This window comes from Bradyrhizobium cosmicum (genome assembly GCF_007290395.2).
GTDB classification, from domain to species: domain Bacteria; phylum Pseudomonadota; class Alphaproteobacteria; order Rhizobiales; family Xanthobacteraceae; genus Bradyrhizobium; species Bradyrhizobium cosmicum.
Genome location: NZ_CP041656.2, coordinates 3,500,168 through 4,395,521, shown reverse-complemented (window position 1 = coordinate 4,395,521; position 895,354 = coordinate 3,500,168). Strand labels below are relative to the sequence as shown.

Genomic DNA, 895,354 nt, shown 5'->3' with positions numbered 1-895,354 from the left:
CGTGCGCGAGGACGGCGTCTATTGCGAGATCGTCCCGTTCAACAAGGCCGAAGAGGCCTTTAAGGAGATGAAGCCGAAAGCGGTGATCCTCTCCGGCGGGCCGGAGTCGGTGCATGAGGCAGGCTCCCCGCGGGCGCCCCAATTGATCTTCGCCTCCGGCGTGCCGGTGCTCGGCATCTGCTACGGCCAGATGACCATGGCGGAGCAACTGGGCGGCACCGTCGAGGGCGGCCACCACCGCGAGTTCGGCCGTGCCGATGTCGAGGTCAAGGCGCCGAGCAAGCTGTTCGAGGACGTCTGGTCGCCGGGCGGCAAGAACCAGGTCTGGATGAGCCATGGCGACCGCATCACCAAGATGCCGCCGGGCTTCTCGGTGGCCGGCACCTCGCCGAACGCGCCGTTCGCGATCATCCAGGACGAGACGCGCAAATATTACGGCCTGATGTTCCACCCCGAAGTGGTGCACACGCCGGACGGCGCCAAGCTGATCCGCAATTTCGTCCGCAAGATCGCCGGCCTCTCCGGCGACTGGACCATGCGTGCCTTCCGCGAGGAGGAGATCGCCAAGATCCGCGCCCAGGTCGGCAAGGGCAAGGTGCTCTGCGGCCTCTCCGGTGGCGTCGATTCAGCGGTCGCGGCCGTGCTGATCCACGAAGCCATCGGCGACCAGCTCACCTGCGTGTTCGTCGACCACGGCATGCTGCGCCTCGACGAAGCCAAGACCGTCGTCGACCTGTTCCGCCACCACTACAACATCCCGCTCGTGCACGTGGATGCGTCCAAGCAATTCCTCGGCGAGCTCGAAGGCGTCACCGACCCCGAAACCAAGCGCAAGACCATCGGCCGTCTCTTCATCGAGGTGTTCGAGGCGGAGGCCAAGAAGATCGGCGGCGCCGACTTCCTCGCGCAAGGCACGCTCTATCCCGACGTGATCGAGAGCGTCTCCTTCACCGGCGGCCCTTCGGTCACGATCAAGTCGCACCACAATGTCGGCGGTCTCCCTGAACGTATGAACATGAAGCTCGTCGAGCCCTTGCGCGAGCTGTTCAAGGACGAAGTGCGCAAGCTCGGCCGCGAGCTCGGCCTGCCCGAAATCTTCGTCGGCCGCCACCCGTTCCCCGGGCCGGGCCTTGCCATCCGCTGCCCCGGCGAGATCACAAAGGACAAGCTCGACATCCTGCGCAAGGCCGACGCCGTCTACATCGACCAGATCCGCAAGCACGGCCTCTACGACGACATCTGGCAGGCCTTTGCGGTGCTGCTCCCGGTGAAGACGGTCGGCGTCATGGGCGACGGCCGCACCTATGACTTCGTCGTAGGCCTCCGCGCCGTCACCTCCACCGACGGCATGACCGCGGACTTCTACCAGTTCGACATGAAGTTTTTGGGTGAGACCGCGACGCGCATCATCAACGAGGTGAAGGGCGTGAACCGGGTGGTGTACGACGTGACGAGCAAGCCGCCCGGAACGATTGAGTGGGAGTGAGAGGCCGCGCCGCGACGCAGCCGATTGATTTCCGTCGCGAGTTTGATCCGGTCAAATGATTACGTCACTGCTATCATTGAGCCATCGGGTTTGCCGGGTCGATTCGAGGCCGCCTTGCGAATCGAAGGGACGTACCGCCGAAAAATCGAGACCGGTTTCCGTCTCGATGGTTTTAACCGTCGTCTGGATGTGCATGGTGTGGAGTTCGTTGGGGGTGTAAGGCTTCAGCCCGGAGAAAACCTTGGCCTCAAACAGCGCTTGAACGTATTGCGTTTGGCCAATGATGAAGGCGGCAGCCGCGACCTTTGTGGGTGTCTTCTGCAGCACGGCGACTTTCCAGAACGACAATGGAATCTTCCATGGGCCGCCTTTGCGCGCCTTGCCGTACATCGGGTCGTCATCACGATAGATCGGTCCGGTAAAGACGGTGAGGCGCTTGTGCGATGTCTGCGCCTTATCGAGCAGGTAGTCTTCTAGATCGCCCCAGTCGATGTCGTTGTAGCCCTGAACCTGCGGCGCCGCGTTCGTATAATGAAACGTATCCTCGGACGCCAGTTGAGACTCCGCCAGCGCATTTGCTTTCTTCGTCAAAGTGCTCCAGCAAGGGTCAAGCAACCGTACCTGATGGCCGCGGCTGAACTGCACCGGGTCTGTTCCTTTGGCCTTTTCGTAAAAGTCGCCGTCGGGCTGAAATTCATCGGCGATGCGAGCGTCGCGCCGCCACGTGTCTTTGCGTTTTCCAGGATGAACCAGTCTGTCGCCGTCGATGTTCACCGCGGTGAACAAGGGAAATTTACGATCCGCGCGGATCACGGACGTGAAGTGATGATAGACGAGTTCGTAACCTGAACCGTCCAGCAGTGGCGCGACCAGATTTTTTGCGCGCGCGGGCGCGTAGATTTTCGGCAGCGCAATCGTCTCACTCAGAAACGACGCGTCATAGCCGGAGACGTGCGCCCATCTCGCCGGGTCGAGCGGGCGGCGATCGGCCTCAAGCAACGATTCTCCAGGTGTCGCGCTGTTACCCAGTGCCGGAAACCCGAGCGACAGGTCGAGACGGTCAAGCACCAGCCCGGCCTGCGGTTTCGCGAACCTTTCGCCTTTCAGGTGCTTGAATATCGCACTGATCCGCACACCTTCGTTGGCGATCCATGTCGGTTCTTTGCTTTCGCTTTCCGGATTTTCTGGCGCCGGCACCGCTTTGTGGTGCAGGGCCAGCACTTGCCATTGGTCGTTAAGAACCGGCGCTCCAGATGAGCCCGGTTCGGTGTCGGTCGAGTAGTGAATAAAATGATCTAGATCGACCCCTGGCACATACCTGGGGTCGAGCCCGATGACCTGACTGGCGCGGATCGCGATTTGCTTTGGTTCGCTGCCGGGATGCTGGATTATCGTAACCCATTCCCCGTCGACGGCCTTGCCGGAGAGGGGAATGAGCGGCAGGATTCCGTAACGGGCGATCGGCACGCATTCGTCCGAGAGCGGTGTGACGGCGACGAATGTGAAATCGAGTTCGGCGTTGGTATAGAAAATTTCGTGCGGACGCAAATTGAAGCGGACCGGCTCCTGCAATACGCCGTCGAAGTCGTGCTCATAACCGAATTCAGCTTCGGCCTGGCTTGCTTCGTCGGCATTGCCGAGCACATGATGGTTGGTGAGCAGGAGGCGAGGCCCGACAAGAAAGCCCGTGCCGTACCAGGCGCCGCCGTCGCTCGGCACTTTGATTCGGCAAACCGCCGCCGCCGTCCGCCTGCCGCGATCTAGGAAGTTAATCGACATCAGGTCGCTGTTGCCGATGATGCGCTCGAACCCGTTTGGGTCGCTGCGGTCGGGTTCGACGAGCGTTTTACGAAGGGCAAACCGCTTGTCCGCCGAGGCGCGGGCGCGTCGTTCTTGCCGCATGGCGGGCGTAGCGTAAGTGGATGTTTCGCCGACCATCTTTTCAGCCTCGCGCGAAAGAGCGCTCGACTGCGTTGCTACGATATCTTTGCGAGGTTCTTTTGCGTCGGCTTCTTCGTCTATCACCGTCACCCTCCGAAATTCACCAAACCAAAATGCAGGCAGGACGAGTAAATCAAGATAATGCAACTGACTTATAACACTACAATCCGTGTTCCTGTCCAGGCATGCCGTGCTGTCGTCTGGACGACGGACCGCGACTTCGCGAGGACCGGCGTAGCGACCTGGTCGACGCCGAATTTCATGCGTGCGCTGGCCGAAGCCGGCGCAAAGGAGGTACCATCATGACCTATGGTTTCTGGCGGCGAACCGAACGGAGAAGGCCTTGTTGACCGATATGGGACTTCAGAAGCTCAAGCCTGGCGAGAAGCTTTGCAAGCGCGGCGACCGCGACGGCATGGTCGCTGCCGTCCTGCCCATCAAGATGGGCACGCAGATCCGGAAAAGTGGCGACCACACCATCAAGGACTTGCATTGATGCGCTCCGCGTTGAAAGTGGTGGTGGCCGCAATATTTGCCATGCCGGCTGCGGTGGCTCTCGCGAAGTCTCCGGACTGCGCGAGTTGGCCCACCAACATGGCCCTCGTGCACCTCAAGAACGCCGGCCTGATTGATATCCCGTCAGTGATCGAGGCGCAGACCAAGGCCGTTCGTCTCGCATCCGAAAAGATCGGCAAAGACCTCCACCAGCAGGTTTACGACATCACGTTTCACACCAGGGATGGCAAGACGATCGAGGTCATCACGAAAAATCAGGCATCAAGCGAGGAATGCTCGATGAGCGGCGTCGACGTCTACGTGGTCTCGACAAAAATCGGCGGGTCGGTAGCGCTGCCATCCGAGGGCGCGACTAAGAAGTGATCCGGCTGCACTGCAGGCTGAAGAACTGGAATTTACCGGTCGCAGTCTCGTAGGGCGGATTAGCCGTAAGGCGCAATCCGCCATCTCTCCGTCGAGTCGTGCACAACATGGCGGATTACGCTTCGCAAATCCGCCCTACGAGCTCTCTTCGAACGGCGCGCGCGACCAGCTTTCGGCCTCCATCACCCGGCCGTAGATCGATTACGGCTCCTTCCAAAACAAATCTTGGAAGATCAGCTGGCCCCAGACGCGGCCGCGTGCGTGCACCTGAGCGCCGCTCTTGTTCAGCTTTCGCGAGCTTGATGGGTGCGAAGGTCACCGACTTTTGCAAACAGCGGGATACTAATCCAGCGTCGCGATTTCGCTTCGAGCGCCGGTGCTCAACCGTTGCACCGCCGGTGTCCGGCGCTTAGGTGCCCGGCACAAACGCTGGATGTCCGCCATTTCATCTGATGCTACGACATCCGCGCCGCACGTCTGGAGCCATTGTCCATGTCTACCGCCACACCCGCCGCCAGCCCATCCACCGCCAAAGAAACCGATCCCGAAACGCTCGGCTGGATGCGCGGCTTCCCGCCGTCCCCGGACCGCCTCATCACCTTCCAGGACGGCTCGTTCCGCAGCTTCCCCGAACTGCGCTGGGCCTGGAGCAACATCCGCCAGCTGGTGCCCACGGTGAACGTCTGGCGCGGGGCAGGGCCGGCGTCGCCGCTGCCGCGCGAGGACCACGACATCGGCGCGGTCACTTCGGTTACGATGGACGGCCGGCCCATGACCTTCGCAAAGATGCTGGAGGAGACCTACACCGACGGCATTGCCGTGCTGCATCGGGGCAGGCTGATCTATGAGCGCTATTTCGGCGCGCTGAAGCCGCACAAGCCGCATATCGGGATGTCGGTGACGAAGTCGTTCACCGGTGTGCTGGGCGGCATTCTGGTCAGCGAGGGCAGGATCGATCCGCAGGCGCCCGTCACGGACTATGTGCCGGAGCTGAAGGCCAGCGCGTTCGGCGATGCGCGTGTGCACGAGGTCATGGATATGACCACGGGGCTCGCATACACCGAGGTCTACACCGACAAGAATTCACACGTCTGGGGACTGCGGCGCGCCAACGGCATGGCGCCGATCCCGCCTGACTATGACGGCCCGACCACCATTTTCGATTTCCTCGTCGCGCAGACGAAGCAGGGCGAGCACGGCAAGGCCTTCGCCTACAAGACCGTCAACACCGATGTGCTGGCCTGGGTCATCAGGCGTGCCAGCGGCATGACGCTGTCCGACTTCCTCTCGGAGCGGATCTGGCAGCCGATGGGCGCGGAGGAGGACGCGCATTATCACGTCGACCGCATCGGCACCGAAAGCGGCGGCGGCGGTCTCTCCACCACGTTGCGCGATCTCGCCCGCTTCGGCGAGACCATGCGCAATCATGGCCGCTTCAACGGCCGCCAGATCGTGCCTGAAACCGTCGTCGAGGATATCGCGCGCGGCGGCGACCCCGAAAAATTCAAGCCGGCCGGCTACACCACGCTGCCGGGCGCGTCCTACCGCAACCAATGGTGGGTTACGCACAACGCCCACGGCGCCTACATGGCGCGCGGCGTCTACGGCCAGGGCATCTACATTGATCCCAAAGCCGAGATGGTGATCGCGCGCTACGCCTCGCATCCTGTGGCGGGCAACGCCGCCAACGATCCCGTGACGCTGCCGGCCTACATGGCGCTGGCGAAGCAATTGATGGCGGGCGGGTAGGGCCGACTGCTGAATCGTCTCTTGGTGCAACATACTCGGTGTCATCGCCCGACTTGATCGGGCGGTCCAGTATTCAGAGACGATCGTGAACGAGCCGAGAGGCCGCGGCGTACAGGGTCGCCCGGTCGAGCCGGGCGACGACAGCGGAGGTCAACGGATGCCACGGGGAGCACCCTGACAAACCGCAAGATCGGTCGAGCGCATCATGGCCGTCCGCGGCTAACTGTATTCAGCCACGGAGCTGGGACGATGAAGGCGGCGCTGCAAAATTATCAGGACCGGATGCGGCGGGTGCTGGACCATATCGACCGTCACCTCGACGCCGATCTGGACCTCGACATGTTGAGTGCTGTCGCCGCCTTCTCGAAATTCCATTTCCACCGGCAGTTCACGGCGACCTTCGGGCTGTCGGTGCATCGCTACGTCCAGCTCGCCCGTCTGAAGCGCGCGTCGCATCAGCTGGCCTACGCTGACGCCCTCGATGTTACCGACATCGCGATGGATGCCGGCTACGACGCGCCCGATGCCTTCGCCCGCGCCTTTCGGCAACGGCTCGGGCAGTCGCCGTCGTCGTTCCGGAAATCGCCTGTGTGGGAGCCGTGGCTTGCGGCCTTCGGGCCTCTCGACAACGCGAGGAGCAAGCTGATGCAGACGATTTTTTCCACCAACGACGTGACGATCCGCGATGTGCCACCCACGAAGGTGGCGATCATGGAGCATCGGGGGAGCCCCGAAGCACTTCGCGCCACCATCCAGAGGTTCATTGCCTGCCGCAAGGCGGCGAACCTGCACCCCAGCACAAGTCCAACCTACAATGTCTGGCGGTCCGAGCGGCGTCCTGCCTCGCCGGCTGACTACAGCGTGGACCTCTGTGTCGGCACCGACCAGCCGGTCGCGGGATTCAGCGAGGCGATCAAGGCCGGCGGGATCCCCGGCGGACGTTGCGCCGTGCTGCGCGTGGTCGGCTACACCGACAATCTGGAGCCCGCCGCGCTCTATCTCTATCGCGATTGGCTTCCGGCCAGCGGCGAGGAAGTGCGCGACTTCCCGATCTATTGCCAGCGGCTGAGCTTCTTCCCGGAGGTGCCTGAGCACGAGACGGTCGCGGACGTCTTTCTTCCTCTGAAATAGCGCTTTGACCGCGGCCTGCCTCTTCTTGTCAGTAAAGCGACAGGCCGTCGGCAATGATCAGGCTCGCGGCTCAGCCGCGCGCTTCCTGCCAATGGGGATAGGTAACGTAGGCGGTGACCGCGCCTTGCTCGTGCGAGCGGATCGTGACCGTCTCGCCCTTCGGCATATAGACGATCTCCCCGGGACCTGCGGTGACCGTGTTTCCGTCGCTGGTGACCGAGAGCTTTCCTTCCAAGACGAGCATGACATCGTCGACCGAGAGCTTTTCGTCGAGATTCTGATTCGGTCCGTAGCGGCCGAAGCCGATGGTGATTGGCCCGCCATGGTGCTGGTCAATTACGTTACCGGCGAAGATGTCGCCGTCCTGCCCCGGTGAGCGTTCGAGCGAAGCGTCGGCGATGGCGAATTTGCGAACTTTCATGAATGCTCCATCCTGTAAGAAGCGGGCGGAGTGAAGTAAACGTTCGGGCAGGCGCTTTTGTTCGCCTTGCGGGGCGGTTTGACGCAGGCGTGGTTGGAACGATTCAGCCGCGCTCCGGCCCGCGCATGCCGCTGAAGAACTCGAGCAGGCTGAACGGCGCGCGCTCGCCGAGGCAGAGCTCGAGGATCTGATGCGCGCCGGTCGCGGCCGATTGGCTGCGGGAGAACATCACATTTTCGTAAGTCGCAAGCGCAGCTTCGATGTCGCGGGGACGCGCGGCGATCGCCTTCCCGAGCTCGGCGCCGTCGAGCATGGCGAGGTTCGCGCCATCGCCGGCGGGCGGCATCAAATGCGCGGCATCGCCGACGAGCGTCACTCCAGGCACGCGCGCCCAGCGATGGTCGTTCGGCAGCGTGTGGAGCATGCGCAGTACCGGTAGCGTATCGGCGTCGGTGATCAACGCGGTCAGCGCCGGCGTCCAGCCGTCGAACTCGGTCGCGACGCGCGCGACCGCTGCGGCGGCGTCGCTGAAGTCGAGGGCGGAGAACCATTCGGCCGGGCGTTTCAACGCGATATAGGCGTGAAGGACGTTCTCGGGCTCGCGGTGCGCGAAAATGCCTTTGCCGGGCGCGAGCGCGAACAATGCGCCGCCGCCGACCGCTTCGGCCGTCGCCGGGTGCCTGATGTCAGCGTCGTGGAGATACATCTCGATGAACGAGGTGCCGACATAGTCCGGCACGGCCTTCGACAACAGGGGCCGCACCCTCGACCACGCGCCATCCGCACCCACGAGCAGGTTTGTGCTTGAGCTGGAGCCATCGGCAAATCTCAGCTCATGCCGCCCGTCGCCGCGCGCGACAACGCCGGTGAGCTTCTTGTCCCACCGGACCGCCCCGGCGGGCAGGGAATCGAGCAGCAGGCGCCTCAGGGCACCGCGATGCACCTCGGGCCGTCCGCCCGTGCCGTCGTCCGGTCGGTCGAGCAGCACGCGAGCCTGAGGGTCGAGCACGCGCGTGGCTTGTCCGCCTTCGTGGATGAGCCCGCGGAATTCGCCGAACAAGCCTGCGTCCTTCAACGCAAGCTGTCCACTGTCGTTGTGGATGTCGAGCATCCCGCCCTGTGTCCGCGCGATTGCCGAAGCTTCGGCCTCGTACACGGTCGCGGGAATGCCATGAAGGTGAAGGACGCGTGCGAGTGTAAGGCCACCGAGGCCTGCACCGACAATCGTAACCGTTGGCGTCATCGGATCCTTTACGAAGAGCTATGGAACGGCGTTCCAAAGTATTGGAGCGGCGTTCCATTCATGTCAAGATGGCGTCAATGCCGAAGAAGACTCACCGAATTGCACGCCGCACCGAGGCGCTATCCAGGGAGCGGATCGTCGCGGCCGCGATCGACATCCTCGACGCCGGCGGCGAGGGCGCTCTGACCGTCCGTGCGCTCGCTGGAAGGCTGGCAACGGGGAGCGGAGCAATCTACTGGCACGTCGCCGACAAGAATGAAATGTTGGCTGCAGCCGCCGATGAAGTCATCGCCCGTGTCATCACCGCGGTGGCCGGCAGCAAGGAGCCGCAGGAGGCGATCCGTGCGATTGCGCTGGGCGTGTTCGACGCCATCGATGCGCATCCGTGGGTCGGTTCCCAGCTCTTTCGCGAGCCATGGCGGCCCGCAACGCTGGAGATCATCGAGAGCGTCAGCGGACAGCTTCACGCGCTTGGCGGACCCCGCGCGGCGCAGTTCAACTCCGTGACCGCGCTCCTGCACTACATCCTCGGCGTCGCCGGACAGAACGCTGCGAACGCCCGGCTCGTCGCTCCCGGCACGGATCGATCGGCTTTTCTCGGCTCCGTCGCAGCGCAGTGGACCGCGCTCGATCCTGCGAAGTATCCATTCGTGCGGCAGATGGCGGCGCAACTGCGCGACCACGACGATCGCGAGCAATTCCTTGCCGGCGTAGACTTGATCCTTGCCGGCATCACAGCGGTTCGATGAGACGGAGCGTCTGTGGATGAGCCCGTGGCTGCGCGAAACGCAGTGCGCTGGTGTCATCCACCTGTTTCTTTCCGCGGGCAAATGCAGTTGTGGGTTACGCCTTCGGCTCGCCCGCTACGAACCCCGCGCCAACTTCTCGAACTTCTTCACCAGCCGCTCCCGCTTCAGCCGCGACAGCCGCTGGATCCAGAACATGCCGTCGAGCTGGTCGATCTCGTGCTGGTGGCAGACGGCGCGCAAGCCGTCGGACTCCTCGCTGTGCATGGTGCCGTCGAGATCCCAATAGTCGATCCGCACGCGTGCGTGACGCTGGACCTCGTCGTTGACCCCGGGCATCGAGACGCTGCCCTCGCGGTGCATGATCAGCTCGGGCGAAGCCCATGTGATCTCCGGATTGACGTAGGTCCGCGGACCCTCCCTGGCGTCGAGCTCGAGCACGACGACGCGGAAGGGCACGCCGATATGCGGCGCGGTGATGCCGATGCCGGGTGCGGCGCGCATCGTCTCCAGCAAATCCGCTGCGAGTTCGCGCAGGGCCTCGTCGAACGCGGTGACGGGGCGGGCCGGCATCGCGAGGCGCCTGTCGGGGTAGCGGATGATGGGGCGGATGGTCATGATGTGATTGGCATCCGCACTACGCCCACACCGGCGGCGACCCGATGGACTCCCGCAAGGCGGCGGTCAGGAGGGTCAGTTTTGCAGACGGCTGAGCCAGGGCCCGCAAAAGGTAGATGCCGGTCTTCGTCTCGTTCCACGGTTCGCCGTCGATCGGGATTCGTGTCAGCGTACCGGCCCGCACATCTGGGCCGACCACCCAGTCGGCGAGGAATGCAACGCCAATGCTGGCGAGCGCCGCGAGACGCATCGCTTCGAAATCGTCGCATCGAAACACGGCTTGCTGTTCGGGCGCCGTGCCCGCGGGGTTACCGAGCACGTCCGTCCAGCCGAGCAGGTCGGCGCCGTGCAATTTATCAATCAGCCGATGGCCGGTGAGGTCTTTCCCCACGGTCGGCGTACCATGACGATCGAGATAGGCCGGAGTGGCGACCAATATCCTGGTCTGCGATGCCAGCTTGGTCGCGATGAGCGTACTGTCGGCAAGTTCGCCGATCCGGATCACGGCGTCCAACCGCTCCAGCACGGGATCGGCGAGCCGTTCAGTGAGATCGAGCTCGATCATGAGGCCGGGATGGTCCCGCATGACCGTTTCGAGGGTGGGGATCACGTAGCGCTTGCCGAAGGTCGGAAAGCAGGCAAGGCGAAGAACGCCGGCGACCGCGCCATCGAAAGCGGCGATCTCGGCGTGCGTGTCCGCCAGGTCATCGAGCAACCGCTGCGCGCGTTCGAACAGTCGTTCTCCGGCATCGGTCACCGCGAGCGCGCGGGTCGAGCGTACCAGCAGGGGCACTCCGAGACTATGCTCGAGCGCGTCGATCTGCCTGACGATGGCCGAGGGTGTGACCCCGCGATGACGCGCGGCGCTGGAGAAACTCCCGCCACGAACCACGTCGACATAGATGGCCAGATGCTCCGCAAAACGCGGATCTTTCATCTTTGCGCCTTTCGCAAAAGGGTTTCGAGTTCAACGTTCATTATCATCAAACCTCAAAAGCCGTATCTCCTCCCTCGAAGGCGGGCCTTGCCGGCCTAAGCCCTTGATAAGGAGACTATCATGAAGGTTCTCGATCGCATCCTGTCGCAATCGGCCTACACCGCGGACATTGATGTACCGCTTGACCAGGTGGACATTGCCGAATGGCTGTTCACGCTCGCGGAAGCCGAATATCTGCGTTGCTGCCCGCCTGATCACATTGCGGCAGGCGTCAGCACCACCGACGACGGACGCCGCATGATGATCAACGTCGAGCAGATCGGCACCGGCCTGGTCGTTCAGCACTATGTCGCTGATGAGGCCGGCAAGACCTACTGCCGCATGAATTCAATCTCGGACGTGTTCACGGCCAATGGCAGGACCCAGGTCAACGTGATCTGGGAGCTGAAGGCCGAAACCGTCGATGGAGGACGTACCCGCTATACGAACAGCGTCACGGCACACCCGACCGATGTCTTCATGGCATTCCTGGACAAGCACAGCCTGTCTTTCGACGACGCTGCCAAAGCGCGCCAGGCGGCCGGAAGCGACCACAATCGCCGCGAGACGCCGTTGTTCGCCGCCAGCATCGCGCGCCGCGCCAAGGCCCGGGCGCAGGAGCAGGCGAAATGAGAGGTGTCGTCTATGACAGCTTCGGTCCGGCGGAGGTTCTCCGCGTGGCCGAGGTGCCGAGGCCCGAGATTCGCCCCCGCGACCTGCTGGTGCATGTGAAGGCGGCAGGGATCAACCGCGCGGATATTCTTCAGCGCTCCGGCGCCTACGGCAACCAGAGCTTTGGCGAGAGCAACCTGCTTGGCCTCGAACTGGCCGGTGAAGTTGTTGGCGTCGGCAGCGAAGTCGATGACGTCTCGATCGGGGAACGTGTGATGGCGATCGTGGGCGGGGGAGCATATGCCGAGTTCGCCCGGGTCGACCGTGACATGGCGCTCAGGCTTCCGGACAATGTCTCATTCGTCGAGGGCGCGGCGATCATGGAATCATTCGTCACAGCGGTCGAAGCGGTCTCGCATCTCGGAGGCATCAGGCAAGGTCAAACCGTGCTCATTCACGGCGCCGCGGGCGGAGTGGGCTCCGCCTGCGTGCAGGTCGCGCGTGCGCTGGGCGCCGTCGTCTACGCAACGGCGAACGCTTCGCGGTTGGCGGATGTCGGCGAGATCGGCGCGGCCACTGTGATCGACTACCGGGCCGATGATTTCGAAAGCGTGGTCGCGAGCCTTACGGATCATGGTGGCGTCGACGCCGTGATCGATTTCGTCGGCGGCGACTACCTGCCGCGCAACCTTCGCAGCCTCCGGCCCGGCGGAACACTGGTGCAAGTCGGCCTTTTGAGCGGCCAGCACGACACCTCGATGCCGCTCAACCTGCTGCTCCACAACCACTTGCGATTGGTCGGTACGGTCATGAAATCGCGCGGCGTGGACGAAAAGCGGGCGATGGTTCGTCGCTTCTCGGAAGGTTTCCTGCCGCTGTTTGTGTCGGGTGGGCTGAAACCGTTGGTCGACCGGGTGTTTCCGCTGGAACGCGCCGCCGATGCCCATCGCAGCGTGGAGCGCGGCGGAGGATTTGGAAAGGTTGTCCTGGCGGTCAACTGAAGGCGCGCTGGCCGGGAACGTCGTTGGCGGAGTGCTCAATCCAGTGGGGATCTGTAAGGGTCTCCATATGCAGCGCCACGCTGCTTGCCACTCACGGATGGTTGAAGCGCCTCATTCTTGACGCCCTACCAACTGGAAGGTAGCTATGCCCTATGACGAATGTATCTTCCACCGCTGACGACATTCTGGCGTGCGCCCGCACGCTCATCATCGCGGGCGGTTACAACGGCTTCAGCTACGCTGATGTTGCCGAGGTGGTCGGCATCCGCAAGCCGAGCATTCACCACCATTTCGCCAGCAAGGTCGATCTGGTCCGCACCCTCGTGGCGCGCTATCGCGAGGAGGCCCAGGCCGGGCTGGCGGCGCTCGAGCGCAACATTCCCGACGCGCGCGCGCAGCTCGAAAACTATGTCGCGTATTGGGAGGCGTGCATCACCGACGCGACGGCTCCCTTCTGCGTCTGCGCGCTGCTGGCCAGCGAGCTTCCGATCCTGCCGGAGGAGGTGGCACTCGAAGTCCGCGCGCATTTCCGCTTCCTTGCGTCGTGGCTGACATCGGTGATGGAGCGCGGCAAACGGAAGGGGCGACTGAAAATCTCCGCCCCGCCCCGGGTCGAGGCTGAAGGATTCATGGCGACCATCCACGGCGCGATGCTGTCGGCGCGCGCCTATGGCGATCCAAAGATGTTCGGCGTGATCACTGCTCCGCTGCTGGAGCGGCTGTCCGGCAAGCACTGAGAGAGATCGGCGAGACGACCACGACACCCCGCGGCACTTGGGGGTGAACGCGATCGCGCGCGCGGCGCGCGAGGAAACTACCAACTAGTAGGTACATAGGAGGTTGCAATGACGCATTATCAACTGGATCTCGCTCGTGCGGACCGCGAGCGGTGGCTGAAGCAATACTATTTCATCCGCGCGGCCTTCTCCGTCGCCTGGGTTGCGGCCGCGTTTGCCGCAGGATCGTCGTCGGCGCTGATCGCCGGCGCCTTGCTCGTGCTCTACCCGGCATGGGATGCAGCGGCCAACTTCGTTGATGCCCTGCGCAGCGGGGGCTTCGGGCAGAACCGCACGCAGGCGCTCAATGTTCTGGCCAGCTTGGCGACCACCGTCGCGGTCCTGATCGCCTTGCAGATGAGCATGAACCTTGTACTCGCGGTGTTCGGGGCCTGGGCGATCCTGGCTGGCCTGCTCCAGCTGGGGACGGCGATCCGGCGCTGGAAGAGTTTTGGCGCGCAATGGGCCATGGTGCTCAGCGGCGCCCAGTCGGCGCTGGCCGGCGGCTTCTTCATCTTCCAGGCCTCCACGCCCGCGGTGCCGTCGATCGCGACCGTCACGGGCTACGCCGGGGTCGGCGCGCTCTATTTCCTCGTCTCGGCAATCTGGCTCACCGTCGGCGACTGGCGCCGTCGCGCCGCGATGTGAGACCACCGCCTCCGAAATCCGGGCCTTGCAGGACCGACATCCTAAGTCATTGATCCTGCAAGCGCCGTCTACTGTGCATGGGGTTGTTTTTGCGATCTTGGTTGTGCGGCATCAGTCGAGTTCGTATCGGCTCTGCACCATCCCGGACGCGAACGTCGTCGTTTCCACATGTCGGAGCGGCAGATCGGCTGCGAGCCGGCCAAACAGGGGGATGCCGTCGCCGAGCAGTACCGGAATGCGCGTCAGCACGATGTCGCTGATCAGCCTCTCCTGCAGGAACGACTGGATCACCCGTCCGCCGTCGACATAGGCCCGTCGCCATCCCTCGCGCGCCAGTGCCTGCATGAGAGGCTGGGGCGCCAGCGATGAGATCCGGACCTTGCCGCCGAGGTCGGCGCGCAGGTCGGCTTGCGACAGGGTTTGGCTCAGGACGACGACGGGCTTCGTGAAGGGCCAGCTGTCGAACGACAGCACCTTCTCGAAGGTGGCGCGGCCCATCACCAGCCCGTCGATCGTGTCCATGAACGCGTCGTAGCCGGTGTTCTCGCCGGAGGCTGCGTATCTGCTCAGCCAGTCGATGTCGCCATCGGACCGGGCAATGTAGCCATCGACGCTGGCGGCGATGAAGACATGGCCGGTCGTCTTTTTGGAGGATGTGTTCAATGTCGTTACCATCGGCATCGCAGGAGGGGGGCTGATCGAGCTTCACATCCAGAATTTGGCAACGACGGTCAAGGCGTGCAAAAATCCGCCGCGACGATGTCGGCCCGCGCGGTTCCCATCCGTCTTTCACGCAGACAGATCTGACGGGAGACCAACATGAATGCTTCCTCCTATCGCTGGGTGATCGTCGCCGCCGGCGGCTTGCTTGGCTGTGTCGCCATCGGCGGCATGTTTTCGCTGCCGGTGTTCCTGCAGCCGATCGCCAAGGACACCGGCTGGTCGGTCACCGGCATCTCCGGCGCGATGACGATCGGCTTTCTGGCGATGGCTTTCACCAGCATGGTGTGGGGCACGCTGAGCGACAGGTTCGGCCCGCTCCCGGTCGTGCTGACGGGATCAATCGTGCTGACGCTGAGCCTGTTCGCCGCGAGCCATGCGACGTCGCTGCTGACGTTCCAGATCGTGTTCGGCCTCCTGACCGGCGCCTCCTGCGCGGCGATCTTCGCGCCGATGATGGCGACCGTCACCGGCTGGTTCGACACCCATCGCAGCCTCGCGGTGTCGCTGGTGTCGGCCGGCATGGGCGTGGCGCCGATGACGATGGCGCCGCTCGCGGCGTGGCTCGTCTCCAACCATGACTGGCGCACCGCGATGCAGATCGTGGCGCTGGTGGTCGGCGCCATCATGATCCCGGTGGCGCTGCTGGTGCGCCGTCCGCCCGCGCTCGCGCACGCCATGGCCGCGCGGGCGGGCGAGGGCGCCGGGCAGAACGAGATGTCGATGGGCGAGGCGCTGCGCTCGCCGCAATTCCTGATCCTGCTCGCGACCAATTTCTTCTGCTGCGCCACCCATTCCGGTCCGATCATCCACACCGTCAGCTATGCCGTCAGCTGCGGCATTCCGCTGGTCGCGGCGGTGACGATCTACAGCATCGAGGGCTTTGCCGGCCTCGGCGGGCGCATCGCCTTCGGCTTGCTGGGCGACCGCTTTGGCGCCAAGCGGGTGCTGGTCTCGGGCCTGCTGCTGCAGGCATTCGGCGCGCTCGCCTATGTCGTCGCGCATCAGCTCGCGACGTTCTACGTGGTCGGCGCCGTCTTCGGCTTCATTTATGCCGGCACCATGCCGCTCTATGCGGTGCTGATCCGCGAAAACTTTCCGCTACGCATGATGGGCACGGTGATCGGCGGCACGGCGATGGCCGGCAGCCTCGGCATGGCGACCGGCCCGCTCGCCGGCGGGCTGATCTACGACGCGTTCGCCAGCTACGCCTGGCTCTATGTCGCCTCCTGGGCGATGGGCCTCGGCGCCTTCCTGATGGCGATGAATTTCAGGCCGTTCGCAAGGCCGCAGGGCGAGGCGGCAGCGCCAGCGACGGCGTGACCGTCCACGCTTGGTTGGCTCAGCTCTCCGCGCGCGAGAGCTGTGCTTCGATCGCGGTCTTTTCGATCACCGACCATACCCGCCAGATCTTTCCTTCTCGGAACTCGTAGAACACGTTCTCCGAGAAGGACACGCGCTTGCCGTTCACAGGAAGCGCCAGGAATGTCCCCGCCGGCGTGCAATCGAATTGGAGTCGGGCGGCGATGTTGGGCGGATCGGAGATCAGCAACGCGATGTTGAAATGCAGATCCGGAATCTCGCGATAATCCTGCTCCAGCATTGCGCGATAACCGGGGAGCCCGACCTGTCGTGCGTTGTGAGCGACGCTCTCATGCACAAACTGTCCGAGTGCCGGCCAGTCCTGCCGGTTCAGGCAGGCGATGTAACCGCGGTAGAGGTCGGCGAGGTCGTCTCTTGTCATGATCGGGCTCCGGCGAGGTTGATCATAACGCAGCAGCCAGGGAGTCGATGCCCACCTACAGACGTTTTTCGAAAAACAGATCCGGATACGGATCGTCGTTGAAGCGCGGGATCTCGCGCCAGCCCGTGGTGCGGTAGAGCTGGCCGGCTTCAGCCAGCGCGCTGTTGGTGTCGAGCCGCAGCAGCGCGATGCCGAGCCCGCGCGCGGCATCCTCGGTCGCGTCCATCAGGAGCCGGCCGAGCCGCAATCCGCGCGCGGCGGGCGCGACCCACAGGCGCTTGATCTCGGCGTAGCCGTGATCCGTACCCTTCAGCCCGACACAGCCGATCGGCAGCGTGTCCGACATTGCCACGATGAACGTGCCGCACGGACGGCGCATGTCCTTGGCGTCAGGATCGCGCGACAATGAGACGTCAAAACCCTGCTTGAAGCGGCGGCCGAGCTCGGCATAGTACTCGCCGAGGCAATAGCGGGCTTCATCGCTCTGCGGGTCCATCTCGGCGAGCGCGACGCGCTCGCGCGTCAACGCTGAAGCGACCAAGTCCATCGCCGCCAGCAGCGCCTCGCGCCGCGAATGTTGCGCCAGGAAGCTCTCCGCCTGTGTGTTCGACAGCGCCTCATAGGCCGCGAATTCGCGCCGGCCCGCGCGCGTCAGCTTCGCCACGCGCCGCCTTGCATCGCCGTCGTGCGCGGAGGTCTCCACCATCCCTTCATCCTCAAGGCCGCGCAGCAGCCGGCTCATCAGCCCGGAATCGAGGCCGAGATAGTCGCGGATATCGGCAACATCCGAGCGTCCATGGCCGATCGCGTTGAGCACGCGCGCTGCGCCCAGCGGCCGGCCGCGCCCGAGGAACGAAGTATCGAGCGCGCCGACGGCGGACGTGACGGCACGGTTGAAGCGGCGGACGCGGGAAACGGGATCGAGCATGATACCTGACTTTAGTCAGAGATCATTTCCCGGTCAACGGCGGCAGGCCTCGTCGCTTTAGCTGCAGATCGCGCGGGGAATCATCCAGGTCGCAAAGGTCTGCCAGAGTCCGTCCTCACGGCGGCGCTGGTAGGCGACGAAGTCGGCGCCGTCGCCATGCACGAGTTCATAGCGATGAGCTTTGGAGGATACGGTGGTGTTGGGATTGCTCATGGAACACTCCATCTCGAATGGGCTCTGCGGCTGAGTTAGGTGCAGTGCAACAAAAGTCCAATGGGAGGACGGTAATCATCCCATCACGTTCTGGGGAGCGGTCAGTCCAGCCCCAGGGACTTGCGCGATTTGCGGGTGAGCTTGGCGACGATCAGTGCATGAGCCTGCGCCAGATAGGCCGTGAGCTCGGCGTCCGGCAGCGCGTTGTTGCCGGCGAGTTGCACCCATTTTGCGCGCGCCAGATACGGCGCGGGCCGTGCCACGCCATGTTCGATCAGGATCGCGTAGGCCATGTCCGAGACCTTGAACATGTAGCCGCCGGAACCCGAGGCAAAGCCACCGCTGAGCGCGAACATCTTGCCGCCGACCTTGAACACGGAGGTGCCTTCCCACTGCACCACCTTGGTGACGGAAGGCAGGCGCAGGCAGCGCGTTTCAAATGTCTTGGGTGTCATGCGATCGCAATCGAGGCGGAGGGGCTGCCGTTATGGCAACATGTATCCTCCAACCAGGGATGAATGGCCATGTCGCGCGTTTCGATCAAGACCAGGGACGATTTGCCGGAGGCGCTGAGGCCGCTGTGGGACAAGATGGCGACTTACGGTGCGTTCGAGAACCAGGCCGGTGTCATGGCGCATCGGCTACCGATCTTCAAACATATGTGGTCGCTGCTGGTCGATCTCGCCAGCGAAGGCCAGGTGTCGAAGCGCCATCTCGAGCTTGCGCTGGTCACAGTCTCGCTGCTCAACAAGTGCGACTATTGCGTCTCTCATCACGCGCCCAAATTGGCGGTGCAGGGCGTTTCGGAGCAGGGCGCCGCGCGCCTCGTCGACTACAAGGACCATCCCGAGCTCGATCAGCTCGACAAGCTCGTCGTCGAATATTCCATCGCCGTTACCAACAACTGGAACAAGACCCGCGACGAGATCTTTGCTCGCCTTCGCGCGCATTTCTCGGAAGCCCAGATCGTCGAACTGACCTGGCGCATCGCGCTGTGCGGCGCCTTCAACCGCTTCAACGACATCCTTCAGCTCGAGGTCGAGCAGGGCGTTCCCCACAGCGAGGCCGCCGAGTAGGCGGAGGTCGCCCGCGCGCTCAGCCTGAAGCTGCCGTGACGGAATCGCCGGCGCGATAAGCGTCTGGAACGACGAATACCTCGTCGGCGCGGCCATAGCCACCGTCGGGGACTTCCTCGATCAGGACCATCGTGTGCGGCCGCGCCGCTTCGCCGAAATAGTCGACGAACAGCGCGGTGAGGCGATGCACGATCTCCGCCTTCTGGGTTCGCGAGAGCGCGGCCTGCGGGATCTTGATGTTGGCGAAAGGCATGATTGTCGTCTCCCTGTGAGGTGTCGTCCTGCGTGTCAGATCACGCCGCCGTTGGCGCGAATGATCTGGCCGTTGATCCAGCCGCTGTCGCGGCCGGCCAGGAAGGCAACGACGCCGGCGATGTCGTCGGGCTGGCCGAGGCGGCCGAACGGGTTCATGGCGGCAATGGCGCGCACCTGCTGCTCGCTCTTGCCGTCCATGAACAGTCGGGTCTCGACCGGACCGGGCGCCACCGCGTTGACCGTGATGCGCCGGCCGCCGAGCTCCTTGGCGAGGATATGCGTCATGGCTTCGACCGCGGCCTTGGTCGCGGCGTAGACGCCGTAGCCGGGCTGATAGAGGCCGACCACGCTGGATGAGAAGTTGACGATGCGGCCGCCGTCGCGGAGCCGCCGCGCCGCTTCGCGCAAGGACCTGAACACGCTTTCGAGATTGATCGACATCTGCCGCGCGAACGACGCGTCCGTCATCTCGGCGAGTGGCCCGAGTTCCATGACTCCGGCATTGTTGACGAGGATGTCGACGCCGCCGAAGGCGCGCACGGCCGCATCGAACAGCAGCGATGGGGTTGCCGGATCGGCAAGATCGGCCTGCACGGCGATGGCGTGTCCGCCGGCGGCCTCGATCTCGGCAACGAGTGCGTCCGCGGCGTCGCGGCCACTGGCATAGTTGATGGCAACCGCAATTCCGTCCCGCGCCAGCCGGCGGGCGATCGCCGCGCCGATGCCGCGGGAGCCGCCGGTGACGATGGCGGCGCGCTGGGATGGGGTGGTGGTCATGGTGGGTCTCCTCGATAGGTCTGACCGGGAGATACGCGATCGCCATTGCCGGATAATCGCCCAAGACTTGCCATCACTTGTCGGCTGTGGTGAACAATCACCCCATGGACCGTTTCGACGCCATGCGCCTGTTTGTCCGCCTGGTCGAGCGGCAGAGCTTTACGGCTGCAGCCGCCGACCTCGGCATTCCCCGCTCGACGGCGAGCGAGGTGCTGCGCGGCCTGGAAGCGCGGCTGGGCGCGCGCCTGCTGGAACGGACGACGCGGCATGTCACGCCGACGCTCGACGGCGAGGACTATTACCGCCGCTGCGTCGCCATCCTGGCGGAGGTCGAGGAAGCGGAAGCCGCGATGCGCGATGCACAACCGCGCGGCCTGTTGCGTATCGACGCGCATCCTTTGCTGACGCGCACCTTCATCCTGCCGCACCTGCCCGCGTTCCTGGCGCGCTATCCGCAGCTCGACTTGCAGATCGGGCAGGGCGACCGCCTCGTCGATCTCGTGCGCGAGGGCATCGATTGCGTGATCCGCTCAGGCGAGCCCGAGGACAGCGGCATGATCCTGCGTCGCCTCGGCACCATCGCGGAGATTACGGTGGCAAGCCCGGCCTATCTGGCGAGCCACGGCACGCCGGCGACGCCGGACGCACTCGACGGCCATCAGATGGTGGCCTTCCTCTCCTCGCGCACCGGCGACGTTCTTCCGTTGGAATTTTCCATCGCCGGCACGCTTCGCCATGTCGTGCTGCCGAGCCGGGTTCGCGTCAACAATTCCGACACGATGGCCGACCTCGCGCGGCTTGGCTTTGGTCTTGCGCAGGCTCCGCGCTATCGCTTTGCGGACGATCTCGCGAGCGGGGCGCTGGTCGAGGTGCTGGCGGACCATCCGCCGTCGCCGACGCCGCTCTGCGCGCTCTATCCGCAGAACCGCCAGCTCGCGCTGCGCCTGCGCGTGTTCCTGGAGTGGATCGCCGGCATTTTCGCCGAAGCCAAGCCGTGAGCGTCGGCGCAATCCAGACATGCGTCCGCTAAGAGACTCTGGATCGCTTCGCTGCGCTCGCGATGAGGGTTTTGAAGCAGTTGCGCGCCGCATTGTGAGTTGTGCTGTCGCCGCGAGCGGCTACCATGTGATTGCTCCCAGTTCATGGGAGCAGCACAACGCGCGGAGGCGACATGAGCGGGCAGGACCACAAAGTCAAGGGATCGGACCTGTTCGTCGCGGCTCTGGAGAACGAAGGCGTCGATCGCATCTTCGGTGTTCCGGGCGAGGAGAACCTCGACCTCGTCGAATCGCTGCGCACCTCTAAGATCCAGCTGATCCTGACCCGCCATGAGCAGGCCGCCGCCTTCATGGCCGCCACCCATGGCCGGCTCACCGGCAAGCCGGGTGTGTGTCTGTCGACGCTCGGCCCCGGCGCGCTCAATCTGTCCACCGGCGCGGCCTATGCGCATCTCGGCGCGATGCCGATGATCCTGATCACCGGCCAGAAGCCGATCATGAGCAGCCGGCAGGCGCGCTTCCAGATCGTGGACGTGGTCGCGAGCATGAAGCCGCTGACGAAGCTGTCGCGGCAGATCATCAGCGCGTCCAGCATTCCGACCGTGGTGCGCGACGCCTTCCGCGTGGCGATGGAGGAGCGGCCGGGACCCGTCCATCTCGAACTGCCGGAGGACATTGCTGGCGATGAAGTGCCGGCCGTTCCCGTGATCCCGGTTCACCCCATCGAAATTCCCGTCGCCCACCGCGCCGCGCTCGACCGCGCCGCGGGAATGATTCTGGCTGCAAAACGCCCGCTCGTGATGATGGGCGCCGCGACCAGCCGGCCACGTTCGACGCACGGCATCGCAAGCTTCGTGCGCCGGACCGGCATTCCGTTCTTCACCACGCAGATGGGCAAGGGCACCGTGCCCGGCGGCACCAATCTCTATATGGGCACCGCGGCGCTGTCCGAGCGCGACTACGTGCACGACGCGATCGAGGCCGCCGATCTGATCGTCGCGATCGGTCACGATCCCATCGAGAAGCCCCCCTTCATCATGGGGCCGTCGGGGCCGAAGGTCATCCACGTCAGCTACACCTCGGCCAGCGTCGAGCAGGTCTATTTCCCCGATGCGGAGGTCGTCGGAGACGTCGGCCCGAGCCTCGAGTTGTTAGCAGATCGTCTCGAAGGCAAGCTGCCGCAGGCAGCGGCGCTGCTGCCGTTGCGGGAGGAGATTCTGGGGCATCTTGCCGACCGCGCCACCGAGGCGCGATGGCCGCCGACGCCGCAGCGGATCGTGCACGACATCAGGCAGGTGATCCCGGAGAACGGCATCGTTGCGCTCGACAACGGCATGTACAAGATCTGGTTCGCGCGCAACTACCGCACCCGCGTCGCCAACACGCTGCTGCTCGACAATGCGCTGGCGACCATGGGCGCCGGCCTGCCGTCGGCGATGATGGCCGCGATGCTTTATCCCGAGCGACGTGTGCTCGCGGTCGCCGGCGACGGCGGCTTCATGATGAACAGCCAGGAAATGGAGACCGCCGTCCGGCTCAAGCTCAATCTCGTCGTCCTGGTGCTGGAAGACCACGCCTACGGCATGATCCGCTGGAAGCAGGCCGTCGATCATTTCGCCGATTTCGGCATGACGTTCGGCAATCCGGACTTTGTGCTGTATGCGAAGGCCTATGGCGCGAAGGGCCATCGCATCGAGAGCATCGACAGCTTTGCTCCGACGCTTGATGCGGCGTTCAAGGAGGGCGGCGTGCACCTGGTCGTGATCCCGATCGACTATTCGGAGAATGTGCGGGTGCTGGTGGATGAGCTGCGGGCGCATCAGAAAGCGAAGGCGTGATTCAATCGAAACTCTCACCTCGCCCGTCATTGCGAGCGTAGCGAAACAACCCAGGATCTTTCCGCAGGGACAGCTGGATTGCTTCGTCGCTTCGCTCCTCGCAATGACAGAGTATGCCGATCATCCAAAACGCGATAACAACTTGCATCATCCCATCAACAACAGGAATAAGACATGACCCGCGTTCGCTGTATCACCGAGATGGGTATGGGCGTCGACGTCCACGGCCGGGATGCCACCAAGGCGGCGAAGCGAGCGGTGTCGGATGCGATCAGGCATTCGAGCCTCGGCTTCTTCCGGATGATCGGCAAGACCGCCAACGACATGTTCGTCGACGTCACGATCGCCGTGCCCAACCCCGAGGCGGTGGACAAGGAAGCTGTTGCCAAGGAGCTACCTTACGGCACGGTGACCGTGACCGCGGTCAAGGGCGGACTCGAGATTCCCTCGGCCACGGAAGTGGCCAACGACCCCATCCTCATCGCCAACGCCGCCGTCATCGTCAGCTTCGAGAAGGACTAGGCCGGTGTCCGACAGCGATGTGGCGCTGCTCGATCGGCCGATCTGGAGCGCGCTGACGACCAGCCAGAAGCATCTTGCGGAAGGCGGCCCGCGGGCTCTGCGTTATCCCGTGGACATGACGCCGTTTGCCGACATGGCGGACATGTCGGCGGCAAGCTTTGCCGCGCTGGGTGATATCCTGCCGGCCTCGCAAGTTGCCGCGCTGTTCACGCCGGACCCCGTCAACATTCCCGCCGGCTTCAAGGTCGTGCTCTCGGAGACCGGCGAGCAGATGATCGGCTCGCCGGCCGACAGTCCGCTTCGCGATGCCGAGATCGTCACACTGGGCGCAGCCGACGTTCCTGCCATGATGGCGCTGACCGCGCTGACCAAGCCCGGCCCGTTTGCCGCGCGGACATATGAGCTCGGCACCTTTCTCGGCATTCGCGCAGGCAATGAACTGGTGGCGATGGCCGGCGAGCGGATGAAGCCGGGAAAGTTCGTCGAGATGACGGCGGTCTGTGTCCATCCCGATCACCGTGGCCGCGGTTATGCGCAGGCGCTGCTCGCGGCGATCGCGCGCCAGATCGAGGCGCGCGGTGAAATTCCGTTCCTGCATGTGTTCTCGAGCAATGCCTCGGCGATCGCCCTGTATCAGCGGCAGGGGATGACAATTCGTCGCCGCCTGCACGTCACCGCCCTGATGAAAGAGGGATGAGCGCGGTCCGCCGGGCTTCATATCCAGCCAATTCACGCTATACCGAGCCCAACCATAATTTGGGGGAAACACACATGGACGCCAGAACACCGGATTTTTCCGCCGCACGGACGACGATGCAGCGCTATGTCGATCGGGAGATCATTCCGGGCGTGTCCTGGGCCGTGCTGAAGGGCAGCGATGTCGTCGATCAGCAATGCGTCGGTTTCGCCGATCGCGAGGCGAAGACCGCGCTCCGGCCCGATCACATTTTCCGCGCGTATTCCAACACCAAGATCTTCGTCACCTGCTCGATCATGCTGCTCGTCGAAGAGGGACACATCGGGCTCGATGACGCCGTCGAAAAAGTCCTGCCGCAGCTCGGCAATCGCAAGGTGCTGAAGCAGGGCGCCTCGAGCCTTGCCGACGTCGAGCCGGCGAAGGGCCCGATCACGATCCGCCAGCTCCTGACCCACACCTCGGGCCTCAGCTACGGCATCTTCGATCCCGGCTCGGTGCTGTTCAAGGGTTACAACGAAGCGCGCGTGCTCAATCCGCTGACGCCGCTGACTGACATGATCGACCAGCTCGCCGATCTGCCGCTGTCCTATCAGCCCGGCACAAGCTGGGAATATTCGGTGGCGACCGACGTGCTTGGTCGTGTCGTCGAGGTGGTCTCCGGGAAGTCGCTGGACGCCTATTTCAAGGAGCGGATATTCGATCGGCTCGGCATGACCGACACCGGTTTCCACGTGCCTGAGGCACAGCAGGGCAGGCTGGTTGCGCTCTACACCGGCGCCGACGTGCTCGATCCAATGAAGCCCGGTCTGACGCGGGCCGACAATCTGCCTTATCCGCAAGCCTATCGCCGTCCATTCCCGCGGCTGTCGGGCGGCGGTGGTCTGGTTTCGACCCTGCCGGACATGCTCGCACTGGTGCGTGCACTGCTGCCCGGCCCGGATGCGCTGCTCAAGCCGGAGACGCTGCGGCAGATGATGACCAACCAATTGGCCGCCGGGCAGACCATCCGTTTTGCCAATCTCGGGCCGATCCCCGGCAAGGGCTTTGGTCTCGGCGGCGCCGTCACCTTCGCTCCGACGCCGTTCGATCCGCCGAATTCGACCGGCGAATTCCAGTGGGGCGGCCTTGCCGGCACCCATTGGTGGATCTGCCCGCAGGCCAACACCGCCGGCGTGCTGATGGCCCAGCGCCACATGGGTTTCTGGAATCCGTTCTTCTTCGAGTTCAAGCGCCTGGCCTACCAGGCAGTCGGCGGCTGATCGGCGAGAGGGCACGTCAGGATCGACAGCGTGCCAAACTATCTCGGTCTCGATGGATTTCGCTTCGGCTGGGTCGCCGCGTGGATCGATGATCGCGGCGATCACGGTTTCGATTATTCGCCTGGCCTGACGCGCTTGCTCGCCTTGCCGCATGCGCGCGCGATGATCGACATGCCGATCGGTTTGAAGCCGAGCGGCTATCGTTGCTGCGACAAGGAGGCCCGAAAATTGATTGGTCCTGCCGTGTTCCTCGGTGCGCGGTGCGACCTCTGGAAGTTCTCTGACATGGGGGCAGCCAATCGCCATTACTGGGAGCATGAAGGCAGGGGCATGGGCGTGTCCGCGCAGCTCTGGAATATCAGGGACAAGATCAGGGACGTCGACGCGATCATGACGCCGGCGCGACAAGCCATTGTCGGCGAAGCGCATCCGGAATTGGTGTTCTGGAATCTCGCCGGTCAGATCCGGCTTGCGCCGAAGACATCGCCGCATGGTCGCGAACAGCGCATCGCGTTGCTGGAGCAACGCGGGTTCACATGCGTGCGGAAATGGCTGACACAACGTCACGGCACCGGCATCGGCCGCGACGATCTCATTGATGCCTGTGCTTGCGCGGTCGCCGCGCGCGACAGCACGCAGCGTGTCGGCGGCGAGGAGATCGATCCGCGCGGACTGCGGATGGAGATCAATTATTGAACCTTGCGCCGATCTGCACCCCGCCTAGATTAGGCGCGGCTCAATACCAGCTCGAAGGATCCCCGATGTCAGATCTCTCCGCATTTGCAATCACCAGGCGCTGGCCGGCCGAGCATCCCGAGCTGCTTCAGCTCTATTCGCTGCCGACACCCAACGGCGTCAAGGTTTCGATCATGCTGGAGGAGATTGGATTGCCTTACGAGGTGCATCTCGTCGACTTCGGCAAGGACGACCAGAAGACGCCGGAATTCCTCTCGCTCAATCCGAACGGCAAGATCCCGGCGATCCTCGATCCCAACGGCCCCGGCGGAAGGCCGATGCCGCTGTTCGAGTCCGGCGCGATCCTGCAATATCTGGCGGAGAAGACCGGAAAGCTTTTGTCCGAAGACGCTACGCGCCGTTACCAGACCATCCAGTGGGTGCATTTCCAGATGGGCGGCATCGGGCCGATGTTCGGCCAGGTCGGCTTCTTCCACAAATTCGCCGGCAAGGATTTCGAGGACAAGCGGCCGCTCGAACGTTACGTGGGCGAGTCCAGGCGTCTGCTCGGCGTGATGGAGACGCATCTTGCGGGACGGCAATGGTTCATGGATGACGACTACACTATCGCCGACATTTCCATGCTCGGCTGGGTGCGCAATCTTATCGGCTTCTACGGTGCCGGCGATCTCGTCGAATTCAGCCAATTCAAGTCGGTGGCCGCTTGGCTCGAACGAGGTCTCGCGCGGCCGGCCGTGCAGCGCGGGCTGAACATTCCGAAGCGGCCGTGAGCTAGAACAGCCGTCCGCCGTTGGGCACCGGTTTGCTCGGCTGCACCAGCACGACCTTGCCGTCGGCATCGGGAAAGCCGAGCGTCAGCACCTCCGAGACGACAGGCCCGATCTGGCGTGGCGGGAAATTGACGACCGCCGCGACCTGTTGTCCCACCAGCGTCTCCAGCGGATGGTTCTCCGTGATTTGCGCCGAACTCTTGCGTACGCCGATCACGGGACCGAAGTCGATCCACAGCCGCCACGCCGGCTTGCGCGCCTCCGGAAACGGCTTCGCATCGACGATGGTGCCGACGCGAATATCGACCGCGAGGAAGGTGTTGAAGTCGATAGTCGGCGACGAGGCCGCGGCGGGATCGTGGGTAACGTGCATGGAATGTCCGTTCGGGGGGCTGACTTGGTTCGCAATATTGTCGCGCGAACCGGAGTTTCGTACAACGCTGCGGTCACGATACGACGCATGCGAGGAACGTCTTGCCCAACATCATCTACGGCATCAAGAACTGCGACACCATGAAGAAAGCGCGCGCCTGGCTCGACACGAACGGCGTCGCCTATGAATTCCACGACTACAAGGCGGCGGGCATCGAGAAGGACAAGCTCAAGCAGTGGAGCGACAAAGTCGGCTGGGAGACGCTGCTCAACCGCGCCGGAACGACCTTCAAGAAACTGCCCGACGCCGACAAGGAAGGCCTTACCGAAAAGAAGGCGCTGGCATTGATGCTAGCGCAACCATCGATGATCAAGCGACCGGTGCTGGAAGTCGGCGGCAAGCTCCTGGTCGGCTTCAAGCCGGACGTCTATGCCAAGGACGTCAGGACCAAATAGGTCGCCATCCGAGCGCGCTGACGGCTAGTTCAGCTCGATGGTTTCGGGGGTGACGGCGGGGCCGGACTGATCGGCGAACTCGACGACGTCCGCGGCCGCGATGCGACCGGGTGCGCGATGGAAGAGGTCCTGATCGATCACAGCGCGCAGTTTCGGCCGGGGCAGCGCGTCATTTCCGCGCATCAGATTCTTGATCTCGAAGCCGCCGTCCTCGCAGAACGTCTTGAGCGAGGCGATGATGTGACAGACCTTGCCGTCGGTCTGGAACGGCAGCAGTAGCCGTTCATAGGCAACCACGCGGCCATAGACGTCGTCGATGTCGGCAACGCTATAGACCGGAAGCCCGCGCGCCACGCACTCATGATAGAACGGCATCACGAAGGGCGCGAGCCGTGGCCCGATATAGTCGTCGAGCAGGACGCCCTTGCCGGTATGTCCATAAGCGCGCGAGATGCGCGTGCCTTCGCTCTGGATGGTGAGGCGCGGCGTCGGTGTCGAAATGTCCACAGTATAATAGATGAGATCGGACAGCTCTTCCTCGAGTCGGGCAGGCTGATATTCCCAGACCGCCGGCGCCGTCTGCGCGCGCGCAAAAAGTCGCAGCCACGTGTTCAAAAGATCACGCTGCCTGATCGACTTGACGACGGATGGAGCGGCGCTTGCAAAATCCAAGACAATATTCCCGGCGATAGAACGCACGCATCATCCTCGCTGCGGGAAAATTTTTGATGAAGGCTGGCGCGGGGGACGAAAGACCGTTAACGACAGCTTGATGACCGGTGCCATGCGAACCGGGAGGCCGGGCAGGCGCGACATCGAAACACCTCCGACTAAGGGAGCATTCGTCTCCCGGCGGGAGGCCTGATCTGCTCAGCTTTCCGCCTTGCCTAACCCCCGTCACCTCCGGCATATTCCGCGCCCGGAGGCGGCGGTTCCGGGTGGGCTCCAGGGCCTCCGGAATGCCGAAGCAACCAAGGACAGCCACGCGTATAGCGCGGGCAGGGGGAAATCTGTTTGGCCGATGAGTTCATTCTCGAAACGGAAGGCTTGACCAAGGAGTTCGCGGGCTTCTTCGCCGTCCGCGACGTTGCGCTCAAGGTTCGCCGTGGGAGCATTCACGCGTTGATCGGCCCGAACGGGGCCGGCAAGACGACGTGCTTCAATCTTCTGACCAAGTTCCTAAAACCGTCTGCCGGAAAAATCCTGTACAAGGGACAGGACATTACCGCGATGGCGCCGGCAGACGTAGCTCGCATGGGGCTGGTCCGTTCATTCCAGATTTCCGCGGTGTTTCCGCATCTCACCGCGCTGGAGAACGTTCGTGTCGCGCTTCAGCGTCAGCACGGCAGCTCCTTCGACTTCTGGCGTTCCAAGTCGGTGCTCAACCGCTACAATAACCGCGCGCAGGAGCTGTTGAACGACGTCGGTCTCAGCGAGTTTTCCAATACGCCGGCAGTCGAGATGCCCTATGGGCGCAAACGCGCACTGGAGATCGCAACCACGCTGGCGCTCGACCCTGAGATGATGCTGCTGGACGAGCCGATGGCCGGCATGGGCCACGAGGACATCGACAAGATCGCGGCGCTGATCAAGCGGATCTCGGCGAAATATACCATCCTGATGGTCGAGCATAATTTGAGCGTCGTCGCCAATCTCTCCGACATCATCACCGTGCTGACGCGCGGGCAGGTGCTCGCGCAGGGCAATTACGCCGAGCTCACCAAGGACGAGCGCGTCAAGGAAGCCTATCTGGGAGCTGGTCATGGTTGAGACTGTGATTGCGGACGCTCCGGCAAAGGCTGCGACCGGAGGCAACCTCCTCCAGGTGCGCAACCTGGAAGCCTGGTACGGCGAGTCCCACATCCTGCACGGGATCAATTTCGACGTGAACGCCGGCGAGGTCGTCACCCTGCTCGGGCGCAACGGCGCCGGCAAGACGACCACGCTGAAGTCGATCATGGGCATCATCGGCAAGCGCACCGGCTCGGTGAAGTTCAACAACCAGGAGATCATTCGCGCGACCTCCGACAAGATCGCCCGGATGGGCATCGCGTTCTGCCCGGAAGAGCGCGGGATTTTCTCCAGTCTCGATGTGCGGGAGAATTTGTTGCTCCCGCCGGTGGTCCGCCCGGGCGGATTGCCGCTCGAGCAGATCTTCGACCTGTTTCCCAATCTGAAGGAACGTCTCAACAGCCAGGGCACGAAGCTGTCCGGCGGCGAGCAGCAGATGCTCGCGATCGCGCGCATCCTGCGCACCGGCGCGAGCTTCCTGATGCTGGACGAGCCGACCGAAGGTCTTGCGCCTGTCATCATCCAGCAGATCGGCCACACCATTGCGCGGCTCAAGAAGGAGGGCTTTACGATCCTCCTGGTCGAGCAGAACTTCCGCTTCGCATCGACCGTCGCCGACCGCTACTACGTGGTCGAGCATGGCAAGATCATTGACGGATTTTCCAATTCGGAGCTTGCCGCCAACATGGACAAGCTCCACACCTATCTCGGCGTCTAAGGCGGCCAAGCGTCAAACGACCAAGAGAATATTCACGAGGGAAGTCACATGAAGAAGTCGATTGCGTCGTTTCTGCTCGGCACGGCGTTGGCCGTCACCACGGCCGGCGTAGCCTTCGCGCAGGACAAGACCGTCAAGATCGGTGCGCTGTCCGATCAGTCCGGCCTCTATGCCGACCTCGGCGGTCCCGGCTCGACGCTCGCCGCCCAGATGGCCGTCGAAGATTCCGGCCTGGTGGGGAAGGGCTGGAAGATCGACATCATCTCGGGCGATCACCAGAACAAGCCCGACATCGGCACCGCGATCGCGCGGCAGTGGTTCGACGTCGACAAGGTCGACATCATCGTCGACGTGCCGAACTCGGGTGTGGCGCTCGCCGTCAACAACGTCATCAAGGAAAAGAACGGCGTCTACATCAACTCCGGTGCGGCGACCTCGGATCTCACCAACGCGCAGTGCTCGCCCAACACCGTGCACTGGACCTACGATACCTACATGCTGGCCCACACCACGGGCCAGGCGCTGGTGAAGGCCGGCGGCGACACCTGGTTCTTCCTGACCGCGGACTACGCCTTCGGCGCGGCGCTCGAGCGCGACACCACCTCGGTTATCGCCGCCAATGGCGGCAAGGTGATCGGCGGCGTCAAGCATCCGCTCAATACGCCGGACTTCTCCTCGTTCCTGCTCCAGGCGCAGGCGTCCAAGGCCAAGATCATCGGCCTTGCCAACGCGGGCGGCGACACCACCAATTCGATCAAGCAGGCGGCCGAGTTCGGCATCGTCAAGGGCGGGCAGAAGCTCGCGGCGCTGCTGCTGTTCCTCACCGACGTCAAGGCGATCGGCCTCGAGACCGCGCAGGGCCTCAACTTCACCGAGACGTTCTACTGGGACATGAACGACCAGACCCGCGCTTTCTCCAAGAAGTTCTCGGAGAAGATGAAGAACGGCGCGATGCCGACCATGGTGCAGGCGGGCGTCTATGCCGGCGTGCGCCACTATCTCAAGGCGCTGGACGCGCTCGGCGGCAATCCGCATGACGGCGTCAAGGTCGTCGAGAAGATGAAGTCGATGCCGACCGAGGACGACCTGTTCGGCAAGGGCGAGATCCAGCCAAACGGCCGTACCATCCACAGCGCCTATCTGTTCGAGGTGAAGAAGCCATCCGAGTCCAAGGGACCGTGGGACTTCTACAAGCTGGTCGGCACGGTGTCGGGCGACCAGGCCTTCACGCCGCTCTCCGAGAGCAAGTGCGCGCTGCTTAAGAAGTAGGATAACGGCCCGCAGGCTTAAGGTCTGCGGGCGACTGTCAGGGGAACGCCGAAGGGACCGGGTGCGGGATCGATGCAGGCTCTTTACGCTCAGCTACTGGTGGGACTGATCAACGGCTCGTTTTACGCGCTGCTCAGTCTCGGGCTCGCCGTGATCTTCGGCATGCTCAACATCATCAATTTCGCCCATGGCGCGGTCTACATGATGGGTGCCTTCGTCGCCTATTTTCTGTTGAACCTCGGCGGCATTAATTACTGGTGGGCGCTGCTGATCGCGCCGATCATCGTCGGCATCTTCGGCATGATCCTGGAACGGACCATGCTGCAATGGCTGACCGGGCTCGATCATCTCTACGGCCTGCTGCTGACCTTCGGCATCGCCCTAATCGTGCAGGGCGTGTTCCAGAACTACTTCGGCTCGTCCGGCCTGCCTTACGCCATTCCGGACCAGCTCAAGGGCGGCATGAATCTCGGCTTCATGTTCCTGCCCGTCTATCGCGGCTGGGTCGTCATCTTCTCGCTGGTGGTGTGTATCGCTACCTGGTTCCTGATCGAGAAGACGCGGCTCGGCGCTTACCTGCGCGCCGCCACTGAAAATCCGACGCTGGTGCGCGCCTTCGGCGTCAACGTGCCGCGCATGATCACCCTGACCTACGGTCTTGGCGTCGGCCTTGCCGCGCTCGCCGGCGTGCTCTCGGCGCCGATCAACCAGGTGCGGCCCCTGATGGGCGCTGACCTCATCATCGTGGTGTTCGCGGTGGTCGTGATCGGCGGCATGGGATCGATCATGGGCTCCATCATCACCGGCTTCGCACTCGGTGTGATCGAGGGCCTGACCAAGTATTTCTACCCCGAGGCCTCCAACACCGTCGTGTTCGTGCTGATGGTGCTGGTGCTCTTGGTGAAGCCAACGGGATTGACGGGAAGGGCGGCCTGATATGACAGCCTTGACGGACGACACGCTGCCGGTAGCCCCGCGCGCTATTCGCGACGAGATGATCGTATTCGTGGTGATGGCGCTGCTGCTGGCCGCGGTGCCATTCAGCGGCATTTACCCGTTCTTCGTGATGCAGGCGCTGTGCTTCGCGCTGCTCGCCTGCGCCTTCAATCTTCTGATCGGCTATGGTGGCCTGTTGTCGTTCGGTCACGCCATGTTCCTCGGCACGGCCGGCTATTGCAGTGCGCATGCGCTGAAGGTGTGGGCGCTGCCTCCGGAACTCGGCATCCTCGTCGGCGTCGCCGGCGCCTTCGTGCTCTCGCTCATCACCGGCTACATCTCGATCCGCCGCCAGGGCATCTACTTCTCGATGATCACGCTGGCGCTGTCGCAGCTGCTCTACTTCATCTACCTCCAGGCACCGTTCACCCATGGCGAGGACGGCATCCAGGGCATCCCGCAAGGGCGCATGTTCGGCCTGTTCGATCTCTCCAAGCCGACGACTCTGTACTACGTCGTGCTGGTCGGCTTCCTTGCCGGCTTCCTGCTGATCTACCGCATCATCAATTCGCCGTTCGGCGAGGTGCTGAAGGCGATCCGCGAGAACGAGCCCCGCGCGATCTCGCTCGGCTACCGGACCGACCAGTACAAGTTCCTGGCGTTCGTCCTGTCGGGCACGCTCGCCGGCTTTGCCGGTTCGCTCAAGGTGTTCGTGGCGCAGAACGCCTCGCTCACCGACGTGCACTGGTCGATGTCGGGCGAGGTCGTGTTGATGACGCTGGTCGGCGGTCTCGGCACCATCTTCGGTCCCGTGGTCGGCGCCTTCGCGATCATCGCCATGCAGCAATATCTGGCGGGGTTCGGCCAGTGGGTGACGGTGATCCAGGGCTCGATCTTCGTGGTCTGCGTGCTCACCTTCCGCCGTGGCGTCATCGGAGAAATCGCGCATTACTTCCGGCGGTCTCTCTAAATCGTTGATATCGCACCAATTTAATTGGTGCGTGAAAGCAGTGGATGATCCGGCTTCGCGGGCGTGAGGTGGCACGCGCGCGGAATGAAAATGGTCTATGACAGTTTTGTGACGGCTCATTCGGGCCGGGCCATTTCCAACCGGTAGACTATTTCCATGATGCGATGGTTTCGCGCTTTCCTGCCCAAGGAAGAACGGTTCTTCGACTTGTTCGACCGCCACGCCAAGACCGTGATCCAGGGTTCGATCGCGCTTCAGGGCATGCTCAACGGGGGTGAGGAGACGCCGGTCTACTGTCAGCGCGTCAACCAGTTCGAGAACGACGCCGACAACATCACCCGTGAAGTGCTGACGGCGGTGCGCCGCACCTTCATCACCCCGTTCGACCGCGGCGACATCAAGAACCTCATCACGTCGATGGACGATGCGATCGACCAGATGCAGCAGACCGCCAAGGCCGTGATGCTGTTCGAGGTCCGCACTTTCGAGCCGCCGATGCGCGAGATCGGCGGGCTTCTGATCGAATGCGCCAATCTGGTCGGCCGTGCGCTGCCGCTGATGCAGGAGATCGGCAAGAACGTCGCGATGCTGACCGCGATTACGGAAGAACTGACCAAGCTCGAGGGCCGGGTCGACGATCTCCACGACATCGGGATGAAGGAGCTGTTCCTGAAGCATCGCGACGGCAGCGCAATGGATTTCATCGTCGGCGTCGAGATCTACGATCACCTCGAGAAGGTGGCCGACCGTTTCGACGACGTCGCGAACGAGATCAACAGCATCGTCATCGAGCAAGTGTAGGGCAGGGGCCGCGCCGTGGATGCTGCGTTGGGTCTACCCGTCCTGGTCGGATTGATTGCCGTCGCGCTGCTGTTCGATTTCCTGAACGGCCTGCACGATGCCGCCAATTCGATCGCGACCATCGTCTCCACCCGGGTGCTGCGGCCGCAATTTGCGGTGTTTTGGGCTGCTTTCTTCAATTTCGTCGCCTTCATGGTGTTCGGGCTGCACGTCGCCCAGACTATCGGCACCGGCATCATCGATCCCGCGATCGTCGATGCGCAGGTGATCTTCGCGGCCCTCGTCGGCGCCATCGTCTGGAACCTCGTGACCTGGGCGCTCGGCATTCCATCATCGTCGTCGCACGCGCTGATCGGCGGGTTGTTCGGTGCAGGCGTCGCCAAGGCCGGGGTTTCGGCGGCGGTCTGGAGCGGATTGTCGAAGACGGTGATCGCGATCGTCCTCTCCCCGCTGGTCGGATTCCTGCTGGCGATGGTGCTGGTGGCGATCGTGTCCTGGGCGTCGGTGCGGTCGACGCCGTTCGCGGTCGACCGCGCCTTCCGCATCCTGCAGTTCGCGTCCGCATCGCTCTATTCGCTCGGCCATGGTGGTAACGACGCGCAGAAGACCATGGGCATCATCGCCGTGCTGCTCTATTCGCAGGGCCAACTCGGCGGCGATTTCTTCGTGCCGTTCTGGGTCGTGCTGTCGTGCCAGGCAGCGATGGCGATGGGGACGCTGATGGGCGGCTGGCGCATCGTGCGCACGATGGGATTACGCATTACCAAATTGACGCCGATGCAGGGCTTTTGCGCCGAAACCGGTGGCGCCGCTACGCTGTTCATGGCGACCTTCCTCGGGGTTCCCGTCTCGACCACCCATACCATCACCGGCGCCATCGTCGGCGTCGGCGCAGCCCGCCGCCTCTCGGCGGTGCGCTGGAACGTCGCCAGCTCGATCGTCTATGCCTGGGTGATCACGATGCCAGCCTCGGCGATCGTCGCGGCTCTGACCTGGTGGGCGGTCAAGATCTTCGTCAGGTGACGAGCTTCAGCCCGACAATGCCGGCGACGATCAATCCGATGCTGGCGAGGCGGAGCGCCGTGGCGGGCTCGCCGAACAGGATGATGCCCAGCGCCGCGGTGCCGACCGCGCCGATCCCGGTCCAGACCGCATAGGCGGTTCCAATCGGCAGCGATTTGAGGGCAAAGCCCAGCAGGATGACGCTGCCGGCCATGGCCGCGAGCGTGAGGGCCGAGGGAACGAGCCTGGTAAAGCCCTCGGTGTATTTGAGGCCGATCGCCCAGGCGATCTCCAGCAGGCCGGCGATGAACAGGATGCTCCAGGCCATGACGACCCTCCCTTCAAGGCAGGGTCGTCCCCGCGGCTGATATGCTGACGAGCGGGAAGGCCGTCCTTCCCAAAGCCGATATGGGGCTGGCCGGACGGCTCCGCAATCACCAAATGAGGCTTGATCCGGCCCATATTCCCTGCCAAACGCTGCCGCCATGTCCGACATCGCCACGACCACAGCCGAATCGCCGGCCCGTTCCACGCTTGCCGCTGAAGTGGCGCGGCGGCGGACCTTTGCGATCATCTCGCATCCTGACGCCGGCAAGACCACGCTGACCGAGAAGCTGCTGCTGTTCGGCGGCGCCATCAATCTGGCCGGCCAGGTCAAGGCCAAGGGCGAGCGGCGCAACACGCGTTCGGACTGGATGAAGATCGAGCGCGAGCGCGGCATCTCGGTCGTGACCTCAGTCATGACCTTCGAGTTCGAGGGCCTCGTGTTCAACCTCTTGGACACGCCGGGCCATGAGGACTTTTCGGAAGACACCTATCGCACGCTCACGGCGGTCGATTCCGCCGTCATGGTGATCGACGCCGCCAAGGGCATCGAGGCGCGCACCCGGAAGCTGTTCGAGGTGTGTCGTCTTCGAGATATCCCGATCATCACCTTCATCAACAAGATGGACCGCGAGAGCCGGGACGTGTTCGAGCTGCTCGACGAGATCGAGAAGACGCTGGCGCTCGACACCACACCGATGACCTGGCCCGTTGGCCGCGGCCGCGATTTTCTCGGCACCTATGACGTCGTCAATGGCGGCGTGCGCCTGCTCGAAGGCGGCGGCGCCAAAACCGGCGCGGCGCAGCAGATCGAGATCGCCGAACTCGGCAAGCTCAACGCCAACCTCGATGTCGGGGCTGTCAAGGACGAGCTCGAGCTCGTCACCGCCGCCTCGAAACCGTTCGAACTCGGCGCGTTTCGCGAGGGCCATCTGACGCCGGTCTATTTCGGCAGCGCGCTGCGCAATTTCGGTGTCGGCGATCTCCTGGAAGGCCTCGGCAAGTTCGCGCCCGAGCCGCGGGCGCAGGAGAGCGACCAGCGCAGGGTCGAAGCCACCGACCCGCGTATGAGTGCGTTCGTGTTCAAGATCCAGGCGAACATGGATCCGAACCACCGCGACCGCATCGCTTTCGCGCGGCTCTGTTCCGGCAAGCTCACCCGCGGCATGAAGGCCAAGCTGGTGCGCACCGGCAAGAGCATGCCGCTGTCGAGCCCGCAATTCTTCTTCGCGCAGGACCGCTCGGTCGCGGATGAGGCCTTTGCCGGCGACGTCGTCGGCATTCCAAATCACGGCACGTTGCGGATCGGCGATACGCTGACCGACGGCGAGGATTTCAACTTCGTCGGGGTCCCGAGCTTCGCGCCGGAAATCGTCCGCCGCGTGCGTCTCACCGACGCGATGAAGGCCAAGAAGCTGAAGGAAGCGCTTCAGCAGATGTCGGAAGAGGGCGTGGTGCAGGTGTTTCGCCCGCGCGATGGTGCGCCTGCGCTCGTCGGCGTCGTCGGCGCGCTGCAGCTCGACGTGCTGAAGGCGCGGCTGGAGGCCGAGTATTCGCTGCCGGTCGAGTTCGAGGTCAGCGAGTTTCAGCTCGCGCGCTGGGTTTCCTCGGAGGATCGCAAGAAGCTCGACACCTTCCTCGCCGCGAACACGTCCAGCATTGCGGACGATGTCGACGGTGATCCCGTCTATCTGGCGCGAAACGAGTTTTATCTCGGCTACGCCCGGGAACGCGCGGAGGGGATCGAGTTCACCAACGTCAAGGACGTCAAGAAGAAGGGGTGAGGCACTTCCCCATTCTGCGGTCGAGCGCGAGCATGTGAACGCCTGCGGGCTTGACGCACTCACGGACGATACCACGTCTCAGCCTTGTGGCATCGTGAGTTCACATCATGTGGCGCGGCATCTTCATTCTTTTCCTGCTGGTGATATCGATGGCTGCCGCCGATGCGCAACGTCGCCAGATCAACCCGGTCCCGTTTGCGCACGAGCCGTGCAGCGTGCTCGACAATCGGCCCTGCACGCCCTCGTACTGCAGTCCGCTCGAACCCGGTCCTTGCATTCCCGAGATCGACTATCCCTACGGGGAAAACCTCCAACTCACGATCGAGAGCGTGCCGCAGGATTCGGACCGCGCCAAATATCAAAAGCCCGATCACGATCTCGCTACGATCGGGGATCTCTTCGCCGAGCTACGCACCTGCTGGTCGCCGCCATCGGACCATGCTCGTGCGGGCATGCAGATGTCGGTGCGTTTCAGCTTCAACAAGGCAGGTGGCCTGATCGGTCCGCCGCGCCTGACCTTTGCGACCGCAGGCGTGCCCGCGGACACCCGGACCACTTATCTCAATGCGATCAATTCATCGCTGAAGGCCTGCCTGCCGCTCAAATTCACCAGCGGCCTCGGCGGTGCGCTGGCCGGGCGGCCGATCGCGATCCGCTATGTCGACAATCGGGAGCTGGGCAAGTAGCGCATTGCGGGTATCAGCCAATCAATGATAGGCCATTGGCGGGGCGCTGGTTGAGGGGAGAATGTCGTGGGTCTGCTGGTCATGATCCTGGGGCTGGTGCTGTTTTTTGGGCCCCATATTTTCACGACGAAACGTGACGCGCGAGCTCAGGCCATCGCGCGGCTGGGCGAGGGGACTTACAAGATCCTCTATGCGGTGGTGTCGCTCGCCGGTCTGGCGCTCATTATCTGGGGCTTTGCCAATTATCGCGCGACCGGCTGGATCGACGTCTGGTATCCGCCGAAGGCGATGAAGCACATCACCATCGCGCTGATGCTCCCCGCCGTCATTCTGGTGGTTGCCTCCTATCTGCGTGGCCGTATCTACGCGACGCTGAAGCATCCGATGCTGGCCGGCATCAAGCTGTGGGCTGCGGCGCACCTGCTCGCCAACGGTGACCTCGGCTCGATGATCCTGTTCGGATCCTTTCTGGGCTGGGCGGTCTATGACCGCATCTCACTAAAGCATCGCACCGACGGGGGTGGCCCTCCGATTCCCGTGGGTGGCGTCACCAACGACCTGATCGCGGTTGCGGTCGGCGTGGTCGCCTATCTGGCGCTGGCGTTTGCGTTCCATCCGGTCGTGATCGGTGTTCCCGTGATGGGCGGGTAACAGATCCGCACGCGACAGGACCCGCATGCCCGTGCGCGGAAGGTGACAAAAGCAATGGGTCGAGGCATTCCGATGGACTGGTCGTATTCTCAGATTCCGCCGATGCGGCTCGAGGCGCGCTTTGGTGATCGGGTGGTGCCGGCCTTCTGCGATCGGCCGATGAGCCTGTGGGCGATGGTTGCGGACGCCTGCGCCCGCAATGCCGATGGCGAAGCGCTGATCGCAGGCAATGTTCGCCTGAGCTGGCGACAGGCGGTGGAGCGGGCCACGCGGATCGCTGCGGGCTTTCGCAAGCTGGGGCTCCAGCGCGGCGACCGTGTCGCGATCCTGCTCGGCAACCGCATCGAATTTCCGCTGTTGTTGTTCGCCGCCGCGCATGAGGGGTTGGTCACGGTGCTGCTCGGCACGCGCCAGCAGAAGCCGGAGATCGCCTATGTGCTCGCCGATTGCGGCGCCAGGATCCTGATCCACGAGGCGGCGCTCGCGGAACGCCTGCCCGACGAGTTGGACGTGCCCGATGTGGTCCACCGCATCGCCATCGATGATGATCCGGCGCTCTCGCGTTTCGCCAAATTCGCTGACAACCCGCCGGCACCAGCGCCGGTCGAGGTCGACGAAGAGGACACCGCGATGATCCTCTACACCTCGGGTACGACCGGCAAGCCGAAGGGCGCGATGCTCGCCCATTGCAACATCGTCCATTCCTCGATGGTGTTCGTCTCCTGCCTGCAATTGACCTCGGCGGACCGTTCGATCGCGGCGGTGCCGCTCGGTCATGTCACCGGCGTCGTCGCCAACATCACGACGATGGTCCGCTGCGGCGGTGCGCTGATCATCATGCCGGAGTTCAAGGCCGCCGAATATCTCAAGCTCGCCGCGCGTGAACGCGTCACCTACACGGTAATGGTTCCGGCGATGTACAATCTCTGCCTGCTCCAGCCCGATTTCGACACCTACGATCTGTCGAGCTGGCGCATCGGCGGCTTCGGCGGCGCGCCGATGCCGGTCGCGACCATCGAGAAGCTCAAGGCCACGATTCCCGGCCTGAAGCTCGCGAATTGCTACGGCTCGACCGAGACGACATCGCCCTCGACGATCATGCCGGGCGAATTGACGGCGAGCCACATCGACAGCGTCGGTCTGCCGTGTCCGGGTGCGCGCATCGTCGCGATGGGGACGGACGGGCGCGAGCTGCCCCACAGCGAGATCGGCGAGCTCTGGATCCAGAGCGCCTCCGTCATCAAGGGCTATTGGAACAACCCGAAGGCCACGGCCGAGAGCTTCACCGGCGGATTCTGGCACTCCGGCGATCTCGGTTCGGTCGATGCCGAGGGGTTCGTCCGCGTGTTCGACCGGCAGAAGGACATGATCAACCGGGGTGGACTGAAGATCTATTCCGCCGAGGTCGAATCCGTGCTGGCCGGCCACCCCGCGGTGATCGAGAGCGCGATCGTTGCCAAGGCATGTCCGGTGCTGGGCGAGCGCGTCCACGCCGTGGTGGTAACGCGCGGGCCGGTCGCCGGTGAAGCCCTGCGGGCCTGGTGCGCCGAGCGGCTGTCCGACTACAAGGTCCCCGAAACGATGACGATCACCGCCGAGCCGTTGCCCCGGAACGCCAATGGCAAGGTGCTGAAGCGGCAGTTGCGGGAGCTGCTGGGAGCCTGAACCGGGCGCGCCGGCCTCCGGGCGCTCCCGGGTCGTTAACGCCTTGATTGGGCTTGCTTTGCCTTGCCTCCGCCATATCGATAGGGTATCGCCGCCGCCACGTGGGGACCGGTATTTGACGCGAACAATCTGGCGCGCGCGCCCGGCCGGGCATGGGATTAGCTTAAGTGTCTGAATTATTTGACGAAGTCGACGAGGAAGTCCGTCGCGAACAGCTCAAGAAGCTGTGGGATAAGTATTCCATCTTCTTCATCGCCCTGATGGTGCTGGTCGTGGCCGCCGTCGGCGGCTGGCGCGGCTACCAGTATCTTGAGGGCAAGAAGGCCGCCGAGGCCGGCGCCGCCTTCGAGAAGGCCGCCGAGCTGTCCGACCAGGACAAGCACGCGGAGGCCGAGGCCGCCTTTGCCGAGCTCGCCGCCAAGGCGCCCTGGGGTTATCGCACTCTGGCGCGGCTGCGTGCTGCTGCCGAGGCGTCGGCTCGCGATCCCAAGGCCGCGGCCAAGATGTTTGACGACATTGCCGCCGACCGCGGCATCGGCGGTGAGTGGCAGGATCTGGCGAGGATCCGCGCCGCCGGCTTGCTGGTCGACAGCGCGTCCTATGCCGACATGCAGCAGCGGCTGGAGTCCTCCGCCGCGCCCAAATCGACGTTCCGCCACACTGCGCGCGAGATCCTGGCGCTGTCGGCCTGGCGTAACAACGATACCACCGCGGCCCGCAAATGGCTCGACGCGATCGCTGATGACGGCGAAACGCCGCCGGGCCTGCGCTCGCGTGCCGAGGCGCTCCAGGCCCTGCTGCCGCCCGTCGCCAAGAGCTGACGGTCCCGAGAGCTGAGACGAGACACCGATATGCGCCGCACGCCACGCTTGATCGCAGCCGCCGTCCTGATCGCCTTCACGGGCGTTCTGGCCGGCTGCTCCAGCTTCGATCCCAGCGACATGCTCGACTTCCTCGACACCAAGAAGAAGCTGCCGGGAGACCGCAAGCCGGTCTTCCCCGAGGGCGTGCCGGGCCTCGAGCAGGGCGTGCCGCGCGACATGTACAAGGGTGCTCAGCAGCAGCCGGATCCGAACGCGCCCGCCGTCGCGGCCTTGCCGGCGGAGCCGCCGTCCGAGGCCAAGCCGGCAAAGGGTGCCAAGGCGAAGAAGACCAGGCAGCCAGCCACCGCGGCAACTCCCGCTGAGGCCCCGGCGGGCGAAGTCGATGGCGAGGCCCAGCCGGAGGCCGCACCGCCCACGGCCGCTCCGCCGCCCAAGCAGAAGATCGTCCGCAGGCGCACCACCGCGCCGCCACCGGATCAGCCCGCCCAGCAGGCGCAACCGACCCAGACCACGCAGCAGCAGTCGCAGGGAGCTTTCCCGGCGCCGATGCCGAGCGGCAGCTTCTCGCGCTGATCACTTCATTACATTGACAGGCGCGGCCTTCGCAGCGCACGAATGACCGATGTCCTTCACGATTGCCATTATCGGCCGACCCAACGTCGGCAAGTCGACGCTGTTCAACCGCCTGGTTGGGCAGAAGCTCGCGCTTGTCGATGACCTGCCCGGCGTCACCCGCGACCGCCGCGAGGGCGAGGCCAGGCTCGGCGACCTCGAATTCACCATCATCGACACCGCCGGCCTTGACGAGGGCGCCAAGGGCTCCCTGACGGCGCGCATGCAGGAGCAGACGGAGGCGGCGATCGCGCAGGCTGATGCGCTGTTCTTCGTGATCGATGCCCGCATCGGCCTGACACCCACCGATCGAGCCTTCGCCGATTTCGCCCGCAAGGCCAACAAGCCGGTGCTGCTGGTCGCCAACAAGAGCGAAGGCAAGCATGGCGATGCTGGCGCGATGGAGGCCTTCGCGCTCGGCCTTGGCGATCCCATCCAGATCTCGGCCGAGCATGGCGAGGGCATGGGCGAGCTCTACGATGCGCTCCGCGAGCTGATGCCGGAGCCGGTCGAGGAAGACGAAGCCGAGGACGACGCGCCGCTCACCGAGGAAGAGGCCGCGACCCGCCCGATCCGGGTCGCCATCGTCGGCCGGCCCAATGCCGGCAAGTCGACATTCATCAATCACCTGCTCGGTGAAGAGCGCCTGCTGACGAGCCCGGAGGCCGGCACGACGCGCGATTCCATCGCGGTCGAGATCAACTGGAAGGGCCGCGAATTCCGCGTGTTCGATACCGCGGGCCTGCGCCGGCGCTCGCGCATCGAGGAGAAGCTGGAAAAGCTCTCGGTCGCGGACGCGCTGCGTGCGGTGCGTTTTGCCGAAGTCGTCGTGATGATGATGGACGCCCAGAATCGGTTCGAGGAGCAGGACCTGCGCATCGCCGATCTGATCGAGCGCGAGGGCCGCGCGGTCGTGCTCGCCGTCAACAAATGGGACCTGATGGAAAGCAAGGGTGGCGGCGCCATCTCCAATTTGCGCCGGGATGCCGACCACTTGCTGCCGCAGGTCAAGGGGGTGCCGATCGTCGCTGTGTCCGGCCTGATGGGCGAGGGCATCGACCGCCTGATGCAGGCGATCCAGGATGCCTATGCGGTCTGGAACAGGCGCGTCTCGACAGCGGCCTTGAACCGCTGGTTCGAGGAAGCAGTCCAGGCCAATCCGCCGCCCGCGGTGTCCGGCCGCCGCCTGAAGCTGAACTACATCACGCAGACCAAGGCACGTCCGCCGAGCTTCGTGCTGTTCTGCTCGCGCGCGGACGCCGTGCCGCAATCGTACATGCGCTACCTCGTCAATTCGATGCGCGAGGCTTTCGAACTGCCGGGCACGCCGGTGCGGATCACGTTGCGCGAGAAGGCCAATCCCTTCGCCCACAAGCGCAAGCGGCCGTCGTAGGCTCGGGCAGCGCGACTTGTCCGCCGTAGCTCGAAGAGCGAAGGCTGAAGCGTGACCATCGCGACTGCGTCAACTCGTTGAGAGAAGGTGGGCACGGCGCAAGAGCGCCCTTGCCCACCTTACACAGTGTTGGCTGGGTTATTTCTTCACCAGCGGGCACTCGCTGTCCTTGAGCGGCTTGGCCGCATCTTCCGCCGAGATGGTCGCGACCAGCTTGTAGTAGTCCCACGGGCCCTTCGATTCTTCCGGCTTCTTCACCTCGAACAGATAGGCCGGGATGATGCGGCGACCGTCCTCGCGCAGCGGGCCCTTGCCGAACAGCGCATCTTCGGTCGGAAGCTCCTTCATCTTGGCGACGACCTTGGCGCCGTCATGCGGATTGCCACCGAGGGCGTCGAGTGCCTTCAGGTAATGCAGAATGGCCGCATAATTGCCGGCCTGCGTCATTGACGGCATCGCCTTGTTGGCCGCCTTTTCCTGGAAGCGCTTCGAGAAGGCGCGGGTGCCTTCGTTGAGGTCCCAGTAGAACGACTCGGTGAAAGTCAGGCCATGCGCGGTCTTCAGCCCGAGCGAGTGGACGTCGTTGATGAAGAGCAGCAGCGCGGCGAGCTTCTGGCCGCCTTCGACGATGCCGAACTCGGCCGCCTGCTTGATCGAGTTGGTGGTGTCGCCGCCAGCATTGGCAAGCCCGATGATCTTCGCCTTCGAGTTCTGCGCCTGCAGCAGGAAGGACGAGAAGTCCGACGTATTGAGCGGATGCTTCACGCCGCCGAGCACCTTGCCGCCGTTCGCGGTGACGACCGCGCTGGTGTCGCGCTCGAGCGCGGCGCCGAAGGCATAGTCGGCGGTCAGGAAGAACCAGCTGTCGCCGCCGGCCTTGGTCAGCGCCTTGCCGGTGCCGTTGGCGAGCATGTAGGTGTCGTAGGTGAAAGAGATGGTGTTGGCGTTGCAGGCCTTGCCGGTGAGGTCGGCACTGGCGCCGCCATTGTTGAGCAGGACCGCGTTCTTTTCCTTGGCGACGTTGCTGACGGCCAGCGCAACGCCGGAGTTCGGCGTGTCGGCGATCACATCGACCTTCTGGGTGTCGATCCACTGCCGCGCGATGTTGACCCCGACGTCAGGCTTGTTCTGGTGATCGCCGCTGATGACCTCGATCTTCCAGCCCTTGGCGAGGAGGCCGGAATCCTCAACCGCCATCTTGACCGCCACAACGGCGCCGGGACCGCCGATGTCGGCGTAGAGGCTGGACATGTCATTGAGCACGCCGATCGTGACGGTCTTGTCCTGAGCGTAGGCGGATGTGGCAAAACCGAAAGCGGCACAGGCCAGAAGGGCCGCAGAGCGGCGCGCGAACGTCGTCGTCATAAAAGGTTTCCTCCATTGTCAAATATGCGGACGGCTCTCTTGCGAAGCCTTGGTCCGGTTGATGCCTGTACCTTGTCCCGCGGTCTGCGGCAATGCGCCTAAAGCCGGATGACGCTGCGTCGAAGCGTCATCCGTCGGTTAACTTTTGGGCAGAATGCGTCAGGGCGCTGTTGGGGACGTTATTTAAGAGCGTCCGACGTCAGCCTGAATTTCTGGATGCGCTTTCCGGTATCGACCTCGGCGGTATAGACGTTACCCTTGGCGTCGATCGCCATGGCATGCACCCAATGGAATTGCCCGGCATTGCGGCCGTTGTGCCCGAAGCTGCCGACCACGCTGCCGTCGTCGCGCTTGATGACCCGGATCTCGTTGTTCTCGCCGTCGGCGCTCAGCAGATAAGTCTGCTTTGGATCAGGCCAGATCGCGATGTCCCACACGGCACCGTTGCCCAGCGTGTTCTTCTCGAAGAAGAACTCCTTCACGAAGGTGCCGTCCTTCCTGAACACCTGGATGCGGTTGTTGATGCGGTCGCAGACGTAGACGAACCCGTCATTGGCGAGCTTCACGCAGTGGACGGGATTGCCGAATTGCTGCGACACCGGCGCCTTGGGATCATAGGCCGCCTGCTTGGCGTCGTCAGGCTTGTTGCCGTAGGCGCCCCAGTGCCGCTTGTAGGCGAGCGTTGTGGCATCGAACACGATGACGCGGCGGTTGCCATAGCCGTCGGCGACGTAGATCTCGTTGGCCTCCTTGTCGATCGCGGTCTCGGCGGGCTTGCCGAGCTGCGTCGTGTCGTTGCTGCCGAGGCTCGGCGCGATCTTGCCGATCTGGGCCACGAACTTGCCGTCGAGCGTGAACTTCAAAATTGCGTTGTCGTTGTCGGCATTGCCGCCGACCCAGACGAAGCCTCGCTCGTCGACCTCGATGCCGTGCTCGCGGCCGACCCATTCGTAGCCTGCGCCTGGACCGCCCCAGGACCGCAGCAGATTGCCCTCGGCGTCGAACTCGAGCACGGGCGGCGCCGACACGCAGCATTTCGAGCGTGGCGGTGTGAGGCTCGCGCCCTTCTCGTCGTCTGTGAGCGAGCGTGGGCGATGGATCACCCAGATGTGGCCCTGCCAGTCGACGGTGATGCCGCCGACTTGGCCGAGGATCCAGTTGTTCGGAAGCTGCTTTGGCCAGGAGGTATCGACCGCGAAGGTCGGGATGTTGCCGGCGGTTGCAACGCCCGGACATATGAAGGCGATGGCCGCAATCAGGATGGAGAAGGCGCGACAGACATTTGCGAGCGCACGGTTGAGGCCGGCGCGATCATGCCATGGTGCCATAGCAACCTCCCTTTTGGCTTGCGGCTTGCTGCCGCTTGAGCGCGTGCAGTCAATCGCGGGGAGGTCTCCAAGTCAATCAGGCCGGCGAGCGGAAGCTCATCAGGCTGCGGCTCTTGTAGTCGTAGAACTTGCCGGTCTCTGTCCAGTCGGGCGCGCACATCGGGACGATGAATTCGGCGACCTGCTCGGGCGTCTCCAGCGTTGCGGGATCCTCGCCCGGCATCAGGGTTGCGCGCATGCGGGTGCGGATCGGGCCGGGGTTGAACAGGTTGACACGGAGAGGCGTGTTCGCGGTTTCCTGCGCCCAGGCGCGCGCCAGCGTTTCCAGCGCCGCCTTGGAGGCGGCGTAGGGGCTCACATAGGCGGTCGCCTTGTTGGCGGCGCCCGAGGTGATGAACACGGCGCGGCCGGCGTCGGATTGCCTGAGCAGCGGCTCCATGCAGCGGATCAGCTGGAAGTTCGCGGTGACGTTCACCGCCATCACGTCTGTGAAGGTTTTCAGCTCGATATGGCCGATCGGCGAGGAGGGGCCGAGCACGCCGGCGTTGCCGACGAGGATGTCGAGCTTGCCGTAACGCTCGTGCAGGCCGGCCCCGAGCCGCGCGATGCCGTCGGAATCGGTCAGGTTGAGCGGCACCAGCGTGGCGCCGCCGCCGTGCTTGCGGATCTCGTCGTCAAGCTCTTCCAATCCGCCCTGCGTGCGCGCCGTCGCAACGATATGCGCGCCCGCTTTTGCAAGCGCGATGGCCGTGGCATAGCCGATGCCGCGCGAGGCGCCGGTAACGAGAGCGATGCGGTCGGCGAGGGGCTTTGTCATCGTCGAATACTTCCGTCATGCCCGGGCTTGTCCCGGGCATCCACGTTCTTTACGGCGGGTATTACAGACGTGGATGGCCGGGACAAGCCCGGCCATGACGAAAAGGAGCCTCTTATGGCACCCGGGATGGCAGCGACGCCGTCAGCTCGCTTCCGCCAGCAGCGACAGCTGCCGCGGCTGTTGCTCGGTCTGGGTCTGGTCGGTGAGGTGGGTCGGATACGCCCCGGTGAAGCAGTGGTCCGAGAATTTCGGATTGGCGGGGTCGCGGCCGGGCTCGCCCATGGCGCGATACATGCCGTCGATCGACAGGAAGGCGAGCGAGTCGGCGCCGATGATCTCGCGCATCTCTTCCAGCGAGTGCGTCGCCGCGAGAAGGCCGCCGCGGTCGGGCAGGTCGATGCCGTAATAGTCGGGATAGAGGATCGGCGGCGAGGCGAGGCGGAAATGCACTTCCTTGGCGCCGGCATCGCGCATCATGCGCACGATCTTCTTCGAGGTGGTGCCGCGCACCAGCGAGTCGTCGATCAGGATAATGCGCTTGCCTTCGATCGCGGCACGGTTCGCCGAATGCTTCATGCGCACGCCGGATTCGCGGATCGCCTGCGTCGGCTGGATGAAGGTGCGGCCGACATAGTGGTTGCGGATGATGCCGAGTTCGAACGGCACGCCGGAATGCTGGCTGTAGCCGACCGCGGCGGGCACGCCGGAATCCGGCACCGGCACGACGACGTCGACCGGGACATGGCTCTCGCGGGCGAGCTGAGCGCCGAAGGCCTTGCGCACCTCGTAGACCGAGCGGCCGTGGACGATGGAATCGGGCCGGGAGAAATAGATGTATTCGAAGATGCAGGGACGCGGCGCCATCGGCGGGAACGGCTTGTGGATGTCCTGGCCGTTTTCGTCGAACACGATGACTTCGCCGGGCTCGATGTCGCGGACGAAGCGCGCGCCGATGATGTCGAGCGCGCAGGTCTCGGAGGTCAGGATCGGGCAACCGTCCAGGTCGCCAAGCACCAGGGGACGGATGCCGCGCGGATCGCGCGCGCCGACCAGCTTCTTGTTGGTCAGCGAGACCAGCGCATAGGCGCCTTCGATCTCGCGCAGCGCGTCGATGTAGCGTTCGATGAAGCGGCTGCGCCTGGAGCGCGCGACCAAGTGCAGGATCACCTCGGTGTCGGTGGTCGACTGCATCATCGCGCCGCTCTTCACGAGCTCGCGGCGCAGCGTCAGGCCATTGGTGAGGTTGCCGTTGTGGGCGACCGCAAGGCCGCCGGCATTGAGCTCCGCGAACAGCGGCTGGACGTTGCGCAGGATGGTGGCGCCGGTGGTGGAATAGCGGACATGGCCGACCGCCATGGTGCCAGGCAGGCGGTCGATCACCTCGCGGCGGGAAAAGGTGTCGCCGACGAGGCCGAGGCGACGTTCGGAATGAAAGCGGGAGCCGTCGTAGGAGACGATGCCGGCCGCTTCCTGGCCGCGGTGCTGAAGGGCGTGGAGGCCGAGGGCGGTGATGGCGGCCGCGTCGGGGTGGCCGTAGATGCCGAAGACGCCACATTCCTCGCGCAGCGTATCTCCCTCCAGATCGTCCTGTAGCTCGATCGCGGCTGGGCCAGAGGGCCGGTTCAAGTCGAGATCAAGCTGGGCGTCCTGGTCAGGGTGTCGCATCTCGTCCGCGCCTCTCTTTAGGGCCTAATCAACGCGCCGCAGGTTTCTCGATCAGCTTTTTCAGGCTGTCACGAGCCGGTTTGCTGTATCCGTCGCCAGTAGCCGAAGGCTGCTGTTCGGAATCAGCTTGATCATCATCTGGTTTGTTTTTCTTGAATCTCTTCAAGATGGTGTTCTCGGGGTCATCCGGCAAGAGGGCCATCAGCCAATCCCCGGTTCCCTGCAGCACCACGCGGGATTTCGCCCCCGTGACCCAGTCCGGGCGCTGCTTGTCCGGAACAAGCCAGGTGAAGAACAGGAAGGCGACCACGACGATCAAAAGCCCGCGAGCGAGGCCAAACAGGAAGCCGAGGGTGCGGTCCAGCGCGCCGATGCGCGAATCCAGGATCATGTCGGAGATCCGGACCGTGATCACGGAAACCACGACCAGGGTACCGACGAATACGCCGGCGACCACGACCACGCTGGCGACCGTGTCGTTGTTGAAATAGGTCTTTGCGGTCGGCAGCAGCTTCGAGAACGAGTACAGCGTCACGATCGCCGCCGCGCCCCAGGCTGCGATCGACAGGATTTCGCGCATGAAGCCGCGGACCATTGCGAGCAGGCCCGAGATCAGCATCACACCGAGCAGGATCAGGTCGAGGATGGTTACTGGCATCGGCTGGTCTGGTCCGCTCGTACTCTCAAAGGTGCTCAGCGAATCGGTGCTTGGCCGCCGCCCTAACTGAAGGCCAGACGGCGTTCCCGGCAAGGCCGCAACCACGCAATCCCATGCTGCTTTTGTGACGGCTGTATAGCGGCGGGGGCGGGGGACGTCACCTCCAGCTAACCCTCTCCGCGGCGGAATCTTGCCGGTGTGGCATTTTTCTCTGCCGGCGGGTTCTGTTCGCCGCGGCGGGATCCGCGGGCGGCGATCTCGGCGACCAGGGTGGTCAGGCTGTTGATCGCGTTCAGGGACAGTCCGGCGTCGCCGCCCGCATCGCCGCCCCGGGCCGATTCGGGGAGCACGGCGCGCTTGAAGCCGAGCTTGGCCGCTTCTTTCAACCGAGCCGGGGTCTGCGCAACCGGGCGAATGACACCGGAGAGTGAAATCTCTCCGAAATAGACCGCGTCAGTGGGTAACTGCGCATTAACCAGCGAGGAAACCAGCGCGGCCGCAGCGGCCATATCGGCCGCTGGCTCGTGGATACGCAAACCGCCCGCAACGTTGAGATAGACGTCGTGGCCGGACAGCTTGACCCCGCAATGGGCCTCCAGCACCGCCAGCACCATGGAGAGCCGGCTCTGATCCCAGCCGACCACTGCGCGCCGCGGTGTACCAAGTGAGGTGGGCGCCACCAGTGCCTGCAATTCGACCAGAACGGGCCGTGTGCCCTCGATGCCCGCAAAGACTGCGGTGCCGGGCGTGCCGAGGTCGCGCTCGGACAGGAACAGCTCGGAGGGATTTGTGACCTCGCGCAGGCCAAGGCCGGTCATCTCGAACACACCAATCTCGTCGGTCGGGCCGAAACGGTTCTTCACGGCGCGCAGGATCCGGAATTGCTGCGAGCCTTCGCCCTCGAAGGACATGACCGCGTCGACCATGTGCTCGACGACGCGGGGGCCGGCGATCTGGCCATCCTTGGTGACGTGGCCGACCAGGATGATGGCGGCGCCCGTCTTCTTGGCAAACCGTATCAGCGCCTGCGCCGAGGCGCGCACCTGCGTGACGGTGCCGGTCGCGGATTCCACCGTGTCGGTCCACATGGTCTGGATCGAGTCGATCACGATCAGCCGCGGCACCGCGCCTTCCGAGAGCGTCGAGACGATATCCTCGACCGAGGTCTCGGCCGCGAGCTGCACCGGTGCATCCGACAGGCCGAGCCGCTCGGCGCGGAGCCGCACCTGGGCAATGGCTTCTTCGCCGGAGATGTAGACGATGCGGTGGCCGGCGCGCGCCATCAGGCTCGTTGCCTGCGTCAGCAGCGTCGACTTGCCGATGCCGGGATCGCCGCCGACCAGCAGCACCGATCCGCGAACGAAGCCGCCGCCGGTGACGCGGTCGAGTTCGGTCATCCCCGAGGACAGGCGCGGCGCGTCCTGGGTCTTTCCCGACAGGCTTTCCAGCGCAAACGTCCGGCCCTTGCGCTTGGAGCGGATCGAAACCGGCACGCTGCCGGTCGTGTCCTCCTCGGCAAGCGTATTCCACTCGCCGCAGGACTCGCACTTGCCCTGCCAGCGGTTATAGGCCGCGCCGCAATTCTGGCAGACGAAGGACAGCGTGTTCTTGGCCATGGGGACAACGAGTCGGGAATCTCGAGTTTGCTGATAGCACGGAATGACGGGCAGCGAGGGCATCCGATGGCGCTCCAATGAGCGCAATTCGGTGCGGCAGATACACCCTTTGTTAGGGCTACGTCGCCGCAGCTCGCCGGGCTTTGCCAAATGTTAGCGGACGCGGGTCCAGTTTCGGAACCGATACGGGGTGGCTAGGACGATGACGGCATTTTTGCGCATATTGCTCGCTGTGGGCATGGCCTGCGGCGTTCTCGCGCCCGTCAGCCGGGCCGTCGCCGTCGATGCAAGGCCGCTCGACATCGTTTTCGTCAATCCCGGCAAGACCGGCGAGGTCTACTGGGACATGGTCGCGCAGACCATGCAGGCGGCCGGACGAAAGCTCGATGCACGTGTCGAGGTGCTCACCAGCGAGCGCAATTACCGCACCATGCAGGAATTGGGGCTCGGTGTGGTAGCGCGCACCGACAAGCCGGATTTTCTCATCCTGTCGAACGAGGAATCCGCAGCCGTTCCGATCCTGGAGGCTGCCGAAGCTGCCGGCGTCAAGACGCTGTTGTTGTCGAACACGCTGATCGGTAACGATGCGGCGCGTCTCGGAGCGCCGCGCCAAATCCTCAAAACCTGGCTCGGCGATATCACGACCGATCTCCAGACCGCGGGGGCCCGGATGGCCAACGCCCTGATCGGCAGGGCGCGCGCCGAAAAATGGCAGAGCGCTGACGGCAAGATCCACATTCTCGGCATCGGCGGCGACGAAATCACGCCGTCATCGATCGCCCGCAATGCCGGTCTCCAGCTTGCGGTCGCGGCCGCGCCTGATGTGGTGGTGGACCGGATGCTGTTCGCCAACTGGACGCAGTCCGAGGCCGAGCAGGTCACAATGAATTATCTGAGCTGGGCCTCGCGCAAGGGGATTCGGCCCGCCGGCATCTGGGCCGGAAACGATCCGATGGCGCTCGGAGCTATCAAGGCCGCCTCGACGGCGGGCCTGGCGCCCGGCGAGGATATCCAGGTGGTCGGCCTCAACTGGTCGGAGGACGCGCTGCGCGCGATCAGGGCGGGCCGCCTGCTTATGACGGACGGCGGCCACTTCCTGCTCGGCGGCTGGTCGATCGTGCTCTTGCGCGACTATGCCGATGGCTGCGATTTCGCAGTCGCTTCCCCTCATGTCGAGGTCAAGACATCCGCGATCACCCGCGCCAACCTTGCCTCGGTCGGCGACCTCATCAAGGCCCGTGCCTTCGACAGGATCGATTTCACCCGGTTCAGGGCGAAGGCAGGACGCTGCGGCCAGTACGATTTCTCCAGCGATGCGCTGATCTCGTCGCTGGCGCCCCTGGAAGGTACTGCTGACTGATGCGAAACGGTAACGACATGACCGATCCGGGTCGCAACGAGACGCCGGCGCCTTCACGCTCCCGCTCGGTGGTCCGGGCGATGATCTGGGCCACGGTGCCGGTGCTGCTGGTGGTGCAACTGCTCGCGTCCGCCGGCGTCGAGGTCTCGAGTTTCTGGTCGCAGATCAGGCAACTGGACGCTCGCGTTGCCCGCGTCGCCGAGAGCCGCGCCGAGCTGATCGCCGAGCCGCTCTGGAAAATGCGCTACGACCAGGTCACGAACGTGCTCAACGAAATCATGCACGACGAGACCATTGCCGCGGCGGCGGTCTACGACGACACCGGGGTTGCGATCGCGCGTGTGGTGGCGCGTCCGTCGGATCAGTCCGTCGCGGAAGTGTCGCGTCCGATCAACTATCGCAACGGCAACATCGCCGTTCAGGCCGGCCGCATCGCGATCGTCTATTCCTATGCGACCGTTTATACGGATACCAGCAGCCAGCTGATGCTGCTGATCGTCGTCGGCCTGCTCGCAACGCTCGCGACCGTGGTCGCTTTGCGGATTTCGGCCAACATCTTCATCGGCAAGCCGCTCGCCGCGATCATGTCCGCGATCCAGCGCAGCAAGCAGGACGGCCGCGCGTATCCGGCGGACATCAAATCCTCGAACGAGTTTGGTCAGCTCGCGCGTGCCTTCAATTCCATGCAGCACACCACGTCGGGTGCGCTCGACCGGCTCGGCCACATGGCCTCGCACGATCCGCTCACGGGGCTGCCCAATCGCCGCTCGATGTCCGAGCGACTCGTGACCTTGAGCAGCGATGCCGGCTCGCTGGACTCCCTGATCGCGTTCTGCTTCATCGATCTCGATGACTTCAAGGGCATCAACGACACTTTCGGCCATGATGCCGGCGACAAGTTCCTGGTGCACATCTCCGAGCGACTGCGTGAGGCGGTCGAGCCACAGGACTGGGTCGCGCGGCTCGGCGGCGACGAATTCGTCGTCATCCGTCCCGAGGTCAGCAACGCAGCGACCGCACAGGCGTTTGCGCGCCAGTTGCTGAATGCCATCTCCGAGCCGATCCGCCTGCACGACAAGCAGGTCATTCCGCGCGCCAGCATCGGCCTTGCGGTGCGCCGCGCCGGCGATCCCGAGCTGTCGCACCTGCCGGCGCTTGCCGACATCGCGCTCTACCATGCCAAGAGCAAGGCGCCCGGCACCGTCGCGGTGCTCGACGAAGCGCTGCAGCGCGACTACCGCCGCCGCCGCGATCTCGAGCTCGCCATTCCTACGGGTTTCGCCGAGGGGCAATTCGAGGTCTGGTATCAGAGCCTGGTCGATCTCGAGAGCCAGGCCGTCGTCGGCCTCGAGGCGCTCATTCGCTGGCGTCATCCCGAGCATGGCGTGATCGGCCCCGGCGAATTCCTGCCGCTGATCGAGCGCAGCGGCAACAATGCGCGGTTGACGCGCTATGTGCTGACCGATGCCTGCCGCGCGCTGCGGCGCCTCGCGTCCGCGGGCAGGCCGCAGATCCGGATCGCGATCAACCTGCCGCCGTCCGAGCTCGCCGACCACTCGCTCGCCGCCGAGCTGCGCGAGACCTGTGCGCGCTTCGATGTTGCGCCTTCGTCCCTGGAACTCGAGATCACCGAGGGCTCGCTGATCAACAATATCGCCAGCGCTTCCGAGACGCTGCACCGCCTGCGGCGCCTCGGCGCGACCATCGCGCTCGACGATTTCGGCACCGGCTACAGCTCGCTCGCCCATCTCAGGCGCTTCCCGCTGGACAAGGTCAAGATCGACAAGGCCTTCATCAGCGAGATTCCCGGCAGCGCGGAGGACCAGGCGATCGTCGGGGTCATCGCATCGCTCGCCGGCACTTTGGGGCTCACGCTGGTCGCCGAAGGCATCGAGCGGGCCGAGCAGGCGCAGGCCATGCGCGAGATGGGCGTGACGCTCGGGCAGGGCTTTCTCTATCAGCGGCCGCAGCCGATCGAGGCCGTGCTGCAATGGCTCGAGGGACAGGCGGTGCCCGAAAGCCGCATCCTTGCCGAGAGCCCGCCGATCGCGCCGGAATTTGCCGCCTGAGCGCGCCGCGATTACGTCTGCGCTGCATTCCAGATCATCGAGAGCCCGGCAGCGATCATGATCGCGTCCATCACCAGGCGGAACATCTCTGGCTTCAGATGCAGCACGAAGCGTTTGGCGATGAAGGCGCCTGACATCAGGGAGGAGCCTGCGACCAGGCCCTTCACGAAGACGTCGCCGGTCAGCGCGCCGAAACGCTCGAACGTCACGGATTTCGCGAAGTAGAGGCCGAGCGAAGAGGCGGCTTCGGTGGCGAGGAAAGCGCCCTGGCTGAGCCCGTAGAACAGGAACAGCGGCACGCTGAGCGGGCCCGTCGAGACCACGATGCCGGTGAGATAGCCGATGATCGCGCCGCCGATGGCGAGGTGCCAGAGATTGGCCTTAAGATCGTGCTGCGCCAGCCAGTGCCGCACCGGCACCATCGCGATCAGAAAGCTGCCGATGGCCAGATCGACGGCATGCGAGGGCAGCGCCAGCAGCGTCCGCGCCCCGAGCGCGGCGGCGGGAATGCCTGTCACCGAATAGGCCGCGCAGGCCCGCCAGTCGACCTCGCGCCACCAGGCCAGGATTCGCGAAAAATTCGCCATGACGGAGGCGACCGCCATGATCGGCACGGCCTCCTTCGGCCCATAGGCATAGACAAGCACCGGCATCAGCATGATCGACGATCCCGTGCCGACGATGCCTGAGATGGTGCCGGCGAGCAGGCCGACGGTGAGGACGAACAGAAAAGCCAAGAGCAGGACTCCGGGAATCGGAACAGTCTAGCCGGAGGAGGGGAAAGGCGTGAATGGCGGTGCTTCGTTCCACGGTCGCGCCCTCCGTGTCCCGGACGCGCTGCAGCGCACCGCTTAAGGAGCGGTGCGCTGCGTCCGGGTCACGGGACCGCGGCTTCGGGCACAACTATTTCCAGGCTACCATTCTGCAGGCCGTCAGCCTTGCTCGTCCATCACGCGCAGCTTCTCGACGCGGCGGCGGAAATCCTCATCGGTCGAAAATTCGGCGGAGAGATAGGAGGAGACGAGATCGACGGCAAGCCACGCGCCGACGATCTGCGCGCCGATGCACATGACGTTGACGTCGTCATGCTCGACGCACTGATGGGCGGAGTGAATGTCGTGGCAGACCGCGGCGCGGATACCCTTCATCTTGTTGGCGGCGATCGAGGCACCGACGCCTGTGCCGCAAACCATGATGCCGCGCGCTGCCTCGCCCGATGTCACCTTCTGCGCCACGGCGCGTGCGATGTCGGGGAAGTCCACCGGCTTGTCGTCATAGGAGCCGACGTCGACGACGTCGTGGCCGAGGCTGCGGATGTGGTCGATGACGGTCTGCTTGAGCGGCCAGCCGGCGTGGTCGGATCCGATGACGAGACGCATGTGATGCCCTTCTTGATTTTGCATGGTCCGTGGCAGCCGCGCGCGGCTGCCACGGTTGTTGCTGGTCTTAGCTGCGCATGTCCGGCGGCAGCTCGACGCCGTGGAATTTCTTGTAGATCGTGTTGAGCTTGCCGTTCTTGACGTTCTCGGTGATCCAGGCGTTGAGCTTGTCCATCAAGCGCTGCTCACCCTTCTTCAGGCCGATGGCAAGGTCGAAGGTGGCCAGCGGTATCCGGGACTCGAACACGCGTGAGAGGTTCTTCACGCCGATCTGGTTGATGATCGTCGCGGACGAGGCGACGCAGTCGACCTGACCGGACACCGCCGCCGTCACCATGGTGGCGTCGTCGTCGTAACGGGAGATCTTGAGGTCCTTGTCCTTCATGTTGGACAGGGTCGTGTCCTGCGTGGTGCCGCGGGAGACGCCGATCGACTTGTCCTTGAGGTCGGGCCAGTCCTTGACCGTCGATGCTTTCAGGCAGCCGACGTCGGATTGCAGCGTCGCATAACGCTTGGTGAAATCGATCACCTTGGCGCGGTCGGGCGTCACCGACAGTGTCGAGATGATGATGTCGGCCTTGCCGGTCAGGACGTTCGGGATACGGGTTGCGCCGGTGGTCTGGATGAACTCGAGCTCGAGCCCCCAGTCCTTGGCGAGCAGCTGCGCCACCTCGACGTCGGAGCCGGTCGGCTTCATATTGGAGTCCATCATGCCCGAGGGCGGGATGGCGAGGTCGGTCGATATACGGATCTTCTTGGCCTGCGTGATATCATCGAGCAAATCGGCCGATGCCGGCGTCGCCGCTATCATGATGAGGCCGCACAGTGCGGCGGCAGCGCCCAGCAATGTTTTGTTGGTCATCCCTAGTTCCTCTCCCTGTTATGATTTTAAGTTTCCCGTACCCACGAATTGCGTGAGTTCGGGGGTCGTCGGCGACGTCAGGATCGAGGCAGGTCCGGTCTCGTGAACCTTGCCGCGACGCATGAAGACGATCCGGTCGGCGATGCCCTTGGCAAAGCCCATCTCGTGGGTCACCATCACCATGGTCATGCCATCAGCCGCCAGCTGCTCGATCACCTTGAGCACTTCCCCGGTGAGCTCCGGATCGAGCGCGGAGGTGACCTCGTCGAACAGCATGACCTTCGGTTGCATGGCGAGCGAGCGGGCGATCGCGGCACGCTGCTGCTGGCCGCCGGAAAGCTGCTCCGGGTAGGCGTGCAGCTTCTCCTCGAGCCCGACCTGCGCCAGCACGTTTCGCGCGAGGTCCTTGGCCTGCGACGTCGTCATGCCCTTCACGGCACTGGGCGCCAGCGTGATGTTTTGCTCGATCGTGAGATGCGGAAACAAATTGTAGCTCTGGAACACGATGCCGACGTCCTGGCGCAGCGCGCGCAGGTTGACATCCGGGCGGTCAACGCGGTGCCCGCACACGACGATCTCGCCGCCGTCGACCTTCTCGAAGCGGTCGATGCAGCGCAGCGCCGTGCTCTTGCCGGAGCCAGAGCGGCCGATCAGCGCCAGCACCTCGCCGCGTTCGACGGCAAAGGAGACGCCGTCGAGCACCCGGAGCGGGCCAAAGCTCTTCTGCACGTCGCGAAGCGATACGATCGGGTCGGAGGAGGGCGGGTTTTGCTGCATGTCAGGCTGGCGCGAGGGTGGATCTGCCACGCCCCATCCGCTTCTCCAGCTTCTGGCTGAACAGCGACAGGGGATAGCACATGGCGAAATAGGCGGCGGCGATGATGGCGTAGATGACGAACGGCTCGAACAGCGAGTTGTTGACGATCTGGCCCGAGCGCATCAGCTCGACGAAGCCGACGACGGAGGCAAGCGAGGTATTCTTGATGATCTGCACCATGAAGCCGACGGTGGGCGGCGTCGCGATGCGGATCGCCTGCGGGAGTATCACTTTCCTCATGCGCTGGGTCCGGCTCAGGGCGAGGCCTTCGGCGGCCTCCCATTGCGGCTTCGGCACCGACTGAATGCAGCCGCGCCAGATCTCGCCGAGATAGGCGGCGACATAGAGCGTGAGCGAAGCGCCGGCGGCCGTGAGCGAGGAGACCTTGAGGCCGATCGCGGCGAGGCCGAAATAGCCGAGAAACAGGATGACCAGCAGCGGCGTGCCCTGGATGAGCTGAACATAGACGGCGCTGGCGATGCGCACCGATTTGAGCGGCGAGATGCGCGCCAGTGCGATCACGAAGCCCACGATGCCGCCGCCGATCAGCGCGATCACGGATAGACCAATGGTCCAAAGCGCGCCCTGGCCGAGGAAGATCAGGTGGTTGATATTGAGATGTCCGCCCATGGTCATCTCACAGCGGTGTGCCGAGCCGGCGACGGCGCGGGAACAGCACGAGGCCGAGGCCCCAGAAGCCGGCGCGCATCACCAGCGACAGGATGATGTAGAGCACGGCGACGATGATGTAGGTCTCGAACGCGCGGTAGGTGTCCGACTGAATATAGTTGGCGACCGCCGTGAGCTCCTCGGCCGAGATCTGCGAGCAGACCGAGGAGGCCAGCATCAGCAGCACGAACTGGCTGGTCAGCGCCGGATAGACCTTCTCGACCGCCGGCAACAGGATGATGTGCCAGTAGATCTGCAGGCGTGACAGCGCCAGCCCTTCGGCGGCCTCGATCTGTCCGCGTGGAATCGCCTCGAAGCCCGCGCGCATGATCTCGGCGGTGTAGGCGCCGACATTGATGGTCAGCGCGGCCACTGCCACGGTGAAGGCCGAGAGTTTCAGCCCCAGGCTGGCGAGGCCGAAATAGACCAGGAAGATCTGCACCAGCAGCGGCGTGTTGCGGATCGACTCGACGTAGACTTTGCAGGCGCCCGCGATCAGCGCGTTGTGCGAGCCGCGGCCGACCGCGGCGAGCGTGCCGAACAGGGCGCCGAGCACGGTCGCAAAAGCCGCCAACTCCAGCGTCAGCGCCGCGCCGCCGAGAAAACTCGGCCAACGCTCCAGCACTGCGGGAAAGTCGAGTTGGAGGCTCATTGTGTCGGGTTCAGCCGGTGGTCTGGTTGGTCATGCGGTCATAGACGCGGAACAGCGCCTGGTTGCCATTGTTGCCTTCGCCGCGTGCGCGCGCGTCCACATATTGGCTGGTGACGAGCGCCGTGCCCGGCAGCGGCACGCTCAGCGCCTGGGCGTGTTCCTGCACCAGGCGGAGGTCCTTGAGCTGCAGATCGATCCGGAAGCCGGCGGAGACGTCGCCCGCGATCATCGCGGGGCCGAGCTTGTCGAGCATCCAGGAGGCAGCGGAGCCGCCGAGCAGCACCCGGCGCAGCAGATTGAGATCGAGGCCCGAAGCGCGGCCAAGCGCGAGCGCCTCGCAGATGGCCTGGATGTTGATGCCGCAGATCAGCTGGTTGCAGAGCTTCACCGTTTGCCCCGCGCCGGACGCGCCGACATGCGTGATGGTCGTGCCCATAGCGCGGAAGAACGGCTCGGCCTGCGCGAAGGCGCTCGCATCGCCGCCGGCCATGATCGAGAGTGCGGCGTTCTTGGCGCCCACCGGGCCACCCGAGACCGGCGCGTCGATGAAGCTAACGCCGATTTTTTGCAGATCGCCATGGATGCGGCGGACCGCGACCGGCGAGATCGTGCTCATGTCGACAATGAGCTTGCCGGGTGGGGGCGACTTCAGCAGTCCGTGCTCGCCGTAAACGGTCGCTTCGACATGGGGCGTGTCGGGTAGCATGGTGATGACGATGTCGGCGCCTTGCGCAGCATCGGCCGGGCTCTTGGCGCGGGTCGCGCCGTCCTTGACGATATCCGTTACGGCGGCCTCGTTGAGATCGAATGCGTGCACCGCGTGCCCGGCCTTCAGAAGGTTACGCACCATCTCCAGGCCCATCGTGCCGATGCCGATGAAGCCGACGCTGCCCTTGTCGTTCCGTCCCATGTCACTCGTCCGTTTCTTGGTTAGTCCGCGATCAGCGCGAGGCGCTGGTCTTGTCGATGTCGCCGACGACGGCGCGCCTGCGGTATTCGTTGCCGATGGCAAAATGCTTGCGCAGCGTCGCGTCGGCGCGTTCGGGGTCGCGCGCGATGATCGCGTCGAAGATGCGCCGGTGGTCGTCGATGAGGTACGTCTTCATCGATGGGAAGGCCTGTACCAAGTCGCGGCGGCTGCGATGCGAGTGCGTCAGCAGACCCGCCAGCGAGCCGTGCAAGACCGTCAACGTCTCCGAATGCGAGGCCACGACGATGGCGCGATGAAATTCGAAGTCGGCCATGCCGCCGGCATCGGCCTCGTCGATGGTGTCCCCGATCTTCGCCAGTGCGCGCTGCAGCCGTTCGAAATCGGCAATGTTGGCGCGCTCGCAGGCGAGGCGGATCGCCTGGCATTCGATCGCGACGCGCGCCTGCATGACGTCATCGAGCATGTCCGCCTGCTGGGCGAGGGCGAAGGTGAAGAAGTCGTTCAGCACCGAGACGTCCGGTCTCGTCACCACGGTACCGATGCGGTCGCGGATCTCGACGATGCCGAGCACGGTGAGGGCGCGAAGCGCCTCGCGGACGATCGGCCGGCTGACGCCGAGGAGGGTTGCCAGCTCGCGCTCGGAGATCAGGCGGTCGCCCGGCTTCAGCGAGCCTGCAAGCAGGCGCTCGCGCAGGAAGGCGAACACCTTCTCGAACCCTTTTTCTCCCTCAGCGGCTCGCTTGAGCTCCATCCCGGTCTCTTTTGGTCTGATCGTGGTCTGACCAGTAGGATAACCAGAGCCGGCGCGTCAAGGGCCTTGGTTAACGGCCGATGTCGCAGGCGAGCCCAATCCGACCGGTTCCCCGGCCGGATCTTTCAAATTTGAAGGGTATTGATCGGAGCGCCCGTCAGAATGTGAGCTTTGCGATGCCCGATCACCCTTCCTTCTCCGCGCTCGACCGCCACGCGGTGCTCTGCGGTTCCGACAACGGCTTTCCCTGGTACGCCGGTGTGATGCTCGCGGTCGAAGCCAGCGAAGTGGTGCGGCTGCGCTGCGAGAAGCTCAGCCATGGCGGCGAGGCGGCCGGACAGGAAGCCGCGCTGATGGTCAGTGAGAAGGTCGCAGCAGCTTTCGAGGCGGCCGCGAGCCTGCTTGCCGGGGCAACGCCGGGGACAATCGTCCGGCGTTATCGCGAGCATGTGGCCGCGAACGCCAGGCGGCTGTCCGGGAACGAGGCTTCGTGACCGGGTTGCGCTGCTGACAGCATATTGCCAGCAGCGGCGAGCCCTGCGCATCAACGTTGCTTCAGCACCACCCATGCCGGCGCGTGATCGCTGGCGCCATCCTCGCCGCGAACCTTCTTGTCGACTCCGGCTTTCGCCAGCCGTGAGACGAGGGCAGGGCTGAGCAGGAGGTGGTCGAGCCGCAGGCCCGCATCACGCGGCCAGCGGTTCCGCTTGTAGTCCCAGAACGTGTAGATGTGTTTCTCCGGATTCAGCTCGCGGATCGCATCGCACCAGCCTTGTTCGACGAGCGACGCGAACGCTGCGCGGCTCTTGGGCTGGATCAGGGCATCCTTGTCCCATGAGCGGGTCGGATAGATGTCGATCGTATCAGGCGCGACGTTGTAGTCGCCGGCGAGCACCACAGGCAGATCCTGCTTGATGAAGGTCTTGGCGTGGCGCCTGAGGCGCGCGAACCAGTCGAGCTTGTAGTCGAATTTCGGACCTGGCTGCGGATTGCCGTTTGGCAGATAGAGGCTGGTGACGATGACGCCGCGCACCGCGGCCTCGATGTAGCGCGCCTCGTGATCGTCAGGCTTCCCGGGCAGGCGATCGCGAGTCAGCACAGGCTCGGCATTGCGGGCGAGGATGGCGACGCCGTTCCAGGTCTTCTGTCCACACCAGACCGCACCATAGCCGGCCTTTTCGAGCGCGGCCGCCGGAAATTCGCCATCACTTGCCTTCAATTCCTGAAGCGCGACGACATCGGGCTTTGCCGCGCGCATCCATGCCAACAGATTGGGCAGGCGGCGATTGATGTTGTTGATGTTGAATGTCGCAATCTTCATGTAGAGCTGACGCTTCTGCTTTCCTTCACCGGAGATACAATGTCCAAGTTGAACCTTGCTGCTTTCGTCGTCGTTGTCGCGATCTCCGGAGCGGCTTCGGCACAGTCGTCCGATCCGCGCGGTGCATGCAAGGCGGACTATGACAAATTCTGCGCCGGCATCGTGCCGGGCGGCGGCAAGATCATCGCCTGCCTCAACGCCAAGCGCGACCAGCTCAGCGAGTCCTGCAAGACGGCGCTCGACGGCCGGAAGAAGAAGTAAGCGTTCCCTCTCGTGCCCTGGCCGCGTGCAGCGCGAGACGGGACTAGGAAGGCGACACGGTACACTGTTGAGAGATGGGCCCCGGCTCTGCAGTGCACCGCTGAAGGAGCGCTGCGCTGCGTCCGGGGCACACGCGTCTCCGTCAGGACGGCAGCGGCGGCGGGTTCGCGGGTTGCTCGATCGGCGGCGGGGCGGGGGGCTGCTCGGCGGCTTGCGCGGCTGCCGGCTTTGCCAAGGGCTCCGCCACGTTGCCGCCCTTGTAGACGCGGGCGTAGCGGTGGCCGAGGCTGGTCAGCACCTCGTAGCCGATGGTGCCGAAATGATGCGCGAGCTCGTCGACGGTGATGCCTTCGCCAATCAGCGTCACCAAATGGCCGCGCCGCGCCGCATTGGGCGGCAGGTCGGTGATGTCGATCGCGATCAGATCCATGGACACGCGGCCCGCCACCGGACAGCGCTTGCCCGCGACGATCACCTCGGCGCCGCGGGTGCCGTCATTGGAGCTGGCGGCGCGGAAATATCCGTCGGCATAGCCGACCGCGATGATCGCGAGCTTCGTTGGCCTGCGTGCGGTCCAGGTGCCGCCATAGCCGACGGTCTCGCCGCGCTCGACGTTGCGGATCTGCACGATGCGCGCCTTGAGGTCCACGACCGGCTGCATCGGGTTGTCAGCCTCCGGCGTCGGATTGACGCCGTAGAGCGCCGCGCCGGGCCGCACCAGGTCGAACTGGAACGGGGCGCCGAGGAAAATGCCTGACGAATTGGCAAGCGCTGCCGGCACGCCGGAGAATTCGCTGGCGATGCCGCGGAAGGTCGCGAGCTGCTTTGCGTTGACGGGATTGTTGAGCTGTTCGGCCGAAACCAGATGGCTCATGACCAGCGTGATGCCGTGGTCGCCGGCATTGATGCGGGGAATGATCGCCTGCGCCTCGGCAAGCGTCAGCCCCAGCCGGTTCATGCCTGTGTCGATGTGGATGGCAGCGCCCCCGGTCCAGCCGGTGCGGCGGCAGAACACGTCCCATTCGGCGAGTTCGTTGAGATCGCCGATCACCGGCCGGCAGTTGATGCTGGCGTAGTGCTCGCCGGTGTTCTGGAAATAGCCTCCGAGCACATAGATCGCGGCTTCCGGCACGGCCCCGCGGACCTTGCGCGCTTCCTCGATGGTGGCGACGAAGAAGGTCTTGCAGCCGGCCTTGCTCAGGGCCCGCGAGACCTGCTCGGCGCCACAGCCATAGGCGTCGGCCTTGATCACCGCCGAGCATTCGGCCGGTACCGCCGTCTTCTCGAGCTTGCGCCAGTTGGCGATGATGGCGTCGAGATCGACTGTGAGTACGCCGCCATAGGGTGCGAGCGCGGCGGCCTGATTGGCCTCCACGGAGAGGAGGCCGGATTGCGGGATCATTTTCGGGTCGGACGCCATTGTCATGGCGCCGTTTTACGCAAGAGGCAGGCTTGGTTCAAGGAACTCAGTAGTCGTTGCCGCTACGATCCGGCAATTGAGCGTCAGACGCGAGGTCGCCGAACCGCGTGACCGAGGCTTCGAAGGCCAGATCGACGGTGCCGGTCGGGCCGTGGCGCTGCTTGCCGATGATGACTTCGGCCTTTCCGTGCGCAAGACTCATGTCAAGCTGCCACTTCTCGTGTTCAGGCGTGCCCGGGCGCGGCTCCTTCATGGCGAGGTAGTATTCCTCGCGGTAAACGAACAGCACGACGTCGGCGTCCTGCTCGATCGAGCCCGATTCACGCAAGTCGGAGAGCTGCGGCCGCTTGTCGTCGCGCGATTCGACCTGACGCGAGAGCTGCGACAGCGCGATCACGGGGACGTTGAGCTCCTTGGCCAGCGCTTTCAGGCTGGTCGTAATCTCCGTGATTTCCTGGACGCGGTTGTCGCTCCGCTTGCCCGAGCCCGACAACAGCTGGATGTAGTCGATCACGAGCAGATCGAGACCTTTCTGCCGCTTCAGCCGGCGCGCGCGCGCCATCAGCTGCGCGATCGACAGGCCGCCGGTCGCGTCGACATAGAAAGGCAGCGATTGCAGCTCGATCGAAACCTGGCGGATCTTCTCGAAATCGCCTTCCGTGATGCCGCCACGGCGGATGTGGGAGGAGGGAATGCCGGTGCGCTCGGCCACGATACGCGTGGCGAGCTGGTCGGCCGACATTTCGCAGGAGAAGAAGCCGATCACGCCGCCATTGGCGGCCTTCGTGGTGCCATCCGCCTGGATCTCGGGAACATAGGCTTGCGCGACGTTGTAGGCGATGTTCGTCGCCAGCGACGTCTTGCCCATGCCGGGACGTCCCGCCACGATGATGAGATCGGAGTGCTGCAGGCCGCCCATCTTGGTGTCGAGGTCGCGCATACCCGTCGAGATGCCCGACAGCTTACCGTCGCGCTGGAACGCCTTTGCGGCGAGATCGACCGCGACCGCCAACGCCTGCGAGAATTTCTGGAAGCCGCCGTCATAGCGGCCGGATTCGGCGAGCTCGTACAGCCGGCGCTCGGCGTCCTCGATCTGTGCCCGCGGCGCGAAGTCGACCGGCGCGTCATAGGCGACATTGACCATGTCCTCGCCGATGCCGATCAGGTCGCGACGCAGCGCCAGATCGTAGACGGTGCGGCCGTAGTCCTGGGCGTTGATGATGGTGGTCGCTTCGGCCGCGAGCCGCGCCAGATACTGCCCGATGGTCATGCCGCCGACATCGGTGTCGGCGGGGAGGAACGTCTTCAACGTGACGGGCGTGGCGATCTTGCCCATCCGGATCAGGCTGCCGGCGGTCTCGTAGATTGTCTGATGCAGCGGCTCGAAATAATGCTTCGGCTCCAGGAAGTCGGAGACGCGGTAGAAGGCATCGTTGTTGACCAGGATCGCGCCCAGAAGGCTCTGTTCCGCCTCGATATTATGCGGCGCGCTCCGGTAGGCGGGAGTTCCCGGCTCGGGCGCGAGTTTGAGGACGTTCGAATCAGTGAGGGCCATGGTCGAGCGATAGCAATTTTCTGGGGCGGATGCGGGGCCGGGATAAAGCGCCGACTGACGCGGAAGCGGAAGTGAAAGCTGGCCGCTATCAACCGATCATTAAAATGGTGGATGATTGGCAGCCGCAGCGCGCACCACGCTTGACGGATTTTCACGGAACTCGCGCGCGGCCCGCAAGGCGCCGCGACCGCGCTGCGGAAAAATCCGGATGTCATGAACCTGGTGGATGGGCGCGCAGACGTATCGATAAGCGCGCGAAGTGCACGCTGGGAGCTCTCGGCTCGGATTCAGACCAGCAGGAGGTAGACCAGCGCGACAAGGGCCGCTCCGACGCCGGTGGCGATCAGGGCGTAATCGGTGCGGAGGTCGTCCTGCACGTCGAATGAGGTTTGGGTCTGCTTGCTCATGGCGACGGTCTAAGCCAGGCCCGACAAGACTTGTGTGAAACAGATCACATCTCCCCGGATTCTTTCGGGGGTACGGTCGGAACAGGTGGGTCGGCAGGGCATTATTCCCAATGGCCCGCCACCGTGGAGACGAGGCAAGCAATGCGGCCAGAACGGCAGCAGCAGATCTGGCGAAGCGAGGCAGGCAGCCGGCTTTGGCTGTCCGGGCTGATCGCTGCCATGCAATATGCCGAGCAGCCCGAAATCCGCCGAGAGCCGATAGGCACCGAAACGCTTGCACAGTTGCGCGCTCACCTGGCCCTGCCGGCGTCGTTCCCGCTGTCCACCCTCCGTCACTAGGTCTTCATTCACCTTCCCGCGTCGGCTCGGAGCCGCCACTGAACGCGCGCAACCGGGCGGCTGCGGCACCGTGGCTTTGCGACGTTGTGCCGCTTTCCGGCGAGGCTGCGCCGCCGGGCAAGGCTTGCTTGGTTCAAGCGAGCCGCCGCGCTATTGCACTGTGATCACAGCCGATATTCCAAAACTGCTTAATCACATCCTTGCGCATGGAGGCTGCTTCCATTCGCGGCTCAATCCGCTAAAAGGTGACCGCCGCCGCGCGGATGCCGGCTGCATTCGCGGAAATTCAATGGAGATGATGGGAATGTCGAGCCGAGCGCTCAGCCTCGCGACGGTAGTGCTTCTGATCGGCTTCGGCGCGACCGACTCCGTTCTTGCGCAGGCGACGAACCTCGAGGCCGGCAAGGCCCCATCCCAGCTCTTCGCGCAGACCTGCAACGCCTGCCACAAGAGCCCGAGGGGACTCCTGAAGACAGTGGCGCCAGGGTCGCTGCCGGGCTTCCTGCGTCAGCATTACACCACCAGTTCCGACATGGCCGGCGTGCTGGCCTCCTACCTCGTCTCCAACGGCGCCACCGACACCCGGTACCAGGCCAAGGACGGCAACAAGGACGGCAAGGACAAGAAGGACGGCGCCAAGGAAGCCAATACCAATCCCGCACAGGCGCCTGAGCATCAAGGTCGCCGCCAGCGCTCGCAGGACGCCGCCAAGCCGGAAGGCGAGGGCGCAGTTCCGGCCGCCGAAGGCGCGCGCCAGAAGCGCGTTGCACGGCCGGCCGAGGAGGGATCGAAGGACGGCGCGAAGCCCGAGGCCGCGCCCGAAGGCCGCAAGGCCAAGCGCCGCGGCAAGCCCGGGACCGAGGAGGCACCGAAGGTCGACGCCGCCGCGCCGGCCACGGAGGACAAGAAGAGCGAGCCGAAGGCGGAGTCCGAGCCGGAAACTAAGCCCGACACCGCGAAGGTCGAGCCCGAGAAGCCCGCTGAGCCCAAGCCTGATAGCGCCAAGGTCGAGCCGCGCGGCAGCGAAGCTCCCGCGCTGCGGCCCGATCCGGTCCCTCAGGTGACGCCCGCCGCGCCGGCCGCTGCCAAGCCCGCCGAGCCCAAGCCGGCGGAAGAGCCTGCTCCCAAGCCGGCCGCGTCTGTTGCGGCCCCCGAGCCGGCTGCGGCCAAGCCGCAGGAGCCGGCGCCGCCCGCGACCGCCGCAGCCCCGCCGCCGGCGGAGTCGTCGGGACCACCCGCGCCGCCGATTTCGCGCTAAGCCAAATTCCCATTCTCCATTTGCGAAGGCCGCTCATCGCGGCCTTCGCATCGTCTTGACGCAAATTGGAGTATTACTCTAGAGTAGAACTCTAGGAGGCGTCGATGACGGCGAGCGTGCGTGAGGACCTGTTGGCGGCCGGGCTTGTCGTGTTCGACCGCGTCGGCTTCGAGGCCGCGACGGTGGCTGCGATCCGCACCAGGGCGCGCGCCTCCAACGGTAGCTTCTTTCATGTCTTCGGATCGAAGAAGGAGCTCGCGGGGGCGCTCTTCCTGGAGGTGCTCAGGCACTATCACGCCGCGGTGCTGGCTGCGCTCGATCCAGTGCCTGATGCCGGGCAGGGCATCGATCGCCTGATCCGGGCGCATCTCGACTGGGTCGCCTCGAGCCGGCGCGAGGCGCGCTATCTTTTCGAGATATCGCGCAGCGAATGGGGCGAGGATGTGCGCGATGCTCAGCGCGCGCAGAATGCGCGGCTGGCCGAAGGCATCGAGCGCTGGCGCGCGCCGCTGGTTGCCGGCGGCGAGCTGCTGCCGATGACGCCGGTGATGTTCGTCAGCCAGTTGATCGGGCCGGCGCAGATCTTCTGCCGCGCGTTCCTCTCGGGGCGCGATCGCTCCGATCCCCGGGCCGAAGCGGACACGCTGATCGCCTGCGCCATCCGCGCGCTGGTCCCGCCCGAGCGCATTACGAAACGATGAGAGGTATCATGCAAGACGAAGCAGATCCCGAATTCGCCGCCGTTGCCGAGCGCATCCACGTCAATGTCGGGCGGCAGGGTTTCATGAATTTGGTTGGCGCCGAGCTCTCGGACCTCGCGCGCGGCAAATGCACGATCGCGGTCGATCGCCGGCCGGAGCTGCTCCAGCAGCATGGCTTCTTCCACGGCGGCGTCACCGCCTTCCTGGTCGACAACGCCACGACGATCGCAGCGGCCACCTCGCGCGGCCAGCCGGCGCTGACGGCGGAGTACAAGCTCAATCTGTGGTCGCCGGCGATCGGCGAGAAACTGATCTGCCGGGCTAGGGTGATCAAGCCGGGCCGCCAGGTCTCCGTGGTCGCCGCCGACGTGTTCTGCGTCAGCGACGGCGTCGAGAAGCATACCGCAACGGCGCTCGCCTCGATCTCGATGTTGAGCGAGGATGTCGCCACAAAAACGAAAAGCCCAGCCGCTTAGCGCGGCCGGGCTTCGCTTCGCGCATGAACGCGAGGTTTACTTCTCGGTCTCTTCCGCAGCCGGGGCCGGCTCGTCGTCCTGCTGGGCTTCCGGATCGAAGAACTCGCCAGCGGCGGCGATTGCCTCGGCGGCTGCATCGCGGTCCTCGTTGCGGGTCGAGATGTCCTCGCCGCGGTTGATGCGCTCGGCCTCGTCCTGGCTGCGCGCAACCGTGACGCTGATCTGGACTTCGACCTCGGGGTGGATGGCAACAGTGATGGAGCGCTTGCCGATGGTCTTGATCGGTGCGTCGAGCTGGACCTGCGGGCGGGACAGCGAAATGCCGTCAGCTTCGAACGCGACGACGATGTCACGCACGTTGACCGATCCGAACAGCTGGCCGGCTTCCGAGGCCTGACGGATCACGATGATGTTCTTGCCCTCGATCTTCTCGGCGACCTTGGACGCCTCGCCCTTGGACTGAAGGTTGCGGGCCTCGAGGTCGGCCTTCATGCCTTCGTACTTGGCCTTGTTGTCGGCGGTGGCACGCAGCGCCTTGCCGCGCTTGAGCAGGAAATTGCGGGCATAACCGTCGCGGACCTTCACGACTTCGCCCATCTGGCCAAGCTTGCTCACGCGTTCCAGCAAAATGACTTCCATATTCGTTCTCCTTTGAAGTGTTGAGTGTTGAAGTGGTGAGTGTGGATTTTCGAACTTGAACTCAAGCGGTTGGCAGCGGCGGCGGCTGCCGGCTGCGCAGGAAGCGCTCGCGGAAGCCGAACACGGCGTCCGCCATGCCGAGGATCACCATCGCGATCACCGGCCATCCGAACACCACGACGACGGCGTAGGTCGAGCCGAGCCAGAAGGTGCGGCTCTTCAGTGCCAGCGTCAGCGTATGCAGAACGGCAAAGCCGGTGAACGCATAGCCCATCATCAGCGCCGCCGCGGTGATCTGCGCGGCGATCGCGAGCAGCCCGCCGGTAAAGCAGAAGGCGAGCGCGACGCAGAGCCCGACCAGCGTCATCGGCGGCAGCTCCGCCGTCTTCATGTCTGGCCAGGGACGCCGCAGCCGGCCCGACGTCGCCGTGATCTTGGCGCTGAGCCAGAGATTGAGCGTGAGCGTCATCATCGCGACGATCGTGGCGGCGGCCGGGGCGATGCGCACCATCGCGTCGACGAACTGGCTGGCTTCGCCTGATGTCTGCGGATCGGTGCTGCGGAGGAGGCGCATCAAACCGCGCCGCAGCGTGCCGGTGATGGTCTCGGCGTCGGTGCCGAGCGTGAGCAGTGCGGCGATCGTGGTCAGCGTGGCGAAGCCTGCGATCCACAGCAGGATGCGGCCGACCGGATACCATTCGAGCTCGGGTTCCGCCGGCGGCGCGGTGGCGGTGGCCGGCGTGGCAGGTCCCGTCGGACGGCTGAGCAGCACGAGATGGCCGAGCCACCAGGCCGGCAGTGCGACGGTGACGGCAAAGGCGATGCAGTAGGGCAGGCCGAACAGGGCGCCGAGGCTGACCGCGGCCGCGATGCCGCCGGCGCTGGCGCAAAGCGGCCCCCAGCCGATCGCGGCGACCATCAGCGGCAGCGGGGCGAGATAGAACAGGACGAGCGAGATCAGCGCGCCCGAAACGATCGAGGCGAACATCAGGGCCGACGCAGCGCCGGCGATCAGGGCTATCAGTCCAAAAGCCATCATCAGCTGTCCCGCTCCCTTCGAGCGGTTAGAGGCGTGTTGCCCCAACCATCGGCGACCGGACGACCCGGAAGCCTTATGAGATCAAAGCACGATCCGGAAAAGTGTGTAGCGGTTTTCCCGAAAAGATCATGCTCAAACGACAACCCAAAATGCGATGAATCATCATCGCGTTTTGGTGTGCGGCCGGCGGCGATGTCGCCGCCGGCCGGATTGGTCTTAGCGAATGACGTAGGGCAGCAGGCCCAGGAACCGCGCGCGCTTGATGGCGCGGGCGAGCTCACGCTGCTTCTTCGCGGACACCGCGGTGATGCGGCTCGGCACGATCTTGCCGCGCTCGGAGACGTAACGCATCAGCAGCTTGGAGTCCTTGTAGTCGATCTTCGGAGCATTCGCGCCCGTGAACGGGCAGCTCTTGCGACGACGGAAAAACGGACGGCGTGCACCAGCTTCAGCCATTGATCTTACTCCGTATCCGTCGTGGTGGTTTCAGCTTCGTCGCGCGGGCGGCGTGGGCCGCGATCGCCGCGGAAGCCGCCGCCGTCGCGATCACCGCCACGGAAACCGCCCTCGCGGTCGCCACGGAAGCCACCGCCTTCGCGATCACCACGGAAGCCGCCGCCGCGGTCGTCACGCTCGCGGTCGCGATCAGCCTTGCGCATCATCGCGGACGGGCCTTCTTCGAGTTCTTCGACGCGGACGCTGAGATAGCGGATCACGTCTTCGCTGATCCGCTCCTGGCGCTCGATCTCGGCGATCGCCGCGGACGGCGCGTCGATGTTGAGCAGCACGAAGTGCGCCTTGCGGTTCTTGTTCATGCGGTAGGTGAGGGAGCGAACGCCCCAATTCTCGGTCTTGGTGACCTTGCCGCCGAGACCCTCGACGATGCCGGTCATCTGCGCAGTCAGCTCTTCGACCTGCTGCGTGCTCGCGTCTTGGCGCGCGAGAAAAACATGCTCATAGAGAGCCATGGAAGTCCTTTCCTCATGTTGGCGCATCGCCCGGCGTCAAGCCCTTAAGAGGCCTTCGGAAAGGACTCTGGGATTAAGCTCAGAAGGCGGAAACACGGGACGACGGGCCGACTGGCCCTGCCACACCAAAATCACGAATGATTTGCTGAGACCGTCCGTTCAGCTCCCGGCCGGGGTCTGCGGATGCGCGCCTTATACGGATTTTGGCCGGCTTTGCAAGGTTGCAGGCCGGCTGTTCGGTCCAGATCGCCCTTGGCGGCCGCGCCAGTCCTGTCCTCCAATACCACACGGGCTTGATTTTTTTGTTTGTACGTCATACAAATAAACCAACGGGAGGATTTGATGGCTAAAAGGCCGGTCCATGAACCGCTTGAGGCGGCTGGCGACCCCAAGCATTTCGCGCGGGCTACGCGCTCCGCCGGCCGCAAGATGCGGTCGCTGCTGCTGGACGCGGCGAGCCCGCTGTTCCGGGAGCGCGGGCTGTCCGGGACCGCGATCACCGATATCGCGGCCGCCGTGGACGCGTTTCCGAGCCAGATCACCTATTACTTTCGCACCAAGGAGGCGCTGTTCGTCGAATGCGCTTGCCGCGAATTGCTGTATCTGGCGCGGGCGACCGAACAGGCGGCGCTGACAGCGCATACGCCGCGGGACTACACGCGCGCGTTGGCCGAGACCGTGACGGCGAGCGATTCGGTCGCCTTCTTCGCCGAGGCGCTGGCGCTGACGCGGCGGCGCCAGGATCTCGCGCCGCTGGTCGAGCGCACCATCGAGCGCCTGCACAGCGAGGGCGCGCGGGCCTATGCGGGCCAGGTCGCGCGCCGCGGCTGGCGCTCCCTGCGCGCGCCCGACGAAAGCTCGCGACGGTTCTGGGCCGTCGCCATCGGAATCATTCTCGAAGGCTATGCCATGGGCCGTTCGCCCGAGGCGCTCTGTGTCGAGATGCTGCGCGTGCTGGGCGAGCAGGCGAAGACGGCCGGCGACATTGCGCGCCTGCGTCTCGTCGACGAGCGCGGCGCATCAGGCAATTCGAATGAGGAGGGGTGAGCCATGACCGCGCTTCGCATGCGTGCCCGCGACTTCCTGACCGACGGCCAGCTCGCCGACGTTCGCCAGCGCGTGACCTGGAAGGGCGTTGCGCTGATCGCGCATGCCTGGGCGCTGATCATAGGTGCAATCGCTTTGGTCGCGTGGTGGCCCAATCCGCTGACCTATGTTTTCGCCGTCGCCGTCATCGGTTCGCGCCAGCTCGGACTTGCGATCCTGATGCATGACGGCGCGCATGGCTGCTTGTCCGCTGACGAGAAGACCAATCTGGCGCTGAGCCAGTGGTTTTGCGCTTATCCGGTTTTCGCCGAGACCCGTGCCTATCGGCGCTATCATTTGCAGCATCATGCGCGCACCCAGCAGGAAGACGATCCTGATCTCGTGCTGTCGGCGCCGTTTCCGATCACGAAGCTGAGCTACCGCCGCAAGTTCATCCGCGACATCACCGGGCAGACCGGCTACCTGCAGCGCAAGGCGCAACTGCTCAACGCGCTTGGGCCGAAGGACTGGCCGTGGCGCCAGCGCGCGGCGCATTTCCGGGAGAAGCTCGGTCCGCAATGTCTCGTCAACGCCGCGATGTTCGCAGCACTTGCGGCGGCCGGCGTGTGGTGGGCCTATCCGCTGCTATGGCTGGTGCCGCTCCTGACCTGGATGATGGTCATCACCCGCATCCGCAACATCGCCGAGCATGCTGTCGTCCCTGATAGCAGCGATCCCCTGCGCAACACCCGCACCACGCATGCCAATGTTCTCGAGCGTCTGTTCATCGCGCCGTACTACGTGAACTATCACCTCGAGCATCACCTGCTGTTCTACGTGCCCTGCTACAATCTGCCCAAGGTCCATCGCCTGCTCAGCGAGAGCCGGCATGCGGGGCGCATGGAGGTGCAGCCGGGCTACGCGGCGGTCCTGCGGCTTGCGACGACGAAGCCGAATCGCGACGACCGGCCAGGGCAATTGGTCAGCAGCGTGCGCCGTGCGCAGTCCGGGGCGGCGGTCGATGCCAACCAGGCCAATGGTGGATTTTGAGGGGCCGCATCCCCAGTTGAATGGGGGGCGAAGCTCCTATCTTGGCTTGACATTCCGGCCCCGGACAGTGTCTACGGCCCCCTTTGGAGCATGATCCGGAACCATGGCCTAAGGCCGTGCGTCATCGGTTGCCGGTTTCTCGCAGGGATCACGCCCGACAAGCAGGGAGCGCCGATGACGGCAGCATTCACATTTCCAGGGCAGGGGTCCCAGGCGGTCGGCATGGGCAAGGCCCTGGCCGACGCGTTTCCGGCGGCGCGCGCCGTATTCGACGAGGTCGATGCCGCGCTCGGCGAGAAGCTTACCGCCATCATCTGGGATGGTCCGGCCGAAACCCTCCAACTCACTGAAAACGCCCAGCCGGCGCTGATGGCCGTGTCCGTCGCCACGCTGCGCGTTCTCGAGGCCGAAGCGGGTTTTTCCGTCGGGCGGGACGCGGCCTTCGTTGCCGGTCACTCGCTCGGTGAATATTCGGCGCTGGCCGCTGCCGGCAGCCTGACGATTTCAGATACCGCGCGGCTGCTTCGCACCCGCGGTCTCGCAATGCAGAAGGCCGTCCCGGTTGGCGCGGGCGCGATGGCCGCCTTGCTCGGCCTCGACTACGAGACCGCCATCGCGGTCGCCAGCGAGGCGGCGCAGGGCCAGGTCTGCCAGGCCGCCAACGACAATGGCGGCGGGCAGGTGGTCGTCTCCGGCGACAAGGCCGCGGTCGATCGCGCCGTCGAGATCGCCAAGACCAGAGGCGCCAAGCGCGCGATGCTGCTGCCGGTGTCCGCGCCGTTCCATTGCAAGCTGATGCAGCCCGCCGCCGATGCCATGGCGGAGGCGCTGGCGAAGGTCACGATCAAGCCGCCGGCCGCACCCCTGGTATCGAACGTGCTGGCGAGCGCGATCACCGATCCCGACGAGATCCGCCGCCGTCTGGTCGAGCAGGTCACCGGCACGGTGCGCTGGCGCGAGTCGGTTGCTTATATGGCGGGGCAGGGCGTCAACCGCTTCTTCGAGATCGGTGCCGGCAAGGTGCTGACCGGCCTCGTCAAGCGCATTGCGGACGGCGCCGTCGGCGTTGCGGTCGGCGGTCCGAATGACATTGCCGGCGCCAAGGATGCATTGGCCGCTGCGAAGCAGGTCTAGAGGAGTCTTCGAATGTTCGATCTGACTGGCAAGAAGGCGCTCGTCACCGGCGCGACTGGCGGCATCGGCGGCGCGATCGCGAAGGCGCTGCACGCGCAGGGCGCCACGGTCGCGATCTCAGGGACGCGCAAGGAGGTGCTGGACGAGCTTGCGGGCAAGCTCGGCGAGCGCACCCACGTGCTGCCCTGCAATCTCTCCAAGGCCGACGAGGTCGAGGCGCTAGTGCCTGCTGCGGAAGCTGCGATGGGCCAGGTCGACATTCTCGTCGCCAACGCCGGCATCACCCGCGACAATCTCTTCGTGCAGCTTCGCGACGAGGACTGGGACGAGGTCATCAACGTCAACCTGACCTCGACGTTCCGCCTGGCGCGCGCCGCCACCAAATTGATGATGCGCAAGCGCTTCGGCCGCATCATCGCCATCACTTCGGTGGTCGGCGTCACCGGTAATCCCGGCCAGGGCAATTACACCGCGTCGAAGGCCGGTCTGATCGGCATGATCAAGACGCTCGGTGCTGAATATGCCAAGCGCGGCGTGACTGCGAACTGCATTGCACCCGGCTTCATCAAGACGCCGATGACCGATGCGCTCAACGACAAGCAGCGCGAAACGATTCTGAGCAAAGTTCCGGCCGCCCGCCTGGGCACGCCGGAGGACATCGCGGCAGCCGCCGTTTACCTCAGTTCGAACGAAGCAGCCTACGTCACGGGGCAAACCATTCACGTCAACGGCGGCATGGCCATGATCTGACGTTCGTTCCGCAGACCGCCCGCGAGGGCGGTGCGGGATGCGGCAAACGGCCGTTTCCGGAGCGAAATGAGGCGTGTAGTCAAGGCAGTTGAAGTATGATAACCGGACCTTCAACGGATGGGCAAAGAACGCCATTGCAGGTTTTTGAAACCCTGTATATTGGCGATGCGGAGCCTTGGCCGTCGTTCGCCGGGCCTCTATCAGTTAAGGTGGGGCCAAATCAAAGTTCGTAAGCGAAGGCAGTCAACGACCACGACGGCTCGTATCGTCCCGGGGGGTCGGGTCTACAGGGAACAACACGAGGTTATGCAATGAGTGAGATTGGCGAGCGGGTTAAGAAGATCGTGGTCGAACACCTTGGTGTTGAACCCGAGAAGGTTGTCGACGCAGCGAGCTTCATCGACGACCTTGGCGCCGACAGTCTGGACACCGTCGAGCTGGTGATGGCGTTCGAAGAAGAATTCGGTTGCGAGATTCCGGACGATGCCGCGGAGACGATTCTCACCGTCGGCGACGCCACGAAGTTTCTCGAGAAGAACGCGAAGAGCTAAGGCTCTTTAATTTTCGCGGGGACAACATTGAAACCGGACGGGCCGCTGACCAGCGGTCAGCCGGTTTCTTGTTATTGGCCGTGAATCTTTCGATGCGGAGTTTTCGGATATGAGGCGGGTTGTCGTCACGGGTCTCGGCATGGTGTCGCCACTCGGTTGTGGCGTCGAGCCGACCTGGAAGCGGATTCTCAACGGCGAAAGTGGGGCGCGCAGGATCGAGGGCTTCGACGTCTCCGATCTTCAGACCAAATACGCCTGCACGGTCGTGCGCGGCGACGGCACTAACGACAGCTTCAATCCCGATATCTGGATGGAGCCGAAGGACCAGCGCAAGGTCGACGACTTCATCATCTTCGGCATGGCGGCTGCGGGCCAGGCGCTCGACGATGCCAATTGGCATCCCGAGTCCGAAGAGGACAAATGCGCGACCGGAACCATGATCGGGTCCGGCATCGGCGGCCTCAACGGCATCGCCGAGACCGCGATCCTCCTGAAGGAACGCGGGCCGCGCCGGGTGTCGCCGTTCTTCATTCCGGGCCGCCTGATCAATCTCGCGTCCGGCTATGTCTCGATCAAGCATGGTCTCAAGGGGCCGAACCATTCGGTGGTCACGGCCTGTTCGACCGGCGCGCATGCGGTCGGCGACGCCGCCCGTCTGATTGCGCTGGGCGATGCCGACGTCATGGTCGCCGGCGGCGCGGAATCCCCGATCAGCCGCATCGGAATTGCCGGCTTCAACGCTGCGCGCGCACTCTCGACCGGCTTCAACGACACACCCGAGAAGGCCTCGCGTCCCTACGACAAGGACCGCGACGGCTTCGTGATGGGCGAGGGCGCCGGCGTCCTCGTCCTCGAGGAGCTCGAGCACGCCCAGCGCCGCGGCGCCAGGATCTATGCCGAAGTGATCGGCTACGGTCTTTCGGGTGATGCCTATCACATCACCTCGCCGTCGCCCGATGGTGATGGCGGATTCCGCAGCATGGCGGCCGCGCTCAAGCGCGCCGGCCTCACGGCATCCGATCTCGACTACATCAATGCGCACGGTACCTCGACGCCGCTCGGCGACGAGATCGAGCTCGGCGCTGTCGAGCGCCTGCTCGGCAATGCCGCCTCCAAGGTCGCGATGTCCTCGACCAAATCGTCGACCGGCCATCTGCTCGGTGCCGCCGGCGCAATCGAGGCGATCTTCGCCATTCTCGCGATTCGCGATAATGTCGTGCCGCCGACCATCAACCTGGACAATCCGTCGGTCGAGACTGCCATCGATCTCGTGCCGCATACGGCGAAGAAGCGCGAGGTCAACGTCGCGTTGTCGAATTCTTTCGGTTTTGGCGGTACCAACGCGTCGGTGATCTTCCGGCGGCTGGTTCAATAGTTTGCGTTTGAAACGAATCCACCGTTTTGCCGTATTCGGCGATAGTCATACCCCCGTGGGCGCGTGCATTGGCTGGACAAACGATTGTCGGGCCGCGATTGAACCGGCAGGATTCAGGTTGCATCGATGAGTGAAAGGCCGCCCATTTCGCCCCGGAGTCCGCGGGCAGCGCTTGAGCCCGAGCAGGTCCCGCCGCCACCGAAGCGGTCGGACCGCGCCCGCAATCCTTTCGTGATCGTCGGCAACGCCATCATCACCCTGCTGCTGATCGCCATGCTCGGCGCGGGCGGCGTGTATTATTACGGCCGGCAGGTGATCGAGGCGCCGGGACCGCTTAAGGACGACAAGATCGTTAACATCCCGCAGCGCGCCGGCAAGCGCGACATCGCCGAGACCCTGAACCGGGAAGGCGTGACCGACGTCAATCCGTGGGTGTTCATCGCCAGCGTCGCAGCGCTGAAGGCGAGCTCGGACCTGAAGCCCGGCGAGTATTCGTTCCAGAAGAACGCCTCCTTGCGCGACGTCATCGCCACCATCGTCGAGGGCAAGGTGGTGCAGCATGCCGTGACCGTCCCGGAAGGCCTGACGTCCGAGCAGATCGTGGCGCGGCTCTCCGACAACGACATCTTCACCGGCAGCGTCCGTGAGCTGCCGCGGGAAGGCACGCTGCTGCCGGAGACCTACAAATTCCCGCGCGGGACCCCGCGCGAGCAGGTGATCCAGCGCATGCAGCAGGCGCACAAGCGCGTGCTGGCCGAGATCTGGGAGCGCCGCAATCAGGACATTCCGGTCAAGACTCCGGAGCAACTGGTGACGCTTGCCTCGATCGTCGAGAAGGAAACCGGCAAGCCCGACGAGCGCAGCCGTGTTGCCGCGGTGTTCGTCAACCGCCTGAAGCAGAAGATCAAGCTGCAGTCCGATCCGACGATCATCTACGGCATCGTCGGCGGCAAGGGCACGCTGGGGCGCCCGATCAAGCGCAGCGAGATCACGCAGCCCTCGCCCTACAACACCTACGTGATCGAGGGCCTGCCGCCGGGCCCGATCGCCAACCCCGGCCGCGCCTCGCTGGAAGCCGCCGCCAATCCGGCCCGTACCCGCGACCTCTTCTTCGTCGCCGACGGCAGCGGCGGGCACGCCTTTACCGAGACCTACGACGCGCATCAGAAGAACGTCGCCAAGCTGCGCGCGATGGAGAAGCAGATCCAGAACGACACGGTCGAGCCGGCCGAGGATGCGCCGCCGGCGGCCGCCGCAGCGCCCGGCGCAGCCGACACGCCGACCGCGGCTACACCGGCACGGCCCACCCAGCAGAAGAAGCCCCCGGCGGCGCGCCCCGCCAATCCCGCGCCGGCCCGCCAAGGCGCGGTGCAGTCGTCGCCGCCGGTAATCCAGCGCTAGCCTGAGCGCAGACCTGCCTACGGGACTTTGCGGATTCCACTTTCCTGCAAAATAGTCTTAAGATTCGCGTGGCCTGATGGCCTCGCGAATCCCATGCTTCTGGAGAATTTGACCTGATGGCGCTGTCGTCCATGACCGGCTTTGCCCGAAGCCACGGCGCTAGCGGGCCGTATACGTTCGAATGGGAATTGAAGTCGGTCAATGCCAAGGGCTTTGACCTCAGGGTGCGGCTGCCGCAGGGGTTCGACGAGCTCGAGGCCTACGCCAAGAAGCGCGCCGGCGAGATTTTGTCGCGAGGAACCGTCTACGCCAATCTCACCGTCAAGCGCACCAACGCCGCTGCCTCCGTCCGCGTCAATGAGGACGTGCTCAACGCCGTCCTGAAGGCCGCCGCAATGATCGCCGGCAAGGTCGACGCCGTCGCGCCGAGTGTCGACGGCCTGCTCGCCATCAAGGGCGTGGTCGAGGTCGCCGAGCCCGAGGGCGACGAGGAGGAGGACAAGGCCGCGCGCACCGCCGCGGCCGAAGCCTTCGACAAGGCGCTCGCCGAACTCGTCGAGATGCGCAAGCGCGAGGGCACCTCGCTCGGGCAGATCCTGATCCAGCGGGTCGACGAGGTCGAGCAGCTGGCCAGGAAGGCGGAAGGCGCGCCCGGCCGCAAGCCCGAGGCGATCAAGGCCAGGCTCGCCGAGCAGATCGCAACATTGCTCGACACCTCCGACCGCTTCGATTCCGACCGCCTGATGCAGGAAGCGATTCTGATCGCGACCCGCGCCGACATCCGCGAGGAGCTCGACCGCATCGCCTCGCACATTGCGCAGGCGCGCGAGCTGATCGGCAAGGGCGGCCCGGTCGGCCGCAAGCTCGACTTCCTGGCGCAGGAGTTTCACCGCGAGGTCAACACCTGCTGCTCGAAGTCAAACGACATCGAGCTGACCAATACGGGGCTCGCCATGAAGAACGTGGTCGAGCAGTTTCGCGAGCAGGTCCAGAATCTGGAGTGATCGATGACGACGGGCGATCACGGAACTGACGGAGTCGAGCGGCGCGGATTGATGTTCGTGCTGTCCTCGCCGTCGGGCGCAGGCAAAACGACGCTCTCGCGGATGCTGCTTGAGCGGGAGCCCGGCCTGAAGATGTCGGTGTCGGCGACGACGCGCGCCAAGCGCCCCGGCGAGGTTGACGGCCGCGACTATCTGTTCGTCGACAAGCCTCGCTTCGAAGCGATGGTGAAGGGTGACAAGCTCCTGGAGTGGGCCACCGTGTTTGACAATCTTTACGGGACGCCCCGCGCCCCGGTGGAGGCGGCACTGTCGGCCGGGCAGGACGTGCTGTTCGACATCGACTGGCAGGGTACGCAGCAGCTGCACCAGAAGGCGAGCGTCGATGTGGTTCGCGTCTTCATCTTGCCGCCGTCGGCGGCCGATCTCGAAAAGCGGCTGCACTCGCGCGCGCAGGATTCCGACGAGGTGATCCGCAATCGCATGAGCCGCGCCAGCCACGAGATGAGTCACTGGGCGGAGTACGACTACATCGTGATCAACAACGACGTCGACAAGGCCTTCGCCGAGGTGCAGTCGATCCTGAAGGCCGAACGCCTCAAGCGCGAGCGGCGGACTGGCCTCGTGGGCTTCGTGCGAGGTCTTCAAGGCCAGCTTCAAGGCTAGGCTGCGACAGCCGCGGCCCTTCCTGCGCTAGCCGTTCCAGCATCGCCGTGATGATGTCGATGTCGACGGCATCGTCGCGCTCAGCGTCGTCCCGGTGGGCCGGCTCCTCGTCGTGAACGTCGTTGACGGCGAGCCGCGGCGCGGGGGTCTCGATCTCGAATTCCCCTTCGAATACCGCGATCCCGGCCTCGTCGGGTTCTGCATCCTCGACCCGAGCAGGCTGGGCCTGGCTTGCGACCCTGGCGATCGCGTCGCTGAATGCGGCGAGCTGCTTGGCCTGAGGACGCGCGGCGTCGAAGTCCACCGGGTGTGGCCGCTCTGCGCGCGCCGCCGCGGCAGGTGCGGCCTCGAGCCAGGGCGCGCGGCTGTCGTCGCGATCCTGCGGCTCGCGCTGGTCCCAGTTGACGCGGCGGTCGCCCGCCTGGACGCGGACGCGTCCGCCGGCGAAGCGATAGATGACGCTGGCGAGCAGGCCGGCCAGTGCCAGCGCGCCGACGATGACGAGCATCAGCGTCTGCAGCGAGCCGGTCGGCTTGTCGGCGAGGATTTCGGCGGCAGCGAGCGTCCCAGGGGCAGGGGCCTTGGCCGGCTTCGCGCTCGGCTGCGCGGCGGTCGATGCAGGTGTGGCTACGGGCTGTTGCGCGGGCGCGGTCGTGCTGGCGTCGGGCCAGCGTTCGGCAACGGCAGGCGCTTGCACGCTGCTGTCCGCCTGCTGGGGTGCCGGTGGGGCACTCGCTGCGGCCGGCGCGGTTGCTTGCGGCGCGATGTATTCGGCGCGCGCATTCTGCACCGATTGCACCGATTTCGGCGCGGTCGACTCCGGGGTCGGCGTGTCAGCCGTCGCCTGCGCGCTCTGCGTGACCTTGCCGCCTTCGGCGCGCAGATACCAGCACTGCCGCTTGGTCGCGCGATCGAGGCGATAGAACCAATGCTGGCCCTGCGGCGCGGCGCCCTTCGGCGAACCGAGGCAGTCGCTTGCCGCATTCGCCGTGCTTGCTGCCGTTGTGGCTGCTGCCGTGGGTGCATTCTGCGATACGGCCGCCAGGGGCACGCCTGCAATCACGCTGCCAAGTAGCGCAGATATGAATTTCGCGGTGCGGTTGCCCATCCTGGTCTCCCGATTACGCATGACGCAACTCGTTACCGTCCCTTTCTCGTCAAAGAGTTGGGTGGCAATGAGCCGCAAATCCGGAGAGGATGTGGCCTGAATTGGGCCTGCGGCGCGTTCGTTCCACCGCGCATGCAGGCAATGTCGAGCGCTATTGCTTGGTCGATGTCCAGGTTCCGCCACAGCCGTCGGAGCGGCGCCAGGTTCCGGAACCGCTGCGGCCCGAGAGGCGGCCGGCGCCCGTGAAGGTCACACCATTGCCCGCGCCGGACGTATGAACCGAGCCGCTCGGGCTGACGCTGCCGCTGACTCCTTCCCCGATGACCCGGCCCGAGGTCACGACGACCGCGCCGGAGGTCGAGCCGCCGCAGCCGACGCTGACGACCACCCAGGCTCCGTCGAAACCGCCGCCAACACCACCACCGCCGCTTCGGCGCGGCGCAGAGCGCTCTTCAGCCGCCGGCTTGCTGCGGCGCGCCGAGGATGCTGGCTCGGCCGAGCGATCCGAACGCGAGCCGGACAGCGACTTTTCGTCATTGCCGATGGCGCCGCCGGCGCTGCCGGACTGTGCGAAGGCGGACGATGAAGCGAGGATGATGAGGGAGCCGAAAGCCAACGTCCGGGCGATAACGTGCGACATGAGCGATCAATCCAAAAATCAAAAGGTACTAGCGGCCGGAGCCGTCGGCGCAGACGGACCCGATAATCCGGCAAGCTTTGCCAGCCTTGCCGCATTCGTCAAGCGCGGCGTCCTTGGCGCGCTGGACGCTGTCACGCTGGACCAGCGACCAGGATTTGTCTGATATCGCGAACGCGCCGCAGCTCTTGCCATAGAAGGAGAGCTCGATCGGGCATTTGGCGCCGGCGCAATTGCCGCGCGCATCCGCCACCGCCGCGCGCCGCGAGGCGTGGTTCCAAGAGATGCCCCATTTGCTGCTGTCGGGCCCGTAGACGATCGAGCCCCACGGCTTCAGATCATCCATCTTGCGCAATCGCAGCAGCAGGCCCTCAGTCGGCTCCCCGTTCGGCGCCATGGAAATCCGCTGCTGCAGTTTCGTAATCGCGCGGGTGAGGCCGTCGGGCGTGTCAGGATCGAAATTCAGCTCGTAGAGCCGCTCGTTCAATTCGCTCAGCAGCGCAGCATCGCGCAAAGGCACGCGGTCCGGGTCGGCGCGCAGGCGCTCCGCCGGCAGCGGATCAGGCTGCATCGCGGCGACCTGCGGCGGCGCTGCTTGTGTCGGGGGTACGAAATAGAAGGTGCCATCGATCGGCGAGGACGACACCCAGGGCTGCTGCGCGCCCGATGTGGCCCGCTTCACCGCGAGGCCGACCTGGTTGAAGGTCTGGAACACGTCGAGGCCTGCGGTCCGCACCGTCGCGGCGAGCGCCTTGGTGTAGGGGCTGTGGCCATCGCTGCCGTCCTGCGCGACGTTGCCGGGCTGCGTCGCGTAGGAGATCAGCGTGCCCTCCGGCGCGCGCATCTGCGCAAGGCCGCCGTCCGAGGAACGAAGGCCGCGTGAGCCGAACGGGTTGTTGCGGCAGGCATCGAGGATCACGAGGTTGAGGCGCGTGCCAGATCCCTGCATCTGGCGCAGCACGAGATTGACGTCGGTCATCTGAAAATCGACGTCGGCCTCACGCGTCGGGTTGGCGCCGACAGGCACGAGGTAGTTTGAGCCGGCAACCTGCACTCCGTGGCCGGCATAGTAAAACAGCGCGACGTCGGCGCCCTGGACCTGCCGCCCGAAGCTCTGTACGGCAAGGTCCATTGCGCCCTTGTCGAGATCGAGCTGGGCGCGGCCGCCGATCAGCGTGAAGCCGAGCAAGCCAAGCGTCTCCGCCATCAGGCTGGCGTCCTTGGACGGGTTGTCGAGCGGCGTGATGTTCTTGTAGGCGGAGTTGCCGACCACCAGCGCGATGCGCTTCTCGGCGGATGCCGGTTGCGTCACCGCAGCAAGCGTGGCTGCGATCAGCGCCGCCAACCCCGCAACGCGATTGAAAATCGTCGCGCGCATCAAAATTCCCCAAAATAATGAGGTCAGTCTAGCAGCCCGGCGCGTGAGCGAAAAGTGGCGTGACGCCCTTGTGGGCCTCATCGGCGCGAGGGGGTTGACGAGGTCTCTTGCCCGACGGGGCGTTAGTAGCCGCGACCTGCGTTCGTTATTTTCGGGGGCGCCAGCGTGGAGCGGCGTTAGGTCAGCGATGGGTTTCGCAAGGGCTCTACCCATCCGACAGCTAGGAACTGCGGCCTACTTCCACACCCGCGCAAGCATCAGCGCCAGCAGCCCCAATACGGCGCTGATCAGTCCTACCATCGCATAGGATTGCGCGAACACGCCGGTTTGGACGAAGACTTGGCACGCGATGGCGACGCAGATCGCGGCCAGTAGCAGGCAGGCGCAGCCAACGATGATTGAGAGATAGCGAATCGCGGTTGCGACGGGTTTTGCGGGTGAGGTGGCATCAGTCATGCAGGGTTATAACCGCGCGAGCGACGGCGGGTTCCTTCGTCGTGCTGCATGCGCCGAGCTATTCGCCAAGTCATTCAATCGTGCGTGCAGCAATCGACGAGCGCGCGCCAGATGCGCTGGACTTCGAGCGTTCGCTCGAACTCGAGGATGTGGTTTACGCCAGATGGCGGCGATGTTGCGTCCGGGCGCATCTGTCGCGGTGCGATCCAGCGTTCCGATATCGGATCGTACCATTTCGCGGGACTAACCAAGTGAGGGGCTCCTTCGCAGGCTCAATGCGATACACCGGAGATCGAGGCCGTGTCCGTCATCGGCTGAGGCTTATCGTTGCCTTCGCAGTGAGCAAACGGCTATGAGCGCGCAGTGTTCCAATGCAGGCCCAAGTCGTCGGTGTTGAACAAGTCATCGGTGTTGAAGCAAGACCGATCGCTAGCGCTTCGGCTCGTCGCCTTCGTCGGACCGGGATCGGTCGGCTGACGTCTGCGTCTCCTTGACATGGTGTTCGTCGAGCACCGTATCGAGGGATCGTTCGCCCGGTCCGTTGTCGGCGCGCTTCGCCTTGCGGCATCTTCCGAGCAGCCGCTTGATGTCATCGGCCGCCTGGAGCAGCGGCGGTGTCAGCGAGAACAGCGCGCCCATCGCGATGGCGATGATGGTGTGACGCAGCGAGATCTTCTCGTCTTCGTCGAAAGGATAAGCGTTGGGCTCGACGGCAGCCGGTGCAAGACCTGCCGACGATCGTGGACGATCCGGCCTTCGCGGCTTTCGCGGCGGCATCATGATCACGACGAAAAGCACGTTGATCAGCAGCCAGATGCCGATGATGATGAGAAATGTCTGCATTCCAAAACCAGGAAAGTATAAATGTGCTGCCGGCTAAAACCGTCATTGAACGGCGGTTCGCTCCTTAATGCAAGTTGTGCTTTGGCTGCCGGCAAGCGAAGCGCGAGATGCGGAGCGCAATGACTATCGGAATCTGGCGGATTGGGACGCTGTTCGACCGGACTACCCGCCCAGCTGAACTGAACCGATCGGCGTCCCTTGTCCGGCCCGTCTCGCGAGCTGGCCTCTCACCGAAACCGCCGCGTCACCATAGCCAGCACGAACACCGGCTCGGTGCCGTCGAACACGCTGAGCGTCCAGCTGTCGCCCGGGCGTAGCGCATGCTCGACGTCGCGGGAGAGGCGGACCGCTTCGCGCCAGGCAGCCTCGTCGTCGAGGAGCGCTTCGCCTGTCGTATCGGTGTGGGGCTGCTGGCCCTCGAAGTGAAAATAATACCGCGGCATGTCCGGGCAATGCGGGGTACGCGATTATGTTCCGGCGGCGCGGTTGGTTCTACCCCGCTGAGGCCGCTCGTCCCAGCACTTCGCGAAAATGCCTCTTCACCGTGTCGTTGCAGGCGCAGGCGCTCGACTCGAGCGCGGCGGCATCGAGGATCAGGATGGCGCCGCGGCGGGTGGCGAGGATGCGCCTCGCCTTGAACGTCTGGATGACGCGGCTGGCATAGCTGCGGGAGACGCCGAGCATGCCGGCCAGCTGCTCGTGGGTGAGGGGGATCTCGTCGCCGCCGATATGCTCCCGGGCCGCGATGATCCATTTGGCGGCCCGCTGCTCGATCGAATGCGCCGCGTTGCAGGCGGCGGTCTGCAGCAGCTGCGCGAACTGGCAGGCTGCGTAGCGTGCGAACAGCTCCTGCAGGCCGGCCGATCGTTGCTGGGCCTGTTCGAACGCGCGCAGCGGCAGGCGCGCGAGCGTCCCGCCGACCTTCACGACGATGCGGGAATAGGCCAGCGACGGTCCGCGGCCGGCAGGGATCCCGATCGCGCCTTCACGGCCCACGAGCAGGCTTTCGACCTCGCGATCGTCCTCGACTGGCACTGCGAACGACACGAACGTCGGGCCGCAGGGAAAATGGACGGCCGCGACGTCGTCGCCAGCGTGATGCAGGATGTGGCTCGCGGCGAGCTCGACCGATTGCAGGTGTGGGCTGAGCAGCTCGAAATCCTGGGCGCCGAGCTTGCGAAGCAGATCGTTCTGGGGCCGGCCGGTCACGCTTCTCGTCACTTGGTTCTTGATCTTGGCTGGTGCTCGGCCGGGAATCGGCACCTCGAAAATCCTACGTTTCCGCAGCGGAACTGACGGTTCCAAAGTGCACACAAGGCCTTGCGGGAGTCGAAAATTCCCGGGCAGGCAGGAGCTGATCCGTCGGGCGTTGCCCGTAGAGCACGCTGCGAACTTTGTTCTGGTCCGGAGAACTACGTAAATTCGAGATCCGCTGGTCGTTCTGTTCAGGAGTGAACACAGAGCGCGCACGGATGGGCGCGTCGAGTTTCCGGTGCACCTCGCGGCGGCGCCGCAAGGCGTTGTCCGGGCCGGATCATCCCAGGTGAATCCGGTGCGTGGCCGGGATGCGGCCTTGGGCTATTTGCTTGCGATAGGCGTCGATCGCCTTGTTGGCGAGCATCAACTGCCGGCGTTCGCCGGTCCTGAGCTGGGCTTCGATGGCATCGAGAAGCATGTTCGCCGTCGCATCCGGAGGACCGAGCTCGCCGCTCTTCTCCAGACAGCTCCAGGCGATGAAGAATGCGCTTTCGACAGTGCAGCGGATGGTCATGGGCTGCCAACGCAGCGCGGCCGAAGCCGTTCCGTGCGCGGCGGCGAGACATCCATCCCGCCGCCGGCGAATAACTCAGTTCTTCAGCACGATGCGTCCGACCACCTTGCCGGCGCGCAGCTCGTCGATCCATTTCTGGACATCGCCCATCGGCTCCTCGCGCATCGGCGTCGGCTTGATCTTGCCCGCGCGGGCCAGCGCCATCAGTTCCTGCGCCTCCGCGAGCGTGCCGACCATGAAGCCTTCGATGGTCATGCGCTTGTAGACCCATTGCACCATCGGCAGCGTGAACTGCCCGCCCATCAGGCCGGAGACCACGATCTTGCCGCCGCGCGCTGCGACGGCGACCGCGAACGCCATCGACTTCTCGTTGCCGGCGAAGTCGACGATCTCGTCGAAGCCGCCTTCGGTCTCCTTGAGGATGCGCTTGATCACGTCGGGCTCGGACGGATCGTAGGCGCCGGCTGCGCCGTTCTTCAGCGCGGTGTCGCGCGCGGCCGGCGAGAGGTCGGCGACCGTGATCGGCTGCTTGAACATGGCTTGCGCGAACGACAGGCCCATCATGCCGACGCCGCCAAGACCGATCAGCAGCAGGTTGCGCTGGCGCGGACGGTCGACCAGGCGCTTGAGCGCGCCATAGGCGGTCACGCCGGAGCACATCAGGGTCGCGGCCTGGTTGACGGGTAGGGGATCGTAGTCGAGCAGGTATTTCGCGTCGGGCACCAGGACGTGGGTGGCGAAGCCGCCGTCGATGGAGACGCCGAGGAAGCGCTGCTTCACACAGAGATTCTCGTCGCCATTGGCGCAGTCGCGGCACTGGCCGCAGCCGATCCAGGGAAACACCGCCTTCTTGGCCCCGACGAGGCCCGCAGGAACGTCAGGTCCGACTTCGTCGACGACGCCGGCGATCTCGTGGCCAAGCGTGAAGGGCAGCGTCATGCCGCGCGTGGTGTCGAGCTTCTTGCCGCCGCCGAGATCGGCGTAGCCGTCCTGGATGTGCAGATCGGAATGGCAGAGGCCGCAGCGCTCGATGCGCACCAGCACCTCGCGCCCCTGTGGCTTTGGCGTGTCCACGATGGTCTCGCACAGCGGCGCATCGAACTTGACCAGGGATTGCCGACGCATCAACGCCATATTCCTTCCTCCGAAATTCCTGTTATCGAGCCTCGCTGCGTATATCCGCCAATTCACGCGCCATGGCAACAAAGCCGGAAACAGGCACGGTCTCGGCGCGCCGCGTCGCATCGACGCCGGCGGCGGCCGCAAGACGCGCGGGATCGACGCCCAGCGATTTGAGGCTCTGGCGCAGCATCTTGCGGCGCTGGCCGAAGGCTGCGGCTGCGACCTGTTCGAGCAATCTTCGATCGCAGGGAAGCGGTTCTGCGCGCGGCACCAGGCGCACGACGGAGGACGTGACCTTCGGCGGCGGCACGAAGGCGGATGGCGCAATGTCGAACAGGATCTTGGTCTCGCAGCGCCAGTTGGCGAGCACGCCGAGACGGCCATAGGCCTCCTCGTCCTCGCGCGCGACGATGCGCTCGCCGACCTCGCGCTGGAACATCAGGACCATCATGTCGTACCAGGGCGGCCATGGCTCGGTGGTGAGCCAGCCGATCAGGAGCTGGGTCGCGATATTGTAGGGCAGGTTCGCGACGATCTTCGCGCGTTCGCCGGCGAGCAGCGGGCGGGGATCGAAGGTCATGGCGTCGCCGTGTACGATCTCGAGCCGACCAGGGTAGCGCGCGGAAATATCCTGCAGGGCGGGGATCGCGCGCTCGTCATGCTCGATGGCGACGACGCGCCTGGCGCCGAGCGCGAGCAGTGCGCGGGTCAGCCCGCCCGGGCCCGGGCCGATCTCGACGATGGTGGAGTCCTCGAGCGGCGCTGCCGCGCGCGCGATGCGCGCGGTGAGGTTGAGGTCGAGCAGGAAGTTCTGGCCGAGCGATTTGCGGGCCGACAGCGCGTGCTGGCGAATGACCTCGCGAAGCGGCGGGAGGTCGTCGATCGCGCTCATTCGCTTGTCGCGGCCGCCATGCGGCTGGCAAGCCTCAGCGCCGCGATCAGGCTGGCCGGATTGGCTTTGCCGGTGCCGGCGATGTCGAAGGCAGTGCCGTGATCGGGCGAGGTGCGGATGAAGGGCAGGCCGAGCGTGACGTTGACGGCGTCGTCGAAGGCGACCGTCTTGATCGGGATCAGCGCCTGGTCGTGATACATGCAGACCGCACAGTCATAGAGGTTGCGCGCGGCTTCGTGGAACATGGTGTCGGCGGGCAATGGGCCTCTGGCATCGATGCCGTCGTTGCGCAGCGTCTCGAGCGCAGGCGCGATGACCGTCTGCTCCTCGTCGCCGAGCGAGCCGTCCTCGCCGGCGTGCGGGTTGAGACCGGAGATAGCAATGCGCGGCGTCGCGATGCCGAAGCGGGACTTGAGCTCGGCGGCGACGATGCGCACGGTCGAGACGATCAGCTCGCTGGTGAGCTGGGCCAGCGCTTCGCGCAGCGAGACGTGGATGGTCACGGGCACCACGGCGAGCCGCGGCGACCACAGCATCATCACCGGCTGCGGCACGCGGCCGTCCACGGCCGCGAGCTCGGCGAGGAATTCGGTGTGGCCGGGATGACGGAAGCCTGCGCGGTAGAGCACGCTCTTGGCGATCGGATTGGTGACGACGGCGCTGGCGCGCCCTTCGCGGACATCGGCGACCGCCTGGCGGATCGAGGCGAGCGCAGCCGGTGCGCTCGATGCGTCGGGCGAGCCGGGCCCGGCCGTGGCGTGCGCGCCGGTGGCCACGACGGGCAGGGCCTCGGCGAACACGGCATCGGCCTCGCCGGCGCTTGACGAGGCGATCCTGAGATCGGCACCAAGCGCTTTGGCGCGCCGCGCGATCGCCGCCTCGTCGCCGAGCAGATAGAAGGCGGGCAGGTTCAGTTCACGGCGCCTGAGCCAGGCTGCGATCGTGATGTCGGGGCCGATGCCGGCAGGCTCTCCCAGCGTCAGTGCGAGGGGCTTGGCAGGGTGGGCGGCCATCAGCGGTTGCGATATTCGATCATCGCCGCCTTGCGGAGCTCGTCGAGATAGGTCTTCTGGGTCTTCTCGTATTTCTGCTGGTACATCTTCTCGCGGACCTCGCGCTTCTTCGGCGTGTCGATCATGGTCGGCTTGCGCGAGCACAGCACGACCATCTCGATGCCCGCCTTGGTTACCTCGGGCGCGGTCAAATGGCCGATCGGCGTGTCGTCGAGCACCTTGCGCAGCGCCTCTGGCAGCTCCGCGGTGGTCTTGGTGACGCTGTCGCGGATGGTGGCGTTCGGCGTCGAGCGGAACAGCGAGTTGGCCTCCTCGCAGCTTCCGACGCGCGAGCGATATTGCTCGGCTTCCTTCATCCGTGTCTCCTGGAAGGCCGGAGACGAGCCGCGCGGCACGATCAGCACGATCGGCTGCATCTTGTATTCGGTGCCCTCGATCTGCAGCTTGTCGCCGGTTTCAGCCTGCACGGCCTGCGCCACGTCGCGCTCGCCGACCATCAGCTTCTCCTTGTAGCGGCCGCGCACGAGGCTGGTCCAGACCATCTCGGCCTTCATACGGCCCTTCAACGTCTCGGGGCGCACGCCCTTGACCTCGAGCGACTTGGTGAGCTGGTCCGGCGTGATGCGCATGCGCTGCGCCATGCCCTCGTAGGACTGGTTGATGTCGGAGACGCCGGGATCGACGCCGTACTTCTTGCCCTCCTTCATCTTGATCTTGTCGTCGATCAGCTCGTTGATGACCTCCTGCCGGCTCGGGGTCTTCTGTGTCGTCAGCTGGTCGAGCTTGGAGCGCTGCTCGATGTCGAAATCGGTGATGGGGTCGCCGTTGACCATGACGACGATGTTCTGCGCGCGCGACGGCGAGGGCAGGCCGGTCAGGAGCAGCCCGGCGCTGATGGCGAGGAGGAGGCGGAAGAAAGGCAATGGGGTCGTCATGATTGTCGCTCGCATGTCAGCCGAAATGAGCCTGCGATCGGAAACGCGGTCGTCACTTCAGGTGGTTCATTGCATGCCGGTCAGGCCGGACGTGCTGGACCCCGACGAGGTCGCCAGCGTGCGCAAGCCGATCTGGAACATGAACGCATGGCTCAGCACGGGCGGAGTCGTGCCCGCGGAGTAGCTATACGAAGTTACGTAGTTGGCCGCCAGCACGAAGCAATCGTCGACATAGCCGGCCCCGAGCACATACTGGTTGATCTTGTTGGCCTCGAGGTCCCAGCGCGCCGAGCCGGTTACCACCCAATTGGTCGCGACCTTCAGCGAGCCTGACGTCAGGATGCCCTCGCGGCGCGTCAGATAGCCAAGCTCCGGCTGCGGCGCGTAATTGCCGTACATCATGCTGACCGACCAGCGATTGAAATTCGCGCGGCCTTCCGCCTCGAAGCGCTGCACGTTCCAGGTCTGCTCGTCCATGCGGGAGCGAACGCTGAACGTGTAGGTGCTGTTGGGCGAGTAGCTGGCGCTCGCCACGTAATCGGAACGCGGCTTGTCGAGGCCGGAATCGAGGCCCGTGTTGATGGAGTCCTTCACCGCAAAGGAGTTCATGCCGAACAGCTGGTAGGACTGTCCGAACAACACCTTGACGGCGCCGCCCTTGTCGAACTGCGTGGTGGACTGCACGCCGACATTGGCGCGGCCGCCGCCCTCGACGCGGTCGTAGCCGGAGAACTTGTCGACGCTGAACAGGTTCGAGGCGTCGAACACCATGCTCTGGGCGTCCTCGTTGGGAAGCTTGCCGGCATAGGTTTCGTTCGGCCGGATGATGATCTGCGCTATCGGCTCGATGGTGGTGGAGCCCCAGGGTTGGACGTTGATGAAAGGATAGCGGTATTCGAGGCCGACGGTCGGCATCAGGCGGAATGCCTGGGTGTCACCGGCGGGGAAGTAGTTCGACACGCCGGGCTGATTGGAGATCGAGGCGTTGATCGCGTCAGCGCGGAGACTGGCGAACGGGGTCCAGATCTGGCCGAGCGGGTCGGTGAAGGATTTGCGCCACTGTGCTTCCGCCGTCAGACGGGTGTAGGTGCCGGGGACGCCGCGCAGCAGGCACTGCGATGGCGTTCGGGCGAGCGGATCGGCCGACGCCGTCGTGCACAGGCTGTTGGTGTTGGCGATCGTCGTGATCGGATCGAACACCGCGGCATCACGCGACAGGTTGACGAAATTGGTCTTGTAGCTGAACTCGCCGCCGAACACCGGATAGTTGAGCACGTTCGAATAGTCGATCACGGGGTAGACGATCGGAACCTGGCTCTGATTGCCCGAATAGCTCAGCCAGTACATCGTGCGCGCGTCGAAGAAGCTGCGATTGCCGACACCGGTCAGATAAAGCTGCGACAATGCGTCGGTCGGCAGATACAGGAACGAACCGAGCGGATCGCGGTACTGCGCCAGGCGGTAGTCCGAGAAGAAGTAGTAGTCGGACATGACTACGCCGTCCCAGCCCCAGACCCATTTGTCGTTCAGCGCGAACTGGCCCTTGGTATCGACCGCGCCACGGAACTGGCGGTCGCCGGGCTGGCCTGCGAGGGCGCCGGGATCGAGCTGGTCGATGCCGTAGACCCGGACCTGGTAAGCGCCGTCCATCAGGCGCTGGCGGTACTCGGCCTGGAACAGCACGCCCTGTCTGGAGGTGATGCGCGGGTTGAAGGTCATGTCCATGTCGGGCGCGATCGCCCAATAGAACGGGACTTCGACGCCGTAGCCGAAGGGCGTGTTCGACGTGAAGCCCGGCATCAGGAAGCCGGTCTTGCGCTTCACGGTCGGGTCAGGCGTCGAGAAGTAGGGCATGTAGGCGATCGGCACGCCGAAGAACTCAAGCTGCGCCGTCTCGAAATACAGCATCTTCTCCTGCTGGTCGTGGATGATGCGCGCACCCTTGACCTGCCACAGCGGCGGCTTCTTCGGATCGTCCTTGCACGGCGCGCAGGCCGTGTAGACGCCGTTCTCGAACACCGTGTAGCTGCCGTTGGAGCGGTCGGAGCGGCTCGCGGCCATGCGGGTCTGGTCGGCCGTGTCCACGCGCAGCGAATCGACGAAGCCGTCGCGGTAGTCGTCGCTGAGATCCAGGATCTCGGCATAGGTGATCTTGCCGTCGGCATCCGTCATGCGGATGTTGCCTTCGGCATGCAGGCGCTTGGTCTTCTGGTCGTAGATGACCTTGTCGGCCTCGACGCTGGTGCCGTTGTAGAACAGCTGGACGTTGCCGACCGCGGAGACGCGCGAATTGTTGTAGTCGTAGTCGACCTCGGTCGCCTGCACCAGCATCTGGTTGTCGTTGGGGACCTTTTGCGGCTTCGGACGCGGCGGCAGCGGATTGTAGGTGAACCCCTGGGCGGAGGCGGGGGCCACGACGGCTGCATCCATCAGCCCGCCGAGCGAGGCCACGGCGGCAATGGCGAGCAAGAGCCTGCGCACGGACAAGCCGCACCCGTTCGCGCGCACCAACGTGCGGCGCGTCAAACGAGACACGGGCCCTCGATGGACGGCAGTCACTAACCGTCCTCCTGATACAACAAGGCCAAAAAGCCGGTGAGGCCGCCCACCACCACGGGCAACCACGCCGCAGCGATCGGATGCATCAACTCAGCCTTGCTCAAGTCTTCAGTCACTTTCGACAAAACGTAGAGCAGAAAGCCTGCGCCCACGCCACTCAAAACCATCTTCTGTACGCCGCCCATCCGGAAGAAGCGCAACGACACGGAGGCCGCCAGCATCACCATGGCGGCAAGCAAAAACGGCTGCGCCAACAGCTTGTGATACTGGAGTCGATAGCCGGCTGTCGCGAAGCCCGAGCTTTCGGAGGAGCGGATGTAGCTCGGTAGTTGCCAAAAAGACACAGTCTCCGGTGTGGAAAAGCTGTTGCGAATCTGGGCCTCGGTCAGCGTCGTCGGAATCTCCAGCGTGGCCTGGTCGATGGGCGGCTGGTCCAGCGAGAAGCGGCGCACCGACTTGAACAGCCAATGGCCGGACTCGAGCGTCGCCTCGCGCGCCTCGATTCGCTCCTTGAAGTGTTGCTCCGTGTCAAAACGGAACAGCGTGAGGCCGGTGAGCCGCACGCCCTGTTGCTCGCTGCGCGCCGCATTGATGATGGTCTGGCCGTCGCTCGTCACCTGGTTCAGCCAGAAGCCGGACGCATCCTGGATTCCGCCGCCGGGCGCGGAACCAAACAGCTCGGCTTCCATGCGTTTGGAGAGTTCGCGCAGATTCGCCGACATCGGATTGTAGGCGACGGTGGCGATCACCCCGATCAGCAGCGCGCTGCCGAGCGCCGGCGAGATGAACTGCCAGGCGGAGATGCCGGCGGCGCGCGCGACCACGAGCTCGAGCCGGCGGGAGAGCGCGAGATAGCAGGTCATGGCGCCGATCAGCATGCAGAACGGCGTCAGCTTCTCGAGCAGCTGTGGCACCCGGAACAGCGAGGTCTCGGCCACCATGAGCGCGGAGGCGGATGCAAGGCCCGAGGTCTTGCGCACCATCTCGATGTAATCGACCAGCACCAGCAGCAGGAAGATGCTCGCGAACACGCCGAGCGCCGCGACGACGAAGCGCCCGGCGAAATAGCGCCCGAGTGTGTTGGTGAGCATGCTCATGCGGCGACCGGCCGTCTGAACAGCCGTGCGATGCGCGCGTTCGACCTGTTGATGGCCTCCATCAGGCCGGCAGGCGGCTCGACCACGACGCCGCCGATGATCATCCACAGCCCGACGCCGATGGCGCCAATGACCATCGCGTATTGGACCAGCACCGGGGCCGCCGACTTCACCGCCATCACCGAACAGGCAAACCCCGCCATGCGCAGTCCGAACACGGCGATGATGGAGCCGCCGATCGAGAAGTTGCGGCTCTGGCGGGTGGTGCGCGGTGCGCCGAGGAACGCGAAGGTCAGCACGGCAAAGGCGAAGGGATAGATCGGCGCCAACAGGCTGTCATGCAGGGCCGAGCGGAATTGCCCGGGAATCTGCTTGTAAACCGGATCGTCCTCGGACGGCGAGAACAGCTCCCAGAGGTAACGCTCGCGGATGCCGAGGGTGACGTCGCGGCCCTGGCCCGAGAACTTCGACATGTCGAAGCCGTAGCGGCCGAACGCCACCAGCGCCGGATCGCGCTTGCCGGCCTCGAAGCGCTGCAGATTGCCGTCCTTCAGGACCAGGAAAGAGCCGGTCTCGTTCTTAACGACCTCGCCTTGCTCGGCGACGATCGAGACGCGCTCGTTGGGGTCGCGGCGATCGTCGATGAAGATGCCGGCGAGGATGCCGCCGGGCTGGCGCTCGCGGATCCGGATCGTGAGGTTCTTGTCGAGCTGGGCGAAGCGGCCGGGCTGCAGGATGTTGGTGAGCACGTCGGCCGTGATCTCGGCATCCCACTGCTTGATCCGCCGCATCCCGTCGGGAGCAAGATAGGCCGCAATGAAGGCCACCAGCAGGGCGACCACGCAGGTGGCGTAGAAGAACGGATAGAACAGCCGGAACGGCGAGAAGCCGGCGGCATTCATCACGATGATCTCGGAGTCGGTCGCGAGCTTGTTCAGCGTATGCGAGATCGCGATCATCAGCGCGATCGGCGAGATGATCAGGACCAGCGCAGGCACGACGAGGCTGGTGATGCCGAGGAAGGTGAGGATGGTCTGACCCTGGCTGGTCATCAGGTCGATGCCGCGCAACGCCTGCGTAATCCAGATCACGCCGGTGAGGCTGATCAGGACCAGCGCAAACGACGCCAGCGTCGTGCGGAAGATGTACCTATCGATCGACCCCATGCGCTACCGCACGAATCCCCACCAGAGCCCCAACATTCGTCCCGGAATTTCCGGCTGTCCGACCCATCCCGGAAGGGATCCCCAGGGTCGCGCAGCCATCTCGTCCACAGGCTTACACTCTCACTACCATCCCTTTGATCCGTCAACAAAATGGCTGCCCCGTGGCGCCATCATTATATGGTTAATATTTCCCTCATTGTGGCTCGGCGGCCACGGGGGTGCTTGGCATCTGCCGGGCCGGTGGCCCATAGTGGGGAAAGTCCAGTGAATCGCCGTTCAGCTCCGGCCCGTGGCCGGGACTGCCGATCGGCAAAAGTCCTATGATTTTGAGGAGTTACCCATGTCCGATGCCATCAAGGTCGGCTTTGTCCCGCTGTCATCAGCCGCCCGTGGCATTCTGGTGGTGTTCTGTGACGAGGGCTTGAAGCTGGGGCCGGCGACGGTCAAGGCGCTGGGCGGCGCTGGCGAACTGGTGAAGCGGGCGGCTTCCGCCGCCGGCTTCAAAGGCAAAAGCGGCGCAGCCCTCGACATCCTAGCGCCGGAGGGGGTGAAAGCCACCCGCCTGATCGTCATCGGCGCCGGCAAGGCGGCAGGCCTGAAGGCCAACGACTTTCTCAAATTCGGCGGCGTGGCGGCGGGCAAGCTCTCGCCCAGTGCCGCCGCCATGACCATCCTGGCGGAACTGCCCGATGGCGCCATGACCAGCGAGCAAACGGTCGCGATCGCCGCGGGCCTGCGGCTGCGCGCCTACAAGTTCGACCGCTACAAGACCAAGAAGAAGGAGGGCGAGGAGGGCGGCCTGCGCGCCGATATCTCGCTTGCGGTGGGGGACGTCACCGCCGCGAAGAAGGCGTTTGCCTCGGCGGGCGCTGTCGTCGACGGCGTGATCATCGCGCGCGACCTCGTCAACGAGCCGCCGAACGTGCTTTTCCCCGAGGAATTCGCGCGCCGCGCCAGCCAGCTCCGCAAGCTCGGCGTCAAGGTCGAGGTGCTCGACGTCAAGGCGATGGACAAGCTCGGCATGGGCGCGCTGCTCGGCGTCGGCCAGGGCTCGTCGCGGCCGAGCCGCACCGTGATCATGCGCTGGGATGGCGGCAGGAAGGGCGAGGCGCCGGTCGCCTTCGTCGGCAAGGGCGTCTGCTTCGACACCGGCGGCATCTCGATCAAGCCGGCCGGCAGCATGGAAGACATGAAGGGCGACATGGGCGGCGCCGCCTGCGTCGTCGGCCTGATGCACGCGCTCGCCGCGCGCAAGGCCAAGGCCAACGTGGTCGGCGCCATCGGCCTCGTCGAGAACATGCCCGACGGCAATGCGCAGCGCCCAGGCGACATCGTCACCTCGATGTCGGGCCAGACCATCGAGATCATCAACACCGACGCGGAAGGCCGTCTCGTGCTGGCCGACGTGCTCTGGTACGTCGCCAAGAAGACCAAGCCGAAATTCATGGTGGATCTGGCGACGCTTACCGGCGCGATCATGGTCGCGCTCGGCACCGAGCATGCCGGCATGTTCTCCAACAATGACGAGCTAGCCGAACGCCTGCTGACGGCCGGCGTCGAGGTCGGCGAGAAGGTCTGGCGCATGCCGCTCGGTCCCGAATACGACAAGCTGATCGATTCCCAATTCGCCGACATGAAGAATACCGGCGGCCGCCACGGCGGCTCGATCACCGCGGCGCAGTTCCTGCAGCGTTTCGTGGACGGCACGCCGTGGGCGCATCTCGACATCGCCGGCACCGCCATGGGCGCGCCGAAGACCGACATCAACCAGAGCTGGGGAAGCGGCTATGGCGTCCGTCTGCTTGATCGACTGGTCGCAGATCACTACGAGCGCAAATGATCCAAGATGACTGAAGTGCTGTTCTATCATCTGCAAAACATGACGGTGGAGAACGTGTTGCCGCCGCTTCTCGAGAAATCGCTCGAGCGCGGCTGGCGCGTCGTGGTGCAGGCGACCTCGCCGGAGCGCGCCGATGCGCTGGATGCGCATTTATGGACCTATCGCGACGATTCCTTCCTGCCTCACGCGACATGGCGCGTGAACGACGTCGCCGATCAGCCGATCGTGCTGGCGGTCGAGGAGGACAATCCCAACGGCGCCAATGTCCGCTTCCTGGTCGACGGGGCGGCGCTGCCGCAGGACGCGCCGAGCTATGAGCGCATGGTGCTGCTGTTCAACGGCGACGATCCGGATGCGCTCGCGCTCGCCCGCAGCGCCTGGACGGATTGCAAGGCGCGGGGATTTGATGTCACTTATTGGCAGGCCGACGAACGGGGCCGGTGGCAACGCCGGAATTAGCGGCCGTTCGCAATTAATGATAATTTGCACTTTTGGGGCGATGATGGTTTTTGTCACCTTCGTGCCGCAAAGTGATGTTGGTACAATCGCTTAGGGCTGGTCCTTGACGCGGGGAATTTAGTTTATCGTGCGACATCAAAAGCTTCCCAGGTCGCTCATAGTTGCGTTGGCTGCCGTAGCACCGCTGGTCGCGGGCTGCTCGGGGACCGATCTGCTGTCCAAGGACGCGCAATGGTTCAACACGCCGAGCCGCCTGTTCATCAAGAGCATCTCGATCGAATCGCCGCCGCTGACCCCCGACAAGCCGGTGACGGCGGAGGATATGGTCAGCGCTGACGGGGCCTGTCCGGGCATGGCATCGCCACCCGGACCGGCCGATGCCAATGCCTCGACGACGGCACCGGCACCGATGGGAGGCACCGTCGCGCTCGGCCACACCGAATGCGATGTGGTCCGCGGCATCGGCGCGCCTTCGACCGTCAACCTCTCCAGCGATGCCGCAGGACGCCGCGTCGCCGTGGTGACCTGGAACACCGGCCCGCGCGCCGGCATCTACACCTTCACGTCCGGCCGCCTGTCCTCGATCGAGGGCACGCCGGAGGCGCCGGCCATGCCGAAGACGGCCAAGCCGAAGCCGAAGAAGAAGTCGGCGTAAGGCGAGGGTGCGGGACGGTTATGGCCGTCCCTTCATTGCATCTTCGAACGACATGATCTGACCGCTCGGTCCGCGACACGCGAGAACAGCATCAGCTGTCATTAGCCGGCCTTGCGTCCCTTGATCGCCGTCGCCCACGCGTGAACCGTGATCTCTCCGGTCGCGCTTGCCGGAAGCCTGTCCTGAAGCCGGCGTTTCAGTTCCGCGGTCTCCGCATCCGACAGCTTTCCCACGACCGCGCTCGGGCTGCTCACGACCATGGACAGCCAGTAATCGTCGAAGTCGGCGAAGGTGCGTTCGACGACGAGCTCTCGTGTCTCGATATCGCGGATACCGAGTTCGGCCCAGAGCGCCTTCAGGGCTGCGAAGCGCGAGACCTCCGCGCTGGGCGGGCGCGCCGACGGCTTGCCCATCGCGTCTATCTCCTCCCACACAGGCTGCGGCGGCGTGCCGCCGCGCATGACGTCCCAGGTGTAGGACGCGACAATGCCGCCGGGCTTGGTGACACGGAGCATTTCCGAGACGCCCTTGCGCGGATCAGGCACGAAGAACAGCACCAGCGCCATCACCGCAACGTCGAAGCGGTTGGGCTCGTAGGGAAGGGCCATCGCATCGCCGATCGACAGCTCGACCTGACTTGCCGGGAGCTTTTGGCGGGCGGTCTCGATCTGTGCGTTCGAGGGATCGATCGCGCAGACCGATGCAGGAGCGGACTTGGCAAGAATGAGCTCGGTGAACGCGCCGTTGCCGGCACCGACATCCACCCAGGCCTGTCCGGTGCCCGGCGCCAGCCAGTCGAGAAACAGAGCCCCGGCCGATCGGCTCCAGGGTGCCATGAAGCGCTCATAGGCCGCGCCGTCGGTGAATTTGATCGGTTCGGGTGACGACATCGCACATCTCCCTGAAAAGAACTGATCCAGATATCCTTTGGGCGGAAAAGGCCCGTTCGTGTTTCCTAGCATGGTGGCGCGCCGCCACGAACAGGTCATCAACCTGAAGGCGGCCTGGAACTGGGCAGGAGACCTCTTCGAACTGTTTCGCCAGATCGAACGTGTGGATGCCATTGAGGGCAAACTCCCTCGCCAGCATCTCGCGCATAGGCGAGAGGAGGCCGCCGTAATCCGTGACGCGTCCGTCGGTCATCACGTGCACGCCGCGGTCCTTCGCCTGTTCGATGATGTTGCGGACCTGCCAGGTTGAAATGCGATGGGTATTTGCAATCTCCCTGAGGTGCGGGAGTTCCCGCACCAGACAGACGCGATCATGATCGGGATGGCGATACTTCTGTCGATATCGTTTTCCTGATGGCCCTGCGGCGGGGGATGCGCTCATATGGCGTCAGAAAAAAATGGAGGAAATCATGCGACTCATCGCCCTCGTGTCGGCTCTGCTCTTGCCGCTTGGCCAGGCTGTCGCCCAGGACTATCCGACGAGGCCCATCACGATGCTGGTGCCGTTCGCCGCCGGCGGGCCGACGGACACCATCGCGCGCCTGACCGCGGCAGGCATGGGGAAATCTCTGGGGCAGCAGATCGTCGTCGAGAACGCGACGGGGGCTGGCGGCACCATCGGCTCGACCCGCGCCTCGCGCGCCCAACCGGACGGCTACACGCTGCTCATCCATCATGTCGGCATCTCGACCGCCGCCACGCTGTACCGCAACCTCAGCTATGACACCAAGACGGCGTTTGCACCGATCGGGCTTGTGACCAACGCGCCGATGACCATCATCGCGCGTTCCGATTTCCCGGCCGACACGCTGAAGGAACTGGTCGCCTATGCCCAGCAGCAGGGCGACAAGCTGACTTACGCCAATGCCGGGTTGGGCGCGGCATCGCACCTCTGCGGCATGCTGTTCATGACGGCGATCCAGAAGCAGCTCACCACGGTACCCTATAAGGGCAACGGTCCGATCATGAACGATCTTCTCGGCAAGCAGATCGATCTCACCTGCGACCAGGCGACGAACACAACCGGGCCGATCACGGCCAAGCAGGTCAAGGCCTACGCGATCACCACCAAGGAGCGCCTGAAGAGCCTGCCCGATCTGCCGACGGCCGATGAAGCCGGTCTCAAGGGGTTCGAGCTCGGCGTCTGGCACGGCATCTATGCGCCCAAGGGTACGCCGCCCGCGGTCGTCCAGAAGCTGACGGCGGCGCTTCAGGCGGCCCTCAGGGATCCCGTGCTGATCGCCCGGTTCAACGACATCAATACGGAGCCGGTCCCTCAGGACAAGGCGACGCCCGAGGCGCTTGGGGCAATGCTGGTTAGCGAGGTCGACCGCTGGGCTCCGATCATCAAGGCGGCCGGACAGTATGCCGACTGAATCTAGCCCGCCGTCTCATCCTGCTGCGTGCTCGCCTCGAGCCATTGCTCCTCGGCGCGCGCGAGCGCGTTCGCCGCGTTGGCGCGCGCCTTCGACAGTTGCGCGGCCTGCTTGGGATCGCGGGTGAAGATGTCGGGCAGCGACAGCGCGGTGTCGATCTTGGCGATGATGTCGCTGACGCGGGCGATCTCGTTCTCGGCTTCCGCGATGCGCTTCTTCAGCGAGCCGCGATTGTCCGACTTCGGACGCTGCGGCTTCTCAGCTGCGGTGCTGCGCTCGCGCGGGGCCGGCTCGCCGTTGCGCGACGACAGCACCAGGCGGCGGTACTCGTCGAGGTCGCCGTCGTAATTGGTCACGGTGCGGTCGGCGACGATCCAGAGCTGATCGGCGCAGGCCTCGATCAGATAGCGGTCATGCGAGACCATGATCACCGCGCCGGGGAATTCGTTGATGGCTTCGGCAAGCGCGGCGCGGCTGTCGATGTCGAGATGGTTGGTCGGCTCGTCCAGGATGATCATGTTGGGGCCGAAGAAGGTCGCGAGCCCCAGCAGCAGCCGCGCCTTCTCGCCGCCCGACAGTTTGGCAACCTTGGTGTCGGCCGCCTTGCCCGAGAAGCCGATCGCGCCGGCGCGCGCCCGCACCTTCGCCTCGGGCGCATCGCCCATCAGTTTGCGGACGTGGTCGTAGGTCGAGGCATCCTCGTTCAGTTCGTCGAGCTGGTGCTGGGCGAAATAGGCAATCGAGAGCTTGTCGGCGCGTGTCACCTTGCCGGAGAACGGCGCGAGCCGTCCGGCGAGCAGCTTGACCAGCGTCGATTTGCCGTTGCCGTTGGCGCCCAGCAGCGCGATGCGATCGTCATTGTCGATGCGGAGCGTAACGCGGCTCAGCACAGGCGCTGCCGGATCGTAGCCGACCGAGGCGTTGTCGACGGCGATGATCGGCGGCGACAGGATCTTCTCCGGCGCCGGGAAGGTGATCTCGCGCACGTCCTGGGTCACCAGCGCATTGATCGGCTTGAGGCGCTCCAGCATTTTGACGCGGGATTGAGCCTGGCGCGCCTTCGAGGCTTTGGCCTTGAAGCGGTCGACGAAAGCTTGCAGGCGAGCCCGCTCGGCCTCCTGGCGCTTGACCGCCTTGGCATCCAGCAGTTCGCGTGTGGCGCGCTGCTCCTCGAAGGACGAGTAGGTGCCCTTGTAGAGCGTGAGTTTGCTGCGCTCCAGATGCAGGATCTGGTCGACCGAACTCTCCAGCAGGTCGCGGTCATGGCTGATCACGATCACCGTGCGCGGATAATGCGCGAGGTGATCCTCCAGCCACAACGCGCCTTCGAGATCGAGATAGTTGGTGGGCTCGTCGAGCAGCAACAGGTCGGGGGCCGCGAACAGCGTCGCCGCGAGCGCGACGCGCATGCGCCACCCGCCGGAGAACTCGGCGCAAGGGCGCAGCTGGTCGCCGGCGGAGAAGCCGAGACCGGACAGGATCGCGGCGGCGCGGCTCGGCGCCGAATGCGCGTCGATGTCGACCAGCCGCGTCTGGATCTCCGCGATCCGGTGCGGGTCGGTCGCGCTTTCGGCTTCGTGAAGCAGCGCGTCGCGCTCGAGATCGGCCTTGAGCACGACGGAGATCAGGCTTTCGGGGCCGTTCGGTGCCTCCTGTGCGAGGCTGCCGACACGCCAGCGCGGCGGCAGGGTCACTGTGCCGTGCTCGGCCGAAAGCTCACCCCGGATCACCTTGAACAGCGTCGACTTGCCGGTGCCGTTGCGTCCGACCATGCCGACGCGCGATCCGGGCGTGATCTGCACGGAACTCTGGTCAATCAGAAGGCGTCCGGCGAGGCGGATGGAGAGGTCGGTGATAGAAAGCATGCGGCGTTGTCACCGCAGCGGGGAACAAACGCAACCCGTTTTTCCGTGTGTGTGCCGCTCAATGGGTCGCAAGTCAGTGCGAATCGCGATCCCGTTTCTTCAACTGGTCGAGGAGCTGCTCGAGATGGGTCGGGAGCCGGGGGTCGGGGCGCAGGCGCTGCTGCAGCCGTTCGCCCACGGCATCACAAATCGATCGGCTGGTGCGCCGGTCGATCTGTTCGCTGTCATTGGCATAAAGGCTGGGCATCGCCTGGTTCCGTGTTTGCAAGGTAATGACACGGTATCAAGTCATTGGCCCCCAAAATGGTTTCGCCCTTGGTGGGGAATGCCCGGCATTCTCGTCAAAATTGCATGAACGCGTCGTATCGGCCCAAATACAAAGCCCCGGCGCAGGGGAACGCCGGGGCCTTGCTTGGAAGGCACCTTGGGGCAAAGGTACCTCTGGAAGGTATTTTAGAAAGGTGCTGTCAGGCTCAGTAGCAGCGGTTGATCATCCGCCAGCGCGGTCCCCAGGGGGTCGGGACCAGCCGGCGCACATAGCAGCCGCCATAACCGTAGGAGACGACCGGACCGCGGCCGTAGAAGCGCGGGCCGCCAAAGCCGTAGTGGTGGCCCCAACCGCCGCCATGCCAGCCGCCGCCGTGCCAGTGAGCGGAGGCGGAGGTCGGCGCCAGCGCGGCGCCCAGCGCGAGCGCGGCAACGGCGACAAGCGAAAGTTTCCTCAACATGGTGATCTCCTCAGAACTGCCGGCGCGAGGCTATCGCGTCGATGGAAAGGCCTTCGAAACGGTCTGCTTCGGGAAGAGGCTTTGGTTTCGATAGGTCCAACCCTACGCCCTCGAGGCTGAACCAAGTCCTGAACGGAGCCTTCAGATTGGGTTCATCTGGGTGAAATCTCGGTAATCCACGCCTGGGTTCGGGGGCAGCCTGCGGCGAAGGGCCTGTGAGAGCCGTTTCTGGCCTCGCTTGCCGTATCGCGGCAGCGCCGATATAAGCCCGGCAACTCCGAACCACCGCTTTCTTCTCAAGGACAACATTATGGCCATCGAACGCACTTTCTCGATCATCAAGCCCGATGCGACCGCGCGTAACCTGACCGGTGCGGTCAACGCCGTAATCGAAAAGGCGGGCCTGCGCATCGTCGCGCAGAAGCGCATCCGCATGACCAAGGAACAGGCCGAGACCTTCTATGCCGTCCACAAGGCCCGCCCGTTCTTCGGCGAACTCGTCGAGTTCATGACCTCGGGCCCGGTGGTGGTGCAGGTCCTCGAAGGCGAGAACGCCGTCGCCAAGTATCGCGACGCGATGGGTGCGACCGATCCGTCCAAGGCGGCCGAGGGCACCATCCGCAAGCTCTACGCAAAGTCGATCGGCGAGAATTCCGCTCACGGCTCGGATGCGCCGGAGACCGCCGCGATCGAGATCGCGCAGTTCTTCTCGGGCAACGAGATCGTCGGCTGATTGATCAGCCGGCAGGTTAGGGCGACGCGGCGAAAGGACTCATTGTGAATTGGCTCTGGCAGATCTTCGATCCCGCTACGATCGGGGCATTCTTCACCCAGTTCCGCAATGAGATGGCCGAACCGACCTTCTGGATCGCGGTCGGCAAGATCATCTGGATCAACATCCTGCTCTCCGGCGACAACGCGCTGGTGATCGCGCTCGCCTGCCGCGGCCTCAAGCCGCGGCATCGGCTGTGGGGCATGATCTTCGGTGCCGGCGCAGCCGTGCTGCTGCGGATCATCTTCACCGGCATCGTCGCGAGCCTGATGGAGCTGCCATATCTCAAGCTCGTCGGCGGTCTCGCGCTGATCGTGATCGCGGCGAAGCTGCTGGTGCCGGAGAACGAGGACGAGGACGACGTCGAGTCGGCTTCGCATCTGTGGCAGGCGGTGCAGATCGTCGTCGTCGCCGACATCGTCATGAGTCTCGACAACGTCATCGCGGTCGCGGCCGCCGCCAATGGTAGTGTGCCGCTCTTGATCCTCGGTCTCGCCATCAGCGTTCCCCTGATCGTCGCCGGTGCGGCGCTGATCATGGCGCTGCTCGCGAAGCTGCCGGTCCTGGTGTGGGCCGGTGCGGCGCTGCTCGGCTGGGTCGCCGGCGAGGTGATCGCGACCGACCCCGGCATCGAGCCGAGACTGCACACGGTGTTCGCAGGTCCCGTCGGGGCGTCGCTGGACTCGGTGCTGGCCATGCTGCGGATCCCGCCGCAATTTGCCCACGCCGGACCCGCTGCCGAATATCTCTGCGCGGCCCTCGGCGTCGTCGTTGTGCTGGTCGTCGGCACCATCTGGCGCCGGCGCAGCCTGAGCCAGGCCGCGCTCGAATCCTCTGAGCGCCACGCCAAGGCGTCGGCGGAGTAATCTCTGGCCCACTGCGGCACGTCCCCACGGTTGCTATCCAAGGCTGCGGCGTTGGGTGGATAGAGACTCGCGCGCGGGCGCGCGCGATGTCCCCATGATTAGACTTTGTCTTATTCTAAACTACTGAAAATAAAAGCATTTTCGTTGACGCGGTGCGCGTTGCCACCGCACATCCTTCCGGTCGTCATTGTTTCAAACCGGAAGCTGCTGCCAGATGCCGCCGAGAGTTATTTGCCGTTCTGTTGCTACTCTAGCCTCCACCGTCGAAGCACTTTCGAAGTTCTCCAGGCCGACGGCTTTCGCGGTCTCTGCGTTCTCCATCGCTTTGTTCAGTGTCGATCTCCTGCACTCCGCCAACGCGCAAAACGCCGTACCGGAGGCCGACCGGGGAAAAACGTTGCCTGCGGTGACCGTCACTGCAGAGGTGCCGAAGCAGCGCGCTCGTCCACGTTCCAATCCGGGTCGAAGGGCGGCCCGCGGAAGCTTGCCCGCAAGTGAGCGAAGCAACTTGCAGGCGGGAGCCGTTCCCACTGCTCCGAAGCCGAGCGCACTGCCGCCGTCCTATGCCGGTGGTCAGATGGCCCGCGGAGGACGGGTTGGTCTGCTGGGCAACAAGGATTTCATGGACACGCCGTTCAACATGACCAGTTACACGGCGAAGAAGATCGAGGATCAACAGGCGACAACGGTCGCCGACGTCGTCAGCAACGATCCTTCGGTCCGCTTCACGGCTCAGACCGGCGGTCTGTTCGATTCCTTCTTCATCCGCGGCTTTCCGATCGGCGAAGGGAATGTCGGAGAAATTGCCTTCAACGGCGTCTATGGCGTTGCACCGAATTATCGCGTGTTCACCGATTACATCGAACGGATCGAGATCATCAAAGGCCCGACCGCGTTGCTTTACGGCATGGCGCCGAACAGCAGCGTCGGCGGTACGATCAACATCGTTCCGAAGCGTGCCTCGGATGTCGATCTCACACGGGTTACCACCGACTACGCGACGAACTCCCAACTCGGCACCCACGTGGATGTGAGTCGACGCTTCGGCGAGAAGCGTGAATTCGGCATTCGCGTCAATGGCAGCTATCACAATGGCGATACGCCGCTGGACAACCAGAGCCGGGAGGCGCATGTCGGCGCCGCGGCGTTCGATTATCGCGGCGAGAAATTCAGAGCCTCGCTCGACTTCATCGATCAGGAAGAAAGGTTCGACGCGCCGACGAGGCCGTTTCTGGTCGCAACGGGCGTCGCTGTCCCGACCGCTCCGGCGGGTACGCGCAATGTCACGCAGGCCTGGGAGTGGTCCAAGGTTCACGACAACTCGCTGCTCGCGCGCGCCGAATACGATGTAACGGATGCCGTGACGGTGTTCGCCGACGCCGGTGGAGGAAGGACGCAGGTCGATCGCCTGTTTGGCACGCCGACGATCCTGAATTCGGCTGGCGACACCACGTCGACACCTGGACACTTCAAGTTCGATATCGACCGGAATGTAGGCGACGCCGGTGTGCGCGCCCGGTTTGAAACCGCCGCGATCAGTCACGCCGTGAGCTTCCAGGGCAGTTACTACGCCGACCAGATATCACGAGGTAGCGTTTCGGGGACGCCGGTTTTGTCCAACATCTACGCACCGATCGCCCGTCCCGAGCAGATCGTTCCGGCTCCCGCGACTGTCCCCAAGCTTTCGGATACCGAATTGACCGGCCTTGCGCTGGCCGACACCTTGTCGGTTTTCGAGGAGCGGCTTCAGCTGACCGTTGGCTTGCGGCAACAGGGCGTGAAGTCGAACAATTTCAACACCACCACCGGCGCCGTCACCGCCTCCTACGACCAAACGGCGTTCACGCCGATGGTCGGCCTGGTCGTCAAGCCGTGGAGCCACGTTTCTTTGTACGCGAACTACATCGAAGGTCTCAGCAAAGGCGACGTCGCGCCGACCACGGCGAACAATTCCGGAGAGGTCCTCGCGCCGTATCTCAGCAAGCAGAAGGAAGCAGGTGCCAAGATCGATTTCGGCATGCTGGCCGCCACGATCAGCATATTCGAGATCACCAAGCCGTCGGGACAGCTGGGTTCCGACAAGGTGTACCGGGCCGACGCCGAACAGCGCAATCGCGGCGTGGAGCTCGCCTTGTTCGGAGAAGTGCAGCCGGGCATTCGGATCATTGGCGGCGTGACGCTGATCGACCCCGAGCTGACAAAGTCGAGCACGCCATCCAATCTCGGCAAGACGCCGATCGGTGTACCTCAGGTGCAAGCCAACTTGTCCGCCGAATGGGACACCCCGTTCGCGCCCGGACTGACGCTGGTCGCAAACACCGTCTATACCGGGTACCAATATCTGGATGCGGCAAACACGCAGGTCGTTCCGGCCTGGACGAGGCTCGACCTCGGTGCCCGCTACAACACGCGCATCAACAACCGCCCGGTCACGATCCGTGCGCTGGTCCAGAACGTGTTCGACAACAACTATTGGTCGGGCGTGGCGAGCTTCTCCGGCCTGTCGCAAGGTGCCCCGCGAACACTGCTGCTGTCGATGACAACGGACTTCTGAGGGTAGCGGTTCTTGCGGGCTTCGTGCCGCCGGAGCCAGCCACGGCGAAATGGCCAAGCGCCACGGATGCTCTGAATGCACGAGACGATCGGGGCACCACGACAAGCAGGCTCTGCGCCGGCTCGTTCCAGAATGCTGCCTGGACACGTGCGGCGCTGGCTCCTGTGGGGTCACCGGTGGTTCGGATTGATCGGCGGCATCCTGTTGGTGCTGATCGGCATCACCGGCAGCTTCATTGTCTTCTACCGGGAAATCGATGCCGCCCTGAATCCGGCGCTATACACCCCAGCTGGCCCGCAACAGACGGTGACCTTGAGCGAGGTGATGCGCATCGCCGCAGCCGCGGATTCCGCACCGATCTCAACAATCCTGGCTCCGGATCGAACCTGGCCGGTCTGGGTCGTGATCCATACCCATGAAACCCAGCGAGGCCGCTTCCCAAATCGTTGGACGACCATGGTCGATCCTTCGAATGGGAAGCTGCTTGGGCGGCGTGATTACGTCAACGCGTTTGCCCTCAAGGTTTATCGGCTCCACTACACACTGCTGCTCTACGAGTGGTGGGGCAAGGAACTGGTCGGAGTCGTCGGGTTCTTGATGCTTGGGTTGGCTATGTCAGGCCTGGTTCTGTGGTGGCCGAGGCCGGGCCGGTTCTGGCGATCGGTCTCGGTGCGCAAGAACGTTTCGCTGCTGCGATTCGTTTTGGATCTGCATAGCGCGGCCGGCTTCTGGGCGCTGTTCGCGCTCCTGATGATCTCAATCACTGGTATCGGGATCATTTTTCCCGATGTGGTGCGTCCCATCGTTGGCCTTCTCTCGCAACCGACACCCGATCCTTCGCCGCAGGTGGAAACGCCGCCTCCCGCAGGGACGCCGCTGCTCTCACCTGATGCGATGATGCGAAGTGCGCAAGCGGCCAAGCCGGGCAGGACGGTCGCGATGCTGAATCCGCCGACAGAAGCGCGCAACACGTGGCGCGTGCAGTTCCGGGCCAAGGGCGCAGATCCAGCGGTGCGTGCGCGCGGTGCGATCTGGCTCGATCCTTGGACCGGCTCGGTAGTGCTCGACCGCGCTTCGGGCAGCATGTCGATGGGTGATCGCTATCTGGCCGAACAGCTCTGGCTCCATAACGGTGCGGCGTTCGGACTCCCGGGACGCGTGCTGGTGTTCATAGCCGGCTTCGCGCCTATCGCCCTGTTCATCAGCGGCGTGATGATGTGGCTCAAAAGGCGGTCCGGCGGAACGAGGACCGATCGGCTGGTCACCGCCGGACGATCGAGCCCGCGCGCCCGATCAGGCGGGCGAGCTGCTTGAAGCGGCTGCCGACGCGGTCGGCGACGAGGTCGCCGAGCCGGTGCTCGAACACCAGCATCAGATCGCGGCCCCGATTGCGGAAATGCGTGGCGGGCAGCACGCCCGGGCGTGCCGCCGAAATCAGGTGCGCGACGCGGAACGCCGCACCCAGCAGACGGGCGCGTTCGAGCTGGGCCGGCGTCAGCAATTCCTGCGTCGTCAGCGGCGGCTGGTTTTCCTCGCTCAGGCCCGCATAGCGGTAGAACACGGACAGGCCGACGAAGGCGCGCTCGGTGTGGGTGATCGCGCCGAAATTGCCGTTGACGACCAGGCTCAGCGTCTGCTCGCCGCGATGATCGGGATGCACGCGCCAGCCGATGTCGGAGAGAAGGCACGCCGCGTGGCGCAGCCTTCGGTCCTCGTCGGTCTCGCGCAGCTTCACCACGCGCACGAGGCGATCGGTCCAGGCAATCAGCTCGCGGGCGTGCTTGGCCGAGCGCGACAGCAACTGGTTCAGCTCTTCCGCCGCGCAGATCAAACCGTCCTTGTTGCGCTCGGTCTCGGTCAGCTTCTCGTGCAGCAGGCCCTCGCGCACGCCGAAGGTCGAGAACACGATGGTCTTCGGTTTCGCGACCCGGATGATGTGTTCGAGCACCAGCGCAGCATAGGTGAGGAGCGGGCGGCGTGCGTCGGCGACGACCTCGATGTCGGCGAGCATGCCGGTGGCCGCAAGGCGGCGGAGACGGCGCGAGAAGTCGAGCGCCTCGGCAGCCGAAATCGAGTAGCCGTGCATCACCTGGAGCGGATAGCCGCTCTGGAGGATGTGGATGCGCGCGAGCGCGCGCCAGGTGCCGCCGACGGCGTAGAAGGTGCGACCGTGGCCCGCGGTGAGCTGCGGCAGCTCGTCGAGCTCCTCGCGCACGATCCGGTCGGCGCGCTTGAGCGATTTGTGCGCGAGGTCCTGCAGCGCGAGGCCGCCGAGCGGCAGCGTCACGCCGCTGCGCACGCTGTTCCTGCGCACGTCGATCAGCTCGAGCGAGCCGCCGCCGAGATCGCCGACGATGCCGTCGGGGTGATGGATGCCGGAGATGACGCCGAGCGCCGACAGTCGCGCCTCGCGCGGGCCCGACAGGATCTCGATCTTCACGGCGCAGATGCGCTCGGCTTTGGCGATGAAGTCCGGGCCGTTGGAGGCGTCGCGGCAGGCCGCGGTGGCAATCGCGAACACGCGCCCGACCTGCATTACCCGGCACAGCGCGCGGAAGCGCTTCAGCGAGGTCAGCGCCTTGTCGACGGCGTCGGGCGCGAGCAGGCCGGTGCTCTGCACCTCGCGCCCGAGGCCGCACAGCGTCTTCTCGTTGAAGATCGGTATGAGGCTCCGCGCCAGTCCCTCGTAGACCACGAGACGGACCGAGTTGGAACCGATATCGATGACGGCGACGCTCGATCCGCGCTTGCGCGGCCGCTTCACGTCAGCGATCCCGGATCAGGATTGATGACGTTCATTACGGCGCGTGAGACGACGCGGCGATGATTCCTTGAGCGACTTTCCACGGCCAGACAGACTCGGATTTGTCATGAAGTAGTTGTGGACGTTGAAAGGCTCTTCGCCCTTCGCGGCCTTCATACGCGTTGAGGACCCGTCCGGCAACAATTGCCAGCTCTGCTCATTGTCCTTGAGATTCGCGACCATGATCTGTTCGAGAACCTGCTGATGCACCGTGGGATTTTGCAGCGGACACAGCACCTCGACGCGGCGGTCGAGGTTGCGCGGCATCATGTCGGCCGAGGAGATATACACAGCCGCTTTGGCGCCTGGCAGGCCCTGGCCCATGCCGAAGCAGTAGATTCGGCCGTGTTCCAGGAAGCGTCCGATGATCGACTTGACGCGGATGTTCTCCGACAGGCCCGGAATGCCGGGCCTGAGGCAACAGATGCCGCGCACCACGAGCTCGACCTGAACGCCGGCCTGCGAGGCCTCGTAGAGCGCGTCGATGATGTCGGGGTCGACCAGCGCATTCATCTTCATCCAGACCGCGCCCGGACGGCCGTGCTTGGCGTGTGCGGTCTCGCCCTGGATGTGCTCGATGATACGCTTGCGCAAGGTCAGCGGCGACACCGCCATCTTTTCGAGGTCGCTGGGCGCGGCATAGCCGGTGATGAAGTTGAACACGCGCGCGGCGTCGCGGCCGATGGTCGGGTCCGAGGTAAAATATGAGAGGTCGGTGTAGATGCGCGCGGTCACCGGGTGGTAATTGCCGGTGCCGGTGTGGACGTAGGTCGTGAGGCTGCCGCCCTCGCGGCGCACCACCATCGAGAGCTTGGCGTGCGTCTTCAATTCGAGGAAGCCGTAGACGACCTGCACGCCGGCGCGTTCGAGGTCGCGCGCCCAGCGGATGTTGGCCTCCTCGTCGAAGCGCGCTTTCAGCTCGATCAGCGCGGTGACGGACTTGCCGGCTTCGGCGGCCTCCGCGAGTGTGCGCACGATCGGCGAGTTGTTGGAGGTGCGGTAGAGCGTCTGCTTGATCGCGACGACGTCGGGGTCGCGCGCGGCCTGCTGCAGGAACTGCACCACCACGTCGAAGGATTCGTAGGGGTGATGGACGACGAGGTCCTTCTGCCGGATCGCGGCAAAGATGTCGCCGCCATGCTCGCGCACGCGCTCGGGATGGCGTGGCACGTAAGGGGTGAATTCGAGGTCGGGGCGGTCGAGGCGGGTGAGCTGCGAGAGCTCGTTCATCGCGAGCACGCCGTCGACCAGGAACACCTCGTCGTCGGCCGTCGAGAGCGCATGCTGGACGAAGTTGCGCAGCTGCTCCGGCATCTTGGCGTCGATCTCGAGCCGGATCACCGAGCCTCGTCGGCGGCGCTTGAGCGCGGTCTCGAACAGGCGGACGAGGTCCTCGGCCTCTTCCTCGATTTCGAGCTCGGAGTCGCGGATGATGCGGAAGGCGCCCAGGCCGTGGAGATTATAGCCGGGGAACAGCCGGTTGATGAAGAGGCCCGTCGCCTGCTCCAGCGAGATCAGGCGCACCTTGCCCTCCGTCGGCAGACGGATGAAGCGGTCGATCTTGCCGGGCATGCGGATCAGCGCGTTCATCTGTCTGCCGTCAGCGGCGCGCTTCAGCTGCAGCGCGATGGTGAAGCCGAGGCTCGGAATGAACGGGAAGGGGTGGGCCGGGTCGATCGCGAGCGGCGTCAGCAGCGGGAACACGTTGTTGAGGAAGTAGTCCTCGATCCAGCTCCGCTCCGCCTTGGTGACGTCCTTGCCGTCGACCAGGATGATGCCGACATCGGCCAGCGTGCCGCGCAGGTCGGCCCAGATCGCCTGCTGGTCGGAGGCAAGCTGCGAGACGGTTCGGTTGATCAGCGCGAGCTGCTCGGACGGGCTCAGGCCGTCAGGGGCGCGTTCGGCAATGCCCTCGCGGATCTGAGCCTTGATGCCGGCGACGCGAACCATGAAGAACTCGTCGAGGTTATTCGCTGAAATCGACAGGAACCGCACCCGCTCCAGCACGGGATGGCTGGGATTGACCGATTCCTCGAGGACTCGGCGGTTGAAATGCAGCCAGGACAGCTCGCGATTGATGAATCGCTCAGGGCTCGACGCGATCGCCGGCAGGCTCTCGGTCTCCGTAGCTTTTTCTTTGTTTTCAACAGTTTGCGCGGAGTCCATGAGAAGTCGGTCCATCCAGTTCGCCCCAATTTGCGACCACATGCGCAAAACCGGCGGGAGCATGTGTTAGTCCGATGACGTTTCGATGACATTGATGTTCCGCCGCTGCGCCGCGTCAAGCGGTCATAGGTCGGGCGACCAGGTCAGGCGTCCCGGAGCAGCTCGGCGGCCAGCGCCCTTGTGACGGGGCGGCCGAGCCGCAGGGCCTCGCTGTCGAGCAGTTCCACGGCCCGCCGGGCGGCCGCCGAGGATCGCTCCAGGCGGGTGGCGAGGTAGCTGACCACGCTCTCGTCCACGGCGAGCTGGCGATCGGCGCAGAATTTGACGATCAGGCCGCGGAAAAGCTGGTCATCGGGCGGCAGCAGCGAGATGACAGGCACCGCGCGCAGCCGCGAGCGCAGGTCGCGCAGCTCGATCTGCAGCGATGACGGCACTTCGCGTCCGGTGAGCAGGACATAGGCGTCGTCCTCGCGGGCGAGGTTCATCAGGTGAAACAAGGCGCGCTCGTCGAACGCCCCGGCCTTGAGATCCTCGACCACCAGTGCGCCGGTGGCGAGCGCGCCCGGAACGGCTTCGGCGGTCAGCCCGTCGGCTGCGGTCGAGCGGGCACCGGAATCCTCGGCCCAGATCGCGGCGAGATGGCTCTTGCCGCTCCCTTCCGGGCCGGCCAGCCACATGATCCGGTTCGGCCATTCGGGCCAGGCGTCGACGAGGGCAAGACCGGCGGCGTTGGCCGGGCCTTCGAGGAAATTGTCCCGGCTGAGGCTCTCCGCATGCGGAAGCGAGAACGCCAATTGTCGGGGGTGAACGCGGCCTGCCACGCTTGCTGTGCTCCGTGCCGGCGCGCCGGCTTGGTTTGAAAGGGGTCGAGGTATCGAGCGGGAGTTGGCCTTTTGCGGGGCCGCCTCCCGGGCCTCGATAGTGCTACTTGGCGTCGATCGTGCTCATGTGCCGCAGCCACTCGACGAGGTAAAGCGACACCGAGGACAGCGTGAAGACCGTCACGAGACCCATCAGGATCATATCATAGGGCGCCGCGTTGAATCCGAAGGCGAGGGCGGCCAGCACCAGGGCCGCATAGGAGACCTGGGCCGCAGTGTTGAGCTTCGATACTTTCGAGGGCTTCATCTCGACCGGCTTGTCGAACAGCCAGGAGACGATCACCGCGGTGACGATCATGATGTCGCGCGACACCACCAGGATGACGATCCAGCGCGGGATGTCGCCCCAGATGCCGAGCGCCAGGTAGATCGAGACCAGCAGCGCCTTGTCAGCGAGCGGGTCGAGCAGGGCGCCAAGCTCGCTCGTCATGTTGAAGCGCTTGGCCAGGAACCCGTCGACGGCATCGCTGATGCCGGCGATCAGGAACACGGCGAAGGCCACTTCCATTTGGCTCGACACGATGGCCCAGACGATGATCGGGACCAGCATGATGCGGCCCAGGGTAATGATATTCGGAATACTCACACGGCGCTTCCCGGCACCCGGCCTGACCTCGAATCCCGCCTCTTGGGGAGGCTGAACCGGTTGATATCTACATAGTATAGGGCGGGGCGCCATGCGAGCCATTGCGCGTCCCCGGAATTCGACGTAACCAGCCGCAAACCCACTGGAAATCGGGCATGACCGACCGCAAAAACGGCCTCACTTACGCCGATTCAGGCGTCGATATCGATGCGGGCAATCGCCTGGTCGACCTGATCAAGCCGATGGTGCGCGCCACCGCACGGCCCGGCGCCGACGCCGAGATCGGCGGTTTCGGCGGCCTGTTTGATCTCAAGGCGGCCGGATTCAAGGACCCAATCCTCGTCGCCGCCACCGACGGCGTCGGCACCAAGGTGAAGATCGCGATCGAGACCGGCCTGCATAGCGGGATCGGCATCGACCTCGTCGCCATGAGCGTCAACGACCTCGTGGTGCAGGGCGCCGAGCCGCTGTTCTTCCTGGACTATTTTGCCTGCGGCAAGCTCGATCCGGAGGCGACCGCCTCGATCGTCGCCGGCGTTGCCGAAGGCTGCCGCGAATCCGGCTGCGCGCTGATCGGCGGCGAGACCGCCGAGATGCCCGGCCTCTACAAGGACGGCGACTACGATCTCGGCGGCTTTGCCGTCGGCGCCGCCGAGCGCGGCACGCTGCTGCCGCGCAAGGACATCGCCGCCGGCGATGCCGTGATCGGCCTTGCCTCGTCGGGGGTGCATTCCAACGGCTTCTCGCTGGTGCGCAAGATCGTCGAGCAGTCGGGCCTCGGCTTCGAGGCGCAGGCGCCGTTCGCGCCGGTCATGACTCTCGGCGGTGCGCTACTGACGCCCACCAGGCTCTATGTCAAATCGTGCCTGCGCGCGATCCGCGAGACCGGCGCGGTGAAGGGGCTCGCCCACATCACCGGCGGCGGCTTCACCGACAACATTCCGCGCGTGCTGCCGAAGGATCTCGGCGTCGGCATCGACCTCGCGCGCCTGCCGGTGCTGCCGGTGTTCAAATGGCTGGCCGCGCAGGGCGGCATTGCCGAGCTCGAACTTTTGCGCACCTTCAACTGCGGTATCGGCATGATCGCGATCGTCGAGCCCGACAAGGTCGACGAGGTCGTGCGGGTCTTTACCGATGCCGGCGAGACGGTGGCGCAACTCGGCACCGTGATCCCGGCCGAGGGCGAGCACCGCGTCGTCTATAACGGCCACCTCGATCTGGCGCTGTGATGAAGCGCCGCGTCGCCATCCTGATCTCCGGCCGCGGCTCCAACATGTCCGCCCTGATCAGGGCCGCCGCTGCTGCGGATTTTCCGGCGGAGATCTCGCTCGTCATCTCGAACAAGGCCGATGCGCCCGGGCTAGAACGGGCCAAGGCGAGCGGCGTCAACACATTGGTGATCGAGAGCAAGCCGTTCGGCAAGGACCGCGCCGGCTTCGAGAAGGTGCTCCAGGCTGCCCTCGACCAGCACGGCATCGAGCTGATTTGTCTCGGCGGCTTCATGCGCCTGTTCACGGCCGAGTTCACCAGAGCCTGGTACGGGCGGATGCTCAACATCCACCCGTCGCTGCTGCCGTCGTTCCCAGGTTTGGATCCGCATGGCCAGGCTTTGCGCGCCGGCGTCAAACTGTCTGGCGCGACAGTGCACTTCGTCATCCCCGAGACCGACGCGGGGCCGATCGTGATGCAGGGCGCGGTCCCCGTCGGCGATCACGACACGGGGGATACGCTGTCTGAGCGCATCCTCGAAGTCGAGCACCGCATCTATCCGGAGGCGCTGCGGCTGCTGGCGACCGGCAAGGTCCGGATCGAGGGGGACGTCTGCAAGACGGCGGGCAGCGGGGCGTCGGAGAATTTTCTGGTTGCGCCGGTCGTGAGCTGAAGCAGCTGTTGCACCTTGCTTCGGCTTTACAAACAAAATCCCCCGGCAGAGCCGGGGGCAACGTCATGATCGCTCGCTTGTCAGGCGCGAGCGAACTCAGGAGACCTTGAGGTTTTCCGCGGACGCCTTGCCGCGGTTCTCCACGAGGTCGTATTCAACCACCTGGTTTTCGTTGAGGGTCGAGAGTCCGGCCCGTTCGACGGCGGAGATGTGGACGAACACGTCCTTGTCGCTGCCGTTCGGCTTGATGAACCCATAGCCCTTGGTCGGGTTGAACCATTTGACGGTGCCCTTTTGCGGCATCCTCAGTCTCCTCCGCTGGATACAAAAACGACGCGGCCGCTTTTCGCGTGCCACGCCACAAACGGGCTTCCGGAAGTCTGTTCGAGTCTCAATGTCGCGAAACGCACAGCCGAGCGGCCAATTCCGATTGTGTCCAACATTGCAACATGAAAAGCGCGCGTTAGCAAGCCGCGTGCGGATTTCAAGATCGGCGCCGGTATCACCGCGCGCGATTTCCGACCTGTGGCAGCGGAAGCACAATCAGTGCAATAGCCTCGATGATAGCGTGCCCACCGGTTGACCCTCCGTGGCAGTTCGGCACAAATCCCCGCACGTACGCGCCACTCGTGTTGCATTTTTGCGCCGCCACTTTGCTTCGGGATTTGTCGTCATGCGCTGCACATCGCAGCTCTCCGGGACACGGCAGACGATCGGGCTGGACCGTGTCCGCCGGATCGCGGCTGCGCTCGTGATGGTCTTGGTATTTGTCGTGGCGATGGCTGCTACGCCCGGTGTTGCCCAGGTTCTTCCGCCGGTGCCGCCGCCCACGCCGTTACCGACCTCGACGAATTACGACCAATCGGCGGGCAACAGCGCGCTCGATCTCGGCTCGAATTTCCTGGAGCGGCTCGGTAACCAGGCCTCCGGCGGCATCAACCGGGCATTCCGCACCAATCCCAGCGGCGGCGGTGCATCCGCGGCCACGGAAGATCCGCGCTACCGGACCTGGTACGAAGGCTACGGCATCTCGGTCCGGACCGATGCGCAGGGCGATTTCGTCGGCGACAAGCGCAGGACGTTCGGGGGCGTCGCCGGCTTTGGCGCGCGAGTCGCCCCTGGCGTCAATCTCGGCTTCTCCTTCGACCAGAGCCATACCGACATCGACGTGCCGCTGGCGCTTCAGTCGGCAACGCTCGACCTGACACAGATCGGCTTCAACGGGTCGGTCGACAAGGGGCCCTGGACCTGGGCCTTCGCGGTGGTGCACGGTTTCGGCAAGGTCCGCTCCAGCCGTGACACCGGCCTTGGCCTTGCGACCGCCGGCTATCGGGCCGCCGTCGACGGCGCGCTGACCGAAATCAGCTATTACTGGACCAAGGACCAGATGCGCATCGTGCCCAAGGGCGCGCTCGAATATGTGCGCGCCACCAGCGCTGCGTTCCAGGAAGCGGGCGGGCTCGATCCGCTCAACGTCGGCTCTACCGCGCTGTCGCGCGCGCGCGTCATGATCGGCGCGGAGATCGGGCGCTATTTCATCATCGACCAGAAGATCCTGGATCTGTCGGCCTACGGCAAGTTCGTCGACAATTTTTATCAGAATCTGGGATCGGTGCAGGTCAGCCTCGGGACCCAGAGCATCGTCGTGCCCGGCATCGGCGAGAGCCGTTACGGCATGGATGCCGGCGCCTCGGCCTCGCTCAGCCTCACCAGCACCGCGCGGCTCTACGTCAATTACGACGGCAAGTTCCGCAACGAGCTGACCTCGCACCAGGGCACTGTCGGCTTCGAATATCGGTGGTGAGGCGCAGGCATGATCCGGAAAAGCGTGCAGCGGTTTTCCGATAAGATCATGCTCGGATAAAGTCTGCGTTCAGGTCGGCGTCGCCGCGGCATATCCCGTCAATCCAAACCCCTCGCGCGCAGCCGTCATCATCGGCACCAGCGCGTTTGGATGAATGAACTCGTCGCGAAAGCAGGGATAGATCCTGGGATCGAAGATCTTCTTCAGCCAGTCGACCACGATCTTGTGGCGCTCGGAGGAGCGAAATTCCTTGTGATAGGTGAGCCAGAGATCGGCGTGATGGCTGACGCCGAGATCGACGGCGATCAGCGGCACGCCGAGCGCGATCGACACGGTCGGCAGGAAGCCGATGCCGGCGCCGCGTTCCACCGCATAGAGCGCGCCGACCGAAGAGTTGGTTTTGATCCCGACGATGCCCTCGAGTGACTTCAATCCGAGCACGCGAGCATAGGCAGTGTCGTCGACCTGCGGCGCGCTCTGCTTGATGATGCGGTGGTTCTTCAAGTCCGCGAGCGTCGCCGGTACACCGTAGAGGCTCTCATACTCCTTGGAGACGAAGGGGTAGATGTGGAGGCGGCCGAGCTTGGCGACGATCAGGTCGGGATTGGTCGGCGGCTCGAGCTGGATCGCGATGTCGGACTCCAGTCGCGCGACGTCGGCCTGCTCCATCGCGCAGCGCAGATCGACGGTGATCTTGCGGTAGGTCTTCTGGAAGTCGATCAGCCGCGGCAGGATCCAGAAATTGCCGGGGCCTTCCGTCACCGCGACGCGCACGGTGCCTGACGTGTCGTTCGACGCGCGCGAGGCGCGCCGGAAGACGTTGAAGGCATGGCGCTCCATATGCGCGACGTCGGCGATCATCGCGGTGCCTTCGTCGCTGAGCGTCAGTCCGCTCTGGTCGCGCAGGAACAGCTTACAGCCGATGCTCTCCTCGAGCCGGTCGATCCTGCGCATCAGGGTGGTGGAAGTCAGTCCGAGCTCTTCGGCGGCGTTACGAAAACTTTTAAATTTTGCGCAGGCTAAAAACAGTTTCAAATCATCCCAGGACGCATTTAGCGCTTCTTCATGGTGCTGCATCATTGCAGCACCCCGGTGCAATACTTGCTGCATACTCCCGATCTCCAGCCGCTAAGCTTCTCGCCACGGCGGCACATAAAACCCCCGAACGATAGAGGGACGACATGAGTATGGAAAGGGGCTCGTTTGCCGCAAGGCATGATTTCGACGCCCTTCCGCTGAGCCCGGACGTCGATGTCCGCGTTGCGCAATTTTCCGAAATCGCTGAACTGGCCGCGATGGCGCACCGGCTGGTGCCGGGCGTGCAGATCGGGGCTGCGGAGCTCGAACGTTATTTCGCCTTCGATCCCCAGAGCCTCCTGACCTTCAGCCGAAAGGGCCGTCTGCTCGGCGGGATGGCCTTTTTGTTTCTCAACGATCGCGGTCACGACGCGCTGTTGCTCGACGAGATCTGCCTGACCGCGCCGCAGACGCGCTATCTCGCGTCGGCCGATCAGGACGTCTCCGCAATCTACATCTGGGCGATCGCGGCGACGGGCCGCGGGATCGCCGGTCTCGGCAAGGCCTCGGCGCATCTGCGTCAGATAAGATTTCGCGGCGCGGATTGCTATGCGCAGCCGGCAACGGTGGCCGGACGCGAGATCATGAAGGCGACGGGCTTCGAGCCCATCGCGAGCTTTCAGCCGGACCTGTGGTGTTACGAGCGCCCGTGGCATCGGCGGCAAATGCGCATGCCGGGCGCGATCATCCAAGCAAGGAGCTATGCAGATGCACGGTACTAGGATTCCCCTCGCGAAGCCCGACTCCCGCGCCATCACCGTTCGCCTTGCGCGCGATCCCAGCGACCTCATGCTGGTCACCGCCATTCGTTCCGCGGTCTATCTTGCCGAGCAGGATTGCCCGTTCGACGAGGAGTTCGATGGCAACGACATGGTCGCGGCTCATTTCATCGGTTACGTCGGCAACGAGCCCGCGGGCTGCCTGCGGGTGCGCTTCTTCGGCGATTTCGCCAAGGTGGAGCGGCTCGCGGTGCGCCACCAGTACCGGCGCTCGCGCCTCTCGTTCAAGCTCGTGCAGGCGAGCATCGACTTCGTGAAGCGCAAGGGCTTCCGCAAGATCTACGGCCAGGCGCAGGACCGGCTGGTCGATTTCTGGGCTCATTTCGGCGCCAAGCCGCTCGGCCACAACCGCAAGATCACCTTCTCCGATTTCTCCTACACGGAGATGCTGCTGGAGATCGAGCCGGGGCCGGACGCCATCACGCTGGACAGCGATCCCTATGTGATCATTCGTCCCGAGGGCGATTGGGACCGGCCGGGCGTGCTCGACGCATCAGCGGGGCGGTCGGTGACCTCGCCGCTACGGGACCTCGCTCTCGCCGATCGTTGAAACTGGTGCAGCTCCGCGCAAGACAATGCTGGCCTCCATCCATGACGATCCGCCGATCCTGATCTGTGCGGATCTCCAGGTCGAATATCTGACCCCCGGGCGCCGCCACGTCATCCTCGATGGCGAGGCGGCCACGATACGCTGCCTGGAACTCCTGGCGCTGTGGCGCGCCAATCTGTGGCCGGTGATGCATCTCAAGCGCATCGCCCAGGCGGCCTGGTTCAATCCGGCATCCAGGCTGACCGATTGGATCGCGGAAGCGAAGCCGCAGCCGGGAGAGATGACGTTCGAGCACCCGCTGCCCTCGGCCTACAGCGCGACGCGGTTCGTGGACTACATGTCCAATATCCGCAGCGTGCGCTGCATTCTGATCGGCTTTTCTCTGGACGAGACCATTCTCGCCACCGCCGTCGACGGATTTCACCGCAGCCATCGCTACCAGGTGATCGGCGACGCCGTGGCCTGCCGGCAGCCTGCTACGGGCGATGCGACCGCGTACAGGGATGCGGTAGTGAATGTCATCGCGAACTTTGCTACAATCCATCCCAGCGCCGAACTGATCAGAACCAGCGGCGCCATCGCGGTGTGAGCCGCCGCGACTGGCAGATGGATGGGTGGGACATTGTCACGGGGAGAGCAGCTCAGGGAGCTGGCGAGCGATTTGTCGCGTGCCGCCGAGACCGCCCGCCGCGCCGGCTTGCCGACGACGGTCTATCTGCTGTCGATGGCGCTGGTGGAGGTACGGGAAGCCGCCAGCGCTGCTGACGACGGGGATGGCGACGGCGCGGCTTGATAGCCGCCGGATGTGCCGGCCATCTGGCATGCGGCTTTGTGCATCGCTGCTGAGCGCTTGCTGCCGACGAATTGGCGTTGCAAGTTTTGCCGCGTCGCAATAGCCAAGTGACCTGATAATCACGTGAATGCGCCGGCTGTGCCTGCGACGTGACGACCTGAGGGATGCCCGCAAATGTCCATGCTGCCCAATTCGCAAGAAGCCCGCGATGTGGCCTACCAGCTCCATTCGTACACCAATGCGCGCGCGCACCAGCAGGTGGGTCCGCTGGTGATCGAGCGCGGCGAGGGGCCTTACGTGTTCGACGCGTCGGGCAAGCGTTATTTCGAGGCGATGGCGGGTCTGTGGAGCGTCGGGCTCGGCTTCAACGAGAAGCGGCTGGTCGAGGCTGCACACAAGCAGATGCAGGCGCTGCCGTTCTATCACACCTTCTCCGCCAAATCGCACGGCCCCTCGATCGATCTCGCCGAGAAGCTGGTGGCGCTGGCGCCGGTGCCGATGAGCAAGGTGTTCTTCACCAATTCCGGCTCCGAGGCGAACGATACGGTCCTCAAGCTGATCGCCTATCGATCCAACTCGCTCGGCCAGCCGCAGCGCAAGAAGATCATCAGCCGTATGCGCGCCTATCACGGCGTCACCATTGCGTCCGCCAGCCTCACGGGCCTGCCGAACAATCATCGCTCGTTCGACCTGCCGCTGCCGAACATCCTGCACACGGGCTCGCCGCATTTCTACAAGGACGGTGCGCCCGGCGAGAGCGAGGAGGCCTTCGCGACGCGGCGGGCCGAGGAGCTCGACGCGCTGATCCAGAAGGAGGGGCCCGAGACGATCGCGGCCTTCTTCGGCGAGCCGGTGATGGGGGCGGGCGGCGTCGTCGTGCCGCCGGCGACCTATTGGGAGAAGATACAGGCGGTGCTGAAGAAGTACGACATCCTGCTGATCGCCGACGAGGTGATCTGCGGCTTCGGCCGCACCGGCAAGATGTTCGGCTGCGAGACCTACGGCATCAAGCCGGACGCGATGGTCGTCTCCAAGCAGATCACGTCGAGCTATTTCCCGCTGTCGGCGATCATCATGAACGACCGCATGTTCGAGCCGATCGCGGACGAGAGCAACAAGATCGGCGTGCTCGGCCACGGCTTCACTGCGGGCGGCCATCCGGTCGGCTCGGCGATTGCGCTCGAGAACCTCAAGATCATCGAGGAACGCGGCCTGGTCGCGCATGCCGCCGAGCTCGGCGGCTATATGCAGGGCAAGCTGCGCGAGCTCATCAGCCATCCGCTGGTCGGCGAGGTCCGCGGCGTCGGCATGATCGCGGCGATCGAGCTCGTGCTCGACAAGGGCCGCAAGACGGCAGCCAGCACGCCCGGCGCCGTCGGCGGCATGGCCAGCCGAATGCTCCAGGAGCGCGGCGTGATCTCCCGCAACATGCTGGATGCCATCGCCATCTGTCCGCCGCTGATCGTGACCAAGGCCCAGATCGACGAGCTGATTGCGGCAATATCAGGCGTGCTGGATGACATGAAGCCGGAAGTCGCGAAGCTCACGCCGGCGTAGGGTACGCTCTCTCCTCGTCATTGCGAGGAGCGTCAGCGACGAAGCAATCCAGACTGCCTCCGCGAAAAGACTCTGGATTGCTTCGCTGCGCTCGCAATGACGATGCGGTTGGCATTGTGCCAGCCACAAAGGTGCCAGTGGCCTATTCCGCCCGCTGAACCCCGATCACGCGGCCCTTCTCGACCGCAAGCGCGAGCTCGCCGCGCTTGAGCTTCAGCGCGGCATCGCCGAACAGCTCGCGGCGCCAGCCGCGCAGCGCCGGCACGTCGGCTTCGTCGTCGGCTGCGATCTCCTCGAGATCGTCGACGGTGGCGATCACCTTGCTGGCGACTGCGTGGCGCTCGGCGGTCATGCGCAGCAGGACCTTCAACAACTCGACGATGGCGGCGCCGTTGTTGTTGTTGCGCGGCTTCTCCAGCTTCGGCAGCGTGGCGGGATCGCGCGCCAGCCCGCGCTGGACCGCGGCGACGATGTCCGCGCCCCATTTCGACTTCTCGAAACCTTTCGGCACCGAGCGTAGATTTGCGAGTTTCTCGATCGTGTTCGGGGCGTGGGTCGCGATGTCGCTGACGGCTTCGTCGCGCAGCACGCGGCCGCGCGGCACGTCACGGCTCTGGGCTTCCTGCTCGCGCCAGGCTGCGACCTCCATCAGGACGGCGAGGTCCTTCGGCTTGCGCACCCGCGTCTTCAACCGCTCCCAGGCCCGCTCGGGGTGGAAGTCGTAGGTCTTCGGCGAGGTCAGGACCTCCATCTCGATCGAGACCCATTCGCTGCGGCGGCGCTTCTTCAAATCGGCATCGAGGGCGGCGAACACGTCGCGCAAGTGAGTGACGTCGGACACCGCGTAATGCATCTGCTCCTTGGTCAGCGGCCGGCGTGACCAGTCGGTGAAGCGATGCGTCTTGTCCGGGCGGTGGCCGGTGACCTTCTCCACCAGCGCGTCATAGGCGATGCTGTCGCCGTAGCCGAGCACCATGGCGGCGACCTGGGTGTCGAACACCGGGTGCGGGATGATGTTGGCTTGGTGCCAGATGATCTCGATGTCCTGCCGGGCGGCGTGGAACACCTTGAGCACGGCCTCGTTCGCCATCAGCTCGAAGAACGGCTTGAGGTCGATGCCCGCGGCCAGGGTGTCGATGACAATGGCTTCCTCGGCGCTGGCCATCTGCACCACGCATAGCAGCGGGTAATAGGTGGTTTCGCGCAGGAACTCGGTATCGACGGTAATGACGGGATGCTTGGCCAGACGGCTGCAGGCAGCCGCGAGGTCAGCGGTGGTGGTAATCAAATCCATGAACAGCCCATGACACGTATATCAGCCGTTCTGCCGAAAGCGCTGTGATGTCAAGGGGCTCTCAGCGAATTCGAGCCTTGCATTTGGGCTGGAATCGCTTCCTTGCGACCAAATTCCTATTCGTAGCGGATCCGCTGGGTGGGTTTGCGCGCGCAGGGCAGCGCCACCACGACCACGCACATGGCGACCAGCGCCAGTCCCAGGAACTCGATAACCAACAGATCCACGGCAAAAATCCTCCCCAGAAACATTGCTAGACTTGTCTGGGGTAAATTGAGGGTCTGTTAATTGTCGTGGTTACCGGCGGCGGGTCGGGCCGGATGGTGGACGAGGGGTTAACGGCGGCAATGGTCTGAAACGAATTCGGCGCTCCGCGTGAAGGAGCGCCGATGTTCGTTTGTCGTGGCGGTTGGCCTTACGGCAGCTTCAGCGACGTTTCCGCGTTGTATGGCTTGAGCGTCTCGTCCGCGGCCTTCTGGGCGGCGACGAGGGCCTCCTTCGGCTGCTTCTTGCCGTTCAGCACCAGCATCACCTCGTCCTCTAGCGTCTTGCGGACCGGGACGGTCTTGTAGGTCGCAAACCAGGGTTTTGCGACGTCGAGCTGCTCGACCGCGGTCTTGGCGTCCGGGTTCTTGTTGAGGAAGTCCACCATGTCAGGCGTCTTGTACGCCGCCATGTTCGGCGCGAAATAGCCGGTGGCGCGGCTCCACCAGGCGCTCTTCTCGGGCGAGGTCATCCACTTGATCAGCGTCCAGGCGGCCTTCTGCTTGTCGGCTTCGAGGCCTGCCGGAACGATCAGCGAGGCGCCGCCGATCGGCACGGCGTTGCGGACGTTGCGCGGGATGAACGCGACCTTGTAGTTGAACTTGGCGTTGTCGCGCACGTAGGTGAGCGAGCCCGTCGAGAGCATCATCATCGCGGCATTGCCGGAGATGAAGGAGGTGCTGACGGCAGGGCCGGGCGTTGCTCCGGGCGCGTGGACCTTGTGCTTGTAGACGAGGTCGTTCCACCAGGTCAGTGCGCCCAGCATCGAGGGCGTGTCGTAATAGACCTCGCCGCCGAACTCTTCGTTGTAGTAGCGCCCGCCATTAGTCATGGTGAGCGTTTCCATCATCCAGCCGCAATAGTCATAGGCGCAGGGGATCGCGATACCCCAGCGGGTGACCTTGTCGCCCTCGCGCTTGGTAAGCTTCTTGGCCCAGTCGGTCAGTTCAGCCCAGGTCTGCGGCGGCTTGTTCGGATCGAGGCCGGCTTCCTTGGCCTGATCGGCATTGATGTAGAGCAGCGGCGTCGAATTGTGGAAGGGCACGCCGTAGACCGAGCGGTCGATCACCGCGTTGCCCTGCAGCGCCGGGAAGAACTGGCCCAGGAACTTTTCCTTGGTGGTGCCGTCGGCGGCGATCAGGCCGTCGAGATTGGTGAGCTCGTTCTCGATCTGCATGTCGAGCAGGAAGTTCGCCGACATGATCACGGCGGACGGCGGCTTGCCGGCCTTGATGGCGGCGCGCGTCTTGATCAGCGTGTCGTCATAGGAGCCGGTGTAGACCGCGGTCGCCTTGATCGCCGGATGGGTCTCGTTGAACTCCTTGATCAACGTGCCCATGTCGCGGGCGAGCTTGCCGTCGACGGGCACGGGGAAGAACAGGTCGATCTCGGTCGGACCTTCGGCCAGCGCCGGGACGGCGAGGGCACCTGCCATCGCGCCTGCGACGGCAAGGCCGAGCATGAGCCTGCGGGAAAACAGCATCGAGTAATCTCCTATTTGATGCCTGAGGTGACGAAAGAACTGATGAAGCGCTTCTGGAAGATCAGGAAGGTGATGAGCAGCGGCGCGATCACCATCAATGTGCCGGCTGCGATGGTGCCCCAGGCCTGCGTGCCTTCGGCCGTGGCGGTGAACACCGACAGCCCGACCGTGAGTGGCCGCTTGTCCGGCGAATTGATCACCATCAGCGGCCACAGGAAGTCGTTCCAGTGGCTGGTGACGGAGATGATAGCGAAGGCGGAGAAGCTCGGCAGCGACAGCGGCACGTAGATGTGCCGGATGCGCTGGAACAGGCTGGCGCCGTCGATCAGCGCGGCGTCCTCAAGCTCTGTCGGAATGGCCTCGAAAGCCTGCCGCATCAGGAAGGTGCCGAAGGCCGAGGCGAAGAACGGCATCATCACGCCGGTCAGCGTGTCGTAGAGGCCGAATTGCGCGACGATGCGCAGGTTCGGCACGATCAACAGCACCGGCACCAGCATCAGCTGCATCAGGAACAGGTAGAAGAGCAGCGTCTTGCCAGCGAATTCGAGCCGCGCGAAGGCAAAGCCCGCCAGCGTGATCGTGACGAATTGCACCAGCAGGATGCCGGTGCAGATGATCGTGGTGTTGAGGAAGTAGCGCGGGAAATCGCCGATCTCCCAGGCATCCCTGATATTGTCGAGCGTCGGCTTCAGGCTCGGCATCAGCTCGGCCATCAGGTTGATGCCGTCGGACGCCGGGCGCAGCGTCGCCACGCCCATCCACAGGAACGGAATCAGCCAGACCAGCGCGAGCAGGACGGTGAGCACGAAACCGAGCTTGGGCGTGATCTCGCGGCGGGTGGCGAGCGGTGCGTCCTTGAACAGCCAATCGATCAGCGTCATGCCCCGCCCTCGCGGTTCGCCATGGTGCGGAACGAGAGCGCGGTGAGGCCCATCAGCGCGGCGAGCGTCAGCAGCGTCGCCGCCGAGGCCTTGCCGATGTCGTAATGTTCGACCGCCTGCTGATAGATGTAGAACAGCACGAGGTTGGTGGCGTTCGACGGCCCGCCCTTGGTCATGACGAAGACGTGGTCGACCTGCGTCACCGCATTGAGGATGGCGATCACGGTGACGAACAGGAAGGTCGGCTTGAGCTCCGGCAGGGTGATGTGGCGAAAGCGCTGCCAGGGTCCGGCGCCGTCGAGATGCGCGGCTTCCATGACATCCTCAGGCACGGATTGGAGGCCGGCGAGGAAGAACAGCATGTAGTAGCCGGCGTTCTTCCAGATCGTGATGACCATGATGGCATAGAGCGCGATGTCGGAATCGCCGAGCCAGTTCGGCAGCACCGGAAGCAGCCGGCCGATGTAATAGTCGAGCAGCCCGACGTTCGGCAGGAAGATGAACAGGAACAGCGCGGAGGCCGCGACCATCGGGATCAGCACGGGGAGAAACAGCGCGGCGCGGAGCGCGCTGGTCACGGCGTTGGTCCGCGCCAGCGCCAGCGCGAACAGCAGCGCGAGGCCGATGCTCGGGATCGCGGTGCCGACGGCGTAGACGAGGTTGTTGGTGACCGCGCCGGTGAAGGCGGTGTCGGCCAACACCGCACTGATGTTGTCGAGACCGACGAAGCGGAGCGGCGCCTTCGGCGTGGCGCGCTGGTAGAGCGCGTCGATGAATACGCGGCCCATCGCGCCGTAGGTGAACAGCGCGAGGAAGACCAGCGACGGAAGCAGCAGCAGATAGGCCGGCAGCGAGGTTTTGAAGCGGGTGGAAAGCCGCTTCAGGATGTGCAGGTGCGGCGGCGCCGATGCCGCGACCGGGAGAGCCGCGGGTTCAGCAAGGCTCATCTCACCGCGCCGCGAAGTTGAGCGCATAGTCGCGGCCGTCCATTCCCGCCGGTGGCGCGAAGGGGAAGCGCAGACTGGTGTCGAGGAAGTCGTGGCTGTGCACGACCAGGTTCTCCTGATCGATCAGCACGACGCCGTAGGCGGGCGGCTCATGGCTGGCGAGATGCTCCGCGGCCGCAACATCAAGCTCGAACCAGACCTGATGGTTGGTGCCGCGCAGGGTGGAGAAGGGGATCTTGCCGTAGCTGCCGAAGATCGGCCGGTGCACATGGCCGAAGAAGAGATGACGGATGCGCGATCGGTAGGGCGCGATCACCTCGGCGAATTCCGCGCTCTGCTTCAGCCCGATCTCGTCCATCGCGTGGACGCCGACGGGGAAGGGCGGATGATGCATGAACACAACGAACGGCATGTCGGCCGGCGCAGCCGCGAGCGTGCTTTCAAGCCAGCCGAGGCGCTTGGCGCACATCTCGCCGGCGTGGCTGGTCTCGTCCAGCGTGTCCAGGAACACGAACAGGCCGTGCTCGGTTGTCTTGGTGCCCTGCACGAAGCCGTTGGCATCGCGCGGCGCGGCCTTCAGCGCGTCGAGGCAGACCACGCGCTTGTCGTGATTGCCGACCATCGCGATGTAGGGGATTTTCAGCGCCGCCATCGCGTCGGCGAAATTGGCGTAGGATTCAGCCTCGCCCCAATGGGTGAGATCGCCAGTCACGACTGCGAACGCGGCATCGGACTGGTGCTTGTTGATGTCGGCGATCGCGGCATCCAGCCGGGCGCGCGGATCGAGGCCATAGAGCTTCAGCCCGGGGTTCGCCAGATGCGTGTCGGTGATGTGGATGAATTTGAAGGGCATGGCGCTTGTCAGGATCGTTGGAGGACGGGCGCCTCCGGAAGGATGGCCCTGACAGGCCGTTAGAGCGCGTGTGTTTCAGTTTGATGACACCGGATCCCGTGGTCGGGACGTGTCCACAATGTCCAAAGCGCAGCACGCATTAGCGGAAGGCGTAGTCCATCCGGCGAACCAATTCAAAGTAGTGGCGAGGTAGAGGTTGCCTCACGTCCCGCAGAACGTCTGTAACACGCGCTGGTCCGGCAGCGGCGGGTCGGCGTAGGCCGCATAGTCCGGCTGGTCCTCGAACGGCTTCGCCAGCACCTTCACCAATTCCTCGAACGGCGCGTAGTCGTCGTCATTCACCGCGGCCTGGATCACGGCCTCGACGCGATGGTTGCGCGGGATGAAGATTGGATTGACGGCGTGCATCGCCGCCTGCCGCTCGGCTGCGCTTTGCGGCTCCTGAGCAGTGCGGACGTGCCAGCGGTTGGCCCATTCATCGAAAGCTGCGGGATCCATGAACTGGGCGCGCGCGTCATCCGCAGCCGGATCGCCTGCGGCGTCACCAAGCTTGCGGAAGGTGAGGGTGAAGTCGGCCTGGTTCTTCGCCATGGCATCGAGCAGGTCCTGAATCAGCGCCTCGTCGCCGTCGCGCTCCGTGAACAGGCCGACCTTCTGGCGCAGGCCCGCCTGATAGGCATTGCTGAACGTCTCGGAGAACGCGCCGAGAATGTCCTGGGCTTCCGCGACGGCCTTCTCCTGCTCGTCCGATAACAGCGGCAGCAGGCATTCGGCGAGGCGCGTTAGATTCCACAGCGCGATGCGCGGCTGGTTGGCGTAGGCGTAGCGGCCCATCTCGTCGATCGAGGAGAACACCTGCGAAGGGTTGTAGGCATCCATGAAGGCACAGGGGCCGTAATCGATGGTCTCGCCCGAGACCGAAGAGTTGTCGGTGTTCATCACGCCATGGATGAAGCCGACCAGCAGCCAGCGCGCGACGAGATTTGCCTGGCGCGCGACGACGCCGGCGAGCAGGGCGTGATAGGGCCGCTCTGCCTTCGACAGCTCAGGGTAATGGCGGGCGATGACGTGATCGGCGAGACGGCGCACCGCTTCGGTGTCGCGGCGTGCGGCGAAGAACTGGAAGGTGCCGACGCGGATGTGGCTCGAGGCGACGCGGGTCAGCACGGCGCCGGGCAGTGCGGTTTCGCGAAACACCTGCTCCCCGGTGACGACGGCGGCAAGCGAGCGCGTGGTCGGAATGCCCAGCGCGAACATCGCCTCGCTGACGATGTACTCGCGCAGCACCGGCCCGAGCGCGGCGCGGCCGTCGCCGCGGCGGGAGAACGGGGTTGGGCCGCTACCCTTGAGCTGGATGTCGCGGCGGACGCCGTCTTGGTCGATGACCTCGCCGAGCAGGATGGCGCGGCCGTCGCCGAGCTGGGGAACGAAATTCCCGAACTGGTGGCCGGCATAGGCCATGGCGATGGGGTCGGCGCCTGACGGAACCGTTTTTCCAGCAAGGATCTCGGCGCCCTCAGGGGTCTCGAGCAGATCCGGATCGAGCCCAAGCTGGACTGCCAGCGGCCGGTTCAGCTTGATCAGCCGGGGCGCTGAGACCGGGGTCGGCGCCACCCGGGCGAAAAAGTTGTCCGGCAGCGCCGCATAGGTGTTCTGGAACGGGAAATGGACGGTCATGGAGGTAAAGATAGGCGGGGAAGGTCGATCGGCAAAGGCTTGAGGCCAAACTTGCCAAAAATGGGCCTTCCGGCCCCAAAACGGCCCGTTCCCTTGGTTGCCGCCCCCGGCCTCGTCGGGTAAACCCTGCCGCAACTTCGGACCGGCCGTTTCAGGCCGTTCGATTCGCTTCCTCAGGCATCATTTTGGGACGACCATGCATCGCTACCGGTCACATACATGCGGCGCGCTCCGCGAGAGCAACATCGGCGAGGCTGTCCGCCTGTCGGGCTGGGTCCATCGCGTTCGCGACCATGGCGGCGTGCTGTTCATCGACCTGCGCGACCATTACGGCCTGACCCAGTGCGTGGTCGATCCGGACTCGCCGGCGTTCTCGCAAGCCGAGAAGCTGCGCTCGGAATTCGTGGTGCGGATGGATGGCAAGGCCCGCCGCCGCCCCGAGGGCACCGACAATGACGATCTGCCGACCGGCAAGATCGAGATCTATGTCAGCGAGATCGAAGTGCTGGGACCTGCCGGCGACCTGCCTCTGCCGGTGTTCGGCGACCAGGAATATCCCGAGGACATCCGCCTGAAGTACCGCTTCCTCGACCTGCGCCGCGAAAAACTGCACCAGAACATCATGACCCGCGTCGACATCATCAAGTCGATGCGCCGGCGGATGGAGGGGCAGGGCTTCTTCGAGTTCAACACGCCGATCCTGACCGCGTCCTCGCCGGAAGGCGCCCGCGACTTCCTGGTGCCCTCGCGCATCCATCCCGGCAAGTTCTACGCGCTGCCGCAGGCGCCGCAGCAGTACAAGCAGTTGCTGATGATGTCGGGCTTCGACCGTTACTTCCAGATCGCGCCGTGCTTCCGCGACGAGGACCCGCGCGCCGACCGTCTGCCGGGCGAGTTCTACCAGCTCGACGTCGAGATGAGCTTTGTGACTCAGGAAGACGTCTTTGCGGCGATGGAGCCCGTCATCACCGGCGTGTTCGAGGAGTTCGCCAAGGGCAAGCCGGTGAGCAAGAACTGGCGCCGCATCCCGTTCGCCGAGGCGCTGCGCAAATATGGCAGCGACAAGCCGGATTTGCGCAATCCCATCGAGATGCAGGACGTCTCCGAGCATTTCCGCGGCTCCGGCTTCAAGGTGTTCGCGCGCATGCTCGAGGACCCCAAGAACCAGGTCTGGGCGATCCCGGCGCCGGGCGGCGGCAGCCGCGCGTTCTGCGACCGCATGAATTCGTGGGCGCAGGGAGAAGGCCAGCCCGGCCTCGGCTACATCATGTGGCGCGAGGGCGGCGAGGGCGCTGGTCCCTTAGCGAACAACATCGGGCCTGAGCGCACCGCGGCGATCCGCGCGCAAATCGGTACCAAGGAAGGCGATGCCGCCTTCTTCGTTGCCGGCGATCCCGACAAGTTCTGGAAGTTCTCTGGTTTGGCCCGCAACAAGGTCGGCGAAGAATTGAACCTCACCGACAAGGAGCGGTTCGAACTCGCCTGGATCGTCGACTTCCCGATGTACGAGTACAACGAGGACGACAAGAAGGTCGACTTCTCGCACAACCCGTTCTCGATGCCGCAGGGCGGTCTCGACGCGCTGAAGGGCCAAGACCCCCTGACCATCAAGGCGTTCCAGTACGACATCACCTGCAACGGCTACGAGATCGCCTCGGGCGGCATCCGCAACCACGTGCCGGAAGCGATGGTGAAGGCGTTCGAGATCGCTGGCTATGGCGAGCAGGAAGTGGTCGAGCGCTTCGGCGGCATGTACCGCGCCTTCCAGTACGGCGCACCGCCGCATGGCGGCATGGCGGCCGGTGTGGACCGCATCGTGATGCTCCTGTGCGGCACCAACAATCTGCGCGAGATCTCGCTGTTCCCGATGAACCAGCAGGCCATGGACCTGCTGATGGGAGCACCGTCGGAGGCCACCACGAAGCAGCTCCGCGAGCTGCATGTGAAGGTGAACCTGCCGCAGAAGTGATGTTGCCTCGCCTCTCCCCGCGTATGGGGAGAGGCCTCGCTCTCCCCATATCGTCATTGCGAGCGCAGCGAAGCAATCCAGAATCTTTCCGCGGAGGGACTCTGGATTGCTTCGCTGCGCTCGCAATGACGGGGATAGAGCTGCGCGTCGGTCCCCTACAGCCCCGTCGATGCCACGATCCTGAACTGTGCCAGCGCGTTCTCCGGAGCGGTCTGGGTGAGCTGCAACAATTGCATCAGCGGCACCTTGGCGCGGGGCGTCAGCTTGATCGTGAGTGTCTGACCTGATGTCTCGACGAAGCCGGCGAGCGCGTCGACCGCCGCTTTGGCATCGAGATTGGCAGCCGTAAGCCTCTCGCCCTGCGACCGGATCATCTCGGCGATGGCGCTGCGGGCGGCGTCGCGGCTGACGTTCTGCATGCGCGAGAACTGCGCCACGACGAGATCGACGACGCCGCTGTCGCGCAAGGAGAGCTCGATCGCGCCGGTCTCGATCTGCGCCGCCTGACCCATCGCCTGCACCGGATCGGCCGTGAACACGCCGCGCGGCACGTTGGCGAGCGCAAGGCGGGCTTGCGCTCTGGCGAGATTGCCGAGATCGATGGTCGCCGGCGCGAGCGCGAATGCGCCCGACGATTCCGTCCAGGCGGCGCCGAGATCGAGGTCGATCGCGAGCTTGTCGACGCCCGCCATGATCAGCGGCCGCTGTGCCGGATAGGCCGGATCGGTCGGCGTCACCATCTTCACGACCAGACTGGCCTTGCTCGGGATAGACCCGACCAGTTCACCCCAGTTCAGGTTGATCGTGTCGATGGTGACGAGCTGCCGCGTATTCTTGAAAGGAGAGACCACGCCCTTGATCTCGGCGCCTTCGAGCACGCGGAACAGGCCCAGCATCCGATCCGGCGAGGGTGCTTGTCCTGGGGCTCCGAGGCTTGCCGCCCAGCGCATCAGATTCGCCGCGCTGAAGGACTTCAGCGCAAAGCGCTCCATCTTGAGCTGCCCCTGCGGCATCGGCATATCGAGCCCTTCGAACGCAATCATGTCCTGATCGTATTTGACGGCGTTGAGCTTTCCCGTTCCTTGCGGCGTCTCGACGGTTTGTCTGCCGATTTCAGCCTTGCCGATCTGAAAGCCCTCGAAGAAGTCGGCCATCTTCCCGATCATGTCGCGGGACTGCGCCGGCGTCGGAGTTGAACCATCAGCCGGCATCATCGCCATGATCTCGGCCGGACGGAATTTCGAGGGCCGGATCGCAATGTCGTCGATGGCGAAGTTGTCGATCTGCACACGCACGCCCGGTGCCATCGTCACCACGTATGAATTGGCTGAGATCCGTCGGTAGACCCTGTGGAAACGGTCGTCGCTCGAGCCTTGCGGATCGAGCGCGGCCGTCACTGCGCTTGCGTCGAAATCATGGACAGCCAAACCGGACAGCTCGCCGGTCATTTTTGCAGGCTTGCCCGGCTGGCTCACGTCGAGCGAATAGGTGACGCGGTCGGTCTTCGCCGTTTCGATCTTGCCTCGATTGGCGTTCTGGATCGCCAGACCCGAATAGACGAACTCTCCGCTGCCGGCGTTGCCCGTGCCCGCATCGATGCTGACGGCGATGGTCGGCGCCATGATCGAGGACGCCGAGGCAGTGGCGTATTGCGCGAGCATGAAGTGGTACATGTCGATCATCGAGCCGGACAGCGGAACGTTGGCTGCGCGGATCGGACCGGAAACGTCGCGAGCGGTAATCTCGGGGATCTTGTAGTTCGCTTTCAGCTTCGCCCGCTCGGTGTACGTGAAGGCGAGCTCGACCCCTGACACGTCAATGCCGTCGGCCGAGAAACGGGCCTCGTCTGGCTGGCGTACCCCGACGGCCGTGATCTTTGCGATCTTGACGTTGACGAGCTCCGGCCCGGCGGACTCGACATTGATGTTCTCGATCGTCAGCGTGCGGCTCATCGCGTCGAACGCGATCTTGCCGTGGCTGGCCTTGCCGCCGCTGGCGCGCATCTGCTCGAACGCCGCCTCGACCTCGGCGACGGCGCGATGATTCGCATAGAGGTTGAAGCCGAACCATCCGCCCGCGGCAAGCACGGCCGCCACGATCAGGCCAATCAGGATTCGCTTCATTCCCAGCTCCAGTTGCTGTTTTGCACTGCGCAACCTGCCATATTCGCGAAACGCCGTGCGGTCCAGGTAAAGCTATAGCTATCAAATATTTGACTATGTGCCTTGTTGACGGGAGCGCAATCGGATGTTGCCACCGGGGCGCCCGGCGTGCTTCATCCCGTTTCCATGACCCGGAAATACCGCCTCACGGCGGAGCGGTCATGACAACCTAGTTTGAGGCCGGTAACGCGAGGCGAGACACCGCATGTCGTCTTATTCCGATGATCTCCACCAGGCAGCGCTGGCCTATCACCGTCTGCCGCGCCCCGGAAAGCTCGAGATCCAGGCGACCAAGCCGCTCGCCAACCAGCGCGACCTCGCGCTTGCCTATTCTCCGGGCGTCGCTGCGGCCTGTACCGAGATCGCCAAGAACCCCGCAGAGGCCGCCTCGCTGACGGCCCGCTCCAACCTGGTCGCCGTTGTATCGAACGGTACCGCGGTGCTCGGCCTCGGCAATATCGGCCCGCTGGCGTCCAAGCCGGTGATGGAGGGCAAGGCCGTCCTGTTCAAGAAGTTCGCCGGCATCGACGTGTTCGACATCGAGATCGCCGCCGACACCATCGAGCGCGTGGTCGAGACCGTGGCCGCGCTGGAGCCGACCTTCGGCGGCATCAATCTGGAAGACATCCGCGGACCGGAGTGCTTCGAGATCGAGGCGCAGCTGAAGGCGCGCATGAAGATCCCGGTCTTCCATGACGACCAGCACGGTACCGCGATCATCGTCGCCGCCGCCGTCACCAACGCCCTGCGGCTGAACGGCAAGAAGCTGTCCGACGTCAAGATCGTGGCGTCGGGGGCAGGGGCCGCCGCCATCGCGACGCTGAACCTGCTGGTCTCGATGGGCGCGCAGCGCAAGAACATCTGGGTCTGCGACATCGACGGCCTCGTGCATGAAGGCCGCAACACCACGATGGACCGCTGGAAGGCGGTCTATGCGCAGAAGACCGACAAGCGCACGCTCGGCGACGTCATCGGCGGCGCCGACATCTTCATCGGGCTCTCGGCACCCGGCGTGCTCAAGCCGGAGATGGCCAAGGCGATGGGCGACAAACCCTTGATCATGGCGCTCGCCAACCCGACCCCGGAGATCATGCCGGAGGAGGCGCGGAAAGCGCGCCCCGACGCCATGATCTGCACCGGCCGCTCCGATTATCCGAACCAGGTCAACAACGTTCTCTGCTTTCCCTTCATCTTCCGCGGCGCGCTCGACGTCGGCGCCACCGCGATCAACGAGGAGATGAAGCTCGCGGCCGTCGAGGCCATCGCGCAGCTCGCGCGCGAGGCGCCGTCCGACGCGGTGGCGCAGGGCTTTGACAGCGGCGAGACCCAAGGCTTCGGCCCCGGCTCGCTGATTCCGAGCCCGTTCGACCCGCGGCTGATCCTGCGCATCTCGCCGGCTGTGGCGAAGGCCGCGATGGAGTCCGGCGTCGCGACGCGGCAGATCACCAATTTCGACGAATACACCGCGCTGCTCGAGCGCTTCGCCTTCCGCTCCGGCCTCGTCATGAAGCCGATGTTCGCGAAGGCCAAGACCCAGCCGGTACGTGTGATCTACGCCGAAGGCGAGGACGAGCGCGTGCTGCGCGCCACCCAGGTCGTGCTGGAGGAGAATCTGGCGCGGCCGATTCTGGTCGGCCGTCCGTCCGTGGTGGAGGCGCGTATCAAGCGCTTCGGCTTGTTGATCAAGGCGGGCAAGGATTTCGACCTCGTCAATCCCGAGGACGATCCGCGCTATCGCTCCTACGTCCAGTCTTACGTCGAGGTTGCCGGCCGCCGCGGCGTGACACCGGACGCGGCACGCACGGTGGTGCGCACCAACAACACGGTGATTGCGGCGCTTGCGGTGATGCGCGGGGAGGCGGATGCCATGCTCTGCGGCGTCGAGGGCCGCTACATGCATCATCTGCGTCATGTTCGCGAAATCGTCGGCTTCCAGGCTGGCGTCAGCGACTATGCCGCGCTGGCGCTGCTGATCACCAGCAAGGGCGCCTTCTTCATCGCCGACACCCAGGTCCGCCCCAATCCGTCCGCGGAAGAACTCGCCGAGATCGCCTCGCTCGCGGCGGTCCACGTCCAGCGTTTCGCGCTTAAGCCCAGGATCGCGTTCGTCTCGCATTCGGATTTCGGCAGCTACGACACCGATTCCTCGCGCAAGATGCGCCGTGCGACCCAACTGTTGAAGGAGAAGCATCCCGAGATAGAGGCCGACGGCGAGATGCAGGGCGACACCGCGCTCTCGGCCGCGGCACGCAAGATGGTATTGCCGCACTCCAAGCTCGAGGGTGAGGCCAACATCATGATCATGCCGACGCTGGACACTGCCAACGTCGCCTACCAGATGATCAAGTCGCTGGCCGACGCGCTGCCGGTCGGCCCCATCCTGATCGGTCCGGCGCGTCCGGCGCACATCCTGACACCCTCGGTGACCGCGCGGGGCATCCTCAACATGACGGCCGTTGCGGTCGTCGAAGCCCAGGAGCGCGCGGCGCGCCAGCAGCCGACGTTGTTTACCTGAGGTGCGCGTTCTGCATCTCTCGGAGGCGAGGTCGTTTCGTAAGCTCGTCATGCCCGGGCGTGTCCCGGGCATCCACGTTCTTTGTGAGGCGAGGTAAGTCGTGGATGGCCGGGTCAAGCCCGGCCATGACGCCGAGAGAGCTGTGTCGCTGTTCGTGGTTCGATTCCGCCAGGGAGCGCCAAATCGCCACCAACTTTGAATTACGCGAAGTTCACCATTTCCCCGTTTGTAAACCGGCGCGCGACTCATCATAATCTCCGCGCGTTCCCTGCTTAGCGCTTTGCCAAGAGGCCGATCATGCCAGCGTTCGTGACTTTCGGGCGAATCCTGTTCGCCGTGCTGTTCATCTACACGGGCGCGACCAAGCTCTTTGCCATCCAGGCGACCGCCGATTTCATCGCCACCAAGGTCGTGGTGCCTGACATCGTTGCGCCTTACGCCCAGCAGATCGAGACGGCGACCGCCATGAACACGCCGCAACTGCTGGCGATCGCGGTCGGCGGGCTCGAGATCATCGCGGGGCTGATGATCGCGCTGAACTTCGGCGCGCGATTCTTCGCGTTGCTGATGATCGTTTACGTCGCGGTCGCAACCGTGCTGTTCTCCGATTTCTGGAACCAGACGCCTCCCGACAATGCCAAGGTGCTGGTCGACGCGCTCAAGAACCTCTCGATCATCGGTGCGCTGTTCATGATCATGGGGTTCGGCCGCGCCACGCGCTCGGCCGAGACGGCCTACGGCGACGTCTAGCTGATCGGCTAGCTGTTGACGCCGCAGCTCGCGCGAAGCAGGGCGGCCTTGGCCTCGTAGGATTTCGCCAGCGTCACGAGCTGCTCGATCAGCTCGTCTTCCGCGGCGGCGGTCGCGAGCTGTCGGCAATGCCTGGCCTGACCCAGCAGGCGGGCGGTTTCCTCGCGAGGATGGTCGGGAACGAGGATGTGGGACATTTGGCCAGCCTTTCGCAACTGAAGTCCCGGCACCCTCGATCCTAGGCGAAGCCGCACGGCACGCATTGATGCGGCTCAATCGCGGTCGTTCGGCACGGCAATTTTGGCGCGTGCGAGGCGCAGTGCGGCCGCGTGATCGCGGCGTGAACCCTCATTCACAGATTATGGCGTCGAGGTCACAGCGGCTCCATAAAATGCAGACCGCTGTGAACAGCCTACGCCTGTCCGCTTGTGGAACCGCGCCGGTGCAGAATATCACAGTCATTCGGTTGCCTGGGGGCAACCTGCGCGAGGCGATTGGGGCTGCATTTGATTCATTCGAAGCGACGGACGGCGCGTGCGCTGGCAGTTCTGGGGGCGGCGCAGGTTGTCGCCTCTGCTGTAACGGCGGCGCATGCAGCCGACTTGCCGGTGAAGGCGCGGCCGATCGCTACGCCCGTGGCGAACTGGACCCAATTCTATGTCGGCGGTGGCCTCGGCTTCGACTTTGCGACGGGCCGCTCAAGGCTGACGCAGGCCGGTGGCGGCCCTGACCTGTTCAATCTCGACGGCTTGCAGGGCGCCGATCTCGGTCTGTCGGCTTTCGCCGGCTTCGATGTCCAGGTCGCGCCGCGCGTCGTGGTCGGCGGCTTCGTCGATTACGACTGGTCGCGTCAGCGCACGACGGCTAGTGCGTCGAGTCCCTTCCTCTTCGGGCAGAGCCTGAGTGCTGCGCTGCCGTCGCTGGATCAGGGCTGGACCATCGGCGGCCGGGCCGGATTTCTGGTGACACCCGATATCCTGCTTTATGGCCTTGCCGGCTACAGCGAGATGCGGATCAACAACTGGAACCTGAACTACGTAATTTTCGGGGGCCCCTCGTTCACGGTGCAGGAACCCGCGCTGACCTCGCACGGCTATACCGTGGGCGCCGGTGCGGAATATCGCCTTGCCAGCAACGTCTCGCTGCGCGGTGAATACCGCTACGTCGCGCTTGGCCAGCAGACGACGGTCGATCCGCTCGGCGCGGTCTGGACCACCGACCTGTCCCAGCATGTGGTCAGGATCGGCGCGGCCTATCGCTTCGGCCAGTTCAGCGGGCCTGCGTCCGCTTCAGCGGCGCCCGCGCTGAAGCCGACCTGGACAGGCGTCTATGTCGGCGCGGGCATCGGCGGCGATGTCATCACGCCCCATGTCGCTGGCTCGTTCGGTGGCGTGCTTGATGTCAATGCGTCCGGTCTCGGTGGCGCCGATGTCGGCGGCACCTTCACGATCGGCTACGATCGCCTGATCGCGCCGAAATGGGTCGTCGGCGCATTCGGGCTGCTTGATGCCGGGACCAACGGCGGCGCCAGAGTCAACGCGTCTGGAGCAGGTGTCGAGATTTCGTCGGATCTGGCCGCTGTGAAGTGGGGATGGACCGTTGGCGGACGCGTCGGTTATCTCGTGGCGCCGGAGACGATGGTCTATCTGCTCGGTGGCTACAGCGGAACGACTGCGCAGTCGATCTCGTATAATTTCATCGGACTTCGCGGCACCGCGCCGACGCGGGAATATCACGGCGCGACCTTCGGCGGCGGCTTCGAGCGCTTCTTCACCGACAGCATCTCCGCGCGCGCCGAATACCGCGTCACCCATCTCGGGACGCGAGACGATCTGGCGTCCGATTTCATGACCAGCCTGAGCGCCGGCGGCACGGTGCACACGTTGCGCGGCGTGCTGGCCTATCACCTTCCGGCGCCGTAGCACCAATCGGCCGCGTTATCCGGACTTCGTTGCGTTCAGTCCGCCGCGCGCGGGGGCGCGATCTCGCGCATCCAGCGGGAAATCGTCGCGCCGTTCGCTCCACCCGTGCCGCGATGCACGCCCAGCAACGCCGCCTCGCGCGCCGCGCGGGGCGTGATGCCATAGGCTGCCTTGAAGGAGCGCGTGAAATGCGCGTCGGTGCCGAGCTGCCAGCGCCGCGCCACCTCGCTGATCCTCAGGCTGCGTGCGTCCGAATTGGCGAGGTCGAAGAAGGCGCGGTGCAGCCTGCGGCTGCGGATGTAGTCGGCGATGCCGCCGACGGGCGCGAACAGCCGGTACAGCGAGGCGCGGGACAGGCCGAAATGGGCAGCGATCGAAATGGCTGACAGCTCGTCGCTGCCGAGGCCGGCCTCGATGTATTGACGGATCCGCATCACGGACGGGCTGGCGGCAGCCGAATGGTCGTCGTCAACCTCGATGCGCTCGAGCTCGTTGCGCAGGCAGGCGGCAAGCAGCGAGACCGTGCCCTCGACCACCGACTGGCATTCGTTGAGGGTCATGCGCGGCGCAAATTCGAGCAGGGCGGTGAGATGTCCCGCAAGGAGCTTGGCGATCACGCCACTGCCCGGCAGGACGAGGCCATGCAGGTCGTCCACCCGCAACAAATGGGTGCCGAACATCGGACGCGGCACGACCAGTGTGACGTTCTCGAATGCCGTCGCTCGGGTCTCGAGCGTCTGGGCAAGGTCGAACAGGCAGATGTCGCCGGCGCGTACCCGGACCGGCCGGTCGCCCGCGATACCGTCATAGCCGCCCTTCAGATAGAGCTGGAGGATGAGGTGGTCGACGCCGCTGCGCGCAATCGTTTCCGGCGTTCGGCGGAAGCGCTGGCCACTCGCCCGGCTCAGACCGATCAGAACAGGTCCCATGGCAAAGGAACTGATGTCGGCGCGGAACGGGCCCGTTTCGCCGGCCGCGAGCTCGTCGACGTCGAACAGGGTTGCGACCGCCTCCCGCCAGGCCGCCACATTCGCGCTTGTCTCCATTTGATCGGCGGCGAAGCCGAATGTCGGCAGCAGGGATGAGACCGGGGCAGCATCGCCCATCAGTCCGGAGGCTTGGTTCGGACCTGTCGTGGTGCGGTCGTCGGTCATGGTGGCTTGGTCGTGTCTCGATCGTCGTGAATGACTGGGGCAAGGGCGGCGATGCCCTGCCGGGAGGGTAAGGTCTCCGGGCCCGCGGGAAGGGGCACGGCGGGCCCGCGCCCGGGGGTATAGGGAGATCGGAGGAGAAGGGAAAGTCGTTCGTTTGTAGACGAATATTGCCGGTATCGCGGGACGCGCCGCGCCCGGTCGGCGTCCCCGCCACGTCCCGGGCCCTCGGACTTTTGCTCTTTTGTCTCAGTCTATTGATGCGGCGTTTCCAGGCCGGCCGCTCGTATTGACGCTGCGTCATGGACGCTCGAATAGCGGCCCCAAGGAACCGGAGACCGAACGGGAGACCGGGCGGGAGAGCGGGCCTACGACGGCATGATGCCGAAGGCGGGGTTAAGGCTGGAATGGTGTTGCGTGTTGATCTCGGGTCGGTCTTCGGAGGCCGGTTCGCCCAAGGGTTTGTGGCCGCATCGACACGGTCGTTGACCGCCTCGCTCGCCACCTCGGCTCTGGTGACGGCGGCACTCGTCGGGACCGGGGCTCCTGCGGACGCGATCGATGCGACCTGGCTCACGGCTCCCGGCTCGGGCATCTACGCGACGGGATCGAACTGGAGCGGCGGCAGCGTTCCGGACGGCACCGCGTCGTTCGGAGCCTCCACCATTACGAACCTGAGCATCCTAACCATCCAATCGGTCGGCGGATGGACCTTCAACGCCGACGCAGGAAACTACGTCGTCACCGTCGACGGTGAGACGTCGTTGCGATTCCTCGGAGCCGGCATCGTCGTCAATAGCGGCAGCGTCGTCCTCGACATCAACGTCAGCGGTGTCAGGTTCGGAAACGACAGCACCGCCGGCCCCGCGACGATCAACGTCAATGGCGGGATGCTCTCCTTCACCCAGAACGCGACGGCAGGAAGCGCCACGATCAACAGCGACGGTGAGATCAGTTTCAGGAACAACAGCACGGCCGGCAACGCCACGATCGTCAACTCCGGCTCGGGCATCATCTATTTCGAGGACATGAGCAGCGGCGGTACGGCGCGCTTTGTCAACAACGCCGAGATCGACGTGTCGGACCGCACGGTACCCAGCATCACGATGGGCTCGATCGAAGGCTCGGGCACCATCTATCTCGGCTCGACCAACCTGGAGGTCGGCGGCAACAATCTCTCGACCACCTATGCCGGCGTGTTGCGCGATGGCGGCAGCGGCGAGGGTGACGGCGGCTCGCTGACCAAGGTCGGGACGGGCACGCTCGTTCTGACCGGTGCGAGCACCTATACCGGCGCGACCCTCGTTGCCGGCGGCGTGCTGGACGTCGAGGGATCGTTGAACGGGACGTCCGCCGTGACGGTGCAGACCGGCACCGTGCTGATGGGCGCGGGCAGGATCGGAACGTCGACGGTGTCGATCGACAGCGGCGGCACGCTGGCGCCCGGCAATGGCAGCGCCGGAACGGTGCTGACGATCGCAGGCAGTCTCGCCTTCGCGTCCGGCGCGTTCTACCTGGTGCAGGTGAACCCGTCGGTGGCGGCGTCCACGACAGTCACGGGAATGGCAGACCTCGGCGGCGCCACCGTGCAGGCCGTGTTCGCTCCCGGCAGCTATGTCGCGAAGACGTATACGATCCTCAGTGCGGCCGGCGGGGTCTCCGGGACGTTTGCATCCAGCATCGTCAACACGGGGCTGCCGTCGAACGTCCACAACTCGCTGAGCTATGATTCCAACAACGTCTATCTCAACCTCGCGCTCGATTTCGGAATTGCACCGAACCTCAACATCAACCAGCGCAACGTCGGCAACGGGCTGACGAACTCGTTCAACCGGAATGGCGGCATTCCGGGCGTCTACGCTGCATTGTCCGCCGGCGGATTGACGCTGGCCTCCGGCGAGCTTGCGACGCGCGTGCAGCAGACGACGTTCGAAGCGATGGGCCAGTTCGTCGGCCTGCTCGCCGCGTCCGGCGTCGTCGGCGCGCCAGACTGCGCCGCGCCCGAGCCGCGCCGCAAACCGCGGCCGTGCCCTGCGCCCGCGCGCTGGAACGTGTGGGCGTCCGGCTTCGGCGGGGCACAGGACAGCAATGGACATGCCGGGCTCGGATCGCACGATGCGACGAGCCGTGTGTTTGGGACCGCCGTCGGGGCCGATTACCGGCTCTCGGCAAATACGCTAGCCGGCTTTGCGCTGGCCGGCGGCGGGACCAATTTCAGCGTGACCGGCCTCGGCAGCGGGCGCTCCGACCTGTTCCAGGCCGGCGCCTATCTGCGGCACGTCGATGGGCCAGCCTATCTCTCCACGGCGCTGGCCTATGGCTGGCAGGCCGTCACCACCGATCGCATCGTGACCATTGCCGGCGCGGATCGCCTGCGCGCCGGGTTCAACGCAAACGCGTGGTCGGGCCGTGTCGAGGGCGGCTATCGTTTCGCTCCGCCATGGATGAATACCGGCATCACGCCTTACGCAGCGGGACAGTTCACCACCATCGCCTTGCCGGCCTATGCGGAGTCCGTGCTGTCGGGCAGCGGCGCGTTCGCGCTGTCGTATGATGCGAAAAGCGTGACGGATCCTCGCACCGAGCTCGGCATCCGCACCGACCGGGTTCTTGGCCTGAGTGACGGCGGTCTCACGCTGCGCGGACGGCTGGCGTGGGGGCACGATTTCAATCCGAACCGGACGATCGCCGCGACCTTCAGGGCGCTGCCTGACGCGAGCTTCGTCGTCAAAGGGGCCGCGCAGGCCCCGGACTCCGCGCTTCTGACGGCCGCGATCGAACGGACGTGGAAAACCGGCTGGTCGGCCCTGGCGGCTTTCGAGGGCGAGCTCTCGAATGTGACGCGCTCCTACACGGGGAAGGGCGTCGTTCGTTATGCGTGGTAATCCTGCGCGCTAGTACCGGGCAATATAGTACCGGTACTGTGCATGGGGTTGTTTTGATCGTCTTAGCGGGAGCCTCGCGCCGGCCGCCACGGCGTGACGGTCACGTCGTGGACGGCGTCGAGCACATAGGGCGCGCCCGGGTTCATCCCATGCGAGGCCAGCACCTCGTGTGGCGTTCGTTCCGGCACGCCGACGAAGCAGCCGTCGCCGCCGGGCAGCCGCACGCGCGGAGCTTCCGACAGCCAGAACGTGTCGTAGCGGTCCATGAACATGTCGAACACGACGGGGCCGCCGATGATCGCGACCGTTCCGGACGCGACGTCGGCGAAGGCGCAGGCCTGCTCGAAGCTCGCATGGTCCGGATTCCACAGCGTCGCGTTCGGCATTTCAGGATCGACGGTGAGCGCCTTGATCTTGCGGGTCAGGATCAGCCGCTTGCGCTTTGGTGAGTTCGGCTGCTGCTCGTGCGAGTGCCGGCCGTGCACGATCAGCGCGGCGCGATCGAGCGCCTGCTCGAAGAAGCGCTTGTCGCCTTCGAACTTCAGGCTGTCGGGCATGACGTGACCGGCGTCGGCGAGCATGCCGTCCGCGGAGACGATGACGTAGCCTTCGATGCGGAAGGGCAACGGCGCGACTATTCGGAGACCGTCGTCACGACACTGTTGACCGGCCTGCTGCTGACCGTCGGCAGCTTGATGTCCTTGAGCAGCTCCTGGTCGTACTCCGGCAGCGACGACGCCGGGAATTTGGCGCGCATCGCCACCACCTTGTAGCCGCCGGCCTTCAGGCGCTTGAGCAGCTCGGGCAGGGCTTCGGCGGTGTGCTTCTGGAAGTCGTGCATCAGGATGATGCCTTTGCCCTTGGTGTCGAGCTTCTTCATCACGGTCTCGACCACCTTCTCGGGCTTGGACGCCTTGAAGTCGAAGGAGTCGATGTCGCAGGAGAAGATCGCCGTGTTGCGGTTGCCGAGATAGGTGACCATCTCCGGCGGATGCTGGAGCGCCGGGAAGCGGAAGAACGGCGAGGGCGAAATGCCGCCGAGCGCCCACTTCACCGCGGACAGGCCCTTCTCGATCTCGTCCTTGCGCTGCGCTTCTGTGAGCTTCTTGTTGTTGAGGTTGGCGTGCGACCAGGTGTGGGTGCCCACGGTATGGCCGGCCGCGTAGACCTGCTTCAGGATCTCCGGCTCGTAGGTGGCATGCTTGCCGATCGAGAAGAAGATGCCGGTGGTGCATTCGTCGGCGAGCGCCTTCAGCACGGCCGGCGTGTTACGCGGCCAGGGGCCGTCGTCGAAGGTCAGCACCACCTCCTTGTCGCGCAGGAAGTCGAGCTCCTTGAAATGCTCGAAGCCGAAGCCCGGACCGCCGGTGGTGTCGATCTCGACAGTGCGGGCGACACCGAGCGCTCCCGGCGTATTGCAGGCCGCGCGCGCCGGCTGGGGCGCCTGTTTCGGCGGGGGCGGGAAGGCCGACTGTGCTGGCGCGGCGGCGACCGCTGCAGGGGCGGGTGCTGTCGCGGGTGCAGCCGGTGCCGCTTGTGTAGCGGCGGGCTTCGCGGCCGGGGTCTGCGACCACGCTGCGCCCGTCAGCGCCACGGAAATCGCACTCGCCAAAATCAGTCCTGCCGCCACACGCATGGTGTTGTCCTCGAGATTGATCCCGTTGTTCTGCCGCGGCTTTTCGCCTGCGGCAAAACCATCCTGCCCCTTATGTGATCCTAGCCTAGATGGTGGGCCCTCGCCATTGCAACGGCTGTTTGGCGCTTCGCCCCAATTGTGCCCAACCGGATTGGGCGGAGCACGTCAACTGTCGGCGAGCGCCCTGGCGATCGCGGTCTTGACGCGCGTGTCCGCCGGTTCGACCGCGGAAGGAAACACCTCGGCGATATAGCCGTCCCGGCCGATTAGGTATTTGTGGAAGTTCCAGCGCGGAACGTCGCGGGGCCGTGCCTCGGCGGCCCATTTGTAGAACGGATGGGCCTTCGCACCGACCACCACGGCCTTGGCCGCAATCGGGAAGGTAACGCCGTATTGGTGGTGCGCGGTCTCCGTGATCTCGCTGGTGCCGCCGGGCTCCTGTCCGCCGAAATCGTTGGATGGCACGCCGATCACGGTCAGCCCGCGCTCGCGAAACTGGCTCCAGATTTCCTGCAGGCCGGCATATTGCGGGGTGTAGCCACAGAGCGATGCGGTGTTGACCACGAGCAGCGGTTTGCCGGTGAAAGCGGCAAGGCGGATGTCATCGCCCGACAAAGCCGGGAAGGAGAAGGCGTAGGCCGGGATCCGGCTCATGCCGCCGTCGGCCAGCGCACGCGTCGCGGATGCAGACGTCGCCAGAAGCCCGGTGAGCATCGTCCTGCGGTTCATCATGACGGCGTCCCCCGAAATGATCCAGGATGTACCTTACTCCGCCGCCGCGGCCCGCCTGCTCAACACCGCGTTATCGGCTGCCGGTGAGGCGACATTAGTACAGGCGGACGATGAAGTCGGTGCCTTCGCCGGTCTCGCCCTGGTTGATGCCCTGGTCGGAGATGATGATCGAGCCGCCCGTGGTCAGCATCTCGTTGACCTTCGCCATGGCGTCGGCCGGGACCGAGACTCGATCGAGTGCCTCGGCCGGGCTGTCCGGCGTCACCACGGGCTTGGCGGCAACGGGGATCACGGCGGCGCCGCCCTTGCGGCGTGTGATGCGGCCGTCGTCTTCGCGCGCGGCGGCGCGGACGGAGACCGGCAGCGACACCACCGACCAATGCAGCGCATTGGTGTCGGTCTTGTCCACTTCGGCGGTGAAGACATGCGTGCCGAGCGGCCGGTCGCTCGCGGCAATCGTGACGGGCACCTCGAACAGCGGCGCGAAATTCTGCCGCACGTAAAGCTTGGAATCCTTGCGGCTGATGAAGACGGCGATCTGGCCGGCACGCCTGGGCGCTTCCGGCTTTGCGGCAGGCACGGGATCGGCGACGCGCGTCTCGTCCTTCTTCACATCGGACGAAGGCACCGCAGCCGTTACGGCAGGGTCGGGCTTCTTCGCGGTGTCGGCCGGTTCGGTCTTGGACGCCTCGACCTTGTCGGCCGGCTTGTCACCGGGGGGCGTCGAGGCCTTGAGAGATTCCTTGGGCGCTTCCGCAGCCTCGATGGGCTTTGCGTCTTCGGACGGCTTGGATGCCTCCGCGCTCCTGGTGTCGGACACCGCCGGCGCTTCGGCCTTGTCGGCCGGTGCGGCAGCTTGCTCGCGCGCCGCCGCGTTGCCGGTGGTCGCATCCGACATCACGGTGTGGCCGACCGACGAGCGCAGTTCGAGCACGCTGTCCGCGCTTGCGGTCTTCGTCTCGACCGGCTTGGCTTCAGCGGTCCTGGTCTGTGCCGCGCCCTTGTCGGCCTTGTCGCCGACGTTGGTCTGCGGATCGAGGCTGGCTGCGGGTTGTGGCGCCACGCGCACCGAAGCGAGCAGGGGATGCGAGAAGTTCTGCGGCGACATCTGGCCGGGCGTGACGATCACGCGCGCGCCCATCCTGGTCCAGTTCCACATCTTCACGGCGAACGCCATCGGCATGCGGATACAGCCATGCGAGGCCGGATAGCCCGGCAGCACGCCTGCATGCATCGCGACGCCGGACCAGGTGATCCGCTGCATGTACGGCATCGGCGCGCCGCTATAGATGTTGGAATGGTGGAATTTGTGCTTCTGAATGATGCTGAACACACCCATCGGCGTCGAATGGCCCTTCATGCCTGTCGACACCGGAGATTCCGCGAACACGCCGTTGGAATCGTAGACGGTCACCTTCTGCCGCTCGATCGAGACGACGACGACGAGCGGGCCCTGCGGCTTGGCGCCGACTTCCTTCTCGGCGACGACATCCTTCTTGCCCGCCGCGCCACGCTTCTGCGGCTTCTGGCGCGGGATGTCGGGATGCCGATCCTGCCGGGAGGCGTAAGACCCGTCGGAATAATCCGTCCAGTAATAAAATGCAGCGTCTGCCTGGCTTGCCGTACCGATCGCACCTGCCGCCGTCAGAATGGCGACCTGCCACAGCCGCGCTGGCTTGGCAGCAAAACGGGACACGTTCACGCTATTCATTCCTCGAATCCACAATCCAAATCAGTGATTAGTCTCGCAGAGGGGATACGCGTTCACCAGCAGAGCGGTTCTGCCATCAGCGACATTTGTCCTAGCCGTAGCAAAAAAGCCTCACGGAGCGGTAAACGGCGGCCGCGCCCGGCGGCCCGCCGTCTTCCTGTCCGGCTGTCGCATCCCTACATTGCGGGGACTCGTTACCGGAGAACTTCATGTCATTTCGTTTCCCCGATCTTTCCGGCATCCGCTTGAAAGGCCTCGCTTTATTCCTCCTGGCCATGGCCGCGCCGGTGGCTTCGGCATCGGCCGCCGACGAGCCGGATCTGATCTTCCGCCGCTCGACTGTGTTCAAATGGATGAGCCCGAACGACAAGCTTGCGACCTATGGCCTTGACGATCCCGAGGTCGAGGGCGTCGCCTGCCATTTCACGGTTCCGGAGAAGGGCGGCTTCAAGGGCTGGCTCGGCCTTGCCGAGGAGGTCTCGGACATCTCGCTCGCCTGCCGTCAGACCGGGCCGATCAAGTTCAAGAACAAGATGGAGCAGGGCGACGACATGTTCCGCCAGCGCCGTTCGCTGTTCTTCAAGAAGATGCAGATCGTGCGCGGCTGCGACGCCAAGCGCAACGTGCTGGTCTACATGGTCTATTCGGACCGGCTGATCGAGGGCTCGCCGAAGAACTCGACCTCGACCGTGCCGATCATGCCGTGGGGACCGGCTGACGCCAACGTCCAGAAGTGCGCCGAGTTCTTCACTCAGTAGCGACGATGCGGCTGGCCCGCGATCTCGCGAGATGCGAGCCGGTCAGCCGCACGAAGGCCTGCGGCGTGGCCTCAAAGCCGCGGCTTGATTGCAACGCCATCGCGCCGGGCGATATGGCGCCTTGACCGGCGCGGTCCGTCCATTGGTCCGCTTCGCGCGCCGCTGCGCGATCTTGCGCCATCATGATGGCCATTCCTCACGTGAACGTGCCCGGTGATCCGGGCTTCTGGTTTCGATGGCTTGGGTCGCAGCCGAAGCGCTCGCGGTTCGAAAGGATCCAGCCCTCGTTTGGATTCCTCTTCAGCAGAAAAACGTAAAATGCATGTGAAGCGTGGAAGGCGCGCACATGACGGCACACCGTGCGCGGCAGGTTCCAGGCTCGACCGGAGCCTGCCAAGGAAATTAGGCCGCGAGGCGGCCTATCTGAAAACATTGGGATTTTCCGCCGAATGTTTCGTCGCTCCGGAGGCGGCGAAACAATTCGCGCAAAGATGAAACCATTTTCCGCTTTTGGCGCATCACGGGCGAAACGACCCATGGTTATCAGCTTCGTAACGACGACGGCGCACTGCCGGCCTAGAAATTGAGAGAAAAGACAATGCGCGCGCTCAGCTTCATCCTCGCCTTTGGTTTCGTGCTCGCCGGTTCCTCGTTTGCGGGCGCGCCGGATGGCGGTCTGCCCGGTGTCGGCACTTTTCAGTACAGCGGCTCGCCGGTCACGACCGTATCGTCGCAACCGATCGTGGTCGCCGCGCGTTTCTGATCGCCGCCAAGAAGAAGCAGCCGATAAAGGCCATCATGATTGTTCGTTTTTGTGCCGCAGCCTTCGTATCCGTTCTGACGATCAGTGCCGCGCAGGCGCAAGTGCGCACGCCCTCACGGCTACCAGATCCGCGCATCGAATTCGTGCGTCAGTGTGCACCGCGCATGATTGGGCGCTGGGAGCATCCGGAGGAGGTCTGTGGCTGCCTGCATGATCACGCCGCCGCGGCCGTCGAGGACCGTGATCTGCGAGAGGCGCTGCTGCGCGGCATCAGCGAGACCGGTGTGCCGACCATCGAAACCGATTGGGTGCCGGCGTCCAAGCAAAGTGAGATCGGCCCGACCTTCACGAAGATCGCCAAGCCGACTCTTCAGTGCATGTTCGATCCGGCGAAGTCGTAGGCCTCACTTCGACTTCGGACCGTACCGCGGCACGCAGGTGCTGGTTCGCGCCACGCCCTTCTCTGTCATCTTGGCGCCGCGCACTTCCTTGACCTGTCCGGCCGGACAGGTTCCGTCATCCACCAGCACACGCTGACCGAGCTTGAGATCGGCGATGTCCTCCGCGCGCCCGACCGTGGCTGCATGCGCCGTCGAGGCCAGCACGCTGGAGATCAGGAGCGAGAAGAAGGCTGTACGGCGGAGTGACATGACGAGAGCTCCCGGAAGCGATGCTTCAATGTAGGGAGCGGCCGGCGATTCTGACAGCAAAGCTTCGTCACGCCCGCCGGGCCGATTTGTTCTTGGCGCCCAAGGCGAGGCGCGATTCTTGCGCGAGCCGCTTCGCTGACGCCACCAGCTTTGGAACCGCGTGCCCCGAAAATCCCAGCACGAATCCGGGCAGGGGGCGCGCCCGCGAATAGGTGTCCGCCAGTAGCCAGCCCTCCGCGCCGGCCGCCTGCTTCGCCTGTGCGGCGACCGCAAGATCGACCGAGGGATCGAACCGGGCGACCAGGTGCAACCCTTGCGACGGCATCGGCACCGACAGTGCCCCATCGGACGCCGCTTCCAGCGTCTCTGCCAACGCATCGCGTGCTTCGCGATAGAGTTTTCGCACGCGTTTGAGGTTCGCGGCGAACGCGCCGGAATTGAGCATGTCGGCGACTGCGCCTTCCATCAACGTGCCGGGAAAGCGGTCGAGCGCGGCGCGCGTAGCCGTCACGTCGGCGATCAGGCGTTCGGGCAGGGCGCAATAGCCGATGCGCAGGCCCGGAAACAGCGTCTTGGCGAATGTGCCCATGTAGATCACCCGCCGGAGGTGATCGATACCGGCCAGCGACATCAGCGGCGCGCCGTCATATCGGAACTCGCTGTCGTAATCGTCCTCCAGCACGAAGGCGCCAGCCTGCCTTGCCCAGTCGAGCAGCTCGAGCCGCCGCGGCATCGACATCTGTACGCCCAGGGGAAACTGGTGCGACGGTGTCACATAGGCCGCGCGCGCCGCCGGCGCCGCACTGCGGCCCTTGGCAACGCGTATGCCGTGCTCGTCCAAGGGAACGGGCACGGCGCGATAGCCGCAATGCGCGATGGTATTTCGCGCGGCAGGGTAGCCGGGGTCCTCGCACCAGACCTGATCGCCAGCCTTCAGGATCGCGCTCAGCACGATGCGCAGCGCGTGCAGCGTACCTGACGTCAGCATGATCTGATCGGGATCGCAGCGCAGGCCGCGTGCCGACAACAGATGATCGGCGATCGCCGCGCGCAGCTCGCGGCTGCCGCGGGGATCGCCATAGTGCAGATGCTCGGACCCGAACGCGCGCATGCGCCTGCCGACGAAGGCGCGAAAACGCTGCACGGCGCGCTCGTCGATATGGGTGCAGCCGAGCGAGAACGCGCCTTGTCGTGGCGCCTCGATCACGACCTTTGGTTTCTTCGGCTCGACTGCGCGAGCCGGAATGCGCGCGGCGACGAACGTGCCGGAGCCGACGGTGGCGTCGGCAAAGCCGTCGGCGATCAGCCGCTCATAGGCGGTGACGATGGCGTTACGGCGAAAGCCCGTCTGCTTCGCCAATGTCCTTGACGGTGGCAGCGGCTCGCCGGGCTTCACGAGGCCGGCGACGATCATCTCGCACAGCGCCTGATACAGCCGGTGTGCTGCGGAGGCGCCGGCCGTGATGTGCGGACCGGTGAGGTCGAGCGGCAATTCGGCCTTGGCGGGCGCAGAGGAATTGGTCGGAATATTTTGCATGGAATTGGCACTATCGCAGACCAAATGGTTCGCTACAACTGCGCTGGAATTGTTCCAATCCCGACAGGAGCGGCCGTGAGTCAGACTGAGACCCAGAATTCCTACCCGACTTCAGCGCGCAACAAGGTGAAGCGCCGTCACGACCGCGGTTTTTACGATCACGACACCGTACATCGCATCCTGGACTCCTCGATGATGTGCCACGTGTCGTATGTCATCGACGGCCAGCCCTATTGCACGCCGACCTTCTTCTGGCGCGAGGGCACCAAGCTGTACTGGCACGGTTCGAGCGCGAGCCGCATGCTGCGCAACCAGACCAAAGGCGAGCGCGTCTGCCTCACGGTCGCCCACCTTGACAGCCTGGTGCTGGCGCGCAGCGGCTTCAACCACTCCGCCGATTACCGCGCCGTGATGGCGTTCGGCAGTGCCTATCTCGTTACCGATCCCGAGGAGAAAGAGCGCGCGGTGATCGCGATGGTCGATCGTTTCTTCCCCGGTCGCACCGCGAGCCTGCGAGCCAGCAACACGCAGGAGATCAAGGCGACCTCGTTCATCGCGATGGAGATCGAGGAGGCCTCGGCAAAGGTTCGCGCCAAGGGTGTCGCCGACGATGACGAGGACTACGCGCTGCCCATCTATGCCGAGCGGATCCCCGTGCGCACCGTGCTCGGCGCGCCGGAGCCGTGTCCGCGGCTGCTCGACGGCGTGACGCGCCCTGGGACGCTGAATGGCTATTCGGAAGGCCGACTGCTCGAAGATGCATTGCGGGATGCATATTTTGTGGAGTACCCGAACGGCTGAAATCGGCTAGCTTGCCGGCTCTTCGATTGTTTGAACGCCTGGAGCAGCCTGATGAATGCCGAAACGCAGCAGAGGATTCTTGACGCCGTCGATGCCGGCTTCGAAGCCCAGCTTGCGACCACCCGCGATTTCGTTGCGATCCCTTCGACCCGCGGGGCGGAGGGGCCGTGCCAGGACATGATCGGCGACCTCCTGCGCGAGCGCGGCTATGAGGTCGACGACTGGCACATCAATGTCGACGATCTCAAGGACCTCCGCGGCTTCGGCCCGATCGAGCATGATTTTTCGAAGGCGCGCTCGGTGGTCGGCACCTACCGTCCGCAGACCAACGCCGGTAAATCGCTGATCATTCAAGGGCACTGCGACGTGGTGCCCGCGGGCCCGCTGGAGTTGTGGGAGACGCCGCCGTTCTCGCCGGTCATCAAGGACGGCAAGATGTTTGGCCGCGGCGCCTGCGACATGAAATCCGGCACGATCGGCGCGCTTCATGCGCTGGACGCGATCAAGGCCGCTGGTTTCAAGCCGACCGCGCGCATTCACTTCCAGTCGGTGATCGAGGAGGAGAGCACCGGCGTCGGCGCGCTCTCGACGCTGCAGCGCGGCTACCGCGCGGACGCCTGCTTCATCCCGGAGCCGACCAGCGGCAAGATGGTGCGCTCGCAAGTCGGCGTGATCTGGTTTCGCCTGCGCGTGAAGGGCCATCCGACCCATGTCGCTTTCGCCGGTTCCGGCGCCAATGCCATCATGGCGGCATATCATCTGATCCAGGCGGTCCAGAAGCTCGAGATCGAATGGAACGAGCGGGCCAAGGCCGATCGTCACTTCAAGACGCTCAACCATCCCATCAACTTCAATCCCGGCATCATCAAGGGCGGCGACTGGGCTTCCAGCGTGCCGGCCTGGTGCGACGTCGATTGCCGTATCGCGATTCTGCCGGGCTGGTCGGTCGCCGACCACCAGAAGGAGATCGCGGCCTGCGTTGCCGCGGCCGCGCGCAACCACCGCTTCCTCGCCAACAACCCGCCGGAGATCGAATGGTCGGGATTCCTGTCGGAGGGCTATGAGCTGACCGACGCCGCAGCGCCCGAGGCCGCCTTCGCCAAGGCCTTCGACAAGGTCTATGGCGGCGCAGTCGAAGACCTCGTCTTTACGGCGCTCACCGACACCCGCTTCTACGGCCTCAATTATGGCATCCCGAGCCTGTGCTTCGGCGCAAGCGGCGGCGAGATGCACGGCTTCAACGAATTCGTCGACCTGGACTCGCTGAAGAAATCGACCAAGGCAACAGCGCTGTTCATCGCGGAATGGTGCGGTGTGGAGAAGGTCTAGGCGTGAGCCTCGCTGTCTCCGCGGTCATTGCGAGCGTAGCGAAGCAATCCAGGATCCGTCTGCAGGGGCAGACTGGATTGCTTCGTCGCTACGCCCCTCGCAATGACGGCGGAACGATCTTGCGGGTTCGTTGCCCAATCCACCGGCTCTCCAAGATGCTTTAAGCTTAAAATAAAGACTAGGACGCCGCCGCGTCCGGTGGCAGACTGGCGTCGCGGGACGAGTCCCTGGGAGTCACGATGCGCGATTGGGATGATGCTTACGCCAATTCGGCCCATATCCCGGGCTCCGACAAGATGCCGGCGCAATGGGCGGAGCGGGCGGCGGCCTACCGCGCCGGACTGAAGGGTTTTCGCACCGATATCGCCTATGGCGACCGCGAGCGCCAGCGCCTCGACCTCATCCTGCCTGACGGCGACAGCAAGGGTCTCGTCGTCTTCGTGCACGGCGGTTACTGGATGCGCTTCGACAAGTCGACCTGGACCGATCTGGCCGAAGGTGCGCGGCACCACGGTTGGACGGTGGCGCTGCCGAGTTACACCCTGACACCGGCCGCACGCATCTGCGACATCACCGCGGAAATCACAGCCGCAATCGCCAAAGCCGCTTCGCTCGTTTCCGGTCCGATCCGTCTAGCCGGTCATTCCGCCGGCGGCCATCTCGTCACGCGCATGCTGTGCGACGACAGCCGGCTCGAACCTTCCGTCTTTAATCGCATCGCCGGCACGCTTTCGATCAGCGGGCTGCACGATCTGCGTCCGCTGCTGAAGACGAAGATGAACGAGACGCTGCGCATGACCATGGAGGAGGCGACGCTGGAAAGCGCGGCGCTGCACCTGCCACGCGGACATTCGCCCGTGACCGCCTGGGTCGGCGGCAGCGAGCGGCCGGAATTCATTCGCCAATCCGATCTGATGGCCAATATCTGGACCGGCTTCGACGTGCCGACGCGCCTCGTCGTCGATCCCGGGCTGAACCATTTTACCGTGATCGACGCCCTGAAGGATCCATCATCGCCGATCACCGCGCGCCTGATCGGCCTCGACTGACGAGGCGAGGGATGATCGATCGAAAGGGCCTGTCATGACGTCCAGCGATTACGATCCCACCAGCGAAGGCGCCGAGACCGATTTCGCCCGGCGGATGTCCTATGGCGATTATCTGGCGCTGGATGCGATCCTCGGCGCGCAGCATCCGCTGTCGGAAGCCCATGACGAGATGCTGTTCATCATCCAGCATCAGACGACAGAGCTGTGGATGCGGCTCGCCCTCCATGAGCTGACCGCCGCGCGCCGCGCGATCGCAAAGGACGAGGTCGCGCCGGCCATGAAGATGCTGGCGCGGATGTCGCGCATCTTCGAGCAGCTCAACGGCGCCTGGGACGTGCTGCGCACCATGACGCCGAGCGAATATACGCGCTTTCGCTCCCAACTCGGCCAGTCCTCTGGCTTCCAGTCACGGCAGTACCGGTTGATCGAATTCCTGCTCGGCAACCGCAACCACGCCATGCTCAAGCCGCACGCGCATGATGTGGAAACGACGAAGCTGCTCGAAGCCGAGCTCGCGACGCCGAGCCTTTACGATGAAGTGCTGCGGCTCGCCGATCGCAACGGGCTGAAGATGCCGGCGGCGGTGCTGGCACGCGACGTCCGCGAGACCCACAGCTTCAACGAAGGCGTGCTACAGGCTTGGCGTCAGGTTTACGAGGCGCCGGAAGCGCACTGGATGCTCTACGAGGTCGCCGAAAAGCTGGTCGACTTCGAGGACTACTTTCGCCGCTGGCGTTTCAACCATGTGACGACGGTCGAGCGTGTCATCGGTTTCAAGCGTGGCACCGGGGGCACCGGCGGCGTCAGCTATCTCAAGCGCATGCTGGAGGTCGAGCTGTTCCCCGAGCTCTGGCGTGTGCGTACAATTCTGTAGAGATGTCCAGATGCCCACTCGCAAGACCACGCTTCGCGTCTATGACGACACCAAAGCCTTGTTCCACCTGCCTGAAGGCGTGATCTATCTCGACGGCAATTCGCTCGGCGCGCTGCCGCTGGGCGTTGCCGAGCGCGTCAACCGCGTCATCACCACGGAATGGGGCAACGAGCTGATCCGCGCCTGGAACAGTGCAGGCTGGTACGCCCAGCCGCGCCATGTCGGCGATCGCATCGCGCGATTGATCGGCGCGGAAGCCGGCTCCGTGATGGTCGGCGACACGCTGTCGCTGAAAGTCTATCAGGCCCTTGCGGCGGCGCTCGACATGAACGCATCGCGCAAGGTGGTCCTGTCGGACACCGGCAATTTTCCGACTGATCTGTACATGGCCGAAGGCCTGATCGCGACGCTCGGCCGAGGCCATCAATTGCGTCTGGTGGCGCCGGAGGAGATCGAGGCCGCGTTGTCGGAGGAGATCGCCGTCCTATACATCACCGAGGTCGACTACCGCACCGGCCGGCGCCACGACATGGCGAAGCTGACCGAGAAAGCGCACGCGCTCGGCATCGTCACCGTCTGGGATCTCGCCCATTCCGCCGGTGCGTTGCCGGTCGATCTTGCGGGCTGCGGCGCCGATTTCGCCGCGGGCTGCACCTACAAATACATCAATGCCGGTCCCGGCGCCCCGGCCTTCCTCTACGTCGCGCCGCGTCACGCCGACACTGCGCGCGCAGCTCTGTCCGGATGGATGGGGCACGAAAAGCCGTTTGCCTTCGAGCTTGGCTATGCGGCCGCGGGCGGCGTCGAGCGCATGCGGGTGGGCACGCCGCCGGTGCTGGCGATGGCAGCGCTGGAAGCCTCGCTCGACATCTGGGATCGCGTCGACATCGCCGAGGTGCGCGCCCGCTCGCTGGCGCTCGGCGATCTCCTGATCGCGGAGGTCGAGCGTCGTTGCCCGTCCTTGAAGCTTGTCACCCCGCGCTCGCATGAGCACCGCGGCTCGCAAGTCTCCTTCGCCTTCGAGGGCGGCTACGCCGCCATGCAGGCCCTGATCGCCCGCGGCGTCATCGGCGACTTCCGCGCGCCCGACATCATGCGGTTCGGAATTACGCCGCTTTACATCGGCGAGAGCGAGATCATGCGGGCGGCCGAGATCATGGAAGAAGTGATCGGAGACGAGGTGTGGCGCCGGCCGGAATATCAGGTCGTCAACGCGGTGACGTGAGAAGCTATCACCGTCGCCCTGAGGTGGCCGCTTCTTCAGGGTCCCTCGAAGGATGACGGGATCAAGGAGGTGGATGCTGAAAGCTCAGGGGCGTTCGCCCCATAGCGCGGTCACGATCGCATCCAGCCCATCCGTCAGCGCCGCTGGCCCCGGTTGCAGGATGATCGGCGATTTGATCTCGACGATGCGATCATTGCGCACGGCCGGAATTTCACTCCAGCCGTCGCGCGCGCGGATGCGGGCGGGCACGACCTTCTTGCCGCACCATGACGCCAGGATCACGTCGGGCGACGCTTCACGCACCGCGTCCGCCGAGATGATACGATCCTTGGCCGCCTGGCGGGCGCGCAGCTCCGGAAACACATCCGCGCCGCCGGCGATCTCGATCAGCTCGGAGACCCAGCCGATGCCGGAGATCAGCGGGTCGTCCCATTCTTCGAAGTAGACTCTTGGCCGCGATGAGGGGCGGGATGTTGCTGCCATCGCGGCAAGGCGCCGCTCGTGGCCGTGCGCGAGTTCCTCGGCGCGCTCGACCGCACCGACCAGCGCGCCGAGTGTTCGGATCATCGCCAAAATCCCGGCGATGTCGCGCTGATTGAAGACGTGGACATCGACGCCGGCGCGAACGAGATCAGCGACGATACCGGCCTGGAGATCCGAGAAGGCGAGCACCAGGTCCGGTTCCAGCGCCAGGATTTTCGGCATGTCCGCCGAGACGAAGGCCGACACCCGCGGCTTCTCGCGCCGCACCTGCGGCGGACGGACGGCGTAGCCGGAGACGCCGACGATGCGGTCCTGCTCGCCGAGCAAATAGAGCGTTTCGACGGTCTCTTCGGTCAGGCAGACGATGCGGCGGGGCGGGAAGTGGCGCATGGGAGGAGCATATGCGCAAATGAAGGCGCCAATGTCAGCAGGGCGATTACCTCTGACGTCATTGCTTTGCCGCGCCAGGCAATTCACGCTGAGACAACAATGAATTGGGAGGAGATCCGATGACGCCGCTCGAGAAACTTCAAGCGATGAAGATGCCATTCGCCGAGCTCAAGGGCGTCGAGTTCATCGAGGCCGGGAGGGATCGCGTCGTAGCGCGGATGACGGTCCGTCCCGATCTCTGCACGCTCCACCACACCATTCACGGCGGTGCGGTGATGGCGCTCGCCGATTCCGTCGGCGCGGCGGCAACCGTGATCAACCTGCCGGAGGACGCCAAGGGCACGACCACCCTGGAGAGCAAGACCAACTTCATCGGTGGGGCCAAGGAGGGAACTACGGTTATCGCCACAGCGACCCCGGTGCACAGGGGTCGGCGGACCCAAGTCTGGACCACTCGGCTGGAAACCGAGGACGGCAAGCTCGTCGCAGTGGTCACCCAGACGCAGCTCGTCCTCGTATGACTACGGGACTTTGATTTTGTTAACGAATTAGTCGCTTGCGATGCTCGAAACTTGGGCAGGTTCCCGTCTTGAAAAGCTTGTTGCGATGCACAATATTGGAGGTCTAGGGATTCGAACGCCTCCTCGAGGGACACCAAGAGGAGTTTTCACGTGATATTGGAAGAGAACGTCCGCACGACGCCCGTTCCGGGCTATGTACGGACCCTGAGCCAGCAGGAAGAATTGCCGCTCCTGCGCGATCACCTGCTTAGGCTCGATGCCGGAAGCCGGCATGATCGTTTCAACGGCTTCCTCGACGACAGTTTCATCGAGCGTTACGCCGCCCGCTGTGCCGAGGACGGCACCGTGATCGTTGCCTATATCGTCGACGGCGTGGTCCGCGGTGCGGCCGAGCTGCATCCGCCGGAGGGCGATTCGCTGCCCGAGGTTGCCTTCAGCGTTGAAGCCTCGGCGCGCCGCCAGAACGTCGGGACCATCTTGTTCAGCCGGCTGATCGCGGAAGCGCGCTGGAAGGGCTACAAGCGCCTGCGCATCACCACGGGCTCCGAGAATCACGCGATGCGGGCGCTCGCCAGGAAGTTCGGGGCGCATCTTGCTTTCCGTCATGGCGAATCGACCGGCACGATCGATCTTGCCAAGACGCCGGAGGCCGAGCTCGCTGAACTCGCGGCCTCGCCATTCGTGGCCGGCCGCGCCTTGCTCAGCTTCAACTCGACATGCTGGAAGATCATTTCCAGCATGTACGGTAGTCGCGCCGCCTGACGCATAGAGCCGGCAGGAATCAAAAAAGCGGACCGGCAAAACCGGTCCGCTTTCGTATTGGGGTTAGAGAATTAAGCGCTCAGGTGCCGGTGCGCTTGTCGTTGCCGAAGCGGCGCACGACACGGCGTTCGACCACCACAGAGCGCTGTGCGCCCTGTTCGCCGGCGATCACGCGGGTCGCGGTGATGCGGCTGTTGGTGCGAGCCTGCTTCTTCACTTCGGCCTGCACGACATCGAGCGGCATCCCCATCAGCGCTGCAGCGATCTCGGCCTGCTGCTCCTGGTCGTCGGTGATGCCGACGGCGGCGAAGATCGCCTCGTCCAGGGTCGGGGGATCGTGGCGCACGCGCCGCGTGCCATATTTGGTATTCCAGTCTGCGCTCATAACGGCCTCGTTTCGATGCCGGGATACCTAGTGCCGCCAATGTTGCATTGCAATATGAAATCGGTGTGGCATCTCAGCTATGCACCGGTCGGGTGTCAGGACGCTGACACGACACCGGCATCGCGTTCGATCCGTTGTTGCGGCCAGCGCTTCAGCGCGGCGTGCCCGGCCTCCGTAAGCCCGTAGATTCCCCGGTCGGCGCGTTCGAACCAGCCATACACATTGTTAAGCAAGATCTTGCCAGCGTCAGGGCAACGGTCGCGCAATTCGCGCACGCGCCGCGGGCCTCCCGCGAGTTCCGATGCGCACGCCAATGCCTGCTGCCGATAGGCCGTCATGATCGGCGCGCGCGTGCTGCCGCCGAGCACGGGATCGCCCTGGCGGCGTTGATGCTCGGCCACGAGGCGCGAGCGAACCTTCGGCTCGCGGCGCGGTGCCGCGGTCGGCGGCTTCACCAGCACCTCGACCTGGCCGCGGTCGGTCACCCCGAGCATCCCGAAGCCGAGCCGGCGGCAGAGATTGCGATAGCGCGCATCGCTCTCGCGTCCCTTGCCGCGGATCGACATCCTTGCGGCGATCCAGACCTCGTCGCCGGCTGGCGCGCGATCGATGGCTTGCAGAATGAGCTCGAGATTGAAGGCGAGCTTGAGCTCGCCGATCACCACGACCGGTGGATCGCCCGCGCTGAGGCCCACGAGATCGCAGCCGCCGATCTCGCCCTTGACCGTGAAGCCGAGCTCTTCGAGGAAGCGTTTGACGGGCAGATAGAGCGTGGTTTCCACGGCGTGTCCGATCGGAGAATCAGTTGCGGGCAGTCTAGAGCGTTCTCGGCTCCGATTGAATCAGAGCCGTCGCCCAGCCGTCAGATCGAACTGCGATTATACTCGCCCGCCCACGGGGATCAGCGCCCCGGTGATGCCGCTTGCGGCGTCGCTTGCAAGGAACAAGATCACCTCCGCGAGCTCCTGCGGCGTGACCCATTTGGAGAAGTCTGCTTTCGGCATGTCGGCGCGGTTTGCCTTGGTGTCGATGATCGACGGCAACACCGCGTTCACGGTGACTTTGCCCTTCCATTCGTTCGCAAGCGCTTCGGTGAGGCGATGCACGCCGGCCTTCGAGGCGGCGTAGGGGCCCATGCCGGAACCGGCCTGGAGCGCGCCAATGGCACCGATGTTGACGATGCGGCATGCCTTGGAGGCGGCGAGATACGGCAACGCCGCGTGCGAGGCGTTGAGGGCGGTCAGCACGTTGAGTGCATACATGCGTTGCCACGTCTTGATGTCGCCGTCGCCGACGGTCTCGAAGGCGAAGCCGCCTGCGATGTTGATCAACGCGTCGAGCCGGCCGAAATGCTTTGCGGCCGCATCGATCGCTGTCTTCGCCTGTGCTGCGTCGGACAGATCGACGCCGCCGATCTCGATCCGGTCCGGCGTCGCCGAAAGCTGCGAGGGGGCGTGATCGATGCCAGCGATACGCGCGCCGCGTGACTGCGCGGTTTCGGCAACGACCTTGCCAAGCGCGCCGAGCGCGCCGGTCACCACAATCACTTTTCCCTGCACGATGCTCTCCGTCGTTCAACTCGCGCCGACTATTGCGCGGTCCGAATTGGACTTGCAATGGCGGCGGCTTCAAGGCTGAATGATCGCTGTAACCTTGGATGGCAGGAGGGATCGACATGTCCGACAGTCTGCCGGTGATCGACGTTCCCCAAGGCATCATCAAGCTCGAACACCCGCTGCGAAATTTCTTCGACGCGCTGCGCCGACCGGATCCGGTTCGCATCGTGGCGATGGGATCGTCTTCGACTGCCGGACGGGCGGACGTCGTGCCTTATCCTCATCGCCTCGAGATGTATTTGAGACAGCACTATGCCGAACCGCTGCCGGACGCCCGGATCGACGTCGTGAATCGGGGCAAGGGCGGGCAGGAAGCGCCGGAAGAACTGAAACGCTTCAAGTCCGACATCTTTTCAGAAAATCCCTCGCTGGTACTTTGGCAAATCGGGACCAACGCGGTTTTTCACAGAGATCAGTACAAGTTCCAGGATGTCCTCGACGCAATCGCCGACGGGGTGAACCAGTTGCTCAAGCCGCGTCAACGTCCGATGGACGTCGTGTTGATCGATCCGCAATACGTGACCGCCATGCTTCGCGACGATAAGGCCGAGCTTTCTGAAAGGATCGTCCTGGAGATTCGCAGGATAGCGGCATCTGCAAAGGTGAACGTGTTTCAGCGCTGGGCCCTGATGCGGCATTGGCATGTGCAAAACGGCATTTCTTTCGAGCAACTGCTTGATCCCACTGATCGTCCCGACATGCTTCATCAGAGCGACTGGAGCACGCTTCAGGTTTCCCAGGCGCTGTGCAAAGCGATTACCGATGCAACCATGTCGTCAGGCTGGCTAGCGGTCGGACCGAAACCCTGATCACGTCTGCAGATAACGCGCCCGCAGCGCCTCCCGCTCTTGCGGACCAATCTTGAGTCCGTCGCGCAAATAGGTTTCGAGATCGCCGTACTCACTGTCGACGGCTGCGAAGGCGGCAGCAAGATAGGAGGTCTCGACGCTGCCGATGGCATTGCGCACATCGTCCGGCAAATCGGTGGCGGCGGTCGCATCGCGCTTGTAGTGCGTGTTGGTGAGGAGATAGTCCTCCGCAATGATTTCGTCGGGCACGCCCAGCGCATGCAGGATCAGCGCGCTGGCAAAGCCGGTGCGGTCCTTGCCGGCGGTGCAGTGGATCACGAGCGGGGCACGATCTTCCAGCAGATGACCGAACAGCGCGCGGAAGCTATTCGTGTTGTGCCGGACGTAGTTGCGATAGGATTCGCGCATGATCTCGATCGCGACCGGCGCCGTCAGCCTGCCTGCGACGAGCTCGGCGCGCAACGCGGCCACGACCGTGGGCTCGATCGGCAGCGAATGCACGGCGATCTCGTTCACGACGCAGACCCCGGCCGCGCGCTCCTCGACGCCGCGAAAGTCGAATGCGCTGCGCACGCCGAGTGCACGCACGACCTCGATGTCTTCGGCCGTGAGCTGGCCGAGATGGTTGGACCGGAAGATGTGCCGCCAGCGTGTGGTGCGGCCGTCGGCGGTCGGATAGCCGCCGAGGTCGCGAAAATTGCTGGCGCCTTGCAGGCTGAGATGGCGGGCAGGGGAGTCTGACATGGGTTCGGCTTGGGCTATGTTTCCACCGGACGCGCTTGATAGGCGTCCTTGAGTTCTATTACAGGGGGCGATCATGGGCCGGCACAAGGCCATTCTTTTGGCGATCACCATGCTTGCGGGCGGAATTCTCAGTGCGCGCCAGGCGGACGCGCAGACGTTCCGAACCTACCGCTGCGCTGATGGCACGCAGTTCATCGTCGGATTTTATGACGACGACAAGCGCGCCTTCGTCCAAATCGACGGCGAGCCGGCGACTCTCGCCAAGCGGCTGACGGTCTCGGGCGCGCGCTATTCGGGGTCCGGGATCACGTTGAGAATCCCCAACAGCGGGGCGACCACGGTCAAGCATCTCAAGCGGCCGGTGACGGCCTGCGCGGTGATCGAAAAGGCAGGGCTCTAGGCGGGAGGGTTGCAGGAATCAAAAAGGGTCGAAACCTCGTTGTTTCGACCCTTTTTCAAACTGCCGCCGGGCACTTGCGAGAGCGCGGCGGTATTCTACCAAACACTGGCATTAGCGTTCCCATTTGGGCTTTGCTTCGTCGACCGCGTCCTGGTGGTACCAGCTGTCGCTGCAGATCGAGACGTTCGCGGGAAGCGAAGCGTGATCGGCAGGAAAGCGGGGATCGCCATAGCGGTGTCCGGCGAGAGCCGCGCGGCCCCCGACGGGGAATTGATAGATCTTCGCAGATCCGTGACTCAGTCCGTTGTTCATCATTTCAATTTGCTCCCGGGTCGAAGCGCCTTGGCCTCCATGGTGCGCCCGACTCGTTCGATTGTGGTTACTGGAATCCCCATATCGGCCGCGCATTCAGCATTTGAAAGTGCTGAAAAGGAAATCAGTTTCAGCTCATTTTTTAGTCAGTTCGCCTTCTGCATCCGCCAAGGCAGCCGATGAGTGACCAACGCTTGGGCCATTCCAAAGGTTGCTGAGCACGGTTGGAGACTTTGCGAAAATTGCTGGAAGCTGATGCGTGTTTGATCGGCAACCTCCGGCGCCGGGCCGGCTGCTCCGGAATCAGGCGTTTTCCTCGCGATTTTTGCAGTGCAGCTTCACGCAACGGTGCGCGGCTATGACGCATGCCGCTGGGGACGGTTTGCCGCCTTTGGGGACATCCCCGGCGCCGTCGAAAACCCCAGCGCGCTGCGGCCTTTTGGCACGTAAAATGCTTGTAAAGGACCGGCCGATGTTGGCCGGGTAAACAATCGTGCGGGGGCCCCCGGGCCCCCACCTTTCGCATCATCTACAGAGAGGCTCAATGACCAAGTATAAGCTCGAGTACATCTGGCTCGACGGATATACGCCGACTCCGAACTTGCGCGGCAAAACACAGATCAAGGAATTCGCGTCGTTCCCGACGCTCGAGCAGCTTCCGCTCTGGGGCTTCGATGGCTCCTCCACCCAGCAGGCCGAAGGCCACAGCTCCGATTGCGTGCTGAAGCCGGTCGCCGTCTTCCCGGACGCCGCGCGCACCAACGGCGTGCTCGTGATGTGCGAAGTCATGATGCCCGATGGCAAGACCCCGCACCCGACCAACAAGCGCGCCACCATTCTCGACGACGCCGGCGCCTGGTTCGGCTTCGAGCAGGAGTATTTCTTCTACAAGGACGGGCGTCCGCTTGGCTTCCCGGTCTCCGGCTATCCGGCGCCGCAGGGCCCGTACTACACCGGCGTCGGCTTCTCGAACGTCGGCGACGTCGCCCGCAAGATCGTCGAAGAGCATCTCGACCTCTGCCTGGCTGCCGGAATCAACCATGAAGGCATCAACGCGGAAGTCGCGAAGGGCCAGTGGGAATTCCAGATCTTCGGCAAGGGCTCCAAGAAGGCCGCCGACGAAATGTGGATGGCCCGCTACCTGATGCTGCGCCTGACCGAGAAGTACGGCATCGACATCGAGTTCCACTGCAAGCCGCTCGGCGACACCGACTGGAACGGCTCCGGCATGCACGCCAACTTCTCGACCGAGTACATGCGTACGGTCGGCGGCAAGGAGTACTTCGAGGCGCTGATGGCGGCCTTCGACAAGAACCTCATGGACCACATCGCCGTTTACGGCCCGGACAATGACAAGCGTCTGACCGGCAAGCACGAGACCGCGCCGTGGAACAAGTTCAGCTACGGCATCGCCGACCGCGGCGCCTCGATCCGCGTTCCGCACTCCTTCGTCAACAACGGCTACAAGGGCTATCTGGAAGACCGCCGTCCGAACTCGCAGGGCGACCCATACCAGATCGCTTCGCAGATCCTGAAGACGATCGCGTCCGTCCCGGCCGACAAGAAGGCGGCCGCCTAAGATCCTCCCGGCCCGGGCTGGGGGCTGGCCCGGGTTGGCTCTCAATCCGCCGGAGCGACAAGCTCCGGCGGATTTTTTGCATTCTGATGACAGCCGTTGTTGCGGGTCTGCCGGCCATGCCGGCTTGACGTCTGTCCATTGCCGCGGAAACCGGAGTAGGATATCGGCGGATGCGCGCGGGGCCGGGGACACGGCTGGTGTTTGAAGGCTTCTACAAGGTCAGATTTCAGCTCGGCGACGCGGTCGGCCGGAGCGTGATGCATGTCGGCAACGGCACGATGCTCGGCGGCAATTCGGCGTTCGCCCATATCGGCAGCTACGAGAAGACTGAAGGCGGCGTCGATATCGTCATCAAGACCGTCCGCCACAATCCCGACCCGGCCTATCGCGCGATGGCCGGCACCGACGATGCCACGCTGCTGGCGAAGGGCCGGGCCGACGGCGATCTCTATCATTTCAAGGGCGAGCTCAAGGAGCTGCCCGGCGTTCCCTTCCAGTCGTTGATGACGCCGATCACGGAGGACGAGGTGCCGATCGCCGGCGGAGTCGGCGAGGACGGCATTGCCGACGGCCTCTATTCGGTCCATCTGCGCATGCTCGATGGCGTCGACGGCGGCCTCACCGGCGTGATGCTGTTGAACGGGGGCCGCATTCTGGGCGGCGATGCCGCGTTCTACTATCTCGGCAGCTACACCGCCGCGCACGGGCGCTGGAAGGGCCAGCTCCTCAACCAGGAGCACACGCCGGCCAAGGACGATCCGATCTTCGGCGGCCACGAGGTTGGCATCGGCTTCTCCGGCAGCTACGACGCTGAGCAGGCCGTGCTGGAGGCAACCGCGCTGGCCGGCAAGCGCAGCCTGCGCCTCACCGCCGCGCTCAGGCTGATGCACCGCGCCTGATCGCGACAGGAGATGCCCATGGGAAAAATTCGCATGCTCTCGACGCTCGGCCTGATGGGCGCGATGCGCAGCCTGTCTTCCGCCTTCGAGAGCGCGACAGGCATTCATGTCGATGCCGACTTCGCGCCGACGCTGGCGCTGGTCAAGCGGCTGCGTGACGGCGAGGTTGCCGATCTCGTGATCCTCACGCGTGAGGGGCTCGACGAGATGATCGGCGAGGGCCGCGTGGTCGCGGGCAGCGCGGCTGATCTGGCGCGCTCCTTTGTCGGCATTGCGGTGCGGGCGGGGCAGGCGCATCCCGATATCTCGACCGAAGCTGCACTGCGCAGGACGCTGCTCGCGGCGCGGTCCGTCGCCTATTCGCGGCTGGGCGCGAGCGGGGTCTATTTCGCACAGTTGATCCAGCGCTGGAGCATCGCGGCCGAGATCAACGCCACGGCCACCATCGTGCAGCAGGGCTTCACGGCCGAGCGGCTCGTCAGCGGTGAGGCCGACCTCGCCGTGCAGCAGATCAGCGAGCTGAAGCAGGTCGAGGGCATCGAGGTCGTCGGCCCTATTCCGCACGATTTGCAGACACCGGCCGTATTCTCTGCCGGCCGCATGGCGAACGCGAAGCATGCTGAAGCCGCCGACCGGTTGCTGCACTATCTCGCTTCGCCCGAAGTCGTTCCGGTTCTGCGCCAATCGGGACTCGAGCCTTGAATTTGCCGATGCGCGGACGCAACGTGGGGCCCATGCGGACTTATCTCCTTGCCATCCTCTTCGCGCTTGCCGCGCCCCTGGCGGCGCAGGCGCAATCGGCCGACCTCGTGCTGTGCGACCGCCTCGCCGCCGATCCCAGCGATCCCGACAAGCCGGCCGATGTGAGGGGCGTGGCGGAACTCGCCGCCTCCGACGTCGCGACCGCGATCAAGTTCTGCAGGCAGGCGGCATCATCGTCGCGGCGGGCGATGTTCGCGCTCGGCCGCGCCTATGCGGCCAACCGGCAGACCGGCGAGGCGATCGCCGCCTGGCGCAAGGCCGCCGACAAGGGCTCGAGCGCCGCGATGGTCGAGCTTGGCGTCGCCTACGGAACGGGCGCGGGCGTCGCCAGGGACGAGGCGCAGGCGCGAAAGCTGTTCGAGAAGGCGGCGCAATCAGGCAACCCCCGCGGCGTCAGCAATCTGGCCGCGCTCGGCGGCACTAGCGGTGGCGCGCCCGCCGATCCCGCGCAGGCGCGCGCCTTGCTCGGCCGGGCCGCCGAGACCAATGCCGAAGCGCAGTATCAGCTCGGCCTGATGCTCGCCAACGGCACCGGCGGGCAGCAGGACGATGTCGCGGCGCGTGCGCTGTTCGAGAAGGCGGCTGCGCAAAACCATCCCGGCGCGCTGGAGCGGATGGGCGCCTTCGCGCAGGACGGCCGCGGCGGGCCAAAGGACAAGGATGCCGCCAAGGCCTATTACGAGCGCGCTGCCGCGCTCGGCGACGACGACGCCAAGAAGGCGCTGGAGCGGATTCGCTGTCCCTATGCCATCAAGGACAAGGCGGGCAAGCTCGTCACCACGCTGTGCTTCTAGCTCACCTCACGTGACAGCCGTTTGCGTCGGCGAGGTCGGCGCGGCCTTGATCGAGCGCAAGGCCGCCGGGTCATGCAGGCCTATATTCCCTTCACCGGGAATGGAGACTTGCAATGAAGCTTCGAGCATGGATGCTGTCGCTGGCCGCTTTGGGAGCGGCAACCGCCGTGGCGGCGCAGGATCTGAAGACGCCATCCTCGGACCAGTACGTGCCGCGCCTCGGCGACATCATGGGCGCCGCGCAGACGCGTCACCAGAAGCTCTGGATGGCCGGCAAGGCGCAGAACTGGGAGCTGGCCGCCTTCGAGTTGCGCCAGCTCAAGGCGAACCTGGTCGAGGCGGCCGTGTTCTATTCCGGCATTCCGATCGGCAATGTCGCGACGCTGGAGCCGGCGCTGCAATCGCTCTCCGACGCGATCGACGCGAAGGACGGCCGCAAGTTCGCAAAGGGCCTCGGTGAGCTGACCGATGGCTGCAATGCCTGCCACCGGTCGTTGAAGCGCAGCTTCGTCGTCATCAAGGTCCCCAGCGAGCAGCAGCCGTTCGCCAACCAGCAGTTTGCGCCGGCCGGCAAACCGTGACGACGCCGCGAGAAAACAAGGCTCGTCGAAAACAACCCCAAGCGCAGTAGCCAAGCCGTTGAAATCGCTTATTTCGCATTTTACGAAATATCGATTGACCCGTCGGGCAAAACAGGCGCATGATGGCATCATGCAGTGACCGGCTTTCGCGAATGGCCCTGCGCGGAAAAGCCGGATGGCCTTGGTGCGTCGAGGGTGCTAGGTAGCCCGCAATTCCCTCTGATGTTGCGGGTCGACTGCGTTGCTGGACGGGCTCTACAAGGTTGAATACGGAATCCACGATGCGTTCGGCCGCAGCATCATGTGCCTGCACGACGGCAAGATGCTCGGCGGCAATTCGGCGTTTGCCCACCTTGGAACGTATCAGGAGCGCGACGGCGAGATCGTCGCCGAGGTGATCACCGAGCGGCATAATGACGATCCCAACTACAAGCCGCTGATGGGCGCCGATGTCGCCACGATCGGCGCACGCGGCCGACTGATCGGCGACCAGATCCGCCTCGAGGGCAGCGCGGACACCATGCCGGGCGGCAACTTCTGGGCGATCCTCACCCGGCTCGACGACGGGGCGCTGCCGCCGCGCGGCACGATCGGGCAGGGCGGCATCGCCAACGGGCTCTACGGCATGAGCCTGCGCGCGCTCGACGGTGTCGATGCCGGGCTGTCCGGCGTGATGCTGCTGATCGACGGCCGCATCCTCGGCGGCGATGCGTTCTTCTACTATCTCGGCTCCTATTCCTCGGCGGACGGCCGCTGGAAGGGCGAACTGCTCAACCAGGAGCACACGCCGGCGAAAGGCGAGAACCCCGTGTTCGGTGGCTACGAGGTCGGGATCGGCTTCTCCGGCACCTGCACGGCCGACAGCGGCGAACTCGAAGGCATCGCGCTCGCCGGCAAGCGCAGCTTGCGGCTGGCGGCTTCGCTCAAGCTGATGCGAAGGGCTTAGAAGGGCCCTATTATTCGAGCATGATCTTTACGGAAACCGCTTCACAATTTTCCGGATCATGCTCCAGGCGCTTGGCGGATGCCGGAGCGGCAGCACTGCGGCTACCGCTCCGAGCCTGGTTCTCTCCTGATGCCGAAGATCAGGACTTCTTCATGAGCGGACACTTGCTCTGGTCGCGCGGAATGTTGGCGTCGTCGGCCGTAATGGTCGAGACGACGTCGTAGAAGTCCCACGGTCCCTTGGACTCCTCCAGCGTCTTGGCATGCAGCAGATAATAGTCGTGGATGTGCATGCCGTCCTCGCGGACAGAGCCATTCTCGGAGAAGAAATCCTTCACCGGCATCGATCTGAACTTCGCCAGCACGGCGGCCGTATCGAGCGTTCCGGCCGCTTCGACGGCCTTCAGATAGTGCAGGGTGGCCGAGTACATTCCGGCCTGGACCATGGTCGGCATGCGTCCGACCTTGTCGAAGAACCGCTTGCCGAATGCGCGCGAGGCGTCGTTGCGATTCCAGTAGAAGGCTTCCGACGTGTAGAGACCCTGCATGTTCTTCAGACCGACCGACTTGGCATCGGTGATCTGGAACAGCAGCGCCGCCACCTTCATCTTGCTCTTGAGGCCGAGCAAGCCGAACTCATGAGCCTGCATCAGCGAGTTGGAGGTGTCACCGCTGGCATTGGCGAGCGCCAGGACGTTGGCGCCCGAGCTCTGGGCCTGCAGCAGGAACGACGAGAAGTCGCTGGTATTGAAGGGGTGCCTGACCGACCCCACGACCTTGCCGCCGTTCGCCTTGACCACGGCCGACGCATCGGCTTCGAACGCGTGACCGAAGGCATAATCGGCGGTCAGGAAGAACCATTCGTTGCCGCCCTGGCCCAGCAACGCCTTCGCCGTGCTGCGCGCCAGCGTGGCGGTATTGTAGGTCCACTGGAAGGTGTTGGGAGAGCACTTTTCGTTGGTGATCGTCGAGGCGCCGGCCGACGACACGATCATCATCTTGTTCTTGTCGCGGACCAGATCGGACAGCGCGAGCGCGACCGCCGAGTTTCCAATGTCGAGAATGACGTCGACGTTCTCTGTGTCGATCCAGCGCCTGGCGATGCCCGACGCGATGTCCGCCTTGTTCTGGTGGTCGGCGACAACCAGCTCGATCGGCTGCCCCAGCAGCTTGCCGCCGAAATCGGCGATCGCCATCTTGGCGACCTCGACCGACGCAGGCCCCGCGGCATCCGCGTATTGGCCCGACTGGTCGTTGAGCACGCCGAGCTTGACCGGCTTCGACGCAGGCGCCTGCGCGTGAGCCGAAGCAAGGCTCAGGAAAACCATCGACGCTGCCAGCACGTGTCTCATTTTTGTTAAGCTCCCCATGAAGTTTCTTCGTTGATCGAGGTTACGATTGATGTTGTGACGTCACGGCGCGATGCGAAAATTCTATTCGGCCGCCTCGCGATAGCGCTCCAACCCGTCCAGACTTTCTCCATTGGCGCGAAGGGCACCGCCCCATTTGGCCAGCCACCACGCGTATTGTTCGGGCCATTTCTCGAAATTGCCGGTCAATCCAAAATGCTCTGCGGCGTGGAGCGCCCAGAACGGATCGAACAGCATCTGGCGGGCCATGAAGATCAGGTCGGCACGGCCGTCCTGCAGGATCTTCTCCGCAAAATCCGGGGTCCGGATCATGCCGACCGCGCCGGTCGCGATGTCGGCCTCGTGGCGAATGCGTTCGGCAAACGGCACCTGGTAGCCGGGACCGCGACCGAGATTGGCATTGGTCGACCCGGCGCGGAGATTGCCGCCCGTAGAACAGTCGACCAGATCGACGCCGAGTTCCTTCAGCTTGCGCGAGAAGACGATGCTGTCTTCGATTTCCCAGCCGCCCTCGATCCAGTCCGTGGCGGAGATGCGCACGAAGAGTGGTGTGGCCGAGGGAAGTGCGGCCCTCACGGCGCGCGTCACTTCGAGTGGAAACCGCATTCGGTTTTCGAGGCTGCCGCCATATTCGTCGGTGCGGAAATTGGCGAGCGGCGACAGGAACGATTGCAGGAGATAGCCGTGAGCCATGTGAAGCTCGATGACGTCGAAGCCCGCGAGCACGGCCCGGCGCGCCGTCGCGACGAAGGCATCACGCACGCCGGTGAGTCCGTCCTTGCTGAGAGGAATGGGAGTCTGGAAGCCATCGGAGAATGCGACGTCGGACGGTCCCGTGGGCACCCAGGTTTCCTCTCCCATCTCGATATCGCGGTCGGTCAAATGGCTATTGCCCCGGAACGCGCGCTGCTGGCTCGATTTGCGTCCGCCGTGATTGATCTGGATCGCGGCTTTCGAGCCGTGAGACTTGATGACATGAACGATCTGGCGCATGCCGTCGATCTGGCCGTCCTCCCACAGCCCGGGATCACCGTTGGTGATGCGTCCCTTTCGGCTGACCGACGTCTGCTCGACGAAGACGAGCCCGGCCCCACCCATGGCGAACTTGCCATAGTGAACCAGGTGGAACGGCGTAACGTAGCCGTTCTCGGCCGAATACATTCCCATCGGCGAGACGACGATGCGGTTGCCGAGTTCGACGCCGCGGAATGAAATGCTTTCAAACAGCTTGACCATTGTGATCTTCCCCTGAATTGGCGGACCAGGACATTCGCCGCTCGACGTTCGTCATGCTTGTGCAATGGCGCCGGAGCGGCGTAGCGCATCGATCTCGCCGCTGGACAGGCCGAGATACTCCGACAGGACCTCGCCATTGTGCTGACCGAGACGCGCGGACGGAACGTACTCGGGCGTCGCCGTGTCGTGCAGCACCAGCGGACTGCGATGAACGAGGATGTCGCCATATTCCGGATGCGCGATCTCGCGCAGCATGCCGCGGGCGTGGAGGTGCTTGTCCTCGGTCACTTCGCGCAGGTCGCGAACGGCGGCGCAGGGCACTCTGTTGACACGGCAGAGCTCGACGATCTCATCGCGCGTAAGTCGCGAGGACCACTCGGACACGACCAGGTCCGTCAGATCGATGTGCTTCAAACGATCGAGTACCGTCTTGAACCTGACATCGTCGGCCAGCTCCGGCCGCCCCATCGCGCGCGTCAGTCCGGTCCAATGCGATTCGTTGACGCTGATGATGGCGACATAGCCGTCGGATGCGGGATAGACATTGTAGGGCGCCTCCGCGAGCCCGCCGTGACGGTTGCCGGTGCGGGGGGCCGCGGCCTTGCGGTTGAAGACATCGGCCAGATTCGAAGCCATCGCCGGATAGACGGTTTCGACCATGGCGATCTCGACCAGCCGGCCGCGGCCGCTCTTTTCGCGATCGTAGAGCGCGGTGAGGATGCCGGCATAGAGATGAACGCCGCTGATGAAGTCGGTGATGGCCGGACCCGCCTTGACGGGGGGACCATCGGCAAAGCCTGTTACGCTCATGATGCCCGACACGGCCTGGACGGTCAGGTCCATCGCCAGATTGTCCCGATCGGGACCCGACAGACCGTAGCCGGTGGCCGAGCCATAGATCAGCCGCGGATTGACGGCGCTGAGTGCAGCGTAGCCGACGCCCAATCGATCCAGCACGCCCGGCGCGTAGTTCTCGATCAGCACGTCGGCCTTTGCCGCGAGGTCCTTCAGGACCTTGACCCCGTCCGGCGACTTGAGGTTCAGGCTGATGTTGCGCTTGTTGGCATTGAGCATCGCGAACGGGACCGCGTTGCCCTTGCTGATGCGGGCGCGGTGACGCACCGGCTCGCCGTTTGGCGGCTCGACCTTGATGACGGTCGCGCCGGCCTGCGCCATCAGGAATCCGCAATACGGTCCCTGATAGACCTGGCCGAGATCGATGACGGTCACGCCGTCGAGCGGCAACCTCTTGTCGTTGTCCAATGTGTCCTCGGTTCGGGTCAGAAGTTGTAGAGGCGCGCCGGATTGGCGATCAGGATCTTGCGGCGGATGGCTTCGTCGGGGACGCATTCGTGCAGCAGACGAAGCAGGTCCTGAAGATCAGGCATCGTCTCGGCGCTGTGGCCGACATGGGGCCAATCGCTGCCCCACACGACCTGATCGGGCGCAGCCTGAACGATGGCGCGCATGAAAGGTGCCGTATCGGCATAGGGACGGCCGACACGCGTGTTGCGGTCGGCGCCCGAGATCTTGGTCCAGTAGCGGCCCGTCTTCAACCGGTCGGTGAAGGCGCGAAAATCCGGATGCTCGTGTCCCTTGTCGGCCATGGTCCGCGACATGTGGTCGATCACGTAGTTCAGTGGCAGCTTCTCGAGTTCGGCTGCGGCAGCCGCAAGATCCGAACTCTCGATCCAGAGCTGCGCATGCCAGCCTCGCTCGGCGATACGGGGAGCGAGCCTGACCAGATCGTCGTAGCTGGTGCCGAGCGTCGAAACCGGCTTGCCGTCCTGCCGGATCATGGTGACGCGCACCGCCTTGAAGCCAGCGTCGGTGAGTTCATCGAGCCGCCGATCCGAGACGTCGGGACGCAGGATCGCGACGGCACGAAGCCTGTCGGGGTAGCGACGCAGTGCGTCGTAAGTGACGGCGTTATCGTCTCCCGATCCCACCGCATGGACGATGACACCGCGCGTGATGCCGAGCTTGTCCCAGATGGCAAAGGCGTCTTCGATCGTGAACGGCCGCGCGGCGGTGAAGCGTCCCTCATCGCTCTGAGGAAAGCGATCGAACGGGCCGTAGATGTGGAAATGACAATCGCAGCTGCCTTCGGGTAATCGATAGTCCATGCAAGCAACTTCCTGTTGGTTTTTCGGTGATGGCCGAGGAGGAGGCGCCAGATCTCGTTGTCGCTCTGCCGAGCCTGGCCAAGAGCGCAAATCACGCGTGATTGCGCTTGTTGATCTTCAAGAGATCGATCCGGAGGGGTTCAGTTCAGCTGCGGTCGCCCAAGCAGCGCGGGTCGAACCGAGCACATCATCCGGTCGTGGCAGACAGATGGAATCTTGGCCTCATGACGCCTCCCTGTAAGCGCGCATCACCTTTGGTGGGGCGCCTTTTGTTTTTTGGACGGCTATGCGCCGCGGCCTTGCAGCCTCCGGGAAGAATAAAGGGGGTGCGGAGGGGTGTCCATAGATTACATATATGTAGTTCTATTTCTATATATGTGTAAAAGGTGGGTGGTCGATGCCGGGCCTGCAGTCTGCCCGCCTGAAGTCGGGCGTATCAAACCGATCCCTCGCGATACTCTTTCCAGATGTGTGAAAATGACGAATGCCACCATCAAGTCGGCGCAGCGGATTTTCGAAGTCCTCGAGTACTTTGAGGATGTGAAACGACCGATTTCGCTGAAGGAAGTTGCGGCGAAGTGCGACTATCCGACGTCCAGTGCCGCGGCTTTGCTGAAGAGCATGGCGATGCTGGGTTACCTGTTCTACGACAGCTACAATCGCACCTACATGCCGACGATGCGCATCGCCCAGATGGGCCGGTGGCTGGATGCCGGGCTGTTCGGCGACAGCGCAATTCTTGCGCTCGTCAACTTCGTCCATGAGGAGCTGGACGAACTCGTCAGTATCAGCACGCAGTCCGATCTGCATGCGCAATACATTCATTGTCTGCAAACCAGCAAGCGTCTGCGGTTCGAAGTCAGGCCTGGCGACGTCCGGCCGCTTGCGATCAGCGGCATCGGGCGCACGCTGCTCAGCGGTCACACCGACGTCGAGATTGCCCGGCTCCTGCGCCGCATCAATGCCGTCTGCCCTCCGGAAGAACACTTCGAACTGAAGGCCTTGATGAAGATCATCAACGGCATTCGTCGCAACGGCTACATGTTCTCCAAGCACATCATCGTCCAGGACGCCGGGGTGATTGCGGCTTTGCTGCCAAAACGCGATTTCGGACGCCAACTGGTCCTTGGCGTCGGCGGGCCCGTCTCCCGTCTCGAAGAGCGGCAGGGCGAAATCCTGGCCTGTATTCGCGAAGGCATCGCGCGGTTCCTGCCGTGACGCCTGTCGCGGCCGACCCCCGCCCAATAGCAAGACTTTGTGCCGGGTCCCCGTCGGCTCCTGCGCGAAATCCGTACCCCGCCGGGCTTCCCCTGGGGGACGGCATGGCCTATTACGCTGCAACGCAAAAATCCCCCTGAAAAGACCCCATGATCCGCCTCGACAACGTCAGCAAGCAAGCCGGCCACCAGATCCTGTTCATCGAAGCCTCCGCCGCCCTCAACAAGGGCGAGAAGATCGGGCTTGTCGGCCCAAACGGGGCGGGCAAGACCACGCTGTTCCGGATGATCGCCGGTGAGGAACTCCCCGACGAGGGGCAGGTCTCGACCGATCGCGGCATCACCATCGGCTATTTTAACCAGGACGTCGGCGAGATGAGCGGCCGCAGCGCCGTGGCCGAGGTCATGGACGGCGCCGGTCCCGTCAGCGAGGTCGCTGCCGAGTTGCACCAGCTCGAAGTTGCGATGGCCGACCCCGACAAGGCCGACCAGATGGACGAGATCATCGCGCGCTATGGCGAGGTCCAGCACGCGTTCGAGGAGCTCGATGGCTATGCGCTCGACGGCCGGGCGCGCGAGGCGCTCTCCGGCCTCGGCTTCAGCCAGGAGATGATGGACGGTGATGTCGGCAAGCTCTCGGGCGGCTGGAAGATGCGCGTGGCGCTGGCGCGCATTCTCCTGATGCGGCCCGACGTGATGCTGCTCGACGAGCCGAGCAACCATCTCGATCTCGAAAGCCTGATCTGGCTCGAGAAGTTCCTGCACGACTACGAAGGCACGCTGCTGATGACCTCGCATGACCGCGAGTTCATCAACCGCGTGATCTCCAAGGTGATCGAGATCGATAGCGGCTCGCTCACCACCTATACAGGCGACTACGAGTTCTATGAGCAGCAGCGCGCGCAGAACGAGAAGCAGCAGCAGGCGCAGTTCGAGCGCCAGCAGGCCATGCTCGCCAAGGAGATCAAGTTCATCGAGCGCTTCAAGGCGCGCGCCTCGCACGCAGCCCAGGTGCAGAGCCGGGTGAAGAAGCTCGACAAGATCGAGCGGGTCGAGCCGCCGCGCCGCCGCCAGACGGTGGCGTTTGACTTCCCGCCGGCGCCGCGCTCCGGCGAGGACGTCGTCGCGCTCAAGAACGTCTACAAGGGTTACGGCAGCAAGCGCATCTATGACGGGCTTGATTTCATGATCCGCCGCAGGGAGCGCTGGGCGGTGATGGGCGTCAATGGCGCCGGCAAGTCGACGCTGCTCAAGCTGATCGCCGGTGCGAGCGAGCCGGATCAGGGCACCGTGGCGGTCGGCGGCAGCGTCAAGATGGGCTATTTCGCCCAGCACGCGATGGATCTGCTCGACGGCGAGCAGACTGTGTTCGAGTCGCTCGAATACGCGTTTCCGACCGCGGGGCAGGGAAGCCTGCGCGCGCTCGCTGGCTGTTTCGGTTTCTCCGGCGACGACGTCGAGAAACGCTGCCGCGTGCTCTCGGGCGGCGAGAAGGCGCGGCTGGTGATGGCCAAGATGCTGTTCGATCCGCCGAACTTCCTGGTGCTGGACGAGCCGACCAACCATCTCGACCTCGCCACCAAGGAAATGCTGATCAACGCGCTTTCGGATTTCGAGGGCACCATGCTCTTCGTCTCGCATGATCGCCACTTCCTGGCGACGCTGTCGAACCGCGTGCTGGAGCTGACGCCGGACGGCATCCACCAGTTTGGCGGCGGCTACACGGAATATGTTGCGCGGACCGGTCAGGAAGCGCCGGGGTTGCGGAGCTAGCATTCCGCGGCGCGCCTTGACGCGCTGACGCCTCTCGTTACGCTTCCTGAAAAAGGGAGCGAGACGACCATGAAGCAGCTGCGGGTCGGCGACATCACCATCGATGCGGTGATCGAGCGGGAGGGGCCGTGGCGGCGGCCGCAGGATTTCTTCCCGGCTTATGACGAGGGCGTGTTCAAGCGCCATCTGCCGACGATGGAGCCGGAGGTGTTCGATGCCGCGCGCGGCATGATGGTGATCACCTACCAGACCTTCGTGGTGCGAACGCCGCGCTACACCATCCTGGTCGACACCTGCACCGGCGAGGACAAGGGCCATCCGCCGCCCTTCGACTTTCCTGGCAAGGAGCGCTGGCGCAACGAGCTGTTCGCGCTGGGAATCGGCTTCGAACAGATCGACTATGTGTTCTGCACCCATTTGCATATCGACCACACCGGCTGGAACACGAGCTTGCGCGACGGCCGCTGGGTGCCGACGTTTCCAAACGCGAAATACGTCTTTCACAAGGGCGAGTACGCGGCGTGGGAGGCTGAGAACGCCAAGGGCAGTAATCCACCCGGGACCGTGTTTCGCGACAATTGCCTGCCGATCGTCGAGGCCGGACAGGCGCTGCTGGTGGACGACGATTACGCGCTCGACGACACCGTCACGCTGACACCGACGCCGGGTCATTCGCCCTGCCATTGCTGCGTGAACATTTTTTCGAAGGGCCAGCGCGCGGTGGTCGCGGGCGACCTCATGCATCACCAGATTCAGTGCCGCGAGCCGGAGTGGTCGGCCAAGCCGGACTGGGATGCGAAGCTATCGGCGGTGTCGCGGCGGAAGTTCTTCGCCTCGGTGGCCGACACCGACACGCTGATCCTGCCGATCCATTTCCCGGCGCCGACGGTCGGGCTGATCAAGCCGCTGGACGGGGCATTCGATTATCGGTTCAGGCGGGGGTGAGTGTTTCCGTCATGGCCGGGCTTGTCCCGGCCATCCACGTACTTTGCCGCAGGGAAGCAAGAACGTGGATGCCCGGGACGAGCCCGGGCATGACGAGTTCGTGGAGCAGCCGCTCGTTAAAGACGCCGAGAATTCGTTGCCGCGCCTTACGCGCCGACTTCGCACTTCTTCATGAAGCTGTTCTTGGCGGCGCCCGCGAGCGGTTTGCCGTCGGCGCTGACAGCTTTGGGCGCGCAGGCGTCTTCCTTGCACTTCTTCATGAACGACGTCTTGGCCGCGCCAGCGAGCGGCTTGCCGTCCTTGCTGACCGCCTTGCTCGCGCAGGTGTCGTCCGCGAGGGCCGAGCCCGCTGCAAAGGTGGCGACGATCGCTGCGAGAAAAATCCGCTTCATCATGGGTGTCTCCCTGGGAAAAAATTCGCCAGCGGATAGGAGCCGCGAATCGTGGCGCAATCAAGCAGGATCGCGATCCGCCATCGGGCCGATCGCAGATTTTTCCATTCAGCCGCGGTTCAGATTCCGCGCGCCAGCAACGCCTTGAAATCTGCCCGCGCGCGCTGCGCCTCGGCGCGCGCCACCTCGGAGGCATCGCCAAGGCCGAAATAGCCGTGGATCAGGCCGGCGCCCTTATGATGCTTGATCTGCACGCCGGCCGCTTCCAGCGCTTTCGCATAGGCGGCGCCCTCGTCGCGCAGGGGATCGAACCAGGCGGTGGTCACGATCGCAGGCGCGACGCCTTCGAGCGATGCGGCGCGGAGCGGCGAGATGCGCCAGTCGGCGGCATGAGCGGGATCGGCGAGATAGTGGCCGGAAAACCACTCCATCACCGCGCGCGACAGGAAGTAGCCGTCGGCATTCTCGCTGCGCGATGGAAAGCGCGCGTTCTCGGCGGCATCCGCGTAGCTGCCAACGACGTCGGTCACGGGATACACCAGCAGTTGTGCAGCGAGCTTGATGCCGGCATCGCGGCAGGCGATCGCGGTGGTGGCCGCAAGATTGCCGCCGGCGCTGTCGCCGCCGACTCCAAGCCGTTTGGCATCGCTGCCAAATTCCGCGACGCGGGTGAAGACGTCACGCGTTGCGGCGAAGGCGTCCTCGAATGCGCCGGGAAAGCGCGTTTCCGGCGGACGGCGATAATCGACGGAGACGACCACGGCGCCGGTCTCGATCGCAAGGTTGCGCGCCTGCCGGTCATGGGTTTCGAGATCGCCCGCGACCCATCCGCCACCATGGAAGAACACCACGGTCGGCGCGGGTGTGGTGCCGACCCGGTAGACGCGCGCATCGAGCGGCCCGGCGCCGCCTTTGACCTTGATATCCGCGACCGCGTCAACGGGCGGCGGCGGCACGGCGGCGCGCGAGGCAGCCAGTGCGCGCAAGGCATCGCGGGCGCTCTGTGGCGTCATCGTGGTGGGATCGCGCAGCGGCAGCAGCGGGATGATCTGGGCAATGACGGGATCGAGCGGCGCGGGCATGGTCGAGTTCTCCCCGGGGTTCTTGGTCTTGCTTGCGTGTTAGCATAGATTTTGCGGGTTGCATCGGCAACCGGCGGTCTGTCGCGGTGTCGCCGGGTGAGCAGGCAGGGAGGTCTTGAAGTGGAATTCGAAACGCTGGTCCAGTCGCGCCGCAGCGTGCGCGGTTTCAAGCAGCAGCAGGTATCCCGCGACGTGGTCGAGGCGATCATCGAAAGCGCCAAGCGCGCGCCGTCGTCGATGAACACCCAGCCCTGGCATGTGCATGTGCTCACGGGCGGTCCGCTGGAAGAGCTGCGCCGCCGCAACATGGAGGAGATGGTGGGCGGCGCCAAGGTCAAGCGCGACATCATCAGCCATGGCGAGTACCAGGGCGTCCACCGCAACAGGCAGGTCGACATCGCCAAGAAATTGTTTGGCGCGATGGGAATTGCGCGTGACGACAAGCCGATGCGGCAGGATTGGGTGCTGCGCGGTTTCCGCCAGTTCGACGCGCCGGTCTCGCTGGTGCTGACCTACGACCGCGTGCTCGATCCCGGCGCGGTGTGCCATTTCGATCTCGGCGCGCTCTGCTACGGCATCGTGCTGGCCGCCTGGGACCGCGGTCTCGGTTCCGTCATCAACGGGCAGGGCATCATGCGCTCCGACATCGTGCGCGAGGTCGCCAACATTCCGGAAGATGAGGTCATCATGACCTGCGTCGCGATGGGTTATCCCGACGACGACTTCGCCGCGAACGCGGTGCGCTCGGATCGCGAGAGCAATGACGAATTCGTGCGCTATGTCGGCTTTGCCGACTAGCAAATCATTCTCTCGCGAAAATTTTTGGTGCGGGAGAGTGGCAGCCTCTTGCAATCTCGGTGGCGCGGGAGGAACAATATGCGGGCTAAAAGGTTTGTTGCTGGCGCGAGGGAATTGACATGCGGCGGCTGGCTAGCCTGGTTCGACGGTTGTTTGGTCCGCGACTGCGGCACACGATTGATAATGATCCAAGTCTTCCCTTCACACCCGAAGAGTTCGGCAGGCTGGTCCGCAGCGGCAGACGCGAAGACATGAAGCTGCTCGCGGAAGGTCTGGCCTGCAGGTCGATGCCGCACCGCGCAAAATTCCGGGCGACGCATTAGTCGTGTCGAGAGGGCCGGCGTTCAAGATGTGCTGACACGCTCACCGCGTGAGCGCGACCTGCTTGAACGAAGCAACCAGCGCTTTCTCCAGCTTTCCGTTCATTCCGCAGAGGATGTTGTAGGCCTCCGCGCGCGGCATGGTCGGCTTGTAGTGCCGGTGCTCGATCAGCGCGGCGAAAATGTCCGAGATGGTGAGAATGCGGACGATGTCGCCGATGCTCTCGCCACAGAGTGCATCCGGATAGCCGCTGCCGTCGAGATATTCGTGATGGTGGCGCACGGCGTCGAGGATCTCCGGCGAGATATTGTCGTGGCCTTTCAGGAAATCGTAGCCCACGGTGGGATGAGTCTCGATCATGGCGCGCTCCTCGGGATCGAGGCGGCCGGGCTTGTCGAGGATGGCGAGCGGAATCTGCGCCTTGCCGATGTCGTGGAACATGGCCGCGGAGTAGAGGCGCTCCAGGTCGGCGCGCCCGACGCCGAGGCTGAGGCCGAAATCGATGGCGACGCCGGTCACCAGCAGGCAGTGTTGATAGGTTCCCTCATGGTGGCGCCGTACCGTCGTGAGCCACTCCGACAGTCCATGCTGGGTGATGCGATCGGCGATCTGGCGGCCGGCTTCCTTGGTGCCATCGACATCGAGCGGCTGGCCGAGGGTGACGGACGTGAACATCGAAGCGATCGCGGTTGCCGCGGTCTCGACGGCGTTGTCCGGCGGCGTTCCGTCCGACGGAGCGGAGGCCGCGTTGGGCGGATCGCTCAGCGCCGCCAGCAATTTGATCCGGTTGATGACGCCGGGCAGGACCAGCGTCGCGCCGAGCGCATAGGCCTGCGAGATGCCGACGTGAGAGGTGTGCTCGAGGATGAAGATGCGTTTCCCGGCCTTCGCCAGCCTGCCGGCCCGCTTCTTGATGGCCGCGATGTTGTCGACATCGCGCAGCTCCGCGCGAATGACGATCGCCGACGGCACCTGCGTGAGCTTGGCGTCGGCGTCGAGCCGCTCGGCCGCGACGGTGAATTTCTCTTCGAGGATCGAGCGGACGCCGGACAGCCGTTCGGACGTGTCGGCCAGCACTTGCACGAGGGGGCGGGCCGCTTCGGTTTCACGGATGCCGCCGTCGCGATTGGCGGGGCGGAGGATGGTTCGCGCGTTCTGCACGGTCTGACCTGGAGGTTATTCTACTGGACTTTCAATGCGTGGGTCGAATGTTCGGACCTGCCTGCTCTGAACGGAGTTCTAGGCCGTGGCTTTTCCGCTCGCGGGCTTTTTCTTGCCGTCCGCGCTGATGAAGTGGACCCCGGCCATGGTGCCGTCGATCCAGACCAGCTCGCAGCGCCGGTAAGCGAGCCCGGTCGAGGACAGCAGCATGAAGAATTCCTTGGCCTGGAGCACGTCGAGCGTGCCTTCGACCTCGATCTTGGCGCCGCTTTGCGAGACGTCGAGCAGCACGCAGCTGCGGCGCCAGGTGCCGTCCGAGCCCATCAGATTGACGGACTGCTTGTGATCCATCCGCACGCGAAGCGCCTTGCGACCGTCGAACTTCATCGGTTAACCCCCATTTTGGCGCCGCGATGTCCCTGAACGCTTGTGCTGGCGCTTGCTGCGATTTCCCCCCAGCGCACTGTCCATTGGCTGGTCGACAGAAGCAGTGTCTCGAACATGTGCTGCGCGCGTTCGCGCTCGGCAAAGGAAAGACGGGCGCCGCCGCGGTTGCTCAGGATCGCGAGCGTGGTCGCCCAGTTCAGGCGCGAGGCGCGGCAGGCCATCACCAAGCCCTCGCAATCGTCGTCGATCATGACGTGCTCGACGATCTCGATCGGGGCTCCTGACAGCACCGACAGCGCCGTGAACAGATTTGCGGTCTCGCCGCGGATCGCGAAGCGGTTCACCGTGGAGTCGTTGAGCTTGCCGACGCGGCTGAGCGCGACGATCTCCGGCCGTGCGCTCGCATAGGCGGCCGCGGAGGGCGGCTTGGGCCGCGCCGGCGCTGTCGCTTGCGCAGGAGCAACGGCGGATGCGGTGGGCTTGGCCGGCGCGGTCTTGCCGGGGGAGACGGAGAGCAGCTTGCGTATGACCAGGTCGGGGGTGCCGGGACGCAGGGCCAGCGCCTTCATGATCTCGCCGTCCTGCTCGGACATGGCGATCAGCCCGGCATAGGCGGCCTCGGAGAATTGGGTTCCCGGGTTGTTGATCAGCACAAGGCAGATCGGGCCCCCGCGCTTGATAAGCGCCTCGGCGACTTCGGATTTGATCGAGGTGCGTGCGGCGATGGCGCGTTGATGGCGTTCCCCGCAGGCCGCTGCGATCGTCGCGAGATCGGCCGCGGTGAGCGCCTGTGATTTGAGCAGGAGAGGACACGCCACGTCCGGATCATCATGTGAGGCGAGGCGCCGCAGAGTTTCCGGTGGTGCTACCGTGAGCTCGGCCAGTGTGTTGCTGAGCTGGACCAGCGCACTGGGCTCGACCCGCCCCGTCAATCGCAGCAGAACGCCGTCGACGACACCGGCGAGCAATTCCTGGGATCTGTCGCGGTTGCCAGTGAGCAACTGCATAATGCCGGACAGGATGCGCGCGCAGCGGTCCAACGGACACGTTGCGACCGCTTCCTCCAACTCAATCAGAACATCAGCAGGCGAATTTGCCATCATGGCAGGAGCCTGTACTCAAAATGAATTTCGACTATCCAACGACCTTCATTGCGCACCACAGACGTTAATTTGGATTTTACACTTCAGTCCGCCAGGTATTCGCGCACCGTTGAGTGCACTGAAAACGGTATCGAAATCTGGCAGGACACGATCCGCCGCTTGTCCTTTGCGCTCGACCCTCGCCAACTGTTTGGACGAGCGAGATTTGAGTCTTTCGGTCTAACGCGAAGCCGAAAGGGGGAATTGAGATCGGCATATCGCCGGACGAGCGTCGTTTCCCGACGCGGTTCTTCATTTGTCATGAACAGCACTGATCATGCGCCAGCGTTGGCGCCAAAGATATTTCGCTTCTCGGACGTCGACGAATTCCGAAATGCCATACGAGGCCTGGATTTCGAGTTCACGCCTTTCGTACGGAAGATTTCGGCTGAGCAGGTCATTCTGTCGCTGCCCGGCTGCGACGTGAATTTGACTCGGGCGTTTCCGCGCGTCGTTGACGCCCAGCTCGTCGAGAATTGCACGGCGATCGGGTTCACGATGGATAACCTCGATGTCCCCATCCGGTTCAACGGCACGCAGCGCACGCGTCCTGTCGTCGTCATCGGCAGCGGTGGCGCGGCTTACACGACGATCGAGGAAGTCCAGCGGCAGATCGCCTCGGTGGTCTTTAGGCCGGAGGTGACGGACCGCGGCTGGCCGCGAGCTGCCCTGAGCTTCAAGATTTTCGAGACGACCGCCGCGGGCCTGGACCAGCTCCGCAGTGTGGTTCGGGAGGTGCTGGCGGCGGCATCGGAGCCGGTCGACCCGTTGGACGTGCCCTTGAAGGCTGCTGCCATGAAGGAAAGCCTGCTCGGAGCCGTCGACGACGCCTTCCAAAGCGTCGTTCCGGCACGATGGACCCTGCGCCCCAACGACGAGCGGAACTTTAGGATATTCCAGGACATCCGCGCGCTTTTGTCCGACGATCTCTCGCAGCCGATCTACAGCGAGGAGATCGCGCGCAAGCTCGGCCTGTCCGTCCGCACCATGCATGATGTCGTGCGCCGCTGTCGCGGGATGAGCCTGCATCGCTATCTGCGCCTGCGCCGGCTGTGGCTGGTGCGCAAGCGGCTGCTGGCCGGCGCCGACAGCGTCAAGGCGGTCGCGCTGACCTTCGGCTTCTGGCATCTCAGCGATTTCTCCAGAAGCTATCGCGACCAGTTCGGCGAAGCGCCGTCGCAGACGTTGGAGCACGGCCGGCGACGATAGTGCGGCAAAATCGGTTGAGGCCGGCGGCGTCGATTTGTGCTAGGCTCTGCGGCATGAGCAATCGCATCCTCGTCCTCTACGGCTCCTATCGGTCCGATCGCATGGGCATCCGCCTGGCGAATTTCGTCATCGATCGCCTGCGCGGGGGCGGCGAGGACGTTGAGTTCATTGACGCCAAGGCCATCGGCCTGCCGATGCTCGACCGCATGTACAAGGAATACCCCAAGGGCGCCGCGCCGGAGGCGCTGGAGAAGCTCGCCGGGCAGATCCGCGGTGCCGACGGTTTCGTCTTCGTCACCGGCGAATACAATTGGGGCATTCAGCCCGGCCTGAAGAACCTCACCGACCATTTTCTCGAAGAGTGGTTCTGGCGCCCCGCCGCGATCGTGAGCTATTCCGCCGGCCGCCTGTCAGGCGCGCGCGCGTCCACCGCCTGGCACGGCACGCTGTCGGAGATGGGCATGGTGGTGGTGTCGAGCACGATCGGCGTCGGTCCGATCGCGCAGACGCTCTCGGCCGAGAGCGAGCCGATCGGTGAGGGCGGCAAGGCATTGGAGCGGTCGTTCCCGCGCTTTGCCGATGATCTCTCGTGGTGGATCGAGGCCGCCAAGGCGCAGCGGGCGCGCAAGGCGCCGCCGTATTGATGTGCTTTTCTACGCGGCCCTGACTTCGCCCAGGAAGCGGTCGAACTGGCCGGCGAGATCGCGTGATTGCGTCGAGAGCTGCTCGGCTGCGCCCAGCACCTCGCGGGCGGCCGCACCGGTATCGTCGGCGGCGCGCTGCACGCCCGATATGTTGGTATTGACCTCCTGGGTGCCGCGGGCGGCCTCCTGGACGCTGCGGGAAATCTCCTTGGTCGCTGAGCCCTGTTCCTCGATCGCAGCCGCAATGGCGGTGCCGATCTGGTCGATCTCGGCGATGACGTCGGCAACGTTGCGGATCGCGGTCACGGTCTCGTCGCTCGCAGCCTGGATCGCCGTGATCTGCTCGGAGATTTCGGTGGTGGCCTTGGCAGTCTGGCCGGCCAGCGATTTCACTTCGGAGGCGACGACAGCAAAACCGCGGCCGGCTTCGCCGGCGCGGGCGGCTTCGATCGTGGCATTGAGGGCGAGAAGATTGGTCTGCTCGGCGATGCTCTGGATCAGCGTGACGACATCGCCGATCTTCTGCGCGCCTTCGGCGAGGGCGCGCGCGGTGTCGCCGGTGCGGCGGGCGTTGTCGACGGCGCGGGCCGCGATCTCGGTGCTTTGCGCGACCTGACGGCCGATCTCTGAGATCGAGGAGGTCAGCTCTTCGGTCGCGCTGGCGACCGTCTGCACGTTGGTTGAAGTCTGCTGCGAGGCGGCGGCGACGATCGCGGCCTGGCTGTTGGTCTGGGCCGCCGTCGAGGTCATCGACTGCGCCGTGCTCTCCATGGTGGAGGAGGCGCGGGACAGGCCGCCGACCAGTTCGGTGACCTTGGCTTCGAACGCGCGGGTGAGCCCGTCGAGCGCCTGGGCGCGGCGCATCTTGCCATCGTTTTCGGCCTGTTTCTCGGCCGCGAGCCGGTCGGCCCGGATCATGTTGTCCTTGAACACCTGGACGGCGGAGGCCATCGCTCCGATCTCGTCGGAACGCTCGGCGCCGGGGATCTCTTCGGCGACGTCGCCGTCGGCGAGCCGCGACATCCTGGTCGTCAGGCTGACGATCGGCGCGCAGACACGGCGGCGAACCATGACGATGAGGCCGGCGCTGGCGATCAGCACGGCGAGGAGGCCGGCCAGCGCGATGGTGAAGCTGGTGCGCGCGGCGGAGGAGGCGCCGGCGAGGATCTGCTCAGCGTTGTCGTAGAAGGCGTCGCGGACGCCGATGATAGAGCCGAGGCCTTTCTGGGATGCGACGTAGAAGGCGTCGACGTCATGTTCGTATTTGCCGCTGACGGCGCCGTCCTTGACGAGCTTCATCTCGCGGCCGAATTCCTCGACATAGTTCGAATTCATCGTCTCCAGCGCCGCGGCGACGTTGGCCGGAGTTGCCGGATTGCCGCGCAATTCCGTCAGGGACATCACGATCTGGTCGTTGCGGCCCTGCATGCGGGCCATGTCGGCCTTCTCGGCATCGTTGGCCACTTTCTTCGCGCCGACGAGGTTCTTGTGCACGCTGGAATTGAGACCGCCGATGTCGCGTAGCGTCATGGCGATGTTGGCGTAGTTGGCCTGGCGATAGGCATCGCCGTTGAGGATCGCCATACGGCGGACCTGCTCGTTGAGCAGCGCGGTGACGCCGGCGTTGAGCACGGCGTTGTCGGCCACGATCTTCCTGGCGGCGTCCTTGCGCGCGTCCGCTGGTCCAGCGATCGCCTTGTCGATGGCCTCGCGGAGCGCGGTGAATTTCGCATTGATGCCGTCGATGTTGCTGCCGATGGTGTTGCCGTCGTCGAGCGAGCCGGGCAACTCCTTGCGCAGCGCGTTCATCTTGTCGCGGGCGCCGTCGGTCTGCTTGCGCAGCTTGTCATGGTCGGTGAGCATTGCCGGATCGACGGTGGCGGGCCCGTAGAGAATGTTGGTGGCGAAGCCGCGCTCGGGGTTGAGATAGCGCGGGATGTCGCTGGCGGCGCGGACGATCGCGAGCCGGCCTTGCGCTTCGGCGATCCTGTCCATCGTCTGATATTTCGTCGCGGCGACGTAGACGGCGAGGCCGCCACCCACGGTCGAGAGCGAGACGATGGCGGTGGTCAGGAGTGTACCGATTTTCATGATCTGTCCGGCAATTGCGCTGGGAGAAAGATATTCTCCGGACGATAGGGGGACCGTGTTAATCCGGGGTTTACGCTGCTTGCAGCGAGGGGCCGGCCGCTAGGCCTTTCGATCAAGCGCTGCGAGGATATCCAGCGTGGCGCCGTCGCGCTCGCCTGCGAAATACCGGGCGAGCGCCTCGCCAAAGATCGGATCATCGGACACCGCGCCGAACAGCGTCATCGCCGAGTGGAATTTGGCGTCGTCCGGCGCGCCAAGGATCGCGTTGATGGTTCGTCCCTCGACGGCGAGCACGAGCCGGGTGCATTCGATCAGTCGCGGGCCGAGGACGGGGTGGGCGAGGTAGGCCATGGCCTCCGCGCGCGAGGCGATGGCGTAGCGCTGGGACATGGCGCTGAAGCCGAGGCCTGCGATTTGCGGGAAGACGAACCACATCCAATGGCTTTGCTTCCGTCCCCGGGCCAGTTCCTCCCGGACGTTGGGATAGACCGGATTCTGGGCTTGGACGAAGCGTTCCAGATCGAAGGGAGCGGTCATTGGATACCTCTTGGTGCTTCGCCGGCCCCGATTATGCCTAACTTTTGGCTCCCAATGTGGTAGCTGGTATAGAGTCTTCGGGTGGGGGTGGGTCCCCCCGGGGTCGATTTGGGGATCTGATGGTTTCCGACGCCGCACAAGCCGAGAGGCTGTTGTCGCGCCGCCGTATCGGGCGAGCCGAGAAGATATTGCTGTCTTTGGCTGCCGTCGCGCTGGCGCTCGGCGCGGCTGCCTGGGTCGCGGACCTCGGCGGTTTGAATTTGGGTGATTCGAGTTTGGGCACTTCGAGCCCGCTGGTGTCTGCCGCGCTGCCGCCCACTAATGCCCCTTCGTTCGACGACCGTTTTGCGTCGCTGTCGGGCAACCCACCCGCCCGCGACCTCGGCCTGCGAACGCTGGAGCGCTCCGCCCTGAATGCGGTCCAGCTCAAGCTGCGCGACGCCAAGGCGATGCTCGCCCAGAAGCTCCAGGGTGATGACTGGCGTTCGAGCCTGACCGATGACGATCGCCCCGTCGACGAAAGGAGAGCCTCGCAGCAGCGCGCCGACGCCGTGCCGATGCCGCGCTCGCGTCCGCCGCAGGCCGATCTCTCCGCCCAGATCGCCTCCAGCCAGGCCTATGCGGAGACCAACCCGAGGGTCGACAACCGCAACTTCTTCGAAAAATTCACCGACAAGATCAGGCTGGCCTCGCTGACGCCGGACAGTGGCTTGTTCCGCAAGGCGCCGGATCTGGCCGCACTCGGCTACGATTCGCGGACGGCCGTTTATGACATCTCGGCCAAGGCCCTCTACCTGCCGAGCGGTGTTGCGTTGGAGGCACATTCGGGCATGGGCGCGCTGATGGACGACCCGGAGCATGTCGACCAGCGCATGGTGGGCGCGACCCCACCCGCGATCTACGATCTGAAGCCGCGCGAAAGACTGTTTCACGGCGTTCGGGCGCTGCGCCTGACGCCGACTGAGGGCACCAGCGCACTCGGCCGCGTCGGCCTTCTCACCCACAACTACATGCTGGGGCCGCGCGGCGATTCCAACGGCTGCGTTTCGATCAAGGACTATGATCGTTTCCTCAAGGCCTGGGACAACGGCGAATTCAACCGTCTGGTCGTGGTGCCGAGCCTGGGCGGATCGGCTATCGCCGCGCAGCGCGCGAGCACCGACTCCTGATATTCGCCGAACGGCGGGGCTGCCGTTTTCCCTTCGTTAAGCCGTCCTCGTCCAGAAGCAGCCCATGAGTGATCCCCAGAGCTCCGAGACCCCGCTGCGTACGACGTTCAAGATCAAGCTGAACGGTGACACGCTGGCGATCGCGACCGTCGGCCAGGCCTATCAATTCCTCACCAACTTCAAATCGGTCGAGTGGATGGAATTCCGCTCCCTGCATGAAGACGCGATCGCGGCGCTCGAAGGCGCCGCCGGTAACGCGATGCTCGCGGTGCAGGCGACCAACGCCGTACGCGCGCTGTTCGTGAGCGCGAAGCTGCTCTGAAGCGGCTTCCTGCCAGCTTGAACTCCGCTATAGGAACAGGCAAACGGTCTCCGAAGACCGTAACCCGAGGCCGGGTACAAGGCCGTTCATTTGAAACTTACTTCAAGGGAGAGACCCCATCATGAAACGCCGTACATTCCTCAAGGGCGGCGCGGTTGCCGGCGCGACGACGCTGGTTGCTGCACCTGCGATCGCGCAATCGGCGCCCGAGATCAAATGGCGCCTGACCTCGAGCTTCCCGAAGTCGCTCGATACCATCTACGGCACCGCGCAGACCTTCGCGAAATATGTCGCCGAGGCCACCGACAACAAATTCCAGATCCAGACCTTTGCGGCTGGCGAACTCGTCCCCGGCCTGCAGGCGCTCGATGCCGTCAGCGTCGCCACCGTCGAGATGGCGCAGACGCCGCTCTATTTCTACATCGGCAAGGAGCCGGCGCTGGCCTATGCCACCGGCGCGCCGTTCGGCATGAACCATCGGCATCAGGAGTCCTGGTGGTATTTCGGCGGCGGCGCCGACCTCACCAACGAGGCGCTGAAGCCGTTCAAGACGCACGCCATCCTGTGCGGCAATTCCGGCACCCAGATGGGCGGCTGGTTCCGCAAGGAGATCAAGACGGTCGACGACCTCAAGGGCCTCAAATTCCGCATCGCCGGCATGGGCGGCCACGTGCTGGCGCGGCTCGGCGTGGTGCCCCAGCAGCTCGCGGGCGGCGACATCTATGCGGCGCTGGAGAAAGGCTCGCTCGACGCGGTCGAGTTCGTCGGCCCGTATGACGACGAGAAGCTCGGCTTCCAGAAGGTCGCCAAGTACTACTACTTCCCCGGCTGGTGGGAAGGCGGCGCCATGCTGCACATGATCGTCAACGACGAGAAGTGGGCGAGCCTGCCGAAGCAGTACCAGGCGGTCGTCAACCAGGCCGCCTCGGCGGCCGGCGCCTGGATGCTCGAGAAATACGACAGCGTGAACCCGGCGGCGCTGAAGCGGCTGATCGCCAACGGTGCGGAGCTGAAGGCGTTCCCGCAGCCGGTGATGGAGGCCTGCTACAACGCGACCCAGGAGCATCTGAACGAGCTCGCCGCCAAGAGCGACCTGTTCAAGCGCACCAAGGAAAGCCACGACGCGTATATGAAGGAGCTGCTGTTCTATACGCAGATCGCGGAAAACTATTACGACAACTACCTGCTCAGCAAGATGCGCAACAAAACCTGATCGCGAGACGACGGGCGCGGTGTTTTGCACTGCGCCACCCGTAGCCCGGATTACGCTTCGCGCAATCCGGGCTACATGACCATCATTTGCTGCGATGTATTCCAGCAACATTCCGCCGAGAAAGCGATGGCGGGATGCCGCCCGTCATGTTTCTCAACCTTACGGTTGATGTGGGATTTTGACCGTTCCTCCAGACCTTGCTCAGCAGGGAATGGAGTCGAAAATGACCTTACCGAATAACACTGGCGGAACCGCCGACGGGAGAAAACTCCGCCCGATCGTGTCCTGCCTCGCTCTTCTCCTCGTGACCACGTTTCTCCACACCGGTTCTGCGCTGGCGGCCGACTACACGGCTGGCGGCGGCGTCACCAACGTACCATCCGGCTTTGCCACAGCGGTGGGGCCGAGCGCGACGACAGCGGGGACTTTCGCCTCTGCCTTTGGCTACTCATCCAACGCCACCGGCAATGCCGCCGTTGCGGTCGGCTCGTTGTCCGGCGCGAACGGCGATAACGCAACCGCGATCGGCAACGCCGCCACCGCCACCGGCCTGTCGGCCGGCGCGTTCGGCGACAATGCGACTGCCACCGGCCTTGGCGCCACGGCAAGCGGCTCACACGCGACCGCCAATGGCGCCAGCGCGAGCGCCTTTGGCCAGTCGTCATTCGCGAGCGGGGCGACAGCTACTGCGACGGGCGCGAGCAGTCTCGCCTCCGGCACGGCCGCGACCGCGACCGGCGCGAGTGCCACCGCCGCCGGCAACAGCGCAACTGCCACAGGTGCCAACAGCTTTGCCAACGGCGATTTCGCCACCGCGACCGGCCAGGACAGCAGGGCGAGCGGCCAGTTCGCAACCGCGACCGGCGCCGGCAGCCGCGCGATCGGCGCCGCTGCCACGGCCTACGGTCAGGGCAGCACCGCGACCGGCACCAACGCCGCGGCGATCGGCGCCAGCAGCACCGCCACAGGCAATTTCGCGACTGCGCTCGGCAACAACAGCAATGCCATTGGCAACGTCGCGGTGGCGGTCGGTGCTTTCAGCACCGCCAACGGCGAGGGGACCGTCGCGGTCGGCAACTCCAGCAATGCAGGTGCGACCAACGCGACCGCGCTCGGCTCGGGTGCCACCGTATCGGGAGCCAATTCCGTCGCCATCGGTGCCGGCTCGATCGCAACCGCTGCGAACACCGTGTCGTTCGGCACGGCCGGCAACGAGCGGCGCCTGACCAATGTCGCCGCCGGCGTCAACCCGACCGACGCCGTCAACATGAGCCAGCTCTCCGGCATCACCTCCGGCTTCCAATCGCAGATCGGTTCGCTTCAGGCGCAGATCGGCAACAATTTGACCGAGGCGCGGCGTGGCATAGCGGCCGCGGTTGCCGCTGCCAGTGCGCCGATGCCGTCCGCGCCGGGCAAGACCACCTGGCAGGTGCGCGGCTCGGCGTTTCACGGCGAAGGCGGCTTCGGTGTCGGTTTCGCACATCGGCTCAAGACCGCGATGCCTCTCACCGTCGTGGGCGGCTATGGCAATGGCGGCGGCACCGAGCACACCGCCTATGTCGGCGTCGGCGGAGAGTTTTGAGAGGGCGCCTCAGGCCGCGCTCAGTCCGAGCTTCGCATAGATGCGCCGCGCATAGGCGCCGAACGCGTCGGTCGTCTTCAGCGGCAGGTCGCGCGGAAAGGGCAGGTCGATCGGGAAGTAGTCGGCCATCTTCGCAGGGCCCGCCGTCAGCACCGCGCAGTGTGACGACAGGAACACCGCTTCCTGGATCGAGTGCGTGACGAAGATGATGGTCTTGCCGCTCTCCCGCCAGATCCGCAGCATCTCCAGATTCATCTGCTCGCGCGTCAGCGCATCCAGCGCGCCGAACGGCTCGTCCATCAGGATCAGCTTGGGATCGTGAATGAAGGCGCGCGCGATCGCGGTGCGTTGCTGCATGCCGCCGGAGAGCTGCTGCGGATATTTCTGCTCGTAGCCGGCAAGGCCAACGAGGTTGAGCAGGTCACGCGCGCGCTCGCGCGCGGCCTTCATCGGCAGGCCGACGATCTCGGCCGGCAGCAGCACGTTGTCCAGGATGGTGCGCCACTTCAAGAGCAGCGCCTGCTGGAACACCATGCCGATGTCGCGGGTGGGATCGAACGGACTTTCGGCGTTGCCGATTGTCACCGTGCCGCCGTCGGCGCCGTGCAGGCCGGCCAGAATCTTCATCACAGTGGTCTTGCCGCAGCCGGACGGGCCGACCAGCGAGACCAGCTCACCTTCCTGCACGTCCATGGTGACGTCGGAGACGGCCAAGAACTCGGCGCCGCCGCTGCGGTAGACCTTGCGGACGCCTTGCAGGCTGATGAAGGGTTTTGAGCTCATGCCAGCCATTTGTTCAAATTGGCGGCGACGAAGGCATCGTCGCTGAGGTCGGCGTGCTCGCGCGTGACACGGTCGATCTCTTCGCGCTGGCCGGGGCTGAGGCCTTCGTCCGGATCGAGGCACCACAGACCCTTCATCAGGCCCTGGCGCCGCAACACCTCGTGGCAGCCGGCGATGCAGCCGTGAAAATTGTTGGCGACGTCGAAGAACGCGCTGTTGCAATCGGTGACGCGGGCATCGAGCGCGAGCAGATCGGCCGGCACGCTGTCCTGGTGCCGCGCGGCCTTGCAGCGCTCGAACTGCTTGATGGCACTCGCGGTCCAAACCGACCAATGGCCGAGCAGGCCGCCCTTGAAGTAGGTGCGCGTGGTGACGCCGTTGGCGCGCAGGTCGAACGGCAGCATCAGGTCGAGCAGGATGTGGTCGTCATTGCCGGTGTAGAGCGCGACGCGATCGAGCGCACCGGCGGCTGCGACGCCGCGCAACACATCGAGCGTCCGGTAGCGGTTGAACGGCGCGATCTTGATCGCGATGACGTTGTCGATCGAGGCAAAGCGCTGCCAGAACCGGCTGGACAGGATGACGCCGCCGACGGCCGGCTGGAGGTAGAAGCCGATCAGCGGGATCTCGGCGGCGACCGCCGTGCAATGCGCAATGATCTCGTCCTCGGACGCGCTCTTCATCGCGGCGAGGCTGAGCAGGCCAGCATGATAGCCGATGTCGCGGGCGGTGCGGGCTTCAGCCGCCGCCTGCCGGGTCGGGCCGGCAAGACCTGCGACCATCGCCAGCGGACGCTTGGTCCAGTTGGCCGCGGTCTCCGCGGCGAGCTCCAGCACCGGACGGTAGAGACCGACATCGCGGATCGCGAACTGCGTGGTGTGGACGCCGACCGCAAGGCCGCCGGAGCCGGCGTCGATGTAATAGCGCGTCAGCGCGCGCTGATGGGTCTTGTCGAGCTGGCGTTCGGGGGTGAGCGCGAGGGGATGCGCCGGCATCACGGTGCCCTCGGCGATCAGCTTGCGGATGTCGGCGTTGATCTGGCTGTGGTGCATGATGTCCTATCCGAATTCCGGGCCGGCGACGGCGAATGGCATTTCCTCGCCGGCAGTGGTGGCAGGGCCGAACCGCATGCGCTGGAACGGCCGTTCGATGCTCCAGCCGGATGCGGTCAGTCCTTCCAGGAACGCAGCCTGCGAGGCGACCGCGTCGATCAGCAGCGGGAGGGTCTCGGATCGCGCGATCGCATGAACCAGCGCCAGCGCTTTTGCGGCGTTGTCCGCGAACAGCGGGCCGATATGGCGCGCTGTTCGGCCGTCGCGGACCAGCGCGATGCATCCATGTGCTGCGACGATGCGCGAGCCGGAGCGCTGCACGAAGGCGGTCAGGAGAGCGGTCCGGTCGAAGCCGGTGGTCCGCCGGTCCCGCGCGCAAAGCGCGTCGAGGGTTGCGACCGCGGGTGATTCCGAAGTTTCCTGTGCGGGGTTCACCAGCTTCAGCCGGCGGAGTTGCAGCGTCGGCGTGAACCCGAGCGGGCCATAGACAGCGGCACCGTCGGGCGTCGCGTCGAGCCAGCTTGTCAGGCCGTTCTTGCGTGCCGTCTCCAGGCAGGCATCGACGAGGCGCGTGGCAAGGCCGCGGCGGCGATGCGTGGCCGACACCAGCACCATGCTGATCCAGGCGTTGTTGCCGGAGTAGGGCAGCAAAGCGGCGGTGGCGACCAGGCGAGCGCCGTCGCGGATGCCGAACACGACGCCGTCGTGCAGGAAGACGTGCCAGTCCTCCTCGGTCTGGTTCCAGTGCGCTTCGGTCGAGAGCGCGAGCGCGGCGATCGCATCCTCGACGCCGAGCTTGATGACGGTCGGGCCGTCAGTAGCGTCCATCGCGCACCTCGTATTTGGTGGGCTTGCCGAGGCTCGGCATGGCGCGGGACACCCAGTCCGCGGTCCAGGCGATCAGCTGCTCGGTGTCGACGACCGGCAGGCCGAACAGCTCGACCGCTTTCGATGTGTCGGTGAGCCACGCTGTCGGTTCTTCCTTGCCTGAGAGCACCGGAGCACGGCCGAACCTGGCGCCGAACCTTGCCGCGAGATCGCGTACCGCGAGAATCTCGTGGCCACTGACATTGATCGGCGAGGTCGGCGCCGTGCAATGGGCAAGACACCGCAGCGCCTGCGCAGAGGCATCGCCCTGCCAGATGAAATTGACATGGCCGAGGCGGACGTCGATCGGTGCGCCCGTGAGCACTTTCGTGGCGATGTCGTGCAGTACGCCGTAACGCATGTCGATCGCGTAGTTGAGGCGGAACAGCCGGCCCGGTGTTTCGAACTTGCGGGAGAAATATTCGAACATGCGTTCGCGGCCGACGCAGGACTGCGCGTATTCGCCGGGCGGGTTCGGCGCCATGTCCTCGGTCGCGCCTTTGCCGTCGACGGGCACGAACGGATAGACGCAGCCGGTCGAGAACGCCACGATTCGCGACGACGGGAAGGCCTGCGCGACCAGAGCGGGCACATGCGCATTCATCGCCCATGTCAGGGATAAATCGCCCTCGGCGCCGAATTTGCGGCCGGCCATGAAGACGATGTTGGGCGCCTTCGGCAGCGCCTGGATTGCCCGCTCGTCCATCAAATCGCAGTTGATGGTTTCGACGCCGCGCGCGTGCAACCAATCCTTGACGCCCGGATCGCTGAAGCGGGCGACGCCGATGACGCGGCGATCCGGCGCGGCAGCTTTCGCAAGCCCCGCCAGCGTCGGCCCCATCTTGCCGGCAACGCCGAGGATCATGATGTCGCCTTCCACCTTGGCGAGGTCGTCGATCAGCGCCTGGCTCGGCCGGCACAGCAGATCGTCGAGCGCAGCGATGTCGGGGATGGTCTTCGGCAGCGTCTGGCGGGTGAGCAGCATGGTTCTATCCTTCAAGTCTGCCGTTCCTAGGTCTGTCTCGCATCGACGACCACGAACATGCGTTCGAGCACGAGCACGAGGCCGTAGAGGGCGACCCCGAGCAGGGTCAGCAGCACGACGGCCATCACCATTGCCGGCGTGTCGAGCGAGGACTGCACCTGGATCATGAGGTAGCCGAGCCCGCGCTCGGAGGCGATGAACTCGCCGACGATGGCGCCGGCGACCGCGAGGATGGCGCCGACCTTCATGCCGGAGAACACGTAAGGCAGCGATCCAGGCAGCTGGATCTTGCGGAACAGAATCCAGCGCGAGCCGCGCAGCGATTTGACGAGATCGAGCAGGTCAGGCTCGACTTCGCGCAAGCCACGCGCGGTGGTGAGCAGGATCGGGAAGAAGCAGATGCTGAAAGCGATCAGGATGTTCGGCACGATGCCGTAGGAAAACCAGACGATCAAGAGCGGGCCGAGCGCGACTTTCGGGATCATGTTCAGCGTCACGAACAGCGGCAGCAGCGCCATGCTGAGCAGCGGTGCCCAACTGAAGATCACCGCCAGCGCCACCCCGACGAAGGCGCCGAGCGCGAAGCCGCCGAGGATCTCGATCGCCGTCACCAGCGTGTTGGCGCCCCAGGCATAGCTTGCGGTTCCCAGCGTCTGGATCGTCGCGAGCGGGGAGGGCAGGATGAATTTCGGCACATGGAAGGCATCGACCGCGACCTGCCACAGCACGAGCACGGCGAGGTGAACGACCAGGATGATCGCAAAGCTGCGCGTGGTGCGTGCTCCGTCTCCTGTCACCGAGTGCTCCCTGTTGCCGGCGGCCGCCTTGCCGCTGGTCGCCAGCTTAACCGTGCCTGCGGCAAGTTTCAACCAGTTGGTTGATTAGGGCCGGAGCGAATGCAGGACGAGATCCGCGACGTGCCGGCGGCGGGCGAGGCGCTGGGCCCGGCTCGACAGGTCCTTGCCGAAGATCGCCGACAGCGTCGGCGTGTTGGAGAAGAAGAAATAGCTGAGGCCCGCAATCGAGATATAGAGCTGGACGGGGTCTATGCCCTTGCGGAATACGCCCGAGCGCACCCCCTCGTTGAGGATGTGGGAGACGCTCTTGACCAGCGGGGAATGCATCGCTTCCAGCCGCGTCGAGCCGCGGACATGGCGGGCGCCGCCGCGGTTCTCGTCGTTCAAAAGCACGATGAAATCAGGGTTTGCAGCCAGATGGTCGAACGAGGCCTCGATCAGCTTGCGGATCGCCTTTTCCGGCGGCAGGCCTTCGAGATTGAGCCTGCGCTCCTGCTCGCGGATGTCCTCATAGACCACTTCGAGCACGGCGAGGTAGAGCGCGTCCTTGTCGCCGAAATAGTGGTAGACCAGCTGCTTGTTGACACCGGCGCGCATCGCGATCTCGTCGACGCGGGCGCCAGCAAGGCCGTGCCGGGCGAACTCCTGGCGCGCCGCGGTGAGCAGCTTCTTGCGGGTGGCGACGGGATCGCGCCGCTGCGGCACGGTGTCGCCTGAACGTTTTGCGGGCATTTCCAACCAAACAGTTGACAAGTTGAGGGCGGCCTTGTTGCATTGGTATCCTCACATGGGGAGAGCGACAAGCCGGGTCGCGGCAACGAGGAGAGATGCGATGAAGCGTTTGCAGGCGGCGGTCGTGACCCTGATGCTCGGCTTGCCGGCGGTGCCCGCCAGCGCGGGCGAGGCGGTCAATCTGATCCTGAACTGGACGCCGACGGCCGACCATTCGCCGTTCTACTATGCCAAGGCGCAGGGCTGGTACGAGAAGGCCGGCATCGACCTGACCATCGAGGTCGGCAAGGGCTCCGGTGTCTCCGCCGCCAAGGTCGGCGCGGGCGGCTCGGCCTTCGGCATCGCCGATCTCGCCACGATGCTGGTCGCCAAGAGCAAGGGCGCCGACGACGTCGCGCTGATGAGCATCTACGCCAACACCGGACAGACGTTCTATTGGCTGAAAAGCTACGGCGTGAACGGGGTAAAGGATTTTCCAGGCCACAAGATCGGAAACCCGCCCGGCGACGCCTCGCGCGTGATGTGGCCGGCCTTTGCGAAGGCCGCCGGCATCGCGCCGGATGCAGTCAGCTTCGTCAATATCGGGCCGACCGCGAAGATCGCGGGCCTCAAGAGCCACACCGTCGACATCATCAGCGACTTCTACAACGAGCACGATTTGAAGGTGATCGAGTTCGGCCCCGACCTCGGCTACGTCAACTGGAAGGACATCGGGCTCAACCCCTATGGCAATTCGCTGATCGTCAACGGCGCCTACTTGCAGAAAAATCCAAAGCTCGTCGAAGAGTTCGTGCGCATCTCGCAGAAGGCTTTTGCGACGTGCGTCGCCGAGGTCGAACCCTGCCTGAAGGCGCTGCTCGACCAGGTCTCCGGTCTCGACAAGGCGAACCAGGAGCGCCAGTGGGAGCGCATCAAATATCTGATGACGGACGAGTTCACGACCACCAAGGGTCTCGGCTGGATCGACGGCGAGCGGATGAAGAAGGATTACGAGCTGGTCCAGACCTATCTCGGCATGGAGAAGCCGTTCGACGTCACCACGGCGTTCACGACGAAGATGCTGGATCCGGGCGTCAAGATGGACGCGAGCAAGGTGAAGAAGTAGGGGCGATCTCTCCTCGTCATTGCGCGCTACTCGATCCCCGTCACCCTGAGGCGGCCGCTTCTTCAGCGACCCTCGAAGGGCGACGGCCCGGCTGCAGCGCGGCCGTACATCCTTCGAGGCTTCCCATGCGTCGCTTCGCGTCGCATGGCGCGCACCTCAGGATGACGGAGCGGGCAATCATGCCCGCGGCCTGGGCCCATCCGCACCCACGTATCCCCACGGAGACATTAACCGGCCGTTAACCATATCCGCCGCATCGTTAACCATTCAATAACAGGGAACGAGTCGGCCGCTATGGAGGCTGCAGCAAAAGTCCAACGCCAAATGGTGCGCCTGCGCGGGCGCTCCTACGTGGCCTTCGTGTTCGTGCCGACGGTTCCGATCCAGGACTGGCTCCAGGAGATCGACGCCACCATCGCCCGCTCGCCCGGTTTCTTCGCCGGCCGGCCCGTGGTGATCGACCTGTCCTCGGTCGATCTCAGCCAGTCCGGCATCAGCCATCTGCTCGCCAGCCTCCAGGACCGCAACATCCGCGTGCTCGGCATCGAGGGCGTGGAGGAGGCGCGGTTGACGCCGGCTATGCCGCCGCTGCTTTCGGGCGGGCGCAGCTGCGTGGTCGAGCCGAGCGCGCCGAAGAAGCCCGAGGCGAAGGCCGAGGCCAAGCCGACCTCGCTGCTGCTGGAGAGCCCGGTGCGCTCGGGACAGACCGTGATTTTCCCCGACGGCGACGTCACCATTCTGGGCTCGGTCGGCTCCGGCGCGGAAGTCGTTGCCGGCGGCTCCATCCACATCTACGGCGCGCTGCGCGGCCGCGCCATGGCGGGGGTGAACGGCCACACGAGCGCGCGCATCTACTGCCAGAAGATCGAAGCCGAACTGCTTGCAATCGATGGGTTTTACCAGACTGCTGACGATATCGACGAGGCCCTGCGTGGCAAGCCGGCGCAAGCCTGGCTGCAAGGCAACACCATGCGAATTACCGCGCTGAACTGACCAGAAGGAGATTTTCGAGATGGCCAAGGTACTGGTCGTGACATCAGGCAAGGGCGGCGTCGGCAAGACGACCACGACCGCCGCATTGGGGGCTGCGCTGGCGCAACGCGGCGAAAAGGTCGTCGTGGTCGATTTCGACGTCGGCCTGCGCAACCTCGACCTCGTGATGGGCGCCGAGCGCCGCGTCGTGTTCGACCTCATCAACGTGGTGCAAGGCGTCGCCAAGCTCCCGCAGGCGCTAATCAAGGACAAGCGGCTGGAGAATCTGTGGCTGCTGCCGGCCTCGCAGACCCGCGACAAGGATGCGCTGACGGAAGAGGGCGTCGGCAAGGTCATCGCCGATCTGCGCAGCCGTTTCGACTGGGTGATCTGCGACAGCCCGGCCGGCATCGAGCGCGGCGCTTCCATGGCGATGCGCTTTGCCGACGAGGCGGTAATCGTCACCAATCCGGAAGTCTCCTCGGTGCGCGATTCCGACCGCATCATCGGCATGCTTGATTCCAAGACGGTGCGGGCCGAGAAGGGCGAGCGCGTCGAGAAGCACATTCTCATCACGCGTTACGATCCCTCCCGCGCCGCGCGCGGCGAGATGCTGACCATCGAGGACATCCTCGAAATTCTCGCGACGCCTCTGCTCGGCATTATCCCGGAGAGCCAGGACGTGCTGCGCGCCTCCAACGTCGGCACGCCGGTGACGCTGTCGAACGCCGAAGGCGCACCCGCGCGGGCCTATATCGACGCGGCGCGGCGGCTATGCGGCGAGACCGTCGCCATGCAGGTGCCGACCGAGCGCAAGGGTTTCATGGATCGGCTGCTGCGACGGAGGGCTGCATGAGCATGGGTCTGCTCCGGCTTCTCCGCGGCAACAAGGCCTCTGCACCGGTCGCTCGCGAACGTCTGCAGATCCTGCTTGCCCATGAACGCGGACTGCGCGGCCAGCCCGATCTGCTCGGCGTGCTGCGTGAGGAAATTCTCGCCGTCGTATCCAGGCACGTGACGCTGGATCCGACCAAGGTCATCGTCCGGCTCGAGCGTGGCGACGAGGTGTCGACCCTGGAGGTCGATATCGAGGTGCCCAACGATTTCGAGCGCAAGAACAAGAAAGTGGCGGTCGCGTAAGGGAACACGGCTGCATAACATCCGGTTTGGGGTGGGTGAAAAGGCGGTCCGCTGGGCACAGCGGGCCGCCTTTGTTTTTGTGGGGGCGGCGGCACCGGGCTCGAACTCGATCGATGTGATCGGCTGAGGGCGGAACGGGCGTTGCGGAGAAACCGTTGTCAGGGGTCCGCGGACCGCCGAGCCGGGCGCCGCGGTTTCCTCAAGCGGGAGAGCGCCCATGATGTCCGAAGTCCAGGTCCACACCGTCGCGCGGCAGATGCTGGAACAGCATGGTCTTGGTGCAATCGCGAAAGCCGCAGAACAGGCGCAGGCCTGCGAGGGCCGCGGCGAGGCCGACGAGGCCAGGGAATGGCGTCATATCGTCGATGCCATGAAGGTCATGCGCGGACCGCACCAGAGCTGATCGGTATCAGTTGCGCCCGGTTCCATCCTTGATCATGTCGAGGATGCGGCTCGCCAGCGCCTCGACGACGAACGGCTTTGTCAGCACCTGCATATCAGGGGCGAGCTGGCCGTTGCCGATGATGGCGTTCTCGGCATAGCCGGTAATGAACAGCACCTTCAATGCCGGCCGCGTGGTCCGCGCGGCGTCCGCGAGCTGGCGACCGTTCATGCCGCCGGGCAGGCCGACATCGGTCACCAGCAGATCGATGACCTGGTCCGACTGCAGGATGTTCAGGCCGGTCGGCCCGTCATGCGCCTCGATGACATTGAAGCCGATCTCCTCCAGCGCGTCCGTCAGCAGCATCCGAATCGAGGGCTCGTCGTCTACAACTAGGATCGTGTGGTCCGCCTGCGGGTGCATAGCGGTTTTGGTGGCGAGTGCCGCAGGTCTGTCAGTCTCCTTGCCGTAATGGCGTGGCAGATACAGGCACATGGTCGTGCCCTGGCCAACCTCGGAATAGATCCGGACCTGTCCGCCCGACTGGCGCACGAAGCCATAGACCATGGACAGCCCGAGGCCAGTGCCCTGGCCGATCGGCTTTGTGGTGAAGAACGGCTCGAAGGCACGCTCGACCACCTCGGGGGCCATGCCGGTGCCGGTATCTGTGACACAAAGGGAGACGTATTGGCCGGGATCGAGATCACGCTCGCCTGCGCCGTGTTCGTCGAGCCAACGGTTGGCGGTCTCGATGGTAAGCCGGCCGCCCCCGGGCATCGCGTCGCGGGCGTTGATGCAGAGGTTGAGCAGGGCGTTCTCGAGCTGCGAGGCATCGATCAGCGTCGGCCACAATCCGCCGGCCGTGACGACCTCGACCGCGATCTCCGGGCCGACGGTGCGGCGAACCAGCTCCTCCATGCCCATGACGAGGCGGTTGAGATCGGTCGGCCTGGGATCGAGCGTCTGCCGCCGCGAAAAGGCCAGCAGCCGGTGCGTCAGTGCAGCGGCGCGCTTGGCCGCGCCTTGCGCCGCCGAGACGTAGCGGTCGATCTCCTTGACGCGGCCCTGGCCGATCCGCGTCTGCAGGAGTTCGAGCGAGCCGATGATCCCGGTGAGCAGGTTGTTGAAATCGTGGGCGATGCCGCCGGTCAGCTGTCCGACCGCTTCCATCTTCTGCGACTGGCGCAGCGCTTCCTCGGCCTCGCGCAGCCGCTCCTGCTCCTTCAGGCGTTCGGTGACGTCGTAGGAGAACTGGTAGGCGCCGAGAAGCCGGCCTTCGCCGTCGCGCAGGCAGTTGAAGCGCATCTCGTAGAAGCGGCGGGCACGCCCGGGCTCGCCGAACCCGGCGATCTCGACGAAGGCTTCGCCGGCAAGCGCTCGTGACCAGGCGGTTCGGATGGCGTCGCGATGCTCGGGTTGATCTTCAAGCAGCTCGAGCATGTTGTCACCGACCTTCGGCAAGATACCGTAGATGCGATGAAATTCCCGGGCCGCGGCGCCGTTGACAGCGAGCCAGCGGAAGTCGGGATCGACGACCTGGACGAACGCATCGGTGCCTTCGACGAGGTCGGCCATCAGCTTGCGCTCGGCCAGCGCGGCGACGACGCGTGCTTCCAACGTCTCGTTGAGCTGCTGCAGCTCTCTCTCGGCGCGCTTGCGCGGGGTGATGTCTTGGAACAGCACCGCGACCTGCTTGCGGCTGGCGGGCTCGACCCGAAAGGCGGCCAGTTCGAGGTGGCGGCCGGTCGCGACCAGCTCGCGCTCGAAGCGGATCGGCACGCCGGTCCGCAGTACGCCGCCGTAGAGCTCGACCCAGCCGCCGGCCTCATCCGGGACCATCTCTCGGACCTTCTGGCCGACCACGTTCGCGATGCCGGCATGCTGGGTGTAGGCGGGATTGGCTTCGACGTGGACATAGTCGCTGAGCGGACCGTGCGGGCCGTCGAAGAACTCGATGATGCAAAAGCCTTCGTCGATCGAGTTGAACAGTGTCCGGTAGCGCTCCTCGCTGTCGGCGAGTGCGGATTCGACCTTCCGTCGCTCGGTGAGGACGGCCGCCCCAGCCGCCTTCAGGCGTGCGTTTTCCTCCTCCAGCGCCTTCAGACGGCGTTGAAGGCCCTCAAGCTCGATCGAATCCACAAGTGCTCGCGGGGTTGACGTTTCCAGGGGCCGCTCCTCGGCCCTGCGGATCGCATTCTAGCGAGCGTAAGCACCGCGGCAAGCCGTCCGCTCCAACCCGGAAGCAGCCCGCCGGGTTCCCGCGTCACAGTGCGGCCTATCGTTCGCCCTGGTCGCCGCCTTGCGTGCCGGACTTGTGCTGGGTCTGCGGCTGGCTGCGCTCGCCGGTCTCCTTGCAGGGAAGCGGCTCCCACGATCCATCCGGCGCCTGCTGATAGGCGCTGCAGGACGCCGACGCGGCCGACTTGTCCTCGCTCTTCTGGGCGTCGGAATTCTTCGCCAGCACAGGGGCGGTGAGCACGGCGCCGGCCGCGAGAGCACCGGCGAAAACGAGATGGGCAATCCGCATGGGGGTCTCCTGTTCGAAGAGCCCGCATGCTGGCAATGATTGTGACGATTATTTGCCGCGGCGGCGGTTCCGTCGCGGCATGCTTAACCGCGACAGGAACTAGCCGCCCTTGGCGCGGATCAGGCCGGCGAGGTTGGTCTTCTGGGCCTCGCACCAGCTCGGCATGCCGATGCGGCGCTGGTTGAGATCGGTCGCCTGGGTGGCCACCGCGACCTCGGCCATCAGATCGTCATCCTGCTTCTCGCCCATCTTGCCGCCGGTGTGCATCCAGGCGATCGCCTTGCGCACCTTCTCGGTGGTGCCGTCGGGCAGGTGCATCTGCTCCGCCTTCTGCACCAGGTCCTGGTAGACGACATCCGTACCCGGGCATTCGACCTTGGCGGCGAAGGCCTGCAAGACCAGCGTCACATAGGTCGAGCGTGCATGGTCGTCGGCTGCTTGGGTCGGCGCGGCGGTCAGCAACAGGCCCGCGATCAGGAAAGCGGTGCGCATCCTTAGGTCCTCCTTCATTCATTTTTTTAAGAGGCTAGCGTCTGGCGGGCTACTCCGCAATGGTGCCGGGGCGCATTTGTCGCTTCGCGCTGCGGTGCGCTATCGTGGCCGGCATCCCCTGGTACGGAGAGCGAGATGAGCCTGTTCAGCACGCCGTTCGATCCTGCACGCGACACGGCGCTCGTGACCGGCGCCGGCAATGGCATCGGCCGAGCCATCGCGCAGGCCCTGGTCGGCGAGGGCGTTCGGACCGTGTTCGCCGATGTGAGTGCGGAGCGCGTAAGCGCCGCGATCAGCGCGAGCAGCAAGCCCGAATTGGCGGTGCCGTGGGTTGGCGATCTCGCGAGGCTCGAGGCATGCGATGAGCTGCTGGTTGCCGCACATGCCGCGCTGGGCGAGGTCTCGCATTTCGTGCACAGCGCGTCTCCGCCGCGGCGCGAGGCCGATCACGCGTTCGCGGTGGACCGCAAGACCTGGCAGGAGATGCACGCCGTCAATCTCGATGCCGGCTTTCACCTGGGGTGCGAGATCGCTAAACGGCTGATCGCGGCAAAGCAGCCCGGCTCGTTCCTATTTCTCACCTCGCTGCATGCGGGCACGCCGCGCAACCTGCCGCATTATTCGACGGCGAAGGCGGCAATGGCGATGCTGGTGAAGGAGCTCGCGAAGAGCTTTGGTCGTCACGGCATTCGCGTCAACGCGCTGGTGCCGGGTGCGATCGCAGCGGGCGGTTTCGTCGCGGATGCTTCGCTGGCGCGGCACATTCCGCTCGGGCGCCTCGGCGCCGCCGACGATCTCGCGCCGATGGCGCTCACGGTGCTGTCGAACAAGCTCTCGGCTTACGTCACCGGCGCAGCCTTCGTCATCGACGGCGGCCTGTCGCTGACGAACTGGTTCGAAGCGCCTGATCTGGGCGTGTAGCTCAGCGCCGCCAGGCCGGCACGGGATCGAGCGGCGTGCGATAGACCTCGTTGTGATCGCGATCGGTGACGCGTACCGCGCAGCCCTTCTGCTGCAGCTCCGGCTTCACCTGCGACAGCTCATTGGCCAATTGAACGGCGCGATCGGAGGCGACCTCGATGTCTTCGAGGATGATTTCGCCCTGGTTCTTGAACTCTTCACCGACCACGAGATCGAAGGAATAGTAAGGCATCCGAATTCTCCGGTGTGACGACCAGATCTGAAAAAGCAGCCTTCAATGGAAGGCTTCAAAACATGCTGGATCGTACCACTGAGTCGATGTCTATCGGGTGAACGGACCGCGCAATCTCTGTGCTTATGGCGCAGAAATGATGTGCAGTGCGCATGTGCATTAAGATTTTATTAAACATGTCGGCGCGATCATTAGGCATGGAATTGCAGCAGAACCGGGCTCCGGGAACCGGCAGCTGCAAGAGAAGGCCGCCGGCATAGATCCCGACGGCCTTTTCTCTTGCGAAGACGATCGAAGCATCGCGTCCCGTAGTAACCCGGATTCAACGCGTCACATCGACTCGGACAGCGTGCGCGACTGGCGCCAGCGCTGTTCTGTCGTTGCTCTAGCGCAGCGGCATCGGCGGCCGCACCACAGGGCCGTCGTCATCTGCGACGGCTTGCGTCGTGGCGACGGGGGCGGCCGGCGGCGCGGCCGCAGCTGCCTGCGACGGCGGGGGAGGCGCGAGCGGTGCGGGCGCGTAAGTGTGCGACACGACCGGCTTCGGCTTGCGAACCGGGGGCGGTGTCGGGGCCGGAGCTCGCGGCGGGAGCGCAGACACGCGCGCACGCGGATCGATCGGCGGCCTCGCCTCGGTCACGGGCTTCGGTGCAGGTGGCTTCGCCATCTCGCGTGCCATCTGCTCCTGTCCGGCCTTCAACTCGGCGATGCTGGCCTTGAGCGCTTCGATCTGCTGCGCCATCAAGCCGATATCGCGCGTCATCGATTGCACAGACTGCGTTGGATCGGGCTGCGTCGCCGCGGGCGCGGCTGCTGCAATTTGAGCTGCGGGTGCGGCCGCCGTAGATTGATCGCCGGTTTGATCGGTCGCGGCGGCTTGCGCTGCGGCGACCGGCGCGGTCTGCGATGTCGCAGGCAGCAGCGCTGCCAGGGTCGGCGTCCATTGCGCAAGCATCGGCTTGACGGTGTCGCCGTGTTTCTCCCAGGCGATGGTGGCGGCCGCGCTGCCGCCCGCAAACAGAAACGTGAGGAACGCGCCGCGCAGCCATTTGCTCGCGGCGGATCGTTTGCGCGGGCCGAGACCATCGCTCGCCGCGACGCGCACGGCGGTGTCGACGGAGGGAACGGCCGCCTGCGGCTCGGCCGCGGGACTGAACTTCGGCTCCGGATTGATTTTTGGTTCCGGTGTGAATGTCGGCTCCGGACGGCTCACGATCTCCGGCGCCAGCGACGGAGCAACGCTGACGGGACGCGAGGCCCGCACGATGTCGGGCGAAATCTGCACGGCGTCGTGCGGGTCGTTGTCCCTGACCGCATCCTTCACGATCGCATCGACGATTTGACTGCTGTTCAGCGTCGCGAGCATCGCAGCTCCTTGCACTTTGGTCGTCCGCATTGGCGCGAGCCGATCTGTTGACGTGCCCCATCCCAAGCCCAGGGAGCACGAGTCCAGTCGGGTTTGACCAAAGCAAGGCGAGGGGATGGAGACTGTGCGACGCTTGTCCGCCGTTTGTGGTGATGGAACTCTTCCCGCACACGCGGACGTGTTCCGGATAGCCTTGTTTTCAGCACGATTTTGGCACTATCTGGCGACGCTGGGGGCGCTGCCATTCGCTATCGGGGGCCGGCGGTGCCAAGATCTTTATTCGCCTTATTCATCGTTGCCTTGTTGCCGCTCGGCGGCTGCATGCAGACGACTCTTTCGCCATCGACGGATGCGAGCATGACGGCCCGCGATCGTCAGTTGCTGGCGCACGCGCCTTACGCGAAGGCCGATGTGCCCGAGCAGTTTCTCCGGCACGTCGTCGATTATCCGCGCAAGGAGCAGCCAGGCACGATCCTGGTCGATACCGACGCGCGCTATCTGTATTTCGTGCTGCCGGACGGCAAGGCGATCCGCTACGGCGTTGCGGTCGGCGAGGAGGCGATGGCCTTCTCGGGCGTCGCGCGCGTCGGCCGCCTGGCGGAATGGCCGGACTGGGTTCCGACCGCGGACATCCAGGCGCGGCTCGGGCCGTATCCAGCGCGCGTTGCCGGTGGCCCGGCCAATCCGCTGGGCGCGCGGGGCATCTATCTCTATTCCGGCAACAAGGACACGCTCTACCGGATCCACGGCACCAACCAGCCCGAATATATCGGGCAGGCGATCTCGTCCGGCTGCATCCGCATGCGCAACGAGGACGTGATCGATCTCTACGACCGGGTGAAGCTCAACTCCATGGTGGTGGTGTTGCCCCCCGGGCAGAACGCTCGGGTCGAAACCGGCACCAGCTGGCGCGGCTAACCGCTTCGCGCGCTACTCCAGGGGCCGCGCGATGCGCCATTGCAGCGTCGTGGCGATACCGTTGACGTCGCCCGGTGCCTTGTCGGCGGGCGAGGTGTAGAGCGGGCGATAGCGGTATGCCCACATCTTGCTGCCGTCGTCGCGGTTGATCACGGTGAAGTCGCCGACAGCCTTGGCGTCAGCCGGCGCGGGAAGCGGTACCCAGCTTTCAGTGCACTTGTCGTTGCAGGTGGACGTTTTGCCGGTGGTGTCGCGCTCGTAATGGTACAGCGTCATGCCCTTGAGATCGACGAGCTTGGGGCCCTGCTTGGTCAGGATCACCTTTGCCGGTACGGGCGGCGATTCGGCCTTCGGGGTAGGCGGAGGGGAACCACCGCCGCCGCCATGGCCGCTGTTTGCGAGCGCCTGGCCGGCCGAAAGCGCAATGGCTGCTGCCGCAATGAAACACCTGAACATCGGAAAGCTCCCGAACGGCAAAGTTAATCGCGCGTTAAGCGCCGAATGGGGCAGACCGTAGCAGCCGAAAGTTAGCTCCGGGTTTCATGGCACTGCGACATTTGCGGACAGGAGTACCGCCTATGCCTGCGCCTCGCGCAGGGGCGCGCGGCTGAGCTCGTTGCCGGCGGCAATGGCCTTGCGCAACAACCGCATCAGTTCATCGCCTTCTTTCGCACTGAGGCCACGCAACATGATGCGCTGGGCGGATTCCACCGCCGGCGTGATCTTGCGCAGCGTGCGCTTGCCTTCATCGGTAATCTCGAGCTCGCGCGCGCGGCGGTCGCGGCTCGAGGCGCGGCGGTCAATGAGGCCCTTCTGCACGAGGCGATCGATCACGCCGGTGATGGTGGTGCGGTCGTAGGCGATCAGTCCCGCGAGCGTGACCTGGTCGAGCGCCGGATTGGCCTTGATAGTCGCGAGTGCCGCGTATTGCACCGGCGTCAGGTCGAAGCCGGCTTCGCCGACCTCGGCCAGAAACACCGCGACCGCGATCTGCTGGAATCGGCGCGCGAGATGCCCGGGCATGTCGTTGTTGTCTTTCACCGAATTCTCCTCGGGGCAGAGAGGCGTGCCATTATTGACAGGTATACTGATAATCAGCATACTGAGCAATATCGAAGAAGACGTCGACGGGAGAGGTGCGCATGCAATTCCATCTCAATGGATTTCGGCCGGGCGATCCCGAGATCGCCGATCCCGCTGACCGCATTCGGGCGTCCGGCGCAGCGGGCGCGGTGCCCGAAGAGGTCGATGTCCTCATCGTCGGCTGTGGCCCCGCGGGCCTGACGCTTGCCGCCCAGCTTGCGCAGTTCCCCGACATCAAGACCTGCATCGTCGAGCAGAAGCCGGACCGCCTGCTGGTCGGGCAGGCCGATGGCGTTGCCTGCCGCACCATGGAGATGTTCCACGCCTACGGCTTCAGCGAGCGCGTGCTGAAGGAGGCCTATTGGGTCAACGAGACGACGTTCTGGAAGCCCGACGAGCGGGCGCCGGAGACGATCGTCCGCAGCGGACGGGTGCAGGACGTCGAGGACGGGCTGTCCGAATTCCCGCACGTGATTCTCAACCAGGCGCGAATCCATGACGGCTTTCTCGACGTCATGCGCAAAGCGCCAGCAAAGCTCGAGCCTTATTATAGCCGCCGCCTGCTGGACGTGCAGGCTGATCCGGCTGCAGATCCCGCCGATCACGCCGTGACCGTCCGTCTCGAGCGCGTCGATGCCGGAAGGGAGGGCAGGCTCGAAACCATCAAGGCGCGCTATGTGGTCGGCTGCGACGGTGCGCGCAGCATCGTGCGAAAATCAATCGGCCGCGAGCTGCACGGCGATTCCGCCAACCATGCCTGGGGTGTGATGGACGTGCTGGCGGTGACCGATTTTCCGGACATCCGGTTCAAATCGTTGATCCAGTCGGCGAAGGACGGCAGCCTGCTCATCATTCCCCGCGAAGGCGGCTACATGGTCCGCCTGTATGTCGAGCTTGCAAAACTCGACGTCGGCGAGCGCGTTGCCAACCGCAACATCACGGCAGACGACGTGATTGCGAAGGCGCGGCGGATCCTGAAGCCCCATACGCTTGACGTGAAGGAGATTGCGTGGTGGTCGGTCTACGAGATCGGCCAGCGCCTGACCGACAAGTTCGACGACGTGCCGGAGGCCGAGATCGCCACGCGTCTGCCGCGCATCTTCATCGCCGGCGATGCCTGCCACACCCACAGCCCGAAGGCGGGGCAGGGCATGAACGTCTCGATGCAGGATGCTTTCAACCTCGGCTGGAAGCTCGCCGCCGTGCTGCGCAAGCAGTGCGCGCCGAGCATCTTGCATTCCTATTCGGCAGAGCGTCAGGCGGTTGCGAAAGAGCTGATCGATTTCGACCGCGAATGGGCGGGGATTTTGGCGTCCGCAGCGAAAGCGGGCGGCGCTGATGCTGCCAAGACGCAGGACTATTTTGTCAGGCACGGCCGCTACACCGCGGGCACGGCGACGCATTACCGGCCGTCGGTCCTCACCGGCGCTGCGACCCATCAGCATCTTGCCGAAGGATTCGTGATCGGAAAGCGCTTCCATTCCGCGCCGGTCATTCGGCTGGGCGACGCCAAGCCGGTCCATCTCGGCCATGCGGGGCAGGCGGACGGTCGCTTCCGGGTTTACGCGTTTTCGCCCGCGGAAGATCCTGCGGCTGCCGGCTCGGCCATTCGCGCCTTGTGCAGTTTCCTGAGCGAAGCCCGGGAATCGCCCGTGAGGCGCTACACGCCTGCGGACGCAGACATCGACAGCGTGATCGACCTGCGCGCTGTCTTCCAGCAGGAACATCGCGAGCTCGCCGTCGAGGCAATGCCCGCACTGCTGCTCCCCCGCAAGGGCCGCTATGGTTTGCTCGACTACGAGAAGATGTTCTGTCCCGACCTCAAGAGCGGCCATGACGTTTTCGCCATGCGCGGGATCGATCGCAAGGCCGGATGCATGATCGTCGTGCGGCCGGATCAGTATGTGGGACACGTGCTGCCGCTCGACGACTTTGCCGGGCTCGCCGCATATTTCGATGGGATCATGCTGCCTGCACGCTGAGGCGATTACAATTTAAGATAGATCGTCACGGGCGGATTTCATCGATCGTAATATCTGTATCGAAAGCTGTAAGCATCCACTCGGGGCAGCGGGGCAACGGGAGGATGACGATGAGACAGAGCCAGGCGGAGACGCGTCGCCAGAGTGTCGCGAAGCGGTCGATGACCAAAGAGGCCAAGCAACTGACTAGCCTGATCGACGGGTTGCGCAAATCCCTCGATGACATTCACAAGCAGCGTGTGAGCATGAAGCTCTCCGGTGCCGAGATGGGCGTGCTCGACGAGCGCCGCAACAATCTGCTGCTCACCATCGCAGCCCTGGACGATCGCCTCTCGGCGGTGCAGGGACTGATTGATCTCGGCCGCCCGCACGTCATTCGCGTACACTGAGCGGATCACGGCCGCTAGCGGTTCCGTCGCGGCGGCGATGGACCCAGGCCCGGTTGGCGGCCCTGCACGGCATAGGGATTGGCGTAGCACTGCGCGGATTGCCCGGAGGCGGTCGCGGCGCATTGCGCGATCGACGTGAAGCTGCAATCGATGCTGCTGCCGTCGATGCTGTAAACCTCCATGCAGACTGGATAGCGCGGATCGTAGGTTTGCGCTGCTGCCGGCCCGGGGCCCATCAAGGCCACGCCAGGCAAGCCCGCGACAAGCAGAATCGAATTCAGGATGGGTCGCACGATCTACCTCCGGCGCTCGGTTGGAACCAAAGCACAATGCTGCCGCGGATGGCACCAAATTGCCATGCTCCGGGCGAATTGCCGCCAACTCCCGCTGCCACGAGGGGAACGGGTGCAGGGCAACGCCAGGGGACGCGAATTGGCCTACAAGATGGTCGCAGAACGCGACAATGAGAAGTGCAGTTTCGACCGCGAGAGCCGGTTGCTGATCGTGGCGAAGGCGAAGGTGTGGGCGAGCGAGGGATGGCGGGTGGTCATCACCGACCAGGATGGCAAGGCCTACGCGCCCGCCGAATTCGACCAGCTATCGGCGGCGTGACCGCGCGAGGGGACGGGTCTGCGAGATCAGCCGGTCGTGCACGGCGCGGAAATCCGCGCTCATGCGGATCTGCCCCGTCGTGACATAGGACAGCCAGGCGCCGTCGGCGGCGAGGCGGACGATCCGCAGATCGGGCGTGCCGTCGGTTGCGCGGTGCCGCTTCAGGCGTGCCTTCAGCCAGTCGTTCCAGAGCCGCCGGAGCGACGGATCGGTGACGACGACCATGCTCAGCGCTGCCCATGGCGTCGCAAAGCCGAAGGCCTTGCCGGTGAACACCGCATTGACATAGGCGCGCGTAAAGCTGCCATGCAGCCTGGGGTCGGCTTCGATGGCGGTGTCGATCTCGGCATCGACGCGTGCGAGCAGATCGGCGAACAGGCCCTCGATCAGCGCCTGCTTGCTGCCGAAATGATGAAACAGTCCGCCCTTGGTGACACCGGCCGCCGCTGCGACCGCCTGCACCGTGACGCCGGAGACGCCGTGGTCCATGGCGATCGACGCGGCGTGGTCGAGCAGGGCACGTCGCACCTGCTCGGGCTGCTTGGCGCGGGTGTAGGCGCTCGCCGGCATCAATGCACCGTTGTCTCCGAGAACAGGTTGATGATCACGACCCCGGATACGATCAGGGCGATACCGACGAAGGCTGCGGCGTCCAGCATCTGGCGGAACAGCACGAAGGAGACCGTGGCGGTCAGGATGATGCCGACTCCGCCCCAGATCGCATAGGCAATGCTCAGCGGGATGACCCGGATCGCGACCGACAGTGCATAGAACGAGGCGACGTAGAACAGCACCATGGCCAGCGTCGGCCACGGCCGGGTGAACTGGGCGGATTGCTGGAGGAAGGCGGATGCCGTCACCTCGAGGATGATGGCGAGGGCGAGCGCTGCGTAGGCGTTGAATGCGGACGTCATGGCGGACCCGGAAGAGCGCGAAAGATACCGCTCGGTAGGTATGTTCAGAACGTGGCTTTTGCCAGACGCTGCTATCACGCGTGCGTGACGAGCCTGCGACAGGAGGGACTCTCGTGAAGCCGCCGCGCGATGGATAGCGCAGCGGCTTCGGAGGGGCGTGGTTCCGAGTTGCGCTAGTTGATCCGCACGGAGAGCTCGACGTCTTCAGCGAAGGGCGTGGACATGTAGCCGCTTCCGGGCTTGCGGACGCGTGCGAGATAGTCGGGGCTGTCGTCGGCGTTGTCCGCGATGATGATCGCGCCCGGGGTGAGATGGCTTTCGACCAGATCCAGGATCTCCGGGTAGAGCGCCTTGGCGCCGTCGAGCAGCACGAGATCGATCGTATCGGGCAGATCAGCGCCGAGCGTCTTCAGCGCATCGCCCTCGCGGATCTCGACGAGATCGAGCAGCCCGCCGGCCGAGAGATTCTCCCGCGCACGCGCCGCCTTGGACGGCTCCAACTCGCTGGTGATGAGACGCCCGCCGCCATTGTCGCGCAAGCCTGCGGCAAGATGCAGAGTCGAGATGCCAAATGAGGTGCCGAACTCGACGATCGCTTTGGCGCGGGAGCTGCGCGCGAGCATGTAAAGCAGTGCGCCGGTCTCGCGGGATACCGCGAGCGGAGCGTCCTTCAGCCGTCCATAGAGGTTGCGGTAATCGGTCTTGCTCCGCATCATCCGCACGCGGTCGGCGTCGGTCACATCGGCAAAGGCAGCTCGCGTTGCGCCGCGTGCAGCTTCGTCCTGGTCGAACAGGCGATCCAGCAAGGGCGCTAGTAAGGTGATCGTTAGGGTGGTCATTTTGTGTCTCCAGGGTCGCCGCAAAGCGCGTGCTTGCGTGGAGATCGAAATACGACTAATTCGTCGCATTCGCTATTCGCGTTGCCCAGGGGCGCCATGGCCGACCGCCGAAGCCGTTCAGTTTCCTCACGAAAACAACCGCAGCAGGCACGTTCCAGCGGCTTGGTAGCGGCCATTTTGGATGCCGCTGTTCAGGTTCTGGCGAAGGAGGGCGCACAGCGTTTCACCACGGCGCGGGTGGCCGAGCGGGCCGGTGTGAGCGTGGGATCGCTCTACCAATATTTTCCGAACAAGGCCGCGATCCTGTTCCGCCTCCAGAGCGACGAGTGGCGGCGCACGAGCGAACTGCTGCGCGACATTCTTGCGGACCGGGCAAAGCCGCCGCTGGAGCGGCTGCGCGCGCTTGTCCATGCGTTCATTCGGTCCGAATGCGAGGAGGCTGTGATCCGTGGCGCCCTCGATGACGCCGCGCCACTCTATCGCGACGCGCCGGAGGCGCAGGACGCGCGGTCGGCCGGCGAGGGCATCGTTGCGGCCTTCATGCGGGAGGCGCTGCCCAAAGCCTCGGATGCGACGCGAGAACTCGCCAGCGAATTGATCAAGACGACGTTGAGCGAGGTCGGCAAGCGGTTCTCGGAGAAGCCGCGCAGCGAGGTGGAGATCGTGCGTCATGCCGATGCGCTTGCCGACATGTTCTGCGCCTATCTCGGGGAGCTTGCGCGTCGTCGAGATCATTCCTGACATCTGCGTTTGCGGCCCAATATCGCTTCGGGTTTCGCCCGATGATGGGGTAGCTTCGAATCGTCCTTTATCCAGATCGAGTGTCGCGCCATGCATGTCCTTCGCCCGCAGTTTCGCATCGAGGAGCAGCGCGCGCTGGAGTTTGCCAGGCAACGCGGCTTCGGCATGATCGTGGCGGCCGACGAGCGCGGGCCGCGCGCCTCGCATGTGCCGTTCGTGCTGGATCAACGCGACGGGCGGACGATCGTGCAGATCCATTTCACGGCGAGGAATCCGCTCGTTCCGCTCGCGGATGGCGTCAGGCGCTTCCTGCTGATCGTCGCCGGCGACGATGCCTACATCTCCAACGACTGGTATTCGTCGCCTGACAACGTCTCGACCTGGCTCTACGAGGCCGTGCACCTGTCCGGGGTGGCCCATCTGCGCGAGCTCGACGACAACCGCGGCCATGGCGATGCTCTGCTCGCGGTCTCCGAGGCGCGGCTGACGAAACAGCCCTGGGACCTCGCGCAGATGGAGCCGGGCAAACGCGAGAGCATGCTGGCTGCGATCCGCGTCGTCGATCTCGTGGTGGATCAAGTCGAGGGGCAGGCCAAGCTCAATCAGCACAAGAGCGATGCGGACCATGTCGCGGTGGCGGGCCGTCTGGCGCAGTCGGAGGAGAGCGGACACCGGCGGCTGGCGCGGAAGATGCAGGCGCTGCGGCCGGGGCTTGGCTACGATTTTTTGTGATCCGGGCGACGCTTGCCTTGCATCGCGATTGATCCTACGGACCTCTGCATGCTCGTCATCTCCATTCAAAGCCAGGTCGTTCACGGCCATGTCGGCAACAGCGCCGCCGCCTATGCGATGCAAGCGGAAGGCGTGAACGTCGCGGCGGTGCCGACGACGCTGCTATCGAACCATCCGCGCTATCCGACCTTGCGTGGACGTGTGCTGGAGACCGAGCTCGTCGCCGATCTCTTGAGAGGCGTGGAGGAGCGCGATCTCGTCGACGAGGCCGCGGTGCTCGTCACCGGGTATCTCGGCTCGCCCGGCAACGCCGCGGCGATCGCCGATTTCGCCGAGCGGGCGCTGACGCGCAATTCGAAGCTGGTCTATGTGTGCGACCCCGTGATCGGCGACGACGGCCGCGTCTATGTTGCCGATGGCATTCTGGACGTGGTCCGCCACCGCCTGCTGACGGCAGCGAATCTGATCACACCGAACCAGTTCGAGCTCGAGCTGCTCTCGGGCACCACCATCTCCGACGCGCAAGGCTTGCGCGCGGCGTGCGTGGCGCTTGCGGGCCAGCGCCGCATCGACGTCGTGGCCACCGGCTGCACGCTCGCGGACACACCAGCCGGACAGGTGGAGACGATCCTGTGCGCGGACGGGCAATTGTCGCGCTTTGCGACGCCGCGGCTGCCGATCCGTCCCTCAGGCACCGGCGACCTGCTGACCGGCCTGATCGCAGCGCATCTGGCCAAGGGCAGGGCGATGGAGGCGGCAGTGCGGCTTGCGGTCGAGACCGTCTTTGCGGTGCTGGTGCGCACGCAGGAAGCCGGCACCGCCGAGATGCGCCTGGTGCCGCTGCCAACGCCGGGGCGGCAGCCGTAACCGCTCAGGTCGCGCGCTTGGCGGCCGATTGCGCCGACTTCTGCGGTTTGGCCAAAACCTTCTGCTCGCGCGCGGCCTGCGCCTTCGGTGCTCTGACGCCAGCCACCGCCCGCACCTTCCTCGGCTTGCTGTTGGCGGCTTCCTTGCGGTCGGCGGAGCCACGCTTGGAGATATATTCCAGACCGTCGACGGGGCCGACATGCGGGGGATCGCGGCCGAGATAGGGCCGGCCGATGCCGAGCGCCTTGCCGTTGGCGTCGACCCACTTCCACAGGATTTCGGTCGAAACCCAGCGTTGGGCGCGGTTGTTGCCCTGGGTGCTGACGATGTCGGCCGCCATGCCGTGGCCGTAGCCGCCGCGCGTGCTGCCGCCGTGATAGGAACGGTCCGAGGCCGCCTTCAGACCGCTCGCGATCGACTGGCGATAGTCGTCGCGGAACGCGCTGGTGATGCCCGGCGAGAGGCCGGCGGCCTCAGCCGCGAGCAGCGTGCGGAACAGCTTGCGCTTGAAGCTCTTGTCCATGCCGCCGATCACGTAATCCATCATCGACATGCCGGCGTGCTCGGCCGCCTTCGGATCCTTCCAGCCGAAATCCTCGTCGACCAGCTTGGTGAAGCTGCGCATCACCGTGACCATCTTGCCCTTGCGCTTCACGGTGACGGCACGGCGCTCCTCGACCTTGACCGAGTCTTCCTTGGGGGTGCGCTGATAGAGCGCCCAGAGATAGCGGTCGATGCAGGCGTCCATGACGAAGCATTCGTCGAGCACGGCGACGGTGTCGGCGGGCGGCGAGGCCTTGCTCGCGGCGGGCGCAGGACCCGTCGCGATCGCTGCCGCCGACAGCGCGTCAGTCGTCACGATCTCGGTGGGATCGGCGGACGCGAGCTTGATCGCGGGCTGCTGCGTCGGCGCCGTTTCGCTGACGACGGGGGCAGGGTCCGGCAAAATCTGCGGTGCGGGCGGCGCTTCCATCGGCAAGACCAATGCCGGATCGGCCGAGGCGAGCTTGATGGCGGGAGCGAGCGCCTCGAGCGGTGCGGGCTCGGCAATTGCCTGGACGGGCGTCGCTGCGACGGCGGCCGCGATGTCGGCGGTCAACGCGACGCCATCCTCGATCGTCGCAGCGCGCGGGACGTCGGCGAGCTCGAGCCTGCTGACGTCTTTCGCGCGGGAGACGGCGGCCGCATTGGCGCCGCTGTTCTCGATGAGGACAGGCGCGTAGGCAGACAAAGAGAGTGCCAGCCAGCCGGCCATCACGGCCGAAGGGCACGAGACTGCCACCAGAAGAGACCGCCGGTCGTTCATGATCCCTGCCTCCAGAAGGTTCGGTCGAACCTTCGTTGTCGGAACAGATTTGCACAGCCAGGCACGCGGTACGTCGATTGTTCGGGGGACGATGTGGCGGCGCAATGGCGCAATTCGTCGAGACCGGGCTTTTCGCGCAGGTGTTGCGCATCTGCAACGTGAGTTCCCAGCAGTTCCGTGCGCTCCATGGGCCAGGAAGGCCTGCAAAAGCGGTGCTGATTGTCGTCAAATTGAGGAGTCCGAATTTACTCAATCTTGGATTGTAGCGTGGCATTTCTCGTGCGCCGGCAACGTCCGGTAGAGTTGGGAAGGACACGGACTGTGAAATTGAAATGCCTGTTGGCCGAATTTGCCGCCGATGAATCCGGCGCCACCGCGATCGAATACGGCCTGATCGCAGCGGCGATCGCGCTTGCGATCATCGAAGTGATCTATGCGCTCGGCACCAATCTGGTCGCCAAGCTGCAAGCGCTGGCGACGGCGCTGAAGTAGGGCGGTACGCTCGCCCGCTGGGGCGCGAGAGGCAGGACACACTCCCTGCGCAACTCGTTGTGAAAGTTAACGATTACCCCATGCGCAGGACGCGTTGTTGCGATGCAGCAATGCATGTCGCAATGCAGCAAATCAGGATTACATTTGCTCCGAGCTATTCCTTTGGAGCATCACCAATGAACAAGAAGATCCTTTCGATCGCAGCCGCCGCCCTCATCATCGCGGGCACGACTGCCACCTTCGCCGCCGAGTTGCCGGCTTATGAGGCCAACGGCATCACTGCTTCGCCCCTGCAGGTCCGCGTGCTCGGTGCCAACGGTGTCGAGCAGCAGGTGACGGCGCCCGCCGCCAGCATGACGACGCTGCAGGCCAGCGTTCTGACGCCGCGCAAGCTGAAGACCGCGACGGTCACCACGGGCTCCGCCCGCTAAACCCAAACGTCCGGCGGCGGGCACGGTGGAGACCTATCGTGCCTATCGCAGGATTCGGGTTTTTAGAAGGCGTCGTTTCCGCATCAGGCCGCGTTCCCTTCGGGGAGCGCGGTTTTTTGTTGCCGGTGCGCGGATCGAGAAGCCGATGCTGAAAAAGATCGGCTTGGAGCCGCCATTGTGTACGGTGGTTCAAGACCAGTGTGATCTCCTTAATAGTTGCTTTGCAGATCGCGGCGCTTGATGCGGGCGTCGCTGATTGGCGGCCAAGAAACATTTTCATAATGGAGCCGTCATGCCCGTTGCGCACAAAGTCGTTGTTGCAGCCACCCCGCTGCGTGAAGTCATCGTCAGGCATCTGGCGCTGTTCGCCGGCGCCGCGCTGTTCGTGTTCGTGCTGAGCCTGACCTATGGGCTCGATCTCAGCCCCGGATTCTTCTGAGTGTTTGCTCGCTCCCTCCGCGCACACCTTCAACCGACCGCTGCGTGCCAGCCTTGCAGGCGCGTGGGTTGAGCCGGAAGCATTGCCGCCGTAACGCTTGATCCATGGATCAGCGGACGAGCGGCGCTGACGCTCTCACTCAGAAGAATGATACGGCACCGGCGCTGCTTGGCGTCGTGTGCGGGCTGTCGGCTGCATTGTTCTGGGCACTCGGCTTTGCCGGCACCCGGCATGGCCTCAAGGTCGGCTTCACGCCGACCGATCTGCTGATGCACCGCTTTGTCTGGTCCGGCATCGTCTTCCTGCCGCTGGTGCTGCGCGCCGGCATCTCCGATCTCTGCGGCATCGGCTGGGGCAGGGGCCTCGTGCTGATGGTGCTCGGCGGCCCCGTGATGTCGCTGGTCTCCTACACCGGGTTCCTGTTCGTGCCGCTCGGTCATGGAAGCGTGATCCAGCCGTCGTCCGCGACGCTCGGCGGATTGTTCCTCGCCGCGATGTTCCTGAAGGAAAGGATCTCGCCCTCGCGCCTTGCCGGCGCCATCGTCATCGTCGGCGGCCTCGCCGTGATCGGCGCCGAGTCGATCGGTCATATCGGCGCCGACGGCGTGCTGGGCGATCTGATCTTCGTGATCACCGGATTCATGTTCGCCGGCTTCGGCACGCTGCTGCGGCACTGGCGTGTCTCCGCGGTCTCGGCCGCGCTGGTCATCAACGTACTGTCGCTGCTGCTGCTGCCGATCTACCTGCTCACCAGCGGCCCCGCCCGCATTGCCGAGATCGGCTTCAGTGAGAACGCCATCCAGGCGCTGGCGCAGGGCGTGCTCGCAGGCCCCGCCGCGCTCTATCTGTTCGTGGTCTCGGTCCAGCGCCTCGGCGTCGCCCGCGCGGCGGTGTTCCCGGCCTGCGTGCCGGCGCTGACGCTGCTCACCGGCTGGCTGCTGCTCGGCGAGCCGCCGACGGCGTTGCAGGCGGCGGGCCTGGTGACGGTGCTGTGCGGATTTTACCTAGCGCAAAGGCAGCGGTGACCCGGCCTCCGGGGCAGCGGTTTGCCAGGGGGCCGGGAGTACGACCCGGATGGGGCGGGCTTCGCCGGCGGTTTCCGTCTTCGGCGCTTGCGAGGATCGTTCCTGCGCGCCGTCCGCGGCCGCAACGGCGATCGACGCCAGGATAAAACTCGCCGCGATCACGACCGTCCGCAAATCAAACATTCTCGCCATCCTCTGTTGACACAGAGAACGGCCGAGCCGTCGAAAAGTTCAGATCGCGCAGCGCGCCTCAGGCCTTCTTCACGAACTCCGATTTCAGGTTCATCGCGCCGATGCCGTCGATCTTGCAGGCGATGTTGTGGCCGTCGGTGGCGTCCTGCAGGCGGATGTTGCGGACCTTGGTGCCGCCCTTAACCACCGAGGAGGAGCCCTTGACCTTGAGGTCCTTCATCACGATGACGCTGTCGCCGTCGGTGAGCACGTTGCCGTGGGCATCGCGCACGCCGGCCTCTTGCGTGGCTTCCGCCGCCGCATCGCCCGCGGCGCTCCATTCATGGGCGCATTCCGGGCAGATCCAGAGATCGCGATCCTGATAGGCATGCTCCGAATTGCATTTCGGGCATTTGGTAGCGTCGGTCATGGCAGTTCCAGTCTTTCGGAAGTCAACAAGGGAAGAGGGCGCCGCGTCAGGCTGGACGCGGGGCGAGGCGTCATCGAAACAGCGCGACGAAGATCACGTAGAGCCAGCCCAGGATGCCGTGGATGATGGCCCACAGGATCGAATGGTTGTTGGTATAGGAGATCGCGATGGCGAGCGCCGAGCCGAATCCGACGCCGTATTTGGCGCCCTCGACGCGGACGCCGTAATATCGATTCTCGTTCATGCTGATCCTTCCGCGGAATGGCGCGCCGTTGCTGGTTGCGCGCCTTGTCCTACGAGCGTTGCGCCGATCGCTTGATGCAGATCAATCCTGGCCCGGGTGCGCGGCCGTACGCTTATCAGGCCAGCGAAGCGAAGGCGAGGGCAGGATGATGTCGCGCAGCGTTCGAATCTATCTCGGCCTTGCCATCCTGATCGGATTGTCGGTGCTGTTTCTCATCAGCGTCGTCCACACCGCCGCGGGCGCATCGCGCTCCGCCGCCGGAGCCTCGCGCGCGGCCGCGGAGGGCCATCGCCTCGCGCAGGCCTGGTGCCAGACCTGTCACGCCGTCGAGCCCGGCATGCCCGGACTGTTCGACCGCGCCCCGAGCTTCCAGGCCATCGCCGACCGCAACGGCACCACCGCGCTGTCGCTGAAAGTGTTCTGGAAGACCAGCCACCAGACCATGCCGAACCTGGTGATCTCGCCGCAGCAGGCCGATGCGCTCTCGAGCTACATCCTGAGCTTGCGCGGCGATTGAGGCGACGTCGGCAAAAGTCGTGAAAACAACCCCATGCACAGTAGAAATCGCTGGGGATTTCAGGTTTTCGGGATTGCCGAATATCTCTTGACCCGTCGGGCAAAACAGGTGCATGATGGCATCGTCGGAAGTGCGGGAGCTACGCGGCTCCCCGGGCCGATGTAGGAATCCCATCAAGATATGCGCGCCGGGCCTTGCGGTCCTCCCATCCCGTTCGGAACCGCGGTCGTCGCCTCGCCGTTGATCCTTCGATGCACCAATCGAAGGAGGTGACGGTGGCGCGAAATCGGACCCGTCAGAGGCAGGTCGATCCAAGGCAGGTCGAGAGGTTGGCGCTGGTCCAGACCCAGGCGCCCGTCCAGAGCGCACCGGCCGCCGAGGCCGGCGTCGTCGCCGCCAGCGTCTATGCCGGCGGACGCAGGATCTGCGACATCGCTATCGAGGAGGCCGGCAAGTGGGCCAAGAAGCAGGGACACGTGGTCTGGATCGGCCTGCACGAGCCCGGCCTCGAGCTGCTCCAGCGCGTCGCCGCGCAGCTCGACCTGCATCCGCTGGCGATCGAGGACGCCTCGAACGCGCATCAGCAGCCCAAGGTCGAGCAATATGGCGATGCGCTGTTCGTCGTGGCCCGCACCGCGCAGCTGGAGGGCGAGCACATCGAGTCCGGCGAGGGCGAGCATGCCGCCTCAGGCGAGTCCGAGCGCATCGCTTTCGGCGAGACGCACATCTTCGTCGGCAAGGGCTATGTGGTCACGGTGCGCCATGGCGCCTCGACCTCCTACAAGGCGGTCCGGGAGCGCTGCGAATCCTGTCCGTCGGCGCTGCCGCAGGGCGAGGACTACATCCTCTATGCCGTGCTCGATTTCATCGTCGACAACTACCGGCCCGTCACCGAGAACATCCAGGCCGAGGTCGAAGCGCTGGAAGAGCAGGTGCTGCACAAATCGCTGGCGCGCCGCGATTTCGACCGCCTGTACCGGCTGCGGCGCGACCTGTTGCGGCTGCGCCGCGCCGTCGGTCCCGTCGTCGACGTCTGCAAGCGGCTGGGCCATGCCAATCTGATCGCGATGGACGACGAGATGAAGCCGCTGTTTCGCGACGTGCTCGACCATGCCAAGCGGGCCGAGGAGGACATCGATGCCTTGCGCGAGGTGCTGGCCTTCGTCTTCGAGGCCAACATGATGGCCGGGCAGGCGGCGCAGACCGACATCGCGCGCCAGCTCGCCGCATGGGCCGCGATCCTCGCGGTGCCGACCGCGGTCGCCGGCATCTACGGCATGAATTTCGAGCACATGCCGGAGCTGAAATGGGAATACGGCTACTACGCGGTGCTCGGCGCGATCGCCAGCATCTGCGGCGTGCTCTATCTGCGCTTCAGGCGGAATGGCTGGCTGTAAAGGGCGGACCTCGATGGGACGCCGCTCCTGCTGCCTTAGATGTTGCCCTGCTCGCTCTCCGGCACCTTGTCCCAGGGCCGATAGTACAGGCGGGCGCAGTCGTCGCGCAGAACGCCGCCTTCGATGCTGAGATCGTCGCGGTAGGCCTTGCTGACGAAGTCGAGTGTGTCGATGTGCCGGGCTTCGAAATACATCTTGTGGACGTCGTCGCGGCCAGCGCCGTAGACGATGCGCGAAACCTTCGACCAGATCGAGGCCATCGTGCACATGCCGCACGGCTGTAGCGTGGTGTAGAGCGTGGCGCCGCGGATCTCGCCATTCTCGAAGCCGGCGCCGGCGGCCCTGATCGCCTCGATCTCGGCATGGGCGACGGCATCGTGATGCTCGGCGACCTGGTTGCGGCTCGCGGCCAGCACCTTGCCGTCGAGCACGATGACACAGCCGATCGGGCTGAGCGAGGGATCTGTGCCCTTGGCGCGCGCGACGCGCAGCGCCTCGCGCATGTAGCGCTCGTCCTCGGTCATCGCAGCTATTTGGGCTCGACGCTCAGCTTGGGGTCGGTGGGCAGCACGGTCGCGCCGGCGTCCGCCGCGGCCTGCTCGGTCGTCACCGTCCGCTCGGCATCGGCTTGCGTTGTCGGCACGAAGAGAAAGGCAGCCGCGCCGAGCGCGAGACTGCAGAGGATGAGAACGATGAGGGACATGCGCATGGCCGGATAATCGAACGAACCCACGGAAGTTCCTAAGGCACTGGCATGGCGCCGGACCTCGGGCGCGCATGAATTTACTTGCCTTGCATCGGGACCTTTTGCACTCTGATGCCAAGGAGACAAACGCATGAAGATCATGACTGTCGCGTGCGCGCTGGGAACGGCGCTGGTGCTGGGCAATCTCGCAACCTCCGATGCCGAAGCGCGGACGCGGAGGGCACAGGTTGCTTCCGAACCGCGGCTCAGGGTCGACGTCCCCGTGCTCAGGCCGACGCCGTGGGATTACAATGTCGTTCCGCGCTATCGCTATCGCCCCGAAGACGACCGCGTCGATCCCTACGGCCCGCCGCTGGTGTCGTCGTATGTGCGCTATGAAGGATGGCGCTGGCCGTATTGGTGGTGACGGGCAATCATGGGTAGGACGGGCAACGCGGAAGCGTGCCCACAGTGGTCCTGGTCATGGAAAAATGGTGGGCACGGCGCAAGTGCGCCTTTGCTCACCCTCCGGCGCTCAAGACTTCGCGACGAGCGGCGTGGCGCCGAACCTGTAGTTGACGGTCAGGCGGGCGGTATGCGCCCGAGATCGCCGCAGAGATATTCGACGCCGACATTCCAGTAGCCGAAGGCCTTCGCGACGCCGGCGCCCGCGCTCCGGCCCACCCGCGTCCAGGCCGCAGAACCGGCGTGGCTAAAAAAACGTCGCCGCGCTCAAATTCCCTTCAGATGTGCCCGCTTTCCATGAGATTTCAGGGTGTGACTGCCTAGAAGACAGCATTGAATTTCTATCTGAATACAGCAATGGTTCGGACATGGATCAAATGCGTGCGGCGATAGCGGTTGCGATAGATTGGTTGAGCGCTGCGAAGGCTGTGCCATGACGCTGAATGTCGCGAATGATGAACTGCTGTACCTGTCGCAGGCGGATGTCGTCGCATGCGATGCGCAGGTCGGCGAGTTGGAGGCAGCACTCCGGCGTGCCTTCCTTCGCCGCGCGGAAGGTGGGGTCTGGTCGCATCCCAAGGTCACGATCAGCGCAGGCGGGCCCAACATCTTCCGCGGCAAAGGCGCGGTGATGGATCGCCCGGGCTATGCGGCTTTCAAATGGTTCGGCTATTTCCCCGGCAACAGCAATGGTGTGCCGGACTTCATGCCGCTGATCGTTCTCAACGAGATCGAGACCGGACGGCCGGTGGCCGTCATGGACGGTGTCTGGATTTCGGCGATCCGCACGGCGCTGATCTCGCTCGTCGCAGCTCGCTTCATGGCGCGCGCCGATGCGGGCACGATCGGTTTTCTTGCGTGCGGCGCCCAGGCGCGAAGTCATCTCGACGTGTTTGCCGCGGCGTTTCCCTTGACCCATGTCGTTGCCTTCAGCCGCCGCCTCGAGACTTCAGAGGCATTTGCCGTCAAAGCCCGCGAGAAAGGCCTGCAAGCTCGCGCCGTGTCCGATCCGCGCGCGGCGATCAAAGGCTGCGACATCGTCATCAGCTCCATTCCCCATGGTGTGGCAGATAATCGACAACTCGACGCCAACTGGGTCGAGCCGGGGACTTTCGTCTCTTCGGTGGATCTCGGCTTCGGCTGGCGACGCGACAGTCTTGCCGCCTTCGATCGCACAATGACCGATGACCGCGAACAGAGCACCGCCGGTCCAAACGGAATCCTGAACTACGACGGACCGTTCGCCGGCGATATCTCCGATCTCGTGTCCGGTCGCATCGCCGGGCGCAGCAATCGCGACGAGCGCAATGCATTGATCTTTTCGGGCGCGGGCCTCGCGGATCTCGCCGCTGCGGCTTTCATCTATGAAGCGGCACGCGCCAAGGGCATCGGAACGAGATTGCCGCGTTGAACTGAGATCAACGCGTGTCGCACGCGTTACGCAATGGAGCGCAGGATGAGCAAGACATCGTCGTTTGGACAGCAGAAGACCATGATCGGCCGCCGGCGATTCATGGGGCTCGTCGGCGGCTCTGCAGCGCTGCTGGCAGCGCCGCGGATCGCGTCGGCGCAGGCCTATCCTGATCGCCCGGTTCGCGCCATCGTCACGTTCGCGCCCGGCGGCACCGCCGATGTCTATGCGCGCCTGGCCTGCCAGTATCTTTCGGAAAAGCTTGGTCAGCGCTTCGTGGTCGAGAACATCGCGGGTGCGACCGGCAACCGCGGAACGGTCCAGGCGGCGCGGTCGGAGCCTGACGGCTACACCATCCTGTTCGCGTTGAGCACGCATGCGGTCAACGCGTCGGTCTTCACCAACATTCCATATGATCCGATCGCGGATTTCGTCGCCATCAACCTGTCGGTCTCCTCGACGCACGTGGTCTCCGTCAATCCCTCCGTCCCGGTCAAGGATGCGAAGGAACTGGTCACTTACCTGAAAGCGCGTTCCAATCAGAATTACGCGCATGGCGGCGTCGGGACCCAGGCGCATCTTCTCGCGGAGCGATTAAGGGTGACGCAGAAGCTCGATATCGTCGGCGTGCCGTTTCCAGGCGCGGGCCCGGCGGTTCAGGCCGTGGTCGGCAACCATGTGCCGATCGGGTGGAGCACGATGGCATCCGCCGGACCGATGATATCAGGGCGGCAACTCAACGCGCTCGCGGTCACCGGAAAGACCCGCTCGAAACTGCTTCCCGATGTTCCGACGATGATCGAGCAGGGCTTCCCGGAGATCCAGGGTGACACCTGGGTCGGCGTCATGGCGCCGAAGGGGACGCCGGACAGCGTGGTCACGGTCATCAACACCGCGATCAGCGAGTTCCTGCAACAGCCGGCGGCGCAGCAGCGCCTTGCCGAGGTCGGCTTCGACGTCGTGAACAAGGGCCCGGCCGAATTTTCCCGCATCCTGGTCGAAGAGACCGGGTTCTGGAAAAAGATCGTGGAAGAGACGGGCGTGAAGGTCGAATAATTCCTCGACGAGGTGATCGCCGCAGGGTGAGCCCTTGGGACGCTGACAGAGTGGGTGGGGCGCATCACCCCACCTGGCGCATCAAGATTTGAGGCGCATCAACATCATCGCGCGCGCGACTGGATAGTCTTCTCAAGGGGTCGACCCGCAGAGGAGGCGCACGATGGACAATCTGACCAGACAAAAGATCCAGACCTTGCTGGACCAGCACCGCACCATGCGGATTGCGACCTTGCGGGCGGACGGCTGGCCGCAGGTGACGACCGTCGGCTATGCCAACGAAGGCTTCACCATCTACTTCCTGTGTGGCCTCGACAGCCAGAAGGCGCAAAACCTGTCCCGGGACGATCGGGTCTCGCTCGCGATCGATGACGACCCGGCGCAGGTGATGGAAATCACCGGCCTCTCCATGGCGGCGCGGGCGCGAACCCTGACCGATCCGGCCGAAATCGAGAAGGCGATCGGCCTGTTGATGTCGCGTTATCCGGAGCAGAAGGCCGCCGGCCTGTCGATGCCGAACCCGTCCGAGGTTCGCCTGATCGCTCTGACGCCCACCGTGATCTCGCTGCTCGACTATTCCAAGGGGTTCGGCCACACCGATCTGGTGGAGTGTTGAGGCGGCAGATTCACTGCATGCGCGCTCGCGGTGACGCCGGCCTGACCCTGTCGCGGATGACGGCGACGTGCATCGAGGCGACATCGACAGTCAAGTGCACTGTGGTGATGCGAGGAACGATCCTTGGCTGACTGCGCCGGCCCATCAACGATCACTCAGGCGTCGTCTGGCCGCCTCGGTCACGGGTGTATAGAGGGCGACGCGGGTGCCCTCGGGGTCGGCGAACTGGACCGTGCGATTTCCCCATGGCAGATCCTTGGGCTCATGCACCACCTCGACCTGGTCTTTGAGCCGTGCGAATTCCGCATCAACGTCTGACACCATGAACTCCAGGATGGCGGTTCTATTGGCGCCGGGCTCCGCACTGCCTTCCTTGAAGATGGCGACCGTCTCCACGCTCCCGATTGCCAAAGTTGCGCCCGGTGTGACGATCTCGGCGAAGACGGGAGCAAGCCAGTCCGCGCGATAGCCTGTCACCAGCTCGTAGAAGGCCACCATGCTTTTGATGTCCGAGGCGACGAGACGGGTGGATGTAAACTTCACAATTTTCTCCTTCGGTCGTAACGATCTGTTTCCCTGCTCTTGTGACACAGCTGCTGCTGACAGCGTTGTGGCAGCAGCCGTCGTGCGAAAAGCGGAAGGGCTTGTTCAGATCATTCAGAGACTTCGAAGGTCGCGCCGCCCGGTCACCTCGGCACAGCTTGAGCGCAGGGGCGCGCGATGAACCATCTGCCGCGTCATCTCAAGACCTGTGATCTCAAGACTTGGAGCCGGCCATCAATAGCGGCTGCCGCTGCCCTTTTGCTGCGTGATCCAGGCCGACAATGATTTCGGCGCCGGTTTCGCAGTCCGGCCCGGTGATGCCTTCGGATTGTCCCGGGCGCCTTTGGTCGGACGGGTGCGCGACGCTTCCGTTGCGCCAGCGCCCTTCGAGGCAGACGTCGATGCCTCCGCGGCTTCCTTCTCGAGACGCAACTGTTTCAACCGCGCCATCTTGATGCGCTCGGCCTCGACTTCAGGTCGCTCGGCGAGCAGCGGCTTGGGTTGGGCAAGCTCGGCCGGGACCAGGACACCGAGTATGGTCGTCTCGCCGAGCGCCTTGCAGGCCTCTAACCGATGCAGTCCCTCGACCAGAACGAGGCGGTCTCCGTCGAGCCGAACGGAAATGGGAGTCTGTTGTCCGATATCCAGCATGCTTTCCGCGATCTCCGCGACGGTGTCGGGCTTGAGGGCCTTCTTGATCTTCGTGGGAACGAAGATCTTCTCGATCTGGAAGCTTTCCGGTTTGGGCATAAGTCGACTCCGCTTCTACCGGGGCCGTCGGAACGCATGCCGGTGGTGTCGGGAGTTTACGAGGGAAGGGCGCGACCGCAAAGGTAATTTCGGCGAAAGGGTATGGATGAGCATCGAAGCCGGAACCAAATCGCGATAACGGTGAAAATGAACGCCGTTGCCCTCGCGCACCAAACGCGAGCCGAAGCCGCAGATCGGAGCGAGGGATTAAGTGCGCTGTCACCGCAATTTCGCGCTTGTTATATTACATCGATAGGGTGTCCGGGGCCGTGATTGATGCCTGAATCGTCGATCGCCTTACCAGGCGAATTGTTGAGGAAAGTCTTGTATCGATCGGACGCCTTTCGCTTCGCAGCGGCCCAAAATCCGATACCGAAAACGGCTACTACCCAAGGTAGATAATTCAGCGCCGTGCCGACTTTCTCCTTCTGCCATATAGGCAGCACTACAGTAAAAAAATGGGTCACAAGAACCAGTAGTGCGACACCTACCGCAAGAGAAAGCTGGATTTCGAGATGAGTGATCAGCGCTCCAGTTTTTCTATGTCTTCCGAAATAGTAGTGAATGTCGCGCAAATCGCTTGGCAACAGGAACTGACGTTCAATATTTGCGATGATTACCAAATTGCGATTGTACCAATATCCGCGAGCGAGAGAGACATATCCCCTCCAAAGGGTCTGGGTCGGGACACGAACCGAACATCATCATTTGCAACTCAAGCAGCTCAATGCTTGGTTGAATTTAGCTAAGATATGGCGTTCAAAGGTTGGCGCAAGAAATTTGCCTGTAGATACGGCTGGTAGATCATTTTTCTGAGGATTTCTGTCCAGAGACCTTTCTGCCTAGGTCACGCACGGACGCGCCGCTTCAATGTAAGCAGACCGATGAAAAAGGCGGCCTTTCGGCCGCCCTCTTTCAGTTGTGGATGCCCGGGGCACGCCCGAGCGATCCTGACGATCGCAAAGATAGCTCAACTACACCCCGTCGTGCTGCCGCACGTATCGCACTTCATGCAGGTGCCATTCCGCACCAGCGTGAAGTTGCCGCACTCGCTGCACATCTCGCCCTCATAGCCCTTGGCCTTGGCTTCCGCGCGGCGCTCGGCCTTGCTGGGGGCTGCGGTCTGCGCGGAGCCTGACTTGCTCCATTGGAGGGCTTCGAGCTTCTCTGTGGGAGACAGGTCGTGCTGGACTTCCTGCTTCAGCGCGACCGCGCCTTCCAGGACGTCGCCGACGCGGGCGCTGGCGCCGTGCCCGGCCAGCGCGGTGACCTTGCTGCCGCCGGTCGGGGCGCTGTCGTTGCCCGAGGCCACAGCGGCCGAGCCGCCGCGCATCACGACGAGGTTGTCGGTGCGGGAGCGGGTGAGGCCGCGCGACACCAGCTTGTTGGCCTGGTGGGGCTCGCCCGGCTCCTTGCCTTCGTCGACGCCCTTGCCGAGCGCGTCGAAATTCGACTCGGTCGGATCGACATGGGCGAGATCGAAGCGCGACATGTAGCTCACCGCGAGCTCGCGGAAGACGTAGTCGAGGATCGAGGTCGCGTACTTGATGCTGTCGTTGCCCTGCACGGGGCCCGCCGGCTCGAAGCGGGTGAAGGTGAAGGCATCGACATATTCGTCGAGCGGCACGCCGTACTGCAGGCCCAGCGACACCGCGATGGCGAAGTTGTTGATGAAGGAGCGCAGCGCCGCGCCTTCCTTGTGCATGTCGATGAAGATCTCGCCGAGACGGCCGTCGTCATATTCGCCGGTGCGGAGATAGACCTTGTGGCCGCCGACGACCGCCTTCTGGGTGTAGCCCTTGCGGCGATCCGGCATCTTCTCGCGCTCGCGCATCACGATGATGCGCTCGACCAGCTTCTCGACGATCTTCTCCGAGACCTGGGCGGTGCGTGCCGCCATCGGCTTGTCGTGGAAGGCCTCGACCGCATCGTCCTCGTCCTCATCGTCGGCGATGAGCTGCGAGTTGAGCGGCTGGGACAGCTTCGAGCCGTCGCGGTAGAGCGCGTTGGCCTTCAGCGCCAGCTTCCACGACAGCATGTAGGCGGACTTGCAGTCCTCCACCGTGGCGTCGTTCGGCATGTTGATGGTCTTGGAGATCGCGCCCGAGATGAAGGGCTGCGCCGCCGACATCATGCGGATGTGGCTCTCGACCGACAGATAGCGCTTGCCGATCTTGCCGCAGGGATTGGCGCAGTCGAACACCGGATAGTGCTCGGCCTTCAGGTGCGGGGCACCTTCCACCGTCATCGCGCCGCAGATGTGGACGTTGGCCGCCTCGATCTCGCGCTTGGTGAAGCCCACGGCCTGGAGCAGGTCGAAGCCCGGCGCGGCAATGGCTTCAGCGCCAATGCCCAACTGGTCGCGAATAAAATCTTCGCCGAAGGTCCACTTGTTGAAGGCGAACTTGATGTCGAAGGCGGTCGGCAGGGCCTTTTCGACCTTGGCGATGGCTTCGTCGGTGAAGCCCTTGGACTTCAGCGTCGAGGCGTTGATGCCGGGCGCGTTGGAGAGCGAGCCGTGGCCGACGGCGTAGGCCTCGATCTCCGCGATCTCGCTCTCGCGATAGCCGAGCGCGCGCAGCGCCGCGGGCACCGCGCGGTTGATGATCTTGAAGTAGCCGCCGCCGGCGAGCTTCTTGAACTTCACCAGCGCGAAGTCGGGCTCGATGCCGGTGGTGTCGCAATCCATCACGAGGCCGATCGTGCCCGTGGGCGCGATCACCGTGGTCTGGGCGTTGCGATAGCCGTGCTTCTCGCCGAGCTCGAGCGCCGCATCCCAGGCGGCCTGGGCGTGGGTGACGAGATCGGTCTGCGGGCAGGAGACCAGGTCCATCGGCACCGGGTTGACCGAGAGCGCCTCGTAGCCGTTGGACTGGCCGTGGGCGGCGCGGCGGTGGTTGCGGATCACGCGCAGCATGTGCGCGGCGTTCTTCTTGTAGCCGGGGAAGGTGCCGAGCTCGGAAGCCATTTCCGCCGAGGTCTTGTAGGTGATGCCGGTCATGATCGCGGTCAGCGCGCCGGCGATGGCACGGCCTTCCTTGCTGTCATAGGGCAGGCCCATGGTCATCAGCAGGCCGCCGATGTTGGCATAGCCGAGGCCGAGGGTGCGGAACTCGTAGGAGAGCTCGGCAATCGCCTTGGACGGGAACTGAGCCATCATCACCGAGATTTCTAGCACGATGGTCCACAAGCGGCAGAGATGCTCGTAGCCCTCCACGTCGAAGCGCTTGGTGGGGATGTCATAGAACGTCAGCAGGTTGGCGGAGGCGAGGTTGCAGGCCGTGTCGTCCAGGAACATGTATTCCGAGCACGGATTGGAGGCGCGGATGTCGCCGGACGCCTTGCAGGTGTGCCAGTCGTTCATGGTGGTGTTGAAGTGCAGGCCCGGGTCGGCCGACGCCCAGGCGGCGTAACCGATCTTTTCCCAGAGGTCGCGTGCCTTCAGCGTCTTGGTGATCTTCTTGGTGGTGCGTCCGACGAGATTCCAGTCGCCGTCGGTTTCGACCGCGCGCAGGAAGTCGTCCTTCAGCGAGACCGAGTTGTTGGAATTCTGGCCGGACACCGTGAGGTAGGCTTCGGAATCCCAGTCGGTGTCGTAGACGTCGAACTGGATGTCCTTGTAGCCCTGTTTTGCAAATTGGATGACGCGCTTGATGTAGTTATCGGGCACCAGCGAGCGGCGAGCCAATTTGATTTCCCGGCGCAGGGCAGGGTTCTTCTCGGGGTCGAAGCAATCGTCGCCCGAGCCTTCGCAGTTGACGCAGGCCTTCAGCACCGCCTTGAGGTGCTTCTGGTTGATCTTGGAGCCGGTGACGAGAGCCGCGACCTTCTGCTCCTCCTTCACCTTCCAGTCGATATAGGTCTCGATGTCGGGGTGATCGACGTCGACCACGACCATCTTGGCCGCGCGGCGCGTGGTGCCGCCCGACTTGATCGCGCCGGCGGCGCGGTCGCCGATCTTGAGGAAGCTCATCAGGCCGCTCGAGCGGCCGCCGCCGGACAGCTTTTCGCCTTCGCCGCGCAGGCGCGAGAAGTTGGAGCCGGTGCCGGAGCCGTACTTGAACAGGCGGGCTTCGCGGACCCAGAGGTCCATGATGCCGCCTTCGTTGACGAGGTCGTCACCGACGCCCTGGATGAAGCAGGCGTGCGGCTGCGGGTGCTCGTAGGCCGATTTGGACTTGGTCAGCTTGCCGGTGAAGGGGTCGACGTAATAATGGCCCTGGCCGGGGCCGTCGATGCCATAGGCCCAGTGCAGGCCGGTGTTGAACCATTGCGGCGAGTTCGGCGCGACCATCTGCATGGTCAGCATGTAGCGGAGCTCGTCGTAGAAGGTCTGGGCGTCAGCGTCGGAGGTGAAGTAGCCGCCCTTCCAGCCCCAATAGGTCCAGCAGCCGGCGAGGCGGTCGAACACCTGCTTGGCCGAGAGCTCGCTGACATAGCGCTCCTTCTCGGGGAGAGCAGCGAGAGCTTCGGTATCGGGCACGGAGCGCCACAGGAAGGAGGGGACGGATTCCTCCTCGACCTTCTTCAGGCGCGCGGCAACGCCCGCTTTACGGAAATACTTCTGGGCCAGCACGTCGGAGGCAACCTGCGACCACGCGGTCGGCACCTCGACGTTCTCCAGCTTGAACACGACCGAGCCGTCGGGATTCCTGATCTCCGACGTGGTGTGCCGGAATTCGATCCCGGCGTAAGGTGACTGTCCTACCGTGGTGTGGCGCCGCTCAATCCGCATCGTATTGCCCCGTCCTTATTTTTAACCGGCGCGCCTCCGCTCGGGCGACCGGGTCGATATTTCGGTTCGCGAGTCCTCCAGCGGCCGTGCCGGCCCAGAGGCTTCGCAGTTCAGCCGGTGGTTCCGGCCCGGTTTCTCCCGGCGCGATGGGTCGGTGCGTGCACCTTTCATCGGCCGGCATGCCCACACCCATCCGCCCCCAAGGGGATGCGCGTGACATGCGTTCAACGCCCCACAACATCACAACGTCTACCGTGCCATTCGAGCCTGTTGCCGGCCCGTTCTGGCGCCCGAAAAGTCCGCTTCGCCGGGCAGACAAGCCCTTATCCCGCGGCCTTTGGCTGGCTTGGCGGAGTGGCGATTTGCGAGACCCTTTGGGGGAGTGCCGGCGGGACGCAAACTCACTCGCGCCGAACGGTTCGAAAGCTAGGACTCTCCGTTGCGCCCGTCAAGAACTAGTGCGAGTTCCTGAATCAAATACTAAATATGGTGGATTGTGGGGGATAACAGGGGGCAAGCCCGCGCCTGATGTGGAAGCAAGTATCAGTGAGTCCTCAGGGATTCCCAACCGAAAAAATTTCCATCCTGTGGTGTTCCCAGCGCTTCCTCCCGCTCTTCACAGGGCAGGTATATTTTTGGCCGACGGGGTTGCGCCGGGGGGACTCACGTAGGGCTACGGACGGTGAGGGCAGGCATGCCCGCCGAGGTGGTGGTGGAGCCGGCGAATCCGCGCCAAGCTGGCCTCGTTTTCCGCCGGGGTCCCCACATGCTTGATTCGACTCGCCGGGATGCGCGACCGCGCATCGCCCCGGCCGGCCTGATGTTCCTCGCCATCACCTCGATCGGCTGGGGCTTCAACTGGCCGGTGACGAAGTTCCTGCTCTCAGAGCTGCCGCCGCTGACCCTGCGCGGGGTCACCGGCGTGCTGGGCGCGTTGCTGCTCGCCGCGCTTGCTCTGGTCCGCGGCGACAGCCTCAGGGTTGCGCGCGAGATCTGGCCGCGGCTGGTGCTGGCCGGGCTGCTCAACGTCACCGGCTGGATGGTGCTGATGGGGCTGGCGCTGCTCTGGCTGCCGGCGAGCGAGGCGGCGCTCATCGCCTACACCATGCCGGTCTGGGCCTCGATCATCGCCTGGCCGGTGCTGGGCGAGCGGCCGACCCTGTTGCGCACGCTGTCGCTGGTGATGGCCTTTGTCGGGCTCGCCTCGATCATGGGCGGCAACGGCATTGCCGCGAGCGCGGCGAAGCTGCCCGGCATCATCATGGCGCTGTGCGGGGCGGCGGGCTTTGCGCTCGGTACGGTGCTGCTGAAGAAATACCCGATCCGCCTGCCGCCGGTGACGGCGGCGGCCTGGCAGATCGGGCTCGGCTGCTTTCCGATCGCGATCGTCGGCCTCGTCTTCGAGACCTCGCATCTGGAGCTGGTGACGCCGGTCGGCTGGTGGCTGCTGGTGTATTCGACCGTGGTGCAGTTCTGCATCGCCTATGTCAGCTGGTTCGCCGCGCTGTCGCGCCTGCCGGCCTCGGTGGCAGCGATCGGCACCATGGCGGTGCCGGTGATCGGCGTCGCGGCCTCCGCGATCGCGCTACACGAGCCGCTCGGGCCCGGGCAGATCGCGGCGCTGATGTTCACGCTGGCGGCCGTGGTGCTGGCGACGCGGTAGCTAGCCCGCCCCCGCCCAGCGCCTTCCGGATCATCTCGGCGAGCTGGTTACGGCGATACGGTTTTGTCAGCAGCATCACGCCGTCGTCGAGCTTGCCGTGGTGGACGATGGCGTTGTCGGTGTAGCCGGAGGTGTAGAGCACCTTGACGCCCGGCCTCAGCCTGGCGACCTCATCGGCGAGCTCGCGCCCGCTCATGCCGCCGGGGATGACGACGTCGGTAAAGAGGAGATCGAAGGCCTGGCCGGCCTCGATCAGTTGCAGCGCGGCGCGGCCGTCGGCGGCGGCGACCGTCTTGTAGCCGAGGCTCTGCAACTGAACGGTGACGAAGTTGCGTACCATCGGGTCGTCCTCGACCACGAAGATGGTCTCGGCGCCGCCTTCGGCCGGCGGCGTCGTGGGAGCGGCCGCTTCGACCATGCCTTCGCCCGGCGGCAGATAGAGCTTGATCGTGGTGCCGTGGCCTTGCTCGCTGTAGATCTTGATATGGCCGCCGGACTGCTTGACGAAGCCGTAGACCATGGACAGGCCGAGGCCGCTTCCCTTGCCGACCTCCTTGGTGGTGAAGAACGGCTCGAAGGCCTTCTGCTGGATGTCCGCCGACATGCCGGTGCCGGTGTCGCTGACCGCGAGCATCACGTAGGGGCCCGGCCGCACCTCCGCGTTGGCCTGCGCATAGGCCTCATCCAGCACGACGCGGTGGGTCTCCAGCAGCAGCTTGCCACCGTTCGGCATGGCGTCGCGGGCGTTGATCGCCATGTTGAGCACGGCATTGGTCAGCCGCGACGGATCGATATGCGCCGTCATCGGGCCCGGTTCCAGCACGGTCTCGATCTGGATCTGCTCGCCGAGGGTGGGGCGCAGCAGTCTTGCGATGTCGGCGATCGCACTGTTGATCTCGACATTGCGCGGCTGCAGCGGCTGCCGGCGTGCGAAGGCGAGCAGGTGCTGGATCAGCTCGGCGCAGCGCTCGGCCGCATCGTCGATCAGCCGCGCCACGCGCTGCAGCTCGGGCTGCTGCTTCAGGCTCGCGACCAGCGTCTCGGTGTTGCCGGAGATCACGGTCAGCATGTTGTTGAAGTCGTGCGCGACGCCGCCGGTCAGCTTGCCGATCGCATCGAGCTTCTGCGATTGATGCAGTTGCCGCTCGATCTCGCGCGAGGTCGTCGCATCGTGATAGACCAGCACGGCGCCTGTGACCTTGCCTTGCCCGTCACGCATCGGACGGCCGCTGATCATGAGATGGCGCACGCCATTGCCGCTGTGCGGGCGGACGATCATCTCCAGCTCTTCGAATTGCTCGCCGCGGAGCACGCGTGCCGACGGCAGTTCGTCGGGCTTGAGCGGCGTGACGCCGTCGCCATGGAAGACGTCCGACATCGCGCGCAAATTGCCGAGGCCCATGCCGGTGCGATGCAGCAGCATGCGCTCCGCCGCCGGGTTGGACAACAGGATGGTGCTGTCGGCGTCGATCACCAGCACCGCCTCCGCCATGCTGTGGAACGTGCTCTGCAGCACGTTGACCGACAAGCGCAGCTCGTCATGTGCGGTGACGAGGTGCGCGGTCCGCTCGGCGACCGCCGCCTCGAGCGCCTCCTTGGCGGCCTGCGTCGCGTGCAGCGAGCTCTGGAGCTTATCCGTCGTACGCCGGCTCTCGCGCAGCAGCATGACGACGAGCAGCAGGATCACCAGCGCGCCGATGACGTCGATCCCGAGCAGCACGATGCCGGTCCGGCGGGAGTCGGCCTCGCGGTCGGCAAGCAGCTTCTCCTCGCCTGCGGCCAGCCGTTCCAGATTTGCTGTCAGCGTTTCCATCAGGCCGCGGCCCTCGGCGCGGTCTCTCAGCGCATTGAAGCCGTTGGCATCGCCATTTGTGCGCAGCCTCAGCGCCTCGGCCGCGACCTCGATGCGGCGGAGGATGAGGGGCTCGGTGGCCTCGAACAGCGTCACCTGATCGGAATTGTCGCTGACCGCGCGCTTGAGGTCGCCGAGCGCCGGTGCGATCCGGCTTCGGGCAGCCTGGAATTCCTCGGCGAAGCCTGCGGTGCGGTAGATCTCGTGGCCGCGCACCGCGCTCTCGGCGCGGCGAACCCAGAGGTGCACATCCGAGATCTTCTTCAACACCTCGACAGTGTGGTTGACGCGGGCCGCGTCCGACCGCGACTTGACGTCGAGGCCGATCGAGGCGGCGGTGATGATCAGGAGGATGGCAAGTCCAGCACCGAGAATGACACGCTGCGAGGGGATCAAGGTGCTTCTTTCTTGTCCTTCGGCAGTGCGGCCTCGCCGGAGCCGCCGAGGCATTCCCGGATCGTGGTCAGCAGCGCGTCCGGTGTGAACGGCTTGCGCAGGCAGCGCGCAGCCCCGAGCTCCAGCGCCATGCGGAGGAAGTCGGGAGAGGGCGAGGCGGATGATGCGAACGCGTAGCCTGACATCGCGATCAGCGGAATTGCGGGCGCGCGTTCGTGAAAGATGCGGATGGATTCGAAGCCGCGCATATGCGGCATGAAAATATCGATCAGCATCACATCGAACGTCTGCGCTTCGAGCGCAGCCAGCCCCGTTTCTCCGCCGTCGGCCAGCGTGACGTCGAAGCCCTGACGTTGAAGCAGGACCTCGATGGTCGCGCCGACCATCGGATCGTCATCTACCACGAGGATACGCGGCATGACATTTCCCAGTAGATCGAAGTCCCCATACCTGTCGGTGATATAGGCGAATCAAGCAGTGGGTCAATTTGGGATTGGATCATTGTAGATATGCACGGTGTGGTGAATACAGGTCCATCGGCGATAAAAATTTACAGAACATCGCAAGGATGATGCGCGCGCTGCGCGCGTAACGGGCTATGTGCGCGCGCCAAACGAAAGAGGCGCCGCTGCAATGCGACGCCTCTTCCTCTAGAGATGGTCGATGCGCTTACGGGCAGGGATGGCGCAGGCCGTCATAGCCGAGATACGTGCCCGAGGCCGGGTCGTAGGATTTGAAGCGCTGCGCGCAATAGGCCGACGAATCTCCGCCAGTGTCCGGGACCACCGCGACTGACGGCTCGTCATAGTAACTGTCATCGCCGTAGTAGTAGGGGTCGCTGTAATAACCGCCGCCGCCGTAATAGGCGTACGAGCCGATGCCGCCGATCGCCGCACCCGCCACGACGCCGGGCCAGAAGCCGCCGCCGCCATGGCGACGCCAGCCGCCGCCATGATGCCAGTTACCGCCGCCGCCATGCCAATTGTTGCCCGCGGTCGCTACGGGGCGGCCACCGCCACCGAAGCCGGGTCCAGCGCTCGGACGCATCGCCGGGCCGGCCGCGAAATTGCCGCCGCCACCGATCCGCGGACCGCCACCGAAGCTGCCGCCGCCCATGCGCGGGCCGGCGCCGCCGCCGCCGAAGCGGGCGCCACCGCCGCCACCGCCAAAGTGAGCGCCACCACCACCGCCGCCGAAATGAGCGCCGCCACCACCGCCACCGCCACGGCCGGGGCCCTGAGCGAAGCTCGGCGTCGCCAACGGAAGAACCAGCGCCAGCGCTGCAGCGGCGCTTAAAACCTTCAGACTGTTCATGTTCAAACTCCTTTTCCCGGAAGCAAACCCATCGAGTGGGCTAGAGTTCCTGGGTTCACGCGGCTGTGCGCGTGTGAAGGGGAGATTTTCACGCCGTCGCTGTACCCGGCATGAACGGATCGCGTCCGATTTGGGGCGGGGCACGCGTTTGCGTGGGGCAAGTCCGCTCCGGCCGAACTGGACATTTCGCCGCCCGGATGGCATCAGGGCCAGACGAAGCAGGGCCCTTGCCGCATGAAACAGTTCTTTCTCAAGTTCTTCACCTGGTGGAGTGGCCAGACGTTCGGCACCCAGCTCTGGACCAAGCGGTACGGAGAGCTGGTCGGCCAGGACGAGCAGGGCAACCTCTACTATCGCACCCGCGGCGGGGTGATCGATCCGACGCTCGGCTTCGAGCGGCGCTGGGTGATCTATAACGGTTACGCCGAAGCGAGCCGAATCCCGCCGTCCTGGCACGGCTGGATGCATCATACCGTCGACGTTCCGCCGACCGAGGACAACTATCGGCCGCGCGAGTGGGAAAAGCCGCACCAGCCGAATCTCACCGGCACCGCCAACGCCTACCGCCCCTCGGGCTCGACGCTCGCCAGCGGCAAGCGTCCGAAGGCGACCGGCGACTATCAGCCCTGGATCCCCGGCTAGGCTGCCGGTCTCCCGAATCTTCACCGTCCGACTGGATGCACCAGCATCCGCCTCACATCGCTGTGGACAACGGGAACAGCGGGGATGGCGCCTGCGCGCCCATTGCCGCCCGGCAGGCGATGCGGCTCAATGGTCCCATCTTACGGAGATGGGAGACCATCGCGTTCGGTTCGGGCAACAGTTCGCGACTGTCCCGAGATGCAGCGGCCGCCGACCAGGACTCGATCGGGAGATAGGCCCCCGGTCTGGAAGCTCCGAAATCGCCCGATGAAATGTGCAGCCGCCGTAAGACAGGAAAGGCCGCTCGGGAAACCGGGTGGCCTTTTTCTGTTGTGTCATTGCGAGCGCAGCGAAGCAATCCAGAGTCTTTCCGCGGTGGCAGTCTGGATTGCTTCGCTGCGCTCGCAATGACGATGCTGATGCAGGCAGTGCCTACTTCACCCGCTCGGCCGCGCGCTTCACCGCCTCGAGGCGGTGCGCCTGGTTTTGGGCGCCGCGTTCCCTGAGCAGCGCCAGCACCTCGGCCGGCGCCGTGTCGGGCGAGCCGGAATTGAACGGCGGTGCGGGGTTGTATTCGATCTGGAGCTGGATCGCTTCCGCCGTGGTGCGGTCGACCAGGATCGACACCAGCGTCAGTGCGAAATCGATTCCCGCAGTGACGCCGCCGCCGGTGATGCGGTTGCGGTCGACGCAGACGCGCGTCTTGGTCGGTGTCGCGCCGAATTGGCTCAGCATCTCCATCGCGCTCCAATGGGTCGCGGCGCGGTAGCCTTTCAACAGGCCGGCTGCGCCGAGCGCCAGCGATCCCGTGCAGACCGAGGTGACGTACTTGGCGCCCTCGGCCTGCCTGCGCAGGAAATCCAGCACCTCCTCGTCATTGAGCAGATCGTTGGTGCCGCCGCCGCCGGGCACGCAGATCACGTCGAGTTGCGGGCAGTCGGCGAACGTCGTGGTCGGCGTCAGCGTCATCACGGAATCGCTCGGCACCGGTTCGATCCGTTTCCAGATCAGATGCAGCTTTGCGCCCGGGACCATCGCGAAGACCTGCAACGGCCCGGTGAAGTCGAGCTGGGTGACGCGCGGAAACACCAAAAGTCCGATCTGGAGCGGTGACGACATGAGAGCCTCCAACTATGAGCTTGACGGGTGCAGCCTGTCATGATGCCCTTCTGTCCAAAATGGCGTAATTCCCTCACTTTCGGACATGACCATGATCGGCATCCTGATCTTCCCCGATTTCCAGTTGCTCGACGCGGCAGGTCCCATCTCGGTGTTCGAGGTCGCGGCGCGCTGTCTCGGCAAGGCAACGACCGGGATCAAGGTGCTGGCGCTGAACGCGGGACTGGTGCGCAGCTCGTCCGGCGTCGAGATGATGGCGCGGGACTTCAAGTCGGCGAATGCGATCACGACACTCGTCATCGCGGGCGGCGCGGGCGTGGCGGATGCGGCCCGCTGCGAGGTCACGCGCGCCTTCGTGCAGCGGCTGGCGAAGCGCGGCGTGCGCGTCGCCAGCGTCTGTTCGGGCGCCTATGTGCTGGCCGAAGCGGGCCTGCTCGATGGCCGCCGCGCCACCACGCATTGGGGACGCACGCGCGATTTCGTCGCGCGCTACCCGAAGGTGAAGTTCGAGCCGGACCAGATCTTCACGCACGACGGCAATGTCTGGACGTCGGCGGGCATCACCGCCGGCATCGACCTCGCGCTGGCGATGGTCACCGAGGATCATGGCGAGGAGATCGCGCAGCAGGCCGCGCGGCATCTCGTGCTGTATCACCGGCGCAGCGGGGGCCAGTCGCAATTCTCCTCGCTGCTGGAGTTGAAGACGCCGAACGGCCGCTTTGGCGCGCTGCTGTCCTGGGCGCGCGAGAATCTGGATGCCCGATTGACGGTCGAAGACCTCGCCGATCGCGCCGGCATGAGCGCGCGGCATTTCGCCCGCGCCTTTGCCGCAGAGACCGGTACGACGCCGTCAAAAGCGATCGAGCGCTTGCGCATCGAGGTCGCGCGCGAGCGCGTGCAGTCCTCGCGCGAGGCGATCGAGCTCGTTGCAGAAGCGACCGGCTTCGGCGACCCCGAGCGCATGCGCCGCGCCTTCATCCGTGCCTTCGGCCAGCCGCCGCAGGCGCTGCGGCGCGCGGCGCGGGCGGGGTAGGCGTGTAGTACATACGCCGTGCGCGGGCGGGACGGTGTCACCAAGGCGAAGAACGCGCGTTTCGGCCGGCATGGCGCTCCGCCATGTATCTGCCCGGAGACGTGCCGAGCGTCTTGCGGAACATGGTGACGAAACTCGGCACGCTTTCATAACCAAGGTCGGCGGCCACCTGCTGGATCGAGGAGCCACCGGCCAGCCACTGCACCGCGAGCATGACGCCGAGCTGCTGGCGCCAGCGCCCGAAGCTCATCCCGGTCTCCCGGCTGATCAGCCGCCCAAGCGTCCGCTCGCTCATGCCGGCGCGCTCTGCCCACCCCTCCAGCGATCCACGGTCGGAGGGTGAGGCCATCATGAGGTCGGCCAAAGCGCGCAGCCGCGGATCGACCGGCATCGGCAAATGCAGGTCCTCGACCTTGGCGGCCGCGATCTCATCGAGCAACACCGCGATCAAACGCGAATTCACTCCGTCCTCGTCGTACAACAACGGCAGGCTGGCGGCACGGAACAGCAGTTCACGCAGCAGGGGCGTCACGGAGACGGTGCTGCAGCGTTGCGGCAGCCCCGCATCGATGCCGGCGGCGACGAACGCGCTATAACCTTCGAGCGTGCCCGTCGCCTTGATGGCGTGCAGCGCGCCACCCGGTATCCAGACGGCGCTGCGCGGCGGGACGATCCACAGTCCGCCCTCCACCCGGCAACTCAGCGCGCCGCGCTGCACGAGCATGATCTGCCCCTTGGCGTGGCAGTGCATGTCGAGCTCGAACGACCCGACCATCTTCGACGCCATGCCATAGGCGACGACCGGGCGCGCGACCTCGTCGGGCTCGGTCCAGTCGGACGCAACGGAGCTGTCTGTGAGAATGGGCATCGCTCGATCTACCATGCCGCTTGGCGAGACTGGATAATAATTTGTCCAGACTTCGTAATGACGCCAACGCGACCTCCCTTTACGCAAACGGGCAGTCGAGGCCGGAACGGTCTTGCCATCACCGAAAGGGGACTTTCATGACACTGCTGAGCAGCAAGCGCGTCGCAGAGACGCTCGACAAACTCCACGCCGATGCCGACGCCGCGGATCGCGACCTGATGGCCAAGATGATGGCGCAGGTCGAGACATCAGGCGAAACGCTGAAGGATCTGGCCGCCAGGTTTGTCGACGAGGAACGGATGAACTATCGGGCGACGTATCGGGGGCACGCCGATCATTTCCTGGCGATTTCTCCAGCCTATGGCCGCTTCCTTTACGCGGTCGTGCGCGCCCGCAGGGCGACCCGGATCGTCGAGTTCGGCACGTCGATGGGGGTCTCAACGATTTATCTCGCGGCCGCGCTTCGCGACAATGGCGGGGGACAACTGATCGGCTCCGAGCTCGAACCCACGAAAGTGACGCGGGCGCGGGCTCACCTCGAAGCGGCGGGGCTTGCCGACCTGGTGGAGATCCGCGAGGGCGATGCGCTCGACACGCTCAAGGACGTCGGCGGCGAGGTTGATGTTCTATCGATCGATGGCGCGTTTTCGCTGTACCTGCCGGTGCTCAAACTGATCGAGCCACGGTTGGCGCCCGGCGCCGTGATCTTCGGGGAGAACGCCTTTGCGCAGGACTATCTTGACTACGTCCGCACTCCCGCCAATGGATATTTCTCCCGGTCGCTCGACATCGACGAAGGCCGCGGCAACGAATTCACCGTGCGGGTCGGGTGACGCCTGTCAGCAGAGCTGGCTCCCCCTGGCAAGGGTAAATTTGGGACGAGAGAAGCGACATTCGGAATGTCCCGTTTGGAGCATTCCCGTTATCGCTTCAGAGCACATGCCCAGGCTTGCTGCTCACCGGCGCGGTGCCGGAAGTCACCGCCCGCGCCGTGAAGCGCCGCGCGATCGGCATCAGCATGTAGGGCGCCAGATGAATCGGAAACTGCGTCATCGCGAAATAGAGCCATGTGGTGGGCGGCAGCGCGCCGGCGGTCGCGGCCAGCATCAGGCCGAGATTGCGCTGTGACACCATCAGCCCGAGCGCCAGGGCGCGCTCGTAGCCGATGCGGCGGAACAGCAGCGTGGTCACGGCGAGCAGCGTGAAATAGATCGCGAAGGACAGCGCCGCGAGACCGATCGTGAACAGGGGCTGAGCCACGAGCTCGCTTGCGACATCGCCCATGATCGCGGCCGCGAAGGCCAGGAGGATGATGATGTTGAAGCCGTCGATCGGCTTCTTGTGACGCTGGATCGCGTCCGCGCCGAAGGTCCATCGGATCAAGGTTGCGGCCAGCAGCGATGCCGCGAGGATGCCTGATAGCTTCAGGCCCAGCGCCGGCGGCGAGATGCTGAGCATGTCGCCGAGGAAGAGGCCTGCGAACAGCGAGGCCGTGAACGGCACCAGCGCGGTTGAAGCCACCAGCGTGACCAGCACGAGCGTGGCATCGAGGCCCATCAGCGCGGCCAGCGCTGGCGCTGCCATCATCGGCGAGGCCATGCCCTGCAGCATCAGCGCGAGGAAGAGACCGGGCGAGCGGCTGGTAAGCCCGGTGACATGCGCGATCAGCCCCACGATCAGCGGCACGCCGATCGTGGTCCAGACCGTGGCGGTCGCCACCAGCGCCGGCCGGCGCAGATGGTGGTGGAGCGCGGCCAGATCGACCCGCATGAAGGAGATGCAGAGCAGAACGAAGATGGCTTCGGTGATGTAGGGCCGCAGCAGCACGCCCAGCGGCGGAACCGCCATGGCGACGAACACGACGGCGGCGACCGCGCGCGTGCCCTGGCCGCCGAGCCAGGTCAGTGCGCGCAAAACAGCAGAGTGCATTTTGAAGTGTCCGGGGATGGCAATTCGAGGGGCGAGGCTGGCTACTTGCCTTCAAATGGATTGACGATGCGGACTCCCGCCGGCTTGAAATCCGACACATTGCGCGTCACGACGGTCAGCCCGTGCTCGAGCGCCGTGGCGGCGATCATGAGGTCGGCGCTTTCATTGCCGAGCGCGGCACTGAGAGTCCCCCAGCGACGTGCGGTCTGCAGATCAAACGGCAGGATTTGTGTGCCGTAGAGAGCGAGAAGGCGATCCAGCCAGCCGGCGAGCGCATCTGCAAAGCTCGGATCTGCAGCGCGTTGACGCGCGATTCCGCGTTCGATTTCGCCGATGCTGACGACGCTGAGGAAAAGATCGGCCGTTCGCTGCCGCTCCATCCAGGCGACCACGGACGGGTTGCGTCTGGTCCGACGCAGTTCGGACAGCGTGACGGTGTCGAGCAGAAACATCAGAGGCCGACGTCACGAATTGCGATGCGCGCGCGCGGAAATTCCTCGTCGTCTTGCGGCATTTCAAGAAGCAGATCGGAAAGAGAGGGTGCCCGCGCGCGTTGCAGCTCCTGCAGGCGTTCAAACTCCGCGGCATTCAGGATCACCACAGCGGGTTTGCCATGCCGCGTCACGGTCTGTGGCGCGCGTTGCGCCGCAATGACCACCTCGCTGAAGCGGTTCTTTGCGTCCTGCACCGACCAGACTCGCTTGGACATGTTCAGTCTTTCCAGTTCCGTTATTCTAGCCAGAATTTCTGGCCAGAATATGCGGCCGCTGATGGCCTTCGTCAAGGGACAGGCCAACGCTTGCGGATCGTCACGCGTCAGCCGAATCCCTTCAGCCACGCGCCGATCTCGCTGACGGCGACATTGGCCTGCTGGAGCAATTTGCCCATCGTGAAGAAGCCGTGGAACTGGCCGGGATAGTGCTTGTACGTGACGGGCACGCCGGCCTGCTTGAGGCGCGCGGCGTATTCGTCGCCTTCGTCGCGCAGGGGATCGGCGCCGGCGGTCAGCACATAGGCCGGCGGCAGGCCGGCAAGGTTTGTCGCGCGTGCCGGCGAGGCGCGCCAATCGTGGATGTCGGCGGCGCCGTTGAGGTAGTGATCGCGGAACCAGCGGATCACCGAATGCGTCAGCAGCACGCTGGTCTCGGGCTCGCTGTGCGAGCCGTGCGTCATGGCGAAATCGGTCGCCGGGTAGATCAGGACCTGGCCTGCGATTTTCGGACCGTCGCCGTCACGCGCCGCGAGCGCGACCACGGCCGCAAGGTTGCCGCCGGCGCTGTCGCCGCCGATCGAGAGGCGCGCGGCGTCGATGCCGAGCTCGCGCGCGTTGGCGGCGATCCATTTGGTGGCGGCGATCGCGTCATCGGCGGCGGCGGGAAATTTGTGCTCGGGCGCGAGGCGATAGTCGATCGATATGACGACCAACGCGCCAGCGTCGGCAAGCTGGCGGCAGACGACATCGTGGGAGTCGAGATCGCCGATCACCCAGCCGCCGCCGTGGAAGAACACCAGAGCGGGCGACAGGCCATGCTGCAGACGTGGCTGCTTCGGAACATAGATGCGTGCCGGGATCGTGCCGTGCGGAGCCGGGATCGCAAGCGGCGCGACGCGCGCCAGCTCCGGGGCGTCAGGATTGGTGGCAAAGCGGGCCTGCGCGTAATAGGCGCGCGCTTCGTCCGCGGTCAGGCTCTCGTAGGCGGGCCGGCCGGCCTCCTGGAAGGCCTTGTAGACGGCGGCGGCATCGGGATCGAGCACGACGGGCATGGGGAGGGACCCTTGAGGTTCTGGTTATCGTTGGACGCAATTTTCGGGGGCGATGCCCGCCTCGGCCCCGGGGAGGAGCTTGCCGACTATCCCACTCGGCCGCCGCTCTGGCCAGATGGCGCCGGACAGGGCAGGAATGCCGCCCTTTCCCCGCCGTATTCGCCGTGTTAACCCGATGACCTGCGAGCGGCGGTATCCCCTGTAGAATGTCCAGCAAGCCCGATTCGCTGTTGAAGCCGCGCGAGACAATGGTTCGAACCTTTACCCTGACAAGTCTTGCGGCGCTTCTGGCCGCCACCGCACTGACGGTTGCGACGCCCGCGCAGGCGCAGATCGGCACGATCTTCTCCGATCCGCCGCCGCGGCCGCCCGGCGCGATTCCGCGTGGTCAGCCGCAGCCGCAGATGCCCGATGAGGACGACGAGGAGGTCCCCGCGCTGCCGCCGCAGGGCCGCGTGCTGCCGTCGCGTCCGATGCCGCCGCCCCAGGGACGGCAGGGCAACGTGATGCCGGGGCCGGTCGAGTCCCAGCCGCTGGCGCCGCCGCCGGGCTCCGCCGCCGCGCCGCCGAACCAGGTGCCGCCCGTCGCGGTCGCGCCGCCGCAGGGCGCCCCGGGTGCGCCCGGTCAGCGCCAGCCCCAGCAGAAGGGCGGGCCGGTGCCGCAGACGCCGGCGAGCCTGCAGCCGGGCGACGAGGTCGTGACCGAGCCGCCGGCCCAGAAGATCGTGAACAAGAAGGCGACCTTCTCCGGCCTCGACAAGATCACCGGACGCATCATCAATTTCGACGAGGATATCGGCGAGACGGTCCAGTTCGGTGCGCTCAGGGTCAAGACCGACGCCTGCTACACGCGGCCGGCGACGGAAGCCGCCAATACCGACGCCTTCGTCGAGGTCGACGAGATCACCTTGCAGGGCGAGGTGAAGCGCATCTTCTCGGGCTGGATGTATGCGGCGAGCCCCGGCCTGCACGGCGTCGAGCACCCGATCTACGACATCTGGCTGACCGACTGCAAAGAGCCGCAGCAGACCATCGCGACGGCGGCGCCAGATCCCGCGAACAAGCCGGCCACGGCACCCCCGCCACCCGCGCAGAAGAAGGCCGCGCCCAAGCAGGCCGTGCAGCAGCGTCCTCCGCAGCCCTTGCCGCCGATCCAGCAGCAGCAACCGGCGCCGCCACCGCCCCCGCCGCCGGAGCAGCGTCCGGGTCTGTTCGGTATTCCGGGGTTTGGCCGCTAGGCCAAATCCCCCGGGTTCGGCCGCCAGGCTCTCAGACTTATTGCCGGGAAGCGATGATCTCGAGCGCTCGTGCGCCCGGGATCGCGGCGCCTCCTGCGAGCCTGAGGAAATCGCCGGGCTCGCCGGCGAGGGCCTTGTCGAGCAGCGCCGTGTAGCGCCGCCGCGGAATCTCGACCGCGCCAAAACTCTTCAAATGCTCGGTGACGTATTGCGTGTCGAGCAGCTCGAAGCCGCCATGAATGAGCCGCGCGACCAGGTGCACCAGCGCGACCTTCGAGGCATCGCGTGCGGTGTGAAACATGCTCTCGCCGAAGAAGGCGCGTCCGAGGCTGACGCCGTAGAGCCCGCCGACGAGATCGTCGCCCTGCCAGGCCTCGACGCTGTGGCAATGGCCGAGGTCGTAGAGGCCGCCATAGAGGTCACGGATGCGCTTGTTGATCCAGGTGTCCTCGCGTCCGGGCTGCGGCGCGGCGCAGCCGGCGATGGTCGCCTTGAAGGCGGTGTTGACGGTCACGCGAAACAGATCCGAACGCACGGTGCGCGCGAGCCGCGAGGCGACGCGAAATCCCGCGAGCGGGATCACGCCGCGCAATTCCGGCTCGACCCAGAACAGGGTCGGATCGTCGGCGCTTTCGGCCATCGGGAAGATGCCGCAGGCATAGGCCCGCAGCAGCACGGCCGGCGTGATTTCAGACGAAGCGGAGTCGCGCGAAGTCATGGTTCGCAACAATAGCAGGATCGCGGTGGGGTTGCGATGGTGAGGAACCCCGTGCAATCGCGGGTCAGCTCGCCGCGGCGCTGCTCGCCCGGTGGGGCGTCGTTGGCACGCGGCGGAACTTGAGGAGAATGCGGGTGCCGGAATGGGCGGGGTCGCGCTCGACGGTGGCATCCAGCTTGGTGGCCATCGCCGCGACGATGCGCTGGCCCATGCCGGTGGAGCGCGGATCGGCCTTGACCTTGTCGCCGACGCCGTCGTCCGTGATCGACAGCAGCAGATCGTCGCCCTGCGAGGTCAGCTCGACATGGATGGGGCCGGCGCCGTCGGGATAGGCGTATTTCACCGCGTTCATCACCAGCTCGTTGACGATGATGCCGACGGCGACGGCGCGGTCCGGATCGATCTCGATCGCCTCGGCCTTCACCGTCAGGCGCGACATCCGGTTGCCTTCGGCCGAGCGCCGCAAATCCTCGAGCAGGGAGTCCAGATATTGATTGAGGACGACGCTCTTCAGATCCTGCGAGGTGTAGAGGCGGCGATGCACCTGCGCCACCGCGGCGACGCGCCCCATCGCGTTGGTGAGCGCCGCCTTGACCTCGTCCTGGCCGGCGGAGCTTGCCTGCAGATGCAGCAGCGAGGCGATGATCTGGAGCGAGTTGCCAACGCGGTGGTTGACCTCGCGCAGCAAGAGCTCGCGTTCGGCGGCGAGGGCCGCGTAGCGGTCGCGCGAGGCGTGGATCTCGGCTTCGGCTTCCTCGCGCGCCTTCTGCAATTCGGCCTGGCGCAGCGCGCCGTCGGCAGCGACGTGGAGCAGCGGGATGAAGTCGCCCCTGACGTCCTTGACGAGATAGTCGGACGCGCCCGCCTTCAGCGCGGTGACCGCGATGCTGGAATCCTGCGAGGCGGTGACGAACACCACGGGCGGTGCGCCCGCGATCGCCATGATCTGCTCGAGCGTCTCCAGCCCGTCGAGTCCGGGCATGTACTGGTCGAGCGCCACGACATCGATGCCGCCCTCGATCTGCGCGCGACGGATCTGCTCGAGGCCTTCCTCGCCGCTGGCGGCATGGACCACCTTGTAGCCGCGTCGCGTCAGGCCGCGATCGACAAGGCGTGCCAGCGCCGCGTCGTCGTCGATGTAGAGCAATGTGGGCGTGCGCTGGTTCATGAGGCGGCGGGCGGGACCTGGATGACCGAGAAGAACAGACCCAGCTGCCGGATGGCGTTGGCGAAATTCTCGTAATTGACCGGCTTGGTGATGTAGACGTTGCAGCCGAGCTCGTAGCAGCGCTTGATTTCCTGGGAATCGTCGGTGGTGGTCAGCACCACCACGGGCGAGGCCTTCAGATATTTGTTTTCCTTGATCTGCTTCAGGATATCGATCCCGGTCATGTCGGGAAGATTGAGGTCGAGCAGGATCAGCAGCGCGTTGCCCTTCTGCGTGAGCCCGGTGCCGTCGGCGCCGAACAGGTGCTTCATCGCATCGGTGCCGTTGGTGAAGGGGATGATCTCGTTGTTGACGCCGGAGCGACGGATGTTGCGCTCGATCAGCCGCGCATGTCCCTCGTCGTCCTCGATCATGATAATGCTGACAGGCAGAGTCATTGGTCCGAGTTCCGGTTGCTGGCGTTCCAGTTGATCGGCAGCGTAACGATGAAGGTGCTGCCCGTATTCAGTTCCGACGATACCGACATGGTGCCCCCGAGGCGACGCACAAGTGCACGCACATGCGCAAGACCGATGCCCTGACCGGGTTTGTCCTGGGTTCCCGCACGCCGGAACAGGTCGAAGATCCGCTGATGATCCTTCGGGTCGATGCCGCGGCCGTTATCGCTGATCTCGAAGATAGCGTATCCGAGCTTGGTGCGCCCCCGGATTCTGATCTCGCCGGGAACGCCGTTCTTGAGATACTTAATCCCGTTGTCGATCAGATTGGAGAAAATCTGCTCCAGCGCAAGACGGTCGCTGACGATATTCGGCAGCGGTTCGACGTGGATCTCGGCCTGGGCTTCCGAGGCCTGATGCGCCAGCGTCGACACGATCGCCTCGATCAGCTCGCGTGTGTCGATCTTCACCGGCTCGAATTCGCGCCGGCCCTCGCGGGTGAGATTGAGAATCGCCGAAATCAGGCGGTCCATCTTGGCGATCGACGACTTGATGAAGCCGAGCGCTTCGGAGAAGTCAGCCGAAAGCTGCTTGTCGGGGCCTTCGAGCGCGATTTCGCCGGCAGCCGGCGGCGGCCCGCCGGTCGCGGCCTGGGTGAGCCCGCCGATGCGGCGGAAGACGTCGCCGCTGAGCTCCTCGAGTTCGCTGGTAAAGCCCATGATGTTGACCAGAGGCGAGCGCAGATCGTGGCTGACGATATAGGCAAAGCGCTGGATCTCGTTGTTGGCTTCGCGCAGGTCCGCCGTGCGCTCGTCGACGATGGCCTCCAGGTTGAGATTGGCGTCGCGCAGCCGCGTCTCGGCCTCGTCGCGGGCCCGCGCGGAGCGCCGGACCAGCCAGGTCGAAATCAGCGCCAGCAGTACGACGAGGGCGGAGCCGATGGCCGTCATCGATGCGGCGAAGGTCTGGCTACGGTCCGCGTTCATCGAGCGAAGGCGGAACAGTCGCTCCTCTTCCTCGATCATTGCGCCCGCGGTGCGGCTGATTGCGGACGTGGTGTCCGCAGCGGCGGCCTCGCGGACGAGCGCCGTAGCCCGGTCGGGCTGTCCCCGCCGAATGAAGTCCATTTCCTGTGCGAATTGGCCGAGACGGCTATCGATGGCCGTGTGCAGCTTCTCCATGCTGTCACGTTGCAGCGGATTGTCGCTGGTCAGGCGCGTGACCCGGTCGAGGACAGGACGGATGGCCGCGACGGCCTTCTCGTGGTCGGTCTTGAAAGTCTGCCCCTGGGTCAACAGAAAGCCGCGAGCGCCGCTTTCGGCCCGGCGGATTTCAAGCAGCAGAGTGTTGAGCTGGTTCTCCACCTCGATGGTGTGAAGGACCCACTTGTTGTCGTCTCTTGCCTTGTTGACGAGATAGACCGAGCCGGCGCTGATCACGGCCAACACCAAAAGCCCCGCTGTCACCAGCAGGACGTGCCAAACCGCGCGCCGCCGCTGCGCCTCAGCCGTCACGACGGTCTCGCCCTGTTACGCTCGTGAAGTTCAATACGCCCCCTTGGAACCGTCCCAACCGAACCAGAACGCGGTTCAGGCCACCGAGTTCCATGGTCCGCTGAAGTTATTTCGCGGCGGGGGCAGCCTTGCCCGCGAGGTACTGCTCCAGCCAGTGGATGTGGTAGTCGCCGTTGATGATGTCGTCCTCGCGAACCAGGTCGCGGAACAGCGGTAGCGTCGTCTCGATGCCCTCGACCACCATCTCGTCCAGCGCCCTGCGCAGTCGCATCAGGCATTCGGCGCGGGTCTTGCCGTGCACGATCAGCTTGCCCACCAGGGAGTCGTAATAGGGCGGGATAGTATAGCCCTGATAGACTGCGGAATCGATGCGGACACCGAGCCCGCCCGGCGGGTGGTATTGCGTGATGCGGCCCGGCGAAGGCCGAAAGGTCTGCGGATTTTCGGCGTTTATGCGGCACTCGATCGCGTGGCCGATGATCTGGATCTCGTTCTGCTTGGCCGGCAGATCGCCGCCGGCGGCGATACGGATCTGCTCCAGCACGAGGTCGATGTCGGTGATGCTCTCGGTGACGGGATGCTCGACCTGGATGCGGGTGTTCATTTCGATGAAGTAGAACTCGCCGTCCTCGAACAGGAATTCGATCGTGCCGACGCCGAGATATTTCATCTCGCGCATCGCCTTGGCGCAGGTCTCGCCGATCTTGGCGCGCGCCGCCGCGGCCAGCACGGGCGAGGGGCCTTCCTCCCAGACCTTCTGGTGACGGCGCTGCAGCGAGCAATCGCGCTCGCCGAGATGGATGGCGCCGCCGCGGCCGTCGCCGAGGATCTGGATTTCGATGTGGCGCGGCTTCTGGAGATATTTCTCGAGATAGACCGAGGCGTCCCCGAAGGCCGACTTCGCTTCGTTCGCCGCCGTCGACAAAGCCACCAGAAGGTCCGCCTCGCTCTGCGCGACCTTCATGCCGCGCCCGCCGCCGCCGGCTGCCGCCTTCACCAGCACGGGAAAGCCGATCTTCCTGGCGATCGCCATCGCGTCGTCCTCGGGGCCGACCGCGCCGTCGGAGCCGGGCACGACGGGGATGCCGAGCTTCCTGGCCGTCTTCTTGGCCTCGATCTTGTCGCCCATCAGACGGATATGCTCGGCCTTGGGGCCGATGAAATGCAGATTGTGCTCGCCGAGGATTTCGGCGAAGCGCGCGTTCTCGGACAGGAAGCCGTAACCGGGATGCACGGCATCCGCGCCGGTGATCTCGCAGGCCGCGAGCAGCGCGGGTACGTTGAGATAGCTGTCCTTGGACGGCGGCGGCCCAATGCACACGCTTTCGTCCGACAGGCGCACATGCATGGCGTCAGCGTCGGCAGTCGAGTGCACGGCGACGGTCGCGATCCCGAGCTCCTTGCAGGCGCGCAGGATGCGAAGGGCGATCTCGCCGCGATTGGCTATGAGGATCTTGTCGAACATTTTGCCTCAGGGGGCGATGGGGAACAGCGAATGGCGAATGGGGCGGAGCAGCTATTCGCTACTCGCACTTCGCCACTCCCTCACTCAATAATAACGAGCGGCTCGCCGTACTCGACCGGCTGGCCGTCCTCGACCAGGATCTGCGTCACCGTGCCGGCACGCGGCGAGGGGATCTGGTTCATCGTTTTCATGGCTTCGATGATGAGCAGCGTCTGGCCCACCGAGACCTTGCTGCCGACCTCGATGAACGGTTTCGCGCCGGGCTCCGGCGCCCAATAGGCGGTGCCGACCATCGGAGATGTCACGGCACCTGGATGCTTCGACAGGTCGGGCGCGGCAGCCGCAGGGGCGGCGGCTGTGGCGATCGCCACGGGCGCTGTGTGCGCCATCGGCGCCGGCATCGTCGCGGCGACGCTGATGTTGCGGGCGACGCGCAGGCGCAGGCCGGCGCGTTCGATCTCGATCTCGGTGAGGCTGGTCTCGTCGAGCAGGAGTGCGAGCTCGCGGACGAGCGCGGAATCCTCGCTGGAAAACTTTGCGGCTGCTTTGTCGTCTGGCTGGCGCGCCATGTTCTTTATCCGAATGTTCTGTGTGAGGAGGGAGCGTCAGGCTTTGGGCTTGATGCCAAGCTTGGCGGCAAGGCCCTGAATGGCGAGGCGGTAGCCCTCGATGCCGAAACCGCAGAGCGAAGCGAACGCTGCGCGTGCGGTATAGGAGTGGTGGCGGAAACTTTCGCGGGCATGGATATTGGTCACGTGCACTTCGACGGTCGGGATCTGCACCGCGAGCAGCGCGTCGTGCAGCGCGATCGAGGTGTGTGAATAGCCGCCGGCATTGATGATGATGCCCTTCATCCTGCGGGCGTGCGCCTCGTGGATAAAGTCGATCAGCTCACCCTCGCGGTTGGACTGCCGGCAATCGGCCTTGAGGCCGAATGAAGCTGCCGTCTCGCGGCACAGCGCCTCGACGTCGGCCAGCGTGGCATGGCCGTACTTCTCGGGCTCGCGCGTCCCCAACATGTTGAGGTTCGGCCCGTTGAGAACGAGGATCGTGTCGGTCGCAGGTTCAGCCATTCAAATCCCGGCGGAGGTGCTTCGGCGTGGCCGGGTTATAGGTAACAAAGCGCGTCAGGGGAAGCCTTGAAGGGCCTCGCGGAGGCCTTCAGGCACCTCATCCGGGGTGCAAAAACCTGTGCGGAAGTCTCGGAAATTGCTTGTTAACCAGTCCGAGCCATGGCTGCCCGGGCGCGCGAGGCCGCCCAAGACGCCAAAAGCCCCTGCCGATCTCTCGGCAAGGGCTCCTTGGTGCGTCAGCGAGGCTGCTTAGCCTTCGATGATGTACACGATCTCGCGGGTCTGCGGGCGAACGATGATGTACTGGCCGCGGACGTAGATCACGTCATAGCCGCGCCACTCCGGATAGATTTCGACGATCCGGGGCGGGAGCGGGTGGAAGCGAACGGACGCCGGGATCGCGGCACCCACCGAGATGTTGAAGTTAACGTTGGTGGTCTCTTCGATCTTCGTCGACTTGATCGCAGAGGTGATCTCGGTCCGCTTCTCGGGCGGAGGAGCGGAAGCGGTCGCCGAGGCGGTGCCGGTCGTGGTCTGGGACTTGGCGTCGCCAGCCTTGGTGTCGGCAGCAGCCTTGCTGTCAGCGCCCTTGGTCTGGGCGTTCATGTTGCCGCTCTTGGTGTCGGTCTCAGTGCTCTTGGACTTGTCCATCTGGGACTTGTCCATCGTGCTCTTCGACTTGTCCTGCATGGACTTGTCCTGCGCGCCCTGGGCGTGCTCACCCTTCGCCGCGCCGGCCTTGTCGTCGGCCGCGTTCTTGTTCATCGGGCCGGACTTTTCCATCCCGCCTGATTTCTCCATCGCGCCAGACGACTTCTCCTCGGCAGCTCCGCCGGGCTTCATGGCGCCGCCGGCCTGGCCGACAGTGCCCTTCTCGGGAGCGGCTTCCTTGCCCATCGCGCCGCGCTCAGCCGCGCCGCTTGAAGGCTGCGAGTGCTGCATCTGCGCGCCACCGGCGCCACCACCGCTGTCGCGGTTCATGGTGCCCTGAGCGTTGGCAAGGCCGGTGCCCGCGAACAGCGCAAGCGTGGCCACCGAGATCATAAAGCGGTTCGACATTGAAATTCTCCTCACGTGTTCATTTGCGTCATTGCCCGCGCCAACAACGAAAGGAGATATCAGTAGTTCCGGAACATCTGCGGTTCCGCGGCATTTGTTTGTTGAACGCCAGATGAATGCGTGCGCGGGCTTTGCGACACGATTGCGCCGGCCGGCTCGCAAAAAGAAAAGGCCGGCTCTTCAGCCGGCCTTTGACGCGTGATGTCTTGAAGACGACCAGCAGGTCGCCTTGTCAGCAAGTCGCCTTGCCGCAGCGGGCGACGCCGATCTTTTCCTTGAGGCCCTCGAGGCCGACGGCGCCGATCACGATCTGCTTGCCGATCACGTAGCTCGGCGTGCCGTTCATGCCCATTGCTTCGGCGAGCTTGAAATTCTCCTCGATGGTGGCGCGCACCTCGGGACTGCCGAGGTCCTTCTCGATCTTGGCGGTGTCGAGGCCGGCTTCCTTGGCCGCCTGAAGCGCGCGCGCCTTGTCGGCGGCGCCGCGGCCGCCGAGCAGCTTCTGGTGGAAGTCGAGATATTTCTTGCCGGAGGGATCCTGCATGCGGACGGCGACGGCGACCTGCGCCGCTTCGACCGAGCCTTGGCTCAACACCGGAAACTCCTTCAGCACGACCTTCAGCTTGGGATCGCCCTTCATGAGGTTGAGCATGTCGTCCATCGCGCGCTTGCAGTAGCCGCAATTGTAATCGAAGAACTCGACGAAGGTGACGTCGCCGTCCTTGTTGCCGAGCACGACCTGGTGCGGCGAGTTGAAGATCGCGTCGGCGTTCTGCGCGATGCTGGCCTCGTGCTTCTGCGTCTCGGCCGCGGCCTGGCGCTTGGTGAGCTCGGCCATCGCTTCCTCGAGCACCTCGGGATGGGTGACGAGGTAGTTCTTGACGATCGCCTCGATGTCGGTGCGCTGGTTATCGGAGAAGCTGTCGGCCGACGCGGGCACGGTCGCGCCGAACATGGCGAGCGCAAACAGCGCGGGAGCAAGCAGGCGCAGCGAAGGCATAGGCAAATCCTCTTATCCAAAGCAGGTTTCGGAAAACGTCCCGGCGGACTTAAGCTTGGGTCGTGACGTCGTGGTTTCAGGCGTCGTTCGGGTCGAGCTAGTTTCGGGACGGCTTGGCCGCCACGATGTCGTCGGCCTTGACCCATCCGGGCGTGCCGACGGCGAAACGGGTCTTTGCGCGCGTGGCAAGTTCGCGGGCGGTCTTGTTGTCGCCGCGCAGGTAAGCGGCCTGCGCGGACGCCAGATCGGCCTCGGCATAGTCGCCCTTGCGGCCATAGGCCATCGCGAGCTGGGTATAGCCGAGCACGGCCTCGGGCTCCCGTGCCACCGCGGCGCGGAGAATCCGAACGGCGTCGTCCGTGTAGGCCTTATTATCGGTTCCAACCAGAGCCTGCCCAAGTAACATCTCGATGAGGGGCGAATTGTTCGACAATTGCACCGCCTTGCGCAGGGCAGGGATCGCCTCGGCAGGCTTGCCGCTCTCCAGCAGGGCCTGGCCGCGCACTTCGTAGAAGTACGGGTTGTTGGGCTGGACCTGGATCAGCGCGTCGATCTGGGCGAGCGCGCTGCGCAGATCGCCGTGCAGATAGGTGCTGATGGCACGGGCATAGCGTGCGGGCATGCTGTCGTTGGTCTGCGGATAGCGGCGATACACCGTCTCCGGCCGTTCCATGAAGGCCGAGATCTTGGCGCGCACCATGTCGTGGCGCAGCTGCAATGCCGGGTCGTCCTTCTTGTCCCAATAGGGGCTCGAACTGGCGAGCTCCTGAAGCGAGGCGACGCGCTCGGCGGGCATCGGGTGCGACTGCAGATAAGGATCGGCGCCGCGCGCGGCGAACAGGCTCTCGCTGGTGAAGCGCTTGAAGGTCTCGTACATGCCCTTCGGCGACTGCTGGGTCGCGGTCAGGAATTTGACGCCGGCGCGGTCGGCGTTCTCTTCCTGCTGGCGCTGGTAGGACAGCAGCGTCCGGCGGATCATCTCCTGAGGTCCCGCGATCGCAGCGGCGCCGGCATTGGCAAGCCCGTTGTTGCCCGAGCTGCTGCCACGTGTGGTGCCAGCGACCATCGCGCCGGCGCCGAGCAGCATCGCGATGATCATCTGGGTCTGGGCGGTGGCGAGTTGTTCGCGCAGCTTGGACAGATGACCGCCGGCCAGATGCCCGGTCTCGTGCGCGAGCACGCCGATGATCTGGTTCGGCGTCTCCGACTGCAGGATCGCGCCGTAATTGACGAAGATGCGGCGACCGTCGGCAACGAAGGCGTTGAACGACCCCTCGTTGACGATCACCATCTGGATGTTCTGCTTCTCCAGGCCGGCGGCGCGCAGGATCGGTCGGGTATATTCGCGCAGCAGCTGCTCGGTCTCGGTGTCGCGCAGGACCGGTGGGCCCTTGCCCTGCGCCTGCGCCGCCGGCATCGGCAACAGCGCGATCGCCGCCGCGGTGACGAGGGCGGTGAGGGCGGTGGCCTTCTTGCGCAAAGCGATCTGGAGCAACATCAGGCGGTCTGGGTCAACAAGGGGCTTGGTCAAACGGTCTTGAAAAGCGGTTTGGTGATTGGTTTTGGCGATTGGCGGCGGACAGGATACGCGATATGCCCTTCCAAGCCCTATCCCTTATGAGCCGTACAATGCGGCCAGTCTGGGGCGCAAGCGCTCCGTTTCCCGGACCGGAACCGACCGGTTCGCCAGCGAAATAGCAGAATTCGATGCACGATGCGACATTGAGGAACCGGTTGGGGCAGTGGCTCGAGCCCTCCCACCGCAGCGACGTCCCCCCGTTCATGGTGATGGACGTGATGGCCGCGGCAGCCCGAATCGAGGCGGCCGGAGGCCATGTCATTCACATGGAGGTCGGCCAGCCCGCGACGGGTGCTCCGAAGACCGCGATTGCGGCCGCCCATGCGGCGCTCGAGGCGGGGCGGATCGATTATACCTCTGCGCTCGGCATCCCCAGCCTGCGCGCGCGCATCGCGCGGCATTATCGCGATGCCTATGGCTGCGATGTCAGCCCCGAGCGGATCGTGGTGACCACGGGCTCGTCCGGCGGGTTCATCCTCGCCTTCCTGTCGATGTTCGAGCCCGGCGATCGCGTCGCCGTGACGGTGCCGGGCTATCCGCCTTACCGTCATATCCTGACCGCGCTCGGCTGCGAGCCGGTGCTAATCGAGACTACCAACGAGACGCGCCACGCGCTGACCGGCGAGGCGCTGCTGGCGGCCCATCGGAAAGCGCCACTGAAGGGCGTGCTGGTCGGAAGCCCGGCCAACCCGACGGGTACGATGATGTCCCGCGAGGCGCTCGCCGGCCTGATCGCGGCGTCAGAGGACGCCGGCATCCGCTTCATCTCCGACGAGATCTATCACGGGCTCGACTACGCGTTTCCGGCGGTGACGGCGGCGTCGCTGTCCGAGCACGCACTCGTGATCAACTCGTTCTCGAAGTATTTCTGCATGACGGGCTGGCGCGTCGGCTGGATGGTCGTGCCTGACGTGCTGGTGCGGCCGATCGAAAGGCTCCAGCAGAACCTGTCGATCTCGGTACCGTCACTGTCGCAGATCGCGGCCGAAGCCGCCTTCGACGGTGCGGCCGAGATGGAGGAGATCAAGCACGGCTATCAGGAAAACCGGCGGATTCTGATCGAGGGACTGCCCAAGGCGGGCCTCAGCAAGTTCCTGCCTGCCGACGGTGCCTTCTATCTCTATGCCGACGTCTCCGATTTCACCTCGGACAGTTTCGAGTTCGCCAAGCAGATGCTGGAGCAGGCCCATGTTGCGGCAACGCCGGGGCTCGATTTCGATCCCATCCATGGCCGCTCGTTCATAAGACTGTCCTATGCACGCTCGGCTGATGAGATGCGCGAGGCGGTTGACCGGATCGCCCACTGGCTTAAATAGCCGCCAGTTTCGATAGCATTCTGGAGTGCATCTTGTCCGACCGTTCCGCGCCCACCTCCGCCGCACATTCTTCTCTCGCCGCCTTGATGTGGCCGACCCGTCCGGGCGAAGCCGTAGGCGCCTTGCGAGCCGTGGTGCTGATCGCGCTCGGCACCGCCTTGATGACGCTATCGGCCAAGGTGAACCTGCCGCTGCCCTATGTGCCCATGACATTGCAGACGCTGGTGGTGCTGATGATCGGCGCCGCCTATGGCTGGCGCCTCGGCAGCGCGACCATGATCGCCTACCTCGCCGAGGGCGCGATGGGGCTGCCGGTGTTCGCCGGCCCGATCGGTGGAATTGCACCGCTGGTCGGCCCGACCGCCGGCTACCTGTTCGGGTTCATCGGCGCTGCCTTCGTCACCGGCTGGCTCGCCGAGCGCGGCTGGGATCGCAGCGTCGTGCGGTTGTTTGCGGCGATGGCCGTCGGCCACGTCGTGATCCTGGCCGCGGGCTTCGGCTGGCTGGCCTTTGGTCTCGGTCTTGGCGTTGCCAAGGCCTGGCAGGTCGGCTTGCTGCCGTTCATCGCCGGCTCGCTGGTCAAGAACGCGCTTGGCGCGACGCTGATGCCGGCGGCGCGCCGGATCGTCGATCGCCGGTAAGGCGTCGATTCCGACCAGTTCCAATTGACAGGGCCGGCCAAGTTGATCTTGGCTGGCCTCTGAGTTTGAGGGGGAGTGAGACGATGACGACGACAACGATGACGGCGGGAACGCCGGTCGCGCCAAGCGCGGCCAAGCCGTGGTACAAAGTCCTCTATGTCCAGGTGCTGATCGCCATCGTGCTTGGCGCCATTGTCGGCTGGCTCTGGCCCTCGGTCGCCACCAACGAGTGGATCAAGGCGCTCGGCGACGGCTTCATCAAGCTGATCAAGATGGTGATCGCCCCGATCATCTTCTGCACCGTGGTCTCGGGCATCGCCCACATCCAGGACGCCAAGAAGGTCGGACGCATCGGCGTCAAGGCACTGGTCTATTTCGAGGTCGTCTCGACATTCGCCCTGGTGATCGGACTCATCATCGGCAATCTGGTGAAGCCTGGCGCAGGCTTCGGCAATGCGGCGGCCAACGAGGCGGCGGTCGCAAATTACGCCAAGCAGGCCGCCGGTCAGAAGTCCGTCGACTTCGTGCTGCACATCATTCCGGACACCGTGGTCGGCGCCTTCGCGCAGGGCGAGATCCTGCAGGTGCTGCTGTTCTCGGTGCTGTTCGGTTTCGCGATCATGAGCCTCGGCGAGCGCGGCCATACGATCCGCAGCTTCATCGACGACGCCGCCCATGCAGTGTTCGGCGTCATCTCCATCGTGATGCGTGCGGCGCCGATCGGTGCGTTCGGCGCGATGGCCTACACGATCGGCAAGTTCGGCACCGGCGCGATCCTCAACCTGATCGGGCTGATCGCCACGTTCTACGTCACCGCCGCGCTGTTCGTCTTCGTCGTGCTTGGCATCATCGCGCGGTTCGCCGGATTCTCGATCTTCAAGTTCCTGGCCTACATCAAGGACGAGCTGCTGATCGTGCTCGGCACCTCGTCGTCGGAAAGTGCGCTGCCGTCGCTGATGGAAAAGCTCGAGCGGCTCGGCTGCTCCAAGTCGGTGGTCGGCCTCGTGGTGCCCACGGGTTATTCGTTCAACCTGGACGGCACCAACATCTACATGACGCTGGCGACGCTCTTCATCGCGCAGGCACTTGGTTTCGACCTCTCCTTCGCCCAGCAGCTCACCATCCTGGTCGTGGCGATGCTGACCTCGAAGGGCGCTTCCGGCATCACCGGCGCCGGCTTCATCACGCTCGCCGCCACGCTGGCCGTGGTCGATCCGCGGCTCGTGCCGGGCATGGCGATCGTGCTCGGCATCGACAAGTTCATGAGCGAGTGCCGCGCGCTGACCAACCTGTGCGGCAACGGCGTGGCCTGCGTGATCGTCGCCTGGTGGGAGGGCGAGCTCGATCGCGACAAGCTCAATGCTGCCCTCGCCAGGCAGATCGATCCGACTGACATGGAAACCGCGATCACGACGGACTGATCTTGTTCGATCCGTCATCCTCAGGCGCGAGCGGAGCGAGCCTCGAAGGATGCACGGCCGAGATGCAGCCGGGCCGTCGCCCTTCGAGGGCCGCTGGCGCAGCCACCTCAGGGTGACGGGATGTCTGCCGTCTTTGGGCGCGCCGCGCGCCGTCAGACCTTGAAGTAGCAGGGCTGGTCGAGATCCTCGATCAGCCCTTTTTCTTTGGGCTCCCAGCCGAGCAGGGCCCGTGTCTTCGCGCTCGAGGTCGGAACGTCGATGGATGCGAACCGCGCGAACCAGCCGAAATGCGCCTCGGCTTCATCGGCGGACTTTGAGACCACCGGCACGCCGAGCCGCCGGCCGATCACTTCTGCAATCGCCTTGAACGGCACGCCTTCCTCGGCGATCGCATGATAGTGCTTCGCGACGGCGCCCTGCTCCAGCGCGAGGCGGTAGACGCGCGCGGCGTCAAGGCGGTGTGCGGCCGGCCAGCGGTTGCTGCCGTCGCCGATATAGGCGGCCACGCCTTTCTCGCGCGCGAGATTGATGAGGATCGGAACGAAGCCGTGATCTCCCTCGCCATGCGTGGACGGTGGAAGCCGAACCGCGGCGGCGCGGACGCCGGCGAGCGACAGCGCCGCCGATTCCGACACACGCGGGAAATGTTTCGCGGCCTCGTCGTCCTCGGTCGCGAGCCGTCCGGGCGCGAGTAGCGCGACGCCGGAGGTGACGATGAGGGGGCGGTCGGAGCCCGCGAGCTCCTCGCCGAGCGCCAGGATGGCGCGACGGTCCAGCTCGCAATTGTCGAGGAATTTCGAGAAGTCATGATTGAAGCCGAGGTGCAGGACACCGTCGGACGCGGCCGCGCCGCTGCGCAACGAGGCGTGGTCCTCCAGGGAGCCGCGATGGACCTCGGCTCCCATGGCCGCGAGCGCTGCGGCGCCCGCGTCCGAGCGGGCAAGGCCGGTAACCCGATGGCCGGCGGCGATCAGGTCCCGCACGACGGCGGAGCCGACGAAGCCGGTGGCGCCGGTGACGAATACACGCATGAGGCAATCTCCAGAGGGTTGGTGGCGGCAACCATCTGCGCTACGAGTATCCAGGTAAAGCAGTGACCTTATCAGGGTATAATAGCTAACAGGATGAGCGAGCCCACGATCGCTGAAAACCTGCTCGGGACCTACCTGAAGGACCGCCGCACCCGGCTCGATGCCGCCGCGTTCGGCCTCGGTGGCAGCCGCAGGCGCACGCCCGGGCTGCGTCGCGAGGAGGTGGCCCAGCGCGCCAATATCAGCGCGACCTGGTACACGTGGCTGGAGCAGGGCCGTGGCGGAGCGCCGTCGGCCGACGTGCTCGATCGCATCGCCCGTGCGCTGATGCTGACCGACATCGAGCGCGAGCACCTGTTCCTGATTGGCCTCGGTCGCCCGCCCGAGGTGCGTTACCAGGCGACGGACGGCGTCTCGCCGCGGCTGCAGCGCGTGCTCGATGCGCTCGCCTTCAGCCCGGCGCTGGTGCGGACCGCGACCTGGGACGTCGTCGCCTGGAACCGGGCCGCAAGCGTAGTGCTGACGGACTATGGCGCGATCCCGCCGGGACGGCGCAACATCCTGCGCTTCATCTTCTGCGATCCGCGCGTGCGCGCCGCACAATATGACTGGGACAGTGTCGCCCGCTTCGTGGTGGCGGCGTTTCGGGCCGACGCCGCCCGTGCGGGCGCCGTCTCGCATGCGCCGACTTCGTCGACGAGCTCTGCCGCACCAGCCCGGAATTCGCGGCGCTCTGGCGCGACAACGACGTGCGCCATCATGGCGACGGCACCAAGCGGCTGAAGCACCCCGTTCACGGCACCATGTCGTTCGAATATTCGAGCTTCAACGTCGAGGGCCGCTCCGACCTCAGCATGATCGTCTACAACCCGGCGACGCCTGAGGACGCCGAGCGGATCAAAAAGCTGCTGGCCGAGCGCGCCGACTGACGGATTTTGCCAGCTCGCGCGTTTAACCCGCATCTGACCTCGAAGAGGCGAGCGGCGTGGTGGGCAAGGCGACGGTTGATCAGATTGTGCTGCAGGCGGCGGAGCATTTTTCGGCGGGGCGGCCGGAGGAGGCCGACGCGCTCTGCGCCGAAGTGTTGAAGGGCGAGCCCGATCATCTGCCGGCGCTGCATCTTGCGGCGGTGGCCGCCTTCGTCACCGACCGCGCGGCCGACGGCGCCGCGCTGCTCGGCCGCATCTTGACCGTCGATCCCGGGCACGCGCCTGCACTCGTCACGCTCGGCGATGCGCTTGCGGTGAAGGGCGAGCAGGAGGGCGCGGTGGCCGCATTCCGGCGCGCGCTGGTCAGGCGACCGGACGATGCGAGTCTGCACAACAAGCTCGGCGTGGCGCTCGGTGAGCTCGCCCGTTTCGACGAGGCCGAAGCCGCCTATCGCCGCGCGCTTGCGCTCGACGCGCACCTGACGCGCGCCTGCTTCAATCTCGCCGTCGTGCTTGCGGAGCAGGGGCGGCTGACCGAAGCGGAGGAGGCCTATCGCGTGGTGATCGCGCGGGAGCCGGCCTATCGCGGCGTCTGGCTCAATCTCGGCAATCTCCTGATGGACCAGACGAGGCTCGACGAGGCCGCAACTGCCTTTCGTTGCGCGATCGAGGCCGATCCCGATGATCCCGGGCTGCCCGCCAATCTCGGCGCGGCGCTTTATCGGCAAGGATTGCTTGACGACGCCATCATCCAGTACCGGCGCGCCGTTGCCCTCCAGCCGGACAACGCTCCGGCGCTGCGTCTGCTCGGGTTGGTGCTGCATGAGGCCGGTCACCTGCCGGAAGCGGCCGAAATGTACAGGCAGTCCTTCGCGCTCGATCCGGCGGATCATTTGATCGCAAGCAATCTCGGCGCCTGCCTGTCGGAGCTCGGCACGCTGGCCGAGGCGATCGCCGCTTGCGAGCAAGCACTGCTACTGAAGCCCGATCACGCGCCGGCCTGGACCAATCTCGGCATCATCTTCGAGAAGCAGGAGCGCGTCGCCGATGCCGTCGCAGCGCACCGATGCGCGGTCGTGGCCGATCCGGAATATGCCAAGGGCCACGCCAATCTCGCGGTGGCCCTGCGCAACGCCGGCGAGATCGACGAGGCGCTGGCCGTCTCGCATTGCGCGGTCGCGCTCGATCCGGAGCAGCCGCTGGCGCAGTACAATCACGCACACTTCCTGCTGATGAACGGCGACTTCGTGAAAGGGTTCGAGGCCTATCGTTGGCGGCGACAGTGCAAGACGCTGTCGGATGGCGATCCCTTGTTCACCGAGCCGGAATGGCAGGGCGAGCCGCTCAACGGCCGCACATTGCTGCTGTTTGCCGAATACGGCCTCGGCGATGCCCTGCATTTCGTGCGCTACGTGCCGATGGTGAATGCGCGCGGCGGAAGGATCATCCTGCAGGTTCAGCCCGCGCTGGCCTCGCTGCTGCGGCAGCTTGCGGGTGTCACCGTCATCGCACGCGGCGAGACGCTGCCGCCGTTCGACCTGCAACTGCCGCTGATGAGCCTGCCGCGGATTTTTGGCACTACGCTCGACAGCATTCCCGCCGAGATTCCGTATCTGCACGCCGATCCCGGAAGACTGTCGCGCTGGCGTGCTGCGCTTGCCGATGTGACAGCCCTGAAGGTTGGCGTGGCCTGGGCCGGCAATCCCAGGCACAAGGGCGACCGGCAACGCTCGCTGCCTGCCGCAGCCGTGCTGCCGCGCCTCGTGATTCCGGGTGTGCAGCTCTACAGCCTGCAAAAGGAACCGCGGCCCGAGGATGGCGAGGTGCTGGCAGCGCTCGGCGACGACGTCGTCGATCTTGCGCCGGCGCTCGGTGATTTCGCCGATACGGCGGCTGCGGTCGCGGCGCTCGATCTCGTCATCGCAGTCGATACGTCGGTCGCTCATCTCGCCGGCGCGCTCGGACGTCCGGTGTGGATGCTGACGCCCTATGCGCTCGACTGGCGCTGGCTGCGCGATCGCGAGGACAGTCCATGGTATCCGACCATGCGGCTGTTCCGCCAGCGCAGGCCCCGCGAATGGGACGATCCGCTGCTGCGCATCTCGGCCGCGCTCGCGATGCTCGCGGCGAAGACCGAAATCTAGAACCGCTCCGGCCGGTATGGCGCCGGATCGATCGCCGGCGTCTCGCCGTTCATCATCTCCGCGAGCAGGCGTCCCGTTGCCGGCCCGAGCGTAAAGCCCTGGTGGCCGTGGCCAAAATTCATCCAGAGGCCGGGGTGACGCGGGGCGGGGCCGAGCACGGGCAGCATGTCCGGCGTGCAAGGCCTCGTGCCGAACCACGGATCCGGCTCGACGCGCTTGCCGAGGTCGATCAGCTCGCGTGCGGAGGCCTCGGCGCTGGCGAGCTGCACCGGCGTTGCGAGCGCGTCGGGGCCGGTCAGCTCGGCACCGGTGGTGATGCGGATGCCCTTGGCCATCGGACCCATGGCATAGCCGTTGCTCTTGTCGACCATGGGCAGGTCGAGCGACGCGCCGTCGCTATAATGCATGTGGTAGCCGCGCTTGCGTACCAGCGGAATGCGATAGCCGAATTTCTGCAGGAGATCGGGCGACCAGGGCCCGAGCGTGACGACGGCGTTGGCGGCGTCGATGCGGCCCTTGTCGGTGTCGACGGACCAGCCGGTTGCGGTCTGCCGCAGCGACTGTGCATCGCCGAGCACGATGGCGCCACCGAGACGCTCGAACAGCTCTGCGTAGGCCGTGACCAGCGCGCCGGGATCGGACACGGTCCAGGTGTCGAGCCAGTGGATCGCGCCCGGCAGATCGTCGCGCAGGATCGGCTCGGCCTTGGCGAGCTCGCTGCCGGAGAGCACGCGAAACTTCACACCGAATTCGCGCTGGTCCTCTTCCGCGTCCTTGACCGAGTGCTCCAGGGCGGCAGCGTCGCGATACACCGCGCGGTAGCCGGCGCGGCGGATGAGATTGTCGGCATGGGCTTCGCGAATGAGAACGTCGTGCTCGCCGGTCGCATAGCCGATCAGGCGTGCCCACGCCTCGATCGCTTCGCGATGCCGCTTCGGCGCCGAATGCCACCAATAGCGGAGCAGGGGCTCGATATGGAGGTGAAGCGAGGACAGGCTGTAGCGCACGTCGTTGGTGCGGCCGGTCGCGATCTTCAGGAGCGTGGCCAGGTCGCGCGGCATCGGATAGGGCCGCACGGCTTCCGCCTGGATCATGCCGGCATTGCCGTAGCTCGTCTCGCGGCCCGGCTCCCTGCGATCGACCAGTGTTACGGACCAGCCGCGCCGTTGCAAATGGAGCGCGGCGCCCACGCCAACCATACCACCGCCGAGAACGATCGCACTTTTCATTCCAATGACCTCGCCAAATCAAAACCGCCCGGCTTGGCCGGGCGGTTTCGTCTGGATTTCCTTTTTATTCGCCGCCGCCGAACCGGCGCGACCACCAGCCGGCGCGGCGCGGTGCGGTCGACGTTTCAGTCGCCGCTGCCGGTGCCGGTGCGGGTTCGGGTGCAGGCGGAGCAGCCGGCTCCGGCGCCGATGCAACCGGCGCTGCGGGTTCGCTCGGGCTGCCCGACAGGAAGCTCACCTTCTCCCGGACCGTTGAGCGGCGCCGCGCGGCCTTGTCGTCAGCGGGCTCTTCCTCTGCGACCGCGGGCTGAGGTTGGGCCTGGGCCGGCACTTCGGCTTGCGGCTCGACGCGTGGCTCAGGCTGAGCGATCTGCGGCTCGACAATGTCGACGTGCTCGGAATGCGCGATCGAGGGCGCAGCCTCGCCGCTCGACCCGTCGAAATCTGCAACGGCCTCGGTTGCTTCCGGTGGCGCATTGCCGCCGAGTTCGTCGCCGATGGAGCCGGCGAGACCTTCCTCGTTGCCGCCACGCCGACGCCGTCCGCCACGGCGCCCGCGCCGGCGGCGGCGATCACCGCTGCCCTGCTGGTCGCCACGGGCGGCCTGCTCCTCGCCGTCCTCGCCGCCATCCTGCTCGGATTCGGTGTCCTCCTCGCCTTCGCCAGCCGCGAGTGCCGGTTCGGGAAGGGTGGCCGGGCTGTCTTCGCGAAGCTCACCATCGCGCGGGCCACGGCCGCGGCGGCGGCGGCGGCGCTTGCGGCGCTGGCCGTCCTGCTCGGTCGCGGCGTCGCCGGCGGCCTGCTCCTCGGTGAGACCTTCGGTCTCCTCGGTCTCGACCTCGGATTCAGTCTCCAGATCGAACTCCTCGTCGTCATAGGGCTCTTCAACGAGAGGCGGCGGGCTTGCGGCCGCCTGCGCTGCGAGCAGTGCCTTGGCGGCCTCGAGCGTGTGAACCTGCTCGCCGCGGTCGATGATATAGGCCTGCGGGCCGGTGACGCTGGGGTCGGCGATGACCGCCAGGGAGACCTTGAAGCCGTTTTCGAGATCGCGCAGATGACCGCGCTTGTGGTTCAGCACGTAGAGTGCGACGTCGGTGCGGGTACGGACCACCAGATTGTGGGTCGCGCCCTTCATCAGGATCTCTTCGAGGCCGCGCAGCAGCTGGAGCGCCACCGAGGACACCGAGCGGACATGGCCGGTGCCGCCGCAATGCGGGCAGGGATCGGTCGAAGATTCCAGCACGCTGGCGCGGATGCGCTGGCGCGACATCTCGAGCAGGCCGAAATGCGAGATGCGGCCGACCTGGATGCGCGCGCGATCCTGCCTGAGGCAATCGGACAGCTTGCGCTCGACGGCGCGGTTGTTGCGCTTCTCGTCCATGTCGATGAAGTCGATGACGATCAGGCCGGCGAGGTCGCGCAGGCGAAGCTGGCGGGCGACCTCTTCGGACGCCTCCAGATTGGTCTTGAGCGCGGTGTCCTCGATGTGATGCTCGCGGGTCGATCGGCCGGAGTTGACGTCGATCGAGACCAGCGCCTCGGTCTGGTTGATCACGATATAGCCGCCGGAGCGCAGCTGCACCGTCGGCGAGAACATCGCGTCCAGCTGACTCTCGACGCCCATCCGCGAGAACAGCGGCTGGCCGTCGCGATACTGCTTCACCGCGCTGACATTGGCGGGCATCAGCATCTTCATGAAGTCGCGCGCCTCGCGGTAGCCGGATTCGCCGGCAACCGAGATCTCGTCGATTTCCTTGTTATAGAGATCGCGGAGCGACCGCTTGATCAGCGAGCCTTCCTCGTAGACGAGGGTCGGGGCCTGTGACTTCAGCGTCAGGTCGCGCACCGTCTCCCACATCCGGATCAGATATTCGAAGTCGCGCTTGATCTCGGGCTTGGTGCGGGCGGCGCCCGCGGTGCGCAGGATGATTCCCATGCCCTCGGGCACGTCGAGGTCCTGCACCACTTCCTTCAGGCGGGAACGATCCTGCGCGCTGGTGATCTTGCGGCTGATGCCGCCGCCGCGCGCGGTGTTGGGCATCAACACGGCATAGCGGCCGGCGAGCGAGAGATAGGTCGTCAGCGCCGCGCCCTTGTTGCCGCGCTCTTCCTTCACGACCTGCACCAGCATCACCTGGCGGCGCTTGATGACTTCCTGGATCTTGTACTGGCGGCGCGGGCGGAAGGTACGTACAGGCACCTCTTCCAGCACGTCGTCACCGCCGACGGATTCGACGACTTCCTCTTCGGCGTCCTCGTCATCCTCGTCCTCGTCGTCCTCCTCGTCGGAGTCGTGATGATGGGCCTCATTGCTCTCGCCGGCGGCGTACACCGCATCGGCCGGTTCAGCCGAGGCGGTCACGGCTTCGGCCAGGGCCTCGGCGTGTGCCTCGGAGGCGGCAGCTTCGTGCGGCTCGGCGGCGGCCTCGGTCGCAACCACAGGCTCGGCACCAAAGGCTGCGGCGGGCGCAGGCGTCTCGTCGGTATGATCATGGTCGTGATGATCGTGCTCGCCGTCATGACCATGATCATGATCGTGGGCGTGATGGTGATCGTCATCATGGGCATGATGATCATCGTGGTGATCATGTTCGCCATGGTCGTGGTCGTGATGATCGTGTCCTTCGTGCTCGCCATGAAGCTCCGCATCGGCGTGCAGATGCTCGCCTTCGTGCGAAGCGCCCTCGGAGTGCTCCGGCCGTGCCTCGCCCTCGACCGGCTGGGCTGCCAGATCGGAGCCTTCGACGATGTCGCTGCGGACGCGTTCGCCCTGGCTGCGACGGCGAGAGTTGCGGTGGCGTGAGCGGCGGCGGCCGTGGGAGCGGTTCTCGCTCTCTTCCTCGGCTTCGCGATGGGCCTGTTCTTCGGCCTCGATCAGCGCCTGCCGGTCGGCGACCGGGATCTGGTAATAGTCGGGATGGATTTCGCTGAAGGCGAGGAAGCCGTGGCGGTTGCCGCCATATTCCACGAAGGCGGCCTGCAGCGAGGGTTCGACCCGTGTGACCTTGGCGAGGTAAATGTTCCCGCGCAGTTGCTTGCGTTGCGCGGTCTCGAAATCAAACTCTTCGACGCGATTGCCGCGGACCACGACGACCCGGGTCTCTTCCGGGTGGGTGGCATCGATCAACATCTTGTTGGGCATGTCTTAGCTCTTGGCGGCGGCGGGCGCGATTCACCGTGGGCGCCATGATGAGCGCTGCCGGGTGACGCGACGGTCCACCTGATTCGGGGGTGAGGGGAAGGCCGAAACGCCGTCTCTCGCGCCTTGCCGGACCGGAAGCCGAAGGGCCGAAGCGGCGCGCGGGATTGTCTCTCCGCAGCGTCGCGAATGGTCCTTCAGAATTCGTCGGCACAGTCTGGCGCATCAAGCGTCGGCCCGTATGAAACACTGGGCGGCGAGGCCGCCCTTCAATCAGTTGCTGCTGGCCAGGCATGGCGCGAGCGCGCTCGCCTTGGGATTACGAACCGCCCCCTTGGGATTAAGGGACCGGGTAACGGGTTACGCCGCTGTCAGAACCGTCCCGGACACACAGTGGTAACCGGGGACCGTCCACCGCCGGTACTTGCCCCGCTCCATCTCGCTGCCGCGCACCGCGCTGGTCTTTGAGAGGAACGGAAAACGCTGGAATTCCCAAAACTTGAGAGTTCCGGCGCTGCACCGGGAGGCTGAATGCGACACAACCGGAAATATCGGCCGTCAGCACTCCGTACATACGTGGAATGGACCATCCGTGCAAGGAGCGTCGCACGGCGGTCACAGTCGGCAAATTTCGCGCCTCTGTCATTAAGGATCGTTTAACCCTGTAGTTCTATTGCCTTAAAAGGGCTGCTCGGAGGCACGGAATCGGTGGCGAGCCGCGCAAATCAAAGGGTTTTGCTGGGATGCGCGCTTCTCTGCGCCGCAGCATTGCCGTGTGCCGATTCTTCGCGCCTAAAGGCAGCGGAAAGTCAGGCGCAACCCTCTGTTGCGGCAGTCAAGTTTCCCGTCGCCTCGGCCGCTCGGCTGGCCGGCGACGGCAAGCAGACCCGCTTCATCCTCGACATCGATCAGGCCGTCACGTTCCGCGCGGTGATGCTCGCCGACCCTTACCGCGTGGTGGTCGACGTTCCCCAGGTCAATTTTCAGCTGCCCACCGGCACTGGGGCCGGGGGGCGGGGGCTGGTCAAGGCCTTCCGCTACGGGCTGGTCATGCCCGGCGGATCGCGAATCGTGTTCGACCTGACGGGGCCGGCCAAGATCGCCAATTCCTACGTGCTGGAGGCGGCCAACGGCCAGCCCGCCCGGCTCGTGCTCGAGCTGGAGGAGGTCGATCGCGCCGCCTTCGTGCAGTCGCTGCCGCCGGAAAGCCGCCCCGAACTGAGGCCCGCCATCGCGGACGCGCCGCCCGCGACGGTTCCCGCCGCGCCCGCCGAGGCGGCGCAGCAGAAAGCCGATGGCCGCCCCGTCGTCGTGATCGATCCCGGTCATGGCGGCATCGATAACGGCACCCAGTCGAGCGGCGAGAGCGAGAAGAACCTGGTTCTGGCCTTCGCCCTGGCGCTCCGCGACAAGCTGGAGAAAGCCGGCAAATACCGTGTGGTGATGACGCGGGACGACGACACCTTCATCCCCCTCAGCGACCGGACCAAGGTCGCCCGTAACCTCAAGGCCGCGCTGTTCGTCTCCATTCACGCCGACGCGCTGCCGCGCGCGGAAGGTGATGCGCAGGGCGCCACAATCTACACGCTGTCCGACAAGGCCTCCGACGCCGAGGCCCAGCGTCTGGCGGATGCGGAAAACCGGGCGGACGCGATCGCGGGCTTCAACCTCGCGGAGGAGCCGACCGATGTCGCCGACATCCTGATCGACCTCACCCAACGGGAAACCCGCACCTTTTCAAACCGTTTCGCTCGCCTTTTGATGGGTGAAATGAAGTCGACCGTGCGGATGCACAAGCATCCCCTGAAGTCGGCCGGCTTCCGGGTGCTGAAGGCGCCCGACGTGCCGTCGGTGCTGGTCGAGATCGGCTACGTCTCCAACAAGGGCGATCTCGAGCACCTGGTGTCCGATGGCTGGAGGTCGAAAGCCGTGGGCTCGATGGCGCAGGCGATCGACGGGTTCCTGACCAAGCGGATGGCGACGGCGGGATCGTCGAACTGACGACCCTGGGGCCCTCGAACTGAGCAAGGGATTCTGAGAAGGGTTTTCCGTCCCGGCGCAAAAGCCCTAGTTTGGCCACAGCGGACGCTTTATAAAAACGCCGCAGGGGGTTCCGGAATCGACGAGAATCCCCTTTCGGCAAGCGTCTTGAGGTCCGGCACGAATGGTATTGAGTCGGCCGGTGAATTCGCGACGTGAGATTGGCGCTTCTTTTGGTTTGGTTGCCTTTAGCTTCGGTGCCTTGGGCGGTGATCTTGGGCTGTGATCTTGGGCTGATCCAGAGTTTGAACGGATAAACAGATAATGCGCTTGCTGGTGCGGTTCATGGGCTTCCTGTTCGCCGCGGGAACGGTGGTGTTCCTTGTCGGTGTCGGGGCCGTGGCAGGCCTGATCTGGCATTTCTCCAAGGACTTGCCGGACTACTCTCAGCTTCAGGATTACGAGCCGCCCGTGATGACCCGCGTGCACGCGGTCGACGGCTCGCTGCTCGGCGAATACGCCAAGGAGCGGCGGCTGTATCTGCCGATCCAGGCGGTGCCGAAGCTCGTGATCAACGCGTTCCTGGCGGCCGAGGACAAGAATTTCTACGAGCATGGCGGCATCGACTACACCGGCATGGCGCGCGCCGGCGTGGCCTATATCCAGAACTACGGCTCGAACCGCCGTCCGCAGGGCGCCTCCACCATCACCCAGCAGGTCGCCAAGAACTTCCTGCTCACCAACGAGGTCTCCTTCGCCCGCAAGATCAAGGAAGCCTTGCTGGCGATGCGGATCGAGAAGACCTATTCGAAGGACAAGATCCTCGAGCTGTATCTGAACGAGATCTATCTCGGCCTCGGCGCCTACGGCATCGCGGCCGCTTCGCTGGTCTATTTCGACAAATCGGTGAACGAGCTGACCGTCGCCGAAGCGTCCTATCTGGCCGCGCTGCCGAAGATGCCCGCGACGCTGCATCCGGTCCGCAACCGCGACCGCGCCATCGAGCGCCGCAATTACGTGATCGATCGTCTGGTGGAGAACGGCTGGATCAAGCAGGCCGACGCCGACAAGGCCCGCAAGGAGCCGCTGGCCGTCACCAGCCGCTCCAACGGTGCCCACACCTTCGCCGGCGAGTATTTCGCCGAGGAAGTCCGCCGCGATATCTTCGAACGCTACGGCGAGAAGAAGCTCTACGAGGGCGGGCTTTCCGTCCGCACCACGCTCGATCCGAAGATCCAGGTCATGGCGCGCAAGGCCATGGTCGCCGGCCTCGTGAACTATGACGAGCAGCAGGGCTATCGCGGCGCCATGAGCAAGCTCGATACGTCGGGCGATTGGGGCGTGAAGCTCGCGGAGATCAAGTCGCTCTCCGACATCTCGCCATGGCGCATGGCGGTGGTGCTGGAGACCAGCGACCAGTCGGCGCGGATCGGTTTCCAGCCGAGCCGTGAGCTCGGCGGCGCCGTGAGCAAGCAGCGCGAGACCGGCCTCATCACGGCCGACGGCGTGCGCTGGGCGAGGGCGGCCCAGGGCAACACCAAGGGCAAGACCCCGACGTCGGTGGCGCAGGTGTTGCAGCCCGGCGACGTGATCTATGCCGATCCGCTCTATACCAAGGAGGGACAGCCGGTCGAAGGCCAGTACCGGCTGCGCCAGATTCCCGAAGTGTCCGGTGCGATGGTGGCGATGGACCCATGGACCGGGCGCGTGCTCGCGATGGTCGGCGGCTTCTCGTTCGACCAGAGCCAGTTCAACCGCGCCACGCAGGCCTACCGTCAGCCGGGCTCCTCGTTCAAGCCGATCGTCTATTCGGCCGCGCTCGACAACGGCTATACGCCCTCGACCGTCGTGCTCGACGCGCCGATCGAAATCGACCAGGGCCAGGGCGCCGGCGTGTGGCGGCCCGAAAACTTCTCCTCCGGAAAGTTCCAGGGACCGGTGACGCTGCGCAACGCGCTGCGGCAGTCGCTCAACACCGTGACCGTGCGCCTCGCGCAGGACATCGGCATGCCGCTGATCGGCGAATATGCCCGCCGCTTCGGCGTCTATGACGAACTGCCGAACTATCTCTCCTACGCGCTCGGCGCCGGCGAGACCACGGCGATGCGCATGGTCACGGCCTATTCGATGCTCGCCAATGGCGGCCGCCGGGTGAAGCCGACCTTGATCGACCGTATCCAGGATCGCTACGGCCACACCATCTTCAAGCACGACCAGCGCGAATGCCGCGGCTGCGACGCGCCGGGCGGCTGGAAGAACCAGGCCGAGCCGCAGTTGATCGACCGCCGCGAGCAGGTGCTGGATTCCATGACCGCCTATCAGATCACCGAGCTGATGGAGGGTGTCGTGCAGGCCGGTACCGCGACCGTGGTCAAGGAGGTCGGCAAGCCGATCGCCGGCAAGACCGGTACGACCAATGAGGCAAAGGACGCCTGGTTCGTCGGCTTCTCGCCCGACGTCGCCGTTGCCATCTATATGGGCTACGACAAGCCGCGTCCGCTCGGCAAAGGCAACGCCGCGACCGGCGGCCATCTGGCCGCTCCCATCGCGCGCGATTTCCTCAAGCTCGCGCTCGCCGACAAGCCTGCGGTTCCGTTCAAGGTGCCGGCCGGCATCAAGCTGGTCCGCGTCGTTGCGAAGACCGGCATGCGCGCCGGCCCCGGCGAGACCGGCGGAACCATCCTCGAAGCGTTCAAGCCGGGCACGGCGCCGCCAGATAATTACTCGGTCATCGGCGTTGCCGATGCCGACGGCCGCGGCGGCGGCATGCCGGCCTCGCAGCAGCAGCAGCCGGATTCCGGCTTCTTCATGCGGCCGGGCACCGGCGGGCTGTACTAGCTTATAAGACCGACGATCGCGGCCGCGGCGGTTGCGCTTTGCGGCCGCCGCCGCTACACCGCGATCTCAGTTGCACGCGGAAACAATTCCGCGAGATCAGAGAACCACATGCGCGCCGAAATCGAACGGTTGGTAGAAGAGATCAAGCAGTCAGTCGGGCTGCTGAGGAGGCATCTTTGACGTCGAGAAATCGACGGCGCGCCTCGCTGAGCTGAACAAGCTCGCAGAAGATCCCAACCTCTGGAACGATCCCCAGAAAGCCCAGAAACTGATGCAGGAGCGCACCTCGCTCGAGGATTCGCTGTCCGGCATCGGCAAGGTCGAGCAGGAGCTCGAAGACGACATCGGCATGATCGAGCTCGGCGAAGCCGAGGGCGATACCGGCGTCGTGGCTGAAGCTGAAGCTGCGCTGAAAGCCCTCAAGAAGGAAGTCGCCCGGCGCGAGCTCGAGGCGCTGCTGTCGGGCGAGGCCGATCGCTTCGATTCCTATCTCGAAGTCCATGCCGGCGCCGGCGGCACCGAGAGCCAGGATTGGGCGCAGATGCTCTTGCGCATGTACACGCGCTGGGCCGAGACGCACGGCTTCAAGGTCGAGTTCCTCGAAGAGTCCGAGGGCGAAGAAGCGGGCATCAAGTCGGCGACGATCCAGGTCTCCGGCCACAACGCCTATGGCTGGCTGAAGACCGAGGCAGGCGTGCACCGCCTGGTGCGCATTTCGCCGTTCGATTCCAACGCGCGCCGGCACACCTCGTTCTCGAGCGTGCAGGTGTTCCCGGTCATCGACGACAGCATCAAGATCGACATCAAGGAATCCGACGTCCGCGTCGACACCATGCGTTCGGGCGGCGCCGGCGGCCAGCACGTCAACAAGACCGAATCCGCGGTGCGCCTGACGCACATTCCGACCGGCGTTGCGGTGGTCTGCCAGGCCGGCCGCTCGCAGCACAAGAACAAGGCGCAGGCCTGGGACATGCTGCGTGCGCGCCTTTACGAAATCGAGCTGAAGAAGCGCGAGGAGAAGGCTGCCGCCGACCAGGCTGCCAAGACCGATATCGGCTGGGGTCACCAGATCCGCTCCTACGTGCTGCAGCCCTACCAGATGGTGAAGGATCTGCGCACGGGCGTGCAGACCTCCGACACCGCGGGCGTGCTCAACGGCGAGCTCGACGACTTCATGGCCGCGACGCTGGCGCAACGCGCCTTCGGCACCCCTGGGGCCGACATCGAGGACGTCGACTGATGCCGCGCGTTGCCTTCATCGGGCTCGGACGGATGGGCCACGGCATGGCCGGCCGCTATCTCGATGCCGGCTTCACGGTGACGCTGTGGAATCGCAGCAAGGCAAAAGCCGAAGACCTGATCGCGCGCGGCGCACATTGGGCGACCTCGCCGGAGGATGCCGCGATCGATGCCGACGCGGTCGTGACCATGGTGGCCGACGACGAAGCCTCGCGCGCGGTCTGGCTTGGGCCCAAGGGCGCGGCCAAGACAGCGAAGGCTGGTACCATCGCGATCGAATGCTCAACCGTCTCCTATGACCACGCCCGCGAGATGGGCCGCGAACTCAACGCGCGCAGCCTGATCTATCTCGATTGTCCCGTGACGGGTTTGCCGGATGCGGCGGCGGGCGGGAAACTGACGCTGCTGGTCGGCGCCAACGCGGCTGACCTCGATCGCGCGCGACCCTATCTCGATCCCATCGGCTCGACCATCCGCCATTTTGGACCGGTCGGCGCCGGCACGGTCTACAAGCTCATCAACAATTTGATGGGCGCGATCCAGATTGCCGGCCTCGCCGAGGGCCTCGCGATTGCCGAGCAGGCCGGGCTCGACATGAACCTTGTACTGGAATCGATCCAGGCGGGCGTGGCCGCAAGCCCCCAGGTGCAGCGCCACTCCAAGCGCATGGTCGCCCGCGATTTCAGCGGTGCGACGTTCACGACGGCGCTGCGGCACAAGGATGCCGCCTATGCCGTCAAGCTCGCGGAGAGTCTTCTCGCCGACAAGCCGCTGGTCGCGCGCGCCGCGGTCGAGTCCTACGCGCAGGCGAAGGCCGTGATGCCTGACGACGACGAAGGCAAGATGATCGAGCTGGTGTCGCGGCCGAAGAAGCCGTCCTGACCGGCGCGTCGATATGGTCGCCTTGGCGCCCCATCGCTTCTGAACTCAGGCAGCCACGATCTCATCGGAAATCGGGTGGCGCGATTGGCCGCGGTGTTTTAGGCGGCGGGCCTGGACGCCGAGGTGAAATCCATGCCCCCGAACGACAACCGGATCGACACGCGAGACTGGTCGCTGCTCGCTGTGCTCTCCATGCTCTGGGGCGGCTCGTTCTTCTTCAATGGCGCGGCGCTGCGGGAGTTGCCGCCGTTGACGCTGGTGTTGCTGCGCGTCGCTCTCGGCGCGGCCATCCTGCTGCCGCTCATGCGCATGCGGGGGATCGCTTTTCCGAGGGGGCTGATGGGTTGGACACCATTCGTCACGATGGGGCTGCTCAACAACGCCATTCCGTTCTCGCTGATCGTGATCGGCCAGACCTTCATCTCCAGTGGTCTGGCGTCGATCCTGAATGCGACCACGCCGTTGTTTACGGTGACGGTGATGGCCGCGGCAGGCGAAGAAGCCTTGCAGATGCGGCGCGTGGGCGGCGTGGCGCTCGGCCTTCTCGGCGTGATCATCCTTCGCGGGTGGGGCATCGAGACGAAAGCAGGGCAGGGGCTCGGCATTTTGTTCTGCCTTGGCGGCGCGTGCAGCTATGGCTTTGCAGCGCTCGCCGCGCGGCGGCTGTTGAAGGACTCCGCCCCGCTCGGCACGGCGACATTTCAGCTGATGGCGTCCACGGTGATGATGGCCGTCGTTGCCGGCGTGGTCGAGCAGCCTTGGCATCTGCCGATCCCCGGCCTCGCGACCTGGCTCGCCGTGCTTGGCCTTGCCGGCCTGTCGACGGCGCTCGCTTATATCGTCTTCTTTCAGATCATACGGCGCTCCGGCGCGAGCAACGTCATGCTGGTGACGCTGCTCATTCCCGTCACCGCCATTCTTCTGGGGTCGCTGGCGCTGGGTGAGCCGATCTCCATGCGCGAGATCGCGGGCGCCATCGTCATCGGCAGCGCGTTGCTCGTGATCGACGGACGCGTTCTGAATCTGCTGCGGCGCACGGTGTAAGTTCCAAATCGTCGTTTCACGTCGCGGAAAATCGCCACGCTTGCCAGCAGCACGCCGCCTTGCGACACTCGCGGCAAAACAAGACTACAAAACACAGGGGAGAGAACGATGCCGGGTCGTCGCAAAAGCCTTGCTGCCCTCGCCATGCTTGCTGTCGGCGTGCTCGTCACGGCACCGGCCTCGGCGCAGAAGAAATACGATCCCGGCGCCACCGACACCGAAGTGAAGATCGGCAACATCATGCCCTATAGCGGGCCGGCCTCGTCCTATGGCGTGATCGGCAAGACCGAGGCTGCCTTCTTCAGGATGATCAACGACCAGGGCGGCATCAACGGGCGCAAGATCAATTTCATCAGCTATGACGACGCCTACTCGCCGCCGAAGGCGATCGAGCAGGCGCGCAAGCTGGTCGAGAGCGACGAGGTTCTGCTGATCTTCCAGCCGCTCGGTACGCCCTCGAATTCCGCGATCATGAAATACATGAACGCCAAGAAGGTGCCGCAGCTCTTCGTTGCCTCCGGTGGCACCAAGTTCGGCGATCCCAAGAACTTCCCGTGGACGATGGGCTTTCAGCCGAACTACCAGAGCGAGGGGCGGATCTACGCGAAATATATCCGTGACAAGTTTCCGAACAGCAAGATCGCGGTGCTCTGGCAGAATGACGACGCGGGCAAGGACCAGTTCAAGGGCCTGAAGGACGGTCTCGGCGACAAAGCCGGCATGATCATTGCCGACAAGTCCTACGAGGTCAGCGATCCCTCGATCGACTCACAGATCGTCGCCCTGCACGATTCCGGTGCGGACATCTTCTTCTCGTGGGCCGCGCCAAAGGGTTCGGCGCAGGCGATCCGAAAGGTCGGCGAGCTCGGCTGGAAACCGAAATTCTTCCTCGCCAACACGGCCACCTCCATCGCGTCGGTGCTGAAGCCCGCCGGGCTCGACTATGCCAGGGACATCATCTCGACCGCGTATCTGAAGGACCCGACCGATCCGACCTGGGACAAGGACCCGGCCGTGGTGAAGTGGCGCGAATTCATGGACAAATATTACCCCGATGGCGACAAGACCAATGCCAACAACCTCTATGGCTATGTGCAGGCCGAGGCGATGGCGCAGGTGCTGAAGCAGTGCGGCGACAACCTCACGCGCGAGAACGCGATGAAGCAGGCCACCAGCCTGAAGAATTTCCACACCGACCTGATGCTGCCCGGCATCATGGTCAACACGTCGGCAGATGATTACTTCCCGATCGAGCAGATGCAGTTGATGCGCTTCAACGGGCAAGCCTGGGAGCTGTTCGGCGACGTCATCACCGGCGAGGTCGGCCACGAGCGCAGCCAGTAGTCAGGGCCGGCTGCGCTTCAGCACCATGCCGCCGGCGACGCCGACGCCGAGCACATACATCCAGCCCTCGTGGAAATCGAACAGGTGCGAGTTCAGCAGCGAGCTCGCGATGTTCTGAACGACGGCGACAAGGCCGATCCAGGCGGCAAGACCCTGGCCCGGTAAACCTCCGCCCAGGAACAGGCGAAGGTGGGCGATCCACATCGCGTAGAGAAGGACTACGCCGAGCAGGCCCCATTGCATGGCGACGTTGAGGGTCTGGTTGTGGGGATTGCTGACTATCTCCGCTTCGAGGCTGCTTGTGCTGGTGGCGGCGCGCTCGAACTGCCGCTTGATCGATCCGGTGCCATGGCCGATCAGGGGCGCCTCGGTGAAGGCGTGAAGCGCCTTGCGCCAATAGGTCAGCCGCTGCGCGGTCGAGGCGCGGCTGATGTCCTCATGGCCACGATGATATTCGACGGCGATGTCGGTGATGCGCTGGCGCAGATAGGGCGACGTCGTCCAGGCCAGCGCGCTCGCGGCGACAGCGCCCGCGAGCAGGAGCAGCGCCGCCCGCCGGTCGAGATGTCGCCAGGCGAACAGGGCGAGCAGCACGGCGATGCAGAGCAGCGCCGTGCGGGCGGAGGCGACGAACACCATGTTGGTGATGAACAGCAGGATCACCGCCAGGCACGCGCCCGTGGCGACCACGCGTCTGTCGCGCCAGAAAATCAGCGCGGGCAGCGCAAGTGCAAAGGCGCAGAGGGTGAATTCCTGGCTCTGGTCGATGTAGTTCTTGACGGGAACGCCCGCCGACGCCGTCGTGGTGATCTTCCAGGCGGGATCGAGCAACACGATCCAGGAATAGACCGCAAGCAGCACGCAGGAGCCAAGAAAGGCGAGGCAGACCCAGGAGCCGCGCTCCGACCGGCTGAAATGGTAGAGCAGCGCCGGAATCAGCACGAGCTTGGCGACCGGCTTGATCGCGTGCAGCCGGTCCGCCCACGCAGCGTCAGACCATAGCGTCCCGACGAGGGCGAGCAGGAGGAAGGCAAAGGGCAGCGCGAACGCAGGCCGGGCGAGCTGCCGCCCATAGTCGCGCCAATCGATCGTCGGCGTCACCGCCAGCAGCCAGAGGCCGACGAGGATCGACGGCGCCGTGGTCGACCAGGGCAGCGAGGCCGCGATCAGGACGGCGAGCCCATCGGTGGTCCCTGTCAGCGCGGCCGAATGGCCGAGGGCGGGCCTGCGGCCATGTCCGCATTCGGCGTTCATCCGTACGATGCCAGCAGTGCGGCGGCGAGGCTTGCGCCGGGCGCCTCACGTCCGAGGAAATCGCGGGCCTGGGTCTCATAGCCGAAGCGCTCGGCGAGCTCGCTGCGTCGCGCCTTGATCCTGCCGCGCCATTCCTCCTGCCGCGTCATAACACGGGTAACGGACGCCGCGATCGAGTCGGTCGAGAACGGGTCGAAGTAGTCCGCGAGGTCGCCCGCGACCTCGCGGAACACCGCGATATCAGAACACAGCACCGGCGTGTTCGCGGCGAGCGCCTCGATGATCGGCACGCCAAAGCCTTCGGCGAAGCTCGGCATGATCAGCCCGTGGGCCTCGGCAATGAGGGTGGCCTTCTCATGCTCGTCGACATAGCCGGCGAAGCGAACGTTCGGCGGCAGATTGCGCATCCGGTTGATCTCGCCGGCATAGCCGATCACCACGAGATCGGCCTGCGGCACGCCACGGAAAGCGCGGATGACGGTGGCGACGTTCTTGCGCGGCTCGTTCGAGACGATGACGACGAAGCTCGGCCGCCCCGGACGACCTGACGGGGCTGGCAGGTGCAGGACATCCGGGGCGTCGAACCGGGTGCGGGGATACACGACCCGCGCCGGCAGGTGCGCAAATTGCGGCAACAGATCCCTGAACCGCATCATGCTGTAGTTTGAAACGAAGGCGAGCTCGTCGGCCTGCCGCAGGCTGGTCCGCAGTCGCGACAGGAACAGCCTCGTCGCGACGTCGCTGAGCTTGAGGTCGGTGAGCGGCAGCAGGTCATGGACTACGCAGATCACCTTGGCGCCCGGCTTGCGCCGGATCGCGACCCGCGTCGGCGTGTCCACCACGATGACGTCGTAGTCGCGCGCGTCGACCCGCGGCGGCGGCAGCAGGAAGAAAGCAGAGGAATCCTGGTAGCTGTAGAAGCCGGGCTCGAGCTGGAACTCGCCGAACAGCTCGAGGTGGCGCAGGTCGGGCGGGACGTATTCGATCGCTGCGGTCTTGTTCTCGATGCGCCGGGCATTCAGTCCGCGCAGGCCGATGGCGCGCAGGAAGCAGAGGACATAGTCGAGCGACACCGACATGGCCGCCTTGTGGCGGAGCCAGTCGAGCGTTCGGCGCAGGCCGTTGCGCGCCAGCGGCTCGGCCATGTTGATCTCGTCGAGGAAGCGATAGAGCGCGAGCAGCTCGATGTTGCGCGCCTCCGACGGAAACAGCTTCGTGCGCCGCCCGCGCCCGCGCAGCTTGCGATAACGCCGGGAGGTCTCGACCAGCAGTGTCAGCTCGTGGCCCTCGGCCGCGAGCGAGCGCATCAGCTCGCGCGTGAAGTGGAAGATGCCGCGCTTGTGGTTGGGCTCGCCCAGCGCTTCGGAGACGACAAGGATGGTCTGTTTCATGCGCGTTTCTCGCGGAGCTCGAATGTGTGCGTGGCCGGCGGCTCGACCGTCATGGTCAAGGCGATGCGGCCATGGTCGAGGTTGATGATGCTGGTGCAGGTGCGCCGCAGCAGCGGCTGGTCGTGCGAGGCGATGATCACGATCGCCGCCTGCGAGACGAGGTTTTGCAGCCGCCGCTCGGCTTTCTCCGCAAAATGCTCGTCGACGACGCTGAGCCATTCGTCGAGCAGGAGGATGTCGGCCGGGAAGGCGGTGGCTGTGGCGAACAGCACGCGCATCAGCATTCCCGAGGAGAACATCCGCAAAGGCAGCCGCTGCATCCGCGTCTCGAGCTCGGTGAAGGCCCAGATCTCGTCGATCACGCTACGCGTCGGCTTGCGGCCGCCGATCCGTAGCAGCAGTGCGATGTTGTCCTCAGCCACGAAATCCAGGTTGACGCCGGCGTTCAGGCCGAGCAGGGGCACGATGTTGCCCCTGACCTCAAGGTGGCCGCTGCTCGGCGGGTACACGCCGGCGATGAGGCGCAGCAGCGTCGACTTGCCGGAGCCGTTGGGGCCGGCAAGACCGATGCGGGCGCCGGGTTCGGCCTCCATCGTGACATCGTCGACGGCGCGGATGGTCCGCATCTCGCCCGGCTCGCGGATGAGGTGACCGAGCAGCCGCCGCTTCAGCGAGAAGTCGTAGGCGCCGTAGAGCGGATAGTCGAGACAGACGTTGCGCAGGCTGATTGAGACCATGGTCAGATCCAAAATGCGGCTTTGCGCAGGTAAACCAACGTCAGCATGCTCGCAAAGATCAGCAGCGCTAGGGTGACGAGGACGTAGACGAGGCTGGTCGGGTCGACATGGCCGCCTGCAAGCGGCTCGCGCCACACCGCGAACAGGTGCGTCAGCGGATTGAGCCGCATCACCGTCGCGCGGTGGTTGATCATTTCGGCCGACCAGATCACGGGTGAGGCGAGGAAGGCGAGCATCAGCGTGGATTCGATGATCGGCTTGAGGTCGCGATAGCGCGTTGCCATCGCGCCAAGGACGAGGCTCAGGGCGAAGGTGCAGGCCACGAACAGCAACAGGCCGGGCAGCGCCGCCAGCGCGTGAGAGAGGTCGTGGTGCGACAGGACGAGCCACAGCAGCAGCGGCACGCAGGAGTTATGTAACGCGAACAGTCCCTGGCGGAACGTGCATTGCAGCAGGAAGATCACCGGCGGCAATGCTCGGTCGCGGATCAGGCTCGCAGAGTTCTGCAGCGCCGTGGTCGCATCGAGCACCACGCTGTTGAGGAAGGTCCAGGCCGTCATCGACAGCGCCAGCATTGGGAGCCGCGACAGGATGTCGGCGTTCGACATCTGGCCGATGACCGAACCCAGCACCACGACCACGATCGCCATCTGCAGCGACATCCAGAACGGTCCGAGCAGCGAGCGGACGTAACGGTGCCGCATGTCGGACCAGGCCAAGGCGGCCGCGATCCGGACGCTGTCCGGCCAGCTCGTCGCCTGCGATGGTTCGGCTGCGGTGGCCGATTCCCTGCAGGGCGCGGTGACGGCGTTGCGGTAGACGGTTTCCATGCCTTCCCGGAAAGCCGTGGCGGAATAGCGGGTGAGGGCGCGGGTGCGGGCCGACAATCCCATGCGCCGGCGGCGCTCGGGATCGCCGATCAGGGCGTCGATGGCCTCGCCGAGCTTTTCGGCATCGCCCGGCGGCACAGTGATCGCCTCCATGCCGTGGCGTGCGACGCGCGGCACGGCGGTATCGAGCGCCGTGTTCACGACGGGGCGACCGGCGGCCATGGCTTCGAGCTGGACCAGACCGAAGGTCTCGGCGTTGGTCACCGACGGTATCACGAAGACGTCGGACAGGCACATCAGCTTGATGCGTTCGCTGTCGCTGACCGAGCCGAGCAGGCGGACGCGGTCGGTCAGGCCGAGCTCGCGGATCATCTGCTCGAGCCGGGGCCGCTCGGTGCCTTCGCCGATGATCCAGACCTCGAACTTGCGGTTGACCGCGGCGCGGATCAGGACGTCGAACCCCTTGTACGGAACGAGCCGGCCGCAGGCGAGCACAAGCCGACCGCGATCGTTGACATGGTGCGGCTCGATCTTCGGCCAGTCATATCCCGACGTGTCGATGCCGAACGGCACGACGTGGCATTTGTCGTCGAACTCGCGCAGCAGCGGCGTGGTCTCGACCAGGACGTGGTCCGACACGATGATCGCCTTGGCGCGGCGCAGAGTTCGCCGCATCAACGGCTCGATAAACCAGCGCAGGCCGGCGTGGGTGACGATGTCGGCGTGCCAGTGCACCACCAGTGGCCGCTTGGCGCCGAATCCCAGTGCGAAGACGAGATCGGCGAGCGGGAAGGGAGCGTGGAGCGCGAGCAGGTCGTGTTCGGCGATTTTACGCCACAGCCGCCATGGATAGGTCGGGGCGGCGGGAAGCGACAGGAGATTGCCGAACGAGCGGACGCGCTCGACCGGCACGTCGTTGACGACGAGTTCGCGCGGCTCGGCAGATTGCGAGCAGACCAGCACGGCGGAGGCAAAAGCATCCTTCAGACCGGCGCAGATGTCGCGGATCACTGTCAGCGTGCCGCCGAACAGGTCGGGATAATAGATCTTGAAGATGTGGAGCACCGACGGGCGGCGCGGGATTTCGTGCAAGGTTTCTTGCAAGGTTTCCTGGCTGTGATGCATGGCGGCGTCAGCCTGCGAGAAGTGCTGCGACGAACGGTGCGGCCAGCACCGACATGAAGATCACGCCGCGCAGCAGCGCCGGCAGGATCGGCTCTATTGTGCCGTGTCCCCGGTCGGGAGCCGGCACGGCACGCAGTGAGCTGGAATTGCGGACCAAGCGGTCAGGCATGGGTGTTGTGTCCCTTTACGTCGCGCCCTCAGTGGCGTCTCGTATATGTGGGAAATTTTACCACGTCAATGCAAAACGGGAAAATGTGGGATTGTGTCCCACGTGTGACGCAGGTACAATTCAGACATGAATGCCAAGCCCGGGTCCAAAGCGGCGGCTCCGCAGCCGAATGCCGCCGCGAAGCTGCACGCGCCGCTGGCGCGGCTGCTGCGCCCGCTCGTGCGGCTCTGCATCCGCAGCGGCATGACCTTTCCGGCCCTGGCGCAACTGCTTCGCGAGCTGTTCGTCAACGTCGCCGAGCATGATTTCGCGCTGGAAGGCAAGGAGCAGACCGACAGCCGCGTCAGCCTGCTCACCGGCATCCATCGCAAGGAGGTGGCGCGGCTGCGCGGCGCTGGCGCGCCCGTGAACGAGACGCCGGCGGCGGTGTCGCTGACGAGCGCCGTGATCGCGCGCTGGCTCGCCGCGCCCGAGTTCACCGATGCGAAGGGCGAGCCGCTGGCCCTGCCGCGCACCGCCGAGGGCGATGCGCCGTCGTTCGAGCAGCTCGTCGCCTCCGTCACCAAGGACGTGCGACCGCGCGCGGTGCTCGACGAATGGGTCGACCGCAAGCTCGTCACCATCAACGCGGCCGACGAGATCGAGCTGGTCGAGGCCGCCTTCGTCCCGTCAGGCGAGGACGACAGCAAGTGGCACTATCTCGGCCGCAATCTGCACGACCATATCGCGGCGGCCGAACGCAACGTCTCGGGCACAGCGCCGCGCTTCCTCGAGCGCGCGGTGCACTACAACAACATCTCGCCGAAGCTTGCACGCCGGCTCGAAGCGCGCTCGCGCGAGCTTGCGATGGACGCGCTGAAGACGGCCAACCGCGAGGCCAACCGCGCGCTCGCCAAGGACAAGGGCGGTGACGCCCGCTGGAATTTCGGCATCTACATCTACAGCGAAGATGCCGACGAAGAGGGCGAGGCCAAGTCGGGCAAGGAAGGTAGTTCCTCATGAGCCGGCCGCCGCTCATCTCCCGCCGTCTGCTGCTGACGGGATTTTGGCTCGCCGGCACGGCCGTGGCGCGGGCGCAGGTCGGGCGCGGCACCGACCAGGGAATCGGCGGCACCGGGCTCACGCGTGGTGACGACCACGGCATCGGCGGCACCGGCATCGTCGGCGTGATCCAGCGCTTCGGCAGCATCTACGTCAACGGCGAGCGCATCACCTATGCCAGCGATGTCCCCGTCCGGATCGACGGCGAAGCGGCGAGCCCCAAAGCGCTGCGGGTCGGGCAGCTCGCACGCGTGGTCGCGACCCGCCGGGCCGACGGCACGCTCGTCACGCGCAACATTGCGATTGCGAGCGAGGTCGCAGGTCCGATCGAATCCGTGAAAGGCAACGAGCTGACCGTGCTCGGCCAGAAGATCGTCGCGAGCGACAAGGAGAGCAAGCTCCGTACCGGCACGCAGGTGGCGGTCTACGGTCTGCGCCGCACCGACGGCGTGATCGTCGCTAGCCTGGTCGAGCCGCGACGCGAGGCGACCGAGCGTGTCACGGGGCTCGTCGAGCGCGGGCCCGACGGACTGCGCATCGGCGGGCTGAGGCTGAGCGGCGTCGATCCCTTGCTGGTCGGCCAGCGCGTCCAGATCGAGGGCAGCGCGCGCCAGGGCACGATGCAGGCTGCGCGCACGCGGATCGATGATTTCTCGGATCTGGTCGGCGCAAGCCGCCTGTCGATCGAGGCTTATGTGCAGCGGGCGGGGTCGAACCTCCAGCTCGGCTCCGGCTTCGTCGCCCGCGACGGGTCGCGCTTCGGACCGGCGGCCGGCGAAGCGCGCATGGTGGTCAACGGTGTGTTCGACCGCTCGCGCGGCTTCCAGGTGGATTCGGCACAGGCCATCGGCCACGGGCCGGGGGCACCTCCGTCCGGCGGTGGCGCTCCCAACCGGTCGCCCGGCGGCTCCATCCTGCATCCGAATCGTACCGCGCCAAACCCGACCGGTGGTCAGCCCGGTGCACCGGGCGCGCCCGCGCCCGGATCCAGCCCAGGTGCAAGCCCAAGCCCGGCGCCGGGCCCGAGCGGCCCGTCAGGTCCGGGCGGCATGGGCTCGCCCGGCGGACCGATGGGGCCCGGCGGCGGCATGGGTGGTGGCGGCTTCGGAGCTCCCGGCGGCGGGATGGGCGGCGGCGGCCGACGTTGAGCAAAGCCGAGGCGCACGATGAGCGCGCCTCGGCCTTCCTTGCTCAGGGCATCTTGACGTGGGGCTCGCGCTCCCAGATCCGCAATTTGGCGAGGCTGTCGACGAACGATTTGGCCTCTTTCGCGCTTGCGATCGAGATGCAGCCTTCATCGAAATCGTCGGAGGCAATGCCCGCTTTTTCGAAAAGCGGCAGCGCCGCATCGACGTAGCCGATGAACTTGCAGTGCGCGAACGCGTCGGCGAGGAAATCGCGTGCCGAGGATTCCAGCAGCAGATCCTCCATCGCATCCGCAGCCGGCAGTAGCGCGACCGCGTCGTAGAGAACGGACGGTCCTCCGTCGATCATCTGATCGGCGTCGATCCAGCCGCCGTCGCTGGCTTCGGCGCCCGTCACCTTCGGCGCGATGATCTCGAAGGTCGCCCCGGCCTTGTCGAGGGCAGCCTTGAGAGCCTTAAGGAGGCCTGCGTCCGAACCGTCGGTGACGAGAATACCAAGCTTGCGCCCCTCGAAGCGCTCCGGACCGTTCTCCACGATGCTCAGGGCGGGGGAAGGATCGAGATCCTGACGCGTTGGCAGGGCTGCATCGGCAGGCTTCGGCATCTTCTGCAGGCCGAGCTTGTCCGCGACCTTGCTGGCCAGTGTCTCGTCGATGTTGAGGAGATGCGAGACCATGCGCTCCCGGATCGCCGGAATTTTTACCTTGCTGAGCTCGAACGTCAGGGCCGCGGCAATGTGCGACTGCTCGCTTGCAGTCTGACTGATGAAGAACTGACGGGCCTGGCTGTAGTGGTCCGCGAAGCTCTCAGCACGCAGACGGCGTTTTTCGCCTTCCACCACCTCGGGGAACGGCGTGAAGCCGCGCTGTGGCGATTCTCTCGGTCCTTCGCCGAAGGAATTCGGCTGGTAATTGACGCGACCGACCGGATTGCGCATCGCCATGTGTCCGTCCTGCTGAAAATGAGCGAACGGGCATTTGGGCGCATTGATCGGGATGTGAGTGAAATTGGGGCTACCCAGCCGTTTCAGCTGCGTGTCGAGGTACGAGAAATTGCGCCCCTGGAGCAGGGGATCGTTGGAGAAGTCGATGCCCGGCGGAACATTCTGGGTCATGAAGGCGACCTGTTCGGTCTCCGCAAAGAAATTATCCGGCATCCGATCGAGCACCAGCCGTCCGACCGGAACGGGAGGCAGAATTTCCTCGGGAATAATCTTGGTCGGATCGAGCACGTCGAACTCGAAGGCGTCGGCAAAGTCCTGATCGAACAGCTGAAGCCGCAGCTCCCATTCGGGGAAATTGCCGGTCTTGATGGCAGTCCAGAGATCGCGACGGTGGAAGTCGGGATCGGCGCCGTTGATCTTGACCGCCTCGTTCCACACGACCGATTGCAGGCCGAGCTTCGGCTTCCAGTGGAATTTGACGAAGGTGGATTCGTTCTTGGCGTTGACGAGCCGGAACGTATGAACGCCGAACCCTTCCATGAAGCGAAACGAGCGTGGGATGGCGCGGTCGGACATCACCCACATGACCATGTGCATGCTCTCGGGGGTGAGGCTTATGAAGTCCCAGAAATTGTCATGCGCCGATTGGGCCTGGGGAAATGCGCAGTCCGGCTCTTCCTTCACGGCGTGGATCAGGTCGGGAAACTTGATGGCGTCCTGAATGAAGAAGACCGGGATGTTGTTGCCGACGATATCCCAATTGCCTTCCTGCGTATAAAGCTTGACCGCAAAGCCCCGCACGTCGCGGGCAAGGTCGACCGAACCCTTGCTTCCGGCAACGGTTGAAAACCGAACGAAGGCGGGTGTCTTTTCGCCCGCGCGTTGGAACAGGTCGGCCTTGGTGTATTTCGCGAGCGATTTGTAGGTCTCGAAGAACCCATGCGCCGCGTATCCGCGTGCATGCACGACCCGCTCGGGGATGCGTTCGTGGTCGAAGTGGAAAATCTTCTCTCGAAAATGAAAATCCTCGAGCAAGGTTGGCCCGCGGGGCCCGACCTTCAGTGAGTTCTGGTCGTCGGACACCGGGCCGCCCTGGGCCGTGGTGAGGACGCTCGCCTTGCCGGCAGCGGTCTGATGAAGTTCGCCACCTTCGCCGCGTTCCAGCTTTTGGTCGTGGATGGTTGCCGTCCTCGCGGATACGCGAGTCGATTTCGTCGTCTTGGCCATGTGAGGATCTCCCGGGCGTCCGTGGAGTCCTTCAATTCGCCCGTACAGGTTCCGTTCCTAGGAGCGCTCTCGCCTCTGTCATCGGTCACTGGGCCGCTCGCGGCTCTCCCTGCGTTCCGAGGGCTGCGTCACCGGGCTTCACCGTGTCATCAGCCATCGCCGTCGCGGAATGGTCAGCCGCCAGCAGAATGTAGAACGCCGGCACCACGAACAGGGTGAATAGCGTCCCGATCGAGAGTCCCGAGGCGATCACCAGCCCCATGTTGAAGCGCGAGGCGGCGCCCGCACCGGTCGCTGTGATCAGCGGCATCACGCCGATCACCATGGCTGCCGTCGTCATCAGGATCGGGCGCAGCCGGATCGCGGTCGCCTCGATGACGGCATCGCGCTTGGAGCGGCCGGCATGCTGCAGCTCGTTGGCGAACTCGACGATGAGAATGCCATGCTTGCTGATCAGCCCCATCAGTGTGACGAGGCCGACCTCGGTGTAGATGTTGAGGCTGGCGCCCTTGATCCCCAGCATGATGAACATCAACGCTCCCGCGATCGACATCGGCACCGAGACGAGAATGATCAGCGGATCGCGGAAACTCTCGAACTGCGCCGAGAGCGCCAGAAAAATGATGATGAGCGCGAAGCCGAACGTGGTGGCGAAACCGGACGATTCCTGGATGAACTGCCGCGACTGACCACCATAGTCGATGGTGTAGCCTTTGGGCAGGATCCGGTCCGCGATCCCCTTCAAGGTCGTCAGCGCTTCTCCGGTGATCACGCCAGGCATGGCCACACCGGAAATGGTGGCGGCATTGACCTGCTGGAAATGGTTCAGGGATTGCGGGACCGTGGTGGTTTTCAGCGACGCCACCGTCGACAGCGGAACGGCCGTGCCGTCCGAGGTCTTGATGTAGTAGTCGAGTACCTGATCGGCATTAAGCCGCTGACGCTGTTCGACCTGGGGGATGACCTTGTATGAGCGGCCGTCGAGCCCGAAATAATTGACATACCCGCCGCCCAGCATGCTGCCGAGTGCGCCGCCGACGTCGCTGAGCTTCAAGCCGAGCTGAGCGGTCTTTTCGCGATCGATCAGCACCGAGGTTTGCGGCTGGTCCACCTTCAGGTCATTGTCGAGGAAGATGAACTTGCCGCTTTTCAGCGCCTCCGCGGTAAATGCCTTGGCGATACCGTCGAGCCGGTCGAACGGATCGGTGGTCTGGATCACGAACTGGATCGGAAGGCCGCTTGCTCCGGGCAGCGGCGGCAGCTGGAACGCGACGATCTTGGCGCCGGCGACCCCAGCCATCTCCTGCTGAAGCGCCGGCTGCAGCTGCGCTGCCGTCTTCTCGCGCTTGTCCCACGGCTTGAGCACCCAGCCCGCGATCGAGCTTCCGACCAGATCAAGCTGGAACACCGCCGCAGTCTCAATATGTGCGGAGATGCGCCGGTAAACCTCGGCGGAATACAGCAGTTTCTGCTGAAGCGTGGCGTTCGGCGCCAGCGTCGACTGCATCAGGATCGCGCCCTGGTCTTCTTCCGGCGCCAGCTCGTTCTTGGAATTGGTGTAGAGCCAGTAGATGCTGCTGAGGATCAGCGCCGCGAACACGACCGTCACGGGGATCGTTTTCAGGCTGGATTCGAGCAGGCCCCGATAGCGGTGCTGCAACCACTCCATCCGCGCGTCGATGAAACGGACGATGCGATCGTCGAGCGTCGGCTTGCCTTTGTTCGGCGGCTTGAGGATGTAGGCGCAGCACATCGGCGTGAGCGTCAATGCGATGACGGCCGATACCGCGACGGAGCCCGCGAGCGTGAACGCGAATTCGGTGAAGAGCGCACCGGTCAGGCCGCCCTGGAAGCCGATCGGCACGTAGACCGCGATCAGCACGACCGTCATCGCCAGGATCGGACCGGAAAGTTCGCGGGCGGCAAGGAGCGCTGCCTGCACCGGCTTCTTGCCTTCGACCAGATGCCGGTTGACGTTTTCGACAACGATGATGGCGTCGTCGACCACCAGACCGATCGCGAGCACCAGGGCCAGCAGCGTCAGGAGGTTGATCGAGAAGCCGAGCGCCAGCAACAAAGTGAAGGTGCCGACCAGCGACAACGGGATGGCGATCACGGGGATCAGCACCGAGCGCCACGAGCCCAGGAAGAGGAAGACCACCACGGTGACGATCAGGAGCGCCTCGACCAGCGTATGGATCACCTCCTCGATCGAGCTGTTCACGAAATCGGTTGAATCGTAGATGATCTCGGAGGTCATGCCCTCCGGCTGTTGCGCCTTGATATCGGGATAGACGGCGCGGACGCCCTTGATGACGTCGAGGAGGTTGGCGTTCGGCGCGACCTGGATGCCGATGTAGACGGCGCGCTTGCCGTTGAAGCCAACCGATGAGTCGTAGTCCTCGGAGCCCAGGGTGACGTTCGCCACGTCCGACAGTTTGACGTTGGACGAACCCGCTTGCTTGACGACGAGGTCGCGAAACTCCTGCAGCGACTTCAGGTTCGTGGCGGCGGTCAGGTTGACCTGCACCATCTGGCCCTTGGTGGTGCCGAGCCCCGCAATGTAGTCGTTGTTGGACAGCGCGGTCGAAACGTCCGAGGCGGTCAGCCCGTAAGCCGCAAGCTTGATCGGATCGAGCCAGGCGCGCAGGGCGAACGTCTTGTTGCCCAGCAGTTCGGCCGTCTGCACGCCCGTGACGGCCTGCAGCTTCGGCTGCACGACGCGGATCAGATAGTCCGTGATCTGGTTCGGTGCCAGCACGTCGCTGCTGAAACCGAGATACATGGCATCGATGGTCTGGCCGACCTTGACCGTCAGCACCGGCTGCTGGACGCCGCTCGGAAGCTGGTTGAGCACCGAATTGACCTTGGTGTTGATCTCGGTCAGCGCTTTGCCGGAATCGAAGTTCAAACGCAGGTTGACGGTGATGGTCGACGTGCCGGACTGGCTGGTCGAGGTCATGTAGTCGATGCCGTTGGCCTGGGCGATGGCATTTTCCAGCGGTGTGGTGATGAAGCCGGCAACGATGGCCGAATCCGCGCCGTAATACGTGGTCGTCACGGTGACGATCGCGTTCTGTGTGCGGGGATATTGCAGGATAGGCAGCGAAGTCATCGACTTCAGACCCAGCACCAGGATCATCAGGCTGATGACGATCGCGAGTACCGGCCGACGAATGAAGATGTCGGTAAAGGACACGTGTTCCCCTCTCACTGATCGGCGGGTAACGGATTCGGATCGTTCGACACCGGCACCGAGTTGTCGACCTTCAGCAGGGTGCCGTTGCGCAACTTGATTTGGCCTGCGGTGACGACGGTTGCGCCCTTGTCGATGCCCGAGAGCACTGCAACCTGGTCGCCGCGGGTGGGGCCTGTCTTGACGAAGGTCTGGCGGGCGACCAATCCCTGCTTGCCCGGCGCATCGCTCTTGATCGCGAGAAACACCGACTCGCCATACGTGTTGTAGACGATCGCGGTCTGCGGCAGCGTGAGGTAGCTGGTAGGACGCCCGACATTCACGTCGATGCGCGCGAACATGCCGGGCAGGAGCTTGCGGTCCGCATTGTCGAACAGCGCGCGGACCTGGACGTTGCGGCTGGTTTGATCGACCTTGGAGTTGAACGCCTGCACGGTGGCCTTGAAGCTGCGATCGGGAAAGGCGTCGACGCGGGCCACCACGTCCTGACCGACCTTGACCTGATCGATGGCCTGCTGCGGCAACGTGAAGTCGACGAAGAGACGGTCGAGCGCCTGCAGCGTGACAATGGTTGTGCCCGCGGTCAGATATTGACCGACATCGACCTGGCGCACGCCGAGCCGCCCGGAGAAGGGTGCGCGCAGCGTCTTCTGGTCCACCAGCGCCTTCTGCTGCGCCACCAGGGCCAGCGCATTGCGCTCGTTGACCGCGTCGCTGTCGACCGTCGCCTGGCTGACGGCATTGATCTTCAATTGCCCCTGATCGCGCCGCAACGTGATGCCGTAGCCGTCGGCGGTGGCCTGCAGCGACTGCAGCTTGGCGACGTCATCCTCCTTGCGCAGATCGAGCAGCGCATCGCCCGCAGCAACGTCCTTGCCGGATTCGAAATGGATGGTGTCCACGATTCCGGGCTGTTGCAGCGACAGATCTGCGCCATTCACCGCGCGGAACGTACCGATCGCGGTGATGCTGGATTGCCAGTCGCTCATTTGCGCGGCGGTTGTCGAAACCGTCTGCGGCGGATCGGCGAGCGAGGCCATGACCTGACTGATCATGCCGGCGCGGAAATTGACGAACCAGGCGAGGGCGGCAAACACCACCCCGATGGCACACAGCATGATGATCATGCGCTTCAACATGGTGTCGGGCTTTCGCGTTAGTTGGATTGCGGAGACGGCTGCGGCGGCAGAGCTCCGGCGGGAACGAATATCGCTGCGATGCCCGCGGGCCTGACCTCGGCGTCAGGAGATTCATCGATGCGATTCCACCAGCCGCCACCCAGAGCCTGATACAGCGCTACGGTGTCGGCGTAGCGGGAGGCCTGCGCCTTCACGCGGTTGATCCGCGCTGTCAGCAGCGTCTGTTCGGCATTGATGACGGAGATGAACGTGGTTGAACCGGCCTTGAATTGGGCCTGGGACATCTTGAGGCTTTCGGCCGCGGTTTTTTCCGCCTCGATCTGGGCCTTCAGGAGGTCGGCATCGGATTGAATCGCGCGCAGCGCGTCGGCAACGTTCTGGAACGCGGTGATGACGGTCGAACGATATTTTGCGCCGGACTGCTCCAACGCCGCGACCTTGGATTCCTTGGTGTGAAACAGGTTTCCGGCGTCGAAGATCGGCCCGGTCACGCTGGCGGCCACGCTCCAGGCGGCGGATTGCGGGCCGTAAAGACTCGATAGTGCGAGTGCCGAGCTGCCACCCGAGGCCGACAGCGTGACGTTGGGCAGCATGTTGGCGGTGGCCACGCCGACGTTCGCGCTGGCCTGGTGAACCTGGCTTTCGGCGGCCTGGATGTCCGGGCGTTGACGTACCAGCAGGGACGGAACGGTGACCGGGAGGTCGCGCGGCAGGCGCAGGTTCGACAGCGGCACTGCCTCGCCCCTGTCCTGGCTCGGCAGCCGACCAAGATAAGCCATCAATTGGTTGCGGTTCTGCGCGCGCGACTTTTGCAATGGCGGCAGGGTCGCGACCGTCTGCGCGAGCTGGGCCTTCTGGGTCAGGACGTCGGCATTGGAGACGGCGCCGAGGGCGAACTGCTGCTCGAGCAGTGCCACCAGTTGGCGCTGACCCTCGATCTGTTCCTCGGTGACACGAATCTGATCCGCATAGGAGGCGTCACTGATCGCGGTCGTCACCACATTGGCCGTCAAGGTCAGGTAGGTCGCTTCGAGCTGGAAGCGCTGGTAGTCGGCATAGGCAAGATCGGCCTCGATCCCGCGTGCCTTGCCGCCGAAGATGTCGGGCGTGAAGGAAATGGGGACGGACGTCTTGTAGAGGGTGAACAAGGACGACGATCCGGTCTGCCCGGACTCCGCCAACGGCGTTTGGCTGCGGGTGACGCTGTCGCTTCCGGTGATGGACGGCAGCAGCGCGCTCATGTCTGCCGCTGCAACTTCGCGTGCCTGGCGCAGCGCGGCCTGCGCTGCGGTGATGTCGGGATGGTTCTCGATCGCTTCTCGCACGAAGGCTTCGATCCTCCGCGAACGAAACACTTTCCACCAGACGCCCGGAACGTCCGCGCCTTTGACGAAACTCTGTGGGGTACCGCCAGGCCCATCTGTTCCAGCAGCCGAGGACAATCGGCCCGCCGTATAGCCGCTCACGGGGGGAGGTTCGGCAGGCACAAAGTTTGGACCGACCGCACACCCCCCAAGGGCAAGGGTGCATGCCGTCAATGCACCCTTTTTCAACCAGGCGTAAAAAGTCATTGCTGCTCGCTCGGAACTGAACCGTTCAGTACTTGACGGGAGCAGAACGCGTTGTCAACAGTACTGTACTGTTCAGTTTTTTGTGACCCTATGGGAAAGAGGATATCGCTGCCGATTCCCATCCTTTGTTTTGCCGGGGTGATAACAATCCGGAAAGTTGTGGGTTTTCACAGGCGACAGCACTGGTGCGCCAAAGGAGAGCCGTCCTTGATTGAAACAACCGATCACCCTGTCCGCGAAAGGGAAGGTTCGCACGCTGGCCGCAAGGTTGACATCGTCACCCGTGCGGCGTGGGACCTCTTTCTGGACCAGGGATTTTCCGCAACCAGCATGGACGCCATCGCGAAAGTCGCAGGTGTTTCCAAAGCCACGCTCTATGCCTATTTTCCGAGTAAGGAGGCCTTGTTTGCGTCCTTGATCGTGGCGGAGTGCGAGAGCCTGCAAGACGACTTGCCGGTGCCGAAACTGTCGGCGGGACTGTCCGAGGCGCTGCGGGAGTTCGCCAAGCAATACCTCACCAGCTTCATCCATCGAAAGGACGTCGCTTTCGTCCGCATCATCGCCAACGAGAGCGGACGCTTTCCCGTGCTCGCCCGGCTGTTTTATGAAAGCGGACCCGAGGCGACGACCCGTCGGCTTTCGGTATTTCTTGACGAAGCCAGGGCCAAAAAACTGCTGGAATTTGACGATCCAGTTGAGGCCGCCAAGCAGTTCCTGTCGCTGGTGCGTGGTGAACTGCCACTGCGAATCGTATTGGGCCTCAGCGATATCACCGAGCAGCAGATCGAACAGGAGATCGAGGCGGGGCTGAAATTCTTCCTGAAAGCGACCCAGGCTCGACCTGAGATGCTCTTGATAGCTGAGCCGATGTCTAGCCCGCGCTGAGGCGCACGCCGGCACGCAGGAATTTCTGCGGATCGACCGCTTCGCCGTCGATGCGGGTTTCGTAGTGCAGGTGCGGGCCGGTGGAGCGGCCGGTCGATCCGACCAGCCCGATGACCTGGCCGAGCTTCACGATCTCGCCGACCTTGACGTTGATCTCGGAGAGATGGCCGTAGCGGGTCGAGAGCCCATTGCCGTGATCGACCTCGACCATACGGCCGTAGCCGCCGGACCAGCCGGCCGAGACGACCTTGCCGTTGGCGGTGACGCGCGCGGGATCGCCGGTTGCGGCGCGGAAGTCGAGACCGGTATGCATCGCGGGTCGGCCGAGGAAGGGATCGCTGCGCACGCCGAATCCGGACGTGAATTCGACTTCGCCGATGACGGGCTTGCGATAGGGCACCAGCGCCAGCGTGCGATTGAGACGATCCATCTCGGCGCGGGTGACGTTGATGCGATAGAGCTGCTTCTCGAACGGGCCGGCATTGGCCGTCAGTTTGACGGGGACGAAAGGACCGCCCATCGCGGAGCGCGGCACGGCGGCTTCGAGGCTGGCGAGATTGAGGCCAAGATCGCTGACGACGCCGCGCATCCGGCGCATCCGTGAATCCATGCCTTCCTCGACGGCGCTGAGCGCCGCGATCTGGCGGCGCTCGACCTGGTCAAGCGAGGTGGTCAGCCTGACCAGGACGTTGTCGAAACCCTGGTTCTTGGCGAATTGGTTGGTCGACGGCGCGATGACGGCCGGCGCACGCGATTCGAGTCTTGCCTCGCGATCCGGCGGCGCGACGAAGATCACGGTGTTGCTGATCGGCGACGGCTTGGGCGTGCCCTGCGTCAAGCCCTGGTTCGAATCGCCGCGCTGCGGAGTCGCGCGGGGGATCGACCCGGTCACGTCGGGCATGGCGCCAAGTGCCGTCGCCCGGGACTCCAGCGCCGTCTGGCGCTTCATGATCTGGTCGAGCTTCTGGTCGAACTGTTCCTGGTCGAGCAATTGGCGGCTGGTGGTGCGGTCGACCTTAGCGCGCAGCTCGGTGATGCGATCCTCATAGGCGTATTGCATCTCGGCCTGGCGGGCGATCAGCCGGGTCAGGACGTCGTCGCGGAAAGCGAAATAGGTGGCGGTCGCCGCCGACCAGAGCCCGAGCAGCACGACCGTGCCGACCACAATCCAGAACACGACGGGTCCGAGCCGGACCTGCTTGCCGTGATGCACGATGGTGTAGGCGTCGTCGGTCGGGGCAAGGGGAATCGCGGCCGCCACGGCAGCCGCAGGTCGGCGGTGGAAAACGCGGCCATGGTCGTGAGGGTGATGTTGGGGGTACTGCGAGAGTTGGGCAGAACTTTTCGACATCGGCTCTCCGGCGCCGGTCGGAACGGTTCCTTGCGGCTCAATTGCCGCGGCAATCTGGGCTGGTCATGGTTAATTTTCCGGAAACGGAAGCGCTCGAATCTAACGGACTGGTTAAAGACTTCTTGCGGCTTCCAGCACCTGATCGGCATGGCCGTCGACCCGAACATTGCGCCAGACCTTGGCCACCTTGCCGTCGGCCCCGATCAGCAGCGTGGTCCGAAGAATCCCCAGAAAGCTCTTGCCGTACATGGATTTTTCGCCCCAGGCGCCATACGCCTCCAGCATCTCGTGCTTCTCATCCGAAATGAGAGGAATCGCGAGCTTGTGCTTGTCTCGGAACTTCTCCTGCGCCTTTAACGGATCGGCCGAGATGCCGAGCACTGCGGTACCGGCAGCGGCGAAGGCGTCGGCCAGCCGGGTAAAGTCGATCGCCTCCCTGGTGCAGCCGGGCGTGTCGGCGCGGGGATAGAAGAACAGGACGAGCTTGCGGCCGGCATAGTCGGCCAGGGTGATCATGTCGCCGCCATCGCGGGGCAGGCGGAAGGCGGGGGCCTTCTGACCCTCGACCAGGGTGGACTTGGGCAAGGCGGACTTGGGCAAGGCGGACTTAGCCTTGTCTTTGGCCTTCACGGGCGCGGCCGCTGATTTGGAGGAATTTAACTGTTTCGATGCGGCCCCATGTGATCCTGATTTTGCTATGCTCCCGGTTGATTTGCTCGCCGGTGTCCGCTGTGTTTTCGCTGACTTTGTTTGAGTCGTTACCCGCGCTGTCGGGGCCTTCTTTTTAGCTGTCGGACTGCCGGAGGGCGTTTTGGGCGATTTCTTTCGGGATTTCTTGGACATACGCCTTCCTTTCGTCGCTTTCGGCGGGTCAACCAAAGCGGTATTGCAGCTCTCGTCCGGTATTCCGGAATCGCGCCCTCGGCTGGGCGAGTCTGACGGCGCCGGAGTATGGTTACAAGGAATTCCACGCACCACCCCACTGCTCGTTGAACGCGCTCCCGGGGCGAAATGACGAACAGCAGGAATATTCGAGGTATGGCGGCATTGCCGGGGCGGGGAGCTTCGATCCCCGTCGACGGCTGCGGTCCCGGTGGCGCTCAATCCCACGATGGGCGCTTGTATCGAGAGGCAATGGCAAGGAATACGTCGCCCCAGGATTACAATCGGGATCTCGACCGGCGCGGCGGCCAGCAGGAGCCGCAGGAATGGGACGACGCCGACTGGGATCCGGATCAGGAAGCGGCGGCGCGCCGGCGGGCGCGGCGGCTGTTGTCGCGTTCCAATTCAGGGTTTCATCGTTTTGGTGACGGGTTCGGTTCGTTGCGCCGCTGGCTGGGCGGAGGTCGCTGGCTGAAGCGGATGGCCATCGTGGTCGGGGCCCTGGCCGTCGTCTTCGTCGGCTGTTTCGGCGCGCTGTGGTGGCGGCTTGGCGCGGGGCCGATCAATCTCGACATCGCGACGCCCTGGCTCGCTGCCGCCATCGAGGACAATATTGGCCACGGCAACACGGTCGAGGTCGGCGGCACCCAGATCGAGCGGGTCGGCCGGGTTCGCATCGCGGTGCGCATCCGCGACATCATCGTGCGCGACCGCGACCACGCCATCGTTGCCAGTGCGCCGAAGGCGGAGGTGAAGCTGTCGGGTGTGGGTCTGCTGATGGGGCACCTGCGCGCCGAAAGCCTCAATCTCGTCGACGCCGAGCTCGCGATCCGGATCGCGCCTGACGGCACTGTCACCGTGTCGGCCGGCGACACCGCAAAACCGCTCGCAACCGGCGTGGCATCCAAGAAGGATGCGGGCCTGCCGCCGACATTCCCGCGCAACGGTGTCCCGCCGCCGCCTTTCGCGACGGCACCTGCGGGCCAGGACCCATCTCAGGCCGCAGCGCAGGCCGCCCCTCAGGCCACGGCCCAGAGCGGAATTCTCCAGGGCCTCGACTGGCTCGACAGCCTGAGCATGACCGGCCTCGACGGACAGAACCTCAACGAGATCGGTCTGAAGAACGGCAATCTGATCGTCGACGATCAGCAGCGCGGCAGCAAATGGTCGTTTGAGAACATCACGCTCAGCCTGCGCCGGCCGGCCCGTGGTGGTGTCACGCTCAGCTTCGGCGAGGAGGGCGCACGTCCCTGGTCGTTGCGCGCCACGATCGGTCCCGCCGAGAACGGCGTGCGCTCGGTCGACATCCGCGCCGACAAGGTCTCCACCGCCAACATCCTGCTGGCGCTGCGGGTGAAGGACCTCACCTATACGGCGGACCTGCCGATGACGGGAGAGCTCAAGGGCGAGCTCGGCCGCGACGGCGTGCCGACCTTCTTTCGCGGCAAGGTCGCAATCGGCGCGGGCAACATCATCGACACCGACACACCCGACTATCCGATGGCGATCGACTCCGCCGAGATTAACGTCGAGTGGGACGCCAATCGGCGGGTGCTGGTTGCGCCGTTCAAGATCCTGTCGGGCGCGAACCGTCTGACGCTGCTGGCCCATCTCGAGCCGCCCAACGGCACCGTCAACGATTGGCAGCTCGGTTTCAGCGGCGGCTCGATCCTGCTCGGCGGCATCGACAACGAACCGCCGCTGGTCTTCAACCGCATTGCGATCGGCTTCCGCTTCGACACCGACCACAAGCGCATGCTGCTGACGCAGGCCGATATCAGCAATGGCGAGATCGGCGTCGCCGGCACGGGGGCCATCGACTATTCGGGCGAGCCGCGGCTGACGCTGGGCTTCGCGGGAACGCCGATGTCGGCCTCCGCGCTGAAGCGGATGTGGCCGACGCTCGTAGTTCCCGAATTGCGGGAGTGGGTGATCGAGCGGATCGAGCGCGGCACGCTTCAGCGCATCGAGATCGGCGTCAATTCACCGACCAGGAACCTGCCGCGCAAGGGCCCGCCGATTCCCGACGACGGCCTGTCGGTCAACATCGTCGCGAGCGGCGTCGCGGTCCGTCCCGTCGATGGCATGCCTGTCGTGCACGATGCCGATTTGAAGGCGCGCGTGACCGGGCGTACCGCGACCGTGAATATCGCCCAGGGCATCGCCGATACGCCGGCGGGCCGCAAGGTCACGATCTCCGACTTCGTGTTCGAGGTGCCGGACATGGCGCCCAAGCCGTCGCCGTCGCGGACCAGGTTTCGCGTCGATGGCCCCGTGCCCGCGGCGGCTGAAATGCTTGCCAATGACCGGCTGAGCGACCTGTCGTCGACCGTCGTCGACCCCAACACCAGCAAGGGCACGTTCACGGCCAATATCCAGCTCGGCATGCCGGTCAAAGGCGAGCTGAGCAAGGCCGACACCGTCTATTCCGTCACCGCCGATCTCAACGGCTTCTCAGCCGACAAGCTGGTGATGAACCAGAAGCTGGAAGCCAACAATCTCAAGATCGCCGCGAACAACCAGGGTTATCAGGTCAAGGGCGACGTCAAGATCAACGGCCAGGCGGCCTCGCTCGATTACCGCAAGCCGGCCGAGGGCGATGCGGACGTCAAATTGCAGACCACGCTGGACGACGCCGGTCGCGCGCGCCTGGGATTCGATCTCAGTCCCGCCGTCAGCGGATCGGTGCCGATCAAGCTGTCGGGCAAGATCGCCGGCGGCCCCGACCAGACGACGAAGCTCGGCATCGAGGCCGACCTGACCTCGGTCAAGCTCGACAACATCCTGCCCGGCTGGGTCAAGCTGCCGGGCAAATCCAGCAAGGCGACGTTCAAGGTGGTGCCGACCGCGCAATCGACGCGTCTGGAGGACATCGTCATCGAAGGCGGCGGCGCTTCGATCAAGGGCTCGCTTGAGGTCGATCCGAACGGCGATCTGATGAATGCGAACTTCCCGATTTATTCTCCGTCCGACGGTGACAAGACGTCGCTGAAGGTGGAGCGTGGTCAGGACGGGGTGGTGCGCGGCACGATGCGCGGCGACGTATTCGACGGCCGCGGCTTCCTGAAGTCGGCGATCTCAGGCAATTCCAAGGACGATGCCAAGAGCAAGATGAAGAACGTCGATTTCGACATCGACGTGAAGCTCGGTGCCGTCGCGGGGTTCAACGGCGAGGCGATGCGCAGTGTCGACGCCAAGATGTCGAGACGCAGCGGCGCCATCAAGGCCTTCACCCTGAGTGGCAAGATCGGCCGCGACACGCCGGTGGCAGCCGATCTGCGCGGCGGCCGTGCCCAGGGCAACCGCGAGGTGATCTACCTCCAGACCAACGATGCCGGCGCGCTGCTGCGCTTCACCGACACCTACACAAAGGCGGTCGGCGGCCAGATGGTGGTGGCGATGGAGCCGCCGACATCCGAGCCGAACACGTCCCGCGAAGGCCTCATCAACGTGCGCGACTTCACGGTGAAGGGCGAGGCGCAGCTCGAGCGCGTCGCCGCCGGCGCGCCCAACGGGACCGGCAGCGGCGTCTCCTTCAGCGCGTTGCGCGCCGAGTTCACCCGGCAGAACGGGGCGCTGACCGTTCGCGACGGCGTGGTCAAGGGGCCGATGATAGGCGCCACCATCGAGGGCTCGATCGACTATCCCGGCAACCAGGTCTGCATGAGCGGCACCTTCGTGCCGATGTATGGCGTCAACAACATCTTCGGCCAGATTCCGTTGTTCGGTATCTTCCTCGGCGGCGGCAACAATGAGGGACTGATCGGTGTGACCTACGAGGTCGTCGGCACGCCTGCCGCGCCCGTCATGCGCGTCAACCCGATCTCGGCGATGGCGCCCGGCCTGTTCCGCAAGATCTTCGAGTTCAACACCGGCAAGCAGAACTCGCCGTTCGATGAATTCCCGTCGCAGTCGAGCGACGGCTCGACCGGATCTGCCAGCAAGCTCTCGAGTGGCTGCAGCCTGGCGAGGCGGTAGCTCAAGAAGCCCAGAACTCTGTCATGGCCGGGCTTGTCCCGGCCATCCACGCCTCACCACGCCGTACCAGGAACGTGGATGTCCGGGACATAGGCAAGCGGAAGCGACGCCGTCCTTTGGACGGCTATGCCCGGGCATGACGACGTGTTGTGGATGTATTGGGGAGCCCGCCCCCTTATGCCGCGCGCACGCCGGCCAGGAAGGTGCCGACTTCGCCGGAGAGCTGCTCGGCCTGCTTGGAGAGGTTCGAGGCGGCCGCGAGCACCATGTCGGCGGCGTTGCCGGTCTCGTTCGCCGCCGTGCTGACGCCGCCGATATTGGTGGTGACCTCCTTGGTCGCCTCCGCGGTCTGCGAGACGCTGCGGGCGATCTCGGCGGTGGCGGCGCCTTGCTCCTCGATGGCGGCCCCGATCGAGGCGGCGATACGGCTGACCTCCTCGATGGTGGCGGTGATGCCGCCGATCGCGTCCACGGCTTCCTTGGTCGCGCCCTGGATCTGGGCGATCTTGTCGCCAATCTCACGGGTGGCTTCCGCGGTCTGGCTCGCGAGCGACTTCACCTCGGAGGCGACGACGGCAAAGCCGCGGCCGGCTTCACCGGCACGCGCCGCCTCGATGGTGGCGTTGAGCGCGAGCAGATTGGTCTGTGCCGCGATGCTGGAGATCAGCTCGGCGACGTGCTCGATCTGCTGGGCACCATCCGACAGCGCGCGGACGATGGTGTCGGTGCGGCGCGCGCTGTTGACGGCGCGGCCGGTGACTTCCGCGGATTGCGCGACCTGGCGGCTGATCTCGGTAATGGAGGAGGACAGCTCCTCGGCGGCCGCGGCGACAGTCTGGACGCGCTGGCTGGCTTCGGTGGCGGCCGAGCCGACCACGGCGGCGCGGCGGTTGGTGCCTTCAGCCGTGGACGACATCGACTTGGCGGTGGTCTCCAGCTCCCCGGAGCCCGAGGCCATCAGGCCGACGAGCTGGCCGACGGAAGCGTCGAAGCGGTCGGCAAGCGAGATCAGCGCGTCGCGCTTCTCCTGCTCGGTGCGGGTCTTGGTGGCGACCTGCTCAGCCTCGAGTGTGCGGGCGGTCAGGGCGGTCTGGCGCAGCACTTCGAGCGTCTCGGCCATGCGACCGATCTCGTCGCCGCGATCAGTCTCCTCGACCGGCTTGTCGATGGCGCCCTCGGCGATCTCCTGCATGCGGTTTTTCTGCCGGTCGAGCGCGCTCAGCACGTCGCGGGCGATCAGCCAGGATAGCGTGGCCATCAGCAGCATCAGGCCAAGGCCGACCGCGGCCAGCTCCAGCGTGAGCGCGCGCACGTCGGCGTCGATATCGTCGACATAGAGGCCGTAGCTGATGGTCGCGTTCCAGGGCGCGAACTTGCGCGCGAACACGGTCTTGCGGACGGCCTCGGTCTGACCGGGGCGGGGATAGAGGTAGGATGTCACGCCGCCCTGCGCGGACAGGTCGCCCGCCTTGATGATTGCGTCGGCGATCAGGACGCCGTTGGAATCGGTTGCGCCGGTGATCTTGCCTTCGAGCTTCTGGTTGGCGCCGTTGACGATGATGGATGTGTCGGCGTTGTAGACGACCGGGTAGCCTTGGCCGGCGTTGAAGCTCATCTGGCGACCGCGAATATGGAACAGGGCCTTGGCCTCGGCCTGCGTCATCTTGCCGGCGGTGACGTCGTCCTGAACCGACTGGGCCAGGCTGTAGAGCATATCGACCGCGGTCTTCATCTGCTGGACCCGGTCCTCCATCATGCGGCTCTTGCTGAGGAAGCCCGAGACCGCGATGATGGCCGTGACGGTCAGAGCCGCAAGGCAGACCATGCTGGCAAGCTTGGTGCGGATCTTCAGGTGGCTCAGCAACTTCATCGCAGCCTCTACGAAATGGTTGTTATTGCTCGCATGGGTAGCATGAAGTTCTTACCAATCATGAACATAGCGATGCGGCGGCCTGCCGCGCGCGTGACCGTTCGCAGCCATGTGCGCAATTGTGCAGACGAACCGACATGCATCGGCGCGCTCCAGCGCGAATGCTGGCGACAACCGATCTCAGACTTTGGTGGTCAGCGAGCCTGGCAGGAACGGCAATGAGCCGATTCGCTCACCGCCTCGTCATGTCCGTGCTGCTCGCAGCGGCCCTCGTTCTGATCTGGAACGTACTGGGCTCGCGCTAGGTGACACCGGCAAGGCTGCCGATGCCATCCGTTACTTGTGGGTTAATTGCGCGCGCGTAAGCCGCGCGCAATGCGATGCTGTCGACCCGCTAGTCCTTGCCCATCGCCGCATCGGCGCTGACCGATCCGCCGCCGGCTGCCGAGAGGTAGAGGCAGGCGAAGCAGAACAGGATCGCCGCAGTGCCGCCATTGAGCAGCGGCAGGAACACCGGCGTGTCGCCCTTGAGCATGTGGCCCATGAAGTAGGCGAAGGCCATCTCACCCGAAAGAATGAATGCCGCAAGACGGGTGAACAGGCCGATCATCAGGAGCGCGCCAAGCACGAGCTCGATCGTGCCGGCCGCGTAGATCAGTGGGGGGATGTTCGCGAAGTAGGGAAGCACCGGAAACTTGAACAGCTTGGCGACGCCGTACTGAAACAGCAGCAGGCCGGTGATGAAGCGAAACAGGCTCAAGAGAACCGGTTGAAAGCGAACGAGATAGGGAAAGTTCATTGGTTTGTGCCCTCCATCCAATGGTTGCGACTTGGACCGCATTCAGCTGCACCCCGCAAGTCGCCCAAGCTCGATTCGCGCTGACATTTTTGTCATGTCGGACAAAACACCGCAGGCTGCGTTTTCAGCCGGGCGTAGTCCGCTTTTTTGCGCCAGTTTGAGCGCATCCGTCCGTATTTATCCGGTGATGCGAATGCGCGCAGGTTACTTCCGGGAGACCTAGCGCCGCAAAGCCGGCACAATGAGGAACGGAATCATCCCGAGCACCACACTCGCAAGTGCGAAGGCGAGCAGCGCGTTGTAGCCATGCGTCGCGTCATGGATCAGACCGCCGCTCCAGGAGCCGAACGCCGAGCCGAGGCCACTGCCGATCGAGATGGTGCCGAAGATGGTGCCGACGCGCTTGCCCCTGAAGATCTTCATCGCGGTCGCCGTGATCAGCGGCCCGCGCGAGCCCATCATGCTGCCGAAGCAGACGACGAAGCCGGTGAGCAGGATGACATCGGGATAATACTGCAACAGCCACAGCAGGACGATGCCGATGATCGAGATCGCGTAGCTGAGCAGCACGGACGGCCGGCGCCCGATCAGCCCGTCGAGGGCGGAAACCCCGAGCATGCCGAACACCAGCACGACACCGGAAAAGCCCCAGGCGGTTGCGGCCTGGAGCGGCGGGAATCCGGCATCGATCAGATAGGCCACGATCTGTGCCGCGATCGCATACATGCCGACAGCGGTGAAGAAGAAGGTCGAGAACAGCGCCCAGAAGGCGTGGTGTCGCATGGCGCTCGCCAGCGTCCAGCCGTGGTCGACGAAATCGGGATCGGTCTTCTTGGCGACATGCGGCGAGCCGGACGCGAACAGCCGCCACGGCAACAGCAGCAACGGCACCAGCAGACCGAGTGAGGCGAAGCCGAACAGCTGGTAGGTCTCGCGCCAGCCGAGATGATCGATCAGGAGCTGCGAGGCCGGCAGCAGCGCCAGCACGCCGCCGCCCATCGCCGAGTACACCACCGCCATCGCTGTCGGCAGCTTTGGGCCGAACCAGCGGCCGAGCAGGATCGAGTTCGGCACATTGCCGATGAAGGCGACGCCGACGCCGACGCACAACCCGATCGAGAGCTGGAACTGCCAGAGCGATTGCGCGTGCGCCGCGATCAGAAAGGCCGAACCGAGCAGGAACAGTCCGAGCGCGTAGACGATGCGTGGTCCGGAATGATCGAACAGGCGTCCGACCAGCGGCGCGGTCAGTCCGCTGATGAGCCAGGTCAGCGAGTAGATCGAGACGACCTGCGCACGGTCCCAGCCGAAGCTTTCCGAGATCGGCTTGAGGAAGACGGTGAAGCTTTCGCTGAGGCCCCGGCCGAGCACCGCCAGTGTGAAGCACAGCGCAAGCACGACGAGCGCTGTGCGCACCGCGCCCTGCTGCATCGCAACTCCGTTGTCCCTGGTCGTTTCCCTGGGCGTGTTCTGGTCCATTGCCCGTCAGGGAGCGCGCTTCGGCGCGCCCTGACAAGCATCAAAACCTCATACGCCTATGCAGGCCGGATGAGGACGTGCTTCTTCTTGCCGAACGACAGCTTGATCACGCCTTCCGGCGTCAGGCTGTCCGCAGACAGCGCCATCTTCTCGTCGGTGACTGATACGTCGTTGACGCGCAGGCCGCCGCCCTTGATCTGGCGCCGCGCCTCGCCGTTGGAGGCGACGAGGCCGGCCTTGACGAAGGCATTGAGCACGCCGAGGCCGGCGTCGAGCTCGCCGCGCGGAATTTCCACCGTCGGCAGGCTCTCGGCGAGCGCGCCTTCCTCGAAGGTGCGCCGCGCGGTTTCGGCCGCCTCGTTGGCGGCGTCGCGGCCGTGCAGCAATGCGGTCGCTTCGGTCGCGAGCACTTTCTTGGCCTCGTTGATCTCCGAGCCGCCGAGCGCTTCGAGCTTCTTGATCTCGCTCATCGGCAGCGTCGTGAACAGCTTCAGGAACTTGCCGACGTCGGCATCCTCGGTGTTGCGCCAGTACTGCCAGAAATCATACGGCGAGAACTGGTCGGCGTTGAGCCACACCGCGCCCTGCGCGGTCTTGCCCATCTTGGCACCGGATGCCGTGGTCAGCAGCGGCGTCGTCAGCGCGAACAGCTGGTGGGTACCCATGCGGCGGCCGAGATCGACGCCCATGATGATGTTGCCCCACTGGTCCGAGCCGCCCATCTGCAAATGGCAGCCGGTGCGCTTGGCGAGTTCGACGAAATCGTAGGCCTGGCAAACCATGTAGTTGAACTCGATGAAGCTCATCTCCTGCTCGCGCTCGAGGCGCAGCCGCACGGAGTCCATGGTCAGCATGCGGTTGACCGAGAAGTGCCGGCCGACGTCGCGCAGCATCTCGATCCAGTTCAGCTTGGTCAGCCACTCGGCATTGTCGAGCATGATGGCGTCGTTCTTGCCATCGCCGTAGTTCAGTACCTTGGCGAACACGCCGCGGATCGAGGCCTTGTTGGCCTCGATCTCGGCGACGGTACGCATCGCGCGCGTCTCGTCCTTGCCTGAGGGATCGCCGACCATGGTGGTGCCGCCGCCCATCAGCGTGATCGGCTTGTTGCCGGATTGCTGCAGCCAGTGCAGCATCATCATGGTCAGGTAGTTGCCGATGTGCAGCGAGCGGGCGGTGCAATCGTAGCCGACATAGGCGATCGCCTCGCCCTTGGCGGCGAGTGCGTCCAGCCCCTCGAAATCGGAGCACTGGTGGATGAATCCACGTTCCCTGAGGGTATTGAGGAAATCCGATTTAAATGCAGTCATCTGTCGGCGGACCTGATCATTCTTATTTTACGATCATTGCCGCAAGTTGCGGAACCGGCACGAGCCGGGCTGCCGCAAAAATGCGCGCTGTGGCATTATAAGATGTGCTTGTTTGATACAAGTCGGGCGTCCGGGCAGGGGGCTTCGAGGCTCGCTTAAGATGATGTTGACGGCACTCGGTTTGATGAGCGGCACCTCGCTGGACGGGGTGGACGTTGCGCTGATCGAAACCGACGGAAAACAGGTGAAGGCGTTTGGACCATCCGGCTACCGGCCGTATAGTCCTGCGGAGCGCAACCTGCTGCGCCAGGCGCTGAGCGAGGCCGTGCACCTGCCGCAACGCGATGCCCGGCCGGGCATTCTGGCCGAGGCGGAGCGCGCGGTGACGCAGGCACATGCCGAGGCGGTCTCGGCATTCGTGGCCCAGAACCGGATGAGGCCGGAGGACATCGACATCGTCGGCTTTCACGGCCAGACCGTGCTGCACCGTCCCGAGCGGCGGCTGACGGTGCAGATCGGTGATGCCGCCATGCTGGCGAAAGCGATCCATATCCCAGTGATGCACGACTTCCGCGCCGCCGACGTCGAGGCCGGCGGGCAGGGCGCGCCGTTCGTGCCGGTCTACCACCGCGCACTCGCCAACTCGCTTGCGCGCGAGGGACCGATCGTCGTGGTCAATATCGGCGGCGTCTCCAACATCACCTATATCGACGGCAACGACACGCTGATCGCCTGTGACACTGGGCCCGGCAACGCGCTCCTCGACGATTTCATGTACCGCACCATGAACCAGGCGTTCGACGCGGAAGGAAAGTTTGCAGCGCTCGGCAAGGCAGACGAGGCCTGGATTGCGGGGGCGCTGCAATTACCATTCTTCGCAGCTCCGCCACCGAAATCGCTCGACCGCAACGACTTTGCCGCCTTGAAGCTCGGCGATGTGCCGCCGGCCGACGGTGCCGCGACGCTGACCGCCTTCACCGCGGCAGCAATTGCCCGCGTCATTCCGCTGCTGCCGCGGCGGCCGCGGAGCTGGATCGTCTGCGGCGGCGGCGCCCGCAACCTTACCATGCTGCGGATGCTGCGGGAGCGGGTCGGTTCAGCCACGGTGGAGGCGGCCGAGACGCTCGGCTGGGCCTCCGACGCGATCGAGGCCCAGGCCTTCGGCTTCCTCGCCGCACGCGGCCTGAAAGGCCTGCCGTTGTCCTATCCCGCCACCACGGGCGTGCCGATGCCGATGACCGGCGGGGTGATCGCACGGCCGTGAGGCGCGGCAAGTAAATGCAAATGCATTGATCTTGACGGATATATGCAAGTGCATCTATCTTGGGCGTAGTTGCATCAAACCGCCGGGATCATTGCCATGACCGCTTCACTGAAACTGATCAGCCACAAGCTTTGCCCCTATGTGCAGCGCGCCGTGATCGCGCTGAAAGAGAAGGGCGTGCCGTTCGAGCGGGTCGACATCGATCTCGCCAACAAGCCCGACTGGTTCCTGAAGCTCTCGCCGCTCGGCAAGGTGCCGGTGCTGGTGGTGACGACCGACAAGGGCGAGGTCGCGCTGTTCGAGAGCAACGTGATCTGCGAGTACATCGAGGAGACGCAAGGCGGTGCGAAGCTGCACCCGGCCGATGCGCTCAAGCGTGCGGAGCACCGCGCCTGGATGGAGTTCGGCTCGGCGATCCTCGGCGACCTCTGGGGCCTGGAGACCACGACGGATCCGGCGACATTCGAGAGCAAGCGGCAGGCGCTCGCGGCGAAATTCGCGCGTGTCGAAGCTGCGCTTGGCGAGGGACCGTACTTTGCGGGCGAGGCGTTCAGCCTGGTCGATGCCGTGTTCGCGCCGGTGTTCCGCTATTTCGATCTGTTCGATGAGTTGACCGAGCACGGCATCTTCAAGGATCTGCCGAAGGTGCAGGCGTGGCGTGCCGCGCTTGCGAAACGCCCGAGCGTGCGCTCAGCGGTCGACTCGAATTATCCTGAGTTGCTCCGCGCGTTTCTCGTGCGCCACGACGCGCATCTGCTCAAGCTCGCGGCTTGAGCCGTAGCCCGGATGGAGCGGACACCATCCGGGCTACAAGTGTCTCAGCGCACGTTGGCCAGACGCATGTCGAGATACGCCGTGATGGTTTCCATCAGCGGCTCGAGCTTGGCATCGAAGAAGTGGTTGGCGCCGGGGATGATCTGCTGGTCGATCACGATGCCCTTCTGCGTCTTCAGCTTCTCGACCAGCGTGTTGACGTCCTTGGGCGGCACCACCGCATCCTTCTCGCCATGCACGATCAGGCCCGAGGACGGGCAGGGCGCGAGGAACGAGAAGTCATAGAGATTGGCCGGCGGCGCGATCGAGATGAAGCCTTCGACCTCGGGGCGACGCATCAGGAGTTGCATGCCGATCCAGGCGCCGAAGGAGAAGCCGGCGACCCAGCAGGCGCGCGCTTCGGGATTGATGGTCTGCGCCCAGTCGAGCGCGGCCGCCGCATCCGACAATTCGCCGGTGCCGTGGTCGAACGAGCCCTGGCTGCGGCCGACGCCGCGGAAGTTGAAGCGCAACACCGAGAAGCCGCGATGCGCGAACGCGTAGTAGCACTGGTAGATGATCTGATGATTCATCGTGCCGTGAAACTGCGGATGCGGATGCAGGACCATCGCGATCGGCGCGTTCTTCTGCTTGGCCGGATGATAGCGGCCTTCGAGGCGGCCAGCGGGGCCAGTGAAAATAACTTCAGGCATTGGATGATCTCTTGATCCCTTGAAGGCGGTCCTCAACAACCAACCGATGGCACGGACTTCATCGGCTGCTGTGCCGACCAAGCCGCGAATGGAAGGGTGGAGCGGCGCCCTCGGATGATGCGCGAGCGGCGCGCGGTGAACTGACGCGCGCGTTCTAACATGAGGCGTGGGTCAAAAAGCAAGCATCTTGAACATCCCGCAATGGGGTCAAGGTGTTAGCGTGTCACCGGCATGTCATGGCCCGGCGCGGACCGGAATCATGGTTGCCAAGCGGCTGGCAGCAGCCCATGTCGGGCATCGAAACGGGTGAAGCAGCTCTTGCCGTTGAGGTAATATATTACTTTCATGCCAAAGCGCGTTTATCTCGACTGGAATGCGACCACGCCGCTTCGCGTCGAGGCACGGGACGCAATGTTTGCCGCCTACGACCTGATCGGCAATCCATCCTCGGTACATGCCGAGGGACGCGAGGCGCGGCGGCTGGTCGAGGACGCCCGCGCCACGCTTGCCGCGGCGGTGGGGGCGTTGCCGCGCAACGTCGTCTTCACCTCCGCCGGAACCGAGGCCAATGCGCTGGCGCTGTCGCCCGGCTTGCGGGGGCCGTCTGGCCGCCCGGTCGAGCGGCTGCTGGTCTCGGCGATCGAGCATGCCTCGGTGCTGGCAGGCGGCCGGTTCCCTGCGGACAAGATCGGCCAGATCAAGGTCTCAGGCTCCGGCGTGATCGACCTCGGCCATCTCAAGGCGCTGCTCGGAGACGGGCCGCCGGCACTGGTTTCGATCATGGCGGCCAACAACGAGACGGGGGCAATCCAGCCGGTCGCGGAGGCCGCCCGGATCGTTCACGAGGCCGGCGGCCTGCTGCATGTCGATGCGATCCAGGCGTTGGGGAAAATTCCGTTCGATATCAATGCAGTGGGGGCCGACCTTGCGACTTTCTCTGCGCACAAGATCGGTGGCCCCAAGGGTGTGGGCGCGCTGGTCGTGGCGGAGGGACTTGCCGGGCTTGAACCTGTGCTGCGGGGCGGCGGGCAGGAGCAGAGCCGCCGTGCGGGAACCGAGAATGTCGCAGGCATCGCCTGCTTCGGGGCGGCGGTGAAAGTCGCGCTTCAGGCTCTGCCGGAGGATGCGGAGCGGATAGCAACCCTCAGGGATCGCTTGGAAAACGGCATTCGCGCGATTGCCGGCGGGATGGTCTTCGCCGAGAACGTTCAGCGGTTGCCAAATACCGTCCTGTTTACCGCGCCTGGCCTGAAGGCCGAGACCGCCGTGATCGGCTTCGACCTCGAAGGTGTGGCGGTGTCCTCGGGCTCGGCTTGCTCCTCGGGCAAGGTCCAGCCATCCCACGTGCTGTCGGCGATGGGTTATGATGCCGCCGTGGCCCAGGGAGCGGTGCGTCTCAGTCTGGGCTGGTCCACGGAACCCGATGATATCAATAGGGCGTTAGAGGCTTGGCGAAAGCTCGGTAATACCCTACTTAGAGCCTAGGCGATGAAACACGGCTTGAACGGTTCTAAGCACGTGCTTTCTGCCAAAAGACATCGTAGTACTCGTCAGAGTTTGATCCACCGCGGTCCTTGAAACCGCGAGCGGAGGATAGAATGCCAGCCGTGCAAGAGACGGTCGATCGCGTGAAGCGCATCGACGTCGATCAGTATCGTTATGGGTTTGAGACCCTGATCGAGTCCGACAAGGCCCCCAAGGGGCTGTCGGAAGAGACCGTCAAGTTCATCTCCGAGAAGAAGAACGAACCCGCCTGGATGCTCCAGTGGCGGCTCGAGGCCTATCGGCGCTGGCTGACCATGACCGAGCCGACCTGGGCCCGCGTCGACTATCCCAAGATCGACTTCCAGGACCTCTATTACTATTCGGCGCCGAAGCCGAAGAAGACGATCACCTCGCTCGACGAGATCGATCCGGAGATCCTGAAGACCTACGAGAAGCTCGGCATCCCCTTGCGGGAAGTCGCCATGCTCGAAGGCGTCGAGCCCAAGCCCGGCGAGCAGGACCCCAACAGGCGCAAGATCGCGGTCGACGCGGTGTTCGATTCGGTCTCGGTCGCGACCACCTTCAAGGCCGAGTTGAAGAAGGCCGGCGTGATCTTCATGCCGATCTCGGAGGCGATCCGCGAGCATCCCGAACTGGTCCAGAAATATCTGGGCTCGGTGGTTCCGACTTCTGACAATTTCTACGCGACGCTGAACTCGGCGGTGTTCTCCGACGGCTCGTTCGTCTACGTGCCGCCGGGGGTGCGCTGCCCGATGGAGCTGTCGACCTATTTCCGCATCAACGAGCGCAACACCGGCCAGTTCGAGCGCACGCTGATCATCGCCGACAAGGGCTCTTACGTCAGCTATCTCGAAGGCTGCACCGCACCGCAGCGCGACGAGAACCAGCTGCACGCCGCCGTGGTCGAGCTCGTCGCCCATGACGACGCCGAGATCAAATATTCGACGGTGCAGAACTGGTATCCCGGCAATTCGGAAGGCAAGGGCGGCATCTACAATTTCGTCACCAAGCGTGGCGACTGCCGTGGCAACAACTCCAAGATCTCCTGGACCCAGGTCGAGACCGGGTCGGCGATCACCTGGAAGTACCCGAGCTGCATTCTCCGCGGCGACAACTCGCGCGGCGAGTTCTACTCGATCGCGATCTCGAACGGCTATCAGCAGGTCGACTCCGGCACCAAGATGATCCATCTCGGCAAGAACACGTCGAGCCGGATCATCTCCAAGGGCATCGCAGCCGGCAAGTCGCAGAACACCTATCGCGGCCTCGTCACCGCCCATCGCAAGGCGACCGGCGCGCGCAACTTCACGGCCTGCGATTCCCTGCTGATCGGCGACAAATGCGGCGCGCACACCGTGCCGTATATCGAGGCGAAGAACTCCTCGGCGACGTTCGAGCACGAGGCCACGACCTCGAAGATCTCCGAGGACGTGCTGTTCTACTGCATCCAGCGCGGCCTTTCGCAGGAAGAGGCGGTCGGCCTCGTCGTCAACGGCTTCGTCAAGGACGTGCTGCAGCAACTGCCGATGGAGTTCGCGGTGGAAGCGCAGAAGCTGATCTCGATCTCGCTCGAAGGCAGTGTCGGCTAGCCCAGGCTTCATCCTGAGGAGGCCGCGGAATGCGGCCGTCTCGAAGGATGGCTACGGAAAGATTGTTGGCCTCATTCCTTCGAGACGCGCCTTCGGCGCTCCTCAGGATGAGGGGATAGATGGAAAAAAATTATGGCTTTGCTTGAAGTGAAAGACCTGCAGGTTCGTGTCGAGGAGCGTGAGATCCTCCACGGCCTGACGCTGACCGTGAACGAGGGCGAGATCCACGCCATCATGGGGCCGAACGGCTCCGGCAAGTCGACGCTCTCCCACGTCATCGCCGGTAAGCCGGGCTATGAGGTCACCGGCGGCCAGATCCTGTTCAAGGGAGAAGACCTGCTGGAGATGAAACCGGAAGAGCGCGCCGCCAAGGGCGTGTTCCTGGCGTTCCAGTATCCGGTCGAGATTCCCGGCGTTGCCACCATGACGTTCCTGCGCACCGCACTGAACGCGCAGCGCAAGGCGCGCGGCGAGAGCGAATATTCGACGCCGGACTTCCTGAAGAAAGTCCGCGAGGTCTCGAAGTCGCTGAACATCCCGCAGGACATGCTCAAGCGCGGCGTCAATGTCGGCTTCTCCGGCGGCGAGAAGAAGCGCAACGAGGTGTTGCAGATGGCGCTGTTCGAACCGAGCCTTTGCATCCTCGACGAGATGGATTCGGGCCTCGACATCGACGCGCTGCGCATCGCGGCCGACGGCGTCAATGCGCTGCACTCGCCCAAGCGCGCGATGGTCGTCATCACCCACTATCAGCGGCTCCTGAACTACATCGTGCCGGACATCGTGCACGTGATGTCGAGGGGCCGTGTCGTGAAGAGCGGCGGCAAGGAACTGGCGCTCGAGCTGGAGGCGTCCGGCTACGCCCAGTTCGAGGACGCCGCGTAAGGAATTTTGCGATGAACGTTGCTGTGGCAAAGACCGGAAACGGCCGCGCGGTGAGCGATCTCTTCGCCAGCGCCGAAGGCCGGTTGCCGGGTTCGCCTTCCGTGATCGCGGCCCGCCGCGAGGCGTTTGAGACCTATGAGCGTCTCGGCCTGCCGCATCGCCGGATCGAGGAATGGAAATACACCGATCTGCGCGCGCTTGTCGGCGAGGTGCTGCCGCTTGCGGCCGCGCCCGATGCGGCTGCGCTGAAACTTGCCGCGGATGCCGTGAAGGCGCATGCGATCAATGGCGCCCGCAAGCTGGTGCTGGTCGACGGGGTGTTCGCGGCCGATCTCTCCGACGCCAAGGCGCTGGCTGCCGAGGCGGGCTTTGCGACGTTGCGGGAGACTCTGGACAAGAGTTCTGATCTTCTGAAGACCGCAGCCACGGATGCCGTGATCGCGCTGAATGCCGCGTTGGCGACCGACGGCGTCGTCTTGTCGATCGCGGACGGCGCACAGCTGTCAGCGCCGATCCAGATCATCCACGTCGCGACCGCCGCTTCGGTGTCGACCTTCACCCGTTCGCAGGTAAAGGTCGGGAACGGCGCCCGCGCTACCATCATCGAGACCTTCGTCGCCGCTGGTGCAAAAGCCTACCAGGTCAGCGACGCCGTCATTGTCACGGTCGGCGACAACGCTGACGTCGCGCATATTCGCTTGATGGACGATGCGCCTGACGCCGTGAACATCACCTCGCAGTTCGTCACCGTCGGTGCGAACTCGAAGCTGAACTTCTTCAACATGACCACCGGTGCTGCCGTCAGCCGCCTGCAGGGCTTCATCACCCTGGCGGGCGAGGGCAGTGAGCTCCTGGTCAACGGCGCGAACCTGTTGCAGAAGACCGAGCATGGTGACACCACGCTGGTGGTCGACCACGCCGTACCGAACTGCGTCAGCCGCGAAATCTTCCGCGCCGTGCTGGACGATCGTGCCCATTCGGTGTTCCAGGGCCGCATCATCGTCCGTCCCGACGCGCAGAAGACCGACGGCAAGATGATGATCCGCGCGCTGCTGCTCTCGGACGAAGCCGAAGCCGACAACAAGCCTGAGCTGGAAATCTTTGCCGACGACGTCTCCTGCGGCCACGGTGCCACCGCCGGCGCGCTCGACGACAACCTGCTGTTCTACCTGAAGGCGCGCGGCCTGCCCGAGAAGCAGGCCCAGGCGCTGCTGATCCAGGCCTTCGTCGGCGAAGCCATCGAGCAGATTGCCGACGACGGCTTGCGCGAGCACGTGATCGGCATTGCCGAGTGCTGGCTGGAGCGGCGCCAATGAGCACGCATCCCGCAGTCAAGAACGGCGCCTACGACGTCGCGCGCGTGCGCCAGGACTTCCCGGCGCTCGCCATGCAGGTCTACGGCAAGCCGCTGGTCTATCTCGACAACGCCGCCTCCGCCCAGAAGCCGAGCGCCGTGCTCGACCGCATGACGCAGGCCTATACCAGCGAATACGCCAACGTGCATCGCGGCCTGCATTACCTCGCCAACGCCGCGACGGAAGCCTATGAAGGCGGCCGCACCAAGGTCGCGCAGTTCATCAATGCGCCGCGGACCGAGGAAGTGATCTTCACCCGCAATGCGACGGAGGCGATCAATCTGGTCGCATCGTCCTGGGGCGGGCCGAACATCAAAGAGGGCGACGAGATCGTCATCTCGATCATGGAGCACCATTCCAACATCGTGCCGTGGCATTTCCTCAGGGAACGCCAGGGCGCGGTGATCAAATGGGCGCCGGTCGACGACGAGGGCAATTTCCTAATCGACGAGTTCGAGAAGCTGCTGACGTCGAAGACCAAGCTGGTCGCGATCACGCAGATGTCGAACGCTCTCGGCACCATCGTGCCGGTCAAGGACGTCGTGAAGATCGCCCACGCACGCGGCATTCCCGTGCTGGTCGACGGCAGCCAAGGCGCGGTGCATCTGCCCGTGGACGTCCAGGACATCGGCTGCGATTTCTACGTCTTCACCGGCCACAAGGTCTACGGTCCGACCGGCATCGGCGTGCTCTGGGCCAAGTACGACCACCTCGTCGCGATGCGCCCCTTCAACGGCGGCGGCGAGATGATTCGCGAGGTCTCGCGCGACATCGTCACCTATGGCGATCCCCCGCACAAATTCGAGGCCGGCACGCCCGCGATCGTCGAGGCCGTCGGCCTTGGCGCGGCCATCGACTACGTCAACTCGATCGGCAAGGAGCGCATCGCCGCGCACGAGCACGATCTGGTCACCTACGCCCAGGAGAAGCTGCGCGAGATCAACTCGCTGCGGCTGATCGGCACGGCGCGGGGCAAGGGCCCGGTGATCTCCTTCGAGCTCAAGGGCGCCCACGCCCACGACGTTGCCACCGTGATCGACCGCCAGGGCATCGCGGTGCGCGCCGGCACCCATTGCGTGATGCCGCTTTTAGAGCGGTTCAACGTTACGGCCACATGCCGAGCCTCGTTCGGCATGTATAATACACGGGAAGAAGTCGATCATCTGGCACAGGCGCTTTTGAAAGCGCGGGATTTGTTCGCATGAGTGACACGGCCGAAATCAAAGCCAATCCGATGGAGACCCATTCGGCGCTGCCGCCGGAGGAAACCGAGCGTCTCACCACCGAGATCATCGCCGGCCTCAAGACCGTGTTCGATCCGGAAATTCCGGCCGACATTTACGAGCTCGGCCTGATCTACAAAGTCGAGATCAAGGACGACCGCTCGGTCGACGTCCAGATGACTCTGACGACGCCGAACTGTCCGGCCGCCGGCGAACTGCCGACCATGGTCGAAAACGCGGTCGCCAGCGTTCCCGGCGTCGGCGTGGTCGACGTCAAAGTCGTCTGGGAGCCGGCCTGGACCCCCGAACGCATGAGCGACGAGGCCCGCCTCGTGCTCAACATGTGGTGACGCGTAACGCCTGCTTTGAATCTTCGGCATTGAATTCGCGCCGCAACGGACCACATCATTGACATGACCCAGATATCGTCAGGCTCGACACCAGCATCCACTCCCAAGCCGCGGCGGCCACGCCCGCAGGTGATGCGGCTGACCGACGCTGCCGCCCAGCGCATCAGCGAACTGACGAGCCGCGCGGACTCCGAGATCGTCGGCCTCCGCGTCGGCGTGAAGAACGGCGGCTGTGCCGGCCAGTCTTACACGGTCGAATATGCCCATGATGTCCGCCCGACCGACGAGGTCGTCGAGGACAAGGGTGTCAAGATCCTGGTCGACCCCAAGGCCGTGCTGTTCCTGCTCGGCACCGAGATGGACTACAAGGCCGACAAGATGCAGGCCCAGTTCGTCTTCAACAACCCCAACCAGGTCTCCGCCTGCGGCTGCGGCGAATCGGTCGAGCTGCGGCCGGCCAAGATCGACGGCTAAGCCTCGTCCGCGCCAAGTGCTCCGTCGTCGTCCCGGCGAACGCCGGGACCCATACCGCGTGATCTGGCGTATCAATACCACGCTGGAACGACCAACAGTCTTCGTTAAACTTCTTCCTGTGGTTATGGGTCCCCGCTTTCGCGGGGAAGACGCCGAGGGGGGAGAGTTGGGCGATGGACCGTGAATTCCTGATCGACCTGTTCGCCGATTTCGGCCCCGTTACCATCCGCAAGATGTTCTCCGGCTACGGCATCTCCGCCGATGGCATCAACTTCGCGCTCGCCTTGCGCGCCGGCCTGTTCTTCCGCGCCGACGCGGCGACAATCCCGGACTATGAGGCCGAAGGCTCAAGGCCGTTCCAGTATTCGACCCGTGCCAAGACCGTGACGGTCAATTCCTACTGGGAGCTGCCGGCGCGCCTGTTCGACGATTCCGAGGATCTCGTCAGATGGGCGAGGGCTGCACTCGCCGCCGCCCAGCGCGCCAAGGTGAAGCGGCCGAAGAAGAAAGCAGCGAGCAAGCCTGCGAAAAAGGCCGCGGCGAAGAAGCCCGCTGCCAAGAAGCGTCAGGCCAAGAAAGCAACCAAGAGAGCGGTGCGGTAGGATGCGTGCTCACCCTGCGAGACTTCACTCCACGGACTTCGTCAGACCGACTCTCATATCCTTGGCCGTGAAGACACAGACGCCGTCCGCAAGCACGCGGCCGTCGGCAATTCCGAGCACCAGCTTGCCGCGCCGGACCATGCGCATGGCGACCTCGTAGCGCACGCATGCTGTGTCCGGCGTGATGAATCCCGTGGCTTCCACCTCGCCGACGCCGATGGCGCGGCCCTTGCCCGGGGACCCCGACCAGCCGAGCCAGTAGCCGATCATCTGCCACATCGCATCGAGGCCGAGGCTTCCCGGCATGATCGGATCACCGCGAAAGTGGCAATCGAAGAACCAATGGCCTGGTGCGATGTCGAGCTCGCCCGTGATGTGGCCCTTGCCGAATTCGCCGCCGTCCACGCTGATCTCGGTGATGCGGTCCATCATCAGCATGGGCGGTGCAGGCAGTTGCGCATTGCCCGGGCCGAAATAGCCGCCCTCGCTCGATCTCAGCAGCTCGTCCCTGGTGTAGGACGGTTGCGGGGTGTGAAAATCATGAGGGTTTGGCACGACGACGAGTCCTCTGGATGGTCGCGGTGAGACGGCGAGGACGATGTCGTTCGTGAGGTTTGAATGTCAAGCGCGCGCCGCTTCGGCGTCACGCCACCCGGCTATGGGTCTCGACGACGAACTCCGGATCGGCTTCGCAGATCACGCGGTTGCGGCCGTTGCGCTTGGCGGCGTAGAGGCAGGCGTCCGCGCGCTCGATCAGCGCTTCGGTGTCGTCGCCCTGCTTAAGCATTGATACGCCGACGGAGATGGTGACGCGGCCGAGGATCTCGCCGGTCGACTTCTTCTTCAATTCCTTCGCCATCACCGCACGGCGGATGTGGTCGGCCACAGTGAGGGCCTGGCGCAGCGAGGTGCTGGGAAGCACCACCGCGAATTCCTCGCCGCCATAGCGCGCGGTGATGTCCTGGCCCTTGATGGTCTGCTTCAGCGACAGGCCGACGAGCCGCAGCACCTGGTCACCGGTGAGATGGCCGTAGGAATCGTTGAACGACTTGAAGTGGTCGATGTCGAACAGCAGCAGTGACAGCGGCTCGCCCGACGCAAGCGCGCTCTGCACGGCCATGCCGATCATGCGATCGAAATATTTGCGGTTGCCGAGCCCCGTGAGCGGATCGGTCAGGCTCTCGGCGCGGATCGCCTCCAGGCTCTGCTGGAGGTTGCTGATCTCGTTCTTCGACAGCGAGAGCCGGTCTTCGAGCGCCTTGTTGGTCTCGCGCATCTCCGTGGTCGAACGCAGCAGCGTCTCGACGATCGAGGTGATCTGTTCTCGGCTCTGGGCGGACGAGAGTCTTTCGGTCGCGCCCGACAGGCTGGCATCGTAGGAGCCGGTCATCCCGAGCGCTTCGCTCAAGACCTTCATCACGTCGTCGATCTCGCCGATGACGCGCGCACCGACCTTGTCGATACGGTCGGTGGTCTTGATATGGGAGAGATAGGTCTCGTAGATCTGCTCGAGATCGCCTTCGGTCAGCTTGCCGTGGCGCGCCAGCGTCTCGTTGATGATCTTGTTGAGCGGAGCGTTATAGCCCGTGGCGTAGACGTACCAGATCTCGTAATTGCGAGGGATCGCGGTTTGCCGAAGCGACCGGATCTGACCGAGCGCCACTTCGGCAAACGCCATCGTGCGTTCGTGTTCGTCGAGCACCTTGACCACGGAACATTCCCCACGGCGGCCGGTGCGCGGCCGGTCGCTACAATGCTTAAATTATGTTCGTAGGCTAACGGGTGTTCGTGAACGGCCAGTAAATATACGGGCTTCAATGCATCAGAAAAAGTGTCGCGGCGAGCCTGCTCAACCGCGACTCCCGGTGCATTGTGGTTCAGGCGCCGGCGGGGGAGCGCACCGGCCGGAGCAGAAACGCCGGAAGATGCGAATGATCGCCGGGCTCGCTGTCGGCGTCGCGCTGGCGGCGCGGCTCGGGACGTCCGATCGAAGGCACGTGCGCCGCATTGGCTTGCGGGCGCGAGTTGTGACGCGGCTCGGAGGAGGCCCGCGCCTCACGGGGAGGCCTTGCCTCGCGTGCGGGCCTCGCCTCGGGGGCGGGCCGCGCTTCTGCCGCAGGCCTCGGCTCAGAAGCCTGTCTCGCCTCGCCACGCGCTTCGCGCGGCTCGTGGCTGCGTTCACGGTCGCGGCGGCCGCGTTGCGGCTTGCCGCGTCCGCCGCGCGAACGTTCGCGGCCACGCTGCTCGCGCGGACGCTCGCTCTGCTCGGCGCCGCCGGCGCTCACTTCGTAGTCGCCCTCGGCGCGCGGAATGGTCTGGCCGATCAGCTTCTCGATCGCGACCATCGACTTCTGGTCGAGCGGTGTCACGAGCGAGATCGCGGTGCCGGTGCGGCCGGCGCGGCCGGTACGGCCGACGCGATGGACGTAATCGTCGGGATGGTGGGGAACGTCGAAATTGAAGACGTGGCTGACCTCGGGGATGTCGAGGCCGCGGGCGGCGACGTCAGAGGCCACGAGCAGCGGCAGCTCGCCCTTGCGGAACTGTTCGAGCGCCGCCGTGCGGGCCGACTGGTCCATGTCGCCGTGCAGGGCGCCGACGCTGAAACCGTGCTTCTGCAGCGATTTGTGGACGACCGCGACTTCACGCTTGCGATTGCAGAAGATGATCGCGTTCTGGAGATCCTTGGCCTCGCGCAGCAGGCGTCGCAACAATTCGCGCTTCTCATGCGCCTCGCGGCCGGCGGGGACCTGACACTGCGTGACGGTCACGGCGGTGGTGGCGGGCTTGGACACTTCGACCTTCTGCGGATTGTGCAGGAAGGTCTCGGTGATGCGCCGGATCTCCGGCGGCATGGTCGCGGTGAAAAACAGCGTCTGCCGCGTGAACGGGACGAGCTTGCAGACGCGTTCGATGTCGGGAATGAAGCCCATGTCCAGCATGCGGTCGGCTTCGTCGATGACGAGCAGCTCGACGCCGGTGAGCAGCAGACCGCCGCGCTCGGTATGGTCAAGCAGGCGGCCGGGCGTTGCGATCAGGACGTCGACGCCGCGCGTCAGCTTGGCATCCTGGTCGCCGAATGACACGCCGCCGATCAGGAGGGCGACGTTAAGCTTCTGGCCGGCCCCGTAGCGGTCGAAGTTTTCCTTCACCTGCGCCGCAAGCTCGCGGGTCGGCTCCAGGATCAGCGTGCGCGGCATGCGCGCCCGGGCTCTGCCCTTTTCGAGGATGGTGAGCATCGGCAGCACGAAGGCCGCGGTCTTGCCGGTGCCGGTCTGGGCGATGCCGAGCACGTCCTTGCGAGCGAGGACGTGGGGGATCGCCTGTTCCTGGATGGGGGTGGGGGTAGTGTAACCTGTGGCCGCCACTGCGGCGAGGACTTTTTCGGATAGTCCGAGATTTGAAAAGGACATTGAGCCTCTGCTCGAAACCGCCGTTCGGAATCGAGGGTGATTAAGGCTGTCGCGTTCCACCCCGAAACGGCGCGCTCTCAAAGAAGCTGGGGGTGCTGACTCACGCGAACCAAGCGCAACGCTCAGGAATCGGTCTTCGATCTGAGCCGCGTCGCTTCGGAACATAGGCGGGAATCGGGCAAAGTCAATGGAGCGGGCGCGGGAAGACCCTAAAAAACCTGAGCTTTTCGCCCAAATAGCGGGCTTGACTGGGGTTTTCCGCCTCGGCCGTCGACCGGCCTGCAGCGGTAGCCAGAACGCTAACGCGCCGCTTGGGCGCGGAAATCGCCTGGGGCCATCCCGTAGGCGGCGTTGAAGACCCGATAGTAGGTCGCCAGGCTCTCGAAGCCGCAGGAGGTCGCGATGTCGGCGATCAGCCGGTCCGGCGCCTCGCGCATCAGGCGGCGGCTCTGTTTCAGGCGCTCGTCGGTCACTGTTTGCGAGAAGCTCTTTGCCGCCGATTCGAACAGCATATGCAGGTGACGCACGGACACGCCGAGCAGGGCGGCCACCATCGCCGGTGCCAGACCGGGGTCTTGCAGGTGGCGTGCGATCAGGCGCCGTGCTTGCGAGTGGCGCGCGGTTCGCAGCGCCGCCTGGCCGAGCCGGCTGCCGGGCCGTACGATGCCGCGCTCGATCAGCGCCAGATGGCCGAGCGCCTGAACCAGGGAGGCCTGGACCAGAGCGGTTTCACCGGTGGCGCCGTCGTCGCCCTCGGCGGCCTCGCCGACGTCGGCGAAGCAGGCATCAAGCAGGGGCGCCAGGCCTGGATCGTCGAACCGCCGGGGCACAAGCTCGCGCATGCGCTTGTCCTGCGTCGACAGGCCGCTGACGGGGATCTTCAGGATCCGCAGGTGGAAGCCGCCTGCGCCGAGCGGCACGGTGCGATAGGGCTGGTCGGTATGGCTGGTGGCGAAGCCGCCATTGGCGATCGCGAAATCGCCTGCGCGCATGCCGCCGAACCAGCCGCCGATACCAAGCTGCTGGTAGACGCAGATGCTGTCGCCGGGCGCGTAGGCGATGTCGGCGGCGCTGCGCTCGACCGTATAGTGCGAGGCCTTCAGCTCGACGAGGCCGGCGCAGCCGATCTGGCGCAGCGAGAATTCGCCGTAGAAGTCTCCGCGCCGTTCGCGTTCGAGCTCGGCGGTGACGCCGAACAGGCCTTTGGAGCGCACCTCGCGCCAATAGTCGAAGCGGTCATGCGGATCGACTTCGTCGGTACACCAGCGATACACGGCAGCCCCTGCTTCCAGTGCAATTGCCCAAGATGATTGTCTACGAAAAAGCAGATTCCGGAGGAATCTGCCATAGGGGTTTGATGGAACCGGAGGCAATTGCCTGTTGAACCGTCGATACGGCTGGACCGACTATCACATCAGCGGCGGACGGCTCCAATGAACCTCTGTTCGAAGGAGCCGGCGGAGCGCCGTCCTGCAACGGGAATTTCGCGATGACGCGTTGGCCTTTCAGAATTCTGGCAGCCCTCGGCCTTGCGGCGTGCCTGAGCGCGATCGCGCTTCCGGCCCATGCCGAGAAGCGCGTCGCGCTCGTCGTCGGCAACAACGACTACAGGAACGTCCCGAAACTGCTCAAGGCCGTCAACGACGCCCGCACCATGGGCGATACGCTGAAGCAGCTCGGCTTCTCGGTGATGGTCGCCGAGAACCAGAGCCGGCAGCAATTCTCCGAGACGTTGCTCGCCTTCGACAGGACGGTCGAGCCTGGCGACACCGCGTTCTTCTTCTATGCCGGCCACGGATTCGAGATCGCGGGCCAGAACTACCTGCTGCCGACCGACGTGCCGGCGGCGACGGAAGGGCAGGAAGAGCTGGTGCGCGACGCCTCGATCCTTGCCGACCGCATCATCGAGCGCCTGCAGAACAAGAAGGCACGGACCTCGATCCTGGTGTTCGACGCCTGCCGCAACAATCCGTTCGAACGCAGCGGGACGCGTGCAGTCGCAGGTTCCGGCGGGCTTGCGCCAATGACGCAACTGCCAGAGGGCGTGTTCTCGGTGTTCTCGGCAGGTCCCCGCCAGACCGCTCTTGATCGTCTCTCCAACGACGACGCCAATCCGAATTCGGTGTTCACGCGCACCTTTGCCAGGGCGCTGCTCGAGCCCGGCGAGAACCTCGTGCAGGTGGCACAGCGCACCCGCCGTCTCGTCAGCGAGATGGCCGGCACCGTCAAGCACAGGCAGGTGCCGGTTTATTTCGACCAGATGGTCGACGACGTCTTCCTCAGCGGTATCGCCAAGGATGCTACCGCGCGTCCCGCCGATCCTCCGCCGCAGAAGGTCGCGGCGCTGCCGCCGGTGTCGGTGCCGCGCCTGCCGAAGGAGGAAACCTCCAATGCGCCGATCGCGAGCTTCTCGCGGCACAATGGCGGCTGGAGCGTGGTGTTCTCTTTCGCCGACCCCACGCTCGGCATTTCCTGGCGCATGGCCGGCAATGCCGATTTTCGCGAAACCGGCTTCATCGACACGCTCGATCCGCGCACGCGCAAGCGAATGCCGAACCCGTCGATCGAATTGCCGCCCGACGCGCAGGCCGGCACCATCGAGGTTCGCTATGTCGACCAGTCCGGCGACATGCAGGGGCCGTTTCCGATCAAGTTCGATCCGGAGGCCGCTCTGATCCGCGACCAGCGCAAGATCCTCGACATGACCGCGACGAGCTGGCTGTCGTTTCGCGAGTTCAACGGGCTGCTGGTCTACTACACGCATCTGGTTTCGTATCGCTGCGCCATCCGCGAGGTGCGCATCGGGATCGACACCGCCGTGCCGAACCAGGTGCTGAAGATGCCGAACTGCGACATGCGCGATCCGAGCGCGATCAGCGCCGGCATGCCGCTCTACATGAAGCTCGCCCCGGCGACGCAGTCCGTCTCGGTGGAGCTGACCTATCGCGACGGCAGCGTGTCGGAGATCAAGAGTTTCCGCACCACCAACCGCAGCAACAACTAAGCACTCCGGGGACGGTCTGAGGATCTGTTGACGCCTCGGCGCGGAGAATGGTTCCTGCGCGGAACGCTGTCAGCCGCGGCGCTTCCTGATGGCGCGCTTGATGGAGTCAATTGCTTCCATCAAGGGTGGTGCCAGCGAGAAGAACGCCCCCATGGCGATCGAGATGACGACGTGGCGAAGCAGGAACTTCTCCTGCTCCTCGAACGGATAGCCGTTCTGGTCGATCCGCACCGGCGCGAGTGTGCCTGTGCCGTGCTGATCCGGCTTCCGCGGTTTGCGCGGCGGCAGCATGATCACGACGAAAAGCACGTTGATCAGCAGCCAGATGCCGAGCACTATGAGAATCGTCTGCACTGCAACTTCCCGAAATCGATCGACGTCTTTGCAACGCTAACGGCCATTCACCGCTGCGGCAAACCAATTCAATGTTGCTGCAGTGCGAAGAGGACTAAAGTCGTAAACGAGGACCCGATCGTGGAACCAGCTGCGTCACAGCCACCCCAGGCGCGTTCCGTGAAGGTCCGGTGCTGCATTGTCGGCGGCGGGCCTGCGGGCATGATGCTCGGCTATCTCCTGGGGCGCGCCGGCATCGAGGTCGTGGTGCTGGAGAAGCATGCGGATTTCTTCCGCGACTTCCGTGGCGACACCGTGCATCCCTCGACGCTTCAGGTCATGGACGAGCTCGGTCTGATCGACGCCTTCCTGAAGCTGCCGCACCAGCGCCTGCAGAAGATGGACGGCCTGTTTGGCGGCACGCATGTGCGCATCGCCGATCTCGGCCGGCTCCACACCAAATACCCGTTCATCGCCTTCATGCCGCAATGGGATTTTCTGAATTTCATGCGCGAGGCCGGCAAGCGCTTTGCTTCGCTCAAGGTGATGATGAATGCGGAAGCCGTCGACCTGATCCGCCATGGCGACGCCATCGCCGGCGTGCGTGCGAGGACGCCGGAGGGGCCGATCGATATCGAAGCCGATCTCACCATCGCTTGCGACGGCCGGCATTCGACCGTGCGCGAGCGCGCGGGGCTCAGTGTGGAGGAGATCGGCGCGCCGATGGATGTGCTGTGGTTCCGCGTCGGCCGCAAGGCGGACGAGACCGAGAACCTGTTCGCGCGCGTCGAGTCCGGCAGGATGATGATCACCTTCGACCGCGGCGACTACTGGCAATGCGCCTATGTCATTGCCAAGGGACAATACGACGCGGTGAAGGCAAGGGGATTGCAGGCGCTGCTGGACGACATCGTGCGCATGGCGCCGGTGCTCGAGTGCGGCATTGCCGATGTGAAGGGCTTCGACGACGTCAAGCTGCTCACCGTGGCGATCAACCGCCTGGCGAGCTGGACGCGGCCGGGTCTGCTCTGCATCGGCGATGCCGCGCATGCGATGTCTCCGGTCGGCGGTGTCGGGGTCAATCTCGCCGTGCAGGATGCGGTCGCGACCGCCAACCTGCTCGCCGACAAGCTTCAGCACGGCTGCCCGTCCGAGAACGAGCTCGACGCCGTGCGCCGCCGGCGTGAATTCCCGGTGAAGATGACGCAAGCCATGCAGGTGGTCGTGCAGAACAATATCATCCGCGGCGCCCTGCAGGGCGGCGACCGGCCTCTGAAGGTGCCGCTGGTCGTGCGCCTCGTCACTGCGCTGCCATGGCTTCAGGGCATTCCGGCGCGGCTGCTTGCGCTTGGCGTGCGGCCCGAGCATGTGCAGTCGAAGGCAATGTCGTCACCATAGCGCACGAATTCGGTAGGGATAATGTCGCGTTAAATTGCGCGCAATGCGTTGCGCGCATGCAACAGCGCAAACGGATTCAAGGTCGGCCCGAGGTCAATCCGGCGTCTTAACTTTCTTGATTCAAATTTGAGTAAGACCTGCGTGTGACCGTGCGCCCATCAAAGGACACGGGGTGTACCATGCGTAACAAATTGATTGCCGCCTTCGCCTGCACGACCGCTCTGGTTTCGGCCGGTGCTGCCTCCGCCGCCGATCTTGGTGCGCGCTACACGAAGGCGCCGGCTTATGTCGAGCCGCTGTTCAACTGGACCGGGTTCTATGTCGGCGGCCACATCGGTGGCGCCTGGACCAACGAGCAGTTCATCAACAGCGGAAACACGACGGGCTTCGGCGATCTCGCTCCGGGCGAGGGCTTCCGTCAACGCAAGTCGGGCGTCATGGGCGGCGCCCAGATCGGCTACAACTGGCAGGCCAACAACTACGTGTTCGGCATGGAAGGCACGATCTCCGGCCTCGACAACAAGGGCTCGTTCACGAACACCGTGTTTGGCGCCGGCCTCGACGATCAGTTCAGCTGGCGCGCAAATGTGCTTGCGACGGTCGTCGGTCGTGCCGGCTTTGCCGTGCAGAACAACCTGTTCTACGTCAAGGGCGGCTATGCCGGCGTGAACAACCGTCTTTCGGTGGTCGACAACGTTCCGAATCCGTCGACCGGCTCGGGCGGTCAGACCCACTGGGCCAACGGCTGGACCGTCGGCGCCGGTTGGGAATACGGCATCACCCGCAACTGGATCGTCGGCCTCGAATACAACTACGCGGCCTTCGGCAGCCAGACCTATCAGCTCGGCGGCACCTCCGGCAGCTACACCTTCGATGCCAAGCCGCGCGACATCCAGTGGGCCGTCGTCCGCGCGAGCTACAAGTTCGATGGACCGGTCATCGGCCGTTACTGAGTGCGTCAAGAAACGACCAAGCAAGCGACAAGAAACGATCACGACCCAAATTTAAAAGCCCCGGCTTCGCCCGGGGCTTCTTTTTTGCGTTGTCATCCGATCGAAGGACGCTCGCGTCTATGACGCAGCATAACCTGTTCCTGCGAATCTCGCGCAACGTCCTCAATGTTGCGCGATAATTTGGAATTGGTGATGAAAAGACAAGTTGCGCGGACGCTTGCCGTTGCTTTGCTGCTCTCCGTTGCCACAGGCGGAGCGGCTTCCGCCGCGGACATGGCCGTGAAGGCGTCTGCGATCATGCCGCCGGCGGCGGTCTACAACTGGACCGGCTGGTATGCCGGCGTGAATGGCGGCTGGGCATTCGAAGGCAACGCGACAGGACGTCTGGTGTCGGCCGATCCGCTGTTCAACGCCGTGCTGGCCGTAGGGGGCACCCCCACGTTCTTTGGTGTCAAACATGAAGGCGGCTTTGGTGGCGGGCAGGTCGGCTACAACTGGCAAATGGCCAATTGGCTGGTCGGCGTCGAAGCCGATATCCAGGGCGCGGATATCGGCCGTACTTCGACACTCGCTTTCCCGGGCACTACGGCTGGTATTGCCCCGAGTGTCTCCACCGCGCGCGATTACATCGCCTGGTTCGGCACGCTACGCGGACGCGTTGGATTGCCAGTCGGCCCGGCGCTGTTGTACGCGACAGGCGGTCTCGCCTACGGCGGTGTCAGAACCACGGTCACCAATTCCTATGCGCCGGCAACGGGCAACTTCGCTGGCAACGACAGCAGCACGCGGGTGGGATGGGCGGCAGGCGCCGGCGTCGAATGGGGCTTTGCCCCCAGTTGGACGTTGCGTGGCGAGTATCTGCACCTCGATCTAGGTCGGTCGAACGTCACCATGGCCGATCCGGCGGCTCTCCCCGGCGTGGTCGCGACCTATGGCTTCAGCCACGTGACGGACGCCGTCCGTGTCGGCGTTAATTATCGCTTCGGTCCAACATCCGTCGTCGCGAAATACTGATTCTTCCCGCGCATAATCCATGAAAGCCCCGGCGTGCAGCCGGGGCTTTTGGTTGTTCGTGGGATGCTTCCTACGCCATCACCGAGAACCCGCCGTCGACGGGAATCGCGGTGCCCGTGACGAAGTTCGAGGCGGGCGAGGCGAGGAAGACGGCGATGCCCGCGAAGTCGTCGATGTCGCCCCAGCGCCCGGCGGGCGTGCGCGCCAGCACGCGCTCGTGCAGGCCCGAGACCTGCTTGCGCGCGCCGCGGGTGAGGTCGGTGTCGATCCAGCCCGGCAGGATGGCATTGACCTGGATGTTGTCGGGCGCCCAGGCATTAGCGCAGGCGCGCGTGTACTGCACGATGCCGCCCTTGCTGGCCGCATAGGCGGTGGCGAAGCTCGCACCGAAGATCGACATCATCGAGCCGATGTTGATGACCTTGCCGTTGCCCGACGCCTTCAGCGCCGGATAGGCCAGCTTCGAGCACAGGAATGCGCTGGTGAGGTTGGTGTTGATCACCGTGTTCCATTCGTCGAGCTCGAGCTCGTGCGGCGGCTTACGGATGCTCATGCCGGCATTGTTGATGAGGATGTCGATGCGGCCGAGATCCCTGACGACACGCTCGACCATTGCAGCGATGGCCGCCTTGTCGGTGACGTCGGTGGTGACGGCAATCGCCTTCACGCCGCGCTGCTTGAGGTCGGCAACCGCGGCGGCCGACTTGGCTTCATTGCGTCCGACCACGGCGATATCGGCGCCTGCGTCGGCGAGCCCGTGCGCCAGGCCAAGCCCGATGCCGCCATTTCCCCCTGTGACGATTGCGACTTTGCCGCGGAGATCGAACCGGTTGGATGTCATGTTTTTATTTCCTGGTTTCTTCTATTGGTTGCTTTGCCAGATCAGGACCAGCCCAAAACCCGCCATGGCTGCGCCATAGCCGGCCCACTGCAGCTCGTTGACCATGAAGCTCGATCGCGGCCAGGCGATGGTGCCCGTGCCCTGTCCGATCCAGAGCAGCCCGACGGCGAGGGCAAACAAGCCTGCTACAAGCAGAAATTTGCGCATGCGATCCTCCCCACTGGTCTGGTTCTGTCGCGGCCCACGGCATGAACGATCGCCATGGGGCCTGCGATCACTTGGAGGGCACAGTAGCCGTAGCTTCGGTTGGGATACAATGGCGCCGCCGGCACAATGCGTCTGCTGTTGCGAGAAGCGCTGCCATGATCAATCGCGCGGTGGCGCTCAGCGTGGGGCGCGTGCAGCAGGGTGAGGGCGTCCGTCAGGCGACGACGGCTCACAACGAAAAAGCCCCGGACGATGCCGGGGCTTTGACGTCTGAACTTGTGTTCTGATCAGTCTTGGTCAGCTCAGTACTTGAAAATCAGTACTTGGCGACGACCGGACCGGTCCAGTTGAAGCGGTAGACCAGCGAGGTCGAGATGGTCTGGTTCCAGCTGTTGGCGCGGATGCTGTTGCCGGTCGGCAGGTTGGTGCCGTCGATCAGTTCATCCTGCGTCTTGGCGTTGTAGAAGGCCGAACGATACTCGGTCTTCATGAACCAGCCGGGCGACTGGATGCCGAAGATGTTCAGGTTGTTCTCGACGCCACCGCCGATGAACCAGCCGTTGCGGTTGTAGCTGTTGAGGTGGGCACCAGCGGGAGCGCCGGCCAGCGTCTGGAAGTTGGTCTGGCCGAAGTGAGCGCCGGAGTAACCGCCGTTGACGTAGGAGAGGACGTTCGGAGCAACCAGCCAGCCGAGGCGGACACCAGCGGCCCAGGAGTCTTCCAGCTTCTGCGAGCCAGTGATGCCGAAGATCGGATCCTGGATCGTGGCGCGAATGCTGCCGAACTGACCGTCGGCGAACACGCCGGCGACCCAGGTGCCGCTGAACTGCCAATCGTAGCCGAGACCAACGGTGCCGAACCAGCCCGAACCGCCCTGGCGCTGATCGATCGTCAGCGGGGTGCCGGTGAGGGTGTCACGAACGTGCTGGTCGGCATTCGAAAGGCCACCGCCGGCGCCACCGAAGATGTAGAAGCCGGTCCAGTTGGCAACCGGAGCTGCCATCGGGGCCTTCACGTAGGGGCGAGCAGCAAGGTCAGCGGCCGAGGCCGAACCAGTCATTGCCGCAACCGCGGTCAGAGCCAGCAAAATCTTCTTCATGATAAATCCCCAACCTTGGTCTGTAGCAGGCGCGAGCGCACTGAAGTTCGTGTCATCTGATGCCCCAACTATAGACGGTTCTCGCCGAAATGCTGTTGCAGGTCAGGCACACTTGGCTGAAAACGCCAGCCGGTACGGTCTTTGGGGCTCATCGCCTGATTTTAAGAAAAGTGAGTTATTATAACACGTTACGACGGCATCTAAGGTGTCGGCTTCGGTAAGATTTCGTTAGGAAAGTCGCCTTTGTCCAAAGTGGAGGTAATTTTGCTTCGGCCTTGACGGCCTGAGTCGTTGGCCGAGTCGCGAATCGAGCATGCTGATGGCCCGGCCGGCCGCGTCCGTAGCGCACGGGAAAACGAAAAGGCCCCGGCGAATACCGGGGCCTTTTACGCGTCGGCAGATCGCCGCATCAGACGTCAAGCAGGTCATCATTGGCGAATTCGGCCTTGTCCGTGATGAAGGCGAAGCGGGCCTCGGCCTTGGTGCCCATCAGGCGCTCCACTGAATCCGCGGTGGTGTCGCGGTCGTCGGCGAGCAGGACCACCTTCAGCATGGTCCGCTTGGCCGGATCCATGGTGGTTTCCTTCAATTGCGCCGGCATCATCTCGCCGAGGCCTTTGAACCGGTTCACCTCGACCTTGGCGTTGGCGTTGAACGCGCTCTTGATCAGCTCTTCCTTGTGCTTGTCGTCGCGGGCGTAGACCGACTTGGTGCCGTGCGTGAGCTTGTAGAGCGGCGGCACCGCGAGGAAGAGGTGGCCCTCGTCGATCAGTCGCGGCATCTGCCGGTAGAAGAAGGTGATCAGCAGCGAGGCGATGTGGGCGCCGTCGACGTCGGCGTCGGTCATGATGATGATGCGCTGGTAGCGCAGATCCTCTTCGCGATACTGCGCGAGCTGGCCGCAGCCGATGGCCTGCACGAGGTCGGACAGCTGGGCGTTCGCCGTCAGCTTGTCCTTGCCGGCGGAGGCGACGTTGAGGATCTTGCCGCGCAGCGGCAGCACGGCTTGCGTCTTGCGATCACGGGCTTGCTTGGCGCTGCCGCCTGCCGAGTCACCCTCGACGATGAAGAGCTCGGACCCGTCGGTGCCGGCATCGGTGCAGTCGGCGAGCTTGCCAGGCAACCGCAGCTTCTTGCCGGCGGTCTTGCGCGCGGTCTCCTTTTCCTGGCGGCGGCGCAGCCGGTCCTCGGCGCGGTCGATCACGAAGTCGAGCAGCCTGTTGGCCATGTTCGGATTGCCCGACAGCCAATGGTCGAACGGATCCTTCATCGCCTGTTCGACGATGCGCTGCGCTTCGGCAGTGGCGAGACGATCCTTGGTCTGGCCCTGGAATTCAGGCTCGCGCACAAACACCGAGAGCATCACGGCGGCACCGACCATCACGTCTTCGGACGTGATGGACGAGGCGCGCTTGCCCTGGCCGACGCGCTCGGCGTGATCCTTCAGGCCGCGCAACAGCGCGCTGCGCAGGCCCGATTCATGCGTGCCGCCATCGGGCGTCGGCACGGTGTTGGTGTAGGAGGATAGAAACCCGTCGGCATCCGCGGTCCAGGCCACAGCCCATTCGCAGGCGCCATGTGCGCCGTTGCGACCCGATTTGCCGGAGAAGATATCCGGATGAACCAAGGTGTCGGCGTGGATGGCGGCGGCGAGATAATCCTTGAGGCCGCCGGGGAAGTGGAACGTGGCTTCCGCCGGAACGTCCTCGACGCCCTTGAGCAGCTCGGGCGCACAGTTCCAGCGAATCTCGACGCCGCCAAACAGGTAAGCCTTCGAGCGCGTCATCTTGAACAGGCGCTGCGGCTTGAACGCGGCCTTGGCGCCAAAGATCTCGGTGTCAGGCTTGAAGCGCACGCGCGTGCCGCGGCGGTTGTTGACCTTGCCGAGATCCTCGAGTTTGCCCTTGGGGTGGCCGCGTTCGAACGTCATGCGGTAGAGCTTCTGGCTACGCGCGACCTCGACCTCGAGCAACGAGGAGAGGGCGTTCACCACGGAGATGCCGACGCCGTGCAGGCCGCCGGAGGTCTCGTAGACCTTGCTGTCGAACTTGCCGCCCGAATGCAGCGTGCACATGATGACTTCGAGCGCCGACTTCTTGGGGAATTTCGGATGAGGATCGATCGGGATACCGCGGCCGTTGTCGGTCACGGTCAGGAATCCGTCAGCGCTCAGCTCGACGCCGATGAAGGTCGCATGCCCCGCCAGCGCCTCGTCCATCGAGTTGTCGATCACTTCGGCGAAGAGGTGATGCAGCGCCTTCTCGTCGGTGCCGCCGATATACATGCCGGGCCGGCGCCGCACCGGTTCCAGGCCTTCGAGCACCTCGATGTCGGCCGCTGTGTAGTCGGCTTCCGCGCCGCTCGCGCGTGAAGCGCCCCTGGCGGGCGCCTTGGCCTTCGGCTCGTCGCCGCCGAAGAAATCGTCTTTTGCTTTAGGCTTCAATTGCTTGGACATGTATTCTGATGTGCTTTGAAGGCCGCGCAGGCGGCGAATCGGTTCGGCCGACTATGGCACGGCTGGCCCGGAAAGGTCACCGCAGCTCGGCCGGGCGGGTCTGGTTGGGGAGCAATGCCGGCGATTTTACGCCGGAGGCCCAGCACTTCCCGGCAATTTGACACCTCGGGCCGGTCCGGGCCGGTCTTTGTGACTTGATGTCACACAAGCCCTTGGCTTACCAGTCTTTTTATCTGACGGGACTGTGACGGGGCGGGGAAGGCGATCTGGAATGGAGCAGTTTGCGCACGCGCTGGCCGACTTCGTGCGTGCTCACCAGGCTTGGGCGGCTCCGGTCGTGTTCCTGCTGGCGTTCGGGGAGTCACTGGCGTTCATCTCGCTGCTGATCCCGGCCTGGGGGGCTCTGGTCGCCATCGGCGCGCTGATCGGCGCCAGCGGCATCAGCTTCTACCCCGTCTGGATTGCCGGCGGGCTTGGCGCCGCGCTGGGCGACTGGGTCTCCTACTGGTTCGGCTATCGCTACAAGGAGAAGGTTGCGCAGATGTGGCCGCTCTCGCGCTATCCGGAAATCCTGCCGAGGGGCGAGGCCTTCGTGCGCAGCTGGGGCGTGCCCAGTATCTTCATCGGCCGATTCTTCGGCCCGTTGCGCGCCTCGGTGCCGCTGGCGGCCGGCATTTTCGAGATGCCCTATTGGAGCTTCCAGGCGGCCAATTTCATCTCGGCCCTGATCTGGTCGGCGGCGCTGCTGCTGTTCGGCGACGTCATCGCGAAGGTCATGGAATGGATCTGGCGGGTGATCTGACGCCTTGAACCTTGACGGGAACCGAGACTGGCCGTATAGCCGCGCGCCATGATCAACGCCGCGACCATTCTGTTCGCCCGTCGCCGCCGCCGCTCTTTAGCGGTTTGGGCGGTCGATCGCGTTTGAGATCATCGTCTTTGCCGCTGGACCCGATCCGCGGCATTCTCTCTCCTGTCAGCGCGATCTGATCCGGCGGCCCCCCAAGGAGCCCAGCAGGAGACCACGATGTACACGCCACCCTTTTTCAAGCCGGACCGCGCCGCGAGCCTGAAATTCGCCGAGGAGCGCGGCTTCGGCACCATGTGCGCCTTTGACGGCCACAAGCCCATCGCCTCGCCGCTGCCGTTCTACCTGACCTATGCCGATGACGGCACGCCGCAGGCCGCCTTTCATGTCGCCCGTCACAATCCGCTGCTAAAGCTTGCGGACGGGACGACGTCCTGGCTGCTCGCGGTCAATGGCCCCGATGCCTATGTGTCGCCCGACTGGTACGTCTCGCCGGATCAGGTGCCGACCTGGCTGTACCAGTCGGTCCATCTGACCGGGCCGGTGAAGCTGTTGTCGGACGATGAGCTGGCGACGCAGATCGACACGCTCAGCGACAAGTTCGAGAGCTGGCTCTTGCCGAAGAAGCCGTGGACGTCGGGCAAGATGACAGCCGGACGTCTCGAGGCGCTGAAGAAGGGGATCGTGGGCTTGGTGATGACGGTTGAAGAGGTCGAAGGCAGCTTCAAGCTCAACCAGCACAAGTCTGATGCTGACTACACCGCGATCGCCAACGCGCTCGGTGCGCAGCCTGCCGCCGACGCCAGAGAGATCGCGCAATTGATGCAGGACGTGAGGCCGGAGGCCTTCGCGGACGAGACCAACAAGCTCGAAAGGAGCGTGCCATGAGCGTTGCTGAGACCACGAAAGCCCCGACCGCCGGCACGGCGAAGAAGCCCGCCACCGTCTTCGTCGATGGCGGCTCCGGCACCACCGGCCTCGGCATCAACGAGCGGCTGAAGCTGCAGGGTGACGTCGCTGTGAAGACGATTCCCGACGACAAGCGCAAGGATCCCGCGGCCAAGAAGGCGCTGATGGAGGAGGTGGATCTCGTCATCCTCTGCCTGCCGGACGACGCCGCCAAGGAAACGGTCGCGCTGATCGACAGCATGGGCACCTCCGGCCCGAAGGTGTTGGACGCCTCGACCGCCTACCGGGTCGCGCCCGACTGGGCTTACGGCTTTCCCGAGTTGACCCCGGACCAGGCCGGCAAGATCAAGGCCGCGAAAAAGGTTTCCAATCCCGGCTGTTATCCGACCGGCGCGATCGCATTGCTGCGGCCGATCGTCGATGCCGGCCTGCTGCAATCAGACTATCCCGTCACCGTCAATGCGGTGAGCGGCTATTCCGGCGGCGGCAAGTCCATGATCGCAAGCTTTGAAGACGGCAGCGCGCCGTCCTTCGAACTCTACGGCCTCGGCTTCGAGCACAAGCATCTGCCGGAGATGCAGCTCTATTCGAACCTGACGCAGCGGCCGATCTTCGTCCCGTCGGTCGGCAACTACCGGCAGGGCATGCTGGTCTCGATCCCGCTCCAGCTCGACACGCTGCCGGGCAAGCCGACAGGCGCGGACCTGCAAGCCGCGCTGGCCAAGCGTTACGCCGGCTCGACATACGTCTCGGCGATGCCGCTCCAGAACGACGCAACCAAAGGCGGCCGGATCGAGCCGGAGGCGCTGAACGACACCAATCAGCTCGAGCTCTACGTTTTCGCCAGCGACAAGCACCACCAGGCCGTGCTGGTCGCCCGGCTCGACAATCTCGGCAAGGGCGCCTCGGGCGCGGCCGTGCAGAACATGCGGCTGATGCTCGGCCTTGCCGACCAGTAGCCGATCAAGCGTCGCGCGCACGGCCAATCCGTTGGACGAGGCGACGCAGCAACTTTTGACCCCGGCAAGACCATCAAATGACGCCTGAAAGGTACGCGTGATGAGCTCGAAGAAGATCGGCATTCTCGGCGCCTCCGGTTACACCGGCGCCGATGCGGTGCGCCTGTTGGCGCGGCACCCGAATGCCGAGATCATCGCACTCACCGCCAACACCCACGCCGGCAAGTCGATGGGCGAGGTGTTTCCGCATTTCTTCATGCTGGACCTGCCGAAACTCGTGGAATGGGAAAAGGTCGACTGGAGCAAGCTCGATGCGGTGTTCTGCGGGCTGCCGCACGGCACCACGCAGGAGATCATCGCCTCGGTCCTCAAGGCAAATCCCAAGATCAAGGTCCTCGACATGTCCGCCGATTTCAGGCTGCGGGACAAGAACACCTACGCCCAATGGTATGGCCACGAGCACCGGGCGCTCGAATTGCAGGACGAAGCGGTCTATGGCCTGACCGAATTCTATCGCGAGAAGATCATTTCGGCGCGGCTGGTCGCCTGTCCCGGCTGCTATCCCACGGCGGCGCTGCTCGCGCTGGTGCCGCTCGCGAAGGCCAAACTGATCGATATCGACGACATCATCATCGACGCGAAATCGGGCGTCACCGGCGCCGGCCGCGGGCTGAAGCAGAACACGTTGTTCAGCGAGGCGGGCGAGGGGCTGTCGCCCTATTCGGTCGGCACCCACCGGCACGCGCCCGAGATCGAGCAGGAGATCGGCGTCGCCGCCGGTTCCGCGGTGACGATCAACTTCACGCCGCATCTGATTCCGATGGCGCGCGGCGAACTGTGCACGTCCTACGTCAAGCTCAACGGCGCGACGCCGGACGATCTGCGAACCGCGTTGGAACAGGCTTATGCCAACGAGCCCTTCGTGCATGTCGCCAGCAAGGGCGTGCTGCCGCAGACCCAGAATGTGCGCGGCTCCAACTATGTGCAGATCGGCGTCGTCGCCGATCGTATCAAGAACCGGGCGATCGTGATTTCCACGCTCGACAATCTGGTGAAGGGCTCGGCCGGGCAGGCGATCCAGAACATGAACCTGATGTTCGGGCTTGCCGAGACGGCGGGGCTGGAGCAGATCGCGCTGTTTCCATGACACGAGGTACTGCGGTGGACGAAGCGACCCTGCAATTCTATCGGAGCAACGCCCAGTCCTACGCGGATTGGGCGAAGGCGCCCTCGACGCGGCTGCGTGGCTTTCTGGCCCTGCTGCCGCCAGGCGGCGCGATCCTCGAACTCGGCTGCGGGGCCGGCAATCATTCCGCGGTGATGCTGGCCGAAGGGTTTTCGGTGCGTGCGACCGATGGCTCGCCCGAAATGGCGGAGATCGCGTCACAGCGGCTCGGTCATCCGGTCGAGGCGATGCGGTTCGACCAGCTTGAGGCGCACGAGGCCTACGACGGCGTCTGGGCAAGCGCCTGTCTGCTGCATGTGCCGCGCGACGAACTCGCCGGTATCCTCGGGCGAATTCATCGCGCGCTGAAACCATCAGGCGTGTTCTATGCGAGCTACAAGATGGGCGAGAGCGACGGCCGCGACAGCCTCGGGCGCTACTACAGCTACGTCTCGCCCGAATGGCTAGATGCGACCTATGCCAGCGCGGGGCCGTGGATCACGCTGTCGTCCGAGACCTCAGTGATCCAGAGCTTCGACCAGACGCCAGCCAACATGCTGAATGTCGTCGTTCGCAAAGCCTGATCGCTAGAACACCTTGAAGATCGCCAGTGCCAGCACCGCCTGGGCGAGGAAGCCGACGGTGAAAGCCAGCGTCCGGAACACCGGAATCCCGAGCGCGTAGACGATCAGATGCGCCACGCGTGACCAGAAATAGACGGCGCAGGCGAGCACGGTCCATTTCGTGGAATAGTCGATCGCGTTCAGGATCAGGACCAGCGGCGCGAACAGCACGAGGTTCTCGACCGCGTTGTCGTGCGCGAACATCAGGCGGTTGGCCCACTCCGACTGCGGCTTGTCGCCACGCGAGGGATTGGCCATCGCGCCACTCAGCCCCCGAATCTGGCAGCGGTTGATGGTGTAGGGAATCCAGAGGATTCCAGTCAGGATCACCGTCAATGTCAGCCAGAACAATTCACGCGTCATAGTCCGGTCCCCTCTGTCGTCGCCGTGCTGAAAGTGAGCTTATACGTAAGCGCGCAAGATTGCGCCATGCGCAAGGAAGTTTCCGCTACGCGCGAACCCTGACATAGCTGCCGGGTGCGTCCTCGATCGGAGGCAGCGCGTCGCTGCCGACGCTGCGCGCCGGAACTTCCTCGGGATCGAGTTCGCCCAGCCATTGCCGCCAGTCCGGCCACCACGATCCCTTGTGCTCCACCGCGCCCTTCATCCACTCGGCGACGGTGACGTCCTTGATGTTGTCGTTGGTCCAGTACTGGTATTTGTTCGAGGCCGGCGGGTTGACGACGCCGGCGATGTGGCCCGAACCCGACAGCACATATTTCACCGGGCCGCCGAAGAACTGTGAACCGTACAGCACGGACTCGGCCGGCGCGATGTGGTCCTCGCGGGTGGCGAGGTTGTAGACGGGAACCTTGACCTTGGAGAGATCGAGCAGGGTGTTGTCGAGCACCATCGTGCCGGTCGACAGCCGGTTCTCCAGATAGCAGTTGCGCAGGTAATAGGAATGGTTCGACGCGGTCATGCGCGTCGCATCCGAATTCCAGTGCAGCAGGTCGAACGCGCTCGGCTGCTTGCCCTTCAGATAGTTGCTGACGACGTAGGACCAGATCAGGTCGTTGGAGCGCAGCATGTTGAAGGCCATCGCCATCTTCGAGCCTTCGAGCACGCCGGCCGCCTTCATGTCCTGCTCGAGGGACGCGATCTGCTCCTCGTCGACGAACACGAGGAGGTCGCCGGCATGGGTGAAGTCGACCTGGGCTGCAAAGAACGTCGCGGACGACACGCGCTGGCGACGCTTCTCGGCGAGCCAGGCCAGCGTGGTCGCGAGCATGGTGCCGCCGACGCAATAGCCGGCGGTGTGCACCTTCATCTCGCCGGTGATCTTCTCGATCACGTCCATCGCCGCGAGCGGGCCCTCCTTCATGTAGTCTTCCCAGCTCTTGTTGCCGAGCCGTTTGTCGGGATTGACCCATGAGATCACGAACACGGTGATGCCCTGGTCGACGCACCACTTGATGTAGGATTTCTCCGGCTTGAGATCGAGGATGTAGAACTTGTTGATCCAGGGCGGCACGATCAGCAGCGGCGTGCGCAGCACGGTCTCCGTGGCCGGAGAGTACTGGATCAGCTGCATCATCTCGTTCTGGTAGATCACCTTGCCCGGCGTCGTCGCCATGTTGACGCCGACGACCAGATTGTCCGGATCGGACTGGCGGATCTTCAGCATGCCCTTGCCGGCGGCGATATCCTCGGCCAGCATCTTCAGGCCGCGTGCGAGGTTCTCGCCGCTGCTCGCCACGGTCTCGCGCAGCACTTCCGGATTGGTCAGCACGAAGTTGGACGGCGACAGCGCGTTGGTGAGCTGCTGCATGTAGAACTCCGCCTTGCGGCGGGTCTGCGGATCGAGCCCATCGGCGTCGCGCACCAGTTCCTGCGCCCATTTGGTCGTGAGCAGATAGAGCTGCATCACGAAATCGAAGAACTGGTTCGACTTCCATTCCGGGTCGGCAAAGCGCTTGTCGCGCGGCGAGGGGGCGATCGCGGGTGGGGCGTCCTGACCGGCCATGCGGCGGGCCGCCGAGCCCCAGAGGTCGAGATAGTCCTTGGCGAGTTTGGTCTGCAGATCGGACGAGCGCGAGGTATCCGACAGCCAGTATTCGGCGACCGACGTGAAGGTCTTCACGACCTCGGTGAGCTCGGCCGGCGGACGATCCTGCACCTCGCCGCTCTCGCGCGGCTTGAGGTAAGCGGCAAGCGCCTTGCCGCCGCTCTCCATCGCCCGCGCGACATTCATCGCGAAGGCTTCCGCATCGAACTTCGTCTCGGATTTGGGCGTGTCGGTCGTGGCGGTGCTCATGGGCAGAACAGTAACGATTCATTCCGTATTCGTCACCGCGAAGCTCGCATGTTTGACGTTAAACACGCTCCAAGATGTGCTGCACTGCGACAAAGCCTCATGCTTTTGTCACAATCGAGGTGCACTTCTCTCGGCAGTGGGCCTTGGACGTTTTCTCGCTCGTACCATTTGTGGGCAGCAATGGTTTGAGCTTGGGCAGGTTGGTGGGTTAAGCTCCCGGCAGCCTTGCATTGGGACGAGTAGGGGATTTCCCAGGTGTTGGCGTTGAGGGACCTGCAAAGGAAGCTGCCGATTGGCGGCGCGCTGCTGCTGATGGCGTTTGCCCTGGGCGGCTGCTCGAGCCAGCTCGCGGACATGACCCCCGCGGATGCGCAAGCCCATCCCCGAGAGCCCAGCAGCTACCTCCCGGTCCATGATCTGCCGCCGGATCGTGATCAGGCGGTCATCCCGCCGGACCAGCGCGCCAAGATCGAGGCAGAGCTTGCAGCTGCACGCGACCGCCAGGCCGTCGCTGCCAAAGACGCCAAATGAGGCAGCGCAAGGTAATCGCTGGCGCCCCCGCCGCGCCGTGCTAAAAAGACTTCAAATCAGCCGAGAGTCAGGGCGAAGGTGTTCAGCCCTTGTCGCCGAAAATCACTCCAAGTATTTGATCTTGAGTGAGTTTTGCGCGAGGAGCAGTAGCCTTTCCGATCCGCCTCATTGCCTGTCGATTCTGTCTTGACCGGTTGCCCGGAGCCCAGAGAGCCATGGAAGAATTTTACCGCATCCGCCGCCTTCCGCCTTACGTGTTCGAGCAGGTCAACCGGGCCAAGGCGGCCGCGCGGAATGCAGGCGCCGATATCATCGACCTCGGCATGGGCAATCCGGATCTGCCGGCCCCGCCACATGTGCTGGAGAAGCTCAAGGAGACGCTCGGCAAGCCGCGCACCGACCGCTACTCGGCCTCCCGCGGCATCAACGGCCTGCGCAAGGCGCAAGCCGGATACTACGACCGCCGCTTTGGCGTGAAGCTCAATCCCGACACCCAGGTGGTGGCGACACTCGGCTCGAAGGAGGGGTTTGCCAACGTGGCGCAGGCGATCACCGCGCCCGGCGATGTCATCCTGTGTCCGAACCCGAGCTACCCGATTCATGCCTTCGGCTTCCTGATGGCTGGCGGCGTCATCCGCTCGGTGCCCTCTGAGCCGACGCCGCAGTTCTTCGAGGCGGCGGAGCGGGCGATCGTGCATTCGATCCCGAAGCCGCTGGCACTGGTCGTCTGCTATCCCTCGAACCCGACCGCCTATGTTGCGAGCCTCGACTTCTACAAGGATCTCGTCGCCTTCGCGAAGAAGCACGAGATCCTGATCCTGTCCGATCTCGCTTATGCCGAGGTCTATTTCGACGAGAGCAACCCGCCGCCCTCGGTGCTCCAGGTGCCGGGCGCGATCGATGTCGCCGTCGAGTTCACCTCGATGTCGAAGACCTATTCGATGGCCGGCTGGCGCATGGGCTTTGCGGTCGGCAATGAGCGCGTGATCGCAGCTCTTGCCCGCGTCAAATCCTATCTCGACTACGGTGCCTTCACGCCGGTGCAGGTTGCCGCGACCGCCGCGCTGAACGGCCCCGACGATTGCATCAGGGAGATGCGCGACACTTACCGCAAGCGCCGCGACGCGCTGGTAGAATCGTTCGGGCGCGCCGGCTGGGAGATTCCGCCGCCGGAGGCTTCGATGTTCGCCTGGGTGCCGCTGCCGGAGGCCTTCCGCAGCGTCGGCAGCATGCAGTTCGCAACCCTTCTGGTCGAGAAATCCGGGGTCGCGGTCTCGCCCGGCGTCGGTTTCGGCGAGCATGGTGAAGGATATGTCCGCATCGCCATGGTGGAAAACGAGCAACGGATCAGGCAGGCCGCCCGCGGCGTGCGCCGCTTCCTTGAAAGCGGCATCGAAACGTTGCACAACGTGGTTCCGCTCGCCAATCGGCGTTAAGTTCTCTTCGACAGGTTTTCCAAGGCATCATGGTTGCACCCCTGAAAGTGGGCATAGCGGGGCTCGGCACCGTGGGCGCCGAAGTTGTCCGTTTGATTGAAACGCAGGCGCGCGTGCTCGCGGGCCGCAGCGGCCGCGGTATTCGCGTCGTTGCCGTCACCGCGCGCTCCAAGGCGAAGAAGCGCAGCGTCGACCTGCGCGGCGTCGAATGGGTCAAGGATCCGATGGCGCTGGCCACGCATCCCGGTATCGACTGCTTCGTCGAACTGATGGGCGGCGCCGGCGATCCCGCGCTGTCTGCGGTGGAAGCTGCGCTCAACGCCGGAAAGTCCGTCGTCACCGCCAACAAGGCGTTGCTCGCCAAGCACGGCCTGAAAATGGCGAAGGCCGCCGAAAAGCACGGCGGTGCGCTGAATTACGAGGCAGCCGTCGGCGCCGCGATCCCCGTCATCAAAACGTTACGCGAGGGTCTTGCGGGAACCGGCATCAACCGCGTCTACGGCATCCTCAACGGCACCTGCAATTACATCCTGACCCGGATGGAGCAGGAGGGCCTGTCCTTCGCCGAATGTCTCAAGGATGCGCAGCGGCTCGGCTATGCCGAGGCCAACCCATCCTTCGACGTGGACGGCCACGATACCGCGCAGAAGCTCGCGATCCTCGCCAGCCTCGCTTTCGGCACGAAAGTTGCTCAAAGCGCGGTGTATGTCGAGGGTATCTCATCCATCGCGCCGGAGGACCTGCGCGCGGCCGACGAGCTCGGTTACCGGCTCAAGCTGCTCGGCGTTGCCGTTCGCACCGCCAAGGGCATCGAGCAGCGCGTGCATCCGACCATGGTTCCCAAATCCTCCTCGATCGCGCAGGTGATGGGTGTCACCAATGCGGTCACGATCGATGGCGAGGGCATTCCGCCGATCACGCTGGTCGGGCCCGGTGCCGGCGGCGCCGCGACCGCATCGGCCGTCGTCGCCGATATCGCCGATGTCGCGCGCGGCATCCGCGCCAATCCGTTCGGCCGGCCGATCGCGCAGCTGCGCGACACCAGCAAGGCGCCGATGGAGCGGCACGAGGGCGGCTACTACATTCGCCTGCTGGCGCGTGACTTCCCGGGTACGGCGGCCGCGATCGCGACCCGGCTTGCGGAGCAGAAGATTTCGATCGAGTCGATCGTGCAGCGTCATCCCAATGGCGGCGCTGCGCCCGCCGACGGCAAGGCGGTGCCCGTGCCCGTCATCCTGATCACTTATGCCACGCATGAGGACGCCGTGCGCCGCGCGCTCGCCGCCGTGCAGAAGGACAAGGTGATCAGCGGACGGCCGCAGGTGATACGGATCGAGAAGAACTGAACCGATGCGGTTCGAACGAACCGCAGGTGTTGCGAGTTGATGCGGGCGGAGATTTCCGTCCAAAACTGTTTCGAAGGAGTTAGCCGATGTCGACCCATATTTCAGTCCCGCCGCAAGCGTTGCTCGAGCGCATCCTCACGCTGGAGATCGTGCGCGTGACGGAGCGGGCGGCGGTGTCGTCGGCGCGGTTGCGCGGACACGGCAATGAGAAGGCGGCCGACCAGGCCGCGGTGGACGCGATGCGGCGCGAGCTCAACAAGCTGCCGATCGAAGGCACCATCGTGATCGGCGAGGGCGAGCGCGACGAGGCGCCGATGCTCTTCATCGGCGAGAAGGTCGGCATGAACGCCGGCCCGCAGGTCGACATCGCGGTCGACCCGCTCGAAGGCACCACGCTGTGCGCCAAGAACATGCCGGGCTCGATCGCCACGATGGCGATGGCCGACGGCGGCACGCTGTTGCACGCGCCCGACGTCTACATGCAGAAGCTCGCGATCGGCCCCGGCTATGCCAAGGGCGTCGTCGAGCTCGACGCCACGCCGGCCGAAAACGTCCGCCGCCTCGCCAAGGCCAAGGGCGTCCAGCCTGACGGCATCACCGTGCTCGTGCTCGACCGTCCGCGCCATGCCAGCATCATCGAGAGCGTGCGCTCGACCGGTGCCGCCGTGCGCCTCATCACCGACGGCGACGTCGCCGGCGTGATCCACTGCGCCGACCCCGACAACACCGGCGTCGACATGTATCTCGGCACCGGCGGTGCACCGGAAGGCGTGCTTGCGGCCGTGGCGCTGCGCTGCATCGGCGGCCAGATGCAGTGCCGCCTGATCCTCGATTCCGGCGAGAAGATCGAGCGTGCCGCCAAGATGGGTGTCAACGATCCCAAGATGATCTACGGCATCGAGGACATGGCGCGCGGCGATTGTCTGTTCGCCGCCACCGGCGTCACCACGGGCTCGCTGCTGTCGGGTGTCAAGTTCCGCAAGGACGGCGTGATCGAGACCGAGACGGTGGTGATGCGCTCCGTCACCGGCACGGTGCGCTACATCAAGGCCGAGCACCGCGAGCTGGCGAAGTTCCATCTGGATTGAGTGCCGCGATCGTCCAGCGCGCGGTCGTACGGCTGACTCAGACGGACGGTCGCCGCGGATGGACCGCGAGTGGGCATCCAATCATTCCGTGTCGTCTGCTAGAGGTGGCGAGGCGGCGCCGGCATGAACATGAAGGCATCGCACAGGGTCAGTGCGAGCTGGACTGCCGATTGAAGCTGGCCGACTTCCGTGGCCCAAGGCAGAAGAAAAGACCTCGCGGAAGCGATGTCTCCGCTGGCGAGGGCGCGTCGCGCTCTCGTGTCCGCCTCGGCATAGGCGTCTGTTGCGAGCATTTTCGACAGCGCGCCTGACAGTCCGTCATCCAGGCTATCGAGACGGATTTCCGAAACGTAGTGATCTGGTCGCAGTTCGATTTGATTTTCAGTCTTGGTCGGATCAAAAAGCCCGACCTTGCTCAGCATGACCAGAAGCGGGTGATGTCGGGCGATAGAGGCGGGGATGATCGGGTAGGTCTTAAGCCTTCCGGCTCGATCGCGAAGAGAGGAGAACGAAACCACTGGCCCTATCCCAAATCGCGAGCTGCGGTGGAGTATTAAAAAGGCACCGACGTTCTCGTCATCGTCCTGGTACACCTTCAAGCTATCGAAGTTTTTGTCGAGGCCATTTGCAATCAAATAGGACGAAGCGTTGGCGACGCGAACGGTGACGCCGCGTTGGTCAAGCCCGTCCACCTCAAATTCGATCTCTCGTCCGATGAATGAGGATAGGCCGGTCGTGTACGCGCCAATCGTCTTTCCGCTCACGAAGTGCACGATCTCCATCCATAGAGTGTATGGGTGATCCGGAAAGGGATCGAACGCGCGCGGTGACTGCTCGAGCCACTCTTCAGGAGAGCGTCCAACCTGTCCGCCCCAGACGACGCCGAGGCAGCCAGGCAGTGCTTCGAGCACGGCGCCGACAAAGGCCGTCGTGAGGCGCGCATTCTCAGCGAACCCGAGCGCTTTGGTTTCTGCGATGTTTTCGGCAGAGCCCATCGTCGAGACGACGAGATGCGCTCGGTGGCGGCCTGCTGCGTGGAAGGCTTCGGGCCATACCCATGAGGCGCGCTGCCACATTTGCTGATCGTAGGGCATGGGTGCGGGCATCAACAGGATCGTCATGAGATGATCGTCGACGCGGATGAACATCGGACCGTCGATGTCGTTGCTTGCTGCGGCTGGGAAGCTGTCCCACCGCAGGCCGGGATGACGAACGCGCAGCGTCTCGATTAAAGCTCTCTCATTGGGGAGGCGGGCATCCTCGAGCAAGATATATGCAACGGCGACGGTCATGGCAGATGTGCTGCACTCCGGCTGGTTGATACCGGTCACCGGGCTCGTCCTGGACGTGCTTGGTGTGACCGACTAGCGCTATTGTTGCATGAAAGGGATCATGCTTTAAAGCCCTCGATCTCGACCGGAGCCAGCCGGCCGGAGGAAAATCAGCGGAGCCAAGCATGACCACGACGTCCGATCTCACCGCCGTCAAAGCCCTCGTCTTCGACGTGTTCGGCACCGTCGTGGACTGGCGCACCAGCCTGATCACCGACTTCATGTGGTGGGCGAAGGGGCGCGGCATCAGTGCGGACTGGACCGCCCTCGTCGACGGCTGGCGCGCCATGTATACGGCCTCCATGGACGACGTGCGCAAGCACCCCGAGCGTGGCTATGTTATGCTGGACGACCTGCACCGCCGCTCGCTGGACAAGCTGGTCGAGAAGTTTGCAATCAAGGGCCTCACGGACGCCGATCTCGACCACCTCACCAAGGGCTGGCACCGTCTGCATCCCTGGCCCGACAGCGTCGCCGGCCTGACCCGGCTGAAGACGAAGTTCGTGATCGCACCGCTCTCGAACGGCAACGTGGCGCTGCTCACCAACATGGCGAAGTTTGCGGGCCTTCCCTGGGACCTCATCATGTCGGCCGAGCTGTTCGAGCACTACAAGCCCGATCCCGAGACCTATCTCGGCGCCGCGCGTCTGCTGTGCCTCAAGCCGGAAGAGGTGATGATGGTCGCTGCCCACAATGGCGATCTAGGCGCCGCCCAGAAGAACGGGCTGAAGACGGCGTTCGTGGCCCGGCCGACCGAGTACGGTCCGTTGCAGAAGGTGGACTTCGAGGCCACCGGCAATTGGGACATCGTCGCCAGGGATTTTGGCGGGATTGCCGACAGGCTCGCTTGCTAGGGCGCTTGGCGGCAATCTTGCGCGGCGTTGTTCACGCACGTCTTTCCGCGCTGGTCTTGGCCGCCTCCCAGACCTTGCGGAGCAAGGTCGGGACGAGGCCGTGCGCCGGGCACTGATTCCAGGTGCCGGTGAAGAATGCGAAGCCCAGCTTGGCGGCGTCTTGCTGGTGGGCATCCTCAAGCGCCAGCAGGATCAATGTTCGTGATCGCAGCCGGAGCGTCCCTATGAAATCGCCGTCGCGCGTCTCGCGGACCACGCGTGCCGGCGCGCGCAGGGTGCGGATCGCCGCTTCCTGTGGTTCGATCTTCGCCAGATTATCGCCATGCCGTGCCAGCTCGCGCATCAGCTCGATCGACATAACGAGATTCTCCAATGCAAGCGCTGTTGCATGCGCGCAAGCCATATTGCCGCGCGAGGCCGCCTCGATCCGATCGAGCGAGGCCTTCAACGCGCCGCTGTGCTTGATCCAGCACGCGCGCAGCGGCCAGGCCGACAGCCAGGCCTGCAACGTCCGCGCTGCCTCATAGGACTCCTCGCTCGCGACATAGTCGGCGAAGAAGAGCCGGCCCACTGCTTGCTGAACGACGACGCCCATGCCGCGATGCGCATGCCCGCCGCCGACATAGTTTCCGAGCTCGGTGATCTCCGGCGCGATGTCTTGCAACAGTGGCTCGACGTTCGAAAGCCTGGATTCGAGCTTCGCCTGATGCACCGCGCGCAACGGATCGTACCGGTCACGAAACGCCGGCCAGATATCGCCATCAGCCGTGCGAAAAGCCGCGAGCTTTGCCGCGACCGAGCGATTGAATAGGCCACCGCGGCCGGACAATGGTCGGGTGACCGTCCCCGCATCATTGACGCGGAGCAGCTCGTCCGGATCGCGAACGATCGCGAGGCGGACAAGGCCCGGAATGCTGATGACGAGAGCCATGGCTCAGCCTCCCGATACGTTCCAGGGGGCAAAGCTGTTGTTGACGCCCTCGAGCGCCGGGCCGAGTTGCGGCACGTGCCGCAGCAGTACTGATTTCATTCCGTTGTTTTGGATCCAGTCGAGACCGAAGTCGGTATAGACTTCCGCCCGGTAGTCGTCGGTGAAGAAGCGGTCGCTCTTGAGACGCCGCGATGCCATCAGGATGAAGATGCGGAAGGCGGTATCGCTGAAGCCAAAACCGTCCGGCAGGTCCTCGGCCAACAGCCCGACCATCAGATCGACGCGGTCGACGTCGCCCTTGTAGATCGCGCGCATCTTCCTTGCCGCGCCGGGAATGCTGGTGATTTCCTCGAATGTCGTAACCCGCTTTTTGCCGACCAACTCGCGGAAGCGGTTGTAGCGCGGCACGCCGCGTTCGCGGTCGCGCATGATATCGATCGCGGCGACGTCGAGCAGCGGCTGGTCGTCCTTTGTGAATTTGCGAAGGAAGTTGGGGTAGTTGTGCAGGCGAATGGCGCCGGGATGAGCCGTGCCGAAAGAGTAGAGCAGGTCGACGAAGCCGTGAGTCTGCATGAACGCGCGGGAGGCTCGTCCCTGCATATCGACCAGATCGTAGGATTTCGAGTCCGTGGTATCGAGCTTCCGCACCTCCATCTTGTCCGGGACCAGCGGGTGCAGGCGGTAGACGGCGGTGAATTCCTCGGTCATCGCGTAGGGCGCGCTATGCTGGTCGGTCGAAGAGCCGATGATGCCGTAGGCGGCTTCGCTGTCCTTGCCGAGCACCGCGCGCAGCACCCGGTTCGGTATCCCCGACCAGTTGGCGTGCATGCTGAGGTCGAGCGCAGGATGGCCGAGGATGCCCGGCGTCCATTCGACGGTATGGATCTTGGCGATCAGGGCCGCGTTGATCAGGCGCGCGCGCTGGAACAGCTCCTCGTCGCCCCAGGTCGGATACCGCGTCTTCAAGCCATCGCAGATGACGTTGTGCTCGCGTGCGAAGAGATTGTGCAGCAGGCCGAGCCCGACCCACCAATTGTCGTTGAAGCCGGTGAGATCAGCTCCCTGATGATCTGGATCGGCTGGAAGCATTCCGTCGTTGCCGACCGCGATCTTGCCATCGACCCCGGAGCGAATCTGCATCTGCCTTTCGCGACTGCTGCCGTAGATCTGTCCGGCGTCCCACCAGTGCGAGTTGAGGTTGCGAAATGTCGGGGTGGCGCCGAGCCATGGTTCGCGCGTTGATGCGTCGCAAACCGTGCGACGGATCTTCATGCAGCCGTCGATCAGCTCCTCTTTAGGCCAGTCGTCGCCTGGCGGAAGTGGAATCTTGAATTCGTTGCCCGGCTTCGGCAACCCATGGCTGAACCAATTGTGCGTTTCGAACTGGATCCAGGCGGCGGCAAGCAGATTGATGCTGGTCGCGGGAATGAAGGTGTGGCGAGCCAGCAATTCCTGCGAAATCACGCGCGGGCTGGGGTCGAGCAGATCGCTGCCGCTGTCCGGCACGCATTCCGGCAGCGGAAAATTGCGTCCGAACCGGGCGCCAGCCATGCCCATGCGTGGATGATCGAGGCTGTTGAATGAGCCGTCGGCGGACCGCCAGCGCTCGTTGCCAGTGCTCCAGCCAGGCGATGTCGTCCCGTAGCCGGTATGGTGGAGATTGTGCTCCCGCAGCCGGTTGCGGAAGACCGAAAGATTTGCGGCCGCGAGCAGGGTCGGCAGGTGGTCCCATCTGGCGAAGAAGTTGATGGCCCGAAACACAATATCCAGGACACCTTGGAGCAGGCCACGATGGAAGACAAAACCATCGTTCTCTCGGGACATTGGCACTCCCAAACGCAAACGCGTGAATAAATTGGGCTTGCAACCAATAAATGTGGTTCAATAGCACCAAAGTGCCCGCTTGCCAACGTGACTTGCTGGAGGCCGCGGTCGCCGGGCATTCAATTTTTCCTGTTGGTTGAATATTCGCTCGGATAGGATGCCATACAGCCGTGGGGTGCACAGGCGACCCGGCTGAATTTGCGTGAGCGGGGGCAAAGCTGCGCGTCAACGCACTTCAACCTCGTGAGAACCAGGCCGACACCGGCGTCGGCAAGACCGAAAAGCCATCTTGAGTTGCGTGTTTCGCCGTCCAGGGGGTGACGCAGATGGGCAATATGGTTCGCAATTACGATGGCGGGATCACAAGCTCTCCCGCGCAACTCGTGTCGCCGCGCTCCGTCGACGAGATTCAATCGATCCTGAGGGACGCCGACGGCTACCCAAGTCCTGTTCGGGCGATGGGCAGCTATCATTCCTTGACGCCGTGCGCATCCTCGGACGGGACGATCATCGACATGTCCCGGATGAGCCGCATCCTCAAGATCGATCCCCACAGCATGACGTTCACGGCCGAAGCGGGCCTCCAGTTCATTGCCGCGTCGCGGGTGTTGCGGGCGATGAATCTGCAGTTCGTGACCAATATCGAGATCGGGAACATGACGCTCGGTGCGGCAGCCTGCTGCCACACCAAGGATGGCCTGGATGGCGGCGAGTTCGGGCAGGTCGGCTCTTACATTACAGCGATCAAGTGGGTGACGCCCAGCGGCGATCTGGCGGAAGCGTCGGAGGCCACAAACCCGGGCCTGATGTACCTGATGCGCTCGAGTTACGGACTGTGCGGCGTGATTTACGAGGTCACCTTTCGCATCAAGCCGCTGGAGGCGATCCACTTCAGATATTTGCCGCGCCCGATCGGACAACTGACCGAGAAGGAAGTGGATGGGATCATCGATGCGTCGCGAGGCCTGATCTGCTGGACGGTCGGCCGAAAGGCGCACTTTCAGACGCGACATCCCATCGACAGGGTTGGACCGTTGGGGGCGCTGTTCGCCGCCAGCCGCCGGAAGCTCTGGAATTATGCGGAAGCCCGCGTTGGCAGGTTCATCGACAGCAGCGTCCCGACCAAGCCTCTCAGGGATGCGACGCTCGACACGTGGTTCGTCGGCAATAGGCTGTTGATGTCATTCCTGCACCTGGCCGGCGGAGCCACCCTGTACAATCCCGACAAGACGATCGACTACAGCCAAACGCCGCCGTCGGCGCGATATGCATTTACATTCTGGGCCTTTCCGCGCCACGAATGGCTGAATGTTCTGCGCGACTACGTGGACTTCAGCGAAAAGTATTTCGAGGACCATGACTTTCGCTGCAACATGGCGCTTGGCTCATATTTCATTCGTAAGGACGAGCATTCGTTGCTGTCCTATTCGCATGACGGAGACATTTTTTCAGTCGACCCCATTCACGCTTATACGGACAGGCCGGCGTGGGACGGGTTTTTGAAGGAGTTCAATGAGTTTGCGTACAAGAGGAACGGCATTCCTTTGCTGAATCAAAGTCCGTTCATCACGAAGCAGCATGTCACGGCGGCGTATGGGCAGCGATGGACGCAGTTCTCTGCGCACGTCAAGCAAGAGGATCCGTCCGGGCGCATGCTGAACCCATTCTTTGCCAACCTGCTCTGAGCCCGTCAGGACTGGCTCAGAGCCGTCAGACGAAGCGTGCCTTCTGATCTGGATTGGGACTGTCGTCGTTGTGACGGGACAGTATGGCTGACCGAATATCGGTCACTGCAGCGTGGACTTCTCTCGGGAGAAGGGTGCAATCTCTGGACGCTCAGGAAAGATGGCAGCGGCGCCAAATCGAACCGCGGAACATTGTCAGAATTCCGGGATGAGTGATGGACGAGTCTCAAGACAGAGTAACCGAACGCCGCCAACTGACCGTCCTGTTCTGCGACGTCGTTGATTCAACGGGCCTCTCCGAGCGCTGCGACATCGAGGATTTGCGAGAATTATTGCTGGAATTCCAAGCGATAAGCTCGCGATGCATCAGCAATGCCGGTGGCAGCGTCGTCAACTACATCGGCGACGGTATTCGTGCGGAATTCGGCTATCCGCTTACTTCGGAGAACGAAGCGGAGAGTGCGGTCCGCGTTGGCCTGACGTTGCTGCGCGAACTTCAAGAATTGAGCGAACGCGCCACGGCGGCGATCCAGGAACCGCTTCGCGTTCGGATCGGGGTCCATACGGGTGTCGCGGTGATCGGCAAGGCGGGGCCCGGCCATGTGCACGATGCGACGGAGATCGTCGGCGAGACGCCCAACATCGCATTCCGCTTGCTGGAAATGGGCGAGCCCAATTCGCTCGTGATCAGTGGTGAGACCAGGCGTCTCCTGCGCGGCGAATTCGCCTTGCAGCCGCTCGGCATGCGGTCGCTCAAGGGATTGTCGCGCAAGGTCGAGGTCTTTCTCGTCGCGGGCGAGACGCCGAAAGATGGCGCCGGCCATCGCGCCCGCCACCGCAATGCCTCGCGCCTCATCGACAGGGTGACTGAACTCGGCCAGTTGCTGCAGGCTTGGGAGCTGGCGACGACCGGGCAGGGGCGTACGGTGGAGATCACCGGGGAGCCCGGGATCGGCAAGTCGCGCCTGGCGTTGGAGCTGATCGACAGGGCCGCATTGCCGGATGATCTGATCCTGGCGATCCAGGCTTCCGCTCCGCATCAGAACACGCCGTTATACCCGATCATCAGAGCTCTGGAGCAACGCATTGGCATTGCCAGGGACGAGGACGCCGAGGTGAATTCGGCGCGTCTGCGTGATTTCATGGCCGCGACGTCCGGCGGCGACGAGGAGCAGTTGACGCTGATCGGCCGGATGCTCGGTTTACCGGTGCCGATGGTGTCAGGCCCGACAATTCCCGACGCGCATGAGCAGCGCCGTAAAACGCGCGATGCGGCCGTGCGGTTGTTGACCTCGCAGTCGCGCGGCGAGGCCAGCCTGATCCTGGTTGAAGATTTTCACTGGGCCGATCCCTCGACGATCGAGATCATCGAGCGCATTGCCGGCCAGGTCGATGGCACGCGGTCTCTCCTGGTCGTCACTAGCCGGTCGTCCATCATCGGCAACGTCTCGCCGACGATCCTGCGCATCGTGCTTCAGCGCCTTGACGACGAGCAATGCCGCGATCTCGCCGGATCGGTCGTTCGCGACAAGCAGCTGTCAAGCCAGTTGATCCAGCAGATCGTCGCGCGATCAGACGGTGTGCCGCTGTTCGTGGAGGAGTTGGCGGCTGCAGCCGTCGAGACCGGCCAGCTCGATCCGGGCGTCAGGACGGTCGGCGCCAGCGGGCCTTCGGAGGTGCCGTCGGCGCTCTACGATTCCTTGATGCTGCGTCTCGAGCGGCTCGGAAATGCCAAGGCGGTCGCGCAGCTCGCGTCGGTGATTGGCCGAAGCTTTCCGCATCGGCTTCTTGCTGCCGTTGCGGGTGAGCTTCAGGACGCCCTCGACCCCGCCCTCGAGCGCCTGCGGGCGTCTGGATTGATCGGGCTTGAGCGCGACGACGACGAAAAGGTCTATTCCTTCAAGCACGCCCTGGTCCGTGACGTCGCCTATTATTCGCTTCTCAAGCGCCAGAGACGGGAACTGCACGACCGCGTGGCTGCGGAGATCGAACTCCATCTGCCCGAAGTTGCCATCACGGAACCAGGCTATCTCGCGCAGCATTTATCCGAGGCCGGACGCACCTCCCGAGCGGCGCAGATGCGGCTCAAGGCGGCCCAGCAGGCAGCGGAACGTTCGGCAAATCTGGAGGCGATCGCCGAGCTCAACATGGCGCTCGAGGAGATCCGGAGGCTTCCAGCGGGACTTGAGCGGGATAATCTGGAGCTGAACGTCCAGATCGCGCTGATCGGGCCGACGATCGCATTGCGGGGATTTGGCGCGGATGCGGTCGCGGATGTGAGCAGTCGTGCCATCGATCTGTGCCGCGCTCTCGACAACGATACGCGCATCTTTCCGGCGCTGTACGCAAGATGGTCCTATTTACGCGTCGCAAGCAACGTTCGCGAGGCGGGCACGCTGGCGCAGGACTTTCTGACTCTCGCCGAGCAAAAGGGAACGAGGGCCGATCGGATGGTCGGCCACCGGCTGCTCGGCACGTCGTTGCTCGACGGGGAGACTGAGCAGGCCTGCGTCCATCTCGACCGGGCGGTCAAGCTCTACGATGCTGCCGCCGACCGTGCGACGGCCGTGACGTACGGCACGGATGTGCAGGTCACCAGTCTGTCCAACCTGTGCATATGCTGCTGGCTGGTGGGCCGGGTGACTGATGCGATCAAGCATGGCCGGGAGGCACTTAAGCACGCGCAGCAATTGGCGCATGCCCATACCCTCGGCTACGCCTACGCGCATGTCTGCATGCTCTACACGCTGGAGCGGGACGTCCAGACGGTGCGGGCGCTCGCACAGCGGACGCTCGAGGGGGCGATCAGACGGGAGCTGCCGCTGTGGATTTCGGTGGCGCGGACATTCCTCGGTTGGGCCGACATTGAAAGCGGCCGGCTGGCGGAAGGCATCGACGTGCTCGAGAAGCAGCGCGATTTCCTGCAGATGGCGCACGTCGTCTACCAGCTGCCATGGTACCTTTGCTGGCTCGCGGAAGCCTATGTCCGCTCCGACAGGCTGGCGGACGCCCGACGTTGTCTCGATCAGGCGCGCAATGTCTTCGGGCGGGGCGGCAATTACTGGTACGAGGCCGAGTGCCTGCGTATCGAAGGGCGATTTGCATCACATGCGCAAATCAACGACACCGGGCTCGCCGAACAGAATTTCAAGCAGGCCCACGCGCTCGCCCACCGGCGTGGCCAGCGCGGATTCGGCTTGCGCGCCGCGGTGGGTCTTGCCGGATTGCTCGTTACCAAAGGTCAGACCGAGGGCGCCCGCACGCTGCTGCAGCACGAATTGCAATTCTTCGCCGGTCAGCCGGAGGGCGGGGATCGCTCGGATGCCATCAGGCTGATGTGCGACCTCCAGGAGCGCCCGCGCGGCTGACAGCTCAGGCCCGGGATCGAACCGGTATGCCATGCAGAACTTACGGCTTGGCAGAGTGATCTTCCGGCACACAGAACATCGCAATCGCAAGATCGATCCGCTTGTCCAGCAGACGGCGGTTGAGGCGGAATCCGTCGTCGGTGAGCAGCCTGAAATGATCGTGGCTGAACACCATTCCCAGCAGCATTTCGGCGACGGCGCGGAGCGGCACGCCTTCGAGGCGCGGTTCAAGCCTGACAGTTTCGAGCAGGCCTGCCACGTCGTCGGGGCCGCTCTCCATGATAACCTCCGCGAACATGCGGCCGAGGTCCGGTGAGGCCTGGCGCTCGCCGATGATCAGGCGGTGCAGTGCGATTTCGCTGGGCGCGAGCACCACGTCCGCAATTCTGCGGAGTGCGGTTCGTAGCTGCGCGGTCGGCGATCCTGACAAGGGAGGGTTTGCGAAATGGGCCTCGGGCAGGCTGCGCAGCAGCATGGCCCGGAATAGCTCGGTCTTGCTCTCGAACAATTTGTAGAGCGTCTTCTTCGACATCCCGGCTGCGCCGGCGATGTCATCCATCGTGGTCGCGGCAAAACCCTTGCTGGTGAAAGTGGCCTTCGCTGCCGCCAGCAACTGCATCATGCGCGCATTCGGGGCAGGGAGGTCGAGGTCCCGTCTCTCCCGCTCCGAACGCGTGCCGCCGCCGGTACGCCTGCGACTGCTGGATTGGCTCGTCATGTAAACCTGCCGTTAAACATCCACTGCATCACGACCGCTTGATCCGGAATTCTGCCGCCAGCCTATCACTTGACTTCGAGGAAGGAAACTACCAAGTTTCCAGAATGAAACTGCATAGTTTCCTAATGTTTCCAGCCAGATCGCCGCATCGGCAGTGTTGGCCAAATCGTCCATGGATAGTCATGATGCTTGCCCCGGTCGTCCGCATTGTTCCGTTGTTCGCCTTGCTGTCGCTCGCGGCCTGCGGCGAGCAGAGCCAGGCGCCGGTCGCGCAACAGATGGCGCCTGAAGTCGGCGTCGTCACGTTGAAGCCGCAGGAGGCCAAGATCTCGACGGTCCTGCCGGGCCGCGTCGTTGCCTATCAGGTCTCGGAGGTGCGTCCCCAGGTCACCGGCATCCTGCTCAAGCGCGATTTCGTCGAAGGGACCGAGGTCAAGGAGGGCGCTCAGCTCTATGAGATTGATCCCGTCCAGTACAAGGCGGCATTGGCGAGCGCCGACGCCGCGGTGCAGAAGGCGGAGGCAACGCTCGTCAGCGTGAAGCTGAAGGCCCAGCGTAAGACCCAGCTTCTCCAGACCAACGCGGCGAGCCAGCAGGACGTCGACGATGCGGTTGCCGCCTACAAGCAGGGCGAGGCCGACCTGCACGCGGCGCAGGCCAACCGCGACACCGCCGCGATCTCGCTGGACCGCACCAAGGTCACCGCATCGATCTCGGGCCGGATCGGCAAGTCGACCATCACGCCCGGCGCGCTTGTCACGGCGAGCCAGGCGACCGCGATGACCACGATCCAGCAGCTCGACCCTGTCTACGTCGATCTCGACCAGTCGACCTCGGAGATGGAGCGGCTGCGCAGCCAGATCGCGAGCGGAAAGCTGAAGCGTCCGGCCGATGGCGTCCAGGTCGAATTGCTGATGGAGAACGGCAAGACCTACGGCCACAAGGGCAAGTACGGTTTCACCGATGCAAGCGTCAACGAGAACACCGGCTCGGTCTCCTCGCGCGCGATCTTCGCCAATCCCGAGCGGGCGCTGCTGCCCGGCATGTATGTGCGCGCACGCGTGATTGCCGGCGTCGATCCGGCCGCGATCCTGGTGCCGCAGCGAGCTGTCTCGCGCAATCCGCTCGGGCAGGCGGTCGCGATGTTCGTCGACAAGGACGGCAAGATCGAGCAGCGCACGCTGGATCTGGGCGAGGGGGTCGACGGCAACTGGCTGGTGCAGTCGGGCGCCAAATCCGGCGATCGCCTGGTCGTTGATGGCACGCAGAAGGCGCGTCCCGGCGCGGCGGTGAAGACCGTCGAGGTCGCGGTTGATCCGGCGAGCGGTCTCACGGTGAACCCGACGCGGCAGGCCGATGCGCGGCCCGCGCCCGTCACAGCCGGGCAATAAACGTCATGTCACACTTCTTCATCAAGCGGCCGATCTTCGCCTGGGTCATCGCGATCCTGATCATGCTTGGCGGCGTGCTGGCGATCATGCGCCTGCCGATCGCGCAATATCCGCAGATCGCGCCGACCGTCGTCTCGATCAGCGCGACCTATCCCGGCGCCAACGCCGAGACCGCCGAGAACTCGGTGACCAAGGTCATCGAGCAGAACATGACCGGTCTCGACAATCTGCAATACATGTCGTCGTCGAGCTCCTCGACCGGGGCCGTGTCGATTTCGCTGACCTTCACCAACCAGGCCGACGCCGACATCGCCCAGGTCCAGGTCCAGAACAAGCTCCAGCTCGCGACTCCCTTGCTGCCGCAGGTGGTGCAGCAGCAGGGCATCAAGGTCGTGAAGTCGTCGTCGAGCTTCTTGTTGGTGCTTGGTTTCGTCTCCGAGGACGGCCGGCTCAGCGCCAGCGACATCGCCGATTACGTGGCATCATCGATCAACGACCCCATAAGCCGCGTCGCCGGCGTCGGCCAGGTTCAGCTGTTCGGCGCCGAATACGCGATGCGGATCTGGCTCGACCCGGACAAGCTTGCCAAATACAATCTGATGCCCGGCGACGTCACCACTGCGATCCAGGCACAGAATACCCAGGTCACGTCCGGCCAGCTCGGCGGCCTGCCGGCCGTCGGCGGCCAGCAGCTCAATGCCACCATCACCTCTCAGAGCCGCCTGCAAACGGTCGAGCAGTTCAAGGATATCATCCTGCGCACCGCATCGACCGGCCAGACGGTGCGCATCGGCGATGTCGCGCGTGTCGAGCTCGGCTCCAAGTCCTACGATTCCACGGCGCGTTACAACGAAAAGCCCGCCGCAGGCATGGGCATCAGCCTTGCCACCGGCGCCAATGCGGTATCGACCTCCGAAGCGGTGAAGGCGCGCATCGCCCAGCTCACGGCGACCATGCCGGAGGGGCTTCGCGTCATCTATCCCTACGACACCACGCCGTTCGTCAAGCTGTCGATCGAGAAGGTGATCCACACGCTGTTCGAGGCGATCGCGCTCGTCTTCGTCGTGATGTTCGTGTTCCTGCAAAGCTGGCGGGCCACCCTCATTCCGACCATCGCAGTGCCGGTGGTGCTGCTGGGTACGTTCGGCGTGCTCTCGCTCGCCGGCTATTCGATCAACACGTTGACGATGTTCGCGATGGTGCTGGCGATCGGCCTCCTGGTCGACGATGCCATCGTCGTGGTCGAGAATGTCGAGCGCGTCATGGCCGAGGAGAAACTCGGTCCGCGCGAGGCGACCGAGAAATCGATGCGCGAGATCACCGGCGCGCTGGTCGGCATCGGCGTCGTGCTCTCGGCCGTGTTTATCCCGATGGCGTTCTTCAACGGTTCGGTCGGGATCATCTATCGGCAGTTCGCGCTCACCATCGTCACGGCGATGCTGCTCTCGGTGCTGGTGGCGCTGGTGCTGACGCCGGCCTTGTGCGCCACGATCCTGAAGCCGCCTGGGGATCACGGTGCGCAGCGCGGCTTCTTCGGGCTGTTCAACCGCGGCTTCGACCGCATGGCCGTTGGCTATCAGCGCACCGCGGGCGCCGCGATCAAACGGATCACGGCAGTGATCATCGCCTTCGCGGCCATTGTCGCCAGCATGGTGTTCCTGTTCCAGCGGCTGCCGAGCTCGTTCCTGCCCGAAGAGGACCAGGGGACGATTATCACCCTGATCCAGCTGCCGGTCGGCGCAACCGCCACCCGCACGCTCGATGTGATCAAGCAGGTCGAGCGACAGTATCTCGACAACGAGAAGGACGCCGTGCAGGGCGTGTTCGCGGTCAGCGGCTACAGTTTCTCGGGCCAGGGCCAGAACGTCGCTCTTGCCTTCGTCAGCCTGAAGCCGTTCGACGAACGCAAGGACGCGGCGGCTTCGGCGCAGGCGGTGGTCGGCCGCGCCATGGGTGCATTCGCAAAGATCCGCGACGCGATGGTGTTTGCGGTGCTGCCGCCCTCGATCCCTGGCTTCGGCAATGCCGGCGGCTTCGACGTCTATCTCCAGGATACCGGCGGTGGCGGCCACGACGCGCTGATCCAGGCGCGCAACCAATTGCTCGGCCAACTTGCGGCCGACAAGCGCGTGGCGCAGACGCGGCCGAACGGCCAGGACGACACGCCGCAATTCAACCTCGACGTCGACCAGGCCAAGGCCACGGCGCTCGGCGTGAGCCTCAGCGATCTCAACACCACGCTGTCGGCGGCGTGGGGCGGCGCCTATGTCAACGACTTCATCGACCGCGGCCGCGTCAAGCAGGTCTATGTCCAGAGCGACGCGCCCTTCCGCATGGACACCAGCGACATCGGCCGCTGGTACGTCCGCAACGCCTCGGGCTCCATGGTGCCGTTCTCGGCGCTCGCCACCAATCGCTGGAGCTTCGGCTCGCCGCGGCTCGAGCGCTACAATGGCGTGGCCGCCGTCGAGCTCCAGGGGCAGGCGGGGCAGGGCATCAGCTCGGGCGTCGCCATGCAGGCGGTGGAAGAGCAGATGGCGAAGCTGCCCAAGGGCTACGGCCACGAATGGACCGGATTGTCGTTCCAGGAGCGGCTGACCGGCAGCCAGACGCTGTACCTCTATTCGATCTCGCTGCTGATCGTCTTCCTCAGCCTCGCCGCGCTCTACGAGAGCTGGTCGGTGCCGTTCGCGGTGATGCTGACGGTACCGATCGGCGTGCTCGGCGCGTTGCTCGGGGCAACGTTCTTCAGCCAGGCCAACGACGTCTATTTCCAGGTCGGCCTGCTCACGACGATCGGCCTCGCCTCGAAGAACGCGATCCTGATCGTCGAGTTCGCGCTGGAGCAGATCGCCGCCGGCCGCAGCCTCGTCGATGCGACCCTGCACGCGGCGCGTCAGCGCCTTCGCCCGATCCTGATGACGTCGTTCGCCTTCATCCTCGGCGTTCTGCCGCTGGCGGTGGCGACAGGCGCGGGCTCCGCCAGCCAGAATGCGGTCGGCATCGGGGTCGCCGGCGGCATGATTGCCGCGACGGGTCTCGGCATCTTCTTCGTGCCCGCGCTGTTCGTCCTGGTCCGGAGGATATTTCCGGGCAAGCGGGATGAGGCGGCCAGCTCGACGCCGGTCGCAACCGCACAGCCCGCGGAATAGCCGCCTCATGGAGCGGTATCTCACGCGATCTCGCGCGTGAGGTCGCCTCCGTTGATCTCGGCGAACTCGAAGCGGGATGTCGTGTCTCCCCCCCTGGAGCAGACATGGTCGGCCGAAATGCTCGGGTCCGTTTCGGGCCAACAACAGACATGCACGCGCCGGCCTGACCGTCGGCACGCAGAGCGACAGGAGGGCCGCGGTGCTAACCTGTTGCACCGACCGATGCAAAGAACCCCTCCGGCCCATCCAGTTCCAACAGCTTCTTCCTATCGATCAGCCAGAACCGATTGCCCACCGTTCGCACGAAGTTGCGGTCATGTGAGACCAGCAGGCAGCTTGCCTGATGGTCCATCAATTCGTCCTCCAGAGCTTCCTGCCCCTCGATATCCAGATGGTTGGTCGGCTCATCGAGAAGATAGAAGTTGGGCTGGGCCAACCGCAGCAACAGCAAGCCGAGACGCGCCTTCTGTCCGCCGGAAAGCCGGCCGATCGGACGGCCCTGCATCTCGATCGAGAGGCCGGAGCCTGCGAGCAGCGCGCGCGCACGCTGATCGCCGACATCGAAACGGCGAATGAGCGCGCGCACCGGCGTTTCGGCATCGACAAGATGGGCGAGAGCCTGATCGCAATAGCCGAGCACGAGCGACTGCGTGGCCTTGATGCCGGCATGGGTGGCGCCCGGATTTTCGATTGCCGAGCGCAGCATCGCCACCAACCGGGTCTTGCCTACCCCGTTCGGCCCCAGCAGCGCGATCCGATCGCCCTTGCAGATAAATTGCTTGCCGGTCCTGAACAGCAACCGGCCATCCGGCGTCTCGACCGCGGCTTCATCCAGCGTGACCAGGACCTTGGCGTGCGTTCCGCGATTGGCAAGCCTAATCGTCCCTGCGGATCGTTCGAGATGCGCAGGCTTTGCCACATGTTCCAGCTTCTCGGCGCGCTGCTTCAATTGCTTGGTCTTCGACAGCAAAAGGTCGCTTCCGGAATTGATACCGATGTTGTTGAGCTTCGCCGCATGCTGGCGAAGTTGCTGGGCGGCCTTCAGGTCGCGTTGATAGCGCCGCTCGTCCGATGCGTCAGCCTCGCGAAGTGCGGCCCGCGCCCGTGTATAGGGCAATGAAAACACCTGCGACTGCTCCGGCCGCAGGAACAGCGTCCGGTTCGTGGTCGCATCGAGAAAGGCGCGATCGTGACTGGATATGACGACGGGCATATCGTGCGGCAGCGCGTTCAGCCAATTTTCAAGCCGGCCGATCCGGGCGAGGTCGAGATGGTTGGTCGGCTCGTCGAGCAACAGCACGTCGGCCTCCGTCACCAGCACACGGACAAGCATGGCAACCCGCTGCCAGCCGCCGCTCAGGTGTTTCAGCGGCCTCTGCCGCAGCGTCTCGGGCACCTCAAGCGACTCCATCGCCACATCTACCCGCCAGCGTTCGCCAAGCCGTTGGTCAGCGGAGAGCATCTCAAGCACGGCTGCATAGAAGGTCCGATCCATCAGAGCTTCCGGCACATCCTGCTCGACATAACCCACCATCAGCCCTCGGGATCGGGTGATCTCACCTTCGCTCGCTTCCATAGCGCCCGCGATGCAGCGCAGCAGAGTGGATTTTCCGCGACCGTTGGCCGCGACAAGCCCAATTCGGTCGCCGGCATTGACGACGAGGTTCAGCTGGGAAAAGAGCGGTGCGCTCAGCGTCACGCCGAGATTGCGGAGGTTGATAAGAGTCATGATCGTTCTCTGGTCTTGCCGGCGATCACGACATCCGGGGCATGCAGCCATCGTCGGATGTCATTGTCAAAGCGCGGCGACAAATGAGAGTGCAGGCGCGCGCAAGGACGCGCAACGCTGCACAGCCACGAAGGGCAGACCGAGAACTAGTTCTGTAAAAAGTCTCTGGTCAGCCCTGCAAACGCATTTGCAGGGCGTTGACCGGGCCACGCTGGCGATAGTGCCGGAAAAATGTTGTCATCGCGCGGCCCCCCTTTCTCGATTGAGTGAAGTCAAAATAACGCACCCTTCAAAGGAGAGCAAGCCGAAGCCTCCGCCAAGTCAAACCCGAAGTCGGAAAGGCCTGAAACAGCGAGAAACGCCGGCAATCGACTCAAGAGGGGCGACGCGCTCAGATGTCCGAGTTGGGTCAAGTAGATATCTTCCGCTTTGCCCCCGAACTCGGACATCGCTCGACGCGGCTACGACTTCGCATGTGGGCCAGCAGGCGACATCGAGGGCTCGGCCTGATATAGGAGGTCCCCAAACCGAGACAGCGTTCCGAGTGCGCGTGACCGAGAAGCTTGATTATCTTGATGCTCTTAGGGGACTGACTTGGTGGTGTTCAACTTGGACGCGCCCCGGGCCAGGCTGGGACCATGACCATTGTGCGGTTTGCTGGGCCAAGTTTTCAGACAGCGTAGCGGATACCTTGCGAGAGGGCTACGCCACAGGGCCGGATTACCCACTTGGTGCTGGTTACGATTGGGTATGCGATGAGTGCTTTTCGAATTTGAAAGACCGGATGGCGTGGACCGTTGGCATTCAACCCGGAGAATAGGGCGATTACCTCCGTTCCTTTTGGATGTCTGTTGTGGGTCAAAAGCGGCCGATCATGATCGAGGCGGCTTACGTCCGCTTTGCGCTGGTAAGCCGACGTTTAGGATTACGCGCCCTTGAACCGCAAGGTAGCGGCGCAACACTAGTCCGACGCCTCGCGCTCTTTGCCAAAAGCGCCTAAACTGGGATCGCTGACCTCCCGGTGACCTTCATGAAAATTGCCTATTTGGCGGACCACCCCGAACATCTTGAAACGATCGCGGCGTGGCAGCATGCCGAGTTCGGCTATCTCACGCCGGCCATGACGCGGGAGGATCGGGCCGAGCGGCTTCGCCGTTCACTCCAGAAAGATGCGCTACCGATGGCATTCGTGGCGCTCTCGGCGGATGGCGCGCTATTGGGGTCGGCCGGTCTGCTTGCGACGACGATTACCCACAAGCATCTGACACCCTGGCTATCCTCGGTCTACGTTCCCGAGGAGTCGAGGGGCAGGGGCGTTGCTTCCGCGTTGAGTTTGCACGCCGTCAGCGAAGCCGCACGGCCCGGGCATGACCGGCTGTATCTGTTCACGCCACGCAGCGAGGCGCTGTACGCCCGGATAGGCTGGAGCACGTTCGATCGGATCGACTACAACGGCGTGCCGTTGACGCTGATGGAGAGGCCGACGGCATGATGCCGAACCGGCGCAGCGTTCTTGATCGGCGCCGGCATCGATGATCGATCCGGACGGCGCGTGCGCCGCCCGGATCAGATCCGACGACCTACAACGTCATCTGCATCGGCTCGGCATAATAGCGGAAGCCGTCGCCGGCCTTGGCGACATGGCCGTAGCCCGGCCAGGCGAAGTGATAGGACATCACGGGGACCTTGTTGGCCGCGAGCATGGTCAGCAGCTTGACGCGCGAATCCGCCGCCTGCTTCGGGTCGGTGTCGTAGGAGAACTCCATCCGCGGCCGCTCCAGCAGCAGCACCGAATGGTGCGAGAGGTCGCCGAGGAACGCGAAGGACTTGCCGGCCGAGGACACCGTGAAGATGGTGTGACCCACGGTATGGCCGGGCGCGGCGATCGCCTGCACGCCGGGCAGGAACTCATGGCCGTCCTTGAAGAACACGATGCGGTCGCGGACCGGCAGCAGGTTCTTGCGGGCATGAACGACGAAGTCCTTGGCCGGGCTGCCGAGCTTGCCCTCATCTGTCCAGAAGTCGAAATCGGTCTGGGAGATGTAGATCTGGGCGTTCGGAAACAGCGGCTTGTCGTTGGCGTCCACGATACCGCCGATATGGTCGATATGGGCATGGGAGCAGACCACGGCATCGATGTCCTCCGGCTTGATGCCGGCCTCCATCATGCTCTTCTGCTGCCGCCCGGTGGTGGCGCCGAACATTTTCGATGAGCCCATGCCGGTGTCGAACAGGATGAGCTTGTCGCCGGTGTTCACGATCGGCGAGTTCTGCTCGAGCACGACATTGTCCGGGGACAGGAAATTGTCGGCCAGCATCTTCTTCACCTCCTCCTTGGGAACGCCGGTGAAGGTGCCGGAGGGATCGCCGAGCGGCAACGGTCCGTCGGACACGACGGTCACTTCCGCATCGCCGAGGGTGAAGCGGTGCCAGTAGGGTGTCTGGGTGCCGAGCTTGGGAGCGCGTGCAAGCGCACTGCCGCCGAGCATCGCGCTGGCGCCAAGGCCAGCCCCGAGGGTGAGCAGGGACCGGCGTGAGACGTTGAGTGTCATTGGTTTCCTCCAGTTTCTGTTTTGATCCGCTCGATTTTTCGCGCGTGATGTTCGGCCTGAGGCCAGCCGTCGGATGCTGCGCCGGTTCAGACAAGCTCGCAAGTGGAATTGACGTGGGATCGAGCGCCCAAATTGACCTCGCGTTCCGAACTGCGGAATGGCTCTATCCAAACGCCGAAAGATGCAGCTGCGTGTCGAAACAATCAGACGCGCGCACTGCTCCAGTGACGCCGGCATCCGTCATGAAAAAGTCACTGACCTGCTGCAGCCATTTCACGACGGTACCGTCGGCATAGAGCCGTTTCCACTCGCGCGATGAATTGAGCTTTTGCGCCTTGAAGGCCTCGGAATGTCGGCGGGCCGCGACGGCTTGTAACGAGCCTGTATCGTCTCCACAACCGCGGGGTTGCGGATATGCGATGCTACCTAGGTTACACCACGTCCTTCTCGTCCGCGTTCGGTCGCGAGCGGCATTCGCGTCACGCAACGGAAGCCGACATGGCTGGTCGAAGTGTCGATCGGCTCGGCGTGCCGCGCGGCTGGGCGATAGCGGCGGCAATAGTTCGGGGCGCAGAGGTGCGAGCCGCCCTTCAGCACCTTGCGGGGAATCCGGATGTCGGGCAGGGCAGGGTCGTAGCTTGCCTCTTCGCGCCCGCCGCGCGGATTTGTCGGGATGCAGCATGGCTTGGCGGCCTCGGCGGTGTGCCGCGCCGACCACCAGTCGGAGGTCCACTCCCAGACATTGCCGATCATGTCGTAGAGGCCGTAGCCGTTCGGCGGGAAGGCCATGACCGGCGAGGTACGCTCGAACCCATCCTCGCCGAGGTTCTGGACAGGAAAGTTGCCCTGCCAGATGTTGGCCATGTGCTTGCCGCCCGGCATCAGCGCATCGCCCCAGGCGAACTCTTCGCCGTCGAGGCCGCCGCGCGCGGCGAATTCCCATTCTGCTTCCGTCGGCAAATCCTTTCCGGCCCAGCCTGCATAGGCGACCGCGTCGCTGTGGGAGACGTGCACGACGGGATGGTCGTCCATGCCCTTGATGGTGCTGCCGGGACCGTAGGGATGCCGCCAGTTGGCGCCGCGCAGGAACGACCACCACTGGCTCCAGTCGGTGAGATCGGTGATGCGCGGCAACGGTGAGAACACCAGCGAGCCGGCATAGAGCATCTCCTTTGGCGCGCCGGGATAGTCCTTGGGATCGGGAACGATCTGCGCCTCGGTGACATGGCCGGTCGCATTCACGAATTGCTTGAACTGCCGGTTGGTGACCGGTGTGCGGTCGATCCAGAAGCCGTCGACGGAGACCCGATGGCTCGGCGCCTCCTCGGGGTAATGATGATCCGAGCCCATAAGGAAGGTCCCACCGGGAATGAAGACCATCTCGCCGGTCCTCACATCATCCGGCAGCCACTCGCAGTGACCCAGATCAGCCCGCAGCATGATGGAAACTCCGATGCGCGAATTCCACCGGGCGCTACGGTGCAAACGTCAGCAGACGTCGCCTGCGGCGCAGTTCCTGATACGTGGGACGCATTGTCTGATCCCCTCTTTGGCGCTTGGGAGAGATGAAGCCGGCGCATTAGGTCAGCATCCCATCCCTTTGGCGCACGCGTGTACGAGTACGCGGCAAACCCCTGCCGCACGCGCTCCGCCATCCGCAGAGCTCATCCGCTTGATATCGCTAAGGTTGAAGACGGTATCCGAAGATTGGACGGATGTGATGTGCAGTTTGTGCCAGCATTTGCGGCAACTGGTGAGACCTGACGAATCTGTCGCAAATCCCCCAATACAAAGCCATTTCGAACAGATATCTCACATCAGATTCGCGATGAGTTGCTTCGAAACGCGAAGTCACCCTGTCACATCCACCTCGCGTTGTAGTGGTATTCCGCCTTTGACTGCCGCAGAATTGTCGCGCTTCGGTAACAGGGTCGGCCATGGGGCAGTTTCTTCTGGTCGATTCGCGCAAGCTCGACGGCTTCGAAGGCCTTCATCAGGCCGTTCACGGCTCGCATGTCGACGTGATGCAGCTCGGACGCGGGCGGCTGCGTGGGACGTTGTCGCATGTCGGCATCGGCGACTTCTCGCTCAGCGTCGGCGCATTCAACGTCGGCATGCGCACCCAGCGCAGCTCCAGCGACGACAAGCTGATCATCGGAATGTTGCTGTCGGCCGAGGAGCGCGTCGCCCACTGGTCGTTCGACATGCAGCTCAACGATGTGCTCGTGATCCCTCCGTTGCTCGAACATGATGGCGTCTTTCACGGCGCGTCCGCTTACGCCGCCATGCGCTTCGACCTCAGCGACGTCACGTCCTTGTTTGGCGGCGAGGCGAGGCTCAGCGATCCCGACACCTGGCGCAGCCGCGGTCATTTTCGGGCGGACCCCGACACCGGCGCGATTGCCTCACGCCGACTGGTCCGGATCTTGTCGCATCTGCGTGACAACAAATACGGGTTGACCTCGTCGACCGCCGACTTCTGGAAGCGATCGATCGTCGAATGCATGGCTGCCAACGTCATGTCGTCCTTGCCGCCCGACGACAATGGCTGGCTGCCTTCCGCGAGACGGCTGATCCGCAGGGTCGAGGAGTATCTCGACGAAGCCGGTACGCGTCCGGTGCATGTTTCCGAGATCTGCGCGGCCCTGGGCGTGTCGCGGCGCACCTTGCACCGCGCATTCCAGGAGGTGTTCGGCCTCGGCCCGGTCAGCTTCCTGCGACACAAGCGTCTATGCGCTGTTCATTCCATTCTGAAAGAGAGCGCTCCGGGCTCGATCACCGTGGCGTCCGTCGCCATGCAGCATGGCTTCTACGAGCTCGGACGGTTCTCGCAATACTACCTCGCGATGTTCGGAGAGCGTCCGTCGCAAACCCTGGGACTTGCAAAATGGCAGACGGCCGGGGACGACATCGCGACGGTCTGACACTGTAGGTCGATCTCGGGCGTCACGAGGGTGCGCGTGTTGCCAAGCGCTCGACGAAACGGATCAAGTATCCATCCTGGCGCCTGCCTGCCGAGGAGCCCGCGACAGCGGGCGTCGGGACTGTGCTTTGCATCGCAGGGTTTTCAGAGGTTGGCGAGCCATGTGGCGAGCGGCGTCTTGCCGAGCCTGGCGTCGCCGAGCGGGTTCAGCGAGGTGTCGTCGATGGGGGCGCCGTAATACGGAGCCTTCGGGTCTCCCATCACGGGACGGGCGTCGCCGGACGCCTTCAGACGGCGTGCGATGAATTCGTTGAAGGGCGCTTTCTCGGGCCCTGCGATATCGATCGTGCCGTTGAGCGGCTGGCCCATTGCGACCTCGGCGAGGCGATCGGCGACGTCGTCGGCCGCGATCGGCTGAAACAGTGCGGAGGGAACGACGATCTTGCCCCCAATGACGCTCGTCTCGGCAATGGCGCCGAGGAATTCGAAGAACTGGGTGGCGCGCACGATCGAGTAGGGGACCCCAGAGGATTTGATGATGGTCTCCTGCGCGAGCTTGGCGAGAAAGTAGGAATTGTCCGGCGAGCGTTCGGTGCCCACGATCGAGAGGGCGACGTGATGCTTCACGGCTGCCGCGGCCTCGGCCGCGACGAGATTTGTGCTCGAGCGCTGGAAGAAATCGAGCACGGCGGCGGGCTCCCAGGACGGCGCGTTGGCGACGTCGACGACGACATCCGCGCCCGCCAGCACGGCTGCGAGACCTTCTCCGGTCACGGCATTCACGCCCGATTTCGGCGAGGCGGGCACTGCTTCGTGGCCGTGGCTCCTAAGCTTCGTTACTAGCTTGGACCCGATCAATCCGGTCCCGCCGATCACGACGATCTTCATGGTCTATCTCCTCGGCATGTTGCCAATGGGCAGGCCTGATCAATCGACGATGCCAGAATGCCGGTGTTTTGCCCAACGAGTCAAACGAGCGACCCGGGCAAAAAAACGCAACAAAAGCAACCCACCGGCTACTGTGCATGGGGTTGTTTTCGCGCTTGTTCAATCACCGGACGGCTCGCCGTCAGGATTTATGGGGCGGCTCCTGCCTCAGGCCCCGCAGACGATCACGCCGTACCAGCCGAGCCCGCGATAGGTCTCGTAGCCGGGCGTGGCATGGAACGCGACCAGCGTACCGGAGCGATCCTGATAGAAGCCGGAGCGCTGGCCGTTGAGCGAGAGCGAGATGCGCTCGCTGAGAATGCCCTGGCCATCGGAGGCCGCGATCACGCGAAAGTTCGAGTCGACCAGCAGGACGCGGGCCTTGTCGCTGTCGCCGACGCGGACGCCTTGCACGATCGCGCGGGCCTGCGGCTCCCAATCGAAATGGATGGCGAGCACGCCGATCGGTGCGCCGTTGGCCTGGCCGCCGGTGCGCACGCTGGCGCAATAGGTCGCGACTTGCGCGTTGCCGAGCAACTGCTGGTTCTCGACGTCGCCGGCGACATAGTCGTCCCCGGAGCGCAAGCTCTTTGCCTCGCGAAACCATTTGGTGTGGGCGACGTTCTGGCCGACGACGCGGAAGCGGTCGGCGCGGCCGTTGGCGATGACGTTGCCGTCGAGGTCGCAGAGCCAGAGGTCGAGATAGACGGTGTAGGCGCCGAGGATGACGCCGAGGCGCTGCGAGGCAAAGGTGACGGCCGCGGGAGCTGGCGAGGCCGCACAATCGACCACGGCGGAATCGGTCGCCCACCAGCGCACGTCGCAGGTGCGCTCATAGAGGTTGCGGTCGATCAGCTCGACCGCATTGAGCGACAGGTCGACCATGCGCTCGCCGCGCGAACGCTGGCTCATGCGGTCGATCGAGGAGACGAGATCGCCGGTTCGCTTGGTCAACTGGGTTTCGAGTTCGCGCGCGATACTCTCGACCTGCTGGCCGACGCCGCGCACCTCCTGCGCGACCACCGCGAAGCCCGCGCCTTGCGCGCCGGCGCGTGAGCTTTCGATCAGCGCGTTCAGCGCCAGCATCTTCATCTGGTTAGTGATCTGCTGGATCGCCTTGGTCTTGTCGACCGCGATCTGGTTGACCTCCGCGGTCAGACGATTGATCAGCGCGGAGATGTCGGAATCATCGTCGGCGGGTTCAGGGGCGATCGGCTTGGCTTTCAGACCCAGCGCAGCAGACATCGGGGGACTTCCCTTGGCAATGAGGCCTGATCTGCAATGAACCCGGAACAATCAAATACAGATCGAATACAAGTCTTTTTCGAGGATTCCACCTAACGCCGGATTAATTTGCTGTTCCGCGGAATGCCTAAATGGTAGTCACACCGGCCCGCCGGGCGGCCATCCACCGCTTTGTGCGCCTCGGCCGTTGCAAATCCCAAGGCTTTCCCGGCCAATCCTCTGAAGCCTTTGATCGGGCGCCTTGCGTAATCGCCCGGACCCCGACTTCCCAACAGATCGACTCTCGTCATGACACCGCCCGCCACCGCCTTGCCCGTCGAAGCGCCCCAGGCCTTCCTGGGCGTGGCGCGATCGCTGACCGACAAGCTCTGGCGTGACCGGCTGGACGCGCGCGGGGCAGCCAAGGCGCTGGCCATCGTGCAGCGCCATCAATTGCCGGAACTCCTGGCGCGGGTGCTGGCGGGCCGTGGTGTCGATATCGACGAGGTTCCCGATTTCCTCGATCCGACCATCCGCAAGCTCCTGCCGGACCCGTTCACGGTGACGCAGATGGAAGCCGCATCCAAGCGGATTGCGGATGCCGCGGTGAAGGGCGAGAAGGTCGCGATCTTCGGCGACTACGACGTCGACGGCGCGACGTCGGCCGCGCTGCTCACCTGGCATCTGCGCCATTGCGGGCTCGACCCGCTGATCCACATCCCCGACCGCATCTTCGAGGGCTACGGCCCCAACGTCGAAGCCGTTCGCGGGCTGGCGGCAAAGGGCGCCACGCTGCTCGTCACCGTCGATTGCGGCACCACCAGCATCGAGCCGCTGGCCGAGGCGAAGCGCCTCGGCATGTCGGTCGTCGTGATCGACCATCACCAGACCGGCACGGAGCTTCCGGAGGTGGACGCGCTGGTCAATCCGAACCGGCTCGACGATCTCTCCGGTCTCGGCCATCTCGCCGCCGTCGGCCTCGTGCTGGTGACGCTGGTCGCCGTCAATCGCGAATTGCGCCAGCGCGGGTTCTGGAATGCTGAGATGCCCGAGCCCGATCTGCTCGGCATGCTGCATCACGTCGCGCTCGGCACGGTTGCCGACGTGGCGCCGCTGATCGGCCTCAACCGCGCTTTCGTCGCAAAAGGTCTGATCGCGATGCGGCGCCGCGACCATGTCGGCCATACCGCGCTGATGGACGTGGCCCGGCTCAACGGCCCGCCGGAGGCCTGGCATCTCGGCTTCATGCTGGGGCCGCGCATCAATGCCGGAGGCCGCATCGGCCGCGCCGATCTCGGCGTGCGGCTCTTGCTCGAAGCCGACAGCGTCGAGGCGGCGCGGATCGCGGCCGAGCTCGACCGCCTGAACAGCGAGCGCCGCGTGATCGAGCAGGCGGCGGAGGCGCAGGCTGAAGCGGAGGCGCTGGCCTCGATCGGGCTCGAGGACAAGCTTGGCGTCATCGTCACGGCCTCCGAAGGCTGGCATCCCGGCGTGGTCGGTCTCGTTGCCTCCCGGCTGAAGGAGAAGTTTTCGCGGCCCGCCTTTGCGATCGCGCTGGAGCCCGGCGGCATCGGCACCGGCTCGGGTCGTTCGATCGCCGGCGTCGACATCGGCAAGGCGGTGCGGCAGGCGGTCGCCGACGGCATTTTGCTCAAGGGTGGCGGCCACGCGATGGCCGCGGGCGTGACGCTGCGCAAAGAAAAACTCGCCGAGCTTCGTGCCTATCTCGAAAACGCGCTGGCGCAGGACGTCGCCGAGGTCCGCCACGTCAACGAACTCTACATCGACGGCGCGGTCTCGGCGCGCGCGGTGACGACCGAGCTTGCGGCCACGCTCAACCGCGCCGGCCCGTTCGGCAGCGGCAATCCGGAAGCCGTGCTGGCGCTGCCGGCGCACCAGCTCGTCTATGCCGACGAGGTCGGCCAAGCGCATTTGAGGCTACGCTTCAAGTCGGGCGATGGCGCCATCGTCAACGGCATCGCGTTCCGCTCGGTGGGACAGAAGCTCGGCAACGCGCTCGTTGCCAATCGCGGCCAGCAATTGCATGTCGCGGGGTCGTTGTCGGTGGACCGCTACCAGGGCGCCGAGCGCGTGCAGTTCCGCGTCATCGACGTCGCGCTACCGGACCAGGGGCCAGCCGTGATTAGATAGCGCATGATCCGGAAAAGTGCGAAGCGGTTTTCCGACAAGGTCACGCGCAAGAAAACAACGGCCTCAAACAACAAGAAAGAAAGGGAGTGAACATGGCAGGGCAGGTTGAAGGCAAAGTTGCACTGGTGACAGGCGGAGCTTCCGGCATCGGAGAGGCGATCGTCGAGCTGTTCGCGCGCGAGGGCGCAACGGTCGTCGCGACCGACATCGACGAGCTGCGCGGCCCTGAGCTAGCCAAGCGCATCACCAAGGCTGGTGGCAAGGCGATTTTCCTGGAGCAGGACGTCACCAGCGAGGAGCGCTGGATCGAAATCGTCGCCAATATCGCAAAACGCTATGGCCGGCTCGACATCATGGTCTCCAACGCCGGCATCGGCATTGCCGTGCCGTCGATCGTCGACATGACGCTCGGTGACTGGCGCAAGCAGAACGCGATCAACCTCGACGGCGTGTTTCTCTCGGTGAAACATTGCCTGCCCTTGATGCGCAAGACCGGCGGCGGCTCGATCGTCATGATGTCCTCGCTCGCGGGCCTGCGCGGCTCGCCGGGCCTGTCGGCCTATTCGGCCACCAAGGGCGGCGTGCGCCTGTTCGCCAAATCGATCGCGATGGAATGTGCGGCGGCGGGCGACGGCATTCGCGTCAACTCCGTCCACCCCGGCATCATCGATACGCCGATCTGGGGCAAGATCCCCACGGGGGCGACGGGCGCCGGCCAGAACGCGCCGATTGACCCCGAGGAGCGCGCCCGGCTGGTCGCACCGCTCGCCCGCGCCGGCCAGGCCGCGGAGATCGCCTCCGGCGTGCTGTATCTGGCGTCCGATGCCTCACGTTATGTCACCGGCAGCGAACTCGTCATCGACGGCGGCATGAACGCCGGCGGCGTGCCGCGGCGGCAATAAGCCGCCGCGCGGGCTGCGAAGGGCAGGGTGGCGCTCGCAGGGGCTGACGCGCAAGCGTCGGCCCTGTACAAGGCGGACAGCTCCCGACCGACAAAGGTGTTCTTCGCCATGGCGCACAGCCTTCACTCGACTTCTTCCGCGCCTGAGCCCGTCCGCTCGAACCGGCCGGACCTTGCCACCGACGCAATCCGCACCGCGCGCGAGGACCTCGCGGCCTGCTTCCGCATGGCCGCGCGCAACGGTTTTGAAGAGGGCATCTGCAATCACTTCTCGGCCGTGGTGCCGGGCCATGACGACCTCTTTCTCGTCAATCCCTACGGCTATGCCTTTCGCGAGCTGACCGCGTCAAAGCTGCTGATCTGCGATTTCCACGGCAATGTGCTCGACGGCGAGGGCGTACCCGAGGCGACGGCCTTCTACATTCACGCCGAGATGCACAAGCGCCTGCCGCGCGCCAAGGTCGCCTTCCACACCCACATGCCCTACGCGACCGCGCTGTCGATGACGGAGGGCGATCCGCTGATCTGGGCTGGCCAAACGGCGCTGAAATTCTACGGCCGCACGGCGGTCGACCGCGACTACAACGGCCTTGCGCTCGACAACCGCGAGGGCGCGCGCATCGCTTCCGCCGTCGGCAATGCCGACATCGTCTTCATGAAGCATCACGGCGTGATGGTGCTGGCGCCGACCATCGCGGAGGCCTGGGACGATCTCTATTATCTCGAACGCGCCGCCGAGGTACAGGTGCTGGCGATGTCGACGGGACGCAAGGTTCTGCCGGTCGATCCCGCCATTGCCGCCGAGACCTACAAGCAGATGCGCGAAGGCGATTCCGAATCCGCGCGGTTGCATCTCGCCGCTGTCCGGCGTCAGCTCGACGCCGAAGAGCCGCAGTACAGGCACTGAGGCGGCCTACGACCCTTCTAGGGCCCTTGCCGCAACTTCGCCAGCACCTTCAGCCCGCCATATCCATCGGCGGGCGTAATCCCCGCGCGCTGCTGAAAATCCTTGATCGCCTTCATGGTGTCGTTGCCGACGCGGCCGTCGGTGCCACCGGTGTCGAAGCCGGCCTTGGTCAGCCGCGTCTGCATCTCCTGCACCTCGGCGAGCGTCAGCGCGCGCTCGGAGCCGGGGAAGGGTTGGATGAAGGGCGGCCCGCCGAGGCAGCGGTCGCCGAGATGGCAGATCGCCAGCGCATAATTCATCGATGGATTATAGCTCTTCACCGCGTTGAAGTTCGGTCCGAGCAGGAAGGACGGCCCGCCTGCAACCGGTGTCCAAAGCTGCGCGGAGGCGTTTGGCTGCGGGAACGGCTGGCCGTCGGCGCGGGTGACGCCGGCCGCCTGCCACGCCGCATAGGTTCGGCTGCCGCTCGCATCGCCGGACGCGCGCACCTCGTAGCCCCAATGCTCGCCGCGGCGCCATTTGCCGCGATTGACGAGGTATTTTGCGGTCGAGCCCAATGCGTCGTCGGGCTTGCCGAACGGCGAGACCTTGCCGTCGCCGTCATAGTCGATGCCGACATTGAGCCAGACTTCCGGCATCCATTGTGAATGCCCCATCGCGCCGGCCCAGGACCCCTGCATCTCCTGCGGCGTGCTCCAGCCCTTGTCGACGATGCGCAGCGCATTGATCAGCTCGGTCTCCCAATAGGCTTTGCGGCGCGGCTCGTTCCAGGCGAGCGCGGCAAGCGAGGGGAATATCGGCGTCATGTGGTTCTGCTGCACCAGCGGATCGCCATAGGCCGACTCGACGCCCCATAGCGCCAGCAGTGTGCCGCGCTCGACGCCGAAATCGCGCTCGATCCGTGCGAGCAGCGCCTCGTTGTTCCTGAGTGCGATCTTGCCGTTGATGATGCGCCAATCCGAGACGCGGCGGTTGATGTATTGCCAGACCTGCTCGTGGAATTCAGGTTGGTTGCGCATCTGCTTGAACACGCTCATGTCCGGCTCGACTCGCGCCATCGCGCGCTGCCAGGTCGCCGCCGAGATGCCCTTGGCCATCGCGCGTGCACGAAAACTCTCGCGCCATTCGTCGAAGCCCGGAGGCGCGGCGATGGACCGCGTTGGCAATGCGAGTACGGCGGCCGCGCTGAGCGTGGATTGCAGCAGAGCGCGGCGGGTGGGATGGGCCGAGGAATCAGCTTGTTTCATGACCGCATTCTAGCGGGAAACATGGCCCGTGTGAGTCGGTTCCTGGAACACCGGGAATAGGCCGCTCTGCTCCGGAACAAAGTGTCGCACTGCTGCATTCCTTCCCCACGACAATGAGGAGGACAAAATGAGGAAGTATCTGTTTGCCGCCGCCATGGTCACCGCCATCGCGGCCCCTGCATTCGCGGATGAAGTCGGCGTTCATGTCGGCCCGGTTGGTGCCGGCGTGACGGTCGGACAGTCCCACGAGTATCGTGAGCGGGACCGCGATCGTGACAGCACGACGGTCATCAGGGAGCGCGAGCCATCGAGCCGCACCACCGTGATCAAGAAGGAAGATGAATACGGCAATCGCAGCAAGACCGTGATTCATCACGACAACGACTGACGGAGCGGGCCCCGGCAGACCGCCGGGGCCCGCCTTCGTCGAGAATTCGGGGTGAAATGAAGATACGAGCGCATGCGGAAAGCCACGTCGTCGAGTTGGAGGACGGATCGCAATGGCAGATCTTTCCCGGCGATCTCGCAACGACGCTGAGCTGGAAGCCTGAAACCGACCTTCACCTGGAGCCGAGCGGTGAGCGGGTGAGTTCGCATGTGCTGGTGAATGCCTCCGACCATAGCCGCGTGCGTGTGATCGCTGCCGGCGCGACGTGGCCCGATGGCGAGGTTAAGAAAGCATTGAAGGGTGGCTAGGGCCCGCTCTACCTAGCAAGATATTCCCATTTTTAAGCCTGTGATTTTACGGTCGGTTCGCTTCCGTCTGCGCATGATGGGCGCATGCGCGAGCTGTTCGACATCATTCGTGCCAATCCTTGGCCGTTCGGCGCCGGGCTTCTCGTCGTGATCCTGATGATCATCGCCGAGAATTTTGGCCGCGGCATTCAGGGTGATGGCGCCGCTGGCGGCGACTTCTCGGATGCCGGCGGGTGTGACGGCGGCGGGGACGGAGGAGGCGACTAAGGCCTCGCTTGGTCCTCCTGCAAATCAGCTGCAATGCCGGCTAGCCAGCGGCGAATGCTTGCCTCGGCCTTGGCATCGAGGCTATCGGCGAGACGCTTTTCCAATGCGATCACGCGTTCCCGGCACGCCCTCAGCAACGTTGTGCCGCGCGGCGTCAATGTCCACTGCTGGATGCGCCCGTGGACAGGGTGTGGCGTCATCTCAATGGCGCCGTCACGTTCGAGGTTGCGGATGATGACGCCCACCGTCTGCGGCGTCAGGAAGGTGAGGCGGGCGACGTCGGCGCCGGACAGCCCCGGATAGGCATTCAGCATCGTCAGCACTGCAAACTGCGGCGAGGTCACGCCGAGATCGGCAAGCGTGCGTTCCATCGTCAGCCGAACCGCGGCATGGGCCTGGCGCAGGAGATAACCGAGATAGCCTTCTTCGCCGCGCTTGCCTTCGCCCGGGGCAGGGACGCGTACGGCGGCAGGCCCGGCGGCTTTGCGCCGGGATTTCGATCTCGTGATGGCGGGCGTCTTGCGCAAGATGTAAGTGCTCTTATAAGATGTAAGCCGTCTTACAATAACCCGGGGTAAACCGCAATGTCACACGAGCGCAGCGAATACGAGGATTTCAAGCGGATCGCGCCCGATGCGTATGAGCTGGTGCTGGCGCTGGGCCAGGTTGCGGCCAAGGCGGGTCTCGACAAACAGCTGCTCGAGCTGGTCAAGCTCCGGGCTTCGCAGATCAACGGCTGTGCCTTCTGCGTACAGCACCACATCCTGCTATCGGAGCGGATCGGCGTGTCCGCGGACAAGCTCAATCTGGTCGCGGTCTGGCGGGAGGCACCGATCTATTCGCCGCGCGAGCGTGCAGCCCTTGCCTGGGCCGAGGCACTGACCCTGCTGCCCGACCGATTCGGCGACGAGGTCTATGCCGAGGTGCAGCGCGAATTTTCCGAGACCGAGCTGATGTACCTGACGTCGGCAGTTGCTTCGATCAACGTCTGGAACCGTTTCGGCGCAGCCTTTCGCTGGACTCCGGCGAAGCGGCCGGTCGCCACGAATGCCGCGGTGTCCTGATCATAACGGGAGGAGGTTGTCATGACAGCAATGACTTTGGCTACCACGCTACGTCCGGTGCCGTCGCGCTCGATGGCGCTGGCCGTCGTCGGTGGGCTCGCCTGTGCGCTTGCGATCGGCAAGGGGCTGCCGGTGGCGATGGACACCGTATCGGGCGCGTTGGCGCCGCTCTGCGCGACGGTCGCGGAGAGTTCGCCGCTCGACAAGGTCGAGCTGATCGGCTCCTACGCGCTGCCCAACGTGCCGGGGAAGCGCGTCACCATCGTACGCGTGGTCTACGGACCCGGGGGATTTTCGCGGCCGCACCGCCATGCGGGCTCGGTGACCGCCTACATCACCAAGGGCGAGATCCGCTCCCAGCTCGGCGGAGGTCCGGTCGAGACGTTCAGCGTCGGCCAGTCCTTCTTCGAACCGCCGGGATCGACGCACCTGGTCTCGGCCAACGCCAGTTCCACAGAGCCCGCGGAATTGGTCGCGGTGTTCGTGGCGGACGAAGGCGCACAGCTGACGACGTTACTGGAGTAGCTCGCTTTCGTCGTCCTGAATTTGCGTCCAGCAGACTCAGCGGCCCTCCAGGCCAACCGATCGCCTCAATCGTTTCCATGCAGGGGAGAGGCCGTATTCGACTGCTGGAATCGCAAGTGCCCCGACAAGCAAGCCGAGCACGCCGGATATGAGCGCCTCGACCGTCCATTCAATCATGCCGGCAACTGGCGGAAGGATGTGCGCGGCCGCCTCGGTTGCGGCATGGACGGCGCGACCAACCAGAGGCGGCCCGTATTTTTCGAAACCGTGCAGGATGATACCTCCGCCGACCCAGATCATGGCGGCGGTGCCGATCATGCTCAGGACCGTCAGGAAGCTGGGCATTCCGCGAACGAGCGCGCGTCCCATCAGGCGGATCGCGCGGCCAATGACGGAGGCGCCGTCATAGCGTGCGAGGGCCAGGCCCACATCGTCCGCCTTCACGATCAGCGCGACCACGCCGTAGACCCCGACAGTGATGCCGAAGCCGACCAGCGCCAGCACAAGCGCCTGCGTCCAGATGCTGCCCGCCGGGAGGGCTGCCAGCGTGATCGCCATGATCTCAGCCGACAGGATGAAATCCGTCTTGATGGCGCTCGCGACCTTTTCGTCCTCGACCGACCTGGCATTCAGCGCAATCGGCTGGACCTGAGATTCGTGGTCGCGCGCATGATGTGGGATTACGGCTTCGAGTACCTTCTCGGCACCCTCGTAGCAGAGAAAGGCTCCGCCCAGCATGAGCAGCGGCGTGACAGCGGCGGGAAGGAAATAACCAAGCAGCAGAGCAACGGGAAGCAGGATCAGCAACTTATTGCGCAGCGAGCCGACCGCAATCTTGCCGACGATCGGCAATTCGCGTTTCGCAGCGAAACCGATGACGTAGTTTGGTGTGACGGCTGCGTCATCGATGACGACTCCTGCCGCCTTTGTGCCTGCTTTGGCAGCCTGGCTCGCCACGTCGTCGAGCGAGGCTGCGGCCACCTTCGCAATCGCTGCGATGTCGTCGAGAAGACCGATCAGTCCGACACTCATCGATCCCATCCTTGGTGGCTCGATCCGGAGCCGTGCGCGACAACGCGCTCTTGCCTGGTTCGACATCGGAACGGGCAAGTCATCAATTTTCCTCGCCGCTCGATCCTTCGCGCAGGTCCGGCTTGATCACGTCCTCCGGCAGCGCATGGGCCAACGGCTGCGACGTAACTGCGATATCCGGGCCGACCTCGCGGCCGCGGGCGCGGATCAGGCGTTCATATGCCGAGACCAGGGTGACGTAGGGGCTGACCCAGATCCAGCCGTCGCGGGTGAACACCTGGACGTCGAAATGCAGATGCATCGACGTGCCGGCCGGATGGTCGAGATAGTTCGAGACCACGCCGATCTTCTCGCCTTCGGTAACGAAACGTCCGTTGAGCACGCCGTCCGCGTTCATCGCCTGAGGGTTCATGTGCATGTAGCGGAAGCGGATGCGCTCGGTCCGGCTGTTGATTTCGAGCGTCGCCGCCTGGTCCTTGGCGCCGCGGATCACGATGGCGTCGCGCACGGCGACGACGGCGCGCTGCTTCGGGTCGCAGGGCTCACGGCCCTCGCCGGGCGGGGGGCAATCAGCGGCGCGGATGTCCTCGCCCTGGTGCCCGTAACCGCCTCCGCATTGCCAGACCTCGAAGCTACGGGACTCGCAGAAATTATCACGCCAGGGATAGGCGGTCGGACCTTCGCTTTTGTCGCGCTTGCCGTAGGATTGCGAGCGGATGAAGGCAGGTGCCTTCTCAAGTGGAAATCGGATCTGGGCATAAGCCATCACGTCGGGATGGCCGGCCTTGTTGCGATATCCGGTGTTCGGGATGATGTCGCCGCTCGGCCGGTAGCTGAAGTCCGCCGAACGCGCCGCGGGACGGTCGATGATGGCGGAGGCCATGTCCGTCAGCGGCCGCATGCGCTGGCCGCCCGCGATCCGCAACGCATTCAGGAAGCGCTCGGCGACCGGATAGGCCTCCTTGCAGGCGAGCCGTCGCGGCTTGGCGACGCTGTCGAGGCACTGGACCGACACCACATAGGCGACGCCAAAGCGCGTGAAGGCGTAGCGGACATAACCTTCCCTGATGAACCTGCGCAGGTCCGGAAAGGTTGCCGCGAGCGGCTTCACTGGCTCGCCCTTGCCGCCGGCGGGATCGGCGATGTCATAGAGCAGGGCCGAGCCGGTGATCTGCACCTCGACCGGCCTCGTGAAGACTCGGCTCGGCATGCCATCACCCGCGCCGGGCTCGAACGAAAAGCTCGCGCTGTAGCCGGAGGGGCCGGCATCGAACATGTCGACGGAGTTGAAATCGGCCTGATAGCGCGACAGCGCCAGTGTCGGCGGCGCGCCGTTGCGCTGCGCCGCGAGATAGGCTGCGGCATCGAACGGCAGCAGCACGGGCACGGAGCTGCGGGCGATGCCGGTGAAGAATTGCGAGGAGATGGCGTTGAGCTGCACCAGTGCCGGCATCGCACGCGGATCGTAGCGCGGCACCGAACGGCGGGGTGCGAAGATGAAGTCGCCCGCGATCGGGGGGCGGCTGTTGATCTCGGCACGGAGCTGGTCGAGCGCTGCGCGCCAGTCGACGCGCAGGGCCGTGAGCGAGGGGCTGCGGATTTCGTCCGCGGCGAGCGGAGTGGCGGTGAGGAGCGACAGCGACGCCAGAAGCAGCGAGACGAAGCGGAAATTCTTCCCAACCACTGTCTCGCCCCCCGGCGGCACCTGTTCCTGATCCCTCGCTTAGTCCTTGGCGCGCTCGGAGTAGGAGCCGTCTTCGGTCATCACCACGATGCGGGTGCCGACAGCGATGTGCGGCGGCACGGTGGTCCGGACGCCGTTGGAGAGCACCGCGGGCTTGTAGGAGGACGAGGCGGTTTGACCCTTGGTCACCGGTTCGGTCTCGACCACTTCCAGCGTCACGCGCTGCGGCAGCGCGAGCGAGACCACGTTGACGTCATGGGTCGACAGCTTGACCGTCATCTCCGGCTGAAGATAGGCGGCCGCGTCGCCAACCACGTCCTTGGAAACCTGGACCTGGTCGTAGGTCTCGGGGTTCATGAAGTGGTAGCCGTCACCATCTTCATAGAGGAAGGTGAAGTTGCGCTCTTCGATCGTGGCCTTTTCGACCTGGTCGGTGGTCTTGTAGCGCTCGGAGATCTTTACCCCGTCCGAGATTCGGCGCATTTCGATCTGGCTGACCGGCGTGCCCTTGCCGGGATGGATGTTTTCGGCGCTGACGACGACATAAAGCTTGCCGTCTTGCTCGATCACGTTGCCCTTGCGAATAGAACTGGCGATGACTCTCAAAGCTATATTTCCTGCTTGCTTGGCCCGGCTCCGGCCAGGACGTGGTCAAATTGATGGGGGACCTGGGGCCTCAAATCAGACCGCGGCACCCGTTTCGGGCCGCAACATACGCATTTTGTCGTTGAATGCCAGCATTTTGCTGGCCTGCCGGGCGGTCGGTTGATGGCTGGGGACAAGCCGATTTCGCCGTTCTGGTCGCGTTCGCGGCACCTGGACCGGCGGCCGTTCCTCCAGGCCCGAGGGGCCATTACCGGGGCTCTACGGGGCTTTTTTGCCGAGCAGGGCTTTATCGAGGTCGAAACCTCCATCCTCCAGGTCTCCCCGGGCAACGAAACCCATCTCCACGCCCCCCGCACCGAGATTTTGCGGCCCGACGGCAGCCGCGCCCGCCGCTACTTGAGGACCTCCCCGGAATTCTCCTGCAAGAAGCTGCTGGCGGCGGGCGAAGAGCGGATTTTCGAGTTTGCCCGGGTGTTTCGGGACCGCGAGCGAGGTGACCTGCATCTGCCCGAATTCACCATGCTGGAGTGGTACCGGGCAGGCGCCCCCTACGACGCCATCATGACCGACACCGTCGTCGTGATCGCCCGTGCAGCCCAGGCGACCGGGATCGGGACGTTCTCGTTCCGCGGCCGGACCGCCGACCCCTTCGCCGAGCCGGAGCTCTTGACGCTCGCCGGCGCTTTCGCGCGGTTCGCCGGCATCGACCTGCTGTCGACAATCTCTGGCAGTGAAGGTAACCGTGCCGCGCTTGCCGAGGCGGCCGGTGGCAAGGTCCGCGTGGCCGGGGACGACACCTGGTCGGACATCTTCAGCAAGGTCCTGGTCGAGCATGTCGAGCCGAAGCTGGGCCAGGGCCGTTTGACCATTCTGTTCGAATACCCATCTCCAGAGGCGGCGCTGGCGCGGGTGACGGCCTGTGACGTACGGGTTGCCGAGCGGTTCGAGGTCTATGCCTGCGGCGTAGAGCTCGCCAACGGCTTTGGCGAGCTCACCGACGCCGCGGAGCAGCGCAAGCGCTTCATGGAGTCGATGGCGGAGAAGCAGCGACGCTACGGCGAGGCCTATCCGCTGGACGAGGACTTTCTGGCCGCGGTCGCTGAAATGCCGGAGGCGAGCGGCGTCGCGCTCGGCTTCGACCGGCTGGTAATGCTGGCGAGCGGCGCGTCGCGGATTGATCAGGTGGTGTGGACACCGCCTGCAGATGAAACGTTAAGTGGATAATGACGAAGACCAATCTTGCACGCACATTGCGCGAGCCGGCCGAACTCGTCGTCGAGGGCCTGGCAACTGCCACGGCACTGCCCGCGCTGGAGCGCGTCGCCGCGCGCTATGCGGTTGCGATCACGCCGGCGCTGGTCGAGCTGATCGACACATCGGATCCGGACGATCCGATCGCAAGGCAATTCGTTCCGAGCGCCGCAGAGCTGGAGATGCAGCCGGGCGAGAACGCCGATCCGATCGGCGATCATCCCCATTCGCCCGTGCCGGGCATCGTGCATCGCTACCCCGACCGCGTGCTGTTCAAGCTCGTTCACGTCTGCGCGGTCTATTGCCGTTTCTGCTTTCGTCGCGAGATGGTCGGGCCCGGCAAGGAGAATGCGCTCTCGGACAGCGCCTATCGTGCCGCCATCAACTACATTCGCGCGCACAGCGAGATCTGGGAGGTGATCCTGACTGGTGGCGATCCCCTGATGCTCTCGCCGCGGCGGATGAGCGAAATCATGGCCGATCTGGCCGCGATCGATCACGTCAAGATCATCCGCCTCCACACCCGCGTGCCCGTGGCCGAGCCTGCGCGGATCAGCGACGAAATGGTCGCAGCATTGAAGGTCGAGGGGGCGACCACCTGGGTGGCGCTGCATGCCAACCATCCACGCGAGCTGGCCGGCCCGGCGCGCGCCGCCTGCGCGCGGCTGGTCGATGCAGGGATTCCCATGGTGAGCCAGTCCGTGCTTTTGCGCGGTATCAATGACAACCCGACCGCTTTGTCGGATTTGATGCGAGCTTTCGTCGAATGCCGGATCAAGCCCTATTACCTGCATCACGGCGATCTCGCGCCGGGAACGTCGCATCTGCGCACCACGCTCGCCGAGGGGCAGGCGTTGATGCGGCAGTTGCGCGGACGGGTGTCAGGACTATGCCAGCCTGACTATGTCATCGACATTCCCGGTGGTGCCGGCAAATCGCCGGTCGGGCCGAATTATGTGTTGGCGGTGCAAAATACCGCAGCCGATGCACGTGATGCAGATCAGGAAACGCGCTATCGTATCGTGGATTATTGCGGCGACGTTCATCTCTATCCGCCCGAGACCTGAGCGGTAAAAGCGGTGACGCTGGTTTGAGGAATGGAGGAGAGACATGAAGAAGATCATCGTGGCAGCATCGCTCGTGGTCTTGCTCGGTGCCGCGGCGGTCGCGCAGACCGGCAGCAAGGGATCGACGTCGGGCGGTGCCACGTCTGGGCAGTCGGCGGGCTCTCTGCCGCAGGCACCCATCGGTCATCGTCAGCCGCGCGCCGGCGACGTGCCCAACGAGAAGAATTTGAGCGACCCGAACGATCCGCTCAGCAAGGAAAACCAGGCGCTCGACAAGAAGATCAAGAGCATCTGCCGCGGCTGCTAGTCCATCACGGATTGCGGGCAGGGCGCGACAGCTCGCCCCGCCCACGTTGCTTTGACCTTATGCCGTGCGCTCGTGCAGCCCCGCGCGCTTGGTGTTGCGCCGGATCTCGACCGAGTCAGCGAGCTGCTCGAGCACGGTGGCCGTGGTCGCCCAGTCGATGCATCCGTCGGTGATGCTCTGGCCGTAGGCGAGCGGCTTGCCCGGCACCACGTCCTGGCGGCCGGCAACGAGATTGCTCTCGATCATCACGCCCATGATGCGGTTCTCGCCGCCGGAGATCTGGCCGGCGATGTCGGCCATGACCAGCGGCTGGTTCTCCGGCTTCTTGCTCGAATTGGCGTGACTCGCATCGACCATCACCAGCGGCGCAACGCCGGATTTCGCCAGATCGTTGCAGGCCGCCGCGACGCTGGCCGCATCGTAGTTCGGCTTGCTGCCGCCGCGCAGGATGATGTGGCAGTCCTCGTTGCCCGCGGTCGAGGCGATCGCCGAGCGACCGAGCTTGGTCACCGCCATGAAATGATGCGGGTGCGAGGCCGACTTCACAGCGTCGGCCGCGATGCGCACATTGCCGTCGGTGCCATTCTTGAAGCCGACCGGGCAGGACAGCCCCGAGGCGAGCTCGCGATGGATCTGGCTCTCGGTCGTGCGCGCGCCGATCGCGGCCCAGGACACGAGGTCGGCGATGTATTGCGGCGTCGTCATGTCCAGGAATTCCGTGCCGGCGGGCAGGCCGAGATTGTTCACTGCCGACAGCACATTGCGCGCCAGCCGCAGGCCCTTGTTGATGTCGAAGCTGCCGTCCAGATCGGGGTCGTTGATCAGGCCCTTCCAGCCGACGGTGGTGCGTGGCTTCTCGAAATAGACCCGCATCACGATCTCGAGCTGATCGGCGAGGTCCTCGCGCAAGGCAGCGAGGCGCTCGGCATACTCGAGCGCAGCCTTGGGATCGTGCACCGAGCAGGGGCCGACCACGACCAGCAGGCGGTCGTCCTGTCCGTTGAGGATGGCATGGATGGCGTTGCGCGCTGCCATCACCACGCGGGTGGCGGTGAGGGTGCGCGGGACTTCCCGCATCACCTCTTCCGGCGTGCTCAGCTCTTTCAGTTCGCGGATACGAAGATCGTCGGTCGTGCTCAGCACGGCGGGCTCCTGTTTGTTTCGAACCTGCCGGCCAATAAAAAAGCCGCCAGGTCTGGCGGCTTGTTCGGACGTTTGCTGCAATGTTTCAGATTGAGCGCGATCCTCCTGCCGCCAGCGAGCTGTCGTAGCTAAAGTACCAATAAAAGCTGGTGGCGACGGTGATCATGGATGGGCATATAGCGCGCCGCTGGCCGATTGTCACCCCCAAATCGGCGCAGGGCGCGACGAGGCGTCTCAGGTGTTGCCGTTGCGTGCGGCCAGCGCCATGCCGATCAGGGTGGAGCCGCCGAACAGCAAATTGATACCGACGAGGACGCCGATCGCCCATTCAGCCGAGCTCGGCAGCCCCGTGATCACCATGAACGAGATCGCGATGTCGACGAGGCCGGAGATCAGCAGCCACGACCAGCGGCCGCTTAACTCGCGGCGGTGCTCCAGTGCGTACATGATGGTGGCGATGCCCTCGGCGAGGAAGTAGGCGCCCAGCACGATGGTCAGCGTCAGCACGGCCTGCATCGGGCGGGCCAGCAGCAGCGCGCCGGCAAGCACGGCCAGCGCAGCCGAGATCAGCGACCACCAGAAGCCAGGCGTGCTGCGCGCCCAGTAAGTCACGATCAGACCGCCGATGCCGCTGATCAGGAACATCCAGCCAAGGAAGATCGCGATGGCGAGGCTTGCAAGAGGTGGCAGGATCAGCGCGGCGACGCCGAGAACGACGAGCAGGATGCCTTCGAACAGGAAGGCCTTCCAATGCGATTTTACCGTCTGGCTCATCGCGGATTGGAGCCGGGAAAGATCCTCAGGCGATGTCATCGGCAGGCTCCAGATCAAAAATCAAAAGGCGTGTGCTCTATGTAGTAGTACGTGTACTCCGCGCTGGCCATCCCCGCGGCTCAACCACCGCCGTGCGCGGACGAAAAACCTTCGCCCGTGGTGCGGATGCGGTTGCGACCGAGAACATAGATCGCGGTCGTGACAATCAGAAGCGCGAGGCCGAGCAGGATCGAGACGAAACCGATCGGGATCAGGGCCAGCGTCAGATTGCGCTCGGGGTTGATCAGCCAGTGGTGGATCGAGGTCAGCACGAATGCGAGGCCGAGAAAGCCGACACCGCCGCCGGCAAGCAGCAGCGCCCACATCCGGCGCAACTGGCTGAGCCGTTCGCGTGCGACATCGGTCCGGGGCGCGTGGTGGCGCGCGACGCGGCGGACCAGGCGGATGGCGAAGGCGATCGCGCCGAAGCCGATCAGGAGGCTCGCGGCACCCAGCCACATCCGCAAGCTGGGATCGAGATCCGGCATGCGCTGCAGGGCGAGCAGCGGGAAGTCGAAAGCCGAATGCAGCGCCAAAGGACCGCCCAGCATCAGGAGGCGGCTGGAGAGGCGGGCCCAATCGCGGTTGTGGCGGTTCGCCCCCAGCGCCGTGCCGGCGCGCGCGATCGTGAGGTAAGCGCCGGCGATGATTCCGAGCGCGCCGTGGAACGGCACCGTCAGCACGCTGCGCAAGGCGGCCAGCGAGCGCCACATCTCGGCATGCTGCACGAGGTAGGCGAGGTTTTCGTAAGCGGCGAAGCCGAGGCCGACTGCGGCGCCATAGACCACGGTGTCCATCGGATTGGCAAAGGTCCGCCGCTTGGTCGAGGCGACCAGCACGATGGCGACCACTTTTACGGCTTCCTCCGGAAGCGCGACGCCGAAGATCGAATGCATGGCCAGCGCCGCCCAGGGATTGTCAGGGGCTGCGACCATTTTGGCGAAGGGCGCGCGGGCAAGGCCCAGCAGCGAGATGCTTGCCGCGCCGAGCAGGAACGCGGTCCAGACCTGGGCCGGCGGTCCAGGACGCTCCTCGGCGGCAATGACGAGCCACAGCATCAGCAGCGCCGGGGCGATGGCGGCAGTTCCGATGACGGTGGGTAACGCTTCAATCAGGTACATCGGCGCCGAAAATAGGTTCCCTTGATCCGGTTAGCTACGCCTTGCGATGCGACCATGTGTCATGTGCCTGCTGTCGCTTCACTGAACAAGCGCGGCAGCCGGTATTCATCAGGACCGCCATTGAACGTGCAGAATGTGAGCACAATCAATTGCATGACAGAGCCACTTCGTCATCCACGACAACGAATATGCCGCTGCCATGGAATCGCGATTTGTTAGTCAGATCAAGGAAATGCGCAGGTCTCTTCGATTCAGGATGCACGTGGCTCGCCGCCGAGTCCAGAGGCCGGATTGCCTCCGTCCGGACAACGCGCGGACGGGACGATCGGTCTAGTCACGCTTGGTTGTGCGCCCGCGCGGCGGTGAAAGGATCCGGCGGGTCCGCACCTGCTCGAGCTCCCAGAATGCGCGCACGAGGCACGTGCCGAGGCAGAACACGATGAGAAGCAGCAGGAAGGCCTGGTCGACGGCTGGGATCTGGATCATGGCGTTGATTAAGCAACGGCTATGCCACTTGTTCCCGCCGCGGTCTGCGCTGTACGCAGCCGCGCCTTCCGCAAGGCGCGGCTTGCGCAGGGCGAATCGTCCGCGCGGCGAGGCGCGCGTGGCCGCGTTTTCCGCTCGTCAGTGCGTGGTGAACGGCGGCGTCATGTCGGGCGCGATATCGAAGGCGCCGAGGTGGAATTCCTCGCCGATGGACTCGTCCGGCTCCGCATGCTGCGCAAGCAGCGTGAAAGCGGCTTGCGGATATTGCTTCCAGATATCGAGGTCGCCAGCGGTGATGGTGAGCCAGCCGAACGTGTACATGTAGCGACCGGGCTCGGCGACCCGGCCTACCTTGTCCCAAGTAATCTTATCGACCGTCATCTTGTCGACTGCCATTCGGTCCCCCGATCGCAAGTCTGCCAATGAGGTCCGGCACGAGGCACAGACCATCAAAAGCTGATCCCGCAATGGGGCGGCGATAGGGCAGCGATGCGGAGGCAAGACGGCCGGGCGACGGCCGCCGCCACCCGGCTCAGCGTGCCGTGGTGGCCCCCTGCGCTTCCGCTTCGGACGCCAGCTCCAGTTGGCGGTGCGAGGCGTGGAAGACGTCGTGGACCAGACCGATCTTCTCCATGCCCAGAATGATCAGGCCGTTGAGATCGATCTCCCACCAGGCGTGCGAGATGTAGGCGTCCCGCGGGAAGCGGTGATGGTTGTTGTGAAGGCCCTCGCCGAAGGTGAGGATCGTGGTCACGAACTCGTTGGTCGAGGCGTCATTAACCTCGAAGCGGCGGTAGCCGTAGGCGTGGCAGACCGAGCCGGTGAGCTGGCTGGTGAGGATCAGCAGATAGGCGCGGAGCAGGCCGGAGAACAGCACGCAGCCGATCATGCCGTGCACGCCGCCGAAGACGTAGCCGACCACACCCGGAATGAAGACGGCCGAAATCCCGTACCAGACCCAGCGCGTGCGCACGAAGAACATCGCGATCGGATCGGCGAGGATGTCCTTGGCGTAGTATTCGTTGTCGGTGGTCGCCTGGTCGAACACCCAGCTGCCCTGGGCGTGCAGGAAACCCTTCAATGCGCTGACATAGCGATTGCCGAAGCCGTCGAATTGCGGGCTGTGGGGATCGCCGACGTCGTCGGCATAGAGGTGGTGGCGGCGGTGGTTGGCGACCCATTTCGCGATCGAGCCCTGGATCGCCATCTGGGCGATGGCGCAGAAGAACACGCGCATGATCGGACCGGTGCGGAAGCTGCGATGGACGAACAGGCGGTGCATGCCGGCACCGATGCCGAAGGTGGTCAGCGCGAACATCCAGGCGAAGGTGAACAGCTCCACCTTGCCGACGCCTTGCGTGACGGCCCAGACGATGCCCGCGACCGCGCCGACATAGAGAATGCCGAGCAACAGATAGCTCTCGCGCAGCTTGGCTTCGACGAGCGGTCCCTCGGTGACGACGCCGGGCGGAAGCTGCGGCTTGGTGGCGGGGATGGTGCTTCGGGCGGTCTCGGCCGGGGCGAACTCAGCGATGGACATTCCGGGACTTCCAATACTCGGGGCCCGCAATGATTGCGGACGTGCTGGGGCACACCCTATCGCGCGGGGGCCGCCAGCTCCAGTATTTAGTTAAAAAAGAGTTAAAATCCGGCCGCGCCGGCTCAGGCCGGCTGCGCCAGGGGGGAGCGCACGATCAGGCGAACGAGGTCGTCCCGCTGCTGCTTTTCGGCGAACTTGACCGCAAAGCCGCTGTCGAATTTGCGAATGACGCGCCCGACGCAGGCGCCGACCGCGAGCGGGGTTCCGACCGGCGGATCGTATTCGCAGGATATGGCGACACCCGCCGTGGAGACGTCGATGATGAAGCAGGGGTGGGTGCAGCCGTCGGCGAGCGTCAGGAAGGTGTGCGAGACCTGCGGAACGAAGCGCGCATCGCGCCGCAGCTCCTTGACGCTGTCGTCCTTCTGCTTTTTCTCGAGCCAGGTCAGCTTTTCCGACATCCAGGCCCGCCTTGCCCGCGTCATGTCGAGCTCCATCAGGAAGCCCGCCTTCAGCGTCGCGCTGATGGTGCACTGGAACTCGCCGAAGTCCTGGAAATAGGAGGTCACGCGCTCGCCGATCTTGCCGACGACCGGCACGTCCACGATCATGCGGAACGGCGAGACGCGCTTGGTGCGGCAGGCGAAAGTGCGCAGCTTGCCCTCGCAATCGTACCAGCGCGGCAGCGAGTAGCTGCCGCTCACGGCGACGTCCACTGCACGCTGCCTGAGGAATTCTGCGACGGACATTGGGCGCCAATCGTGTTTCGGATGATTTCCGTAGAAACACGGTAGCGGGGCAACGTCTAAGCAAAGGATACGGCGATCAAATAGCAGGGGTAAATTTTCAGTAAATGGGTGGGCCGGTAGTGCTCCGGAGTTCGCGGCAATTGCGCGCCGGTTACAGCGATCCGACCAGCACCAGCAAGCCGAGCAGGCCAATGGCAAGGAGGAGCTTGATCGCGGCGGCGGTCAGGCTGTCCGGCCTGATCTGCACTCCGAACCACGGCAGTGCCGTCCGCATCACGAGCGCCGCGCACGCTTCGGCGAAGGCGAGCACGACGGCGATGCCGGCAATGGTGGACCATGATGTGTCCGGCGGAATCCAGGACGCGAGCCAGGTCGGGACCGAGGGTCTCAACGAGGCCAGCAGCGCGAACCAGGCGAACAGGGAGACGAAGCTCTTGATGATGTCGGGTCCGATCGCGTCGGGCTCCAGCCGGATACCGATCGTCCCAAGCGCAGCGTCGATGCGCTCGCCGTCAGTGAAGAAGAGGAAGGCGCCGACGTAGAGCGGAACGCGCGACTGGACGAGCAGGGCGATGATGCCGAACAGCACCATGTAGCCGAAGGCATCGCCGAGAATGTTTTTCCCGCGCATGCGGGATGGCCCTGTCGCAGTCGCGGCCTGTGCCTGCGGAGCCGATCTGGCGCGCGCCATGTGCTCGAGCATTCTGGCGCGGCGTTCCGGGACAGATTGCGTGGCGCGACGTATCCATCGCGGCGGCGCCGGCGAGGCGGGGCCGGACTGGCCTTCCGGGGTGGACTGTTGCTGCGCCATGGGCCTCTGCCGTGTCCGATCTGACCTTTGTCGGAGGCGAGGGGCCGGGAGGTTCATGTCGGGCGGCAGGTTTCGCCACGTCATCCACGAGCCGGATGCTGGCGCTCCCTAGCGGAATCGAACCGCTCTCTCCACCGTGAAAGGGTGGCGTCCTAACCGATAGACGAAGGGAGCAAACACAAGGCCTCACCGCTTTTCGCGGCACGACCGCCGGCCGCCCGAGTCGTGCCCGGGGGCTGCAGCGGGCGAACGTATAGTGGCCTTTGGGTCGGTCGGCAAGCCGTTCGGGGCCGGTCTTTTGCGCCCCGGGTGGATAGCTGTCCCGGGATCATTCGGGAGGCGATTTCAACGGTTTCTTAGGGTTCCCTGAGCTAGCGCTAAGGTGGGAGATCTTAAGCCGATGCCACAGCCCAAGAAGCGCGCAGCCCGCAAGCTGCTGTCGCAGCACGCCTGGATCACGCTCGACGGCGGATTCGCGGCGCGGCATTGCCTGGTCCAGGACATCTCGGCCTCGGGCGCGAAGATCACGATGGACGACGACGCCAGCCAGCTGCCGGGCATCATCCGGATGGCGTTCGCGCGCGATGCTCGGACCGGGCGGAGCTGCCAGGTGGTCTGGCGCCGCGGCAAATCGGCCGGCATCAAGTTCATCTGATCGCGGCATCCGGACCCGGATGGCGCGACGCGCCGGTCCGGGCTAGAACGGCGGCATGCGCGCGCCGCTCCTCATCCTCATCTCGTTGCTCGCCACGTCCGCAGCGGCCGCCGAGGCCTTGCGCCTTCCCGCGACAGAGCCGGCGCAGGCCGGCAAGACGCTGCCGCTGAAGAAAAGCACAGGCGGCACGGCGAAGGCAGGCGTCTGCGCCTCCTATGGCCGTGGTTACTACATGGTCGAGGGCACCGGCACCTGCGTCAAGATCGGCGGCTCGATCAGCGTCGAGACCACGGTCAGGCGGTAGGCCGCATGCCGACCGATCTGTTGCGGCTCGATCTCGTCATCCCCGTGCTGATGTCCTGCGCGATGCTATGGTGGGTCAGCCGCGGCCTGAGCTGGACCGCGCGGCTTGCCACTGCGGCCGTGACGCTGGTGCTGATCATCTGCGTGCTGCTGGTCGAGCGCGGCTGGGGCTGAAGCAAAAAGCGCGAAAACAACCCCATGCACAGTAGCCGTCAAGTGCGGGCGCGCCGCAATCCGCGTGCGTCGGCACGCCGATTCATCGTGATCTTGCCGCAGCTTGCGCCGCGCCGGGTCGTCACGACATCGGCGGTGCAACGAACTGCGCAAATCCGGCGCGCTTGCCGAGCTCGGCGAGCCACCGCGTCAGGTGCGGCTGCGCCGGCCGGGTGATCCCCTCGACGCCGAGCCAGCGCCGCGCATAGGAGCCGATGGCAATGTCGGCGAGCGTGAACTGCTCGCCCTCGATGAAGCGGCGCGCGGCGAGCAGGCGGTCGGCGATCGCCCAGACCTCGGCGGCCGCATCGGCATCCTTTTGCACCTGGATCATGTCGCGCTCGGCGGGGGGCGTGCGCACGATGCCCCAGAACACCGGGCGGTCGACCGGCTGCACCGCCGACAGCGTCCAGTCGAGCCAGCGGTCGACGCCGGCGCGCAGCTTCGGCGCCTCCGGATAGAGCGGCGTGCCGCGCCCGTGCGCGAGGCAGAGATAGCGCATGATCGAATTGGACTCCCACAGCACGAAATCGCCCTCGACCAGCGTCGGGATCCGCGCATTGGGATTCATCGCAAGATAGTCGGCCTCGCGGGTCTTGCCGTATTGCATGCCGGCGTCGATGCGCTCGAAGGGAAGGCCGAGCTCGGCCAGGCACCACAGCACCTTCTGCACATTGACCGAATTGGCGCGGCCCCAGATCGTGAGTTTGGCGTCCGGCATAACAGGTCTCCCGCGCGTTTTTCGTTGTCCATCCTGCGCGGGTGATAGCGGAATTCGGCGATGGCGGCGAGCCGCGATTGCGGCGCGCCCTCATGCAAAAAGCTCCGCCGACAGGCGGAGCTTTCATTGCAGCGTTGCGCGATGATCAGCGGCCGAAGAACAGCCACAGCAGCAGGATCACCGGAATCGGCACGCCCAGCATCCACAACAACAATCCACGTCCCATGTCGTCCTCCTCAATTGCATTTGTCGAGGAGTGAACGCGCCGGGCGGGCGGTGGTTCCTGCCGTAAAAACCCTACCAGTGGCCGGTATTCGGCATCGAAGCCCACGGCTCCTGCGGCGGCTTCGGCTCGCCCTTCTGCAGCAGCTCGATCGAGTGCAGATCCGGCGAGCGGACGAAGGCCATGTTGCCGTCGCGCGGCGGACGGTTGATGGTGACGCCGGCCTTCATCAGTCTGTCGCAGGTGGCGTAGATGTCGTCGACCTCATAGGCGAGATGGCCGAAGAAGCGATCCTCGCCATAGGTCTCCTCGTCCCAATTGTAGGTGAGCTCGACCAGCGGTGCGCCGCGCGTTTGCGGCTGCGTCTTCAGCGCCTCGAGATCGTCCGACGAGCACAGGAAGACGAGCGTGAAGCGCCCCTTGTCGTTCTCGATGCGCCGCACCTCCTTCAGCCCGAACGCATCGACATAGAATTTCAGCGCGACATCGAGATTGCGCACGCGCAGCATGGTGTGGAGGTAACGCATGGGTGGGGCTCCCTTGAACGGAGGTGTCTTGGTTTGGGCCGGGACGGCGGGGACAGGAGATAGCAGGAAAGTGGGGGGATGGGCAGGGGGCGGGGGCAAATGTGCGTGAGGGCCGTTCTGTTCGGCTCAGGTTGCTTCACGTCCGAAGCAGTGCGGCCATCTCTTTCCAATGATAGATTCGTACTTTTTCCGTTTGATGCCGTGCGGCCTTGGCGATGGCGTGCGCGATCTCGTTGCCGGTGAGCCCGCGATATCGGTTAGCTGGGCCAGCGAGCAGCGGATTGAGAACGCTCCATATCGCGATGAAGAGCCGCTCACGCGGGCGGTCTTCATCGCGCTCGCCCAGGATCATCGACGGGCGGAAAATATGCGTGTGGTCGAAATTGAGCGCCCGAATGTCCCGCTCCACCTCACCCTTGGTCCTGACATAGAACACGGCGGAGCCGGCGTTGGCGCCGACCGCCGTGACCAGAAACACCGACCGCGCGCCGTTCCCCTTGGCGATCTCGGCCGCCCGCAGCGGATAATCATGATCGATCTTGTAGTACTCAGCCTCGTCAGGCGTGTGCTTGCGCGTCGTTCCCAGCGCGATGAAGATCTCGTCCGCGACCAGTTGCGGCTTCAGCGCGGGCAGGGAGGCGAGATCGCCAATCAGCACCGTGAGCTTCGGATGGTTCAGCGCGAGGGGCTTGCGAAACACCGCAATGATCCGCGAATAGTCGGGGCTGTTCAACAGGTCTTGCAGCAAATGCGAGCCGATGAAGCCTGTGGCGCCGAAGAGAAGTGCAGTTTTCATTCAAGCCACCGTTTCGTGTTGATTGTCTGATCGCCTGTTGAGGCCCGGGGGAGCCGGTGGTCGAAGGAAGATCATCTGGCCCAGCACCGCATACAAGGCTAATGATCTGCTGTTTTCGACTCAAGAGTGGAGACGTTTTACTGAGCCTGAATCGAACACGTCACGTTGCTTGCCTTCACAGAGCGCGCAGTGGCGCGTTCGCCGGTTTTCAGGCGCGGATATTGGTAGTCGGTGGCGCCGGAGTTCAGGGAATACCCAATGTTGGCCGTGCAGTGGTCACCGTCCACGTTGACCTGAATGGCACGCTTGTAGGTGAAGTACTCCTGCACGCTGACGAGTTGGTGCGGACCCGCCACGTGCCAGCTCCGCGGCGCGTCGGCGCCGAGCCGGAGAGTGGACTTGCTGCCTCCGCGCGCCGAGCCGCTGGCGCGGTCTTCGAGATGCTCGAGCCCGCCGTCGGAACGAAGATGAAGCACCACATTGACGCTCGTGCTCGTGACGTTCGCGGAGGGCAGCATTCGGTCGTGAACTTCCACATAGGAGAGCCGGAGGACACCATCGGCGCAAGCGGGCGTCTGCGAGCAGGCGAACGCAGCAGCGGTAAACGCCAGGCAAAGTCCGACGATTGGCCGATTACCCATGTGACCAACCCAAGGTAAGGCCGGCAGTGCTGCCGGACTCAAATAAATGAGTTTCTCGCCTATAAGTGAGAACTTCCCATGCCCGTCTGGAGTGTAGGAATCGCCGCACAACGCGTCAAGGCAAGCGGTACTCCGGATAATATGGCGAGCAGAATCTCGGCTACCGGCCGGCCAAATTCCTCCTCCTCTACCATGTCTCGAAGCTTGCCGACCTCAATGCTCAAAATCCGGACGGTTGAACCCCGCCAGAGGTGCCGCGACTAAACCCCATGGTCGCTGTCTTTGCAGAACTGCTGTTGGTCCTCGTCAGAAGCCTCGTTGCAGACTGGCTGAAGCAGGCTGCATTGGCCGTTTGCGCCTGGCTGGATACGAAGGTCCACGGCCGCACGGCGAGGTTTGTCGTGGGCGGCCTTCTTGGGCTCGCCGCCTTTTTCCTCATTCCCGTTTTCGCCGGGCTATTGGGTTTGTGATGCTCTCAGTGAAGGCGAACCTCATCATTGCATTGGCCATCGGGGCGATCATCTCGGCGGTTCTCCTCGCCCTGGAGCCGGTCACCGACTACGCGTTTCTGTCGTGGGAGTGGGTTGGTATTTCGGCTGCGTATTTGTTCTGGGGAGCGACCGGGGGCTCCACCTTCGTCGGCATTGCCATTTGCTGGGTTGTGAATGCGCTCACCTATGGTCTCGGTGCCTTCGCCATTCTCATCGTTCTCAGCGCTCTCAGGCGGCAAGCCAGCTCGACCACTTGAGGCGTGCGGTTTCGCTTGGAGCTCATAAGCCGATTGGGCCGACGGCGTCAGATAAATCAGGATACCGCGGGTGGCGGGACAGGGATTCCGGTCTCATTGTCAGGCTGGCAGGGCTGAATGGTGTAGCCGTCTTCCAGGACTGTCTTCCCATCAACAACGTCAACAAGGCCGGCTTCATCGGCGTGAGTCCAGACGTCTTCCTCGGTGGGGAATTCCTTGCTGAGCTTCTGGTCGTCTTCAAATAGAGCGTAGGGCATGTGGGCTCCTCTCCCAAGAGAACGCCTTGAGCGAGGGCGGGTTCATGCGGCACGGGCTACCCTCATGCGTCAATTGTGACTGCCGGAAGGGGTAGGACGGGCGATCCCTCAACTGTGAACACAGCGCTGAAGGGTTGAAGGCACGCCTTAACGGCATCGTTTGGTCGACTAGGAAGGGAGGCGTGAGAGATGCTGGTTCAATGAGTTGTTTCGGAGATGGGCTTGGTCTTTTTCAGAGGATCAAGTCCCTCACAAACAATGCATTGAAGCTCGGTCTTGCCGTAAAGGCCGGGCACCGGGATCGTTCTCTTGCCGCACCGCAGGCAACGCGTGACCTTGTCCATGAAGGCTCCTTTTGCGCGCTAACAAATGTCGGGCGTCAGGGTTCCATAGGAACGGCCACCACCATCGCAACTTGAACCCGGACGGCTTCCTCCCGCCGTCCAACTGCGCGCGGTTCTTCAATCTTTGGGGCCGCGCGCTTTTCAGGAGAATGATATGCCGACAGAGCCGATCAATGGTCGCGAGCCCGAACTGTCTGAAGACGATATCCAGCGCGAACAGCTGGGGCCGCGTGGCGTGCCTGGAAAGGAAAGCCCCACCAAGATGACGCCGCAGCGGGAAAAGAAGACACCTGGGAATGTCGATCCCGGGCACACGGCATAACCTCGCGCTTGGCTTGGAAGGTGAGATGGTGGGTTTGCCGCTCTATCGCTTCAAGCCTTCCTTGCTTCGCCTTGCCTCCTCAGCCTCGTCCACGAGCCTCAAGGCAGTCCCGTCGTAGCTCAGCTTCAGTCCGCGGCCGACGATCCAGATCCATCCCTCGCGGGCGTCACGGGTCGGCTGCGCGTTGAACTGGTCGGAGATCGATTTGACGGCGGTCTCTTGCGGGCCCGGATTGTTCAGCTCCGCGGTGACGCGCCGGATCGGGTGCCTTTCGTCGACCTCGTCGCTGTCGATCGTGACCCTGGCGGCGTCGACGGCGCAGTCGAGGGTATGGGAGTCGCGAAGCTGGCGGCAGCGGTAGCGGCGCTGGGTGACGAGCTTGGTCGTCTCCTCGAACGTCATCCCGGGCGAAAAGCCGAGGATGTCGGATTTCTTCACGAGCGCGAGCGACGCAGGCTTCAGGAAGCCGGGCTGGATCGCCACGACCGCGGCAGTGGCTACAATGATCAGGCCGGCGGCAACAATGGCTATCTTCATCAGTCCCTCGCGCAAAACGTCCGACCATACAGCAGGCGGAGCATCCTGCCAGTCGGGCGTGGGCGTCACCGTTGCGGGATCGACGCGGCGATTGAGCGCGGTCTCTCGGTTGACCGTGACGCCGGTCACGGCGCGGGCGCTCCGATGCCGGCACCCTCCAACGAAAGGAGTGTGTCATGCGATACGCCACCATCATATTGCTCATTCTCGCCAGCCTTCAGGCCTTGCGCGGCGAGTTCCTTGGCGTTCTGTTCTTCGTTGTCCTGGCCGTCGGCGGGCATGTCAGCGCGACGATGCTAAAAAAGTCGTGATGGATTTCTATGCCACAGCGATTGTAGAGATCGCCGTGGAGCTGCTGTTCGGATCAAGGGCAAGCTCGCGGGAAAGCGGCGCGTGTAAGGGCGATCGAGTGTGCCGCTGGTGACGCCGCCGATCACCCCATCAACATGAAAAACCGCCCCTGACATAACCAGGGACGGTTTTCGAAATGTCGGTCCAGTGTCTATTGACCGGTGCCGGGCTTCGTCGTCTTCGGCGCCTTGCCGTCTTCGACGCGGCCTTCGTTGCGAAGGTCACGGCCTTCCTGCGCCTTCTTCTGGCTCTCGGGGGACTTGCCGTGCTCGTACAGCTCTTCCTTGACGAAACCGGCGGCTTCCTTGGCTTTACCTTCAACGCTCATTGCATTCTCCTTATCTGGAGATGAAACAATGCGTTTGAGGGCCGGGCGTTCCTCGTCGTCTGTCGCTAGGCTGCGATGCGCTGCTCGACCGGAGCCGTCAAAATCTTGAGCGCCTGCGCGTGTTGCAGGTCGGGAACCGCGATGGCCGTGTGGCTGTAGGTCGCATGTGTCCGTGATTTCGCGATCCCGTCCAGGATCTCGCCGCCCTTGATGACGTGGAGGCCCATGCCTTCCCCGGAGGGGAAGATCGCCAGCACGACATCATAAGCCGTGATGACTGACCTGAGCGCTCCGGCCTTGTCCTCGGCGACATCGACAAACACGCGAACGTCTGCCGCGAGTTCGCGCAGCTCATGAAAATCCAGCACTGTGGGTACTCCAACGCAACGATACTGACAGAGAGCTTGGAGCCGTTGGGTTACTGAAGTCTGAACAATGCGTGCCCGGCCACAGGTTTCACGATGAGATGTAGGCAGGTAGATGAGACCGGGATGCCGATTTGCGTGAAGACTGAACCAAACAGGCCCGCAACCGTTAGTTGTTGACGACAATGGGAGGGGCGGCAATGCCCGACGATCGCGGCAGACGAGACCAAACCCGTATCGATCTCGGCCAGGACCACCAAGTCAGGTACTGGTGCGAGAAGATCGGTTGCACCCGGGACGAGTTGGTGCACGCGGTTGCCCAAAAGGGCGTCATGTCCGAGGACGTCGCGAACTATCTGAGGCGGACGAAGCGCTGACGATGGCTCGGCGTGGCTTGGCGCAAGCACTCAATTGGATCAATTGCGCATCGGATTTGATGACCAACGCGACAATCCCCGCGGATTGTGAGCTTTAAGAGACAGCTTGCGATGCGACTCCGATCGAAGATCGCTGCATCACCGCACAGCAGCGGGCGTCGATCGGTGATGGAGAGCAGGCTCTCCGCCTGCGTCAGGGCGAAGCACCATGATGATGTTTTGCAGACCATCGTGCCCAAAGTGCCAGACAACCACCATGTTGGCGCGTATCACCCCGGTCCCCTCGGGCTTCGACATCCGGACATTCGCGTGCCCGGCGTGCGACCAGATGCATCAGACCGTCGAACTAACTGATCCCATGAGATCCGTCGTGATCAATGGCTGGCTCCGCGGACAATTGACGGCGCCGTCGTAAGGGCCGCAGCAGGAGCGGAGGAACAGCCGGGCCGGCGCGGCGTTCGTCCCGTATGACTGAACCACTCCCGCTTATCATCGAGAGCTCGCTTCAGATCGCCTGGGACTTCCTGGAGCGATCGGGAGGGATTACCGATCCGCAGCAGACGGCCGAAATCCTCCTGGGAAGCATCAAGACGCAGATTCTCAAGGGAGAGAACCGCACGCTGATGCTGTCGAACAGGGCTATCGCGGCCGTCGAGCAGGGCCGCAAGGCCGCGTGAGCATGCAGCAACCGCGCCAGGGAGCCGGCCAAGCGCCCGCGCCGGGTGACGCTCAACTTAGTCGTCTGAACTGCCGCCCCACAGGAACTCTGGTTCCACCGCAACGTTGGTAATGCATGGAAACGATTGAAAAGATCATGCAGGCGTACGGGATGATGGTGAACCTGACGTCCGAGCAGAACGATGCCGCCCGCCAGCGCCTTGCGGTGTTTCTTGCGGACAAGTCCGAAGACAATTCCAACCTGACGATCGAGGGTTTGAAGTTTCTCCGTGGCGACCGGGCGACAAGGGTACGGCGTGCGAAATCCTGACTGCAGGATCTGTCGCGGTCTCGGTTGGGTTTGCGAGAACCATCCCGACAAGGAATGGTCGCGTGAGTTCGGTTGTCAGTGCGGGGCAGGGATGCGGTGCGCGTGCCAGGGGACTGAGATTGCAATCGTCGAGCCCGGCATTGCCGACGTCATCGAGCCATCTCCCACGCCGAAGTTGAGCGGTTAGCCGCGCTGATGGGCATTTATTAATGTCGAACGGCGACTTCGCCAGCAACCTATCCAACTGGCGCCCGTTGCCATGCTGGTATCACGAAAGGAACCAGTATGAACAAGGCAGCACTTATCGCCGCGACGATCGCAGCGCTCGGAGCGACCGCCATTGCCGCGCCGGCAGAGGCGAGGGGCGGCCGCGGATTCGGCGGAGCCGGAATCGGCCTCGGCATCGCTGCCGGCGCAATCGCAGCCGGGGCTTACGGCGCGTACGGTCCGGGTTACGGATATGGCTATGGCCGAGGTTACTACAGGCCCCGGCACGTCTATGCTCCGGGTTATGCCTACGGCCCCGGCTATGGTTACGAGCCGGGCTATTATCGACCGCGCTATTACCGCGCCTATTGATCTCAAAAAGCCCGGATCGCTCCGGGCTTTTTCTTTGGCCGCAATTGCTTTGCTTGATGAGTCTCTCGACCGCTGACTTTGCAGATGATTCTGCAGGTCGCTTGCGGATTACTTGGCGTAACCCTGCGAGCGGAGCCACGCGATCTTGCGATCCCCGTTCATCCAGTCGTCGGCATCAGCCTTGCTGGTGAATCCCGTGATTTCACGCTGCTCGCTGCCGGGATAGTCCGCCAGGATTTTCCAGTCGCCATCGGCGATCCGGACCGCTCTAAACGTCACTTTTGTTTTTGCCATGCCTCACTATGCAGCAAATGCTTGCGAAAGAGAACCCGCTTTGGCGATGCGGGCATCATCCCGTCTGGCCGCGAACCGGCAGAACCCTCTCCACTCATTGCCGAATCGATGCGCGGGATGCCCCGGCAGACGCGGCTATCAGCGGGGAAACGGCCGGAACTCCCGTCAAACTGCGGCTTGCGTTTTGGGCCTTGATGGGTTCTAAGCCCGGTGACTTCCCGACCGTTGGCACGACCACAAAGCGCGCTGCGCGGCTTTGTCGCGTGCCCGGCCGTCATTCACAGCGCGCGCACCCCATCCAGAGGACTTCAGACATGGCGAAGATGACCAAGACTCAATTGATCGATGCAATTGCCGAGGGCACGCAGTTGTCGAAGAACGACGTGAAGTCGGTCATCGAGTACATGGCGACGGTCGGATACAAGGAGCTCAACGAGTCCGGCGAGTTCGTCATTCCCGGTTTCGTGAAGATGTCGGTCGTGAACAAGCCGGCGACCGAAGCCCGCATGGGCGTCAATCCCTTCACCAAGGAGCCGATGCAGTTCGCGGCCAAGCCGGCGAGCAAGTCGGTCAAGGCCTCGCCGCTGAAGGTTGCCAAGGATTCCGTCTGATATCAGACTCGGTCTGATCCGGATCGATCGCGCGCGGTCTGCATGCCAAGGGGCACGCAGACGCGCGGCGCGGTGCCCGCAAAAAGCGAAAACCCCGCCTGGGGGGAAGCGGGGCTTTCTGATGGGGGTGAAGCCTGGGGGAAGCTTCAGAGATAAGACGCGCGAGCGCGACAAAGGTTCATCCGCCGGCTACCAAAAAGAGAAAAACCCCGCGCGGGGGCTGCGGGGTTCTTCAAAGCTGAAGGTCGCGTCGCACAACCGTCAGCACCACTGAAATCTAACTGACAATGCCGCTGCGGGGAGTTCGTTCCGCGCGGGGCACGCCGGATCGCATCACGCGGTCACGTCGACGATGGCCGGCGTCTCGACCGCGCGCTTGCGCCAGACGATGAATTCCGTCTTTGCATTGAGCCATTCATATTCGCCGCCGCGGGCCTTCAGATGCTCGAGCGCCGCGCCCTGCGCCGACTCCTCGTCCACAGCTTCGACGATGATCTCGACCGTCTCCTCGATCTGCCTGACAACCTCGACCGCGTAGAATTTTCTTGGCATCTGCACCACCCTCGGCAGCGGTAACGGGCAGGGGGAGCAAGGCGTTCCATGCGAGACGCATCATGGCGATCGCATAGAGCATCCGGAATCGCTCGGCAAAGCGCGACCTCGTCGTGAGGGCCACCGCAGGCGGGCGCCGCGAAGGATGCCGCAGGCAAGCTCCCCGCCACGTTACTCTTGATATGCGATGCCTGGGAAATCACGCGCAGGGGACTGGACTGTTTGTTCTTATTTTGTTCTAGTGAGCCATCATCTTTGGAATCTCTGGGAGGTGACTCATGACCGTCGAGAAACAGCGTGAAGTGATCAGGCTCTGGAATCAGCTCAGGAAGGTCGAGGGCCCGGCCGCGGAGGAGCTCCGCATCCAGATTCTCGAATGCTTCTCGGAGAAGGGCAAGGCGAAGCGAGCGGCGTGAGGAGCCTCGGCGAACGCCGATGGCGAGCGCGATGCATTGCGCGGCTTCATGGATCGTTAGGAATTGCTTCGCGCCGATTTTTCGACTCCGATTCGTTCTTTGAGAACGAAGTGGAGTCGGATGAAGAACAAGCCGTGGCTTCTGTGTCGATACGGGACGTTGCGGCTCCAGCGATGCTTGCGTGATTCCTCGCACAGTCCCGTCCTCGCGCCACCGTTATGCCGTGGGGCGAGGGAGAGCGACATGGATGCGTGCTGGTTTCTCGCCGAGATCGCCAAAGTGTTCTGGTACGACAGGCATCCGCGGCTGCGCAAAGGCAAGCCGTCGGTACCGCAGGTGCCGCCGCCAAAGGGCGATGACGCCAAGTGAACGCAAAATGTAAACGCGAAATGTGATCGCAAAATATGATCACGCGTGCGTTCACGATCTTTCGCGATGACTCGTCGCCGCGCGCGATCCTCACGACTTGTTAAGAGCTGCTCCGCATCGATTTCTTCGATTCCGATTCGCTCTTCGAGAACGAAATGGAGTCGAAGCTGGAACAAAGCCGGTCTCTCGCGGCGCGTGCCGACTCCTAACGAAAGCTTGCGCCGATGCCGATAACCCTATTCGGTTAGGTTAAAAGCCCAATCGCGTTGCGCTCCACGCGGGTTGGAGTAGGTGTCTGGCAAAGACAACCAAGAAACGACTTTGCCAAGAAGCGATTTTGCCATGACACCTTTTTTAGAACCGTCCTTCCATCAAGGCGACCGGCACACCTACCGGCGTGTCGCCATCGTCGGCACGCTGTTCTGTCTCGCCTTCGTGGTGATCAGCGTCTCGCTGCGGCCGCAGCTCGAGGACACGCGGGTCGCGGTCAAGGCCGACAGGCTGGTGCGCACGGCAGGCCAGGCGCCGCACGCGAACTAGCGCCCGCCGCCACAGATGCGCTCGTCAGCGGAGACATCATCGGGCGCGGCGCCGCGGGTTGCGAGCGCGACGAAGCCGGCATAGCCGGACAAATTGAGTAAAACTTCGAGCCACACCGGCATGAGGGCCTCCTCTCGTGAAGGCCCGGTCAACGTGCGCGCGCAGCGCATGTTCCTTTGACGGGCGGTCCCGATCAAAGTGGGTTCGAGGGATCGAGGCGCCGGCCGAGGGTCGCAACGGATTCCGTGGAGGGCGTATCCTTGAGGAATTCGGCGATGGCCCGCGCGAGTTCGCCGTCGCTCATCGGTGTTGGCGGCGGGCGAAGCGCACCGACACCGAAACTGCGGACGATCTCGTCGTAGTGCGGATCCCTGTTTTCGGGAACCAGCCTGCGGATGCGGGCGAGCAGTGCGGATATCGGCAATGTGTCCTCCTCGGCGCCCGCGCCGTTGGCAGCGTTTGTCGTTTGCTGCCGTTTGCTCCCGTGAAACCAAAAACCCCGCCAGCACCGCGGAGGATGCTGACGGGGTCTTCGTGCTGTCGCCTGGCCGGATGGCTGCGGCGCCCGCACTTATGAATGCAATCCAGGCGGCGTGATTTCGTTCCGCCTCCATCGCGTTTTTTTGCCGGACCGGGTTCCACAAGCTGTGCGCAACCATCGCAGGCTCTCGGCGTTGTCCCGGCGAGATGCGAAGGAGGACAATCATGAAGAAAACATTGGCAGTTCTGGCCACCGTTGCCGCCGTTGGCGTCACCGCGGTCGCGGCGCCTGCGCCCGCCGAGGCACGCGGTCGTGGCATCGGCCCGGGCCTCGCGTTCGGCCTTGCCGCCGGCGCGATCACCGCCGGCGCGGTCGCGGCGTCCCGTCCGTATGGCGGCTATTATGGTCCGGGCTACGGCTACTATGGCGGCCCCGCCTATTACAGCCCGGGTCCATACGCCTATTATGGCGACGGACCGTACTACCGGCATCGCCACTATTATCGGCACTGGTAACCGCGAAGAATTGAAAAGCCCGGAGCGCTGCTCCGGGCTTTTTTCATGCGTTGCGATCAGAACCGTCTTATGGCCACAGCGAGGGCCGTTCCACCTTGCGCGCGTTGTCGAGCGTCGAGACGAAATACTCTTCGCGCTCGCGCTTGAATTTTTCCTGGGTGGCACGGAAGGCGGCGACACGGGCGGCGATCTCTTCGCGTTCGCGGATCTTGCGTTGTTCATCCTCTGTCATGTGACTCCCCTCTACACCTGAGTATGTGCACTACCGAACTCAAGCTCTGCCGCCGCAAATCACTTTGAGTCGCATTCAACACATGCATTGGCGCTTCTGATTGGGGCGTCAATGGGGAGGAGGCATTGCAGGATTGTGATAAGCGAAGGTCGGAAGAAATTGCCGCCCGTGATGTGATTCACGTTTCCCGTCTTGCCTCGCGTTTCTTTTCGCGGTGGATAAGAGGGTCAACAATCTTGTCGCTTGCGCATCTTGCCGCTAGCGCGAACCAAATCGGGAGACCGCGATGATTGCATCGGATCTTCGCAGCGGCGTCGAACGGCTCGGCGACATGATCGCCGAAGCCAAGACTATCGTGCCGTTCACCGGCGCCGGCATCTCGACCGAATGCGGCATTCCCGACTTCCGCTCGCCGGGCGGAATTTGGACGCGCTACCGTCCGATCGAGTTCGGCGAGTTCGTCGCCAGCCAGGAGGCGCGCGACGAATCCTGGCGCCGCCGCTTTGCGATGGAGGAGGTCTTCGCGGCGGCGAGGCCTGGCCGCGGCCATCGGGCGCTGGCCTCGCTGTACCGCGCCGGCAAGATTCCGGCGGTCATCACCCAGAACATCGACAATCTGCACCAGGCCTCCGGCTTCGCCGCCGAGCATGTGATTGAACTTCATGGAAATACAACTTACGCGAAATGCATCGGATGTGGGCAGTCCTATCCGCTCGACTGGGTGAAGCAGCGGTTCGACCAGGACGGCGCCGCGCCGAACTGCACGACGTGCGACGAGCCGGTGAAGACGGCGACGATCTCGTTCGGCCAGATGATGCCGGAGGATGAAATGCAGCGCGCGACACTGCTGTCGCAGGCCTGCGATCTCTTCATCGCGATCGGTTCCTCGCTCGTCGTATGGCCGGCGGCAGGGTTTCCGATGATGGCGAAGAACAACGGTGCACGTTTGGTGATCATCAATCGCGAACCGACCGATCAGGACGACATCGCCGATATCGTCATCCGCCACGACATCGGCGAAGCCCTCGGGCCCTTTGTCGGCAATTGAGGCGTGAGTTTGATTCGCGGCTGTGCAAGCTGTTCATAGGTTCCGGCGAATCTCTTTTTTGTCTATGCGTCGCAACCGGGAGTGTTATCTTTTGAGTCGGAAGATTCGCGTCGCGTCGAATTGAGAACATTCTCTAAAGACGCGTGATTCGACGCCGCCGATCTGGCGGGTTGCATGGGATGTGTGGGGTCCGGGGTTATGGGGTCGTCGGACGGATTTGAGTCCAAGAAGCTCGGGGTTCCCGGGCAGGGCGCATCGCCGGGGCGGTTGACGCCCGGCGAACACGGCGGCGCCGGTCGCGATGGTGTGCTCAGTCCCTTCAGTGGACTTGGCGAGGCCAGCGCCAATCTCGTCGAGGTCCATGGCGTCATCAAATGGTTCGACGCCTCCAAGGGCTACGGCTTCATCGTTCCCGACAACGGCTGGCCCGACGTGCTCCTGCACGTCACCGTGCTTAGGCGCGACGGTTTCCAGACCGCATATGAGGGCGCCCGCATCGTCGTCGAGTGCATCCAGCGCGCCAAGGGCTACCAGGCGTTCCGCGTGGTCTCGATGGACGAGTCGACCGCGATCCATCCGGCGCAGATGCTGCCGCCGCGCACCCATGTCACGGTGACCGCGACCAGCGGGCTCGAGCGGGCCCAGGTCAAATGGTTCAACCGGCTGCGTGGCTTCGGCTTCCTGACCTGCGGCGAGGGAACGCCCGACATCTTCGTGCACATGGAGACGCTGCGCCGCTTCGGCATGACGGAATTGAGGCCCGGTCAATATGTGCTGGTCCGCTTCGGGCCCGGCTCCAAGGGCATGATGGCGGCCGAGATCCATCCCGAGACCGGATCGCCGGGACTTTCGTCCCACTAGCAGGCCGCCGCCGCGCCCATTCGCCAATTCCCGCAATCGTGAGCAGAGGCGCGTCGGCGAGCTGGCTCGCCTCTTTCCTTTCCGGCGACCGCCGCGTAAGGAACGTCGCAGTCCCATGCCCCGAGTGCACTTCCGATGCGTTTTGCCATCAATCCTGACCGAGATGCCGTCTGGTCCGTAGTAAAGGGGTGGCTTGCCGCCATCCTCGTCGTCGTCTTTGCCGTCGCGAGCGCGCCCGTCGGTGCCGCCAGCTTCCAGCCGCTCGAAATCGTCACCAGGAACGGCGTGCAGGTTTTCTCGGTGGAAATGGCAACGACCGAGCAGGAGAAGCAGACCGGCCTGATGTACCGCAAGGAACTGGCCGACGGCAAAGGCATGCTGTTCGACTTCAATCCCGAGCAGGAAGTGTCGATGTGGATGAAGAACACCTTCGTCTCGCTCGACATGATCTTCATCCGCGCCGACGGCCGCATCCTGCGCATCGCCGAGAACACCGAGCCGATGTCGACCAGGATCATCGCCTCCCAGGGCCCGGCCCGGGCCGTTCTGGAAGTGGTGGCGGGAACGGCGCAGAAATACGGCATCCGTCCCGGCGACCGCGTCGGCCACCCCCTGTTCGGCAGCAAGTAAGCGCCCAATAAGACCCCAAATAGATCCATGGGCCAGCCTTGCTGGCCGCTTTGGAAGCGTGTATCGACGGGGCTCGCCGGACATTCGGGGTATAGCGCAGCCTGGTAGCGCGGCAGTTTTGGGTACTGCAGGTCGTTGGTTCGAATCCAGCTGCCCCGACCAGTCCCGGCTCGATACCCCCAAGGTTGCGCTCGAGGCTTTGAGGCTCGACCTCAGAACAACAACCAACCCGCAAGGCGCCAGGCAATCCAGGCGAGGGCGCCGATCCAGCCCAGCATCGCAATTCCGGCCACGCCGAGCCCGCAGAGCGCGAACAGCGAGTTTCCACTCTCCGGTGTGTCCCGGAGTTTCTCAGTCGTATCAATCTGACTCACAGCATCCCCTTGCCTTGCGGCCTGCTCTTCATTGGTCTCCGCTCGCTCGTGAAAATTCACCGTCCGCGCTCCTGCTCACACGGACGTGAGACGAGATGACTGTCCATCCATCGCGGGCGGCCGCCGGTGGCGGTCGCGCGCGGCTTCCCCGGACAGGTGGGAAGAAGCGGCAACTCGCGGCCGGGTGATTGGTTGCCGTCCCGGGAGCCGAAATGCGCGCTGCATCGATGCTTTTCGCAGCTGCGGCGCCTGCTTTGGTCACCCGCCGCGTTGAAGGGAGAGCCGGGCGCGCGATCGGCGCGATGCCCGTGGTTTCCCTGCGAGCGAGGCTTTCATGTCGATCAGTGCGATTGCATCATCCAGTGCGGCCGTGACGGCTTCGACGTCCCAGCCGACGGCAACAACGTCATCTTCGGTGGCATCGTCGACGTCAGCCACCTCGGAGACGTCAGCGGCCTCATCCTCGCAATCGGCGGAGGGCAGCTCGGGCTCGGGCGGCGGTGGCGGCTCAACCAAGACCATCGTCAGCGAGGTCTCCATCACCATCGACGGCCTCACCACCACGACGATCACCTATTCCGACGGCACGACCGAGGTCGAGACCTCTGCGAGCGCACAAGCCGGTCAAGGCAATCAGAAGGGACAGACCTACAACGCGCAAGGCGCCCTCGGCGGCGATGCCCAGGGTACGTCCAGCGCCGGCGTCTGAGCCGGTCTCGATCGCGGGACGGACTAAGGCGTCCCGGCGAGTGTGTGTTCCCCGCCTGAAGCCTGAGCGCTTGTTCTGATGGAAACGCCACTTCTGCGCGATATTTCAAGGGATTATGGCCGGCGGGCTGGCGCAAAATTGCCAAAACCGATCGAACCTTTGTCTGTCGCTGTAGACCAATCAGTATTGGGGATTTCAGCGCCCAATACCTAACGGACGCCGCCAAGCGATGATATTCCGCTTGCGCGGCGTTGCGCTTTTGAAGGATCAGTTCGTTGCGTACCAGCCGAACGGAAACGGAAGGAACGGCCAGACCATCTGATTGTCGTTGGCTGCCATGGGGGGCTGCTGAACGGACATCCTGATGGGTGGAGCAGGCGGCGTCGATCGCACCGCCAAGCGTAGCCATGCACACTGCAAATTCATTGTGGTCGCCCCGGTCCCGTCAATTCTTTTCAAAAATGTCAGTTCAAAATCCGGCGTCAGTTCAAAATCGCTGCACGCCTAAACGGCGCGCTCATTCTCAAATCACGCATGCATTCTAGAAAGATCGACGCGGGCTTTCAACCGGTCTGGCCGGCTGTACACGGGAAGTAAGGTTGACCGGTTAGGTTAAGGCCGAGCAGTTGTTGCGGCCGCTTTGGCGGCTGCTATCAGATCGGTCCTGGCTCGCGATGGTTGCCTGAAATCCGTGCTCACACAGCAGCACGGTTCGTCGCGGCGCTCGTATCCTGTGAGTTCTGCGTCATGTCTTTCGATCGCAACGTCCGAACCGTCAGTCGGCAGTCGAGCTGGACCGAGATCTGGCATCTCTGGACCGTGGTCGTGCCGCGCCGCTCGATCAACGGGCAGTTCGTCTATGGCAAGGTCTGGCGCCGCCATGACGGCCGCGACTGGATCTACAAGAAGTTCACGGAGTTCGACAGCGAAGAGGCGGCCTAAAAGACCGCCTCGTCTCAATCCGGTGCTGCTCGCAGGCTATCCCGGAGCCTGCACGCGCGGCAGCGGCAATTTGAAATGCCGTTTCGCATAGGCGACGATTTCGTTGTCCGAGGGATGATCGGCCGCTTCCACCGCGACGATCCGCTTGGCTATGTCGGGCGCGTGCGCGCGAATGTGGCTGGCGAGTTCCGTCTTCGCGCTTGCCGGTCCGATGATCAGGACTTCGCCGGCATCGGCGAGGGCTTTGGTCACATCGGTGTAGAACGTCTTGTCGGGCGCGGCATGACCGCTGCCGATCTCGTTGGCCTTGTGATGAAGATGACGCGTTGCCAGTTGCGGATGCAGCGTGACTTCGTCCGAGCCGTTCAAGCCGAGATGAAAGATCTTGGCTTGGGAATGGTCGATCCAGACCACGGCGTGAAAATGAGAGGGCATGTGTTTGGCCTTGTCTACGGGGAGGACGCCGACATTGATGTGGCGGCGCATGTCGTGCCGACACTATTCCGGCCGGCCGCCCCTCTGGTTGACGCAGGTCAATCCGATCCCGGACCAGCCGAAAACGGAACGGCCACCCCGACGACGCGCCTGGAGGGCAGGCGCGTCGCGGGCTCAGGCAGCCTTGGCGGTCGGCGCGGCCACCGGCTTGGCCGGCGGCGGCTTCAGCGGCTTGTCCTGCTTCTTCGACCAAGAGATATAGTAGGCGACCGTGGTCATAATCGCGATGCCGGCGACGCTGACGAAGATCTGTGCCAGCAGCGAGCCCGAGCTCATCGACAGCTCGAAATGGCCGACGAAGGACAGGAACACGCCGACGCAGAACACGGCGAGCGACTGCTGGCCGCAGACGATCAGCGGGTCGAACACCTTCCACTCAAGGCCCGGCCACTCCTTCGGGACGAAGCGGATCACCATGATCACGATCACGACGAAGTGGATGAAGCGATAGGGCGCAAGGTTGGTCTTGTCGTTCGGGTTGAACGCCGAGAACAGCCATTCCGGAAACATGCCGCCGAAGCTGGGGAAGCGGCCGGCCATGGTCATGACCAGCGCAAACAGGAGATAGCCGATGCAGAACCAGAGCGTGATCGGCGAGTTGATCACCGTCATCGAGCGCCGCGCCCCGCCCATCGCGCACCAGGCGCCGAACACGAACAGCACCTGCCAAGCATACGGGTTGAAATACCACTGGCCGGCCGGATAGGCGGTCAGGTTCAGGCCGTAGTGGCGCGCGGTGAGCCACAGCACGATCGACAGCGCCATCGTCAGGTCCGGCTTGCGCAGCATGAACCACAGCACCGGAGGAAACAGCCCCATCAGCACGATGTAGAGCGGCAGCACGTCGAGATTGAGCGGCTTGAAGCGCAGGAACAGGCCCTGGCGCAGCGTCTCGGTGGCGTTGTCGACGAGACCGGCGACGTTGAACTCGTTGATCATCTCGGAATCGCCGAAGCGCAGCGCCAGATAGCTGATCGAGGCGATGTAGATCACGAACAGGATGATATGGGCGACGTAGAGCTGCCAGACCCGCTTGGTGAGCCGGGTGGCGCCGACGATGAAGCCGCGCTCCAGCATCATCCGGGCATAGACGAAGGAGGCGGTGTAGCCGGAGATGAAGACGAACAGGTCGGCGGCGTCGGAAAAGCCGTAGTTGCGGGTCGTGATCCAGTTCACGACGTTGTCAGGGATATGGTCGAGGAAGATCGCCCAGTTCGCGACGCCGCGAAACAGGTCGAGCCTGAGGTCGCGGCCTTTCTCGGGAAGGGTAGCGCTGATGTTCAGGAAGGCCATGCGAGGGGGCTTTCGGAGGGGCGGTTACGCTGAGGTTGGCGTGGCGGTGCTGCCGGGTGGGGATCCCGGCGCGTGGAAGGCGGGTACGCAATTGTCACGGTGCAGCATAATGACTATACCGTCGGTGAGGCGACCCGGGGGCCGGAATCACTGATCAGTTCCCGAAAGGTGTCTCTATACTATCTATGCCCACGGTTTCCACCAACTGCCACCGTGACGCATCGAATTCGAACGAAAAGACGAAGAGGGCCCGGACTGCCAATGACCGCACGCATTTTCAAGCCCGCCAAGAACGCGATGCAATCCGGCCGGTCCAAGACCAAGGAATGGCAACTGGACTACGAGCCGGAGCAGCCGCGCGCGGTCGAACCGCTGATGGGCTGGACCTCGTCCGGTGACATGAAGCAGCAGATCACCCTGCGCTTCCACTCCAAGGAAGAAGCCATCGCCTATTGCGAGCGCAAAGGCATCGCCTACCAGGTCATCGAGCCCCAGGATTCGATCCGTCGCCCGGTCGCCTATGCGGACAATTTCTCGTTCCGGCGCGGCGAGCCCTGGACGCATTGAGCCCAGCCAGACTCTATTGAGGCGTCATGCCCGGGCGCGTCCCGGGCATCCACGTTTTGGGGCGACGAAAGAACGGGGATGGCCGGGACAAGCCTGGCCATGACGACGGGAGCGGCTAATCGCCGAGCTCGCGAGCCCTTGGCACCAATACCACCGCGTGCTTCGCTGCCTCGCATGACACGACCATGACGAGGTAGGGGATGGCCGGGCGTGACCAGCTCGACGGCGTCGATCTGAAGATACTCTCCGAGCTGCAGCAGGACGGGCGGGTTCGCAACAACGAGCTGGCGCTGCGCGTCGGCGTGTCCGCGCCGAACTCCCTGCGGCGGCTGAAATCGCTGTTCAGCCGCGGCGTGATCAAGGCGGTGCGCGCCGTCATCGACGAGCGGCGGCTCGGCTTCGAAGTGGTGTCGTTCGTCTCGATCCAGCTCGGCAGTCAAGCCCAGCCGGTGCTGGAGACGTTCGAGAGTTCGATCGCCGCGATCCCGCGCATCCAGCAGTGCTGGCGGATCTCGGGCGACACCGATTACTTGCTCAAATGCGTCGCGCCGAGCGTCGAAAGCATGCGTCAGCAATTGCTGCATTTCGCCGCGATGCCGAACGTGAAAAACGTCCGCAGCTTTCCGGTGCTGGGCGTCGCCAAGGATGTGCCGCTGCCGTTGCAGGAACTGACGGCGCCGGCAACCTAGGCTGCGCACAATAATTCCGACTCGGAAGGCTGACCGCTAAGGGAATATAGTTTCGATTATTATGAATTTATAAGTTAGTAACTCACCTAACTGTGACATGTGATTTGGGAAGTCCGGTAATGCGCTGATCCGTGATTGTCGGAGCCCGTGCGCCGCCTAGATGCGAGGTGTGAACCTCAGCATGTGTCGCATGCCGGGGATTCTTTTGTGGGACCCTCAAGCAGGAAAAGACAACATGACCTCGACCTCGAAGACGTTCGTCGCCTCCGCTGCGACGCTGTTCGCCTCTGCGTTTCTCGTGATGACCGCGCCGGCTGCCAGGGCCGACGACTACTGTATCACCAATGGCGCCCAGGCCGCGCACGGTTGCGGCTTTCCGACGATGGAAGCCTGTCGGCAGGCGGCCGGTGGTATCGGCGGCTCGTGCTCGCAGGCCGGCGGCGCGAAGACCAACGATGCGCTCGCCTTCCAGCCGAAGCAGACGCAGTCGCGTACCAAGCTTCGTTCGGGTGGCCAGACCAACTCGAACTAAGTCCAATATAGGTACTAGCGTAACAATGCGGCCTCTGCGTTCGATCGCGGAGGCCGTACGCGCTTGCAGGACTCAACGATAGCGCCCGCGAAACTCGCGTGGGCTCGCGCCGGTCCAGCTGCGGAAGGCGCGCGAAAAGCTCTTCTCGTTGCGGAAGCCGGCGATCTCCGCGATGCGCTTGATCGGCGCACGACCACGCATCAGCTCCCGTTTTGCCAGTTCGAACTTTGCCTCTTCCTTGAGATCGCGCAGCGAGGTTGCTTCCTCGCGCAGGCGCCGATGCATGGTGCGGGTGGAGAGCGCCAGCTCGCTTGCGACATCCTCGGCGCCGAGACTGCGGCCGCGCGCGTTGCGAAGCACGCGGCGAACGCGCTCGACCAGCAGCCGGTCGCGCCTGTAAGGCAGCACGGTCAGCCGCAACGCGCCCTTGAGCATGCTGTCGAGATCGGCCGCGCTGCGCGTGAACGGCAGCGAAAGATAGTGCTTGTCGAAGACGATGCGGGCGCTGCCCGCATCGAAGCTCAGGTTCTTGCAGAAGATGGTCGGATAGACCGAGACATGGCCGGGCTCGGCAAAGGGAAATTCCGCCGCGCGCAGCGCGATGGCGGAATCGACCGCCCAGCAGGAGAAGCCGAGCACATAGCGGAGCAGGGTGACGAGGCAGAATTCGCGGAGCGGGCCAAGGTCGCGCTGCTCGCGGATGGAGATGGTCGCGGTCTCGTCGCCAACCGCGAGCTCGAACAGCACGTCCTCGGTCAGCAGGCGGTGATGCCGGCACCAGCGCTTGAGAGCGACTTCGAGATTGGGCGCCGTGATCGAGGCGCGGCACAGCATGCCATAGGTTCCCCAAGGCAGCCGGCGCGAGAACCAGCCGAGCGCCTCGTCGTCGAGCTCCCGCATGGCGTGACCGGCCAGTGCCTCGAACTGGGCCGCCGTGATACGTCCGTCCCCGGAATGAACGAGGTCTTCGGTGACCTGGCCCTTGCCCAGGGCCTCGGCCGCGTCCCGCCCGTAGCGGGCATAGGCGGCGACCACGCCGCGGACGAAGGCGGCGGGGGTCACGGCACGGCGCGGCGTTGCGGTGGCGGCTTGAAAAGGCATGAAAAATCCTCGCCAAACTTGGCGGAAAATGCAACCTTTTCGACCGCCAGGGCGCCCGGACGGAGGTAGGTTCGGGCGATAAAAGACGGAGGAATCGCCTTGAACATCCCGAGCATCGACTTCGATCTGGGCGAAGACATCAGCATGCTGCGCGACACCGTGCGCGCCTTCGTGGAGGCGGAGATCACGCCGCGCGCCGCTGAGATCGAGAAGGCCAATCTGTTCCCGGCCGACCTCTGGAAGCGCCTTGGCGACCTCGGCCTGCACGGCATGACCGCGCCGGAGCAATATGGCGGCTCGAACATGGGCTATCTTGCCCACATCGTTGCCATGGAGGAGGTCTCGCGCGGCTCCGCGGCCGTCGGCCTGTCCTACGGCGCCCACTCCAATCTCTGCATCAACCAGATCCGCCGCAACGGCAACGAGGCGCAGCGGCAGCGCTATCTGCCAAAATTGATCTCCGGCGACTATGTCGGGGCGCTCGCGATGTCCGAGCCCGGCGCGGGATCGGACGTGGTCTCGATGAAGCTGCGCGCCGACAAGCGCGGCGACCGCTATGTGCTCAACGGCTCCAAGATGTGGATCACCAATGGCGGCGACGCCGACGTGCTGGTGGTCTACGCCAAGACCGATCCGGAGGCCGGCCCGCGCGGCATGACCGCCTTCCTGGTCGAGAAGGGTTTCAAGGGCTTCACCCACGGCCAGCATCTCGACAAGCTCGGCATGCGCGGCTCCAACACCTATCCGCTGTTCTTCGACGAGTGCGAGGTGCCTGCGGAGAACGTACTCGGCAAGGTGGGCGAGGGCGTCAAGGTGCTGATGTCCGGCCTCGACTATGAGCGCACGGTGCTCTCAGGCGGCCCGCTCGGGATCATGGCGGCCTGCATGGATGCGGTGGTGCCCTACATGCACGAGCGCAAGCAGTTCGGCCAGCCGATCGGCGACTTCCAACTGATGCAGGGCAAGCTCGCCGACATGTACGCGACCTGGCAGGCCACGCGCGCCTATGTCTATGCGGTCGGCCGCGCCTGCGACCGCGCCGACCATGCGCGCACACTGCGCAAGGATGCCGCCGCTGCGATCCTCTATTCCGCCGAGAAGGCGACGTGGATGGCGGGCGAGGCGATCCAGGCGCTTGGCGGCGTCGGCTACACCAGCGAATTCCCGGTGGGACGTCTCTGGCGCGACGCCAAACTGTACGAGATCGGCGCCGGCACCTCGGAGGTGCGCCGCATGCTGATCGGCCGCGAACTGATGGCGGAAACGGCCTAGGCTTCCACTCGTACAGAACTTCCGCGCGCTGTCGCGGCCTCTCATCACGTCACCAGAAACGCGGGACCTCATGCCGCTTCATTCCAGTATCGATCCTTCCTCGTCGGATTTCGCGCGCAACGCCGAATCCATGCGCGGCCTCGTCGCCGATCTTCGCGAAAAGCTCAGCCAGGTCGCCGGCGGCGGCGGCGAGGTCTCGCGCAACCGCCACACCGCGCGCGGCAAGATGCTGGCGCGCGAGCGCGTCGACCTCCTGGTCGATCCCGGGACCTCGTTCCTGGAGCTGTCGCCGCTCGCGGCCTACGGCCTTTATGGCGGTGACGTGCATTCGGCGAGCGTGGTTACCGGGGTCGGGCGCATCGCAGGCCGCGAATGCGTTGTTGTCGCCAACGACGCCACGATCAAAGGTGGCACCTACTATCCGATGACGGTGAAGAAGCATCTGCGCGCGCAGGACGTGGCGCGGCAGAACAATCTTCCCTGCGTCTACATGGTGGATTCCGGCGGCGCCTTCCTGCCGCTGCAGGACGAGATCTTTCCGGACGAACGGCATTTCGGCCGCATCTTCTACAACCAGGCGCAGATGTCGTCGCAAGGCATTCCGCAGATTGCGATCGTGATGGGCTCCTGCACGGCAGGCGGCGCCTATGTGCCGGCGATGTCGGACGAGAGCATCATCGTGCGCAATCAGGGCACCATCTTCCTCGGCGGCCCGCCGCTGGTGAAGGCCGCGACCGGCGAGGTCGTCAGTGCCGAAGAGCTCGGCGGCGCCGACGTGCATTCGCGGCAGTCGGGCGTGACCGATCATTACGCCCAGAACGATGCCCATGCGATCGGCATTGCCCGGCGCATCGTCGGCACGCTGAAGCCGTCCACGCGGCCGAATCTGAACATGCATCCGCCGCGCGATCCGCTGTTCGCGGCAGAGGAGATCTACGGCGTGGTGCCCGTCGATGGCAGGAAGCCGTTCGATGTACGCGACATCATCGCGCGCGTCGTCGACGGCTCCGAGTTCGACGAGTTCAAGAAGCTCTATGGCACGACGCTGGTGTGCGGCTTCGCCCATATCTGGGGGTTTCCGGTCGGCATCATCGCCAACAACGGCATCCTGTTCAGCGAGAGTTCGCTCAAGGGCGCCCATTTCATCGAGCTGTGCTGCCAGCGCGGCATTCCGCTGGTGTTCCTGCAGAACATCACCGGCTTCATGGTTGGCAAGAAGTATGAGGCCGGCGGCATCGCGCGCGACGGCGCCAAGCTGGTCACCGCGGTTGCGACCGCCTCGGTGCCGAAGTTCACCGTCGTGATCGGCGGCTCCTACGGCGCCGGCAATTACGGCATGTGCGGCCGCGCCTATTCGCCGCGTTTCCTGTGGATGTGGCCGAATGCGCGCATCTCGGTGATGGGCGGCGAGCAGGCCTCCATGGTGCTAAGCCAGGTCCGCCGCGACAATATCGAGGCCAAGGGCGATAGCTGGTCGAAGGAAGACGAAGATAAATTCCGCGAGCCCATTCGCGCGCAGTATGACAGCCAGGGGCATCCCTACTACGCCACCGCGCGCCTGTGGGACGACGGCGTGATCGACCCGGCCGACACACGGCACGTGCTCGGCCTTGGCCTCTCGGCGGCGTCGAATGCGCCGATCGAGCCCACGAAATTCGGCCTGTTCAGGATGTGATGCGATGGACCGCTCAAAGCTCTACCGGCGTTTTCGCACGCTCCTGATCGCCAACCGCGGCGAGATCGCCTGCCGCGTCATCCGCACCGCGCGCGCCATGGGCCTGCGCACGGTCGCGGTCTATTCCGAGGCCGATCGCGACGCGATGCATGTCGCGCTTGCCGACGAAGCCGTGCTGCTCGGGCCGGCACGGGCCCGCGATAGCTATCTCAGCGTCGAGCGGCTGATCGAGGCCGCCCGCAAGACCGGTGCGGAGGCCGTGCATCCCGGCTACGGCTTCCTGTCCGAGAATGCCGAGTTCGCGCAGGCTTGTTACGACGCTGGCCTCGTCTTCGTCGGCCCCACCGCCGGGATGATGACGGCGATGGGCTCGAAGTCCGGCTCCAAGGCGCTGATGGAAAAGGCCGGCGTGCCGCTGGTGCCTGGCTATCACGGCGATGCCCAGGACGATGCGACCCTGGCGAAGGCGGCCGAGAAGGCCGGCTTCCCCATCCTGGTGAAGGCTTCCGCCGGCGGCGGCGGCCGCGGCATGCGCATCGTACGCTCGGCCGACGAGCTTGGCCCCGCGATCGTCAGCGCCAAGCGCGAGGCCAAGGCCGCGTTCGGCGACGACCGCATGCTGATCGAGAAATATGTCGATAATCCCCGCCACATCGAGGTGCAGATCATCGGCGACAGCCACGGCAATATGCTGTCGCTGTTCGAGCGCGAATGCACGCTGCAGCGCCGGCACCAGAAGGTGATCGAGGAGGCGCCGTCGCCGACGCTCAATCCTGCCCAGCGCGAGACGGTCTGCGCCGCCGCGCGAAAGGCGGCGGGCGCGGTGAACTATGTCGGTGCCGGCACGATCGAGTTCGTCTCCGACGGCAAGGACGTGTTCTTCATCGAAATGAACACGCGTCTGCAGGTCGAGCATCCCGTGACCGAACTGATCACCGGGATTGACCTGGTCGAATGGCAGCTGCGCGTCGCCTTCGGCGAGGCGTTGCCGCTGAAGCAGGACGAGATCCGGCTCAGCGGCCATGCTGTCGAGGCGCGCGTCTATGCCGAAAACCCGACCAAGAACTTCATGCCGTCGGTCGGCAGGATCTCGACTTGGCGTCTGCCGGCGGAAGGCGGGGGCCTACGGATCGACGCCGGCTATCGCGAGGGCGATAGCGTTTCGCCGTATTACGACGCCATGCTCGCCAAGATGATTGCGTGGGCGCCGACGCGGGATGTCGCGATCGAGCGGCTCAACCGCGGGCTGGAAGAGTCGGACGTCCGCGGCATCGTCACCAACATCCCGTTCCTGTCGGCGCTGATGACGCATCCGAAGGTGCGGAAAAACGCGATCGACACCGGCTTCATCGAGCGCGAACTGGCGGTGCTGACGTCGGCCCCGGCAGCGCCCGGCGAGCTCGAGCTGTGCGCCGCGGTCGCCGCTGTTATCAACGACGAGCAGCAGGCCGCGCAGGCAAACGCGGCGTCGTCTTTGAGTTCGCCTTGGCAGACCTTTGGCTGGATGCCTGTCGGCCGCCGGCAGCGCAATTTCGTCTTCCGGGCGGGCCATGGCATCGGACCTGGGACGGAGCAGAAGGTCACGCTGAATTACGGCAGCGGCCCGTCGACGCTTGTGATCGGCGACCGCGAGCTGGCGTTCGCGATTGCGCCGAAGGAGGGCGGCTTCGACCTGACGCTCGATGGCGTCAAGTCGCAGGTTGCGGCCGTGATCGACGGCCACGAATTGTATCTGCGCACGCGCAACGGCCGTTTCGACCTGCATTGGGTCGATCCGTTCGGCGGCGAGACCGAGGAGCAGACCGGCGCGGACAAGATTGCGGCGCCGCTGCCGGGCACGGTGGTCGCGGTGCTCGCCGAGGAGGGGGCAACGCTCGAGAAGGGCGCGCCGATCCTGACGCTGGAGGTGATGAAGATGGAGCAGACGCTGCGCGCGCCCTATGCCGGCGTCCTGAAGTCGATCAAATGCAAGGTCGGCGACATCGTCCAGGAAGGCGTCGAGCTCGCCGTGGTCGAGCCGGCGGGTGAGTGAGATCATGAGCGATCCCGTTCGCATCATCGAAATGGGGCCGCGCGACGGCCTGCAGAACGAGAAGACACCTGTCAGCGTTGAGGCCCGCATCGCCTTCATAGAGGCGCTGGTGGCGGCCGGGCTGAATGCGGTCGAGGTCGGCGCCTTCGTCTCGCCCAAGGCGATCCCGCAAATGGCAAGCTCCGACGCCGTGCTGCGCGGCGTGAGCCGCATCAAGGGCGCCGAATTCCACGTGCTGGTGCCGAACGAGAAGGGCTATGACGCCGCGCGCGCCGCCGGCGCGAAGGTCGTCTCCGTGTTCGCGGCTGCCTCCGAGGGCTTTTCGCGCGCCAACATCAACTGCACGGTCGCGGAGTCCATCGAACGGTTCAAGCCGGTGCTGGCGCGCGCCAAGGCCGATGGCGTCAGGGTCCGCGGCTATATCTCCTGCGTGCTAGGCTGTCCGTTCGACGGTGAGATCAAGCCGAAGGCGGTTGCCGATCTCGCCAGCACGCTGTGGGAGCTCGGCTGCTACGAGATCTCGCTCGGCGACACCATCGGCGTCGGCACGCCGGCCAAGGCGAAAGACATGCTGCGCGCCGTGAGCGCCAACATTCCCGCCGCCAAGCTTGCGATGCATTTTCACGACACCTACGGCCAGGCACTCGCCAATCTCTATGCCGGCCTGGAGGAGGGCGTCCGTGTCATCGACGCCGCCGCCGGCGGCCTCGGCGGCTGCCCCTACGCGCCGGGCGCGACCGGCAATGTCGCGACCGAGGATGTCGTCTACATGCTCGAGGGCGTGGGCGTCAGGACCGGCGTGGACATGGACAAGCTGCTGGCCGCGACCAACGCGATGAGCGGCGTGCTGGGCAAGCCGCCGGTGAGCCGCGTGGCATCGGCGTTGAATGCGAAGAAGAGGCGGGCGACGGCGTAAGGCCTCTTACGCCGCCTTCAGCCCGACATCCGGCAAGCGCGGCCGGTTCTTCAGCGCCTTCGCCATCATCGCCTCGACCTCGGCCTTCTCCTGCGGCAGCAGCGCGAGGCGGGGCGGGCGGGTCAGCGCGGTGCCGCGGCCCATGATGTGCTCGCACAGCTTGATGCACTGGACGAGGTCCGGGCGTGCGTCGAGGTGCAGCAGCGGCATGAACCATTCGTAGAGCGGCATCGCCTCGGCAAAGCGTCCGGCCTTGGCGAGGCGAAACAGCGTCTCGCCTTCGCGCGGGAAAGCGTTCGACATGCCGGAGACCCAGCCCACGGCGCCCATCGCTACGCTCTCGACGATGACGTCGTCGAGGCCGGCGAACAGCACGAAGCGGTCGCCGACCATGTTTCTTGTGTCGATGAATCGCCGCGTGTCGCCCGAAGAATCCTTGAAGCAGACCACGGTCTCGACGTCGGCGAGCGTGACCAGGATGTCGGGGGTGACGTCGTTCTTGTAGATCGGTGGATTGTTGTAGAGCATCACCGGCAGGTCGGTCGCGCTGGCGACGGCGCGGAAATGCGCGGCGGTCTCGTGCGGCTTGGACGAATAGACCAGCGCCGGCATCACCATCACGCCGTCGATGCCGACCCGCGCGGCTTCCTTGGCGGTGTCGACCGCGAAGGCCGTGGTGAATTCGGCGATACCGCACAGCACGGGCACGCGGCCGGCCGCGACGGACTTCGCCGTCTCCATGATCGCGACCTTCTCCTTGCGCTCCAGCGAGGTGTTCTCGCCGACCGAGCCGCAGACGATCAGGCCGGAGACGCCGTCGCGGATCAGTCCGTCCATCACCTTGGCGGTCGCGTCGATGTCGAGCGAGAGATCGTCGTGGAATTGCGTGGTGACGGCCGGGAAGACGCCTTCCCAGGAAACGCGGCGGCTCATGATGTGACTCCAAGTAAGCTTGCCGGCGGGGGGCTGGGTCCGCCGGGCGTGATAAAGAGGATGGCGGGTGGGATCAGAGCGTCGCGCCGACCTTGCGCAGCTCGGCGAGGACGGGTGCCTTGGGCAGCCAGATCTTGTCGAACTCGGCGATGACCGCCTCGGTGTCGCCGGCCGGGACCTGGCGGATCGGGATCGGCGCGTTCTTGAAGTTCTCGATCAGCGCCGGCTCGTTGCCGGCGAGCTCGTCGATCTGCGCGTCCAGCGTCGCCTTGATCGTCTTGGTGATCAGCTCACGGTCAGCCGCGGGGAGCGACTGCCAGACCCGGCCGGAGACGACTGCCGCCATCGGCATGAAGACAGCGTTCATCTGCAGGATCACTTTCGACACCTTGTCGAAGCGCTGGTTCCAGGAGAATTCGAGATCGGCCTCGAGGCCGTCGACCTGGCCGTTGGCCATAGCGTCGAACACCTGAGGCGTCGGGATCGGCGTCGGCGCAGCTCCAAGGGAGGAATAGAAATCGCGATAGACCGGCGTCGGGTTGATGCGCAGCTTCATGCCCTTTATGTCGGCGAGCGAATTCAGGTCTTTGGAGGAGAACACCGCGCGCATGCCGGTGATGCCCCATCCGAGGCCGATGGTGCCGGTCTCCTGCGGCAGCACCTCGAACAATTTCACCGCTGCCGGATGCCGCACGAACTTCGCGACCGCCGGCGTCGAGCGGACGATGTAGGGCGCGTTGATCGCGGCGATGTGCGGCACGCGCGAACCGAGTTCGGCGGCCTGGATGAAGCCCATGTCGAGCGCGCCGGACTGCAATTGCTGCATCATCGCGGGCTCGTTGCCGAGCTGGCCGGAGTGGAACACGGTCAGGGTCAGCCGGCCATTGGTTGCGGCCTTGAGCTCGTCGCCGAATTTAATGGCGGCCTTGTTCCAGGAATGGCCGTTCGGCGTGATCAGGCCGAGGCGGAATTCCTTGGCCTGGGCGAGCGCCAGCGACGGCGCAAACACCGATGCGGCGGCACTGGCGGCGAGAAAGCGGCGGCGTGAAAGCGGCATGGTCGGGCTTCCTTTCGAACGGACTATTTGACGAGGATCAGCGAGAGCGAGGGGTATAGCGAGAGCAGCACCAGGAGGACGCAGGAGATGACGAAGAACGGCAGCGTCACCATGAACATCTTGCCGGGCTTGGCCCCGGTCACGGCGGCCGCGACAAAGAAGCAGAGGCCGACCGGCGGGGACAGCAGGCCGAGCACGAGGTTGATCACCACCACGACGCCAAAATGCCGGGGATCGATGTGATAGACGTCGGTTGCGACCGGCAGCAGGATCGGCACCGTCATGATCAGGCCGGGAATGCCGTCGATCACCGTGCCGATCACCAGCAGGATCACGTTGCAGATCAGCATGAAGCTGACCGGGTCCTTGGCGGCGGTCTGGATCCAGGCCGCGGTTTCCTGCGGCACCTTGCCGAAGATCAGGACCCAGGAGAAGACGGCTGCTGCCGCCACCAGGAACAGCACGATCGCCGAATAGATGCCGCTGCGCAGCATCATCTGCGGCAGCTGCGAGAACTCGAATTCCTTGGTCCAGTATTTTCCGACGAGGGCTGCCGCGACCGCGCCGACGGCGGCGGCTTCCGTCGCGTTGGCGAGCCCGCCCAAGATGGTGCCGACGATCACGATCGGGATCAGCAGGGTAGGCGACGTCCGCAGGATCGTCATGACGCGCTGGCGCGGCGTCTGATAGTCGGCGCGCGGATAGTTGTAGACGTATCCCATCAGCGCGATGACGAGGCAGAACATCACCGTGAGGATGACACCCGGCACGATGCCGGCGATCAGCATGTCGCTGACCGAGACCTGCGCCAGCACGCTGTAGACCACGAACATCACCGACGGCGGGATGATCGGGCCGAGCATGCCACCATAGGCGGTGAGGCCGGCCGCAAAGGTCTTGTCGTAGCCCTTCTTCTCCATCTCCGGCACCATGATCTGGGCCATGATCGCGACCTGCGCGGTCGCAGATCCCAGGATCGAGGAGATGAACATGTTGGCGAGGATGTTGACGTAGGCGAGCCCGCCCTTCAGTGAACCGACGAAGGCCATCGCCATGTCGACGATGCGCCGGGTGATGCCACCGCCATTCATGATCTCGCCGATCAGGATGAACAGCGGGATCGCGATCAGGCCGTAGCTGTCGACGCCGCCGAACAGCTGGAGCGGATAGGACTGGAACAGCACGGGATTGCCGGATGCTGCGATGTAGACCAGGCCGGCAAGGCACAGGCACAGGCCGATCGGCACGCCGACCAGCATGATTGCGACGAAGGCGGCTGACGTGATCATCAATTGACCCCGTCGAGTTCGGAGAGCGAAAAGCCCTTCGGCGGCGTGCGCGGGACCAGCTCGAGATCTTCCAGCAGATTGGCGAGGCCGTGCACCGTCATCGACACCGCAAAGATCGGCAGCGTCAGGTAGAGCACCCAGGTTGGCCAGTTCAGCGTCTGGGTGTGCTCGGTGTAGAGGAAATTGAAGGTTTCGGCGGCGAGCTTGCGCCCGTCGAAGCCGGCGCGCGCGAGCCCGATCGGATCCATCCAGAGCACGCAGGTGACGATCAGCGCGACGCCGAACACGACAACTAGCCCGGTGGAGATCACCTTGGCGATCTTCTGGTGCTGCAGCGAAAGCCGTTCCGTCAGCATCGTCACCGCGAAGTCGAGCCGAAGCCGCGTCATCGCGGACGCGCCGATGAAGGTCAGCCAGACCACGCAATAGACGGCGGATTCATCGATCCAGTAGATCGGGAAGCGTGCATAGCGGGTGACGACGTTGAGCAGGATCAGGCCGGTGAGCACGTACATCAGGCCCATCAGCGCGACGCGCTCGACGGCGAGCAGGGCGCTGGAAGCGCGGATCACCGAGCGTCGGACGCTGAATGCGCGCGTGGCCGGCATCGTCTGCTCGATCATGAAGGAGGCCCCACAGCCAGAGAATTGTCGTGCTTTCGGCAAATGTATAATTTATACATTTTGGGTGTCAAACGGAGATTGCGGTCATTTCGGCGGCAGGACGCGCGTTTGCTGGGCACTCACTTTTGCCGGGCTCCGCAACATGCAAGAGAGAGACCGCGTCGGCCGGGTGAGTCGGGAAGGACAACAGAAGGTCAGATGAAACAGCCTCTGAAGCATCGCACCCTGTCGGCTGCGATTGTCGACCAGCTCAGGCAGGCGATCCTCGACGGCACCTATCCGGCCGGATCGCAGCTGCGCCAGGATGCGCTTGGCGAGACCTATGGCGTCAGCCGCATCCCGGTGCGCGAGGCGTTATTCCAGCTCGAGGCGGAAGGCCTGGTGCGCATCGTCCCTCAGAAGGGCGCCATCGTCTCCGAGCTGTCGCTGGACGAGATCAACGACGTGTTCGACCTGCGCCGGATTCTCGAGCCGCGATTGCTGGCGCAGTCGGCGCCGCGTTTTACGGCGGAAGATTTCGAAGGACTCGATGGCATCCACAAGCAGTTCGAGAAGGCGATCAAGGCGCGCAATGTCAGTGACTGGGGCCAGCTCAACGCCGACTTCCACATGGCCCTCTATGTCCACGCCCCGCAGCCGCGGACGCGGGCGATCGTGCTGTCGCTGCTCCAGACCAGCGACCGCTATACGCGCCTTCAGCTCTCCAACACCAAGGCGATGGGCATTGCGGAAAAGGAGCACGCCCATCTGATCGCCCTCTGCCGCGCGGAGAAGGTGGATGAGGCCTGCCGCTTCCTGGAGCGGCACATCGAGGCCGTGCGCAAGGATCTGTTGCAGGTCGTCGCCGGAAGCACGATCGCACCGAAATCACGGCGGAAGAGCGAGCCGTAATCGATGCGCTCGTAGGGTGAGCAAAGCGTGCCCACCGCTTCTAGCGAGGTCATGAAGAGATGGTGGGCACGGCGCTGCGCGCCTTTGCCCACCCTACGGCAGTTGTGATTGCCGCTATCGGCTTCCGTCCGGTCCCATCACGAGATCCGGCAAGCCGGTCGAGATCTCCGGCACCAAGCACAGCAGCAGTACCGCGAGCATCATCAGCAGCACGAAGGGCAGGGTGCCCCAGATCACCTCGCGCAGGGGAATATCCGGCGCGACGTTGCGGATGACGAAGATGTTCAATCCGACCGGCGGGTGGATCAGGCCCATCTCCATCACGATGGTCATGACCACGCCGAACCAGATGATGTCGAAATTGGCGGCACGCAGGGGTGGCAGGATGATCGGCGCGGTCATGAGAATGATCGAGACCGGCGGCAGGAAGAAGCCGAGCACGACGACCATGACGAGGATCGCAAACAGCAGCTCCCAGCGGGGCAGGTGCATCGCGACGATGGATTCGGCGACCGACTGCGAGATGTGCAGATAGCTCATCACGTAGGAATAGAGCAGCGACATGCCGATGATCATCATCAGCATGGTCGATTCCCGGATCGTCGATTTCATGATCGGGGCAAGGTCGCTCGGCCGCCAGACGCTGTAGATCGCGGCGATCAGCGCCAGCGCGAGCAGCCCGCCGAGTCCGGCCGTCTCCGATGGGGTGGCATAGCCGCCATAGAGCGCGATCATGACGCCGGTGAGCAGCAGCACGAACGGGATCACGCGCGGCAGCACGCTGAAGCGTTCGGCGAGCGTGTACTCGTCGCGGGCCAGAATTGCGGCTTCGGGTCCGCCATTCTTGTAGACGGCTTCAGCGGCGGCATATTCCCGGCGGAAGCGGAACACCGCGTAGACCCCGAACAGCGTGACCAGCAGCAGGCCGGGCCCGATGCCGGCGAGGAACAGCCGGCCGAGCGACTTTTCCGCCGCGACCGCGAACAGGATCATGGTGATCGAGGGCGGCAGCAGGATGCCGAGCGTGCCGCCGGCGGCGATGATGCCGGCAGCAAAACCGCCGGAGTAGCCGCGCTTGCGCATCTCGGGGATGCCGGCCGAACCGATCGCCGAGCAGGTCGCGGGCGAGGAGCCGGCCATCGCCGCGAACAGCGCGCAGGCAAAGACGTTGGCGACGCCGAGACCGCCGGGCACGCGGTGCAGCCAGGCATGCAGCGCCGAATAGAGATCCTGGCCGGCGCGCGACTTGCCGATCGCGGCCCCCTTCAGGATGAAGAGCGGAATCGACAGCAGCGTGATCGAAGCCATTTCCTCGTAGACGTTCTGCGTCACCGTATCGAGCGAAGCCGATGGCATGTAGATGCCCATGAACACGACCGCGACCGCGCCGAGCGCGAACGCAATGGGCATGCCCGAGAACATCACGAACAGCGTCGCCAGTCCGTAGGCGAGACCGATACCGAACACGCTCATGGCCGCTTGGCCCCCGTGAGAGGCAGCGCAAGCTGCACGATGATCTGGACGCAGAGCAGGCTCATGCCGAGAGCCATCAGCGTATAAGGGATGGCGAGCGGCGGCGACCACATCGAGTTCGAGACCTGGCCGTCGACATAGGCTTCATGCGCCAGCGTCCACGATTTCCAGGTGAAGAAGGCGCAGAACAGCAACGTAGCGGCATCGACCAGCCAAAGCCTGATCCGGTTTGCCAGCGGCGAGAGCAGTCCGACGAAGGCTTCGATGCCGATATGACCGCGGTTCTGCTGGACATAGGCGGCCGTCATGAAGGTCGCGCCGACCAGCAGGAATACCGCAGCCTCGTCCTGCCAGTAATTGGCGGCCTTGAACAAGGCGCGGCTGAGCACGCTGTAGCTCAGGATCGCGCAGGCCGCGATCAGCGCGATCGCTGCGAACACGACGATCATGCTGTTGAGGATGGCGAGAGCGCGATCGAGCGCCACCGCGAGCCCTGTGCCCGCGGCGGCGTTTGCCGGGCCGTCACGATCCGGAAGCGGACCGTGGATCATGCCGCGACGTCGGTGGCGAGCTTGAGAAGGTTCGCCGCGGTCGCGGTCTTGGCGCCGTAATCCTTCCAGGCGGTGTCGCGGGCAATATCGCGCCATTTGCCGACGGTCGCCGCATCGAGGGCCGAAACCTTGGCGCCGGCCTTCTCGTAGACCTTGGCGACCTCGACGTCGTCATCCTGCGCACCCTTGCGGCCGAAGGCCTCGAGCTCGGTGCCGACGGTGAGCAGGATGTCCTGCTGGTTCTTCGGCAGCTTGTCGAAGATCGCCTTCGACATCATCAGCGGCTCGAGCATGAACCAGTACGAAGCGCCCGCGCCCGAGGTCAGCGATTTAGCCACCTCTTCGAGGCGGAACGAGATCAGGCTGGTGGAGGAGGTGATGCCGGCATCGCAGGCGCCGGTCTGCATCGCCGCGTAGATTTCGTTCGACGGCACCGACAGCACCGAGGCGCCGGCGGTCTGCAGCACCATGTCCATCTCGCGCGAGCCGCCGCGTACCTTCATGCCCTTGGCATCTTCGGGTGCGACGATCGGCTTGGAGCGGCTGGCAACGCCGCCGGCCTGCCACACCCAGGTGAGCAGGATGATGCCCTTGTCGGCGAGGAAGTCGGTCAGCGCCTTGCCGACCGGCTCCTTCTTCCAGCGCAGGCCCTGGTCGTAGGTGGTGACGAGGCCGGGCATCAGGCCGATATTGGTCTCCGGCAGCTCGCCGCCGGCGTAGGGCATCGGATAGAGGCTGATGTCGAGCGCGCCCTTGCGCATCGCCGAGAACTGCGCGTTGGTCTTGATCAGCGAGGAGTTCGGGTAGATCTCGGCCGCGATATCGCCATTGCTGCGCTTTGCGACTTCAGCGGCAAACATGCGGCAGAGCCGATCGCGGAAATCGCCCTTGTCGATGGTGCCACCCGGGAACTGATGCGAGATCTTCAGCGTGGTCGCGGCATGCGCCGTGCCGGTACCGAAGCGGAGGATGGCGGGCGCGGCGACGGCGGTCGCGATCAAATGGCGGCGCGTGAGCATGGTGCGATTCCCTTGGACGGTTGTTCTTCTTGGGTTTGATCTGGATGGGGTCTTTGAGACCAGGGCGTAGGCCCATCCTAGCCGGTTCTCCACCCGATGTTCTCTCATCTGATAGTTCGAGATGGAATGCCGCGGCAAGGGCCGGCCTTGCTGCGCTGCACACCTGTTGCCCTCGGCGGTTGAACGACCGGCGCAGCCACTGCGCATGAGATTGCGGCGAACACGCGGACGGGGGTTGTCCCAAAGAATTTCTCAGCGACGACGTAACAAGGAGGCCCCGCCCTTCGTCGATGAGATAGCGGCGTCCGTCGCTGGCAAACATCATCTCGAAGGGAAGACTCTCATGACCATTCGTACCCGCATCGTGCTCGGCGTCTCGGCTGTCGCTCTCTCGCTTGGCCTGGCGCTGTCGCCAGCCGCCTTTGCCCAGGACAAGATGGGCAAGGACGACGGCATGATGAAGAAGGACACGATGTCCAAGGACAGCATGAAGAAAGACACCATGTCCAAGGACGACGGCATGAAGAAGGACCACATGTCGAAGGACGGGATGAAGAAGGATGACGGGATGAAGAAAAACTGATCGTCCGCCATCGTCTGGCGCGCTTGCGACAGGCAGACGCGCGCTCTCGAAACTCCGGGGGCGGTCACGTGGACCGCCCCCGGAGTGAAGCTATTAATTCAAGTTCAATTGAACGTGACTTTTGAACGTTACTTGCGCTTGGCCTTGCGGGCGGCGTAGCGAGCGTCGCGCCTGGCCTTTTGCTCGGCCTCGGCCTCGGCCGCCTTCGCGATCGCTTCTTCGGCCTCGCGCGCGATGCGCGCAGCTTCGGCGGCCTTGGCCTCTTCTTCGAGGCGCTTCTGCTCGGCCTTTTCCGCCTCGCGCGCAGCCTTTGCCTCGGCGCGCTTGGCTGCGAGGGCCTCGCGTTCGGCACGCTTCGCCAATACCGCGGGGTCATCCGGCCCGGGCTGCGACTTGAATTTGTTCAAAAGATTTTTGCGTGCTTCCTGCGCGGCCTTTTGCCGGTCGGAAAAACCTGGTTCCCTGAATCCACTCATCGAACGAACCTTGTCATCCTCGCTTTCAGTCCTACATCACTGCCGGTTGGTACGTCGGCTGGGCATAGCGGGCGCCGCGCGACGAAGAAGCGTGTACATCGGCGCGCGTCACGAAGCCACCTATAATCGCAGCCGATCAGGTAGACGAAAAATCGCCACCCCCGACGATCTCTCGTAGCCCCGAAAAACTGCCGAATTGTGATGTGCCTCATAAGGGGCCCACGGCGCGGCGCCTAGCGTCCGCCCGATACGAGACGGAGCAAGGGCATGACCCTCCCAAGACGGAGCCTGAAGGCGTTTGCAATAGCCGTCGCGGTGGCGGCCGTGGCCGGCGCCGCGCTGCTGCTCGCCCGTCCGCAGCCGTTCGAAAGTGCCGTCCTGGGGGCGGATTGGGAATGCACCCAGACCGCGTTTGTGCTGACGAGCTGCGCACCGCGGGTCCGGGAGGCGATTCCGGCTGTCGAAACCTCGCGCAAGGACGCGATCCGGCAGACCCGGGGGTAACGCCCGGGCATCGGTCAGGATGTGACGCCAGGCCGCAGAGGTGATAAAGCCCGCTCACCCCTGCGATCGGTCAGCCATGTCCAAGACTGAGCCCAAGACTGGGCCCAAATCCAAGCCCGAGCCGGGCGAACTGCAAAAATCGCAGCCGAAGCCACCATCCGGTGACAACCGCCGCGGTGCCGTGGCCGGATTGGTCATCGCCATCGTGATCCTCGGCGTCGGCTGGTGGCTTGCCCGAGATCTCACCGCCGCCAGCAGGATGCAGGACTGCCTGATGTCGGGGCGGAGCAACTGCAACGTCATCGAGCCGGCCCGCTAGGGGCACTCCGTCGCGCGACCCGTGCGGACGAAAAAATGCCGTGATCTTAATCATTTGTAACGGGACTTAGCCGACCAAAGCAGATCAGTTATGTCGGCCGGCATCAGCCCGGCGCGAAGCGAATCGTCTATCGCGCATGGGACCACGGCAATCGAAAGAGTAGGGGGTCCAGCACGCATGAGCGCGTCCAGCCGCATGAAGATCATCATTCCCTTGGTTTCGGCCATGGCGTTGCTCGCCGTCCCGGCGCAGGCACAGGAGTCCTTGCCGCCCAGGCCCCAGGCGGGACCCGGCGCAGGTCCGCCGCCCCCGAACAATCAGCAGAACATGCGCAAGGGGCCGCCGCCGCAGCAGGCGGCCCGGCCTCAGGGACAGCCGCAGGTTCAGTCTCAAGGACAGCCTGGTCGCCCGCCACAGGCTGGCGGCCCTCGTCCCGGTTATGCGGGTGCGGGCCCCGCTGGTCCTGGTCCCCGCCCGCAGAATGCCGGCGGCCCGCCGCCGGGACGCAACTATGCCCGCGGGCCAGCCCCCGAGCGCGATTGGGGTGGCCATGCCTATCGCGGCAACCGCGCCTGGGATGGCGGGCGCTGGCGCCAGGCTGTCCGCAACGGCCGCTCCGGCTGGTGGTGGGACGTTGGCGGCGTCTGGTATTATTATCCGCAGCGGATGGCCGGTCCGCCCGCCTACATCTCGGAAGACTATTACGACGACGTGCCGGTGGCCTACGCCCCGCCGGTCGCCTACGAACCGCCGCCTCCTCCGCCGCCGGCTGATCCCGGCGTGAGCGCACTTGGCGGTGCCATCGTCGGTGGTGTGCTCGGCGGCCTGATCTCGGGCAATGCCTCGGGGGCGGCCGCAGGTGCGGTGATCGGCGGTGCGACCGGTGCAATCGCCGGCGCGACGGCCGCTTCGCGCCCCGGCTACTATCTGGCCGAGGGCAATTGCTATTACCGCTATCCCAGCGGCCAGTATGTGCAGGCCGATCCCCGCGCGTGCTATTGAGTTGCAGTCAAGGATCCGACGTGAAGGAGCGGGCGTAAGGCCCGCTTCTTTTTTGGTGGGAGCCGCCGATCGATTGATCGGTTCGGGCGTCAGGCTACCAGCCAGTTGAAGAACGTCATCGTTGCCCAGACCAGGCCTGCGATCCAGGCCAGCATCACGATGGCGATTGCCGCGAGAAACGCGGCCCCCACCAGGTCGGATCTGACGCGCTGGGTCGGGACGGGAACCTCGGCCGCTGCTTCTCGTGTCATGACGGACCACCCATGCCCTCTCGCGCCGATGCGAGCGGTTGACGCGGTTTTAGCCGAGGCCCCGGGGCCAGGCTGTGATGCAATTCACAGATGCGTCTGCATGAAACCCATTCCGATGGCGCGCTGCCGGAAATGTCTGGACATGGTCGCGCCGGCCTCTGTCTTCAGGCCATCCGTATTAACCGAAACGGGCCCGCGATCGGCTTGCTCGAATGGCGCGAAAACCACCCCGCATTCATACGGAGGAAATTGCCATGCGCCTGTCGAAATCGGTCGGCTAATGTCGACTTCATGTGTACGAAGTACGACCCGCAGCACGAAGCCGAGGCCGCAATGAAGCAGGCCGCGGCCTCCGAAGGCGCCGACCGGCAGCGACTGATCCAGCTGGCCCTGGCCTGGCACCAGCTCGCCCGCGATCGGCGCGGCGAGCGGACGGACTGATCGCTCGTCAGCCGGCAGGATGCGCCGCTGCGCGATCAATCCGCGCGAGCGAAACGCAGCGTTAAGAGATGTGCGGCGCCGGTTTTTGCGGTCGTGATTCGTGCTTTGGGAACGAAGCGGAGTCGGATCGTGAACGATCGAATGGCCGACCGGCTGTCCAGATCAATCGATCGCCAGTGTTTGCTGTACAGGTTGCTTCTGGTGGCTTCCCCGCGCCCACGCCTGAACGGCGAAGGCGAGTTGATGCTGACTCGCAGCCATGTTCGCGATGGACGCCTGCGCCATCTCGATGCGCTTCGTGATCGCACTGGAGTTAACGACCCCTGCGTCGATTGCCAAAAAACACATCGCGATCGCGGCCACCGCAGATGCGATCGCCATTCTCGTCCACTCGGTTCGCATCGTATTCCTTATCGGGCGCGCGTCGCCCGGCGCATAGATAGGGCTCATATGCCGGGATCAAAGTCCGGGGCGAAGGCACCCACGCGTTCGTGAAGGACGGCGGATTGGCAAGTTGCCTGCGTGTAGTGCGTTGATGATGAACGGGGGTACATCGTGCTGACGCCTGCTGGCCAAGGGCGCGCCAGGAGAGAGAAAGCCGCCCCGGTGATGAGACTGGAATGACCGCCGCGTCTCAGCCCGCAGTGCCATGCCGGCGGCGCGAGCTTTCTCATTCGATCTCAGCCATCCTTGAAACAGCGCTCGGCCACGAGGGGCCACACCTTTGCTGCTGTCGTGCCGAGTCATGTGATCCTTCTGCCTGTTCTGTCTCGGGCTATTCAAGCAGGTTCGCTCGCCGACCCCATGGGCTCGATCGTCTGTCCGCAGGTCAAGGGTATGGGCACGGCAACCATTGCGCAGATCGATGCGATCTGAGCCGTGCTAGCCTGTTCGTTGCAGATCTTCGAGTCTTCAAACCAAAGGGTATTTGCGACCACGAGGGCTGTGATCGCATACGGCAGAGAGCTGAGGAATTCGAAACTGGTGAAGGTTTTGACGTCCCTAGCCAATCTGATCCATCACTCTCATCATCGCCGGGTGCGTCCGGTTCTTCACTTTGATCCAGTCCTGGCGCGCCGGGCTTTTCCTTATTCCGTGCAAAGCACTGCGTCTCGCGCCTTGGTTGGGGTTGCCGGGCGGGTGCAACTGTGCGTAGTGATTGTCGTGCCGCTCTTAACGGCACGCAGCTGCTGCCGTCACGCGGGGGATATATGGAGTTCCGGGTTCATGGATTGATCGGGCCGGCTCTGTTGGTGGCGCTGCTCGCCGCGCTGGCGGGGCTCGCAATGGCCTATCCTTCGATGCTCTGGGCCGGCGACGATTATTCGCTCCAGTATCTAGCTGCCGCCTGCAATGCCGGCGCGCGGCTCAATGACTTCGTGATGTATCCGAGCACAACGATGGCCTATCACCCGGCCGTTCCGTTCTACGTTTTTAGCTGGCTGGCGGCTTTTGCCGCGATCGGCAGCGGCGCGATCGGGGCCGATCTGCCGTTCTTTGACCGCCTGATTGGCAATGCGCCGGTGTTGTTTGCTTCGCTCAAGGCCTGCGGGATCGTGACAACCGGGCTACTCGTGCTGGTCTGTTGGCGACCGCTCGTTCGCCTGGCGCCGACCGCGATCGTGCTGCTCGCCCTTGCACTGTATTTCGCCGTGACGCCGCAGGCGATGTTCCGGGCCGTCTATCCGCTGACCGAGACCTTTGCGCTTGCCGTCACCGCGCTGTTCACGTTCGCCCTCGTGCGCTTCGCCGTGGCGCCGCTTGGCTGGTGGCCTCATGTCTTCGCCGGTCTCGCTTGCGCCTTCGCCTATCTGCTCAAGGTGAGCTTCCTCTTCGTTTACTGCGCCTTACTCGTCGCGTTCTTCTACGTCGCCTTGTTCGGCGCCTATCGGCAATCGGCGCTTTGGGCGCGTTTCGTTTTGTCGCACGCGGTCGGCATCACAGTGATCTGCGCCGTCGGCTTCCTCTTCATTGGCCAGGAATATTTTTCGGCGCTGCTGAGGCTACACTGGGCCATCCTGACCCATGGGGCCGGATCCGAAGCCAACGGCAGCCTCGCTGATGTTTTCGGGTCTATTGCTGTGAGCTGGCGTAGCGGTGCGACCGCAATCCCGATCGTGCTTCTGGTTGCGCCGGCACAGTTGCTTGCGGTGATCGTCGGGACAAAGACCGGCCGTATACCGCCCGCGACCGCCACGATCGCTGTCGGAGCGTCGATCGCCGCGCTGGGATCGGTCGCGGCGGTGCTGACGCGCTTCGGCGACACCTACGTCCTTGCGGTCGCCGCAACGATTCCGCTGCTCTGCATCAGCGCTTGGCTCCTGGCGGGCAGTCGTTCGGCGCGCTCGGCCGTCGGTGCTGTTGCGGCTTGCTTAGCGCTCGGCTCGGCATGGCGATCCGTGCCGGCCGTCAGGGAGTTGTTCCTTGATAAGACCGAGGTTTCGTTCCGGGCCGAGGCCGATATGGCAACGATCCATCAGCGCATGCGGCCCGATGCCAAGGGGCTCTTTCTCTACCGCGTCTCAATGCCGGGCTATGGCAAGGGTTATGTGTCGATGCACTGCGGCGTGCCCGGCATCACGGCCGCTCTGCTTAAGGCCGATCGACCGGAGCAGTCCAGCATGGCTCGGACGGTTAGGGATCCCGATTATGTCATCGCGGACAAGGGCTATAACTATCCGGAAGCGGTGATCAGGTCGGGGAAGAATCTCGACCCGATCAATCTTGTCGCCACCACATGGCGGGACGGAGACGAAATCGTGCCGCTGGCGGATGCGTGGTTGATCATCCGCCGGGTGCGGACTAGCGGATCATCCGATAAGTAGTTCGTCTCTGGAATAACACGGCGCGTTTTGCTGTCGGTTGGCCCCGGCGAAGATATAACACGGGCACTTGACCGGTGCCGCTCCGCCAGCTCAGGCGGCGAGCCGGCATGATGTTAAGCAGAATCCATGGCGCGCGTTCCTATCGTGACGCTCTCGCCGTGCGTCAGAACTGCAGGGGGGGACGCTCTGCGAAAAGGCTCCGGGGATTTTGTGTCTCACTTGGCCGCAAATGGCCCCTTTTGTCCGCAGTCGTTCTCCGATGAGAATGGTCGGCTCGCCGCTGATGGCAGTGCTAAGAACTGATTTCTCTTGATGATTTCGTTTGTACGACCGGCAATCCCGGCGGGAATCGAACCTGCCACCCTCAGAGTAGAAACATGCCGGACGCGGACAAATTATCCGCTACTGAACAAAGGCATAGGCATCTTCTGGGCCACGCTCCGGGGATTTTTCCTGGGACGGAGGAGTGACGATGTAAGGTCTTAGAAGGTCGGTGAGCCGGAACGCGTCAATCTCATGTGTGGCGAGTTGTTCGACCCACCTGCTGACCTTTTCCTCATCGGGAGGCGCAAATACGCACCCGTTGATATCTGGAAATGCGGCCGCCGTGTAGAAGCCGACGCGCTTGTTGCCGTCGAGGAAGGCGTGCGCGCGGGCGACAGACTCGAGGAGTTTGACGCCGAGCGATACCAAGTCGGCATCATTGCCGCCAAACGCATGCATGTGCATCGGACCGCAACTGCAGCCTCCAATGCTTCCTGGTCGCGGACGAGATGCCCATTTTGCGGGCGTGGGTTCGGATGCCTGCGCGACGCTTTGGACGGCGGCGATCGACGCGGTGTGTTGATCACATCGGGAAGTTCTGAATGTGGTCGTCGTTCTCCTCTGGATCGGCATTGCGGATTTCCCACGACCCATCCGGCCTGCGTCGGCGCATTCTGTTGCCGCTGAACGTGTGCCACTCGCCATTCCGAGCGTGAAAAAAACTCCACGTCGTGACTGCCGCGAATGCCGATAGCAGCGCGGTAAGTCCAATAAGTGCAACGGCGGTCATCATCAACTGAAAGTTGATATTACAACCAGAGGCAGTGTCAAGCCTGAGGCTCGCGCAATCCCGCTTTTCCAAACACAAACATCGTCATTGAGGGGGACATCACGTGCTCGACCTGCATGGCATTTCGCGCGCGTCGTTCGATCTTGTCGTCGCCGAGGAGGTGACGAACCAAGCCATCTACGAAAAGAAATATCGCCACGTGCTCGAATATCCCGGCGAGCAGAGCGGCCCGACCGGCGGCATCGGCTAAGACTTCGGCACGCAGACCAAGGCGCAGATCCGGGCCGACCAAAGTCGACGCGGCGATCCCCAACGTTCTGCTCGGCGCCTCCGGCGAACGCGGCGAGCCGGCGCCCGGTCCCGCCGTCCAGGTGCAAACCCGCCTGCGCGAGCTGGGCTATTACGAGGCAGGCTGCGTCGACGGCCAGCTGATGCCGAAGGCGCGCACCGAGGCCGAGAATCTGGCGTTTCGGCATGAGCATGATCTGCCGCTATCGCCTGGCATCGACGACGATCTGCTCGCCACGCTGGCGCGCGCCGAGCCGCGGCCGGTGTCGGAGGTTCGCGCCAACGCCACGACGCAGGATCTGCGCGAGCAGGGCGTGCAGACCATCGCCATCACCGACCAAGTCAAGGGCTGGGCCGGCAAGATCATCGGCAGCAGCCCCGGCTTCGGCGGCGCCGGCGCGCTGGCCTGGATCATCGAGAAGGCGGCCGCGGTCTCTGGCGCAAAGGAGGCGAATGGCGGGCTCGGCATCCCGCCGCAGGCGATTGTCTGGCTGCTCGTCGAGCTGCGGCCCCAGTGAGAATCCAGCTTAACCTTTCGTTGCAGTTGAGGAAAAGTTTTGTTTCGCGTAAAGATTGAAGTGCGCCGAAGTTGTGTCGGTAACCTGATTCTCTCGGGAGGAGAAATTATGGGGTTCCGATGGGTCGGGCCGTTGCTGCTCGCCAGTCTGATGGTCGCGCTCGCCAGTCTCGTGCTTGCCTATCCGAGCTCGCTTTGGGCCGGCGACGACTATTCGCTCGAATATCTCGCCGCGGTCTGCAACGCAGGTGCCAGGCTCAATGATTTGGCGTTCTACCGGACGGGGACCATGGGCTATCATCCGGCGGTCGCCTTCTATGTCTTCAGCTGGCTTGCCGCGTTTGCCGCGCTCGGCAGGGGTGCGCTGGGCTCCGATCTGACGTTCTTCGATCGGCTGATCGAAAACGCGCCGCTGTTGTTCGCCTCGTTCAAGATCTGCGGGATCCTGATGACCGGCTTGCTGGTGCTGGCTTGGCGCCGCAGCGCGGCTCGGCTCGCGCCGGCCGGAGTGCTGCTGGTCGCGCTCGCGCTCTATTTCGTAGTGACCCCGCAATCGGTGTTTCGTTCGGTCAATCCGCTGACCGAGACCTTTGCGCTTGCGGTCAACGCGCTGTTTGTTCTTGCGCTGGTGCGGCTGGCACAGGACCCGCTTCGTATTTGGCCCTATGTCCTGTGCGGGATCGCGACGGCCTTTGCCTATCTGCTCAAGGTCAGCTTTCTCTACGTCTGGGGCGCGCTGCTAGCTGCGTTTGCCTACCTCGCGCTGTTCGGGGTCAGGCCGCTCGGCGTGGCGTCTGTGCTGCGGCTCCTGCGCGGCCTTTTGGTTTTCCATATCGTCAGCATCGGCCTGATCTATGCAGTTGGGCTCACGGTGATCGGCCCGTTTTACTTTGCGGCGCTGCGTCGGCTGCATTGGGCGATCTTCACCCATGGCCCCGGCTCGGAGGCCAACGCCAGCCTCGCGGACGTGCTGCAGTCGATAACGATCAGTTGGGATAGCGGAGCCACGGCGCTGCCGGTGGTGATGGTCGTGGCGTCGTCGCTTCTGCTGGCGGTCGCGATTGCCACGCTGCGGCGCCAAATATCTCCGTTCGCCGGCGCAGTCGCCGTTGGAGCCGCAATGGCGGCGCTGGCGTCCGTCGCGGCCGTGTTGACGCGATACAGCGAAACCTATGTCGTCGGCGTAGCCGCCACCGTGCCGTTGCTGTTCGTCGCCGCATGGTACGCCGCCGGTGACCGTCGGGCGCGTCGCCTTGTTGTGGCGATCGCTGTCGGTGTCGTGCTGCTGTCGGCTTGGCGCGCCGCGCCGGCGATCGACGATCTATTCGCCGCCAAGGTGTCGGCATCAAGCAAGGCAGCGGCCGACGCCCAAGCTATCGCCGGCATTGCCGGGTCCGATGCGACGCTGCTGTATCTCTACCGTGTGCCCATGGTCGGTTTTGGAAAGGGTTATGTTGCCTACCATTGCGAGGTGCCGCATATCAACGATGCGCTGCTCTTGGCCAACCGCAACGAACAATCGAGCATGGCGCGCTCGGTGAAGGAGCCCAACTTCGTGGTGGTCGACAAGAATTATAGCTCGACCGAGGCTGAGGTGAGATCCGGCAAGAACCTCGATCCGATCAACGCGGTCAAAACGGTCTGGCACGACGGAGACGAGCTGATCGCGCTCGACAAGGTCTGGCTGATCCGTCGCGCGCGATCGCCGGGAGGATGACTTCTGGCAGGCTGGGTCGAGCCGGGCACGAGCCTCTCGCGCCGGGCTTGATTTATGTGCTTCCGCTCCGGGGATTTCTCCGGGGATTATGCGTCTCACTTCGCCGCAAATGGCCCCTTTTGTCCGCACTTGTTCTCCGATGAGAACGGTCGGCTCGGCCGCTGATGGCAGTGCTAAGAACTGATTTATCTTGATGATTTCGTTTGTACGGCTGGCGATCCCGGCAGGAATCGAACCTGCAACCCTCAGAGTAGAAATCTGATGCTCTATCCAGTTGAGCTACGGGACCGTCTGGAGCCGGCCTCGGCTACCGCCTGCCGGTCTTCTATCACGTCAAATATGAAAAATCCTCAAGTCAGCCAAGCCTGAACCGAACCGTTTTCCCTGCCGACGCGACAAAGCGGGACGGTGGGGTGTCAGGGTGCCGGGTCGAGTGGCAGCGGACTGGACGATGTTTCACATCGCCGGGAACGCTGGCCAGCTTCCGGGATACGACCGCCGGTCGACGGGGCAGGTATGGCTGCGCCATCGGACGGCGTGCGCTCCGGTATCTCGATCGGTCACCTCAGGGCTTGCTTTGCAATGGCGAATGCGACGATTTGCACATCTGGTTCCATCGCCTTGAGTCCGTCACCTTTCCGCGCACTTCATGCTCACGCGGCGTTCGTCCGCGATCCCGGGAGTCCATCATGATCGGTCTTGTTCGCGCCGTCACATTCTGCGCCACGCTGGCGTTCGGCCTCGTGGCCGCGCACGCCGCGGACAAGGCGTTCAAGCGCGATGACCTCGCCGATTCCGCAATCAAGCTCGAGGCGCAGATCAAGAGCGAGGCGGGGCCGGTCGCCAAGACCGGCGCGACGCTGCGCACCGACGCGGATACCGCCTTCCGGCGCAATGATTTCCGCACTGGGCTGTCGGTGCTCGGCCAGATCGCCGCGACCACGCCCGACGATGCCGGCAATTGGCTGCGGCTCGCCAAGGTCATCTTCCAGATCTCGCCGAAGAGCTCGAGCGAGCAGACGTTCCTGCTGGAGCGCGCCTCGACCGCCGCCTACATCGCCTACCAGCGCGCCGGCAATCCGGGCGAGGAGGCCGACGCGCTCGCCGTGCTCGGCAAGTCGCTGGCCGAACGCAAGCTGTGGCGGCCGGCGCTGGATGCGCTGCGGCTGTCGCTCGACATGCGCGAGGTCGCCGACGTCCGTGGGAGCTACGAAAAGATGCGCGACGAGCACGGTTTCCGGCTGCTCGACTACACCGTGGACTCGGATTCGGCGAGCCCGCGCGCCTGCTTCCAGTTCTCCGAGGAGCTGGCCAAGCGCACCGATTTCACGCCGTACCTCGCGCTGGCGGGCCAGGACAAGCCGGCGCTGTCGGCCGAAGGCAAGCAGCTCTGCGTCGACGGGCTGAAACATGGCGAGCGCTACAACATCAACTTACGCGCCGGCCTGCCGTCCACCGTGAAGGAAGGCCTGCCGAAATCGGCCGAGTTCAACGTCTATGTGCGCGACCGCAAGCCCTTCGTGCGCTTCACCAGCCGCGCCTATGTGCTGCCGAAAACCGGCCAGCGCGGCATCCCCGTGGTCAGCGTCAACACGCCCGCGGTCAGCGTCAACGTCTTCCGGATCGGCGACCGCAATCTGATCAACACGGTGGTCGACAGCGATTTCCAGAAGACGCTGTCGAAATACCAGCTCAGCGACCTCGGCGGCGAGCGCGGCGTCAAGGTCTGGAGCGGCGAACTGGCGACCGCGATGACGCTCAACCAGGACGTCACCACCGCATTTCCGGTCGACCAGGCGCTCGGCGAGCTGCAGCCCGGCGTCTACGTGATGACGGCCGCGGCCAAGGGCCCGGGCTCGGACGACGACTATCAGCTCGCCACGCAATGGTTCATCGTCTCCGATCTCGGCGTCTCAGCCTATTCCGGCAATGACGGTATCCATGTCTTCGTGAACTCGCTGGCCTCGACCGATCCGGTTGGCAAGGCCGAGGTTCGGCTGGTTGCCCGCAACAACGAGATTTTGGCGACGCGCAAGACCGATGACTCGGGCCATGTGCTGTTCGAGGCGGGCCTCGCGCGCGGCGAGGGCGGCCTGTCGCCGGCCATGCTGACCGTCACGGGTGAGAAGGCCGACTATGCCTTCCTGAGCCTGAAGACCAGCGCATTCGACCTGTCGGATCGCGGCGTCTCCGGCCGTACAGTGCCCGCGGGTGCCGACGCCTTCGTCTATGCCGAGCGTGGTGTCTACCGCTCCAGCGAGACCGTCTATCTCACCGCGCTGCTGCGCGACGGGCAGGGCAATGCCATCACGGGAGGGCCGATGACCCTGGTGATCGAACGCCCCGACGGCGTCGAATACCGCCGCGCCGTGCTGCCCGACCAGGGCGCCGGTGGCCGCTCGCTCGCCTTGCCGCTCAACTCGGCCGTCCCGACCGGCACATGGCGCGTGCGCGCCTTCACCGATCCGAAGGGATCGTCGGTCGGCGAAACCACCTTCATGGTCGAGGACTACGTCCCCGATCGGATCGAATTCGACTTGTCCGCCAAGGACAAGCTGATCAAAGCTAACGCTCCTGTGGAGCTTAAGGCGGATGGCCATTTCCTCTACGGCGCGCCGGCCTCGGGGCTCCAGCTCGAAGGCGACATGCTGATCGCGCCCGCGTCGGAACGTCCGGGCTTTGCCGGCTATCAGTTCGGTGTCGCCGACGAGGAGACCACCTCGAACGAGCGCACGCCGCTGGAGAATTTGCCCGAGGCGGACGCCAACGGCGTCGCGACCTTCCCGGTGACGCTGGACAAGCAGCCGGCCTCGACGCGCCCGCAGGAGGCGCAGATCTTCGTCCGCATGGTCGAGACCGGCGGGCGCGCCGTCGAGCGCAAGCTCGTGCTGCCGGTCGCTCCCGCGACCGCCATGATCGGCATCAAGCCGCTGTTCGCTGACAAGAACGTCGCCGAGGGCGACAAGGCAGAGTTCGACGTCGTGTTCGTCTCGCCCGAGGGTGAGCGACTGCGCCGCGACGGTCTGCGCTACGAGCTCCTGAAGATGGAGTCGCGCTACCAGTGGTATCGCCAGAACAATTACTGGGAGTACGAGCCGGTCAAGTCGACCTCGCGCGTTTCGGATGGTGACGTCACCATCGCCGCCGACAAGCCGTCGCGGATTTCGCTCAGCCCGCAGCCCGGCCGCTACCGGCTCGATGTGAAGTCGAGCGATGCCGACGGCCCGGTCACGTCAGTGCAGTTCGACGTTGGCTGGTACTCCGACGGAAGCGCGGACACGCCGGACCTGCTGGAGACCTCGATCGACAAGCCGCAATATGCCTCCGGCGATACGATGACCGTGTCGGTCAATGTCCGCAGCGCCGGCAAGCTCACCGTCAACGTGCTCGGCGATCGCCTGCTGACGACGCAGACCATCGACGTCAAGGAAGGCACCGCGCAGGTCAAGCTTGCGGTCGGCAAGGACTGGGGCACCGGCGCCTATGTGGTGGCGACGCTGCGCCGTCCGCTCGACGCCGCCGCCCAGCGCATGCCCGGGCGCGCCATCGGCCTGAAATGGTTCGGCATCGACAAGCAGACCCGTACGCTGCAAGTGAAGCTGACGCCGCCGGCGCTGATCCGCCCGAATTCCACGCTGAAGATCCCGGTCAAGCTTGACGGGCTCAATCCGGGCGAAGACGCCAAGGTGGTGATCGCTGCCGTGGACGTCGGCATCCTCAACCTCACCAATTACAAGCCGCCGGCGCCGGATGATTATTATCTAGGCCAGCGCCGCCTGAGTGCGGAGATCCGCGATCTCTACGGGCAACTGATCGACGGCATGTCGGGCACGCGCGGCCAGATCAAGTCCGGCGGCGACGCCGGCGCGGCCGAGCTGCAGGGCTCGCCGCCCGCGCAGAAGCCGCTGGCGCTCTATTCGGGCATCGTCACGGTTGCTGCTGACGGCACCGCCGAAGTGAGCTTCGACATTCCGGAGTTCGCCGGCACCGCGCGCGTGATGGCGGTGGCGTGGACTGCGACCAAGCTCGGCCGCGCCAACACGGACGTCGTGATCCGCGACCCCGTCGTGCTGACCACGACCCTGCCGCGCTTCCTGCTCAATGGCGACCACGGCACGGTCAACCTCGAGATCGACAATGTCGAGGGCCAGGCCGGCGACTACGTCATCAACGTAAAGACGGGCGGCCCGGTGAAGATGACCGGCAATCCCGCCACCACGGTCAAGCTCGCCGCCAAGCAGCGCAACTCGTTCGCACTGGCGATCGACGCGACCGCGGCAGGGCAGGCGACGCTCGACGTCGACATCAAGGGACCGAACGGCTTGGCGCTGGCGCGCCACTATGCACTCGACGTCAAGGCGGCGACGCAAGTGCTGGCGCGGCGCTCGATCCGCACCCTGGCCAAGGGCGAGAGCCTGACGCTGAGCTCGGACATGTTCGCCGACCTCGTGCCGGGCACCGGCAGCGTCTCGGTCTCGGCCAGCCTGTCGACCGCGCTCGACGCAGCGACGATCCTGAAGGCGCTGGACCGCTATCCCTATGGGTGCTCGGAGCAGATCACGAGCCGCGCCATGCCGCTGCTTTATGTCAACGACTTGGCTGCCGGCGCGCATCTGGCCATGGATACCGAGGTCGACCAGCGCATCCGCGACGCGATCGAACGGCTGCTGGCACGCCAGGGCTCGAACGGCTCGTTCGGCCTGTGGTCGGCCGGCGGCGACGATGCTTGGCTCGATGCCTACGTCACGGACTTCCTGACCCGCGCCCGTGAAAAGGGTTTTGTGGTGCCGGACGTGCTGTTCAAGAACGCGCTCGACCGCATTCGCAATTCCGTCGTCAACGGCAATGAGCCGGAGAAGGACGGCGGGCGGGATCTCGCCTATGGCCTCTACGTGCTTGCGCGCAATGGCGCAGCTCCGATCGGCGATCTCCGCTATCTCGCCGACACCAAGCTCGCCAACCTCGCAACGCCGATCGCGAAGTCGCAGCTTGCTGCCGCGCTGGCGCTGGTCGGCGACCGCAATCGCGCCGAGCGGGTGTATGGCGCGGCCCTCGACAGCCTTGCGCCGAAGCCGGTGCTGGAGTTCGGCCGCACCGATTACGGCTCGCAGCTGCGCGATGCCGCCGCGCTGGTCTCGCTTGCGAGCGAGGGCAACGCGCCGAAGGCGACGCTGACGCAGGCCGTATCCCGCGTCGAGACCGCGCGCGGGCTCACGCCCTACACCTCCACGCAGGAGAATGCGTGGCTGGTGCTGGCGGCGCGGGCGCTGGCCAAGGAGAACCTCTCGATCGAGGTTGACGGCCAAAGCGTCAAGACCGCGCTCTATCGCAGCTACAAGGCCGCGACCTTGGAAGGCAAGCCGCTGAAGATCACCAACACCGGCGATGCGCCGGTGCAGGCGGTGATCTCGGTGTCAGGCTCGCCGGTGACGCCGGAGCCGGCAGCGTCCAACGGCTTCAAGATCGAGCGCAGCTATTTCACGCTCGACGGCAAGCCCGCCGACATCAGCAAGGTCAAGCAGAACCAGCGCTTCGCGGTGGTGCTGAAGATCACCGAGGCCAAGCCCGAGTATGGCCATATCATGGTGTCCGACTATCTGCCCGCGGGTCTGGAGATCGACAATCCGAAGCTGGTCTCGTCCGGCGACAGCGGCACGCTGGACTGGATCGAGGACGGCGAGGAGCCCGAAAACACCGAGTTCCGCGACGACCGCTTCACCGCGGCCGTCGACCGGGCCTCGGATTCCAAGGCGGTCTTCACCGTCGCCTATGTCGTGCGCGCGGTCTCGCCCGGCAAATACGTGCTGCCGCAGGCCTATGTCGAGGACATGTACAACCCCTCGCGCTATGGCCGGACAGGCACGGGCTCCGTCGAGGTGCGGACGGCGAAGTGAGCGATGCAATGAGCGAGGCAGCGCCCCAAACTCAGTCGTCATGCCCTGGCTTGTCCCGGGCATCCACGGACAGTGGCGCTATGGGCGAGAACGTGGATGGCCGGGACAAGCCCGGCCATGACGGAGCAAGGAGCAGGGGCCTTCGTATCCTTTCTGCGTTCGCGCTCAGCGTTATCCTCGCCATCGCCGGCTTCGTCGGCTGGGTCTACTCCCTCGGACCTCTCCCGCTCGACGAAGCGCGTCAGGTCTCCACCACCATCGTCGACCGCAACGGCAAGCTGCTGCGCGCCTATGCGATGGCCGATGGTCGCTGGCGGCTGCCGGTCGACGCCAAGGCCAATGTCGATCCGACCTATCTGAAACTGCTGCTCGCCTATGAAGACCAGCGCTTCTACGCGCATAACGGCCTCGACCCCTTCGCGCTGGGGCGCGCCGCGTTGCAGTTTGGGACGCGCGGCCACATCGTCTCGGGCGGCTCGACGATCAGCATGCAGCTCGCGCGCCTGATGGAGCCGCGGCGGCAGCGCTCGCTCTATGCAAAGCTGCGGCAGATCGTGCGGGGAATCGAGATCGAGCGCAGCATGAGCAAGGCCGAGATCCTCGACCTCTATCTCGCGCTGGCACCTTACGGCGGCAATCTCGAAGGCATCCGCGCGGCGTCCATTGCCTATCTCGGCAAGGAGCCGAGGCGGCTCTCGCTGGCCGAGGCCGCGCTGTTGGTGGCGCTGCCCCAATCGCCGGAAACGCGCCGGCTCGACCGCTATCCCGAGGCCGCGCGCAAGGCGCGCGACCGCGTGCTCGACCGCATGGTCGAGGAGCATGTGGTCAGCGCCGACGACGCGACGCAGGCCAAGGCGGTCGCCGTGCCGAAGCTGCGCAAGCCGATGCCGATCCTGGCCCCGCACGCCTCCGACGCGGCGCTCGCGACGGTCAAGGATACGCCCGTCATCAAGCTGACGCTCGATGCGACCTTGCAGAAGGTGTTGGAGCCGCTGGCGCGGGACCGCGCCATTGCGCTGGGACCGAACATCTCGGTCGGCATCATCGTGGTCGACAATGACAGCGGCGACGTGCTCGCGCGGGTCGGCTCTGCCGATTATTTCGACGAGAGCCGGGCAGGGCAGGTCGACATGACCCGCGCCATCCGCTCGCCGGGCTCGACGCTGAAGCCGTTCATCTATGGGCTCGCCTTCGAGGACGGCTTCGTGCATCCCGACAGTCTGATCGACGACCGGCCGGTCCGCTTCGGCTCCTACGCGCCGGAGAACTTCGACATGACGTTCCAGGGCACGGTGCCGGTGAAGAAGGCGCTGCAACTGTCGCTGAACGTGCCGGCCATCGTGCTGCTCGACCGCGTCGGCGCGAGCCGGCTGTCGTCACGGCTGCGGCAGGCCGGCGGCAATCTGGTGCTTCCCAAGGACGAGGCGCCCGGTCTTGCCATGGGCCTCGGCGGCGTCGGCGTGACGCTGCAGGACCTCGCCCAGCTCTATGCCGGCTTCGCCCGGCTCGGCACCACCAAGCCGCTGCGCGAGGTGATGGCCGCCAAGGACGACCGCGAACCGCTGCGGCTGCTCGATCCGGTCGCGGCCTGGCAGGTCGGCAACGTGCTCTTGGGCACCCCGCCGCCGGAAAACGCCGCGCACAACCGCATCGCCTTCAAGACCGGCACCTCCTACGGCTATCGCGACGCCTGGTCGGTCGGGTTCGACGGCCGCATGACCATCGGCGTCTGGGTCGGCCGGCCCGACGGCGCGCCGGTTCCCGGCCTGATCGGGCGCGTGGCGGCCGCGCCCATCCTGTTCGATGCCTTCGCCCGGACCGGCAAGACGCTGGTCCCGCTGCCGAAGTCGCCCAAGGGAACCCTGGTCGCCAGCAACGCGAAGTTACCTTTGCCGCTGAAGCGTTTTCGCGCCGTAGGGGAACTGGTTCGGACCGGCAGCGAGCAGGCGCTGCACATCCAGTTCCCGCTGAACGGTTCGCGGATCGACGTCGATCGTTCCGGCGGCACTGAGAGCGCGGCGATGCCGGTGAAGGTCGCAGGCGGCGTCCTGCCCATGACCGTCATGGTTAATGGCACGGCGCTTGGCGAGATCGATGGTCGGCGCCAGCGCCTGATCGATCCGCCCGGTCCAGGCTTTGCCCGGCTGACCGTGATCGATGCCACTGGCGCCGCGGACACAGTCGTCATTCGAATTCAATGACCCGGCCTCAAGCGGTTGTCGGAATGACGGTTTCAGCGTAAGCGGAACCAATGGCCGAGACCTATCCCAGCCCCCGTTTTGGCGCACCGCGCGAGCCGAAATCGCCCGTGAATCCGGGCAGCCGGCTCGTGTCGATGCTCGACTTCGTCACGGCGAGCCACGCCCGCGCGGTCGGCTTCCTGCTGGTGTGCGCGCTGCTGCTGTTCCTGCCCGGCTTCTTCACCATTCCGCCGGTTGACCGCGACGAGGCGCGCTTTGCCCAGGCCACCAAGCAGATGGTCGAGAGCGGCGACTATGTCGACATCCGTTTCCAGGAAGACGTCCGCTACAAAAAGCCGGTTGGCATCTACTGGCTGCAATCGGCTGCGGTTGAAATCGCCTCGGCGCTGAAGCTGCCGAAGGCCGAATTGCGGATCTGGGTCTACCGGATTCCGTCGCTGATCGGCGCGGTCGGCGCCGTGCTTATGACCTATTGGGCCGCGCTCGGCTTCGTCACGCGGCGCGCCGCCGTGCTTGCCGCGCTGCTGATGAGTGCTTCCGTGCTGCTCGGCGTCGAGGCACGGCTCGCCAAGACCGACGCGATGCTGCTGTTCTGCGTCGTCGCCGCGATGGGCGCGATGGCGCGGGCTTACCTGTCGTGGCAGCGTGCCGAGGACGAGACGCATCCGCCCTGGAGCTGGCCCGCGATCTTCTGGACGGCGCTCGCCGTGGGCATCCTGATCAAGGGCCCGCTGATCCTGATGTTCGCAGGACTGACGATCGTCGCGCTCGCGATCCAGGACCGCGATGCCTCCTGGCTGTGGAAGCTGCGCCCGCTCTGGGGCCTGATGTGGATGCTGGTGCTGGTGCTGCCCTGGTTCGTCGCGATTTTCTGGCGCGCGGGCGATGCCTTCTTTGCCGACTCCGTCGGCGGCGACATGCTGAGCAAGCTGGGCGCCCAGGAATCCCATGGCGCGCCGCCGGGGCTGTATCTCGCGCTGTTCTGGATCACCTTCTGGCCGGGCGCGCCGCTGGCGGCAATGGCGGCGCCCGCGGTGTGGCGGGCGCGGCGCGAGCCCGGCGCACAGTTCCTGCTGGCCTGGTTGGTCCCGTCCTGGATCGTGTTCGAGGCGGTGCTGACCAAGTTGCCGCATTACGTGCTGCCGCTGTACCCGGCGATCGCGATCCTCACCGTCGGCGCGCTGGAACGGCGCGTGCTGTCGCGCTCCTGGCTGATGCGCGGCTCGGCCTGGTGGTTCGCGATTCCCGCCGCCGGCTCGATCATCGCGGTGGTCGGCGCTGTCATGTTGACGCGGCAGCCGGCTTTCGTCGCCTGGCCGTTCATCGCGGCCTCGCTGATCTTCGGCCTGTTCGCCTGGTGGCTCCACGACAACAACCGCGCCGAGCGCTCGGTGCTCAACGCGCTGGTCGCTGCCCTGATGCTGGCGGTCACGGTCTACGGCATCGTGCTGCCGTCACTGACGCCGCTGTTTCCGAGCATCGAGATCGCGCGCGCGCTTCGCAACGTCACCTGCGTCGGTCCAAAGGCGGCTGCGGCCGGCTATCACGAGCCCAGCCTCGTGTTCCTGACCGGCACCCAGACGCTGCTCACCGACGGCTCGGGCGCGGCGGATTTCCTGCGGCAGGGCAGCTGCCGCTTCGCGCTGATCGAGCAGCGCTCGGAGCGTGGCTTCGCGCTGCGCGCCGAGGCGATCGGGCTGCGCTACAAGGTCGGCGCGCGCATCGACGGCTATAATTTCTCACAAGGGCGCGCGATCTCGATCTCGATCTTCCGCTCCGAAGGCACCGAGTAGGATGTCGGCCCCGACCAACATCGCGCCGCGCCCGGGCTATCCCGCGCAATTGCTCGCCGTGTCGGGCCGCGCGCTGGCGCAGCTTGTCCGCACGCCCTCGCATTCGCGCCGTGCCGAGGCCGCACGCAAGCTGGCGCGGCATTCGCTGTGGCTGAGCGCGGCAGGCGCCGCGCTCGTCATCGTGCTGATGGTTCTGTTCGACCAGACCGAGATCCAGTTGATGCCGGCGCGCGGCACGCCGAGCCTGTGGCCGATCCGCATCCTTACCGATTTCGGCAAGGACGAGTATGTGCTCTCGGTGCTGGGGCTTGCGCTGGTGGTCGTGGCGCTCGTTGCGGCCGGACGTCACGGCACCGACCGCGCGCTGCTGCTGGGCCTCGGCACGCGGCTCCAGTTCCTGTTCCTGTCCGTTGCCTTGTCCGTGTTCGTCGCCGAGATCCTGAAATATCTCATTGGACGCGGCCGTCCGTTCGTCGGCGGCAAGGCCAATCCTTTCAACTTCGTCCCGTTCGAGGGGACGGGGGCTTATGCCAGCCTGCCGTCGGGCCATGCGGTGACGGCGTTCGCGCTGGCGTTTGCGGTCTCGGCGCTGTGGCCGCGCCTGCGCGTGTTCATGTTTACTTACGCAATCGTGATCCTGCTAACGCGTCTGGTGCTGCTCGCGCATCACCCGAGCGATGTCGTGGCCGGTGCTCTGGTCGGCATGGTCGGCGCGATGGCGGTGCGCTACTGGTTTGCCGCCCGCAGGCTGGCCTTTGCCATCCGCGCCGACGGCACCATCGTGCCCCTTCCGGGGCCGGTTCCGGGACGCTTCAAAAGGGTTGCCCGCGGGGCATCCGCCCCATAAAAGCGGCTGCCTGCCGGGGCCCCCGGTTCCGCGAGGCGCGCAGGCCAATTCCAACCACGAGCTTTCGATTTGTCGTCGTCCCAGCCTTCGGTTTCCATCGTCGTTCCCGTGCGCAACGAAGCCGACAACATTGCGCCCCTGATCGAGGAGATCACGACGGCGCTCGATAGCCGCTGGGCCTATGAGATCATCTACGTCAACGACGGTTCGACCGACGCGACCGGCGAGCGGCTCGCTTCGATCATGACGCAGCGGGACAATCTGCGTCAGCTTCGTCACGCCCGATCGGGGGGCCAGTCGGCGGCGGTGCGCAGCGGCGTGCGCGCGGCGCGCGGTGCGATCGTGGCAACGCTCGACGGCGACGGCCAGAACAATCCGGCCTTCCTGCCGGACCTGATCGCGGCCGTCGAGAAGGGCAGCAACATCGGACTTGCCGCAGGCCAACGGGTCGGCCGCAAGGATACCGGCTTCAAGAAATTCCAGTCGCGCGTGGCGAACAAGGTCCGCAACGCGATTCTGCAGGACGGCACGCGGGACACCGGTTGCGGGCTGAAGGCGTTCCGGCGCGACGTCTTCCTGATGATGCCCTATTTCGACGGGCTGCATCGTTTCCTGCCGGCGCTGGTCCGACGCGAAGGTTTCGACATCGCCTATGTCGATGTGATCGACCGGCCGCGCCGTTCCGGCGTGTCCAATTACGGCTTCTTCGACCGGCTGTGGATCGGGATCATGGATCTCGCCGGCGTCTGGTGGCTGATCCGTCGCAAGAAGCCGACGCCTGAGGTGACCGAGGTGCAGGCATGATCATCCATTACGGCCAGGCTCTGAGTGACTATCTCTACGACGTCTTCGTCGCCAAGTTCGATTTCTGGCTCGCCTTCGGCCTCGTCGCGCAGCTGTTCTTCACCGCGCGCTTCCTGGTGCAGTGGATCGCGAGCGAGCGGGCCGGCAACAGCGTGGTGCCGATGGCGTTCTGGTTCTGCTCCATGGGAGGCGGGCTGATGACGCTGGTCTACGGCGTCGTGAAGCGCGAGCCCGTCATCATTCTCGGGCAGGCGCTTGCGACCATCATCTACATTCGCAACATCATGCTGATCATCAAGAACCGTGGCCGCGCCTCGAAGACGCTGGAGCGGTGATCGAAGGGATTTAGCGCGGCAGCGCTGACGCCGCGCCTGTTGCGGGCAGGGCGGCTGTATCCGTTTCGGGCCTGCGATAGGGCTCGCCCGCAGCGTCCAGCACGGGATAGGCCACCGAGCAGATGTGCGAATGGATGCGGCGCAGGTCGCGCAGCACGTCCAGATGCAACGATGTGGTCTCGAGGGTCTCCGGGCGGCCCTCGCGCAGGCGGTCGAGATGGCGCTCGACGGCGGCGAGTTCGGTGTTCTTCAGCGCCGTCTTCTCCACCAGCAGCTTGCGCGCCTCGTTGGCGTCACCCGACATGAAGACGCCGAAGGCGATCCGCAGCGACTCCATCGTGCGCTTGTGGAAGGCGGCGAGCTCCTCGGCGCCCTCGGCCGAGAACTGGAATCGCCGCTTGATCTTCTTGGTGGCAAGCTCGCTCAAATTCTTGTCGATGATGTCGCCGATATGCTCGAGATTGATGGCGAAGGAGATGATTTCCATGGCGCGCCGGCCTTCGCCTTCGTCGAGGCTGCCGCGCGTCAACTTGGTCAGATAGAGCTTGATGGCCTCGTCGAGACTGTCGACGACATTGTCCATCTTGGAGACCTGGTCGACCAGTGAGCGGTCGCCCGTCATCATCGCCGTCATCACCTTGCGCAGCATGACTTCGACGAGGTCGCCCATGCGCAGCGCCTCGCGGGCGGCGTCGGCGAGCGCCAGCGACGGCGTCTCCAGCGCGCTCTCGTCGAGATAGCGCGGCCGGGCGGGATCGGTTTCCTGCACGCGATCGGGCAGGAGGCGGGTGAGCAGGCGCGACATGGTGTCGAGCAGCCCGATGAAGATGACGGCGGTGCCGACGTTGAAGGCGATGTGGAAAGCCGCAATCATCCTTGCAAGATCGGGCTGCCAGGCATGCATGTGCTCTGCGATCACGCTCAGGAACGGCAGCACGAGGACGATGCCGACCACGCGGTTGATCAGATTGCCGAGCGGCACGCGATAGCTCGCGGGATCGTCGCGCCTGGCGCCCTCGAACACGGGGTTGATGGCACTGCCGAGATTGGCGCCCAGCACCAGTGCCAGCGCCGCGTAAGGCGTGATGAACTGCGAATAGGCCAGCGACATGATCAGCAGCACGCTGGCGACGCTCGAATGCACCGCCCAGGTGATGAGCGCCGCGATCATGATGCACAGAACGGGATCGCCCGTGATCGCCGACATCACGACGCGGACACCGGGCGCGTTCTCGGCCGGCGCCAGCGTGTCGAGCAGGATATGCAGCGACAGCAGCATCAGGCCGAGGCCGATGCAGACGCGGCCGATGTCCTTGATCCGCGAGCGCGGTCCTGAGCGGAAGGCGACGAGCCCGAGCACGAACAGCACGGGTGCGACGGCCGCGATGTTGAACGACAGCACCTGCACGATCAGCGTCGTGCCGACATTGGCGCCCAACATGATAGCGAGCGCGGCAGCGACGCTGACGAGGCCCCCGGCTGCGAAGGAGCTGGTGAGCAGCGCCGTCGCCGTGCTGCTCTGGAGCAGCGCGGTGAGACCGAGGCCGGCGGCGAAGGCGCTGAAGCGGTTGCTGAGCGCCTTGCCAAGCAGCCAACGCAGGTCGGGGCCGAACGCACGCAGAATCCCGCTGTGGACCATGTGCAGGCCCCACAGCAACAGCGCCACGCCGCCCATCAGATCGAGCAGTACCAACGTTCCCATGCTCCGTGTCCGGATTGGAGTCGATTGGTGAGGCTAGCGCCAAATGCTTGAGGTTCAAACCATTTGTTGGCGCGTTGGCGTTAACGTTTGCGCGGGGTGCTCGTTCCCGCGGTGCGCGTTGGCGCGTCCGCAGGCGTGATGCCTTGTGAGCAGGCTCACATTGCCGCTTTGAGGGCAGCGAAGCCGCGATCGAGATCGGCCTTGAGGTCGTCGGTGTTCTCGAGTCCGATGTGCAGACGCAGAGTCGGGCCGCCCGGCGCCCACTTGGTCGCGGTGCGATAGTCGTTGCAGTCGAAGGGGATTGCGAGGCTTTCGAAGCCGCCCCAGGAGAAACCCATGCCGAACAGCTTGAGCGTGTTGAGCATGGTGTCGACGGCTGTCTGCGGCGCCGGCTTCAGCACGATGCTGAACAGGCCGGAGGCGCCGGTGAAATCGCGCTTCCAGATCGCGTGGCCGGGATCCGTCTCCAGCGCGGGATGCAGCACGCGCGCGACCTCTGGACGGCTCGCGAGCCAGCGCGCCATGTCGAGACCGGAACGATGATGCTGCGCCAGGCGCACAGACAGCGTGCGCAAGCCGCGCAGCGCGAGGAAGACGTCGTCGGGGCCGGCGCAGACGCCGAGCAGGCGAATGCCTTCGGCGATCTGCGGCCAGGCCCTGGCGTTTGCCGAGATGGTGCCGAACATGATGTCGGAGTGGCCGCCGATATATTTGGTGGCGGCCTGCATGCTGATGTCGACGCCCTGCTCGAGCGAGCGATGGAAGAGCGGTGTCGCCCAGGTGTTGTCGTCGATGACGAGCGCGCCGCGCGCATGCGCGACTTCGACGATGGCGCGGATGTCCGGCATCTCGAACGACTGAGAGCCCGGCGCCTCGACCAGGACCGCGCGCGTGTTCGGCTTCAATAATTTGTCGATGCCGGCGCCGATCAGCGGATCGAAATAGCTGGTCTCGATGCCGAGACGCGCGAGCATGCCGTTGCAGAAATTGCGGGTGGGGCGATAGACGTTGTCGCAGACCAGCACGTGGTCGCCGGTCTTCAGCACCGAGAGCAGCGTGGTGGAGATCGCAGACAGTCCAGACGGCACGATGCCGACGCCGGCACATTGCGGCCCCTCCAGCGCCATCAGCGTCTCCTGGAACGCCTTGGTGGTGGGGGAACCGTGGCGGCCATAGGTGAACTCGCCGCGATGCGCGTGCAGGTCCTCGGCGGTCGGATAGAGCACGGTCGAGCCGTGGAACACGGGCGGATTGACGAACCCCTTCTGCGCCTTGGTGTCGCGGCCGGAGGTGACCAGCCGGGTCTCGGCCTGCTGCTGGGAGGGGTGCGAGGAATCCATGCGTCTGCTTTCAAAACCGCGTTTCCGCGGGGCGCGCGAGGCGCCCTGCGGGCCGGCCGGTGGCCGCTGCCGTTAATAACAGAACACAGAAGAGTCCCGTCAACCCCTTGACCCGGCTCGCCAGTCGTTCTGTGATGCGCAGGTGCTATTCAGTCGCCGCATGTTGAGGGGCAGCCGCGACCTTCGATCCATCGTCTGACCGGACCTTGCGCCACAGCCATCAGTGCGGGCGCCAGCGGCGGGGATTAGGTTATGGCCTCTCGGGATGGGCGAGTGTTCGGCAAGGTTTCCAGCACGACTCTTGCAAGGCTAACCCCGGTATGGATAGCCCTGGCAGAGACGATCCTGAGACAACGTTCCTACCTTGAGACGACTTTGAAAGGCCTTCAGCCCATGAAACGCGTAACCCTGGCTCTCACTCTCGCTCTCGCCGCCGGCCTGACAGCCCAAGCCGCCGATGCCCAAACGCTCAAGACCGTCAAGGACCGGGGCATGCTGTCCTGCGGCGTCAGCCAGGGCCTGCCGGGCTTCTCATCGCCCGACGACAAGGGCAACTGGACCGGCCTCGACGTCGACGTCTGCCGCGCCATCGCCGCCGCTATCTTCAACGATCCGACCAAGGTCAAGTTCGTGCCTCTGTCGGCCAAGGATCGCTTCACGGCTCTGCAATCCGGCGAAGTCGACGTGCTTTCGCGCAACACCACCTGGACCATCTCGCGCGACACCTCGCTCGGCGCCAATTTCACCGGCGTGACCTATTACGACGGGCAGGGCTTCATGGTGAAGAAGTCGCTCAAGGTGAATTCGGCGCTCGAACTCAACAGCGCCTCGGTCTGCGTGCAGACCGGTACCACCACCGAGCAGAATCTCGCCGACTACTTCAAGGCCAACAACATGAAGTACGAGGTGATCGCGTTCGGCACCAACGACGAAACCGTCAAGGCCTATGAAGCCGGCCGCTGCGATGTCTTCACCACCGACCAGTCGGGCCTGTACGCCAACCGTCTGAAGCTTGCCAATCCCGGTGACCACATGGTGCTCCCGGAAATCATCTCGAAGGAGCCACTCGGCCCGATGGTCCGGCACGGCGACGACCAGTGGTTCGACATCGTGAAATGGTCGCTGTTCGCACTGATCACCACCGAAGAGCTCGGCGTGACCTCGAAGAACGTCGACGAGAAGGCGAAACTGGAAAATCCCGAGCTGAAGCGCGTGCTCGGCAGCGACGGCAATTTCGGCGAACAGCTCGGCCTGACCAAGGACTGGGTGGTGCGGATCACCAAGGCGGTCGGCAATTACGGCGAGGTGTTCGATCGCAACGTCGGCGCCGGCTCGCCGCTCGCCATCAGCCGCGGTCTCAACAACCTCTGGAACAAGGGCGGTCTTCAGTACGCGCCGCCGATCCGCTGACCTCGCCTGAACCGCTGACAGCGGCGATGAGCACCGAGGTTCGAAAACCGCCGGCCCAGATCGCGCTGAAGATCAGGCGCATTCTGGGCGGCAAGACTGGCTGGAACGGCGTCGCCGTCCAGTTTGCCTTCGCGGCGGTTTTGGGCTGGATCGGCTATGAGATCGTCTCCAATACCCGCGCCAATCTCGAGAACCAGCACATCGCCGCCGGCTTCGGCTTCCTGCAGAATAACGCCGGCTTCGACGTCAACCAGACCCTGATCTCCTACACCGGCTCGGACACGTTCATGCGCGTGTTCGTGGTCGGACTTCTCAATACCCTCGTGGTCTCGGTGGTGGGTATCGTCTTCGCCACATTGATCGGATTCATCGTCGCGCTGTGCCGGCTGTCGCCCAACTGGCTGCTGTCGCGCATCGGCGAGCTCTATGTCGAGGTGATCCGCAACCTGCCGGTGCTGTTCCAGATCCTGTTCTGGTACCTCGCAGTGCTCGCGGCCCTGCCAAATCCGCGGCAGAGCATTTCGCTGCTCGGCATCGCCTTCGTCAGCAATCGCGGTCTCGTCGTTCCGCGCCCGATCGGCGAGGGCGGCTTCGAGCCGTTCCTGGCGATGCTGGTCCTCGGCATCGTGGCGTCATTGGTTCTGCGCTTCTACGCGCGGCGAGCGTTGTTTCAGCGCGGCCAGATGATCCGGATCTGGCCCTATGTGCTGGGCCTGCTGTTCGGGTTGCCGCTGGCGAGCATCTTGATATTCGGTCCGCCCTTCACCTTCGAGCTGCCGCAGCTCAAAGGCTTCAACTTCGCCGGCGGCTCGCGCATCATCCCCGAGTTCGTGGCGCTGACGCTGGCGCTGTCGACCTATACCGCCGCCTTCATCGCCGAGATCGTGCGCGCCGGCATCCTGTCCGTGCACAGTGGGCAGATGGAGGCGGGCTCGTCGCTTGGCCTCAGCCGCGGCACCACGCTCCGGCTGATCGTCGTGCCGCAGGCGATGCGGGTCATCGTGCCGCCGCTGACCAACCAATATCTCAACCTCACCAAGAATTCCTCGCTGGCGGTGGCGATCGGCTATCCGGATCTCGTCTCGGTCTTCGCCGGCACCTCGCTGAGCCAGACCGGGCAGGCGATCGAGATCATCGCCATGACGATGGGCGTCTATCTCTTGATCTCGTTGCTCACAAGCGCTGTCATGAGTGTCTACGGTTGGCGCCTCGGCCGGAGTCTCGGCGCATGAGCGATATCACCTCGTCCGCCTACGTCCGTCAGGACCTGCTCACCGAACGCCCCGCGCCGGTCAAGACCACGGGCTTCATCGGTCTCGTGCGCACGCGCCTGTTCAACTCGCCGACCAACATCCTGCTCACGATCGTCGGCGCCTTGCTGCTCTGGTTCACCATCATTCCTGCCGTGAAGTTCCTGATGGTCGATGCGGTCTGGACCGGCAAGGATCGTACCGCGTGCCTGACCGAGAATGCCGGGTTCGCGGTCGGCGCCTGCTGGCCTTACATTCAAGCCAAGCTGCCGCAGCTGATCTACGGCTTCTATCCCGAGGCGGAACGCTGGCGGGTCAACCTCACGCTGGCGCTGTCTGTGGTTCTGCTGGTGCCGCTGCTGATTCCTCGGCTGCCGTCGAAGGGGCTCAACGCCGGCCTGTTCTTCTTCGCCTTTCCGGTGGTCGCCTTCTTCCTGCTGCACGGCGGCGGCATCAAGGGCTTTGGCCTGAGCTGGACGGCCGGCCTGCTGCAATTGTTCGACGACAGCATCATCGGCGCCGGGCAGGTGCTGCTCAGCCTCAGCAAGACCTCGGCCATGGCGCCGCTGCTATGGGTCGTCGGCAACCTCATCGTGCTGGTCGGCATCGCGATTTCCTGGCTGATCTTTCCGCTGGTCTGGCTGCGTGACCAGATCCAGGGCGCCGGCCAGCCGGTCTGGACCGATGTCGCCATCACGACCGTGGTCGTCTCGCTGATCGCCTTCGGGCTCGGCGGCGGCGTTCGCACGGGCTGGCGCGCGCTCGCATCGAGCATCGCCGGCTTCGTCGCCATCGCGGTCGTGATCAAGCTGATGGGGCTCGATCAGGGCGGACTGCCGGTCGTCACCACGAATTTGTGGGGCGGCCTCCTGGTGACGCTGGTGGTCTCCGTCACGGGCATCGTCACCTCGCTGCCGATCGGCATCGCATTGGCGCTCGGCCGCCGTTCCACCATTCCGCTGATCCGGATCTTCTCGATCGCCTTCATCGAGTTCTGGCGTGGCGTGCCGCTGATCACCGTGCTGTTCTTCGCGACCTACATGCTGCCGCTGTTCCTGCCGGGCAATTTCACCGTCGACGGTCTCGTCCGCGCGCTGATAGGCATCGCGCTGTTCACCGGCGCCTATCAGGCCGAGAACGTGCGCGGCGGCCTTGCCGCAATCCCGCGCGGGCAGGGCGAGGCGGCCGCGGCGCTCGGCCTGTCGTGGTGGAAGACGACCTCGCTGATCGTGCTGCCGCAGGCCTTGCGCCATGTCATTCCGAACCTCGTCAACAGCTTCATCTCGCTGTTCAAGGATACGTCGCTGGTGTCGATCGTGGCGCTGTTCGACCTGCTCGGCTCGCTCCGGGCATCGTTCTCGGACCCGAAATGGTCGACGCCGTCCACGGCGTTCACCGGCTTTGCCTTTGCCGGCATCATCTACTTCATCTTCTGCTTTGGAATGTCGCGCTACTCGCTCTTCGTCGAGCATCGCCTCAACGCTCACCGTCGCAACTGATCGAGCTCACCATGTCCGACCCCATCGTCAAGATTTCCGGCCTCAACAAATGGTACGGCGAGTTTCACGTGCTGCGCGACATCGACCTCGAGGTCCGCAAGGGCGAGCGCATCGTGATCTGCGGCCCCTCGGGTTCGGGCAAGTCGACCCTGATCCGCTGCATCAACGCGCTGGAGGAATTCCAGGAGGGCGAGATCGTCGTCGACGGCATCGCGCTCGGGCCGAACCTCAAGCATGTCGATGCGGTGCGCCGCGAAGTCGGCATGGTGTTCCAGAGCTTCAACCTATTCCCGCATCTGACGGTGCTGGACAATTGCACGCTGGCGCCGATCTGGGTGCGCAACATCCCCAAGAAGGACGCCGAAGCGACCGCGATGAAATTCCTGGAGCGGGTCAAGATCCCGCATCAGGCCAACAAGTTTCCAGGGCAGATGTCCGGCGGCCAGCAGCAGCGCGTCGCGATCGCGCGCGCGCTGACCATGAACCCGAAGGTGATGCTGTTCGACGAGCCGACCTCGGCGCTCGATCCTGAAATGGTCAAGGAAGTGCTGGACACCATGGTCGATCTCGCCGAGGAGGGCATGACCATGCTGGTCGTGACCCACGAGATGGGTTTTGCCCGCGAGGTCGCCAACCGCGTCGTGTTCATGGATGCTGGCCAGATCATCGAGGCCAACAAGCCGAACGAATTCTTCGCTAGCCCCCAGCACGCACGGACGAAGCTGTTTTTGAGCCAGATCCTGCGATGATCGCGTAGGGGCTGGGCCTAGACGAACGGCAGCTTGATGTTGCTGCGCTTCTCCAGCCACTCCGGCACGGGCAGGTTCTTGGCGCGCATGAAGTCGGCGTTGAACAGCTTCGACTGATAGCGGCTGCCGGAATCGCATAGGATGGTCACGATCGTCTTGCCGGGCCCGAGCTGTTTGGCCAGCCGCATCGCGCCGGCGATGTTGATGCCGCTGGAGCCGCCGAGGCACAGGCCTTCGTGCTGGAGCAGTTCGTAAATCACAGTGACGGCGTCGGTGTCGGGAACGAGATAGGCATCGTCCACCTTGGCGGACTCGACGATTGCGGTCGCGCGGCCAAGGCCAATGCCTTCCGTGATCGAGCCGCCCGGCGTCGCCTTGGGGTCGCCGGTCCTGAAATATTCGTACATGCCCGCGCCATGCGGATCGGCGCAGGCGATGCGAACGTCCTGTTTCTTCTCCTTCAGATAGCGGCTGATGCCGGCGAGCGTGCCGCCGCTGCCCACCGAGCAGACGAAGCCATCGACCTTGCCGCCGGTCTGCTCCCAGATTTCGGGGCCCGTCGACTCGTAATGCGCCTTGGCATTGTCGAGATTGTTCCACTGGTCGGCGAACAGCACGCCGTTCGGCTCGGTCTTGCGCAGCTCGTCGGCGAGCCTGCGGCCGACATGCTGGTAGTTGTTCGGGTTGGAATAGGGCAGCGCCGGCGATTCCAGCAGCTCGGCGCCGCACAGCTTCAGGAAGTCCTTCTTCTCCTGGCTTTGCGTCTCCGGGATCACGATTAGCGTGCGGTAGCCGCGGGCGCTCGCCACGACAGCAAGGCCAATGCCGGTATTGCCGGCGGTCGATTCCACCACGAGACCGCCCGGCTTGAGCTCGCCGCGCTTCTCGGCCTCCAGGATCATCCATTTGCCGGCGCGGTCCTTGACCGACTGGCCGGGATTCATGAACTCGGCCTTGCCCAGAATGGTGCATCCGGTCAGTTCGGAGGCGCGCTTCAGCTTGATCAGCGGGGTGTTGCCGATGGCTTCGACAACGTCGTTCTTGATGATCATGTCAGGGGGAATTCACTGGCAAGGGGTTGATCAGGTTGGCCAGAACCTAGTGCTTGGAAACCAAAAGGGGAAGGCTTTTGCGCTGCGGCGAAACAGGGCCAAGCGCCGCCAAGGCAACGATATTCCGGGAAGGAGATTGTCGATGCCGAGGCGCAGCGGCGAGACGAGAAGGATCTGGCTGATTGCCGATAGGATATGGAAGATAACTATCGCCACGAGCGATCCCGGGGAGCAATCTTCACCTTGGCGAGCCGTGCCGATGGCGCGCGGACAAGGAAGTTCCTGCCAACGCGACGGATGCGTCTTCGCCGCCGGCAATTGACGACCTCGTGAGAAGGGCGCTGCCAGGCTTTGAGGCCCGGGCGAAGTCGCCCGGACTGCTGCCGCTGACCGGTGTGGCGGCAATATCACATGAAATCTTGGTAAGATTGAATGCCACCGCAGACGGCACGGGAATGCAAGAAAGCACTGCAGCACAGGACGATTTTGTCTTTGTGTGATCCTGGCACCGACGCGTTCTTATGTGCGTTTCGCAGGTGCGGGACTGTCATGGTGTTCCGCGCCCGGCTAGGATGGATCGCAAGGTTCCGCAGAAAGCATCACCTTTGAACGAGTTGCAGAAGGCCCACCGACTGTCCCGCCGCGAATCGGTTAATCCGGCTGCGCGGCGGCGGCTTGATCTGCCCGGCGGAGGGTGGAAGTGACACAGCGAGTTCCGGCGATCGCCACGCGGCGGTCTGTTGGCTCTGCGTCCTGGACGCGGCATGCGGTGCGCTGGCTTGGCGCGCTGTGCCTTGCCGCCAGCTCGGGTGCCTGCGTGCTGACCCAGGATCTGCCGGATCCCGCGCTGGATGTCCCCGCGCAGTACAAATACGCCGGCAAGGCGGACGCGCCGCCGACGCTGGATTGGTGGCGCGGCTTTCGCTCACCAGAACTGACGCAACTGATGGAAGAGGCGCAGACCGTCAACCTCGATATCGCCGCCGCCGTCGCGCGCATCGTCCAGGCCGACGCCCAGGCCCGGCAGGCCGGCGCGGCGCTGCTGCCGAGCCTGTCCGGGACGGGGCAGGAGGCCTATTCGCGCACCTCCGGCTCTTCCGCATCGGGGTTGACCAACGGCGGCCGTGAGGTCGTCAACTATCAGGCTTCGCTCAGCGCCAGCTACCAGCTCGACTTCTGGGGGCAGAACCGGGATGCGCTGCAGACGGCAGAAGAGACCGCCAATGCCAACCGCTTCGATCGCGACGTCGTCGCGCTGACGACGCTCTCCGCCGTCGCCAACGCCTATTTCCAGGTGCTGGCCTCGCAGGATCGCATCAGGACCTCACAGCGCAACATCGCGAGCGCCCAGCGTATCCTCGATGCCGTCCGCGAACGCCGCAAGGCCGGCACCGGCACTGACCTCGACGTCGCCCAGCAGGAGAGCGTGCTCGCCAACCAGAAGGCGCTGGTGCCGCCACTGCGCCAGACGCTCGACCAGAACGTCAACGCGCTCGCCGTGCTGGTGTCGCGGCCGCCGGAGAGAGTGCGGGTGCTCGGCGGTTCGCTGAACGCGATCGCCATTCCGCGCGTGACGCCGGGCCTGCCGTCGGAGATCCTGACGCAGCGGCCGGATATCCGCCGGCAGGAGGCGCAGCTCGCTTCCGCCACGGCGAACATCGGCAATGCCCGCGCGCAGTTCTTCCCGACCATCCAGCTCACCGGCAATGGCGGCTATCAGAGTTCGGCGCTGGTCTCGTTGTTCCAGCCGCATGCGGCGTTCTTCCAGCTCGTCGGCAGCGCGACGCAGCCGATCTTTGACGGCGGCAAGATCCTCGGCAATTTCGAATTCGCCAAGGCGCGGCAGGACGAGTTGCTGCAGACCTACCGCAAGACCATCATCCAGTCCTTTGCCGACGTCGACAACGCGCTGTTCTCGATCAAGCAGACCACGATCAAGCTTCAATTGCAGCGCGATGTCGTCACCGCCTCGCGGCGTGCATTCGATCTTGCCGAGCAGCAATTGCGCGCCGGCACAGCCGACATCGTGACCGTGCTCAACACCCAACTGACCCTGTTCCAAGCGGAAGACGCGCTGTCGCAGGCCCAACTCGCGCGGCTTCTCGCCATCGTCAGCCTGTACCAGGCGCTCGGTGGCGGCTGGGAGCCGCGCATGGAGAAACCGGTCAATGCTCTTTAAGCCGGATGGCAAGGATGATGCGAAGCAGGGAGGCGCGAAGAGGTCGCGCGGCCGCGGCTTCGTCATGACCCTGATTGCGCTCGCGATCCTCGGCGGCCTCGGCTATTACGGCTGGACCGTCTGGCATCAGCAGCCGCAGCAGGCGAACGGCCGCAACCAGCGGCCCGATCTGCCGGTCCCGGTGCTGGCGGCGACGCCGCGCATCCAGGACGTGCCTGTCTATCTCGACGGCGTCGGCGCGATCCGCGCGCTCAACACCGTCACCGTGCGCTCGCAGGTCGACGGCAAGCTGATTGCCGTGAAATTCACCGAAGGCCAGGACGTCCAGAAGGGCGACGTGCTCGGCGAGATCGATCCCGCGCTCTACCAGGCGACGTACGACCAGGCCGTCGCCAAGAAGGCGCAGGACGAGGCCCAGCTCGCCAACCAGCGTATCGATCTCACCCGCTACGAGCAGCTCGCTGCCTCCAACGCCGGTTCCAAGCAGCAGGCCGACACGCAGCGCGCGCTGGTCGCGCAGACCGCGGCGCTGGTCAAGGCCGATCAGGCCTCGATCGACAACGCGGCGGCGACGCTGAGCTACACCAAGATCGTGGCGCCGATCTCCGGCCGCGCCGGCCTGCGCCAGGTCGACCAGGGCAACATCATCCACGCCTCGGACACCACGGGCCTCGTGGTGATCACGCAGTTGCAGCCGATCGCGGTGTGGTTCAGTCTGCCGCAGCAGCAGATCATGCGCGTCAACGCCGCAGCGTCGAAAGGCGCTCTCGCCGTCGATGTGTTCGGCAATGACGGCATCACGGTGATCGACACCGGCAAGCTCACCGGCATCGACAACCAGGTCGACCAGACCACGGGCACGCTCAAGCTCAAGGCCGAGCTCCCCAACGCCAATTACCAGCTCTGGCCGGGCCAGTTCGTCAATGTCCGCCTCAAGGTCGAGACCCTGATGCAGGCGCTGGTGGTGCCGACATCGGCGGTGCAGCGCGGACCGATCGGCACCTTCAGTTATGTCATCGGCGAGGGCGACATCGTCTCCGCCAAGCCTGTGACGGTGACGCAGCAGAACGAGCACGATGCGGTCATCGCCAGTGGCCTGTCGGCGAACGACAGGGTCGTGACCACGGGCTTCGCCAATCTGTCGGACGGCTCCAAGGTCGTCATTGGCCGCGACGACCAGACCCCGTCGGCCGACCTTGCGCCGCGCAAGCGCACGCGCGGTCCGGACGGTCAGAAGAAGGACGGTCAGGCCAAGGACGGTCAAAAGGACGGCGAGTTCCGCGCGAAGCGAAACAGCAGCGAAGGCGACCAGAAGGGGCAGACCGGGCCGGCACCGGGACCTGCACCAAGTCCTGGGGCACCGGGATCTGGAGCCAAGCAGCCATGATCCCGACAACGGCCGCCTGAGCGGCAGGCGAAACTCATGGGCGTCTCCGAACCCTTCATCCGCCGCCCGATCGCGACCTCGCTGCTCGGCATCGCGCTTCTGATCGGCGGCGCGCTCGGCTATTTCTCGCTGCCGGTCTCCGCGCTGCCGCAGGTCGATTTCCCGACCGTGCAGGTGACGACGCAGCTTCCAGGCGCGAGCCCCGACGTGATCGCCTCGTTGATCACCGCGCCGCTGGAGCGGCAGCTTGGGCAGATCCCATCGCTGTCGGCGATGAACTCGACGAGCTCGTTCGGCGTCAGCCAGATCTCCCTGCAGTTCGACCTCAATCGCGACATCGACGGCGCGACCCAGGACGTTCAGGCCGCGATCAATGCGGCCGCCGGCGTGCTGCCCAAGACGCTGCCTTATCCGCCGACCTACGCCAAGGTGAACCCGGCCGACGCGCCGGTGATGACGCTGGCGCTACGCTCCGACACGATCTCGCTGCGGGCGATGAGCGACATCGCCGATACGCTGCTGGCGCAGCGGCTGAGCCAGATCTCCGGGGTGGGGCGGGTCTCCGTGCTCGGCGGGCTGAAGCCGGCCGTCCGCATCCAGGCGGATCTCGCGCGGCTGGCTGCCTACGGCATTGCCATGGAGGATTTGCGCACTGCCATCGCCAATGCCAACGTTTCCGGGCCGAAGGGCTCGCTCGACGGCGCGCAGCAGGCCTACATCATCGCGGCCAACGACCAGATCGCCGCCGCCGACGCCTACAAGCCTGTTATCATCGCCTACCGCAACGGCTCGCCGGTGACGATCGCCGACGTCGCGCAGATCGTCGACGGACTCGAGAACGACCGCACCGGCGGCTGGTACCAGGGCACGCCGGCCGTCATCATCGACATCCAGCGCCAACCCGGCGCCAATGTCATCGACGTCGTCAGCCAGATCCGCGCCGAGATCCCGAAGGTCCAGCGCGCCATTCCGGCCGGCGTCAACCTCACCATCGTCTCCGACCGCACCGTCACCATCCGTGCCTCGGTCCACGACGTGCAGTTCACGCTGATTCTCAGCGTCGTGCTGGTGACGCTGGTGGTGCTGCTGTTCCTGCGCTCGCTGCGGGCCACGCTGATCGCCGGCGTGGCGCTGCCACTGTCGCTGATCACGAGCTTCGGCATCATGTATTTCGCCGGCTTCAGCCTCGACAATCTGTCGCTGATGGCACTCACCATCGGCACCGGCTTCGTCGTCGACGACGCCATCGTCATGATCGAGAACATCGTCCGTCACATGGAGAACGGCGACAGCGCGATGGAGGCCTCGCTGAAGGGCGCCAGCGAGATCGGCTTCACCGTGATCTCGCTGACGGTGTCGCTGATCGCGGTCTTCATCCCGCTCCTGTTCATGTCGGGCCTCGTCGGGCGCATGTTTCGCGAATTCGCGCTGACGCTGACCATTGCGGTCGTGACCTCGGCCGTGGTCTCGCTGACGCTGACGCCGATGATGTGCTCGCGTCTGCTCAAGCACGCGCATGAGGAATTCGCGGTGCCGGGATTGGCGGCCGTCAGCCGCTTCATCGACCGCACCGTCGAATTCTACCACCGGACGCTGTTGTGGGTGCTGGAACGCCAGCGCGCCACGCTGCTCGTGACCTTTGCCACGCTGGTCGCAACCCTCGTTCTCTACGTCGTCGCGCCAAAAGGCTTTCTGCCGCTCCAGGACACCGCCTCGATCACGGCGGTGACGGAGGCGGGGCCCGACGTGTCGTTTGCGGAGATGCAGAAGAGGCAGACCGAGGTCGCCGATGCCATCAAGGCCGATCCTGATGTGACCGGCGTGGTGTCGGTGATCGGGGCGGGCTCGGTCAACCCGACCACCAATGTCGGCCGGCTCGTCATGTCGCTGAAGCCGCGCGGCGAGCGGCGCGACGATGTCAGCGCGGTCGTGATCCGGCTGAAGGAGCGGGTATCCGGCATCCCCGGCATGACCGTCTACTTCCAGCCGGTGCAGGACGTGCAGATCTCGACCCAGTCGAGCCGCTCGCAATACCAGTACACGCTGACCGGAACGGATGCGGCCCTGGTTTCGGAATGGGCGCGCAAGCTGGTGGCGGAGATGCGGCGCGATCCCCTGTTCCGCGACGTCTCCTCGGAGGCGCAGGAAGGCGGCCTGCGCGCGCAGCTCGATGTCGACCGCACCCGCGCCGGACAGCTCGGCGTCAGCCTGCAGGCCATCACCGACACGCTGAACGACGCCTTCGCGCAGCGTCAGATTTCGACCATCTACGGCCAGGCCAACCAGTACCGCGTGGTGCTGGAGGCGCTGCCGATGTACCAGCGCGATCCCTCTATCCTGTCCAAATTGTATCTGCCGGGTGGTGCGAGCACCACCGCCGGCACGCCGAACGCGCAGGTGCCACTGTCGGCCGTGGCGACGCTGAAGCGCACCACCGCGCCACTGGCGATCTCGCACCAGGCGCAATTCCCCGCGATCTCGCTCAGCTTCAACCTGGCGCCGGGCGCAGCCCTCGGCGACGCCGTCGAGGCGGTCAAGACCATCGAAACCCGTATCGAGATGCCCAACAGCATCCTCGGCGTCTATTCCGGCGACGCTGCCGAATTCGCCAAGGCACTTGCGGGACAGCCCTGGCTGCTGCTCGCCGCCGTGATCACGATCTACATCGTGCTCGGCGTGCTCTATGAGAGCTACATCCACCCGATCACGATCCTCTCGACGCTGCCCTCCGCCGGCGTCGGCGCCATCCTGGCGCTGATGCTGTGCGGGCAGGATCTCTCGGTGATCGGCCTGATCGGCATCATCCTGCTGATGGGCATCGTCAAGAAGAATGCGATCATGATGATCGACTTCGCGCTGGAAGCCGAGCGCGGGAAGGGCATGTCGCCGCAGGAGGCCATCGTGCAGGCCTGCCTCTTGCGCTTCCGCCCGATCATGATGACGACCCTGGCCGCGCTGTTCGGCGCGCTGCCGCTGGCGATCGAAAGCGGCACCGGTGCCGAGCTGCGCTTTCCGCTCGGCATCTCCATCATCGGCGGCCTGTTGCTGAGCCAGTTGCTGACGCTCTACACGACGCCCGTGATCTACCTCGCGCTCGACCGCATCAACCGCCGCCTCGAGCGCGCGCTGCCGCCGGTCGAGCCCGGAGGCCCGCCGGTCGCCGGCGCCACCGAGGGGATGCAGTGATGGCATCGATCTCGGAGCCCTTCATCCGCAGGCCGGTGGCGACCACGCTGCTGTCGATCGGGTTGTTCCTGCTGGGTGTCGTGGCCTACGATTTCCTTCCCGTCGCCTCGGTCCCGAACGTCGATTTTCCCGCCATCTTCGTCTCGGCCAGCCGGCCGGGCGCCGATCCGTCCGTGATGGCGGCGACCGTGGCTTCTCCGTTGGAGCGGCGGCTGGGCGAGATCTCGGGCATCAACCAGATCACCTCGACTTCGTCGCTGGGCACGACCAATATCCAGCTCCAGTTCGACATCGGCCGCAACATCGACAAGGCCGCGCGCGACGTGCAGGCCGCGATCAACGCATCGCTGGTCGACCTGCCAAGCGACCTGCCGGCGCTGCCGCGCTTCCGCAAGGCCAACACCGCCGGTGCGCCCGTCTTCGTATTGGCGCTGACCTCGAAGACCCTTGCTGCGAGCGCGATCTACGATGTCGCCGACACCGTGCTGGCCCAGCGCATCTCCCAGGTCCCCGGCGTCGGCAACGTGACGATCAGCGGCGCGGACCAGCCGGCGGTGCGGATTCAGCTCAATCCTGTGGCGCTGTCGAACGCCGGCATTGCCACCGACGACGTCCGGACTGCCATCATCAACGCCAATCCGCTCGGCCCCGTCGGCATCTTCAACGGCGGGCGCCAGAGTGAGACGCTGTCGCTGAACAAGCAGATGCGCACGGCCAAGGAATTCCGGGACATCATCATCAAGAGCGCGAACGGCAGTTTCTTGCGGCTGTCCGACGTCGCCGAGATCGAGGATGGCGTCCGCAATGCCCGTTCGATCGCGTGGTTCAACAAGCAGCCGGCAGTGCTGATCCAGATCACAAAGCAGGGCGACGCCAACGTCATCGATACCGTCGACCGGGTGAAGGCGCTGATCCCCGAGCTGAAGCAGTGGATTCCGGCCGGCGTGGACGTCTCCACCCTGGTCGACCGCACCAGCACGATCCGCGCCAGCGTGATGGACATGCAGTGGACGCTGCTCGCCACCGCCATCCTGGTGATGGTCGTCGTGTTCGTGTTCCTGCGGCGGCTCACGCCGACGATCGCGGCGGGCATCTCGGTGCCGCTGGCCCTGGCCGGCACCTGCGCCGGCATGTGGGTCGCAGGCTTCTCGATCGACAATCTGTCGCTGATGGCGCTGGCGATCTCGGTCGGTTTCGTGGTCGACGACGCCATCGTCATGATCGAGAACATGTACCGCAATCTCGAGCACGGCATGCGGCCGTTCCAGGCGGCGGTCGAGGGGGCCCGGCAGATCGGCTTCACCGTGGTCTCGATCAGCCTGTCGCTGATCGCGGCGTTCACGCCGTTGATCTTCATGGACGGCATTGTCGGCCGTCTGCTGCGCGAGTTTTCGCTGACGCTGACCTTCGCGATCGTGGTGTCGACGCTGGTGTCGCTGACGGTGACGCCGATGATCTGTGCCCATTACATCCGGCAAACCACGTCCGGCACGGCGACGCTGTTCGATCGCATCATCGAGGGCTCGCTGTCGCGAATCGTCGCATTCTATGCCCGCACCCTGCATAGCGTGCTGGATTTCCCGCTGCTGACGCTGCTGGTGTTCTTCGCCACGATCGGGCTGACGGTGATGCTCTACATCAAGGTGCCCAAGGGCTATTTTCCGACCGACGATTCCGGCTTCGTCATCGGCGCGACGCGCGCCTCCGCGGACATCTCGTTCCAGTCCATGCTCAGCCTTCAGCAGCGGCTCGCCGACATCGTCATGCAGGATCCGGCGGTGGCCGGCATCGGCTCGACGGTCGGCGGCGGAGGCGGGCCGGGCGGCGCGACCTCGAACCGCGGCACTATGTTCATCAGCCTGAAACCACCGGAGGAGCGCGATCACGTTTCGACGCAGGTCGTGATCGATCGCCTGCGGCGCGCACTGTTCCCGGTGCCCGGCATCCGCCTTTTCATGTTTGCCGCCCAGGATGTGCGCGCCGGCGGTCGGCAGAGCGATTCCGACTACCAGTACACGCTGTCCAGCACCGACCTTGGCCTGCTCCAGAAGTGGGCTCCGATCGTGGCCAAGCGCATGGAAAGCGTCGAGGGCATCACCGACGTCTCCAGCGATCGAGATCCCGGCGGACTTCAGCTGACCTTGTCCATCGACCGCCAGAAGGCCTCGGCGCTCGGTGTCCGCGTCCAGGACATCGACAATGCGCTGAACAACGCGTTCTCGCAGCGTCAGATCTCGATCATCTACACCCAGCGCAACCAGTACATGACGGTGCTGGAGATCGACCCGAAATTCCAGGTCGATCCCTCCAATCTCGACCGCATCTATGTCGCCGGGGCGGGCGACGTGCAGGTGCCGCTGTCGGCCGTGGTGCGTGTGACGCGCGGGCTTGCCGCGCTCGCGGTCTATCATTCGCAGTCGTTCCCCTCGACCACTGTGTCGTTCAACCTGCTGCCGGACGTGCCGCTCCAGACCGCGACCCAGAATGTGCAGCGCGCGGTGGAGGAATTGCACATGCCCGAGGGCATCCGTGGCAGTTTTGACGGCAATGCCGGCGATTTCGCCAAGACCAGCGGCCGCCAGCCGCTGCTGATCCTCGGCGCGCTGGTGGCGATGTATATCGTGCTCGGCGTGCTCTATGAGAGCCTCGCCCATCCGCTTACGATCATCTCGACGCTGCCATCAGCCGGCCTCGGCGCGCTGCTGGCGCTGCAGATCACCAACACGCCGCTGACGGTGATCGCCTTCGTCGGCATCATCCTCTTGATCGGCATCGTCAAGAAGAACGGCATCATGATGGTCGACTTCGCGCTCGATGCCGAGCGCCAGCGCGGCCTGTCCTCGGCGGAGGCGATCTTCGAGGCCTGCCAGGCGCGCTTCCGCCCGATCCTGATGACGACCATGGCGGCGTTGTTCGCGGGCATCCCGCTGGTGATTGCGACCGGCCCCGGCACGGAGCTGCGCCGGCCGCTCGGCATCACCATCATCGGCGGCCTGTTCGTCTCGCAGATCCTGACGCTCTACACCACGCCCGTGATCTATCTCCTGATCGACCGGCTGCGCCGCCGCTCCGAGCCCCGGCCGCTCGCCGCGCCGGCGGAATAGGTTGTTGAACCGCCGTCCAAAGCGTATAGCGGCGACCATGTCGAACCCCACCGCCGCCGCGCCGGCCGAGCCGATCCCCGAATGCCCGCACTGCCAGAAGCCGATGCCGCTGTGCATCTGCGACAGTGTCATCCCGATCGAAAAGAGCCGCCTCGGGCTCCTGATCCTCCAGCATCCGCAGGAGCAGGACAGGGCGCTCGGCACCGCGCGGCTGTTGGCCCGGCATTTCGCCAAGGCGACGTTGCGGGTCGGCCTGTCCTGGCCGAGCCTGTCCAAAGCGCTGGGGCAGCCGATCGAGAACGCCTCGCATTGGGCCGTGCTCTATCTCGGCTCGGCGCGTGCCGCAGACCTCGAGGCTGAAGGCGAGATCGTGGCGCTCAACCGCAAGGGCGAGGTCGCGGACAACCAGCGCGCGCTTCTCGGCAAGCTGGAAGGCGTGGTGCTGCTCGACGGCACCTGGAGCCAGGCCAAGGCGTTGTGGTGGCGCAATCCCTGGATGCTGAAATGCCAGCGCGTGATCCTCAATCCGGCGCATCCCTCTCGGTACGGACGCCTGCGCAAGGAGCCGCGCAAGGACGGGCTCTCCACCATCGAGGCGGCCGCAGCGATCCTGGCAGGTCTCGAGAAGCGCCCCGACATCGCGCAGACTCTGAACGCCAGTTTTGAACGGATGCTGACCCGTTACCGCGAGGTCCAGGCGGAAATGCCGGAATTGGCGCCGAAGCCGCCGGTGAAGGACCGTCGCCGCGGGGTCCGGCGGGGCAAGAAGCGGGCCTGACTTCAGCCCACATCAGCCCTACGGTTGATTGCCCTGCTTGGAGCGGGCCGATAGAGAGCGTCGGCCAAAACGCCCGCGATCTGCTATCCTGTCGCGGTATCGGAATGCCGGGAGCGGAATGGGCAGTCGTATTCAGCTCGCAGTGAATGAAATCCTCGCACAGGTGACGCGGCCCGACCGGTGGGGCACGCTCGCGCTGATGGACATTTCGCTGCGTTACCGGCGCACCGTGATCGGCCCGCTCTGGATCACGCTGACATTGGCCGCGACGATCGCCAGTGTAGGCACGGTCTATGCCACCCTGTTCAAGCAGAACATCGCCGGCTTCCTGCCGCTGTTCGCGGTCGGCCTGATCGTCTGGACCCTGATCGCAACCACGCTCCAGGAAGGCTCCGGCATTTTCGTGGCCTCCGGCCACCTGATCAAGGCGGTGCCGGCGCCGCTGATCGTGCATGTCCTGCAGATGATCGCGCGCAACGTGCTGATCTTCGCCCATCATCTGGTGATCGTGGTCCTGCTCTACGTCGTGATGCCATGGCCGCTGCACTGGGACATGCTGCTCGCGGTGCCCGGCTTTGCGATCCTGCTCGCCGTTCTCCTCGGCGGCTCGGTCGCGCTCGGCATGCTCTGCGCGCGCTTCCGCGACATCGGGTCGGCCATCGTCAGCGGCCTGCAATTCATCTTCTTCCTGACGCCGATCATCTGGACCGAGGACGCCGTGCGCGGCACCGCATTTCACTGGCTGATCCGGGCCAATCCATTCGCGACCCTGCTCGATCTCGTGCGCAGGCCGCTGCTGTCGCTGCCGACCGACGCGGAGCAATGGCTGCTCGGAGTGTTCTATGCGGCGGTCGCTTGTGCCATCGGCCTTGGCTGCTACGCGCGCTACCGCCACCGCGTGGCGTATTGGCTGTGAGGCGCGCATGAGCCCTGCTGCCCACATCGTCCTGCGCAACGTCTCGGTGACCTTTCCGGTGCTGTCGTTCCGCGACCGCTCGCTGCGCAGCCGGTTCGTCAGCGAGGTGACGCGGCGGCGCAAGGCGACGGTCCCGCACATCATCAGCGCCCTGAACGACGTCAGCCTCGACATCCGCGCAGGCGACCGCCTCGCCATCATAGGCGGCAATGGCGCCGGCAAGACCACCTTGCTGCGGGTTCTCGCCGGCATCTACCATCCGACCGCGGGCAGCGTGGACGTGCTCGGCCGCTGCCTGTCGCTGTTCGATCTGTCGGCCGGCATCGACGAGGAAGCGACCGGTTACGAGAACATCATGCGGCGCGGGCTCGTGATCGGCGCGCGTCGCGCCGAGATCGACGCGCGGCGCGCGGAAATCGCCGAGTTCACCGAACTCGGCGACCGGCTCGACCTGCCGTTGCGCACCTATTCCAGCGGCATGATGCTGCGCCTGATCTTCGCCGTCGCGACCGCGGTCGAGGGCGAGATCGTGCTGCTCGACGAATGGATCGGCGTCGGCGACCAGCAGTTCCGGAAGAAAGCGCGGCAGCGGCTCGACGAGATCGTCGCACGCGCCGGCATCCTCGTGCTGGCCTCGCACGACGTCGATCTGATCAGGAGCACCTGCAACCGCGCGATCCTGCTGCAGGAGGGCCGTATTGCCGCGGCCGGCGCGATCGAGGATGTCCTCCAGCGCTATCTCGCCGGCACGGGGCCGGCGGGCTGATCGCCGGCGTATCATTTCTGTCAACAAAGCCGATTACAGAACCGTCACGCAGTGAACGGTGCGCATGCGGCGCGTCGTATCGACTGGTGGGGCCAGATGGCTGACGCGGTTGGAACGCACTTCTCTCCGGAGATTGCGGCGGGCGGGTTCTCGCGGGTCGACGGCACGGTTCAGTTCTGGCAGCGGGTCGGCGCTTTGATCGGCCCTCAGTCGGTCGTGCTCGATTTCGGCGCCGGGCGCGGCGCCAAGCAGAGCGAGGACCTCGTCTCGTACCGGCGTGGCCTGTTGTCGCTGAAGGGGCGGGTGCGCGATCTCATCGGGGTGGACGTCGATCCCGTCGTCATAACCAACGAGGCGCTCGACCGCGCGTTCGTGATCACGCCCGACGGTGAGCTTCCGATCCCGGATCAGTCGATCGACGTCGTCGTCTCGGATTTCGTGTTCGAGCACATCCAGGATCCCGCCATGGCGGCGCGCGAGCTCGACCGCGTGCTCAAGCCCGGCGGCTGGATCTGCGCGCGCACGCCAAATCGCCACGGATATATCGCCCTCGGCAACCGGCTGATCCCGGACAGCCTGCATGCCCGCATCATTCGCTCGGCCCAGGACGCGCGGGAGGAGAAGGACGTCTTTCCAGCCGTGTACCACCTGAACTCGACGAGCGCCTTCAGGCAGCACTTTCCGGCCTCCCGCTACGATCTCTACGTCATTCCGTGGGACGCGGAGCCGGCCTACTATTTCGGATCGAAGCTGTTCTATTCGCTCTTCCTGGCGATCCAGCACTGCACGCCGGCGCCATTCAAGACGGTGCTGATGGCGTTCATCCACAAACGTCCTGTGGAGTGACCAGGCGCGGTCCGCTCGGGCGCCGAAATCAGACGAAGGCGGTTGCCTAAAGCCTTCATCCCCTATAATGCTCCGCCCTTACGGGGCCACGTGGCGGAGTGGTTACGCAACGGTCTGCAAAACCGTGTACACCAGTTCAATTCTGGTCGTGGCCTCCATCGCAATCCTCTGATATTCCAGCATAATTTGGCGCAGTCGTGAGTTTCGCGGCGCGCGCGGGCTTGGCTTGCCGCATGGCCGCCACCGGGTTTGCCCGGGGCTTGCCGGAAACCTCCGATTCAGGCTCGCTGGCATAGAGTTCGCATCTGCGAAGTGATGCAGTCCCCATCACCCGAGCGCTGGAGAGCACGTGGGCGACATCGTCCGATTTGTCCCGAAATCCGAGCTGGAGCGGGCGCGCCTCATTCGCGAGGCCCGTGCGATCTATGACAGCATCTTTCCGCCGGCCGAGCCTGACCGGGCGCCGCAGGACGGCGAGGAGCGCGTCAAGACCTGATCGCGCCGGCGCCTGCGAAGGGCATGGCATAGGTTGTACCGCCCGCGAGGCGGGCGCATTCGTTTACGGTGAAGCGGCCTCAGCAGGCCGCGTACCAGCCGTCCGGAAACGGCAGCAGGGGCCAGGCGCCCTCGTTGTCATTGGCGGCCTTGGGCGTCGCGACGAAGCTCCACGAGCGGGGCACGAATTCCTCCTCCGGCGCGAACGCCAGATCGTCATGGACCAAATCTTCGTAGACCATGGCGTCCTGAACGGCATCCAGCAGCAAATTGAATTCGGCTTCGCTCATCACACCCTCCGGAACGCGGATGGCGCAATGTCGCAAAGCCGGTTTGTTTCCCGATTGAGCCGATCGTTTGCATTTTAACGATCCGGCGATCAGGTCCCGCTTGGTTAGCGATCTCTAAAGATTTCCGGCAAATCCCCGATGGAACCCTAGTCAGGCGGGGCCGGCGGCCCGTGTGAATGAGATCACATTCTCAGCGGTTTATTTCTCTTAACCCCTTCGTGCACCGGCCAATGGAGGCCGGGCAGGGCGGACGGGAGAGCGGTCATGAAGGCAAGGTTCTTGCGGTTTGCGGGTGTGAAAAGCCGGGCGCGCCGCGCCTCGACGGTCGGGCTGTTCCTGACGCTGTTTGCCTCCGCCGCTCACGCTCAGGGCACGGCCGAGCAGCGCCGGGCCTGCACGCCCGATGTCTACCGGCTCTGCGCCGGCGAAATCCCCAACGTCCGCGCCATCACTGCCTGCCTGCGCCGTAACCGCTCAAGCTTGAGCGAGGCTTGCCGCAGTGTGTTCGACCAGGCCGGCGGCTGACATGGCGGGTCTGTGGGTTTGTGCGCAGCAAGTGGCTCGCGCCGGCTCGCGAATCCGGCATAGTCAGCCTGTGGATATGCTGCGGACAGGCTGTGGACGACGAGTATCTGTTTCGAATGCCAGGCGCAGGTCTGCCCTTGGGCCGTCATATCTCCGTTCAATGGTCACACCAAATGGTTCGCTCATCGTGCGGATGATTGCGGTGCATTGAACTATTTGATTCCTCCGAATTCGGAATCGCTTGCCGCGGCGCCCCTCATGTCCGAACAGTTTTTGGGCAGCCGCCTGCCCAAATGACGGGCTCCCTCCATCCAATTTTTTGTACGCCCGCGGACAAGCTTTCCGGTCCGCTCTCCACCTAGGCTCGCTTCCGAGATCTGGAACATGGCCGTTGCCATGACAATCGAAGGAGCTGGAGATGGAGAGACGGGTATTTCCGCAGGCGCAGCGGGGGATGTCGCGCGCATTGCCGTGGCGCAAGGTCGCACTCGGCGCCACCATCGCTGTCGGCCTCACAGCCGCAGCACCGCTGAGCGCGCAGGCTGCGGCACCCGCCGCCTGCGCCGCGCTCCAGGCCAAATATCCGGACTGGAAGGGCAAGACGCTCGTCAACGCCATCAACCCGCACACGCCGGGCTACGAGACGATCGATCCGAAGGACCCCAGCAAATATATCGGCTTCGACATCGATCTCGGTGAAGCCATCGGCGAATGCCTCGGCTTCAAGCTGACCTACAAGCCGGTGACGTTCGCCGCACTCCTGACCACGCTGGCCGCGGGCCAGGCCGACATCGTCATCTCCGACATCTATGCCACCAAGGAGCGCGCCAAGGCGGCCGACTTCATCACCTACTCGAAGGTGTTCGACGGCGTCCTTGTCGCCAAGGGCAACCCGAAGGGCATCACCGGCATCAACATGTCGATGTGCGGAACGGCCGCGGCCGAAAACACCGGCTATGTCGAAGTGCCTCTGATCCAGGCGCTGATCCCCGAGTGCAAGAAGGCCGGCAAACCCGAGCCGACCATCCAGCTCTATGACAACAACGCCAACTGCATCCAGGCGATCCTCGCCGGCCGGGCCGACACCTACATCAACGACGTCAACACCGTCGACAGCGCGGTGAAGGCCTATCCGGACAAGCTGGAGAAGGCGATCGCGGTGACGATCCCGTATTCGGTCGGCATCGCCGTGCCGAAGGACAAGCCGAAATTCCGCGACGCCGTGCTCGCCGCGCTGATCGAGGTGCAGAAGGCCGGCACGCACATGGAGCTTCTGAAGAAGCACGGGCTCGACGTGAACAACTTCAAGGAGCCTGACATCCTGACGGCCGACTAGAGCGCGGTTCACCTCTCCCCGACGGGGGGAGGTGACCATTGTCATCGCCTTCGACCGAATCTGATCCCGCTTCGAGGACTGCCGACTGATGTCGCTGTTCTTCCACTATCTCAGCATGCCCTACCTGCTCGAGGGCATCGAGCTCACCCTCGAGGTGACTGCCCTCGGGCTCGGCGGCGGATTGATCCTCGGATTGATCCTCGCCGGCATGCAGCTCTCGCGCTTCTGGATCCTGGCGGCGATCGCCAGGGCCTACACCGTGATCTTTCGCGGCACGCCGCTGATCCTGCAGATGGTGTTCGCCTACGACGCGCTGCCGCATATCGGCATCAAGTTGCCGGCGGTGCTGGCCGCCGGCCTCGCGCTCGCCTGCAACGAGGCGCCGTTCATCGCCGAGATGCTGCGCGCCGGCGTGCTCGGCGTCGATCGCGGGCAGGTGACGGCTGGCCAGGCGCTCGGCATGACGCCGCGAATCTTGATGTGGCGGGTGATCGCGCCGCAGGCGATCCGCACCATGATCCCGGCCTTCGGCAACGAGGCCGTCAGCGCGCTGAAGAATTCCTCGCTGGCCTCCGTCGTCGCGGTCCAGGAGCTGACGCTGCGTTCGACCCAGCTGGCGTCCTCGACCTTCGACTTCTTCTCGATCTTCTTCGCCTCGGGTCTGCTCTATCTCGTGCTGACCTTTGCGATCAGCGTCATCCAGCTGTTCGTCGAATGGCTGCTCGATCTCGACCGCGCCAAAGGCCGCCAGCGCAAGCTGGCCGATTACCTGCCGTGGCGCCGCGTCGACCTCGCCACCAAGCTCGAACTCGCTGAAGCGACCGTCGCCGATCCCCAACCCGTGCAGGCCGAGCCTGCCGACACGCCGCCGCTGGCACTGACCCGCGAGGAGCGCACCCGGCGCGCCGTGACGATCGCGCGCAACAACATCGCGGTCGAAGCCAGGGATCTCACCAAGAGCTACGGCACGCAAAAGGTGCTCGGCGGCCTCGATCTGACCGTGCGCGTCGGCGAGGTCGTGGCGCTGCTCGGGCCCAGCGGCTCCGGCAAGAGCACGCTGCTTCGCTGCATCAATCATCTCGAAAGCTGGGACGGAGGCACCGTTCGCGTCGGCGGCCGCCGACTCGGTTTCGACGACGACGGCAAGCTGCTGTCGCCGCGCGCGATCGCCAACGAGCGGGCCACCGTCGGCGTCGGCATGGTGTTCCAGCAGTTCAATCTGTTCGCCCATCTCTCGGCCAAGGAGAACATCGCCGGTCCCTTGCGCTGGGTCCATGGCATGACCCGCATCGATGCCGACCGCCGCGCAGCCGAATTGCTGGAGCGCGTCGGCCTGACGCATCGTGCCGACGCGCTGCCGCGGCATCTCTCCGGCGGCCAGCAGCAGCGTGTCGCAATTGCCCGCGCGCTCGCGCCTAACCCGAGCGTGCTGTTGCTGGACGAGCCGACCTCGGCGCTCGATCCCGAGCTCGTCAACGAGGTGCTGGAGGTGATCCGGCGCCTGGCCATCGACGACGGCCTCACCATGATCATCTCGACCCACCAGATCCGCTTTGCCGACGAGGTCGCCGACCGCGTCGCGTTCCTGAGCGGCGGCAAGATCATCGAGGAAGGGCCGGCGCACGAGGTGCTCACCAATCCCCGCAATCCGCTGACGGCACGTTTCCTCAGCGTCATGGAGGCCGACAAGGCTCCGGAGGCGGTGCGATGAGCGCCGCGCCCACAAGGTTCAAGACCGCGTTTCCCGAAGAGGCCACCTCATGAAGCATTTCACGCTGCCGGTTTCGCCGAAGACCGTCCACTGGGGCTATTTCTCCAAGAAGGTCGCTCCGGCCCTGACGCTGCGCTCGGGCGATCGCGCCACCATCGAGACCCTGACCCATCACGCCAACGATGATTACGAGCGCATGATCGCGGGCGATCCCGGCGCCGAGAGCGTGTTCCAGTGGACCCGCGAGCACAAAGCCGTCGCGCGGCGCGGCTCGGGCCCAACGGAAGGCCCGTTCATCCGCGGCGCAGGCGAGGGGATCGGCGTGCATCTGCTCACCGGTCCGGTTGCGATCGAAGGCGCCGAGCCCGGCGACATCCTCGAAGTGCGCATTCTCGACGTCCGGCCGCGGCCGAGCTGCAGCGCCTGCCATGCCGGCCGCTGCTTCGGCTCCAACGTCGCGGCCAACTGGGGCTTTCACTACCACGATCTGATCGAGGAGCCGAAGCCGCGCGAGGTCGTCACCATCTTCGAGCTCGACACCTCGGGCGAGCCCTACGCCAAGGCCGTCTACAACTACGTCTGGACCCCGCAGACCGACCCTGATGGCATCGTGCATCCGACCATCGACTATCCAGGGGTCCGCGTCGATCACGCCACCATCACCAAGCGCGAGAACATTCTCTCCAGTGTGAAGGTGCCGGCCCGTCTGCATTTCGGCACCATGGGCCTCGCGCCGTCGGAGGCCGATTTCGTCAGCTCGATTCCGCCGAGCTATACCGGCGGCAACATCGACGACTGGCGCATCGGCAAGGGCGCGCGGATGTTCTATCCGGTCGCGGTCCCCGGCGCCTATTTCTCGGTCGGCGATCCCCATGCCGCCCAGGGCGACAGCGAGCTCGGCGGCACCGCGATCGAGACCTCGCTGACTGGCGACTTCGAATTCGTCCTGCACAAGAAGGCCGATCTGGCCGGCACCAGTCTCGAAGGCCTCGACCATCCCATGCTCGAGACCGATCAGGCCTGGTCGTTCTACGGCTTCACCTATCCGAACTATCTCGCCGCCCTCGGCGCCGGGGCACAAACCGAGATTGCCAATCACAGCAGCCTCGACCGTGCGATGCGCGATGCGTTCCGCAAGCTCAGGCGGTTCCTGATGACCGTGCACGGCCTGAGCGAAGACGAGGCGATTTCGCTGCTGTCGGTCGGCGCCGATTTCGGCGTCACCCAGGTCGTCGACGCCAATTGGGGCGTCCACGGCACGATCCGCAAGAACATTTTCCGATGCGACTAGTCCGCAGCCCGATCCTTACAGGCTACGCAGCGCACTGGGTCCTAACACTTTGAAGGGCAGCCCATTTCCCGGATGAACACGTGACCAGCGAACCTCATCTGCGCCCCGTCGCTGCGACGGACGATCGCGTGCGTCTGGCACAGAGGTTGCTTCGATCCACCGCAACCTGGGTCGATCCAATGAGCTTCCGCCCCTTCACAAGCGAGTCCTACGCGCAAGACGACCGCCCTGAAGCCTGGCGGGACGTGCTGGCGGCGGTCGGCCTGCAACCGGCTACCGGTCATTCCTTTCTCGACGGACACGCGACGGCATCGCATCGTCATGCCGCCGGCATCGCATTGACGCGAATGGCGGCGGGCGCGCAGACCATCGGTCCGCTCTCGCAATCGGTCGAAGACCTTCCGATCGCTTTGATGCCGGTCGAGGACGGCATGGTGCTCAAAAGCGCCGGCGGTCATCGCATCGTTCCCGTCGGCCATCTCGCGCTGCTGCCGCGGAGCGGCGACTGGAGCATTGTGTTCCAGCGCGACATGCGCGCGATCGTGCTGTCGGTGACCTCGGAAGCGCTGCGCGGCCGGCTCTCGGGCAGGCCGCGTCTCGGCGAGCCCCGCGTTGTCCCGCCGAGCGGCTTCGCCGACGTGTTCGCGCGTCTGCTGGACGCGACCGCGCGCTCGCTCGACAGTTTGAGTGATGCCGAGTGGAATTCGGTCGCGCACTCTCTCGTCGATCTGCTTTTGACACTCGCGCATCAACTGGCGGCCTCGACCTCCGACGCAGGGTCCAGCGCGACCCAGGCCGCGCTGCTGCACCGGATCTGCCAGACCATCGAGCGCCGGCTCGACGATCCCGAATTGGTGCCGGCGCGCGTCGCGCAGGCCGAAGGAATCTCCGAGCGTTACTTGCAGAAGCTGTTCGAGACGGTCGGCGACAATTTCACCCATTACGTTCGGGAGCGCCGGCTTCAGCGCGCCTGGGCGGACCTGTCGAACCCGAGTGAAGCGCATCGCTCGATCTCGGAGATCGCCTACGCATACGGCTTTGGGGATTCCGCGCATTTCAGTCGGGCCTTCCGCCATCGCTTCGGCCTGCCGCCGCGCGAATTTCGCCAGCAGGAGGCGGAGCGGGCGACGGTGCAACACGGCGTGGCCGGTCAGCGCGGCTGGCCGCAGGACGCACTGGCGCAGCTTCGCGCGCATCAGGCGGGCGCGGAGGCGCGCGGCGATGTCTTGCGCGCCGGCTCCGACGAGCCGAGGACGGCGGAACGCAAGCACCACCATCTTCCGATCGAGGCGAGCCGTGTTCACTGGGGCTATTTCAGCCGCTCGCTGCAGCCGCAGCTCGAGATCGCATCGGGCGATACCATCACCATCGAAACGCTGACCCAGCACGCCTCCGACGACCCCGAGCTGATGATTGCGGGCGACGCCGCCGCCGAAAGCGTGTTCGGCTGGACCAGGGCGAGGAAGAACGTGGATCGCCGCGGCGCCGGACCGATGGACGCCAGCGTGTTCGGCCGCGGCGCCGGCGAAGGCTTTGGCGTGCATATCTGCACGGGGCCGGTGGCGGTGAAGGATGCCCAGCCTGGTGACGTGCTGGAGGTGCGCATCCTCGACATCGTGCCGCGCGCGAGCCGTCATCCGCAACATTCAGGCCGCGTGTTCGGCTCCTCCGTCGCGGCCTGGTGGGGTTATCACTACGGCGAGTTTCTCGCAGGGCCAAAGCCGCGCGAGGTCGTGACGATCTACGAGATCTTCGACGATGCGGTCGCGCCGCACGCCCGTGCACTCTATTCCTACCGCTGGGAGCCGCAGACCGATCCGTCCGGCGTCGTGCACGCCACTTACGACTATCCCGGGATTCCCGTCCTGCCCGGCACGGTGAAGCGCCGCCACGACGTGCTCGACGGCATCCGCATTCCCCTGCGTCCGCATTTCGGCGTGATCGCGGTGGCGCCGCGCGAGGTCGATTTCATCGACTCCGTGCCGCCATCCTATTTCGGCGGCAATCTCGACAATTGGCGGCTGGGGAAGGGGGCGACTGTCTATCTTCCGGTTTCGGTCCCCGGTGCGCTGTTATCGGTCGGCGATCCCCACGCCACCCAGGGTGACGGCGAATTGAGCGGCACCGCGATCGAATGCTCGATGACGGGCACGTTCGAGGTGATCCTGCACAAGAAGGCCGATCTCGCCGGCCGGCCCTTCGCCGATCTGTCCTATCCCCTGATCGAGACGGAGACCGATTGGGTGCTGACCGGCTTCAGCCATCCCAACTACCTCGCCGAGTTCGGCGCGCAGGGCCAGAGCGAGGTCTACGCAAAATCCTCGCTCGACCTCGCCATGAAGGATGCCTTCCGCAAGATGCGCCGCTTCCTGATGAACGTGAAGGGGCTCAGCGAGGACGAGGCGATCGCGCTGATGTCGGCCGCGGTCGATTTCGGCGTCACCCAGGTGGTCGACGGCAATTGGGGCGTGCACGCGATCATCAGCAAGCGCCTGTTCCACCAGGACGCCTCCTAAACCCAAGGACAGCTCGAGTGAAATTCCACATGATCAGCGGCGGACCGAAGCCGGTCGCGCCCTTCAGCCACGCCGTCGAGACCGACGGCTTCGTCTTCGTCACCGGCCAGATGCCGGACACGCCGCAAACGCCAGGCGTGCTGCCTGATGGCATCGTCGCGCAGACCAGCGCGGTGATGGAGAACCTGAAAGTCGTGTTGGCCGGTCTCGATCTCGGCCTCGAGCACGTCGTGATGACGCGGATCTACCTGACGCGCTTCAAGGACGACTACACGGCGATGAACGAGACCTACCGGACGTACTTCCCGCAGGATCGCTTGCCAGCCCGTACCTGCGTCGGCGTCACCGGACTTGCCTATGACGCGCTGATCGAGATCGACCTGGTGTGCCGGCGGCCGTGACGGTCGGTAGGGCGGATTAGCCCTGCGGCTGTGCGAAGCGCAGGCGCGGGGCGTAATCCACCGCTTGAGTCTCCGCAGCGGCGGAATTGGTGGATTACGCTTCGCTAATCCACGCTACGGACCTACGATACCTTGTGTTGCCCGACGGGCAAAACACACAAGTCGCGGGTCAATCTCACCGTACGAAAATATTCCACTTTACCGAAATTCGGCTTTGGCGTATTCGTGCCTCACCTCACCCCGGTCAGAGGGGCTATCGCGATCGTCACGAAACGTGGGGTGGGCTGCGGTGGACGCAGGCGGCATCGGCGCGACAGGCATCGCAGGGCGGGCAACCGTGAGCGAAGGCCATTGCGCACACGACCGGTGCGATCTGCGTACGGCAAAACCGTGTGGTCCTGGCGCCCGCAGGCTGGCGTCAAGCGTTGCGGTGATGTGTGACGCCCGACCGGGCGCGTGCATCGGCAGCCGCAAGGCGACGGGGGCAATAGTGCATCGCTCCCCGGGGAGAGCCCGGCATAAGCCGTCAAACCACTGCGCAGGGAAGGCCGGATGTTTGGCTTCACCTGTATGCCGCTGTGCAGCCTCTCGTAGCGCAACCTTCGCACAGTGGACCGTGGGTGCCCGGCCGGCACCCGGTCTTCCCTGCGCCCTCTGACATCCGAGGGTGTCGAGACCAAGCAAAGCTCGGGCGACATGCGCCGCGAGATCGCAGCGTCATGTTCGCGCGCTGCGCTGCCTGCAGCTCGCGGAGACGACAAATGCCTCGATCCATGAATGCCCATTCATTGCTGCGGAGAATTCGAATCGCTATGACCCGGCGCGTTGCACGTCTCGCGTCGTGCAACGAACCGGAGCGCTGATCGACGGCGTGTTGTGCTTCTCGATCACGCTCCGGACTGACCCTTCGAGGCAACGTCATGTGTTGCCGCGGCGCCTGCGCCGATCGACGCCAGGCACCGGAGCCTGTTTCGATCGGGAGAATTTCAATATGAAGTCTTTTCTGTCTGCTCTGTTCGCGGTCGGCCTCGCGGCTGCCGCTACGCCCTCGTTCGCCGCTGACTCCCGCAATGTCACCGTCGTCAACGAGACCGGCTATGCCATCAAGTTCCTGGGCTTCAATGCGCCGGACGACGGCCTGGACGAATGGGACAACGAGCTCGACAAGGTTTTGCAGAATCAGGCCAGCACCTATGTCGAGTTCGACGAGGACGACGAGGGCTGTGTGTGGAACATCCGCGTCGACTGGCAGAACTATGACGAGTCCGTGCTCTGGAAGAACGTCAACCTCTGCAAGTTCACCGCGCTTCGGCTGCGTTACGATTCCGGCACCAAGACCACCTCGTTCGTCGCCGAATAGACCAGCTTGACGCAGGCCCGGGGAGGGCCGTCGGCTCCTTCCTCGACGCGTTGCGGAAGATGACGAATTCGTCCTTTGCAAGCGCAAGCGGCTTTGTTATACGCAGCCGCGCGCGAACGTCGGTTCGCTGCTTTCCTCGGTAGCTCAGCGGTAGAGCATCCGACTGTTAATCGGATGGTCGCTGGTTCGAATCCAGCCCGGGGAGCCAAATTCATCAATAAATTGAATGATTTGATGCTGCGTCCTGATGTGGCGCGCGATGCGGTTCGGGTGATCGTTCAGGATGATCCGCGCTCAAGTCCTCTGCAGAATCGCGTTCAAGCAGATGTGTGTGGCAGCGCCACCGCGGTCATCCGGGCGGCGCCAAATCGACTTAATTCGAATCGAGCTTTGCCGGGCCGGACCCTTACGGAGCTGATTCCAATGCCCGACATCCAGATCGACCGCCCCCACCTGGCTCCCTCGATTCTGCCGGCCGACCTTCCCGAGCTCAGCGACGATGAATGCATCGCCTGTCTGGCGCGTGCGGTCGAGACGCCCGATTCGGCGCGCCTGGACGAGGTCGCGGCTCTGATAGGCCGCCTCGCGGTGACGATCGAATAGTCCATCGGGCCCGATGCCCCGCGTTGCGGAAGCCGTTGGCTGATCGGGCCAACGGCCATGTTGCGTTTTGGCCGGGCATGTTCCAAAGATGCCGCCAACTTTCGTCCGCGGCGTCGTCCGCATTTCAGGGTCCGCAAATGTCCGGTTTCTCGACCGCGCGCCTCAAAATGGTCGATGGCCAGGTGCGCACCAGTGACGTCACTGATCGCAATGTTCTCGATGCCATGCTTACAGTTCCGCGCGAAGTGTTCGTGCCGGAGTCCCGACGGGCATTGGCCTATCTCGACCTCGATCTCGATGTGAGCGAAGCTGCCGCCAAGCGCTTCCTGATCAAGCCGCAGCTGACCGGCAAACTGCTTCAGGCCGCCGAAATCGGCGAGGCGGACAACGTGCTGGTGGTCGGTTGCGCCACGGGCTATCTCGCCGCACTGACGGCCAAGCTCGCCCGCCAGGTCACTGCGACCGAATCCGATTCGGCCCTGGCTGCCAAAGCCGGGGATGCCTGTGCCTCCCTTGGGCTCGCCAACGTTACCGTCAAGGCGGCGGCCTGTGCCGAGGGCTATCCCTCCGCTGGTCCCTATGACGTGATCATCCTCAATGGCGCCGTCGAGGTGACGCCGGAAGGGCTGCTGGGGCAACTCAAGGACGGCGGCCGTCTGGTGGGGGTGTCTGCCGAATCCAGGCCGCCACGGGCCATGATCGTGACCCATACCCACGGCGAATTCGGCCATCGGGCGCTGTTCGATGCCGCGGCTCCGGTCCTTCCCGGGCTCGAACGGGCCGCCGCCTTCGTCTTCTGACGGCCGACCCTGTTAAAATCCCGTTCTGAATCAGAAGTGTGGCCGGGATGCTGCACGTGAAGAGTTTCCACTGGGAACTCCCTTGAGGTAGTTCCGTCGCGCCCATCCGCGTCCTATGTTGCGACGGGGCAACGACTCCACTCGGTTGACGATAACCCGGCTCGCGGGCACGAGCCGGGCGTTAGAATGAACGGAATTTCAGGGATGCATGGGGTGAAGCTCTTCACCGGAGCTGCGGTTTCGGTCCTGCTGCTGGCGATGGCCGGGTCGGCGCCTGCCTTGGCGGACACGATCGAGGCCGCGCTGGTGCGTGCCTATCAGAACAATCCGCAGCTCAACGCGCAACGCGCCCAGGTGCGCTCGACCGACGAGAACGTGCCTCAGGCTTTGTCGGGCTACCGCCCCAAGGTCAATATGAGCCTCGGCACCGGGTATCAATATCAGGATATTCAACAGACGCAGAAGGGCTTGCCGATCCATAGCGATCCCCCCCTTCAGCCCAACAGCGCCAGCCTGACCATCAACCAGACGCTCTACAACGGCAATCAGACCGCCAACAGGACGCGCGCGGCGGAGAGCCAGGTCTCGGGATCCCGCGAAGCCTTGCGTGTGCTCGAGCAGACGGTCCTGCTGCAGGCTGCTACGAGCTACATGGATTATCTGCGCGACTCCGCGACTCTGGAAGTCCAGCGCAGCAACGTGCGCGTGCTCGAACAGACGCTCAAGCAAACGCGCGATCGCTTCAACGTCGGCGAGGTCACGCGCACGGACGTGGCGCAATCCGAAGCGCAGCTGGCTGCCGGCAGGACCCAGGCCCTGACCGCCGAATCGAATCTCACGACGACGCGCGCGAACTTCCGCCGCATCATCGGCAATGAGCCGACGAACCTTGCCCCGGGCTCCCCGGTCGATCGTTTCCTGCCCAACACGATCGCATCCGCGGTCAATCTTAGCCTGGTGGAGAATCCCAACGTCACGGCTTCGATGTACGGCATCGACGTCAACTATCTCCAGGTCAAGATCAACGAGGGCGCGTTGCTGCCCACGGTCACGGTTCAGGCTGGCGTCACCCAGGCGTATCAGCAGAGCCTGACGGTGTTCCGAACCACGACCGCGTCTGCGATCGCGACAGCTTCCGTGCCGATCTTCCAGGGCGGTGCAGAATATGCGCTCATCCGCCAGTCGAAAGAGAACCTGGCGCAGCAACGCCTCAATCTTGAAACCACCCGCGATCAGACCCGCGCCAATGTCGTGCAGGCCTGGGGCCAGCTGGAAGCCGGCAAGGCGCAGGTGAAGTCCGCGCAGGCGCAGGTGACGGCGTCCGAGATCGCGCTGAACGGCGTGCGCGAGGAGGCCAAGGCCGGCCAGCGCACCACGCTCGACGTGCTCAACGCGCAGCAGGCGCTGGTGAACGCGCGCGTCGCGCTGGTCACGGCCCAGCATGACCGTGTGGTGGCGTCCTATTCGGTGCTCAACGCGGTCGGTCGTCTGGCGCCGCAGGTTCTCGGTCTCAACACCACGGTCTACGATCCCAGCGTCCACTACCAGCAGGTCCGCGACAGCTGGGCGGGCGTGCGTACGCCCGACGGACGCTAAACTCCCGTAGTCATCCGGTCGGCCTCGCAAACAGCCGAAGCCGACCGGTGCTCTGCTTGCAATCATCAAAATCCCTGACATAGCCTTGCCAAGAAGATGCGGGTCGATTCGCCCCGCACCCGATGTCGTGTGCGTAAAGTTTGAGTGCTGAGGGCAGGGCGCACCGCCGCACGTTGGGCCGTGAACTGGGGACAAGTGGGGTTGCAGCGACGAAAATGTCGGGGCGTCCGTCCGGAACCGGCCAATCCTGTCGTGCTTGGTGTAAAATGACGCATGCGAGGGCGTTGATCATGTGGAGTCGGAGATGACGCAGCCTGCAAAGGTCACAGAACCCTCGATGGAGGAGATTCTGGCCTCGATCCGGCGCATCATTGCCGACGATGAGGCCAAGCCGCCGCCGGCGGAGGCCGCCAAGCCCGCACCAGCTCCCGCCGCGCCGGCACCGAAGCCGCAGGCGATGAACGACATTCCGCCCTCCAAAGTTGCCGCCGCCAAGCCTGCTGCTGAAAAGCCTGCCGCTGAAAAGTCCGCGCCGCCACCGGCTGCAAAGCCGGCTCCTGCGCCGCCCCCGCCACCCGCACCGGCGGCGGAGGCGTCCAACAACCAGGATGACATCGACGCGCTGCTCGCAGGGCTCGACGTGGCGTCGCCGGCGCCCGAGGTCCGTGCTCCAGAACCTGAGCCGGAGCCGGAGCCCGAGCCTGACGTGCTCGAACTGACCGACGAAATGGTGATGGACCCGACGCCGGCTCCGCCGCCGCCGAGCTTCCGCAGGGTCGAGCCGCGCGACGACCTGGAATTCGCCGAATCGCCGCCGCGCCCGACGCCGCCACCCTCCTATGCGCCGGTGGATTTCGATGCACCGCCGCTGCCGCCACAGCAGCCGATGCTCGCGCAATCGACCGTCTCTGCGGTCGAATCCGCCTTCAATTCCCTGGCCCACACGGTGCTCAGCAGCAATGCGCGGACCCTGGAGGATCTGGTCAAGGAGATGCTGCGTCCGATGCTCAAGTCCTGGCTTGACGACAATTTGCCGGGCCTCGTTGAACGCATCGTGAAGGCCGAAATCGAGCGAGTTTCGCGCGGCGGCAGGTAGGGCAGGCCGCAGAGCCCTCATAAAGCCCCGCTTGCAGGTCATCGTCGGATACCCGACCGGGCCCGGAAGCCTCGTTGCCGCTGAGCTTTCCGTTGACTTGGCCCCCGCACGCGGCTTTCTAGCGCCCATGATCGAGAAAAATTACCAGCCCGCCGATATCGAAGCCCGCATGTCCGTCGTGTGGGAGGACAGCCTTGCCTTCAAGGCCGGCCGCCCCGACCGCCGCGACGCGGTGCCCTTTACCATCGTGATCCCGCCGCCGAACGTCACGGGCTCGCTCCATATGGGGCACGCCCTCAACAACACGCTGCAGGACATCCTGTGCCGGTTCGAGCGTATGCGCGGCCGCGACGTGCTGTGGCAGCCCGGAACCGACCATGCCGGCATCGCCACCCAGATGGTGGTCGAGCGGCAGCTGATGGAGCGTCAGCAGCCTAGCCGCCGCGAGATGGGCCGCGAGAAATTCCTGGAGCGGGTCTGGCAGTGGAAGGCCGAGAGCGGCGACACCATCATCAACCAGCTCAAGCGGCTCGGTGCCTCCTGTGACTGGTCGCGCGAGCGCTTCACCATGGACGAGGGCCTGTCCAAGGCCGTCATCAAGGTGTTCGTCGAGCTGCATCGCGACGGACTGATCTACAAGGACAAGCGGCTGGTGAACTGGGACACCAAGCTGTTGACCGCGATCTCCGATCTCGAAGTGCAGCAGACCGAGGTGAAGGGCCACCTCTGGTATCTGCGCTATCCGATCGAGGGCAAGACCTTCAACCCCGAGGATCCCACGAGCTTCATCGTCGTCGCGACGACGCGCCCGGAGACCATGCTCGGCGATACCGGCGTTGCCGTGCATCCCGAGGATGAGCGCTATCAAAAGCTGGTCGGCAAAAACATCGTCCTGCCGCTGGTCGGCCGCAAGGTCCAGATCGTTGCCGACGACTATTCCGATCCGGAGAAGGGCTCGGGCGCGGTCAAGGTGACGCCGGCGCACGACTTCAACGACTTCGAAGTCGGCAATCGCCACGGCCTGCGCCGCATCAGCGTGCTCGACAAGGAAGGCTGTCTCGATCTCCTCGACAACGAGGACTATCTGCGCGACCTGCCGGAAGGTGCCTCGCAATTCGCAGAGGAGTTTCACAAGCTCGATCGCTTCGTTGCGCGCAAGCGCATCGTCGAGCGTCTCGAGTCGTTCGGCTTCGTCGAGCGGATCGAGCCGCACACCCACATGGTACCGCACGGCGACCGCTCGGGCAGCGTGATCGAGCCCTACCTGACCGACCAGTGGTACGTCGACGCCAAGACGCTGGCCAAGCCGGCGATCGCGGCGGTGCGTTCGGGCGAGACCTCGTTCGTGCCGAAGAACTGGGAAAAGACCTATTTCGAGTGGATGGAGAACATACAGCCCTGGTGCATCTCGCGCCAGCTCTGGTGGGGTCACCAGATCCCGGCCTGGTACGGTCCTGACGGCAAGGTGTTTGTCGCCGAGACCGAGGAAGAGGCCGTCAGCCACGCGCTCGGCTATTACGTCGAGCAGGAGGTCATCACGGTCGAGCAGGGCCGTGAGATGGCGCTCGACCGCAACAAGCGTGAAGGCTTCATCACGCGTGACGAGGACGTGCTCGACACCTGGTTTTCCTCGGCGCTGTGGCCGTTCTCGACGCTCGGCTGGCCGGAAGATGCGCCCGAGGTGCAGCGTTATTACCCGACCAATGCGCTGGTGACCGGCTTCGACATCATCTTCTTCTGGGTCGCTCGCATGATGATGATGGGGCTGCACTTCATGAAGGAAGTGCCGTTCTCGACCATCTACATCCACGCCCTCGTCCGCGACGAGAAGGGCGCCAAGATGTCGAAGTCGAAGGGCAACGTCATCGACCCGCTCAGTCTGATCGACGAATATGGTGCGGACGCGTTGCGCTTTACGCTGGCCGCGATGGCGGCGCAGGGACGCGACATCAAGCTCGCGACGAGCCGCGTCGAGGGTTACCGCAACTTCGCGACAAAACTCTGGAACGCGTCCCGCTTCGCGGAGATGAACCATTGCGCCGTGCCCGAGGGGTTCGAGCCGGCCAAGGCGAAGGAGACGCTGAACCGCTGGATCGCGCATGAGAGCGCGCACACCACGCGCGAGGTGACCGAGGCGATCGAGGCCTATCGCTTCAACGATGCGGCCGGCGCGATCTACCGCTTCGTCTGGAACGTCTATTGCGACTGGTATGTCGAGCTCGCAAAACCCGTGCTGCTCGGCCCGGACAGCCCCGCCAAGGACGAGACCCGCGCCATGGTCGCGTGGGCGCGTGACGAGATCCTGAAGCTGCTGCACCCCTTCATGCCCTTCATCACCGAAGAGCTGTGGGAGGTGACGGCCAAGCGCGACGGCCTGCTGGCTCTGGCGCCATGGCCGCTGAAGCCATCCGAGCCGACGCCGGAGCAACTCGCGATGCTCGCGGCAGCTGCCGGGCCGACCGATCCGCTGATCTCGCCGGTCTTGATCATGCCGATCTTCGACCATGCCGACTTTACCGATCCCAAGGCGGAAGCCGAGATCGGCTGGGTGATCGACCTCGTCACGCAGATCCGCTCGGTGCGCGCCGAGATGAACATCCCGCCGGCAACATTGACGGCGCTGGTGCTCTCTGGCGCCTCGGCTGAGACGAAGGAACGCGCGCCGCGCTGGACCGACGTCATCAAGCGCATGGCGCGCTTGTCGGAGATTTCCTTCGCCGACCGCGCGCCCGACGGCGCCGTTCAACTGCTCGTCCGCGGCGAGGTGGCAGCGTTGCCGCTGAAGGGCGTGATCGACGTTGCGGCCGAACGGACGCGCCTCGACAAGGAGATCGGCAAGGCCGACGCCGACATCAAGCGCGCCGAGTCCAAGCTGGCGAACGAGAAATTCGTCGCCAACGCGGCCGAAGAGGTCGTCGAGGAGGAGCGCGAAAAGCGCGAGGCGGCGCTGGCCCGCAAGGCCAAGCTGCTCGAGGCGCTGGAGCGGTTGAAGCAGGCATCGTAGGGTTATTTTGGGAACGGCTTGCTCAAAAACTTCGAGCCCTTGACGCCGTAGCGCCAGGGCAGCTCGACCGCCTTGGTGATGCCGATCCGGATGCCGGCCACAACCTCGACGTCTTCCGTCCGCGCATGCAGTGCGATCGGCGGCCGGTCCAGCGGCAGGGCGTTGTGCGCGATCGTGATGCCCAGCGCCTCCGTCAGCTTGCCCGGGCCCGAGCACAGCGCATGCACATCGACCGCATGACGGCGCCGGCGCATCGCCGCCAGGCCATGCGTCGGCTCCAGCGCGCGGATCAGCACGGCGGCGGCCGAGCCTTCGTCCTCGCAGACGAAGTTCACGCACCAGTGGATTCCGTAGGAGCGGTAGACATAGGCAAAGCCGGGCGGGCCGAACATGATCTGGTTCCGCGGCGTCGGGCCGTTGTAGGAGTGCGCCGCAGGCTCGGTATGATGATAGGCCTCGACCTCGACGATGATCCCGCCGACGCCGTCGACCAGCATGGTCGTGCCGATCAGATCGGGCGCGACCTCGTGGACGCTGCGGTCGAAAAAGCCGCGCTTGAGCTGCTTGCCGAGCCGTGGTGTGGAAGTCTTCGAGGCTGGAGCCATTCGAGGTGAGAATCGCCTGAGAACAGAGCAGGATAATGCCCATATCTGCCATGATCCCTGAAGCGGGGCGAGCCGGGTTGCGATGCCGGGCCAGACCGACTAGGTAGGACCTGAACAGACCGGACACCCCATGGTCGTTATTGTCGACACTATCTCGAACCCGTTGCGCCCGCGTCACCCCGAAAAGGTGAATCGCCCCGATTCCGCTTCGCCGCCGAAGCCGGACTGGATTCGCGTGCGCGCGCCCAACACCCGCGGCTATGCCGACACCCGCAACATCGTGCGCGCCAACGGCCTGCACACGGTGTGCGAGGAGGCGGGCTGCCCGAACATCGGCGAGTGCTGGGACAAGAAGCACGCGACCTTCATGATCATGGGTGACACCTGCACCCGTGCCTGCGCCTTCTGCAACGTCAAGACCGGCCTGCCCAATGCACTGGATGCGGCCGAGCCGCAGAACGTCGCCGAGGCCGTCGCCAAGCTGGGCCTCGCCCACGTCGTCATCACCTCGGTCGACCGCGATGATCTCGCCGATGGCGGCGCCGAGCACTTTGCGCAGACCATCCGCGCGATCCGCGCCGCGTGTCCCTCGACCACGATCGAGATTCTGACGCCTGACTTCCTGCGCAAGGAGGGGGCGCTCGAGGTCGTCGTCGCGGCGAGGCCCGACGTCTTCAACCACAATCTGGAGACCGTGCCGTCGTGCTATCTCACGGTGCGGCCGGGCGCGCGCTACTTCCATTCGATCCGGCTGTTGCAGCGGGTCAAGGAGCTTGATCCCACCATCTTCACCAAGTCCGGCATCATGGTCGGCCTCGGCGAGGAGCGCCACGAGGTGCAGCAGGTGATGGACGATCTGCGGTCGGCCGACGTCGATTTCCTCACCATCGGGCAATATCTGCAGCCGACCCGCAAGCACCACGCCGTGATGCGCTACGTGCCGCCGGACGAGTTTTCGTCCTACGAGAAGATCGCCTACACCAAGGGCTTCCTGATGGTGTCGGCGAGCCCGCTCACCCGCTCGTCGCATCATGCCGGCGAGGACTTTGCGAGACTCAAGGCCGCTCGGGCAGCTAACGCCCGCTGAACCGCCATGCCCAAATTTTCGAGCAAGCGCCGTGTCAATCACAGCGCATCCAAGATGTTTGATCTGGTCGCCGACGTCGAGCGCTACCCGGAGTTCGTGCCGCTGTGCAGCGCGCTGAAGGTGCGTCAGCGGATGGCGAAGCCTGACGGCACCGAGGTGCTGGTCGCCGACATGACGGTGTCGTTCAAGCTGGTCAAGGAGTCCTTCACCAGCCGCGTGACGCTCGACCGCGCCAATCTGAAGATCCTGGTCGAATATCTGCAAGGTCCGTTCAGCAACCTCGAAAACCGCTGGACGTTCGAGCCCAAGGGCCAACAGGAGGGTGGGGATGTCTGCGACGTCGGCTTCTTCCTCGCCTATGAGTTCAAGAGCCGCATGCTGGCGATGCTGATGGGCTCGATGTTCGATGCCGCCTTCGCGCGGTTTTCCACCGCGTTCGAGAAGCGGGCGGATGCGATCTACGGCCGGCCGAAGCTGGCGTCGTCCTGATCAATCCACCGCCTTCACCACGTCCGGCGGCTGCGAGGCGTAGTAAGCCGCGGCTGCCTCGATTTCCTGCGGTGTCATCGCACGTGCGATGTTGCGCATCTGCTGGCTGATGTCGTTGCGGCGCTCGCCGGACGCGAAGGCCTGGAGCTGCACCTTCATGTAGGCCTCGGACTGCCCCTCCAGCCACGGACTGCCGGTCTTGTTGTCGAGGCTGCCATGGCAGGCGCCGCAGGGCGCAATGCCGCGCATCGGCGCGCCGTAGATGACGATGTTGGGTTTCGGCAGAAGCGGCGTCGGGTGATAGGCGGGCAGCCTCGGCAAATAGGCGTAGTAGTTCGACAGATCGGCGATCTCCTCGTCCGTCAGGTTCACGGCGAACGGTGACATCACGGCATTGCTGCGCGCGCCGGAGCGGAAATCGTGCAGCTCCTTGTAGATCACGGCGGCATACTGGCCGGCGAGATTAGGCGAGTCCGCGCGGCTGATGCCGGTCGGGCCGTGGCAGATGGCGCAGCGCTGCGCCAGCGTGGCGCCGCGGCCGATCGCCTCCTGGCTCGGACGCGCCAGCGTGCGCGAGGTCAGCACGACCTCGGACAGGCGTTTTGCCTGTTCGGGCGCCTTCACATTCGCCGCGCGCTGCGGCACGCCGGCGGCGCTGCAGATCGCATCCCAGACATTGGCGAACTGCACCCAAGGCTGAGCGAAGGGCAGCACGATGAAGCCGACAATCGCCGTGATGATCAGGATCGCAGTGGTGATGCCGACTCCAATCCGAAAATGGCTGTTGCGGAGGGTGAAGAGGTCGCGCGTGCTCATCACTGCGCTCCCACGTAGACGGCGGGTACCGAGGTGCCTTCACTCAACGCCAGATTCAGGATCGGGTAGCCGTAATTGGTGATGGTGAGGGCGATCATCAGCGCCACCCACAGGGCGTGCGTATTGAGCGCGACCGGAACGGTGACTGGTTGATGCACGGCCAGCGCAAAGCGGTACGGCCCGGCCTCGGTCTGGGGCGCTCGCATGCCGCGCGCCAGGATGACGATGAACATGATGCCCGACGCCAGCAAAATAAAGCCGCCGAAAGCAGAGAGGGTGACGGAGAGCGCCTGCGGCGCGATGGCGGGATCGCCGAAGTCGAAATAGGCCATGCGACGCGGCATGCCCAGAATGCCGACCCAGTGCCACGGGAACGTCGTGACGACCATGCCAACGAACCACAGCCAGAGCTGGGTGCGCATCAGGCGAAGGTCGATCAGCTCGCGGCCCGTCAAATGCGGCCACAGATCATAGGCGATCGCGAAATACATGATCACGATGGCGCCGCCGAAGATCAGGTGGAAATGGCCGGTGATCCATTGCGTGTTGTGGATCGACGCGTCGAGCTGATAGCTCATGTTGATGAGGCCGCCGGCGCCGCCGAAGCCGAGCATGACGAACGAGAACGCCAGCGCCAGCATCATCGGATTGTCCCAGGGCAGGGCCTTGATCCAGCCAAACAGGCCGTGGCCGCCGCGGAGCCGCGCGGCGATCTCGACCGACGCGCAGATCGTGAACACCGTCAGCAGGGTCGGCAGCGCGACCAGCGCGGTGAAGGCCGAATGGATGAACTTGAAGCCGGCGCCGACCATTGGATCGGCAAAGGTGTGGTGCATGCCGATCGGCATCGCCACCACCAGGAACAGTATAAAGGAGATCCGCGCCATGCTGTCGGAATAGACCCGGCCGCCGATCGCGCGCGGCACGATGGTGTAATAGGCAATGTAGGTCGGCATCAGCCAGAAATAGACGATGGCGTGAAGCGTCCAGGAGAAGAAGATGCGCGCAAGACCGGCGTCGATGGTGTTCTTCAGTCCTGCCGCGACGGGAATGATCTGGAGTAGCAGCTCGAGCGCAGCGCCGACCGCGGTCCAGGCCCACAGATAGGAGCCCGCAACATTGGCGAACATCGCCAGCGGCACCGGCGCGCCGGGATGGGCCTTTCGCCAGACGCGCAGATTGATCGACATCAGCGCGACCCAGATCCAGGAGCCAACCACCACCAGCACGACGCCGAAGTAGTAGAAGACGTTGCCGATCAGCGGCGGATAAAACGTGTAGAGCACCGAAGCACGGCCGAGCGCGATCGGGATCACGGCCATGATGCTGCCGGCAACGATCAGCCAGAATCCGGCCCAGGCCCAGCGCACGCCGACCAGGCGCTGCTCCAGCGCGGATTCGCTGATGGCATAGCCAAAGCCCATCGCCACCAGGGTCGGGAACACGTAGCCCATCACCGTACCGTGCGCGGTGAGCGAACGGTAATAGAGCTCGGGATTGGACAGCCAGGTCCCGATCGGGCTGCGAATGAACATCTGCCAGGCGCCGAGCGTCAGCGCGACGCCGAACACCGCAAAGGCAAACCAGAAATGGGCGAGGATGAGCTTCCTATTGACCAACACAGCTCAGCCTCCCGCCACCCTTCGCGCGATTGGCGAAGTCAGCCTTGTCGATCACCTTGACCTTGCCCCACATGCCCTCATGACCGAAGGAGCAAAACTCCTGGCAGGGCATCAGATAGTCGCCGGTCTTCGTAAAGCGCATCAGCTGCTCGGAGACGTAGCCCGGCACCAGCATGGTGTTCACGTTGGTGCCCTGGATCAGGATGCCGTGCACGACGTCGGCGCTGGTGGCGCGCAACGTGATCGGCGTATCGGCGGGCACCACGATGCAGGCCGGCGTAAAGGAATATTGCTGGCCGATCGCACGCACCGTGACCGCGCCATTGGCCTCCAGCACGCTGCCGAGATTGCTCTCTACGAACTCGCCGGACAGATGGATTCGCGACGGATCGATGGTCTCGACCCTTGGCTGCGGCATGGTCGCACGGTGGATGCCGGCGAAGGCCGCCAGCAGCGCCATCATGACGATGATGATCACGGCGATGGTGGCCCAGCGCCGCTCGACGCGGGCAGCGACCTCGGCGCTCGCATGGCTTTGTTCAGCGCTCATTGCAGCGATCCGCGCGGCAGAAAGACGAACAGGTAGAACGCGAGCCACATCGCGACCACGCAGGCCGTGGCGATGCCGGCGAGCACGATCGCGCCGGAGGGTCCTCGCGCGACGACCTCCTCGACGGCCTGGTCAGCGGCGGCTGGGCTGGTCGGCGGATCGGAATTGATCATGATGGCTCTCTGGCATCTCTCAGTTCAGCGGCGCGGAGCGCAGCTCGTTGGCGTCGCGCGCCGAGACCGGTGTGCCGCGATTGCCCCAGGCGGTGCGGATGTAGGAGACGACGGCGGCGACCTCGTTGTCGGAGAGGAGGCCCGCGAACGGCGGCATGCCATACGGCATCGGATTGCCCTTGGTGCCCGGCGGATAGCCGCCATTGAGCACCATGCGGATCGGGTTGACCGCCGACTGCATCTCGATCGACTGGTTGTTGGCGAGCGGCGGCCAGTGCGGCGGCTTGCCTTCGCCCTGCGTGCCGTGACAGCTCGCGCAGTTCTTGTCGTAGACGGTCTTGCCGAGACTGATCAGCAGGCTGCTCTCGGTGGTCGGCAGCGCCGAGCTCGGAGCCGGCGGCGGGGAGGGCTCCGCAATGCCCTTGAGGTACACCGCCATTGCCTTGGTGTCCTCGTCGTTGAGATATTGCAGGCTATTGTGCACGACCTCGGCCATCGGGCCGTAGACCACGCCGCGCATCGAGACGCCGGTCTGGAGCAGGTCGGTGATGTCCTTGATGCTCCAGTCGCCGAGACCGGCTTCGCGATTCGACGTGAGCGAAGGCGCGTACCAGTTCTGCATCGGGATCAGGCCGCCCTTGAAGGCGTCCGATTGCGAGGTGCCGCCGAGCGCGTTGATCGGCGAATGGCACATGCCGCAATGGCCGAGGCCTTCGACCAGATAGGCGCCGCGATTCCATTCCGCCGATTTCTTCGGATCCGGCTTGAACTCGCCCTCGCTGAAGAACAGCGTGCGCCAGCCGAGGATGAGCTGCCGATTGTCGTAGGGGAAACGCAGCTCGTGCGGCTTGTTCTTCTGGTTCACCGGCGCGATCGAGCGCAGATACGCGAAGATCGCGTCGCTGTCGGCGCGCGTGACCTTGGTGTAGGACGCGAACGGCATCGCAGGATAGATCAATCCGCCGTCCGGGAAGCGGCCGCTGTGCATGGTCTTGTAGAAGTCGTCGGCGCTCCACTTGCCGATCCCGGTCTCCGGGTCAGGCGTGATGTTGGAGGTGTAGAGCGTGCCGAACGGGGTCGGCATGGCGCGGCCGCCGGCGAACAGGCGGCCCTCCGGCGCGGTATGGCACGCGGTGCAGTCGCCGGCGCGGGCGAGATATTCACCGCGAGCGATGATGTCGGCGGCCTTTTCCTGCGCTTGCGCGACCGTGGTCAGCGCGGCGAGGGCGAGCAGCGTGATCGACAGTTTGGAGACCATCATCCGCCTCGTCAGTTAGGCTGGCTGCCGCATCCGAAGGGCAGCGCGTAGGTGCCTTTCGGAACGGGGGCCGGGTTGGCGGGTGCCGGCCGCGTCGCGAGCCAGGCTGCGACGGCGGTGACATCGGCTTCCGTCAGATGGCCGGCGACGAGCTGCATGCAGTCAGGCGACTTCGCCGTGCGCGTACCATAGCGCCATGCGCCGAGCTGGGCGCTGACATAAGCGGCGCGCAGGCCGAGCAGGCCGGGGATGCCGGGCTGCATGCCCGTCAGTCCCGGACCGTGGCAGCTCACGCAGGCCGGAATGTTGCGCCCTGCATCGCCGCTGGTCGCAAGCAGTTCGCCCTGTGCGAGGAGATCCTTGCTGACTTCGCTCGGCGCAGGCTGCGGCAGCGGCGGATGCTCGCTGGCAAAATATTCCGCCATCGCCTCCAGATAGGGATCGGGCAGGAACTCGAGCAGATAGTTCATCGGCGGGTATTTGCGCCGGCCGCTGCGGAAGGCGAGGAGCTGGTTGTAGAGATAACCGGCCGGCTTGCCGGCAAGCCGCGGGAAATAGACGTCGCTGGTGCCTTCGCCCTTGTTGCCGTGACAGGGCGTGCAGGCCTCCACCCGCGCTGCCATCGTATCCGGCGGCTGGTTGGCCGTTTGAGCGGCCGCACCATCAAAGGCGGCCAAAGTGATCATCACGACGGCGAAGGCCGCGGCGCGAGCGAACAATTTCGTCGCCCTCCAACAATGCAGGTCCGGTTGATTCCGGATCACAACGTATAGCAGCATTATTGCGCCAGTATATTCCTGCGCAAGCTGGGACGTCCGTTCTGACGTTCGGTCGCGTCGTCTACATCCGCGATCCCGATCGAATTCGACAAATTTGCGTGCTTTTTGAAAATTGGATGCAGCGCTGCGGTCTCGCGACAGCTTCTGTCCGAGTTGTTGCATATTCACGTCACCCTCAGATGCCAGAGGGCGCAGGGAAGACCGGGTGCCGGCAGACACCCGCGGTCCACTGTGCGAGGGTTGCGCTACAAGAGGCTACACAGCGGCATACAGGTGAAGCCATAACAACCGGCCTTCCCTGCGCAGTGGTTTGACGGCTTATGCCAGGCTCTCCCCGGGGAGCGATGCACTATTGCCCCCGTCGCCTTGCGGCTGCCGATGCACGCACCCGGTCGGGCGTCACACATCACCGCAACGCTTGACGCCAGCCTGCGGGCGCCAGGACCACACGGTTTTGCCGTACGCAGATCGCACCGGTCGTGTGCGCAATGGCCTTCGCTCACGGTTGCCCGCCCTGCGATGCCCGTCGCGCCGATGCTGCCTGCGTCCACCGCAGCCCACCCCACGTTTCGTGACGATCGCGATACGCCCCTCTGACCGGGGTGAGGTGAGGCATGAATACGCCAAAGCCGAATTTCGGTAAAGTGGAATATTTTCGTGCGGTGAGATTGACCCGCGACTTGTGTGTTTTGCCCGTCGGGCAACACAAGGGATCGTAGGTCCGTAGCGTGGATTAGCGGAGCGTAATCCACCAATTCTGCCGCTGCGGAGACTCAAGTAGTGGATTACGCTCGCGCCTGCGCTTCGCACAGCCGCAGGGCTGATACACCCTGCAAGATACGGGCTTCAACCCCTTGGCGATCGCGGCGGCCTGCGCTTGGCTACATGCCGGCGCGGCGAGCGCGTCACGCGAGGCCGCAGACGAGTTGCCGCGGCGGCGCGGCGCGGCTTGGTTTGGGCCGGGCCGCGGGCAAGGTCCATCAGCATGCGCAGCGCCTCGACCACCGAGCGCTGGCGCACCGCGCTACGGCCGATAGCGCCGAAACGGTGCTCGCGGTGGACGATGCGGCCATCGCGCGCGGCGACGGCAAAATGCACGAGGCCGACCGGCTTGCCGGGCGTGGCGCCGCCGGGGCCGGCAATGCCGGTGATGGCAACGGCGAGGTCGGTGCCGGCGCGCTCCAGCGCACCGATCGCCATGGCGGTTGCAGTCTCCTTGCTGACGGCGCCGAAATTGGCCAGCGTGCTCGCTTCGACGCCGAGCATCGCGCGCTTGGCATCGTTGGAATAGGTGACGAAGCCGCGGTCGATCACGTCGGACGAGCCGGGGATGTCGGTCAAGGCGCCGGCGACGAGGCCCCCGGTGCAGGACTCGGCGGTCGCGATGGTCAGCTTGCGCATCCGGCACAGGTCGAGCAGCGAGCGGGAGAGGGCGCGTGCGTCGCTGCCGGCCATGACCTAGACGCTCCAGGGCAGACGGATGGTGGCGCTCGCAGTGGCCGCAATGCCTTCCTCGCGGCCGGTGAAGCCGAGCCGCTCGCTGGTGGTCGCCTTCACCGCGACGCGGGAGATGTCGACGCCGGAGATCTCGGCGATGCGCGCGCGCATGGTGTCGCGGAGCGGGCCGATCTTCGGCCGCTCGCAGATCATCGTTACCTCGAGGTTGGCGACGCGGCCGCCGCGCTGCGTGACGCGCTCGATGGCGTATTTCAGGAACTGGTCCGACGAGGCGCCCTTCCACTTGGCATCGCTCGGCGGGAAGTGCGAGCCGATGTCGCCATCGGCCAGCGCGCCGAGGATGGCGTCGACCAGCGCATGCAGGCCGACATCGCCGTCGGAATGGGCGAGAAAACCCTTGGTGTGCGGCACGCGCACGCCGCAGATCATCAGATGGTCGCCCTCGCCGAAGGCATGAACGTCGTAGCCCGTGCCGGTCCTGATGTCGCCGAGCAGGCTGGCCAGGCGCGCTTCCTCGCGCACGAAATCCTCGGGGGTGGTTAGCTTCATATTGGCAACATCGCCTTCAAAGGTTGCAACCGTCAATCCCGCCCATTCGGCAATCGCGGCATCGTCGGTGAAATCGCTGCGACCGTCCCTGGCCGCGCGACGATGCGCTTCGAGAATGACATCGAAACGAAAGGATTGCGGCGTCTGCGCGATGCGCAGGCGCGCGCGATCCGGCGTGTCCTCGACATTGCCGTTCTCGCCGGTGACCTTGATGGTGTCGGTGACTGCGACGGCGGGGATCGCCGCGCCGGTTCGGCTTGCCGCCTCGATCGCGCGCGAGATCAACCCTTGGGAGACGAAGGGCCGCGCGGCGTCGTGGATCAGGACGATGTCCGGCTTATGTTTGACGAGCGCTTCCAGGCCCGCGAGCACCGAGGCTTGGCGCGTTGCGCCGCCATGGGTCGGCGCCTCGTGCTTCAATCCTGTGACCGCTGCCGTGAACATGGCGCTGTCATCGGGATTCAGCACGGGCTGCACCGCGAACACATCGGGATGGCGGCTGAACGCTTCCATGGCACGATAGATCACGGGCACGCCGCCGATCGTCCGATATTGCTTCGGCCCGCCGGCGCCCGCGCGCAGGCCGCGTCCGGCTGCGACGAGAACGACTGCGGTGCGCTCTGATTTCGCCATAGGACTCAAATACTCAGCTGATGATGGAGAGAGTCGGGTGTGGGTGATGACCGGCATGCCTCTAGCACGGCAGACACGCAAAAAAAGGGGGTTTCCCCGGATTGTGGGAAACAGCATTTTGCTGCACTGCACTTGAAAGATTTGCAGAACTGTCTAAACTGTAGGCATGACGCTTGACTGCACAAGAATTGTGCGCAAGATAGATCATGGCAGGCGCGATGAAGCCCTGCCTAGTCAACGAGACCCCTGTGACCGGCTCGGCAATATCCGGCTCTAAGCCGTTGAAAATAGGCGATATCGACGTCGCCACCCCGGTCTTCCTGGCACCCATGTCGGGGGTGACGGACTCGCCCGTCCGCAGGCTCGCAGCCGAGCTCGGGGCCGGTCTGGTCGTATCCGAAATGACCGCCAGTGACGAGCTCGCCAACGGCCATCGGATGTCCCGGTTGCGTTGCGAAGCGACCGGAATCGGTTCGCACGTGGTTCAACTAGCCGGTTGCGAGACGCGTTGGATGGCGGAAGGCGCCCGGATCGCCGAAGCCGAAGGCGCCGACATCATCGATATCAACATGGGCTGTCCGGCCCGCCACGTCACCGGCGGCCAGTCCGGCTCGGCCCTGATGCGGGATCTCGACCATGCCGTCAGCCTGGTCGAGGCGACGATCGCGGCGGTGAAGGTGCCGGTGACGCTGAAGATGCGGCTCGGCTGGGACGACCGCAGCCGCAACGCGCCGGAGCTGGCGCGCCGCGCCGAGGCCGCCGGCATCAAGCTCGTCACCGTGCACGGCCGCACCCGCTGCCAGTTCTACAAGGGCGAGGCCGATTGGGACGCGATCCGCGCGGTGCGCGACGCCATCTCCATTCCGCTCGTGGTCAACGGTGACATTACGTCTTACGAGAAGGCGATCGCGGCGCTCGAGGCCTCCGGCGCGGATGCCGTGATGATCGGCCGTGGCGCCAATGGCCAGCCCTGGCTGCCGGGCCAGATCGGCCGCCGCCTGAAGGGCGGGGCGGCGGAAGCGACGCCGTCGCTGGAAACACAGTTGCACTACGTCCGGACGCTCTACGAGGGGGTCTGCGCACTCTACGGCCTGCGCGTTGGGCTGCGGCACGCACGCAAACATCTCGGCTGGGCGCTCGACGTCGCTGCCGATGCGAGTGGTGCGCCGGTCGAGAAGCTGAAGCGATGGCGCCAGGCAATCCTCACGTCGGAGGATCCGCGCCGCGTCCACCAGTCACTGCAAGATGCCTTCGACGACTTCGCATGGAGCGCTGCTGCATGAGCTCAGCTGCTGAACATCGTCGGCCGATACCGTCCGACAGCGACGCGATCCTGGATGCCTTGCCCAATCCGGTCCTGCTGATCGGGCCGGACGGCAAGATCGTCGGCGCCAACATCGCCACCGAAGCCTTCTTCGACATTTCGACGCAATTCCTGAAGCGGCAGTCGCTGAAAGAGCTGGTGCCGTTCGGCAGCCCGTTGCTGGCGCTGATCGACCAGGTGCGCTCGTCGAATTCGCCGGTCAACGAATACAAGGTCGATCTTGGCACGCCGCGCATGGGCGGTGACCGCCAGGTCGACCTGCATGTCGCCCCGCTCACCGAGCGCCCGGGCCATATCGTGGTTATGCTGCAGGAGCGCTCCATCGCCGACAAGATGGATCGCCAGCTCACCCATCGCAGCGCCGCCCGCTCGGTGATCGCGCTGGCGGCGATGCTGGCGCACGAGATCAAGAACCCGCTGTCGGGCATCCGCGGCGCGGCGCAGCTGCTGGAGCAGCAGGCCTCGTCCGAGGACCGCATGCTGACGCGGCTGATCTGCGACGAGGCCGACCGCATCGTGACGCTGGTCGACCGCATGGAGGTGTTCGGCGATGAGCGCCCCGTGGTGCGCGGCCCCGTCAACATCCATTCCGTGCTCGATCACGTGAAGCGGCTGGCGCAGTCGGGCTTTGCCCGCAACATCCGCTTCGTCGAGGATTACGATCCTTCGCTGCCGCCGGTGCTGGCGAACCAGGACCAGCTCATCCAGGTGTTCCTCAATCTCGTGAAGAACGCCGCCGAAGCGCTGATCGACGTTCCCGACGGCGAGATCCAGCTTACCACCGCGTTCCGGCCCGGCGTGCGCCTGTCAGTCCCCGGTCAAAAATCCCGTGTATCCCTGCCGCTCGAATTCTGCGTGAGGGACAATGGACCAGGCGTGCCGGACGATCTTCTGCCCAACCTGTTCGATCCCTTCGTGACCACCAAGCAAACCGGCTCCGGCCTGGGTCTTGCACTGGTCGCCAAGATCGTCGGCGATCACGGGGGCATCATCGAATGCGAATCTCAGCCGCGCAAAACCACCTTCCGCGTGCTGATGCCGATGTATTCCACATCGGTGAAACATGCCGATCACAGCAGTCGCGACGGCTCTGCCGGGAAGTCGTCGTCTGCATCTCAGGGGGCAAAATGAGGATTAACAATGCCCGCAGGTAGCATTCTCGTAGCTGATGACGATACCGCCATCCGCACGGTTCTCAACCAGGCTCTGTCCCGCGCCGGCTATGAAGTCCGGCTCACCGGCAATGCCGCAACGCTGTGGCGCTGGGTCAGCCAGGGGGAGGGCGATCTGGTCATCACCGACGTGGTGATGCCGGATGAAAACGCCTTCGACCTGCTGCCGCGGATCAAGAAGATGCGGCCGAATCTGCCTGTCATCGTCATGAGCGCGCAGAACACCTTCATGACGGCGATCCGGGCCTCCGAGCGCGGAGCGTACGAATATCTGCCAAAGCCCTTCGACCTGAAGGAGCTGATCGCCATCGTCGGCCGCGCGCTCGCCGAGCCGAAAGAGCGGACCACGACGCCGGACGAAGACGCCGAGATGGAGGCGATCCCGCTGGTCGGCCGCTCGCCGGCGATGCAGGAAATCTACCGCGTGCTCGCGCGGCTGATGCAGACCGACCTCACCGTGATGATCACGGGCGAGTCCGGCACCGGCAAGGAGCTGGTGGCGCGCGCGCTGCACGATTACGGCAAGCGCCGCAACGGCCCGTTCGTCGCCGTCAACATGGCGGCGATCCCGCGAGATCTCATCGAGTCCGAACTGTTCGGCCATGAGCGCGGCGCCTTCACGGGTGCCAACACCCGCGCCTCCGGCCGGTTCGAACAGGCCGAGGGCGGCACGCTGTTCCTCGACGAGATCGGCGACATGCCGATGGAGGCGCAGACCCGCCTGCTGCGCGTGCTGCAGCAGGGCGAATACACCACCGTCGGCGGCCGCACCCCGATCAAGACCGATGTGCGGATCGTCGCGGCCTCCAACAAGGATCTGCGCGTCCTGATCCAGCAGGGTCTGTTCCGCGAAGATCTGTTCTTCCGCCTCAACGTCGTGCCGCTGCGGCTGCCGCCGCTGCGTGAGCGCATCGAGGACCTGCCCGATCTCATCCGCCACTTCTTCACGCTGGCCGAGAAGGACGGCCTGCCGCCGAAAAAGCTCGACGCGCTGGCGTTGGAGCGGATGAAGCAGCACCGCTGGCCCGGCAACGTGCGCGAGCTCGAAAACCTCGCGCGACGTCTCGCCGCGCTTTATCCGCAGGACGTGATCACGGCCTCGGTCATCGACGGCGAGCTCGCACCGCCTTCGGTCAGCCCGGGCGCCGCGGTCCAGCAGGGCGTCGACAATCTCGGCGGCGCGGTGGAGGCCTATCTGTCCTCGCACTTCCAGGGCTTTCCGAACGGCGTGCCGCCGCCGGGCCTCTATCACCGCATTCTGAAGGAGATCGAGGTGCCGCTTCTCACGGCCGCGCTCGCGGCCACCCGCGGCAACCAGATCCGCGCAGCCGATCTGCTCGGCCTCAACCGCAACACGCTGCGGAAGAAGATCCGGGATCTCGATATCCAGGTGTATCGGAGCGGGGGCTAATCTACCGCGACAAACGCTGAACGCGTTTGCTCGGAGGTGGCTCAGCTCCCCCTACCAAAGGTGAGCTGAGCCTGTCCGGATCGCGCTGGCCAGTTTGGCTGACGCGGTGGTCAGAAGTCCTGATCGGGCTGAAATGTTCCGCAAGGACACAGGTTTTGGTCATGGGGCCACAGGGCGCGATGTCGCGCTCATCTGACAAGGCGGCTTGATGCTGGCTGCGCGGCGACAATGTTTGCCGTCGGCTCGCTCAGGCCGGGCCCGTTAACAAGCAGGCCCGCCGCTGCGATCAGCAGCAGAACCGCAGACACCATCATTGCAAGGAAGAACCTGTCCATGCGGGGTCAAGCCGCGGGAGCGGAAAACCGTTCCCGCCGGCGAGCTCTGCTGTGACCGGCCTGTGGATGCACGGGTCCATCGGGGCCCGGACGCCGCGGAATTGTCGCAATTCGGCAACAATGTGGTACGAATACATCAGTATCCGCCCGCAGCGGACCCAGTTTTTCAGCACCCATTGCCGGAATGACCAGCGCAGACACCTCGGCCGCATCCTTTGACACGGCCCCAGCGGAAGAGCCCCGGCGCTGGTCGGTGCGACGCTGGCTGGCGCCGTTCGCCGTGGCGCTGGCGATGCTGTCGGCGCTGCTGACCTTCGTGGTCCTGACCGGCCTCACCCGGATCGATCCGACGCCCGAGGTGGTCCGCTCGTTCTACCTGCTCAATGCGGGCTCGATCCTGCTGCTGGTCGGGATCATCGTCCGCGAGCTCTGGCAGCTGATTTTGGCGCGGCGGCGGGGAAGGGCCGCGGCCCGCCTGCACGTCCAGATCGTCAGCCTGTTCTCGATCGTGGCGGTGTTGCCGGCGGTGCTGGTGGCCGTCGTCGCCAACGTCACGCTCGAGCGCGGCCTCGACCGGCTGTTCTCCGGGCCGACCAAGGAGGTGATCCAGAATTCGCTGACGATCGCGCGGGCCTACATGCAGGACCATGCGCAGCTGATCCGCGGCGACATTCTCGGCATGGCCAACGACATCGCCCACGCCCGGCCGCTCTATGACCAGGATCGCCGCTCGTTTCGCGAGTTGCTGGCGGCCAGCGCCAGCTCCCGCAATTTGCCGGGCGCGATGATCATCGACAAGGACACCAACATCCTGGAATCCGCCGATACCGGCATGCGGCTGGCCTATTCGCCGCCGGCGCCGGACTTCCTCAGCAACGTCAACGAATCCGAGCCCGAGATCGCGGTGCTGCCGGACGCGAGCTTCGTCGCCGCCGTCATCCGCCTGCGCGCCTTCAGCGACACCTTCCTCTATGTCGCCCGTCCGCTCGACCCGAACGTCGTCAACCAGCTCAAGCAGACCGAGGTGAGCGTCGCCGAATACGCCCAGATCGAGTCGCGGCGGCTCGGCATCCAGGTCGCGTTTGCGCTGATGTTCGCGGTGATCGCGCTGACCATTCTGATGGCCTCGGTGCTGATTGGGCTGAACTTCGCCAACTCGCTGGTGGCGCCGATCCGGCGGCTGATGAACGCGGCCCACACCGTCTCCACCGGCGACCTCAATGTGAAGGTGCCGGTGCACCAGTCGGAGGGCGATCTCGCCCAGCTCGGTGAAACCTTCAACAAGATGACGCAGGAATTGCGCAGCCAGCGCGACGAGCTCGTCAATGCCAGCGACCTCATCGACAGCCGCCGCCGCTTCATCGAAGCGGTGCTGTCGTCCGCCAGCGCCGGCATCATCGGCGTCGACAATTCGGGCAGCGTCGGCATCCTCAATCGCTCCGCCGAGAAGCTGATCGGGCACTCCGAAGCGGAGACGCTCGGCCATCCTCTGTCAGACGTGCTGCCCGAGCTCGACGAGATGATGAAGACGGCGCGGGAGGGGACCCAGCGCCTGGTGCAGGGCCAGATCACGATCACGCGCGACGGGCAGGAGCGCAACCTCTCGGTCCGTGTCAGCGCCGAGAAGACCAGCCAGCCGCACGACAGCTACATCATCACGCTCGACGACATCACCGAGCTTGTATCCGCACAGCGCACGTCGGCCTGGGGGGACGTCGCGCGCCGCATCGCCCACGAGATCAAGAATCCGCTGACGCCGATCCAGCTCTCGGCCGAGCGCATCCGCCGCAAATTCGGCAAGGACATCACCGAGGCCAAGGACAAGCAGATCTTCGAGCAGTGCACCGACACCATCGTGCGCCAGGTCGACGATATCAGGCGCATGGTCGACGAGTTCTCGCGCTTCGCGCGGATGCCGAAGCCGGTGATGGAGGGCGAGGACGTCGCCGACACCGTGCGGCAGGCGGTGTTCCTGATGAAGGTCGCCCATCCCGAGATCGATATCGAGGTCGAGTTCAGGGACGATCCGCTACGCGCCCAGTTCGACCGGCGGCTGATCTCCCAGGCGGTCACCAACATCGTCAAGAACGCCACCGAGGCAATCGAGCAGGTCCCGCCGGACGAACTCGGAAAAGGCCGTATCGACGTCGTGGTCTCGCGCGAGGGCGAGGACGTGCTGATCGACGTCGTCGACAACGGCATCGGCCTGCCCAAGGTCGCGCGCTCGCGGCTGCTCGAGCCCTATGTGACGACGCGAGCCAAGGGCACCGGCCTTGGGCTTGCGATCGTCGGCCGCGTGCTGGAAGACCATGGCGGCCGCATCGAACTGAAGGATGCCTCCGACTTCCGGGATGGCCAGCGCGGTGCCTGGATGCGGATGCGCTTTGCGATCTCCGGCGCTCCTGCGAAGAGCGAGGGGCCCGAGACGGCACCGGCTGCCCGGGAGCAGGCCAAGGATACGCCGAAGCAAGCGGAATCCACCCAGGATTCGGAAACAAAAGCGCCGGCTGCCGAAACCAAGGTGCCGGCTGAAAAGACCAATGATTCAACGAAGATCGAAGCCTCAACAGGCATCTGACCAGACAGGCGCGACCCATGGCTAGTGAAATTCTGATTGTCGATGACGAGGCCGATATTCGGGATCTCGTCGCGGGCATTCTCGAAGACGAGGGGTTCGTGACCCGGACCGCGCGCGACAGCGATACGGCGCTCGCCGAGATCGCCAATCGCAGGCCGCACCTGGTGTTCCTCGACATCTGGCTGCAGGGCTCCAAGCTCGACGGCTTGCAGCTGCTGGAGCAGGTCAAGAAGGACAATGCCGACCTGCCGGTCGTGATGATCTCCGGCCACGGCAACATCGAGACCGCGGTCGCCGCGATCAAGCGCGGCGCCTATGACTTCATCGAGAAGCCGTTCAAGGCCGACCGCCTGATCCTGGTCGCCAACCGCGCGCTGGAGAACTCGCGGCTCAAGCGCGAGGTCAAGGAGCTGAAGCAGCTCGCGCCGAGCGCAAGCTCGCTGGTCGGCCGTTCGCCGAGCATGAACCAGCTGCGTCAGACCATCGACCGCGCGGCCAAGGCCAACAGCCGCATCCTGATCGTCGGTCCGGCCGGTGCCGGCAAGGAGCTCACTGCGCGCACGCTGCATATGGCCTCGGGCCGCGCCGACGGTCCGTTCGTCGTGATCAATGCCGCCGCGATCACGCCCGAGCGGATGGAGCACGAGATGTTCGGCGTCGAGCAATCCAACGGCGAGCAGGCACGCAAGCCCGGCGCGCTCGAGGAAGCGCATGGCGGCACGCTGTTCATCGACGAGATCGCGGACATGCCGCGCGAGACCCAGAACAAGATTTTGCGCGTGCTGGTCGAGCAGTCGTTCCAGCGCGTCGGCGGCACCGGCAAGGTGCAGGTCGACGTCCGCATCATCTCCTCGACCGCACGCAATCTCGAAGAGGAGATCGCGGCCGGCCATTTCCGCGAGGATCTCTATCATCGTCTCTCGGTGGTGCCGATCCGCGTGCCCGCCCTGTCGGAGCGGCGCGAGGATATCCCGGAATTGATCGACTACTTCATGGAGCAGATCTCGGCCGGCAGCGGCCTGCCCAAGCGTCAGATCGGGCAGGACGCGATGGCGGTGCTGCAATCACATGTCTGGCCCGGCAATGTGCGCCAGCTCCGCAACAACGTTGAGAGAGTCATGATTCTGGCCGCGGGTGGACCGGAGGTGATCATCACCGCCGACATGTTGCCGCAGGACGTCGGCTCGATGGTGCCGGCCATGCCGACCAGCAACAATGGCGAGCACATCATGGGACTGCCGCTACGCGAGGCGCGGGAAGTGTTCGAGCGCGACTATCTGATCGCGCAGATCAGCCGTTTTTCCGGCAATATTTCACGCACCGCCGAGTTCGTCGGGATGGAGCGCTCGGCGCTGCACCGGAAACTGAAGGCGCTCGGCGTCGGCTGACGCCGCCGGCACCTTCACATTGGGCGAGGAAAATCATCGATTTCCGTAGTTTTTCGGGGCAATAGGGCCTGGCCTGCCGCGTGAAGCGGCTTGCCTAATAACCCGACCTGTCCTCTAATCGTACCGCTGTTCCTTCCGAGGGGGATCTCATGAGGAGCGGCAACCGGAAGAGACTCCAAAACTCTCAAAAGAGGGTCGCAACCGGCGCAATAAAAAGAAACTCAAAGCGAGAAAAAAACAATGGCGGCAGACCGCGCACAAAACCTACAGGACACCTTCCTTAATCACGTTCGCAAAACGAAGACGCCACTGACGATCTTTCTGGTCAACGGAGTGAAGCTCCAGGGCATCGTGACCTGGTTCGACAATTTCTGTTTGCTGCTTCGGCGCGACGGTCACTCGCAGCTCGTCTACAAGCATGCGATCTCGACCATCATGCCGGGCGCTCCGATCCAGCTGTTCGAAGGCGGCGAGGATCAGCCGGCTTGAGAGTGACCTGATTGGAACCCCGGAATTTCGACGGGGATGCCGACCGTCCGCGGCCGGCAGGGGCAAAGCAGACGGGGCGGGTGCTTGTCATCGGCCCCTACTTGCGGCTGCGTTCGGGAAGTGCCGACGCGCAATCAGAGAGTCACGCCTCGTCTAACCAGATAGTGCGAAACGCGGAGGCCCGGCTCGACGAAGCCGCGGGCCTCGCGCGCGCGATCGATCTCGTCGTTGCCGACGCCATCATCGCGCCGGTCAGCCAGATCCGCCCCGCGACCTACATCGGCAAGGGCAAGGTCGAGGAGATCGCCGCGCTGGCCAGGAGCCTCGATGTCGAACTCGTGGTGATGGATTGCGCGCTGGCGCCGATCCAGCAGCGCAATCTCGAGAAGGAGCTGAACACAAAGGTGCTCGACCGCACCGGCCTCATTCTGGAGATCTTCGGCCGCCGCGCCAAGACCAAGGAAGGCTCGCTGCAGGTCGAACTCGCGCATCTCAACTATCAGCGCTCGCGCCTGGTCCGCTCGTGGACCCATCTCGAACGCCAGCGCGGTGGTTTCGGATTCATGGGCGGTCCCGGCGAGACGCAAATCGAAGCGGACCGCCGTCTGATTCAGGAGCGCATCTCCAAGCTCGAGAGCGAGCTGAAGAAGGTGCAGGCGACGCGGCGGCTGCATCGCGCCGGCCGCCAGCGCGTGCCGTATCGCGTCGTCGCGCTTGTCGGCTACACCAATGCCGGCAAGTCGACGCTGTTCAATCGCCTGACGCGCGCCGACGTTCAGGCCGCGGACATGCTGTTCGCCACGCTCGATCCGACCCTGCGCGCACTCAGCCTGCCGCATGGCGGCAAGGCGATGCTGTCGGACACCGTCGGTTTCATCTCCAACCTGCCGACGCAGCTCGTCGCCGCCTTCCGCGCCACGCTGGAGGAAGTGCTGGAAGCCGACGTCATCCTGCATGTCAGAGACATCTCGCATGAGGACGCCGAGGCCCAGCAGAGCGACGTCGATGCCGTGTTGCGGCAGCTCGGCATCAACCCCGATGACAGCGGTCGCATCATCGAGGTCTGGAACAAGATCGACCGTTACGATGCCGAACAGCGCGAAGAACTCTTGAACATCGCCGCGCGCAGGCCGGAGGATCATCCGGCGATGCTGGTCTCCGCCGTGACGGGCGAGGGGGTCGACGCGCTGCTCGCCGCGATCGAGGAGCGCCTCGCTGCCAAGCGCCACACGCTCGATCTCTCCATCGACGCCGCCGACGGCGCCGGCATCAGCTGGCTGCACCGCAATGCCGAGGTGCTGGCCAAGGAGCTGCACGACGGCCGTTTTGATATGACCGTGCGGGTCGACGAGACCAAGCGGGATATCGTGGTGAACAGGTTCGATGCCGTGCCGCATCACGCGGCTTAGACGATCTGGCCTTGGCGTGTGAGGTCACAGAACTGCAGCCTCATCCAATACTGTCGTCCCGGACAAGCGTAGCGCAGATCCGGGACCCATAACTCCAGGAAGTGGTTTGGTGCACGGTATTGGCCACGTCTTACCACTGCGACATCACGCGGTATGGGTCCCCGCCTTCGCGGGGACGACGACCGAGTTAGCGGCGAGCTTCCTTGTGTCCCTCTGACGCAGGCATCTCCTCGCCCTTCGCCGCATTCCACAGCGCATCCATCTCCGCCAGCGACGCCTGTTCGAGCGTTCGCCCCTGCGCTTCCAGCGCCCGTTCGATGAACGCGAACCGCCGCTCGAATTTCGCATTTGTCGCGCGGAGCGCGGCTTCCGGATCGGCGTCGACGTGGCGGGCGAGGTTGACGAGGGCGAACATCAGGTCGCCGGTTTCGTCCGCGATCTCCTGCCTGTCGTTGCGGTCCAGCGCGGCCTCGATCTCGTCGGCCTCCTCGCGGATCTTTTGCAGCACCGCGCGCGGGTCGTTCCAATCGAAGCCGACGGTGGAGGCCTTGCGCTGCAGCTCCATCGCGCGAGTCAGTGCCGGCTGGCCGGCCTTCACGCCGGCCAGCAGCGATTTGTGCGCCGGCGTTGCTTCAGGCGGCCGGCGCGCGGCGCGTTCGGCTTTTTCTTCCGCCTTGATGCGGTCCCAGACTTCTTTGACGTGGGATGACGCGAGGTTGCCCTCCTTGTCGGCAAAGACATGGGGATGGCGCCGGATCATCTTCCGGGTGATGGCCTCGACGACGTCGCCAAAGGCGAACGCGTTCTGCTCCGACGCCATCTGGGCGTGGAACACGACCTGGAGCAGGAGGTCGCCGAGTTCCTCGCAGAGATCGCAGAGATCGCCGCGGTCGATGGCATCCACCACCTCATAGGCTTCCTCGATCGTGTAGGGCGCGATCGTCGCAAAGTTCTGCTCGAGATCCCAGGGGCAGCCGGTCACCGGCGTACGCAGCGCCGCCATGATCTCGATCAGGCGGGAAATGTCGCGGGAAGGGGTCATTGCGGGGGCGTCTCCTGGCTCCAGAACCTTATGCCAAAAGCGGGCCGCCGTTCCCAGCCGCGCGCGGGCGAACGGGCCGATTTCCACCGATTGGCTGATACGTTCCGCAGTGCTAAAGCGCGGGCCATGAGTGACGCATTTTCATCAGAGACCGCCCTGGTGCTGTTTTCCGGCGGCCAGGATTCCACCACTTGCCTCGCCTGGGCGCTGAGCCGCTTCGCGCGCGTCGAGACGCTGGGCTTCGACTACGGCCAGCGGCACGCCGTCGAGCTTGCCTGCCGCGACCGTCTGTTCGACGGCATCAAGGAACTGCGCGAGGACTGGGCGGCAAGACTCGGCGAAAGCCATACGCTGTCGATTCCGACCCTGGCCGCGGTGTCGGAGACGGCCCTGACGCGCGATGTCGCGATCGCGATGGGCGCCGACGGCTTGCCCAATACCTTCGTGCCGGGCCGCAATCTGGTGTTCCTGACCTTCGCCGCGGCGCTGGCCTACCGGCGCGGCATCACCCACATCGTCGGCGGCATGTGCGAGACCGATTATTCCGGCTATCCCGATTGCCGCAACGACACCATCCAGGCCATGCAGAATGCGCTGTCACTTGGCATGGCCCGCAAATTCGAGCTGCATACGCCGCTGATGTGGATCGACAAGGCCGCGACCTGGCAACTCGCGCACGACCTCGGCGGCGACGGGCTGGTCGACCTCATTCGCAAGCAGTCCCACACCTGCTATCTCGGCGAACGTGGCGCGCAGCACGATTGGGGGTACGGATGCGGGGAATGCCCGGCGTGCAGCTTGCGAGCGAAGGGATGGCGGGAGTTTGCGGCGGCAAGGTCATGTCCGCCATCCTGACTGCGTGCTCTAGAACGTGTGCTGCAGCTTCACGGAGACGTTTCGCCCGGTTTCCACCAGAGGATTTGTCAAGCTCCGCGGATATGAGCGATTCACGAACGTCGACGCGTCGACATAAGCCGTGTTGAAGATGTTCTCCAGGCCGAGGATCAGCTTGGTATCGCCAAGCTGCGGAGAGACCAGCTGGCCGAGTTGCAGGGTCGCATAAAGCTTGGGAATGGCGTAGCCGGCCGTTTGAAATTCCTGCGCCGGATCGATCCGGGTCTTGCTGGCCGCCCAGTCGACCACGCCGAAAATCGAATAGGCTCCGTTGGGATCGGCGTACTGAATCCCGACTCGCCCCCGATACGGCGCGAGGAACGGCAACGGCGTGTCAGTCACGGTGTTGGTGCCCCGAAGCTGAGCGACATTCGTGAATATGTTGACGGTCGGAGTGACCTGCCAGCGCGCCTCCAGCTCTACGCCCGTCACGGCGGCCTTGCCGACATTCTGCGACTGGGTGTAGCCGCCGACTCCATTGAACGTCACGGCGACCGTTTGAAGGAAATTCTCGTAGTGCGTATCGAACGCCGTGACCTTGAGCTCCGCGTTTGCCGTGTGAAAACGCGCGCCGCCTTCATACGTCACGCCGCTCTCCGGCTTCAGGTCCGGATTGGGAAGCTGGGTGGCCGTCACCGCGTAGAGCTCGGAGTTCGTCGGCTCGCGGAACGAGGTCGCAACATTGCCGAGCAAATCGACGTTGGGCAATATCGCGTAAACAAAGCCTACGCTTCCGGTGGGAGCCGTTTGATCGACGTTCGTGTTGCTCGAATAGGCGGCCTTCACACTGGCGGGAATGGCTGATGAGAGCGGCGAGGTGTCCGTCGTCGTGTTGAACCAGTCGAAACGGCCGCCGGCCGAAAGCGTCAGCGCCTGGATCGGTTTCCATTCATGCAGCACGAACGCGCCGATATTGGACTGCGTCGTGTCCGGCCCCTGCTTGGTATAGGGCGAGACGACGTCGCTCGTCACCGCCCCGGTCGTTGCATTGCGGGTGATGGTCTCGGACGTCAACTCGCTGCCCGGCCGGGCTTCCCTGAAGCCATCAAGGCCGAACGTCGTCTTGGTTGCTCCCCAGGGGCTCAGCCAGGGAATTTCGGCTTGCGAACGGCCGCCGATCATCAGGGGGCCGATGACGTGGCTGGTGGATTTGACGGTCCTGGTGGCGATGCCGGCGGCGTTGATCGTATTGTTGATCGTGCTGAGCTTCGTGTCGAAATAGTTCACGTAGAAGGAGCTTTCGACATGTTTCACCAGGCCGTCGAGCTCACCGGTATAGGCGATGCGCGCCGAATGCACCTGGTTGGGGTCCTGTCGAACCTGCAGATACGGTGCGCCCGGCGCTCCACCGACTCCGCCGGCCCGCCCGTCCACCTCGCTGTAGGAGCGCAAGGACAGCTCGATTCTCTGACCGATGTCGGGCGTATAGCCGAGCTTGATGTTGCCGCCGACGCTTTGATAGTCGCTGTTCGGCACCGTTCCGAGCGAGGTCTGATAATCGCCGCCCCAGCGTCCGGCAAACCCGCCGATGAAATCGAAGCCCTGGCCGGCGCCCTTCACCCAGTCGTAAGTGCTGGCGGAGTTGGCGGCGCTTCCGTATCCGGCCGACCAGCCGCCACCGGTAAAGCGGAACGGCCCGGACGTATCGCCGGTGTAGGAGCGAGTGACGATGTTGACGAGCCCAGTGAGCGCTTCGCTTCCGTAGATGACGGAGCCCGGACCGCGGATCACCTCCACGCGCTCGACTTCTTCAGGCGCGAGATAATTGAGCTGCAGCGTGTTGCGGCCACGGAATCGATCTCCGTCGATGAACATCGGCGAGCGGAAGCTGTTCGACGAGAAGCCGCGCAGGTAGATCTGCCCACCGATGCCGCCGGAGCGCGCAATCGAAACGCCCGGAACCGAGGCGAGAACATCGAGCATGCCGGTTGGCGAAGTCGCTTCGATCTGGGCGCGATCGACCACCGTAATGCTCTGCGCCGCAGGATGCGGAATTCCCGGTCGCGGCAGCTTGCCACCCATCGGCTTCAGGGAATCGCTGTTCGTTCCTTCGGGAGCTCTCGCCGTGACCTGCTGATCCTGCGCCGGCCTGACGGCTTGCGCGGGCGCTTGTCGCGCCGCGCGCGCCGCATTCTGTCGTGTCGTGCGACGGGGCTTCGATGGCTTTGCTGCTTCCACGACCACGCCCGGCAGCACGTTGGCAGGTTGTCGCGGTGACGTATCCGCAGTTTGAGCTAGTGCATTCACGCTCGACGCCGTCGCCATCACGCACGCAAGCGCGACACTCAATCCGCAGGTCGACAAGAGAAATGCGCTCCTTCTGGAATCGAGCGCGAAAGTTCTCCAAGGCATCAGCAACGTCCCCCAAACACTCACTTCGTGTCCGGGTCCTTATCGTGCTGCGATCTGTTCGGCCATCGTCCGCGTGCGAGTTTCGAGCTATTACAAATTGCCGCGCATGTGTGCTCATCAATCAGACTGTCGATGCATGCAATTCGATCCGCATGGACGACGATCGGGCAAATCCATCCTTTGAACGATTCCATTTTCACAACGCCGCACTTGCGGCTCGATACGAACGTTTTGCTTTTGAATTTTTCGGTCATGGGCCTATGTAGGAAACGTCTGCGATGCCGCGCAGATTGTCATTGGCGTCTTCCAAGGTTCGCAGATTCATGCCGTCGTTGTTGCGTTGGGTAAGACATTCGGGACGCCTGGCGATGAGCCTTGTGGTTGCGTTCGGAGCGCTCGGCCCGGCAAGCGCGATTGATCTGGCCGACCAGCGCAATCGCACCGTTTCATTCGACAGGCTGCCGGAGCGCCTTGTCATCATTCCGATCCCGGCGCCATCGACCTTCATGACGGTCGACGGCAGCGACCGGAAAATCGTCGGCATGAACGACTATGCCGCGCGAGCGATGCGCGAGGGCATTTTCGGAAAGCTGTTTCCCGGTTTCACGCGCATTCAGACCAGCGTGACGACCGGCGGGGACGCGTCGAATTTCGCTCCGAATGTCGAGGCCATCCTTGCGTTGCGGCCGGACGCGATCCTGCAATGGGCCAACAGCAACGAGATCATCGGCCCATTGGATCGAACCGGGATTCCCGTTGTAGGCATGCGCGTGGGCTCCTTTGAGAACTACGTCGATTACGTCAAGCTGATGGGAACGATCGCGGGCAGGGATGGGCGCGCCGGCGAACTGCTCCGCAAGCAGGAGGAGACACGCCAATCCCTCGCGTCACGGTTCGCCGATCTTCCGTCGTCGCAGCGGCCGCGCGTGCTCTACTTCAATCGCGCCGCGGGTATGCTGCGCGTCAGCGGTCAGGGAACGGCCCAGGATCTGGCCATTCAGCTTGCGGGTGGGCAGAACGCGCTCGACGGTGCTGCCTCGATCAGCACCGTGACCATCGAGCAGATCCTCGTATGGAATCCACAAATCGTCCTGCTTGGAAATTTCGATCCGACGATGCCGTCGGATCTCTATCGCGATCCGCGCTGGCAGGGCGTCGAGGCGGTCAGGACTCACCGCGTCTACCGCGTGCCGCTCGGCGGCTATCGCTGGGATCCGCCGAGTCACGAATCGGCCCTGGGATGGATCTGGCTGGCGGGTCTGCTGCATCCCGAACGCGCCCCGGAGAACATCCGCGCGTCGGTGCGGGACTGGTTCGGCTTTCTCTACAAATACAGCCCGACGGACGAGGAGATCGACAAAATCCTGTTTCTGAGGGAAAACGCCGCCTCGGTCGGCTATGACTCCTATCGGGCTCGTTGATGAGAAGCGCAATCTCACGATCGGGGCCGGCAGTTCGCTCGTCGCGTGAAAGATCCCTGGTCCTGCTGTACGCTGCGCTCGCCGCGAGCTTGATCCTGGTCTTGCTGTGGTCGATCACGTCAGGGCGGTACCACGTCCCGTTCGGCACCGTGCTCTCGATCATCGTGTCGCACCTCGTCGAAATCAAGGTGACGTGGAATCCGACCGAAGCTGTCGTCGTCGAAACGGTGAGGCTGCCGCGCGTGCTGATCGCCGCCATCGCGGGAGCAGGGTTGTCGCTGTGCGGCGCGGTGCTTCAGGCGATCTTCCGCAATCCGCTGGTCGGTCCACAGACGATCGGAGCATCCTCCGGTGCCGCCCTCGGAGGTGTCACCGTCATTTTCCTCGTAGGGTTCGGGCCACTCGTCCAGATCGGCGCATTCGGAGGCGCGGCGCTGGCGCTGATTGCCGTGCTCGCGCTTCATCGCAGCGACGATCTCTCGCCGATCCTCACTCTCGTTCTCGCCGGCGTGGTGGTCGGCGCGTTCTGCAGCGCCCTGGTAGGGCTGGTGACATATCTGGCCGATCCGGAAACGACCCTGCAGGTGATCGTATTCTGGCTGCTGGGCAGCTTTGCCTCGTCGACCTGGCCGCAATTCGGCTTGATTGCATCCTGCACCGCCATCGCCGGCGCGGTGCTGATCGGCATGCGCTGGCGGGTCAACGTGCTTTCACTTGGAGATGATGAGGCGCGGACGCTCGGCGTCAATCCCGCTCGCGACCGCTTCATCCTTCTGGCCGCGGCCTGTCTTGCGATCTCGTCGCAGGTCGCGGTGAGTGGAACCATCGGCTGGGTGGGCCTCATCGTTCCCAACCTCGCGCGCATGATCGTCGGAGCGGACAACCGCCAGCTTCTGCCGGTGTCGACGTTCCTCGGCGCCATCTTCCTGGTTGCGGCGGACACGCTGGCACGGTCACTCACGGCTGCCGAAATTCCGGTCGGAATCATTACCGCCATCGTCGGCACGCCGATCTTCGCGCTGCTGCTCAGGCGCACCACGAGGAGCGGCGCAGCATGATCCGCATCGAGAATGCAGGCCACAGGTTCAGGCCGGAGCACTGGCTGTTTCGCGAGTTGTCGGTGACGTTTCCCTCGGGGCGGATCGCTGCGATCTTGGGGCCGAACGGCTGCGGCAAGACCACCTTGCTGCGGGCGATCTGCGGATCATTGGTCCTGGCGGAAGGAAGCATTGCAATCGATGGCCACGTCGGCTTTGTGCCGCAGGCCCTGACGGCCGACCAATCCTATTGCGCTATCGACATGGTGCTGCTGGGACGGAGCCGCTACCTTAGTAGATTCAGCTCGCCGGGCCGCAAGGACAGGGAGCGTGCATATGAGTGTCTCGAGGAGGTCGGCCTCGTGGCTCTCGCGGAGCAGCGTTACGACCGGCTCAGCGGCGGTCAGCGGCAGTTGATCCTGCTGGCCCGCGCACTGGCCAGCGACTGCAAGGTGCTGGTGCTGGACGAGCCCGCCTCGGCGCTCGATATCGCCAATCAGGGCGTCGTTCTTCGCCTGCTTCTGCGCCTCGCAGGCTCCCTCGGGCTCACAGTGCTGTTCACGACGCATCATCCGGACCATGCGATCGGCATCGCCGATACGACCTTGCTGATGCAGCGAGACGCCGCTCACATCACCGGCCCAACCGAAACGGTGCTGACCGAAGGCAATCTCACGCGGATGTATGGCGTGCCGGTACGCCGCGTGGACGTTGATGCCGACGAGGAGACGGCGGCCGCGATCGTGCCCTTGCATGGCCTGCGGACCAAGCTACCGGATCTGTCCGTCGAGCGCTGAAGCCGGCTAGCCTGGATTGCGTCAGGCCGCAGCCTGTTGCCTCGCCCAGGGCAGGAATCCGTCGAGGAGCTTCGTGGCTGCGGGCATGAAATGGCTACCATGATGATAGAATGGATCCAGCGTCGCGACGAGCAACCGGCCCGGCAGCGTCACGCGATCCTCGTAGAGCAGCGCGCCGCCGCTGTCTCGTCCCTCGGGATCGGCGGGCACGTCGATCAGCGCTCGAGCCCCGGCAGGCGGCGTCAAGACACCGTGAAAGTGCCAGATGGTGTTTTCGAACGGCACCGCCCGGAAAAAGTCATGGTCGGGCGCCAGCAGGCGGTTCGGTGGTCGCGCATCCTTGTCGAGCCACCACCAGAAATTCGTCGGCCGGGCCGCCCATGTGACCCCGGGCAGCCATGTATCGGCCCGGTTCTCGCCAAGCACGACCAGCGTGCGGCCAGCTTTCACGAAATCGATCAGAACCTCGCGCTTGGCGCGCAGAATGTTCGGATTGATGCGATCCGGGACGATCAGGAACGTGACGCCGGCCAAAGCATCGGCCGCGAGCTCAGGGGCATAGATGATCTTGTCGAACAGCGCACGGTAGCGTGGGCCGTGAATCGCCGTGTGGTGGTAGAACGTGCCGCCGTCGAGGATCGCCAAACTCATTGTACGTTTCGTCCCGAGGCGACCCATTGCATGATGCGCGGCACCAGCGGCTTGTCCTCCCCGCCGAATGTCCAGAGGTCGTTACCCCCGTGGAAGAGAACGCGGCCATCTCCGACTGGATAGATGAAGTCGACCGGCAAACCCGGATGACCGAGGGCGTGGATGACCAGCGCATCCGGCGGTGCGTCGTGCCAGACCCGTCCATAGAAGCCGGAGACGCCGCGGCGAAAGGTCAGATCGTGCGGATCGATGCCGTGCCAGATCGGATGCTCGGCGAGGCGCAGCACCGTGATGTCGCTCAGTTTGTAGCCGTCAATGGTGTGGAAACCCGCCATGCGCGGCAGGTAGGGATAGGCATGGTGACCGTTTGCGACGACGACACCGCCGCGGATCAGGTAGTTCTCGATCTGGGAGGCCCGAGCCGCAAGGAAGCGCTGGTCGCTGTGCATACTGATGAACAGCACGCTGAAATCATTCAGATCGATTTCCGGCAGGGAATAGATGTCGCGCAGCACGACGTCCGGCTGGAGCCTGGCGTCCGCGAAGGTGCGCAGCGACCCGTCGTCGTAACCGAAGCTGAGAGCCAGTCCGGGCTTCATCGATCAGCTCGCACGGATCGAGAAGAGCGTGGCTGGACTCTTCGCCAGAACCTGCTCGGCGATGGAGCGTTTCAATGCGCTCAGCTCGCGCTCCTGCGCCGCGGTGCGAGACTTGTTAAACACGAGATCGAAGAACCGCTCGGGCAACACGCCAGGCAGCAGCGCGATCTCAGCGGTTCGCTCAGCGATGGTCATTCGGAAGCTGTAGGAGATGTCCTGGCCCGGCACGAACCTCGCGTCAGGCCGCGCGCGATCGACGGTATAGGCCCCGCGGGTGACCGCGCGCGTGACGAACTCGAATGCGTCCCGCACGCCGGGGCCGGGGTGTCCGCTCACGATGCTGATGTCGCCTCGCGCCGGTATCGCCTCGGGCGACAACAGGGCGATTGCCGCGCGCTGCGCCTGAAATACGATCGCGGCCATCGCAAGAGCGGATTGGCCGTGATAGGCGGCCACCATCGGGAAACCAATTTCGACGGGTTCCTCTTCGGCCATGATCGTGATTGTCGGTCCGTTTCCGGCTGGTGCGCTCACAGGTCCCCGCGATGACGACGGTTGATACCCGGATGCGTTATCCCGCGCGTTTGCCCGCGGTCAACAAGCCGACATTAGATTAGATGCAAAGCGCGCGCAGGCTGCGGGTTCGTGCGCCGGCTAACCAAAATCTTCCGGCCGCAGCTCGATCGGCTTGCCGTGCGGCGTGCGATCCGCCGCGTGGTCCCAGGCGTCACGATAACGGTGCAGCGTGTCCATCGAGGCGACGCCCTTGCGTGCAACCAGTCCTTCCAGCGTGGCGAGCCAGTGCAGATAGTAGGTCTCGCCAGTGTCAGGATCGCCGGCGGCCTGTGCACGCTTGATCTCGTCGGCGAGGGCCGCGGCCCATTCCGGCCAGGTGAACACGCCGCGATCGTGCAGGCTCAACGCCATGGCGAAGGCATGTGCCTCCCAGGGCGCGCGGAACACCGGGCCCTCGTCGTCGCGCGGAATGCTCGGAATGGCCGCCGTGGCGGCGGCCGCAAGCGCGCTGCTCATGACGCCGGATCCAGATATGGCTCAAACGCGTCGATCGAGACCTTGAGGGTCGGATCGCCATCCTCACCCCAGAGATCGCGGCCTTCGAATACGACCGTGTAGAGCCATTGCGGATTTTCGCCGAGCTCCATCGCAGCCGAATCCGGAAACACGTGGCAGCCGTGATTCAGTTCGACCACCCCGACATGTCCGCGTACATAGCGCGGCAGCCGCGTATGGGTGGCCGGGTGGATGTTCTTGGCGCGCACCTTGTCGCCGATATTGAATTTGGCGGGCGCAGGCGCGGTGCGGCCGAACTTGCCGCGCACCATCACGCGCTCGACCTGGCTGAGATCGAACTTGCCGTGCTTGAGCGCCTTCGCCGGCTGCATCGCGTGGCCGGCGGCAACCTCATCGCGGGTGAGGTAGCCCTTCTCGATCAACATCTCCTCGAGGCCGAGAAACCATTTCTTGTAGTAGGAGCTCGAGAGATAAACGTCCGGTGGCAGCGTCTCGCGATAGAAGCGTGAGGTATCGATATTGAAAGCGCCGGCCGCGCCCATCGCGCGCACCATGGCGAGGACGCGTGATTCCCAATCGGCGTGAAACATCGGCTCGTTCGGCTCGGGTTCGACCTTGCCGAACCCATCCATGCCGCCCATGTCGTGCACGCCGTTCATGAGGGCGCTCCGGGCGTTTTGGGGAAGCCGGTGCCGATCATGGAATCGCGCGTGACGAGGTCTGCGAGCTGCTCCTCACTCCAGCCTTCGGTGCCCTCGGGCCGCATCGGCAGCACCAGGAAACGCGTCTCGGCGGTCGAGTCCCAGACCCGGATTTCAATGTCCTCCGGCAGCGTGACGTCGAAATCGGCGAGCACGCCGCGCGGGTCCTTCACCGCGCGCGAGCGATAGGGCGAGGCCTTGTACCAGACCGGCGGCAGCCCCAGCATTTCCCAGGGGTAGCAGGAGCACAGCGTGCACACGACCATGTTGTGGCGCTCAGGGGTGTTCTCGACCACGACGAGATGGTCGCCGACGCGGCTGACATGGCCGAGCGTGCCGATGGCCTTGCTGCCGTCCTCCAGGAGCGCCGCCTTGAAGGCCGGATCGGTCCAGGCCTTGGCGACGACGCGCGCGCCGTTATGCGGGCCGATCTTGGTCTCGTAGGCCTGGATGATGGCGTCGAGCGCAGCCGGCTCGACATAGCCTTTTTCGGTCAGAATGGTCTCGAGCGCGCGCACGCGCAGCTCGGTCTCCGACAGCTCGGAATGGTCGTGATCGTGGTCGTGATGATGTTCACTCATGAGTGCGAAGATAGTCCCAGAATCCGGCCGTTGTCGAGGCGAAGACTCTGCTAACATCCCACTATGGGATGGGCTGCACACACTGGAATGGCCGCCGCAGTCGCGACACTTGTCGCATTCGCGCCGCAGGATGCGCGTGCCGCGAATGGCGCCTATGCGGTGGATGCCGCCGATATCTCCGAAGTCGGCTCCTGCAAGGTCGAGAGCTGGATCTCGGCTGCGTCCAATACGGATGTCTCCGCGGTCGCCAATCCGTCCTGCGTCGTCGATCCCTTCAGGCCGATCGAGCTGAGCCTGCAGACCATCCGGGCCCGCAGCGATGGCGACTGGAGCACGACATTGGCTCCGAAAGCCAAGACCAATTTCATCCCGACCGGGATCGGCCGGTGGGGATTGTCGGCCTATGGCGGAGGATCGTTCGATGCTGCGACCGGCGAGGCGCTGACCGCCTTTGCCGTCATCCCCGCAACCTTTCGCCTGTCCGAGACCATGCGCATCAACGTCAACGGCGGCTGGCTCTGGGATCGCAGCGTCGACCGGCATTATCTGACCTATGGCGTCGGTTTCGACTGGAAGTTTACCGACACGTTGCAATGGACGATCGAAGCGTACGGGCAGGCCGGAGCCTCCGAGATCGCAAGCATCGTGCAGCCGCGCTTCCAGACCGGCATGCGCTACCGCCCGAACGAGATATTCTCCGTGGACGTGATCTACGGCCGCAACATCACCGGCGAGAACGCCAACTGGATCACGCTCGGCACCACGATCCGGTTTCCGGTGGAAGGCTCCCAGCCGGAGCATCGGCGGACCGGGCATTTGTGATCAAGACCAACAGGAAACCGGGGAGATTGCCTTGACGGACTATGTGAAGATCGAGAAGGGCCTGGGGCCGGACGGGCGGATCGCGATCGTGCGGTTCGACCGCGGCGACGGCATCAACGCGCTGTCACCGGAGGCACTGCGCCAGCTCACCGCGGCCGCGCGCAGCTTCGAGGACGATTCCGCGACCTCCGTCGTGGTGCTGACGGGCAGCACCAGCGCCTTCAGTGCCGGCTTCGACCTCAAGGATTCCGAAGGGCGCGCGCGCAAGGACATGGACCTCGGCACGCTCAGGCGGCACCTCAAGCTCGGGCCGCGCCTGACTCACGCCTGGCAGGAGATGGAGCAGATCACGATCGCGGCGATCGAGGGTTTCTGCGTCGGCGGCGGCGTGGCTTTGGCCGTGGCGCTCGACTTCCGAGTCATGGGCCGCGACGCGCATTTGCGCGTGCCCGAGGTCGGGCTCGGCATGAACATGAGCTGGCAGAGCATCCCGCGCATGCTGCATCTGATCGGCCCGGCCCGCACCAAGCAGGCGGTGATCCTGGCCGATGAGCGCATCAGCGCGGACGAAGCCTACGAATGGGGCCTGGTCGAGCAGGTGGTCGACCCCGGCCATGCGTTCGACGCCGCGATGGAGCTTGCGCGCAAGGTCGCCGCGCAGCCGCCGCTCTCGGTCGCCATGACGAAGCTCACCGTCAACCGGCTCGCGCATGCGCTAGACGATCTGGCAAGCCACATGGACGTCGACCAGTTCGCGCTTGCCAGCCTCAGCGAGGACCACAAGGAGGGCGTCGATGCGTTCCTGACGCGGCGCAAGCCGAAGTTCAGGGGGCGATAGAGTCAGCCCGAGCGGAGGCTGATACCCCCGGCGAGGGAAATTTTCTTCTCTGAGGCAGGATTGGGAAAACTTCGTCCAACTCCTCGCAAATATCTGAAATTGCACGAAAGACCTGAAAAGGCGATGGTGCGTGCTGCAGTGCAGCGCGGTGCATCTGAGCCGCGTAGCCGCTGTTTTACCCCGTCGCTCATGCGACCAGATTCCCGCAGGTCACTGGGGCAAGCGGGCAAGCGAACTATTGTGCACGAAGGCCGCCTCCCATGAACGCCCACCAATCGCTCGCGATCGGACAACCGCTCGAAACGCTCGAAGCGATTTCACCTGCCGCAGTTGAAGCGGACGCCATGGTCCGTTTCGCTGGCATCTCGAAGACCTATCCGGCCTATCGCAGCAAGCCCGGCGTCAACGCGCTGCAGGATATCGATTTCGCGATTCCGCGTGGGTCGATCACGGGTGTGATCGGCCGGTCCGGCGCCGGCAAGTCGAGCCTGGTCCGGCTGATCAACGGGCTCGAGAAGCCGACCACGGGTCATGTCATCGTCGATAACAGAGAGATCTCGGCGCTGGCGGGCCGCGAATTGCGGCTGGCGCAGCGATCGATCGGCATGATCTTCCAGCACTTCAACCTGCTGTCGTCGCGCACGGCGGCCGACAACATCGCGCTGCCGCTCGAGATCGCCGGCTGGACCAAGGCCGACATCAAGGCCCGCGTTGCGGAGCTGCTGGCGCTGGTCGGAATCGCTGACAAGCACGACCGTTATCCTTCCGAGCTTTCCGGCGGCCAGAAGCAGCGCGTCGGGATCGCGCGGGCGCTGGCGACGCGGCCGAGCGTGCTGCTGTCGGACGAGGCGACCTCGGCGCTCGATCCGCAGACCACGCGCGCCATCCTCGACCTGCTCGCCAACATCAACCGCGAGCTGGGCGTGACCATCGTGTTGATCACCCACGAGATGTCGGTGGTGCGCCAGCTCGCCAAGGACGTGGTGGTGCTCGACGCCGGCCACGTCGTCGAGAGCGGCCATGTCGCCGACATCTTCACCCATCCCAGTCATCCGATCACGCAATCCTTCCTGGCCGAGGCGATCGGCGACAGCCTGCCGGTCTCGCTGCAAAGCCGGATCGTGGCGGAGCCGCCTGTAGGCGGGCAGGCCGTGATCCGCGTCCAGGTCCGCGGGGCAGGGGCCGGCGACACGCTGGTGGCGCGGCTCGCGCGCGAGCTAGGCCTCGATGTTGCGCTGCTGTCGGCCCGGATCGACGAGATCGGCGGTCAGCATGTGGGCTCGCTGGTGCTCGGCATTCCTCTTGGAATTCCCAGCGGCGAGGGCGCGGTGACGCGCACGCTTGCCTGGCTGTCTCAATATCAATTTTCGGCGGAGCGTCTCGGCTATGTCGCCTGAACTCATCAACCTGATCATCCAGGCCACCGGCGAAAGCCTGTACATGGTCGGCATCGCGGCGCTGCTCGGCACCGCCTTCGGCCTGCCGCTCGGGGTCTTCCTCGCCACCAGCAGGAAGGGCGAGCTGTTCTCGGCGCCCGCCGTCAATCGCGTGCTCGGCATCGTCGTCAACGCGACGCGCTCGACGCCTTTCATCATCCTGGTCGTCGCCATCATCCCATTCACGCGGCTGATTGCCGGCACCTCGATCGGCTCGACCGCGGCGATCGTGCCGCTGGTCATCGCGTCGACGCCGTTCATCGCGCGCCTCGTCGAGGCAGCGATCCGCGAGGTCGACGGCGGCCTGATCGAGACCGCATCCTCGTTCGGGGCCTCGCCAATCCAGATCGTGCTCAAGGTGCTGATCCCCGAGGCGCTGCCCGGACTGGTTCTGGCCCTGACGCTGGCGGTGGTCAGCCTGCTCGGCTACTCCGCCATGGTCGGTGCTGTCGGCGGCGGCGGCCTCGGCGATCTCGGCATCCGCTACGGCTACCAGCGCTTCATGCCGGAGATGATGCTCGCCGTCGTGGTCGTGCTGATCGCGCTGGTGCAGCTCGTCCAGAGCGCGGGGGATTATCTGGCGCGCCGGGTCAACCGCCGGCTGCGGCATCGCTGAACCCGATTTTTCGAAACTGGAGATGACAATGCGTTTTCTGGCAACCCTTGCGGCTGCAGCCTTGCTTGCGACCGCGGCTCAGGCCGAGACCATCCGTGTCGGCGTCACCGCCGGCCCGCATGCCGAGATCCTGGACGTCGTGAAGAAGGTCGGCGCCGAGCGCGGCCTCGACATCAAAGTGGTCGAATTCACCGACTACGTGATCCCGAACCAGGCGCTGGCCCTGAAGGACCTCGAGGCGAACTCCTTTCAGCACGAGCCGTACCTGAAGAACCAGATCTCCAAGACCGGCTGGAAGATCGTCAAGGTCGCGACCACGATCGGCTCGCCGCAAGGCGTCTATTCGCAGAAATACAAGAAGCTCGCCGACCTGCCCGAGGGCGCCCGCGTCGCCATCGCCAACGATCCCTCGAACGGCGCGCGCGGCCTGATGATCCTGGCGCTGCACGGCGTGATCAAGCTGAAGGACAACAACAACGTCGCGTCGACCATTGCCGACATCACCGAAAACCCGAAGAAGCTCCGCTTCGTCGAGCTGGATGCCGCCCAGCTCCCGCGCGCGCTTCAGGACGTCGACGTCGTCTCGATCAACAACAATTACGCGGTGCAGGCCGGACTTAATCCGGCGATCGACGCGATCGCGCGTGAAAACCCCGATGGTCCCTGGGTCAACATTCTCGCCGTCCGCGAGGAGGACAAGGACAAGCCGTGGGTGAAGCAGCTGACCGAGGCCTATCACTCCGACCAGGTGAAGGCGTTTCTGGAAACGCGCTTCAAGGGCACCTATCTGCCGACCTGGTAAGGGGCAGACAGTGCGTCAGGCCGCCAGCCTGGCGCGCCGCAGCGTCTCCGAGGGCAACTCGGAAAAGTGGCGCTTGTAGTCGAGCGAGAACTGGCTGAAGTGCCAGAAGCCGTGCTGTACGGCGACGTCGTAGACGGAAACGTCAGTGTCGCCGGCGCGCTTGAGATCCCGCCGCACGCGGTTCAGGCGCATCGCGCGCCAATAGTGCATCGGGCTGGTGCCCACCACTTCCTGGAAACAATAGCCGAGCTTGCGCGGGCTCGCGCCGACCGCCTTGCAGACTTCCAGAATTGATAGCGAACGATCGCCGCTGCCATGCATCAGCTCGCGGGCGCGATCGACGGTGCGCCGCCGGGCCGCTGAGCTGCGGCCGGGGTCGCTGGCGCGTGCCGTCGGCAACATGTCCAGGATCTCGACGAGGAGGGCATCCTCCAGCGCCTGGCGCGCCACGAGATCATCGAACCTTTCCGGGGCAGTCGTGATAGTCTCTTGAATCGCAGTCAGAAGGGCGCGCAGCCGCGCGACCGGTGCTTCCTCGGTCTCGATCACCCGCAACTGGTGCCAGACGGCGCGCGGCAACTCGATATCGAGCCGGGCTGCAAGCTCCGCGATCAGCATTGTGCCGGCAACGACACCGCGCAGCTCGAAGGCCTTCGGCGTACACATGTCGATCTCAGCGTCGATGCTGGCGAGCACGCGGGCGCCCCTGGCACTGGTCCCGTTGCAACTGACCTCGGCATCGTCGTGCCAGGGCAGGCCGATGGCAAAGCTGTCGGCTCCGAGCTGGCCGTGTTGGCGCACCTGCTGGCTGGTGATCTCGCGGAACACTTCGAGCCGGGGCAAAGAGAGCTGCGTAAAGCTGCCGCGGAACGCGCCGGCGCTGATCTGATCGTAGCTCAGCCGCCAACGGCCGAGGCCGGCGCAGTGCTCGTCGACGTCCGTACTGCTCGCCTGAAGCAGATTGGGAGCTGAGTCCTGAATCGGAAGAGTTGCGCTTAAGGCCATGACACTACATTGGAATCTGCAAGTCGAATAGCTAGCAAGAACCACGCCAGACTGGCACGGCCATGGTGCCTGTCCAGCAAAATATTGCCGGATCTCGATAACGCCGGACGGCGCCCGGGTGCAGTCTTCGTTGCCGTTCCCAACACCGGGGTTGGGATCGGGCTTCGCGGAGGGATAGAGATGCGACCGACCGAGATCATGCGCGGCAGCCCGCCCGCGCCAGAGGCCCAGGTGACCCGCGCCAACTGGCGCAGCTTTCCTGCAATCCGCTGGGGCTTTACCCACACCCGCGAAGTGCTGCCGACCGCCGAGGTCCGCCGCTCCGCGCATCCGACGCCGATACCAAGCGCGCCGCACGAGCTGCAAAAGCTCGGCTTCACCGCGCCGGACGGCAAGTCGACCACGATCGAGGCCACGCTGCGGGAGACCTTTGGCGATGCGCTGCTGGTGATGCACCGGGGCACGCTGATCCACGAATGGTACGGCGACGGCATGAGCGTGACCACGCCGCATCTGATTTGCTCGATCAGCAAGTCGATCGCCGGCACGCTCGGCGGCGTCCTCGCTGCGCGCGGGCTGCTCGATCCCGAGGCGCGGGTGGTGCGCTACGTGCCGGAGCTGGAGAATTCGGTCTACGGCAGCTGCACCGTTCGCAACGTCCTCGACATGGCCGTCGCGATCAAGTTCGAGGAGGATTACGAGGACCCCGCCGGCGACGTCGCGCGCTATCGCTTCTCCTCGGGCTGGGACGTGCCTCCGCCGGGCGTCGAGCCCGGCCATCAGCGCGCCTACCTCACCACGCTACGCGGCACCGGCAAGCCGCATGGCAAGGTGTTTCACTACGTCTCGACCAACACCGAGGTGCTCGGCTGGGTCTATGAGCGCGCCTGCGGCATGCCTTATCCGCGCATCCTCTCCGAATATCTCTGGCAGCCCCTGGGCGCCGAGGAGGATGGCTCACTCACGCTCGACAGCCACGGCATGGGCCGCATCGCCGGCGGTCTCTCGGTCACAGCGCGCGATCTGCTGCGCTTCGGCGAGATGATCCGCAATCGCGGCCTGGTCGAGGGACGGCAGGTGGTGCCGGGCTGGTGGATCGACGACATCCACGAGAACGGCGACCCCAGGGCGTGGGCCGACGGCGACCTCGCCGACATCTTCCCGGGCGCCCGCTACCGCAGCAAATGGTACACGATCGATCCCTCGCGGAACGATCTCGCCGGGATCGGCATACACGGTCAGTGGCTCTACATTGATGCTGTCACCGACACCGTCATCGTCAAGCTCGCGACCCAGCCCAAGGCGATGGACATTCCGCTCGACCACCGCTGGCTCGCCGCCTTCCGCGCCATCACCACGCATTTCGCCCCGCGCTGACGTCTGGACATCACCATGCTCGATACCGTCAAAGCCACCGCGCAAACCGCGACCCCGCACGCGCTCGATCCGCTGACCGCCGAAGAGATCACCGCGGCCTGCACGCTGGTGCGCGCTGCTGCGACCTCGCCGGAGAATTGCCGCTTCCCGACCGTGCGGCTGGAAGAGCCCACCAAGCAGGAGCTGGCCGCTGATAGAGCAGGGCGCCGTGCCTTCGCGCTGACGCTGGACATCACCACAGGCGAGGCGGTCGAGCACGTCGTCGATCTCGCCCGCAACGAGATCGTCGCGCGAAAAGTCATTCCGAACCGCGAGGCGCCCTATGGGCAGCCGCCGGTGATGCTGGAGGAATTCTTCAAATGCGAGGCCGTGGTCAAGGCCGACCCCGGCTGGCGCGCGGCGATGGTTCGGCGCGGGCTGACCGACAAGGACATCGAGCTGATCCAGGTCGACCCGTTTTCCTCGGGCTTCTTCGACATGGAGTTCGAGCGCGGCGCGCGTATCGTCCGCGCCGTCAGCTTTTTCCGCGAGCACCTTCAGGACAATGGCTATGCGCACCCGATCGAGGGCGTTGTCGCCGTCGTCGACCTGATCGCCGGCAAGGTCATTCACCTCACGGACGCAGATCCGATCGTGCCGATCCCACGCAAGAAGCGGAACTACGGTGCGCATGAGGTGAAAAACCCGCGCACCGACATCAAGCCGCTGCATATCGAACAGCCCGAGGGCGCGAGCTTCAAGGTAGATGGCTGGAAGGTCGACTGGCAGAAATGGAGCTTTCGCGTCGGCTTCACGCCGCGCGAGGGCCTTGTGCTGCATCAGCTCAGCTATCAGGACGGTGCCCGAAAGCGGTCGCTGATCCATCGCGCCAGCGTCACCGAGATGGTGGTGCCCTATGCCGACCCGACCGAGAACCACTTCTGGAAGTCGGCGTTCGATGCCGGCGAATACGGCCTCGGCATGCTCGCCAATGCGCTGGAGCTCGGCTGCGACTGCCTCGGCAACATCCATTATTTCGACGTGCCGGCCGCCGACAACAGGGGTGAGCCATTCGTCATGCAGAACGCGATCTGCATGCATGAAGAAGACTACGGAATTGCGTGGAAACACTATGAATTCCGCAACGGCCTGTTCGAGGTCCGCCGTTCGCGTCGCCTCGTCATCTCGTTCTTCGCCACCGTCGGCAATTACGACTACGGCTTCTATTGGTACCTCTACCAGGACGGCACGATCCAGCTCGAGGCCAAGCTCACCGGCATCATCCAGACCGCCGCGGTGCCATCCGGCCAGACGTACAAATGGGGCGGCATGGTCGACGACAATCTCGGAGGCCCGACGCACCAACACTTCTTCAACGTGCGCATGCACATGAATCTCGACGGCGGCGGCAACACCGTCACCGAGCACGAGTTCGTGCCGCGGCCCTGGGGCGCGGACAACCCCCATGGCAACGCATTCGACACCACGACGCGCGTGCTGTCGCGCGAGCGGGACGCCGCGGCGATCGCCAATGGCGAGACCGGCCGGTTCTGGAAAATCAGCAATCCCAACGAGACCAACTCCGTCGGCAATGCGCCGGCCTACAAGCTCGTCGTCAGCCCGAGCCCGCTCATGCTGGCGCAGGAGGGCAGCTACGTGCGCAAGCGCGGCGGCTTCGCCACCAAGCACGTCTGGGTGACGGCGTTCAATGCGGACGAAAAATACGCCAGCGGCGACTATCCCAACGTCCACGCCGGCGGCGACGGCCTGCCGCGCTACGCCGCGCAGAACCGCAATATCGAGAATGCCGACATCGTGGTGTGGCACTCCTTCGGCCACACCCATGTCTGCAAGCCCGAGGACTTTCCGATCATGCCGGTCGAATATGCCGGCTTCATACTGAAGCCCACCGGCTTCTTCGCGGCCAATGCCGCCGGCGACATCCCGCCTGATCGTAACAGCCGCAGCGTGCTCGCGGGCGAGGAGAAGGGCGGCGGCGGCTCGTGCTGCCACAAGGGCTAGACATTTGGAGATGATTGCGGCTCGCCTCGCACCGGCGAACCGCCAAGACGACAGCCTAACGGGACCGGTCGGCGCGCAAGGTCTCGAGATATGCCACGACCGCCTCGATCTGGTTCTCCGTCAGCCTCGGATTGGCCATGGCCTGAGCAGGCCCGATCCGGCGGTGGCCCGACGAGAGCAATTGGCGGATCGCATCGGCCGAGAATGACGACCGGACGACGATCTCCGGGAGGTCCGGTGCCGGCGGGCGGGACGCCGGCGATTCCTTCGCGACGTCTGCAATGACGTGGCAGGTTCCGCAGGCCGAGCGCGCAAGCGCCTTGCCCTCGCTCACCTGATCGACGAACAGCTGATTTGGAACGGGTGGTATGGCGGGCAGCTGAATCGCGATCGACGCATATCCGTTGGCGCGATGGCAGCCGTTGCATTCATTCGTCAGGCTCGAATAGGCCTTGGTGAACACGGAGAGGTCCTTGAGCCGGACGGCTTGGCGCACGGCCTCCAATTGCTCCTTCGTCCGCGTGACCTGGCTCCGGATCGAGCCCTCGGCAGGCAGCAGCTTGCCGGCTGCCTCGAGGGTAAGGTCGATCTTCTGAACCTCGTAGCTTGCAAGGGCCCAGTTGCCGAGCTTGCCGGCAAACCACAGCTTGGCGTGCTGAAGCTGAAGCCGGGTCATCGCGTCGGAGAGGGCGATCGGATCGGCGACCGGCGCGGATTGCGCCGCCGCACTTCCATGCAGAACCGGCAGCGCCGCGGTCGCCGAGCACGCTGCCAGGAAAGCTGCAAGGTACAAGGCTCGCAGGCGCATGGGATTCCCGATCGCTGAACGGCGCCAGCATCGCACCCGGGCGCGGTCCGACGTTGATCCTGGTCAAGATGCCGGTCGAGGCGGGAGCTATCTGTGAGCTGCTCCGGAGACCACACATGCAAGCACACCAGATCATGTCCCAGCCGGTGGTCACGATCAGCCCCGAATCCTCGGTTGCCAACGCGATCCAATTAATGCTGTCGCATCACTTCAGCGGGTTGCCGGTCACCGACGCAGGCGGAAAGCTGGTCGGCATCGTCTGCGAGAGCGATTTCCTGCGAAGGACGGAAATCGGGACGGAGCATGTGCGCAGACGGCTGCTGTCGCTCCTGCTCGGAGCAGACCGCATCGCGCGGGAGTTCGTGAAGGAGCACGGGCAGAAGGTCGAACAGGTCATGACACCTGACCCGGTGACCGTGGCCGAAGACACGCCGCTCGGCGAGATCGCCGCCTTGATGGAGTGCCGGCGCGTCAACCATATTCCGGTGATGCACGAAGGGCGAATCGTCGGGATGATCACCCGCTCCGACTTCGTGTCCACGGTTGCCGGCCCGCTGACGAAAGTCCCGGGCAGCCTGGAGAACGACAATCAGATTCGGCAGTCTGTTCTCGCCGCAATGTCGGATGCGCCGTGGCATCCAAGCGGACTGAATGTCAGCGTCAGGGACGGTGTCGTGACCTTGCGTGGCGTCGTCCGAAGCGAGGCCGCGCGTCAGGCAGCGGTCGTGGCCTGCGAAACCGTTCCCGGTGTCCTGGCGGTGGAGGATCGGCTTTGCCTTCAGACGCTTCGGGCAGATCCGGAGGACGATTATGGCGGCGGAGATATCGTATCGCTCCCCGCGGAGACGTCGACCGCCGACGATGAGCCGTTGTGACCGAGCCAGACCTTGTTACCGCCAAGGGCCTGTCGGCTCAGCGCCGAGTCATTGCCTCGCAGCCGCACGATTCGGTTCAGCCTTCACGGCGTGCGCCACCCTTTTCGACAGCGCAGTCTTGAGCTTCTGAGTCGAGGGGATGCAAAGGATGACTTCGAGAATCCCATAAAGAGCGAAGATCATCAGCACTTTGACTGCTTCGTTGGTCATCTCGGCCTCCTCCGGTCACGGCGGTACCTTAACGCACCAGGCGGTCCGCAAAAAATCGGGAGCGTTGCTTAAGGATATATACGTAATGACTATCCGACCTGGTGCGCGCCGTCCTTGAGCGCGATCAAACGAAGGCATCCGCGACCGTAGCCGCGAGCTGAAGCGCTCGCCAGGTCAGGGCGGCCAAGGCCGACGCTGAATTTTGCCGATCGGCCGTGAGCCGATCGGGACGGCCGGCTACGCCAGTTCGAGATCGCTGCCGCGCGCGCCGTCCGGCGCCAATCCGATCGACGCCGGTCCGGCAATGAGATTATCGAAGTCGACCAGCAACAGATCAGCAAGATGTGTGAGCTGGTGGAGAGGGATACTCATCTCACCGCTCTCGGCACGTGACACGAACTCGGGCGAGACGGCGAGGAAATTCGCAATCTGGATCTCGGTATAACCACGCGCCTCCCGCGCGGCTTTGACCTGCGCGCCGATATGCTGCCTGTGCAGGGCCTGCTCTTCGTCGGTCATCATGAGGGCCTGCTCGTCCGGGCTCGCAACGCCATCGGCGAACGCAACGCCGAGCCAACGTCGCTTCTGCCACGCAACACGGCAGGTCTTTCGCAGCCCGTCGGCAAAGACCAGCGTGGCCACTTTCGGAAACGATAGCGCCCAGTCGAGCTTCAGTCTCGCGCCCGTGCCTGAGACGTCGCAGATCGTGCAGGGGATGCTGACAGCATCCCTGGCGCCGTCAAACTCGATGATCCCGGTCCTGGCCGTGGATTGCCTGGCCGCAGCGCGCAATTCGCTCATGAATGTCGAACCCCGGATGCCCAGCTCGCGCCGGCACAGAACGTTGCGGCGCATCCCGCAAAGTGGCTGAAATATCCCGCAACATAGTCTACCGCCGGGGTTCCTCAGGCTCAATCGAGCGGCGAGGGCATGGTAAAGGATTCGTTCTCCGCGCAGGCCTTCGATGTCGCCGGACGTCCCGTTCGATCGACCGCGCCAGTTCGTCTAGAACAATTCCAGATCCAGCGAACCATGCAACGCTTGTGCGTGCGTGAGCGCATTCGCCGCACCTGCTGCACACAGTCTGGAGAAATTCTAACGCTGTTCCTATCGCGCTCTGAAATCGGCTGCGTTAGGGCGAGACATCAAAAACGATACCGGCTAGGCCGCGGTGCGTAGGTCCGTCCGGCAATGGCGTCCGGACCTTCGGAATGAGACCTGAGCGATGAGAGCGATATTCGGCAAGCTGCATCGCTGGGCGGGACTGCTGACGGCCGGCTTCCTGTTCTTCTCCGGCATCACCGGTGCGATCATCTCATGGGACCACGAGATCGACGACGTCCTGAACAGCCATCTGTTCGACGTCTCGACCAAAGGTCCGGCGATTCCCTCGATCGAGCTTGCCGGGATGATCGAGCAGCGCGATCCCCGCGCGCGCGTCGTCTACCTCTTCATGACGCCGGAGCAGGGGCACTCGCTGTGGTTCTTCGTGATGCCGAGGATCGATCCGGCGACCGGCAAGCGTTTCACGATCGACTACAACCAGGTCTTCCTCGATCCCAACACGGGTGTTGAGCTCGGCCGGCGCTATTGGGGTGCGGTGTGGCCGGTGACGCGCGAGAACCTCGTCTCGTTCCTCTACAAGCTGCACTACACCATGCACATTCCGGAGTTCTGGGGCAGCGATCGCTGGGGCATGCGCGTGCTCGGAATCATCGCGATCATTTGGACCATCGACTGCTTCGTCGGCTTCTATCTGACGCTGCCGTCGCGGCGAAGCAAGAAGGCCGCCCGGGCGCCGCAGGTCGCGCGCCAGCTCGATCGCGGCTTCTGGGCGCGCTGGGCGCCGGCATGGACCATCAAGACATCAGGCAGCGCCTACCGGATCAATTTCGACATTCACCGCGCCTTCAGCCTGTGGACCTGGGGCCTGCTGTTCATCATTGCCTTCACGGCGTTCTCGCTGAATCTGTATTTCGAGGTGTTCTCGCCGCTGATGAAGATGGTGTCGAACTACACGCCGACGCCCTATGAGCAGCGGCCCTACCGCGATCTCGACGATCCCATCGAGCCCAAGGTCAGCTTCGCCGACATCGCCGCGCGGGCTGCTGCCGACGGCAAGCGGCGAGGGTGGACCGTCCCGGTCGGCTCGATCAATTACGGCCCGGCCCATGGCGTCTATGCGGCGGCCTTCTTCCATCCCGGCGACGATCACGGCGCCGGCGGCGTCGGTCCAGCGCAGCTCTACTACGACAGCGAGGATGGCCGTCCGCTCGGCGAGCGGCTGCCCTGGGTCGGCACCGCCGCCGACATCTTCGTGCAGGCGCAGTTCCCGCTGCATTCGGGCCGCATCGTGGGATTGTTCGGCCGGATCCTGATCTCGATCATGGGCTTGGTGGTGGCGGCCCTCTCGGTCACCGGTGTCGTGATCTGGTGGCGCAAGCGCAGGGCGCGCATTCGCGTGCGCGAGACGGCTGTGGTGCGCCTGAGCCGGCAGCTCACGCCGGCGGAGTAGGGCTCACGCAAGCCACCGCCACTCGACTGCCAGCACGACGATGGTGGCCGAGCAGACTCCGGAACTCAGGCTGCCATCCTCACGGGCAGGGATGTCGCAGGCCGTCGTAGCCAAGATAGGTGCCGGAATACGGGTCGTATGACCTGAAGCGTTGCGCGCAATAGCCGACCGCGTCGCTATCGACATAGGGGGGCGGAGCGACATAGGCCGGACCGTAATAGCCCGGCGGGTAGCCGTAATAGCCGTAGGGCTGCGTAGCGCCAATAATTGCCCCGCCGATCAGCGCGCCAGCGATTCCTGCACCAATTCCAATGCCCACGCCGCCATGATGGTGGCCACCCCAGCCGCGGCGATATTGCACAGTCTCCACCGATGGCGCCGCCGCGCCGCGCAGCATCAGCGCGGAGGTTGCCGGCGCTGCCGCGAGAGGCCCGACAAACCAGGGCGAGGCAGCGACGATGAACGCAACAAGCACAGTCCTAGACGACTTCATGACAACTCTCCAAATGCACTTCCGGGCCACGCAGCTTTCTTCGCAGCCGGCATCTTTACAACAGTGATCCGGGAACGCCTGCGTGACTTGATCCAGCGCAACGGGAGCACGGATCGAGCAAACAAACTTGGTTTGCTGATCGGACACATTCGCAAATCAGCGCAATGCTACGTACAGATAATCGGGCACGATCCTAGCTCCGCATGCGAGCATGCGTGCTGCTTCAGTCAACAATGCCGCTGATCGAGAACCGGTGCTCGGGCAGGCCTTGCGCGACGCCATGGATGGCAAGCAGATGACCGGCCTCAGGCTCGATGCTCAACCGCTGCGGATCCAGAAACTTTCGCGCTGTCGTGACATACAGCGTCTTGAGATCATCTCCGCCAAAGCACAGGCAGGTCGGATTGGTGACGGGCAGGGGGATAACGGTGTCGATCTGCCCGTCCGGTCGATAGCGCGCGATCCGGCCGCCCGAGAAGAACGCCGTCCACAGCCCGCCGTCAACGTCGACGCAGGCGCCGTCGGGTCTCTCTCCGGAAGCGCTATAGTCGGCAAACAAGCGCCTGTTACCGATCGCGCCGTGGTCGAGATCGAAGTCGAAAGCCCAGGTCCGATATCGCCGCGTGTCCGTGAAATAGAGCGTGCGGTTGTCGGGGGCGAATGCGATCCCGTTGGTCACGATGACGTCACCGAACATGCGCATCACTTGGCCGTCACCGGTGACCCGATACAGCGCACCGTTTGGCCGGTGCAATTGGTTGTCCATGGAGCCGATCCACAGGCGGCCGCGCGCGTCGACGCGGCCGTCGTTGAGGCGGTTGTCCGGGCCGTTCTCGACCTCGCAGAAATGACCGGGAGGGACGCCGTCGGACGAGCGACGGGACAGACGCAAATCCTGCGCGAGCAGATGCGAGCCATCCGCCGTCAGGGCCTGACTGCCGAGGAATTGGCCATCATAGGAGGACACATGATGGGCGCCCGTGGCCGGGTCGAAGGATTGATGCAGCCGGCCGTCGATGTCGATCCACCACAGCTTGCGTGACCGGTCGCACCACAACGGCGTCTCACCAAGGATGTCCGTGCTGGCAACCGCGGTCTCGACTCGATGTGCGGGGATCAGATTCATGGTCATTCTGGAATCCGGTTCCAGCCGCGCGCGCCGTCGCCAAACGCCTGATACCCGTCCGCAGTCACGGCGATCGTATCCTCGAGCTTGATGAAGCCCCGTCGCTTGTGGGGCAACGTGGTCTCAATCGAAATGATCATGCCGGCTTCCAGCGGTGCGTTGGCGTCGTCGGCGGGATAGGGAATGGGACCGTTCGACGTCAGGCGGGGCGCTTCGTGGCTGACGATGCCCATGCCATGGGCGACGAAATGCATTTGCTCGCCGTGGGCGGATCGCGCGAGCGCTTCATTTGCGGCGGTGTAGATCTCGGCACCGACAAGACCTGCCCGTATCGGCGCGCGGGCCGCTTGCTGGATCATGTCGACTTCAGCGAGCAGATCGACGAGCTCCCCATCCGGCGCGCCGTGCACGGCCATCCGGCAAAGATCGCCGATGTAGCCTCGGTAGTTGCCGCCCGAATCCAGCGAGACGATGTCGCCAGGCTCGAGACGCTGGTCCGAGGGAGCGCGGTTGAGGCTCGTCCCGATGGTCACCAGGGCGTATTCGAAGATCATGTCGCGGGACAGCTCGGCCTGCCGCAGATGAGCGATGATCTCGCGCTTGCTGTGTCCGGGTCGGGCGTGGTTGACCGCGTCCAGCATGGAGGCGACCACGCGCTCGGACGCCTCGCGCAGACTCTCCAACTCGGCCGCGGTCTTGATTGATCGCAGCTTCTCGAGTGGACGCATCGCCTCAACGAGTTGGCAATCGGGCAGCTCCCGGCGCAGCACGTCCGCCGCATCGGTCGGCAGGAACGACATCTCGATCCCGATATGAAACCCGGGCGTCGCGATCGCTTTGACATGCTCGAGAGCGAGCGTCATCGCTTCGATCGAGGTTGACGATCCGAACACGACCGGGGGCATCCAGTATCCGGCTTCCGTCCTGTTCTGGACGCTGTCCCGTTCGTTGCGGTTGGCGATGTAGGCCGACTTGTCCGGCGCGCCCTTCACATAGACGATGACGGGCAGAAACCGACTGACGCCGATCGCTTCCATGTAGTCGAACTGGAAGTGATAGTAGCCGCCGAGAAGGTACTGAATGTTGTGCCTGGAGGTCACGATAAGGACGTCGATGCCTGAAGCGTCGAGCAGGCCGTCAAGCCTGGTCGTGGAGAATGGAATTTTGGGGGGCATTGATCGTTCTTTTTCGTCGACGACTTGATCTTCTCGGCGGGAGAGGGCGGTCAGCGGTCCTTCCATGAGGACAGCGCATGCGCGACGCAGCCATTGATGTGGTCGCTGAGGACGTTCCTGGCGCTCTTGATGTCCCGCTTCAGGGCGGCTTCCAGCAGGGCCTTGTGCTGGTTGATCGTCTCCGCACCGCGATAGCGCAGCGCATAGCGAAAATATTTGTCGAACACGACCGAGTGGGTATGCATCAACTCGCGCGACCCGCAGCTTGAAATCAAAGCCTGGTGGAATTCGCCGTCATACCGCTTGCGCAGCTCGGGATCGTCGCCCTCCTTCAGGACAGTGCGTTCGGTCGCCGCCAGCTTGTGATGCGCGGACACGACGCGGCCTTCCCACTCGACGTCGCCGGCGCGGAACGACTCGGCCATCGCATGATGCTCCAGCAGGATGCGCAGGTCGGCGAGCTCGCGCAGGTTCTGGATCGAGATGGGCGCCACCTCGAATCCACGCTGGCCTTCGGCGACCACAAAGCCTTCGGACGTCAGGCGATTGAGGATCTCACGCAGCGTCGAGATGCTGACACCGTAATCCTCCTTCATCGCGTCGAGCCGGAGACGCCCCGAGGGCGTGAGCACGCCGAAAATGATGTCGGAGCGAATGCGCTGATAGCCGCTGTCGCCCGCCGACATTGGCCGTTCCTCGAGTGACGTCATGGGCTTCTCGTCCCGCTTGTCCGGATCGCCAGCCCCCTGCGGCGGCCGAACCATCAATGTTGCCAGCAATATAGCAGAATGAATGTATCTGACGTCTACAGAAATCTCATATGAAATGGATATTGTCGTTTGACACAGAAATATATGTATGATGTCTAAATAAGCTGAGGGTGCGGAAAATGATGGCTTAAGCCGCCGTTCGTGCCCGGAGAACAGGGAGGAAACGATGAGCTTGTTGGTACGGGCGCTGTCGGCGACGGCGATCTGCGTGGCGCTGACGGTCGGCGCATCCGCCGCCGATGATATTCAGGAGCGGACGATCAGGTGGGGCCACCTGAACAACACCGATCATCCCGTCAGCTTTGGCGTGCAGAAATTTGCCGAGATCCTGCTGGCGAAGAGCGGGGGCAAGATGAAGGTCCGCGAGTTCGCGGCCTCGCAGCTCGGCAACGAATTGCAGCAACAGTCCGCGCTGCGCGGCGGCACGCAGGAAATGCTATCGGCCTCGACCACATCGCTGGCGACTGTCGTGCCCGAGTTCGGCCTGATCGATTTCCCGTTCCTCTTCAACACGACCGAGCAGGCTGATGCGCTCGCGACCGGCAAATTCGGCACGGCGATGCTCGATGCGCTGCCCTCGAAGGGACTGACGGGTCTCGGCTATTGGGGCCTGGGCTTTCGCAACGTCACCAACAGCACCCGCCCGATCACCAAGGTCGAGGACTTCAGCGGGCTCAAGCTTCGCGTGATTCCGAACCCGGTCTATCTCGAAAGCTTCAGCGCGTTTAAGGCCAATCCGGTCCCGATGGCCTTCGGCGAGCTGTATTCGGCGCTGGAGACCCGCACCGTCGACGGCCAGGAGAATCCCTACACGGTCATTCTGTCCAACAAATTCTACGAAGTGCAGAAATACGTCTCCGCAACGAACCACACCTTCACCCTGAACATCATCCTGGTGAGCAAGATTTTCTGGGACAAGCTGTCGCCGACCGAGCAGAAGCTGATGCGCGAGGCCTATGAAGAAAGCCGCGGCTATCAGAAGGAGCAGACGCGTCTTCAGACCGAGAAGGCCCTGGCGGAATTGCAGGCCAAGGGCATGCAGTACAATGCGATCGCGCCTGAAGAGACCGAGCGCATGCGGAAGGCGGTGCAACCCGTCGTGGACAAGATTTCGGCCAATCTTCGTTCCGATACGGTGAAGCTCTTCAACGAAGAGGTCGAGCGCATCCGCAAGGACGTGAAATAGTCTATTCTCGAACGCGCCAAGCAGCAGAGCCGGCCACCGGCCGGCTCACACCCTCATTTGCCCGGACGTCACGTATGGCGCGAGCCCTCGATCTTTATTGCACGTTCTTGAAGGCCGTCATCGCCGCGTGTCTTGCCGTCATGGTGGTGCTGGTGTTCGGCAACGTCGTGCTGCGCTACGGCTTCAACTCCGGCATCACGATTTCCGAGGAGCTGTCGCGCTGGCTGCTGGTCTGGTTGACTTTCCTCGGCGCCATCGTCGCGATGCGCGAGCACGCCCATCTCGGCGTCGACACCCTGGTCCGGATGCTGCCGGCTTCCGGCAAGCGCATCTGCTTCGTCGTCAACTACTGCCTGATGCTGTTTGCCGACTGGCTGCTGCTCTCCGGCAGTTGGCGGCAGACCATCATCAACCTGGATGATCGTGCGCCGGCCACCGGTCTTTCCATGGCCATTTTCTACGCGGTCGGCGTGATCTTCGGCGTGTCGACCGGGGTCATCCTCCTTTACGACCTCATCCGCGTGCTCACGGGACAGGCCAGCGAGGCCGACATGGTGGCCGTCAAGGAATCGGAAGAGCACTGATGTCTCGTCGAATCTTGCAAGGCCGCGCTCGCATCCAGCAATCCACCGGGATCGCGTCATGACGATCGCCGTCTTCACCTTCTCGCTGCTCGGCGCCATGGCGCTGGGCATGCCGATCGCCTTTGCGCTTATCGTCTGCGGCGTCGCCCTGATGAGCACGATCGACATGTTCGACGCCCAGATCGTGGCGCAGAACGTCATCAACGGCGCGGACAGCTTTCCGCTGATGGCCATTCCCTTCTTCATGCTCGCCGGCGAGATCATGAACAAGGGAGGGCTGGCCAGGCGCATCGTCAATGTCGCGCTCGTTGCGGTCGGACATTTCCGCGGCGGACTTGGCTACGTTACGATCCTGGCGTCCTGCATCCTCGCATCGCTGTCGGGCTCGGCGGCGGCCGATGCGGCGGCGCTCGCGGCCCTGCTGGTGCCGATGATGGTGGCTGCGGGACACAAGAAAGCCTACGCGGCGGGCCTCGTCGCGGCGGGCGGCATCATTGCCCCCGTCATTCCGCCCAGCATCGGCTTCGTCATCTTCGGCGTCGCCGCCGGGGTCTCGATCTCGAAACTGTTTCTGGCCGGCATCGTGCCGGGGCTGCTGCTCGGCGCAGGGCTCTGCATGGCGTGGGCATGGGTGGTGCGGAAAGAGAACCTGACGCCGCCGCCACGGGCCTCGTGGTCGGAGATCATCAAGGCCGTCGTCGACGGCTTCTGGGCGCTGATGCTGCCGGTCATCATCGTGGTCGGCCTGCGTTTTGGCATCTTCACGCCGACGGAAGCTGCGGTGGTCGTCGCCGTCTACTCCCTGTTCGTCGCGACCTGCATCTACGGTGAACTGAAACTATCGCAGCTCTACGCGATCTTCGTCTCCTCGGCCGTGACGACGAGCATCGTCATGTTCCTAGTTGCGGCGGCGCTGGTATCATCCTGGTTGATCACCGTGTCCGAGATCTCCACCCAGGTCGTGACGCTGCTCAAGCCCTTCATGGGCAACAACACGCTGCTGATGCTCGCGATCATGGTCGTGGTTGTCATCGTCGGAACGGCGCTCGACATGACGCCGACGATCCTCATCCTCACGCCGATCCTGATGCCGATCATCAAGGCGGCCGGCATCGACCCGGTCTATTTCGGCGTCCTCTTCATCATCAACAATGCCATCGGCCTGATCACGCCTCCGGTCGGAATCGTGCTGAACGTCGTCTGCGGCGTCGCCAGGATCAGCATGGAGGACATCATCAAGGGCGTCTGGCCCTTCATGATCGCGCAACTGATCGTGCTGCTGGCGATGGTGCTGTTCCCGGGACTGGTGACGATCCCGGCGAAATGGTTTGGTGGCTAGTTGCAATGGAAACGACAGAAGGAAGCGTGAAAATGGCCGCTCAGATCATGATCCTCAATGGACCCAATCTCAATTTTCTCGGTATCAGGGAGCCGCACATCTACGGCCGCACGACGCTGAAGGAGATCGAGGCGAGCTGTCAGGCCTTGGCTGATCAGCTCGGCGTCTCGATCTCGTTCCATCAGTCCAACATGGAGGGCGAGCTCGTCAGCCTGATCCAGTCGGCGCATGGCAAGGCGGATGCGATCATCATCAACCCGGCCGGCTATTCCTTCACCTCGATCGCGCTGATCGATGCACTGAAGATTTTCGAGGGACCAAAGATCGAGCTGCATATCTCGAACATCCACGCACGCGACGAGCTGCACCGCCATTCGATCACGTCGGGCGCCTGCACGTCCGTGATCTGCGGCCTCGGTCCCTACGGCTATCTCGCCGCGCTGCTGGCGGCGGTTCAGCGGCTTGGACAATTGCCCGGCACGATTCCGGCGGCGCTGCACGGGCTCAAGACGTAAGGGAGGATGAAGCGCGATGCGCGGAGCAGGATTTCTGGCGATCTGGAGCGATGTCGCGGCGCATGACCTGACCGATTACCGGCACTGGTTGACGCGTGAGCACACCACCGAACGCGTGACCACCAGGGGCTTCCTGGCATCGCGCGTCTTCCGCGCGGCGCGGGACGACATCAACCGCTTTTTCATCCTGTACGAGCTTGATACACCCGAGGTGCTCGATGGCGAGGCCTATCTGGCGCGCCTGAACGCGCCGACGCCGTGGTCGCAGCGCATCATGCCGAAGCTCGGCAACTTCATGCGGGGCGGGGGGGGCATGGTCGCTCGTGCCGGCCGGGGCGAGGGCGCCACCATCATGGCGCTGCGGATCGAGACCTTGCCGGAAAACCCGCAAGAATTGGCTGAGGCGCTGGTTGCGTGCGACGGGATCGCCGCCGTGCAGATCGGGGCGACCGACGAGGCGCGGACGTCGGTGCGAACAGCCGAAAAGGGCATGCGGAAGGATGAGGGCTTTTTCGAAGGAATCTTGCTGATCGAGGCGCTCGACGTCGCCTCGTTGCAGCACGCCTTGCGGCAGGCGCGCGCGATTGCACCCCACATCCTGGGACGGGCGAGTGAGCCGGAGGTCTATCAGGGCATGTTCTCGCTGGACGCGCGCATCGCGGATTTCAGTTGACGGCGGCGATCTCGCTTGCCGGCTTGACCGCGCTCGAGCCGCGTCGTGAGACAAGGGGAGCTCCGGATGCCGCAACGCGATCTCGCCTTCGACGTTGAGACCGATCTGCTGGTCGTCGGCGCAGGTGCGGCCGGAATGACGGCCGCGCTGGTGGGCGCGCTCGAAGGGCTTCAGGTCATCCTTTGCGAAAAGTCGGACATGGTGGGCGGAACGACCGCGACCTCCGCCGGCACGGTCTGGATTCCCGGCAACCGGCAGGGAGAGCGTGCCGGCACACCTGACACAGTTGCAGCCGCGCGCACTTATCTCGCCGCGATGCTCGGCGAGCACGCAGCTGACCCACGCCTCGACATGTTCCTCAAGGCGGGGCCTATCGTGCTCGATTATCTCGAGCGGAAGACGAGTGTGCGGTTTGCGGCGCCGCCGGTCCATCCCGACTACAAGAACCTTCCAGGTGCTGCGATCGGCGGTCGCGCACTCGGGGCCGTTCCCTTCGACGGCCGCAAGCTCGGTCGCGACTTTGCCCGCGTCAGGCCGCCACGCCGGGAGTTCATGGTTCTCGGCGGCATGATGGTCGGGAAGGCGGACATTCCGGCACTGCTGGCGCCCTTCGGCACCTTGACGAATTTTCGGCACGCCGCCGGTCTTCTTGCCCGGCATGCGCTGGATCGTATCAGTTACAGGCGCGGAACACGCCTGATCATGGGCAACGCGCTTGTCGCCAGACTGCTCGCAAGTATCCGCTGTGCAGGCGTCGATCTCAGGTTTGAGACGGGACTGAGCGACATCATCTGCGATGGCGACGAGGTCGTCGGAGCCGTGCTCTCGTCTCCGGCCGGAGAGATGCGCATGCGCGCCCGCAAGGGCGTGGTGCTGGCAACGGGCGGCATCGGCTGGAGCCGTGAACTCCGCGAACGACTGTTTCCGGAGGCCGCACACCGCTACTCCCTGGCGCCCCCGTCCAACACGGGCGACGGCATCCTGGCAGCTGAGCGCATCAACGCCGACATCGACAGCGATCTCGACAGCCCGGCGTTGTGGATGCCGAGCTCGGTGATGACGCATCCGGACGACCATGTCTCGATCTTCCCGCACATCATGCTCGATCGTGCCAAGCCGGGATTGCTTGCCGTCAACCCGACGGGCCGCCGTTTCGTCAATGAAGCCGACTCCTACCACGACTTCGTGGCCGCGATGCTGCGCTCGAACGCGTCGACCTCCGCAGCGGCGCCGGCGTTCCTGATATGCGATCGAACCTTCATCAGGGACTTTGGCATCGGGCTGGTTCATCCCGGCACCAAAGACCTGAACACGTACTTGCAGGCCGGCTATTTGATCGAGGGTGAAACCATCGATCAACTCGCGCACAAGATCGATGTCGACGGCGAACAGCTTGCCCAGACGGTGGAGCGATATAATCGCCACGCCCAAACCGGCATCGACGACGATTTCGGCCGTGGTTCGAGCGCTTTGAACCGCTTCAATGGCGATCCCCTGACCACGCCCAATCCCTGCCTGCGGCGGATCGGCCCGGGACCGTATTTTGCCGTCGCCGTATGGCCGTCGGACCTTGCCAGCAGCGCCGGCCTGCGCACGGATTCCTACGCCCGCGTTGTGTCTCACGACGGAAAGATTCTCCCCGGACTGTACGCAGCCGGGACCGATTCATCCTCCATCTTCCGCGGCACCTATCCGGGCCCAGGCACAATGATCGGCCCCGCCATCGTATTCGCCTGGTGCGCCGCCATGGACGCCGCAGGAGCGTTGCGTAGGTTTTCTCTTTACTGAAGGCTATCTGGCCAGGTCGAGTGCAGGTCTTGCCACATCGCATCCCGCATCGTAGGCCCGAGCCGTTCGCACGGCCTTCGCGGATGAACCTTTCCGCCCGACAGCGGCACAAAGACTGGAAATTGCTCGATGCCCACGGACATTTCATGAGATCGCTCGCCTTGCTCTGCCTGCTCGCCTTGGCGACACCCACTTATGCGGCCACGCCGGAGCAGCACTATCTCGACCTGCGCGATCGCTACATCGCAAAGTTCACGAAAGCCGAGGGGAACGACGAGACCTCCAAACAGCATGATGCGGCGCTGAAGGAGTTGACAGGCGTGCTGCGCGGCCTCGTGGGACCGGTCACGATCAAGGGTCTGCCGGCCCAAGGCAAATCGAACGTCGACACGCTCTACAAGGACGAATCGGGCTTCGGCCATCTCGACGGGCTTGGTTTCTCTTCAGACGGCGATACGTTGCAGGCCGTGGTGACCACGACTAATTTACTCAAGCACTGGCTGGCCGAGCACCGCGAGGACGGTATGCCGCAGGAGATCGACGCGGCATTCAGGTCGGACCGCTTCTATTACTACGCGATCCAGGACGCGGCCTTCGCCAAATACGCCGAGCTTCCGATCACGAAGCCCGCATCAGCAAGTGTCGCGGTTGCCGTGCTGGGCGTGCGCGGCAATGGCGATCTGAAGGGACCGCCGACGGAAATCGACGTGGTCGCAGTTCAGGGCGACAAGGTGTTCTTCCTCGCCACAAGCGACGCGGTAAAGACGGCTGAAATTCCGGCCTGCGAGAAGGTCTGGAAGCAGGCGATGGCGCGGCCCGTCAACAAGAAGAACCCACGCGGCGACATCGTCCGCGAAGACCAGGCCATGGACGCCTACACGAAGTGCTTCGCCAAGGAAGCGCCGAGCCAGGGCTGGTATGTGGCCGCCGTCAAGAAGGCGCAGCGCCAGCTGGACCTGCTGCCGCTGCGGTAGCTTTAGCTTATATCAGCGAGCCTGACGCAGGGCTGCTTGATTTGGGTCAAGCGGACTGGCGCAGGAGGTGCCAGAGAGGAGCAGCGTCAGTAAGCGGAGCAATGTCGATGACGATCGCCAGCGTGATGGTCTATGTCGATCCCGAGCAGCAGGCAGAAGGTCAGGTCCGTGTCGCGCGGGACGTTGCAAACAAGTTCGGGGCCACTCTGATTGGCGTTTCCGCCGTCGCGGTCGAGCCGCCGTTCGTTGCGGAGGGCGTCATCATCCAGGAGACGACCGCGGAAGATCTGAAGCGGATCAAATCCGCGCTCGCCGACAAGGAGCAATGGTTTCGTAGCGTGACCGGCCTGCCGAAAGAACGGGTCGAGTGGCGCTGCAGCGTGGACTATCCAACCGTATTTCTGGCCGACGAAGCGCGATCGGCCGACCTGGTGGTGATCAAGCGAACGCAACCAAATCTGAATCAATTCCATTTCGTCGATCCTGCCGAAGCGATGATGCGAATGGGGCGGCCGACGCTGCTTGTGCCTGATCATGTTCCGGCACTCAGTGCCGATCGCATCCTGGTCGGCTGGAAGGACACGCGAGAGGCGAGGCTAGCCGTGCGCGATGCGCTGCCGTTCCTTGCGCGTGCTTCGCAGGTGACCGTGGTTGAGATCTGCACATCGGATGAGCAGGACACGGCACGGCACCGGGTTCGCGACGTGGCGAAATATCTGCAGCGCCATGGCGTGAAGTGCCAGGTCGATGTGCGCGTGCATATGGCCGAGGCCGATGCCCACCAACTTGTGCGCGTGGCCAAGGAAGAGAGCGTTGATCTGGTCGTTACCGGGGGCTATGGCCACAGCCGGCTCGGCGAGTGGATGTTCGGAGGGATGACTCGCGGTCTTCTGAACGAGGCGCCAGTCTGCGTGATGATGTCGCATTAGCGTGCCATACAAGCCAACCGGGTGCCTGGCAGTCTAGCATCGGCTTGGGGCCGATGGCGCTGAGCATGTGTCGGCTTCCTGGCTGGAAATTGCAATTCTGGAGACTTCGATGGCTATCAAGGACATTCTGCTCACCCTGCCCAGCTATCCCGATCCGACGCCGGTTTCGGTGATCGACCGCGGCGTGTCGCTGGCTTCACTCCTTGGCGCCCACATCACGGCGATCTCCTGCGAGGTCCATGTGCAGGTTCCCGGCAGCTTCCTGTCCGGCGCCGGCAATCTCGGGGCGATCGTGGCCAGCGAGGCCCGCAAGAGCAAAAGCAACGCACAGGATCTGCTTGCGGCCTTTGAATCGGCCGCCCGCAAATCCGGCGTGCTGCACGAGATCATTCTCGAAAATTGTCTGACATCCGAGGTGCCGGACCTTCTGGTGGAGTATGCGCGGCTACGGGATATCACCATCGTGCCGGTGCCGGAATCCTACGACCAATGGCATGCTGAAGCGATCATCTTCGGGGCAGGGCGACCAACCCTGGTCGTCCCGGAAGCTCCGGCCGCGCGCCCCTTCGAACTGAACAGGGTCATCGTCGCCTGGGACTTCAGCCGTGCCGCGGCACGTGCGGTCTCCGATGCCATCCCGATCCTGGAGAAGGCGCGCGAGGTCTGCGTCCTTACGGTCACCAACGAGAAGACCATTCCGAGCCGACGCTCGTCGTCCGAACTCGCCAAGAACCTGTCGCGCCATGGAATCGAGGTGGTCGTCGAGGAGGTCGATGCCGCAGGACGTGCCATCGGCGACGTTCTCGCAGCGCAGATTGCGGTCCGCAGCGCCGATCTCCTGGTCATGGGCGCCTACGGTCATTCCCGTCTCCGGGAGTTCGTGTTGGGAGGCGCGACCCGGAGCATCCTGACGAAGCCTCCGATTCCGGTGCTGTGCTCCCACTGACCAGCAACGCGCCTCGCAAACGACGGCCAGCCCGATGTCCGTGGTGCCAATCCTCCAGGCGCTTCTGCTCCTGACGCTGGCGAATGGAGCGCCGGTCGTCGCCAAGAAGGTCTTTGGCTCTCGCTTCGCGCTACCGCTGGATGCGGGGGCTTTGCTCTTCGACGGTCGCCCTGTGTTCGGCACTTCGAAGACCGTTCGCGGTATCCTTGCATCGGTTGTCGCAACTGCAATCGGCGCCGCCTTGCTTGGCCTGCACTACGAACTCGGCAGCTTGGTCGCGATCGTCGCCATGGCTGGAGATCTGTTCTCCAGCTTCCTGAAACGGCGCCTGAACCTTCCCTCCAGCAGCCAGGCGATCGGATTGGACCAGGTCCCGGAATCGCTGTTCCCGCTGTTGGCTTGTCGGGTCGCGCTCTCGCTGAGCTACGCAGACATCTTCGTCGCGGTCTGGATCTTCTTCGTCGGCGAACTCGCGATCTCCCGCATCCTGTACATGTTGCGCGTCAGAGATCAGCCCTATTGAGACGATCTGCGGTCCGGCACAGCCGGTGCAACGTGATTTCCGGTGGGCAGTTGAAACGTACGGCCACGACGCTGGACCCTGCGCCCACCGACGTATAGCCGACCATGTCGCGATGGCGCCAGGCGCCGGAGCCCATCCGGCGCGGCAACACCGAGTCGAGCGTGATTGGGATCGATCCCGGAAGGCAGACCTGTCCGCCGTGCGTGTGTCCGCTCAAGAGCAGATCAAAGCCGGCATGTGCCGCCTGTCGATAGATTTCCGGTGTGTGGGACAGCAGGATCGAAAATGCGCCATCAGGGACCTGCGAGCCGACCTTCTCGATGTTGTCCACCCTGAAATAGTGTGCATCGTCGATCCCCGCGACAAATATCTCCTGATCGCCGCGTTTGATCGTCACACACTCGTTTTGAAGCATCCGGATGCCCATCGCCTCCAGGCCCGGCAGCATCCTGATTGTGTCGTGATTGCCGAGCACGCCGAGGATTGGCTGCTTGAGGTGAGCCGTGACCCGGGCCATGCCCTCCAGTGCGGCATCGAACTCTCCGAACGTCTTGCCGCGATAGTCGCCGGTCAGAACGCACAAATCATAGTGCAGCCCGGCCACCAGCTCGACCAGGCACAGCATGGCTCGCTGGCTCATATCGACGTGAGTATCGGTGATGTGAAGGATCGTGAAGCCGTCGAACGCAGCCGGCAAATGCGCGCATTCGACATCGTTGTGCTTGACGACGACGCGCTCGGCATTTCGGCGACCGCGCCAATAGAGCCCGGACAGCTTGAGAATGGATCGTATCAACGCATGAACGGAGTACCAGTTTTCGATATGAAAGAAGTTGAGGCCCTGGCCAAAGATCTGCGCCTCATGATCGGTCTCGATTCCAAGCCGCTGCCGGGCGTGTATCCGCCCCAGGCGCTCCTCCAGTTTCGAAACCAACGCGTCGTCCATCTGATTTGCCTTCCGGTTCGCTGCGATCAATTGCGCGAACCCGCAGCCCTGTCATCCGCGGGGCATCTATCGACCTTGTCCAGAGCAAGAAGGAGCGATGCAACGCGGTTGGCCGACGCCGCCCATTCCGCAAGCTTCGGGTAGTTGTCCGTAAACCAGTTGCAGGCGTTTTGCACGGCAACGAAGGCCGCTGCCGCCTGGACGACCTCGCCAAGCAGCATCGTACCGGCAACGTATTTGGGCGTGCAGAGCAGCAGGCCGATCACTGGCGTCAGCAATGAATTGGTGTGGGATACCACCGTCAGGCGCATCAGTTGCCAGCAATAGGCCAGCCACGAGGCAATTACGGCCTTGAGCGCAGCGCCGGTCGCACGAATTCCATCCTCGCCGTTCGCCTCGGGCAACCTGTTCTCTCCACTTTCGCGCAAGTGCGTTCCGATGGCCCTGAGCTGGGCTTCCGCCCGCTTGTTCTCCTCCAGGACCTGCGTCAGCCGGCGGCCGATCAGCATCGTCATGGCTGCCACGATGAGCGAATAGGCGACGACGGCAACCACGAGATAGCCCGGAATGGTCAAGCTCACGCCGGCCGCTTCGATCGCAAGATTGCCGCCAACTACCCAGAGGATCCCGGTAAAGGTGGCTGCCGTCAGGAGAGAGGAAATGAGGCCAAGAATGAGATCGACGGGCAGGTCCGTTGCCAGTCTGCCGTCCTCGGCGATCCGATATTCGGGGGCTTGGTAGTCTCCCGCCACGGCATTCAATCGCACGAAGCGATCCCGCTCCAGCCAAGTGCGGTAGAGTTCGGTGCTGAGCCAGGCCCTCCATTTCCGCTGCAGCGTCATTCGCCCCCAGACGGAGAAGACGGCGAGCGAAAGGCTGGCCGCGACCAGCGGCATGAATCGCAAGGCCTGGGTGAGAAGCTCCTTCCCATCCTTGCGTTCGACCGCGTTGAAAAAATCGCGGTTCCAGAAGTTGAGCGAATACTGAGTCAGCAATTGCAGAAGAACCGTGGCAATGAGCAGCACGGTGAGAAGCCAAGCCCAGGCAGCTGACTTGCCTGCCCAGAAGCCGCGCGCGTTCTTCCAGAAGCGCAACAGCAGCTGCCGCTCGTCCGGTGATTGATATCCCTGGTTGCTAGGCATGATCGCCGGCGATCGCTGTGACGTTCACGCTGGAAGCGAGGCGATGAACGTCGGCTCCGAGGCAAAGCCCGGTTCCCGGACTGAGCAGCGCAGCCGAACCACCGGCCACGCCATAGCGCAGGGCGGTCTCGAGCGGTGCGCCCTCTGCGAGGCGCGACACCATCGCTCCCAGGAAGCTGTCACCGGCGCCGGAAACACTGACGAGCTCGATAGGCAAACCCTCTGCTCGCAAGGCGATGTCGCGGGTCAGGAGCAGGGCCCCGCCGGGGCCCATGGACAGAGCGATGATCTCGATGCGATAGCGATCGAACAGGCGGCGGCCCGCCTGGATGAGCGATGGCTCATCGGCGCTGCTGATCCCGGCCAGATCCTGAAACTCCCGAAGGTTGGGCTTGATGAGATAAACGCCCACATCCAAAGCGGCTTTCAGTGAGGCGCCGGACGTGTCCACGATGACCTTCGCGGGTCCTTTTGCTGCCTGGGCCACCCTGCCGTAGAAATCAGCCGGAACACCGGGGGGCAGGCTGCCGCTCGCGATGACGAATGCAGCCTGCGGACTGATGCGCGCAATTGCATCTAGGCATTGCTGCCATTCGAATTCACTGAGCAAGGCGCCTGGAAAGACCAGCCGAAATTGCTCCCGGGTCGTCTCGTCGAAAACAGTGATGTCTTCCCTTGTGTCGTTCGACGTCGGGATCACGATACTGCGTACGGCTTCGCGTTCAACCAGTGCCGCAAGGGTTTGCCCGGTGGCGCCGCCGGCTGGATAGATTGCGGTCGCCTCGGCACCGAGCCGGTTCAGAACCCTGGCGACGTTGATTCCGCCGCCGCCGGGATCGCGCTGAGCTTCCGCACAGCGCATCTTGGTGAAGGGCAGCATCTTCTTGACCGAGGTCGAGATATCGACAGCCGGATTGATGGTCAGCGTCACGATCTGCACGGGCGGTGTCTCAGCCAAGGCCTTCGTTCTCCATCAGTGCGCAAAGGCCCTCGATCAACCTGCCATCGGACCAGACTCGCTATGACGCGGCCCTGGATTGCTTCAGGCATTGGTAGGCACGCAGGTTCCGGATGGTATTGAGATAGGTCAAGAACCCGCGGCAGGACCGTGCGATGGATTAATCATCCTTAGTCTGCTGCCGGGGTCTGCACTTGCGAAGAACGAAATGGGGAGGGGTCGTCGACGACGGCCTCAGCGGGAGCGGTTTCTTCCGCGTTGCCGAGCGCGATGGCGTGTTCTGGCTCGTCGATCCCGACGGCGGCCGCTTTCTCTCCAAGGGGGTCAATACCGTCCGCTTCGATCAGGACCGCATTGGCCGCACTGAGCGCGTGCCCTATGCCGAGGCCTGCCGAGCCAAATACGGCAGCCTGCAAGCGTGGCGTGCCGCTGCTGCCGACCGGCTGGCAAGCTGGAAATTCAACACGGTCGCCTGCTGGTCGGACGAAGGCGTCGCCAGTGCGGGGGCGCAATTGCTGACGATCACGCCGATCAGGGAGCTCGGCGCATCCTTTCGCCTGCACCGACGCGACCAGATATTTCCGGACGTCTTCGACCCGGAATTCTCGGCGCATATCCGCACGAGTGCCAGGGAGCGTTGCACGCTTCGCCGCAACGATCCCGGCCTGCTCGGCACCTTCATCGACAACGAACTGTATTGGTCGACCGACGCGCGAGGGCCTGACGAGCTCCTCACGCTGTTCCTGAATTTGCCGTCTCATCGTCCTGGCCGGCTTGCTGCCATTTCGAGGCTGCAGGCGCATTATCGGGAGTTCTCCCAGTTCAACGCGGTCTGGCGCACACCGGCGCGATCATGGGAGGAGCTTGGAAGGATCGATCGTGTTGCGCCGCCGTTTGTCAGACTGCCGCCGGGAGGCCTGAACGACTCGCTCGAAACCAAAGCCAACCTCGCCGATCCCGCGCGCGAGGCGTTTGCGGCGGATTGTGATGCCTTCGTAGCCGTCGTTGCCGACAAATATTTCGAAGTGTGCGTGTCGGCGATCAAGGCGGTAGACCAGCATCATCTCGTGATCGGCTCCCGTTTCGGCTGGCAACCGCCACGGGGCGTGATTGCCGCGGCCGGCCGCCACCTCGATGTGATCTCCTTCAATTGCTACGAATTCGATCCCGGCCCGATCATCGACGCCTATTCCGCAGCCGGCAAGCCGTGCCTGATCTCCGAATTCTCCTTCCGCGGCGACGACGCCGGCTTGCCCAACAGCAGAGGGGGAGGGCCGCGGGTGGCCACCCAGATCGAGCGCGCCCGCGCCTTCGAGCGATACGTGACGGCCGCGCTCAGCAAGCCGCACGTGGTCGGCTATCACTGGTTCGAACATGCCGACCAGCCGGTCGAGGGCCGCTTCGACGGCGAAGACTCGAACTTCGGCACGGTGACCATCGAAGACGAGGTTTACAACGAGTTGACCACGACGATGACCAGGGTCAATGCTGCGGCCGAACGCATTCACGCCGCCGCGCTTCCGGCGGTCATCTGATCGCTGCAAAGAGCGGAAGCGTCAGGCGCCTGATTTGGCCGGGTTGGTTTCGGCATCGAGCACCACGGCCATGGTACGAAACACGCTGGATGGGTTGACGCTGATCGAGTCGATCCCGAGCCCGGTCAGATAGCGCGCAATCTCCGGATAATTCGCCGGCGCCTCGCCGCAGATGCCGACATGGCGACCGTTGCGCTTGGCACCGACCACGGCCAGCCGGAACATCTCCAGCATTCCCGGATCGCGCTCGTCGAAGTCGAAGGCCACGATATCGGAATCCCGGTCCACGCCCAGCGTGAGCTGGGTGAGGTCGTTGGACCCGATCGAGAAGCCGTCGAACAGTTCCGAAAAAGCATCGATCTGGATGACGTTATTTGGAATCTCGCACATGACATAGATTTCGAGACCGTCTTCGCCGCGCTTCAGTCCATTGGCGGCCATCGTCGCGATCACGCGCCGGCCTTCCTCGACGGTCCGGCAGAACGGCACCATGATGCGCAGATTGGAAAGACCCATCTCCTTTCGCACCAGGCTGAGCGCCGCACACTCCAGCGCAAATCCTTCCGCGTAGGCGGGGTGGCTATAGCGGGACGCGCCGCGGAATCCCAGCATCGGATTCTCTTCCTTCGGCTCGAATCCTTCTCCGCCGACCAGGCTGGCATATTCGTTGGTCTTGAAGTCGGACAGCCGCACGATCACGGGCTTTGGATAGAAGGCGGCGGCGATGGTGCCGACGCCTTCCGCGAGCGTCTGAACGAAGAAGTCGCTCGGGCTCCTGAAGCCCCGCGTCAGGCGCGCGATCGCGGCTCGCGCCTTGGCCGACTTGACCTTGTCCGGCTTGAGCAAGGCCATCGGGTGAACCCCGATATGCTCACTGATGATGAACTCCATGCGGGCGAGACCGACACCGGCCTGCGGCTGCATCGCCGTCCGGAATGCCATCTCGGGCGTTCCGACATTGACCATGATGGCCGTGCGCGGCTGCCTGAACTCGCTCGCCGGCGTCCTCGTCACGTCGAAGGCGACCGATCCCTGATAGACGCTTCCGACATCGCCTTCGGCGCAGCAGATCGTGACGTCAGTCCCGGTCTTGATCTTTTCGGTCGCGCCTGTGGCGCCCACAACGGCGGGGATTCCCAGTTCTCGCGCCACGATCGCTGCATGGCAGGTGCGACCGCCCTTGTCGGTGATGATGCCGGCCGCGATCTTCATGACCGGCTCCCAATCGGGGCTGGTGGCCGGCGCGACCAGGATCTCGCCCGGCTTGAAAGCAGCGAGGTCGCGCGCGGTTGCGACACGGCGCGCACGTCCCGACGCGATCTTCTCTCCCACCGCACGGCCGCTGACCATCACCGGGCCACGTCCCTTCAGATTGTAGGTCTCGTAGAAACTTGTCGCACGCCGCGAGGCAACCGTCTCGGGCCGGGCCTGGATGATGTAGAGCTTTCCGTCGACGCCGTCCTTGGCCCATTCGATGTCCATCGGCATCGCAGCGCCGGCGTGCTTGGAGTAGTGGGCTTCGATCAGGACCGCGCTCTCGGCGAGGCTCAGCACCTCCGGATCGGAGATACAGAACTTCTGGCGTTCGGCTTCGGGGACGTTGCGGGTGAGCGTCGCATGCTCGCCGCCACGCTTGCCGTAGATCATGCGGATCTGCTTGGCGCCGAGCCGGCGTCGCAGGACACGGCGATATCCCTGGCTCAGCGTCGGCTTGTGGACATAGAATTCGTCCGGATCGACCTGGCCTTGCACGATGGTCTCGCCAAGGCCGTAGCAGCCCGTGATGAACACCACGTCGCGAAAGCCGGATTCGGTATCGAGCGTAAAGACGACGCCGCTGGCCGCCAGATCGGAGCGGACCATCTTCATCACGGCGACGGAGAGCGCGACCTTGAAATGATCGAAGCCGTTGTCGATGCGGTAGGAGATCGCGCGATCAGTGAAGATGGACGCAAAGCAGCGCCGGCACGCTTCGAACAGATCCTTTGGCCCGCGCACATTGAGAAAGCTCTCGTGCTGGCCAGCAAAGCTCGCCGTCGGCAGATCCTCGGCGGTCGCCGAGCTGCGTACCGCGACGGCAGCCCCGGTCCCGGCCTCGCGTTCGAGCTGCCGATATGCCTCCACGACCTGCTCGCGGAGGAGGGGGGTGTCCATCGCCTCGTAGATGATCTTCCGGGCCCTCGCGGCCCTGCTGGCGAGTTGCCTGATGTTGCTCTTGTCGATCCCGTCGAGCAGCTTGTGCAGCTCGTCCGCGACATTGCCCCGCGACAGCGCGTCGCGATAGGCATCGGCCGTGATCGCAAAGCCGTTGGGGACCGCGATCCCCTGTGACGCGAGGACGGAGTACAGCTCGCCCAGCGAAGCGGTCTTGCCGCCCACCAGATTGACGTCGGCCAGGCCGAGTTCAAGGAAAGATTTGATGTATTTCGACATGGGAGGCAGCAAATCACGTGGAGACTTTCCACGCTTGAGGCAGGTCAAGCCTGCAGCCATATGCGGCCGGACACAGGACATGCACCCTGGGCGGCCGGGATGGCCGACGAAAGCACCCATGTCGGGAGCTTCCCGGCGTCGGTTGAAGAAACGATGTGGGGAAGACGCCGCACGGCGAACCTTTCGCAGAGCCAATCAACGCAATGAAACTGCGAGACGTCGAGCCTCTGGAACCCGCTGCAATCTTGCGACCAATCGGCTTCTTGCCGCCACGGGCATAGCCTCCTAAGGTCGATCAAGGCCGGTGATAACAACGCGTGCGTGTCATTGACGAAGGAGAGTGGTCAGCCAGGAAGTGGAACATCTTGGAGGCAGATAACGCATCGTGGCGCTTCTGCGGCGAGGAAGCGCCTGGGCGGCTTAAACCCTCCAAAACGAACCGCGACCTCACAGCGCGCTGCAGTCCCGGCGACACGATGCCACCAATACGAGGGAGGGAAAAATGGGACGGGCCTGGTCGACGCAGGACGACGCTCGTTTACACGTCCACTCCGAGCGTCTCGACAGCATCGAGAGTCTGAGGAATCCGATCGGGAATTCGCAGATCGAAATCGTCCAACTCGGACGGGGACGGTTTTCCGGTGAGATCATGCACGGGCAGATCAAGGATATCGCGTTCAGTCTCGGACACTTTACCCTACCGGTGCGAGCTACCGGCGTGTTCAGCCGCGACAAGCTCGTTATCGGAACTCTCCTGAACTGCTCGGGGGCGTCCCGCAGCTTGGCCAACCTCGTCGTCCCCGGAGACGTTCTCGTCCATCCACCGGGGTGCGAGCACGACAGACTTTACGAAGCCGCTGCACACTTCGCCGGCCTCATGTGCAATCCCGCCGAACTTCCGGATCTGTTCGCAGCCGAACAGGAGGTTTCGGATCCGGGGTTCTGGGCAAAGCGGCGGCACTTCCACTTCGCCCGGCAGCGCAGGACTTCTCTTGAATCGCTTTTGACGCTTCTTGCGGGCAGGCTCCATGATGGCTGCATCTCTCCGGGGAGTGCCGCGGAGTATTGGAAGCGTGCCGTCTTGGACGCCTTCATCGGCCCCGTCGCTCTAGAGCCGGCGGCCGGCGAGGAGAGGGCGATCCCGAGCTCGATCCGGATCGTGGGGGAAGTTGAAAGATACCTTGAGGAGAACTGCGATCGGGCAGTCCACGTCTCGGAAATCTGCGAGAAGATCAAGGTAAAGCGGCGAACTCTGTATAGGGCCTTCGAAGAAGCCGTCGGGACGGGACCGATCGAATTCCTGAGGGCGAAGCGACTGTCGATGGTCCATCTGCGCCTGCGTCAGGCAGACACCCGCAAGAGCGGCGTGGTCGAGATCGCGACTGAGCTGGGCTTCCTGGAACTTGGCCGCTTCGCTCAGCAATACCGTGCGCTCTTCGGCGAATATCCTCGCGAGACGCTGCGCCGCAACGGTCGCCAAAAGCGGCCGGATCAGGAAAAATCATCCGCTCCTGACGATTTGGCACGATTCGCATAACGCCGAGATCGAGTCCAAAGCTATCCTGCTTACACGCCCATCGCGCAACTGCGCGTCAAAGGACGCTAGTTCGGCCCGGGGAGGGCGTTCCCGGAGGGAATTGTAAGCATGCGTGACATGTTTGGCAGCGCTGTCTGTCGGTCGATCTCGATCCCGCTCATCACCATTTCGCTGGCGGCTTTAACGCTCGAACCAATCGCGGCGGCGCCGCTTCCTCCCGCAACAGTCGTCCAGGCGCCTGTCGTGTCACCGCCCTTGGTCGAGGTGCGTGCCGTAGCCCGTGGCGGACGTGCTGTCGTCGGCCCCCGAGGCGCAGCCTACCGCGGCCGCACCGCGGTGGTTGGACCGCGGGGCAATGTTGCGGTGCGTCGAACGACAGTGGTCCGTCCCGGCTATCACGGTGGTGGCGTGCGCTGGGCTCGTCCCGGCTGGTATCGCTGGCCAGCCGGCGGCGCGATCGCCGCAGGCGCGGCGATCGGCTTTGTGACCGCCGCGACTGCGGCTGCGTGGGCAGGTGCCGCGCCTGCGCCGGGGATGTGCTGGTACTACACCGATCCGTCCCGCACCCAAGGCTTCTGGGATTACTGCCAGTAGCCGCGCAGCGGATCGGGCGCCATCATGTTGCAGGCAGAGATCGATCATAGTCGTCAAGGTGAGGCGTCGACCGACGACATGGTCTGGATTTCCGGCGGCACGTTCCGAATGGGGTCCGACGATCACTATCCCGAAGAAGCTCCGAGTCACCGCGCCGCCGTGGACGGCTTCTGGATCGATCGCACGCCGGTGACCAACCGGCAGTTCAAGGCATTCGTAACGCGACCGGTCATGTCACGACGGCGCAGATCGTTCCGGATCCGAGGGAATATCCCGGCGCTCGTCCGGAGATGATCTATGCGGGGTCGCTGGTGTTCTCGCCGCCCTCCCGGGTGGCCGATCTCTGCGACTGGAGCCAGTGGTGGACATTCATGAAGGGGGCCACTTGGCGTCGGCCCTATGGACCCAAGAGCAACATCAAGGATCTGGATGACCATCCGGTGGTCCACGTGTCCCACAGTGACGCGCTGGCTTACGCGACTTGGGCCGGCAAGGATTTGCCGACCGAAGCGGAGTGGGAATTCGCGGCGCGCGGTGGGCTCGATGGCGAAGATTTCGCCTGGGGCAACACACTCAATCCAGGCGGCCGGCACATGGCCAACACCTGGCAGGGCATCTTCCCGCTGGAGAACCGCTGCGAGGACGGATTCGAACGCACCTCGCCGGTGAAGGCCTTCCCGCCCAACGGATACGGCGTCCACGATATGATCGGCAACGTCTGGGAATGGACTGCCGACTGGTGGTCGGCCCGGCATGAAGCCGATGCGCAGAAGCCTTGTTGCATTCCGCAAAATCCGCGCGGAGGTCCCGAGAGCGCCAGCTTCGATTGCTCTCAGCCTCACATCAGGATCCCAAGGAAAGTTTTGAAGGGAGGCTCGCATCTTTGCGCGCCCAACTACTGCCGTCGCTACAGGCCTGCGGCGCGCCATGCGGAGCCTATCGATACTTCAACCAGTCACGTCGGCTTCAGATGCGTCGTTAGAAATGGGAGTGAACGATGACCAGGAAGAGTCTGCCGCTGCCCGACCGTCGCAGCGTTCTCTTGAGCGGGACGGCGCTAGTTGCGGCCACGATGGCCACCGATGCATTCGCACAGGTCCAACCGGCAACGCCAGGCACTCCGGCCGCGGGTCCCGCTCCGTCCAGTCGCAGGCCTAACATCCTGGTCATCTTCGGAGATGACATCGGCCAGACCAACATCAGCGCCTATTCCTTCGGACTGATGGGCTATCGCACGCCCAACATCGACCGGATCGCCAAGGAAGGCATGATGTTCACCGACTATTATGCGGAGCAGAGCTGCACGGCGGGGCGCTCATCGTTCATTACCGGCCAGTGCACGCTTCGCACCGGGCTGTCGAAGGTCGGTATGCCCGGTGCATCAGTCGGTCTGCAAGACAACGACGCCACCATCGCCGAACTGCTCAAGCCAATGGGCTATGCCACCGGCCAGTTCGGCAAGAACCATCTCGGAGACAGGAACGAATATCTTCCGACTGTGCACGGTTTCGACGAGTTCTTCGGCAACCTCTACCACCTTAACGCCGAAGAAGATCCGGAATCGCGCACGTATCCGCGCGACACGCGCTTCCGCGACACGCTCGGTCCGCGCGGCGTTCTGCGCTGCAAGGCGACCGACCGGGACGATCCGACCGAGCACCCGCGCTGGGGCCGAGTCGGTAAGCAGACCATCGAAGATACCGGCCCCCTCACCAAAAAGCGGATGGAGATCATCGACGACGAAACGTCGGCGGCCGCGATCGATTTCATGCAGCGGCAGGCGCGGGCGAACACGCCCTTCTTCTGCTGGTTCAATACGACCCGCATGCACTTCCGTACACACGTGCGAGATTCGCATCGCGACCAGCCGGGTCTGACATCCAGAACCGAATACGCCGACGGCATGATCGAAACGGATGTGACCGTCGGAGCCGTCCTGAAGGCACTCGACGATCTCGGCATCGCGAACGACACCATCGTCCTCTACACGACGGACAACGGCCCTCATCAGAACTCCTGGCCCGATGCCGGAACCACCCCTTTCCGCAGCGAGAAGAACACCAACTGGGAGGGCGCATTCCGCGTCCCGTGCATGATCCGCTGGCCGGGTCGAATTCAGCCCGGCTCGATATCGAATGACATCGTGAGCGGCTTGGATTGGCTGCCGACGCTCCTTGCCGCAGCTGGCGATCCCGAGATCAAGAGCAAGCTGCTCAAGGGGCATCAGGTCGGTGGCAAGACGTTCAAGGTGCACCTCGACGGATACAATCAGCTTCCGTATCTCACGGGTCAGCAGGCGAACAGCGCACGCAAGGAGTTCGTCTACTTCAACGACGACGGCGACCTGGTAGCCATGCGCTACGAAAACTGGAAAATCGTATTCGAAGAGCAGCGCGCCAGCGGTACGCTGCGGATATGGGCTGAGCCGTTCACAAAGCTGCGGGTACCGAAGATGTTCGACCTGCGCTCCGATCCCTACGAACGCGCCGACCTGACGTCGAACTCCTACTACGACTGGTTTACTTCGAATCCCGCGCCTTTCCTGGCGTCACAGGCCATCGTCGGACCTTTTCTCGCGACCTTCAAGGAATACCCCCCGAGCCAGCGGCCGTCGAGTTTCTCTATCGATCAGCTTATCGAAAAGATGCAGAGGAGCCTGGAGCCCGCACATTAGCATTGGACGTCGGACGGTCGGCGGACCGGCTGTCCCTCGGCATCGAGGAGCTAGTCCATGAATTTCACTCGCCGCTTCACGCTCGCTGGGCTGCTGGCCGTGCTTCTGCCTGTTTCGGCGACGGTCGCTCAGGTCGATCCGTTGCCGTCGTGGAATAGCGGTTCCGCAAGGCAGGCCATTGTCGATTTTGTCGGGCGGGTCACGCGCGAAGGCAACCCGGACTTCGTGCCCGTGCCAGAGCGCACCGCCGTGTTCGACAATGACGGCACGTTGTGGTGCGAGCAGCCTGAATATTTCCAAGCCGCCTTCGCGCTCGACAGCGTCAAGGCAATGGCGCCAAAACACCCCGAATGGAAGCAGCAGGAACCATTCAAGTCGTTTCTCGCCGGCGACAGGACAGCGCTGGCCGAACAGGGCGAGCAGGCCCTGCTGACGCTGGTGACCGCCGCGCATAGCGGCATACCCACGGATGAGTTCTCAAAATCCGTTGCCGACTGGTTTTCGACCGCACGGCATCCGCGCTTCAACCGCCCCTACAACGAGCTCGTCTACCAGCCGATGGTCGAGCTATTGGCGTATCTGCGCGTCAGTGGCTTCAAGACCTTCATCGTATCAGGTGGCGGCGTCGAGTTCATGCGGGTGTGGGCCGAGAAGGCCTACGGGATTCCGCCTGAGCAAGTCGTCGGCTCCTCCGGCGTCACGCAATACCAGCTCGATGCCGCGGGAAAACCGTCGCTGCTGAAGACTGCCAAGGTGCAGTTCATCGACGATGGCCCGGGCAAGCCCTCCGGCATCAATATGATGATCGGTCGCCGCCCGATCCTCGCCTTCGGCAACTCCGACGGCGATCATCAGATGCTGCAATGGACCATGGCGGGATCAGGCGCGCGCTTTGCCGGCCTCGTGCATCACACTGACGAGGTGCGCGAATACGCCTACGACCGGCAATCGAAGGTCGGCAAGCTTGACAAGGCCTGGGACGAAGCCAGGGCGAAGGGCTGGACCATCGTGGATATGAAACAGGATTGGAAGACCATCTTTCGTGAGAAGCCTTGAAGAGTTTCACCATGAGAAAAGAACTGCTTGTCACGCTCTCACTACTCTGCCCTTCGAGCACCGCCTTCGCGCAAGCCCCCTCTGCCGACGACAGCCTCGTGCGCAGCCGCGCCATCCAGGCCGTGATCTGGGGCATGCCCGCCGTCAACTTCGAGCTGATGCTGCAAGCCGCGTTGAAGGCCGGAGCCAGGGACAACCAGATCGTATTCTGGTCGCGAATTCCGGATTGGAAAAATCAGACGCTCACGCCCAATCCCAGCACGATCTACTTGATGCCTTTCGTCGACACGAAGGGCACAGGTCCGATGGTGCTCGAAATCCCGCCGGCGAGCGGAGGCGAGATCACCGGAACGATCATGGATGCCTGGCAAGCCGCGCTCGATGACGTAGGACCGGCGGGAGCGGACAAGGGCAGGGGCGGAAAGTACCTCATCCTCCCACCGGGCTACGCCGAGAAGACCCCCGACGGCTACATCCCCCTCGCGTCTGACACGAACAAGAGCTACGCGCTGCTGCGCTCCAACGTTGGCAGCGGCAGCGAGGCCGATGTCGCGAAAGCGGTGACCTACGCGAAGCAGATAAAACTCTACCCGCTGTCCCAGGCGGCCGCTCCGCCGCCGACGGCCTTGATCGACGTGGTCGACGTCACCTACGACAGCACGATCCCCTACGACATCCGCTTTTTCCAGTCGCTCGACCGCTTCATTCAGCGCGAGCCGTGGCTCGAACGCGACAAAGCCATGATCGATCAGATCAAGTCGATCGGCATCGAGAAGGGCAAGCCATTCGATCCCGGCCCTCAAGCGCAGAAGATGCTCGAGGAGGCGGCCCGAGACGCACATGGATGGCTCGATGCCCGGTACGAAGGTCTCTTCAAACCGTCTTTCTATGAGAACGGACAATGGGCGCTGCCGGTTGCGCACGACGTCACCGAGGGGCTGGCGAATCTCTTCGCCAAGCCGAACGTCTACCCGGTCGACGACCGCGCCGCGTTTTACTCGTTCGCGTTCTCGAGCGTGAAGCATCTCGGCACTGGCCAATTCTATCTCGTCACGATCCGGGACAAGGAGAGCAGGGCACTCGACGGCGGAAGCACCTACCGGCTGACGGTGCCGGCCAACGCGCCGGTCTCTCTCTACTGGTCAGGCACCGTCTACGATCGCGAGACGCACGGCCTGATCAGGGGCACGAAGTGGTCAAGCCGGGGCTCGAACACGCCGGGTCTGCAGACCAACCCCGACGGCTCGGCCGACATCTTCTTCGGCCCGAAGGCTCCCGACGGCAAGGAGTCCAACTGGGTGCCGACGAAGGCCGGTAGAGGATGGGAAATCATCTTCCGCTTCTACGGCCCGCAAAAGGCTCTTTTCGAGAAGAGCTGGCGTCTGCCGGATATCGAGAGGATTGCGGAACAATGACGAACGTGATCTTCATGGCGAAAGACGCGGGCGCTGCTCTCCTGATCACGTGGATGATTTCAGCGCCGGCACTCGCACAAAAGGCCATTCCTGTTACGGTCGACAATTTCGTGCGGGCGGAGACAGACCTTTACTTTGGCAACTCCGTAAACGGAGGGGGCTTCGGCGGTTGGCATCACATCCGCGAACTTCTGCCCGTCGACCGTCAGACCGTGATCCGCGGCAACCGCGACACGCTGTACTCGACGCGCGTCTTCGATCTTGATGCCGGGCCAGCGACGGTCAGGTTGCCCGAGGCAGCAGGGCGCTTCATGTCGCTGCAGATCATCAGCGAAGACCAGTAAACGACGACGGAATACGGATCGGGACCACACACGCTGGACAACGCCAAGATCGGCACGCGCTACGCGCTGGCCGGCGTTCGCACGCTGATCGACCCGAACGATCCGGAGGACATCAAGCGAGTCCACGCGCTGCAGGACGCGATCGAAGTATCGCAACCGGGAGGACCGGGGAAATTCGAGATTCCGGATTGGGACAAGGCGAGCCAGAAGAAGGTCCGCGAGGCCCTGCTCGTCCTGGCGAGCACGGTGACCGATACGCGGCGCGCCTTCGGCACCAGGGATGAAGTCGATCCGGTCCAGTACCTGATCGGCGCCGCCTCCGCGTGGGGTGCGAACGCGCCACGCGATGCAATCTACCTCAACGTCGTCCCTGACAAGAACGACGGGACAACCGAGTACAAGCTGACGGTTGTGGATGTTCCCGTCGACGGGTTCTGGTCGATCAGTCTCTACAACGCGGAAGGCTATTACCAGAAGAATGCCTTCGACGCCTACACGCTGAATGGCATCACCGCGAAGAAGAACCAGGATAGCTCGACGACGATTCGCTTCGGCGGTTGCGACGGCAAGGTGCCGAACTGCCTGCCGATCATGAAGGGCTGGAACTACATGGTCCGGCTCTATCGGCCGCGGGCCACAATTCTCGAAGGAGGCTGGAAGTTTCCGCAGGCGGAGCCGGTGAATCCATGACCGGTCTCGATATCTTCGCCTGGATCGTGTTGATCATCGTGCTCGCGGTGATCGTGCTGGTGGTCTGGCTGATGGGCGCGCTGCCGGGTCACGTGGCCCGCCGGCGTGGACACCCCTGGGCCGAGGCGGTGGGGATGGCCGGCTGGATCACGCTGATCTTCGGCTTCGTGCTGTGGCCGGTCGCAATGATCTGGGCCTACGTCGACGTCCCGGCGAAGCGCACAGTGGAGCCCCGGCCATGATGATCGCCCTCATGGCGCTCTATCTGGCGCTGCTGTTCACTTTGGTCTGGGTCGGCGCGATCCGCCTCAACACGTTCTGGAAGGCCTCGCCTCTGATCGTGCTGCTTCTTCTGAACATCGGACTGTTCATTCCGATGGGGTGGGGGGCACCTCAGGGCACGGCTCTGGTCTACCGCAACGCCGTCTCGATCGTTCCGGACGTCGCCGGCGAGGTCGTCGACGTGCCGGTTCGGCCGAACGCTCCTTTGAAGCAGGGCGATATCCTGTTCAAGATCGACCCCACGCCCTACGACGCTCAGGTGAAGGCGATCGAGGCCCAGCTCAAGCTGTCGAGCACGCGCCTGACCCAGATGACGTCGCTGTACGAACGGGACGCGGGCCGCGGCTTTGACGTCGAGCAGCGGCAGTCGGAGGTCGACCAGCTCAAGGCCCAGCTTCAGAACGCCCAATGGAATTTCGACAAGACCGTCGTGCGGGCGCCCGCCGACGGTTACGTCACCAACGTGGCGCTTCGGAAGGGGGCCCGCGTCGGAAACCTTTCGGCAGCGCCCGTGATGGCCTTCATCGACACCTCCGCGACCCATGTCGCGGTCGAGATCGACCAGATCGCCGCCCGCTATGTCGCGCCAGGGCAGGCGGTGGAAATCGCGTTCAAATTCGCTCCGGGCCGAATCGCGACGGGCAAGGTCGAAAGCGTGCTGCAGGCCGTCTCCACGGGTCAGACCCAGGTCTCCGGCCAGGCAGCGACCCCAAAGGGGATCGCGACCGTTCCCTTCGTGGTCAACGTCGGTCTCGACGATAACGAGCTCGCGGCGCGGCTGCCGGCCGGTGCCACGGGCACTGCCGCCGTTTTCACCGACCACGTCAAGGTCAGCCATATCATCCGACGCGTGCTGCTGCGGCAGATCGCGATCCTGAACTACGTCGTCCCGTTCTGAACAGGAGAGCAAGATGATCTGCAAGGTCTCCTATAGGGCGCTCGGACTGCTCGGGTTGGCGGTCGCCTCAATGCCCACGCCGGCTTTCGCCGACGCGGGCGGTGTTGGATTTTGGCTGCCCGGCATATTCGGCAGCCTTGCCGCGACGCCGACCGTGCCCGGCTGGGCCTACGCGTCGATCTATCTCCACCTGCAGGCCAATGCGGGGGCCTCGCAGAACTTCGTCACCAGCAACGGCGCCCGCGGCACGGTCGTCGCCGGCTTGAACGCGCATGGCGACGCCCTCGCGCTTGGCATTACCTACGTCTCTCCGACGCCCGTCCTCGGCGGCCAGGCATCTTTCGGGATCGTCACCGCTCCCGGCAACGTCGGTCTCGGGGTGGATGCGACGCTGACAGGACCGCGCGGGAACGCCATCACCGGAGCCCTGACCGACAACCGGACAACGCTGTCGGACGTTTACTATCAAGGCGCGCTCAAGTGGAACCAGGGCGTCCACAGCGAGATGGTCTACATCACCAGCAACATTCCCAGCGGCACCTACGACCCGAACCGACTCGCCAATCTCAATCTGGGGTTCGTCGCATGGGACGTCGGGGCAGGGTACACGTATTTCGACCCCAAGAGCGGGCACGAATTCTCGGCGGTCGCCGGCGTCACCTACAATCTGATGAACCCATACCTGCAATATCAGAACGGCATCGACTTTCACGTCGACTGGGCGGCCTCGCAGTTCCTGAGCAAGAACTTCCAGATCGGCGTTGCCGGCTACTTCTACCAGCAGCTCACCGACGACACCGGCCCGGGCGCCAAGCTCGGCGGATTCCGAGGGCGCGCGATAGGGATCGGACCTCAGGTCGGCTTCGTCATTCCGATGTCGGACGGCTATCAAGGCTATCTCAACATCAAAGGCTACAAGGATATCGAGGTGGAGAACCGGGCTTCGACCTGGAGCACCTGGGTGACCTTTGCGGTGTCCGCTGCGCCGCCGGAAGCCTCAAGCAGGCCGATGCCTCGCAAGTAACTCCAATCGTATCCGGCAAAACTGGAACTAGGGGAGAGAACGTTCCGCGCAACCTGAAGCTTCTCACGCTAATTGAGTCCACCGGAGCTAAAATATCAAGCAAAATCAACGACCCTCGTCTCCCGTTTTTTGAGTCTGGGGATCTCGAATTCCGAGTCTGCCGCCGGCAGACCTGCGCGAATTCCGAGTCTGCGTACGACCCTAAAAAAGAGCCGGCACCAAGTGCCGGCTCTGTTCGAGTTCGACAAAAGAGTGGGGATTTAGGACTTTGCCCGCCTTTCAGCCAAGTTGCGGCCGACCACGACGTTGTGCACGACACCCCGTGCAGTCAGGAGGGCCCTTAACGCAGTGCCGGTGAAAAATAAGGCCGCATCCGTGCGGATCTCGAGAGAAGTGCCAACGCGTTCAAATGCCTCCTTTAGTGCCTCGCTTCCCGAACTCGCGTCAGTGACATCTACGGGCGTTCGAACGATAGTTCGACCGCCCTTTTCATTAACGATCAGTAGTTCCGTCGAACCTCCCGATGTGACAATGTCGGCGCACCAGATCGTGTCGACCTTTGCATGCGATTTCTTCACCTTATGCTCCTGAAGCTGATTGCTAGGAATGGTGCGGAGCGGGCGGAGTCAGGGGTCCGAAAGCTTCTCAGGGACCCAGGTCAGCGGACGATGCTGTCGTAGGATCGGGTCAGCACTTTCGAACCTTAGGGGGAGCCGAGTTTCCGATAGTTCATCCTGCTTCAAGTTGGTCATCGCCTATTCCTCGCTTTGCGAATTAGAAACTCTTGAGGTCAGCGACCCGAGCGGATGAAATCGCTCGACCATCAGCGCAAGCTTCTCGATAGACGGAGCGGGCCGGGCAACGTGTGGTACGGATTTGCGACCTCCCGCGCCGATCGCCAAATTCCACCCGTGTCCATCTTCGACGATTGCTGCGTACATGCTTCTGTACAGCGTTCCAGGCGTAAGGTGGGAGTAACAGGGCCCTGCAGCTTCGATTAGCCGTGCGACGGTTCGCGAGATGGACTTCACCCCAAGGCGAGTCCACGGTGGATGGAAGGTTGGAAACATCGCTCCGCCACCGACCGGAATGCTTCCTCGATATTCGAGCCACTTCGACAACGCCCCTGATGCCAATTCATCTAGGTGGATCAACCGCTCGCGCGAGCCGTTGCGCCCGGCTGTTACGCCGTTACCCGATTGGTCCGTGATATCAAGCCGCACCAATTCGGCCACGGTAATTCCGGCGGCAAGGAGACAAATCAGAACAAGACCGCGAAGTTCGATGGGAAGTCCTGATTCCTGCCCTTGCTGAAGTCGGCGAGTCTGCCACGAAATCAAAGCTTCGATTTCCGCTCGCTTTATCGAATATTTCGGCGGAATCGCGGTGTTCGCCGAGAACGGAAGGAGCAGCGCGGGATTGTCGGTGCGAAATCCCTCGTTGACAAGCATGTGAAACGCAACCCGGAGGTTCCCGATGAGTCGATCCATTGAGCGTTCGCTTCGAGTCTGTGCGCGCTGCTGACAAAAGGCGGTCAGATCTGAAACATCGGCGGTAATGAAATTCTTTTCGATGCTGGCAAGAAACTTTGAGAGCCAAGGAAGCACGATGGCAACGTTGTACGCTTCAGCACGGCTGATCGTAGTCTCCACAGCACCAGCTATTAACTGAACTAGATATTCCGACGTCGGTGTCATAGAGCCTCCAAGACCAGCGCGAGGCGTCCCCGAACTCGGTGCGATCGAAGGCGGTTGATGCGGACAGTGAGGTTTGCGAACGCTACTAACCCGGAGATACGGGGTGCTTCACGGCGCATTTCGCGCAGACGGCCCGCGACGTGCGTGACCATCGCAGCTTGTCCTAGGTAAAGGGCATTCAAAGCGGCCGACGGGCCCGCGGTCGATGGGCCGAGATCGCCGAGCGCGTCGGCCATTTCCAGCAGGTCGGCTTCCGGCCAAGTTGCCATGCCGTCTGGCAAAGTACGGCGAAAGTCGCTGCGCCGCCGGACCGAGGACGACAAAAGCTGCGCGCAAAAATCGGCCTTGGCATCACCGGGAACAATTGACTTCGCCGGCATCCGATCCGCCTCTCCGCCGCAGCCGTGACATCGCGCGAGCGCGACAGCGGCAGACCAAGCGAAGTGCGCCAAACAGAACGCACACCGATCTTCGAGAGGTGCGCCGGTGTCGGGATCTTTGTGGAGAGCACGAACCACCCAGACGAGGCGGTGATAGGGAAGGTTGTCGTTGCGGAGCATATCGAATGCCAATCGGACCGGCGTTTGGCGGACCTGATCGCAGCGAAATACGAAGTCGCCAAGACGCACGTGACCGGGTCGATTGTCGTCAGGGACAAGCATCGTAGGGATGAGTTCGCTGGATAGTACGTTGAGGTACTCCGCGAGCTCCTCCACGCGATCAACGCGGGTTGCCGCCGATGCCAAATGTTCCGGGTGGCCGAGGAGATCGTGCACGACGTTTTGTGGGAAGGGCGTCATCGTACTCGCCGCCCGCATCAGAAGTGAAGGCAGGGACTCTCCCGGCAATGGTGCAAACCTGGTCCTTCGTGCCGTCATGACGAAGTGTTCCGGTTGTTTGCCCAAAGGACGTCTGCACGGCTCGGAACGGCGGTCGTCGACTGTTTTGCGACGCGAAGCTTTTCCAGAGGAATCATGTCGAATGGGTTCGGGCCCCGCCCGGGCCGACACGCGAACGCTTCGAGATAGTGGCGGCGTGTAAGTTCAAGCGACCTCTCGCCGAATATCGCGATTCTGGACGCCGACTGGGTCAGACGCATCAAGTCGGGCGTGCCGCCAGCCGCTGCGATTTGCAATCGCTCGGGCATTTCGCCCGTCAGGATTTCAGTCGTCCGAAAGGGCAGCTTTTCATTCAGCAGATTACAGGTCTCGAGCCAATCCTTGCCGCAAGGCATCCGCGATATCGGAAGATGTAGGGGAAATCGTCCCGCCAGGCGGTAGCATTTCTCGATGACATCACCGAACCCATCTTGTCCGATGATCATGATAGGACAGGGCGCGATGTCGAGAAGATCCTCCAGAAGATCCAAGCCCTTTTCGGAAAGAGTGTCCCCGCGGATCAGGCGATCCGCGTGATTCAAGATTAGGAGACGGGCCTGAACTTTTTCCAGGAAGAGCTTGATCTGAACCCATGCCAGTTCATCGCTGTTGCTGTTGCGAACTTGCGGCCAACCGCCACTTGCGAGCACGGCATGCGCCAGATCTCTTGCGCTCGCCGTCCGCGAGAACTTGCTGAACAGCACGGGCTGGCGAGAAATCGGATCGGCCGGAATTGGAGGGTTTTGTGACAGAAAATGTTCAGCGAGCGAGGTCTTTCCGGAGCCTTCCGGACCGTGCATCACGATATTGGTGTGCAGGCCAGACGTGGTGCGTTCGTAGAGAACATGCTTCATCGATCTGACGGCTTTGCCGACATCTGGGGTATAGAAAAAGTGCCCATCGATCGATGCGAGGCGATCCTCAATAGGCAGAAGGATTAAGTCGGCTTTCGTCAATGGCGGTGGTGCCGCAAGAGCTGGAAGGTGCGCGGGTTTCGAGATCATGTTGTGGCCCGCGGGTCGAAGTCCGCTGAAGGATCGATAGTTTGGTCGACCAATTCCTCTTCCGCCGGAGGAAGCGTAACGTAATCGTATTCGCCGCGTTTCTGGGCGGGCGTTGGAGCCTTGGGGTCGACTTCCCAATACCCGCTGTCGCCCTTCACGAGATCGATGAGGGCGCTTGGCGGCTTGACGCCACTATGCCATGCGCGGGCTTCCTGTCTGGCGACGGCCGTGGCCAGGTCGAGGTTGCGACCCAACACGACGACGCCGTCCCGCAAGGACCGCGAAGACGCTTTAGCATGACCGGTGATCTCGAAGAGTTGACATAGAAGGGCATGTTCGTTCGCCTGATACCGAGCGAGAGTTGGCTTCGGCTTCCGCTTCTCCAGCAACGCCTGCTTACTTTCGTGATCGACGATGTGGGCCCAAACCTTGCGATGGATGGTCACATCGAGGCCGGTCGCGTAGGTCGTATCCGTGCAGTCGACGAAGACATATTCATTGCGGCCAGGGTGATAAACGAGGGCTTGGCCCAGATCCTCGAAATCGAACCTGCTCGGCAGTTTGGTGCCGTCCTCGACGGCATCGAGTCCGCCGTTGTAGAACAAGTTCTCGAAGCGAACGCCCTTCGTCCTGTAGTATGTTAGCGTCCGCCGGATCGAAAACATCAACTTCCATTCGAGAGCGGTATAGTCGCTGAAGAACCGCAGCGGCGGGGAATAGCCGCGTGATCGTTCTGCGTCGAGCCGACGAAGTCCGGATGTCATGGCCATCAGAGGCGTCTGGCGGCGAAGGCCGGCATGCGGCCGGATGTGGTAGACGTCCATGATGAAGTGCCAGATGAAGTGCTCGAGCTCCTTCAGGGTCAGGGGCTTCGCGGGATTGCTTTCTTTCGTCTTTGGTCCTTTTTTGCTGGCGGCGTCTTTGGCTTCCGCACCACGGATCTTCCGCAAGTACGCCTTTAGTGTCCGGAAGAATCGCTCGACAAACGGCTTGTGGTCGCCTCGGTAGACACCCGCGAACTGTTGGGTGATCAGCAGATCCGAAAGGAGTGCAGACACATCCTTCGAATGGAAATCCTTGCCATTATCCATGACTAGCATGACGGGGATCATCGAGACATCGCAGGCGTTTTCGATGCCGAGCTCTGCGAATAGTTCGAATTTCGGCGACATGGCCATCTTGAGGGCCTTCATCGTCCGGAGGCTGTTCGGTCCGTCGATGCCAAGAACCGCGGCGAGAACGAACCTCGTCGCGGCGTCGATGATGACTGTGATCCACACCTTGCCGACGATGATCCTCTTCGTCTCTCCGTTCTCGTCCTTGAATTCGAACGCAACTCGGATTGGGAGAAGGCTGTGGTCGACCTCCCAGCGACTGTGCGGGAAATCTGGGATAAGGACCTTGCCCTTGGGCTGATGCTGCCGGTCCGCCTCATAGATACCCTCGCGGAGCTCGACGAGTAGATAGTTGTTCAACTTCTTCTGGTAGCGCGCGATGGTCGCCAAGGAAGGTATCGTCTCGACTTCCAGTTCGCCATCGGCGAAGCGCAACCCGACTTCGTCCGCGATCTTCGCCTGGATGTTCTCGAGCGAGAGATTTGGATTCGGTCCCCAATAGGTCTCGATCACGTCGTTGATGATATCGACGAGGATCTCGTCGAAAATCGATTTTCGCGACGAGCCCTTGTTGCCGTGAGCCAAAACACACTTGTTGCGCCCGGACGCGACCCAGAGGGCGTAGTCCCGCATGACTTGCCCGCGGGAAGGCTTCTTGCTTCCGTTTTGATAGGGATTAAGGTCCTTCAGCCAATCTTTTATGTCTTCTTTCGACAAACAGCGAACGGCCCCGGGAGGCAACTCGAGCCCTGCCATCCTGGCGCTCTGCGCCAACTGCAGCGCGGCGTCCAACTCGACGCAATAATAGTGCTTACGCTCGATGAATTGTTGCGTTTTGAGATCGAAAAATTCGAACGGAGTATTGGCGAGGCGCAGCTTGTTCGCCGACTTCAGTACCTTCCGCTCGACAGTCAGTTCATGATGTTTCCAATACCAGCAGTATTGGTTCCAATACATCGGTAGCGTGTGCATGTGGTCATGCCGACGAAAGACCATTTGCTTGCCGGTCACCTCTACAAGCTGATAGCGCGCGCCGGCGATCGTCACTTTGGAGTGAAGCGGAAGCACCGGCGGTCCGACAAGGGACGGGTCTTCTTCAGGGGGGCGTGTGACTAGCATCCTGCGCGCTCCATATGGTCTTCCGAGGCAGGATCTTCGATCCAGAAGGGACGGCCGGTCGGGAGCTCAACTTTGCTGTCGAGCGAGTATGGATTGCGGAGATCATATTCGGCGTAGCCGCGGGCGATCGCCGCGAAGAGCCAATCGGTCGGGAACGCGCGTTCAGAAAACGCTGCCAGGCAATCGCCGACGGGCAACGGACCGGATGCGAGCAATTCCTTGAGGTGCGCGATCTCGTTCGGCGTAGGAACTTTTCCGCGTTGCCAAAAGGCCCGATTCACGTTGTCCGCGACCGTCTTCGAACGACAGAAGCTCTGGTTCAACGCAACGTAGGAAAGGCCCACGCGAGAGAACGCGCGTTGCAGTCTGGCGAGCTTGCTCTCCACTTTGGGATTGATCCCGTGTTTGACTTCCTTGCGGTTATTGGGCCCGCGGACAAGTCGCGTCGCATATTTGCCTTCGATCCAGATCGGCTGTTGATCGCGGCCGAGGATCGCGAACGCGTCAGGGCAGGCCCACGTCCTGCCAAGCTCGTCATGAATCTCGACCACATCGAGCTGGTCGCGATAGAGCTCGATCGAGGCGTGCATCTCGAGGAGGCAGTACAGGGGAAATTCGCCCTTCGACTCGCAGTGGATGTCGCGCGCGTCGTTCTTCGTACTGGTAAGTCGGACCGTCTCGAAACCGCGCCGTCCGTTCACCGGACGGCGTACCCGCTCGTCGTCGATCCGGCGGTGGATCTTCAATCCTTCGCCGCACGCGCAAGTACGGAAATTTTCCAGCCCACCCGCTTCTTCGATCAGTCGCTTCGGGATGAGCGATCCGACGTCCGGCGGCCCGAATTTGTGTCCCATGATGCCGAGCATGCCGGCTATCTCCAGTCGAAATCCGCCATGAAGGCGTCCGATCAAGAGAGCAGCACGCGGCCAAAAATCGGCTTGCGTCCGGAATCCGCGTATGCGAATCTCCGGCCGTTGAGAACTGCGCTCTCGATAAATGTTGGCCTCGGCGTCTACCGCGGCCGGCGACTTATTATGCAGCAGCTGGCTTAGGGCCTTGGAACCTTAAGCCGGCTGCTCTGCGTTTAGCGCATAGTTTGTTCTCCACGTGTGGCGATGGCTAGTATCGCCAAGCTTGCACTCGTTCGCAACTGTTTGAATCTGTTGTTGGAATTCGCTCCCTCGTGGCTGAAATTCGCGTTGGCCGGCATAGATGCGTCAACAAATTTGGCCAGTGAATCCAGCGGCGAGTTGCTGCCCAACCATCACTCCTGGTTGTGGTTGGCTCTGCGATTCCTGACTCGCCACGGTTGTAGGAGCGACCAAGACACGCGTGTTCGATTGCGAATTCGGGGCGAAACGAACCATTTACGCGACTCTGAGAACGTCGAGCCATGCGTATTCTACCCAGCTCGGCGGATTGCGAGGCACTGGCGTCTTTCGAGCCCGAGGATGACCGGGAAGCGGCGATGTGGAACGCCATCGTTGCGTTGATATATTCAGTCGGAGCAATGCCCTCCGAGCTTGCCAAAGTGCGCTGGAAGGATGCTGACCGGCCGAAGGTCGGCCAATGGGTACTCAGGCTTGAAGGACAAGCGGCACGGCAGGTCCCTGTGCTGGGCTGGTCTAGTGATCGGCTCCGCACGTATGAGAGACTTTGCCGACCGATACCCGAGGCGGGATTGATGTTCCCCTCTGACAAGAAGCGCTTCGTCGACGTCGCATCGTCGGAGATCAGGCGCAGATCGCGGATCCTCGGCATATCGCCGACCGCCACCCCGACCACCATCAGGAGAGCCTGTGTCCGGGATCTCATCCGAGCCGGCGCTACCTTGGAGGACGTGGCAGACCTGCTTGGAGTCAAGCGGCTCGACGCTTTCAATCGGTTCGTCAAATCTCTGTTCCCCCCGACCGATTGAAGAGCCGGTGGGTACTGAGCGGATGTAGGCCCAGCACCGACGCGACGATGTCGGACGATCCGGATTGCGCTGCAAGCTTGGTACCGCAGCGGCATCTCAGAGAGCTTGGTCCGATAACTCCGACGATACCAAGCAACCGGACACGGTCGCGAAAGCGTACTTGCACCGTCCGGACCGAGATGCGTGTGCCACTCCGGTTGACAAAGAGGGGGCCGTTCAGCGCCAAAGGATACAGAACCGTCGAACGATATTGTTCCAGGGCGGATTTTACCCGATCCGTGATCGCGACGGTGCGCGGGGTAAAAGTTGTCGACCGGACGTTTACCGCGGATTTGCCGATGTCTCCGAGATCGAGTGCTACCGCTTCGGCGGCCGATAGGCCGGCATCGTTCATCAAGAGGTTGATCGCATCGTCCCGAAGTGATTCCCAATCGCCTTCCGCGATGCTGCACCACGACAACAGGTCATCCATCTGACCATCCGACGGAATCGGGCGGGGTAGGCGCTCGACCGACGGCAACTGGGCCGCCAGAATCCCTCCGCATGAGATGCCCACCGAAGCGGTCAGGAAGCGCGCGAACGAACGCAAGGCGCATAACCGGCGGTACCGCGTCGCCGGAGAAACCCCGGCGCACGTCCAATCGTGTGCCATCTTGTCGAGAGCGGTTTGATCGACCTTCGCAAGCTGACGGGTGTCTCTGACCTGCAGTGCTGCCGCAACATCCCGAAGATCACGGGAGTAACAATCGATCGTCAACGGCGATTTGCCGTCTGTTCTCAGAGAAGAGAGCCAGCGGTTGCTTGCTGGACCGAAGGGCAAACGGGTCTCCGCCACACTAGTCATGACCACCTCGAACCTTAATCATGGCTTTCGATCGGTCCGGCCGCTTGATGCTCTCGAAGATCTGCCCGACCGCTTCTCCTGAAAGGTACCGGGTCTCCGCAAGCGCGTCGGCAATCGCCATGATTGCACGTCGATTGCGTTTGACTAGCCGCTCAGCTTGCTTTTCCAAGCGGACGAGATCCGCCTCGACCTGCCGGCGCAGCGACTTGTCGCGCGAAACGGCCCGGAGGACGCGGTGGTGATCCGACGTAAAAGCGAGATCGTCTCCCAAACCCGACGCGTGAAGCGATGCGATCATCCGCGTGGCGATCGCCATGTCACTCTGTTCATCGAGACCGCTGCCGACGCTAATTTCTCCCACCAGCAAACGCTCAGCAGCCCGACCGCACAAGGTAGCGACGACGCGCGCCTCGAAGTCGCGTTTCGTCGGAAGATCGCCCTCATCCTGGACCGACGTTGTCTGTCCCGCCGCACCATCCCGCGCCCGGACGACGACGCCGCGCAGGGTGGCGCAACGCAGGACCAGGATGCCGACTGCGTGCCCGGCCTCGTGCACGCAGATTCGGCGCAAGCGCGCCAGTGGAATGGCATCGTCGGGCAGGGCGACCGCACGGACGTCATCCGGGCGGAGCGACCGGTCCTCGCGGCGGGCGATCCGTCTCGCATCGCGCGTCACCATCATCAGTTCGGCGCCCGTCGATCCCTCTAGAAGTCGTCCGAGCTCGGCACGGTCGCGGCTTTCGATCTCAGGCAGATAGTGGGAGAGAATGTTGATCGTGCCGGCGAGATCAGGACGCCGGATCTCGATCGCCTTTTCGTAGCGGCCCGGGCGCAAGAGCGCCGAGTCGATGCGATCGAGATAATTAGTGCAGGCGATGAAGATTGTCTCCTCGCCACGGCCGCTTCCGCCGCGCGAAAAAGCAACGTCTAACTTGAGCATGAAGTTGGTCAAAACGGGTAGCCACCAGTCCCTTCCTCTACTAGAGATTGTGGACCGATCTGGTAACGCGTCAAGCTCGTCCAGCAGAAAAACACAACTATGGGTAGATATCATTTCGAACATGGCGTTGGTCGCCTGTACGACGCCGCCGAGCGCTCCATCCGACCGGGCGAAGAGATCCGCGATGGAAAAAGCGAGGAGAGGAAGATTCAGGTGCTTCGCGACCAATTTTGCGAGGGTCGTCTTGCCGGTTCCGCTTTCACCATACAGCACGACTGAACGGCTCAATTGGCTTAAAGGAATACCGTCTTTCAGCCCGGTCGCGAGGTCCAGAGCCCATCGGCGTGCTGCGCCGTATTCGACTGCGGTCTCGAGCGACGGCAATCGATCGTCGCCTTCGGAGCCGATCCTCCGTTTCGTGGCTCGCTCGATACGGGAGAAAATTTGCTGCGACGTTGATCGAGGACGAAAGGCGGCGGCCAAGTCGTCGATGTCCAATCCGGTGCCCACCAGCGCCGGCACCGGGGCCGCAACAGGACGTCCGAGATGCCGTTCCACGACCTGGCGGAGGACGTCGCCGGTCGGCGTCGTCAAGTAAATCGTGTGATCTGCGCTTGCAGTGAGTGTCGAGGGCAGAATGTCGATCGACGTGGCAATACCTACTATCGGTTGCCCCGCAGCGAGCCGGTTGGATACGGTCGAATTTCCCACCGTAGATTTGTGTTCGGAGCGGTTTGCTCCGTCGCGGCCAAGGATATGCCAGTGAGTGCCGAAACGACGTTCCCAGCACTTTTTGCACGGGGCGACCCATGCAGCCGTTGGAACGACCAAGATGATTGCCAGCGCAGCCTTACCTGAGAGCGAGCGCTCCAGCGCCGGCGTCAACGCCTTGCTAAGCGCTACTTCAAGGATCGCGTCGGTCGGGGATTGTTTATCGGTGGCAGGCATTTCGAGATTTTCCGGGATTTCAGCCACTTCGATGGGCGCAGATCTCGGAAACTCATTCGCGCAGTCTCGTCAGGGTGCGCGGCCCCAGTGGCGTCGAATCAAGGTCCAGTTCGATCAGGTCGTTACAAGCTAAAGACATCACCGCAGAAGCAGGATCTCGGTGGCCCCGCAAGCGGCTCAGAAGCTCGCCGAGCGGCATCGCACCGTCTTCGGTGAGCGCGCCCAAGATCTGCAAGCGCAGCCCGACGTCCACGGGCCGGCCGGCGTTCTCGAAAACAGTCCTGGCGTTGGTGCAGCGAGGCTCGCGCATGACGTCGGACTCCGTCCGAACCAATGGACGAAGCCCCAGATCGAGCAAGGCCTGCGCAATCATGAGACGCTGAGCTATTGAACGGCGCGGCCTGGCCTCAACGATGTCCAGAAAATAGCGGCAATCGTCCCATGTCGAAGGCGCGGGAGGAATGGCCGGCAGATATTCGATGGATCGGACCGCCGGGTTGAGCGCAGCTTGCAGCAGCGCGTCCCTCACCAAGGGATGCCGCATCGGGATAGATCCATCGCACTTCACGGATACGAACTGGCCCACTCGGGGCAGGCGCTCGCTATTCTTTTTGATGGCCATGCTCAGTACTCTCTGCGCGTTCTTCGGGTCGGCACGATGCATAATCATCCGAGAGGCGCCTTGGCCGTCGGATTTGCCGAGGTCGGTAGATCGAGGAAGGCATCCGACTCCCAATCGTATCGGGAACGGAGGAGAACAGGGCGCTCCCTCACGACGCCTCGCCGGAGAAAGATGTCGCGACCGGCGACGATCGGAACGGGCGTGCCACGCTGGTGAAGTTTGCAGAGCGGTGCGAGTACTAAGTCGGTGGCGAACAACCGGCCCTCAGCGCCGCAATCGATGCATGCGCTTGCGGAGCGGGCCTCGGCGAGACCAATCGCTTCCTCGATCTTGAGAGCCTGTCGTTGCGGAATCTCGGACCTGCTACTCCAATGAGTGCGCAATACACCATTCTCGCAGACCATGTGAGTGAAGTAGACAGAGCCATCGTGCGCTGCAGCTGCCACTCGTTCGACAAGGCGCGTCACGATGTCCTGCCAACCCGGGGCGCAGCGGGGATATCCCGGTGCGAACGCCACTCCCCTGAAAGGCCGGACGAAAAGGGTAGGATATTTCTTGATGAGCAGTCCTTGCCAGGTACTCATGTCGTGCCTCCCAGTTTCAGTTTCATGAATTGCGCAGTCTTGCGGCTCCTCAAGGAGCTTGCGACCGCGCGATCCGAGCGACGAGCCACCCAAGCGTCGAGATCCAGCGAGGTCGAAAGGTCGCAGTAGAGAACCCGTTTGCAGATTAGATTGCAGACAATCGGCACGATGTTTCGTTCACCGACGGCATGACCCAATTCGCGAGCGCTGAGGCGCTCTCTTTCAAGAACCCGTTCAATCCGCGCGCGGAGGTCGTGGCCGACATTGAGCGCGTGGTGTTCCCAAATGCGCTCGCAGTGCCGGGCGATAGGTTGGGCACAGATCGAAAGGGCGTCCATTGCGCGTAGCGTGATGTGGTGCTGATCAAGCGCAATCAGCAGCAGCCCCTCGGTATCAATATCGCGGTCATCGCGCTCGTCCACGACGTCATACGCGACTAGGCCATCGTCGTGCTCAGCTACCAACATCCGGACGTCGACGTCTTCGCCGGCGAGGGGGAGGGAGGTGACAAAGCTCAAGGAGCGGACCCCCGGGTCCACCAGCAGTTGGACCGCCAGCCTCCGGCAGTTCGATTCATTCCCGTCACCGAGGAGCGCGCGGCCGGCGGCCGAAAGCAGATCGATCGAGCGGGAGGGACGAGAACTCAGTTTTGCCTGCGTCACAAATCGTCTCCGATTGTACCGGGAGAGATCTATCAAGCCAGGCCTCCACCCGGTCCGCGCGTCCAAACAGAGCAGGTGACAATCTAAGAGTCAAGATAGTTAGCTATCTAGGTGGTGAGCGGCCGGTCGGGAGAGGCTGATTGGGGTGTGGATATCTTGGGTTTTTCCGAAAATCAGTACTTCCGTCGGACTCGCCACGATGCTAGAAATGTCTAGATGGTCAGCTATCTGGCCGCGGAGGGCCAAGAGGTGCGCGAGCCAAAAAAGAGGGCGTCTAAGGCGCGGGCGAGAGCAGACAAGCGGAGCCAACTCTTGATTTATATGTACCCGAACATAATCCGACGGCTTAAGCTTGCAGCGCTCGCGAGGGAGCAGCCGGCATACGAACTGGCGGAAAAGGCGATCGACGAATGGCTGAAGAGCCATCAGGACGAAATTCGGCAAGGGACGGCGAAGATATCACGTGGCGAATAGGTGAGGTGGTTATCCTCGGCAACATGATCGAGGCGCGGCACACCGGCGAGGCGCTCGGGCCCTCGGGCACCTCGCGAACTTCCGGATCAGCTTGGCGTCCCTGAAGTCACCGCTGGACGGGTCTCCGGTCCGGGAGAACGCGACGGCCCGGGCGTGGCCGAGCTTCCGGGACAGCGCCTCCGCCCGCATGACGGCGGCGTTGGCGCTCAGGCATTCCGCTGGCTCGCCGGCAGCCATGCCGTCGTCGGAGAAAACGAACGGTAGAGCGACGTAATAGATCACCTCAGACATCCGCCTCGTCCATCCTTGCGTTCGCGGGGCCTGCCTCTCGGCCGGTTGCTATCGTCAAGCGAAGCCGCACGGTAAGCCGCAAGCCGAAGCTAGGACGGAACGTTGAAGGAGGCGGGGTATCGATGATGCACGCCGCCCCTCCGGATGCCGATTGGTACGGCACTAGAGACCCGCCGGAATTACCGGCTCATCGGGATTGTGCGGGCCGGGGACGTGGCCTGACGGCACGACTCCGGATGCGCCGAGGACGTGCTTTATCTGGTCGTCGAAGAAAATGTGCGCGCCGAGGGCTTTCAGGATCGGTCCCTTGGGGCGCACGCCCACGAAATGCGCTTCATCGGCCGGCGTCCCCCAGTCACGTAGGGTGTGCACCACGCGGGCATGGGCGGGCGCGTTGCGTGCCGTGACGATGGCGATCCGAACTCTGCTGACGCCTATGTCGTTCATGAAGATCTGCCGCAGGATTGAGAGCTTCCGCAGGAAGTTGCCGAACGGTCCGCCGGACATCGGCGTTTTCGCGTTCTCGCGTTCGTGTGCCAGGAAGACCTGCAGTCCTTGATTCTTGAAGAGTTCGTCGGATTCCGCGCTGAACACGACGGCGTCGCCGTCGAAAGCGATACGAACTTCGTCGCTGGGATCCTCTTGGCGGGCCTCCGGAGCCGTGCCCAGCTTCGCTGCGGCGGCTCCCGCTTCTATCGCCGCCTGCACGTCGGCGATTTCGTTGGACAAGAAGAGATCCAGCTCCCAGGCGGAGATGAAGGGGCCGAGCGACCGGCCGCTGGTGAAGCTGCCCGCCTTTATTCCGAGCCCGTAATGCTCGATGGAGTTGAACGCCCGCAGGGAAAGATCGGGTGAATTGCGCGAGAGAAGGAAGACCTCGACGTACGGTTTTTGGTCCGGCTCGTTCAGCCGCAGAAGCCTCTCCACGACTTCGTATCCGGGTCCTTTCCCGATGAGGGTGTCTTCTCGCTCGAGCTGCAGCTTCGCGTAAGCCTCGACCCCTTGGCTCTCGAACATGGCGTGCTCCTCCTCGAGATTGAAGAGGGCACGGGTCGAAATGCCTATCCGCAGCGGCTGGGATCTAAGGATCTCGCGTATGTCGGTCATGAGGCCTCGTCTACCCGACCTTGTCTTCCTTTGCACCCCGGGCCACGATCCGGAGCGCTCCGTCCCGAAGCGGACGTTGCAGTTTCAGGGCTTCCTCGGCAGGCGCGGTCATCCAGGTTTCGACCTCGTCCGGCGTCGTCAGGATCACCGGCATAGCCTTCGGGTGAATCGCGCCGACCTCGGCGTTCGGCTCCGTCGTCAGGAATGCGTAGAGGTCGTTGGTGGTCTCGCCCTCTTTGACCTTCCGAACGGACGTCCAGTTGGTCCAGATCCCGGCGAAGCAGGCGAGGGGCCGGCTTTCATCGAGCGCGAACCAGATGTCGCCGCCCGCGACCTTGTTGAACTCGCTGAAGGAGTTGAAGGGGACCACGCAGCGGTTTTCGACGCCGAGCCAGCGGCTCCAGTGTTTGCTTTTCACATTGCGGATGTTGGTCGTCCCGCCGTCGGGCTCCATCCGGAGCAATTCCTTGAAATCGATGGTCTTGCCCTTGGCCTGCAGCTTCTCGGCACGCTTCTTCGTAGCGTCCATCAGCGCCTTCGACGACGACGGCATGCCCCAGCGCGCCGTCGCGAGCTCGCGGCCCTCGGCGCCCGTCCGGACGATGGGCGCCTTGTAGTCCGGAAACACGCCCGGCATCGGCGCGAGGTTGCCGACGTAGCGGTTGACCACCCGGAACAGCTCGCCGATGGCGGCCTGGTTGGTCGTGATCGAGTAGAGATTGCAGATGTGGACGGCCCCCCACTTGTCAGGATTGTAGCAGACTTTTGGCCAGATCGCTTGCTATCAGATGTCCGGCCTGTTTGCGCGGACAAAGCCCGCTGGCCGAGATGGTGTTCGCTACGCACGCTCCAAGCACATGGGCGACACTCTTAGTGCCAGTGTAATCTTCGGAAGCTCGCGCGTATCGACCGATCGGTCCTTCCATCTACTGCGTCCTGCAAGTTAGTGGGCAATCCGCCGAGCAACCTCGCTCGCGGGCCGATTTCAGATCAAGTCGGCATGGCGGCCCCCGGCTGCTTGTACACGCCACCCGATATCATCAAGCGCCAAGCTATGCGGGCAAACTTGTTTGCCAAGGCCACCGCGACCAACTTTGGCGGCTTTCGCCCCAGCAGCGAAGCGAGCCATGGTGTGGGCTTATGACGGCCCTTTCGGATATGCCTCAGCAGTGCGGTTGCGCCGACGATCAATGTCGATCGCAGTATAGAATCTCCGGCCTTTGTAATGCCGCCGAGCCTTTGCCGGCCGCCAGTTGAATGATCCTTGGGTGTCAGCCCGAGCCACGCCGCAAAGTCGCGACCCGATCTGAACGTCTCGGGCGGCGGCGCTTTCATGCTGAGCATCGACGACCCAATCGGACCGACGCCTGGAATTGTCGCAATACGTCTACTGATGTCATCCTCGCGATGCCACTTCATCAGCTTGGCCTCGATCTTCGCCAGGCGAGCTTGGACCGCGGCATACTCGTCAGCCTGAAGGCGGAAGCGATCCCGCGCCATTTCCGGCAGGCTTTCGTCTTCGAGCACACGTTTGATGAGTGCCGCGACGTTCTGCTGGCCGGCGGGTCCGACGATACCAAACTCAGCGGCATAGCTCCTGAAAGCATTGGAAAGCTGCGACTTAACGCTGACTAGGCGTTCCCGCACAGTCATCAACATGCAAGCCGCTTGCCGTTCCTTCGACTTCACAGGTACGAACCGCATGCTGGGCCGGGTGACCCCCTCGCACAGTGCCTCGGCGTCAGCCGCGTCGTTCTTGCCGCGCTTCACGTAAGCCTTCACGTATTGAGGAGGGATCAGCTTTACCTCGTGCCCGAAAGATTGGAGCAGGCGCCCCCAATGGTGCGAGCTGCCGCAAGACTCTATGGCGACGAGAACCGGCGGAAGCCGCTCGAAGTAGCGGATCATCTCGGCTCGCCGAAATTGGCGCCGGACAACCACTACCTCATTTTCATCAACACCGTGAAGCTGGAACACCGACTTCGAGGTATCCATGCCGATACGAACGGGAATATTCATTAGACTTTCCTCTCATCTTTCTGTGACGCCGAGAGCGCCATCAAACCGTGGGGATGAGAGGCCGTCCACACCAGCACACGGCGTCAGGTCTCCGGATTTGGATGGCAGGCCCGCTGCGCAAGCTGCAGCAGCGTGGCCGGCGGCCGTCGCCCCGCCTTAGCACACTTGCTGCAGCGGAGACGGCTCGCGAGGTCGTGGACGAAGGTGGTGGGCGGATGGCGGAGCGCGGCCATGTCGACGTCCCGCTTGGTCCTGCAGCGCGAACATTCGATCTCGATCCAGGGGTACCCGCCGTTGACGGCCTGGTCGATCGTCGGCGAAGGGTCGATCGGCGTACCCAGTGCCCACAGATGTTCGTTAGGCCAGCTTGTCCGCCGTCCGGATCAGAGCCTCGCCCTTAGCCCGGGCTTCGGCCGACTGCGCGGCCAGAATCGAGGTCATCGCGCGGGCGCGGCCGAGCTCCTTGGCGAGCGCCTTGCGGTCGCCTCCGGAAAGGGGCGTCGGGTGATACTTCGGCGCCATTGAGCGGTGCCTAGGCCACATCGAAGGCCGGCCAGCACCCGTCTTCTTCGTGGCGGCCGGTCCGGTTGCTGCAAGTGTTGTCGAGCAGCCGCTGGCCGACATCCCTCCAGACCGCCTCCGGACCGTAGAGCCGCGTGGCGTCCGCCTTCTGGATCTCGACCGTCCTGCCGCAGCGCCGGCAACCCACCCTGAGAAGGTGCTGGGGCATCAGCCTCAGCTGCAGGAGGCGTCCGGGAGAGCCAGGAGTGTTGCCGACCGCTTCGGCGCGAGGGTCCTCCAGCAGGGCCTGCCAGTATTCCGGCGGCAGATCCTCGTTCGGGGCCACCCCCCGTGCGGGCGGGGCCTTTCCGTCGATCGCAGCTCCCATCTTTTCCATCTGCTTGAGTGTCGGCATGCGCCAGCTCGCGGGTCGGTCGGTCATGACGAATTAGAACATATAAGGAACAAAAGAGTCGAGTCCGTCCAAAGTCGAAAACCGGGGAAATGATGCCGGCCGTCCGTGGTGTCGGAACCGCTCCGCCCCGTTCGTCTTGAGTCCAAGTCCCCGTACCTGGAGCGTTGCTTAGCTATGGCCCCCCGCGCGAACTGGAAAGGCTTCCTTCGGCTGTCCCTCGTCACCTGTCCGGTCGCGCTCTACCCGGCGACCTCGGAGAGCGAGAAGATCTCGTTCAACCAGCTCAACCGGCAGACCGGCCATCGGATCAAGTACCTCAAGGTCGACTCCGACACCGGCGACGAGGTGCCCAACGAGGACATCGTCAAGGGCTACCAGCTCGAGAAGGACCAGTTCATCGAGGTCACGAAGGAGGAGCTCGAGGAGATCGCGCTGGAATCCACGCGCACCATCGAGATCGACGAGTTCGTCGACAGGACCGACATCGACCCGCGCTACCTGATCCGCCCCTACTACATCCGCCCCGACGGCAAGGTCGGCCACGACGCTTTCGCCGTCATCCGCGAGACCATCCGCGAGATGGACAAGGTCGCGATCGGGCGAGTGGTGCTGACCAACCGCGAGCACATCATCGCACTTGAACCGATGGACAAGGGTCTCGTCGGCACGCTGCTGCGCTATCCGTACGAAGTGCGCAGCGAGCAGGAATATTTCGACGAGATCCAGGACGTCAAAGTGACCAAGGATATGCTGGATCTTGCCAAGCACATCGTGAACCAGAAAGCCGGCCGGTTCGACCCCAAAAAATTCGAGGACCACTACGAGACCGCTCTGATCGAGCTCATTAACCAGAAGCGCGCCGGCAAGCCGATCGTGCCGAAGGACCGGCCGAAAGGCGAGAACGTCGTTGATCTGATGGATGCACTACGCAAGAGCGTCGGCGGCGCGGCGGCCGAGACGAAGGCTGCCAAGAAGCCGGTCGAGAAGGCCAAGAAGGCAGCGGCCGGCCAGAAGGAGATGCTGATGCCGATCGCCGGCAAGAAGCCGGCCAAGGAAACAGCAGTGAAGAAGCCCGCGTCAGGGGCCCGGCGGAAGTCGGCGTAGGAACCTGGGGGTCTCGATGGCGCTTGCTTCAGCAAACGTAGGAGGACCGCATGGATGAGCGCGAAACCTCGGCGATGACGGAAGCCTCCGGGCTGACGAAAGAGCAGGGCGGCTTTGAGAATCCTCCTCGAGAAAAGTCGGGGACGAGGAAGCAAACGGACCTCCGGCAGTCCGTGGATGAATTGGCCGAGCGGCTCCGGAAGGCGACGGTGGAAGCACCGCTGCGCTCGCTGTTGGCGGCTTTCGTGTTGGGAGTCTGGTTCGCTCGGCGGCGTTGAGCGTCGCGGCCGCCGGCAGTCTCCATCACCAAAGCTGAAGACTTACCGGACATGGCTTGGCATCTACGACCTCGCCATCGCGGTCCCCTCGATCAAGGCGGCGCCGGAGGCCTGGGGCGCCGGCACAGATGCTCTCCGCCTGGCCCGGAATGAGTGGCCGGAAACATACGGTCGGAACGGAACTTGTCCGCGACGCGTTGACCAAGCAGTAATCCAGATTCGGAGAATGCAGATGAAATGTATCATGTCGGTGGCCTTGGTGGCCGCGATTTCGTTCGCCTTGGCACCCGCCGCCGACGCCAAGGGCTGCATCAAAGGCGCCATCGTCGGTGCCGTCGCTGGCCACATGGCCGGACACGGCAAGCTTGGCGCCGCCGCTGGTTGCGCCATTGGTCACCACGAAGCGAACAAGGCCGACGCCAACAAGGCAAACGCTCAGGCGCCTGCGGATCGAAAGTGATGGGCTTGCGTCTTCGCGCGCTGGATCGGAGCGCGGCTTTCGGAGGTATCTTTACTTGCCTAGCGCTGGCGACGAGCTCCGCATTCGGCAAGGAAATGAAGTCTGCGGCGATCGACACCGCGGAGCCATCGAAGAAAACGCTCTCGGGCGAGAAGCCGACCCCGGCGGGGGTCAGGCTGCAGGTTCTGCTAGATCGGGCGCATTTCTCCCCCGGCGAGGTTGATGGCAGGTTCGGAGAGAATACGAAGAAGGCCCTACGCGCCTATGAGGAGGCGCAGCAATTGCCGCCCTCGGACGACGTCGGTCCTGAGGTTTGGGGGAAGCTCGCGGCGGACGGTCGTCCCGTGACGATGAACTACACCATCGCGGACAAGGACGTCGCAGGACCGTTCCTCAAGAAGCTTCCCGCGAAGATGGAGGACATGAAGGACATCCCGAAGCTGTCCTACGCGAGCCCGCGCGAAGGTTTGGCCGAGAAGTTTCATATGAGCGAGGACCTGTTGTCCGCCTTGAATCCAGGGCGCAACCTCGACCGGGCCGGAGAATCGATCGTCGTGATCGACACCGGCGCCGAGCAGGGCTCCGAGAAGGCGGCCAAGGTCGTAGTCGACAAGTCTCGCCAGACGGTGAAACTGTTCGACAAGTCGAACGCCCTGATTGGATTCTATCCCGCGACGATCGGCAGTGAGGAGAAGCCATCTCCCTCGGGCACATTGAAGGTGACGGAGATCGATCGCAATCCGACCTACCGCTACAACCCGACCTACCACTTCAAAGGCGTCCATTCGCGCAAACCGTTCGTCATCAAGCCAGGCCCGAACAATCCGGTCGGTTCGATGTGGATCAATCTCTCGGCAGATGGCTACGGCATCCACGGCACGCCGTTTCCGGGAAAGGTGTCCAAGTCGGAATCGCACGGGTGTGTCCGTCTCGCGAACTGGGACGCCGAGCGCGTCGCGGAACGGCTTTCCAAGGGCACGCCGGTAGAATTCGTCGATGAAGCGGATCGGGGCCGCCGATAAAGAAGACGACGCGTGGCACATCGCAATTTGGAGAGCCAAGCGTGTTGCGGCGGCACAAATTACGTCCGCTCGCGGGCTCAGCATTAGGGCATGCATTCCGGGCAGGTGTCGCCGATCGAATCCAGCACGTCGCGGACCTCCGCCACCGCCTGATCCGGAGACAAGCCGGTCGGGGGTCCTACCGCACTTGCCCCCGCGCAGAACTGCCAACTTCCGGCGCCATTTTCTTGCCGCGGATGCATACAATTTGTTGGCGGCATCCTACTGGCCGCCAAGGTTTGCATGCCGCAGGGAAGGATTCGTGAATGAAAGATGTTCGGGCGCTCAGGCTGGCCCGTTGGCTTTTTGCAGCTGCTGGCGTTTACGGTGTCGCTGTCCTATTGCCCCTCTACTTCCTTGAGGCAAACGTAGCCGTGGATAGGGGGGGCTTGGCCCATCCGGAATACTTCTATGGCTTCGTGGGAACGGCTCTCGCCGCACAAGGTATCTTTTTCATGATAGCGTATGACCCGCTACGCTTTCGACCGGCGATGCTGTTCGCCGTCCTTGAAAAGCTGGCGTTCTCAGTCCCGGTCTTTGCGCTATTTGGATCCGGTCGTGTTGTCAGCTCTGTGGTGACGTTCGGCGCCCTCGACTTCTTCTGGGCGATCGTGTTCGCGTCTTTGTGGCTCCTAACAGGTAAAGCTGCCTTGGACGCTCGGTTTTGATCTGCCTCATAGATGCAATTGGATGCTACCTGCAGGGCACGGCTGCCGAGCACCCTGATCTGGGCGTGAGAGTCCAGCTGGCGTCGTTGAAAAAAAGGCCCTCCGGTAGGCCAACTTCGCCGAATTATATAAGACATATCGTCGCCCGGTAGAGGCTGCTCGGACGGCTCGTTAAGACGTGGCGGGTAGTTTTTGAGCCATGCGATACACGGACGGTTCATTTGCCGATGTGAAATCCATCAGTCAGCAGGCCATGTGCCGGTACTGGGCACGCACGGCCGGCGATCTGCCCTTTCCCTCGCTCGATCAGTTCAGACCGGAAGCGCGGCTGCATGACCCAAAACAACTGATCATCTGGAGTGTTGAGCGACAGGGAGACGGGCACATATTTCGAGCGCTTTACCAAGGCGCCAGCGTAGGAGAGGTCTTCAATTCGAGCTGGGCCGGGAAATCGATGGAAGAGGTTCTGCCACCAGCGTTGAAGGAGTTCGGTCTAGAGGCCGCCGAACAATGCGTGACCAGCGGCTGCGCCATCTACAATGTGTTTTCGACCTACAACAGCGGCGGCCATACGATCGATTGCGAGCGCTTGCTCCTGCCTTTGGGAAGCGCGGGCCGTGTCGAGCAAATGGTTGGGTCCCTTCAACTGATCAGCATGGCGGGATCCTTCAACCGCGAGACCGTCATCCGACACTTCGAATGGAAAACGGACGTATCCTGCGCAATCCGCATCTACGCTTCAGGCGGTCTCCGGCAATGATCACAATCGACACGCGAGGAGCGGGAAGCGCACGGCACTTCTTAGCCGGATGCGCGATGGAGCGGATTGGGCGGGGCATCTCCAGACGCTAGACAGCCCCTGGGTGAGTATGCTGCCGACCCCGGATTGCTACGGTCCCACTGGTGCGTGATCGGCTACGATCTTCAACTACATTTTCGCCTATGGATCCCCCCTATGACTCCGCGCGCGAGGCCATCGCGGCAATGAAGCTTGCCGCCGAAGCCGACGGGCTAGAACGGCAGAGATGGATCACCGCTGCGCTGGCGTGGTCGGAACTCGCTCGCCTACGCGGGAATGCCGAGGACAACCTGCCTGAAGGGTGCCCTACGCCGTAGCTCGTTCCGTGCAAGGCGCAGCGCCTCCCCGCACGGCTCTCCAAGCCGCTAGGATCGCGGTAGAATCGCGTTCAGGGGAAAACGCGATGCCGCACCCGCTTACGGAATCAATCGTCCCTGGTGAGGCCTAAAGCACCGGTAGGGCGAGCAAGCTTGGTCCGCGGGAGGCGTCTGTCGGCGGCTCCCTCGCGCACTGCGAGACGGCCGCCAAGCTTCATCGGGTGGGCGCTGCGGCACCATGAAAAACGACACGGGCGTGGGCGTCAGGTCTCGCCGGGTCCGGTGAGGCTCGATGCAGCCGGCGTCGTGCGAGACGCCGGCGGCGGAAGCTCGGTCGGTCCGGATGCCGAGGGCCGACCGCTCCTGCTGTCATACCGCTTGGCGAGATTCAGGAGACGACGCCGGGTGAACGGATCAGCCTTCTCGGCCATACCGCGGACCCTTTGGGCCAGACCTCGGTAGAACTCCTGCTCCATGACACGCCCCTCAACATTACTGCCGAGAGTTGGTTGCTCTGCGGCCACGGAGTCAAGAAGGGACGTAATAGTATAGTGCGTGAACCCGACCAAGCTTTATCGGCCAGCTTGAGCTCGCGACCTCGACTGAACTAGAGTGCCATAGCAGGGGAAAACAGATGGCCATGCTCCATCCGGTCCGGAAGGCGTGCCCGGCGTGCGGCAACCCGATGAAAGCTGTGTCCGACGAAGCTTCGAAACGGCCACGGCGGTACGTCTGCACCAATTGCAACGATGATCCGCTACGCGACCCCGCCGCCCGAAAGTGGGCGGATGGCCCGTTGCGGCCTCCGGAGCCCTAGGTCTTCGCTGCGCGCGGTCATTGGTGTCGAGCATGGAACGGGCTCGGCCGGATACCGTTGGTGTGGCAGGCGCGCGCGAATGCAGGGCCTGCGTGGCTTCGCCCCCAAGCCCCCCAGCCCCTACAAGGCGGGGCCACGCTCCACCCGCCTTCCGCAGAATTTTTCGTTGTCCGTAACTTGCGTGAATCCCCGGCCCGGCGGTTTCGGGCAGAGCGCTGCTTTTGCCGGGGAGACCTGCTGTGTAGCGTTCGTGTGCGAGGGGCATGTCAGTCCGTCGCCTTCACGATCTCGACTGGCTGCGAGGCATAGTAGGCCGCCGCCTCCTCGATCTCCTGCGGCGTCATCGCGCGGGCGATGTTGCGCATCTGCTGACTGATGTCGTTCGTGCGCTGGCCGGACGCGAAGGCCTGAAGCTGCGCCTTCAGATAGGCCTCTGACTGCCCTTCGAGCCACGGACTGCCGGTCTTGTTGTCGAGGCTGCCGTGGCAGGAGCCGCAGGGCGCGATGCCGCGGATCGGGGCCCCGTAGATCACGATGCGCGGTCTCGGCAGCTGCGGGGTCGGGTGGTACGCCGGCAGCCGCGGCAGATAGGCGTAGTAGGCGGCGAGATCCGCCATATCCTGGTCCTTCAGGTCGACGGCGAACGGCGACATCACGGCATTGCTGCGGCCGCCAGAACGGAAGTCGAGCAGTTCCTTGTAGATCACGCTCGCGTACTGGCCGGCCAGGTTAGGCGAGTCCGCGCGGCTGATCCCGGTCGGGCCGTGGCAGATCGCGCAGCGTTGCGCGAGGGTCGCGCCGCGGCCGATCGATTCCTGGCCGGGCCTGGCCAGCATCGTCGGTGTCAGGACCGCCTCGGACAGGCGCGGTCCCACCTTGGCGGTCGGAACGGCGGCGGAGCGCTGGGGCAGGCCCGCCGCGCTGCAGATCGCGTCCCACAGCCCGGCGAATTTGAGCTCCTTTTGCGCGTAAGGCAGCACGATGAAGCCACCGATGGCCGTAAGCAGGAACAGCCCCGCAGCGATGCCGACCCCAGCGGAAAAGTACGGATTCCGGAACGTGAACAGTTCGCGGGCGCTCATCATTGCGCTCCCACGTAGACGGCCGGCACCGAGTTGTCGGATCGGACTGCCAGCGTCAGTATGGGGTAGGCGTAGTTCGTGACCGTCAGTCCGATCATCAGCGCCACCCAGATCGCGTAGCTGTTCAGCGCGAGCGGCACCGTGCGGACAGGGTGAACGGGCGCGCTGAAGCGGTATGCGCCGGCATCCGCGGCCGGCTGGCGATGCGCGGTCGCGAGGATGTACAGGAACAGCAGGCCCGAGATCAGCAGGACGAACGCGCCGATCGCCGACAGCGTGACCGAGAACGCCTGCGGCGAGATGGCCGGGTCGGAATAGTCGTAGTAGGCCATGCGGCGCGGCATGCCGAGGATGCCCACCCAGTGCCACGGGAAGGTCGTGACGATCATGCCGACGAACCAAAGCCACAGCTGGGCGCGCACGAGCTTCAGACCGGGCAGTGCTCGCCCGGTCAGATGGGGCCAAAGGTCGTAGGCGATGGCGAAGTACATGATCACGATGGCGCCGCCGAAGATCAGGTGGAAGTGGCCGGTGATCCACTGCGTGTTGTGGATCGTGGCGTCGAGCTGATAGCTCATGTTGATGAGCCCGCCGGCGCCGCCGAAGCCGAGCAGGACGAACGAGAAGGTGACCGCCAGCATGATGGGATTGTCCCACGGCAGCGCCATGATCCAGCCGAAGGCGCCGCGGCCGCCGCGCAGGCGCGCCGCGATCTCTACCGACGCGCAGATCGTGAACACGGTGAGCAGGGTCGGGAGCGCGACGAGTGCGGTGAAGGCGGAGTGGATGAACTTGAAGCCCGCGCCGACCTGCGGATCGGCGAAGGTGTGGTGGATGCCGATCGGCATCGCGACGACCAGGAACAGGATGAACGCGATCCGCCCCATCGTGTCGCTATAGAGCCGGCCGCCGATCGCGCGCGGCACGATGGTGTAGTAGGCGATGTAGGTCGGCATCAGCCAGAAATAGACAATGGCGTGCAGGGTCCAGGAGAAGAACACGCGCGCGAGTCCCGCGTCGATGGTGGTCCTCCAGCCGAGCGCGACCGGAATGATCTGCAGCAGGAGTTCGAGCGCGGCACCGACGGCGGTCCAGGCCCAGAGGTAGGAGCCGGCGACGTTGGCGAACATCGCGAGCGGAACGGGCTCTCCGGGGTGTTCGCGCCGCCATACCCGCAGGTTGATGGACATCAGCGCGACCCAAATCCAGGAGCCGACCACGACCAGCACGACGCCGATGTAATAGAACGCGCTGCCGATCAGCGGCGGGTAGAAGGTGTAGAGCACCGAAGCGCGGCCTAGCGCGACCGGCACCATCGCCATGACGCTACCCGCCACGATCAGCCAGAATCCCGCCCAGGCCCAGCGCACGCCGACGAGAGGCTGCTTCAGTGCCGACTCCGAGATCGCGTAGCCGAAGCCCATGGCGACTAGCGTCGGGAAGACGTAGCCCATCACCGTGCCGTGCGCGGTCAGCGAGCGGTAGTACCATTCCGGATTGCTGATCCATGTGTACAGCGGGCTGCGCACGAACATCTGCCAAGCGCCGAGGAAGAGTGCGAGCCCGAACACGGCGAACGCCACCCAGAAATGCGCGAGGACGAGCTTTCTATTCACCAACACAGCTCAGCCTCCCGCCGCTCTTCGCCTTGGCGGCGAACTCCTCTTTGTCGATCACCTTGACCTTGCCCCACATGCCTTCATGGCCGAAGCTGCAGAATTCCTGGCACGGCATCAGATGGTCGCCGAGTTTCTCGAAGCGCATCAATTGCTCGGAGACGTAGCCTGGCACCAGCATGGTGTTGACGTTGGTGCCCTGGACGAGGATCCCGTGGACCACGTCGGCGCTGGTGGCGCGCAGCGTGATCGGCGTTTGGGCCGGCACCAGGATGCAGGCCGGCGTAAAGGAATACTGCTGGCCGATGGCACGGACCGTCACCGCGCCGTTCGGCTCCAGCACGCTGCCGAGATTGGATTCGACGAACTCGCCCGAGAGGTGCAGCCGCGTCGGATCGATGGTCTCGACGCGCGGCTGCGGCATGGTGACCTGGTGGATGCCGGCGAACGCGGCCAGCACGGCGAGCACCACGATGACGATCACCGAGACGGTCGCCCAGCGCCGCTCCGTGCGCGCGGCGACCTCGGCGCCGTGGTTGCCGTCCTGGACGGTCATTGCAGGGCTCCGCGCGGGAGGAAGACGAAGAGGTAGAACGCGAACCACATTCCCACCACCAGCGCCGTAGCTATCCCGGCCACCGTCAGTGCTCCGCCCGGTCCGGCGGCCACGATGCGATCGACGCGGTCATCCGCGGTGGACTCGGTCTGCTCGGGAAGGTCCGTGTTGATCATCGGGGCCTCAGTTCAGCGGGGCGGAGCGGAGCTCGTCGGCGTCGCGGGCGCTGACCGGCGCGCCGCGATTGCCCCATGCGGTGCGGATGTAGGAGACCACGGCGGCGACCTCATTGTCGGACAGAAGGCCTGCGAAGGGCGGCATCCCGTAGGGACGAGGATTTCCTTCCGTGCCCGGCGGGTAGCCGCCATTCAGCACCATCCGGATCGCATTGACGGCGGACTCCATCTCGATCGACTGGTTGTTGGCGAGAGGGGGCCAGTGTGGCGGCTTGCCCTCGCCTTGAGCGCCGTGACAGTTCGCGCAACGGGCGTCGTAGACGGTCTTGCCGAGGCTGATCAGAAGACTGCTCTCGCTCGTCGGCAGGACCGGCGAGCTCGCCGGCGTGCGCGACGTCGGCTCGGCGATGCTCTTCAGATAGATCGCCATGGCCTTGGTGTCTTCGTCGGTCAGGTACTGCAGGCTGTTGTGCACGACTTCGGCCATCGGGCCGTAGACGACACCGCGGGCCGACACGCCGGTCTTCAGGAGGTCGGTGATGTCCTTGATGCTCCAATCGCCGAGGCCGGCCTCGCGGTTCGAGGTGAGCGAAGGCGCGTACCAGTTTTGCATCGGAATGAGGCCGCCCTTGAAGGCATCAGATTGGGATGTGCCGCCGAGCGCGTTGATCGGGGAGTGGCACATGCCGCAATGGCCAAGCCCTTCGACCAGATAGGCGCCGCGATTCCATTCGGCGGACTTTGAAGGATCCGGCTTGTACTCGCCCTCGCTGAAGAACAGCGTGCGCCACCCGAGGATCAATTGACGGTTGGAGTAGGGGAATCGGAGGTCGTGCTCCCGGTTCTTCTGGTTCACCGGCGGGATCGACTTCAGATAGGCGAAGATCGCGGCGCTGTCGGCCTGGGTCACCTTGGTGTAGGAGGCGAACGGCATCGCCGGGTACATCAAGCCGCCGTCCGGAAAACGGCCCGTGTGCATGGCCTTGTAGAAATCCTCGGTGGTCCACTTGCCGATACCGGTCTCGCGATCGGGCGTGATGTTGGACGAGTAGAGCGTGCCGAACGGCGTCGGCATCGGGCGCCCTCCGGCGAAGATGCGACCCTCAGGGGCCGTGTGGCAGGCGATGCAGTCGCCGGCGCGGGCGAGATACTCGCCGCGTTTGACGATGTCACCGGGGGAGCTCTGCTGCTGCCCGTAGGCACAACCCGCCACCAACGAGAACAGAAGACCAAGGATTCGTGCGCGTGAGAGCATCGCCGCCTCCTCAATCCGGTTCGCTTCCGCACGCGAAGGGCAGAACGTAGGCGCCCTTGGGAGCGGGAGCGATGACAATCGGAGCGGGCCGGGTCGCGAGGTAGGCCGCCACCGCGGTGACGTCCGCCTCCGTCAGTCGTGCCGCGACCTGCTGCATGCAATCCGGAGCCTTCGCCGTCCGCGTGCCGTAGCGCCAAGCGCCCAACTGCGCGCTGACGTAGTTCGGGCGCAGTCCGAGGAGACCGGGGATGCCGGGCTCCATGCCCGTGAGGCCTGGCCCGTGACAACTGCCGCAAGCCGGAATTTGCCGCACCGGGTCGCCACGCGAGACCAAAGCCTGGCCGTGCTGCAGGACCTCCTTGCTGGCGTCGCTCGCTGCCGGCGCGGGAAGCGGCGGACGCTGCTCGGCGAAGTATTCGGCCATGTCCAGCAGGTAGGGATCGCCGAGATATTCGAGCAGATAGTTCATCGGCGGGTACTTCCGCCGGCCGTTCTTGAACGCGAGAAGCTGGTTGTAAAGATAGCCGGCGGGCTTGCCCGCTAGGCGGGGAAAGTAAACATCGCTGGTGCCTTCGCCCTGTTTGCCATGGCAAGGGGAGCACGCTTCGACGCGCGCCTCCATGGTATCGGGCGGCTGGCCAGGTGTCTGAGCCGAAACGGGAAAAGTCTGGACCGAGATCGCCAGCCCCACCCCTGCAATCGCAATTCGCATCCGCACGCGGCACCCCAATGCTGCGTAAATCAGGGGCTCAACGTCGGACGGCGAAATTTGTTCCGGATTCTGGAACTGGGCGGCGAGGCGGGAAGGCGACGCGGGGATCCCATGCCATAACCGGGCCCGGCGGCAATGGCCGCTAGGCCGGGTTTGTCAGTCCAAGATGTGTCCTCGACCCGCAAGCCGATGATGTTCGGCGGAGCCGCTCTCCGAGCCGGCCCCATATAGCGGTCGCAAATTGAGGCGCGAAGCCCGGAGTGCCTAGGAGTCCGAGCTCCGCAACCGTAACAGCACCGACGCGAAACGATGCCGCTCGGTACGGAATCAACTCTACGCCGCCGCGGCGATGTTCGCCTTGATGCATCTCAAGTTCGAATGGCCCGCCCCTCGGTATGCATCGACATCGCGCAAGGCAGCTACTCTCCTTCTCGAGTCCTTGCAGCGGAGGCGAGGACACCGCCCTCGACGCTGCTCGGGTTGCGCCGCCACAAGAGTGCACATTTCGAAAGTCCTGACACTCACCTGAACCATGCCACGTCGCCCGCTAAGGCACTGGCCCGCGGCGCGATGCCGCCGCCCGTGACGGGGTCGCTTCCAACCGAGGTGGCGGAGCTCGCGCGCAAGCTGGGCGCGGATGGCGACTGCCGCGTGGTGCAGCTGTCGCAACTCGGGCGGATGAGCAGCGGTCCCTCGAGCCGCTGGATACGCTTCCGTGCCCTCGATGAAATCGAGACTTCCGCGACGGCCTTCGATTGGGAAGCCAGATTTGGCCCGCTGTCTTGTTTGAGGGTCGTGGACCGGCTTTCCTCGGAGGCTGCTGCATCCGAGCTTCGCTTTTTGGGCTTCCGTCTTAGCGGCGCGCCGGCGGACGAGACTGCGCTCCGAAAAGGGCAGATCATGCGATACTTGGCTGAGCTTGCGTGGGCGCCGACGCGATCCTGTGCAACGGGTCGCTGGAGTGGCAGGTCCGCGAAGACGGCTTTAGCGTCTCTCATCCGTCAGCTCACGGGCGCATCTCGGTCGAGATCCAACTGGACGAGGCGGGGCGCATCGGATGTGTCTCCGCGAAGGATAGACCGCGCATGGAGACCGGCCGTTTCGTCGACCGGCCTTGGCGCGGCAGCTTCGCGGACTACCGCCTCCGCAATGGCCGATGGATACCTTTTCGCGGAGAGGTCGGCTGGCATCTCGACGGAAACTGGCATCCGGTCTGGACGGCCGAACTCACGGATTGGCGTTTCGAATGAGGAGAGCGCTTCGGTGCGGCTCCATCACGTCTGAACGGCTTCGAGCTGGCGCTTCATCTCAGTGACCGGATGTAGTCGGCCAAGTCCGCGATTTCCGCCCGGTTCAGCGACAGGCTCGGCATGTTCGGGTGCGGCATGAGGAGCAGGAAAGCGAGCTTGTTCTGGTCGAATTCGGGCGCCTTCCCGATGGACGCGAAGGGCGGAGCCTGATCGGTAGCGCTCGTCTGACCGCGCTCCACCACATGGCAGCTTGCGCACCAGCGCGTGGCGATGTCCTTGCCGTTGACGGCGTCGGCCGCGAAAGAGGGCATGACAATGCCGAGCAGGAAACATGCAGTGGCCAACGATCCGAATGCTTGCGACATGTTCAGCCTTCCATGACTTGGTCAGCGCTCGTCCGGTGCGGCGGCGGCCGTGGCCTTACGACGGGAAGTCTGCAGGATCCACCTTCAGGCGATCGGCATGCAGTGACCAGTCGTGGGTGGCGTGGATCTCGCAAAACCGTTCCTTTGCCTGCTCCTCGGCCGCCCTGCCGTTCGGGGCATCCAGTTCGACTGCCGTTTGGCAGACTTCGTCCATCTGACCGTTCTCGCCGAGGACCTTCTTCATGAAGCTGACGATGAAGCGCGGCATGGGACCTTCAATGGCGACTGCGTTGCCGGTTCTGTCCGCTCGCCCCGTTCGGAGCAGGAAGAGGAAATTGACGGCAGGCGCTCGGCTGAGTCAACGTTTAGCCGGAAATCGCGTCGCCGGGAGCGCCTCTCGCGCGCCAATAACGCTGGCGAAGCCTGGGCGCTATCAGCCATGCGATCGCGGCCGACGCAACGACGCTCATGGCGATCATCGTCGGAATCGCCGCCATCGCCTTCAACTGGATCGGAGTGAGGAGGATCACAAGCATTCCTGCTCCGAACATCACTGCCTGGACGCTCATGAAGACCATCGCCGCGATCTGAAGTCGTACGGACATGTCAAAACTCCTCCTCGTCCAGCTCAGAACAACGGGTTCGGCTCTGGGGGGTTCCGAGGGGACTTCTGAGGGCCGCTAGGCGCCGGTACCCTGGGCGGCGGCCTGGCACTTCGGACAGCAGCCGTCCGCAGCGGCACCAAGCTGGCGTCCAATTTCATCGTTGAGAGTTTGCCCATCCCAAGTCGAGCCGTCGCTCTTTGGGATTCTCTTGGCCCGCTCCAAGGCGTGGCTCTCTGCGGCGTCGTCGCCGATACGAACGATCACGTCTTCATGGAAAGGACAGACGGCGGTGGCGCGCGTCGTCTCTAGCGCATACCTCACCAACCGCGCCAGGTCATCGGGATGGAGGTCTGCTGGCATGACGGTGCTCCGGCTGGACCTGTTGCGATCACATCGTGGTCTTCGCGGGCTGTGGCAGTCCAACCCGCAACGCAAGTGCTGGTTCCTGAGGACCCGCCGGCAGAGCCGCTGTCAAAGCCGGCTCTCCTAGCGGTCGCGGACACTGCGACCGAGAGACCCGGAGTGCCTAGGAGTCCAGGCTCCGCCTCGCCACGCACCGGCGCCGAAGCGCCCGATGCAGTTCAATCCTAGACGCTGCCCTCCAGTTCGCCTTGACCTGTCTCAACTTCCGGAGAGGACCGTAGGTAGTCATCCGCAATTTCGGGGACGATCAGTCAGGCGCATGGTCGGGGCATGCAGCGCCAGATCGTGTTCAAGTGCCCGCGCACGGGAATAAACGTCCAGCTTTGCCTGGATGACGAGGCGCTCGAGTCCCGGAAACCCAAAGACAGCTACGTCTCGGTATCTTGTCCGGCCTGCATGTCGCTCCACTTCCTCAACAGCACGACGGGCAGGACGCTTGGCGACTTCGGGAGTGTGCCTCGTTGATGGATCAGTCCTCGGACGCCACCTGGCCCGTCACGTCCTCCACTTGGTGCAGCAGGAAAGCCAGCCTCCCATCCTGATGGTGGATCGCCGAGTTGATGGGCCACCAATGCCGTTCGATGAAGGACCTGTCTGTATCGCGGATGTCGTAGCGCTGCACTGCCATGGCATGGCTCCGGCCGGTCTGCGCGACGGTGCGTAGCGAAGCGTACAGGTTGCTGACCCCGTCCGCGAGGGGTTCATCCGGATTGTCGGGAAACACTTCGAAGAGAGACCGCCCAACCACGCTGCCGCGATCAGTCAGCGTCGCCTTTGCGTAAGCCACGTTGATATCGACGATCTGTAGTCCCGGACCTGGATCGAGCAGAATGTAGCGTTGCGGCGAGCGGTTGAAATCGGGCAAAAACTGCTCGCGGAGACCGATCGCGTCGACCGCCTTTTGGCCGGACTGTCCGGACCGGGACCGCAGAGCGCCCTCCGTTTCGACCACGAGCAGCGCGAGCTCGCGCGGTTCGAGGCGAGCAGTCCCTCGACGGTCCGCCGCAGCGAAGGATCGCTCGTCTCGGCCAGCAGCCTCTCGAAATTCGCAATGTTCTGCTCGCAGATGAATTTCTTCATGTGTCCGGGATAAGCGGGTGATGTGGGTGCACTATGCACCGCATCATCCTGCCCTGCGACGTCGTCACGCGAAGGGCGGCATGCTGCCGCGCGGCATCGAAGTTTGGACGCGCGAACCTTGCGACGCCAGTGGGGGTGGACGCCGATCTGGTCTGCCGATCGGAGGAACCGCTGCGCCAAGTCGTCGTTGCTCGCCCTAGAGGCCAGGTGAGGAGCCGCTGCGATGCTAGAAACGAATGATCTGCTGGTGAAATGTCCAAAATGCGGTGCCTGGCCGATGGCGGTCGGCTCTCAGAGGAACATCATCGCGCATCGCGAGGTTAGCTTCCGATGCCCGAGGTGCGGCAGCGAGGAAGAGGGCCGGCTTCGCCATGCCGCCGCCTCGCAGATCAACGCGCACGGCGGTCTCGACGCTGCTTGAGAGAAGCGGAAAGTGCCTCTGGGTCTGCCTGCAAGCGCGTGCTGAGTTCGAGCGGAGAGCGCCGGCCGACGCATCTCAGGTCTCGCAGATGGCACCAGAAGTTCGCCGAGGGAGAGAAGAGAAAAAGCTCCCCTGCTGTCCGAAGCAAGGGCAACTGTGCAGCATCAGGCTACGTCGTGAATCGACCTCCATGCGTCTTCTGCTTCGTTGCGCTCGTGCGAAGCCGAATAGAACGAGGATTCGACTCGTTTTGCCTCTCTCCTGCGCTCGAGCTCGTCAAGATCAATCTCGTGCACGGGAACTCGGACGCGCCTCCGAAGTCTTTCGAAAATCCTCATCCATCGTACTCCGATTTCGACACACGCATATTGCGCTGCGGAACCATGCGGTGTTTGCGACATCGCAAAGATCTGTGCGGGGCTTCAATTAGCTTACCGCCAGCAGGTCCGGAAAATCGCTCGCGCCGGACGCGCGGGGTCTTGAGGCGCGCCGTTGCCTCGCCCGACCGAACGGATGAAGAGACGATCATGATCGGCGGCAACATGTCCCGGTGGACGATGACCTACTTCGCAGCGGCGCTGACCTGGTTGCTTGCCGCGCTCGCGCTGATGGCGGCCGGCATCGGTCATCCTGCGACGGATCTCGCGGCGCCGGACACACTCGTCCTGGTGCATGTGATCTGCATAGGCTGGTTAAGCACCGCGATGTGCGGAGCGCTATTCCAGTTCGTTCCCGTCCTCGTCGCCAGGCCGCTCTTCTCCGAAAGACTGACCTTGCCGGCCTTGGGCTTGTTGACCGCGGGGCTTATCGCGCTGCTCGCCGGGTTCATGGCTCTGGGTGGCCGGCTGCCTTCCGGGCCCTGGCTTCTGCCGCTTGGAGCGGTACTGCTGGTCGCGGGCTTCGGCCTCGTGATCCTCGATCTCGGCCTGACCGCCTGGCTGCGGCCGACCGGTCCGGCACGTTTTGTCCTAGTCGGCCTAGCGTCTCTTTGCGCGACCGTCACGTTCGGCGCGGTGTTCGCGTTCGCGCTGGCCGGATGGGCGGGGCCGGTCGGGGATGCCGTCCTGGCGCGCGGCATCCCGCTGCACGCAATCGCCGGGCTCGGCGGCTGGCTTACCTTGACGGCGATGGGCGTCAGCTACCGATTGCTCTCGATGTTCATGTTGGCTCCGGACGTGGAGGACCGGCAGAGCCGCCTCACGCTCGCGGCCGGGGGGCTTGCCGTCGCGGCAACCGTCGGCGGCGGAGCCTTCGCGGTCGGGGTCGCCATGCGGCTGAATGCCGTGCTTTCTGTCGCCGCACTTCTAGGTCTAACGTGCGCCGCGCTCTACGGGCGCGACCTTGCCGGTATCTTCAGGAATCGGAAGCGGCGGGAGCTTGAGCTCAATATGCGGATGGCGATCTTGTCGTTCGCCAGCCTGGCGGGGACGGCCGTGCTCGGGATCGCGCTCGTTTCGATAGGGACGCTGCCCCTGCATTTGGGCGCGTTCGCCTTCCTCACGGTGTTCGGCTGGCTGTCCGGCTTGGTGCTCGCCAAACTCTACAAGATCGTCGCCTTTCTCACCTGGCTCGAGACCTACGGTCCGGTGATGGGGCGAGCGGCGACGCCGCGCGTTCAGGACCTGGCCGCAGAGCAGAGGGCGACGAAATGGTTTGCGATCTACTATCTCGCCGTCTGGGCAGGAACGCTCGCACTTCTGGCGGGGGAGCCGAGCGCGTTCCGGATAGCCGCGGCCGCGATGACCGTGGGCGTTTTCGGCATCATCCACGAAATCATTCGAATCCGGCGGTTGGAAGACGTGGCGTCGCCACTGCGCCTGCCGGCGGGCGCCGTCGCGCCGCATCTGTTGTTCGCCAAAACATGAGGAGATCGCAATGACCGCTTACCTGGACGTCGATGTCCGTCCGATCCTGCGCGCCGGGGGCGAGCCGTTCTCGGTCATTATGGCTGCGATCGAGCGTTTGGAAAAAGGGCAGGGCCTGCGCCTTTACGCCACCTTCAAGCCGGTCCCGCTGTTTGCCGTGATGGCCGACAAGGGCTTCGCTCATTCGGCGAGCGCGATGGAAGGCGGCGAATGGGAAGTGCTGTTTACGCCTGCGGCAGCGAAGCCGGCCCAAGTTGCTGCCCCCTCGAATGGCTTCGACTTCGGCGCCTGGCCTGATCCCCGCGTCAAACTGGACAATCGCGACCTCGAGCCCCCGGAGCCGATGGTCCGGATTCTCGCTGCCGCCGACAAGCTCGGGCCAGGGGAGACGCTCTCGGCGCTGCTGCGGCGGGAGCCGGTGTTCCTGTTTCCACAGCTCGAAAAGCGCGGCTTCCGCTGGCTCGGCGGATTCACAACGGACGGCGCTACCTACGAGCTCACGGTGAGGGCGCCCTCGTGACGGACCAGCTTGTCGAACGCGTCCGCGAGGCGCTACGCGTCGTGATCGATCCGGAGCTTGGTGAGAACATCGTCGACCTCGGTTTCATCTACGATATCGCCGCCGCGGGCGGTGCCGTCCGCATCAAGATGACGGCCACGACGCCGGGATGTCCGGCGACCTCCTTCCTGAGGGAAGGGGCGCAGGCGGCGGCATCCGCCGTCCCAGGGGTCGTTTCCGCCGACGTGGCGATGACCTTCGAGCCGGCCTGGACCCACGACCTCATCGCGCCGTCGATCCGGGCTTCGCTCGGCTTTGCGGCTGTGAACTGACGGCGCGCCATGGCGATAACCATCGAGATCGATCACGCGAAGACCAGGGCCAGGGCCGCCGCGGTAGCCGGACTGCCGGTTGTGCCGCAGGCCGTCAAGGGGCCGATCCGGAGGCTCAAATGGGTCATCCTGCTGCTGACGCTCTCGATTTACTACGTCACGCCGTTCCTCCGCTGGAATCGTGGACCGAACGCGCCCGACCAGGCGGTGTTGCTCGATTTTGCGAACGGGCGTCTCTACGCGTTCTTCATCGAGATCTGGCCGCAGGATCTTTATCTCGTCACCGGCCTTCTGGTGCTCGCGTCGACCATCCTGATCCTTGCGAATGCGCTTGCGGGGCGCCTCTGGTGCGGCTTCGCATGTCCCCAGACTGTCTGGACCGATCTGTTCCTGCTCGTCGAGCGCTTGATCGAGGGCGACAGGCGCCAGCGCCTCAAGAATATCGGAGCGCCTCTCACGGCGAAGCGGGCTTTTCAGTCGGCCGCCAAGCACGTGACTTGGCTTCTGATCTCGCTGGCGACGGGCGGCACACTGATTTTCTATTTTACTGACGCGCCGGCTCTACTCGGCGGCTTGCTGGCCGGCGACCTATCGGCCAACGCTCTCACCTGGATCGCGGTGTTCGCGGGCACGACGTACGGACTGGCGGGGTTCGCGCGTGAACAGGTCTGCACCTTCATGTGCCCATGGCCACGCTTGCAGGGTGCGATCTGGGATCCCGAAGCCTATACGGTGAACTACCGCGATTACCGGGGCGAGCAGCGGACTTCTGCGAAAAAGGCTGCCGAGCTGCGCCTCCGCGGGGAGCTGGCAGGCGATTGCGTGGATTGCGGCCAGTGCGTCGCCGTTTGCCCGATCGGGATCGACATACGAGAGGGCCCGAATTTCGCGTGCATCAACTGCGGTCTGTGCGTCGATGCGTGCGACGGCGTGATGGCGAAGCTCGGACGCCCGCGGGGCCTGATCGACTACGAAAGCTGGACCAACATCGAGCGGGGGCGCAGCAAGGAGGCTCCTCGCAACCGTCTGCTGCGGCCGAAGACGATCGGATTGACCGCGGCATGCATTGCGCTGGCGGGCACGATCGGCGTCGCGTTCGCAATGAAGACCACCGCGACGCTTTCAGTCCAGCATGACCGCGATCCGGTCGCCGTCCGTCTGTCGGACGGCTCGGTGCGCAATGCCTACACGGTGAAGCTGCTCAACAAGTCGGCGAGTGCCCATCGGTACACGCTGTCCGTCGGCGGGATAGACGCGAAGCTGTCCATCGTCGGCAACGAGGGCCTCTCTCCAGTCGAGGTCGCGCCGGATGCCTCGGAGCAGCTGCGAGTGACCTTGACGGCTGCGCAAGCGGCGCAGCGCGATGTCGTGTTCACCGCGCGTGACGAGACCGGCGGCGCGCTGTCCGCAGCGGATCGATTCGTCGAACGGTAGGCCCCGACTGTCCTGCCGCAGCGCGGCATCCCACCCTTAGGACAGATGCCTCCCAGGGAAATTTTACTATTGCAGTGCGGACATCTCCGCGCCTCGTAGTATCGGGCGTCTTTGTTCCGACCACCGCTGCCGACCCGGTTGGTGATGACCATCAATAGAATGATCGCTACGGGCGATTTTCTGTCCGTTGCCAGTGGCCAATTTAGGGCGTGGACTCAATAAACCGGGGACGCCGTTTGATCTCCGCTATGCCCCTGATAGCGGCGGGAAATCGGAATGTCGCAGGACTTCCGCGTTGGGCCGTCAGCAGAAGTACGGTCGTACGGGTCGCGAGATGGTTCACGAACTATTGGACAATAGGAAGCCTGATCCGGAACGACGCACCGCCATGATCCCGATTTTCGGCCCTTATCTGCCCATTGTGGGCCTCGATAATGGTGCGCGCGATGGACAGCCCCATGCCCATGCCATCGGCTTTGCTGCTGTAGAACGGGTCGAAGACTTCTTTCAGTTTGTCTTCGGGAATGCCCGGCCCGCGATCCGACACGGACAACTCGGCAAATTTTTCGACGCGCGCAGTCCGGATGCTTATGATGCGGTTTTCGGTAGGTATCTCCTTCATCGCGTCGATCCCGTTCGTGACAAGGTTAAGAATGACTTGTTGGAGTTGAATGCGGTCGCCGAGGATCAGAAGCGCTTCCGGCGTGATCACACTAACCAGTTCGACCTTTCGTCCAACGCCAAGAACGAGTTCGACAGTCTCACCAACGAGATCATTGAAGTCGAGGCTCTTCAGTTCAAAGGGTGCTTTTTTCAGCAGGCTCTTCATCCTCCGGATGACTTCGCTGGCGCGGCGGTCATCGCGCAGGATATCGCCGACGATCTCGTTCAGTTCCGCCATGTCGGGGCTCGGAGATTTCAGGATGACCTGAGCGGTTTCGGCATTGGTCAGAATAGCGCCGAGCGGCTGGTTGATTTCATGAGCAATTGAGGCGGTCAGTTCGCCAGCCGTGGCGATGCGGTTGACATGGACAAGTTCCGCCGTGCGCTGCCTATACTGCACCTCGACAAGTTGACGCCGACGATGTTCGCGTAGCAGGATAATAATAAATCCGGCCTGTATCACAAGAATCGCGACGACAGATGCGATCTGCCATGCATACCGTTCCCACACCGTCGGTTCTCGGAAGTAAACGGTACTTCCAGCGGGCAAATTGTTCTCGCTAATTCCCCAGCGCTGCATTTGCCGCCAATCGAACTTTGCAGCCGCGAACTCAATCGGCCGGGTCTTGATGTCCCCCGCCCTTTCCCCCGAAAGGATTCGGTTCGCGACACTGGCCGTGATTGCACTGCTCTCCAACACGGAAAACATCGGTCCCCCAACGAGGGCGCCTTCAAAAAAGGAGCCGTCGTAAGAGAAGATGGGGGCAGAGGCTACGGAAGCCAATGCATTCAACGCCTCGTTTTCTTCATGAGAGACACTTGCTGCATCCACATTCATCAAATGCCAGAGAATCGCGCTATGTGGCGGCAGTTTCGCTGCGTCCTTGAGAATGTCGGCAAAAGGCAACTCATCGTACCATTTCAAGACGACCCTGTTCGCAAAGGGAGCTAGTTGCCGCTGTATTTCCGCGTGCCAGAATACTTCGTTGGGAGATACTCCGTTCACGATTGCTAACGCTTTGGTATCCGGCAGCACTTGCAGGATAGTCTTGAGAATGGCAGCAAAATCGTGATCGACGGCTACGACCGTGTCATTTTCCGAAAGTTGACTAAAATCGACGCGGCGCCTGTCAACAGCCGTGAAGATCATTGGGGTCGTTTGAAACAACTCGCTGCGATGCCTCTGGATAAAGCTTGCGGCGGGCGCTCCCACCGCGATTATCAGGTCGAGTGGCTCCCTGAGATAGAGCGCCCGGAGATACTGAACCAACGGGATTTCGGGCTCTGCGTTGTCCGATCTTGCGCTGGTGAGCGAGAAGTCTGTGAAATCAATCGACGATTTTACCTGACGAATGATTTCGGCTCGAATCGTGCGAGCATAATCGCTCCAAGGCTTGAATTGTGGTCCGAACGAATGCAACATCAGAACGCGTTTGGCTGCTGGATCGGCCGCCTGACTTTGGCGCACCGTCACCTGCAACAAAGCGATGGCCAGCACAGCGGTGAAGCTCCGCGCGCGACAATTTCGCCATGATAAGGCAGTCGGCCAGAAACACATTGCCATCCTAGTCCGGGCACTTAACCCGAGTGTTGGAACGATAAGGGCTCAATAAGATGATTGACAAGAAAAAGCGCTATCGGCGGTCGGGCTAGGGCGGATATCCGGTTTGGGTACTCGACCTTCGCTCAATCGGCTCTATCAGCGACTTGGCCGAGAACGGCTTTACCAGGTAGGCAAGGCACCCAGATTGAAGTGCAGTCTCGCGAATGAGGGGGCTGTCGTTTCCAGTCATGTAGATGACCGGTACATTATTCCCGGCCACTTTGAGACCCCGTCTCACTTCGAACCCTGACCCATCACCCAAGTTTATGTCGAGCAGAACGCAAATTACCTGGTCGAAATCGGCGTGATTTTCGAAAGCACTCGCAGTCGGAAAGAGCAGGCTGCCGTAGCCGAACTGTCGCAGTATTCGACCTACACTTCGTAGCATACCGGGGTCGTCATCGACGACGAAAACAACGCCCTTATCTGAAGACATCAAGCTCCACCCAACCCGCCCGAAGCGAACCCGCAACCCACTCACGCGGTGGTAAAATGTACGTTTGGCGGGCTCTTTCCTTTGACCTTAATCAAGATCGGCGCTCTTCGCGGGGCATTCTATCGCAGATGCTCGTTTCCACTTCCGCTCCGGGTCAAAAGCGTCGGTGGAAGTGAGGTAAGCTGGCTTCCGGTTTGCCCGCGAAAGCGGACATCGCGGCGGCTCATGCGGCGAATCCATTCAGACAGACGAAGCCTAGACAATCGTGAAAAGTAATTGCTAGTCATTCGCATGGGTTGGATTCCGAATTGGCTGCGACGGGCAGATGTCAGGCTGCTGCCTCGGGCCGGCGCTCAGGTCGACTTACAACCACTGTCGGTGCGCGGCGGCCGATGGCTGAAGGCGAACTTGTTTCGCTTCCCGGGAGCGGTGTGGTCGCGGAAACGGGGCTGTGTGGAGCTGGCAGAGGGCGACGTGATCGCGCTGCATCTCGTTGTCGAGCGGATCACGGAGGCCGGGCTGAAGGTGCGGCTGGCGGGGCGCCTTCGCGGCTGGGACGGTTCGTCGCCTGTTTGGACTTTGCTGGTGCGCAAGCGTTAACGGATCGGGCCACTCCTGATGCGCACGGCGACGAATGACGGCTGGGTTAGAACGGTCGGTTTGGCAGCGCGCGCGGTGTCCGGTCTGCATTGGGAAACGGAATTGCAGCGACCATGGTCTGCACGTCAGCTACGGGGCATTGGCGTCAAGTTGGCCGCGCCTTTGCAAGGCCCGGTCTCGCCCCCGACGGCCGACGTGCCGGCAAGCATCGTGTTCGGGCCGACGCTCCCGAGCGATGCCAGGGATGCTTTCCCGGGCAATCAGTTACAGCCCCGGGATCGCGAAAACCTAACGCCGGCAGATACTGCCCTGTCGTAAGCTGCGAGGGCGGCGTCGGTTGATATCTCGACCATCTCTCGGAACCGTGCGTCGCTCACCTGCGTGAAGCTTTGGCTTATGGCTTCGGCAAGGTCAGCATCGCTGACAGAAGGCTCCTTGGGAGTTGTTCTTCCCATAAGCTGACTGAATAAGTTCACTCGGTAGGTGTCCGCCGCGAGTTGCCAAGCCCAGTCTTGCAGGTCCACTGCCTTGCGCATCTTTCCGGCTGCCCAAAACGCTTAACATTCGGTCAGAATAGCCGCGAGCTTTTCAAGATCAAGTACGTGAGGCTCTCATCTCATTAGAGGCGCTATGTCTGCTGTGGGTCCATAAGCAGTCGACGCTGACCGAGCGGGACGACTTCGCTTAACCCTCGGAAGCTGACGATACGAGTACATGCCCTAATTCTCACCGTTTGACGCGGCGTGGGCGGCGACAGTCCGGCTCCCGACTGCTTCAGGCGGCCCTGTTCAAGCCGGGGCACCTGGAGCGATCCGGTCCCGCCGCCAACGTCGCATCTGCCCTCGTCGCTGGTATGTTTCGCCGGATTCGAGAAGAGCGCCGTCGGCTAAGCGGGGCGGTCCCGGCGGCGCTCCCGAGGTCTCGATCCGGGCCTGCTTTGGGCATCGTACCGCTTGGCGAGGGCGAGCAACCGACGTCGGGTGAACGGGTCCGCCTTCTCCGCCAGATTGCGCGCCCGCTGCGCGAAGCCTCTGTAGAACTCTTCCATGACGCCACCCCCGAAATACCACTGGATTTCGGTACGCCGTCAACGTGCCGTCAAGCGGCTGTGCGGCAGCCGCTACGTCCATTTCGCACGACGGCCTTCCGCGAAGGCTTGTGCTGGACGCTGGCGTGCAGCTAAGCTGGAAGGGCAGGGGAAAGACAAATGTCTGTGCGTCAGGGGATCCGGAAGGCGTGCCCTTCGTGCGGGAAGCCTATGCAGCTTGCGGCCGACGCGGGCGGTCGCGATCACTACGTCTGTTCGCGTTGCGAAGACGATCCGCTGCACGACCCGGCCGCCCTCAAGTGGGCAAATAGTCCGCTGAAGGCGCCGGTGGGCCCCGAGACATGAGCGGGCCCTGGGGGCAACGGCTACTACGGGTCACGGCGCTCCCGGCGCCGGAACGGATCGGCGGCGTCGTCATGACCTGAGCGGCTACTGAAGAACATCAGGGCCATGAGCCCGCACCCGACGAGAAGCGAAAAGAAGGTGCCTAGCCCCAGCGCGATCCACCCGTGCTTGCCCATCTCGACGCCGCTGCTCGCACTCCACACCGACACGGCCCAGACGCCTGTGAGGATCAATACGGCGCCAAGGGCGACCAGCAGGACGATTTGACCGGTACTGAGACCTCTCATCGTTGCACCTGTTCGTGCCTGGACTGGGTGAACTGCGAACGCGAGCAGGCGTTCCGGTGTGCGGTGCTGGCGGCTCCCGAGCAGGCGGGATGGCCCCGTCTCATCAGCGCCACCAATTGTTGGCGGCGGCGATCGTCTGGAAGTGGACCGCCACCACGTGGGATGTTGCGATCAGTTGCTCCGAGTCCTGCTCATAAGCCGCGCGCAGACGCGCACGGACCTCGTCCGATGGCTGCGTGATCTTCACCGCCATTCGTGAGAGCTTGACGGCCAGTTCGAAGCCGGCCTGGGGTGTATCGGTCTTCAATGACGGTAGCCAATTTTCGCTCATGTGCCGTATCCTTTGTTGGGGGCTGGAGTGCTCACTGCGTCAGCTTGACGGGCGCCTTATCGAAAGTGTGCAGGTAGGCGCTCAGGTCCTTGATCTTCTGCTCGTCCTTGATGCCGGCGAACGCCATTTTGGTGCCCGGGATCTTGGCCTTCGGGTCCTTGATGTACTCGGAGAACGTCGCCTCGTCCCAGGTGATGCCGGACTTCTTGTTGGCCTCCGAGTAGTTGTAGCCTTCGACCGATCCCGCCTTCCGTCCGATCAGCCCATTGAGCACCGGGCCGACGACGTTCTTGGCGGTCTCGCCAACCTGGTGACAGGCCTTGCAGACGGCGAAGACCTTCTCGCCCGCGGCGGTATCCTGGGCGCCGGCTTGGCCGAGACCCGCTGCGAGAAACAGGGCCACAAGTGCTGTCCGGTTCATCAAGTTCTCCTTTTCCTTGGGTTTGAATTCGATCGATCAAGCGGTGATTTCGGATGACTTGCCCGCCGGATCAATGAGATGAACGCGTTCGACATCGACGTATGGCAGCAGCGAACGGATTCGCTCCTCGGGAAGCATGCTGAACGCGGTCGAGAGCGCATCGGCTGCAGTGGCGCTTCGCGCGACGGTCGTCACGCTTTGATAACGATGGGCGCTGCCTCCCGTCGCCGGATCGAACAGGTGGTTGAAGCGGCCTTCGGCGTCGAACCGGAACCCGTAGCTCCCTGAGGTCGACACCGCCCGGTCGACCATCGGAACGATCGTGGCGGTTCGGCTCGCGACCTCCGGATCGGCCACGCCCACTTCCCAGGGGCGGCCGTCCGGCCGCGCCCCGATGGCGCGGGTCTCGCCCATGTCCACCAGGCTGTGCGAGATGCCCTGGGCCTGCAGCAGCTCCACGACCTTGTCCGTCACGTAACCCTGCGCGATCCCGTTCAGGGTCAAGGCCATTCCGCGAGGCATCGCAATCCGGTCGCGGCTGACCGACAGACGGCGGTGGCCGACGCGCCGGAGCGCGGCCTGGATCGCCGCCGGTGGCGGACCGGCGGGATCCGCCTCTTTTCGCGCAAAGTGGTCCGTATAGAGCTCCCACAATGGCTGCACCGTCGGATCGAACGCGCCTTCGGTCAGCGCGGAGTACCGCTGCGATGCCGTCAGCAGTTCGACCATTTCGGCGGCGGGGCCGACGAGGATGCCGGTCCGGTTCAGTTCGGCGAGAGCGGAATCTTTCATGTATAGACTGAACTGCCGCTCGAGCCGCCGCGCCTCGGCGCACGCCAGCCATATCAGTCGCTCCGCCCGGCTGCGGTCTTCGTCGTGGATCTCCATCGTTGCGATGGCGCCCAGCATCGTGCCACGCCAGGTCACCGGCGCGACCTCTGCACGAAGCGGACCTCCGAAGGACAGCGGGCCGAGGCCCGCCGCCGCGGCGCTGATATGGATGAAGCGTCGGCGCGTCAGCGTTCGCGTCATGGCGTCCTCCTCGATCGTTCGCCCGGCGGGCCTTCGGTCGTTTCGTCGGCTATAGCGGCGCCGGTGACATTCGCCGATGTCAGCACATAGTCCCGGGGCACTTGGTCGAAGCCGACGATCCTGCCGCCGTTCTCACCGGCGAACTTCTCCGCCGCCGCTCGGTCCGAGAATGGAACGGCTTCGTCCCCGCCCATACCGCTCTTGACTCGGCTCTCGATCACGAACAACGCCTTGCGCGCCTCGATCCAGTTGTCGGCGCCGGGCTTGTCCCAGTCGGCCGCTTTGCCCATGTCGGAGACATAGATCGCCTGGATGTCTTTCGGTTCGTCCGGCAGCATGGTGAAGGCGAGGGTGTCCCGCACGGATGAGAACCACACCGGCTCCATGAGGCTCGCGGAGAAGATGTGGCCCTTCGGTCCCGGGTGCTCGAGCACGTTCATGCCGCAGTAATGGCCGATGTCCTCCGCCGTCATCCGATGCGGCGGTGGGATCTTGGCAGTCTGCTTGTCGTTGCAGCCCGCAAGCGCGAGCAGCATGAGCAAAGCGAGCAGGATCGTTCGGCGCCTCATAGCTCCCTCCGCGAGAAGGCGAGCGCGGCCAGCCCCAGTGGCAGCAGCGTCCAGCAGAGCAGGGCGGTCAGAAGGACCGGTATCGTAAGGGATGTGCTTTGAGCGAGGCCCGCCATGCCGGCGAAGGTGCTGACATTGGCGAACCCGGTGAGGTTGATCAGCCGGTAGGCGTCGGTCGGATTCGACAGGAGCATGGCGTTGAGCGCGGCCGCCGAGATGCTGCGTCCCTGATCGAGCGCAAGCACGCCCAGCAGCGCCATGTCGTAGATCAGCACCAGCAGCAGCCACAATCCAATGCAGATGCCGGCTGCCGTTCCCCGGTCGCGCACGAGCGCGCTGACTAGATAGCCGATCGCCACAAAGGCGGCGCCCAGCAGCACCGAGGAGGCCACCATGGCCGCAAACGCCAGCAGACTATCGCCATCGATCTGGCTGCCCGTCGCCGCCAGCGCTCCGACCGCCGCGCCGTAGCCGAGACAGGTCGCAAAGGCGAGGACGGCGAGGTGTCCCAGGAACTTGCCGAGCAGCACCTGCCATCGCGCGACCGGATAGCTCAGCAGCAACAGCATCGTCCCGCGTTCCATCTCGCCGACGATGGCGTCATGGGAGATCAGAAGCGCGATGAGCGGGACGAGAAAGATGGTCAGGCTCGACAGGCTGACGACGACCACGTCCAGCGTGCGAACGCCGACATTCCCGGTTGGCGCGCTGCCGAGAAAGGTCAGTGACAGAGCAAGGCCCGCGAGCAGGAGCGTTGCGGCAAGCACCCAGCGATTGCGGATGGCCTGGTGGATCTCCTTGGCGGCGATGATCATGACATTCATGGCGCCTGCTCCGATTGCCGGAGAAAATGAGCGTAGAGTTCGTCGAGGGTGGGCGGGACCACGTCGACGTCCTCGACGGAATTGCCGGCGGCCGTCGCACGATGCAGAAGTTCGATCTTCCGCTCCGGTGCGGCGTCGATCTCGACGGTGTGGCCGTTCAGACGGCGGCAGGTCGTGTCTTGCGGAGCCCAGGGCGGCATCTCGCTCGGCGCGAGGCCCGCGACCTTGAGACGGATCCTGGTGGGCAGCCGGGCGAGACGACGCAGCTGGTCGATCGATCCGTCCGCGACCTTGATGCCGCGGTTCATGATGATGACCCGGCCGGCGCGCTCCTCGAGCTCGGTCAGCGCATGCGATGACAGCAGCACGGTCGCGCCCGCGTTGGCGAGCCGCGCGATGATGTCGTAGAAGGTCTGGCGCAGCTCCGGATCGAGTCCGGTGGTCGGCTCGTCCAGCAGCAGCACGCGCGGCTCGCCAAGCAGCGCCTGCGCGAGCCCCAGGCGCTGACGCATGCCCTTCGAATAGGTGCTCACCCGGCGGCGGCTGGCGGCTCCCAGCCCGACGGCGTCGAGCAGCTCCAGGCCCTTGGCGACCGGTTCGCGCTTCAGCCTGGCGTAGAAGGCCTGGGTTTCGCGGCCGGTGAGGGCAGGGTCGAAGGAGACGTTTTCCGGCAGATAGCCGAGCTGTCGGCGGCCTGCGAATTCGCCGGCGGCGGGATTGTCTCCGAGAATCTCGATGGCGCCGCTGGTCGGCCGGATCAACCCGAGCATGAGCTTCATGAGCGTGGTTTTGCCGGCGCCGTTGTGGCCGATCAAGGCGACCAGCTCGCCTCGATCGAGCGTGAACGAGGCGTCGCGTACGGCCTTGATCTGGCCATACGACTTGGTGACGCCGCTGATACGTACCGTGCTGGTCATCGCGCTTCCTTCGGCGCAGCGTTCTGCGGCGGCGACACCAGTGGATGGCTGTCGACCACGCCGCCCGGCAGCAGCGCCGGAAATTGTGCCTGCGCCCAGCGGATCACCTGGACGGCGGGGCTGTTGATCAGGACCTTCGCGGCGGGCGCGGTCCAAAGCACGCGGTCGATGAGGTCGTTCGGCCGGTACGCGGTGTCGGCGATACCGTCTCCGTTCAGGTCGAATGCCGGATTATCGCTCCAGTAGTTGCCGCGCCCTCCGATCGACCAGTCGAGGTGCCGGGTGCCGACATATTTCACCTGGTTGGCGTTGCTGACGAAGGCGTTGCCCGTGATCTCGTTGCCTTCGGAGCCAGCCGTGAAGTGCACGCCGATGGCGCAGCGCTCGAACCAGTTGTTGCGGAATTTGTTGTGATTGGTGTTGTAGATGAACACGCATTTCTCGGGACCACTCCGAAGCGTGCTCTCCCGTTTGGCTTGCGGAAGCATGCCACGCTCGTCGTCGGGGCCGTCGTCCGCCTTCTGTATAGTCGAGCCGAGCGGGCCACCGATCACCCGGTTGTCCTCGATCTGGGCATAGTTCGCGTAGTTGAAGAGCATGCCATAGTCGCGATCATGATCGGAGGAGTTGCCGCGGATCACCAGGCGGTTCGAATACATGATGGCGTAACCGACATGGTTGCCGATCGAAACGTTGCCGCTGATTTCGCTGTCGTTGGTGTACATGTAGTGGACGGCGAAGCGAACCTGCTCGAAGCGATTGTCGAGAAAGCGGTCCTTGCTGCTGGAGATCGAGAAGATGCCGTCGCGGCCGTAACGGAAATTGTTGTTGGCGATGGTAACGTCAGGGGCATTCCAAAGCGAAACGCCGTTGCCCGCCTCGCTGAGACGTCCCCCGCGCAGTCCCTCGATCTCGTTGCGGACGACGCGGGAGCCCCTGGCGCCATGCACATAGACGCCGAACAGGTTTCCGATCAGCCGGTTGTCCTCGATCTTCGTACGTTCGGCCGTCTTCTGCAGGAAGATTCCGGAATTCATCGCCTGCAGATCGCGCCCGGAGCCCCGGACGGTCACGCCGCGGATGGTCACATCCGGCGCGGTCACCGTGACGACGTTACCGGCACCGCCCCCGTCGAGCACGGCGCCGGCGCGCCCGGTCAGCACAAGAGCGCGATCGATGTGGATCGAGCCGTTGTACTCCCCCGAAGCAAGTTCGATGACGTCACCGTCGCCCGCGCGATCCAGCAACGATTGCAGCGGCTGGCCTGGCACAGCCGTCAGCGTCTCCGCATTGGCAGAGCCGGCCAATCCGGCGGCGACGAGCGCCGCCGGAAATATGCGTGAGAACAGATCCACGAGGTCGCTCCGATCAGACCGACTTCGGCTCGACGAACATCCGGCCCTTCATCTCCATGTGCATGGCGTGGCAGAACCAGGAGCAGTAGTACCAGTACACGCCCGGCTTGTCGGCACTGAACGTCACCGATGCCGTCGCCATCGGTGCGACTTCCATCTGGATGCCGTAGTTCACGATGCTGAAGCCGTGGGTCAGGTCCTCGACCGCATCGATGTTGGTGATGAAGACGGTGACCTGATCACCCTGCTTGACCTGGAACTGCTCGAGCCCGAATGCTGGGGCCGTCGAGGTCATGTAGACTCGCACCTTGTTGCCGTCGCGGATGACCTTGGAATCACCTTCCAGGTCGATGCCGTCAGCCTTGGCCTGCTTGACTGCATCCGCAAACATCGGATCGGCGCGATCCCAGATCGAGATCGGATTGATTTTGGAGCGGTGCACGATGGTGGCGTCATGGGGCTCCGCAAAGCTCGGACCGTCGTGGACCAGCTTCATCTGATCGCCCGAGATGTCGATCAACTGGTCGTTCTCCGGCTTCAGAGGGCCGACGTTAAGGAAGCGATCCTTCGAGAACTTGTTCAGCGAGATTAGCCATTTTCCGTCGGCCTCCTTGGTCTGCCCCATCGAGGAGTGGTTGTGGCCGGGCTGATAGTGCACGTCTAGCTTCTGGATGATGGGATCCACCTTCTCGCCCTTGAACGCCCGCTTGGCGAGGTCGATGTTCCACTTGCAGACCTGGCTGTCGAGGAACAGGGTGGTGTAGGCGTTGCCCTTCCCGTCGTAAGCCGTATGCAGCGGTCCGAGCCCGAGTTCAGGCTCGGCGACGACAACGTCGCGCGGCTTGATCTTGTCGTCGAACAATTGATCGAACAGCCGCACGTCCATTACCGTGACCGTGGGTGAGAGCTTTCCGGCCGCAACGATGTGGATCCCGTCGGGAGCGGTGTTCATGCCATGCGGATTGTTCGAGACCGGAACGTAGCGCGTGTAAGGGGAGCCCTTGCGGCCGTCGATGACCGGCACGCCTTTCATTTCCTTGAAGTCGCCCTTCTTCACGGCCTCTTCGATCCGCTTCAGGTTGAAAATGACGACCCAGTCCTGCTCGTTGGCGGTCATTTCGGCGAGGGTGACGCCTTCCTCCGCGTTATAGCAGGTCGAGAAGGCGTATTTGCCCTGGTAGTCGGCATCGACGTTGTCGAGATTGCCGTCGACGATCACCTGCCAGGCGACCTTCATCGTATCACCGTCGACCGCCGAGAAGATCGAACGGTACTGCTTCCTGTCATCGAGGATCTTGCCGTCGTTCGGCAGCGGAACGGCGTCCTCGCCATTGCAGAACACATAGCCCGTCCGCGGATATTTCTGCACGCGCAGGCCGTGCACGGTGTGCTGGTTTGGCAGCTCGATGATCTTGTCGCACTTCATGACGTCAAGGCGCACCCGCGCGACGCGGCTGTTGGCCTTGTCGTTCATGAAGGCGTAGCGGCCGTCATAGGTCCCATCGGTGAACGAGATATGGGGATGATGCAGGTCGCCGTTCATGTAGGTCCCGCCGCGGCTCTTGAGAAACTCGCGTGTCTCCGGCTGCAATCCTTCGGTCAGGACCTTGAGGCTTTCGTTCGTCTGTCCCCAGCCGGTGGCGCTGCAGCGGTTGAACACGGGGACGCGCATCAGTTCTCGCATCGACGGAAGGCCGACGATGCGCATCTCGCCGGATTGGCCGCTCGAGAAGAAGACGTAGTATTCGTCGAGCTCGCCCGGCGCGACTTCCGTCTTCTGCACAGCCGGACGTGCCGGCGGCGCCTTGGGCGCGGCAGCCTTGGTCTGCGCCTCGGCGACCGAGACAAAGCCGCCGTCGTTCATCACGGCTCCGCCGGCGAGTCCAACGCCCGCAGCCGCCGCAGTGGTCCCCAGCAGGGTTCGTCGGCTGACGCCCTTTCCATTTTCGTTGTCGCTCATGATGGTCTCCTCGGCTTTCGGTTTCAGGTTGAAGGTGGTGTGATGACGTCGGCGGGCGAGACGCGGACGGGTCTCCCGCCGGCGGTGATGACCGTGTCCGGACCCTTGCCACCGGAGCGCATCGATGGCGACGACATCGCCTGGCGCTTTTCCCGCTTCAGCCGCACCTGGATCATGTGCGGACAGCGGTGGTCGTCGAAATACAGTTCCTGGCAGTGCATGCAGTAGATGCACTCATTGACGTTGATGTGACCTTCCGGATGGATCGCCTGCACCGGACACTCGTTGGCGCAGCGCTGACAGGGCGAACCGCATTCCGGCCACCGCCGCAGCCATTCGAACATCCGGATACGTCCCGGGATCGCCAGCGCAGCGCCGAGCGGGCACATGTAGCGGCAGAAAAAGCGCTCGACGAACAAGCCGGCGGCGAGCAGGGTCAGCGCGTAGAGGACGAACGGCCACTCCCGCGCGAACTTCAGGATGATGGAGGTCTTGAAGGGCTCGACCTCGGCGAGCTGCTCCGCGAAGGCGGTCGAATACAGCGACATCCCGAACAGGCCGAGGAAGATGATGTACTTGATCGGCCAGAGCCGTTCGTGCAGTCCCCAGGGAACGCGGAATTGAGGCACCTTGAGCGCCTGCGCGACGTTGTTGAGCAATTCCTGCAGGGCGCCGAACGGGCAAAGCCAGCCGCAGAACGGTCCGCGGCCCCAGAACAGCAGCCCGGCCGCAATCGATGCCCAGAGGATGAAGATCAGGGGAGCCGAGAGGAAGTAGTCCCAGCTGAATCCGGTCAATAGGGAGTTCGCGAAGGTCAGAACGTTGACGACAGAGAGCTGAGCGTTCGCGTACCAGCCAAGCCAGACAAGGATGAACAGCAGGTAGCCTCGGCGCACCCAGACGTACACGGCTGGACGTCGAACCAGCACGTTCTGGAAGAAGAAGATCAGGGTGAGCGCGCCGAGCGCCGCCACGGTCAAGCCGATCTTGACCGTATCGGCGCGCCAGATCCGCATCCACAGCGGCTCGTCGTCGGACGCTGGTGGCGGCGTACCGACTTCGCGCGCTTCGGCAACCGAGGTCGCCGAGCCCTTCGAAGCTGCCGCTTGTGGAGACTGCGCCGGGAGCGCCTGCCGTTTCAGGTAGGCGTCTGGAAGGGTATAGCCGAGATCGAAGGTGACCAACGCCTTGTCCCGGGCGCCGACCACGCGCTGCACAAGCAGTTGCAGCATCCATGGTTCGACCGGATCGAAGGCGAGCTCGGGCGGCACCGTGAACAGAGCGATTTCCGGAAAGTCGGGCGCACCTTCGGCGGCAAGGCTGCCGAGCCGCGTGTGATCGCGGTCGCGGAAGCGGACGCTGTTGGTCTCCTGGACCAATTCGATGCGGTCGAAGATTCCGCCGCGGACGTAGGCGGCTCCCTTGAACGAGTAGCGGCCGGTTCCGGCGACGACGAGCGCCTGCTGACCTGGCTTGAGACGGCCGACGAGCCGTTGGTAGCCGTCGTCTCCGAGCAGACTGCGTCCGATCGTGGGAACGGCGACGTCGGCGACGTAGAGATCTATGAATGTGTCGTCGGGATCGCCTGCCTCCGGATGCGCCGTGGCGGCGGCGCTGCCGGTGTTTTCGAACGCCTTGTTGATATCCGCGACCGAAAGGAACAGCCGCCGGACCGAGCCGTCACCGAGGAGCGTCTGCCAATCGCGAACCTCGCTTATTCCGGGATCAATCAATTTCGACGCTTGCGGCGCTGCGCTGGCGCCTGCATCGCCTTGGGCGCCGAGCCGGCCGCTCTTGATCAGCTTCGTCGCGGAACGGACGATGCTGTCGCCGAACACGAGGACGGTCACCGTAGCCCCGCTGACGATGTCGACCTGGGGCGCCTGCGCGGCACCGCGCGCCACCTCGCCCATGTCGGCGCCGATCAGCTTGTTGACGGCGTCCAGGATCCTCTTCTCCGGAATCCCGACGAGAACAATCGGCTCCTTGTGCTCGACGAGCTTGAACCCCTTGAGCACGCCCTTGGTATCGATGCCGATCAGAACCTGGATCGGCTTGCCGGAATAGCCCGTGGCGTTGGCGAACTGAGAATTGAGGTAGACGAATCCCTGCAGCTGCTCGCCGCGATAGACCGGAACAATCGGCGGATCTCCCTGCGGCGGACCGAATCGGTCGGCGCCTTGGAAGAAGTCGGCGGGCGCGACCTTCGGCAGATAGGTGGCGAGATCGCCGGCCGCGAGCGCCGCATGTGCCCACAACGTCGCGCAAATCGCGACAATCACCGCGAAGGCTGCTGCAGATGCAGGCCGTCTGTGGGCGAAAAAACTCCGGACCATGGAGTACCTCAAAGCGGAACGGGTCTGCCCGCGCACGCTCATTCCATTCGAATTTTGATGTTTGATGTCCCGGGATCGTCGTTGACGCCGGACGGGAGGGTCGATTGAGCCAACGCAAATCGAGCTGCGTCAAGAGGGTCTATCTAATGATAGGAATGGCCTCGCAATTTGCGCTGCATCAAACAGCCGAGGAATATGATCATGCCGTTGCTGCGAACGACGCTCTTGAAGATGGAACCGGCAGGGACCCTGCAGTCACTAGACGAACTGTTCGCGCTCGCTAACGCCATGGAGCAGGAAGCCGCGACCAAGTACGGGGAACTCGCCGAAGAGATGCGACGTCAGGATCGTTTCGACCTGCTGACGGTTTTCAGCGATCTCGCGGCGGCCGAGCGGGAACACGTCGACAGCGTGCAGCGCTGGTCGCAGTCGCGACGCGGGAAGTTGCCGGATCTCGCCCTCATCCGCTGGGAGGCGCCCGAAACGTTCGACAGTGACGCCACAGCCGAAATCAAGGCTTCGAACCTGATGACGCCTTACCGCGCGCTCGCGATGGCGGTACGCAACGAGGAGCGTGCCTTTGCCTTCTGGTCCTATCTGGCCGCGTATTCGGAAGATCCCGAGATCAAGAAGGCGTCGGAGACTATGGCCAAAGAGGAACTCGGCCACGTCGCGACGCTGCGCAAGGAACGGCGCCGCGCCTATCATCGAGAGCATGACTGGGCGCGGGCAGACGAAGCGCGCCTACCCGGGGAGCGGATCGAGGCGCGAAGGCTTGAGCTTTGCCTCGCGACGCGTCTTGCGGCCCTCGAGCGGCGTCTGGAAGGGGCGGCTGCGGTGCGCACGCGCGAGCTCTGCGATACGACCATGCGGATGGCCGACGAGGTCGGCGATTTCGGAAGCTTTCCGGAGACGCTCGAGCAGCGGGACGCGCACACGGTCGCCGAGGCGCTGGCCGACGCCTATCTCGAAGGTGCCGAGCGCTCCGGCGATGCCGAGCGCGTCGAAACCTTGCAGCACCTGGCCGAGAGAGCGATCTCGAGGTTGGCATGGCTGCGTTCGCTTGGCGCGGAGTAAGGCACCCGAGCGCCGCCATCAATTCAAAGCCGGCGATCGAGATGGATCACGTCGGCGCCGCGGGTCAGGGCCCGCCCCTCGGCGGCACGCCTTGCCGAGGTCTCGGTCTATGACGCCATCATGGAGGGCGCGGTGGAGCGCGTACGGCCCAAGATGATGACAGTCGTCGCGATCATGGCAGGCTTGCTGCCGATCATGTGGAGGACGGGACCGGGTCCGAGATCATGCAGCGCATAGTGGTGCCGATGATTGGCGGGATGATCTCCTCCACCCTGCTGACGCTCATCGTAATCCCCGCGATCTTCGGCCTGGTGAAGGGCTTCGGATTGCCGCTTGGTGATCGACGGACGCCGCCGCCGGTCACCAAGACGATCAAACATCTCGAACCTATTCCGGAGCCGACCGCATCAGGTGGCCCACGCGCAAGTCAATGATCTCAGCCATGATGCAGGCCCGACGCTCGCATTTCGCTCCGCCGTTGGGTCGGCTGTTGGCCGCCAGCCACCGCGGCGCTTATGCCGGCGGCCCCCGAAACGGCAGGATGGATGCTGATCTTGGTGCGCTTGCCGCGGTAATTTCGAGGCGAGCCGCTGGCGCTCATTGGGCCGGTGAAGGCGACCGGCCACTTCGTGAGGTGGTTGCTGGGCTGCCGTGGCCTAGACGGCCAACGATCACGCCGCAGCCAAAATGCGATACCATGGACGTCTGGTGCCCCGAATCCTCCCTGGAGAGGCCAAAACGACCGGCTCAGCTATGTCGCTGCGGAGCCTGGGCGGGCGACATGTGAAGGTGCCGACTTTCAACGTCCAAAGGTCGCCCACGTGCAGCGGCTTACCTCGGCACGACTGACGGACCAATCGATTCATCGCGCCCGGGATGACCGCGGACATGGAAATGTCGGGCCGGAGCCCCTCTAGCCTTACCGATCTGACGGCGCTCTCGCCGGACGTAGTCAGCTCATGGTGCTTACATGTTACCGCAAGATGTGTGACACGTCAGGGGGGAGGCAGCATCATGTCGGGCCAAAGAAATCCGCCGCCAATAGTCTCCAGATGCGAAGCATCATTATGCGCGGTTTTCACCATTAAGCTGCAGAACGCACAATTTTTAAGCAGCAATAACAAGCGCTTATCTCGGACGACCGAGCTTCGTAACCATCGCCGACTAAGGTCCAGCGGAAGCTGGCGACCAGATCGAATGCTGCCCGTGAACGGCGCCGTGAGGGGTTAGGATGAGGTGCCGGAAGGAAGCTAATTCGGTTTAGCTTCCCAAAACTCCAAGAGCGCCCCACATGGCGAATTTTCGACGCGTAGGGCTCGGCGCTTAGCACCGCAGGGATTCCGAATGGTGAGGCTTCCGGTCGACGTGATCCGTAGTTCAAGGCTCCGATGCCAACGTGCCACCGTTTAGCTTCCTTTCCGATGGGATTCTGGTTTCCGCCTGAGTGGCGTCCTGGATGCCCGGACCAAAAACGGACCCGGCGAGACGTTGCTGGAAAGGCGGCCGCGTACTGACGGCACCGGGGCGCCTCAGATTCCGCCGACCGAAATTCGAGGTATACCCAGGAGAAATTGTATAGAATGCCCCCGATCGGGGAGGGGTTGGCTTGGATTCGATGAAGGGGGATGCCGCGCGTCCGGGCCGTACCGGCGATTTACCCGCGGAACGTCTCGTGGAATTGCTGGACTACGTCGGCCAGGTCATCAAGCTTGACGAGCGTCCGGCTTGCAAGCTTTCCGAACACCGGCTGGCGAACGGCCAATCCTTCATCTTCCATCAGCATGAACTTCATTCGCTCCCCGGAATCACGCACGATCTGGTCGACGACGACGGAGCGGTCTGGCTGTGCGCCGAACGGCTGAAGCGAAACGATCCGCCGCCGCCCTCCGAGACCCTCGCGCCCTGGCTCGAACTCACCCCGGATCCCGACAGCACTCCGCAGCCACGCGACCACATACTGCTGACCGTCGCTAAGCCCGAATGCGACGAACTCGTCGCTACAGGGCAGGCCCGCGCCGAGGATTGCGCGGAATCACTGGCCCCCGACGCAAAGGGACAATTCGACGTCCGTCTCCGTCTGGAAGATAAACCCGGCATCGCCGCGGAAGCCGAACAATACGTCACCCTATCATGGCTGCCGTGGTCGATCGCCGAGCGACCCCGGCGCCGATCCATGGCGCTCTACCAGAAGCTTTTCGAGGTCGTCCAACTGTCGGAGCTAGGAGGCGCCGAACAGACGTTCGAGCTCGTGTGGGGCATAGGCCTGTCGCGGTGGGTGAAGGACGGCGCGGTCATCGACCTTCCGCTCATCGAACGCCTCGTCGAGATCGAGATCGACGAAAGGGCCGCCGGCACCATCCGGATCCGCCCCCGTCAGGCGCCAGCCACCGTGAATCTTCGGCCCTACGACGAATTGAAGATCGACGGCGTACCCGTGGCGCAGGACGCCGCCCGAAGGGCGATCGCCACCGTGGACGAGGACATGGGGGTCGGGCCGTTCAACCGCGATACCTTCGAGCCCGTGCTGCGGTCCTGCCAGACCAGGCTGGATCCCGAAGGGACCTATTTGCCAGACACCCAGCAGACAGCTCCGGGTGTGGCCCCGCCGGCTCCTTCGCAGCATCTCGTCGTATCGGACCGGTGGGTCTTCTTCGCGCGCCGCCGATCCGACAACTTTTTGCTGCAGGACCTCGCGAACCTCAAGGCCTCCGTCGAAGGGGCTCCGGATGACTTGCCCGGACCATCACGCACGTTGGTGATGGGACCAGCGCGTGCCGCTGGCGCGCGCTGGAAGCCACTATCGGATGCCATGGGCGCAGTCGCCGGCGGCGGCGCGGGGCCGTCGGAAGCCGACCCGACGCCTCTCGGCGATCTGTTCTTCCCCAAACCGTTCAATGACGAGCAGGTCGAGATCGTCCGCCGCCTCGAGGTGAACGACGGAGTAGTGGTGCAGGGCCCCCCGGGTACCGGCAAGACCCACACGATCTCCAACATCATTTGTCATTATCTCGCCCAAGGCCGCCGTGTGCTCGTGGTCTCCCACGGCGAAGCCGCTCTCGCGGTGCTGCGCGATCAGCTTCCGGAGCAGGTCCGCGATCTCGCCATCAGCATCACGACTTCCGAGAAGGAGGGGTACAAGCAGCTCGAAGGCGCCGTTCGTCTGCTCCAGTCCATCGTTGAAAGTCTGCGTCCGAACGAGCAGTTGCGTCTGATTGCCGATCTCGAAGCGTCGATCATCGACATGCGCGGCCGCATCCGCGCCATCGATGCCGAGATCGGAACGCTCGCGGCTCGGCAATTGTCGGCCGTACCAGGTCAGAAGATCCGGCCCGCCGAACTGGCGGCGGCGGTCATCTCGGCTACCTGCAGCCACGACTGGTTCACGGACAGGCCCGCGGAATTCTCCGCGCAGGTCGGGGTGTCCGACGACGATATCGCTCGGATCCGAAGCGCTCGTGTGGCGCTGGGTGCACGGATTGAGCACTTGCAGGGCCGGCTGCCGTCGAGCGCCGACCTGCCCAGCGGACGCGCGCTCGCGCATCTCCACGCGGATATCCTGCGCGCCGACGAGTACCGTGCGCAGGCGAAGAACGATCCGTCCGTCGCGCTCCGCATCAACTCGGCCGAGGCGCTGGACCGGGCGGATCGCGCTGCCGACGGCCTGGACATGCTGCTCGACGCCTGCCGTCATCTCGACGCATATCCGTTCCTGCGCCCCTTGTGCGTGGCGCTTCACTCGGTTCGCGATGCTCCCTTCGACGCGGCACTGAGATCCTTTCTCTCGGAAGCGGCGGGCGTGCTCGCGGAACACAGGAAATTTCTCGAGACTCCTGTAGCCGTGCCGGAGGAGGCCGTCTCCTCGCCGGAGATCTTCGAGGCCATCTCGCGGCTCGCCGCTGGCGAGAGGGTCTTCGGCGTGTTCGCGTTCAAGCAAAAGGCCTTGAAGCCCGCGATCGATGCCATCCGCATCCTGTCGCGCGCACCTGCCAGCGAGGCGGAATGGACGCACGTTCGCGACTACCTGTCTTGGCGCGGCAGATTTCTCGATGCGCAGCTTCGCTGGCGGGGTCTGGCGCCCGAACTCGGGGCGGACGCGGCTGGCTTCGCCAGCCTACGGCAGCTTTCCGAACTCACCGTGGCGCTGAACGACATCATGATAGCCGCGCCGAAAATACACGGCGATTTCAGGACCGCCATGCGGGTCGTGGCGGTCGGCGAGACGCAGCAACTGTGGCCCGACGAACAGCGAATGCGCGCGATGCGCACGTTGCTGCGCAATGCCGCTTCTGCCGTCCGTCTCGCCGCTGCCCGCGAGGAAGTAAACCGTCTGTCGGCCCTGTTCGGTCCGGCCGCAGGCAAGATTGGGGCCCTCGCGAAAGCATTCCTCACGAGCGCGGTCGGAAGGAGCGATCTCGACGAGGCCAGGATCGAGGAGACCTGGTCGCGGCTGCTGGAGGCCATCGACGACCTCGCCCGGCACCAGCCTCATTTCGATGTCCTTCGTTCGGGAGCCGACGACGTGGCGGCCGCCGGCGCGCCGGAGTGGGCCGACCGGATGCGGAGCTTGGCGGTTGTCGACGGTGTCGACGCGCAGACGCCATCCGGCTGGCGGGAAGCTTGGGATTGGGCGGCGGCGCAGCGGTATCTTGCCGATCTGGACCAGCGTGACCACGTAGCCGCGCTGGCTAGGGAGCGGGCGACGCTGGATGCGTCCGTTGCAAAGGGATTCGAGCAGGTGGTTCGCGAGCGGACGTTCTACGCGCTGGCCAATTCGATGACAGGACCCGTCCGCGCGGCGCTGATGATGTTCGCCACCGCGCTTCGCAGGATCGGCAAGGGAACGGGGAAGGGCGCGCTGCGGCACAGGCGCGACGCCCGCAAGGCGATGGCCGCCTGCTACGACGGCATACCCTGTTGGATCATGCCGTCGTGGCGCGTCGCCGAGCAGCTTCCTGGCGAACTCGGTACGTTCGACCTTGTCGTCATGGACGAAGCCTCGCAATCCGACATTAAGGAGGTAACTGCCCTGCTGCGCGGCCGCAAGATCCTCGTCGTCGGGGACGACAAGCAGGTCAGCCCGACGGCCGCCTTCATCGACAATGCGAAGATCGACCGCCTCGAACGCACGTTCCTGACTAATCAGCCGTTCAAGACGCTCCTGCTTCCGGGCGCCTCCCTCTACGATCTCGCGAAGGTGATGTTTCCTGACAAGTTCGTCATGCTGCGCGAGCATTTCCGCTGCGTCGAACCCATCATCCGCTTTTCAACGCAGTTCTATACGGAGGCGCTGGTCCCCCTGCGCATACCGACTGCCCATGAGCGGATTGATCCGCCGCTGGTCGACATCTACGTCCCGGACGGCAGGAGGACCGGCGACAAGATCAACCGCCGTGAGGCGGAGGTCATCGTCGACGAGGTAGTGCGGATCGTCGGAAATCCTTTGCTGTCGAGGGTCGGCGACGGCGAGCGCTGGCGCAGCATCGGTGCCATCTCGCTCATCGGGTCGAAGCAGGCCGGCCTAATCAACCGCATGCTGCTCGAGGCGCTTGGCGAGGAGATGGTGCTGAGGCACCGGATCGCGTGCGGCGATAGCGCGACTTTCCAGGGCAACGAGCGGGACGTCATCTTCCTCTCCATGGTGGCCGACCCGGCGAGCAAGCAGGCCCAAACCGCGCTCCATTTCGAGCAGCGCTTCAACGTCGCGATGTCGCGCGCCCGTGACCGCATGTACCTGGTGCGGTCCGTCCGCGAGGAGGAGCTCAAGCCCGACGATCTCAAGGCAAAGGTGCTGCGCCATTTCCGCGATCCGATGAAGGGCAGCAAGCGTCCGGAAGGCGATCCGTCCTCGCTGTGCGATTCCGATTTCGAGCGCGCCGTCCTCCGCAGGCTGCTGGACCGCGGATACCGCGTCACGCCCCAGGTCGGCGCGATGGGTTACAGAATCGACCTGGTGGTGGAGGGCGCCGGCGACCGGCGCCTCGCGGTCGAATGCGACGGCGACCAGTATCATGGGCCTGAGCGCTGGGCGGACGACATGGCGAGGCAGCGCGTGCTCGAACGCGTCGGGTGGCGGTTCTGGCGTTGCTGGGCATCGAGCTTCACGATCGACCCCGACGGCTGCATGGCGGAGCTTTTCGCCGTGCTCGATGCCAACGGGATACAGCCGACGACGGAAGACGCCCGGCCGGAGAGGTACACCGAGCTTCGCATTGCCGAACCGCGGCCTGTGAGAACTACCGGCGGGACCGACGCACCAGATCCGACGCTGCGCGGCAATGCCGAAAACGGCATCAAGGTCGGCGACAGCATCGTTGTCCGGTTCCTCGACGACAACAAGACGACGAGCTTCGTATTGAGCCGCGACCGCCACGATCCGGTCAATGGCCTTGTGGGGGCGGAAACGCCTTTCGGGAAGCAACTGCTCGGATCCGACGAGGAGGACGAATTAGAGGTCGAGGCCGAGGGGCGCAGCCGGCGGATTCTCATCGTACGGACCGCCCGGGAGCGGGTCAGCTTGCACTGATGGACCACGTACGCTCGCGCTCGCGGTCTTGGTGACCCCGGCTTTGACGTTGGCGCCGTCTCGGCCCCCGGCCGCTGCGCAAAACCGTTTGGACGTGTCGATATCGGCCGACATGGCCTGTTGCCCCGACGAACAGAATAAACGGCTGCAAGCACTGGCCCTTGGTTGCGACGAGCGTTCTGCAGGCGTGCACGCGGGCCCTACCCAGGCCGCCGCCCTCCCGCTGCGGCATGCGCGCGGTACCGGGCGGCTGATTGCGGAAAGGTAGTCGGTCAAGTCTGATCCATCCACCTCCTGACCACCCCCCTCGAATCCGGGCCTGACCGGCGCTTGACGCCGATTCCCTTCGTCCTTCGCGCGCGGATGCCGTCGTAATTTCGATCGCGGCCGCCGGCGCTCATTGGCCCGGTGAAGGCGTCCTCCCACTTTGTGGATGCGGGCGCTGCAGCCGCCGTGGTCTAGGCCCGCCAGGATCGTGCTGGAGCCAGAAAGCGATCCTGAAGTTTATGTCGCAGATCGGCGGGCGGTAGGCGAGCAAGAAGGCCCGATGGATTTTCAGGGAAGCGCGGCGAAATCAGAGCGCCTATAGCGGTGAACCATTTTCCTGAGCGATTTCGGAGCTAAGACCTCCACCTTGTCCCCCCACGTGTAAAGGTGCCAACACATCTCGAGATGACCAGCGGCCCTGAACCGCACGATCAGGGATCCGTCAGGCTGGTCTTCCAAGACCTGAGCTGGATGGAAAACAAAGGACCGTGCGTGGTCGGCGGCCGACCGAGAGAATTTCCAAACAATCTCTTCAATCTCGGTCTCGTTCTGAAACATGCCAAACGCCTTCTGTGCGTGGGCGTCGATGTTGAATTCGCCATCGCGAACGAAAATCTCGCCGGTCAGTTCCGCGCCCATGATGTTCTCAGCGACGTAGTGGCGCAAAGGGCCCTCCGGATCGGACACGGCCTTTGCGACAAGGTACCGCCGCGCGCCAATCAACACGCCGTAAGGCTCCACGACGCGCGCGGTCGCGCGAGTTGCACCTCGCGAAAGATATACGATCTTCAAACGCTGGCTGGCCTTTAGCGCCGTCGAAATAGCCGAAGCGATGTGCGGAGGTAGGCGAGCAGAAGGCCCCGGCCTGGCAGCCAACCCCTGGGCCTCGAGCAACGCTTCATGGTCAGTCTCAATGCGAGAAATCCTGTCACGAGGCACGAGAGCAATGATCTTTTCGCGCAGAGTTTCGAGCTGTGCGGCTTCAACGTCTTGAGCGTTGCGCTTGAGTGTCGCGATCGACAGATCTAGTGCCGCGAGTTCGTCAGACGAGAGCGTCAGCAAATCACGGAGGGCGCCGGTTCGAAGTTTCCAGCGCTTGCGCCCGTGTTCGTCAAACTCGCACTCGGCGTCTGGAAACTGCACCTCCAACGTGTGCAGCAGACGCTGGGCTGTCCGCTTGGATGACCCATATCGCGATTGAATGTCTTCGATCGTCACGCCTTGGCGGCGCGACGCGACGTAAGTCGCCAAATCGATCAGCCTCTGCGCCTTTTCCAAAGCCATTTCGCCGGTCCTCGGGGGTGACACATTGTGTCACCCCCGACCTGTAAGGTCTAGCTGGCTTTTGGACGAGGAGTTAACGAGATGTGCCTGACCAGACGAGCGTTGTTCGAAGGTATCGGCCAAGTGGCCGCAATGTCCGTCGCCGCGGCCGCCGCGCCGGCAATCGTGGAAAAACTTAGCGCGAACGTATCTCAAGACGAATTGACCGCCTCGGCAAAATGCACCGAGACAGACTTCATCGGCGCTGATGGCGGATACCGAACGAGGTTCTCCGAGGCGTAGTGGACCGTGCGCTGGATGGACTATCGCGACTCGACAAAAACGTGCTTCCAAGGACGGCTCGTGAAAGGGCGACAACGTGATCTCAGTCCGTCGAACCATAGTGGTCCATACCAAGCACGCGGGCCATATGTGTCGGGTAGACGCCGCCCGTCGCAACGAAGCCGGCGTGCAGATTATGACCATGGGGCAGCTTGCTGCGAGGCTTGCCGGCGGTCTTCTTCAACCGTTGGATCTGGACGTCCTCACGGAAGCTGTCAGACACACGCTCCTGCACATCGAGATGGGCGAGCTCGAGCCTATCAAGGACCTGCCGGGAATGCCGGCGGCTGTCTGTGCCACGTTCGATAAGGCGTGGCGCGCCGGAATTGATCTGTTGGAGGTCGACCATCCGCGAACCGACGCATTGGCTTCGCTCGAACAAGCGGTTGTCCAATGCTTGCCGGCATCGATGAAGCGGCCGCGCGAACTGGTGCAGATGGCGCTGCGACGGATTGGGCATGCGCCGGACATAATCGGTCCTCTGGAAATCCAAGGCCACAGCGAGATGTCGCCGTGCTGGAGACCGCTCCTGATGATGCTCGCGGACACAATCGAGGTGTCCTGGATCGCCGGTCCAAGGCATGTTCCGCAATGGCTGAGAGGTTCGAAAGTCTCCGTGGTGAGGACGAATCCGGCCGAGCCGCCGACGGAGCTGTTCTCTTGCGCGAACCAGCTGCATGAGGTGACTGAAGCATTTCGCTGGATGAGGGCGCTGCTGGCGCAGGGGGCGCCGGCCTCGGACATCGCGATCACGTCGTCGAGCCTGGGCGACTACGACGACCATGTATTTTCGTTGGCCCGGGACAGCAATCTTCCCATCCACTTCGTCGGCGGCATCAAGGCGCTGACTACAGCCGACGGACAGGCAGCCAGCGCTCTGGCCGAGGTGATGATCAAAGGTCTGTCGCAAGAGCGGGTTCGTCGGCTGCTCGCGTTGCTGCGAGGCGGGCCCGCGCTGCGCGACCTCACAGGAGAATGGACCCGGCTGCTTCCCGCCGATGCACCGCTGACCTCGGTCGAGCGCTGGGAGCGGGTACTGATGCAGGCCGACGCCGCCGCCTGGCCCCAGGGCAAGAATAGGGCTTCCGAGGTGATTGCGGTGATCCGGCTCCTTGACCGTGGCGCCGAGGCGGCGGAGGAGGTCGGCGAGACTCTGTTGAGTGGATTGCAACGGTCGCTATGGCGGCGCGCGCTGCGAGAGGGGCCGGCACAAGCACTCCCAGTTACCTTGGCGCGGTTGCGCATCGATGACGACATCGAGCCCGCGGCCAACGCGATCTGGACGTCGGCGATTGCGCTGGCATCGCGGCCGCGCCCGCACGTCTGGTTGATGGGTTTGAATGCCGGGCGCTGGCCGCGGCGGATTTCGGAGGACAGGCTCATTCCGGATCACGTGCTGCCAATCGAGAAGCTCGATCCGCTTCCGGTGGCCGACGGTGATAAACGGGATTTGCGGACCATCGTGACCATGGCGCGGAGCGTCGCAATTTCGTTCAGCCGGCGCGACGCCGAAGGCCGCATGCTCGGTCGCTCGCCGCTGATCACGGATCTGACGGAGACTTATCTTGATCGCGCCGGCACGCCTAGCCACGCCGCCAGCGAGTCCGATCGGCTTCTGGCCCGTCCGTCGGAATTCCGGAACCTGCCGATCGCCGTCTCTGGGCTTGCGTGCTGGCGGGACTGGCATCGCCACGAGATCACGGAGCACGACGGCCTGATTGCGCCGGCCCATGCCCGGCTAACGAAACTGTTCGAGCGGCCGCTATCGGCGACGTCGCTGAAGATGCTGTTGCGCGACCCGATCCGCTTTGTTTGGCGCTACGGTCTCGGATGGAAGGCACCGGAGGATGTCGACGAACCGTTGAGGCTTGACCCCAATGTCTTCGGGACCCTTGTTCATTCCTTGCTTCGGGGCACCGTTGAGCGCCTCGAGGACGACGGCGGCTTGGCCGACGCTGGCCAGCAACAGATCGAGGCTGCGCTTGCCGCTGCGCGTGACCGGACTATCGCGGACTGGGAGGATGCCCAGCCGGTGCCGCCGGACGTGATCTGGCGCAGCACGACTGCACGTGGCCATGAGCTGGCGGCGGCCGCGCTCGCCTATGACGTGGGAAAGTTTCCGGGTCAGCAAACCTGGTGCGAAATTCCGTTCGGCGAAACCGGTCCGGACGAGAGCGGTCGGGAGCTTCCGTGGAAGACCGACGTCGCCGTCGAGATCCCGGGCACCGGCCTTCTAATCAAGGGGCAGATCGATCGACTTGATCTCGCGGGCGACCGTTCGCGCGCCCGTGTCGTCGACTACAAAACGGGCAAGCTCGCCAAGAAGATGGACGAGGCGATCATCAAGGGTGGCACCGAGTTGCAACGTTGCCTCTATGCGTTCGCCGTCAAGACCTTGCTGGGTAACCACGTGGCTATCGAAGCCTCGCTGCTTTATCCGAACGCCGGCGAGGGCGAACAGGCCGTCTTTCCGCTGACCGATCTCGACGGTGCGCTGACGAAGGTTTCGATGGCGGCAGCCGCGTCGCGCGATGCGTTGCTGTCAGGTGTGGCGCCGCCCGGACAGGATGCGGCGGACGACTACAACGATCATGCATTCGCGTTGCCGGCAAACGCCGGCTATCTGCCGCGGAAGCTACCCTTGGCGCAGGAGAAGCTCGGCCCGGCCGCAGCTGTTTGGGGCGAACCATGAAGGCGATCCCCGACCTGGCTGCCCGCATGACCGCCCTGACCGCCATTGACCGCACCCTGCTGGTCGAGGCTGGTGCCGGTTCCGGCAAGACGTCGGTAATGGCGGGGCGCGTCGCCGTGCTGTTCGCCGGAGGCGTCGAGCCGAAGCACATCGCCGCGATCACCTTCACCGAATTCGCCGCCAGCGAGCTCCGGCTCCGGATCGAGCGGTTCACGACGGCGCTATCGATGGGCGAGGTGCCTCGCGACCTCAGAGACGTCTTTCCGAACGGCGTCCCCGAGGCAGAGAAGGCAAATCTCTATCGGGCTTGCGAGACGTTCGACCAACTGACCTGCAGCACCATTCACGGCTTCGCCCAATCGCTGATCAAGCCCTATCCGGCCGAGGCAGGCATCGATCCGGGCGCGGACATCGTCGATCCCACCGAGGCCGATCTGGCGTTCAAGGAGCGATACGACGCATGGCTGAAGGAACGGCTCTCCGGAGACGAGGGCGACGGTTTGATCGCCCAGCTCATCCTCGGGAGCGAGGCCGCCGGGTTGAAGCTTGTGGAAGACGTCGCCCAGTTTCTGCGGAGGAATCGCGACGCCGAGTGCGCGCAGGTTGCGTGGTTGCCCAAAGCCATGACCGACCTCATGACGGCGGCAAAGCAGCTCGAGGCCGAGCTCGGCGGTTACGGCTATCAGGAGGAGAAGACCTCGGCCGCTTGCCGGGCGTTGCGCGATCTCGCCGATCTGCTTGACGGCCACAAGCTCGCCGACGCGACGCCCAGCAACGCCGCCCTGATCGCGACGCTGAACTTCGAGCGCGACGAGACCTGCTTCATCCAGACTGGCGGCGCGAGAGCGCTTCAGACCAGCGGGAAATGGCAAGACGCCGCCGCCAAGGCGGGCCATTCCAAGGCCGACGGAAAAGCGGCGTTCGACGCGATCCTTCCCCGGTATAAGGCCTGCCACGAGGCCCTGAAGGCCTTGCTCAGTGCCATCGCAGGCGAACTGCTGTCTCGCCTGCGCAAGGAAATGCAGAGTCTTCGCGATGACTGGAGCGACTACAAGCGAGACGCCGCGCTTTTGGATTTCGATGACCTGCTTTACACCGCGCGCAAGCTGCTTAGAGACCATGAGGAGGTGCGGCGGGCGCTGTCGCAGCGCTTCCGCCACATCATGGTCGACGAATTCCAGGACACCGATCCGCTGCAGATCGAGATCCTGTGGCTGATCTGTGGGGACGACTGCAAAGAGGGCGACGCGCTGGCGCGACCGCTGCGCTCCGGCAGCCTGTTCATGGTGGGCGACCCCAAGCAGGCGATCTACCGCTTCCGTGGCGCCGACGTGAACGCCTACATCGCCGCCCGGACGGCGATCAGCAGCGGGTCACGGATCGAGATCACCGCCAACTTCCGCTCTGTCGAACCGATCCTCGCATTCGTCAACAAGCGGTTCGAACCGGCACTGTCGGCTGACGGGCAGCCCGGCTTCTCCGAGTTGTCGCCGATCCATCCTGCGATCGGGACCAGGCCGGGCGTCTGCGCGCTGGATGTGATCGTCGAGGGGGAGAAGCCGAAGGCCGCCGCTCTACGCGACGCCGAAGCGCTGGCGGTGGCCGATCTCTGTAACAGGTTGGTCGGCAACCTGGAGGTCCGTGATCATCACACGGGCGAGATGAGGGCGTGTCGTTTCGGCGACATCGCGCTGCTGGCGCCAGTAGGCACCGAACTTTGGCGGTTTGAGGAGACGCTGGAGGAGTTGGCGATTCCGGTGTCCACCCAGGCCGGCAAGGGCTTCTTCCGCCGCCAGGAAATCCAGGATCTGATCGCAGTCACCCGCAGTCTCGCCGACCCCCGCGACACGCTCGCGTTCGGCGCGCTGCTGCGTGGGCCGCTGGTCGGCCTGACCGAGACTGAACTGCTGGACCTCTCGGAAGCACTGACGGTTGATCCGGAACGGCAGGGCCTGCCGATGCTTACGCTCCGGACCGATCCGGCAAGCGTGAAGCATCCGGTCGCCAAGGACGTGCTGACGAAGCTTTCTTCGCTCCGCCGGCGCGCCCGGAGTACGACGCCGTACGCGCTGCTGGCCGACGCGATTGCGGCTCTTCATGTTCGCGCGCAGATCCGACAGCGCTTCAAGGCCGGTGCCGAGCGGGCGGTCGCTAACGTTGATCTCTTCCTCGACATGGCGCGGGCCTACGACGTCCGCGGATTGCGGGCTTTTGCCGGCGACATGCGGGCCAACTGGGAGGAGGCCGTCCGTCAGGTCGAGGGCCGGCCAGATGCCGAGCAGGAGGCGGTATCTCTGATCACCGTGCATGCCGCCAAGGGGCTAGAATGGCCGATAGTGATCCCGATCAACATGACCGGCACGCCGAAGTCCGAATCCGGCCTGGTGCAGGATCGCTCGAAGAACCTGTTCTCGATCCCGATCCTCGGCAACTGCCCCGCTGACTATGCCGGCATCGAGGCCCGCGCCGAGGAGGAGCAGCGGCGCGAGCGCGTGCGGCTTTGGTACGTGGCCGCGACCCGCGCACGCGACCTGCTGATCCTGCCCAGGCATTCCGCCGCTCTGTCGGACAAGTGCTGGGCGAAGCTCGTCGATCTCGGCGTTGCCGAACTGCCGCCGATCGATCTCGAGGACATCGGCACCGCTAAGGAGCGAACTGCGTCGCCGCAGGAAAACGGACAGAGCCGGGAGATCTTCGCCGCAGAGGCAGCCGCCATTTTCGGCCGCCGCAAGGTCGTGACGTGGCGCCGTCCGAGCCGCAGCGAACTCGATCAAGTCGGCGAGGGGGGAGCCAAGATAGAAAGCGCCGAAATTCCGGAAGCGGTCGAAATTGCTCCGGCCGCCGTCCTCGGCAGCTCTACGCGCGGCACCGTCCTCCACAAGCTGATCGAGGAGGTGCTGACCGGCGAAGCCGAGGACGCGAAATCCGGCCTGGAGGCCCGGGCCGCCGACCTGATCCGGCAGATGGGGCACGAGCCCGCGCTGCACCCAAAGGATGGCATCTGTCCCGCGGAATTGGCCGGCACGGTCCTCCGGACGCTCGCGCTGCCGGACATCGCAGTGCTCCGACCGCGGCTAGTTCCTGAACTGCCGGTGTTCGGAAGCCAGACGCGGGACGGCGAGGAGATATTGCTCTCGGGTCAGGCGGACGCGCTTGCATTCGACGAGGCCGGCGCCATCGAGGTCGTCGTCGATTGGAAGAGCGACGTGGCTCCGGAACAGTCGGGCATCGGCCACTACCGCCAGCAGATCGGCGACTACCGGAAGCAGACCAACGCCCGGCGGGCGCTGCTGGTGTTCATGACAACTGGGCAGGTCATCGATGTCGTTTGAACATCTCGGTGAACCGACCCAAGGGCCACGGCTGCTATTTACGGAGCCTTGGGATCCGATCGTCGTCAGGCGCGGTGACGCGCTCGGTCTTCTTGCTCTCACCAGCGTGTTCGCCGAGATGGTGGCGCCGGGACTGACCAATCGTGTGCGTGACGGACGATGGGTCACCATCCTGTCCTGGTGTCTCGTCCGGTCGCAACAGATCTCCCAGGCGAGCGGAGGCAGGTCCGTCGTCACCCGGGCCGAGCAGAGCGCGCGGTACGCATGGCTGCGGCCGCTCGAACTCATGTGGGCTGCCAGGACCATCGGGCTGGCGGAAGATGACTGGAGGGATCGGCCGCTGCTGGGCCGCCGGCGCATCCAGCCCTGGTACGAAGATTACAGCAATCGGAGGTATTCGGCCGATCGATTCGGAATGTCCGTCGACCAATTCCGGGCCTATCGACAGACCGGCACGTATGGCGGATATCGCGTCGCATTCCGCAAATGGACTGGTATGACCGTCGGCGGCGACGGCTGGACGCCAGGCCCGGCAGCGAACAAGCTGGCCAAGTGGCTGGATGCCAGACTTGGATCGGCCGCTCCGGATTGGCCTCTTAATGCCAGCCACCTCAGCGACGACGGGATTTCGATCAGGAGCGCCAAGCTGGGTCGCGGCGATGAATGCAAGTGGTGGCTGCAGCACTGGAGCAATTTCGACCGCAGCGGCAAGCGGGCGGAGGAAACTCTGCCGCGCCCCCGGGACGAGTTCGAGATCCTGCCGGAGGTGGATCTGCTTCGCCCTATCGTGTTCGAGGACCATGGCGGAAAGAGACGCCGCAGAGTCGCGCTAGAGATCGCCAAGTGCGGCGCCAAAAATCATCTCGGGGTGTGCAGGCACTTGGGGCTTCTGTTCGAGGACGAAGAGCCCGCCATGGCATTGCTGCCGCGGTTTTCCCGCCTGGCCGACGCCGGGATAGCGGCGATGGAGTTGATCGCAAAATCCCTTGGCGGGAAAAGTCAGATTCCTCTCGCGGAGGCGGCCTCTTCGCCCTCGGCGGGACGAGTTTGCCAAGAGCTCGTTGCTGCCGCCCGAGAATGGCCAACAGCCGCCGATCTTACGCTCCGGCACGTCGATACGGCGCACAGGTTTGCGAACGCGATCCGGAGCGCCGATCCCGTCGAGTGCTTCACGGACCTGCTGCAGCATCATGAGATGTACGGTGGAGGATTGCGGTGGTTCGTGCTGCGCAACGGGCGGATCGAGCCGCGGATGCCGCCGCTTGCCAATGCCTCCGGCTACCGCTTTCGGCTCTGGTCTCTTTGCCGGCTGGCGACGCAGTGCGGAGTAATCCGCGAGATGCCCGCAGGTCTTCGCGAAGAGGACGACGACCTGACAGAGGACGTGTAAATGGGGGCTATCGGTTGGGAAGCGCTTCTGAAGACCGACGCTCCGCCGGAATGCACCCTGGTCCGCGCCTTCTTCAGCACCTACGATCGGGCAGATGAGCGTCTGCTTGTCGAGCACGCGCTTCCGCTGTTTCTGAAGCTCGGCCATGAACCGGCGGGGGACGAAGCCGAACGTCAGTATTTCCTGATCGAGCTCGACCGGCGCCTACGGCAGATGCATGATCGCATCGTCGTGGTTTCGTCCAATGCCCGCGAAGAGCCGGTGGAGCAGGACGGAGGCGACAGCGCATACCAATGGATTTGGCGCTCGATCCGCCACCTCACGGTCGGCAGTCGCGGAAGGGCGGTTCAGCACTCAAAGCTATGGCTCCTGCATTGGAGCAGTCCGGACGGACCCGACTACTTGGAAATCGTCGTGTCGTCCGCAAACCTGACGCTTGCGGCGCTGAAGGGGCAGCTCCAGTCCGCGTGGCGGACCCTGATCACGCTGAAGCCTCAACGGTCTGACGCGAGACTGTCGACCTGGGGGATCCTGCCCAGTTTCGTGCGTGAACTGGCCATCTCCGCCGGAGACGGCCAGAATCTTGATCCTTTCCTAGAGCTGCTCGCGCGCGGCGAATGCCCCGAGTCGATCACCTTCGTGGCGAGCGTTCCCGGGGTGCACTCGCGCGCTGTCCTGCGCCGCACGCCCTGGGGCGCTGCGGGGCTGGCGAAGATTGCACCGGCGGGAAACGGCGCGGCCGGCGCCTCCATTACGACGCCCTATGTCGGGTCTTGGGGCGCGGAGACGCTTCGCCGATGGTGCGGCAACTTCGGCGGCACTACCGAACGATTGGAGCTCGTCTGGATCGAGAAAAGTCATCCATGGCAACGTTGCTGGCTGCTGCCGAAGAACACGCTCCGCTCTTTGCTCGAAGCTGGAGCCTCCATCCTGAGGCTGGGCCGCGACCCGGCGGACTCGGACCGGTCGGATGCGTTCCACGTGCGGCACCGTCAGGCCGACGACCGCTGGAGCCACGCCAAGCTTTACCATTTCAGGCGCGGTAACTCGCGCCGCCTCCTGGTTACCTCGGCGAACTTCAGCATGGCGGCGTGGGGTCGCGAAGATGAGCAGGGGGCGCTGACGATCGAAAATTTCGAATTGGGGGTCTCTGTCGAACAGACCGACTGGCCGTTTGAGCACCTCGAACCGTTCGACGACGAGAAGGACATCGCGACAGTCGCGGACCTTGGCACCCGCAGTTCGCCCCTGATCAGTTGGGGCAGCGCGACCTGGAACGGAGAAGTGATCCGAATCGAATGCCGCTGCGGTTCTCCTTCGGAGGTTTCCGGCGAGTTGCGTGCGGGCGGCGAGACGGATCCTGTTGCGCGATGGACGAGCGTCGGTGCCGACGGTCTCTGCCGTGCAGACATGCAGTACAGCGGACCGTGGCTCCCTCCGTTCGTCGTCGAGCTGACCTGCCGGGACGAATGCCTCCGGCTTCCGGTGTTCGATGAACGCGAACTGGAGGACCGGGAAAATACTCTGCTGCCGGAAGTAGACACGGCGCTGCTGCAAGCTCTCGGGGACCAGCTTTTGTTCGAGGAGTACGGCGGCCGCACAGCGGCTGAGGATCCGGCCGAAACCGCTGATGCCATCGATGATCTGGCGTTTCCGGAGGACGGCGATGACGAGACGCCAGATGGCTCCCGTTCCGAAAGTTATGCGGTCCCCGCCTTCGTGCTGGCACGACGGCATCTCGCTGTCGTGGATAGCTGGGCGGACGCCGTGAAGGAGCTGTCGCGAAGGCAGCCGGACGACTTCCGTCGGAAGCATCTGCGGCGGGACGGCGAACTTCTGGTGGAGGCGTTCCGGCGACAGTCCGAGCGCGACCGAACCGCCGGTCCGACCGGCGCGCTGGGGGCCGGTCTCGCCGCCGAGGAACTGGCCATTCGCCTCAAACATTTTCCGGAGTGCTGATGCTGCCGATCGAGCCTCTTAATCTTCGCGCCCAGCAGTGGCAGTTTCTGTCCAACCCGGACGCGTACATCAAAGCCAGCGCCGACGGCGGGAGGGTGCTGGCCGCCGACAGCACGCGGCGTCAGTTTGACACCGCGGCCGACATCCTCGTGCGGCTTAACGGCAGTTTGGGAGAGCGTGCGCGGCGAGGATTGCTGCTGGCGGATGACGTCGGCCTCGGCAAGACAGCCGTTGCGGCCCTGGTCGCGTGGGTGGTTGCTTCGGCGGGCGAGGGTCGTTCCGTTCGGATACTCGCGCCGAACGACGTCATGGTAAGGCGGTGGGAAGCGGAGCTTCTCGATCACGTTCTTCCCATGGGCAGATGCGCTCCGCATCTGGACGTTCGCGAGTCGCGCGTGAAGGCGCGCAAGGTGGAGAGGCTCACGACGGGCTCGATTCAGGTGGTCAAGCACTCCTACGCTTCGTCGGATTTCAATCTTGGATGCGATCTGCTGATCGTCGACGAGGCGCACAGGGCGAAGGGCGATCAGACCTGCTTCAGCAAGGCCCTGAAGCGGCAGCGCAAGCACGCAAAACGCATCCTCATCCTGACCGCCACCCCCTTCAGCATCCGCATCGAAGAACTCCAGCGCATGCTGAGCCTGATCGGTGCCGAGGAGGCCTCTTCGCCTGTGCGCGCCTTCAGTCGTATCCTGGATGACCTGTATTCCGGCAACACGACGCGGAATCCGGAAGTCGTAGCCGAACGTCTGGTGGGGAGAGCGAAGGCGGCGATCGAAGCGATGGCGCCGTTCGTCATTCGGCATGGGGTCGATGATCTGCCGGACGAGCAGCACTCGTTCGGCACGCGCGAAGACTGGTCCATACCCGTTCCGCAAGCCAGCCCTTCGGAGGAGGAGCTGATCCTCCGGATGGATCGGGCGCTCAGAGTAGCTTCACAAGAAGGCGCCGGCCGAGCCAGAAATGATCCTCGCTTCCACGTCGGGTGGCGACATTACGATGCGGAAAGCGAAAGGCTTGAACGCGACAGGATTCAACTTGGCGAACCGGCCAAGTCAATCGTCGGAAACCACCTCTCGGCGATGGGCCGCCTGCGTAGGGAAGTGGGAATCCACTCCAAAGTCGCGGCAGTGACCAGGGAGGTCAAGGAAGTCCTCCAAAGCGGCGAAAAGGTGCTGCTGTTCTGTCACCACCACGCGACCGCACAAGAACTCGCCGCCAGCCTGCATTCGAACCTCCCGGCGATAACGAAGCATCCTGCGCCCGCCCCGAAGATCTGGGAGTCCGCTTGGAATGAGGCGCTAGACCGCGAATCCGAAGACGCCGTGGACCAGGAGTTGCGGCGAACGTTCATAAGGTGGTTGTGCGGCGATCTTGTAAGGACGCAAACTTGGGCCTGGCTGGGCGCCAGCCCGAGCGCTTTGTCTGATCTCGCACATTCCATCACCACCGGGCGAGCGCGAGGCTGCGATAATGCGGAGTACATCGGCGAGGCGGCCATGCGTCTGTATGGTGCGCTGATCCACTCGAGATCCAGCCGCGAGGTCTTGAAGAGGTCGGCCGAGCGGCTCGATCTCCTGCCCGGTGCAAACGGAACGTCGCGCGTTTTGGCGGTATGCGAGCCCAGCGAAAGCAAAAAAGAGGCTCTGATTTTCGTTCACAACCGGCAGCCGGACACGGCAATCTCGGTTTTCAACAGCCCGTTCGGTCCCGACGTGTTGGTGGTGACCGACAAGCTCTCGGAGGGTATCGATCTCCATCGGTATTGCAGACATCTCATTCACTACGAACTGGATCCGAGTCCGATTAGGACGGTACAGCGGAACGGGAGGCTTCGGCGCGTGAATAGCTGGGCCGCCGTAACGGGGAAAGGCATCCGATACGCTTATCCTGCATTCCGCGGAACACGCGACCACCGCGTTGTACAGATCATGAAGAAGCGCATCGACAGCTTCTCGCTGCTCCTTGGGGGCGTTCAGGACTTCGATATCGACCAGGTGATCCATTCCGATGAGCAGTGGCGCAACGAAGTCATTCGGATCGCCAAGAAACGCCTAACCAGCAGCGCGACGATCCTTCGGGCAAAAAGGTCGACTGAGTACGCAAGAACCGCCCCTGTCGGAAGTCTCGCTCCTTAACCGCTGCCGTGCGCAAACTCTGGGCGTGCGTGCCGGATCCCCCGCGGCTGCAAACCGTCTGCGCCGTTGCATATTTTCGCGGGCGGGCCAGACTGAGGGCGCTTCGTAGCATTTCAAGGAGCGCTCCAATGATTGACCAACGTACGGCGCCTTATGCCGCTTTGCTGCTTCGTGTGACGATTGCGGGTCTGTTCATCGCCGCCCTGTACGGCAAATTCGTTCTTAAGCCGATCGGCCTGTGGTGGAACGGCCTTCTCAAGGCGGGCGATCCTGAGTGGGTGCTTACCTACACCCTCAGCGCGGAATTCGCCTCAGCTATCCTGCTGCTCCTCGGCCTCTACACCAGATGGGTCAGCCTCTACACCCTACCGATGATGTTGGGAGCCACTCACTTCTGGATGGTGAGGAAGAGTTTCTGGTTCGTGGATGGCGGGTGGGAAATGCCGTTCGTCTGGGCGATCATGCTGTTGGCCCAAGCGCTCCTTGGGGACGGGGCCTTTGCGCTGAAGACGCTCCGGCTGCCATGGGATAGTCGGCTCCAGAAGGCGACTGCCTGAGCAGACCGATATTGGGGCCGCGAACCTGTCGCCGCGAGCATTTCGCGCTCGCGGCAGGTCTCGCCGAAGGCCGGCAGGATGTCCCCCCGATTCAGGCATCGCAGGTCTCGCCGCCTACCTGGGGGTGAGGGGGCCAAAATTCTCGAGCATGAGGACTGGATCCGGTCCTTCCGGACCTCGCGGCGGCTGGCCGAGATCCATCGGCGCTCTGAGAGGCGGGTCGACGGATCGCCGGGCGACCCCTTTCTCGTCGGAGAAAAAGGGGCTCTCAGCAGCATTTAGGTGCCGCCATGGGTGATTGATCATCTCCAAGTGGCCAGACCGGCTCTAGGGTCACTCCGGATGGCCTCGTCCTGCGGCCTCCCACGGGGCATCGATCTTTCCTTAGCTTCCCATAACTCCCGAGAGGCGAAAAATGGGGTTTCTGGAGTACGCTTGCCGCCTGCCCGATGGAGGAGCGGCGATGCGGTCAGGTCCAGCATTTCACGCCAATTCGGCGGAAGGAGATAGACTGTGCCTGGGGCGCAAAGCAGACGCGGACTCACACTTCGAGTGCCTCTAAAGCTCTGGACTCACAATCCGTGGGTCTGAGACTCGGAATAGGTGAATAGGACTGCCTGATTTCGCTGGATATTTCCGACTGGTTGAGAATTCGGCATGCGGAAACGCGCATTTTTGAGCTCGCTGGCGAGTTTTCTCAGGTATTCTGAGTCTGTGCGGACCTTCAGTCCGTGCGGGCAACGCCGCAAACCGGCGCTTGGTCCCTTCGAAAGGCGGCACTGATCAAGAGCGTAGCTTCTTGATCCGCATCTCGCCGATCTTTTCGACGCGCTCAAGCCCCCGCGTCCGACCTCAATACATATGGAATGCCGTCGCCGCGAAAGACGGAGACGTGAAGCCCTTCGGGCGCCGGTAACTGGCCTACGACGACGAGCACGAAGCCCAGCATGGCGTGGAGCGATTTGCGCACGGTGTCGTCGAGGCTGGAGATGTCGGGATGGGATGGGCTTGGGATCCTTTCGGGATGGGTGTGCCAATCTCCGACGAAATGCAGACCGCGTCCGAAGCGGTCGTCGATCTCGCGCTGCTCGGCACGCCTGTCCGGGATGTACGACGTTCTGGTTCGTCGATCAGTCCGTCTCGGGCCGGTCGCCTCTACGACTTCGATCCTCGAGCCGTGGAAACGACCGAACAGTTGGCCGCCGGCCTCGCGCTGCCAGAAGCGCAGTTGTCTGTTCTTCGAGAAGGTTTCGACGACCGGATCTGTGAACACCAGCGTCTGTCCAGAAAGACTGACTGGGTACGCGATCATTCGGCCGCCTCGACGGCGGTCATAGCCGCGGCGGAGCCATCCGGCCACGGAAGTTGGGTCACGAATCCTCCTTCGTCGCGGAAGCCTACGGTGGATCGCCAACGTGGATCCCAGTCGCCGCCTGCCGCTCTCAACGGTCCGGACCGACCGATCCAGAGACCGTGCGTAGATGCCGTCACCGGGCAATCGAGAGCGCGAAGAACCACCTCGGCAATCATGCCGACAGTGAAGGACAATTCGACGGCCCCGTAGGGCTGGAAGACCGCGCCGCACGCCGGTTCACGCAGCGTCGTGGGTCCGGACCACTCCGTTACCTGCAGATGGGGCTTGCCGCAGGCGTCGAAGCCTTCGCGGAACCTCCGGCCGTTCTTGGCGATCGCGACCGCGTGTCCGGCGGCCGCATGGGCTTCGGTCCAGCCGTAGACCACCGGCCCCTCGAGCTTAGAGCCGACGTGCCAGACGTCGAGGAACGCTTCGGTGGCCCACGAACCGGTCGCCGAGACGACGAGATCGCAATCGGCGAGGGCGTCGGGTTCGTCCATGATGACGGTCTCGATGTCGCGCGCGATCGCATCTACGGAGGCAACGTGAGGGAAGTCGCTCCGGATCTTCCTGGCAAGCCCGATGCATTTGTGCGTTCGGACGTAGGGAGCGCCCAGCGGATGCCGGCCGACGTTCGCCCAGGCGAGTCGTTCCGGATCGAAGAGCACGAAACGGCCAATACCCGACTGGGCGAGCAGAACGGCGATGGCGGCGCCGACCGAGCCGCATCCGATGATCGCGACCTTTGCGCGACGGAAGCGATCGAATCTCGGGTTCACACCTCGTCCGTGAATCCAGGACGCATCGGCCCGATCGACGCTCGCGCGCTTGATCGGGCTACCGCCGAAATAGCGCCCGAGTGCGATCTGGGCCGGCACCATCTTGTTTCTGAAGCCGTCACCGAGGGTCGACCGCCCGTGCCGGGTGGGATGGGGGACCCAAGTCGAGGCGAGGGCGGGCCCGGCGGGCGTGTCGATCCCAAGCAGCAGCGTGGCGCCGCTGGCATCCTGCGTCACCAGTTCGCAGAGCTGCTCGTCGGTAAACCCGCCTTCCGCAGCGAGTCGGCGAACAGCGGCGCCGCTGTTAGGGAAGGCCGCGGGCAGCGGTGGCCGATCGAGCCAGATGAGCGCTCCCGACTGGGTCTTGATGTCGACCGAGCCGAAGCGGTTCTTCAACCACGCTGCGATCGCCTCGTCATCGTCCGCGACGAGCACAAACCGCTTGCCGCGCCAGACCCGCACCAACCTCGACGGGCCGTTCGGCGGCAACAGGCTGTAGATTGGAACGCTCTCGTCGTTCGAAGCCTGGCCCCAATAGGAGAGAAATTCGTCGACGAAGTCGCCGTCCCGTTCGCCGCGCTCGCACTCGCCGATGAGCCGGCAGGCGGACGCAATGCGGTCGGCCACCACGGCGCCGGGCCGCTCGACATCGAATCCCTCGCCATCGAGACAAAGGACGCTGTCCCTCTCGAAATGGGCCCACTTCAGGAACATCGACGGGCCGACGAAGGCCACCCGCGGAAGGGCGAAGGGGAACTGCCTGGGCACGACGACGTCGAGGCGCCGGTCTCCTTCCGGCGTCGGTATCGTCAGCCGCCATCCGGCCGCCGGCTGCCGGCCCGCGTACTTGCCGAGAGCCCGCCGATCGAGTCGCTCGAAGCCGCCCAGCCTCCGTCGGATGCGGTCCTCGACCATGAGGAGTGCATCCTCGAAGGAGGGAGGCCGCGACACGCGATCAGGCATACCGGCCGCCACCATCCTTCCGGACGGCCGCCTCCGGCTCCCGTCCGGAGAACAGACCCGCGAGCGCAGGGGCCGCGACGCTGCTCGAGGCCTTGCTGACCGGCTTGTAGCGGTCGCTGAAGAACTCGGTGGCGTATACCTTGTCCCAGCACTTCAGCGCCTTCTGCCTGTCGCAGTCGCTGTCGAAGAGCGGTGCGAGGTTCGCCAAGGCCTCGTCCAGCTTCTCGCGAAGGAATTTGGCCTTGGGATCCTCGTTGCCCTTGGTGATGGTGCCGCCCGGTGTCACGGGGTGCTGCACCACCAGATTCCACTTCAGACGGTCGCGGATGGCCTTCATGGTGTCGTGCAGCGCCTTGTCCTCGCGATCGGCGTCGCCACGAAAGCACTCGGTGACGAGCTTGGTGATGCCGAAGCCGCTCAGGATCTGGGCCTTCCAGCTCGACCGGCTTCTGGCGTACATCTTTATCTCGCGCACGACGCGCCGAAGCTGGCGCCCGTTTTCGGTGTCCGGACTCTGCGCGTCGTTTTCCTTCTCGAACCACGCGGTCACATCTCGCGCATCCGACCGCTTCCAGTCGGTGCTGGCGAGTTCATAGTAGTGGGACTCCTTGCCGAACACGTCCTTGGTCGTGACCCTGCGGTACACGGGCAGATCGACGTGATATCCCGCCTCATAGTAGACGCGCACGCAGTTGTTGCGCACTTCCGGCGGCGTCTTGAAGCCTCCGTCGTCGACGGCGTCGCGCACCATCTGACGCGCCTGAAGGGCGGTCATCTCGGCGCCGCGCTCACCCACCAGATCCTCCTTGGCGAAATAGACGCCGTCGTCGATATCGTAGTCGTTGTCGGGATGCTGCGTCATCGTCCTCATGGCGTAGCTGCCCTGCGACTTGAACTGGAGCGGCGCCGGCTTCTTGGCCTCGGAAAGGCCCTTCGTCAGGCGCTCACGGTTGGCGTCGCGCCGCTTCCTCATCGCGGTGCGCTCCCCGCCCGGGAGCGTCACCTCGTCGTCGTGGTATGCGAGAACGGCGTCGGAACAATCGTACATGGTCACCTCGATAGGCTGGCGGCCGCGGCATCGATGTCCCTCGATCGCCGAGCGGCCGGCGGCTCTTCAAGGGGAGGAGTGGTTTCGAACAGCGAGCAGATCAGCTCGGCCTCTGGATCGGTGTCGCGATAGGCGCACTTGCTGTTCGTCATGTCGGCGTCGGTCCGCGCCTGGGTGATCAGCGCGTTCATCGCTTCCTCGCGCGTGTCGTCGAGCGAGAGGTAGGGCACCAGCGTCGCCGGCACCTTGTCGTGCGGGAAGCGCACGATGGTGCACTTGCGGTTGACGTGCTTGGTCAGTTTTCGCGCCATGTGGTCGAAGGCAAACTCTTGCGCGTCGACGGACAGGCTCGCGGCGTTGCCGCCGAACTTCCATTCCGGGAGACCGCGGTGCCGGTTGCCTCTCGTTATTTGCTCGCCCTGCGGCACGGGGCACGTTCCGAGCGAGAAGATCTGGATCTCGCGACCGGCCTCGGCCACGTCGAGGGCTTCGATCAGGCCCAGGAGGACCGGATTGTTGGCCCAAAGTCCGCCGTCGGCGAACACGTTGAACGGGTTGCCGTCGCCGCCGTCGGGCTGATCGATGGCGGCCAGCGAGCGATAGAGCGGTGCGGCCGAGGACGCGAGGCAGACGTCGGCAAGGCGGTAGTTGTCGTCGCGATGATTGGTGGCGGCGAAATGGGGCGTCTTGAAAACCCATGCCCGATGCTGGCTCATCTCCACAGCGGAAAACGCCAGCGCGATGCCGCGCCGTTCGTAGACCTCGGCCATGGTCTCCTCACCGATGGTGTCGACGAGCGCGCCGAGCAGCTCGGCCTCGCCGGCCTCGAGAGCCCTTTTCCGGAAAAGCAGGTCCGGAGCCACGCCGACCAGGCTTGAGGGGAGCTTTTTCGAGAAGATCCTCGGACCGTGCCTGCGATAGAGGGCGACAACCTCTGAAAGCGGCCTACCGACGGCGAGGGCGCAGCCGATGATCGCGCCGGTGCTGGTGCCGATGATCAGGTCGAACCCCTTGCCTATATCGAGAGAATCGAGCTTCCTGCGCCGCGCGAACGCCATCGCGACGCGATCGAGGTAAGTCGCCGTGTACGTGCCGCGCATGCCACCGCCGTCCAGGCTCAGGACGCGGAAAGGGTGACCGTCGGTCATGCGCCCTCCGACCGGTCCTTGGGACCGCTGAATTGGCGCGCCGACGCGCGCGAGTTTTCGTTCGCGAACCGCATAAGGCCCCCCGGGGCCGAAACCGCTGCCCGTATTTCGGGCACTTATCTTGAACACGTGGGATGGGCTCGCACTTCTTCAAGATATTGAGAGTCGAAATTATTGAGCCGCTAGATATTGACATTTAACGAATCGCACGCGCTTCATGGCCAACTTCAACCTGCAGTAGGCCGATTTTGCCATGAGCGATGAGGTATCGGTTGAGAACCCGTCCCTAAGGGGGCGCAATATCTTGATTTTTTCCGATGGTACGGGCCAGGCTGGTGGCCTGCGTCCGGACGAAAATCGGTCCAACATCTACAAGCTGTACCGCGCGAGCCGCTGCGGCCCCGACACGGACATCGACCCTGCGGACCAGTTGGCGTTCTACGATGCTGGTCTTGGCTCCCAGCCGCCCGGAGGAGCGATCTTCGCCACGCGGGCCTACCGATGGCTCCACAATGTCGCGAGCCAAGCGACCGGGCTTGGGATCACGACGAACATCGTCGACTGCTACGCAGCCATCATCCGCATGTGGAGGCCCGGAGACCGGATCTTCCTGTTCGGCTTCAGTCGAGGCGCCTACACAGTGAGATGCCTGGCGGCGGTGATCGGGCTCTGCGGCGTGCCGACCAGAATGCCCGATGGGTCGCCGCTGCGTCGCGACGTGGGAACGACGACCCGTGTCGCTCGGGAAGCAGTCAAGACAGTGTACCAGCACGTCAGCTCGCCGAAGGACGCGGCGTATTTGGCGCAGCGCGTCGCTCTCGCTGAGCGCTTCCGACAACGGTACGGCAGCGACCGGACTGGCGGCCCGAACGCGGTGCCGTTCTTCATCGGCGTGTTCGACACCGTCGCGGCTTTGGGAAGCTATCTGCTCTCCGGGGCGCTGGTCGGTTCCGCCGCGCTCCTCATCCTCGCGGCCAGCTACGCGCAGTCGTTCTTCCTGTTTCCGTTCCTGCCGACCTTCTTCTGGTCGATGGGCGTCGCGGCTCTCGCCGCGTTGGTCGGATACGTCGCGACCCACGTGAAGTTTGCGACCGGCCTGAAAGAACATTCGTTCCTTCAGACGCTTCATCTCGCGACGCCCAAGATGCAGTTCTACGACCTGCACCTGAACAACGCGGTCTGGTATGCGCGCCACGCCATGTCGATCGACGAGAACCGCGCCGATTTCGCTAGGGTGCCGTGGGGAGGGGCTCACAACAAGGGACCTGAACGTCCGGACGAGTATCCGGATTGGCTGCAGCAGATCTGGTTCGCGGGCAACCACAGCGACGTAGGCGGCAGCTATCCGGAAAACGAGGCACGCTTGTCCGATATCACGCTCGCCTGGATGGTTCACGCAGCCAGAAACCTCCCGGATGGGCAGACTGCAGACGGTTTCGGCATCAGGGTCGACGACCGATATCTCAAGCTCAATCCGGACCCGCTCGGTCCGCAGCACGACGAGCGCGAGCCCGGCTGGCTCGGGGGGCGCTTCAAGTGGGCCGAAGGACTCCGCGAGGTCCAGCCCGAAGCCATCCTGCATTCCAGCGTGTTGGAACGCCTCGCGGCCAAAGACGGAGTCCAGCACTACTACGAATTGGCGCTCTACCGACCCATGAATCTGGCGCGCCATTCGAAGCTCGGAGACTATTATCCGGTGGCTGGCTCCGAGGTGCGACCGACGGTGACCGAGGAATAGAGTCCATAGTGTTATCGCTTGGACTGGAAGCGCAGGTGAGGGCGGGGGCGCCCGAGCTGCCGTTTGCTCCGACCAAGACCATCGTGCCGGCCAACAGGATCAAGTGAGCTCGAAGCCCTCCTGACGGCGTCACCGTAACGGATTCTTGGTATCGGCACGCGGTCAGTTGATCGCGACATCCGGTGCGCGAGGCCCAGGCCAAAATGAGCGATGCTGCGTTAGAAACCCCGATCGCGCGGTAACTGACCGTGCGATTCAGCGGACTTAGCTTCCCATGCCTTTCGTTCCGCATCTCCAGCGACGAACGCTGGCGAGTTCTCCGCCGAAGGGTGGACGTGGGCTGCAGTCGCGTTTGCCAAGGAAGCCAGCGTCTACCGGGCTGTGGCGATCGCGGCCTGCGGCTCGACGATTGTCTCCTAGACAGACTCAAAATGGCTGAGAACAGACTCAGATTAAGAGAGAAGCTTCACAACCCAACACCAGCGGCACCATATCCACAATTCGCATAAGGTATATTATGGAATATATTTATCTACAGTTCTATCAAATACTTAGTTGGATCTCCTGCCACAGCGCCTTTGCTCTAGGCCTGTTTCCGGCTTGAACCTCAACCGACGCCGCAGCGCTTGACGGCTACTGTGCATGGGGTTGTTCTCGCGTTTCTTGTCCGGCGCATCTCGCCGAAAGCCGATATTGCCGCGACGTTGTCCGGCTGCAATAAGCGAGCTTCGCGAGATCGCAGATGACCTTCTGGCCCGACGTCCGTATAGGTTTGCATCTCACAACAAGAACAAACTTCCGAGGAAGCAGACCCATGGTCTTTTCAACCCGTTTTTCCCGACGCACGCTTCTCAAGGCCTCCGCCGCGACCGCCGTCTTTGGCGGCGTCAGCGCGCCCTATGTGGCCCGTGCCCAGGCCGCCGAGTTCACCTACAAGTTCGCCAACAACCTGCCGGAATCGCATCCGTTCGTGGCGCGCGCCCGTGAGATGGCGGCGGCCATCAAGACCGAGACCAATGGCCGGTTCGACATGCAAGTGTTCCCGAACAGCCAGCTCGGCTCCGACACCGACATGCTGAGCCAGGTGCGCTCCGGCGGCGTCGAGTTCTTCACGCTGTCCGGCCTGATCCTGGCGACCCTGGTGCCGGCGGCCTCGATCAACGGCATCGGCTTTGCGTTCCCCGATTACCCCACGGTCTGGAAGGCCATGGACGGCGACCTCGGCGCCTATGTGCGTGGCGAGATCAACAAGGCCGGCCTCGAGGTCATGGACAAGATCTGGGACAACGGCTTCCGCCAGACCACGTCCTCGACCAAGCCGATCAACGGTCCTGACGACTTCAAGGGCTTCAAGATCCGCGTGCCGGTGTCGCCGCTGTGGACCTCGATGTTCAAGGCGTTCGACGCCTCGCCCGCCTCGATCAATTTCGCCGAGGTCTATTCGGCGCTGCAGACCAAGATCGTCGAGGGCCAGGAGAACCCGCTGGCGCTGATCTCGACGGCGAAGCTGTACGAGGTCCAGAAGTACTGCTCGATGACCAACCACATGTGGGACGGCTTCTGGTTCCTGATGAACCGCCGCGCCTGGGCTGCGCTTCCGGACGACATCAAGACCATCGTCGCCAGGAACGTCAACGCCGCCGCCGTGAAGGAGCGCGAGGACACCGAGAAGCTCAATATCAGCGTCAGGCAGGAGCTGACCGGCAAGGGCCTGCTGTTCAACCAGCCCGAGGTCGGGCCGTTCCGCGACAAGCTGCGCTCGGCAGGCTTCTACAATGAGTGGAAGGGCAAGTACGGCGAGAAGGCCTGGGAGCTGCTCGAAAAATCCGTCGGCAAACTGTCGTAACGCGTCAGCAATAGGGGCCTTGCCAGGAGTTTAGCCTACATGGCTCATGTCGAGATGACGCCAGCGGTGACACCCACCTTGGCCGGCGAGGTGGCTCAGTCCCCTCGCCGCCGGTCCCTGCTCGGTTCCATCGAGCTTGCACTCAAATGGCTGGTCGAGATCCCGGCGGCGATCCTTGTCGTCGCCGAGATCGTGATCCTGTTTGCCGGCGTGGTCTCGCGCTACGTGCTGCATGCGCCGCTGGTGTGGTCCGACGAGCTGGCCTCGATGCTGTTCCTGTGGCTGGCGATGCTGGGCTCGGCGGTCGCATTCCGCCGCAGCGAGCACATGCGGATGACGGCGCTGGTCGCGAGCGCCGGTCCCAGGCTCTGGGCTTATCTCGACGTCGTTGCGACCTGCGCGGCGCTGGCGTTCCTGCTGCTGATCGTGCACCCGTCCTATGAATATGCCTACGAAGAGAGTTTCATCACGACACCGGCACTCCAGATCTCCAACACCTGGCGCGCGGCCGCGCTGCCTGTAGGCATCTGCCTGATGGTGCTGTTCGCGCTGCTGCGGCTCGCCCGTGTCGGCAACCTCAAGACCTTGCTGACTGCCGTGGCAACGGTCGTCGTGTTGATCGCCCTGTTCTGGTTCGCGCAGCCGCTGTTCAAGCCGCTCGGCAACATCAACCTCATTATCTTCTTCGTCGGCGTGGTCGGCTTTTGCGTGTTCGCCGGCGTGCCGATCGCGTTCGCCTTTGGGCTTGCGATCTTCGGCTATCTGGCGCTGACCACGCGGACCCCGTTGATGGTGCTGGTCGGACGGATGGACGAGGGCATGAGCCACCTCATCCTGCTCTCGGTGCCGCTGTTCGTCTTCCTCGGGCTCCTGATCGAAATGACCGGCATGGCGCGGGCGATGGTGGCGTTCCTGGCAAGCCTGCTCGGCCATGTCCGCGGCGGCCTGCATTACGTGCTGGTCGGTGCCATGTACCTGGTCTCCGGCATCTCCGGTGCCAAGGCGGCCGACATGGCGGCCGTCGCACCGGTGCTGTTTCCGGAGATGAAGCAGCGCGGCGCCAAGCCCGGCGATCTCGTCGCCCTGCTCGCCGCCACCGGCGCCCAGACCGAAACCATTCCGCCGAGCCTGGTGCTGATCACCATCGGATCGGTCACGGGCGTCTCGATCTCGGCGCTGTTCACCGGCGGCCTGCTGCCCGGCGTCGTGCTGGCGCTGACGCTGTCGGGGCTGGTGTGGTGGCGCTACCGCGGCGAGGATCTCAGCCACGTCCGGCGCGCCACGTCGGGCGAGATCGCCCGTGCGTTCGTGGTCTCGATCCCTGCCCTGGCCCTGCCCTTCGTGATCCGTTACGCCGTCGTCGAAGGCATCGCGACCGCCACCGAAGTCTCGACGATCGGCATCGTCTACGCGCTGGTCATCGGGCTTCTGATCTACCGCCAGTTCGACTGGCGGCGGCTCCTGCCGATGCTGATCGAGACCGCCTGCCTGTCCGGCGCGATCCTGCTGATCATCGGCACTGCGACCGGCATGGCATGGGGCCTGACCCAATCCGGCTTCTCGCGAGCGCTGGCGGCTTCCATGACCGGCCTGCCCGGCGGCGCCGCGACCTTCATCGCCGTCTCAATCCTGGCCTTCGTGATCCTCGGCAGCGTGCTGGAAGGTATTCCAGCCATCGTGCTGTTCGGACCGCTGATGTTTCCGATCGCGCGGCTGGTCGGGGTGCACGAGGTGCACTACGCCATGATCATCATTCTGGCGATGGGTATCGGGCTATTCGCCCCGCCGTTCGGCGTCGGCTATTATGCCGCCTGCGCCATCGGAAAGGTCGATCCAGCCGAAGGCATCAGGCCGATCTGGGGCTATCTGCTGGCGCTGCTGGTGGGATTGATCATCGTCGCGATCTTCCCCTGGATCTCGATCGGATTCCTGTAGAGGGCGGCGTTCAAGGAGGGTGTCGATGAGCGAGCGGCAGAACCAGTACAACATCGGCCTGGACAAAACCCCCGCCAACTACGTGCCGCTGAGCCCGCTGAGCTTCCTGGCGCGCAGCGCCGCCGTCTATCCCGATCACGTCAGCACGGTCTATGAGGGCCGCAGCTTCACGTGGCGCCAGACGCATGAGCGCTGCAAGCGTTTTGCCTCCTGGCTTGCCGGCAAGGGCATCGGCGTCGGCGACACCGTCGCGGCGATGCTGCCGAACATTCCGGCGATGAACGAGGCGCATTTCGCTGTGCCGATGACGGGTGCCGTACTCAACGCGCTCAACATCCGTCTCGATGCGCCCTCGATCGCGTTTCAGCTCGACCATGGCGGCGCGAAAATCATTCTGGTCGACCCCGAATTTTCAGGCGTCATCACCGACGCGCTGGCACAGATGAAGGGACCGAGGCCATTCGTTGTCGATGTCGACGATGCGTCCTTCAAAGGCGGCAAGCGCATCGGCGAGATCGAGTATGAGGCCGCCGTCGCGCAAGGCGATCCGGACTTCGTCGCGATCACGCCACGCGACGAATGGGACGCCATCGCACTGAGCTACACCTCGGGCACGACAGGCAATCCCAAGGGCGTCGTCACCCATCATCGCGGCGCGTATCTCAACGCTGTCAGCAACATCCTCGCGGGCAATCTCGGCCAGCACCCGGTCTATCTCTGGACGTTGCCGATGTTCCATTGCAACGGCTGGTGCTTTCCCTGGACCATGGCTGCAGCCGCCGGCATCAACGTCTGCCTGCGCAAGGTCGAGCCGACCAGGATCTTCGAGTTGATCAGGACGCACGGCGTCACTCACATGTGCGGCGCGCCGATCGTCTACAACACGCTGATCAACGCGCCCGATGCGCCGAAAGGCAACGCCGTCCGTCGCGTGGTCGGGCTGATCGCCGGTGCAGCACCGCCGGTTGCGGTGCTCGAAGGCGCGGAAAACATCGGCATCAAGCTCACCCACGTCTATGGCCTGACCGAGGTCTACGGCCCCGCCTCCGTTTGCGCCGAGCAGCCTGGCTGGGACGAGCTTCCGCCCGCCGAGCGCGCGCGGATGAAGCGGCGGCAGGGCGTGCCCTACCCGCTCGAGGAAGGCGTCACCGTCATCAACCCGCAGACCATGCAGCAGGTGCCGCGCGACGGCGAGACCATCGGCGAAGTCATGTTCCGCGGCAATATCGTGATGAAGGGTTACCTCAAGAACGAGAAGGCGACGAAGGAAGCGTTCGAGGGCGGCTGGTTTCACACCGGCGATCTCGGCGTGCTCGACGAGCACGGCTACGTCACCATCAAGGATCGCTCCAAGGACATCATCATCTCCGGCGGCGAGAACATCTCGTCCGTCGAGGTCGAGGACATCCTCTACAAGCATCCGGCCGTGCTGTTCGCGGCCGTGGTCGCAAAGCCCGACCCGAAATGGGGCGAGGTGCCCTGCGCCTTCGTCGAACTGAAGGATGGCGCCAGCGCAACAGAAGCCGACATCATCGCCTTCTGCCGTACGCATATGAGCGGCTTCAAGACGCCGAAGGCGGTCGTGTTCGGACCAATCCCGAAGACGTCCACGGGCAAGATCCAGAAATTCCTGCTGCGCAATGAGGTCGGATCGGCGAAGGCGATTACGGCGTAGCCCAGTTAACGGCGCTCCGTTCGAGCGCCGCCCCAGCAGCAAGGCGCAGCGCCCCCTTGCGGCGCCGTTGCCTTGTGGTCGCAATTGGTCGCAATGGCAGAGAGGCTTCCTGCCCTCACATCTTCTTGTAAGCTTCGACCACGGCCTGGCCGTCGGCGCCGGCTTTCTTAAGCCAGTCGGCGGTGAGCTGCTCGCCGACCTTCTGGAATCCGGCCTTCAGCGCCGGGCTCGGGGGCTCGACCGCCATGCCCTTGGCCTTGAGCTGGTCGAGATACCAACTGGCCTTCTCTTGCCAGGCTTTCCAGCCGCGCGTTTCCGCCGTTGCGGCGGCCTTGAGAATGGCGTCCTGTGTGGGCTTGTCGAGCGCCTCGAACGCGGCCTTGTTGACGAAGGTGTAGTCCTTCGGAATCCAGGCCTGCACATCATAGAAATATTTCAGCGACTCCCAGGCCTTGGAATCGTAACCGGTGCCGCCCGACGACATGAACGAATTCACCACGCCGGTCGCAAGCGCCTGTGGCAGTTCAGCCGCCTGGATCGTGACGGACTGCGCTCCGACAAGTTCGCCGATACGCGCCGTTCCGACGTTGTACGCTCGCCATTTTAGGCCCTTCATGTCTTCGATCGTCGCGAGCGGCTTGTTGACATAGACACCCTGTGGCGCCCACGGCACGACGAAAAGGAGCTTAAGGCCCTGCGCGTCGAGCTTCTTGGCGATCAGCGGCTTCGAGGCCTGATACAGCTTCATCGCATCCGGAAAGCTGGTCGCGAGGAACGGCACCACGTCGATGCCGAACACAGGATCCTCGTTCTCATGGATAGACAACAGCAGTTCACCCATCTGCGCCTGCCCGGTCACGACCGCGCGTTTGATGTCGGGCGCCTTGAAGAGCGAGGCGTTCGGGTGAACGGTGATCAGCAGCTTTCCGGACGTGGCGGCTTCAACGTCCTTGGCGAAAGCAACCAGATTTTCCGAATGGGGATTGTCCGACGGGTATGCCGCCGGCAAATTCCATTTGGTCTGGGCAAAAGCAGGCGCAGCCGCCAACACGGCGCCTGCGATCAGGGCGGCGCGGAGCAAATGAGACGTCATCATACTTCTCCTCACGGTCAATTCGAAAGTCTGGTGCGATCAATCAGGAAAGGCAAGCTTGGGCAGGAACAGCACGATCTGCGGATATTCTGTGATGATGAATACGGCCGCCAGCAGCAGAACGAAGAACGGAAACGCTGCCCGCGCCACGGTGAGGGTATCGCGGCCGCTCATATTCTGGAGCACGAACAGGTTGAAGCCGACCGGCGGCGTGATCTGCGCCATCTCGACGTGGATGATGAGATAGACGCCGAACCAGACCAGATCGAGCCCGGCCTGCTTCACCATCGGTAGCACGATGACTGCGGTCAGCACGATCATCGAGATGCCATCGATCAGGCATCCCAGAATAATGTACATGATGCTCAAATAGAGCGCGAGCATGCCCGGCGTGAGCTGCTGTCCCTGGACCCAGGTCGCAAGCGCCGCCGGGATGCCCGTATAGGCCATCGCGGCTGTCGTGTAGGCGGCGCCTGCCAGGATCAGCATGATCATGCAGGTCAGGCGCGTAGCGCTCATGATGCTCTCGAAGAAAGTCTGGCGCGTGAGCGTGCCGCTCCACCACGCCAGCAGCAACGCGCCGGAGACGCCCCAGGCGGCACATTCGGTCGCGGTCGCAAAACCAAGGACGAGCGAGAGGAAGACGGCCAGGATCAGAAGCAGGCACGGGGCGAGCTTGGCGGACTCTTGCAGCTTCCGGCGAAACGGCATTGGCGGGTCGCGTGGGGGGACCTTCTTCGGATTGAGCAGCGACCAGATGATGATGTAGCCGGAATAGAGCACCATCACGAGCACGCCCGGCAGGAAGCCGCCGAGGAACACCTGAAGCACGGAGACGTTTGCCGTCACAGCATAGACGACCATCGGGATCGATGGCGGAATCAGCAGGCCGAGTGTGCCGGAGCCCGCCAGCGATCCGAGGCTCAGGCCCTTGTCGTAGCCGCGCTTGTCGAGCTCGGGCAGCGCTATCTTGCCAATGGTCGCGCAGGTCGCAGCCGAGGACCCAGAGACCGCCGCGAAGATACCGCAGCCGATCACGTTCACATGCGTCAGCCGTCCCGGCAGCCACTGCACCCAGGGCGACAGGCCACGGAACATCTCCTCCGAGAGTTTGGTGCGGAACAGGATCTCGCCCATCCAGATGAACAGCGGCAGCGCGGCCAGCGTCCAGGACGAGCTTGCGCTCCAAGTGGTGGTCGCCAGGACCGAGCCAAGCGGCAGGCTCGTGGTCAGCGCCATCGCCACGAAGCCGACGAGCCCAAGCGAAACCGCGATCCAGATGCCGCTTCCCAGCAGCAGGACCATGACGCCAAGGAGGATGAAGGAGAGCTCGATCAAGCCGAGATTGGCCATGGTCAACCGCCGCCGCCTTGCGAGATACGCTCGATGAATTCGTCGGGCGTCTCGTCCGGCGAGCCCCTCTCGTAGCTCGGCCGGTGACCGCCGACGACGTTGATCGTTTCATCGATCAAAGCGATCGACAGGATCGCAAGGCCGCCGGAAAAGCCGAGTTGGGGAATCCAGAGCGGAAGCGCGACCACGCCCTGCGCCACGTCGTTGAAGCGCCAGGAGTCGTAAGTCATCTGTATCGCATGTCGGGTAAAGTAGAGAATGAAGGCCGTCGCAACGCAGAGCGCCACAATCTCCGCGACCTGCTTGGTCCGCCCGCGCAAGCGTTCGAGCAGAAGGCCGACCCGGATCATCTCGCCGCGCTTGAAGGTATGAGCGAGGCCCAGGAACGCCATCGCGGCCATGCACCACGAGGCAAAATCGTCGCCGGCCGGGATGTTGAGCGTAAACTGCCGCCCGATCGACATCACCATCATGATCGCGAAGATCGCAAAAAGGAAGACGCCGGCGGCGTAGCCCGCACCAAGGTAGAGCATATCCAAAACGCGTCGGACCAGCCCAACGGCCGTTACGTCGTCGCCGTGCCTTGCCAACCTGGCCCCCATCTTCATCTTGCGGCTCGATGAAGCCCGGCGATATCGCCAGACCCGCTTGATTATCGCCTCAGTCCAACGCCTGTCTTTGAGACGTTAGACCAACACGATGAGGCTCGCGAAAGCAAGGAGCATGCCGGGCAGCGGCAAATTTGCGCCGGATGCGCTTAGTGCGTCTCCAGCCGCAGCCCGTCATGAGCCGGCACTACGCCTGATGGCAGCGATTGCCGGATCACCTCGTAATCGACGTCGGCGGTCATGTTGGTGATGACAGCGCGCTTCGGCTTGAAGCGTTCGATCCAGGACAGCGCGTCGTTGATGCTGAAATGGCTTGAATGTTGGGTGTAGCGCAGACCGTCGACGATCCAGAGGTCGAGATTTTCCAGCGCGCCCCAACTCTCGCGCGGAATATCGTTGAGGTCGGGCGTGTAGGCGGCATTCCCAATGCGATAGCCGAGCGCCGGGATCTGGCCGTGCTGCACCAGAAAGGCCGTCATGGTCACGGCACCGCCCTTCCCCAGAATGGTCTGCTCTTCGCCCGCTTCGATCGAATGCCGCGTCAGGATCGGCGGATAGTCGCTGCCCTCCGGCGAAATGAAGCAGTAGGAGAACCGCGCCATGATGTCCTTGGCGGTGGACTGGTTGAAATAGGTCGGGATGCGCCGGCGCATGTGCATGACGACCGAACGAAGATCGTCCATGCCGTGGGTCTGGTCGGCGTGCTCGTGGGTCAGGAACACCGCGTCGATGTGGTCGACATCGGTCGAGAGCAATTGCTCGCGCAAATCCGGCGAGGTGTCGATCACGATCCGTGTGGTGCCGTGCTCGGACTTCCGTTCGACCAGCAGCGAACAGCGCCGGCGGCGGTTCTTGGGATTGTTGGGATCGCAGGCACCCCAGCCGAGTGCCGGGCGCGGTACGCCGGCGGAGGAGCCGCAGCCCAGGATCGTCAGCGTCAGCGTCATGCGGCTCCCAATCTCAAGCTTTCACCTTGGAGAACAGGCGGAAGAAGTTTTCGGTGGTCTGGCGCGAGATCTCCTCAAACGACACGCCGCGCGTCTCGGCGAGCACCTTTGCGACCTCGACCACATAGGCCGGCTCGTTGCGTTTGCCCCGAAACTTGCCGGGCGCAAGATAGGGCGAGTCTGTTTCAACCAGAATACGGTCAGACGGCAGTTCGGCCGCCAGCGCGCGCAGGGCTTCCGACTTCTTGAAGGTCAGGATTCCCGTGAAGCCGATGTAGAGACCGAGCGACACCGCCTTCAGTGCCAGTTCGCGCCCGCCCGTGTAACAATGCAGCACGGCACGAAACGATCCTTTGGCCACCTCCTCTTCCAGGATGTGGGCACAGTCTTCGTCCGCTTGGCGGGTGTGGATCACCAGCGGCAGACCAGTCGCGCGAGCGGCTGCGATGTGGGCACGAAAGCCCCTCGCCTGCGCCTCCGGCGAGCCATTGTCGTAGAAATAGTCGAGACCGGCCTCACCGAGCGCGACGACCCTGGGATGCTCCGTCAGCGCGATCAGTTCGTCCGGCGAAATGCCGTCGTCCTCATCCGCATGGTGCGGATGGGTGCCGACCGAGCAATAGACATCGTCGTAGCGCTCGGCGATCGCCAGAAGCTGGTGCAGCTTTCGCACCCGCGTCGAGATCGTGACCATGCGGCCAATGCCGGCCGCACGCGCACGCGACACGATCCCGTCGAGATCTTCCGCGAAATCCGGAAAATCCAGATGGCAGTGACTGTCGACCAACATCGCGCGAACGCCTTACGCCGCCGGTTCGATGTAACGCGGGAACGCCGGTGTCGGCGCCGGCAGCATCGAGCCCGGTGCAATGCGCTTGGCATCGCCAAGCGCAGCGAAGTTCCGCTCTCCCGCGGGGATCCCGAGGCTGTCGAGCAGCAATCCGGAGGCGGTCGGCATCGCCGGCTGGGCCAGGATCGCGATCTGGCGCACGACTTCGGCGGTGACATAGAGCACCGTCTTCTGTCGCGCCGGATCGGTCTTGGCCAGCGCCCACGGCGCCTCGCCCGCGAAATAGCGGTTGGCTTCCGCGACCACGGCCCATACGGCGTTGAGCCAGTGATGGATCTGCTGCGTCGCCATCGCTTCGCGACTCGCCGCGATCATGCCGTCGGCCATCGCCAGGATCGCCTTGTCGTTGTCGCTGAACTCGCCGGGCTCCGGCAGTACGCCGCCGAGTTGCTTTGCGACCATCGACAGCGAGCGCTGTGCGAGGTTGCCGAGGTCGTTGGCGAGATCGGCATTGATACGCGCGACGATGGCTTCATGGTTGTAGTTGCCGTCCTGGCCGAACGGCACCTCGCGCAGGAAGAAATAGCGCATCTGGTCGACGCCGTACTGGTCGGCAAGGTTGAAGGGGTCGACGACGTTGCCGACCGACTTCGACATCTTCTCGCCCCTGTTGAACAGGAAGCCGTGGGCATAGACCCGCTTCTGCACGGGGATCCCGGCCGACATCAGGAACGCCGGCCAGTACACCGCATGGAAGCGGATGATGTCCTTGCCGATGATGTGCACATCGGCCGGCCAGTAGCGCCAGTTCTTGTCGCTCTCGTCGGGGAATCCGACGCCGGTGATGTAATTGGTCAGCGCGTCGACCCAGACATACATCACGTGCTCTTCGTCGCCCGGCACCTTGACACCCCAGTCAAAGGTCGTGCGCGAGATCGAGAGATCGCGCAGTCCACCCTTGACGAAGCTCACCACCTCGTTCTTGCGCGAGTCCGGTCCGATGAAATCAGGGCGTTCGGCGTAGAGCTTCAGCAGCTTGTCCTGATAGGACGACAGCCGGAAGAAATAGCTCTTCTCGTCGACCCAGTTGACCGGCGTCCCCTGCGGGCCGAGGCGTACGCCGTCGTCGTTCAGGCGGGTCTCCTCCTCGGCGTAATAGGCCTCGTCACGCACCGAATACCAGCCGGAATAGGTGTCGGCATAGATATCGCCGTTCGCCTCCATGCGCCGCCAGATCTCCTGGCTGGAGCGATGGTGCTGCTCTTCGGTGGTCCGGATGAAACGGTCGAACGAAACGTTCAGACGCTCGTCCATTTCCTTGAAGCGGGCCGCGTTGCGGGCGGCCAGTGCGGACGGAGTAAGGCCCTCGTTCTGCGCGGTCTGGATCATCTTCAGGCCGTGCTCGTCGGTGCCGGTCAGGAAGAACACGTCCTTGCCGTCGAGCCGCGCGAAGCGCGCCAGCACGTCGGTCGCGATGGCTTCATAGGCGTGGCCGATATGCGGGCTGCCGTTGGGATAGGCGATTGCTGTCGTGATGTAGAAGAGATTGTCGCGCGCGGGGGCGGCAACGGGGGCGGTGACCTGCGCCGCCGCGACGGGATTCGGAACGCGCGGCGCCTTCGGCTTGGCAGCTTTCGGCGGCGTGACGACAGGAGCCGGTGCGGCGGTCACGGCGGGAGCAGTCACCCTCGCCTTCCCGACCACCTTCTTCGCCGGAGCCTTGTTCTTCCCGGAGGCCTTGGCTGGCTTGCTGGCGGTCCTTGTCTTCGAAGTCTTCTTTGCGATGACCTGCTTCTTCGCAGCCTTCTTGCCGGCCTTATTTGCCGTCTTCGCGGCGCTCTTCTTCACGCCCTTCTTTGCAACGGCTTTCTTGCCTTTCTTGACCTTCTTGGCAGTCTTGGACGCGCGCGTTTTTGCAGCCTTCTTCGCGGCTTTCTTCACGGCCTTCTTGGCAGCCCTTTTCTTGCTGCTTTTGGCTTTGACGGTTTTCTTAGCTCGCGTGGCCACGACGAATTCCTTTACCGGCTTCTCGAAATTTGGAAACGAACCTGCGTTCGGTCATTGGTTTGAGCATGATCCTCTTGCAGAACGGCTGCACACTTTCCGGATCATGCTCTAGCGCGCTGCGTCCGCCAGCCAGCCGAACACCGAAAAAACCAAGGGCTTTCGCTCCAGATTGTAGGTTTCGGTGTCGCGTGCGGCGCGGACGATCTTTTCCCATACCTCAGCTAGGCGCGCAAGGCGCGGCAGGTTCTGGTTGGCATTGGCCTCGTCGACATGCAGGCGTTCCGCGATCCAGCGGTCGATGCCGTCGATGAAGGCCGCCAGCGCGACGCGGTCGCTGGTCCCGAGCGAATCGCCGAGCGTGTGCAATTCTCGCGGATCGACCTGCGGAAGCTTCGCCAGCAGCGCCGCCGTACGCTGCTGAAGCTTCAGGGCGTCGCCGCCAAGCAGCGTCAGCGCACGCGCGACGCTGCCTTCGGAGGCCTCCGCCGCTTCGCGCAGAGCGGGATCGTTCGGATCGAGGTCGGCGGCTGCGGCGGCGGCGCCAATCACATCGTCGGTTGCGAGCTGGCGCAGGCGCAGCTTTCTGCAGCGTGACTGAATTGTGGCGAGCACGCGTGCGGGCGCGTGGCTTACCAGCAGGAACAGCGATCGCTGCGGCGGTTCTTCGAGAATCTTCAGCAGCGCGTTGGCCGCATTCGGATTGAGCTCGTCGACGGTGTCAACGATGCAGACGCGCCAGCCTTCGGCCGCCGCGGTCGATCCGAAAAAGCCGATCGTCTCGCGCGTCTCGTCCACGGTGATCACGGTGCGCATCACGCCGCGGTCGTTGGCGGTGCGCTCCAGCGTCAGCAGGCCGCCATGGGAGCTGGCCGCAACCTGCCGTGCCACCGGGTGGTCCGCGTCCACCGCAAGGTCATCGGCAGCCTGCACGGCGGCCGCCAGCGGCTGGCCGTGGGCGAGCACGAAACGCGCCATCCGGTAAGCCAGCGTCGCCTTGCCGATCCCCTGCGGCCCGCCGATCAGCCAGGCATGCGGAATACGCCCACTGCGATAGGCCGCGAGCAGCGCCGCTTCGGCTTCGTGATGGCCGAACAGCAGGCTCGTCTCGCGCGGATGCGGAATGGCGGACTCGCGCTCGACGGGACGCCGACTCATGCTGACACCACCGAAGCGGGAGTCGGCAGGAGGCGATCGCGCAGCGCCGTCCAGACACGTGCGGCCACCGTGTCGGGATCAGAATTGGCGTCGATCAGCACGCAGCGGTCAGGATCGTCCGCAGCGATCTTGCGATAGGCCTCGCGCAGGCCTTGATGGAAGCTGAGTTTCTCGCCCTCGAACCGGTCGGGCGTGCCGCTGCCACGACGCGCGGCTGCACGCTGCAGGCCGATCTCGACGGGCAGGTCGAGGATGATGGTGAGGTCCGGCTTGAGATCACCGATCGTGACTCGCTGCATTGCGTTGATGAGGCCGACCGGAACGCTGCCGAGGCTACCCTGATAGGCGCGCGTCGAGTCGGCAAAGCGGTCGCACAGTACCCAGGCGCCATGGTTGAGCGCGGGCTGGATCACGGTGCGGACATGGTCGTCGCGGGCGGCGGCGAACAGCAGCGTCTCGGCCTCGGGTCCAAGCAGCTTGCCCATGCCTGACAGCACCAGATGGCGCATGATCTCGGCGCCCGGCGAGCCGCCCGGCTCGCGCGTGACGAGGATGCGCATCCTTGCCGCCTTGAGGCGGTCGGCGAGCTTCTTGATCTGGGTCGACTTGCCCGTCCCCTCGCCGCCTTCAAAGGTAACGAAGCGTCCCCGTCCGGACGGCCGCTGTACCGCGCGTTCACTCATGATCAGAGCTTCTCGGCGCCTGCGCGGAACATGCCGATCACGAGCTCGCTGGCGCCGTCGATCGCGCGGCGCATGGTCGAGCCGGTGCCGACCGCCTCGGCCGCGTAGACCGGCGTCTCCACCGCGATGTTGCCGCTGCGCCAGACCCTGACCACGCCGACCTTCTGGCCGGCCTCGACCGGGGCGCGCACCGGACCGCTATAAACGACGCGGGCGATCAGCTTATCGCTGCCGTTCTTGTGCACCATCACCTTCACGGGCGTCTTGGTCACCAGCTTCACCGAGCGACTCTCGCCACCGAACACCTTGGCGTAGCCGACCTGCTGGTCGGCCGCGATCAGCGTGCGGGTCTCGAAATTGCGAAAGCCCCATTCCAGCATCTTCTTGGCTTCCGTGGCGCGATCTTCGGGGTCTTCCAGGCCGTTGACGACGACGATCAGCCGCGTGCCGTTCTGCACCGCCGAGCCGACCATACCGTAGCCACCTTCCTTGGTGAACCCGGTCTTCAGTCCATCAGCGCCTTCCATCGAATTGAGCAGCGGATTGCGGTTGGGCTGGCGGATCTTGTTCCAGGTGAACTCCTTCTCGCCGAACAGTTTGTAGAATTCGGGGAAGTCCAGGATGATGTGCCGGGCAAGAATGCCGAGCTCGCGCACCGTCATCTTGTTGCCGGGGTCCGGCAGGCCGTTGGAATTGCCGAAGGTCGACTTCGTCATCCCGAGCTCGCGGGCGCGCTTGGTCATGAAGTCGGCGGCGAAGATCTTCTCGTTGCCGGCGATGCCTTCAGCCAGCGCGATGCAGGCGTCGTTGCCGCTCTGGATGATCGCGCCGTGCAGGAGGTCGTCGACCGAGACTTTGCTGTTGATGGCAGCGAACATGGTCGAGCCGCCCGACGGCGCCCCGCCCTTGCGCCAGGCATTCTCGCTGATCCGGTACTCGTCGGTCAGCTTGACGTCGCCCTTCTTGATGGCATTGAAGACAACCTCCGCCGTCAGTAGCTTCATCATGCTGGAGGGCGCGCGCAGCTCGTCGGCGTTCTTCTCGAACAGCACGCTGCCGCTGGAGGCTTCGATCAGGATCGCGGTGGGCGCGTCGCCGTCGAAGCCGGACTCCTCTGCCTTCTTGGCGCCCTGGACGCTCTGGTTGGCAGCATAAAGCGCCCCGCCCGAGCCGATGGCCGCGATGAGAACCGCAGCAATCAGTCCGCGCGCCAGCATTCCGGCCGTGAACCGGTTGCGACGAAGCGGAAAAAGACGAAATGCCATGGCCTAGCCCTGAGAGCGGCGTTCTAACAGTTGGAACCTTCGCGAACAACACGAGGCTGGTTGCCGGAACCTGAGATTGCACGATTCTCGCTGCGCCCCTATCGTGGCACCTCATATTTCTCGACCAAACCCCTGAAACAAGGCGGAAACGCGATGTCTTCCACCCGCGTGATCAAGGCCAACGGGATCGATCTGTTCATCCGCGAAGCCGGCCAGGGTCCGCTGGTGGTGCTTTGCCATGGCTGGCCGGAGCTGTCGTACTCCTGGCGCCACCAGATCCCGGCACTTGCGGATGCCGGTTTCCACGTGGTCGCTCCGGACATGCGGGGCTACGGCCAAAGCGCGGCGCCGGCCGACGTCACCGCCTACTCAATTTTCGACACGGTCGGCGACGTCGTCGGCCTGGTGCAGGCGCTCGGCGAGACCAAGGCCATGGTGGTCGGCCACGACTGGGGTGCACCGGTGGCCTGGCACGCGGCATTGTTCCGGCCCGATATCTTCACGGCGGTCGCGGGGCTGAGCGTACCGCCGCCGTTCCGCGGCCGGGGCAAGCCGCTCGAGCTGTTGCGCCAGGGCGGCGTCACCAATTTCTACTGGCAGTATTTCCAGACACCCGGCGTCGCCGAGGCCGAGTTGGAACATGACGTCGCCCGGACCATGCGCATCGTGCTGGGCGGGCGCGGCCTTGCCGATCCCAGCGCTGCCATGTTCGTGCAGGACGGCAAGGGCTTTCTCGGCCACGGCCATCCCGAGGAGCCGCTTCCGGACTGGCTCAGCGAGGCGGAGCTCGCCAATTTCATCGAGACGTTCCAGAAATCCGGCTTCCGTGGTGGGCTGAACTGGTATCGCAACCTCGACCGCAATTGGGAGCTGACGGCGCCCTGGCAGGATGCACAGATTCACCAGCCCTCGCTGTTCATCGCCGGCTCTAAAGATGCTGTCATCACCGGCCTGATCGGCGCCAAGCGTGTCAACGAGCTCGAGCGCGTGCTGCCCAACCTCACGCGAAGACTGATCATCGAGGGCGCCGGCCATTGGGTGCAGCAGGAACGGCCCGACGAGGTCAACGCGGCGTTGCTGGCATTCCTGCGCAACGTGTCGTCAGGCTAGCCGAACTCCTTCCGCATCGCGACGTGCGACGTGTTCGCCTCGTCCATTTCGACAAATCCGCATCTCAGGTAAAGGCGCCGCGCGGCCGTGTTCGCGAGCAGGCGGCATTGGCGGCAACACGCAGATCTGGACGTTCACGGGACGCGCGCGCATCCCGTTCTGAGCGTTGCACAGTGATGGGCACGCAGCTCGCTGGATTTTCGGGGATTGGTTAGTAGAGACCGCGGCCGCTCAGAATGCTGCGGGCCTCGGCAGCCCCATCGGCCGATGATGGAGCGCCCTCAGGCGCGTAGCCGCCGTCCCGGTCGTAGGACACCGCACGGGCATTCTGGAGCGCCCGGCCCCGGCTGCGGCTGGACGCCGACATTTCGGAGGTCGCATTGATGGAGGCGACATCGGCTGATGTGTTGCCAAGATTGTAGGGCCGCCCCTCCGGCATCGGAACGTCGCCGCGAATCGCTCCCCGACCAGAGGACGCAAGCTCCGGCACGAAGGGTCTGGCAGAGGCGACGCGAACCATCGAGGGCGTCGGCGCCGGAACGCCGGTGCGCAAGGTTGCCATCAACTGGCGGTCGTCGGAGCCTTCGAGCGGCGCCCGGCCGACATACTCGACCCGGACCTTCGCCACACCATTGCCTTTGAATTCAAGGAGTTCGGCGGCCTTGTTCGAGACGTCGATGAGCCGGTTGCCGTGATAAGGGCCGCGATCATTGACGCGGACGATCAGCGACTTGCCGTTCGAGACATTGGTCACGCGCGCGTAGGACGGCATTGGCAGGGTCGGATGCGCCGCCGTCAGCGAGCCCATGTCGAACACCTCCCCATTGGCGGTCAGGCGGCCGTGGAAATCATCGCCGTACCAAGACGCCATGCCCTCGGCGCGATAGTTCACGTCCTCCTCGGGTACATAGGTCCGGCCCGCCACCACATAGGGTTTGCCGACGCGGTAGGTCCCGCCGCCCTTCGGCACGGGATCGCCCAGAGCCACGACGCGGGGGCTCGAGGACACGCCGTATTTCGGATCGACCCGGCCGGCGAACTTGTTGGAGGAGGCGCAATTGGCGAGCGCGAGGCAGGTTGCGACCGCCGCGACGCCGCGCGCGACCCGCAAAACCGAATCTGACTGTCGGATCCCCATGTGCCCCAAATACCACTTTACCGAAGACGCACCCAACCCGCTTTTGGCTACGGGGAAGCACTGTCCGTCCCTTTGCTCCGAGGCGGCCCACCACCGCGTCGGAAGCAGTAAGGATAACGCAACCCGAACACGGCGGAAATGGGGAGCCCACAGCCATCACGCCGGGATGGTAAACGGGGCGTTCGCTTCTCACCGTTGATCTACGGAGCGCGCAGCCCTGCTGTGTGCCAGTCCTGGACATTCTGTTGCGCCAAATCCTCACTCCACCCCCATTGTCGCGAACTTCCCTGGAATTCTTTTGACTGTGCAAGGCCGCCCGCGTTCTCTCGCGTGCAAGGGTGGGATTTGGAATTTAACGATGATCGAGACGGTTTCGGCACTGATGGGTCTGGTAAGCGCGGGGATTTTCCTGGCCCATGCGTTTGAAGGTTACCGCACGAGGGCCTGACGGCAGTCGCGCGGACGGCAAGCATCACCTCTTTCAAGACGGCACGTTCGGACAATTTTAAGCAATCCGGCCGAGCATCGAAGACAAGAGCGGCAGGTGTCCCATGCGCAACCATGACCTCGTATCCGATGGTTTCCTGGCATTGACTGCCAGCGGTTTGATTCTGCTCTGCTCGAGCCTCGTGGCACTGGCCTTTGGCTGAGTACGACCACTGCCTTCCTTCTTTCTAACCACTACACCGCGACGCAGCATGCGGCCTGGTCCGCTATTGCCCTGCTCCCGGTTAGTTGATTGAATTTCTGCGTTTGGCGCCTCGACTCATTTCATGAGGCCATCACCAACGAGGGTGACGCAAATGCTTGCTGAGAAATTTTTCCTGGTTCTTGAATCGCTGATCCGCGGCGACCGCACCTATCCCGACGGTAGCCCGCGCGTGATCAGCACCTCCCCGCACGTGCCGGTAAATCTGCCGGGCCGAAAATAGAGAAACCTTCGTTCTTCGGCCGGAGATCGCGCCGCTCAACGCAGGCCCAATAGCGAGCGGCGATAGAAGCTGTCGCGGGCCTCGCTCAGACAAACGAAGCTGCCGTCAAAGCCCTGACCGTATCGCTTCTGCCTCTTGCCGTAATAGACGCCTTTCCTGAAGTCGAGCCAGACCACCTGATCCTGCGGGCAATGACGTTGCGCCTGCGCCTCGTCGCGAAACGGCGTCAGCGGCGTTGCCAAGGCCTCCAGGCCGCCGGCTGCGCACATCAGGCTGGCGACAGCGACGGCGATCGCGCCAGACCTCCTAGCGAACCCAGTCCAAGGCATCCCCTCACCTCTCGATCCCGCGACAACCGACTGGCAGGGTAACACGACACGCCATCGCGCCGTGAAAGGCCGCACCTGCGCCTCGCGTCTTCCACCGGCCATCTTACCGGGTTAGATGAAACCAAGATCATCTCGCTGCGAGGATGCTGCCTGAATGTCGGTTGAGCCTGAGCCCAGAACCAAGCCCGGGACCGGATCCGCCCCGGCCGCGCCGCGCCTGGGCGCGCTGCCGATGATCATCTTCGGCTCCCGCTGGCTGCAACTGCCGCTCTATCTCGGGCTGATCGTGGCCCAATGCGTCTACATCGTACTGTTCCTCAAGGAGCTCTGGCATCTCTCCTGGCACGCGATCGACCTCACCGAACATCAGATCATGATGAGCGTGCTCGCGCTGATCGACGTCGTCATGATCTCCAATCTGCTCGTGATGGTCATCGTCGGAGGCTACGAGACGTTCGTTTCGCGGCTCGACCTGCAGGGGCATCCCGACGAGCCTGAATGGCTCGGCCACGTCAATGCGAGCGTCCTGAAGATCAAGCTCGCCATGGCCATCATCGGCATCTCTTCCATCGCGCTTTTGCGCACCTTCATCGAAGCCGGCAATCTCGGCTCGGACCGCGCCAACTTCACCGAGACCGGCGTGATGTGGCAGGTCCTGATCCACATCACCTTCATCGTCTCGGCGCTCGGCATCGCCTACGTCGACAAGCTCGGCGATTCCGGCATGCGCGAGCACGGCGAGTGAGGTGCAAGGGCCGGCTTACTTCGATTCAACCTGCTGAATGACCTGGTGCAGGCACTCCTGGAGCTTCTGCGCGACCTGCTCACGCGTCACGCCCTTGCCGGAGAGATCGTCCGACACCCTGCCCACGACGCCGTCGATCATCTGGCTCTCCAGATTGTCCGTCACCAGCGCGGTCACGTAACTTGCCGCGGCTGAGCCGCTGAGCCCGAGCTGCGCCGCCGCCCATTGGCCGAGCAGCTTGTTGGACCGGGCGGTGGCCTTGAACAGGAGCTCCTCGTCGTGAGCGAATTTGGCTTCAAAGCCCTGCTCGCGCTTGTCGAACGTGGTCATGGTCAGCTCCAATGCTGTCGTTTGATGCAGATCGGACTGGGTGAGAGCGAACGTCTCCGCGCTTCATGTCAGTTCAGGATCCTCTAAAGCTTCCGGCGGAAGGCAAACGCCGTCAAGCCCGCCAAGGCAGGCGGCCGGGCGGGCGCGCGGGCGCCGCACCAGCTCCGCGCCAGCCAGGCCGGATAGGCAGAGATGTTTACCAATCGTTAAGCAGACTCAGCGCCGCATGGCCCGGGACATCGAGAGCTGACGCATGAACAAAGAGTTGCGGGAGTTTCGACGGCTTCAACGGGTCTGCCTGGAGCAGGCCGCCCTCTCCACCCTTGATCTCGCGAGAAGCGGATTGCTCAAGGTCGCCGACGATTGTCGGATCGCAGCCGAAGCGATCGAAGCGCAGTCTCCCCGTGGCGGGTTCGCAGGCGCTGTCCAGGCACTCAAGCTCGCCCTCAGCGCAACGCGCGCCCCGAACCGGCTCTAGGCTGGCACAGAGGATCGACGCCCGTGGAGACGACCGCGTTCGGTCAGGTCTTCGGCTCCGCAGCTTCTCGGGCTTCCCGCGCGAGCCGCTCTTCCCTCAATCGTTCCTTATTGGCGTAGAACGCCTTTTGCGCCTGCTCATGGTCGCGCATGGCCTTTTCAGCCTCGACGCGGCGTACCGCATCGCGCGCCTGGCGCTGTTCGGGGGTCAGTGGTTTGCGTCGAAAGGAAAGATCTTCAGCCATGGCAAAGTAACGCGGCCACCGGCGAAAAGTTCCGCGGGTCCCCGCGGTTCCGCCGGAGAGTTCCATCGGCCCCGACATGCCTCCCAAATGTCGAAAACAACCCCATGCACAGTAGCCCGTGCGTGTCGGATCAAGGGCTTGCACGCCCCGCTTTGCGCGTCCCGCAAAGCCCGATTTGACACGTCGGGCAAAACAGTGGCATAATGCGACTATTCCGAAATCGCCTGTTGCGGGCGTGCTCCCGGTGGCGGTGGCCCGATCGAGCGAAGCCCCCTCGCCCGATGCGTTCAGCTTCTCTTGTGCTTGGTCCCCGACTCCGCCCCGCCAAGGCCGGGATTGATCGCCAGCGACGCGCCGGCGGCGCCGCCGGCCTCATAGGCCGTCATCGACACCATCCGGCTGCCGCCGCGCTGGGTCCGGAGCCTGAGGTCGAGCTTGTCGAATTCCGCATCGACCACCGAGGTCTTGAGCACCACCAGCCCGCGGCCGGTGCTTTCGTTGACCCGGTCGCGACCGGCCTTGATCGCCAGCAGCCTGTCCGCGATCGACGCCACCATCCCGAGCGCGAACGAGGCATTGGCCAGATGTCGCTCCTGGTGCCGGAACCTGCCGTAGTCGACCGAGGTCTTGAAGCGGCCGAGTTCGGCCCGCACGGCGCCATCGATCAACTCGGCCAAGTAATGCGCGACCTCGATATCCGCGCCGAGACCGAAGAACACGTAGCTGTTCTCCCCGGCCGCGTTCTTCTCGCGCCAGACCCGGCAATCGCAGAAATGCGCGATCGCCCCGATGCAGTCGTCCAGGGGAATCCGCTTCTTGCGATGGGTCTCAAAGACCTTCCGCTCGCACGGCGATGCCCGCAGTTCGACGTCGGAAAGCGACAGATCGTGGCGATCGAGCAGCTCGGCGACCTTGGCGGCGGCAGACAGCGCCTCGTCCTCGGTGCAGCCATTGGCGATCGTCTTGGCGCGCAACGCCTGAATGCGGAGCTTCAGCTTGTCGAGCGTGGCCGGATTAGACGACTGATTCACCTATCACCTGTCCGGGTAAGCTAGACCGACGGCCCCGGGCGAATAGGCTGGCGGAAGGGGGCCGTCAACCTAGTTGATCTAACTCGCCTTTTTTACGCCTCGGAGTAATAGCTACGGTGTTTGCAACGGTCGTCTCAGCACCATCTCAACCGTAGTTCGGCGCCCGCGAGCGTGGCTTGCGGCCTGCCGCCCAGGCCATCGTTCACAATGGCTGGGGAGCGGATCTAAGGCGCGCGCGGGACGACCCGAGCAAATCGATCGCTTAGCCCCCCCGCCTCCGCCGTTGTGCCAGCACATGATCGATAGACGCGGACAGACTTTCATCGGTATCTCACGAAACCATTTCGCAGAGCGGCGAAGTTCCCCCGAAACAATCCGCCCTTAGCGTGGTTGCCAACCAATAAGGGGGATGGCGATCATGTTGAACATGCTTCTGGACGCGATCTACGGGGGGGTCATTTCAGCCTCGATCCCCGGCATGAAGATGCAGGGTGCAAACAGCAGGACACTCCCCAGCACCGCGGCGCGCGCAGCCTGGCTACCGGAACTGATCGGAGCGCTCGATAACGTCGCTGCGCTTCCTGCGCCCACTCAATCCGAAATCGACGCATGCCACGCTCGGTTGCGACTCCCAAGCGGACCAGCTGAGCCGACGCTCCATTGAGTGCATCTCACCTCGTTACACGCACCACATGCCCAGACTCCGCGCAAATGCTCTTCATAAAACCCGGATTTAATTTAAATGGAACAAATTTAATAAAATCTGTGTTATCTGGAGATCAATGGGAGTTTAGCTCCATGCAAGACGAAGAACTGGCTCTTCAAGCCGTCAGCGATGCGCAGCGTATTTTGGAAGAATACCTAAAGCCTCAACCGCGCAATAACGAGCGCGCCCTTCTCGACCAATTAGTGGAAGTTCTCGATCGGCCAAGCCTTATTGTGGCGGTCGGGCGGATGCATCAACGTTAGTCTCTCGCGCCAGCTTCAACCATTCTTCAGCGAGGGCGAGCCAAGCTTCTTCGTCTGCACTGTTTCGTGCATTGGCGGCGCGGCTTCAGCATTCTTCTGCAAAAGTCCCGTACTTCTCGGCCTCGACGCCCGTGGGACCACTACGCACGGCCGCGCGAATGGCTTCAGGGTCAAAAGTCGCTCTGGTAGCGATTGAACCTCGAGCGGCTCCAACTGGACCAATCTTCGCCGGGGTTTTGCACCATCCCCCCGGGGCTGGAAGCCGCCGCCCGCAATGTATTTAAGCGGGCGGCGTTTTTGCATCCAGCGAGGCGCCAGTATCGGGGCTGGCGGAGTACCGGAGCCTACAGACGCCTGAGGATTATGCGCCTATTCAGGCCGGCGTCGTCATTCTCACGGATGATTTTTCTCGATCGCACGGACAAAAGGTTATCGGATTTCGGAATGCGACAGCGCGCGCTTCAGCGCCTGGAGGGACTCATTCAGCGACCTTCGTCCATCCGGTTTTATTATCGGCCTGAGGAACGGAACATCGCTCCCAAACACAACGGTGTTCGTCCTGCGCTGCGGCCGACATAGGCCTCTCCCGCACACAGACCTCCCTGGGTTCGACCGACTGCGCCGTTACGTGATCTTCAAGGGGCGCGCCCACGGCGGCAAACGTCGAGAAACTGCAGAGCGCAATCGACGACTATGTCGAGGGCTGACCGGCGGCCGCAACCGCACTCCCGCGAGTCAGCGCCGCCTGTCGGATGACATGTCCCCGAGCCTCTGCGCTTGCCTCAGGAACGTATTGCGTCAATCGCGTGGGCGATCAGGATTGCTACGCTAACCGAGATGATGATGATGACCAGCAGCCAAACGATCACGTTCGTCTCCATCCACGCTATGGAGTGAACGCGCTCAATCGCGCACAGTCAAAAACAACCAGCCGAAACCCTTAATTTCGGGCGGACTGAGGATTCAAGGCAACTGTTGCGTCCGCCGTCGGCCCTATCGGCGGAATGCCAGCAGAAGAAGAACACCAACGACACACGCCGCGAGTATGAGAAACAAAATACCCACGTCTCCCCCGACTTGAGTCTGCCCTCAAGCTTAATTCTTCAATTAAATTGCAGGAACCAAATAATGCGCATAGGACTCTAAATTAATCGTTTAATGAGAGTATTTCGCAATGTTCCTCTGTGCCTCAATGGCGTTAGCGTCATTATTTTTGGCAGCCGCGGTCTTCGTCGCCTACATCGCCCGCGAACTTCCCGGAGTTATATTTCTAAGCGACGACTAATCTTGATCAGATCTTCTTAAGTATATTTATTTATATTATTTTCTGGGGACGGTGCCGTGGGGGACATACGCGGCTCTGTGCTTGGGGGAAGGCCCGCCCCGCAGTCAGCTCCGGCGGGCCTTCCTCGAAATGCGTAGCGGTATCGCTTCGCGGAGGTGACTTCAAAGCATCCAGGCAAATGTCAGCCAGGCGGACACCGCGAAACGAACCGCAACGCCGAGGTGCGGCAGAGACATGCTCATCGGAATCTCCAGGCTAGAGATTACGCAGGACTGGCGACCCTTCCCGTGCTCGCATTGACGGCGAGCCTGACGTTGCTTCTTGCAGGCGGGGCTTTCTTGGGATGCCGTCCACTTAGGACTTCGACTTCTGCTCGCGCAACGAGAGCGCGCAGCCGCTGGATCTCCAGCATGATATCGTTCAACTTTTGGGTTTCCTCAGAAATGTGTCGCACACGCAGGCTGTAAATATCCATCACGCTCCTCACTAATCGGACATAAAAACAACTTGGCAAAAAACCGGCTATAGGGGCAGCGTAGCTGTATTTTCCAGCTCGGGAAATGGCCCCCGTAATATTTAATGAAAATGAACGGCCGGCAGCGTGTACCGGCGAGGCTCTGTTCGTGGGCAGCGAGGCGATCAGTAGACCTGTGCACACGCGAGATATAGATGCGGAGCCCGACACAAGACCGCCATCGCAACCCGGCGGACAACGAAAAGCCCCAGCTCCCAGTTCGAGATCCAGCGCTCTCGTTGCGTTGCCCGCTTGAGTTCAAAGGGTTGCCGGGCGGAGAAACTGTATCCCGCGCATGCTAATCAGCGTTACCCGTGTCGTCCCTACTGCCGGTGGTGGTGCAGCCGTCGGCGCAAGCTGAAAAGGCATCGGTGAGCAAGACCGCCACCGAGGCGGGCGTCACCAACCTATCGCATGCTGCACACCACGAAGTACCGCTACGGTGCTTCGTGTGTAGCGCCCATCGTTCCAGCGATGATCCACTGCATATGCCGCAACGGCAGCAAAGATGATAGCAAATCCAATCTTGCCCATATTTAATGGCGCTCGCCCGCGCTCCAAGAGAATTTCGGAAGCAAGTTGCTGCGCAAAAATGTCGTCTGACGAAAGCGTCGACGTGGACGGATGTGGCCCTCAGGGAAAGGCCGCAGGGTGGTTCCAGCCCCCACTGCGGCCATCCCGGACAACTGAAAATTGATCGGTACTCAAATCTCGCCGGTGTTCTCACAGTAGAACACCCCGTTCCGAAATTGAAGTCGATATAACTACCGGAATCCGATTTCGACGTATTGTGGCCAAATTGCCAACATGGCACAGCGCACTTTCCAGCCCCAATGCTCCTGGCTGCCGATCCAATTGCGGATTAGAGCGCCGGGAGTGCTAGGCCTGTGCGCGTGAACCGGCTCGGCGGGTCAACCGACTCTCAGATTTTCAGCTGACGTTTTGCCTTTGTTGCTCGTTTCTTCGTAGCTCACCTTCGCGCCCTCGTTGAGGCTGGTCAGGCCGGCCCTCTCGACGGCCGAGATATGGACAAATACGTCCTTGCCGCCATTGTCAGGCTGAATAAACCCATAGCCTTTTGTCGCGTTGAACCACTTTACCGTCCCTGTAGCCACGTCCGCCTCCTGCTTGAGCAATGCCTCCAGCCTAGATCGAGCACGCGGCGCACGGCAAGAAAAACTCGTCAGCTTGATCCGGCGTGCTGCCCGAAATCTTTTTGGGGCTGTGGAGCACACTCGTTGTCGCCGGCGGCAAACGAAAAACCGCCGACCCTTGAGCCGGCGGTAGCTTATCGGGGCACCGGTCGCTTGAGCCAACATGAGCACGAGTGATCGATTGCTGCGGCTATGGATATGCTTGGAAAGCTATCAACCAGCGGTCCCCCGTAAGATCCGCCAAAATCCTTCCGAAGCGCCCTGAACCTTCGCGCCGCTCTGAATATTCTCGGCCGCCACACCGACGCTTTCCTCGTTTGGCTGGCTTGGAAAAAAAGAAGGCCATCGACGACCTTCACCGCATACCGCGCCGGATGTATGCACCGGCACGTCCGATCAAGAAGCTTGGCAAGTCATCTTTGGATGACAGAGGACCTTGTTGGTCGACGAACTGGTGGTTACACAAAAATGAAGTCTTGCGCTGTCAAGGCGTGCTGACTGTGAACGATAACGTCGTTGCCAAGGCTGAACGTGATGATGCTCTCGTGCGTAGTATCGTTGAAAGCAGAGATCGCCAGCTGCCCGAAGTCACCGATCCCAAGGCCGCTGACGTCGATGTGATCCTTGCCAGATTGAGAACCTGCGGTCTGGCCGAAGTCCTCGATTTTGTCGTGGCCGTTTGCTGCTGCAAAAACGAAACTGTCATTTCCTCCTTGCGCCCTTCCAATAAGCAGTTGAGCGTCGCCCCACATGTCGTCATTGCCCGTGCCGCTTACGATGGTATCGTTCCCGCCCCGCGCCCGGTCGGCCAAAAGTTGGGCGTCGCCGACCAGGGTATCGTTGAAGGACCCAACTGGAAGGCCGCTTGCGTCGTCCCCTCCTGTAAGGATGTCGTTTCCTCCTACCGCGTGACCGGACATGCTCAAGGCATCGCCATAGGCAGTGTTCGTTGATCCTATTCCTCCAGTGAAATGATCCGCTCCGCCGACCGAGTTACCAATCATTTCGAGTCCGGCATCGCCATAGAATGTATTTGTCGTGTTTTGAGCGCCGAAGAACGTATCGCTGCCACCCCTAGAGTTTCCCGACATCTGGCCGGCAGCATCTCCGAAGAACGTGTTAGTTGCCGTGTTTTGCGAACCTGACGCGGTGAACGTGTCATCGCCGCCCATTGAAGCGTCGGACATGTTTCCGCCAGCGTCGCCGAAGAATGTAGCGGATGCTCTGATGGACAAAAAGTTATCATTGCCACCGTGGGCATGACCTGACAGGTTGCCGCCAGCGTCGCCGTAAAAAAACACCGCCGACCCTATAGTTCCGCCGGCGCTGAACGAGTCATCTCCGCCCGATGCGTTTTGAAGCAGATCACCACCCGCATCACCAAAGAAGGAGAAAAGGAAGACTGTGTTTGGAGGGCCGCCCCCACCAATAAGTGCGGTCAGGCTATCATTTCCTCCATGACCGTTGTTCGTGATGCTCCCGCCAGCATCGCCATAGAATGCGTCGACAGGCAGCCCACGACTTGCCAGCATCGAGGCCGTATCGTTACCGCCCGCAGCGTTATCGGAAATATTGCCTCCAACATCCCCGTAGAAAGTGCCGGTCCCCTGGAACGTGTCGTCGCCGCCTATGGCATGCCCTCTTAAATCCTGCCCCGCGTCCCCATAGATGGTCGAGGTGCCATCACCGCCAGACGATACGAAATGGTCATTTCCACCTGTTGCGTATTGCGAGAGGGAGCCGGCGGCGTCGCCAAAGATAGTGAAAGTGCTGAAGTTGACGGCAATGGTGAAAGTGTCGGTGCCTCCTCTCGAATGGCCCGACATGTCGCCGCCCGAGTCACCGGCGAAGACGAAATTGGTGAATACTGCCCTTCCAAAGAATACATCGTCGCCGCCGATAGCAAATCCCGTTATGTCTCCGCCAGCGTCGCCATAGAAATAGCTGCTCAGCGGTGCTCCCGCTTTACCTCCCGACGTTTCCGAAAAGGAATCATTTCCGCCTAAGGCGTGGCCCGATAGTTTGCCACCGGCATCGCCGTAAAAGCTGTTGGTCGCGGTTCCCAGCCCCGTAAAGCTATCCGAGCCACCAACTCCAAAATCGGTGATGTCGCCGTTTGCATCTCCAAAGAAAATGTTTGTTGCGTTAGCTCCACCGGTGAAGGTGTCGTTACCTCCTGAGGCGTGGTTTCGGATGCTTCCACCAGCGTCTCCGATCAAAACGTTGTAAGTGCTGTCAATTCCCGCGTAAGCCTCATCAGCGCCCACTTGAGTTCCGCGCAAACTTCCGTTTGTGAAAGGGACTTTCGCCATTTTCCTCACCCTTTAATATCGCTACTCTGCTTTAAATATTAAATGCAGGCCAAATATTGGCTGCAAATTAATGGTTGTCAAATGAGTTGGACGCGCCATTTAGGGCGAGCTGAGACGTTTGCCTCCCGTCGTTCCGGTTCAACGCGATAGAGTGCTGTTCGAGAGATGCGACGTCAGACGTCGCCAATACTGCTCAACGCACGGCCGATACCGGCGCAGAAGTCTAAGCGGCATTGCAGAGCTTTCATCGAGGAGACCTGCATCTCTCGCTGCCACTGTTCGGCACCGCTTAGCGAGAGCGCTGTCGTACCGGCTAAAACACCAACGAAAGCGACATCCACGCAGCCAGCGAGAGGCAGAGAAAGATTCCGAAATAAGGCAATGCGAGGCGCATCGGTCTTCCCTCCGAAACGCGAATATTTATTCAGCCTCTCACGAGTTATTCAAAGTGTCCAGACATGTCTTCCGGTCACGACGCTCCAAACGTGCGCGCAAAGGTTCCTTTGACGGAACGACAATTTGGCGAGGCGACGAAGATATCCCTGAAACCGCTTGTGTGACGGGACCAGCGGGTCACGGGGTTTGTATCCCAAAATGCTTTCATTCCTGAGGTTGGCATTCTTCTCACCTCGTTTTTTTTAAACCGGAACATGACTTCGAACAGAGAACCGCAAAGCGGCCCTTTCTTCTGCGCCGGTCGCTCCCTATTTCCAAGTCATGCCTACTGCGTTCGAGTTTTGCCTTCCCGGGCCGCCAAGTCGTGCCCGTAGGTCCCGACTGGATCCGCGAGACAGAATATGACGGCTACCGGCTGCGCTTGAGGCAAGGCTGTGCGGCTAATTACCCGCAACGGCCACCCCGCGCATTCAGTCGCTCGCTGCTGACAAGAGCGAACTGGATCGGTAGCCTGGTCTTGTGCATCAACGCATTGGTTTCGATGATGAAGATAGTGGCGGTCATCGCCTTCCTGCTGCTGCTTCCAACTCCACTCCGCGCAGGGGCGACCATCGTTGGCGCCGGTTCACAGTCTTGTTCAGCTTGGACGAACAGAACCAAGAACGCCATCGTTAAGGGAGCGTTCGAATCTTGGGTCATGGGCTTCGTAAGCGGTCTCAATGTCAGTGGCGACAGGGAAATCGTCGGCGGAGGCGATTACACCGCGATCGTTGCTTGGATGGATCAGCGCTGTCGATCTCGTCCAACCGACCAAATTGGAATCGCAGCCCTGGATCTCGCTATGGAATTAGCAGGCAATGCGGCGAAGCGCTGATCTCACGTCTGGCGCTGGTGGATGTTCGTGCTACTGCTGGAGCAAACGACCGGTGCCCGCCTGGAAAACCTCAAGCGCCTAGGAGCCGCGCGGCTCGAGTTTGAATTGGGACCGAAGACGAAGCCCAAAGTCTCATCTGATCAGAAAGTCATGAAATGTCGAAACGACGGAGGATGATTTTCCTGCTGGTTTGTGTACTGATTGTTGGCTCGATCGTGGCGAGCGCTCGGTACTATCTCAATAGATGCCATGGCATCGATGCCTGCGCGGCCGCCGAGGCTGAAAGCCACGAACGAGATAAGCCAAGCGAGCCTCAATAATCTTTTCGGGCATTTAAATCGCCTCCCCAAGACACCTAGAATATGCCTTCCAGCCATTGCTCCTTCGGGAAAAACCGTCCTCCGAACCCATGGTCAAAAGCTACGGTCAGCCTCCCGACTGGGGCGAACATCGGCGAAGCACAGGCCTTCGATGCAACTCACTGATTTTGCTGTGGAGTTCGAACGACTGCGAACGGAGGAGATATTGGCGGAAGGGGTGGGATTCGAACCCACGGTACCCTTGCGGGCACGCCGGTTTTCAAGACCGGTGCCTTAAACCACTCGGCCACCCTTCCAAGCCTTGAAATTGTTTAGCTTTTCGTCGCTTGGCAGAGAACATTTCGAGGACTCTGCTACCGCTTTGCTACCCAACGTCGTCGGTTCGCTTCTTTATGGCCGCTCGCATGGCGTCGTCAACCGCCGCGGCGGCCTCTCCCTGCATGTTCGGCATCAGGTGCGAATAGATGTCCAGCGTGATGGCAATGCTGGAGTGCCCTAGCCTCTCCTGGACGATCTTCGGATGGATGTTCGCTGCCAGCATGTGGCTGGCGTGGGTATGGCGCATCTTGTGCAGCGTCATGCCCCACTCTTTGAGGAAATCCGACATGACGTGGGTGAGGCTCCGCGGCTGCAGCGACGAACCGTCCGCCTGGGTCACCACATGCCGGTCATCGTCGCCGCGCACACCGAGGCGAAGCAGTTCCTCGGCTTGCAGGACGCGCCAGCGGCGCAACTCCTCAACGGCCATGGCAGGCAGAGCGATCGTGCGGGCGCGGCCGCTCTTGGCTTCCTTCTCCCGGACGCTGCCGGAGTCTGTCTGCTCGGTGCTGGCGATGACAGCGAGCTGGCCGGTCTCCAAATCGACCGATCGCCAACGCAGAGCCGTAATCTCACCGCGGCGGAGGCCGCAGAGCGTTGCCAGGATCAGAGGGATAAACAAACGGCGTTCCCGGGCCGCATCGAACACCGCTGCCGTAGCATTCGCATCAATGGTCCTGACCGGCTTGCGCTCGATCTTTGGGCGATCGCGCTTCTCGAGCAGCGCGGCAGGATTTCGCGGGATCAAGCGCCAGCGCTCGGCTTGCCCAAGGGCGGAATACAGAACGCGGTGCATGTGGTGCACGGTGCGCGGCGATAGACCACCCTTCCCGTCCCGCCGGCCGCTTTCCAGCGCTTTGCCATAGGCCTCGCTGATATCGATCGGCTGGAGCTTTGAGAGGATTTTGGCGCCGATCAGGGGAGCAATGTTCTTGGTGGCGATTTGCTCGTAACGCTCATGGGTCCGGGGCGAAACGTTCGGCTTGATGTGTTTTAGCCAGCGATCGAGGAATTGCAGGACGGTGACCTTGGAAGGCTCGACATAGCCGCCACCGTTCATTTCGGTGATCAGGCGCGCGCATTCGTCCTGGGCCTGGCGCTTCGTGCCTTTGAAGCTGTGCCATTTCCTCTTCCGCTTGCCGGTAGCAGGATCGCGCTGATCGAGGATGATTGCCCAATGGCCGGGCGAGCGTTCTCGGATAGAGCCCTTCACTGCTTTTCTCCCTTCGGCGGGTTGCCGCCAAGCACTTTGTAAAAGTCTGAAAAACCGGCCATTTCCTCTCGGATGACGTCGCGGATTTCTTGCTTGCGGAAGGAGTCCTCCAGCCGTGCAATGATTTCGGCATTCATCGATTGCTCATTGCGTTCTGCGGCCTTTTCCAGCTTGCGCCGAAGCTCCTCGCTGAACCGCAATTTCAGTTGGACAGTTTCGGTTGCTTTACGTGCCACCCATTGATCTCCCTGCGAACTAGTACAGGATGGCACGAAATGGTTGGGGCCGCAAGTGACCCCACAAGAAATGTGTGGGGTCATTTGTGACCCCGCTTGACGGAATCCCTCCAAATCATATCTCTTGGGCCTAGGGGGTCAGATATGACCCCATTACTCAGGAGAAACAAATGTCGGATGAATTGACGATCAGTGTTCCGGAGGCTGGTAAGCGCTACTTTGGGCTTTGCCGAAACTCGGCTTATGCCGCTGCCGAGCGCGGGGACATCCCAACGATCAAGATCGGGCGGCTGCTGAAGGTGCCCGTTAAGGCCCTCGAGCAGATGCTGGAAAGCCCGCGCAAGACGGAGGCTGCATAAGTCATGGCCTCCAAAATGGAAAACCCCGCGCTGGCGGCACGGGGTTGTCCGGTAACTGTTCAGGCGGACGGCTCGAACAACCCGGAATATGCTCTCGCCTCTCTTCGCAAGCAATACCTCGCCGAGATATTCGCGTTGCCGGCCCAAACGGCCATCACGATCGCGGAGCTCGCCTTCGGTGAGGTGCGCTCATGAGCGAGCCTATCACCATCACCCTCGCCGGCGCCCCCCAGGGAAAAGGCCGGGCACGGGCTTTCCTCCGCGGCGGTCATATCGGGCACTACACCCCCGAGAAAACCCGCAGCTATGAGGGCATGATCCGCACCGCTGCGATGGACGCGATCGCAGGGCGCCCTGCCCTGGATGAGCCTATTGAGTTTGTACTGCGGGCCATCTTCCCGGTGCCGGTATCGTGGTCCAACCGCAAGCGGGCGCGGGCATACACTGGTCACATCAAGCCTGGCAAAAAGCCCGATCTCGACAATATCGCGAAGGCTTGGAATGACGCGCTCAACGGCGTGGTCTATCGCGACGACAGCCTGATCTGTCGGATGACACTGGACAAGCGCTATGGGCCTCAGGCTTTAGTGGTTGTCACGGTGCGACCGATGGCGAACATCCCGGCGGAGAACGCCAGGGCCCTAAAAGTCGTGGCGCACAACGTACCTTTCAGCACTCTAGCTGGAGGGCGATGAATTGAGCCACCCTCTCATGGTATCCGATCCGAAAGTCCGCAAGTTGCTCCAGCTTGCCGGCCTCCGCTTCATGTGTAGCCGCGCGCGGTGGCTGGAAAGTGAGTGCAGGGTCCTTGGTCTCGCCCTCAAGAACGGCACACTCTCTTCAAGCGAGGTGGATTCTAAGCTCGAGGAAATGGGCGCGCTCGAGCTCGTCTATCCCGAGCTGATGAGGTGCGAATGAGAACGCCCGACGTAGTGCAGGCGCCGAAAGGGTTCTCGTTCGAACTGTTCGGTAAAATTCGCTGCCCAACAGAGGCCGGCAAGTCGCATATCATCAAGGGCATTTTTGCCTACGATGAAACGTCGGCTTGGGTTGGGCCGCCTGGAAGCCTCAAGTCCGCATTGCTGGCTGATGCTGCTGTTGCGATCGCCAGCGGCTCAGATTGGTTCGGCCACCGCAGTAAGCATCAAACCGGGGTGATTTATTTCGCATTGGAGCGGGCGGATCTCGTCCGGCGTCGATTGCTGGCAATTGCTAAGACCAGAGGACTGGAGCGACTGCCAATCGCCGTTGTCCCCGCGGTTGTCGATCTGGTTCGGCCGGATTCGGTGCGGAAGGTTCTCGACACCATCGCTGACGTTGAGGCGGAGTTCTACGGGGCCGACTACGACCAAGCGACAGGCGCCGGCGTGATCATATTCGACACATGGGCCAAGCTGATCGCGGCCGGCGGCGGAGACGAGAACCAGGCGAAGGACGCCGGCGCCATCTTCGCCAACATCCAGCGCATTAAGAACGTCACGGGCGGCCCCCACGTCGCGCTGGTTGGGCATACCGGCAAGGAGGCCGAGCGCGGCCCCCGAGGCAGCAGCGCAATCGTGGGGGACGTCGATATGCTGGTGACAATCAGCGGCGAGGACATCAAAACCGCAACCATCAGCAAGGCCAACGATGCGCCAGAGGGCCCACTGTTTTCCTTCAAGTCGAAAGTACATGAGTTCGGCTTGGACGAGGACGGCGACCCCATCACGGTCAACATTGTCGAGCCCACGGACGAGGTGCAAGCCCCCCGAGGCCGCCAGCCCAAGCTTACGCCAAACCAGCGAACCATGCTCTTGCTGCTCCAGGAAGCGGGCAAGGCAGGCCTGCTGACTGAGGACTGGAACGCCAAGGCAAGAGAAGCAGGCATCGGAGAGAGACGCCGAGCAGACCTCACGGACGCTAGATCAGGCTTGAAAGCCAAAGGTCTCGCCCGGGAGTACATGGATCGATGGAACGCATGTTCGTAATGTTCGGGTTTCGGGGTTCTATAGAACCCCCGAACCGAACGAACATCCGAACACGAACACGAACCGAACACGTCCGAACAATCCGAACATGAGAAAAGGGATGGCGAAGAGCGGAAATAGGACCCCAACAGCGGCCGGCGCAAGCGGAGCAACGGTTCCAGTTGTTGACTTGCGAGGCGCCGGCAGAGTGCAACGCCGTATCTGGCGCGCATTCATGGCAATGCCCGAAAGCGAGCTCTCGACGGCCGAACTGGCGCGATGGGTCTATCCGCGGTTGGAAGGTGAGCCGGCGAGAAAGCACCGATGGGCAATTGTCCGAGCTGCATCCCGAATGGCTCAGCGCGTCCGGCGCGATCGTCCTGGAGGGGTGGTTTTCAGGGCCTTTGGTAGCAATGCGGTAGCAACAGCGCATTCAGAAGGAAGAGATTTAGAGTCTGATCAATAGCTTAGCGTCAGACAAGCACCGGTTTGGCAATTCGGTAGGAGACGAAAATGCAGGCTTTGACGATAGCAGTTCTTTCCCTCACGGCAGGGGCGGCTTTGGTTCAGCAGCCGAACGGAGACGTATTCCCGCCCAAGGTCGACGGGATCGAATACGTGCTCCGTTATGGCAGCGCGCCTCGTCCTGGGTGGCATGACGGGCTCAAGTACTTAGACAAGACCAAGGCCGAATGCGAACGCCGTCTGGCGTTGATGCCGCCGCCAGCCGTGTGCATGGTGCGCGAGCAACTGGAGATATAGCGATGCTCGGCAATCGCCTGATCTACGCTTTTCTGTTCGGAGTGGGTGGGATGGTCGTTGGTGGGCTCGCCGGTAGCAGTTCAACAGCGCTCGCCTGCACCGGCATGGCTGCCGTCGCTGGATGGATTTACGGCGGGCAGCCAGGGGTATAGCCGATTGGGGTGCTGCACGGGGCCTGCTGAGATATTTGCGGCGTACATGCCGGCTTGTAACTGCTAGTCTGCTTTGATCCCATCAAGTAATTGATATAATTCATCTTTTATCTTTGTTCGGATTCCCATCAAGCTTATATTGGTCGCACCAAATCAATCACGGGTGCGAACCAAGATGTCCGAACAAACGTCTGATCACTTCACAGAGCGGGCCGTGTTCAAGTGCTCGCCTGAGCTGCTCGAGGTCATCGATCGCTCAGCGGCAGCCAGCTTCACCACCCGCTCAAACTTCCTCCGCGATACGGTCGTTGAGCGTCTGCGGCGGGAGGGTGTGATCCCCTCCCCGCGTGCGACGATGGCGGGGGCGGCCTGATGAGGTCCAACAGCAAGCCGCACGAAGATCTCGTTTACGAGATCAGCCACGGTTCAACCGATGAGAATTTTGCCTCGCTGATTGCAGGCATCGCCGATCGCATCGAAGGTGCGCGCCTCAATCCCGTGAAGATCTCGGACCTGGTCTCCATCCTCCGCGAGGATACGACCAAGCTTTACAAAGCCGTGATGCGGAAGGGCTGAGCCATGAAGCGTCACTTCCTGACCTGGTTGTTCAGTCTGGCGTTCATCGCGCCCTCGTTTGCAGCCGGCACCATCCCCGGCATCAGCATGACGCAGCAGCTTGACGAGCTCGCCCATCCGCTGAGCGGCGGCAAGCTGTACCTTATTCAGGCTGGCACGACGTCAACGCCGCAAAACTGTTACCAGGACACTGGCCTCACCCTGGCGTGGCCGAACCCGGTGACGCTCGACGCCGCTGGCCGCGTGCCGCAGCTGTTCTGTGCGGATGGCAGTATCAAAATTCGCCTCACCGACAAGAACGGCTCTCAGAAGCTCGTTCAAGACAATCTGCTGATTGTCGGTCCTTCCGGCGGGGGTGGCGGGGGCGGAACGGTCGATCCCACGACGATCTTCCAAACCGGCGCCTTCATGCAGTTCTACGGCACCAACACGCTGACCGGATGGGTCCGCTGCAATGGCCGCACGATCGGCTCCGCAAGCTCCGGGGCAACCGAGCGCGCGAACCTCGATGCGCAAGCCCTATTCCAGTATCTCTGGAGCGCTGATGCAAATTTGGCTATCGGGGGTGGCCGTGGAGCATCTGCTGCGGCGGATTGGGCAGCGAATAAACAGCTCACTTTGCCTGATTGTCGCGGTCGCATAGTCGCAAGCCTTGACGACATGGGCAACGTGGCTGCGGGGCGTCTTACGGCAACGTATTTTGGAGCCGCTGCAACCGTGCTTGGTGCTTCTGGAGGCGGAGAAAGCCTGACCCTTACGGCTGCACAGATCCCCGCTCATACGCATCCGAACACTCTGACGGATCCTGGTCATACCCACACCTACCAACAGCCAATCTCCTTTGGCGCTAGTGGTGCGGGCGCTGGTATCCTTGGCTCTGCCACGTCTGGAAATACGGGGAGTTCAACAACTGGCATCACCATCAACAATGCAGCGAACACGGGCGGTGGCAATCCTCACCGCACTGTGCAGCCCACCATCCTCGCCACGACTTTCATCAAACTGTAGGGGCGCTCTATGACGAGCCGAGAACTTCTAAAGCGGAGCGCATTCGCCAAGCGCAATCCCGAATGGCACGATAACCTTACCGGAGCCAATATTGCGATCGCGCACGCGCACAGCATGCTTTCAGCGGGCAAGCTGACGCCGCAGGAATTCAAGGACTATGAAGCGCATCTCTGGCACCAGTTGCTCGACGAAATGCCGATGGACGTCTTTTCCGAGATGCAAGCCGATGGCTCCCTTAAGGATCTGGAGGCGCTAGCGCGCGGCTATGACGGCGATCGAGATTCCGGTGACGTTACGGAGAGTCGGAAATCTGCCGAGCGCAAGGTCAAGGCTGACGCTTTGGAACAAAAGTGGCTCGACGGCACGATTGACGATAAAACGTATGCGCAGCTTTCCCGTGATCATGTGGGCAAAAGCGAGCGCCTGGACGATATGATCGCCGACGGCAAGCACGACAAAGCCGCTCACGAGGTCTTTGAGAGGAGCTACAACGAGCAGCCGAACCATGAGCACATACTTACGCAGTATCTTCGAAAGACGTTCGGCGGAAACGACGTGGAGGCCGCAGAAAAGGGCGGCCGTACGAATTGGGAGAAGGCGACCGACAAGAACGGCGTAACGGATCTCGACGCGCTAGAGACATTCGAGCGCGAATCCGAGTCCGCGGACACCCACCCCGGCGGATATGTCGAGCACGACGAGAGCCAAGATCTTGGCTCCATGTTCAGCAACAACCCCAACCGTGGCGACGAGGAGTGATGGCCGAGCAAGATGCAAAGACCGGCCGCTTTCTGCCGGGTAACAGCGGAAACGGCGGCCGCCACAAAGGTGCGCGCAACAAGCTGCATGCCGATTTTATCCAGGCGCTGTTGGATCACTTCCATATGAGGGGCACCGCGGAAAACACGGGCAGCCTTCCGCGTGGTCAGGCGGCAATCGAGATCGTCTATCGGGAAAACCCGCGTGATTATTTGAAGCTGATCGCCAGCGTGCTTCCGAAGGAATACACCATCGAGGACAACCGGTATGACGACGTCGGCGACGAAGAGCTCCGCGAAATCATCGACGACATCCGCCGAAAAGCATCTGAGCGAGAAAGAGGCCAAAGCGCTGGCGAAGGCGCAAGCGGAGCTAAATCGACGCTTAACTGAGAACCGTCTGAAGTATTACCGCCCCTACCCCAAGCAGCGCGCATTTCACGAAGCCGGCCAACTTTATCGAGAGCGATTGTTTCGCGCAGCCAACCAGGTCGGCAAGACGATCGCCGGCGGTTTTGAGGCCGCGATGCACGCGACGGGTCGATACCCGGACGATTGGAGGGGTAAGGTTTTCGATGAACCGACCTATGCGTGGGTCGGCAGCCCGACCGGCGAGACATTGCGGGACAATCCGCAACGCATCCTGCTCGGCCGCGTCGGACAGCACGGGACCGGATCGATCCCCAAGGATGCTATCGTCGAGACGACGCCGGGCGCCGGCGTCTCCGATCTGGTCGGCAGCATCGTCGTCCGCTGGGGCGGTGGTGGTGACGTACAAGCCGGTCAAAGCTCGATCGGCCTCAAGTCCTACGTGCAGGGCCGTGAGAAGTGGCAGGGCGAAACGTTGCATTGGCTCTGGTTCGACGAGGAGCCCCCTGAGGACATCTATTCGGAAGGACTGACCCGCACCAACTTCCACCAGGGGCCAGTTTGGCTGACCTTCACCCCTCTGCTGGGCATGTCTGAGGTGGTGAGGCGCTTCCTGCTCGAGAAGTCCTCCGATCGTCACGACACGTCTATGACGATCGACGACGCAGAGCACTACACTCCAGAACAGCGGCAGAAGATCATCGCAAGCTATCCCGCCCATGAGCGAGACGCCCGCACCAAGGGCGTCCCTATCCTGGGCTCGGGCCGCATCTTCCCGGTCACGGAGGAGTCGATCACGGTTGCGCCGTTCGATATCCCTACCCACTGGCACCGGATCGGCGGCATGGACTTCGGCTGGGACCACCCCTTTGCCGCGGTCGAGCTCGCCTGGGATGCTGACCAGGACGTCGTCTATGTGATCAAGGCCCATAGGCTGCGGGAAGCCACTCCGGTGGTGCACGCTGGCGCAATCAGGTCGTGGGGCGCCCTGCCCTGGGCATGGCCCCGTGACGGACGGCGGGAGACGCTGGAGGGCGCCGGCGTGGCGCTGGCTGAGCAGTACCGGGCCCAGCAGCTCAACGTGCTGGACGTCCACGCGCAGTTTGCGGACGGCTCTGTCAGCGTCGAGGCCGGGCTGATGGACATGCTGACCCGGATGGAAACCGGCAAGCTGAAGGTATTCAGCACCCTGCTCGACTGGTTCGAGGAGTTCCGGCTGTACCACCGCAAGGACGGCAAGGTCGTGAAGCTGGGGGACGATCTGCTCTCAGCCACTCGCTACGGGATGATGATGCTTCGCTTCGCCGAGCAAATCTACCGGCGGGACAAGCCGCGGCGCCGGCGGGGGTTCTTCTGGGGTGGCGGGCACGATGGCGGCGCCTGGATGGGATCCTAGCCGCGGCGTTGTAGGGCTTTAGCCTTGATGGCTTTTACTTGCCATAAGGTACTCGCACGAAGGCGATATCTCGACGCCCTTAGTCGGATCACCAAGTACCCGACGAAGATCGAGCGCGGCAAAATGGCCGGTTCGATCGTAGTTTTGATACATCCTGCGAACAGAAGAAACAGTCTCAGGCGGTTGGTTGTCGGTCACGTTGTGCTCTTCCTTCACGATACATCTCCCTCGGCTATTGCGGCATCCAGCGGCTTATGTCGCACCCAACGGAAATTCCGGTCGTTCGTGATCACAGCTATTTCGATAGGCCCCCCGCATACTTGGGGCAAATTCGAAAATTTCATAGCCTTGATCGTACTCAGGATACAAGTGTACGTGAAATCAATGGCATCCCGAATTGGAACCGTACCGGGGTGCTGCAGCGTGAATTCATCAATAAAAGCATCGAATTCGGCAGGAGTTCCTGCCCATTTCCCTGAGGCTAGGACCTTGTTGCGTAGCCCTATGTCGCAGCCGCGAATTAGCCTTAGGATCAGGTTCGGTACTCCCCAGAACTTCTGGGTGCCCACCGGTAGGTCAACTGGACTTGGCTTCGCACCCACGTACGGGTCGATCGTGATCTCAAAAGCAGCGGGCCGCCGGTTCGACGCGACGTGGCCGCCGATACAAAAACCGACCCCCAGTGTGTTCAGCAACCTTGCAAACTCGTCTTCCTCATCCTCGGTGCGGGCGCTCGGCGCTGGAGGCACGCCAACTTGGTATTCTGTCTTGGCCCTGAGCACATCTCTCCTTGCGAGAAGTGGAGCAAGAAAGGACGATGATGCGTACGCATTCCAAAAATGATCGCACCAGCGATGAGCGACTTCAGCAACGCTGGTCGGCGGGGTCGCCGTTAGATCGTCAGCAAGTTCTGCAATAAGCATTCGGTAGCTGCTCACCGCTAGGCCGCCTAAGCCCCAAGTTACGATCCCAAGCGAGCTGCCCTCACCAACTTCGAAAAGCTTTTGTGCGTGATTGAAGTAGTGGTGGCCGTCGGGGTTTGCGTACGTCGATGTACTGTCGGCTCCGAGCACCAAACCCTCGGGAGACAGGTAGCAAGCTGCGATGGTCAAACTAAACCCTCCAGCTGCCGAATTGTTAGATAGCAGATTCGCGGCATCGCTTGGTTAATGGTTCTTAAGGAATGTGGCGGGGTAATAGGGATGGGCCAACTTCTAAAAACGCGAAATATATGAACTCCCTCCTCCCTCATTTGTTATTGGCATAAGAGCGCAACCTGCAGGAGAGTGCAAGAGGAACGCACTCAACTTTAGAAGTGGGTTAAGGTCGTGCGGCCCTTGCCCTGCCCCGACTCAAACGCGCCGCTTTCGCAGCGGAGGCCCTGGATCAGGACCTCGCAAGAGTATGAAGACCGTACTCGCGCCATTCCTTCACCAACGATGCAACGGGTGGGACTGACGAGCGGCAAAGTTCTGTCAGTTTGTCGCCGAGCCGCCCCACTAACAGAATTAAGTCCCGCATCTCCCCGTATTTTATCGACTTCCAATTCTTGCGATCGAGAAGATGGACCACTCCGAAGTTGCGGAAGTGAATGAGTCTAGAATGCATGCCCCAGTCGATCTCGTTATAGATTGAAAGAAAATCTGCGACCATCTGTGCTGGTGACGAGCCAAACATCGACTGAAACTCTTCGTACTCGCCGTAAACCTTCTGAATCAGTGCGTGTTGCGTCTCAGGCTCTTTCAATCGCTTGTAAACGCCTTGGAAGCTCACGGTCTTTTCGTCGCTGTCCAACAGGACACATGTCCGAACTACGGCCATCATGAGCGTGCCGTCCTGAAAACCGAGCGCGGCTTGGTGCCATCCCTGGGGATATTTTACGTTGCCCTGCGCATGTCTGATGGCCTCATTTGCTCCTTCGCCAAGACCAAACGACATTGAGGCCAAAGCGGCAATTGCGGACAGACGAGGCGCAGCTTGAATTATGAACTCGGCGTCGGCCGTCGCTTGATCGCTCGTCATCTAATGTGTCCAATGATAGAGAGCCCAGCCCGTCAGCAACACGGCAGCAAGCACGAATTCAATCAGGCGCGGTCGTCTCATCGGATTGCCTTATGGCATCGACATGAGATCCCAAAGGCGGAGGGTGCCGAGAGCTTCGCGCATTTCATCGGACTTATGTTTGATTTTGCCGTTCTCTATCCAGTGCCGAACTACGGCAGCCGGCAGATTTATTCGATGGACGAGTGGTAGTTGAGCGGCAATATAGACTGCCACCTCTTGGGGCGTATTCCCTGAGGCTTCGCCTACCTGCTGCATTGATCTGCGATAAGAGGTCTCGATCAGCGTCGGCGAGATGCCGAGCTTTGCCAGTGCTGAGTTCACCCGAATCCCATAAAACATCCAGAGAGTGTGCCTGAGGCGTCGCGCGCGCGAAAGCCCTCCGAAGAGGGGATTATGATCTGGCTTTCAGCCCCAACTCCACAAGTCGGCGAATAGCTTCTGGACGACTAGCCACATCGTGTGCTTCGCGCCATGCGTCGATTGCAGATAATTCAGGGTCTTGCCAGCGCATGCCGATCTGAGTGCCGCGTCCGGTGGTCGGCGGACGGCCACGCTTCTTTTTTGGGGTACCCTTAATTGACTTAAGCATAAAAATGGGGTACCACAAAAACAAGCCGAGGGGAAGTTGCTGCTTCCGCCCCGGCTCTAACCCCAATCACGTAGGACTGGAATCCAATGATCGAGGCTGACAGCGTGCATAGCACGCCACCCCTAAACGCGTCTGTAACTCCGCTGAGCGGGCTGGCTGACGAACGGCGGCGATTCCTCTTCCATGCCGCTGGCGTGGCCGCTGGTGGCGCCGCAATCGCAATGGGACTTCCGCTGCCCCAGCCGGCTGGAGCCGCTGTGGCGAGTCCGGACCCGATCTTTGCGGCCATCGAACGGCACCGCGCGGCCTATACTGCGCATGACGCCACTTTGGGCGATGACCAGCTCGAGGCGGAAATCCCCTTCCGGCTCAGGCAATCGAGCTTTTACGACGCCGAAAGTGACGTGCCTGACTGGCGCGTCAAAACCGATCATCCAAAATGGATTGCTCACATCGAGGAGCAACGCCGAACGTGGCATGAGGAGCAGAAGGCCGCCGCGGAACTCATTTCAACCGAGGGGTTGACCCCCGCCGGCGCCGTGGCGCTCCTGGCCTATGCGCGCGATCGAGAGGACCGCGGCGACCATTGGCCTGACTTTGAGGAGGGCTCTTGGCTCTACCTGATGCTCTGCCGGGTGGTGGAAGCGTTGGCGGTAACGGCATGAGACTAATCCGAGCCCTATGGGCGCTCCAGCGGCTCAGGTTCGCCCGGTGGCGCGTTGAGCGAACACTTGCCACGGTAAAGTCAAACTGAGCCATCAGGCTCTCAGTAGCGATCGGAGCCCGATCGCTTAATCTCCAAGTCTCAACTCCCGCTGGCTCACAAGGTCGGCGGGTTCTCTTTGGGGAAGAAGCGGTTGAGATCTCTGCGCGAGCTCTTCAACTAGCATCAACAGTGCACGGCGGGTCCCGCGGCTCTTGATCTCTTTAAAGGCACTAATCAGGCAAAGGGCTTCGCGATCATTCGCAAAAACAGTCATTTGCACTCCGGAGTGAAGGCCGCAGCAGGGGGACTGCTGCGGCCTCATTGTCGAAAAATTCCGGGTGAAAAGATCTAAGTGAAATATGCAGCCAGCCCCGGTGAGGTGATCCTACTCCCGCGCTTTCAGCTTGCAATATGAACCATTTCACAAACCATCCGCAGGCTTAACAGGGGTAAGGGAAGGCCCGCCGGGCTGGCTGCTGTCGGCGGGCCTTCACCTCGAACAAGGCCGCGTAATCCCCCACGGCCCCGTCCCAAGCTCATATTTTGGACTGGCTGGATTAACAGGCCGTGTGCACCATGCGCCGGCTGCCAGGTGCACCCGGCAGGCCTCCCGGCCTCGCGCCAAGGATAGGTGGGGGCCCGCATTGATAATAGAGGCGGTCTAATCTGGCGGAAGCAACAGGAATGAACATTTTTGCAGATCCAACGTCTTATTGAAAAGACGTAGGAATGCGTGTCGTGGCTACAAAAAACGAGCGTGTGCAACTCGAAATGAAAATCATGAAGTACCGCATGATGGCTCGGCAGATGGCGGCTGACCCAGTGGAATCGGAGCGTATTCGCGGACTGGTGATGGAGCTCGAAAAGAAGCTCCGCGCGATCGACGAGTGAGGCCGTCTCAGTTGGAGGCCTTGGTCACTGATCTCTCTTCAGCTTTCGCCGGCCCCAGTGCGGTTCCTTGCCCTTCGGATTGAACTCCGGGACATAATGCCGGTTCAAGGCACGCATGATGCCGATACGGGCGAACATCGTAGGCCCGCCGCCTTCCGCCACCAGGATCAACGTCTGCATCGCGGCCTGCCATTCTGGCGCGCTGTGCTCCTTCTTCGGCAGTGCGGTGATGTACTCGCCGGCCTCGAGCAGCGTCGCCAGCGTGCGACCGTCGGGCAGCGATATCGGTTCGTCGAAATCACGAGACCAGGTCATTTCCAGACGGGCGCGCCAGTCCGGGCCCGCTCGCTGCGGGCGATCTTCTTGGCGATTTCTTCCGCTTCCTTCTTGCTCGGGTGGCCACTTATGGACCGCCGGCCCGCGTTCTCATCGAACTGCACGAAGGTCGAGACGCGGATCTCGTACCGATGGTTTAGGTCGCCATCATCGCAGCAAATTAGGCGAACGTGGGTGTAGGGCTTGGGCTCGGGCATTCAGCTATCGAAACGGGACGCTGGCCAGAGTCAAATTGTCGATTACTGGTGGCTCGGAACGCGGGCGAGCTACCGCCGCTCGTGGGTGTGGAGATCTGCCTTGCGATAGTTCTCAGCGATCTCCAGAAGGGCAAGCCGCGATGGCTCGTGGTGCACTTCATCCGCCCACGTTCGGCAGACCCGCTCCATTTCGAGATGGTCGCGCGTGCCTCCCTGCTTAATGACGCCCGACAATGCACCAAGGATCAACCTGGCCAATGCGACCACAACCCCGCCCCTCTTTCGAGTTGGGCAGCCGGTTGCTACCGGATTTGCTACCCAACTGATTGGGACGACGCGGGATGAGCGGATACGAATGAGCCCGCACGATTGAGGAAACCCTGCAATCTAAGGGCTAAACGGGATTCCCAAGTATAGGACGGGATGACCGTTCCTGAATTTCAAGACCGGTGCCTTAAACCACTCGGCCACCCTTCCAAACCCGGAATGGCTGTCGCTTAACGTAGTCGGTGGCGCAAGGCAACGCGAAGTTGGCCCCTCGCCCCCCCGATCTGTCAGCCGCCTGTCAGCCTGTTCCCTTAGCCTATGCCCCTCAGCAATCCCGGACACTGGCGACATCTCCCAGGGCGTCGCTGGTTGCGAGGCCCGGTTTGGATTCGTCTCCGTTTCCGGGCCTCGTTTGCTGTCCCCAAAAGCAAAACGGCGCCCCGTGAGGAGCGCCGCATCGAGTTGTTGGTAGCACGGTCGGCTCAGTAGCCGCAGGACGCGCAGCCCATCTGCACCGGGGCATAGTAGGAATAGCCGGGCGAGACCATCTCGACGCGCTGGCGCGTGGCGTATTGCGGCGGGATGCGCTCGTACTGGACGCTCGGCGGCGCGACCATCACGGTCTGTGGCACCATCACGGTGCGGTACTGCGCCGGCGCGCGATGCGCGACCACGGCGCCGGGCGACACCATCACGGTCTCGTCGACGGTGCGGTATTGCGGCTGCACGTATTGTTGCTGATAGCAGGTCTGACACGGCGGCGGCGCGTAGCAATTGTAGCAGCCGGCGGACGCGGCTGATGTCATCGAAATCGCAGCGACGGCCGTGGAGAAAACAACAGCAAGAGTACGAGACATTATGTGGTGCCCCAGTTGCCCGAAATGGATTTGCGAAGGTCGCCGCAGTATACGCCGCAAAATCCGACTCCGCTGAAGTTCATGGGGACGTCCTTAATGCGAACGGCCGGCTTTCGCCGGCCGTTCAGAACTTGTTGACCATGTGCACGCAGTGCGCACATGCAGTGATCAGTTCGAGCGACGCTTCACCTCGCGCACCGCGCCGCGCGCGGCGCTGGTGGTGAGCGCGGCGTAAGCCTGCAGCGCGGTGGAAACGTTGCGCTTGCGGCCAATCGCCTGCCAGGCGGTATCGCCCTTCGCCTCCTCCGCGGCACGGCGGCTGGCGAGCTCCTCGTCGGAGACCTCCAGCGTGATGCTGCGGTTCGGAATGTCGATGGCGATGCGGTCGCCGGTGCGCACCAGGCCGATGTTGCCGCCTTCGGCCGCTTCCGGCGACAGATGGCCGATCGACAGGCCGGACGAGCCGCCGGAGAAGCGTCCGTCGGTGACGAGCGCGCAGGCTTTGCCGAGTCCCATCGATTTCAGATAGCTGGTCGGATACAGCATCTCCTGCATGCCGGGGCCGCCGCGCGGGCCTTCGTAGATGATGACCACGACCTCGCCGGCAACGACCTTGCCACCCAGAATGCCTTCCACCGCAGCGTCCTGGCTTTCGAACACGCGCGCCGGGCCTGAGAATTTCAGGATCGAGGCGTCGACGCCGGCGGTCTTCACGATGCAGCCGTCCTGCGCGAGGTTGCCGTAGAGGACGGCGAGGCCGCCGTCCTTGCTGAAGGCGTGCTCGAGATTGCGCACCACGCCCTTCTCGCGATCGGTGTCGAGCTCGTCGTAACGGCGCTCCTGGCTGAAGGCGACCTGGGTCGGGATGCCGCCGGGCGAGGCCCGGAAGAAGGTGCGGACCGACTCGCTCTTCGAGCGCTTGATGTCCCAGCGCTCCAGCGACTCCTTCATGGTCGGCGCATGCACGGTCGCGACCGACGTGTCGATCAGCCCGGCACGATCGAGCTCGCCCAGAATGCCCATGATGCCGCCGGCGCGATGCACGTCCTCGACATGGACGTCGGCGACCGACGGTGCGACCTTGCACAGCACGGGCACGCGGCGCGACAGCCGGTCGATATCCTGCATGGTGAACTTGACCTCGCCTTCATGGGCGGCGGCGAGCAGATGCAGCACGGTGTTGGTGGAGCCGCCCATCGCGATGTCGAGTGTCATCGCGTTCTCGAACGCCGTGAAATTCGCGATGTTGCGCGGCAGCACGGAGGCGTCGTCCTGCTCGTAATAGCGGCGGACGATATCGACGATGGTGTGGCCGGCCTCGACGAACAGGCGCTTGCGGTCGGCATGGGTGGCGACCACAGTACCGTTGCCGGGCAGCGCCAGGCCGAGCGCCTCGGTCAGGCAGTTCATCGAGTTGGCGGTGAACATGCCCGAGCAGGAGCCGCAGGTCGGGCACGCCGAGCGCTCGATCACCTTGACGTCCTCGTCGCTGACCTTGGAATCGGCCGCGGCCACCATGGCATCGATGAGGTCGACGGCCTTGGTCTTGCCCTGGAGCTTGACCTTGCCGGCCTCCATCGGGCCGCCCGAGACGAACACGGCGGGAATGTTGAGGCGCAGCGCGGCCACCAGCATGCCCGGCGTGATCTTGTCGCAATTGGAGATGCAGACCATGCCGTCGGCGCAATGCGCGTTGACCATGTACTCGACGCTGTCGGCGATCAGTTCGCGCGACGGCAGGCTGTAGAGCATGCCGTCATGGCCCATGGCGATGCCGTCGTCGACCGCGATGGTGTTGAATTCCTTGGCGACGCCGCCGGCCTGCTCGATCTCGCGGGCGACCAGCTGGCCGAGGTCCTTGAGGTGGACGTGGCCGGGGACGAACTGGGTGAAGGAGTTGACGACCGCGATGATCGGCTTGCCGAAATCGCCGTCCTTCATGCCCGTCGCGCGCCAGAGGCCGCGGGCGCCCGCCATGTTGCGGCCGTGGGTGGTGGTGCGGGAGCGATAGGCTGGCATGGCGGTTTCCGTCCTCGGTTTGCATCGGCCGGGCGGGAAAATATGGAAGCCGCCTCAGGCCTTTCCGGCCGGATAGCGCACGGGGTGGCTCGGCGCAACGGGAACTTGGGTCGGAGGGGGCCGGATCGGGCGTTCGCAGGCCTCCCCTGCTCCCGGCGCGTGGACACAGGTGGTCTCAGCCGTCATGCCCGGGCTTGTCCCGGCCATCCACGTTCTCGATGCAGCGGAAAAGGTCGTGTATGGCCGGGACAAGCCCGGCCATGACGCAGCATTTATTGCAGGGTCGGATCAAGCCGGTCGCGCAGCCAGTCGCCGATCACGGAGACGGCCAGCGTGGTCACGACGATGGTGGTCGCCGGTGCCAGCATGATCCAGGGCGCCCGGGTGAGATATTCGCGGCCGTAGCCGACCATGTTGCCGAGGCTGGTCATCGGCGGCTGCACGCCGAGGCCGAGGAAGGACAGGCCTGACTCCATCAGGATCACCTCGGGAAACACCAGCGTGGTCGAGACGATCAGGGTCGAGGCGATGTTCGGCAGGATATGCCGCAGATAGATCCGCGTCGGCGTCGCGCCCAGCTGGCGCACCGCGGCGGCGTAGCCCTGCGCATTGGCGGAGATGGCAAGGCCTCGCGCGATGCGGGCGTAGCGCTCCCAGCCGAACATTCCCATCAGGCCGATGAGCAGCGGCAGCGAGTTGCCGAAGAAGGCCAGCACCGCCAGCGCCATGATCAGGAACGGCATGCTGGCCTGGAAGTCGGTCAGCATCAGCACGAACTGCTCGATCACCCCACGGAAATGCGCGGCGAGGAAGCCGAGCGTGGTGCCGACGATGGCCGAGATCGCCGTCGCGCCGAACGCGATCAGCAGCGAGATACGGATCGAGACGAGCAGCCGCGACAGCACGTCGCGGCCGAGCTCATCGGTGCCGAGCCAGTGCGCGACATTGCCGGGCGCGGACAGCCGGTTGCGCAGGTCGAGCTGGGTGTAGCCGTAGGGCGCTATCTTCTCGGCGAAGGCCGCGATCACCAGCATGGCGACGATCCAGGCGACCGCAAGCGCGACCGACACGGGAATCGCCGGGAGTCTGAACCGGCGAACGTATGCGTCCTTCAGCGTCGCGTCGGTCATGCGTGCGCTCCTTTGGCACGCAGCCGCGGATCGAGGAAGCCGTAGAGGAAATCGACGATCAGGTTGGACGTGACCATGGTCATCGCCACCAGCAGCAAGATGCATTGCACCACGGCAAGGTCGCGGTTGGCGACGGCGACGACGAGCAGGCGCCCTACCCCGGGCCATGAAAACACGCTCTCGACCACGACCGCGCCCGCGATCAGCGACCCCACCATGAAGCCGAGAATGGTGACGGTCGGGATGGCCGCGTTCGGCAGCGCGTGCGACGTCACCACCTTGCGCCACGGCACGCCCTTGGCCGAGGCGGTGCGGATATAGGGCTGGCCGAGCACCTCCAGCATGGCGCTGCGGGTGAACCGCGCCAGCACCGCGGCGCCACCGAGGCTGAGCGTCACGATCGGCAGGATGGCGTGGCGCCAGCTGTCCTGTCCGCCCGAGGGCAGCCAGCCGAGTTGCACGGCGAAAACGAGAACGAGCAGCAGCGCCAGCACGAAGCTCGGCACAGTGAAGCCGGCGACCGCGGTCATCATCACGGCGCGGTCGATTCCCGAGCCGCGATGCAGCGCGGCATAGATGCCGGCGGGAACGCCGAGCGCCACCTTGAAGAAGAAAGCCGGCAGCGTCAGCGCCAGCGTCGCAGGGATCCGCTCCAGCACGAGTTGGATCGCGGGCCTGCCGTCACGCATGGAGCGACCGAGTTCGCCTTGCGCGATGGCGTGGAAGTAGTCGAGATACTGGAACCAGATGGGATCATCGAGACCCCAGGCCTTGCGGAAGGCCGCGATCACTTCCGGCGGCGCTTCCGGTCCCAGGATCATCAGCGCGGGATCGCCGGAGAGCCGAAGCACGACAAAGGCGAAGGTGACGACGAGCACGATCGTCAGGGCCGCGCGTCCGATGCGAATGGCGAAATAGCGTCCCATCACGCCGCGTCCCGCGTCTCGGCCTGCGGCCCCGTCACGAGATGGCAGGCCACCTGGCGGTCGCCGCCGACGACTGCGAGGGCCGGCGTCTCCGTCGCGCAACGCGCGATCGCGCGCGGGCAGCGTGGATGAAAGGCGCAGCCTTTCGGGCGCGCGGCCGGGTTCGGCGGATCGCCCGCCAGCACGATGCGGCCCGCGCTGCGGCGGCCCGGTGCCGGCGAGGCCGAGACCAGTGCTTGCGTGTACGGATGCTCCGGCCGTGCGAACAGATCGTCGGCGTTGCCGATCTCGACGATGCAGCCGAGATACATCACGGCGACGATATTGCTGATCTGCCGGACGACGCGCAGATCGTGGCTGATGAACAGCAGCGTTAGCGATAATTGCGCCTGCAGATCGCAAAGCAGGTTCACCACCTGAGCCTGGATCGAGACGTCGAGCGCGCTGACCGGCTCGTCGCAGACCAGGAAATCGGGCTTTGTCGCCAGCGCCCGCGCCAGCACGACGCGCTGGCGCTGCCCTCCGGACAGCGCGCCGGGATAGCGGACGCCATGGCCCGGCGTCAGTTCGACCGCGCGCAGCAGCTCCCGGACGCGCTCCTCGCGCTCATCCGATGTCCCGAGGCCGTGAATGTCCAAGGGCTCGCGGATCTGCGCCGCGACCGGCAATCGCCGATCCAGCGCGCCCAGCGGGTCCTGAAAGATCATCTGCATGCGCGCGCGTTGCGCGCGCCACGCAGGCGTTCCCGGCGCGGCCATCGGCTTGCCCTCGAACCCGACGTCGCCGCGGTCCGGTGGCTCCAGCCCGAGCACGATGCGGCCCGTGGTGGATTTGCCCGAACCGGACTCGCCGACGAGACCAAGCGTCTCGCCCTTGGGGATCGTGAGCGACACGCCGTCAACGGCATGAACCGCCGTGCTTCGGCCGAACATTCCGGAGCGCATGCTGTAGCTGCGCGAAATCGAGCGCACCTCGACGAGCGGCACGTTCATTCGGCGGCAATCCCGAGCAAGGCACGGCGCGACGCTTCGGCGCGGATGCAGGCGACTGCGCGATCATTCGCGATCGGCGCAAGGCTCGGCGCGGCCAGACCGCACGGCTCCGCCGCGAGCCCACAGCGGGGCGCGAAGGCGCAGCCGCCGGGCATGCGCGCGGGATCGGGCACGGTCCCGGGAATGGCGGTAAGCCGCCGGCGCGGCCCGTCGAGCGGCGGCAGCGCGCCGATCAGGCCCTGAGCATAAGGGTGCACGGGATCGGCGAAGAGCTGGTTGCTGGGTGCCTGCTCGACGATGCAGCCGGCATACATCACGGCGACGCGGTCGCAATTTTCGGCGACGACGCCGAGATCGTGACTGATCAGCACCATCGCCATGTTCATCTCACGGCGGATCGACGACAGCAGCTCGAGGATCTGTGCCTGGATGGTGGCGTCGAGCGCGGTGGTCGGCTCGTCCGCGATCAGCAGGTCGGGATTTCCCGCCAGCGCCATCGCGATCATGATGCGCTGCACCTGGCCGCCGGAGAACTCGTGCGGATAGGCTTCGAGCCGCCGCTTTGCATCGGGAATGCCGACGATATCGAGCAGCCGCCTGGCTTCGGCCTTCACCGCCTCGCCCTGGAGATCGCGGTGCAGCGCGAGCGCTTCGCAGAGCTGCCTGCGGATCGTCAGCACCGGGTTGAGCGCGCTTGCCGGATCCTGGAAGATCATGGCGACCCGCCCGCCCCGCACCCGGTCGAGTTCGGCGGCCGCAGCGCCCAGGATCTCACGACCGTCGAGCCGCACGGAGCCCGTGACCTTCGCATGCCTCGGCAGGAGGCCGAGCGCAGCAAGCCATGTCACCGACTTGCCGGATCCGGATTCGCCGACGAGGCCGAGGGCCTCGCCCTTGTCCAGGGTGAGATCGACGCCGCGCAGCACCGGCACCCCGTTGAAGGCGACGCCGAGGCGTTCGATGCTGACGAGAGGCGCCATCGATCAAGCCTCGAAATTGCCGGCGCGGAAGTCCATCGCAAAGGCCGGCGACGCCTTCCACTTGATCGACTTCGGCTTGGCCGTGAATGTCGCGTTCTGGTGCAGCACCGTGTAGGCGGGATCCTCGCGCTCGGCGATCTCCAGCATGCGGCGGAACGCCTTCTTGCGGGCGGCCCGGTCGGTCGAGGTCTCCAGGAACTCCGAGAGCGTATTCAGCTCGGCGTTGGTCCATTCGCCGATCTGCTGCTGTTGGCCGTTCGGCCCGTGCTGGGCGACCAATGACGACACCGGATCGTTGAAGGCGGCCGAGTTCGACCAGTCGCGCACCGCCCTGGTCGGCGCACGTTCCATGACCTGCGACCAGTTCTCCTTGGTTTCGATCTGCACGTTGAGGCCGACCGACTTCCACATCTCGACCAGCACCTGCGCGGTCGCGACCTGGTTGGTGTAGTAGTTGTTGAGCAGGCGATAGGGAATCGGATCGCCCTTGTAATTGGCCTGCTTCAGCAGATCCTGCGCGAGCTTCGGATCGTAGGCGGGTACGTTCCAGTCGGCGTTGAACATATCGCCGTAGAACTCCCATTGCAGACCCTTCGGCACGCGGGTGCGCCCGGCCCACAGGCTGTCGACGATGGCCTGGCGGTCGATCGCATGGGTGAAGGCGCGTCTGACGAGCGGATTGGCGAGCTGGGCGTGGTTCTTGTCGAACACAGTCAGGCGGTGATTGAGGATCGTGCCGCCCTGCACTTCGAACGCCGCGTTCTTCTCGATGCCGGCGATCTGGTCCGGCGGGATGTCGCAGGCGAACTGGTATTCGCCCGAGAGCAGGCCGTTGATGCGGCTCGCAACCTCAGGCACTTCGAGGAAGCGGATGCGCTTGAGCGGCGGCCGGCCGCCCCAATATTCGTCGTGTGCTTCGAGGGTCAGCGACACGTCGGGCTTGAGCTCGACGACCTTGTAGGGGCCGGTGGTGATCGGCTTGCGCGCCCAGTCGAGATAGCTCGCGGATTCATCCCAGGCGCGGCGGTTTGCAATGTCGGAACCGTAGCGCGACAGGCGGCCCTCGATCGTGACGTCGGGCGTCGCGTTGTAGAATCGCACCGTGTACTTGTCGACGGCGTCGACACGCACGAGGTCCGGCCAGATGCGGCGGGCAACGGCCGGCACGTCCGGCGGCAATTCCTTGCCGGGGCGAGGCGTCGGGATCTTTTCAAAAGCCTGGATGGTGGAGCGGCTCTTGGCCTCGCTCTCGCCGAACATGCGCGCACGGCTGAAGGTGAAGACGACGTCTTCGGCTGTCAGCTCATCGCCATTGTGGAACTTCACGCCCTGACGCAGCTTCAGCTCGACGGTCTGATCATCAATGCGGCGCCATTCGGTGGCAAGGCCCGGCACCGCCTCGAGGCTGCCGCGCCAGTTCTTCGAGATCAGGCCTTCCCAGATCGACGAGAAGAACACGCGCTCGCCGACATTGGACTGCTCGCGCAGCACGTCGAGCACGTTCGAATTCGTGACTTTTTGCACGGCGATCGTCACCGACGGGCGGTTGTCGGCCTGTCCGATCGCGAAGCGCGGCAGCAGCAGCGTGCTTGCGGCAGCACCGCCTGATTTCAGGATGGTGCGACGGGTGAGCTTGCTCATGATGGTCAATCCTGCGCTCTGTGATGGCGGTTATTCGGCGAGCCCGAGCGCGGCCAGATGGGCTGCGCCGGTGCGGACGTCGTCGTGATTGCGGAGCTCGAGGATCAACCGCGGATTCGAGGTGAGCCGGCCGAGCGCACGGAACACGGCAACCCAGGGGATGTTGCCCTCGCCCGGCGCCCAGTGCCGGTCGGCGAAACCGTCGGTGTCCTGCAGATGAACATGCGTCAGCATGTCCCCTGCGGTCTCGACGTAATAGTCGACCGGCGGCGCGCCGGTGGAGATGTGGGCGTAATTGGCGTGACCGGTGTCGAGGGAGACGCGGACCTTGGCGCTTTCAAGCGCCTTGGCGAGGCGCACGCGGTCGCGCGGGTCCCTGTCTTCGATGTTCTCGATGACGACCTCGCAGCCGATCGTCTCGGCACGCGCGATGACTTCGGCAAGCGTCGCCTTGACACGTTCGACGAGATTGCCGCGGTTGTCCGGATAGAGATCGAGGTTGTTGTGGTCCCAGGTCGTGAACGGGGAATGGATCACCATCTGCGTCGCGCCGAGGAATTCGGCTGCATCGAGGCCCTGCAGCAGGCGCTTGGTCACCGCCTGGCGGATCATCGGATCGTGGCTGTCGATCTTGAAGCCCCAGAACGGACCGTGGATGCCGAGGCGGCCGGTATGGCCCGAGAGCATCTGCTTGATCTCGCTGGCCGCGCTGCGCCAGTCGCCGTCGAGCAGATCGGCGCGGAAGAAATCCTGGATTTCGAGGTCGCGCTGCCGTTCGAGAAGCCAATCGCGGTGGGCGGGGATGGATTTGATGGACAGTGCGGCGCCCAACACCGGCTTCGACATGGCTTGCTCCTTGGCTGTCGACGATGACAAGGGCAGCGCTAGACCAGTTCAATGACAGGCCCGTGAAATGCCGGTTCCGAAACGTCGAGCAGATGTGGACATCCTGTCGATCGCGTGCATCGATTTCAGGCAGCCGCGCGCGCAAGCGGTGCAGACGTATGCGTCAGCGCGCGAGTCCAAGCACGTTTGTGTCCGTAGTGATCCGGAATGGAATCCTAACCATACTTCGCGTACATCGCACCCATCGATCGGCGGCCTTCCAAGGGCATCACCTTCTGATCGGGCTGCATGGGGTTGGGGGACCACATGGGGCGGGGGATCAAAGGCTGGGGCAAGGTTACGAGGTCCGGACTCCTAGGCACTCCGGACCTCGAACTTTCCAGATTGAACGCGATTTCGCGCCGCCGGCACCCGCCGCGCGGCGCGAAGTTTTTCTGGACCGCTTGATCAGGCGCGCAGCGCCCCATCAATCTTGCCGATCAGTACTCCCCGATCACTTCGGAACATTCCGCTCGAGATCCTCGAGCCACGCCGCCGCGCTCGAATCCGACGGCGCACGCCAGTCACCGCGCGGCGACAACGAGCCACCGGCCGAAACCTTCGGCCCGTTCGGCATCGCCGAGCGCTTGAACTGGCTGAACGCGAAGAAGCGGCGCAGGAACACCTCCAGCCAGCGGCGGATCTCGGCAAGATCATAGGCCCTGCGCTTGTCGTTCGGGAACGCCGGAGGCCACTCGCCCTTGGCGACGTCCTTCCAGGCGTGCTGCGCCATGAAGGCGATCTTGGATGGGCGCATGCCAAAGCGCAGCGTGTAGAACAGGTTGAAATCCTGCAGCTCGTAGGGGCCGACCGAGGCTTCCGTGCTCTGCGGCTTTTCGCCCGGCTCGACAGGAACCAGTTCGGGCGAGATTTCGGCCGACAGGATCAAGGACAGCGTGCGGTTGACGTCGTCGCCGAACTGTTTCGAGGCGATCACCCAGCGGATCAGATGCTGGATCAGCGTCTTCGGCACCCCAGCGTTGACATTATAGTGCGCCATCTGGTCGCCGACGCCATAGGTGCACCAGCCGAGCGCCAGCTCGGAGAGATCGCCGGTGCCGATGACGATGCCACCATGATGGTTGGCGAGCCGGAACAGATAGTCCGTGCGCAAGCCTGCCTGCACGTTCTCGAAGGTCACATCGTAAACCTTCTCACCACTGCCGAAGGGATGGCCGATGTCCTTCAGCATCTGGGTCGCCGTGGTGCGGATATCGAGTTCCTGCCAATTCGTCTGCAACGCCTTCATCAGCGCCAGCGCATTGGTCTTGCTCTCGCTGCCGGTGGCGAAGCCCGGCATGGTGTAGGCAAGGATGTTCTCGCGCGGCAGCCCGAGCAGGTCGACCGCCTTGGCGGCGACGATGAGCGCATGGGTGGAGTCAAGCCCGCCCGACACGCCGATGACGACACGCTTGGTGCCGGTCGCGCGCATGCGCTGCACGAGGCCGGCCACCTGGATGTTGTAGGCCTCATAGCAATCCTGTTCGAGCAGGCTTTCGTCGCTCGGCACGAACGGGAAGCGCTCGATCTTGCGCAGGAAACCGATGTCGCCGGCCGGCGGCTTCAGCGCAAACGTGACCTTGCGGAAAAACGCCTCGCGCTGCCGGCGGTTGTCGTCGAACGTACCCATCAACGCACGCTCCTGCCTGAGCAAGTCGAGGTCGACGTCGGCGAGCGTGATCTGGCCGCCCTGGCGGAACCGCTCGCCCTCGGCCAGCAGAGCTCCGTTTTCGTAGATCGAGGTCTGGCCGTCCCAGGCCAGATCCGTGGTCGATTCCCCTGCCCCAGCCGCCGAATACACATAGGCCGCAAGGCAGCGCGCCGAGGTCGACTGGCACAGCAGTGCGCGCGCGCGTGCCCGGCCGATCGTGATCGGGCTGCCCGAGAGATTGATCAGCACGCTGGCGCCAGCAAGCGCGAGCTCGGAAGCCGGCGTCACCGGGATCCACATGTCCTCGCAGATCTCGACGCCGATGGTCAGGCCCGGAACGTCCTCGGCCGCGAACAGCAGGTCGACGCCGAACGGCGCATGCAGCCCGCCGAAGGCGATGGTCTCCCCGGCGATGCCGGCGCCGGAGGCGAAATGGCGTCCCTCGTAGAATTCGCGATAGGTCGGCAAATAGCTCTTGGGCACGACGCCGAGGACGGCGCCGCGATGAACGACGACAGCGCAATTGTAGATGCGGGCCCCAAAACGCAGCGGCGCACCGACGATCAGCACGGTCATCAGCGTCGAGGAAGCCTCGACGATCGCGGCGAGCCCGCGCTCGACCGCATCGAGCAGCGGGTCCTGCTTCACGAGGTCTTCGATGGCGTAACCGGACAGGCACAGCTCGGGAAACACCGCGACCGCCACCGATTGCTCGTGGCAGGCATTGGCCGCCGCCAGGATCGCCTTGGCGTTGGCCGTGGGATCGGCCACATGCGAGGTGGTGACACAGGCCGCCACGCGCGCAAACCCGTGGGCGTAAATCGAGTGAAAACTCATCGAGCGCAGGACCCTCAATCTCTTCGCGGCCGGCCGTGGTCGGGCGACCGCAAGCACAGCCTATATGTAACCCATCGCCGTGACCCCGTGCAGGCCATCCGGCATCATGCATAACGGATTTGCAGCTTCGCCGGCCTTGCGCCTCGACCGCGTCAGGCGCTGCGGACCAGCATGCCGGGCAGATCGTCGCGCAGCCACTTGGCGATCCGGGGCCATGCATGTGCGTGGGTCCGCGCGCCCATGAACAGGCCGAGATGATTGCTCGGCTCGGAGGCCGCCGTGACAAAGGCCGGCGGCGTCCCGAGGAGATCGGCTGTGGCGAGCGCCTGCGCGGCCGGCACCACGTCGTCGTCGAGCCCGGCCAGCAGGAAGACCGGCGCCGTGACGTCCCTCAGATCGATCTGGCGGCCGAGAGCGACGAAGCTGCCGCCGGCGATCCGGTTCTCCCGGAAAATCCAGTTGACGATCTGGAGATAGTAAGTGCCGGGCAGATTGAGCGTCTCCATATTCCAGCGGTCGAACCGCGCGAGCAATGCCGCGCCCTCCTCGTCCGAGAGGTCCTTCTGCAATGCAGCCGCGATATCGTCTCGGCTCGGCGGCTTCGACCAGAACCGCAGCATTTCGTCGCCACTGACATTGCCGCCGCCGCGCGCGACGAGCTGGTCGTAGACCATTTCCGGTGCGCTGCGAGCCAGCTGGGAGAGCGCGGACTCGATCGAGAGATCGACGGGCGCGCCAACCAGCACCAGCCGCCGCACCTTGGCGGGAAAGCGCGCGGCGTAGAGCAGCGACAGCCACCCGCCCTGGCACAAACCGACGAGATCAACCGGCACGCCGATTTCGTCGATGGCGACGTTGAGATCGCCGAGATAGCTGTCGATCGAGAGGTGGCGCATGTCCGGCGTGGCAGAGCGCCAGTCGGTGAGATAGACCCGGTCGACGCCGCCGTCCTGCAGGGACTGCACCACGCTGTGGCCGGGCGCGAAGTCGGCGATGACGGCCCGATGCAACGCGTAGGGCGCGCAGATCAGCGCCGGTTGGCCCGATCGCCCCCGCGTACAATCGCGCAGGCGCATCGTAGCGAGTTCCAGCGCGACGGCGTTGGGCGTCGTCCACGACACGCCGCTCTCGTCCTGCTCCGGCGGACCGCGCTCCAGCCACCAGAAGCACGAGTCCATCGCGAGCCGCGCCGCCGCAAACGGCCAAAGCAGCGGGTCATCCGGAGCGCGCCCCGGTCCGCCTGGCTGTTTGCCGGCCTTCTCCACCATGGCTATCTCGCGATGCTCACAGGAACGCCTCGAAGCTGATCACGGAAATGCCGCGCTCCTCGAAGCTCCGATGGGTGGCTGCGACGGAACCGTCGAGATCGATGCCGCGGCAGGCGTCCTCGATAACGGCAACCTCGAACCCCGCCTTGCGGGCGTCTTCCGCCGAGAAGCGGACACAGAAGTCGAGCGCCAGACCGGCGAGGAAAACGGTCTTCAGCTCCCGTTCGCGCAAATAGCCGAGCAGCCCCGTCGGCGTCCGGTGGTCGTTCTCGAACAGTGCGGAGTACGAATCGATCCCGCGGCGAAAGCCCTTGCGGACCACCATGCTTGCCCCGGTGAGGTCGAGATCCCCGTGGAATTCGGCGCCGGGGGTGCCCTGCACGCAGTGCGCCGGCCATAGCACTTGCGTGCCGTAATCGAGCTCGATGGTCTGGAACGGCTGCTTGCCCGCATGGTTCGGCGCGAACGAGACATGGTCGCGCGGATGCCAGTCCTGAGTCAGCACGACATTGGCGAATTTCTGGGCGATCCGGTTGATGGCCGGGACGACCTTCTCGCCGCCGGGCACGGCGAGCGCGCCCCCGGAGCAGAAGTCGTTCTGCACGTCGATCACCAGCAGCACGTCACGGTCGGAAATCTTCATCACGGGCCCCATCCTGGCCGTCCGGCACGAGCCGCGCCGGACGCTCGTCTCCAGTGTCGATCTTCCCGCCCGGCTTCGCAACCACCGAACACAGGCGGCGATATGGCTCGATATGGCGCGCCCATCCCCTATTGGATGCAACGGTTTGGCCTCGTCCGTGTTGACTAGGCACAATCAAGCGAGGATTCTCGCGACCGTCCGGAGACTGCGGATCGGATCAGGAGTGGAGGCAGAGGTTCCCGACGGCCGGCAAGGCCGCGGCAGCCACGGGGTCATGAGTATCGACAAGACAGGACACATTCTTCTCGCCGATATCGGCGGCACGAACGCGCGGTTCGCGCTGAGCCATGGCGACGAGACCGGCCCCATTGACTATGTGAAGGTCGCAGACTTCCCCACGGTCCGGGAAGCCATTACCGATGTTCTTGCGCGCCGGTCTGGTGCCGGACGGCCCAGCAGAGCCGTGCTGGCCGTCGCAGGTCCGGTCACGAACAACCGCTGCGTCATGACCAACAGCCCCTGGGTCATCGACGGCAACGAACTACAACCGGCCCTCGGCTTCGACAGCGTGCACGTCCTCAACGATTTCGAGGTGGTGGCCTGGTCGCTGCCCGCCCTGAAGCCCGCCGACCTGATCCCACTCGGCGGCGGGGAAGGCCTTCCCGGAGAACCGTTGCTGGTGGTCGGGCCCGGAACCGGCTTCGGCGTCTCCTGTCTGGTCGAGCGCCATGGTGCCCGGCTGGCTGTCGTCACCGAGGCCGGACACGCGACCCTGCCCGCGGAGAACGAGCGCGAGGAGCGCGTCATCGCGTGCCTGCGCAAACGCCTCGGTCATGTCTCGATCGAGCGCGGTGCGCTGTCCGGCTCCGGCCTGCAAAGCCTCTACGAGGCGCTGGCGGAGATCGACGGCGCCCAGGTTCCGCACCGCGACGCAGCCGCCATCACCAAGGCGGCCCTGGAGGGAAGTTGCGCCCTCAGCCGCACGACGCTGGAGATGTTCTGCGCCATCCTCGGCTCGGTCGCGGGCAATCTCGCGGTAACCTTTGGTGCGCGTGGCGGTGTCTATATCGCCGGTGGAATCGCGCCGCGCTTTCCGGATTTCCTTGCAGCCTCGGCGTTCCGCGCGCGCTTCGAAGCCAAGGGCCGCTTCCAGGATTACCTGCGTAACATCCCGACCCGGCTGGTCACGAGACCCGATGCAAGCTTCCTCGGCCTCAAGATGTTCGCCGACCACAATCCCGATTGAGGCGCACGCCGGTTCCAGTCATGCACAGCTGATTGCAGTCGCCCCCGGTTCCACGCACGATCGTGCTTGCCCGATCGTTTCGGATGAGAAACAATTCAACCAGTGTGTGGCGTAGTTGCGGGGGCGTGACATGCGTAAGCAAGACATTGGGTTCGACTATCACCGCTATCACCGTCTGCTGCTCGAGGCAGACGACGAGGGCAAGCGGATGGCACTGATCGAGCTGCTCATCGAGGAAAAGGCGCGCGACCGGCTGGCCGCGCAGCGCGCTTCGGACCGCGCTGCGATGACGGCCCATACCATCGCCAACGTGCTGAGGAACGGTCGCAACTGAGGCTCGCGGGACCGGCCGCGCTACGCCGCCCTGATCTGAGGCTGCGGCGCAACTGCCCTGAACTCATTGGCCGCCCTGAAGGCGGCCAATTTCGTTGACGATGTCGGCGCGGCAACTCTGCCGTCGCCCGGCACGGACCCTCGCCGTCGCTCAGCCTGGCGCCTTCGCCATCACTCAGAGGGCACCCTGGCGATCACATCTGGAAACAGCGTGTCGATGATCGCCTTGAGCTGGTCGAGGGAAATCGGCTTACGCAGGATCGGCCTGCGCCGGAGCAAGGACGGCAGCAGCTCCGGCCCGTAGCCGGTGGCGAACAGAAACGGCTTTCCGCGGCGCTCGATCAGGTCGGCAACGGGATCGACGTAGAGCCCCATCAGGTTGATGTCGAGGATCGCGAAATCGTATTGCGCGGTCATCGCGAAGGCGCTGGCGTCACGGACATTGTCCGCTTCGGCGACGACATGGTGGCCGAGCTCCGCGACCATGTCAGCCATCATCATCCGGATCAACGCTTCGTCTTCGACCAGGAAAACGGAGAGCCCGCCCGCCATATCAACCCCGCAATCAGCTTGCGAAGCTAATCATACCTCAGCTGCAGAGAGCATTCACGAATTCGTGGCAGGCGCCGTTAATTCAGACGACCGCAATCCGGTTCAACTTGATCAATCCAGCCCGCGCTCGTGGCTGAGCCGCACCATCTCTTGGATGAAAACCTGCTTCTGCTTGTCGTCGAGGCTCGAGTAAAGCGGCTCGGCGGCATCCGCAACATTGCGCTGGTCGGCGGCGCGGTCGATCAGGAACTGCGACTCGTTGCGCATCTGCTCGATGATGTCATCCGGCGGATCGCGCTTGGCGCGGGCAACCCGCAGGTTGAGCCGCTCTGCACCATTGTGCCCCAGGTAGTGCATCGCGCTCGAGAAGCCGAACCAGTGCTTCTCCTGATCGGGGGTGAGGTTCAATTCCGTCTTGATCCGCTCGATATAGGAATCGCTGTTGGCGACGATCTGCTCAGCACTCTGTTGCGGCGTGCCAGTCTGGGTGAGGACGGTGACGTCCTTGTTGTTCTTGTTATCCTGTGGCGTGTTCTTGGCTTCCTTGCTCGCCTTGGCACCCTTGCCCGCCTTGGCGGTCTCCTTGGCGCTCTTGGCGTCCTTGTCCTTGCCGGCGCCTGGCTGCTTTGAATCCTTGCTGGCGTCCTTGCTCGTATCTTTGGCGGGCGGCGGCGCCTGATTGTTGTTATTGTTGACGCCGAGCACGCCGGTGAAGACGCCGACCACGCCGCCAATCGCACCGCCGAGCACGCCACCGACGGGACCGGCGGCCTTGTTGCCGGCCGCGGCGCCGTCCTGAACACCTTTGACCAGGCCTTGTGCACGCGCGACCGCGGCTGCGCCGAGCAGCAATGTGAGTATGCAGCCCAGCGCGAGCCATCGCCGCAAGTGAAGCCGTGCGGGCGGTGCCGGGTTGGTCATTCTGGTCTCCATCGTCCATCCGATTGTTCTGGCGGGGTGGAAAGCCACCGGCCGGTTGCAACTCTACCGTTTTCGCCACGCCGGGGTCTAGGCGCGGAGGAGTGCTGTCCACGTCCGAAAACTCATTCGCAGGAAGCGGTTATGCAGGCTTATTCGAAACTGCGGCGTAATTGCGCACGTCAGGTGCAACACGCCCTGCCAGAAGTGTGCGTCGCAAAATCGTTTGCGGAGGTTCACGCCGGTACGCGAGCTCTGCCGCACTCCCGGCCACAACGTTAGTTCTATACGAAGCGCGTTCGGCTTCCTCGACAGACGCGATCAATCATGATCTGATCGCGCTACCAATTTGCTGCGCCTCGCGCGATTTGCCGCGCGGTGACGGCATCGACAAGAAACGGCACGAAGAAACGCCAACAACAAAAGCAACAAGCAAACTCGGGAAGTCAAAGGAAACGCCAGAACAATAAAACACCCAAGCGAGGAAACGAGATGTCACGCAAAACACTGACGCGACGTCAATTTGTGGCTGCCACTGCAATGTCCTCCACGGCGCTGATCGCGGCGCCCTACGTCCGGGGCGCCTACGCCGCCGGCAAACTCTCGATCGGCTTCTGGGACCATTGGGTGCCAGGTGCCAACAAGGCCTCCACCGACCTCGTCAACGAATGGGCGGCCAAGGAGAAGGTCGAGGTCTCGATCGACTACATCACCAGCAACAACAAGAAGATCGAACTGACCGCCGCAGCCGAGGCCCAGGCCAAGTCCGGTCACGACATTCTCCAGATGCCATCATGGTGGCCGCAGGCCTATGCCGAGCAACTCGAGCCGCTCAACGATGTGATGGAGCCGCTCATCAAGCAGAACGGCGAGGTCAACGGCACCGTCAAATATCTCGGCCAGTCCGGCGGCAAATGGCTCGCGGTCCCCGCGACGCCGGGCAGTCAGATCAAGGGCCCCTGCTCCCGCATCGACCTGATGAAGAAATATGCCAACATCGACGTTCAGGAGATGTACCCGGCAGGAAGCCCGCCCAAAGCCGACAACTGGAACATGGAGACATTTCTGAAGGCGGCGGAAGCCTGCCACAAGGCTGGCTTTCCGTTCGGCATCGGCTTGGGCGAGACCACCGACAGCGTCGACACGGCCGGGGCGATCTTCCAGTCGTTCGGGGCCGACCTCGTCAATGCCAAGGGCGATATCACCGTGAAGACGGACGCGGTGCGACAAGCTCTGGAATACTACAAGAAGCTGATTTCCTTCCTGCCTCCCGACGCGCCGTCCTGGGACGATGCCTCCAACAACAAATGGCTGGTCTCCGGCAAGGGTGCGCTCATCATGAACCCGCCCAGCGCCTGGGCCGTCGCCAAGCGCGACGCGCCGCAGGTGGCCGAGCAGTGCTGGACGCACGGCTTCCCTTCCGGCCCGAAAGGACGTTTCGCACCCTACCTGCCCTATTTCTGGGGTGTCTGGAGCTTCGGCAAGAACAAGGAAGCGGCCAAGAGCCTGCTCACGCATCTGTCGCAACCGTCGTCGATCGAGAAGTTCGTCGCGGTGAGCGGCGGTTACGATCTCCCGGCCTATGCGAACACGACCAAGTTGAAGACCTGGGCCGAAGAAGGGCCGCCCAAGGGTACGCTCTTCCACTATCCGGACCCGTATAAGCAGCAGACGCTGTCGATCGCCGCATCGCCTGCGCCGCCCAAGATCGCGCAGCAGATCTACTTCCAGGCGACGTTGACCAAACTGGCCCTGCGTCACGCACAAGGCGAGAAGATGGAAACCGCGCTCGCCTGGGCCGAGGGCGAGTGCGAAGGCTTCATGCGGAGCTGATGCCGGGTGTGTGCCTTGGCGGTTCGCGCATGCTCGCGTGAGCCGCCGGGGCTGCGCTCCTATCTCGACTGGAGCCGACCGTTGCGCCGGCTTCGCCTCTCCACATCCTTCGAAAAAGGCTGACGTAATGGCCGATATCGTCGTTGAGCAAGGTCGCCTCGCCCGTGCTGCCGGCCCGCGCAAGCGGGCCAGTCTGCAAAATGCACTCGGGCGCAAATCGACCGTGGCGTTCTTCCTGACGCTGCCGCTGATCCTCCTGATCGCGATGCTCGTGCTTTATCCAGCGCTCTACTCTGTCCACCTGGCGACCCTCAACAAGTCGATGCAGAAGTTCGTGGGCTTCGACAACTTCACCTTCCTGTTCAAGCGCGAGACGTTCTGGATGGTGGTGAAGCAGTCCTGCATCTTCGCCATCACCGCCGTCATCTTCAAGGCGATGATCGGCTTCATCGTCGCACATCTCGTGCACAACATCCCGGCCAAGGGCCAGCGCAAATGGCGCGGCATGCTTCTGGTGCCCTGGGTGATACCGCCTGCGATGAGCACGCTCGCATGGCTCTGGCTGTTCGATCCGTCCTACAGCGCCTTCAACTACACGCTCTCGTTCTTCGGCATCGGTCCCATTCCCTGGCTCGGCGATGCCTTCTGGGCGCGCTTCTCCATCATTCTCGTCAATGTCTGGTACGGGGCGCCGTTCTTCATGATCATGTATCTGGCGGCGCTGAAGTCGGTGCCCGACCAGCTCTACGAGGCCGCCGCCATCGACGGCGCCAACTGGTGGCAGCGGATCTGGTTCATCACGCTGCCGATGATGCGCAACATCATCGCCATCACCACCTTGTTTTCGCTGATCGTGACGTTCGCCAATTTCGACATCGTGCGCATCCTGACATCCGGCGGCCCGCTGGACACGACGCATCTGTTCGCCACGTGGGCATTCCAGGTCGGCATCCAGAGCAGCGACATTCCGCTCGGCGCCTGCGTCTCGCTCTTCATGGTGCCGATCCTTGCCGTCGCAGCGATCTTCATCCTGCGCGATGTCTCCAAACGCGGGAACGAAGCCTGATGAGCACGCTTGCAATCGACAAGGCCGGGCCGCGCCGCAAACTGGGCAGCATGAGTCGGGATCGCACCTGGGCCCTGCGATGGTCCTATTTCTTTCTGGGGCTGTTTGCGATCTTCTCGCTCATCCCGCCGATCTACATGCTGATTACCTCCTTGAAAGGCAGCGCGGAGATTTCGGCCGCCACCAACCCCTGGTGGGTGTTTCACCCCACCTTGTCGAACTACGCCGAGCTTCTCACGTCCAGCCAGTTCCTGCGCTTCTTCTGGAATTCTGCGATCGTCTCGATCGTGGTCGTGACCATCACCATGCTGATCAGCATCCCTGCCGCCTTCGCATTGGCGCGGATGAAGTTCTGGGGATCAACGACGCTTGCGACCGGAGTCTTCCTCACCTACCTCATTCCGGACAGCCTCCTGTTCATTCCACTGTTCAAGATGCTTGCGGTCATCCAGGACTTCACCGGGATCCCCCTGCTCAACAGATGGTATGTGCTGCTGCTCATCTATCCGACGCTGACCGTACCGTTCTGCACCTGGATCATGATCGGCTATTTCGCCTCGATCCCGAAAGAACTCGACGAGGCCGCCATCATCGACGGCGCTTCCTGGCTCCAGACCTTGACGCGGATCTTCATCCCGGTTGCGCTTCCCGGCCTGATCGCGGCGACGATCTTCGCCTTCACCGTATCCTGGGCACAATTCCTCTATCCCCTGGTATTGACGACATCCGTCGACCAGTTCGTGCTTCCGGTCGGCATCACCAGCACGCTGATCAAGGGCGATGTCTTCAATTGGGGGCAGATCATGACCGGTGCACTGCTCGGCGCGGCCCCGCCGCTGATCATCTACGCCTTCCTGATGGACTATTACATTGCCGGCCTGACCGCCGGCGCGACAAAGGGTTGATATCGTATGGCCGAAGTTGCTCTGCGGAAAGTCATCAAGCGTTATGACGACGTCGAAGCCGTGCGCGGCATCGATCTCGACATTTCAGACCATGAGTTCATCGTGCTGGTCGGCCCCTCCGGCTGCGGCAAGTCGACGACGCTGCGGATGATCGCAGGACTAGAGGACATCACCGACGGCGACATCATGATCGGCGGCGACGTCGTCAACGACGTGCCGCCGAAGGACCGCGACATCGCGATGGTGTTCCAGAACTACGCGCTCTATCCGCACATGACGGTCGCGGAGAACATGTCGTTCGGACTGCGCCTGAAGCACTATCCGAAGGCCGAGATCAAGGCGCGGGTGACGGAAGCCGCCCGCCTGCTCGACATCACCGACCTGATCGACCGCAAGCCGAAGCAGTTGTCCGGCGGCCAGCGCCAGCGCGTCGCCATGGGCCGGGCCATCGTTCGCAACCCGAAGGTCTTCCTGTTCGACGAGCCGCTGTCCAATCTGGACGCCAAGCTGCGCGTGCAGATGCGGATCGAAATCAAGAAGGTGCACCAGAAGGTGCGCACCACCACCGTCTACGTCACCCACGACCAGGTCGAGGCGATGACGCTGGCCGATCGCGTGGTGGTGATGAACAAGGGGCGCATCGAGCAGATCGGGACACCGAACGAGCTCTATCACAAGCCCGCGACGCGCTTCGTCGCCGGCTTCATCGGTTCCCCCGCGATGAACTTCATCCCGTGCCGGCTCGAGGAGGCCGGCGGCACGCTTCAGATCCGCCTCTCCGACCGCATCGCCTTCCCGCTGCCGCCGGCCCGCGCGGCGCGCTACAACGCACTGCCGCGCACCGACAAGCTGCTGCTCGGCATCAGGCCCGAACATCTCACCGAGGCGCATGCGCACCTCGAGCCTGGCGAGGAAACCTTCGACACCGTGCTCGACGTCACCGAGCCGATGGGGATGGAGACGCTGGTCTATTTCGTTCTCGACGGCACCCCCGTCTGCGGCCGCGTCGATCCCAATGCCGGCGCTGCGGACGGGGCTCCCATGCGTTTGGCGATGGACCTCAACAACATGCACCTGCTAAACGAGGAGACCGGCGTCGTGTTGTGACGCCGGCTCAAGAAACTTGAAGCAGGCGGGGAGCGATGGCGACCAACAAGAAGAAGATTTTCGTTACACAAACTTTGTCGCAAGGGGCACGCGCCCTCCTCACCCAGCGGGACGATATCGAGCTCGTCGAGTTTCCGAACCTGATCTCGGCGAAGGACTTCGAGGCCTTGCTGAAGAGCCATGCGCCGGTCCATGGCGTCGCGCTCGGTGCCACCGCCTTCGGCGAGACCGAGCTCGAGGCATCCGGGGACATGAAGGTCGTCACCCGCATTGGCGTCGGCTACGACGCCGTCGACGTGCCCGCCCTCTCCCGCCGCAAGGTGCCGTTGATGGTCGCCGGCAGCGCGAACTCGCCTTCGGTCGCCGAGCAGGCACTGTTCATGATGCTGACGCTGGCCAAGCGCGCAAATGAGATGCACGCCTGCGTCAAGGACGGCAAATGGGCGGGCCGACTCGGCATGCTGCCGTTCGATCTCTACGGCAAGACGGTTCTGATCATCGGCTTCGGCCGCATCGGCACCCGCACCGCCAAGCGCTGCCAGGCGATGGAGATGAAGGTCGAGGTCTACGATCCCTACAAGCCCGCCGCCGAGATCAAGGCCGCCGGTTGCGAGCCGGTCGCCGATCTCGACGCCGCGCTGCCCAACGCCGATTTCGTTACCATCCACTGCCCAAAGACGCCGGAAACCATCGGCCTGTTCGACGCGGCGCGGATCGGCCGGATGAAGCCGAAATCCTATCTCATCAACACAGCGCGCGGCGGCATCGTGAAGGAAGCGGCACTGTACGACGCGCTGGTCTCCGGCAAGCTCGCCGGCGCCGGCATCGACGTGTTCGAGGTGGAGCCGCCGCCGGTCAGCAACCCGCTGTTCGCGCTGCCCAACGTGATCATGGCTCCGCATGTGGCCGGCGTTACCGTCGAGGCGGTCAGCCGCATGAGCGAGCAGACCGCGCGCAACATCCTGAGTGTGCTGGACGGCGATCCCATCCGGCAGAACATCATCAACCAGGACGTGCTAGGCTAAGGCAAACCCGAAGGCGGGCCCATCTGCCCGCCTTCGGAACGCCTGAATGCGTCCCATTTTGGTGCACATCGAGCCCAAACTCAGCCTTAATCAAACCCGCGTAATAAGCCCGGCCGCGGCGGCAGGGGACAGACTTGCCGGCCGCGTCGAGCTGGAGGATGGACCCTTGTCAGAGATCGACCCGACCGACCACGCGCTGGCGACCATCGCCAGCATCCTGGAGCACCCCGAGCCGGCTCTCGTCGTCCGCGAAACCGAAATCATCCGCGAGACCGAGTACGTCGTCGTCGGTGAGCAGCCGGCCGAAGAGCATGAAGAACATCATGCAGTCATCGACGAGCATCCCGTGGTGGTCGAAGAGCAGCCGCTGGTGCCGGAGCATATCGACGCCGACGGCTACAGCAAGGTCGGCCCCGGGCCGATGGTGGCGATCCGCCTGAAATGGACGGTCCATCGCGGCGACGACGACCAGTACTACGTCCACGAGACCATCGGCGAGCAATCCGCGCCCGTGATCAGCGGCCCGATGACGAGCGAAGCCGCCGTGCATTTCGTCGACGCGCACGAGCACGAAGCCCATCGGCGTTTCGAGCTGCTGCGCAGCGAGATCGCCGGCCGCAGCTCGCTCGCCGACTACGAGCGCAAGGGCGAAGCCTAGGGATCACTTCCTTCCCAGATAATCCTTCTTCGCGAGCTCGACGCCTGCGTGCCGCAACAGGTCGTAGGCTGTCGTGACGTGAAAAAAGAATTGCGGGACGCTGAAGGTCAGCAGCAGCGTCCGCCCGGTAAAGGGCAGCTCGGTCCCGTTCTTCAGCCTGAAGAAGACTTGCTGCTCCGCCGCGCCATCGATCGCGGCGCGCGGCAGGCTTTCGATGAACTCGATCGACGTCGCGATGCGCGCCTGAAGCCCGGCCATGTCGTGTTCCAGCGCCGGCAGCGCCACCGGCTCGCGCTCCGCCAGCAGGGCCGGCGCGACCGTTGCGTGGCGGCAGGCTTCGCCGATCTGCTGGGCCAGATCGTACATGTCCGGCGACAGCCGCATCCCCAGCAGAACGGCAGGATTGAACTTGCGGGCCTCGGCGTAGGCAACGCCCTTGTCGAGCAGTGCGGACAGGTTGCGCAGGTACGGCACGAAGAGGCCGACCGAGGCCTCGTACATCGAGATCGTCACGTCAAAATTCCTCTCAATTCCATCTCGCCAGCGGCTGGCGTCTGGTCTAAATCCACCTCTGACGAGCTGCAACAATGACAGCTCGCGCAGGGGTGGAAAAGAGATGATCGTTCGAATGCCTGTTCGAATTCTGGCGGCTTTGGCCGTGGCGTTGCTGGCAAACCTTTCGGCCCACGCACAGCAGGCGCCCTCGCGCCTCGACGAGATCATGAAGCGCGGCACGTTGCGCGTCGGCATGACCGGCGACTACAAGCCGTTCACCTATCTCGACAAGGCCACCCAGCAGTTCAGCGGCTTCGACGTCGACATGGCGGAAGCCCTCGGCAAGGCGCTCGGCGTCAAGGTCGAATTCGTACCGACGGCCTGGCCGAAGCTGATGAAGGATTTCGAGGCCGACCAGTTCGACATCGCCATGGGCGGCGTGTCGGTCACGCTCGACCGGCAGAAGAAAGGCTTCTTCTCGACGCCAATCATGCGCGAGGGCAAGACGCCGATCACGCGCTGCGCCGACGTCGGCAAATACCAGACGCTTCCCGACATCGACAAGAAGGGCACCCGGGTGATCGTCAATCCCGGCGGCACCAATGAGCGCTTTGCACGTGCAAACATCAAGGACGCCGACATCACCGTGTTCCCCGACAACACCGTGATCTTCGACGAGATCGCCAAGGGCAATGCCGACCTGATGATGACGGACGCCTCCGAAACCCGCTACCAGCAGAAGCAGCATTCCGGCGTGCTCTGTGCGGTGCATCCCGAAAAGCCGTTCGACTTCTCCGAGAAGGCCTATTGGCTCCAGCGCGACATGGCGCTGAAGGCCTTCGTCGACCAGTGGCTGCACATCTCCATGGAGGACGGCAGCTACAGGAAGATCTACGCCGCCTGGTTCGACTAGGCTGCGTCCTCCTGCCGCTTGCCCTGGCCAAACTTTGGACCCGCTCCGAGCGTATTGAACCCGGAACCACCGGAGGACGACTCATACGGACAACAGTGATCTAGATCACTTTTTGCGATCGGACCGGGGCGTAAGCGTCGGTGCGGGGACCACCTGTTCAGGAGATGGAAATGAGGAAGCTGTTGGCCGCGGCCGCATTCCTTTTGGCAAGCACAGCTGCCCAGGCGCAGTACACGTTCGAATATGGCGGGCGCACCATACGCATCGATCCAGACCGTGGCACGGTGCAGATCCCCGGCGTGTACGACAACACCGGCCAGGGCAAGGCGAAGAAGACCAAGAACGATGCCAAGGGTGCGCCGAAAGCGGACCCACAAGCACCTCAACAGGCCAAGGCCGATCCGCAGACACCGGCTGATCCCGTACCAGCACCCGCACCCGCACCTGCCGCTGCGGCTCCGGCGGCCGCGCAGCCCCCGGTCCAAGCGCCTGTGGCCGCGGCTCCGCCGGCGCCCCCGGCCGCGACTGCAAACACCCCGGCTCAAGACGCGCTTGTGCCACCGCCTCAACCGGCTCCAAGCGCTGCCCCGACGGTCGCCGCGGTGCCGCCCGCACCGCCTCCACCGCCAGCCCCCACAGTGGCCGCCGCGCCGCCGGCACCGCCCCCCGCTCCGGCACCTGCTGCTGCGCCCGCCCCGGTTCAGTCCGCCGCCGTCGCCCCGCCGGCGCCCGCAGCCGCACCGACGCGCGATCTCAACTCACCGCTCGGCATCTGGCTCACCGAGGAAAAGGAAGGCAAGGTCCGCATCGAGCAGTGCGGCAACAATCTCTGCGGCTATTCAGTCGACAGCAAATCGAACCAGAACGGCGAGCAGGTCCTGATCAACATGAAGCCCGGCAAGGAGCAGAAATGGTCCGGCCGCATCCTCGATCCCAACACCGGGTCGACCTACGATTCGACGATCGCGATGAAGGGCACGGATCGGCTCCGCGTGCAGGGCTGCGCCTTCGGCGGCATGTTCTGCGGCGGCCAGACCTGGACGCGGGTGAACTGAATCAGGTCGACGAGAGCTGCCGCTTGCGCGCGGCAGCGATCGGTTCACGGCCAGCTCCGACCTGGGCGAGCGCTTCGACGAAGATCGGTTCCCAGGCGCGGATGTGATGGCGCAGAAGATTGGTGAGCGCTTCTTCCTTGCCCGCGCTTGCCAGCTCGATGATCCGGAAGTGTTCGGGTGCAGAGTCATTCTGACGCGCGAGGCCCGCGCGTGAATTGATCCCGTACAGCCGCATCTGGTCACGCAATCCCATCACCATCTCGGTCAGGCGAGGATTATCGGCGGCGTCCGTCAGCAAGCGATGGAAGGTTCGGTCCGCCTCGATGTAGAGCCCGATATCCTCGGTCCTGACCGCGCGTGCGATGGCTTCGGCCCACGGATAAAGCTCACTCAGATCCTTGTCCGGCTTGCGCGCGACCAACGACGCGGCATGGAGCTCGAGCACGTCCCGCAGATCGAACAGATTGCGAAGCTCCGTCATGGTGGGCTCGACAACCCTGAACCCACGATTGCGGACGGGTTCGATCAGCCCGCTCCGGCTCAACTCCAGCAGGGCTTCCCGCACCGGCGTCGACGACACGCCAAGGCTCGCCGCCAAGGTCGGCACCGAATACATCGTGCCCGGCATGCTCTGACCAGAAATGATCTCCGCGCGCACCTGCTGCACGACCTGTTCGCGCAGATTCTGGTCCATGTCTCCTCCGACTCGCGACTGCCGCCCGATCTATCAGCACAGCTCAAAAAATGCACTTGACCAGAAAGATGCCGCCGTCCAGCATGTAGCGCGCTACTATAATGCGCTACTCTTGGGCTGTCCATGGCAGAACGCTATCCCGGCTATTGCACGCTCTGCCGTTCGCGGTGCGGTTCGACGACCGTGGTCGAGAACGGCCGCATGATCGCGGTCGAGAATGCGCCGGGGCACCCTACCGGCGGCGCGCTGTGCTCGAAGGGCCGCGCCGCGCCCGAGATGGTGCATAGCCCGCGCCGCCTGACTCACCCGCTCCGCCGCACGGCACCGCGCGATGCCGCCGACCCGGGCTGGGTCCGGATTTCGTGGGACGAGGCTCTCGGCGAGATCGTCGAGCAGCTCGGGCGGATCCGCGGCACCGCGGGCGCGGAAGCCGTTGCGTTCGCGGTCACGACGCCGAGCGGGACCCCCATGGTCGACAGTTTCGAATGGGTCGAGCGGTTCATCCGATGCTTCGGCAGTCCCAATCTGATCTATGCCGTCGAAGTCTGCGGCTGGCACAAGGATTTCGCCCACGCGCTCACGTTCGGCCGCGGCATCGGCTTTCCCGACTATGACAAGGCCGACGTGATCGTCCTCTGGGGACACAATCCTGCAAGGACCTGGCTTGCGCAGGCCACCCGCGTTGCGGACGCGCGCCGTCGCGGCGCGCGCGTGGCCGTCGTCGATCCCAAGCCGAATGGATCCGGACAGCAGGCCGATCTCTGGCTGCGTATCCGTCCCGGCGCTGACGGTGCGCTTGCGATGGCGGCGATCCGGCATCTTATTGCAACCGGCACGTACGATCAGGATTTCGTCACGCGCTGGACCAACGGCCCGTTTCTGGTCGACACGCACACCGGACGTTTCGTCCGGGCAACCGAGCTGTGGCCGGATCAGTCGCCGGACGCGCTCGTCGCGATCGATCAATCCGGCAAGGCGCGACCGCACGACCCGCGCGTCGAGGTGCTCGAACCGACCAATTGCGTCCTCGACGCGGAGGCAACGCTTGATGGCATCGGCGGACGCGTGATCGCCGCGAGAACCGCTTTCTCGCGGCTCGCCGCCGAGGCTGACTCCTACACGACGTCCAGCGTCGCCACGACCACCTGGCTCGACGAATCGAAAGTCGTCGCGTTCTGCGCACTGTTCGAGAACAGTCCGAAGCTCGCCTATCATTCGTGGACCGGCGTGGGTCAGCACACCAACGCGACCGCCACCGAGCGGGCCATTGCGACTCTCTACGCGCTCACCGGTGCCTGCGACCGGCCCGGCGGCAATGTCTGGCCAGTCCCGCCACCGACACGCGCGGTCAACGATATCAGCCTGCTGCCGCCGGGCCAGAAGGGGAAGGCGCTGGGCCTCGACGAGTTGCCGCTGGGACCGCCGAGCCGCGGGTGGATCACGGCGCGCGATTTCAGCCGCGCGGTGCTCGAGGGCGAGCCCTACCGCGTCAACGCGCTGATGAGCTTCGGCACCAACTTCGTGGTGTCGCAGGGACACTCCTCGCGCAATCGCGAGGCGCTGCGCGCGCTCGACTTCCATGTGCATGTCGACATGTTCATGAACCCGACTGCGGAGAATGCCGACATCGTGCTGCCGGCCGGCATGCCCTGGGAACGCGATGCGCTGAAGATCGGCTTCGAGATCACGCAGGAGGCCGTCGAGACGATCCAGTTCCGGCCGCAGATGCTGCCCCGGCACGGCGAGAGCAAGGCCGACTACGAGATCGTCGCGGAATTGGCCGTGCGCATGGGGATGGCGGAGCAATTCTTCGGGGGCGACATCCACGCCGGCTGGAATCATCAACTGGCGCCTCTCGGCATCACTGTCGACGACTTGCGTAAGCAGCCCGAGGGCATGCGCTGTCCTCAGCCGTTCCACCACGAAAAATACGCCGACAAGAAGGGCGATGGGACGATCGCCGGTTTCGCGACGCCGACGCAGCGCGTTGAGATCTATTCCGAGCTGATGCTCGACCATGGCTATGCGCCGCTCGCAGGCCACGTCGAACCGGCCGAGAGCCCGATGGCGACGAATTCGGGCAAGCGGTTTCCGCTGGTGCTGACGACCGCCAAGAGCGGCTGGTTCGTCCACAGCTCGCATCGGCACGTGGCATCGCTTCGCAAGAAAGCCCCCGACCCCGCCGTCGAGATCAGCACGACGCTCGCAACGCGGCAGGGCCTTGAAGACGGCGATTGGGCGATCGTCGAAACCCCATCCGGTCAAGTCAGACTCCGGGTCCGCCTGAACGACGCGCTCGACGACCGCGTCGTGCTGGCCGAGTTCGGCTGGTGGGAGGATTGTCCGCCGCTTGGACTCAACCTGACGCCGTCCGCCGGCGCCGCGACGTCGAACATGAACGACGCATTGAGCGACGCGTCGCGCGACCCGGTCAGCGGCTCGGTTCCTCTGCGCGCCACGCTCTGTGACATCAGGCGCGACCAGGCCGCAAACCGCGGGCGCTGGACCGGGCGGCGCACATTCTCAGTCGCGAGCGTCCGCCGCGAGGCCGATGACGTCGTCGCGATCGACCTTGCTCCGAAGGACGGCGATGCGCTTCCCGCGTACCGGCCGGGGCAGCACGTCCTGCTGAATTTGCCGGGCGTGAACATCGCCCGGGCCTACTCATTGACCGGGCACGGCGGCAACAACGTGCTGTCCGTCGCGGTCAAGAAGCAGCCTTCCGACAGCGGCCTTCATCTCTCCGAACACATTCATCGCCTCGCGATCGGCGACGAGGTCCAGCTCGAATCTCCCGGCGGGATCTTCACCCCGCCATTGCGTGGAGATCGACCTCTGATCTTTCTCGCCTCCGGCATCGGTATCACGCCATTCATGAGTCATCTGGAGGCGCTGCTGGCCATGGCACCGGCCGAGCGCGTCAAGGACGTCCTGCTGATCCACACCTGCCGCGACGGCAACGAGCATCCTTTCGCCGCGCGGCTTCGGGAGCTCCCGGCGCTGCTGCCGCAGTTGAAGCTCATTACGGCCTTTACGGCACCTCGCCCATCCGACCGGCTGCACGACAACTACGACCATGCCGGCCGGCTGGACCTGTCCGCGATCGATCCATTGCTCTCCAAAAGTCCCCTTGCCTATCTCTGCGGCTCGGCGGGCTTCACGTCTTCGACCGCCACGCAACTTGTCGAGCGCGGAGTTCCCCGCTTCGACATCTTTGCGGAAGCCTTCGTATCGCCGCCCGAAGTGCCTGCGACGCTGGAGCCGCAGACGGTTCACCTCGCCGGCAGCGACAGGAGTTTCGTCTGGTCGCCCGAACTGGGCACGCTGCTCGATGCCGCACACGCCGCGGGTGTGCCGCTGCCCAGCGGCTGCCGCGTCGGCCAGTGCGAGAGCTGCGCCATGCGCATCGTCGATGGTCGCGTCGCGCAGCTCGGCGGCGGCGACAGCTCGACCGAGCACTGCCTGACCTGCCAGGCGGTCCCGCTCTCCGAGCTCACGCTCGCGCTCTGACCACGCAGCATGACTTTCAACCACGACCAACACTGCAAAATTGGGGGCTGACAATGACGACTGTATCCGGCGACTCTCTCAACGGGAGCGCATCAACCGAGACCAATCTGCTGGCGAGATTCTCGCAACGCCTCGTGGTCTTCTCCGAGCGCTGGTTTCCGGACGCCTATGTCTTCGTGCTGATCGCCGTGATCGCGATTGCGATCGGCACCATCGTGCATGGCGGCTCCCCGCTCGCCGTCAGCCGAGCGTTCGGCGACGGCTTCTGGAATCTCATTCCATTCACGATGCAGATGGCCCTGGTCGCGATCGGCGGCTACGTCGTGGCGATGTCGCCACCGATCGCGGCCGCGCTGCGGCGCCTGGCCGCCGTGCCCTCCACCGGGCGCGGCGCCGTGGTGTTCGTCGGAGTGCTCAGCATTCTCCTGTCGCTGGTCAATTGGGGCCTGAGCCTGATCTTCTCCGGCCTGCTGGTCCGCGAGATCGCGCGGCGCACGGACATCAAGCTCGACTACCGGGCCGCTGGCGCTGCCGGCTATCTCGGCCTCGGCTGCGGCTTCACGCTCGGCATCACCTCGTCGGCCGCGCAGCTTCAGGCCAACGCCGCCAGCATTCCGAGTTCGCTGCTGCCGATCACCGGCGTCATCGGATTTTCAGAGACGATCCTGACCTGGCAAAATCTGGTCACGACGATCCTCGTGACGGTCGTGTCGGCCGTCATCTGCTATCTGACCGCGCCGAACGCGGCCGGGACCAGGACCGCGCAGGATCTCGGCGTGTCGCTTGAAGACGACACGATCAAGCCGAAGGCTCCCGCCCGGCCCGGCGACTTCCTCGAATTCAGCCCGATCCTGACCATCCTGATCGTCGTCCTCGCCCTTGGCTGGCTGTGGCAGACATTCCAGTCCGGCAATCCGCTCATCACACTGTCGGGCCTGAACACCTACAACTTCGTCTTCCTGATCCTCGGCATCCTCTTGCACTGGCGTCCCCGCAGCCTGCTCGAAGCGTTCTCCAAGGCGATGCCGAGCGTGTCGGGCGTGCTGCTGCAATTTCCGTTCTATGCCGGCATCGCCCAGATGCTCACCAAGGTGCCGAACGCCAAAGGCGTGACGCTGTCGGACACCATTGCGCACTGGTTCGTCGATGCCTCGGCCAGCACGACGGTCTTCTCCTTCCTCGTGGGCATCTATTCGGCCGTCCTGGGCTTCTTCATTCCATCCGCCGGCGGCAAATGGATCATCGAAGCGCCCTACATCATGAAGGCGGCAAATTCGGTCGGGGCACATCTAGGCTGGACCGTCATGGTCTACAACATCGCCGAAACGCTGCCGAACTTCATCAACCCGTTCTGGATGCTGCCGCTGCTCGGGATCCTCGGATTGAAGTCGAAGGATCTGATCGGCTACACGTCGATCCAGTTCCTGATCCATTTTCCGATCGTGATGATCGTGGCGGCGATCCTGATGTCGACGTTTACGTATCATCCGCCGGTCCTCCCCTAGGACTGCGCAAGACGCTGCGGCAGCGGGAGCTCACTCAATCCCGCTGCCGGCGGTCGGACGAAGAAGGCCAGGCGCGATCTCGGATTGGGGCTGTGCAGGCTTTCGGTGACAGAGGAAGCCTCCGTTTCGACCGAGCCAGCGGTAGAGCGGGAGCCGCCGCCCGCCCCCCCGAAAAGCCCGCCTGCTCGCCCGTCTCGTCGATCGGATCAAGAACTGACCCAAGGTGCGCTACGTCACAGAGCCCTCTTGGGGCGTGACACCTCTCACATCGCCCGCCCCTCCCCCGTGACACGATCCCTCCAGGCTCAACCAAAGGGGCGTGCCATGAACGGTTTTCGCAAGTGTCTTTTCGCCACCATCGTCGCCATCGCATTGCCGGCCGCGCAGGCGAACGCCAGCACTTTCGACGGCGCATGGAACGTGCGGATCTCGTCGTCGAGTGAGACCTGCGGCAACGGCGCGACCGTCTCGATAGGCATCAACAACGGGCAGATCGCCTCGAGCAGCGCCATGGTGACGGCGTCGGGCCGGGTGGCCGATGCCGGCAACATCAACGTCACTCTGAGCACCGGGATCAAGCGAGCAGTCGGGTTCGGCCGGCTGAGCGGCACGTCCGGCTCCGGCACCTGGCGCGGTGCCATGTGCACGGGCACATGGACCGCGGAGCGGCAGTAGATCTCGGCCCCGGATCAGCAATGCACCGCCCACGCGCTGCATTGCATCCGGGGCACGACAGCTAGCCCAGCGGCGCGCCGTACTCTGCGTCCGTGACCGGCTCCAGCCAGGTCGAGAACGCGCCGTCGAGCGCTTCCTGCATGGCGATGTGGCACATGCCGTTGTCAGGCGTGGCGCCATGCCAGTGCAGTTCGCCCGGGGGAATCCAGACGGTGTCACCGGGACGGATTTCCTTGACAGGGCCGCCCTTGGTCTGGACGCGACCCACGCCTGAAATCACGTAGAGCGTCTGCCCGAGCGGATGGTGATGCCAGTTGGTGCGTGCGCCGGGCTCGAACGACACGCGCGAGCAGTTCAGCCGCGCCGGCGCGGGCGCCATGATCACGGGGTCCTGCAACACGGTGCCGGTGAAGTGTTCCTTGGGCGCGCGGCGGGTCGGCCGCGTGCCTGCGACAGTGATCTCCATGGGGGTATCCTCGCTTCTGTTCTGGTTACTTCTTGCTGGCGGCGTAGCGCGCCTTGGTCTCGGCATTCATGGGATAGAGGCCCGGCAGCACGGCGCCGTTGTTCACCTCGTTGACGATCCAGGCTTCCATCCGCTCCTGCTCGACGCCCTCGTTGAGCACGTGGTCGAGCATCGCCTGCGGGATCAGCACGCAGCCGTCCTGGTCGGCGACCACGATGTCGTTCGGGAATACGGCGACGCCGCCGCAGCCGATCGGCTCGCCCCAGCCGACGAAGGTGAGGCCCGCCACGGAGGGCGGCGCGGCATAGCCGTCGCACCACACCGGAAGGTTGGTGCCGAGCACGCCCTCGACGTCACGCACCACGCCGTCGGTGACGAGCGCGGTCACGCCGCGCTTCATCATGCGGGCGCAGAGGATGTCGCCGAAGATGCCGGCGTCGGTGATGCCCATGGCGTCGACCACGGCAATACATCCCTCCGGCATCGCCTCGATCGCGGTACGGGTCGAGATCGGCGACGACCAGGATTCCGGGGTCGCCAGGTCCTCGCGCGCCGGCACGAAGCGCAGCGTGAAGGCCGGCCCCACCAGACGCGGCATGCCCGGGCGCAGCGGGCGCGCGCCGCGCATCCAGATGTTGCGCAGGCCCTTTTTCAGCAGGACCGTGGTGATGGTGGCAGTGGTGATGCCGGCGAGGGTCTTGCGGGCTTCGGGGGACAGCGACATGGACGAAAACGAGCTCCGGATGGGCGGGAAAGAACGCCGCGCATCTTGCGAGCCGGGGGCTTGCCGTCAAGGGCCAAGACGGCACTGGAAATGCAGGGGTGCAGCGCAGTTATGCGACGCGATAACAAGGCTTTATCGCGGCCCCCTGCATTAATTTATTGGACTTGCGGGCGCATTTACGCGAAGCAGGACAGCGCGGAACTCAAGGATGAGCCCGCGTTTCTCCAGCAGCCCGATTTCGACAACTCATGGCCGCGACGCTTCCCCCGCCCCGCCTTCTGCCCAGTGGCGACAGTGCCGTCACGGTCGAGTTCAGCCGCACCATCGACGACGCCGCCAACGAGCGCGTGCTCGCGCTCGACAAGGCGCTGGCGGCAAACCCCATCGACGGCATCACCGAAACCGTGCCGACCTATCGCTCGCTGCTGGTGCATTACGATCCCGGCACCATCGGCTTCGAGGCGCTCGGCGACAAGATTCTCCCGATCGCCAGCCAGCCGTTGCCGCCGGCCACCAAGGCGCGGCGCTGGCGCATTCCCGTCGCCTATGGCGGCGAGCACGGCATAGATCTGGAGGATGTCGCCAAGGCACTGAACACCACGCCCGACGACATCATCGCCTGCCATTCCGGCGGCGACTATCGGGTTGCCATGATCGGATTCACCCCGGGGTGGTCCTACCTCAGCGGCCTCGACAAATCCCTGCAGATGTCGCGGCGGCAATCTCCGCGGCTGCTGACGCCTGCCGGCACGATCTCGATCGGCGGCATCCAGGCGGGCATCCAGTGCCTGGCCGCGCCGAGCGGCTGGCACCTGCTCGGCCGCACGCCAGTGCGGACCTATCAGCTCCACCGAAATCCGACGTTCCTCACTGAACCTGGTGATCGCGTGACGTTTTTCGCCATCGACCACAAGACTTTCGGGGAACTCGACCGCGCCGCCGAAGCCGGCGAGATCGTCGCCGAGCAGGTGACGGCATGAGCCGGCTCGTCGTCGCCTCCATCGGGCCTGCAAGCTCCGTCCAGGACGGCGGCCGCCATGGCGCGCAGCGCTATGGCCTGACGGTCAGCGGCGCCATGGACCGGCTGTCGCTTGCGGCCGCGAATACGCTGGTCGGAAACGAGCCGTTCGCCGCCGCTGTCGAGATCGGCCCGTTCGGCGCCTCCTTCACCGCCCGCGACGGCGCCGTGCGCGTCGCGATATCAGGCGCGCCGCGCAATGCTGACATCGCCGGACGGCCGGTCGCCATCGATACATCGGTGACGCTGAAGGACGGCGAGACGCTGACGCTGGGCTTTGCCCGCGGCGGTGCATTCAGCTATCTCGCAATCGAAGGCGCCATCAAGGGCGAGCTGGTGTTCGGCAGCCTTGCGGTGAATGCACGCGCGGGCCTTGGCAGCCCCTACCCGCGCCCGCTCCAGGCCGGCGACGAGTTCAATGTCGATGCCGCGAGCGGCGCGCCCGAGTTGCGCATCGAACTGCCGAAGCCGGTGAGCGGCCCGATCCGCGTTCTGCTGGGACCGCAGGACGACGAGTTCGACGACGCCAACAAGGCGCTGTTCCTGGACAGCGAGTGGAAGATCTCGGCGACCTCCGACCGCATGGGCTACCGGCTCGAGGGGCCCGCGATCAAGCATCTGCACGGCCACAACATCGTCTCCGACGGCACCGTCATCGGCAGCATCCAGGTGCCCGGCGATGGTGCGCCGATCGCATTGATGATGGATCGCGGCACCACCGGCGGCTACCCGAAGATCGCGACCGTCATCACGGCCGACGTCGGCCGGCTCGCGCAGACCTCGGTGGGAACGGCGTTCCGCTTCCGAGAGGTCACGATGGCGGAAGCGCAGGACGAGGCGCGCAAGTTTGCGCGACTCATCAAAGACCTGCCCGATCGGCTGCGCTCGTCCGATACCGTCGAACTCAATATCGAGGCACTCAGCGATGCCAACGTTGCAGGCTATGCGGTGAGCGCCGTGGATGCCGGGACCTGGCAGGTCACGGCGGAGCCGTAAAAGACAAGACGACCCAAGGTGGAGAGCACCCCATGAAGACGATCGATCTCAACTGCGACCTCGGCGAAGGTTTTGGCGCGTGGGAGATGGGCAACGACGCCGCCATGATCGACCTTGCAAGCTCGGTCAACGTCGCCTGCGGCTTTCATGCCGGTGATCCCGACATCATGCGCCGGACGGTCGAACTGGCAAAGGCGCGCGGCGTCTCGGTCGGCGCGCACCCCGGCTACCGCGACCTGCACGGCTTCGGCCGGCATCCGATCATGGGCATGAAGGCCTCCGAGATCGAGAACCTCGTCGCCTATCAGATCGGTGCGCTGCAGGCGATCGCGACGGCGGCCGGCCACAAGGTCACGCATGTGAAGGCACATGGCGCGCTGTCCAACGTCGCCTGCGAGGACGACATGACGGCCAAGGCGATCGCCGCCGGCATCAGAGCGGTCGACCCCAATCTCATTTTTGTCGTGCTCGCCAATTCGAAGCTGGTAAAGGCCGGTGAAGACGCCAACCTGCCGATGGTACACGAGGTGTTCGCCGATCGCGCCTATGAGGACGACGGCAACCTCGTCTCGCGCAAGAAGCCCGGCGCGGTGCTTCACGATGCCAAGGCAATCGCCGACCGCGTGGTGCGCATGGTGCAGGATGGCGCGGTGGTGTCGGTGACGGGCAAGATCATCAAGATGCGGGCCGATACCGTGTGCATCCATGGCGACACGCAAGGTGCCGTCGAGATCGCGCGCACGCTGCGTCAGGCATTGAAGGAAGCTGGGATCGAAGTGGCGCCGTTCAAGCGCGGGGCGTGATCAGAATGGGTGCACCGACAGCGTGCCGAACACGATCGCCGCGATGACGGCGAACGCGCCATAGAGCGCGACATGATGGACGCTCGCCACGGTCCGGCGCGAGAGCGAGCGCGCGTAGAAGTGCAGCCTGGCTTCCGCAGATAGTTCGCGCATGGTCGATCTCCAACGCCCCATTTGCGGGAGTATGAGGGATCACCCCCGGGGGCCGGCAAGACGGCCACGGAAATAGCGATGCTGGTTCTCCGAGGGAGCCGGATCGCAGGCACAAATTCTCTCGGCCGGCGAGTTCCGAGAATCTTATTCGTTAAACTCCGAGCCGACTGGAACCGACTCGGGACACGTTGGGAGCATCAAACCCAAGGAGCCGAAAACAACCCCATGCACAGTAGACCGCGATCGCCGGCGCGTTGCTCCGCCCCGGCGATTCACGGCAATCTCACAGTGCCTTAGTAGACGTCAGCCTGGAAACGGCCGGTCTTCTTGAGTTCGGCCACGAAACTGACGGCCTCGTCGGTCGAGCGCGCGCCGAATTGGGCGACGATATCGACCAGTGCACGCTCGACGTCCTTGGCCATGCGCTTGGCGTCGCCGCAGATGTAGAGATGCGCGCCCTCGGCGAGCCACGTCCACAGCTCACGGCCAACCTCGCGCATGCGGTCCTGCACGTAGAACTTCTTGTCGCCGTCGCGCGACCAGGCCAGCGACAAACGCGTCAACTGACCCGAAATCTTCATCGCATTGAGTTCGTCCTGGTAGAAGAAGTCGCAATCGCTGCGCTGATGGCCGAAGAACAGCCAGTTCTTGCCGGGCGCACCGGTCGCCTTGCGATCGAGCAGGAAGGCGCGGAACGGCGCGATACCGGTGCCGGGGCCGATCATGATCACAGGCGTCTTCGGATCCTCGGGCAGGCCGAAATTGTGCGCCTTCTGCACATAGACCTTGAGCTTGTCACCCTCCTTGATGCGCTCGCCGAGGAAGGTCGAGGCCACGCCGATGCGCTTGCGCTTGCCGACGACGTAGCGCACGGAATCGACCGTCAGCGACAGCTTGCCCGGCGTTGCATTGTGCGAGGACGAGATCGAATATAGCCGCGGCTGGAGCGGCTCCAGCGCCTCGACGAAGGCCTCCGGATGCGGCCGCGTGCCGGAAAACTTCTGCAGCGCCGCCATCACGTCGAGCGTGGCGGCATCGCCATCGGGATCCTCGCCCTGCGCCAGCGCCCGCGCCTTTTCGCGCTGCGCGCCGCCGGTGATGAAGGAGATCAGCTCGAACAGCGAGTCCGGCGCCGGCGATAGGGAGACGTCGTCGGTCAGCACCTCGCGCAGCGTCTTGCCGTTGATCTTGGTCGTATGGGAGGCACCGAGCAGCGCAATGATCTGATCGACAAGGCCGATGTCATTGCGCGCGAACACGCCAAAGCTGTCACCGACGACGTAGTCGAGCTTGCTGTCGGAGAGATCGAACTCGACGTGATAGGTTTCCTTCTCCGAGGCGCCCTTGTTGAGCAGGCGCCGTGACAGGAAGGTTGCCGCGACCGGATTGTCACGGGAGCGGCCGGGCTCGGCAATCGTCACGGTCACGGCGGGTGCCGCCACCGCGTCCGCCTTGTCGGGCGCTTTGGCTGCGGGTGCCTTGTCGAGCTCCTCGTACAGCGACTTCAGCATCCGCGCGGTTTCCTTGCCGCCGGGAACGCAGAGATTGAGCCGCGCTTCGCTGCGGTTGGCAATCGCATCCGAATAGTCGTTGCAATTGTAGCCGCACTGGCCGCAATCCTGCTGCGCCATTGCCGCCATCATCTTGCGACGCACGGGGCGGCCTTCGGCGAGCTTCATCCGATCGGCGATCGGCATGGTCTGGTCGTGCCACGGCGCTTCGCCATCGTCGCCGTCACCGGCCTGCATGACCACGGCGCCCTGTTCGGCCGACAGCGGCGTGGCGACGTCAGGCGACAGCAGCCCGGCAAAGAAGCCGTTCAGCCAGGAACGCTGCGCGTCCGAGAACGGCGCGCTGGCGGGAATGATGTCGAGTTTCGGTGGAGGCGTGATCTGGTTCATGCGGACACCTGTGCATCGGCAAGCTTGCGCAGCGTCTCGCCGTCATGGCGGCGCACAAAGGAGAGGAAGGTTTCGTCGGGCGAAGCGCGGTGGGCGATATAGGCCTTGAGCAGGCCCTCGACGGTCTTCGGCGCATCTTCGGCCTTGAGGTCGTGATAGACCTCCTGCCCGACATCGGCATCGGGACCGAATCCGCCACCCGTGAAGAGGTGATAGCCTTCCACCGTGTCCTCGTCGTTCACAGGCACGCGCGCGCCGATCAGGCCGATGTCGCTGATGTAGTGCTGCGCGCAGGAATGATGACAGCCGGTGACGTGGATGTTCACCGGCTTGTCCATGGCAACGCGCGGCTCGCACCAGTCGCCGATCTCGGCCGCATTGCGCTTGGTATCGGAGGCCGCGAAGCGGCAGCCGGCATTGCCGGTGCAGGCGATCAGCCCGGCGCGGATATGCGATGCCTCGACCGCGAGCCCGATCTGCTTGATCGCGGCGATGGCGAGCTCGACATTCTCGTCGCGCACGCCCGATATCAGCAGGTTCTGCCACACCGTCAGGCGGATCTCGCCGTCGCCGAGATCCTGCGCGACCTTGGCAAGGCCCCGCATTTGATCGCAGCTCATCTTGCCCAGCGACAACGACACGCCGATCCAGTTGAGGCCGTCCTGCTTCTGCTTGTGCACGCCGATATGCGCCATGCGGTCCGACACAGGTCGCGGCGCGAACGCCTCTTCCGGCACGCGTGTAAAGGGCGTCTTCAGCCGCTCCTCGACCAGCTTGAGGAAGGCATCATGGCCCATGGCGTCGAGTACGTATTTCAGCCGCGCCTTGTTACGGTTGGTGCGATCGCCGTGCTCGGTGAACACCCGCACGATGGCATCCGCGACAGCGGTCGCCTGCTCCGGCTTGACGATGATGCCGGAGTACTTTGCGAAGTCCTTGTGGCCGGTGATGCCGCCGAGGCCGAGGCGGAACCACACGCCGGGCGCGACGCCGAACCCGTCCTTCACCTCATACGCGGTGAAGGCGATGTCGTTGGTCTCCTCCAGCACCGCGACCTTGCCGGCGCCGTCGAAGGCGACGTTGAACTTGCGCGGCAGGCCGTAGAGCGAGCGGTCATTGAGGATGTGGTAGTGCCACTCGCGCGCATAGGGGCGCGTATCAATCAGCTCCTGCGGATCGATACCGGCCGTCGGCGTGCCCGTGACGTTGCGGATGTTGTCGGCGCCGGAGCCGCGCGAGCACAGGCCGAGGTCCTGGATGCCCTCGATCAGCAGAACGGCATTCTTCGGCGGGATCTCGCGCAGCTGGAGATTGGATCGCGTCGTTGCGTGGCTGTAGGGACCGCAGAGCTCATCAGCGAGATCGGCGAGGCCCGACAGCTGCCAGTGCTTCATGATGCCGTTCGGAATGCGCAGCCGGCACATGTAGGAATCCTGCGTCGGCGCGACGTAGAAGATGCCGTAATAGCGCCAGCGGAAATTGTCCGCAGGGCTCGGGGGCGCGTTGTCCGCCGCCTGCTGGCGCAGCCGCGGATAGGCATCGAAGGGATGCTCGTCGCGCTTGAATTTCTCCTGGTCGGCGAGCTTCCTGCCCGACGCGATGACCTTGTCCTGCGCCTTGATGTGCACAGCATCGGGACCAACAGGCTCGGCATTCGCCTTGCCGGCACCGCCGCCCAGACCGCGACCGACCCGGCTGATCTGCAGACCGGTCGTGAAGCCTTCGAGATAGCGTTTCTGCTCGTCGGTAAAGTCGACTGAGAGCGTATCGATTTTCATGGTCGGTAACGAAGCTCCTGCGGCCACCTGGGTGGATCGACGGAAAATTGTGCGACCCCCGAGAACTCAGCTGGCTCTGGAGCCCGCTTCGCTACCCGACGGTCCAATCAGCTTCGTTGCTGTGGGACTTGGCTCAGCAGGCATCTGTGACAGGCTGGCCGCACTGCAACATACAAGTTGCGTGCCAGCTTCGTTGATTTGAAAATCGATGCATTTTCAGATGATTACGGATAGTTCCGCAAAGTCCTGGGCGGGAACTCTCACGAAATTCGGGCAGCGCGCTCAAAATTTAGCCGCTGGCCCCGCGCGCTCAAAAACAATGCAGATCGAATCAGGGTCTCCAGCGCCCGACCGCGAAGGCCTCAAGATGCCCCCGAATGTTGTCGGGATCGAAGGCGGGGCCGGCGAAGGCGCCGAACGCCGCGGGAGCTTCGGTGGGCGGCCGCTGGCCGAGGGCTGCGTCGTACAGATCCGGCCTGAACACGGCCATGGCGGTCCTGACGCCATCGGGTGTCAGCGCGGTCTGCCCCCAGCGCACCATCTGAGCATAGAGCCAAGCGGCCTGGACCGGATCGGGGCGCCCTGCCCCTTCACGCCCGACCAGCAGGTAGCGAGCGCTTTCGCGGAAGGTCCCGTCCGGCGAGATCTTCAGGCGTCCCGTGAGGGTGCGCTGGATGACCTCGGCATCGACCCCGATCCGCTCGGGCTGCGCCAGAATCTGCGCCGCTTCGGTCAGGTTCGCGGAATCCTCGATGAATGCGGCGCCCTTCACCGCCGCGCGCACCAGGCTCGCGACCACATCCGGATTCTTGTCGGCCCAGACCTGGCGGACCGCCAGCACCTTCTCCGCGGCACGCACGAGAATGTCGGAAACAAAATGCAGGATGTGGCCGATGCCGAGATCGACCGCGACCGAATTCCAGGGCGCGCCGACGCAGAACGCATCGACATGGCCGCTCTTGAGGCTGTCCACCATGTAGGGCGGCGGCAGCACCACCAAGCGTACGTCCTCGTCGGGATCGACGCCGGCCGCGGCCATCCAGAACCGCAATTGGTAATTGTGAGTCGAGAACGGGAAGGTCATGCCGAAGGTCAGCGGCTCGGCCCCCGCCTTGCGCCGTTTGGCGACCACCTTCGCCAGCGCTTTCGCCGTGACGAGCGGATCGAAGCGGTCGCCGTCGATCTCCTCCATCAGCGCCGCATGAAGCGCCGGCGAGACCGTGATCGCATTGCCGTTGATGCCGAGATTGAAGGGCGCGGCAATCGGCACCTTGACGTGGCCGAGCCCGAGCGAGGATGCGATCGCCACGGGCGCCAGCAGATGCGCGGCGTCGAACAGCCCGATATTGAGCTTGTCGCGGACGTTGGACCAGGACACCTCGCGCACCAGCGTGACGTCGAGGCCCTCGGCGGCGGCAAAGCCCTTGTCGACGGCAACGATCAGCGCGGCGGCATCGACCAGCGGGATGAACCCGATGCGCAAGGGGATCGTCATTTCAGCATCTCCGACGCGGTGATGATCGACTGGGCGATCTCGCCGATTTTCTTCTTCTCGCGCATCGCGGTGGAGCGCAGCAGCACGTAGGCCTCGTCCTCGTTGAGGCCTTTCACCTTCATCAGGATGCCCTTGGCCTTCTCGATGACCTTGCGGTCCTCGAGTTGCGACTTGGTGCGCTCCAGCTCCTCCTGGAGTTTTGCAAAAGCATTGAAGCGGGACACGCAGAGGTCGAGGATCGGCTTGATGCGCTCCTTCTTCAATCCGTCGACGATGTAGGCGGACACCCCCGCCTCCACCGAGGCCTGGATCGAGGCGGAATCGCTCTGGTCGACGAACATCGCGATCGGCCGCCGCACGGCGCGGCTGACCTGGAACATCGCTTCCAGCACGTCGCGGCTGGGGTTTTCCAGATCGATCAGGATGATGTCGGGATCGACCGCATAAATACGGGCCAGCAGGCTCTGCATTTCGCTGATATGGACGAGCTGGGTGAACCCGGCCTCCCGCAGCCCCTCCTGGAGGATAGCGGCCCGGATCGGGCTCTCGTCGACAATCACGATTTTAGGCGACTGTTCGGCGCTCATTGCTCACTCACCACCGGCGAGCCATCCATAGCATGCCGGGGGACGATGCAAAGGGTTGTAATTATGGGCAATTGGGACTAGCTCAGGCCTGTCAATCAGGCAGATTTGGATATGGATCAGACGGCTGCGCCCAAGGTCAGCTTCGTGTCGCTCGGGTGTCCCAAGGCATTGGTGGATTCCGAGCGCATCATCACGCGCCTGCGCGCGGAGGGCTATGAACTCGCCCGCAAGCATGACGGGGCCGACATCGTCATCGTCAACACCTGTGGCTTCCTCGACAGCGCCAAGCAGGAGTCGCTGTCGGCGATCGGCGAAGCCATGGCCGAGAACGGCAAGGTGATCGTGACCGGCTGCATGGGCGCCGAGCCCGAGCAGATCGAGCAGGCCTATCCCGGCGTGCTCTCGATCTCCGGCCCGCAGCAATATGAGAGCGTGCTCGACGCCGTGCACCGCGCGCTGCCGCCCGCCCACAATCCGCATCTCGATCTGGTGCCGCCGCAGGGCATCAAGCTGACCCCGCGCCACTACGCTTATCTGAAGATTTCCGAGGGCTGCAACAACCGCTGCACCTTCTGCATCATCCCGAAGCTGCGCGGCGATCTCGTCTCGCGCCCGGCCAATGACGTGCTGCGGGAGGCCGAAAAGCTGGTCGCCGCCGGCGTGAAAGAGCTGCTGGTGATCTCGCAGGACACCTCGGCCTACGGCGTCGATCTCAAATATGCCGAGAGCCCGTGGAAGGACCGTCAGGTCCGCGCCAAATTCCTCGACCTCGCGCGCGAGCTCGGCGAACTCGGCGCCTGGGTCCGGCTGCAATATGTCTACCCCTACCCGCATGTCGACGAGGTCATCGCATTGATGAATGAGGGCAAGGTGCTGCCCTATCTCGACATCCCGTTCCAGCATGCGAGCCCCGAGGTGCTGAAGGCGATGAAGCGCCCGGCAGCGCAGGACAAGACTCTGGCGCGCATCAAGCGCTGGCGCGAGGAATGCCCTGATCTGGCCCTGCGTTCGACCTTCATCGTCGGCTTCCCCGGCGAGACCGACGCCGATTTCGAATATTTGCTCAATTGGCTGGATGAGGCCGAGATCGATCGTCTCGGCTGCTTCAAGTACGAACCGGTCGCCGGCGCCACGGCGAACGCGATCGAGAGTCCGGTGCCCGAAGAGATCAAGCAGGAGCGCTACAATGCGCTGATGGCGCGCCAGCAGAAGATCTCGGCGCGACGGCTGAAGCGCAAGGTCGGCACGCGCCAGCAGATCATCATCGACGAGGTCGGACCGACCGTGGCCAAGGGCCGCTCCAAGGCCGATGCGCCGGAGATCGACGGCGCGGTGTATCTCAACAGCCGCCGCCCCCTGCGCGTCGGCGAGATCGTCACCGCGAAGATCGAGCGCGCGGATCAATACGATCTGCACGGTAGCGTCGCGGGGTTCTGAAACACGAATGCTTCGACGGCGTCATGGCCGGGCTTGTCCCGGCCATCCACGCCTTGCGGCGCGGTACGAAGAACGTGGATGCCCGGGACAAGCCCGGGCATGACGGCCTCGTATGAATGCTCGTATGCGATAGCGCAGCCACTGACGTCGCTAGGACTTTCGCGCCGTCACGCCGTCGACGCCTCCCGTCCGTCATGCGCGGAAAACACCTCCTTGGCTGCGAACAGTCCGTTCAACGCCGCCGGGAAGCCCGCATAGACGGCCATCTGCATGATGACCTCCACGATCTCATTGCGAGACAGACCGACGTTCAGACCCGCCTCGATATGCACCTTGAGCTGGGGTGCGGCATTTCCGAGCGTCGTCAACGCGGCGATCGTCGCGATCTCTCGATCGCGCAGGCCGAGGCCCGGGCGGCAGTAGATGTCACCGAACGGAAACTCGATCACGTATCGCGCGAAATCCGGAGCGATGTCGGCGAGTGAGGCGACGACCTTTTCGCCGGCTTTGCCGTCAATGCGTGACAGGGCCCGCTGGCCGCGATCGAAGCGGCTTTCGGCTTGTGGTTGGGCGTGCGTCATCTTCCTTCGTCCTCTGTTCGTCGCTGGCATAGCCGGCGATCTTGGTATCAAGGACGAGCAGGCATTCCTGGAGTTCGGCAATCTGCGTGCGAACCTGTTCCCGGTGGATTTCCAGCATCTGCCGCCGGGCTGGCCCGGTGGCTTCGCCTTCATCACGAAGCGCCGCATAACGCAACATGTCCCGGATCGGCATTCCCGTGGTCTTGAGCCGACCGAGGAATTCGATCCATGTGAGGATCGATGCGTCGAAGTCACGCTGGCCGGAGCGATCCCGGTCTGCGTATGGCAGCAGCCCGATGCGCTCATAATAACGCAACGTGTGGGTCGACAAGCCGGTTCGTTTTGCGAGGTCGCCGATCTTCATGTGTGCCCGTTCTCGTACTGACGCACGGACAGATACCCCTTCGAGCGCACTCTAAGTCAAGGGGATCGAAGGTGCCGTTCCGAGCTTCAGGCTTCCGCCAGCCATCTCGGCACCCAGCGCTCCGGCCTTGGGGCGCGGGCGAGATCGGCTTTCGCCTCGGATAACATTGCCGGCTCGCCGCCGATGGCCGGCCGCACGTCGTATTCGAAAATCGGCATGACACGCCCGTCGGCGTAGAGGCCGAATTTCATCGCGTACCACAGCCCGAGCTCGGGCTGTGCCGTCCGCATTTCCTCGCGTAGATCGCGCAGCAACGATTCGACCGACGCGGCCTCCTCGAACGGTTGCGGGCCGCGCGACAGCACGCGCGCCTCGTACTGCTTGCCGACGATGGCGACCTCGAAATGCGTCTTGTCCCAGGCATTCTTGCCCTTCGGCAGATGAGCAGCAAGGCGCCAGCCCAGCTCCGCCATCAGGCGATGATTGGCCCAATACTCTTCGCGATCACGGCTCCATTTTTCCATGAAGCCGCGGAAGTCGGGCAGATCAGGCGAGCCGTCGTCACACGCCGCCTTGTCGCCGGACGGCTGTCCGGCAAGCCATCGCGCCAGCTCGACGGTCTGACACTCGACCTCGTCATGCGGCTTGAGATCGCTCCAGGCCTTGCCGAATTGCTGCGACGTCAGCTTTGCCAGCAAGCCGTCGAGGCTCGGCGCCAGCAGCTCATAGTCGCCCTCGGAGCCCAGCCCCACGATCGGCGGATTGTCGCGGTCCAGACCCGCACCATACCAGCCGCCGACGGCCGAGCCATCCGGCAGCCGCATGAACAGCGAAAAGCTGTTGCGCAAGGGACTGCCGTCGAAGATCGGCGCGGAATCGGAGAATTGGCCTTGCAGGGAAAAGCAGCCGACGCTGCCCCATGGTCGCTCCTTCAGCCAATCGGCAAAGTCGACGAGGAGCGACGGCGCCTCGATGCCCGGCGGAAACGCGCCGCGAATGCTGTCGAGGTCGATCGGATAAGGCGTCTCGGGCAAGGCTTTTAAACTATCTGTTGGTCCCGCCTTCTTGGTCTGAGCCGTAACACATTCGGTTCGAACCAAGTCGCGTCCTTCGATCACAAACGCGCTAGAGGCGCAATGGTTTCGACGCGGACAAATAATGAAACACGATCAAACGTCAGGAATTTTCTTCAAGCTGTCGGCAATAGGCGCCGCGATGGCCCTGCTCGCGCTGTCGACCCCCGCTGCCGCGCGATCCCCGGCGGCCGCGCAGTTGCAGAAATAGTGTTACGCCGATGACGACGGGAGCAGCGAGGACCAGCGCATTACCGGCTGCTCGGCCGTGCTCAAAGCCGACCCCAACGACGTGCATGCGCTCGCCAATCGCGGCGAGATGTTCCGGCGCAAGGGCGATGCCGAGCGCGCCCTGGCGGACTTCAACCGCGCCATCGATCTCGATCCGAAAGATTCAGACCTCTGGTACAATCGCGGCATCGCCTATGACGATCTCGGCGACAAGGATCATGCCATTGCCGACTACACGCGCGCCATCCGACTGAACGCCCGCGACGCGCTCTATTACAACAACCGCGGCAACTCGCTCATCGACAAGAACGAGTACGAGCGCGCGATGGCCGATTACGACCAGGCCATCAAGCTCGATCCGAAATTCGCGCTGGCTTATTTCAATCGCGGCACCGCCTATCGCGACCATCGCCAGGACGACCGCGCTCTTGCGGATTTCGACCTGTCGATCAAGCTCGACCCGAACTACGGCCCGGCCTACGGCAACCGCGCGCGCGTCTTCCGCGACCGTGGCGACCGCCCCCGCGCACTGGCCGACTTCGCCAAATCGCTGCAGCTCAGCCCGAACAACGACCGCGATTTCTATGCGCGCGGGAACATGTATTTCGATACGTACGAGTATGTGCTGGCGCTGGAGGACTACGATCGTTCGATCAAGGCAAATGGCAACCGTGCCGACGTATTCAACTCGCGCTGCTTCACCCGCGCGATCCTCGGTCGCCTGGAGGCGGCGCTGGCCGATTGCGACCAGTCGCTGCGGATGGCCCCCAACGACCCTGATACGCTCGACAGCCGGGCCCTCGCTCATCTCAAGCTCGGCAATCTCGACGCGGCGATTGCCGATTATGACGCGGCGCTGGGCACCAAGCCGCAGCTCGACAGTTCGCTCTACGGGCGCGGACTTGCGAAGCGGAAGATGGGCGACAACGACGGCGCTGAACGGGACATTGCGGCCGCCAGGGCCATTAACGCCGGCATCGCCGATGTGTTCGCCCATTACGGCGTCGATTAATCCGCGCTGCGACGTCCGCGCGGGAAATGTGACACTATATTGCATTCACGCAGGGGTCACGGACTCGTCCTAACTCTCAGCTGCTTTTCAACGCGAGCGAGGAACGAGGATGAGCCACCTCTCGAACATGCTGCGCACGCAGCGCTTCGATGATTACCGCTTTTACCACCAGAGCACCGTCAACCAGACGCTGCACCTGATCAGTGCCGTGATCTTCCTCGGTTGCTATGCGTTGCTTTTCAAGGACCCGGCGCTTGCCGGCATCGTCGGCTGGCTCGCGATGCTGACGCGGCAGACCGGGCATTTCTTCTTCGAGCCGAATGGCTACGACGCCGTCAACGACGTCAGCAACGACTACAAGGAAGCGGTCAAGGTCGGCTACAACCAGACCCGCAAGATCGTCCTGCTGCTGGTCTGGGGAAGCGCGCCGATCGCGCTGTACGCCTATCCCACGTTGTTCGGGCTGTTCGATCTTCCCACCGACCGCTTCGACTTCGTCCGCCATGTCGGCGCGCTCTGGCTCGCGATCGGCATCGGCGGCGGGCTTGCGCGCATGCTCCAGCTGTTCGTCACGCGCGACGTCACCACCGGGCTGGTGTGGGCGTTCAAGGTGCTGACGGATCCCTTCCACAACATCGCGCTGTACTGGAAATCGCCGCTCAAGCTGCTGCGCGGCGAGCTAATCGACAGCGCGATTGCCGATGCGGACTGGGGCGACGAAGACGCCGGGGAAGCCGCGCATCTGACCTGACCGATGCACGCCGGGCGGGTGTTTCGCAAAACGCCCGCTTGACAAGCCCTGCCATTGGCATGTATTGCCGCGCCCCATGATCAACGCTCGGACCCATCAGCGCACCGAAATGCTCCGCCGTCGCTTCCGCGACGACGAGAGGGTGCGCCATGTCCGACGACGCCGCTGAAGCACTGAATTCAGCGCAGTTCTCGAGAAAGGCCGCACCCGCAAGGTGCGGCCTTTCTGCTTTTCGCACCCCGATTCCACCCGCCCCCAGAGGAGTTCGACATGACCACCGCCACGCATCCGTATGACGCGCTGATGGACATCACCGCACGGCCCAAGGCCGTGTTCGTCCGCGGCGCGGGCTCCTACCTCTGGGACGACAGCCGCAAGCGCTATCTCGATTTCGTGCAGGGCTGGGCCGTGAACTGCCTCGGCCATTCGCCGCCGGCGATCGCCGATGCGCTCACCGCACAGGCCAAGCGGCTGCTGAATCCGAGCCCCGCCTTCTACAACGCGCCAAGCCTCAACCTTGCCAAGGCGCTGGTCGACCACAGTGCCTTCGACCAGGTGTTCTTCACCAATTCCGGCGCGGAAGCCAACGAGGGTGCGATCAAGCTCGCGCGCAAATATGGCAGCCTGCACAAAGGCGGCGCGTTCGAGATCATCAGCTTCGAGGGCGGCTTCCACGGCCGCACGCTGGCGACGATGTCGGCCTCCGGCAAGAAGGCGTTCGAGCCGTTGTTCGAGCCGAAGGTCGCCGGCTTCAAGAAGGCCAAGCTGAACGACATCGCCTCGGTCGAACGCCTGATCAACGACAACACCGTCGCGGTGATGCTCGAGCCGATCCAGGGTGAATCAGGCGTGTGGCCGGCGACCGATCAGTTCCTGCAGCAGCTGCGCACGCTGACCGAGGCGCACGGCCTGCTGCTGATCTTCGACGAGATCCAGACCGGCATGGGCCGGACCGGCAAGCTGTTCCACTACGAGCACGCCGGCATCGCGCCCGATATCATGACGCTCGGCAAGGGCATCGGCGGTGGTGTCCCGCTCGCGGCCCTGCTCGCGACCGAACGCGCCTCCTGCTTCGAGCACGGCGACCAGGGCGGCACGTTCAACGGCAACCCGATCATGTGCGCCGCAGGGCTTGCGGTGATGGAAGCGGTCAGCAAGCCCGACTTCCTCAAGGCGGTCACCGAGACAGGCCTGCTGCTCGAAAGCGAGTTGCAGAAGGTCTCGGCCCGGCACGGCCTCGGCGGCGTGCGCGGCCGTGGCCTGCTGCTCGCGCTCGACCTCAAGCTGCCGATCGCGCCTGCCATCGTCGCCCAGGCGTTCGAGGCCGGCGTGCTCCTCAACGCGCCGCAGGTTGACACGCTGCGCTTCATGCCGGCGCTGAACGTCACGCGGGCGGAGATCGCCGAGATGGTCGATTGTCTGGACGGGATATTGACCAAGGCGGGAGCGGCCCGGCGGGTGGCGTAGCCTCGTCATTGCGAGGAGCGAAGCGACGAAGCAATCCAGACTGCCTCAACGGATAGATTCTGGATTGCTTCGCTTCGCTCGCAATGACGGCGAGGGCTTACGGCTTCAAAATCGACGCGCCCGTCGTCTTGCGGCTCTCGAGATCGATATGCGCCTTGGCGGCGTCCTTCAGCGCGTAGGCGTGGTTGATCGGCACGTGCAGCTTGCCGTTGATGACGGCGGAAAACAGCGTGTCGGCGCCTTCCAGCAGTTCCTTGCGCGTGCCGACGTAATCGTTGAGCTTCGGCCGCGTCGCGAACAGCGAGCCGTGATTGTTGAGCTCGGCGATCGAGAACGGCGGCACCGGCCCTGAGGCATTGCCGAACGAGACGAACATGCCGCGCGGCTTCAGGCACGACAGCGAGCCTGGAAAGGTCGCCTTGCCGACGCCGTCATAGACGACGTCGCAGCCCTCGTTGCGGCTGATCTGTTTGACGCGCGCGACGAAATCCTCCTCGTTGTAGAGGATGACGTGGTCGCAGCCATTGGCCTCCGCAAGCTCGGCCTTCTCGCGCGAGCCGACCGTGCCGATGACGTGCGCGCCGAGCGCTCTCGCCCATTGGCAGGCCAGGAGCCCGATGCCGCCGGCGGCGGCGTGGATCAGCACGCGGTGATGCGGCTCGACCTTGAAGGTCTTGTGCAGGAGATACCAGACCGTCAGCCCCTTGAGCATCAGCACGGCGCCCTGCTCATAGGTGATGTGGTCGGGCAGCTTGACCAGCTTCTCCCAGGGGATGTTGCGTTCGCCGGTATAGGCACCGAGATTGTGGTAGTAGGCGACGCGGTCGCCAGGATGGAAATTGGTCACGCCCGGTCCCACCGCCATGACCTCGCCCGAGGCCTCGTTGCCGACGATGAAGGGCAGGCCCGGCGCCTTGTAGAGACCGGTGCGATAATAGACGTCGATGAAGTTGAGGCCCACCGCATGCTGGCGGATGCGCACCTCGCCGGCAGCAGGCGCCGGTAAGTCGACGCTCTCATAGACCAGGGCTTCGGGGCCTCCGACCTTGTGCACACGAACAGCTTTGGTCATTGCCTGAGCTCCTTAGGTCTTGTTGCCGGTTTTCCGTTGGTTGCGCCTCGCCAGCACGTTGAAGAATTCCACCGCCGCCGAGAACGCAATCGCGAAATAGATGTAGCCGCGCGGAATGTGGAATTTCAATCCATCGGCCACCAGCGCGACGCCGATCAGAACGAGGAAGGCCAGCGCCAGCATCTTGGTGGTCGGGTGCTCGGCCACGAACCGCGCCACGGGACCGGACGAGACGTACATGACGGCGCAGGCGATCACGACGGCCGCGATCATGATCTCGATCTCCTGCGCCATGCCGATCGCGGTGATGATCGAGTCCAGCGAGAACACGAGGTCGATGACGATGATCTGGGCGATCACCAGCAAGAAGGCGTTGCGGCCGGACGCGCGATCTTCCGCTGCATCGGGCGGCTCGACCGCGGCATGAATCTCGTGCGTCGCCTTGGCGATCAGGAACAGGCCGCCGCCGATCAGGATGATGTCACGCCACGAGAAGTCGAACCCGCCGAGCGAGAAGACGGGCGCCGTCAGGCCGGTCAGCCAGAACAGCAGGCTGAGCAGAATGAGGCGGAAGATCAGCGCCAGCGCCAGCCCGATCTGCCGGGCCCGGTTGGCCTGATGCGCCGGCAGGCGCGCGACCAGCACCGACAGGAAGATGATGTTGTCGATGCCGAGCACGATCTCAAGCGCGGTCAAGGTGAGCAACGCGGCCCAGGCTTCCGGGCTGGTGAGCAGATGCATCATGCGAAGGATCTTGCCAGACGGATCATGGCGTCGCTGAAGCTGATCCACAGCGCGATGGCGCAGAGCGCGACCGTCACGCCGGTGCCGACGCGAAAATCCATCTCCAGCGTGTAGAGGCCGAGCACCGCCCAGACCGCGATCAGCGACATCGTCAGCCAGCGCAGCCGCACGACGCGGACCGGATGCAACACATGGAACGGCACGAAGGTCAGCACCACCAGCGTCGCCACCAGCAGCGTCGACCACAGTGGCGGCCAGTGCAGCAGGAACAGGTAGAACGCCGCCGCATTCCACAGCGCCGGAAAGCCGCGAAAATGATTGTCGTCCGCCTTCATGCGCAGATCGGCGAAATATAGTGCGCTGGTGACGATGATAGCGATGCCGAGCAGCGGCGCCGCCACCGGCAGCAGCAGGCCGCTCGCCACGATCGCATAGGCCGGCACGAACACATAGGTGACGAAGTCGACCACGAGATCGAGCACGTCGCCAGACCAGTTCGGCTGTACGTCCTTGACCTTCAGCAGCCGCGCGATCGGACCGTCGATGGCGTCGATGATCAGGGCGACGCCGAGCCACTGAAACATGCCCGCCCAATGCTCGCGCACGGCCTCCAGCATCGCCAGCAGCGCGATCGCCGCACCGAAGGCGGTGAAGATGTGCACCGAAAAGGCCGCGGCGCGGATCGCCGGTCTCGGTTTCAGGGAATCCTGCTGAATATCCATGGCTTCTGCTATCAGAATGGCACCGGTTTGCACATAAGCCATTGCGGCGCTCCGTCGCACAATTGGCCCCAAAATCACGGAAAAACAGCCGGGCTTGAATTTGCCGCGGAGCATGTCAAATGTCGTTCCCATGACAGAAGCATCGGCACTCTTCGACGCGGCCGTGATCGGCGGCGGACCGGCGGGACTCGCGGCAGCGATCGCATTGGCGCAGGCGGGCGCGCGGACCGCACTGGTGGCACGGCGCGTGCCGTATTCCGACAACCGTACCACCGCGCTGCTGGGCGCCTCCGTCGATCTGCTGGAGAGCCTCGACGTCTGGCCGCGCTGCAAGGACAAGGCGGCCGCGCTCGAGGTCATGCGCCTCGTCGACGATACCGGCCGGCTGTTCCGCAGCCCCGAGGTTCGGTTCTCCTGTCACGAGATCGCGCTCGACGCCTTCGGCTACAACATCGACAACCGCTCGCTGATGCTGGCGCTGGAAGAGCGCGCCGCCGAATTGCCCGGGGTCGTGCGTTTCGACGACGAGGCCGAAAGCATCGTCATCGGCGCCGACGATGTCGCCATCCGCACCGCCTCCGGTCAATTTCTCTCGGCCCGGCTCGTGGTCGGCGCCGACGGCCGGCATTCCCTCTGCCGGGAAGCCGCCGGCATCGAGGTGACACGGCGCGACCTGACGCAGACCGCGCTGACCTTCAACGTCGGCCACGCGCGCCCGCACCGCAATGTCTCAACCGAGTTCCACACGCCGCATGGTCCCTGCGTGTTCGTGCCCCTGCCCGGCGACCGCTCCAGCATCGTCTGGGTCTCGGCGCCCGCGGAGGCCGAGCGGCTTCGCGGCTTGAGCGACGCGGAACTCTCCGCCGCGATCGAGAAGCAGTCGCATTCCATCCTGGGACGCATGACGGTCGAGCCAGGCCGTCACCTGTTTCCGCTCGCGATCGAACGCCCCAAATCCTTCGGGCGCGACCGTATCGCACTGGTCGGTGAGGCCGCCCATGTGGTTCCGCCGATCGGCGCCCAGGGCCTCAATCTCGGCCTGCGCGATGCCGCCGATATCGCCAGGCTCGCGGGCGAAGCCATCGCTGCGGCACAGGACCCCGGTGCGGACGAGGTGCTCAAGCGCTACGACCGCGCGCGGCGCCCCGATATCCTGAGCCGCACGTTCGCGATCGACATCGCCAACCGCTCCCTGCTCAACGACTTCCTGCCGCTGCAGCCGGTCCGCGCGGTCGGCATGCACCTGCTCGGCGCCATCGGCCCGCTCCGGCGCTTTGCGATGCGTGAGGGGCTGACGCCGACCTGGCGAAGGTAGCTGGCGGCGCTAGCTAGATAGCGCTCATCACGGAAACGCCAGCCGGCCGGTCTGCAGCAACCACATCACGCTGGTCAGCGTGACCACCGACGCAAACGTCCCGAGCAGCACGGCAACGGATGCGGATTCGATCCAGGCGTCGTTCTGCCGGGCAATCACGAACACGTTCAGCGCCGGCGGCAAGGAGGCCATCAGCACCGCGGTCGCGGCCCAGGGCTGCGCGAACGGACCGAACGCCAGCATCAGCCCGAACGCGGCAAGCGGGTGAAACAGCAGCTTGATTGCAATCACGCCCGGCACCTCCCACGGCACCCGGTCGAACGGGCGCAGCGCCACCGTCACGCCAAGCACGAACAGCGCGGTCGGCGCCGCCGCGTTCTGGAGGAAGGTGATGGTGCGATCGAGCGCTACGGGCATCTCGATATGCAGCGATGCGAAGGCCGCGCCGAAGCAGGCCGACATGATCAGCGGGTTGAGCACGATCTGCTTCAGCACGACGCCGAAGGCATGAATGATCGAGGGATGATCGCGGTCGGAGAGCTCGATCAGCAGCGGCACGATCGTAAACAGGAAGATGCTGTCGCAGCAGAAGATCAACGCGGTCGGCGCCGACGCCTTGGTTCCCAGCACCGCGAGCGCGAGGCCCGGCCCCATATAGCCGATATTGCCGTAGCCGCCGGAGAGCCCGGCGAGCGTCGCCTCACGCAGCGTCAGGCGGCCGAAAACCTTCCCGACGACCAGCGCCAGGGTGAACGCGGCGACCGTCGACAGCGTGGTCGCGACGAGGAACGGCGGGTTGTTCAATTCCGAGAACGGCGTCTTCGACATGATCGCAAACAGCAGTGCCGGCAGCGACACGTAGAGCAGGAAGAAGTTCATCCAGGCGAGGCCCGATTCCGGCAGGGATTTGACCTTACCGCAGGCGAATCCGACAAAGATCAAGCCGAAATAAGGTAGTGCAAGATTGAGGATATCGGCCATTGATGAAGTGTTTTCTGAAGACCTTGGGGCTATCTGCCCGGCAACCGCGGGGTAATTCCAGACAAGGGCACTAGCATCGGCCACAATCCTGGTCTATCGACGGGAAATGATTAAAGCGCGGACCGCGAAATTCCAGATCGGACAGGTCGTTCGCCACCGGATCTTCTCGTTCCGGGGGGTGATCTTCGACATCGATCCGGAATTCAACAATACCGAGGAATGGTGGCTGTCGATCCCCGAGGAGGTGCGGCCCCACAAGGACCAGCCGTTCTACCACCTGCTCGCGGAGAACGCGGAATCGGAATACGTCGCCTACGTCTCCGAGCAGAACCTGCTGCCGGACGATTCCGGCGAGCCGATCCGGCATTCCCAGGTCGCCGAGATCTTCATCAAGGACAAGGCCGGCGGCTATCGCCAGCGCAATCCGTCGCTGAATTGAGTTTCGCCAGATCCAATGGGTCAGAAAAAAAGGCGCTCGAACCGAGCGCCTTTTTCATGTCCGGGATTTACGCCCGATTACTTCTGGCCGGCCGGAGCGGCGCCGGGGGCCCCACCACCCTGCTGCTGCTTCTTCTGCAGCTCCTCGGCCTTCTTCTGAAGCTCTTCCTGGAGCTTCTTCTGGGTTTCCTCGAACACCTTCGGATCGGTCGGCGGACCGTCATAGGCTTTCTGGAATTCGCCGGCGAGCGGCAGCGGCAGGGTCAGCGGCGCACCGTTGGCATTGATCGCCTGGACAACGAGATTCTGGCCCTTCTTCATGCTGTTGATGAACTCGGGCGTGGCCTCGTAGTCAGACATGCAGCCATTCTGGAAGCAGATCACATAGGGGCTCTGCAGCGGCGCGTTGTTGTCCACGATGATGCGGGTGCCGTGCACGAGCTGCATGCCGAGCGGCAGCGTCACGCGCAGGATCTTCTTGGGTTCGCCTTCCGGCTCGATGATGACCGCCGCGATGACCGGCTGGCCCGACTCGATGCGGCCGTCCTTGCCGGTGAAGCAGACCTGCTTGGCGTTGGCGTCCTGGCCCTTGAGACAGAACTTGGTCCAGGGGGCGTAGATCAGTTGGATCTGCTGATCGGCCGGCTGGGCCGCGCCCTGCTGCGCGGGAGCGCCCGCAGCGGGCGGCTGAGCGGGCGCCTGGGCCGCCGGCGCGGGGGCCTTCGGCGCTGCCTTGGGAGCCGCCTTCGGGGCCGGAGCCGCCTTCGGAGCCGCAGGGGCGCCGGGGGCCGGCGCCGGGGTCTGGGCCTCGGCGGCAAACGGGACGACCAATGCCGTCGCCGTCAACAAGGCGAGAAGTCGCCCGCGCGGCCGGACGGACGCGGCCAAGTAACGGAAATTCATTGCGGAAAACCCTTTCTGAACGGGAAGCGCCCGAACCGCTCCGAGGTACCGAACCTAGCCGCTGGGCGCGGCTGTCTCCCCGTCAATTGAGGCGGATAGTTGACCGGCTCGGCGCTCCTGCGCGATTGCCCGCCTTCTTAGCGTGGCCGACGGAAAGATCAATGCCGACAACCATCTTTGACTGCATCCGGGCCTGCTCCCGGTGAAATTCCCTGTGATAGGATTCAGGCACCGCCGCTCTTCGAATCAACGTGTGCACATGTTCATGTTCCAGCGCCTTTTCGAGGGCTCCGGCGTCCGGCTCTGCGCCCTCGCGTTGGCGATCGACTTGTCGGCAAGCGCAGCGCGGGCCGAGCAAGCCCATGCCATCGCCATGCATGGCAAGCCGGCGATGCCGGCCGACTTCACCCAGATGCCCTACACTAATCCGGACGCCCCCAAGGGCGGCCGGCTGACCTGGGGCATTCTCGGCACCTTCGACAGCCTCAATCCCCTCATCGTCAAGGGATTGGCGGTGCAGCAGACGCGAAACTACGTGGTCGAGAGCCTGCTCGCACGCGGCCAGGACGAGGCGTTCACGCTCTACGGCCTGCTCGCCCGGACCGTCGAGACCGACGACGAGCGGAGCTATGTCACCTTCCGCCTCGATCCCCGCGCCCGCTTCTCCGACGGCAAGCCGGTGCGCGCCGAAGACGTGCTGTTCTCCTGGCAGTTGCTGCGCGATCACGGCCGCCCCAACCACCGGCAATATTATGCCAAGGTGGCCAAGGCCGAGGCGCCTGATGCTCTCACGGTGCGCTTCGACCTCACCGGGGCCAACGACCGCGAGCTGCCGCTGATCCTTGGCCTGATGCCGATCCTGCCGAAGCATGCCGTCGATGCAGCGACCTTCGAGGAGACGACGCTGGCGGCCCCCGTCGGCTCGGGCCCCTATCGCGTCACGGCGGTGAAGCCCGGCGCCAGCGTGACCTTGACCCGCAATCCCGATTATTGGGGGCGCGATCTGCCGATCAATCGCGGGCTCTACAATTTCGACGAGATCAGGCTCGATTATTTTCGCGAGGCCAACGGCCAGTTCGAAGCCTTCAAGCGCGCCCTCTATGATTTCCGCGTCGAGCACGAGCCGCTGCGCTGGCACGACGGCTACGATTTTCCGGCCGCGAAAACCGGCGAGGTGATCCGCGACACCATCAGGCCGGGCGTCCCGCAACCGTCCGAATTCCTGGTGTTCAACACGCGCCGCCCGATCTTCGCCGACATCCGCGTGCGCCAGGCGCTGACGCTGCTGTTCGATTTCGAGCTGGTCAATCGCAACTACTTCTTCGGACTTTATGCCCGCGTCGCCGGTTATTTTGCCGGCTCGGACCTCTCGGCCTATGGCAAGCCCGCTGATGCGCGCGAGCGCGAGCTGCTGAAACCCTTTGCTGCGCAGATTCCGTCCGACATCATGGACGGCAGCTACCGCCTGCCCGTCACTGACGGCTCCGGCCGCGACCGCACGACGCTGCGGGCGGCTCTGAAGCTGTTGTCGGAAGCCGGCTATGATCTCGATGGCACCGTGCTGCGCAACCGCGCGACCAAGGTCCCCTTCAGCTTCGAGATGCTGGTCACGACTCGCGACCAGGAACGCATCGCGCTCGCGTTCCAGCGCGACCTCAGACGCGCCGGCATCGAGCCGAGCGTGCGTACGGTCGACCCCGTGCAGTTCGACCAGCGCCGGCTCAGTTATGAATTCGACATGATCCAGAACCGGTGGGATCAGTCGCTGTCGCCCGGCAACGAGCAGTATTTCTATTGGGGTAGCGCGGCCGCAGACAATCCGGGCACCCGCAACTACATGGGCGCCAGGGATCCGGCGGTCGATGCCATGATCGGCGCCCTGCTGGAGGCCCGTGATCATACGGACTTCGTCTCGGCGGTACGGGCGCTCGACCGCGCCTTGATCTCCGGTTTCTATACAATCCCGCTGTTTAACGTATCCGAGCAATGGATCGCGCGCTGGAATCGGATAGAACGACCAAAGGCCACCGCGCTGTCCGGCTACCTGCCGGAGACATGGTGGTCGCAGCAGCAAGCGAAGTGACGCCGTGAACCAGCCAGCGCCAGCCGTATCGCCGACACTCGACACGCTGTTTCAGCGCACGCTGATGCGGCAGCCACACGCACCCGCTTTGCTCGACCCTCTCAACAAGGCCCGCGTGACCGGCCATCAGCCGCGGCGGATGACCTATGCCGAGGCCGACACCGCCATTGAGGCGCTGTCGGCGCATTTTGTCGAATCGGGGCTGCCGGCCAATTCCGTCATCGCGATCCAGTTGCCGAATACGGTCGAGTTCGTGCTGACCGTGCTGGCCGCCCATCGCGCAGGGCTCGTCGTCGCCGTGCTGCCGCTGCTGTGGCGCCACGCCGAACTGACCGCGGCGCTCAACCGCACCGCAGCGCGCGCCATCGTCACCATGAGCAAGGTCGACGGCGTCAGCTATGCCGACCTCGCGATGCATGCGGCCGCCGAAGCCTTCTCGATTCGCTACGTCTGCGGCTTCGGCACCGACCTGCCCGAAGGCATGGCCTCGCTCGATGACGTGCTGGCGCGCCCGCCGGGCACCTCGCGCGCCGTGATCCAGGATGGCCGCAAGGCGGCGATGATCTCGTTCGACGTCACCGCGGAGGGTTTTCGCCCGGTGCCGCGGCCGCATTTCAGCCTGATCGCCGGTGGCCTGGCGATGTCGCTCGAAGCCGACATCAGGCAGGGCGCGACGGTGATGGCGGCGTTCACGCCGATGTCCTTCGCAGGCCTCGCCTCCTCGTTGGCGGTGTGGCTGCTGTGCGGCGGCGCGCTGGCGCTGCATCATCCGTTCGAGAACGACGTGCTGGAGCAGCAGATCAACGCGCATGAATGCGAGGTGCTGATCGCGCCGGCGCAGCTCGCGCTGCGGCTCGGGGATTCCAACCTCGCGGCGCGGCTGCCGAGCTTGCGCAACGTCATCGGCCTGTGGCGTGCGCCCGAGCAGGTGGCCACGAGCGAGGCCTGGACCTCGCCGCATGCGCCGCTGACCGACGTCTATCTGTTCGGCGAGGCAGGCCTGTTCGGCGCCCGCCGCGGCGAGGACGGCATGCCGGTGCCCGTCATGCCCGGCCCGCACGGCGCCCCGCGCGAGCAGTCGGGCTCCTCCATCGCAGGTGAGATCCTTGTGACGCCGAAGGGCACGCTCGGCCTGCGCGGGCCGATGGCGCCGATCGCGGCCTATGCTCCGCCGCAACCGGCCGGCGACGCCCTGATCGCGCAGCCGCCGCGCGACTATGTCGACACCGGCTACGCCGCGCGGATCGACCGTGCCAGCGGCGCGATCTGCATCACCGCGCCGCCCTCCGGCATCATGGCCGTCGGCGGCTACCGCTTCCTCTCCAACGACCTCCAGGAATGGGCGCGGCGGCTCGGCCAGGGCGCCCTGCTCACCGCGCTGCCGGACCGGCTCTCGGGTCACAGGCTGGCAGGCCGGGCCCAGGACAATGCCCGCGCCCGCGATGCGCTCAGCGAACTTGGCCTCAACCCCCTGATGGTCGAGGCTTTTCGCGACCGCTCCGGGGCGATCTAGGCACAGATTCGACGGAACCATTGACGCTGCATTAAGGCGGCCGGACTAGATTGCGCAGCATCTGTTGCGTGATCAGAGTGCGAGATGTCCCAGGCGGGCCCGATCCTGTTTGTGTCCGATGCCGAACGGCCGGCCTTTCTTGCGGCGCTGGACGAGGCGCGACTCTTTCCCGTGATCGACAGCGACTGGGCCAGCGCGGCGCGCGCCGTCGAGCAGGTGCAGCCCGCTGTGGTTCTCGCGGCGATGTCCGGCGAACACGAGCCGCACATGGCGGCGCTCGCGACCAAGATCGCGGACCAATCGCCTTACCTGCCCTTGGTGGCCCTCGATGCGGCGGGCGCGCTGCCGCACAACGCCCTGCCCTTTTCCTCGCGCAGCGGAAACTCCGACCGCCTGATCGCACGGCTCCGCGCAGCACTGCGCGTCCGCACCCTTCATGCCACCGTGATGCGCCGGCTGCCGGAGGCGAAGGTCGCGCTACCGGAGGGCGATCCCGTGCGCGACGCCACCGTGCTCCTGATCGGCCGCGGTTCGGCTTATCCCGCGCTTTCCGTCGCACTCGGCGAGCGCGTCGGCGTCGTCGGCGCGCTCTCGATCGAGGCCGCAGCGAAGCATCTCAACACCCGCGAGATCGACGGGGTCGTGCTCGCCGAAGGTTTTACCGCGCGCGTCACCGATGCCTTTCTCACGGTGCTCGCCGAGGACACCCGCTTCCGCAACCTGCCCGTGGTGGTCACCGCACACCAACTCGCGCAGAGCTATGACCTGCCCAATCTCGAGCTGATCCCGGGCGAGCCGGCGAAGGTCGCCGCCAATGCGTTGCCGCTGATCCGCCAGCGCGCGATGGAAGGCCAGATGAGCCGCACCCTGCGCTCGATCGATGCCGGCGGCTGGCTCGATCCGCGCAGCGGCCTGCTCACGGTGGAAGCCTTCGCCCGCGATTTCGCCAAGGCGGTCGAGCAGACGCTCGCCCGCGGCGGCGGCCTCTCGGTCGCCCGCTTCGCCTTCGACCCCGGCAACTCCCGCGCCCAGCTCGATGCCGCGCGCATCCTGAGCCGCCTGATGCGGCAGATGGATTTCGGCGCAGCGCAGAAGGACGGCTCGGTGATCGTGGTGTTCGCGGAAACCGACTTTCGGACTGCGCACATGATCGCCCGCCGCCTGTCGGCGGTGATGCGCCACACCTCGAACGGCAAGCACGAGATGCGCAGCGATCCCGTCGTCAGCGTGGACTCGCTGTCGCCGTCGGACACGGCAAGGTCGCTGCTGGCGCGGCTGTCGGCCGATGCGTCACGGGCGGCGTCGTAGTCATCCGCCAGCGTTCGCCGTTGGATTCGGACTGCTCAAACCATCACGAGCTTGATCTGGCCGTCCTCAACGGCACCCGTCGCGAGAGCGTCGCGCGCCATCTTCTCGACGGCCGGCCAATTCGTCAGCAGGTATCTCTGCGCCTGCACTTTGGTCGGGAAACTGGTTTGCAGAATACAGCTCTGCCGCGCGTTCCCATTCGCGATCTGGAAGGACACGACTTGGGGCCCCTCCCGAAGCTCTTGCTCGGTGGGCTGGGGAAGCTTGCGCATGCTGCTCCTTCTGGGGCTCAGCGAACCGGTACGGCGACCCGGGAGGCTGTATCGGCGGGAGCCGTCCCGGCCGCGATCTTCCTGGCTTTCGATAGTCGCTCCGGCTCGAGGCCGGGCTGCGTATTGCGGACCGCCTCGGTCAGCATCAGGCGAAGCTCTGCCTTGCTCATCGGTGCTTGTCGCGTGGTCGACTTCTGCCAATTGCTCATAGAGTCCATATGGGGATCTTTGCGCGAAATGCCACCATTCGCATGCTCATTCGCGAAGCGGCGGCAGCAGGCGCAAAAAACCCGCGGCCGATGAACGGTCGCGGGTCAAGAGATCCGAAGCTCTGCCAGTACATCCGTGGTCAAAGCAACGTCATTGCGATTGCAGTGGCCTAGTCGGCCCGCAGGTTCTCCGCAGCAGACTTGCCGGTGCGGCGATCTGCGACGATTTCGAAGGAAACCTTCTGCCCCTCGTTGAGGGTGCTCATGCCGGCGCGTTCAACGGCGCTGATATGAACGAAAACGTCCTGGCTTCCCTGGTCCGGCTGAATGAAACCGAAACCCTTTTGGCTGTTAAACCACTTCACAGTTCCCGTCGTCATGGGGGTCGTCCTTTGAGATAGATAAGCGTTTGGCCGCGCTGAAAAGCACGGTCGATGTCGTCGAGATCTGGAGGGAGGGTCGTCAGTCAGGCGCGCTTGAAAGCGGCGAGGCCAAGTCGTTCGGCCGAAACTCGATAGATGCAACATAGCTACTGTTCGGTCATTCCGCAAGTAGCCACAGGTCTTTGTTTTCAGCTCCAGGTGCGGCGCACTGTTCCGCGCTGCGCCGCCTCTGGAAAACACTCTGGAACCTATGCCGCCTTCTTGCTCTGCGCGAGCTGTGCCAGCTGCCGCATGATCTCGGTGGTGCCGGCGAGGCGTTCCTCCGGTGTCTCCCAGTCCTGCAGGAACACCACCTTCATGTCGGGCCGCACCTTGGCGGCCTGGCCGTAGCTGCGGATGAAGCTCACCAGGCGGTCGGGATGCGCGAAGGAATTGTCGCGGAAGGCGATGACGGCGCCCTTCGGGCCGGCGTCGATCTTGCCGACATTGGCCTTTCGGCAGAACGCCTTGATCGCGGCGACCTTGAACAGATAGCGCACCTCGTCCGGCAGCACGCCGAAGCGGTCGCGCATCTCGGCGCCAAAGTTCTCGATCTCCTCCTCGGTGTCGAGATCGGCGAGCCGCCGGTACAGCGACAGCCGCACCGAGAGGTCGCCGACGTAGTCTTCCGGAATGAGCACGGGCATGCCGATGGTGATCGACGGCGACCAGCGGTCGGCCGCGGGCTCGGAGACGCCGGCCTTGAGGTTGACGATCGCCTCCTCCAGCATCGACTGGTAAAGTTCGAAGCCGACCTCCTTGATGTGGCCGGATTGCTCTTCGCCGAGCAGATTGCCGGCGCCGCGGATGTCGAGGTCGTGCGAGGCGAGTTGGAAGCCTGCGCCCAGCGTCTCCAGCGATTGCAGCACGGTGAGCCGGCGCTCGGCCTGCGCCGTGATCTTCTGCTGCGCCGGCAGCGTGAACAGCGCGTAGGCCCGCAGCTTGGAACGACCGACGCGGCCGCGCAGCTGGTAGAGCTGGGCGAGGCCGAACATGTCGGCGCGATGCACGATCAGCGTGTTGGCGTTGGGGATGTCGAGGCCCGACTCGACGATCGTCGTCGACAGCAGGATGTCGAACTTGCCGTCGTAGAATGCGGTCATGATGTCCTCGATCACCGCGGGCGGCATCTGGCCGTGCGCGACCGCGACCTTCATCTCCGGCACGTTCTTGTCGAGGAAATCCTTGACCTCGGCGAGGTCGTCGATGCGCGGCACCACGTAGAACGCCTGGCCGCCGCGATAGCGCTCGCGCAAGAGCGCCTCGCGGATCATCAGGGCATCGTGCGGGGCCACGAAGGTGCGCACCGCGAGGCGATCGACCGGAGGCGAAGCAATGATCGAGAGCTCGCGGACGCCGGTGAGCGCCAATTGCAACGTGCGCGGGATCGGCGTCGCAGACAGCGTCAGCACGTGCACCTCGGCGCGCAGCGCCTTCAGCCGTTCCTTGTGGGTGACGCCGAAATGCTGCTCCTCGTCGACGATGACGAGGCCGAGGTCGCGGAACTTGATCGCCTTGCCGAGCAGCGCATGGGTGCCGACGACGATATCGACGGAGCCGTCGGCAATGCCCTTCTTGACCAGGTTGAGCTCCTTGGCCGGGACCAGGCGCGAGGCCTGCGCCACATTCACCGGAAAGCCCTTGAAGCGCTCGGTGAAGGTCCGGTGATGCTGGCGAGCCAGCAGCGTGGTCGGCACCACGACCGCGACCTGCTTGCCTTCGAGCGCGACGGCAAAGGCCGCGCGCAAGGCGACTTCCGTCTTGCCGAAGCCGACGTCGCCGCAGATCAGCCGGTCCATCGGACGGCCGAGCTCGAGATCCTTCAGGGTCGATTCGATCGCCCCGAGCTGGTCCTCGGTCTCGTCATAGGGGAAGCGAGCGCAGAACTCGTCGTAGAGGCCCGGCTGCACCGGCAGCTTGGGCGCCTCGTGCAAATGGCGCGCGGCGGCGATCTTGATCAGCTCGCCCGCGATCTCGCGGATGCGGTTCTTGAGCTTGGCCTTGCGGGTCTGCCAGCCGGAGCCGCCCAGACGATCCAGCTCGACCGCGGTCTGGTCGGAGCCGTAGCGCGACAATAGCTCGATGTTCTCGACGGGGAGAAAAAGCTTTGCCTCGGCGGCATAATGCAGCTCGAGGCAGTCATGCGGCGCACCGGCGACGTCGAGCGTCTGCAATCCGACGAAGCGGCCGATGCCGTGATCGGCGTGAACGACGATGTCGCCGGCGGCAAGGCTCGTCACCTCCGAGATAAAATTGTCGAGCTTGCGGCTGGCCTTGCGTGGCCGCACCAGGCGGTCGCCCAGGATGTCCTGCTCGCTGATGATGGCGATCTCGTCGGTCTCGAAGCCGCTTTCGAGGCCGAGCACGGCGAGCATGGTCTCGTTGCGCGGGGTCGCCTGCACCGTGCGCCAACTGTTGACGCTGGTGGTGTGGGTCAGCTTGTGGTCGCGCAGCATCGAGGTCATGCGGTCGCGTGAGCCTTCGCTCCACAGCGCGACCACGACCTTCTTGCGCTGGGCATGCAACGCCATGACGTGGCTGACTACCGCCTCGAACACGTTGACGCTGCTGTCGTTGCGCTCCGGCGCGAAGTCGCGGCCCTTGCGGGCGCCGGCATCGACGACGCTGGTGCCATCGGCCGGCACGGAAAACTGCGTCAGCCGCGCCAGCGGGATGTCGCCGAGGCGCCTGGTCCACTCATTCTCGGTCAGATAGAGCCTGTCCGGCGGCAGCGGCTTGTAGATGGCGCCGCCGCCGGGATGCTCCATCGCATCGCGGCGGGCCTGGTAATAGTCGGCGATCTGCTTGAAACGCTCGCGAACGGCGTCCTCGGCCTGAGGCTCGATCGCGACGGCGGCCCCTTGTAGATAGTCGAACAGCGTGTCCATCCGGTCCTGGAACAGCGGCAGCCAGTGCTCCATGCCGGGATGGCGGCGGCCTTCGCTGACGGCCTCGTACAGCACATCGTCGCGCTCGGGCGCGCCGAACTCGGCGACATAGCCCATGCGGAACCGGCGGATGGTGTCGGTGACGAGCTGGAATTCCGAGATCGGCACCAGATCGAGCGCGCGCATGTCGAGCAGCGTGCGCTGGGTCTCGGCGTCGAAGGTGCGGATCGATTCCAGGCTGTCGCCGAAGAAATCGAAACGGACCGGCTGGTCGAGACCGGCCGGAAACAGGTCGAGGATGCCGCCGCGCACGGCATATTCGCCGGGCTCGCGCACAGTCGAGGAACGGTTGTAGCCGTTGTGCTCGAGCCAGGCGACGATGGTGTCCATCGGCACGACATTGCCGGGCGCGACCGACAGCGCCTGCGCCGCGACGAGTTCGCGCGCGGGCACGCGCTGCACGATGGCGTTCACCGTGGTGAGCACGATCAGCGGCTTGTCGCTGCCGGTCAGCGGCGCCAGCCGCGCCAGCGTGGTCAGGCGCTGCGCCAGGATACCGCCATGCGGCGAGACGCGGTCATAGGGCTGACAGTCCCAGGCCGGGAACTGCAGCACCGGCAGATCGGGCGCGAAGAATTGCAGCGCGCGTTCGAGCTGCTGCATCCGCGCCCCGTCGCGGCAGACGACCGCAAGGCTGACCGCCGGCTTCTTCGGCCGCGCCGCAATGGCGCGCGCGAGATCGGAAATGACGAGGCCCTCGGCGCCTTCCGCGACGTTGGCAAGCGTCAGCGCGCGGCCGGGCGTCAGCAGCTCGGCCGGCGACTTCGAACCAGGTTTCATAGATCGCCGTCCGTGATCGGAAACGCCTTGATGCGGGCAAACAGCGGGCCGGTGACATGAGCCGGCAGCACCTTGTCACCGGTGATGGCGGCATAGAGATCGGGATCGGACTCCTCGAGCAGGGTCTCGAGCTCGGTCAGCTCCGCATCGGTCAGGTTGCCGATCTCTGCATCCGCGAAGCGGCCGAGGATCAGGTCCATTTCGCGCGTGCCGCGGTGCCAGCAGCGGAACAGAAGCCGCTTGCGGCGGTCATCCAGCCCATTGCTCGATCGTGTCGTTCCCGTCATGTCTCTGATCCAGTCAAACGCCGAAAGCCCGGACATGCCGGGCCGGGGTGATATAGCCATTGCGACCGGCTGTGTCAGCCCGCGATTTACGCTTTCAACCTGCTCTGGCTCGCCACCGCCGCAGGGCACGAAAAAAGCCGTGGATGCCAGGCATAAAGCCGGGCATGACGGGGCGAAACGATCCTAGATTCACCTGATGCGCCCCAGCCTGCTCAATCCGCTGTTTGCTCCCGTGACCAGCCTGCCCGGCGTCGGTCCGAAGCAGGACAAGCTGCTGCAGTACCTGCTCAGCCGCAACGAGTCGCCACGGCTGGTCGATCTGTTGCTGCATCTGCCGAGCCAGGTCATCGACCGCCGGGCGCGGCCGAAGATTCGAGATGCCGTGCAGGGAACCATGGTGACGCTTGAGGTCACCGTCGACCGTCACCGCCCGCCCCCGCCGCGCAACGCGCGCGCGCCGTATCTGGTCTATGCCAGCGACGACACCGGCGACGTCGTGCTGACCTTCTTCCGCGCCAAGCCCGGCTATGTCGAAAAGCTGCTCCCCGTGGGCGAGAAGCGCTACGTCTCCGGTACTCTGCAGACGTATGACGGCATCCCGCAGATCGTGCATCCCGATCGCGTGCTGGACGAAGAGGCGATCTCGAAACTCTCGGGCATCGACCCCGTCTATCCCCTGACCGAAGGCCTTGCGCTCGGCTCGCTGCGCCGCGCGGTCGCGCAGGCCTTGCAAAAGCTCCCGGCCTTGCCGGAGTGGATCAGCCCGGAGGTGATGCGCCGCTGCAGCTTCCCACCGATCAAGGAGGCGCTCAACCGCGTGCACCAGCCGGTCGAGCTTACGGACATCCTGCCCGAGAAACCATTCTGGTCCCGCCTTGCCTTCGACGAACTGCTCGCCGGCCAGCTCGCGCTGGCGCTGATCCGCGCGCAGTTGCGCCGCCCGGCCGGCGTGCGCAACGCCGGCGACGGGCACCTCCGCAACAAGATCATCGACGCCCTGCCCTATGCCCTGACGCTGTCCCAGCGCGACGCAGCCGCGGCGATCGCGAACGATCTGCAGCAGCCCGTGCGGATGCTGCGCCTGCTCCAGGGCGACGTCGGCTCCGGCAAGACCGTGGTGGCGCTGCTCGCTGCCGCCGCCGTCACCGAGGTCGGCAAGCAGGCCGCGCTGATGGCGCCGACCGAAATCCTGGCGCGTCAGCACATCAAGACCATCGCGCCGCTCGCCGAGCGTGCGGGGATGCGGGTCGCGATCCTCACCGGCCGCGAAAAGGGCAAGGAGCGGCGCGAGATCATCGCGCGGCTGGCCGACGGCGAGATCGACCTCCTCGTCGGCACCCACGCGCTGATCCAGGACGATGTGATCTTCCATGATCTCGCGCTCGCCATCGTCGACGAGCAGCACCGTTTCGGCGTGCGCGAGCGCCTCGCGCTGACCTCGAAGGGCGAAGCGGTCGACGTGCTGGTGCTGAGCGCAACCCCGATCCCGCGCACGCTGGTGCTGACCTATTTCGGCGACATGGACATCTCCGAGCTGCGCGAAAAGCCCGCCGGCCGCCAGCCGATCGAGACCCGCACCATCTCGATGAGCCGCCTCGAGGAGGTCACCGACAGCATCGGCCGCGCGCTGCAGGCGGGCAAGCTGGTCTACTGGATCTGTCCGCTGGTCGAGGAATCCGAGGCCGAGGGCACCGAGCATCTCACCAACGCAACCAAGCGCTTCGAGAACCTGCAGAAGCGCTTCGGCGATCGCGTCGGCCTCGTCCACGGCCAGATGAAAGGCACCGAGAAGGATCGCGTGATGGGCCAGTTCGCCGCCCACGAGATCGGCCTGCTGGTCGCGACCACCGTGGTCGAGGTCGGCGTCGACGTGCCGGCCGCCACCATCATGGTGATCGAGAATGCCGAACGCTTCGGCCTTGCCCAGCTGCATCAGCTGCGCGGCCGGATCGGACGCGGCTCGGAAGCCTCGACCTGCCTCTTGCTCTACAGCGAGCAGCTCGGCGAGATGTCGAAGGCGCGGCTGAAGGTGATCCGCGAGACCACAGACGGTTTTCGCATCGCCGAGGAGGATTTGAAGCTGCGCGGCGAAGGCGACGTGCTCGGCGTGCGCCAGAGTGGCCTGCCCGGCTACCGCATCGCGCGCCCCGAGATCCACGGCCAGCTCATCACCCAGGCGAGAGACGAGGCGCTGCGCATCCTCAAGGACGACCCGAAGCTGAAGGGCGAGCGCGGCGAAGCGCTGCGCTGCCTGCTGTATCTCTACGAGCGGGACGAAGCGATCCCGCTGATCGGGGCCGGCTAGCCTGCCGCTCTTCGGCGCCCGACCTCGTAGGCCGCCAGATGCGCGCGGGCCAGATCCAGCAACGGCGTGTCGATGCCGAGCGTACGGGCCCGGTTGGCCATATCGCCGAGGATGTGCTCCGCCTCTGTGATCGAACCGCGCTCGATATCGCGCAGCATCGAGGCCTTGAGCGGCGAGTCCAGGGTGGTGAAGAGTTTTCGGTCAAACTCGATGAACGGCGCCCGCGGCTCAAATCCCGAAGCCGTCGCGACGGCGCAGCATTCGGCGAACAGGCGGAAAATAGACTGCTCGCCGTTCGGCACGGCCAGGATGTCGCCGATGCTCGCGCGCATCAGGCAGGTGATGCCGGCGAGCGTCGTGAGCTGAACGAATTTCTCCCACATGTCCTGCATGATCGCTTCGCTGGCGCGCACGTCGATGCCGGGGACGTGGAGCAGTGTCTCCAGTGCGAGCGCGCGCTCGCTCAGCGAACCATCGATCTCGCCGAAGACGATGGTCTGATTGGCCATGAATTGAACGACGCGTCCCTCCGCATCGAGCCCGGCACTGACATTTGCGAGCCCGCCGAGGACGCGGCTCGCGCCGAACCGCGCGGTCAGGGCGTCGATATGCTTCAGCCCGTTGAGGATCGGCAGGATCATCGTGCTGGAACCGACCGCCGGCGTAAACTGGCTCATGGCGTCGTCGAGCGAATAAGCTTTCACGCCGACGAGCACGACGTCGAAGGTTTCCTTGAGATCGTCAGCCAAGATGAGTTTCGGCTGCACGGCAAAGTCGCCATGCGGGCTCACGACCTCCAATCCGTTCCGGCGCAGTTGCTCGGCGCGCTTGGCGCGAACAAGGAAGGTCACGTCGCCGCCGGCCCTGATCACGCGAGCGCCGTAATAACCTCCAAGCGCTCCCGCGCCAATCACGAGCAATCTCATTCGAACTCCGATGACAGACAAACTATTTCCGCAGACGTCGTAGCAGACGGGCCTCGCGACGTCTCCTCCCGTCATTGCAAGCGCTGCATCGTCACACTTTCTTCCGCGCGATACCTGCCGCGAAAGCCTTCATCAGCTCCGTATCCGCCGCCTCGCCTTTCGCGTCGTCAGCGAGATGCTCGAACCAGCGCGCAAATCCCTCGTAGACCTGGCTGGCGGGATGATCGGGTCCAAGGAAGCCGGAAATCTCCCGCATCTCCGCGACCCAGCGATAGGCCTTCGGGACCATGTCCGGCAGGGCCACTTCGAGCCGGGCCAGAACGGCCGGCTGGCTCAGCGCGAGTTCGTCGCGCAGCGCGTCCGCCGCGCCCGCTTTCGTTGCCGCGACCACCATCGCCGAGCCGATGCCGGCGAGGCCCTTGACGATGCCGGCATAGGACATCTTGAGCGCGGAGGCCGCGCCGACCGGTCCCTCGACGATTCGAACGTCGAGGCCGAAATCCTTCAGCACCGCAACGTCGCGGGCGTGCTCGCCCGACAGGTAGAATGCCGGGCTCTTGCCGCCGGGCTGCGGCGGGAAGCCGATGATGCCGCCGTCGACGAACGGTGCCTGCGCCGATCCGATGATCTCCTCGATCCGCTGCACGGTGTCGACATTGACGGCATTGCAATCGACCACGACCGGCTTCTTCTTGCGCCGGACGATAAGTGCCGCCAGCCGCTCGGCCAGCGCCACCGCCTCGCCCGGCGGCACGATCGAAAGGATGATGTCGGCATCAGCGATCGCGTCGTCCTCGGCGCCGATCATGCCGGCGTCTGCGGCACGTTTCAGCGTGGCTTCACTGCGCCCCTGCAACGACGTCAGCACGCGCGCGCCGTTCTCGCTGAGCCGGCGGGCCACCGCGCTGCCCATGGCGCCGGGCGCGAGGATCGCAATGGTTTTGGACATCGTGCACTCCAGGTCGAATTCCGAGCGAGACGCTCAGTTCAACCGGAACACTAGCAGAGGATGCGAACGCTTACGTGACCGACCGCCATCCCGCGCGGGAATGGCCTTATTCCGCCTTCGCGGGCTCGGGCTGCAGCGTGGAGGCATTGGCAATTCGCGCGGCATTCGCCATGCCCGCCAGCGCCGCCGCTTTCTTCGGGTCAGGCGCCGAGCCCGGTTGCACCACGCCGGCCGACATGATCAGCGTCGCGGCATCCTCGGTGCTCATCTCGACCTCGACGATCTTGCTCTTGGGCACGTAGAAGAAGAAGCCCGTGGTCGGGTTCGGCGAGCACGGCAGGAACACGGAGACATGCTCCTCCTGCCCCGGCAAGCTGCGCGCGACCTCTTCGTTCGGTGACTGCGAGATCAGCACGATCGACCACATGCCCGGCGAGGGAAACTCGACCAGCCCCACTTTGCGAAAGCTCGAGCCCTTGCCCGAGAACAGCGTCTCGAACACCTGCTTCAGGCCGCGATAGATGGCGCGGACCGCCGGAATCCGGCCGAGGAAGGTCTCGCCAATATCGACCAGCGTCCGGCCGATCAGGTTGGCGGCGAGGAATCCGACCAGTGTCAGCGTGAAGAATGCGACAATCAGTCCCCAGCCGGGAATGACGTAAGGCAGATAGGTTTCCGGCCGATAGGCCAGCGGCACGAACGGCCGCACCACGCCGTCAACCCAGGTGACGAACCACCAGACCAGATAAAGAGTGATCGCGATCGGCCCCGTCACAATGAGGCCGGTCAGGAAGTAATTGCGGAATCGGCCGATCAGGCCGGTATGCGGTTCGGGCGCGGGATCAAGCGGCGCAGGCGTGTCGTCGCGGGCGGTCATTCGGGTTCCAAGTCGGTCGCTGCAGTCAAGCTAGGGTCTTCTAGCAGGTTTTGGAAGACCACCTAGCGTTCCGGCCGGATCCCTTCTGCCTATTCCACGGTCACCGATTTCGCGAGGTTGCGCGGCTGGTCGACGTCGGTGCCCATGATGACAGCCGTATGGTAGGCGAGCAGCTGCACCGGGACGGCATAGACCATCGGCGTGAACGCCGCCGCCATGTCGGGCATGACGATGGTGACGAGGGATTCGACCGTCGCCTCCTCCGCGCCCTTGGCGTCGGTCATCAGGATGATCTTGCCGCCGCGCGCGGCGACCTCCTGCATGTTGGAGACGGTCTTTTCGAACACCCGGTCGTAGGGCGCGATCACGACGACCGGCATGGTCTCGTCGATCAGCGCGATCGGGCCGTGCTTGAGCTCGCCGGCGGCGTAGCCCTCGGCATGAATGTAGGAGATCTCCTTCAGCTTCAGCGCGCCTTCGAGCGCCAGCGGGAAGCTGGTGCCGCGGCCGAGATAGAGCACGTCGCGCGATTTCGCGATCTCGCGCGCCAGCTTCTCGATCTGCAGCTCGGTGGTGAGCGCATCCGACATCAGGCGCGGGATCTCGACGAGGCCGTGGACGAGCTTGGTCTCGTCCTCGTCGGACAGCTCACCTCTGGCCTTGCCGGCCGCGATCGCGAGATTTGCCAGCACCATGAGCTGGCAGGTGAAGGCCTTGGTCGAGGCAACGCCGATCTCGGGGCCGGCCAGCGTCTGCAGCACGGTCTCGCTCTCGCGCGCGATGGTCGAGGTCGGCACGTTGACGACGGCGATCGTGTGCACGCCTTCGGCCTTGGCATAGCGCAGCGCGGCCAGCGTGTCGGCGGTCTCGCCCGATTGCGAGATGAAGATGGCCAGATCGCCCTTGCGCAAGGGCGCCTCGCGATAGCGGAATTCGGAGGCGACATCGACCTCGACCGGCACGCGCGCAAAGCGCTCGAACCAGTACTTTGCGACGAAGCCGGCATAGCTCGCGGTGCCGCACGCCGTGATGTTGATGCGCTGGATATTCTTGAAGTCGAACGGCAGCTTGACCGGCAGCGCGACGCGCTCGGTCGCCATGTCGACATAGCGCGCCAGCGTATGACCGACGACTTCCGGCTGCTCGTGGATTTCCTTGGCCATGAAGTGGCGGTAATTGGCCTTGTCGACCAGCGAGGTCGAGGCGGCGTGCTTGATCTTCTCGCGCTGGACGGCGTTGCCGTCCTTGTCGAAGATCGTCGCGCTCTTGTGGGTCAGCACGACCCAGTCGCCGTCCTCGAGATAGCTGATCGTGTCGGTGAACGGTCCGAGCGCGATGGCGTCGGAGCCGAGATACATCTCGCCGTCGCCATAACCGATCGCGAGCGGCGGGCCGTTGCGGGCGCCGATCATCAAATCGTCCTCGCCCGCGAAGATGAAGCCGAGCGCGAAGGCGCCGCGCAGCCGCGCCAGCGTCAGCTTCACTGCTTCGACCGGCTTGTTGCCGCGCCTGAGCAGATCGTCGACGAGATGCAGCACGATCTCGGTGTCGGTCTGGGTGTGGAAGACCGTGCCCTTCTTCTCGAGCTCCTCGCGCAGCTCGCGGAAATTCTCGATGATGCCGTTGTGGACCACGGCGACACGCTCGGTCGCATGCGGATGGGCGTTGTTGACGGTCGGCTTGCCGTGGGTGGCCCAGCGCGTGTGACCGATCCCGGTCGTGCCCTTGAGCGGCTCGGCTTCGAGCCGCTTCTCTAGATTCTTCAGCTTGCCCTCGGCGCGGCGGCGCTCGAGATGCTTGCCCTCGAGCGTGGCGACGCCCGCGGAGTCATAGCCGCGATATTCAAGACGTTTGAGCGAATCCACCAATTGCTCTGCAACCGGCTCGCGCCCGAGAATGCCGACAATCCCGCACATGCGGATCAATATCCCCCAAATCGTCGAAAAATCGCCTAAACGACGCGCTCGGTTTTTAGCGAAGTTCGTAAGGAACCAGATACTCAATAATTATTGCTGATTGAGACAGCATCGGGCAGCCAGCGCTTCGCCTGCGTCGAACTGGCAGGCCTTAGACCGCGCGCATTAACGCCTTGTCAACAAATTTGGCCAACCCTTCCGTGTCGAGGAGAGAAGGCCATGAAAAGCTCGTCCGACCGCAAAGGTCTGTCATCGATGCACACCAGCGAAACCACCGGCACGCACCTTGCGCATTGGCCGCCGCCTCTGCGCAGCATGGAGCGTGGCAAGGACAGCAAGCCCGTCCTCGTCACGCAGGCTGCCGGCGAGCCGGTAAAGCGCGCCAGGCCGCGCGGCTGGCGTCTGAATCGCGCGATGTTCTCGGACGTCGCCGACGACGACTAGCGAAACCTCACCACCCCAGCACCAGGGCAACCCCAAGGACAACAGCGAAGGCCCAGAACGCTATTCCAATGACCAAAGCTGCCAGTTCGTGGTCTTGCGGGTGGCGTACGCCGATCTGTTCCAGCACCCATCGTCCCGGCGGCACAATGACGTGTTGGACAAAGACGTTGAATATATAGGTGTCTTGGTCCACGAGCGCGCCGCCCGAACGATACGGAGGAATGGCTGGGAATCGGCCGCTCATTTCTCCGGTTTCTTGCCGCTCGTCTTCAGCTCGCGATAACGCGCGGCGCCGCCTTCCCTGATGGTTTGCTGGTTGCGTTCCAGCGCCATGGCGTCGTCTGGGACGTCGCGCGTGATCACCGAACCGGAGCCGATATAGGCGCCGTTGCCGATTCTGACGGGCGCCACCAGCGAGGAATTGGTGCCGACGAAGGCTCCCTGCCCAATGACGGTCTTGTGCTTCTTGAAGCCGTCGTAGTTGCAGGTGATGGTGCCGGCGCCGATGTTGGAATTGGCGCCGATCGTGGCATCACCGATGTAGGAGAGATGGTTGACCTTGACGCCGGCCTCCAGTGTCGCCGCCTTGGTTTCCACGAAATTGCCGATCCGCGCGCCGTCGCCAAGCGAGGTGCCGGGCCGCAGCCGCGCATACGGACCGATCGAGACGTTCTTGCCGAGCGTGGTCTGCACGATATGCGAGAAGGAATGGATCACGGTGCCGTCGGCGATCGACACGCCGGGGCCGATCACGACGAACGGCTCGATCGTCACGTCCTTGCCGAACACGGTGTCCGCGGACAGGTAGACCGTCTCGGGCGCGATCAGGGTCACGCCGGCTTCCATCGCGGCCTTGCGCAGCCGCGCCTGCATCACGCCTTCCGCCTCGGCGAGCTGCGCCTTGGTGTTGATGCCGCGCACCTCGTCCTCGCTGGTTTCGATCACCACGGACTCCCATCCCTGTTCACGGACGATGCCGACCGCGTCCGTCAGATAATATTCGCCCTTGGAATTGGCATTGCCGATCTTGTCGAGGATCGCCAGCGCGCGGCGGCCGTCGATCGCCATCACGCCGGCGTTGCACAGATCGATCTTGCGCTCCGCTTCGCTGGCATCGGCCTGCTCGCGGATCGCGACCAGGCGATCGCCCTCGACGATGAAGCGGCCATAGCCGGTGGGATCGGCGGCGCGAAAGCCGAGCGCCGCGATCGCAGCACCTCCGGCGAGCGGCACGCGCAGTCGCGCAAAGGTCTCGGCCGAGATCAGCGGCGTGTCGCCGAACGCGATCAGCAGATCGTCGACGCCGCGCGCGATGGCCTCGCGCGCCGCCAGCACCGCATGCGCGGTGCCGAGCCGCTGGCTCTGCACGAAGGTCAGCACGTCCGGCCGGATGCGCCTCGCCTCATCCGCGACCGCCTGGTGGTCGGGGCCGATCACGACGGCGAGCGAGGTGCCGGTTCCCTTCGGTGCTGCGGCAAGCACATGCGCGAGCAGCGTCTGGTGTGCGACCGGATGCAGCACTTTCGGCAGTTGGGAGCGCATGCGCGTGCCTTCACCGGCGGCGAGCACGATCGTGAGGCTGGAGCGGACGGTCATCGAAATCCTGTCAGATGCGGCCGAATCAATGGGCGGCGGGGTCAGCGGCGTCATGAGCTGCTGCCTTGCTACCCCCGCAAACGCCCGGAATTCAAGTGCGACACGCTTTTCCTGTTAATGTTCCCTGATTGATTCGGGGAAGCTGTTCGGGGCTGGGCACTTAACGTTCATGGCAAAGGATTCCGACCCATTGGCGGACGCCTTCGGCAACAAGGAGACCGGCGGGCTGTTCTCCGGATTCCTGGCCGAGGAAAACGAGTTCGACCGCCGCACGATGTGGCGGCTGGGCTCGTGGAGCTTCGCCGCCATCGTCGCGATCACCGTCGCGGTCATGTCCAACCAGGCCCAGCTCGGCTGGCACCGCGACCAGATCGCGGCCGCCGATCTGTCGCGCCAGGCCGACCGGCTCCAAGCGCTGACCAAGGAAAGCCAGAGCGAGGCCCGCCGCCTCGCCTCCGCCGTCGAGACCCTGAACTCCGATCGTGACCGGCTCTATTCGCGCGTCACCGTGCTGGAGCAGGGGCTCGATTCCGTCACCGGCGCCATCGCCAGGCAAAGTGCGAAGCCGCAGGACACACCGGCAGCTGATGCGCAGACACCGCCAGCGGCGCCCAGCGTCGCGCCGGTCGCCTCGATGCCCGCGCCATCCCCCGACAAGCCCCGCGCATCGAAGGACCAGGCGAAGGAGCCGGCAAAGGATAGCGTGAAGGAGGCGGCCAAGGAGCCGTCGGCCCCGCCGCCGCAAACCGCTGCTGCCGCTTCGCTCGTATCGCAGGCCCCGGCAACGACGTCGGCCCTGCCGATGCTGCCGCTGGTGCCGTCCAAGTCGATGATGGCGCCGCCTGATCCCGCCGCGTCCAGGCTGGTTCAGCCCGAAGCCACCGAGAAGTCGACCGAGAAGAAACCCGAGCCGGCGACCGCCCCGACCGAAATGGCGGCCGCAGCAGCCAAGCCGGCCGAAGCAGCCGAGACCGAGTCACCGGCGATCGCCGTCCAGCAGACGCGCTTTGCGATCGATCTCGGCGGCGCCAATTCGATCGACGGCCTGCGTGCGCTCTGGCGCGGACTGAGCAAATCCAATCCGGAGATCGCGGCGCTGCGGCCGATCATCATGATCAAGGAAGGTGCCACCGGCCTCGGCATGCAGCTGCGCCTGGGAGCCGGCCCGCTCGTCAACGCCGCCGCGGCCGCGAAGCTCTGCGCGGGCCTTGCCGAGAACGACCGTCACTGCGAGACCACCGTGTTCGACGGCCAGCGCCTGTCGCTGCGCGGTCAGGACAAGGGACAGGAGAAGACGCAGGACAGAGCCCAGGATAAGAACGCCGAGAAGAACCAGGACGCGGCGCCGCAAGCCGAGACCGCTCCAGTGCCCGCCCCCGCCGCCAAGCCGGACAAGCACCGCCGCGGCTATTCTTCCAAGCGCTCGTCGAAGCGCGAGGAGCCCGTACCTGTGCCTGCGCCCGTGGCGCAGCCGGCCGCACCTGCCAAGCCGGAAGCGTCGGCGGGATCGACGCTGTCGTCGTTCTTCAGACGGTAGCGAGTCCGAGCAGGCGGAACGATTGATCGCTGCCCCCTTTTGCCTGTCTGCGATCTGCATTTCATGCGTCGTCCATTTGAGAAGGAGTCGTTTCAATGCGCTTGAAGTCTCTCATTGCCGTTGCCGGGATGGCCTTTGCCTGCAGCGCGCAAGCCGCTCCGCAAGGCTTCTACGGCAAGACCTTGCGCGTTTACTGGAATGAAGCGAGAAGCCAGCGCGTGCAGGGTGAAGGCGCCTTCAAATCGGTCTCCATCCCGCTGTCTTTTACCGTCTATGTCAGCACCAAGGGCCAGCTGTTCAAACGCCTGACCTCGACGACGGCGTCCGGACGCGCCACCGGCTCGAAGGACCGCGTCGGCGACGCAGGAAGCGGCGCCGACGGCGCCGGTGCCGTGACCTTCCAGGGCAACACGCTGATCGCCACCGGCAACAATCACGGTCTCGGTCGCAGGATCCGCATCACGTTCGACGGCGGTTCGTCGTGCAGCGCCGAGGTGCTGACGGGCAAGGCCGGAGCAGGCGCGGCAACGGTCCGCAGCAAAACGCCACCGGCAAGATGCTCGAGCTTGAATCCGTGTCGGCCGGGCCGGCGTCATGCTCGGTGCAAGACGGCAACGCCTTCGCCAATTAGCGTCGTTCGGATCGGCCGGCGAAAACAACGACGCGTGCGCGGCCGGGTGGACAGAAAAATCCACCTGCCCTGTTGCCCCCTCCGGCCATCCCGACCATATTGCGGCCATGACAAAAAAGCCCTTCCGCCTCACGCCCTACCAGGTGCAGTTCCTGATCGTCGTCGGCTTCGCCTCCGTCGGCTATGCGCTTTACTTGCGTTATCTCGGGATCGAACTGTCGACGGTCGGGCTCGCGTGCGACGCCGGCCTGCAGACGATGATCTGCAAGGCGCGCTCGGTCTCGACGGTGCTGTTCAAGAATTCGGTGTTCGGCATCGTCGCGCTGGTGGCGGCGACGCTCAACCTGATGCGGCCGTCGATCGTGCTGCTTACCGTCGGCATCATCGCCGCCGGCCTCGGCATCGTGCTCTACAACGTGGTGCTGGCGGGCCTTGCGATCGGCCTGTTCATTCTTGGATTTGCTCGGCCCGCGCCCGCCACAGCGTGAGCGCGAACAGGAAATAGATCGCGCAGGTCCACAGCGACTGCCAGTTGTCGCGGCCTTCGTTGAAGAGCACATAGGTCGCCGACAGCGCGAGCACCCCGGCGAACACGGATTCCGCGATCGGACGCTGACCGATCTGTGGCCGATTCAGCATCAGCAGCGCAAACGGCACCACCGCCATCGTCAGCGAGGCGTAGGGAAAGTCGTGGTAGCGCGGGTCGAACACGAAGGCGAGCGCGGTCTGCGCCGCGATCACCGCTGTCACCGCCAGCGTCAGGCCGAGCACGGCAGTCAGCTTCGACCATTTGCGGCCCTCGCGCGGCCCGAGCAGATCAAGGAAAGTCGGAAGGCTGCGGCCGATCACCATCGCCTGCGCGCAGAAGATCGGCGACAGGATGCCGGCGAGCAGCAGCGCACCCCAATGCAGCCAGCCCGCCCAGCCGTAGCTCTCATAGTACATCTTGTCGGCACCGACCCCGAGCAGAATGCCCGCTGACGTCGCCGAGATCGCGACACCGAGCCAGGCCGAGAAGCGCGGCGTCCAGGGGCGCCGCCGCAGCGTCAGGCCCGCGACCGCGAACACCAGCACGCACAGGCCCATGCCGACGCCCATGTACCATTTCCAGTACGGGAAATTGCTGATCGGCTGGCCCGGCGGATATTTCAGGTTACGGCGAACCGAGTCGTAGAGACCCCAATAGCCCCCGACGGTGCCTTCCAGCTTGCGCTTCCAGGGCTGGTCGTAGGACTCGATCAGATTGACGCGGAACTTCTGCGCCTTCGCAAGGCTCAGGATTTCCGAGACGACGCGGGCCTGGTTGGCGCGCGACGGCAGCGCGCCCTCGCGCATGCGTCCCTCGCTCGGCCAGCCGGTCTCCCCGATCAGGATCTCCTTGCCGGGGAAGGCCACCGCCATCCGCTCGCGGATCGCCTCGACATGGCTGGCTGCGAATTTGGCCTTCACCGGAAAATCCTCCCAATAGGGAAGGATGTGGATCGTGACGAAGTCGACGGCGTCATAGACCTCGCGATTGCGGAGCCAGAACTCCCAGACGTCGGCGTAAGTGACGGGCACGCTGACCTGTGCCTTCACCGAGCGGATGATGGAGACGAGGTCCGCCGTCGTCATCTCGCCGCGCAGCAGCACCTCGTTGCCGACGATGATGCTGGTGATGACACCGGGGAAATCCTTGGAGAGGCGGACCGCGAGCGCGGCCTGCTCGAAATTCTTGCTGCGGTTGCTGGAGAGCCAGATGCCCTGAAGCACTTTCAGCCCGCCGATCCTCGCCGCGATCGCAGGCACCTGGTCGAGCCCGTTCTCCATCGAATAGGTGCGGACGCAGTCGGTGATTTCTTTCAGCTGTCGCAGATCCTGCTCGATCTGGTCGGCCTCGATATGGGTCCATGCGTTGAGCGGCGACTGCTCGCCGCGGAACGGCGCGTAGGACACGCATTGAACTTTGTCGCTGGGATCGATAGGCGCGCGCGCGAGCGTGATCGGTGTGGCAAGCCACCACCACGCGGCGGCAATCGCGCCCAGTGAGACGAGCAGAAGCGCCAGTGGCGTACGAAGTGAAATCGGTTCCATCCTCCGCGGAGCGCCGTCGATTACCTGCATCCACGCCGTCTGCCAAGGGGGTAACGGGCGACCGATCCGCTCCTCCCCCGCGGAATTCTGCTGCGGCCGTTCGACCGAGGCCTAGGATCGTGACTTTGCTGGACAAAATTCGAAATACAGGTCATGGGATTTTGCGGGACTTTTCCGCCCCATTGGAGACCCATTTGGACGCCATCACCGGCGCATCCGCGGGATCCTGACGCGGGCGGTCAGCGGAGATATTGGGGAATTCATGCGGCAACGGGTGCGTCAGTTTCGAAATGCGGTCCTGCGGCAGTTCGCCGCCACCTTGGCCGCCTCCTCGCTGGTCGTGATGGTCAGTCTCGGCGGCGCTTCCGCCCAGAGCGGTACGCCTGCCCCCGACCAGGGCAAGGCCGCCGCCCAGCCCGCCGACGCCGCCGCCAAGGACGCCGCCCAGAACCAGCGCCGCACCGACGAGTTCGCCGAAGCCGCCCAGGTCATCAACGGGCCGGCCGGCAATCCCGAATGCGTCTGGCTCGGCCGGCGCGTGGTGCGGCTGATGTGGCGCGACGACCTCGATACCGCGTTCCGCCATCTCGACCTCTACGACCGCTTCGGCTGTCCCGGCGGCCACATCCAGGCGGCCTTCCGCTGCCTGACCCGCTTTGGCGGCCAGATCGATCCCAAGGTCGCCGAGACCCTGGACAGCCGTGTGCACGCTTGCTGGATCAACCCGGCCTCCCAGCCGCAGCAGGCGGCGGCCGCAGCTTCCCAGCCGGCAGCGCCGACGTCGGGCAGCGCACAGCCGCAGCCGGCCGCCAGCCCCTCGCCCGCGGCAAGCCCGACACCGGCGCCCCCAAAATAGCCGCGATCGTTTCAGCCGCCGTTCATGAACGATCGGCGATAGCTATCGTCGGCACTGCCGCGCGTTTGCAAGGAGCCATGCCCTCATACCGTCATGAGGCCATGACAGTTGTGAAACAGCGCGGCAGAGGTATGCTCCATTTGCCGCGGACTCGGTCGGATCTCGGGGTCGGATCCGCTTCCCTGCCACCCCAGCCCCTTTTGGTTTAGCCGCGATGCGCGTTGTCGCCGCCGTTCTGTTGCTCGTGACCGCGCTCCATGCCGGGCTGTGGGGAGTCCTGCGCGACAAGGAACCCGCGCCGGACTTCAAGGGCCTGTTGCCGAGCCTCTCCTACACTCCGTTCGAACCCGGCCATGTCGTCGACAACAACGTCGATCCCGACAAGATTCGCGCCGACATGAAAAAGCTCTCCACCATCACGCGTGCCATCCGCTCCTACTCGGCGACGGAAGGCAACGAGTTGGTGCCGCCAATCGCCGCCGAATTCGGCATCAAGGTCACGGTCGGCGCCTGGATCGACAAGGACCCGGATCGCAACGAGCGCGAGATCAAGGCCGCTATCGAGCTTGCCCGCAAGAACAGCAACGTCAACGGCGTCGTCGTCGGCAACGAGGTGATTTACCGCGGCGAGCAGAAGGTCGAAGACCTCATCAACATGATCAAGAAGGTGAAGGGCTCTGTCCGCGTGCCCGTCACCACCGGCGAGATCTGGAACATCTGGCGCGACAATCCCGATCTCGCCTCCAACGTAGACTTCATCGCCGCCCACGTGCTGCCCTACTGGGAAAACTTCCGCTCGAACCAGGCGGTCGATCAGGCCGTCGATCGTTACGAACTCCTGCGCAAGCTGTTTCCCGGCAAGCGCATAGTGATCGCCGAATTCGGCTGGCCGAGCCAGGGCTACAATTTGCGTAACGCCGACCCGGGTCCGTTCCAGCAGGCGCTGACCTTGCGCAATTTCGTCAGCCGTGCCGAAGCCATGGGCATGGAGTACAACATCGTCGAGGCAATCGATCAGCCTTGGAAGTATTTCGAAGGCGGCGTCGGTCCGTATTGGGGCATCCTCAACGCCAGCCGCGAGCCCAAATTCGCCTGGACCGGCCCGGTGGAGAATCCCGACTATTGGAAGCTGATGACGATCGCGCTGCTGGTCGGCGTTCTGCTGTCGCTGCCGATCCTGCGGATCGAGCAGCCGACCGCGCGGCAGGCGTTCCTGCTGTCGGCGACCGCCAACGGCGTCGGCGCCTGGGCCGCCACCGTGTTCGCGTTCTGGAACGGTCACTATTTCATCTTCGGCTCGGCCTTCGCCCTGACGCTCGGCATGATCCTGCTCGTTCCCCTCGTCCTCATCGCGATGGCGCGGATCGACGAGATCGCAGCGGTCGCCTTCGGCCGGCCGCCGCAGCGGCTGCTCACCAAGAACAAGCCGGTCGCGAACGTGCCTGAGAATTACTGCCCGAAGGTCTCGATCCACATCCCCGCTTATTTCGAGCCGGTCGAGATGCTCAAGCAGACACTCGATGCGCTGTCGCGGCTGAACTATCCGAACTACGAATGCGTCGTCATCATCAACAACACGCCGGACCCCGCCTTCTGGCAGCCGATCCAGGACCATTGCCGCGCGCTCGGTGAACGCTTCAAGTTCATCAACGCCGAGAAGGTGCTGGGCTTCAAGGCCGGTGCGCTGCGCATCGCCATGGACCGCACCGCCGTCGATGCCGAGATCATCGGCATCCTCGATGCCGACTATGTCGTCGACCCCGACTGGCTGAAGGACCTGGTGCCGGCGTTCGCCGATCCAAGCGTCGGCCTGGTGCAGGCGCCGCAGGAGCATCGCGACGGCGACCTGTCGATCATGCACTACATCATGAACGGCGAATATGCCGGCTTCTTCGACATCGGCATGGTCCAGCGCAACGAGGTCAACGCCATCATCGTGCACGGCACGATGTGCCTGATCCGCCGCGCCGCGATGGACATGGCCGGCGGCTGGTCGAGCGACACCATCTGCGAGGATTCAGACCTCGGCCTTGCGATCCAGGAGCTCGGCTGGACCACCCATTACACCAACCATCGTTACGGCCAGGGCCTGCTCCCCGACACCTACGAGGCCTTCAAGAAGCAGCGTCACCGCTGGGCCTATGGCGGCCTGCAGATCGTCAAGAAACACTGGCGCCATTTCCTGCCCGGCAAGAGCCGGCTGACGCCCGACCAGAAGCGCGAATACGGCCTCGGCTGGCTGAATTGGCTCGGCGCCGAAAGCCTCGGCGTGGTCGTGGCGCTGCTCAATCTCATCTGGGTGCCGATCGTCGCCTTCGCCGACATCGCCATCCCCGACAAGATCCTGACGCTGCCGATCATCGGCGCCTTCATCGTCTCGCTCGCGCACTTCCTGTCGATGTACCGCGCGCGCGTTGCGATCAAACCCGGCCAGATGCTGGGCGCCATGATCGCCGCGATGAGCGTGCAGTGGACGGTGTCGCGCGCGGTGGCGCAGGGTCTCATCACCGAGCACATCGCGTTCGCGCGCACCTCCAAGGGCGGCCTGTCCAGCATGTCGATCGAGTTCCAGGCGTTCTGGGAGGCCGTGATCGGCGCCCTGCTGCTGATCGGCGCCGGCGTCCTGATCGCCTCCAACAGCTTCCGGCAGATCACCGAGATCTACATCTTCGCCGGCGTCCTGGTGCTGCAGAGCCTGCCGTTCCTGGCGGCGGTGGCGATCGCCATCCTCGAGCTCAGCCGCATCAACTCGTTCCAGTTCTGGCGCGACAGCGCGATCCGCACCGCCGAGCTGATCGGCCTGCGCCCGGTCGCGCTGCCGACGCCCGCCGGCACCGTGCAGCCGGTGCCGAGCGAGGTCCGGCGCGAGGTGAAGTGACGGGAAGCGCAGTTCGGCGTGGATGACGGCCCGTCAACCAGGTTGAAAATCTGCCCTTAAGCTGCGGATGGCGCGAGCAAATCCCCGCTCCTGCCGCGAGTTTCGGCAGCCGCCCCTGCTATTGACCTCGGCGCCCCATCCCCCTACACAGCGCGGGCCGAAAGCATGATCCGGAAACAGCCGGTTTTCCCCGCGACGCAAATTGAGCGCTGCGGCAAGACATGCTTCTCGAATGTCCGAAGACGATGGCGATCGATCGCAAAGCCATCAGCGGCCATGGGAGCGCGTAGCTCAGCCGGTAGAGCACGTGACTTTTAATCACGGGGTCCTGGGTTCGAGCCCCAGCGCGCTCACCAAACAAATTCAATAGCTTACGATAAAATATGAACTGATTGACAAAGCTCTGTGTCTGCACCGCGTCTGCAAATCGATTGCCTGTCTGCATGTCGAGGATGGCGGCCCGGGAGTTGCCCGCCATGATCTCAAGCCCTGCCCGCTCCTCTGGTATGTCGCCTGCTCGGCCAGATCCAAGCATAACCGCTCAGGCGCCCGAGTTCGACGATGTTCTGCTGATGCTGCCCCCATGGGCGCCGATCAGACTCGGGCTCGCCAGCAATCGTCAAGAGTTGATGCGTGCAAAACTAAATTGCTGACTTCCTCGCTCCCGTGGGTCTGGCCCCTGCTCGGTTGAACAGTACCCCTCGTGCGCCGCGACAAATGCGCTTTCTGAGATCCAATGGCGCTCATATTTGACCAGCTTGTCTTTTGCCGTCGGCATTTGTCCCGGTCCGTTGTCGCTGAGTAATGAGGTCTGCACCTCCGCTTTAGCTGCACCGTCACTGATTGGCACGCGGTACCAGACCATCTTCGCCGCGCGAGCAGCACATAGAGCTTTCACGGTACCAATCGGATCGTCGACATACTGGATGGCACCATTCGAGTGCATCAGGTCGATACTTCCAAGCCAGTCAGCGGCCTTCTCGATGTCATCAAAGAACATCAATTGGTCAGTCGCCAATTCACTAGCCCGATAAACCATCGCCGATGTCTCGACAACAGCCCAACGAATACCAGGCGATTGCTGCCTCGCAAGCTTGTAGTGAATGCCTGCGCCGCCGCCGAAATCGAGGACGGCGGCCAGGTTCGCGACGAGAGGCCAATCTCCGGTTGGTTGAAAAGCAACAGTTTTCCGGTAGATAGTCTCGATCAGCTCCTCGCTTTTGTATCCTTCGATCACCTCGCGAGGCCGAAACAGCCTACGACGCAATTTCTGTATCAAACTCATAGGCGGGTTGATCCCGGTGTCTATGGTTGCAGTACCAGGCAGACACAATCACCAACATTTAGAAATGTACAGTCCAAAAGAAGAACAATTGCGATTGGTACTTTGCACGCGGCGGTTTGACGCATTTTCGCTTGTTCGAACGCGAGAATGACTATTACCTACCGCCTGAGCTGTTGGGCACTGCCATTATGGACGATAGGAAGAAGCCGAAGATTGGCTTGATAGGCATCAATCCGAAGGCAGATGCTGAGAGGCTGAGGGCCCAACTGAAGCTGCTCGACGATCTCTCATCCGAGACGAAAAAAGCGCAAGGGTGTCGGCCTCGCCCGCCCAATGGTTCAGACGAGTCAGACTGACGATATCAAAGCGAAGACCACGGTTTTCCACGCCCACGACGCGCAGTAGCTCCCTGGCATTCCGAGCCACCAGCAATCGACAATTTGACTCCGCGCGATCGGCGCCAGTCTTGGGGGATGTCTCGCCCCGCCCGACAGCGCGCCCGCACCGGTTCCGACGGCCGCCCGTCAAGATCACGTTTGGCGAAATGCGCGCGATGGGCCTGCGCGGCGTTTTGATCTATTTCCAATGCGGGCATCACATCGCATTGAACGCTGATCGCTGGCCGGACGAGGTGCGTTTGTCCGACCTCGAACCGCGCTTCGTGCGTCGGGGGTTGCGGCGGCCGCGCCGCCGACGTGCGGCCCGACTTCGAGCGAGGTGACTTGCGGCTGGCAATCAAGAGGCATCCACAACCAAAACGACCAACGGCTGGGGACGACCGTTCGAGGCGCCGATCGAGATTGACGGCCGCGAGCTGGTGACGCTGCGGGATGCCGCGAGTACATCACAGCGTTGCCGAAGAACGAGCACGACGCGCCAGAATGGCACACCGCGATGAAAGCATTGCTCCCGGTGGTCGAGCGCGGCGGCCCAACGATGTTCGCGCGGATCGGCGTCCTGCTGGCTCTAAATCGGCACCACGTCGTCGAATTCAATCCGAAGGGAAAGGAACCACATTGGGGCAGGCGCAAGCTCAAGAAGGATCAATGACCACCGTCTTCGTGCCCATGGGGAAAAGCCGCAGCGCGGTTCCAGCCCCACTGCGGCATTCCCGGACACAATAGAAATAGGTACTCAAATCTCGCCGGTGTTCTTCTAATAGAACACCCCGTTCCGAAAATGGACTCCGGACAACTACTGGAATCCGATCTTCTACGTATTGCCGCTTGAGGGCGAACATGACACGCCTGAATGTTCCAGCCCCCAATGCTCCCGGCTGCCGATCCGATTGCGGATATGAGCGCCGGGAGTACTAGGCCCGCCATCGTGAGCCGGCGCATAGTGTTTTCCACACTCACAACGCACAGTGGCTCTGGCGCGCGTTCCGAGGCTTAAGGGACAACCGAGCGCCCTGCTCAATATTGCTCAACCGTGGGGCGTAGTGGAAATGCCGGCAGGAACCCGGTATCAACCAAACGGTTGACGTCGCTCCTCCTTCGCGGTCTTTCCCTGATGCAAAACACGATTTCGACGCTCATCGCGCTGGCGGGCTTGGGACTCGCTCTTCTCGGCGGGTGGCTGCTTTGGGGACCGCTTAGCGTGCTGATTATCATCGGCGGCGCGCTGTTCACGTTCGGCCTGGTCACGATCGATTAGCCAAATCGGCCCCGCGCCTTGGGGTCCGCACCTACTCCTTGGCGCGAGGCCAGAGGCCTGCCAATTGCACCCGGCGGCCGGCGCATGGTGCACACGGCCTGTTAATCCAGCCAGTTCAATATGTGAGCTTGGGACGGGGCCGTGGGGGACATGCGCGGCCTTGTTCGAGGTGAGGGCCCGCCGACAGCAGCCAGCCCGGCGGGCCTTCCCTCACCCTGTTAAGCCTGCGGATGGTTGTGAAATAGTTCATATTGCAAGCTGAAAGCGCGGGAGTAGGATCATCTCACCGGGGCTGGCTGCATATTTCACTTAGATCTTTTTCACCCGGTTTTTTTGACAAGCGCGAGCCACAGTCTGCCCCCCAGACTGCGGCTTCGCGTTTCAGCTTCCAGTTCTCGGAGGTTCAATGGCAACTGAATACTGCCTAATTGTTCGTGCTGCTGGAAAACAACTCGACCTGTTGCGGGGCGAAGCTTCCCGGATCGCAAAAGCCGCGAAAGCCGGCTGGTGGACCGACCGAGCCGAGGTCGGAACCAAATTCTGCTTTGAAGATGCCAAGGCGAGAGACACTTTCGCGCTCGCTTGCGACAGCTTCGGTATCACGTGCCGAGGAAGCTAGTCTCAAAAATATCCGCCGACTTTGTGAGCCGGCGGGAGTTGAGACTTGGAGATTAAGCGATCGGGCTCCGATCGCTCTTGAGATACTGCTGGCTCAGCTTGACTTCACCGTGGCAAGTCTCCGCTCGATGCACCACCGGGCGAACGTGAGCCGCTGAAGCGCCCATAGAGCTCTGATCAGTCGCACTTCACCGCCCCCTGATCCGGTTCGCTCTGGCGCCAGTGTCGTCTGCAAGGTCGTGCGCGTCGGCGAGGTGGGGCTTGGTCACGCCATCACCGTATGCTGCCAGTCTTGGTGCCCGACCTGTTTGACCAAGCCATCGCGATCGCCAATGCCAATCTCCGCGTGGTCTAGCTCCAGGTCGCGCCGGCCGCCGCCAGTCTACCGGGAATAGCCGCCACCTCCATTGACAGATCGAGGCTGCCAAGAGATTGGCTCAGCCGGCCCGTCATCCTCTATAGGATCGTCGTCCTCCAGTCGTCGTCGGTCTCGTCCTCCGGCTCCAACTCCAGTTGGTTCTCGGACAAATCCAGAAACCGGATAAGCCGGGCCAAATTGGGACGCACGCCGATGCGCCACCCAATTCAACCACGTTTCCATCCCTGGATTACGGTGACAGTGCACTGAACGTTTGAGTTCGCTTCGCCCCCCTCCCGCACCGTTGCCAACCAACGCCAATGGGCGCACGCTCTCCCGGCGCGTTAGACGCAAATCAGGGAGAGCGACATGAAGGAACCGGGCCTGGACGGGCGCCACCGTGACAAGGATGGCACGATCGGCAAGAAGCACGGCAACACGCTGGTCGGCACGCTGCGCAAGATCTACGGCAAGGGGTTTGCGGCCGGGTATCCGGATACGAAACAGCTCAATGAGGTCCTGGCTCAGTTGAACGAGACGTCGCTCAGCCAATTGCGGCGCGATCACGACACCGGGCATCTCGGGCGCAAGATCGATCAAGCCTCGAAGTGACCCGTCCTCAGCTTTCCGGGGCTGAAGCCGTGGCCGGCATGCTCAGCGGAGCGCCGCCAACCGAAACGGGCCCGACGGATTTCGACTGCCGGACCATCCGTTTGCGCATCGCCGCGGACAATCCGTAGCGCGCGTTCGCTCGCCGGATGGAGGAGGTGACGTCCGACAGCATTGCATTTTGCAGCGAGTCCACCTTTGCGATGAGCGTGGACAATTGCGAAGATATCTTCCTCACGTCGACCCGTTCGTCGGTGATGCTCTGCCGCAGCGACAGCAACACCATCGAATCCTGCTGCAGCAGGGCCGCATTTTGCTGCAATGCCTGGTTATTCTCCTGCAGCGAAGCCGTGTGCTGCTGCTGGGCAGACTGAATGTCCTTCAAGGCAGCGGCAACCGGATCCGACTTTGGCACGGAGGCTTCCAGGCGCGGAAGCATTTCAGCCAGACTGCCGACATTCAGCGACGAAAAATCGGACGGCAACGTGTAGACGGCCGCCGAGCCATTGATGGCCAGGGCACACACCGAAAGCGCCAGGATCGATTTCCGGCTGGACCGCTTGATCGGTTCCGGAGCTTCCGGAATTGTGGGGTCGGGTGCTGCAGCTGCCGCTGCGAGTGCGGCGGGGTCGAACTGTTCGACCAGGCCTTGCGCTTCGGATGTCGTGGTCACGGGCATTGACCTCAAATGAAAGCAAAAGGAAGCCGACGCCGAAACGTCCTCGCGACGCTCCCTCTACGCAGCACCCACTTACGTACAACTATCCAGAATTGTGGGCTTTTCCGCTTAATTCCACGTTAGCGACGTGGCCGCCTGCCATGCCCGGCCACCCCGGTCGAATACGGAGTGGGTGCGACGGAATCGGTCATGGGCAACCTGCTTCGCACCGCTACAAAGCTGCAGACAACGCCTGCAAAAAGTGTAGGATTCACGAAAATCGGGAGGAACGGCATGTTTGAAATCAGCGGTTTCGACACGGCGGGAGTCGTCAGCCTCAAGCGGCCGACACTGGCCGCCGCCCTCAAGAAAGCCAGGGAGCTGGTTGAGGACGGATGCTGGGACGTTCAGGTCGTTGATCCCGGTGGCCAGGTCTACACGTCGTTCGAGGAGCAAGCCGCTTAACAGCGCACGCTCCGGGCCTTCCGACATCCGGCGTGAAAAACCCCAGCGCTTGGTGGAGCGCTGGGGCGTTTTCGAAATATCGATCGATGAATATCGATTGATGAAACATCGGCTGGTCGCGCAATGGCACGTTGATAGCAGCGATCGCGTTGGACGTTTGTGGACTGCTTCACACGGCAGCGCCAATGACTGCCAACGTGCAGAACTCCTGACCGGCTTCCCGCGTCTATTGTTTGTGTGATCGAACGCCGCGCGCTAGCTTGAGCCTTTTTACGGAGGCTCATTTGAGACCCGTCATCTTCATCGCCGCTATCGCGCTGCTTGCAATGGCCCCTGCCCGCGCGCAGCCGCTGGTCGATCCGAGCAAGGTCGCTCCCGAATTTCGGGAGGCGGCCGAAAAGCGGCGGGCCGAACAGATCCGCCAGCGCGAATGCGCGCTGAAGGCGGACCTCGACAAGGTGCTGCCGCGCGATCGCACCGACTATCTCAACCATTGCCTCGATGCGATCGCGGCCAAGCAATAGTTCAGGCAAATCGCTGCGGTCGGGTCAGGACCGAAGCGCGATGCCTGCGGCCTATCAGGTGTGGGGCGATGACGTGCGGTCGCAAGAACGGGGTCAGCTCACCTGACTATTCAACCTTTCTTCAGACCTTTGGGCTCAGCTGACGATCCAATTCCATTGATCATTGTTGTCCGATGAACTCCGTCCAGATTCAGTGCACGCGCTGCAAGGGCGTGTTTCGTGACCGCGCCGGACGATTGCAGGACGGCTATTCGAGGCAATGTCCGGGTTGCGAAGTGGTGCTGTTCTTCGCCGAGGACTCGCAACATCCCTTCATCAAGCGCGCGATGCGCGACGCACGCAAGGTCCGCAAGGAGCTGCGCGAGGCCCAGGCAGCGAGGCGCCTTGCCCCGGAGGCACCGACATCGCGCTCGTCCGATGGCCGCAGGCGAACGGCGGGCCGATCCGAGTAAGGCGCAGCTCGCCAGCTACCTGCCAGCGGCCGCCCCGTTCACCGGCTGCGTGACTTCCTCGGAAACAGACGATCGCGGATATAGCGCGAGGTCGGCGTCAGGCGGATCCCGCGCGGCTTCTGCCAGGCGGCGCGGTCGATCTCATTCTTGTCGCCGATCGCGAGCCTGCCCTTGGCGCCCTTGGCGATGAAGATCGCATCGCTCATCTTGCGGCCGGAGCGCTTGTTCCTGGCCTTCACTTCCTTCCAGAGGCTGATCCTGCCGAGCTTCAGCTTGGGCAGCTCCTCCTTGATCTCCCGGCGCAGGCAGTCCTTGTCGGATTCGCGCGCGCGCTTGCGGCCGCCCGGGAACATCCACAGGCCGTCCGACCGTCGCCTGACCAACAATACCTTGCCGCGTTTCGCGGCAACCAGCTTGGAAGACTTCGCCATTGCTGCCGTAAGTAAATGGAAAACAGAATCGTCCCATGGTAACTTGTCTAGTCGAATAGACAAGTTGCGGGGCCAGTTGACCACAGGCCGCGGGCCGCGACGATTTTTCGCCACCGGCGGGCAGATCGCGCCTTTCGAGTGCGGGATCAGCCCTCGCCCGCCGCCGTCCTGGCTCCTGCCCGGTCTTCCGTCCTGATCCAGGCCATCATCATCTCCCAGGCCACCGAGAGGATGATCGGCCCGATGAACAGGCCGACGATGCCGTGGGCGAGCGTTCCGCCGATCACGCCGACGAAGATCACGATGGTCGGCGTGGTGAGGCCCCGCCCCATCACCAGCGGCTTCAGCATGGTGTCGATGAAGCCGACCAGGACGAGAAACACCGTGAGCAGCAGCGCCGTGGTGACGTCCTTGGCGGTCCAGATCCAGATGATGACCGGCAGCAGGACCAGGAAGGCGCCGATCTGAACGATCGAGAGCAGCAGCACGATGAAGGCGAGCAGCCCCGCGCTCGGCACCGCCGCGAGCTTGAAGCCGATGCCGGCCAGCAGCGCCTGCACGATCGCGACGCCGATCACGCCCTGCGCCACCGCGCGGATGGTTGCGCCCGCAAGCCCCAGGAAATGCTCTGTCTGCTCGGGCACGATGCGGAACAGGAAGCCGCGGCTGGCCGCAACGAGCCGCGGCCCGTGCGGAAACAGGAATCCGGCCACGAACACCGAGACGAGAAACTGCAGCGTTCCGAGGCTCGCATCGCCCGCCAGCGACAGCAGGGGTCCCGCCAGCGGCTGCAGATACGGCGCGACCTCGCGCAGCACCGCGCGGATGTTGGCGTAGGCTTGCTCCCAGAGGTCGAACAGCCAGGGCCCGACGACCGGCCAGGATTTAAGCTGCTCCGGCGCCGTCTGCAGCGCCAGGTCGCCGGTGCCGAGCTGGTGCGCCAGCTCACGCACGCCGTCGACCGCGCTGAGGCCGAGCCAGGTCGCAGGACCGATGACGATGCCGAGCGTGATCAGGGTGAGGATGGCGGCGGCGGTCTTGGGCCGGCCGCCAAGCATCCGGGCAACCCAGCTGAAGGCCGGGTAGAACGCCACCGCGAGCACGCCGCTCCAGGCCAGGATGGGCACGAACGGGCGGATGATCAGGAAGGTCCAGATGATCAGCAGGGCAAGCAGGCCGAGCCGGATCACGAGCTGGATGATGTCCTCTCCCGTCAGGAGCTGACGGAGACTTTTCACGGCCACGGCTTTCCTTGCGGCATTGACGCGGGTTCCGGCACTTGCGGGCAGCCGTTATTGCCATCCCCGCCTCCGGCGTCAAGGCGACCAGGCGCGCGCCGGCGCGAGCAATCGGACCGCTGCGCCGCCGGCGCGGCATCGGACGTCACCGGCGGGCGGTTCGCCCGGCCGGCCGGCCGGTGGCGCTCCGTCCGCTCAGAAGTGGTAGTTCACGCCCACTGTGCCGGTCTGGATGTTCAGCTTCACATTGGCCGGCGTCGCCGCCAGGTTGCCTGTCGTCACCGGCTGCTCGGTGATCGCGCCGAAGCCGAGATAGTTGTACTCGGCCCGCACCGACCAGTTCGGCATGAACATCCATTCCACGCCGCCGCCGGCGAGCCAGCCGGTGCGGTTGAAGCTGCCCGAGGCGGAACCGGCGAGCGGGCCGGCAAGGCCGTTATCGGCGCTGTACTTGTCGCGGGTGAAGGCCGCGCCGCCCTTGGCGTAGAGCACCACGCGATCGAAGGCGACGCCGAAGCGGCCCGCGACCGTGGCGATATAGTCGTTCTTGAGCGACAGGTTGAAGCCGGCGCCGCCGCCGAACGGCCCGCCGGCGTTCAACGTGACGCCGGACCAGGCGCCCGTGCCCTCGAGGCCGACCACGATAGTGCCGACCTGGTAATTGCCGCCGATCTGGCCGCCGACGATACCGCCGCTGGCCGTGACCGAGCTCCAGGTCGACGTCGGATCGGTCGGATCGATGCCTGTCATTTGCTCCAGCCCGGTTTGACTAACGCCGATTAACCGGATTTCCCGAGGCCGGTTTACGCCGATGCAAAGCCCCGCACCTACGCTTCGCGCCAAGGACTTCCCACCAAGTCTTCAAGAACACTGAGGTGCCATGGCCAACAGCATCTGGACGACCGAAGAATTCACCTGCACCGGTTGCGGCATGAACTACACCGCGACACGGGAAGAACACAGCGAGCTGCACAGCGGCAGCTTCAAATGCAGTATCTGCAGCGGCGAGGTGCACGCATGGTCGGGGAAGCATCACTTCTTCGGCTGGCAGGCGGTGAAGACCAAGCCGCCGGTGTTCGGCCGGCGCTGGGCGGGCGTGGAGTGGTAGGCTTGGGCGACGGCTCGCGGCAATCGTTTGTCCCTCCAAAATCGTGGGTGAACGTTTAGACTAATTGATCGGTGTCAGCCGCTGACGACATCGGGCAGGACCGACATCGGGTCGATCCGGATTCGATCCTCCAGCCGCTGGCCGGCACACGACACGACCGCCGCTGGATCAATGACCTCTTTCGTGAGTCGAAAGCGACCGATGCTGCGAAGAACGATCCGTGCCCTGCTGCTCATCGGCGCAACACTTGCCCCCGCGCAAATTCGCGCCAACGATTCCACTGCTGAACTTGCCACGGGAGGCCTGATCTTCACGCGCTCGCCCGACATCGAGATGAGATCGGAAGATCTCTTCATCTCGATGGCCGAAATCCGGGTCCAGTACAGGTTCTTCAATCATTCGAGCCGCGACGTCGTCACGCAAGTCGCCTTCCCGATGCCGGACATTTCGTTCGGGATCGACTCAAACATCGCGATTCCGACCAACGATCCCGAAAACATTCTCGGGTTCGCCACCACCGTGAACGGCTCTCCGGTCGCGGCCCTGGTCGAGCGCAAGGCGCTGTTGAACGGCGTCGACAAGACCGAAACGCTGAAGACACTGAATGTGCCCCTCGCGCCCCAAGCGGGTCGAAAGCAGGATAACCTTTCACAGGAGACCTGGGACCGGCTCATCCGGGACGGCCTGATCGAAGACACGCCGCGCACCGACGGATACATGACGCCGCTGTGGATCTTGAAGACCACGTATCACTGGCAGCAGAAATTTCCCGCCGGCCGGGAGATCACCGTATCCCATCGCTATCTGCCGAGCGTGGGCGGCACGGTGCCGATGTCGGCCTCCACTTTCCTCAACGACCCCTCGATCCTCCAGATCGAACGGGCGAAGGGGACCAATCGCTTCTGCATCGACCAGGATTTTCTCAACGCCATGGTCCGCTCGCCCAATTTGAACTGGCAGCAGAACTACATGGAATACATCCTGGTGACCGGCGCAAACTGGTCCGGACCCATCCGGGAATTCCGCATGGTGGTAGACAAGGGCGCGCCCGAAAATCTCCTCAGCTTCTGCGGGCAAGGCGTCCGAAAAATCAGTCCGACCCAGTTCGAGGTCCGCGCCTCGAATTTTGTCCCGAACGCGAACGTCAACCTTCTAATCATGAAACCCGAGCGAGCCGATCCTGCCCCGGTGCAAGATGGCGACCGGCCTCAAGGCGTGGAAAGCCAGAATTGCGTCCAGCTGTGGCAGCAGCGGAACAGCATATTCAAAGCCGGCGCCTACTGCTTCCGCACGCCACGCGCCGTTGCCGCCTTTGGCAATGCGGGATGCAAATATGACAACATTCTCGACGTTCCCCTGTCGGCTCGGGACCGGCAGCTCGTCAATGACATCCAGCGGATCGAACGCATCAAGGCCTGTCCGCGCTAGCCGCTTCGTTATTGCGCCCTGCGCGAACTGACGCTTCTGCTCCGCCGCGACACCCGCTAAACTCTTCCTCCCCGCAACAGAATCCGACATGCAATGACCGCACCCTTCGTTCCCCAGATCGCCCTCTATCGCAACTGGCTCGCCGCGCAGCGTGGCCTCACCTTCGCGAACTACGAGGAGATGCGGCAGTGGTCGGTGCGCGATCTCGACAGCTTCTGGCGCAGCATCTGGGACTATTACGATCTGCAATCGCCAACGCCGTTTGCCGCCGCGATCACCGAGCGCAAGATGCCCGGCGCGGTCTGGTTTCCCGGCGCGCAGGTCAATTACGCGCGGCAGGTGTTCCGGCACGTCGAGGCGGCGCATGCCGCAGGCCTGCCTGCGATCGTCAGCGGCGGCGAAGACGGCAGGCTGACGGAGACGAGCTGGCCCGAGCTGCGGCGCAAGGCGGCAGCGCTCGCGCTGTATCTGAAAGACCGGGGTATCAAGCCTGGCGATCGTGTCGCCGCCTATCTGCCCAACATCCCCGAGACCATCATCGCGTTCCTGGCAAGCGCCAGCCTCGGCGCGGTCTGGAGCGTCTGCGCGCCGGACATGGCCGCGCCCGCCGTGATCGACCGCTTCAAGCAGATCGAGCCGAAGGTGCTGATCGCCTGTGACGCCGTCACCTATGCCGGCCGGCGGCATGACCGCAAAGACGTCGTCGCTGAGCTGCGTCGCTCCCTGCCCACGGTTGAGCATGTCATCTTGCACAGCGAGACCGGCGCGCCGGCAGCCACGGATGCCCTGCTCTCCGACATCGTCGCGACGACGGGGGCGGCGGTCGACGCGTTCGAGCCGGAATGGCTGCCGTTCGATCATCCGCTCTGGATCGTCTATTCCAGCGGCACCACCGGCCTGCCGAAGCCGATCGTGCACGGCCATGGCGGCATCGTCATCGTGGCGCTGGTGCTGCTCGGCCTGCACAACGATCTCGGCTGCTCCTATCACGAGAACTCGTTCGGCGAGCGCTATCACTGGTACTCGTCGACCGGCTGGATCATGTGGAATTCGCAGGTCGGCGGCCTGCTCAGCGGCACCACCTGCTGCATCTTCGACGGTAGCCCCGGCGGCACCAAGGACAAGCCGGACTGGACCACGCTGTGGCGCTTCGTTGCGCAGGCGAAAGCGACCTTCTTCGGCGCCGGCGCGGCGTTCTTTGCCAGCTGCGCCAAGGCCGAGATCGATCTGTCCGCGGCCGGCGACCTCTCGCGGCTGCGCTGCCTCGGCTCGACCGGCTCGCCGCTCAGCGCCGACACCCAGGCCTGGTTCAACGACCGCTTCGCGGCGTTGTCGAAGATCAACGGCAGCAAGGCGCAGGCCGACATCTGGTGGGCCAACATCTCCGGCGGCACCGATTTCGCCGGCGCCTTCATCGGCGGCAATCGCGAACTGCCGCAGACGCAAGGCGCGATGCAGTGCCGCTCGCTCGGAGCCGCAGTGGAAGCCTTCAGTGAGCAGGGCCATGCCGTGATCGACGAGGTCGGCGAGCTCGTCTGCACCGAGCCGATGCCCTCGATGCCGCTCTATTTCTGGAACGACAAGGACGGCGCGCGCTATCGCTCCAGCTATTTCGAGACCTATCCGGACAATTTCGACGGCAGCGGCCGCGGACCGGTGTGGCGGCACGGCGACTGGCTCAAGGTCAATCCGGACGGCTCCTGCATCATCTACGGCCGCAGCGACGCCACCATCAACCGGCACGGCCTGCGCATGGGCACGAGCGAGCTCTATTCCGCGATCGAGGCGTTGCCGGAGGTGCTCGACAGCCTCGTCGTCGACCTCGAATATCTCGGCCGCGACAGCTACATGCCGCTGTTCGTCGTGCTGCGCGAGGGCGTCGTATTCGACGGCGCGATGCGGGCCAGGATCAACAAGGCGATCGAGGCCGGCCTGTCCCGACGCTTCCTGCCGAACGACATCTTCGCCGTCGCCGAGATCCCGCGCACGCTCTCCGGCAAGAAGCAGGAGCTGCCGATCAAGAAGCTGCTGCTCGGCCAGCCGGTCGAGAAGGTGATCAACAAGGAGGCGATGGCCAATCCCGGCTGCCTCGACTGGTATCTCGCCTTCGCGCGCGACTATCTCGCACGGACCGCGGCGTGAAGCTGCGATCAACCTCCGCCAAAATTGGAGGGGTCGAGATTCCTGTTCTCCGACGGCGGAATCGGTGGCCACCCGGGAAATTTGTACCAGCCGGGCGGCACCGGCGCGTTCTCCGCCGGATGGACCACGACATGGTCGCGCGGACGCACATGACGTATCGGCACAGCGACAGCCGACGCGCATGTTGAAATCAAGAGGGCCAAGGCCAGGACAGACCGCATTGCGTGTGCTCCAGACATCCACCCAAGCTTCGACTTGGGGAGGGAACCACGCTCGAACGACGCACCACACCGTCACGATATCTCACATCGGCGACATCGCCGCTGCCGCGACGCACCCGATCAACCCAATTGCGCCTTTGGCATTTGGAATCCGTTCACCGATCGCCGCTAGATCAGGACGGATCCTTCGCGACGAGCACCAGAAATGGCCGACCTCAACGCCGTCCTCACCAGGCTCAACGACCGCCTGCTCCGCCTCGAGGGAGAGCTGTTCGTGCTGCGCTCGCTGGCGCGCGCGACGCTGACGGCGGGCGACGACCATGCGGCGCGGATGCGCAAGCTGGTCGAGGCCGCGAAAGTCGCGCTCGACGACGAGGCAAAGCGTGCGCTGGACAAGCCGACCCGGAAATATGTCGATGCAGCCACCGCGCTCGTGGATGAATTGCTGGTCGAGCCGACCCAGGCGCGGCCGCTGTTCACCGTCATCGACGGCGGCCGGCGCGACTGATCACGTCAGATCGGAGGTGTCGCACCGGGATCCGCGGATTCAGCCTTGAGCCGGCTGAGCCCCTCCTCGATGATCGCGATCTCCTCGTCGATCTGGCCGATCGGCAGGCTGAAATCGTAGCCGGACTTGCTCTTCAGATCGACCGCGAGCCGCTGCCTGTGCATCATCAGCGCGTCGAGGCCACGGCGGTTCTTCAGCCGCACATAGGCGTTGACGATCTGCGCAATTGCGTTTGGCATGAAATCGGTCCCGGCAAAAATGTCCGCGCGGCGCACGCCGCGCCGGCGGGACATTTTTGGTGTCGCGGTACGCAATACAAATCCGCGACGGATTCGTCGATACGCCGAGCTGGTTGAGAACGCGTTACCGTCAGGTGATTTTGTGGCGCGCGCTATGAAAAAAGCCGCTGGCGTGATCGCGCCAGCGGCCAAAGCCGGGTTCGAAAGCGGATCGGGAATGAAATGTAGCCAGCCCCGGATGGCACCTTCTAACCGAACCCAAGGCATCGTTCTGTTAAAAATAAGGCACAGGAACCGGCTCGTGCACATTTGATGCCGGGCGTTGCCGCGCGGCAACGCAAATCCGTCACACAGAATACGTCAGCGGCCAACTGCGATCGGCGCTGTCAGGGCGATATCGATCGAGCGGCGGCGGCTCCCGCCCGAATAGCCAGCCCCGGCGCGTTGTTGATAACAATCTCAAGCGCTGCGCGGGTGGTGACAGGGCGTGCGGACGTGTTATCGGGAGGATGACGCAGCTGCGAGACGGATCGGACACCCATGCGCATTACCCTTGTCGGCTCCCGCCATTTCGGCGTGACCACCCTGAACATGCTCCGGGAACACGGCGTCTCGATCGTGCGCGTCGTGGTGGCCGATGCCGAGGATCGCCTCGCTGCGACCGCGAAGGCGGCCGGAATCGAGGTGGTGGTGCAGGCCGATCCGAAGCTCGTGGTCGCCTCCGAGATCGCCCCCGACACCGACCTGATCATCACCGCCCACAGCCACGCCCGGATCGGCAAGGATGCGCTCGCCGCCGCCAGGCTCGGCGGGATCGGCTACCACCCCTCGCTGCTGCCGCGACACCGCGGCAAGGCCGCCGTGGAGTGGACCATCAAGGAGGGCGATCCGATCGCCGGCGGCACCATCTATCACCTCGCCGACCGCATGGACGCTGGCGCGATCGCAGCCCAGGAGTGGTGCTTCGTGAAGAAGGGCGAGACCGCGCGGGAACTGTGGGAGCGCGCCCTCGCCCCGCTCGGGCTCAAGCTGCTGGCCGACGTGATCGATTATGCCAAGGTCCACAAGGCGCTGCCGTCCAAGACTCAGGACGAGCAGTTCGCGACCTCCGCGCCGAGTCTCTCCTGACGTTTACCCTTAACGTGAAGCCGCGTTGATTTTGCTTCAAAAATTGGAGCGAAAAACGCAAATAAACCATTGTTCCGAAAGGAACAATTTTCGCTTTGGCATCGCAACAAATTTCCGTCACATTCCGCCCGAATAAGCGTCAGAATATCAGACACATTGAAGGACGGATTTTATGCGTTTTGGTCGCATCGCGGCGTTCTGTGCCGCTTCAGTTTTCGCCGGCACCCTCGCCGTCCCCGCTTTCGCCCAGAGCCCCTATGACGGCAACTGGCACGTTACCATCGTCACCAAGAGCGGCACCTGCGAGCCGACCGCAAGCTCGCTGCTGACGGTTGCCGACGGCAAGATCACCGCGCCCGGCGCTAACGTTTCCGGCACCATTGGCCGTGAGGGTCTTGTGAAAGTTTCGATCAATGGTGCATATGCCAACGGTCAACTCAACGGCAACGCCGGATCGGGGAAGTGGAATGGAGCATCTGCAGGCATACCGTGCAGCGGGCGATGGGAAGCATCGCGCCAATAAACCAATTGAGGCTCGCGCCTGGAACCGGCGGCTGCTGATCGCGGCCGCCGTTCTGTTTGCGGCGGGGATCGTCAGCTCGGAAAGCAAGGCCCAGTCCGGCCCGTTTGCTCCGATGGCCGGCAGCTGGAGCGGCAGCGGCACCGTCACCCTGGACGACGGCTCGACCGAGCGGATTCGCTGCCGGGCCAAATATGCCCCGATCGGACCGACCATGGAGATGTCGCTGACCTGCGCCAGCGATGCCTACAAGTTCAACCTCGGCGCCAACGTCAGGGCCGAGGGCAGCGCCATCACCGGCAGCTGGTCCGAGACCAGCCGCAACATCTCCGGCTCGCTCCAGGGCCGCGGCGGCGGCGGGAACTTCGAAGTGGTCGCCTCGGCCGCCGGCTTCAACGCCAACATCGCGCTGAAGACCAGCGGCAACAGGCAGAGCGTCACGATGCGCGCGGACAGCCAGTTCCGCGGCGCCAACATCTCGATGTCGCGCTAAGCCGGTTCGCGGAAATGACAGTCGACCCGGCGACCTCGCCGGGTCGATTTTTTATGCGTCCGGAACGAACGCCGTGACTTCGATCTCGACCTTGGCGCGCTCGTCCACGAGACCGCCGATGTAGAGCAGCGTCGAAGGCGGGAAATTGCGCCCCAGCGTTTCCTTCCACGCCGCGCCGATGCCGGCGCCCGCGGCTTCATATTCGCTGCGGCTGGTGAGATACCAGGTCAGCCGGACGATGTGTTCGGGACCCGCGCCAGCCTCACCCAAAAGTTTGATGATCCGCGTCAGCGCGGTTGCGACCTGCGCCGCCATGTCGGGCGCGTAATTGCCGGTCTCGTCGCCGCCGGTCTGTCCGGCCAGCACCACCCAGCGGCCCGGCCCTTCCGCCACCACGCCATGGGAAAAGCCGCGCGGTTTTTTCCATTCGGCCGGCTGCAAGATGCGCATGAGCGAAGATCTCCCGTTTTTTGTCGTTGTTCACCCAAGCCTTAGCACGCCGCCCAGCATCGCCGCATCCGCAGATTTGGCCGTTGCAAACGGTCGCGATGTCGCCGATACCCGCCCTCCCTCAGGCTCGATCTCCCCGCACCCGCACCGATGACCGCGACCCCGTCCAAAGCAATGGCTGCACTGTGGATGGCCGGCTGGCTGGCGCTGATGCTGGTCATGGCGGTCGCCGGACGCGAGGCCACGCGCGAACTCAACGTCTTCGAGATCATGGAAGTGAGGTCGGTGATCGGGTTCACGTTGCTCCTGCCGTTCATCTACCGGTCCGGCGGCTTCAAGGCGGTCGCAACCAGACGCCTGCCCCAGCACCTCGCACGCAACGGGGTCCATTATTTCGCACAGCTCGGCTGGTTCTATGCGCTGACGCTGATCGGGATCGGCCAGGTGGTGGCGATCGAATTCACCATGCCGATCTGGACTGCGCTGCTGGCCGCAACGTTCCTCGCCGAGCGCATGACCGTCTGGAAGATCGCCGCCGTCGTGCTCGGCATCGTCGGCGTGATTATGATCGTGCGGCCCGCCACCGGCGAGATCAATCCGGGCCAACTGATCGCGCTCGGCGCCGCCATCGGCTTCAGCATCTCCATGATCCTGGCAAAATCGCTGACCCGGACCGAGAGTGCCTTGTCGATCCTGTTCTGGATGATCGTGGTGCAGTTTGTCGTGGGCTTGCTGCCGACGCTCTATGTCTGGACCTGGCCGTCAGCCACGCTCTGGGGCTGGCTGTTCGTCATCGGGGTCTGCGGCACATTTTCGCACTACTGTCTCGCCAGCGCGCTCCGCTATGCGGATGCGACCATCGTGGTGCCGATGGACTTCCTGCGGGTTCCGCTCACGGCAACCGTGGGCTGGCTGCTGTATTCAGAGCGGCTCGACTCCTGGACGGTATTTGGCGCCGCGCTGATCCTCTGCGGCAATCTCCTGAATTTGAAGCCCGCACCGCCGGTTCCCGCCCGCGCGCCGTGAACCGGACGCCGCCTCGCGCGACAAAACAAGGTGGTCGAGCGTGATTTGGATCACGTTGGAGGGGCATTCCATCGTGCACATTCGGCCGCGAAGCAATGGGTTGGGCGAGCTGTCGTTTCGCTAGCGCGAAACCGGGCGTGTCGTGTAAGTTCGTTGCCAATTTGTTGCTGCCTGCAATTCGATTCTGGGGATTTCAGATGCGCTATCTCACCCTCCTCGCTTCGCTGATGTGCATGGCGCTGTCGGTCAGCGCCGCGAAGGCCGACCGCCGCGTCGCTTTCGTCGTCGGCAACGGCTCCTACAAGAACGTCGCGCAATTGCCGAACCCACCGATCGACGCCAAGGCGATGGCGGCGACGCTGCGCAATGTCGGCTTCGAGGTGATCGAAGGCTCCAACCTCACCCGCGACCAGATGACCGAGAAGCTGCTGGATTTCGGCCGCAAGGCGCAGGGCTCCGACGTCGCCGTGTTCTATTACGCCGGCCACGGCATCGCCGTCAGCGGCAGCAACTATCTCCTGCCAGTCGATGCCGACATCAAGTCGGAGATGGACGTCAAGCTCGGCGCGGCGATCAACATCGACCTGACGCTCGAGCAGACCATGGGCGATGCCAAGGTCAAGCTCGTCTTCCTCGATGCCTGCCGCGACAATCCGTTCGCCGCCAAGATCAAGTCCAACTCCGCCACCCGCAGCGTCAATGTGCAGAGCGGCCTTGCCGAGATGAAGTCCGGCGAAGGCACGCTGATCGCGTTCGCCACCGGCCCGGGCCAGACCGCGCTCGACGGTCAGGAGGGCAACAACAGCCCCTTCACCCGCGCGCTGATCGACAACATCACCAAGCCCGGCGTCGAGATCCAGCAGGCGATGACGTCAGTGCGCGCCCAGGTCAACGAAGAGACCCGCAAGGGCCAGCTTCCCTGGGGCCACACCAACCTGATCGGCGCGGTCTATCTCAACCCTTCGCAGCAGACACAGGTGGCCAACGCGGCGCCGACCGCTTCCGGCGTCGTGCCGGCAGCGGCCAGCAGCTCTGACGGCGTCGAGCTCGAGTATTGGCGTTCGGTCAAGGAATCCAACAAGCCGGAAGAGCTCAACGCCTATCTCTCGGCCTATCCGAACGGCCAGTTCAAGGCGCTGGCCCTGGCGCGGCTTGCGGCGATCAAGAGCGGTCCGTCCACGGCCACCCGCAATCTCAACTCCGGTATCGATCCGGCGACCTTCACCGATGACTCGACCCAGCTCACCGAGGACCAGATCGGCCTCGACAAGGGCCAGCGCCGCGACGTGCAGCGCCGCCTGACCGGGCTCGGCTTCGATACCAAGGTGACCGGCGTGTTCAGCGACGACACCCGCACGGTTCTGAAGCGCTGGCAGGCCGCCCGCGGCTATCCCTCGACCGGCTACCTCAACAAGCTCCAGCACAAGGCCCTGCTCTCCGAGATCGTGGCGGCCCCGGCCACCGCGAGCGATGACAGCCCCAAGCCGGCCCGGCGTGCGGCCCCCGCCCAGGCCCAGAGCGCACCACCGGCCCAGCATCGCAACAGCGGTGGCGGCGATGCCGGCGCGGCCTTCGTCGGCGGCGTCGTCGGCGGCATGATGGGCGGCATGTTCCGTCGCTGAGGCAGGCAGGCTACAACATGCAAAAGCCCGGCTCGCGCCGGGCTTTTCGTTTTCGTTGGTCGCGCCCACCGAGGGGCCGAAAGCCTACTTCCCCGCAGCCTTGCGCAGCGCCTCGTTGATGCGGTCCTGCCAGCCGGGTCCGCCCTCCCTAAAGAACTCCAGCACGTCCTGGTCGATCCGCAGGCTGACCTGCTCCTTGACCCCCGGCGCCACGTTCTGCTTCGGCGGCGCGACGACCACCTTGGCCGTCACCTTCTTGAAGGCCGCCTCGGCCTCGGTCCTGGCATCGCCCAGCGTGCGCGGTCGCCTCGGGGGTTGATCCGCCATGTCCTAGATTCCCTCAAACAGAGCCGTCGAAAGATACCGCTCGGAGAAGGATGGCACTATAGCCAGGATGGTTTTTCCCGCAGCTTCCGGCCGCTTGCCGATCTGGAGCGCCGCCGCGATCGCGGCGCCCGAGGAGATCCCGCCCGGAATGCCCTCATGCCGCGCCAGCGCGCGCGAGGTCTCGATCGCCGTCGTCGAGTTGATCTTCACGATCTCGTCGATCACCGAGCGGTCGAGAATGTCGGGCACGAAGCCGGCGCCGATGCCCTGGATCTTGTGCGGCGTGTGCTGGCCGCCCGACAGCACGGGACTCTCCTCCGGCTCGACCGCGACCACGCGCAGCGAAGCCTTGCGCGGCTTCAGCACCTGGCCGACCCCGGTGATGGTGCCGCCGGTGCCGACGCCGGCGACGAAGTAATCGATGTTGCCGCCGGTGTCGTTCCAGATCTCCTCGGCCGTGGTGCGACGGTGCACTTCGGGATTGGCTAGGTTCTTGAACTGCTGCGGCATCACCGCGTTCGGCGTCGTCTTCACGAGCTCCTCGGCCGTCGCGATCGCGCCCTTCATGCCCTGGGCTGCCGGCGTCAGCACCAGCTCGGCGCCGAGAAAGGCCAGCATCTTGCGCCGCTCGATCGACATTGATTCCGGCATCACCAGCTTCAGCCGGTAGCCGCGTGACGCCGCCACGAAGGCAAGCGCGATACCGGTATTGCCGGAGGTCGGCTCGATCAGCACGGTATCGGGCTTGACGATGCCGGCCTTCTCCATCGCGATGATCATGGCCGCACCGATGCGGTCCTTCACACTCGCGGCCGGATTGAAATATTCGAGTTTTGCCAAAATGGTCGCGTTGACGCCGTGCATGCCCGGCAACCGTTGCAGCCGCACGATCGGGGTGTCGCCAAAAGCTTCGACGATTGAATTATAAATCCGGCCGCGGCCGGGTTGGTGCGCTGCACCCGCGGTGGACGATGTGTCCATGATGAACTCCCTGTGACGACGATTTGCACTTTGATCGCAGCTCTTCCCGCAGTTACGGACAGCTTGCGGCGACACGCAAGCGACAATGCGGCACACGTTAAATACGCTGCATCGCAAAATCGCGTGAGCTGCAATTAGCAGAAAACCAACGCATTTGTGTTGCGACCTCGTCAACTGATTCTGCTTATGTTAGACTTAGGTCTCGAAGCAGGGAGGTCACCACGATGTCAGCAGTCGCTGAAGTGTTGTCGACCGTAGCGCCAAGGCGTGATCCGCGTTGCAGCGAGTTGCCCACCTGTCCCGTATGCGCCGACTCCATGGTCGCCGCAGAAGCCTCCGCCTACGTCTCCGACCACGTGATCAGCTATCTCTGGACCTGCGACACCTGCGGCTACGGCTTCGTGACCAAGCACGCCGTCAAGCAGCGGATCGTCTGCAACTGACAGCCGTCACGCTTCAGCGCGGGGCGATGTCGCCCCTCGCCCAGTCCTCGCGCGTACGCTGGTAAAACTCCTCGAACGTTCCGTGTGCGATCGCGTTCCTGATGCCCTGCATCAGGAACTGGTAGTAGGCGATATTGATTTCCGACAGCAGCATCGCCCCAAGCGTCTCGCCGGCCTTGACGAGATGATGAAGATAGGCGCGTGCGTAGCTGCGCGCCGACGGCCACGAGCTGTCTTCGTCGAGCGGACGCGGATCGTCGGCATGGCGCGCATTGCGCAAATTGACCTGACCGAAACGGGTGAAGGCCACGCCATGGCGGCCGTTGCGCGTCGGCATCACGCAATCGAACATGTCGATGCCGCGCTTGACCGCTTCGAGAATATCGTCCGGCGTGCCGACGCCCATCAGGTAGCGCGGCCGGTCGCCCGGCAGGGCCGGCGCGGTCTCGTCGATCATCGCCAACATCACCGCCTGCGGCTCGCCGACGGCAAGGCCGCCGATCGCGTAGCCGTGAAAGCCGATCTCAGTGAGGCCTTCGGCGCTGGCATGACGCAGCTGCGGGATGTCGCCGCCCTGCACGATGCCGAACAGCATGTAACCCTCAGGCGCGCTCTCGAAGGCACGCTTGCTTCGCTCGGCCCAGCGCAGCGACAATTGCATCGCGCGGTCGATGTCGTCGCGTTCGGCCGGCAACCGCACGCATTCGTCCATCTGCATGGCGATGTCGGAGCCGAGGAAGCGCTGCACCTCGATCGAGCGCTCCGGCGACAGCTCCACCTTGGCACCGTCGATATGCGAGCGGAAGGTGACGGCGTGCTCGGTCACCTTGCGCAGGTCCGACAGCGACATCACCTGGAAGCCCCCGGAATCCGTCAGCATCGGACCGTTCCAGCCGGTGAATGTCTGCAAGCCGCCGAGAGCGGCGATCCGCTCGGCGCCCGGACGCAGCATCAAATGATAGGTGTTGCCGAGCACGATATCGGCGCCGGCATCGCGCACCTCGCGCCAGTGCATGCCCTTCATGGCGCCGGCGGTTCCGACTGGCATGAAGGCTGGCGTCCGCACCACGCCGTGGGGCGTGGTCAGGCGACCGGTGCGGGCGGCGCCATCGGTCGCGAGCAGTTCGAAATGATTGGGCAGATCGTTCTTAGGTGGATTCATGGCCGTGCTTATTGCGTGTCGGGCGAGGCCGATCAACCCGCTCCGGCCGCGCGATGCGCCAGAGTGGGACATATCTGACGCAGACTTGATGGCGCCGCAGCTTGCAAAATAAAACGATACCGTGTAGTTTTTCCTTGGGGGCTGGACGGGATGCTGCGGCAGATTTGCCGGCGGCTGCAAATGTGTGATCGCCAGCCACCGACGATGCCCTCCGCTTCATGTTCGACCGAAATGTCCGTCCCCTCGCGTGGCCAGACAAGGCAGACAGGCGCCCGCCTGATCGGATCTCTGACGCTGACCTGCAGCCTGGCGCTCTCCGCCTGCACCTCCCTGCCCCGCACGCCCTATACGGCCGCCGACGCCACCACGTCGCGCGTGCTCGATATCGACGGCTTGCGCCGCTACACCGACGACCCCGTCACGAAATTCAGCTTCCCGCTGACCAGGAGCTATCTGGCGCTTTCCGGCGGCGGCGCGGATGGCGCCTATGGCGTGGGCGTGCTGAACGGCTGGAGCGCGGCCGGCACGCGCCCGACCTTTTCGGTCGTGTCCGGCGTGAGCACCGGCGGCCTGATCGCGCCCTTTGCGTTTCTTGGATCGCAATACGACGACACGTTGAGGGAGGTCTACACCAGCGGCATTGCCGAAAGCCTGCTGAACGATCCCAGCATCATGCGCGTGCTGTTCAGCTCCGGCCTGTTCGGCAATCAGCGGCTGCGCGAATTGGTGGCGCGCTATGTCGGGCCGGAGATCCTCGAGCAGGTCGCGCGCGAAAACGCCAAGGGCCGACGGCTGCTGATCGTAACGACCGATCTCGACACCCAGCGAACCGCCATCTGGGACATGGGCAAGATCGCCGCCGTGGGCACGCCCGAGGCGCTCAAACTGTTTCGCGACGTGATGGCAGCCTCCGCCAGCATCCCGCTGGTGTTTCCGCCCATCCTGATCGAAGCCGAGGGCCAGGGACGCAGATTTCAGGAGATGCACGTCGACGGCGGCGTGACGGCGCCGGTGCTGACGCTGCCGGAGGCACTGCTCTTCCAGGGACGTCTGCCCGGCAACACGAAGTCGGACATCTACATTCTCGTCAACAAGAAGATCGAGCGCAACTTCGAGCTGGTCTCCAACAGCACCATCGACGTCGCCTCACGCAGCCTGTCGTCGATCACCCAGTCGCAGACGCGGTCCATCATCTTCTCGACCTACGACTTCGCGAAGCGCAACAATCTGGGCTTCCATCTCTCCTACATCGCACGTGATTATCCGGCGCCGCCCTCCGAAGGGTTCGACACGGCCTACATGCGGGCGCTGTATCAATACGGCTATGAGAAAGCGGCGGCGGGACAGGCCTGGACGTCGACGCTCCCCTAGGACTCACGCGCCGGAACGACGTCCTTCGAAGACCGTTGACGATACGGCCAATTCGGCCAGATTGGCGATGACGCCCCCGCTCCTGCGCGTTATAGAGCGAATGACCATTGTTACGACCCCGCAGGAATCATTGGGCATGGGATTGGCTGCGACCAGGACAAGATCGGCAGCGGCACGGCGCGACGTGCCGAAATCGCGCGGCGGACGGCCAACCAAAAGCGCCGCCATCGAGCGCGACCAGCGGCTGATCGAAGTCGCCACCCGCCTGTTCCTGGATCGCGGCTTTGACGCCACCTCGCTGGATGCGGTCGCCGAAGCTGCGCGCGTGAGCAAGCCGACCGTCTACTCCCGTTATGGCGACAAGCGCGGCCTGTTCACGGCGGTGCTGAGGCGCGAAATCGCGCGATGGCTTGCCCCTCTTTCGGCGGCAGCCGAGACTCAGCTCGGCAGTTCGTCCGACATCTCCGTCGAGCAGCGGCTGGTCGAGATCGGGCGGGAAATGCTGACATTCACTTGCGGGCCGGACGCCATGGCCTTCAGCCGCATGATGACGTCACAAGCCATCAATTTCCCTGACATCGCCAAGCTCGGCAAGGAAGAAGGCTGGCTCAAGGCCGTCGCCACGACCGCGCGCTTCTTCGATCATCTGGCGGCCCAAGGCGCCCTCGACGTCGAAGACACCACCATAGCGGCCGAGGTGTTTCTCGACGTGGTCGTTGGCCACACCCACCGCATGGCGACGTTCGGAACGCCGATGGAAATAAAACCCGCCGAGAAGCGGATGCGCGTCGCGATCAAGCTGTTCCTGGCCGGCGCGCTGGGACCGGCCGGCCGCGTCAAGGATGCCGCCAAAGCCGCTCCCCGGCGCCGTCCCTCCCGCTGACAATTCCGTGAGATTGCGGCCTGTCCCCCACAGGGGAACGCTTACGGCATTGACCAAAATAAAACGATACGGTATGGTTTAGTTATACGCGATGCGGACCGCTTTTTCACCAGCCCCAAGGTGGTCCGGACCGCTAAGAACGCCGCGACGGGTACAGCCCGCCACGGTGCTCCGCGGCCGGCCGATGCCCAAGGTCGGCCGCGAATTCTTTACGATCATCCGGCACACTCGCTGGCCGAGGGTTTCGCGCATGACGACAGCAAAACGACGGACCTCGCGACTGCTTGCGATCGCCTTGCCAGCGCTGCTCCTCGCACCGCCCGCACAGGCGGTCGTGACCGCGGGCACGCCGACCGCGCTTCACGGCAGCACAGATGGTGATGCCGAGGCGGACCGCCAGGCGGTCAGCCGTGAAATCGAACGATTCCGCAGCTCGTCGATTTCGATCAGCCAGGCCATGGCGATTGCAGAAGCCCGTCACGCCGGCGCCACGACGGCGGATGTGAGTTTTGACGGAGGCTCCGGCGTGCCGGTCTACCGGGTGAAGACTCTGCATAACGACCGGATCTGGCGCCACACCATCAACGCCACGACCGGCGAGCTCATCGGCGGCGAAGCCGCCCTCCCCCTCACCGAGCTCGATCTCGACGATCGCAGCAACCTCGCAGCGCTCGGTGCGATCAGGCACCGTCTCGCGGATGCGGTGCATGTCGCCGAGCGCGCCGCTTCGGGCAAGGCGATCAGCGGCGGGCTGGTGCGTGAAGGCGGCCGGCTGAATTTTTCGATCGTCGTCATCAGCGGCGACGACCTCAAAGAGGTCATCCTGGAGCCGCCGGGCGCTCGAGGCAAATAGCGCCGGCCACAATCCCGCCGAAAAGCCATTGACGGGCGCCAGACTCTCCCGCATAAGTCGCCGCCATGTTCACGACCACCAAACGCACGACCAAAACCACCACGGCCTTCGGGGCCCGGGGAGGCGTGCGCTTGTAGTCGTCGACTAAAACGCAATCAGCTCTACCGAAGCCCCGCCCATGATGGTCCGGGGCTTTTTTGTTGTTTGAATCGCAATTCAATGGAGGACAAAGTGAGTAACGATCCCGTCGTCGCGATTGTCGGCGTCACCGGTGCGGTGGGCGCCGAATTCATCGCCACCATGGACAAGCGCGGCTTTCGCGTCGGCAAGCTCAAGGCGCTCGCAAGCGCCCGCTCGGCCGGCAAGACGGTATCGTTCCGCGGCAAGGACGTCGTCATCGAGGAGCTGACCGAGCACGCCTTCGACGGCGTCGACATCGCGCTGTTCTCCGCCGGCGGCAGCATCTCAAGGAAGTACGCGCCGCTCGCGGTCAAGGCCGGCGCGGTCGTGGTCGACAACTCCTCCGCCTTCCGCATGGACCCGAACGTGCCGCTGGTGATCCCCGAGATCAACGCGGGCCGCATCCGCGACCACAAGGGCATCATTGCGAACCCGAACTGCGCCGCCATCACCGCATTGGTGCCGCTGTGGCCGATCCACCAGAAGAACCGCATCAAGCGCGTGATCATCTCGACCTATCAGGCGGCAAGCGGCGCCGGCGCCGCCGCGATGGACGAGCTCGTCGAGTCCACCCGCGCCAACCTCAACGGGCAGGTCTATACGCCCAAGGTGATGCCGCACCCCTACGCCTTCAATCTCTTCAACCACAACACCGCGGTCGACCCTGATACCGGCTACAACGACGAAGAGACCAAGGTCATCAACGAGACCCGCAAGATCTTCGAGGACGACAGGATCGCCATCGGCGTGACCTGCGTCCGCGTACCAGTGCTGCGCGCCCATTGCGAGGCCATCACCTTCGAATGCGAGAAGCCGATCACCGAAGACCAGGTCCGCAGCCTCATGGCGCAGGCCCCCGGCGTGAAGGTGGTCGACGACCGCGTGAAGAACTACTTCCCGATGCCGATCGACGCTTCGGGCCAGGACGACGTCCTGGTCGGCCGCATCCGCAAGGACCTCAGCGATCCCAGTGGGCATTCGATCTCGATGTTCGTGGCGGCGGATCAGCTGCTCAAGGGCGCGGCGCTGAATGCGGTACAGATCGCGGAGCTGTTGCCGCAGCGGGCGATGGCGTAACGCACTCACCCGTCATCCTGAGGTGCGAGCCCGGCGCTGCAAAGCAGCGCTGGGGGAGCCTCGAAGGATGCACGGCCGGGACGCGGCAGCGTGGCCGTCGCCCTTCGAGGCTCGCCGAAGAGGCGAGCACCTCAGGGTGACGGTGATAGATTGCGCTACGCTCGAAACAACAAGCAGGCATCCCCGTACGAATAAAACCGATAATCGCTCGCAATCGCGTGCGCATAGGCCCGCTGCATCGTCTCCAGCCCCGAAAATGCCGACACCAGCATGAACAGCGTCGACTTCGGCAGGTGGAAATTGGTCAGCAGGATATCGACGGCGCGGAAGCGATAGCCGGGGGTGATAAAGATCGAGGTCTCGGCCGTGAACGGCTGGATTGTGCCGTCCTCGCTGGCGGCACTTTCAAGCAGCCGCAATGATGTGGTGCCGACGGCGATGATGCGGCCGCCATTCTTCCGCGCGGTGTTGAGCCTCGTAGCGGTCTCGGCCGAGATCGCGCCCCACTCGGCGTGCATCTTGTGGCCTTCGGTGTCGTCCACCTTCACCGGGAGGAACGTCCCTGCCCCGACATGCAGCGTCACGCGGTTGATGCCGATGCCGCGTTCGCGCAGCGCCTGCTCCAGCGCCGGGGTGAAATGCAGGCCGGCGGTCGGAGCCGCGACCGCGCCTTCGTTCGCGGCGAACATGGTCTGGTAGTCGGCGAGGTCCTGATCGTCCGGCGTGCGCTTGGAGGCGATGTAGGGCGGCAGCGGCGGACTGCCGAGATCGGCGATCGCCTGGTCGAGCGCAGGCCCATGGAACGAGAAGCCAAGCGTCACCTCACCCTCCGCGCCCTTGGCCTCGACCTCAGCGTCAAGATGGCCGAGCAGGCAGACCTTGCCTTCATTGCCGAAGCGGATGCGATCGCCGGGGGTGAGCTTCTTCGCCGGCTTCACCAGCGCCTGCCAGCGCGAGCCGTCGAGGCGCTTGATCAGGGTCGCCTCGATCTTCGGCTCGGTCTCGCGGCCGATGCGGCGGCCCCTAAGCTGCGCCGCGATCACCTTGGTGTCGTTGACGACGAGCTGGTCACCCGGCTTCAGCCAGTGCGCGAGGTCGGCGATATTCTGGTCGCGCAGCGCGCCGCCCTCCACGACCAGCATCTTCGCGGAGTCGCGCGGGCTTGCCGGGCGCAACGCGATGCGCTCGGCAGGCAGGTCGAAGTCGAAGAGATCGGTGCGCATGTCGGTGCTTGGCGCGACAGCCAAACCCTCATGGAGAGGAGGCGCGCTAGCGCCGTCTCGAACCATGAAGGCCGACCCGCAGCAGCGGGGCCTTCATCCTTCGAGAGGCGCGTTTCGCGCTCCTCAGGATGAGGGTGGAGCGCTTATTCCGCGTCCGCGGCCATCCGCGCCTTGACGATCTTGTCGGGGTTCTGCACCGGCTCGCCGCGCTTGATCTTGTCGACGTTCTCCATACCCTCGGTGACCTTGCCCCACACCGTGTACTGATTGTCGAGGAAGCGGGCGTCGTCGAAGCAGATGAAGAACTGGCTGTCGCCGGAATCGGGGCTGGCAGCACGGGCCATCGAGGTGGTGCCGCGCACATGCGGCTCCTTGTTGAACTCGGCCTTCAGCTTCTTGCCGGAGCCGCCGGTGCCGGTGCCCTGCGGGCAGCCGGTCTGCGCCATGAAGCCTTCGATCACGCGGTGGAACACGATGCCGTCGTAAAAACCTTCGCGGACCAGTTCCTTGATGCGCGCGACATGGCCGGGCGCGAGGTCGGGACGCATCTCGATGGTGACGGGGCCCTGGGTGGTCTCGAGGATCAAGGTGTTTTCGGTGACGCTCATGCTCGTCTCTCTTGCGTTGGAGGTGAAGTCTTGTCAGGCGACGTTTTGCGGCTACGGAACTGGATCGCGAATGGACGTCCCGCGGCGGCGCCGGCCATTGCATCGGTAAATGGCATCGGCGTGCAGCGTTGCAACGCCCCCATCACCGCGATCCGGTATTGCAGCCGGTCATTGTCGGAAGCCTCCGCGGATTCATAGGAAATCCTCGGATGGCCCAGAATGTTTCCGGACCGGTTAAAGCTCACGACGACGGTGATGTCGAGTGGGCGAGCCCTGGCGGGCGACGGCGGCTTCCAGCAGGTCCGAAGATGCCGGAAGATGTCCTGGATGGTGTTGACCTCTACGTCCCCGGCAGCCGCACCCGGGATGCCGGAGAGCAGCACCGCGGCAGCCAGCAGGAGCCTGTTGCCGCGGCGCGCCATGATCCCACCCTATTTGATGTCGGAGGCGACCTGCACCTTCACCATCTTGTCGGGGTCGGTGACGCTGCCGCTGGGCGAGCCGGGCGGCGCCTTCTTCAGCTTGTCGACGACGTCCATGCCCTGCACCACTTCGCCGATCACGGTGTACTGGTTATCCAGGCTGCCGCCGTCGGCGAACATGATGAAGAACTGGGAATTGGCGGTGTCGACGCTGTCGCCGCGCCGGGCCATGCCGACGATGCCGCGCGCGAAATGCACCTTTGAGAATTCCTGCTTCAGGTTCGGATATTTAGAACCGCCGGTGCCGTTGAAATTCTGGCCGTCGCCGGTCTGCGCCATGAAGCCGTCCATGACACGGTGGAACGGGACGTTGTTGTAATAGCCCTCGCGCGCGAGCTGCTTGATGCGCTCGGCGTGCTGGGGCGCGAGGTCGGGACGCAGCTTGATGACGATGCGGCCCTTGGTGGTGTCGATGACGATGGCGTTGGCCTTGTCGAGATTGGCCGGCAATTGCTGCGCCACCGCCGGCACCGCAAACACAAGCGCGGCAAGAACTGCGAAAATTCGGATCATGAGAACTCCGGATCAGAGATGAAAGAGGAAACGCGCCGTTATCAGGCGAATTTTGCCTTGAGCTGTGCCGCGACGAGCGGCGGTACGAAGGCCGAGACGTCGCCGCCCATGCCGGCGATCTGACGCACCAAAGTGGCGGTGATCGGGCGGACCGCGGGAGAGGCCGGCAGGAAGACCGTATGCACCTCGGGCGCCATGGTCCCGTTCATGCCGGCGAGCTGCATTTCGTAGTCGAGATCAGTGCCGTCGCGCAGGCCACGAATCATGATGGTCGCGCCGTGCGTGCGGGCTGCTGTGACCGCGAGATCGTCGAAGGTGACGGCTTCCAGCACGCAGCCGGCCGCAGCGGCCACCGGCCCGCAGACCTCGTGCAGCATCTTGAGCCGCTCCTCGGTCGTGAACAGCGGCTTCTTGCCGGGATGGACCCCGATGGCGACGACCAGCCGGTCGCACAGGGGAACACTGTGCCGGACCACGTCCAGATGGCCGTTGGTGATGGGGTCGAAGGAACCTGGATAGAAGGCAATGCGCGGCATGGCCCCGTCCTACCGCGCCCCGCCCGGCCCGGCAAGCCGGACCGGTTTCCGCCCGTCATTCCGCCAGGCCATGTCGGAATCGCGCCAATTGTTTCGTCCTGAGGGCGGCCACGACACAAAACGGAGCGCGAACGAAACCATTTCCCACCTCCGCGAAGACGTCCGGAAACTGGCCATGGTTACTAATCCACCCAACGAATGACGGGCCGCATACTGGGCGTAGCGGCCGCATCACAGGGGACCGTCGATGATCAAGACCTTCTCAGCGATTGCAATCGCCGCTTTTGTGGCTGCTGCCCTCACCGTCCTTCCCGGCTTCGCTCCGGCCGTCGAAGCGAGCGTCCCGCAGGCGCTCGCCAAGGGCGACCGGCTCGATATCCGCACCATCGGCAAGGACTGCTCGCAGCAGGCATGGCCGAACTTCGAAGCCTCGTGCCTGCGCCGCGCCGGCACCAAGGCCAACATCCGTGAAGCGCGCCTCGTGACCGCCGACCGCACGCCGTAGGCAGGCTGTCAGCTTCGCGTCATATAAATCCCATGGATATTTGCGACGTCCCGTCGCAGACTGCTTGATGCTCGCGCCCGTCGGAATGACCCGCCGGGCGCGATCCCATTGAGGGGTTGCACTTGTCCAGCACGCCCGCGGTCGCTTCCGGCCATCATCCGGCCCCCCTCCCAATAGCCATGACCATGGGCGCCCTTGGGGTGGTCTATGGCGATATCGGCACCAGCCCCCTCTACGCCCTCAAGGAAGCCGCCAAGGCGGCCGCTCATGGCGGCACATTGAGCCACGACGCTGTTCTGGGAATTGCCTCGCTGATCCTGTGGGCGCTGTTGCTCATCATCTCGTTCAAATATGCGCTGCTGATCCTGCGCGCGGACAATCGCGGCGAAGGCGGCATCGTCGCCCTGCTGGCGCTGCTGCATGCCCGCCACGCCCAACCCGGCACCTGGCGAGCCCATCTGCTGGTGGTGGGCCTGATCGGCGCCGCGCTGCTCTATGGCGACGGCGCGATCACGCCGGCGATCTCGGTGCTCAGCGCGATCGAAGGCCTCAAGGTCGACGCCCCCTCGCTCGCGCCAGTGGTCGTACCCGTCACCGTCGTCCTCCTGATCGGGCTGTTCATGATGCAGAAACAGGGCACCGGATTCATCGGCCGCATCTTCGGCCCGGTGATGCTGGCCTGGTTCGTCGTGCTCGCCGCGCTCGGCATCCACGGTATCGTCAAAGCGCCGGCGGTGCTGGCCGCGCTCAGCCCGCTCTATGCTTTCGAGTTCTTGATCCACCAGGATTTCCACGTCTCCTTCGCCATCCTCGGCGCGGCGTTTCTGGCGGTGACCGGCGGCGAGGCCATGTATGCCGACATGGGGCATTTCGGCCGCTTCCCGATCCGGCTCGCCTGGTTCGCAATCTGCCTGCCGGCGCTGGTGCTGAACTATTTCGGGCAGGCCGCGCTGCTGATCACCGATCCGACCATGATCGAGAATCCGTTCTTCCAGCTCTGCCCCGACGCCCTGCACTATCCGCTGGTCGCCTTCTCCGCGGTCGCGACTGTGATCGCCTCGCAGGCGATCATTTCCGGCGTGTTCTCGCTGACTCAGCAGTCGATCCAGCTCGGCTTCCTGCCACGCATGCAGATCCGCCACACCCAGAGTGACGCCATCGGCCAGATCTACGTGCCGCTGGTGAACTGGCTGCTTGCCGCCGCGACACTTGGTGCGGTGCTGAGCTTCGGCACCTCGGACGCGCTCGCCGGCGCCTACGGCATCGCGGTGTCGCTGCTGATGGCGATCACGACACTGCTCGCCGCGCTGCTGGCGATCCAGTGGGGTTTTTCGCCCTGGCTCGTCGTCGCCGTGAACGGCTTCTTCTTCGTGATCGATATGATCTTCTTCTCGGCCAACTCGATCAAGCTGTTCGAGGGCGGCTGGTTTCCGCTGCTGCTCGCAGCCCTCGTCGCCTTCCTGATGCTGACCTGGCGGGCCGGCGTGAAGCTGGTCGAGGCCGCGCGCGCGAAGCTGCGACAACCCGAGGAGGATCTGATCGAGACCGCAGTGAACAAGTGCAGCGCAAGGCTGCCCGGGACCGCCGTCTTCCTGGCTTCTGCGCCGAAAGGCGTGCCGCTGACACTCACGCAATTCGTCAAGCACAACCACGTGTTGCACGAGCGCGTCATCCTCGTCACGGTCCTGATCGAAGACGCCCCTCACATTGCCGACGAGGAGCGCGCCGAGGTGATCGAGATCATCACCGGCATCACCCGCGTGATCCTGCATTATGGCTTCATGCAGAACCCGACGATCTATGATGGGCTCAAGCTCACCTGCCGCCAGGGCAAGCTGCCCGGCATCGACCTCTCCGACGTCACCTACTACGTCGGCCGCGAGACCATCATCCCGCGCGAGGACGTCCCGGGCATGTGGGTCTGGCGCGAAGGCGTGTTCGCATTCCTGCAGCGGAACGCCGAGCGCTCCGCCGCGTTCTTCGGCGTACCGACCAAGCAGGTGGTGGAATTCGGCACGGAGCTGGAGATCTAGCGAAATTCGTAGCCCGGATTTCGCTTCGCGCCGTCCGGGCTACGAGGGGTGAATGATCACTCCCCGTTTGCCTCACCATTCGCACCGTTGCCGCTCTCAGCCTCTTCGGTGATGTGCTCGACCGACACCACATGCTCGTCCTCGGCGGTGTCGAACACGATCACGCCCTGGGTCGAGCGACCGGCGACGCGGATACCCTCGACCGGGCAGCGGATCAGCTGGCCCTTGTCAGTGACCAGCATGATCTGGTCGGCGTCTTCCACGGGGAACGAGGCCACCAGATTGCCGTTGCGGTTGTTGACGCTCATGGCGACGATGCCTTTGCCGCCGCGGCCCGTGGTGCGGTACTCGTAGGACGAGGTCCGCTTGCCGTAGCCGTTCACGGAGACGGTCAGCACGACCTGCTCGGCCGCCGACATCTCGACATAGCGCTCCGGCGGAAGCTGGAAGCTCCCGGAGGTCGTCTCTTCGGCCTCGGCGTCCACTGCCGGCTCCTCGGCCGTGGCTTCGCCGGCGACCGCGCGGCGCATCTTCAGATAGGCCGAGCGTTCGTCCGAGCTGGTGTCGACGTGGCGCAGGATCGCCAGCGAGATCACCTTGTCGCCCTCGGCAAGGGCGATACCGCGCACGCCCATCGAGGTGCGCCCGGTGAACACGCGAACGTCGGTGACGGGGAAGCGGATGCACTGGCCGCCGGCGCCGGTGAGCAGCACGTCGTCGTGCTCGGTGCAGATCTGAACGTCGACGATCGCTTCGTTCTCGTCGAGCTTCATGGCGATGATGCCGGAGCGCCGGACGTCGACGAAGTCGGACAGCTTGTTGCGCCGGACGTTGCCGCCGGTGGTCGCGAACATCACGTCGAGGTTGCCCCAGGTCGATTCATCCTCGGGCAGCGGCATGATGGTGGTGATGCGCTCGCCCTGCTCCAGCGGCAGGATGTTGATCAGCGCCTTGCCGCGCGCGTTCGGTGCGGCCATCGGCAGCCGCCAGACCTTTTCCTTGTAGACCTGGCCGCGCGACGAGAAGAACAGCACCGGCGTGTGCGTGGAGGCCACGAACAGGCGGCTGACGAAATCCTCGTCGCGGGTCTGCATGCCGGCGCGGCCCTTGCCGCCGCGGCGCTGGGCCCGGTAGGCCGACAGCGGGACGCGCTTGACGTAGCCGGCGTGGGAGACGGTGACGACCATGTCCTCGCGCTGGATCAGGTCCTCGTCCTCGACCTCGCCTTCCTGCTCGATGATGACAGTGCGGCGCGGCGTGGCGAACTCGGCCTTCACCTCGGCAAGCTCGGTCTTGATGATTTCAAGCACGCGCTCGCGCGAGCGCAGGATGGCGAGATAGTCGGCGATCTCGCCGGCGAGCGTGTCGAGCTCGTCGCGGATTTCGTCGCGGCCGAGTGCGGTGAGGCGCTGGAGACGCAGATCGAGAATGGCCCTCGCCTGCTCCATCGACAGCCGGATCGTGCCGTTCTCGCTGATCCGGTGGCGCGGATCGTCGATCAGCGTCAGCATGTCCTCGACGTCCCGTGCCGGCCAGTCGCGCGACATCAGGGTGTCGCGGGCGGTGGTCGGATCGGGCGAGGTCCGGATGACGCGAATCATCTCGTCGATATTGGCGACCGCGATGGCGAGACCGACCAAGATATGGGCGCGATCGCGCGCCTTCGCGAGCAGGAACTTGGTGCGACGCGTGACGACCCGCTCACGGAAGTCGACGAAGATCGCCAGCAGGTCCTTCAGATGCATGATCCGCGGACGGCCGCTGTCGAGCGCCACCATGTTGACGCCGAAGCTCGTCTGCAGCGGCGTGAACCGGTAGAGCTGGTTCAGCACCACGTCCGGCACGGCGTCGCGCTTCAGTTCGATGACAACGCGGTAGCCGTCGCGGTCGGATTCGTCGCGCAGGTCGCCGATGCCCTCGATCTTCTTTTCCTTGACCAGTTCGGCGATGCGCTCGACCATCGTCGCCTTGTTCACCTGGTAGGGAATCTCGGTGATGATGATCGCCTCGCGCTCCTTGCGGATGGTCTCGATCGAGACCTTGCCGCGCATCATGATCGAGCCACGGCCGAGGTGATAGGCGGCGCGGATGCCCGCGCGCCCGAGAATGACGCCGCCGGTCGGAAAATCCGGTCCGGGTACGATGTTGATGAGTTCGTCGACGGTGAGCGCGGGATTGTCGATCAGCGCCACGCAGGCGTCGATGACTTCGCCGAGATTGTGCGGCGGAATGTTCGTGGCCATGCCGACCGCGATGCCGCCCGCGCCGTTGACCAGGAGGTTCGGGAACTTGGCCGGAAGAACCGACGGCTCGGTCTCGTTGTTGTCGTAGTTCGGCTGGAAGTCGACGGTGTCCTTGTCGATATCGGCCAGCAGGGCCAGCGCCGACTTGGTCAGCCGCGCCTCGGTGTAACGATAGGCGGCCGGGGGATCGCCGTCGACCGAGCCGAAATTGCCCTGACCGTCGATCAGCGGCACCCGCATCGAGAAGTCCTGCGCCATGCGGACCATGGCGTCGTAGATCGACTGGTCGCCGTGCGGGTGATACTTACCGATGACGTCACCGACCACGCGGGCGGATTTGACGTATTTCTTGTCGGGCGTGTGGCCCTGCTCGTGCATCGAGTACAGGATGCGCCGGTGCACCGGCTTCAGGCCGTCGCGGGCATCGGGCAGTGCCCGCGCCACGATCACGCTCATGGCGTAGTCGAGATACGACTTCTTCATCTCCTCGAAGATGGAGACGGGTCGAATATCCGAGGGTTGCGCCGGCTGGTCGCCGGGCTTGTCGTCGTCGTCAGCCAAGGGGGAATCCGGTGAGGTTTTATCTGGGAATCATATAGCGCATCGGCCCCCTGATAACCACCCTCGCGGGGGCTAAGGGAAGCGCTTTTTCCGCTTATTTTTCCAACGACTTAAGGCCTCACAAGCAACGCCCTGGACGAACCTGAAATCGGCCTTCCGAAGCCGCCCGCACCGCCGGGCAAGTCGCGCGGCGAGCCCACCCCGTCAGCCTGTCTGCCGATTGGCGATCCAAGCTGACCTCAAACATGAAGCGGGCCCGGAAATCCCGAGCCCTTCCTGCCGATTAGTGAGATTTGCTCAGACGAGACGGGAAGCGCCGCCGATCCCGCCGGCGCGCCCTCGTCTTGCGACCGCCATTCTCAGAACGGGATGTCGTCGTCCATGTCGCTGTTGCGCCCCCCGCCACCGCCGGCGGCAACCGCACGGCGCGGCGCGCTGCTGACCGGACCGGAGGAGCCGAAATCGCCGCCCGGCTCATCGCCAAAGCTGCCGCCTCCACCGCCGCTGCGGCCGTCGAGCATCGTCAGGGTCGAGTTGAAGCCCTGGAGCACAACCTCGGTGGAGTACTTCTCGACGCCCGCCTGGTCGGTCCATTTGCGGGTCTGGAGCGCACCTTCGATGTAAACCTTGGCGCCCTTCTTCAAGTACTGCTCGGCGACCTTGCAGAGCCCTTCGTTGAAGATCACGACGCGGTGCCACTCGGTCTTTTCCTTGCGCTCGCCGCTGTTCTTGTCACGCCAGGTCTCGGAGGTCGCGATGCTCAGATTCGCAATCGGCCGCCCGTCCTGGGTACGGCGGATTTCAGGATCCTTGCCGAGATTTCCAACCAGAATGACCTTGTTGACGCTTCCCGCCATGCCGCTCTCCACTCCGAATGCCACTGAATTTCCAAAGGCGGGGTCCGCGCGAAACGGTCCTCTGCCACCCTGTTGAGGCGAACCTATACGCTTGCGAGGCCGGATCAGTCCGTCACCCCTCAGGTTATCCCCACATATAGCATCGACGACGGGCTTGTTCCAGATTTGTTCTTGAGCGGGGCTGCGGTGAGCTATGCCGAATCAATGGGCAGAGTGGAACTTAATCTGGACTGTGGCGACGGAACCGGATGGAACTTTTTTGGGTTCCCGATCACACGAAAAATCACTTAACATTCATTTACTTAGTTCCATTTCGTTCGTTCGCGACTGTGGTATTTCGGAGACGGACTCTGGCGCCAAATCGGGCTAGCTTTGCCTCGGAATTAGATCGTATGGGCATCGCGCCTGATGGTCCGCTTTGGGGAATTTTGTGAAGCGGACAAACATGGGAGAGACCGTAATGAATAAAACTTTGCTGGTTGCATTGGGTACCGTTGCGTTGGGCCTGGCGGCTCCCGCGAATGCGGCGGATATGGCCGCGCGTCCCTACACCAAGGCGCCGATGGTCGCGCCTTCCCCGATCTACAACTGGACCGGCTTCTACGCCGGTGTGCAGGGCGGCGGCGGCTGGGGCCGTAGCGACGAGACCTTCTTGTTGGCTCCGAATGCACCGGGTTTCGCAGCGACCCAGAAGTATGACACCAGCGGCGGCTTCGTCGGCGGCGTGTTCGGCTACAATTGGCAGCAGGGCCCGGTCGTCTTCGGCATCGAGGGCGACTATCACTGGGCTGACATCAGCGGCCGTTCGGCCGAGATCAATGCCGGGTTCGGCGACACCTACTACACGAAGATCCGCAGCTTCGGCGACATCAAGGGCCGTCTCGGCTACTCGACCGGTCCCGCCCTCTGGTTCGTCAGCGGCGGTGCCGCGGTCGGCGACATTCAGCACCGCTATGATCCCGCCCTGTTCCCGTCGGCCACCTTCGTCCAGAATGACTGGCGTTGGGGTTGGACGGTCGGTGCCGGCGCGGAATACATGTTCGCTCCGAACTGGTCGGCCAAGGTCGAGTACAACTACATCGATTTCGGCAAGAGCTCGATCCAGTACAGCGCAGTGCCGGCTAACCGCTCCGAGTGGACCGACACCGTCCACACCATCAAGGCTGGCGTGAACTATCACTTCAACTGGGGTGCCCCGGTCGCCGCGCGATATTGATATCCTTCTGATATCACTTGGAGATCAAAGGCCGGCCTCGCGCCGGCCTTTTTGCTGCGCGCTGGCTGCCGGATTAATGCGTCAGCAACCATTACATTCTGCAACCGCTGTGGCTTTTGAGAGACACAACTTGCGGCTTCAATGGTGTAAGCCGACGTCAGTTGGACCAACGCGTCCGATATCCTTCCGAACGCACGGAAGGCAGAAACAGAAACCGGGACTGGGATTAGGTTGATTATGAAGAAGGTTTTGTTGGCTTCGGCCTGTTTGTTCGCTCTCGCCGCTCCGGCTTCGGCCGCTGATCTCGCGGCCCGCCCCTACACCAAGGCACCGGTGGCGATGGCCTCGGTCTACAACTGGACCGGCTTCTATCTCGGTATCGTCGGTGGCGGCGCCTGGGAGAACGGCTCGGGCGATCCGAAGATGAAGGGTGGCTTCGTCGGCGGCACCGCCGGCTATAACTGGCAGACCGGCAACGTTGTGTTCGGCATCGAGGCCGATGGCGCCTGGGCCGATGTCAGCGCTTCGGCAACCGGCCCCGTTGCCGTCCCCGGCTTCGGCGTTGTGACCACCACGCTGACCTCGAAGACCGATGCGATGGGCACCGTGCGTGGCCGCATCGGCTACGCCGTCAACCAGGTCCTGTTCTACGGCACCGGCGGCTACGCCTGGATCGACAACAAGCTGTCTCTGTCTGCGCTCGGCGTGACCGCGTCGGACAGCAAGTGGCACTCCGGCTGGACCGTCGGTGCCGGCGTCGAAGCGTTCTTCGCGCCGCAGTGGTCGGTCAAGGGCGAGTACCTCTATCGCAGCCTCGGCGGCGAGACCTACTTCTCGGGCGCCCTGCCCACCGGCACGCTCAACCTCCACACCGTGCAGGTCGGCGTGAACTATCACTTCGGGGGCCCGGTGGTCGCCAAGTACTGATCGAAGTACTGAGCGAATTACTGATCTTCGCTTCCAACGTCATCGCGTTACGAAAGGCCGGCCTCGCGCCGGCCTTTTTGTTTTCCACGCGTACCGGTATCGGCCGGCCGCCCCCGCACGTTTTCGGCGAGATGTGGCGAGTCGGTAACACAACCTTTGGCTTTAATGGTGTAAGAGAGCGACATCAGTTGGGTCATTGGTCCGCTGCTCCGCCGTGCGGAAGGCGACAAAGAGAAACGGAACTGGGGAATCGCTATGAAGAAGATTTTGTTGGCTTCGGCCAGCCTGTTTGCACTCAGCGCGTTGGCTCCCGCATCGGCGGCCGATCTGGCGGCCCGCCCCTACACCAAGGCGCCGGTCGCGGTGGCCTCGATCTACAACTGGTCCGGCTTCTATATCGGCGCCAACGCCGGTGGTGCCTCGAGCCACAATTGCTGGGACGTCAACAATATCGCCGGCATTCCGGGTCCCGACACGGCCGAGGGCTGTCACAATGCAACCGGCGCCGTCGTCGGTGGCCAGATCGGTTATCGCTGGCAGTCCACCAACTGGGTGTTCGGCCTCGAGGCCCAGGGCGACTGGGCCAACCTGAAGGGCTCGAATACCAGCCTGGTGCTTGCGCCGCTGGTCAACGAGACCAAGATCGATGCGATCGGCCTGTTCACCGGCCAGGTCGGCTATGCCTGGAACAACGTGCTCTGGTACGTGAAGGGTGGCGCCGCCGTCACGCACGCCAAGTACAACGGCACGGTGGTCGGCGTGGTCCTCGACAGCGCAAGCGAGACGCGCTGGGGCGGCGCGGTCGGCACCGGCCTCGAATTCGGCTTCGCGCCGAACTGGTCCGTTGCGATCGAATACGACCATCTGTTCATGGGCAAGCGCAACAACTCGTTCACGGTCCTCGGTTTCAACGACCGCATCGACAATATCAAGCAGGACGTTGACATGGGCACCGTCCGCCTCAACTACACCTTTGGTGGCCCGGTGGTCGCCAGGTACTGAACGAAGTACTGATCTCCGCCTCCATCGCACTACGAAAGGCCGGCCTTGCGCCGGCCTTTTTGTTTTCGCGCTGACGAACATCCAACCGTCAAGGAATCGTGGGGCGCGAATCGCACCCGCGCATTGGCTTGGTGAGTTGGGGATCTGACATGAAGATTTGTGCGCTGGCCGCGGCAGGCTTGTTCGCACTCGGCGCGATCGCGCCGGCGGCGGCTGCCGATCTTCCGTTGTATTCCAAGCCGCCGGTCGCGCCTGTCCTCGCCTACGACTGGAGCGGCGTCTATGCCGGCATCAATGGTGGCGGCGGCTGGGCCCACGCCTGCTGGAACGTGACCGGCGCGCTCGGCGTTGCGGTTGATCCAGCTATCGGCGAAGGCTGCCACAACGCAGGCGGCGGCACGATCGGTGGACAGGTCGGCTATCGCTGGCAGAAATCGCGCTGGGTGTTCGGCATCGAGGGCCAGGGCAACTGGGCCGACTTCAAGGGCAACAATGTCAGCGTGGCACTGGCACCGCAGACCAACCAGACCAGGATTGACGCCTTCGGCCTCTTCGCCGGCCAGATGGGCTACGCCGTCAACAGCCTGCTGCCCTACGGCAAGGCCGGCGCGGCCGCGTGGCGCACGACAAATACGACACCTTCTTCCCGGGCGTGCCTGCGCTCGCGTTCAACAGCGTCACCCAGACCCGCTGGGGCTACACCATCGGCATCGGCGTCGAGTGGGGCTTTGCCGAGAACTGGTCTGTCGGCGGCGAGTACAATCATGTGTTCCTCGGCCATCACAGCGCCGACTTCGCCACCCTCACCGGTGGCCTTCTCGCGCGCACCGACCGGATCGGCCAGGACATCGACATGGGCCTGATCCGTATCAATTACCGCTGGGGCAACCCCGTCGTCGCCATATACTGAGCCCCGGTTACGAAGCCCCAAAGGACTCCTCCAGGTCCTGCTCGCGTGCGGATTCCTCCCGTCTGCACCCAAATGCGAACGAAGGGCCGGCCTCGCGCCGGCCCTTCTTCTGTTCCGTGGACCCCGCTCCTGCCAGATGCCGCCAGCGCGCCAACAATCCGTTGACGATTCGCAAGTCCCACTGGAAATCCGTCCTCGTTCTTCCTACGTTCGCTGCCAACCCCATCGGCGCCGATCCCGGTTCCGGGCGAAGCGCGCCTTCAACATTGGCGCGATCGCGCGCTTTTGGGATTCCTTGAGGACCAGCGGGATGGATGAAGTGATCAAGGCGAAGCGCCAACAGCAGAACGCGGGCTCCAGCCTGCGCGCAATTACGATCCGTGGCGCGCGCGAGCACAACCTCAAGAACATCGACGTCGAGATTCCCCGCGACAAGCTCGTGGTGTTCACGGGGCTGTCAGGTTCCGGCAAATCCTCGCTCGCCTTCGACACCATCTATGCCGAGGGCCAGCGCCGCTACGTCGAGTCGCTGTCGGCCTATGCCCGCCAGTTCCTGGAGATGATGCAGAAGCCCGACGTCGATCAGATCGACGGTCTGTCGCCGGCGATCTCGATCGAGCAGAAGACGACGTCGAAGAACCCGCGCTCCACCGTCGGCACCGTCACCGAGATCTACGACTACATGCGTCTGCTCTGGGCCCGCGTCGGCGTGCCCTATTCGCCGGCCACGGGCCTGCCGATCGAGAGCCAGACCGTCTCGCAGATGGTCGACCGCGTGCTGGCGCTGCCCGAAGGCACCCGGCTCTATCTGCTCGCGCCGGTCGTGCGCGGCCGCAAGGGCGAGTACCGCAAGGAGCTCGCCGAATGGCTCAAGAAGGGCTTTCAGCGCGTCAAGATCGACGGCAGCTTCCATGAGCTGGCGGAGGCGCCTGTTCTCGACAAGAAATTCCCGCATGACATCGACGTCGTAGTCGACCGCATCGTGGTGCGCGCCGACATCGGCCAGCGCCTCGCCGAGAGTTTCGAGACCGCGTTGAAGCTTGCCGAAGGTCTCGCCGTCGTCGAGTTCGCTGACGCGCCGGCGACCGCACCTGCTGAAGAGAAAGAAAAGAAGAAGACCGCGAAGATCCACGACAAGAGCGGGCCCGAGCGTATGCTGTTCTCGGAGAAGTTCGCCTGCCCGGTCTCCGGCTTCACCATCCCCGAGATCGAGCCGCGCCTGTTCTCGTTCAACAACCCCTATGGCGCCTGCCCGGCCTGCGGCGGTCTCGGCGTCGAGCAGCATGTCGACGAGGACCTCGTCATTCCAGACAAGGAGCTCGCCATCGGCAAGGGCGCGATTGCGCCCTGGGCCAAGTCGTCGTCGCCCTATTACGTGCAGACGCTGACGGCGCTGGGCAAGCACTACAAGTTCGCGCTGACCACGAAGTGGAAGGATCTGCCCAAGAAGACGCAGAATGCCATCCTCCATGGCTCCGGCGAGGACGAGATCAAGTTCTCCTACGAGGACGGTGTCCGTTCCTACGACACCAAGAAGCCGTTCGAGGGCGTCATCACCAACATCAACCGCCGCTATCGCGAGACCGAGAGCGAATGGGCCCGCGAGGAACTCTCGAAATATTTCCACGACGTACCCTGCGGGGCATGTAGCGGCTTCCGGCTCAAGCCCGAGGCGCTCTGCGTCAAGATCGGCGGCAAGCACATCGGCGAGATCTCGGAGCTGTCGGTCAAGGGCGCCGGCGCCTGGTTCGAGACTGTGCCGGAGGCGCTGAACACGCAGCAGAACGAGATCGCCGGACGCATCCTCAAGGAGATCCGCGAGCGCCTCACCTTCCTGCTCGACGTCGGCCTCAACTATCTCACGCTGTCCCGCTCCTCCGGCACGCTGTCCGGCGGCGAGAGCCAGCGCATCCGCCTGGCCTCGCAGATCGGCTCGGGGCTGACAGGCGTGCTCTACGTGCTGGACGAGCCCTCGATCGGCCTTCACCAGCGCGACAACGCACGCCTGCTCGACACCCTGAAGCGGCTGCGCGACCTCGGCAACACCGTGATCGTGGTCGAGCATGACGAGGACGCCATCCTGCTCGCCGACCACGTGCTCGACATCGGCCCCGGCGCCGGCATGCATGGCGGCAACATCATTGCCGAGGGCACGCCGGCCGAGATCATGCGCAACCCGAAATCGCTGACCGGCAAGTACCTCACCGGCGAGCTCGAGGTCGAGGTGCCCGAGCGGCGCCCGCCCAACCATCGCCGCACCATCAAGGTGGTGAACGCGCGCGGCAATAATCTCAAGAACGTCACGGCCGAGATTCCGCTCGGCCTGTTCACCGCCGTCACCGGCGTCTCCGGCGGCGGCAAGTCGACGCTGCTGATCGACACGCTCTACAAGGCCATCGCCCGCAAGCTGAACAACGCCAGCGAGGGTGCCGCGCCCCACGACCGCATCGAGGGCCTCGAGCACATCGACAAGATCATCGACATCGACCAGTCGCCGATCGGCCGCACCCCGCGCTCGAATCCCGCGACCTACACCGGCGCCTTCACGCCGATCCGCGAGTGGTTCGCCGGCCTGCCGGAGTCCAAGGCGCGCGGCTACGAGCCCGGGCGCTTCTCCTTCAACGTCAAGGGCGGCCGCTGCGAGGCCTGCCAGGGCGACGGCGTCATCAAGATCGAGATGCACTTCCTGCCCGACGTCTACGTCACCTGCGACGTCTGCAAGGGCAAGCGCTACAACCGCGAGACGCTGGAGGTCCTGTTCAAGGGTAAGTCCATCGCCGACGTGCTCGACATGACCGTCGAGGAAGCCGCCGAGTTCTTCAAGGCGGTGCCGCGCGTGCGCGAGACCTTCCAGACCCTGCACCGCGTCGGCCTCGACTACATCCATGTCGGCCAGCAGGCGACCACGCTGTCCGGCGGCGAAGCCCAGCGCGTCAAGCTCGCCAAGGAATTGTCCAAGCGCGCCACCGGCCGCACGCTCTACATCCTGGACGAGCCCACCACCGGCCTGCACTTCCACGACGTCAAGAAGCTCCTGGAGGTGCTGCACGAGCTGGTCGCGCAGGGCAACACGGTCGTCGTCATCGAGCACAATCTCGAAGTCATCAAGACCGCCGACTGGGTCATCGACCTCGGCCCCGAAGGCGGCGACGGCGGCGGCGAGATCGTGGCGTGGGGACCGCCGGAAGACATCGCGAAGGCGCCGCGGAGCTACACGGGAAAGTTTTTGGCGCCGGTGCTGAAGAAGGCACGGAAGCCGAAGCGCGGGAGGACGAGCGAGGCGGCGGAGTAGGCCAACCGACCAAACTCTGCCGACGCATCGGTCCAAGGGAGATTCAGCTTGTCCGCCGGCTTTGTGCAAACGTACCGCGCCTTCGCCCACAACAATGCCTGGGCAAACCATCGGCTGCTCACGGCCTGCTCTGCACTAGGCAAGGCGGATTTTGAAGCCGAGCGGTCTGGCTTCTTTCCGAGCCTGCAAAGGACGCTGAACCACATCTACATCATTGATCTCTTCTACGTCGATGCGCTGGAGGGCGGCAGCCTCGGACCTGCCGCCTGGAAGAACGAAGTGCCGTACCCATCGCTCGCCGAGTTGAAGCCAGCTCAAGCCGCAATCGACAGGCGGTTGATCGCCGTCTGCGATGCGCTGACGCCCGAGCTGCTCAACGGGGCTGTGCGGATCAATCGCGATAGTCACATCCAGATCGAGCGCCGCGACCGGCTGCTGATGCATCTCTTCCAGCACCAGATCCATCATCGCGGGCAGGCGCACGCCATGCTCTCCGGAACAAGCGCCGCGCCGCCTCAGCTTGACGAATTCTTTGCGGAGGGAGAGGCGCCACTTCGGGCCGCCGAGTTCGCGGAACTCGGGTGGACCGAGGACGGCGTTTGGACATCATAAGGAGATGAACCCGACAGCGTTCGCCTGCTCCTGACGTTCGGTCGTTGGTTCTCCCGATGCCCCCTCCCTACTCCCTCGCCATCTTCGATCTCGACGGCACGCTGGCCGACAGCTTTCCGTGGTTCCTGCGGACCATCAACGACATCGCCGATCACTTCGGCTTTCGCCGTGTGCGGGATGAGGATGTCGAGGAGTTGCGGCATGCTTCGACGCGGGAGATCCTCAGCTGGCTCGAGGTGCCCTTGTGGAAACTGCCGGCGATCGCGCGGCATGCGCGGCGGCTGAAGGCGGAGGCTGCGGCAGAGATTTCGTTATTTGCCGGCGTCGAGGCGATGCTGCGGACATTGGCCGAGAACGGCGTGCAGCTCGCGCTGGTGACGTCCGACAGCGAGACCAATGCGCGCGAGAAGCTTGGCGAAGCCGCCGCGCTGTTCACGCATTTCGATTGCTCGGCGTCGCTGTTCGGCAAGCCCGCGAAATTTCGCCGGGTCGTCCGGCGCGCGGGCGTCGAACCCGCCAAGGTCATCGCGATCGGCGACGAGGTCCGCGACATCGAGGCGGCGCGCGCCGTGGGGATTGCCTGCGGCGCGGTGTGCTGGGGTTATGCGGCGCCGACGGCGCTGCGGGCGCGGGCGCCGGACTACATGTTCGAGCGGATGGACGAGATCGTGCACGCATTGCGCCCGCCGGCGTAGCTGCCCCTACTCCGTCCTCCGCAAGAACGCCCCGAACGCGCGCGGGCCGTCGCCGGTCTTGACCTCGCCGATCACCTTCAGCTCGGCCGCATCGATAATCACGAGTGTGTTGCTCTCCCAGCAGGCGACGACGACGCGCTTGCCGTCGGCGGTCGCATTGATGCCCTCGGGATAGTCGCCGACGTTGATGCGCTTCACCGGCTTCAGCGTCGCCAGGTCGAACACGCTGACGGTGCCGCCATATTGATCGGTGACGAAGCCGCGCCCCTGCGCCAGCGCCACCGCATAGGGGCGCATCCCGACCGGCACGCGGCCGATCTCGCGCGCTTCCGCAATGTCGATCACGGAGACGTCGTCGGAGCCGACATTGGCGGTGTAGGCGCGCCTGCCCTCTGCATCGATGGTGACGCCGAACGGACGCGTGCCGACCTTGATGGTCGCCTTGCGCTGGCGCGTCGAAGTGTTCACGACCGAGACGCTGTCGTCGTCGCGGTCGGCCGAGAGCAGCAGCTTGCCGTCCGGCGTCACGGCCAGGCCCGACGGCGAGGCTCCGACCGCGATGCTGGCCGTGACGCTGCGCGAGGCCGCATCGATCACCCGCACCGCGGCTGCATACCAGTCGGCGACGTAGACCGTGTTTCCATCGGGCGCGACTGCGATGCCGAGCGGACCGCCGCCGACCTCGATGCGGCCGGCGACCTGTCGCGCGGCCGCGTCCACCACCGTCACGGCCTTGGCGTCGGGGCTCGTGACATAGGCAAAGCGTCCGTCCGCGCTGACGGCGACGCCGGCCGGCTTGCCGCCGATCGGGATGGTCGCGACGCTACGCGCGGTGGCAAGGTCCACGATCATCAGATCGTCGCTGAGCTGGTTGGTGACGAACGCCTCCTCGGCGGAGGCGCAGACAAACCCTGTGAGGCAAAGGCTGGCGGCGACCGCCGCCAGGACCCGCGCCCGCACGGTCAGCTTCCGCTCTCGATCTTCTTCTTCAGCGCCTCGAGGCCGACCTTGTACAGCCCGCTCACCGCCTTCGTTGCGGCCTCGTCGTTCAGTTCCGGCGGCGGATCGTTGTTGGGGAAGCCGCGATAGAACGCGCCGGCCCATTCCACCTTCGCCTTGCCGTCGGGCGCCGGCGACACCGTCAGCGTCGACGAATAATTGGTGACCGGCAGCACCTTCACGTCGACCTTGGTGATCCGGTACGAATAGCTGAGCATGTCGGGCTCGTATTTGTAGAGCTCCTCCTCCACCGTCGCCCCGCCCGTGAGCGTCAGCTTGCGCGTCGCGCCGATCTCGTTGCCCTTCTCGCCCTCGGTCTTGGTGACAGGCGGAAGCCAGCTCATGTCCTGGAAATTGCCGATCGCTGCCCACACCTTGGCCTGCGGTGCGTTGATCTCGATGGATTCCCGCACCTTCTGCCGGGTCGGGCCGTGGGCCGAAACCGGCTCAAACGCGGCGCCCAGAGCCATTCCTGCCACCGCCAGCGCCGCCACTCCCGCGATCGCCGTTCCGCTTCGCATCCGCATGTCGTTTCCTCACCCTTGAATCTGCGCGACTTGGTGCGCGCTGGCCTCATCGTAGCGCATTTTGCGGCCATGGGGAGACCCGTTCGTGGCAGGGTTGACCACGCGATTTTGTCCCTACGCAGGCTGCGCCGGTAAAGTCCTGCGGTGATGTGGCGGCCAACCGGCGCGCGCATCGTTCATCCGCGAGGCGACGGGGGCAACAGAATGACGGTCTGGATGCAGCATTAGCTGTCCAGTCAGCTTTTGAGTTCGCGGACACTATATTTGTATCTTCGCGACACATCGTGCCTGAGCTCTGCTGTCGTCACCGCCGCCGAAAGTGCCGAGCCTACTCCCCCAGCGTCGCCTCCACGAACCCGCGCGGATCGTTGCAGAACTCCCGCATCACCCGGTAATGATCGGTCTCTTCCACCGTCGTCGGCTCCAGGCCGTATTTCCCCAGCCGCAGCAGCTGCGCGTTGGGATAGGCCATCAGCAGCGGCGCATGGGTTGCCATGATCACCTGGCAGATGCCGGAGTCCTCCATGCGTCGCAGCAGCTTCAGAAACTCGATCTGCCGCGCCGGCGACAGCGCCGATTCCGGCTCGTCGAAGATGAAGATGCCCTGGCGCTGGCAGCGCTCCTCGAAGAAGCGCAGGAAGCCCTCGCCGTGCGAATGCGAAAGGAAATCCGGGCCGAGCTGCCCGGCATCGCGGGCGGCTTTGTCGAGATATCGCGCCACCGAGAAGAAGCTCTCGGCGCGGAAGAACCAGCCATTGGTGATCTTCGGCAGCCAGCTTGCCGCAAGGCCTTGGAGAGCTGTCCGCCCATCTTCTCCCGCGCTTCGGAGTGGTCGATCGGCATGTACCCCTTCCCGCCACCGGCATCGTCATAGCCGGCGAGCGCTGCGATCCCCTCGAGGATCGTCGACTTCCCGGTGCCATTCTCGCCGACGATGATCGTGATGGCGGCCTCGAAGTTGAGCTCGAAATCATCCGGAAAGATCGGCAGGCAAAACGGATAGGCCTCGCGATCGCGCACTTGCGACGGATCGAACCAGACCCGTTTCAGGTAGGGGGCCGGCAGGTTGATCGTTCGACCGCGTCTTCGGCTCATGCCCCAGCTCCCGCCCCCAGCCCCGACTGGATATCTCGACAGGAACATATCAGGAACACAACCCTCGCGAAAGCTGCAATTGAGAAACAGATGGACACAACTTGAAACAAACCCGGGCTACGCCGGCTGGGTCCGGATTAAGAAAACCTGGCTACGAAACAGACTGCCGGCATGACGCCGGCTCCGCACCTCGCGACCCCGCAATGATTGACGGACGTCCGGGACCGTACGACGCCGCGAGGAATGCGCGATGGTATCAACATATTTCGGTTACAACTACATCACGCGTAATCTCAAACAGTCCCTGACGCGGGTCGAACTGCAGCCGGACGTGGCGCGAGAGGCCGCCTACTACAAGGCCAACATCGGCAAGGTGAAGACCGTCGACGATTTCATGAAGGATTACCGCCTTTATCATTACGCGATGAAGGCATACGGCCTGGACGACATGACGTACGCGAAGGCCTTCATGAAAAAGGTGCTGGAAAGCGACCTCAACGACTCCAAGAGCTTCGTCAACCAGCTGGTCGACAAGCGGTACCGGGAATTTGCCGCGGCATTTTCCTTCAACGGCTCCGCGACGCCGGTCGCGCAATCGGCGGACCAGACCGACGAGATGATTGGCCTGTACACGGCGACCAAGAAGAACCAGGTCGATGCACTCGCCAGTGACTCGAATTACTACAGCGCCCAGATCGGGAACATCAGCACTGCAGACCAGCTCCTGAACAACGATCGTCTTCGCAATTATGTCTATTCGGCATTCGGGATCGACGAGAGCAAGTGGCCGGCCAGCACGATCAGCCAGGTCCTGCGCAGCGATCCCTCCGACCCAGCCAGCTACGTCAACACCACCTTCACGTCCCAGCTGAGCGGCCTCAACGCGTCGCTCGCCCAGTCGCAATCGGATATCAGCACGGCAAATTCGAACATCGCCAATTATACCGCCCAGCTCTCGCAGCCAGGCGCCAACGTGCCCCAGTTGCAGGTCCAGATCCTGGTCGAGAAATATCATCTGGAGACGGCAACAAAGAGCGTTGCCAGCCTCAACGACCAGATCGCGACGATCGGCAATTTCGTCGACCTGGCCGGCGCGTTCGAGTTCTTGCCGGACGGGTCGCTTCCGGCAGGCACGCCTGCGCAGACCGCCGCAAACATCACGCTCACGAAGAAGCAGTTCGACGACAGCAAGGCCGACGTCTACTCCGCGGCAAGCCCGATCTTCGAGGCCGTAGCGATCAAGCAATTCAGGGCAGACCTGCTCAAGATCAAGTCGGTCGATGCGTTCGTGTCGACACCGGGCGTGTATGATTTTGCGCTGGGCGCCGTCGGCCTCGACCCCGACAAGGTCCCGCAGGACGTCATCAAGAAGGTCCTCGAAAGCGACATCAACGATCCCAAGAGTTATGTTTATACCCTCAAGGACACTCGCTACGTTCAGCTCGCGCGCGCCTTCAACTTCGATGCGAAGGGCAATCTGACGACCCCCCTGGTCGCGCAGGACTCGGCGGAAGTCCTCCAGATCGCGAGGGACTACGTCATCCAAGCCGTGAAGAGCGCAAGCACGGGAACCACCCAGCAACAGGCGGCCGTCAAGGCACAAGCCACCAAGGATGCGACGGAATATCAGCAGGCGATCGCAGGCATCGACAAGGTGTCCGATCTTCTTGCAAACCGACCGATGGTTGATCTGATCCTCCTCGCCAAGGGTCTGGACCCCAGGAAGGTCAGCGACGATTTCCTCAAGAAGATCTTCGCATCCGACCTGAACGACAAGAAGAGCTTCGTGAACACGCAGAGCGATCCCCGCTTTGCCGAAATCGTGGCGTCGTTCAATTTCGACAGCAAGGGCAACGTCGCGCGCCTGCCGATGATGGGTCCCCAGAAGCGCGATCAATTCCGGGAAACCCAGGCGAACTATCTCGAGCAAAACCTGGAGCTGCAGCAGGGGGATACGAATCCCGGCGTCCGCCTGGCGCTGTATTTCAAGCGCAAGGCGGGAGACATCACGTCCGCATACGACATCCTCGCCGACAAGGCCCTTTCGGAGGTGTTCAGGACCACCTTCAATCTGCCCGATTCAATGGCTGCGATGCCGATCGATCAGCAGGCCAAGTTCGTGGACAAATTCATGAAGATCAAGGATCTCTCCGATCCCGCGAAGGTCGAGAAGCTGCTGAGCCGGTTCTCCGCCATGTACGACGTCAAGAACGGCGACAGCACCGGCCAGGGTCAATCGCCCCTGCTCAATCTCTTTCAGGGATCGAACTCAGGCATATCGAGCATGAGTGAAGCCACGTACCTGGCCATCGCCAAGCTACGTGCACATTGATGGTCGCTCGGGACTATTAGCCCAACACCTCGAGCACCAGTTCCATGGTCATCAGCACGGGATTGTCGCCACGGAGCAGACGGCCCTCCGCAATGCCGCCGGTGTAGTCGATCAACGCGACGTCGAGCGTTGCTTCCGGAGCACCGGACTCTCCCGGCACGATCGCACCGGCCGTGATCGCCAGCTCAGTTGCAAACGGCTCGGTCACGCCGCCGTGGGTGAAGCGCGCGCCGATCGTCGAGCCGACTCCGCCATGGATCTTCGCGTGCGCGATGCCGCGCGCGCGGCAAAACTCTTCGAGGCAGCCGGCGAAATCCTGGTTCGGGCGCAGCCGCAGCGCGAAGACCCGGCTCGCCGCGCGCGCGCCAGTGCTCGCGGCAGCGACCGGTCCAAACAGCTTGAAGTTGGTCTCGGGATCGGGTTCGGCGGTGAAGATCGCGCCATCGACGCCGAAGGCCGCGACCTCGAACGCCTCGGCAACAACAGTCTCGTCCGGCAGCATGTGGCCGCCGCTCGCCGTGCCGTCCGCCTCAAGCCACAGCCCGTGGCAATGAAAGAACGGCGCACCGTCGCGCGTGCCGAGCGTCATGCTGCCGAGCCTGGTCCGCGTCACGCCGCCAGGCCGAAACGTATCGCTGTAGAACGCGGCGTTCTCGCCGGTCTTCGACAGCGCCGGCATCACGTAGGCGAACGGCCCGAGCGTGCCGCTGCCGAAATTCAGCACGCCCCCCGCAAAGCCCTCCGCGGCAAAACCGCGGCGCGCGGCTTCCAGCAACGGCAATCCTGCTTGAAGCGTAAACGAGAAGGCGCGTCCCCTCGCCTCCACCCATTGGATGCGCTCGGTGGCCGGCAAGCCCGGCTGCTTGATACTTCGCATCGCGTATGCTCAGCCCGTCTTCGTCTTGTCGAGATCGAGCAGCCCGCGCGCCTCGAGCTCGTCGCGCACCATGCGCTTCGGAATCTTGCCGTAGCCGGACTTCGGCAAAGCCTCCCAGAAGAAGAAGCGCTTCGGCATCTTGTAGCGCGGCACCTTCGGCAGCAGGAACGCCGCCATCTCCGCTTCGCTCACCGGCCTCTCGCCCTCCCGCGCAACGCAGACGGCGATGCCGACCTCGCCCCATGTCGCATCCGGCACGCCGAGCACGGCGACCTCGCCGACCGCGGGATGGGTCAATATCTTCTCCTCGATCTCGCGCGGATAGATGTTAGAGCCGCCGGAGATGTACATGTCGGAGGCGCGTCCCGTGATGTAGAGGAAGCCTTCCTCGTCCATATGGCCGAGATCGCCGGTACGGAACCAGCCGTTGCGGAACGCCTTCGCATTGGCGTCGGGGTTGTCGTAGTACCCGGCAAGCACGGCAGGGCCGATCACGCAGATCTCGCCGCTCTGGTTGGCCGCGAGTTCGCGACCCTCGTCGTCCTGAATCGAGACCTGCATGCCGGTGCGCTCGAAGCCGCAGGTGCCGATCTTCGCATGCGGCCCGTCCTCGGGATCATGCAGCGCCGCCGGCAGCACCGTGATGTTGCCGGTGACCTCGCCGAGCCCGAAATACTGCACGATGACCTTGCCGAGCTTCCTCAGCGCGGCCTTCTGGTCCTCACGATACATCGGCGCGCCCGCATAGATCACATGACGCAGCGAGGAGTGGTCGTATTTGTCGGCGGCGGGATGCTCGACCATCATCTTCAGGATGGTCGGCACGGTGAAGAGATTGGCGACGCGGTGCGTCTCGATCAGGCGGAAGGCCTCGTTGATGTCGAACTTCTCGGTCGGCAGCAGAACGGTGCAGACGCCGCGCGCGGTCTGCACCAGCTGATGCACGCCGGCGCCGTGCGACAGCGGCGCCACCACCAGCGACGCATCCGCTTCCGTGACGCCTGGGGTGAGATCGGCGAGATGGTTGGTGACGACAAAGCCCATCTGGCCGTGGGTCAGCACCGCGGCCTTGGAGCGGCCGGTGGTGCCGGACGTGAAGAAGAACCAGCAGGGATCGTCGTGCTCCACAGCAACGTTCGCGACCGCCCGGCCTGCCTGCGAGGCGATAGCGTCGGCCACCGAGCGTTCGCCGAACGCGGCCTTGCCGTCGAGGCTCCAGGTGAATTCCAGAGCACCGCCCTTCACGCTCGCCGCGTGCTCGGGAAAATCGACATGACACAGAAACGCCTTCGCGCCGGAGGCCTGCGCGAGATAGGTGACCTCGTCCGGCATCAGCCGAAAATTGGTGGGCACCCAGACCGCGCCGAGCCGGAACGCCGCGAACATCGAAAAGAACATCTCGTCGCTGTTCTTGGAATGGACCAGGATGCGGTCACCCTTGGCGATGCCGCGCGCGGCGAGCGCCGCGGCCAGGGCCGAGACCTGGGCATCGATCTGGTGCCACGTCCAGGATATGTCACCCCAGACGAAACCGGGACGCGCCCCATGCCGCCGCGCATTCTGGGTCAGCATGTGAGCGAGATTCATGACGCGGCGGGACATGCGCAGGGGCTGCATCGGGCTTCCTCTTCGACGGCAGACGGCGCACCGGCCGCCCGCTCATTGCAGCCCATTTATCGCCATCATCCCTGCCCCCGCAAGGCCGGCGACCGCGCACCTGCACTACGGCTGCTTGAATGCGAACGGTGCCGCCGTGATAGCCTTCTCCTTGACGCAGACCTGCGCACCGAAGCCACCGCAGTAGCTGCCATGCAGATCGAAGCGGATGCTGCGCGCGGCGCCGCGCTTCATCGACGGCGCCAGAATTTTGTAACTGCGGACATAGCCGTCGAACACCGGACGGACGCTGCCATCCGGCAGCGTCACCAGAATGTTCATGACGCAGCCGCCGGTTCCGCAATAAGTGGTCTCGCGCTCCCCGCATTTGGTGTCGCGGAAATCGACGATGTAATCGTCGCGGCCATCGCCGGTCAGGTCGACCTTGCGCACCGTGTCCGGCGCGAAGGTCACCGCACCGCCGTCCTGGCTCTCGCACTCCTCAACGGCGTCGCGCAGCACCTTCTGCACGCTGGGCGGATAGTCGACCGGATTGAACGGCTTTGCATCGTCGGCACGCGCGCCGGTCGCGAGCAATGTGAGCAGGAGGATCAGATATCGCATTCGCGTTGGTCGTCCGCACAGCGGCGATCGTTCAGGGAATTTTAAACATGATCGGCACAACCTCGTTCAGTTCTCGCGTACAGAGTGCCGCATCATGGTCAAAGCGCCCGCCCTCCTCCTGTTGTCGCTGGCGCTCGCCGGATGTGCCGTGGCTCCGCAGGCGCATCTGGCTACCGATCCTGCCTTCAGGCCCGCGCGTTATGCCTGGGATGGCGCCGGTGAGGACCCGAATCAGCCACGTTCTGCCTCAAGAACATCGCGTTCAACGCGCGCCGCATCCGAGCGCAACACATCGCAAGCTGGACTTCAGCCCTATTCGAAGGAATGGTGGCAGGCCCAGGACGGCATCGAGGCCGAGCACGACGCCAGGGTCAACCGCTCCCTCGTCATCTGCCAGGGCTGCCTGCGCCCGCAACCGCAGCCCGAAGACGCACGGCTGGCCAAAGCGACCGATTGAACCGAACCGCCCTCACATCGGTCTACCAACATACGCGCTGACACCGGCCTCTCCGGCCTGTTGACGCACGCCATCGTCCCAAGGATATCTCATGCTCACCCGCCGGACCTTCGTCGTCACCTCCCTGCTTGCCACGACCTCCCCTGCATTCGCCGTGATGCCTGCCCCCAGCGATCCCGTCGCCATCCTGACCGCGATCTACACCCGCGCGGCCAAGGGCAAGGGCGATGGCGGCGGTGCCTTCGTTATCGCGAACAAGGTCGCCAAGAGCCAGTATCTCTCCAAGGCGCTGATCGCGCTGTGGGCCAAAGCGGATGCGCATACGCCGAAGGGCGACGTCGGGCCGGTCGATTTCGATCCGGTCACCAATTCGCAGGAACCGGACGTGAAATCGTTCAAGGTTGACGCCGAGAAGATGGAGGCCGACAAGGCGATCATCGCGGTGACCATCACCGGCCATCGCAACGACCGCAAACCCGCCGACTTGATCGTGCGTTACGACTTCGTGCGCGAGGCCAATAGCTGGCGGATCGACGACATCAGAGGCTCGTCCGACGGCGAAGCCTGGTCGATCCGCAAGATGCTGACGGACTCGCTGAAGAGCTGACCGGAGACGCCATGAGCGAAATTATCGACAACAGGGCCCATCACCGCTACGAGCTTGAGGTCGAGGGCCATCTTGCGACCGAGCACTACAAGCTCGACGGCAACATCATCACGTTCGAGCACACCGACGTGCCGAAGGAGCTAGGCGGCAAGGGCGTCGGCTCGAAGCTCGTGCAAGGCGCGCTCGACCAGGTCCGCGCCGCCGGATTGAAAGTGATCCCGCAATGCCCGTTCGTGAAGGCGTGGATCGAGAAGCATCCCGACTATCAGGACCTGGTGAAGACGTAACCGTCATTGCGAAGCGGTCGAGACTGCCTAAATCAGAAAACACACACCGCTTCTGAAGGACCACGCATGGCTGCATCGGTACGCGACAACAAGGACAGGAGCCGCTTCGAGCTCGATGTCGGCAGCGAAATCGCTTTCGCCAATTACAGGCTGACGCCGTCGGCGGTGATCATCACCCACACCGAGACGCCGCGCGCGCTGCGCGGCCGCGGCATTGCCTCCGAGTTGGTCAAGGGTGCGTTGGACCTGATCCGCCGCGACGGCAACAAGGTGATCGCCGGCTGCGGCTTCGTCGTCGACTATATCGAGAAGCATCCGGAGGATGCGGACCTCGTCGCCTGAACGCAAAGAGGCCCGCGCGAGCGCGGGCCCCTGGCAAACGAATTTGCGATCGGTCAGTGCTTGATTTCCGGCGGCAGCTTGCCGCCGTTGGCGGCGAGCTTGGACATCACCTGCTTGTGCAGCCAGACATTCATGCTCGCCGAGTCGTTCATGTCACCGCTATAGCCAAGCTCCTTGGCGAGATCCTTGCGCGCGGCGAGGCTGGAGTCGATATCGAGCGCCTTCATCAGGTCGACGATCGAGGTGCGCCATTCCAGCTTCTCCTTCTGGGCTGCCACCAGCTTGTCGACGACGGCCGCCACGTCCACGGTTGCCATTGGCGCTGCTGCGGGTGCCGATCCGCCCGGCGCGGCTCCTGCAGGCGCGCCGCCCGCGGGTGCGCCACCGGCAGGCGCGGCGGAAGCCGGGTGGCTGCCGAAGATCGCGCCCATGATTTTCCCGAAAATGCTCATGTCTTCTCCCCGAAAAGGATCCGCTGGAAGGGCCTTGAGTGGCACTTATAGACGAAGTTACTGCGTTGCGCCCGCTAAGTTCTGCGAACCGACCGACAGCATCAGCTTATCTGCGGCGAAATGACGACCGAATGACATCGTCGAGTTGCACTGCGGCATCGAATCTCACCCAAGCGTGAGGGACAGGACTCGGAATTGGGAGTAGCCTCCGCGTACAACTCGCGAGCCCTTCCGGAATTCGCGCCTGGTTGGAATCGCGAAACTCAGAGAAGAGCGGCCGCTCGCGCCGTTTGCTGGCGCAGAATTCGGCTGCCGGCAAGGGAGCTAGCGACAATGGCCACACTCTACCAGGGCAATGTCCCCACGATGGCCCCGCCCGCGGATGCGGCGGGACCGGTGATCCGAACCATCCAGCTGTCCGACCTTCATGACGCACTCAGGCGCGGCTGGGAGGATTTCAAGGCGGTTCCGAGCCACGCCATCATCCTCTGCGTGATCTATCCGGTGCTCGGCCTCGTACTCGCCCGCATAGTGATGGGCTACTCGGTGCTGCCACTGTTGTTCCCGCTGGCGGCGGGCTTCGCACTGATCGGGCCCTTCGCGGCGCTCGGTCTGTACGAGCTTTCCAGCCGCCGTGAACGCTATGAGGAGGCCGGCGCCTGGGATGCCATGGAGGTGCTGCGCTCGCCTTCCTTCGGCGCCATGCTCGGCCTCGGTACGCTGCTGCTCGCCCTGTTCGTGACCTGGGTCGCGACGGCGCAAGCCATCTACATCGCGGCGTTCGGCTACGAGGGCGCGTCCGGCGTCTCCGATTTTCTGACGCGCGTGCTCACCACCCGGCAAGGCTGGTGGCTGATCGTGGTCGGCTGCAGCACCGGCTTCCTGTTCGCGCTCACCGCTCTCTGCATCAGCGCAGTATCGTTCCCCCTGATGCTCGACCGCCATGCCGGTGCGTTCGAGGCCATGGTCACCTCACTGCGCGTGGTCGCGAAAAACCCGGTGCCGATGGCGGCCTGGGGCCTGATCGTCGCTCTTCTGCTGGCGCTCGGAACGATCCCGGCCTTCCTCGGCCTCGCCGTGGTGATCCCCCTGCTCGGCCACGCCACCTGGCATCTGTACCGCAAGGTGATCGTCTCCGATCCCGGTGCGCGGCCGGTGCCGCCTCCGCCGCATCGCCCGCGCAAGCCGGCCGCCGACTTCCCCGCCAACCTCTTCCCCTGGCGCAATCGGACGGACGCCTGACGATATCGTGACAAGCGATCCTGCCCGGGCCCGGCTCGGGCAGGACGGCGGCCTGTCATGCGCCTTGCTTTGGCCGCGGTTACAATCGAAATTGCGCCTGCCGGTCAGATCACTTCACGGAATCAATTTCATCTGATGACCCCGACGATTTCTCGTCTCGCTCTCGCAGCCCTCGCCCTTTCCGCATCCCTCCTGTCAGCCCAGCCCGCGCTCGCCGCCGTCGCTTGCGGATCGGGCAATTTCGACGCCTGGCTTGCGGACTTCAAAACCGATGCAGCGGCCAAGGGCATTTCGCAGCAGGCCATTGCCTCGGGCCTGACCGGTGTGACGCTCGATCAGGCCGTGCTGAATCGCGATCGCTCGCAGAAGGTCTTCACTCAGACCTTCGAGGAGTTTTCCGGTCGCATGGTGCCGCCCCGCATGACGCGGGGCTCCAACATGATGAAGCAATATGGTTCGGTGCTCTCCCGCATCGAGCAGACCTATGGCGTGCCGGGCGAAGTGCTGGTCGCGATCTGGGGGCTCGAGACCGATTTCGGCGTCAACACCGGCAAGTTCGCGACGATCCGCTCGCTGGCGACGCTGGCCTATGACTGCCGCCGCTCCGAGCAGTTTCGCGCCGAGTTGCTGGATGCGCTGCGCATCGTCCAGCGCGGCGATCTCGCGCCGGCCGACATGAAGGGCGCCTGGGCCGGCGAGCTCGGCCAGACCCAGTTCATGCCGTCGTCCTGGATGAAATACGCCGTCGATTTCGACGGCAATGGCAAGCGCGACCTGTTGCACAACGCACCCGACGTGCTCGCCTCCACCGCCAATTATCTCGCCGGCTATGGCTGGCAGAAGGGCAAGGATTGGCAACCCGGCGCTCCGAATTTTGCTGTGCTCCAGCAGTGGAACAAGAGCGAGGTCTACTCCAAGACCGTTGCCTATTTCGCGACCCAACTCGCGCGCGCCCCTTAAGCGGACGCTCAATCAAACGCGTAGGGCCGATCGCCCCGCGACCGGCCCTCTCTTGGTGCGCTTGCCTACCCGTTTACTTGCCCATGGTGGCGTGCATCGCCTTGTTCAGGTGCGCGCCGCACGAACCCATTTTTCCGTTGAGCATGGCGTCCTGCGCGGAAGCGATCTCCTTCTGCGCGACCATCTTGCCGTCACCGTCGGCCATGTTCTCGATCGCGGTCTCGGTTTTCTCCAGATTGGCCGAGCTGCAGCCGCCCATGGCGTGCTTGGCGGCCTGGGCCGGCGCGACGGCGAATGCGACGGCGGCAATTGCGATAACCCCGAGTAACTTCGTCATGATGTTACTTTCCTTCTCTTTTTCTTGGGACAGAGCCAGCGACATTGCCGGAATCTGCGACATGACTTTCCTCCCGACGCGGCAACATGTCGCAATAAAATCCCCGCGAGAATTGCGTGATGTTGCGTGAAGCGCAGAGCCGCATGCGAAAATCCTGATTTTCATTACGTCTGTGTAATCAAGCGCGCATGTTCGAGGTGCCCATCACTGGATCGGCTGCCCTGACGGGAACATGTCGAATCGGTCGTTCTGCAGATTCCCGATCAAGGCCCGGCACAGATATAAATGAATTTATATTCATTTATATGGTTCCGGCATCATGCAATTCGCGCATGCGAGACTTGGGCGTAGAAGCTGCTTGATCGGCTTGTGAGCGACCCGCGCGCAACTTATTTCTGCTTCGACCAGAACCCTCGGCTTCGCTATAACTCCGTGTATTCATGGACATTTATAGCATTTCCTTCCTTGTTCCGCCTAACCTTTGGGCGGGCCTGCCATCAGGTTAATCGTCCGTTACCGACGCCATGCGTTCTTCGCTTAGCTGCATCGCAACATCGGAACTTTCGCAGTGCACCACACTCACCTATATTCATTTCAACGATGACGCCCGGGCAAGGGCTGAATCGAACTACAGGAGACTACCAATGCTGCTCTCGCTCATCCGCATGATCCAGGCTTTCCGGGACTATCAGCGCAATGTTGCCGAGCTGTCCCAGCTCAGCGATCGCGAGCTGGCCGATATCGGCCTCGATCGCTCGGACATCCCGCGCGTTGCCGCCGGTCAGTATCAGGGCTGATATCGTTCAGCCCTCACCGGACGAACCGATAGCGCCCGCCTCGTGCGGGCGTTGTCGTATCCGGTGGCAGAAAACTCGATCTCGGCGATTCCACTGACCGCCGAAAAGCGCTACCTGTCCGCCCATGACAGGACCCCAATCCAATTCCGTGCACGTCATCGGCGCCGGCCTTGCCGGCTCGGAAGCCGCCTGGCAGGTGGCCCAATCGGGCGTGCCCGTGGTGCTCCACGAGATGCGGCCGAGCCGCATGACAGAGGCGCACCGCACCGATGGGCTCGCCGAGCTCGTCTGCTCCAATTCGTTCCGCTCGGACGATGCCGCCAACAACGCTGTCGGCCTGCTCCATGCCGAAATGCGCCGACTGGGCTCGCTGATCATGCGAGCGGCCGATGCCAATCAGGTGCCCGCCGGCGGCGCGCTGGCAGTCGATCGCGACGGCTTCTCGGCGGCCGTCACCAAGGCGCTCAACGACCATCCCCTGATCGAGATCGCCCGTGGCGAGGTCGCTGGCCTGCCGCCGGCCGACTGGAGCAACGTCATCGTCGCAACGGGGCCCCTCACCTCCGCGCCGCTCGCCGACGCCATTCGCGAGCTGACCGACGAGAGCGCGCTCGCCTTCTTCGACGCGATCGCGCCGATCGTGCACCGCGAATCCATCGACATGTCGGTAGCCTGGTTTCAGTCGCGCTACGACAAGGTCGGTCCCGGCGGCACCGGCGCCGACTACATCAACTGCCCCATGACCAAGGATCAGTATGACGGCTTCGTCGCTGCGCTGATCGCCGGCGAGAAGACCGAGTTCAAGGAGTGGGAAACCAACACGCCCTATTTCGACGGCTGCCTGCCGATCGAGGTAATGGCGGAGCGCGGTCCCGAGACGCTGCGCCACGGCCCGATGAAGCCGGTCGGCCTCACCAATCCGCACGACCCCACCACCAAAGCCTACGCAATCGTGCAGCTCCGGCAGGACAACAAGCTCGGCACGCTCTACAACATCGTCGGCTTCCAGACGAAGCTGAAGTACGGCGAGCAGCAGCGCATCTTCCGCACCATTCCGGGGCTGCAGAACGCCGAATTTGCCCGCCTCGGCGGGCTGCATCGCAACACCTTCCTCAACTCGCCGAAGCTGCTCGACAGTCAGTTGCGCCTGCGCGCGCAGCCGCGACTGCGCTTCGCCGGCCAGATGACGGGCTGCGAGGGTTATGTGGAATCGGCCAGCGTCGGTTTGATCGCCGGCCTCTATGCCGCAGCAGAAGCCCGCGGCGAGACCCTTGCGAGCCCGCCTGGCACGACGGCGTTGGGATCCCTGCTCGGCCACATCACGGGCGGCCATATCGAGACCATCGAGCCGGGCACGCGTTCGTTCCAGCCGATGAACATCAATTTCGGCCTGTTTCCGCCGCTTGCGAGCGCACCGACGAAGAAGCCGGACGGCACGCGCCTGCGCGGCAACGAGAAGACGGTGGCCAAGAAGCAGGCGATGAGCGCGCTGGCGCTCGCCGATCTCGATCGCTGGATCGCCGATCACCTGCGCATCGCCGCAGCAGCGTGAGCCTCATGAGTCTCCCGAACGACGACGCCGCGACACTGTCGGCGCGCTGGACCGAGGGCGTGCTGCTCAAGCGCGACGTGTTCTCGACCGTCGAGCGCGGCCGCTTCCGCGGCGACAGCGGCGAGGTCGACGCCGTGCTGCGCCGGCTTGACGAGGTGCCGTGGTGGTCGTTCCTGCTGGCGCGTCATTTGTTCGCGCGCGAGAAGTATGCATTGAGGTTGGCCAAGGGCCTGAACGTTGGTCCCGAATTGCTGTGGGCCGGCCGCCGCGCGCTGGTGCGCGGCTTTGTGGACGGCGTCGCGCTGCATCTGGCAAAACCACATGGCGACCTCGCCTATTTCCGCTCGGCCAAGGCGGCGCTGCGCCGGCTGCGCCGTGCCGGCATCTGCCACAACGACCTGGCCAAGGAACAGAACTGGCTGGTTGGCCGCGATGGCCGCGCCTATGTCACCGACTTCCAGCTCGCGGCCTGCTTTGAACGGCGCGGCCGGCTCTATCGCATCCTGGCCTACGAAGATCTCCGGCATCTGCTCAAGCACAAGCGCTCCTACGCGCCCGAAGCGCTGACGCCGCGCGAGCGCAAAATCCTGGCGAAGAAATCCTTCGCTGCGAGCCTGTGGCTTGCCACCGGCAAGAAGGTCTACCGGGCGATCACACGCGGCCTGTTCAATTTCACCGACCGTGAGGGCGGTGGCCGCCGGCTCGTCAACGACGCCCCCGTGCTGGCGGAACTCATCCGCAAGAACCCGGCCGTGCGCGACACCGCCATCGTCGCGTTCGCCGATCGCCGGTCCGGCGTTGGGCTCTACGCGTTCGTCGAAGGCGATCAGGCTGCGCTCGAAGGCCAGCTCCGCAACGAGCTTGCCGCCGTCAAGGGCCCGAAGCCGCCGGAACACATCCAGGTCGTGCACGCGCTGCCGCGCGACAGCAGCGGCAAGCCTCGCACCGAGATCCTGCAGCTGGTCGCCATGAACCAGCTCGATCTGATCGAGCCGATGATGAAGAACGACCAGGACCGCGCCTTCCTCAAGGACATCCTGGAACAGCGCAAGAACCTGCGCGACCGCTTCAACTTCGAGGCGGACCTGCCGGCGAGCTAGCTCCGTGGTCCGCGCCATGAAGCCTCCACATTGGCGATAGAGAAGCTGGGATCATGCGGCTTGGCGGGCTTATGGGCATTCAGGTAACGACACATCGGGTGCTTGGCGGCATGATCGCCGGCCTTTTTCTGCTTGCGGCAGCGCCCGCGACGGCCGAATCCCCGGCCGAATTGATCTCCAGTTTCCGCCTCAAGCACGGTGAGGTCCGCGTGGTGCGCGACGCAACCCTCGACCGCATTGCCATGGACCAGGCGCGCGCGATGGCGGCGAAGGACGATCTCAGTCACGATGCACTTGGCCCGTTCAATCGCCGCGTCGCGCCGGCCGGCGCGGGGCGCGCCGCTGAGAACATCGCCTATGGCTACGACAATTTCGAGAAGACGCTGGGACAGTGGATCGACTCGTCCGGGCACCGCAAGAACCTCTTGCTGCACAACGCTTCCCGCGTCGGGATCGCGAACGCCAGGAATGCCAGCGGCAAGCGCACTTACTGGGCGATGGTGATAGCCGGCGATTACGAGCCGAAGAAGGGCAAGGGCAAGAAGGACACGGAGCCGCTGGTTGCCGTGAAGCGCGAGGCTGCGCCCGCCAGCAAGCCCAAATCGAGCAGCTGCCACGTCAAGTTGCTAGGGCTCTGCATATGAGACGAAGCCAGGCATCGTCCCCCGGGCCGCAACTTGCGAGCATTCTCAGGTGCGCCCAATTTATGCAGGAGCATCGCGAGAGGTGGAGGCGCACTTGATCGACATCGACCGAATACGGGCTGACACGCCCGCCGCCTCCCGGCTTGCCTATCTCCACAATGCGGGCGCGGCGCTCATGCCGGCCCCCGTCGTCGCAGCAATGAAGCAGCACATCGATCTGGAGAGCGAGATCGGAGGTTACGCCGCCGCCGATCGCGAAGCCGATCGGCTGGAATCGATTTACGGCTCGGTCGGCCGGCTGCTGAATGCCGCGCCCGATGAAATCGCGCTCGTGGAGAACGCGACCGTTGCCTGGCAGATGGCGTTCTACGCGCTTCAATTTCGCCAAGGCGATCGCATCCTGACCGCCGAGGCGGAATACGCCGCCAATTATGTCGCCTTTCTCCAGGTCGCCAAGCGGACGGGCGCGATCATCGACGTCGTGCCGAGCGATGCCAGCGGTGAACTCGATATCGACGCGCTCGAACGCATGATCGACGAGCGAGTGAAGCTCATCGCCATCACCTGGGTTCCGACCAATGGCGGGCTGGTCAATCCGGCGGCGGCGATCGGCAGGATCGCGCGGGCGCGGGGCATTCCCTATCTGCTCGATGCCTGCCAGGCAGTCGGCCAGATGGCGGTGGACGTGGAAGCCATCGGCTGTGACATGCTGTCGGCAACCGGCCGAAAATTCCTGCGCGGCCCGCGCGGCACCGGCTTTCTCTATGTCCGGAAGTCGCTGCTGCAGCAACTCGAGCCGCCGATGATCGACCACTTCGCGGCGCCTTGGGTCTCGCGCGATGAATATCGGCTGCGCGACGACGCGCGACGTTTCGAGACCTGGGAGAACAATTATGCGGCCCGGCTCGGGCTTGGCGCCGCCGTCGATTACGCGCTCACCATCGGCATGGGTCCGATCGAGCAGCGCTGCCGATTGCTTTCTGACCGCCTTCGCAGCGGCCTCGTATCCATTCGCGGCGTCACGATTCGCGACCTCGGTCGACGTCCGGGCGCCATCGTCAGCTTCACGGTCGATGGACACGAGGCGGACGCCATTGTCAAAAGCGCGGCCGCCGCCGGCATCATGATCGGTGCGTCGGATCCCGCCAGCACACGCATCGATGCCGAAGTCCGCGCGCTGCCACCGCTCGTGCGCGCCTCCCCACACTATTACAACACGGAAGCCGAGATCGATCGGCTGATCGACCATCTGGCGAGGCTGGCGCCGCGATAGCGCGTAGCCGCGCGCCTCAGGTGCAGCGCGCGCTCAATCCGGATGCACTCAGCCGTGCCATGACCTCGTCGAGATGCGCGCTGTCGCGGGTCTCGATGACGAGTTGCAGCAGCGTCGCCTTGGCCGGAAGGTCGGAGAAGGTCCGCTGGTGCGAAACCTCGATGATGTTGGCGCCGGCCTCGGCCAATAGCGCGGCCACCGCAGCCAATTGGCCGGGACGGTCCGGGATATCGAGCGACAACTGGGTCAGCCGTCCCTCGCGGGCCAGTTCACGCGTGAGGACCGATGCGATCAGCCTTGTGTCGATATTGCCTCCGCTCAGGACCAGGCCGACCTTCTGGCCGGCGAACCGGGAGCGATCGGACATGAGCGCGGCGAGGCCGGCGGCGCCGGCGCCCTCCACGACGGTCTTCTCGATCGAGATCAGGGTCGCAACCGCCCGCTCGAGCTCGGCTTCGTTGACGAGCGCAATGTCGTCGACGAGGCGCCGGACGATTTCGGTCGTGATCTTGCCCGGCGATTTGACTGCGATGCCTTCGGCCAACGTATCCCCGCGCGCAGGCAGAGTGCCACCATGGATGGCATTGTACATCGAGGGATAGAGCCATGCCTCGACGCCCAGGATACGCAGCGAAGGCTTGATCGATTTCGCGGCGATGGCGATGCCGCTGATCAGGCCGCCGCCGCCGATCGGGACGACCAGCGTGTCGAGCTCCGGCACGGCCTTGAGCATCTCGAGCCCGACAGTCCCCTGCCCCGCGATGACAAGCGGATCGTCGTAAGGATGGACGAAGATCAAGCCGCGGGCTTCGCCGTGGCTGCGCGCGAATGCGGCCGCCTCCTCCAGCGTCGCGCCTGTCACCACCACCTCGGCGCCGTGGTGCCTGGTGTTCTCGACCTTCACCATCGGCGTGCCGACCGGCATCACGATGGTGGCGGGGATGCCGAGCCGCTTGGCGTGATAGGCGACGCCCTGCGCATGGTTGCCGGCCGACATCGCGATGACGCCGCGGGCGCGCTCCTCCGCCGTCAGTGCAGTCAGGCGATTGAGAGCGCCGCGTTCCTTGAACGAGGACGTGAACTGGAGATTTTCGAATTTCAGCCAGATGTCGCAGCCGCAGATATTGCTCAGCGTACGGCTGTAACTACAAGGCGTCTCGACGACAGCGCCCCGGATGGTCTCGGCGGCGGCGAGAATGTCGTCAGATGCGACCGGAAAGTCGCTCGGATCGGAGGACATGGATTGGGACAATTCGGCCATGGAACAGCATAGAGCATTTGGCAAAACGAGGCGATAAGCCAACCTCTATTTGGTAAATTCCCGCGATCGTGAAGCTCGCCACAACGTCCAGAGCGTGCGCAGCCGCGACGACGGCTGCGGCCTAAACGGATGACGCCCCGGCTGCGACAGGCGCTTGAGGTCGGCCCGAACCTGGCCGAGCGGCAGAAACGCAGGCCGCGCCGATGCCGGCACCTCCGCCAGCAGCGACAGGGCGGTGGTCAGATGTTGCTGCGCCTCGCCGATGAGCTGTTCCAGCACGGCATCGAGATTGGCGCTCTCCTTGCCAGCGAACACGTCCTCCATGCTGCAGCCATGGCTCGTCAGAAGTTGCTGCGGCAGGAACAACTGCCGGTGCGCGGCATCGCGCGGCAGGCTCGATATGATCTGCACGATGCCCTGCGCGAGCCCCGCGTGCCTTGCCAGATGCTCGGCTGCCTCCGAAGGCGGCGCCATGATCCTCGCCGCCAGCGCGAACAGCGCCGAACAGGTTGCCGCCAGATAGCCTTCCAACGCCGTCAACGTCGGCATCGGATCGTTGTAGAGATCGAACTGGTGCTCGTCGGCGAGCAGCGACAGCGGGTCGACCGGCAGATCGAAATCGCGGATCCCGCGCAGCAGCTCGGCCGCCACCGGATTGCCTTCGGCGCTGCCATGGACCTGGCCCGACAGCATGTCGGTCCACCATTGCAGCCGGATTTCCCCGGGCAGTGGCTGGCTTACCTGGTCGCGGACGCGGACGATCTCGACGTTGAAGGCATAGAGCGCCAGCAGCGCGCGGCGCTCGGTCGCGGGCGCGAACAGGCTCGCGGCATAGCGCGGAAAGTCATGACTGCGCACGAGATCGGCGCAGAAGGTGACGGAATCGGCCGGAACAGCAGCGCTGCTCATGGTACGGCGATCAGCGCGGCCGCGACGCGCCGCCGTTCGCCGATCATGATGTTGTAGGTGCGCACGGCGGGGCCAGTCTGCATCGTGTCCAGCACCACCCTCACCGCTTTCAAGGCCTGGCGCAGCTCAGGCGGCGGCAGCCAGACGCCGGTTCCAGTCCCGATCAAAAGCGTATCGATGCTGCTCGCGGCCGTGAACACCCGATCCAGCGAATAGCGGTCGATCTTCGCCGGGTCGGTCACATCCCAGGCCCAGATCGCGTCCGGCAGGCACAGCAGCGAGCCGCGATGGGACATGCCCGCAAAGGCGAAGCCGCCCTTGCCGTAGGCCTCGATCGGCGCCGAGCGCGGGAAATGTGGTGCGTTGGGATCGCCGGCCATCAGCCTCGTCCGAATGAGCTTACTGCCCCCGCAAACGCATGCGGGGGCATGCGGTTCGGATCATGCCTTGTTTTTCTTCGCCGGCGTAGCCGTATCGGGCGCATCCTCGCGATGCTCGCCGACGCCGAGATAGATCAGGATCGGAGCCGCGATGAAGATCGAGGTATAGGTGCCGACCAGCACCACGCCGAACATCATCACCGCAGTGAAGCTGTGGATGGCATGGCCGCCGAACAGCAGCAGGGCCAGCAGCGCCAGCGTCACCGTGAAGTGGGTGATGATCGAACGCGACAGCGTCGAGTTGATCGATTCGTTGAGAAGCTGCGGCATCGGCATCTTCTTGTACCGCCGCAGCATTTCACGGATGCGGTCGTAGATGACGACGGTGTCGTTGAGCGAATAGCCGAGAATTGTCAGAAGCGCGGCTATGCTGGTCAGGTCGAAATCGACCTGGCTGATCGACATGAAGCCGATCGTCAGCACGATGTCGTGCACGTTGGCGATCATGGCGCCGAGCGCGAACTGCCATTCGAAGCGGAACCAGAGGTAGATCAGGATCGAGACGATCGCGAGCATCAGGCCGAGCATGCCGTAGGCAAGCAGCTCGCCGGCGACACGCGGGCCAAGCACTTCGACACGGCGGTATTCAATGGAATCGCCAAGAGCGGTGCGCACCTTCTGCACGGCATCTTGCTGTGCCTTGTCGCCGCCGGGCTGCTCGGCGACGCGGATCAAGACGTTCTCGGGACCGCCAAATTGCTGCAGCTGGACTTCGCCAAGCCGCAAGCCGTCCAGTGTCGTGCGCATCGCCGAGATGTCGGCGGCGCCGGATTTGGCCCGTACCTCCAGCAGCGTGCCGCCCTTGAAGTCGATTCCGAGGTTCAGGCCGTGGGTGAAGAACAGCGTGATGGCGACGATCGACAGCGCCGCCGAGATCGGGAAGCTGATGCGGCGGAAGCGCGTGAAGTCGAAATGCGTGTCGTCCGGGACGATACGCAGCGACGGCAGCAGGCCGAGGGCCGCGACCACGGTGAGAATGGCGATGAGGACGCCGAGCCCGATGAGAACGGTCTGAGTCACAATCAGGCTCCTAGATCGGCACGCTCTGCGGCCGTTTCCACCGCACCCACCAGGCAACGATCAGCCGGGTCAGGGTGAAGGCGGTGAACACCGTGGTGATGATGCCGATGCCGAGCGTCACGGCGAAGCCGCGTACCGGGCCGGTGCCGATGTAAAACAGCACGGCGGCGGCGATGAAAGTCGTAATGTTGGAATCGAGGATGGTCGCCAGCGCCCGCTTGAAGCCGGCGTCGATCGCCGAGATCGCGTTGCGACCGCCGCGCAGCTCCTCGCGGATGCGCTCGTAGATCAGCACGTTGGAGTCGACCGCGATGCCGACGGTGAGCACGATGCCGGCGATGCCGGGCAGTGTCAGCGTAGCGTTGAGCAGCGACAGCAGGCCGAAGATCATGGCGACGTTGATGGCCACTGCGATGTTGGCGAACACGCCGAACAGCCGGTAGGTCAACAGCATGAAGATCACGACGAGGATCGAGCCGACGTAAGCCGCAAGCTCGCCCTTCTCGATCGAGTCCTGGCCGAGGCCCGGACCGACGGTGCGCTCTTCGACCACGGTCAACGGGGCCGGCAGCGCGCCGGCGCGCATCAGGATCGCAAGGTCGTTGGCGGACTGGACCGTGAAGCTGCCCGAGATCTGTCCCTGCCCACCCGTGATGGGCTCGTTGATCCTGGGCGCAGAGATCACCTTGTTGTCGAGCACGATTGCGAAGGGCAGCCCGACATTCTCTTGCGTAGCCTGCGAGAACTTGCGCGCGCCCGACGTATTGAACTTGAAGCTGACGACCGGCTCGCTGGTGCGCTGGTCGAAGGTCGCCTGGGCGTCGATCAAATCGCTGCCGGCGACCAGCACCTGCTTCTTCACCACATATGGCGTAGGCGGCGGCGACGCGCTCATCAGCAACTCGGACTCCGGCGGCAACCTGCCCTGTTGGGCCTGGTCCGGCGACACGGTGGTGTCGACCATGCGGAATTCCATCTTCGCGGTCTCGCCGAGTATCTTCTTGAGGCGCGTCGGGTCCTGAAGACCCGGGACCTGCACGAGGATGCGGTCGTTGCCCTGGCGCTGGATCACGGGCTCGACGGTGCCGAGCTCGTTGACGCGGCGTTCCACGATCTGGATCGATTGCTCGATGGTCTTGCGCATGCGGTCGAGCATCGCTGCCTGCGGGACGGTCAGCCGGATCACGCCGCCACCGGCATCGGTGACCTCGAGGTCGCGCTGACCGCTGGATCCCATCAGGCCGCCGAGCGGTTGGGACAGCTCGCGCAGCTTGGCGAGCGCCGGCTGAAAATCGGTGTCCTTGGTGATGCGAACCTCGGCCGCGTCGTTGCGCACAGTGACGCCGCCGGTGAAGCCGATCTTGGCATCACGCAGCGTGCGGCGGACGTCGTCGCGAACCTGATCCAGGCGCTCCTTCTTCACATAGGCAGAATCGACCTCGAGCAGCAGATAGGAGCCGCCCTGGAGGTCGAGGCCGAGCACGAGCCGACGCTGTGCCCAGGCGGGCCAGGTCTTGACCTGCGACTCCGGGAAGAAGTTCGGGACCGCGCAGAGGCACACGATCAGCGCCGTCAGGATAATCCCCAGCGCCTTCCACCGCGTGAAATACAACATCGACTGGACCTGTCAGATCAGGAGACTGGGGAGAGACTCGCGGAAGTACTCACTTCGACGCGGCGTCGTCCTTTGCGTTTTCCTTGGCGCTTTCCTTCGAGCTGTCTTTGGCCGGCTCGCCCTTGGCACGCACGCCGGAGACCATCGAGCGCATCTGCCGCACCCGCACGCCGTCGGCGATCTCGAACTCGATCTGGTCGTCATCGACGACCTTGGTGACCTTGCCGACGAGGCCGCCCGAGGTCACGACGGTGTCGCCGCGGCGGATGTTCTTCACGAGGTCGGCGTGGTCGCGCACCTTCTTCTGCTGCGGACGCAGAATCAGGAAGTACATGATCACGAAGATCAGGGCGAACGGCAGCAGCGACATCAACATGCTGTTGGTGTCGCCGGCGCCCGCGGCCTGGGCATACGCAGGTGTAATCAGCATTCGGAACGATCCTCGTGGAAACGGGGGAAAGCCGGTCAGGCCCTCAAAGGCGACCGGTTCGGTCAAATTCGCGCGGACTATAGCGGCCACTGTCCCAATTGCAACGCTGCCAGACCGCCCATTTGGTCACCTTGCGGCGCGGCCTCAGGCCCGATAAGGCTGCATTCTCAGGAACTTCGGACATGCCCAAAAAACCAAGCAAAAGCCCGGCCGGCAAAGGCCCCCGCACCCCTGCCAGGAAGCCTGCCCGCGTCGCGGCAAAACGCCCCACGGCGGCCTCTCAGGCAACCCCCGACCTCTCCCAGGACCGCATCGTCCGCGCGCTGGAGACCATCGCGGCGCACCTCGCAGCCCAGGGCAAGCCGCCCGCCGGACGCGAGTCGTTCAGGCAGGCGGATGCCTATGTCTGGCACCCGGACGGCCGCCTTGCGGCGGTGCCGCGCGTCAGCCGCGTCGAGCTGTTCCTGCTCAAGGGCGTCGAGCGGATGCGCGACATCCTGATGGAAAACACGGAGCGCTTCGCCAATGGCCTGCCCGCCAACAACGCCCTGCTCTGGGGCGCCCGCGGCATGGGCAAGTCGTCGCTGGTGAAGGCCGCGCATGCCAGCATCAACGCGGAGCGCAAGGCCTCCGACAAGCTGAAGCTGATCGAGATTCACCGCGAGGACATCGAGAGCCTGCCGGCTCTGATGGAGCAGCTGCGCGCCTCGTCCTTCCGCTTCATCGTGTTCTGCGACGATCTCTCCTTCGACGGCAATGATGCCTCCTACAAGTCGCTCAAGGCGGTGCTCGAAGGCGGCATCGAGGGCCGGCCCGAGAACGTCATCCTCTACGCCACCTCGAACCGCCGTCATCTGCTCGCGCGCGAGATGATCGAGAACGAACGCTCGACCGCGATCAATCCCGGCGAAGCGGTCGAGGAGAAGGTCTCGCTGTCGGATCGCTTCGGCCTGTGGCTCGGCTTCCACCGTTGCAGCCAGGACGAATATCTCGCCATGGTGCGCGGCTATTGCAGCCATTTCGGCGTCAAGATCGACGACGAGGCGCTGGAACGCGAAGCACTGGAATGGTCGACAACGCGCGGCTCGCGCTCGGGCCGCGTCGCCTGGCAATTCGTGCAGGAGCTTGCGGGACGGCTGGGCGTCAAGTTGACGGGGAAGTAACCCGAACTGCAGCCGCACTCACAACTGTCATCGCCCGCGAAAGCGGGCGATCCAGTATTGCAGAGACGTTTGTGATCAATCGAGGGGCCGCGGCGTACTGGGTCGCCCGGTCAAGCCGGACGACGACAGCTTTAGCGTGGAAGCAAATTAGGCCTCACGCCCCGTTCAGGAATTGAAGCGGGTCAACCGGGCTCGATCCCTTGCGGATCTCGAAGTGGAGCTGCGGCGACGCCACCTCCCCGGATTGACCCGACTTGGCAATGACCTGACCGCGCTTGATGGTATCGCCGCGCTTCACCATCAGCTCACTCGCATGGGCATATGCGGTGACGTAGCCGTTGGAGTGCCGAACCAGGACCAGATTGCCGTAACCTTTCAGCTCGTTGCCGGAATAGGCAACGACGCCGTCTTCAGCCGCCTTGACCGGCGTACCCTCGGGCACCGCGAGATTGATGCCGTCATTGGACTTGCCGTTGGTCTTGGCGCCGTAGCTCGTGACCACCTTGCCGCGCACCGGCCAGCGGAAGGTCGGCAGCGCGCCGGTGGCTTCCGCAGCCTTTGCCGACGCCTCGGCCGGCTTTTCTTCGACATTGGCCGTGGCCTGAGCCAGGCGCGCGCTCTGCACCGGCGCCGCAACGGAAGCCATCTTGGTGGCAGGAGCAGGAGCGGCAGCGACGGGCTGCAGCGTGCCGGCGACCGGAGCGGCCATGACGGGAGCAACCGGCGCTGCGACGGCGGCAGTCTTTGCACCGGGCACGGTCAGCTTGGTGCCGAGCTTGAGTTTCGCCGAGGGATCGAGACCGTTGGCGCGGGCCAGTTCAGCCGCGGAGATGTGGTTCTTGCGCGCGATGCTGGCAAGCGTGTCGCCGCGGTTGATGAAATGCATGCTCGAGGGCGCAGCCATGGCTGCAACTGGCCTCGCAGCAGGCGCCGGTGCCGCCGCGACGGGAGCCATCACCGGCGCGGGTGCAGCAGCGGTCACGCCCGGATGCGGGATGATCAATTGCTGGCCGGGCGAAAGTGCGCGCGGGCCCTTGTAGCCGTTAGCCGCCATGATCGCCTGCGGTGTGACGCGATAGCGCTTGGCGAGCACATCGAGCGTGTCGCTGGTGCCGACGATGATCTTGGTCCCGCCCGCCGGCTGGGCAGCCGCGACCGAGCGCGGCGGCACGGTGGCCGTGGTCTCCAGATGCGGCTGCGCCGGGGGCGCGTAGGAGCTGACGCCGCGACCACCTCCTGACACGCCGCCACCTGCGGCAACGGGATAGGATTGCGGCGCGGACACCGCCGGCGGCGGCAAGGGCTGCGACTGATAATAGCCAGACTGCGTCTGCGGCCGCGAATACTGCGGCAGCTCACGCTGCGGGGGCGGCGCCTGCTGCACCGTGCCGGTCTGATCAGACGAGAAGGGATTGGAGAAATTCGACTGGGACAGCCGCGACTGCATGTCGGCGCTGCACCCTGCAAAGCTGAACGAGATCAGCGCCAGCACCGCAACCTGCGGCACGCGGCGCGAGTAAAGCAACTCGGCGACTACAGACATGGTTACTCACTCGTACGCAACAGAACTGGTCTTTTAAGTAAACACGCACCGAGTAAATAACGGCTTAACCCTCCCAATAAGATGTTGGCCGCACAGCCAATCCGGAAATCTACAGCTCCCGCGCCACACCGGGCAGCGCCGGCACGAACCGGACCTCGACGAGTTCCTTGCGCTCGATCCCGGCCTCGGTCCGGCTGAGCCGGATCAGCGTCTGCACGCCCTGATGCGGGCCGACCGGCGCGATCAGGATGCCTCCGACCTGGAGCCGCTCGACTAGGTTCTCCGGGATCTGCTCCATCGCGGCCGTGACGATGATGCGGTCGAACGGGCCGATATTGGCGGGCAGATTGAGCCCGTCGCCGAGCATCACCTCGACATTGTGGTAGCCGAGCTTCTCGATCCTGGCGCGTGCGACGTCCGCCAGCTTGCGGTAGCGTTCCACCGTCAACACCTGCCCGGCGAGCCGCGAGAGCACAGCGGCCTGATAGCCGGAGCCAGTGCCGATCTCGAGCACGCGGTGGTGCTTCTGAAGCTGGAGCTGCTCGGTCATGTAGGCGACGACGAAGGGCTGGCTGATCGTCTGCCCGCAGGCGATCGGCAGCGCGCTGTCACGATAGGCCACCTCGCGATCGACCTCCTCGACGAACTGGTCGCGCGGCACCTCCTCCATGGTTCGCAGCACCGCCTGGTCGCTGATACCCCGACGCCTCAGCGAGAGCTGAAACATCATCTTTTCCGGCGGAGGCTGATTGGAAGTCATCGCTGTTTGTATCGTCCGGATTATCGCTTTAGGAGCCCAAAGCCCGGGCCAAGAATCTTGTTCCTGCCCAGGAACCCATGATAGCCTTTGCTCGCGGTATTTGACCACAAATTGGCCGGCGGCGGGTTCAGCCGCCAAGGTCATTTTCCTCCGTTCGCCGAAACGCGCATTGCGTCGATTCGCGTTATCTGCGAACGTTTTCCGCAAATGGGCAAGGACTCAACGACAATGACCGCGACAGGGCTTTCGGGCCGCTCTGTATTCCTCGTCGAGGACGAGGTGATGATCAGGATGATGGTCGCGGACATGCTCGAAGAACTCGGCTTCAAAGTGGCGGCTGAAGCCGGCGATATCGCCGAGGCCATGCGGCTTGCCGAAGCGACCCAGTTCGACATCGCCATCCTCGACGTCAACGTCAACGGCAAGGTCATCTCGCCGGTTGCCGATCTCATCAAGGCGAAGGGCTGCCCGTTCATCTTCGCCACCGGCTACGGCTCTTCCGGCCTGCCCGAGCAGTATCGCGACCGGCCGGCGCTGCAGAAGCCATTCCAGCTCGATGCGCTCGGCAAGACCATCGAAGCCGCGCTTCGCGGCAGCTAGCGGCTACTTCAGCGTCGCGCTCAGCGCTTCCGAAAAAGCCTCGTTGGTGCGGTCCAGCCTGAGCGGCGTGACCGAGACATAGCGCTCGCGGAGCGCTGCCAGATCGGTGCCTTCAGCCGGCGTATCCATCATCGCGGCGCGCTCGAAGCCGATCCAGAAATAGGGGTTGTTGCGGCCATCCCTGCGCTCGTCGATCCGGAGGAAGCCGAGGTTGCGCTTGCCCTGGCGCGTGACACGGACGCCGAGCACGTCTTCCGGCGCGCAGGACGGAAAATTGACGTTGATGACGGTGTCCTTCGGGATGCCGGCAGCGATCACCTTGCGGAGGATGTCGGGCCCGAACCTGCGCGCGGTGTCCCACGGCGGACGGTCGCGGGTCTCGACGCTGAACTCCTGCGACAGCGCAAACGAGGGCAGCCCCAGAATAGTGCCTTCCAGCGCGCCGGCGATGGTGCCGGAATAGACCACGTCTTCGGCGACGTTGCGGCCCTTGTTGACGCCGGACAGGATGAGGTTCGGCGGCTGGGTGCCCAGGATGTGCCGCGCGCCCATGATGACGCAGTCGGTCGGCGTGCCGCGCACGGCGAAGTGCCGCGGGCCGACCTCGCGCAGGCGCAAGGGATCGTTCAGCGACAGCGAATGCGACACGCCGGACTGGTCGAGCTCGGGCGCCACCACCCAGACGTCATCAGACAGCGCCTTGGCGATCTCCTCCACGACCTTGAGGCCGGGAGCGTGGATGCCGTCGTCATTGGTGCAGAGAATGCGCATGCGAAAGATCAATTCCTGTTTGAGCCGTCTTATCCGGCTACGGCCGGGGAGGCAAACCGGCGGCAGTCCGGGATCCAGCTCATTGCGGCGGCGCAGCACGCCACCCTGGACGAGCGATGCCGTATTAGCGGCGGATGCGCCATTGGGGCAGGAAGCGCGCGAGCCGGCCTTCTGCACGCAGCGTCATCGCCAGAACGACCGGGCTCACGACGGGCGCCTCGACGACGCCGAGCGCCTTGAGCTGCGCCACGATCGGAGCCGCCTCCACCGTCTGCGGAAAACGTTCGCGCGCCACCGTCAGGGCCTTGTCGAAATCCGCCGCGTTGACTCCGGGCTTGGCCCGCCGGCTCTGCACGAGAGCGTCGTCCCAGAGCCGCGCGACATCGATGTCGAGCGCGCCGCGCAGGCGCTGGTCGACGGCCTGGATGCCGGCACCCGTCACCGCCCATTGTCTGCCGACCCAGAAGATGTCGCGGTGTAAAGCCATGCACGGTGGTTCGCGTTGTCGGGTGGCCGGCAGGATAACCGGCCGCCCGATCTACGCAACCAAACGTTTCGAACGTTTCAGACGGGCAACGCGATTAGTCGCGCGACACCACTTTCAGCCCGCCCATGTAGGGCTGCAGCACGGTGGGGACCGCAATCGAGCCGTCCTCCTGCTGATAGGTCTCCATCACGGCGATCAGCGCGCGGCCGACCGCGGTGCCGGAGCCGTTCAGCGTGTGCACGAAGCGCGGCTTGCCGTCCGGCCCGCGCGAGCGCGCGTCCATGCGCCGCGCCTGGAAATCGCCGCAGACCGAGCAGCTCGAGATCTCGCGGAACATGCCGCCCTCGCCCTGCCCGGGCATCCACACCTCGATGTCATAGGTTTTTTGCGACGAAAAGCCCATATCTCCTGCGCAGAGCGTCATCACGCGATAATGCAGGTCGAGCTTCTGCAACACCTGTTCGGCGCAGGACAGCATCCGTTCCAGCTCGTCCTTGCTGGTCTCGGGCGTCGTGATCGAAACCAGCTCGACCTTGGTGAACTGGTGCTGGCGGATCATGCCGCGCGTGTCGCGCCCGGCCGCGCCCGCCTCGGCACGGAAGCACGGCGTCAGCGCGGTCAGCCGCATCGGCAATTGCTTCTCGTCGAGAATGGATTCGCGCACCAGGTTGGTGAGCGAGACTTCCGCGGTCGGGATGAGCCAAAACCTTTCCTTAAGCGGACGATTCTCGAAGAAGTTTTCAAACTCGCTATCGCTCCAATTCGTCTCGCCCCGCTGAACGCGTCTGCGCATTTCCATCGCTGTTTCAATCCAGCGCTCGTCTTTGGAAATTTCCTTGAAAACAGCAAACTGATCGTCTTCAAACTTCGGCAATTGACCAGTGCCGAACATCACGTGATCGCGCACCAAAAGCGGCGGGTTGACCTCGGTGTAGCCGTGCTCGTTCGTGTGTAGATCGAGCATGAACTGGCCGATCGCGCGTTCGAGCCGCGCCAGCCCCTTCTTCAGCACGACGAAGCGCGCGCCGGAGAGTTTTGCCGCCGCCTCAAAGTCCATATAACCGAGCGCGACGCCGAGATCGTCATGCAGCTTCGGCACAAAGCTGTAGTTGGGCTTTTTACCAAACACGTGGTGCTGCACGTTGCCGTGCTCGTCGACGCCATCCGGCACTTCGTCGAAGGGAATGTTTGGGATAGCGGAAAGTGCGTCTTGGAGTTCCTTGGAAGCGCCCTTCTCCTCGGCTGTGAGGGTGGCAATCGAGTCCTTCAAGTCCGCGACTTCCGCCATTAGCACAGCCGCACGCCCGTCATCCTTGGCCTTCTTCGCGTCGCCAACTTCTTTTGAGGCCGCGTTACGCCGGGCCTGATTCGTTTCGAGCACTCTAATAATTGCGCGACGGCGCTCATCAATGGAGATTAGATGATCGGCCAACGGCTTCAGCCCCCGCCGGGCGAGACCGGCGTCGAAGGCTTGCGGATTGTCACGGATTGATTTGATGTCGTGCATGGCGGCGGCCCTGAATCGGAAGCCTACAACGGAGAGCGTTGTATGTCAGCGTTTCCCCTAGCACTCTGTCATCGCTCGCGAAAGCGGGCGATCCAGTATTCTAGAGACGGGTGTGATTCTCAGAGACGGCGCGGCGTACGGGATTCCCCGCTTTCGCGGGGAATGACGGCCGATCTAGCCGCCCTACTCCGCCGGATTGGCCGGCGTCGACACGTCGGTACCGGTGGTGGTCTGCGCGGCCGCCGCCTTCTTCTCTACCATCCCCACCGCGATGATCGAACCCTCGTACAGCAGGAGCAAGGGGATCGCGAGCGAGCACTGGCTGAGTATGTCTGGCGGAGTCAGCACGGCCGCGATGACGAAGGCGATCACGATGAAATAGCGCCGCTTCTCGCGCAGCATTTTTGCCGAGACGATGCCGATCCGGCCGAGCAGCGTCAGGATCACCGGAAGCTGGAAGGCGATGCCGAAGGCGAAGATCAGCGACATCATCAGCGACAGATATTCGCCGACCTTCGGCAGCAGCTGGATCTGCGCGGTCTCGTCGCTGCCGGCCTGCTGCATGCCCAGCGAGAAGCGGACCAGCATCGGCAGCACGACGAAATAGACCAGCGCTGCGCCGAGCACGAAGAAGAATGGTGTCGCGACAAGATACGGCACGAAGGCGTTCTTCTCATGCTTGTAGAGCCCGGGCGCGACGAATTTGTAGATCTGCGTCGCGATGATCGGGAACGAGATGAAGCCGGCGCCGAACAGTGCAAGCTTGAGCTGGGTGATGAAATATTCCAGCAGCGCCGTGTAGATGAACTTGGAGTTCTCCGGACCCGCGACCCACACGAACGGCCAGACCAGCACGTTGTAGATCTGCTTGGCGAAGAAGAAGCACAGGATGAAGGCCACGCCAAAGCCGAGCAGCGCCTTGATCAGCCGCGACCGCAGCTCGATCAGATGGTCCATCAAAGGGGCTTTGCTGGCCTCGATATCGGCGTCGCTCATGACGCTTTGGCGTCCTTGATCGCTTCGGGTGGCGCGGTGTCTTGAGCGACCTGCGCCTGCTCGACCTCACGCGTGATGGCGAGCGGCTCGTTCACCGCTGCATGCGCCTCGGCTTCGACGAAGGTTTCCGGTGTCGGGGCTTCCGGCGTCGTTGGCGTCACCGGAGGCTCGACAACAGCGGTTGTGGGCGTCTCGGCCGGTTTGTCCAGCGCGTCGACGCGGAGCGCGTCGCTGACGTCCTTCTGGAGCGACGTCATCAGATTGTTGCCGGCGAAGCCGGAGGCCGCTTCCTTGACCTCGTCAAAACTCTTCTTGAGGTCGGCCATCTCGGCCTCGCGCATGGCCTCCTGGAACTGGCCCTGGAATTCGGCGGCCATCTTGCGGGCCTTGCCCATCCACTGCCCGACCATGCGCAGCACGCCCGGCAGCTCTTTCGGGCCGATAGCGACCAGGGCCACGACCCCGATCAGGACCAGTTCACTCCACCCGATGTCGAACATGAGGTCTTCCGTTCAGGCCAGCCGCGACCGGCCCAATCCTCTCCACGCAGGATCGGGGGCCGCCCGCGTCCGTCCACGCTTTGGCTCAGACGGCCTTGCTGCCGACGTCGGACCGTGCCGCGGTCGGCGCGGCAGTGTGCTCGATGGACTTGGCCGGCTCGGGCTTGTCGGCGACCTTGTCGTCGTCCTGCATGCCCTTCTTGAACGCCTTGATGCCCTGCGCCACGTCGCCCATCAGATCCGAAATCTTGCCGCGGCCGAACAGCAGCAGGACGACTGCGATCACCAGGATCCAGTGCCAAATGCTAAGCGAACCCATCCTGCAACCCTCCAAACACCTATAGCCGGGACCCGGCCGATCTTGACCGGAACGTAGGCTTGGCAGGTGTCAAAAACAAGGACCAAGGCAGCGCCAATTCGCTGTTGGCGCTACGTAATCTTGCTAGTGTTAACCTGTCGCAGGGGACTTGAGAAAGGCCGGACGTCAGTCCTCGCTGTCGCCCTCGCCGCCCTCATTGCCGCCTTCCGGCGCCTCGGGCTCGACCGCAGGCGCCAGCGCCAGATCAAGCTCCTCACCGGGTTCCAGCGGATCCTCGTCCTCGCGCAACTGCGGGTCATCCGATGGCGTCGGCACGCTGAAGCCGGTCGGCAGCCGCGAATCGAGGAGACCCGTGCCCTTCAGCTCTTCCAGACCCGGCAAGTCGCCGAGCTGTTCCAGGGTGAACTGCGACAGGAAGTCCTCGGTGGTTCCGAAGGTCAAGGGACGGCCGGGCGTCTTGCGCCGGCCGCGCGGCTTGATCCAGCCGGTCTCCAGCAGCACGTCGAGCGTGCCCTTGGACGTGACCACGCCGCGGATCTCCTCGATCTCGGCGCGCGTCACCGGCTGATGATACGCGATGATCGCCAGCACCTCGATCGCGGCGCGCGACAGTCGGCGGGTCTCGGTGCTCTCCCGCGTCATCAGCCAGGCGAGATCGCCCGCCGTGCGGAAGGTCCATTTGTTGGCGACCCGCACGAGGTTCACGCCGCGCAGGGAATAGTCGGCCTGCAGCTGCTCCAGTGCGGCCTTGACGTCGACACCCTCCGGCATGCGCTTGGCCAGCGTCGCGGTATCCAGCGGTTCGCTCGACGCAAACAGCAGCGCTTCCAGCAGCCGCAATTCCTCGGGGCGCGCCTGGGATTCGTTCTCCATCGGCTCGGCCTCGTCTACCCGCACTTCAGCCAGGCTTGCCATGGTAGATTCTCCTTCTTGCACTTAAGCGACCGGCGCGTCGGGCGCGGGAGCTGCGTCCGGAACCGGTTTGGGACGGCCCTTGCGGAAATAGATCGGCGCAAACGCCTCTTTCTGGTTCAATTCGAGCTGACCTTCGCGCACCAGTTCGAGCGCAGCCGCAAAGCTCGAGGCGAACACCGTCGCGCGCTGCGTCGGATCGGCGACGTGTCGGATCAGGAAGTCGTCGAGCACGCCCCAGTCATCCTGCTCGCTGATGCTGCCGACCAGCCGCTCCAGCGTGGCGCGCGCCTCGGCGAGCGACCACACCGTGCGCTTGGCCAGATGCACGCTCGCCAGCACGCGCGACTGGCGCTGTGAGGCGTAGGCGGTGAGCAGGTCGTACAGCGTCGCGGTATATTTCGGATGCTTGATCTCGGCGATCTGCTCGGGTTCGCCGCGCGGGAAGATGTCGCGCAGCAATTGCTGCCGGTTCATCAGACGGTTGGCGGCTTCGCGAATGGCTTCCAGCCGGCGCAGGCGGTTAGCGAGCGCGGTCGCCATCTGCTCCGCGCTCGGACCTTCGGCGCTCGGCGGCTCCGGCAGCAGCAGGCGCGACTTCAGGAAGGCGAGCCAGGCCGCCATCACGAGATAGTCGGCCGCAAGCTCGAGTCGGATCTTTCGCGCGGCTTCGATGAAGTGGAGATACTGGTCGGCCAGCGCCAGGATCGAGATCTTGGCGAGGTCGACCTTCTGCTGCCGCGCCAGCGCGAGCAGCAGGTCGAGCGGGCCCTCATAGCCCTCGACGTCCACCACCAACGCCGGCTCACCCTCGGCGAGCTCTGCGGGCCGCCCGGTTTCAAACGATAGGATTTCTGCGGTCATGCGGATGCCGTGTTTGCCCGTGCGATCAATGCGTCCAGTTCGGCGCGTGCGGCTGCCCGGTCGAATGGCCGCGGCGCCTTGCGTGCGGCGAGCGCGGCGTTCGCCCGCTCCAGCGCCTTGCCGGACAATTCAGGCGTCTGGCCGGCAACTTCGCGCATCTCCTCGATGTTGCCGTTGCAATGCAGGGCGACGTCGCAACCGGCCGCGAAGATGGCGCGGGTCCGCTCGGCAATATTCCCCGACAGCGCGTTCATCGACACGTCATCACTCATTAACAAACCCTGGAACCCGATCACGCCGCGAATCACCTGAGCGATCATTGTCGCAGAAGTCGTCGCCGGATGGGCGGGGTCGACCGCGCTAAACACAACATGTGCAGTCATGGCCATCGGCAGATCCGCCAGCGGCTTGAACGCAGCGAAGTCGGTTCGCTCGAGCTCATCCCGGGGCGTATCGACCGTCGGCAGCTTGAAATGGGTATCGGCGGTGGCCCGGCCGTGGCCAGGGATGTGCTTGAGCACCGGCAGCACGCCGCCCTGCTCCAGGCCCTCGGTGACGGCGCGCGCGATTTCGGCAACCTTGCCCGGCTCGGTGCCATAGGCTCGGTTGCCGATGACGGCGTCGGCACCCGCGACCGGCACGTCGGCCAGCGGCAGGCAATCCACGGTAATGCCGAGATCGGCGAGATCGGCCGCGATCAGCCGCGCGCTGAGGCGCGCTGCGGTGAGCCCGAGGGCCGAATCAATGTCGTACAAACTCGCGAAAATGGCGCCCGGCGGGTAGACCGGCCAGTGCGGCGGACCCAGCCGCTGCACCCGTCCGCCCTCCTGGTCGATCAGGACGGGCGCGTCGGCGGCCCCTGCAACTGCCCGCAATTCCGCAACTAAAGCAGCAACTTGAGCTGGTGTGGCGACATTGCGCTTGAACAGGATGAAGCCCCATGGGCGTTCGGCACGGATAAACTCCCGCTCGGCGGCGGTCAGTTCCGTTCCGGATACGCCGGTAATGAAGGCCCGCGTGCTCATAAGGGCCGATTAACCCTGCCCCGCGAGGGGGTCAAGGAAACGGCCGTTAATTCCTCTGGACGAAGCAGGCCGACAAGCCCGCAGACTTCAGGCTGTTGCAGGCCTGCGTCGCCTCCTCGGCCGATCCATAGGGGCCAGCGAAGGCGCGGTAGACGACCCCCTTGCCCTTGTCGGTGAGATCGACCCGCTTGATGACAGGCGAGCGGGAGCCCAGCACGCTGCCATACTTGCTCTGAAGGACGCGGTAGGACGCAGCCGCGCTGTCCTCGCTCTGCTGCGAGGAGACCTGCACGACGTAGCCGCCACCGCCACTGCTGGCGGGCGCGAGCTGTGTCGGGTTGGTTGCGGCCATCCGCTGCGGCGGCTCGGCCGCAGGCGCCGATTGCGGGGCCAGTGAGAGCGGCTGATTGGCGCTGGCATTCGCCGAGGTCGGCGGACTACGCGGTACGGCGGGCGCAGCCACGGGCTTCGGCGCGGTGGCCGGCTTGGCCGCAGCCGACTGCGGCAAGGCGCTATCGGTCTGATCGCCTCTCACGGCCACGGTCCTGACCGGGCGCGGCGAATTGTTCGGCAACGTGCCGTTGCTCGGCTGCGAACCTGCGCCCGGCGGCAGCGCCGCCGACGGCGAGACGCTCGATACCGGCGGCGGGTTCGCATTCTGGTTCAGCGGCGGAAACACCACGCGAGGTCCGCCGACCTTGGCGTTGACGTCGACGGGCGCCTCTTCGCGCGGCACGATCTTCTCGGAACCGTCGCCGCTCGCCATACGATCGGGCACCTTGCCCCCCGAGTCCGTCGGCGCCGGCACGATCTTGGTTGGCGTGTTGTCGGCCCTGATGATCGGCGGCTCGCCGCTGCGGGGCGACCCGACATATGTTTTGTAGGCGAAGGCCGCACCGGTGCCGACCACGGCAAGCGCGAGGATCGCCGCGACCGTCATCATGCCGCCACGCGGCTTCTTCGGCTCGTCGAGATCAGCCTCGGGATAATCGCTCTGAAAGGCGTAGGGATCGTCGGGATAGGCAGGATCGCGCTGATAATCCTGCTCGCCCGCCTCGAGCCGCCCATAGAGCGCATCGTCGTAGCGCGCCGGATCGGGCTGCTGATAGGCTGGCTCCTGGTAAGCCTGATCCTGCGGCTGGAGCGTATGCCCCTGATACGCCTGATCTTGATAGGCCTGGTCCTGATAGGCTTGCGGCTGATGAAAATCAGGTTCGGGCGCGGTCGGCTGGGCTGAATAGCGATACAATGGATGAACCGGGTTCACGGAGACGGGATAGTCGGGCTCTGGCGCCGGGGCCGGCTGCACGTTGGCGCGCCGCATCCATGAGGGCGGCCCGGGCGGCGGCGGGGCCTGCTCGGCGTAATCCTGCTGATAATCGTCCTGCGGATAATCGTCGTCCTGATAACTCTGGGTGGGCGCTGGAACAGCCGGCGCGGGCGCGCTGGGCCGCCCCTGCGCCGCGAACGGATCGGTCTGTCCGATCAGGCGGGCGAGCTCGGCCAAGGGATCGGTTTCCGCCTTGCCATGCTGGTCGCCACCGCGACCGTAGTCATCGGAGGGAAACCGTCGGTCCTGATATCGTTCGGCCATCGTGATGATGCGTCCCTTCGGGAAAGCCGCGCGCCCCCTCGACCAAGGCACGGCCTTCGACCCATAAGGCTTCCAACCAAGTCTAAGTGGTCCGGCTTCTGCCAGTTACCCCCAAAAATTCCCCTTAAGTAGTTCGCCCCAAACTACCGCATCTCATCCGGAGCATGGACGCCGAGGATGGCGAGGCCCGATGCCAGGACAGAGATGACGCCCTGGACCATGGCCAGCCGCGCCTTCGTTAGCTCTGCATCATTATTGATAATGAAGCGTAAATAGGGCAAATCCCGCCCCTTCGTCCAAAGTGCATGAAATTCGCTGGCTAAATCATAGAGATAAAAGGCAATTCGGTGCGGCTCGTGAGCGCTTGCGGCCGCTTCCAGCATCCTCGGATAAATTGCGAGCCGCCTGAGAAGGTCGAGCTCCACGGGGTCCGATAGCCGCTCCACGGCCGACTCACCGAGCCAGGCAATCCGCTTCTCCGAGTCCTCGGGCAAGTCCGGGAACACTTCCGTCCGCGCATTGCGGAAGATCGAGTGGCCGCGGGCGTGGCCGTACTGCACATAGAACACCGGATTGTCGCGCGACTGTTCCATGACCTTGGCAAGGTCGAAGTCGAGCACCGCGTCGTTCTTGCGGTAGAGCATCATGAAGCGGACGGCGTCCTGCCCGACCTCATCCACCACCTCACGCAAGGTGACGAAGTCCCCGCTCCGCTTCGACATTTTCACGGGTTCGCCGTTGCGCAGCAACTTCACGAGCTGGACGATCTTGACGTCGAGCGCGCCCTTGCCTGACGTCGTCGCCTTCACCGCCGCCTGCATGCGCTTGATATAGCCGCCATGATCGGCGCCCCAGACGTCGATCATCTCCGCAAAACCACGGTCGAACTTGTTCTTGTGGTAGGCGATGTCGGAGGCGAAGTAGGTGTAGGAATTGTCCGACTTGATCAGCGGACGATCGACGTCGTCGCCGTAGGCGGTCGCCTTGAACAGCAATTGCTCGCGGTCTTCCCAGTCCTCGACCGGCGCGCCCTTCGGCGGCGGCAGGCGGCCCTCGTAGATGTCACCTTTGGCCTTGAGGAAATCGATGGTCTCGGCGACCTTGTTGTTGCCGCTCTCGATCAGCGAGCGCTCCGAGAAGAACACGTCGTGACGGATGTTGAGGGCGGCGAGATCGTCCTTGATCTCGTCCATCATCATCGCGATCGCCCTGGCGCGCACCGTCGGCAGCCATTGCGCCTCGCTCATCGTGCGGAGCTTGTCGCCGTGTTCCTTGGCAAGAGCCTGCCCGACCGGCTTCAGATAGTCGCCGGGATAGAGGCCTTCCGGAATGGCGCCGATATCCTCGCCGAGCGCCTCGCGATACCTCAGGAACGCGGACCGCGCGAGCACGTCGACCTGTGCGCCGGCATCGTTAATGTAATATTCGCGCGTGACATCGTGCCCCGCGAAATCAAGCAGGCTCGACAGCGCGTCGCCGAACACCGCGCCGCGGCAATGGCCGACATGCATCGGTCCGGTCGGATTGGCCGAGACGTACTCGACGTTGACCTTGGAGCCGCCCCGGACGCGGCCATAGTCGGCGCCCTCGCGCAGCACGGTGCGCAGCGCCTCCGCCCAGGCGGCCGGCTTCAGCGTCAGATTGATGAAACCGGGACCGGCGACATCGACCTTGGCGATCAGCGCGTCAACGCGCAGCCGTTCGGCGATCTGCTCGGCGAGATCCCGCGGCTTGGCCTTGGCCTCTTTCGCAAGCACCATCGCGGCGTTGGTCGCCATGTCGCCATGGGAGGCATCGCGCGGCGGCTCGACCACCACGCGGGAGAAATCGATGCCCTCGGGCCAGCTGGCGTCCGCCGCGAGCGCGCGGCAGGCGGCGTGCACGCGTGCGAGCACGTCGGCGAACAAATGCAGGGATGAGGATGTCTCGGGCATGGCCGCCGCCTAACGCAAATCGGGGGTCGAGTCAAAGAGCCGCTGGTGTTCGGTCAGGGCGAAACGGTCGGTCATTCCGGCAATGAAATTGCCGATCCGCCGGGCCCGGTCGCCCTCATCGTCCGCCTCCGCCCCTGCCAGCCATTCCGGCGGCAGCTCGGCCGGCACCTTCAGGTATTTCGCGAACAGGTCGAACAGGATCTGCTCGGCCTCCCCCATCACCCGCATCACCCGCTTGTGGCGGTACATGTGCTGATAGAGGAAGCGCTTGATCGCGGCCTCCTCCTCGGCGACCTCGGCGGGGAACACGACCAGCGCCCGGCTCTGCTGGCGCACGTCCTGGGCCGATTGCGGCTTCACCGCCGCGATGTTCTTCTGCGCCTCCGTGAACACCGCGCCGATCAGATGGGAGATCAGCTCCCGCACCAGCTCGGCACCGCGCCTGACGTCCTCGAGGTCGGGGTAATGCGCCGACGTCTCGGCGATGATCTCCGCGGTGAGCGGCATCACCTTGAGGTCGTCGAGATGGAACAGGCCGGCGCGCAGGCCGTCGTCGATATCGTGCGCGTCATAGGCGATGTCATCGGCGAGCGCTGCGACCTGGGCTTCGAGCGAAGCGAAGCTCCAGAGTTCGAGGTCGTAGGTCCCAGTGTAGTCGGCGATGCCGACGGGAATGCCATGCTCGCGATAGCGCCCGACCGGCGCGCCGCTGCGATCCGTCAATGGGCCGTTGTGCTTGACGATCCCCTCCAGCGACTCCCAGGTCAGGTTGAGCCCGTCGAACTCGGGATAGCGGTGCTCGAGCGAGGCGACGACGCGGAGCGTCTGGGCATTGTGGTCGAAGCCGCCAAAATCCTTCAGGCAGGCGTCCAGCGCCCGCTCGCCGGCGTGCCCGAACGGCGGATGGCCGAGATCGTGGGCGAGCGCCAGCGTTTCGGTCAGGTCCTCGTCGAGCCCAAGCTGCCGGGCCAGCGCCCGGGCGATCTGGGCCACCTCCAGCGAATGGGTCAGCCGGGTGCGGTAATGGTCGCCCTCGTGGAACACGAACACCTGGGTTTTGTACTTCAGGCGGCGGAACGCGGTGGAATGGATCACCCGGTCGCAATCGCGCCGGAACGGGCTGCGGGTCCGGCTCGGCGGCTCCGCGACCAGCCGGCCGCGGCTGCGATCGGGGTCGCAGGCATAGGGCGCGCGGGGAGCTGCCATTCCGACGGACACGGCGAATTTAGTCCCTATCCATTTGATTCTGCGTATGGTGGCACTTAACTATGCCGGACGCGGGATACCAAATGAATTGGGGCAAGTGAATCCGCCAAGTGAATTTGGTATGATCGCGGGCCTATCGGAGAGGACCTATGACGACAGACGTGACCATCAGTGACCGCGCCGCACGCCGGATTGGGGAGATCCTCAAGGGCGAAGGCACAGGCGCGATGCTGCGCATCTCCGTCGAGGGCGGCGGCTGTTCCGGCTTCCAGTACAAGTTCGACATCGATCGCGCTCGCACCGACGACGATCTCGTGATCGAGCAGGAGAGTGCCGTGGTGCTGGTCGATTCCGCCTCACAACCGTTCCTGGCGGGGTCGCAGGTCGATTTCGTCGATGATCTGATCGGAGCCTCGTTCCGCGTCAACAATCCGAACGCGACGGCGTCCTGCGGCTGCGGGACCAGCTTCTCGATCTGATCCGACTCAAAACCGGAAAAACAACCCCACGCACAGTAGCCGGCAGGCCGGCGGGATGCATTTCGGCTTTTACGAATAACGATTGACGCGTCGGGCAAAACAGGGGTAGGGTGGGATCATCGCGAGGTCCCCCAAGGTCGGACTCGGCCGGACGCACGCGCGGCGGGTTCGATACAGCCTAGCTGCTGAAGCGGCCCCTGCCCGCAGTCCAGTCCTTCGAAAAATTGAAACATCGTCAACGGCGCCATTAGCGGTAGTCAATTTTCCAATGCGCACGATCGATCGTCTGTTCGCTTGCCTCGCCCTGCTCCTCGCAATCGCGACCCTCCCGGTGCTTCCCGCGCTCGCTGCCGAAACCTGCCCCTTCATCACATCCAAGGAGCTCGCCGGCGCGATGCCGGCGCTCAAATGGTCGTTGATTTCAAATCAGGACGGCCGGGGCTGCATCTACCAGGGCGGGCGCGGCGACACGATGATGCTGACCGTATTCCGCAATCCCGACAAGGATCGCGCCAGGGAATTGTACGCGACCTTCGTCAAGACGCTCAGTGAGCGCATGCCGCTGAACGCGGTGTCCGGGCTCGGCGATGAAAGCCAGGGCGGGACGACCGCTGCCGACGCGCAGCGCCAGGAGGCCTCGGTCGTGGCCTTGTCCGGCGATTACATTCTGCAGATCAGCGTCTACCCGACCGGCCGGCGTGCCGACAGCGTGCTGCTCGGACCGGCCACCGAAGCCGCGCGCATTGCCATCGCAAATGTGACCAAGACCAGCGAGAGGTTCGGCGACTGCGAGTGGCTCACGGCCTCGGATGCCGACGGCTTTCTCGACAAGAGCACGCTGCAGGTCCAGCGGACCGGCGCGGGCAGCTGCATGATGTTCGATCGCGAGGCCAACACCATGGCCGTTGCGGTGATCGCGATGTCACGCGACACGGTCATCAGCATGATGAAACGCGCAGGCCCTTGCCAACACGTCGCGATCCCCGAGCTTGGCAGCGAAGCGTTCGGCGAACATTCCTGCACCAAGGGCAACGGCAATGCCGTCAACATCTTTGTCTGGAAGAACGGCCGGCAGGCTTCGATCCTGTTCGCGCCGGTCAAGCCGCACCCGGAGTCCGGCTCGGTCGAGCGCCTGAAGGCGGTCGCCGCGCGGGTCTATGGAAAACTGTGACGGCGCATCTTGCAAGGGATCGCGTGGACTGCGGTTCAATCCCCCGCAAGCTTCTGTCCGACCGCGTAAAGCCTGCAATCCTCGCCGCGCGAATTGATCTTGCATTTCATCAAAGCAGGCTCACGCGCCTCGAGAGCTGTGCGGCCAAATCCAGTCCCGCAGTGGCCGCGCGTACTCACCGCGAAGGCCTTGGCATCATCGGGATTGGCGAGGTAGCCCGCGAACGCCTCCTGACAAGCGGCGACAGCCCCCGGCGGGATTGGCAGCTCAGCGAACAACGGCGGCCCGATGACAGTCTTGGTTGGAAGACCTAACTTTTCAAGAAAGAGGTCGACTGACGGAAACCAAGTATCTGCCGGCGCGAGCATGACAGTATTGTGGCCGTTGGGTTCGAACGGAGGCAGCACATGCAGCTGCACTGGCGCACCGCCAGCGCTGTAGGCCGCGAACATGCGCCGTGCCAAGTCTGGACCGTAGAATTGATCGTTCTCGGCATAGAGCCAAAGCACCGGAACATGGGCCGTGCGCCCCAATGCGGCGACTGTATCGACCAAATGATCAGGCGCGCAGGGTTGGTTGGGTGCGGAGAAGCTACTCCGGCCGCCATCGAAATTCACGGCGCCAACGACCCCCGGTATGTCCTGTGCGGCCACGGCCAACACCGTGAGCCCCCCAACGGAATGACCGAGCAAGACAACATGCTCAGCGTCGACCCAGGGCTCATTCCGCAGTGAAGCGAGCGCCGCAACGACATCTTCGCTAGCGGCGCGCGCGGCCGGAAGATAGTCGCAGGTCTGCCGCGCAGACTCGGAGAACCCTCCCCCAGATCGGCCATAGCCACGGCGCATGATCGAGACCACCGCATATCCTCGCTGCGCGAAGGCGACTGCCGCCTTGCTGTAATCGACCGGCGAGCGGTTGAGGATCGCAGTGAAGAATTCCTCGCCGGAGCCAAGAGGCATTCCGTGAGTGATCACGACGAGAGGAAATTTGCCGGGCCGATCAGGACGAACGACGAAGCTTTCGAGCGACACCTTGTTGCCGGAAATTGCGACAGGCAACATCATGTGCGCGCTCGTCAGCGGCCCGTCGCCGGCGCGGGCAGAGGCCGTGAACAAGATGAGAAGCAGGGCAACAAGGCGCATGGCGGAGCAAGGTAACACGGCGCATCCAAATTTCCAGCGTCCGGCCAACCGGTGCGAAACGCCTATTCAGGCACGTGGCTAGCGCCTACGCGCCCGTCATCTGCCTTTCCTCGTCCGTCCACTCCACCTCGCCCGGCTCCAGCGCCGGCTGAAGCGGCGCGTCCTCCGGGGCAACAGCAACGTTGCCGTCCAGCGCGCGCAGCAAGGCCGCGACCAGCGCGGGCTTCCGTAGCGGCTTTGCCAGGAAGTCCGACATGCCCGCTTCGCGGCAGATCTTGACGTCTTCGGGGAAGGCATTGGCGGTAAGCGCAATGATCGGCAAGGCATCGAAGCGGCCGCCTCGCGCGCGGATCGCGCGGGTGGCGGCAAGGCCGTCCATGCCGGGCATGCGCACGTCCATCAGCACGACATCATGGTCGCTCTCGGACGCCGCCGCGACGGCCGCGATGCCATCGGTGACCACGCTCAGCTCGACGTCGAAGGCACCCAACATCTTGCTCACGACCATCCGGTTGACGGCATCGTCCTCGGCGACCAGGACCTTGAGCGGCCGATCGAGCTCGACGATACGCGCCTTCAGCTCGTCGGCCTCGTCGCGGTCTGTCGTCTGGTCGGATTCCTGCGCCTGGCTCCATGGCAGCACCAGCGTGAAGCGGAAGGTCGAACCCTCGCCCGGCGTCGAGGTGACGCCGATGGTGCCACCCATCTGCTCGATGATGCGCCGGGAGATCGCAAGTCCAAGCCCGGTGCCGCCGAAGCGGCGGCTGATCGAGGCATCGGCCTGGGCGAAGTCGCTGAAGAGCTGCCCGACCTTGTCGGGGGCGATGCCGATGCCGCTGTCGGTCACGGTCCATTCGACGGTCGCGAGCAGATCTCGGCGCGCCTGACAGGTCGCCGCTATCGTCACCTCGCCGGCATCGGTGAACTTCACCGCGTTCGATGCGAGGTTGTGCAGCACCTGACGGATGCGCGCGACGTCGCCGCGCAGCGTCGGCGGCAGGCTCGGGTCGAGCACGACATTGACCGCGAGCCCCTTGCTCTTGGCCCCCGCACGCACGACGGTCGCGACCGTTTCGCCCAGCGTCTGCGGCGCGAAGTCGACCGCCTCGAACGTGAAGCGGCCGGCCTCGAGCTTGGAGAGATCGAGGATGTCGTTGAGAATGCGCTGGAGGTTGTCGCCGGACTCGCGGATCGTGGTGACGGCCTCGCGCTGCTCCGGATCGAGTTCGGTTTCGAGCAGCATGCTGGCAAGGCCGAGCACGCCGTTCATGGGCGTGCGGATCTCGTGGCTCATCACCGCGAGGAAATTCGACTTGGCCCGGCTCTCGGCCTCGGCCTTTTCGGCGCGCCAGCGCTCGGTGACGTCGCGGCCGAAGCCGCGATAGCCGAGGAACTGGCCGTCGCGGTCATAGGCCGGCTTCGCCGTGAACGACCACAGCCGCGCTTCGCCGCCGGCGACGACCTTGAGGTTCATCTCGTGCAGCGGTTCGGCGTGCTCCATCAGGCCGACGATGTTGTAGGCCGCGCTCTTGTCCTCGGGGCAGAGCATGTCGAGCACGTCGGCGAAGTGCGATCCCTTCAGCAGCGGCAGCGGCAGCTGCGCGACGTCGGCGAAGCGCTGGGGCACGTCGACCAGATGTCCTTCGGCATCGGTCTGCCACAACCAGTCGCTGGCGTTCTCCTGAAAATCCTTCAAAAGCAGCGAGATGATCTCGGTCTGCCGTTCGAGCTCGAGCTGGGCCTTGAGATTGCCGAGGAACAAATTGCCCTGCGAGACGATGTTGCGCGCCATGAAGAACGCGAACAGCAGCAGGAACACCGAGGTCACCAGATACGGCCCGGTGCCGCACAGCAACAGCGCGCCGGCGCAGCCGACCGTCATGGTGGCGAGATAGACGAGGCCCGCACGCGGAAAGGTCGACAGCGTGAAGGCGCCGCCGGACATCATGCCGACCATCAGGCAGGCCAGGATCAGCTGGCTGGTCGGCTCGATGTGGCTGAACAACGCGAGCGGGAGCGTGCCCCAGATCGCGGCGAGGAAGAATGCCTGCCGCAGCATGTGCCGCGCCGCGCGCAGTGAAGCCTCCTGCGGCGGGTTCTTGTGCGACCGGCGCCATGAGCGCACCGCGAGCGAGGCGGTGGCGGCGAGCGTCAGGCCCCAGATCGCGAGGAAATCGTTCCAGCCCTTGCCCCAGAACAGGATCAGCACGATGGCGACGTTGAGCAGGGTGACGCCCATCGTCACCGGGATCAGCCGTGTCACCGCGTCGATCTGCTTGGCGCGGATGCGGCGCATCTCGCGCTCGCTGAGATCGGCGGTCAGGCCGTCCTCGATCTCGAAGCCGCCGAGCCAGTACAGGAAAGCGCCGACCAGCCCGTCGCGCGGCTCGCTTCGCTTCATGGATTTGTCCGGCCATCCCATTCGAAAACCTCTTCGATATCAATGGCGCAGCGGCGGCTTAAGCCGGGTTAATTTTGTGGGAGATTTTGCGGCGTCCTTGACGGGCGCGTTTGCATTTTGTTCTAACCAAGGCCCCTGTCCGGAGCCGTCCAAATGCCCATCAGAGTCGCCACCTGGAACGTGAATTCGGTCCGGCAGCGGATCGATCTCCTCCTGACCTGGCTGAAGGAATGCCAGCCGGACATCGTCTGCCTCCAGGAGATCAAATGCGTTGACGAGGCCTTCCCGCGGCTGGAGATCGAGGCGCTCGGCTACAACGTGGTCACGCACGGGCAGAAGACGTTCAACGGCGTCGCCCTGCTCTCCAAGCTCCCGTTCGACGAGACCAAGTCGGGGCTGGCCGGCGACGACGAGGATGCCCATGCCCGCTTCCTCGAAGGCGTGGTGACGCTGAAGCGCGGCGTGCTGCGCATCGCCTGCCTCTATCTGCCCAACGGCAACCCGGTCGGGACCGAGAAATATCCTTACAAGCTCAAATGGATGTCGCGGCTTCTTGAGTATTCGAAGGAGCGCCTCAAGACCGAGGAGCCGCTGATCCTCGCCGGCGACTTCAACGTCATCCCGCACGCCCGCGACGTCCACAACCCGGCAGCCTGGACCGAGGACGCCCTGTTCAAGCCGGAGACGCGGGAGAGTTTTCAGTCCCTGCTCGGTCTCGGCCTGACCGATGCCCTGCGGGCTGTCACCGACGAGCCCGGGCTCTACACCTTCTGGGATTACCAAGCCGGCGCCTGGCAGAAGAACCATGGCCTGCGCATCGACCATCTGCTGCTGTCGCCGCAGGCCAGCGACAAGCTCGCCAATGTCGGGATCGACAGCTATGTGCGGGCCTGGGAGAAGCCGTCGGACCACGTGCCAGTGTGGGCGGATCTGGATCTCGAGGCGGCGTAAGCCGCCTCAGCGGATCAGTCGCGGCGGCCCTGCACCCACTGTTCCAGCATCTGCAGGCACATGGCGCGGTCGTCGTCGGAGGCCTTGGCGAAGGCTCGGTTGTAGTTTTCCTTGATCCAGGTCTCCTCGGCACCGGCGCTGTCGCGCGCCAGCGTCAGCCACATCAGGCCGCGCGCGGCCTGCCGCGGCAGGCGGTCGCCGTTGAACAGCATCTGGCCGAGCAGCGCCTGGGCCTCGTGCTGGCCCTTCTGGGCGGCGAGGCCAAGCCAGCGCGCGCCATAGCGGAAATCCTCGCGGGAGGCATCCGGCGTCTTCAGGTACAGCCGGGCGAGATCGTACTGGGCGTCCGCGTTGCCGAAATAGGAGGCCGCGTAGGAGAACATCTCCCTAGCCCGGTCCTGGTCCGGCTTGATCTTCGAGTTCGGGATGCCGCTGAGATAGTAGCGGCCGAGCGCGACGAAGGCGTTAGCCACGATCTGCGCCTGCGGCGCCGACGGGCTGTCCTCGGCATGCGCATTGGCGATCCGGCTGAAATATTCGAAGGCGCGCACGTCGTCCTGAACCACGCCGTCGCCATTGGCGTACATGCGGCCGAGCTTCCACTGCGCGATCGGATGCCCGCCCTCGGCGGCATATTGCAGCGCGCTGAGCGAGGTTTCCTGGGTCGGTGCCGGAACCTTGCTGCGGACGGTTCCCGCCGTGCCCGGCAAGGTGGTCACGACCGGGATGGTGGCGTCCTTGTTGTTGGCCGGCGAGCCGTCGAAGGCAAACGCCGGCGCGGCCAGCGCACTGGCCCCCAACACAAACGCAACAATGGCACGCCTAGATGTCCGCATAACACTGTTTCTCGTGCGCGCCGCCCGGATGGGTCACTGCCCCACCGACCGCTGGTCCAACCTGCTGAGCATATTTCCAGAGCGCGCCCGTCGTATGGTTAGTCGCGCGAGCGCTCCATTTGGTCTTGCGCTGGGCAAGCTCCTGGTCGCTCAATTTTACGTTAAGGGTACCGGCGACGGCGTCGATCTCGATGATGTCGCCGTCCTGGAGCAGCCCGATCGGGCCACCGATGGCCGCTTCCGGCCCGACATGGCCGATGCAGAAGCCGCGGGTGGCGCCGGAGAACCTGCCGTCGGTAATGAGCGCGATCTTGCCGCCCATGCCCTGGCCGGTCAGCGCCGCGGTGGTCTGGAGCATTTCCCGCATGCCGGGACCGCCCTTGGGCCCCTCGTAGCGGATCACGATGACTTCGCCTTCCCGATAGGTGCGCTGCTGGACCGCCTCGAAAGCATCCTCCTCACGGTCGAAGCACCTGGCCGGACCGGTAAACTTGAGGTTGGACATTCCCGCGACTTTCACGATCGCACCTTCTGGCGCCAAATTGCCCTTCAGACCGACCACACCGCCAGTAACGGTAATGGGTTTGTCCGCCGGGTGCACCACGTCCTGGTGCGGATTCCATTTCACGCTTTTGAGGTTTTCGGCGATCGTTCGACCGGTGACCGTAATGCAGTCACCGTGGAGAAATCCGTTGTCGAGCAGCGTCTTCATCAGAAGCGGTATGCCACCTACTTCAAACATGTCTTTGGCGACATAACGGCCACCCGGCTTCAAATCCGCGACATAAGGTGTCTTTTTGAAGATTTCGGCGACGTCGAACAGGTCGAACTTGATGCCGCACTCATGCGCGATCGCCGGCAGGTGCAGTGCAGCATTGGTCGAGCCACCAGAGGCGGCGACAACGGCGGCCGCATTCTCCAGCGCCTTGAGGGTCACGATGTCGCGCGGCCGGATGTTCTGGGCGATCAGGTCCATCACCTTCTCGCCCGCGGTCATGCAGAAGGCGTCGCGAATTTCATAAGGGGCTGGAGCGCCGGCCGAGTATGGCAGCGCCAAGCCGATGGCTTCCGAGACGGTCGCCATGGTGTTGGCGGTGAACTGCGCGCCGCAGGCGCCCGCCGAGGGGCAGGCCACGCGCTCGATCTCGTCGAGATCCTCGTCCGACATCGCGCCGACCGAGTGCTTGCCGACCGCTTCGAACATATCCTGCACGGTGACCTGCTGCCCGCGGAAATTGCCGGGCAGGATCGAGCCGCCGTAGATGAAGATCGAAGGCACGTTGAGGCGGACCATGGCCATCATCATGCCCGGAAGCGACTTGTCGCAGCCGGCAAGGCCCACCAGCGCGTCATAGGCATGACCGCGGACGGTCAGCTCGACGGAATCGGCGATGCACTCGCGCGACGGCAGCGAGGAGCGCATGCCGTCATGGCCCATGGCGATACCGTCGGTGACGGTGATGGTGCAGAATTCACGTGGCGTGCCGCCGGCCGATGCCACGCCCTTCTTCACCGCCTGCGCCTGGCGCATCAGGGAGATATTGCATGGAGCGGCCTCGTTCCAGCACGAAGCGACACCGACGAAGGGCTGGTGGATCTGCTCGGTGGTCAGGCCCATGGCGTAGAAGTAGGACCGATGGGGCGCGCGCGTAGGGCCTTCCGTCACGTGACGGCTCGGCAGCCTCTGCTTGATGTTGGTCTTCGCATCCATCGCGACCAGTTTCCTTGGCTAACCCTTGTCAGACCCGGAAAATCAGACCCAAGATTTGAATCGACCTTGGGATTTCCCTTCGCCTGTCACGGGCACCGCAGCCCTAAACATTAGAGCAATTTTATTCATGTTCGGGTGTGGCCAAAAAGCGGCGTTGATACGAACGGACTGCGATAACGGTTAAATCGCCCGGAACTGTTGCGTGGACAGCACAATCGTGGCCCCAAGGACACGGGTTGGCTTACTTCGATACCTCGCGGAAATGACGAGACGCAACTTTAGATTTGACCACAGTAATGATGCGCCCGCGCTTGGTTCGGAGATTTGAGCTCAGCCAAGTGAGTCGGCGTGGACAGCCATGGACATGGCTACGTCGCCAGATACCAATGTCATTCCCCGCGGCAGCGTGCGCGCTCTGGACGGCCGTCGCCTTGCGGCGGTGGGTCAAGGTCCGGTCATCGCAATGACCGGACTTGAACCACGGTGGCGCCTTACGCGTTCCGCATCGCACGGCCGAGCGGATCGACCAGGCGAACGATCTCGCAAGTAGCGACGAGGCCGGCGAGCCAGGCGGCGCTGGTCAGCCCTATGCGCGTCACGATGGCGGCGGTGAAGGCGCCCTCGCCGCCGAGCAACGGCGTCGCGGCAAGCAGCGCAAGCTCATAGACCGCATAGGCGGCGACCAGCGCGAGCGCCAGCATCAGCGGCGTGCGGCCCTGCGGCAGCATGCGCAGGATGCTCGACGCAGCAATGGTCGCGAGAAGCGCAGCCGCGCCGATGACAAGGCCCCAGGCGATGGTGCTGCCATCGATGGGATAGTGCAGCACGCCAAAGCCGATGCTCTGGTTCACGAGCCAGGCGCCGGTGACGACGAGCAGCGCCGGACGCAGCGGCAGCATCGCCGCGGCGACGACGGCGAAAGCCGCGAACGGCGTGGCACAGGCGAACGCGAAGCTTGCCAGCGCGCATGACACTGTCAGCAGCACAAAGCCAAACATCGGCGCGAGGCGCGGCGCAACCGGATGAAGCCGCAGACGGTCGCCGTGAGACGGCAGGATGTCGAGAGCCATGGATGATCTCCTTCTGTTTGAAGCCTAGTGCATTTGAGGGCATATGACAGCCCCACCCGGGGTCAGAACGTGGCGCCGGCCTTGAGCAGGTAAGTGCGGCCGGGCAGCGGATAGGCGCTGAAGCGGCCATCGGTGAAGGTGCTCGCGATCGCATAGTCGTAGTAGAGCGCGTTCAGCACATTGTTGACGCTCAGCGACCAGAAATAGCGTTCGAACTGTCCGCTGAGCTTGAGGTCGATGGTGCCGTTGGCAGGAATCGGCTTCTGCGTTCCTGCCTGGTCGTTGTCCATGCGCCGCTCGCTCCAGAACCGCGCGGTGGCATCGAGCACCACATAGTTCTGCCAGATGTTCCAGGTGACGCCCGCACTGGCGGTGTAGCGCGACACCAGCGGCACGTCGTTGCCGGCCCAGACGCCTTCGCGGAAGACGGCCCGCGTGACCGCCATGGCGGAACGCAGCAGCAGGGCATCGTTGACGCGATATGACAGACTTGTCTCCGAGCCATAGCGGCGGGTCGGATCGAGATTGGTGTTGTAGAACAGGATGGGGTTGAAATGGATCTCGTTGCTGAGGTCCATCAGGTAGAGACTGCTCTGCATCTGCAGCCCGCCTGCCTTGATGCGCAGCCCGCCCTCGACATCCTGCGAGGTCTGGGTCTTGAGCTGGAACGTCTGCGGGATCGCAGCAAAGGTGAAGGGGTCGAACGACGGACCTGACGACACGCGCTCGTCGACGTCGGGCGTGCGGAACGCGCGCGCGGCACGGCCGAACAACGAAACCGTCTCGTTGAGGCGATGCTCGGCACCGAGATGCAGCGCGTATTGGGTCTCATTGCTGCTGAGCGGGAGCGCGCCGATGTCGGCGTTGAACGGAGCTGAGGAATCGAACTTGTCGCGGGCCGACAGGCTGATGGTCTGCACCCGCGCGCCATAGGACAATTCGGTAGTCGGCGCCACGCCCAGTGTGTGCTGGAAATAGCCCGCAACCGTCTGCTGCCTGAGGTCGTAATTGTGCCAGGGCGCGAGCCCCTGCCCGGCACCGCGGTTCTGCTGAAAGCTCGCATCGTAATAGTCGATGCCGGTCAACAGCTGCGACGGCAGTCCCAGCAGCAGGCTCTTCACGCTGAGCCGCGGCGTGATCGACCAGGTCGTCAGATCCGCGTCGACATAGGTCGACGTGAAGAACGCGGGCACCGGCGCTGGGCTCGCAAAGAACGCGCTCTGCTGCTTCTTGTCGCGCACGCCGCCGTCGACGATGAGATCGACGCCGTTGACCAGGGTCTTGGTGAAGCCCGCGGTGGCGCTGAAGCCCTGCTGGTTGGCATAGTTGAAGGGCGTGCTGGTCCCCCTTCGGTTGCTGGCGAGTTCGTCGAGGCCGATGGAGGGATCGACGGTGCGGCCGCCCGGCAACCGCAGTTCCTGATCGTCGCCTGTTACGGTCAGGAAAGCGGTCAGGCCCGATGTCGTGTAGTTGAGATTGCCGACGCCGTTCTTCTGGACATAGCGATTGTTGTCGCGGTAGCCGTCGGTGCTGACGGCGTTGCCGTAGAACGAGGTCGACCACGGCCCGGAATTGAGCGACGTCGAGAAATTGCCAAGCCTGGTGTTGAACGAGCCGAAGCCGGCCTCGATGCGCGCGGCCACCGGCGGTCCGCCGACGCCGTTCCTGGTGACGATGTTGATCACGCCGCCGACCGCATTGTCGCCGTAGAGCACAGCGCCGGAATTGCCGCGCGTGATCTCGACGCGCTCGATTGAATTGAGCGGGATGGTGGAGAGGTCCACCTGCGCCATGTCGATGTCGTTCAGCCGCCGGCCGTTGACCAGCACCAGCGTGTTGGCGGTGGCAAACGCGCCGAAGCCGCGCAAATCGACGCCGGTCTTCGCGGTAACCGGGCCGCCATAAAGCGTCGTGATCTGGGCGCCCGGGACTTGCGCCGCGATGATCTCGGCGAGCGTCTGCGACGGCGCATGTGCGATGTCCGCGGCCGTGATCACGGTCGTGGCGGCCCCGACAATGCCGCCGGTGCCGGCGACGGCCTCACTGGCGGCGCCGGAGGAACCGGCTGCCGGCGCTCCGCTCCGGGCGACCTTCGGGGGCGCACGCCGGCTCGTCGTGTCGCCGTCGCCGGTCGCCCGGGCGCGCGTGCGGTTCGGGTCGTCGGGCCTCGTCACTTCGATCGGCGGCAGTTGCTCGGCGACGGCTTGCTGCGCGCGGGCGAGCGATGGATCGAGCGAGCAAAGAGAAGTGGTCGCGAACAGGCCGGCGCTGAGGCGCCTGGCGGCAGAGACAATACGGGACACAGTTGTAACCTCGGTGTGACGTCAGTGGCACGTCACAGCGAACGAGGTTTCACCGCGGAGCGATGGATTGCTCCGATGAAGCCAATGTCTGTACTCCCCGACCGACATCTTCGCGTGTGACCACGGCTGACGGCAGGTCTCCTGGCTCGCGGGTCGTTACCTCTGCGTCGCCTTCCCGGGACCGAGATTCCCAGTGGCATATGACGAGAGATTCACCGCTTACAGTTGCGGGGGCAGCCATGGCATTGAGACAATCCCGAAAGTTTGGACATTCCCGCACCACGTTCCCTTTTGATCTCCGTGAGGAGAACCGTCACGTAGCAATCTACGAGCCGGACAAGCGGGGAGTCAATCGGCCGGTTGCGTGAGCACCGAAGTCCCGCACCGAGGATTGAGCTGGCGCAATCAGGCCCGTTCGGTTTCAAAGCGCGTCCGCACCGTCGCCCGCTCACCGGCATCGACGAGCTGGCCGATGCCGGTACGGCCCGTCAGCGCGCAGCGGATGATCTTCTCGGCGACCGACCTGCGGAAGCCATGGTCCTCGCCGACGGGGCGATTGCGGCAGATCCGGTCCAGCGCCAGCTTCATGTTGATCCGTGTGCGGGTGTCGAAATGTTCGCTGATCATTCGCACGGCCCTCGATGCGTTGATGTCGAGGCAGAAACGCCCAGGCGTCGCCCGGGTTCCAAAAGGATCAGGCAATGCGCCAGCGCTTACGTCCGCCCTCTTGGACGCAAGGCCTGGGATTGGCCCACGGCCACGTCGTGCGTCGGGATGTCAGCGCGCTTGATCGGCATCAGCTGCCCGGAAGCGGAGATGATGGCGGTCTCCTCGCGGCGGCAGCGCGGGCACATGAAGCGGACCTCGTGCGGAGATGCCGACCAGCCCGCGCGTTTCACATTCGCCGCCATCGGCCAGGCCTCGCAATGCGAGCATGACACCAGAAACCGACCGGGATCGAGCATCCCCATTCCATTGGACTCCGTGTCCTGCCTGCCTGTTCTAATGATGATCCGACGCAATCGTTCCGGTGCCGGGGCACCGTCAGTCCCGTCCCGGGGAATCGAGGCGACTCAGCGCGCACCCTTGAGCGTGCAGGACGTCGAGCAGGTGACGGTGTTGCCGTGGTCGCACGCCTTGCAGGCCGCAACGCACTGGTTGATGTCGCGGGGATTGTAGGAGGTGTAGGTCCGCATCGCGCAGACCGGAGTCGAGCCGGTGATGTCCTGCTCCTGGTTGCAGGCCGCTGTCATCAGCGTGAGCACGATCACCGCAAGGAGGCGCATGGGAGGGCCCTGTGAGGCATGATCAAACGATATCCGCGAGTCGCGTTGCATTGCAACGAGCCGCGGCATTCCCACAGCGGAGCAGCCCAGCAAGCGTCTCCACGCCTCAAGGATGCGTGCCAAACGTTAAAAACGGCTTTCAGCCGCGCGGCCCCGCGATGGTTCCACCCATCATGCAGCGGTTTGCATGTCCGAGGCTGACGTCGAAGATCGACCTCAAGCCGCAGCCTTGGTCGCAATCGCCTGCCGCAGATCGATCGCCAACTGGCGATACTGCTCCGCCAACTTCAGATAGAACTCGCGCTTGGTGCTGTCGGTGGCGAGCTTGGTGATCAACTCGCATTCGGCGGTGAGCGTCTCGAACCGTTCCAGCCTGTCCTCAAGATCTGTCATCGGCGTATCCCCATCAAACGCCTCAAGGACGGCAAACCTAAGCCCGGGAAATAGGTCACGGCGAACATCGTTATGGAGTAGAATGAATTTTCGTCGGTGAAGGCGGCGTGGAGACACCGCCGCAACCGCTTACTTCTGCTCCAGCCGCCAAGCACCGTCCCACCCCTCGTCCGGCGGGCTGGCTTCGAATTGCGCGATGCGGGCGAGCAGCGTGCGCGACGGGCCGTCGCCGGGGACGGCTTCCAGCGCCGCGTTGAACGCGGCGCGAGCCTCGTCGAAGCGGCGGGCGCGATAGGCGGCGAGGCCTTCCGCATAGCGCGCGCGCAGGGTCTCCTGCGGCACGCTGAGCCCGTGCGCCTTGCTCATCACTTCGAAAATGGCTTGCGGCACGCTCTGGCCGGCGACCGTCAGGCGATCGATCTCACGCAGCTCGCAGGCCGTGCCGATCGCCTCCGCCGTCGCCTGCGAGATCAGGATACGGGTGCCGTAGGTCTTGTTGACGGCTTCCAGGCGCGAGGCGAGGTTCACGGCGTCGCCCATCACCGTAAAGCTCATCATCAGCTCGGAGCCGATGCTGCCGGTCAGGACCTCGCCGGTGGCAATGCCGATCCGCAGATCGCACGGCGCCGGCATGGCGCGGATGCCGAGCAGGTCGGGCAATTGCTTCTGCAGCGCGGGCACCTGGTCGGCCATGTCGATGGCGGCGAAGCAGGCGAGCAGCGCCGGCTCGTCCTCCTCGATGAAGGGCGGGCCCCAATAGGCCATGATGGCGTCGCCGATATATTTGTCGATCACGCCGCGGTGCGTCCTGATCGGAGCGGACATCACCGTGAAGTAGTGGTTCATCACCTTGACGAGGCCGCGCGGGGTCATGCCCTCGCTCATCGAGGTGAAGCCGCTCATGTCGGAGAACATGATGGTCATCACCCGGCGCTGGCCGTCGATGGCGACCTCGGGCCGGTCGATCAGGCCCTGCACCACCTTGGGATCGATGTAGCGGCCAAAGGTCTCGCGAATGCGCTCGTTCTGACGCAACTGCTCGATCATGCGGTTGAAGGCGGCGGCGAGTTCGCCGATCTCGTCCGTGGTCGAGACCGTGATGGTCTTGTCGAAGCGGCCCGCCTCGACCTCGCGGGTGCCGGCAAGCAGCAGTCGCACCGGCCGCGTGATGCCGCTGGAGACGAGCAGCGCAAACGCAAATCCGACCACCGCCGCAAGCACGGTCACGATGCCGGAGATGATGATCGCCTGCCTCTGGCGGCTGATCACCTGCGAGGTCGAGAAGAAGACCTGCGTCAGCATGTCGGCGCGGATAGCATCGATCCTCTGGTTGAACGCATCGCGCAGCGCGTCGAGCTGTTCCAGCGTGCCGCGGGCCTCGGCCATGTCCTTGGCCTCGATCTGCTTGAGCAGCTTGGCATTGCCGTCGTCAAGATTGCGCCGCAGCTCGGTGACAGCGCCTTCGATGCGGACGTCGAGCCTTGCCAGCGCGGCATTGTCGGAATAAGTGCTGGGGTCGTCGATGATGGCGTTGATGAGCTTGCGCGCGGTCTCGGCCTCTTCCTCGAACTTGCGATCCAATCCCTCGAAGTCGCGAAGCCGCGCGGCATAGGCCTCCTCGTCCGACGGCGACCCCATCCTGGTCATGACCATTCGCCGCAGCGCCAGCGCCCGCTCCAGCGAGCGGATATTGGCACGGGCCAGATGACTATAGGCTGGGATGTATCGGTTGCTCAGCTCGCCCAGGAGGACACCGACCTGGCTCGACATCACCATCGACAGGATCGAGGTGACGAGCATCAGGACGATCAATCCGAGGGCGATGCCGACGATCTTGCGCCGGATCGACTGGTTGAAAAGCGGCATGAGGGCGGGGCAAACGCTGAAAGGAGGGTCCAGGGAACTCATTACACCGGATTTCGCCGCGGGAACACGCGCAATCTGGCCATTCGCGACGCCGCGGTCGTACGCAACCGTCGCGAGAGCCCCACTCGTTAACAAAGGTTAAAAACCACCACCTTTTGCGATTTCGGAAGTTCCAGAGTTCCCATCTGTATTTTGCCGCATTGTTGCGTGAGCGTGAGGAATGCGAAACGATGCCGTGGCATCGTCTGGTTGTCGTTTGATTCTCGAGCCGCATGTCGTCGCGGACTTTGGTTTGTACTGGTTTCGCAGGGGGACCACGCAATGAACCAGTGCCTACGCTCGCTCGCGTGTGTCGTTGCTGTGGCCGCGATGGCCCTCCTCCCCGCCGAGCTGGCGGCGAAGAGCAGTCACAAATCGTCCGCGTCGAAGAAGACACATGAGGCGAAAGCCGGCAAGCAGCGTCACGCTGCGGCGAAGTCGCGCCATGGCAGGCATGCCGAGGCCAAGCGCAAGTCGAACAAGCAGGACAACGAGGTCTCGGACAAGCCGATGCTGCCGCCGCTGACCGGCGATCTCGCCGCGCTGAAGGACGCCATCGATCTCGCGCGCAAGGGCAAGACCGACGACGCGAGCGCGGCGCGCGACCGCATTGCCGATCCCGCCGGGGCGAAGCTCGCCGACTGGTTCATCCTGCGCCATTCCGAGAGCACCGCGAATTTCAAGCGCTACGCGGCCTTTCTCGCCGCCAATCCGGACTGGCCGAGCAGTGCCCTGCTCCGCCGCCGCGCCGAGGCGCGGCTGTGGCAGGAGAAGAGCGATGCGGCCACCGTGCACAAATTCACCATGGACCGGCCGACCAGCGCCAAGGGCAAGTTCGCGCTCGCCCGCGTACTGCTCGCTGAAGGTGACAGCGACAGAGCCGCGCGTCTCGTTCGCGAGGCCTGGCGCACCGACGAGTTGTCGGAGCGCAGCGAGGAGGATTCTTACGAAGCGTTCCGCGATCTGCTGACTGCAGACGACCATCGCGCCCGCATGGACAAGCGCCTCGGCGCCAAGGACTATGCCGGTGCACGGCGCGCCGCAAAACGGCTCGGCGAGGATGCGCTCGCGATCGTGAAGGCCTGCGCCGCGGTCAGCGGCAAGGCCAGCAAGGCCAAGGACTATCTCGAGGACGTCTCGACCGAAGCGCGCCGCGATCTCGGCTACGTGCTGTGCCGCGCGCAATGGCACCTCCAGAACGACCGCATCGACGACGCCGCCGAGGTGATACTGGCCGCCGCGCCCGACACGATGGCGGCGCAGGACACCGACGCCTGGTGGCGCGAGCGCCGCCTGCTCGCGCGCAAACTGCTCGACCAGGGCAAGTCCAGGACGGCTTACGACGTGGTGCGCACGGCGGCCATCCCGGCGATGGAGGTCTACCGGGTAGACCATCACTTCATGTGCGGCTGGATCGCGCTGCGCTATCTCGACGATCCCAGGACGGCGATGATGCACTTTGCCGCGATCGACGAAGGCTCCGCCAATCCGCTCGCGCTGTCGCGCGCGCATTATTGGCGCGGCCGCGCGGCCGAGGCGATGAATGCAATGGCGGACGCGCGCCTGAGCTATCAGGCCGCGGCGCGCTATCCGACCGCCTATTACGGCCAGCTGGCCCGCGCGAAGCTTGGCCTTGACCGCATCGAGCTGCGTCCGCCCTCGCCCGTGCTGGCCGCGGCCGACACCCCGCCCTCGGACGAGCGCGTGCGCGCCGCCGAGATGCTCTACGGCATCGGCGAACGCGACATGGTGTTCTATTACGCCGAGGATTTCGCCAAGGAGAGTACCGACGTCGCGGCGCTCGAAGCGCTCGGCGAACTGGCCAGCCGGCGCAACGATGCGCGCGTGATGCTAGAGGTCGGCAAGTCGGCGCTGGCGCGCGGGCTGGCGCTCGACCATTACGCCTTCCCGACCATCGGCATCCCCGAGCACAAGCAGGTCGCGCCCGCGATCGAGACCAGCGTGATCTATTCGGTGGCGCGCACCGAAAGCTCGTTCGACCAGCGCGACAAGTCGCCCGCCAACGCCGTCGGCCTGATGCAGGTAACGCCGGAAGCGGGCCGCGATACCGCAAAGCGCTTCGGCCTGACCTATGACTGGGACAAGATGGTTTCCGATCCCGTCTACAACACCCAGATGGGCGCGGCCGAGCTGAGCGCACTCCTGTCGGAATATCGCGGCAACCAGATCATGACCTTCGCCGGCTACAATGCCGGCCGCGGCCGCGTGCGCGAATGGGTGCAGGCGCGCGGCGACCCCAGGGATCCCAAGGTCGATCCGGTCGACTGGGTCGAGCGCATCCCACTCTCGGAGACCCGCAACTACGTCCAGCGCGTGATCGAGAACGTGCTGGTCTACCGGGCGCGGTTCGAGGGCAGCGGCGTGGTCGCCGGCAAGAGCGACCAGCGCGTGGTGGCGAAGGATGCCGCTGCGGTGGCGACGCCGGTGGGGTTTATGGGATCGGAGTAGCGCACCAGCACCTGCGCTCAATCCACCTTGATGTTCGCCGCTTTGATGATCGGCCACCATTTGGCGATCTCGGCCTTCTGGCGCGTGCCGAGCGCTTCGGGGGTGAGCTGGTTCTGCGGGGTCATCTCCAGCCCCTGGCTTTCGAGCTGCTTCTTCACGGCGGGATCGCTCAGCGCTTCCACGGCTGCGGCATTGAGCCTGGTGACGATCTCCTTCGGCGTGCCCTTGGGCACCCACAGGCCAGACCACAGCGTCATGTTGAAGCCCTTGAGCCCGGCTTCCTCCGCGGTCGGAATGTCGGGCGCCGAGGCCAGGCGCTTGTCGTCGGTGATAGCGTAGGCGCGGATGGTGCCGGCGCGGACCTGGTTGATGGAGTTGGAGGTCTGGTCGACGATGACGTCGATCTGTCCCGCGATGAGGTCGTTCAGCGCAGGCGCAGTGCCGCGATACGGCACGTATTGCAGCTTCACGCCCGAGACGCTCTCGAAATAGACGCCGGCGATGTGGCTGCCGGAGCCTGCACCGGCAGTGCCTGCGGTCGGCGATGACGGCCGCGACTTCAGCCATTCGATCAGCTCTTTCAGCGACGTCGCAGGCACCGCGTTCTTGCTGACGACGATCATCGGGTTGCTCGGCAGCAGCACCACCGGTTCGAGATCGGCGACGAGGTCGTAATTGAGCTTGTAGACGGCGCCGTTGGCGACATGGGTGCCGAGATGGCCGAACGAGATGGTGTAGCCGTCAGGCGGCGAATGCACCGCGCGGCCGACGCCGATCGAGCCACCCGCGCCGGTGACGTTCTCGATCACCAGCGGCTGACCGAGCGACGTCCGCATCCGCTCGGCGAGCACGCGCGCCATCGCATCGGACGGGCCACCGGCCGCGAAGGGCACGATGATTGTGATGGGACGTGAGGGATAGTCGTCGGCGCGCACGGCGCCGGTAAACGTGACAATGCCGATCAGCGCAGCCCAGGCGGCCTTCTTCATTGTTTTCTCCCAGCGATGTTCTTTGTTTTTCTTTACCTCGCCCCGCTTGCGGGGAGAGGTCGAATGGTGCGGCATTCGGATGAGGGGGAGTCTCCGCGGACCCAACTGTCGCCGCTCCCGCGGAGACTCCCCTCACCCCGCCCCTCCCAGCGCGAGCGAAGCTCGTCGCGCCCCCGCAAGCGAGGCGAGGGAGAAGACTAGAACTGCGTGTAATCGATCGGCTTGTGGCGGTCGAGCGTCCGGGTGACCGGCGGCAGGGGGTATTTCAGGCCGGTGGCGCAGTTGAACAGCATCACGCGATCGGTCTTGCTGACGCGGCCATCGGCGAGGCTGTCCTTGTAGGCGGCGTAGGTCGCGGCGCCCTCGGGACACAGCAGCAGCCCCTCCTCGCGCGCGACCTCGTTCAGCGCAGCCGAGATCTTGTCGTCATCGACCGCGATCGCAAAGCCATTGCTCTGCCGCACCGCGCGCAAAATCAGGAAATCGCCGATCGCCTGCGGCACGCGAATGCCCGAGGCGATGGTGTGGGCGTCCTCCCAGCGCGTCGCATGCTCTGTGCCGGCCTCATAGGCGCGCACCATCGGCGCGCAGCCGGACGCCTGCACCGCGACCATGCGCGGGCGCTTGCTGCCGATGAAGCCGATCTTTTCCAGCTCGTCGAAGGCCTTCCACATGCCGATCAGGCCGGTGCCGCCGCCGGTCGGGTAGAAGATCACGTCGGGCACGTCCCAGTCGAGCTGCTCGGCGAGCTCCAGGCCCATCGTCTTCTTGCCTTCGATGCGGTACGGCTCCTTCAGCGTGGAGGTGTCGAACCAGCCGACCTTGGCCTTGCCCTCGCCGACGATCTTGCCGCAATCGTCGATATAGCCGTTGACGCGGTAGACGGTCGCGCCCTGCAGTTCGATCTCGCTGACGTTCACTTCGGGCGTGTCGGCCGGGCAGAAGATCGTGGTCTTGATGCCGCAGGAGGTCGCATAGGCGGCGAGCGCCGCACCGGCATTGCCATTGGTCGGCATCGCCATGTGCTTGATGCCGAGCGCCTTGCCCATCGACACCGCCATCACGAGGCCGCGCGCCTTGAACGAGCCGGTCGGCAGGCGTCCCTCGTCTTTCACGATGATCTCACCGCCGCCGAGCTTTTTCCCGAGCTTGGGCAGCCGGATCAGCGGCGTGGTGACTTCGCCGAGCGAGACGATGTCCTTGCATTTGCGCACCGGCAGCAGCTCGCGGTAGCGCCACATGTCGGCGGGGCGCTGCGCGAGCGCGTCCTTGGTCAGCGCCTTCTTCACGCCGGCGAGGTCGTAGCGCACCAGCAGCGGCTTGCCGGCCTTGGAGAGGTTGTGGACCTGGTCAGCGGCGTAGTGATCGCCCTCCATCGCGCATTCGAGATGGGTGACGAAGGTCGGGCGTTCGATGGTGAGGTTGTCGTTGTCGTGCATGGGGTGATTTCCTTCTTGTTTTGCAAACGGCTCTCTCGGCCCGTCATTGCGAGCGAAGCGAAGCAATCCAGAATCTTTCCGCGGAGACAGTCTGGATTGCTTCGCTTCGCTCGCAATGACGGCGGCGAAGATGGTCAAATATTCAGCACCCTTCCATACGCATCGAGCACGGCTTCCTTCATCATCTCCGACAAGGTCGGATGCGGGAACACCGTGTGCATCAGCTCTTCTTCCGTGGTCTCCAGGTTCATGGCGACGACGTAGCCCTGGATCAGCTCGGTGACTTCAGCGCCGACCATGTGGGCGCCGAGAAGCTGTCCGGTCTTCTTGTCGAAGATCACCTTGACGAGGCCCTGGTCCTCGCCGAGCGCGATCGCCTTGCCGTTGCCGACGAAGGGGAAGCGGCCGACGCGGATCTCGCGGCCCCCCTCCTTGGCCTTGGCTTCGGTCAGACCGACCGAGGCGACCTGCGGATTGCAGTAGGTGCAACCAGGAATCAGGAGCTTGTCCATGGGATGCGGATGCAGGCCCTTGATGGCCTCGACGCAGACGACGCCTTCATGCTCGGCCTTGTGCGCGAGCATCGGGGGCCCCGCGACGTCGCCGATGGCATAGATGCCCGGCACGTTGGTCTTGCCGTAGCCGTCGATCACGATGCAGCCGCGGTCCGTCTTCACCCCGAGCTTTTCAAGGCCGAGATTCTCGATGTTGCCGACGACGCCGACCGCCGAGATCACGCGCTCGAACTCGGTGGTGACGGGCTTGCCCTTGCCGTCGTCGATGGTGGCGACGACGCTGTCGGCTTTCTTTTCGAGCTTGGTCACCTTGGTCGAGGACATGATCTTGATGCCCTGCTTCTCCAGGCGCTTGCGCGCGAGGCCCGCGATCTCGGCGTCCTCGACCGGGAGGATCTGCGGCAGGACCTCGACCACAGTGACGTCGCTTCGCATCGTGCGGAAGAACGAGGCGAACTCGATGCCGATCGCACCGGAGCCGACGACCAGCAGCGACTTCGGCATCTTCTCCGGCACCATCGCCTCGAAATAGGTCCAGATCAGCTTCTTGTCGGGTTCGAGCCCCGGCAGCACGCGGGGCCGCGCGCCGGTCGCAACAATGATGTGCTTGGCCTGGTAGCTCCCCTCGCCCAGCGCGCCCTTCGGCGCCTCGGCGTCGGATTTCTTCACGGTAACCTTGCCGGGCGCGTCGATCGAGGCGGCGCCCCAGATCACGCTGACCTTGTTCTTCTTCATCAGGAAGCCGACGCCGTCGTTCAGCCGCTTCGAGACGCCGCGCGAGCGTTGGACCACCGCCTTCGGATCGAACGAGATGTTGTCCGCCGACAGACCGTAATCCTTGGCATGCTGCATGTAGTGGTAGATCTCGGCCGAGCGAAGCAGCGCCTTGGTCGGGATGCAGCCCCAGTTCAGGCAGATGCCGCCGAGATAGGATTTCTCGACGATCGCGGTCTTGAAGCCGAGCTGGGCGGCCCGGATCGCGGCAACGTAGCCGCCGGGGCCGGAGCCGATGATGATGACGTCGAAGGATGTGTCGGCCATAGCGGCTCCCGTTCAACTCAAGACTTAACGCCGCGTGCACGGCGCCTGAAGACAACAAACCTGACCAGCCATTCGACGATCCCGAGCAGGATCACGACGGCCAGCGCGCTCAACACGATGGGTCGAGCGATATTCCGCGATAGTTGCTCCCCGGACAGGAAGGCGGACTGAAGAAAATCCAGCCCGATCGGATTGAGCGCGACGAGGGCTCCGAGCAACAGCGATATCCATGGCCATCGGGTACGGACATGCAAAATTGCCCCCTCCGCCGCCGCGTCAGACCATCATCATGACAGGGTTTTCGATCAGCTGCTTGAACGCCCCGATCAGCTCGGCGCCGAGCGCGCCGTCGATGGCGCGGTGATCGCAGGACAGGGTCACACTCATCATGTGCGCGATCTCGATCTTGCCGCCGCGGACGACGGGACGCTCCTCGCTGGTGCCGACCGCCAGGATGGTCGCATGCGGCGGATTGATCACGGCGGTGAAGTGGCTGATGCCGTACATGCCGAGGTTCGAGACGGCGGTGGTGCCGCCCTGATATTCCTCGGGCTTCAATTTGCGGGAACGCGCGCGCGCGGCAAAATCCTTCATCTCGTTGGAGATGGTCGAGAGCGTCTTGGTCTCGGCCTTGCGGATGATCGGCGTGATCAGGCCGCCGGGCATCGCCACGGCGACGCCGACGTCGGAATGGTGGTGCTTGACCATGCCGCTTTCGGTCCAGCTCACATTGCAGTTCGGGATCTTTTGCAGCGCCACCGCCATCGCCTTGATGACGAAGTCGTTGACCGAGATCTTGTAGAGCGGCTTCTTCTCCTTGTCCTTTGGAGCAGCCGCATTGATCTCCTCGCGCGCGGCGAGCAGCTTGCCGATATCGCAGTCGATGGTGAGGTAGAAGTGCGGGACGTTCTGGATCGACGCGGTCAGGCGCTGCGCGATGGTGCGGCGCATGCCGTCATGCGGGATGATCTCGTAGGAGCCGGGCTCGAACAGCGACAGGATCTGCTTGTCCGACATGGTCGGCGCGATTCCAGGCGCACCGCCGGACGGTGCCGCCGCGGGCGCCTTGAGGCCCTTGCCGGACTTGGCCTGCTCCACGTCGCGGGCGACCACGCGGCCGTGCGGGCCCGTGCCTGATACCATCGACACATCGATGCCGGCATCCTTGGCGAGACGGCGGGCGAGCGGCGACGAGAACACGCGGCCGCCATGGCCGTTGCTCTGCGCGGCGGGAGCCGCGGCCTGCGGTGCCGGAGCAGCGGGCGGCGGGGCAGCCTTGGGGGCAGCAGGCGCAGCGGCCGGAGCCGGCGCAGCAGCGGGAGCCTCGGCAGCCTTCTCGGGAGCTTTCGGCGGCGCCGCCGAAGCGCTGGGCTTGGCGCTGCTTGCCGCCTTCACGTCCTCGCCCTCGCCGGCGAGCACCGCGATCACGTCGTTGACCGGGACGTCCTGCGTACCCTCGGGCACGAGGATCTTGGCGATCGTGCCCTCGTCGATGGCCTCGACCTCCATGGTCGCCTTGTCGGTCTCGATCTCGGCGATGACGTCGCCGGATTTGACCTTGTCGCCTTCCTTCTTCAGCCACTTGGCGAGGTTGCCCTTCTCCATCGTCGGCGAGAGAGCGGGCATCAGGATGTTGATGGGCATGCTGACCTCAAGACAAACTTTTCAAAAATTCGCCCCCGGAAGCGAGGACGAACAGGACCTAGATTTAGTTGCCGATGTCGCCTTGCCACAGGCGCTCATTGGCCGGGACGGAACGCCAATTCTTCATCATGGTGATGGAGCGATTGTCGGCAAGATCGATCCAGGGGATGCCGAACTTGTCGAGGATGTCCTTGGAGCCCTCGAAGGTGACGGATTCCCCGATCACCACCAGCTTGACCTTGAACAGAGCGAGCGCGCCGGCACACATCGAGCATGGCGACAGCGTGGTGTACATGACGGTGTCGTGGAACGTGATCGCGCCGGCCTCACGCAGGCAGCTCATCTCGCCATGCAGGATCACGTTGTTTTCCTGCACACGATTGTTGTGGCCGCGGGCGATGATCTTGTCGTCGCGTGTCAGCACGGCGCCGATCGGCAGGCCGCCCTGCGCGATCGAGGCCTCCGCCTCGCGGATCGCCTCCAGCATGAAGTCGAAATGGTGGGATTCGATCGCCACGGTCAGTGTCCCTTCCCGCGCGGTGTCGTCGTGCCGGTGTCCGTGGGACGCTCGATCTCGGCCTGGAACATCTCCAGGATCCGGTTCATCGCGTCTTCCTCGGTATATTCGCTCTCACGCGCATAGGCGCGCGCGGCGTGGCGGGCGAGATCGACCAGCAGCAGGCCCCACATGTCGGGCTCCTCGAAGGCACGCTGGAACGCCATCGACAGCCCGCCGTCCAGCACGAACACGCGCAGGATCTCGACCGCGTCATCGCGGGCAAGGACGTCGGGTGGCAATGGCTGCTCCTTCGGGCCCGCCATGGCCTACCTGTAGCAGACGGCTTTGGCGGCCTCGACCACTTCGGCCACCGAGGGCAGCGCGAGCTTCTCCAGGTTCGCAGCATAGGGCATCGGCACGTCCTTGCCCGAGACGCGCGTAACCGGCGCATCCAGATAGTCGAAGGCGTTCTCCATGATGCGTGCGGCGATCTCGGCGCCGACGCCGTTCTGGGCCCAGCCCTCTTCCACCGTGACGGCGCGCCCCGTCTTCTTGACGGAGGCGATGATGGTCTCGGTGTCCATCGGCCGCAGCGTGCGCAAATCGATCACCTCGGCCTCGATGCCATCCTTGGCAAGCTCGTCGGCCGCCTTCAGCGCATAGGTCATGCCGTTCGACCAGGAGATGATCGTGACGTGGCCGCCGGTGCGGGCAATACGCGCCTTGCCGATCGGAATCACGAAATCGTCGAGCTTGGGCACCTCGCCGGTGTGACCGTAGAGCACCTCGTTCTCGAGGAAGATGACCGGATTGGGGTCGCGGATCGCGGCCTTGAGCAGGCCCTTGTAGTCGGCAGCCGAGAACGGCGCGACGACCTTGAGGCCCGGGACGCTCGAGTACCAGGCCGAGTAGTCCTGGCTGTGCTGGGCGGCAACGCGGGCGGCGGCGCCGTTGGGCCCGCGAAACACGATCGAACAACCCATCTGGCCGCCGGACATGTAGAGCGTCTTCGCGGCGGAGTTGATGATCTGGTCGATCGCCTGCATGGCGAAGTTGAAGGTCATGAACTCGACGATCGGCTTCAGGCCCGCCATGGCGGCACCGACGCCGACGCCGGCAAAGCCGTGCTCGGTGATCGGCGTGTCGATCACGCGCTTGGGTCCGAATTCCTGCAGCAAGCCCTGCGTGACCTTGTAGGCGCCCTGATATTCGGCGACCTCCTCGCCCATCACGAAGACGTCGGCGTCGCGGCGCATCTCTTCGGCCATGGCGTCGCGCAGCGCTTCACGGATGGTCTGGGTCACCATCTCGGTGCCGGCGGGCACTTCCGGATCGGGTTCAGCAACGGCCTGGGGCGCCGGGGCGGCCTTCGACTCTGAAGACTTGGGCGCAGGCGCTTCGGCCTTTGCGGCGGCGGGCGGAGTGGGCTCCGCGGCCTTCTCCTGCTTGGCCGGCGCGGGCGCCTTGGCGAGATCGGCGGCGCTCTCGCCATCGGCGAGAATGGTCGCGATCGGCGTGTTCACGGCGACGTCCGCGGTGCCTTCGGGGATGAGGATCTTGCCGAGCGTGCCCTCATCGGTCGCTTCGACCTCCATGGTCGCCTTGTCGGTCTCGATCTCGGCGATGACATCGCCCGACTTGATCGTCTCGCCCTCTTTTTTGAGCCATTTGGAAAGGTTGCCCTTCTCCATCGTGGGCGACAACGCGGGCATCAGCACTTGAATTGGCATATCGACTCCAAGAGAAAGCTTGCGCGCGTTCAGCGGTAAATGTCGGTCCAGAGCTCGGCGGCATCCGGCTCGGGATCATGCTGGGCAAAGTCGGCAGACGCGTTGACGATGTCGCGCACCTCGGCGTCGATCGCCTTGAGATCGGCCTCGCTGACCTTGGCTTCCAGCAGGCGATTGCGCACCTGCTCGATCGGATCCTGGTCGTGGCGAACCTTCTCGACCTCCTCGCGCGTGCGGTATTTTGCAGGGTCCGACATCGAGTGGCCGCGATAGCGGTAGGTCTGCATTTCCAGGATCATCGGCCCGTTGCCGGCGCGGCACCAGGCCGCGGCTTCGTCGCCGGCGGCCTTCACTGCGCGGACGTCCATGCCGTCGACCTGCCGGCCGGGGATGTTGAAGGAGGCACCACGCTTGGAGAAATCCTGCTGTGCCGAGGCGCGCGAGACCGCGGTGCCCATGGCGTAGCGGTTGTTCTCGATGACATAGATCACCGGCAGCTTCCAGAGCTCCGCCATGTTGAAGCTCTCATAGACCTGGCCCTGGTTGGCCGCGCCATCGCCGAAATAGGTAACGCTGACATTGTCGTTATCGCGATAATTGTTGGCGAAGGCGAGACCCGTGCCGAGCGACACCTGGGCGCCGACGATGCCGTGACCGCCGTAGAAGTGCTTCTCCTTGCTGAACATGTGCATGGAGCCGCCCTTGCCCTTGGAATAGCCGCCGCGGCGGCCGGTGAGCTCGGCCATCACGCCGTTGGCTTCCATTCCGGTGGCCAGCATGTGGCCGTGATCACGATAGCCGGTGATGACCTGATCGCCCGGCTTCAGGGCCATCTGCATGCCGACCACCACGGCTTCCTGGCCGATATAAAGATGGCAGAAGCCGCCGATCGCGCCCATGCCGTAGAGCTGGCCGGCTTTTTCCTCGAACCGCCGGATCAGGAGCATGTCGCGGAGCGCCTTGAGCTCCTGCTCCCTGGTGAATTCCGGAGGCGAACCGCCGTTGGTCTTGTCCTGTGGAGTGCTTGCGGCGGCTTTCTTGGGTGCGGCCATGGGAATTCCGGGTCAGAGAAAACTTTCGACCTCTCTAACCCAGTTCAAACGCGCGCGAAAGCACCGCGGCGACGCGGCGCAAGTTTCGTTATGCCGCACTGCAACGTGGTCGAAATATTGCACAATGTTTGGCTCTGATCGGGCAACATTAGCTCCGCTCGCTCACGCCGAGGTGTGTGGAATGCCCCAGCGCGCGCACGCCGGCGTCAACAGCACGACGGCAACGCGCCTTGCGCATGTCTCTGTCGTGACGGATCGATGGAATCAGTGGCAGGTCGCTGTGCTCGCGGCAGCAGCCTTCATCGACGGCGCATCACTTCGCCGGGATCATCCGGACGAGATCGTGCGGATTGACATAATCGAGCTGGAACCGCGCCCGCTCGTCCAGCATGTCGGGGTCGATCTTTGCGGTACGCAGCAGCGAGACGCGCTGCTCGCTCCTGGCGCGCTCACGCTTGAGCTGCGCCAGCTCGCTGGTCAGCGCGATGATCTCCTGATCGAGCTCCTGGCGCGCGTTGAGACCGTATTTGCCGGTATAGGCGTTGACGCCGAAATACCCGACGATCGCGGCCGCCATCGCATAGAGGGCAAGGCCGGTCAGGATCGATTTCAGGCGGGCGCGGGAGACCATCCCGGCAAGATGCGGCAGGTTGGTTAAGAGCGCGCTAATTTCCCCTGCCCGCTGCGTCGATCGTCATGCCCGGGCTTGCCCCGGGCATGACGATCAAGGTCCTCAGCCGTGGTGCTTGGCCACGTGCGCCGCGAAGGCGTCGATATAGGCCTGGAGCACGCCCTTCAGCGAGTCCTTGACCAGATTGCCGTCGGCATCGAAGGCGTCGCCGACCGCATTCAGATAGATTTCCGGCTGCTGCATGATCGGGCCGGCGATCCCCGGCAGGATGTTCTGCAGCGTCTTGGCGGCGCTGACGCCGCCGAGCGGGCCCGGCGAGTTGGAGATGATGCCGACCGGCTTGCCGTTGAACGAGCTCTTGCCATACGGGCGCGAGGCGACGTCGATGGCGTTCTTCAGCACGCCCGGGATCGCGCGGTTATACTCGGGCGTGATGAACAGGACGCCGTCCGACTTCTGGAGTTTTTCGCGGAAAGCGAGCCAGTCGGCCGGCGGCGCGCCCTCGAGGTCCTGGTTGAAGAACGAGATCCCCGCGGGCGTGATGACCTCGAGCTTGAGCGTGTCAGGCGCGAGCTTGGCGAGCGCATTGGCGATCTTCAGCGAGAAGCTGTCCTTGCGCAGGCTGCCGGCGATCGTGACGATGTTGTAGGCCATGGATTGTCCTTGAGGGCTTGAGCGGGAGTGCCGGGCCGGCACTTAAGCGGTCCGGGCCAATCGATGCAAGTGCATGAACCGGTCCGGTTTGGAAACGCTGAGTTTCGCGAAAGCGGATGCTCATCCAAAACAATCAGGCCGCCAAGCGGCGGCCCGATCTTTCGCGCAAATCTGCAACCGCGGTCAGATCGTCGGGTTCCACGCCGACGGGATCAGGCGGTACTTGGCACCATCTTTCTCGACATGGCCGACCGAGGGGAAGGTGAAATGAAAGCCGATCACCGTCGCCTTCTCGGCCGCCGCCATGTCGTAGAACTTGTGACGCGTCTCCTGCGCCAGCGCGGCGTCGTTGTCGAACATCACGTGCCAGTCCGGATTACGCAGGAAGAATTCCGGAATGTTGGTGACGTCGGACTGGATCAGCACCTTGGCATCGCCCGAGGCGACCGCGAAGGAGGTGTGACCCGGGGTATGGCCGGGCGTGCCGATCGAGGTGATGCCGGGCGCCACTTCCTTGCCCCACTCGAACTTCGTCACCTTGGACTCGAGGCCGGCAAAAGTCTTCTTCACGTTGCCAAAGTAGTTCTTCATCATGCCGTTGGACTCAGCCTTGGCGGCGTTGTCCTCGCTGATCCAGAACTCCCAGTCCTTGGCCGGCACCATGATCTCCGCGTTCGGGAACGCGAGCGCGCCGTCGGCGAGACGAATGCCGTTGGTATGGTCGGGATGCAGATGCGACAGCAGCACGACGTCAATGCTCTTCGGGTCGACCCCGGCGGCGGCGAGGTTCTGCAGGGTGCGGCCGACCGCGCCCTTGCTCGGCTCGAGATTGGCGACGCCGTTGCCGGCATCGATCAGCACGAGCTTGGAGCCGGTGTTGATGAGCTGCGGATTGAACGGCACCGTGACCATGCCCTTCGGCATGTAGCCCGCCTCGCCGGCGGCGAGCGCCTCGTCCTTCGGCACGTTGACGACGAACTTGTCCGGCATCGGGAAGGTGCGTGCGCCATCATTGATCGAGGTGCACTCGTAGGCGCCGACCTTGTAGCGGTAGAAGCCCGGCGCCTGCGTCCCGGCTTGCGGCACTGCGGCACTGGAGGCGGTCGGCCGGAGGCCGGTCACGGCGGCCGCACCGACGGCAGCAGCGCCTGCGAGCAAATGGCGGCGATTGAGATCGGTCATGCAGATGTCCCCTTCTGAGCGCCTGCGGCTTTCCCGCTTTCAAATGGCGGCGGAATAATCCCCCGCTTCGCTCAGAAGGCAAGACCTCCTTTGGGTGACGTGCCGTCGAATGTCACGATTATTTATTTGGTGCGTTGGGGAATTTTTCGCCCGTGGCCTGTCCACGCCAGTATCGCTTCGGTGCATGGCCATAGACTCGTTTGAAGGCATGTCCGAAGGCGCTCTCCGACGCGTATCCCAGTTGCGCGGCGGCTGCCGAAACGGTCGCTCCACGCCGTAGCTGATCGCGTGCAAGCCGCATTCGCCATCGAAGAAGGTAGTCGAGCGGCGCCAGCCCCACCAGCGACTTGAACCGCTTCGAAAACGCGGATCTCGACATGGCGACCGCGCCAGCCAATGCATCCAGGGTCCAGCGGTGAGCAGCGTTTTCATGCATCAGCCTGATTGCCTTGCCGATCCTGGCATCGACCAGCGCATTGATCCATCCAAAACCCTCGCCGGCACTCTGGTCCAGCGCCGCGCGCAGCACCTGGACGAGCAGGACGTCGGCAAGCCTGTCGGTAAGGATCGCCGCTCCGATTCCAGTCCCCCTGATTTCAAGGTCGAGAATCTGAAGCGTGGAATGAATGACCGACGCCGACGGACTGCGCGATGGTATGAGCAGAAAGCGAGGCAACGCATCGAGCAGCAGTTCGGCGTCTGACGCTTCGAAACCGAAGCTGCCGGCGAGCAGAACCGTATCGCTGCCCGCGTGACGCGCGACATCTGACTGCGTCCAATCGAACGCCGCCATACCGTCTTCGGGAGCGAGGCGTTCGTCGTTGGCAAGAACATAGGCGGGGGCATTGGCGAGAAGAAAACAGTCGCCGGTGGCAAGCCGATGATGGGCTTCGTTGCCAAAATCGATCCAGCAATCACCTCGGATGACAGCGCCGAACTTCAGGGCGGGTTTTGCCGGAAATCGATACGACCAATTCCCGCCCGCCTCGAACCTGGTGCAACGCGCAGCGCGAACGTCCAGGAGTGAGAAGACCTGAGACAGCGGGTCCGAGGTGTCGCCCGCAGTCTTGCCCAAGGTCTTATCCGAGAGGTTGTCCAAGGGCTTGATCCGATCTCGACGATTTTCGGGCATTTCGAGCATAGATCATGCTCGCTTCCGATGCGAACTTCATCCCGCAACGAAATGGATGGAACACCCTATGACAGGCATCGCGGGCAAGGTCATCGCCATCACGGGCGCCAGCAGCGGAATTGGCGGCGCCGCCGCCCGGCATCTGGCAGAACGTGGCGCCATCGTGATCCTCGGCGCACGCCGCTCCGACAGGCTGGAAATGCTGGCCGCGAGCATCGCGTCAAAGGGCGGAAAGGCGTCGTATCTCGCCACGGACGTCCGGCGACGAGAGGATGTCGCCAGGCTCGTCGAACTCGCGACAGACCGACACGGGAAGTTGGATGTTATGATCAACAATGCGGGGATTGCCCCGATTTCACGTCTGGACGATCTGAGGATCGACGACTGGGGCGACATGATCGACGTGAACGTGAAAGGCGTGCTCTACGGAATCGCCGCGGCGTTGCCGGTCTTCCGTCGTCAGGGCTACGGCCATTTCGTCAACACCCTGTCGACCGCCGGCATCAAGATCGTTCCGACAATGGCCGTCTACGCGGGGTCGAAGAACGCCGTGAGGGCGATTTCCGAAGGGCTTCGTCAGGAGGCCGGCCCGTCCCTTCGGGTCACCACGATCTCGCCCGGTTATGTCGACACCGAACTGCCATCCTCCATGACGGATTCCGCGTTACGGGAGCAAGGGCAAGCAAGCATGAAGGCGATGGCCATTCCGGCAAGCGCCATCGCGGAAGCGATGGCCTTCGCGATAGCGCAGCCGGATAATGTCGATGTCGGCGAGATCGTTATCCGCCCCACCGCCCAGGCCTGAACTCGATCAGGCCCCGGACGCCGTTACATCACGACGACTTATTCGGGTTGATGAGGAATTTTTCGCCGGTGGCCCGTTTGGCGTAGACCGCGATATTGGCGGGATCGAGGGCTTCCTGAAGCGACACCACCTTGGTGTAGTGGCTGGCGAAGGTGGTCTTCAATTCGTCGACCACACGCTGGCGCAGCCTGGCGCCGTCCGCCGGACCGATCTTCATCAGGAACGGAAACAGCAGCCAGCCGCCGACGCCCCAGGCCATGCCGAAGCCGCGCGGCAGCTCGATCGGGCGAACATCGAGCCCGCCATAGACGTAGACCTGCTTGTGCACGTTGGAGCCGTAGCGGCTGTATTCCTTCGCGGTCTTGTTGATCGCGATTTCCATGCAGTTGAGGATGTCGCCGGCGAGCTTGCCGCCGCCGATGGCGTCGAAGGCGATGGTGGCGCCGGTCTCGACCAGCGCATTGGTGAGATCGGCGAGGAAGCTCGGCGCGGTGGAATCGACGACGTATTTGGCGCCGATCTTGTGCAGGATGTCGGCCTGCTCCTTGCTGCGCACGATGTTGACCAGCGGGATGCCGTCCTTGATGCAGATCTTGTTCAGCATCTGGCCGAGATTGGAGGCGGCGGCGGTGTGCACCAGCGCCTTGTGGCCCTCGCGCCGCATCGTCTCGGTCATGCCGAGCGCGGTCAGCGGGTTGACGAAGCAGGACGCGCCTTCCGCCGGGGTGGTGCCTTCAGGCAGCGGCAGGCACTCGCGCACTTTCAGGGTGCGATACTGCGCATACATCGCGCCGCCGATCATCGCGACGGTCTTGCCCATCAGCGCCTTGGCGGCATCGGACGAACCGGTCTTGATCACGACGCCCGCGCCTTCGTTGCCGACCGGCATGGACTCGTCGAGCCGGCCGGCCATCGCACGCATCGCGCCCTCCGGCACCTTCGCGGTGATGACGGGAGCGTCCTTGGTGCCGGATGCCTTCGCCGTGCTCATGTCGGCTGCACCGATCAGGAGCCCGAGGTCGGACGGGTTGATCGGGGCCGCCTCGACGCGGACGACGACCTCGTCCGGGCCGGGTTCGGGGGTCGGCACGTCGAGAAGCGAGATCTCGAGCTCTCCGCTCTTCTTGATCAGCGAACGCAGTTGCAGGCCGGTCTTGCCGTCGCTCATGTCGATCCTCCCCTGTTCCCGTCCAGACGCCGGCTTATGCCAGCGCCTTCAGTGCCGCCTTGCCGCCGTAGAGCGCCTGCTTGCCGAGCTGTTGCTCGATGCGGAGGAGCTGGTTGTATTTGGCGGTGCGATCGGAACGCGCAAGGGAGCCCGTCTTGATCTGCCCGCAATTGGTGGCAACCGCGAGGTCGGCGATGGTGGAATCCTCGGTCTCGCCGGAGCGGTGCGACATCACCGAGGTGTAGCCGGCCTTGTGCGCCATCTCGACGGCGGCGAGCGTCTCGGTCAGCGTGCCGATCTGGTTGACCTTGATCAGGATCGAATTGGCGCGGCCAGCCTTGATGCCCTCGGCGAGGCGCTTGACGTTGGTGACGAAGAGATCGTCGCCGACCAGCTGGCACTTCTTGCCGATGAGGTCGGTAAGCTCCTTCCAGCCGTCCATGTCGTCTTCCGACATGCCGTCCTCGATGGTGACGATCGGATAGCGACCGACGAGGTCGGCGAGGTACTTGGCCTGCTCGGAGATCGAGCGGGTCTTGCCCTCGCCTTCATAGACGTACTTGCCGTCCTTGAAGAACTCGGTCGAGGCGCAGTCGAGCCCGATCACGATGTCGGTGCCCGCCTTGTAGCCGGCCTTGCCGATCGCGTTCATGACGAATTCGAGCGCTGCGTCAGCCGACGGCAGGTTCGGGGCAAAGCCGCCCTCGTCGCCGACATTGGTGTTGTGGCCGGCCTTCTTCAGCTCGGACTTCAGGGTGTGGAAAACCTCCGCGCCGTAGCGCAGGCCTTCGGCGAAGGATGAGGCCCCGACGGGGAGGATCATGAACTCTTGGAAGTCGATCGGGTTGTCGGCATGCACGCCGCCGTTGATGATGTTCATCATCGGCACCGGCAGCAGGCGCGCCGAGGTGCCGCCGACGTAACGGTAGAGCGGCATGTCGAGCGAGTTCGCGGCCGCCTTGGCGCAGGCGAGCGACACGCCCAGGATGGCGTTGGCGCCGAGCCGGCTCTTGTTCGCCGTGCCGTCGAGGTCGATCATGATCTGGTCGATCTGGGCCTGCTGCTCGACATCGAGGCCGCTCAGGGCCTCGAAGATCTCGCCGTTGACGGCGCCGACCGCCTTCAGGACGCCCTTGCCGAGATAGCGGGCCTTGTCGCCATCGCGCAGTTCCACGGCTTCGTGGGCGCCGGTGGAGGCGCCGGAGGGCACGGCGGCCCGGCCGAGCGCGCCATCTTCCAGCACGACATCGACCTCGACGGTGGGATTGCCGCGGCTATCCAGGATTTCGCGTCCGATGATGTCGATGATGGCGGTCATGAGGGCCTCTTTTCGGGGAACAAAGGGGGCAGTTGGCGGTGCTTCTAGCGCAATGCATCGAGGCGGAAAAGGCCGGGTGACGGCCCTCGCATGATTGGCTAAGAGGGCGGCACGGAGGCGGCCTGATGTCGAAAAAACCCAGTAAATCGAACAACTCCCCTGCTCTGCAGCTCGGCCGCGCCGTGGAATGGCCGCAGACACCCGAGAAGGCCAGGCTCGACCGCGTGCCAAATCCGCAAGGCGGCACCGATTATCTGGTCCGTTTCACGGTGCCGGAGTTCACCTCGCTCTGCCCGGTGACGGGCCAGCCGGATTTCGCGCATCTGATGATCGACTACGCGCCCGGCCCGTGGCTGCTGGAGTCAAAGTCGCTGAAGCTCTACATCGCGAGCTTCCGCAATCACGGCGCCTTCCACGAGGATTGCACCGTGATGATCGGCAAGCGCATCGCCTCCGAGATCAAGCCGAAATGGCTGCGCATCGGCGGCTACTGGTACCCGCGCGGCGGCATCCCGATCGATGTGTTCTGGCAGACCGGCCGGGTGCCGAAGGGGCTGTGGGTGCCCGAGCAAGGCGTCGCGCCGTATCGCGGGCGGGGTTAACGGAGACCAACGACAATGAAATCGACACCAGCAACTTTCCGTAACCTCGCCCTCGGCTTTCTAAGCGTCCTTTGGTTCACCGGCGCGTGTGACGCTGCCGAGGTCCGCGTGATGATTTCGGGCGGATTGACGGCTGCCTACAAGGCGCTTGTGCCGGAATTCGAGAAGGCCACCGGCAACAAGGTGCTGACGGAATACGGGCCGTCGATGGGGACGACCACGAATGCCATCCCGGTGAGGCTCGAGCGCGGCGAGCCGGCCGACGTCCTGATCATGGTGGGGTACGCACTCACGGACCTCGCGAACAAGGGCAAGGTCGTTGCCGGCAGCCAGGTCGACCTCACCAAATCGCCGATCGGCGTCGCCGTGAAATCGGGCGCGCCGAAACCGGACATCAGCTCGGTGGAAGCGGTCAAGCGCGCGCTGCTGGCGGCGAAGACGATTGCCTATTCCGACAGCGCGAGTGGCGTCTATGTCTCGACCGAGATGTTTGGAAAGCTCGGCATTGCCGATGTCATGAAGGACAAGGCACGCAAGATTCCTGCAACACCGGTCGGCGAGATCGTCGCCCACGGCGAGGCCGAACTCGGGTTCCAGCAGATCAGCGAGCTCAAGCCCGTGAAGGGCATCGATATCGTGGGCCCGCTGCCAAGCGAGTTGCAGCAGATCACGATCTTCTCAGCGGGGATCGCAACCGTTTCGAAAGAGCCAGAGGCCGGCCGCGCTTTGATCAAATTCCTCGCCTCTCCCGCCGCCCGCGAAGCGATCATCGCGAGTGGCATGGAGCCGATCCCGGTTGGTGGGGCGAATTAATACGCGCTCAGCAGATCGACCTTGGCATTGGCCAGCACGAGCCGCCGCGCCAGGATGGCCGCAAGATTGCGCATGATCTTCAGCGACGTCTCGGGGTGCACCCGGCGGTAGTCGGCAAAGCTGTCGAGCGGCAGTTCGAGGCAGGCCACAGGCGTATCGGCAAGGACGTCGGCGCTGCGGCTTTGCTCGAGGATCGCCATCTCGCCGAACGCCATGCCGGGGCCGAGCGACGCCAGCCGCACGCCGCTCCGCAGCTTCACGCTGACCATGCCGCTCTGGAGGAAGAACAGCGAATTGGCGGGCTCGCCGGCGGCGATGATGCGCTGGCCCGCGGCATAACGGCGGGTGGTCGACAGACCGACGATGGCAGCGATCTCGTCCGTGTCGAACTCGGCCAGCAGCGCCTGCTCGCCGAGATGCGCACTCTCCTTGACGTCGGTGAAGCCGCCGAAGCGGTAGATCACCTGGTCCTCGGCCCATTCGATGGCATCGTCGAGCAGCGCGAAGCGCCGCAGCCGGCGCGGATCGGCCGTCCGCGCCGAGATCGCCGCCCACACCGCCGAGGTCTCCTCGAAGCCCGACAGGATCGTGGTGACACCGGCATTGCCGAGCGCGGTCAGAGTTTCGCCCAGCAGCTCCGCGCCCGCCGCGGTGATATCAGGGACACGGCGGAAATCGATGATCAGGAGCGGCGCATTCGGCGGCTCGCTGGCGAGCCTTCGCGTGACGTAGTCGATGGTGCCGAAGTTCATCGCGCCGACCAGCTCGAGCACGCGGATGTCGCTGTGGCGCTCGTCGAGGATCTGCTGCTCGCGCGGCTGGCGGCTGCGGCGCGAGGAGATGCCGTAGATGTCGTAGTCCGCCATGATGCTGGAGCGGACGTCGGCATTCCGGTTCAGCATATGCAGATCGAACCGGGCCGACAGCGCCTCGCAGACCTTCAGGCCGCGCGCGCTATTGAAATGGTTGTCGAGCAGCGGTGAGAAGGTGCCAAGCCCGAGCTGCGAGGGCAGCGCCGCGACGATACCGCCGCCGACGCCGCTCTTGGCGGGAATGCCGACCCGGTAGGTCCACTCGCCGGCATAGTCGTACATGCCCGAGCTCGTCATCACCGACAGCGTGCGCGCGACGACGTGCGGCGTGATCACCTGCACGCCCGTCACCGGATTGATGCCGCGATTGGCGAGCGTGGCCGCCATCACCGCAAGGTCGCGCGCGGTGACCAGGATCGCGCATTGGCGGAAATAGACGTCGAGCACGGCATCGACGTCGTCAGGCAGCACCGCGTAGTTCCGCAGCAGCCAGGCGATGGCGCGGTTGCGGTTGCCGGTCGCGGTCTCCGAGGCATGAACGGCCTCGTCGACCCCGAGCTCGCGGCCGGCAAACTGGCTGAGCTTGGCGCGGACGCGCTCGAAGGCGCCCTTCCCGTCCACCGCGTAGATCAGGCCCGAGCAGGCGATCGCGCCGGCGTTGACCATGGGGTTGAAGGGACGGTTGTCGTTGGTGAGCCGGATCGAATTGAAGGCCTCGCCGCTCGGCTCGACGCCGATGGTGGCCGCCACCCGGTCCTCGCCCACCATCTCCAGCGCCAGTGCGAAGACGAAGGCCTTCGAGACCGACTGGATCGTGAACGGCACCGCGCTGTCGCCGACCTCGTAGACATGGCCGTCGATGGTGACGAGCGCGATGCCGAAATGGTCGGGGTTGGCGCGCTTCAGCTCGGGGATGTAATCGGCCAGCTCGCCGGAATTGTCGGCGCGAAATTCCTCATAGCAATCGGTCAGGAAGCGCCGCAGCGGCGGCTTGGTCGGATATCCGGTGGATCGCAGCCCGCTGGCTGCGCTGGGCGAACGGCTGGTCTGGGCGTCCACGATCTCGCACCCTCGGTTTGCCCAAAATCAAAGCAATCCTTGTGCCATGTATACCGCTGGGTACCGCGGCAAGGTGCCACGAAAAGAAGACGGCCGCCGCAGCCCGGGGGCTGCGACGGCCGGTCGGATTGGCCACGTTGGCCGCGCGTTACGCCACCGCGCGCACCTTGCTGATGAATCCGTCGACCTCGGAGGTCAGCGAGGTCGACTGGCCCGACAGGTTCGCGGCGGCCTTCAGCACGCCGGATGCGGCGCGGCCGGTCTCGTTCGCGGCCGACGACACCGTCGCGATGTTGCGCGTCACGGTCGAGGTCGCCTCCGCCGTGTGCTGCACGGTGGTTGCGATCTCGGCGGTCGCCTTGTTCTGCTCCTCGATGGCGGCGGCGATGACGCGGTTGATGCTGGAGACTTCCTCGATGGTCTTGACGATGCCGTCGATCGCCGAGACGGCCTTCTGTGTCGCGCCCTGGATTTCCGTGATCTGGGCGCTGATCTCCTCGGTGGCTTTCGCCGTCTGCGAGGCGAGGTTCTTCACCTCGCTCGCCACGACCGCAAAGCCCCTTCCGGATTCGCCGGCGCGCGCCGCTTCGATGGTTGCGTTCAGCGCCAGCAGGTTGGTCTGACCGGCGATCGAGGTGATGAGGCCGATGACCTCGCCGATGCGACCGGCACCGTCTGCGAGCGCGCGCATCGTGCTGTCGGTCTCCTTGACGGTGACGACCGCCTGCTCGGTGGCGCGCGTCGCCTGCTCGACCTGGCGGTTGATCTCGCGGATCGAGGCGTTGAGCTCCTCCGCCGCAGCCGCGACGGTCTGCACGCCGCCGCCGACCTGGTCGGCAAGCGTCGAGGCCGAGCCGGCCTGGGTCTGGGCTTCGGCTGCGGTGCCCGACATCGAGCGCGCCGTCGTCTCCAGCTCGCTCGTGGCGCTCGACAGCGCCTGCACCATCTGGCCGATCCGGCCCTCGAACTGCCGCACGAGGCCGGACAATTCGGACGCGCGCTTCTCCTTGTCGGCGCGCTCGGCGGCCTGGTCGCTGGAGAGGCGTTCGGCGTTGATCATGGCCTCCTTGAACACCTGAAGGGCCGCGGCCATGCGGCCGATCTCGTCGTTGCGGTCGAGACCCGGCACCTCGCCGGCGAAATCATGCGCGGCGAAGCGGGTCATCACGCCGGTGATCGCGGTCAGCGGCCGGGTAACGCGGTTGCGCATCAGCATCAGTCCGCCGACGGTCAGCGCGAGCGAAGCCGGCACCAGCAGGCCGAACAGGATCAGGCTGAAGCGGGCGCGCGAGGCGCCCTCCTCGGCCCGCGAGATCATGTTGGCGAGCGCGGTCTGCGTGACGATGACGACATTGTTGGCGCCGACCAGCTGGCGATCGCGGTAGTCGATGCCGGCGACGCCGGCGGGCTCACCGGCGAGCAGCTTGGTCGCAATCGCGTTGCGCTCGTCACTCAGCGCGCCGGAGATTTCCGGCTCGGCGTTGCGGATCGCCTGCAGCAGTTCGGGCGAGGCGACGTCCGGGCCGAGGTCGCGCACCACCAGCCAGGACTGCTGGATGCGGCCGCGCAGATCGGCGAACAGAACGCCATCGGCCGCGGTCCAGGTCTTGTTGGCGAGGATGGAGGAGAACTGGACCAGGATGCTCTGGCCGGCATTGGCGCGGGCCTGCCAGGACGCCTGCTTGGCGATCAGGAGGCGATCGACCACGGGATCGATCAGCGTCATCGCGTTGTCGACATGGGCGGTGACGTCGCCGATCGCATCCATGTAGGCGTCGCTGATCTTCGCCCAGCTCGGCGTCAGGCTGGCTTCACGCGCTCCCTTGTCCTGCTTCAGAGCGATGATCGCGCGCGGCCGCAGCTCCTCGAGCTGGGCCCAGATGCTGCGGAGCTTGTCGAGCTTGTCGGCAAGCCCCGGTGCTTCGACGGAGGCGAGGCTCTGCAAGGCCTGCGCGTAATTCTTCTGCACCGTGGCGCGCTGCCCGGCGAGGCTGCTCATGACGCTGTCGGGCGCGGGTGCGGCCGCCGCCAGATAGCTCAGCGTGTCGCCGCGCTCCAGGCGAAAGATCACCAGCGTGCTGGTCAGGTCGCGGCTGGCGACAGCGAGCGACACGATGCGGTTGCTGTCCGAATAGCGCGTGACCGCCAGCTTCAGCGCGTAGGCGCAGATGACGATGAGGACGAGACCGAGAGACCCAACCACCGCCCCGAGGATACGGGCGACCGAACGCTGCTTTTGCATCGACTGATCCACAGATGTTGCCGCCGGTTAGCGATTCCCGGCAATCTACGGAGCGAACGGTGAGATTTGACTTAATGTCGATGGGATCAAGTTACCGATTTTTCCCGGAGAAATACGGAGACCGGTAACTCGATACTTGCCTCACGCCCGCGCGTCCGACGGAGCGCGCTGTTTGAGCAGCCGGGCGCAGACGAGGCCCAGCACAACCATGATCGCGGCGCTTGCGAGCAGTGTCGGCACCTTGCCGCCATGCTCAAGCCCAAGACCATAGGCGATCGGGCCAACCGTCTGTCCCATGAAGAAGAAGAACGAGTGCAGCGACATCGCCGTCGCCCTCGCCCCGATCGACAGCTCGCTGGCGAACACCTGCAAGCAGCCATGGATCATGTAGAAGCCCCAGCCCATCGCTAGCATGCTGACGAATTGCAGCTTCCAGCCCGGACCGAATGCGAGCGCACCGAGCTGCAATGCCACGAGGCAGCCGCCGGCGATCATCATGCCCTTGACGCCGAGCCGCGGCAGCATGCGCGAGACGGTGAAGGTGTAGAGCAACCCGCCGACCGCAAAACCGGCAATCACGATGCCCGCTATCGACAATGATTTCTCGCCGAGATCGAACAGGAACGCGGCGATGAAGGGAAACAAGCCGAACACGCAGCAGCCTTCGACGAACACGGCCGAATAGCAGTAGCGCGTGTTGGGATTGGCGAAGATGGTGCGGTAGCCCTGCCTCAGGGTTTTCAGGTCGGTCTTGGGCGGCGCTGTCAGCGCGGCACCGCGAAAGCCCGCCGCGACCGCGACAGCCGCAATCAGGCCGAGCGCGCCGAGGATGACGAGCACGCCACGCCAGCCGATGAGATCGCCAATGATTCCGCTGGCGGATGAGCCCAGCAGATTGCCGGTCATCGAGCCCGCCATCGTGCGCCCGATCGCGATCTGCCGCTTGGCGGGGGCGACGAGATCGGCGGTCAGGCCGAGTGCAACGGGAAACACACCGCCCGCGGCGATGCCGGCCAGGATGCGGCTCGCGAACAGACCCGAGAATGACGTGGCAAGCGCGCCCAGGATGCAGGCGACGCCGAGCAGCGCCAGGCAGAATGTCATCAACCGCGCCTTGCCGAACAAATCGGCCGCCGCTCCGATCGCGGGCTGAACCAGCGCGTAGATCAAGGCGAAGCCGGCCGCAATGCTCGCGGCCGTCGTGATGCTGATCGAAAAATCCTCCGCCACATGCGGCAGGACCGGATCGAGCGCCCGTGTCGACAACGCCGCCGAGAAGCCGGCGAGCGCGATGATATTGATCGCGGGCGGAAACTTCTGCTCGGAGGACGGCCTGATCACAGGCTGCTGCATCAGCGCGTGGTGCTTTTGGCCAGCGCGTCGAACGCCATCAGGTTGCGGATCAGTCCTTCGAACTCGCGCAGCGGCACCATGTTGGGGCCGTCCGACGGCGCGCGATCGGGATCCGGATGGGTCTCGATGAAGACGCCGGCGACGCCGACCGCGACGGCCGCGCGCGCCAGCACCGGCACGAATTCACGCTCGCCGCCCGAAGACGCTCCCTTCCCGCCCGGCTGCTGCACCGAATGGGTGGCATCGAAGATCACGGGCGCGCCCGTGGTGCGCGCCAGGATCGGCAGCGCGCGCATGTCGGAGACCAGCGTGTTGTAGCCGAAGGATACGCCGCGCTCGGTGACGAGCACGTTGGGATTGTTCGCGCTGGTGATCTTGGCCACGACATTCGCCATGTCCCAGGGCGCGAGGAACTGCCCCTTCTTGACGTTGACGACCTTGCCGGTCGCGGCGGCCGCGAGCAGCAGGTCGGTCTGCCGGCACAGGAAGGCCGGGATCTGCAGCACGTCCACCGCCTGGGCCACCTCGGCGCACTGCGCAGCATCGTGCACGTCGGTCAGCACCGGCAGGCCGAGCGAGGAACGGATCTCGGCGAAGATCGGCAGCGACTGCGCAAGGCCGAGGCCGCGCGCAGCGGATGCGCTGGTGCGATTGGCCTTGTCGAACGAGGTCTTGTAGACGAGCCCGACCTTCAGCCGCGCGGCGATCTCCTTCAGCGCGGAGGCCACCTCCAGCGCGTGCTGGCGGCTTTCGAGCTGGCAGGGTCCCGCGATGATCGAGATCGGCAGATCATTGCCGAACTTGACCGTTCCAATGGTGACGACCGGCGCCGCCGATGCTGGAGAGCTCAAGGCAATTCCCTCGTTTCGCCGCGACCATAGCTGCGATGAGGGGCGGATCAACCCCATTCGGCCCGGACCGTCAGAATATCAGGGTTGCGCCGGGGGCCCCCGGCGCGCCCTGGGCCGATAGTGCTACTTGACCGACGAGAAGGCGGTCGGCGTCAGGATCTGGCTGACGATGTTGCCGACGATCTGGCCGTCCGCTTCACTCTCGGCGCGTGCCTTCATCCAGTCGGGGTCAGTCATGAACTTGCCCCACTTCGCCTCGCGGTCGGCGAGCGAGTCCCAGGCGAGGAAATAGGTCAGCTCCTGGTTGGATTCACCGATCAGCGTGGTGAAGAAGCCGGCCTGCTTGATGCCGTGCTTTTCCCACAGCTTCAGCGTCACTGTCTCGAACCGCTTCAACAGCGCCGGCAAACGGCCGGGCACGCAGCGGTAGATGCGCATTTCATAGATCATTCTTGCTTCCTCCCGATCAAGTTCAGCGGTTATAGCGACCGGCGATGGCGGTGTCTTGAGCGCTACCCGAGCGCCCCTGTGGCGTTTCGCGCATGGCTAGGCGGGCTTCAGACTGATCCTGGCGGCCAGTTCTGTTCATTCCCGCAATGCTGCCGCAATGATCGGGCCGCTAGAATTGCTCGTTTGCGATTGAGGTGCAGGGACTATGCGGATTCTGCTTGTCGAGGACGAGGCCGAGATGGCCTGTGCGCTGGCGTCTGCGCTGAAGCGCTACGACATGGTGGTGGATCACGCTCCCACGCTTGCGGAAGCAGAAGAGGCCATTTCCGCCGATGTCCATGCCGCCGTCCTGCTCGACCGCCAGCTCCCCGACGGAGACGGGCTCGCCCTGATCCCAAAGCTTCGCGCGCGTGCCGGCGGCGTGCCGATCATCGTCCTGACCGCACGTGGTGAACTCGCCGACCGCGTCGCCGGGCTCGACAGCGGCGCCGACGACTATCTGGCAAAGCCCTTCGCGGTCGAGGAATTGCTCGCACGGCTGCGCGCCGTGCTGCGGCGGCCTGTCGGCCTTTCTCCCGACATCATTCGTGCCGGCCGCCTCGCCTTCGAACTCGGCCATCGCGAAGCCAGCATCGACGGTCAGCCATTCGAGCTGCCGCGCCGGGAACTGCTGGTGCTCGAGGCCTTGATCCGCCGCCTGGGCCGAACCGTGCTGCGCTCGGCACTGGAGGAGGCCGTCTACAATTTCGACGACGAAGTCCAGTCGAACGCGCTGGACACGCACATCTCGCGGTTGCGCCGCAAGCTCGCCGAGGCGGATGCCGGCGTCGAGATCCACAGCATTCGCGGCGTCGGCTATCTCCTGAAGAAGCTGCCATGAGCAAACACGACGATGCCTATTGCCTGCGCTCGCGGCTAAGCTGGCGCCTGCTCTCGCTCCAGGCCGCGCTGCTGGTCGCGCTCGTCGCCGTCGTCGTCGGAGCATTGTGCGCGTCGGGCTTCGTGCTCGCCGAGCGTGACGAGGATCGCGTAATCGAATTGGTTCAGCGCGCGCTCGCGCGGGACACGCAAGGGAGCCTGATCCTGCGGCCGACGCCAGACCTGAAACAATTGCGTAGCGAAACTCCCGACCTCTGGTTCCTGGTCCGCGACCGCCATGGACATTCGCTTGCCGAAGGTGCCGTGCCCGCCGAATTCGCAGCGATCGGCGGCGGCCTCGACCAGATCAGCCAGGCGCGGCTCGGCTGGCAGCTTTTCGAGGACGATCCGCGCAAGCCGGCGGCGCGGCTGAAGCGCGTCGACACCGACGCCGGCAACGTGCAGATCATCACGGCGACGCAAGGACGGCTGACCGGCGCCAAGGCGCTGGTCATGACCTCGCTCGCGTTTCTCGGCATCGCCCTGCCCGGCTTGCTCCTGATGGGAACGGCAACCTTCATCGCGACACCGATGATCGTGCAGCGCGCATTCAGAGGGCTCGATACCACGGCGGACCAGGCACGGCGGATCGACATCCATCAGCGCGGCGCCAGGCTGTCGGTGGACCGGATTCCGCTGGAGGTCGTGCCGCTCGTGACTGCAGTCAACGACGCACTTGCGCGGCTGGACCAGGGCTATGCCCGCCACAAGCGTTTCGTCGCCGATGCCGCGCATGAGTTACGCACGCCGATCGCGATTTTGAACACGCGGCTGGAGTCGCTTGCCCCCGGGCCGGACAAGACCCGCTTGCTGGAGGATGCCGCGCGACTGGCCACGCTCGCCGAGCAATTGCTGGACATCCAGCGGCTCGACCGCTGCGGCCATCCGTTCGCGCGCGTCGACCTCGTTCAGATCGCGCAAGGCGTGGCTGCCGACCTCGCGCCGCTCGCGATTGCCGCAGGCTACGAGCTGGCGCTCGATGCACCGGCCACGCCGGTCGAGACGACCGGCGATGCAGCCGCACTGGAGCGCGCGCTGACCAACCTCGTGCAGAATGCGATTCAGCACGGCCCTCGCCGCGGCACGATCGGGATTTGTGTGGCTGGACCCGCAAGCATCGAAGTCACGGACGAAGGCGCCGGCATTCCGGCCGATCAGCGCGAGCAGATCTTCGAGCCGTTCTACCGATTGGCACCGCTCGATCGCGGCGCCGGCCTCGGCCTCAACATGGTGCGCGAGATCGTGCTGCTGCATGGTGGCTACGTCTCGGTTGCGGACGGTCCGGGCGGCGGCACGCGCTTCAGGATCTCTCTGCCGCCAATCCGGCACAGTTGATTCAATTCCACCTCGGCATGCCAAGCGCAATGCTGTCGCAATGCACTCCGGCGACTCTGCGACCGCCTCACCTCTGATCCGCGAGGCTTAACTAAGATGCCGGAGTGCACATGCCCAACGATTTCCTTTCCTTCTTCCTGTCCTGGATGTCGGCCCCGCGCCGGGTCGGCGCGATCGCTCCGTCGGGCGCGGCGCTGGCCGATCTCATCACCCGCGAGATCTCCGCGTCGACCGGCCCAATTCTCGAGCTCGGCCCCGGCACCGGCGCCTTTACCTACAAGCTCCTCAAGCGCGGCATCCGCCAGCAGGACCTCACGCTGATCGAATACGGCTCCGACTTCATGAAAATCCTGCAGATGCGCTTTCCCAATGCGCGCGTCTTGTGGATGGATGCGGGGCGGTTGACTACGGAGCGCCTCTACGACGGCGCGCCCGTTGGCGCCGTCGTCAGCGGCCTGCCGCTGTTGAACATGTCGACGCGCAAGGTCGTCTCAATCATCGGTGGCGCGTTCAGCTATGTCCGCCCCGGCGGCGCCTTCTATCAGTTCACCTACGGCATGAGCTGCCCTGTCCCGCGGCCCGTGCTCGACCGGCTGGGCCTGCGCGCAACGCTCGTGGACCGCGCTATTCTCAATGTGCCGCCAGCCGCCGTCTACAAGCTGACGCGACGACCACAGATGAAGCTCGCCACGAGATCGCCGGCGCCCGATGTCTCAACGCCGGTCGAGCCAGAGTCGATGCTTTCGCAGGTCTAGCCAGAACAGCGCACTGGGGCCCTACACCAGCCGGCTCTGCACCATTGCCGCCTGGATGAACGAGGCGAACAGCGGGTGCGGCTCGAAGGGGCGCGACTTCAGCTCGGGGTGGAACTGGACGCCGATGAACCAGGGGTGATCCTCGTACTCGACGATTTCAGGCAGCACGCCATCGGGCGACAGGCCGGAGAATTTCAGCCCGTGCTGCTCGAGGCGGTCCTTGTAGGCGGTATTGACCTCGTAGCGGTGGCGGTGACGCTCGGAGATCTCGGTCGCGCCGCCATAGACCTGCGAGACGCGGCTGCCGCGGCTCAGCGCCGCGGGATACGCACCGAGGCGCATCGTGCCGCCGAGATCGCCAGCCTGCGAGCGCTTCTCGAGCTCGTTGCCGCGGAGCCATTCCGTCATCAGGCCGACCAGGGGCTCCTTGGTCGGGCCGAATTCGGTGGAGTTGGCCGCCTCGATGCCGACGAGATTTCGTGCGGCCTCGATCACCGCCATCTGCATGCCGAAGCAGATGCCGAAATACGGCACGTCGCGCTCGCGGGCGAATTGCGCCGCGCGGATCTTGCCTTCCGCGCCGCGCTGGCCGAAGCCGCCGGGCACCAGGATGCCGTTGACGTGCTCAAGGAACGGCGCGGGATCTTCCTTCTCGAAGATCTCGCTCTCGATCCAGTCGAGATTGACCTTCACCTTGTTGGCGATGCCACCGTGCGAGAGCGCCTCGATCAGCGACTTGTACGCATCCTTCATGCCGGTGTACTTGCCGACGATGGCGATGGTGACGTCGCCCTCGGGATTGCGAATGCGCTCGTTGATCTGCTGCCAGCTCTTGAGCACCGGCGGGATTCGCGCTTCGATGCCGAAGGCCGCGAGCACTTCGTCATCGAGGCCGGCCACGTGATAGGCCTCAGGCACCGCGTAGATGCTGTCGGCATCGCGCGCCTCGATCACGGCGCTCTCGCGCACGTTGCAGAACAGCCCCAGCTTGCGCCGCTCTTCCTTTGGAATCTCGCGATCGGTGCGGCAAAGCAGGATGTCCGGCTGGATGCCGATCGAGCGCAGTTCCTTCACCGAGTGCTGCGTCGGCTTCGTTTTCAGCTCGCCTGCGCTCGGAATGTACGGCAGCAGCGTGAGGTGGATGTAGATCGCGTGATCGCGCGGCAGCTCGTTCTTGAGCTGGCGGATCGCCTCGAAGAACGGCAGGCCCTCGATATCGCCGACGGTGCCGCCGATCTCGACCAGCACGAAGTCGTAATCGTCATTGCCGGAGAGGACGAATTCCTTGATGGCATTCGTGACGTGCGGAACCACCTGAATGGTCGCGCCGAGATAATCGCCGCGGCGCTCCTTGGAGATGATGTCCTGGTAGATGCGCCCCGTGGTGATGTTGTCCTGCTTGGTCGCAGGCCGGCCGGTGAAACGCTCGTAGTGACCGAGATCGAGATCGGTCTCCGCGCCGTCATCGGTCACGAACACTTCGCCGTGCTGATACGGCGACATCGTTCCGGGATCGAGGTTGAGATAGGGGTCGAGCTTGCGGAGGCGGACCTTGTAGCCCCGGGCCTGCAGCAGGGCACCGAGTGCCGCTGAAGCCAAACCCTTGCCGAGCGAAGAAACCACGCCGCCGGTGATGAATATGTACCGCGCCATGGGACTTAACCTCTAATCCCTCGAATTCGATTCGCCAAAGCGATTCGTATTCCGCCCCAAAGATTCTGCGGGCCTGTGGGTGATCCAGAACTAAGAGTGGTGACAGTGCCTTGATGGGGATTGCTGATGCAGGACGGTAGCAGCCGCCCTGCATGGCCCCCCTGCTTTATTGCGAACGGGGCACCTGCGGGCCGCTCGGTGCCGGGGCCTGCTGCTGCTCGTCCGCCTTCTTCAGCGAATCCAGGATGCCGCCAGACGTCGGCGGCACGATCGGCCCGCCGCCGGCCGGCTGGGTCTGTGACGCAGGCGTGCCGATGATCGACGTCGGCGCGCGGCTGTAGCCGGCGTGCCACGACAGGAACAGGCTGGTGAGAAAGAATCCCGCCGCGAGAATCGCGGTGGTCCGCGTCAACAGGTTTGCGGTGCCGCGGCTCGACATGAAGCCCGCGCCACCGCCCATGCCGAGGCCGCCGCCTTCCGACTTCTGGAGCAGGACGGCGCCGATCATGACGGCGACGATCATGAGGTGGATGACGATGACAACAGTCTGCATAGTGCCCTTCCGTCACAAGCGGGCGGCGCCTGAACGGCGGCCGATCGCGCTTCGCGGGTTTTCCTGAAGTTGCGCGGTGTTACACGATCGGAAACGGCATTGCCACCCCCGATCGACCGGGACTAACGGTTTGAATTAGCTAGGGGCAGCCCTTCGCAATCGCAAGGAAATCGGCTGCCTTCAGGCTGGCGCCACCGATCAGGGCGCCGTTGACATTCTTGACCGCCATCAGCTCGGCCGCGTTGGAGGGCTTGACCGAGCCGCCATAGAGGATCCGCATCCTGGCGCCGTCGGCCTTGAACCGGGAAGTCAGGAACTCCCGGATAAAGCCATGAATCTGCTCGACATCCTGGGCCGTGGGGGTCAGACCCGTACCGATCGCCCAGACCGGCTCGTAGGCCACGACCAGATTGGCGGCGGTCGAGCCGTCCGGCAGCGAGCCGTCGAGCTGGCCACGCAGGATGTCCAGGGTCTGGCCGGCATTGCGCTGGCCCTGCGTCTCGCCGATGCAGACGATCGCGGTGACCCCCGCGCGCCAGGCGGCCTCGGCCTTCTGCCTGACCAGCGCATCGCCCTCGCCATGGTCGGCGCGGCGCTCGGAATGGCCGACGATGATGGCGGTCGCGCCGGCATCCGCCAGCATCTCGGCGGCGATATCGCCGGTATGGGCGCCGGAGGCCTTGGGATGGCAATCCTGCGCGCCGACCGCGACCTTCTGGCCGCGTGCCTTGTCGGCGAAGGCCGCGACCAGCGTCGCCGGCGGGCAGACCAGGAGATCGGCCTTCACGGCCACCTCTGCCGCACCGTTGAGCATGGCGTCGAATTCGGCAGCCGAGCCCTTCAGGCCGTTCATTTTCCAGTTGCCGGCAATCAGCGGTCGGATGGCGTCGGTCATGTCAATTTCCAGCGAAATGAGGTTTGTTCATG

Annotated in this window: 866 protein-coding genes, 7 tRNA genes, 10 pseudogenes and 1 riboswitch (1 of these 884 only partly in view); of the genes and pseudogenes, 432 read left to right on the top strand and 451 right to left on the bottom strand. The window is 64.2% G+C overall.

Annotated features, from left to right (window positions below):
- Positions 1-1,486, top strand: the 3' portion of a protein-coding gene (gene guaA, locus FNV92_RS21260) for a glutamine-hydrolyzing GMP synthase (protein WP_041748945.1). It extends 113 nt beyond the left edge of the window; 1,486 of the gene's 1,599 nt are visible here — the last part of the coding sequence; its start codon lies off the left edge, out of view; it ends in the stop codon at positions 1,484-1,486.
- A gap of 51 nt (positions 1,487-1,537) precedes the next feature.
- On the opposite strand, the gene FNV92_RS21255 is transcribed toward guaA, so the two are convergent.
- The gene (locus FNV92_RS21255) at positions 1,538-3,511 is read right to left on the bottom strand and encodes a DNA/RNA non-specific endonuclease (protein WP_143844706.1); all 1,974 of its coding nucleotides are present in this window, start codon (positions 3,509-3,511) and stop codon (positions 1,538-1,540) included.
- 57 nt (positions 3,512-3,568) lie between these two features.
- Between FNV92_RS21255 and FNV92_RS34630 the strand changes: the two genes are divergently transcribed.
- From FNV92_RS34630 to FNV92_RS21245, 3 genes are read left to right on the top strand one after another with little or no spacing between them, the layout of a single operon-like run.
- On the top strand, positions 3,569-3,733 hold the full coding sequence (locus FNV92_RS34630) for a PIN domain-containing protein (RefSeq protein ID WP_416377731.1): 165 nt from the start codon (positions 3,569-3,571) through the stop codon (positions 3,731-3,733).
- 37 nt (positions 3,734-3,770) lie between these two features.
- Positions 3,771-3,923: an integrase gene (locus FNV92_RS21250; protein ID WP_244623658.1), complete on the top strand. Its 153-nt coding sequence runs from the start codon at positions 3,771-3,773 to the stop codon at positions 3,921-3,923.
- Positions 3,923-4,306, top strand: coding sequence for a hypothetical protein (locus tag FNV92_RS21245; RefSeq protein ID WP_143844707.1), 384 nt, complete (start codon positions 3,923-3,925; stop codon positions 4,304-4,306). Before FNV92_RS21250 ends, FNV92_RS21245 begins: the two co-directional genes overlap by 1 nt.
- A 201-nt stretch (positions 4,307-4,507) precedes the next feature.
- Here FNV92_RS21245 and FNV92_RS21240 read toward each other — a convergent pair.
- Positions 4,508-4,637: pseudogene (locus tag FNV92_RS21240) on the bottom strand (NADP oxidoreductase coenzyme); the annotation flags it as partial.
- A 161-nt stretch (positions 4,638-4,798) separates the two neighbouring features.
- Between FNV92_RS21240 and FNV92_RS21235 the strand changes: the two are divergent.
- Both FNV92_RS21235 and FNV92_RS21230 read left to right on the top strand, forming a co-directional pair.
- A complete protein-coding gene (locus FNV92_RS21235; protein ID WP_143844708.1) occupies positions 4,799-6,055 on the top strand; it encodes a serine hydrolase domain-containing protein in 1,257 nt (418 codons plus the stop codon).
- 249 nt (positions 6,056-6,304) lie between these two features.
- Entirely contained in the window at positions 6,305-7,186 is an 882-nt protein-coding gene (locus FNV92_RS21230) for an AraC family transcriptional regulator (protein ID WP_143844709.1), read from the top strand.
- Positions 7,187-7,256: 70 nt separating this feature from the next.
- Here the strand turns inward: FNV92_RS21230 and FNV92_RS21225 are convergent, their stop codons facing one another.
- Positions 7,257-7,607, bottom strand: a complete 351-nt coding sequence (locus FNV92_RS21225) for a cupin domain-containing protein (RefSeq protein ID WP_015686728.1) — start codon at positions 7,605-7,607, stop codon at positions 7,257-7,259.
- A gap of 103 nt (positions 7,608-7,710) precedes the next feature.
- Entirely contained in the window at positions 7,711-8,850 is a 1,140-nt protein-coding gene (locus tag FNV92_RS21220) for an FAD-dependent oxidoreductase (RefSeq protein ID WP_143844710.1), read from the bottom strand.
- Here FNV92_RS21220 and FNV92_RS21215 point away from each other — a divergent pair.
- A complete protein-coding gene (locus tag FNV92_RS21215; RefSeq protein ID WP_334266063.1) occupies positions 8,841-9,599 on the top strand; it encodes a TetR/AcrR family transcriptional regulator in 759 nt (252 codons plus the stop codon). The genes FNV92_RS21220 and FNV92_RS21215 overlap by 10 nt on opposite strands.
- A 114-nt stretch (positions 9,600-9,713) precedes the next feature.
- Here FNV92_RS21215 and FNV92_RS21210 read toward each other — a convergent pair whose 3' ends face one another.
- Positions 9,714-10,214 carry a peptide deformylase gene (locus tag FNV92_RS21210; protein WP_143844711.1) on the bottom strand — a complete coding sequence of 167 codons (501 nt, stop codon included), beginning with the start codon at positions 10,212-10,214 and terminating at the stop codon, positions 9,714-9,716.
- 19 nt (positions 10,215-10,233) lie between these two features.
- Complete coding sequence (locus tag FNV92_RS21205) at positions 10,234-11,151, bottom strand: LysR family transcriptional regulator (protein WP_143844712.1); 918 nt, start codon at positions 11,149-11,151, stop codon at positions 10,234-10,236.
- Positions 11,152-11,271: 120 nt separating this feature from the next.
- Here FNV92_RS21205 and FNV92_RS21200 point away from each other — a divergent pair, with 120 nt between their 5' ends.
- The 4 genes from FNV92_RS21200 (at position 11,272) to FNV92_RS21185 (ending at position 14,227) form a co-directional block, all read left to right on the top strand.
- Complete coding sequence (locus tag FNV92_RS21200) at positions 11,272-11,823, top strand: hypothetical protein (protein ID WP_143844713.1); 552 nt, start codon at positions 11,272-11,274, stop codon at positions 11,821-11,823.
- A gap of 44 nt (positions 11,824-11,867) precedes the next feature.
- Complete coding sequence (locus tag FNV92_RS21195) at positions 11,868-12,803, top strand: NAD(P)H-quinone oxidoreductase (RefSeq protein WP_244623659.1); 936 nt, start codon at positions 11,868-11,870, stop codon at positions 12,801-12,803.
- Positions 12,804-12,955: 152 nt separating this feature from the next.
- On the top strand, positions 12,956-13,540 hold the full coding sequence (locus tag FNV92_RS21190; protein ID WP_143844715.1) for a TetR/AcrR family transcriptional regulator: 585 nt from the start codon (positions 12,956-12,958) through the stop codon (positions 13,538-13,540).
- 108 nt (positions 13,541-13,648) lie between these two features.
- Positions 13,649-14,227, top strand: coding sequence for a DUF308 domain-containing protein (locus FNV92_RS21185; RefSeq protein WP_143844716.1), 579 nt, complete (start codon positions 13,649-13,651; stop codon positions 14,225-14,227).
- A gap of 111 nt (positions 14,228-14,338) precedes the next feature.
- Here the strand turns inward: FNV92_RS21185 and FNV92_RS21180 are convergent, their stop codons facing one another.
- On the bottom strand, positions 14,339-14,890 hold the full coding sequence (locus tag FNV92_RS21180) for a dihydrofolate reductase family protein (RefSeq protein ID WP_244623660.1): 552 nt from the start codon (positions 14,888-14,890) through the stop codon (positions 14,339-14,341).
- Between the two features lie 156 nt (positions 14,891-15,046).
- Here FNV92_RS21180 and FNV92_RS21175 point away from each other — a divergent pair, with 156 nt between their 5' ends.
- A complete protein-coding gene (locus FNV92_RS21175; RefSeq protein WP_143844718.1) occupies positions 15,047-16,270 on the top strand; it encodes an MFS transporter in 1,224 nt (407 codons plus the stop codon).
- Positions 16,271-16,289: 19 nt separating this feature from the next.
- Here FNV92_RS21175 and FNV92_RS21170 read toward each other — a convergent pair whose 3' ends face one another.
- From FNV92_RS21170 to FNV92_RS21155, 4 genes are all read right to left on the bottom strand, one after another.
- Positions 16,290-16,691 carry an ester cyclase gene (locus FNV92_RS21170; protein WP_143844719.1) on the bottom strand — a complete coding sequence of 134 codons (402 nt, stop codon included), beginning with the start codon at positions 16,689-16,691 and terminating at the stop codon, positions 16,290-16,292.
- Positions 16,692-16,746: 55 nt separating this feature from the next.
- Positions 16,747-17,619, bottom strand: a complete 873-nt coding sequence (locus FNV92_RS21165; RefSeq protein WP_143844720.1) for a bifunctional helix-turn-helix transcriptional regulator/GNAT family N-acetyltransferase — start codon at positions 17,617-17,619, stop codon at positions 16,747-16,749.
- A gap of 57 nt (positions 17,620-17,676) precedes the next feature.
- Positions 17,677-17,832 carry a hypothetical protein gene (locus FNV92_RS21160; protein ID WP_015686715.1) on the bottom strand — a complete coding sequence of 52 codons (156 nt, stop codon included), beginning with the start codon at positions 17,830-17,832 and terminating at the stop codon, positions 17,677-17,679.
- Positions 17,833-17,933: 101 nt separating this feature from the next.
- Positions 17,934-18,287 carry an MmcQ/YjbR family DNA-binding protein gene (locus tag FNV92_RS21155; protein ID WP_143844721.1) on the bottom strand — a complete coding sequence of 118 codons (354 nt, stop codon included), beginning with the start codon at positions 18,285-18,287 and terminating at the stop codon, positions 17,934-17,936.
- 69 nt (positions 18,288-18,356) lie between these two features.
- On the opposite strand from FNV92_RS21155, the gene FNV92_RS21150 reads away from it, so the two are divergent.
- The gene (locus tag FNV92_RS21150) at positions 18,357-18,908 is read left to right on the top strand and encodes a carboxymuconolactone decarboxylase family protein (protein ID WP_143844722.1); all 552 of its coding nucleotides are present in this window, start codon (positions 18,357-18,359) and stop codon (positions 18,906-18,908) included.
- 19 nt (positions 18,909-18,927) lie between these two features.
- On the opposite strand, the gene FNV92_RS21145 is transcribed toward FNV92_RS21150, so the two are convergent.
- Positions 18,928-19,161 carry a tautomerase family protein gene (locus FNV92_RS21145; protein WP_015686712.1) on the bottom strand — a complete coding sequence of 78 codons (234 nt, stop codon included), beginning with the start codon at positions 19,159-19,161 and terminating at the stop codon, positions 18,928-18,930.
- Between the two features lie 35 nt (positions 19,162-19,196).
- On the bottom strand, positions 19,197-19,940 hold the full coding sequence (locus FNV92_RS21140) for an SDR family oxidoreductase (protein ID WP_143844723.1): 744 nt from the start codon (positions 19,938-19,940) through the stop codon (positions 19,197-19,199).
- A 104-nt stretch (positions 19,941-20,044) separates the two neighbouring features.
- Here FNV92_RS21140 and FNV92_RS21135 point away from each other — a divergent pair, with 104 nt between their 5' ends.
- The 7 genes from FNV92_RS21135 to FNV92_RS21105 all read left to right on the top strand — a co-directional run bounded on the left by FNV92_RS21135 (position 20,045) and on the right by FNV92_RS21105 (position 26,720).
- On the top strand, positions 20,045-20,938 hold the full coding sequence (locus FNV92_RS21135) for a LysR family transcriptional regulator (protein ID WP_143844724.1): 894 nt from the start codon (positions 20,045-20,047) through the stop codon (positions 20,936-20,938).
- A gap of 173 nt (positions 20,939-21,111) precedes the next feature.
- Positions 21,112-22,776, top strand: a complete 1,665-nt coding sequence (locus FNV92_RS21130; protein WP_143844725.1) for an acetolactate synthase large subunit — start codon at positions 21,112-21,114, stop codon at positions 22,774-22,776.
- A 174-nt stretch (positions 22,777-22,950) separates the two neighbouring features.
- Positions 22,951-23,298, top strand: a complete 348-nt coding sequence (locus FNV92_RS21125; protein ID WP_015686708.1) for a Lin0512 family protein — start codon at positions 22,951-22,953, stop codon at positions 23,296-23,298.
- Positions 23,299-23,302: 4 nt separating this feature from the next.
- Positions 23,303-23,995: a GNAT family N-acetyltransferase gene (locus FNV92_RS21120; protein WP_143844726.1), complete on the top strand. Its 693-nt coding sequence runs from the start codon at positions 23,303-23,305 to the stop codon at positions 23,993-23,995.
- Between the two features lie 74 nt (positions 23,996-24,069).
- Positions 24,070-25,254 (top strand): serine hydrolase domain-containing protein, encoded by a 1,185-nt coding sequence (locus FNV92_RS21115; RefSeq protein ID WP_143844727.1) that lies wholly within the window; start codon positions 24,070-24,072, stop codon positions 25,252-25,254.
- A 30-nt stretch (positions 25,255-25,284) separates the two neighbouring features.
- Positions 25,285-25,950, top strand: coding sequence for a DUF429 domain-containing protein (locus FNV92_RS21110; RefSeq protein WP_143844728.1), 666 nt, complete (start codon positions 25,285-25,287; stop codon positions 25,948-25,950).
- 65 nt (positions 25,951-26,015) lie between these two features.
- Positions 26,016-26,720, top strand: a complete 705-nt coding sequence (locus tag FNV92_RS21105; protein WP_015686704.1) for a glutathione S-transferase family protein — start codon at positions 26,016-26,018, stop codon at positions 26,718-26,720.
- A gap of 1 nt (position 26,721) precedes the next feature.
- Here FNV92_RS21105 and FNV92_RS21100 read toward each other — a convergent pair whose 3' ends face one another.
- A complete protein-coding gene (locus FNV92_RS21100) occupies positions 26,722-27,093 on the bottom strand; it encodes a tRNA-binding protein (protein ID WP_143844729.1) in 372 nt (123 codons plus the stop codon).
- Positions 27,094-27,194: 101 nt separating this feature from the next.
- Between FNV92_RS21100 and FNV92_RS21095 the strand changes: the two genes are divergently transcribed.
- The gene (locus FNV92_RS21095; protein ID WP_143844730.1) at positions 27,195-27,548 is read left to right on the top strand and encodes an ArsC family reductase; all 354 of its coding nucleotides are present in this window, start codon (positions 27,195-27,197) and stop codon (positions 27,546-27,548) included.
- A gap of 24 nt (positions 27,549-27,572) precedes the next feature.
- Here FNV92_RS21095 and FNV92_RS21090 read toward each other — a convergent pair whose 3' ends face one another.
- A complete protein-coding gene (locus tag FNV92_RS21090; RefSeq protein WP_168213617.1) occupies positions 27,573-28,220 on the bottom strand; it encodes a hypothetical protein in 648 nt (215 codons plus the stop codon).
- Between the two features lie 342 nt (positions 28,221-28,562).
- Here FNV92_RS21090 and FNV92_RS21085 point away from each other — a divergent pair, with 342 nt between their 5' ends.
- The 7 genes from FNV92_RS21085 (at position 28,563) to FNV92_RS21055 (ending at position 35,056) form a co-directional block, all read left to right on the top strand.
- On the top strand, positions 28,563-29,318 hold the full coding sequence (locus FNV92_RS21085) for an ABC transporter ATP-binding protein (protein ID WP_015686700.1): 756 nt from the start codon (positions 28,563-28,565) through the stop codon (positions 29,316-29,318).
- Entirely contained in the window at positions 29,311-30,057 is a 747-nt protein-coding gene (locus FNV92_RS21080) for an ABC transporter ATP-binding protein (RefSeq protein WP_015686699.1), read from the top strand. The genes FNV92_RS21085 and FNV92_RS21080 overlap by 8 nt, the downstream gene beginning before the upstream one ends.
- Before the next feature lie 48 nt (positions 30,058-30,105).
- Positions 30,106-31,326: an ABC transporter substrate-binding protein gene (locus tag FNV92_RS21075; protein ID WP_015686698.1), complete on the top strand. Its 1,221-nt coding sequence runs from the start codon at positions 30,106-30,108 to the stop codon at positions 31,324-31,326.
- Between the two features lie 72 nt (positions 31,327-31,398).
- A complete protein-coding gene (locus FNV92_RS21070; RefSeq protein ID WP_015686697.1) occupies positions 31,399-32,262 on the top strand; it encodes a branched-chain amino acid ABC transporter permease in 864 nt (287 codons plus the stop codon).
- Between the two features lies 1 nt (position 32,263).
- Positions 32,264-33,232 (top strand): branched-chain amino acid ABC transporter permease, encoded by a 969-nt coding sequence (locus FNV92_RS21065; RefSeq protein WP_015686696.1) that lies wholly within the window; start codon positions 32,264-32,266, stop codon positions 33,230-33,232.
- Positions 33,233-33,388: 156 nt separating this feature from the next.
- A complete protein-coding gene (locus tag FNV92_RS21060; protein ID WP_015686695.1) occupies positions 33,389-34,033 on the top strand; it encodes a DUF47 domain-containing protein in 645 nt (214 codons plus the stop codon).
- Positions 34,034-34,048: 15 nt separating this feature from the next.
- Positions 34,049-35,056, top strand: a complete 1,008-nt coding sequence (locus tag FNV92_RS21055; RefSeq protein WP_015686694.1) for an inorganic phosphate transporter — start codon at positions 34,049-34,051, stop codon at positions 35,054-35,056.
- Here the strand turns inward: FNV92_RS21055 and sugE are convergent.
- On the bottom strand, positions 35,049-35,363 hold the full coding sequence (sugE, locus tag FNV92_RS21050; RefSeq protein WP_143844732.1) for a quaternary ammonium compound efflux SMR transporter SugE: 315 nt from the start codon (positions 35,361-35,363) through the stop codon (positions 35,049-35,051). The genes FNV92_RS21055 and sugE overlap by 8 nt on opposite strands.
- A gap of 157 nt (positions 35,364-35,520) precedes the next feature.
- Here sugE and FNV92_RS21045 point away from each other — a divergent pair, with 157 nt between their 5' ends.
- From FNV92_RS21045 to der, 7 genes are all read left to right on the top strand, one after another.
- Entirely contained in the window at positions 35,521-37,143 is a 1,623-nt protein-coding gene (locus tag FNV92_RS21045; protein ID WP_143844733.1) for a peptide chain release factor 3, read from the top strand.
- A 107-nt stretch (positions 37,144-37,250) separates the two neighbouring features.
- A complete protein-coding gene (locus FNV92_RS21040) occupies positions 37,251-37,829 on the top strand; it encodes a hypothetical protein (protein ID WP_143844734.1) in 579 nt (192 codons plus the stop codon).
- Positions 37,830-37,895: 66 nt separating this feature from the next.
- The gene (locus FNV92_RS21035; RefSeq protein WP_143844735.1) at positions 37,896-38,480 is read left to right on the top strand and encodes an NnrU family protein; all 585 of its coding nucleotides are present in this window, start codon (positions 37,896-37,898) and stop codon (positions 38,478-38,480) included.
- Positions 38,481-38,552: 72 nt separating this feature from the next.
- A complete protein-coding gene (locus tag FNV92_RS21030) occupies positions 38,553-40,145 on the top strand; it encodes a class I adenylate-forming enzyme family protein (protein ID WP_143846248.1) in 1,593 nt (530 codons plus the stop codon).
- Positions 40,146-40,312: 167 nt separating this feature from the next.
- Complete coding sequence (locus FNV92_RS21025) at positions 40,313-40,966, top strand: tetratricopeptide repeat protein (protein ID WP_143844736.1); 654 nt, start codon at positions 40,313-40,315, stop codon at positions 40,964-40,966.
- Between the two features lie 30 nt (positions 40,967-40,996).
- A complete protein-coding gene (locus tag FNV92_RS21020; protein WP_143844737.1) occupies positions 40,997-41,542 on the top strand; it encodes a hypothetical protein in 546 nt (181 codons plus the stop codon).
- 49 nt (positions 41,543-41,591) lie between these two features.
- Positions 41,592-42,974, top strand: coding sequence for a ribosome biogenesis GTPase Der (gene der, locus FNV92_RS21015; RefSeq protein ID WP_015686686.1), 1,383 nt, complete (start codon positions 41,592-41,594; stop codon positions 42,972-42,974).
- Between the two features lie 138 nt (positions 42,975-43,112).
- Here der and FNV92_RS21010 read toward each other — a convergent pair whose 3' ends face one another.
- From FNV92_RS21010 to radA, 6 genes are all read right to left on the bottom strand, one after another.
- Complete coding sequence (locus FNV92_RS21010) at positions 43,113-44,339, bottom strand: ABC transporter substrate-binding protein (RefSeq protein WP_143844738.1); 1,227 nt, start codon at positions 44,337-44,339, stop codon at positions 43,113-43,115.
- 179 nt (positions 44,340-44,518) lie between these two features.
- The gene (locus tag FNV92_RS21005; RefSeq protein ID WP_143844739.1) at positions 44,519-45,667 is read right to left on the bottom strand and encodes an NHL repeat-containing protein; all 1,149 of its coding nucleotides are present in this window, start codon (positions 45,665-45,667) and stop codon (positions 44,519-44,521) included.
- Positions 45,668-45,743: 76 nt separating this feature from the next.
- A complete protein-coding gene (locus FNV92_RS21000) occupies positions 45,744-46,484 on the bottom strand; it encodes an SDR family NAD(P)-dependent oxidoreductase (RefSeq protein WP_143844740.1) in 741 nt (246 codons plus the stop codon).
- A 141-nt stretch (positions 46,485-46,625) separates the two neighbouring features.
- Complete coding sequence (gene purF / locus FNV92_RS20995; RefSeq protein ID WP_015686682.1) at positions 46,626-48,149, bottom strand: amidophosphoribosyltransferase; 1,524 nt, start codon at positions 48,147-48,149, stop codon at positions 46,626-46,628.
- Between the two features lie 28 nt (positions 48,150-48,177).
- Entirely contained in the window at positions 48,178-48,807 is a 630-nt protein-coding gene (locus FNV92_RS20990) for a CvpA family protein (RefSeq protein WP_015686681.1), read from the bottom strand.
- A gap of 167 nt (positions 48,808-48,974) precedes the next feature.
- Entirely contained in the window at positions 48,975-50,423 is a 1,449-nt protein-coding gene (radA, locus tag FNV92_RS20985; protein WP_143844741.1) for a DNA repair protein RadA, read from the bottom strand.
- Between the two features lie 202 nt (positions 50,424-50,625).
- Between radA and FNV92_RS20980 the strand changes: the two genes are divergently transcribed.
- Positions 50,626-51,783 (top strand): ABC transporter substrate-binding protein, encoded by a 1,158-nt coding sequence (locus FNV92_RS20980; RefSeq protein ID WP_168213618.1) that lies wholly within the window; start codon positions 50,626-50,628, stop codon positions 51,781-51,783.
- Positions 51,783-53,852 carry a putative bifunctional diguanylate cyclase/phosphodiesterase gene (locus tag FNV92_RS20975; RefSeq protein ID WP_143844743.1) on the top strand — a complete coding sequence of 690 codons (2,070 nt, stop codon included), beginning with the start codon at positions 51,783-51,785 and terminating at the stop codon, positions 53,850-53,852. The genes FNV92_RS20980 and FNV92_RS20975 overlap by 1 nt, the downstream gene beginning before the upstream one ends.
- A gap of 11 nt (positions 53,853-53,863) precedes the next feature.
- Here the strand turns inward: FNV92_RS20975 and FNV92_RS20970 are convergent, their stop codons facing one another.
- The 8 genes from FNV92_RS20970 to FNV92_RS20935 form a co-directional block, all read right to left on the bottom strand.
- The gene (locus tag FNV92_RS20970) at positions 53,864-54,589 is read right to left on the bottom strand and encodes a sulfite exporter TauE/SafE family protein (protein WP_143844744.1); all 726 of its coding nucleotides are present in this window, start codon (positions 54,587-54,589) and stop codon (positions 53,864-53,866) included.
- Positions 54,590-54,784: 195 nt separating this feature from the next.
- A complete protein-coding gene (gene rpiB / locus FNV92_RS20965; protein WP_143844745.1) occupies positions 54,785-55,231 on the bottom strand; it encodes a ribose 5-phosphate isomerase B in 447 nt (148 codons plus the stop codon).
- A gap of 67 nt (positions 55,232-55,298) precedes the next feature.
- Positions 55,299-56,093 (bottom strand): transporter substrate-binding domain-containing protein, encoded by a 795-nt coding sequence (locus tag FNV92_RS20960; RefSeq protein WP_143844746.1) that lies wholly within the window; start codon positions 56,091-56,093, stop codon positions 55,299-55,301.
- An 18-nt stretch (positions 56,094-56,111) separates the two neighbouring features.
- Positions 56,112-56,870: an amino acid ABC transporter ATP-binding protein gene (locus FNV92_RS20955; protein ID WP_143846249.1), complete on the bottom strand. Its 759-nt coding sequence runs from the start codon at positions 56,868-56,870 to the stop codon at positions 56,112-56,114.
- 1 nt (position 56,871) lies between these two features.
- Positions 56,872-57,546, bottom strand: a complete 675-nt coding sequence (locus FNV92_RS20950; protein WP_015686673.1) for an amino acid ABC transporter permease — start codon at positions 57,544-57,546, stop codon at positions 56,872-56,874.
- A gap of 1 nt (position 57,547) precedes the next feature.
- Positions 57,548-58,231 (bottom strand): amino acid ABC transporter permease, encoded by a 684-nt coding sequence (locus tag FNV92_RS20945; protein WP_143844747.1) that lies wholly within the window; start codon positions 58,229-58,231, stop codon positions 57,548-57,550.
- 10 nt (positions 58,232-58,241) lie between these two features.
- Positions 58,242-59,141 (bottom strand): NAD(P)-dependent oxidoreductase, encoded by a 900-nt coding sequence (locus FNV92_RS20940; RefSeq protein WP_143844748.1) that lies wholly within the window; start codon positions 59,139-59,141, stop codon positions 58,242-58,244.
- A 31-nt stretch (positions 59,142-59,172) separates the two neighbouring features.
- The gene (locus FNV92_RS20935) at positions 59,173-59,913 is read right to left on the bottom strand and encodes a FadR/GntR family transcriptional regulator (protein WP_143844749.1); all 741 of its coding nucleotides are present in this window, start codon (positions 59,911-59,913) and stop codon (positions 59,173-59,175) included.
- 176 nt (positions 59,914-60,089) lie between these two features.
- On the opposite strand from FNV92_RS20935, the gene FNV92_RS20930 reads away from it, so the two are divergent.
- Positions 60,090-60,407, top strand: coding sequence for a hypothetical protein (locus tag FNV92_RS20930; RefSeq protein ID WP_143844750.1), 318 nt, complete (start codon positions 60,090-60,092; stop codon positions 60,405-60,407).
- 50 nt (positions 60,408-60,457) lie between these two features.
- Here FNV92_RS20930 and FNV92_RS20925 read toward each other — a convergent pair whose 3' ends face one another.
- Positions 60,458-61,234: an exodeoxyribonuclease III gene (locus FNV92_RS20925; RefSeq protein ID WP_143844751.1), complete on the bottom strand. Its 777-nt coding sequence runs from the start codon at positions 61,232-61,234 to the stop codon at positions 60,458-60,460.
- A gap of 39 nt (positions 61,235-61,273) precedes the next feature.
- Between FNV92_RS20925 and FNV92_RS20920 the strand changes: the two genes are divergently transcribed.
- On the top strand, positions 61,274-61,495 hold the full coding sequence (locus FNV92_RS20920) for a cysteine rich repeat-containing protein (protein WP_015686667.1): 222 nt from the start codon (positions 61,274-61,276) through the stop codon (positions 61,493-61,495).
- 142 nt (positions 61,496-61,637) lie between these two features.
- Here FNV92_RS20920 and alr read toward each other — a convergent pair whose 3' ends face one another.
- Complete coding sequence (gene alr, locus FNV92_RS20915) at positions 61,638-62,915, bottom strand: alanine racemase (protein WP_168213820.1); 1,278 nt, start codon at positions 62,913-62,915, stop codon at positions 61,638-61,640.
- A 46-nt stretch (positions 62,916-62,961) separates the two neighbouring features.
- Complete coding sequence (locus tag FNV92_RS20910; RefSeq protein WP_143844753.1) at positions 62,962-64,470, bottom strand: replicative DNA helicase; 1,509 nt, start codon at positions 64,468-64,470, stop codon at positions 62,962-62,964.
- 548 nt (positions 64,471-65,018) lie between these two features.
- Here FNV92_RS20910 and FNV92_RS20905 point away from each other — a divergent pair.
- From FNV92_RS20905 to FNV92_RS20890, 4 genes are all read left to right on the top strand, one after another.
- Positions 65,019-65,216, top strand: a complete 198-nt coding sequence (locus FNV92_RS20905) for a transcriptional regulator (protein WP_143844754.1) — start codon at positions 65,019-65,021, stop codon at positions 65,214-65,216.
- 304 nt (positions 65,217-65,520) lie between these two features.
- Positions 65,521-66,474, top strand: a complete 954-nt coding sequence (locus FNV92_RS20900) for a hypothetical protein (RefSeq protein WP_168213619.1) — start codon at positions 65,521-65,523, stop codon at positions 66,472-66,474.
- 104 nt (positions 66,475-66,578) lie between these two features.
- Positions 66,579-67,175, top strand: a complete 597-nt coding sequence (locus FNV92_RS20895) for a TetR/AcrR family transcriptional regulator (RefSeq protein WP_143844755.1) — start codon at positions 66,579-66,581, stop codon at positions 67,173-67,175.
- Between the two features lie 8 nt (positions 67,176-67,183).
- On the top strand, positions 67,184-67,651 hold the full coding sequence (locus tag FNV92_RS20890) for a PaaI family thioesterase (protein ID WP_143844756.1): 468 nt from the start codon (positions 67,184-67,186) through the stop codon (positions 67,649-67,651).
- A gap of 36 nt (positions 67,652-67,687) precedes the next feature.
- On the opposite strand, the gene rplI is transcribed toward FNV92_RS20890, so the two are convergent.
- From rplI to rpsF, 4 genes are all read right to left on the bottom strand, one after another.
- The gene (gene rplI / locus FNV92_RS20885; RefSeq protein ID WP_015686659.1) at positions 67,688-68,290 is read right to left on the bottom strand and encodes a 50S ribosomal protein L9; all 603 of its coding nucleotides are present in this window, start codon (positions 68,288-68,290) and stop codon (positions 67,688-67,690) included.
- A 61-nt stretch (positions 68,291-68,351) separates the two neighbouring features.
- Positions 68,352-69,329 (bottom strand): DUF2232 domain-containing protein, encoded by a 978-nt coding sequence (locus tag FNV92_RS20880; protein WP_015686658.1) that lies wholly within the window; start codon positions 69,327-69,329, stop codon positions 68,352-68,354.
- A 216-nt stretch (positions 69,330-69,545) separates the two neighbouring features.
- On the bottom strand, positions 69,546-69,785 hold the full coding sequence (gene rpsR, locus FNV92_RS20875) for a 30S ribosomal protein S18 (RefSeq protein ID WP_007592020.1): 240 nt from the start codon (positions 69,783-69,785) through the stop codon (positions 69,546-69,548).
- Positions 69,786-69,790: 5 nt separating this feature from the next.
- Entirely contained in the window at positions 69,791-70,297 is a 507-nt protein-coding gene (gene rpsF, locus FNV92_RS20870; RefSeq protein WP_143844757.1) for a 30S ribosomal protein S6, read from the bottom strand.
- A 342-nt stretch (positions 70,298-70,639) separates the two neighbouring features.
- Between rpsF and FNV92_RS20865 the strand changes: the two genes are divergently transcribed.
- The 9 genes from FNV92_RS20865 (at position 70,640) to gmk (ending at position 79,251) form a co-directional block, all read left to right on the top strand.
- Positions 70,640-71,344, top strand: coding sequence for a TetR/AcrR family transcriptional regulator C-terminal domain-containing protein (locus FNV92_RS20865; protein WP_143844758.1), 705 nt, complete (start codon positions 70,640-70,642; stop codon positions 71,342-71,344).
- A gap of 3 nt (positions 71,345-71,347) precedes the next feature.
- Positions 71,348-72,373, top strand: coding sequence for a fatty acid desaturase family protein (locus FNV92_RS20860; protein WP_143844759.1), 1,026 nt, complete (start codon positions 71,348-71,350; stop codon positions 72,371-72,373).
- A gap of 174 nt (positions 72,374-72,547) precedes the next feature.
- Positions 72,548-73,507, top strand: coding sequence for an ACP S-malonyltransferase (gene fabD, locus FNV92_RS20855; protein ID WP_143844760.1), 960 nt, complete (start codon positions 72,548-72,550; stop codon positions 73,505-73,507).
- Between the two features lie 12 nt (positions 73,508-73,519).
- Positions 73,520-74,257, top strand: a complete 738-nt coding sequence (fabG, locus tag FNV92_RS20850; protein ID WP_143844761.1) for a 3-oxoacyl-[acyl-carrier-protein] reductase — start codon at positions 73,520-73,522, stop codon at positions 74,255-74,257.
- Between the two features lie 311 nt (positions 74,258-74,568).
- Positions 74,569-74,808, top strand: coding sequence for an acyl carrier protein (locus FNV92_RS20845; protein ID WP_006020277.1), 240 nt, complete (start codon positions 74,569-74,571; stop codon positions 74,806-74,808).
- 109 nt (positions 74,809-74,917) lie between these two features.
- Positions 74,918-76,183: a beta-ketoacyl-ACP synthase II gene (gene fabF, locus FNV92_RS20840; RefSeq protein WP_015686652.1), complete on the top strand. Its 1,266-nt coding sequence runs from the start codon at positions 74,918-74,920 to the stop codon at positions 76,181-76,183.
- 126 nt (positions 76,184-76,309) lie between these two features.
- Complete coding sequence (mltG, locus tag FNV92_RS20835; protein WP_041748371.1) at positions 76,310-77,584, top strand: endolytic transglycosylase MltG; 1,275 nt, start codon at positions 76,310-76,312, stop codon at positions 77,582-77,584.
- 116 nt (positions 77,585-77,700) lie between these two features.
- Positions 77,701-78,588 (top strand): YicC/YloC family endoribonuclease, encoded by an 888-nt coding sequence (locus tag FNV92_RS20830; protein WP_143844762.1) that lies wholly within the window; start codon positions 77,701-77,703, stop codon positions 78,586-78,588.
- 3 nt (positions 78,589-78,591) lie between these two features.
- Positions 78,592-79,251, top strand: coding sequence for a guanylate kinase (gene gmk, locus FNV92_RS20825; protein WP_143844763.1), 660 nt, complete (start codon positions 78,592-78,594; stop codon positions 79,249-79,251).
- On the opposite strand, the gene FNV92_RS20820 is transcribed toward gmk, so the two are convergent.
- The 15 genes from FNV92_RS20820 to lptF form a co-directional block, all read right to left on the bottom strand.
- Positions 79,184-80,359: a hypothetical protein gene (locus tag FNV92_RS20820; RefSeq protein ID WP_143844764.1), complete on the bottom strand. Its 1,176-nt coding sequence runs from the start codon at positions 80,357-80,359 to the stop codon at positions 79,184-79,186. The two genes, gmk and FNV92_RS20820, sit on opposite strands and share 68 nt — an antisense overlap.
- Before the next feature lie 151 nt (positions 80,360-80,510).
- Entirely contained in the window at positions 80,511-80,999 is a 489-nt protein-coding gene (locus FNV92_RS20815; RefSeq protein WP_143844765.1) for a hypothetical protein, read from the bottom strand.
- 28 nt (positions 81,000-81,027) lie between these two features.
- Entirely contained in the window at positions 81,028-82,374 is a 1,347-nt protein-coding gene (locus FNV92_RS20810) for a caspase family protein (RefSeq protein ID WP_143844766.1), read from the bottom strand.
- A gap of 234 nt (positions 82,375-82,608) precedes the next feature.
- The gene (locus tag FNV92_RS20805; protein ID WP_143844767.1) at positions 82,609-82,830 is read right to left on the bottom strand and encodes a hypothetical protein; all 222 of its coding nucleotides are present in this window, start codon (positions 82,828-82,830) and stop codon (positions 82,609-82,611) included.
- A 429-nt stretch (positions 82,831-83,259) separates the two neighbouring features.
- Positions 83,260-83,673 carry a phosphonate metabolism protein PhnM gene (locus FNV92_RS20800; RefSeq protein WP_143844768.1) on the bottom strand — a complete coding sequence of 138 codons (414 nt, stop codon included), beginning with the start codon at positions 83,671-83,673 and terminating at the stop codon, positions 83,260-83,262.
- A 227-nt stretch (positions 83,674-83,900) separates the two neighbouring features.
- On the bottom strand, positions 83,901-84,116 hold the full coding sequence (locus FNV92_RS20795) for a DUF6894 family protein (RefSeq protein ID WP_015686643.1): 216 nt from the start codon (positions 84,114-84,116) through the stop codon (positions 83,901-83,903).
- 49 nt (positions 84,117-84,165) lie between these two features.
- A complete protein-coding gene (locus FNV92_RS20790) occupies positions 84,166-84,882 on the bottom strand; it encodes a Crp/Fnr family transcriptional regulator (protein ID WP_143844769.1) in 717 nt (238 codons plus the stop codon).
- A 325-nt stretch (positions 84,883-85,207) separates the two neighbouring features.
- Entirely contained in the window at positions 85,208-85,444 is a 237-nt protein-coding gene (locus tag FNV92_RS20785; RefSeq protein ID WP_143844770.1) for a hypothetical protein, read from the bottom strand.
- 75 nt (positions 85,445-85,519) lie between these two features.
- Positions 85,520-86,578: an alcohol dehydrogenase gene (locus FNV92_RS20780; RefSeq protein WP_143844771.1), complete on the bottom strand. Its 1,059-nt coding sequence runs from the start codon at positions 86,576-86,578 to the stop codon at positions 85,520-85,522.
- Positions 86,579-86,600: 22 nt separating this feature from the next.
- Positions 86,601-87,458 (bottom strand): 16S rRNA (adenine(1518)-N(6)/adenine(1519)-N(6))-dimethyltransferase RsmA, encoded by an 858-nt coding sequence (rsmA, locus tag FNV92_RS20775; protein WP_143844772.1) that lies wholly within the window; start codon positions 87,456-87,458, stop codon positions 86,601-86,603.
- On the bottom strand, positions 87,455-88,471 hold the full coding sequence (pdxA, locus tag FNV92_RS20770) for a 4-hydroxythreonine-4-phosphate dehydrogenase PdxA (protein ID WP_143844773.1): 1,017 nt from the start codon (positions 88,469-88,471) through the stop codon (positions 87,455-87,457). Before pdxA ends, rsmA begins: the two co-directional genes overlap by 4 nt.
- Positions 88,471-89,406: a SurA N-terminal domain-containing protein gene (locus tag FNV92_RS20765; RefSeq protein ID WP_168213620.1), complete on the bottom strand. Its 936-nt coding sequence runs from the start codon at positions 89,404-89,406 to the stop codon at positions 88,471-88,473. The genes pdxA and FNV92_RS20765 overlap by 1 nt, the downstream gene beginning before the upstream one ends.
- A 66-nt stretch (positions 89,407-89,472) precedes the next feature.
- Positions 89,473-91,965 carry an LPS-assembly protein LptD gene (locus tag FNV92_RS20760; RefSeq protein ID WP_168213621.1) on the bottom strand — a complete coding sequence of 831 codons (2,493 nt, stop codon included), beginning with the start codon at positions 91,963-91,965 and terminating at the stop codon, positions 89,473-89,475.
- On the bottom strand, positions 91,965-93,062 hold the full coding sequence (lptG, locus tag FNV92_RS20755) for an LPS export ABC transporter permease LptG (protein WP_015686635.1): 1,098 nt from the start codon (positions 93,060-93,062) through the stop codon (positions 91,965-91,967). Before lptG ends, FNV92_RS20760 begins: the two co-directional genes overlap by 1 nt.
- A complete protein-coding gene (lptF, locus tag FNV92_RS20750; RefSeq protein WP_143844776.1) occupies positions 93,059-94,228 on the bottom strand; it encodes an LPS export ABC transporter permease LptF in 1,170 nt (389 codons plus the stop codon). The genes lptG and lptF overlap by 4 nt, the downstream gene beginning before the upstream one ends.
- Before the next feature lie 340 nt (positions 94,229-94,568).
- On the opposite strand from lptF, the gene FNV92_RS20745 reads away from it, so the two are divergent.
- The 3 genes from FNV92_RS20745 to FNV92_RS20735 all read left to right on the top strand — a co-directional run bounded on the left by FNV92_RS20745 (position 94,569) and on the right by FNV92_RS20735 (position 97,182).
- The gene (locus tag FNV92_RS20745) at positions 94,569-96,068 is read left to right on the top strand and encodes a leucyl aminopeptidase (protein ID WP_015686633.1); all 1,500 of its coding nucleotides are present in this window, start codon (positions 94,569-94,571) and stop codon (positions 96,066-96,068) included.
- Between the two features lie 6 nt (positions 96,069-96,074).
- The gene (locus FNV92_RS20740; protein ID WP_143844778.1) at positions 96,075-96,527 is read left to right on the top strand and encodes a DNA polymerase III subunit chi; all 453 of its coding nucleotides are present in this window, start codon (positions 96,075-96,077) and stop codon (positions 96,525-96,527) included.
- 166 nt (positions 96,528-96,693) lie between these two features.
- Positions 96,694-97,182, top strand: coding sequence for a hypothetical protein (locus FNV92_RS20735; RefSeq protein ID WP_186355483.1), 489 nt, complete (start codon positions 96,694-96,696; stop codon positions 97,180-97,182).
- A 101-nt stretch (positions 97,183-97,283) separates the two neighbouring features.
- On the opposite strand, the gene FNV92_RS20730 is transcribed toward FNV92_RS20735, so the two are convergent.
- Both FNV92_RS20730 and FNV92_RS20725 read right to left on the bottom strand, forming a co-directional pair.
- Positions 97,284-98,072, bottom strand: a complete 789-nt coding sequence (locus tag FNV92_RS20730) for a class I SAM-dependent methyltransferase (RefSeq protein ID WP_143844780.1) — start codon at positions 98,070-98,072, stop codon at positions 97,284-97,286.
- Positions 98,026-98,514, bottom strand: a complete 489-nt coding sequence (locus FNV92_RS20725) for a hypothetical protein (RefSeq protein ID WP_143844781.1) — start codon at positions 98,512-98,514, stop codon at positions 98,026-98,028. Before FNV92_RS20725 ends, FNV92_RS20730 begins: the two co-directional genes overlap by 47 nt.
- A 28-nt stretch (positions 98,515-98,542) precedes the next feature.
- Between FNV92_RS20725 and FNV92_RS20720 the strand changes: the two genes are divergently transcribed.
- Positions 98,543-99,508 (top strand): tripartite tricarboxylate transporter substrate binding protein BugD, encoded by a 966-nt coding sequence (locus FNV92_RS20720; RefSeq protein ID WP_015686628.1) that lies wholly within the window; start codon positions 98,543-98,545, stop codon positions 99,506-99,508.
- Positions 99,509-99,510: 2 nt separating this feature from the next.
- Here the strand turns inward: FNV92_RS20720 and FNV92_RS20715 are convergent, their stop codons facing one another.
- The 3 genes from FNV92_RS20715 to FNV92_RS20705 form a co-directional block, all read right to left on the bottom strand.
- Complete coding sequence (locus FNV92_RS20715; protein WP_143844782.1) at positions 99,511-101,373, bottom strand: ABC-F family ATP-binding cassette domain-containing protein; 1,863 nt, start codon at positions 101,371-101,373, stop codon at positions 99,511-99,513.
- Between the two features lie 73 nt (positions 101,374-101,446).
- On the bottom strand, positions 101,447-101,620 hold the full coding sequence (locus FNV92_RS20710; protein ID WP_168213622.1) for a hypothetical protein: 174 nt from the start codon (positions 101,618-101,620) through the stop codon (positions 101,447-101,449).
- A 226-nt stretch (positions 101,621-101,846) separates the two neighbouring features.
- Entirely contained in the window at positions 101,847-102,101 is a 255-nt protein-coding gene (locus tag FNV92_RS20705) for a sulfur globule protein precursor (RefSeq protein ID WP_143844783.1), read from the bottom strand.
- Between the two features lie 310 nt (positions 102,102-102,411).
- On the opposite strand from FNV92_RS20705, the gene ndk reads away from it, so the two are divergent.
- From ndk to FNV92_RS20685, 4 genes are all read left to right on the top strand, one after another.
- Positions 102,412-102,834: a nucleoside-diphosphate kinase gene (gene ndk, locus FNV92_RS20700; protein WP_011086893.1), complete on the top strand. Its 423-nt coding sequence runs from the start codon at positions 102,412-102,414 to the stop codon at positions 102,832-102,834.
- Positions 102,835-102,878: 44 nt separating this feature from the next.
- Positions 102,879-103,739: a TerC family protein gene (locus tag FNV92_RS20695; protein ID WP_143844784.1), complete on the top strand. Its 861-nt coding sequence runs from the start codon at positions 102,879-102,881 to the stop codon at positions 103,737-103,739.
- Positions 103,740-104,316: 577 nt separating this feature from the next.
- Positions 104,317-106,293 (top strand): TonB-dependent receptor, encoded by a 1,977-nt coding sequence (locus FNV92_RS20690; protein WP_143846251.1) that lies wholly within the window; start codon positions 104,317-104,319, stop codon positions 106,291-106,293.
- Between the two features lie 75 nt (positions 106,294-106,368).
- Positions 106,369-107,607: a PepSY-associated TM helix domain-containing protein gene (locus FNV92_RS20685; RefSeq protein ID WP_244623661.1), complete on the top strand. Its 1,239-nt coding sequence runs from the start codon at positions 106,369-106,371 to the stop codon at positions 107,605-107,607.
- On the opposite strand, the gene ppx is transcribed toward FNV92_RS20685, so the two are convergent.
- The 4 genes from ppx to FNV92_RS20665 all read right to left on the bottom strand — a co-directional run bounded on the left by ppx (position 107,555) and on the right by FNV92_RS20665 (position 112,729).
- The gene (ppx, locus tag FNV92_RS20680; RefSeq protein WP_143844785.1) at positions 107,555-109,057 is read right to left on the bottom strand and encodes an exopolyphosphatase; all 1,503 of its coding nucleotides are present in this window, start codon (positions 109,055-109,057) and stop codon (positions 107,555-107,557) included. The two genes, FNV92_RS20685 and ppx, sit on opposite strands and share 53 nt — an antisense overlap.
- A gap of 15 nt (positions 109,058-109,072) precedes the next feature.
- Positions 109,073-111,262, bottom strand: a complete 2,190-nt coding sequence (locus tag FNV92_RS20675; protein ID WP_015686620.1) for an RNA degradosome polyphosphate kinase — start codon at positions 111,260-111,262, stop codon at positions 109,073-109,075.
- A 143-nt stretch (positions 111,263-111,405) separates the two neighbouring features.
- Entirely contained in the window at positions 111,406-112,083 is a 678-nt protein-coding gene (locus FNV92_RS20670; protein ID WP_143844786.1) for a P-loop NTPase family protein, read from the bottom strand.
- 103 nt (positions 112,084-112,186) lie between these two features.
- Entirely contained in the window at positions 112,187-112,729 is a 543-nt protein-coding gene (locus FNV92_RS20665) for a CDP-alcohol phosphatidyltransferase family protein (RefSeq protein WP_143844787.1), read from the bottom strand.
- A gap of 155 nt (positions 112,730-112,884) precedes the next feature.
- On the opposite strand from FNV92_RS20665, the gene purM reads away from it, so the two are divergent.
- Positions 112,885-113,958, top strand: coding sequence for a phosphoribosylformylglycinamidine cyclo-ligase (gene purM, locus FNV92_RS20660; RefSeq protein ID WP_143844788.1), 1,074 nt, complete (start codon positions 112,885-112,887; stop codon positions 113,956-113,958).
- Positions 113,958-114,611, top strand: a complete 654-nt coding sequence (gene purN / locus FNV92_RS20655; protein ID WP_168213623.1) for a phosphoribosylglycinamide formyltransferase — start codon at positions 113,958-113,960, stop codon at positions 114,609-114,611. Before purM ends, purN begins: the two co-directional genes overlap by 1 nt.
- 96 nt (positions 114,612-114,707) lie before the next feature.
- Here the strand turns inward: purN and FNV92_RS20650 are convergent, their stop codons facing one another.
- Positions 114,708-114,914, bottom strand: coding sequence for a cold-shock protein (locus FNV92_RS20650; RefSeq protein ID WP_007591938.1), 207 nt, complete (start codon positions 114,912-114,914; stop codon positions 114,708-114,710).
- A 370-nt stretch (positions 114,915-115,284) separates the two neighbouring features.
- Here FNV92_RS20650 and FNV92_RS20645 point away from each other — a divergent pair, with 370 nt between their 5' ends.
- Positions 115,285-116,415 (top strand): autotransporter outer membrane beta-barrel domain-containing protein, encoded by a 1,131-nt coding sequence (locus FNV92_RS20645; RefSeq protein ID WP_143844790.1) that lies wholly within the window; start codon positions 115,285-115,287, stop codon positions 116,413-116,415.
- A 69-nt stretch (positions 116,416-116,484) separates the two neighbouring features.
- Here the strand turns inward: FNV92_RS20645 and FNV92_RS20640 are convergent, their stop codons facing one another.
- Positions 116,485-117,525 carry a LysR family transcriptional regulator gene (locus FNV92_RS20640; protein WP_143844791.1) on the bottom strand — a complete coding sequence of 347 codons (1,041 nt, stop codon included), beginning with the start codon at positions 117,523-117,525 and terminating at the stop codon, positions 116,485-116,487.
- A gap of 71 nt (positions 117,526-117,596) precedes the next feature.
- Here FNV92_RS20640 and FNV92_RS20635 point away from each other — a divergent pair, with 71 nt between their 5' ends.
- The 5 genes from FNV92_RS20635 to FNV92_RS20615 all read left to right on the top strand — a co-directional run bounded on the left by FNV92_RS20635 (position 117,597) and on the right by FNV92_RS20615 (position 121,171).
- Positions 117,597-118,214, top strand: coding sequence for a hypothetical protein (locus FNV92_RS20635; protein WP_015686613.1), 618 nt, complete (start codon positions 117,597-117,599; stop codon positions 118,212-118,214).
- The gene (locus FNV92_RS20630) at positions 118,201-118,821 is read left to right on the top strand and encodes a GNAT family N-acetyltransferase (RefSeq protein ID WP_143844792.1); all 621 of its coding nucleotides are present in this window, start codon (positions 118,201-118,203) and stop codon (positions 118,819-118,821) included. Before FNV92_RS20635 ends, FNV92_RS20630 begins: the two co-directional genes overlap by 14 nt.
- A gap of 25 nt (positions 118,822-118,846) precedes the next feature.
- Positions 118,847-119,410, top strand: a complete 564-nt coding sequence (locus FNV92_RS20625; RefSeq protein WP_143844793.1) for an isochorismatase family protein — start codon at positions 118,847-118,849, stop codon at positions 119,408-119,410.
- A gap of 33 nt (positions 119,411-119,443) precedes the next feature.
- Complete coding sequence (locus tag FNV92_RS20620) at positions 119,444-119,614, top strand: hypothetical protein (protein WP_168213624.1); 171 nt, start codon at positions 119,444-119,446, stop codon at positions 119,612-119,614.
- Positions 119,615-119,788: 174 nt separating this feature from the next.
- The gene (locus tag FNV92_RS20615; protein WP_143844794.1) at positions 119,789-121,171 is read left to right on the top strand and encodes an aspartate aminotransferase family protein; all 1,383 of its coding nucleotides are present in this window, start codon (positions 119,789-119,791) and stop codon (positions 121,169-121,171) included.
- A gap of 142 nt (positions 121,172-121,313) precedes the next feature.
- Here FNV92_RS20615 and rnd read toward each other — a convergent pair whose 3' ends face one another.
- The 6 genes from rnd to FNV92_RS20585 form a co-directional block, all read right to left on the bottom strand.
- Positions 121,314-122,465 (bottom strand): ribonuclease D, encoded by a 1,152-nt coding sequence (rnd, locus tag FNV92_RS20610; protein WP_015686608.1) that lies wholly within the window; start codon positions 122,463-122,465, stop codon positions 121,314-121,316.
- A 415-nt stretch (positions 122,466-122,880) separates the two neighbouring features.
- Entirely contained in the window at positions 122,881-124,212 is a 1,332-nt protein-coding gene (locus tag FNV92_RS20605; RefSeq protein WP_143844795.1) for an ABC transporter substrate-binding protein, read from the bottom strand.
- 11 nt (positions 124,213-124,223) lie between these two features.
- On the bottom strand, positions 124,224-125,093 hold the full coding sequence (locus tag FNV92_RS20600; protein WP_143844796.1) for a carbohydrate ABC transporter permease: 870 nt from the start codon (positions 125,091-125,093) through the stop codon (positions 124,224-124,226).
- Positions 125,090-126,040, bottom strand: a complete 951-nt coding sequence (locus FNV92_RS20595; protein WP_168213625.1) for a carbohydrate ABC transporter permease — start codon at positions 126,038-126,040, stop codon at positions 125,090-125,092. The genes FNV92_RS20600 and FNV92_RS20595 overlap by 4 nt, the downstream gene beginning before the upstream one ends.
- Position 126,041: 1 nt before the next feature.
- Entirely contained in the window at positions 126,042-126,893 is an 852-nt protein-coding gene (locus FNV92_RS20590; RefSeq protein WP_143844798.1) for a phosphodiesterase, read from the bottom strand.
- Between the two features lie 201 nt (positions 126,894-127,094).
- On the bottom strand, positions 127,095-128,570 hold the full coding sequence (locus tag FNV92_RS20585; protein ID WP_143844799.1) for a protein adenylyltransferase SelO: 1,476 nt from the start codon (positions 128,568-128,570) through the stop codon (positions 127,095-127,097).
- 196 nt (positions 128,571-128,766) lie between these two features.
- Between FNV92_RS20585 and aspS the strand changes: the two genes are divergently transcribed.
- Positions 128,767-130,539, top strand: a complete 1,773-nt coding sequence (gene aspS, locus FNV92_RS20580; protein ID WP_143844800.1) for an aspartate--tRNA ligase — start codon at positions 128,767-128,769, stop codon at positions 130,537-130,539.
- Positions 130,540-130,694: 155 nt separating this feature from the next.
- Here aspS and FNV92_RS20575 read toward each other — a convergent pair whose 3' ends face one another.
- The gene (locus FNV92_RS20575) at positions 130,695-132,662 is read right to left on the bottom strand and encodes a hypothetical protein (RefSeq protein ID WP_143844801.1); all 1,968 of its coding nucleotides are present in this window, start codon (positions 132,660-132,662) and stop codon (positions 130,695-130,697) included.
- A gap of 244 nt (positions 132,663-132,906) precedes the next feature.
- On the opposite strand from FNV92_RS20575, the gene FNV92_RS20570 reads away from it, so the two are divergent.
- Both FNV92_RS20570 and FNV92_RS20565 read left to right on the top strand, forming a co-directional pair.
- Positions 132,907-135,216 (top strand): NADP-dependent malic enzyme, encoded by a 2,310-nt coding sequence (locus FNV92_RS20570; protein WP_015686598.1) that lies wholly within the window; start codon positions 132,907-132,909, stop codon positions 135,214-135,216.
- A 297-nt stretch (positions 135,217-135,513) separates the two neighbouring features.
- The gene (locus tag FNV92_RS20565; RefSeq protein ID WP_143844802.1) at positions 135,514-135,966 is read left to right on the top strand and encodes a DoxX family protein; all 453 of its coding nucleotides are present in this window, start codon (positions 135,514-135,516) and stop codon (positions 135,964-135,966) included.
- Between the two features lie 8 nt (positions 135,967-135,974).
- On the opposite strand, the gene FNV92_RS20560 is transcribed toward FNV92_RS20565, so the two are convergent.
- Entirely contained in the window at positions 135,975-136,163 is a 189-nt protein-coding gene (locus tag FNV92_RS20560) for a hypothetical protein (RefSeq protein ID WP_143844803.1), read from the bottom strand.
- 309 nt (positions 136,164-136,472) lie between these two features.
- Here FNV92_RS20560 and FNV92_RS20555 point away from each other — a divergent pair, with 309 nt between their 5' ends.
- Complete coding sequence (locus FNV92_RS20555) at positions 136,473-137,888, top strand: outer membrane protein (protein ID WP_244623662.1); 1,416 nt, start codon at positions 136,473-136,475, stop codon at positions 137,886-137,888.
- Between the two features lie 35 nt (positions 137,889-137,923).
- On the opposite strand, the gene FNV92_RS20550 is transcribed toward FNV92_RS20555, so the two are convergent.
- Entirely contained in the window at positions 137,924-139,042 is a 1,119-nt protein-coding gene (locus tag FNV92_RS20550) for a helix-turn-helix domain-containing protein (RefSeq protein WP_143844804.1), read from the bottom strand.
- A gap of 482 nt (positions 139,043-139,524) precedes the next feature.
- Here FNV92_RS20550 and FNV92_RS20545 point away from each other — a divergent pair, with 482 nt between their 5' ends.
- Positions 139,525-141,924: an autotransporter domain-containing protein gene (locus FNV92_RS20545; protein ID WP_143844805.1), complete on the top strand. Its 2,400-nt coding sequence runs from the start codon at positions 139,525-139,527 to the stop codon at positions 141,922-141,924.
- A gap of 62 nt (positions 141,925-141,986) precedes the next feature.
- On the opposite strand, the gene FNV92_RS20540 is transcribed toward FNV92_RS20545, so the two are convergent.
- From FNV92_RS20540 to FNV92_RS20525, 4 genes are all read right to left on the bottom strand, one after another.
- The gene (locus tag FNV92_RS20540) at positions 141,987-142,550 is read right to left on the bottom strand and encodes a dihydrofolate reductase (protein ID WP_168213626.1); all 564 of its coding nucleotides are present in this window, start codon (positions 142,548-142,550) and stop codon (positions 141,987-141,989) included.
- Between the two features lie 8 nt (positions 142,551-142,558).
- Positions 142,559-143,560, bottom strand: a complete 1,002-nt coding sequence (locus FNV92_RS20535; protein WP_015686591.1) for a polysaccharide deacetylase family protein — start codon at positions 143,558-143,560, stop codon at positions 142,559-142,561.
- 165 nt (positions 143,561-143,725) lie between these two features.
- Positions 143,726-144,292: a glutathione peroxidase gene (locus tag FNV92_RS20530; RefSeq protein ID WP_143844806.1), complete on the bottom strand. Its 567-nt coding sequence runs from the start codon at positions 144,290-144,292 to the stop codon at positions 143,726-143,728.
- Positions 144,293-144,386: 94 nt separating this feature from the next.
- Complete coding sequence (locus tag FNV92_RS20525) at positions 144,387-146,003, bottom strand: L,D-transpeptidase family protein (RefSeq protein ID WP_143844807.1); 1,617 nt, start codon at positions 146,001-146,003, stop codon at positions 144,387-144,389.
- 209 nt (positions 146,004-146,212) lie between these two features.
- Here FNV92_RS20525 and FNV92_RS20520 point away from each other — a divergent pair, with 209 nt between their 5' ends.
- A complete protein-coding gene (locus tag FNV92_RS20520; protein ID WP_015686588.1) occupies positions 146,213-146,761 on the top strand; it encodes a CreA family protein in 549 nt (182 codons plus the stop codon).
- Here FNV92_RS20520 and FNV92_RS20515 read toward each other — a convergent pair.
- Positions 146,751-146,954 carry a hypothetical protein gene (locus tag FNV92_RS20515; protein ID WP_334266062.1) on the bottom strand — a complete coding sequence of 68 codons (204 nt, stop codon included), beginning with the start codon at positions 146,952-146,954 and terminating at the stop codon, positions 146,751-146,753. The genes FNV92_RS20520 and FNV92_RS20515 overlap by 11 nt on opposite strands.
- A gap of 405 nt (positions 146,955-147,359) precedes the next feature.
- On the opposite strand from FNV92_RS20515, the gene FNV92_RS20510 reads away from it, so the two are divergent.
- Together FNV92_RS20510 and FNV92_RS20505 are read left to right on the top strand one after the other, a co-directional pair.
- Positions 147,360-147,524, top strand: a complete 165-nt coding sequence (locus tag FNV92_RS20510; protein ID WP_015686587.1) for a hypothetical protein — start codon at positions 147,360-147,362, stop codon at positions 147,522-147,524.
- Between the two features lie 35 nt (positions 147,525-147,559).
- The gene (locus FNV92_RS20505) at positions 147,560-147,925 is read left to right on the top strand and encodes a hypothetical protein (RefSeq protein ID WP_015686586.1); all 366 of its coding nucleotides are present in this window, start codon (positions 147,560-147,562) and stop codon (positions 147,923-147,925) included.
- A gap of 3 nt (positions 147,926-147,928) precedes the next feature.
- On the opposite strand, the gene FNV92_RS20500 is transcribed toward FNV92_RS20505, so the two are convergent.
- Both FNV92_RS20500 and pdxR read right to left on the bottom strand, forming a co-directional pair.
- The gene (locus tag FNV92_RS20500; protein ID WP_143844808.1) at positions 147,929-148,174 is read right to left on the bottom strand and encodes a DUF6719 family protein; all 246 of its coding nucleotides are present in this window, start codon (positions 148,172-148,174) and stop codon (positions 147,929-147,931) included.
- A gap of 67 nt (positions 148,175-148,241) precedes the next feature.
- A complete protein-coding gene (gene pdxR, locus FNV92_RS20495; protein WP_143844809.1) occupies positions 148,242-149,711 on the bottom strand; it encodes a MocR-like pyridoxine biosynthesis transcription factor PdxR in 1,470 nt (489 codons plus the stop codon).
- A gap of 75 nt (positions 149,712-149,786) precedes the next feature.
- Between pdxR and FNV92_RS20490 the strand changes: the two genes are divergently transcribed.
- From FNV92_RS20490 to kynU, 5 genes are all read left to right on the top strand, one after another.
- A complete protein-coding gene (locus tag FNV92_RS20490; RefSeq protein ID WP_143844810.1) occupies positions 149,787-150,512 on the top strand; it encodes a pyridoxamine 5'-phosphate oxidase family protein in 726 nt (241 codons plus the stop codon).
- Between the two features lie 51 nt (positions 150,513-150,563).
- The gene (locus tag FNV92_RS20485; protein WP_143844811.1) at positions 150,564-151,841 is read left to right on the top strand and encodes an ArgE/DapE family deacylase; all 1,278 of its coding nucleotides are present in this window, start codon (positions 150,564-150,566) and stop codon (positions 151,839-151,841) included.
- A 239-nt stretch (positions 151,842-152,080) separates the two neighbouring features.
- Positions 152,081-152,890, top strand: a complete 810-nt coding sequence (locus FNV92_RS20480) for an alpha/beta hydrolase (protein WP_143844812.1) — start codon at positions 152,081-152,083, stop codon at positions 152,888-152,890.
- A 34-nt stretch (positions 152,891-152,924) separates the two neighbouring features.
- Entirely contained in the window at positions 152,925-153,764 is an 840-nt protein-coding gene (gene kynA, locus FNV92_RS20475; RefSeq protein WP_143844813.1) for a tryptophan 2,3-dioxygenase, read from the top strand.
- Between the two features lie 10 nt (positions 153,765-153,774).
- Entirely contained in the window at positions 153,775-154,989 is a 1,215-nt protein-coding gene (gene kynU, locus FNV92_RS20470; protein ID WP_143844814.1) for a kynureninase, read from the top strand.
- 84 nt (positions 154,990-155,073) lie between these two features.
- Here kynU and FNV92_RS20465 read toward each other — a convergent pair whose 3' ends face one another.
- Positions 155,074-155,862 carry a cobalamin-binding protein gene (locus tag FNV92_RS20465; protein WP_143844815.1) on the bottom strand — a complete coding sequence of 263 codons (789 nt, stop codon included), beginning with the start codon at positions 155,860-155,862 and terminating at the stop codon, positions 155,074-155,076.
- Positions 155,863-155,981: 119 nt separating this feature from the next.
- On the opposite strand from FNV92_RS20465, the gene FNV92_RS20460 reads away from it, so the two are divergent.
- Both FNV92_RS20460 and FNV92_RS20455 read left to right on the top strand, forming a co-directional pair.
- On the top strand, positions 155,982-156,383 hold the full coding sequence (locus FNV92_RS20460; protein WP_015686577.1) for a PaaI family thioesterase: 402 nt from the start codon (positions 155,982-155,984) through the stop codon (positions 156,381-156,383).
- A gap of 150 nt (positions 156,384-156,533) precedes the next feature.
- Positions 156,534-157,145, top strand: a complete 612-nt coding sequence (locus FNV92_RS20455; RefSeq protein ID WP_143844816.1) for a GNAT family N-acetyltransferase — start codon at positions 156,534-156,536, stop codon at positions 157,143-157,145.
- A 79-nt stretch (positions 157,146-157,224) separates the two neighbouring features.
- Here the strand turns inward: FNV92_RS20455 and FNV92_RS20450 are convergent, their stop codons facing one another.
- The 3 genes from FNV92_RS20450 to FNV92_RS20440 form a co-directional block, all read right to left on the bottom strand.
- Positions 157,225-157,530 carry a hypothetical protein gene (locus FNV92_RS20450; RefSeq protein WP_015686575.1) on the bottom strand — a complete coding sequence of 102 codons (306 nt, stop codon included), beginning with the start codon at positions 157,528-157,530 and terminating at the stop codon, positions 157,225-157,227.
- Positions 157,531-157,625: 95 nt separating this feature from the next.
- Positions 157,626-158,312 (bottom strand): DUF2161 domain-containing phosphodiesterase, encoded by a 687-nt coding sequence (locus FNV92_RS20445; protein ID WP_143844817.1) that lies wholly within the window; start codon positions 158,310-158,312, stop codon positions 157,626-157,628.
- A 96-nt stretch (positions 158,313-158,408) separates the two neighbouring features.
- Positions 158,409-159,089 carry an SDR family oxidoreductase gene (locus tag FNV92_RS20440; protein WP_143844818.1) on the bottom strand — a complete coding sequence of 227 codons (681 nt, stop codon included), beginning with the start codon at positions 159,087-159,089 and terminating at the stop codon, positions 158,409-158,411.
- A 116-nt stretch (positions 159,090-159,205) separates the two neighbouring features.
- Here FNV92_RS20440 and FNV92_RS20435 point away from each other — a divergent pair, with 116 nt between their 5' ends.
- Entirely contained in the window at positions 159,206-159,955 is a 750-nt protein-coding gene (locus FNV92_RS20435; RefSeq protein WP_143844819.1) for an SGNH/GDSL hydrolase family protein, read from the top strand.
- Here FNV92_RS20435 and FNV92_RS20430 read toward each other — a convergent pair whose 3' ends face one another.
- Entirely contained in the window at positions 159,956-160,699 is a 744-nt protein-coding gene (locus FNV92_RS20430) for a tyrosine-protein phosphatase (protein ID WP_143844820.1), read from the bottom strand.
- Between the two features lie 73 nt (positions 160,700-160,772).
- Here FNV92_RS20430 and FNV92_RS20425 point away from each other — a divergent pair, with 73 nt between their 5' ends.
- Entirely contained in the window at positions 160,773-161,099 is a 327-nt protein-coding gene (locus FNV92_RS20425) for an MliC family protein (protein ID WP_143844821.1), read from the top strand.
- A gap of 111 nt (positions 161,100-161,210) precedes the next feature.
- Here the strand turns inward: FNV92_RS20425 and FNV92_RS20420 are convergent, their stop codons facing one another.
- Positions 161,211-161,414 carry a DUF2735 domain-containing protein gene (locus FNV92_RS20420; protein ID WP_015686569.1) on the bottom strand — a complete coding sequence of 68 codons (204 nt, stop codon included), beginning with the start codon at positions 161,412-161,414 and terminating at the stop codon, positions 161,211-161,213.
- Positions 161,415-161,955: 541 nt separating this feature from the next.
- On the opposite strand from FNV92_RS20420, the gene FNV92_RS20415 reads away from it, so the two are divergent.
- From FNV92_RS20415 to FNV92_RS20390, 6 genes are all read left to right on the top strand, one after another.
- The gene (locus FNV92_RS20415) at positions 161,956-162,990 is read left to right on the top strand and encodes a glutamine synthetase beta-grasp domain-containing protein (protein ID WP_015686568.1); all 1,035 of its coding nucleotides are present in this window, start codon (positions 161,956-161,958) and stop codon (positions 162,988-162,990) included.
- Between the two features lie 197 nt (positions 162,991-163,187).
- Complete coding sequence (locus FNV92_RS20410) at positions 163,188-163,889, top strand: GrlR family regulatory protein (RefSeq protein WP_143846257.1); 702 nt, start codon at positions 163,188-163,190, stop codon at positions 163,887-163,889.
- 18 nt (positions 163,890-163,907) lie between these two features.
- Positions 163,908-164,591: a substrate-binding domain-containing protein gene (locus FNV92_RS20405; protein ID WP_143844822.1), complete on the top strand. Its 684-nt coding sequence runs from the start codon at positions 163,908-163,910 to the stop codon at positions 164,589-164,591.
- 32 nt (positions 164,592-164,623) lie between these two features.
- Complete coding sequence (locus FNV92_RS20400) at positions 164,624-165,445, top strand: tetratricopeptide repeat protein (RefSeq protein WP_041748937.1); 822 nt, start codon at positions 164,624-164,626, stop codon at positions 165,443-165,445.
- A gap of 113 nt (positions 165,446-165,558) precedes the next feature.
- A complete protein-coding gene (locus FNV92_RS20395) occupies positions 165,559-166,026 on the top strand; it encodes a hypothetical protein (protein ID WP_143844823.1) in 468 nt (155 codons plus the stop codon).
- A gap of 241 nt (positions 166,027-166,267) precedes the next feature.
- Positions 166,268-166,972, top strand: coding sequence for a hypothetical protein (locus FNV92_RS20390; RefSeq protein ID WP_143844824.1), 705 nt, complete (start codon positions 166,268-166,270; stop codon positions 166,970-166,972).
- A gap of 139 nt (positions 166,973-167,111) precedes the next feature.
- Here the strand turns inward: FNV92_RS20390 and FNV92_RS20385 are convergent, their stop codons facing one another.
- The 4 genes from FNV92_RS20385 to FNV92_RS20370 all read right to left on the bottom strand — a co-directional run bounded on the left by FNV92_RS20385 (position 167,112) and on the right by FNV92_RS20370 (position 171,703).
- Positions 167,112-168,323 (bottom strand): ABC transporter substrate-binding protein, encoded by a 1,212-nt coding sequence (locus tag FNV92_RS20385; RefSeq protein ID WP_143844825.1) that lies wholly within the window; start codon positions 168,321-168,323, stop codon positions 167,112-167,114.
- A gap of 81 nt (positions 168,324-168,404) precedes the next feature.
- On the bottom strand, positions 168,405-169,577 hold the full coding sequence (locus tag FNV92_RS20380; RefSeq protein WP_143844826.1) for an NADH:flavin oxidoreductase/NADH oxidase: 1,173 nt from the start codon (positions 169,575-169,577) through the stop codon (positions 168,405-168,407).
- Between the two features lie 51 nt (positions 169,578-169,628).
- On the bottom strand, positions 169,629-170,840 hold the full coding sequence (locus FNV92_RS20375) for a CaiB/BaiF CoA transferase family protein (RefSeq protein ID WP_143844827.1): 1,212 nt from the start codon (positions 170,838-170,840) through the stop codon (positions 169,629-169,631).
- 17 nt (positions 170,841-170,857) lie between these two features.
- Positions 170,858-171,703 carry an amidohydrolase family protein gene (locus FNV92_RS20370; RefSeq protein ID WP_143844828.1) on the bottom strand — a complete coding sequence of 282 codons (846 nt, stop codon included), beginning with the start codon at positions 171,701-171,703 and terminating at the stop codon, positions 170,858-170,860.
- A 477-nt stretch (positions 171,704-172,180) separates the two neighbouring features.
- Between FNV92_RS20370 and FNV92_RS20365 the strand changes: the two genes are divergently transcribed.
- From FNV92_RS20365 to FNV92_RS20355, 3 genes are all read left to right on the top strand, one after another.
- Entirely contained in the window at positions 172,181-172,921 is a 741-nt protein-coding gene (locus FNV92_RS20365; RefSeq protein WP_015686558.1) for an IclR family transcriptional regulator, read from the top strand.
- A gap of 149 nt (positions 172,922-173,070) precedes the next feature.
- Complete coding sequence (locus FNV92_RS20360; protein WP_143844829.1) at positions 173,071-174,693, top strand: ABC-F family ATP-binding cassette domain-containing protein; 1,623 nt, start codon at positions 173,071-173,073, stop codon at positions 174,691-174,693.
- A 69-nt stretch (positions 174,694-174,762) separates the two neighbouring features.
- Positions 174,763-175,638: an MBL fold metallo-hydrolase gene (locus FNV92_RS20355; protein ID WP_143844830.1), complete on the top strand. Its 876-nt coding sequence runs from the start codon at positions 174,763-174,765 to the stop codon at positions 175,636-175,638.
- Between the two features lie 146 nt (positions 175,639-175,784).
- Here FNV92_RS20355 and FNV92_RS20350 read toward each other — a convergent pair whose 3' ends face one another.
- Together FNV92_RS20350 and FNV92_RS20345 are read right to left on the bottom strand one after the other, a co-directional pair.
- Positions 175,785-176,033 carry a hypothetical protein gene (locus FNV92_RS20350; protein WP_041748363.1) on the bottom strand — a complete coding sequence of 83 codons (249 nt, stop codon included), beginning with the start codon at positions 176,031-176,033 and terminating at the stop codon, positions 175,785-175,787.
- Positions 176,034-176,149: 116 nt separating this feature from the next.
- A complete protein-coding gene (locus tag FNV92_RS20345; protein ID WP_143844831.1) occupies positions 176,150-177,112 on the bottom strand; it encodes an alpha/beta hydrolase in 963 nt (320 codons plus the stop codon).
- A 120-nt stretch (positions 177,113-177,232) separates the two neighbouring features.
- On the opposite strand from FNV92_RS20345, the gene FNV92_RS20340 reads away from it, so the two are divergent.
- Positions 177,233-177,910: a nitroreductase gene (locus tag FNV92_RS20340; protein ID WP_143844832.1), complete on the top strand. Its 678-nt coding sequence runs from the start codon at positions 177,233-177,235 to the stop codon at positions 177,908-177,910.
- 363 nt (positions 177,911-178,273) lie between these two features.
- Here the strand turns inward: FNV92_RS20340 and FNV92_RS20335 are convergent, their stop codons facing one another.
- From FNV92_RS20335 to FNV92_RS20325, 3 genes are all read right to left on the bottom strand, one after another.
- Positions 178,274-179,392 (bottom strand): HD-GYP domain-containing protein, encoded by a 1,119-nt coding sequence (locus tag FNV92_RS20335; RefSeq protein ID WP_143844833.1) that lies wholly within the window; start codon positions 179,390-179,392, stop codon positions 178,274-178,276.
- A 78-nt stretch (positions 179,393-179,470) separates the two neighbouring features.
- Positions 179,471-179,779, bottom strand: a complete 309-nt coding sequence (locus FNV92_RS20330; RefSeq protein WP_015686551.1) for a PilZ domain-containing protein — start codon at positions 179,777-179,779, stop codon at positions 179,471-179,473.
- A complete protein-coding gene (locus FNV92_RS20325; RefSeq protein ID WP_143844834.1) occupies positions 179,776-180,882 on the bottom strand; it encodes a DUF2336 domain-containing protein in 1,107 nt (368 codons plus the stop codon). Before FNV92_RS20325 ends, FNV92_RS20330 begins: the two co-directional genes overlap by 4 nt.
- A gap of 300 nt (positions 180,883-181,182) precedes the next feature.
- On the opposite strand from FNV92_RS20325, the gene FNV92_RS20320 reads away from it, so the two are divergent.
- Together FNV92_RS20320 and FNV92_RS20315 are read left to right on the top strand one after the other, a co-directional pair.
- Positions 181,183-182,130 (top strand): AraC family transcriptional regulator, encoded by a 948-nt coding sequence (locus FNV92_RS20320; RefSeq protein WP_143846259.1) that lies wholly within the window; start codon positions 181,183-181,185, stop codon positions 182,128-182,130.
- A 53-nt stretch (positions 182,131-182,183) separates the two neighbouring features.
- The gene (locus FNV92_RS20315; RefSeq protein ID WP_143844835.1) at positions 182,184-182,774 is read left to right on the top strand and encodes an NADPH-dependent FMN reductase; all 591 of its coding nucleotides are present in this window, start codon (positions 182,184-182,186) and stop codon (positions 182,772-182,774) included.
- 9 nt (positions 182,775-182,783) lie between these two features.
- Here the strand turns inward: FNV92_RS20315 and FNV92_RS20310 are convergent, their stop codons facing one another.
- The gene (locus FNV92_RS20310; RefSeq protein WP_143844836.1) at positions 182,784-184,865 is read right to left on the bottom strand and encodes a methyl-accepting chemotaxis protein; all 2,082 of its coding nucleotides are present in this window, start codon (positions 184,863-184,865) and stop codon (positions 182,784-182,786) included.
- Positions 184,866-184,964: 99 nt separating this feature from the next.
- Positions 184,965-185,402, bottom strand: coding sequence for a DUF1810 domain-containing protein (locus FNV92_RS20305; RefSeq protein WP_143844837.1), 438 nt, complete (start codon positions 185,400-185,402; stop codon positions 184,965-184,967).
- Between the two features lie 188 nt (positions 185,403-185,590).
- Between FNV92_RS20305 and FNV92_RS20300 the strand changes: the two genes are divergently transcribed.
- From FNV92_RS20300 to FNV92_RS20285, 4 genes are all read left to right on the top strand, one after another.
- Entirely contained in the window at positions 185,591-186,571 is a 981-nt protein-coding gene (locus tag FNV92_RS20300) for a DUF2778 domain-containing protein (RefSeq protein WP_168213822.1), read from the top strand.
- 64 nt (positions 186,572-186,635) lie between these two features.
- On the top strand, positions 186,636-186,893 hold the full coding sequence (locus tag FNV92_RS20295) for a hypothetical protein (protein ID WP_015686544.1): 258 nt from the start codon (positions 186,636-186,638) through the stop codon (positions 186,891-186,893).
- A 121-nt stretch (positions 186,894-187,014) separates the two neighbouring features.
- On the top strand, positions 187,015-188,106 hold the full coding sequence (locus FNV92_RS20290) for a TRAP transporter substrate-binding protein (RefSeq protein WP_015686543.1): 1,092 nt from the start codon (positions 187,015-187,017) through the stop codon (positions 188,104-188,106).
- 223 nt (positions 188,107-188,329) lie between these two features.
- Positions 188,330-189,688, top strand: a complete 1,359-nt coding sequence (locus FNV92_RS20285) for a YadA family autotransporter adhesin (protein WP_244623663.1) — start codon at positions 188,330-188,332, stop codon at positions 189,686-189,688.
- Between the two features lie 9 nt (positions 189,689-189,697).
- On the opposite strand, the gene FNV92_RS20280 is transcribed toward FNV92_RS20285, so the two are convergent.
- The 6 genes from FNV92_RS20280 to FNV92_RS20255 all read right to left on the bottom strand — a co-directional run bounded on the left by FNV92_RS20280 (position 189,698) and on the right by FNV92_RS20255 (position 194,904).
- Positions 189,698-190,480 (bottom strand): ABC transporter ATP-binding protein, encoded by a 783-nt coding sequence (locus FNV92_RS20280; RefSeq protein WP_143844839.1) that lies wholly within the window; start codon positions 190,478-190,480, stop codon positions 189,698-189,700.
- Entirely contained in the window at positions 190,468-191,523 is a 1,056-nt protein-coding gene (locus FNV92_RS20275; RefSeq protein ID WP_143844840.1) for a dihydrodipicolinate synthase family protein, read from the bottom strand. Before FNV92_RS20275 ends, FNV92_RS20280 begins: the two co-directional genes overlap by 13 nt.
- A gap of 6 nt (positions 191,524-191,529) precedes the next feature.
- Positions 191,530-192,351: a GNAT family N-acetyltransferase gene (locus FNV92_RS20270; RefSeq protein ID WP_143844841.1), complete on the bottom strand. Its 822-nt coding sequence runs from the start codon at positions 192,349-192,351 to the stop codon at positions 191,530-191,532.
- Positions 192,338-193,375 carry an NAD-dependent epimerase/dehydratase family protein gene (locus FNV92_RS20265; protein ID WP_143844842.1) on the bottom strand — a complete coding sequence of 346 codons (1,038 nt, stop codon included), beginning with the start codon at positions 193,373-193,375 and terminating at the stop codon, positions 192,338-192,340. Before FNV92_RS20265 ends, FNV92_RS20270 begins: the two co-directional genes overlap by 14 nt.
- Positions 193,376-193,401: 26 nt before the next feature.
- Complete coding sequence (locus FNV92_RS20260) at positions 193,402-194,172, bottom strand: ABC transporter permease (protein ID WP_143844843.1); 771 nt, start codon at positions 194,170-194,172, stop codon at positions 193,402-193,404.
- 84 nt (positions 194,173-194,256) lie between these two features.
- Positions 194,257-194,904: a TetR/AcrR family transcriptional regulator gene (locus FNV92_RS20255; protein WP_143844844.1), complete on the bottom strand. Its 648-nt coding sequence runs from the start codon at positions 194,902-194,904 to the stop codon at positions 194,257-194,259.
- A gap of 100 nt (positions 194,905-195,004) precedes the next feature.
- Between FNV92_RS20255 and FNV92_RS20250 the strand changes: the two genes are divergently transcribed.
- The 5 genes from FNV92_RS20250 (at position 195,005) to FNV92_RS20230 (ending at position 198,524) form a co-directional block, all read left to right on the top strand.
- On the top strand, positions 195,005-196,009 hold the full coding sequence (locus FNV92_RS20250) for an ABC transporter substrate-binding protein (protein WP_168213627.1): 1,005 nt from the start codon (positions 195,005-195,007) through the stop codon (positions 196,007-196,009).
- 294 nt (positions 196,010-196,303) lie between these two features.
- Positions 196,304-197,002: a septum site-determining protein MinC gene (gene minC / locus FNV92_RS20245; RefSeq protein WP_041748360.1), complete on the top strand. Its 699-nt coding sequence runs from the start codon at positions 196,304-196,306 to the stop codon at positions 197,000-197,002.
- Between the two features lie 19 nt (positions 197,003-197,021).
- Positions 197,022-197,837, top strand: a complete 816-nt coding sequence (minD, locus tag FNV92_RS20240; RefSeq protein WP_015686533.1) for a septum site-determining protein MinD — start codon at positions 197,022-197,024, stop codon at positions 197,835-197,837.
- Positions 197,834-198,121, top strand: coding sequence for a cell division topological specificity factor MinE (gene minE / locus FNV92_RS20235; RefSeq protein ID WP_015686532.1), 288 nt, complete (start codon positions 197,834-197,836; stop codon positions 198,119-198,121). Before minD ends, minE begins: the two co-directional genes overlap by 4 nt.
- A gap of 217 nt (positions 198,122-198,338) precedes the next feature.
- On the top strand, positions 198,339-198,524 hold the full coding sequence (locus FNV92_RS20230) for a hypothetical protein (protein ID WP_015686531.1): 186 nt from the start codon (positions 198,339-198,341) through the stop codon (positions 198,522-198,524).
- Positions 198,525-198,530: 6 nt separating this feature from the next.
- On the opposite strand, the gene FNV92_RS20225 is transcribed toward FNV92_RS20230, so the two are convergent.
- The 3 genes from FNV92_RS20225 to FNV92_RS20215 form a co-directional block, all read right to left on the bottom strand.
- A complete protein-coding gene (locus tag FNV92_RS20225; RefSeq protein WP_143844846.1) occupies positions 198,531-200,642 on the bottom strand; it encodes a PAS domain-containing protein in 2,112 nt (703 codons plus the stop codon).
- A gap of 136 nt (positions 200,643-200,778) precedes the next feature.
- Positions 200,779-201,030 (bottom strand): hypothetical protein, encoded by a 252-nt coding sequence (locus FNV92_RS20220; protein WP_143844847.1) that lies wholly within the window; start codon positions 201,028-201,030, stop codon positions 200,779-200,781.
- Positions 201,031-201,129: 99 nt separating this feature from the next.
- The gene (locus FNV92_RS20215) at positions 201,130-201,522 is read right to left on the bottom strand and encodes a hypothetical protein (protein WP_015686528.1); all 393 of its coding nucleotides are present in this window, start codon (positions 201,520-201,522) and stop codon (positions 201,130-201,132) included.
- A gap of 135 nt (positions 201,523-201,657) precedes the next feature.
- Between FNV92_RS20215 and FNV92_RS20210 the strand changes: the two genes are divergently transcribed.
- The gene (locus tag FNV92_RS20210; RefSeq protein WP_143844848.1) at positions 201,658-202,443 is read left to right on the top strand and encodes an SDR family NAD(P)-dependent oxidoreductase; all 786 of its coding nucleotides are present in this window, start codon (positions 201,658-201,660) and stop codon (positions 202,441-202,443) included.
- A 1-nt stretch (position 202,444) separates the two neighbouring features.
- Here the strand turns inward: FNV92_RS20210 and FNV92_RS20205 are convergent, their stop codons facing one another.
- A complete protein-coding gene (locus FNV92_RS20205) occupies positions 202,445-202,675 on the bottom strand; it encodes a DUF6894 family protein (RefSeq protein WP_015686526.1) in 231 nt (76 codons plus the stop codon).
- Between the two features lie 385 nt (positions 202,676-203,060).
- Positions 203,061-204,041, bottom strand: a complete 981-nt coding sequence (locus tag FNV92_RS20200; protein ID WP_143844849.1) for a hypothetical protein — start codon at positions 204,039-204,041, stop codon at positions 203,061-203,063.
- A 321-nt stretch (positions 204,042-204,362) separates the two neighbouring features.
- Between FNV92_RS20200 and FNV92_RS20195 the strand changes: the two genes are divergently transcribed.
- A complete protein-coding gene (locus FNV92_RS20195; RefSeq protein ID WP_168213628.1) occupies positions 204,363-204,959 on the top strand; it encodes a L,D-transpeptidase in 597 nt (198 codons plus the stop codon).
- 12 nt (positions 204,960-204,971) lie between these two features.
- Here FNV92_RS20195 and FNV92_RS20190 read toward each other — a convergent pair whose 3' ends face one another.
- Both FNV92_RS20190 and FNV92_RS20185 read right to left on the bottom strand, forming a co-directional pair.
- Positions 204,972-205,415, bottom strand: coding sequence for a COG4315 family predicted lipoprotein (locus FNV92_RS20190; RefSeq protein WP_143844851.1), 444 nt, complete (start codon positions 205,413-205,415; stop codon positions 204,972-204,974).
- A 120-nt stretch (positions 205,416-205,535) separates the two neighbouring features.
- Positions 205,536-206,000 (bottom strand): MarR family winged helix-turn-helix transcriptional regulator, encoded by a 465-nt coding sequence (locus tag FNV92_RS20185; RefSeq protein WP_143844852.1) that lies wholly within the window; start codon positions 205,998-206,000, stop codon positions 205,536-205,538.
- A 101-nt stretch (positions 206,001-206,101) separates the two neighbouring features.
- Between FNV92_RS20185 and FNV92_RS20180 the strand changes: the two genes are divergently transcribed.
- Both FNV92_RS20180 and FNV92_RS20175 read left to right on the top strand, forming a co-directional pair.
- Complete coding sequence (locus FNV92_RS20180) at positions 206,102-208,024, top strand: FAD-binding monooxygenase (RefSeq protein ID WP_168213629.1); 1,923 nt, start codon at positions 206,102-206,104, stop codon at positions 208,022-208,024.
- A 110-nt stretch (positions 208,025-208,134) separates the two neighbouring features.
- Positions 208,135-208,413, top strand: coding sequence for a hypothetical protein (locus tag FNV92_RS20175; RefSeq protein WP_015686520.1), 279 nt, complete (start codon positions 208,135-208,137; stop codon positions 208,411-208,413).
- Between the two features lie 14 nt (positions 208,414-208,427).
- On the opposite strand, the gene FNV92_RS20170 is transcribed toward FNV92_RS20175, so the two are convergent.
- Positions 208,428-208,706 carry a DUF3551 domain-containing protein gene (locus FNV92_RS20170; protein ID WP_143844854.1) on the bottom strand — a complete coding sequence of 93 codons (279 nt, stop codon included), beginning with the start codon at positions 208,704-208,706 and terminating at the stop codon, positions 208,428-208,430.
- A 112-nt stretch (positions 208,707-208,818) separates the two neighbouring features.
- Between FNV92_RS20170 and FNV92_RS20165 the strand changes: the two genes are divergently transcribed.
- Positions 208,819-209,025 carry a hypothetical protein gene (locus tag FNV92_RS20165; protein WP_015686518.1) on the top strand — a complete coding sequence of 69 codons (207 nt, stop codon included), beginning with the start codon at positions 208,819-208,821 and terminating at the stop codon, positions 209,023-209,025.
- On the opposite strand, the gene FNV92_RS20160 is transcribed toward FNV92_RS20165, so the two are convergent.
- The 3 genes from FNV92_RS20160 to FNV92_RS20150 form a co-directional block, all read right to left on the bottom strand.
- Positions 209,011-209,595 carry a TetR/AcrR family transcriptional regulator gene (locus FNV92_RS20160; protein WP_143844855.1) on the bottom strand — a complete coding sequence of 195 codons (585 nt, stop codon included), beginning with the start codon at positions 209,593-209,595 and terminating at the stop codon, positions 209,011-209,013. The genes FNV92_RS20165 and FNV92_RS20160 overlap by 15 nt on opposite strands.
- Entirely contained in the window at positions 209,595-209,939 is a 345-nt protein-coding gene (locus FNV92_RS20155) for a DMT family transporter (protein WP_015686516.1), read from the bottom strand. The genes FNV92_RS20160 and FNV92_RS20155 overlap by 1 nt, the downstream gene beginning before the upstream one ends.
- Positions 209,940-210,112: 173 nt before the next feature.
- A complete protein-coding gene (locus tag FNV92_RS20150; RefSeq protein WP_143844856.1) occupies positions 210,113-210,778 on the bottom strand; it encodes an O-methyltransferase in 666 nt (221 codons plus the stop codon).
- Positions 210,779-210,874: 96 nt separating this feature from the next.
- Between FNV92_RS20150 and FNV92_RS20145 the strand changes: the two genes are divergently transcribed.
- The 3 genes from FNV92_RS20145 to pdxY all read left to right on the top strand — a co-directional run bounded on the left by FNV92_RS20145 (position 210,875) and on the right by pdxY (position 213,118).
- Positions 210,875-211,519, top strand: a complete 645-nt coding sequence (locus tag FNV92_RS20145) for a TetR/AcrR family transcriptional regulator (protein ID WP_143844857.1) — start codon at positions 210,875-210,877, stop codon at positions 211,517-211,519.
- A 90-nt stretch (positions 211,520-211,609) separates the two neighbouring features.
- On the top strand, positions 211,610-212,251 hold the full coding sequence (locus FNV92_RS20140) for an FMN-binding negative transcriptional regulator (protein ID WP_143844858.1): 642 nt from the start codon (positions 211,610-211,612) through the stop codon (positions 212,249-212,251).
- Positions 212,252-212,299: 48 nt separating this feature from the next.
- Positions 212,300-213,118, top strand: a complete 819-nt coding sequence (pdxY, locus tag FNV92_RS20135; protein ID WP_143844859.1) for a pyridoxal kinase — start codon at positions 212,300-212,302, stop codon at positions 213,116-213,118.
- Positions 213,119-213,122: 4 nt separating this feature from the next.
- Here the strand turns inward: pdxY and FNV92_RS20130 are convergent, their stop codons facing one another.
- On the bottom strand, positions 213,123-214,424 hold the full coding sequence (locus FNV92_RS20130; protein ID WP_143844860.1) for a hypothetical protein: 1,302 nt from the start codon (positions 214,422-214,424) through the stop codon (positions 213,123-213,125).
- Positions 214,425-214,751: 327 nt separating this feature from the next.
- Here FNV92_RS20130 and FNV92_RS20125 point away from each other — a divergent pair, with 327 nt between their 5' ends.
- The 4 genes from FNV92_RS20125 (at position 214,752) to FNV92_RS20110 (ending at position 216,811) form a co-directional block, all read left to right on the top strand.
- Entirely contained in the window at positions 214,752-214,916 is a 165-nt protein-coding gene (locus FNV92_RS20125) for a Flp family type IVb pilin (RefSeq protein WP_041748933.1), read from the top strand.
- A 176-nt stretch (positions 214,917-215,092) separates the two neighbouring features.
- Entirely contained in the window at positions 215,093-215,347 is a 255-nt protein-coding gene (locus FNV92_RS20120) for a hypothetical protein (protein ID WP_143844861.1), read from the top strand.
- Positions 215,348-215,639: 292 nt separating this feature from the next.
- The gene (locus FNV92_RS20115; protein ID WP_015686508.1) at positions 215,640-215,786 is read left to right on the top strand and encodes a hypothetical protein; all 147 of its coding nucleotides are present in this window, start codon (positions 215,640-215,642) and stop codon (positions 215,784-215,786) included.
- Between the two features lie 104 nt (positions 215,787-215,890).
- On the top strand, positions 215,891-216,811 hold the full coding sequence (locus tag FNV92_RS20110; RefSeq protein ID WP_143844862.1) for a DMT family transporter: 921 nt from the start codon (positions 215,891-215,893) through the stop codon (positions 216,809-216,811).
- Positions 216,812-217,061: 250 nt separating this feature from the next.
- On the opposite strand, the gene FNV92_RS20105 is transcribed toward FNV92_RS20110, so the two are convergent.
- Positions 217,062-217,412 carry a zinc ribbon domain-containing protein YjdM gene (locus FNV92_RS20105; RefSeq protein ID WP_015686505.1) on the bottom strand — a complete coding sequence of 117 codons (351 nt, stop codon included), beginning with the start codon at positions 217,410-217,412 and terminating at the stop codon, positions 217,062-217,064.
- A gap of 70 nt (positions 217,413-217,482) precedes the next feature.
- Complete coding sequence (locus tag FNV92_RS20100) at positions 217,483-217,656, bottom strand: hypothetical protein (RefSeq protein ID WP_015686504.1); 174 nt, start codon at positions 217,654-217,656, stop codon at positions 217,483-217,485.
- Positions 217,657-217,801: 145 nt separating this feature from the next.
- On the opposite strand from FNV92_RS20100, the gene FNV92_RS20095 reads away from it, so the two are divergent.
- On the top strand, positions 217,802-218,173 hold the full coding sequence (locus FNV92_RS20095) for a c-type cytochrome (protein ID WP_143844863.1): 372 nt from the start codon (positions 217,802-217,804) through the stop codon (positions 218,171-218,173).
- A gap of 335 nt (positions 218,174-218,508) precedes the next feature.
- Positions 218,509-219,570, top strand: coding sequence for a magnesium and cobalt transport protein CorA (locus tag FNV92_RS20090; RefSeq protein ID WP_143846262.1), 1,062 nt, complete (start codon positions 218,509-218,511; stop codon positions 219,568-219,570).
- Positions 219,571-219,605: 35 nt separating this feature from the next.
- On the opposite strand, the gene FNV92_RS20085 is transcribed toward FNV92_RS20090, so the two are convergent.
- Together FNV92_RS20085 and FNV92_RS20080 are read right to left on the bottom strand one after the other, a co-directional pair.
- Entirely contained in the window at positions 219,606-220,094 is a 489-nt protein-coding gene (locus FNV92_RS20085; protein WP_143844864.1) for a nucleoside deaminase, read from the bottom strand.
- A gap of 5 nt (positions 220,095-220,099) precedes the next feature.
- On the bottom strand, positions 220,100-220,303 hold the full coding sequence (locus tag FNV92_RS20080; RefSeq protein WP_143844865.1) for a hypothetical protein: 204 nt from the start codon (positions 220,301-220,303) through the stop codon (positions 220,100-220,102).
- A gap of 103 nt (positions 220,304-220,406) precedes the next feature.
- Here FNV92_RS20080 and FNV92_RS20075 point away from each other — a divergent pair, with 103 nt between their 5' ends.
- The 4 genes from FNV92_RS20075 to FNV92_RS20060 all read left to right on the top strand — a co-directional run bounded on the left by FNV92_RS20075 (position 220,407) and on the right by FNV92_RS20060 (position 223,803).
- Positions 220,407-220,682, top strand: coding sequence for a hypothetical protein (locus tag FNV92_RS20075; protein WP_143844866.1), 276 nt, complete (start codon positions 220,407-220,409; stop codon positions 220,680-220,682).
- A gap of 471 nt (positions 220,683-221,153) precedes the next feature.
- On the top strand, positions 221,154-222,131 hold the full coding sequence (locus tag FNV92_RS20070) for an ornithine cyclodeaminase family protein (protein WP_143844867.1): 978 nt from the start codon (positions 221,154-221,156) through the stop codon (positions 222,129-222,131).
- Positions 222,132-222,176: 45 nt separating this feature from the next.
- Positions 222,177-223,187 carry a Bug family tripartite tricarboxylate transporter substrate binding protein gene (locus tag FNV92_RS20065; RefSeq protein WP_143844868.1) on the top strand — a complete coding sequence of 337 codons (1,011 nt, stop codon included), beginning with the start codon at positions 222,177-222,179 and terminating at the stop codon, positions 223,185-223,187.
- Positions 223,188-223,350: 163 nt separating this feature from the next.
- Positions 223,351-223,803 carry a pyridoxamine 5'-phosphate oxidase family protein gene (locus tag FNV92_RS20060; RefSeq protein ID WP_143844869.1) on the top strand — a complete coding sequence of 151 codons (453 nt, stop codon included), beginning with the start codon at positions 223,351-223,353 and terminating at the stop codon, positions 223,801-223,803.
- 144 nt (positions 223,804-223,947) lie between these two features.
- Here FNV92_RS20060 and FNV92_RS20055 read toward each other — a convergent pair whose 3' ends face one another.
- From FNV92_RS20055 to FNV92_RS20040, 4 genes are all read right to left on the bottom strand, one after another.
- On the bottom strand, positions 223,948-224,346 hold the full coding sequence (locus FNV92_RS20055) for a VOC family protein (RefSeq protein WP_143844870.1): 399 nt from the start codon (positions 224,344-224,346) through the stop codon (positions 223,948-223,950).
- Between the two features lie 234 nt (positions 224,347-224,580).
- Positions 224,581-225,096 (bottom strand): ParB N-terminal domain-containing protein, encoded by a 516-nt coding sequence (locus FNV92_RS20050; RefSeq protein WP_143844872.1) that lies wholly within the window; start codon positions 225,094-225,096, stop codon positions 224,581-224,583.
- Positions 225,097-225,335: 239 nt separating this feature from the next.
- Positions 225,336-225,719 (bottom strand): hypothetical protein, encoded by a 384-nt coding sequence (locus tag FNV92_RS20045; protein WP_143844873.1) that lies wholly within the window; start codon positions 225,717-225,719, stop codon positions 225,336-225,338.
- A 347-nt stretch (positions 225,720-226,066) separates the two neighbouring features.
- Positions 226,067-229,831: a vitamin B12-dependent ribonucleotide reductase gene (locus tag FNV92_RS20040; protein WP_143844874.1), complete on the bottom strand. Its 3,765-nt coding sequence runs from the start codon at positions 229,829-229,831 to the stop codon at positions 226,067-226,069.
- 766 nt (positions 229,832-230,597) lie between these two features.
- Between FNV92_RS20040 and FNV92_RS20035 the strand changes: the two genes are divergently transcribed.
- On the top strand, positions 230,598-231,494 hold the full coding sequence (locus tag FNV92_RS20035) for a DMT family transporter (RefSeq protein WP_041748931.1): 897 nt from the start codon (positions 230,598-230,600) through the stop codon (positions 231,492-231,494).
- Here FNV92_RS20035 and FNV92_RS20030 read toward each other — a convergent pair.
- The 3 genes from FNV92_RS20030 to FNV92_RS20020 form a co-directional block, all read right to left on the bottom strand.
- Positions 231,460-233,742, bottom strand: a complete 2,283-nt coding sequence (locus FNV92_RS20030; protein WP_143844875.1) for a CHASE3 domain-containing protein — start codon at positions 233,740-233,742, stop codon at positions 231,460-231,462. The genes FNV92_RS20035 and FNV92_RS20030 overlap by 35 nt on opposite strands.
- Positions 233,739-234,161 carry a response regulator gene (locus FNV92_RS20025; RefSeq protein ID WP_143844876.1) on the bottom strand — a complete coding sequence of 141 codons (423 nt, stop codon included), beginning with the start codon at positions 234,159-234,161 and terminating at the stop codon, positions 233,739-233,741. The genes FNV92_RS20030 and FNV92_RS20025 overlap by 4 nt, the downstream gene beginning before the upstream one ends.
- A gap of 250 nt (positions 234,162-234,411) precedes the next feature.
- On the bottom strand, positions 234,412-235,056 hold the full coding sequence (locus FNV92_RS20020) for a BA14K family protein (protein WP_168213630.1): 645 nt from the start codon (positions 235,054-235,056) through the stop codon (positions 234,412-234,414).
- A gap of 234 nt (positions 235,057-235,290) precedes the next feature.
- Here FNV92_RS20020 and FNV92_RS20015 point away from each other — a divergent pair, with 234 nt between their 5' ends.
- Positions 235,291-235,698, top strand: a complete 408-nt coding sequence (locus FNV92_RS20015) for an NADH:ubiquinone oxidoreductase subunit NDUFA12 (protein ID WP_143844878.1) — start codon at positions 235,291-235,293, stop codon at positions 235,696-235,698.
- A 432-nt stretch (positions 235,699-236,130) separates the two neighbouring features.
- On the opposite strand, the gene FNV92_RS20010 is transcribed toward FNV92_RS20015, so the two are convergent.
- Positions 236,131-236,817, bottom strand: coding sequence for a DJ-1/PfpI family protein (locus FNV92_RS20010; protein ID WP_015686485.1), 687 nt, complete (start codon positions 236,815-236,817; stop codon positions 236,131-236,133).
- A 91-nt stretch (positions 236,818-236,908) separates the two neighbouring features.
- Between FNV92_RS20010 and FNV92_RS20005 the strand changes: the two genes are divergently transcribed.
- The gene (locus FNV92_RS20005; RefSeq protein ID WP_015686484.1) at positions 236,909-237,850 is read left to right on the top strand and encodes a GlxA family transcriptional regulator; all 942 of its coding nucleotides are present in this window, start codon (positions 236,909-236,911) and stop codon (positions 237,848-237,850) included.
- 37 nt (positions 237,851-237,887) lie between these two features.
- On the opposite strand, the gene FNV92_RS20000 is transcribed toward FNV92_RS20005, so the two are convergent.
- On the bottom strand, positions 237,888-238,718 hold the full coding sequence (locus FNV92_RS20000; protein WP_143844880.1) for an AraC family transcriptional regulator: 831 nt from the start codon (positions 238,716-238,718) through the stop codon (positions 237,888-237,890).
- 137 nt (positions 238,719-238,855) lie between these two features.
- On the opposite strand from FNV92_RS20000, the gene FNV92_RS19995 reads away from it, so the two are divergent.
- Positions 238,856-239,551 carry an O-methyltransferase gene (locus FNV92_RS19995; protein ID WP_143844881.1) on the top strand — a complete coding sequence of 232 codons (696 nt, stop codon included), beginning with the start codon at positions 238,856-238,858 and terminating at the stop codon, positions 239,549-239,551.
- A gap of 97 nt (positions 239,552-239,648) precedes the next feature.
- Here FNV92_RS19995 and FNV92_RS19990 read toward each other — a convergent pair whose 3' ends face one another.
- The 4 genes from FNV92_RS19990 to FNV92_RS19975 form a co-directional block, all read right to left on the bottom strand.
- The gene (locus FNV92_RS19990; RefSeq protein ID WP_143844882.1) at positions 239,649-240,647 is read right to left on the bottom strand and encodes a Na+-dependent transporter; all 999 of its coding nucleotides are present in this window, start codon (positions 240,645-240,647) and stop codon (positions 239,649-239,651) included.
- 41 nt (positions 240,648-240,688) lie between these two features.
- Positions 240,689-241,099, bottom strand: a complete 411-nt coding sequence (locus tag FNV92_RS19985) for a type II toxin-antitoxin system VapC family toxin (RefSeq protein WP_143844883.1) — start codon at positions 241,097-241,099, stop codon at positions 240,689-240,691.
- Complete coding sequence (locus FNV92_RS19980; RefSeq protein ID WP_143844884.1) at positions 241,099-241,356, bottom strand: type II toxin-antitoxin system Phd/YefM family antitoxin; 258 nt, start codon at positions 241,354-241,356, stop codon at positions 241,099-241,101. Before FNV92_RS19980 ends, FNV92_RS19985 begins: the two co-directional genes overlap by 1 nt.
- Positions 241,357-241,463: 107 nt before the next feature.
- On the bottom strand, positions 241,464-242,411 hold the full coding sequence (locus FNV92_RS19975; protein WP_143844885.1) for an alpha/beta hydrolase: 948 nt from the start codon (positions 242,409-242,411) through the stop codon (positions 241,464-241,466).
- A gap of 206 nt (positions 242,412-242,617) precedes the next feature.
- Between FNV92_RS19975 and FNV92_RS19970 the strand changes: the two genes are divergently transcribed.
- Positions 242,618-243,649: a DUF2155 domain-containing protein gene (locus FNV92_RS19970; protein ID WP_143844886.1), complete on the top strand. Its 1,032-nt coding sequence runs from the start codon at positions 242,618-242,620 to the stop codon at positions 243,647-243,649.
- Positions 243,650-243,686: 37 nt separating this feature from the next.
- Here the strand turns inward: FNV92_RS19970 and aat are convergent, their stop codons facing one another.
- The 10 genes from aat to FNV92_RS19920 form a co-directional block, all read right to left on the bottom strand.
- Entirely contained in the window at positions 243,687-244,367 is a 681-nt protein-coding gene (gene aat / locus FNV92_RS19965; protein ID WP_143844887.1) for a leucyl/phenylalanyl-tRNA--protein transferase, read from the bottom strand.
- A gap of 64 nt (positions 244,368-244,431) precedes the next feature.
- Positions 244,432-245,535: a sensor histidine kinase gene (locus FNV92_RS19960; protein WP_143844888.1), complete on the bottom strand. Its 1,104-nt coding sequence runs from the start codon at positions 245,533-245,535 to the stop codon at positions 244,432-244,434.
- Positions 245,532-245,972 carry a response regulator gene (locus tag FNV92_RS19955; RefSeq protein ID WP_143844889.1) on the bottom strand — a complete coding sequence of 147 codons (441 nt, stop codon included), beginning with the start codon at positions 245,970-245,972 and terminating at the stop codon, positions 245,532-245,534. The genes FNV92_RS19960 and FNV92_RS19955 overlap by 4 nt, the downstream gene beginning before the upstream one ends.
- Positions 245,969-247,486 carry a sensor histidine kinase gene (locus tag FNV92_RS19950; RefSeq protein ID WP_143844890.1) on the bottom strand — a complete coding sequence of 506 codons (1,518 nt, stop codon included), beginning with the start codon at positions 247,484-247,486 and terminating at the stop codon, positions 245,969-245,971. Before FNV92_RS19950 ends, FNV92_RS19955 begins: the two co-directional genes overlap by 4 nt.
- A 106-nt stretch (positions 247,487-247,592) precedes the next feature.
- Positions 247,593-248,951, bottom strand: a complete 1,359-nt coding sequence (gene accC / locus FNV92_RS19945; protein ID WP_143844891.1) for an acetyl-CoA carboxylase biotin carboxylase subunit — start codon at positions 248,949-248,951, stop codon at positions 247,593-247,595.
- Positions 248,952-249,031: 80 nt separating this feature from the next.
- Complete coding sequence (gene accB, locus FNV92_RS19940) at positions 249,032-249,520, bottom strand: acetyl-CoA carboxylase biotin carboxyl carrier protein (RefSeq protein ID WP_015686473.1); 489 nt, start codon at positions 249,518-249,520, stop codon at positions 249,032-249,034.
- Between the two features lie 36 nt (positions 249,521-249,556).
- Positions 249,557-250,024 carry a type II 3-dehydroquinate dehydratase gene (aroQ, locus tag FNV92_RS19935; protein WP_143844892.1) on the bottom strand — a complete coding sequence of 156 codons (468 nt, stop codon included), beginning with the start codon at positions 250,022-250,024 and terminating at the stop codon, positions 249,557-249,559.
- A gap of 249 nt (positions 250,025-250,273) precedes the next feature.
- Positions 250,274-251,083 (bottom strand): DUF1236 domain-containing protein, encoded by an 810-nt coding sequence (locus FNV92_RS19930; RefSeq protein ID WP_015686471.1) that lies wholly within the window; start codon positions 251,081-251,083, stop codon positions 250,274-250,276.
- 232 nt (positions 251,084-251,315) lie between these two features.
- Entirely contained in the window at positions 251,316-252,083 is a 768-nt protein-coding gene (locus FNV92_RS19925) for a DsbA family protein (protein WP_143844893.1), read from the bottom strand.
- Positions 252,084-252,180: 97 nt separating this feature from the next.
- A complete protein-coding gene (locus FNV92_RS19920; RefSeq protein ID WP_015686469.1) occupies positions 252,181-253,581 on the bottom strand; it encodes a M48 family metalloprotease in 1,401 nt (466 codons plus the stop codon).
- A 209-nt stretch (positions 253,582-253,790) separates the two neighbouring features.
- On the opposite strand from FNV92_RS19920, the gene FNV92_RS19915 reads away from it, so the two are divergent.
- The 3 genes from FNV92_RS19915 to FNV92_RS19905 all read left to right on the top strand — a co-directional run bounded on the left by FNV92_RS19915 (position 253,791) and on the right by FNV92_RS19905 (position 257,040).
- Complete coding sequence (locus FNV92_RS19915) at positions 253,791-254,978, top strand: pyridoxal phosphate-dependent aminotransferase (protein WP_143844894.1); 1,188 nt, start codon at positions 253,791-253,793, stop codon at positions 254,976-254,978.
- 86 nt (positions 254,979-255,064) lie between these two features.
- Positions 255,065-255,619 carry a biotin transporter BioY gene (locus FNV92_RS19910; RefSeq protein ID WP_143846263.1) on the top strand — a complete coding sequence of 185 codons (555 nt, stop codon included), beginning with the start codon at positions 255,065-255,067 and terminating at the stop codon, positions 255,617-255,619.
- Positions 255,620-255,702: 83 nt separating this feature from the next.
- Positions 255,703-257,040 (top strand): dicarboxylate/amino acid:cation symporter, encoded by a 1,338-nt coding sequence (locus FNV92_RS19905; protein ID WP_083850059.1) that lies wholly within the window; start codon positions 255,703-255,705, stop codon positions 257,038-257,040.
- Positions 257,041-257,192: 152 nt separating this feature from the next.
- Here FNV92_RS19905 and FNV92_RS19900 read toward each other — a convergent pair whose 3' ends face one another.
- Positions 257,193-258,071, bottom strand: coding sequence for an SDR family oxidoreductase (locus FNV92_RS19900; RefSeq protein ID WP_143844895.1), 879 nt, complete (start codon positions 258,069-258,071; stop codon positions 257,193-257,195).
- A gap of 93 nt (positions 258,072-258,164) precedes the next feature.
- On the opposite strand from FNV92_RS19900, the pseudogene FNV92_RS19895 reads away from it, so the two are divergent.
- Positions 258,165-259,000 (top strand): annotated as a pseudogene (locus FNV92_RS19895) (helix-turn-helix transcriptional regulator).
- A 56-nt stretch (positions 259,001-259,056) separates the two neighbouring features.
- Positions 259,057-261,144 carry a tetratricopeptide repeat protein gene (locus FNV92_RS19890; RefSeq protein WP_143844896.1) on the top strand — a complete coding sequence of 696 codons (2,088 nt, stop codon included), beginning with the start codon at positions 259,057-259,059 and terminating at the stop codon, positions 261,142-261,144.
- Here FNV92_RS19890 and FNV92_RS19885 read toward each other — a convergent pair.
- Positions 261,141-262,373, bottom strand: a complete 1,233-nt coding sequence (locus tag FNV92_RS19885) for an NAD(P)/FAD-dependent oxidoreductase (RefSeq protein ID WP_143844897.1) — start codon at positions 262,371-262,373, stop codon at positions 261,141-261,143. The two genes, FNV92_RS19890 and FNV92_RS19885, sit on opposite strands and share 4 nt — an antisense overlap.
- A gap of 64 nt (positions 262,374-262,437) precedes the next feature.
- Positions 262,438-265,515 (bottom strand): Rne/Rng family ribonuclease, encoded by a 3,078-nt coding sequence (locus FNV92_RS19880; protein ID WP_143844898.1) that lies wholly within the window; start codon positions 265,513-265,515, stop codon positions 262,438-262,440.
- A gap of 705 nt (positions 265,516-266,220) precedes the next feature.
- On the opposite strand from FNV92_RS19880, the gene FNV92_RS19875 reads away from it, so the two are divergent.
- From FNV92_RS19875 to FNV92_RS19850, 6 genes are all read left to right on the top strand, one after another.
- The gene (locus tag FNV92_RS19875; protein WP_143844899.1) at positions 266,221-267,513 is read left to right on the top strand and encodes an N-acetylmuramoyl-L-alanine amidase; all 1,293 of its coding nucleotides are present in this window, start codon (positions 266,221-266,223) and stop codon (positions 267,511-267,513) included.
- A 303-nt stretch (positions 267,514-267,816) separates the two neighbouring features.
- A complete protein-coding gene (locus FNV92_RS19870) occupies positions 267,817-270,330 on the top strand; it encodes a penicillin-binding protein 1A (RefSeq protein WP_015686457.1) in 2,514 nt (837 codons plus the stop codon).
- Between the two features lie 108 nt (positions 270,331-270,438).
- Positions 270,439-271,570, top strand: a protein-coding gene (prfB, locus tag FNV92_RS19865; protein ID WP_143844900.1) for a peptide chain release factor 2 whose coding sequence is annotated in 2 segments (ribosomal slippage) — positions 270,439-270,507 and positions 270,509-271,570 — 1,131 coding nt in all. Because the reading frame shifts where the segments join, the coding sequence is not laid out codon by codon here.
- A complete protein-coding gene (locus FNV92_RS19860) occupies positions 271,570-272,451 on the top strand; it encodes an NAD(P)-dependent oxidoreductase (RefSeq protein WP_143844901.1) in 882 nt (293 codons plus the stop codon). Before prfB ends, FNV92_RS19860 begins: the two co-directional genes overlap by 1 nt.
- Positions 272,452-272,583: 132 nt before the next feature.
- Positions 272,584-273,495: a DMT family transporter gene (locus FNV92_RS19855; RefSeq protein ID WP_143844902.1), complete on the top strand. Its 912-nt coding sequence runs from the start codon at positions 272,584-272,586 to the stop codon at positions 273,493-273,495.
- A gap of 108 nt (positions 273,496-273,603) precedes the next feature.
- Entirely contained in the window at positions 273,604-274,839 is a 1,236-nt protein-coding gene (locus tag FNV92_RS19850) for an ABC transporter substrate-binding protein (protein ID WP_143844903.1), read from the top strand.
- Here FNV92_RS19850 and FNV92_RS19845 read toward each other — a convergent pair whose 3' ends face one another.
- From FNV92_RS19845 to FNV92_RS19825, 5 genes are read right to left on the bottom strand one after another with little or no spacing between them, the layout of a single operon-like run.
- Positions 274,840-276,093 carry an O-antigen ligase family protein gene (locus tag FNV92_RS19845; RefSeq protein ID WP_143844904.1) on the bottom strand — a complete coding sequence of 418 codons (1,254 nt, stop codon included), beginning with the start codon at positions 276,091-276,093 and terminating at the stop codon, positions 274,840-274,842.
- On the bottom strand, positions 276,090-277,484 hold the full coding sequence (locus tag FNV92_RS19840) for a glycosyltransferase family 4 protein (protein WP_168213631.1): 1,395 nt from the start codon (positions 277,482-277,484) through the stop codon (positions 276,090-276,092). The genes FNV92_RS19845 and FNV92_RS19840 overlap by 4 nt, the downstream gene beginning before the upstream one ends.
- A complete protein-coding gene (locus tag FNV92_RS19835) occupies positions 277,481-278,221 on the bottom strand; it encodes an ABC transporter ATP-binding protein (RefSeq protein ID WP_143844905.1) in 741 nt (246 codons plus the stop codon). The genes FNV92_RS19840 and FNV92_RS19835 overlap by 4 nt, the downstream gene beginning before the upstream one ends.
- 2 nt (positions 278,222-278,223) lie before the next feature.
- A complete protein-coding gene (locus FNV92_RS19830) occupies positions 278,224-280,176 on the bottom strand; it encodes a glycosyltransferase (protein WP_143844906.1) in 1,953 nt (650 codons plus the stop codon).
- Positions 280,177-280,183: 7 nt separating this feature from the next.
- Positions 280,184-280,345: a hypothetical protein gene (locus FNV92_RS19825; RefSeq protein WP_168213632.1), complete on the bottom strand. Its 162-nt coding sequence runs from the start codon at positions 280,343-280,345 to the stop codon at positions 280,184-280,186.
- A gap of 126 nt (positions 280,346-280,471) precedes the next feature.
- On the opposite strand from FNV92_RS19825, the gene FNV92_RS19820 reads away from it, so the two are divergent.
- Positions 280,472-281,347, top strand: a complete 876-nt coding sequence (locus FNV92_RS19820; RefSeq protein ID WP_143844907.1) for a DUF6502 family protein — start codon at positions 280,472-280,474, stop codon at positions 281,345-281,347.
- Positions 281,344-282,534 (top strand): DUF5666 domain-containing protein, encoded by a 1,191-nt coding sequence (locus tag FNV92_RS19815; RefSeq protein WP_143844908.1) that lies wholly within the window; start codon positions 281,344-281,346, stop codon positions 282,532-282,534. Before FNV92_RS19820 ends, FNV92_RS19815 begins: the two co-directional genes overlap by 4 nt.
- 43 nt (positions 282,535-282,577) lie before the next feature.
- On the opposite strand, the gene katE is transcribed toward FNV92_RS19815, so the two are convergent.
- From katE to FNV92_RS19795, 4 genes are all read right to left on the bottom strand, one after another.
- The gene (gene katE / locus FNV92_RS19810) at positions 282,578-284,701 is read right to left on the bottom strand and encodes a catalase (RefSeq protein WP_143844909.1); all 2,124 of its coding nucleotides are present in this window, start codon (positions 284,699-284,701) and stop codon (positions 282,578-282,580) included.
- Positions 284,702-284,786: 85 nt separating this feature from the next.
- A complete protein-coding gene (locus tag FNV92_RS19805; protein ID WP_168213633.1) occupies positions 284,787-287,900 on the bottom strand; it encodes an efflux RND transporter permease subunit in 3,114 nt (1,037 codons plus the stop codon).
- 11 nt (positions 287,901-287,911) lie between these two features.
- A complete protein-coding gene (locus tag FNV92_RS19800) occupies positions 287,912-289,036 on the bottom strand; it encodes an efflux RND transporter periplasmic adaptor subunit (protein ID WP_143844911.1) in 1,125 nt (374 codons plus the stop codon).
- Positions 289,037-289,053: 17 nt separating this feature from the next.
- Complete coding sequence (locus FNV92_RS19795; protein ID WP_143844912.1) at positions 289,054-290,607, bottom strand: efflux transporter outer membrane subunit; 1,554 nt, start codon at positions 290,605-290,607, stop codon at positions 289,054-289,056.
- 207 nt (positions 290,608-290,814) lie between these two features.
- On the opposite strand from FNV92_RS19795, the gene FNV92_RS19790 reads away from it, so the two are divergent.
- Positions 290,815-291,492 carry a TetR/AcrR family transcriptional regulator gene (locus FNV92_RS19790; protein WP_168213634.1) on the top strand — a complete coding sequence of 226 codons (678 nt, stop codon included), beginning with the start codon at positions 290,815-290,817 and terminating at the stop codon, positions 291,490-291,492.
- On the opposite strand, the gene FNV92_RS19785 is transcribed toward FNV92_RS19790, so the two are convergent.
- Together FNV92_RS19785 and FNV92_RS19780 are read right to left on the bottom strand one after the other, a co-directional pair.
- Positions 291,479-292,843, bottom strand: coding sequence for a M23 family metallopeptidase (locus FNV92_RS19785; protein ID WP_143844913.1), 1,365 nt, complete (start codon positions 292,841-292,843; stop codon positions 291,479-291,481). The two genes, FNV92_RS19790 and FNV92_RS19785, sit on opposite strands and share 14 nt — an antisense overlap.
- Positions 292,844-292,954: 111 nt before the next feature.
- Positions 292,955-293,686, bottom strand: a complete 732-nt coding sequence (locus tag FNV92_RS19780) for a peroxiredoxin (protein WP_143844914.1) — start codon at positions 293,684-293,686, stop codon at positions 292,955-292,957.
- 195 nt (positions 293,687-293,881) lie between these two features.
- On the opposite strand from FNV92_RS19780, the gene FNV92_RS19775 reads away from it, so the two are divergent.
- A complete protein-coding gene (locus FNV92_RS19775) occupies positions 293,882-297,703 on the top strand; it encodes a YhdP family protein (protein ID WP_168213635.1) in 3,822 nt (1,273 codons plus the stop codon).
- 175 nt (positions 297,704-297,878) lie between these two features.
- Here the strand turns inward: FNV92_RS19775 and FNV92_RS19770 are convergent, their stop codons facing one another.
- The 4 genes from FNV92_RS19770 to tyrS form a co-directional block, all read right to left on the bottom strand.
- Entirely contained in the window at positions 297,879-299,573 is a 1,695-nt protein-coding gene (locus FNV92_RS19770) for a methyl-accepting chemotaxis protein (RefSeq protein ID WP_143844918.1), read from the bottom strand.
- Between the two features lie 394 nt (positions 299,574-299,967).
- Positions 299,968-300,372, bottom strand: coding sequence for a DoxX family protein (locus FNV92_RS19765; protein ID WP_015686436.1), 405 nt, complete (start codon positions 300,370-300,372; stop codon positions 299,968-299,970).
- Between the two features lie 219 nt (positions 300,373-300,591).
- Complete coding sequence (locus FNV92_RS19760; protein WP_143844920.1) at positions 300,592-301,851, bottom strand: MFS transporter; 1,260 nt, start codon at positions 301,849-301,851, stop codon at positions 300,592-300,594.
- 56 nt (positions 301,852-301,907) lie between these two features.
- Positions 301,908-303,161 carry a tyrosine--tRNA ligase gene (gene tyrS / locus FNV92_RS19755; RefSeq protein ID WP_143844922.1) on the bottom strand — a complete coding sequence of 418 codons (1,254 nt, stop codon included), beginning with the start codon at positions 303,159-303,161 and terminating at the stop codon, positions 301,908-301,910.
- A 160-nt stretch (positions 303,162-303,321) separates the two neighbouring features.
- On the opposite strand from tyrS, the gene FNV92_RS19750 reads away from it, so the two are divergent.
- Positions 303,322-304,425 carry an anhydro-N-acetylmuramic acid kinase gene (locus tag FNV92_RS19750; protein WP_143844924.1) on the top strand — a complete coding sequence of 368 codons (1,104 nt, stop codon included), beginning with the start codon at positions 303,322-303,324 and terminating at the stop codon, positions 304,423-304,425.
- Positions 304,426-304,521: 96 nt separating this feature from the next.
- Positions 304,522-305,199, top strand: coding sequence for a glutathione S-transferase family protein (locus FNV92_RS19745; RefSeq protein WP_143844926.1), 678 nt, complete (start codon positions 304,522-304,524; stop codon positions 305,197-305,199).
- 44 nt (positions 305,200-305,243) lie between these two features.
- On the opposite strand, the gene FNV92_RS19740 is transcribed toward FNV92_RS19745, so the two are convergent.
- The gene (locus FNV92_RS19740; protein ID WP_015686431.1) at positions 305,244-305,891 is read right to left on the bottom strand and encodes an alpha/beta hydrolase; all 648 of its coding nucleotides are present in this window, start codon (positions 305,889-305,891) and stop codon (positions 305,244-305,246) included.
- Between the two features lie 345 nt (positions 305,892-306,236).
- Between FNV92_RS19740 and FNV92_RS19735 the strand changes: the two genes are divergently transcribed.
- From FNV92_RS19735 to FNV92_RS19700, 8 genes are all read left to right on the top strand, one after another.
- Positions 306,237-307,376, top strand: a complete 1,140-nt coding sequence (locus FNV92_RS19735) for a cysteine desulfurase family protein (RefSeq protein WP_143844927.1) — start codon at positions 306,237-306,239, stop codon at positions 307,374-307,376.
- 113 nt (positions 307,377-307,489) lie between these two features.
- Complete coding sequence (gene sufB, locus FNV92_RS19730) at positions 307,490-308,986, top strand: Fe-S cluster assembly protein SufB (protein WP_015686429.1); 1,497 nt, start codon at positions 307,490-307,492, stop codon at positions 308,984-308,986.
- Positions 308,987-309,118: 132 nt separating this feature from the next.
- Positions 309,119-309,871, top strand: a complete 753-nt coding sequence (gene sufC / locus FNV92_RS19725) for a Fe-S cluster assembly ATPase SufC (protein WP_143844929.1) — start codon at positions 309,119-309,121, stop codon at positions 309,869-309,871.
- 11 nt (positions 309,872-309,882) lie between these two features.
- Positions 309,883-311,187, top strand: a complete 1,305-nt coding sequence (gene sufD / locus FNV92_RS19720) for a Fe-S cluster assembly protein SufD (protein ID WP_143844931.1) — start codon at positions 309,883-309,885, stop codon at positions 311,185-311,187.
- The gene (locus tag FNV92_RS19715) at positions 311,184-312,431 is read left to right on the top strand and encodes a cysteine desulfurase (RefSeq protein ID WP_143844932.1); all 1,248 of its coding nucleotides are present in this window, start codon (positions 311,184-311,186) and stop codon (positions 312,429-312,431) included. Before sufD ends, FNV92_RS19715 begins: the two co-directional genes overlap by 4 nt.
- Positions 312,428-312,799 carry an SUF system Fe-S cluster assembly protein gene (locus FNV92_RS19710; protein WP_015686425.1) on the top strand — a complete coding sequence of 124 codons (372 nt, stop codon included), beginning with the start codon at positions 312,428-312,430 and terminating at the stop codon, positions 312,797-312,799. Before FNV92_RS19715 ends, FNV92_RS19710 begins: the two co-directional genes overlap by 4 nt.
- Before the next feature lie 63 nt (positions 312,800-312,862).
- Positions 312,863-313,273: a HesB/IscA family protein gene (locus FNV92_RS19705; RefSeq protein WP_143844933.1), complete on the top strand. Its 411-nt coding sequence runs from the start codon at positions 312,863-312,865 to the stop codon at positions 313,271-313,273.
- A 173-nt stretch (positions 313,274-313,446) separates the two neighbouring features.
- On the top strand, positions 313,447-313,875 hold the full coding sequence (locus FNV92_RS19700) for a TfoX/Sxy family protein (protein WP_143844935.1): 429 nt from the start codon (positions 313,447-313,449) through the stop codon (positions 313,873-313,875).
- Between the two features lie 24 nt (positions 313,876-313,899).
- Here the strand turns inward: FNV92_RS19700 and fabA are convergent, their stop codons facing one another.
- From fabA to FNV92_RS19680, 4 genes are all read right to left on the bottom strand, one after another.
- The gene (fabA, locus tag FNV92_RS19695; protein WP_015686423.1) at positions 313,900-314,430 is read right to left on the bottom strand and encodes a bifunctional 3-hydroxydecanoyl-ACP dehydratase/trans-2-decenoyl-ACP isomerase; all 531 of its coding nucleotides are present in this window, start codon (positions 314,428-314,430) and stop codon (positions 313,900-313,902) included.
- A gap of 88 nt (positions 314,431-314,518) precedes the next feature.
- Positions 314,519-315,586, bottom strand: coding sequence for a GGDEF domain-containing protein (locus tag FNV92_RS19690; protein ID WP_143844937.1), 1,068 nt, complete (start codon positions 315,584-315,586; stop codon positions 314,519-314,521).
- Between the two features lie 166 nt (positions 315,587-315,752).
- The gene (locus tag FNV92_RS19685) at positions 315,753-317,288 is read right to left on the bottom strand and encodes a DEAD/DEAH box helicase (protein ID WP_143844939.1); all 1,536 of its coding nucleotides are present in this window, start codon (positions 317,286-317,288) and stop codon (positions 315,753-315,755) included.
- 299 nt (positions 317,289-317,587) lie between these two features.
- A complete protein-coding gene (locus FNV92_RS19680; RefSeq protein ID WP_143844940.1) occupies positions 317,588-318,562 on the bottom strand; it encodes a helix-turn-helix transcriptional regulator in 975 nt (324 codons plus the stop codon).
- Positions 318,563-318,777: 215 nt separating this feature from the next.
- On the opposite strand from FNV92_RS19680, the gene FNV92_RS19675 reads away from it, so the two are divergent.
- Entirely contained in the window at positions 318,778-320,292 is a 1,515-nt protein-coding gene (locus tag FNV92_RS19675; RefSeq protein WP_143844942.1) for a caspase family protein, read from the top strand.
- A 69-nt stretch (positions 320,293-320,361) separates the two neighbouring features.
- Here the strand turns inward: FNV92_RS19675 and FNV92_RS19670 are convergent, their stop codons facing one another.
- Positions 320,362-320,646 (bottom strand): hypothetical protein, encoded by a 285-nt coding sequence (locus FNV92_RS19670; RefSeq protein ID WP_015686418.1) that lies wholly within the window; start codon positions 320,644-320,646, stop codon positions 320,362-320,364.
- Positions 320,647-320,847: 201 nt separating this feature from the next.
- Here FNV92_RS19670 and FNV92_RS19665 point away from each other — a divergent pair, with 201 nt between their 5' ends.
- The 3 genes from FNV92_RS19665 to FNV92_RS19655 all read left to right on the top strand — a co-directional run bounded on the left by FNV92_RS19665 (position 320,848) and on the right by FNV92_RS19655 (position 323,990).
- The gene (locus tag FNV92_RS19665) at positions 320,848-322,023 is read left to right on the top strand and encodes an FAD-dependent oxidoreductase (protein ID WP_416377761.1); all 1,176 of its coding nucleotides are present in this window, start codon (positions 320,848-320,850) and stop codon (positions 322,021-322,023) included.
- A gap of 179 nt (positions 322,024-322,202) precedes the next feature.
- A complete protein-coding gene (locus tag FNV92_RS19660) occupies positions 322,203-322,976 on the top strand; it encodes an outer membrane protein (protein WP_143844946.1) in 774 nt (257 codons plus the stop codon).
- 165 nt (positions 322,977-323,141) lie between these two features.
- A complete protein-coding gene (locus tag FNV92_RS19655; protein ID WP_143844948.1) occupies positions 323,142-323,990 on the top strand; it encodes an outer membrane protein in 849 nt (282 codons plus the stop codon).
- 70 nt (positions 323,991-324,060) lie between these two features.
- Here FNV92_RS19655 and FNV92_RS19650 read toward each other — a convergent pair whose 3' ends face one another.
- Both FNV92_RS19650 and FNV92_RS19645 read right to left on the bottom strand, forming a co-directional pair.
- The gene (locus FNV92_RS19650; RefSeq protein WP_143844950.1) at positions 324,061-324,831 is read right to left on the bottom strand and encodes an SDR family NAD(P)-dependent oxidoreductase; all 771 of its coding nucleotides are present in this window, start codon (positions 324,829-324,831) and stop codon (positions 324,061-324,063) included.
- Between the two features lie 21 nt (positions 324,832-324,852).
- On the bottom strand, positions 324,853-325,038 hold the full coding sequence (locus tag FNV92_RS19645) for a hypothetical protein (protein WP_143844952.1): 186 nt from the start codon (positions 325,036-325,038) through the stop codon (positions 324,853-324,855).
- Between the two features lie 155 nt (positions 325,039-325,193).
- Between FNV92_RS19645 and FNV92_RS19640 the strand changes: the two genes are divergently transcribed.
- On the top strand, positions 325,194-325,325 hold the full coding sequence (locus FNV92_RS19640) for a hypothetical protein (RefSeq protein ID WP_283812494.1): 132 nt from the start codon (positions 325,194-325,196) through the stop codon (positions 325,323-325,325).
- A gap of 29 nt (positions 325,326-325,354) precedes the next feature.
- Here the strand turns inward: FNV92_RS19640 and FNV92_RS19635 are convergent, their stop codons facing one another.
- Positions 325,355-326,137: an outer membrane protein gene (locus FNV92_RS19635; RefSeq protein WP_143844953.1), complete on the bottom strand. Its 783-nt coding sequence runs from the start codon at positions 326,135-326,137 to the stop codon at positions 325,355-325,357.
- A gap of 409 nt (positions 326,138-326,546) precedes the next feature.
- Complete coding sequence (parE, locus tag FNV92_RS19630) at positions 326,547-328,592, bottom strand: DNA topoisomerase IV subunit B (protein WP_143844955.1); 2,046 nt, start codon at positions 328,590-328,592, stop codon at positions 326,547-326,549.
- A 271-nt stretch (positions 328,593-328,863) separates the two neighbouring features.
- Here parE and FNV92_RS19625 point away from each other — a divergent pair, with 271 nt between their 5' ends.
- The 5 genes from FNV92_RS19625 to FNV92_RS19605 all read left to right on the top strand — a co-directional run bounded on the left by FNV92_RS19625 (position 328,864) and on the right by FNV92_RS19605 (position 333,017).
- Positions 328,864-329,394 carry a DedA family protein gene (locus tag FNV92_RS19625; protein WP_143844957.1) on the top strand — a complete coding sequence of 177 codons (531 nt, stop codon included), beginning with the start codon at positions 328,864-328,866 and terminating at the stop codon, positions 329,392-329,394.
- 225 nt (positions 329,395-329,619) lie between these two features.
- A complete protein-coding gene (locus tag FNV92_RS19620) occupies positions 329,620-330,288 on the top strand; it encodes an FMN-binding negative transcriptional regulator (RefSeq protein ID WP_143844959.1) in 669 nt (222 codons plus the stop codon).
- The gene (gene argC / locus FNV92_RS19615; protein WP_143844961.1) at positions 330,285-331,268 is read left to right on the top strand and encodes an N-acetyl-gamma-glutamyl-phosphate reductase; all 984 of its coding nucleotides are present in this window, start codon (positions 330,285-330,287) and stop codon (positions 331,266-331,268) included. The genes FNV92_RS19620 and argC (FNV92_RS19615) overlap by 4 nt, the downstream gene beginning before the upstream one ends.
- Before the next feature lie 100 nt (positions 331,269-331,368).
- Positions 331,369-332,415: an N-acetyl-gamma-glutamyl-phosphate reductase gene (gene argC / locus FNV92_RS19610; protein ID WP_143844963.1), complete on the top strand. Its 1,047-nt coding sequence runs from the start codon at positions 331,369-331,371 to the stop codon at positions 332,413-332,415.
- 14 nt (positions 332,416-332,429) lie between these two features.
- Positions 332,430-333,017 (top strand): class I SAM-dependent methyltransferase, encoded by a 588-nt coding sequence (locus tag FNV92_RS19605; RefSeq protein WP_143844964.1) that lies wholly within the window; start codon positions 332,430-332,432, stop codon positions 333,015-333,017.
- Between the two features lie 3 nt (positions 333,018-333,020).
- Here the strand turns inward: FNV92_RS19605 and FNV92_RS19600 are convergent, their stop codons facing one another.
- Together FNV92_RS19600 and FNV92_RS19595 are read right to left on the bottom strand one after the other, a co-directional pair.
- On the bottom strand, positions 333,021-333,419 hold the full coding sequence (locus FNV92_RS19600) for an MAPEG family protein (RefSeq protein ID WP_143844966.1): 399 nt from the start codon (positions 333,417-333,419) through the stop codon (positions 333,021-333,023).
- Between the two features lie 85 nt (positions 333,420-333,504).
- Positions 333,505-335,313 carry a PHA/PHB synthase family protein gene (locus FNV92_RS19595; protein ID WP_015686404.1) on the bottom strand — a complete coding sequence of 603 codons (1,809 nt, stop codon included), beginning with the start codon at positions 335,311-335,313 and terminating at the stop codon, positions 333,505-333,507.
- 255 nt (positions 335,314-335,568) lie between these two features.
- Here FNV92_RS19595 and FNV92_RS19590 point away from each other — a divergent pair, with 255 nt between their 5' ends.
- The 4 genes from FNV92_RS19590 (at position 335,569) to glpX (ending at position 339,714) form a co-directional block, all read left to right on the top strand.
- Positions 335,569-335,844 (top strand): hypothetical protein, encoded by a 276-nt coding sequence (locus FNV92_RS19590; RefSeq protein WP_015686403.1) that lies wholly within the window; start codon positions 335,569-335,571, stop codon positions 335,842-335,844.
- A gap of 215 nt (positions 335,845-336,059) precedes the next feature.
- Positions 336,060-337,280, top strand: coding sequence for an LL-diaminopimelate aminotransferase (locus FNV92_RS19585; RefSeq protein ID WP_015686402.1), 1,221 nt, complete (start codon positions 336,060-336,062; stop codon positions 337,278-337,280).
- 29 nt (positions 337,281-337,309) lie between these two features.
- Complete coding sequence (locus tag FNV92_RS19580) at positions 337,310-338,626, top strand: homoserine dehydrogenase (RefSeq protein ID WP_143844967.1); 1,317 nt, start codon at positions 337,310-337,312, stop codon at positions 338,624-338,626.
- Positions 338,627-338,712: 86 nt separating this feature from the next.
- Complete coding sequence (gene glpX / locus FNV92_RS19575; RefSeq protein ID WP_015686400.1) at positions 338,713-339,714, top strand: class II fructose-bisphosphatase; 1,002 nt, start codon at positions 338,713-338,715, stop codon at positions 339,712-339,714.
- Positions 339,715-339,812: 98 nt separating this feature from the next.
- On the opposite strand, the gene FNV92_RS19570 is transcribed toward glpX, so the two are convergent.
- The gene (locus tag FNV92_RS19570) at positions 339,813-341,045 is read right to left on the bottom strand and encodes a hypothetical protein (RefSeq protein WP_143844969.1); all 1,233 of its coding nucleotides are present in this window, start codon (positions 341,043-341,045) and stop codon (positions 339,813-339,815) included.
- A gap of 125 nt (positions 341,046-341,170) precedes the next feature.
- Here FNV92_RS19570 and FNV92_RS19565 point away from each other — a divergent pair, with 125 nt between their 5' ends.
- The gene (locus FNV92_RS19565) at positions 341,171-341,899 is read left to right on the top strand and encodes a haloacid dehalogenase type II (RefSeq protein ID WP_143844971.1); all 729 of its coding nucleotides are present in this window, start codon (positions 341,171-341,173) and stop codon (positions 341,897-341,899) included.
- 31 nt (positions 341,900-341,930) lie between these two features.
- On the opposite strand, the gene FNV92_RS19560 is transcribed toward FNV92_RS19565, so the two are convergent.
- Together FNV92_RS19560 and FNV92_RS19555 are read right to left on the bottom strand one after the other, a co-directional pair.
- Complete coding sequence (locus FNV92_RS19560; protein WP_143844973.1) at positions 341,931-342,830, bottom strand: hypothetical protein; 900 nt, start codon at positions 342,828-342,830, stop codon at positions 341,931-341,933.
- Between the two features lie 3 nt (positions 342,831-342,833).
- Positions 342,834-344,654, bottom strand: coding sequence for a peroxidase family protein (locus FNV92_RS19555; RefSeq protein WP_143844975.1), 1,821 nt, complete (start codon positions 344,652-344,654; stop codon positions 342,834-342,836).
- 326 nt (positions 344,655-344,980) lie between these two features.
- Here FNV92_RS19555 and FNV92_RS19550 point away from each other — a divergent pair, with 326 nt between their 5' ends.
- Both FNV92_RS19550 and FNV92_RS19545 read left to right on the top strand, forming a co-directional pair.
- Positions 344,981-346,339, top strand: a complete 1,359-nt coding sequence (locus FNV92_RS19550; RefSeq protein WP_143844976.1) for an FAD-binding protein — start codon at positions 344,981-344,983, stop codon at positions 346,337-346,339.
- Between the two features lie 215 nt (positions 346,340-346,554).
- Complete coding sequence (locus FNV92_RS19545) at positions 346,555-349,707, top strand: ATP-binding protein (protein ID WP_244623830.1); 3,153 nt, start codon at positions 346,555-346,557, stop codon at positions 349,705-349,707.
- A 40-nt stretch (positions 349,708-349,747) separates the two neighbouring features.
- Here FNV92_RS19545 and FNV92_RS19540 read toward each other — a convergent pair whose 3' ends face one another.
- The gene (locus tag FNV92_RS19540; RefSeq protein ID WP_168213636.1) at positions 349,748-350,329 is read right to left on the bottom strand and encodes a TetR/AcrR family transcriptional regulator; all 582 of its coding nucleotides are present in this window, start codon (positions 350,327-350,329) and stop codon (positions 349,748-349,750) included.
- Positions 350,330-350,610: 281 nt separating this feature from the next.
- On the opposite strand from FNV92_RS19540, the gene FNV92_RS19535 reads away from it, so the two are divergent.
- Together FNV92_RS19535 and FNV92_RS19530 are read left to right on the top strand one after the other, a co-directional pair.
- Positions 350,611-351,816, top strand: coding sequence for an efflux RND transporter periplasmic adaptor subunit (locus tag FNV92_RS19535; protein WP_143846266.1), 1,206 nt, complete (start codon positions 350,611-350,613; stop codon positions 351,814-351,816).
- Between the two features lie 5 nt (positions 351,817-351,821).
- Positions 351,822-354,968, top strand: a complete 3,147-nt coding sequence (locus FNV92_RS19530; RefSeq protein WP_143844981.1) for an efflux RND transporter permease subunit — start codon at positions 351,822-351,824, stop codon at positions 354,966-354,968.
- Between the two features lie 202 nt (positions 354,969-355,170).
- Here the strand turns inward: FNV92_RS19530 and FNV92_RS19525 are convergent, their stop codons facing one another.
- Positions 355,171-356,697, bottom strand: coding sequence for an ABC-F family ATP-binding cassette domain-containing protein (locus FNV92_RS19525; protein WP_143844982.1), 1,527 nt, complete (start codon positions 356,695-356,697; stop codon positions 355,171-355,173).
- Between the two features lie 1,030 nt (positions 356,698-357,727).
- Between FNV92_RS19525 and FNV92_RS19520 the strand changes: the two genes are divergently transcribed.
- A complete protein-coding gene (locus FNV92_RS19520) occupies positions 357,728-358,189 on the top strand; it encodes a GNAT family N-acetyltransferase (RefSeq protein WP_143844984.1) in 462 nt (153 codons plus the stop codon).
- Between the two features lie 88 nt (positions 358,190-358,277).
- Here FNV92_RS19520 and FNV92_RS19515 read toward each other — a convergent pair whose 3' ends face one another.
- Together FNV92_RS19515 and FNV92_RS19510 are read right to left on the bottom strand one after the other, a co-directional pair.
- Positions 358,278-359,249: an MBL fold metallo-hydrolase gene (locus tag FNV92_RS19515; RefSeq protein ID WP_143844986.1), complete on the bottom strand. Its 972-nt coding sequence runs from the start codon at positions 359,247-359,249 to the stop codon at positions 358,278-358,280.
- A gap of 426 nt (positions 359,250-359,675) precedes the next feature.
- The gene (locus FNV92_RS19510; RefSeq protein ID WP_143844988.1) at positions 359,676-360,689 is read right to left on the bottom strand and encodes a formylglycine-generating enzyme family protein; all 1,014 of its coding nucleotides are present in this window, start codon (positions 360,687-360,689) and stop codon (positions 359,676-359,678) included.
- A 497-nt stretch (positions 360,690-361,186) separates the two neighbouring features.
- Between FNV92_RS19510 and FNV92_RS19505 the strand changes: the two genes are divergently transcribed.
- On the top strand, positions 361,187-362,173 hold the full coding sequence (locus FNV92_RS19505; RefSeq protein WP_143844990.1) for a helix-turn-helix domain-containing protein: 987 nt from the start codon (positions 361,187-361,189) through the stop codon (positions 362,171-362,173).
- Between the two features lie 143 nt (positions 362,174-362,316).
- On the opposite strand, the gene FNV92_RS19500 is transcribed toward FNV92_RS19505, so the two are convergent.
- Positions 362,317-363,060 (bottom strand): SDR family oxidoreductase, encoded by a 744-nt coding sequence (locus FNV92_RS19500; protein ID WP_143844991.1) that lies wholly within the window; start codon positions 363,058-363,060, stop codon positions 362,317-362,319.
- Positions 363,061-363,267: 207 nt separating this feature from the next.
- The gene (locus tag FNV92_RS19495; RefSeq protein ID WP_015686385.1) at positions 363,268-364,344 is read right to left on the bottom strand and encodes a methyl-accepting chemotaxis protein; all 1,077 of its coding nucleotides are present in this window, start codon (positions 364,342-364,344) and stop codon (positions 363,268-363,270) included.
- A gap of 288 nt (positions 364,345-364,632) precedes the next feature.
- Between FNV92_RS19495 and recJ the strand changes: the two genes are divergently transcribed.
- From recJ to FNV92_RS19480, 3 genes are all read left to right on the top strand, one after another.
- On the top strand, positions 364,633-366,474 hold the full coding sequence (gene recJ, locus FNV92_RS19490) for a single-stranded-DNA-specific exonuclease RecJ (protein WP_143844992.1): 1,842 nt from the start codon (positions 364,633-364,635) through the stop codon (positions 366,472-366,474).
- A gap of 92 nt (positions 366,475-366,566) precedes the next feature.
- Entirely contained in the window at positions 366,567-367,376 is an 810-nt protein-coding gene (locus tag FNV92_RS19485; protein WP_168213637.1) for an SDR family NAD(P)-dependent oxidoreductase, read from the top strand.
- A 108-nt stretch (positions 367,377-367,484) separates the two neighbouring features.
- Positions 367,485-368,282: an aldolase gene (locus FNV92_RS19480; protein ID WP_168213638.1), complete on the top strand. Its 798-nt coding sequence runs from the start codon at positions 367,485-367,487 to the stop codon at positions 368,280-368,282.
- 17 nt (positions 368,283-368,299) lie between these two features.
- Here the strand turns inward: FNV92_RS19480 and FNV92_RS19475 are convergent, their stop codons facing one another.
- Positions 368,300-369,529, bottom strand: a complete 1,230-nt coding sequence (locus tag FNV92_RS19475; protein ID WP_143844997.1) for a lytic murein transglycosylase — start codon at positions 369,527-369,529, stop codon at positions 368,300-368,302.
- Between the two features lie 127 nt (positions 369,530-369,656).
- Between FNV92_RS19475 and FNV92_RS19470 the strand changes: the two genes are divergently transcribed.
- The 3 genes from FNV92_RS19470 to FNV92_RS19460 all read left to right on the top strand — a co-directional run bounded on the left by FNV92_RS19470 (position 369,657) and on the right by FNV92_RS19460 (position 370,492).
- Positions 369,657-369,917 (top strand): hypothetical protein, encoded by a 261-nt coding sequence (locus FNV92_RS19470; RefSeq protein ID WP_143844999.1) that lies wholly within the window; start codon positions 369,657-369,659, stop codon positions 369,915-369,917.
- 56 nt (positions 369,918-369,973) lie between these two features.
- On the top strand, positions 369,974-370,225 hold the full coding sequence (locus FNV92_RS19465; protein ID WP_143845001.1) for a hypothetical protein: 252 nt from the start codon (positions 369,974-369,976) through the stop codon (positions 370,223-370,225).
- Between the two features lie 84 nt (positions 370,226-370,309).
- On the top strand, positions 370,310-370,492 hold the full coding sequence (locus FNV92_RS19460; protein ID WP_143845003.1) for a hypothetical protein: 183 nt from the start codon (positions 370,310-370,312) through the stop codon (positions 370,490-370,492).
- Here the strand turns inward: FNV92_RS19460 and FNV92_RS19455 are convergent.
- Entirely contained in the window at positions 370,489-371,022 is a 534-nt protein-coding gene (locus tag FNV92_RS19455; RefSeq protein ID WP_143845004.1) for a MarR family winged helix-turn-helix transcriptional regulator, read from the bottom strand. The genes FNV92_RS19460 and FNV92_RS19455 overlap by 4 nt on opposite strands.
- Positions 371,023-371,076: 54 nt before the next feature.
- Between FNV92_RS19455 and FNV92_RS19450 the strand changes: the two genes are divergently transcribed.
- The gene (locus tag FNV92_RS19450) at positions 371,077-371,556 is read left to right on the top strand and encodes a carboxymuconolactone decarboxylase family protein (RefSeq protein WP_143845006.1); all 480 of its coding nucleotides are present in this window, start codon (positions 371,077-371,079) and stop codon (positions 371,554-371,556) included.
- Between the two features lie 21 nt (positions 371,557-371,577).
- A complete protein-coding gene (locus tag FNV92_RS19445; protein WP_143845008.1) occupies positions 371,578-372,081 on the top strand; it encodes a cupin domain-containing protein in 504 nt (167 codons plus the stop codon).
- A gap of 36 nt (positions 372,082-372,117) precedes the next feature.
- Here the strand turns inward: FNV92_RS19445 and FNV92_RS19440 are convergent, their stop codons facing one another.
- The 3 genes from FNV92_RS19440 to efp form a co-directional block, all read right to left on the bottom strand.
- Entirely contained in the window at positions 372,118-373,113 is a 996-nt protein-coding gene (locus tag FNV92_RS19440) for a DUF808 domain-containing protein (RefSeq protein WP_143845010.1), read from the bottom strand.
- A gap of 82 nt (positions 373,114-373,195) precedes the next feature.
- Complete coding sequence (locus FNV92_RS19435) at positions 373,196-374,818, bottom strand: M23 family metallopeptidase (RefSeq protein ID WP_143845011.1); 1,623 nt, start codon at positions 374,816-374,818, stop codon at positions 373,196-373,198.
- 18 nt (positions 374,819-374,836) lie between these two features.
- The gene (gene efp, locus FNV92_RS19430) at positions 374,837-375,403 is read right to left on the bottom strand and encodes an elongation factor P (RefSeq protein WP_015686372.1); all 567 of its coding nucleotides are present in this window, start codon (positions 375,401-375,403) and stop codon (positions 374,837-374,839) included.
- Positions 375,404-375,565: 162 nt separating this feature from the next.
- On the opposite strand from efp, the gene epmA reads away from it, so the two are divergent.
- Genes epmA through FNV92_RS19415 form a run of 3 tightly spaced genes read left to right on the top strand, consistent with a single transcriptional unit; the run spans position 375,566 to position 378,028 of the window.
- On the top strand, positions 375,566-376,627 hold the full coding sequence (gene epmA, locus FNV92_RS19425; protein ID WP_143845013.1) for an EF-P lysine aminoacylase EpmA: 1,062 nt from the start codon (positions 375,566-375,568) through the stop codon (positions 376,625-376,627).
- Positions 376,627-377,721: a lysine-2,3-aminomutase-like protein gene (locus tag FNV92_RS19420; RefSeq protein WP_143845015.1), complete on the top strand. Its 1,095-nt coding sequence runs from the start codon at positions 376,627-376,629 to the stop codon at positions 377,719-377,721. The genes epmA and FNV92_RS19420 overlap by 1 nt, the downstream gene beginning before the upstream one ends.
- A 43-nt stretch (positions 377,722-377,764) precedes the next feature.
- Positions 377,765-378,028, top strand: coding sequence for a hypothetical protein (locus FNV92_RS19415; protein ID WP_143845017.1), 264 nt, complete (start codon positions 377,765-377,767; stop codon positions 378,026-378,028).
- 57 nt (positions 378,029-378,085) lie between these two features.
- On the opposite strand, the gene FNV92_RS19410 is transcribed toward FNV92_RS19415, so the two are convergent.
- The 9 genes from FNV92_RS19410 to FNV92_RS19370 form a co-directional block, all read right to left on the bottom strand.
- Positions 378,086-379,171: a 3-deoxy-7-phosphoheptulonate synthase gene (locus FNV92_RS19410; protein WP_015686368.1), complete on the bottom strand. Its 1,086-nt coding sequence runs from the start codon at positions 379,169-379,171 to the stop codon at positions 378,086-378,088.
- A gap of 234 nt (positions 379,172-379,405) precedes the next feature.
- A complete protein-coding gene (locus FNV92_RS19405) occupies positions 379,406-379,984 on the bottom strand; it encodes an HdeD family acid-resistance protein (protein ID WP_041748926.1) in 579 nt (192 codons plus the stop codon).
- Positions 379,985-380,064: 80 nt separating this feature from the next.
- Positions 380,065-381,105 carry a PrsW family glutamic-type intramembrane protease gene (locus tag FNV92_RS19400; RefSeq protein ID WP_015686366.1) on the bottom strand — a complete coding sequence of 347 codons (1,041 nt, stop codon included), beginning with the start codon at positions 381,103-381,105 and terminating at the stop codon, positions 380,065-380,067.
- Between the two features lie 330 nt (positions 381,106-381,435).
- Positions 381,436-381,591, bottom strand: a complete 156-nt coding sequence (locus tag FNV92_RS19395) for a hypothetical protein (protein ID WP_168213639.1) — start codon at positions 381,589-381,591, stop codon at positions 381,436-381,438.
- Between the two features lie 138 nt (positions 381,592-381,729).
- Complete coding sequence (locus FNV92_RS19390; RefSeq protein WP_143845019.1) at positions 381,730-381,987, bottom strand: hypothetical protein; 258 nt, start codon at positions 381,985-381,987, stop codon at positions 381,730-381,732.
- A 136-nt stretch (positions 381,988-382,123) separates the two neighbouring features.
- Positions 382,124-383,131, bottom strand: a complete 1,008-nt coding sequence (locus FNV92_RS19385; protein WP_143845021.1) for an acyl-CoA desaturase — start codon at positions 383,129-383,131, stop codon at positions 382,124-382,126.
- A 122-nt stretch (positions 383,132-383,253) separates the two neighbouring features.
- A complete protein-coding gene (locus FNV92_RS19380) occupies positions 383,254-383,880 on the bottom strand; it encodes a PilZ domain-containing protein (RefSeq protein WP_143845023.1) in 627 nt (208 codons plus the stop codon).
- Positions 383,881-384,031: 151 nt separating this feature from the next.
- Positions 384,032-384,511, bottom strand: coding sequence for a hypothetical protein (locus FNV92_RS19375; RefSeq protein ID WP_244623667.1), 480 nt, complete (start codon positions 384,509-384,511; stop codon positions 384,032-384,034).
- Between the two features lie 279 nt (positions 384,512-384,790).
- A tRNA-Glu gene (locus FNV92_RS19370) sits at positions 384,791-384,865 on the bottom strand.
- Positions 384,866-385,091: 226 nt separating this feature from the next.
- On the opposite strand from FNV92_RS19370, the gene FNV92_RS19365 reads away from it, so the two are divergent.
- From FNV92_RS19365 to FNV92_RS19355, 3 genes are read left to right on the top strand one after another with little or no spacing between them, the layout of a single operon-like run.
- The gene (locus FNV92_RS19365) at positions 385,092-385,346 is read left to right on the top strand and encodes a PilZ domain-containing protein (RefSeq protein WP_143845027.1); all 255 of its coding nucleotides are present in this window, start codon (positions 385,092-385,094) and stop codon (positions 385,344-385,346) included.
- A gap of 55 nt (positions 385,347-385,401) precedes the next feature.
- Positions 385,402-385,650 (top strand): porin, encoded by a 249-nt coding sequence (locus FNV92_RS19360; protein ID WP_143845029.1) that lies wholly within the window; start codon positions 385,402-385,404, stop codon positions 385,648-385,650.
- A 5-nt stretch (positions 385,651-385,655) separates the two neighbouring features.
- On the top strand, positions 385,656-385,823 hold the full coding sequence (locus tag FNV92_RS19355) for a hypothetical protein (protein WP_143845030.1): 168 nt from the start codon (positions 385,656-385,658) through the stop codon (positions 385,821-385,823).
- A 121-nt stretch (positions 385,824-385,944) separates the two neighbouring features.
- Here the strand turns inward: FNV92_RS19355 and FNV92_RS19350 are convergent, their stop codons facing one another.
- From FNV92_RS19350 to FNV92_RS19330, 5 genes are all read right to left on the bottom strand, one after another.
- Complete coding sequence (locus FNV92_RS19350) at positions 385,945-386,583, bottom strand: glutathione S-transferase family protein (RefSeq protein ID WP_143845032.1); 639 nt, start codon at positions 386,581-386,583, stop codon at positions 385,945-385,947.
- A gap of 145 nt (positions 386,584-386,728) precedes the next feature.
- The gene (locus FNV92_RS19345; RefSeq protein ID WP_143845034.1) at positions 386,729-386,914 is read right to left on the bottom strand and encodes a hypothetical protein; all 186 of its coding nucleotides are present in this window, start codon (positions 386,912-386,914) and stop codon (positions 386,729-386,731) included.
- A complete protein-coding gene (locus FNV92_RS19340; RefSeq protein WP_015686291.1) occupies positions 386,881-387,333 on the bottom strand; it encodes a VOC family protein in 453 nt (150 codons plus the stop codon). The genes FNV92_RS19345 and FNV92_RS19340 overlap by 34 nt, the downstream gene beginning before the upstream one ends.
- Positions 387,334-387,469: 136 nt before the next feature.
- Positions 387,470-388,129, bottom strand: a complete 660-nt coding sequence (locus tag FNV92_RS19335) for an oxidoreductase (protein WP_143845036.1) — start codon at positions 388,127-388,129, stop codon at positions 387,470-387,472.
- Between the two features lie 137 nt (positions 388,130-388,266).
- A complete protein-coding gene (locus tag FNV92_RS19330; protein WP_143845038.1) occupies positions 388,267-388,770 on the bottom strand; it encodes a hypothetical protein in 504 nt (167 codons plus the stop codon).
- 269 nt (positions 388,771-389,039) lie between these two features.
- Here FNV92_RS19330 and FNV92_RS19325 point away from each other — a divergent pair, with 269 nt between their 5' ends.
- Positions 389,040-389,240 carry a hypothetical protein gene (locus FNV92_RS19325; protein ID WP_143845040.1) on the top strand — a complete coding sequence of 67 codons (201 nt, stop codon included), beginning with the start codon at positions 389,040-389,042 and terminating at the stop codon, positions 389,238-389,240.
- On the top strand, positions 389,240-389,518 hold the full coding sequence (locus FNV92_RS19320) for a hypothetical protein (RefSeq protein WP_143845043.1): 279 nt from the start codon (positions 389,240-389,242) through the stop codon (positions 389,516-389,518). Before FNV92_RS19325 ends, FNV92_RS19320 begins: the two co-directional genes overlap by 1 nt.
- Before the next feature lie 56 nt (positions 389,519-389,574).
- Here FNV92_RS19320 and FNV92_RS19315 read toward each other — a convergent pair whose 3' ends face one another.
- Complete coding sequence (locus FNV92_RS19315; RefSeq protein WP_143845045.1) at positions 389,575-389,775, bottom strand: hypothetical protein; 201 nt, start codon at positions 389,773-389,775, stop codon at positions 389,575-389,577.
- A gap of 197 nt (positions 389,776-389,972) precedes the next feature.
- Positions 389,973-390,119 (bottom strand): hypothetical protein, encoded by a 147-nt coding sequence (locus FNV92_RS19310; RefSeq protein WP_158324550.1) that lies wholly within the window; start codon positions 390,117-390,119, stop codon positions 389,973-389,975.
- A gap of 154 nt (positions 390,120-390,273) precedes the next feature.
- Between FNV92_RS19310 and FNV92_RS19305 the strand changes: the two genes are divergently transcribed.
- On the top strand, positions 390,274-390,441 hold the full coding sequence (locus tag FNV92_RS19305) for a hypothetical protein (RefSeq protein ID WP_015686287.1): 168 nt from the start codon (positions 390,274-390,276) through the stop codon (positions 390,439-390,441).
- Positions 390,442-390,483: 42 nt separating this feature from the next.
- On the opposite strand, the gene FNV92_RS19300 is transcribed toward FNV92_RS19305, so the two are convergent.
- Entirely contained in the window at positions 390,484-390,978 is a 495-nt protein-coding gene (locus tag FNV92_RS19300) for a hypothetical protein (protein WP_143846267.1), read from the bottom strand.
- 176 nt (positions 390,979-391,154) lie between these two features.
- Between FNV92_RS19300 and FNV92_RS19295 the strand changes: the two genes are divergently transcribed.
- Positions 391,155-391,289, top strand: a complete 135-nt coding sequence (locus tag FNV92_RS19295) for a hypothetical protein (protein WP_283805812.1) — start codon at positions 391,155-391,157, stop codon at positions 391,287-391,289.
- A 191-nt stretch (positions 391,290-391,480) separates the two neighbouring features.
- Here FNV92_RS19295 and FNV92_RS19290 read toward each other — a convergent pair whose 3' ends face one another.
- On the bottom strand, positions 391,481-391,657 hold the full coding sequence (locus FNV92_RS19290; RefSeq protein WP_168213640.1) for a hypothetical protein: 177 nt from the start codon (positions 391,655-391,657) through the stop codon (positions 391,481-391,483).
- 65 nt (positions 391,658-391,722) lie between these two features.
- The gene (locus tag FNV92_RS19285; protein WP_015686283.1) at positions 391,723-392,025 is read right to left on the bottom strand and encodes a hypothetical protein; all 303 of its coding nucleotides are present in this window, start codon (positions 392,023-392,025) and stop codon (positions 391,723-391,725) included.
- 197 nt (positions 392,026-392,222) lie between these two features.
- On the opposite strand from FNV92_RS19285, the gene FNV92_RS19280 reads away from it, so the two are divergent.
- The 4 genes from FNV92_RS19280 to FNV92_RS19265 all read left to right on the top strand — a co-directional run bounded on the left by FNV92_RS19280 (position 392,223) and on the right by FNV92_RS19265 (position 393,966).
- Positions 392,223-392,399, top strand: a complete 177-nt coding sequence (locus tag FNV92_RS19280; protein WP_015686282.1) for a DUF3606 domain-containing protein — start codon at positions 392,223-392,225, stop codon at positions 392,397-392,399.
- A 467-nt stretch (positions 392,400-392,866) separates the two neighbouring features.
- The gene (locus tag FNV92_RS19275) at positions 392,867-393,076 is read left to right on the top strand and encodes a hypothetical protein (RefSeq protein ID WP_015686281.1); all 210 of its coding nucleotides are present in this window, start codon (positions 392,867-392,869) and stop codon (positions 393,074-393,076) included.
- Positions 393,077-393,192: 116 nt separating this feature from the next.
- Positions 393,193-393,387 (top strand): hypothetical protein, encoded by a 195-nt coding sequence (locus tag FNV92_RS19270; RefSeq protein ID WP_015686280.1) that lies wholly within the window; start codon positions 393,193-393,195, stop codon positions 393,385-393,387.
- Positions 393,388-393,672: 285 nt separating this feature from the next.
- The gene (locus tag FNV92_RS19265) at positions 393,673-393,966 is read left to right on the top strand and encodes a hypothetical protein (protein ID WP_015686279.1); all 294 of its coding nucleotides are present in this window, start codon (positions 393,673-393,675) and stop codon (positions 393,964-393,966) included.
- A 108-nt stretch (positions 393,967-394,074) separates the two neighbouring features.
- On the opposite strand, the gene FNV92_RS19260 is transcribed toward FNV92_RS19265, so the two are convergent.
- Positions 394,075-394,260, bottom strand: a complete 186-nt coding sequence (locus FNV92_RS19260) for a hypothetical protein (protein ID WP_015686278.1) — start codon at positions 394,258-394,260, stop codon at positions 394,075-394,077.
- Between the two features lie 314 nt (positions 394,261-394,574).
- Between FNV92_RS19260 and FNV92_RS19255 the strand changes: the two genes are divergently transcribed.
- Positions 394,575-394,871 (top strand): HU family DNA-binding protein, encoded by a 297-nt coding sequence (locus FNV92_RS19255; protein ID WP_007591377.1) that lies wholly within the window; start codon positions 394,575-394,577, stop codon positions 394,869-394,871.
- A 333-nt stretch (positions 394,872-395,204) separates the two neighbouring features.
- On the opposite strand, the gene FNV92_RS19250 is transcribed toward FNV92_RS19255, so the two are convergent.
- On the bottom strand, positions 395,205-395,423 hold the full coding sequence (locus FNV92_RS19250) for a hypothetical protein (RefSeq protein ID WP_143845051.1): 219 nt from the start codon (positions 395,421-395,423) through the stop codon (positions 395,205-395,207).
- Between the two features lie 278 nt (positions 395,424-395,701).
- On the opposite strand from FNV92_RS19250, the gene FNV92_RS19245 reads away from it, so the two are divergent.
- The 3 genes from FNV92_RS19245 to FNV92_RS19235 all read left to right on the top strand — a co-directional run bounded on the left by FNV92_RS19245 (position 395,702) and on the right by FNV92_RS19235 (position 396,748).
- Entirely contained in the window at positions 395,702-395,839 is a 138-nt protein-coding gene (locus FNV92_RS19245; protein WP_015686276.1) for a hypothetical protein, read from the top strand.
- A gap of 243 nt (positions 395,840-396,082) precedes the next feature.
- Entirely contained in the window at positions 396,083-396,208 is a 126-nt protein-coding gene (locus tag FNV92_RS19240; RefSeq protein WP_283805811.1) for a hypothetical protein, read from the top strand.
- 342 nt (positions 396,209-396,550) lie between these two features.
- On the top strand, positions 396,551-396,748 hold the full coding sequence (locus FNV92_RS19235) for a hypothetical protein (protein WP_015686275.1): 198 nt from the start codon (positions 396,551-396,553) through the stop codon (positions 396,746-396,748).
- Here FNV92_RS19235 and FNV92_RS19230 read toward each other — a convergent pair.
- Complete coding sequence (locus FNV92_RS19230) at positions 396,745-396,870, bottom strand: hypothetical protein (RefSeq protein WP_015686274.1); 126 nt, start codon at positions 396,868-396,870, stop codon at positions 396,745-396,747. The two genes, FNV92_RS19235 and FNV92_RS19230, sit on opposite strands and share 4 nt — an antisense overlap.
- A 71-nt stretch (positions 396,871-396,941) precedes the next feature.
- On the bottom strand, positions 396,942-397,172 hold the full coding sequence (locus tag FNV92_RS19225; protein ID WP_015686273.1) for a hypothetical protein: 231 nt from the start codon (positions 397,170-397,172) through the stop codon (positions 396,942-396,944).
- A gap of 281 nt (positions 397,173-397,453) precedes the next feature.
- On the opposite strand from FNV92_RS19225, the gene FNV92_RS19220 reads away from it, so the two are divergent.
- Positions 397,454-397,744: a hypothetical protein gene (locus FNV92_RS19220; protein ID WP_015686272.1), complete on the top strand. Its 291-nt coding sequence runs from the start codon at positions 397,454-397,456 to the stop codon at positions 397,742-397,744.
- Positions 397,745-397,811: 67 nt separating this feature from the next.
- Here FNV92_RS19220 and FNV92_RS19215 read toward each other — a convergent pair whose 3' ends face one another.
- Positions 397,812-397,976, bottom strand: coding sequence for a hypothetical protein (locus tag FNV92_RS19215; protein WP_015686271.1), 165 nt, complete (start codon positions 397,974-397,976; stop codon positions 397,812-397,814).
- Between the two features lie 286 nt (positions 397,977-398,262).
- Here FNV92_RS19215 and FNV92_RS19210 point away from each other — a divergent pair, with 286 nt between their 5' ends.
- From FNV92_RS19210 to FNV92_RS19195, 4 genes are all read left to right on the top strand, one after another.
- Positions 398,263-399,024 (top strand): SIR2 family NAD-dependent protein deacylase, encoded by a 762-nt coding sequence (locus FNV92_RS19210; RefSeq protein WP_143845053.1) that lies wholly within the window; start codon positions 398,263-398,265, stop codon positions 399,022-399,024.
- Positions 399,025-399,222: 198 nt separating this feature from the next.
- Positions 399,223-399,885, top strand: a complete 663-nt coding sequence (locus FNV92_RS19205) for a cold-shock protein (protein WP_015686269.1) — start codon at positions 399,223-399,225, stop codon at positions 399,883-399,885.
- A gap of 147 nt (positions 399,886-400,032) precedes the next feature.
- Positions 400,033-400,515: a DUF192 domain-containing protein gene (locus FNV92_RS19200; protein ID WP_143846268.1), complete on the top strand. Its 483-nt coding sequence runs from the start codon at positions 400,033-400,035 to the stop codon at positions 400,513-400,515.
- A gap of 85 nt (positions 400,516-400,600) precedes the next feature.
- Positions 400,601-400,677: transfer RNA gene (locus FNV92_RS19195), tRNA-Pro, on the top strand.
- Positions 400,678-400,727: 50 nt separating this feature from the next.
- Here FNV92_RS19195 and FNV92_RS19190 read toward each other — a convergent pair.
- Positions 400,728-400,949: a hypothetical protein gene (locus FNV92_RS19190; protein WP_015686267.1), complete on the bottom strand. Its 222-nt coding sequence runs from the start codon at positions 400,947-400,949 to the stop codon at positions 400,728-400,730.
- A 274-nt stretch (positions 400,950-401,223) separates the two neighbouring features.
- Here FNV92_RS19190 and FNV92_RS19185 point away from each other — a divergent pair, with 274 nt between their 5' ends.
- Positions 401,224-401,598 (top strand): hypothetical protein, encoded by a 375-nt coding sequence (locus tag FNV92_RS19185; protein WP_041748333.1) that lies wholly within the window; start codon positions 401,224-401,226, stop codon positions 401,596-401,598.
- 747 nt (positions 401,599-402,345) lie between these two features.
- Positions 402,346-402,540 carry a hypothetical protein gene (locus FNV92_RS19180; protein ID WP_015686264.1) on the top strand — a complete coding sequence of 65 codons (195 nt, stop codon included), beginning with the start codon at positions 402,346-402,348 and terminating at the stop codon, positions 402,538-402,540.
- 36 nt (positions 402,541-402,576) lie between these two features.
- Here the strand turns inward: FNV92_RS19180 and FNV92_RS19175 are convergent, their stop codons facing one another.
- Complete coding sequence (locus FNV92_RS19175) at positions 402,577-402,975, bottom strand: hypothetical protein (RefSeq protein WP_041748911.1); 399 nt, start codon at positions 402,973-402,975, stop codon at positions 402,577-402,579.
- A 174-nt stretch (positions 402,976-403,149) separates the two neighbouring features.
- The gene (locus tag FNV92_RS19170) at positions 403,150-404,328 is read right to left on the bottom strand and encodes an OpgC domain-containing protein (RefSeq protein WP_143845057.1); all 1,179 of its coding nucleotides are present in this window, start codon (positions 404,326-404,328) and stop codon (positions 403,150-403,152) included.
- A gap of 261 nt (positions 404,329-404,589) precedes the next feature.
- Here FNV92_RS19170 and FNV92_RS19165 point away from each other — a divergent pair, with 261 nt between their 5' ends.
- The 3 genes from FNV92_RS19165 (at position 404,590) to FNV92_RS19155 (ending at position 406,116) form a co-directional block, all read left to right on the top strand.
- Positions 404,590-404,895, top strand: a complete 306-nt coding sequence (locus FNV92_RS19165; RefSeq protein ID WP_143845059.1) for an ETC complex I subunit — start codon at positions 404,590-404,592, stop codon at positions 404,893-404,895.
- A gap of 200 nt (positions 404,896-405,095) precedes the next feature.
- Positions 405,096-405,584 carry an Lrp/AsnC family transcriptional regulator gene (locus tag FNV92_RS19160; protein WP_143845061.1) on the top strand — a complete coding sequence of 163 codons (489 nt, stop codon included), beginning with the start codon at positions 405,096-405,098 and terminating at the stop codon, positions 405,582-405,584.
- A gap of 235 nt (positions 405,585-405,819) precedes the next feature.
- Entirely contained in the window at positions 405,820-406,116 is a 297-nt protein-coding gene (locus FNV92_RS19155; protein ID WP_015686259.1) for a DUF3551 domain-containing protein, read from the top strand.
- A 72-nt stretch (positions 406,117-406,188) separates the two neighbouring features.
- Here the strand turns inward: FNV92_RS19155 and FNV92_RS19150 are convergent, their stop codons facing one another.
- The gene (locus FNV92_RS19150; RefSeq protein ID WP_143845063.1) at positions 406,189-407,217 is read right to left on the bottom strand and encodes an AraC family transcriptional regulator; all 1,029 of its coding nucleotides are present in this window, start codon (positions 407,215-407,217) and stop codon (positions 406,189-406,191) included.
- Between the two features lie 144 nt (positions 407,218-407,361).
- Here FNV92_RS19150 and FNV92_RS19145 point away from each other — a divergent pair, with 144 nt between their 5' ends.
- The 4 genes from FNV92_RS19145 (at position 407,362) to FNV92_RS19130 (ending at position 413,112) form a co-directional block, all read left to right on the top strand.
- The gene (locus tag FNV92_RS19145; protein WP_143846269.1) at positions 407,362-408,489 is read left to right on the top strand and encodes an isovaleryl-CoA dehydrogenase; all 1,128 of its coding nucleotides are present in this window, start codon (positions 407,362-407,364) and stop codon (positions 408,487-408,489) included.
- Positions 408,490-408,559: 70 nt separating this feature from the next.
- Positions 408,560-410,164: a carboxyl transferase domain-containing protein gene (locus FNV92_RS19140; RefSeq protein WP_143845065.1), complete on the top strand. Its 1,605-nt coding sequence runs from the start codon at positions 408,560-408,562 to the stop codon at positions 410,162-410,164.
- Positions 410,165-410,168: 4 nt separating this feature from the next.
- Positions 410,169-412,196, top strand: coding sequence for an acetyl/propionyl/methylcrotonyl-CoA carboxylase subunit alpha (locus FNV92_RS19135; protein WP_168213642.1), 2,028 nt, complete (start codon positions 410,169-410,171; stop codon positions 412,194-412,196).
- A 4-nt stretch (positions 412,197-412,200) separates the two neighbouring features.
- Positions 412,201-413,112, top strand: a complete 912-nt coding sequence (locus FNV92_RS19130; protein WP_143845069.1) for a hydroxymethylglutaryl-CoA lyase — start codon at positions 412,201-412,203, stop codon at positions 413,110-413,112.
- Positions 413,113-413,118: 6 nt separating this feature from the next.
- Here the strand turns inward: FNV92_RS19130 and FNV92_RS19125 are convergent, their stop codons facing one another.
- From FNV92_RS19125 to FNV92_RS19110, 4 genes are all read right to left on the bottom strand, one after another.
- Entirely contained in the window at positions 413,119-414,045 is a 927-nt protein-coding gene (locus FNV92_RS19125; RefSeq protein ID WP_143845071.1) for a dihydrodipicolinate synthase family protein, read from the bottom strand.
- Positions 414,046-414,118: 73 nt separating this feature from the next.
- A complete protein-coding gene (locus tag FNV92_RS19120) occupies positions 414,119-415,102 on the bottom strand; it encodes a TRAP transporter substrate-binding protein (RefSeq protein WP_143845073.1) in 984 nt (327 codons plus the stop codon).
- Positions 415,103-415,125: 23 nt separating this feature from the next.
- On the bottom strand, positions 415,126-416,391 hold the full coding sequence (locus FNV92_RS19115; protein WP_015686251.1) for a TRAP transporter large permease: 1,266 nt from the start codon (positions 416,389-416,391) through the stop codon (positions 415,126-415,128).
- On the bottom strand, positions 416,391-416,999 hold the full coding sequence (locus FNV92_RS19110; RefSeq protein ID WP_143846270.1) for a TRAP transporter small permease: 609 nt from the start codon (positions 416,997-416,999) through the stop codon (positions 416,391-416,393). Before FNV92_RS19110 ends, FNV92_RS19115 begins: the two co-directional genes overlap by 1 nt.
- Positions 417,000-417,212: 213 nt before the next feature.
- Between FNV92_RS19110 and FNV92_RS19105 the strand changes: the two genes are divergently transcribed.
- Entirely contained in the window at positions 417,213-417,905 is a 693-nt protein-coding gene (locus FNV92_RS19105; RefSeq protein WP_143845075.1) for a GntR family transcriptional regulator, read from the top strand.
- A 114-nt stretch (positions 417,906-418,019) separates the two neighbouring features.
- Here the strand turns inward: FNV92_RS19105 and FNV92_RS19100 are convergent, their stop codons facing one another.
- Genes FNV92_RS19100 through FNV92_RS19090 form a run of 3 tightly spaced genes read right to left on the bottom strand, consistent with a single transcriptional unit; the run spans position 418,020 to position 420,948 of the window.
- Positions 418,020-419,378, bottom strand: a complete 1,359-nt coding sequence (locus tag FNV92_RS19100) for a TRAP transporter large permease (protein WP_143845077.1) — start codon at positions 419,376-419,378, stop codon at positions 418,020-418,022.
- Positions 419,375-419,929, bottom strand: a complete 555-nt coding sequence (locus FNV92_RS19095) for a TRAP transporter small permease (RefSeq protein ID WP_143845079.1) — start codon at positions 419,927-419,929, stop codon at positions 419,375-419,377. Before FNV92_RS19095 ends, FNV92_RS19100 begins: the two co-directional genes overlap by 4 nt.
- Positions 419,926-420,948 carry a TRAP transporter substrate-binding protein gene (locus tag FNV92_RS19090; RefSeq protein ID WP_015686246.1) on the bottom strand — a complete coding sequence of 341 codons (1,023 nt, stop codon included), beginning with the start codon at positions 420,946-420,948 and terminating at the stop codon, positions 419,926-419,928. Before FNV92_RS19090 ends, FNV92_RS19095 begins: the two co-directional genes overlap by 4 nt.
- A 343-nt stretch (positions 420,949-421,291) precedes the next feature.
- On the opposite strand from FNV92_RS19090, the gene FNV92_RS19085 reads away from it, so the two are divergent.
- On the top strand, positions 421,292-421,531 hold the full coding sequence (locus tag FNV92_RS19085; protein ID WP_143845081.1) for a pentapeptide MXKDX repeat protein: 240 nt from the start codon (positions 421,292-421,294) through the stop codon (positions 421,529-421,531).
- A 128-nt stretch (positions 421,532-421,659) separates the two neighbouring features.
- On the opposite strand, the gene FNV92_RS19080 is transcribed toward FNV92_RS19085, so the two are convergent.
- Complete coding sequence (locus FNV92_RS19080; RefSeq protein WP_015686244.1) at positions 421,660-422,007, bottom strand: DUF6481 family protein; 348 nt, start codon at positions 422,005-422,007, stop codon at positions 421,660-421,662.
- Positions 422,008-422,274: 267 nt separating this feature from the next.
- Here FNV92_RS19080 and FNV92_RS19075 point away from each other — a divergent pair, with 267 nt between their 5' ends.
- The 3 genes from FNV92_RS19075 (at position 422,275) to FNV92_RS19065 (ending at position 423,832) form a co-directional block, all read left to right on the top strand.
- Entirely contained in the window at positions 422,275-422,511 is a 237-nt protein-coding gene (locus FNV92_RS19075; protein WP_143845082.1) for a hypothetical protein, read from the top strand.
- Between the two features lie 76 nt (positions 422,512-422,587).
- A complete protein-coding gene (locus FNV92_RS19070) occupies positions 422,588-422,830 on the top strand; it encodes a hypothetical protein (RefSeq protein WP_168213643.1) in 243 nt (80 codons plus the stop codon).
- A gap of 177 nt (positions 422,831-423,007) precedes the next feature.
- Positions 423,008-423,832, top strand: a complete 825-nt coding sequence (locus FNV92_RS19065; RefSeq protein ID WP_168213644.1) for a hypothetical protein — start codon at positions 423,008-423,010, stop codon at positions 423,830-423,832.
- A gap of 89 nt (positions 423,833-423,921) precedes the next feature.
- On the opposite strand, the gene FNV92_RS19060 is transcribed toward FNV92_RS19065, so the two are convergent.
- The 3 genes from FNV92_RS19060 to FNV92_RS19050 all read right to left on the bottom strand — a co-directional run bounded on the left by FNV92_RS19060 (position 423,922) and on the right by FNV92_RS19050 (position 424,905).
- The gene (locus tag FNV92_RS19060; RefSeq protein WP_168213645.1) at positions 423,922-424,083 is read right to left on the bottom strand and encodes a hypothetical protein; all 162 of its coding nucleotides are present in this window, start codon (positions 424,081-424,083) and stop codon (positions 423,922-423,924) included.
- An 84-nt stretch (positions 424,084-424,167) separates the two neighbouring features.
- The gene (locus FNV92_RS19055; protein ID WP_168213226.1) at positions 424,168-424,563 is read right to left on the bottom strand and encodes a hypothetical protein; all 396 of its coding nucleotides are present in this window, start codon (positions 424,561-424,563) and stop codon (positions 424,168-424,170) included.
- Positions 424,564-424,686: 123 nt separating this feature from the next.
- Positions 424,687-424,905 carry a hypothetical protein gene (locus FNV92_RS19050; RefSeq protein WP_244623668.1) on the bottom strand — a complete coding sequence of 73 codons (219 nt, stop codon included), beginning with the start codon at positions 424,903-424,905 and terminating at the stop codon, positions 424,687-424,689.
- An 830-nt stretch (positions 424,906-425,735) separates the two neighbouring features.
- On the opposite strand from FNV92_RS19050, the gene FNV92_RS19045 reads away from it, so the two are divergent.
- On the top strand, positions 425,736-427,349 hold the full coding sequence (locus tag FNV92_RS19045; RefSeq protein WP_143845089.1) for a peptide ABC transporter substrate-binding protein: 1,614 nt from the start codon (positions 425,736-425,738) through the stop codon (positions 427,347-427,349).
- Between the two features lie 402 nt (positions 427,350-427,751).
- Here the strand turns inward: FNV92_RS19045 and FNV92_RS19040 are convergent, their stop codons facing one another.
- Complete coding sequence (locus FNV92_RS19040; protein WP_143845091.1) at positions 427,752-428,078, bottom strand: Fic family protein; 327 nt, start codon at positions 428,076-428,078, stop codon at positions 427,752-427,754.
- 428 nt (positions 428,079-428,506) lie between these two features.
- Here FNV92_RS19040 and FNV92_RS19035 point away from each other — a divergent pair, with 428 nt between their 5' ends.
- The 3 genes from FNV92_RS19035 (at position 428,507) to FNV92_RS19025 (ending at position 430,925) form a co-directional block, all read left to right on the top strand.
- Complete coding sequence (locus tag FNV92_RS19035) at positions 428,507-428,653, top strand: lysozyme family protein (RefSeq protein ID WP_244623669.1); 147 nt, start codon at positions 428,507-428,509, stop codon at positions 428,651-428,653.
- A 121-nt stretch (positions 428,654-428,774) separates the two neighbouring features.
- Positions 428,775-429,209: a hypothetical protein gene (locus FNV92_RS19030; protein ID WP_244623670.1), complete on the top strand. Its 435-nt coding sequence runs from the start codon at positions 428,775-428,777 to the stop codon at positions 429,207-429,209.
- 108 nt (positions 429,210-429,317) lie between these two features.
- On the top strand, positions 429,318-430,925 hold the full coding sequence (locus FNV92_RS19025; protein ID WP_143845092.1) for a peptide ABC transporter substrate-binding protein: 1,608 nt from the start codon (positions 429,318-429,320) through the stop codon (positions 430,923-430,925).
- A gap of 212 nt (positions 430,926-431,137) precedes the next feature.
- Here the strand turns inward: FNV92_RS19025 and FNV92_RS19020 are convergent.
- Positions 431,138-431,214, bottom strand: a tRNA-Arg gene (locus FNV92_RS19020).
- Between the two features lie 400 nt (positions 431,215-431,614).
- Between FNV92_RS19020 and FNV92_RS19015 the strand changes: the two genes are divergently transcribed.
- The 6 genes from FNV92_RS19015 (at position 431,615) to FNV92_RS18990 (ending at position 442,799) form a co-directional block, all read left to right on the top strand.
- Positions 431,615-436,819, top strand: a complete 5,205-nt coding sequence (locus FNV92_RS19015; RefSeq protein ID WP_143845094.1) for an alpha-2-macroglobulin family protein — start codon at positions 431,615-431,617, stop codon at positions 436,817-436,819.
- Positions 436,820-436,899: 80 nt separating this feature from the next.
- On the top strand, positions 436,900-439,020 hold the full coding sequence (gene pbpC / locus FNV92_RS19010; RefSeq protein WP_244623671.1) for a penicillin-binding protein 1C: 2,121 nt from the start codon (positions 436,900-436,902) through the stop codon (positions 439,018-439,020).
- A gap of 50 nt (positions 439,021-439,070) precedes the next feature.
- Positions 439,071-440,813 carry an ArnT family glycosyltransferase gene (locus tag FNV92_RS19005; protein ID WP_143845096.1) on the top strand — a complete coding sequence of 581 codons (1,743 nt, stop codon included), beginning with the start codon at positions 439,071-439,073 and terminating at the stop codon, positions 440,811-440,813.
- Position 440,814: 1 nt separating this feature from the next.
- Complete coding sequence (locus tag FNV92_RS19000) at positions 440,815-441,660, top strand: phosphatase PAP2 family protein (RefSeq protein WP_143845098.1); 846 nt, start codon at positions 440,815-440,817, stop codon at positions 441,658-441,660.
- 69 nt (positions 441,661-441,729) lie between these two features.
- Positions 441,730-442,464 carry a glycosyltransferase family 2 protein gene (locus FNV92_RS18995; protein ID WP_143845099.1) on the top strand — a complete coding sequence of 245 codons (735 nt, stop codon included), beginning with the start codon at positions 441,730-441,732 and terminating at the stop codon, positions 442,462-442,464.
- Complete coding sequence (locus FNV92_RS18990) at positions 442,461-442,799, top strand: lipid-A-disaccharide synthase N-terminal domain-containing protein (protein ID WP_015686226.1); 339 nt, start codon at positions 442,461-442,463, stop codon at positions 442,797-442,799. Before FNV92_RS18995 ends, FNV92_RS18990 begins: the two co-directional genes overlap by 4 nt.
- 10 nt (positions 442,800-442,809) lie before the next feature.
- Here FNV92_RS18990 and FNV92_RS18985 read toward each other — a convergent pair whose 3' ends face one another.
- Both FNV92_RS18985 and metC read right to left on the bottom strand, forming a co-directional pair.
- The gene (locus FNV92_RS18985) at positions 442,810-444,501 is read right to left on the bottom strand and encodes a Na/Pi cotransporter family protein (RefSeq protein WP_015686225.1); all 1,692 of its coding nucleotides are present in this window, start codon (positions 444,499-444,501) and stop codon (positions 442,810-442,812) included.
- 155 nt (positions 444,502-444,656) lie between these two features.
- Complete coding sequence (gene metC, locus FNV92_RS18980) at positions 444,657-445,841, bottom strand: cystathionine beta-lyase (RefSeq protein WP_015686224.1); 1,185 nt, start codon at positions 445,839-445,841, stop codon at positions 444,657-444,659.
- Between the two features lie 393 nt (positions 445,842-446,234).
- Here metC and FNV92_RS18975 point away from each other — a divergent pair, with 393 nt between their 5' ends.
- The 4 genes from FNV92_RS18975 to FNV92_RS18960 are packed head-to-tail and all read left to right on the top strand — an operon-like array spanning position 446,235 to position 450,749.
- Positions 446,235-447,251 carry an amino acid ABC transporter substrate-binding protein gene (locus FNV92_RS18975; RefSeq protein WP_015686223.1) on the top strand — a complete coding sequence of 339 codons (1,017 nt, stop codon included), beginning with the start codon at positions 446,235-446,237 and terminating at the stop codon, positions 447,249-447,251.
- Positions 447,252-447,277: 26 nt separating this feature from the next.
- Positions 447,278-448,483, top strand: a complete 1,206-nt coding sequence (locus FNV92_RS18970; protein WP_143845101.1) for an amino acid ABC transporter permease — start codon at positions 447,278-447,280, stop codon at positions 448,481-448,483.
- Positions 448,480-450,000, top strand: coding sequence for an amino acid ABC transporter permease (locus tag FNV92_RS18965; RefSeq protein ID WP_143845103.1), 1,521 nt, complete (start codon positions 448,480-448,482; stop codon positions 449,998-450,000). The genes FNV92_RS18970 and FNV92_RS18965 overlap by 4 nt, the downstream gene beginning before the upstream one ends.
- 11 nt (positions 450,001-450,011) lie before the next feature.
- Positions 450,012-450,749 carry an amino acid ABC transporter ATP-binding protein gene (locus FNV92_RS18960; protein WP_015686220.1) on the top strand — a complete coding sequence of 246 codons (738 nt, stop codon included), beginning with the start codon at positions 450,012-450,014 and terminating at the stop codon, positions 450,747-450,749.
- A gap of 17 nt (positions 450,750-450,766) precedes the next feature.
- On the opposite strand, the gene FNV92_RS18955 is transcribed toward FNV92_RS18960, so the two are convergent.
- Positions 450,767-451,801 (bottom strand): cysteine synthase A, encoded by a 1,035-nt coding sequence (locus tag FNV92_RS18955; RefSeq protein ID WP_143845105.1) that lies wholly within the window; start codon positions 451,799-451,801, stop codon positions 450,767-450,769.
- A 694-nt stretch (positions 451,802-452,495) separates the two neighbouring features.
- Here FNV92_RS18955 and FNV92_RS18950 point away from each other — a divergent pair.
- The 10 genes and pseudogenes from FNV92_RS18950 to FNV92_RS18905 all read left to right on the top strand — a co-directional run bounded on the left by FNV92_RS18950 (position 452,496) and on the right by FNV92_RS18905 (position 465,459).
- A complete protein-coding gene (locus tag FNV92_RS18950) occupies positions 452,496-453,980 on the top strand; it encodes an efflux transporter outer membrane subunit (protein WP_143845107.1) in 1,485 nt (494 codons plus the stop codon).
- A complete protein-coding gene (locus FNV92_RS18945; RefSeq protein WP_143845108.1) occupies positions 453,970-455,367 on the top strand; it encodes an efflux RND transporter periplasmic adaptor subunit in 1,398 nt (465 codons plus the stop codon). Before FNV92_RS18950 ends, FNV92_RS18945 begins: the two co-directional genes overlap by 11 nt.
- Before the next feature lie 36 nt (positions 455,368-455,403).
- Positions 455,404-458,553, top strand: a complete 3,150-nt coding sequence (locus FNV92_RS18940) for an efflux RND transporter permease subunit (protein ID WP_143845110.1) — start codon at positions 455,404-455,406, stop codon at positions 458,551-458,553.
- Complete coding sequence (locus FNV92_RS18935; RefSeq protein WP_143845112.1) at positions 458,553-461,657, top strand: efflux RND transporter permease subunit; 3,105 nt, start codon at positions 458,553-458,555, stop codon at positions 461,655-461,657. Before FNV92_RS18940 ends, FNV92_RS18935 begins: the two co-directional genes overlap by 1 nt.
- Positions 461,658-461,694: 37 nt before the next feature.
- On the top strand, positions 461,695-462,435 hold the full coding sequence (locus FNV92_RS18930; protein WP_143845114.1) for a tRNA-uridine aminocarboxypropyltransferase: 741 nt from the start codon (positions 461,695-461,697) through the stop codon (positions 462,433-462,435).
- Between the two features lie 118 nt (positions 462,436-462,553).
- A complete protein-coding gene (locus FNV92_RS18925) occupies positions 462,554-463,351 on the top strand; it encodes an ABC transporter permease (protein WP_015686213.1) in 798 nt (265 codons plus the stop codon).
- A 163-nt stretch (positions 463,352-463,514) separates the two neighbouring features.
- A pseudogene (locus tag FNV92_RS18920) lies at positions 463,515-464,117 on the top strand (ABC transporter ATP-binding protein); the annotation flags it as partial.
- 96 nt (positions 464,118-464,213) lie between these two features.
- Complete coding sequence (locus FNV92_RS18915) at positions 464,214-464,963, top strand: class I SAM-dependent methyltransferase (protein ID WP_143845118.1); 750 nt, start codon at positions 464,214-464,216, stop codon at positions 464,961-464,963.
- An 84-nt stretch (positions 464,964-465,047) separates the two neighbouring features.
- Positions 465,048-465,121, top strand: a tRNA-Cys gene (locus FNV92_RS18910).
- 191 nt (positions 465,122-465,312) lie between these two features.
- The gene (locus tag FNV92_RS18905) at positions 465,313-465,459 is read left to right on the top strand and encodes a hypothetical protein (RefSeq protein ID WP_015686210.1); all 147 of its coding nucleotides are present in this window, start codon (positions 465,313-465,315) and stop codon (positions 465,457-465,459) included.
- Between the two features lie 79 nt (positions 465,460-465,538).
- Here the strand turns inward: FNV92_RS18905 and FNV92_RS18900 are convergent, their stop codons facing one another.
- Entirely contained in the window at positions 465,539-465,748 is a 210-nt protein-coding gene (locus tag FNV92_RS18900) for a hypothetical protein (RefSeq protein WP_015686209.1), read from the bottom strand.
- A gap of 264 nt (positions 465,749-466,012) precedes the next feature.
- On the opposite strand from FNV92_RS18900, the gene FNV92_RS18895 reads away from it, so the two are divergent.
- The 13 genes from FNV92_RS18895 to FNV92_RS18835 all read left to right on the top strand — a co-directional run bounded on the left by FNV92_RS18895 (position 466,013) and on the right by FNV92_RS18835 (position 481,987).
- Complete coding sequence (locus tag FNV92_RS18895) at positions 466,013-466,273, top strand: hypothetical protein (RefSeq protein WP_015686208.1); 261 nt, start codon at positions 466,013-466,015, stop codon at positions 466,271-466,273.
- A gap of 454 nt (positions 466,274-466,727) precedes the next feature.
- On the top strand, positions 466,728-467,609 hold the full coding sequence (locus tag FNV92_RS18890) for an ABC transporter substrate-binding protein (protein ID WP_416377760.1): 882 nt from the start codon (positions 466,728-466,730) through the stop codon (positions 467,607-467,609).
- 88 nt (positions 467,610-467,697) lie between these two features.
- Positions 467,698-469,320: an amino acid ABC transporter permease/ATP-binding protein gene (locus FNV92_RS18885; protein ID WP_143845120.1), complete on the top strand. Its 1,623-nt coding sequence runs from the start codon at positions 467,698-467,700 to the stop codon at positions 469,318-469,320.
- A gap of 49 nt (positions 469,321-469,369) precedes the next feature.
- The gene (locus FNV92_RS18880; protein ID WP_143845122.1) at positions 469,370-470,611 is read left to right on the top strand and encodes an acetamidase/formamidase family protein; all 1,242 of its coding nucleotides are present in this window, start codon (positions 469,370-469,372) and stop codon (positions 470,609-470,611) included.
- Positions 470,612-470,790: 179 nt separating this feature from the next.
- Positions 470,791-473,127 (top strand): acetamidase/formamidase family protein, encoded by a 2,337-nt coding sequence (locus tag FNV92_RS18875; protein WP_168213823.1) that lies wholly within the window; start codon positions 470,791-470,793, stop codon positions 473,125-473,127.
- Between the two features lie 17 nt (positions 473,128-473,144).
- Positions 473,145-473,528, top strand: a complete 384-nt coding sequence (locus FNV92_RS18870; protein WP_143845126.1) for a RidA family protein — start codon at positions 473,145-473,147, stop codon at positions 473,526-473,528.
- Between the two features lie 991 nt (positions 473,529-474,519).
- Positions 474,520-474,888: a hypothetical protein gene (locus FNV92_RS18865; protein ID WP_143845128.1), complete on the top strand. Its 369-nt coding sequence runs from the start codon at positions 474,520-474,522 to the stop codon at positions 474,886-474,888.
- A gap of 133 nt (positions 474,889-475,021) precedes the next feature.
- Positions 475,022-475,096 (top strand) — tRNA-Asn (locus tag FNV92_RS18860).
- Positions 475,063-475,491, top strand: a complete 429-nt coding sequence (locus FNV92_RS18855) for a hypothetical protein (protein ID WP_143845130.1) — start codon at positions 475,063-475,065, stop codon at positions 475,489-475,491. The genes FNV92_RS18860 and FNV92_RS18855 overlap by 34 nt, the downstream gene beginning before the upstream one ends.
- A 137-nt stretch (positions 475,492-475,628) precedes the next feature.
- Positions 475,629-476,291 carry a protein-L-isoaspartate O-methyltransferase family protein gene (locus FNV92_RS18850; RefSeq protein ID WP_168213824.1) on the top strand — a complete coding sequence of 221 codons (663 nt, stop codon included), beginning with the start codon at positions 475,629-475,631 and terminating at the stop codon, positions 476,289-476,291.
- Between the two features lie 204 nt (positions 476,292-476,495).
- The gene (locus FNV92_RS18845; RefSeq protein WP_015686197.1) at positions 476,496-477,887 is read left to right on the top strand and encodes a TolC family outer membrane protein; all 1,392 of its coding nucleotides are present in this window, start codon (positions 476,496-476,498) and stop codon (positions 477,885-477,887) included.
- 304 nt (positions 477,888-478,191) lie between these two features.
- Positions 478,192-478,983 carry a PopZ family protein gene (locus FNV92_RS18840; RefSeq protein WP_168213646.1) on the top strand — a complete coding sequence of 264 codons (792 nt, stop codon included), beginning with the start codon at positions 478,192-478,194 and terminating at the stop codon, positions 478,981-478,983.
- Between the two features lie 127 nt (positions 478,984-479,110).
- The gene (locus FNV92_RS18835) at positions 479,111-481,987 is read left to right on the top strand and encodes a valine--tRNA ligase (RefSeq protein ID WP_143845134.1); all 2,877 of its coding nucleotides are present in this window, start codon (positions 479,111-479,113) and stop codon (positions 481,985-481,987) included.
- Positions 481,988-481,989: 2 nt separating this feature from the next.
- On the opposite strand, the gene FNV92_RS18830 is transcribed toward FNV92_RS18835, so the two are convergent.
- Complete coding sequence (locus FNV92_RS18830) at positions 481,990-482,592, bottom strand: DNA-3-methyladenine glycosylase (RefSeq protein WP_143845136.1); 603 nt, start codon at positions 482,590-482,592, stop codon at positions 481,990-481,992.
- Positions 482,593-482,722: 130 nt separating this feature from the next.
- Here FNV92_RS18830 and lipA point away from each other — a divergent pair, with 130 nt between their 5' ends.
- Positions 482,723-483,679: a lipoyl synthase gene (lipA, locus tag FNV92_RS18825; protein WP_143845138.1), complete on the top strand. Its 957-nt coding sequence runs from the start codon at positions 482,723-482,725 to the stop codon at positions 483,677-483,679.
- 6 nt (positions 483,680-483,685) lie between these two features.
- Positions 483,686-484,168, top strand: coding sequence for a type II toxin-antitoxin system RatA family toxin (locus tag FNV92_RS18820; protein WP_015686192.1), 483 nt, complete (start codon positions 483,686-483,688; stop codon positions 484,166-484,168).
- On the opposite strand, the gene FNV92_RS18815 is transcribed toward FNV92_RS18820, so the two are convergent.
- The 8 genes from FNV92_RS18815 to FNV92_RS18780 form a co-directional block, all read right to left on the bottom strand.
- Positions 484,169-484,984, bottom strand: coding sequence for a c-type cytochrome (locus FNV92_RS18815; protein ID WP_168213647.1), 816 nt, complete (start codon positions 484,982-484,984; stop codon positions 484,169-484,171). It lies immediately after the preceding gene.
- Positions 484,984-486,606: a b(o/a)3-type cytochrome-c oxidase subunit 1 gene (locus FNV92_RS18810; RefSeq protein ID WP_143845142.1), complete on the bottom strand. Its 1,623-nt coding sequence runs from the start codon at positions 486,604-486,606 to the stop codon at positions 484,984-484,986. Before FNV92_RS18810 ends, FNV92_RS18815 begins: the two co-directional genes overlap by 1 nt.
- A complete protein-coding gene (locus FNV92_RS18805) occupies positions 486,593-487,156 on the bottom strand; it encodes a cupredoxin domain-containing protein (RefSeq protein ID WP_143845144.1) in 564 nt (187 codons plus the stop codon). The genes FNV92_RS18810 and FNV92_RS18805 overlap by 14 nt, the downstream gene beginning before the upstream one ends.
- The gene (locus FNV92_RS18800) at positions 487,153-487,329 is read right to left on the bottom strand and encodes a hypothetical protein (protein WP_014495343.1); all 177 of its coding nucleotides are present in this window, start codon (positions 487,327-487,329) and stop codon (positions 487,153-487,155) included. The genes FNV92_RS18805 and FNV92_RS18800 overlap by 4 nt, the downstream gene beginning before the upstream one ends.
- Before the next feature lie 19 nt (positions 487,330-487,348).
- Positions 487,349-488,590 carry a cytochrome c gene (locus tag FNV92_RS18795; RefSeq protein ID WP_143845146.1) on the bottom strand — a complete coding sequence of 414 codons (1,242 nt, stop codon included), beginning with the start codon at positions 488,588-488,590 and terminating at the stop codon, positions 487,349-487,351.
- Between the two features lie 8 nt (positions 488,591-488,598).
- On the bottom strand, positions 488,599-489,306 hold the full coding sequence (locus FNV92_RS18790; protein WP_143845148.1) for a c-type cytochrome: 708 nt from the start codon (positions 489,304-489,306) through the stop codon (positions 488,599-488,601).
- A 906-nt stretch (positions 489,307-490,212) separates the two neighbouring features.
- A complete protein-coding gene (locus tag FNV92_RS18785) occupies positions 490,213-490,821 on the bottom strand; it encodes a CinA family protein (protein WP_143845150.1) in 609 nt (202 codons plus the stop codon).
- Positions 490,822-490,824: 3 nt separating this feature from the next.
- Positions 490,825-492,006, bottom strand: a complete 1,182-nt coding sequence (locus FNV92_RS18780; RefSeq protein ID WP_143845152.1) for a bifunctional 2-C-methyl-D-erythritol 4-phosphate cytidylyltransferase/2-C-methyl-D-erythritol 2,4-cyclodiphosphate synthase — start codon at positions 492,004-492,006, stop codon at positions 490,825-490,827.
- Positions 492,007-492,287: 281 nt separating this feature from the next.
- Between FNV92_RS18780 and dusB the strand changes: the two genes are divergently transcribed.
- The 7 genes from dusB to hflX all read left to right on the top strand — a co-directional run bounded on the left by dusB (position 492,288) and on the right by hflX (position 502,112).
- Positions 492,288-493,289: a tRNA dihydrouridine synthase DusB gene (gene dusB, locus FNV92_RS18775; protein WP_186355537.1), complete on the top strand. Its 1,002-nt coding sequence runs from the start codon at positions 492,288-492,290 to the stop codon at positions 493,287-493,289.
- Positions 493,286-494,461, top strand: a complete 1,176-nt coding sequence (locus FNV92_RS18770; protein ID WP_015686182.1) for a two-component system sensor histidine kinase NtrB — start codon at positions 493,286-493,288, stop codon at positions 494,459-494,461. Before dusB ends, FNV92_RS18770 begins: the two co-directional genes overlap by 4 nt.
- 9 nt (positions 494,462-494,470) lie before the next feature.
- Complete coding sequence (gene ntrC, locus FNV92_RS18765; RefSeq protein ID WP_015686181.1) at positions 494,471-495,913, top strand: nitrogen regulation protein NR(I); 1,443 nt, start codon at positions 494,471-494,473, stop codon at positions 495,911-495,913.
- A 519-nt stretch (positions 495,914-496,432) separates the two neighbouring features.
- Positions 496,433-498,826, top strand: coding sequence for a sensor histidine kinase (locus tag FNV92_RS18760; RefSeq protein ID WP_143845154.1), 2,394 nt, complete (start codon positions 496,433-496,435; stop codon positions 498,824-498,826).
- A gap of 17 nt (positions 498,827-498,843) precedes the next feature.
- Positions 498,844-500,214 carry a nitrogen assimilation response regulator NtrX gene (gene ntrX / locus FNV92_RS18755; RefSeq protein WP_015686179.1) on the top strand — a complete coding sequence of 457 codons (1,371 nt, stop codon included), beginning with the start codon at positions 498,844-498,846 and terminating at the stop codon, positions 500,212-500,214.
- 240 nt (positions 500,215-500,454) lie between these two features.
- Positions 500,455-500,703: an RNA chaperone Hfq gene (gene hfq, locus FNV92_RS18750; protein WP_007591126.1), complete on the top strand. Its 249-nt coding sequence runs from the start codon at positions 500,455-500,457 to the stop codon at positions 500,701-500,703.
- A gap of 11 nt (positions 500,704-500,714) precedes the next feature.
- The gene (gene hflX, locus FNV92_RS18745; RefSeq protein ID WP_168213648.1) at positions 500,715-502,112 is read left to right on the top strand and encodes a GTPase HflX; all 1,398 of its coding nucleotides are present in this window, start codon (positions 500,715-500,717) and stop codon (positions 502,110-502,112) included.
- Between the two features lie 187 nt (positions 502,113-502,299).
- Here the strand turns inward: hflX and mazG are convergent, their stop codons facing one another.
- Positions 502,300-503,154 (bottom strand): nucleoside triphosphate pyrophosphohydrolase, encoded by an 855-nt coding sequence (gene mazG / locus FNV92_RS18740; protein WP_143845156.1) that lies wholly within the window; start codon positions 503,152-503,154, stop codon positions 502,300-502,302.
- 126 nt (positions 503,155-503,280) lie between these two features.
- On the opposite strand from mazG, the gene queC reads away from it, so the two are divergent.
- Entirely contained in the window at positions 503,281-504,009 is a 729-nt protein-coding gene (gene queC / locus FNV92_RS18735; RefSeq protein ID WP_143845158.1) for a 7-cyano-7-deazaguanine synthase QueC, read from the top strand.
- 9 nt (positions 504,010-504,018) lie between these two features.
- Here queC and FNV92_RS18730 read toward each other — a convergent pair whose 3' ends face one another.
- A complete protein-coding gene (locus tag FNV92_RS18730) occupies positions 504,019-506,295 on the bottom strand; it encodes a TonB-dependent receptor (RefSeq protein ID WP_244623672.1) in 2,277 nt (758 codons plus the stop codon).
- Between the two features lie 428 nt (positions 506,296-506,723).
- Between FNV92_RS18730 and FNV92_RS18725 the strand changes: the two genes are divergently transcribed.
- From FNV92_RS18725 to FNV92_RS18715, 3 genes are read left to right on the top strand one after another with little or no spacing between them, the layout of a single operon-like run.
- Positions 506,724-507,821 carry an ABC transporter substrate-binding protein gene (locus tag FNV92_RS18725; RefSeq protein WP_168213649.1) on the top strand — a complete coding sequence of 366 codons (1,098 nt, stop codon included), beginning with the start codon at positions 506,724-506,726 and terminating at the stop codon, positions 507,819-507,821.
- The gene (locus tag FNV92_RS18720; RefSeq protein WP_143845164.1) at positions 507,821-508,879 is read left to right on the top strand and encodes a FecCD family ABC transporter permease; all 1,059 of its coding nucleotides are present in this window, start codon (positions 507,821-507,823) and stop codon (positions 508,877-508,879) included. Before FNV92_RS18725 ends, FNV92_RS18720 begins: the two co-directional genes overlap by 1 nt.
- A complete protein-coding gene (locus FNV92_RS18715) occupies positions 508,876-509,655 on the top strand; it encodes an ABC transporter ATP-binding protein (protein ID WP_143845166.1) in 780 nt (259 codons plus the stop codon). Before FNV92_RS18720 ends, FNV92_RS18715 begins: the two co-directional genes overlap by 4 nt.
- Positions 509,656-509,676: 21 nt before the next feature.
- Here FNV92_RS18715 and FNV92_RS18710 read toward each other — a convergent pair whose 3' ends face one another.
- The 6 genes from FNV92_RS18710 to nthA form a co-directional block, all read right to left on the bottom strand.
- Entirely contained in the window at positions 509,677-510,306 is a 630-nt protein-coding gene (locus FNV92_RS18710; protein ID WP_143845168.1) for a hypothetical protein, read from the bottom strand.
- Positions 510,303-510,905 (bottom strand): hypothetical protein, encoded by a 603-nt coding sequence (locus FNV92_RS18705; RefSeq protein WP_143845170.1) that lies wholly within the window; start codon positions 510,903-510,905, stop codon positions 510,303-510,305. The genes FNV92_RS18710 and FNV92_RS18705 overlap by 4 nt, the downstream gene beginning before the upstream one ends.
- Before the next feature lie 3 nt (positions 510,906-510,908).
- A complete protein-coding gene (locus FNV92_RS18700) occupies positions 510,909-511,400 on the bottom strand; it encodes a hypothetical protein (protein WP_143845172.1) in 492 nt (163 codons plus the stop codon).
- 159 nt (positions 511,401-511,559) lie between these two features.
- Entirely contained in the window at positions 511,560-511,937 is a 378-nt protein-coding gene (locus FNV92_RS18695; RefSeq protein ID WP_143845174.1) for a nitrile hydratase accessory protein, read from the bottom strand.
- A complete protein-coding gene (nthB, locus tag FNV92_RS18690) occupies positions 511,934-512,596 on the bottom strand; it encodes a nitrile hydratase subunit beta (protein ID WP_143845176.1) in 663 nt (220 codons plus the stop codon). The genes FNV92_RS18695 and nthB overlap by 4 nt, the downstream gene beginning before the upstream one ends.
- Complete coding sequence (nthA, locus tag FNV92_RS18685) at positions 512,593-513,219, bottom strand: nitrile hydratase subunit alpha (RefSeq protein ID WP_143845178.1); 627 nt, start codon at positions 513,217-513,219, stop codon at positions 512,593-512,595. The genes nthB and nthA overlap by 4 nt, the downstream gene beginning before the upstream one ends.
- 63 nt (positions 513,220-513,282) lie before the next feature.
- Between nthA and FNV92_RS18680 the strand changes: the two genes are divergently transcribed.
- The 5 genes from FNV92_RS18680 to FNV92_RS18660 all read left to right on the top strand — a co-directional run bounded on the left by FNV92_RS18680 (position 513,283) and on the right by FNV92_RS18660 (position 517,733).
- A complete protein-coding gene (locus FNV92_RS18680; RefSeq protein ID WP_143845180.1) occupies positions 513,283-514,041 on the top strand; it encodes a hypothetical protein in 759 nt (252 codons plus the stop codon).
- A gap of 31 nt (positions 514,042-514,072) precedes the next feature.
- Positions 514,073-514,879 carry an enoyl-CoA hydratase/isomerase family protein gene (locus tag FNV92_RS18675; protein WP_143845182.1) on the top strand — a complete coding sequence of 269 codons (807 nt, stop codon included), beginning with the start codon at positions 514,073-514,075 and terminating at the stop codon, positions 514,877-514,879.
- Between the two features lie 260 nt (positions 514,880-515,139).
- Positions 515,140-516,276 (top strand): methionine ABC transporter ATP-binding protein, encoded by a 1,137-nt coding sequence (locus tag FNV92_RS18670; protein ID WP_168213650.1) that lies wholly within the window; start codon positions 515,140-515,142, stop codon positions 516,274-516,276.
- Positions 516,266-516,931 carry a methionine ABC transporter permease gene (locus tag FNV92_RS18665; RefSeq protein WP_143845184.1) on the top strand — a complete coding sequence of 222 codons (666 nt, stop codon included), beginning with the start codon at positions 516,266-516,268 and terminating at the stop codon, positions 516,929-516,931. Before FNV92_RS18670 ends, FNV92_RS18665 begins: the two co-directional genes overlap by 11 nt.
- Positions 516,932-516,959: 28 nt before the next feature.
- The gene (locus FNV92_RS18660) at positions 516,960-517,733 is read left to right on the top strand and encodes a MetQ/NlpA family ABC transporter substrate-binding protein (protein ID WP_143845186.1); all 774 of its coding nucleotides are present in this window, start codon (positions 516,960-516,962) and stop codon (positions 517,731-517,733) included.
- 15 nt (positions 517,734-517,748) lie between these two features.
- Here FNV92_RS18660 and FNV92_RS18655 read toward each other — a convergent pair whose 3' ends face one another.
- Entirely contained in the window at positions 517,749-518,738 is a 990-nt protein-coding gene (locus FNV92_RS18655; protein ID WP_143845188.1) for a helix-turn-helix domain-containing protein, read from the bottom strand.
- A 180-nt stretch (positions 518,739-518,918) separates the two neighbouring features.
- Here FNV92_RS18655 and FNV92_RS18650 point away from each other — a divergent pair, with 180 nt between their 5' ends.
- Both FNV92_RS18650 and FNV92_RS18645 read left to right on the top strand, forming a co-directional pair.
- Complete coding sequence (locus tag FNV92_RS18650) at positions 518,919-520,115, top strand: serine hydrolase domain-containing protein (protein ID WP_143845190.1); 1,197 nt, start codon at positions 518,919-518,921, stop codon at positions 520,113-520,115.
- A gap of 15 nt (positions 520,116-520,130) precedes the next feature.
- Positions 520,131-522,116, top strand: coding sequence for a primary-amine oxidase (locus FNV92_RS18645; RefSeq protein WP_143845192.1), 1,986 nt, complete (start codon positions 520,131-520,133; stop codon positions 522,114-522,116).
- A gap of 55 nt (positions 522,117-522,171) precedes the next feature.
- Here FNV92_RS18645 and FNV92_RS18640 read toward each other — a convergent pair whose 3' ends face one another.
- Positions 522,172-522,924, bottom strand: a complete 753-nt coding sequence (locus FNV92_RS18640; RefSeq protein WP_143845194.1) for a c-type cytochrome — start codon at positions 522,922-522,924, stop codon at positions 522,172-522,174.
- Positions 522,925-523,040: 116 nt separating this feature from the next.
- Here FNV92_RS18640 and FNV92_RS18635 point away from each other — a divergent pair, with 116 nt between their 5' ends.
- Positions 523,041-523,799, top strand: coding sequence for a CBS domain-containing protein (locus FNV92_RS18635; RefSeq protein WP_143845196.1), 759 nt, complete (start codon positions 523,041-523,043; stop codon positions 523,797-523,799).
- 48 nt (positions 523,800-523,847) lie between these two features.
- On the opposite strand, the gene FNV92_RS18630 is transcribed toward FNV92_RS18635, so the two are convergent.
- Positions 523,848-524,009 carry a hypothetical protein gene (locus FNV92_RS18630; RefSeq protein WP_168213651.1) on the bottom strand — a complete coding sequence of 54 codons (162 nt, stop codon included), beginning with the start codon at positions 524,007-524,009 and terminating at the stop codon, positions 523,848-523,850.
- A 237-nt stretch (positions 524,010-524,246) separates the two neighbouring features.
- On the bottom strand, positions 524,247-524,810 hold the full coding sequence (locus tag FNV92_RS18625; protein WP_168213652.1) for a helix-turn-helix domain-containing protein: 564 nt from the start codon (positions 524,808-524,810) through the stop codon (positions 524,247-524,249).
- A gap of 424 nt (positions 524,811-525,234) precedes the next feature.
- On the opposite strand from FNV92_RS18625, the gene fsrB reads away from it, so the two are divergent.
- Positions 525,235-526,524 (top strand): siderophore utilization protein FsrB, encoded by a 1,290-nt coding sequence (fsrB, locus tag FNV92_RS18620; RefSeq protein ID WP_143845198.1) that lies wholly within the window; start codon positions 525,235-525,237, stop codon positions 526,522-526,524.
- A gap of 79 nt (positions 526,525-526,603) precedes the next feature.
- Here fsrB and FNV92_RS18615 read toward each other — a convergent pair whose 3' ends face one another.
- The 4 genes from FNV92_RS18615 to FNV92_RS18600 form a co-directional block, all read right to left on the bottom strand.
- Positions 526,604-527,017, bottom strand: coding sequence for a BA14K family protein (locus FNV92_RS18615; RefSeq protein WP_143845200.1), 414 nt, complete (start codon positions 527,015-527,017; stop codon positions 526,604-526,606).
- 223 nt (positions 527,018-527,240) lie between these two features.
- On the bottom strand, positions 527,241-528,149 hold the full coding sequence (locus FNV92_RS18610) for an SMP-30/gluconolactonase/LRE family protein (RefSeq protein WP_143845202.1): 909 nt from the start codon (positions 528,147-528,149) through the stop codon (positions 527,241-527,243).
- Complete coding sequence (locus FNV92_RS18605) at positions 528,146-529,318, bottom strand: M24 family metallopeptidase (protein ID WP_143845204.1); 1,173 nt, start codon at positions 529,316-529,318, stop codon at positions 528,146-528,148. The genes FNV92_RS18610 and FNV92_RS18605 overlap by 4 nt, the downstream gene beginning before the upstream one ends.
- Before the next feature lie 50 nt (positions 529,319-529,368).
- Complete coding sequence (locus tag FNV92_RS18600) at positions 529,369-530,028, bottom strand: GntR family transcriptional regulator (RefSeq protein WP_143845206.1); 660 nt, start codon at positions 530,026-530,028, stop codon at positions 529,369-529,371.
- Positions 530,029-530,254: 226 nt separating this feature from the next.
- Here FNV92_RS18600 and FNV92_RS18595 point away from each other — a divergent pair, with 226 nt between their 5' ends.
- The 10 genes from FNV92_RS18595 (at position 530,255) to FNV92_RS18550 (ending at position 539,545) form a co-directional block, all read left to right on the top strand.
- Positions 530,255-531,274 (top strand): TRAP transporter substrate-binding protein, encoded by a 1,020-nt coding sequence (locus FNV92_RS18595; RefSeq protein ID WP_143845208.1) that lies wholly within the window; start codon positions 530,255-530,257, stop codon positions 531,272-531,274.
- Positions 531,275-531,348: 74 nt separating this feature from the next.
- Entirely contained in the window at positions 531,349-531,858 is a 510-nt protein-coding gene (locus tag FNV92_RS18590; RefSeq protein ID WP_143845209.1) for a TRAP transporter small permease, read from the top strand.
- A gap of 58 nt (positions 531,859-531,916) precedes the next feature.
- A complete protein-coding gene (locus tag FNV92_RS18585) occupies positions 531,917-533,197 on the top strand; it encodes a TRAP transporter large permease (RefSeq protein ID WP_143845211.1) in 1,281 nt (426 codons plus the stop codon).
- 32 nt (positions 533,198-533,229) lie between these two features.
- Positions 533,230-533,712: a type II 3-dehydroquinate dehydratase gene (aroQ, locus tag FNV92_RS18580; protein WP_143845213.1), complete on the top strand. Its 483-nt coding sequence runs from the start codon at positions 533,230-533,232 to the stop codon at positions 533,710-533,712.
- A gap of 16 nt (positions 533,713-533,728) precedes the next feature.
- On the top strand, positions 533,729-534,385 hold the full coding sequence (locus FNV92_RS18575; protein ID WP_143845215.1) for a hypothetical protein: 657 nt from the start codon (positions 533,729-533,731) through the stop codon (positions 534,383-534,385).
- A 66-nt stretch (positions 534,386-534,451) separates the two neighbouring features.
- Positions 534,452-536,173, top strand: coding sequence for an FAD-dependent oxidoreductase (locus FNV92_RS18570; protein ID WP_143845216.1), 1,722 nt, complete (start codon positions 534,452-534,454; stop codon positions 536,171-536,173).
- A 146-nt stretch (positions 536,174-536,319) separates the two neighbouring features.
- Complete coding sequence (locus FNV92_RS18565; RefSeq protein ID WP_143845218.1) at positions 536,320-537,147, top strand: hypothetical protein; 828 nt, start codon at positions 536,320-536,322, stop codon at positions 537,145-537,147.
- 107 nt (positions 537,148-537,254) lie between these two features.
- Positions 537,255-538,076, top strand: a complete 822-nt coding sequence (locus FNV92_RS18560) for a universal stress protein (RefSeq protein ID WP_143845220.1) — start codon at positions 537,255-537,257, stop codon at positions 538,074-538,076.
- 109 nt (positions 538,077-538,185) lie between these two features.
- Entirely contained in the window at positions 538,186-539,022 is an 837-nt protein-coding gene (locus tag FNV92_RS18555; protein ID WP_143845222.1) for a universal stress protein, read from the top strand.
- Between the two features lie 34 nt (positions 539,023-539,056).
- Positions 539,057-539,545 carry a CDP-archaeol synthase gene (locus tag FNV92_RS18550; protein ID WP_143845224.1) on the top strand — a complete coding sequence of 163 codons (489 nt, stop codon included), beginning with the start codon at positions 539,057-539,059 and terminating at the stop codon, positions 539,543-539,545.
- Here FNV92_RS18550 and FNV92_RS18545 read toward each other — a convergent pair.
- The 3 genes from FNV92_RS18545 to FNV92_RS18535 are packed head-to-tail and all read right to left on the bottom strand — an operon-like array spanning position 539,526 to position 542,591.
- Positions 539,526-540,491 carry a metallophosphoesterase gene (locus tag FNV92_RS18545; RefSeq protein WP_143845226.1) on the bottom strand — a complete coding sequence of 322 codons (966 nt, stop codon included), beginning with the start codon at positions 540,489-540,491 and terminating at the stop codon, positions 539,526-539,528. The two genes, FNV92_RS18550 and FNV92_RS18545, sit on opposite strands and share 20 nt — an antisense overlap.
- Positions 540,492-540,517: 26 nt before the next feature.
- Positions 540,518-541,633, bottom strand: coding sequence for an SbmA/BacA-like family transporter (locus tag FNV92_RS18540; RefSeq protein ID WP_143845228.1), 1,116 nt, complete (start codon positions 541,631-541,633; stop codon positions 540,518-540,520).
- Complete coding sequence (locus tag FNV92_RS18535) at positions 541,626-542,591, bottom strand: 1-phosphofructokinase family hexose kinase (protein WP_168213653.1); 966 nt, start codon at positions 542,589-542,591, stop codon at positions 541,626-541,628. The genes FNV92_RS18540 and FNV92_RS18535 overlap by 8 nt, the downstream gene beginning before the upstream one ends.
- A gap of 194 nt (positions 542,592-542,785) precedes the next feature.
- On the opposite strand from FNV92_RS18535, the gene FNV92_RS18530 reads away from it, so the two are divergent.
- A complete protein-coding gene (locus tag FNV92_RS18530) occupies positions 542,786-544,126 on the top strand; it encodes an agarase (RefSeq protein ID WP_143845230.1) in 1,341 nt (446 codons plus the stop codon).
- A 21-nt stretch (positions 544,127-544,147) separates the two neighbouring features.
- On the opposite strand, the gene ppsA is transcribed toward FNV92_RS18530, so the two are convergent.
- Positions 544,148-546,559, bottom strand: coding sequence for a phosphoenolpyruvate synthase (ppsA, locus tag FNV92_RS18525; protein ID WP_143845232.1), 2,412 nt, complete (start codon positions 546,557-546,559; stop codon positions 544,148-544,150).
- Positions 546,560-547,061: 502 nt separating this feature from the next.
- Between ppsA and FNV92_RS18520 the strand changes: the two genes are divergently transcribed.
- The 10 genes and pseudogenes from FNV92_RS18520 (at position 547,062) to FNV92_RS18475 (ending at position 557,073) form a co-directional block, all read left to right on the top strand.
- A complete protein-coding gene (locus tag FNV92_RS18520) occupies positions 547,062-548,096 on the top strand; it encodes an AraC family transcriptional regulator (RefSeq protein WP_143845234.1) in 1,035 nt (344 codons plus the stop codon).
- Between the two features lie 108 nt (positions 548,097-548,204).
- Positions 548,205-548,690 carry a hypothetical protein gene (locus FNV92_RS18515; protein ID WP_416377730.1) on the top strand — a complete coding sequence of 162 codons (486 nt, stop codon included), beginning with the start codon at positions 548,205-548,207 and terminating at the stop codon, positions 548,688-548,690.
- A gap of 24 nt (positions 548,691-548,714) precedes the next feature.
- Positions 548,715-549,691: pseudogene (locus FNV92_RS18510) on the top strand (formylglycine-generating enzyme family protein).
- Positions 549,688-551,364, top strand: a complete 1,677-nt coding sequence (locus tag FNV92_RS18505; protein ID WP_143845236.1) for an arylsulfatase — start codon at positions 549,688-549,690, stop codon at positions 551,362-551,364. Before FNV92_RS18510 ends, FNV92_RS18505 begins: the two are co-directional and overlap by 4 nt.
- Positions 551,365-551,421: 57 nt before the next feature.
- Positions 551,422-552,420, top strand: a complete 999-nt coding sequence (locus tag FNV92_RS18500) for an HAD family hydrolase (protein ID WP_143845237.1) — start codon at positions 551,422-551,424, stop codon at positions 552,418-552,420.
- A gap of 11 nt (positions 552,421-552,431) precedes the next feature.
- Positions 552,432-553,835, top strand: coding sequence for a DUF1254 domain-containing protein (locus FNV92_RS18495; RefSeq protein WP_143845239.1), 1,404 nt, complete (start codon positions 552,432-552,434; stop codon positions 553,833-553,835).
- Positions 553,832-554,869 (top strand): annotated as a pseudogene (locus FNV92_RS18490) (DUF1254 domain-containing protein). The gene FNV92_RS18495 and the pseudogene FNV92_RS18490 overlap by 4 nt, the downstream one beginning before the upstream one ends.
- A complete protein-coding gene (locus tag FNV92_RS18485) occupies positions 554,866-555,111 on the top strand; it encodes a DUF3302 domain-containing protein (protein ID WP_015686125.1) in 246 nt (81 codons plus the stop codon). The pseudogene FNV92_RS18490 and the gene FNV92_RS18485 overlap by 4 nt, the downstream one beginning before the upstream one ends.
- Positions 555,108-556,049, top strand: coding sequence for an HlyD family secretion protein (locus FNV92_RS18480; protein ID WP_143845241.1), 942 nt, complete (start codon positions 555,108-555,110; stop codon positions 556,047-556,049). Before FNV92_RS18485 ends, FNV92_RS18480 begins: the two co-directional genes overlap by 4 nt.
- Positions 556,050-556,062: 13 nt before the next feature.
- Complete coding sequence (locus FNV92_RS18475) at positions 556,063-557,073, top strand: SphA family protein (protein ID WP_143845243.1); 1,011 nt, start codon at positions 556,063-556,065, stop codon at positions 557,071-557,073.
- Between the two features lie 755 nt (positions 557,074-557,828).
- Here the strand turns inward: FNV92_RS18475 and FNV92_RS18470 are convergent.
- From FNV92_RS18470 to FNV92_RS18450, 5 genes are all read right to left on the bottom strand, one after another.
- Entirely contained in the window at positions 557,829-558,770 is a 942-nt protein-coding gene (locus FNV92_RS18470; protein WP_143845245.1) for a site-specific integrase, read from the bottom strand.
- Positions 558,767-559,570, bottom strand: a complete 804-nt coding sequence (locus FNV92_RS18465) for a hypothetical protein (protein ID WP_143845247.1) — start codon at positions 559,568-559,570, stop codon at positions 558,767-558,769. The genes FNV92_RS18470 and FNV92_RS18465 overlap by 4 nt, the downstream gene beginning before the upstream one ends.
- A 74-nt stretch (positions 559,571-559,644) precedes the next feature.
- Positions 559,645-560,652, bottom strand: a complete 1,008-nt coding sequence (locus FNV92_RS18460; protein ID WP_143845248.1) for a TniB family NTP-binding protein — start codon at positions 560,650-560,652, stop codon at positions 559,645-559,647.
- Entirely contained in the window at positions 560,649-562,886 is a 2,238-nt protein-coding gene (locus tag FNV92_RS18455) for a DDE-type integrase/transposase/recombinase (protein WP_143845250.1), read from the bottom strand. Before FNV92_RS18455 ends, FNV92_RS18460 begins: the two co-directional genes overlap by 4 nt.
- A complete protein-coding gene (locus FNV92_RS18450) occupies positions 562,880-563,752 on the bottom strand; it encodes a hypothetical protein (RefSeq protein ID WP_143845252.1) in 873 nt (290 codons plus the stop codon). Before FNV92_RS18450 ends, FNV92_RS18455 begins: the two co-directional genes overlap by 7 nt.
- Before the next feature lie 527 nt (positions 563,753-564,279).
- On the opposite strand from FNV92_RS18450, the gene FNV92_RS18445 reads away from it, so the two are divergent.
- On the top strand, positions 564,280-564,804 hold the full coding sequence (locus tag FNV92_RS18445; RefSeq protein WP_143845253.1) for a tyrosine-type recombinase/integrase: 525 nt from the start codon (positions 564,280-564,282) through the stop codon (positions 564,802-564,804).
- Here FNV92_RS18445 and FNV92_RS18440 read toward each other — a convergent pair.
- From FNV92_RS18440 to FNV92_RS18425, 4 genes are all read right to left on the bottom strand, one after another.
- Entirely contained in the window at positions 564,776-565,648 is an 873-nt protein-coding gene (locus tag FNV92_RS18440; RefSeq protein WP_143845255.1) for a tyrosine-type recombinase/integrase, read from the bottom strand. The two genes, FNV92_RS18445 and FNV92_RS18440, sit on opposite strands and share 29 nt — an antisense overlap.
- The gene (locus FNV92_RS18435; protein ID WP_143845257.1) at positions 565,641-567,536 is read right to left on the bottom strand and encodes an AAA family ATPase; all 1,896 of its coding nucleotides are present in this window, start codon (positions 567,534-567,536) and stop codon (positions 565,641-565,643) included. The genes FNV92_RS18440 and FNV92_RS18435 overlap by 8 nt, the downstream gene beginning before the upstream one ends.
- 52 nt (positions 567,537-567,588) lie before the next feature.
- Positions 567,589-568,158 carry a hypothetical protein gene (locus tag FNV92_RS18430; RefSeq protein ID WP_143845258.1) on the bottom strand — a complete coding sequence of 190 codons (570 nt, stop codon included), beginning with the start codon at positions 568,156-568,158 and terminating at the stop codon, positions 567,589-567,591.
- A 580-nt stretch (positions 568,159-568,738) separates the two neighbouring features.
- Entirely contained in the window at positions 568,739-569,404 is a 666-nt protein-coding gene (locus FNV92_RS18425; RefSeq protein ID WP_143845260.1) for a hypothetical protein, read from the bottom strand.
- 216 nt (positions 569,405-569,620) lie between these two features.
- Here FNV92_RS18425 and FNV92_RS18420 point away from each other — a divergent pair, with 216 nt between their 5' ends.
- A complete protein-coding gene (locus FNV92_RS18420; protein ID WP_244623674.1) occupies positions 569,621-569,878 on the top strand; it encodes a hypothetical protein in 258 nt (85 codons plus the stop codon).
- Positions 569,879-569,887: 9 nt separating this feature from the next.
- Here FNV92_RS18420 and FNV92_RS18415 read toward each other — a convergent pair whose 3' ends face one another.
- From FNV92_RS18415 to FNV92_RS18390, 6 genes and pseudogenes are all read right to left on the bottom strand, one after another.
- On the bottom strand, positions 569,888-570,169 hold the full coding sequence (locus tag FNV92_RS18415) for a hypothetical protein (RefSeq protein WP_244623675.1): 282 nt from the start codon (positions 570,167-570,169) through the stop codon (positions 569,888-569,890).
- Positions 570,170-570,331: 162 nt separating this feature from the next.
- Entirely contained in the window at positions 570,332-571,276 is a 945-nt protein-coding gene (locus FNV92_RS18410; protein ID WP_143845262.1) for a 5'-nucleotidase, read from the bottom strand.
- Positions 571,277-571,286: 10 nt separating this feature from the next.
- Positions 571,287-572,003: an SOS response-associated peptidase gene (locus FNV92_RS18405; RefSeq protein WP_143845264.1), complete on the bottom strand. Its 717-nt coding sequence runs from the start codon at positions 572,001-572,003 to the stop codon at positions 571,287-571,289.
- Positions 572,004-572,266: 263 nt separating this feature from the next.
- The gene (locus FNV92_RS18400) at positions 572,267-573,295 is read right to left on the bottom strand and encodes an IS110 family RNA-guided transposase (RefSeq protein ID WP_143845266.1); all 1,029 of its coding nucleotides are present in this window, start codon (positions 573,293-573,295) and stop codon (positions 572,267-572,269) included.
- A gap of 83 nt (positions 573,296-573,378) precedes the next feature.
- Positions 573,379-573,817, bottom strand: a pseudogene (locus FNV92_RS18395) (hypothetical protein).
- A gap of 10 nt (positions 573,818-573,827) precedes the next feature.
- Positions 573,828-574,211 carry a hypothetical protein gene (locus FNV92_RS18390; RefSeq protein ID WP_416377729.1) on the bottom strand — a complete coding sequence of 128 codons (384 nt, stop codon included), beginning with the start codon at positions 574,209-574,211 and terminating at the stop codon, positions 573,828-573,830.
- Positions 574,212-574,385: 174 nt separating this feature from the next.
- Between FNV92_RS18390 and ku the strand changes: the two genes are divergently transcribed.
- From ku to FNV92_RS18360, 6 genes are all read left to right on the top strand, one after another.
- Positions 574,386-575,315 carry a non-homologous end joining protein Ku gene (gene ku, locus FNV92_RS18385; RefSeq protein ID WP_143845269.1) on the top strand — a complete coding sequence of 310 codons (930 nt, stop codon included), beginning with the start codon at positions 574,386-574,388 and terminating at the stop codon, positions 575,313-575,315.
- A gap of 50 nt (positions 575,316-575,365) precedes the next feature.
- The gene (locus FNV92_RS18380) at positions 575,366-575,593 is read left to right on the top strand and encodes a hypothetical protein (protein WP_143845271.1); all 228 of its coding nucleotides are present in this window, start codon (positions 575,366-575,368) and stop codon (positions 575,591-575,593) included.
- A gap of 232 nt (positions 575,594-575,825) precedes the next feature.
- On the top strand, positions 575,826-576,053 hold the full coding sequence (locus FNV92_RS18375) for a hypothetical protein (RefSeq protein WP_143845273.1): 228 nt from the start codon (positions 575,826-575,828) through the stop codon (positions 576,051-576,053).
- Between the two features lie 95 nt (positions 576,054-576,148).
- Positions 576,149-577,075 (top strand): L,D-transpeptidase family protein, encoded by a 927-nt coding sequence (locus FNV92_RS18370; RefSeq protein WP_143845275.1) that lies wholly within the window; start codon positions 576,149-576,151, stop codon positions 577,073-577,075.
- Positions 577,076-577,380: 305 nt separating this feature from the next.
- A complete protein-coding gene (locus FNV92_RS18365) occupies positions 577,381-577,782 on the top strand; it encodes a hypothetical protein (protein ID WP_186355485.1) in 402 nt (133 codons plus the stop codon).
- Between the two features lie 199 nt (positions 577,783-577,981).
- Positions 577,982-578,542, top strand: a complete 561-nt coding sequence (locus FNV92_RS18360) for a PAS domain-containing protein (RefSeq protein ID WP_143845277.1) — start codon at positions 577,982-577,984, stop codon at positions 578,540-578,542.
- Between the two features lie 619 nt (positions 578,543-579,161).
- Here FNV92_RS18360 and FNV92_RS18355 read toward each other — a convergent pair.
- The 7 genes from FNV92_RS18355 to FNV92_RS18325 all read right to left on the bottom strand — a co-directional run bounded on the left by FNV92_RS18355 (position 579,162) and on the right by FNV92_RS18325 (position 585,112).
- Positions 579,162-579,374, bottom strand: coding sequence for a hypothetical protein (locus FNV92_RS18355; RefSeq protein WP_143845279.1), 213 nt, complete (start codon positions 579,372-579,374; stop codon positions 579,162-579,164).
- Between the two features lie 607 nt (positions 579,375-579,981).
- A complete protein-coding gene (locus FNV92_RS18350) occupies positions 579,982-580,797 on the bottom strand; it encodes a c-type cytochrome (RefSeq protein WP_168213654.1) in 816 nt (271 codons plus the stop codon).
- Positions 580,797-582,419: a b(o/a)3-type cytochrome-c oxidase subunit 1 gene (locus FNV92_RS18345; RefSeq protein ID WP_143845284.1), complete on the bottom strand. Its 1,623-nt coding sequence runs from the start codon at positions 582,417-582,419 to the stop codon at positions 580,797-580,799. Before FNV92_RS18345 ends, FNV92_RS18350 begins: the two co-directional genes overlap by 1 nt.
- On the bottom strand, positions 582,406-582,969 hold the full coding sequence (locus FNV92_RS18340) for a cupredoxin domain-containing protein (protein ID WP_143845287.1): 564 nt from the start codon (positions 582,967-582,969) through the stop codon (positions 582,406-582,408). The genes FNV92_RS18345 and FNV92_RS18340 overlap by 14 nt, the downstream gene beginning before the upstream one ends.
- Positions 582,966-583,145 (bottom strand): hypothetical protein, encoded by a 180-nt coding sequence (locus FNV92_RS18335; protein WP_028133722.1) that lies wholly within the window; start codon positions 583,143-583,145, stop codon positions 582,966-582,968. Before FNV92_RS18335 ends, FNV92_RS18340 begins: the two co-directional genes overlap by 4 nt.
- A 7-nt stretch (positions 583,146-583,152) precedes the next feature.
- On the bottom strand, positions 583,153-584,400 hold the full coding sequence (locus FNV92_RS18330; RefSeq protein WP_143845289.1) for a c-type cytochrome: 1,248 nt from the start codon (positions 584,398-584,400) through the stop codon (positions 583,153-583,155).
- A gap of 10 nt (positions 584,401-584,410) precedes the next feature.
- Positions 584,411-585,112, bottom strand: coding sequence for a c-type cytochrome (locus tag FNV92_RS18325; protein WP_143846282.1), 702 nt, complete (start codon positions 585,110-585,112; stop codon positions 584,411-584,413).
- Between the two features lie 309 nt (positions 585,113-585,421).
- Between FNV92_RS18325 and FNV92_RS34625 the strand changes: the two are divergent.
- Positions 585,422-586,362 (top strand): annotated as a pseudogene (locus FNV92_RS34625) (DUF6544 family protein).
- A gap of 53 nt (positions 586,363-586,415) precedes the next feature.
- On the opposite strand, the gene FNV92_RS18315 reads toward FNV92_RS34625, so the two are convergent.
- The 5 genes from FNV92_RS18315 to FNV92_RS18295 all read right to left on the bottom strand — a co-directional run bounded on the left by FNV92_RS18315 (position 586,416) and on the right by FNV92_RS18295 (position 588,707).
- Positions 586,416-586,727, bottom strand: a complete 312-nt coding sequence (locus FNV92_RS18315) for a cytochrome c (RefSeq protein WP_143845293.1) — start codon at positions 586,725-586,727, stop codon at positions 586,416-586,418.
- Positions 586,728-586,782: 55 nt separating this feature from the next.
- On the bottom strand, positions 586,783-586,995 hold the full coding sequence (locus FNV92_RS18310) for a hypothetical protein (protein WP_143845295.1): 213 nt from the start codon (positions 586,993-586,995) through the stop codon (positions 586,783-586,785).
- 97 nt (positions 586,996-587,092) lie between these two features.
- Positions 587,093-587,332, bottom strand: coding sequence for a hypothetical protein (locus FNV92_RS18305; RefSeq protein ID WP_143845297.1), 240 nt, complete (start codon positions 587,330-587,332; stop codon positions 587,093-587,095).
- Between the two features lie 75 nt (positions 587,333-587,407).
- Complete coding sequence (locus tag FNV92_RS18300) at positions 587,408-587,692, bottom strand: hypothetical protein (RefSeq protein WP_143845299.1); 285 nt, start codon at positions 587,690-587,692, stop codon at positions 587,408-587,410.
- Between the two features lie 532 nt (positions 587,693-588,224).
- Entirely contained in the window at positions 588,225-588,707 is a 483-nt protein-coding gene (locus FNV92_RS18295) for a PAS domain-containing protein (RefSeq protein WP_244623676.1), read from the bottom strand.
- Positions 588,708-589,783: 1,076 nt separating this feature from the next.
- Here FNV92_RS18295 and FNV92_RS18290 point away from each other — a divergent pair.
- The 4 genes from FNV92_RS18290 to ccoG are packed head-to-tail and all read left to right on the top strand — an operon-like array spanning position 589,784 to position 593,386.
- Positions 589,784-591,121, top strand: coding sequence for a hypothetical protein (locus FNV92_RS18290; protein ID WP_143845302.1), 1,338 nt, complete (start codon positions 589,784-589,786; stop codon positions 591,119-591,121).
- A 10-nt stretch (positions 591,122-591,131) separates the two neighbouring features.
- Positions 591,132-591,641, top strand: a complete 510-nt coding sequence (locus FNV92_RS18285) for a DUF2249 domain-containing protein (protein ID WP_143845304.1) — start codon at positions 591,132-591,134, stop codon at positions 591,639-591,641.
- The gene (locus FNV92_RS18280; protein ID WP_143845306.1) at positions 591,638-591,952 is read left to right on the top strand and encodes a metal-sulfur cluster assembly factor; all 315 of its coding nucleotides are present in this window, start codon (positions 591,638-591,640) and stop codon (positions 591,950-591,952) included. The genes FNV92_RS18285 and FNV92_RS18280 overlap by 4 nt, the downstream gene beginning before the upstream one ends.
- A gap of 9 nt (positions 591,953-591,961) precedes the next feature.
- Positions 591,962-593,386, top strand: a complete 1,425-nt coding sequence (gene ccoG, locus FNV92_RS18275) for a cytochrome c oxidase accessory protein CcoG (RefSeq protein ID WP_143845307.1) — start codon at positions 591,962-591,964, stop codon at positions 593,384-593,386.
- A gap of 346 nt (positions 593,387-593,732) precedes the next feature.
- Here ccoG and FNV92_RS18270 read toward each other — a convergent pair whose 3' ends face one another.
- Both FNV92_RS18270 and FNV92_RS18265 read right to left on the bottom strand, forming a co-directional pair.
- Positions 593,733-595,607 carry a sensor histidine kinase gene (locus tag FNV92_RS18270; protein ID WP_143845309.1) on the bottom strand — a complete coding sequence of 625 codons (1,875 nt, stop codon included), beginning with the start codon at positions 595,605-595,607 and terminating at the stop codon, positions 593,733-593,735.
- 91 nt (positions 595,608-595,698) lie between these two features.
- Positions 595,699-596,040, bottom strand: coding sequence for a response regulator (locus tag FNV92_RS18265; RefSeq protein ID WP_244623831.1), 342 nt, complete (start codon positions 596,038-596,040; stop codon positions 595,699-595,701).
- A 501-nt stretch (positions 596,041-596,541) separates the two neighbouring features.
- Here FNV92_RS18265 and FNV92_RS18260 point away from each other — a divergent pair.
- The gene (locus FNV92_RS18260) at positions 596,542-596,688 is read left to right on the top strand and encodes a hypothetical protein (RefSeq protein WP_244623677.1); all 147 of its coding nucleotides are present in this window, start codon (positions 596,542-596,544) and stop codon (positions 596,686-596,688) included.
- A 1,416-nt stretch (positions 596,689-598,104) separates the two neighbouring features.
- Here FNV92_RS18260 and FNV92_RS18255 read toward each other — a convergent pair.
- The 10 genes from FNV92_RS18255 to FNV92_RS18210 all read right to left on the bottom strand — a co-directional run bounded on the left by FNV92_RS18255 (position 598,105) and on the right by FNV92_RS18210 (position 608,113).
- Positions 598,105-598,368 (bottom strand): hypothetical protein, encoded by a 264-nt coding sequence (locus FNV92_RS18255; RefSeq protein ID WP_143845317.1) that lies wholly within the window; start codon positions 598,366-598,368, stop codon positions 598,105-598,107.
- Positions 598,369-598,471: 103 nt separating this feature from the next.
- On the bottom strand, positions 598,472-598,699 hold the full coding sequence (locus FNV92_RS18250; RefSeq protein WP_143845319.1) for a hexameric tyrosine-coordinated heme protein: 228 nt from the start codon (positions 598,697-598,699) through the stop codon (positions 598,472-598,474).
- A 31-nt stretch (positions 598,700-598,730) separates the two neighbouring features.
- Positions 598,731-599,120, bottom strand: a complete 390-nt coding sequence (locus FNV92_RS18245) for a c-type cytochrome (RefSeq protein WP_186355486.1) — start codon at positions 599,118-599,120, stop codon at positions 598,731-598,733.
- A gap of 36 nt (positions 599,121-599,156) precedes the next feature.
- Positions 599,157-600,152, bottom strand: a complete 996-nt coding sequence (locus FNV92_RS18240; protein ID WP_143845323.1) for an FAD:protein FMN transferase — start codon at positions 600,150-600,152, stop codon at positions 599,157-599,159.
- Entirely contained in the window at positions 600,149-600,721 is a 573-nt protein-coding gene (locus FNV92_RS18235; protein WP_143845325.1) for a nitrous oxide reductase accessory protein NosL, read from the bottom strand. The genes FNV92_RS18240 and FNV92_RS18235 overlap by 4 nt, the downstream gene beginning before the upstream one ends.
- Entirely contained in the window at positions 600,718-601,545 is an 828-nt protein-coding gene (locus FNV92_RS18230; protein WP_143845327.1) for an ABC transporter permease subunit, read from the bottom strand. Before FNV92_RS18230 ends, FNV92_RS18235 begins: the two co-directional genes overlap by 4 nt.
- Complete coding sequence (locus FNV92_RS18225) at positions 601,542-602,462, bottom strand: ABC transporter ATP-binding protein (protein ID WP_143845329.1); 921 nt, start codon at positions 602,460-602,462, stop codon at positions 601,542-601,544. The genes FNV92_RS18230 and FNV92_RS18225 overlap by 4 nt, the downstream gene beginning before the upstream one ends.
- Positions 602,459-603,817, bottom strand: a complete 1,359-nt coding sequence (locus FNV92_RS18220; protein ID WP_143845331.1) for a nitrous oxide reductase family maturation protein NosD — start codon at positions 603,815-603,817, stop codon at positions 602,459-602,461. Before FNV92_RS18220 ends, FNV92_RS18225 begins: the two co-directional genes overlap by 4 nt.
- A 13-nt stretch (positions 603,818-603,830) precedes the next feature.
- Positions 603,831-605,777, bottom strand: coding sequence for a TAT-dependent nitrous-oxide reductase (nosZ, locus tag FNV92_RS18215; RefSeq protein ID WP_143845333.1), 1,947 nt, complete (start codon positions 605,775-605,777; stop codon positions 603,831-603,833).
- Positions 605,778-605,800: 23 nt separating this feature from the next.
- Complete coding sequence (locus FNV92_RS18210; protein ID WP_143845335.1) at positions 605,801-608,113, bottom strand: NosR/NirI family protein; 2,313 nt, start codon at positions 608,111-608,113, stop codon at positions 605,801-605,803.
- A gap of 201 nt (positions 608,114-608,314) precedes the next feature.
- On the opposite strand from FNV92_RS18210, the gene FNV92_RS18205 reads away from it, so the two are divergent.
- From FNV92_RS18205 to FNV92_RS18195, 3 genes and pseudogenes are all read left to right on the top strand, one after another.
- Entirely contained in the window at positions 608,315-609,190 is an 876-nt protein-coding gene (locus FNV92_RS18205; protein WP_143845337.1) for a ferritin-like domain-containing protein, read from the top strand.
- Positions 609,191-609,280: 90 nt separating this feature from the next.
- Positions 609,281-609,624, top strand: a pseudogene (locus tag FNV92_RS18200) (efflux RND transporter permease subunit); the annotation flags it as partial.
- A 1,181-nt stretch (positions 609,625-610,805) separates the two neighbouring features.
- Complete coding sequence (locus FNV92_RS18195; RefSeq protein ID WP_143846283.1) at positions 610,806-615,713, top strand: AAA domain-containing protein; 4,908 nt, start codon at positions 610,806-610,808, stop codon at positions 615,711-615,713.
- Between the two features lie 555 nt (positions 615,714-616,268).
- Here the strand turns inward: FNV92_RS18195 and FNV92_RS18190 are convergent.
- Positions 616,269-617,264, bottom strand: a complete 996-nt coding sequence (locus FNV92_RS18190) for a helix-turn-helix transcriptional regulator (protein WP_143845339.1) — start codon at positions 617,262-617,264, stop codon at positions 616,269-616,271.
- Between the two features lie 81 nt (positions 617,265-617,345).
- Between FNV92_RS18190 and FNV92_RS18185 the strand changes: the two genes are divergently transcribed.
- From FNV92_RS18185 to FNV92_RS18155, 7 genes are all read left to right on the top strand, one after another.
- Positions 617,346-617,546, top strand: coding sequence for a hypothetical protein (locus tag FNV92_RS18185; protein ID WP_143845341.1), 201 nt, complete (start codon positions 617,346-617,348; stop codon positions 617,544-617,546).
- Positions 617,547-617,721: 175 nt separating this feature from the next.
- The gene (locus FNV92_RS18180; RefSeq protein ID WP_244623832.1) at positions 617,722-620,277 is read left to right on the top strand and encodes a PD-(D/E)XK nuclease family protein; all 2,556 of its coding nucleotides are present in this window, start codon (positions 617,722-617,724) and stop codon (positions 620,275-620,277) included.
- Entirely contained in the window at positions 620,274-623,609 is a 3,336-nt protein-coding gene (locus FNV92_RS18175; protein ID WP_143845344.1) for a UvrD-helicase domain-containing protein, read from the top strand. Before FNV92_RS18180 ends, FNV92_RS18175 begins: the two co-directional genes overlap by 4 nt.
- A complete protein-coding gene (locus FNV92_RS18170) occupies positions 623,599-624,999 on the top strand; it encodes a hypothetical protein (protein ID WP_143845346.1) in 1,401 nt (466 codons plus the stop codon). The genes FNV92_RS18175 and FNV92_RS18170 overlap by 11 nt, the downstream gene beginning before the upstream one ends.
- Positions 625,000-626,958, top strand: coding sequence for a tyrosyl-DNA phosphodiesterase 1 (locus tag FNV92_RS18165; RefSeq protein WP_143845348.1), 1,959 nt, complete (start codon positions 625,000-625,002; stop codon positions 626,956-626,958).
- The gene (locus FNV92_RS18160; protein WP_143845350.1) at positions 626,958-629,096 is read left to right on the top strand and encodes an SNF2-related protein; all 2,139 of its coding nucleotides are present in this window, start codon (positions 626,958-626,960) and stop codon (positions 629,094-629,096) included. The genes FNV92_RS18165 and FNV92_RS18160 overlap by 1 nt, the downstream gene beginning before the upstream one ends.
- 128 nt (positions 629,097-629,224) lie before the next feature.
- A complete protein-coding gene (locus FNV92_RS18155) occupies positions 629,225-629,653 on the top strand; it encodes a DoxX family protein (RefSeq protein ID WP_143845352.1) in 429 nt (142 codons plus the stop codon).
- Between the two features lie 832 nt (positions 629,654-630,485).
- Here the strand turns inward: FNV92_RS18155 and FNV92_RS18150 are convergent.
- From FNV92_RS18150 to FNV92_RS18135, 4 genes are read right to left on the bottom strand one after another with little or no spacing between them, the layout of a single operon-like run.
- The gene (locus FNV92_RS18150) at positions 630,486-630,965 is read right to left on the bottom strand and encodes a Mov34/MPN/PAD-1 family protein (RefSeq protein WP_143845354.1); all 480 of its coding nucleotides are present in this window, start codon (positions 630,963-630,965) and stop codon (positions 630,486-630,488) included.
- Positions 630,962-632,701, bottom strand: coding sequence for a ThiF family adenylyltransferase (locus tag FNV92_RS18145; protein WP_168213655.1), 1,740 nt, complete (start codon positions 632,699-632,701; stop codon positions 630,962-630,964). Before FNV92_RS18145 ends, FNV92_RS18150 begins: the two co-directional genes overlap by 4 nt.
- A gap of 40 nt (positions 632,702-632,741) precedes the next feature.
- Complete coding sequence (locus FNV92_RS18140) at positions 632,742-633,797, bottom strand: cyclic GMP-AMP synthase DncV-like nucleotidyltransferase (RefSeq protein ID WP_143845358.1); 1,056 nt, start codon at positions 633,795-633,797, stop codon at positions 632,742-632,744.
- A 2-nt stretch (positions 633,798-633,799) separates the two neighbouring features.
- Entirely contained in the window at positions 633,800-634,945 is a 1,146-nt protein-coding gene (locus FNV92_RS18135; RefSeq protein ID WP_143845360.1) for a patatin-like phospholipase family protein, read from the bottom strand.
- Between the two features lie 253 nt (positions 634,946-635,198).
- Between FNV92_RS18135 and FNV92_RS18130 the strand changes: the two genes are divergently transcribed.
- From FNV92_RS18130 to FNV92_RS18115, 4 genes are all read left to right on the top strand, one after another.
- Positions 635,199-636,683 carry a phospholipase effector Tle1 domain-containing protein gene (locus tag FNV92_RS18130; protein ID WP_143845362.1) on the top strand — a complete coding sequence of 495 codons (1,485 nt, stop codon included), beginning with the start codon at positions 635,199-635,201 and terminating at the stop codon, positions 636,681-636,683.
- An 814-nt stretch (positions 636,684-637,497) separates the two neighbouring features.
- On the top strand, positions 637,498-638,529 hold the full coding sequence (locus FNV92_RS18125; RefSeq protein WP_143845363.1) for a TRAP transporter substrate-binding protein: 1,032 nt from the start codon (positions 637,498-637,500) through the stop codon (positions 638,527-638,529).
- 39 nt (positions 638,530-638,568) lie between these two features.
- Positions 638,569-640,464 carry a TRAP transporter large permease gene (locus FNV92_RS18120; protein WP_143845365.1) on the top strand — a complete coding sequence of 632 codons (1,896 nt, stop codon included), beginning with the start codon at positions 638,569-638,571 and terminating at the stop codon, positions 640,462-640,464.
- Positions 640,465-640,489: 25 nt separating this feature from the next.
- A complete protein-coding gene (locus tag FNV92_RS18115; protein ID WP_168213656.1) occupies positions 640,490-642,139 on the top strand; it encodes an acyl-CoA synthetase in 1,650 nt (549 codons plus the stop codon).
- A 115-nt stretch (positions 642,140-642,254) separates the two neighbouring features.
- Here the strand turns inward: FNV92_RS18115 and FNV92_RS18110 are convergent, their stop codons facing one another.
- From FNV92_RS18110 to metG, 6 genes are all read right to left on the bottom strand, one after another.
- On the bottom strand, positions 642,255-643,232 hold the full coding sequence (locus tag FNV92_RS18110) for a TRAP transporter substrate-binding protein (protein WP_143845369.1): 978 nt from the start codon (positions 643,230-643,232) through the stop codon (positions 642,255-642,257).
- 39 nt (positions 643,233-643,271) lie between these two features.
- The gene (locus FNV92_RS18105; RefSeq protein ID WP_041748313.1) at positions 643,272-644,585 is read right to left on the bottom strand and encodes a TRAP transporter large permease; all 1,314 of its coding nucleotides are present in this window, start codon (positions 644,583-644,585) and stop codon (positions 643,272-643,274) included.
- A gap of 2 nt (positions 644,586-644,587) precedes the next feature.
- The gene (locus FNV92_RS18100) at positions 644,588-645,187 is read right to left on the bottom strand and encodes a TRAP transporter small permease (protein WP_143846284.1); all 600 of its coding nucleotides are present in this window, start codon (positions 645,185-645,187) and stop codon (positions 644,588-644,590) included.
- 155 nt (positions 645,188-645,342) lie between these two features.
- Positions 645,343-646,140 carry an MBL fold metallo-hydrolase gene (locus FNV92_RS18095; protein WP_143845370.1) on the bottom strand — a complete coding sequence of 266 codons (798 nt, stop codon included), beginning with the start codon at positions 646,138-646,140 and terminating at the stop codon, positions 645,343-645,345.
- 13 nt (positions 646,141-646,153) lie between these two features.
- Positions 646,154-646,930, bottom strand: a complete 777-nt coding sequence (locus tag FNV92_RS18090; RefSeq protein WP_143845371.1) for a TatD family hydrolase — start codon at positions 646,928-646,930, stop codon at positions 646,154-646,156.
- Positions 646,931-646,942: 12 nt separating this feature from the next.
- Positions 646,943-648,616 (bottom strand): methionine--tRNA ligase, encoded by a 1,674-nt coding sequence (metG, locus tag FNV92_RS18085; RefSeq protein ID WP_244623678.1) that lies wholly within the window; start codon positions 648,614-648,616, stop codon positions 646,943-646,945.
- On the opposite strand from metG, the gene FNV92_RS18080 reads away from it, so the two are divergent.
- Positions 648,555-649,049 (top strand): hypothetical protein, encoded by a 495-nt coding sequence (locus tag FNV92_RS18080; protein ID WP_244623679.1) that lies wholly within the window; start codon positions 648,555-648,557, stop codon positions 649,047-649,049. The two genes, metG and FNV92_RS18080, sit on opposite strands and share 62 nt — an antisense overlap.
- Here FNV92_RS18080 and FNV92_RS18075 read toward each other — a convergent pair.
- The 3 genes from FNV92_RS18075 to FNV92_RS18065 are packed head-to-tail and all read right to left on the bottom strand — an operon-like array spanning position 649,046 to position 652,040.
- Positions 649,046-650,092, bottom strand: coding sequence for a DNA polymerase III subunit delta' (locus FNV92_RS18075; protein WP_143845376.1), 1,047 nt, complete (start codon positions 650,090-650,092; stop codon positions 649,046-649,048). The genes FNV92_RS18080 and FNV92_RS18075 overlap by 4 nt on opposite strands.
- On the bottom strand, positions 650,089-650,775 hold the full coding sequence (tmk, locus tag FNV92_RS18070; protein WP_143845378.1) for a dTMP kinase: 687 nt from the start codon (positions 650,773-650,775) through the stop codon (positions 650,089-650,091). Before tmk ends, FNV92_RS18075 begins: the two co-directional genes overlap by 4 nt.
- A 2-nt stretch (positions 650,776-650,777) precedes the next feature.
- Entirely contained in the window at positions 650,778-652,040 is a 1,263-nt protein-coding gene (locus FNV92_RS18065) for a D-alanyl-D-alanine carboxypeptidase family protein (protein ID WP_143845379.1), read from the bottom strand.
- Positions 652,041-652,193: 153 nt separating this feature from the next.
- Here FNV92_RS18065 and FNV92_RS18060 point away from each other — a divergent pair, with 153 nt between their 5' ends.
- The gene (locus FNV92_RS18060) at positions 652,194-653,150 is read left to right on the top strand and encodes an alpha/beta fold hydrolase (protein ID WP_143845381.1); all 957 of its coding nucleotides are present in this window, start codon (positions 652,194-652,196) and stop codon (positions 653,148-653,150) included.
- Between the two features lie 211 nt (positions 653,151-653,361).
- On the opposite strand, the gene FNV92_RS18055 is transcribed toward FNV92_RS18060, so the two are convergent.
- Positions 653,362-654,288 (bottom strand): septal ring lytic transglycosylase RlpA family protein, encoded by a 927-nt coding sequence (locus FNV92_RS18055; protein WP_143845383.1) that lies wholly within the window; start codon positions 654,286-654,288, stop codon positions 653,362-653,364.
- Between the two features lie 803 nt (positions 654,289-655,091).
- Here FNV92_RS18055 and FNV92_RS18050 point away from each other — a divergent pair.
- Positions 655,092-655,220 (top strand): hypothetical protein, encoded by a 129-nt coding sequence (locus FNV92_RS18050; protein WP_283812506.1) that lies wholly within the window; start codon positions 655,092-655,094, stop codon positions 655,218-655,220.
- Between the two features lie 35 nt (positions 655,221-655,255).
- Here the strand turns inward: FNV92_RS18050 and FNV92_RS18045 are convergent, their stop codons facing one another.
- Complete coding sequence (locus FNV92_RS18045; protein ID WP_143845385.1) at positions 655,256-655,549, bottom strand: hypothetical protein; 294 nt, start codon at positions 655,547-655,549, stop codon at positions 655,256-655,258.
- A gap of 154 nt (positions 655,550-655,703) precedes the next feature.
- Here FNV92_RS18045 and FNV92_RS18040 point away from each other — a divergent pair, with 154 nt between their 5' ends.
- Positions 655,704-656,294, top strand: coding sequence for a TIGR00645 family protein (locus FNV92_RS18040; RefSeq protein ID WP_143845387.1), 591 nt, complete (start codon positions 655,704-655,706; stop codon positions 656,292-656,294).
- A 15-nt stretch (positions 656,295-656,309) separates the two neighbouring features.
- Here FNV92_RS18040 and FNV92_RS18035 read toward each other — a convergent pair whose 3' ends face one another.
- Positions 656,310-656,624, bottom strand: a complete 315-nt coding sequence (locus FNV92_RS18035) for a DUF1476 domain-containing protein (protein WP_168213657.1) — start codon at positions 656,622-656,624, stop codon at positions 656,310-656,312.
- Positions 656,625-656,877: 253 nt separating this feature from the next.
- Between FNV92_RS18035 and FNV92_RS18030 the strand changes: the two genes are divergently transcribed.
- Complete coding sequence (locus FNV92_RS18030) at positions 656,878-657,102, top strand: hypothetical protein (RefSeq protein ID WP_015686094.1); 225 nt, start codon at positions 656,878-656,880, stop codon at positions 657,100-657,102.
- Between the two features lie 43 nt (positions 657,103-657,145).
- On the opposite strand, the gene FNV92_RS18025 is transcribed toward FNV92_RS18030, so the two are convergent.
- Positions 657,146-657,346: a hypothetical protein gene (locus FNV92_RS18025; protein ID WP_143845391.1), complete on the bottom strand. Its 201-nt coding sequence runs from the start codon at positions 657,344-657,346 to the stop codon at positions 657,146-657,148.
- Between the two features lie 287 nt (positions 657,347-657,633).
- A complete protein-coding gene (locus FNV92_RS18020; protein ID WP_143845393.1) occupies positions 657,634-658,377 on the bottom strand; it encodes a DUF7168 domain-containing protein in 744 nt (247 codons plus the stop codon).
- A 798-nt stretch (positions 658,378-659,175) separates the two neighbouring features.
- Between FNV92_RS18020 and FNV92_RS18015 the strand changes: the two genes are divergently transcribed.
- Entirely contained in the window at positions 659,176-659,346 is a 171-nt protein-coding gene (locus FNV92_RS18015; RefSeq protein WP_168213658.1) for a hypothetical protein, read from the top strand.
- A 2,710-nt stretch (positions 659,347-662,056) separates the two neighbouring features.
- Here FNV92_RS18015 and FNV92_RS18010 read toward each other — a convergent pair.
- Both FNV92_RS18010 and FNV92_RS18005 read right to left on the bottom strand, forming a co-directional pair.
- A complete protein-coding gene (locus FNV92_RS18010; RefSeq protein ID WP_143846285.1) occupies positions 662,057-662,260 on the bottom strand; it encodes a cold-shock protein in 204 nt (67 codons plus the stop codon).
- Positions 662,261-662,757: 497 nt separating this feature from the next.
- Entirely contained in the window at positions 662,758-664,611 is a 1,854-nt protein-coding gene (locus FNV92_RS18005) for an autotransporter outer membrane beta-barrel domain-containing protein (protein WP_244623680.1), read from the bottom strand.
- A gap of 937 nt (positions 664,612-665,548) precedes the next feature.
- Here FNV92_RS18005 and FNV92_RS18000 point away from each other — a divergent pair.
- Positions 665,549-665,881: a hypothetical protein gene (locus FNV92_RS18000; protein ID WP_143845395.1), complete on the top strand. Its 333-nt coding sequence runs from the start codon at positions 665,549-665,551 to the stop codon at positions 665,879-665,881.
- A 526-nt stretch (positions 665,882-666,407) separates the two neighbouring features.
- On the opposite strand, the gene FNV92_RS17995 is transcribed toward FNV92_RS18000, so the two are convergent.
- From FNV92_RS17995 to FNV92_RS17985, 3 genes are all read right to left on the bottom strand, one after another.
- Positions 666,408-666,497, bottom strand: a tRNA-Ser gene (locus tag FNV92_RS17995).
- Positions 666,498-666,565: 68 nt separating this feature from the next.
- The gene (locus FNV92_RS17990) at positions 666,566-667,732 is read right to left on the bottom strand and encodes a tyrosine-type recombinase/integrase (RefSeq protein WP_143845397.1); all 1,167 of its coding nucleotides are present in this window, start codon (positions 667,730-667,732) and stop codon (positions 666,566-666,568) included.
- Positions 667,729-667,968, bottom strand: coding sequence for an Arc family DNA-binding protein (locus tag FNV92_RS17985; protein ID WP_210248038.1), 240 nt, complete (start codon positions 667,966-667,968; stop codon positions 667,729-667,731). The genes FNV92_RS17990 and FNV92_RS17985 overlap by 4 nt, the downstream gene beginning before the upstream one ends.
- A gap of 170 nt (positions 667,969-668,138) precedes the next feature.
- Here FNV92_RS17985 and FNV92_RS17980 point away from each other — a divergent pair, with 170 nt between their 5' ends.
- The 10 genes from FNV92_RS17980 (at position 668,139) to FNV92_RS17935 (ending at position 675,294) form a co-directional block, all read left to right on the top strand.
- Positions 668,139-668,327 (top strand): helix-turn-helix domain-containing protein, encoded by a 189-nt coding sequence (locus tag FNV92_RS17980; RefSeq protein WP_143845401.1) that lies wholly within the window; start codon positions 668,139-668,141, stop codon positions 668,325-668,327.
- A 3-nt stretch (positions 668,328-668,330) separates the two neighbouring features.
- The gene (locus tag FNV92_RS17975) at positions 668,331-668,522 is read left to right on the top strand and encodes a hypothetical protein (protein WP_143845403.1); all 192 of its coding nucleotides are present in this window, start codon (positions 668,331-668,333) and stop codon (positions 668,520-668,522) included.
- Positions 668,519-669,022 carry a RusA family crossover junction endodeoxyribonuclease gene (locus FNV92_RS17970; protein WP_143845405.1) on the top strand — a complete coding sequence of 168 codons (504 nt, stop codon included), beginning with the start codon at positions 668,519-668,521 and terminating at the stop codon, positions 669,020-669,022. The genes FNV92_RS17975 and FNV92_RS17970 overlap by 4 nt, the downstream gene beginning before the upstream one ends.
- A gap of 219 nt (positions 669,023-669,241) precedes the next feature.
- A complete protein-coding gene (locus FNV92_RS17965; protein WP_244623681.1) occupies positions 669,242-670,294 on the top strand; it encodes an AAA family ATPase in 1,053 nt (350 codons plus the stop codon).
- Positions 670,295-670,786: 492 nt separating this feature from the next.
- Entirely contained in the window at positions 670,787-671,035 is a 249-nt protein-coding gene (locus FNV92_RS17960) for a hypothetical protein (protein WP_143845411.1), read from the top strand.
- 524 nt (positions 671,036-671,559) lie between these two features.
- The gene (locus tag FNV92_RS17955; RefSeq protein ID WP_143845412.1) at positions 671,560-671,763 is read left to right on the top strand and encodes a hypothetical protein; all 204 of its coding nucleotides are present in this window, start codon (positions 671,560-671,562) and stop codon (positions 671,761-671,763) included.
- 3 nt (positions 671,764-671,766) lie between these two features.
- Positions 671,767-672,771, top strand: a complete 1,005-nt coding sequence (locus FNV92_RS17950) for a hypothetical protein (protein WP_143845415.1) — start codon at positions 671,767-671,769, stop codon at positions 672,769-672,771.
- 9 nt (positions 672,772-672,780) lie between these two features.
- Complete coding sequence (locus FNV92_RS17945) at positions 672,781-673,530, top strand: hypothetical protein (protein WP_143845417.1); 750 nt, start codon at positions 672,781-672,783, stop codon at positions 673,528-673,530.
- Positions 673,530-673,922 (top strand): hypothetical protein, encoded by a 393-nt coding sequence (locus tag FNV92_RS17940; protein WP_143845419.1) that lies wholly within the window; start codon positions 673,530-673,532, stop codon positions 673,920-673,922. Before FNV92_RS17945 ends, FNV92_RS17940 begins: the two co-directional genes overlap by 1 nt.
- Positions 673,858-675,294: a terminase large subunit domain-containing protein gene (locus FNV92_RS17935; RefSeq protein ID WP_143846287.1), complete on the top strand. Its 1,437-nt coding sequence runs from the start codon at positions 673,858-673,860 to the stop codon at positions 675,292-675,294. The genes FNV92_RS17940 and FNV92_RS17935 overlap by 65 nt, the downstream gene beginning before the upstream one ends.
- An 18-nt stretch (positions 675,295-675,312) precedes the next feature.
- Here the strand turns inward: FNV92_RS17935 and FNV92_RS17930 are convergent, their stop codons facing one another.
- The 4 genes from FNV92_RS17930 to FNV92_RS17915 form a co-directional block, all read right to left on the bottom strand.
- A complete protein-coding gene (locus FNV92_RS17930; RefSeq protein ID WP_143845421.1) occupies positions 675,313-675,510 on the bottom strand; it encodes a hypothetical protein in 198 nt (65 codons plus the stop codon).
- Positions 675,507-676,406, bottom strand: coding sequence for a hypothetical protein (locus tag FNV92_RS17925; RefSeq protein WP_143845423.1), 900 nt, complete (start codon positions 676,404-676,406; stop codon positions 675,507-675,509). Before FNV92_RS17925 ends, FNV92_RS17930 begins: the two co-directional genes overlap by 4 nt.
- A gap of 274 nt (positions 676,407-676,680) precedes the next feature.
- Complete coding sequence (locus tag FNV92_RS17920; RefSeq protein ID WP_143845425.1) at positions 676,681-677,316, bottom strand: hypothetical protein; 636 nt, start codon at positions 677,314-677,316, stop codon at positions 676,681-676,683.
- Between the two features lie 90 nt (positions 677,317-677,406).
- Entirely contained in the window at positions 677,407-677,679 is a 273-nt protein-coding gene (locus FNV92_RS17915) for a hypothetical protein (protein WP_143845426.1), read from the bottom strand.
- Positions 677,680-678,033: 354 nt separating this feature from the next.
- Here FNV92_RS17915 and FNV92_RS17910 point away from each other — a divergent pair, with 354 nt between their 5' ends.
- A complete protein-coding gene (locus tag FNV92_RS17910) occupies positions 678,034-678,612 on the top strand; it encodes a hypothetical protein (protein ID WP_168213659.1) in 579 nt (192 codons plus the stop codon).
- A 770-nt stretch (positions 678,613-679,382) separates the two neighbouring features.
- Positions 679,383-679,544: a hypothetical protein gene (locus FNV92_RS17905; RefSeq protein ID WP_168213660.1), complete on the top strand. Its 162-nt coding sequence runs from the start codon at positions 679,383-679,385 to the stop codon at positions 679,542-679,544.
- Positions 679,545-679,568: 24 nt separating this feature from the next.
- Here FNV92_RS17905 and FNV92_RS17900 read toward each other — a convergent pair whose 3' ends face one another.
- The 13 genes from FNV92_RS17900 to pncA all read right to left on the bottom strand — a co-directional run bounded on the left by FNV92_RS17900 (position 679,569) and on the right by pncA (position 694,185).
- Entirely contained in the window at positions 679,569-679,859 is a 291-nt protein-coding gene (locus FNV92_RS17900; protein ID WP_168213661.1) for a hypothetical protein, read from the bottom strand.
- On the bottom strand, positions 679,856-680,077 hold the full coding sequence (locus FNV92_RS17895; RefSeq protein WP_143845434.1) for a hypothetical protein: 222 nt from the start codon (positions 680,075-680,077) through the stop codon (positions 679,856-679,858). The genes FNV92_RS17900 and FNV92_RS17895 overlap by 4 nt, the downstream gene beginning before the upstream one ends.
- Before the next feature lie 749 nt (positions 680,078-680,826).
- The gene (locus FNV92_RS17890) at positions 680,827-681,150 is read right to left on the bottom strand and encodes a hypothetical protein (RefSeq protein WP_015686063.1); all 324 of its coding nucleotides are present in this window, start codon (positions 681,148-681,150) and stop codon (positions 680,827-680,829) included.
- Positions 681,151-681,369: 219 nt separating this feature from the next.
- Positions 681,370-683,220, bottom strand: coding sequence for a dihydroxy-acid dehydratase (ilvD, locus tag FNV92_RS17885; RefSeq protein WP_143845436.1), 1,851 nt, complete (start codon positions 683,218-683,220; stop codon positions 681,370-681,372).
- 272 nt (positions 683,221-683,492) lie between these two features.
- The gene (locus tag FNV92_RS17880; RefSeq protein WP_143845438.1) at positions 683,493-684,350 is read right to left on the bottom strand and encodes an ABC transporter permease; all 858 of its coding nucleotides are present in this window, start codon (positions 684,348-684,350) and stop codon (positions 683,493-683,495) included.
- A complete protein-coding gene (locus FNV92_RS17875; protein WP_168213662.1) occupies positions 684,347-685,276 on the bottom strand; it encodes an ABC transporter permease in 930 nt (309 codons plus the stop codon). The genes FNV92_RS17880 and FNV92_RS17875 overlap by 4 nt, the downstream gene beginning before the upstream one ends.
- On the bottom strand, positions 685,276-686,268 hold the full coding sequence (locus FNV92_RS17870) for an ABC transporter ATP-binding protein (RefSeq protein WP_143845441.1): 993 nt from the start codon (positions 686,266-686,268) through the stop codon (positions 685,276-685,278). The genes FNV92_RS17875 and FNV92_RS17870 overlap by 1 nt, the downstream gene beginning before the upstream one ends.
- A complete protein-coding gene (locus FNV92_RS17865; protein ID WP_143845443.1) occupies positions 686,265-687,248 on the bottom strand; it encodes an ABC transporter ATP-binding protein in 984 nt (327 codons plus the stop codon). Before FNV92_RS17865 ends, FNV92_RS17870 begins: the two co-directional genes overlap by 4 nt.
- A gap of 3 nt (positions 687,249-687,251) precedes the next feature.
- Positions 687,252-688,889 (bottom strand): ABC transporter substrate-binding protein, encoded by a 1,638-nt coding sequence (locus FNV92_RS17860; RefSeq protein ID WP_041748892.1) that lies wholly within the window; start codon positions 688,887-688,889, stop codon positions 687,252-687,254.
- 30 nt (positions 688,890-688,919) lie between these two features.
- Positions 688,920-689,735, bottom strand: coding sequence for a sugar phosphate isomerase/epimerase family protein (locus FNV92_RS17855; protein WP_143845445.1), 816 nt, complete (start codon positions 689,733-689,735; stop codon positions 688,920-688,922).
- A gap of 493 nt (positions 689,736-690,228) precedes the next feature.
- Entirely contained in the window at positions 690,229-692,262 is a 2,034-nt protein-coding gene (locus tag FNV92_RS17850) for an NAD(+) synthase (RefSeq protein ID WP_143845448.1), read from the bottom strand.
- A 152-nt stretch (positions 692,263-692,414) separates the two neighbouring features.
- Positions 692,415-693,530, bottom strand: coding sequence for an alpha/beta fold hydrolase (locus FNV92_RS17845; protein ID WP_143845449.1), 1,116 nt, complete (start codon positions 693,528-693,530; stop codon positions 692,415-692,417).
- 16 nt (positions 693,531-693,546) lie between these two features.
- A complete protein-coding gene (gene pncA, locus FNV92_RS17840) occupies positions 693,547-694,185 on the bottom strand; it encodes a bifunctional nicotinamidase/pyrazinamidase (RefSeq protein WP_143845451.1) in 639 nt (212 codons plus the stop codon).
- A gap of 262 nt (positions 694,186-694,447) precedes the next feature.
- Between pncA and glk the strand changes: the two genes are divergently transcribed.
- Together glk and FNV92_RS17830 are read left to right on the top strand one after the other, a co-directional pair.
- A complete protein-coding gene (gene glk / locus FNV92_RS17835) occupies positions 694,448-695,419 on the top strand; it encodes a glucokinase (protein ID WP_143845453.1) in 972 nt (323 codons plus the stop codon).
- Between the two features lie 130 nt (positions 695,420-695,549).
- On the top strand, positions 695,550-695,753 hold the full coding sequence (locus FNV92_RS17830; protein ID WP_143845455.1) for a hypothetical protein: 204 nt from the start codon (positions 695,550-695,552) through the stop codon (positions 695,751-695,753).
- Between the two features lie 170 nt (positions 695,754-695,923).
- Here FNV92_RS17830 and FNV92_RS17825 read toward each other — a convergent pair whose 3' ends face one another.
- Both FNV92_RS17825 and FNV92_RS17820 read right to left on the bottom strand, forming a co-directional pair.
- On the bottom strand, positions 695,924-696,304 hold the full coding sequence (locus FNV92_RS17825; RefSeq protein WP_015686050.1) for a response regulator: 381 nt from the start codon (positions 696,302-696,304) through the stop codon (positions 695,924-695,926).
- 111 nt (positions 696,305-696,415) lie between these two features.
- Positions 696,416-697,225 carry a Spy/CpxP family protein refolding chaperone gene (locus FNV92_RS17820; RefSeq protein WP_143845457.1) on the bottom strand — a complete coding sequence of 270 codons (810 nt, stop codon included), beginning with the start codon at positions 697,223-697,225 and terminating at the stop codon, positions 696,416-696,418.
- 489 nt (positions 697,226-697,714) lie between these two features.
- Here FNV92_RS17820 and FNV92_RS17815 point away from each other — a divergent pair, with 489 nt between their 5' ends.
- From FNV92_RS17815 to FNV92_RS17790, 6 genes are all read left to right on the top strand, one after another.
- On the top strand, positions 697,715-699,055 hold the full coding sequence (locus FNV92_RS17815; protein ID WP_041748307.1) for an ABC transporter substrate-binding protein: 1,341 nt from the start codon (positions 697,715-697,717) through the stop codon (positions 699,053-699,055).
- Positions 699,056-699,182: 127 nt separating this feature from the next.
- Entirely contained in the window at positions 699,183-700,121 is a 939-nt protein-coding gene (locus FNV92_RS17810) for a carbohydrate ABC transporter permease (protein WP_015686047.1), read from the top strand.
- Entirely contained in the window at positions 700,121-701,026 is a 906-nt protein-coding gene (locus FNV92_RS17805; protein ID WP_015686046.1) for a carbohydrate ABC transporter permease, read from the top strand. The genes FNV92_RS17810 and FNV92_RS17805 overlap by 1 nt, the downstream gene beginning before the upstream one ends.
- A 6-nt stretch (positions 701,027-701,032) precedes the next feature.
- Positions 701,033-702,133: an ABC transporter ATP-binding protein gene (locus tag FNV92_RS17800; RefSeq protein ID WP_143845459.1), complete on the top strand. Its 1,101-nt coding sequence runs from the start codon at positions 701,033-701,035 to the stop codon at positions 702,131-702,133.
- A gap of 35 nt (positions 702,134-702,168) precedes the next feature.
- Entirely contained in the window at positions 702,169-703,158 is a 990-nt protein-coding gene (locus FNV92_RS17795) for a hydroxyacid dehydrogenase (protein ID WP_143845461.1), read from the top strand.
- Between the two features lie 166 nt (positions 703,159-703,324).
- Positions 703,325-703,816: a hypothetical protein gene (locus tag FNV92_RS17790; protein WP_168213663.1), complete on the top strand. Its 492-nt coding sequence runs from the start codon at positions 703,325-703,327 to the stop codon at positions 703,814-703,816.
- 3 nt (positions 703,817-703,819) lie between these two features.
- Here the strand turns inward: FNV92_RS17790 and FNV92_RS17785 are convergent, their stop codons facing one another.
- Positions 703,820-704,317, bottom strand: a complete 498-nt coding sequence (locus FNV92_RS17785; RefSeq protein WP_143846289.1) for a DUF1993 domain-containing protein — start codon at positions 704,315-704,317, stop codon at positions 703,820-703,822.
- 127 nt (positions 704,318-704,444) lie between these two features.
- Between FNV92_RS17785 and FNV92_RS17780 the strand changes: the two genes are divergently transcribed.
- Both FNV92_RS17780 and FNV92_RS17775 read left to right on the top strand, forming a co-directional pair.
- A complete protein-coding gene (locus tag FNV92_RS17780; RefSeq protein ID WP_015686041.1) occupies positions 704,445-705,224 on the top strand; it encodes a transporter substrate-binding domain-containing protein in 780 nt (259 codons plus the stop codon).
- A 170-nt stretch (positions 705,225-705,394) separates the two neighbouring features.
- The gene (locus FNV92_RS17775; protein ID WP_143845463.1) at positions 705,395-706,279 is read left to right on the top strand and encodes a DUF2147 domain-containing protein; all 885 of its coding nucleotides are present in this window, start codon (positions 705,395-705,397) and stop codon (positions 706,277-706,279) included.
- A gap of 1 nt (position 706,280) precedes the next feature.
- Here the strand turns inward: FNV92_RS17775 and FNV92_RS17770 are convergent, their stop codons facing one another.
- Complete coding sequence (locus FNV92_RS17770; protein WP_015686039.1) at positions 706,281-706,973, bottom strand: GntR family transcriptional regulator; 693 nt, start codon at positions 706,971-706,973, stop codon at positions 706,281-706,283.
- A gap of 123 nt (positions 706,974-707,096) precedes the next feature.
- Here FNV92_RS17770 and FNV92_RS17765 point away from each other — a divergent pair, with 123 nt between their 5' ends.
- The 3 genes from FNV92_RS17765 (at position 707,097) to FNV92_RS17755 (ending at position 712,663) form a co-directional block, all read left to right on the top strand.
- A complete protein-coding gene (locus FNV92_RS17765) occupies positions 707,097-710,483 on the top strand; it encodes a molybdopterin-dependent oxidoreductase (RefSeq protein WP_143845465.1) in 3,387 nt (1,128 codons plus the stop codon).
- A gap of 53 nt (positions 710,484-710,536) precedes the next feature.
- Positions 710,537-711,988 carry a short-chain fatty acid transporter gene (locus FNV92_RS17760; protein ID WP_015686037.1) on the top strand — a complete coding sequence of 484 codons (1,452 nt, stop codon included), beginning with the start codon at positions 710,537-710,539 and terminating at the stop codon, positions 711,986-711,988.
- A 324-nt stretch (positions 711,989-712,312) separates the two neighbouring features.
- Positions 712,313-712,663 carry a hypothetical protein gene (locus FNV92_RS17755; protein ID WP_143845467.1) on the top strand — a complete coding sequence of 117 codons (351 nt, stop codon included), beginning with the start codon at positions 712,313-712,315 and terminating at the stop codon, positions 712,661-712,663.
- A gap of 61 nt (positions 712,664-712,724) precedes the next feature.
- Here the strand turns inward: FNV92_RS17755 and FNV92_RS17750 are convergent, their stop codons facing one another.
- Positions 712,725-713,129, bottom strand: coding sequence for a (R)-mandelonitrile lyase (locus FNV92_RS17750; RefSeq protein ID WP_143845469.1), 405 nt, complete (start codon positions 713,127-713,129; stop codon positions 712,725-712,727).
- Between the two features lie 25 nt (positions 713,130-713,154).
- Positions 713,155-713,853 (bottom strand): ribonuclease activity regulator RraA, encoded by a 699-nt coding sequence (locus tag FNV92_RS17745; RefSeq protein WP_015686034.1) that lies wholly within the window; start codon positions 713,851-713,853, stop codon positions 713,155-713,157.
- A 248-nt stretch (positions 713,854-714,101) separates the two neighbouring features.
- Here FNV92_RS17745 and pxpB point away from each other — a divergent pair, with 248 nt between their 5' ends.
- The 3 genes from pxpB to FNV92_RS17730 are packed head-to-tail and all read left to right on the top strand — an operon-like array spanning position 714,102 to position 716,670.
- A complete protein-coding gene (gene pxpB, locus FNV92_RS17740) occupies positions 714,102-714,833 on the top strand; it encodes a 5-oxoprolinase subunit PxpB (RefSeq protein ID WP_143845471.1) in 732 nt (243 codons plus the stop codon).
- A complete protein-coding gene (locus FNV92_RS17735; RefSeq protein ID WP_143845473.1) occupies positions 714,830-715,867 on the top strand; it encodes a 5-oxoprolinase subunit C family protein in 1,038 nt (345 codons plus the stop codon). Before pxpB ends, FNV92_RS17735 begins: the two co-directional genes overlap by 4 nt.
- A gap of 32 nt (positions 715,868-715,899) precedes the next feature.
- Positions 715,900-716,670, top strand: a complete 771-nt coding sequence (locus tag FNV92_RS17730) for a LamB/YcsF family protein (RefSeq protein WP_143845475.1) — start codon at positions 715,900-715,902, stop codon at positions 716,668-716,670.
- Here the strand turns inward: FNV92_RS17730 and FNV92_RS17725 are convergent, their stop codons facing one another.
- From FNV92_RS17725 to FNV92_RS17705, 5 genes are all read right to left on the bottom strand, one after another.
- Positions 716,671-716,823, bottom strand: coding sequence for a hypothetical protein (locus FNV92_RS17725; RefSeq protein ID WP_168213664.1), 153 nt, complete (start codon positions 716,821-716,823; stop codon positions 716,671-716,673).
- A gap of 293 nt (positions 716,824-717,116) precedes the next feature.
- Positions 717,117-718,724, bottom strand: a complete 1,608-nt coding sequence (locus FNV92_RS17720; protein WP_143845479.1) for a sulfite reductase subunit alpha — start codon at positions 718,722-718,724, stop codon at positions 717,117-717,119.
- Positions 718,721-720,502 carry a NirA family protein gene (locus FNV92_RS17715; RefSeq protein ID WP_143845481.1) on the bottom strand — a complete coding sequence of 594 codons (1,782 nt, stop codon included), beginning with the start codon at positions 720,500-720,502 and terminating at the stop codon, positions 718,721-718,723. Before FNV92_RS17715 ends, FNV92_RS17720 begins: the two co-directional genes overlap by 4 nt.
- A 331-nt stretch (positions 720,503-720,833) precedes the next feature.
- Complete coding sequence (locus FNV92_RS17710) at positions 720,834-721,997, bottom strand: CmpA/NrtA family ABC transporter substrate-binding protein (RefSeq protein ID WP_143845483.1); 1,164 nt, start codon at positions 721,995-721,997, stop codon at positions 720,834-720,836.
- Positions 721,994-722,584, bottom strand: coding sequence for an ANTAR domain-containing response regulator (locus tag FNV92_RS17705; RefSeq protein WP_015686026.1), 591 nt, complete (start codon positions 722,582-722,584; stop codon positions 721,994-721,996). Before FNV92_RS17705 ends, FNV92_RS17710 begins: the two co-directional genes overlap by 4 nt.
- Positions 722,585-722,695: 111 nt before the next feature.
- Between FNV92_RS17705 and rimO the strand changes: the two genes are divergently transcribed.
- Positions 722,696-724,021, top strand: coding sequence for a 30S ribosomal protein S12 methylthiotransferase RimO (rimO, locus tag FNV92_RS17700; RefSeq protein WP_143845484.1), 1,326 nt, complete (start codon positions 722,696-722,698; stop codon positions 724,019-724,021).
- 167 nt (positions 724,022-724,188) lie between these two features.
- On the opposite strand, the gene FNV92_RS17695 is transcribed toward rimO, so the two are convergent.
- From FNV92_RS17695 to FNV92_RS17685, 3 genes are all read right to left on the bottom strand, one after another.
- Positions 724,189-724,602: a carboxymuconolactone decarboxylase family protein gene (locus tag FNV92_RS17695; protein ID WP_143845486.1), complete on the bottom strand. Its 414-nt coding sequence runs from the start codon at positions 724,600-724,602 to the stop codon at positions 724,189-724,191.
- On the bottom strand, positions 724,535-724,966 hold the full coding sequence (locus FNV92_RS17690; RefSeq protein WP_015686023.1) for a MerR family transcriptional regulator: 432 nt from the start codon (positions 724,964-724,966) through the stop codon (positions 724,535-724,537). Before FNV92_RS17690 ends, FNV92_RS17695 begins: the two co-directional genes overlap by 68 nt.
- Positions 724,967-725,052: 86 nt before the next feature.
- Complete coding sequence (locus FNV92_RS17685) at positions 725,053-726,000, bottom strand: hypothetical protein (protein WP_143845488.1); 948 nt, start codon at positions 725,998-726,000, stop codon at positions 725,053-725,055.
- Positions 726,001-726,307: 307 nt separating this feature from the next.
- Here FNV92_RS17685 and FNV92_RS17680 point away from each other — a divergent pair, with 307 nt between their 5' ends.
- From FNV92_RS17680 to FNV92_RS17670, 3 genes are all read left to right on the top strand, one after another.
- Positions 726,308-727,282 carry a tetratricopeptide repeat protein gene (locus FNV92_RS17680; RefSeq protein ID WP_244623682.1) on the top strand — a complete coding sequence of 325 codons (975 nt, stop codon included), beginning with the start codon at positions 726,308-726,310 and terminating at the stop codon, positions 727,280-727,282.
- A 109-nt stretch (positions 727,283-727,391) separates the two neighbouring features.
- Positions 727,392-728,033, top strand: a complete 642-nt coding sequence (locus tag FNV92_RS17675; protein ID WP_015686020.1) for a hypothetical protein — start codon at positions 727,392-727,394, stop codon at positions 728,031-728,033.
- A 270-nt stretch (positions 728,034-728,303) separates the two neighbouring features.
- Complete coding sequence (locus FNV92_RS17670; protein ID WP_143845490.1) at positions 728,304-729,500, top strand: acetylornithine transaminase; 1,197 nt, start codon at positions 728,304-728,306, stop codon at positions 729,498-729,500.
- A 97-nt stretch (positions 729,501-729,597) separates the two neighbouring features.
- On the opposite strand, the gene FNV92_RS17665 is transcribed toward FNV92_RS17670, so the two are convergent.
- Genes FNV92_RS17665 through pcsA form a run of 3 tightly spaced genes read right to left on the bottom strand, consistent with a single transcriptional unit; the run spans position 729,598 to position 732,080 of the window.
- Entirely contained in the window at positions 729,598-730,572 is a 975-nt protein-coding gene (locus FNV92_RS17665; RefSeq protein WP_143845492.1) for a quinone oxidoreductase family protein, read from the bottom strand.
- A 12-nt stretch (positions 730,573-730,584) separates the two neighbouring features.
- Complete coding sequence (locus FNV92_RS17660; RefSeq protein WP_143845494.1) at positions 730,585-731,316, bottom strand: TerC family protein; 732 nt, start codon at positions 731,314-731,316, stop codon at positions 730,585-730,587.
- The gene (gene pcsA / locus FNV92_RS17655) at positions 731,313-732,080 is read right to left on the bottom strand and encodes a phosphatidylcholine synthase (RefSeq protein ID WP_168213665.1); all 768 of its coding nucleotides are present in this window, start codon (positions 732,078-732,080) and stop codon (positions 731,313-731,315) included. Before pcsA ends, FNV92_RS17660 begins: the two co-directional genes overlap by 4 nt.
- 88 nt (positions 732,081-732,168) lie before the next feature.
- On the opposite strand from pcsA, the gene FNV92_RS17650 reads away from it, so the two are divergent.
- Positions 732,169-733,353: a UbiH/UbiF family hydroxylase gene (locus tag FNV92_RS17650; protein ID WP_143845497.1), complete on the top strand. Its 1,185-nt coding sequence runs from the start codon at positions 732,169-732,171 to the stop codon at positions 733,351-733,353.
- 27 nt (positions 733,354-733,380) lie between these two features.
- Here FNV92_RS17650 and FNV92_RS17645 read toward each other — a convergent pair whose 3' ends face one another.
- Positions 733,381-734,334, bottom strand: coding sequence for an AEC family transporter (locus FNV92_RS17645; protein WP_015686014.1), 954 nt, complete (start codon positions 734,332-734,334; stop codon positions 733,381-733,383).
- A gap of 106 nt (positions 734,335-734,440) precedes the next feature.
- On the opposite strand from FNV92_RS17645, the gene hspQ reads away from it, so the two are divergent.
- Positions 734,441-734,773 carry a heat shock protein HspQ gene (gene hspQ, locus FNV92_RS17640; protein WP_015686013.1) on the top strand — a complete coding sequence of 111 codons (333 nt, stop codon included), beginning with the start codon at positions 734,441-734,443 and terminating at the stop codon, positions 734,771-734,773.
- A 77-nt stretch (positions 734,774-734,850) separates the two neighbouring features.
- On the opposite strand, the gene FNV92_RS17635 is transcribed toward hspQ, so the two are convergent.
- Positions 734,851-735,675 (bottom strand): invasion associated locus B family protein, encoded by an 825-nt coding sequence (locus tag FNV92_RS17635; RefSeq protein ID WP_041748302.1) that lies wholly within the window; start codon positions 735,673-735,675, stop codon positions 734,851-734,853.
- 259 nt (positions 735,676-735,934) lie between these two features.
- Here FNV92_RS17635 and FNV92_RS17630 point away from each other — a divergent pair, with 259 nt between their 5' ends.
- The 3 genes from FNV92_RS17630 to FNV92_RS17620 all read left to right on the top strand — a co-directional run bounded on the left by FNV92_RS17630 (position 735,935) and on the right by FNV92_RS17620 (position 740,579).
- Entirely contained in the window at positions 735,935-737,758 is a 1,824-nt protein-coding gene (locus tag FNV92_RS17630; protein WP_168213666.1) for an extracellular solute-binding protein, read from the top strand.
- A gap of 4 nt (positions 737,759-737,762) precedes the next feature.
- Positions 737,763-739,271, top strand: coding sequence for a class I adenylate-forming enzyme family protein (locus FNV92_RS17625; protein WP_143845501.1), 1,509 nt, complete (start codon positions 737,763-737,765; stop codon positions 739,269-739,271).
- Positions 739,272-739,355: 84 nt separating this feature from the next.
- Positions 739,356-740,579: a GGDEF domain-containing protein gene (locus FNV92_RS17620; protein WP_143845502.1), complete on the top strand. Its 1,224-nt coding sequence runs from the start codon at positions 739,356-739,358 to the stop codon at positions 740,577-740,579.
- 35 nt (positions 740,580-740,614) lie between these two features.
- Here the strand turns inward: FNV92_RS17620 and FNV92_RS17615 are convergent, their stop codons facing one another.
- The 5 genes from FNV92_RS17615 to FNV92_RS17595 form a co-directional block, all read right to left on the bottom strand.
- A complete protein-coding gene (locus FNV92_RS17615) occupies positions 740,615-740,851 on the bottom strand; it encodes a hypothetical protein (protein WP_143845504.1) in 237 nt (78 codons plus the stop codon).
- Positions 740,852-740,868: 17 nt separating this feature from the next.
- Complete coding sequence (locus tag FNV92_RS17610; protein WP_168213667.1) at positions 740,869-741,021, bottom strand: hypothetical protein; 153 nt, start codon at positions 741,019-741,021, stop codon at positions 740,869-740,871.
- 209 nt (positions 741,022-741,230) lie between these two features.
- Positions 741,231-741,440 carry a cold-shock protein gene (locus FNV92_RS17605; protein WP_015686006.1) on the bottom strand — a complete coding sequence of 70 codons (210 nt, stop codon included), beginning with the start codon at positions 741,438-741,440 and terminating at the stop codon, positions 741,231-741,233.
- Between the two features lie 251 nt (positions 741,441-741,691).
- Positions 741,692-745,210 carry a transcription-repair coupling factor gene (mfd, locus tag FNV92_RS17600; RefSeq protein WP_143845506.1) on the bottom strand — a complete coding sequence of 1,173 codons (3,519 nt, stop codon included), beginning with the start codon at positions 745,208-745,210 and terminating at the stop codon, positions 741,692-741,694.
- On the bottom strand, positions 745,207-745,497 hold the full coding sequence (locus tag FNV92_RS17595) for an FAD assembly factor SdhE (RefSeq protein ID WP_143845508.1): 291 nt from the start codon (positions 745,495-745,497) through the stop codon (positions 745,207-745,209). Before FNV92_RS17595 ends, mfd begins: the two co-directional genes overlap by 4 nt.
- 196 nt (positions 745,498-745,693) lie before the next feature.
- Here FNV92_RS17595 and recG point away from each other — a divergent pair, with 196 nt between their 5' ends.
- Complete coding sequence (recG, locus tag FNV92_RS17590; protein ID WP_143845510.1) at positions 745,694-747,802, top strand: ATP-dependent DNA helicase RecG; 2,109 nt, start codon at positions 745,694-745,696, stop codon at positions 747,800-747,802.
- Here the strand turns inward: recG and panE are convergent.
- The 4 genes from panE to glmS all read right to left on the bottom strand — a co-directional run bounded on the left by panE (position 747,799) and on the right by glmS (position 752,470).
- Entirely contained in the window at positions 747,799-748,728 is a 930-nt protein-coding gene (gene panE / locus FNV92_RS17585) for a 2-dehydropantoate 2-reductase (protein WP_143845512.1), read from the bottom strand. The two genes, recG and panE, sit on opposite strands and share 4 nt — an antisense overlap.
- A gap of 91 nt (positions 748,729-748,819) precedes the next feature.
- A complete protein-coding gene (locus FNV92_RS17580; RefSeq protein ID WP_015686001.1) occupies positions 748,820-749,677 on the bottom strand; it encodes an NAD(P)-dependent oxidoreductase in 858 nt (285 codons plus the stop codon).
- Between the two features lie 106 nt (positions 749,678-749,783).
- Complete coding sequence (locus FNV92_RS17575; protein WP_143845514.1) at positions 749,784-750,554, bottom strand: DUF502 domain-containing protein; 771 nt, start codon at positions 750,552-750,554, stop codon at positions 749,784-749,786.
- A gap of 89 nt (positions 750,555-750,643) precedes the next feature.
- Entirely contained in the window at positions 750,644-752,470 is a 1,827-nt protein-coding gene (glmS, locus tag FNV92_RS17570) for a glutamine--fructose-6-phosphate transaminase (isomerizing) (RefSeq protein WP_143845516.1), read from the bottom strand.
- A 219-nt stretch (positions 752,471-752,689) separates the two neighbouring features.
- On the opposite strand from glmS, the gene FNV92_RS17565 reads away from it, so the two are divergent.
- Complete coding sequence (locus FNV92_RS17565) at positions 752,690-752,914, top strand: hypothetical protein (protein WP_015685998.1); 225 nt, start codon at positions 752,690-752,692, stop codon at positions 752,912-752,914.
- A 7-nt stretch (positions 752,915-752,921) separates the two neighbouring features.
- Here FNV92_RS17565 and FNV92_RS17560 read toward each other — a convergent pair whose 3' ends face one another.
- Together FNV92_RS17560 and glmU are read right to left on the bottom strand one after the other, a co-directional pair.
- Entirely contained in the window at positions 752,922-753,158 is a 237-nt protein-coding gene (locus FNV92_RS17560; protein WP_143845518.1) for a hypothetical protein, read from the bottom strand.
- Positions 753,155-754,510, bottom strand: coding sequence for a bifunctional UDP-N-acetylglucosamine diphosphorylase/glucosamine-1-phosphate N-acetyltransferase GlmU (gene glmU, locus FNV92_RS17555; RefSeq protein ID WP_143845520.1), 1,356 nt, complete (start codon positions 754,508-754,510; stop codon positions 753,155-753,157). Before glmU ends, FNV92_RS17560 begins: the two co-directional genes overlap by 4 nt.
- A 169-nt stretch (positions 754,511-754,679) precedes the next feature.
- Here glmU and FNV92_RS17550 point away from each other — a divergent pair, with 169 nt between their 5' ends.
- Positions 754,680-756,047: a hypothetical protein gene (locus FNV92_RS17550; protein ID WP_143845522.1), complete on the top strand. Its 1,368-nt coding sequence runs from the start codon at positions 754,680-754,682 to the stop codon at positions 756,045-756,047.
- Between the two features lie 92 nt (positions 756,048-756,139).
- Here FNV92_RS17550 and FNV92_RS17545 read toward each other — a convergent pair whose 3' ends face one another.
- Positions 756,140-756,484, bottom strand: a complete 345-nt coding sequence (locus FNV92_RS17545; protein ID WP_143845524.1) for a hypothetical protein — start codon at positions 756,482-756,484, stop codon at positions 756,140-756,142.
- Between the two features lie 301 nt (positions 756,485-756,785).
- Here FNV92_RS17545 and FNV92_RS17540 point away from each other — a divergent pair, with 301 nt between their 5' ends.
- Positions 756,786-757,166, top strand: a complete 381-nt coding sequence (locus FNV92_RS17540) for a hypothetical protein (protein ID WP_143845525.1) — start codon at positions 756,786-756,788, stop codon at positions 757,164-757,166.
- Here FNV92_RS17540 and FNV92_RS17535 read toward each other — a convergent pair.
- Entirely contained in the window at positions 757,126-758,751 is a 1,626-nt protein-coding gene (locus FNV92_RS17535; protein WP_186355487.1) for a glycoside hydrolase family 17 protein, read from the bottom strand. The genes FNV92_RS17540 and FNV92_RS17535 overlap by 41 nt on opposite strands.
- 262 nt (positions 758,752-759,013) lie before the next feature.
- Here FNV92_RS17535 and FNV92_RS17530 point away from each other — a divergent pair, with 262 nt between their 5' ends.
- The 3 genes from FNV92_RS17530 to FNV92_RS17520 all read left to right on the top strand — a co-directional run bounded on the left by FNV92_RS17530 (position 759,014) and on the right by FNV92_RS17520 (position 762,841).
- Positions 759,014-759,607, top strand: a complete 594-nt coding sequence (locus FNV92_RS17530) for a beta-1-3, beta-1-6-glucan biosynthesis protein (protein ID WP_143845529.1) — start codon at positions 759,014-759,016, stop codon at positions 759,605-759,607.
- A gap of 214 nt (positions 759,608-759,821) precedes the next feature.
- A complete protein-coding gene (locus FNV92_RS17525) occupies positions 759,822-762,485 on the top strand; it encodes a glycosyltransferase (RefSeq protein WP_143845530.1) in 2,664 nt (887 codons plus the stop codon).
- Between the two features lie 280 nt (positions 762,486-762,765).
- Positions 762,766-762,841 (top strand) — tRNA-Lys (locus FNV92_RS17520).
- Positions 762,842-763,104: 263 nt separating this feature from the next.
- Here the strand turns inward: FNV92_RS17520 and FNV92_RS17515 are convergent.
- A complete protein-coding gene (locus tag FNV92_RS17515; RefSeq protein ID WP_143845531.1) occupies positions 763,105-763,770 on the bottom strand; it encodes a methyltransferase domain-containing protein in 666 nt (221 codons plus the stop codon).
- A gap of 852 nt (positions 763,771-764,622) precedes the next feature.
- Between FNV92_RS17515 and FNV92_RS17510 the strand changes: the two genes are divergently transcribed.
- From FNV92_RS17510 to FNV92_RS17500, 3 genes are all read left to right on the top strand, one after another.
- On the top strand, positions 764,623-764,820 hold the full coding sequence (locus FNV92_RS17510; protein WP_244623683.1) for a hypothetical protein: 198 nt from the start codon (positions 764,623-764,625) through the stop codon (positions 764,818-764,820).
- A 462-nt stretch (positions 764,821-765,282) separates the two neighbouring features.
- Complete coding sequence (locus FNV92_RS17505; RefSeq protein WP_158324548.1) at positions 765,283-765,426, top strand: hypothetical protein; 144 nt, start codon at positions 765,283-765,285, stop codon at positions 765,424-765,426.
- Between the two features lie 1,345 nt (positions 765,427-766,771).
- Complete coding sequence (locus FNV92_RS17500; protein WP_143845533.1) at positions 766,772-767,014, top strand: hypothetical protein; 243 nt, start codon at positions 766,772-766,774, stop codon at positions 767,012-767,014.
- Positions 767,015-767,021: 7 nt separating this feature from the next.
- Here FNV92_RS17500 and FNV92_RS17495 read toward each other — a convergent pair whose 3' ends face one another.
- Complete coding sequence (locus FNV92_RS17495; protein ID WP_168213668.1) at positions 767,022-767,690, bottom strand: hypothetical protein; 669 nt, start codon at positions 767,688-767,690, stop codon at positions 767,022-767,024.
- 273 nt (positions 767,691-767,963) lie between these two features.
- Here FNV92_RS17495 and FNV92_RS17490 point away from each other — a divergent pair, with 273 nt between their 5' ends.
- The 3 genes from FNV92_RS17490 to FNV92_RS17480 all read left to right on the top strand — a co-directional run bounded on the left by FNV92_RS17490 (position 767,964) and on the right by FNV92_RS17480 (position 769,110).
- Positions 767,964-768,134, top strand: a complete 171-nt coding sequence (locus FNV92_RS17490; protein WP_167527501.1) for a hypothetical protein — start codon at positions 767,964-767,966, stop codon at positions 768,132-768,134.
- 284 nt (positions 768,135-768,418) lie between these two features.
- Entirely contained in the window at positions 768,419-768,658 is a 240-nt protein-coding gene (locus FNV92_RS17485; protein WP_015685981.1) for a hypothetical protein, read from the top strand.
- 173 nt (positions 768,659-768,831) lie between these two features.
- Positions 768,832-769,110, top strand: a complete 279-nt coding sequence (locus tag FNV92_RS17480) for a hypothetical protein (protein WP_143845535.1) — start codon at positions 768,832-768,834, stop codon at positions 769,108-769,110.
- Positions 769,111-769,148: 38 nt separating this feature from the next.
- Here FNV92_RS17480 and FNV92_RS17475 read toward each other — a convergent pair whose 3' ends face one another.
- The 3 genes from FNV92_RS17475 to FNV92_RS17465 form a co-directional block, all read right to left on the bottom strand.
- Positions 769,149-769,541 (bottom strand): NUDIX hydrolase, encoded by a 393-nt coding sequence (locus FNV92_RS17475; RefSeq protein ID WP_041748298.1) that lies wholly within the window; start codon positions 769,539-769,541, stop codon positions 769,149-769,151.
- Between the two features lie 146 nt (positions 769,542-769,687).
- Complete coding sequence (locus FNV92_RS17470) at positions 769,688-770,785, bottom strand: AI-2E family transporter (RefSeq protein WP_015685978.1); 1,098 nt, start codon at positions 770,783-770,785, stop codon at positions 769,688-769,690.
- Between the two features lie 189 nt (positions 770,786-770,974).
- Positions 770,975-771,529, bottom strand: a complete 555-nt coding sequence (locus FNV92_RS17465) for an outer membrane protein (RefSeq protein WP_244623684.1) — start codon at positions 771,527-771,529, stop codon at positions 770,975-770,977.
- A 130-nt stretch (positions 771,530-771,659) separates the two neighbouring features.
- On the opposite strand from FNV92_RS17465, the gene FNV92_RS17460 reads away from it, so the two are divergent.
- The 4 genes from FNV92_RS17460 (at position 771,660) to FNV92_RS17445 (ending at position 776,186) form a co-directional block, all read left to right on the top strand.
- The gene (locus FNV92_RS17460; protein WP_015685976.1) at positions 771,660-771,887 is read left to right on the top strand and encodes a hypothetical protein; all 228 of its coding nucleotides are present in this window, start codon (positions 771,660-771,662) and stop codon (positions 771,885-771,887) included.
- A 171-nt stretch (positions 771,888-772,058) separates the two neighbouring features.
- Positions 772,059-773,315: a DUF4424 family protein gene (locus tag FNV92_RS17455; RefSeq protein WP_143845536.1), complete on the top strand. Its 1,257-nt coding sequence runs from the start codon at positions 772,059-772,061 to the stop codon at positions 773,313-773,315.
- Positions 773,316-773,408: 93 nt separating this feature from the next.
- Entirely contained in the window at positions 773,409-775,457 is a 2,049-nt protein-coding gene (locus FNV92_RS17450) for an acetoacetate--CoA ligase (protein ID WP_143845537.1), read from the top strand.
- 426 nt (positions 775,458-775,883) lie between these two features.
- On the top strand, positions 775,884-776,186 hold the full coding sequence (locus tag FNV92_RS17445) for a hypothetical protein (RefSeq protein WP_143845538.1): 303 nt from the start codon (positions 775,884-775,886) through the stop codon (positions 776,184-776,186).
- A 5-nt stretch (positions 776,187-776,191) separates the two neighbouring features.
- Here the strand turns inward: FNV92_RS17445 and FNV92_RS17440 are convergent, their stop codons facing one another.
- Positions 776,192-776,425: a hypothetical protein gene (locus FNV92_RS17440; protein WP_143845539.1), complete on the bottom strand. Its 234-nt coding sequence runs from the start codon at positions 776,423-776,425 to the stop codon at positions 776,192-776,194.
- A 540-nt stretch (positions 776,426-776,965) separates the two neighbouring features.
- Between FNV92_RS17440 and FNV92_RS17435 the strand changes: the two genes are divergently transcribed.
- From FNV92_RS17435 to FNV92_RS17425, 3 genes are all read left to right on the top strand, one after another.
- The gene (locus FNV92_RS17435; RefSeq protein WP_015685972.1) at positions 776,966-777,553 is read left to right on the top strand and encodes a formyltransferase family protein; all 588 of its coding nucleotides are present in this window, start codon (positions 776,966-776,968) and stop codon (positions 777,551-777,553) included.
- Positions 777,554-777,725: 172 nt separating this feature from the next.
- Positions 777,726-778,076 carry a hypothetical protein gene (locus FNV92_RS17430; protein WP_015685971.1) on the top strand — a complete coding sequence of 117 codons (351 nt, stop codon included), beginning with the start codon at positions 777,726-777,728 and terminating at the stop codon, positions 778,074-778,076.
- Positions 778,021-778,566, top strand: a complete 546-nt coding sequence (locus FNV92_RS17425) for a hypothetical protein (protein ID WP_168213669.1) — start codon at positions 778,021-778,023, stop codon at positions 778,564-778,566. Before FNV92_RS17430 ends, FNV92_RS17425 begins: the two co-directional genes overlap by 56 nt.
- A 51-nt stretch (positions 778,567-778,617) precedes the next feature.
- Here FNV92_RS17425 and FNV92_RS17420 read toward each other — a convergent pair whose 3' ends face one another.
- Entirely contained in the window at positions 778,618-779,016 is a 399-nt protein-coding gene (locus FNV92_RS17420; protein WP_015685969.1) for a RidA family protein, read from the bottom strand.
- A 150-nt stretch (positions 779,017-779,166) separates the two neighbouring features.
- On the opposite strand from FNV92_RS17420, the gene FNV92_RS17415 reads away from it, so the two are divergent.
- The gene (locus tag FNV92_RS17415) at positions 779,167-780,042 is read left to right on the top strand and encodes a DMT family transporter (RefSeq protein ID WP_143845541.1); all 876 of its coding nucleotides are present in this window, start codon (positions 779,167-779,169) and stop codon (positions 780,040-780,042) included.
- A gap of 197 nt (positions 780,043-780,239) precedes the next feature.
- On the top strand, positions 780,240-781,664 hold the full coding sequence (locus FNV92_RS17410; protein ID WP_015685967.1) for a caspase family protein: 1,425 nt from the start codon (positions 780,240-780,242) through the stop codon (positions 781,662-781,664).
- Positions 781,665-781,748: 84 nt separating this feature from the next.
- On the opposite strand, the gene FNV92_RS17405 is transcribed toward FNV92_RS17410, so the two are convergent.
- Together FNV92_RS17405 and cysK are read right to left on the bottom strand one after the other, a co-directional pair.
- Positions 781,749-781,991 carry a BrnA antitoxin family protein gene (locus tag FNV92_RS17405; RefSeq protein WP_143845542.1) on the bottom strand — a complete coding sequence of 81 codons (243 nt, stop codon included), beginning with the start codon at positions 781,989-781,991 and terminating at the stop codon, positions 781,749-781,751.
- 3 nt (positions 781,992-781,994) lie between these two features.
- Positions 781,995-782,972, bottom strand: a complete 978-nt coding sequence (cysK, locus tag FNV92_RS17400) for a cysteine synthase A (RefSeq protein ID WP_143845543.1) — start codon at positions 782,970-782,972, stop codon at positions 781,995-781,997.
- Positions 782,973-783,196: 224 nt separating this feature from the next.
- Here cysK and FNV92_RS17395 point away from each other — a divergent pair, with 224 nt between their 5' ends.
- Positions 783,197-783,415, top strand: a complete 219-nt coding sequence (locus tag FNV92_RS17395) for a hypothetical protein (RefSeq protein WP_008131002.1) — start codon at positions 783,197-783,199, stop codon at positions 783,413-783,415.
- 13 nt (positions 783,416-783,428) lie between these two features.
- Here the strand turns inward: FNV92_RS17395 and tgt are convergent, their stop codons facing one another.
- Positions 783,429-784,577, bottom strand: coding sequence for a tRNA guanosine(34) transglycosylase Tgt (gene tgt / locus FNV92_RS17390; protein ID WP_143845544.1), 1,149 nt, complete (start codon positions 784,575-784,577; stop codon positions 783,429-783,431).
- 231 nt (positions 784,578-784,808) lie between these two features.
- Here tgt and FNV92_RS17385 point away from each other — a divergent pair, with 231 nt between their 5' ends.
- From FNV92_RS17385 to FNV92_RS17370, 4 genes are all read left to right on the top strand, one after another.
- The gene (locus FNV92_RS17385; protein ID WP_168213670.1) at positions 784,809-785,948 is read left to right on the top strand and encodes a patatin-like phospholipase family protein; all 1,140 of its coding nucleotides are present in this window, start codon (positions 784,809-784,811) and stop codon (positions 785,946-785,948) included.
- Positions 785,949-786,084: 136 nt separating this feature from the next.
- Positions 786,085-786,831: a TetR/AcrR family transcriptional regulator gene (locus FNV92_RS17380; RefSeq protein ID WP_041748297.1), complete on the top strand. Its 747-nt coding sequence runs from the start codon at positions 786,085-786,087 to the stop codon at positions 786,829-786,831.
- 250 nt (positions 786,832-787,081) lie between these two features.
- Positions 787,082-787,684: a PepSY domain-containing protein gene (locus FNV92_RS17375; protein ID WP_168213827.1), complete on the top strand. Its 603-nt coding sequence runs from the start codon at positions 787,082-787,084 to the stop codon at positions 787,682-787,684.
- A gap of 219 nt (positions 787,685-787,903) precedes the next feature.
- Positions 787,904-788,941: an aspartate-semialdehyde dehydrogenase gene (locus tag FNV92_RS17370; RefSeq protein WP_143845548.1), complete on the top strand. Its 1,038-nt coding sequence runs from the start codon at positions 787,904-787,906 to the stop codon at positions 788,939-788,941.
- Between the two features lie 155 nt (positions 788,942-789,096).
- Here FNV92_RS17370 and queA read toward each other — a convergent pair whose 3' ends face one another.
- The 5 genes from queA to coaD all read right to left on the bottom strand — a co-directional run bounded on the left by queA (position 789,097) and on the right by coaD (position 792,303).
- On the bottom strand, positions 789,097-790,164 hold the full coding sequence (queA, locus tag FNV92_RS17365; RefSeq protein ID WP_143845549.1) for a tRNA preQ1(34) S-adenosylmethionine ribosyltransferase-isomerase QueA: 1,068 nt from the start codon (positions 790,162-790,164) through the stop codon (positions 789,097-789,099).
- A gap of 143 nt (positions 790,165-790,307) precedes the next feature.
- Positions 790,308-790,772, bottom strand: coding sequence for a peptidylprolyl isomerase (locus tag FNV92_RS17360; protein ID WP_011087459.1), 465 nt, complete (start codon positions 790,770-790,772; stop codon positions 790,308-790,310).
- Positions 790,769-791,194, bottom strand: coding sequence for a hypothetical protein (locus tag FNV92_RS17355; protein ID WP_143845550.1), 426 nt, complete (start codon positions 791,192-791,194; stop codon positions 790,769-790,771). Before FNV92_RS17355 ends, FNV92_RS17360 begins: the two co-directional genes overlap by 4 nt.
- A 9-nt stretch (positions 791,195-791,203) precedes the next feature.
- A complete protein-coding gene (locus FNV92_RS17350) occupies positions 791,204-791,767 on the bottom strand; it encodes a peptidylprolyl isomerase (RefSeq protein ID WP_143845551.1) in 564 nt (187 codons plus the stop codon).
- A gap of 41 nt (positions 791,768-791,808) precedes the next feature.
- Complete coding sequence (gene coaD, locus FNV92_RS17345; protein WP_015685953.1) at positions 791,809-792,303, bottom strand: pantetheine-phosphate adenylyltransferase; 495 nt, start codon at positions 792,301-792,303, stop codon at positions 791,809-791,811.
- Between the two features lie 247 nt (positions 792,304-792,550).
- Here coaD and FNV92_RS17340 point away from each other — a divergent pair, with 247 nt between their 5' ends.
- Both FNV92_RS17340 and FNV92_RS17335 read left to right on the top strand, forming a co-directional pair.
- Positions 792,551-792,808, top strand: a complete 258-nt coding sequence (locus tag FNV92_RS17340; protein WP_015685952.1) for a hypothetical protein — start codon at positions 792,551-792,553, stop codon at positions 792,806-792,808.
- Between the two features lie 179 nt (positions 792,809-792,987).
- Complete coding sequence (locus tag FNV92_RS17335; RefSeq protein ID WP_143845552.1) at positions 792,988-794,841, top strand: potassium transporter Kup; 1,854 nt, start codon at positions 792,988-792,990, stop codon at positions 794,839-794,841.
- A 56-nt stretch (positions 794,842-794,897) separates the two neighbouring features.
- Here FNV92_RS17335 and gyrA read toward each other — a convergent pair whose 3' ends face one another.
- Together gyrA and FNV92_RS17325 are read right to left on the bottom strand one after the other, a co-directional pair.
- Entirely contained in the window at positions 794,898-797,645 is a 2,748-nt protein-coding gene (gyrA, locus tag FNV92_RS17330) for a DNA gyrase subunit A (protein ID WP_143845553.1), read from the bottom strand.
- 359 nt (positions 797,646-798,004) lie between these two features.
- On the bottom strand, positions 798,005-798,502 hold the full coding sequence (locus FNV92_RS17325) for a single-stranded DNA-binding protein (RefSeq protein WP_015685949.1): 498 nt from the start codon (positions 798,500-798,502) through the stop codon (positions 798,005-798,007).
- A gap of 460 nt (positions 798,503-798,962) precedes the next feature.
- On the opposite strand from FNV92_RS17325, the gene FNV92_RS17320 reads away from it, so the two are divergent.
- Together FNV92_RS17320 and FNV92_RS17315 are read left to right on the top strand one after the other, a co-directional pair.
- Positions 798,963-799,718, top strand: coding sequence for an outer membrane protein (locus tag FNV92_RS17320; protein WP_015685948.1), 756 nt, complete (start codon positions 798,963-798,965; stop codon positions 799,716-799,718).
- 237 nt (positions 799,719-799,955) lie between these two features.
- Entirely contained in the window at positions 799,956-800,645 is a 690-nt protein-coding gene (locus FNV92_RS17315; RefSeq protein ID WP_041748293.1) for an outer membrane protein, read from the top strand.
- Positions 800,646-800,692: 47 nt separating this feature from the next.
- Here FNV92_RS17315 and FNV92_RS17310 read toward each other — a convergent pair whose 3' ends face one another.
- Positions 800,693-800,842 (bottom strand): hypothetical protein, encoded by a 150-nt coding sequence (locus tag FNV92_RS17310; protein WP_168213671.1) that lies wholly within the window; start codon positions 800,840-800,842, stop codon positions 800,693-800,695.
- A 58-nt stretch (positions 800,843-800,900) separates the two neighbouring features.
- Here FNV92_RS17310 and FNV92_RS17305 point away from each other — a divergent pair, with 58 nt between their 5' ends.
- The 5 genes and pseudogenes from FNV92_RS17305 to FNV92_RS17285 all read left to right on the top strand — a co-directional run bounded on the left by FNV92_RS17305 (position 800,901) and on the right by FNV92_RS17285 (position 807,156).
- Positions 800,901-801,647, top strand: coding sequence for an outer membrane protein (locus FNV92_RS17305; RefSeq protein ID WP_015685946.1), 747 nt, complete (start codon positions 800,901-800,903; stop codon positions 801,645-801,647).
- 149 nt (positions 801,648-801,796) lie between these two features.
- Positions 801,797-802,557 (top strand): annotated as a pseudogene (locus FNV92_RS17300) (outer membrane protein).
- Between the two features lie 310 nt (positions 802,558-802,867).
- Complete coding sequence (uvrA, locus tag FNV92_RS17295) at positions 802,868-805,849, top strand: excinuclease ABC subunit UvrA (protein WP_143845554.1); 2,982 nt, start codon at positions 802,868-802,870, stop codon at positions 805,847-805,849.
- Between the two features lie 48 nt (positions 805,850-805,897).
- Positions 805,898-806,461 (top strand): DinB family protein, encoded by a 564-nt coding sequence (locus FNV92_RS17290; RefSeq protein WP_143845555.1) that lies wholly within the window; start codon positions 805,898-805,900, stop codon positions 806,459-806,461.
- A 56-nt stretch (positions 806,462-806,517) separates the two neighbouring features.
- Positions 806,518-807,156 carry an HAD family hydrolase gene (locus FNV92_RS17285; RefSeq protein ID WP_143845556.1) on the top strand — a complete coding sequence of 213 codons (639 nt, stop codon included), beginning with the start codon at positions 806,518-806,520 and terminating at the stop codon, positions 807,154-807,156.
- A 6-nt stretch (positions 807,157-807,162) separates the two neighbouring features.
- On the opposite strand, the gene FNV92_RS17280 is transcribed toward FNV92_RS17285, so the two are convergent.
- The 3 genes and pseudogenes from FNV92_RS17280 to FNV92_RS17270 form a co-directional block, all read right to left on the bottom strand.
- A complete protein-coding gene (locus tag FNV92_RS17280) occupies positions 807,163-808,116 on the bottom strand; it encodes a YVTN family beta-propeller repeat protein (protein WP_143845557.1) in 954 nt (317 codons plus the stop codon).
- A gap of 2 nt (positions 808,117-808,118) precedes the next feature.
- Positions 808,119-808,682 (bottom strand): SRPBCC family protein, encoded by a 564-nt coding sequence (locus FNV92_RS17275; protein ID WP_143845558.1) that lies wholly within the window; start codon positions 808,680-808,682, stop codon positions 808,119-808,121.
- A gap of 328 nt (positions 808,683-809,010) precedes the next feature.
- A pseudogene (locus FNV92_RS17270) lies at positions 809,011-809,777 on the bottom strand (AAA family ATPase).
- A 250-nt stretch (positions 809,778-810,027) separates the two neighbouring features.
- On the opposite strand from FNV92_RS17270, the gene FNV92_RS17265 reads away from it, so the two are divergent.
- Positions 810,028-812,109 (top strand): DUF1217 domain-containing protein, encoded by a 2,082-nt coding sequence (locus tag FNV92_RS17265; protein WP_143845559.1) that lies wholly within the window; start codon positions 810,028-810,030, stop codon positions 812,107-812,109.
- A 16-nt stretch (positions 812,110-812,125) separates the two neighbouring features.
- On the opposite strand, the gene FNV92_RS17260 is transcribed toward FNV92_RS17265, so the two are convergent.
- From FNV92_RS17260 to FNV92_RS17250, 3 genes are all read right to left on the bottom strand, one after another.
- Positions 812,126-812,986, bottom strand: coding sequence for a PCC domain-containing protein (locus FNV92_RS17260; protein WP_143845560.1), 861 nt, complete (start codon positions 812,984-812,986; stop codon positions 812,126-812,128).
- 9 nt (positions 812,987-812,995) lie between these two features.
- Positions 812,996-814,603 carry an acyl-CoA synthetase gene (locus FNV92_RS17255; RefSeq protein ID WP_143845561.1) on the bottom strand — a complete coding sequence of 536 codons (1,608 nt, stop codon included), beginning with the start codon at positions 814,601-814,603 and terminating at the stop codon, positions 812,996-812,998.
- A gap of 105 nt (positions 814,604-814,708) precedes the next feature.
- Positions 814,709-815,206, bottom strand: a complete 498-nt coding sequence (locus FNV92_RS17250; RefSeq protein WP_143845562.1) for a hypothetical protein — start codon at positions 815,204-815,206, stop codon at positions 814,709-814,711.
- A 94-nt stretch (positions 815,207-815,300) separates the two neighbouring features.
- On the opposite strand from FNV92_RS17250, the gene FNV92_RS17245 reads away from it, so the two are divergent.
- The 4 genes from FNV92_RS17245 to FNV92_RS17230 all read left to right on the top strand — a co-directional run bounded on the left by FNV92_RS17245 (position 815,301) and on the right by FNV92_RS17230 (position 816,899).
- Complete coding sequence (locus FNV92_RS17245; protein WP_143845563.1) at positions 815,301-815,663, top strand: hypothetical protein; 363 nt, start codon at positions 815,301-815,303, stop codon at positions 815,661-815,663.
- Positions 815,664-815,754: 91 nt separating this feature from the next.
- Positions 815,755-816,270: a DUF3828 domain-containing protein gene (locus tag FNV92_RS17240; protein WP_143845564.1), complete on the top strand. Its 516-nt coding sequence runs from the start codon at positions 815,755-815,757 to the stop codon at positions 816,268-816,270.
- Between the two features lie 11 nt (positions 816,271-816,281).
- Entirely contained in the window at positions 816,282-816,557 is a 276-nt protein-coding gene (locus FNV92_RS17235; RefSeq protein WP_143845565.1) for a GNAT family N-acetyltransferase, read from the top strand.
- Between the two features lie 66 nt (positions 816,558-816,623).
- A complete protein-coding gene (locus FNV92_RS17230; protein WP_143845566.1) occupies positions 816,624-816,899 on the top strand; it encodes a GNAT family N-acetyltransferase in 276 nt (91 codons plus the stop codon).
- Between the two features lie 53 nt (positions 816,900-816,952).
- Here FNV92_RS17230 and FNV92_RS17225 read toward each other — a convergent pair whose 3' ends face one another.
- Positions 816,953-817,351 carry a DUF3597 domain-containing protein gene (locus FNV92_RS17225; protein WP_168213672.1) on the bottom strand — a complete coding sequence of 133 codons (399 nt, stop codon included), beginning with the start codon at positions 817,349-817,351 and terminating at the stop codon, positions 816,953-816,955.
- Positions 817,352-817,684: 333 nt separating this feature from the next.
- On the opposite strand from FNV92_RS17225, the gene FNV92_RS17220 reads away from it, so the two are divergent.
- Both FNV92_RS17220 and FNV92_RS17215 read left to right on the top strand, forming a co-directional pair.
- A complete protein-coding gene (locus FNV92_RS17220) occupies positions 817,685-818,593 on the top strand; it encodes a DUF2189 domain-containing protein (RefSeq protein ID WP_015685929.1) in 909 nt (302 codons plus the stop codon).
- Positions 818,594-818,728: 135 nt separating this feature from the next.
- Positions 818,729-819,553: a lytic murein transglycosylase gene (locus FNV92_RS17215; RefSeq protein ID WP_015685928.1), complete on the top strand. Its 825-nt coding sequence runs from the start codon at positions 818,729-818,731 to the stop codon at positions 819,551-819,553.
- A gap of 73 nt (positions 819,554-819,626) precedes the next feature.
- Here FNV92_RS17215 and FNV92_RS17210 read toward each other — a convergent pair whose 3' ends face one another.
- A complete protein-coding gene (locus tag FNV92_RS17210; protein ID WP_168213673.1) occupies positions 819,627-819,953 on the bottom strand; it encodes a hypothetical protein in 327 nt (108 codons plus the stop codon).
- A 581-nt stretch (positions 819,954-820,534) separates the two neighbouring features.
- Between FNV92_RS17210 and FNV92_RS17205 the strand changes: the two genes are divergently transcribed.
- The 5 genes from FNV92_RS17205 to FNV92_RS17185 all read left to right on the top strand — a co-directional run bounded on the left by FNV92_RS17205 (position 820,535) and on the right by FNV92_RS17185 (position 825,256).
- Entirely contained in the window at positions 820,535-820,687 is a 153-nt protein-coding gene (locus FNV92_RS17205; RefSeq protein ID WP_007590701.1) for a DUF1127 domain-containing protein, read from the top strand.
- Between the two features lie 124 nt (positions 820,688-820,811).
- Entirely contained in the window at positions 820,812-822,239 is a 1,428-nt protein-coding gene (trmFO, locus tag FNV92_RS17200) for a methylenetetrahydrofolate--tRNA-(uracil(54)-C(5))-methyltransferase (FADH(2)-oxidizing) TrmFO (protein WP_143845569.1), read from the top strand.
- Positions 822,240-822,244: 5 nt separating this feature from the next.
- A complete protein-coding gene (locus FNV92_RS17195; RefSeq protein ID WP_143845570.1) occupies positions 822,245-823,339 on the top strand; it encodes a serine/threonine protein kinase in 1,095 nt (364 codons plus the stop codon).
- A 71-nt stretch (positions 823,340-823,410) separates the two neighbouring features.
- Entirely contained in the window at positions 823,411-823,983 is a 573-nt protein-coding gene (locus tag FNV92_RS17190) for a CAP domain-containing protein (protein WP_143845571.1), read from the top strand.
- 94 nt (positions 823,984-824,077) lie between these two features.
- Positions 824,078-825,256 carry an aminotransferase class V-fold PLP-dependent enzyme gene (locus FNV92_RS17185; RefSeq protein ID WP_143845572.1) on the top strand — a complete coding sequence of 393 codons (1,179 nt, stop codon included), beginning with the start codon at positions 824,078-824,080 and terminating at the stop codon, positions 825,254-825,256.
- A 16-nt stretch (positions 825,257-825,272) separates the two neighbouring features.
- Here FNV92_RS17185 and FNV92_RS17180 read toward each other — a convergent pair whose 3' ends face one another.
- The 6 genes from FNV92_RS17180 to yajC are packed head-to-tail and all read right to left on the bottom strand — an operon-like array spanning position 825,273 to position 830,931.
- The gene (locus FNV92_RS17180; RefSeq protein ID WP_143845573.1) at positions 825,273-826,517 is read right to left on the bottom strand and encodes a threonine ammonia-lyase; all 1,245 of its coding nucleotides are present in this window, start codon (positions 826,515-826,517) and stop codon (positions 825,273-825,275) included.
- Between the two features lie 45 nt (positions 826,518-826,562).
- The gene (locus FNV92_RS17175) at positions 826,563-827,426 is read right to left on the bottom strand and encodes a phytoene/squalene synthase family protein (protein ID WP_143845574.1); all 864 of its coding nucleotides are present in this window, start codon (positions 827,424-827,426) and stop codon (positions 826,563-826,565) included.
- Entirely contained in the window at positions 827,423-827,806 is a 384-nt protein-coding gene (locus tag FNV92_RS17170) for an Mth938-like domain-containing protein (RefSeq protein ID WP_143845575.1), read from the bottom strand. The genes FNV92_RS17175 and FNV92_RS17170 overlap by 4 nt, the downstream gene beginning before the upstream one ends.
- A 60-nt stretch (positions 827,807-827,866) precedes the next feature.
- Positions 827,867-828,886 (bottom strand): protein translocase subunit SecF, encoded by a 1,020-nt coding sequence (secF, locus tag FNV92_RS17165; protein ID WP_015685919.1) that lies wholly within the window; start codon positions 828,884-828,886, stop codon positions 827,867-827,869.
- Between the two features lie 10 nt (positions 828,887-828,896).
- On the bottom strand, positions 828,897-830,501 hold the full coding sequence (gene secD / locus FNV92_RS17160) for a protein translocase subunit SecD (protein WP_015685918.1): 1,605 nt from the start codon (positions 830,499-830,501) through the stop codon (positions 828,897-828,899).
- Positions 830,502-830,550: 49 nt separating this feature from the next.
- Positions 830,551-830,931 (bottom strand): preprotein translocase subunit YajC, encoded by a 381-nt coding sequence (gene yajC / locus FNV92_RS17155; RefSeq protein ID WP_015685917.1) that lies wholly within the window; start codon positions 830,929-830,931, stop codon positions 830,551-830,553.
- Between the two features lie 182 nt (positions 830,932-831,113).
- Here yajC and FNV92_RS17150 point away from each other — a divergent pair, with 182 nt between their 5' ends.
- Positions 831,114-832,094 carry an ATP-binding protein gene (locus FNV92_RS17150; protein ID WP_015685916.1) on the top strand — a complete coding sequence of 327 codons (981 nt, stop codon included), beginning with the start codon at positions 831,114-831,116 and terminating at the stop codon, positions 832,092-832,094.
- Between the two features lie 154 nt (positions 832,095-832,248).
- On the opposite strand, the gene FNV92_RS17145 is transcribed toward FNV92_RS17150, so the two are convergent.
- Positions 832,249-833,637: a LysM peptidoglycan-binding domain-containing M23 family metallopeptidase gene (locus tag FNV92_RS17145; RefSeq protein ID WP_143845576.1), complete on the bottom strand. Its 1,389-nt coding sequence runs from the start codon at positions 833,635-833,637 to the stop codon at positions 832,249-832,251.
- Positions 833,638-833,746: 109 nt separating this feature from the next.
- Positions 833,747-834,397 carry a protein-L-isoaspartate(D-aspartate) O-methyltransferase gene (locus FNV92_RS17140; protein ID WP_143845577.1) on the bottom strand — a complete coding sequence of 217 codons (651 nt, stop codon included), beginning with the start codon at positions 834,395-834,397 and terminating at the stop codon, positions 833,747-833,749.
- A gap of 228 nt (positions 834,398-834,625) precedes the next feature.
- Between FNV92_RS17140 and FNV92_RS17135 the strand changes: the two genes are divergently transcribed.
- Complete coding sequence (locus FNV92_RS17135) at positions 834,626-834,997, top strand: response regulator (RefSeq protein ID WP_015685913.1); 372 nt, start codon at positions 834,626-834,628, stop codon at positions 834,995-834,997.
- Between the two features lie 3 nt (positions 834,998-835,000).
- Here the strand turns inward: FNV92_RS17135 and surE are convergent, their stop codons facing one another.
- The 12 genes from surE to FNV92_RS17075 all read right to left on the bottom strand — a co-directional run bounded on the left by surE (position 835,001) and on the right by FNV92_RS17075 (position 847,124).
- Positions 835,001-835,768, bottom strand: coding sequence for a 5'/3'-nucleotidase SurE (surE, locus tag FNV92_RS17130; protein ID WP_168213674.1), 768 nt, complete (start codon positions 835,766-835,768; stop codon positions 835,001-835,003).
- Positions 835,769-835,892: 124 nt separating this feature from the next.
- Positions 835,893-836,255: a hypothetical protein gene (locus FNV92_RS17125; protein WP_015685911.1), complete on the bottom strand. Its 363-nt coding sequence runs from the start codon at positions 836,253-836,255 to the stop codon at positions 835,893-835,895.
- Positions 836,256-836,349: 94 nt separating this feature from the next.
- Positions 836,350-837,762, bottom strand: a complete 1,413-nt coding sequence (serS, locus tag FNV92_RS17120) for a serine--tRNA ligase (RefSeq protein ID WP_143845578.1) — start codon at positions 837,760-837,762, stop codon at positions 836,350-836,352.
- Positions 837,763-837,945: 183 nt separating this feature from the next.
- Entirely contained in the window at positions 837,946-838,758 is an 813-nt protein-coding gene (gene tatC, locus FNV92_RS17115; protein WP_015685909.1) for a twin-arginine translocase subunit TatC, read from the bottom strand.
- A complete protein-coding gene (gene tatB, locus FNV92_RS17110; protein ID WP_143845579.1) occupies positions 838,755-839,258 on the bottom strand; it encodes a Sec-independent protein translocase protein TatB in 504 nt (167 codons plus the stop codon). Before tatB ends, tatC begins: the two co-directional genes overlap by 4 nt.
- A gap of 85 nt (positions 839,259-839,343) precedes the next feature.
- Entirely contained in the window at positions 839,344-839,577 is a 234-nt protein-coding gene (locus tag FNV92_RS17105) for a twin-arginine translocase TatA/TatE family subunit (protein WP_143845580.1), read from the bottom strand.
- Positions 839,578-839,742: 165 nt separating this feature from the next.
- Entirely contained in the window at positions 839,743-840,492 is a 750-nt protein-coding gene (gene scpB, locus FNV92_RS17100) for an SMC-Scp complex subunit ScpB (protein ID WP_168213675.1), read from the bottom strand.
- 21 nt (positions 840,493-840,513) lie between these two features.
- On the bottom strand, positions 840,514-841,353 hold the full coding sequence (locus FNV92_RS17095) for a segregation and condensation protein A (RefSeq protein ID WP_015685905.1): 840 nt from the start codon (positions 841,351-841,353) through the stop codon (positions 840,514-840,516).
- Positions 841,350-842,378, bottom strand: coding sequence for a beta-N-acetylhexosaminidase (nagZ, locus tag FNV92_RS17090; RefSeq protein WP_143845582.1), 1,029 nt, complete (start codon positions 842,376-842,378; stop codon positions 841,350-841,352). Before nagZ ends, FNV92_RS17095 begins: the two co-directional genes overlap by 4 nt.
- A gap of 46 nt (positions 842,379-842,424) precedes the next feature.
- The gene (locus FNV92_RS17085) at positions 842,425-843,972 is read right to left on the bottom strand and encodes an SPOR domain-containing protein (RefSeq protein WP_168213676.1); all 1,548 of its coding nucleotides are present in this window, start codon (positions 843,970-843,972) and stop codon (positions 842,425-842,427) included.
- A 143-nt stretch (positions 843,973-844,115) separates the two neighbouring features.
- Positions 844,116-845,906 carry an arginine--tRNA ligase gene (gene argS, locus FNV92_RS17080; protein WP_143845584.1) on the bottom strand — a complete coding sequence of 597 codons (1,791 nt, stop codon included), beginning with the start codon at positions 845,904-845,906 and terminating at the stop codon, positions 844,116-844,118.
- Between the two features lie 9 nt (positions 845,907-845,915).
- Positions 845,916-847,124: a deoxyguanosinetriphosphate triphosphohydrolase gene (locus tag FNV92_RS17075; protein ID WP_143845585.1), complete on the bottom strand. Its 1,209-nt coding sequence runs from the start codon at positions 847,122-847,124 to the stop codon at positions 845,916-845,918.
- 137 nt (positions 847,125-847,261) lie between these two features.
- Here FNV92_RS17075 and erpA point away from each other — a divergent pair, with 137 nt between their 5' ends.
- Both erpA and FNV92_RS17065 read left to right on the top strand, forming a co-directional pair.
- Complete coding sequence (gene erpA, locus FNV92_RS17070; RefSeq protein WP_143845586.1) at positions 847,262-847,591, top strand: iron-sulfur cluster insertion protein ErpA; 330 nt, start codon at positions 847,262-847,264, stop codon at positions 847,589-847,591.
- A gap of 268 nt (positions 847,592-847,859) precedes the next feature.
- Positions 847,860-848,762 (top strand): hypothetical protein, encoded by a 903-nt coding sequence (locus FNV92_RS17065; protein ID WP_143845587.1) that lies wholly within the window; start codon positions 847,860-847,862, stop codon positions 848,760-848,762.
- Between the two features lie 35 nt (positions 848,763-848,797).
- On the opposite strand, the gene FNV92_RS17060 is transcribed toward FNV92_RS17065, so the two are convergent.
- Together FNV92_RS17060 and FNV92_RS17055 are read right to left on the bottom strand one after the other, a co-directional pair.
- Complete coding sequence (locus FNV92_RS17060) at positions 848,798-849,829, bottom strand: dienelactone hydrolase family protein (protein ID WP_244623685.1); 1,032 nt, start codon at positions 849,827-849,829, stop codon at positions 848,798-848,800.
- 163 nt (positions 849,830-849,992) lie between these two features.
- Positions 849,993-852,329, bottom strand: coding sequence for an ATP-binding protein (locus FNV92_RS17055; protein ID WP_143845589.1), 2,337 nt, complete (start codon positions 852,327-852,329; stop codon positions 849,993-849,995).
- A gap of 132 nt (positions 852,330-852,461) precedes the next feature.
- Between FNV92_RS17055 and xth the strand changes: the two genes are divergently transcribed.
- Positions 852,462-853,259 (top strand): exodeoxyribonuclease III, encoded by a 798-nt coding sequence (xth, locus tag FNV92_RS17050; protein ID WP_143845590.1) that lies wholly within the window; start codon positions 852,462-852,464, stop codon positions 853,257-853,259.
- A 14-nt stretch (positions 853,260-853,273) separates the two neighbouring features.
- Here the strand turns inward: xth and FNV92_RS17045 are convergent, their stop codons facing one another.
- From FNV92_RS17045 to FNV92_RS17005, 9 genes are all read right to left on the bottom strand, one after another.
- A complete protein-coding gene (locus FNV92_RS17045; protein WP_015685895.1) occupies positions 853,274-854,095 on the bottom strand; it encodes a tetratricopeptide repeat protein in 822 nt (273 codons plus the stop codon).
- Positions 854,082-855,806, bottom strand: coding sequence for a dihydroxy-acid dehydratase (ilvD, locus tag FNV92_RS17040; RefSeq protein WP_143845591.1), 1,725 nt, complete (start codon positions 855,804-855,806; stop codon positions 854,082-854,084). Before ilvD (FNV92_RS17040) ends, FNV92_RS17045 begins: the two co-directional genes overlap by 14 nt.
- Before the next feature lie 491 nt (positions 855,807-856,297).
- A complete protein-coding gene (locus tag FNV92_RS17035; RefSeq protein ID WP_143845592.1) occupies positions 856,298-856,876 on the bottom strand; it encodes a hypothetical protein in 579 nt (192 codons plus the stop codon).
- 62 nt (positions 856,877-856,938) lie between these two features.
- Entirely contained in the window at positions 856,939-859,179 is a 2,241-nt protein-coding gene (locus FNV92_RS17030; RefSeq protein ID WP_143845593.1) for a TonB-dependent receptor, read from the bottom strand.
- 114 nt (positions 859,180-859,293) lie between these two features.
- Positions 859,294-859,509, bottom strand: a riboswitch (cobalamin riboswitch).
- 75 nt (positions 859,510-859,584) lie between these two features.
- Entirely contained in the window at positions 859,585-859,806 is a 222-nt protein-coding gene (locus tag FNV92_RS17025) for a hypothetical protein (protein ID WP_015685891.1), read from the bottom strand.
- Between the two features lie 86 nt (positions 859,807-859,892).
- Entirely contained in the window at positions 859,893-860,150 is a 258-nt protein-coding gene (locus FNV92_RS17020) for a hypothetical protein (protein WP_143845594.1), read from the bottom strand.
- Positions 860,151-860,252: 102 nt separating this feature from the next.
- Positions 860,253-860,465 carry a hypothetical protein gene (locus FNV92_RS17015; RefSeq protein ID WP_143845595.1) on the bottom strand — a complete coding sequence of 71 codons (213 nt, stop codon included), beginning with the start codon at positions 860,463-860,465 and terminating at the stop codon, positions 860,253-860,255.
- A 216-nt stretch (positions 860,466-860,681) separates the two neighbouring features.
- Positions 860,682-860,858 carry a hypothetical protein gene (locus tag FNV92_RS17010; protein WP_168213678.1) on the bottom strand — a complete coding sequence of 59 codons (177 nt, stop codon included), beginning with the start codon at positions 860,856-860,858 and terminating at the stop codon, positions 860,682-860,684.
- A 129-nt stretch (positions 860,859-860,987) separates the two neighbouring features.
- The gene (locus FNV92_RS17005) at positions 860,988-862,724 is read right to left on the bottom strand and encodes an adenylate/guanylate cyclase domain-containing protein (protein WP_168213679.1); all 1,737 of its coding nucleotides are present in this window, start codon (positions 862,722-862,724) and stop codon (positions 860,988-860,990) included.
- Positions 862,725-863,045: 321 nt separating this feature from the next.
- On the opposite strand from FNV92_RS17005, the gene FNV92_RS17000 reads away from it, so the two are divergent.
- Positions 863,046-865,232 (top strand): lytic transglycosylase domain-containing protein, encoded by a 2,187-nt coding sequence (locus FNV92_RS17000; protein WP_143845597.1) that lies wholly within the window; start codon positions 863,046-863,048, stop codon positions 865,230-865,232.
- A 17-nt stretch (positions 865,233-865,249) separates the two neighbouring features.
- Here the strand turns inward: FNV92_RS17000 and FNV92_RS16995 are convergent, their stop codons facing one another.
- From FNV92_RS16995 to FNV92_RS16935, 13 genes are all read right to left on the bottom strand, one after another.
- On the bottom strand, positions 865,250-866,221 hold the full coding sequence (locus tag FNV92_RS16995) for a tripartite tricarboxylate transporter substrate binding protein BugD (protein WP_168213680.1): 972 nt from the start codon (positions 866,219-866,221) through the stop codon (positions 865,250-865,252).
- Between the two features lie 197 nt (positions 866,222-866,418).
- Positions 866,419-867,660 carry a threonine synthase gene (locus FNV92_RS16990; protein WP_015685884.1) on the bottom strand — a complete coding sequence of 414 codons (1,242 nt, stop codon included), beginning with the start codon at positions 867,658-867,660 and terminating at the stop codon, positions 866,419-866,421.
- Positions 867,661-867,794: 134 nt separating this feature from the next.
- On the bottom strand, positions 867,795-869,216 hold the full coding sequence (gene lpdA / locus FNV92_RS16985; RefSeq protein ID WP_143845599.1) for a dihydrolipoyl dehydrogenase: 1,422 nt from the start codon (positions 869,214-869,216) through the stop codon (positions 867,795-867,797).
- Positions 869,217-869,233: 17 nt separating this feature from the next.
- Entirely contained in the window at positions 869,234-869,434 is a 201-nt protein-coding gene (locus FNV92_RS16980) for a hypothetical protein (protein WP_143845600.1), read from the bottom strand.
- Positions 869,435-869,492: 58 nt separating this feature from the next.
- Positions 869,493-870,860: a pyruvate dehydrogenase complex dihydrolipoamide acetyltransferase gene (locus FNV92_RS16975; RefSeq protein ID WP_015685881.1), complete on the bottom strand. Its 1,368-nt coding sequence runs from the start codon at positions 870,858-870,860 to the stop codon at positions 869,493-869,495.
- Positions 870,861-870,924: 64 nt separating this feature from the next.
- Positions 870,925-871,377: a nucleoside deaminase gene (locus FNV92_RS16970; RefSeq protein WP_143845601.1), complete on the bottom strand. Its 453-nt coding sequence runs from the start codon at positions 871,375-871,377 to the stop codon at positions 870,925-870,927.
- A 2-nt stretch (positions 871,378-871,379) separates the two neighbouring features.
- Complete coding sequence (locus tag FNV92_RS16965; protein WP_015685879.1) at positions 871,380-871,682, bottom strand: DUF5076 domain-containing protein; 303 nt, start codon at positions 871,680-871,682, stop codon at positions 871,380-871,382.
- 3 nt (positions 871,683-871,685) lie between these two features.
- Entirely contained in the window at positions 871,686-873,089 is a 1,404-nt protein-coding gene (locus FNV92_RS16960) for a pyruvate dehydrogenase complex E1 component subunit beta (protein ID WP_143845602.1), read from the bottom strand.
- Between the two features lie 29 nt (positions 873,090-873,118).
- Positions 873,119-874,141 (bottom strand): pyruvate dehydrogenase (acetyl-transferring) E1 component subunit alpha, encoded by a 1,023-nt coding sequence (gene pdhA, locus FNV92_RS16955; RefSeq protein ID WP_015685877.1) that lies wholly within the window; start codon positions 874,139-874,141, stop codon positions 873,119-873,121.
- Between the two features lie 313 nt (positions 874,142-874,454).
- Positions 874,455-874,772, bottom strand: coding sequence for an FtsB family cell division protein (locus FNV92_RS16950; protein WP_015685876.1), 318 nt, complete (start codon positions 874,770-874,772; stop codon positions 874,455-874,457).
- 102 nt (positions 874,773-874,874) lie between these two features.
- Positions 874,875-875,426 carry an NADPH-dependent FMN reductase gene (locus FNV92_RS16945; protein ID WP_015685875.1) on the bottom strand — a complete coding sequence of 184 codons (552 nt, stop codon included), beginning with the start codon at positions 875,424-875,426 and terminating at the stop codon, positions 874,875-874,877.
- A gap of 183 nt (positions 875,427-875,609) precedes the next feature.
- Positions 875,610-876,608 (bottom strand): MBL fold metallo-hydrolase, encoded by a 999-nt coding sequence (locus tag FNV92_RS16940; RefSeq protein ID WP_143845603.1) that lies wholly within the window; start codon positions 876,606-876,608, stop codon positions 875,610-875,612.
- A 118-nt stretch (positions 876,609-876,726) separates the two neighbouring features.
- Positions 876,727-877,707 carry an AraC family transcriptional regulator gene (locus FNV92_RS16935; RefSeq protein WP_143846293.1) on the bottom strand — a complete coding sequence of 327 codons (981 nt, stop codon included), beginning with the start codon at positions 877,705-877,707 and terminating at the stop codon, positions 876,727-876,729.
- A 100-nt stretch (positions 877,708-877,807) separates the two neighbouring features.
- Here FNV92_RS16935 and FNV92_RS16930 point away from each other — a divergent pair, with 100 nt between their 5' ends.
- The gene (locus tag FNV92_RS16930) at positions 877,808-878,545 is read left to right on the top strand and encodes an SDR family oxidoreductase (protein ID WP_143845604.1); all 738 of its coding nucleotides are present in this window, start codon (positions 877,808-877,810) and stop codon (positions 878,543-878,545) included.
- Between the two features lie 28 nt (positions 878,546-878,573).
- Here FNV92_RS16930 and FNV92_RS16925 read toward each other — a convergent pair whose 3' ends face one another.
- Together FNV92_RS16925 and eno are read right to left on the bottom strand one after the other, a co-directional pair.
- The gene (locus FNV92_RS16925; protein ID WP_143845605.1) at positions 878,574-879,713 is read right to left on the bottom strand and encodes a zinc-binding dehydrogenase; all 1,140 of its coding nucleotides are present in this window, start codon (positions 879,711-879,713) and stop codon (positions 878,574-878,576) included.
- 34 nt (positions 879,714-879,747) lie between these two features.
- Positions 879,748-881,031 carry a phosphopyruvate hydratase gene (gene eno, locus FNV92_RS16920; RefSeq protein WP_015685870.1) on the bottom strand — a complete coding sequence of 428 codons (1,284 nt, stop codon included), beginning with the start codon at positions 881,029-881,031 and terminating at the stop codon, positions 879,748-879,750.
- 125 nt (positions 881,032-881,156) lie between these two features.
- Here eno and queF point away from each other — a divergent pair, with 125 nt between their 5' ends.
- Both queF and FNV92_RS16910 read left to right on the top strand, forming a co-directional pair.
- Complete coding sequence (gene queF / locus FNV92_RS16915) at positions 881,157-881,633, top strand: preQ(1) synthase (protein ID WP_143845606.1); 477 nt, start codon at positions 881,157-881,159, stop codon at positions 881,631-881,633.
- 15 nt (positions 881,634-881,648) lie between these two features.
- Positions 881,649-882,446, top strand: coding sequence for a substrate-binding domain-containing protein (locus FNV92_RS16910; RefSeq protein WP_143845607.1), 798 nt, complete (start codon positions 881,649-881,651; stop codon positions 882,444-882,446).
- On the opposite strand, the gene glsA is transcribed toward FNV92_RS16910, so the two are convergent.
- From glsA to FNV92_RS16885, 5 genes are all read right to left on the bottom strand, one after another.
- On the bottom strand, positions 882,443-884,317 hold the full coding sequence (glsA, locus tag FNV92_RS16905; RefSeq protein WP_143845608.1) for a glutaminase A: 1,875 nt from the start codon (positions 884,315-884,317) through the stop codon (positions 882,443-882,445). The two genes, FNV92_RS16910 and glsA, sit on opposite strands and share 4 nt — an antisense overlap.
- A 148-nt stretch (positions 884,318-884,465) precedes the next feature.
- Positions 884,466-886,559, bottom strand: coding sequence for a methyl-accepting chemotaxis protein (locus FNV92_RS16900; protein WP_143845609.1), 2,094 nt, complete (start codon positions 886,557-886,559; stop codon positions 884,466-884,468).
- Between the two features lie 141 nt (positions 886,560-886,700).
- Complete coding sequence (locus tag FNV92_RS16895) at positions 886,701-887,912, bottom strand: MFS transporter (RefSeq protein ID WP_143845610.1); 1,212 nt, start codon at positions 887,910-887,912, stop codon at positions 886,701-886,703.
- The gene (gene kdsA, locus FNV92_RS16890) at positions 887,912-888,763 is read right to left on the bottom strand and encodes a 3-deoxy-8-phosphooctulonate synthase (RefSeq protein ID WP_143845611.1); all 852 of its coding nucleotides are present in this window, start codon (positions 888,761-888,763) and stop codon (positions 887,912-887,914) included. The genes FNV92_RS16895 and kdsA overlap by 1 nt, the downstream gene beginning before the upstream one ends.
- 123 nt (positions 888,764-888,886) lie before the next feature.
- Positions 888,887-889,213, bottom strand: coding sequence for an NIPSNAP family protein (locus tag FNV92_RS16885; RefSeq protein WP_014494991.1), 327 nt, complete (start codon positions 889,211-889,213; stop codon positions 888,887-888,889).
- 205 nt (positions 889,214-889,418) lie between these two features.
- On the opposite strand from FNV92_RS16885, the gene FNV92_RS16880 reads away from it, so the two are divergent.
- From FNV92_RS16880 to FNV92_RS16870, 3 genes are all read left to right on the top strand, one after another.
- Positions 889,419-890,093, top strand: coding sequence for a response regulator (locus tag FNV92_RS16880; protein ID WP_143845612.1), 675 nt, complete (start codon positions 889,419-889,421; stop codon positions 890,091-890,093).
- Positions 890,090-891,466, top strand: a complete 1,377-nt coding sequence (locus FNV92_RS16875) for a sensor histidine kinase (protein ID WP_143845613.1) — start codon at positions 890,090-890,092, stop codon at positions 891,464-891,466. Before FNV92_RS16880 ends, FNV92_RS16875 begins: the two co-directional genes overlap by 4 nt.
- A 110-nt stretch (positions 891,467-891,576) precedes the next feature.
- Complete coding sequence (locus FNV92_RS16870) at positions 891,577-892,221, top strand: class I SAM-dependent methyltransferase (RefSeq protein WP_168213683.1); 645 nt, start codon at positions 891,577-891,579, stop codon at positions 892,219-892,221.
- Between the two features lie 21 nt (positions 892,222-892,242).
- On the opposite strand, the gene FNV92_RS16865 is transcribed toward FNV92_RS16870, so the two are convergent.
- The 3 genes from FNV92_RS16865 to tpiA form a co-directional block, all read right to left on the bottom strand.
- Positions 892,243-893,874 (bottom strand): CTP synthase, encoded by a 1,632-nt coding sequence (locus FNV92_RS16865; RefSeq protein WP_143845615.1) that lies wholly within the window; start codon positions 893,872-893,874, stop codon positions 892,243-892,245.
- Between the two features lie 166 nt (positions 893,875-894,040).
- A complete protein-coding gene (gene secG / locus FNV92_RS16860) occupies positions 894,041-894,427 on the bottom strand; it encodes a preprotein translocase subunit SecG (protein ID WP_143845616.1) in 387 nt (128 codons plus the stop codon).
- A gap of 139 nt (positions 894,428-894,566) precedes the next feature.
- Entirely contained in the window at positions 894,567-895,322 is a 756-nt protein-coding gene (gene tpiA / locus FNV92_RS16855) for a triose-phosphate isomerase (protein ID WP_143845617.1), read from the bottom strand.
- Positions 895,323-895,354 lie beyond the last annotated feature (32 nt).

Bases quoted from the DNA above. Each gene is read 5' to 3' on its own strand.
- FNV92_RS18575 (WP_143845215.1), top strand. From the start codon at position 533,729: ATGCGCGGAGCAGGATTTCTGGCGATCTGGAGCGATGTCGCGGCGCAT.
- FNV92_RS18190 (WP_143845339.1), bottom strand. From the start codon at position 617,264: ATGGCTTTGGAAAAGGCGCAGAGGCTGATCGATTTGGCGACTTACGTC.
- nagZ (WP_143845582.1), bottom strand. From the start codon at position 842,378: ATGAGCACGCGGGCCTTCATTACCGGCGTATCCGGAACGGAACTGACC.
- FNV92_RS20905 (WP_143844754.1), top strand. From the start codon at position 65,019: ATGCGGCCAGAACGGCAGCAGCAGATCTGGCGAAGCGAGGCAGGCAGC.
- FNV92_RS20465 (WP_143844815.1), bottom strand. From the start codon at position 155,862: ATGCGCCACTTCCCGCCCCGCCGCATCGTCTGCCTGACCGAAGAGACC.
- FNV92_RS17620 (WP_143845502.1), top strand. From the start codon at position 739,356: ATGTCCCAGGCGGGCCCGATCCTGTTTGTGTCCGATGCCGAACGGCCG.
- FNV92_RS18005 (WP_244623680.1), bottom strand. From the start codon at position 664,611: ATGGCGAAAGTCCCTTTCACAAACGGAAGTTTGCGCGGAACTCAAGTG.
- argC (WP_143844961.1), top strand. From the start codon at position 330,285: ATGAGCGTTGCTGAGACCACGAAAGCCCCGACCGCCGGCACGGCGAAG.
- FNV92_RS18550 (WP_143845224.1), top strand. From the start codon at position 539,057: ATGTCCGTGGTGCCAATCCTCCAGGCGCTTCTGCTCCTGACGCTGGCG.
- FNV92_RS20605 (WP_143844795.1), bottom strand. From the start codon at position 124,212: ATGCTGTTTTCCCGCAGGCTCATGCTCGGCCTTGCCGTCGCAGGCGCG.
- FNV92_RS18185 (WP_143845341.1), top strand. From the start codon at position 617,346: ATGTGCCTGACCAGACGAGCGTTGTTCGAAGGTATCGGCCAAGTGGCC.
- FNV92_RS18090 (WP_143845371.1), bottom strand. From the start codon at position 646,930: ATGTTGGTCGACAGTCACTGCCATCTGGATTTTCCGGATTTCGCGGAA.
- FNV92_RS17920 (WP_143845425.1), bottom strand. From the start codon at position 677,316: ATGACGAGCGATCAAGCGACGGCCGACGCCGAGTTCATAATTCAAGCT.
- FNV92_RS20385 (WP_143844825.1), bottom strand. From the start codon at position 168,323: ATGAGACACGTGCTGGCAGCGTCGATGGTTTTCCTGAGCCTTGCTTCG.
- FNV92_RS18165 (WP_143845348.1), top strand. From the start codon at position 625,000: ATGGGGGCTATCGGTTGGGAAGCGCTTCTGAAGACCGACGCTCCGCCG.
- FNV92_RS19620 (WP_143844959.1), top strand. From the start codon at position 329,620: ATGTACACGCCACCCTTTTTCAAGCCGGACCGCGCCGCGAGCCTGAAA.
- FNV92_RS17530 (WP_143845529.1), top strand. From the start codon at position 759,014: ATGCGGCAACGGGTGCGTCAGTTTCGAAATGCGGTCCTGCGGCAGTTC.
- pdhA (WP_015685877.1), bottom strand. From the start codon at position 874,141: ATGGCCGCACCCAAGAAAGCCGCCGCAAGCACTCCACAGGACAAGACC.
- FNV92_RS17045 (WP_015685895.1), bottom strand. From the start codon at position 854,095: ATGCGGACATCTAGGCGTGCCATTGTTGCGTTTGTGTTGGGGGCCAGT.
- FNV92_RS20130 (WP_143844860.1), bottom strand. From the start codon at position 214,424: ATGAACGACCGGCGGTCTCTTCTGGTGGCAGTCTCGTGCCCTTCGGCC.
- FNV92_RS17795 (WP_143845461.1), top strand. From the start codon at position 702,169: ATGGCGACCAACAAGAAGAAGATTTTCGTTACACAAACTTTGTCGCAA.
- FNV92_RS19130 (WP_143845069.1), top strand. From the start codon at position 412,201: ATGAGCGATCCCGTTCGCATCATCGAAATGGGGCCGCGCGACGGCCTG.
- FNV92_RS20570 (WP_015686598.1), top strand. From the start codon at position 132,907: ATGTCGTCTTATTCCGATGATCTCCACCAGGCAGCGCTGGCCTATCAC.
- purF (WP_015686682.1), bottom strand. From the start codon at position 48,149: ATGCGACACCCTGACCAGGACGCCCAGCTTGATCTCGACTTGAACCGG.
- FNV92_RS19395 (WP_168213639.1), bottom strand. From the start codon at position 381,591: ATGATCCAGATCCCAGCCGTCGACCAGGCCTTCCTGCTGCTTCTCATC.
- FNV92_RS20280 (WP_143844839.1), bottom strand. From the start codon at position 190,480: ATGGCTGGCATGAGCTCAAAACCCTTCATCAGCCTGCAAGGCGTCCGC.
- FNV92_RS17890 (WP_015686063.1), bottom strand. From the start codon at position 681,150: ATGACATCAGCCGCGTCCGCCGGCTGCTACAATTGCTACGCGCCGCCG.
- xth (WP_143845590.1), top strand. From the start codon at position 852,462: ATGCCCATCAGAGTCGCCACCTGGAACGTGAATTCGGTCCGGCAGCGG.
- FNV92_RS19675 (WP_143844942.1), top strand. From the start codon at position 318,778: ATGACGCGTTGGCCTTTCAGAATTCTGGCAGCCCTCGGCCTTGCGGCG.
- FNV92_RS19305 (WP_015686287.1), top strand. From the start codon at position 390,274: ATGCCGACAGAGCCGATCAATGGTCGCGAGCCCGAACTGTCTGAAGAC.
- FNV92_RS20320 (WP_143846259.1), top strand. From the start codon at position 181,183: ATGAACAGCACTGATCATGCGCCAGCGTTGGCGCCAAAGATATTTCGC.
- FNV92_RS20070 (WP_143844867.1), top strand. From the start codon at position 221,154: ATGACGCTGAATGTCGCGAATGATGAACTGCTGTACCTGTCGCAGGCG.
- FNV92_RS19900 (WP_143844895.1), bottom strand. From the start codon at position 258,071: ATGCGTGTATTCGTCACCGGCGCCACCGGCTTCGTCGGCTCCGCCGTC.
- aat (WP_143844887.1), bottom strand. From the start codon at position 244,367: ATGACTTCGCGCGACTCCGCTTCGTCTGAAATCACGCCGGCCGTGCTG.
- FNV92_RS17955 (WP_143845412.1), top strand. From the start codon at position 671,560: ATGAGGTCCAACAGCAAGCCGCACGAAGATCTCGTTTACGAGATCAGC.
- FNV92_RS20460 (WP_015686577.1), top strand. From the start codon at position 155,982: ATGACGCCGCTCGAGAAACTTCAAGCGATGAAGATGCCATTCGCCGAG.
- FNV92_RS20305 (WP_143844837.1), bottom strand. From the start codon at position 185,402: ATGACCGCTCCCTTCGATCTGGAACGCTTCGTCCAAGCCCAGAATCCG.
- FNV92_RS20815 (WP_143844765.1), bottom strand. From the start codon at position 80,999: ATGTCGCACGTTATCGCCCGGACGTTGGCTTTCGGCTCCCTCATCATC.
- FNV92_RS19580 (WP_143844967.1), top strand. From the start codon at position 337,310: ATGGTTGCACCCCTGAAAGTGGGCATAGCGGGGCTCGGCACCGTGGGC.
- FNV92_RS17210 (WP_168213673.1), bottom strand. From the start codon at position 819,953: ATGTCGCAGATTCCGGCAATGTCGCTGGCTCTGTCCCAAGAAAAAGAG.
- FNV92_RS16945 (WP_015685875.1), bottom strand. From the start codon at position 875,426: ATGGCCTACAACATCGTCACGATCGCCGGCAGCCTGCGCAAGGACAGC.
- FNV92_RS19150 (WP_143845063.1), bottom strand. From the start codon at position 407,217: ATGCCTTTTCAAGCCGCCACCGCAACGCCGCGCCGTGCCGTGACCCCC.
- tgt (WP_143845544.1), bottom strand. From the start codon at position 784,577: ATGAATCCACCTAAGAACGATCTGCCCAATCATTTCGAACTGCTCGCG.
- recJ (WP_143844992.1), top strand. From the start codon at position 364,633: ATGACACCGCCCGCCACCGCCTTGCCCGTCGAAGCGCCCCAGGCCTTC.
- FNV92_RS17350 (WP_143845551.1), bottom strand. From the start codon at position 791,767: ATGATCCGAATTTTCGCAGTTCTTGCCGCGCTTGTGTTTGCGGTGCCG.
- FNV92_RS18670 (WP_168213650.1), top strand. From the start codon at position 515,140: ATGAACGCCCACCAATCGCTCGCGATCGGACAACCGCTCGAAACGCTC.
- FNV92_RS17575 (WP_143845514.1), bottom strand. From the start codon at position 750,554: ATGACCGCCCGCGACGACACGCCTGCGCCGCTTGATCCCGCGCCCGAA.
- FNV92_RS19155 (WP_015686259.1), top strand. From the start codon at position 405,820: ATGACCTCGACCTCGAAGACGTTCGTCGCCTCCGCTGCGACGCTGTTC.
- alr (WP_168213820.1), bottom strand. From the start codon at position 62,915: ATGGCGTCCGACCCGAAAATGATCCCGCAATCCGGCCTCCTCTCCGTG.
- FNV92_RS18915 (WP_143845118.1), top strand. From the start codon at position 464,214: ATGGCTGACGCGGTTGGAACGCACTTCTCTCCGGAGATTGCGGCGGGC.
- FNV92_RS21075 (WP_015686698.1), top strand. From the start codon at position 30,106: ATGAAGAAGTCGATTGCGTCGTTTCTGCTCGGCACGGCGTTGGCCGTC.
- scpB (WP_168213675.1), bottom strand. From the start codon at position 840,492: ATGGCAAGCCTGGCTGAAGTGCGGGTAGACGAGGCCGAGCCGATGGAG.
- FNV92_RS17505 (WP_158324548.1), top strand. From the start codon at position 765,283: ATGCAAAACACGATTTCGACGCTCATCGCGCTGGCGGGCTTGGGACTC.
- FNV92_RS18500 (WP_143845237.1), top strand. From the start codon at position 551,422: ATGAATTTCACTCGCCGCTTCACGCTCGCTGGGCTGCTGGCCGTGCTT.
- FNV92_RS18695 (WP_143845174.1), bottom strand. From the start codon at position 511,937: ATGAGCAGCGCGCTTGCGGCCGCCGCCACGGCGGCCATTCCGAGCATT.
- FNV92_RS19120 (WP_143845073.1), bottom strand. From the start codon at position 415,102: ATGCCGCTTTCACGCCGCCGCTTTCTCGCCGCCAGTGCCGCCGCATCG.
- FNV92_RS21030 (WP_143846248.1), top strand. From the start codon at position 38,553: ATGGACTGGTCGTATTCTCAGATTCCGCCGATGCGGCTCGAGGCGCGC.
- FNV92_RS19185 (WP_041748333.1), top strand. From the start codon at position 401,224: ATGTCGATCAGTGCGATTGCATCATCCAGTGCGGCCGTGACGGCTTCG.
- FNV92_RS19415 (WP_143845017.1), top strand. From the start codon at position 377,765: ATGAAGAAGATCATCGTGGCAGCATCGCTCGTGGTCTTGCTCGGTGCC.
- FNV92_RS19270 (WP_015686280.1), top strand. From the start codon at position 393,193: ATGGAAACGATTGAAAAGATCATGCAGGCGTACGGGATGATGGTGAAC.
- FNV92_RS19685 (WP_143844939.1), bottom strand. From the start codon at position 317,288: ATGTCCTTTTCAAATCTCGGACTATCCGAAAAAGTCCTCGCCGCAGTG.
- FNV92_RS18900 (WP_015686209.1), bottom strand. From the start codon at position 465,748: ATGAGCGAAGCCGAATTCAATTTGCTGCTGGATGCCGTTCAGGACGCC.
- tmk (WP_143845378.1), bottom strand. From the start codon at position 650,775: ATGAGTGAACGCGCGGTACAGCGGCCGTCCGGACGGGGACGCTTCGTT.
- FNV92_RS20155 (WP_015686516.1), bottom strand. From the start codon at position 209,939: ATGACGTCCGCATTCAACGCCTACGCAGCGCTCGCCCTCGCCATCATC.
- FNV92_RS17745 (WP_015686034.1), bottom strand. From the start codon at position 713,853: ATGTCGCTGTCCCCCGAAGCCCGCAAGACCCTCGCCGGCATCACCACT.
- FNV92_RS18835 (WP_143845134.1), top strand. From the start codon at position 479,111: ATGATCGAGAAAAATTACCAGCCCGCCGATATCGAAGCCCGCATGTCC.
- FNV92_RS20025 (WP_143844876.1), bottom strand. From the start codon at position 234,161: ATGCCGCGTATCCTCGTGGTAGATGACGATCCGATGGTCGGCGCGACC.
- FNV92_RS18160 (WP_143845350.1), top strand. From the start codon at position 626,958: ATGCTGCCGATCGAGCCTCTTAATCTTCGCGCCCAGCAGTGGCAGTTT.
- argC (WP_143844963.1), top strand. From the start codon at position 331,369: ATGAGCTCGAAGAAGATCGGCATTCTCGGCGCCTCCGGTTACACCGGC.
- FNV92_RS20585 (WP_143844799.1), bottom strand. From the start codon at position 128,570: ATGACCGTCCATTTCCCGTTCCAGAACACCTATGCGGCGCTGCCGGAC.
- FNV92_RS18455 (WP_143845250.1), bottom strand. From the start codon at position 562,886: ATGCTAGTCACACGCCCCCCTGAAGAAGACCCGTCCCTTGTCGGACCG.
- FNV92_RS21125 (WP_015686708.1), top strand. From the start codon at position 22,951: ATGACCCGCGTTCGCTGTATCACCGAGATGGGTATGGGCGTCGACGTC.
- rsmA (WP_143844772.1), bottom strand. From the start codon at position 87,458: ATGAGCGCGATCGACGACCTCCCGCCGCTTCGCGAGGTCATTCGCCAG.
- FNV92_RS17420 (WP_015685969.1), bottom strand. From the start codon at position 779,016: ATGCGCATCTTGCAGCCGGCCGAATGGAAAAAACCGCGCGGCTTTTCC.
- FNV92_RS18300 (WP_143845299.1), bottom strand. From the start codon at position 587,692: ATGCCAGCAGACCTCCATCCCGATGACCTGGCGCGGTTGGTGAGGTAT.
- FNV92_RS20830 (WP_143844762.1), top strand. From the start codon at position 77,701: ATGGCGCTGTCGTCCATGACCGGCTTTGCCCGAAGCCACGGCGCTAGC.
- FNV92_RS17905 (WP_168213660.1), top strand. From the start codon at position 679,383: ATGCGTGTCGTGGCTACAAAAAACGAGCGTGTGCAACTCGAAATGAAA.
- FNV92_RS19400 (WP_015686366.1), bottom strand. From the start codon at position 381,105: ATGTACCTGATTGAAGCGTTACCCACCGTCATCGGAACTGCCGCCATC.
- FNV92_RS17820 (WP_143845457.1), bottom strand. From the start codon at position 697,225: ATGACCAACCCGGCACCGCCCGCACGGCTTCACTTGCGGCGATGGCTC.
- FNV92_RS18000 (WP_143845395.1), top strand. From the start codon at position 665,549: ATGATGAAGATAGTGGCGGTCATCGCCTTCCTGCTGCTGCTTCCAACT.
- ccoG (WP_143845307.1), top strand. From the start codon at position 591,962: ATGGCGATAACCATCGAGATCGATCACGCGAAGACCAGGGCCAGGGCC.
- argS (WP_143845584.1), bottom strand. From the start codon at position 845,906: ATGCCCGAGACATCCTCATCCCTGCATTTGTTCGCCGACGTGCTCGCA.
- FNV92_RS18230 (WP_143845327.1), bottom strand. From the start codon at position 601,545: ATGAATGTCATGATCATCGCCGCCAAGGAGATCCACCAGGCCATCCGC.
- FNV92_RS19315 (WP_143845045.1), bottom strand. From the start codon at position 389,775: ATGCCCTACGCTCTATTTGAAGACGACCAGAAGCTCAGCAAGGAATTC.
- FNV92_RS18325 (WP_143846282.1), bottom strand. From the start codon at position 585,112: ATGCGAATTGCGATTGCAGGGGTGGGGCTGGCGATCTCGGTCCAGACT.
- FNV92_RS19565 (WP_143844971.1), top strand. From the start codon at position 341,171: ATGACCACGACGTCCGATCTCACCGCCGTCAAAGCCCTCGTCTTCGAC.
- pdxR (WP_143844809.1), bottom strand. From the start codon at position 149,711: ATGCAAAATATTCCGACCAATTCCTCTGCGCCCGCCAAGGCCGAATTG.
- FNV92_RS19440 (WP_143845010.1), bottom strand. From the start codon at position 373,113: ATGAGTGTCGGACTGATCGGTCTTCTCGACGACATCGCAGCGATTGCG.
- aroQ (WP_143844892.1), bottom strand. From the start codon at position 250,024: ATGGCTGAACCTGCGACCGACACGATCCTCGTTCTCAACGGGCCGAAC.
- FNV92_RS20935 (WP_143844749.1), bottom strand. From the start codon at position 59,913: ATGGAGCTCAAGCGAGCCGCTGAGGGAGAAAAAGGGTTCGAGAAGGTG.
- FNV92_RS19795 (WP_143844912.1), bottom strand. From the start codon at position 290,607: ATGACTTTTTACGCCTGGTTGAAAAAGGGTGCATTGACGGCATGCACC.
- FNV92_RS17145 (WP_143845576.1), bottom strand. From the start codon at position 833,637: ATGTCTGTAGTCGCCGAGTTGCTTTACTCGCGCCGCGTGCCGCAGGTT.
- mfd (WP_143845506.1), bottom strand. From the start codon at position 745,210: ATGAAACCTGGTTCGAAGTCGCCGGCCGAGCTGCTGACGCCCGGCCGC.
- FNV92_RS21205 (WP_143844712.1), bottom strand. From the start codon at position 11,151: ATGAAAGATCCGCGTTTTGCGGAGCATCTGGCCATCTATGTCGACGTG.
- FNV92_RS19310 (WP_158324550.1), bottom strand. From the start codon at position 390,119: ATGGACAAGGTCACGCGTTGCCTGCGGTGCGGCAAGAGAACGATCCCG.
- FNV92_RS17065 (WP_143845587.1), top strand. From the start codon at position 847,860: ATGCGCACGATCGATCGTCTGTTCGCTTGCCTCGCCCTGCTCCTCGCA.
- FNV92_RS18485 (WP_015686125.1), top strand. From the start codon at position 554,866: ATGACCGGTCTCGATATCTTCGCCTGGATCGTGTTGATCATCGTGCTC.
- FNV92_RS21160 (WP_015686715.1), bottom strand. From the start codon at position 17,832: ATGAGCAATCCCAACACCACCGTATCCTCCAAAGCTCATCGCTATGAA.
- FNV92_RS19175 (WP_041748911.1), bottom strand. From the start codon at position 402,975: ATGCCCTCTCATTTTCACGCCGTGGTCTGGATCGACCATTCCCAAGCC.
- surE (WP_168213674.1), bottom strand. From the start codon at position 835,768: ATGCGCATTCTCTGCACCAATGACGACGGCATCCACGCTCCCGGCCTC.
- FNV92_RS17850 (WP_143845448.1), bottom strand. From the start codon at position 692,262: ATGAGTTTTCACTCGATTTACGCCCACGGGTTTGCGCGCGTGGCGGCC.
- nthA (WP_143845178.1), bottom strand. From the start codon at position 513,219: ATGAGTGAACATCATCACGACCACGATCACGACCATTCCGAGCTGTCG.
- FNV92_RS16975 (WP_015685881.1), bottom strand. From the start codon at position 870,860: ATGCCCATCAACATCCTGATGCCCGCTCTCTCGCCGACGATGGAGAAG.
- FNV92_RS17945 (WP_143845417.1), top strand. From the start codon at position 672,781: ATGACGAGCCGAGAACTTCTAAAGCGGAGCGCATTCGCCAAGCGCAAT.
- FNV92_RS19860 (WP_143844901.1), top strand. From the start codon at position 271,570: ATGCCGCGCGTTGCCTTCATCGGGCTCGGACGGATGGGCCACGGCATG.
- uvrA (WP_143845554.1), top strand. From the start codon at position 802,868: ATGGATGAAGTGATCAAGGCGAAGCGCCAACAGCAGAACGCGGGCTCC.
- FNV92_RS18795 (WP_143845146.1), bottom strand. From the start codon at position 488,590: ATGATGGTCTCCAAACTGTCGATCACGCTGCTCGCCCTCGCCGCGCTG.
- FNV92_RS17250 (WP_143845562.1), bottom strand. From the start codon at position 815,206: ATGCGATATCTGATCCTCCTGCTCACATTGCTCGCGACCGGCGCGCGT.
- FNV92_RS20005 (WP_015686484.1), top strand. From the start codon at position 236,909: ATGATCGGCATCCTGATCTTCCCCGATTTCCAGTTGCTCGACGCGGCA.
- queC (WP_143845158.1), top strand. From the start codon at position 503,281: ATGAGTGACGCATTTTCATCAGAGACCGCCCTGGTGCTGTTTTCCGGC.
- FNV92_RS20630 (WP_143844792.1), top strand. From the start codon at position 118,201: ATGCACGGTACTAGGATTCCCCTCGCGAAGCCCGACTCCCGCGCCATC.
- purN (WP_168213623.1), top strand. From the start codon at position 113,958: ATGAAGCGCCGCGTCGCCATCCTGATCTCCGGCCGCGGCTCCAACATG.
- FNV92_RS17730 (WP_143845475.1), top strand. From the start codon at position 715,900: ATGAAGACGATCGATCTCAACTGCGACCTCGGCGAAGGTTTTGGCGCG.
- fabG (WP_143844761.1), top strand. From the start codon at position 73,520: ATGTTCGATCTGACTGGCAAGAAGGCGCTCGTCACCGGCGCGACTGGC.
- aspS (WP_143844800.1), top strand. From the start codon at position 128,767: ATGCATCGCTACCGGTCACATACATGCGGCGCGCTCCGCGAGAGCAAC.
- FNV92_RS18840 (WP_168213646.1), top strand. From the start codon at position 478,192: ATGACGCAGCCTGCAAAGGTCACAGAACCCTCGATGGAGGAGATTCTG.
- FNV92_RS18025 (WP_143845391.1), bottom strand. From the start codon at position 657,346: ATGGCTGAAGATCTTTCCTTTCGACGCAAACCACTGACCCCCGAACAG.
- FNV92_RS20105 (WP_015686505.1), bottom strand. From the start codon at position 217,412: ATGACCGACGCTACCAAATGCCCGAAATGCAATTCGGAGCATGCCTAT.
- FNV92_RS18855 (WP_143845130.1), top strand. From the start codon at position 475,063: ATGGTCGCTGGTTCGAATCCAGCCCGGGGAGCCAAATTCATCAATAAA.
- FNV92_RS17695 (WP_143845486.1), bottom strand. From the start codon at position 724,602: ATGACGCACGCCCAACCACAAGCCGAAAGCCGCTTCGATCGCGGCCAG.
- FNV92_RS17970 (WP_143845405.1), top strand. From the start codon at position 668,519: ATGAGCGAGCCTATCACCATCACCCTCGCCGGCGCCCCCCAGGGAAAA.
- FNV92_RS18050 (WP_283812506.1), top strand. From the start codon at position 655,092: ATGCTTGCTGAGAAATTTTTCCTGGTTCTTGAATCGCTGATCCGCGGC.
- FNV92_RS20285 (WP_244623663.1), top strand. From the start codon at position 188,330: ATGACCTTACCGAATAACACTGGCGGAACCGCCGACGGGAGAAAACTC.
- FNV92_RS19240 (WP_283805811.1), top strand. From the start codon at position 396,083: ATGGATGCGTGCTGGTTTCTCGCCGAGATCGCCAAAGTGTTCTGGTAC.
- FNV92_RS21175 (WP_143844718.1), top strand. From the start codon at position 15,047: ATGAATGCTTCCTCCTATCGCTGGGTGATCGTCGCCGCCGGCGGCTTG.
- FNV92_RS19110 (WP_143846270.1), bottom strand. From the start codon at position 416,999: ATGCCGGCCACGCGCGCATTCAGCGTCCGACGCTCGGTGATCCGCGCT.
- FNV92_RS17395 (WP_008131002.1), top strand. From the start codon at position 783,197: ATGTCAGCAGTCGCTGAAGTGTTGTCGACCGTAGCGCCAAGGCGTGAT.
- rplI (WP_015686659.1), bottom strand. From the start codon at position 68,290: ATGGAAGTCATTTTGCTGGAACGCGTGAGCAAGCTTGGCCAGATGGGC.
- tyrS (WP_143844922.1), bottom strand. From the start codon at position 303,161: ATGACTGCATTTAAATCGGATTTCCTCAATACCCTCAGGGAACGTGGA.
- FNV92_RS19210 (WP_143845053.1), top strand. From the start codon at position 398,263: ATGATTGCATCGGATCTTCGCAGCGGCGTCGAACGGCTCGGCGACATG.
- FNV92_RS20120 (WP_143844861.1), top strand. From the start codon at position 215,093: ATGAACAAGAAGATCCTTTCGATCGCAGCCGCCGCCCTCATCATCGCG.
- FNV92_RS19040 (WP_143845091.1), bottom strand. From the start codon at position 428,078: ATGCACATGCATGCGTTTGGCGGCAATGATGCCGACTTGGTATCGCTC.
- FNV92_RS17150 (WP_015685916.1), top strand. From the start codon at position 831,114: ATGCCCAAAAAACCAAGCAAAAGCCCGGCCGGCAAAGGCCCCCGCACC.
- FNV92_RS19280 (WP_015686282.1), top strand. From the start codon at position 392,223: ATGCCCGACGATCGCGGCAGACGAGACCAAACCCGTATCGATCTCGGC.
- FNV92_RS17630 (WP_168213666.1), top strand. From the start codon at position 735,935: ATGTTCATGTTCCAGCGCCTTTTCGAGGGCTCCGGCGTCCGGCTCTGC.
- FNV92_RS17910 (WP_168213659.1), top strand. From the start codon at position 678,034: ATGATCGAGGCTGACAGCGTGCATAGCACGCCACCCCTAAACGCGTCT.
- FNV92_RS19510 (WP_143844988.1), bottom strand. From the start codon at position 360,689: ATGCTGCGGGCTGATCTGGGTCACTGCGAGTGGCTGCCGGATGATGTG.
- FNV92_RS19070 (WP_168213643.1), top strand. From the start codon at position 422,588: ATGTCCAAGACTGAGCCCAAGACTGGGCCCAAATCCAAGCCCGAGCCG.
- FNV92_RS18975 (WP_015686223.1), top strand. From the start codon at position 446,235: ATGAAACGCGTAACCCTGGCTCTCACTCTCGCTCTCGCCGCCGGCCTG.
- FNV92_RS18120 (WP_143845365.1), top strand. From the start codon at position 638,569: ATGGCTCATGTCGAGATGACGCCAGCGGTGACACCCACCTTGGCCGGC.
- FNV92_RS18505 (WP_143845236.1), top strand. From the start codon at position 549,688: ATGACCAGGAAGAGTCTGCCGCTGCCCGACCGTCGCAGCGTTCTCTTG.
- FNV92_RS19715 (WP_143844932.1), top strand. From the start codon at position 311,184: ATGAGCACGCATCCCGCAGTCAAGAACGGCGCCTACGACGTCGCGCGC.
- FNV92_RS20925 (WP_143844751.1), bottom strand. From the start codon at position 61,234: ATGAAGATTGCGACATTCAACATCAACAACATCAATCGCCGCCTGCCC.
- FNV92_RS21065 (WP_015686696.1), top strand. From the start codon at position 32,264: ATGACAGCCTTGACGGACGACACGCTGCCGGTAGCCCCGCGCGCTATT.
- FNV92_RS20180 (WP_168213629.1), top strand. From the start codon at position 206,102: ATGCAATTCCATCTCAATGGATTTCGGCCGGGCGATCCCGAGATCGCC.
- FNV92_RS20020 (WP_168213630.1), bottom strand. From the start codon at position 235,056: ATGAACAGTCTGAAGGTTTTAAGCGCCGCTGCAGCGCTGGCGCTGGTT.
- pncA (WP_143845451.1), bottom strand. From the start codon at position 694,185: ATGGGGCCCGTGATGAAGATTTCCGACCGTGACGTGCTGCTGGTGATC.
- FNV92_RS18305 (WP_143845297.1), bottom strand. From the start codon at position 587,332: ATGTCCGTACGACTTCAGATCGCGGCGATGGTCTTCATGAGCGTCCAG.
- FNV92_RS20595 (WP_168213625.1), bottom strand. From the start codon at position 126,040: ATGAGCCTTGCTGAACCCGCGGCTCTCCCGGTCGCGGCATCGGCGCCG.
- FNV92_RS18355 (WP_143845279.1), bottom strand. From the start codon at position 579,374: ATGGAGCAGGAGTTCTACCGAGGTCTGGCCCAAAGGGTCCGCGGTATG.
- FNV92_RS20000 (WP_143844880.1), bottom strand. From the start codon at position 238,718: ATGCCCATTCTCACAGACAGCTCCGTTGCGTCCGACTGGACCGAGCCC.
- FNV92_RS17550 (WP_143845522.1), top strand. From the start codon at position 754,680: ATGGCAAAGGATTCCGACCCATTGGCGGACGCCTTCGGCAACAAGGAG.
- FNV92_RS20160 (WP_143844855.1), bottom strand. From the start codon at position 209,595: ATGCCGGCGAGCGCCTACACCCGCGCCAAGCAGCCCGAGCAGGTGCGA.
- FNV92_RS16880 (WP_143845612.1), top strand. From the start codon at position 889,419: ATGCGGATTCTGCTTGTCGAGGACGAGGCCGAGATGGCCTGTGCGCTG.
- FNV92_RS19045 (WP_143845089.1), top strand. From the start codon at position 425,736: ATGGAGTTCCGGGTTCATGGATTGATCGGGCCGGCTCTGTTGGTGGCG.
- FNV92_RS19930 (WP_015686471.1), bottom strand. From the start codon at position 251,083: ATGTCGAACCGCTTTATGATCTCGGTGGCCACGCTTGCGCTGTTCGCG.
- pbpC (WP_244623671.1), top strand. From the start codon at position 436,900: ATGGGCGAGAACGTGGATGGCCGGGACAAGCCCGGCCATGACGGAGCA.
- FNV92_RS19380 (WP_143845023.1), bottom strand. From the start codon at position 383,880: ATGTCCGTCGCAGAATTCCTCAGGCAGCGTGCAGTGGACGTCGCCGTG.
- FNV92_RS19500 (WP_143844991.1), bottom strand. From the start codon at position 363,060: ATGAAGATCGTCGTGATCGGCGGGACCGGATTGATCGGGTCCAAGCTA.
- FNV92_RS21005 (WP_143844739.1), bottom strand. From the start codon at position 45,667: ATGGCACCATGGCATGATCGCGCCGGCCTCAACCGTGCGCTCGCAAAT.
- hspQ (WP_015686013.1), top strand. From the start codon at position 734,441: ATGATTAAAGCGCGGACCGCGAAATTCCAGATCGGACAGGTCGTTCGC.
- FNV92_RS17095 (WP_015685905.1), bottom strand. From the start codon at position 841,353: ATGACCGCAGAAATCCTATCGTTTGAAACCGGGCGGCCCGCAGAGCTC.
- FNV92_RS19885 (WP_143844897.1), bottom strand. From the start codon at position 262,373: ATGAAAAGTGCGATCGTTCTCGGCGGTGGTATGGTTGGCGTGGGCGCC.
- FNV92_RS20220 (WP_143844847.1), bottom strand. From the start codon at position 201,030: ATGCGGATTGCCCATCTCGTTTTCGCCGGTGCTCTCGCGGCCGGCGCC.
- FNV92_RS19505 (WP_143844990.1), top strand. From the start codon at position 361,187: ATGGGGCAGTTTCTTCTGGTCGATTCGCGCAAGCTCGACGGCTTCGAA.
- FNV92_RS19205 (WP_015686269.1), top strand. From the start codon at position 399,223: ATGGGGTCGTCGGACGGATTTGAGTCCAAGAAGCTCGGGGTTCCCGGG.
- FNV92_RS17320 (WP_015685948.1), top strand. From the start codon at position 798,963: ATGAATAAAACTTTGCTGGTTGCATTGGGTACCGTTGCGTTGGGCCTG.
- FNV92_RS18885 (WP_143845120.1), top strand. From the start codon at position 467,698: ATGTCGCTGTTCTTCCACTATCTCAGCATGCCCTACCTGCTCGAGGGC.
- FNV92_RS18095 (WP_143845370.1), bottom strand. From the start codon at position 646,140: ATGACGCTGACGCTGACGATCCTGGGCTGCGGCTCCTCCGCCGGCGTA.
- FNV92_RS18225 (WP_143845329.1), bottom strand. From the start codon at position 602,462: ATGACCAGCACGGTACGTATCAGCGGCGTCACCAAGTCGTATGGCCAG.
- FNV92_RS18140 (WP_143845358.1), bottom strand. From the start codon at position 633,797: ATGTACGATTGTTCCGACGCCGTTCTCGCATACCACGACGACGAGGTG.
- FNV92_RS19215 (WP_015686271.1), bottom strand. From the start codon at position 397,976: ATGACAGAGGATGAACAACGCAAGATCCGCGAACGCGAAGAGATCGCC.
- ntrX (WP_015686179.1), top strand. From the start codon at position 498,844: ATGGCTAGTGAAATTCTGATTGTCGATGACGAGGCCGATATTCGGGAT.
- FNV92_RS19535 (WP_143846266.1), top strand. From the start codon at position 350,611: ATGCTTGCCCCGGTCGTCCGCATTGTTCCGTTGTTCGCCTTGCTGTCG.
- FNV92_RS18430 (WP_143845258.1), bottom strand. From the start codon at position 568,158: ATGGCCATCAAAAAGAATAGCGAGCGCCTGCCCCGAGTGGGCCAGTTC.
- FNV92_RS18945 (WP_143845108.1), top strand. From the start codon at position 453,970: ATGCTCTTTAAGCCGGATGGCAAGGATGATGCGAAGCAGGGAGGCGCG.
- FNV92_RS18480 (WP_143845241.1), top strand. From the start codon at position 555,108: ATGATGATCGCCCTCATGGCGCTCTATCTGGCGCTGCTGTTCACTTTG.
- FNV92_RS17825 (WP_015686050.1), bottom strand. From the start codon at position 696,304: ATGGCGGGCGGGCTCTCCGTTTTCCTGGTCGAAGACGAAGCGTTGATC.
- FNV92_RS20065 (WP_143844868.1), top strand. From the start codon at position 222,177: ATGAGCAAGACATCGTCGTTTGGACAGCAGAAGACCATGATCGGCCGC.
- FNV92_RS19075 (WP_143845082.1), top strand. From the start codon at position 422,275: ATGACCCTCCCAAGACGGAGCCTGAAGGCGTTTGCAATAGCCGTCGCG.
- FNV92_RS17880 (WP_143845438.1), bottom strand. From the start codon at position 684,350: ATGACCGACGCGACGCTGAAGGACGCATACGTTCGCCGGTTCAGACTC.
- FNV92_RS19745 (WP_143844926.1), top strand. From the start codon at position 304,522: ATGACCGCTTCACTGAAACTGATCAGCCACAAGCTTTGCCCCTATGTG.
- FNV92_RS20480 (WP_143844812.1), top strand. From the start codon at position 152,081: ATGCGCGATTGGGATGATGCTTACGCCAATTCGGCCCATATCCCGGGC.
- FNV92_RS20955 (WP_143846249.1), bottom strand. From the start codon at position 56,870: ATGCAGCAAAACCCGCCCTCCTCCGACCCGATCGTATCGCTTCGCGAC.
- FNV92_RS20520 (WP_015686588.1), top strand. From the start codon at position 146,213: ATGTCATTTCGTTTCCCCGATCTTTCCGGCATCCGCTTGAAAGGCCTC.
- FNV92_RS18560 (WP_143845220.1), top strand. From the start codon at position 537,255: ATGACGATCGCCAGCGTGATGGTCTATGTCGATCCCGAGCAGCAGGCA.
- FNV92_RS16865 (WP_143845615.1), bottom strand. From the start codon at position 893,874: ATGGCGCGGTACATATTCATCACCGGCGGCGTGGTTTCTTCGCTCGGC.
- cysK (WP_143845543.1), bottom strand. From the start codon at position 782,972: ATGGACACATCGTCCACCGCGGGTGCAGCGCACCAACCCGGCCGCGGC.
- FNV92_RS20255 (WP_143844844.1), bottom strand. From the start codon at position 194,904: ATGCCCGCAAAACGTTCAGGCGACACCGTGCCGCAGCGGCGCGATCCC.
- FNV92_RS16895 (WP_143845610.1), bottom strand. From the start codon at position 887,912: ATGCAGCAGCCTGTGATCAGGCCGTCCTCCGAGCAGAAGTTTCCGCCC.
- FNV92_RS17105 (WP_143845580.1), bottom strand. From the start codon at position 839,577: ATGGGTTCGCTTAGCATTTGGCACTGGATCCTGGTGATCGCAGTCGTC.
- FNV92_RS17980 (WP_143845401.1), top strand. From the start codon at position 668,139: ATGTCGGATGAATTGACGATCAGTGTTCCGGAGGCTGGTAAGCGCTAC.
- FNV92_RS17690 (WP_015686023.1), bottom strand. From the start codon at position 724,966: ATGAAGATCGGCGACCTCGCAAAACGAACCGGCTTGTCGACCCACACG.
- FNV92_RS18145 (WP_168213655.1), bottom strand. From the start codon at position 632,701: ATGGTCGAGGACCGCATCCGACGGAGGCTGGGCGGCTTCGAGCGACTC.
- FNV92_RS18110 (WP_143845369.1), bottom strand. From the start codon at position 643,232: ATGACGTCTCATTTGCTCCGCGCCGCCCTGATCGCAGGCGCCGTGTTG.
- FNV92_RS17465 (WP_244623684.1), bottom strand. From the start codon at position 771,529: ATGACAGGCATCGATCCGACCGATCCGACGTCGACCTGGAGCTCGGTC.
- FNV92_RS21020 (WP_143844737.1), top strand. From the start codon at position 40,997: ATGCGCCGCACGCCACGCTTGATCGCAGCCGCCGTCCTGATCGCCTTC.
- FNV92_RS19775 (WP_168213635.1), top strand. From the start codon at position 293,882: ATGGCGGCATTGCCGGGGCGGGGAGCTTCGATCCCCGTCGACGGCTGC.
- FNV92_RS17035 (WP_143845592.1), bottom strand. From the start codon at position 856,876: ATGGCTCTCGACATCCTGCCGTCTCACGGCGACCGTCTGCGGCTTCAT.
- FNV92_RS20010 (WP_015686485.1), bottom strand. From the start codon at position 236,817: ATGTCGTCACCGCTCCAGATCGGACTTTTGGTGTTTCCGCGCGTCACC.
- FNV92_RS20730 (WP_143844780.1), bottom strand. From the start codon at position 98,072: ATGTCGTCACCCGAACCGATCAAATTCACCGACGGCGCGGCCTATGAG.
- pxpB (WP_143845471.1), top strand. From the start codon at position 714,102: ATGGCCGCGACGCTTCCCCCGCCCCGCCTTCTGCCCAGTGGCGACAGT.
- FNV92_RS17315 (WP_041748293.1), top strand. From the start codon at position 799,956: ATGAAGAAGGTTTTGTTGGCTTCGGCCTGTTTGTTCGCTCTCGCCGCT.
- FNV92_RS17780 (WP_015686041.1), top strand. From the start codon at position 704,445: ATGCCTGTTCGAATTCTGGCGGCTTTGGCCGTGGCGTTGCTGGCAAAC.
- FNV92_RS20205 (WP_015686526.1), bottom strand. From the start codon at position 202,675: ATGCCTTACTATTCCTTCGATCTCGTGGTCGGTGAAGAGTTCAAGAAC.
- FNV92_RS17190 (WP_143845571.1), top strand. From the start codon at position 823,411: ATGGGCATTCAGGTAACGACACATCGGGTGCTTGGCGGCATGATCGCC.
- FNV92_RS20530 (WP_143844806.1), bottom strand. From the start codon at position 144,292: ATGATGAACCGCAGGACGATGCTCACCGGGCTTCTGGCGACGTCTGCA.
- FNV92_RS18270 (WP_143845309.1), bottom strand. From the start codon at position 595,607: ATGTGTTTCTGGCCGACTGCCTTATCATGGCGAAATTGTCGCGCGCGG.
- FNV92_RS20015 (WP_143844878.1), top strand. From the start codon at position 235,291: ATGAAACAGTTCTTTCTCAAGTTCTTCACCTGGTGGAGTGGCCAGACG.
- FNV92_RS17490 (WP_167527501.1), top strand. From the start codon at position 767,964: ATGTTTGAAATCAGCGGTTTCGACACGGCGGGAGTCGTCAGCCTCAAG.
- FNV92_RS17275 (WP_143845558.1), bottom strand. From the start codon at position 808,682: ATGCGGATGCGAAGCGGAACGGCGATCGCGGGAGTGGCGGCGCTGGCG.
- FNV92_RS18335 (WP_028133722.1), bottom strand. From the start codon at position 583,145: ATGATCAACACGGACCTTCCCGAGCAGACCGAGTCCACCGCGGATGAC.
- FNV92_RS20565 (WP_143844802.1), top strand. From the start codon at position 135,514: ATGCCAGCGTTCGTGACTTTCGGGCGAATCCTGTTCGCCGTGCTGTTC.
- FNV92_RS19180 (WP_015686264.1), top strand. From the start codon at position 402,346: ATGTCTTTCGATCGCAACGTCCGAACCGTCAGTCGGCAGTCGAGCTGG.
- FNV92_RS17650 (WP_143845497.1), top strand. From the start codon at position 732,169: ATGACAGAAGCATCGGCACTCTTCGACGCGGCCGTGATCGGCGGCGGA.
- FNV92_RS20325 (WP_143844834.1), bottom strand. From the start codon at position 180,882: ATGATGGCAAATTCGCCTGCTGATGTTCTGATTGAGTTGGAGGAAGCG.
- FNV92_RS18785 (WP_143845150.1), bottom strand. From the start codon at position 490,821: ATGGCCGGCAGCGACGCACGCGCCCTCTCCCGCTCGCTGCTCGACCTG.
- FNV92_RS18340 (WP_143845287.1), bottom strand. From the start codon at position 582,969: ATGACCGTCCAGGACGGCAACCACGGCGCCGAGGTCGCCGCGCGCACG.
- FNV92_RS20550 (WP_143844804.1), bottom strand. From the start codon at position 139,042: ATGACCGACGACCGCACCACGACAGGTCCGAACCAAGCCTCCGGACTG.
- FNV92_RS19025 (WP_143845092.1), top strand. From the start codon at position 429,318: ATGGGGTTCCGATGGGTCGGGCCGTTGCTGCTCGCCAGTCTGATGGTC.
- FNV92_RS18170 (WP_143845346.1), top strand. From the start codon at position 623,599: ATGTCGTTTGAACATCTCGGTGAACCGACCCAAGGGCCACGGCTGCTA.
- FNV92_RS20780 (WP_143844771.1), bottom strand. From the start codon at position 86,578: ATGGCGTTGATGCGTCGGCAATCCCTGGTCAAGTTCGATGCGCCGCTG.
- FNV92_RS20150 (WP_143844856.1), bottom strand. From the start codon at position 210,778: ATGACCACCCTAACGATCACCTTACTAGCGCCCTTGCTGGATCGCCTG.
- FNV92_RS20930 (WP_143844750.1), top strand. From the start codon at position 60,090: ATGCCCGATCACCCTTCCTTCTCCGCGCTCGACCGCCACGCGGTGCTC.
- FNV92_RS17870 (WP_143845441.1), bottom strand. From the start codon at position 686,268: ATGAACGTGCCGCTCGTCGAGGTGCGCTCGATTTCGCGCAGCTACAGC.
- FNV92_RS16940 (WP_143845603.1), bottom strand. From the start codon at position 876,608: ATGACCGATCTCAATCGCCGCCATTTGCTCGCAGGCGCTGCTGCCGTC.
- FNV92_RS17675 (WP_015686020.1), top strand. From the start codon at position 727,392: ATGAGCCACCTCTCGAACATGCTGCGCACGCAGCGCTTCGATGATTAC.
- FNV92_RS20895 (WP_143844755.1), top strand. From the start codon at position 66,579: ATGACGGCGAGCGTGCGTGAGGACCTGTTGGCGGCCGGGCTTGTCGTG.
- FNV92_RS20435 (WP_143844819.1), top strand. From the start codon at position 159,206: ATGTCCGACAGTCTGCCGGTGATCGACGTTCCCCAAGGCATCATCAAG.
- FNV92_RS21105 (WP_015686704.1), top strand. From the start codon at position 26,016: ATGTCAGATCTCTCCGCATTTGCAATCACCAGGCGCTGGCCGGCCGAG.
- FNV92_RS19135 (WP_168213642.1), top strand. From the start codon at position 410,169: ATGGACCGCTCAAAGCTCTACCGGCGTTTTCGCACGCTCCTGATCGCC.
- FNV92_RS20805 (WP_143844767.1), bottom strand. From the start codon at position 82,830: ATGACTGATGCCACCTCACCCGCAAAACCCGTCGCAACCGCGATTCGC.
- FNV92_RS20485 (WP_143844811.1), top strand. From the start codon at position 150,564: ATGAATGCCGAAACGCAGCAGAGGATTCTTGACGCCGTCGATGCCGGC.
- kynU (WP_143844814.1), top strand. From the start codon at position 153,775: ATGCCCACTCGCAAGACCACGCTTCGCGTCTATGACGACACCAAAGCC.
- FNV92_RS19100 (WP_143845077.1), bottom strand. From the start codon at position 419,378: ATGAGCGTGTTCGGTATCGGTCTCGCCTACGGACTGGCGACGCTGTTC.
- FNV92_RS18875 (WP_168213823.1), top strand. From the start codon at position 470,791: ATGAGCTTCCGCCCCTTCACAAGCGAGTCCTACGCGCAAGACGACCGC.
- FNV92_RS17805 (WP_015686046.1), top strand. From the start codon at position 700,121: ATGAGCACGCTTGCAATCGACAAGGCCGGGCCGCGCCGCAAACTGGGC.
- FNV92_RS20910 (WP_143844753.1), bottom strand. From the start codon at position 64,470: ATGGCCCTCACTGATTCGAACGTCCTCAAACTCGCGCCCGAGCCGGGA.
- FNV92_RS17215 (WP_015685928.1), top strand. From the start codon at position 818,729: ATGACCCCGACGATTTCTCGTCTCGCTCTCGCAGCCCTCGCCCTTTCC.
- FNV92_RS17020 (WP_143845594.1), bottom strand. From the start codon at position 860,150: ATGGGGATGCTCGATCCCGGTCGGTTTCTGGTGTCATGCTCGCATTGC.
- FNV92_RS21170 (WP_143844719.1), bottom strand. From the start codon at position 16,691: ATGACAAGAGACGACCTCGCCGACCTCTACCGCGGTTACATCGCCTGC.
- FNV92_RS21210 (WP_143844711.1), bottom strand. From the start codon at position 10,214: ATGACCATCCGCCCCATCATCCGCTACCCCGACAGGCGCCTCGCGATG.
- FNV92_RS18410 (WP_143845262.1), bottom strand. From the start codon at position 571,276: ATGACCGACATACGCGAGATCCTTAGATCCCAGCCGCTGCGGATAGGC.
- FNV92_RS20310 (WP_143844836.1), bottom strand. From the start codon at position 184,865: ATGAAAATCGGTACACTCCTGACCACCGCCATCGTCTCGCTCTCGACC.
- FNV92_RS19645 (WP_143844952.1), bottom strand. From the start codon at position 325,038: ATGCGCAAATTTCTGCTTGTAGCAGGCTTGTTTGCCCTCGCCGTCGGG.
- lptG (WP_015686635.1), bottom strand. From the start codon at position 93,062: ATGAGCATGCTCACCAACACACTCGGGCGCTATTTCGCCGGGCGCTTC.
- FNV92_RS20115 (WP_015686508.1), top strand. From the start codon at position 215,640: ATGCCCGTTGCGCACAAAGTCGTTGTTGCAGCCACCCCGCTGCGTGAA.
- FNV92_RS17830 (WP_143845455.1), top strand. From the start codon at position 695,550: ATGCGTAAGCAAGACATTGGGTTCGACTATCACCGCTATCACCGTCTG.
- tatC (WP_015685909.1), bottom strand. From the start codon at position 838,758: ATGAGCGACGCCGATATCGAGGCCAGCAAAGCCCCTTTGATGGACCAT.
- FNV92_RS18645 (WP_143845192.1), top strand. From the start codon at position 520,131: ATGCTCGATACCGTCAAAGCCACCGCGCAAACCGCGACCCCGCACGCG.
- FNV92_RS18965 (WP_143845103.1), top strand. From the start codon at position 448,480: ATGAGCGATATCACCTCGTCCGCCTACGTCCGTCAGGACCTGCTCACC.
- FNV92_RS18700 (WP_143845172.1), bottom strand. From the start codon at position 511,400: ATGGCCGAAGAGGAACCCGTCGAAATTGGTTTCCCGATGGTGGCCGCC.
- FNV92_RS20400 (WP_041748937.1), top strand. From the start codon at position 164,624: ATGCGGACTTATCTCCTTGCCATCCTCTTCGCGCTTGCCGCGCCCCTG.
- FNV92_RS20785 (WP_143844770.1), bottom strand. From the start codon at position 85,444: ATGACCATCCGCTGCACTGTCGAAAGCGCATTCTTCATCGCCTGGAGC.
- FNV92_RS18595 (WP_143845208.1), top strand. From the start codon at position 530,255: ATGAGCTTGTTGGTACGGGCGCTGTCGGCGACGGCGATCTGCGTGGCG.
- FNV92_RS20740 (WP_143844778.1), top strand. From the start codon at position 96,075: ATGACTGAAGTGCTGTTCTATCATCTGCAAAACATGACGGTGGAGAAC.
- FNV92_RS18565 (WP_143845218.1), top strand. From the start codon at position 536,320: ATGAGATCGCTCGCCTTGCTCTGCCTGCTCGCCTTGGCGACACCCACT.
- FNV92_RS19265 (WP_015686279.1), top strand. From the start codon at position 393,673: ATGAACAAGGCAGCACTTATCGCCGCGACGATCGCAGCGCTCGGAGCG.
- FNV92_RS16870 (WP_168213683.1), top strand. From the start codon at position 891,577: ATGCCCAACGATTTCCTTTCCTTCTTCCTGTCCTGGATGTCGGCCCCG.
- FNV92_RS18290 (WP_143845302.1), top strand. From the start codon at position 589,784: ATGATCGGCGGCAACATGTCCCGGTGGACGATGACCTACTTCGCAGCG.
- FNV92_RS16995 (WP_168213680.1), bottom strand. From the start codon at position 866,221: ATGAAGAAGGCCGCCTGGGCTGCGCTGATCGGCATTGTCACGTTTACC.
- FNV92_RS18770 (WP_015686182.1), top strand. From the start codon at position 493,286: ATGAGCTCAGCTGCTGAACATCGTCGGCCGATACCGTCCGACAGCGAC.
- FNV92_RS19910 (WP_143846263.1), top strand. From the start codon at position 255,065: ATGTGGCCGACCCGTCCGGGCGAAGCCGTAGGCGCCTTGCGAGCCGTG.
- lptF (WP_143844776.1), bottom strand. From the start codon at position 94,228: ATGGGGTCGATCGATAGGTACATCTTCCGCACGACGCTGGCGTCGTTT.
- FNV92_RS19955 (WP_143844889.1), bottom strand. From the start codon at position 245,972: ATGACTCTGCCTGTCAGCATTATCATGATCGAGGACGACGAGGGACAT.
- FNV92_RS18585 (WP_143845211.1), top strand. From the start codon at position 531,917: ATGACGATCGCCGTCTTCACCTTCTCGCTGCTCGGCGCCATGGCGCTG.
- FNV92_RS17720 (WP_143845479.1), bottom strand. From the start codon at position 718,724: ATGAACCAGATCACGCCTCCACCGAAACTCGACATCATTCCCGCCAGC.
- FNV92_RS19600 (WP_143844966.1), bottom strand. From the start codon at position 333,419: ATGACGCGTGAATTGTTCTGGCTGACATTGACGGTGATCCTGACTGGA.
- FNV92_RS20060 (WP_143844869.1), top strand. From the start codon at position 223,351: ATGGACAATCTGACCAGACAAAAGATCCAGACCTTGCTGGACCAGCAC.
- FNV92_RS17775 (WP_143845463.1), top strand. From the start codon at position 705,395: ATGAGGAAGCTGTTGGCCGCGGCCGCATTCCTTTTGGCAAGCACAGCT.
- FNV92_RS20515 (WP_334266062.1), bottom strand. From the start codon at position 146,954: ATGGCCATCATGATGGCGCAAGATCGCGCAGCGGCGCGCGAAGCGGAC.
- FNV92_RS19710 (WP_015686425.1), top strand. From the start codon at position 312,428: ATGAGTGACACGGCCGAAATCAAAGCCAATCCGATGGAGACCCATTCG.
- FNV92_RS19880 (WP_143844898.1), bottom strand. From the start codon at position 265,515: ATGCCCAACAAGATGTTGATCGATGCCACCCACCCGGAAGAGACCCGG.
- fsrB (WP_143845198.1), top strand. From the start codon at position 525,235: ATGAGAGCGATATTCGGCAAGCTGCATCGCTGGGCGGGACTGCTGACG.
- secG (WP_143845616.1), bottom strand. From the start codon at position 894,427: ATGCAGACTGTTGTCATCGTCATCCACCTCATGATCGTCGCCGTCATG.
- FNV92_RS19320 (WP_143845043.1), top strand. From the start codon at position 389,240: ATGCTCTCAGTGAAGGCGAACCTCATCATTGCATTGGCCATCGGGGCG.
- glmS (WP_143845516.1), bottom strand. From the start codon at position 752,470: ATGTGCGGGATTGTCGGCATTCTCGGGCGCGAGCCGGTTGCAGAGCAA.
- FNV92_RS20075 (WP_143844866.1), top strand. From the start codon at position 220,407: ATGAAGATCATGACTGTCGCGTGCGCGCTGGGAACGGCGCTGGTGCTG.
- FNV92_RS18370 (WP_143845275.1), top strand. From the start codon at position 576,149: ATGAAGTCTGCGGCGATCGACACCGCGGAGCCATCGAAGAAAACGCTC.
- FNV92_RS17660 (WP_143845494.1), bottom strand. From the start codon at position 731,316: ATGATGCATCTGCTCACCAGCCCGGAAGCCTGGGCCGCGTTGCTCACC.
- FNV92_RS20800 (WP_143844768.1), bottom strand. From the start codon at position 83,673: ATGCAGACATTTCTCATCATCATCGGCATCTGGCTGCTGATCAACGTG.
- FNV92_RS16885 (WP_014494991.1), bottom strand. From the start codon at position 889,213: ATGATCTATGAAATGCGCATCTACCGCTGCGTGCCCGGCCGTTTGCCG.
- FNV92_RS20690 (WP_143846251.1), top strand. From the start codon at position 104,317: ATGGCCCGCGGAGGACGGGTTGGTCTGCTGGGCAACAAGGATTTCATG.
- FNV92_RS20705 (WP_143844783.1), bottom strand. From the start codon at position 102,101: ATGTTGAGGAAACTTTCGCTTGTCGCCGTTGCCGCGCTCGCGCTGGGC.
- aroQ (WP_143845213.1), top strand. From the start codon at position 533,230: ATGGCCGCTCAGATCATGATCCTCAATGGACCCAATCTCAATTTTCTC.
- FNV92_RS17340 (WP_015685952.1), top strand. From the start codon at position 792,551: ATGATCAAGACCTTCTCAGCGATTGCAATCGCCGCTTTTGTGGCTGCT.
- FNV92_RS20945 (WP_143844747.1), bottom strand. From the start codon at position 58,231: ATGAGCCTCCAACTCGACTTTCCCGCAGTGCTGGAGCGTTGGCCGAGT.
- FNV92_RS21130 (WP_143844725.1), top strand. From the start codon at position 21,112: ATGAGCGGGCAGGACCACAAAGTCAAGGGATCGGACCTGTTCGTCGCG.
- glpX (WP_015686400.1), top strand. From the start codon at position 338,713: ATGTCGACCCATATTTCAGTCCCGCCGCAAGCGTTGCTCGAGCGCATC.
- FNV92_RS18445 (WP_143845253.1), top strand. From the start codon at position 564,280: ATGCGTATTCTACCCAGCTCGGCGGATTGCGAGGCACTGGCGTCTTTC.
- FNV92_RS19540 (WP_168213636.1), bottom strand. From the start codon at position 350,329: ATGATGCAGTTGCTGGCGGCAGCGAAGGCCACTTTCACCAGCAAGGGT.
- purM (WP_143844788.1), top strand. From the start codon at position 112,885: ATGACCGACCGCAAAAACGGCCTCACTTACGCCGATTCAGGCGTCGAT.
- FNV92_RS20215 (WP_015686528.1), bottom strand. From the start codon at position 201,522: ATGCGCACCGCTTTCCTGATCGCGGGCCTGTTGCTGACCGCCGCGCCG.
- FNV92_RS19340 (WP_015686291.1), bottom strand. From the start codon at position 387,333: ATGCGTTACCTCCACACCATGCTGCGCGTGCGCAATCTCGATGTCGCG.
- FNV92_RS20085 (WP_143844864.1), bottom strand. From the start codon at position 220,094: ATGACCGAGGACGAGCGCTACATGCGCGAGGCGCTGCGCGTCGCGCGC.
- FNV92_RS17025 (WP_015685891.1), bottom strand. From the start codon at position 859,806: ATGATCAGCGAACATTTCGACACCCGCACACGGATCAACATGAAGCTG.
- ppsA (WP_143845232.1), bottom strand. From the start codon at position 546,559: ATGTCGAAATACATCAAATCTTTCCTTGAACTCGGCCTGGCCGACGTC.
- FNV92_RS16875 (WP_143845613.1), top strand. From the start codon at position 890,090: ATGAGCAAACACGACGATGCCTATTGCCTGCGCTCGCGGCTAAGCTGG.
- parE (WP_143844955.1), bottom strand. From the start codon at position 328,592: ATGTCCAAGCAATTGAAGCCTAAAGCAAAAGACGATTTCTTCGGCGGC.
- FNV92_RS21235 (WP_143844708.1), top strand. From the start codon at position 4,799: ATGTCTACCGCCACACCCGCCGCCAGCCCATCCACCGCCAAAGAAACC.
- FNV92_RS17430 (WP_015685971.1), top strand. From the start codon at position 777,726: ATGCGTTTTGGTCGCATCGCGGCGTTCTGTGCCGCTTCAGTTTTCGCC.
- FNV92_RS17010 (WP_168213678.1), bottom strand. From the start codon at position 860,858: ATGACAGATCTTGAGGACAGGCTGGAACGGTTCGAGACGCTCACCGCC.
- FNV92_RS19375 (WP_244623667.1), bottom strand. From the start codon at position 384,511: ATGCGCGGGAAAAACATTCTCGGCGATGCCTTCGGCTACATGGTGCTG.
- FNV92_RS20560 (WP_143844803.1), bottom strand. From the start codon at position 136,163: ATGTCCCACATCCTCGTTCCCGACCATCCTCGCGAGGAAACCGCCCGC.
- erpA (WP_143845586.1), top strand. From the start codon at position 847,262: ATGACGACAGACGTGACCATCAGTGACCGCGCCGCACGCCGGATTGGG.
- FNV92_RS18125 (WP_143845363.1), top strand. From the start codon at position 637,498: ATGGTCTTTTCAACCCGTTTTTCCCGACGCACGCTTCTCAAGGCCTCC.
- FNV92_RS17605 (WP_015686006.1), bottom strand. From the start codon at position 741,440: ATGACGACGGGAACTGTGAAGTGGTTTAACAGCCAAAAGGGTTTCGGT.
- FNV92_RS21225 (WP_015686728.1), bottom strand. From the start codon at position 7,607: ATGAAAGTTCGCAAATTCGCCATCGCCGACGCTTCGCTCGAACGCTCA.
- FNV92_RS17380 (WP_041748297.1), top strand. From the start codon at position 786,085: ATGGGATTGGCTGCGACCAGGACAAGATCGGCAGCGGCACGGCGCGAC.
- FNV92_RS19750 (WP_143844924.1), top strand. From the start codon at position 303,322: ATGATGTTGACGGCACTCGGTTTGATGAGCGGCACCTCGCTGGACGGG.
- FNV92_RS19080 (WP_015686244.1), bottom strand. From the start codon at position 422,007: ATGAGTGGATTCAGGGAACCAGGTTTTTCCGACCGGCAAAAGGCCGCG.
- FNV92_RS19350 (WP_143845032.1), bottom strand. From the start codon at position 386,583: ATGCCGGACGCCAAACTCACGATCTGGGGCCGCGCCAATTCGGTCAAT.
- FNV92_RS17460 (WP_015685976.1), top strand. From the start codon at position 771,660: ATGGCCAACAGCATCTGGACGACCGAAGAATTCACCTGCACCGGTTGC.
- FNV92_RS19300 (WP_143846267.1), bottom strand. From the start codon at position 390,978: ATGAAGATAGCCATTGTTGCCGCCGGCCTGATCATTGTAGCCACTGCC.
- yajC (WP_015685917.1), bottom strand. From the start codon at position 830,931: ATGCTGATTACACCTGCGTATGCCCAGGCCGCGGGCGCCGGCGACACC.
- accB (WP_015686473.1), bottom strand. From the start codon at position 249,520: ATGGCGCGCCAGCCAGACGACAAAGCAGCCGCAAAGTTTTCCAGCGAG.
- FNV92_RS21045 (WP_143844733.1), top strand. From the start codon at position 35,521: ATGTCCGACATCGCCACGACCACAGCCGAATCGCCGGCCCGTTCCACG.
- FNV92_RS17735 (WP_143845473.1), top strand. From the start codon at position 714,830: ATGAGCCGGCTCGTCGTCGCCTCCATCGGGCCTGCAAGCTCCGTCCAG.
- metC (WP_015686224.1), bottom strand. From the start codon at position 445,841: ATGGATTCCTCGCACCCCTCCCAGCAGCAGGCCGAGACCCGGCTGGTC.
- FNV92_RS19855 (WP_143844902.1), top strand. From the start codon at position 272,584: ATGCCCCCGAACGACAACCGGATCGACACGCGAGACTGGTCGCTGCTC.
- FNV92_RS21185 (WP_143844716.1), top strand. From the start codon at position 13,649: ATGACGCATTATCAACTGGATCTCGCTCGTGCGGACCGCGAGCGGTGG.
- minD (WP_015686533.1), top strand. From the start codon at position 197,022: ATGGCCAAGGTACTGGTCGTGACATCAGGCAAGGGCGGCGTCGGCAAG.
- FNV92_RS18715 (WP_143845166.1), top strand. From the start codon at position 508,876: ATGATCCGCATCGAGAATGCAGGCCACAGGTTCAGGCCGGAGCACTGG.
- FNV92_RS17195 (WP_143845570.1), top strand. From the start codon at position 822,245: ATGAGTCTCCCGAACGACGACGCCGCGACACTGTCGGCGCGCTGGACC.
- FNV92_RS17450 (WP_143845537.1), top strand. From the start codon at position 773,409: ATGACCGCACCCTTCGTTCCCCAGATCGCCCTCTATCGCAACTGGCTC.
- serS (WP_143845578.1), bottom strand. From the start codon at position 837,762: ATGCACGACATCAAATCAATCCGTGACAATCCGCAAGCCTTCGACGCC.
- FNV92_RS18820 (WP_015686192.1), top strand. From the start codon at position 483,686: ATGCCCAAATTTTCGAGCAAGCGCCGTGTCAATCACAGCGCATCCAAG.
- ilvD (WP_143845591.1), bottom strand. From the start codon at position 855,806: ATGGATGCGAAGACCAACATCAAGCAGAGGCTGCCGAGCCGTCACGTG.
- FNV92_RS19515 (WP_143844986.1), bottom strand. From the start codon at position 359,249: ATGACACTCAACGTCTCACGCCGGTCCCTGCTCACCCTCGGGGCTGGC.
- FNV92_RS20535 (WP_015686591.1), bottom strand. From the start codon at position 143,560: ATGCGTGTGGCGGCAGGACTGATTTTGGCGAGTGCGATTTCCGTGGCG.
- FNV92_RS18725 (WP_168213649.1), top strand. From the start codon at position 506,724: ATGCCGTCGTTGTTGCGTTGGGTAAGACATTCGGGACGCCTGGCGATG.
- FNV92_RS17230 (WP_143845566.1), top strand. From the start codon at position 816,624: ATGGCTGCATCGGTACGCGACAACAAGGACAGGAGCCGCTTCGAGCTC.
- FNV92_RS19925 (WP_143844893.1), bottom strand. From the start codon at position 252,083: ATGCCTTCGCTGCGCCTGCTTGCTCCCGCGCTGTTTGCGCTCGCCATG.
- FNV92_RS17580 (WP_015686001.1), bottom strand. From the start codon at position 749,677: ATGTCCAAAACCATTGCGATCCTCGCGCCCGGCGCCATGGGCAGCGCG.
- FNV92_RS19835 (WP_143844905.1), bottom strand. From the start codon at position 278,221: ATGGTCTCAATCAGCCTGCGCAACGTCTGTCTCGACTATCCGCTCTAC.
- FNV92_RS21245 (WP_143844707.1), top strand. From the start codon at position 3,923: ATGCGCTCCGCGTTGAAAGTGGTGGTGGCCGCAATATTTGCCATGCCG.
- FNV92_RS18015 (WP_168213658.1), top strand. From the start codon at position 659,176: ATGCAAGACGAAGAACTGGCTCTTCAAGCCGTCAGCGATGCGCAGCGT.
- fabF (WP_015686652.1), top strand. From the start codon at position 74,918: ATGAGGCGGGTTGTCGTCACGGGTCTCGGCATGGTGTCGCCACTCGGT.
- FNV92_RS19275 (WP_015686281.1), top strand. From the start codon at position 392,867: ATGACTGAACCACTCCCGCTTATCATCGAGAGCTCGCTTCAGATCGCC.
- FNV92_RS19250 (WP_143845051.1), bottom strand. From the start codon at position 395,423: ATGCCAAGAAAATTCTACGCGGTCGAGGTTGTCAGGCAGATCGAGGAG.
- FNV92_RS20425 (WP_143844821.1), top strand. From the start codon at position 160,773: ATGGGCCGGCACAAGGCCATTCTTTTGGCGATCACCATGCTTGCGGGC.
- FNV92_RS20880 (WP_015686658.1), bottom strand. From the start codon at position 69,329: ATGATGGCTTTTGGACTGATAGCCCTGATCGCCGGCGCTGCGTCGGCC.
- FNV92_RS18130 (WP_143845362.1), top strand. From the start codon at position 635,199: ATGAGCGATGAGGTATCGGTTGAGAACCCGTCCCTAAGGGGGCGCAAT.
- nthB (WP_143845176.1), bottom strand. From the start codon at position 512,596: ATGAACGGCGTGCACGACATGGGCGGCATGGATGGGTTCGGCAAGGTC.
- queF (WP_143845606.1), top strand. From the start codon at position 881,157: ATGTCGAAAAAACCCAGTAAATCGAACAACTCCCCTGCTCTGCAGCTC.
- FNV92_RS19095 (WP_143845079.1), bottom strand. From the start codon at position 419,929: ATGATCCACGGTCCGCTTCCGGATCGTGACGGCCCGGCAAACGCCGCC.
- FNV92_RS18180 (WP_244623832.1), top strand. From the start codon at position 617,722: ATGACCATGGGGCAGCTTGCTGCGAGGCTTGCCGGCGGTCTTCTTCAA.
- FNV92_RS18475 (WP_143845243.1), top strand. From the start codon at position 556,063: ATGATCTGCAAGGTCTCCTATAGGGCGCTCGGACTGCTCGGGTTGGCG.
- FNV92_RS19760 (WP_143844920.1), bottom strand. From the start codon at position 301,851: ATGGACCAGAACACGCCCAGGGAAACGACCAGGGACAACGGAGTTGCG.
- FNV92_RS17770 (WP_015686039.1), bottom strand. From the start codon at position 706,973: ATGGACCAGAATCTGCGCGAACAGGTCGTGCAGCAGGTGCGCGCGGAG.
- FNV92_RS19975 (WP_143844885.1), bottom strand. From the start codon at position 242,411: ATGCCCGTCGTGCTCGATCCCGATGCCGCCGCCGTCTACAAGGCCTTC.
- FNV92_RS19640 (WP_283812494.1), top strand. From the start codon at position 325,194: ATGATCAATCGCGCGGTGGCGCTCAGCGTGGGGCGCGTGCAGCAGGGT.
- FNV92_RS21100 (WP_143844729.1), bottom strand. From the start codon at position 27,093: ATGCACGTTACCCACGATCCCGCCGCGGCCTCGTCGCCGACTATCGAC.
- FNV92_RS18460 (WP_143845248.1), bottom strand. From the start codon at position 560,652: ATGATCTCGAAACCCGCGCACCTTCCAGCTCTTGCGGCACCACCGCCA.
- FNV92_RS19160 (WP_143845061.1), top strand. From the start codon at position 405,096: ATGGCCGGGCGTGACCAGCTCGACGGCGTCGATCTGAAGATACTCTCC.
- FNV92_RS21200 (WP_143844713.1), top strand. From the start codon at position 11,272: ATGAAGGTTCTCGATCGCATCCTGTCGCAATCGGCCTACACCGCGGAC.
- minE (WP_015686532.1), top strand. From the start codon at position 197,834: ATGAGCATGGGTCTGCTCCGGCTTCTCCGCGGCAACAAGGCCTCTGCA.
- FNV92_RS19870 (WP_015686457.1), top strand. From the start codon at position 267,817: ATGCGCTTGCTGGTGCGGTTCATGGGCTTCCTGTTCGCCGCGGGAACG.
- FNV92_RS18570 (WP_143845216.1), top strand. From the start codon at position 534,452: ATGCCGCAACGCGATCTCGCCTTCGACGTTGAGACCGATCTGCTGGTC.
- FNV92_RS17445 (WP_143845538.1), top strand. From the start codon at position 775,884: ATGGCCGACCTCAACGCCGTCCTCACCAGGCTCAACGACCGCCTGCTC.
- FNV92_RS18800 (WP_014495343.1), bottom strand. From the start codon at position 487,329: ATGATCAATTCCGATCCGCCGACCAGCCCAGCCGCCGCTGACCAGGCC.
- FNV92_RS20415 (WP_015686568.1), top strand. From the start codon at position 161,956: ATGACCAAGTATAAGCTCGAGTACATCTGGCTCGACGGATATACGCCG.
- FNV92_RS18495 (WP_143845239.1), top strand. From the start codon at position 552,432: ATGAGAAAAGAACTGCTTGTCACGCTCTCACTACTCTGCCCTTCGAGC.
- FNV92_RS18660 (WP_143845186.1), top strand. From the start codon at position 516,960: ATGCGTTTTCTGGCAACCCTTGCGGCTGCAGCCTTGCTTGCGACCGCG.
- FNV92_RS19450 (WP_143845006.1), top strand. From the start codon at position 371,077: ATGTCACACGAGCGCAGCGAATACGAGGATTTCAAGCGGATCGCGCCC.
- FNV92_RS17480 (WP_143845535.1), top strand. From the start codon at position 768,832: ATGAACTCCGTCCAGATTCAGTGCACGCGCTGCAAGGGCGTGTTTCGT.
- FNV92_RS17950 (WP_143845415.1), top strand. From the start codon at position 671,767: ATGAAGCGTCACTTCCTGACCTGGTTGTTCAGTCTGGCGTTCATCGCG.
- FNV92_RS21190 (WP_143844715.1), top strand. From the start codon at position 12,956: ATGACGAATGTATCTTCCACCGCTGACGACATTCTGGCGTGCGCCCGC.
- FNV92_RS19625 (WP_143844957.1), top strand. From the start codon at position 328,864: ATGGAGCAGTTTGCGCACGCGCTGGCCGACTTCGTGCGTGCTCACCAG.
- glk (WP_143845453.1), top strand. From the start codon at position 694,448: ATGAGTATCGACAAGACAGGACACATTCTTCTCGCCGATATCGGCGGC.
- ntrC (WP_015686181.1), top strand. From the start codon at position 494,471: ATGCCCGCAGGTAGCATTCTCGTAGCTGATGACGATACCGCCATCCGC.
- FNV92_RS20745 (WP_015686633.1), top strand. From the start codon at position 94,569: ATGTCCGATGCCATCAAGGTCGGCTTTGTCCCGCTGTCATCAGCCGCC.
- FNV92_RS17265 (WP_143845559.1), top strand. From the start codon at position 810,028: ATGGTATCAACATATTTCGGTTACAACTACATCACGCGTAATCTCAAA.
- sufB (WP_015686429.1), top strand. From the start codon at position 307,490: ATGCCAGCCGTGCAAGAGACGGTCGATCGCGTGAAGCGCATCGACGTC.
- FNV92_RS19560 (WP_143844973.1), bottom strand. From the start codon at position 342,830: ATGGCTCTCGTCATCAGCATTCCGGGCCTTGTCCGCCTCGCGATCGTT.
- FNV92_RS18590 (WP_143845209.1), top strand. From the start codon at position 531,349: ATGGCGCGAGCCCTCGATCTTTATTGCACGTTCTTGAAGGCCGTCATC.
- FNV92_RS19405 (WP_041748926.1), bottom strand. From the start codon at position 379,984: ATGACATCGCCTGAGGATCTTTCCCGGCTCCAATCCGCGATGAGCCAG.
- FNV92_RS18830 (WP_143845136.1), bottom strand. From the start codon at position 482,592: ATGGCTCCAGCCTCGAAGACTTCCACACCACGGCTCGGCAAGCAGCTC.
- FNV92_RS19105 (WP_143845075.1), top strand. From the start codon at position 417,213: ATGAAACAGCCTCTGAAGCATCGCACCCTGTCGGCTGCGATTGTCGAC.
- FNV92_RS20500 (WP_143844808.1), bottom strand. From the start codon at position 148,174: ATGTCACTCCGCCGTACAGCCTTCTTCTCGCTCCTGATCTCCAGCGTG.
- FNV92_RS18555 (WP_143845222.1), top strand. From the start codon at position 538,186: ATGGCTATCAAGGACATTCTGCTCACCCTGCCCAGCTATCCCGATCCG.
- FNV92_RS17360 (WP_011087459.1), bottom strand. From the start codon at position 790,772: ATGAGCGTCACCGAAAACACCTTGATCCTCGAGACCACCCAGGGCCCC.
- FNV92_RS20810 (WP_143844766.1), bottom strand. From the start codon at position 82,374: ATGCGCGCGACGATTTTCAATCGCGTTGCGGGGTTGGCGGCGCTGATC.
- FNV92_RS19635 (WP_143844953.1), bottom strand. From the start codon at position 326,137: ATGAAGAAGATTTTGCTGGCTCTGACCGCGGTTGCGGCAATGACTGGT.
- FNV92_RS17175 (WP_143845574.1), bottom strand. From the start codon at position 827,426: ATGAGCAGCGCTGCTGTTCCGGCCGATTCCGTCACCTTCTGCGCCGAT.
- FNV92_RS20230 (WP_015686531.1), top strand. From the start codon at position 198,339: ATGATGTCCGAAGTCCAGGTCCACACCGTCGCGCGGCAGATGCTGGAA.
- FNV92_RS18760 (WP_143845154.1), top strand. From the start codon at position 496,433: ATGACCAGCGCAGACACCTCGGCCGCATCCTTTGACACGGCCCCAGCG.
- FNV92_RS18780 (WP_143845152.1), bottom strand. From the start codon at position 492,006: ATGGCGAAATCAGAGCGCACCGCAGTCGTTCTCGTCGCAGCCGGACGC.
- FNV92_RS16960 (WP_143845602.1), bottom strand. From the start codon at position 873,089: ATGCCAATTCAAGTGCTGATGCCCGCGTTGTCGCCCACGATGGAGAAG.
- FNV92_RS20640 (WP_143844791.1), bottom strand. From the start codon at position 117,525: ATGCAGCAAGTATTGCACCGGGGTGCTGCAATGATGCAGCACCATGAA.
- FNV92_RS19420 (WP_143845015.1), top strand. From the start codon at position 376,627: ATGACGAAGACCAATCTTGCACGCACATTGCGCGAGCCGGCCGAACTC.
- FNV92_RS19000 (WP_143845098.1), top strand. From the start codon at position 440,815: ATGTCGGCCCCGACCAACATCGCGCCGCGCCCGGGCTATCCCGCGCAA.
- FNV92_RS20820 (WP_143844764.1), bottom strand. From the start codon at position 80,359: ATGGGCAACCGCACCGCGAAATTCATATCTGCGCTACTTGGCAGCGTG.
- FNV92_RS20845 (WP_006020277.1), top strand. From the start codon at position 74,569: ATGAGTGAGATTGGCGAGCGGGTTAAGAAGATCGTGGTCGAACACCTT.
- FNV92_RS21165 (WP_143844720.1), bottom strand. From the start codon at position 17,619: ATGCTCGATCCCGTTTCCCGCGTCCGCCGCTTCAACCGTGCCGTCACG.
- FNV92_RS18895 (WP_015686208.1), top strand. From the start codon at position 466,013: ATGAAGGCAAGGTTCTTGCGGTTTGCGGGTGTGAAAAGCCGGGCGCGC.
- FNV92_RS20505 (WP_015686586.1), top strand. From the start codon at position 147,560: ATGATTGTTCGTTTTTGTGCCGCAGCCTTCGTATCCGTTCTGACGATC.
- FNV92_RS19165 (WP_143845059.1), top strand. From the start codon at position 404,590: ATGACCGCACGCATTTTCAAGCCCGCCAAGAACGCGATGCAATCCGGC.
- FNV92_RS19485 (WP_168213637.1), top strand. From the start codon at position 366,567: ATGGCAGGGCAGGTTGAAGGCAAAGTTGCACTGGTGACAGGCGGAGCT.
- FNV92_RS18100 (WP_143846284.1), bottom strand. From the start codon at position 645,187: ATGGGGGCCAGGTTGGCAAGGCACGGCGACGACGTAACGGCCGTTGGG.
- FNV92_RS19985 (WP_143844883.1), bottom strand. From the start codon at position 241,099: ATGTTTCTGCTCGACACCGTCACGCTGTCCGAACTGCGTCGGACCAGA.
- FNV92_RS17500 (WP_143845533.1), top strand. From the start codon at position 766,772: ATGAAGGAACCGGGCCTGGACGGGCGCCACCGTGACAAGGATGGCACG.
- FNV92_RS19770 (WP_143844918.1), bottom strand. From the start codon at position 299,573: ATGAAGTTGCTGAGCCACCTGAAGATCCGCACCAAGCTTGCCAGCATG.
- FNV92_RS19780 (WP_143844914.1), bottom strand. From the start codon at position 293,686: ATGTCCAAGAAATCCCGAAAGAAATCGCCCAAAACGCCCTCCGGCAGT.
- FNV92_RS19220 (WP_015686272.1), top strand. From the start codon at position 397,454: ATGAAGAAAACATTGGCAGTTCTGGCCACCGTTGCCGCCGTTGGCGTC.
- FNV92_RS18285 (WP_143845304.1), top strand. From the start codon at position 591,132: ATGACCGCTTACCTGGACGTCGATGTCCGTCCGATCCTGCGCGCCGGG.
- FNV92_RS19585 (WP_015686402.1), top strand. From the start codon at position 336,060: ATGGAAGAATTTTACCGCATCCGCCGCCTTCCGCCTTACGTGTTCGAG.
- FNV92_RS17495 (WP_168213668.1), bottom strand. From the start codon at position 767,690: ATGCCCGTGACCACGACATCCGAAGCGCAAGGCCTGGTCGAACAGTTC.
- FNV92_RS19290 (WP_168213640.1), bottom strand. From the start codon at position 391,657: ATGAGCGTTGAAGGTAAAGCCAAGGAAGCCGCCGGTTTCGTCAAGGAA.
- FNV92_RS20200 (WP_143844849.1), bottom strand. From the start codon at position 204,041: ATGCTCGCGACGCTGAACAGCAGTCAAATCGTCGATGCGATCGTGAAG.
- FNV92_RS19470 (WP_143844999.1), top strand. From the start codon at position 369,657: ATGAGGAAGTATCTGTTTGCCGCCGCCATGGTCACCGCCATCGCGGCC.
- FNV92_RS18360 (WP_143845277.1), top strand. From the start codon at position 577,982: ATGCGATACACGGACGGTTCATTTGCCGATGTGAAATCCATCAGTCAG.
- nosZ (WP_143845333.1), bottom strand. From the start codon at position 605,777: ATGAGCGACAACGAAAATGGAAAGGGCGTCAGCCGACGAACCCTGCTG.
- FNV92_RS17540 (WP_143845525.1), top strand. From the start codon at position 756,786: ATGACAAAAAAGCCCTTCCGCCTCACGCCCTACCAGGTGCAGTTCCTG.
- FNV92_RS17325 (WP_015685949.1), bottom strand. From the start codon at position 798,502: ATGGCGGGAAGCGTCAACAAGGTCATTCTGGTTGGAAATCTCGGCAAG.
- FNV92_RS20295 (WP_015686544.1), top strand. From the start codon at position 186,636: ATGAGTGATCCCCAGAGCTCCGAGACCCCGCTGCGTACGACGTTCAAG.
- FNV92_RS17135 (WP_015685913.1), top strand. From the start codon at position 834,626: ATGACCGCGACAGGGCTTTCGGGCCGCTCTGTATTCCTCGTCGAGGAC.
- FNV92_RS17760 (WP_015686037.1), top strand. From the start codon at position 710,537: ATGACGACTGTATCCGGCGACTCTCTCAACGGGAGCGCATCAACCGAG.
- FNV92_RS18035 (WP_168213657.1), bottom strand. From the start codon at position 656,624: ATGACCACGTTCGACAAGCGCGAGCAGGGCTTTGAAGCCAAATTCGCT.
- FNV92_RS21220 (WP_143844710.1), bottom strand. From the start codon at position 8,850: ATGACGCCAACGGTTACGATTGTCGGTGCAGGCCTCGGTGGCCTTACA.
- FNV92_RS20140 (WP_143844858.1), top strand. From the start codon at position 211,610: ATGCATGTCCTTCGCCCGCAGTTTCGCATCGAGGAGCAGCGCGCGCTG.
- FNV92_RS17645 (WP_015686014.1), bottom strand. From the start codon at position 734,334: ATGGCCGATATCCTCAATCTTGCACTACCTTATTTCGGCTTGATCTTT.
- FNV92_RS17560 (WP_143845518.1), bottom strand. From the start codon at position 753,158: ATGAGCGGCCGATTCCCAGCCATTCCTCCGTATCGTTCGGGCGGCGCG.
- FNV92_RS21070 (WP_015686697.1), top strand. From the start codon at position 31,399: ATGCAGGCTCTTTACGCTCAGCTACTGGTGGGACTGATCAACGGCTCG.
- sufC (WP_143844929.1), top strand. From the start codon at position 309,119: ATGGCTTTGCTTGAAGTGAAAGACCTGCAGGTTCGTGTCGAGGAGCGT.
- FNV92_RS20950 (WP_015686673.1), bottom strand. From the start codon at position 57,546: ATGACCATGGGCGGACATCTCAATATCAACCACCTGATCTTCCTCGGC.
- FNV92_RS20890 (WP_143844756.1), top strand. From the start codon at position 67,184: ATGCAAGACGAAGCAGATCCCGAATTCGCCGCCGTTGCCGAGCGCATC.
- FNV92_RS17260 (WP_143845560.1), bottom strand. From the start codon at position 812,986: ATGCGAAGTATCAAGCAGCCGGGCTTGCCGGCCACCGAGCGCATCCAA.
- FNV92_RS17610 (WP_168213667.1), bottom strand. From the start codon at position 741,021: ATGAGCAAGGCAGAGCTTCGCCTGATGCTGACCGAGGCGGTCCGCAAT.
- FNV92_RS19335 (WP_143845036.1), bottom strand. From the start codon at position 388,129: ATGAAAACTGCACTTCTCTTCGGCGCCACAGGCTTCATCGGCTCGCAT.
- FNV92_RS18245 (WP_186355486.1), bottom strand. From the start codon at position 599,120: ATGAACCGGACAGCACTTGTGGCCCTGTTTCTCGCAGCGGGTCTCGGC.
- FNV92_RS20195 (WP_168213628.1), top strand. From the start codon at position 204,363: ATGCAGACGACTCTTTCGCCATCGACGGATGCGAGCATGACGGCCCGC.
- FNV92_RS20765 (WP_168213620.1), bottom strand. From the start codon at position 89,406: ATGACGACCCCATTGCCTTTCTTCCGCCTCCTCCTCGCCATCAGCGCC.
- FNV92_RS20635 (WP_015686613.1), top strand. From the start codon at position 117,597: ATGAGTATGGAAAGGGGCTCGTTTGCCGCAAGGCATGATTTCGACGCC.
- FNV92_RS18350 (WP_168213654.1), bottom strand. From the start codon at position 580,797: ATGAGCGCCCGCGAACTGTTCACGTTCCGGAATCCGTACTTTTCCGCT.
- FNV92_RS19090 (WP_015686246.1), bottom strand. From the start codon at position 420,948: ATGCTCACGCGCCGCCATTTGATCGCGACCGCCGTCGCCGCGCCCGCC.
- FNV92_RS20330 (WP_015686551.1), bottom strand. From the start codon at position 179,779: ATGAAGTTCGACGGTCGCAAGGCGCTTCGCGTGCGGATGGATCACAAG.
- sufD (WP_143844931.1), top strand. From the start codon at position 309,883: ATGAACGTTGCTGTGGCAAAGACCGGAAACGGCCGCGCGGTGAGCGAT.
- FNV92_RS18655 (WP_143845188.1), bottom strand. From the start codon at position 518,738: ATGGCCTTAAGCGCAACTCTTCCGATTCAGGACTCAGCTCCCAATCTG.
- FNV92_RS17285 (WP_143845556.1), top strand. From the start codon at position 806,518: ATGCCCCCTCCCTACTCCCTCGCCATCTTCGATCTCGACGGCACGCTG.
- trmFO (WP_143845569.1), top strand. From the start codon at position 820,812: ATGACAGGACCCCAATCCAATTCCGTGCACGTCATCGGCGCCGGCCTT.
- FNV92_RS18115 (WP_168213656.1), top strand. From the start codon at position 640,490: ATGAGCGAGCGGCAGAACCAGTACAACATCGGCCTGGACAAAACCCCC.
- FNV92_RS21140 (WP_143844723.1), bottom strand. From the start codon at position 19,940: ATGACCACCACCCCATCCCAGCGCGCCGCCATCGTCACCGGCGGCTCC.
- FNV92_RS19850 (WP_143844903.1), top strand. From the start codon at position 273,604: ATGCCGGGTCGTCGCAAAAGCCTTGCTGCCCTCGCCATGCTTGCTGTC.
- FNV92_RS18960 (WP_015686220.1), top strand. From the start codon at position 450,012: ATGTCCGACCCCATCGTCAAGATTTCCGGCCTCAACAAATGGTACGGC.
- FNV92_RS19355 (WP_143845030.1), top strand. From the start codon at position 385,656: ATGCCGACCGATCTGTTGCGGCTCGATCTCGTCATCCCCGTGCTGATG.
- FNV92_RS18470 (WP_143845245.1), bottom strand. From the start codon at position 558,770: ATGACACCGACGTCGGAATATCTAGTTCAGTTAATAGCTGGTGCTGTG.
- FNV92_RS21115 (WP_143844727.1), top strand. From the start codon at position 24,070: ATGGACGCCAGAACACCGGATTTTTCCGCCGCACGGACGACGATGCAG.
- FNV92_RS20510 (WP_015686587.1), top strand. From the start codon at position 147,360: ATGCGCGCGCTCAGCTTCATCCTCGCCTTTGGTTTCGTGCTCGCCGGT.
- FNV92_RS20525 (WP_143844807.1), bottom strand. From the start codon at position 146,003: ATGAATAGCGTGAACGTGTCCCGTTTTGCTGCCAAGCCAGCGCGGCTG.
- FNV92_RS18935 (WP_143845112.1), top strand. From the start codon at position 458,553: ATGGCATCGATCTCGGAGCCCTTCATCCGCAGGCCGGTGGCGACCACG.
- FNV92_RS16925 (WP_143845605.1), bottom strand. From the start codon at position 879,713: ATGAGCGACGGCAAGACCGGCCTGCAACTGCGTTCGCTGATCAAGAAG.
- FNV92_RS17705 (WP_015686026.1), bottom strand. From the start codon at position 722,584: ATGAGCGCCGAACAGTCGCCTAAAATCGTGATTGTCGACGAGAGCCCG.
- FNV92_RS20040 (WP_143844874.1), bottom strand. From the start codon at position 229,831: ATGCGGATTGAGCGGCGCCACACCACGGTAGGACAGTCACCTTACGCC.
- FNV92_RS20980 (WP_168213618.1), top strand. From the start codon at position 50,626: ATGACGGCATTTTTGCGCATATTGCTCGCTGTGGGCATGGCCTGCGGC.
- FNV92_RS18705 (WP_143845170.1), bottom strand. From the start codon at position 510,905: ATGAAGCCCGGACTGGCTCTCAGCTTCGGTTACGACGACGGGTCGCTG.
- rimO (WP_143845484.1), top strand. From the start codon at position 722,696: ATGGATCAGACGGCTGCGCCCAAGGTCAGCTTCGTGTCGCTCGGGTGT.
- FNV92_RS19495 (WP_015686385.1), bottom strand. From the start codon at position 364,344: ATGTCTGCTGCGCTGGGTCTGAAAGCCAAGCCGATCGCCCCTGAACCC.
- FNV92_RS21000 (WP_143844740.1), bottom strand. From the start codon at position 46,484: ATGACAAAGCCCCTCGCCGACCGCATCGCTCTCGTTACCGGCGCCTCG.
- FNV92_RS17525 (WP_143845530.1), top strand. From the start codon at position 759,822: ATGCGCGTTGTCGCCGCCGTTCTGTTGCTCGTGACCGCGCTCCATGCC.
- FNV92_RS18610 (WP_143845202.1), bottom strand. From the start codon at position 528,149: ATGACCATGAATCTGATCCCCGCACATCGAGTCGAGACCGCGGTTGCC.
- FNV92_RS18440 (WP_143845255.1), bottom strand. From the start codon at position 565,648: ATGACTAGTGTGGCGGAGACCCGTTTGCCCTTCGGTCCAGCAAGCAAC.
- FNV92_RS21145 (WP_015686712.1), bottom strand. From the start codon at position 19,161: ATGCCTTTCGCCAACATCAAGATCCCGCAGGCCGCGCTCTCGCGAACC.
- FNV92_RS19530 (WP_143844981.1), top strand. From the start codon at position 351,822: ATGTCACACTTCTTCATCAAGCGGCCGATCTTCGCCTGGGTCATCGCG.
- FNV92_RS17170 (WP_143845575.1), bottom strand. From the start codon at position 827,806: ATGGCCGGCGATCCCAACGCACCACATTTCCCGCGCTCGGCGCCGATC.
- FNV92_RS19365 (WP_143845027.1), top strand. From the start codon at position 385,092: ATGCCACAGCCCAAGAAGCGCGCAGCCCGCAAGCTGCTGTCGCAGCAC.
- FNV92_RS21010 (WP_143844738.1), bottom strand. From the start codon at position 44,339: ATGACGACGACGTTCGCGCGCCGCTCTGCGGCCCTTCTGGCCTGTGCC.
- FNV92_RS17055 (WP_143845589.1), bottom strand. From the start codon at position 852,329: ATGGGATGGCCGGACAAATCCATGAAGCGAAGCGAGCCGCGCGACGGG.
- FNV92_RS20405 (WP_143844822.1), top strand. From the start codon at position 163,908: ATGGGAAAAATTCGCATGCTCTCGACGCTCGGCCTGATGGGCGCGATG.
- FNV92_RS16950 (WP_015685876.1), bottom strand. From the start codon at position 874,772: ATGGTCTCCCGCGCCCGCCTGAAATCGATCCTGACCGGCCTTGCCCTC.
- FNV92_RS17140 (WP_143845577.1), bottom strand. From the start codon at position 834,397: ATGACTTCCAATCAGCCTCCGCCGGAAAAGATGATGTTTCAGCTCTCG.
- FNV92_RS19800 (WP_143844911.1), bottom strand. From the start codon at position 289,036: ATGTTGAAGCGCATGATCATCATGCTGTGTGCCATCGGGGTGGTGTTT.
- FNV92_RS20370 (WP_143844828.1), bottom strand. From the start codon at position 171,703: ATGGACTATCGATTACCCGAAGGCAGCTGCGATTGTCATTTCCACATC.
- FNV92_RS17255 (WP_143845561.1), bottom strand. From the start codon at position 814,603: ATGCAGCCCCTGCGCATGTCCCGCCGCGTCATGAATCTCGCTCACATG.
- FNV92_RS20210 (WP_143844848.1), top strand. From the start codon at position 201,658: ATGAGCCTGTTCAGCACGCCGTTCGATCCTGCACGCGACACGGCGCTC.
- radA (WP_143844741.1), bottom strand. From the start codon at position 50,423: ATGGCCAAGAACACGCTGTCCTTCGTCTGCCAGAATTGCGGCGCGGCC.
- FNV92_RS20430 (WP_143844820.1), bottom strand. From the start codon at position 160,699: ATGTCAGACTCCCCTGCCCGCCATCTCAGCCTGCAAGGCGCCAGCAAT.
- FNV92_RS20365 (WP_015686558.1), top strand. From the start codon at position 172,181: ATGACGAATGCCACCATCAAGTCGGCGCAGCGGATTTTCGAAGTCCTC.
- FNV92_RS20725 (WP_143844781.1), bottom strand. From the start codon at position 98,514: ATGAGCGCATCCCCCGCCGCAGGGCCATCAGGAAAACGATATCGACAG.
- FNV92_RS19060 (WP_168213645.1), bottom strand. From the start codon at position 424,083: ATGACACGAGAAGCAGCGGCCGAGGTTCCCGTCCCGACCCAGCGCGTC.
- FNV92_RS18710 (WP_143845168.1), bottom strand. From the start codon at position 510,306: ATGAGTTTGGCGATCCTCGACGGCGGCACGTTCTACCACCACACGGCG.
- FNV92_RS34630 (WP_416377731.1), top strand. From the start codon at position 3,569: ATGCAACTGACTTATAACACTACAATCCGTGTTCCTGTCCAGGCATGC.
- pdxA (WP_143844773.1), bottom strand. From the start codon at position 88,471: ATGGCCGCCCACCCTGCCAAGCCCCTCGCACTGACGCTGGGAGAGCCT.
- FNV92_RS19360 (WP_143845029.1), top strand. From the start codon at position 385,402: ATGCGCGCGCCGCTCCTCATCCTCATCTCGTTGCTCGCCACGTCCGCA.
- FNV92_RS16930 (WP_143845604.1), top strand. From the start codon at position 877,808: ATGACAGGCATCGCGGGCAAGGTCATCGCCATCACGGGCGCCAGCAGC.
- FNV92_RS19660 (WP_143844946.1), top strand. From the start codon at position 322,203: ATGCGTAACAAATTGATTGCCGCCTTCGCCTGCACGACCGCTCTGGTT.
- FNV92_RS19480 (WP_168213638.1), top strand. From the start codon at position 367,485: ATGGCGCACAGCCTTCACTCGACTTCTTCCGCGCCTGAGCCCGTCCGC.
- secD (WP_015685918.1), bottom strand. From the start codon at position 830,501: ATGTTGTATTTCACGCGGTGGAAGGCGCTGGGGATTATCCTGACGGCG.
- sugE (WP_143844732.1), bottom strand. From the start codon at position 35,363: ATGGCCTGGAGCATCCTGTTCATCGCCGGCCTGCTGGAGATCGCCTGG.
- FNV92_RS18650 (WP_143845190.1), top strand. From the start codon at position 518,919: ATGCGACCGACCGAGATCATGCGCGGCAGCCCGCCCGCGCCAGAGGCC.
- FNV92_RS19065 (WP_168213644.1), top strand. From the start codon at position 423,008: ATGAGCGCGTCCAGCCGCATGAAGATCATCATTCCCTTGGTTTCGGCC.
- FNV92_RS18375 (WP_143845273.1), top strand. From the start codon at position 575,826: ATGAAATGTATCATGTCGGTGGCCTTGGTGGCCGCGATTTCGTTCGCC.
- FNV92_RS18805 (WP_143845144.1), bottom strand. From the start codon at position 487,156: ATGAGCGCTGAACAAAGCCATGCGAGCGCCGAGGTCGCTGCCCGCGTC.
- FNV92_RS17815 (WP_041748307.1), top strand. From the start codon at position 697,715: ATGTCACGCAAAACACTGACGCGACGTCAATTTGTGGCTGCCACTGCA.
- FNV92_RS17900 (WP_168213661.1), bottom strand. From the start codon at position 679,859: ATGACCTGGTCTCGTGATTTCGACGAACCGATATCGCTGCCCGACGGT.
- FNV92_RS18060 (WP_143845381.1), top strand. From the start codon at position 652,194: ATGTCTTCCACCCGCGTGATCAAGGCCAACGGGATCGATCTGTTCATC.
- lpdA (WP_143845599.1), bottom strand. From the start codon at position 869,216: ATGGCCGACACATCCTTCGACGTCATCATCATCGGCTCCGGCCCCGGC.
- FNV92_RS17755 (WP_143845467.1), top strand. From the start codon at position 712,313: ATGAACGGTTTTCGCAAGTGTCTTTTCGCCACCATCGTCGCCATCGCA.
- FNV92_RS20110 (WP_143844862.1), top strand. From the start codon at position 215,891: ATGGATCAGCGGACGAGCGGCGCTGACGCTCTCACTCAGAAGAATGAT.
- FNV92_RS20600 (WP_143844796.1), bottom strand. From the start codon at position 125,093: ATGACGCTGATCGATTGGCTGTTCAAGGACGCACCGCTCGCCACCCGC.
- FNV92_RS17305 (WP_015685946.1), top strand. From the start codon at position 800,901: ATGAAGAAGATTTTGTTGGCTTCGGCCAGCCTGTTTGCACTCAGCGCG.
- FNV92_RS17515 (WP_143845531.1), bottom strand. From the start codon at position 763,770: ATGAGTTTGATACAGAAATTGCGTCGTAGGCTGTTTCGGCCTCGCGAG.
- FNV92_RS19140 (WP_143845065.1), top strand. From the start codon at position 408,560: ATGCCGCTTCATTCCAGTATCGATCCTTCCTCGTCGGATTTCGCGCGC.
- FNV92_RS19260 (WP_015686278.1), bottom strand. From the start codon at position 394,260: ATGGCAAAAACAAAAGTGACGTTTAGAGCGGTCCGGATCGCCGATGGC.
- FNV92_RS19245 (WP_015686276.1), top strand. From the start codon at position 395,702: ATGACCGTCGAGAAACAGCGTGAAGTGATCAGGCTCTGGAATCAGCTC.
- FNV92_RS18400 (WP_143845266.1), bottom strand. From the start codon at position 573,295: ATGAATATTCCCGTTCGTATCGGCATGGATACCTCGAAGTCGGTGTTC.
- FNV92_RS17310 (WP_168213671.1), bottom strand. From the start codon at position 800,842: ATGACCCAACTGATGTCGCTCTCTTACACCATTAAAGCCAAAGGTTGT.
- FNV92_RS19920 (WP_015686469.1), bottom strand. From the start codon at position 253,581: ATGTTGCTCCAGATCGCTTTGCGCAAGAAGGCCACCGCCCTCACCGCC.
- FNV92_RS20860 (WP_143844759.1), top strand. From the start codon at position 71,348: ATGACCGCGCTTCGCATGCGTGCCCGCGACTTCCTGACCGACGGCCAG.
- minC (WP_041748360.1), top strand. From the start codon at position 196,304: ATGGAGGCTGCAGCAAAAGTCCAACGCCAAATGGTGCGCCTGCGCGGG.
- FNV92_RS19545 (WP_244623830.1), top strand. From the start codon at position 346,555: ATGGACGAGTCTCAAGACAGAGTAACCGAACGCCGCCAACTGACCGTC.
- FNV92_RS18890 (WP_416377760.1), top strand. From the start codon at position 466,728: ATGTCGCGCGCATTGCCGTGGCGCAAGGTCGCACTCGGCGCCACCATC.
- rnd (WP_015686608.1), bottom strand. From the start codon at position 122,465: ATGGATTTGATTACCACCACCGCTGACCTCGCGGCTGCCTGCAGCCGT.
- FNV92_RS19990 (WP_143844882.1), bottom strand. From the start codon at position 240,647: ATGCACTCTGCTGTTTTGCGCGCACTGACCTGGCTCGGCGGCCAGGGC.
- fabD (WP_143844760.1), top strand. From the start codon at position 72,548: ATGACGGCAGCATTCACATTTCCAGGGCAGGGGTCCCAGGCGGTCGGC.
- tpiA (WP_143845617.1), bottom strand. From the start codon at position 895,322: ATGACCGACGCCATCCGACCGCTGATTGCCGGCAACTGGAAAATGAAC.
- mltG (WP_041748371.1), top strand. From the start codon at position 76,310: ATGAGTGAAAGGCCGCCCATTTCGCCCCGGAGTCCGCGGGCAGCGCTT.
- FNV92_RS18520 (WP_143845234.1), top strand. From the start codon at position 547,062: ATGGGACGGGCCTGGTCGACGCAGGACGACGCTCGTTTACACGTCCAC.
- FNV92_RS17385 (WP_168213670.1), top strand. From the start codon at position 784,809: ATGTCCGTCCCCTCGCGTGGCCAGACAAGGCAGACAGGCGCCCGCCTG.
- FNV92_RS18265 (WP_244623831.1), bottom strand. From the start codon at position 596,040: ATGCTACGAAGTGTAGGTCGAATACTGCGACAGTTCGGCTACGGCAGC.
- FNV92_RS18255 (WP_143845317.1), bottom strand. From the start codon at position 598,368: ATGAGAGGTCTCAGTACCGGTCAAATCGTCCTGCTGGTCGCCCTTGGC.
- FNV92_RS17415 (WP_143845541.1), top strand. From the start codon at position 779,167: ATGACCGCGACCCCGTCCAAAGCAATGGCTGCACTGTGGATGGCCGGC.
- FNV92_RS18665 (WP_143845184.1), top strand. From the start codon at position 516,266: ATGTCGCCTGAACTCATCAACCTGATCATCCAGGCCACCGGCGAAAGC.
- FNV92_RS19390 (WP_143845019.1), bottom strand. From the start codon at position 381,987: ATGGCAGTCGACAAGATGACGGTCGATAAGATTACTTGGGACAAGGTA.
- FNV92_RS19325 (WP_143845040.1), top strand. From the start codon at position 389,040: ATGGTCGCTGTCTTTGCAGAACTGCTGTTGGTCCTCGTCAGAAGCCTC.
- FNV92_RS20145 (WP_143844857.1), top strand. From the start codon at position 210,875: ATGGCCGACCGCCGAAGCCGTTCAGTTTCCTCACGAAAACAACCGCAG.
- FNV92_RS17785 (WP_143846289.1), bottom strand. From the start codon at position 704,317: ATGTACGAGGCCTCGGTCGGCCTCTTCGTGCCGTACCTGCGCAACCTG.
- recG (WP_143845510.1), top strand. From the start codon at position 745,694: ATGCGCCCCAGCCTGCTCAATCCGCTGTTTGCTCCCGTGACCAGCCTG.
- FNV92_RS17765 (WP_143845465.1), top strand. From the start codon at position 707,097: ATGGCAGAACGCTATCCCGGCTATTGCACGCTCTGCCGTTCGCGGTGC.
- FNV92_RS17895 (WP_143845434.1), bottom strand. From the start codon at position 680,077: ATGCCCGAGCCCAAGCCCTACACCCACGTTCGCCTAATTTGCTGCGAT.
- FNV92_RS17965 (WP_244623681.1), top strand. From the start codon at position 669,242: ATGAGAACGCCCGACGTAGTGCAGGCGCCGAAAGGGTTCTCGTTCGAA.
- FNV92_RS19465 (WP_143845001.1), top strand. From the start codon at position 369,974: ATGAAGATACGAGCGCATGCGGAAAGCCACGTCGTCGAGTTGGAGGAC.
- FNV92_RS20250 (WP_168213627.1), top strand. From the start codon at position 195,005: ATGAAGCGTTTGCAGGCGGCGGTCGTGACCCTGATGCTCGGCTTGCCG.
- FNV92_RS20920 (WP_015686667.1), top strand. From the start codon at position 61,274: ATGTCCAAGTTGAACCTTGCTGCTTTCGTCGTCGTTGTCGCGATCTCC.
- FNV92_RS18955 (WP_143845105.1), bottom strand. From the start codon at position 451,801: ATGATCATCAAGAACGACGTTGTCGAAGCCATCGGCAACACCCCGCTG.
- FNV92_RS18040 (WP_143845387.1), top strand. From the start codon at position 655,704: ATGTCGGTTGAGCCTGAGCCCAGAACCAAGCCCGGGACCGGATCCGCC.
- FNV92_RS17845 (WP_143845449.1), bottom strand. From the start codon at position 693,530: ATGGTGGAGAAGGCCGGCAAACAGCCAGGCGGACCGGGGCGCGCTCCG.
- FNV92_RS19005 (WP_143845096.1), top strand. From the start codon at position 439,071: ATGGCCGAGACCTATCCCAGCCCCCGTTTTGGCGCACCGCGCGAGCCG.
- FNV92_RS20675 (WP_015686620.1), bottom strand. From the start codon at position 111,262: ATGGACTCCGCGCAAACTGTTGAAAACAAAGAAAAAGCTACGGAGACC.
- FNV92_RS17975 (WP_143845403.1), top strand. From the start codon at position 668,331: ATGGCCTCCAAAATGGAAAACCCCGCGCTGGCGGCACGGGGTTGTCCG.
- FNV92_RS17125 (WP_015685911.1), bottom strand. From the start codon at position 836,255: ATGGCTTTACACCGCGACATCTTCTGGGTCGGCAGACAATGGGCGGTG.
- FNV92_RS17005 (WP_168213679.1), bottom strand. From the start codon at position 862,724: ATGCCGCTTTTCAACCAGTCGATCCGGCGCAAGATCGTCGGCATCGCC.
- FNV92_RS19230 (WP_015686274.1), bottom strand. From the start codon at position 396,870: ATGCCGGTGTGGCTCGAAGTTTTACTCAATTTGTCCGGCTATGCCGGC.
- FNV92_RS17940 (WP_143845419.1), top strand. From the start codon at position 673,530: ATGGCCGAGCAAGATGCAAAGACCGGCCGCTTTCTGCCGGGTAACAGC.
- FNV92_RS20095 (WP_143844863.1), top strand. From the start codon at position 217,802: ATGATGTCGCGCAGCGTTCGAATCTATCTCGGCCTTGCCATCCTGATC.
- rpiB (WP_143844745.1), bottom strand. From the start codon at position 55,231: ATGCGTCTCGTCATCGGATCCGACCACGCCGGCTGGCCGCTCAAGCAG.
- FNV92_RS17670 (WP_143845490.1), top strand. From the start codon at position 728,304: ATGACCACCGCCACGCATCCGTATGACGCGCTGATGGACATCACCGCA.
- FNV92_RS18195 (WP_143846283.1), top strand. From the start codon at position 610,806: ATGAAGGGGGATGCCGCGCGTCCGGGCCGTACCGGCGATTTACCCGCG.
- FNV92_RS17810 (WP_015686047.1), top strand. From the start codon at position 699,183: ATGGCCGATATCGTCGTTGAGCAAGGTCGCCTCGCCCGTGCTGCCGGC.
- FNV92_RS19125 (WP_143845071.1), bottom strand. From the start codon at position 414,045: ATGAGCCGCCGCGTTTCCTGGGAAGGCGTCTTCCCGGCCGTCACCACG.
- FNV92_RS19460 (WP_143845003.1), top strand. From the start codon at position 370,310: ATGCGCGAGCTGTTCGACATCATTCGTGCCAATCCTTGGCCGTTCGGC.
- FNV92_RS18205 (WP_143845337.1), top strand. From the start codon at position 608,315: ATGCCGTTGCTGCGAACGACGCTCTTGAAGATGGAACCGGCAGGGACC.
- FNV92_RS18600 (WP_143845206.1), bottom strand. From the start codon at position 530,028: ATGACGTCACTCGAGGAACGGCCAATGTCGGCGGGCGACAGCGGCTAT.
- FNV92_RS17405 (WP_143845542.1), bottom strand. From the start codon at position 781,991: ATGGCGGATCAACCCCCGAGGCGACCGCGCACGCTGGGCGATGCCAGG.
- FNV92_RS17750 (WP_143845469.1), bottom strand. From the start codon at position 713,129: ATGGAGATCACTGTCGCAGGCACGCGGCCGACCCGCCGCGCGCCCAAG.
- FNV92_RS20625 (WP_143844793.1), top strand. From the start codon at position 118,847: ATGCTGGCCTCCATCCATGACGATCCGCCGATCCTGATCTGTGCGGAT.
- FNV92_RS17800 (WP_143845459.1), top strand. From the start codon at position 701,033: ATGGCCGAAGTTGCTCTGCGGAAAGTCATCAAGCGTTATGACGACGTC.
- FNV92_RS18465 (WP_143845247.1), bottom strand. From the start codon at position 559,570: ATGACGCCCTTCCCACAAAACGTCGTGCACGATCTCCTCGGCCACCCG.
- FNV92_RS20265 (WP_143844842.1), bottom strand. From the start codon at position 193,375: ATGCTGCTCACCCGCCAGACGCTGCCGAAGACCATCCCCGACATCGCT.
- FNV92_RS17960 (WP_143845411.1), top strand. From the start codon at position 670,787: ATGCAGGCTTTGACGATAGCAGTTCTTTCCCTCACGGCAGGGGCGGCT.
- FNV92_RS20360 (WP_143844829.1), top strand. From the start codon at position 173,071: ATGATCCGCCTCGACAACGTCAGCAAGCAAGCCGGCCACCAGATCCTG.
- FNV92_RS18175 (WP_143845344.1), top strand. From the start codon at position 620,274: ATGAAGGCGATCCCCGACCTGGCTGCCCGCATGACCGCCCTGACCGCC.
- FNV92_RS19840 (WP_168213631.1), bottom strand. From the start codon at position 277,484: ATGAAACAGACCATCCTTGTCGTCTCCGAAGCGCTGGGCGAGCCCAAC.
- FNV92_RS18135 (WP_143845360.1), bottom strand. From the start codon at position 634,945: ATGACCGACGGTCACCCTTTCCGCGTCCTGAGCCTGGACGGCGGTGGC.
- FNV92_RS19970 (WP_143844886.1), top strand. From the start codon at position 242,618: ATGTCCAGCAAGCCCGATTCGCTGTTGAAGCCGCGCGAGACAATGGTT.
- FNV92_RS17595 (WP_143845508.1), bottom strand. From the start codon at position 745,497: ATGACGGGAACGACACGATCGAGCAATGGGCTGGATGACCGCCGCAAG.
- ku (WP_143845269.1), top strand. From the start codon at position 574,386: ATGGCCCCCCGCGCGAACTGGAAAGGCTTCCTTCGGCTGTCCCTCGTC.
- FNV92_RS19650 (WP_143844950.1), bottom strand. From the start codon at position 324,831: ATGACATCCAACCGGTTCGATCTCCGCGGCAAAGTCGCAATCGTCACA.
- FNV92_RS17665 (WP_143845492.1), bottom strand. From the start codon at position 730,572: ATGACCAAAGCTGTTCGTGTGCACAAGGTCGGAGGCCCCGAAGCCCTG.
- FNV92_RS17440 (WP_143845539.1), bottom strand. From the start codon at position 776,425: ATGCCAAACGCAATTGCGCAGATCGTCAACGCCTATGTGCGGCTGAAG.
- FNV92_RS18540 (WP_143845228.1), bottom strand. From the start codon at position 541,633: ATGCCTAGCAACCAGGGATATCAATCACCGGACGAGCGGCAGCTGCTG.
- FNV92_RS18635 (WP_143845196.1), top strand. From the start codon at position 523,041: ATGCAAGCACACCAGATCATGTCCCAGCCGGTGGTCACGATCAGCCCC.
- FNV92_RS20590 (WP_143844798.1), bottom strand. From the start codon at position 126,893: ATGCCCTTCAAATTCATCCACATCACCGACACGCATCTGGCGAACCCC.
- FNV92_RS18330 (WP_143845289.1), bottom strand. From the start codon at position 584,400: ATGCTCTCACGCGCACGAATCCTTGGTCTTCTGTTCTCGTTGGTGGCG.
- FNV92_RS17375 (WP_168213827.1), top strand. From the start codon at position 787,082: ATGACGACAGCAAAACGACGGACCTCGCGACTGCTTGCGATCGCCTTG.
- FNV92_RS18930 (WP_143845114.1), top strand. From the start codon at position 461,695: ATGTCGAACCCCACCGCCGCCGCGCCGGCCGAGCCGATCCCCGAATGC.
- FNV92_RS19445 (WP_143845008.1), top strand. From the start codon at position 371,578: ATGACAGCAATGACTTTGGCTACCACGCTACGTCCGGTGCCGTCGCGC.
- gmk (WP_143844763.1), top strand. From the start codon at position 78,592: ATGACGACGGGCGATCACGGAACTGACGGAGTCGAGCGGCGCGGATTG.
- FNV92_RS17235 (WP_143845565.1), top strand. From the start codon at position 816,282: ATGAGCGAAATTATCGACAACAGGGCCCATCACCGCTACGAGCTTGAG.
- rpsR (WP_007592020.1), bottom strand. From the start codon at position 69,785: ATGGCTGAAGCTGGTGCACGCCGTCCGTTTTTCCGTCGTCGCAAGAGC.
- FNV92_RS17085 (WP_168213676.1), bottom strand. From the start codon at position 843,972: ATGGCCGAACGATATCAGGACCGACGGTTTCCCTCCGATGACTACGGT.
- FNV92_RS19295 (WP_283805812.1), top strand. From the start codon at position 391,155: ATGCGATACGCCACCATCATATTGCTCATTCTCGCCAGCCTTCAGGCC.
- FNV92_RS17710 (WP_143845483.1), bottom strand. From the start codon at position 721,997: ATGACGATCCCCTTGCGCATCGGGTTCATCCCGCTGGTCGATGCCGCC.
- FNV92_RS18450 (WP_143845252.1), bottom strand. From the start codon at position 563,752: ATGCTCGGCATCATGGGACACAAATTCGGGCCGCCGGACGTCGGATCG.
- FNV92_RS20710 (WP_168213622.1), bottom strand. From the start codon at position 101,620: ATGCCCAGCCTTTATGCCAATGACAGCGAACAGATCGACCGGCGCACC.
- FNV92_RS19845 (WP_143844904.1), bottom strand. From the start codon at position 276,093: ATGAACGCCGAATGCGGACATGGCCGCAGGCCCGCCCTCGGCCATTCG.
- katE (WP_143844909.1), bottom strand. From the start codon at position 284,701: ATGGCCAAGACGACGAAATCGACTCGCGTATCCGCGAGGACGGCAACC.
- kynA (WP_143844813.1), top strand. From the start codon at position 152,925: ATGACGTCCAGCGATTACGATCCCACCAGCGAAGGCGCCGAGACCGAT.
- FNV92_RS18815 (WP_168213647.1), bottom strand. From the start codon at position 484,984: ATGAGCACGCGCGACCTCTTCACCCTCCGCAACAGCCATTTTCGGATT.
- FNV92_RS19520 (WP_143844984.1), top strand. From the start codon at position 357,728: ATGAAAATTGCCTATTTGGCGGACCACCCCGAACATCTTGAAACGATC.
- FNV92_RS17245 (WP_143845563.1), top strand. From the start codon at position 815,301: ATGGTCAAAGCGCCCGCCCTCCTCCTGTTGTCGCTGGCGCTCGCCGGA.
- FNV92_RS18235 (WP_143845325.1), bottom strand. From the start codon at position 600,721: ATGAGGCGCCGAACGATCCTGCTCGCTTTGCTCATGCTGCTCGCGCTT.
- FNV92_RS19915 (WP_143844894.1), top strand. From the start codon at position 253,791: ATGCACGATGCGACATTGAGGAACCGGTTGGGGCAGTGGCTCGAGCCC.
- FNV92_RS19700 (WP_143844935.1), top strand. From the start codon at position 313,447: ATGGACCGTGAATTCCTGATCGACCTGTTCGCCGATTTCGGCCCCGTT.
- FNV92_RS18515 (WP_416377730.1), top strand. From the start codon at position 548,205: ATGCGTGACATGTTTGGCAGCGCTGTCTGTCGGTCGATCTCGATCCCG.
- FNV92_RS18435 (WP_143845257.1), bottom strand. From the start codon at position 567,536: ATGCCTGCCACCGATAAACAATCCCCGACCGACGCGATCCTTGAAGTA.
- FNV92_RS20275 (WP_143844840.1), bottom strand. From the start codon at position 191,523: ATGCACCACAGCCAGATCAACGCCGACATCCGCAAGCTGATCGCCGAG.
- FNV92_RS19740 (WP_015686431.1), bottom strand. From the start codon at position 305,891: ATGCCTGAAGTTATTTTCACTGGCCCCGCTGGCCGCCTCGAAGGCCGC.
- FNV92_RS18045 (WP_143845385.1), bottom strand. From the start codon at position 655,549: ATGCCTTGGACTGGGTTCGCTAGGAGGTCTGGCGCGATCGCCGTCGCT.
- FNV92_RS19235 (WP_015686275.1), top strand. From the start codon at position 396,551: ATGACACCTTTTTTAGAACCGTCCTTCCATCAAGGCGACCGGCACACC.
- FNV92_RS18315 (WP_143845293.1), bottom strand. From the start codon at position 586,727: ATGTCGCAAGCATTCGGATCGTTGGCCACTGCATGTTTCCTGCTCGGC.
- FNV92_RS18065 (WP_143845379.1), bottom strand. From the start codon at position 652,040: ATGGCATTTCGTCTTTTTCCGCTTCGTCGCAACCGGTTCACGGCCGGA.
- FNV92_RS18925 (WP_015686213.1), top strand. From the start codon at position 462,554: ATGGGCAGTCGTATTCAGCTCGCAGTGAATGAAATCCTCGCACAGGTG.
- FNV92_RS18970 (WP_143845101.1), top strand. From the start codon at position 447,278: ATGAGCACCGAGGTTCGAAAACCGCCGGCCCAGATCGCGCTGAAGATC.
- FNV92_RS17370 (WP_143845548.1), top strand. From the start codon at position 787,904: ATGGAGGACAAAGTGAGTAACGATCCCGTCGTCGCGATTGTCGGCGTC.
- FNV92_RS18680 (WP_143845180.1), top strand. From the start codon at position 513,283: ATGGGATGGGCTGCACACACTGGAATGGCCGCCGCAGTCGCGACACTT.
- FNV92_RS18545 (WP_143845226.1), bottom strand. From the start codon at position 540,491: ATGGACGACGCGTTGGTTTCGAAACTGGAGGAGCGCCTGGGGCGGATA.
- FNV92_RS19385 (WP_143845021.1), bottom strand. From the start codon at position 383,131: ATGTCCATCGCTGAGTTCGCCCCGGCCGAGACCGCCCGAAGCACCATC.
- FNV92_RS18850 (WP_168213824.1), top strand. From the start codon at position 475,629: ATGTCCGGTTTCTCGACCGCGCGCCTCAAAATGGTCGATGGCCAGGTG.
- FNV92_RS17000 (WP_143845597.1), top strand. From the start codon at position 863,046: ATGAACCAGTGCCTACGCTCGCTCGCGTGTGTCGTTGCTGTGGCCGCG.
- FNV92_RS17855 (WP_143845445.1), bottom strand. From the start codon at position 689,735: ATGTCGAAGCCGGTGTTGGGCGCCGCACTGTCCATCAAATCCATCCCC.
- FNV92_RS17335 (WP_143845552.1), top strand. From the start codon at position 792,988: ATGACCATGGGCGCCCTTGGGGTGGTCTATGGCGATATCGGCACCAGC.
- FNV92_RS18615 (WP_143845200.1), bottom strand. From the start codon at position 527,017: ATGAAGTCGTCTAGGACTGTGCTTGTTGCGTTCATCGTCGCTGCCTCG.
- FNV92_RS19980 (WP_143844884.1), bottom strand. From the start codon at position 241,356: ATGTCCAAGCGAGTCTGGTCGGTGCAGGACGCAAAGAACCGCTTCAGC.
- der (WP_015686686.1), top strand. From the start codon at position 41,592: ATGTCCTTCACGATTGCCATTATCGGCCGACCCAACGTCGGCAAGTCG.
- FNV92_RS19735 (WP_143844927.1), top strand. From the start codon at position 306,237: ATGCCAAAGCGCGTTTATCTCGACTGGAATGCGACCACGCCGCTTCGC.
- FNV92_RS20685 (WP_244623661.1), top strand. From the start codon at position 106,369: ATGCACGAGACGATCGGGGCACCACGACAAGCAGGCTCTGCGCCGGCT.
- FNV92_RS16965 (WP_015685879.1), bottom strand. From the start codon at position 871,682: ATGGCGGGCCCGAAGGAGCAGCCATTGCCACCCGACGTCCTTGCCCGC.
- FNV92_RS20175 (WP_015686520.1), top strand. From the start codon at position 208,135: ATGAGACAGAGCCAGGCGGAGACGCGTCGCCAGAGTGTCGCGAAGCGG.
- FNV92_RS19115 (WP_015686251.1), bottom strand. From the start codon at position 416,391: ATGATCACGTCAGCCGCCTTCGTCGCAATCATGCTGGTCGGCGTGCCG.
- FNV92_RS20420 (WP_015686569.1), bottom strand. From the start codon at position 161,414: ATGATGAACAACGGACTGAGTCACGGATCTGCGAAGATCTATCAATTC.
- FNV92_RS17225 (WP_168213672.1), bottom strand. From the start codon at position 817,351: ATGAGCATTTTCGGGAAAATCATGGGCGCGATCTTCGGCAGCCACCCG.
- FNV92_RS19825 (WP_168213632.1), bottom strand. From the start codon at position 280,345: ATGCCTGACCGCTTGGTCCGCAATTCCAGCTCACTGCGTGCCGTGCCG.
- FNV92_RS18310 (WP_143845295.1), bottom strand. From the start codon at position 586,995: ATGCCGCGCTTCATCGTCAGCTTCATGAAGAAGGTCCTCGGCGAGAAC.
- FNV92_RS20795 (WP_015686643.1), bottom strand. From the start codon at position 84,116: ATGCCGCGGTATTATTTTCACTTCGAGGGCCAGCAGCCCCACACCGAT.
- eno (WP_015685870.1), bottom strand. From the start codon at position 881,031: ATGACCGCCATCATCGACATCATCGGACGCGAAATCCTGGATAGCCGC.
- FNV92_RS18105 (WP_041748313.1), bottom strand. From the start codon at position 644,585: ATGGCCAATCTCGGCTTGATCGAGCTCTCCTTCATCCTCCTTGGCGTC.
- FNV92_RS19905 (WP_083850059.1), top strand. From the start codon at position 255,703: ATGACGACGACAACGATGACGGCGGGAACGCCGGTCGCGCCAAGCGCG.
- ilvD (WP_143845436.1), bottom strand. From the start codon at position 683,220: ATGCCAGCCTATCGCTCCCGCACCACCACCCACGGCCGCAACATGGCG.
- FNV92_RS20645 (WP_143844790.1), top strand. From the start codon at position 115,285: ATGCGCTGCACATCGCAGCTCTCCGGGACACGGCAGACGATCGGGCTG.
- FNV92_RS20290 (WP_015686543.1), top strand. From the start codon at position 187,015: ATGAAACGCCGTACATTCCTCAAGGGCGGCGCGGTTGCCGGCGCGACG.
- FNV92_RS18075 (WP_143845376.1), bottom strand. From the start codon at position 650,092: ATGAGTCGGCGTCCCGTCGAGCGCGAGTCCGCCATTCCGCATCCGCGC.
- FNV92_RS19085 (WP_143845081.1), top strand. From the start codon at position 421,292: ATGACCATTCGTACCCGCATCGTGCTCGGCGTCTCGGCTGTCGCTCTC.
- FNV92_RS19330 (WP_143845038.1), bottom strand. From the start codon at position 388,770: ATGGGTAATCGGCCAATCGTCGGACTTTGCCTGGCGTTTACCGCTGCT.
- FNV92_RS17565 (WP_015685998.1), top strand. From the start codon at position 752,690: ATGAAAAGCTCGTCCGACCGCAAAGGTCTGTCATCGATGCACACCAGC.
- FNV92_RS19960 (WP_143844888.1), bottom strand. From the start codon at position 245,535: ATGAACCAGCGCACGCCCACATTGCTCTACATCGACGACGACGCGGCG.
- FNV92_RS20350 (WP_041748363.1), bottom strand. From the start codon at position 176,033: ATGATGAAGCGGATTTTTCTCGCAGCGATCGTCGCCACCTTTGCAGCG.
- pcsA (WP_168213665.1), bottom strand. From the start codon at position 732,080: ATGGCTTATGTGCAAACCGGTGCCATTCTGATAGCAGAAGCCATGGAT.
- coaD (WP_015685953.1), bottom strand. From the start codon at position 792,303: ATGCCGCGCATTGCCTTCTATCCAGGTTCCTTCGACCCCATCACCAAC.
- rpsF (WP_143844757.1), bottom strand. From the start codon at position 70,297: ATGGCTCTCTATGAGCATGTTTTTCTCGCGCGCCAAGACGCGAGCACG.
- FNV92_RS20315 (WP_143844835.1), top strand. From the start codon at position 182,184: ATGAGCAATCGCATCCTCGTCCTCTACGGCTCCTATCGGTCCGATCGC.
- tatB (WP_143845579.1), bottom strand. From the start codon at position 839,258: ATGTTCGACATCGGGTGGAGTGAACTGGTCCTGATCGGGGTCGTGGCC.
- pdxY (WP_143844859.1), top strand. From the start codon at position 212,300: ATGCTCGTCATCTCCATTCAAAGCCAGGTCGTTCACGGCCATGTCGGC.
- FNV92_RS19050 (WP_244623668.1), bottom strand. From the start codon at position 424,905: ATGGCGATCGCATCTGCGGTGGCCGCGATCGCGATGTGTTTTTTGGCA.
- FNV92_RS19765 (WP_015686436.1), bottom strand. From the start codon at position 300,372: ATGAACTTTCCCTATCTCGTTCGCTTTCAACCGGTTCTCTTGAGCCTG.
- FNV92_RS20050 (WP_143844872.1), bottom strand. From the start codon at position 225,096: ATGCCCAAACCGGAAAGCTTCCAGATCGAGAAGATCTTCGTTCCCACG.
- FNV92_RS18150 (WP_143845354.1), bottom strand. From the start codon at position 630,965: ATGATCGCGTACCCAGTCAGTCTTTCTGGACAGACGCTGGTGTTCACA.
- FNV92_RS17455 (WP_143845536.1), top strand. From the start codon at position 772,059: ATGACCTCTTTCGTGAGTCGAAAGCGACCGATGCTGCGAAGAACGATC.
- FNV92_RS19995 (WP_143844881.1), top strand. From the start codon at position 238,856: ATGACACTGCTGAGCAGCAAGCGCGTCGCAGAGACGCTCGACAAACTC.
- FNV92_RS20715 (WP_143844782.1), bottom strand. From the start codon at position 101,373: ATGCTTTCTATCACCGACCTCTCCATCCGCCTCGCCGGACGCCTTCTG.
- FNV92_RS17865 (WP_143845443.1), bottom strand. From the start codon at position 687,248: ATGGCGCCTCTCGTCAGCATCGAACGCCTCGGCGTCGCCTTCAACGGG.
- FNV92_RS17715 (WP_143845481.1), bottom strand. From the start codon at position 720,502: ATGAAAATCGATACGCTCTCAGTCGACTTTACCGACGAGCAGAAACGC.
- FNV92_RS20100 (WP_015686504.1), bottom strand. From the start codon at position 217,656: ATGAACGAGAATCGATATTACGGCGTCCGCGTCGAGGGCGCCAAATAC.
- FNV92_RS20190 (WP_143844851.1), bottom strand. From the start codon at position 205,415: ATGTTCAGGTGTTTCATTGCGGCAGCAGCCATTGCGCTTTCGGCCGGC.
- FNV92_RS20355 (WP_143844830.1), top strand. From the start codon at position 174,763: ATGAAGCAGCTGCGGGTCGGCGACATCACCATCGATGCGGTGATCGAG.
- FNV92_RS18880 (WP_143845122.1), top strand. From the start codon at position 469,370: ATGAAGCATTTCACGCTGCCGGTTTCGCCGAAGACCGTCCACTGGGGC.
- FNV92_RS18240 (WP_143845323.1), bottom strand. From the start codon at position 600,152: ATGACGCGAACGCTGACGCGCCGACGCTTCATCCATATCAGCGCCGCG.
- FNV92_RS17615 (WP_143845504.1), bottom strand. From the start codon at position 740,851: ATGCGCAAGCTTCCCCAGCCCACCGAGCAAGAGCTTCGGGAGGGGCCC.
- FNV92_RS17205 (WP_007590701.1), top strand. From the start codon at position 820,535: ATGCTGCTCTCGCTCATCCGCATGATCCAGGCTTTCCGGGACTATCAG.
- FNV92_RS17060 (WP_244623685.1), bottom strand. From the start codon at position 849,829: ATGATGTTGCCTGTCGCAATTTCCGGCAACAAGGTGTCGCTCGAAAGC.
- FNV92_RS20990 (WP_015686681.1), bottom strand. From the start codon at position 48,807: ATGCCAGTAACCATCCTCGACCTGATCCTGCTCGGTGTGATGCTGATC.
- FNV92_RS21040 (WP_143844734.1), top strand. From the start codon at position 37,251: ATGTGGCGCGGCATCTTCATTCTTTTCCTGCTGGTGATATCGATGGCT.
- FNV92_RS20380 (WP_143844826.1), bottom strand. From the start codon at position 169,577: ATGGTCAAGCTGTTTGAAAGCATTTCATTCCGCGGCGTCGAACTCGGC.
- FNV92_RS17435 (WP_015685972.1), top strand. From the start codon at position 776,966: ATGCGCATTACCCTTGTCGGCTCCCGCCATTTCGGCGTGACCACCCTG.
- FNV92_RS16900 (WP_143845609.1), bottom strand. From the start codon at position 886,559: ATGCAAAAGCAGCGTTCGGTCGCCCGTATCCTCGGGGCGGTGGTTGGG.
- FNV92_RS19170 (WP_143845057.1), bottom strand. From the start codon at position 404,328: ATGGCCTTCCTGAACATCAGCGCTACCCTTCCCGAGAAAGGCCGCGAC.
- FNV92_RS17635 (WP_041748302.1), bottom strand. From the start codon at position 735,675: ATGAATTTCCGTTACTTGGCCGCGTCCGTCCGGCCGCGCGGGCGACTT.
- FNV92_RS19525 (WP_143844982.1), bottom strand. From the start codon at position 356,697: ATGACTCTTATCAACCTCCGCAATCTCGGCGTGACGCTGAGCGCACCG.
- FNV92_RS17180 (WP_143845573.1), bottom strand. From the start codon at position 826,517: ATGGCCGAATTGTCCCAATCCATGTCCTCCGATCCGAGCGACTTTCCG.
- FNV92_RS16990 (WP_015685884.1), bottom strand. From the start codon at position 867,660: ATGCACGACAACGACAACCTCACCATCGAACGCCCGACCTTCGTCACC.
- FNV92_RS19830 (WP_143844906.1), bottom strand. From the start codon at position 280,176: ATGCATCACAGCCAGGAAACCTTGCAAGAAACCTTGCACGAAATCCCG.
- FNV92_RS18625 (WP_168213652.1), bottom strand. From the start codon at position 524,810: ATGAGCGAATTGCGCGCTGCGGCCAGGCAATCCACGGCCAGGACCGGG.
- FNV92_RS20395 (WP_143844823.1), top strand. From the start codon at position 165,559: ATGAAGCTTCGAGCATGGATGCTGTCGCTGGCCGCTTTGGGAGCGGCA.
- FNV92_RS20650 (WP_007591938.1), bottom strand. From the start codon at position 114,914: ATGCCGCAAAAGGGCACCGTCAAATGGTTCAACCCGACCAAGGGCTAT.
- FNV92_RS19815 (WP_143844908.1), top strand. From the start codon at position 281,344: ATGAGCCGGCCGCCGCTCATCTCCCGCCGTCTGCTGCTGACGGGATTT.
- FNV92_RS20270 (WP_143844841.1), bottom strand. From the start codon at position 192,351: ATGGACGCTACTGACGGCCCGACCGTCATCAAGCTCGGCGTCGAGGAT.
- epmA (WP_143845013.1), top strand. From the start codon at position 375,566: ATGGCTGGGGACAAGCCGATTTCGCCGTTCTGGTCGCGTTCGCGGCAC.
- FNV92_RS21080 (WP_015686699.1), top strand. From the start codon at position 29,311: ATGGTTGAGACTGTGATTGCGGACGCTCCGGCAAAGGCTGCGACCGGA.
- FNV92_RS17535 (WP_186355487.1), bottom strand. From the start codon at position 758,751: ATGGAACCGATTTCACTTCGTACGCCACTGGCGCTTCTGCTCGTCTCA.
- panE (WP_143845512.1), bottom strand. From the start codon at position 748,728: ATGAGATTGCTCGTGATTGGCGCGGGAGCGCTTGGAGGTTATTACGGC.
- FNV92_RS19705 (WP_143844933.1), top strand. From the start codon at position 312,863: ATGACCCAGATATCGTCAGGCTCGACACCAGCATCCACTCCCAAGCCG.
- FNV92_RS19145 (WP_143846269.1), top strand. From the start codon at position 407,362: ATGCTGCGCGACACCGTGCGCGCCTTCGTGGAGGCGGAGATCACGCCG.
- FNV92_RS20865 (WP_143844758.1), top strand. From the start codon at position 70,640: ATGGCTAAAAGGCCGGTCCATGAACCGCTTGAGGCGGCTGGCGACCCC.
- FNV92_RS19475 (WP_143844997.1), bottom strand. From the start codon at position 369,529: ATGAAACAAGCTGATTCCTCGGCCCATCCCACCCGCCGCGCTCTGCTG.
- FNV92_RS20940 (WP_143844748.1), bottom strand. From the start codon at position 59,141: ATGGGACGGAACGACAAGGGCAGCGTCGGCTTCATCGGCATCGGCACG.
- FNV92_RS20575 (WP_143844801.1), bottom strand. From the start codon at position 132,662: ATGAAGCGAATCCTGATTGGCCTGATCGTGGCGGCCGTGCTTGCCGCG.
- FNV92_RS17240 (WP_143845564.1), top strand. From the start codon at position 815,755: ATGCTCACCCGCCGGACCTTCGTCGTCACCTCCCTGCTTGCCACGACC.
- FNV92_RS17425 (WP_168213669.1), top strand. From the start codon at position 778,021: ATGGAGCATCTGCAGGCATACCGTGCAGCGGGCGATGGGAAGCATCGC.
- FNV92_RS18250 (WP_143845319.1), bottom strand. From the start codon at position 598,699: ATGAGCGAAAATTGGCTACCGTCATTGAAGACCGATACACCCCAGGCC.
- FNV92_RS20960 (WP_143844746.1), bottom strand. From the start codon at position 56,093: ATGACCAACAAAACATTGCTGGGCGCTGCCGCCGCACTGTGCGGCCTC.
- FNV92_RS20450 (WP_015686575.1), bottom strand. From the start codon at position 157,530: ATGAGCGCAGACTGGAATACCAAATATGGCACGCGGCGCGTGCGCCAC.
- FNV92_RS17410 (WP_015685967.1), top strand. From the start codon at position 780,240: ATGCGCTATCTCACCCTCCTCGCTTCGCTGATGTGCATGGCGCTGTCG.
- FNV92_RS18845 (WP_015686197.1), top strand. From the start codon at position 476,496: ATGCATGGGGTGAAGCTCTTCACCGGAGCTGCGGTTTCGGTCCTGCTG.
- FNV92_RS20035 (WP_041748931.1), top strand. From the start codon at position 230,598: ATGCTTGATTCGACTCGCCGGGATGCGCGACCGCGCATCGCCCCGGCC.
- FNV92_RS18985 (WP_015686225.1), bottom strand. From the start codon at position 444,501: ATGGGAACGTTGGTACTGCTCGATCTGATGGGCGGCGTGGCGCTGTTG.
- FNV92_RS18210 (WP_143845335.1), bottom strand. From the start codon at position 608,113: ATGGTCCGGAGTTTTTTCGCCCACAGACGGCCTGCATCTGCAGCAGCC.
- FNV92_RS17475 (WP_041748298.1), bottom strand. From the start codon at position 769,541: ATGGCGAAGTCTTCCAAGCTGGTTGCCGCGAAACGCGGCAAGGTATTG.
- FNV92_RS18055 (WP_143845383.1), bottom strand. From the start codon at position 654,288: ATGGGGATCCGACAGTCAGATTCGGTTTTGCGGGTCGCGCGCGGCGTC.
- FNV92_RS17015 (WP_143845595.1), bottom strand. From the start codon at position 860,465: ATGCGCCTCCTTGCGGTGATCGTGCTCACGCTGATGACAGCGGCCTGC.
- FNV92_RS19550 (WP_143844976.1), top strand. From the start codon at position 344,981: ATGGGCAATATGGTTCGCAATTACGATGGCGGGATCACAAGCTCTCCC.
- ndk (WP_011086893.1), top strand. From the start codon at position 102,412: ATGGCCATCGAACGCACTTTCTCGATCATCAAGCCCGATGCGACCGCG.
- FNV92_RS18630 (WP_168213651.1), bottom strand. From the start codon at position 524,009: ATGACCAACGAAGCAGTCAAAGTGCTGATGATCTTCGCTCTTTATGGG.
- FNV92_RS20900 (WP_168213619.1), top strand. From the start codon at position 65,521: ATGTCGAGCCGAGCGCTCAGCCTCGCGACGGTAGTGCTTCTGATCGGC.
- mazG (WP_143845156.1), bottom strand. From the start codon at position 503,154: ATGACCCCTTCCCGCGACATTTCCCGCCTGATCGAGATCATGGCGGCG.
- FNV92_RS18940 (WP_143845110.1), top strand. From the start codon at position 455,404: ATGGGCGTCTCCGAACCCTTCATCCGCCGCCCGATCGCGACCTCGCTG.
- FNV92_RS20615 (WP_143844794.1), top strand. From the start codon at position 119,789: ATGTCCATGCTGCCCAATTCGCAAGAAGCCCGCGATGTGGCCTACCAG.
- FNV92_RS18720 (WP_143845164.1), top strand. From the start codon at position 507,821: ATGAGAAGCGCAATCTCACGATCGGGGCCGGCAGTTCGCTCGTCGCGT.
- FNV92_RS18605 (WP_143845204.1), bottom strand. From the start codon at position 529,318: ATGCCCCCCAAAATTCCATTCTCCACGACCAGGCTTGACGGCCTGCTC.
- FNV92_RS18865 (WP_143845128.1), top strand. From the start codon at position 474,520: ATGAAGTCTTTTCTGTCTGCTCTGTTCGCGGTCGGCCTCGCGGCTGCC.
- FNV92_RS17875 (WP_168213662.1), bottom strand. From the start codon at position 685,276: ATGGGACGCTATTTCGCCATTCGCATCGGACGCGCGGCCCTGACGATC.
- FNV92_RS19785 (WP_143844913.1), bottom strand. From the start codon at position 292,843: ATGTCGAAAAGTTCTGCCCAACTCTCGCAGTACCCCCAACATCACCCT.
- FNV92_RS20975 (WP_143844743.1), top strand. From the start codon at position 51,783: ATGCGAAACGGTAACGACATGACCGATCCGGGTCGCAACGAGACGCCG.
- FNV92_RS21155 (WP_143844721.1), bottom strand. From the start codon at position 18,287: ATGACACCCAAGACATTTGAAACGCGCTGCCTGCGCCTGCCTTCCGTC.
- FNV92_RS17725 (WP_168213664.1), bottom strand. From the start codon at position 716,823: ATGCGCGAACTATCTGCGGAAGCCAGGCTGCACTTCTACGCGCGCTCG.
- hfq (WP_007591126.1), top strand. From the start codon at position 500,455: ATGGCGGCAGACCGCGCACAAAACCTACAGGACACCTTCCTTAATCAC.
- FNV92_RS18420 (WP_244623674.1), top strand. From the start codon at position 569,621: ATGGTCAGCTATCTGGCCGCGGAGGGCCAAGAGGTGCGCGAGCCAAAA.
- FNV92_RS21135 (WP_143844724.1), top strand. From the start codon at position 20,045: ATGGACCGTTTCGACGCCATGCGCCTGTTTGTCCGCCTGGTCGAGCGG.
- FNV92_RS16910 (WP_143845607.1), top strand. From the start codon at position 881,649: ATGAAATCGACACCAGCAACTTTCCGTAACCTCGCCCTCGGCTTTCTA.
- FNV92_RS18990 (WP_015686226.1), top strand. From the start codon at position 442,461: ATGATCATCCATTACGGCCAGGCTCTGAGTGACTATCTCTACGACGTC.
- glmU (WP_143845520.1), bottom strand. From the start codon at position 754,510: ATGACCGTCCGCTCCAGCCTCACGATCGTGCTCGCCGCCGGTGAAGGC.
- FNV92_RS18415 (WP_244623675.1), bottom strand. From the start codon at position 570,169: ATGTCTGAGGTGATCTATTACGTCGCTCTACCGTTCGTTTTCTCCGAC.
- queA (WP_143845549.1), bottom strand. From the start codon at position 790,164: ATGCGCACCGATCTCTTCGACTTCGACCTGCCTGCCGAGCGCATCGCG.
- FNV92_RS17355 (WP_143845550.1), bottom strand. From the start codon at position 791,194: ATGGCGCGCCGCGGCAACAGGCTCCTGCTGGCTGCCGCGGTGCTGCTC.
- FNV92_RS19015 (WP_143845094.1), top strand. From the start codon at position 431,615: ATGATCGGTCTTGTTCGCGCCGTCACATTCTGCGCCACGCTGGCGTTC.
- FNV92_RS19665 (WP_416377761.1), top strand. From the start codon at position 320,848: ATGATGCTCGGCTATCTCCTGGGGCGCGCCGGCATCGAGGTCGTGGTG.
- FNV92_RS19595 (WP_015686404.1), bottom strand. From the start codon at position 335,313: ATGAGCACCGCCACGACCGACACGCCCAAATCCGAGACGAAGTTCGAT.
- FNV92_RS18380 (WP_143845271.1), top strand. From the start codon at position 575,366: ATGGATGAGCGCGAAACCTCGGCGATGACGGAAGCCTCCGGGCTGACG.
- FNV92_RS19255 (WP_007591377.1), top strand. From the start codon at position 394,575: ATGGCGAAGATGACCAAGACTCAATTGATCGATGCAATTGCCGAGGGC.
- FNV92_RS19820 (WP_143844907.1), top strand. From the start codon at position 280,472: ATGAATGCCAAGCCCGGGTCCAAAGCGGCGGCTCCGCAGCCGAATGCC.
- FNV92_RS18640 (WP_143845194.1), bottom strand. From the start codon at position 522,924: ATGCGCCTGCGAGCCTTGTACCTTGCAGCTTTCCTGGCAGCGTGCTCG.
- FNV92_RS21230 (WP_143844709.1), top strand. From the start codon at position 6,305: ATGAAGGCGGCGCTGCAAAATTATCAGGACCGGATGCGGCGGGTGCTG.
- FNV92_RS17220 (WP_015685929.1), top strand. From the start codon at position 817,685: ATGGCCACACTCTACCAGGGCAATGTCCCCACGATGGCCCCGCCCGCG.
- FNV92_RS18030 (WP_015686094.1), top strand. From the start codon at position 656,878: ATGAACAAAGAGTTGCGGGAGTTTCGACGGCTTCAACGGGTCTGCCTG.
- FNV92_RS21150 (WP_143844722.1), top strand. From the start codon at position 18,357: ATGTCGCGCGTTTCGATCAAGACCAGGGACGATTTGCCGGAGGCGCTG.
- FNV92_RS20345 (WP_143844831.1), bottom strand. From the start codon at position 177,112: ATGCCCGCGCCGCTCGATCCCGTCATTGCCCAGATCATCCCGCTGCTG.
- accC (WP_143844891.1), bottom strand. From the start codon at position 248,951: ATGTTCGACAAGATCCTCATAGCCAATCGCGGCGAGATCGCCCTTCGC.
- FNV92_RS21060 (WP_015686695.1), top strand. From the start codon at position 33,389: ATGATGCGATGGTTTCGCGCTTTCCTGCCCAAGGAAGAACGGTTCTTC.
- FNV92_RS17860 (WP_041748892.1), bottom strand. From the start codon at position 688,889: ATGAGCAAGCTCACCCGTCGCACCATCCTGAAATCAGGCGGTGCTGCC.
- FNV92_RS20720 (WP_015686628.1), top strand. From the start codon at position 98,543: ATGCGACTCATCGCCCTCGTGTCGGCTCTGCTCTTGCCGCTTGGCCAG.
- FNV92_RS19655 (WP_143844948.1), top strand. From the start codon at position 323,142: ATGTTGCGCGATAATTTGGAATTGGTGATGAAAAGACAAGTTGCGCGG.
- FNV92_RS18155 (WP_143845352.1), top strand. From the start codon at position 629,225: ATGATTGACCAACGTACGGCGCCTTATGCCGCTTTGCTGCTTCGTGTG.
- FNV92_RS18365 (WP_186355485.1), top strand. From the start codon at position 577,381: ATGAAAGATGTTCGGGCGCTCAGGCTGGCCCGTTGGCTTTTTGCAGCT.
- FNV92_RS18390 (WP_416377729.1), bottom strand. From the start codon at position 574,211: ATGCCGACACTCAAGCAGATGGAAAAGATGGGAGCTGCGATCGACGGA.
- FNV92_RS19555 (WP_143844975.1), bottom strand. From the start codon at position 344,654: ATGTCCCGAGAGAACGATGGTTTTGTCTTCCATCGTGGCCTGCTCCAA.
- lipA (WP_143845138.1), top strand. From the start codon at position 482,723: ATGGTCGTTATTGTCGACACTATCTCGAACCCGTTGCGCCCGCGTCAC.